Below are 920,255 nucleotides of genomic sequence, written 5' to 3' on the forward strand. Positions count from 1 at the left end.
CAGCGGCCGCCGGTGGCGTCGCGATGGCGCAGCGCCATCATCGCGCCGATCACGCCATGCAGCGCAGCGATGGAGTCGCCGATGGAGATGCCCACGCGCAGCGGCGGACGGTCCGGATGGCCGGACACGTAGCGCAGGCCGCCCATTGATTCGCCGATGGCGCCAAAGCCGGGCTGATCCTTCATGGGGCCGGTCTGGCCGTAGCCGGACAGCCGGACCATGATGAGCGCGGGGTTGATGGCTCGTAGCTGTTCGTAGCCCAGCCCCCACTTTTCCAGGACGCCGGGGCGGTAGTTTTCGACCACCACATCGGCGTCCAGCGCCAGCTTGCGGGCGATCTCCTGGGCGCGGGGGTCTTTCAGGTTGAGCGCGATGGATTGCTTGTTGCGGGCCTGCACCGTCCACCACAAGGAATTGCCCTCGTGCAGATGGCGCCAGCTGCGGATGGGATCGCCGCCGCCCGTGCCGTCAGGCCCGTGCGGGGTTTCCACCTTGATGACGTCGGCGCCGAATTCGCCGAAGATGCGCGCGGCGAACGGGCCGGCGATAAGCGTGCCGAGTTCCAGGACTTTGAGTCCGGTCAGCGCTGACATGGTTTGTCTTCCTCACATTGGTTGCCCTGCCGATGCGTTGCCGGCGGGCGTTCTGGTACCGCGAGCGTCAGGTGGTCTTGCGCTCCATCAGGGCCCAGGCGATGGTGCCGGCGTCGACGTATTCGAGTTCGCTGCCGGCGGGCACACCACGCGCCAGGCGCGTGACCCGCAAGCCGCGCTCGCCAAGCGCCTCGCCCAGGAAGTGCGCGGTGGTCTCGCCTTCTGCCGTGAAGTTGGTGGCCAGGATGACCTCCTGCACCACGCCGTCGGTCGCGCGTTTGATCACGCGGTCGAAATCCAGCTCGCGCGGGCCGATGCCTTCCAGCGGCGCGACGCGGCCCATGAGCACGTAGTACAAGCCACGATAGCCGTGACTGGACTCGATCATGTTCTGGTCGGCCGGCGTTTCCACGATGCACAGCAGCGAGGGATCACGCTTGGCGTTGGAGCAGGTCGCGCAGACCTCGTCTTCGGAAAAGCTGTTGCAGCGCGCGCAGTGCTTCAGATCCCGCACCGCGCCGGCAAGCGCCCGCCCCAGCATGTCCGCGCCTTGCGGATCATGCTGCAACAGGTGGTAGGCCATGCGTCTGGCCGATCGCACGCCCACGCCAGGCAGGCGACGCAGCGCTTCGATCAGCGAGACCAGCGGCTCGGGTTCAGGCAGTAAGGGATCCATTGCAGCCTATGGCAGCGGCTATCAGAACGGCAGCTTCATGCCCGGGGGCAGCGGCATGCCGGCGGTCACCGACGCCATCTTCTCCTGGGAGGTGGCTTCGGCCTTGCGCAGCGCGTCGTTGAACGCGGCGGCGACCAGGTCTTCCAGCATGTCCTTGTCGTCGGCCAGCAGCGACGGATCGATCTCGACGCGCTTGACGTCGTGACGGCAGGTCATCGTGACCTTCACCAGACCGCCGCCCGAGGCGCCTTCGACCTGAATGTCGGCCAGCGCGTCCTGCGCCTTCTTCATGTTTTCCTGCATCTGCTGCGCTTGGCGCATCAGGCCGGCGAGTTGTCCTTTCATCATGATGGGAGCTTCCTTGAACGAGGGGAATGAGGTTGGCCGCCGTCAGGCGGCGGCCGATGAATCAACGTGGCGGATCGAGCCAGGCACGACATGGCCTCCGAAATCCGCCAACAGCGCTTGCACAAAGGGATCGTCGGCCACGGCGTTTTCGGCCGCCAGCTGGCGCGCCGCGCTCTCGGCCTGAGCCACGGCATACGCCGTGGCATCGCCGGTGACGCCGACCCGCACGTCCAGCCGGATGCCCTGCCCGAAATGTTCGCACAGGACGGTCTGCAGCCGCACGCGGCTTTCGCTTTCGGCCAGGGTCTTGACGGCCACGCGCAGGATGATGGCGTCGCCCTGCACGCCGGCCCATTCGCTCTGGCGCGCCAGTTCCGAGGCCAGGCCGGTCACCGGCAGCCGTGCGGCCAGTTCGGGCCAGGACGCCGCGTCCATGTCTGCCAGGCGCGGCGCGCGCGACTGGCGCTTGCGCGCGGGCGCGGGGCCATCGCGGCGGGCGGCGGGCGGTGCGGGTGCGGGGGACGGCGACGTGGCCAGCGTTTCAAAATCGTCGTCGGGGTCGGACGTGAAACCGCTGTCAGGCATGAACCCGCCTTCGGCTTCGAAAGGAATTTCTTCATCGACCCATGCCGGGGGACCTTCGGCGTCGGCCACGGCCGGGGCGATCGCCGCCGCGGCGGGCGTCACGGCCAGGGCGGCGGAATTTTGCGCTTTGGCGGAGACCGGGTGTGGTGAAGCGGCGTCGGCGGGTGGAGTGTCCGGGGTTGCGGCGGTTGCTGCGGCAGCCGTTGCTGCGGCAGCCGTTGCTGCGGCAGCCGTTGCTACGCCGTGCGTTGACCCGTTGCCGGGCGCCTGCGCGGCGTCCGCGGGGAGGTCTTCCCAAGGCGGGACACTGTGGGGATCCGCGGATTGCGGGGCAGACGCGGCGGGTGATTGCGCCGGAGCCGCGGCGGCCGGCGGGGCCGGTTGCGCGGGGGCTGCCGCTTCGTATGCCGACGATGTCGAGGGGGTATGGGCGGCGTCGGGCGAGGACGCGGAGCCGTCTGCCGGCGTGGCGGCGGCTGCGCCATCGAATGGCGTGCTGGCGTTGGCTGCCGGGGCGCCGGCAGTGCCGACGTCGGATGTCGCTGCGATGGGCTGACCGGCGGCTGCCGACTGAGCCTCTGGCGACTGCGCGGATGCCGGCACAGCGGCGGTCGATACCGCGATGGTCGATGCCGCGGCGGTCGATACCGCGGCAGTCGGCGCAGCCGCCGTCGACGCAGCGGCCGTTGACGCAGCAGCTGGGGTAGAAGCGCCTGCCTCGGCGCCCGAGGGCGCGGCGATGGCCGCAGCTGCGGCGGGCGCTGCCGTCTGGCGGGCGGGTGCGGCGGGCGCTTCCAGCGCCGTCTGCGGGCCAGCATCGCCATTGAGCGCCAGCATGCGCAGGCAGGCCATGATGAAGCCTGCGTATTCGTCAGGCGCCAACGTCAATTCGCCGCGGCTGTGCACCGCGACGGAATAGAAGAGTTGCACGGCGTCCGGATGGAGCGCCTGCGCCAGACGGGCGATGTCGGCGGCCAGCGGATCTTCGGCGGCGGTGACGCCAGTCACGCGCTGCTCGATCGCGACGCGCGACAGCAGCACGGCCAGGTCGGCCAGCGCGCCGGCATACGACAGCCCGCGGATCGCGAGTTCATCGGCCACGGCCAGCACGCCCTTGGCGTCGCCCGAGGACAAGGCGTCGAGCAGGCGGACGAGATGGCGCTGGTCGATGGTGCCGAGCATGCCGCGCACGGCGTCCTCGGTCAGGTTGCCCGCGCTGTAGGCAATGGCCTGGTCGGTGAGCGACAAGGCGTCGCGCATCGAACCCGACGCGGCCTGCCCGATCAGCCGCAGGGCCGGGATCTCAAAGCCCACGTCTTCCTGGCCAAGCACGGCCTGCAGATGGCCGACGATGGAGTCGGCCGGCATCTGCTTCAGATTGAATTGCAGGCAGCGCGACAAAACCGTCACCGGGATCTTCTGCGGATCGGTGGTGGCCAGGATGAACTTGACGTGCGGCGGCGGCTCTTCCAGCGTCTTGAGCATGGCGTTGAACGCGTGCCCGGTCAGCATGTGGACTTCGTCGATCATGTAGACCTTGAAGCGTCCCGCGCCGGGCGCATAGACCGCCTGCTCCAGGAGCTGCGTCATTTCCTCGACGCCGCGGTTGGACGCGGCGTCCAACTCAAGGTAGTCGACGAAGCGGCCTGCATCGATCTCGGTGCAGGCGCGGCAGACGCCACAAGGCTTGGAGGTGATGCCGGTTTCGCAGTTGAGCGATTTGGCCAGGATGCGCGAGAGCGTGGTCTTGCCAACGCCCCGGGTTCCGGTGAACAGCCAGGCGTGATGCAGGCGTTGCGTGTCGAGCGCATGGGTGAGCGCGCGCACCACGTGATCCTGTCCCACCAGGGTATCGAACGATCGCGGCCGCCACTTGCGGGCCAATACCAGATAAGTCATGGCTGGATTGTAGAGCCTGATTGTTGAACCCGTTGATCGAGCGGGCTGGAATGCAAAGGGGACGGGCTTATTCCCGTGGAGCGAATCCTTGGAAAATAACCCCGTCCCCTGTGAAAGCGATGTAGCAAACGCTACTGCCTTGAAGAATCCGGTTGGCGAGCCTTACTCCGGCACTGACCCTAAACGACTATGGCTGCTTCGTTCCCGACCTGACCAGGTTCACCGTCGAACCATGCGAAGGGGCCCGCCAGCCGAGATTCTAGCAGAGCTGCGCTTCGCGCGCTCGCTCGAATCTCGGCAGGCGGGCCCCGAGGGGCAATATGTGGGCCCCCTCCCCGGCCCTCCCCCCGAGGGGGAGGGGGTGGGGGCTTTGCTTCGCTTGCCCCTTCGGCTCGCTTCGCTTTGCCTTGCTTGGCTGCTTTGCATGGGGCAATTTCTTGGCGCGGGGGCGTTGCTTCGCTTGCCTTGCTCCTATCCGGCACTGCTTAGCGCGCGGGGCGTTGCTTCGCTTGCCCTTTTGGCTCGCTTCGCTTTGCCTTGCTCTCTATGCGGGGCTGCTTTTGACGGAGGCGTTGCTTCGCTCGCCCCTTTTTACTCGCTTCGCATGGTTGCCTCGAATGCCGCAGTTGCTTTTGCTTGGGGCGTTGCTTCGCTCGCCGTTGTGCTCGCCTTGTTGCGCGTTACTCCAGCAGATCTATCCACGCCTTTGCGCGCGGGAAGTACAACGCGGCTCGGGCGCTGCGGCCGTCCAGGGCGGTGACTTGGGTGCAGTAGCGCTGCAATTGTTCGCCGTGGCGTTGGCGCATGCGGATTGCGAAGGCGGCGGGGGATTCTCCGGGGTGGGGACGGCCGGTTTTGTAGTCGACGATCAGCCAGCCGTCTTCGGTGCTGAGCGCCAAGTCGATAACCGAGACTTTTCCTGCTGCGTCGATGAGGGGCCATTCGCGGCGGGCGCCGGACTGGGATAGGAGCCAGAGGCCGCGCTCTTCTGCCAGGGTGGCTTGCAGCGTTTCCAGGACGGCCTCGGCGGCGGCGTCTGCCTGGCTGGCGGGGATGCCGGCTCGGGTGAGTTGGCGGCGCATGGCGGGCAGGCGGGGCGTGAGGGCTTCGGGGGGCCAGGCTTGTATGCCGTCCTGGCCGATGCGGGCCAGCCAGGCGTGGGCCAGGGTGCCGATGGCGGCGTCGTAGCCGGCTTCGAGTTGCCAGGCGGGATGTTCGGCGGCTTCGCCCCAGGCGCCTCGGGTGGCCGTGGCGAAGCCGGCGCTCATGGTGATGCTGGATTGGCGTTGCAGCTGCGCGAGGCCGGCGTTGTCGATGCGTCGCAGGGGTTCGCCTTGCCATTCGGGGGCGTCGGCTTCTTCTTGCACGGTTTCGCCATTCAGCGAAGGTGGAATGGGCGGGGTCAGGCACGGCCACAGGCGGCCCAGCAGGCTGGCTGCGGGCGGGGTCTTGATTTGGCCAGAGGCTTCGTCGATCGATACGTGTCCGACCAGATGCAGACGTTTGCGGGCGCGGGTGGCGGCGACGTAGAGGAGACGGTCTATTTCGTAGGAGGCGCGGCGGGCTTCGCGGGCGCCCAGGTAGCGCGAGACCGGGTCCGCTTCTGTTTCGGCGCGAGGTTTGACCGGGCCGAAGAGGACGCGGCCGCCGCTTTGTTCGAAGCGCACCAGGGGAGCCTGATCGCCGCGCGGCGCGCGGTGCAGACCGTACAGGATCACGGTTTCGAACTGCAGGCCCTTGGACTTGTGCATGGTCATGATCTCGACCGCGCCTTCGTCTTCATCCGCCGCGTCGGGCGCGGCGAAGAGGCGGGAGATGCCGGCGTCCAGGGCGGCCACGTCGATGTTGCCGTGCGGGGCAAGGCGTTCGACCAGTTGGAACAGGCTTTCGGCGTCGTTGGCGACAGAAAGGCCGGCGTAAAGGCCGGGGCCGCCCAGGCGGCGCCACAGCGATTCCACCCACGCGGCGAATGGGATGGCGCCCGATGCGTTGCGTTTGTCCAGGAGGACCGACGCGACTTGGCGCAGGCGCGCGAATTCGTCGGGGCTGAGTATTGCTTGCGCGGACGGGGCTTGCGGTTCTGGGGCGGGTGCGTCAAAGAGCGAGCCTTGCGGGCCGGATGCCTCGGGCGCTGCCGTTGCAATAGGCTGCGGGGCGATGCGCAAGGCGCGTTCCAGCAGCACGGGCACCGGCGTGATGTGGTCGTCGCCAAAGAGCCGCTGCAACGAGGTGAGCGTCAAGCCGCAATAGGGCGCGCGCAGCACGGACAGCCAAGCGAGGCGGTCGGCCGGATGCGACACGGCGCGCACGAGTTGCACCAGGTCGGCCACCACCGGCCGCAGCGCCAGCGGCACCAGGTCGACGGCGCGCGAGCGTATGCCTTCCTGTGCGAGCCGGCGCGTGAGGTTGCCTAAGTGACTGCGGGCGCGCACGAGAATCGCGACGGGGTGCTTGGCGCCCTTGTGATCGATCAGCGCTTGGCGCACCAGTCCCACGGCGATGTCTTCGGCCTGTTCTTCGGGGGGCGGCGCACCCTCGCGCGACCATGCCGGATGAAAGCGCACCGCGGGGTCGGGCAGCGCCGGGTGGAAGGCCGTGGACGGACTGTACGCGATGGCGCCGGCGGCAGCGTCGCTACGCCGGGGCAGCAGGTCGACGAATGACTGGTTCACCCAGTCGACGATGCCTGCCTGCGAACGGAAGTTGTCCGTGAGGTTCAGGAAGTCGGGCTTGACCTCGCCCACGCCGATGTCGGCGACTTCGAGAAACAGGCCGACCTCTGCCTTGCGGAAGCGGTAGATCGACTGCATGGGATCGCCCACGAGGAACAGGCTGCGGCCATCGCCAGACTGCCAGCCTGCCGTGAGGGTACGCAGCAGGTCGAGCTGCGTCTGGCTGGTGTCCTGGAATTCGTCGATGAGCAGATGCCGGATCGAAGCGTCGAGTTTGAGCAGCAGTTCGCCCGGGTCGTCGGCGCTACCCAGCGCGGCCGCGGCCCGCTGGGCGATCTCGATGAAGTCCACCTCGCCTTTTTCGGCAAAGCGCAGCCGCAACTGCGCCACGGCCAGGGCAAGCGTCATGAGCTGCGCGCCCAGCACTTCCCATTGGGCATCGGTGAAATGCGGCGCCGGAATATCGCGCACGGCGTGCAAGCGGCGCACCCAGGCGGCTTGCGCGTCGGCGCCTTCCAGCCAGGCGACGAAGGGTTCCTTGTGCGCGCACTTGGCCGGGAACCCCAGGTTCTTGTTGACGGTCTTGCGCAGGGAGCCGGTGCCGGTCAGCAGCAGGTGCGCAACTGCGCGCCAGGCGTCAAGCAGTTCGGCGTCGGGTTGCAGTGGTTCGGTCCAGTCCAGCAATGCAGCCAGCTTGTTGTCGTCTTCGGTGTCCTGCAGATGGGCGGCGGCCAGGCGCGCCGGGCCGCAAAGCGATTCGGACCAGCCGTAGGGCATGGCGGCGCACAAGGCATCGAGGTCTTCGCCGATGGCCTCGGCCAACATGGCCTCCATGGCCTCGCGGTCGGAGCCGTGGCGCAGCAGCGGCAGCCATTGATCGCGCTGGCCCAGCATGTCGGCGATGGCGTCCTTGGCGGCCTGCACGTCGACGTCCAGGTGGCGCAGCAAAATGCGCACGGCCTCGTAGTCGTCCGCGAGATCGAGCGTGGCGCGCGCGGCGGCTTCGTAGTGCGAGCGCGCATCGTCCGTGATGTCCGGCATGCCGCCCAGCTCCGACAGCCACGGCATGCTGCGCACCAACCCCGCGCAGAACGAGTCGATGGTGCGGATGGCGAGACGCGCGGGATGCTCGAGCAGATGCCAGCCCTGTGCGGCATTGCGCGCCAGCGCCGCGCGGGCGAGGTCCCAGCTGCGGCGTTCGTGCGCGGCCTCGGGAGGCGCATCCAGCCCGCGCCGCAGCTTGCTCAGCACGCGGGCGTGCATCTCGGACGCGGCCTTGCGCGTGAACGTGATGGCGACGATTTCTTCGGGCCGGTTCACCGTGGCCAGCAAGGCCAGGATGCGGTCGGTGAGGAGTTCGGTCTTGCCCGAGCCTGCGGGCGCCTGGACGAGGAAGGACCGCGCGGGGTCGAGCGCCGCCGCGCGAGCGGCGTGGTCATGCGGAAGGCGATCGGGTTCGGCCATGTTCATGCGTCCTCGTCGTCAAGATGCAAGCGCAGGAACGGCAAGGCATCGCAGTATTTCAAATCGTCGCGCCGGTAGGCGACGTTGGCCGCGTACCCCGCCACGTATTCGTCGGCCAGGGATTCGATCGCCACGCGCCAGCGTTGGCGGATCTCGGGCCAGGACAGGCCGTCGAAGTATTTGCTTTCGCTGGCGAGTGTGACGCCGGGCATGCCCAGGTCTTCGTCGGCCAATCCTTGCGCGGCGACCTGCCGCGCGTGGATCTGCGCCAGCACCAGACCCGCAGCTTCGCCGCCGGCCGCGTCGGCCAGCACCGATGCATAGAACGGCAACTGCACGTTCACGGGACGGCTGCGGGACCAGTCGGGCTCGGGCTTGGCCGCCGCCACGCCGGTCTTGTAGTCGACGATGACGTTACGGCCGTCGGGCAGACGGTCGATGCGGTCCAACCGCAACTTCAGGTTCAACGCGCCACGCTGCCACTGATGATTTTTTTCGACCTGTGCCACCGCGAACGGCAGGCGCTGCGCTTCGAGGTCCAGCCATGAGGCCAGCACGGCCTGGGCGCGCTGGCATTCCAGCACGCGCAAGGCTGGCGCGTATTCCTTGAGTTCTTCGTCGGCGGCCTGCGCCACGGCCTGCTCCAGCAACGCCGGCAGACGGCCAGCCGCAAGCTGCTCGTGCAGCGCGTCCTGGTCGGGCATCATGCCCCACACCACTTCAAGCGCCTTGTGCAGGAACTGGCCACGCACGTTGACGGTGGCGGCGTCGGCATAGGGCGCGAGCTCCCGGCCGCCGAGGCGATGGCGCACGAACGCCCAAAGCGGATTGCGCGCCTGCGTGTCCAGCACATCCAGCCCGCCCCCGCCGCGATTGCCGGCCGCCAATGGAGGCCCTTGCGAATCGTCGAGCGATTCCTGCGGCAAGACGGCCTGCGCCGCCGTAAGCGCGGGCGTCCAGTCAGTAAGCGAGAGCGCCGCGATCAGTGGCGAAGGACGCAGCTCGCGCTCGCCATCCATGTGGGCGTGGCTGACGATGATGTCGGGCGCGCAGCGGCACAGCGCGGCAAACATGCCTTCGGCCCATTCGCGTTCGCGCTCGGGCGTGGCGCGCGGCGCCCGGGCCTGGCGCAGCACGGCAAGCGGCAGCAGCGGGTTCGGTTTGGGCGAAGCAGGCAACACGTCGTCTGTCAGGCCCAGCAGCCAGACGCCATCCCAGTAACCGCCTTCGGCTTCCAGCAACCCAAGGACGTCCAGCCGCGCGAGCGGATCGCGCTGCGGCTGGAACGAGGAGGACCGCGCCACGCTTTCCAGCAGGTTCACGGCGGCCACGCCCCCAAGGCGGCCCGCGGCCGGCGCCAGCGCCGAAAAGCTGCCGAGCGCATCGCCCAGCGCGCCCATGACCTGATAACCCACGCTGTCGAGCGGGGCTTCGCCGGGAAAGCCCAGTGCCGTCAAGGCGGCCTTCATGCGCAGCATCCAGACGTCGCACGTGGCCTGGCGGCCACCTTGCGTCCAGATTTCGGTGGCGTGGTTCCAGGCCTGCGCCAACGCCGGCAGATCGGCAAGCAACTTGCGCCATGCTTGCGGGGCGACATGCAATTGCCCCTGGCGCCGCCAGCGCGCATCGATGGCGGCAAGCCGCGCGCGGTCGCGCACGTCGCCGGCGCAATGGCCTGCAAGCAACGCGGCGCCCAGGACGCCCACGCCGCAGCCCTTGCCCTGCGCGCATTCGGCCAGCGCCCGCAGCCAGGCCAGCGCGGCGCGGGCCATGGGCCATTCGTCGAGCGGCCGGCCCACGGCAACGTTGAACGCAAACGCAGGCGCGCCGTCGCGCCCGGCCAGCGCCTGGCTGAGGACGCGGCGCGCGAAGGGGGATTCGGCTTCCAGTTGCGGCGACACGATGGCATAACGCCCGGCGGGATCGGCCTTCAAACGGCTGGCCGCCCAGTCGGCGGCGGCGCGCCATTCGGCGCCCTGATCCGCGGCCTCGAAGCGCTGCGCCACTGCCGCCACACGCTGGGTATCGCGCCATTGCGCCACACACGTGCCCTGGGCCTCAAATGCGTGCAGCAGGCGCTGAAAGCGGGGCGAGATGTCGGTAAACCCGGCAAGCACCAGTTGCCGCGGCGTGGCAAGGCGTCCGGCTTCGAGGGCGCGCAGCACGCGCGCGTAACCCTGGTTGGCGTCTTCGGCATCGATGCCGGCCAGCGTGTGGCGATAGCGCTCGCGCCAGCGCGCAAAGCCGCGGTATTCGTCGGTGTCCGCGCCGGACGGCACCTGCAGCGCCCATTCGTCCATCAGCAGGTCCGCATCCATGGACAGCCGCGCCGCCTGACTGGCATCCAGCAGGACGCGCTCGGCTTCTTCGAGGCGGATGGCTTCGGTCCAGACGAGCTGCGTGGCAAAACTGTCCAGCCGGTAGGCGGGCACGTCTTCGTCGGATTCGAACGCGAGTTCGTTGGCGGATTCAGCGAGCCAGGCGGACAGCGGCAGGATGCGCGGCAGCTCGCTGACCTGGCGTTCCTGGCGCAGCAATCCGGCGAGCTCTAGCGTGAGGCGGCGCGACAGGCGGTTGTTCACCGTGAGCACGAGCGTGTCTGCCGCGGGGAGACTGGCGATGTCCGGCAACGAGAGATCGGAGTAGGAAGGCGCTGCGTCCTGCATGGTCATCCAAGGGCGCGCGCGGCGGGCAGCCGCGCGACAGAAAGCAATGAAAAAGGCGGAGAAAATCTCCGCCGTAGGATACCGCGAGGCGGCCGCCGCGACGCGGCGGTTGCGGTAAGCCGAGCCCTGTCAAAACCCGCAGAGTGCGGCCAGGTTTTCCCAGTGAATCTGCATCTCGGGCGTGGTGTAGCCCCAGAACGCCAGCCCCAGCACCGCGGCCAGCGCCAGCACGCCCACCGCTCGCCAGCCTTTGCGGCGAGGGGTTTGGGAATGCGGTCCGTGCGACATGGCGGGGCTCCGGGAGGTCGCGGTCAGGCCGTGGCGGGCTGCGCCGGCGCGACCGGCTGCTCGCGCACGGGCAGGCAGAGCAGCGCCGCGATGACGGCCAGCGCAACGCCCAGCCACCAGACCAGATCGTAGCTGCCGGTCTTGGCATACGCGTAACCGCCCAGCCACACGCCAATAAAGCTGCCCAACTGATGGCCGAGAAACACGATGCCCGAGAGCGTGGCCGCATAACGCAAGCCGTAGATCTGGCCAATGAGCCCTTGCGTCAACGGCACCGTGCCCAGCCAGAACAATCCCATCCAAGCCGCGAAGGCATAGAGCACCCACGGCGTCAGCGGCACCGACAGCAGCAACAGGATGCCGAACGCGCGCATGAAGTACACCACCGCCAGCAGCCGCTTCTTGCTGTATTTGCCGCCCAGCTTGCCGGCGTAGAACGAACCCAGGACGTTGAACAGGCCGATGAGCGCGATCGCGGTGGCGCCCTGCCCCGCCGTCAGCCCGCCGTCGGTCACATAGGCCGGCAAGTGCAGCGTGATGAACGCGGTGTGAAAGCCGCAGACGAAGTAGCTCCAGAACAGGAAGTGGAACGACGGATGGCGCACGGCCTGCTTGATGGCGGTGCCCAGCGACTGATGCGGACCGGCGTGCGCTTGGGGGCGGCCGCGCAGGAAATACGCCAAAGGCGCGCCGCAAGCCACGAACAGCGACAGCACCCAGAGCGCGCCCGTCCAGTCCAGCCCGCTGATGAGCAGCTGCCCGGTCGGCACCACGGCAAACTGGCCGAGCGAACCGCCCGCGCTGGCGATGCCCATCGCCGTGCTGCGGTAGGCGGGCGGCACCGCGCGCGCGACGACGGGCAGGATGACCGGGAACGTGGTGCCCGCCTGTCCCAGTCCGACCAGCACGCCCGCGGTCAGGTAAAGCGTGGCCTCGTCGGTGGCAAAGCGCGTGCCGATCAGGCCCAGCATGTACAGCACGGCGCCCAGCGCAATGGTGCGGCCAGAACCGTAACGGTCGGCCAGCATGCCCATGAAGATACAGGCCACGCCCCAGACGAGGTTCTGCAGGGCAAACGCCATCGAAAATACTTCACGGCTCCAGCCGTGCGTCAGGCCCATCGGCTGCATGAACAGGCCGAAGGTGGCGCGCACCCCCATGGCAAGCAGCACGACCAGGGTGCCCAAGACAATGGTGCGTGCGGAAATCGAATCGGTTTGGCTAGACATGAAACCCGTGTCTGGTTGTTTTTTGGGTTTGCGCCCCCTCCTCGGGGCGGCCCCACGCAGCGGTGGGACGCGGACATCATATACAAGTCGGCATGCGGGTCCGTGAATACCCGCGTTGCCGCAACAAGCTTCACCCGAGAGGCCATCCCGGGCGAGCGCCCGGCGCGCGGTGATTTGGGCGTTGCCGCGCCTGCTGATAGACTTGCGTCCTGCTTCGAAGCCCGCGTCTGCAGTGCTAAACTTCGGCTCGCAAGTTCCGCAGCAATTTCAAGGCCTTAGTGCGAAGCGCCCCCAGTTTTGGCGGCCCTTTTCCGTCGATGGCGACGGCACTGCCTTGCGCCCCCCCTCCTCGCTCGCCGTAGTTAAATGGATATAACCGGCCCCTCCTAAGGGTCAATTGGTGGTTCGATTCCACCCGGCGAGGCCAGCTTCGGCCTCGGCTCCGCGCGCAGATTTTTCTCAAAAAAGTCCACCTATTCAGCCAGATGAGGGTTAATCCGGGCTACGCTCTTGCGCGCCGCGCGGTTAGCTTTGCGGCTTCCGACTTGTGACTAATTGATGCGACCACAATCCGTCACGGTGTTTTTTCTGAAAAACTCGCAAATCGCCTTGCGCACTACTTGAAATTGCTGTTTAAATTCGACGCGTAAGCCCATAATTCATCTGGACTTTTTCTGATCCGACGAAACGCCGGCTTAAGAAATATTTGCTCACAGACCACAAGCCTGCCCAACCATGGCCTTTTCCTGGAAACGTGCAATTGCGAACGCCATAGCGCCTGCCGCGCTGGCGGTGTGCGCGCTCCTGCCCCCTGCGGCGCAAGCAGCCAAAAATTCCGACCCTTGCAAGACCAACGCCAAGTCGGCGGCCTGCAAGGCGCAACAAGCCAAAAAAGCGCCGGCGCCGAAGGCGGGCTCCGGCAAGAGCGCCGCCGCCAAGCAGGCGGCGCCGTCCGCCAAGAAGGCGCCCCCCAAATCCTCGTCGGCCAAGAAGGCACCGCCCAAGAGCGGCAAGCAGGTGGCCGCGAAAGGCACGCCGCCCAAGAAATCAGGCGCTGCCGGCAAGGGCGGCAAGACGGACAAGGCCGCACGCGGCCGGCGCGTAGCCGCCGCCGGCGCAGCCAGCGCGGCCATGCCGCCGCCCGCCGCCTCGGCGCGCGCTGAAGCCGCCGCGCTGCGGTCCAGCACCGCTTACGTGCAAGACCTTGAAACCTCCACCGTCATCTTCGCCAAGAACGAAAACGTCGTGCGCCCCATCGCTTCCATCTCGAAGCTGATGACGGCCGTCGTCGTGGTGGACGCCAACCTGCCGATGGACGAAATGCTGGAGATCACCGACGAGGACGTCGACGAGCTCAAGCACACGACGTCGCGGCTGCGGGTGGGCACCAAGCTGTCGCGCGGCGACATGCTGCATCTGGCGCTGATGTCTTCCGAGAACCGCGCCGCGAACGCGCTGGGCCGCCACTATCCGGGCGGGCTGCGCGCCTTCGTGGCCGCCATGAACGCCAAGGCGCAGTCGCTGGGCATGACCAGCACGCGGTTCATCGAGCCGACGGGCCTGTCCAGCAACAACGTGTCGTCGCCGCATGACCTGGCCCGCCTCTTGCGCGCCGCGTCGCAGCGCCCGCTGATCCATCGCTACTCCACCGATACCGAGTACGAGGTCGAGATCAACAACCGCACGCAGACCTTCCGCAACACCAACCTGCTGGTGCGCAAGCCCGACTGGGACATCAAGGTGTCCAAGACGGGTTACATCAATGAAGCGGGTGAATGCCTGGTGATGCTGGCGCGCATCAACGGCCGCGATCTGGCCATCGTGCTGCTGGATTCGCAGGGCAAGCTTTCACGCATCGGCGATGCCGTGCGCATCCGCCGCATCGTGCAAAGCGAAGTGGCCATGGCGTCGATTGCCTCGGGCGGCTGATGCCAGCCTGACCGCTCCACACGGCAAAACGAAGGGCCCGATCTTATCGGGCCCTTTTGCATGGTGCGGCAAAGCTGGTCACGCCGCGCGGCGCTTCGCGGGAACGGGCTGGGCGTCGCAGAGCGAAGGCGGCAGCCCTTCCAGGACGGCTTTCGCATTGAGCGATCGGATCGGCACGCTGGCATCGCGCGGGATCCGGCCCTCGGCCTGCAACAGCTGATACCGCAGGCAGCACACGCGCAGGAACGAGGTGAAGTTGGCGGCCTCGCCGCGGTACTCGACCAGTTCGTCGTACAGGCGTTCGATCAGTTGGGTGACCCGCAGGCCGTCTCGGCCGGCGATTTCTTCGAGCACCTGCCAGAACAGGTGCTCGAGCCGCAGGCTGGTCGCTACGCCGTGCAGGCGCAAGGACCGGGTTTCGCAGGCATACGAATGCTCGGTGGCGCGGATGAAGATTTCACACATGGGAGCTCCTGGGCATCGGCGACACGCAGCCGGACCGGCGCGCCTGCGATCGACTGTACGACGATTGCCTCTCCCCCGGCAATAAGGCCCCGAACCTGTAACGATCTCGACCTTCCCGCGCCGATTGATGTACATCATGGATTTGAGCGCGCAAGCGTTCGAGCATAGTGAAACTGATCAGACTTCGGAGGTAGTGATGGACAAAACCATGAAGGCCGCAGTTGCACGCGCATTTGGTAAACCCCTGGTGATCGAGGAAGTCGCCGTGCCGCGCCCGGGCCCGGGCGAGCTCCTGGTGAAGATCGAAGCCTGCGGCGTCTGCCATACGGACCTGCACGCCGTGGAAGGCGACTGGCCCGTCAAACCCAATCCCCCTTTCATTCCCGGCCACGAGGGCGTTGGCCACGTCGTGGCCGTGGGTGCCGGCGTCACCCACGTCAAGGAAGGCGACCGGGTCGGGATCCCGTGGCTGTATTCCGCCTGCGGACATTGCGAACACTGCCTGGGCGGCTGGGAAACCCTTTGCGAGCAGCAGCAGAACACGGGTTACTCCGTCAACGGCGGCTTTGCCGAATACGCGCTGGCGGCCGCCGACTACGTGGGCCTGCTGCCCAAGAACGTCGGCTTTGTCGACGTGGCGCCGGTGCTGTGCGCCGGCGTCACGGTTTATAAGGGCCTGAAGATGACGGACACCCGGCCCGGCAACTGGGTGGTCATTTCGGGCATTGGCGGCCTGGGTCACATGGCGGTGCAGTATGCCAAGGCGATGGGCCTGAACGTGGCGGCCGTGGACATCGATGACGCCAAGCTCGACTTCGCGCGCCGGTTGGGCGCGGAAGTCACCGTCAACGCGATGAACACCGATCCGGCCGCCTACCTGAAGCGGGAAATCGGCGGCGCGCATGGCGCGCTGATCACGGCGGTGTCGCCCAAGGCCTTCGAGCAGGCGCTGGGGATGGTGCGCCGGGGCGGCACGATTTCGCTGAATGGCCTGCCGCCAGGGGACTTCCCGCTGTCGATCTTCGACATGGTGCTCAATGGCGTGACGGTGCGCGGTTCCATCGTGGGCTCCCGGCTGGATCTGCAGGAATCGCTGCAGTTTGCCGAGGAAGGCAAGGTCCACGCCACTGTCGCCACGGAAAGCCTGGACAACATCAACAGCGTGTTCGACCGCATGAAGAAGGGTCAGATCGAAGGCCGCATCGTGCTCGACTTCGCCTGATCGCTTTGCGCCCATACTCGCCACGGGCTGCGGCATTTGCCGCACCCCGTGGCTGATCGCAAAGAATTGGCGCTCTCACGCCCGCCCCGCGCGAGCGGTCAGGGCGTGATCTTCGTGCCCAGCACCGCCAGAAACTGCGCCATCCACGCCGGATGGGCCGGCCAGGCGGGCGCCGACACCAGGTTGCCGTCGGTGTAGGCCTGGTCGACGGCGATCTCGGCATAAGTGCCGCCGGCCAGCCGGACTTCGGGCGCGCAGGCAGGATACGCCGAGCAGGTGCGGCCCTTCAGCACGCCGGCCGCGGCCAGTATCTGCGCGCCGTGGCATACCGCGGCGATGGGCTTGTTGGCCTTGTCGAATTCACGCACGATATCCAGCACCTTTTCATTCAGGCGCAGGTATTCGGGCGCGCGTCCGCCGGGGATCACCAGCCCGTCGTAGGACGAGGGCTCGACACGGTCGAAGTCGTAATTCAGCGTGAAGTTGTGGCCGCGCTTTTCCGTGTAGGTCTGCGCGCCCTCGAAATCATGGATGGAGGTGGCCACCGTGTCGCCGGCCTTCTTGTCCGGGCAGACCGCGTGCACCGTGTGCCCCACGGTCAGCAGCGTCTGGAACGGCACCATGGTTTCGTAGTCTTCGGCGTAGTCGCCGACCAGCATCAGCAGTCGTTTGCTCATGATTGTCTCCTTGGGATGAGGGTGGGGGCCAGTTCCTGGTCTTCTCGTCCCATTGTGCGCGCCGAGCCGGCGGGGCGGGTGGTAATGGGATACCACCAGCGCGGGATACGACCGCGAAACGCCGCCCTACTCCAACGCCACCGTCACCGGCCGCGCGCCCAGCAGGTCCACCAGCACCTTGGGATCGATGCCTACCAGATACCCTCGCCGCCCGCCGTTGATGTAGACCGCCGGATACGTCAGCACCTCGGCCTCCACCCACACCGGCATCTTCTTGCGGGTGCCGAAGGGCGACGTGCCGCCCACCTGGTAGCCGGAGTGGCGCTGCGCGACCTCGGGCTTGCAGGGTTCGACCTTCTTCAGGCCGGCCTGCCGCGCCAGGTTCTTGGTGGAGACTTCGCGGTCCCCGTGCATGACCACGATCAGCGGCTTGGCCGATTCGTCCTCCATCACCAGCGTCTTGACCACCGCGTGCGGGTCCAGGCCAAGCTGGCGCGCGGCTTCGCCTGCACCGCCGTGGTCGACGTAGTCATAGGTGTGCTCGGTGTAGGCCACCTTGTGCTGCTTGAGGAACTGGGTGGCGGGTGTTTCGGAAACGTGGCGGGCTTTGCTCATGGGTGTGCCGGTTGAAAAGGGAATGGTGGGCGGCGGCTAGCCGCGCGGATGATGGGCCGCGTGCAATGCCTTCAGGCGTTCGCGCGCCACGTGGGTGTAGATCTGCGTGGTGGAGATGTCGGCGTGGCCCAGCAGCATCTGCACCACGCGCAGGTCCGCGCCGTGATTCAGAAGGTGCGTGGCGAAGGCGTGGCGCAGCACGTGGGGCGACAGCGGCGCATGCACGCCAGCGATCACAGCGTATTTCTTGACCAGTTGCCAGAACGCCTGCCGCGACATCGCCTCGGCGCGGCTGGTGATGAAAAGCGCATCGCTGACGCGGCCCGCCGCCAATTCCGGGCGGGCAGTATTCAGGTACTGCGTAATCCAGTGCGCGGCTTCGGCGCCCAGCGGCACCAGCCGGTCCTTGCCACCCTTGCCCAGCACCACCCGCACCACGCCTTCGTTCAGGCTGACGTCCAGCGAGCGCACGCCCACTAGCTCGGACACGCGCAGCCCAGTGGCATACAAGGTCTCGAGCATGGCGCGGTCGCGCAGGCCCCGCGGCTGGCTGAGGTCGGGCGCCCGCAGCAGGGCGTCCACCTGCTGCTCGGACAGCGTCTTGGGCATGCGCGGCGGTTGCTTGGCGGCCACCAGCGTCAGGCACGGATCGCGTTCGGCGCGGTGTTCGCGCAGCGCCCAGGCGTAGAAGCGGCGCAGCGCCGCCAGCCGGCGGTTGGCGGTGGTGGCGCGGGTTTCTTCGTGGCGGAACGCGAACCAGGCCTCGATATCCGCCTTCTGCGCGTCGCGGATCGGCTTGGCCGGCCCGACGGGCATGGTCTGCGCACGCTCGGGTTCACCGTGCCGGTCGGCCAGCTCCCGGGCGTAGGCCTCGGGGTCTTCGAGCCAGCGGGCAAAACCGGTCAGGTCGCGGCGGTAGGCGGCCAGGGTATTGGCGGAAAGGCCATCCTCGAGCCAGACGGCGTCGATGAAGGCGTCGATATCGGCCTGGGAGGCCAGCGGCTGGCGGACGGTAGACATGGCGGGATTCTACGGCGCGGCGCGGTTGGGCAGGCGCTCGCCCACGCCGGCGGCGGCGGACTTGAGCCAGGCCTCGAACACCTTCAGCGCCTCGGACCGCTCGCTGCGTTGCGGATAGCCGAAGTAATACCCCTGGCTGACCGCCAGCGACTGCGGCACGGGCATGACGAGCGCGCCCTGGTCCAGCGCCGGTTGCGCCAGAAAGCGCGGCATCAGCCCGACGCCCAGCCCAGCCTGCACCGCCGCCATCACCATGGTGAAAAGCTCGTAGCGCGGACCGCCGGCCGCCTGCGGGCCGTACAGATGGCCATTGGCCGCGTACCACTGGCGCCAGGCGTCCGGCCGCGAGGCCAGATGCAGGTGCGTCATGCCGGTCAGCGCGGCGCCTCCCGCTTGCGCCACGCGTTCGGCCAATTCGGGCGCGCAGACCGGCACCAGTTCGCGCTCGGGAAACAGCAGCCCGCCCTGCGTGCCAGGCCAGAGCCCGTCCCCGTGATACAGCGCGCCGTCGAACGGCTGGTCCTTGAACTGGAACGGCAGCGTGCGCACGGACAGGCTGACGGTGATGTCGCCGTGCTCGCGCTGGAAATCCGCGAGGCGCGGGATCAGCCAGGTGGTGGCCAGGGTGGGCACGACGGCAATGTGGATGCTGCGCCCCATGCCGGTCCGGCTGACAAGCCCGAAGGTGTCTTTTTCGATCTGGTCCAAATGGTGCCGGATGCGGCCGGCATATTCGGCGCCGTGGTCGGTCAGCACGATGCGGCGGCGCACCCGGGTGAAAAGCTGCACGCCCAGCCGCGCCTCCAGGCTTGCCACCTGCCGGTAGACCGCGCTGTGGGTCAGCGAAAGCTCCTCGGCGGCGCGCGAAAAACTGCCCAGCCGGGCCGAGGCCTCGAATGCCTGCAGGGCGCTCAGATTGGGAATGCCGTTTCTCATGGAGGGAATGCCGCCTGAAATGCGGCCCGTCGCGGCGCGCGCGCATGTTGCGGCGCACCAGGCGGGACGTGCCGGGGGATCAACAGAATGTGCAATTTTATCAATTGCGTTGTGCGCTCAGGGAACATATGCTCGGCAGTTCTACCCTAGGCTAACCACGACACCACCATGCCTCAGCAAGATTCCCGCCTTGGCGGTCACATTCTGGTCGACCAGCTGGTCGCCCAGGGCGTCAAACATGTATTTTGTGTCCCCGGCGAAAGCTATCTGGCGGTGCTGGACGGCCTGCACGATGCCGACATCAAGGTCACGGTGTGCCGCCAGGAAGGCGGCGCGGCCATGATGGCCGACGCGCACGGCAAGCTGACGGGCGAACCTGGCATCTGCATGGTGACGCGCGGCCCCGGCGCCGCCAATGCGCTGGCCGGCGTGCATATCTCCAAGCAGGACTCCACGCCGATGATCCTGTTTGTCGGCCAGATCGAGCGCGGCATGCGCGAGCGCGAGGCCTTCCAGGAAATGGACTACCGCGCCGTGTTCGGCACGCAGGCCAAGTGGGTGACCGAGATCGATCAGGTCGAACGCATTCCCGAACTGATCTCGCGCGCGTTTCACATCGCGACCTCGGGCCGCCCCGGTCCGGTGGTGATCGCGCTGCCGGAAGACATGCTGGTCGAGGCCGCCAAAGTGGCCGACGCCCCGCGTTACGAAGTCATCGATGCGGCCCCCACGGCTGGCCAGCTGGCCGATCTGGAAAAGCTGCTGGCTGACGCGAAGAACCCCGTCGCCATTCTGGGCGGCACGCGTTGGGACGCCCGCGCCGTGCAGCAGTTCGCCGATTTCGCGCAATTGCATTCGCTGCCGACCGCCGTGTCGTTCCGCCGCCAGATGCTGTTTCCCGCGGACCATCCGTGCTTCATCGGCGACGTGGGCCTGGGCATCAACCCGGCGCTGCTCAAGCGCGTGGCCGATGCCGACCTGATCCTGCTGGTGGGCGGACGCATGTCGGAAAATCCCAGCCAGGCCTACACGCTGCTGGACATTCCCGTGCCCAAGCAAAAGCTGGTGCACGTGCATCCCGACGCCGCCGAACTGGGCCGGGTGTACCGCCCCACCCTCGCCATCAACACCTCGCCGTCCGCCTTCGCCGCGACGCTGGCCGGCCTGAAGGCGCCTGCCGCCCCCGTGTGGGCCGACGGCACGAAGACGATGCGCGAGTCGTACCTGAAATGGAGCGATCCCGAAGCCATCACCACGCCGGGCGCGCTGCAACTGGGCCAGGTCATGGCGTATCTGGAAAAGACCCTGCCCGCCGATGCGATCATGACCAACGGCGCGGGCAACTACGCCACCTGGCTGCACCGCTTTCACCGCTTCACCCGCTTCGGCACGCAGCTTGCGCCGACGTCCGGGTCCATGGGCTACGGCCTGCCGGCAGCGGTGGGCGCCAAGCGCGTATGGCCGGACAAGACCGTCGTCTGCTTCGCGGGCGACGGCTGCTTCCTGATGCACGGCCAGGAATTTGCGACGGCCGTGCAATACGACCTGCCCATCATCGTGGTGCTGGTGGACAACGGCATGTACGGCACGATCCGCATGCACCAGGAAAAGCACTATCCGGGCCGCATTTCCGCGACCCAGTTGAAGAACCCCGATTTCGCCGACTACGCGCGCGCCTTTGGCGGCCATGGCGAACGCGTGGAGACCACCGAACAGTTCGGTCCGGCATTTGAACGTGCATTGGCCAGCGGCAAGCCGGCGATCCTGCACTGCTTCATCGATCCGGAAACCATCAGCCCGTCCACGACCCTCGAAAAGATCCGCGAGGCGGCGCTGAAGGCTCAGCACTGAACCCTGAACGGGCGTCAGGACCGGCGGCGCGCCCAGGCGCACCGCCGTGCAAACCCCAACTTGCCGCCCGAATTATTTTAAGTTTAAACTTTCTAGATTCCGATCACGGAAATCCATAGCGGAGACCCAGCATGTCCTCGAATCCCTCCTTCCACTGGCAAGACCCCCTGTTGCTGGATCAGCAGCTGACCGAAGAAGAGCGTATGGTGCGCGACGCCGCCTACGCCTACTCGCAGGACAAGCTGGCGCCGCGCGTGCTCAACGCCTTCCGCAACGAAAAGACCGATCCCGAGATCTTCTCCGAAATGGGCGAGCTCGGCCTGCTGGGCGCCACCATCCCCGTCGAATACGGCGGCGCTGGCCTGAACTACGTCAGCTACGGCCTGATCGCCCGTGAAGTCGAACGCGTCGACTCCGGCTACCGCTCGATGATGAGCGTGCAGTCCTCGCTGGTCATGGTGCCGATCAACGAATTCGGCAGCGAAGAACAAAAGAAGAAGTACCTGCCCAAGCTGGCGCGCGGCGAATGGATCGGCTGCTTCGGCCTGACCGAACCCAATCACGGCTCCGACCCCAACGGCATGGAAACCCGCGCGGTCAAGACCGCCGACGGCTACAAGCTGAGCGGCAACAAGATGTGGATCACCAACTCGCCGATCGCGGACGTGTTCGTGGTGTGGGCCAAGTGCGTCGGCGGCGACTTCGACGGCAAGATCCGCGGCTTCATCCTGGAAAAGGGCATGAAGGGCCTGTCCGCCCCCGCCATCCACGGCAAGGTCGGCCTGCGCGCGTCGATCACCGGTGAAATCGTCATGGACGAGGTGGAAGTGTCCGCCGACCAGATGATGCCCGGCGTGTCCGGCCTGAAGGGTCCGTTCACCTGCCTGAACTCCGCCCGTTACGGCATCGCCTGGGGTGCTGTCGGCGCCGCCGAAGCCTGCTGGCACACCGCCCGCCAATACACCCTGGACCGCAAGCAGTTTGGCCGCCCGCTCGCTGCCAACCAGCTGATCCAGAAGAAGCTGGCCGACATGCAGACCGAAATCACGCTGGCGCTGCAAGGCTGCCTACGCCTGGGCCGCATGAAGGACGAAGGCACCGCCGCCGTCGAAATCACCTCGATCATGAAGCGCAACTCGTGCGGCAAGGCGCTGGACATCGCCCGCCTGGCCCGCGACATGCTGGGCGGCAACGGCATCTCCGACGAATTCGGCGTGGCCCGTCACCTGGTGAACCTGGAAGTGGTCAACACCTACGAAGGCACCCACGACGTGCACGCCCTGATCCTGGGCCGTGCCCAGACCGGCATCCAGGCGTTCTATTGATCGCCAGCCTGGTGTAGCGAAGGAGGGGCCGTCCATGGGGCGGCCTTTTATTTGGCGCGTTGCCGCAGCGCCAGGTGTCTGACACCCTCTGCGCCGCTGCTACAAGCTGACGACCATCTCCCCAGGGTGTCAGACACCGACCGACGACTTACTCGGTGTCTGACACCCTCTACGCCGCCGCTACAAGCTGACGATCATCTCCCCAGGGTGTCAGACACCGACCGACGACTTACTCGGTGTCTGACACCCTCTGCGCCGTCGGCACAAGCTGACGAACATCTCCCCAGGGTGTCAGACACCGACCGTATTGGAATACGCCATACGTCCGATCCCCCCCGCCTGCGCATTGCCGAAAGCCCGACTAGGCGTACGCCTGTATACCTCTTACGCTTCACGGGTCCCTTCACGAGGAGTCGCGCATGCACGGCATCACCCCCCTGCGCCTGGCGGCAGTCGTCGCCATGGCGTTCATCGCCCAAGGCGCTCAGGCCGCCACGACGCTCACCATGACCACCGAATACCCGGCCACCTCCATGCCGGGTCAAGGTGTGTCCACATTTGCCGAACTGGTGCGGGCCAAGTCGGCCGGCAACGTCGTCATCGACGCGAGCTTCGACGCCGCCAAGGGCATCAAGTCGGGCGACATGATCGAGGCCGTGCAGACGCGCAAGGTGGATGCGGGCGACGCCTTTGCCGGCGCGCTGGCCACGAAGTATCCAATCTTTGGCGTCTCGTCCCTGCCCTTCCTGGCCGACTCGCTGTCCAAGGCGCGCAATCTGAACAAGGCGGCGCGCCCGGCGTACGAGAAACTGCTGGCCGCGCATGGCCAGAAGCTGCTCTACACCACGCCGTGGCCCGCGTCGGGCATCTGGTCCAAGCAAAAGCTGGACAGCGTGGCGGCGCTCAAGCGGCTCTCCATCCGCACCTACGATGCGACCTCGCAGGACGTCATGCAGCGGGCCGGCGCAAAGGCGCAGAACATTTCGTTCGCGGACGCCATGCCGCGCATCGCATCGGGCGAGGTGAACGCGGTGCTGTCTTCCGGCGATGGCGGCGCAGGCCGCAAGCTGTGGGAATACCTGCCGAATTTTGCCGAGATCAACTACGCCATGCCGGTCTCGGTGGCGACGATGAACCTGAAGGCCTACGAGGCGCTGGATGCGCGCTCGCGCAAGGCCATCGACCAGGCAGCCGCGCAGACCGAGACCGAGCAGTGGAAGCGCATCGAGGGCCGCCTGCAGCAGAACTACGCGAATATGCGCAAGAACGGCGTCGCGATCAACACCGCCGTGCCCCCGGCGGTGAAGAAGGCGCTGAAGGACGCTTCCGCCGAATCGATCAACGCGTGGAAGGCGGCGGCCGGCCCGGAGGCGGCCGCCATTCTCAAGCAGGCGAGCAAGCGGTAGCCGCTGCGCCTAGTTGTTGCCGGACAGGTCGAACAGGCTGGTCGCGTCCATTTCCAGCACGCTTTCGTCGTGCTGGTTCACGACCGTCCATGCCCAGTTGATGATGCCCAAATCGGGGCGCGAGGACGAGTGCCGCGCGCCCTGCACGCGCGCGTGCAGGCGCAGGGTGTCGCCGGGGCGTACCGGCGTGCGCCAGCGGACTTCGCCCAGGCCGGGCGAACCGAAGGATTCGGAATCATGCAGGGCGGCGTCGACCGCCATGCGCATGGCCATCGCGCAAGTGTGCCAGCCGCTGGCGATCAGCCCGCCCCAGCGTCCTTCCGCGGCGCGCTGCGGATCGGTATGGAACCACTGGGGATCGTACTTGCGGGCGAACTCCAGGATCTCCGCTTCCGTCACGGTGACCGGCCCCGCCTTGATCACCATGCCGTCCTTGAATTCGGCGAACTTCATGTTGTGTTTTCCCCCTGCCAACGAAAACGGCGCGCCCAGGCGCGCCGTTCGTCACGCAACTGTTGTTGGAATCAGTACGTCTCGAAGTGCAGCCGGCCTTCACGGCGCAGCGCATCATGCAGGATAGACCAATCCTCGCCCGACTGCACCACCACATCGCGCAGGGCGTCCAGCACGCCGACTTCCATGCCCTTCAGCCCGCAGACATAGATGCAGGTATTGCGGTCGGCCAGCAGCCCGCGCACGTGCGCGGCCCGTTCGCGGATCAGATCCTGCACGTAGCGCTTGGGCTGGCCGGGTTCGCGCGACAGCGCCAGGTTGATGTCGATGAAATCGCGCGGCAGCTTCATCAACGGGCCAAAGTACGGCAGCTCACGTTCGGTGCGCGCGCCGAAGAAAAGCATGAGCTTGCCGATGTCCGCCGTGCCGATCAGGCGGCGGCTGCGTTCGGTCATCGCGCGCATCGGGGCAGAACCCGTGCCCGTGCAGATCATGATGAGATTGGCCTGCGGGTGGTTCGGCATCAGGAAGGTGTGGCCGAAGGGGCCGATCACCTGCACGGGGTCGTTCTTGGCCAGGTCGCACAGATAGTTGCTACACACGCCATGCGCGGCCGCGCCGCCGTGGTCCTGGGTGACGCGCTTGACGGTCAGCGACAGGTTGTTGTATCCCGCCCGTTCACCGTCGCGCGGACTGGCCAGCGAATACTGGCGCGCGTGATGCGGCCGGCCCTGCGCATCCACGCCCGGCGGCAGGATGCCGATGGACTGGCCCTCCAGCACCGGGAACGGCTGCTCGCCGAAGTCCAGCACGATGTGGTGAATGTCGCTTTCCGTGTCGGCGCCGGTGACGCGATAGTTGCCCACCACGGTCGCGGTGATGGGCGTCTTGTGCGTGTAGAGATTCACGTAAGGGTGCGCGGCCGACCACGGCGGCACCGCGGCGCCGGGCGTGGCGGCCGTCACGGCCGCCGCCTGCGCGAGGCCCGATTCGGCCTGCGGCGCCGGCATGGGCTGACCGCCCTCGCCCGCCGCCGCCGCATCTACCGGCAGCGGCTTTTCCTGCGGCAGCTCTTCCCAGCCCAATTGGTCCTGCACCGAATAGGCCTCGGCCCGCACGACCAGCCGCCAGTTGTCGATCGAGCCCGTCGGGCACGGCGGCACGCAGGCCATGCAGCCGTTGCAGATTTCGGGATCCACCACGTAGTTGTTCGAATCGTGGGTGATCGCATCGACCGGACAGGTCTCTTCGCAGGTGTTGCAGCGGATGCAGATCTCGGGATCGATCAGATGCTGCTTCAGGACTTCCACCGGTAATGGGGCGTTCATCGCGGTCCTCCCTACGCGCGGGCACGCGGCCCGCGCGGCCTTTAGTTGAAACGCACGTACTCGAAGTTCACCGGCTGGCGGTTGATGCCCATGACGGGCGGCGCGATCCAGTTGGCAAACTTGCCCGGCTCGGTGACGCGGCCCATCAGCGACGCGACGAACGCGCGATCTTCCGGCGTGGGCAGCCACTTGTGCTGGTTGGCCTGCCACTGCGACTCGGACAGGATCTCGCCTTCGGGCGACATGCGGATGCCGGCCAGGGTGCCGATCTGGCGGTTGAACGCCTTGTGCGGCACCTGCAGGCGAAACGCCAGGCCGCTCTTTTCGATCACCTTGTTCCAGCGGCCGATGCCGGCCACCGAATCGCGGATGAAGTCGTCGCGCAGCACTTCGTTCAGCGCATTGAGCATCGGCACTTCGGTCTCGGACAGCTTGCCGTTGCTGACGTTGAGCACCCGGTAAGTGTCGTTCTTCAGTTGATGGTCGTCGGTGCGCTTGCTCTCTTCGTACCGTCCCTTCAGGCCCGAACCGTAGAAGATGGCGGCGTTGGACGACTGGTCCGCGCCGAACAGATCAATGGTCACGCTGTAGTGGAAGTTCAGGTAGCGCTGAATGGTGGGCAGGTCGATCACGCCCGCCGCGCGCACGGCTTGCGGGTCGTCGGTCTTCAGTTCCTTCATCACTTCGCAGGTGCGCTGGATGACGCGCGAAATGCCGGACTCGCCCACGAACATGTGATGCGCTTCCTCGGTCAGCATGAACTTGGTGGTGCGCGCCAGCGGGTCGAAGCTGGATTCGGCCAGCGCGCACAGCTGGAACTTGCCGTCGCGATCCGTGAAGTAGGTGAACATGTAGAACGCCAGCCAGTCCGGCGTCTTTTCGTTGAAGGCGCCCAGGATGCGCGGGTTGTCCGAATCGCCCGAGCTGCGTTGCAGCAGCGCATCGGCTTCCTCACGCCCGTCACGGCCGAAATAGCGGTGCAGCAGGTACACCATTGCCCACAGGTGCCGCCCTTCTTCGACGTTGATCTGGAACAGGTTGCGCAGGTCGTACTGCGATGGCGCGGTCAGGCCCAGGTGCCGCTGCTGCTCGATCGACGCTGGTTCCGTGTCGCCCTGCGTGACGATGATGCGGCGCAGGTTGGCGCGGTGCTCGCCCGGCACGTCCTGCCACACGTCGCGGCCGATGTTCTCGCCAAAATGGATCTTGCGCTGGCCGTCCTGCGGCGCCAGGAAGATGCCCCAGCGGTAGTCAGGCATGCGCACGTGATTGAAGTGGGCCCAGCCATCGGGCTCGACGCTGACCGCCGTGCGCAGGTAGACGTCAAAGCCGTGCGAACCGTCGGGGCCCATGTCCTGCCACCATTGCAGGTAGTTGGGCTGCCAGTGTTCCAGCGCGCGCTGCAACGCGCGGTCGCCGGACAGGTTGACGTTATTGGGAATCTTGTCGCTGTAGTTGATGCCGGACATGTCTCTCTCCTGATTTTTTTACGATGGGCCGCCAGCCGCGCGGCGCTCAGACGCGGTTCCAGTCGAATGCCGCCTGCTCGCCCTTGCCGTAAAGCTTGAGCGCGCCCTTGTCGCCCGCCGCATTGGGGCGGTTGAAGATCCAGTTCTGCCAGGCGGTCAGCCGGCCGAAGATGCGGGTTTCCATGGTTTCCTGCCCGCCAAAGCGCAGGTTTGCCTCCAGGCCCGTCAGCGCATCGGGCGACAGCGCGCGGCGCTCTTCCAGCGCCAGCCGCACCTCGTCGTCCCAGTCGATGCTGTCGGGCGCATAGGTGATGAGGCCCAGCGCCAGCGCGTCGGCGGCCGGCAGGCTGCGTCCGGCCTGCGCGCGCACCGCTTCCAGCGGACCGGTCTCGCCGTAGAAACGGCGCTGCAGGCGGCTTTGTCCATTCACCATCGGGTACGCGCCGAAGTTGCGCTCGCCCACCACGAGACGCGGCGGCGCGGCGTCGATGTCTTCCTCGTCCTCGACGTCCAGCATGTAGCTGCGGTCGGCCGCCAGCGCCAGTTCCAGCAGCGTGCCGGCAAAGCAGGAGCCCGGCTCGATCAGCGCGAACAGGCTGCGGGACGTGACATCCAGCCGCGCCAGCGTGCGGCGCAGCATGCCAGCGGTCTCGCGCACGAACCAGTGGCCCGCGTGCTGTTCCAGCGCCGCATCCGCCGCCAGCACTTGCTGCGCGTCGCCCTCGGTCTTGAGGATCCAGGTGCCGATATCCAGTTCATTGGTGCGCATCGTCAGGATGGCGTCGTCCAGCTCACGCGCCATCTGCAGCGGCCACCAGGCCGCCCCCGCGGCAACGATGTCCGCAAGGCCGGTTTCCACTTCCCCTTGCGGCGCACGCACGGTCCAGGTGGCTTGACGCTTTTCGCGGTCGAGCTGCACGTCGACATAGCGATAGGACAGGCTGCTCTCCGTTTCGGTGCGTTGCAGCGGTGTCAGCGCCACGCCCTGCTCGCCTGCCGGACGGTCGCTGTCCTGCGCCAGGGCAAGCGCGCGGGCCCGGACTTCCTCCTCGAAGCGGGCGGGCTTGACGACGTCGTCCACCAGCCGCCAATCCTTGGCGCGCTGCCCCCGCACGCCCTCGACCAGCGTGCAGAAGATGTCCGCGTGGTCATGGCGCACGCGGCGCTTGTCGGTCACGCGGGTCAGCCCGCCCGTGCCCGGCAGCACGCCCAGCAAGGGCACCTCGGGCAGCGCAACGGAAGACGAGCGGTCGTCGATCAAGAGGATTTCATCGCAGGCCAGGGCCAATTCATAGCCGCCGCCCGCGCACGCGCCGTTCAGCGCCGCGATGAACTTCAGCCCGCCGTGGCGGCTGGAGTCTTCGATGCCGTTACGGGTTTCATTGGTGAACTTGCAGAAGTTGACCTTCCAGGCGTGGGTGGACAACCCCAGCATGAAAATGTTGGCGCCGGAACAGAAGATGCGGTCTTTCATGCTGGTGACGACCACACTGCGTACTTCGGGGTGTTCGAAGCGGATGCGTTGCAGGGCGTCGTGCAGTTCGATGTCGACGCCCAGGTCGTACGAATTGAGCTTGAGCTTGTAGCCGGGGCGCAGGCCGCCGTCTTCGGCCACGTCCATGGCCAGGGTGGCGACCGCACCGTCGAACGTCAGGCGCCAGTGCCGGTACTGGGCGGGATCGGTCCGGAAGTCGACCCGGTTGATGGGACTGCTCATCGTGTGTCTCCTCGTACGCCCTGTTCGCTGACAGGAAAAATACTGCACTACATGAATTATTATGCAGATTAGTGCAGGCGTTTTGGAGCGTCAAGCAGAATATGCAGGAAAGTGCAGGTGCTTGGGTTTGGGGGGCGCTTGCTTGGGGCGGTGTCAGACACCCCGTTGAGAGGATCGTCAGCTTGTGACGGCGGTTAAGCGGGTGTCAGACACCTGGGCAATCTAGGCATGCTGCCACTTAAAAGGTGTCTGACACCCGGCAGAAGGGTTCGTCGCACTGATAAGGCGCCACGAGGGTGTCTGACACCTGGCCATCGACACCTGGCCAGTCGCACCGCTACAGCGGCAACCCGCAGGCCTTGCGGACCTGCGTGCGCAGGCCGGCGAAGCTCTCCGCCACTTCCAGGTTGCTGGTCACCCAGGTCAGGTCGGCTTTGGCGTAGAACGCTTCGCGCCCGGCCAGGATGCGCTTCAAGTCGGACATGGCTTCGTTGTTGCCGGACATGGGGCGGAAGTCGCCCTGCGCCATGACGCGTTCCATGTGCTCTTCGGGCGTGGCGCGCAGCCAGACCGTATAGCAATGGGTCAGCAGCAGGTTCAGTGTGGCGGGTTCGGACACCAGCCCGCCCGGCGTGGCCAGCACCATTTCCGGATAGATCTGCACCGCCTCTTCGAGCGCGCGCCGTTCGTAGCGTCGATAGGCGTTTGGACCATAGAGGTTATGGATTTCCAGGATGCCGCAGCCGGCCACCCGCTCGATCTCGCGGTTCAGTTCCACGAACGGATAGCCCAGGTCGTCGGCCAGCATCTGGCCCAGCGTCGACTTGCCCGCGCCGCGCAGGCCGATGAGCGCCACGCGCTGCGTGCGGTTGGGCCGCTGCGCGCCGGCCCCCACACCAAAAAGCTGCGTCAGCGCTTCGCGCGCGCGCTGCAGATCGGATTCGGTGCGTCCGCTCAGCAACTCCCGGATCAGCAGCCAGTCCGGCGATTCCGTAGTGACGTCGCCGACCAGTTCGGCCAGCGCGCAATTGAACGCCCGGGCAATCTGCAGCAGCACCAGGATCGACGCATTGCCGACGCCGTGCTCCAGGTTGGCCAGGTGCCGTTCGGATACGCCGGTCGCCTGCGACAAGCCCTTGCGCGTCATGCCGCGGATGGCGCGCAGGCGGCGCACGCGCTCGCCCAAGGCGATCAGGAAGGGCTCGCGCCGGGGTTCGATGGGCGCCGTGTCTAGCGCTTGATTCATGGTTCGACTGACTCCGCAAAAACCCTGATTACCGCTCTTTTATGCACTATAGTGCTTGACCCACATCAACGGAAGCACTATTTTTCCATCCAACGAGTCCACAGCCGATCCGGTGCAAAAAAACAGCAGTCCAAATGCGGACTGCCTGAGCGCCGACAGTGTAAAGGAGCCGCTTGGTGAGTACGCCCGACCAATTCCACGCCCTGATGCGCGATGTGACGCGCCTGACGGCCGGCCAGCCGCTGGACGCGGCGCTGCAGACCCGGCTCAACCAGGCGGCCGGCCCGGAGAGCGCCCTGTTCCAGGACATCTTTGCCACCTGTAGGCAGGGCGTGGCCGACGGCTGGATGTGCAACCGCGAAGGCGGCGGCATCAAGTACGGCCGGGTCATCAAGCCCGCCGACGACCTGGGCGGCTGCTCGGTGGACGTCGTCGACATGGATGACCTGGCCGGCCCGCACCACGCCCATCCCAACGGCGAGATCGACATGATCATGCCGCTTACCGGCGACGCGCGCTTTGACGGCCACGGCGCGGGCTGGCTGGTCTACGGACCGGGCTCGGCCCACCGCCCCACCGTCACGCGCGGCCGGGCCCTCGTGCTGTATTTGCTGCCCGGCGGGGCCATCGAATTCACGCGCCCCGGCTAAAAGACCGGCCCGGACGCCGCAACCGTGCCGCCAACAACAACCACAGGCACGGCGTCCACCCACCAGGACACCAGGAGACAACCGTGAATACCTGCCCCGCCGAACTGAATTTCGCCAGCCATCTTGCCGCGCTGAACGCGCCGCGCGCCGCCAAGCCGGCCTACATCGACGACACGCGCCAGCTCACGTATGGCGAGCTTGCCGAGCGGGTGGCCCGCATGGCCGGCGCGCTGCGCAACCTGGGCCTGCGCCGCGAGGAACGCATCCTGGTGCTGATGCAGGATACGGCCGACTGGCCGGTGGCGTTTCTGGGCGCCCTGCACGCCGGCGTGGTGCCGGTGGCTGTCAATACCCTGCTCACCGCGGACGATTACGCCTACATCATTGCGCACAGCCGCGTGCGGGCCGTGTTCGTGTCCGGCGCCCTGCTGCCGGTGCTGCAGGCGGCGCTGGCTCAGGCGCCGGCGGATGTCGAACATCTGGTGGTGTCGCAGCCCGGCGCGGGCTTGCCCGAAGGCGCCCACGCGTTCGACACGCTGCTGGCCGCCGCCCCGCTGGCGCCCGCCGCAAGCACGCTGTCCGACGAAATCGCGTTCTGGCTGTATTCGTCCGGCTCGACGGGCAAGCCCAAGGGCGTGGTGCACACCCACGGCAACCTCTGGCACACGGCGGAACTGTACGCCAAGCCCGTGCTCGGCATCCGCGAAAGCGACGTGGTGTTTTCGGCCGCGAAGCTGTTCTTCGCGTACGGCCTGGGCAACGGCCTGACCTTTCCGCTGTCGGTGGGCGCCACGGTCGTGCTGATGGCCGAGCGCCCCACCCCGCAGGCCGTATTCCAGCGCCTGGTGCGGCATCGCCCCACCGTGTTCTATGGCGTGCCGACGCTGTATGCCAGCATGCTGGCCTCGCCCGACCTGCCGCCGCGCGAGCAGGTGGCGATGCGCATCTGCACATCCGCCGGTGAAGCCTTGCCGCGCGATATCGGCGAGCGCTTCACGCGCCATTTCGGCTGTGAAATCCTGGACGGCATCGGCTCGACCGAGATGCTGCACATCTTCATTTCCAACCGCTCGGGGCAATTGCGCTACGGCACGACGGGCAAGCCCGTGCCGGGATATGAAGTGCAACTGCGCGACGACAACGGCGCGCCCGTCGCGCCCGGGGCCATCGGCGATCTGTACATCAAGGGGCCCAGCGCCGCGCTGATGTACTGGAACAACCGCGACAAGACGCGCCAGTGCTTTCTGGGCGACTGGTTAAAGAGCGGCGACAAATACGTTTGCGATCCCGACGGCTACTACACCTATGCCGGACGCAGCGACGACATGATCAAGGTCAGCGGCCAGTATGTGTCGCCGGTCGAGGTCGAGAACATCCTGATCCAGCACGAGGCGGTGCTGGAGGCGGCCGTGATCGGGGTGCCGGACCACGACGGGCTGGTCAAGACCAAGGCCTATGTGGTGCTGCGCGACGGCTTCGAACCGGACGCGCAGACGGGCGCCGCCTTGCAGCATTACGTGAAGCAACACCTGGCGCCGTTCAAGTATCCGCGCCAGATCGATTTCCTGGAGGAACTGCCCAAGACCGCCACCGGCAAGATCCAGCGCTTTCGCCTGCGCGCGCTGGAAGAGGCGTCGCTATGATGGCGGCCGCCGAATCGGATACGGTCTTTGCCGGCATTCACGCGCGCGGCCGCGATCTGCGGCTGGAATGCCGCTGGATCGCGCCGGAGCGCACGGACGCCCCGCTCATCGTCTTCCTGCATGAAGGGTTGGGGTCGGTGTCGATGTGGAAGGACTGGCCCGTGCAGGTGTGCGAGGCCGTCGGCTGCCGCGGGCTGGTGTATTCGCGCTACGGATACGGCCGGTCCACCGCGCGCCCGCAGGAGGATGCGTGGCCCGTGGACTTCATGCACCGCGAGGCGCACGACGTCCTGCCGGCCTTGCTGGAGGTCCTGGGCGTGAACGCGCGCCGCGACAAGCCGGTGCTGTTCGGCCACAGCGACGGCGGCTCGATCGCCCTGCTTTACGCCGCCCGGTATCCGGACGCGGTAGCCGGTGTGATCGCGGCGGCCCCGCACATCCTTGTCGAAGACGTGTCCGTGACCAGCATCGCGGCCGCGCGCCGCGTCTATCTGGAATCGGACCTGCGCGCGCGGCTGGGCCGCCATCACCAGGATGTCGACTCCGCGTTCTGGGGATGGAACGACATCTGGCTGAACCCGGAATTTCGCGCCTGGAACATCGAGGACGATCTGAGCCGCATCACCTGTCCCGTGCTGGCCATTCAGGGCACCGGCGACGAATACGGCACGCTGGCGCAGGTGCACGGCATCCGCCGGCGCGCGCCGCAGACCGAACTGCTGGAGATTCCGGATTGCGGGCATTCGCCGCACCGGGATCAGCCCGCCACCGTTATCCAGGCCGTCGCACGCTTTGTCGGCGCGCTGGAAAAACCCGGTTGACACAGGCCGCGCATCAAGGCCCCGCGTCCGCCCATAACAAGCACGGAGACAAACCATGAACCACGTCCTGACCCGGGCCGCGCTGGCCGCCGCCCTGACGATCGCCACAAGCGGCGCGCATGCCGACGACAAGCTCAAGGTCGGCTTCATGCTGCCCTACAGCGGCACGTTTGCCGCGCTGGGCAACGCCATCGAGAACGGCTTCAAGCTTTACGTTGCCGAGCAAGGCGGCAAGCTCGGCGGACGCGAGATCGAATACTTCAAGGTGGATGACGAATCCAATCCGGCCAAGGCCGCCGAAAACGCCAACCGCCTCATCAAGCGCGATCAGGTCGATGTGCTGATCGGCACCGTGCATTCGGGCGTGGCGATGGCGCTGGCCAAGGCGGCCAAGGACGCCGACACCACGCTGATCGTCACCAACGCGGGTGCCAACGCGATCACCGGTCCGCTGTGCGGCCCGGGCATCTTCCGCACCTCGTTCACCAACTGGCAGCCGGCCTATGCCATGGGCCCGGTGGCGTACGCCAAAGGCCACAAGACCGCCGTGACCATTACGTGGAAGTACGCCGCGGGCGACGAGGCCATCGGCGGCTTCAAGGAAGGTTTCGAGAAGGCCGGCGGCAAGGTCGTGCGCGAACTGAGCCTGCCGTTTCCCAACGTGGAATTCCAGTCGCTCCTGACCGAGATTGCCGCGCTCAAGCCCGACATGGTGTTCACCTTCTTTGCGGGCGGCGGCGCCGTGAAGTTCGTGCAGGACTACCACGCGGCAGGCCTGGACAAGACGATTCCGCTGTACGGATCGGGCTTTTTGACGGACGGCACGCTGCAGGCGCAAGGCGCATCGGCGCAGGGGCTGCTGACCACGCTGCATTACGCCGACGGCCTGAACACGCCGCGCGACAACGCCTTCCGCGCCGATTACTCCAAGGCGTACAAGATGCAGCCGGACGTCTACGCGGTGCAAGGCTATGACGCCGCGCAGCTCATGCAATCGGGGCTGACCGCCGTGAAGGGCGACTTCACGAAGAAGGACGCCTTCCGCAGCGCCATGCGCACGGCGACCGTGGACAGCCCGCGCGGCTCGTTCACGCTGTCCAAGGCCGGCAACCCGGTGCAGGACATCTACCTGCGCCGCGTCGACGGCCTGGAAAACAAGGTCGTCGAGGTCGCGGTGCAGAAGCTGGCCGACCCCGCCCGCGGCTGCAAGCTGTAGCCCGCCGAACGCGTCCGCCACGGGAGGCCCCATGGACATCAGCATCCTGCTCATCCAGAGCCTGAACGCATTCCAGTACGGCTTGCTGCTGTTCCTGGTGGCCAGCGGCCTGACGCTGATCTTCGGGATCATGGGCATCATCAACCTGGCGCACGGCAGCTTCTACATGATCGGCGCGTACATGGCGTTTGCGCTGGGCCCGCTGGTCGACCGCTGGCTGGGCGGCGGGTTTCTCACCACGTTGGCCGTCTGCGTGCTGGCGGCCGGCGTGATGGGATACCTGCTGGAAGCCGCGTTCTTCAGCTACCTGTACAAGCGCAATCACCTGCAGCAGGTGCTGATGACGTACGGCCTGATCCTGGTGTTCGAGGAACTGCGCAGCATTCTGGTGGGCAACGACGTGCATGGCGTGCCGCTGCCCGAATGGCTGCGCGGCAGCATTGCGCTGGGCGACGTGATGACCTATCCCGTCTACCGCCTTTTCATTTCCGCCGTGGGCATCGTCGTCGCGCTGCTGCTGTACTGGATGATCTCGCGCACGCGGCTGGGCATGATGCTGCGCGCCGGCGCCAGCAACCGCGAGATGATCAGCTCGCTGGGCATCGACATCAACAAGCTCTACCGCGTCGTGTTCGCCGCAGGCGTGGCGCTGGCGGCGCTGGCCGGCAGCATCGCAGCGCCCGTGTCGTCGGTGTATCCCGGCATGGGCAACGGCGTGCTCATCATCTGTTTCGTGGTGGTGGTGATCGGCGGCATCGGGTCGATTCGCGGCGCCTTCCTGGCCGCGATGCTGGTGGGCTTTGCGGAAACCTTCGGCCAGGTGCTGTTCCCTTCCGCGGCGGGCGTGCTGGTCTATCTGCTGATGGCCCTCATTCTTCTCTGCAAGCCCGAAGGGCTGTTCAAACAGGGCTAGGTCCTGTCGACCTCAAAAGGACCCACGCATGCGCGCGCCTCTGCTTAACCGACTTCTGCCCATCGCCACGCTGCTGGCGCTGGCGGCCTTTTCCTTCAGCGGCAGCGATTACTACACCGGTCTGGCGGTGAAGATCATGATCTACGCGATCTTCGCGCTCAGCCTGCAACTGCTGGTGGGCGGTGCGGGCTTGGTTAGCCTGGGCCACGCCGCGTTCTTCGGCATCGGCGCCTACGTGGCGGCGCTGTTGTCGCCCGAGTCGGAAGCGGCCAGCCTGTGGTGGCTGCTGCCGGCCGCCCTTCTGGCAGCCGCCGCGTATGCCCTGGTGACCGGGGCACTGGCCCTGCGCACGCGCGGCGTGTACTTCATCATGGTCACGCTGGCGTTTTCGCAGATGGCGTACTACGTGTTTCACGACACCAAGATCGGCGGCGGCAGCGACGGCATCTATCTGTATTTCCGGCCGGAACTCTCATTGGGCGGCTGGATGCCGTTCGATCTGGGCAACGCCGGCACGTTCTATTTCTTTGTGCTTGCCTGCCTGGCGCTGACGTGGGGCTTTCTGGCGTTGCTGCGCCGCTCGCCATTCGGCGCGGCGCTTGCCGGCATCCGCATCAATGAACAGCGCATGCGTGCGGCAGGCTATTCGACTTATCCCTACAAGCTGGCCGCCTATGTTGTCGGCGCCACGCTGGCCGGCCTGGCGGGCTTTCTGTTCGCGCTGAAAGATGGCTTCGTCACACCGGAGCTGTTGGCCTGGGAACAGTCGGGGCTGGTGCTGCTGATGGTCATCCTGGGCGGCATGGGCAGCCTGGGCGGCGCGGTGCTGGGCACGGTGACGATGGTGCTGCTGCAAGAGCTGTTCCAGTCGCAGGAGCTGTTTGGCGACTACGCGCGCCATTGGCACCTGCCGCTGGGCCTGGCGATCATCGCGCTGGTGGCGCTGTTGCCGAACGGACTGGCAGGCCTGCCGGCCCAATGGCGCGAACGCCGCCAGGCGCGCGCCGCGGACGTTCGCAAAGACGCGGCGCCTCTGGCCCGCGCGGAAAGCAAACCGGCGGCCGCGCGCCTGCCCCTCCAGGGAGAACGCCATGTCTGATGTCCTGCTCTCGGCCGCCGCGGTCACGCGCCGCTTCGGCGGTCTTACCGCGGTCAACGGTGTATCGCTCGATCTGCTGCGCGGCCAGGTGCATGCCGTGATCGGCACCAACGGCGCGGGCAAGTCCACGCTCATCAACATCCTGTCGGGCGAACTGGCGGCCAGCAGCGGCCAGGTCACGCTGGGCAGCCGCGACATCACCACCTGGCCTCAGCCCGAACGGGCGCGCGCCGGGCTGGGCCGCAGCTACCAGCGATCCACGATCTTTCCGGAACTGACTGTGTTTGAAAACTGCCGGCTGGCCGCGCAGGCCAGCCGGCAGCGCTTCTGGCACTGGTGGCGCGATGCCGCCAGCTGCCGGCGCAGCGCCGAATTGGCGGGCGCGGCGCTGGACCGCACGGGACTGACCGGCGACGCGCGGCAACCGGCCGGCCTGCTGCCGCACGGCCGCAAGCGCCAACTTGAGATCGCCATGTGCCTGGCGGGCGAGCCGCAGGTGCTGCTGCTGGACGAACCGCTGGCGGGCATGGGCCCCGAGGAAACCGACCGCATCCTGGATCTGCTGCAGACCCTGAAGGCGGGCCACGCGATCCTGCTGGTCGAGCACGACATGGACGCCGTATTCCGCATTGCCGAAACCATCACCGTCATGGTCAACGGCAGCGCCATCGCCAGCGGCGCCCCCGCACAGATCCGCGCCAATCCGGAAGTGCGCACCGCCTACCTGGGCGAAGACGGACAAGGAGCGCATTGATGCACGCGCTGATCGAAGCAGGCGGCCTGCATGTGTACTACGGGGCCAGTCACGTCCTGCGGGGCGTGGACATGCACATCGCGCCGGGCGAATCGGTGGGACTGGTGGGCCGCAATGGCATGGGCAAGACCACGCTCATCCGCAGCCTGATGGGCCACGTGAAAAGCGCGCAGGGCAACGTGCGCGTGCGCGGCAGCGACTGCACCCACGCGCAGCCCCATGCAATCGCCCGGATGGGGGTGGCCTATGTGCCCGAGGGCCGCGGCATCTTTCCCAACCTGAACGTGCGCGAGAACCTGCAGGTGGCGGCGCGCCCGGGCAAGCGCGCGGGCCAGGACTGGACCTATGCGCGCGTGCTGGACACGTTTCCCCGGCTGCGCGAACGCCTCGCCCACGGCGGCCAGCAGTTGTCGGGCGGCGAACAGCAGATGCTGGCCATCGGCCGTGCGCTGATGACCAACCCCGACCTCCTGATTCTGGACGAGGCCACCGAGGGCCTGGCGCCGCTGATCGTGGCCGAGATCTGGCGCATCATCCGCGAGATCCGCGCCACCGGCATGTCCACGCTGATCGTGGACCGCAACTACCGCGCGGTGCTGGAACACACCGACCGGTGCCTCGTGATGGAAAAGGGATTGATCGTGCAGGATGGCGACAGCGCGTCGCTGGCCCGGCAGCCCGAGCAGTTGACGCGCTATCTGGGGGTGTAGCGGCGCGGCGCCTGGGGCGAATGCCCGCGAAGCGCCCGCGCCGCCGGAGCAACCGTCAGATCACGGCTTCGATCAGGAAGGGACCGCGCCGCTTCAGGCCTTCGGCCAGCGCGCGCGCAAAGCCTTCGACCGTATCCACGCTGACTGCTTCCACGCCCATGCCGCGCGCAAGATGGGTCCATTCAAGATGCGGATCTTGCAGGTCCAGCATGCGGCGCGCATTGCGGCCCGGTTCCTGCACGCCCACGTTCTTCATCTCGCCATGCAGCGTGGCGTAGGAACGGTTGGCCAGGATGATGGTGAGGCAATCCAGATTTTCGCGCGCCTGCGTCCACAAGGCTTGCAGCGTGTACATGCCGCTGCCGTCCGCCTGCAAGGTCACCACCTTGCGGTCGGGGCACGCCACTGCCGCGCCCGTCGCCAGCGGCAGGCCGATGCCGATCGCGCCGCCCGTCAGCATCAGCCAGTCGTGCGGCGCGCTGCTGACGCTGTACAGCGGAAACTCGCGGCCCTGCGTGATGGACTCGTCGCAGACGATGGCCTGTTCGGGCAGATGATGCGCGACCAGGATGTTGACGGCGGCGCCGGTCAGCTTGCCGGACGCGGGCACTTCATAACTGGCGGCGGGCGCCGTCAGGCGCGGCGCATCGGCGGCGATGCCCAGTTCGTCGGCCAGCCACTCCAGCGCGTGCGGCAGGTCCTGGTCGGCCGTGGCCAGCACCACCTGGTTGCTGTCCTGCGGCGCCAGCAGGCTGGGCTTGCCGGGATAGGCAAAGAAGCCGACCGGCGACTTGGCGCCCGCCAGCACCAGGTGCTTGACGTCCTTGAGCTTGGCGACGGCCAGATCGATCGGATACGGCAGACGGTCCACCGGGGTGCGCGAGCCGCCGCGCTCGATGCGGCGGTTCGACGTTTCCGACACGAGACGCACGCCGGTGGCGCGCGCAATGCGCCCCGCCGCGTTCAATGCGCGCTCGCGCAGCGCGGCGCCGCCCAGCATCAGCACGGTGACTTCGCCCGAGCGGATGGCCGCCGCGGCGGCGCGCACGGCATCGGCGGTGGTCTGCGCCAGCGCGTCGTCCTTGGCCACGATGGGCGCGGGCGCGTTATCGGGCAATTCGGTCCAGGCCGTGTCGGCCGGCAGGATCAGGGTGGCGATGTTGCCCGGCGCACGGCGCGCCACGGCCACGGCCTCGGCGGCGTCCGCAGACAGGGCCGACGCCGTCATGGTGCGCTTGACCCAGTGCGACATCGGCCGCGCCACGCCTTCGACGTCGCTGGTCAGCGGCGCGTCGTACTGGACGTGATACGTGGCGTGGTCGCCCACGATGTTGACCATGGGCGTGCGCGCGCGCTTGGCGTTGTGCAGGTTGGCAAGGCCATTGCCCAGGCCCGGGCCCAGGTGCAGCAGCGTCGCCGCCGGCTTGTCGGCCATGCGGGCGTAGCCGTCGGCGGCGCCGGTCACCACGCCTTCGAACAGGCCCAGCACGCAGCGCATCTTGGGCTTGCGATCCAGGGCCGCCACAAAATGCATCTCGGATGTGCCCGGATTTGCAAAGCAAACGTCCACATCATTGGCAAGCAAGGTGTCGCAGAGGCTGTCGGCGCCGTTCATCGTTGTTTCCCTGGTAGTTATCAATGGCAGGCGGGTGGCAAGGCCACCCGCGCAACGGACATCATAGGTAGCCTGGCGGATTCGCGATAGAGCCATTTACGATCGGGCGCATGGAACCATTCCGGACGGGGTTCCGTTTGGCGGAACAGACCAGGGCGGCGTCCGGGGAGCGGACGGCCGCGCCGGGTTCGGGCGCCGTCAGAACGTGGCGCGCAGCGCGAGGCGGAAGGTGCGCGGCTGACCGAAGTAATTCCAGTAGTTGGTGTTGCCCACAGACTGGTAATAATTCCGGTCAAAGAGGTTGTCCACGTTGAACTGCACCGCCAGGTTCTTGTTGACGTCGTAGACCGCATGCAGGCCGACCAGCGTGTACGCGCCCTGCGAGATTCGGTATTCGTCCTCATCCGGACCGCTGGCGTTGAAGATGCCGCTTTGCGCGTAGACCGAGCCGCCCACGCGCAGCTTGTTCCATTGGTCGGGCAGACGGTAGTCGGTGGACACCTTCAGCAGATGGCGCGGGTAGGTGCTGGCGAACGTCTGGCCCGACTGCGGTCCCTGCGCGTACTTCGACTGCGTGTAGGTATAGCCCAGGCTGACGTTCCAGGCCGGCGTGATCGCGCCATTGATCTCGAAGTCCACCCCGCGGTTGCGCACCTTCTCGGCGGGGCGGTAGCAGGAAAAGATGCCTGGCGGGCACAGGTCGCTGTCGTCGATCAGGTCGGCCCGGCCCTTCTGGTCCGTCTGGAACAGCGCCAACGCGGCGTTCACCCGGCGGTCCATGAACTCGCCCTTCAGGCCGATCTCGTAGTTCTGCCCCGTCATCGGCGGCAGCACGCCGCCGTCGACGCCGATGTTTTCCTGCGGCTTGAAGATTTCGGTATAGCTGGCGTAGGCCGACAGGTTTTCGTTCAGGTCCTGCACCACGCCCGCATACGGCGTGACCTTGCCGCGCTGCTCATAGCGGCTTTCGGTGCGCACGGTGGTCTGCGCAAAGCGGTCGAATTCGAACCAGCTCATGCGCGCGCCCAGGATGAAGGTCGTGCTGTCGGTCAGGCTGAAGCGGCCGGCGGTGTAGATGCCTTGTTGCTTCTGCGTGATGTTGTACTGCCACATGTGCGCGTCCAGCCCGGTCGGCGCGGGCGGATTGAAGGCTCCCAGGTCGTTCATGTCGACGAGGTAGCGATAGCTGGCGTCGCGCCCGCCGTGATAGTCGAAGTCGTCCTGGCGGGTGGTGGCGCCCACCACCAGCTCATGCTGGCGGCCCAGCAGCTGGAACGGGCCGGACGCGTAGGCGTCCACGCCCCATTGCGTGTCGTCGTACTGGAACAGGCGCGGGTTCAGCGTGAAGGTGTCGCCCGTCGTGCGTTGTGTGTAGTTGCCCAGGAAGTCCGACTTGGCGGACAGCCAGTTCCCGGCCACGGTCAGTTTCCAGCCATTGCCGAATTCGTGCTTGATGTCGGCGAACAGGTTGGTGTTGCGCTTGTTCAGGTAGTTCCAGTCGCCGACCAGGGCGGTCTTGCGCGACATCGGGTAGAACGAGCCGTCAGCCCGCGTCGGCAATCCGGACCAGTCATAACCCTGGTTGCGGTCCTTCTGGTACGTCAGGCCGGCCGTCACCGTGGTGGCGGGCGTGATGTCGGCCTCCAGGATGCCGTAGAAGAGCGAGTTTTCCTTGCCCGCCCGTTGCTGGAAGTCGCCCGCGTTGGTGTAGGCCATCACGGCGCGGCCGCGCAGCGTCTTGGCCTCATTCAAGGGCGAGGACACGTCCAGCATCGTGCGGTAGTCGTCCCACGACCCCGCCGACAGCGTCATGACGCCTGTGGTCTCGTAGCCGGGCCGCTTGCGCACCAGGTTGATGGCGGCCGCCGGATTGCCTGCGCCCTCCAGCAAGCCCGTGGCGCCGCGCACGACTTCCACGCGGTCATAGATCTCGGTGGTGGGCTTGTTGATGGCGTCGAACGAGTACGCGTTGCTGATGTTGGCCGGCACGCCGTCGATCTGCAGGTTGTCGATGAGCTGGCCGCGCGCCTGATACACCGAACGCTCCGAGCCGTTCTGCACCACTGAAATGCCGGTGGTCGCCTGCAGCACGTCGTCCAGATTCTGCATGGACTGGTCGTCCATGCGCTGGCGCGTCACCACTGTCACGGATTGCGGCGTTTCGCGCGGCGACAGGTTCAGGCGCGTGGCGCTGTTGGTGACCAGCACCACGTACGTACCGCTGGTGTCCACCGGCGGCAGCATGCCGGATACAGTGACCGGCGCGAGGGTCGTGGTCTGTGCAGCCGGCGCGCGCCGCAAGGTCAGCGTGCCATCTGCCGCGCGCGCGGATTCCAGGCCGCTGCCGGCCAGTGCCACACGCAGCGCCGCATCCATCGTGTAGACGCCCTGCACGGCCGGGGCATTCAGGCCGCGCACGAGGTGCGGGTCGTAGGACACCACGGTCCGGGTCAGCCGCGCAATCTCGGTCAGCGTGGCGTCCAGGCTGCCGGCGGGCAGGTCGAATGCGATGGGCGCCCGGGGCTGGGCGTGGGCCGGCTGGCCCAGGCTGGATGCCGCCAGGACCACGGCAAGGCTAAGGACGCGGGGAACAGGCAAAACGCGCATGAGGGTCTCCGATACGTTGCGCACAGTGATATGTGGGTATGTGCCGCGAGATCGGAAAAGTGACAGTGCTCGTGCGAAAAAAGTGAAAGAAACCGGTCAGGCCGGCCGGACGTCGATCAAAGTGAGCCAGCGCGTATAGCGGCTGACCGTGATCGGCAGCGTGTGTTCCAGCGCGCTCAGCGCGCGGTCGGTGTCGTCCAGCGGATAGAGACCGGACACCGCTAGGCGGGCGGCCTGCGGGCTGACGCGCAGCACGCCTGTGCGGTAGCTGGCCAGCGCCGCGGCAATCTCGCCCAGCGGCTGGTCGCGCACCTTCAGCCATCCCTCGCGCCACGACGCGGCGTCTTCCATCGCTTGCGGGCGTTCCGCCCAGGCGGCGCCAAAACGCGCGCCCTGCCCCATCGCCAGCATCAGCGGGGACGCATCGCGCGGAAGGACTTCGACGCTGCTCTGCAACGCCACGGCCAGGCTGGCTTCCTCTTCCAGCCGCACCATGCAGCCCGCGCCCGCGCTGCGGACCTGCCCGTGCGCCGTATGCACCGCAAACATCGCGGAAAGACCGGTGCGCGGCTGCACCACCAACGCCCCTTCCAGCAACCGCACGTTGCGCGCGTCCGCCGTGAAATCCAGATCCACGCGGCTGCGCGCGTCCAGGGTCAGCAGGCTGCCGTCCGGCAGCGTGTAGGTCCGACGTTCGCCCGTGGCCGTGCCCAGATCGGCCGTAAGATTGCCCAGCGGCGTGATGCGATTGGCCACCCAGCCGCCCGCCGCCGCGGCGCCGGCCAAGGCGGCCGCGTTAAGCAGCACGCGACGCCGCGCCGGGCGCACCAGCGTGCGACGCAGCGCGTGGCGCTCGTTCTTCATGACCGATTCCAGCCGCCCCACGGACTGGCTAAGGCCCTGCTGCAGCCGCGCCCAGGCATGTTCATGGGCCGGATCGGCCGCGCGCCAGGCGGCACAGGCGGCGTGATCGGCATCCGTCGCCTCGCCCGAGGTCAGCTTGACCCAGAAGCCGATCGCCCGGTCCCCGGCCTCGGCCACGGTTTGCTCGCGACTCATGGCGAGTCCGCCAGCGCGTAGCAGCGCTGCAGCGCCTGCGCGATGTACTGGCGCACCATGCTGACCGACACGCCCAGCGCGGCGGCGATCTCCTTGTGGGTCAGGCCATCGAGTTGGCTGTATAGAAACGCGGCGCGCGCCTTCGCCGACAGGCCGTCGAGCATCTGGTCCACCTGCTGCAGGGTCTGCAGGATCGCAAGCTGCTCCTGCGGCGACGGGGCAAACTGCTCGCCCTGGAGGAACAGGCTTTCCAGCCACGCGGCTTCCAGCTCGCGGCGGCGCCACAGTTTCCAGACGAGGCGTTTGGCGATGGTGATGATGAGGGCGCGCGGCTCGCGCACGGAGTCGAGCCGCGGCGTCTGGATGAGCTGGACGAACGTGTCGCCGGCGACGTCTTCGGCGTCTTCGAGGTTGCGCAGCCGGGTGTAGAGCCTGCCCAGCAGCCATGGCCTGTCTTCGGTGTAGATCCGGGCCAGCAGAGGATGGTCCGAGGTAATCGTGGAAGGCGGAAGCATGGCGCGGCGGGCGGTATCTGCAAATGGGAATCGCTCGCATTCTATCGCAGACGTGCCGAGGCGTTCCCGTTCCGGCAGGAGCAATATCCACCCGCGGGGCGCGCCCAAAAACGGCAAGGCCTCCCGAGGGAGGCCTTGCGCGGATCAAATGGACCGGTAAATCCGTCCGCTATGCGTGTTCACGCTTCAACGGATCGGCCACGGATACATCGCGCCGCCCTGGTTCCACAGCGCGTTCGTGCCGCGCTGCAGGCCCAGCTTGCTGTCCTTGCCCACGTTGCGCTCGAAGATTTCGCTGTAGTTACCCACCGCCTTGATGGCGTTGTAGGCCCACTTTTCATCCAGGCCCATGTTCTTGCCGGCGCCCGGCGTCACGCCCAGGATGCGCAGGACGTTGGGATTCTTGCTCTTGAGCATTTCATCCACGTTTTTTTGCGTGATGCCGTATTCCTCGGCTTCCAGCAGCGCGAACAGCGTCCAGCGCACGATGCCCAGCCAGTTTTCGTCGCCCTGGCGGACCATGGGGCCCAGCGGCTCCTTGGAAAAGCGCTCGGGCAGGATTTCGTAGTCGTTGGGGTTGGCGACCTGCGTGGCACGCACGGCGGCCAGTTGCGAGGCGTCGTCCGTGAAGGCGTCACAGCGGCCGGATTCAAAGGCGCGCACGACTTCGGTCACCTTGTCGATCACGACCGGCTTGAACTCGATGTTGTTGGCGCGGAACCAGTCGGCCAGGTTCAGTTCGGTGGTGGTGCCGGGCTGCACGCAGACGGTGGCGCCGTTCAGTTCCTTGGCGCTCTTGACGCCCAGCTTCTTGCTGACCAGGATGCCCTGGCCGTCATAGAAGCTGGCGGCCACGGCGGACAGGCCGAGCGACGTGTCGCGCGTCTGCGTCAGCGTCACGGTGCGCAGCAGCACGTCGACTTCGCCCGACTGCAGCGCCGTGAAGCGCTGCTGGGTGGACAGCGCGGTGCCCTTGAACTTGGAGGCATCGCCAAACACCGCCGCCGCCACGGCACGGCAGATGTCCACGTCCATGCCTTCCCATTCGCCCTTGCTGTTCGTCGCGGAGAATCCGGAGACGCCGTCCGTCAGGCCGCATTGCACGAATCCCTTCTTTTTCACCGCGTCCAGCGTGGGACCGGCCATCGCCGCCTGGGACGCGCAGGCCAGGGCAATCGCGCCGGCCGCAACCATCAATTTCCGCTTCATGTTCTGCTTCTCCTGAGATAGATGGCCGCTCTGGGCTCGTAACCGGGAGCGGCTGAAACCGGGTCCCGCCTTACTGGACCGGCCGCCAGATTAAGGCATGTCCACACCGTGAACAACGCACGAATCCCTAGTGAAAACCCGTAAGACGCGTCGTCCGCGAACGACGCCGCTCTGTCCGGTGATCGAACTTTATTGCCACGGCGCCCCGCCGCCCTGCACATCCCCGCGTGCCATACTTTTTTTGCGTCTTTGTCCGATAGTCAGCAAAGCCGCAGCCCTTTAAAAAAAGCCGGTCGCGTCACACAAAAACCCGGACGCGCACCGCTGATCGGCCAATTCATGGAGGAGACAAGTCCATGGCACAAGCATGCAAGTCGCAGCCCCCTCGCCCGGCGGCCACTGACGGCCGCCAGGCCCTCAGGAACCTGCTGTTCGCCGCGCTGGCGGCAACCGGTGTGGCCGCCGGCCCCACCCACGCGGCCGACAACTGGCCCAGCAAGCCCATCAAGATCATCGTGCCGTACACGCCGGGCGGATCGACCGACATCGTGACGCGCATCGTGATGGAAAAGCTGGGGCCCAGGCTGAACCAGACCATCGTCGTCGAGAACCGCCCCGGCGCCAACAGCAGCCTGGGATCGGCGATTGCCGCCAAGGCCGAGCCCGACGGCTACACGTTCCTGTCGATGCTGCCGGCCTACATCATCAACTTTCATCTCTACAAGCTGGGCTACACCCCCGCGGACCTGACGCCGGTCGTGCAGATGGCGGACCTGCCGCTGTTTCTGTTCGTGGCGAACGAGCTGCCGGTCAAGAACGTGGCCGAACTGGTCGCCTATGCGCGCAAGAATCCCGACAAGCTCACCTATGCGTCCAGCGGCAATGGCTCCAGCGCGCATCTGACCGGCGCCGACTTCGCGCTGCAGAACAAGATCACGATGACCCACGTGGCCTACAAGGGCAGCGCGCCGATCCTCACGGACCTGCTGGGCAACCGCGTGTCCATGGTGTTCGATCCCGTGCTGGTGCCGATGCAGTACGTCAAGCAGAACCGCCTGAAGGCGCTGGCGTTCACGGGCAAGGAACGCTGGCCCACGGAACCGGACATTCCCACGATGGAAGAAGCCGGCATGCCGGGCTTTGTCACCGGCTCGTGGGCCGGGCTGATGGCGCCCGCCAACACGCCCAAGCCGATCATCGAACGCATGGCGCGTGAGATCAGCGAAATCGTCAAGGAACCCGACGTGCGGCAGAAGTTCGTGGATGCGGGCTTCTTGCCGGTGGGCGGCACGCCGGCGCAGTTTGCCGAATTGATGAAGAAGGACTCGGCCCGCTACGCCGAGATCATCAAGCAGGCCAACATCACCGTGAACTGAGCGGGCCGGGCGCCGCCGCGCCCGCCCCATCGGAGCCCTCCATGATCGACAAGTTCATCGACACCCCCGCGGCCGCCGTGGCGGACATCCACGATGGCGCCACCGTGCTGATCAGCGGGTTCGGCGGCGCCGGCATGCCCACCGAACTGATCCATGCGCTCATCGACCAGGGCGCGCGCGACCTGACCGTGGTCAGCAACAATGCGGGCAACCACGAAACGGGCCTGGCCGCGCTGGTCAAGGCCGGGCGCGTGCGTAAGGTCATCTGCTCGTTTCCCAAGGCGTCTCACTCGTGGGTCTTCGACGCGCTCTACCGCGAAGGCCGAATCGAACTGGAATGCGTGCCGCAAGGCACCATCGCCGAACGCCTGCGCGCGGCCGGCGCCGGGCTGGGCGGCTTTTTCACGCCCACCGCGTACGGCACCGAGCTTGCGCGCGGCAAGGAGACCCGCATCATCAACGGCCGCGGCCACGTGTTCGAAGAACCCTTGCATGGCGACTTCGCGCTGGTAAAGGCCGACCGCGGCGACCGCTGGGGCAACCTCACCTACAACATGAGCGCGCGCAACTTCGGTCCCATCATGTGCATGGCCGCCCGGACGACCATCGTGCAGGTGCGCGCCAAGGCCGAACTGGGCGAACTGCCGCCCGAGGCGGTGGTGACGCCGGGCATCTTCGTCAAGCGCGTCACCGAAGTGCCCAACGCCGCCTTTTCCAGCTGACGCAACCCTTCAAGCAGGAGTCCGCATGTTTCGTCCCCTGACCCGCGAAGCCATGGCGCGACGCCTGGCCCTGGACATCCCCGACGGCAGCTACGTGAACCTGGGCATCGGCATGCCCGTGCTGGTGGCCGCCCACCTGCCCGAAGGCCGCGAGATCGTGCTGCACAGCGAGAACGGCATTCTTGGCATGGGCCCGCCCCCGGCCGAGGCCGACATCAACCTGGACCTCATCAACGCGGGCAAGCAGCCCGTGACGCTCTTGACGGGCGGGTCGTACTTCCATCATGCGGACTCGTTCGCGATGATGCGCGGCGGCCACCTGGACATCTGCGTCATGGGCGGCATGCAGGTCGCGGCCAACGGCGACCTGGCCAATTGGTCGCTCAACAAGCCGGGCGAGGCGCCGGCCGTGGGCGGCGCGATGGACCTGGCCGTCGGCGCACGCAGTGTGTTCATCATGATGGAGCACAACAGCAAGAACGGCGATCCCAAGATCGTCGAGCGCTGCACCTATCCGCTTACCGGCGCCGGCGTGGTGGACCGTATCTACACCGACCTCGCGGTCATCGACGTGACGCCGGACGGGCTTGTCGTCCGGGATATGATCGACGGCATGACTCTGACCGAATTGCAGGCGCGCACCGGCGCGCCGCTGCGTGCCGGCTGATGCTGCCGAACCTGCCTCCTCCGGGCTACGCCGCGCCGCCCGCGGCCGAAGACCATCCCGACCAACTGCGCGGCGATCCGGACTACATGCTGACGCTGGCGCGCGGCCTGCACGTCATACGCGCGTTCGGCACCCGCCGCCATCCCCAGACCGCCGCCGAACTGAGCCGGCGCGCCAATCTGCCGCGCGCGGTGGTGCAGCGCTGCCTGCACACGCTGATCCTGCTGGGCATGGCCGAACAGCATGGCCGGCTGTACGTGCTGACGCCGCGCATCCTGGGGCTCGGCTACGCGTATTTTTCGTCCACGCCGTTCGTCTCGCTGGCGCAGCCCGTGCTGGAGGAACTGAGCGCCACCGTGAACGAGACCTGCGCGCTTGCCATCATGGAAGGCCACGAGATGCTGTACCTGGCGCGTTCGGAGGTGAACCGCCTGCTGGCCACGTCGATGGGTCTGGGAAGCCGCTTGCCGGCGTATTGCACGTCCATCGGGCGCGTGTTGCTGGCAGAGTTGCCCGAGCCCGCGCTGGCAAGGTATTTCGCGGCAACCGACCTGCAGCCCTACACCGAATTCACGTTGACCACCGAGGCAAAACTGCGCGCGGAACTGGCGCGCATCCGCGAGCAGGGATACGCGGTGGTCGACCAGGAACTGGAATTGAATGTGCGCGCGATTTCGGTGGTCGTGCGCTCGGCCAGCGGCAAGGCGTGCGGCGCCGTGAACGTCAGCGTGAAGGCCGCGCGCGTGCCGCTCGAGCGCTTGCAGGAAGAATTCCTGCCGCCCCTGCGACAGGCCGTTGAACGGATCGGGGAATTCCTGGCCGCCTGAGCGGCCAGGCTACAGGCCGGTGGTGTCCAGCGTGAAGGCGGCGGCGGCACGGCCGATGCGGTCGTTGACCGCGTGCCAGTCGTCGGTGGCGGGCGGCGCCTGCACGATGATGCGCGCATAGCCCTGCCCGTCCAGATCGCGCAGCAGGCCATACAGCGCCTGCGCGTAACGGGCCGGGTCCGCCGGCACCGCTTGCCATTGCACGCGGGCATCGACGGCGGCGGGCTGCGGGCCGTAGGCCACCAGCACGACGCGCCCTTCTGGCAGGTTGCGTCCCAGCACCACTTCCTGCATGCGTGCGTCGCTTGCCAGTTCCAGCGGCGTGCGCGGCGCGTAATGCGCCTTCAGCGTGCCCGAGGCACGCGGCGCCGCGGCGTCGGGCGCAAAGACCTGCACGCCCAGCACGGCTTCGAGCTGCGCGGCGCTGATGTGGCCGGGCCGCAGCAGCACGGGCCCCGCGCCCGTGTCCAGGCGCGACAGATCAAGGATCGTGGACTCGATGCCCACCTCCGACGCGCCGCCTTCCAGCACGGGCATGCCGGCCGCGACTTCGTCCGGGAACTCGCTGCGCACATGCTCGGCGCGCGTGGGCGACACTTGCCCGAACTTGTTGGCGGACGGGGCAGCCACGCCGCCCTGCCCGTTCGGCTTGCCGGCGGCAAAAGCCGTCAGCAGCGCCTGCGCCACCGGGTGCGAGGGACAGCGAATGCCGATGCTGTCCTGGCCGCCGCTCACCGTGTCCACGATATGCGGCGCGCGCTTGAGGATCAGGGTCAGCGGACCCGGCCAGAACGCGTTGATCAGCAGACGCGCCTCGGGCGGCACGTGCGCCGCCCAATACGACACATCGCCGTCAGGCGCGATGTGCACGATGACAGGATGGTTCGACGGCCGGCCCTTGGCCGCGTAGATCTTGGCAACCGCCTGCGGATTTTCGGCGTCCGCGCCCAGCCCGTAGACGGTCTCGGTCGGAAAGGCGGCCAGTTCGCCGTCCAGCATGCGCTGGGCGGCGTGGGCGATTTGCGCGGCGCTGGCGGTGGCGGGCGTGGAGGAGGACATCGGTTCGCCGCCTTATTCGGGCGCCTGCATGCCCAGCGCGGCCGCCACGCGGGCGGCATCGTCACGGGCCTGCTGCAGCGTGGCCGCCACGATGGTGACGTGCCCCATCTTGCGGCCGCGCCGCGCCTCGTGCTTGCCGTACAGATGCAGCTTGGCGGACGGCACCGCCAGCGCCGCGGCCCAGTCGGGCTCGCGTTGCGCGGTGTCGCTGTCGTTGGCGTACCAGATGTCGCCCAGGATGTTCAGCATGACGGCCGGGGCCAGGAGGTCGGTGCCGCCCAACGGCAGGCCGGCCATGGCGCGCGCCTGCTGCTCGAACTGGCTGGTGACGCAGGCATCGATCGTGTAGTGGCCGCTGTTGTGCGGGCGCGGCGCGATCTCGTTGACGATGAGGCTGCCGTCCTTGAGCACGAAGAATTCCACGCACAGCACGCCGTGGTAGCCCAGGCCCTGCGCGATGGCCTGCGCGGCCTCGGTGGCGCGCGCCTGGCGTTCGGCGTGGGCGGCGTCCTGCTGCACGGGCGCGGCGGTGGACACCGCCAGGATGCCGTCGCGGTGCACGTTGCGCGCCACGGGAAACACCACGCTGGCGCCGTCAAAGCCGCGCGCCAGCACCACCGAGATTTCGTAATCCAGCGGCATCAGCGCTTCCAGCACGCAGGCCACGCCCCCGAACTCGGCGAAGGCCGCGATGGCTTCTTCGCGGGTGTCGATGCGGGCCTGGCCCTTGCCGTCGTAACCCAGGCGGGCAACTTTGAGAATGCCGGGGAACAGGGCTTCGGACGCGGCGTGCAGGTCCGCCTCGCTGCGGATGGCGGCGTGCGGCGCAACCGGGATGCCTTGCGCGGCGATGAAGGTCTTTTCCGCAATGCGGTCCTGCACGATCGCCACGGCGTCGCCCGCCGGGCTGACGCGGCAACGGGTCGCCAGCGCGCGCAGGCTGTCGGCGGGCACGTTTTCAAATTCGGTGGTGACGGCCTGGCAGGTCTGCGCCAGGCGGGCCAGGCCGGCCTCGTCGTCATAGGCGGCCTGGATGTGCAGGTCGGCGACCATGCCGGCCGGGCACTCGGCGGCCGGATCCAGCACCGCCACCTTGTAGCCGAGGCTTTGCGCGGCGTGACAGAACATGCGGCCCAACTGCCCGCCGCCCAGCATGCCCAACCAACCGCCGGGCGCAATCATGAAAGAAGTCGATTGAGTCATACGCGTCAGGCCTCAGGCGGAACTTTCATGTCGCGCGCGGCCTGCGTCTGGCGGGCGCGGAACGCCAGCAGCTTTGCGTGCAGGCCGGCGTCGGTGCCCGCCAGCGTGGCGATCACGTGCAGCGCGGCGTTGGCGGCGCCGGCTTCGCCGATGGCAAAGGTGGCGACCGGCACGCCCTTGGGCATCTGCACGATGGACAGCAGCGAGTCTTCGCCGCGCAGGTACTTGGACGGGACCGGCACGCCGAACACCGGCACCTCGGTCAGGGCGGCCATCATGCCCGGCAGGTGCGCCGCGCCGCCAGCGCCGGCGATGATGCCGCGCAGACCGCGCTGGTGCGCGGCGGCGCCGTATTCGGCCATATCCTGCGGCATGCGGTGCGCGGAGATCACGCGCGCCTCGTAGGCAACGCCAAAATCCTCCAGCATCGTCACCGCGTGCTTCATGACCTCCCAATCGCTGGAAGATCCCATAATCACGCCCACCACGGGGGAGGCTTGCGCCGCTGCGGAAGTCTGGTCTGTCATAACCGGTGTCTAGTAGTTGAGACCACGGCGCACGCGCCGCGAAATGTCAGGAAACCGCGGGACCGGCCCGCGAAAACCCGCTATTTTACCCGGCGCGGCGGACCCTACGGCGTGGCCGCCGTTTGCAGCCAAAGGTAGCTGACCGGATCGTCGGGGCAGGGACCGAAGCCGCACTGCAGCGTGGTGCTGCCGGCGTTGGCCAGCGCGACGATGAAAAACAGGGCCATGACCACCATGCCCAGCGCCGACACGGGCTTCTTGAGCATGCTGTCGCCCCATTTGCGGTCCACGCACAGCATCACGACGCAGAACACGATGATCGCCGTGAAGGCGACGAACGCCCACGTATAGAAATGCACGCCAAGAAAGGGCGTGCCGTAGCCCGCGTCCCCCGGCGCAATGTGCAGCAGCACCTGACGCCCCGACGCAAGCATCCCGGCCAGCGCGCCCGCGATGCTCATGGCGTAGTGCATCGGCGACGGGCCGAGCCGCATGTTCAAGAGGAATCCCACGCCCGCAAGCATCAGCGCGACGCGCTGCAGCAGGCATAGCGGACATGGCAGTTCGTCGTAGGCGAATTGCCAGACAAAGGCCATGCAGAGGATGGCGGTGACCCCGAGCAGGGCCAGACCGTTGAGGATGCGCGAGCCGCGCGCCGGGTTGCGTGAAAAGATCATTGCCGGCGCTTCACAGGGACAACGCCAGCGGACTGGTCATGTGGTAATTGCACCAGGCGGCAAAGATGACCAGGGTCAGCAGCCAGAACGTCACGCAGGGGCGGCGCCGGCCCACGAGCCCAAACCATACTGCCAGCGTCCCCGTCACAAAGGGCAGCATCATCACCATGCAGCGCTCCTTTTCTCGGAATTCCCGAACCAAGCAGCGCACGAGTATAGCGTAACAATCCGAAATAATTTCATGCGAAGACTGCGGGTTTGCCCGGGTGCCCGGCATGTGTATCAAGGCGCCGGTTGCACCGCTGCGGGCAAAAAAAAACCGCTCGGCAAGGAGCGGTTTTTTGGAAAGCAGGCCGATCAGGCGATCAGGCGGTCAAGCGCTTCGCGGTACTTCGCGGCGGTCTTTTCCAGCACGTCCTGCGGCAGGCGCGGCGCGGGCGGGGTTTTGTCCCACGTTTGCGTTTCAAGCCAGTCGCGCACGAACTGCTTGTCGAAGGACGGCGGGCTGATGCCCACGCGGTAGCCGTCGGCAGGCCAGAAGCGCGACGAATCGGGCGTCAGCACTTCGTCCATCAAGTGCAGCGTGCCATCGTCGTCCAGGCCGAATTCGAACTTGGTGTCGGCGATGATGATGCCCTTGGTCGCGGCAAAGGCGGCGGCCTCGGCGTACAGCTTGAGCGTGACGTCGCGGATGCGCTCGGCCATTTCCTGGCCGACTTCCTTGACCACGTGCGCGAAGTCCACGTTCTCGTCGTGCATGCCGAATTCGGCCTTGGCCGCGGGCGTGAAGATGGGCTCGGGCAGCTTGCTCGCTTGTTGCAAGCCCGCCGGCAGCTTGATGCCGCACACGGCGCCGGTCGCCTGGTAGTCCTTCCAGCCGGAACCGATCAGGTAGCCACGGGCCACCGCTTCGACCAGGATCGGCTTCAGACGCTTGACCACCACGGCGCGGCCACGCACCTGGTCGACCTCATCGGGCGCCACCACGTCCTCGGGCTTCACGCCGGTGGAGTGGTTGGGCAGGATGTGCGCCAGCTTCTGCAACCAGAATTCGGTCAGTTCGGTCAGCACCTGTCCCTTGCCGGGAATGGGGTCGTCAAGGATCACATCGAAGGCGGAAATGCGATCCGACGCGACGATCAGCAACTTGTCGTCGCCGACGGCGTACATATCGCGCACCTTGCCGCGTCCCAGCAGCGGCAGGGACTTGATGCTGGATTCATGCAAAGCAGAAGTCACGGGAATGGCCTATGGCAAAAATGAACATTCCCGCCACGGGCGGGCGCCAGGGCGGGAAGTGGAACGAAAGCGGATACCAGGCAGGAGCGGCGCCGCGCGGCGGCTCCTGCAAAGCGCATAGATTACTGCAAATAAGTTCACCTTGCCGCAGGCCAGACCCCGGGTTAGGCTTTGATCCCCATCCATAATTCGCGCCGGCCGCCCCCGGGCGTCACGGCGCAACCCGTCCGGAGACAGAGTCGTATGCAGGATGCTTCCCCCAAGCGCATGCCCCACGCCGACGCGCAGGTGCACATGACAGGCGGCTGCCAGTGCGGCGCCATCCGCTACGCCCTCACGGACGAGCCCATCACCGCGGCGACCTGCCATTGCCGGGACTGCCAGTATTCCAGCGGCGGCGCCCCAGCCCACGCGCTGATCTTTCCCGCCGGCGCGGTCACGCTGCTGCGCGGCCAGCCCAAGGAACACCGCTACCAGGGCGACTCCGGCCATACCGTCATGCGCAGCTTCTGCCCGTCCTGTGGGACGCCGCTGTTCGGCGGCTCGGAAGGCATGGGCTATGAGGTGGTCCGCGCGGGGTCGCTGGACGATCCCGAGGCCTTTCATTCCAAGGTGAGCCTGTGGACGGACTCGGCGCCATCGTGGCACCACGTGGACCGGACGGTGCCGAGCTTTGGGCGCAATTCGCCGGCGTAGGCCGCGCGCATCACGTCCACAAAACAAAAGGGCTGGCCCTCGCGGACCAGCCCTTTTTTGCCTGAGCCGCCTTCACAGGGAAGGCGGCGCCGGCGGGGACCTTACTGCACCACTTGCGACAGCTTGCCCGACGCGTATTGCGCGGCAATTTCGGTCAGCGGCAGCGGCTTGATCTTGCTGGCGTTGCCGGCGGTGCCGAATTCCGTGTAGCGAGCGACACAGATTGCCTTGGCGGCGGCGCGGGCGGGCTTGAGGTATTCGCGCGGGTCGAACTTTTCGGGGTTCTCGGCGAAGAAGCGGCGGATCGCGCCGGTCATGGCCAGACGGATATCGGTGTCGATATTGATCTTGCGCACGCCGTACTTGATGGCTTCCTGGATTTCCTCGACGGGCACGCCGTAGGTTTCCTTCATGTTGCCGCCGAATTCACGGATCTCGGCCAGCAGTTCCTGCGGCACGCTGGAGCTGCCGTGCATCACCAGGTGGGTGTTGGGCAGGCGGGCGTGGATTTCCTTGATGCGGGAGATCGACAGGATGTCGCCGGTGGGCTTGCGCGTGAACTTGTAGGCGCCGTGGCTGGTGCCGATGGCAATCGCCAGGGCGTCCAGTTGCGTGCGGCGCACGAAGTCGGCGGCTTGTTCGGGGTCGGTCAGCAGCTGATCCATGGTCAGCTTGCCGTCGGCGCCGTGGCCGTCTTCCTTGTCGCCTTCCATGGTTTCGAGCGAGCCCAGGCAGCCCAGTTCGCCTTCGACGGTCACGCCCAGCTTGTGCGCGATGTCGACAACCTTCTTGGTGACTTCGACGTTGTAGTCGTAGTCGGCGATGGTCTTGCCGTCTTCCTTCAGCGAGCCGTCCATCATGACGCTGGAGAAGCCCAGGTCGATCGCGCCCTGGCAGATCTTGGGCGACTGGCCGTGATCCTGGTGCATGACCACGGGAATGTGCGGGTAGGACTCAACGGCGGCCTGGATCAGGTACTTGAGGAAGCCTTCGCCCGCGTATTTGCGCGCGCCGGCCGAGGCCTGCATGATCACCGGGCTGTCGGTCTCCGCCGCGGCTTCCATGATGGCCTGGACCTGTTCCAGGTTGTTGACGTTGAAAGCCGGAATGCCGTAGCCGTGCTCGGCGGCGTGGTCGAGCAACTGGCGCATGGAGACTAGGGCCATGAGTGGTCCTCCTTAGGTACTGTCTATTGAGAGATGGTTGAAGCCTTGCTGAATGGCGTGATTTTACGGGGGAATCGAAGAAAGGTCTTGCAACGGCCGGTATCCTATCCATTCAGGTGATACCGCAAGGGGCGGGACGGCTGATATCCCGCCTTGCGATCTCGTCCATGCGGACCAGAAGTCCGGCACGCCAGGCCTTTGCCGCCCCGCTTGTGACCTAGGGCTGTGGCCTACGGCCTGCCCGCGTGCGGCACGTCCACCTGGGTCATCAGGATGCGGGCCTGGGGTTTGGCCCGGCGATTGGCTTCGACGAAATCCGGCGCTGCCGCCATGAAAAGCGTCCTGCCGTCGGGACCGCCCAGCGCGGCCGCGAAGATGCCGAACTCGCCCGTGTCGATCTGTTCCTGGATCCTGCCGCCCCGTTCGACCCGCACGATGCGCTTGCCGATGGCATCGCCCACCCAGAGCGCGCCTTCTTCATCCAGCGCGCCGCCGTCCGGGGCGATCTTTGACGCGGCAATCAGCGTGGTCAGGTCGTCGCTCGCCGGCAGCTCGCCGAAGTTGGCCCAGTCGCGGCGCGGGCCCAGCACGCCATTGGGCTCGATGTCGAATTCGGAAATGCGGTTTGCGAAGGTCTCGTTGACGATCAGCGTCTTGCCGTCGGGCGTGATGAACGACCCGTTGGGAAAACACAGCCCGTCCGCCACCACCTGCGCCACGCCGTCCGGGTCCACGCGCACCAAGGTGGTCGTGCGGACCGGTTCGCCCGCCATGATGTCGAACCCGAAGTTGCCCACATACGCCCTGCCCTGCGCGTCCACCACCATGTCGTTGATGGGGCCGCCGGTCAACGCGGAGAGGTCGGCGTGGACCGATAGCGTGCCGTCCGCCTCGCGGCGCAGCAGCTTGCGGTCTTTCATGGAGGCGATCAGCAGGCGGCCGTCGGGCAGCCAGCCCAGGCCGGAGGGCTGCTGGGGCACCAGGCAGACACGGTCCACGGCGCCCTGCAGCGTCACCGTGATGACCTGCCCGGTATAGAAGTCCGAGGCCCACAGGCGGTTTTCGTGCCAGCGCAGCCCCTCCAGATAGGTGTAGCCGGAAGCCAGTACGGACAATTCGCGATTCGGCATTGCTTTGTCTCCCATGTCGCCCCGCTTGGGGCGGGTTCCCAGGTGGCGCCCGGCCTGTCTTGATGAGACCGGAAGGGGCATTCTGGCATGGCTGATCCGTCCCTAAACTGACAACTGGCTGTCAGGTTGGCGGCGTTAACATCGCGCCCCAAGGGTTAACCCGAGCAGTACCTGGACCCCTGGCATGTCCGTCACTGGACCGCCCGCCCCCGCCTTCATGCCGGCGGACCTGGCCCCACGGCCCAAGCGGCGGCTCCCGTTTTCCCGTATTCAACATGAACACTAAGAAGCTGACGCGTTATATCGGCATCGCCATGGTGCTGGGCATCGTGGTGGGCTACTTCTGCAACAAGTTCGCGCAGAACCAGCAGGAGGCGGCGCACATCGCCTCGTACTTCAGCCTTGTCACCGACATCTTCCTGCGCATGATCAAGATGATCATCGCGCCGCTCGTGTTCGCCACCCTGGTGACCGGCCTGGCCAGCATGAGCGACGCCAGCGCGGTGGGCCGCATCGGCATGCGCGCCATGATCTGGTTCATCGCCGCCTCGGCGATCTCGCTGCTGCTGGGCCTGGCGCTGGTCAACATCTTCCAGCCCGGCGCGCACATGAACCTGGCGATCCCGGACGCGGGGCTGACATCGGGCCTGAAAACCGGCGACTTCACGCTCAAGGCGTTCATTGCGCACGTCTTTCCCAAGAGCATCGCCGAAGCGATGGCCAACAACGAGATCCTGCAGATCCTGGTGTTCTCGCTGTTCTTCGGCGCCGCGCTGTCGTTCATCCGCGGCAAGGGCCACAACACGATCTACAACATGATCGACGAGCTGGCCAAGATCATGTTCCGCGTCACCGACTACGTGATGCGTTTTGCGCCGCTGGGCGTGTTCGCCGCAATGGCGGCCGCCATCACGACCGAGGGCCTGGGCGTGCTGATCAGCTACGGCAAGCTGATCGGCGAGTTCTATCTGGGCCTGGCCCTTTTGTGGGCGATTCTGTTCGGCGTCGGTTACCTGTTCCTGGGCAAGTCCACGCGCCGTCTGGGCGGCCTCATCAAGGAACCGACCCTGCTGGCGTTCTCGACCGCGAGCAGCGAATCGGCCTACCCCAAGACGATCGAGGCGCTGGCGCGGTTCGGCGTGTCCAAGCGCATTTCCGGATTCGTCCTGCCGCTGGGTTACTCGTTCAACCTTGACGGGTCGATGATGTACCAGTCGTTCGCCGTGCTGTTCATCGCCCAGGCCTACAACATCGAGATGAGTTTCACGCAGCAGCTCACCCTGCTGCTGGTGCTGATGGTGACGAGCAAGGGCATGGCCGGCGTGGCGCGCGCCTCGCTGGTGGTGGTGGCCGCGACGCTGCCGATGTTCCACCTGCCCGAAGCCGGCCTGCTGCTCATCATGGGCATCGACCAGTTCTTCGACATGGGCCGCACCGCCACGAACGTGGTCGGCAACAGCCTGGCCACGGCCGTGATCGCCAAGCTGGAAGGCAATGAAGAGGATCTGCCCACGGATACGGACGCCGAGATTGCCGGCGAGTCGGCCGCCGGGACGGTGGACGCGACCCCGCAACCGGCGCGGACTGCCAGCCAGAACGCATGAAAAAACGGGCCGTAACGGCCCGTTTTCAATGGTGCGCGTCCGCTTGACCGGCGCGAGTGCCGGGCGCAACATAAAAGCCCTTTTCGTCACGCACCGGCGAGGCGCGCATGGGCGCCGCGCCCGGCCCCGCACACCATGAATCTTCTGTTTTCGCCCCGCGCGAAGGCGGCGCTTGCCGCCGGCCTGTTCGCCTGCATTCCCCCTGCGCATGCCTGGACCCGCATTTCCTGCGACCTGACAGGCACGGTCTCCACCTTTCCCACCACCTACCGGCAGTTCCGGACCGACGGCACGGCGCTGACGCAGGTGCTGTTCAAACTGAAAGTCAAAGCCGCCGACATTCCCGACGGCGAAAGGGCCGACACGGACTGCGGCGAGTTCGTGGACAAGGAGGTGGAGGTGGCGCTGGATAACGTGCCAGCGCGCACCATCTTGCGGGGCAAGCCGTTGAAGGTGCGCTACAAGTACGACGAATCGCTGGGGCAAAGCCTGGCGACGCGGTACGAACTGCCGCGCTGACCTTGGCCGCGCTGGCCGGGTGGCGTCAGTCGTTTAGTCAGTCGTTTACCGAGCAGGACACGGGCGCGCCGTCCTCGAACTCGACGTCGTAGGTGTGCACCGGGTCCCAGGGCAGCGTGAACCAGAGCTCGTAGCCGTCGCCGTCTTCGTCGAACAGCCACAGCGCGCGCAGCACGGCTTTTTCCGCCATGGCTTCCGCCGTTTCTTCGGCCAGGAGCTGGTCGTCTTCGATGCCCAGCTTTTTGCAGTGCTCGTACGAATAGTTGTCGAGCAGGAAGTCGGCCGCGGCCAGAATCTGGTCGTCCAGGTTGTCCAGGATGCCCTTGACCACCTTGGATGCGCCCGCATCGGGCTCTTCACCGTCGGTCTGGATCATGACGTGGATGGGGGGCCGGCCCTCGCCGGCGGGGACATTTTCCGCCGCCCACAGATCGGGTTCTTCGAGGTCCTGGGTGAAATTGAATCGTGCCATCTGGGGCTCCGTGAATTGGAAGGGCAAGCGGCAAAAGGCAGCGGCTTGCCCGGGGCCGTGTGGCCTTTCAGCCATTTAACCAGATGCCGGCTACTTCGTCTGTGGCGGGAAGCGACGTTTTTGCGCCTAGGACATGTGCATGTCTTGCCAGACAGGCTTACGCCGCTCGTGCAGGTCAGGCTTGCGCGGGCACGGGTGCTGCCGCGTTTGCGCAGAGGTCCAGCAAAATGTCCGAAAACTGCGACTCGGCCGTCAACGCCTGTTCGCGCTTCCTCCGGATCAGGTTGATCGGCGGCAGCTCCCAGCCGAAATCCCACGGCACCATGCCCAGCCTGCCCCGCTGGCAAAGTTCGCGCGCGATGTCTTCGGGCACCACCGAAATCGACGATTCGTTCTGCGACAGGATGCCCTCGATCACATCCGTCGAATAGGCCTCCAGCACGGGCGACGGCGGCTGCAGCCCGGCACGGATGAAGTGTTCGACGATCAGTTGCCGCGTGGGCGTATTGGCCGCCGGCAGCACCCAGTCCAGCGCCGCCACCGCGGCCCAGTCGGGCTTGCGCCGCGCCAGCCGCTGGGCCAGCCGGCCGTGCGCGACCAGGCGGGGCCGTTGGCGGTACAGCACGCGATGAATCAGGTCTTCGTGCATCACCGTGGACGTGGCGCGGCTGATGATGCAGTCCAGCTCGTGCTGGCGCAGCATCGGCACCAGATGATCGGTCGTGGCGCGGTGCAGGCTCAGCGTCACGCCGTGGCGCTGGTGCAATTGGCTGATGGCGGCGGTGAGCAAGGCGCTGGACACGTACGGGACCACGCCCACGTGCAGGTGCGCGGAGCGCCCGGCCTGCAAGGCCTCGACTTCGCGCTCCCACAGGTCCAGATCGCTGAGCATGTGACGCGCCCGCACCAGCGCTAGATTGCCCAGCTGGGTGGGCTGCAGGCCGCTGCCCGTGCGCAGGAACAGGGGCGCGCCGAAGATGTCCTCCAGCTCGGCCAGGGACTTGGTGACCGCGGGCTGGCTGATGCCGGTCTGCGCGGCGACCCGCGTCAGCGATTTATGGCGGTCGATATTGACCAGCAGCATCAGGTGCCGGTGCTTCAGGCGGTTGGCAAGTCGGACGGCGTCGCGGCTCATGGCGTTTTCCAGATAACCATTTGGTTATGCAATTATGCCCATAAAGATAAAACCAGTTATTTCTGAGTCCTATACTGCACGCATCATTTCCTGCCCTCCCGGTATCCCGCGATGAATCCGTCCTTCACCACCCGACCTGAAATACGCGGCACGTACGGCGTGGTTTCGTCCACGCACTGGCTGGCCTCGCAAGTGGCCATGAGCGTGCTGGAGCGCGGGGGCAACGCGTACGACGCGGCCGTGGCCGGCGGATTCGTGCTGCAGATCGTCGAGCCGCACCTGAACGGGCCGGGCGGTGAAGTCCCCATCCTGATCTGGAGCGAACGCGAAAAGCGCATGCGCGCGCTGTGCGGCCAAGGCCCGGCGCCCGCGCTGGCGACCCCCGCCTATTTCCGCGAGCTGGGCGTGGACCTCGTGCCCGGAATCGGCCTGCTGCCCGCCACGGTGCCGGGCGCGTTCGGCGCCTGGCTGACGCTGCTGCGCGATTACGGCACATGGGAGCTGGCGGACGTGCTGCGGCCAGCCATCGACTATGCGCGCGACGGCTTTCCGCTGGTCCCGCGGATCTCGCAGGCGATCCTGGCCGTGCAGGCGCTGTTTCGCGACGAATGGAAAAGCTCGGGCGAGGTCTGGCTGCCCGGCGGCCGCGTGCCCGCCCCCGACGCGCTGTTCCGCACGCCGGCCATCGCGGCCACCTACACCCGCATCCTGGACGAAGCCCACGCCGCCAGCACCGACCGGCGCGGCCGCATCGATGCGGCGCTGGACGTGTGGTACCGGGGATTCGTCGCCGATGCGATCGACAGTTTCTATACCAACGAGGCCACGCTGGACACCACCGGCCAGCGCAACCGCGGGCTGCTGCGCAAAGCCGACCTGGCCGATTGGCGCGCCACCTACGACGAACCGCTGACCACGCAATATGGCCGCTACACGGTGGCCAAATGCGGCGTCTGGTCGCAAGGCCCGGTGCATCTGCAACAGCTGGCGCTGCTGCGCCACCTTGACGTGGACAAGCTGGACCCGCTGTCGCCGCAATTCGTGCACCGTGTGGCCGAAGCCGCCAAGCTAGCGTTCGCCGACCGCACCGCCTGGTATGGCGATCCCGATCACGCGCAGGTGCCGCTGGCGGCGCTGCTGAGCGACGACTATGCCCGAGCGCGCGCCGCCGGCATCGGCGATCGCGCGTCGGCCGCGCTGCAACCCGGCAGTCCGGGGGGCTTGCCGCCGCGCCTGCCCGACCTGGACGCCGCCATCCGCACCCTGGCCGCCTCGGACACGCGCTACGGCGTGGGCGAACCGACCTTCGCGGCGTTGCCGCCCGTCGACGAATGGGCCTCGCGCGAACTGTTCGTGGGCGACACCTGCCAGATCGACGTCATCGACCGCGACGGCAACATGGTGGCCGCCACGCCGTCGGGCGGCTGGCTGTCGTCAAGTCCCGTGGTACCTGCGCTGGGCTTTTCGCTCACGACGCGCCTGCAGATGACCTGGCTGGACGATGGCGTGCCGGGCCAGCTGCAGCCGGGCAAGCGCCCCTGCACCACGCTGTCGCCCGGCCTTGCGCTGCGCGACGGTCAGCCTTACATGGCGTTCGGCACGCCGGGCGGCGACCAGCAGGACCAATGGACCGTCGCGTTCTTCCTGCGTCACGCCATGGGCATGAACCTGCAGGCGGCGATCGAGGCGCCGTCCTGGCATATCGATCACTTTCCAGGCTCGTTCTGGCCGCGCGCGCTGACGCTGAACCGGCTGACGGTGGAGTCGCGCATGCCCGCGGCCACGCTGGATGCGCTGCGCGAGGCCGGTCACGACGTCAAGGTAGGACCGGACTGGTCCGAAGGCCGCATCAGCGCCTGCACGCGCGAACCCGCCGCTGGCGGACGCCTGCTGCTGCGCGCCGCCGCCAATCCCCGTGGCATGCAGGGATACGCCGTCGGCCGCTAAATCACTTTTTCTTTCGACCGGCTCTCAGAAGCCGGACACTACGCAAGGGGTAAACACCATGACACTGCAACTCAAACGACTGCTGCGCACGTTCGCGCTGGGACTGGCGATGGCCGCGCCCGCGCTTTCGCAGGCCGCGTGGCCCGAAAAGCCCATCACGCTGGTCGTGCCGTGGGCGGCCGGCGGCTCCACGGACATCCTGGCGCGCGTGTTGTCCGAAGGACTGACGCAATCGCTGGGCCAGCCCGTGATCGTGGAAAACCGTTCGGGCGCGTCCGGCAACATCGGCACGGCGTTCGTGGCGCGCGCCAAGCCGGACGGCTACACGCTGCTGGTGGGCTCGATGAGCACCCACACGATGAACCAGGCGCTCTATTCCAACATGCCGTTCGACGGCGTGAAGGACTTCACGCCGATCGCCGAACTGGCCCTCGTGACCAACACGATGGTGGTGCATCCGTCGGTGCCGGCCTCGAACCTGAAGGAATTCATCGCCTACGTGAAGGCCAATCCCGACAACGTGGCTTATGCCTCGGCGGGTCAGGGCTCGACCAACCACCTGAGCGCCGTCCTGTTCGAGAAGGCCGCCGGCGTGAAGATGATGCACATCCCCTACCGCGGCGGCGCGCCTGCGGTGCTGGACACCGTGGCCGGGCGCACGCAGGTGCTCTTCAGCGCCGGCACGCAGACGCTGCCGCACGTGCAGTCGGGCAAGCTCAAGCTGCTGGCCGTCACGGAAGAAAAGCGCTCGCCGCTGCTGCCCGATGTGCCCACCGTAGCCGAAACGCTGCCCGGCTATGAATTGGCGGTCTGGTACGGCGCATTTGGCCCGGCCGGCATGCCGCCCGAACTGACGGCCCGGCTGAACCGCGAGATCAACGTGATTCTGAAGCGGCCCGATGTCATCAAGAAGATGGGCGACATGGGCGTGCTGCTGACCGACACCACGCCCGAGCAGTTCGGCCAGATCCTGGCGCGCGACGCCGACAAGTACGGCAAGTTGATCAAAGAACTGGGCATCACCGCGGAATGACGGACCACGCCCTCAGCTCGGCCGCCACGGGCGTGCAAGCCATCGGCCAGGCGTACGCGCAGGGCAATGCGCAGGCGGCCTTTCAGGCCATCGATGCCTACGCCGGCCTCGCCCTCGCGCACACGCTGTGCACCGTGAATCGTTACGACGCCAGCGCCATGCGCGTGGTGCGGCTGTATAGCTCGAACCCGCAGGCCTACCCGCCGGGCGGGAGCAAGGACAAGACCGGCACGGCCTGGGGCCGGCACGTCCTGCTGGAGCAGCAGGTGTTCGTCGGCCAGGGAGAGGACGCCATCCGCGAGTTCTTCAACGACCACGACGCCATCCGCGAACTGGGCTTGAAATCCGTCATCAACGTGCCGGTCGTCTATGACGGCACGTGCCTGGGCACCGTCAACTTCCTGATGCCGCGCGCCGCGGTGACGCAGGCGGACATCGACGCGGCACGGCTGGCGGCCCTCCTGGCCCTGCCCGCATTCCACGCGCTGCAGGCGGCACAGCCCGCCTCCTGACCGCTGCCTGGACCGGATGCCGCGCGTTGCCCGGCATCCGGCGGAAACCCTGACGCAGCAACGATCTGAAAGACATCCGGCTCAAAAGCGGGAGCCGACGCCCGTCGCCGCGGGTATATTGGGGTTATTCCCCCAACCTGCCTGGCGCTCATCATGATCAAAGGTTCCTGCCTCTGCGGCCGTGTCGCCTACGAGATCAACGGTCCGCTCACCGATGCCCTGAACTGCCATTGCGTGATGTGCCGCAAGACGCATGGCGCGGCCTTCCGCAGCCGCGCAACGGTCCAGTCCAAGGATTTTGCCTGGACCCAGGGGGAAGACCACGTGACCTGGTACGCCTCGTCGCCCGGCAACTACCGGGGCTTCTGCGAGGCCTGCGGCACGCCCCTGCTCAGCCGCTTTGACCAGACGCCCGACGTCTACGGCCTGCCGCTGGGCCCGCTGGACGACGATCCGGGCGTCAAGCCCAAGGCGCATTACCATGTCGCGAGCAAGGCGCCGTGGTACGACATCACGGATGCGCTGCCCCAGCATCCCGGCGCCATGGACGACGCGCCCGAGCACGATCCGCAGGCGCCGCCACTGACCATTTCACACGGAAGATGAACCCACGTCCGGCTCCGGACTTCACAGGAGACTGATATGAGCGACTTTGGCGTCGTACTGGACCCCACCACCCTGCGTTTCACGCGCACGCTGCCGGCCAGCGTGGACGAGGTGTGGGCCTGGCTGACGGAATCCGACAAGCGCGGCCAATGGCTGGCTTCAGGCGACATGGACCTGATGGAAGGGGGCGGCGTCACGCTGCGGTTCCTGCATGCCGACCTGTCCTCCGTGCGCGAACCGACGCCCGAGGCCTACAAGCCCTACGAAGAAGGCCTCACCACGCAAGGCCTCATCACCCGGTGCGAACCGCCGCACCTCTTGAGTTACACCTGGGGCGGATCGGCGGGCGCGCCATCCGAGGTGATGTTCGAACTGTCCCCCAACGCAGATTCCGCCCTGCTCGTCCTCACCCACCGCAAACTTGCCACCCGGGACGACATGGTCGACGTGGCGGGCGGCTGGCACACGCATCTGAACGTGCTCGCGGCCCGGCTGGCCGGCCGCGATCCGGGCCCGTTCTGGTCGGCCAATGCCGCCTGGGAGGCCGAATACCAGCGCCGCATCCCCCGGCGTTAGAGTCGTTCAAGCGCAACTATCACGGCCCGATCTGGCATAAAAGCTGGCTAAACCGCCCGCTTTGCAGTAACATAAGAGCGTGATTTTTCCGCAAAAACCGGACTTCGGTCATCCTGCGTGCCAACTTGTAGCGCCCACCAAAGGGCGCTACTGAATGAACGTCAGCGACGCGAACGAGATCCGGTTTTTTATTGGGCGCCCCCCGTCACTGCCCAGCACGCTGCTGCAGTCCTCGTGGCGCCAGGCGTTGCCGCAACCGCTGCAACCCCGCTTCTTCCGGCCAGGTGCCCGCAGCACCCACGCCGCGACCCCGGCGCGCACCGCGCGCACTTACCTCAGGGCGCGAGTATCCGCCATTTCAGACATCCCTTCGGATGCCGTGGCCCATACCCACGCTTGCCCGAACGTTTTTTTGCGTTCAAACCGCTGGACCGGTTTATCCGAGTCCGACGCGCTTGCCGCCTTGCGCGGCGCCTCATGCCGCCGGCATGGCTGCGCGTTTTGATCAAGGAGTAGAGCATGGCTAAAGAAGAACTCATCGAATTGGATGGCATCGTTGACGAAGTGCTGCCCGATAGCCGCTACCGCGTCAAACTGGACAACGGCATCGAAGTCGGCGCCTACGCATCCGGCCGTATCCGCAAGCACCGCATCCGCATCCTCGCGGGCGATCGCGTCACCCTGGAAATGTCCCCGTACGACCTGACCAAGGGCCGGATCAACTTCCGCCACAAGGACGAACGCGCTCCCGCCCCGCATCGTCCCCAGCAATACCGCCGCTAAGCCGGCCGCCCGGGCCGGCTTCATGCCGGCGCCCGGCACCCACTTTTCGCGAATCCTAAAGCCCGATTCGCGTCCTGCCGTAATGCGTGGAACGCCCGTTCATGAAAGAATGGCGCTCCCTCGCCTGGCGCAACGCCAGGCCGGATACGCACGAAGCACGATGGACCTGAAAGAAGAATTGCAAGCCGCCGCAGACCAGCTTGCCCTGGCGCGAAGAAGATTCGCGAAGGGCGAGGAAGGCCTGCGCCTGCTGCGCCAGTCGCGCGAGGCCTTCATCAACAGCCTGCGCAACACCGGCCTGACCTACGCCGAAGCCAAGACCAAATACGACAACTGCCTGGACGACCAGGAAGCCGGCCAACGCAGCGTGCAGCAGCAGATGGAATACGCCGAGCGCATGCACCAATACGTGCTCAAGCGCATCGCGCTGGCGGCAGAGCAGGCCTGAACCCGGCCCGCCCCCGATCCCCGCCGTTCGTCAGGGCTTGAACGCCCCAATGAAGATCGCCGGATCGATGCGCGCATCGTTCAGGCTGACGTTCCAGTGCAGGTGCGGGCCCGTCGCCCGCCCGGTCGCACCCACCTTGCCCACCACGCCGCCGCGCGGCACCTCGTCGCCGACTTTCACATCGACGGCCGACATATGGCAGAACATGCTGATCAATCCCTGGCCATGGTCCAGGAACACCGTCTTGCCATTGAAGAAGTAATCCCCCACCAGCACCACCACCCCGGCAGCCGGCGCCTTGATGGGCGTTCCGGCCGGCACGGCGAAATCCAGGCCTGAATGGGGATTGCGTTCCTGGCCGTTGAAGAAGCGGCGCAGGCCGAACGGGCTGGACAGGCGTCCGCCGTTGACGGGCCGGTCCAGGATCAGGTTGCTGGGCGTGACGCCGGCGCGATAGACGCGGTAGGCCTCGATCTGCTCGGCCAGCTCGCGTTCGATGCGCTTGAGATCGTCCGGGTTCGGATCCACCTGGCGCCGGTTCTTGAGCGTGATGTGCTGGGCGACGTAATCCTTGGCCCCCACCGAGAAGGCCACCTGGCGCGTGCCTGCGGCATCCTTGACCTGGACGTGCTCCTGGCCAGGCTTCACGCTGAGCGGGATCCCGACCACGGCGATCCACTGCTTGCCCTGTTCCCGCACCACCAGCACGCGCCGGTCCTGGTAGGTGACCTCGGGCGCGCTGGCCGCGTCGCCCAGCGTCAGGACGGCCACCCCGCCCGGCACGCGGGCGTCGAGCTTGCGGCTGATGTAGCTGCCCTGCTGCGCCCGCGCGGGCCAGGCCAGGCACAGGCTGGCCGCAGCCAGCCCGGCGCGCAGGACGTCGCGGCGTTCGAACATGGGGCTTACAGGCACAGGTTGGCCGGTTCGATGATGGTCTGGTCGCGGCGGGCGATGCGCGTGGACAGGCGGGTCTCGGTCTTGCCCTGCCAGTGGGTCGTCGTCATGACGGCCTCGACGCCCAGGCTGCCGTGCAGGATGAGCTCGTAACCATTGCGCACCGGCTTCTGTTCGAAATTGACGCCCAGCCCCTTCCAGGCGTCCGCCACGCACTGCGTGTAGTCCTGGGCGGTGCGCGCGGTCGAGCCGTAAAAGACGGGCTCGCGGTCGCGGACGTCTTTGACGTTGGCGCAGGCGGTCAGGGCAGCCAGAACGGTAAGGGACAGGATGATACGAGCCTTCATGACGATGGAAACTCTCGGTCGGTAGGGATTGATCGGGGCGGCCAACTATACCGCACGGTCTTTTGGCGCCTTGGCCCGGCAACGCCCGGCCAAGGCTTCACGCCTGCGGCGGGCGGCGGGCGGACTTGGGGCGGAAGGCCGCGATGACCTCGGGACGCGTCTCGGCGTAGGGACCGCCGATGAGGTCGATGCAGTACGGGATGGCGGCGAAGATGCCGGGCACCAGCACCGCGCCGTCCTCGCCCTTCAAGCCTTCCAGCGTCTCGCGTATGGACTTGGGCTGGCCGGGAAGGTTCACGATCAGGGCGGCATGGCCGTCCGTTTCGCGGATGACGGCCACCTGCCGCGACAGGATGGCCGTGGGCACGAAGCGCAGGCTGATCTGGCGCATCTGTTCGCCAAAACCAGGCATTTCCTTGGTGCCGACGGCCAGCGTGGCCTCGGGCGTGACGTCGCGCCGCGCCGGGCCGGTGCCGCCGGTCGTCAGGACGAGATCGCAGCCGCAGCCGTCGACCAGTTCGATCAGGGTCTCGGAGATGCGGGCCGGCTCGTCGGGAATCAGCCGGTCGACCGCCTGCCACGGCGAGGCCAGCGCCCCGCCCAGCCACTCGCGCAGCGCGGGCAGTCCTTGGTCCTGATAGGCGCCGGTGGAGGCGCGGTCGGAAACGGACACCAGGCCCACGATGAGTTCGTCGGGATGGCTGCGGGCGATTCGGGCAATGTGGGTCATGGCGTAGCGGGGAATCCGGCAATGAAGCGCCGCGGCGGCGGCAGGCAGCGCGGCCGCCGTGGCTTGCCGGACGGCCGCGCGACATCGATGCTATCGCATTCTCTAAGGCGGCATGCGGCGGGGTCGGCGGCGCCAAGTGTCGCAAAAAGGGGAAACCGCCCGCCGCCCAGGGTTTCCCGCGCTTGTTCGCGTCATGGACGCTGGATAACATCCGCTAACAATCCCGGCCCAATATCGCGGCGCGGCGCATTTTCAGGTTTTCCATGTTCACACGCACTCTCCGGCAGCACGCGCTTGCCGCGGCGCTGGCCCTGTCCGCCGCAGCCGTGGCCGGCTGGGCGGCCCTGCACACGCTGGCCTTGAAGACCGAACCGGTGCCGGCCGCCGCGCCGGGCCTATACATTCCCAACCTGGGCAATACGCTGGACGAGCAGACGCGCAACCTGTCGCGGCTAAGCCAGGCGCTGCGCACGGGCGACCGGCTGGTAATCCTGGGCTCGTCGGAGCTCACCAGCAACGACCTGCGCTTCGTGCCCTACCGCTTCCTGGCCGATGAACTGCAGATGCCCGTCCTGGCGTATGGTCATTCGGGTTTTCAGTCGCTGGGCATGCAGTTCGTGCTGGCGGCGCTGGCCGACGACCTGTCGCCGGCCTCGCGCGTGGTGGTGATGTTGTCGCCCGGCTGGTTTGATGGCGACGGCGGACTGGGACCGGACGAATTCAAGGAACACGCCAACCCGTTGTTGCCGCGCCTGCTGCGCCAGCCCGATGGCCGGACCGAGGTCATGCGCTGGCTGGACGCCAAGGCGGACGCGGGCGTGTACTGGTCGATGGCGGCCGAGCAGGCGTATGTGTTCCGCCAACGCCTGGCGGGCCTGTGGGCGCCGGCGTACGCCGCGCCCGCCCCCGAACCGGAGCGCGAGGGCCCGGCGATGGCGGCCCGCGTCGTGGATTGGGACGCGCTGGCCGCCGAAGCCCAGGCCGCCGAACAGGCGCTGATGACGGACAACCGCTATGCCGTGCGCGACGAATTTTTCAACAAGTATTTGCGCACCATCCCCGCCGGCGGCAAGACCGCCTACCAGCCGCAACCCCTGACCGGGCGCGACGAACTGCGCGAACTGGCCGCGCTGATGGCGCTGCTGCGCCAGCACGAGGTCAATGCGCTGTTCGTCATGCAGCCCCTGCACCCCATGGTCTTCAAGGACCTGAACCGGTTCGACCCGATCCAGCGTCAGGTCGCGGGCCTGTGCCAGACTTACGCGATGACCTGCATGGATATGTATGACGCGCCCTTCGAGGTGGGCACGTTGCGCGACGTGCAGCATCTGGGCGAGCTGGGGTGGCTGCGCGTCAATCAGAAGATCGCCGAGGTATTCCGCCCATGAAACGAACACTCTGGCTCTGCCTGCTGTATCTCGGCATCCTGGCCGTGATGGTCATCCAGGCGGATACCTCCGCCAATCTGGGCAAACCCATGGAGATCGAATTCCAATATTCGAAGTTCTAAGATTTGGGGGCCGCTTCATTCAGGGACAGGTCATAAATCTGCAATAATCGGGGCATTCTCGCCGGAACCTCGCCCCCTCCCCCATGTTCGACCTCTTCCACGGCCTAGACCTTTGGGTTGGCCTCAGTCTTGTGCTGGCCCTGACATTCGTCCTGGCCTTCGAATTCATCAACGGCTTTCATGACACGGCGAACGCCGTGGCAACCGTCATCTACACCAAGGCCATGCCGCCCCACCTGGCGGTGGTCCTGTCCGGCATCTTCAACTTCCTGGGTGTGTTGCTGGGCGGCGTGGGCGTCGCCTACGCCATCGTCCATCTGCTGCCCGTCGAACTGCTGATCAATGTCGATACCGGCCGCGGGCTTGCGATGGTGTTCGCCATGCTGGCGGCGGCCATCGCCTGGAACCTGGGCACCTGGTACTTCGGCATTCCCGCCTCCAGCTCGCACACGCTGATCGGCTCGATCCTGGGCGTGGGCCTGGCCAATGCGCTCATCACCGACCTGCCGCTGGGCGAAGGGGTGAACTGGGGCAAGGCCATCGACATCGGCATGTCGCTGGTCGCCTCGCCCATCGCCGGCTTTGCCGTGGCCGGCTTGCTGCTGCTGGCGCTCAAGCGCTGGCTGCCGCTGTCCAAGATGCACAAGACGCCCGAACAGCGCCGCGCCATCGACAACAAGAAGCACCCGCCATTCTGGAACCGCCTGGTGCTGGTCCTGTCGGCCATGGGCGTGAGCTTCGTGCACGGCTCGAACGACGGGCAGAAGGGCATCGGCCTCATCATGCTGGTGCTGATCGGCATCGTGCCGGCCAATTTCGTGCTGGACACCCACAGCACCACCTACCAGATCGAACGCACGCGCGACGCGGCCAATCACCTGCTGGTGTTCTACCAGCGCAACGAGGCGCTGCTGGGCGACTACCTGTCGCTGCGCCGCGTCAATATGCAGGAAGAACTGCCGGCCAACTTCCGCTGCGATCCCACGCTGACCGTGCCGACCATCATGGCGCTGCAAAAAGACCTGCACGGCGTGTCCAACTACGCCGACCTGTCCGCGCAGAAGCGCATCGACGTGCGCCGTTACCTGCTGTGCCTGGACGACACCGCCAAGAAGGTGGCCCGCCTGGAAGGGCTGCCCGCCCGCGAGGCCGCCGACCTGCAACGGCTGCGCGCGGACCTGACCGCCACCACCGAATACGCGCCCCTGTGGGTAATCGTGGCCGTGGCGCTGGCGCTCGGCGCGGGCACCATGGTCGGCTGGCGTCGCGTGGTGCTGACCGTGGGAGAAAAGATCGGCAAGCAAGGCATGACGTACGCGCAAGGCATGTCGGCGCAGCTGACCGCCGTGGGCGCCATCGGGCTGGCCAACGTCTTCAGCCTGCCGGTGTCGACGACCCACGTGCTGTCCTCCGGCGTGGCGGGCACCATGATCGCCAACAAGTCCGGACTGCAGGGCAACACCGTGCGCAACATTCTGCTGGCGTGGGTGCTGACCCTGCCCGCCTCGATGCTGCTGGCCGCCGGCCTTTTCTGGATCGGCGTGCAGTTCACCGGCTGATGAAACACGGCCGTGCAGGCAATCTGCACGGCCGCTGCAACACTCTGGGTACTGCGCAGGCCTATGCGCCCGCGCCCCGCGCCGTCTACGATGGCGCCATGACTACCGCTTCCCCCACCCTGCATTACATCTTCGATCCGCTTTGCGGCTGGTGCTATGGCGCCGCGCCGCTGGTGGAGGCCGCCCGCGGCATTGCGGGCCTTCACATCGAGCCCCATGGCGGCGGCATGATGACGGGCAGCAACCGCCAGCCGGTCACCGACGCCCTGCGCCGCTATGTCATGCCGCACGACGAACGCATCGCCGGCCTGACGGGCCAGCCGTTCGGCAAGGACTACTTCGACGGTCTGCTACGCGACACCGGGGCCGTGTTCGATTCGGAACCGCCCACCACCGCCATCCTGGCCGCGCAAACCCTGGCCGGCCGCGGCCTGGACCTGCTGCGCCGCCTCCAACGTGCGCATTACGTCCAAGGCCTGCGCATCGCCGACCCCGCCGTGCTGCGCACGCTGGCTGCCGATACCGGACTGGACGCCGGCGCCTTCGACGCCGCCTACGCCAAGGCCGAGGGCGACGAGACGGCCGCGCATATTGCCGCCAGCCGCCGATTGCTGGCGCAGGTGGGCGGCACGGGTTTTCCGACGCTGGCGCTGGAGCGCGAAGGCGTTTTCACACTGCTCGAACCCAGCCGCTATCTGGGCCGCCCCGACGCATGGCGCGATCATCTGCAAACGCGCATCCAGGGCGGTGCCTGACGCCTCGCGCGCTTGCTAGGCCGCCAAGGCCAGCAATACCCCGTACCCGCCCATGCCAAGCAGCACCGCGACGCCCGTATTGCTGACCAGGCGCGCGGCAACGCCGGTGACTGCCAGCCCGCCCACGTACGGCGCGATGCGGGCCGCCTCGTTTGCCGCGCCCAGCAGATCGGGCACGATGACGGCGGCCGCGATGCCCGCGAGTAGCGACGGACCCAGCGCGGACAGCGCCGAGCCTTCGCGGGACAGCCGCCGCAGCAGCCGGCTGCGCTCGGACAGCATGAAAGGCAGCGCGCGCGTGAGGTACGTGATGACCGCCATCGCGATGACGGCGCCCCAGAATTCCAAGCCATTGGTGTTCATGCGGCCCTCTTCATGCGATAGGCGGCGCAGCCGATGACCGCGCCGGCCAGGATGGCAAGGCTGGTGTATCCCAGCGCGGCAATCAGCCCGGCCCCGCCCACGGCGGCCAGGATGGGCCATCCCATGCCGCGCCGCGCGCTCTGGCACACCAGCGCCATGAACAGCGCCGGCAGCGCAAAACGCATGACCTGCGACAGCATCGGATAGTGTTTCTCCAGGCCATCGCCGGCGTACACGCCCACGGCCGTGCCGGCGATCCAGGTCAGCCATGCGCCCACGCCCAGCGCAATCATCCACCCCTGGCGGCCGCCGGGTTCGACGGCCTGCAGGCGATTGAAGGCGGTGGCAAAGACTTCGTCGGTCAGCAGGAATGCGACCTTCAGGCGATCGCGCAGCGCTGCGGGCAGGAAGCGCGACAGCAGCGGGCCGTAGAGCAGGTGCCGCGCGTTCAGCAGCGAGCACAGCGCCACCACCCAGAGCCAGGGCGTTCCCGCCTTGATGGAGGCCAGCAACAGGAATTGGCTGGCGCCGGCGTAGACCAGCACGGAAATCAGGACGACCTGCAGCGGCGTCAGGCCGGCCGCGACGCCGGCAATACCGAAGGTCACGGCCACCGGAAAGTAGCCGATCATGACCGGCAGACACGATTTCAGTCCATCGATGCGCGCGCTGCCGGACGGGGCGCGCGCGGCGTCGGGGGGAGTCTCCAAGGCGCTCATTGCTTCTACGTAGTGCGGCGGGCGCCCATTTTACCTAGCGCCGCACGCGCGCTATCGCGTGGCCCGCGCGCTCAGGGCATCGCCCCCAATGCCCGCAGTTGCGACTTCAGCCGGCGCACCTCCTGGCTCAGGTCCAGAATGAGGGCCACGGCGTCCAGGCCAGCGCCAAAGTCGTGCTCCAGCCGGCGCGCGTGCAGGGCGCGCTGCAGGTCCACGCTGTAGAAGCGCCATTCCGAGGGGCCGCTGCCGCTGGCGTTGACGATGCCGACCTCGACCAGCTGAGCCACCCATTCCACTTCGGCGCCGCAGGCGCGGGCCAGGTCGTCGGCGCTGAGCGGCTGCGACTTGCCCACGACGGTGGCGCTGGTGATCACTATCTTTTTCATGCTCAGACCCCCAGGTTGCGGCGCGGGTTGAAGGGCAGGTCCTGCTGCAGCTTGCGGTAGGCGGCCTTGGCGGCGTCGCTGTCGGCGGGCGGCAGCACCAGGTCAAGGACCAGGTACAGGTCGCCCGGCGGATCGCCCGGAATGCCGCGTCCGCGCAGCCGCAACTTGCGGCCGTTGCCGGAACCGGCCGGCACGGACACTTCGACCGTGCCGCCCGGCGTGGGCGCCTTGACGCTGGCGCCCAGGGCGGCTTCCCAGGGCGCGACCGGCAGCGTCATGTAGAGATCGCGCCCTTCGGCGCGGTAGCGCGGATGCGGCTTGAAGCGCACCTCCAGATACAGGTCGCCGTTGTCGCCGCCGCCGTAGCCCGGCATGCCCTGCCCCGCCAGCCGGATGTACTGGCCTTCGCGCACGCCTGCCGGAATCTTGACGCTGAGCGTGCGGCTTTGCATGTGCGGGCGGCCCTGGTCGTCCATCTGCATGGAGCGCAGGCTGATGTCGCGCGTGGCGCCCTTGATCGCGTCTTCCAGGTCGACCTCGATCGCGGCGTGGTGGTCCTCGCCGCGCGCGCGGAATTCCTGTTGCCGCGCGCCATGCCGGCCGCCCCGCCCGCCAAACAGCGACGAAAAGAACTCGCTGAATTGCGCCTCGTCGCCGGGCGCCGCGCCGCGGTGGAACTCGAAGCCTTCGTCCCAGCCGGGCGGAGGCTGGAAGCCGCCGCCGGGCGACACGCCTGCCGCGAGATTGTCATAGGCCTGGCGCTTTTCGGCGTCGCGCAGCACGTCGTACGCTTCGTTCACGTCGCGCATGCGGGTTTCGGCGTCGCTTTCCTTGCTGACGTCGGGGTGATATTTGCGGGCGAGCTTGCGGTACGCCTTGCGGATGTCGTCGTCGGACGCGCCCTGTTCCACCCCAAGAATGCTGTAGTAGTCCTTGAACTCCATGTTCCAGCTCACGTAGAGGGTTGAGGCCGCGTCCGGCACAGCCGGATCCGGCCTTGAATAGCGAGAAGATAGGGGTTATGGACCGATTTTTCAATGCGATTGCGCAGTTGGCGGCCAGGCGCATAATGGTCGGTTTGCGCGGCTTACTCCCAAAGGACCGATCGTGCTGGAAATCATCGACGCCGACTTCAACGACACTGACCACGGCCGCCAGGTGCTGGCCATGCTGAACGAATACGCCAGCGGTCCCATGGGCGGCAATACGCCCTTGCCGGCCCATGCGCAGGCCAACCTGATCCCCGAGCTTGCCCGCCGCCCGACCGTGCGCGCGTTGCTGGCGCGCATCGACGGCCAGGCCGCCGGCGTCGCAATCTACGTGGAAGGCTTCTCCACCTTTGCCTGCCGCCCGCTGCTGAACCTGCACGACCTGGCGGTGTCGCCGCGGTTTCAGGGCCAGGGCGTGGGCAAGGCGCTGCTTGCGGCGCTTGAGGACCGCGCCCGCCAGATGGATTGCTGCAAGATCACGCTGGAAGTGCTGGAGGGCAACACCGTCGCCCAGGGCCTTTACCGCAAGCTGGGCTTCGAGGGCTACGCGCTGGACGATGCGACCGGCCGCGCCATGTTCTGGCAGAAAAAGCTGGCCGCCTGAATGGCGTAGTATGTGTTTTTCGCCCCGGATTCGGGGGCGGACCGACCCTGCAGGAATCACGATGAAGATGAGCAACATCCCCTTCGGCACCACCGACTGGTCCGAAGTGGAACGCACCGAACACGCCGGCGACACCGGCATGGCTTACTGGCGGACCCGCCATTTCGGCGACCTGCGCGTGCGCATGGTGGAATACACCCCCGGTTACCTGGCCGACCACTGGTGCACCAAGGGCCACATTCTGTTCTGCCTGGAAGGCGAACTGCACACCGAACTGGAAGACGGCCGCCAGTTCGTCCTGACGCCCGGCATGAGCTATCAGGTCGCCGATCAGGCCGAACCGCACCGCTCGTCCACCGCAACCGGCGCCAAGCTCTTCATCGTCGACTGACGCGCCCGCGCGACACGCCTGTATTGCACTTGCGTTACGCTTTGCAAACCAGACGCCGCGCGCAGCCTGACCATTCGTTACCCCGCCTGACCGGAGACAAGCTTTGGGCGCCCCGATTACGCTATACGTCGATTCCCTGTTTCTCAGCCCGTACGCCATGTCGGTCTACGTGGCGCTGACCGAAAAGCAGCTGCCTTTCGAAGTGCGCCCCATCGACCTGAGCGCCGGCGAACAGCGCATGCAGCCCTTCCAGTGCCGCGCGCTAACGGCCCGGGTGCCGGCCTTGACGCATGCGGACTTCAACCTGACCGAATCCAGCGTCATCGCCGAATACCTGGACGAAGCCTTCCCCGCACCCGGCCACGCAGCCCTGTTTCCGTCCGGCATCCACGAACGCGCACGCGCCCGCCAATTGCAGGCCTGGCTGCGCAGCGACCTGGCCGCCCTGCGCCAGGAACGCCCCACCGAAACCGTGTTCTACGGCGAAACAGGCCAGCCGCTTTCCGACGCCGCCCATGCCGCCGCCTCCAAGCTGATCCAGGTGGCCAACCACCTGATCGGCGTTGACCAGACGACGCTGTTCGATGCGTGGTGCATCGCCGATACCGATCTGGCGGTCATGCTCAAGCGCCTTGCGCACGACGACCTTCCCGACACGCTGCGCGCCTACGCCGATGCGCAGTGGCAGCGGCCCGCCGTCCAGAAATGGCTGGAACACAACGCCGCCGCGCGTTGAACTGATCCCTGCCCCAGGGCGGCGCTCCGTCCTGCTGCCCGGGTTGACCTGCCGCAAACGCTCCGATGTTGCACCGCACCATCCATTGCGGTGTAATGGGGAGGTCAACTCCGCCGGTTCCACTGGGGACCGGCTTGGCGGCCATTTGCCGCCGGCAGCTATTTACAGGAGATCGCCATGGCCGGATCCGGCACCGATCACACGCTTGCCCCGTCCTTGAACCCCTGGACGGCCGCCTATGAATACGCCATCGATGCCTGGCAGCGCGGCGTGCTTTACGCCGATGTGATGCGCCAGCGCGGCAACCAGTACCACGATCACATGGCCAAGCGCGCGCCCAACGTGCTCAGCATGGAATTCGAACTGGTGCTCGATGGCCGCGACCTGCCCCGGCCGGTCAATTACGGCCTCTTGCGGATCAAGCCGCCGGCCGGCGTCGAAACGGACCCGATCAAACGCCCCTTCCTGGTGGTGGATCCGCGCGCCGGCCACGGGCCGGGCATTGGCGGTTTCAAGCCGGAAAGCGAGATCGGCGTGGCCGTGCGTGCCGGGCACCCGTGCTACTTCGCGACCTTCCTGCCGCAACCCATGCCCACGCAGACCGTCGAAGACGTGATGATGGCCGAGGCCCGCTTCCTGGAAGAGATCATCGCGCTGCACCCGGATGCCGAAGGCAAGCCCGTCGTCGTGGCCAATTGCCAGGCGGGCTGGCAGATCATGATGACCGCGGCGGTGCGCCCTGAGCTCTTCGGCCCCATCATCGTCGCGGGCGCGCCCCTGTCGTACTGGGCGGGCTGGCGCGGCATGAATCCCATGCGTTATGCCGGCGGCCTGTTGGGCGGCAGTTGGCTGACGGCCATGACCAGCGATCTGGGCAACGGCAAGTTCGACGGCGCCTGGCTGGTGCAGAACTTCGAGAACCTGAATCCGGCCAACACGCTGTGGTCCAAGCAGTACAACCTCTACGCCAATGTCGACACCGAGGCCAGCCGCTACCTGAGCTTCGAAAAATGGTGGGGCGGCCACGTCTTCCTGAATGGCCCCGAGATCCAGTACATCGTCGACAACCTCTTCGTGGGCAACCGCCTGGCGACCGCGGGTCTGGTGACCTCCGACGGCATCCGCATCGACCTGCGCAACATCCGCTCGCCCATCGTGGTGTTCTGCTCCAAGGGCGACAACATCACCCCGCCCCCGCAGGCGCTGGGCTGGATTCCCGACCTGTACCAGAACGAGGCCGAAGTCCTGGCCCACGGCCAGACCATCGTCTACGCCATCCACGAAAGCATCGGCCACCTGGGCATCTTCGTGTCCGGCAGCGTGGCCCGCAAGGAGCACCAGGAGTTCACCTCCAACATCGACATGATCGATGTGCTGCCCCCCGGCATCTATCAGGCCGAAATCGCCGACAAGACGCCGGACACGCCCAACGCCGACCTGGCTTACGGCAACTACGTGCTGTCGTTCGAACAGCGCAAGCTGGACGACGTGCGCGCCATCGTCGACCGCAAGGAAGAGGACGACCAGCGCTTTGCCGCGGTGGCCCGCATCTCCGACATCAACCTGGGCATGTACCGCAGCTTCGTGCAGCCCTGGCTGCGCGCCCTGGTCACGCCGCAGTCTGCCGAATGGATGCAGCGCATGCACCCGCTGCGCCTGCCCTACGAACTGATCTCCGACCGCAACCCGGTCATCGCGCCCATCGCCAAGGTAGCCGAACAGGTGCGCGAGAACCGCAAGCAGGCCTCGCCCACGAATCCGTTCCTGGTCGCGCAGGAGATGTTCTCGAACATGATTGAGACCAGCCTGAACATCTGGCAGGAGCTGCGCGATTCGGCCGACGAACGCACCTTCATGAGCGTCTACGGTTCGCCCGTGGTGCAGGACCTGGCTGGCCTGGGCGCCAAGTCCGGCCCGCCGCGCAGGCATCCGGGCGTCTCGCCGGAGCATCGCCGCTTCATGGAAGAACGCGCCGCGGAATTGCGCTCGATGCTGCAGGAAGGCGGACTGCGCGTGGCGGCGATCCGGATGCTGCTGTACGTGTCGGGCGCCGAGGGCGGCCTGGACGAGCGCAGCTTCGCGCTGATCCGCAAGATGCGCGCCGAGGCCGACAACGCCCTGTCGCTGGAGGAATTCAAGGACGTCATCCGCGAACAGGCGCTGATGATGACGCTGGATTCGACCGCTGCCATCCAGGCCATGCCGCACTTGCTTGACGGCTCGTCGGCTGCCGAGATCCGCGCCGGTCTGGACGCCATGAAGGGCGTCCTGGAAGCGGCCGAACCGCTGAGCGACGCGGCGCGCGAAAGCCTGAACGAAATGGAGCGTATCTTCGAAGCGGCCGAGCGCCGCGCACAGCGGCGCGAACAGGGCCAGAAGGCCGAGCCCTCGCGCGGCGCCGAAGACGCGAAGATGGATGATCCGGTCACCGACCTGGTCGACAAGGCCGCGCAGGTGCCCGGCAAGAACGCCCGGCCGCATCCCGACGCCGCGCGCAAGGCCGTGAATGCGGCCTCCGCGCCCAAGGCTGCGGGCAAGACCGTCGCAAAGACCGCTGCAAAAGCCGCCAATAAAGCCACCCCCAAAACCGCTCCCAAAGCCGCCAATAAAGCCGCGTCCAACGGCGCCAAGTCGCCCGCCAAGCGCGCGGCTGCCGCCCGTCAACCCGCCAAGGCCTGACAACCATGAGCCTCCCGACGTCCACGCACTACGACAAACTCATCGCACGCGCGCAGACGCTTGAACCGGCCGCGTGCGCCATCGCCCACCCGTGCGACGAGCCCTCGTTGTCCGCGGCGCTGGAAGCGCGCGACCTGGGCCTGCTGCGGCCCATCCTGGTCGGACCGGAAGGCAAGATCCGCGACACGGCCGCACAGTTCAACCTGCACCTGGGCGATGCCCGCATCGTGGACGCGCCGCACAGCCATGCCGCCGCGGAAAAGGCTGTCGCGCTGGTGCGCAGCGGCGAGGCGTCGCTGCTCATGAAGGGCAGCCTGCACACCGACGAACTGATGCATGAGGTCGTGGCGCGCACGACGGGCCTGCGCAGCGGCCGGCGCATCAGCCATGTGTTCATCATGGAGGTGCCGACCTATCCCGAGCCGCTTTTCATCACGGACGCGGCCATCAACATCTTTCCGGACCTGGAAACCAAGGCCGACATCATCCGCAACGTGATCGACCTGCATCTGGGATTGGGACTGGGCGAACCGCGCGTGGCGATCCTGTCGGCAGTGGAACAGGTCACGCCCAGTATCCCCAGCACGATCGAGGCGGCCGCGCTGTGCAAGATGGCCGACCGCGGGCAGATCACGGGCGGCGTGCTGGACGGCCCGCTGGCGCTCGACAACGCCATCAGCCCGGACGCCGCACGCATCAAGGGCATCCGTTCGCCCGTGGCGGGCGTGGCGCAGGTGCTGATGGTGCCCGACCTGGAAGCCGGCAACATGCTGGCCAAGAACCTGACGTTTCTCGCCAATGCCGAAGCTGCCGGCATCGTGCTCGGGGCGCGCGTGCCGATCATCCTGACCAGCCGCGCCGACAGCCCGCGCTCGCGTCTTGCCTCGTGCGCGGTGGCGGCAATCTACGCCCACCATCTTGCCCAGCAGCAGGCCAAACCGCTGGCCTGACGCCAGCGCCCTGCCCCCGGCCCGCCGCCGCGGGTTTTCGCGCGATTTGTCTCAACATGGAAGCACACCGCCATGAGCGACACCATCCTCGTCATCAACGCCGGCAGTTCCAGCATCAAGTTCTACCTGTATGACATCGATGCCGGCCATCAGCTCGCGCCCCGTCTGGGCGGCCAGCTCGAAGGCATCGGCACCACGCATCCGCGCCTGCGGGTGCGCGACGCGGCGGGCCAGACGCTGGTCGAGCGCGACATTGCGCCCAGCCACGCGCCGGACGTGCCCAACGCGCAGGAGGTCGTGGGCACGTGGTTGAGCGGCCACCTGGGCGGCGCGCCGCTGGCCGTGGGCCACCGCGTGGTGCACGGCGGGCCCGACCTGTCCGAGCCGGTGCTGATCGATGACGACATCCTGGCCAAGCTGGACACGTTCACGCCGCTTGCGCCGCTGCATCAGCCCAACAACCTGGCGCCGATCCGCGTCATCCGCGAACGCCGGCCCTGGATTCCGCAGGTAGCGTGCTTCGATACGGCATTTCACCGCAGCCATAGCGACGTGGCCGACCGCTATGCGCTGCCCGAGCGTCTGTACCTGGAAGGCGTGCGCCGCTACGGTTTTCATGGTCTGTCCTACGAGTACATCGCGCAGCGCCTGAAGCAGGCGCTGCCGGACATCGCCATGGGCAAGATCGTCACCGCGCACCTCGGTTCAGGCGTGTCGGCCTGCGCCATGCAGGCAGGCAAGAGCGTGGACAGCACGATGGGTTTCACGGCGCTGGAAGGCCTGCCGATGGGCACGCGCCCGGGCCGCCTGGACCCCGGCGTGGTGCTGTGGATGATGGAACAGGGCATGAGCCACGACGAGATCGAGCACATGCTGTATCACGACTGCGGCATGAAGGGCCTGTCGGGCATCAGCAACGACATGCGCGAACTCCTCGCCAGCAATGCGCCGTCGGCCAAGCTGGCGTTGAAGTACTTCGCCTGGCGCGTGGCCGAAGGCATGATCGGCCTGGGCTGCGCGATGAACGGCATCGATGGCATCGTCTTCACTGCCGGCGTCGGCGAAAACTCCGCCGAGATCCGCCAGGCCATCAGCGAGCACTGGGGCTGGCTGGGCATCAAGCTGGATCCCGAACGCAACGCCCGCCACGGGCCGCGCATCTCCACCGACGACAGCCGCATCGGCGTCTACGTGGTGCGCACGAACGAAGAGCTCATCATTGCCCAACACACGCTTGCCCTCGTGAGGCAGCAATGAGCGCGCACCTGCCGCTGGCCGGCAAGCGCGGGCTGGTGACCGGCATCGCGAATGCCGACTCCATCGCGTGGGGCTGCGCCAAGGCGTTTCGCGCGATGGGCGCCGACCTGGCGGTGACCTACCTGAACGACAAGGCCCTGCCGCACGTGGCGCCGCTGGCGCAACAGGTGGACGCGCCCTTGCTGATGCCGCTGAACCTCTTGAACGACGGCGAGCTGGAAGCCGTCTTTGCCCGCATCACGGACGAATGGGGCGCGCTGGATTTCGTGCTGCACTCGGTGGCCTACGCGCCGCGCGAGGACCTGCACGGGCGTGTCACGGACTGCTCGCGGGCGGGCTTTCTGCAGGCGATGGACGTGTCATGCTGGTCCTTCATCCGCATGGCCAAGCTGGCCGAGCCGCTGATGCGCAATGGCGGCGCCCTCTTCTGCATGAGCTATTACGGCTCGCAGATGGTGGTCGAGCACTACAACATGATGGGACCGGTCAAGGCCGCACTGGAATCGGCCACGCGCTACCTGGCCGCCGAACTGGGCCCGCAAGGCATCCGCGTCCACGCGATTTCGCCGGGACCCTTGAAAACGCGCGCCGCGTCCGGCATTGCGGAATTCGACACCATGCTGGACCGCGCCCAGGCCAAGGCGCCCGCGCGCAGCCTGGTGTCGATTGACGACGTTGGCGAAGCGACGGCCTGGCTGGCCACCGATGCGGCGCGGCTGATGACGGGGCAGACGCTGTATATCGACGGCGGGTATCACATCATCGATTGAGGCGGGTCGCTGGCTTGCAAGGTGTCAGACACCCTGCGCGCGACATCCAGGCGCGCAGGTCATTTCTCCAGGGTGTCAGACACCTGGTCATTCGAGGGTGTCAGACACCTGGTCATTCGCAGGTCATTCGCGGGTCAGCCCAGCGTCGCCGGCCCGCCCTGGCGCCAGCGCTCGATGGCTTCCACCGCCTGTTCAGGACTGACGAAGATCCTGTCCGGCCCGATCTTCTTGACCAGCCCCGAGCGCTGCAGCGCCTCGCGGAACTTGCCGTGACCGCCCGCGACCAGCAATAAGATGCCGCGTTCGTCCAGGATGCGTTTGAGTTCATACAGCGCCTCGACGGCGTCGGCATCGGCCTGGGTCATGGCTTCGGCGTCCAGCACGAACCAGCGCACGTCGCCCGCCTGTTCGATGACTTCGCGCGCGCGGCGGCGGAACGCGTCCGCGTTGAAGAACCAGACCGAGGACTCGAACAGCCAGATCACGGCGCCCGGCACGGGCTGGGCCTGCGGATTCAGGTGCATCTTGCCCAGCACGGTTTCGCCCGGCAAGCGGCCCAGCAGCGCATCGCGGGGATTGCCGGACACGTACATGGCATAGAGCAGCGTCGCGCCCACGGAAACCGCCACGCCCTGCAGCACGCCGAACCCCACCACGCCCACGGCCGCCAGGACCCCGAACGCGAGTTCAATCCGGGAGATCCGCGCCAGCCGCTTGAAGGCATGCCAGTCGAACAGACTGGCCGCGGCGAGCAGCAGGATGGCCGACAGCGCAAACTGCGGCAGCCAAAACAGCGGCTCGCTCAACAGGCCCACCACGACGGCCAGCGCGGCCGCCGCGCTGATGCTGACGAGCGGCGACGACCCGCCGGCCACCAGCCCGACCGCCGTGCGCGAATCGGCGCCCGTCACGACGTAGCCCTGGAACAAGCCCGCGGCCACATTGGCCGCGCCAAACCCCACCAGTTCGCGGTTCGGGTCGACGTGGTCGCCCGTGCGCGCCGCAAAGCTGCGCGCCGTCACGATGCCACTGGAAAAACTGACGACCAGCACCCCCGCCGCGCCCAGCAGGATGCCGTCCACGCCTTCCAGACTGACGGGCAGATTGAAGGCCGGCAGCCCGGCCGGCACGTCGCCCACCACCGCAATGCCCATCGCCGGGAAATTGAAGAGCCAGGAAAGCAGGCAGGTCGCGACCACCAGCAAAATGGGGCCAGGCCACGAAGGCCGCCAGCGTTTGATCGCCACCAGGAAGATGCACGAGGCCAGCCCCAGGAACAGCGTCGGCAGCCGGATTTCGGACAGCCGGTGGGACAGTTCCATGAACGGGTGGATCAGGCCGCTGTTGCGCAGGCCCACGCCCGTCAGGCCGCTCAGTTGCGACGTCGCCAGCGTGATCGCCACGCCGGCCATGTACCCGATCAGCACCGGCCGCGACAGCAGGTTCGCAAGCACGCCCAACCGCAGGACCCGGGCGATGAGGCAACCCACGCCAACGGTGAGCGCGATGCTGGTGGCGGCCTGCAGCCGCGCCTCGGGTGTGGTCAGCGCCATGCCGGTCAAGGTGGCGGCAATGAGGGTGCAGGTGGCGGTGTCGGGACCGACGATGAGCGTGCGCGACGAGCCGAAGACCGCGTAGGCAAGCATGCCCGCAATGGCGGCCCACAGCCCGGCAACCGGCGGCACCCCCATCATGGCGGAATAGGCCAGCCCCACCGGCAGCGCCACCGCGGCCACGCTAAAGCCCGCCGTGATGTCGCGCCGGGCCGAGTCGCGGGTGATGCCCTGGAAGTTGGCCAGGCCAGGAATGACGCGAAGGTTCATGGTGCAGCAGGGCGACCTGAAAAAAAGGACTCCCACACGACGCGGGACGACCACCAAGCCTAAACCAACTCGCTCAAGGGCGGTGCAAGGTAAATCAATCCGGGTGTCTGACACCTGCCGGCCGTCAGACACCCGTCACACCGCGGGATCAGCCCGCGGCGCGGTCTTGCAGCACTGCCACGGCGGGCAGGGTCTTGCCTTCCAGGAATTCCAGGAAGGCGCCGCCGCCGGTGGAGATGTAGCCGACCTGCTCGCCGATCTTGTACTTGGCGATGGCGGCCAGGGTGTCGCCGCCGCCGGCGATCGAGAAGCCTTCGGAGTCGGCGATGGCGCGGGCGACCACTTCCGTGCCATTGGCGAACTGGTCGAATTCGAACACGCCCACCGGGCCGTTCCAGACGATGGTGCCGGCCTTCTTGAGGATCTCGGCCAGTTGCGCCGCGGTCTGCGGACCGATGTCCAGGATCATGTCGTCGTCGGCCACGTCGGTGGCCGCCTTCACGGTGGCCTCGGCGTCGGCGCCGAACGACTTGGCGCACACCACGTCAACGGGAATCGGCACGGCCGCGCCGCGCTTTTTCATGATGTCGATGACGGCGCGGGCCTGCTCGACCTGGTCGGGCTCGGCCAGCGACTTGCCGATGGACAGGCCGGCGGCCAGCATGAACGTGTTGGCGATGCCGCCGCCCACGACCAGCTGGTCGACCTTGTCGGCCAGCGATTGCAGGATCGACAGCTTGGTCGACACCTTGGAGCCGCCCACGATCGCGACCAGCGGACGCTTCGGTTCGTGCAGCGCGCGGCCCAGGGCATCCAGTTCGGCTTCCAGCAGCGGGCCGGCGCAGGCCACGGGGGCAAAGCGCGCGATGCCGTGCGTGGTGGCTTCAGCGCGATGCGCCGTGCCGAAGGCGTCGTTGACATACACGTCGCACAGCGCGGCCATCTTCTTGGCAAGCGCCTCGTCGTCCTTCTTTTCGCCGACGTTCACGCGGCAGTTTTCCAGCAGCACGACCTGGCCGTGATCGACCTTCACGCCATCGACCCAGTCGCGCACCAGCGGCACGGGCATGCCCAGCAGTTCGGACAGGCGCTGGCCGACCTTGGCCAGCGAATCGGCGTCGGTCAGGACGCCTTCTTTGGGGCGGCCCAGGTGGGACGTGACCATCACGGCGGCGCCGGCGTCCAGCGCCAGGCGGATGCCGGGCACCGAGGCGCGGATGCGGGTGTCTTCGCTGATGCGGCCGGCGTCATCGAACGGGACGTTCAGGTCGGCGCGGATGAACACACGCTTGCCGGACAGGGCGCCGGCCTTGGCCAGCGCGGACAGGGTTTGGACCTTGGACATAGTTGGATTCCTTCGGTAGGCGAACAAAGGGGACGAACCCATTTTCCGCAATGGCGGAAAACAAATCCGTCCCCTTATGGACTGGCGGAGTGCTTACTTGGCCGACATCAGCGCGACGGTGGTGTCGAGCATGCGGTTCGAGAAGCCCCACTCGTTGTCGTACCAGGACGAGACCTTGACCAGACGGCCCGAGACCTTGGTCAGCGACGCGTCAACGGTGCTGGAAGCCGGGTTGTGGTTGTAGTCGACCGAGACCAGGGGTTCGGTGTTGTAGTCCAGGATGCCCTTGAGCTCGCCTTCCGAGGCGGCCTTCAGGATGCCGTTCACTTCTTCGGCGGTCGTGTCGCGGCTGGCCACGAACGACAGGTCGACCAGCGACACGTTGATGGTCGGGACGCGGATGGCGTAGCCGTCCAGCTTGCCGTTCAGTTCAGGCAGGACCAGGCCCACGGCGGCGGCGGCGCCGGTCTTGGTGGGGATCATGCTCATCGTGGCCGAACGGGCGCGGCGCAGGTCTTCGTGGTAGACGTCGGTCAGGACCTGGTCGTTCGTGTAGGCGTGAACGGTGGTCATCAGGCCGTTTTCCAGACCCAGCTTGTCGTTCAGCGGCTTGACCAGGGGGGCCAGGCAGTTGGTGGTGCACGACGCGTTGGAGATGACGGTGTCGGTCGACTTCAGCACGCCGTGGTTGACGCCGTAGACGATGGTGGCGTCGACATCCTTACCGCCGGGGGCCGAGATGATGACTTTCTTGGCGCCGCCCTTGATGTGCGCGCCGGCCTTTTCCTTGGTGGTGAAAAAGCCCGTGCATTCCAGCACGACGTCGACCTTCAGGTCGCCCCACGGCAGTTCGGCCGGGTTGCGGTTGGCCAGCACGCGGATCTTGTCGCCGTTGACGACCATGAACTCGCCGTCGACTTCGACGGTGCCCGGGAACTTGCCGTGGGCGGTGTCGTAGCGCGTCAGGTGCGCGTTCGTCTTGGGATCGCCCAGGTCGTTGATGGCGACGATTTCGATATCGTGCTTCTTGCCACCTTCGTAGTGGGCACGCAGGATGTTGCGGCCGATGCGACCGTAACCGTTGATGGCGACGCGAATGGTCATGACTAAGCTCCTTTTTTACAAAACTTGCTTGACGGTCTCGGCCACCTTGTCGGCGGTCAGCCCGAAGAACTTGAACAGGGCGCCGGCCGGCGCGGACTCGCCGTAGCGGTCGATGCCGACCACGGCGCCTTCCAGGCCCACGTACTTGTGCCAGAAGGCGGTGACGCCGGCCTCGACGGCCACGCGCGGCAGGCCCTTGGGCAGCACGGATTGCTTCCAGGCGGCGTCCTGCTTGTCGAAGACGTCGGTGCTGGGCATGGAGACCACGCGCACGGCGATGCCTTCCTTGGCCAGCTGCGCCTGCGCGTCCAGCGCGATGGCGACTTCAGAGCCGGTGGCGATGATGACGGCGCGGGCGCCTTCGGCGTCGCGCAGCACGTAGCCGCCGCGGGCGATGGCGTCGACGGTGGCCGCGTCGCGCTGCACGAAGGGCAGGTTCTGGCGCGACAGCAAGAGGGCCGTCGGGCCGCCGTCATGCACGTCCATGCCGATGCTGGCCGGACGCGTCACGGCGGCGTTCCAGGCCACGGCGGTCTCGGCCGTATCGCAAGGACGCCACAGCGACAGGTTGGGGATGAGGCGCAGGCTGGCCGCATGCTCGATCGACTGGTGGGTCGGGCCGTCTTCGCCCAGGCCGATGGAGTCGTGCGTGAACACGTGGACGACGCGCTGCTTCATCAGCGCGGCCATGCGGATGGCGTTGCGCGAGTAGTCCGAGAACGTGAGGAACGTGCCGCCGAACGGCAGGTAGCCGCCATGCAGCGCGATGCCGTTCATGATGGCGGCCATGCCGAATTCGCGCACGCCGTAGTTGATGTGGCGGCCGAACTGGATGCCCTTGTCGCCGGCGCGGACGGCGCCAACGCCCTTCCAGTCGGTGAAGTTCGAGCCGGTCAGGTCGGCCGAGCCGCCCAGCATTTCCGGCAGCATCGGCGCCAGCGCGGCGATGGCGAATTGCGAGGCCTTGCGCGTGGCGACGGTCTCGCCCTTTTCCAGCGTGGCCGACAGGAAGGCCTTGAACTGGTCCGCGTAGCCCTCGGGCATCTCGCCCTTCATGCGGCGCGTGAATTCGGCGGCTTCGGCGGGGAATTCGGCGGCGTAGGCGTCAAAGCGCTTCTGCCATTCGCCCTGGGCTTCGGCGCCCTGCTTGCGGCCGTCCCAGCCGTCGTAGATGTCTTGCGGAATCTGGAAGGGTTCGGACGACCAGCCCAGCGCGGCGCGCGTGGCGGCGATTTCGTCCTTGCCCAGCGGCGCGCCGTGCACGTTGTGCGTGCCGGCCATGTTGGGCGAACCCTTGCCGATCACGGTGCGGCAGACGATCAGCGTAGGCTTGTCCGACTGCGCACGCGCGGCCTTGATGGCGGCGTCCACGGCAGCGACGTCATGGCCGTCCACGCCGCGGATGACGTTCCAGCCGTAGCCTTCGAAACGCTTGGCGGTGTCGTCGGCGAACCAGTGTTCGACGTGGCCGTCGATGGAAATGCCGTTGTCGTCGTACAGCACGACCAGCTTGCCCAGCTTGAGCGTGCCGGCCAGCGAGCACACTTCATGCGAGATGCCTTCCATCAGGCAGCCGTCGCCGGTGAACGCGTACGTGTGGTGATCGACGAGAGTGTGGCCCGGCTTGTTGAATTCGGCGGCGAGCAGCGCTTCGGCGAGCGCCATGCCCACGGCGTTGCCCAGACCCTGGCCCAGCGGACCGGTGGTCGTTTCCACTCCCGGGGTGATGCCCACTTCGGGGTGACCCGGCGTCTTGGAATGCAACTGGCGGAAATTCTTGAGTTCTTCGATCGGCAGGTCGTAGCCCGTCAGGTGCAGCAGGGCGTAGATCAGCATCGAACCGTGGCCGTTGGACAGCACGAAGCGGTCGCGGTTGGCCCAGGCGGGATCCTTGGGATTGTGGCGCAGGTTGCCGGCCCACAAGGCTTGGGCGATTTCCGCCATGCCCATGGGAGCACCCGGATGCCCGGAGTTCGCTTGTTGCACGGCATCCATCGCGAGGGCGCGGATGGCATCCGCCAAGGCAAGTTTAGGGGCGGTCGGATTGCTCATTCGGAAGGCTCTTTGAAACTGGCGCGTCTACGACAAGAAATAGGGCCAGTTGAGTAGGTTGCGAAGCAGGTGATTTTAGCATCAGGGGATTTCCCGGAGGCCATCGGCCGGATGCCCTATGTAATCGCGGGTTTCAGGGCGATCGGCAAGCAATGGTAGGCTACGCGTACTCCGTCAGTCCCCTGTCATTTCGAGTCCCCTTCCCCATGCCCGCCCCCCGTTTCTACTGCGACGCCCCGCTGGCCGCCGGCGCCCGCATCGCCCTGCCGGAAGCGCTTGCCCATCACGCGCTGCGCGTGCTGCGCCTGCGCGCCGGCGAAACCGTCACGCTGTTCAATGGCCAGGGCGGCGAATACCCCGCGGTGCTGGAAGTCGAGGGCAAGGCCGGCTTTGCCCAACTGGGCGACTTCAACCCTCGCGAAGCCGAACTGGGCGGACGCATCACGCTGGCCCAGGGTCTGCCCTCGGGCGACAAGATGGATTGGGTGGTGGAAAAGGCCGTGGAACTGGGCGCGGCCCGGGTCAGCCCGATCGCGGCGCAGCGCAGCGTGCTGCAGTTGTCGGGCGCGAGGCTGGAAAAGCGTGTCGGGCACTGGCAGCGCATCGCGCAATCGGCCGCCGAACAATGCGGCCGCAACCGTCTGATGGCCGTGGAAGCGCCGCAGCCGCTGGAAGACTGGCTGGCCCAACCCGCAGAGGGATTACGCGTTCTGTGCCACCCCGACGCCGACGAAGACTTGGCCACCGTGCTGCAAGCGGCCGCAAACGAGCCGTCCATCACCCTGCTGGTCGGCCCGGAAGGCGGCTGGTCGGACAAGGAATTGGAAGCGGCCCGCAAGGCCGGCGTGCGCGCCGTGCGCTTTGGCCCCCGGGTGCTGCGCACCGAGACCGCTGGACTAGCGCTGCTGTCGGCGGTCAGCGCCCTGCGCGGTTGGTAGGTCAGTCGTTCTCGCCGTAGGGCGCCGCGGCCACGCCGGGCTCGGGGTCGGGATGCTTGCCGGCGTGCTCGATCACATATGCAAACACGCGGCCGTTTTCGTGCGCGAAATCCGCCGCGTCGGAGCAGACGGTTTCGATGCGGCCGGCGTCTTCCGCCAAGGCCGGGTCGCCGGAATGCAAGCGATACAGCCACAGCACCACGCCGGATTTGTGGTCCAGCACCGTGTCGCACAGGCAATCGTAGAGCGCGTCCAGGTTGCCGCCGAAATATTCGGGGAAATCCACCGCCTTGACGATGGCGCGCAAGACCGCCGAGCGGCTGCGGCAGGGGTCGCAATTGGCAACAAACAAGGACAGGCCAAGCTCATGCGCGGCGTCCACCACGGCCTTCTTGTCCAGCCCGTCGTGAGCCAGCGCTCCGCCGCGCATCAGCTGCCGCTGCAAACTCGATTGGCCATTGCGCGTCATGCCTGAGCCTCCCTGAAAAAGGCGATCACTTCGTCGTTACGTCGCATCGTATCGGCATAACCCAGTTCGATCAATCGCTTGGTGTAGCCGGCTTCGAACAGCAGGTAGGACATCAGCGCCCCTCCCCCCGGACGGTGTGGATCGGACGATACACCGAGGACGCGGAAAAGCGCACGCGCCTGTGCCGGCATGTCGTGCAAATGCTCAAGCGCCATCAGATCCAGCGACTGGCTGGGGGTGATGGTCAGCACCTCGATGCGGCGCACGGCGGGCGGCACGCCCTTCGGGTCCGCGTGGTCCATCAGGTAGTTGATGCGTTCCAGGCGCTCGACATCCGCCGACAGGCCGTCAAGGAAGATGCTGGACAACGCATGTCCGCCCACCTGCGCCAGCGACGGATACGGGGGCGAATCCTCGCGATTTTCGGGATGGGTATCGTCGCGGTAGCCGGTGCCGATCACCAGCACACGGTGCGCGCCCAGGTGGATCGCCGGACTGATCGGCGCCAGCTGGCGCATCGAGCCGTCGCCGCACCATTCGCCCTTGCCATGCACCTGCACCTGACGCGCCGGAAAGACGAAGGGAATGGCCGACGACGCCATCAGGTGCTCGATGCCGATGGGCGTGGGGATCGCCAGCCGCAGGTAGCGGTGCCAGGGGTCAATGGGGGTGTGCGCCTGATAGAACGTCAGGTGCTCGCCGCTGGTGTAGCCCGACGCGGTGATGGCCAGCGCGGACAGCGACCCGCCTTCCAGGTTGGCGCGCAGGTTCTGAAAGTCGAGCACCCGCTCCAGCAGCCCCTGCATGGGGGCATTGTCCAGCAGCGAGTGCGGGCGCTTGCGCGTCAGGCCCGAATACATCCAGCCCAGCGACAACAGGCCCAGCCATCGCACGCCGGTGCGGATGAGGCCCGGCGCGTCGGCCCGGTAGATCATGTCGGTGTTCAGCGACGACCACAGGCGGCGGATGCGCCGCACGCCCAGATGCGGCCGGTCGGCGCGGCAGGCCAGCGCCGCGGCGTTGATCGCGCCGGCCGAGGTGCCGCAAATGATGTCGAAGGGGTTCTGAAAACGGGAGTGCCAGTCGGGGTCCAGCAGCTCCATGATGGCGCTGAGCACCCCCACCTGGTACGCGGCGCGCGCGCCGCCGCCCGTCAGGACCAAACCGGTGGGCGTGCGCGGGCACGACCCGCCGGCCGGCTTGACTTCAACGCGGCGTATTGACATCGACCACCGTCATCGCGGTCATGTTGACGATGCGGCGCACGGTGGAACTGGACGTCAGGATATGCACGGGCGCGTTGGCGCCCAGCAGGAAGGGCCCCACCGCCACGTTGCCGCCTGCGGCCGTCTTGAGCAGGTTGTACGCGATGTTGCCCGAGTCCACGTTCGGGCACACCAGCAGGTTGGCTTCGCCCTTGAGCGTGGAGGACGGCAGGATGCGCATGCGCAGCGCCTCGTCCAGCGCGCAGTCGCCGTGCATCTCGCCGTCGATTTCCAGGTCGGGATCCATCTGGCGCACCAGCTCCAGCGCACGGCGCATCTTGGCGCCCGATGCCGAACTGCCCGATCCGAAATTGCTGCGCGACAGCAGCGCGGCCTTGGGCGCCAGGTACATGCGGCGCATCTCGCGCGCAGCTGCCACGGTGAATTCGGCGATCTGCTCGGCCGTCGGTTCGTCGTTCACGTGCGTGTCCACCAGCACCACCGTGCGCTCGTTGAGCAGCAGGATGTTCATGGCGGCGTACACGTTGTGGCCGGGACGGCGGCCGATCACTTCGTCCACGAAACGCAGGTGATCGTGATACGCGCCGACGGACCCGCAGACCATGCCGTCGGCATCGCCCAGGTGCACCATCATTGCGCCGATCAGCGTCATGCGGCGGCGCATTTCCACACGCGCCATTTCCTTGGTGATGCCACGGCGGCACATGCGTTCCCAATACGTCGTCCAGTATTGGTGGAAGCGCTCGTCGTATTCGGGGTTGGTGACTTCGACGTCCTCGCCCAGGCGCAGGCGCAGGCCCAGCTTTTCGATGCGGGTCAAGAGCACCGAAGGGCGGCCCACCAGGATCGGACGGGCCAGGCCCTCATCCACCACCACCTGCACGGCGCGCAGCACGCGCTCGTCTTCGCCTTCGGCGAACACGATGCGGGCGGGGCCGCCTTCGCGCACGATGCGCTTGGCGGCCGAGAACAGCGGCTTCATGAACGCGCCCGAGTGGTACACGAACTGCTGCAGCTGTTCCTCGTAGGCTTCCAGGTCGGCCAGCGGGCGCGTGGCCACGCCGCCATCCATCGCGGCCTTGGCCACGGCGGGCGCGATGCGCACGATGAGGCGCGGATCGAACGGCTTGGGGATCAGGTATTCGGGGCCGAACGAAATGTCGAACGTGCCGTAGGCCGCGGCCACGACTTCGTTCTGCTCTTCTTCGGCCAGGTCGGCGATGGCATGCACCGCCGCCATTTCCATCTCGCGCGTGATGGTCGTGGCGCCCACGTCCAGCGCGCCGCGGAAGATGTACGGAAAGCACAGCACGTTGTTGACCTGGTTCGGGTAGTCCGACCGGCCCGTGGCCATCACCACGTCGTCGCGCACGCCGTGCGCCACTTCCGGCAGGATTTCCGGCGTGGGGTTGGCCAGCGCCAGGATCAGAGGACGCGGCCCCATGGCGGCAACCATTTCCGGTTTCAGCACGCCGCCGGCCGACAGCCCCAGGAACACGTCGGCGTCCTGGATCACCTCGGCCAGCTTGCGGGCGTCGGTCTTTTGCGCAAAACGCGCCTTGTCCGGATCCATCAGGGTGGTGCGGCCTTCATAGACCACGCCCTCGATGTCGGTGACCCAGATGTTTTCCAGGGGCAGGCCCAGGTCCACCATCAGGTCCAGGCACGCCAGCGCCGCGGCGCCCGCGCCGGACGTGACGACCTTGACCTGCTTGATGTCCTTGCCCACGACCTTCAGCCCATTGATGAAGGCTGCCGACACGCAGATCGCCGTGCCGTGCTGGTCGTCGTGAAAGACCGGAATGTTCATGCGCTCGCGCAGCTTGCGCTCGACGGTGAAGCATTCCGGCGCCTTGATGTCCTCGAGGTTGATGCCGCCGAAGGTGGCTTCCAGGCCGGCAATGATCTCGACCAGCTTGTCCGGGTCGGTTTCGTTGATTTCGATGTCAAAGACATCCAGGCCGGCGAACTTCTTGAACAGCACGGCCTTGCCTTCCATGACCGGCTTGGAGGCCAGCGCGCCGATATTGCCCAGGCCCAGCACCGCGGTGCCGTTGGTGATGACGCCCACCAGATTGCCGCGGGCGGTGTAGCGGTAAACGTTGGCCGGATCGGCCACGATTTCCTCACAGGCCGCCGCCACGCCGGGCGAATACGCCAGCGCCAGATCGCGCTGGTTCGTCAGTTGTTTGGTCGGCGTGACCGAGATTTTGCCGGGGCGCCCGTGCTCGTGATATTCAAGGGCGGCTTTGCGAAGGTTGGCATCCATAGGGCGGCTACTGGCTAGAGTGTGTGACACGAAAGAGGGAGGAATTCTATTCCCATGCCGGGCGGCGCGATATGCGGACCTCGCGCTTTCTTGACGTCGAGCGCCGAAATCTTACAGCAAGCTGAATATTTTTCAGACGTCCGGCCACTCGAATTCCGGGAAGCAGCCGTCCGGGTCGAACAACGTCTTGACCCGTCCGTCCAGCCGGACGGTGGCCAGCCCGGGGGCCGCCGGCCCGGGGCGGGAAGCCGGCTCGTCCACGGCCTGCGCGTCGTGGCCAGGCGGCACGTCGGTCAACACCGCGCCTTGCAACCAGGCGAGCGTGCCGCCGTGGCCCAACAGCAATTGCGCCAGATTGACGGTGGCCGGCGCCTCGGGCTTGAGCGCATCCAGCCGGTAGCGGCCCAGCCAGTGATAGCCGTCGTGGGTGGCGAACGCGTCGCCGCCGGAGGCCAGCTGAAACAGCGCGGGCACCAGGCGCTGGACGGTGGCCGAGCGCAGGGGCTGGACATCGGCCTCGCCAAACGCCCCCAGCGTTTCCTCGACGCCATCGGCCAGCAGCACGTCCGCCGCCGCCAAGCCCGAGGCCGCGCAATGGCCCGCCGGCCAGGCAGCCGGCGCCGCCACCCATTGAGCCAGCGTCAGGTCGCCCGGCAGTCCGGCAAATTGCCGCAGGCCGGCGCTGGCCAGCTCGGCCAAGGTCACGCCCGGCTGCGCGTGCCAGCGGGGCGTGTCGCCCGCCAGCCGCGTCAACCCGGTCAGCAGCACGGGATCGACCCGCAGGCGAGGCCGGGCCGAGGGCGCGAACGGTCCCGCCGCGCCCTCCAGTTCCAGGACCACCCGGTATTCGGCGCACAATTTGCGGGCCTGCACGACGTCGGCGCCGCGGACGGGCGTCAAGAGGGCGCACGCGCCGTCTGCGCCGCCCTCGCCCAGGTCGCGGACCTTGCCCTGGCACACCAGCGCCAGGCGTTGCACGAAGGCCGCCCACGGCGTCTGGACGGGCCGACGTCCCAGGAGGAAGGCGCGCCGGGATGGCTGCATGACTACAATTCCTTTTTTGCTAGATGACGCTTCCGAGATTCCGATGCCCCGCCTTGCCACCCGCACTCACGATTTCCTGACGTTCCAGGTGATGGAACTGTTCAAGCAGGCGCAGGCGCTGCAGGCGGCCGGAAGAGACATTATCAGCCTGGGCATCGGCGAACCGGACTTTACCGCGCCCCCTCAGGTCGTGGAAGCGCTGGACCGTGCCGCGCGCGCGGGCCTGAGCGGCTACAGCCCGGGCGCGGGGATCGCCCCGCTGCGCGAAGCCATCGCGCAGTTCTACCGCGACCAGTTCGGCGCCGCCATCGATCCGCGCCGCGTCATCGTCACCGCGGGCGCCTCCGGCGCCCTGACGCTGGCTTGCGCGGCGCTGGTCAACACGGGCGGCGAGGTGCTGATGCCCGATCCGTCCTATCCCGCCAACAGCAATTTCGTGCTGGCCGCGGGCGGCGTGCCCCGCCTGATTCCCAGCACGGCCGAAAAACGCTTCCAGTTGTCCGCCGACGACGTCGCGCGCCACTGGACGCCGGCCACGCAGGGCGTGATGGTGGCCTCGCCCAGCAATCCCACCGGCACCTCGATCGCCCACGGCGAACTGGCCGAGCTGCTGGCGCAGGTGCGCGCCCGCGACGGCTTTGCCATCGTCGACGAAATCTATCTGGGTCTGTCCTACGACGGCCAGCCGCGCTCGGCCCTGACGCTGGACGACGACGTCATCGTCATCAACAGCTTTTCCAAATTCTTCCACATGACGGGCTGGCGCCTGGGCTGGATGATCGTGCCGGACGACATGGTTGCGCCGGTGGAAAAGATTGCCTCCAGCCTGGCGATCTGCGCGCCCACGCTGGCCCAGCACGCCGCGCTCGCCTGCTTTACCCCCGCTGCGCTGAAGATTTTCGAGCACCGGCGCGAGGCCTTCAAGCAGCGCCGCGACTACCTGCTGCCGCAATTCGAACGCCTGGGCATCGACGTGCCGGTCAAGCCGGACGGCGCCTTCTATATCTATGCGGATATCAGCAGCCTGGGCATGGACAGCGCCGCGTTCTCGCAACGCCTGTTGCTGGAAGCCGGCGTGGCCGCGGTGCCGGGCCTGGACTTCGGACCGGCGCACGCCGCCCACACCATGCGTTTTTCCTACGCCACCGGCCTGGATCGCCTGGAAGAGGCGGTGGCCCGGATGGGCGTGCTGCTGCAACGCTGACCGGACGAAATAAAGCGCGCCCCAATGGGGCGCGCCTGTTGCCGGAGCAGGACGCAGGATCAGTCGCGCGCCAGCGCGATGCCCGAGGCGAGCGCCAGGCGGCGGCGTTCCGCCTGCACCTTTGCCCCGTAGCCGTTGTCGTCCGGACCGGTGGACCCCACGTAACACGCCAGGCCGCCGTCCACGGAACCGCGGCGGTTGATGCAGTCGCGCAGGATCGTGGCGCCCACGCCGATGTTGGCGGCCGGGTCCAGCGGGTTCTTGCCGACCGCGTCGAACTTGTCCTGGTGCACGCTGGTCATGACCTGCATCAGGCCCTGCGCGCCCACGTGGCTTTCGGCCAGGGGGTTGTAGCGCGATTCGATGGCGATCACGGCCAGGACCAGCAAGGGATCAAGCTGCTTGTCGCGGCTGACCTTGTACACGGTGTTCAACAGCGGACCGGTCGCGTCATACGCGACCTTGTATTTGCGCGAGATATAGTTGCGCAGTGCTTCCGCCTGTGGCCCCGTGGCCGCCGAAGCGGTCTTTTTGGGCGCGGGCGGCGCGAGTCGGGCCGGCCCCAGCATGCCGGTGGCGTTGCTGATAGGGGCGGCGGGTACGGCCATGGCAATTGCCGACGACGTGTCGGCACCCAGTTCGGAGCCGGCTTCGGATTCGGAGCTGGCCTGCATGGATGAAGGCGCGAGGGCGGTCAACAAGGCTTTGTGCACTTGCAATGCCTGGTCGCGCAAACCAGGCAGGGCGAATCCCATGCTTACCGTCACAATGACCGCAATGCCCAGATAGACAGAGCAAATGCGCAGGGATTCGGCAAGATATTGGTGCACTCCTTGGGCCATGTTCCTGAACAGGCTGGCCACTGACGCATCGGGCATAAAACCTCCTGCGTAAAAAAGAGGGAGTCAATGTTAACCTCTCTTTGAACCTGAAATGTAACCAAATCGCTGGGATCTGTAGTGAAATACCGCGACCTTAGAGACTTCATCGCCCAACTTGAACGCATGGGCGAGCTCAAACGCATTGCCGCGCCGGTGTCGACGCAGCTTGAAATGACGGAGATTTCCGACCGCGTGCTGCGGGCCGAAGGCCCCGCCCTGCTGTTCGAAAACCCCCGCCACAACGGCCAGCCCGCGCAGATGCCGGTGCTGGCCAATCTGTTCGGCACCCCCGCGCGCGTGGCGCGCGGCATGGGCGCCGACGACGTCAGCGCGCTGCGCGACATCGGAGAGCTGCTGGCCTCGCTGCGCGAGCCCGAAGCGCCCAAGGGCCTGCGCGATGCGCTGGCCAAGGTGTCGATGCTGAAGTCCGCGCTGTGGGACATGAGCCCCAAGAACGTCAAAAGCCCCGCCTGCCAGGAAATCGTCTGGGAAGGCAAGGATGTGGACCTGACGCGCCTGCCCATCCAGACCTGCTGGCCGGGCGACGTGGCGCCGCTGTTGACCTGGGGCCTGGTGATCACGCGCGGCCCCAACGCCAAGCGCCAGAACCTGGGCATCTACCGCCAGCAGCTGCTGGGGCCGAACAAGCTCATCATGCGCTGGCTGTCGCATCGCGGCGGCGCGCTGGATTTCCGCGACCACGCGATCGCCAACCCCCGCACGCCCTTCCCTATCGCCGTGGCGCTGGGCGCCGATCCGGCCACCACGCTGGGCGCCGTCACGCCGGTGCCGGACAGCCTGTCCGAATACCAGTTCGCGGGCCTGCTGCGCGGCTCGCGCACCGAAGTCGCGCAGGCGCTGGGCAGCAACCTGTCCGTGCCGGCCTGGGCCGAGATCGTGCTGGAAGGCCATCTGCTGCCCTCCTCGGACCCGCGCGCCATCAAGCCCGTCGTCCCCGATGGCGTCAATCCGCCGCCCGACACCGGCTACGAAATGGCGCTGGAAGGCCCGTACGGCGACCATACCGGTTACTACAACGAGCAGGACTGGTTCCCGGTCTTCACGGTCGAGCGCATCACGATGCGCCGCAATCCCATCTATCACTCCACCTACACCGGCAAGCCGCCCGACGAGCCCGCCGTGCTGGGCGTGGCGTTGAACGAGGTCTTCGTGCCGCTGCTGCGCCGCCAGCTGCCGGAAATCGTGGACTTCTATTTGCCGCCCGAAGGCTGCAGCTACCGCCTGGCGGTGGTGTCGATCCGCAAGCAGTACGCGGGCCACGCCAAGCGCGTCATGTTCGGCCTGTGGAGCATCCTGCGCCAGTTCATGTACACCAAGTTCATCGTGGTCGTGGACGAAGACATCAACCCGCGCGACTGGAAGGAAGTGGTCTGGGCGATGACCACCCGCATGGACCCGGTGCGCGACACGCTGCTGGTGGAGAACACGCCGATCGACTATCTGGATTTCGCCTCGCCGGTGTCCGGCCTGGGCGGCAAGATGGGTCTGGACGCCACCAACAAGTGGCCGGGCGAAACCAACCGCGAATGGGGCACGCCCATCACGATGGACGCCGACGTCAAGAAACGCGTGGACGACATGTGGGGGCAGTTGGGGCTGTAGCCAACTGCACCGCGCGCAAATAACAAAGCCCCGTCAACGGGGCTTTGTCTTTTCAGCTGGCGTCAGTTCAATCGCGTTCCGGATCATCATCCTGGCGCATGCCGCGCACGGCCTTCAGGATCTGCCAGCCCACGAACGCGCCGCCGGCAAGTTTGAGGAGTTTGCCCCGCTTACCGCCACGCATGAACATGGCGGACAGCGACGAACTGATGATGGGATAGCGCCGCGCCAGCGTGATGGCCTGCAAGGCCCAGCGGGACGCGCCCCCCGATGCCAGGCCCGGCAGCATGCCGCGGATGAGCGCGCTGGGTTCCAGCCTGCGCCCGGCCGACACGATGTTCTGCGCCAGCGACTCGCGCTCGATTGCCGCGCGGGCGCGCAAGAGTTCGATGCGCACGGCGCGGTCGACGGTGGGAGATCGTTTGTGCATGACTCAGAACCCCTCGCGCCGGCGCACCGCCGTCTCGTCATCGGCTTGGGCTTCGCGCACCCTGTCCAGCAGCTCCGCATCGCGGCTCAGCTCTTCGAGCGTGGCCGCAAACGGCGCCGGTCCGTAGACGAGTCCGTGGCGCACCACCAGCAGCAGCACCACGCCAGCAACACCATAGAACCCCGCCAGCAGGCCAAGGGCCAGATAGCGGTCTTCCGTGGGCCAGAACGCCACGGCGATGGTGATGGTGGCCACCAGCACCGCCAGCGTCAGAAATAGCAGGGCCGCAAACGCCAGGCCCAGCAGCTTGAGCAGGCGCGCCTTTTCGTCCGCGGCTTCAAGAGCCAGCAGCTCCAACCGCGTGCGCATCAGCCCGACCAGGCTGGAGGCAACACCGAATACAGTTTTTCTTAGACCCATGGCTGAAAGAACGCCGGGCGGCAGGCAGCGGCGCATTGCCGTGCCTGCCGCCCGGACATCCTGCCCTGTCAGCGGCGGCTGATCAGCAAGCCGAGCAGCAGGCCGGTCACGCCTGCCACCCCGATGGCTTGCCAGGGATTGTCGTGCACGTAGTCGTCCGTCGCGCGGGCAGCCTTGCGGCCGCGTTCGAGAACGGCGTCTTGCGCTTCGTACAGCGCCTCGCGCGTGCGCCGCAGCGACGTCAGGGCGCGGTCGCGCAGTTCGTTGGCCTTGTCGCCGGTGCTGCTGGCGGCTTCGCGCAGCAGGCTTTCGGCGTCGTTCAGGCTGGTCTTGACACTGTCGATCAGTTTTTCTTTTGCGACGTCTTCGGATTTTCTCGTTGCCATTTTCTGAGCTCCTGTTGTGTGTCCATGACGAGACGATGATACCAGCGGCCAAGCGGGCGCAAACGCCCGCTTGCTACCGGGTGCTACTTGATCTGCGTAATCTCAACGGCGGACTTCACGCCGCCCTGGTCGATGTCCTGCTTCATCACCAGATTCACGGCCGGGCAATACCAATCCGTGACCGTCGTGTTCATGCCGGGAATGGGAATGGTCAGGCCCTGGAATGTGGCCATCGTGGGATCCGAATTGCGGGTATAGGTGATCGGGTGGCAGGACTGCTTGCCCAGCGCTGTCGTCAGCGCGGTCTTCTGGCCGACGGTTTTTTCGCCGATGCGCACCGTGGTGCTGGGCTGGCCGCCAACGGGCGCTTCCTTGCCGATCTTCAGGCGAAACGACGAGCCGGGCAGCTTCTGGCCCGAAGCCAGTTTGCCGTCGTAGGCAAAGAGGCCCAGCATGCGCAGGTCGAACTGTCCTTCGGAGGGCTTGGGCGCTTCGCCGGCGGTGGCGTAGCGCAGGAAGGTGGCTTGGCCGCCCTTGACCGTCATCAGGTAATCGAGCTTGGATTTGCCGGGCGGCAGGCCTGCGTAGCTGAACGTGGCCAGACCCTGCACGCGCGCGCGGCAGTTGTCGCCATTGCTTTTTGTAACCTCGGCAAAAGTCAGGTCGGCGCCCAGCGCCAGATTGCCCGTGCCGGTCAGTTGGACCGAGCCGCCGTCGTGCATGAATTGCGCGTCGCACACGCCGGCCTGCACCGAGGCGGCCGCGCCCAACGCGCCGGCCGCTAGAACCAGGGATGCCATTTTTCGCATCGTCGTCACAAGCCACTCCAGAAAACGGAAAATGCCGTCCCCGCCTTGAGGGACGGCTGGCTTGATACTACACCGGTTGCCGCGCGCGGCGTATGTCCGAACGTGTCGTCACGCAAGCGCCGCCGCCGGGGCGCGCGTCATCAGCGACCTGATCTCCGGCACACACGAGCCGCAACCGGTGCCGCAGCCCAGCGTGTCCTTCAGCGCCGCCAGATCGCAACCCTGCTCGATGCCCTTCAGGATGGCCGCTTCGCTCACGCCGTTGCAGACGCAAACCGTCCGGGAGCGCGCCGCGCCCGCGACGCGTCCCATCAGCAGCGCCGCGGTGCTTGCCGGCGCCTCACCGCCTGCCGCCCAGGCCAGCAACGCTTCTTGCGCGCGCAGGTCGCCCGTCAACAAAAAGGCGCGCAACACGCCCTGCCCGGCCGCGACCCGGCGCAAACAGCCGCGCGCGGGATCGTCGTACGCGACCTCCGGGCGCCGCAGGTCCAGCGCGTCGGCCAGCTCATGCAGCACGGCGGCATCCGGCGCGACGCGGCTCGCCAGCCGCAGCCGCACGCCCCCGGCGCCCGCCGGCAGCACGACGGCGTAGTCGAAACGGCGCAGCCACGGCGCAAGCCGGGCCCGCAACGCCACGGCGTCGCCCTGCCGCCAGGCCGCGGCCTGCCACGCAAGCCCGGCCGGTTCCGCGCGCAATGCCGTGAACTTGAGCTCCGGCTGGCGCGAGACGGGATCGGACGCCGGATTGGTCAGGGCGTTCACGCCCAACCCGGCCATGAAGGCGCTGCCCCAGTGCATCGGCACGAAAGCGTGCCCCGGCCGCAGCGAGTCGTCCGCCTGCACCGGCAGCACCAGACCGCCGCGCCGCGAGTCCAGCCGGGCCAGGTCGCCGGCCGCAAGGTCAAGGCGGCGCATGTCGTCCGGATGCAGCGACACCCACGGCTCCTCGACGTGCTGGATCAGCGCCCGGGCAAGCGAGGTGCGCGCCATGGTGTGCCAATGATCGCGCAACCGGCCGGTGGTGAGCTGCAACGGATAGTCTTCCGAGACCGTTTCGGCCGTCGGCCGCCACGACACGTCGCAGAATCGGGCCCGGCCGCTCGCCGTGGGAAAGACGCCGTCGGCATAGAGGCGCGGCGTGCCCTGTCCGGCGCGATACGGCCACTGCTGTGGTCCGCCCGCGTCCAGCGCGGCGTAGTCCAGCGCGCTGTAGTCCAGGTCCCGGCCGGCGGTCATGCGCGCGTGTTCGGCAAAGACCTCGCTTTCATCGCGATAGTCGAAGAGGACCGTCTTGTGCGGCGCGATGCGCGAGGCCAGCCGTAGGGCGACCGCCTGCGCCAGCCGCCAGTCCGGCTGCGCGTCGCCGGGCGCCGCGATCGCCGCGCGGACCCGGCTGATGCGCCGTTCGGAATTGGTCACGGTGCCGGACTTCTCGGGCCATGTCGCCGCCGGCAACACCAGGTCGGCATGGGCCAGCGTCTCGGTGCCGGCATACGCCTCCTGCACGATAACGAACTCGGCGCGCGCCAATGCGGCCCGCACGCGCGCCTGATCGGGCAGCGACTGCGCCGGGTTGGTCGCGGCAATCCACAGGACCTTGATGCGCCCGTCCGCCACGGCGTCGAACATATCGAGCGCCGTGGCGCCCGGCGCGTCGGGCAGGCTGTCCACGCCCCACAGCCGCGCGACCTCGGCGCGGTGCGCAGCGGACGCCGGATCACGGTGGCCCGGCAGCAGCGTCGCCATGCCGCCGGCCTCTCGGCCGCCCATGGCATTGGGCTGTCCGGTCAGCGAAAACGGCCCCGCGCCGGGACGCCCGATCTGACCCGTGGCCAGATGCAGGTGAATCAGCGCCGCGTTCTTGTCGGTGCCCGCGACCGACTGGTTCAAGCCCATCGTGTACAGCGACAACGCCGCGCCCGCCTTGCCGAACCAGCGCGCCGCCAGGACGATGTCGTCTGCCGGCACGCCGCAGATGCGCTGCGCCGCCTCGGGCGTGACCGTCTGCACGCGCGCCCGCAGCGCCTCGAAGCCCTCCGTATGGCGCGCAATGTAGTCCTCGTCGGCCAAGCCTTCGCGCAGCATCACGTGCAGCATGGCATTGAAGAGCGCCACGTCCGACCCCGGCGCGATCGGCAGATGCAGGTCGGCAAACGCGGCCGTGTCCGTGCGGCGCGGATCGGCCACGATCACCTTCATGTCCGGACGCTGCGCGCGTGCGGCTTCCAGCCGCCGGAACAGCACCGGATGCGCGTAGGCCATGTTGGACCCGGCGATCAGCACCGTGTCGGCCAGCTCCAGGTCTTCATAGCAGGCGGGCGGCGCATCCGCGCCCAGCGTGCGCTTATAGCCCGACACCGCGCTCGACATGCAGAGCCGGGAATTGGTGTCGATGTTGTTGGTGCCCGCCAGCGCGCGCGCCACCTTGTTGAAGACCGCGTAGTCTTCCGTCAGCAACTGGCCCGACAGATAAAAGCCCACCGAATCGGGCCCATGCTTGGCGATCGCCTTGGCCAGCCGGTCCGCGGCCATGTCCAGCGCGTGCGTCAGCCCGATATCCCACAGCGGCTCGCCACGGGCCTCGCGCCACTGTGCCGACAGCACGCGCGCGCCATCGCGCCGCACCGTGTCGCCAAGCGCCAGGCCCTTGCTGCAGAGGCGCCCGCGATTCGCCGGATGCGAGTCGTCGCCGCGCACGCCCGCCACCGCGCCGCCGCGCACCTGCACGCGCACCCCGCAGCCCGTGCCGCAATAGCAGCAGATCGACGCGACCTCATGCGCCGCCTCACTGACGATTTCAATCCGTCGAGCCATCGGCATGTCCATGTCCTACTCCCTTGCCGCGCCTTCGCCAAGCATGAGCTGCTCGCGCAGCACGCCGATGCCGGCTCCTTCACGGATGAGCCGCATGTACCACGCGCTATCCGCCGTATCGCCGTACAGGCAGGCGCCCACCAGCCGGTCGTTCTGGATCACCAGTTTCTTGTAGACGCCGCCCGGCATGTCGGCCAGCGTGATGGTCTCGGTCTGCGCGCCGCCCGCGAAGTCGCCCGCGGAAAACAGGTCGATGCCGGTGACCTTGAGCTTGGTCGACGTGACGCTGCCTTCGTATCGGCCGATGCCATGTTGCGCAAGGTGATTAGCCGCGACCTTGGCCTGCTCGAAAAGCGGCGCCACCAGGCCGTATGCCGTGCCACGATGGCTGACGCATTCGCCCACCGCGTAGATGCGGGGGTCAAACGTCTGCAAGGTGTCGCTGACCACGACGCCGCGATCCACATGCAGGCCGCAGCGTTGCGCCAGCTCGGTGTTGGGCCGCACGCCCGCGGCCATCACCACCAGGTCGGCGGGGACTTCGGAGCCGTCCGCGAAGCGCACCGCGCGCACGCGCCCGTCCGGCCCGCCGAGGATCGCCTCGGTCTGGTGCTGAAGCAGGAACGTCAGGCCGCGGGCCTCCAGACTTTCGCGCAGCAGCGCGGCGGCCTCGCCGTCCAGTTGGCGGTCCAGCAACGCCGCGCCCAGATGCACCACCGACACGGCCATGCCACGCGCCGCCAGGCCGTTGGCGGCCTCAAGCCCCAGCAGTCCGCCCCCGATCACCACGGCGTGGCGGTAACGCGAGGCGGCGTCGATCATCAGGTTGACGTCGCCAATGTCGCGAAACGCCACCACGCCCGCCAGGTCGTGACCCGGCACCGGCAGGATGAAAGGCTTGGATCCGGTCGCCAGCAACAGCCGGTCGTACGGCGTGCGCGTGCCGTCGTCGGCCACGACCATCCGCCGCCCGCGATCGATGCCGGTCACCGTGCACTGGCGCCGCAGGCGGATGCCGTGGCTGGCATACCAAGCCTCGTCGTTCAGCACGATGTCCTGCAGCGTGCGCTCGCCGGTCAGCACCGGCGACAGCAGGATGCGGTTGTAGTTGGTGTGGGGCTCGGCACCGAACACCGTGATGTCGTAAAGATCGGGCGCGAGCTTGAGCAGCTCCTCCACGGTCCGGATGCCGGCCATGCCGTTGCCGACCACGACCAGCTTCTGCCTGGCTTGCATGACCGCCCCCTTACGCGGCGGCGCGCGCCGCTGCTGCGCCGGCTTCCTGCAACGGCGCGGGCACGACGGCAAGCGCGGCGTTGGCCTGGACCGCGGCCTGGGAACGCTCGGGATTGCCGTGCCGGCGATGCAGGAAGTCCACCACGCCCGCGCGGCACGCCAGGTACGTCGGATCGTTGGCCAGCCGCACGCGGTCGCGCGGCCGGGGCAGCGGCACCGGCAGGATCTCGCCGATGGTCGCGGCCGGTCCATTGGTCAGCATGACAATGCGGTCCGACAGCAGCACGGCCTCGTCCACGTCGTGGGTAACCATGATGGTGGTCGTGCGGGTCTTGGCCACGATCTTGAGCAGCTCGTCCTGCAGATGCGCGCGCGTCAGCGCATCCAGCGCGCCGAACGGCTCGTCCATCAGCAGCACGCCGGGCTCGATCGCCAGCGCGCGCGCGATGCCCACGCGCTGCTTCATGCCGCCCGAGATCTCGCGCGGCAGCTTGTTCTGTGCCGGCAGCAGACCCACCAGGTCCAGGGCCGCGCGCGTGCGCTCGGCCAACTGGGCGCGCTTTTCCGTCGCGCCGAACACCCGCTCGACCGCCAGGTGCACGTTCTGGAAACACGTCAGCCACGGCAGCAGCGAATGGTTCTGGAACACCACCGCGCGGTCTGGACCGGGGCCGGTGATCTCGCGTTCGGCGCACAGCAGCACGCCGCTCGTGGGCCGGGTCAGGCCGGCGATCAGGTTCAGCAAGGTGGACTTGCCGCAGCCGGAGTGGCCGATCAGCGTGATGAACTCGCCCTGTTCGACCGTCAGGTCGATGTCGCGCAGCGCCACGAAGGCGCCCTTGCGGGTGTCAAAGGTCTGTCCCACGCGCTCGATGCGTACGAATTTCTTCATGGCGCTATTCCTCGGTGTAGGTGAAACGGCGGGCCAGCGCGACCAGCAGGGTCTCCAGCAACAGCCCCACGATGCCGATCACGAAAATGGCGATGACGATGTGCTCGACCTTCAGGTTGTTCCACTCGTCCCACAACCAGAAGCCGATCCCGGTGCCGCCCGTCAGCATCTCGGCGGCCACGATCACCAGCCATGCGGTGCCGATGGACAGCCGCACGCCGGTCAGCATGTAGGGCAGCACCGCGGGCAAAAGCACCTTGGTCGTGACCTTCCATTCGGACAGGTTCAGCACGCGCGCCACGTTCAGATAGTCTTGGGGCACGCGCGACACGCCCACCGCGGTGTTGATGATCATCGGCCAGATAGAACAGATGAAGATGGCCCAGATCGCGGCCGGATTGGCCGCCTTGAACAGCAGCAGCCCGAGCGGCAGCCACGCCAGCGGCGACACCGGCCGCAAAAGGCTGACGATGGGCGAGAACATCGCGCGCACCGCGGCGTAGCGGCCGATCGCAAAGCCCACGGGGATGCCGACCAGCGCCGCCAGCCCGAATCCCGCCGCCACGCGTTCCAGCGAGGCCAGCAGGTTCCAGCCGATGCCCTTGTCGTTCGGACCGTTGTCATAGAACGGATCGGCGAACAGTTCCACAGCCGCATGCCACGTGACCCCGGGCGTCGGAATCTCCGGGATGCGCATCGCCACCACCTGCCAGACCAGCACAAAGAGCGCAAAGCCGGCAACCGGCCCCACCACGGCCTTCAACGCCGATTCCAAACGTTCCCGCCACAGCGCGGCAAATTCGCTGCCGCGGCTTGTCATCGTTACGGTAGACATTGCCAGTCCCCTTCTCGTAGCGGCCGTCAGGCCTTGACCTTGAAACCGTCGGCATAGGCCGCGGGATTGCTGCCGTCCCAGACCACGCCGTCGATCAGCGTGGACGTGCGCGTTTCACTGGCAGGCAGCGCAACGCCCGCGGCCTGCGCGGCCTGCTTGTAGAGGTCGATGCGGTTGATCTGCGTGGCAATCGCCTGGTAGTCCGGGTGTTCCTTGAGCAAGCCCCAGCGCTTGTGCTGCGTCAGGAACCACATGCCGTCGCTCAGGTACGGAAAGTTGGCGGCGCCGTCGGCGTAAAAGCGCATGGCGTGCGCGTCCGACCATTTCTTGCCCAGGCCGTCGTCATACTGGCCCAGCATGCGGTCCACGATGCCGCTGGCGTCCGTGTTCACGTAGGATTTGGCGGCGATGGTCTCGGCTGTCTTGCGGCGGTTTTCGGGCGACGCGTCGATCCATTTGCCGGCTTCCAGGATCGCGGCGGTGACGGCACGCGCGGTATTCGGATTGCGGGTCACGAAGTCGGCGGTGGCGCCCAGGACCTTTTCGGGGTGGTCCGTCCAGATGCCCTGCGACGTCACCGTGGTGAAGCCGATCTTGTCCATGATGGCGCGCGCCCCCCAGGGCTCGCCCCCGCAATAGCCATCCATGTTGCCCACGCGCATGTTGGCCACCATCTGCGGCGGCGGCACGGTGATCACCTTGGCGTCCTTCATGGGATTGATGCCATGCGCGGCCAGCCAGTAATACAGCCACATCGCGTGCGTGCCGGTCGGAAAGGTCTGCGCGAAGGTGTATTCGCGCTTGTCTGCCGCCATCAGCTTGGCGAGCGACTCGCCATCGCGCGCCCCGGCTTCAAGCAGCTTGTTCGATAGCGTGATCGCCTGCCCGTTCTGGCTCAGGCTCATCAGCACGGCCATGTCCTTCTTCGGTCCGCCGATGCCCAGGTGCACGCCGTAGACCAGGCCATACAGCACGTGCGCCATGTCCAGCTCGCCGTTCATGAGCTTGTCGCGCACGGCGGCCCACGAGGCTTCCTTGGATGGCGTGATCTTGACGCCGTATTTCTTGTCGATGCCCAGCACCGACGCCATCACCACCGATGCGCAGTCGGTCAGCGGGATGAAGCCGATCTTCACCTCGGTCTTTTCCGGCGCGTCGGTGCCCGCCGCCCACGCGCCGGCGCGCACCAGCGGGTCGACCAATGAAAGCAGACCGGCGCCAGCCACCGCGCGCGCCGTGCCGCTGAGCCATTTGCGGCGGCCGGCATTGGCGGTCATGTCGGCGCGGGCGGCGTCGGTCGAGGGACTGCGGGTCATAGGCGTCATGCGAGGCTCCTTGCGGGTGGCGGCAAAAAAAAACGTTCCGCGCGCCACGGATCTCTATCCAGTGGCGCAGCGGAACGTCGTTGTCCCTGGCCGCGTGATGCGGCGCGTTGCGTCGGGCGACCGCCGTTGGCCGCCCCGGCTTCACTCAAGCAATCGCCGTGCCAGATTTCTGGCGGTCTGCGCAAACCGCGCCGCAGCCCGCGCCAGCGCTGGCGATGCGCCCAACCCGCGCCGGTCTGGCCTCGCCGGGCTGAATCAGGGGCGGAGCCAAGTTGGTGCGCAGTCCGATGCCGCACCGCACCATCGCTGTGCGGCGCACGCCCCGCCATCGTGCGCGCGCGCCCCGCGCCGCGCGCGGCAACGATGGCATGGAACTTGCATCAGTCATTGCACAGGGGGGTGTTTCATGTTGAAGGTCATGCTGCTCAACGATGGCGAGGGACGCGCGGCGTCGCTGCGCCAAACGCTTGCCGCGGCGGGCGTGCACGTCGTGGCCGAGGTGGCGCCCGGCACGGACCTGGCCGCCAGCATCGCGCAGTCCGCCGCCGACGTGGTGCTGATCGACAGCGACGCCCCCGGCCGCGACACGCTGGAAAACATTTGCGTGGCCAGTTCGCACAGCGACCGCCCGGTGGTGATGTTCACCGACGACGGCAATCGCGAAACCATCCGCACGGCCTTGCGCGCAGGCGTTGCCGCCTACGTGGTCGGCGACGTGCCGGCCGCCCGCATCGAACCCCTGCTGACCGTGGCGATCGAGCGCTTCGCCATGGAAAAAACCCGGCGCGAGGAATTGCGCGAGGCGCAATTGCGGCTGGCGGACCGGCAGTGGGTGGAAAAAGCCAAGGGTATCCTCATGAAAACGCGCGCCGTGACCGAGGACGAGGCCCACCGGCTGCTGCGCGAGCGCGCCATGCAGAGCCAGAAGCGGCTGGGCGAGGTCGCCCGCGAGGTCGTCGAGATGAGCCAATGGCTGGGCAGCGCCTGACGGGCCGCCAAATAAGTTATGGCTATATGAATTAAAGAAATCAAAAGTTGTGGGGATGAGAGCCCGTCCCTATCATCGACCCACATTGAGCCGGGTGCGCCCGAGGCTGGCATACATGAAGCTTTTCCCGATTTTTGCCGATCTGACAGACCGGCTGGTACTCGTTGTTGGCGGCGGCGCGGTCGCCGAGCGCAAAACCCTGGCCCTGCTGGAAGCCAGCGCAAGCGTGGTCCTGGGCGCGCCGGCACTGACGCCCGCGCTGGCTGCGCTTGTATCCGAGGGCCGCGTGCGCCACCTGCCCGGGACGTTCAACCCCGATTGGCTGCAAGACGTCTGGCTGGTGGTGGCCGCCACCGATGATCGAACGGTCAACGCCGCGGTGTCCGAGGCCGCCGAGGCGCGCCGTATTTTCAGCAACGTGGTGGACGACCCCGAACTGTCGTCCTTCCAGGTGCCGTCCATCGTCGACCGTTCCCCCGTCATCGTCGCCATTTCGTCGTCGGGCGTGGCGCCCGTGCTGGCGCGCCGCGTCCGCGAACGCATCGAGTCGCTGTTCGACCACACGCTGGGCCAGCTGGCCGGCCTGGCCGCCGTCTACCGCAAGCGCATTCGCGCCAGCCACCCCGACCTGGGCGCGCGCCGACGCTTCTACGACTGGCTGCTGGACGGCCCGGTGGCGGGCTTTCTGCGCCAGCAGCAGCCGGCGCAGGCCGAGGCCGCGCTGGCCGACGCGTTGGCCGCGCCGATTGCGCCCGCCGAGGGCAGCGTCGTGCTGGTGGGCGCGGGGCCGGGCGATCCGGGCCTCTTGACGCTCAAGGCCTTGCGCGCGCTGAACGAAGCCGATGTCATTCTTTACGACCGCCTGGTCAGCGACGAGGTCATGTCGCTGGCCCGGCGCGACGCCGAACGCGTGCCCGTGGGCAAGCTGCCGGGCGAAAACCACCACGCCACGCAGGCGCGCATCCATGGCCTGCTGGTGGAATACGCGCAGGCGGGCCGCCGCGTGGTGCGGCTCAAGGGCGGCGACGCCTTCATTTTTGGCCGCGGCGGCGAGGAACTGGAGTTTTTGCGCGCGCATGGCGTGCGCTATGAGGTCGTGCCCGGCATCACCGCGGCGCTGGCCTGTGCGGCCTATGCCGGCATTCCGCTGACGCACCGCGAACACGCCCAATCGGTGCGCCTCATCACCGCGCATTGCCGCGAAGACGAAGACAACCTGGATTGGCCCGCGCTGGCGCGCGAAAAGCAGACCTTGGCGTTCTACATGGGGGTGGGCCAGCTTGATCTGCTGACGCAGCGCCTGCTGCGCCACGGCCGCTCGCCAGACACGCCGTTCGCACTGATCGAGAACGGCAGCCGGCCCGAACAGCGCGTGGTGTCGGGACGGCTCGCGCAACTGCCGGAACTGGCCCGCGACCATGCCGTCCGCTCTCCCGCCCTGCTGATCGTGGGCGAGGTCGCCGGCCTGGCGCCCCAATTGCACTGGTTCGGCCAGCATCTGGGGCAGCCGGCGCTGACGGCCTAGAACCGCTGTCCGGCGCGGCATCGGCGCGGCGCCGGTTCTTCACGGCCGATATCCCTGGCGGGCACGGCCGGATGGGGCTTCAGCCCTTTTGCTGCGTGCCGAAGATGCGGTCGCCGGCGTCGCCCAGGCCCGGCATGATGTAGCCGTGCTCATTCAGACCCTCGTCGATGGACGCCGTGTAGATATGCACGTCCGGGTGCTTGTTGAGCACCGCGTCGATGCCCACGGGCGCCGCCACCAGCACCAGCGCGCGGATCTCCTTGCAGCCGGCGCGCTTGAGCAAATCGATGGCGGCGACCATCGAACCGCCCGTGGCCAGCATGGGATCGACGATCAGCGCCAGGCGCTGGTCGAGTTCGCCCACCAGGCGTTCCAGATAGGTGTGCGCTTCCAGCGTCTCTTCGTTGCGAGCCACGCCCACGACGCTGACCTTGGCGCCCGGGATCAGGCTCAGCACGCCGTCCAGCATGCCGATGCCGGCGCGCAGGATGGGCACCACGGTGACTTTCTTGCCGGCGATCTTCTCGACTTCGACCTGCCCGCACCAGCCCTCGACCGTGGCGGGCGCCAGCGGCAGGTCCTTGGACGCTTCGTACGTCAGCAGCGCGCCCACTTCCTGCGACAGTTCACGGAAGCTCTTGGTACTGAGGTCGGCGCGCCGCATGATCCCGAGCTTGTGGCGGATCAGCGGATGGCGGATTTCGTGCACGGGCATGTGCGTAACTCTCCAGAGTATTTGTTGGTCAGAATGCTTTCGGCCTCAGGCGGACCCGGCGCGGCGCAGCGCACCTGCGCCGCCCGCTCGCGAGCCACACGAGAGGATCGTAATCGTTTTGGCTATTGTTCGGCGAGCCAGGAAATGAGGGCGTCGTCGAATGCTCGGACGGCGCCTGCCTGCTCGTGGTTCACGATGCTGACGACCACGTAGCGCTTGCCGCTGGCGCCCAGCACGTAACCGGCGATCGAGCGCACGTCGCGCAGCGAGCCGGTCTTCAGGTGGGCCATGCCCAGCGTGCCGTTGCCCTTCAGGCGGCGGCGCACGGTGCCGTCCACGCCGGCGATGGCGAAGGACGAAATGTATTCCGGCATCACCGGCGAATTCCAGGCCACCGTCAGCATCGACGCCAGGCTGTCCGCGGACACGCGGGCGTCGCGCGACAGGCCGGCGCCGTTGTCGATGACCAGTTCCGGCATGTCCAGCCCCTGCTTGGCCAGGAGCTGCTTGGCCACTTCCTCGCTGCTGCCGACGGTGGCCGGACGGCGGCCCCGCTCGGCGCCCAGCGTCAGCAGCAGGGTGCGCGCCATGACGTTGTTGCTGCGCTTGTTGATCTGGCGGATCGCCTCGGCCAGCGTGGGCGAGTCGTGCGAGGCCAGCACCACGGCGTCGGCCGGCACCATGCCGGACCGGACCTGTCCCTTGAACGTGCCGCCCAGCTCCTTCCAGAGCATGCGGAAGACTTCGGTGGCGTATTCGGGCTGGGACAGCGCCAGGCGATACAGGCTGAACTCGCCGCAGGAACCGGCCACCTTGCCGTTCACGCGGATGGTGACGCCCTGCTGGGTAATGAGGGGGTCCGTCGTGACCACCGGCGGGCCGGGACAGCGCACGTCGCTCCATTCGACCTGGCCTTCGATCTTCAGGCCGGGCAGCGGCGGATCGATCAGCGGCACCCACTTGTTGGCGACCGGATCCGGCGTGAACAGCAGCCGCAGCGCGCCAAAGCCCACCATCAGCGCGTCCGGGCTGGCGTTGTAAGCCCGGTCGGGCGCGCCGTCGAACGCGCCCGGGTCGGTCGTGACCTGGCCGAAGATGCTGCGGTCGATCACGAGATCGTTGATCTGCTTGACCCCGCGCAGCCGCAGTTCGCGCAGCAGCGTCCACAGGTCCTGCATCAAGAATTGGGGATCGCCGCCGGCCCGCAGATACAGCGGCCCGGCCAGCACGCCCTTGGCGTCGGGACGCGCGCCGGGCGCCGTCATGAATTCGGTGCGCCAGACGTAATTGGGGCCCAGCTCGGACAGCGCTGCCCAGGTCGTGACCAGTTTCATCACCGAGGCCGGATTGCGGGCTTCCTTCGCGTTGAGCGCCACGAGCCGCGGGCCGCCCACCTCCTGGACCACCAGCGACAGCGAACTTTCCGGCAGCTTGCTCGCCTTCCAGGCCTTGACCACGTCGGGGGGCAATCCCGGAACCTGCGCAAAGGCGGCGTGCGCGGCCAGGGCCAGGACACCGCCGGCCAGCCATTGCTTCAGTCCGCCCACCCGCCTGATCACTTGTCCCGTCATTGCACGCCCACCCGGTTGCTCGTCCAGCAAAACCGAGAGCATACAAAACCTGGACGGATTGCGGGCGGCGCGAGGCCGCCCCGAAGGCCGGAGCAGACGCATTTAACTGCGCAAGCCGCCGTTCCGCCCCTATTAACCGTCCCCTTTACAATAGCGGGTTGCCCCAAGCCCGCCAGGCGGGCCTCACTCATCCCGATATCCGCGTGACCCAGTCCTTCACCGTTTCCGATTTCGACTACGAACTGCCGCCCGAGCTCATTGCGCAGACGCCCGCCGCCCAGCGCACGGGCAGCCGCCTGCTGCACCTGGATGCCGCCAGCCAGCTCCATGACCGCCAGTTCGCCGACCTGACCTCCCTGCTGCGTCCGAACGACCTGCTGGTGTTCAACGACACCCGCGTCATCAAGGCGCGTCTGCCCGGCCACAAGATCACCGGCGGCAAGATCGAGGTGCTGGTCGAACGCATCACCGAGCCCGACCGCGTCCTGGCGCACGTGCGCGCCAGCAAGTCGCCGGGCCCCGGCATGGTGCTGCGCCTGGCCGACGCCTTCGAGGCCACCGTGCTGGGCCGCGAGGGCGAACTCTTCGACATCCGCTTTCCGGGCCCCGTGCTCGACCTGCTGGACGCGCACGGCGCCACGCCGCTGCCGCCCTACATCACGCATGCGGCGGACGCGGGCGACGACGACCGCTACCAGACGGTCTACGCGCGCGAACCCGGCGCGGTCGCCGCGCCCACGGCCGGCCTGCACTTTGACCAGCCCACGCTGGATCGCCTGGCCGGGCTGGGCGTGGCCCGCGCCTTCGTCACGCTGCACGTGGGCGCCGGCACCTTCCAGCCAGTGCGCGTGGACAACCTGGCCGACCACGTCATGCACGCGGAATGGTTCACGGTGCCCCAGGCCACCGTGGACGCCATTGCCGCGGCCCGCGCCCAGGGCGGACGCGTGATCGCCGTTGGCACCACCAGCGTGCGCGCCCTGGAATCGGCCGCCGCGCAGACCGAGGGCCACACCGCCCCCGGCGTCCCGCTGGCCACCGCCCAGGGCGACACGCGCCTGTTCATCACCCCGGGCTACGCGTACCGTGTGGTGGACGCGCTGGTCACCAACTTCCATCTTCCCCAGTCGACCCTGCTGATGCTGGTGTCGGCGCTGGCCGGCGTCGAGCCCATCCGCCGCGCCTACGCTCACGCCGTCGCCGCGCGCTACCGCTTCTTCAGCTATGGCGACGCCATGTTCATCGAAACCCCTGCCTCATGACCGGACTCAACTTCGAACTGCTCGCCACCGACGGCGGCGCCCGCCGCGGCCGCATCACGCTGAACCACGGCGTGGTCGAGACCCCCATCTTCATGCCGGTGGGCACCTACGGCAGCGTCAAGGCGATGATGCCGCACGAGCTCAAGGAAATCGGCTCGCAGATCGTGCTGGGCAACACCTTCCACCTGTGGCTGCGCCCGGGCACCGAAATCATGGAAAAGCATGGCGGCCTGCATGGCTTCATGCAGTGGGACAAGCCCATCCTGACCGATTCGGGCGGCTTCCAGGTGTTCAGCCTGCAGGGCATGCGCAAGATCACCGAGGAAGGCGTCAAGTTCGCCTCTCCCATCGACGGCGCGCGCCTGTTCCTCACGCCCGAAGAATCGATGCGCATCCAGCGCTCGCTCAACTCCGACATCGTCATGGTGTTCGACGAGTGCACGCCCTATGAAATCGACGGCCGCCCCGCCACCGTCGAAGAGGCAGCCCGCTCGATGCGCATGTCGCTGCGCTGGGCCCGCCGCTCGCGCGACGAATTCGACCGCCTGGGCAACCCGAACGCGCTCTTTGGCATCGTGCAAGGCGGCATGTACGAGTCGCTGCGCGACGAATCCCTGGCCGGACTGCAGGACATCGGCTTTCACGGCTACGCGATCGGCGGGCTGTCGGTGGGCGAGCCCAAGGAAGACATGATGCGCATCCTGGCGCATGTCACGCCCAAGCTGCCCGCGCAGGCGCCGCGTTACCTGATGGGCGTCGGCACCCCCGAAGACCTCGTGGAGGGCGTGAGCCGCGGCGTCGACATGTTCGACTGCGTGATGCCGACCCGCAATGCGCGCAACGGCTGGCTGTTCACGCGCTTTGGCGACGTCAAGATCCGCAACGCCAAGTACCGCGACGATACCCGTCCGCTGGACCCGAGCTGCAGCTGCCACACCTGCGGCAATTTTTCGCGAGCGTACCTGCACCACCTGCAGCGCGCCAACGAAATCACCGGCGCGCGCCTGAACACGCTGCACAACCTGCACTTCTATCTGACTATCATGAAGGAAATGCGCGAGGCCATTGCAGAAGGCCGTTTTGACGCCTGGCGCGCCCAGTTCGCCGCGGACCGCGCCCGCGGCGTGGAGTAGTCCCGTAAAAAAGCTGCCGCCGGGGGCTTTTTCCGGCGGGTTTCGCCCCCATTTGACCAGGCACGCCGCCATTGCAGGCGACCGCCGCCTGGCGCCTGGGATGACGCCCTAGTTAAAGGCTGGCGATAACCTATATACAATAGTCGGCTTGCCCTATCCATGGCTCGCGCGGGGATGGGCGCATTAAAAACATAGCGATAAACCCAAACAGACTCAAACGCAGGAGAATTCAATGTCCGTTATCGATACCGCCAGCCTCGTCGTGGCCCAGGCCGCCGCTCCCGAAGGCAATGCGCTGATGGGCATGCTGCCCATCATCCTGATGTTCGTGATCCTCTACTTCCTGATGATCCGTCCGCAGATGAAGCGCCAGAAGGAACACCGCAACCTGATCGCGGCCCTGGCCAAGGGCGACGAAGTCGTCACCGCCGGCGGCCTGCTCGGCAAGGTCACCAAGGTCAACGACAGCTACGTCACCGTCGAAGTCTCCGAACTGGCCGACAAGCCCGTCGAAGTCATCATGCAGAAGTCGTCGGTGTCGACCGTCCTGCCCAAGGGAACCATCAAGGCCCTGTAAGCGTCCCAAAAGAGCCCCATCGGGGCTCTTGTCCTAGAAGGCGCCTACCGCCGCCCGCCGCGTTTCGCCCGGGCGGCCCTTTCATCTCTTTCAATGAAGTAGCCGGCAATGAACCGCTATCCCCTCTGGAAGTACATTACGGTCCTGGTCGCGGTCCTCATTGGCCTGCTGTACACGCTGCCCAATTTCTACGGCGAGTCCCCCGCCGTCCAGGTGTCCAGCGCCAAGGCCACCGTCAAGGTCGACCCGACCGTGCTGGCGCGCGTGGAACAGATTCTGGCCGATGCCAAGATTCCCAACGACGGCGCCTATTTCGAACTGAACGGCACGCTCGGCACCGTTCGCGCCCGCTTCCCGTCGACCGACGTGCAGCTGCAGGCCCGCGACCTGATCGAAAAATCGCTCAATACCGTTCCCGGCGACCCGCACTACACCGTGGCGCTGAACCTCTTGCCCGCCTCGCCGCCCTGGATGCGCGCGCTGGGCTGGTTCGCCCCCAAGCCCATGTACCTGGGCCTGGACTTGCGCGGTGGCGTGCACTTCCTGCTGCAGGTCGACATGCAGGGCGCCCTGACCGCCCGCTATGATTCCCTGGCTGCCGACGTGCGCTCGGTGCTGCGCGACCAGAAGATCCCCGTGGCCGGCGTCGAACGCTCCGGCATGGGCATTGCCGCCACCTTCGCCACTACCGACGACCGCGACCGCGCCATCTCGACGCTGCGCTCGCGCCTGCCCGATCTGGAATTCACCGAACGCGAAGAAAACGGCAAGCAGCTGCTGATGGCCGCCCTGAACCCGGCCGCCGTCACGCGCGTGCAGGATTCCGCGCTCAAGCAGAACATCAACACGCTGCACAACCGCATCAACGAGCTGGGCGTGGCCGAACCGGTCATCCAGCAGCAGGGTTCGGACCGCATCGTGGTGCAGTTGCCCGGCGTGCAGGACGTGGCCAAGGCCAAGGAACTGCTGGGCCGCACCGCCACGCTGGAAATCCGCATGGTCGACGACTCCCCCGCCGCGCAGGCCGCGTTGCTGGGCGGCAGCGTCCCGTTTGGTCTTGAGCGCTACAACGACCGTGACGGCCGTCCCATCCTGGTCCGCCGCCAGGTCATCCTGACCGGTGAAAACCTGCAGGACGCCCAGCCCGGCCGCGATTCGCAGACCCAGCAGGCCGCCGTCCACCTCACGCTGGACTCCAAGGGCGCCCGCATCTTCCGCGATGTCACCCGAGACAACATCAACAAGCGCATGGCCATCCTGCTGTTCGAAAACGGCAAGGGCGAAGTGGTCACCGCGCCCGTCATCCGCGGCGAAATCGCGGGCGGCCAGGTGCAAATCTCGGGCAGCATGACCTCCGAGGAAGCTGCCGATACCGCCCTGTTGCTGCGCGCCGGCGCGCTGGCCGCGCCGATGTCCATCATCGAGGAACGCACCATCGGCCCGAGCCTTGGCGCCGACAACATTTCCAAGGGCTTTAACTCGACGCTGTACGGCTTTTTGGCCATCGCCGCGTTCATCATCATCTACTACCACCTGTTCGGCGTGTTCTCCGCGATCGGCCTGACGTTCAACGTGCTGTTGCTGCTGGCGCTCCTGTCCATGCTGCAGGCCACGCTGACCCTGCCCGGCATCGCGGCCATTGCGCTGACATTGGGCATGGCCATTGACTCGAACGTGCTGATCAACGAGCGCATACGCGAAGAGCTGCGTGCGGGGGCCTCCCCCCAGCAGGCCATCCATCAGGGTTTCGAACGCGCGTGGGGCACCATTCTCGACTCGAACCTGACCACGCTGATCGTGGGCCTGGCGCTGCTGGCGTTCGGTTCGGGCCCGATCCGGGGCTTCGCGGTGGTTCACTGCCTGGGCATCCTGACCTCGATGTTCTCGTCGGTCGTGGGCGTGCGCGCGCTGGCCAACCTGTACTACGGCCGCAAGAAGAAGCTCACCTCGATCTCCATCGGCGAAGTCTGGAAGCCGAAGGCAAACTGAAAATAAGGCGGACGGCCCCGGCCGTCCGCCACAGAAAAGAACCGAAGGCGAAAAATGGAATTTTTCCGGATTCACCGCACCATCCCGTTCATGCGCCATGCGCTGGTGCTGAACATCATCAGTCTCGTCACCTTCCTGCTGGCGGTCTTTTTCATCGTCACCCGCGGCTTTCACCTGTCGATCGAGTTCACCGGCGGCACGGTCATGGAAGTCAACTACGCCCAGACGGCGCAGCTTGAAAACGTGCGCGGCGTGGTGTCCAAGCTGGGCTACACCGACTTCCAGGTCCAGAACTTCGGCACGTCGCACGACGTCATGATCCGCCTGCCCCTGCAGGAAGGCCAGACGTCCGCCACGCAAAGCGAAACCGTCATGGCCGCGCTGAAGACCGCCGATTCAGGCGTCGAACTGCGCCGCGTCGAATTCGTGGGCCCGCAGGTCGGCCAGGAACTGCTGCACAACGGCCTCATGGCGCTGCTGGTCGTGGTGATCGGCATCATGGTCTACCTGGGCTTCCGCTTCGAATGGAAGTTCGCGGTGGCCGGCGTGATCGCCAACCTGCACGACGTGGTCATCATCCTGGGCTTCTTCGCGTTCTTCCAGTGGGAGTTCTCGCTGGCGGTGCTGGCCGGCGTGCTGGCCGTGCTGGGCTACTCCGTGAACGAATCCGTGGTCATCATGGACCGGATCCGCGAAAACTTCCGCAAGTACCGCAAGGCGGACGTGCACGAAGTCATCAACAGCGCCATCACCCAGACCATCTCGCGGACCATCATCACCCACGGTTCGACCCAGATGATGGTGCTGGCCATGCTGTTCTTCGGCGGCCCCACCCTGCACTACTTCGCCATGGCCCTGACCATCGGCATCTGGTTCGGTATCTACTCGTCGGTGTTCGTCGCCGCCGCGCTGGCCATGTGGATGGGCGTCAAGCGCGAAGACCTGATCAAGCCGGTCAAGAAGGAAGGCGAAGAAGGCGAAGTCGCCTGATTGCCTCGGCCCTGACACCAAGAACCCGTCGCTTGCGACGGGTTTTTCTTTTGGGGCACGGGCAGGTGCGGCGAGCACGAATAGTCCACCCCACCGTTTTTGGTTAGTTTGTCCGATCCCCCGCGACGGCGGTTGATTTATATATCCGAACAGGTATATCGTGTGGACAGAAAAACCCAAGCTTCTCTACTGGGAAGGATCTTCCAGAAAGGACTTCAAGGCGTTCCCGCTCCCCGTGCAAAAGCGAATGGGAATGTCGCTGTACACCCTGCAATGCGGCCGTTGGCCCGATGCTGCAAAAGCCATGAAAGGGCTGGGGCCGGGCGTTTATCAGCTTGCCGAAACCGAGCGAGGCAATGCGTATCGGACTGCCTACGCAATGAAGATCGGCACCGCCATCCATGTATTGCATGCATTTCAGAAAAAATCCAAGTCGGGCATCAGCACGCCCCAGACCGACCTTGATCTCATATCAAGCCGGCTGAAGCGTGCAATGATTCGGCAACATCCCCACCGGAGCGCTCCATGACCCGCACGCCCCATCCCGGCACGCAAAATGTGCTCTATGACCTTGGCTTTGACGACGCGGCCGAGTTGACCGCAAAGGTCCAGCTGGCCATCAGGTTCAACGATTTGATCGATCAGCGTGCCCTGAGCCAGCGGGAGGTCGCTGCGCTGACCGGAATGACGCAACCCAAAATCTCTCAAATGCGGCGGTACAAGCTCCAGAACATTTCCTTGGAACGGGTGATGCAGGCGCTGGTATCGCTGGATCAGCATGTTGAAATCCGTGTGCGCAAAGCCCGCCGGTCTGACGCGGCCGGCATCTCCGTCGCGGCTTGACACCAACACCGAACCGGACGAACGAGCGCGCATTCGTTACCATGCCCCTCATGAAACTCACCATCGACCACCTCGTCATCGCCGCCGTGGACCTCGCCAGCGGTACCGAATATGTCGCCGGACTGCTGGGCATCACGCCGCGGGGCGGCGGCGCGCATCCGCGCATGGGCACCCATAACCGGGTGCTGGGCATGGCGGACGGCGTGTATCTGGAAGTCATCGCGATCGATCCCGACGCGCCGGCGCCCGAGCGCCCCCGCTGGTTCGGGCTGGACCAGGGTGACGTGCGCGCGCGTCTCGAACAGGGACCGTTCCTGGCGCACTGGGCCGCGCGTGTCGAGGCGCCGCTGGACCTGACGCGCATGCAGGCCGAGCACCCCGACCGGCTGCCGCCCGCGATCGCCATGACGCGCGGCGACCTGCGCTGGCGCCTGACCGTGCCCGAAGACGGCAGCCTGCCGGCGTGGCGCGAGGCCGGCTACGAAGCGGGCGAAGGCCTGCTGCCCACGCTGATCCAATGGGACGTCGAGAATCCGCCCGGTGCGACCCTGCCGCGCCAGCCGCTACGCTTGCTCCGCCTGACCGGCTGCCATCCCCGCGCCTCGCTGCTGCGCCAGGGGTTGGCCTGGATGGGCGCGGACAGCCTGATCGACGTCGAGCAGGCCGACGGCCCGCCCCGCCTGCGTGCGCAGATCGAAACGCCGTCCGGGGTCAAAGTGCTGGCCTGACACGCACGCGCCGGCCCCGTTTTAAACCGGCATTCCGTCACTGGACGCCGTCACCGGACGCCGTCCGCGGACCCCGTCACCGGACGAAAAAAAGGCCGCGGATTCCGCGGCCTTGTCTGCTTCACAAGCTCTGCCTCAGGCCTTCTTCCACCAGCGCCACGGGGCGCGCAGCGGCCATTGGTACTTGCTGCCGAGCACCCGGGGGGCCAGATAGTGGCCGACCAGCACGGCGATGCCGCCGGCCGTCATCACGTCCGACAGATAGTGATCCAGGTTCACCAGCCGGCTGATCGCCACCAGCGCCGCCAGCAGCAGGAAAATCCAGCGCCAGCGGGGCGCCAGGATGCCCAGCACCACTGCCACGGCAAAGGCGGCGTAGGTGTGGCTGGAAGGAAAGGAATTGAACTGCTGGGCGCGGGAAAACGATTCGCCCAGGCCGTAGATACCTTGTTCGAAATACAGCTCGGGGCGCGCGCGGGCCACGGTGCGCTTGAGCACCAGCACCACCAGCCCGCCCACCGCCATCGTCGACAGCATCAGCAGGCTGCCGCGCGCCATGGCGGCATAACTGACGCGCAGCGGATTGCGCCATCCGCGCGCCAGACCCACCAGACCGATCACGTAGAACGCCAGCGCCATGACGATGTAATGGCCGCTTTCACCCAGCTCGCCCACCCATTCAAACGACTGGTCCACGCCAGCCGACACCGATTGCTGGATCCAGATCGCGAGCGGCAGGTCGACCCACAGCGCGCAGGCAGCCGCGGCCAGCGCCAGTGCGCCTGCCAGCAGCGCCCACACGGACGTGGGATAGGGATTTCGGTATTCGTCCTGGACGGTGGAACCGGCGCCGCCATCGAGGGACGGAGTGGCTGCCGCAGGCGTGAGGCGATTGGAATTCATCGGTTCCGCACGAGCATAAAAAGGAGATCTTGCCGGCGCCACCCGGCGCTCGGACCGCTATCGTAACGGCCAACGCGCGCCCGACCAAGAAACAATTTTTGGGCAAGGGTTAAAATTCCGCCTTTCCCCTCTTTCCAGCCCCCGGGATCTACACCCGTCACGGCGACCATCATGCAAGAAACTTCTCTCAAGCGCGCGGGCAATGTCCCCGGCGAAACCCGCGACGGCGGCTCCCCCGTCCTGCCTTCGGCCGTTCCCGGCGCCAGCTCCCCGCGCAAGCTGTACATCCGCACCTTCGGCTGCCAGATGAACGAGTACGACTCGGACAAGATGGCAGACGTGCTGCGCGAGGATCAGGGCGGGCTCGAACTGACCGACAACCCCGAAGAGGCCGACGTCATCCTGTTCAACACCTGTTCGGTGCGCGAAAAGGCGCAGGAAAAGGTGTTTTCGGACCTGGGCCGCGTGCAGCACCTGAAGAAGACCAATCCGAACCTGGTCATCGGCGTGGGCGGCTGCGTGGCCAGCCAGGAGGGCGAAGCCATCGTCAAGCGCGCGCCGTACGTCGACGTGGTGTTCGGCCCGCAGACGCTGCACCGCCTGCCCGACCTGATCAAGCGCCGCCGCGACGAAGGCCGCTCGCAGGTCGACATCAGCTTTCCCGAGATCGAGAAATTCGACAACATGCCGCCGCCGCGCGTCGACGGCGCCACGGCGTTCGTGTCCATCATGGAAGGCTGTAGCAAGTACTGCAGCTTCTGCGTCGTGCCTTACACGCGCGGCGAAGAGGTCTCGCGTCCGTTCGACGACGTGCTGATCGAAGTGGCCGACCTGGCCGACCAGGGCGTCAAGGAAGTGACGTTGCTGGGCCAGAACGTGAACGCCTACCGCGGCCGCATGACCGATTCCGACGAGATCGCGGACTTTGCGATGCTGCTGGAATACGTGCACGAGATCCCCGGCATCGAGCGCATCCGCTACACGACCTCTCACCCCAAGGAAATGACCCAGCGCATGGTGGACGCCTACGCCCGCCTGCCCAAGCTGGTCTCGTTCCTGCACCTGCCAGTGCAAGCCGGCAGCGACCGCGTGCTGGCCAGCATGAAGCGCGGCTACACCACGCTGGAATTCAAGTCCGTCGTGCGCCGCCTGCGCGCCGCCCGCCCGAATCTCACGCTGTCCTCCGACTTCATCGTGGGCTTTCCCGGCGAGACCGAGGAAGACTTCGAAAAGACGCTCAAGCTGATCGAGGACGTCGGCTTCGATACGTCGTTCTCGTTCGTGTATTCGCGCCGCCCGGGCACCCCCGCCGCTGACCTGACGGACGACACGCCCCAGGACGTGAAGCTGCGCCGCCTGCAGCGCCTGCAGGCGCTCATCAACGAACAGGCGGCAACCATTGCCCGCAACATGGTGGGCACGCGCCAGCGCCTGCTGGTGGAAGGTCCCTCGCGCCGCGACCCGAACGAACTCATGGGCCGCACCGAAAACAACCGCATCGTCAATTTCCCCGCGCCCGCGCGGCTCATCGGACAAATGGTCGACGTCATCATCACCGAGGCGCACACGAACTCCCTGCGCGCCCGGGTTGCCGACGTGGACCGCACATCGCAAGAGGCTGAATGACCACTCCCCGCTCCCGCGCGCGTCGCAGCATGCCCGTCATCGTCACCCTGGACGGCGACAACACCCACCTGGCCAACCTCTGCGGCCCCCTGGACGAAAACCTGCGGCAGCTTGCCGACGGCATGACGGTCAAGCTGTCGCGCCGCGGCAGCCGCGTCACCATCGAAGGCGAGCGGGCCGAACTGGCCGGCCGCATCCTGCGCCGGTTCCACGAACAGGCCGTGCACCGCGCCCTGTCCATCGACGACATCCAGCTGGGATTGGTCGAGATCGGCGTGGGCCGCCAGGAAGACAAGCTCAAGGAAGAGCAGGCCCAGGAACTCGATGCCCTGCCCGCCCTGGACGACGAAAGCGACGGCATCGCGCTGCGCACCAAGCGCAGCGACCTGCGTCCGCGCACGCCGCGCCAGCGCGACTACCTGAACAACATCCTCAAGCACGACATCACGTTCGGCGTCGGCCCCGCCGGCACGGGCAAGACCTGGCTGGCCGTGGCCTGCGCCATCGACGCCATGGAGCGCGACACGGTGCAGCGCCTGGTGCTGACCCGCCCCGCCGTCGAAGCCGGCGAACGCCTGGGCTTTCTGCCCGGCGACCTGGCGCAGAAGGTCGACCCGTACCTGCGCCCGCTGTATGACGCGCTGTACGACCTGATGGGCTTCGAAAAGGTGCAGCGCCTGTTCGAAAAGCAGACCATCGAGATCGCGCCGCTGGCCTACATGCGCGGGCGCACGCTGAACCACGCCTTCGTCATCCTGGACGAGGCGCAGAACACGACGCCCGAGCAGATGAAGATGTTCCTTACGCGCATCGGCTTTGGCAGCAAGGCGGTCATCACCGGCGACCCCTCGCAGGTCGACCTGCCGCGCGGCCAGGTCAGCGGGCTGGCGCATGCGGTGAAAGTGCTGCATGACGTCCAGGGCATCGCCACCACCAAGTTCACCAGCCGCGATGTCGTGCGCCACCCTCTGGTCGCCCGCATCGTCGACGCCTACGACCGCGCCGCCGAAGATGAAGCCTGAGCTGTCCCTGTCCGTGCAGTACGGGGTCGAGGAAGCCCGCCTGCCCCGCTGGCGCCTGCGCCGCTGGGCCGAACGCGCGCTGGGCGCCGCCCATGAAGACGGCCTGGTTGCGTTCTCGGCCGCCGAACTCAGCCTGCGGCTGGTCGGCGCGGCCGAGGGCCGCCGCCTGAACCGCGACTTCCGCGGCCGCGACTACGCCACCAACGTGCTGACCTTCGAATACGGCGTCGACCCGCTGGGCGTGGCCCGCGGCGACATCGTCATGTGCGTGCCCGTGCTGGTGCGCGAGGCCCGCGAACAGCGCAAGCCCTTGCTGGACCACGCCGCCCACCTCACCATCCACGGCGTGCTGCATTCGCTGGGCTACGACCACATCAAGGCGCGCGAGGCCAAGCGCATGGAAGCCCTGGAAACCGCCACCCTTGCGCAAATGGGCATTGCCGACCCCTACGTCGCCGCCTGAGCGCAGCGGCTCCGGGTCAACCCTGAGAAATTGCCGGAAAATGGCGTGCAGCAAGGCGCAGATCGCGTCCAATGCACCCATTTTCCCGGTTGGCGTTACAAACGATGGGCCAGTATCGGTTATGCTGGCTCCTCCATAACTTGTCCTCCCGGACGATGTCTGACCCTTACCCTGCTCCCGAAGCGACTTCCGCTCGCTCTGCCAAACCCGCCACCAAATCCCTCCTAGACCGCCTGCTTTCCCTTGTGCGCCGAGAGCCCGAGGACCGCGAAGGCATCAAGGCCGTCCTCGAAGCCGCGCACGAGCGCGATCTGCTCGACGCGGAGTCGTACAAGATGATCAAGGGCGCGCTAGCCGTGTCCGAGGGCACTGTCGGCGACATCATGGTCCCGCGCTCGCGCATGGATCTACTCGATGTCACGCAGCCCATTCCCTACCTGGTGGCCTCGGTGATCGAAACCGCGCATTCGCGGTTCCCCGTCTACGAGGGCGATCGCGACAACATCATCGGCATCCTGCTCGCCAAGGATCTGCTGCGCTGCATGCTGGAACCCAACATCGACGTGCGCTCGCTGGTCCGCCCGGCCGTGTTCATTCCCGAATCCAAGCGCCTGAACGTGCTGCTGCATGAGTTCCGCGCCAGCCGCAACCACCAGGCCATCGTCATCGACGAGCACGGCGGCATTTCCGGGCTGGTCACGATGGAAGACGTGCTGGAACAGATCGTCGGCGACATCGAAGACGAGTTCGACGAAACCGAGGAAGACTCCATCTTCCCTGAAGGCGAAAACCAGTGGCGTGTGCTCGCGGCCACCGACATCTCGCACTTCAATGAAGTATTCGGCTGCCAGTTGCCCGACGATGAATACGACAGCGTCGGCGGCTGGATGGGCGGTCAGCTCGGCCGCATCCCGCGCCGCGGCGACCACGCCGACATCGAAGGCCTGCGCCTGGAAGTGGCGCGCGGCGATGCCCGCCGGGCCATCTGGCTGCGCGTCAAGCGCATTGCCGCTCCGCAGTCCGCAGCACCCGCCAACGACGCATGACCAGCACTGCGCGCAGCCGACTTCTGCGCGGCGCCGCCGGCCTCGTGCTGGCGGGCGCCGTCCACGCCCTGACCTTTGCCCCCGGCCCGCTGCCCGGATGGGCGCTGGCGTTCACCCAGATCGCCGCGCTGGCGGTGCTGGCCCGCGTCACGCTGTACGCCCCGTCTGCCCGTCAGGCTTGGCTGCGCGGCTGGCTGTTCAGCTTCGCCAGCTACGCGCTGGGGCTGTACTGGATCTTCATCAGCCTGCACCGCTACGGCGATCTGGCCGCGCCACTGGCGGTTGCCGCGGTGCTGGCGCTGTCGGCCTTCCTGGCCCTGTTTCCCGCCACCGCCAACGCGCTGGCGCGCCGCTACGCGCCGCTGGCCCCGGACGCCACGCCCTCCCGCATCCTGACCGCCACACTGGCCTGGGCCGCGATGTGGGCCGCGTTCGAATGGCTGCGCGCGGTGTTCCTGACCGGCTTTCCGTGGCTGAACATCGGCTACGCGCAGGTCGACAGCCCCATCGCGGGCTGGGCGCCGCTCGTCGGCGTGCACGGCATGGCGTTCCTGGCCGCGTTTATCGCAGCCGCCGCCGCAAGCCTCTGGCAGCCCTCCCGCAAGGCCGGCGTGGCCCCGCGCCACGCGCTGGCCGCCGGCATCGCACTGGCGCTGGCCGGGGCGGGCTGGCCGCTGTCGCGCATCGACTGGTCGGCGCCCGTGGGCGACCCGCTGAACGTGCGCCTCGTGCAGGGCAACATCGGACAATCCCAGAAATTCGATCCGGCGCTTCTCGAGCAGAGCGTGCGGCGCCACCTTGATCTGACGGCCATGCCGCCCGCGCCCGGCGTGCCCGCGCCGCAACTGATCATCCTGCCCGAAACCGTGCTGCCCATCTTCCAGGATCAGCTCGATCCGCGGGTCTGGGAGGTCTGGCGCGACCTGGCCCGCCAGCGCAACACCGTCATCGCGATGGGCGTGCCGCTGCACGATCGCGTGGACGGCCGCGAACGCTACACCAACAGCGTCATCGGCTTTGACGGCGCCACGCCGGTCGAACAGCTGCTGGGCGGCAATACCGCGATGCGCTACGACAAACGCCATCTCGTCCCCTGGGGCGAATATGTGCCGCCCGGCTTTCACTGGTTCGTCGAGATGCTCAACATTCCGCTGGGCGACTTCGACCGGGGCGGCGAACGCCAGACGCCCTTTGCCGTCGGCGGCCAGCACATCGCCTTCAACATCTGCTACGAAGACCTCTTCGGCCCCGACCTGCTGCCCGCCTTGCAGCCCGGTCCCAACGGCGAGCCGGGTGCGACCATCCTGGTCAACGTCAGCAACCTGGGCTGGTTCGGCGACAGCTGGGCGCTGCGCCAGCACTTGCAGATCGGCCGGCTGCGCACCATCGAAACCGCGCGTCCGATGCTGACCGCCACCAATACGGGCATCACCGCGGCCATCGATGCGAAGGGCCACGTTGCCGCCCAGCTTGCGCCGCTGCAAGCGGGCGTGCTGCCCGTCTCCGTCCAAGGCATGACGGGGCTGACGCCCTACGCGCGTTTTGGGGACAAGACCGCGCTCGCGCTGATCGGCCTGGTCCTCATTGCCGCGGTGGGCAGCGCCCGCCGCCCGCGCCGCGGCTGATCCCGGCTCACGCAAACAGGTTCGCGGGCAGCGAGCCTGTTTCGTCGGGCGGCGCCAACGGTCCGCTTCCCGCCCCCGTGGTTTCGATCGCCTCGGCAATGGCTTGCATGTCCTCGGCGTCCAATTCCAGCTCGGCCGCGCCGATCACGCCATCCACCTGCGATGCGCTGCGCGCCCCCACAATGGCGCCCGTCACACCCGGCCACGCCAACGTCCAGGCCGCTGCCGCGGCAGCGACGGTGGCGCCATGCCGTTCCGCGATCGGCTTGAAGGCATCGGCCAGGGCCAGATTGCGTTCCAGGTCCGGTGAGCGGAAATCCGCGTGCCGGGACCGCCAATCGTCCGGCGGCAAGACCCGTGCACGCTCGGCGCTGAACTTGCCGGTCAGCAGGCCCGAATGCATGGGGCTGTACACGATCACACCCGTGCCGTGTGACGCGCACCAGGGAATCAGGTCGCTGGCCGCAGTACGCTGGATCGCCGAAAACGGGGGTTGCAGCGTGTCCACGTGTCCCAGGTATTCGGCGGCGCGCAACTGCGCCAGATTGTGATTCGACAGACCGACAGCGCGGACCTTGCCCGCCTGCTTGAGGTCCAGCAACTCCTGCCAGTACGCCTCCAGCGGTGTGCCGTCGCCCGCAGGCCAGTGCATCTGGTAGAGGTCGATGCGCTCGACGCCCAGCCGGCGCAGCGACCCCTCCAGCTCGCGCCGGATGCTGGACGGGGCGCCGGTGCGCCGCGGCATGGCCTGCGGCTGCGCCGCCGACCACGTCAGGCCGCACTTCGTGAAGACATAAGGGCGCTCGGCGGCCGGCATCTGGGCCAGCGCCTGGCGCACGATGTCCTCGGAATGGCCCAGCCCATACACCGCAGCGGTATCGATCCAGTTGATACCGCGGTCGACCGCATGCCGGATCGCCTTGATGGATTCGGTGTCTTCCTGCGGCCCCCAGCCCACCGCCCATCCATTGCCGCCCATCGCCCAGGCGCCCAGGCCGATGCGCGTGATCTCCATGTCCGTGCGGCCCAGCGCGACGGTGGGAAAGGCGGTGCTGCTCATGGAGAAGTGCTCATGTGTCGATGTCCTTGCCGGTCTGCGGCAGCTTTCCGTGCGGCTCGCCACAGGGCGAGCACGTGTAAAAAACGCGCGCCTCGCAAAAAAATTCAGCCGTTTACGATAGCACCGCACAAGCCGTTGATTTTATTGATTTCTGCATCAATCGACCACGGCTTGCCGCGTGGTTTTTGCGCCAAACAATGCCCTTCCAACGGCTATCCATCCCTCTTTTTTCGCAACTTTTTTGTTTTTTGCCATGAAGCGACTTGCACACCAAATTTAGTTCGTGCATAATCTCGTTTCTTCGCCAACGGCACTAAACAAAACCGGCAACGAAACAGCAAAAAACGCGCTTTAAACAGCAAGTTTCTAGCAAAAACGTTGAACGGATTGATTAGCGGAACGGGGGTATAGCTCAGCTGGGAGAGCGCTTGCATGGCATGCAAGAGGTCAGCGGTTCGATCCCGCTTACCTCCACCAGTCCAAAGCGAAGAGTAGTACAGCAAGTCCAAGTCCCCTTCGTCTAGAGGCCTAGGACATCACCCTTTCACGGTGAGTACAGGGGTTCGAATCCCCTAGGGGACGCCAGTCTTCTGGCATGCAGTAGAAGTGATGCAGTTGAAGTGACAATGTAGTTGAGTTAAGCCGCTGCGGAGCGGTAGTTCAGTTGGTTAGAATACCGGCCTGTCACGCCGGGGGTCGCGGGTTCGAGCCCCGTCCGCTCCGCCAAAAGCTCTCTCGCTCAGAGTCTTTCAAGAGCTCCGTTTTCGGGGCTTTTTTGTTTTATAAGTGTGAGACCTTGTTGTTTGAAGTTTGGGACAGCAGGACGCCCTGGGGGTATAGCTCAGCTGGGAGAGCGCTTGCATGGCATGCAAGAGGTCAGCGGTTCGATCCCGCTTACCTCCACCAGTCGCAGTACAGTAGTAACGCAGTACAGTAGTAAAGTTGTTAGTTCCGGGTCCCCTTCGTCTAGAGGCCTAGGACATCACCCTTTCACGGTGAGTACAGGGGTTCGAATCCCCTAGGGGACGCCAGCTTGCGCTGGCAAGCAGTACAAGCTGTCTTGACACCACAGCCGCAGTAAAGAAGTTTGAAGACATCAGTAAGCCGCTGCGGAGCGGTAGTTCAGTTGGTTAGAATACCGGCCTGTCACGCCGGGGGTCGCGGGTTCGAGCCCCGTCCGCTCCGCCAAGCACATTGCGCTTACCGAACGCTGCTCGCAGCACGCATCGAAAGCTCCGGATTCCGGAGCTTTTTGCTTTTGCGGATCGGCTTCAAGGCGACGTATTCGCGATGCAATCCCCTCCCGCTGTACCCCTTCCGCGAGACTCGTCCGTTTTGACCTCTGGACAGTACCGGCGCGCGGCTTCATGCTTGCGCGTACACGCCATGCGAAGAGAAAAGAGGCCTACGTGACCCCCAACGACGCCGCACCCCAAGCACATCGCCAACACCTGCAAAGCATCATTGCGGGCCTGAACGAGGGCATCATCCTGCTTGAGGCCGACGGCTCGATCGCCTGGGCCAACGCCAGCGCACTCGCGCTGCACGGCGCCAACGCCATCGAAGAGCTGGGCGGCACGCCCGCCGGCTACCGCAAGCGGTATACGCTTACCTACCGCAATCATCACCGCGTGCCGGCCCGCCAGTATCCAATGGACCGGCTTTCGGCGGGTGAAGAGTTCGAAGACCTGCTGCTGGATCTGGGCCGCAAGGACGACGACGAATTCACGCGCAACCTGATGGCGCGCGGGCTGGACCTGGACGATGGCGGCCCCATTCCGTACCGCGTGCTTATCCTTCACGACCAGACGGCCCAGGTCAATGCCGAGGAACGCTTCGAGCGCACCTTCTCCGCCAATCCGGCGCCTGCGCTGATCTGCCGGCTTTCAGACCTGCGCTACGTCAAGGTGAACCAGGGGTTCCTGGAGATGACGGGCTATTCGCGAGACACGGTGCTGGGCAAATCGGCCTACGAACTGGACGTGCTGGACGGCAGCGACGACAAGGAAACCGCAGTGGCGCGGCTTAACGAAGGCCGGACCATTCCGCAGCGCGAAGGCGTGCTGAAACTGCCGGATGGCACCAGCAAGTTCGTCATGGTGGCGGGCCAGCCCATCGACATGCACGACGAGCCGTGCATGCTGTTCACCTTCATCGACCTGGAAGGCCGCAAGCGTACCGAAGAAGCCTTGCGGGAAAGCGAAGAGCGCTTTTCCAAGGCGTTCCAGCTGGCGCCCGTGCCGATGGCGGTCTGTGACGGCGACACCCTGAACGTGCTGAACCTGAATGACGCCTTTGCGGCGGCCACCGGCCTGTCGCTGGACGACAAGGCGGAACAGGACCTTGTCGAACTGGGACTGCGTCCGTACGAAGGCATGCTGGCCGGCCTGAAGCGCGGCGAAAGCGTCCGGAATCGCGAAGCCGTGATGATTGCGCGCGACGGCGGCGAGCTGGACTGCCTGGTGTCGGCCGAACCGGTCATGATCGGCGGGCTGCGCCGCGTGCTGATCGTCATGCAGGACATCACCGAGCGCAAGCGATCCGAGACCGAACTGCTGACCGCGATCGAGGCGGTGATGCAGGACACTTCCTGGTTCAGCCGCGGCATCATCGAGAAACTGGCGCAACTACGCCAGCCCGCCCCCGCCACGCGCGACGTGGCCGAACTGGCGCAGCTCACCTCGCGCGAGCGCGAAGTCCTTGGGCTGTTGTGCCAGGGGCATGACGACGACGGCATCGCCAAGGCGCTCAAGCTGTCGCGCAACACCGTGCGCAATCACGTCGCCACGATCTACAGCAAGATCGGCGTGCATCGGCGCAGCGCCGCCATTGTCTGGGCACGCGACCGCGGCATCACCGGACACGAAAGCGCTCGCAACCGCGATAAGCAGACGAAGTCCTGAGACCGGCGGAGGGCGATTTACAATTTGAATCAAAATATTCACCCCCTCGGCGTCCCCGAAGATGCCATCGCTTTAGAACTCGTGGCCGCCCAAAAGCGGCCATTTTCTTTGATCACCCCGGCAACCCACCCTTAAATCCGCGCTTATCACCCGCATTGCGTAAATCGGCCGCCCCTTCTTACGATCCGCCGATCCAGCCCCTGGCCCACTGGCCACCGGGGCGAGATCCGGCCACGAACGAAGGAGCCCCCGATCATGCAGACTGCGACCATTCCCGTTCCAACGGTGCCCAAGCGCCCGCCCGCCTCGGCATGGAGCACCGACGCCATCATGGCGCTCTACGAGCTGCCGTTCATGGATTTGATGCACCGGGCGCAGCAGACTCACCGCGCCCATTTCGATCCGAACGTCATCCAGCTGTCCAGCCTGCTGTCGATCAAGACCGGCGGCTGTCCCGAGGATTGCGCGTATTGCCCTCAGTCCTCGCACTACGACACCGGCGTGGACGCCGACAAGCTGATGCCCCTTGAGGACGTGGTCGCCGCGGCGCGCGCGGCGCAGGCGGGCGGCGCCCAACGATTCTGCATGGGCGCCGCGTGGCGCAGTCCCAAGCCGCATCACCTGGATGCCGTGGCCGAGATGGTCAGCGCCGTCAAGGCGCTGGGCCTGGAGACCTGCGTGACGCTGGGCATGCTGAAAGACGGCCAGGCCGAACAGTTGAAGGACGCCGGCCTGGACTACTACAACCACAACCTGGATACCTCGCCGGAGTTCTACGGCAAGATCATCTCCACGCGCACCTACCAGGACCGCCTGGACACGCTGGACCGCGTTCGCGACGCCGGCATCAGCGTATGCTGCGGCGGCATCGTCGGCATGGGCGAATCGCGCCGCGAGCGCGCCGGCCTGATCGCCCAGCTCGCCAGCATGGAGCCCTACCCCGAGTCCGTGCCGATCAATAACCTGGTTCAGGTCGAAGGCACGCCGCTGTCCGCCGTGGAGGCGCTGGATCCGTTCGAGTTCGTACGCACCATCGCGGTGGCGCGCATTGCAATGCCGCGCGCCGCAGTGCGCCTGTCGGCCGGACGCGAGGCCATGGACGACGCGCTGCAGGCGCTGTGTTTTCTGGCGGGCGCCAATTCCATGTTCTACGGCGACGCGCTGCTGACCACCGCCAACCCGCAGATGGCCGCCGACCAGCGCCTGCTCGATCGCCTGGGCATGCGGGTCGACGCGGCCGCCCACGCCCACCACGAGGGGCCGGCATGCCCCTGACCCCAGGCCTTCTCTATCTCGCGGCCAGCGTCGCCTGCAGCGTCACGGTGGCCGTCATGCTGAAACTTGCACGGCGTTGGCAGGTGGACGTGCGCCAGGCGATCGCCATGAACTACGCCGTGGCCGCCCTGCTCTGCTGGCTGGTGCTGCGCCCCGACCCGGCGCGCCTGCTGGCGCCGCAAACGCCGTGGCTGGTGCTGGCGGCGCTGGGCGTGCTGTTGCCCAGTGTCTTTCTGGCGATGGCCGCGGCGCTGCGGCATGCGGGCATCGTGCGCAGCGATGCCGCGCAGCGCCTGTCGCTCTTCATTCCGCTGCTGGCCGCGTTCGTGCTGTTTGGCGAGCCGGTCACGGGCCGCAAGCTGGCCGCGATTCTGCTGGCGTTCACCGCCCTCTTCTGCCTGTTGCGCCAGCCGCCTCGCATCCGCCTGTCCGAGGGCACGGCTGCGGGCGACAACCGCGCCATGTGGCTCTGGCCGCTGGTGGTGTGGGCGGGCTATGGCGTGATCGACATCCTGTTCAAGCAGGTTGCGCGCACCGGCACCGCGTTTGCAGGCGGCCTGCTGCTCGCCTTCCTGATGGCGGGCGCGCTGATGCTGGCGTATCTGCTGTGGCGCCGCGTGCGCTGGCAGGCGCGGCATCTGGCCGCGGGCGTGGCATTGGGGATGGCCAACTTCGGCAACATCCTGACCTATGTGCGCGCACACCAGTCGCTGCCCGAGCATCCCGCGCTGGTGTTCGCGTCCATGAACATGGGGGTGATCACGCTGGGCACCCTGGTGGGCGCCCTGGCGTTTCGCGAACCTCTCACGCGTCTGAACCTGCTGGGCATCGCGCTGGCGCTGTCCGCCATCGTGCTGATGACGCCCTGGTAGGCGGGATTCAGGTGCCCGTGCGCCGCTGGCGTTCGGGCTCGGCCTCCGGGGTGACATCCGGGGCGGAATCGACTGCCGAATCCTGCCCGGCATTCGCCCCGGCGTCCGGTCCCGCCACCGGATCTGCAAAGGCGCCCATTGGCGCGTCGGCAGCAAGGGGGTCAGCTGGGGCGGGTTCCGCCGCGGCCTCGGGCGGCGCCGGCGCCGCGGACGGATCGGGCTGCACCATTTCCATGGCGATGTCGTTCTCGGGGTCCACCCGCGGATCCAGCACCGCCGCCGCCGGCGAGCTTTGCAGGGTGTCGGGCATCGGCACGAAATGCGTCGGCGCCTCGTCGACCTGGTGCGCGCCCGTGACGCGCGTCGGCCGCACCTGCCAGACCAGAATCACGGCGCACGCCGAGATGAACACGTAATACATGGCGGGGCCGCCCAGCGACATCATCCAGCCGGCGATCATGGGCCCGACGCAGGCGCCCAGGCCGTACGTCATGAGCAGCACCGCCGACAGGCTGACGCGGCGCTCGGACTCCACGTGGTCGTTGGCAAACGCCGCGCCCAGCGGATACAGCGTGAACTGCAGGATCCCGAAGATGCAGGACATGGCGACCAGCGCCCAGAACGGCAACGCGATCCAGCCCCACATGACGGCGGGCAGCAGGACCAGCAGCAAGGCGTTGAACCGGATGAGACCGGCGCGATTGATGCGGTCGGACAGCCAGCCCATCGGCCATTGCGACAAGAGGCCCGCCGTGACGGCGGCGGCAACGAAGATGGCGGCCTGCGAGGTGGACAGGCCGTTCTTGGCGCCGTAGACCGCCGCCAAGCCATAGAACGCGCCGGACAGGTTGCCCGCCACGAAAAGGACAGTCATGGACAGCGGCACGCGCCGCATGAAGAACCGCACGTCCAGCGGCGCAGGCAGCGGCGTGGGCGGGTGCGAGCGCGCCGTGACCGCGAGCGGCACCAGGCACAGCACCAGGCACATCGCAACCAGGGTGAGCGGACGCAGATCGAGCGTGGCGTAGGCGGTGAGCGCCAATTGGCCGAGCACGGTGCCCAGCCCGGAAACGACCATATACACGGAGAACACGCGGCCGCGCTGGTGGTTTTCGGTCTGCTCATTGAGCCAGCTCTCGATCACCATGAACTCGGTCACCATCACGATGCCTGAGATGACGCGGAACACCAGCCACAGCGGCATGGAATCGACCAGCGTCTGCGCCAGGATCATGCTGGTGGCGATGGCGGCACAGGCAACGAAGGCGCGGATATGACCGACGCGGATGATGAGCTTGTGTCCCAGCCGCGCGCCGCACACAAGACCCAGGTAGTAGCCGGCGATCAAGGTGCCGATCCACACCTCGCTGACGGACTGCGCAGTCAGGCGCAGACCCATGTAGGTATTGAACAGACCCGTGCCGATGAGCATCAGCAAGGTCGCGAAATAGAGCGACGAGAACGATGAGATCGTGGAGAGCATGGCGTGGACAACCGCTGCTGGCTTTCAGCGCCGCGGGCCGCCGGGGCGGCCCGCAACACTGGCGGTAAAACAGGAACCTGCGGGGATCAGGCTTGCGAGAGCATGGTGGCCGCGTCGCTGACTTCGAACTTGCCAGGCGCTTCCACGTTCAGTTGCTTCACGACGCCGTCGACGATCAGGGCGGAGTAGCGCTGCGAGCGCACGCCCATGCCGCGCTGGACCAGGTCCAGTTCGAGGCCGAGTTCCTTGGTCCACAGCGCGGAGCCGTCGGCCAGCATGCGGACCTTGCCGTCGGTCTTCTGTTCGCGGCCCCAGGCGCCCATGACGAAGGCGTCGTTGACGGACACGCACCAGATCTCATCGATGCCCTTGGCCTTGAGGGCGGCGGCCTGTTCGACGAAGCCCGGCAGATGCTTGGCCGAGCAGGTGGGCGTGAAGGCGCCCGGCACGGCAAACAGCGCGATGGTCTTGCCGCGGGTCAGGTCGGCGACCTGGAACGCGTTGGGGCCGAGCGAGCAGCCGGCGGTTTCGGTTTCGATGAATTCGGTCAACGTGCCATCGGGCACGCGGTCGCCGACTTTGATCGTCATGTAGATCTCCAGGATGAAAGGGGGCAATGCATTGAGGCAGGATCGCCTCAAAGCCCCCATCATAGTTCGTGCGCGGCCGGCTTGCTGCGCTTGGCGTAAGCACGAAAAGAAGATGAACAGTTCGAAACGACTCCACACGGCAGCCTCACGGAGAGGAAACGCGCGCTTGCCATAATGCCGTGGTAAAGACATCGCCCGCCGCGGCCACGAGAGGCACCGCGCCGCGAATCGGGCCTTACAGGGAGATTTCGATGCGCAGATTCCTGACCGCCCTGACCTTGGCCCTGGCGGCCGCCGCCCCCGTGATGGCGGCTCCCGACGCCGCCGAGCAGGCCCAATACGATTCGTTTGTCGTGGCCGCCGGCGCATCAAACGGCGCCGCGCGCGCGTGCGGCGCGTCCGAACCCGACCTGGCGCAGCACCAGGACACGGCGCGCAAGAATCTCACGCGCTATGCCGAAGAGTATGGGTTTGCCGCCAGCGGGTATGACGCCGAGTTTGCCAAGGGGCAGGCCGAGGGCAAGACAATGATGGAAGACATGAAGCGGTCCGGCGTCGATGGCTGCCGGGGCGTGCTGGGCGGGTTTCAGAGCGAACGGGTAATGAAGTACGAAGATATGAAGCGCGCGCTGGCAGAGGTCAGCGACGGGCTGCCGGGGGAGAAGGCGCGCTAACGAGTGAATGACGGTGTCCGGAAGGAGGCTCTGCAAGCCTCAGTCTCCTCGGCCGTCCCAAGCGCCCTCGCACGCCTCGATCAGCCCCTGTGGCCACTTCCGGCGAGGCAGAACGCGGTCAAGTGCGTAGTAGAGCAAGTCTCCGATGATCGCAACGGGCGCCAGCGGCAATGCGACAAAAAGAAAAAAGGGCACGGCAACCGGATACCACCAGATCTTCACGCGCAGCATCTTCAGCGGGTTGAAATGCCGGAACGCGTCAAGGGGCCGCTGCAGTCGATACTCCAGATGCGGAGCCGCAGCGGGAACGGCGGCCGCGCCCTCCCGCATGAACAGTCGGATGTACTCCCAGATCATTGCAGCACCGTAAATACCACGCTTCGACATGGCTGCCGTTGCATCCTGGGTACCCATGATGACAGTGCGCAGTTGCTTTCCGTCGAGCCCCCAACGAGGAAAAACCAAACAGAGGATTCCCTCATTGATGGGAACTCCGCCGGCTGAAGCGGTAGTGACGTCCTTAATGTAGACCTCGATCTTGCTCCAATCCTCAGAAACGACTTTTCCCTCATGAAAAAAACTGACAGCTTTTGTTTTTCGGTTAAATACGATGGGTAGCTGGCGGCGCCACGGGACAAAAATCCAGGAACACGCAATAAACACAAATAGACTTACGCCGAATGGTATATACGAATAATGCAAGTAAAACTCGAAAAAATTACTTGCAAACCCCGTTTGTGACAACGACTTTTTATAAACTGCAAACTCATACAAAGAAAATATCGCCCAAAAAAAAACCGCGAGAAGGACCGCCCACCAACTCATGCTTCCTCGTCCACCATAAAGGGAACCAGAAGCTGTCCGCATAAACAGACAACATTCCGTCATTTTCATGAAATTTTTATCCGCCGCAGGGGCGACGCCCAGAGGCGGGCCATCAATTCGCAGCGCGTCCACGCGGTTGTATAACCAGCTTTTTTCCGTCTTCGGCACGGTGCGCCGCTTCCGTTCACTTGTCATTTGAATGCTCCGTGGAAACCACCTGACCGTCGGATCAATGCTCGCAAACAAGAAACCTCATCCTTTGCACGCGCATTGATCCAACATCTCATTTCTCTCACTTCGATCGGTAGTACCAAGGCACATCCTCTTTGGCAAAGGAATACATGGCAGTCAAAGGTTCGCCCAATAATTTCGGTACATATTTGGCGGTCAGTGACAAACCAAAGTCGATATCGTTTTGCAGGCCGGTAATAACGTAGGTGATCAGCGACCCGCCGGAAGCCAGTTGCTTCCGGCGCTCCTGCCTGATCTTCAAATCCGTCTCGGAGCCATCCGAAGCATTGGGAGACATCTCGCCCGTCACAGAAGCTGGTTGCATGGGCAGAATATCCCCCTCTAGTGGGTACGCAACTTCAACAACTAGCCGGGGCGAATAAGTCGTCGTTACCCCCACCGTGCCAACTGGGCTCACCAAAGTATCAAGTGCGAAAACTTTCCATTCGCTGTCGGACTTTTTGGGCGCATAATTTATTTCGACATAGGCCTTGTTCTCTGCCGCGAGCGAGGCATAAGCGGCTCCAGATTCGCGTCCCAGCAATGCGCGCTTGCCGAATGTGCCGTCGTTCAGCCAAAACTCGAGAGCGGAATACCGGCTGTCGTCCCCTTTGAACAGCCACCAGAGACCCAATCCAAGAAGAATGACACCCGCCACAATCCAGCCCCAAACGGGAATGCCCATGACGGAACCGGCCAGTCCGATCCCCGTTGTCATTGCTCCGGCACCAGCATGTGTCAATGCAATTCCGCCGAAAAGCATTCCAGCTCCCGCTAGTGCATAGTAAGTAGCAGTGCTTGCATTTCCGATCTGATATTGCTTGTACGCTTTAAACCAATTGGTAATAGCATCAGCTAAAGCGCCTCCATAACCAAATATGCGCAATGCGCCTGCACTCGCCACCGCGCGAAGTGCGGAACTCAAAACCGATGCATTCTCAAACATGGCCGGTGCCAGCGCCCGCGTTGCTACCAACGCACCGTTCACTGCGCTCGCCGTACCGAGTGCGGCTGCAGCCAAGTTCGACACTGTCGCGATGTCGTCGAGGTCTGAGCTGATCCGAAAATTCTCAACAGCTTTCATGAGATTCCAGATGCTGAGCACTGCAACACCGCTTGCCGCCCCTCCTTCGAACACCTGCAAAAAGGGATTCGCATAACGGGTAAGCGGCGTCAAACGCTCCCATTCCAGAAGGACAATTTCATTGCCAGCACGTTGGGCAATCGATCCTTCAGCAGTGAACCCTCGAACACCCGGTACTTGTCCCAGCCTGGCGTAGCCCTCTTCGAGCGTCAGGCTGCGTCCGACGATTCGATCTTCGTAGCGTTCTTCGAGCAGGCCACGCAAATGCGCGGCGTCGGCCTCACTGCCTGTGCCTGCCAACCGATGAATAAGAGCATCCACATTATTTCGGACCGCGCCACGCCAATTCGGAGCACGGGTCAAGGTAAAAACCCCGACCTGTTCCATCAGATATTGAACGGCCACGAATCTAACGAGGCCGGCAAACGCCTTGCCGGCTGCCGTATCCACGAGCACGTCGGCCTTGTTCTCCACAAGCGTGTCCCCGAAGCCTTTGTCATGCCCAAGGTTCTCGAGGATTGGGTTTTCCTTCCATGGCAACGCCCACCATTCTCCGAACAACGCTCTTTCATGGTCCTTCTTGCCGACGGGCGTCGTCGCAGTGCCCCAGATCATGCCTTCGATGCAATGGCTGAAGGCCGTGGCATGGCTGGTCGAAGCCACTGGGTCGGTAAGGTCATACCGCAGAAATGTTGCGCCAAAGTCCGCAGGTTTCGCACGCTGCCGGTAGCCTTTCAGCCAAACGAACCGGTCATTCTTGCAGTCCAGCACGGCAATGTGCCGCTTTTCCATCTCGCGCTCGAAATTCTTCAAGTAGGCGACCCGCTCGTCTTCCTTCACATGCCTGGAATAACGCTCGGCATTGAGCGCCAGAACTGCCATCCGCTGGCCTGCCGGGTCTTTGGGCATGGCTTCCACCTGCGCTTTGGCGCTGGGGTACGAAGATGGACGATGCCTCGGTGGCTCGCGCTCCTGAACTGCAAGATTGTCTTCGCACCACTTGCGCTTGTACTCGTACTCGTAGACATCGCGATTCAGGGCCTTGTCCAGCTTCTCCTGACCCGCCTCATCCTGTAGATCAATTCCCTTGCTGCTGGCATAGGCAGCCTCGTAGATCCGTCCAATCAACTGGGCGATGATCGTCTTTCGATAGCGCTGGATATCGTCGCCCTTGCTTGCAGCATCAGGCGCCGAGTTGTATGTCTCCATCTCCGAGCGAGATGCATGGAATATGCCGCCCAGGTCCTGCACGAGCGCAATGTTGTCGTGCATGACGACAGCAATCTGCATGGCGGACGCTACCGCTTTCATGCCCGTCAACAATGATTGAGCAGAAGGTGTCGACTGTTTGATGCGCCAGGGCGAAAAGCTGAGGTCGGAGCCCTTGAACTCCTCCACCAGTTCACCCAACCGACTTGCCGGAAAGGTATGCCTGGCTGGCGCGCTTTCCGCCCAAGCCTTCATGTCAACGGTCGTTGCCAACTTTGCCCGGATGCCGTCCAAGTCCGATTCGATTTCGCGAATTTTTCTTTCGGTCAGGAGCGTGTCCGTCAACAATATGTGGACCAACGAACTGTCATTCGCCCAGATGTGAGGCAGGGAACGTCCGGACTTATAGCCCCCGATCGCCGCTTCTAATGAGCGGTACCTGGACAAAAGCTCGACGAATTGACCGGTCTCTTCGTTGACCCGCCAAACGAATACCGTACCTTCGGTCTCATCGAACAGATAGACGAATCCCGCGCCCACGCAACGCAATCCATACTGCGCGTGGTCCAACGTCTGAAAGCCAGTTTCCAGCGATGGCGCGTCATAGGCATAAGCGGCACCACCCTTGGGCCGTGGATGTGCGGAATAGCGCAGCGGAAACAGGGGGATTCGGACCTTGCAACTTTCCTTGGTGCTGCAGTAGCCAGTGCTTGCTGCCATGATCAGTGCCCTTCGGTCATCAGGTGATTCATTGCCCGTGCGGCGCGCGCGCCAGGTGTCAACGCGGTGTCCTGCAACAGCGCGACGACCGTCGCCGCACACCGTCGGTAAGCGGGATGACGGAGGGCGTCCAACGCGATGTCCAGGTGAGAAAACTCTTTGAAGCCCCAGCTATTAAGCTGATCCATCCACACCCGGGTTTGCCGACGCGGGTCGTCGCGAAAGCTGTGAGGAGCCTGCCGAGTGATCGCGACGTGCTTGTGAAAGTGGTGGTCAGTCAACCCGGCATCAATGGCGCTCATTTCTGCATGATTGAATTGGAAGCCGCCTTGCACCGGGTGCGGACCATCCGGTTGTCGATAGCGCCACCACTGATGCGCTGGCCCGAGGCTTTCCCGCCAGATCAGTTCCTGAATGGGCCCCAGCAGCGCAGCGGCCCGGAAAGGCTCAAGGGCTCGCAGCACGCTCGCAAGAGCCGTTGTTTCCTGAACCCGGAAGCGAGCCTTGTTGCCATTGGGCATTAGCACGAACAGAACCGCTCGCAACTGGGCTACTACCTCGTCGATCGAACGGGACGACGCGAGGAAGACCGCCCCACCCGTTGACGCCCAGGGGTCGATGAAAAATCCCGACAGACGCGAATCGGATTGGTACTGCACCAGCACCGGCCCGACCGGGTAATGGGAGTCGTACTCGGTGTCGCTCCAGACCCACCGCAGGGAAGTGGCATAGTCGACTTTGCGCACGAAGTCACCTATGTTGGCGCGCTCCCGCAAGTCCGGTTGGCGCGCCAGCCACTCGTCAAGAATTTCGGTTTCGAGGAGCAAGAACGTAGCTAGCGAAGGCGGATGCAGTTCGGGCTGCGTCATCTGGTCCAGGGCTATCAACATATCAAGTCTCCTGGAAGTTGCCGCACGGACAGTCCGACCGCGGACAACTGCCGTCGCTGCGCTTCCTGCACAGCACGTCGAACGGCAGGCCCGGAGCGGGAACCCCCACAGGGGCCGAGATCGGGCTTGCGCTGCCGCTCTGTCGGCGTATCGGTCCCTTCACCTGGATCACGACTCCATCGAGCGTGATGCCTGATCCGTCGATTCGAATGGTTCCTCCCGGGCCTTTGAGGGAAAGGCTCTCCTTCGCATGGATCTCATAGACCTTGGTGCGCTGCCGAATCGCCTGCCCAGCCTGCAGTTCCGCGTGCCCCTCCACCGTCTGTTCCTGGTGTCCGCCGATACTCACGCGATGATTTGCCGCAGTCTTGTCGCGGCGGTTGTTGCCGACCTCTTCGGTGCGGTCTTTGGCGGTGTAGATCGTGTGGTTGCGCCCCACCGTCAGGAAGTCGTCCTGGCCGATTTCATGCCGCCGATCCAGGCCGATATTCACCTGTTCGTCATTACCCACGGTTTCCTTGCGGTCGTGGCCGATGGTAATGGATTCGTCGTGTTCCACTTGTTCACTGCGGTCGTGGCCCACGAAGGTGGTCTCGTTGTGGTTGACGTGGATGTTCTGGTCCTTCTGCGCGTGGACGTAGATTTCTTCCTGGTCCTTTTCGTCTTCGAATCGCAGTTCGTTGTACCCCTCGCCCTTGTGCGTCTTGCTTCTGATCGTCATCCGCGTCTTGTGGCGCGGCAGTTCGTAGGGGGGCAATTGCAGGCGGTTGTATGCCCGGCCTGTGATCACGGGCTGGTCTGGGTCGCCGTCGAAATGGGAAACGATGACCTCCTGGCCGATCCTTGGGATGGCCATGTGGCCCCATGTGGCGCCGGCGATGTCTTGCGAAACACGGATCCAGCAGGAGCTGTGTTCGTCCTGTCTGCCTTCACGGTCCCAGGGGAACTGGACCTTCACCCGCCCGTACGCGTCGGTGAAGATTTCTTCGTTGGTCGGCCCGACCACGACAGCGTTCTGCGGTCCGTCGATGCGGGGTCTTGGCAACGGCTCGGCGCGCCACTCGGCATCGTCTGGCACCAGTTCGGCCTCGTAGCAGTAGTGCGTGCCCGACTGTGCCTCGGTGCTCTCCTCGGCCAGGCACGCGTGCTGCGTGCCGCGGTGAACGATGCGGACCGGGCGCCAGCCGCGGTTCATGTCTTCGCGCGGGTGGCCGGCCAGCGTGAAGGAGATGCCGGGCTGCAGTCGCGGATCATCGCCTTCGGCCAGGGCAATGCGGGCATCGCGGCGATGCCCGCGCAGGCGGTTATCGGCGAAGGGCTTGCCGGCCTCGTCAAACTTGGCGCGGGCCGGATAATCGTAGCGCGCATAACGGCGGCCCTGATGATCCAGATCCCGTCCGTCGCGGGTGTGCTCGTGGGTATAGCGGGGATGGTGGAAGGTGTAGTCGCGCTGCGTCTGACGCGCAGTGCGCACGCTCTCGCCATAGGCAAAGCGGCGCAGCGCGGGTTGCGGTTGGTCGCCACCGGGCGCGGGGTTGTACTGCACCGGCCCATCGCCCACGCGGCCATGAATGAACAGGCGATCACTGTGGACGAGCTTGTGGCCCTCCGCGCTATGCCGGAAGGAATAGAAAAAGCCTTCCTCGCGCATGATGCGCTCAATGAAGTGGTAATCGGTGTCGCCGGCTTGCACGCAGTATTCGCGTGACTGGTGCTCGGTGGTGTTGCGCTGCTCGTAGTCAAGCGTGAGCCCATGCGCCTTGAACACGAGATCGGTGATCTGCGGGACGGTCAGTGACTGGAAAATACGCCAGTCGGAACTGAGCTTTAAGCGCGCCAGACGCGGCTCGACGACGGCTGAATAGCGTGTTCGGCGAAAACCGGTGTCGCCCTGGACGAACGAGGACACAGCGCCGTGCACGTAGCGCACGGGCGTGTCGCCATGCCAGATCGTGAGCAGCGAGGCACGGTCCAGAATGCTGCCGAAATCGATGGCGGCCTTCGCACTGGCCAGGTCCACTTCAAGTTTGAAGGTCTCGGACAAACCTTCTTCCAGCGAAAATCCGACGACTTCAAAGGACTCGTCGCCGACAGCAAATGTAAAGCGCAAGTTGGATTGGGTTGGCATGGCAAGCTCCGGAGCACCACGGGGCTATTGCAATCTCTGTGCCAGCTTGGCCGCATGTAGCAACTTTTGCTTTCTTATCAACCGCTTGGCGATCCCTTGCCGCGACGCCTGCTGCGCTCGAATCGCCCGAAACCGCGAAAGTGTTTTTTTCGGTGGTTTTTCAGGCCAACGGTGGCCCGACGGCCCTCAACCCTCTGAAAACAAACAAAGAAAATCGGGCCAACTTTGACCCACGCAGGTCAAAGTTGGCCCGATCAGTTGGCCCGATCCTCGAGCCTCCGGGAAGGTTGTCGCCTTACAACCCGTTCTGCTTGAACCAATCCAGCATCCGCGTCCACGCCTGTTCCGCTTCCGCCTTGCGGTACGACGGGCGGTAGTCTGCATGGAAGGCGTGGCCGGCTTCGGGGTAGATGTCGATGCGGGAGGCCTTGGCGGCGGCGGAGCCCTTGGCCAGTTCCACGCGCATGCGGTCGACATCGGTTTGCGAGATGCCGGCGTCCTTGCCGCCGTAGGCGCCCAGGACCGGGGCCTTCAGGTCATTGACGATGGCCAGGGCCGGCTTGGGCTTGAGTTCGGAGGGGTCGCCCGCCAGTTGGCCGTACCAGGCGGCGCCGGCCTTGAGTTTGGGGTTGTGGGCGGCGTAGAGCCAGACCTGGCGGCCGCCCCAGCAGAAGCCGACGATGCCCAGGCGGTCCGGATTGCCGCCATGCGCCGCCGCCCAGGCGGCGGTGGCGTCCAGGTCGGCGGTGACCTGTTTATCCGGGACCTTGCTGACGACCTCGGCCTGCAGTTTGGGGATTTCGGTGTATTTGGACGGGTCGCCCTGGCGCACGTAGAGTTCCGGCGCGATGGCGAGGTAGCCCAGGTGCGCGAGGCGCCGGCAGACGTCCTGGATGTATTCGTGCACGCCGAAGATTTCCTGGACGACGAGGATCGTGGGCAGATTCTTCTTGCCGTCGGGCGCGGCGCGGTAAGCGGGGATCTTGCCGTCGGAAGTGGGGATCTCGACCTTGCCCGCCACGAGGCCCTTGGCGTCCGTGGCGATTGCAGTCTGTGCCGCCACCGGACCTGCCGCCAGCGAAAATCCCGCCGCTGCGGTGGTGGCGAGAAAGCCTCGGCGGTCCAGTCGCAAAGGCGGAAGCAGGCTGTCAAAGTGCGCGTCCTGGTCTTTCATCGAAAAATCTCCTGGTAAAAGACGGGCACGGCGGGACGCGCCTCGCGTCCCCGCCGGAGCCTGCCGAGTTCACTTCAGGGAGAAGTCCACGCGCGAGGGTTGCCCCTCGTCCTTGATGCCATCGGCGTCCAGCTGCGGCGCGACGATGAACACGCGATCCGCGAGTCCTTCCTGGGCTTGCAACTTCTCATAAACCGCCTGCGCACGGGCATCGGCCAATTGGCGCAGCTGATCCTCGCCGACGGGAGCCGCCGCGCGCAGCATCGCTTCCATCTGCGCGGCCGGAATGGTTTTGGCCATGCCGATGAAATTGCGCGGCTTGTCCTTGAGGTCGGTGTCATCGTAGACGGCTTCAAGGTATTTGGCACGTTCCGCCCCGGAGACCTCGACGCCCTTGGGGTCGGGCTTCTTGCCGCGCGGGGCGACGTCCGCGGCCTTGGCGGCGCGGATCTTGGCGTCGACCCAGGCCTGGCGCAGGCCTTCCGTGTCGGTCTTGGGATCGGCGCGGCCGCTGATGTCCATCTTCAGGGCCGGACGGTCGGCAAGCGCCTTGGTGAGGGTCTCGATGCGCTGCAGCGAGTCTTCGGTCAGTACGGCGCTGCCCGGCGCGAATTCGACATAGGACAGTTCTTCGCCGCCGCCGAACGCGGACGCGAGCAGGCTGAAGGGCGAGGTGACCGCCTTGACCACCAGGTTCATCAGCACGCGCACGACGATGCCGCCGACCGAGAACTCGGGGTCGTCGAGCGAGCCGGAGATCGGCAGGTTGATGTCGATGTTGCCGCGCGAGTCCTTCAGCAGCGCAACGGCCAGCAGCACGGGCAGCTTCGTGGCGTCCGGGCTGTTGGTCTTGTCGCCGAAGGTGAGCTGATTGAGCACGACGTGATTGGTCGCCTGCAAGGCCCGGTTCTTGATCTTGTATTCCAGGTCGACCGACAGCTTGCCGCGCTTGATCGGGTAACCGACGTATTTGGCCGAGTAGGTGTTAAAGCGCGGCAGGTCGACGCCCTTGGCCGAAGCCTTCAGGTCCAACGTCAGGAACTTGGCGAACGGCTGCACGATGCCGCTGATCGAAAGCGGCGCGGTCGTGTACACGCGCCCCGTGACCTTGACCTTGGCGGGCTGGGGATTGGTGGAGGAAACGGCGGTGATGTCGCCCTCGATGCTGGACAGTTCAGCAACGTAGTTCGGCTTGACGAAACGGTCGGTGAAGGTCATGCGGCCGCGGGTCAGCGTGACGCTGTTTACCGAGATGTCCGGCATGGCGGTCGCGCCGCTGCCCTTGGCCGGCGCGGCGGCCGCGGGCGGCGCGGCCGGGGGCTCGGCGCTGCGGCCGGGTGTCTGAGTGTCTTGCGTGATCGAGCCGCCGGCCTGCCCGGGCGCGGCCACCAGATCCATGACGTTGAGCCGGCCCTGCGCGTTGAGCAGGATGCGGCCGTAGAAATCTTCCAGGGCGATATCGCCCAACCGCGCGCCGATCTTGTCGCCCGCCACGGAAATGTCCATGCCGGTAAAGCCCAGGCGCTTCCAGTTCAGGAAGTCGTCCTTGTTGACGCGGTCCTGAAGGTCCAGGTCGGTGATGTCGACGCCGCCCTTCCAGCCGGCCTTCATCGGCGCACTGCCGGCGGCGGCGGTGAATTCGGCGTTGCCCTTGGCGCTTAGCGTGACGGCGCGGACGGTGGCGTTCAGGCTGGAGGCGAAGTACGGCGCGAAGCTGGCGACGTTCAGGTTGGACAGGTCGACCGCGGTCTTGAGCGTGAGCGGCTGCGGCGTGAAGACCCCTTTGAGGTCCAGCTTGCCGTCGCCCTGGACGCCGGCTGCGGCCACCGTGAAGTTGCTGGGGCCCGGCCCCAGGGCTAGACGGTCGGCCGTGATGCGAAGGGACTGCATCGCGATGTCCAGCACCGGCTTGAGCGATTCGTCGCGGGCCTTGAACTGCGTCAGGTCGGCCTGCACGGCGGTGGCGGACGCATCGATCGCTCCGCCCTTCTCGCGCACGTGCAGTTGCGCGGTGGCGCCCAGCCGGCCGTCGAGCAGGGTGATGGGCGCGGCACTGCGCACGGCCGGAGCCAGGGGCGCCAGCGCGATGTTGCCCAGACGCACGTTCATGTCGAGCGACAGCGGCTTGATGACCAGCGGCCCCTTGGCGCGCAGCCAGCCGCCGTCGGTGCTGTTGTCCATGGTCAGCCACAGGTTGATGGGCTGGTCCGGCGGCTGCGGCAGCGCCACGCCTTCGACGGTGGCGGCCAGGCCGGTCATCACATAGTCCAGCTTGCTGACCGCATCGGTGACGTAGACCTCGCCTTCATGCAGGTTGAAGGCGTCGAGCACGACCTTCCATTCGGCGGGCGCGGGGGGTGGCGCCGGGGCCGGCGTGGCGGACGCTTGATCGGCGGGCGCCGCGGCTGCTTGGTCTGGGCGCGGTGCCGGGGCTTGAGCGGCCGGCGCGGCGGGCGTGGTGGGCGCTTGAGCGGCCGGCGCGGCGGGCGCTTGACCGGCTGGCGCAGGAACCGGCTCAGGCGCGCCGGCCGCGCCCGGCGCAACCTGCGGCCCGCTTGCGGCGCGCGGCTTCAGGCCGCTGGCCTTGCGCATCTCGTCCCGCACGGGCGTGGCCGTCGGTTCCACGCCGCCCAGCGCCTTCAATCCCGCGACGACGTCCTGCCAGTTCAGGTGTTCGTTGGCGTGACGACGCACATGGATTTGCGGCGCCCAGAGGCCGACCTCGCCGATATACACCTGGCGGGCAATGGGCTCCAGTTCCAGCCGGCTGACGGTCAATGCGCTCCAGGCGGCCAGATTGCCGCCGGACGGGTCGCGCACGTCCAGGCGGCGCAACCCCAGGTCGCCGACGATGCGGATTTTGGGCGGCGCGTCCTTGGGCTGTTCGAAGACGACCTGCAGATTCGAGTCGAGCAGCGCGCGCTCGACCTTGAAGGGAAGCGGCATGGGCCAGACGTCGGCCCACTTCTCGAGCTGCAGGCCGTCGAAGGCCACGCGCAGCGTGGACGAGGGGACCACGTCGAACGGCCGCGCCACGCCGGTCAGGTCGAAGGGGCTGCCGTTGATGCGCAGGTGCAGGCGCGGCTGCACGTCGATGTCGGTGGCGTAGCCGAAGGTCGAGATGAACGGCACCCCGATGGTGAACTCGTCCACGACCTGCTTGCGGCCGGTGACCTTGTCGTCCAGCGTGATGGCGCCGTCCTCGATCACCATGTTGTTGAGCGAAAAGCGCGGCAACCCTTCGTCCGGCTTGGGCGGCTCTTGGGGCTTGGCGACGGCCAATTCGGCCACGCGTTGTTCTATGTCAGAGAAATTGAAGCGCAGGACGTCTTCGCGGACGATGGCGATGTTAGGCTGCCGAAGCGTCAGACGGTCGACCACCGGCGCGAACCAGAACAGCGATGTCCACGACGCGCTGGCATCCAGTTCAGCCAAGGTCAACAGCGGCGTCTGCGAGCCAGGCTGCGCCACGGTCAGGTCTTGCGCGCGGACGGTCAGCGTGAACGGATTGAAGGTGATCTTGCCCACGGAAACGTCGCGCCCGATCATCTTTGCGACGTCATCGGTCAGCACGCCGTGCAGCACTTTCGGCACCTGCCACGCTGCCACGCCAAACAGAATCAGCACGAACGCCACAATACCCAGGAGAATCTTGCCGGCGCGTCGGGTGAACCGTAGCTTGGGCATCCGCACGGGCATTGAAAGTCTCCTGATACACATTGAAGGCGATCCAACCTTCCTCTGACTGCTGGCGCGATTATCGCGCCCCCTTAACTGCTCGTCTATCATAGGCGGAACAGCGGACCCCGCCGGCGCGCCCGGCCCCGCTCTTTTCATTCATTAACAATTCTTGATCCCGATTTCCATGTCCGAGACCACCCCCACCTTGAGTCACCTGGACGAAGCCGGCCAGGTCCGCATGGTCGACGTCATCGCCAAGACGGACACCGAGCGCGTGGCGGTCGCCGCCGGCAGCATCCGCATGAACGCCGTCGCCTATGGCCTCTTGACCCAACCCGGCCAGGGCAAGGGAGAGGTGCTCAACACGGCGCGCGTGGCCGCGATCCTGGCCGCCAAGCGCTGCGCCGACATGATCCCCCTGTGCCACAGCCTGCCGCTCGCGTTCGTCGGCGTGGAATTCGCCTTGAACGACGCCGAGCATCGCATCGACATCCTGGCCACCTGCCGCACCAGCTACAAGACGGGCGTCGAAATGGAAGCCATGATGGCGTGCAGCGTGGCCGCGCTGACCATCTACGACATGTGCAAGGCTGCCGACAAAGGCATCGTGATCGAACAAGTTCGCCTCAAGTACAAGGCGGGAGGTAAAAGCGGTGAATGGCGCAACGATTAATCTTCTGTACTTCGCGCGCGTTGCCGAACTGGTCGGCAAGCGCACCGAAACCTGGCCCCTCGCGGGCGAATCCACCGGCGCGCAGTTGCTGGCCGCGTTGGGCGAACGCTATCCCCAATTGGAACCGGCCACGCGCCTGAAGCTGGCCATCAACCAGACGCACGCCAAGCCCACCGCCCCGATCCGCGCGGGCGACGAGGTCGCGGTGTTCGAACCGGTCACCGGAGGCTGACGCCATGATCCGCGTCCAGGAAGCCGACTTCGACGGCGCGGCGCTGACCGCCGCGCTGCGGGAATCCGCCGGCCCCGGCGTGGGCGGCATCGTGACGTTCGTGGGCTACGTGCGCGACTACGCGCCCGATACCCCCACCGACACGCTTTTTCTCGAACACTATCCGGGCATGTGCGAGCGCGAGCTCGAAGACATCGCCGCCACGGCCCGCGCACGCTGGAACCTGGCAGGCACGGTCATCGTGCACCGCGTGGGCGCGCTGCACCGCAACGCGCAGATCGTCTTCGTGGCGGCGGCCAGCGCCCATCGCGGCGACGCCTTCCGCGGCTGCGAATACATCATCGACGCGCTCAAGACGCGCGCGCCCTTCTGGAAGCGCGAGACCCTCGCCGGCGGCGACAGCTTCTGGGTGGAACAGCGCCAATCCGACCAGGACCGCACGGACGCCTGGGATGAAGACACTGCCGACAATAAGGAAAATCCATGAGCGAAGCCACCCCGGTCCCGCTGGGCTGCGGCGTACTGACCATCAGCGACACCCGCAGCGCAGGTGACGACACGTCCGGCAATCTGCTGGCGCACAGCCTGGCGCATGCCGGCCATCAGTGCGTGCGCCGCGACATCGTGCGCGACGACATCTACCAGATCCGCCGCGTCATCAGCGACTGGATCGCCGACCCCGAGGTGCAGGTCATCCTGACGACCGGCGGCACGGGCTTCTCGCATCGCGACCACACGCCGCAGGCCATCCTGCCGCTGCTGGATCGCGAGATTCCGGGTTTCGGCGAACTCTTCCGCCAGATTTCCTACACCGAGATCGGCAGCTCCACGATCCAGTCGCGCGCGTTCGCGGGGTCGGCCAACCAGACCCTGATCTTCTGCCTGCCGGGCTCGAACAACGCGTGCGAGACCGCCTGGACCAAGATTCTGCGCGAGCAGCTCGACAGCGGCCACGGCCCCTGCAATTTCGCCTCGCAATTTTCGAAACGCGAACAAGAAGCCTGACCCATGCTGGATTTCGATCAAGCCCAGACCCTGCTGGCCAACGCCGCCGCCCCCCTTCAACGCACCGAGCACGTCGAACTGGCACAGGCCAGCGGCCGCGTTCTGGCCGCGCACCTTGACGCCACGGTGGACATTCCACCGGCCGACAACAGCGCCATGGACGGCTATGCCCTGCGCCTGGCCGACTGGAACCCGCAAGCCCGCCTGCCGATTCAGCAGCGCTGCTACGCGGGCGACGTGCCCGAGCCGCTCAAGCCAGGCCAGGCCATTCGTCTATTTACCGGCAGCGTGATACCGGCGGGCGCCGATGTGGTCGTCATGCAGGAAGACACCACCGAAGCCGACAACCACGTCCAGATTTCGCGCGAACCCCGGCTGGGCCAGCACATTCGCCGCCGCGGCGAAGACACGATGGCGGGCGCCGCGCTGCTGCCGGCGGGCACGCTGCTGCAGGCCGCGCACGTCGCGCTGCTGGCCTCGCAAGGCATGGCAACGATTCCCGTCTACGGTCAGCTTCGCGTCGGCATCCTGACCACGGGCGACGAGCTCGTCCTGCCGGGCCAGCCGCGCGCCACCGAACAGATCTACAACTCCAACGGGCCGATGCTGGCCGCGATGGTGCGCGGCATGGGCGCCCTGCCCGTTCACGTGCTGCACGCCCGCGATACCGAAGCCGATCTGCTGGACGCCTTCACGACCCTGCTGGCCGATTGCGACCTCGTGCTGAGCGTGGGCGGTGTGTCGGTGGGCGAGCGTGACCTCGTCAAACCGGCGCTGGCCGCGCTGGGTGGCGAACTGTCGCTGTGGAAGGTGCGCATGAAACCCGGCAAGCCGGTGGCCCTGGCGCAGATCGACGGCAAGCCGGTGGTCAGCCTGCCTGGCAATCCGGTGTCGGCCTATGCCGTGTTCGCTACGCTGGTGACGCCGCTGATGCGCCGCATGCAGGGCCGCGAAGACATCTTCCCGCCGGTCAGTCAGTTGCCGCTGCGCACCGCGCAGCCGCGCCAGGACAGCCGCGAGGAATTCCTGCGCGTGCAATGCCGCGTGGCCGACGAAGGCGGCAGCGAACTCGTGCCGTACGGCCATCAGGGATCGGGCGTGATCAGCTCATTGCCGTGGTCCACCGGCTTGGCGCGCCTGCCGGCCGACGTGCTGGTGCAGGACAGGGACACGGTTTCGTATTACGACCTGCGTCACTGGCTGGCGTAGCGCTCGGCCAGCGCCAGGTCTTCTGGCGTGTTGACGTTCATGAAGGCATGCGGCGGGCAATCGTCGAACACCGCTTCGACCGCGCCCGCCCTCGCCTGCCAAAGCCCCACCTTGCGGTCGCCTGACCGCAGATATTCCCGCAGGTTCGGCAGCAACAACGTGCGCAGCGCCATGCAGGCCGAATGGCGCTGGCCGTTGGCCGCGGCATAGGCCAGCGGCGCATCGGCCGCGGCAGCCGCGCCGATCAGGCGCGCGGCCAGATCTTCCGGCAGGAAGGGCGTATCGCAGGGCACCACCACCAGCCACTGCGCGGCGGATTCGGGCGGCGCTGCAGCCGACGCCTGCAGCGTCTGCAGCGCCGTCGCGATACCCACCAGCGGACCCTGCCAGGCGCCCAGTTCGCGTTCGCCATCGGCAACGACGTCGCCATACTGCTCGTAACGTTCCGGGTGCCGGTTGGCGCTGATGATAAGGCGGCCGACCTGCGGCGCAAGCCGGCGCGCGATGTGCGCGACCATGGGTTCGCCGTGCAGCGCGACCAGTCCCTTGTCCTGATGATTCATGCGGGAACCCTGCCCGCCGGCGAGGATCAGGCCGGCAAGCCCGTCGCGTTGAAACTCAGCCACCGATGTAGCTCATCTCGATCTTGCGAGATGGGTCCGCCATGTTCTGGCCGCGCAGTTCGGAATAGTTGTCGCCGCGCGCCGACCAGATGCCCGCCAGGATGCGCGCCAGTTCCTCGTCCGTCGCGCCATCGCGTAGCGGCGCGCGCAGGTCGTGGCCTTCGTGGGCGAAGAGGCACAGGTAGAGCTTGCCTTCGGGCGACAGGCGCGCCCGCGTACAGCCGCCGCAGAAGGCGTGCGTGACGCTGGAGATGACGCCGATCTCGCCGCCGCCGTCCACGTAGCGCCAGCGTTCGGCGACGCGCCCCATTTCGACCGATTCCACGGGTTCCAGCGGATACACGGCGCCGATGCGATCCAGCACTTCGCGCGATGGCACCACTTCGGCGAGATTCCAGCCGTTGCTGTTGCCCACGTCCATGTATTCGATGAAGCGCAGGACGTGGCCGCTGTGGCGAAAGCGTTCGGCCATGGGCAGGATCTGCCCGTCGTTCAGTCCCTTGCGCACCACCATGTTGACCTTGACGGGCGCCAGGCCCGCGTCCGCCGCGGCGTCGATGCCGCGCAGCACGTCGTCCGGCGTGAAGCCGCTGTCGCTCATGCCCTGGAACATGGCGGCGTCCAGCGCGTCCAGGCTGACCGTCACGCGCGTGAGCCCGGCGCTTTTCAGCGCGGCGGCCTTGCGCGCGAGGACGCTGCCGTTGGTGGTGAGGGTGAGGTCAAGCGGCCGGCCTTGCGGCGTGCGCAGTTCGGCCAGCATGCCGACCAGGTTTTCGATGTGCTTGCGCAGCAGCGGCTCGCCGCCGGTCAGGCGGATCTTTTCGACGCCCAACTGCGTGAAGATGCCGGCCAGCCGGCTGATTTCTTCGAACGACAGCAGCGCCGAATGCGGCATGAAGCTGTAGCTGCTGTCAAAGACCTCGCGCGGCATGCAATAGGTGCAGCGGAAGTTGCAGCGGTCAGTGACGGAAATGCGCAGGTCGCGCAGCGGACGCGCGCGCTGGTCCAGCGCGGGCTGCCCGTGCGGCGGAAGTTCGCCGGACGCGAGGGAAGCCCGTGGCGAACTCCGGTGATCGGCAAGGATTATCACTTTGCTCATTGGCACATCATATCCCGGCGGATCGCGGTGCGCGTTCCCGCGGAAAGGCCTCTTCCAGGGTCTGCAGCCGGCCGGTGTCGCGGGCGTCGTAGCCGACGAGCTGGCCCACGTAACCGACATAGTCCGGGCCGCGCATGATGGACAGCAGGTCCTGCATGGCCGGCGTATCCAGCGACGCCTTGCGGATGGCGAAGAAATAGCGCTCGCGCACCAGCGGAATGAAGTCCAGCCCGAAGCGGCAGGCCGCCGTCTCCACGCCGACCCCTGTGTCCGCCATGCCGCTGGCAATGTGCGCCGCGATCGCCATGTGGGTGAATTCGTTGGTTTCGTAGCCCTGCACCTCGCCGATGGACACGCCGGCGCGTTGCAGCATCAGGCCAACCAGATAACGCGTGCTGGAGCCGATCTGGCGGTTCACGAAGCGCACGTCGCTGCGGGCCAGGTCCGCCATGCCGCGGATCTGCTTGGGATTGCCGGCCGTGACGAACAACCCCGTATTGCGCACGGCCAGGTGGATGAGCATGTATTCGTCGGCGTTGAGCCACTGCGCATAGCGTTCCATGATGGGGGATTCGAAATCGCCCAGCGGCACCTGAAAGCCCGCGAGGTCGCATTCGTGCCGCTCCAGCGACGCCAGGGCCTCGATTGCCGTGCGATAGCGCAGTTCCAGGCCGGGCGTGCGATTGCCCATGTGCTGCATCAGGGATTCCACGGCAAAACCGTGGCTGGCGTGCAGGCGCAGGTGCGGGCCGCTTTCCGGCAGCAGGCGTTCAAGCTCTTCCTGCAATTCGGAGGCCATGCTGTCCAGCGTGGGCATCAGCCGCGCCTCGATGCGGCGGTTGGCCCATAGCAGCCGCTGCGCAAAGGGCGACAGCTGCGTGCCCTGGCGGCGGTTGGTGATGAGCAGTTGCGTGCCGAAGATGGACTCGAAGCGCCGCAACACGCCCCACGCGTGCCGGTAGGACAGGCCGCAGGCGCGGCAGGCGCCCGCGATGTTGCCGGTGGCATCGATGGCTGCCAGGAGCGCAAGCATGTCTTGCAGCGGCACGGGCGTCGCCTCGTCGTCTCCGCCCAATGTCCATTGCGGCCGCAGGCCGATTCGGAACTTATATGTCATTTATTTCTTATTGAAGGCGTTCATGTACCTCGTTAGAGTACACAAATAACGCGGCGGACGGGCAATTAATATGTTTTTTAAAGCATATTATCTGCTGACAGGTCCAGACCGGCACAAGCCCCCGTTGATGGGGTCACGCAACACAGGAGGAGACCGACGTGCACCTGCGCGAGGCAAAATCCGATCTGGCATCCAGCGGTGGCGCCCGGGGCGGCAAGCTGGCCCTGGACGCCGCCCAGGCATCCCCCACCCCGGCCATCGCGGCCACGGCCCGCATCCTTGCCCGGCTGAAAGACCAGCCCGGCCCGCTGCTGCCGGTGCTGCATGCGGTGCAACACGAATTGGGCTGTATTCCGGCCGAGGCGGTGCAGACCATCGCCGAGGCCCTGAACCTCTCCCGCGCCGAAGTCCACGGGGTCATCACGTTCTACCCCCATTTCCGCACCGAGCCGGCCGCGCGCCACACGCTGGAGGTCTGCCGCGCCGAAGCCTGCCAATCCATGGGCGGCGAACGCCTGGCCGCCCATGCGCGCGCCGCGCTGGGCTGTGATTTCCACGCCAGCACCCCGGACGGCAACTTCACGCTGGAACCCGTGTACTGCCTGGGCCTGTGCGCGCAGTCGCCCGCCGTCATGATCGACGGCCAGCCCCACGCCCGCGTTACCGAAGCCAAGCTGGATCGCCTGCTGGCCCGCACGCTGGAGGACACGCCATGAGCGCCCCCGTCGTCATCTACGTGCCGCGCGACGCCGCGGCGCTAGCCATGGACGCCGATACCGTTGCCCGCGACATCGAGCGCATGGCCGATCAACGCGGCCTGTCCGTGCAGGTGGTGCGCAATGGTTCGCGCGGCCTGCTGTGGCTGGAACCCCTGGTTGAGATCGCCACGCCACAAGGCCGCATCGCCTATGGGCCCGTGCAGCCGGAAGACGTGGCCTCGCTGTTCGACGCCGACTGGCTGACGGGCGGCGAACACGCGTTGCGCCTGGGCCTGACCGAGGAAATCCCCTACCTCAAGCACCAGGAGCGCCTGACCTTCGCCCGCGTCGGCGTGATCGATCCGCTGTCCCTGCAGGACTACGCCGCGCATGGCGGGTTGCAAGGCTTGAAGCGCGCGCTGGCCATGGCGCCGGCGCAGATCGTCGACGAAATGGTCGAATCCGGCCTGCGCGGCCGCGGCGGCGCGGCATTTCCCACCGGCATCAAATGGAAGACCGTGGCGGGCACGCCCGGCGACACCAAGTACATCGTCTGCAACGCCGACGAAGGCGACTCGGGCACCTTTGCCGACCGCCTGCTGATGGAAGGCGACCCGTACGTCCTGATCGAAGGCATGACGATTGCAGGCCTGGCGGTCGGCGCGACCTACGGCTACATCTACGTCCGCTCCGAATACCCCCACGCCATCGCCACGCTTGAAGCCGCCATCGCGCGAGCCCGCAGCGTCGGCTGGCTGGGCGACGATGTGCACGGCAGCGGCCGCCGCTTCGACCTGGAAGTGCGCAAGGGCGCGGGCGCCTACATCTGCGGCGAAGAAACCTCGCTGCTGGAAAGCCTGGAGGGCAAGCGCGGCGTGGTGCGCGCCAAGCCGCCGCTGCCCGCCATCTCGGGCCTGTTCGGCAAACCGACCGTCATCAACAACGTCATCTCGCTGGCCACCGTGCCGATCATCCTGGCCAAGGGCGCGGCGTATTACCGCGACTACGGCGTGGGCCGTTCGCACGGCACGCTGCCCTTCCAACTGGCCGGCAACCTCAAGCAAGGCGGGCTGGTGGAAAAGGCCTTTGGGCTCAGCCTGCGCGACCTGCTCTACGAATTCGGCGGCGGCAGCGCGTCCGGCCGGCCGCTGCGCGCGGTGCAGGTGGGCGGTCCGCTGGGCGCCTACCTGCCCGAATCGCAATGGGACGTGCCGCTGGACTACGAAGCCTACATCCAGATCTCGGCCATGATCGGCCACGGCGGCCTCGTCGCCTTCGACGACACCGTGGACATGGCGCGCATGGCGCGTTACGCGATGGAGTTCTGCGCCATCGAGTCCTGTGGCAAGTGCACGCCTTGCCGCATCGGCTCCACGCGCGGCATGGAAACCATCGACAAGATCGCGGCCGGCAACCAAAGCCGCGAACAGCGCGAACAGCAGGTGCATCTGCTGCGCGACCTGTGCGACACGATGCTTGGCGGTTCGCTGTGCGCGCTGGGGGGCATGGCGCCCTACCCGGTGTTGTCCGCGCTGAACCATTTCCCGCAGGACTTCGGCATCGAGTCCTCCCAGTCTGCCGCCCACGCGGCCTGAACCCGAGACCGCCATGCTAGAAACCGTCATCAAGCGCGATCGCGACATGGGCACGCCGGCGCGCGTGTCCGAAAAGACCGTCACCCTGACCATCGACGGCCAGGAAATCACCGTTCCAGAAGGCACGTCGCTGATGCGCGCGGCCGCGGACGCCGGCATCAACATCCCCAAGCTCTGCGCCACCGACAGCCTTGAACCGTTCGGGTCCTGCCGCCTGTGCCTCGTGCAGATCGAAGGCCGCCGCGGCTATCCCGCGTCCTGTACGACGCCCGCCGAAAACGGCATGGTCGTCTTTACCGAAACGCCAAAGCTGCACGACCTGCGCCGCGGCGTGATGGAGCTGTACATCTCGGACCATCCGCTCGATTGCCTGACCTGCCCGGCCAACGGCGATTGCGAACTGCAAGACATGGCCGGCGTCGTGGGCCTGCGCAACGTACGCTACGGCCAGGACGGCGCCAACCATCTGAAGGCCGAGAAGGACGAGTCCAACCCCTACTTCACGTTCGACGCATCCAAGTGCATCGTCTGCAACCGCTGCGTTCGCGCCTGCGAGGAAACGCAAGGCACGTTTGCCCTGACGATCTCCGGCAAGGGTTTCGACTCGCACGTATCGGCCGGCCAGGACCAGCCCTTCCTGGATAGCGAATGCGTATCCTGCGGCGCCTGCGTGCAGGCCTGCCCCACGTCCACCCTGCAGGAAAAGACCGTCATCATGATGGGCCAGGCCGAACACTCGGTCGTGACGACCTGCGCCTACTGCGGCGTGGGTTGCGGCTTCAAGGCCGAAATGAAGGGCCAGGAAGTGGTGCGCATGGTGCCGTGGAAGGACGGCCAGGCCAACCGCGGCCATTCCTGCGTGAAGGGACGTTTTGCCTGGGGCTACGCCACGCACAAGGAACGCGTGCTCAAACCCATGATCCGCAAGCACATCACCGATTCCTGGAAAGAAGTGTCCTGGGACGAGGCGATCAACTACGCGGCTTCCGAATTCCGCCGCATCCAGAGCCAGTACGGGCGCGATGCGGTCGGCGGCATCACGTCGTCGCGCTGCACCAACGAGGAAACCTGGCTGGTGCAGAAGCTGGTGCGCGCCGCCTTCGGCACCAACAACGTCGACACCTGCGCGCGCGTGTGCCATTCGCCCACCGGCTATGGCCTGAAGCAGACGCTGGGCGAATCGGCCGGCACGCAGACGTTTGACTCCGTCATGCACACCGACGTGGTCATCGTGATGGGGGCTAACCCCAGCAGCGGCCATCCCGTCTTCGCTTCGCGCTTGAAGCGCCGGCTGCGCGAAGGCGCACGGCTCATCGTCATCGATCCGCGCCGCATCGAACTGGTCAGCTCGCCGCACATCAAGGCCGACTTCCACTTGCAGGTGCGGCCGGGCACCAACACGGCGCTGCTGTCCTCGCTGGCGCATGTCATCGCCACCGAGGGCCTGATCGCCGAGGACTTCGTGGCCGAGCGCTGCGAAGAAAAAGCCTTCAAGGAATGGCGCGACTTCGTTTCGCTGCCCGAGAACTCGCCGGAAGCCATGGAAGAAATCACTGGCGTGCCGGCGCAGGCGGTGCGCGGCGCGGCGCGCCTGTTTGCCACCGGCGGCAACGGCTCCATCTACTACGGCCTGGGCGTCACCGAGCACAGCCAGGGCTCGACCACCGTCATGGCCATTGCCAACCTGGCGATGGCCACCGGCAATATCGGCCGCGAAGGCGTGGGCGTGAATCCGCTGCGCGGCCAGAACAACGTGCAGGGATCGTGCGACATGGGCTCGTTCCCGCACGAACTGCCCGGCTACCGCCACATCTCGGACAACGCCGTGCGCGCGCAGTTTGAAAAGGACTGGGGCGTCACGCTGCAGCCCGAGCCCGGCCTGCGCATTCCCAACATGTTCGAGGCCGCGCTGGGCGGGTCCTTCAAGGGCCTGTACTGCCAGGGCGAAGACATCGTGCAGTCCGATCCCAACACGCAGCACGTGGCGGCATCGCTGGCGGCCATGGAGTGCATCGTCGTGCAGGACCTGTTCCTGAACGAGACCGCCAAGTACGCGCACGTGTTCCTGCCGGGTTCCTCGTTCCTGGAAAAGGACGGCACCTTCACCAACGCCGAGCGCCGCATCTCGCGCGTGCGCAAGGTGATGGAACCCAAGAACGGCAAGTCCGACTGGGAAGTGACGGTGGCGCTGTCCAACGCGCTGGGCTACCCCATGAATTACAAGCACCCGCGCGAGATCATGGAAGAGATCGCGCGGCTGACGCCCACGTTTGCCGGCGTCACGTACGACAAGCTGGACAAGCTGGGCAGCCTGCAATGGCCGTGCAACGACGACGCGCCGGAAGGCACGCCGATCATGCACATCGACCAGTTCGTGCGCGGCAAGGGCCGCTTCATGATCACCAAGTACGTGCCCACCGACGAGCGCAGCACGCGCCGCTTCCCGCTGCTCTTGACCACGGGCCGCATCCTGTCGCAATACAACGTGGGCGCGCAGACCCGCCGCACGCCCAACGTGATGTGGCATGGCGAGGACGTGCTGGAAATTCATCCACAGGACGCCGAGGACCGCGGCGTGGCCGAAGGCGACTGGGTCGGCATCCAGAGCCGCGCCGGGGAAACCGTGCTGCGCGCCACGCTGACCGACCGCGTGCAGCCGGGCGTGGTATACACCACGTTCCACTTTCCCGAGTCCGGCGCCAACGTCGTCACCACCGACAGCTCCGACTGGGCGACCAACTGCCCCGAATACAAAGTCACGGCCGTGCAGGTGACGCGCGTGTCGCAGCCGTCGGAATGGCAGCGGCAATGGTCGCGATTTGCGGACATCCAGCAAAAGCTCCTGCGCGAACGCTCGCGCGAGACCGAGGCGGCGCTGACCGGGAAGTAACCGACAGCCAGCCAGGGATCCCATGCCTACGCCGACCACCGCCCGCCCCGACTGCACGCCGACCCAGGTCATCCGCGTGCGCTCGGGGGTCATCGCCACCGACGCCGAGACCGATTACGTGGCCGAGGAAACGCCGGTGGCGCTGGAATTCAACGGCATCAGTCACGCCACCATGCTGGCCACGCCCGCCGACCTGGAGGACTTTGCCGTCGGGTTCTCGCTGTCCGAAGGCATCATCGGCAGCGTGAGCGACGTGCGCGGCATCGATCTGCTGCCGCAATGCGGCGGCATCGTCGTGCAGCTGGAGATCTCGTCCGCCTGTGAAATGCGCCTGAAGACGCGGCGCCGCGCCATGGCTGGGCGCACCGGCTGCGGCCTGTGCGGCGTGGAAACCCTGCCCGAGGTGCTGCGGCCCGTGGCGCCGGTTGCCAATGGGGCGCCGGTGCGCATCAAGTCGGTGCTGGGCGCCATGCGCGACATGCGCGCGCGCCAGACGCTGCACGACATCACGGGCGCCACGCACGCCGCGGGCTGGGCGGGCGCCGACGGCGCCGTGGCGCTGGTCCGCGAAGACGTGGGCCGCCACAACGCGTTGGACAAGCTGGCCGGCGCGCTGGCGCGCCAGGCGGTCAACGGCGCCGACGGCATCGTCGTGGTGTCCAGCCGCGCCAGCTTCGAGATGGTGCAGAAGACGGCCGCGGCCGGCGTCGCGGTGTTGGCTTCGGTATCCGCTCCCACCGCGCTGGCCATCCGTCTGGCCACCGACGCCAACGTCACCCTGCTGGGCTTCACGCGCGATGGCGACGCCGCCATCTACACCCACCCCGAACGCATCCTTACCTGAACCGGACGCAAGACAGCAATGGAAATCGTCAACCTGATCCGCATGGCCAACCGCATCGGCCAGTTCTTCGACGCCATGCCGGACCGGCCCGAGGCGCTGGAAGGCGTCACCAACCACATCCAGAAATTCTGGGAGCCGCGCATGCGCACCGAACTGCTGGATTTCCTGGCGCGCAGCCCGGACGGCGACGCCGGCGAGGAACAGCTGCATCCGCTGGTGCTGCAGGCGGTCACCCAGCATCGCGAGCGCCTGACGCCGCGCGCGCGCGTCGCATAGCGCACCCGGACCGCCCGCGCGGCGGTCCACCCGCAGTGGCAGGACAGCAACAGATCCATAAAAGAGGCGGCGGGACCGGGCTTTTCCGGCCTACGCACGCTATAAAGCCGCACCCCTGAGGAGACATCATGGAAAGTAGCGCCACCCTGGACCTGCCGGGTTCCCGGCCGGGATTTTTCGACAAAGAACGCACGATCGCGGGGCCGGGCTTCTCGCGCTGGCTGGTGCCCCCAGCCGCGCTGGCCATCCACCTTTGCATCGGCATGGCCTACGGCTTTTCGGTGTTCTGGCTGCCGCTGTCCAAGGTGGTGGGCGGGGCCAAGCCGCTGGCCTGCCCGCCCGACATGAGCCTCGTGGCCGAACTGTTCACCACGAGCTGCGACTGGAAGATCTCGACCATGGGGTGGATGTACACCCTGTTTTTCGTGCTGCTGGGGTGTTCGGCCGCCTTGTGGGGCGGCTGGCTGGAACGGGCCGGCCCGCGCAAGGCCGGCGTCGTGTCGGCGCTGTGCTGGTGCGGCGGCCTGGTCATCTCGGCCATCGGCATCTACCTGCACCAGATGTGGATGCTGTGGCTGGGCTCTGGCGTCATCGGCGGGATCGGGCTGGGCCTGGGGTATATCTCGCCGGTGAGCACGCTGATCAAGTGGTTCCCGGACCGCCGCGGCATGGCGACGGGCATGGCCATCATGGGCTTTGGCGGCGGCGCCATGATCGGCGCGCCGCTGGCCGACATGCTGATGCGCCACTTTGCCACGCCGACCTCGCCGGGCGTCTGGCAGACCTTCCTGACCATGGCGCTGGTGTACTTCATCTTCATGATGTCCGGCGCGCTGGGCTACCGCGTGCCGCCCACCGGCTGGAAGCCCGCCGGCTGGACGCCGCCCGCCAAGCAGGTCAACAACGTCATGATCACGCAGCGACACGTGCACGTGAAGCGCGTCTGGGGCGTGCCGCAGTTCTGGCTGGTGTGGTGGGCGCTGTGCCTGAACGTCACGGCGGGCATCGGCATCCTGGGGATGGCTTCGCCGCTGCTGCAGGAAGTGTTCGGCGGCGGCCTGATCGACAAACCCGAACTGGGCTTTGGCCAGCTCGACAAGGACCAGCTCGCGGCCATCGCCGCGATTGCCGCCGGCTTTACCGGCCTGCTCAGCCTGTTCAACATCGGCGGCCGCTTCTTCTGGGCCAGCCTGTCCGACAAGCTGGGCCGCAAGATGACGTACTTCGTCTTCTTCGTCCTGGGCTTCGTGCTGTACGCCGCCATTCCGTGGACCGCGCACATGGGCGCGCTGGCGCTCTTTGTGGCCGCGTTCTGCGTGATCCTGTCGATGTACGGCGGCGGCTTTGCCACGGTGCCCGCCTACCTGGCCGACCTGTTCGGCACCCAGATGGTCGGCGCCATCCACGGCCGGTTGCTGACCGCGTGGTCCGCGGCGGGCATCTTCGGGCCGGTTCTCGTCAACTACATCCGCGAATACCAGCTGTCCATCGGCGTGCCGCGCGCCCAGGTGTATGACATCACCATGTACATCCTTGCCGGCATGCTGGTCGTGGGCTTCCTGTGCAACCTTGCCATCCGCCCGGTCAACGCCAAGTACTTCATGACCGACGAGGAACTGGCCAAGGAAAAGGCGCTGGCGCACGAGCGCGCCGTGGCCGCCGAAACCCACGGCGTGGGCAGGTCGAACTTCCGCACGCCGCCCGCGCTGATCGCCTTTGCGTGGGCCTGCGTCGGCATTCCGCTGGCCTGGGGCATCTGGATCACGCTGCAAAAGGCCGTCGTGCTGTTCCACTGATCCCGCCATGCCGCGGCGCCCGGTGCGCCGCGCGACGGCCTCAGGGCGCGAAGCTGCTACATTGGCAGCCCGCGCCCTTCTCTTTTATGTGCCTTTCCCCATGATTCTGCCCTTCCCCCCATTCCCCGCCGGAGCGACCTTTTGAACGCGCCCGAACTGCACTGGGAAGAAAACGGCGTCGCCCGCTCGGCGCGCTGGCACTCGGAAACCGGCGCCACGCCGCCCAAGCGTGTCATCGTCGCCGACGACACCCTGACCGCGGACATGGCTTACCGCCACGCGTGCGAAGGCGTGGGCCTGCTGTGGCGCGGCGACTTCCAGAACGCGCGCCAGCTGTTGCAGGCCATCACCCGCCGCGTCGACAAGCGTCCGCGCAAACCGGTGGAAACCCAACTTGAGGCCTTCAACCAGCATCGTCAGGTCCAATCGCAGCGCGCCCGCATCCTGGGCATGCTGCTGATTCCCTTCGACGCCGGCCATACCATCCCCCTGCGCCGCGCGCCCGACGCGCATCTGGCCTGCGAAGCCGCGAACGTGCCGGGCGATACGCCCTACGTCGCGTCGCTGCGCGAACTGCTGGGCCTGATCGGCGCCTACGAGTGGCGCAGGAAGGGCGTGGAGATTCCCGCCCTGAACAACCGCATCCACCCGCACTACGGCGTGTTCTCGCCGGTGCGCGGCGAATACGTGGACCTGGTCGCCAACACGCCGATGCCGCGCGGCAGCGTGGCCTTCGATATCGGCACGGGCACGGGCGTGCTCGCCGCCGTCATCGCCCGCCGCGGCGGCAAACGCGTCATCGCCACCGACATGGATCCCCGCGCGATTGCCTGCGCGCGCGAGAACCTGGAACGCCTGGGGTTGTCCGGGCAGGTCGAGGTCGAACAGACCGACCTCTTCCCCGAAGGCCGCGTGTCGCTCATCGTCTGCAACCCGCCGTGGCTGCCCGCGCGGCCCAGCTCGCCGCTGGAACATGCCGTGTACGACCCGGACAGCCGCATGCTGCGTGGCTTCCTGAATGGATTGAAGGACCATCTGACGCCGAACGGCGAAGGATGGCTGATCCTGTCGGATCTGGCCGAACATCTGGGGCTGCGCACGCGCGAGCAACTGCTCGCGATGATCGAGGCCGCCGGCCTGCGCGTGATCGAAAAACTGGACACGCGGCCGATCCACGGCAAGGCCCGCGACGCGAACGATCCGCTGCATGCGGCGCGGTCCCGGGAGACGACGTCGCTGTGGCGATTGGGCGCGGTTTGAAGGCATACGGACAACGATGAAAGGTCTGCGGCCCCCGGAGCGGGCGCCGCATGTACCTGGCGGTTGCATGGGCCCGCAATCGCGGACCACGGCGGGCGGGACCGCAACGGCGCGTGAAAAGTATTCGCCACGCGCCGCTGATTGGCTACAATTAGCAATCATTCCCATTAGCATCTGCCAAGCCGACCCGTGCCGCCCGCCCACTTTGCGTCCTCCGCCGAATTCGTCAGCCTGTACCGCGAGCACCATGGCTGGCTGGTGCAGATGCTGCGCCGACGGCTTGCCGGCAATGCCGACAACGCCGCCGATCTGGCGCACGACACGTTCGAACGGGTCATGCGCAGCGAATCGCGCGCCGCGTTTGCCGAGCCGCGCGGTTTTTTGACCACGGTGGCCAAGCGCCTGTTGATCGACCAGTCGCGGCGGCGGGCGATCGAGCAGGCTTATCTTGAGACGCTTGCCGCGCGCAGCGAAGCGGTCGAGCCCAGCCCCGAGACGCATGCGCTGGTGGTGGAAGCGCTGGACGCCGTGTGCCGCATGATGGAGCAGTTGCCAGCGCGCGTGCGCCGGGTTTTCGTGCTGGCGCAGGTGGAAGGCCTGCCGTATCTGGACGTCGCCCGCGCGCTGGGCATTTCGGTCGCGGCCGTGCAGCGCGACATGATCAAGGCGTGGGAACACTGCTACGCGGTGCTGTACGCATGAGCGCCGCCCCCGCCGAACGGGTGCACCCGGACATCATCCGGCAGGCGGCGCAGTGGATGATGCGCACCGGGGATGCGCCCGACGCCGCCACGCAAGCCGCCTGTACGCAATGGCGCGAGGCCGACGCGCGCCACGAACTCGCCTGGCAGCGCCTGCAAGGCATCAGCCAGGACCTGAAATCCGCCACCTCCGCCAACCTGGCCGGCGCCGCCGCGGGCCAGACGATCTTGCGCTATTGCGACCAGCGTTCGCGCCGCGGCGCCCTGAAGTGGATGGCGGCCGGCGTCGGTCTGGGCGCCATGGGCTGGTTGGGCGCGCGCGAAGGCGTGTGGGACGGCAGCACCGTGTACCGGACCGCCACGGGCGAGCAGCGCGTCGTGCGCCTGCCCGACGGCACGGTACTGACGCTGAACACCGATTCCGCCGTGGCGATGCGCTACGACGCGCGGCAACGCCGCATCACGCTGCGCAGCGGCGAAATCCTGATCGCCACGGGCCACGACGACGCGGGCCGGCCGTTTGCCGTCAGCACACCCAATGGCCTGCTGACGCCGCTGGGCACCCGCTTTTCGGTGCGGCAACAGGACGATGGCCAAGGGGCCACGCACGTCGCGGTCTTTGAAGGCGCGGTGCGCGTGGAGCCGGACTCGCGCGTGCAGCCGGCCCGTGTGGTGCATGCGGGCGAGCAAGCCGAATTCGACCGCAACGCCCTGTCGCCAGTGACCGCGGTGGACGGCGCGGCGCCGGCCTGGACCGAAGGCATGCTGGTGGCGAACCGCATGCGGCTGGACCGGTTCGTGCAAGAGCTGGGCCGCTACCGCGCGGGCATCGTGCGCTGCGACGCCGACGTGGCACACCGGGAGGTCACGGGCGCATTCCGTATCGACGACACGGACAAGGCGCTGGAGGTGCTGGCCAGCGTGCTGGACCTGAGGCTGCGCTATCGCACGCGCTACTGGGTCACCGTGGGCCGGGCGTGAGCCAGCCGGTCACCGCAGGCCCCACCCCGCCCATTCGGACTATTTTGTAACAGCGCCGCAGATTTTCATTTCTGGTTCGTTAGACGAAGAGAAGGCCCCGAGGCGCCCGAGGGCCGCGCTTTTCAATCGACGAATCAGGAAACTCCAGTCATGGCACGACGCCAGTCCCGCTCTCCCCTTGCCTTGTCATCGTCACCGCGCATGCGTTTGCGCCTTGCCGCCCACCTTGCCCTGACGGCGGCCGCCTCGCTGGCCGCCCCTGCCGCGTCGTGGGCGCAGGCCGCGCCCGCCGGCGAGATTGCCTTCGCCATCGCACCCGCCACGCTGGACGTGGCGCTGGGTCAGTTTGGCGTCGCCGCCAAGGTCACGGTGGCGGCCGCGCCTGCGCTGACGCGCGGCGTGCGGACGCAGGGATTGACGGGCCAGTACACGCCCGAGCAAGGACTTGCCCGGCTGCTTGCGGGCACGGGCCTGCAGGCAGTGGCCAACGCCAACGGCGAGGGCTATCAATTGCGGCGCATGCCGCAGGACGCGCCGGGGGTGTCCACGCTGGCGCCGGTGACCGTGACCGGCATGACCGACGATCCGGTCACCGAGGGCACGGGCAGCTACACGAGCCGCGTGGTGACCATCGGCAAGGGCCGCCAGACGCTCAAGGAAATTCCGCAGTCGGTCAGCGTGGTCACGCGCCAGCGCATGGACGACCAGAACGCCAACACGCTGGACGACGTGCTGGCCAACAGCACCGGCATGACGCTCTACAAGAGCCCGATGGGCGGCAGCTACGTGTATTCGCGCGGTTTTCGCGTGGACAGCTATCAGTTCGACGGCGTGAACCGCGCGTTCTACTACCCCCAGGCCAACAGCTTCACCACCGAGACCGTGACGCTGGACCGCGTGGAAATCATCCGCGGCGCCACGGGCCTGTTGCAAGGCGCCGGCTCGCCCAGCGCGGCCGTCAACCTGGTGCGCAAGCGCCCGCTCGCCGAGCCCCAGGTGCAGATGCTGGCCAGCGGCGGCTCGTGGAACAACTACCGCGCCGACATCGACGCCAGCGCGCCGCTGAACGAAGCCGGCACCCTGCGCGCCCGCGGCGTGGCCAGCTACAACGACCGCGACTACTTCTACGACGAAGCGCAAAGCCGCACCGGCGTGCTGTACGGCGTCCTCAGCTATGACTTCAGCCCGGACACCACCCTTACCGGCGGCGTCAGCTACGAGGAACTGCGTTCCACCCCCTTCTTCCACGGCCTGCCCCACTACAGCAATGGCGACGACATCGGCCTGAAGCGGTCGACCTCGCTGGGCCAGGACTGGAACCGCTGGAACGGCAAGCAGACCACCGTCTTTGCCGAACTGGCGCACCGCTTCGACAAGGACTGGTCGTTCAAGCTGACGGGCACGTCCTCGCAGGAATCCAACGACTCGAAGTACGCGTTCACGGAAGGCGCCGTGAACCCGGAGACGGGCCTGGGTCCCATGCTGTATGCGGGCCTGTTCGACATGTCCACGCGCAACAAGGCGCTGAATCTGGACGTGGACGGCGCCTTCGACGCGCTGGGCCGCAAGCATTCGGTGAGCGTCGGCGCCAGCATCAACGAGCTCACCAGCAAGAACGATTTTGCGTTGAATCGCCTGAATCGCGCCGTGAACGTGTGGAACCCGGATCATCATGTGCCGGAGCCTACCGATGACTGGATGCGCGAAAACGCCTACCGCAGCGCGGCCACGATCGTGAAGATGAAGCAGACGGGCGTCTACGGCGTCGGCCGCTTCAGCCTGGCCGACCCGCTGACGCTGGTGGCGGGCGCGCGGGTTAGCTGGTACGAAAACACCAGCCGCTATCGCGACAGCGGCGAGCAATACGTCGATCCGTACAAGGACAACGGCGTCGTCACCCCCTACGGCGGCCTGATCTACGCGTTCAATCCCCAATGGTCCGGCTACGTCAGCTACGCGCAGATCTTCGAGCCCCAGAACGCGGTGGACGCATCCGGCAAGGTGCTCGATCCCATCGTGGGCAAGAACTACGAGATCGGTCTCAAGGGCGAGCTGATGGACGGCCGCGTGAACACATCCATCGCGCTCTTTCGCGTCGACCAGAAGAACCGCGCGCAAGAGGATCTGACCAGCGTGTGCGCGACGGGCGACATCTGCTACCTGTCGAGCGGCAAGGTGCGCAGCCAGGGCCTGGACGCCGAGATCAGCGGCGAAGTGGCGCCGGGCTGGCAGCTGTTCGCGGGCTACACCTTCAATACGCTGAAGTTCCTGGACGACACGCAGGTCACCAACACCAACTTCGCCCGCACGGTCACGCCCAAGCACATCCTGCGCCTGTGGTCCGACTACCGCCTGCCGGGCGAACTGTCGGCGTGGTCGCTGGGCGCGGGCGTGAACTACCAGACGGGCAGCTACACGGAAACGCGGTCGGTGCGCGTCTCGCAAGGGGCTTACGCGGTGTGGAATGCGCGCGTCGGGTATCAGATCAACAAGAACTGGTCGGCCGCGTTGAACGTGAACAACATCTTCGACAAGACCTACTACCAGACCATCGGCGCGCCGGGCTGGGGCAGCTTCTACGGCGATCCGCGCAACGCCACCCTGACGGTGCGCGGGACATTCTGAAATGGGCGCGCGCCTGCGCGGGGTCAGCTGAACACGTGCAGCGCGCCCAGCGCCAGGATCAGCGCCGGCGGCATGACCACGATGCCCAGCCGCAGGAAACTGAGCGCGCTGATGTGCATGCCCTCGCGGCGCACGGCCAGCAGCCACAGCAGGGTCGCAAGCGATCCGCTGACGGACAGGTTGGGGCCCAGGTCGATCCCGATCAGCAGCGCCGCCGTGGTGGCGCTGGGCAGGTCGGCCATGCGCGCCAGCGTGCCCGCCATCAGCCCGGCCGGCAGATTGTTGATGACGTTGCCCGACAGCGCGGCCCCCACGCCGCCCGCCCATAGCGCCGCGTCGGCGGACAGGCTGCGCATCAGGTTCGCCAGGTCTTGCAGGACGCCGCTGGCGGCCATGCCCTCGACCAGCACGAAAAGCCCCGCCACCAACGGCAGCACGCCCCACGCCACGCCCTTGATGAGGCGAATCGGGCTGGATCGCGTGACCGCCAGCACCAGCGCCGCCGACACGCAACCGGCGATCAGCGTGGGCAAGCCCAGCCGCTGGCCAAGCGCCGAGGTGATGAGCAGCGTGCCCGCGGTGATGGCCACGCCCAGCGCAGCCATGCGTAGCGGCAAGGTCATGGGCGGCAGCGGCGGCGACGGCTTCAGGGGCTGGCGCAGGTCATGGCGAAACACCAGCCGCAACGTCACGTAGGTGGCGCCGATGGCCAGGGCGGACGGCAGGGCAAAGTGCGCCAGCCACGGGCCCAACGCAGGCATGCGGTCGCCGAACACGACCAGGTTGGCCGGATTCGAGATCGGCAGCACGAAGCTGGCTGCATTGGCGATAAATGCGCAGACATACAGATACGGCAACGGCGGCGCGCCGACGACACGCGTCACCGCATAGACGGCAGGCGTCAGCACGACGGCCGTGGCGTCGTTGGACAGCAGCACGGTGACCCCGGTGCCCACCAGGAACACCAGGTCGAACAGCCGCCGCGCCGACCCGGCGGCGTGGTCGGCCGCCAGCACGGCCACCCAGTCGAACAGGCCTGCCTGCCGGGCGACCTCCGCCACCAGCATCATGCCGATCAGGAACAGATAGACGTCGGTGCCTTCCAGAATGGCGCCGCCGGCCTGCCGCGCAGGCAGCAAACCCAGCACCACCAGGGCGACCGCGCCGGCCGTCGCCCACACGTACTCGGGCAGCCGCCAGGGACGAAAGAGAATGGCCATGGTGGTCGCGGCGGCAATCAGCCAGATCACGGCATTGGATAGCGACATGCTTTCAGGAACGAATCAAGGAAGGGAAGAGGAAGCCGGCGCGGGGGCCGATGCGGCGGACCCGCGCGTCTCCGGCAAGACCAGCAGGGTCACGCAGGCCAGCGCGGCAATGCCGGCCAGCGCAAGAAACGCTGCACTGTAACCCGCGTGCTGGACGATCACGCCGGCGAGCCCGTTGCTCAGCGCGGCGCCAATGCCGAATACCGTGGTGACGGCGCCCAGGCTGGCGTTGAAGCGGCCCGTGCCCTGGGTCAGGTCCAGCACCATCAAGGGCAGGACGGCGCCGAAGATGCCTGCGCCAATGCCGTCGAGCAACTGCACGCCCACCAGCCACGCGGTGTCGTCGGAAAACGTGTACAGCACGCCACGCAGCGGCAGGATGAGGAACCCGATCAGCAGCAGAGGCTTGCGTCCCCATTGGTCTGCGTACCGCCCGACGGCCATCGCGGCGGGAATCATCACGAACTGCGCCGCGACGATGCAGACGGCGGTCAGCGGCGTGGCGAGCGCCGGGTTTGCCAGGGCGAGCTTTTGCCCGACCAGCGGCAACATGGCGGCGTTGGCCAGGTGAAACAGCGCGCAACTCAAGGCCAGCAGCAGGAGCGGCCGGTTCGAGAGCAAATGGCGCAGCGGCACGGGGTGCGCATGCGCCGTCGCATTGGGGCTCGCGCCCAGGCCGCGTGCCTTGTCAGGATCGATATGCGCGGGGATGAGCATGGTGGCCGCCAGGCTGGCCAGCGCCATCGCCGCCATCAGGTAGAACACCGCGACCGGTCCCCATACATACGCCAGCCCGCCCGCCAGCAGCGCCGCGAAGCCGTTGCCGGCGTGATTGAACGATTCGTTGCGCGCGATGCGCGCCGTGAAGGCGCGGGCCGTGGTCAGCCCGAGCGTGATGCCGGCAATGGCGGGCGCGAACACCGACGACGCGACGCCGGCGACCGCTTGCGTCAGCGTGACCCAGGCGAAGTTCGGGCTGGCCAGGACGGCCATGCTGGCCACCGTCACCAGCACGGCGGCGGCGATCAGCAGCGCGCGCTTGTTCGACGCGCGGTCCACCAGCGCGCCCGCCGGCGTCTGCGCCGCCAGCGCGGCCAGCCCGGAGATCGTCATGACAAGCCCGATGCTGTCGGGCCGCCAATGGTGGACGGCGAGCAGGTAGATTGCCAGGTAAGGCCCAAGTCCATCCCGCACATCGGCCACGAAAAAATTCAGCCAATCGAGAGGACGCGTCGCGGGTGATGGAGAGTGCAAGGCAACCGTGTGAATGTGGATACCGCATGTGCGGCTAGCGGGAATGGCGCATGTTAGATCACAACGATCCGGGAGTCAGCGACATTGCGCTACGGCGCCCGCGCGTTCAACTCAATGACAGTTTCACGGCGGCGGCGGGTCATCCGGCGCGGTCATTCGCCCCGCGCGCCGCACCCCGCTGGGCGGCTGGCCATAGGCGCGCAGGAACGCCCGCCGCATGCGGTTGCGGTCGGCAAAGCCGGTGTCCCGCGCCACGATGTCCAGCGAATGCCGTCCGGCTTCAAGCATGGCGCGAGCCGCCTCCAGCCGCAACAGCTCCACCACCTTGGCGGGGGAATGCCCCGTCTCCTCGCGGAACACACGGCTGAACTGCCGCGGCGACAGGCGCGCCGCCTCGGCCAACTCGTCCACCGTCAAGGGATTACGCAGGTGTTCCTTGGCATAGACCAGCGCCCGTTGCACCCGGTCGGAGCGCGGTTCCAGTTCCAGCAAGGCGGAAAACTGGGATTGGCCGCCCGGGCGCCGGTGATAGACGACCAGCCGCCGTGCCACATCGCGGGCTAGCGCCGCGCCGTGGTCGTCTTCGATCAGCGCCAGGGCGAGATCGATGGCGGCCGACATGCCGGCGGACGTCCAGATGTTGCCGTCACGCACGAAAATGCGGTCGGGGTCGACGCGCACCTCGGGAAAACGGTCCTGAAGAGTGCGCGCATGCGCCCAATGGGTGGTGGCCGTACGGCCATTCAAGAGACCCGACTCGGCCAAGACAAAGGCGCCCGTGCACACGCCCGCGACCCGCCGCGCTTCGGTGGCGGCGCGCGCCACGTAGCGCGCCAGGCCGGGCGTGATTGGCCGGGGCATCAACTCGCCCGCCACGATCAGAGTGTCGGGCATGACGCCCAGGGCCACCGTCTCGATGCCCGCGTTCATGGTCGAGCGGATGATGCCGCCGCCTTCCGACAGGATGGTCACGCGGTATCCGTCGCGCTCCAGCGCGATGTTGGCGAACTCGAAGGCCGCCAGCGCGGCCAGGCCCATCACCTGGAAACCGTCTTCGAGAATGAGGCCGATCTGGCGCATGAGAGTATCCGTGACAGTAATTGACGGATATAGGCTATTAAAGCCATCGGCAGACGTCAATGAGCGAATCGTTTCTACGGCGACAACCGCCCCATTGCACGGGAAGCTTTTCAGTCCGGCCGCCAGGCTGGACCAAGCCTCGCAGAGCCTTATGTCTTAAATCGACGCTTTATTGACATTTGAGCCAAAACCGATCTGCCGCATAGTGGCTGAACCGCGATCTGATTCCAATGCAGACGCTCCCCCCACCGAGGCACCCGCATGCAACTGACCCAGAACACCATCTTCATCACCGGCGGCACCTCCGGCATCGGCCGCGCGCTGGCCGTCGCCCTTCACGACCTGGGCAACAAGGTCATTGTCGCCGGCCGCCGGCAGGCGCTGCTGGACGACATCGCCGCAGCGCATCCGGGCATTGACGGCATCGCGCTGGATATCTCCGACGCCCAGGACATCGAGCGCGTCGCCAAGACGCTGATCGCAACATATCCGTCGCTGAACGTGCTGATCAATAACGCCGGCATCATGCCGTTCGACGACCCCTCGTCCACGATCGACGACGCCGTGTCGCAGCGGATCCTGGAAACCAACCTGCTGGGTCCGATCCGCCTCACGTCCGCGCTCATCGAGCATCTGAAGGGCCAGCCGCGCGCGACGATCATTCACAACACGTCGATCCTCGCCTACGTGCCGATCGCCTCGAACGCGGTGTATTCCGCCTCCAAGGCCGCGCTGCATTCGTACGCGCTGTCGCAACGGTTCATGCTGCGCGACACCAACGTCACGGTGCAGGAAATTGCCCCGCCGTGGGTCGATACGGACCTCATCAAGAAAAGCGGCGATCCGCGCGCCATGCCGCTGGATGCGTTCATCGCCGAGACGATGCAAGGGCTGGGGTCCGACGCGCCCGAGGTGCTGGTCCAGGCCATTCGCCCGCTGCGCGACAACCCTGGGTCGAATGAGCACGCCTTCGTGCATGCGTTCAACCAAAGCCTGGTGGACGAACCGATTCCGGTCTGACGCGGCCGGCACGCGGCGCCCCCGTGGGCGCCGCCCCCTCTGGAAAGATCCCATGACAACAAAATTGGATATCGCAAGCTCCGGGCCGGCGGGCACAGCCGCGGCAGCGAGCCGCAGCGCAGAACTGCTGCCGGCCGGCTTTCTGGCGCTCGGCACCTTCGCCATCGGCACGGAAGGTTTCATGATTGCACCGCTTTTGCCGACGATGGCGGCGGATTTCCGTATGACGGTCCCGCAGATGGCGTCGCTCATCGTGGTGTTCACGCTGACGCTGGCGGTCAGCTCGCCCATCATGACCGTCCTGACCGCACGTTGGAATCGCCGCGCGGCCCTGCAGCTAGCCATGGGATTGTTCGCTTTGGGCAACGTGCTTGCTGCCTGGTCGCCCACCTTCTGGACGCTGATGACGGCGCGGGTCGTCATGGCGGTGGCAGCTGGCTTGTACGTGCCCGGCGCAAATGCGCTGGCCGGCGTAATCGTGGCGCCTGAAAGGCGGGGCAAGGCGCTGGCCATCGTCAGCGCCGGCATGACGTTGGCCATTGCGCTAGGCCTGCCGCTGGGCGCGGTGGCCGGTCACTTTCTGGGCTGGCGCGCCACATTCTCCATCGTCGCGGTGATGAGCCTGGTGGCCATCGCCGGCATCGGGGTGGGCATCGCCGCCGATGCAGGAACAGGTATTGCGGTCGCAACGTTTCGGCAGCGTCTTGCAGTCGTGCGCCAACCGTCGATACTGCGATTGCTGTCGGTCAGCCTTTTCTGGGCGATTGGCGCGTTCACGGCATACCCGTTCCTCGCACCGTACTTGGCAAGCGTGCTGGGATTTCGAGACGCCGCCATCAGCGCGACGATATCGCTCTGGGGCGTGGCGGCCGCGCTCGGCGTGACAACGGGCGGTGCGCTGACCGACAGGCTGGGCGCAAATCGCGTGGTACAGGTGTCGCTGACCATGCTGGGACTGGCGTTCCTGGGATTGTCGCTGGCAACGGCGCTGCCTGCGTCCGCCGCGCGAGCCCCCGTGTTGATCGCCGTGTTCCTGTGGGGCTTCACAGTCTGGTCATTCTTTCCCGCGCAGATGGCACGCCTTATCGGCGCGGGGGCCCCGGGACAGGCGCCGGTTGCACTGGCGTTGAATACGTCGACGATGTATTTCGGCTTTTCGGTGGGCAGCGCGCTGGGCGCCGCCATCCTTGGCGCCGGTGCAATTTGGGCAATTGGACTGGTGGCCGCGATGGCGCAGGCCGCGGCGTTTGTGTGGGATAAGCGCCGCCAGACTCCGGGGCAGGACGCAGCACCCCTCGATCCTACGCCCGCCCCGCCGCCACGTTCACGCTGATCGCGATGATGAACACGTTGAAGAAGAACGCGATGACGCCGTGCGTCATCGCCATGCGGCGAAGCCGGCGGTTGACGATCTGCACGTCCGACACCTGGAAGGTCATGCCCAGCACCAGCGAGAAATACGCGAAGTCCCAGTAGTCGGGCTCGTCCGTGCCCGGAAAATCCAGGCCCTTGTGCATGGCGTTCTCATGGCCGTAGTACCCGTGGGCATAGTGCAGCGCGAAGATCATGTTCATGTAGAGCCACGACAGCACGATGGTCACCGCCGCGGCCAGCATGTCGACCACCGCGCCCACATTGTTCTGCGCGCGCATTTCCACCCACAACGCGACCAGCACCATGCAGGACAGCGCGACGCTGCTCCAGAGGACGCCGCCGCGCCCAACGTCGTGCTGGCGGGCGTGCCGGCGCATGGCGGCGGCGCTGGTGCGTCCGAACACACGGACGGTCAGGATCAGGAAGATCAGCGCCCCGGCGTCAAAGCCCAGCAGGATGGCCAGGCTGGGCGGCAGGCCGGCTGCGTACAGCCCGCCCGCGACCGCGAGCAGCAGGCCGGCGCACAGCATCAGCCGGCGATGGGCATGGAAGAACGGCAGCCGGTCGGCATTCGAGGCGTTTCCGGCGCTGTCATCTTTGAGCGGCTGCATGGCGGGCTCCTGTCTGCGCCGCGGGGCCGGGGCGTGTTGCCCGTGGCGGTCCCGCGATAGGTCCCTACGCTAACCGATACCCAGCAAACCGGCCAGTGCCCCGCCGAACAGCAGCCACAGCGGATGAATGCGCGTGCCGCTGCCCAGGATGGCCACGACGGCGGTGATCGCGCCCAGCAGCCAGGTGTGCACCGAGGCCTCGGTGATGAGCGAGGCGCTGGCCGCGACCAGCCCCACGGTCATGGGGAAGATGCCCGCCTGGATGACGCCGCGCCACGGGCGGTCCTTGAATTTTTCCCACAGGCCCAGCGCGAGGACGGTAATGAGGGACGACGGGCCGAACTTGGCGATGGTCGTGGCCAGCAGGCCCGGCAGGCCGGCGACGTGCCAGCCCACCAGCGTGACGACCATCAGGTTGGGCCCCGGCGCGGCCTGGCCCAGCGCGAAGAGCGCGGAGAAGTCGGCGGCCGTCATCCAGCCGTGGACCTCGACGACCTGGCGCTGCATCTCGGGCAGGATGGTGTTGCCTCCGCCGAAGGCCAGCACAGACAGTTCGGAAAAAATGAGGACGAGGGCGACCAGCGTATGGATCATCGGCGTTGCCTCCAGACCATCAGGATGCTGAGCGGCGTCAGCACCAGCATCGTGGGCAGAAGCGGGATGCGCAGGACGGCGATGGCGATGAAACAGGCGGTGGCGACCACACCCGCAAGCCAATCGCGGCGCTTGACGACCGGCACGCCGATCTTGACCGCCATGGAGATCAGCAGCCCGGCCGCGGCCGCCGCCAGGCCGGCAAACAGATGCTGGATGTCGGGATCGTTCTGGAACCGGTCATAGACCATGCCCAGCATGACGACGATGATGGACGGCGCGAGGATCAGGCCCATCAGCGCGGCGAATGCGCCGCGCGGGCCGCGGAATTTCATGCCCAGGGCGACGGACAGGTTGATGATGTTGCCGCCCGGCAGGAATTGGCACAGGCCCAGCAGTTCGGTGAATTCGGCGCCGGTCAGCCAGCGGTGCTTTTCGACGACCATGCGCCGCGCCAGGGGCAAGGCGCCGCCGAAGGCGGTCAGGCCCAGCATCAGGAAACCGTGGAACAGCTGGCCGCAAGTGGGGGGAGGCCGTAAGCCGGCCTCGTCGGTGGAGAGTGCTGCGTTCGTCATTATTGTGGCCGGCGCGGAACCGGCTAAGGGAGCTGGCGCGGGAAACGCGCCAGGGGTGGATCACGAGATTGCAGGCTACTCCTCGCTTCAGATAATGTCTAATATATGACTCGTCAAAAACTCATATCTACAAAATATGGCAAGCGTTGATTTGCGGCTGTTGCGGTACTTCCTGGCCGTCGCCGAGGAATCCCATCTGACCAAGGCCGCGGCCCGGCTGGGCATCCGCCAGCCGCCGCTCAGCCAGCAGATCCGCGTGCTGGAGGCGGAGCTGGGCGTGACGCTCTTTCACCGGCTGCCGCGCGGCATGGAGCTCACCGAAAGCGGGCGCGCGCTGCTCGAAGACGCGCGCAACATCATCGCTCTGGTGGACCAGGCCGTGGACGGCGTGCGGCGCGTGTCGCAGGGCGAGGCGGGCCGCTTGACGGTGGGGTTCACGGGCTCGGCGGCGTTTCATCCGTTCGTGCCGTCGGTCATCCGGCGTTTCCGCGAAAGCGCGCCGCACGTGCATCTGGTGCTTGAAGAAAGCAGCACGGGCGAGCTGCGCGAGGCGGTCGCCGAGGGGCGCATCGATGTCGCGTTCATCCGCGGCGCGCATGGCGCGGACCCGGGCGTGCAGATGGAAACCGTGCTCGAGGAAGCCATGCTGGCGGCCTTTCCGGCCGACCACCCGGCCGTCAGGGGCCGCGCGCGCAAGCGCATCTCGCTGTCAGAGCTGGCGGACGAATCGCTGATCCTGTACCGGCGTCACAGCGGCCCGGGGCTGTACGACGCCATCATCAGCGCATGCCGCGCCGAAGGCTTCAGCCCCCGCGTCACGCAGGAAGCGCCACGCATGCTGTCCACCCTGAGTTTTGTCGCCGCGGGACTGGGCGTGTCGCTGGTGCCCGCGTCGCTGCGACGCGTGAACATCGAGGGCGTGGTGTATGTCAGCGTCACCCATCCGGCGACGCTGCGCGCGCCGCTGAACCTGATCTGGCGCGACGCGCCCCTGTCCGGCGCCGCCCGCAAGCTGATCGACGAAGCGCGGCGCCAGCGCGACGAACCCGGGGCGGGCGAAAGCCCCTGACGCGGGGCCGCCTTTGGTCCGCCCCTTTGGCCACCCCTGCCCCGGCGCTACACTTGCCGCCACCGCATCCTGCATTGACCCACGGCTTTCCATGCTTTCCGAATCTCCCATCGGCGTATACGACTCCGGCGTCGGCGGGCTGAGCGTCGTCCGGGCCATCCGCGACCTGCTGCCCCACGAGCCGCTGCGCTACGTCGCGGACTCCGCCCATGTGCCCTACGGGGAAAAGACCCAGGCCTTCGTCGAGCAACGCGCCTGCGCCATCGCCGACTACTTCGTGTCGCAGCGCGCCCGCGCCATGGTGGTGGCCTGCAACACCGCCACGGCCGCGGCCATCGCGCTGCTGCGCAAGCGCCATCCGGATCTCATCATCATCGGCGTCGAACCGGCCATCAAGCCCGCCGCGCACCTGACGCACACGGGCGTGGTGGGCGTCTTCGCCACGACCGGGACGCTGGCCAGCCCCAAGTTCGCCGCGCTGGTGCAACGCGAGGCGCCCGAGGTGCGCATCGTGCTGCGGCCCTGTCCGCAATGGGTGCGGCTGGTCGAGCAAGGCGTGCTCTCGGGCCCCGAAGCCGCCGAGGCCGTGCGCGAGCCGGTCGCCGAACTGCGCGAGGCCGGGGCGGACGTGCTGGTGTTGGGCTGCACGCACTTTCCCTTCCTGCGCGACGTGATCCAGGATGCCGCCGGCCCCGGCGTGCCGCTGTTGGAGACGGGTGCCCCGGTGGCGCGCTGGCTGCGCCACCAGCTGCATGAACGCGGCTTGCTGGCGACCCAAGGTTCGGGCGCCCTGCAGTTGCAGACCACGGGGGACGCCGACGCGCTGGCGCAGCTGGTAAGCCGCCTGCTGGGTACGCCCATGCCGGCCGGCACTGTGCCCGACGCGTGGCGGGGACTGCGCCCCGCTTGATCTGCCGCAGCGCAGGGAGGCGCCGGCGGGGCGAATGTGAGATACAGTGGAACGCACGCCCCCACGGCCCGCAAGGAGACGCCATGAAACGCATCCTGATCCCCGTCGATGGTTCGGAAACTTCCCTGAACGCGGTCAAGGCGCTGCTCGATGCGCGCCGCTACGACCCGGTCGAACGCGTGGACCTGCTGACGGTCCAGATGCCCTTGAAGCCCGGCGCGTTCGGCAGCGGCCTGTCGCAGGAAGAGATCGATGCCTATCACCGCGAGGAAGGCGAGGCCGCGTTGCAGACCGCCAGCGCGCTGCTGACGCAGGCCGGCGTGCCGTTCGACGTACACATCGAGGCCGGCGCGGCTGCCGAGACCATTACGCGCGTGGCCGATGAAACCGGCGCCCACGAGATCTTCATGGGGACGCGCGGCCTGGGTTCGGTGTCGGCGCTTTTCATGGGGTCGGTCGCCACGGGCGTGCTGTCCCTGACCGAACTGCCCGTCACGCTGGTCAAGTAAGGAGCCGCCATGCTGAACATTCTCGTTCCCGTCGACGGCTCCGACAACGCGGACCGCGCCGTCGACTATGCCCGCCGCCTGGCGCAGGGCGCAACATCCGCGCGCATCCACCTCATCAACATCCAGACGCCGCCGCGCGGGCGCGCCGGGTTGTCGCGCCTGATCACGCAGGACATGATCGACGATTTTTACGCCCGCGAAGGCCGCGAAGCCACCGAAGCCGCGCGCAAGCTGCTGGACACGGCCGGCGTGGACTACGTCAGCCACGTGATCTTTGGCAACGCGCCCGCCGAAATCGCCGGCTATGCGCAGGACCACCGCTGCGCCCGGATCGTCATGGGCACGCGCGGCAACGGCAAGCTGACCAACATCCTGATCGGCTCGGTGGCCAATCAGGTGGTGCAGCTGGCGCAGGTGCCGGTCACGCTGGTGAAGTAAGCGCGCCTGGGTATGATGGGGCGACTTGCAAGCCCTGGAGTCCCCATCATGGTCAACCTGCGTTTCGCGCTGGCGGCCGCCCTGGCGCTGACGTTGCTCAGCGCCTGCGGCGAGGTCGCCAAGCTGCCCGTCGAAGCCGGCATGGGGCCCGCGCCTCAGCTGCCGCCCCCCAACACCACGCTCATTCCCACGGTGAACACGGCCAAGGCCGTGGGCTGGAAGCCGGGCGCGCAGCCGCAGCCCGCGGACGGCCTGACCGTGACGGCGTTCGCCACCGGGCTGGATCATCCGCGCTGGCTGTACGTGCTGCCCAATGGCGACGTGCTGGTCGCCGAGACCAACGCGCCGCCCAAGCCCGAAGACGCGCCGGGCGGCATCAAGCAATGGGCCGCCGGCCTGGTGATGAAACGCGCGGGCGCCAAGACCGACAGCGCAAACCGCATCACGCTGCTGCGCGACGCCGATCACGACGGCGTGGCGGAAACGCGCACGACGCTGCTGGAAGGATTGAATTCGCCGTTCGGCATGGCGCTCGTTGGCAACCAGTTGTACGTGGCGAATGCCGACGCCGTCGTGCGCTTTCCCTTCGAACCGGGCCAGACGCGCATCACGGCGCCGGGCGTCAAGGTCACCGACCTGCCCGCCGGCCTGAACCACCACTGGACCAAGAACCTCATCGCCAGCCCGGACGGATCCCGGCTGTATGTGTCCGTGGGGTCCAACAGCAACGTGGGCGAGAACGGCATGGACATCGAGGAAGGCCGCGCCGCCATCTGGGAGCTGGACGTGGCCAGCGGGCAAAAGCGGCTGTACGCCACGGGGCTGCGCAATCCGGTCGGCATGGCCTGGGCGCCGGACGGCAAGACGCTGTGGACGGCCGTCAACGAGCGCGACGAGCTGGGCAGCGACCTCGTGCCGGACTACATGACCTCGGTGCGCGACGGCGGCTTCTATGGCTGGCCGTACAGCTACTTCGGGCAGCACGTCGATACGCGCGTGCAGCCGCCGCGGCCCGATCTCGTCGCGCAGGCCATCGTGCCCGATTACGCGCTGGGCCCGCACACCGCATCGCTCGGCCTGGCGTGGTCGGGCGGGAACACGTTGCCCGAGCCCTATGCCCACGGCATGTTCGTGGGCCAGCACGGCTCGTGGAACCGCGATCCGCGCAGCGGCTACAAGGTGATTTTCGTGCCCTTCGACCGGAACCAGCCCGGCGGGCCGGCCAAGGACGTGCTCACCGGCTTTCTGGACGAGTCCGGCCAGGCGCAAGGCCGGCCGGTGGGCGTAGCGATCGACAAGCAGGGCGGCCTGCTGGTGGCGGACGATGTCGGCAATGTCGTCTGGCGCGTGGCCGCCAAACCGTAGACGCGCCCTCCCGCAGGCGCTGGGCGCAGCGCACGCCCGCCCCTACAATGGCCGCTCCCGAATTCCAGACTGGAGCGAGCATGAGCACGGAAAAAGTGGCGATCCTCACGGCGGCCGGCAGCGGCATGGGTGCGGCGGCGGCGCGTAAGCTGGCGGCGGACGGATACCGCGTGGCCATCCTGTCGTCGTCCGGCAAGGGCGCGGCGCTGGCGCAGGAACTGGGCGGCCTGGGCGTCACCGGGTCGAACCGCTCGCCGGAAGACCTGTCGCGCCTGGTGGACGCCACCCTGCAGAAGTGGGGCCGCGTCGACGCGGTGGTCAATAGCGCCGGCCACGGCCCCAAGGGTCCGCTGCTGGAACTGAGCGACGACGACTGGCACCTGGGCATGGAGTTCTACCTGCTGAACGTGGTGCGCATCACGCGCCTGGTGGCGCCGGTGATGAAGCAGCAGCAATCCGGCGCCATCGTCAATATCTCCACCTATGCCACGTTCGAGCCGGAAGCGCTGTTTCCGACGTCGGGCGTGTTCCGCGCCGGGCTGGCCGCCTTCACCAAGGTGTTCACGGACGAGTACGCGCAGCACAACGTGCGCATGAACAACGTGCTCCCGGGCTTCATCGACAGCCTGCCCGAAAAGGAAGACCGCCGCGTGCGCATCCCGATGGGCCGCTACGGTACGGCGCAAGAAGTGGCGGACCTGATCGCGTTCCTGGCGTCGAGCGCATCGTCCTACATCACCGGCCAGAACATCCGCATCGACGGCGGCATCACGCGTTCCGTGTGACGCACGCGGGATCGCCGGCCTCATGCGTTTGGCGTAGTCCCTCGTCCGAATGACGGTATTGAAGGCCCCGGCGGGCTTTTAGTACCGTAGGTTTTCACATTCGACGAGGTGTTTGGCGCATGTCCGCTACATCGTCAGCGGCTGCGCCGCAGTCCGCCCCCCCGACTCCCGGCCAGGCTTCGCGCTTTCTGGCGCAGGCCACCTTCGGCCCCACGCCGGCCGACATCGACGCCGTCGTGCGGGTCGGCTATGCCGCCTGGCTGGACGCCCAGCTCGACATGCCGCCATCGCAGACGCATTTCGACTGGCTGCTCCAGAAGAACCGCAACACCGAGGCCTTCAAGGGCAACGGCATCAATGCGCCGCTGGAATCCACGCTGTGGCGCAAGTTCATCAGCGCGCCCGATCAGGTGCGCACGCGGGTCGCGTTTTCGCTGTCGGAGATCTTCGTCGTCGGCGTGTCCGCCATCACGGCGTCGTGGCCGCTCTTCGGCGCGGCCGGTTTCATGGATCTGCTGGCCCGGCACGCCCTGGGCAATTACCAGGACCTGCTGACCGCGGTGACGCAGAACCTGTCGATGGGCTGCATGCTGACCTATCGCGGCAACCGCAAGGAAGACCCCAGGACAGGCCGCCATCCCGACGAAAATTACGCGCGCGAGGTGATGCAGCTGTTCAGCATCGGCCTGCTGGTGCTGGAGCAGGACGGCACGGTCAAACTCGTCAACGGCGTGCCCGTGGAAACCTACACCAATGCCGACGTGCAGGGGCTGGCCAAGGTCTTTACCGGCTGGGACATCAACGGCCCGGAAACGGACGTGGAGTTTCACCGACGTCCCATGGCGCTGAACAACGCGCTGCACTCGATGTCGGAGAAGCGCTTCCTGGGCGCGGTCATCCCGCCCGGCACGGATGGCCACCTGTCGCTCAAGCGCGCCATGGAGGTCATCAGCGCCCATCCCAACGTGGGGCCCTTCATCGGCATGCAGCTCATCCAGCGCATGGTGACCAGCAATCCCAGTCCGGCGTACGTGGGCCGCGTGTCGGCCGTGTTCAATGACGACGGGAAAGGCCGGCGCGGCAACCTGAAGGCCGTGGTGCGCGCGATCCTGCTGGACCCGGAGGCGCGCCAGCCGGACCTGAGCTCGCCCTATTGGGGCAAGGTGCGCGAACCGATCCTGCGCTTTTCGGGTTGGGCCCGCGCCTTCGGGGCGGATTCGACCAACGGCGAATGGGCCATGCCCGACACCACCGACAACACGATCCGGCTGGCGCAGAGCCCGATGCGGTCGCCGTCGGTGTTCAACTTCTTCCGGCCCCGCTACGTGCCGCCTGTCACCGAGCTTGCGCGCCGCCACCTGGTTGCGCCGGAGCTGCAGATCACCGACGAAACCAGCATCGCGGGCTATTTGAATTTCCTGGCCATTTACGTGGACCGCGGTTGGGAGGACCTGCAGACCGCCTACACACCCGAGATCGCGCTGGCCAAGGACCCCGAGGCGCTGGTGGCGCGCGTGGTGCTGCTGCTGGCGGGCGACGCCTTCAGCGCGCGCACGGCGGCCACCATTGCCAAGGCCGTGGCCACGTTGCCGCCGGACCGCCCGCGCGACCGGGTCCGCGCCGCCATCATGCTGGTGGCCGCCACCCCGGAATACCTGGTGCAGAAATGACAGACCACCAAGGCCTCGACCGCCGCAACTTTCTCCTGCGCGCCATGGCGCTGGGCGCAACCCGCGGCGCCGCTCCGCTGGCGCTGAACCTGGCCGCGATCGGCGCCGCCGCGGCGCAATCCGCCCTGCCCGCGTACAAGGCGCTGGTCTGCGTCTTCCTGTACGGCGGCAACGATCCGTACAACACGCTGGTCCCCTACGATCCGTCGTCGTATCGCGCCTACGCCGCCGCGCGCGGCGACATCGCGCTGCCGCGCGACGCGCTGCGCGCCACCGTGTTGCGCGGCAAGGCGGACACCCAGGGCGGCATGCAGTTCGCCCTGGCCCCCGCACTGGCGCCGCTGGCCCCGCTGTACGAACGCGGCGAGATGGCCGCGCTGCTGAACGTCGGTCCGCTGATCGTGCCCACCACCAAGGCCGAATACATCGGCGCGCGCGTGCCGCTGCCGCCCAAGCTGTTCTCGCACAACGACCAGCAGTCGGTCTGGCAGGCGCTGGCGCCCGAGGGCGCGTCCTCGGGCTGGGCGGGCCGGCTGACCGATCTTTTCGCGGGCGCGAACGCACACCGCACCTTCACCGGCATCACGGCGGGCGGCAGCACGGTGCTGCTGGCCGGCCGCAAGGTGGCGGGCTATCGCGTGGGCATCAATGGTTCCACGCAGATCGACCTGCTGCATCGCGACATGTATGGCTCCAGCGCCTGCACCGCCCTGCTGCGCGAACTGATCACCGAGCCGCGCGAACACCTGATGGAACGCGAGATGTCGCGCATTGCCGCCCAGTCCATCTCAGCCGACACGCGCCTGCGCGCCGCCTTGGCCGACGTCGCCGTGCCCGGCGACTTTTCGTCGCCGCTCGCGCAGCAGTTGCGCATCGTGGCGCGCATCATCGCGGCCCGCGACACGCTGGGCGCGCGGCGGCAGGTGTTCTTCGTCTCGCAGAACGGCTATGACAACCACACGGGCCTGTCCGATACGCACCCGGCCTTGCTGAAGGAACTGGGCCAGGCGCTGGCGGCATTCCAGAACGCCCTGTCGGACATGGGCGTGGCCGATCAGGTCACCACCTTCACGGCCTCCGAATTCGGCCGCACGCTGGGATCCAACGGCAACGGCTCGGACCACGGCTGGGGCGGGCACCACTTCGTGATGGGCGGCGCGGTCAACGGCGGGCGCTGCTACGGCGCCCACCCGGAAATCGCACTGAACGGCCCAGGATTCGTCGACAACGGCCGCCTGCTGCCTACGACAGCGGTAGATCAGCTGGGCGCGGATTTGGGCGCCTGGTTCGGCGCCAGCCGGGACGATCTGCGGACGGTGTTTCCGAACCTGCGGCACTTCGGGCCGGAGCCGTTGGGGATGTTGTCGTCTGCGCCGGTCAAGTCTGAAGCTTAGGAGCAAGAGAGTGAGCGCATTGCATCAGCTTCTTCGCAACCGCCTCATCCACCGGTTTCATGCCATACGACCAGAGCTCGAGCATCCGGCCAATATTGCGCACCGCCTCCTGATCTTGATTGACGGACACGAACGACTCCGCGCAATCAGCGGTCTTAAGCAGCGCCGCGCCAAGATGCTTTCGCCAGTGATTCTGTCTTGCGGACGAAACGTCGCAGACCAAGCCTAACCGCTTCAAGGCGTCGGCGGTCGGCCAGCGCTTCGTTCCTCCCAGCGTAAGCGCCATGCCGTCGTTGGCGTCGCCGTGGTTATCGCGAGGCGCGTACACCGACATCGTCAACATGTCATAAACGGGGGCCAACGTGGGTATCGCGCCGGGCTCGTACAACAGTCCAAAATTCTTCAGGTGCGCATCGCCATTTCTGATGGACGCGGCCAGCAGGTACTGCGCATAGAACTGATCGCAAGCAAGTTGTCCCGCAAGTCCGGGACAAAACGCGCGGATGGTCCGCACGATACGCTCTGCAGAGCCACTGAACTTATCCCGGGCCGGCTGGGCGGTCAGTGCGCACATATCCTCAAAGCCAAGGGCTTTTCCCGCGGCATCAACATCGAACCGTCTGACCAAGAGGCGGCTGAAGTCCGACGCAAGATGCGTTTCGGGCACGTTAAGTCCCATCTCTCGCGCCGCCATCATCCCAAAATGTTCCATCAAAACGATATCTCCCCGATCGGGATCATTCAATTTGACGATCCACTGGTCGACGGCGATGGTGCGCTTGACGCCATCCCCGCCGACGGGACTGCGGGCGAGGAACTTCAGGAATCCTCCGGATACACCCGGGCCGTGACTATCCTCGCCCAAGTAATGGCGCACGATGCCTTTCAAATCCGACGACAACAGATTTTGAAGCGACTCGTGGACGCTTCTTCGCGAAGGCTTGGCGCCTGCAGGCAAGGCTTTGACCTGACCTATCAGGTTCTCGCCAACAATCGACAACAACTCCATGTCGCCAAAACTTGAAAAGTTCTTGGCGAAGAACCGTTCGAGCGTTTGCCGCAATGCCCCTTCGGGCAATGAGACCTGAAACACAGGAAACAGAAATGGGCTTGTCCAGCTTTCCGTGCGTGGGGGCATCAGTAACGAGACGGCCAACTCTCTGGGCGTATCGGGCAAATAGGTAAACACGAAGGAAGTGATGCCGGTTTGGTCCAGCACCCCCACCTTCGTCTCCTGTACGTAGATATCCAACGTCATGATTCACGCCCTTCGCGCGAGCGGCGATACGCCATTTCATTTTCGGCGAACACGTCTTCCAGCGTGGGCGGCGCGTATTCTGCCGGGACGAGCTTCAACTCCAGGTCCAGGACGCGCATAAGCCGCCGCAACGTGGAGACATTGCAATCGCCACCGCCTTCGATGGCCACCAATGCCCGTCGGCTGATACCTGCAAGCTCCGCGAGATGCGCCTGGGTGTACTTGCGGTCACGCCGGGCCTTGACCAGCGCGCCAATCAGCGGGTCCTTCATGTCAGCAGTCATAAGTCACCGGAAATGTGAAGTATAGGTATCAATTTATCGCTAATGGGCACGTTTGTGAAGCGTACTACTCATTTCACACCCCTTCCCTCGCGTCGGAACATTCCTGGACCAAATAACCCCGGCGCCTGACGCGCCGCCGCGCAACGGCTAGCGTCCCCCCCACTTCCGATCTATAACCTCAGACACCCCGCCCCGCCATTCGGCGGCGCGCGCGTTTCCACGGTCCTTGCGCATCGCACCATGAACCTGCCTCCCGATCTGGCGCTCCAGCCCGCCACCGAAGAAGACGTGCCGTTCCTGCTGGCCCTGCGCAAGCGCACGATGACGGAGCATCTGGAGCGTGCAGGCGTGTCGCTGGACGATGCCGGGCACCTGGCGCGCATCCAGTACCACTTCGATGACGCCCAGATCGTCTGGCTGGGCGGGCGGCCCGCGGGGCTGCTCAAGCACTACCGCGATGCCGCCGGCTGGCGCATCGTGCAGATCCAGATCGATCCGGATTTTCAGGGCCAGGGGCTGGGCCGCCGGCTGGTGGCCGGCGTGCTGGACCGCGCGGATCAGGAAGGGGCGCCCGTCACGCTGAGCGTCCTGAAAGGCAATCCCGCCCGGCGGCTGTACGAGGCGTTGGGCTTTACCCCTGTCATGGAGACCGAGCTGGAACATGAAATGCGGTATGACCCCGGCGCCGTCCAGCCGGGTGGTTGAGCCCTTTGCGGCACATTTTTTCCGGACCGCGGAATAAAGCGGCGCCGGCCGGCGTCCGTAGAGGGCAGTCCCCCCAAATCCTCCCCACCTACGAGGCACACCATGCGCAAACACACCGCCGCGGCCCTGGCTCTCGCCTGCGCCGCCCTGTTCTCGGCCGGCGCCCACGCCCAGGCCGTCAAGACCCAGGACGGCATCCTGGTCAATAGCGCCGGCATGACGCTGTACACCTTCGACAAGGACTCCGCGGGCAAGAGCGTCTGCGTCGACGCATGCGCGAAGGCCTGGCCGCCCGCCATGGCCGCCGCCGACGCCAAGCCGATGGGCGACCTGACCGTCATCACCCGCGATGACGGCAGCAAGCAATGGGCCTTCAAGGGCAAACCGCTGTATCTGTTCGCCAAGGACACCAAGCCGGGCGACAAGACTGGCGACAACTTCAAGGAAATCTGGCACGTCGTCAAACCCTGATCCGCCACGCTTGCCCGATCAGCCCATGCGCGCCGAAGACGAAGCCCAGATCCTGGCCTGCATCCCCAGCCTGCGCCGCTATGCGCGCGGGCTGACGGGCGACCCGGATCGCGCCGACGATCTGGTGCAGGACACGCTGGAGCGCGCATGGAGCCGCTATTCCCGCTGGCAGAAGCGCGGCGAGCTTCGCGCCTGGATGTTCGGCATCATGCACAACCATTTCATCGACGGCGTGCGCGCTGCGGGCCGGCGCAGCGACCAGACGGCGCCGGGCGACCTGCCCGATGCGCCGGTGCGCGCCACCCAGACCGACCAGCTCGAAGTGCGGGACCTGGACCGCTGCCTGCTGGCCCTGCCGGCAGAGCAGCGCGAGGTCCTCTTGCTGATCGCCGTCGAAGACCTGTCCTACCAGGAGACCGCACGCATCCTGTCGGTGCCGATCGGCACCGTCATGTCGCGGCTCTCGCGCGCCCGCGAAAAGCTCGGCGCGCTGATGCAGGGCCGCGAACCCGCCAGACGGTTGCGGCCCGTTCCCTCCCCGCGTGAAATGCCATGACCGACAAACGCCTCCATCCGGTTCCCGCCGCGGGCACGCCCATCACGGAAGCCGACCTGCATGGCTATGCCGACGGCCAGTTGTCCGCCACGCGCCGCGCGGAAGTGGCCGCATTCCTGGCCGCGCACCCGCAGGACCAGATCCGGGTGGACGAATGGCAGGCGCAGCGCCGCGCGCTGCACGCCCTGCTGGACCCCGTGCTGGACGAACCCCTTCCCTTGCGCTTGCCCCTGCGCGCGCCGGCGCGGACCTGGCCCTGGCGCGCGTTGGCGGCCAGCGTGGCCGTTGCCGTGGTCAGCGCCAGCGCGGCCTGGATGCTGCGCGGCGCCGTGGATGCGCGCCATCTGCAGACGGTGCTGGCCACAGCCAGCCCGGAGCGGGCGGCTGGCGGCTATGCCCAGCGCGCCGCCATCGCCCACGCGGTGTATGCGCCCGACATGGGCCGGCCCGTCGAAGTCAGCGGCGAAAACGAGAAGGCGCTGGTGACGTGGCTGACCAAGCGCATGGGCGCGCCGATGCGTGCGCCGTCGCTGTCGAAAACGGGTTATGAACTCATCGGCGGACGGCTGCTGCCGGGCGGCGCCGGTCCGGTGGCGCAGTTCATGTATGGCGCGGCCGATGGGCAGCGCCTGACGCTGTACGTCACCCGCGAAGCCGCCGGAGGACAGAACGCCTTCCAGTTCACGCAGGAAGGCCCCGTGCGGGTGTTCTATTGGGTCGAAGGCGAGTTCGGCTACGCGCTCTCGGGCGCCGTCAGCCGCGACGAACTGCAGCGCGTGTCGCAAGAGGTCTACCGCCAGCTGCAGGGCTAGGCACACCCGCTGCGAGCGGCGAGCGGTGGGCTGCGGGACGGCGACGTGCGAGCAAGCAGGCTGCCGGCTGCCGCTCAGCCCGCGCTGGCGCGCGCCTCGTGCAGCATGTGCAGCGTGATCTTGCGCACCTCGGCCTTGCTCATGTCGATGTGGGACCGCAGCATGCGCGCGGCCTCTTCCCCCCGGCGCGCCAGGATCGCCCGCAGGATGGCCGCGTGTTCGTCGTAGGTGGCGTCCACGCGGAAGTCCTTGGTGAAGTCCAGCCGCCTGACGATGCGGATCTTCTCCGTGACGTCGCGGTGGATCTGCGCCATCTCCGGGTTGCCTGCCGCGGCCACCAGCGAGCAGTGGAAGGCTTCATCCAGTTGCGCCACCAGCCGGCCGTCCAGGATGCGCTGCGGCGGCGGCACCAGCCAGACGTCCGTCAGCGCGCCCAGGATGCCGGCCGGATCCATGTGTTCGCGGGCGCACAGCTTTTCCACCGCCGCCTGCTCCAGCACCACGCGCACGTCGTACAACGCCTCGAAGCGTTCGAAGTCGAACGGCCGCACCTGCCACCCGCTGCGCGGCCGGGCCAGCACGAAGCCTTCGCGTTCCAGCCGCGCCAGGCCCAGCCGAACCGGCGTGCGGCTCACGCCCAGCCGCGCCACCAGGTCCGCCTCGGTGAAGCGCTCGCCGGGCAGCATCCGAAAGCCGAACAGGTCGTCCTTGATGCGCTGGTAGACCTGATCGGCCAGCGAGCCGGCAAGCGCCGGCGCGGGGCGCAGGGCCGGGCCGGCCTGGACGGCTTCCAGCCGCATCATCCGGTCACGACGCACGTGGCGTCTTCGGTGATCACGACCAGCGGATCGCCCGCGTTGACGGGCTTGCCGGGCACGCAGCGGATGGCGGACACCGTGCCCGACGCCGGCGCGATGACGGACAGCTCCATCTTCATGGCCTCGACCACCACCAGCGTGTCGCCGGCCGACACGCTCTGCCCCACCTGGACCGGAATCTTCCAGATGTTGCCGCACATGTCGGCGCTGACCAGCCGCTCGCCGTCGCGCAGCACGGTCTCGGCCTCGGGTTCGGCGGCAGGCGGTTCGGCCGCCACGTCCTCGGTCTTCCAGAGCGCCACTTCGGCATCGAACGCCGTCTTCTGGCGGGCCTGGAAGGCGGCGATGCTGTCCGCCTGCTCGGCCAGGAAGCGCTGGTGCGCGGCGAAGTCGAACACTTCTTCCTCGATGCGGACGGTGGCACGGCCTTCACGGAAGTCCTCGCGCAGGACATCCAGTTCCGCCTCGGTGACGGGATAGAAGCGCACCTGATCGAAGAACCGCAGCAGCCACGGCTTGCCGTCCTGGAACACCGGGTTCTTCAGGAACTTGTTCCAGATGGGCAGCGTGCGGCCCACGAGTTGATAGCCCCCGGGCGAGTCCATGCCGTAGATGCACATGTACACCCCGCCGATGCCCACCGTGCCTTCGGCGGTGAAGGTGCGCGCGGGGTTGTACTTGGACGTTAGCAGGCGGTGACGCGGGTCGATGGGCACCGCGCACGGCGCGCCCAGATACACGTCGCCCAGGCCCATGATCAGATAGCTGGCGTCAAAGACGATGCGGCGCACCTCGTCGCGCGCGTCCAGCCCGTTGATGCGCTGGATGAAGTCGACGTTGTTCGGCAGCCAGGGCGCGCTGGCGCGCACCGTTTCCTGATAGCGCTGCACCGCGCCCAGCGTGGCGGAATCCTCGAAGGCCATCGGCAGGTACACGACGCGCGTGGGGACCTTCAGGGTCGCCACGTCGGCCAGCCCTCGTTCGATCTCCAGCAGCTTCGCAATCAGCGCGCCCTGCAGGATGACGCGGCTGTCGTAGCGGATCTGCAGCGAACGCACGCCGGGCGACAGCTCCAGCACGCCATCAACCGGATCCGCACTCAGCGCCTCCATCAGCAGGTGGATGCGCATGCGAAGCGCCAGGTCCAGCACGTTGTCGCCGTACTCCAGCAGCAGATAGCCGTCGCCGGCTTGCCGGTACGACACCGACGGGCGCGCCCCGTCGGCGGGCAGCGCGGCGATGATGGTCTCCGAGACCGTCGCCGGCACGGGTGCGGGCTCGGTCGCGGCGGGCGCCGCGGGCGCCAGTTCGGCGATGCGGCGGTCCTGCGCGGCTTCCAGCGCCACGGCCTGCGGGTAATCGATGCGCACGAAGCGGATGCGGTCGCCGGGCTTGACCTGCCCCACCTTCCACAGCTCGGCACGCGCGATGGTGACGGGACACACGAAGCCGCCCAGGCTGGGGCCGTCGCGCGTCAGGATGACGGGACTGTCGCCGGTGAAATTGATGCTGCCGATTGCGTACTCGCAATCGTGGATGTTTGACGGATGCAGGCCGGCCTCGCCGCCGTTTTCCCGCGCCCACGTGGGCTTGGGACCGATCAGCCGCACACCCAGGCGATTGGAGTTGTAGTGCACCTCCCAGTCGGCTTCAAAGAAGGTGTCGATGGCGTCGGGCTGAAAAAAGTCGGGCGCGCCATGCGGGCCGTACAGCACACCGATCTCCCAGGTGTTGCCGTAATCGGGGATCAGCGCGGCGGGTGCGGCCTGCGGCAGCGTCTCGGGCGGCGCGGCCGTGGCGCCCGCCAGCTCGGGACGCACGACGGGCAGCATGTCGCCCACGCGCAGCGTGCGGCCGGCATGGCCGCCAAACTGGCCCAGCGCAAAGGTGGACCGGCTGCCCAGGTACACCGGCACGTCCAGCCCGTTGCGCACCGCCAGGTAGCTGCGGCAGCCGGACAGCGCGCGGCCGGTGGCCAGCACCTGTCCGGAAGTGACAAAGATGGGCTGCCACATCGGCACCGGCTCGCCGTCCAGCGTGGCCGCGCACGACGCGCCCGTCAGCGCCACGACGGCATCGCCGTGAAAGCGCAGCGTCGGGCCGATCAGCGTGGTCTCGATGCCGGCTGCGTCCGGCGCGTTGCCGACGATGCGGTTGGCCACCCGAAACGCGTAATCGTCCATGGGACCGGAGGGCGGCACGCCGATGTCCCAGTAGCCCGCGCGGCCGGGATAGTCCTGCACGCTGGTGTAGGTGCCGGCTTCCAGGACCTCGATGGCCGCGGGGCGGTATGCAAAGCCTTCCAGAAACCGCGTGGACAGCTGGCCAGCGCGAAAGCGCGCATCGGCCACGATCTGGCGCAGGTAATCCAGGTTGGTCGCAATGCCGTGCAGGCGCGTGCGCGCCAGCGCGTCGGCCAGCTTGTCCAGCGCGGCCTCGCGCGTGTCCGCATGCACGATCAGCTTGGCCAGCATCGGGTCGTAGAACGCGGGCACGTCGGTGCCGGTCTCGACCCAGCCATCGACGCGCACGCCGTCCGGGAACGACACTTCCGTCAGCACGCCGGGCGATGGCTGGAACTGGCGCAGCGGATCCTCGGCGTACAGGCGCACTTCGATCGACGCGCCTTGCGGGGCGCGCGACATGGCGGCGTAATCCAGCGGCTCGCCCGCGGCAACGCGCAGCATGCACTCCACCAGGTCCAGACCGGTCACGGCCTCGGTCACCGGGTGCTCGACCTGCAGCCGCGTGTTGACCTCCAGGAAGTAGAAGCTGTCGCGCGCCGGATCGTAGATGAACTCCACCGTGCCGGCGGAGCGGTAGTTCACGGATTCACCCAGCTTGACGGCGGCATCCAGCAGCGCGGCGCGCGTGGCGGCAGGCAGCAACGGCGCCGGGGTTTCCTCGATGACCTTCTGGTTGCGGCGCTGCACCGAGCAGTCCCGTTCGCCCAGCGCCAGCACGCGGCCCGCGCCGTCGCCAAAGATCTGCACCTCCACATGCCGCGCGTTGTCCACATAGCGCTCGATGAATGCGCCGCCGTCGCGAAAGAAGTGTTCGCCCATGCGCTGCACGCTGTCGAACGCGACGGTCAGTTCCGCCTCGTTCTCGCAGCGCGACAGGCCGATGCCGCCGCCGCCCGCCGTGCTTTTCAGCATGACCGGATAGCCGATGCGTTCGGCCTGCGACAGCGCCTCGCCCAGGCTGGACAGGAGGCCGGTGCCCGGCGTCATCGGCACGCCCGCGTCAGCCGCCAGTTCGCGCGAACGGTGCTTCAGGCCGAATTCGCGAATCTGCAGCGGCGTGGGGCCGACAAACGCAATGCCGGCGGCCTCGCAGGCTTCGGCGAAGTCGGCGCTCTCGGACAGAAAGCCGTAGCCGGGGTAGATCGCCTGCGCGCCGTGCGCGCGCGCCGCTTCCAGCAACAGGTCCATGCGCAGGTAGCTGTCGGCGGCCTTCTCGCCGCCGAGCGCCACGGCCACGTCGGCCTCGCGCACATGCGCGGCATTGCGGTCCGGGTCGGAATAGACGGCCACGCTGCGGATGCCCAGCCGCTTGAGGGTGCGGATGGCGCGGACGGCGATCTCGCCGCGGTTTGCAATCAGAACGGTATCGAACACGATGCGACTCCCTGGGGTGAGGCGGGGTTATCGGGTGGCGGCGTTCAGGCTGGCCAGGTAGGCACGCCAGCCGCCGAATTCGGTGATGTCCCGCGCCCCGTCCAGGCCGCGCGGTTCGCAGATGAAGCCCTTGACCAGGCGCCCGTCGGCCAGCTCCAGCGTGCCGATGCCCAGCGGCGCGGGAATCTCGGCCACGAACGCGCCGAAGGCCGTCACGGGCACGTCCCACAGCTCGACTTCGATGGCGGCGCCGCTGTCCATCTTCACCAGGCCCGGCTTGGGCGGCGTGGTGTTGGCCAGCGCGAAGAGCCGGTAGTCGCCGGCCGTTGCGGTCTTCTCCACGAACACCGCGTGGCGCGAGGTGAGCTGATGATTCAGCGGCATGCCGGTCAGGTGGGCGCCCACCACCGCGACGCGCACGGTGTCCGCGGACCGCGCGCCATCGGCCGCCAGCGCGGGCAGCGGCGCGCCCGTCGCGCCCAGCGGCAATCCGCGGCGCGCCTGCCATTGCCTGCCGAACTGCGCCAGCGCGCGGTCCTGCCACGCCAATCCGATCAGCGTGATGCCCGAGGGCAGGCCATCGGCGCGCATGCCGGCGGGCACCGCCAGCGCGGACAGGTCGGCCAGGTTGGCGAAGTTGGTGTAGACGCCCAGGCGGGAATTGAGCGTGACGGGGTCCGCTTCCAGCTGGGCAATCGTGTAGATGGACGGCGAGGTCGGCACGACCAGCGCGTCAAAGCCTTCGAGCGCGCGGTGAATCTGGCGGGTCAGCTCGGCGCGGCGGTACTCGGCCTTGAACGCGTCCAGCGCGCTGTAGTTCGCGGCCTGCTCGACGATGCCGCGCACGACCGGATTGATGGCGTCAGGGTTCTCGTTCCACAACGCCTGGACCGCGGCAAAGCGCTCGGCCACCCACGGTCCCTGGTACAGCAATGCCGCCAGTTCGCCGAACGGCGCGAAGTCGATGGCTTCGACCTGGGCGCCATCGGCGCGCAGCGCGCGCACGGCGTCGTCGAACACCGCTGCGGCTTGCGTGTCGCCAAAGAACTCCAGCGACGCCGGCACGGCCAGCCGCGGCGCCTTGGGCCACGGGCGCGCCGCGCCCGCCGGCACGCTGCGCGAATAGGGATCGGCGTCGTCATACCCGCCCGCCACCTGCGCGACCTTGTCGGCGTCGTCCACGGTCAGTGCGAAGATCGACACGCAGTCCAGCGTGCGGCATGCCGGCACCACGCCCGCGGTGCTGAGCCAGCCCTTGGTGGGCTTGAGCCCGACGATATTGTTGAAGCCCGCCGGCACACGGCCGGAGCCCGCGGTATCGGTGCCCAGCGAGAACGCCGCGATGCCGCGCGCAACCACCGACGCTGAGCCCGAACTGGAGCCGCCGCTTACGTAATCGGGATTGAACGTGTTGGCCACCGCGCCGTGCGGCGAGCGCGTGCCCACCAGGCCGGTCGCAAACTGGTCCAGATTGGTCTTGCCGATAAGGATGGCGCCGGCTGCGCGCAGACGGCGCACGACGGTCGCGTCTTCCTGCGGCGTGTAAGCGAACGCGGGACACGCCGCGGTGGTGGGCCAGCCCGCCGCATCGATGTTGTCCTTGATGGCAAACGGCACGCCATACAGCGGCAGGCGCGAGAGATCGCCGCCAGCCGCGGCCAGCAAGAGACGCAGGCCGTCGAGCTGCTCATCGAGCTGGACGCGGTCCACGCGCCGGATCCAGGCGTTGTCCTTGTCTGTGTTATCGCCGGGCTCGGCGGCGTAGCTGGCCAACAGCGCCTCGGGCTGCGCCCCGCCGCGATAGGCGGCCTGCCATTGCGCGATGGTCCAACCTGCGGGTTGCTTCTGCGTTGCTGCGGCATTCATGCTGGAATCCTTTCTTGTATACAAGTACGGATTCCCAAGCAATCTGCGTGCCATGTTGGCGGCGCGCGGCGCTTTCCCTCTGACGCGCGGCCAGACCGCCCGCAAGCCGCCGATGCCAGTTCCAGCATCGGGGCACGCGCCGCACCGGAATCGGGCGCAACGCGCACCGATTTTGTGCGGACGGCACCGTTCTGATCGCACGCGCGCCACGCCCCGGCCGCCACGCGCCTTCGCGTAAACCCACCCCCTTCATACAGCAGCTTGCAGCGTTGCCAGCACTTGGCACACGTTTTGCTTTTGACTCCTGTGCGACTGCTTTTTCTGAACGTTCTCGCCGGCCCGGCCGGCCTATTCCATCCAGGAGTCACCATGAAACGCAGACTAGCCCTTAAGCAACTGACCGCCGTGAGCCTGTTGGCCATGACCGGATGGATGCCGCAGGTTCACGCCGCCGAGGACACCATCAAGGTCGGCATCCTGCATTCGCTCTCGGGCACCATGGCCATCTCGGAAACGTCGCTCAAGGACGTGGCCCTGATGACCATCGACGAGATCAACGCCAACGGCGGCGTGATGGGCAAGAAGCTCGAAGCCGTGGTCGTCGACCCCGCGTCGAACTGGCCGCTGTTCGCCGAGAAGTCGCGCCAGCTCCTGTCGCAGGACAAGGTGGCCGTGGTCTTCGGCTGCTGGACCTCAGTATCGCGCAAGTCGGTGCTGCCGGTGTTCAAGGAACTGAACGGCCTGCTGTTCTACCCCGTGCAATACGAAGGCGAAGAGCTGGAGAAGAACGTGTTCTACACGGGCGCCGCGCCCAACCAGCAAGCCATTCCCGCCGTCGAATACCTGATGAGCGAAGACGGCGGCGGCGCCAAGCGCTTCGTGCTGCTGGGCACCGACTACGTCTACCCCCGCACCACCAACAAGATCCTGCGCGCCTTCCTGCATTCCAAGGGTGTGAAGGACAGCGACATCGACGAGGTCTACACCCCGTTCGGCCATTCCGACTACCAGACCATCGTCGCCAACATCAAGAAGTTCGCCACGGGCGGCAAGACCGCGGTCATCTCCACGATCAACGGCGACTCGAACGTGCCCTTCTACAAGGAACTGGGCAACGCGGGGCTGAAGGCCACCGACGTGCCGGTCGTCGCGTTCTCGGTGGGCGAAGAGGAACTGCGCGGCGTGGACACCAAGCCGCTGGTCGGCCACCTGGCCGCCTGGAACTACTTCCAGTCCGTCAAGAACCCCGTCAACGACGCGTTCATTGCCAAGTGGAAGGCGTACGCCAAGGCCAAGAACCTGCCCAACGCCAACACGGTCGTGACGAACGATCCGATGGAAGCCACCTACATCGGCATCCACATGTGGAAGCAGGCCGTCGAACAGGCCAAGACCACCGACGTCGACAAGGTGATCGCGGCGATGGGCGGTCAGAAGTTCAACGCGCCCGACGGCTACACCATCGAGATGGACAAGACCAACCACCACCTGCACAAGCCCGTCTACATCGGTGAGATCAAGGCGGACGGCCAGTTCAGCGTGGTCTGGAAGAGCAAGGGCCCGATCCGTGCCCAGCCGTGGAGCCCGTACATCCCGGGCAACGAAGGCAAGCAAGGCCTGTAGTCTCAACATCAAGGAAAAGGCAGCCATGCGCATCGCGGCAATCGCACACTTCTTGCGTCGTTTCCTTCTGGCATGGCTGCTGGCCGTGCCGGCGCTGGCCGCACCCGCGGCCGCCGCCGGCGTGGACCAGACCCTGCTTGCGCCGCTGGCCGGCGACGACACCGACGCCAGGCTGCAAGCGATTGCCGCGCTGGGCCAACTGCCCGATCCGGGCGCCGCGGCGGTGCTGCAGGCGCTGGGTAGCGACCAGCTCTACGCCACCGCCGACGGCCGCGTGCTGATCGGCACGAGCGGCACGCGCGCCACCGATCCGTCCACGGGCGCGGCCGTGGACCTGCCTGCGGATGCGGGCACGATTTCCATCAACAACCGTCTGCGCCGCGCCATCGAGGCCGCGCTGGCGGGATCGCGTCTGTTCTCCGACGACGCAAACGAACGGCTCGCCGCGGCCCGGCGGCTGCAGCAGACGGGCGACCCCGCGCGCCTGCCCATGCTGGAAAAGGCGCTGGCGGCGGAAAAGAACGAGGCCGTGCGCGCTGCGCTGCTGATCGCGCAGGCCAATCTGGAACTGAAAAGCGAAGACCCCGCCAAGCGCCGCCACGCCGTGCAAGTGCTGGGCGACACCCAGAACGCCGCGTTCCGGCCCACGCTGGCCGCCCTGACGCAGGAGCGCGACGGCACGTATGCGGAGCCCGACACCGGCGTGCGCGAGGCGGCGGCCAACGCAGTCAAGCAGATCGACCGGCACCTGGCCACGATCGAATGGGCGGGCAATCTGTTTTACGGCGTCAGCCTGGGCAGCGTGCTGCTGCTGGCGGCGCTGGGTCTTGCCATCACGTTCGGCCTGATGGGCGTCATCAACATGGCGCACGGCGAGCTGCTGATGATCGGCGCGTACGTGACGTATGTGGTGCAGACGCTATTTCGCGCGTGGCTGCCGGGCTGGCTGGACTGGTATGTTGTGGCCGCCCTGCCGCTTGCGTTCGTCGTGACGGCGCTGGTCGGCATGGCGTTGGAGCGCACCGTGATCCGATGGCTGTATGGCCGTCCGCTGGAGACGCTGCTGGCCACCTGGGGCATCAGTCTGATGCTGATGCAGGGCGTGCGGTCGCTCTTCGGCGCGCAGAACGTCGAGGTCGGCAATCCCAGCTGGATGTCGGGCGGCGTGACCGTGCTGGGCGGGCTGGTGCTGACGTACAACCGGATCGTCATCATCGGCTTCGCATTCTTTGTGGTCTTTCTGGTGTGGGCGCTCTTGAACCACACGCGGCTGGGCCTCTTTGTGCGCGCCATCACGCAGAACCGGCGGATGGCCGACTGCGTGGGCGTGCCGACCGGCCGCATCGACATGCTGGCATTCGGCCTGGGCTCGGGCATCGCCGGGCTGGCGGGCGTGGCGCTCTCGCAGCTGGGCAACGTGGGACCCGACCTGGGCCGCGGCTACATCGTGGACTCGTTCATGGTGGTGGTGCTGGGCGGCGTGGGCCAGCTGGCCGGCACGGTCATCGCCGCGCTGGGCCTGGGCGGCGTGAATAAATTCCTGGAGCCTTACGCGGGAGCTGTCATGGCCAAGATCACCATCCTGGTGCTCATCGTGCTGTTCGTCCAAAAGCGGCCGCAAGGCCTGTTCGCCCCCAAGGGCCGGAGCGTCGAATGAAACAGACCGCGCTGACCGACCTGAACCTGCTTGCGCGCCGCCCGCTCTTCTCGGGCCGGGTGTGGGCCGCGCTGGCTGCGGGTGTTGTCCTGCTGGCCCTCCTGCCGCTGATGAATCTGTGGTTTCCGCCGGGCCATACGCTGCACGTGTCCGCCTATGCCGTGGCTTTGCTCGGCAAGTTCATGTGCTACGCCATGGCGGCGCTGGCGCTGGACCTGGTGTGGGGCTATGCGGGCATCCTATCGCTGGGCCATGGCCTGTTCTTTGCGCTGGGCGGCTATGCGCACGGCATGTACCTGATGCGCGCCATCGGCCGCGACGGCGTCTACCAGAGCGACCTGCCCGACTTCATGGTGTTCCTGGACTGGAAGACCTACCCCTGGTACTGGTCCTTCACCGAGCACTTCTGGTACGCGATGCTGCTGGTGGTGCTGGTGCCCGGCGTGCTGGCGTTCGTGTTCGGCTACTTTGCGTTCCGTTCGCGCATCAAGGGCGTGTACTTCTCGATCATCACGCAGGCGCTGACCTTTGCCGCGATGCTGCTGTTCTTTCGCAACGACACGGGATTTGGCGGCAACAACGGCTTTACCGACTTCAAGCGCATCCTGGGTTTTGATATCACCGCACCGGGCACGCGCGCCACGCTTTACTGGGTGACGCTTGCCGCGCTGGCCGGCGCGCTGATCCTGGCGCGCGCGGTCACGCAGAGCAAGCTGGGGCGCGTGCTGACCGCCGTGCGCGACGCCGAGAGCCGTGTGCGGTTCATCGGCTACGACCCGCTGGGATTCAAGCTGTTCGTGTGGACCCTGTCGGCCGTGCTGTGCGGCATCGCGGGCGCGCTGTACGTGCCGCAGGTGGGCATCATCAATCCGGGCGAAATGTCCACCGAGAACTCCATCGAAATGGTGATCTGGGTGGCCACGGGCGGGCGCGGCACGCTGATCGGTCCCATCATCGGCGCGGGCGCCGTCAACGGACTGAAGACCTGGTTCACCAGCGTGCTGCCGGAATATTGGTTGTACGCGCTGGGACTCATCTTCGTACTGGTGACCCTGTTCCTGCCCACCGGCATCGTCGGTCTTGCCCGCCGCATCGCGGCCCGCATCCAGGAGAAAAAGGCATGACCACCACGCACACCGAATCGGCCATGCTGGACGGCGGCCCCAGCGGCGACGCCGGCTACGGCCGCGTCAGCCCCAAGGGCCTGGACACCAGCCACGGCGCGATCCTGTACCTGGAAGGCATCACGGTCAGCTTCGACGGCTTCAAGGCGCTGAACGACCTGACGCTGGACATCGGCGTGGGCGAGCTGCGCTGCATCATCGGCCCCAATGGCGCGGGCAAGACCACGATGATGGACGTGATCACCGGCAAGACGCGGCCCACGTCGGGCACGGCCTATTTTGGCCAGAGCATCGACCTGACCACGCTGAGCGAGGCGCAGATCGCGCACGCCGGCATCGGCCGCAAATTCCAGCGCCCCACGGTGTTCGAGCAGCACACCGTGTTCGAGAACCTGGAGCTGGCCATGAAGACGGACAAGCGCGTGCGCCCCACCCTGTTCTCGCGGCTGACCAGCGAACAGGCCGACCGGATCGGCGAGACACTGGACCTGATCCGGCTGCGGCCCGAGGTCTGGCGCCCCGCGGGCCTGCTGTCGCACGGGCAGAAACAGTGGCTGGAGATCGGCATGCTGCTGATGCAGGAACCGCAGCTGCTGCTGCTGGACGAACCCGTGGCGGGCATGACCGATGCCGAAACCGAACGCACCGGCGAACTCTTGAACGAACTGCGGGGCCGCCATTCCCTGATGGTGGTGGAACACGACATGGACTTCGTCAACCAGATCGCCGGCGACGGCAAGGTCACCGTGCTGCACGAAGGGTCCGTGCTGGCCGAGGGGCCGATGAGCCGCGTGCAGGCCGACCCGCGCGTGATCGAAGTCTATCTGGGGCGCTGAACATGCTGGACGTAAGCACGATCGACCAATACTACGGCGGCAGCCACACTCTGCGCGGCGTGTCGCTGTCGGTGCGCCAAGGCGAATGCCTGGCGCTGCTGGGCCGCAATGGCGTGGGCAAGACCACGCTGCTCAAGTGCGTGATGGGCGTGCTGCCCGTGGCACGCGGCGGCATCACGTTCGACGGCGCCGACATCACCCGCCTGGCGCCGCACCAGCGCGCCGCGCGCGGCATGGCGTATGTGCCGCAGGGCCGCGACATCTTTGCGCGGCTGACGGTGGAAGAGAACATCCTGATGGGCATGGCGACCAAGCCCGCGGCCCGGGCCCGCCGCATCAAGGAAGAAGTCTTCGAGCTGTTTCCCGTGCTGAAAAGCATGCTGTCGCGGCGCGGCGGCGACCTGTCGGGCGGGCAACAGCAGCAGTTGGCCATCGCGCGGGCGCTGGTGGCCGAGCCCAAGCTCATCATCCTGGACGAGCCCACGGAAGGCATCCAGCCGTCCATCATCAAGGACATCGCGCGCGTCATCCACATGCTGCGCCAGCGCGGCGACATCGCGATCCTGCTGTGCGAACAGTATTTCGACTTCGCGCGCGAATTGGCCGATCAGTTCGTGGTGCTGTCTCGCGGCGAGGTGGTGGCCCGCGGCGGGCGCGACACGATCGACGGCGAGGACGTGCGGCGGCATCTGTCGGTTTGAGGGGCGCCGCGGCGCTGATCGTTTGGCGCCGCGGATGGACTATGCTCCGGGTCTGCTGGCGCGAATTTGCATCACGCATTGGCATCGCGCATTGGCATTACGCAACACCCGAACAGGAGCTCTCATGTCCGACGTCACCATCTACCACAACCCCAAGTGCGGCACCTCGCGCAACACGCTGGGACTGATCCGCAACGCAGGCATCGAGCCGCAGGTCGTGCTGTACCTGGAAACGCCGCCTTCCCGCGACACGCTCAAGGCGCTGTTCAAGCAGGCTGGCATCGGCGTGCGGGATGCGCTGCGCGAAAAGGGCACGCCGTATGCGGAACTGGGGCTGGACGACACGTCGCTGTCGGACGACGCGCTGCTCGATGCGATCGAACAGCATCCCATTCTTTTGAACCGCCCGTTTGTGTCGACGCCGCTGGGCGCGAAGCTCTGCCGGCCGTGCGAAGGGGTGCTGGACATTCTTCCGTCCCCGCAGCAGGGCGCGTTCGCCAAGGAAAGCGGCGAGCCCGTCATCGACGCGCAAGGCAATCGCATCCAGAAGTAAAAACGGCCGCATCGAAGCGCTTTGCAAGGGAACTGACGGGTACGGTCATTACCATCGCGGCAACCGAATTATTACGCCGCGATGACGTGTCATGGACTTCCTGGAAAGCCTCAATCAGTCCCTTTTTCTTTCGATCAATGCCGACCCCGCCACGCCCGCGTGGCGGATCCACGCCGCCATGCTGGTGGCAAATAAGCTCATCCTGCTGGTTCCGGGCGTCATGGCCGCCGTGTGGCTGTGGGGCAGACAAGCCCAGCGCAGCCTGATGCTCAAGGCGCTGGCGAGTGTCGCCGTGGCCCTGGGGCTCAGCTACGTGTGCGGCGCGCTATGGCCGCATCCGCGTCCCTTCGTGATGGGCCTGGGCCACGTCTTTTTCGCACACAAGCCCACATCGTCGTTCCCCAGCAATCACACGATCATCATCGCCGCCTTCGCCTTCGCGCTGATCCTGGACAGGCGCTGGGCGGGATGGGGCTGGCTCGCGTTGGCGGGCGCCTTGCTGGTGGGGACGTCGCGCGTGTATCTGGGCGTGCATTTCCCGCTGGATATCGCGGGCGGGTTGCTGCTGGCGCCCCTGGCGGCGGCCATCACGGTGCCGGTGTGGCAACGCGCGGGCGAACCGCTGACGGGGGTGGCGCAGGCGGTGTACCGCAAGGTGCTGGCCCTGCCGATTGCGCGCGGATGGATCCGGGCGTAACGGGGGCCGCGACGGCGGCCACCCTGCCCCTCAATTGATCGCGACCTTGGCTTCCTTGACCAGCTTCGCGTAATTGGCCGTATCGGCGCCGATGCGCGCCTTCATTTCTGCGGGCGTGTCGCCGATCGGCACCGCGCCGATCTCGGCCATGCGCCGCGTGAAGTCCGGCGAACGGATGATCTTCACCATCTCGGCATTGAGCCGCTCCACCACGTCCTTGGGCGCCGCCGCGGGCGCCAGCACGCCGAACCACGTGCCCATGTTGAAGGGCTTCAGACCCGCCTCTTCCATTGTCGGCACGTCCGGCAGCGCGGCCGAACGCTGGTTGGTGGTCACGGCCAGCGCGCGCAGCTTGCCGCTCTGGATGTGCGCAAGCACCGGGGTGATGGTGTCGAACGACATGTCGATCTGGCCGCCCAGCAGGTCGGTCGTCAGCGGCCCGCTGCCCTTGTACGGCACATGCAACAACTGCACGTTGCCCGCGCGCTCGAACTGCGCGCCGATCAGGTGCTGGCCCGTGCCCATGCCGTTGGACCCGTAGGTCAGCTTGCCGGGCGAGGCCTGCGCCAGCTTCAGCAGCGAGGCCACGTCCTTGGCCTGCAGTTTGGGATTGACGACCAGCACATTCGGCACGAGCGCCACGGTGGTGACCGGCGCGAAGTCCTTCTGGAAGTCGTAGTTCAGGTTCTTGTACACGCTGGTGGCGATGGTGTGATGCACCGCGCCCATCAGCAGCGTGTAGCCGTCCGGCGCGGCCTTGGCCACGTAGTCGGCACCCAGCGTCGACCCCGCCCCCGGCTTGTTCTCCACCACCACCGGCTGACCCAGGCTTTTGGCCAGCTCCTGCCCCAGCGCGCGCGCCAGCACATCCGTCGTGCCGCCGGCCGGAAACGGCACGACGAGGTTCACCGGGCGCGTCGGATAGGACTGCGCCTGCGCGCCGCCCGCGAATGAAACGCCGATCAGGCAGGCGAACGCCAAGGCGCGCGCCGTCATCGCTTTCTTTTGCATGATTTGTCTCCTGACTACGAATGAGCTTCGCTTGTTGTTGTATTGGCCGCCGCAGGCGTCGGATCTGATGTCCTCGTACCTGCATCCGGAATCCCGCTACGCAGCCTTGGCCTGCGCCGATTCGGACAGCTTTTTGCATACTGCGTTGGTCACCTGCTCGGTCGTCGCGCGGCCGCCCAGGTCGCCGGTGTGCAGCGCGGGATCGGCGGTGACGCTTTCGATGGCCTGCATCAGCCGTGCAGCCGCTTCGGTTTCGCCCAGGTGCTCCAGCAGCATCACCACCGACCAGAATGTTCCGACCGGATTGGCCAGGCCCTTGCCCATGATGTCGAAGGCCGAGCCGTGGATGGGTTCGAACATCGACGGATAGCGCCGCTCGGGATCGATGTTGCCGGTGGGCGCGATGCCCAGGCTGCCGGCCAGCGCCGCGGCCAGATCGCTCAGGATGTCGGCATGCAGGTTGGTGGCAACGATGGTGTCCAGCGACGCAGGTCGGTTGACCATGCGCGCGGTGGCGGCATCGACCAGTTCCTTGTCCCAGGTCACGTCCGGAAACTCGCGGCTGACCTGCACGGCGATCTCGTCCCACATCACCATGGCATGGCGCTGCGCGTTGGACTTGGTGACGACGGTCAACAGCTTGCGCGGCCGCGACTGCGCCAGCTTGAACGCAAAGCGCAGGATACGCTCGACGCCGGCGCGCGTCATGATCGACACGTCGGTCGCGGCCTCGATGGGATGGCCCTGATGCACGCGGCCGCCCACGCCGGAGTATTCGCCTTCGGAGTTCTCGCGCACGATCACCCAGTTCAGCTGTTCGGGCGTGCAGCGCTTGAGCGGCGCGTCGATGCCGGGCAGGATGCGCGTGGGACGCACGTTGGCGTACTGGTCGAAGCCCTGGCAGATCTTCAGGCGCAGGCCCCACAGCGTGATGTGATCGGCGATGTCGGGGTCGCCCGCCGAACCGAACAGGATCGCGTCCTTGTCGCGCAGCGCGTCCAGCCCGTCGGCCGGCATCATGACGCCATGCTTGCGGTAATAGTCCCCGCCCCAGTCGAAATCCTGGAACTCGAAACGCAGCCCGCCCTGGGCCGCCAGTTCCTGCATGACGCGCTGGCCGGCAGGAATCACTTCCTTGCCGATGCCGTCGCCGGGGATGGTTGCAATGCGATAGGTCTTCATGGTGCCAGCGCTCCGTGCGGGGTGAATGCTGCTGGCACTTTACCGAGCGCGGCGCGTGGCGCACGCGCCCAGATTCACAACATTTTCAACCTGAAGTTGAAAGTGCGGAATGGGCCGGCGACGGCGGCTGCGCGCTGCGCCAGCCCGCCTCGTGCGCCAGCAGCCAGCGCTTGCGGGCCAGGCCGCCGCCGTACCCGGTCAGCGCGGCGTTGGCGCCGATCACGCGGTGGCACGGAATCACGATGCCCACCGGATTGGCGCCATTGGCCAGCCCGACCGCGCGCACCGCCGTGGGCCGCGCGATCCGCGCCGCAAGCGTGCCGTAGCTGATGGTGCAGCCGCCGTCGATGCCGCGCAGCGCGTGCCAGACCTGCTGCTGGAACGGCGTGCCGCCAAAGGCGACCGGAAGCTCCGAGATGGCGTCCACATCGCCGTCGAAATACGCTCGCAACGCGCGGCTAGCCTGCGAGGGCTGCGCGGCGCTCTGCAGTTGCACCGCGCCCCGGCCATACTGGCGCTGCAACAGCACGTGCATGCGGGATTCGTAGTCTTCCCAGTCCACGGCGCGCAGGTGGTCCTGCGCATCCGTCAGCACGAGCATCCGGCCGATGGGCGTGGACACGCGTTCGAGCAGAAAGGTGTGTACCGGCATGATGCCGCTCCGCAAAGGTATGCAAGCCGCCAATATAGACCTGCCGCCGGCGCGTGCGCTGGCGGTTTTCGGACAGCTGTGTGACATTCACATCCCCGTCCGAAATCCGCTAGATCTTGTCCACCCGGCGGCGTTAGCATCGCCTCATGAACCTGAACCACGATGCCTGCTACAGCGCCATCCAGGTGCGCGATGCCCGCTACGACGGCCGCTTTTTCACGGCCGTGAAAACCACGCGCATCTACTGCCGGCCGGTCTGTCCGGCACGCACGCCCCTGTCCAAGAACGTCACGTTCTTCTCGACCGCCGCGGCCGCGCAAGAGGCGGGTTTCCACCCGTGCCTGCGCTGCCGTCCGGAAACGGCGCCCGAACTGGGCCCTGGCCACGAACTGCCAGCCAGCGTGACGCGCGCGCTGCAGCGCATCGAACTGGGCGCGCTGGACGAGGCCGGCGTCGATGTGCTGGCGCAGCGCCTGGGCATCGGCGAACGGCAGTTGCGCCGCCAATTCCGCCAGCATCTGGGTGCCTCGCCCGTCGCATTCGCGCAGACGCGCCGCGTGCTGCTGGCCAAGCAGCTCATCCACGAAACGCAGCTTCCCATGGCTGAGATCGCGTTCGCCGCCGGCTTTGGCAGCATCCGCCGCTTCAACGAAGTGTTCCTGGACCTGTTCGGCCGCGCGCCCGGCGAATTGCGGCGTTCAGGCAAGCCGGAAGTGCCCGCGGGACGGGACGGAGAAATCAAGCTGTTGCTGCGTTATCGCCCGCCCTACGACTGGGACGCCATGCTGGCCTTCCTGCGGCTGCGCGCCATCCCGGGGGTGGAATCCGTGACCGGCGACACCTATGCGCGCACCATCAGCCTGGACGGCGCGCAGGGCACGGTCACGGTCCGGCCGGGCGCCGGCGACGCGCTGCACGTGACGGTGCGCTTTCCCCGCCTGCAATCGCTGCCCGCGATCATTGCGCGCCTGCGCCGCGTCTTTGATCTGGCCAGCGACCCCACGGCCATTGCCGCGCAGTTTGCCGCCGATCCGGTCATGACGGGGCTGATGCACGCACGGCCGGGCTTGCGCGTGCCGGGCGCGTGGGACGGGTTTGAACTCGCCATGCGCGCGGTGCTGGGCCAACAGATCACGGTGGCCGCGGCCATCCGCCTGGCCGGCAAGCTGGTGGCGGCGCACGGCGCGCCGCTGACGCAACCGGACGGTGCGCTGACCCATGTGTTCCCCGAGCCCGCAACAGTGGCCGCTGCCGAGCTGGCATCGCTGGGCATGCCGCGCAGCCGCGCGGCGACGTTGTCGGCGGTGGCCGCAGCCGCCGTCGCGGACCCGCATCTCTTTGACGCCGCCGTCGATCTGGAAGACGCGGTGCGGCGGCTGCGCACGATACGCGGCGTGGGGGAATGGACGGCGCAGTACATCGCGCTACGGCAATTGCGCGAACCGGATGCGTTTCCGCATGCGGACATCGGCCTGATCCGCGCACTGGAAAAGCTGGAATCCCGGCCCTACACCCCCGCACAGCTGCTGGCGCGGTCCGAGGCCTGGCGGCCGTGGCGCGCCTATGCGGCGCAGCACCTTTGGACGGCCTGACCACCGCTCGGGCGGCCGGCCTTCACCAACGCCCCTCCGAGCCTTCGCCAAAATACGCCACCAGAAAGTCCACGAACACGCGCACCTTGGCGGACAGGTGATGGCGTTCGGGAAACACCGCGTAGATGTCCGCCTGCGGCAGCGCATAGTCTTCCAACACCTGCACCAGCCGGCCGCTGCGCAGGTAGCGGGCCAGATCCCATTCGGCGCGTTGCAGGATGCCCAGGCCTGCCAGCCCCCAGGTCAGCGTGACCTCGCCGTCGTTGCTGCTGAGATTGCCGCGCACCTTCACGGTTTCGCTGCGCCGGCCGCGGGTGAACCGCCACAGGCCATAGGCCGCCTCGTTCTGGCGCAGCACGATGCACTGATGCCGCGCCAGGTCGTGCGGCGTGGCCGGCGTGCCGTGTTTTTTCAGGTAGCCGGGCGACGCGCAGACCAGGCGGCGGTTGGGCGCAATCTTGCGCGCGATCAGGCTGGTGTCGGGTAGATCGCCGAAGCGCACGGCGACATCGAAGGCCTCGCGCACGAAGTCGGCGGGCCGGTCGGTCAACTGCAATTGCAGCGAGACTTCGGGGTATTTCTGCGCGAATTCCGCGATGGCGGGCGCGATGTAACTGCGCCCGAAACCGAGCGGCGCATTGACCTTGAGCAGCCCGCGCGGCGCGGCCTGCCGGCTGGCGATGAGCGCATCCAGATCGTCGATTTCGCCCAGGATGCGGCGGGCGTTTTCCAGGTAGACCTCGCCCTCGGCGGTAAGGCTCAGGCGCCGCGTGCTGCGGTTGAACAGCCGCACGCCCAGCCGCGCCTCGATCTGCGCAAGGCGCTTGCTGACCGCGGCGGGCGTGACGTCAAGCTCGCGCGCCGCGGCCGACATGCCGCCCGCGCGCGCAAGTTCCACGACAAGAAGCAGCTCGCCGGAATGGCCCATCGGTGTGGACCGGCCGCTCAGTCGCGGAAGTTCTCGAACTGCAGCGGCAGGTCGACGTCGGTCTTTTTCAGCAGCGCGATGGCGGTCTGCAGGTCGTCACGCTTCTTGCCGGAGATGCGCAGCTTGTCGCCGTTGATCTGCGATTCGACCTTGAGCTTGGCGTTCTTGATGGCGGCAATGAGCTTCTTGGCCACGGGCTGCTCGATACCCTGCTTGATCGTGACCTTCTGGCGGGCGCCGCCCAGGTTTTCGAGCGGGTCGGCCACATCCAGGCAGCGCACGTCGATGCCGCGGGCAGACAGGCGGCCGCGCAGGATGTCCAGCATCTGCTTGAGCTGGAACGCGCTGGACGCGACCTGGGTCACGACGAAGCCTTCGAGTTCGAACTTGGCGTCCGTGCCCTTGAAATCGAAGCGCGTGGCCAGTTCGCGGTTGGCCTGGTCGACGGCGTTGGCCAGTTCGTGTTTGTCGACTTCGGAGACGACGTCAAAAGTAGGCATGACACGGGATCCTGTGAAAATTGGCGGAAAAATGCAATGCCCGCCATTTTACCGGCCTCGCGCGCGGCGTCACCCCGTCATGCCATCACCACCAGCAGGCGCTCGGGTTGCAAGGGATGCGGCATAACGTGGGCGTCGATGCCGTAGGCCAGGAACAGGTTCCGCGGGGTCAGCACCTGCGCCGGCGTGCCCGCCGCAATGGCGCGGCCGCCGCACAGCAGCAACAGGCGGTCGCACCAGCGCGCCGCCAGATTCATGTCGTGCAGGATCACCAGTACCCCCGTATCGCCATCGTGGGCCAGACCCGCCGCAACCCGCAGCAGGTCGCCCTGGTGCTTGGGGTCCAGGCTGGCGGTGGGCTCGTCCAGCAGCAGGTAGCGCGGTTCGCCCTGCCCGCGCGCCGCCTTGCACTGCACCAGCACCCGGGCGAATTGCACGCGCTGCTGCTCGCCGCCGGACAGCTCGGGGTAACGGCGCGCGCGCAGATGCGCCACGTCGGCCCAGCCCAGCGCCTGCTCCACCAGCGCGTCCACCTGCGCGGGCGACAGCTCCGGAAACGGATAGGCGCCCATCCCCACCACCTCGCGCACGTCCAGATCGAAGCTGAGCCCGGGCTTTTGCGGCAGCACCGCGCGCAAGCGGGCCTGCTGGCGGTGCGCCAGCCGCCGCACGTCGGCATCGCCCAGCCGGACCGTGCCCGAATCGGGTGCCAGTTCGGACGACATTGCCCCCAGCAGCGTCGACTTGCCCGCGCCGTTGGCGCCCAGCAGGCCCACCACTTCGCCGGGCCGCACCGCCAGCGACACCTTGTCCAGGATGCGGCTGCCCCCGCGCGTCAACACCAACTCATCGGCCGCGAGCATCATCCATGCCTCCGGCCGCGCGCCAGCAGCCACAAGAAAAAGGGTCCGCCCACCAGGCTGGTCACCAGCCCGATCGGCAGCTCGGCCGGCACGACGGCCACGCGCGCCAGCCAATCCGCCAGCGTCAGCGCCAGCGCGCCGCCCAGCACGCACGCGGGCAGCAGCCAGCGGTGGTTGGCGCCCAAGGTCATGCGCACCAGATGCGGCACGACCAGGCCCACGAAGCCGATGCCGCCGGTCGCGGCCACCAGCGGGCCCACGATCAGCGCGCACGCCAGCACCAGTTGCGCCCTGACCCGCTTGAGCGCATAACCCAGGTGCTGCGCTTCACGTTCGCCCAGCAGCAGCGCGTTCATCACCCGCCACTGGCGCATCAGCCACCAGGACATCGCCAGCACCCACGGCCCAAGAAAAGCCAGCAGCGTCCAGTTGGCGCCGGCCAGGCTGCCCATGGTCCAGAACGTGAGGTCGCGCAGTTGCGCATCGTTGGCCACGAACGTGAAGAGGCCGATCATGGCGCCTGCCACCGCGTTGATGGCGATGCCCGCCAGCAGCAGTCCCGCCATGCCGGGCACGCGCCGCCCCAGCGTGTAGGCGCAGAAGGTGGCAAGCAGACTGCCCGCGAAGGCGGCCGGCGCCAGCACCCAGAAGCCGCCCGCGGTCAGCACGATGGCGGCCACCGCGCCCAGCGATCCGCCCGCCGAAATGCCGATGAGGCCGGGCTCGGCCAGCGGATTGCGAAAAAGCGCCTGCATCGCCGCGCCCGATATGGCCAGCGCCGCGCCCGCCACCATGGCAAACAGCACCCGCGGCAGCCGGATGTCGATCAAGACATTGCGCCATAGCGCATCGTCCGGCGCGGGATTGCCAAACAGCAGCGCCGGCATGTCGCGCAGCGGAATCTGCACTGCGCCGCTGGCGCTGGCGGCCAGTGCCACCCCCACCAGCACGGCGCCCAGCACAGCCAGCGCCATCGGTGCTGAGACGCGCCTTGCGCTAGCGCCCCATGACACCGGCTGCCTCCCGCTTGAGTTCGGTCAGCGCCAGCGGCAAGCGCGGGCCCATGCCCAAGAGGAGCAGGTCGTCCATGACAATGACGCGCTTGCGCGCCGCGGCGGGCGTGGAAGCCAGGCCGGGCAGCGCCAGCAGCTTATCCACACCGCCGGACGCTTCCAGCGACGTCCGCGTCACCACGATGATCTCCGGCGCCAGCGCGCTGACGGCCTCGGCCGAGAGTGGCTTGTAGCCGTGCTGGTCCTTGAGCACATTGGCCAGGCCCGCCATCGTCATGACCTCGTTGGCTGCCGTGCCGCCCCCGGCGCCTTGCAGCGTGCCCGTGCGGTTGATGACCAGGATCGCGCGGGCGCCGGTTGCCGGAATCGCCTCGACCGCCTTCAGGTCACGCGTGATCTCGGTCACCAGCGCGTCGCCGGCCGGGGCCACGTCCAGCGCCTCGGCGATGTTGCGGATGCGGGCCTTCAGCGAGTCCACAGACGGCGCGTCGGGCACCGTGACGATGCGCACGCCGACGTCGCCCAGACGCTTGAGCGCATCGGGCGGGCCGGCCTGCTCGGACGCCAGGACCAGATCCGGCTTGAGCGCCAGCACGCCTTCCACCGGCACCGCGCGGTAATAGCCGACGCGCGGCAGCTTGGTCGCGGCCTCGGGGTACAGGCTGGACAGATCGTCCCCCACCAGCTTGCCGCCCTGCCCGAGCTGATACACGATCTCGGTCACACTGCCGCCCAGCGTCACCACCCGCGTCGCCACCCGTTCTGGCGGCGCCGCGTGCGCGCCCGCCGTCAGTAACCAGGCCGCCACTGCCAACCATTTCTTCATCGCTTTCGCTTCCTTATGCGCTCGGGGCTCAAGCGGCCAGCGGCGCGCTGCACAGGCCGACCATCATTTCGCGCCATTGCGGGATTTCCGGCTGGCCGGGCTTGCGTTCGCCAAAGAACTGCACGATCAGGTCGCCCGTGCCGGCATACACCTCCAGCGAGGTGACCCAACCGTCCGTCGTGGGCTTGTTGACCACCCACGCCGAGGCGATCGCGGTGGTGTCCAGGTGCAGGTTGAACTTGGGATCCAGCACGTTGAACCACGGCCCCGTGCGGCGCAGCGACTGCACCGGTCCGGAGTGAATCTGGATCATGCCGCGGTTGCCCACGAAGCACATGATGCGCAGGCCCGATTCCGAGGCGGCCTGCAGCATGCGCTCGACGGCGTCGGCCGGCACCGGCTGCGCCAGGTCTTCACCCGCGGCCGACAGCGCCGCCAGGCGCGACACCTTGAACTTGCGCAGGAGCGGAAAGAACTCGTGCGTGTCCTTCATCGCCAGCCAGGCCTCGCGCCACGCTTGCGCGTCCTCGACCTGCGCGGCGTCCGAAGACGGCGCGTAGGCTTGCGTGACGGGCCACTGCGCCTGGCCCGCAAATCGCGCAACCAGCGCGTCCCATGCGGCGGCATCCGTGCCGTCGGTGCGGTAGACCTTGTGCACCGCCACGCCCGCGCCGTCGAAGAATTGCAGGCTGCGGCGGCCGTCCTGCTCGACCGACCAAGCCGACTTCCAGGCGGTAAAGAAAACGCGCAGGTCGATGTCCGGCCCCAACACCAGGCCTACCGGACCGTCGGCCTGGATGTCCTCATACCGGCCGTGGCGCTCGTGCACACACCAGTCGTTGCGCGTCAGCGCCATGACCTCGCCCAGCGTGCCCAGCTCGCGGAAGATCTCCTGCGGCGTGCCAATGAGCGCCGTCGCCTGTACCCCGCCACAGCCCGCGGCCACCCATTCGGCCTCGGACACGCCCAGGGCTTGCGCCAGATTGCGGGCGCGCAGCCCGGGTTGCGAGGCGGCCAGCGCCTCGTTGCGAGCGCGCAGTGCTTGCGCGCGGGTGGTGAAATCGGTAGTCGTCATCGTAGGCCCTCCGGCCAGTGCAAAACACATTGCTGAAAACCGCCGCCGGGTCCGGTCAGCGCCGAATGGCGGCGGACCGAACTCAATACTGATACGTCAACGAAACGCGCACGCTGCGTCCCGGTTCCGTGTACCAGTCCACCGGGCGCGGAAGCGCGGTGGCGCCGGCGGTCGGCACGTTGATGGCCTCCCAGTACTTCTTGTCGAACAGGTTGAAGACGCCCGCCTGCACCTGCAAGCCCTTCACCGCGGCCGGACGCCAGTAGCCCATCAGGTCGACCACGCCGTAGCCCGGCGCCTTGAAGTCGGGATTGGGCGCGTCGGCCGACGCCTCCGGGTACTCGACCTTGTTGCGCTGCATCGCCGTGGTCAGCATGGCGTCCACGCCCCACACGTCGCGGCCGTACCCCACGCCCAGCACCGCCTTCAGCGGCGCAACGGAATTCAGGTACTGCCCCGTGCCCTCGTCCTTGCCCACCGCCCACGCCAGCGATCCCCACGTGCGCCAGCCCGGCGCGAACTTCCAGTGCGCGCTTGCCTCGGCGCCGTAGATGCGGACCTTGGCGCGGTTGACGTTGCCCGTCACACCCAGCGGATACTGGCCTGCCCAGCCCGCCTGCCACTGCGGCGAACTTGCGTTGAGCGGCACATCGCCATCGATAAAGTTCTGATAGCGATTATCAAAGAACGATACTGCACCGCCCAGGTCGTCGGAACCGAGCTTGGCGCCCAACTCCCAGCCCTTGCTGGTCTCCGGTTTCAGGTACGGATTGCCCACGCGCAGATAGGTGCCCGGGCCGCCATAGTTGGTGTAGAGCTGCGTGGCGCTGGGCGCCTTGAAGCCGTACGCGTACTGCGCATACAGGCTGAGCTGCTCGGCCGCCCGCCACGTGCCCAGCAGCTTGGGCGAGAAGCGGCTGCCGCTATTGCTGGGCGGCAGCGCGCCCGCGTTGGGATTGCTTTCGTAGCCGGCCGTGGACTGCGGCCGTTGCTCGTAGTGGTCGTAGCGCAAGGCGGGAGCCAACGTGTAGCGCCCGTCGGCAAAGCTGAACTCGTCCTGCACCCACAGCGCCCACTGGTCGCCCTTGGATTGCGGCACGTCGGCCTGGTTGGTATGCAGCATGTCGCACGCACGCGGACCAAACGGCGCGGGTGTGCCCGGACGGATCACCGGGCAATTGTCATAGCCGCTGGAGTTTTGCTCGGTCTTGTTGCCGTACCACTCGCCGCCGAACGACCACAGTTGCGACACCGACGCGCCTGCGATCCGCTTGGTCAATTCCGTGCTGGCGCCAAAGAGCGTCTGCTGGATCGAATTGCTGCGGCCGTAAGGCCCGTTGGGAAAGCCGTAGCGGAACGGATCGCCAGGAATAATGCGAGCACGCGAGTCGACGCCGCGGATGCCGGTGAGCGAATTGTCCAGGCGCACGCGCTGCCAGTACACGACGGCGTGGGCCGTGTCGATGAGACTGCCCGAGTCCGGCGCCGTGTACGTGTAGTCGAACGACACCCGCTCGCGTTCGGTTTCCTTGCGCGTGCTGTTTTCGCCGATGAGGTAGCTGGTGCCGGGGCCTTGCTCCCACATGTTGTCGATGTCGGCATTGCGCTTGAAGTATTCGCCCGTCAGCCCGAACAGATGCGCGCCGTCCACGCGCTGCTGCAGCTTCAGAAGGAAGCTGCGCTGGTCGTAGTCTTCCGGGCTGGGCTTGCTGCGGGTGGCGCCGTAGCCGCCGACGTCGCCGCGATTGTCCAGCTCGTGACCGTTGCGCACACCCGCCTGCACCAGCCAGAACGTGTTGCTGTGGATCTGGCCGGCCAGCGCGGCGTTGGCGCCCCAACTGTTATCCGCGGAGTCGTAGTCGGTCTTGGCAAGCGCCCCGAAGGTCTTGCCGTCGCTCAGCAAGTCCGCGGGGTTCAGCGTGTGCAGGTCAGCGATGCCCGAGATGGCGCCGGAGCCGCCGCCGGTCGCGTCCGCGCCGCGCACGATGTCCAGGCGCGACAGGCTGTTGAAGTCCACGGCCTCCAGGCCGCCCTTCACGCCGCGCGCGCCGTCGTCCAGCCAGGGCAGGCGGATGCCGTCCACGCGGGTCAGCACGCGGTCCTGATCCAGGCCGCGGATGTTGATGCTGTTGGTCGTGCGATTGAAGTTCACGCCCGGTTCGGCGCGCCGGCCCAGGTCGGTCCAGTTCCGGATCTGCAGATCGTCCATGCGGCGGCGGTCGGTGCTGGTGTCCCAGGCCGGCGTGACGACGGCGGCCTCGCCGTCGATCCGCACCGGCGCAAGCTGCGTCACGCCGCCCTGCGGCAGCGCCTGCAACACGAAGACGCCCGCGCTGCGTTCCTGCACGCCCAGTCCGCTACCGGCCAGGAGACGCGAGAACCCCTCATGCACGGAATAGGCCCCCTGCAATCCCGCGGTGCGCCGTTGACCCACCAGCGCCGAATCGAACAGCACGGTCACGCCGGCGCTGTCCGCAAAGCGCGGCAACGCCTCCGCCAGCGCCCCGGCCGGGATGCTGTAGCCGCGCATGCCGGCCTGCGCCGCCGCGGCCCCCTGCGCCTGCGCGGCGGACATCGGCAGCATCGCGGCGGATGCCGCGCACAAGGCCAGTGCCGCGTGCACGGCGGCGGTCAGACGGGTCAGCCGGCATTGCGCGCCTCGGGCTGATCGGGAGCCGCTTGCGCGGCCGGCGGGGTAGTAAGCCATGGTCGTCCTTTCGATCCAACAGGTATCGGCATCTGTGTGCCCATACAGACCATGACCCTCGTGAATTCAAAACCGGACAACAAGGTTCGAAAAAATTTCGGTGCGTTGAAAATCGCGCCCGCCGACACGACGCGCGAGCGGCCTGTCATGTCTTTGCCCGGCCTCATGCCGCGGCGTCGCGCGGCAGGATCGTCACCCAATACGGCGTGCGGTAGCGCACCTGCACGGGCAGCGTCGCGGGCAGCGCGGCGAGCACCGCATCGGTATCGTGCAACTGGAAGGCGCCGGAAATGCGCAGGTGCGCGATGCCGGGATCGCAGCGCACGATGCCCTGGCGGTAGCGGCCCAGTTCGGCCGCAAAGGCATCCAGCCGCAACGCGCTGGCGTACAGCACGCCGCGCAGCCAGTCGCTGGCGTGCGGGTCCGCGGGCGTGGCCGCGGCCACGGCCCCGGGCGACAGCTGGCTCTGCTCGCCGGCAGACACGTCGACGTAATGCCCTGGCTGCCCGCTGCTGGCGACGCGCACGCGTCCTTCCTGCACGCTGAGCTGACAGCGTCCACCCTCCTGGCGCACGCAAAAGCGCGAGGCCTGGGCTTCGATATCGCCCAGCCGCGTGCGCACGATGAACGGGCGCGGATGGCTGGCGGGATCGGCCACCGCGTGCACGGCGATCTCGCCGCCGCGCAAGCGCACGAGCCGCGTCGCGTCGTCAAACAGCACGTCGACGGCGCTGGAGGTGTTCAGGTGCAGCGTCGACCCGTCGGCCAGCATCACGTCGCGCCGCTCGCCCGCGGCGCTGCGGTAGTCCGCGCGCCAGTCCAGGGGATCGGCCCGCCATGCGGCCCAGCCTGCCGGCCCCGCCACGATCAGGGCGATCAGCGTCTTGACGGCGGCGCGGCGGGACTTCAGATCCGGGCGATTCAGCGCCGCCATGCCCAGCGCCGACGGAATCAGCCCGAAGCGCGCATTCACGCGTTGCGCCCGTTGCCAGGCATGTTCGTGCTCGGCCTTGCTGGCGCGCCATTGGGCGCAGGCATGGACGTCGGCGTCCGTGGCGCGTTCCGAGCTCAGGCGCAACAGCCAGCGCGCGGCCTCGCGCGCGACGTTGCGTTCGACGGCGGGCAGCTCGCCCGCCGGATCGGCCTGCGCGCTCACATCACCGCCATGATGCATTGCTCGAGTCCCTTGGTGATGTAGCGGTGCACGGTGCGTAGCGACACATCGAGCCGGCTGGCGATCTCGGCGTGGCTCAGCCCCTCCAGTTGCGCCATCAGGAACGCCTGGCGGGCGGGCAGCGACAGGCCGGCCAGCATTTCTTCGATCTCCTGCAGCGTTTCCAGGATGATGAGACGCTGCTCCGCGGACGGCGCCAGCGCCTCGGGCATCAGCGCCAGCGCCTCCATGTACGCCTGCTCGACCGAGCGGCGGCGATGGTGGTTCAGCAGCAGGCGCTTGGCGATGGTGGTCAGGTAGGCGCGCGGTTCACGCAGCGCATCCAGTTCGTGCCGGTGGCGCAACACGCGCACGAACGTGTCCTGCGCAAGATCGGCGGCATCGAAGCTGTTGCCCAGCTTGGCGCGCAGCCAGCCATGCAGCCATCCGTGATGGGCGCGGTACAGCAGGTTGACGGCGTCGCCCGAGGCGAGCACGGAATTCGGCACGGATGGCTCCCTGACTCACAACTGCAAAAATCACAACTACAAATAGAAATCAATCTCATTCTAAATGCAAAACCATGATCCAGGTCAAGTCCGCGCGCCGGCTTCGCGCCATATATCATCCCAACGACACGCGCCGCCTTCCGTGGCGCCGATCTCTACAGGCTGATCCCCATGCTCTACGCCGTCCTGCAATTCGTCCACGTCATGGCCGTGATCCTTTGGGTAGGCGGCATGCTCTTTGCCCACTGTTTTCTGCGGCCGGCGGCCGCCAAGCTGGAGCCTCCCGTGCGGTTGCCCCTCATGGCGTCGGTACTGGGGCCATTTCTGAACGCCGTGCTGGCGGCCATCGTTCTGATTCTGGTAACGGGCGCCTGGATGATCGGCGCGTCGGCCAGCCAGGCCGCCCAGACCGGCGGCGCGTTCTTCATGCCCCGGAACTGGACGTTGATGGCCAGCGGCGGCATCGTGATGACGGCGATCTTCGGCCATATCCGCTTCGCGCTGTACAAGCGGCTGGCCGCGGCCGTGGCGGCGTCCGATTGGCCGGCGGGCGGCCGGGCGATGGCCGGCATCCGGCGCTGGGTCGGCGTGAACCTGCTGCTGGGCATCGCCATCGTGGGCGTCATGTTCCTGGGGTAGCGAAGGGGCGCGCCGCCCAGGCCGAGCCCATCGACAACAGCGCCCTCGCCCAACCCGGGTTCCGCACGCACCAGGCCACCTACGGCGTGGTTTACCGCCTGCCGGCCGAGGTCAACGCCATCCTGGATGCCAAGGTCAACGGCGCCCTCAAGCAGGACCTGCTCGCGCTCGGCCTGAAAACCGAGGCCGAGACGCCCAACCTGCCGCACGTGACCGTGGTCCACATCCACAACGCCGATCCGCAGACGCCCGCGCGCATGCTCAAGGCGCTGCCCAAGCCGCCCGGACCGCTGCCCGTGACCCTGAAGACCTTCTATCCCACCGAGGCCGCCAAGGGCGCGGGTCATCCGTGGTGGCTGGACCTGGGCGTGGTCAAGAGCGGCCAGGGCTTCGAGGACATGATGCGCTACAACACCGTGGCCACCGCCGCCATTGCCCCGCTGCGCGACGGCCCGCTACCGCGCGTGACGGGCCCGGTCTACGCCAAGATGAGCGACGCCGGCAAGGAGCTGGTCAAGACGCTGGGTGTAAGCGGCGTGAACACCGTGCAGGACGGCAAGGAAGTGCGCGCGCACAACCCGCACACCACGCTGGTCTACAGCATGACGCCCTACGACGCGCGCATGCAGGAAGCCATGAAGGCCGAATCGGACAAGTTCAACGCCGTGCTGCCCGACGGCATCCAGACCACGTTCAAGGACGTCTCGATCGTGGAGATCGGCTTTGCCGGCAACGTCGTGCGCGAGATCTACCGCGTTAGCCTGGAGGACGGGTCGGTGCTGGACGTCGCGTCGGGCAAGCCGGTCCGCAACTAAGGCCGGGTAGGTAGAGCTGGCAAACGGCGTTGAAGGTCGGGGACGATCCGCGGCAGACTGTTCCCGCCTGCTGCCATTTCGTGGCAGTATTGCGCCGTCCGCCCCGCGCCCGCCCCCATGTCCCGCACTGAACGCCTCCTGGACCTGCTCCAGACCCTGCGCCGCCACCGCCTGCCCGTCAGCGGCCATCGGCTTGCGGCCGAAATGGGCGTCAGCCTGCGCACGCTGTATCGCGACATCGCCACCCTGCAATGCCAGGGCGCCGAGATCGAGGGAGAACCCGGCGTGGGCTACGTGCTGCGGCCCGGCTTCATGCTGCCGCCGCTGATGTTCAGCACCGAAGAGATCGAGGCGCTGGTGCTGGGCACGCGCTGGGTGGCCCGCCGCTCGGACGAGCGCCTGGGGCTGGCCGCCCGCAATGCGCTGGCAAAGATCGGCGCGGTGCTGCCGCAGGAATTACGTGACGAGCTCGACGCCATTCCGCTGCTGGTCGCGCCCAGCGCCGTGGCTGTCACGGATCGCGTGGATGTGTCGCTGATCCGCCAGGCGATCCGCGGCGAACAGAAGCTGGAAATCACGTACCGCGATGACAAGGGCGCCGACTCCAACCGGATCATCTGGCCGTTCGCGCTTGGCTTTTTCGACAGCGTGCGGCTGGTGATGGCCTGGTGCGAATTGCGCGGGGACTTCCGGCATTTCCGCACCGACCGCATCGCGACGCTGACAGTTGCGGGCCGATATCCCAGGCGCCGCCACATCCTGCTCAAGGAATGGCGCGCGCTCGACCACGAGGCCCGCAAAAATTGATACCGACTACTGCCAAAATCTGACAGTACCCCTGCCTATGATGAGCGCATCCCCCCCTGGAGCGCATCATGTCAGACACCAATTTCGTCATTCTGTATGTGGAAAAACCGCAGGCCAGCGCCGCCTTCTACAGCGCGCTGCTGCAGCGCCCGCCCGTTGAATCCTCGGACACCTTCGCGCTGTTTGCGCTCGACTCCGGTTTGATGCTGGGATTGTGGTCGCGCTACACCGTGGCGCCCCCGGCGGCAGGACGCGGCGGCGCGTCCGAACTGGCATTCACCGTGGCGGATGCCGACGCGGTCAACCAGCGTCATGTGGACTGGAGCCTGCGCGGCCTGCCCATCCTGCAGGCGCCTACCGACATGGACTTTGGCCGCACCTTTGTGGCGCTGGATCCCGACGGCCACCGCCTGCGGGTTTTCGCCCCCGCGCCGGAACCGGACGCCGTCCAGACAGCGCGTGCAGTCGCCGCCGTTTGAAGCATTTCGACGGCCGTATTGGTGAAAGGCCGTATGGGTGAAAAACGGCCGCTTGACGGCAAACGGCCGCGCCCTTGAGCGCGGCCGCCGATAATGCATCACGCACGCTGCCGGCGCGCGTTCATGACCACCGCTTCGCCACGCTTCTTGAACAGCAGGTAGTACGCCGCGGCCAGCAGCACAAGGAACGGCACGCCAAACACCAGCGTCAGCTTGAAGACACTGGTGAAGTACGTGGTCACCAGAATCGCCAGCATCGCCCCCGCGCCCAGCAGCGTCAGCACCGGAAATCCCGGCATGCGGAATGACAGCTTCGCGCCGCCCTCACGCACCCAGCGGCGGCGGAAGAAGTAATGGGTGACAAAGATCATCATCCAGGTAAAGAGCGCACCGAACATCGAGATCGCCATCATCAGCGTGAAGGCCGTTTCCGGATACAGCACGTTCAGCACCGTGGCGATGGCGATGCCGCTGGTGGACAGCAGCAGCGCGTTCAGCGGCGTGCCGTTGCGGGACAGCCGGCCCATCGCCGATGGCGCGTGGCCCGCCCGCGACAGGCTGAACATCATGCGCGTAGTGATGTAGAGCTGGCTGTTCATGGCCGACAGCGCAGCCACCAGCACGATGAAATTGATGACGCCCGCCGCCCCCGGAATATCCAGCACCTGCATCACCTTCACGAAGGGGCTGCCGTCCTTGCCGGCTTCATTCCAGGGCACGATGGCCAGAATCAGCGCCAGCGTCAGCAGATAGAACACGACCAGCCGGACGATGGTGGCGCGAAACGCCTGCTTGACCGCACGTTCCGGGTCTTCGGCTTCGCCGGCCGCCACGGCGATCATCTCGACGCTCAGATAGCTGAAGATCGAGATCACGACCGCGATCCACATGCCCCACACGCCGTTCGGAAAAAACCCGCCATGCGCGGTGTAGTTCGCGGTGCCGTACTGCGGATCGCCCCAGACCACATAGGCGCCCAGGATGATGAAGCCCACGATGGCGCTGATCTTGATGGTCGAGAACCAGTATTCGATCGTGCCGAACGCCTTCACGCTCAGGGCATTGATGAGGATGAGCGCCGCTGAGAACACGCAGACCCACTGCCATCCCGGCACACTGGGAAACCAGAAGGCCATGTACTTGGCCACCGCCGTGACCTCGGTGCCCACCGCCAGCACCACGCAGGACCAGTACGCATAACGCACCAAAAAGCCCGCAAGCGGGCCGATGTAGTGCTCGGCGTAAGCGCCGAACGAGCCGGACGTGGAATGCGCGACCGTCATTTCCGCCAGGCAGGCCATGAGCAGCAGCGTGATGACGCCGCCGATGGCATAGCTGATGAGCAAGCTGGGACCGGCAAAGCCGATGGCGAATTTGCTGCCCAGGAACAGCCCTGTTCCTATGGCCCCGCCAATGGCGATCATGCTCATCTGGCCGGACGTCAGCCGGCGCTTGAGTCCCTGTTCGCGTTCGGCGATCTGGCCGAACCCCTTCTGTTGTTGCATTGTCTCCTCCTGTACTGCGCATTCTTGTTGGATGTACGGCCCCCGGGGCCGGCGCGATGAGGCCTGATTTCCGGCGATCAGGTCACGGCAGACCGCTGCTTGAACTCGGGCTTGTCCCACTCCCGGTTGTCCAGCACGTCCTTCAGGATGTCGACCGCGTCCCACACATCGGCGTAGCCGAAATACAGCGGCGTCAGGCCAAAACGCAGGACCTCGGGCTCCCGGTAATCGCCGATCACGCCGCGCGCGATCAATGCCTGCATGACTTCAAAGCCGTTGGGATGGCGAAAGCTCACGTGGCTGCCGCGATCGGCGTGCGTGCGCGGCGTCACCAGCGTCAGCGGGTGGCCGGCGCAACGCGATTCAACGAGGTCGATGAAAAGGTCACCCAGCGCCAGCGACTTTTTGCGGACTTCGTCCATGCCGGCGGCGTGCGCCACGTCCAGGCCGCACTCGACCAGCGACAGCGACACGATCGGCTGCGTGCCGCACAGGTAGCGGCGGATGCCGCCCGCGGGCTCATAGGCCACGGCCATGTCGAAGGGGCGGCTGTGTCCCCACCAGCCGGACAGCGGCTGCCAGAAATCCTTGGTGTGCCGCGGCGCAACCCAGATGAAGGCGGGCGAACCGGGGCCGCCGTTCAGGTACTTGTACGTGCAGCCCACGGCGAAGTCGGCGTTGGCGCCGTTTAGGTCCACGGGCACCGCGCCGGCCGCATGCGCCAGGTCCCAGATGGCTAGCGCGCCGCGCTCGTGCGCCTTCGCCGTCACGGCGGCCATGTCGTGCATCTGGCCGCTGCGGTAATTGACGTGGGACAGCAGCATGACGGCGACGGAATCGTCCAGCGCCTTGTCCAGCGGCAGGTCGTCGTCGATCAGGCGCATTTCGTAGCCCTGCTGCAGCAGGTCGATCATGCCCTGGATCATGTAGAGATCGGTGGGGAAGTTGTCGCGCTCGGACAGGATGACGCGGCGCGCGGGTTGTTTGTGCTGCTGGATGCGCAGCGCGGCGGCCAGCGCCTTGAAGATGTTGAGCGACGTGGTGTCGGTGACGACCAGTTCGCCCTCGCGCGCGCCCAGCAGGCGGCCCAGCTTGTCGCCCAGGCGCGCCGGCAGGTCGAACCACCCCGCCGTGTTCCAGCTGCGGATGAGGCCGTTGCCCCATTCGTCCGCGATGACCTGCGCGGCGCGCGCGGCGGCGGTCTTGGGCAGAACGCCCAGGGAATTGCCGTCCATGTAGAGCACGCCGGGCGGCAGATCGAATTGTTCTTTCACGCCGGCCAGGGGATCCTGGCGATCGGCGTTGACGCAGGCTTCGCGAGTGTTCATGTTCCGTTCCTTCCAACTGGATTCGGGATACATGCTATCAGCGCACTCGGTCCGAAAAATTGCAAAATCGGTCGTGACTTACCCTGGTTTTCCGCATTAAATTGCATTCACCATCATTTTTTCGAACTGGATTGCGCCATGCAGATCGACGCCATAGACCAGCGCATACTTGCCCGCCTGCAGGAGGACGGACACCTCAGCAATCAGGACCTGGCCGAACAGGTGGCGCTGTCGCCGTCCGCCTGTCTGCGGCGCGTGCGCGCGCTTGAAGAAGCCGGGCTCATCCGCGGCTACCGCGCGGTGCTGGACGCCGAAAAACTGGGCTTCGAGCTGGAGGCCATCGTCCATGTGTCGCTGGACCAGTCGCGCGCCGGCTGGCACGAGGAATTCATGGCGGGCATCGCGCTGCACGACGAGATCACCGAAGCCTGCATCGTCACGGGCGCGTCCAACTACATCCTGACCGTGCGCACGCGCAACCTGGCAGCGTTTTCGAATTTTGTCGAAGACAAGCTCAGCAAGATCCCGGGCATGCGCGATCTGTGCTCGCACATCGTCATGCGCAAGGTGAAGAACCGCGAAGGCATGCTGCCGCTGGCGGCTTGGCGATAGCCGCTTCCGTCCGCCGTCCGCAACCGGAATGCGCTATACCGGCGCGTGCTCCAGAAACCCGAACACCGTCACGAAATGGCAGGCCGTGCCAGCCATGACGAAGAGGTGCCAGATGCCGTGCGCATGCCGCCAGCGCTGGTCGTTGGCGTAGAACAGCGTGCCGCAAGTATAGATGGCGGCGCCTGCCAGCAGCCACGTCAGCCCCGCCGACGACAGCGCGCCTGCAATCGGGGCGGCAAAGGCCACGCCCAGCCAGCCCATCGCCAGGTACAGCGGCAAGGCGGGCGGCGCGTTGCGCGCCCACCAGAGTTCGCGGCTGATGCCCACGAAAGCCAGCAGCCAGATCGCCACGCCCATCGCGGCGCCCCAACGATGGTCCACGGGGCCAAACGCCAGCGGCGTGTACGTGCCCGCGATCAGCAGGTAGATGGCGCAGTGGTCCGCCTTGGCCCACATTTCCTTGCGGCGCCCTCGCGAGCAATGAAACAGCGAAGACGACGCATACACCGCGATCATCGACGCCGCGAACACCGCGCAGCTGATGATCTGGCGCGTGTCCACCCGCAGCTCGGCCGCGCGCGTGATCAGTGCGCCGGATGCCAGCACCGCCAGCGCCAGCCCGGCCAGATGCGTCACGCCATTGAGTCGTTCGCCTTCCTGCATGTGCGCCCCCGCGCCGGCGGCATGCCGGCGCCTGTCATCATGGCGCGCTTATATGACAGCGGCGGGACAGCGGCATCACCCCACGAAATCCACCGCGGCCGGATAGCCTTCGATGGCGCGCGCGGCCAGGACTGCGCGCTGCACCGCGATCGCCATCGCTTCGGCCGCCATGACGCCCAGCAGCATCACATTGGCCGTCTTGCCCGACGCGCCCGTGCCCAGCGCAAAGATCGTGTCGCCGTCGAGCATGGTGTGGATGGGGTTGATCGTGCGAGCCAGGCCGTCATGCGCCATGCCGGCGATCTTCTGGGCTTCGGCCTTGGTGAGCCGCGCATCGGTGGCCACCGCGCCAATGGTGGTGGCCGCGCCGGCGCGCATGGACTTGGGCAGATCGCCCGCCAGGATGGCCGCGCGGGTGTCGTGCAGCGTCCTGCCGTCCGCCGTGCGCGCGCCGGCCAGGATGCGCCCGGTGGCCGGGTCCAGCACGTCGCCCACCGCGTTGACCGCGACAATTGCCCCCACCGTCACGCCCGCCACCGTCAGCGACGCGCTGCCGATGCCGCCCTTCATGGCGCGCTGGGGACCATATAGCTTGCCTACGGTCGCCCCCGCCCCCGCGCCCACGTTGCCTTCCTGGGGTGCGTCGGCGGTGGCGGCCCGGCAGGCCTGATAACCCGCGGCGGCATCGGGCCGCACCGACGCATCGCCCACCCCCAGGTCGAACAGCACCGCGCTCGGCACGATGGGCACGAAGGCCACGCCCACATCAAAGCCGATCTTCTTTTCTTCCAGATAGCGCATCACGCCCGAGGCCGCATCCAGCCCGAACGCGCTGCCGCCGGTGAGCACGATCGCGTGCACCTTGTCGACCATGTTGATCGGATTGAGCAGGTCGGTCTCGCGCGTGCCCGGCGCCGCGCCGCGCACGTCCACGCCGCCCGTCGCGCCCGCGTCGGCAATGATGACCGTGCAGCCGGTGGGCCGGCGCGTTTCCGTGTAATGCCCGACCCGCAAGCCCGCCACGTCGGTGATGCTGCCGCCGCCCGGCAGCGCCGCCGCGCCGCCGGCGCCTTGCGCGGGCATCGATCCCGCCGCCGCCGCGCCCGCGGCCGCCATCATGAACGCACGCCTGTTCCATTGCTGTTGCACATCCGTCTCCATCAAGGTAATGCCTGAAGGATCCCGGGCCGACTGCGCCGGGCGTCTGGTAACGCTATATGACCTGCGGCTATATTTTTACTATTCCTTATGCTTTGTGGAAAAATAGGCCGGTTGTTAGAGTGCCGCTACGCCGGAGGGCATTGCAGGCCCACATGCTCTCCACAGTGATCATCCGTGGAGCATTGCCATGAAACTCTTTCGTACGCTTTTCATCGCCGGCCTCGTCCAGGTCGCCGCCCTGTCCGCCGCCCATGCCCAGTCCGAACTGGACCAGATCAAATCCGCGGGCGTCTTCAAGATTGGCACCGAAGGCACCTACGCGCCGTTCACCTTCCACGATGCATCCGGCAAGCTTACCGGCTTTGACGTGGACATCGGCCGCGCCATCGCCGAGCGCCTGGGCGTGAAGGCGCAATTCATCGAAGGCAAGTGGGACGGCCTGATCGCCGGCCTGGACGCCAAGCGCTACGACGCCGTCATCAACCAGGTGGGCATCACCGATGCGCGCCGCGCGAAGTACGACTTCTCCGATCCCTACATCTCGTCGGCCGCCGTGCTGATCGTGCGCGACGACAACACCAGCATCAAGTCCTTCGCGGACCTGAAGGGCAAGAAGTCCGCCAACACGCTGACCAGCAATTTCGGCAAGCTGGCGCAGAGCCACGGCGCGGAAGTGGTCGCAGTGCAGGGCTTTAACGAAGCCATCGATCTCTTGACCTCCGGCCGCGTCGAGGCCACCGTCAACGACAACCTGTCGTTCCTGGACTTCAAGAAGCAAAAGCCCAATGCCCGCGTGAAGATCGCAGCCACGGACAAGACGGCGGAGTTCAGCAATTCGGGCGTCCTGATCCGCAAGAACAATCCTGAACTGCAGGCCGCCATCAACAAGGCGCTGGCCGACATCAAGGCGGACGGCACGTACAAGACCATCTCGGTCAAATACTTCGGCACGGATCTGTCCGCGCAGTAACCCTCTGGAGCGCCCATGACGCTGCCCCCTTGGCTTCACGCCTTCCTGCCGGACTGGCTGCTGGCAAAAATAGGCGAATGGTCGGTGCCGGCCTGGGTGCAGCTGATGGCGGATTCGTTCTGGCCGCTGCTGCACGCGGGGCTGGTGTTCACGGTGCCGCTCACGCTGATGTCCTTTGCGCTGGGCCTGGCGCTGGCGTTCGTGGTGGCGCTCATCCGCCTGTTCGGCCCCGCGCCGCTGGTGGCCGTGGTGCGCTTTTACGTCTGGCTGATCCGCGGCACGCCGCTGCTGGTGCAGCTGTTCGTGATCTTCTATGGCCTGCCCAGCGTGGGCATCGTGCTGGACCCGCTGCCCGCCGCGCTCATCGGCTTCACGCTGAACGTCGGCGCCTACAACTCCGAGGTGATCCGCGGCGCGATCGAATCGATCACCAAAGGTCAATGGGAAGCGGCCTATTCGCTCAGCATGACGCGCGGCCAGGCCCTGCGCCGCACCATCCTGCCGCAGGCGGCCCGCGTGGCCGTGCCGCCGCTGTCCAATTCGTTCATCGCGCTCGTCAAGGACACCTCGCTCGCTGCCGTGCTGACCGTGCCCGAGATTTTCCAGGCCGCCCAGCGCATCGCCGCGGTCACGTACGAGCCGCTGATCCTGTACACCGAGGCCGCGCTGATCTATCTGGCCTTCAGCTCCGTCCTGTCCGCGGCGCAGGTGCGGCTGGAGCGGCGCTTCGGCCAACACGCGATGTTTAGCGAGAAGACCCGATGATCCGGCTTGAAAAAATCGAAAAGTCCTTCGGCGGCAATCCCGTGCTCAAGCAGGTGGATGTGCAGATCGACGAAGGCAGCGTCACCGCCCTGATCGGCCCATCCGGTAGCGGCAAGAGCACCCTGCTGCGCTGCGTGAACCTGCTGGAAGTGCCGGATCGCGGGCGGCTGGAGATCGGACCGGAAACGGTCGACTTTGAACCCGGCCGCAAGCTGACGCGTGAACAGGTCCAGGCCGTGCGCATGCAGACAGGCATGGTGTTCCAGAACTTCCAGCTCTTTCCGCATCAGACCGTGATCGGCAATGTGATGGAAGGGTTGGTGACGGTCCAGAAATGGCCTGCCGATCGTGCGCGGGCGCGGGCTGAGGAACTGCTGCGCAAGGTAGGGATGCTGGAAAAGGCCGATGCGTGGCCCGCAAACCTGTCCGGCGGCCAGCAACAACGCGTGGCGATCGCCCGCGCGCTTGCGCCCGCGCCGCGTGTTCTGCTCTGCGACGAGCCGACGTCGGCGCTGGACCCGGGTTTGGCGGCGGAAGTCGTGGACGTCCTGCGCCAGCTGGCCGCGGAAGGCATGACGATGCTGATGGCCACGCATGATTTGCGGCTGGCAGCCAGCGTGTCGCGGGAAGTGGTGTTTCTGCTGGATGGCGTGGTGGTCGAAGCCGGCGATTCCCGCACGGTGTTCTCACAACCGCAGGATCCGCGCACGGCCACGTTCATCTCGACGCTGACGCAGGAAGCGCCGTAGATCCGGGGGGCTCGTGGATCTCGGTGTCTGACACCCTCTGCGGAGCTGCCACGAGTTGACGGTCATCTCCCCAGGGAGTCAGACACCTTGTATCTTGGCCACTGTAGTGATTAGCTATCGCTACAAGCGGACCGATGAGCGTGTTCAGACACCTAGAGCTTGGACTTTGTGGTTCAGATTACGCCTCGGTTCCGCACCTCTGAGCCGGCTGGACACTGGACGGTAGCCTAGGGCATTGGACCCTGTATGTACAAGGCAAGTGGGCGCAGCGGGCTTCTTTGGTATTGGCAAGGGAGCTTAGGTTTATGTTTTTTCTCGGAATTGACGTTTCTAAGGCGAAGCTGGATTGCGCGCTGCTTGGCAGCGATGCCAACAAACGCAAGACCAAGGTCGTACCCAACTCGATAGCGGGCGTGCAGACGCTGCTGCAGTGGTGCGCCAAGCAGGGAGCCGAGCGGGCGCAGTTGCATGCCGTGCTCGAGCCCACAGGGCAATACCATGAGCAGGCTGCCACGGCCCTACATGACGCTTCGGTCAGTGTCTCGTTGGTCAACCCTGCCCAGGTGCGCGACTTCGCCGGTGCGCTGGCAGTGCGCTCCAAGACCGATGGGATCGATAGCTACGTGCTGGCCCGCTACGGTCAGGCGCTCAAGCCTGGGCTGTGGCGCCCCGCGCCGCTGCATGCCCGTCAACTACGGGCCTTGTTGGCTCGGCGCGACGCGCTGGCCAAGGATCTGCAGCGCGAACTCAATCGCCAGGAGAAGACGCAGTTCAGTGATCCACCCGTGCTGGTCGAGGGATCCATCGCCAAAACGATCGCGTTCCTGCGCGAAGAGATCAAACGCCTGGATCATGCGATCAATGACCACATCGACCGCCACCCGGACCTGAAGGAGGATCGGGAACTGCTGACCAGCATCCCCGGCATCGGGGATCGAGCGGGGAACTCGATCCTGTCGATCATGCATAACCGACCTATCGAGTCAGCCGAGGGCTTGGCCTCCTACCTGGGGGTGGTGCCGGTGCAACGCCAGTCCGGCACCAGTCTGAACAGCCGGCCGCGGCTATCTAAAACGGGTCCCAGCACGGTACGTGCCACCCTCTACATGGCCGCTATCGTCAGCAAGCGCTTCAACCCACACGTTGGTGCGCTTTACGCGCGGCTCTTAGCAGCTGGAAAGAGCAAAATGGCCGCGCTAGGCGCGGCCATGAGAAAGCTGGTGCATCTATGCTTCGGCGTGCTTAAAACTCGGACACCGTATCGGTCCGACTACGCCTGAACGCTTGACGGTCAAGACGGTATCTGCCGCAATGCGGAGAGGCCGGCTACTTCGGCGGCAGGGAGCCCGCCGGGTCGACCGCCTGGCCGTCGTAGCGCAGTTCGAAGTACAGCCCGACCTGCTTGCTGTCGCTGTTGCCCATCTCGGCGATCTTCTGTCCTTGCGTCACGCGCTGGCCTTCCTTGACCAGCAGCTTGCTGTTGTGCGCGTAGATGCTGAGGAAGTTGGCGTTGTGCTTGACGATCACCAGATGCCCGTAACCGCGCAGGCCGCTGCCCGAATAGGCCACGGTGCCCGGGGCCGCCGAGACGACCGGCGTGCCGGCGGCGTTGCTGATGACGATGCCGTTCGAGCCCGAACCGTCGTAGCCGCGCGTGACCTTGCCCTGTGCGGGCCAGACCAGCGAAATCGCGCCGGGCGGCGCCGTGCGCCGTTTGCCGGGCGACGCGGTGGCGCGCGGCGCGGGTTTGGGTTTGGTGCTGGCCTTGCTGGGCGGCGAGGAGCGCGCCTGCCCGGCGGGCGGCTCGACCCGCAGCAGCTGGCCGACTTCGATCGTATTGGAGTTCGACAGGTTGTTCCACCGGACCAGATTACTGACCGTGGTGCCTTCCTTACGCGCAATCTGATAGAGGGTGTCGCCCGACTGGACCCGGTAATACCCAGGCTGGACCTTGGTCGTGCCGCACGCGGTCAGCAGCACAAGTAATGCCGCCATCAACGCGCCCAACCATAAGCGCGTATAGGGCCCGGCACGCCCCCGTCCGGCGGGCGGTACGCTGCTGGACAAGTTGGAAATGGGCAAGGTCGAAGCGGACACGGTCGAAACGGACAAGGTCTGAACGGACACGCTCGAAACGGACAAGGAAAGCTCTGAAACCTGGGGCACGGGGTCGCGTGTCGGAAAGAAGTGCGTTCAAGGGTACCAAGAAATCGGGACCGCTTGGCATAGAATGCCTCTCATGTCTTACGCGACCCGGTCTTACCCGACCCGCCTCCTTTGCACGCTGCGCGCCCTGCGCGCCGACGGCGTGCTGTGGCTGGCGCTGCTGGCCCTGGCGCTGCGCGCGCTGGTGCCGGCCGGTTATATGCCGGACACCCGCGCCCTGCATGACGGCCGCCTGGAAGTCACCTTCTGCTCGGCGGCGGGCAACCTGTCGGCGATCAGCCTGGCGCTCCCGGCCGAAGGCGGCAAGGCCGGGCACGACACCGCCAATACGGGCGCCCAATGTCCCTTCGGACTGCTCGTCCACGTCACGCCCGCCACCGCACCGCCCATGGTGCCGCTGCTGCTGACGGCAGCCGGGCACGCCCCGCCCTTCTCCGCCCATCGCGCGCTGCCCGCGCAGCCCGCCCACGGTCCACCCCTCGGATCGCGCGCCCCACCCCCGCTGGCCTGACCCCGTCCCGGATCTTCCGTGCCCCTTGCGCATCCGCAACGGGCACGGACTGCCCCGCCGCGCGCCCCGGCTGCGCGGCCGACTCGTCAATCCAGAGGTACCCATGAATTCGCTGTTTACCCGCGCGTCCGCCGGCGCGCCGCGCGGCGTCGCGCCCGATCCGCGGCGCCGTCTGCTGCTTTCCACCCTGGCCCTGCTGCCCCTGGCCGGCTGCGGCAAGGACACCCCGCACCTGCACGGCATGGATCTGTCCGGCATGCCCACCGGCGACTTCCAGCTACAGGACACCGACGGCCAGACGCGGCGGCTGGCCGATTACCAGGGCCACCCCATCATGCTGTTCTTCGGCTTCACGCAATGCCCGGACGTCTGCCCGACCGCGCTGACCCGCGCCGTCGAGATCAAGTCCCTGCTGGGCGCCGACGCGGACAAGCTGCGCGTGCTGTTCATCACCGTGGACCCCGAGCGCGACACGCCCGAGATCCTGCGCGCGTACACCCAGGCCTTCGATCCCGGCTTCATCGGCCTGCGCGGCACGGCCGAACAGACCCGCGCCGCCGCCCAGTCGTTCAAGGTGTTCTTCCAGAAGGTCCCCACGGGCTCCTCCTACACCATGGACCACACCGCGCTGACTTATGTCATCGACGCCCAGGGCAAGCTGCGCATCGCGCTGCGCCACGAACAAAGTGCCCAGGACAGCGCGCAGGACCTGCGCACCGTCCTCTGACCCGATACCCAAGGAAACACTCATGAAGAAGATCTCGATCAAACCCGTGGCCGCCGCGCTTGCATTGGCGCTGGCCGGCTTTGGCCCGATGGCGCTGGCTCAGACCGCCGGACTGACCGTGGAGGACGCATGGGTGCGCGCCACGGTGCCCAACCAGCACGCGACCGGCGCGTTCATGCGCCTGACCGCCGCCGAATCCGGCCGGCTGGTCGGCGTGGAGTCCCAGGCTGCCAAGCACGTGGAAGTGCACGAGATGGCCATGCAGGACAACGTCATGAAGATGCGCCAGGTGGCGGGCATCGACCTGCCGGCCGGCAAGGCGGTGGAACTGAAACCGGGCGGCTACCACGTGATGCTGATCGACCTGGCCAAGCCCATCGCGGCCGGCGACCATGTCGCGCTGACGCTGATCGTTGAAGACGGCTCCAAGCAACAGCGGCGCATTCCCGTGGACGCGGTGGCGCGGCCGCTGAACGCAACTGCCGCGCCGGCCGGCGGCCACGGCCACTGACCTCTATATATAGAGATCCCGCCTGCATCGCGGCGCCGGCGCGGCAAGCCGGGCCGCCTTGCCGCGGGCCTGCGATCATCCCCCGCCGATCGCAGCCCGTCCCTCTGAAAGCGCGCTGACACTTCTGCTGCAAGCGTGAAATACCTTCTTCGCAGACGATGCGTGTTTCGCGCAACGCCGCCGCGCTCCCCCGGTCGAATCAGGAAAGCGACGGGAGCGCGCGACCTGGCTCCCGCAAGCATTGCCCGCATCCAGGAAATCGTCCGACGGCCGTATCGCGGACGACGGCGCGGCCGCACCGGCCGCATGCTTTGATTGCCAGGAGCGTTTCATGAAGACCTTTACCTCCACCCTGCTGCTCTGCGCCGGCCTCGCGGCCGCCGGAGCCGCCCAGGCGCAAGCCCAAGTGCAGTCCCCCTCGCCCGCCACGCAATACAAGCGGGATCTCTATGGGGACTGGCGCGTCGCCTACCCCGCCCCCACCGCGAAGTCCGCCAGCCAGGTCAGCGCCGAGCTGGCCCGCGCCAAAGCCGATGGCCAGTACACCTTCGGCGATGAAGCCTACCCGCCCGCGATGCCCGCCGGCCCATCCGAAAACCGCGCGCAGGTCGACCAGGAATTGCGGCAGGCCCAGGCGCACGGGCAGATGGCCTCCGACCAGGAAGACTATCCGCCCCCCGCAATGGCCCACAGCGGCACCTCGGACATCCACTGAAAACGGTGATATCAGGGACACATAACGCCCGGAGCGGCCCGGCGTCCGGGTCCGATTCGCCATACAATGCCTGCACATCCGCCGCCCGTGCCCACCCGGCCAGGCGGCAGCCGGCCACCGCCGCCGCGCTCAGGATGCCAGCGTTCCGCGCAGCCGGGCGCCCGTAACTGCCGGCAGGCTGGCCGGCGCCTCTGTATCTGGATATGCCCGGTAGTTCCGCCTTTTCATTCCTGCGTACCCTTTGCAGCCTGCGCTGGCTCGCCATCGCGGGCCAGGCCGCCACCATCCTGCTCGCCAGCAGCCTGCTGCGCCTGGATCTGCCGCTGGAACCGTTGTGGCTGGGCGTGGGTCTGTTGATCGGTTTCAACGTCTACGCCAGCCTGCGCCTGCGCCACCCGCGCGACCTCTCCCACGCCACCGCCTTCGGCCATCTGTTCGTCGACATGGCCGTATTGGCGTGGATGGTGGGCTGGAGCGGCGGCATCAGCAACCCGTTCGGGACGATGTTCCTGATCCTGACCGCCCTGGCCGCGCTGGCGCTGCCGCGCAACTGGGCGCTTGCGGCCGCGCTGGCCGGCGTGCTGGGCTATGGCGCCGCCGCGATCTTCGGACAGCCCCTGCGCGGCGACGTCGATCCCCATAGCCTGCTGCTGTGGGGCCTGGGCGCCAATTTCCTGATTTCGGTGGTGGTGGTGCTGGTGTTTTCGACCCGGCTGGCCGCCGACATGCGCGCCCGTGAGCGCGAGCTTGCCCGGCTGCGCGAACGCTTCACCCGCAACGAGGGCATCGTCGCCCTGGCCACGCACGCGGCCGCCATGGCGCACGAGCTGAACACGCCGCTCGCCACCATGACGCTGCTGACCGACGAGATTGCCGCCGAAGTCCAGGACGACGAAGACCTGCGGGCAGACGTCACCACCCTGAGCCAGCTTCTGGCCCTGTGCCGGGAACGGATCCGCAATCTGGCGGTCCCAACCGCCGTGGATCTGGTTCGCGTGGTGGGGCAATGGCGCCTGATCCGCCCGACCATCGACCTGCAGCGCTCGGGCACGTTGCCCACCAGCCTGCGCGTCGATCCGGCCATCGCCCACCTCTTGCAGGCGCTGCTGAACAACGCCGCCGACGCGGGCGAGGCCGCCGACGCGCCCCGCGTGGACCTGCACCTGGAATACGGCTACGGCGCCCTGCGTGGCGAAGTCCGCGATTACGGACGGGGTTTTGATCCCGACCATGCCATGCTGCCGGCGACCAGCCTGTTCAACAGCGGCAAGCCGGGAGGACTGGGCGTGGGCCTGGCCCTCTCGCATGCCACGGTGGAGCAGCTGGGCGGTGAAATGACCATGACCGCGGCCGAAGGCGGCGGCACCCGCATCCGCTTTTATTTACCTCTCGGCAACCCCGGGACCTGAATGTGATGAATGCAAACGATCTTGGCCTGCTGATCGACGACGACGAACTCTACGTGCGCACCCTGCAACGCAGCCTGTCGCGCCGCGGTCTGGAAACCCGCACCGCCACCGGCATCGCCGAGGCGCTGCGCGTGGCCGAAGAAATCCGTCCGGCCTTTGCCCTGGTCGACCTGCGCCTGGGCGAAGACTCCGGCCTGACCCTGATCCGGCCGCTGCGCGCGCTGCGCGAAGACATGCGCATCCTGCTGGTCACGGGCTACGCCAGCGTGGCGACCGCCGTGGAAGCCATCAAGCGCGGCGCCGACGACTACCTGCCCAAGCCGGCCACGGCCCCCATGATCCTGCGCACGCTGGGTCTGGTGAAGCCAGAAACAGTTACGATCGAAACGACCATGACCCCATTGCACCGCCTAGAATGGGAGCACATTCATCAGGCCCTGCACGAGACCGGCGGCAACGTTTCCGCCGCGGCGCGCCTCCTGGGCATGCACCGGCGCTCGCTCCAGCGCAAGCTGGCAAAAAAACCGGGGCCGGAACGCGAAGTTCTCGCGGATTGAATGCTGCGGGGCGACACATCTTTGCAACACCCCCGTGTGCAGGTGCGACATATCGTCGCACCCCACCCCCTCCCCTCGGGGCGTCCGCTCCCCTAGGAAAACCCTGAATCCGACGCCCTTGGGCCGGATTCCTCCCAGGCAATGCGACCATTCGTCGCACGCTTGACCAAAATCAAACCGATAGGATGGAGGTTGCTGCCTAGCAGCATTCCAGTCTGCTGCTCTGCAGCATTTCCCACCTTTCCATCCAAGGCTGTACGTGAAACACCCCCTCCTTGCGACCCTTACGCGCATATTTGGCGTCGGCGCGGTCATGCTGCTTGGCGGCTGCAACATGGAAATCCTCTCCCCCAAGGGAGATATCGGCATCCAGGAAAAGACGTTGCTGCTGACGGCGACCGGGCTCATGCTCATCGTTGTCATTCCCGTCCTCATCATGATCGTGGCTTTTGCTTGGAAGTACCGCGCTTCCAACACCAAAGCCGACTACCAGCCCAAGTGGGCTCACTCCACGGCAATCGAAGCCGTCGTCTGGACCGTCCCTTGCATCATCGTGGCGATCCTGGCCGTGATCACCTGGCGCTCCACGCACGCGCTGGATCCCTACAAGCCGCTCGTGTCCGAACACAAGCCGGTGACCATCGAGGTGGTCTCCCTGGATTGGAAGTGGCTGTTCATCTACCCCGAGTACGACATCGCCACGGTCAACGAGATCGCGTTCCCCGTGGACGTTCCGGTCAACTTCCGGATCACGTCGGCATCGGTGATGAATTCCTTCTTCATCCCCCAGCTCGGCAGCCAGATCTACTCGATGGCCGGCATGGAAACCAAGCTGCACCTGAATGCGCGCGAAATCGGCACCTACGCCGGCATTTCGGCCAACTACAGCGGCGGCGGTTTCTCGGGCATGCGCTTCAAGGCCCACGCCATGTCGCAGGAAGGATTCGACAACTGGATCAAGGAAGCCAAGGCTTCTCCCACCGCCCTGACCCCCGAGGTCTACGCGGAACTGACCAAGCGCAGCGAGCGCAATCCGGTCGTGAAGTACTCGTCGGCGCCGCCCGCCATGTTTGATTTCATTCTGGGCAGCACGATGAGCAAGATGGCCGGCGTGGACTCCGCCACGTGCACCTCCACGTCGAATAATCTGATCGCAGGAATCAACTAACAATGCTCGGGAAACTTACCCTCGAGGCCATTCCGTACCATGAACCTATCGTCATGGTTACGCTGGCCGCCGTGTGCCTGGGAGGCCTAGCGGTCTTCGGCGCCATCACCTACTTCAAGAAGTGGAAGTATCTCTGGACGGAGTGGCTCACTACCGTCGACCACAAGCGCATCGGTGTGATGTACATCATCGTTGCGCTCATCATGCTGCTGCGCGGCTTTGCCGACGCCATCATGATGCGCACGCAGCTTGCCGTCGCGTCAGCAGACTCGGCCGGCTTCCTGCCCCCGCACCACTACGACCAGATCTTCACCGCCCACGGCGTCATCATGATTTTCTTCATGGCGATGCCCTTCATCACCGGGCTGATGAACATCGTCGTGCCGCTGCAGATCGGCGCCCGCGACGTGGCGTACCCGTTCCTGAACTCGCTGAGCTTCTGGCTGTTCGGCGCCGGCGTCGCGCTGATGATGATCTCGCTGTTCGTGGGCGAATTCGCCGCGACCGGCTGGCTCGCGTATCCGCCGCTGTCCGGGCTGGACTACAGTCCAAGCGTGGGGGTGGATTACTACCTCTGGGCGCTGCAGATCTCCGGTCTGGGAACAACGCTTAGCGGCATCAACTTCATCGTCACCATCCTGCGCATGCGCGCGCCTGGCATGACCCTGATGAAGATGCCGATCTTCACGTGGACCTCGCTGGTCACCAACGTCCTGATCGTCGCCGCCTTCCCCGTGCTGGCCGCGACGCTGGCGCTGCTGACGATGGACCGCTACCTGGGCACGCACTTCTTCACGAACGACGGTGGCGGCAACGTCATGATGTACGTGAATCTGATCTGGATCTGGGGCCACCCCGAGGTCTACATCCTGGTGCTCCCGGCTTTCGGCGTGTATTCGGAAATCGTTGCCACGTTCGCCCGCAAGACGCTGTTCGGCTACAAGTCCATGGTCTACGCCACGGCCGCCATCGGCGTGCTGTCGTTCCTGGTCTGGCTGCACCACTTCTTCACCATGGGTGCGGGCGCCAACGTCAATGCCTTCTTCGGCATAGCGACAATGATCATCTCGATCCCGACCGGGGCGAAGATCTTCAACTGGCTGTTCACCATCTACCGCGGCCGCCTGCGCATCACGACGCCGGTGCTGTGGACGCTGGGCTTCATGATCGTCTTCGTCATCGGCGGCATGACCGGCGTGATGCTGGCCATCCCCGGCGTGTCGTTCGTGCTGCACAACAGCCTGTTCCTGATCGCGCACTTCCACAACACCATCATCGGTGGCGTGGTGTTCGGCTGCATCGCCGGCATGATCTACTGGTTCCCGAAGGCGTTTGGCTTCACGCTGAACGAACGTCTGGGCCGCTACTCGTTCTACTGCTGGTTCGTCGGTTTCTTCCTGGCCTTCATGCCCCTGTACATCCTGGGCTTCAAGGGCATGACGCGCCGCCTGAACCACTACGACAACCCCGAATGGCAGCCGTACCTGCTGGTCGCGCTGGCTGGCGCCGCGCTGATCATGCTGGGCATCTTCTTCCTGCTGCAGCAAGTGTTCGTCTCCGTGCGTCAGCGCAAGCAGAACCAGGACGTCACCGGCGATCCCTGGGATGGCCGCACCCTGGAATGGTCGATCTCGTCGCCCGCGCCTTTCTACAACTTCGCCCACGTTCCTCACGTCGATGAACTGGACCAGTTCTGGGAAGACAAGCAAAGCGGCAAGGCCTACAAGCGCCCGGCCAAGTACGAAGACATCCACATGCCGAAGAACACCGCCGCTGGTGTCTGGATTGGCGCCTTTGGCCTGGTCATGTGCTTTGCGCTGATCTGGCACATCTGGTGGCTGTCGATCGCCGGCCTCGTGGGCATGATCGGTTCGTTCATCGTTCGCGCCTATGACCGCGACGTCGACTACTGGGTTCCGGCCGCGGAAGTCGAACGCATCGAAAACGCTCACTTTGACAAAATGCAGAAGGCCGCCTGAGCCATGATTCAAGCCGTAGCCACTCACCCCCACGCGGGTCACGACGATCACGCGCATCACGACGATGGATCCAAGACCGTTTTCGGTTTCTGGGTCTATCTGATGAGCGACTTGCTGATCTTTTCGGTGCTGTTCGCCACGTTCGCGGTGTTGTCCAACGCCACCGCGGGCGGACCGTCCGGCAAGGAACTGTTCGACCTGAACTTCGTCCTGGTCGAAACGCTGTTGCTGCTGGTGTCCAGCTTCACCTTCGGCATGGCCAACCTGAACGTGCACGCCAACAACAAGAGCCGTGCCATGGGCTGGTTGATGGTCACGTTCCTGTTCGGCGCGGGCTTCATTGCGATGGAAATCTATGAATTCCATCACCTGATCAGCATCGGCGCCGGTCCGGGCCGCAGCGCCTACCTGTCCGCGTTCTTCACGCTGATCGGTACGCACGGCCTGCACGTGACCTTTGGCCTGATCTGGATCATCGTCATGCTCGACATGATCCGCCGCCATGGCCTGGACTCGATCAACAAGCGTCGTCTGGCGTGCCTGAGCCTGTTCTGGCACTTCCTGGACATCGTCTGGATCTGCGTCTTCACCTTTGTCTACCTCCTGGGAGCCCTCTGATGTCGCACTCCGCTGCGGCCGCACACGGCCACGACGATCACGCCGCCGATCACGGCAGCCTGAAGTCCTACATCATCGGTTTCGTGCTCTCGCTGCTGCTCACCTTCGGCTCGTTCGGCCTGGTGATGCACGGCGCGCTGTCCCACACCGCCACCATCATTGGCGTGGTGGCGCTGTGCATACTCCAGCTGCTGGTCCAGCTGGTGTACTTCCTGCACATGGGCGCATCGAAGTCGTCCCGCGACAACCTGGCCACGTTTGTCTTCACCGTGATGATCATCTTCATCATCGTCGGTGGTTCGGCCTGGGTGCTGTACAACATGAACGTCAACATGGGCCACGCCATGTAAGACGGCCTGCCGTTCAGGCAAGCAGAACAGGCGCCCTCGGGCGCCTGTTTTTTTTGCTGCGCTCAAATGAAAGCCACGACCGCGCGTGGTGGGGAACACGGCGGCGGTGCGCGGCGCTGCCGGCGCGCCCGCGTGGGTCAGCGCGCCGGGTCGGCCGCAGTAAAAGTCACGTCGGCGCGACGCGCCAGTTCCGCGGCCGTCACCCCAACGAAGGGCTGCACGCGCGCGGCCTGGTTCAGGTCGCACCCCGCCGGGCCTGCGGCCGCGTCGAGCACCTGCTTGACCGCGCGTCCGCCCATCGGGCTCACCGGACCGCTATTGCCCAGCTGCCAGGCCAGCACATCCGCCACGGCCATGCCGCAACGCGCCGGCGTCCGGGGCCTGCCGCCGTATTCCAGCAACAAACGCACCTTGTTGTCCTTGCCCAGGCTCAGCATGGTCACGAGCGGCAGCGCGTCCGGCGCGGCAACGCCCTCCAGCCGCAGGTCCGGATCGCTCCGGTCCGTGGGGTCCGCCCCCGCCTTCAACCAGGCCTCGTACAGATCGTCGGGCAGCCACGGCAGGCCGAGCGGCGCGATCCGGTTGCGCAGCGGCACCGCCGCGTCCGCCGCGGCCGCAAGCGGCACGCCCGCCGCCACCAGGCGGTCGGCGGTGGCGCGCAGCCGCGCGCGCTGGCCGTCCCACGCCGCGCTGTTGCCGTCGGCCACCGCGCGTTGCTCCGCGCGGTTCCACACCGACAGCAGGCTGGACAGCGGCTCCGTGGACAGCGGCGCCTGAGGCGGGCGCGCGGCCTGCATCAGTTGATCGATCAGACCCGGCTGAAGATAGCGGGCCGCCAGCGACAGGCCCTCGTCCAGTCCATTGCGGTCCGGCTTCTCTTTCGTCGCGCCGTAGCCGCCCACCGCGGGATCGGCCCCGTGCGCCAGCGCGAACGTCACGCGCTCGGGGACGGGATAGGTCGCGACCGGCGTCAGGTCGCCGCCCGGAAATTCACGCAACGCCGAGAGCAACGGCGTTTCCCACATGGGACTGTTTCCGTAATACATGCGGATATAGGCGGCATTGATGTCCGCCCCGCGCGCGAGCAGCTTTTCGGCGAACCAGAAGTTCTTCGGGGTTTGCAGCGCCGCGTGCAGCAGCGAGCGCCCATTCTTTTCGCGCGCGTTCGGATTGGCGCCCTTTTCCAGCAGGTAGACCAGGTTGTCCTTGCTGTCGCTGTAGTAAGCGATGCGGCGCATCAGCAGCGGTGTGCCGTTGGAGTCCAATGCATCCACCGGCGCGCCCGCGGCAATCAGCATGTCGGCCAGCGCGTAGCGCTCTGCGGCCGGGCGGGTGTCCTTGGCGTCGGGCAATGCGCTGGCCACCAGCGAGAACCCGTTGTCAGGGCCATCCGCCTTCGCGCCCGCATCCAGCAACGCGCGCACCATCTCGAGCTGTTTGCGCGTCACGGCCACGGCCAGCGCGGACCTGCCGTATTCGTTCACGCCGTTCGGATCCTGACCGCCGGCAAGCTCGGCGCGCACCGCGTTCACATCACCGGCCTGGATCCCCTGAAAGATCGCCAGGCGCGGACGGCAGGCCGTCGCATCAAGCGCCGGGGATCCCAGCGCGGCGCCGATGCGGGCGGCAACGTTGCCGGGAATGGCTTCCTTGGCCGCAAGGCGCCGCGTGCAATACAGCCGGTAGTCTTCGCGCGCCAGCGCCTCGTAGTAGGCGCGCTCCTCACGCGACGTCTCGCGCTGCTTCCAGCGGGCGTCGGCGCGGTTCAGGTAGGCGGCGGTGCGCGACGGATCGCGCCGCAGCACGTCGGTCAGGATGCGGTCCGCCTGCGCCGTGTCGCCCGACTCGGCCAGCCAGAAGCCGTAGTCGTTCAAGGCGGTCGTCATCTCGGCGTCCTTGCCGGCCGGATCGATCTCGCGATAATCCTGCGCCATCACAAAACGGCGCAGATCGGCCAGCGCCCGCTGGAACTCGGCCGTCTTGGCACGCGGAATGGCGCGCGCCACCTGATGCAGGGTTCGGAACGTGGCCGTCACATCCGGCGCCGTCTGGTGCTCGAAGCGCACCTGCGCGGGAAACGCGTCCAGCCGCGAGGGATACTCGCGCAGCACCGCCTGCAGCGTCGTCATGGCCTGCGCCCGGCGCGCCTCATCCCACGGCCGGCCGCTCGTGACCACGGCAAGCTGCACGTCCGCATTCACGGATGCAGCCTCGCCCTTGCCGTCCACCAGAAACCCTGTGGCCTTGCCGGCCGGGGCGCGGTGATCGGCCAGGCCGACCCAATAAAAGGCTTCGTCTGCGCGCGGCGACCTGACCTGCACGTTCTCCTCACGCGAGGCCGTCCAGCCTTCGGGGTCGATCACCAGCGGCTGCGACCGGAAATCCAGCCGGAAGTCCTTGCCCCCCTCGCGCACATAGCGGTACAGGTACAGGCGGTTCTCCATCTGCCCGACAAGCACCACGTCCTTGACGTTCTCGGTACCCCAGACCCGGCGCTCGGGTTCGCGCAGCGGATAGCGAGACAGGCGGATCGATTCGATGACCGCGCCGATGTCGGATGCCAGGGCCGGTGGCGGCGCTGCCGCCATGCCGGCCAGCGTCAGCGCGACGGCGCCAAACAGACGGGTGACAACGGGGCGGAACGGGCGCGGCATGTACAGGAGACGTCGGCAATGAAAGGGATGCCGATGATACCCGTCCCCACTGCACACCCTCGGGTATGTCCCAACGGGGATTGACCCGTAGATGGCACAAACCCGCCGATTATTCGTTATATAGTCGCCCCTACATTGTTTAGTTAACACCTTAGCAAACCGATTCCGCAGCAGATCATCATGGACGCCAAGCCCGTGCCGACCTTTACTCCCGACCCCCGCATCGCCGATCGGGCCCAACGGTTTGCCGACGCCTTGTTGCGTCACGCGCCTCCCGTCCATCCCGATGCCGGCTTTTTTGCCGCGGTCCTGGGTACCAGCATCGCGCACGAGGACCTTGCCCGTAGCGGCTTGTCGCCCGCCGAACTGAAGGACCTTCTGGACTATCTGTTCCCCGGCGCCCTGACCGGATTCGACACCTCCCTGTCCGCGCTGCGCGAACAGTTCGCCGCCTATGTGGGCAAGGGCGCCAGCGATCCGCAACCCGGGTTCACGCTACTGATGCGCGTGCTGCTGGACGCCTACCGCGCGCCCGGCCCCGAGACGACCCAATGGGTCAGCAGCATCCTCGCGCACGCCTGCCTGCGGCCCGATCACCTGTGGCGCGACCTGGGCCTGTCCGGACGCGAAGACGTCACCGTGCTGCTCGCGCGCCACTACCCCGGACTGGTAAGCCGCAACGTCGACAACATGCGCTGGAAGAAATTCCTGGCCTACTCCGCCTGCGAACACGCCGGCCTGCCCGCCGCAGCCGCGCCCGGATGCGGCGACTGCGAGGACAGCGAGTTCTGCTACCGGGCCGCGGCATAAGCGGCGGGGCGGAGCAAGGCAGCCCGCCGCACCTCATGCATCAAAACCGATAAGTCGCCCCCACCCCAACGCCGGCATTCCGGCCGGGCGCCGGTTCGTAGTAGCGTCCGTTCGCTTCGTTGACGATCACCGAACCCGCGTAGTCGCGATCGAACAGGTTGTCGACGCGGGCGTAGGCGTTCAGTTTCCATTGGCCCACCTGCTTCACGTAGCCGACGCTGGCAGCGGCCACGAAGTAGGCGGGTGCGTCCGCGTTGTTGGCGTCGTTGACGTAGATCTTGGACAGGTAGCGGCCTTCCACGCCTGCTTGCCAGCCTTCGGGCGGCGCCCAGGCCAGGGAGGCGAAGGCCGCCTGACGTGCGATGCCCGGGATCTTGTTGCCGGCGCGGATGTTGCCCGAACCGTCGTCGGCGTAGCGGGCGTTGAGCAGCGTGTAGGCCACTTGCGTGCGCCAGTGCTGCGCGAATTCTCCGGACCAGCTCAGTTCCAGACCGTCTCGGCGAGTGCGGCCGGCGTTCTGGTAACTGGTGCGGCCGCCTGAACTGCCGGCGGAGACGATTTCGTCGTCGGTGCGGGTATGAAAGACCGCGGCCGTCAGCAGGCCGCCTGCCATGCGCGCCTTGATGCCGGCTTCAAGATTGGTGCTGACCGACGGCATCAAGCCGAAGTTCAGGCCCGGGTCGCCGTCGGGCCGGTACGAGATTTCGTTCAGCGTCGGCGTCTCGAAACCGCGCCCGTATGAGGTGTAGACGCTGACGTCGTCATTGACGGCGTAGCGCAGCGCGGCGACGGGCAAGGCCTTGCGGTAGCGCGCGCTGCCGCTGTCGTCGGCGTTGCCGGGGGTGATGTAGTGGTCGTCGGAATCGAAGCGGACCGTGCTGTATCGCAGCCCGGCGTCCAGCGTCCAGCGGTCCGCGAAGTTCCAGGACGCCTGGACATAGGGGTCGGCGTTGTAGACGCGGTTGGTCTCGTCGCGCCGCAGGGCGCCCTGCACGCCGAGTTGCCGGCTGGAGCCCGCTCCAGTGAAGTTCTGGTAGCCCTTGCGGTCTTCCTGCATGGCGTCGTAGGCAAAGCCGCCGATCAGGGTCAGCGCCCGGCCGCCCAGGGCAAGCTCGGACGTCCAGCGCACGTCGGCGCCGCCGTATTCGCGTTTGAGGTCGATGACGCCGCCGGCTTGCGTGGGTGGGATTTGCACCGCGGGAGGGATCGACTGGTACTGCGTCGTGTCTCGCTGGCCGTAGTAGACCATCACGCGCAGCGCGTTGCGGCCGTCGACCTGGTGGTCGAAGACCAGCCCGCCCTGCGTCTGCTTTACCGTCTTGCGCGTGTTGTATTGCTCGGCAAGCGGCGCGCTGCGCGGGTCGTCCTGGAACTGCTGGTAGGTCAGGCCCAGCGGATCCTGCGCCTTCAGGTCGACGCTGTTGACGAGCAGCGTCAGGCGGCTGTCGTCATTCAGTTGCAGGCCGAGCTTTGCATTGCCCAGATTCTTGCGGGCGGCGCTGTGGTCGCGATAGCCGTCGGTGGTGAAGCGCGACAGGTCCAGCACATAGTCCAGTTGACCGGCGCCCGTGCCCGACACCCCGCTTGCCATCGCGCCATAGCGCCATGTGCCATAGCTGCCGCCCCAGCCGCTGGCGGTGATCTCGGGCGGGTCGGCGCCGTCCTGCGTGAAGACCTGGATGACGCCGCCGGAAGAGTTGCCGTACAGCGCCGAGAACGGGCCGCGCAGCACCTCGACGCGGTCGATGGAGCCGATGTCGATATTGGAGGTCTGCCCCTGGCCATCCGGCATCGTTGCGGGAATGCCGTCCACGTAGAGGCGCACGCCCCGCACGCCAAACGTGGAGCGCGCGCCAAAGCCGCGGCTGGATATCTGCAGGTCTTGCGCGTAGTTCTGGCGGTTCTGGATCTGCAGGCCCGGCACGCTTGCCAGCCCTTCGGACAGGTTTATGCCCGGCTGCTGCCAGCGCATGGCGCTGCCTTGGACGACGTCGACCGAAGCTGGCGTCTCCAGCACCTCGGTGCCCAGCCGTGTGCCGGTCACCACCACCGGGGCCAGCGTGTCGGCCTGCGCCAGCGCGGTGGCAGCCGGCGCAAGCGCCAGTATTGTGCCCGCCGTCCACCGCCAGGTCCCGCTGTCCCGCCATTGCCGCTGTACCAAACTTCTCTCCTGTGCCTGGGCGGGAATGGGTTCTAATACCCGCCATGGAAAATACGCAAGACATTGAACGCCGGCTGTTGGACCTGGAGGTCAAGGCCAGCTTCTCGGATGATCTTCTGGAGCAGTTGAACCAGATCATCGTCCGCCAGCAACAGCAGATCGACCGGCTCATGCGCGAGGTCGCCGACCTGCGCCAGCAGGCGCCCGAGGGCGCAGCCCCTTTTCGCAGCCTGCGCGACGAACTGCCGCCGCACTACTGATTGCGAAGCCTGAAGGCGCTGAATCCTGGTCATCCTACCCAAGGGTCCTGGCCGGCGCATCTGCCATAGGGGCGCCCGCGCCCGCAGCGAATATCGTGCCCACTGCGCGGGGGCCATCGGGTTCGTGGCCGCGGCTCGTCGAAGCTGCCGGGGCGCGCCGGCGACGCCAAGACTATCTCACGACCAAACATTCCATCAGCGGCATCAAAACCTGAAATACGGCCAGAATTTTCCATTGATGGAATTATCTTTTACGGATATCCGGGTTTATCCGCATTCTAGATCGGCGCAAGATTCAGCCATCGGGAAACAGCAACGAACCACGACGGAAAGGCCGCCGGATTCGCTCCCAGGCTCTAGAAATCGGAGGTTTACCATGAAGACCCTTGCTACCGCTGTGATGTTTTCGCTGGCTGCACTGAGCGCCGGCGCCTACGCCTCGCCCAACATCGAACCCAACAACGTGCCCTTCCAGGGTGTCTATGGCACCCCCTACGAAGGTCCGACCCGCGCCCAGGTGCAGGCCGAACTGGCCGCCGCGAAAGCCGCCGCCAAGGCCGCCGGGGTCAACACCAACGCCGAACCGAACAACACGCCCTTCCAGGGTGTCTACGGCACGCCGCACACGGGCAAGACCCGCGCCGAGGTCCAGGCCGAACTGGCCGCCGCGAAGACCGCGGGCCAGGTGTCCAACGTCGAACCGAATGACATGCCGTTCGCGGGCGTTTATCGCAGCAACTGAAGCGGCGCAGATTTACCCTCCCCTTGTTGTACGTTGGCCGCCCGGTTGGGCGGCCTTTTTTTGGCGTACTATCGGCTCAGATTCATGATGCAGACTCGCTTACCGCCGCATTGGCTGTTCACACCAGGGAGCCCATCTTGATATACCCCCGCGTTCTTGCCGCGTTGCTGCTGTCCGGCGGCATGGCGTCGGTGGCGGTTGCCGCCCCGCCCGTCATGCTCAACGACGCCCTTATCACCCAGATCTCCAAGGCCGACCGCGCCTCGTTCCACGAAGCCGTGGCGCAAGCGCTGAACAGCTCGGCCGACGGCCAGAGCACCGAATGGAAAAGCGCGCATCAGCCCAAGCGTGCGGCGCCGATCACGGTGCAGCTGACTCCCAAGCAGACCACCCGCGCCGGCAACGACCGGGTTTGCCGCTTCCTGGTGGGCAACTTTGCGCGGACCAGCACCTCGGAAACGTGGCAGTTCTGGTTCTGCAAACAGCCCGACGGCACCTGGAAGGCCAGCGCCAACTAGGCCGCCCGGCGCCCCCCGGAAGAAAAATGCGCGCCAGCCCCGTAAGGGGTGGCGCGCATTGTCATGCCCGCGCAAGACGCGCGGGCCGGTGAAGGCTGATCAGGCGCCTTCGACGCGGTTCGCGTCCAGCACGGTCATGGCCGTCATGTTGATGATGCGGCGCACGGTGGAGCTGTTGGTCAGGATGTGCACGGGGGCATTGGCGCCCAGCAGGAACGGACCCACCGCCACATTGCCGCCCGCGGCGGTCTTGAGCAGGTTGTAGGCGATGTTGCCCGAGTCCACGTTCGGGCACACCAGCAGGTTGGCTTCGCCTTTCAGCGTGGAGGACGGCAGGATGCGCATGCGCAGTGCCTCGTCCAGCGCGCAGTCGCCGTGCATTTCGCCGTCGATTTCCAGTTCGGGCGCGGATTCGCGGACCAGTTCCAGCGCGCGGCGCATCTTTTCTCCGGAGGCCGAGCTGCCCGAGCCGAAGTTCGAACGCGACAACAGCGCGACCTTCGGCGCCAGGTTCATGCGCGCCATTTCCTGGGCGGCCATGATGGTGAATTCGGCGATCTGCTCGGCCGTGGGATCGTCGTTCACGTGCGTGTCCACCAGCACCACCGTGCGCTCGTCGAGCAGCAGGATGTTCATGGCGGCATACACGTTGTGGCCAGGGCGACGGCCGATCACTTCGTCCACAAAACGCAGGTGGTCGTGGTACGCGCCCACCGTGCCGCAGACCATGCCGTCGGCATCGCCCAGGTGCACCATCATCGCGCCGATCAGCGTCAGGCGGCGGCGCATTTCCACGCGCGCCATTTCCTTGGTGATGCCGCGGCGGCTCATCAGTTCCCAATACGTCGTCCAGTACTGATGGAAGCGCTCGTCGTATTCGGGGTTGGTGACTTCGACGTCCTCGCCCAGACGCAGGCGCAGGCCGAATTTTTCGATGCGCGAGAGCAGCACGGCGGGACGGCCCACCAGGATGGGACGCGCCAGGCCTTCGTCGACGATGACCTGGACCGCGCGTAGCACGCGTTCGTCTTCGCCTTCGGTGAAGACGATTCGCGCCTTACCGCCCGAACGCACGATGCGCTTGGCGGCCGAGAACAGCGGCTTCATGAACGCGCCGGAGTGATACACGAACTGCTGCAGTTGTTCTTCGTAGGCTTCCAGGTCGGCTAGCGGACGCGTCGCAACGCCGCCCTCCATCGCGGCCTTGGCCACGGCGGGCGCGATGCGCACGATGAGGCGCGGATCGAACGGCTTGGGGATCAGGTATTCAGGGCCGAACGAGATGTCATACGTGCCGTAGGCCGCGGCCACGACTTCGTTCTGCTCTTCTTCGGCCAGGTCGGCAATGGCATGCACCGCCGCCATTTCCATCTCGCGCGTGATGGTCGTGGCGCCCACGTCCAGCGCGCCGCGGAAGATGTACGGGAAGCACAGCACGTTGTTGACCTGGTTCGGGTAGTCCGACCGGCCCGTGGCCATCACCACGTCGTCGCGCACGCCGTGCGCCACTTCCGGCAGGATTTCCGGCGTGGGGTTGGCCAGCGCCAGGATCAGCGGACGCGGGCCCATGGCGGCCACCATTTCCGGTTTCAGCACGCCGCCGGCCGACAGGCCCAGGAACACGTCGGCGTCCTGGATCACTTCGGCCAGCTTGCGGGCGTCGGTCTTTTGCGCAAAGCGCGCCTTGTCCGGGTCCATCAGCGTGGTGCGGCCTTCATAGACCACGCCTTCGATATCGGTGACCCAGATGTTTTCCAGCGGCAGGCCCAGGTCCACCATCAGGTCCAGGCATGCCAGCGCCGCGGCGCCCGCGCCGGACGTGACCACCTTGACCTGCTTGATGTCCTTGCCCACGACCTTCAGGCCGTTGATGAAGGCCGCCGACACGGTAATGGCGGTGCCGTGCTGGTCATCGTGAAAGACCGGGATCTTCATGCGCTCGCGCAGCTTGCGCTCGACGGTGAAGCATTCGGGCGCCTTGATGTCTTCGAGGTTGATGCCGCCGAAGGTGGCTTCCAGACCGGCAATGATCTCGACCAGCTTGTCCGGGTCGGTTTCGTTGATTTCGATGTCAAAGACATCCAGGCCGGCGAACTTCTTGAACAGCACCGCCTTGCCTTCCATGACGGGCTTGGAGGCCAGCGCGCCGATGTTGCCCAGGCCCAGCACCGCGGTGCCGTTGGTGATGACGCCCACCAGGTTGCCGCGCGCCGTGTAGCGGTACACGTTGGACGGATCGGCCACGATTTCCTCGCAGGCCGCCGCCACGCCGGGCGAATACGCCAGCGCCAGGTCGCGCTGGTTGACGAGCGGCTTGGACGCCACGACGGAGATCTTTCCCGGGGTGGGGAACTCGTGATAGTCCAGGGCTGCCTGGCGGTCGGAGGGGTTGTTCATGGGCTGTGGCCTCGCTGTCTTGAATGAGCAAAATTCTAGGCGTTAAGACATAAGGCGTTCATTCGGATTTAATATCGTCCCATTATGTTTCCCTAATGCCTTGTCTATGACAGCCTTCGACCCGGATGCCGTCTTCCGGAAACTGACCTCGCGCCTGAAGATGCGCCACCTGATGCTGCTGCTGCAAATCGAGCAGCACGGATCGCTGACCCGGGTGGCCGAACACATGGCGACCAGCCAGCCCGCCGTGACCAACGCACTGGCCGAACTGGAAAGCATGTTCGGCGTGCCGCTGTTCGACCGTTCCGTGCGGGGTATGACGCCCACGCCAATGGGCGCCGTGGTGCTGGCGCGCGCCCGTGGGCTGGTGCACGATCTGGGGCATCTGGTGCAGGAAATGGAAACGGTCGCGGCCGGGCACGCCGCCCACCTGCATATCGGCGTCATCCCCTTCGTGTCGGGCCAGATGCTGTCGGCGGCCATCGGCCGCACGCTGCCGCAGGGCCGCCAGCTCACGGCCACCATCCACGAAGGCCAGGGGCCGGCCCTGCTGCGCCAACTGCGCGACCACACGCTGGACGTGGTGGTGGGCTGGGCCACGCCTTCGGTGGACCTGACCCATATCGGCTTCGAGGTCCTGTATCACCAGCAGCCGCGCCTGATCGCCAGCCGCCGGCTGGCCGCGCGTCTGGGCCGGTCGCGCCTGGAATGGAACCGGCTGGCCGACCTGGACTGGATCCTGGGCACGCCGGGCAGCCCGATCCGCGAGCAGGTGGCCGACATCTTTCTGCGGGCCGGCCTGGCGCCGCCGCCGCCGTCCGTCCAAAGCGACTCGTCCAAACTGATCGGCGAAATGATCGTCGCCAGCGACCGCGCCGTCACGATCCTGCCGGCCGACATCGCCGACGAGCTGGTCCGCATCGCGGGCGCGGCCATCGTGCCGTACTCGTTCGATTGGACGCTGCCGCCGATCTCGCTTTTCACGCGGTCCGATGGCTTGCGGCGCAACGTCGAAGCCCTTTTCGCCGCCGCCTTGCGCGAGGTCTATCTGAAGGGCGCCCGCCCGCCGCTCTGATCGTCCACGGGCAGTTGGCCGTCGTATCATGGACCCCGGACTGACGCGTGCGGCCCCCCGACCCCCGGCCCGGCCACGGCGCCGGTCCTCCCGGGAGGCCGTCGCAATGACGCAGGCGCATACGCAGGCTCCGCAAACTCCTCGCCCCTGGCACCAGCTCTCCGTCGACGAGACGCTGGACGCGCAGGTGACCAGCCCGTCGGGCCTGACGCAGCACCAGATCCGGCGCAGGCAGGAAACCCACGGCCTGAATGCCCTGCCCCCGCCCGCCCGCCGCAGCGCCTGGCTGCGCTTTCTGGGCCACTTCAACGACGTGCTGATTTACATCCTGCTGGCCGCGGCCGTGGTGACGGCGTTGATGGCCCATTGGCTGGACACGATCGTCATCCTGGCCGTGGCCGTCATCAACGCGGTCATCGGCTACGTGCAGGAAAGCCGCGCCGAACGCTCGCTGGACGGCATCCGCAACATGCTGTCGAACCACGCCCGCGTGGTGCGCGACGGCCAGAAGGAAGAGATCGACGCCCGCGACCTGGTGCCGGGCGACATCGTGATCCTGCGTCCCGGCGACAAGATTCCGGCCGACGTGCGGCTCTTTGACACCCACAACTTCCGCGTCGAGGAATCGATGCTGACCGGCGAGTCCACCGTCGTCGAGAAGCACGACGCGCCGCTGCCCGGCGAGTCGCCGCTGGGCGACCGCCTGAATCTGGGCTTCTCGAGCACGAGCGTCAGCGCGGGCAACGCGCGCGGCATTGTCGTGGCCACCGGCAGCGACACCGAGATCGGCCACATCAACCGGATGATGAGCAACGTGCGCACGCTGCAGACGCCATTGCTGCGGCAGATGCAGCTGCTGGGCAAGCGCATTTTCCAGGTGGTGCTGGTGATGGTGGCGGCGCTGTTCGTGCTGGGCCGCTACGTGCTGGACATGCCCCTGCCCGACCTGCTTTTGTCGCTGATCAGCATCGCGGTGGCCTCGGTGCCCGAAGGACTGCCGGCCATCATCTCGATCATCCTTTCGCTGGGCGTGCAGCGCATGGCGCGCAATCGCGCCATCATCCGCAAGCTGCCCACCGTGGAAACGCTGGGCGCGATGACGGTGATCTGCTCGGACAAGACCGGCACGCTGACCATGAACGAGATGACCGCCAAGAATGTGCTGCTGGCGCAGGGCGTCTATCGTGTGTCGGGCGACAACTACCGCCCGGTCGGCGAGGTCACCCGCGAGTCCGACGGCATGCCGGTGGACTGGAGCCAGGAGGACGCGCTGACGCGCTTCGTGCGCGCGGCGGCCATTTGCAACGACAGCCAGCTGCACGAAGACGCAGACGGGCAGTGGCGCATCGTGGGCGGGCCCACCGAAGGCGCGATGATGGTGCTGGCCGCCAAGGCGGGCCAGGGCCTGGATGGCGTGGCCAAACATGGCAAGGTGCCGTTCGACTCGGGCTACAAATACATGGCGCGCCGGTGCGACGACCACGGCCAGAACGTCATCTACGTCACCGGCGCGCCCGACGTGCTGTTTCAGTTGTGCGTGCAGGAACAGGGCGAAGACGGACCGCAGCCGTTGCGGCTGGATTATTGGGAAAGCGGGCTGCAAGCCTTTGCGCACGAGGGCCTGCGCACGTTGGCCGCCGCCTACAAGCCCGGCGCCGCCGGCGCCACGGCGCTGGACCATCCGGATTTCCAGAGCGGCCTGATACTGCTGGGCGTGGCCGGCATCATGGATCCGCCCCGGCCCGAAGCCATCGAGGCCATCGCGCAGTGCAACCAGGCCGGCATCCGCGTGAAGATGATCACCGGCGACCATCCCGAAACCGCGCTGGCCATCGGGACGATGCTGGGCATGACGCACGTCAGCGAGGCGGTGACGGGCGCGCAGCTGGAGCAGACCAGCGACGAAGCGCTGGCTGCGCTGGCGCGCGACCACGACATCTTTGCCCGCACCAGTCCCGAGCACAAGCTGCGCCTGGTGCGCGCGTTGCAGGCGATGGGCGAAGTGGTCGGCATGACGGGCGACGGCGTCAACGACGCGCCCGCGCTCAAGCAGGCGGACGTGGGCGTGGCCATGGGCATCAAGGGCACCGAGGTCACCAAGGAAGCCGCCGACATGGTGCTGGCGGACGACAACTTCGCCTCGATTGCCTACGCGGTGCGCGAAGGGCGCCGCGTCTACGACAACCTGAGAAAGACGATCCTCTTCATCCTGCCGACCAATCTGGCGCAAGGTCTGCTCGTCATCGCGGCGCTGCTGGCGGGCGCGCAGGCGCCGCTGACGCCGCTGCAGATCCTGTGGATGAACATGGCCACCTCCATCACGCTGGCCTTTGGCCTGGCGTTCGAACCGGCCGAGCCCGGCGTGATGCAACGCGCGCCGCGCGATCCGGCCAAGTCCATCCTGGACGCGTTCGCCATCTGGCGCATCGCCTTCGTGGGGCTACTGTTCATGGCGTCGGCCTTCGTCATTGAAAAGAGCCTGATCGCCGCCGGCCGCGATCCGGACTTCATCCGCACGGTCATCCTGCAGACGCTGGTGACGGCGCAATGGACCTACCTCTTCAACTGCCGCCTGCAGGACCGCTTTCCGCTCACGCCCAGCATGTTCCGCAACAAGGCGCTGTGGCTGGTGACGATCATGCTGGGCGTGCTGCAAGGCGCGCTGATCTATCTGCCCGTGATGAATCGCGTCTTTGGCACCGTGCCGCTGCCGCCGGAGTACTGGACGCTGACGCTGGTGGCCGCCGGCATCCTGTTCTGCGTGGTCGAGGCCGAGAAGCTGGTGCTGCGCATGTGGCGGGCGCGGCGCGAACGCGTGGCGCTGGCGCAGCGAACGGCGGCGTGAAGCGTCCGGCGGCGTGAGGCGCCCGCCCACGAAAATGCCAACAAATGTAAAGCCCGCTGCCGCAAGGCCGTGTGCGCTCCTATACTTGCGCCCGCCAAGTTTCACGCAGGAGGGCACGCAGCGTGTTCACCATCTCGCCAATCCTTGCGAGCCGCCGCGCGCTTACCGCCGTGGGCATCGCCGCGCTGACCGCGCTTTCCGGCTGCAGCTCGATGCTGGGCGAAGGCACGGGCGCCGCGGCAGGTATCGCCGGCACGGCCATCGCCAATAAAGTCACGGACAACGCTACCGTCGCCACCGGCATCGGCCTGGGCGTGCAGGCCGGCGCCAAGGCTGCGCTGGCCTATGCGCAGCGCCAGACCCGCGGCGAAGAACAGGACGCCATCGCCAAGGCCGCCGGCCCGCTCGCGGTGGGCAAGGTCGCCAGTTGGAACGTCAAGCACAAGCTGCCCATCGAGGACGACGCGCGGGGCCAGGTCACCGTCAGCCGGCTGATCGGCGGCGGCGATCTCCAATGCAAGGAAGTGGTGTTCTCGGTGGACACCCCCGCCGACAAGACCGGCGCCGATCCCCAGCGCGAGTTCTACGTCACGACCGTCTGCCGCGACGGCGAACACTGGCGCTGGGCCAGCGCCGAACCGGCGACCGCCCGCTGGGGTTCGCTCCAGTGACGCGCGCGCTTGGAATGCTGGCACTGGCCGCCAGCCTCGCGCTCGCGGGCTGCCAGAGTTCGTCCATCGGTCCGGCCACGGGCGCCGTGGTCGGCACGCTGAGCGGCGCGGCCACGGCCAATCCCGTCGCCGGCTTCGCCATCGGCGTTTCGGTGCAAGCCGCGGTCGACGCCACGGTGAAGTACGTATTGCGCGAGTGGAAGAACGACCAGCAGAACGTGATGGCCAACGCGGTGGGCGCGCTGCCCATTGGCGAAGTCCGGCAATGGCAGGTCAAGCGCACGCTGCCGGTGGGCAACGAGCGCGGCAGCATCCAGGCAGTGCGCGACATCAAGACGCCGCTGGCGCATTGCCGCGAAGTGCTGTTCACGGTCGAGGTCGAAGGCGCCTCCCCGGCCTACGCCAGCACGATCTGCCAGCGCCCGGACGGCCAATGGAAGTGGGCCGCTGCCGAGCCCTCGGTGGCGCGCTGGAACGGACTGCAATAGCCCGCTTGAATGGGCCAAAACGCTGGGCGGTTGTTACCCCCGGCTGAAGGCCAGCGCGAACTCGTCGGAAAAGATGTCGGCCAGCGCGTGCCGCAGCGCCGCAGCGCGCTCGGCGCCGTAGGCGGCCTCGAAACGGTTCTGCGCGTCTTTCCACAGGCGGCGCGACTCGGCCAGCTTGGCGCGGCCGGTCTCGGTCAGTTCGACCCGGCGGCTGCGGCCGTCCAGCGGGTCGCGCATCATGCGCACGTAGCCGTCGCGCTGCAGGGGCTTGAGGTTGTGGGCCAGCGCGGACCGGTCCAGCACCATTGCACGGGCCAGATCCGTCATCGAGGGCGAACCTGCGCGTGCAATGTGCACCAGGATCGAATGCTGCGACACTTTCAGCCCGCAGGGCGCCAGCACCGTGTCGTACAACTGGGACACGCGGCGCGTCGCCTTGCGCAGCGCCGCGCCGTTGCAGATGAGCGGATCCGGAGGAACGGCGGGGCCTGGGAGCGGGGCGTCGGACATGGCGAGCGGCGAAGGAAAGTGTACGGGCAAGGACATAACGCTAACGCCGGGGCAGGCCCCGCGTCCAGCGCGATATTGACAGATATTGGCATATGCACGTAAATTTTGCCGACCCCTTTCACCGGCCTGTCCCATGACCGCGACCGTTCCGCCTCGTCCCGCCAATGCGCGCTTGCAGGCCATGCTGCACGCCCCCATCGCGCCCACGCTCGCGCGGCTGGCGTGGCCCAACATCCTGATGATGCTGGCGCAATCGTCCACCGGCCTGATCGAAACCTGGTTTCTCGCGCGACTGGGAACGCCGGTGCTGGCGGGCGTGGCGCTGGTCGTGCCGGTCCTGATGCTGATGCAGAACATGTCGCAGGGCGCGATGGGCGGCGGCATATCCGCGGCGGTGGCGCGGGCGCTGGGCGGCGGCCGCCAGCAAGAGGCGGATCAGCTCGTGCTGCACGCGGTCGTGCTCAACGCCTTGCTGGGCGTTCTGTTCTGCGTGCTGCTGCTGGCCTTCGGTCCGGCGCTGTACCGGGCGCTGGGCGCCGAGGGCGCGGCGCTCGATGCGGCGCTGGCCTATTCCAACGTCATCTTCGGCGGCATCGTGCTGATGTGGCTGATGAACGCCTTTGCCAGCGCCATCCGGGGCACCGGCAACATGCTGGTGCCGGGCGCGGTCATCTGCGGCGGCGCGCTGCTGCTGATTCCCCTGTCGCCGTGCCTCATTTTTGGCTGGGGCCCCTTCCCCGCGCTGGGCGTGGCCGGCGGCGGCTGGGCGCTGGTGACGTACTACGCGGTGGGCACGCTCATCCTGGGCGCGTACTGCGCCAGCGGCCGCAACGCGGCGCGGCTCGTGGCCAGCCGGCTGCAGGTGACGCTGATGCGCAACATCCTCAGCGTGGGTGCGCTGGCCACCATCAACCCGCTGCTGACCAACGCGCTGGTGGCCCTGACCGCCGCATTGGTGGGCGCCTACGCGGGCGAGGCGGCTGTCGCGGGCTATGGGGTGGCGGTCCGGCTTGAATACCTGCTGATGCCGATTGCATTCGGCCTGGGCGCTCCCATGGTGGCGATGGTGGGCTCCAATATCGGCGCCGGGCAGCCCGAGCGCGCCATGCGCATCGCCTTGACCGGCGGGGCGATGGCCTTCGTGCTGGCCGAGGCGATCGGGCTGGCCGCGGCGTGCTTTCCCGAGGCATGGCTGCGTCTCTTCGGCGCGCAGGATCACATGCTGCAGGCGGGCGCCGACTACTTGCGCACGGTGGGCCCGGTGTACGGGTTCTTTGCGCTCGGCTTTTCGCTGTACTTCGCGTCGCAGGGCGCGGGACGGCTGAAGTGGCCGTTGACCGCGGGATTCCTGCGGCTGCTCATCGGCATCGGGGCGGGCGGCATTGCGCTGCACCTGACCGGGTCGCTGACGGCGTTCTTCGTGATTTCGGCCGTGGCAATGTGCGTCTACGGCCTGATCATCCTGGCCGCCGTCGCGTCGGGGTCCTGGTTCGGCCCCGGGCACCTGCCGGGGCGCCGGCTGTTCGCCCGTTGATGCCTGCCGGCGTTTTTCCCGGCGAATTTTCCGGCGCATCGCGCAACGCATACGCCACCAGCTCGTCCGCGTAAGCAGGCAGATCGTCGCGCACGCACAGCACCAGGTCGCGCGCGGCCCAGGGATCGGCCAGCGCCACCCGGCACACGCCCGCCGCGCGGCCATAACGCAGCGCCGCCGCCCGCGGCACGATGGCCACGCCCACGCCCTGGCCCACCATCCGGCACACGGCGTCAAAGCTGCGCAGCCGCACGCGATAGGACAGGGGCCTGCCGCTGCGGCGCGCATGATGCGCAATGTGTTCCTGCAGCGCGCTGCCCTGCACCAGTCCCACGAAGTCATGCCCGGCCACGTCCTGCAACAGCACCTGCGGCTGCGCCGCCAGCGGATGGTCGCGCGGCACGATCAGCGTCAGCGGATCGTGCCGGAATATGCGCGTGCGCAAGCCATGCAGGTCGGCCGAGTCCGCCAGCACCCCGATGTCGCACGCGCCCGCCCGCAGCGCGTCGGCGATCTCGTGGCTGAGGCGTTCTTCCAGGTCGACGGAAATATGCGGGTGGTCCTTGAGGAACGCGCCGAGCACGGGCGGCAGGTATTCGCTGAGCGCCGTGGTGTTGCACAGCACGCGAACGTGCCCCTTCAGGCCAGCCCCGTAATGGTCGAGTTCGCCACGCATGCGGTCGATCTGGCCCAGTACCAGACGGGCATGGTGGACCAGCGTGCGCCCGGCGGGTGTGACCTGCACGCCGCGCGGCTCGCGCACCAGCAGCGGCACGCCCAGCGCGTCTTCCATCCCGCGGATGCGCTCGCTGGCCGAGGCCAGCGTCATGTGCGAACGCCCCGCGCCCGCCGTGATGGAGCCGGTTTCGTGCACATTCAAAAATAGGCGAAGGTCGGTCAGGTCGAAACGCATGGAAAAAAGCGTAGCACGCGAGCCTCAGGCGCATCCATAGCCTGGCTAAGCCAGATCCCGATAGGCGTAGCGGGGCGCGATCGGCAGAATGTGTTCACCCCCCTTCAGAACAGGCGAAAAACATGAACCTCGCACCCTTGCGCACCCGCGCCGCGCGCTGGACGGGCGCGGCCGCGATCGCACTCGCGCTGCCGGCCTCAGGCGTGGCCGAAGCGAACAATGGTCTTGGCGGCGCTATCACACCCGCCCAACAATACGCGCTGGCGCTGGAAGCGCAGACCCAGGGCGATCATGCCACGATGCTGGCGTGGCTGCGCGCCGCGGCGCGCGGGGACCACGCACCCGCGCAACGGATGCTGGGCGTCGTCCTGATCGCCGGCCCGGCGTTATATGGTCCATCGCTGCCCGCCGATCTGTGCGAAGGACGCGCGTGGCTGCTGCGTGCCGCCCGCCAGCAAGACGGCCCGTCGCAGGACGTGGCCTATGCCTTGTTCGGCCGGCCCAAGGATGCGCTGACCGCGCACTGCGAGCCCGCATGAATCTCTTGGATCCGGTTTTGTTGGCCGCCGTTGTCGCGGTGTTTGTCCTGGCCGGCGTGGTCAAGGGCGTGGTCGGCCTGGGCCTGCCCACGATTTCCATGGCGCTGTTGGCGCTGGTGATGGCGCCCGCACAGGCGGCGGCGCTGCTCATCGTGCCGTCGCTCATCACCAACCTGTGGCAGGCGCGGCCGTGGGTCACGCTGCGGGCGGTGCTTCGCCGGATCGCGGGCATGCAGGCGGGCGTCTGCACCGGGACGGTGGCGGGCGCGCTGTGGCTGGGTCCGCCTTCGGGCGAGTGGGCGGGCATCTGCCTGGGATTGGCGCTGGTGGCCTATGCCGGGTGGGGACTGTTTGGCGCGCCGCCCACGGTGCAGCCCCGTCTCGAACCCTGGCTGGGCATCGCCACCGGCGCCGTCACTGGCGTCATCACGGCGGCCACGGGCGTCTTCGTCATCCCCGCCGTGCCGTATCTGCGGGCGCTGAACTTGGACAAAAACGCGCTCATCCAGGCCATGGGAATTTCGTTCACGGTGTCGACCATGGCGCTTGCCGCGGGGCTGTGGCTCAACGGCGGCTACACGGCAGGCGCGGCAAGCGCGTCCCTTCTGATGCTGCTGCCCGCGCTGGCCGGCATGGCCTTGGGGCAACGGCTGCGCAACCGGATGTCAGCGCGCACCTTCAAGCTGTGCTTCATGGTCAGCCTGGCGCTGCTGGGCGCCTATCAGGCCGGACGCGGTCTGCTGGCCGTCTAGGCGGCCAGCCGTCTTGCGTCGGCAAAACCGATCGAGACCGACATCTCGCGCCAGCGCGCCAGCTCCTGCTGCACCGACTGGATCTTGCTGCGCGCCTGGTCGAAGGAATCGCGGCCCAGGAACAGGTGCAGCGGCGCGTATTGCGCCTGCTCGGCATCGATCAGCGCTTGCGCCGCCTTGGCCGGATCTCCGCTCTGATCCCACCCCTGCGCGCCGCGCGCGGAAAGCTCCGGCGACACCTCGGATTCGCCTGTGCGCATCGCCCCGGGATAGACGAGCGAAACCCGGATGCCCAGCGGCGCGGCTTCGGCGGCCAAGGATTCGGTCAGCCCGCTGACGGCGAACTTGGCAGCGCTGTAGGCGCCCCATTCCGTCGTGCGCCCGTCGAAGCCCAGGATGGACGAAATGTTGAACACATGCCCGCCGCGCTGCGCGCGCAGGCGCGGCATCACGGCGCGGATGACGTTCAGCACCCCGAACACGTGGGTATCGAACGTGCCGCGCAACTGCGCGTCGGTCAACCTGTCGAGCGCGCCCTGCACCCCTTGCCCGGCGCCATTCACCACCACGTCGATGCCGCCGAACGCGGCGACGGCGGCATCGACGGCGCGTCGCGCCGCGCGCTCGTCGGCCAGGTTGACCGTCAGCGGCAGGAACCGCCCTTCAAGCTTGGCGCCCACCGCCTCCAGCAACGCATCGCCATCACCCGAGGTGGCGGCCACCTTGTGTCCCTGGTCCAGCAGCATTTTGACCAGGGTGATGCCCAGGCCGGCCGATACGTCCGTCACCAACCAGATTTTTTCGGTATTCATGCGATCCCCTTTCCTTGCTTGCGGCGGCCGGCAAGATGCCGTGCCGCCCGGCCGATGCCGCCGCGCTTGGCAAAAACACGGCCGGCGCGGCCCTGGACAGGATAGTAAGAATCGCCCGCGCGGGCGTACAGGCAGGATCTTGCGTGAAACCTGCCTATTTCTACGGCAATGCGATATGGCGGATAATCCGTCTGTTTGCCGCCGCCTTGCGCGGCGGATCATCACGGGGGCAACCGCCCCCGCTGCTTTCGGAGTCAGCTATGTATCGCGGCATTGAGGCGATCGAACACTTCATGGAATCCATTGGCCTGACCTGGCGGCCCGGCCAAGCCGAACGCGCCGAACTGCGCGTCAGCTACCGCATCGGCAACACCCGCCCGCTGGGCATCGACCGCACGCTGGTGGAATTCCACTGCGATGCGAAGCGCGCAAAGGTGTGGGTGCCGGAGTTCTCGCGCACCAGTTTTCACCAGTGGTTCGAAGTGCCCTACCAAGAATTCGAGTTCACGCCGGGCGGCTCCATGCTGAAGATCAAGGCCGCCGCCCGCGGCAACGCGCCGCCCTACAGCGTGGGCATCAAGCCGCTGGCCTGATCGCCCCGCCCCGAACGCCGGTCATAGCTGCTTGTACATGATCGTCGTTCCATCCACCTTGTCCGGGTCGAGCGGATCGCGCGCAAAGCCCGGAATCACCCCCACAGTCTGGTAGCCCAGCGACGCATATAGCGGCTCGGCCGAGTCGCCCGTGCGCGTGTCCAGCGTGAGCAGGCTGCGATGCAGCCGCCGCGCCATGTCCTCGACCTCGCCCATCAACCGCCGCGCAATGCCCTGGCGCCGGAAATCCGGATGCACCAGCAGCTTGCGCACCTCGGCGCGGTGCGGCTGATTCGGCGGCGTGTCCACATCCAGCTGCACGGAACCGGCCACCCGCCCGTCCACCCGCGCCACCCACAACTTGACCGCGCCGCTTTCCACGGCCGGCAGCACCTTGCGGCGCCAGAACGCCTGCGCGTCGTCATGGCTGTACGGCAGCACGAAGCTGACGCTGGCGCCGCCCTGCACGCACGCGTGCAGCAAGGTGGCAAGGTCGGACACGGCGGCCGCGGCGGCGTCGGCCGGCAGCAGGATCAATTCAAGATTTGAAGGCGTCATGGGGGCTCAGACGATGAATAGCAGGTAGCGGGCGCCGCGATGCGGCGGGGTGACGAAGGTGCTGGCGCCGAATAGCTGGTAGCGCAGACAGTCGCCCGGCAGCAGGCGGTGCGCCTGCCCGTCCACCGTGACGGACAGCTCGCCGTCCAGCATCAGCAGATGGTGTTCAAGACCGGGCCGGGGGGAATGCTCGTAATGGATGCGGGCATCGGCAGCCAATTCGCAGGCCAGCACCTCGCCGGCCAGGCGTTGCGAGGGCGGCGACACGGAACGGCGCGTGAAGCCCACGCTGTCGTCCACCCACACGGACTGCGCGGCTTCCGGCACGCAGGCGGCAAAGTCGTCCTCGACCATCAGCATGAGGCGCGACATGGTCATGCCATGGGCGGCGCACAGCTTGCCGAGCACGCTGGCGGTGGGACTGACCTCGCCATTCTCCAGCCGGGACAGCGTGGCGCGACTGATGCCGGCCCGGCCGGCCAGGTCGTCCAGGGACCAGGCGCGTTCCTGGCGCAGCATTTTGAGCCGGGCGGCAAGACGAAGGTCCAGCCCGGCGTCGGCAGAAGCGTTTGTGTTTTCCATATTTGGGAATTTATCCCGTATATGAAAAACCGTCGACTGCGTGGTTTCCCCAATGCGCGATTCGTTCGGCCGCCGGACACTACGGAGGACCCGCGCAGGATTCGGCACAATAGCGGTCATGCAACTGGGCAAACTCCTCTACATGACCATCCTTTGCGCGTTGACCTCCGGTTGTTCCCTTCCCTCGCTCGACAAGCGCAGCGTGTCGCGGGCGCTTCCCGAAGACCAGGCCCAGACCACGCCGCTGGGACAGGCGATTGCGCCGCTGGCCGCCGCGCATCCCGGCAAATCCGGCATCCATGCCCTTGCCAACCCCCTGGACGCGTTCGCCGCCCGCATCATGCTGGCGCGCGCGGCCGAGCGCAGCCTGGACGTGCAGTACTACATCTGGCACGACGACATGACGGGCATCATACTGTTCGAGGCGCTGCACGAGGCCGCCGATCGCGGCGTGCGCGTGCGCCTGCTGCTGGACGACAACGGCACGGCAGGGCTCGACCGGACGCTGTCCGCCCTGGACGGGCATCCGAACATCGAAGTCCGCCTCTATAACCCGTTTGCGGTGCGCTGGCCCAAGCCGCTCGGCTACCTGACGGACTTCAACCGGCTGAACCGCCGGATGCACAACAAGTCGTTCACCGCCGACAACCAGGTGACCATCGTCGGCGGCCGCAACATCGGCGACGAATACTTTGGCGCCACCGACGGCGTCGTGTTCACGGACATGGATGTGCTGGCCATTGGGGAAACGGTCAGCGACGTGTCGGCCGATTTCGACCGTTACTGGTGCAGCGATTCCGCTTATCCCGTGGAAGGCCTGGTCAAGAAGGCGGCCTCCAACGAACTGGAGGAACTGGAAGCCGATGCCGCCACGGTCGAGCGATCGCCGCAGGCCGCGGCCTATGCGCAGGCCATGCGCGACCTGCCGTTCATCCGCCAGTTGCTCAGGGGCGAGCTGCCCCTGGAATGGTCGGCGACACGCATGGTCAGCGACGATCCCCGCAAGACGCTGGGCACCGCGCCGCCCGAAGCGATGCTGCCGCACCAGCTGCACGACATCGTGGGCGCGCCGGCCAAGGATCTGCTGCTGGTGTCGCCCTACTTCGTGCCCACCGCCGCCGGCACGCGCGCGTTCGCCAAGATGGCGCGCAACGGCGTCAGGGTGCGGGTGCTGACCAACGCCCTGGAAGCCACCGACGTGGCGGTGGTGCATTCCGGCTACGCCAAACGCCGCAAGGATCTGCTGGCCGCCGGCGTCGAGATCTACGAAATGAAGCGCGCGTCGCACGGCGTCGAACGCAACCGAAGCATGGGCCCCTTCGGCAGTTCGGGCTCCAGCCTGCACGCCAAGACCTTCGCCGTGGACGGTGAACGCGTCTTCGTGGGATCGTTCAATTTCGACCCGCGTTCGGCGCGGCTGAACACCGAGCTGGGCTTTGTGATCGACAGCCCCGCATTGGCCCGCGGCATCGAGAACGCATTCGACAAGGAGCTGCCCCGCACCGCCTACCGCGTCCGGCTGGACGACATGGGCAAGCTCTATTGGCTGGAGGAACGCGACGGCCAGACGGTGCGGCACGACCGCGAGCCGGGCGCCACCCTGCTGCAACGCGCGACCGTGTGGTTTGCATCGAAGCTGCCGCTGGAACCGCTGCTCTAGGCGGCCGCAACAAGCGGAGTGGCCGGCGCACGCGCAAGGCGTAGACTGGACGCAGCGATATTCCTTTTTTTGCCGATCATGACCCTGACGCCCGCCGACGCCTTGCTCGCGCAGCAAGACTGGACCCGCGCCGCCGCAGACCTAGACGCGCACGGTAATGCCATCCTGCCCGCCCTGCTGACGCCCGCGCAGTGCATTGTGCTGTCCAATGCATACGACCAGGACGATCGGTACCGCAGCCGCGTCGTGATGGCGCGCCACGGATTCGGACGCGGCGAATACAAGTATTTCCGCTACCCCTTGCCCGGCCCGATTGCCCGGCTGCGCGGCGCGCTGTATGCCCGGCTGGCGCCCATCGCCAACCGCTGGAACCGCCAGATGGGAATCAACGTGCGGTACCCGGCAGACCACGCCGGCTTTCTGGCGCGTTGCCACGCGGCCGGACAGCGCCGGCCTACGCCGCTGATCCTGCGGTACGGGCCGGGCGACTACAACTGCCTGCATCAGGACCTGTACGGCGAACACGTCTTTCCATTGCAGGTGGCGCTCTTGCTGTCGGCGCCCGGCGTGGACTTCACCGGCGGAGAATTCGTCATGACCGAGACCAGCAGCCGCGAGCAGCGCGCCGACGTGCTGCCCTTGCAGCAAGGCGATGCGCTGATCTTCACGGTGAACCAGCGCCCCGTCGCGGGCGTGCGCGGCTGGCGCAAGGCGGCCATGCGCCACGGCGTGAGCGAACTGCGCTCGGGCCGGCGCCACACACTGGGCATCATCTTTCACGACGCGGTGTGACATGACCTCGACCCTGGACCTATTCGGCGGCGACGATCCCGCCCAGCACGGCCGCGTGGCGCTCGGTGCGCAATCGGTGGTGCTGCGCGGGTTTGCGCTACCCGCCGTGGACGCGCTGCTGGCCGGCGTGGACGACGTGATCGCGCAGGCCCCGTTTCGCCACATGGAGACGCCCGGCGGCTACACGATGTCGGTGGCGCTGACCAATTGCGGCGAGCTGGGTTGGACGACGGATGCCCGCGGTTACCGCTATAGCCGCATCGACCCCGTGTCCGGCCAACCCTGGCCGGCGATGCCGCAGGCCTTCAGGCAGCTGGCCGAAGACGCGGCGCGGGAAGCCGGCTTTGCGGACTTCGCGCCGGATGCGTGCCTGGTCAACCGTTACGCGCCCGGCTCGCGCCTGTCGCTGCATCAGGACCGCAACGAACGCGATTACGGCGCGCCGATTGTCTCTGTGTCCCTCGGCATGCCGGCGATGTTTCTGTTTGGCGGCGACGACCGCGCGGACCGGGCCGCGCGGGTGCCGCTGTTTCACGGCGACGTCGTCGTGTGGGGCGGCGTGGACCGCCTGCGGTTTCACGGCGTGATGCCGCTGAAAGACCTGCCGCATCCGCGGCTGGGCAGCCAGCGCATCAACTTCACGATCCGCAAGGCGGGTTAGGCGCGCGGCGGCCATGACGTGGCCGCACGCCTTGGTGCGACTTGGCAGGATGCGCATGCTGGCCGTCCGATGCCTGCAACATGAGGGTTCACCATGTCTGGCGGCGGCTGCGCGGCGGCCCTACTATGGCGCACCCTCTGGCCCAACCCGTCGGACACCCATGCGTACCCGCACCGCCATCGCCCTCATTTGCACCCTGACCTGCGCGCCCGTTCTGGCGGCCACGCCGCCCGACATCATCGAGAACTCGCTGGGCATGACGTTCGTGCGCGTGCCGGCGGGCACGTTCCAGATGGGCAGCGACGAAGACCCCCGCACGCTGGCCGCCGCCTATCCGCAATATCCGCCGGAGCGTCACGCCCAGCTCTTTGACGAAGCGCCGGTGCACACCGTCCGCATCACGCGGCCGTTCTACCTGGAACGCACCGAAGTCACGGTGGGCCAGTTCCGCCGGTTCATCGAAGCGTCCGGCTACGTGCCGGAGTCTGAGGCCGACGGCACGGGCGGCTACGGCTACAACGCCGCCTACGACCCGGAAACGTCTGCCTCGGGCGACGCCTTCGAAGGCCGCGACCGCCGGTATTCGTGGCGCAATCCCGGTTTCGCGCAGGGCGACGATCACCCCGTCGTGAACATCAGCTGGAACGACGCCACCGCGCTGGCGCAGTGGCTGACGAAGACGGAGGGCCGCGTGTACCGCCTGCCCACCGAGGCCGAATGGGAATACGCCTGCCGCGCCGGCACGCGCACCCGCTACCAGAACGGCGACGACCCGGCCGCGATGCCGGACGTGGGCAACGGCTTCGATGCCGACGCCAGCCCGCTGTGGCCGAAATGGCAGGCCTTCGCCTCGCCACGCCACGACGGCAACACCTTCACCGCGCCCGTCGCCAGCTACGCGCCCAATGCATTCGGCCTGTACGACATGCACGGCAACGCCTGGGAATGGGTGGCGGACTGGTACGGCGAGGACTACTACGCCAAGTCCCCCACGGACGACCCGCAGGGCCCGGACACCGGCAACGTGCGCGTGCGGCGCGGCGGCTCCTGGCACACCTGGGCGCTGTACACGCGCGCGTCGTACCGCAACTGGAACACGCAGGAAACGCGCTATCCGCTGGTCGGCGTGCGCCTCGTGCGCGAAGCCCACGCCGCCGACTGAAGAAAAAGACTGCCTGGTGGGTTAGCATGGCCGCACGATCCATTTGAAGAGAATCCTGACATGCACACGCTGGGCCGTCTCGTCCTGCTTGTAAACGACTACGACACCGCCATCGCCTTCTACCGGGACAAGCTCGGTATGGAGGTGTCTGTCGACATGCCTGTCGGCCAGCAGCGCTATGTGCACCTGCGCCTGCACGATCAGCCTTCGGTGGGCGTGTGGCTGCTGCAAGCCCAGACGCAGGCGCAGCGCGATCGCGTGGGCGACCAGACCGGCGGCCAGCCGGTCGGCGTGTTCTACACGGACGACGTGCTGCGCGATCATGCCCACTTTGCGGCCAAGGGCGTGCGCTTTACCCGCGAGCCCGTGCACGAGGAAACCGCCGCCTACGCGCACTTCATCGACCTGTACGGCAACGAGTTCGTGCTGGTGCAGTTGAAGCAGCCGGCCTGAACACGGACCCGCGGCCATGCCCCGCCATGCGCGCTGCAACGACTGGATCCGGCGCGCCGCGCCGACCAGCCGCCTCGAGCGCATCGAAGCGTATTTCGGGGGGCATGGCTACGACATGCACCGCCACGACACCTACGCCATCGGCCGCACGCTCGCCGGGGTGCAAAGCTTTCACTATCGGCGCGCAATGCAGCACAGCCTGCCGGGCGGCACCATCGTGCTGCATCCGGACGAGGCCCACGACGGCCAGGCGGGCACGGACGCGGGCTTTCATTACCGCATGATCTACGTCGAGCCGGCGCTCATCCAGCAGATCCTGGGCGGGCGTGCCCTGCCGTTCATCCGTGACGGCATCAGCGCCGATCCGCGGCTATACGCCGCAAGCGGCGCGCTGCTGCAGGCCACGGGCCAGGCCATCGATCCGCTGCAGGAAGACGACGCACTGTATGAACTGGCGCACGCGTTGTGCGCCGCCGCGGGGCGCAGGACGGGCAGGTGCGCGCCTGACTACATTGCCGCCGAGCGCGCGCGGCATTACATCCTTGCGTCGCTGGACCAGCCGATCACCCTGGATGATCTGGCGCGCGCCGCGGACACGGACCGCTGGAGCCTGTCGCGCGATTTCCGCGCCCTGTTCGGCACCAGCCCGTACCGCTACGTGATGCTGCGTCGCCTGGACCTCGCGCGGCGGCTCATTGCCGCGGGCCATCCGCTGGCGCAGGCGGCCATCGACGCAGGATTCACCGACCAAAGCCATCTGACGCGCCGCCACGTGCAGGCCTACGGCATGGCGCCCGACCGCTGGCGGCGGATGCTGCACGCCTGAGGCGCGGCGCCGGCAGGAACCCGGCAAACCTGCTCGATCGTACAAGACGAGATGCCCGGCCCCGCCGTATCGTGGGGCTTTCCCATCCCGAGGCAACGCCATGTCCGCTCCCGCCCCCATCAATCTGGCCGCCAAGCTGGCCCTCATCCACGACCACTGGATGCCCAAGGTCATCGCCGAGATGAACGACTACCAGTTCAAGCTCGTCAAGCTGAAGGGCGATTTCGTCTGGCACGCGCACGCCGACACGGACGAGACGTTCATCGTCATCGCCGGCCGGCTGCGGATCGCGCTGCGGGACGGCGAGATCGACCTGGGCCCTGGCGAAATGACGGTGATACCCAAGGGCGTCGAGCACAAGCCCTGTGCGCTGGAGGAAACACAAGTCATGCTGATCGAGCCGCGCGGGGTGACCAACACGGGCGACGCGGGAGAGGAACGCCGCGCGCCCAACGACGTATGGATCTGAGCGTCCGGCTTTGCTAACGTGATGCCCCAACAGGAGGAAACCATGTCCAAAGTCATGCTGGTCACCGGCGGCAGCCGCGGCATCGGCGCCGCCATCGCCAAACTGGCCGCCCGCCGCGGCTACGCGGTCGGCGTCAACTACCACGCCAATGCCGATGCCGCGCAAGCCGTGGTGGACGAGATCGCGCGCGGCGGCGGCAAGGCGGTTGCCATCCAGGCCGACGTGGCCGACGAGGATCAGGTGGTGCGCATGTTCCGCACGCTGGACGAGCGCCTGGGCCGCATCGACGCGCTGGTCAACAACGCCGGCATCCTGGAAAAGCAGATGCGCGTCGAAGACATGGACGCCGCCCGGCTGCACCGGGTGCTGTCCACCAACGTGGTCGGGGCATTCCTGTGCGCGCGCGAAGCGGTGCGGCGGATGTCGCCGCGCCACGGCGGCCAGGGTGGCGCCATCGTCAACGTGTCCTCGGCCGCGGCCCGTCTGGGTTCGCCCAACGAATACGTGGACTACGCCGCGTCCAAGGGCGCGATGGACACGCTGACCATTGGCCTGTCCAAGGAGGTCGCGCCCGAAGGCATCCGTGTGAATGGCGTGCGCCCGGGCACGATCTACACCGAGATGCACGCCAGCGGCGGCGAACCGGGCCGCGTGGACCGGCTGAAAAGCGTCATTCCGTTGCGCCGCGGCGGCACGGTGGAAGAAGTGGCCGGGGCGGTGATGTGGCTGTTCTCGGACGAGGCGGGCTATACCAGCGGATCGTTCATCGAGGTGTCGGGCGGCAGCTAACGCGCGGCCCGGCAAGCTTGTGCCGGGCCGGCACCGGCATCCGGCCAGGCCTGCTATGCGGGACGGCTACTTGTCGTCCGTGGAAATCACGGACTTTGCCTGGCTTTCGGAAATGCGCGCTTCGACGCGCCGCAGCACGGCCAGCACGAAGAGCGCCATCAAGGTGCTGACGACAGCCGTGGCCTCGCGTCCCATGCCCGCGGCCACGCCGATGGCGGCCGTCATCCAGATGCTGGCCGATGTGGTGAGACCGTGGATTTCTCGCTCGGCGCCCAGCTTGATGATGGCGCCCGCCCCCAGAAAGCCGATGCCCGCGATCACGCCTTGCAGCACGCGGCTCAGGTCGCCGACGTCCATCCCGCCCTGCAACGGCACCAGCACAAAAATGGCCGCGCCCAGCGCGACCAGCATATGCGTGCGCAACCCGGCCGCCTTGCCGCTGCGTTCCCGTTCGTAACCCAGCAGGCCGCCCAACAGGACGGCCATGCTTAAGCGCAGCACGATGCGCGTTGCCTCTGCCACATCGGGAATATCGGCAAATTCAGTGCGCACGGCAGTCCAGATTTCCAGCCAGATTTGCGACATCGACGAGTCCTTGGATTCGAGGAGAAACCGAGCATAGCAGGCGGCGGGCAGACCGCCACGCCCGGACACGCGCGTGCGGCTCGGCCGTTGCGTGTCAGGCGGCGGCTTGCCAACCCGCCAGCAGCGCCGGCAGCGCGCGCATGTCGGTAAAGACGTGCGCCACGCCCACGCTGCGCAGCGCCTGTGCGCCGCTGTGGCCGGGTTCGCCCGGGCTGTAACCGAACACGGTGGCGCCGGCGGCCACGCCCGCCGTCGCGCCGGTAACGGTGTCTTCAACGATCGCGCAACGCTTCGGATCCACCCCCAGCGCCTGCGCAGCCGCCAGGTACACATCCGGGAAGGGTTTGCTGCGCGGCATTTCATGACCGCTGAAGACGCGGCCCTCGAAGCAGTCGGCAATCCCGACCTTGACCAGTTGCAGCTCGACCTTGCGCCGGTCCGCCCCCGAGGCCACGGCAATGCGTCCGCTCAGCGCGTCGTGCAGCGCGCGCACGGCATGCGGCGCGCCGGGAATCTCGACCAGGTCGCGGTCCAGCGCGTCGTTGCGGCGCTGGCGGAACTGGTCGAACCACGCTGGCGTGATCGTGGCGCCGGTACGCGCCTGGATCAGCGGCAGTTCGTCCTTGACCGCCTTGCCCGTGAATATCTCCATCGTCTCGGCGTGCGTGATGCCCCAGCCCAGCTCATTGAGCATTTCGGTCAGCACGCGGCTGGTGATGGGTTCGGAATCGACCAGCACGCCGTCGCAGTCGAACAGCACGGCGTCAAAGGGAAAATCAGTCATTGGGGGCAGCGAAGGGAGTGTCCATGAAGCGGGTAAGCATACTGCACGGCCACGGCCTCCCCGGGCGGGCGGGGCCGCCACGCAGCAAGCCACGGAGTGCCAGGGCTGGCGGGAGTGGCTAAGCTGTCGCTTCGACCTGCCCGCCAACCGACCATGACCACGCCCGATTCCCGGCCGCTCGGCCACTACGACTGGACTTGCGTTGCCCAGGACCTGAACGCGCAGGGCTGGACGATGCTGCCCGGGCTTTACGCGCCGGACGACGCGCGCGCGCTGGCTCAGGCTTTCCCGCAGTCCGGCCCGCTGCCCGACCCCTTGCCCGCGCCGCTTGCCCGCCTGCGCGCCGGCCTCTACGACCGCCTGCTTCCCATCGCGCGCGCGTGGGCGGCCGCGCTGGACTTGGACGCCTCGTATCCCGACACGCTGGCCGCCTACACGCAAATGAACCGCCAGGCGGGCCAATCGCGCAGGCTGTCGGCCCTCCAGCGCATCCCCACGGACGGCTACCAGCCGCTGCTGCAGCACGCCGACGGAACCTGCGTATTTCCGCTGCGGCTGATCGTCCTGCTGTCCGAACCCGGTGTTGACCACACGGGCGGCGAACTGGTCATGACCGAGCAGCGCCCTCGGATGCAGTCACGTCCCCTGGTGCTGCCGATGGGCTTGGGCGACGCGGCGGTGATCGCGACGTCGCACCGGCCCGTGCAGGGCGCGCAGGGCATCTACCGCGTGACCGCGCGCCAGGCCATCAGCCGCGTGCGCAGCGGCGAACACGTCAGTCTCAGTCTGATGCTGCACGACGCGCCGTAGCGGCAGTCACCCATTGCACAGGGTGTTCGCCGGCCCCTAGAAGTCCATCGACGCCGACAGCATCACGGTGCGCGGCACGCCTTGCGAGATCGTGCCGTACGACGCCACGCCGGACCAGTACGCGCGGTTGAATACGTTGACCACATTGGCGCGCAGCGTGACGTCCCGGCCCTGCACCTTCAGGGCATATCGCGCGCCCAGGTCGAACGTCGTCCACGACGGCACGGACTGCGTGTTGGCCTGGTTGATGTATTCGCGGCCGGTATAGACCATGCCGCCCGTCAAGGTCAGCCCGGTCACCCAAGGCGTGTCCCATTCGGCGCCCAGATTGACCGCGACGGTCGGCACGCCCACCGGCCGGTTGCCCTGCGTGGCCGCGCTGCTGGTGCGCGTCAGCTCGACATCCAGCAGCGTCACGCCGCCCAGGAGGCGCAGGCCGCGCAACGGCTCGCCGGACACATTCAGCTCCAGCCCGCGGTTGCGCTGCTCGCTGTCGGCGGCATATACCCCGTTCGTAAGCTGCCCGCTGGGCTTGGTGATCTCGAAGGCGCTCAGCGTCACCATCGCGCTGTCCAGCTCCACCTTGACGCCCACTTCCTTCTGCTTGGCCTTGTAGGGCTTGAAGACCTCACCCGAATTGATGGCGGTGGCGGGCGCCACGTCGCCCTTGCTCAGGCCTTCGATGTAGTTGGCGTAAAGCGACACGTTGTGCCAGGGCTTGATGACCAGACCCGCCAGCGGCGTGGTCGCGCTTTCGTCGTAGCTGACGGTGCGCACGCCCGTCGCGCCATTGAAGTTGCGCGACTCGATGCGCTGGTGGCGCAGGCCCAGCGTCAGCTGCGCGCGCTCGTCCAGGATGCTGAGCGTGTCGGCCAGCGCCAGCCCGGACAGATCGGACGAGGACACCTTGGGCACGTTGGCCGGCGCGGGAATATGCTGCTCGGGACGGGTGATCGGACGGTAGATGTTGGACGTGAGCGGCGTGCCGTTCACACCGGCCTGGCTGTTGCGGTCGCTGTACAGGCTGCCCATGAAGCTGACGGCGTGGCGCACCGGCCCCGTGTCCAGTTTGGCGCGCAACCCGGCGTTGTAGGTGCTGCGGTCGACCTGGAAGCGGAAGTTGTTGGGCGTCACCACCGTGTCGCCGGCCTCGTTGACGATGGTGGGCGTCTGGTCCGACAGGCGCGAGACCGCGGTGTCCGAACCGCCCGCGTCCGCAAAGACGGTCAGCCGGTCGCTGATGTCGTATTCCACGCGCAAGAGCGCCGACTGGCCGTCGGACTTCCACCAGCCCCACGGCTGCGTGGCGTTGCGGCGGCCGTCCGCCGCGCGGGGCACGGCAATGCCGGGCGCGACCAGGAACGGCCGCGTCGGGGCGTCGATCTTCTCGTGCTGCGTCAGCAGGTCCAGCGAGGCGCGCAGCCGTTCGCCCTGGTAATCCAGCGACAGCGCGCCGATCGTCGTGCGCGAGGACATGTTGTCCAGCGGCGTATCGCCCTGCCGTTGCATGCCATTGACCCGCACGCCCCACTCGCCTGCGTCGCCAAACCGGCGGCTCAGGTCGACCCGGGCGCCGAACTGCGAGTCGCCGACGTAATCGGCCGACACGCGGGTCAGGTCCTCGGGCAGCGCGCGTTTGGGCACCATGTTGATCACGCCGCCCACACCGCTGTTGGGCGACATGCCGTACAGCAGCGCCGCCGGTCCCTTCAGCACTTCCACCCGTTCGATGTAGTCGGTGAAGACGTGGTAGTTGGGCGCCACGCCATAGACGCCGTCGAAGGCGATTTCGCCGAGGTTGCCTTCGCCGATTGGAAAGCCGCGGATGTAGAACGAGTCGGTCACGCCGCCGATCTGGCCGGTAAAGCGCACCGACGGTTCGACGGTCAGCGCATCGGCCAGCGTCACGGCCTGGCGGTTCGCCAGCAATTCCGACGTATAGCTGGTGACATTGAACGGCGTATCCATCACGTCGCGATTGCCCAGAAGGCCCAGACGCGCCCCGCGCGCCACCTGGCCGCCGGCAAATTCGGCGGGCAGCGCGGACGGGCTCACGCCTGCCCCGGCGACGGTCACCGCGGGCAGCACGGTGGTCTCGCCAGCGGCCACCGGCAGCTTGCGCAACGAGTACGCGCCGCCGCCTTGTTCCGACAGGGCATAGCCCGACCCCGACAGCAGGCGGGCGAACCCTTCGCGCACGGTGTACGCGCCCTGCAAGCCCTCGCTATGCTGGCCCGCCACCAGGGCGGGATCGAACGACAGCGGCACCCCCGCGGTGGCGGCAAACTGCGCCAGCACGTCACCCAGCGGTCCGGCCGCGATGGCGTAGGACTTGCGCGCGGCGGCAGCGGCGGGCTCGGCCGCGTGTGCCGGCGCCAGCGTTCCCGTGGCCGCAATCAGCGCCAGCCCAAGGCCGGCGGCCCGGACCAGCGACGCCGCGGGCGATAGAACGGCAAGGCCGCGCGGCAGGCGGGGCGGACGGGAGAGTCGGGAAACCATCAAGCGATCCTTCGTGGGTATGGGGTGGCGCGCATGTCGCGGCGGTTCACCCGGTACACCGGACGAAGCGGACAAAAGTGTCAGCCGATCGGCGATTAATGTGTAACGGCGGCGCGCGGCGCGACCGTGATCCACCACGGCGTCACTCGGCTCACCCGCACCGGCAGCGTCTTTTCCAGCAGGCGCAGGCTGGCGTCGATGTCGTTCAACGGGAACGCCCCCGACACCCGCAGGCCGGCCACCGCGGGATCGCAGCGCAGCACGCCGTGGCGGTAGCGGCCCAGCTCGGCCACCAGATCGGCCAGCCGCCAGTTGCGCGCGGCCAGCATGCCGTCCGCCCACGATGCCGCCAGCGGATCGGCGGAGACGGGCGCGGCGGCCCCCTCGGCGGAAAAGACGGTCTGTTCGCCCGCGGCCAGCACCAACGGATTTGTGCCTTCCCGGGCAGGCCGGACCTCGACCGCGCCCTCAAACACCGCCACGCGGACGCGGGCGCCCTCGTCGCGCACCATGAAGCGCGTTCCCAGCGCACGCAGCACACCCTGGGTCGTCTGCACAAGGAAGGGGCGCCGCACGGGCGCGGGATCCTGCCCCGTGGTCAGCAGGATTTCTCCCGCGCGCAGCCACAGCACGCGTTGGGCAGGGGTGTAGTCGACGTCCACGGCGCTGGCCGTGTTCAGCACCAGTTGCGTGCCGTCGGCCAACGCGATGCGGCGCTGCTCGCCCGTGGCCGTGCGCAAGTCCGCGCGCCACTCGCGCCAGGGCAGTTCGCGCGCAGCCATCCAGGCCGCCGGTCCCAGCACCAGCAACCCGGCCAGCGCCCGCACGGCCTGCCGGCGCCCGGCGCGGTGCGCCTGGCGCAACGTCTGCCCGCCGATGTGCGGCGGGACCTGGCCGAAACTGCGCAACATCGTCTCGGCGCGTTGCCACGCGGCTTCGTGATCGGCGCTGCGGGCCCGCCAACGGTCCAGCGCCGCGCTATCCGCCGCCGACAGCGTTTCGGACTGCACGCGCACCAGCCAGCCGGCCGCCTCTTTAAGGATGGCGGGGTCGATGACCGCGTTCATGCCGCATCCGCCTGGTAGGCGATCAGGCAGGCGGCAAAAGCAGCCTGCATATGGCGTTTTACGGTCGAGAGCGACATGCGAAGCTGCCGGGCGATCTCGTCATAGCGCATGCCGTCGAACTGCGACAGCAGGAAGACCTCGCGCGTGCGGGACGGCAGCGAATGCAAAGCGGCGTCGATGGCGTGCAACGTTTCCAGGATCAGTGCGCGCGCCTCCGGCGAGGGGGCTTCGGCGGGCGGCACTTGCGCGACCGCGGCCAGATAGGCGTCTTCCACCGACCGGCGGCGCCAGTGGTCCGCCACGAGGCCCTTGGCGATGTGGGCCAGCAGCGCGCGCGGCTCGGCGCCGCAGTCTTCCCGGCGCCGGCCGGCCATCAGCCGCACGAAAGTGTCGTGCGCCAGGTCGGCGGCATCGAAGGAACTGCCCAGCTTCTTGCGCAGCCATGCCGAGAGCCAGCCGTGGTGTTCGCGATAGAGCTTCGTGACGTTGTCGGCGGATGGAATTAGCGGCGCAGGCAAGGCGCACCTCGGCTTTCATGCAAATAGGAATTGTTTTTATTCTATACGAGCCGTCCGCCCCCGCGCGTGCTTTGGTGTGGTGCGATAGAATCGGACACCTTCCCGCCACAGCCACGAGTGCCATGCCGAACGACCCGTCCATGCCTCAGTTCCTTGCCAGCGGCGGGCAAATGGGCGCCCGGGTCGCCAGCCATGACTGGTCGGCCACCCCGCTCGGCCCCCTCTCCAACTGGTCCCCCTCCCTGCGCATCGCCGTCAGCATGGTGCTGTCGTCCCGGTTTCCGGCCTGTCTGGTGTGGGGCCCGGACCTGATCTCCATCTACAACGACGCCTTCGTGCCCATCCTGGGCGCCAAGCCCGACCCATTGGGCCGCCCGTTCAGCGATATCTGGCGCGAAGCCTGGTCCCAGATCGGCCCCATCGCCGAACGCGCCTTTGCCGGCGAGGCCACCTTCATCGAGGACTATCCCGTCGAGCTCGCTCGGTACGGCCGCCTGGAGCTGGCGCACTTCACGTTCTGCTATAGCCCGGTGCGCGACGAACATGGCAAGGTCGTCGGCATGATCGACACCGTCATCGAGACCACCGCGCGGGTCGAAGCCGAAAAGGCCCAGGCCGATGCGCTGCGCCTGACGGAAGAGGCCCTGCGGCAAAGCCAGAAAATGGAAGCCATCGGCCAGATGACCGGCGGCGTCGCGCACGACTTCAACAACCTGCTGACGGGGATTTCAGGCAGCCTGGAACTGCTTTCGCAACGTCTTGCGCGCGGCCACACCGAAGACCTCGACCGCCACATCGCCGTGGCAAAAAGCGGCGCCGAAAAGGCGGCCGTCCTGACGCGGCGCCTGCTGACCTTCTCGCGCACCCACCCGCTCGAGCGCACGGTGGTGGACATCAATGGCGTCATCGCCGGCATGGAAGCGTTGATCGCGCGCAGCGCCGGATCCGCCGTCACGCTGGAAATGGACTGCGCGCCCCGGTTGTGGCCCGTATGGGTCGACTCGCACCAGCTCGAGAACGCCCTTCTGAACCTGTGCCTGAACGCGCGCGACGCCCTCGACGCGTGCGGCGTCTTGCGCATCGAAACGCGCAACGTCACGCTGGACGCACAAGCCGCAAGCGACCGTGGCCTGCAGGCCGGCGACCACGTGCTGCTGCGCGTTTCCGACACAGGCTGCGGCATGACGGCCGAAACCGTGCAACGCATGTTCGAGCCCTTCTACACCACCAAGCCGGCCGACCGCGGCACGGGTCTGGGCCTGTCGCTGGTGCACGATTTCGTCCGGCAATCGGGCGGGCATGTGCAGGTGCGCTCCCAACCGGGCCAAGGCACCGACATCGACCTGTTTTTCCCGCGCCACGGCGGCGCCGAGATCGACATGGCATCGGCCGTCGCGGCGGCGGGCCAGCCGCCCCGCGTCCTGCAAGGGGGCACTGTCCTGTTGGCCGAGGACGACCCCGCGGTACGCGAGGTCACGGCCGAAGTGCTCAGGGAAATGGGCTACGACGTGATCGAGGCCACCGATGGCGCCAGCGCCCTGCGGCAACTGACCGCCCTGCCGCGGATCGATCTGCTGGTCTGCGACCTGGCGCTGCCGGGCGGCGTGAACGGCCGGCGCGTGGCGGAAACCGGCCGCACGATGCGGCCCGGGATGAAGGTGCTGTTCATCACCGGCTACGGCGAAAGCGCCGAAGGCGCCAATGTTCCGGCCAGCGACGCGCCGGTGCTGCTCAAACCCTTCATGCTCGATGACCTGTCGAGCCAGGTGCATGCGTTGATGCGCTGATGGGGCAGTGCTCAGGGGTGCCGGCCCCGCGTCGTGCGGATCCAGAACAGGCCGGCCGCCGACAACAGCATGGCGCACAGCAGATACGCAAAGCAGATCAGCAGGCCGAAGAAATAGTAGCGGTCGTAGACGCTGGCCGCCCACCATGCCGTGCCGCCATACACTGCCATCACGATGAACGGCAGCCACAGCACCACGATGCCTGCGCGGCGCCAGCCCGGCGTGTTCAGACGGGGAAACCTGCCGGCCTTTGCGCGCAGCACCAGGGCCAGTGCCGACAGCGCCGGCAACAGGAAGGCCAGCACCGCCAACACCAGCAGGCCCGCATCCAGGAACGTCGCAACCAACTCGCGCAAAATCAGCTCCTTGCACAGCGCGCATCGGTGGCGCCGTCCAGGACGGTTATACACGAGCCGCCGAGAGCATCCTTACAGCCTGGGCGCGTAGCGAACCGTCAGCATCACATTGCGCGGCTCGCCATAGTAGTTGTTGCCGGACAGCGTGTTGTAGGACGGCACGTAGTACTTCTTGTCGAACACGTTGTTCACGTTCAGTCCGAAGCTCAGTTCCGGCGTGGCCTGGTAACCCACGCGCGCATTCCAGATCGTGAATCCCGCCAGCTTGAACTCACGGTCCGAACTGATCGTGGCGGTCTGCGTATTCACGCCGGCGCCCACGCTCAGGCGGTTCAACGAGCCCGGCAGCCTGTAATTGGCCCACAGTCGCAGCATGTGCTTGGGCGTCCAGGTGCTGAAGACCTTGCCCTGGTTGTCCGGATCTTCCAGGAACTTCGTGGTGTTGTAGGCATAGCCCGCATACAGTTCCAGTCCCTTGACCACCTCGCCGGAAATCTCGGCTTCCACGCCCTGGCTGCGGACCTTGCCGGCCGCGCGCGAGCAGTACCAGCCATTGCAGGCAAATCCGGCGTCGTAATCGTTGACGGCGCGGTTCTTGTGGTCGTAGCGGAACAGCGCAAGCAGGGCGTTGACCCGGCCGTCCGCCAGTTCGCCCTTGACGCCGACCTCGTAGTTGTTGCCCTCGATCGGCTTGAGCAGGCTGCCCGATACGGTGCGCTGGGTCTGGGGCTCGAACACCGTGGTGTAGCTGCCGTAGACCGACCAGTTGTCGGTCAGCGAATACACGATCCCGGCGTAGGGAATGAAACGGCCAGACGTGGTGGATGTCGTCGTGTCGCCGTCCCCGCTGTAGCTGTAATCGAACCAGCCGACGCGACCGCCGCCGATCAGCGCCAGGGATTGGATGGGCTTGACGTGCCACGTGCCATAGATGCCCTTCTGCCGGATGTCGTAGGCGCTGCGCGAATCGTAGCCGCTGGCCTGGGCGATGGAGTCCATGTCCTGCCACGGACGGTGGTGGTCAAGATCGAAGATGTTGCCGCCGCTCTCCCAGGCACGGGTGAACCGGTCATTCGTCGTGAGCTTGGAATAGTTGGCGCCAACCACCACTTCCTGCGCCATGCCCCAAGCGTCGAAGTCGCCCGCCACCGACATGTCCATCCCGCGCTGGCGGCTTTTGAAATCCACGCCGAAGTTGCCGTAGTTCAGACCGCTGCCGTCACGCTGCACGGCCCCGGCAACGCGCTGGTGCACGGTCGTGTTGTCTTCGTCCATCGCCACGCCGGCAAGCCTGAAACGCCACGACGAATTCAAGCGATGCGTGACGTCGGCATTGAAGATGGTCTGGTCGTTGGTGGCGCGGTTCCAGGTCGAGCCGCTGAACGTCGAGCGCGGCAGGTCGATGCTGCCACCGTCTTCGAACCGCGGATAGCCGACGAACATCGGCCGCGACCGGCTGTACCGGTTGCTCACCCCAAGGCCTACCGTCGTGGCTTCGGTAACGTCGAAATCCAGCGCGGCGTACAGGTTGCGCGTCTTGTCCCACACGTAGTCGATGTACGAATGGCTGCGATCCTCGTCCAGCACGACCTGCCCGCGCAGCGTGCCCGATTCATTGAGCGGACCGCCCGCATCCAGCGTCAGGCCATAGTGATCCCACGACCCAACCTTGCCCGTCACGACCACCGACGGCTCCGCGCCACCCCGCTTGCGCACCAGGTTGATCGCCCCGCCCGGGCTGCCCGCGCCTTGCAACAGGCCGGCTGCGCCGCGCAGGATTTCCACGCGGTCATAAAACACCAGCGAGTCCTGCTCCCAGTTGCCCAGGCTGTAGCTGTTGCGCAGCAGGGACACGCCATCGTATTGCAAGAGGTCAACGGGAAAGCCGCGGGAATTGATCGCGACGCCGGCGCCCACGCCCTGCACGCCCACCATGCCCGCCGTGTTGTTGACGGCGTCGGGCAGGCTGGTCATGTCCTGGTCGTCCATCCGCTGGCGCGTCAGCACGGTGATGGATTGCGGAATGTCCTTCAGCGCCTGCGCCGTCTTGCCGATGGTGACCGCAGGCGACGTATACGAACCCGTCCCGTCCGTCGTGGTGTTGTAGGTGCCCGTCACCATCACGGGCGCCAGTGTCGCGGTCGTCTCGGCGGGCGCCTGCCGCAGCCGGTATCCGCGCTCGGCTCGGGCCACCGCCTGCAGTCCCGTGCCCGCCAGCAGGCGCTCCAACGCGGCCTGCACGCCGTACGTGCCCGTCAGTCCCCGCGTCATGGCGCCGGCCGTCAGGCCGGGATCGGACGCCACCATCACGCCCGCCTGCACGCCAAACGTGCCGAGCGCCGCGCCCAGCGGACCGGCGGGAATGCTGAACGCCACGGTGCGCGGCGCCGGGGCCTGGGTCTGCGCCTGGGTCTGGGCGTGCACCGGCGCCGGCGCCAACACGGCCGCCGCAACCCAGGGCGCGAGACGGCGCAATGCGATGCTCAGCGCCGTGCGCCGCAGGGATGGACGGACAAGGGCCGCGGCGCTCGCGGCGCGGACAGGACGAGGTGACATGAAAGGGTTCCCAGGCTCATGAAGGATCGGCGCAGCCTCAAGACACGGGCTGCTTTTCCTACATGAAGCGCGAGGTCGGGATATCCGCCGTTGCTGTTACAAAAAAGCCCGCTGCCACCGGGAATCGGCCTGCAACGAGGCGGCTCACGTCCGGCTCACCGTCACCCAGTAGCGGGTGTAGCGGCGCACCCGCACCGGAAGAATTTCCTCAAGCATGGCCAGCACCTTGTCGGTATCAGCCAGCGGGAACGCGCCCACCACACGCAGCCCGGCCGCCTCGCCGGTGCAATGCAGCAGGCCCGGCCGGTAGCGTCCGAGTTCATTCAGGAATTCCGACAAGGGCATTTCATTTGCGATCAGCATGCCGTCAAGCCAGGCGGACACGCCCGGTTCCAGCGTCCGCGCCGCAAAGCCGCCGTCCACGGTGAATTCCGCCTGCTCGCCGGCCCGCACGCGCCGCGGCGCCGCGTCCGGCGCCAAGCCGCGAACGTCCACCGCGCCTTGCAGCACCGCCACCCGCATTCGGCCCATTTCCAGATCGCGCACCACAAAGCGTGTGCCCACCGGCGTCAGCACGCCGCCACGTGTGCGCACGCTGAACGGCCGGCCATTCGCGTCCGGCGCAGTTTCGATCAGGATCTCGCCTTGCAGCAGCACCAGTTCGCGTTGGCTGGCGGTATAGCGCAGGTCGACCGCAGTACCTGCGTTCAACTGCACCTGCGTGCCGTCGGGCAGCGTCACCGACCGGCGTTCACCGGTGCCGGTGCGCAGGTCCGCGGACAACTGGCGGATCGTTTCACGCTCGCTGATGGCCCAGGCGCCCAGGCCCATGCCAACGGCTGCCACCATCAGGCGAATCGCCGTGCGCCGCGATTGGATCAGCGGCGCCTGCGCCAGGGTACGCGACGCCACCGACGGCCCGGCCTGCGCCACGCCCGCCGCCACGTCGCGCGTCAATGCGCCAAGCCGCTGCCAAGCCAGCTCGTGGGCGGGCGCCGCCCGCCGCCATTGCTCGAAGCGATCCCGATCAGCGGCGCTGGCGTCTTCGCGCAGACGCGCCCACCAGTCCGCCGCTTGCCGGATCACCTTGGGGTCGATAGCGCCCGCCTCGGGTGCGTGCGGCCGCAGCAGCTTGGCGTTGTCCATGGAACCGGGATTCAGCCGTACACGGCCGTGTAGCAGTGCACCAGCGCGCGCGCCAGCGACTTCTGCACGGCGTTGGGCGTCAGGCCCAAGGCCTTGCCGATCTCGGCATAGGAAAGACCGTCGATCTGCGCCATCAGGAAGATCCGGCGGCTGGTCATGGGCAAGGTGTCCAGCAGTTCGCAAACCTCGGCAAGCGCCTCCAGAATCAGGGCGCGGGCCTCGACCGAAGGCTCGACCGCCACGGGCTGCAGCGCCAGCGTCTCGGCATAGGCGGCCTCCAGCGCGGCGCGGCGTGCCCGGCCGATCAGCAGACGCGTGGCGATGGTGCGCAGATAGGCGCGCGGCTCATTGAGCGGTTCGCGGACATTGGCGCGGATCAGTCGTTCGAACGTGTCGTGAGCCAGGTCGGCCGCGTCCGACGCATTGCCCAGCTTGCGTTGCAACACGCCACGCAGCCACTGGTGATGGGCTTGGTAAACGGACTGCACCTCTGCATGAGAGGCAAACGAGGAGGATGGCATGACGGTGCGGCCCGGCGTCACCGCCTGAGAGCAAAGACAAGATGAAAATGATTCGCAATTATAAATGCGGTTTTCGTCTTTGCAAGGCGTGGCCCGCCGGCAGCCGTCAGGCCGCGCAGCCTAGTAATCCATCGGCACGTGGCTCTGCGCGGCGCGGATCTCCTGCAGATGCCGTTCGGCCTCCTGGCGCTCGACGGCGGGGGGCAAGGCGCGCCAGCTCACCAGGTTGCCCGGTGTCTTCACGGGCATCCACCCCAATACGCTGTACAGCGAAATCGCGGTGCCGCCCGTGTCCAGCCGCGTCTCGTAATAACCCTGACGATCCGGCACGGTATCGCCGGGCGTCCAATCCAACTGAGACATCCAGGTCTCCTCCTGGTGAAACGTGTGCGCTAGGCGCCGCCGTCTACGAAAGAGCGGCGTTCCTCCGATCGTATAGCGTCCGGCCAGACTTGTCCCCGGTCAAAAAGCCGGGACAACGCATTATTGACAGAGGGGAATCCCTAGGCCGACCGCATTTTTTTGGATTGCTAAAGCCCGAATTCAGGCGCTAGCATGCGGCAACGGATTTTTACCCGCCGGACGGACACGGGCCGCCCGCTCCCCCTGCGCCCTACGACGGCAATGCCGAAATCGATCTTCCCGCAGTACCCGAGGGATCGGCTGGCCGCTTTGGCAAGCGCCAATTCCCTGCGCGCCATCCGCGAAGGCCTGCTTTGGGTCATGCCCTGCCTGCTGGTGTCCGCGATGTTCCTGGTGCTGTCCGTCTGCGCCCGGCTGCTGGGCCTGCCGGGCGGCATTGCCGATGCCCTGGCCGACCTGCACGGCGCGCTGTCCACCGTCATGCCGCTCCTGGCCGGCACGGCCATCGGCTACATGCTGTCGATCCGCCACCGGCTGCCGCACCTGCCCACCGCGTTGCTGTGCCTGTGCCTCGTTGTCATCGCCGAACGCCTGCTGGCGCCCTACCCCCGCGCGGCGTCCACGCTCACCCTGTTCATCGCGATCGTGATCCCGATCGCGGCCGTGCCGCTGATGGCCTGGCTGCACCGGCGCCGCTGGACGCAGCTTGCGCCGGACGGACTTATCGGCGAGAACGTGCGCGACTCGCTGAACATGATCGTCCCCGGCCTGCTGACCGCCGGCCTGGTGATGGCGGCGTTGTCCGCCGCGCTCTCGATCCCGGCGGTGGCGCAGGTCGACATCCCGCTCAGCATGGCGTCTCTGGACAGTCCCTACCGCGCGGGCGCGATCGTGGCCGCGTTGAATTCGATGTTCTGGTTTTTCGGCATCCACGGCGCGCACGCCATGGCGCCGATCATGGACGTGCTGGACCAGGCCACGCGGCTCAACGCCACAAGCGTCGCCGCCGGCTACGAAGGCGTCTATGCGCTGAACGGCACGCTGCTGGGCGCCTTCGTCTTCATTGGCGGCTCGGGTGCGACGTTCTCGCTGGTCGTGGCGATCCTGCTGTTCTCGCGCAGCGATTCGCTGCGAGTGCTGGCGCTGGCAAGCATTCCCGTGTCGCTCCTGAACATCAACGAAATCCTGCTGTTTGGCCTGCCGCTCATCCTGAACCCGCGGCTTCTGCTGCCTTTCGTGCTCACGCCGGTCATCAACGTGCTGATGGCGCTGGCAGCGGTGCAACTGGGTTGGCTTGCGCCCGCCACCGTGGCGCTGCCGTTGACGTCGCCCGTGCTGTTCAACGCCTATCTGGGCGCGGGCGAACAGGTGGCGGGGATCGCGTTGCAATGTGCGCTTGTGGCGTTGGGCGCGTGCATCTATGCGCCCTTTCTGATCGCGCTGGAGCGCCAGCGCAAGGCCGATTCCACGGTGTATTTCAAGTCGCTGGACGCGACCTTTCCGCAACTGCAGGAAGAATCGCTGCTGTACGCGCACGACCCCGTCGCGTCCACCCACGCCACGCGCGCGCGGCGCCGCGCCGAGGTCGCACGCATCCGCGCCATCAGCGAATACGACTTCTACCTGGAATACCAGCCGCAGGTTTCGCTGCGCACGGGCCTGTGCACCGGCTGCGAGGCGCTGCTGCGCGCCACCGGCCCCGAAGGCACGCAACAGGCGCCGCTGGAATTCCTGCGATGGCTGGCGCAGGCCGGCCTGATGGGCGAAGTGGATCTCTGGGTAGCGCGGCAAGCGGTGCGGCAATGCCTGGCTTGGCGCGCGCAGGGCTTCTCGCTGCCCATGACGATCAACGTCACGGGCGCCACGCTGACCTCGCCGGCTTACCTGGACCGGTTGATCAAGGTGCTGGACCAGACGCGGGGCCAGGTCTCGGTGGAGCTGACGGAAGATGCGCTGGTCGAGGACGCGCAGGCGCTGCACACCGCCTTCGACCGCCTCCACGGCATCGGCGCCCGAGTCTACATCGACGACTTCGGCACGGGCTATTCCGCGTTGAGCTACCTGCACCAGTTCCAGATCGATGCGGTCAAGATCGACCGCAGCTTCGTGATGGCGCAAAGCCATGACCGGGGCGCGCTGGTGATGAGCGGCCTCTTGCGGTTCTGCGAGGCATTGAACCTGCAGATCATCGTCGAGGGTGTGGAAACCGATGGTCAGTTGTCCGCGCTGGCGTCCAGCGCGGAGATCATCGTGCAGGGCTGGTACTACAGCAAGGCGGTGTCCGGCGAGCTTGTCGCGGACTTCGCGCGCCGGCGGCAGGAAGGGCCTGCCCTGCCGGCGAACCTGCCCGAAGCAAAGGCTATTTGATGCCGATGAACGGCAGCGCCGCGCCCGGCACCTGGGTGGACGGCAGCACGCCATCCCATTTTTCCACGGCGTTCAGGCTGACGAGGTTGGTGTTGGCGGCCAGCGCCTCGGCCTTGGCGCGGATCGAGGCCGCCTCGGCTTCGCCGCGCATGCGGATGCCGTCGGCTTCCGCGGTGAACTGCTGACGGCGCGCGTCGGCTTCGGCCTTGGCCTTGACCACCTGGATCTCGGCGGTGATCATCGCCGTTTCCTTTTGCTGGCGCGTGGTTTCGATCTGCACCTGGGCCAGCATGCGCTGTTCGATCGAATGCTCGTAGGCCTGCGAGAAACCCACTTCCTCGATCTGAACGCCCACCACCTGGACCGGCGCGCCTTCCATCGTCTTGAGGACGGCGCTGTTCACATCCAGGCCGAGCTTCTGGCGTTCCTGGATGGCGCGCACGGCCGTGTACTGGCCGAATACGTTCTTCACCGCGTCCGGCGTCTTGCGCTCGAGCACGCGCATCTGCAGATTGGCGATGGTGCCGTATTCGGAATAGAGCTCTGCGACGTGCTCGGACGGCACGCGGTAGGTCACCGACACGCGCAGCGTGGCCGGCTGCTGGTCATAGCTATAGGCCTCGAGCTTTTCGAACACGAAAGTGTGGTCGCGCACGGACACCGTCATCACGTTGTCGATGAACGGCGTCTTGAAATCCAGGCCGGGTTCGGCCACGCGCACCAGCTTGCCGTTGCGCAGCACCACGCCGCGCTCGCCCTGATCCACCTGGAACCACGAGCCGAACGCGATGAACAGGATCAGCAGAAAGATGAGCGCGGTGCCAATGGCGAATGTCAGTTTGCGCGGCTTGACCGCGCCGATCGTCTTGACCATCTGGATATCTGTCGGCTTCATCTTCACTTCCAATCCCTGTCTGTTCTTTTGCGTTTACGGTCCGAGAGCACCGCTGCGATGCCGCGCGCGAGCAGATAGGCGATGACCGCCGCCCCCACCAAGATCAGGAAATACCGCATCGAGCGTCCCCCCCGGGAAAGAAGGACGGGATTCTAGCCCGCAGCGAGCGCACTGCCGCAAGCGGGTGTCAACGTAATGTGGCGATACGTTTCTGAACGTTTCACACGCGGTGTTTTCGGCGGTTTTACGCCCCGTACCAGCGCAACCCCAACCGGGACAGCGGATCGGGATAGTCCCAGAACGCGTGGTCCAGCGTCTCCAGCTCTTCCTGCTCCGCCTCGGTCATCGCGCCGTAGATATCGTTGAGCTGCACCACCTCGGGCGAGGCCTCGAAGCGGTCGATCAGCGCACGCATGCGCGAGAGCACGTCCAGCATGTGCACGGCCCCGATCTTGCGCAGCGCCTGCAAGGCAAGCTGGCAGGTCTCGTCGCCCCAGTTGCACAGAAACTGCATGAAGCCGCCATTGTTGATGTCGGCCTCCATCCGCCACAGCGCAACCAGCTCCTGGTCGGTGGGCGACAAGCGGTCGAGCTTCCATCCGGCCGCCTGCAACGCCGCCATGGCCTGCTCGTATCGCAAGTCCCACAGCAGATCGTGCACGTTGAGCATGCCCTGCGGCACCGGCGCGGCCAGCGCGGGCCACACGACGCCGTGCCCGTCATCCACCAGTTGCCACGCCTGGCGTGCCTCGGGCGTGGCTTCATGCAGGCGGATATGCCGCCGTATCGGCTCCCTGACCTCGCGGCCGTCGGCAAGCGTCAACAGCACGTGCGTATCGGTCAACGTCAGGGCAGTGATGCGGTAATCGGGAGTCGGCATTGCAAGGGTCCGGCATGACAGGAAAGCGCAAGACCCTACCGGATCGGCGCGGCGCTGTCGAGGCGCGCCCGTTGCCGGGGCGCATCGCGCCGCATCCTGTTACGGCTCCCTGTTCACCCATCTGCTACGTTAAACAGGACCGCGCCGGGGCCCCATCCGGCGCGCTTGTCGGAGATCGACCATGCCCCGCCCTTCCGAGTCCGCTCCCCTCATCGGAGTGGTCCCGCCATACATGCTGGACCGGCTTGCGCAGCACACCGATGCGCGCGTCAGCATGCCTGCCGTCAAGACGATGATCATCGATCAGCAGCAGCGCAGCCTGCGCGAGATGGCGGGACAGCCGCCTCGCGCGACGCTGGCGCCGGCGCGCCAGGTGGCGCCGGCGGGCACGCCCGACCGCGCCGTGCACGACGCCGGCAACGGCACCACGCTGCCCGGAAAGCTGGTTCGCGCCGAAGGCGCACGGCCCAGCGGCGACCCCGCGGTGGACGAGGCCTACGCGCATCTGGGCTCGACCTACAAGCTTTTCTGGAATGTGTACAAGCGGCACTCCATCGACGCGCACGGCCTGCCGCTGATCGGCACGGTGCATTACGGCGAGGACTACGAAAACGCCTTCTGGAACGGCGCGCAGATGGTGTTTGGCGATGGCGACGGCGAGATCTTCAACCGTTTCACCGTCGCGGTCGACATCATCGGCCACGAGCTCACCCATGGCGTGATCGACACCGAGGCCGCCCTCCTCTACCAAGGCCAGCCCGGCGCGCTGAACGAATCGCTGTGCGACGTGTTCGGCGCGCTGGTCAAGCAGTATTCGCTGGGGCAGACGGCCCGCGAGGCGGACTGGCTGGTCGGCCAAGGTCTCTTCACGGAAAACGTGCAAGCGCGCGCGCTGCGCTCGATGGCCGAGCCGGGCACCGCGTACGACGATCCGGTGCTGGGCACGGACCCCCAGCCCGCGCACATGCGGGACTACGTCGATACGCCGCGCGACAACGGCGGCGTGCACATCAACTCGGGGATTCCGAACCGCGCGTTCTATCTGGCCGCCACGGCACTGGAAGGCAATGCGTGGAACGGCGCGGGGCAGGTCTGGTACGACACGCTGTGCGACAAGCGCCTGCGCCACGATGCCGCGTTCAAGGATTTTGCAGGCCTGACGCTGTTGGTCGCCGGCGAGAAACACGGAGCGGACGTGCGCCGCGCCATCGACGAGGCCTGGAAGGCCGTGGGCGTGCTGCCATGATCGAACTGCCGCCCCTCGACCTTGCGCAGCTCGTGCGCCTTAGCCGCGAGGGCGGCCTGGCATACCTGCCCGGCCTTGCCCAGCCGCGCCGTATCGACATGGCCACCTGCCCGCCTGGCGTGCGGCAGGAGGTCTGCGATGCGATCCTGCATGCCGCCCCGAAAGCCATGCCCGGCAGCGCCGGCGCGGGCGGCGATCAGCGCTACTTTCACGTGGAAGTGGAATTCGAAGGCGCGGATACCGCGCGAGTCACTTTTGACGTGCCGGAGGCCGATGCGCCGGAAACGCTGGTGCGTCTTTGGAAGCGCCCGCCCGGCCAATCTGAATAGCGCGCCCCGCATACAACCCGGTCACCGCCATGACGGCGCACAACGCCGCGCACACGCCCAACGCGGCGCCCCACCCGCTCAGCTTGTCATGCAAGCCGCCCACCATCGCGGGGCCGGTCGCGGCGAACAGGTAGCCGGCACATTGCGCCATGCCCGACAGCGCCGCGGCCTGCTGCGCATGGCTGGCGCGCAGTCCCACGAACGCCAGGCCCAGGATAATGCCCGCGCCGGTGCCCAGGCCAAGCAGCGCGATCCACAACGCCCCCCAAGTGGGCGCCGCGATCAGGCCCGCGAACGCGACGCACGACGCGCCCGCCGCGCAGAACGCCGCGACCCGCTGGTCCCTCAACCGGCGCAGTAGCGGCGCCATGAACAATGCGGGCGCCGCGGACGCCAGCTGCATGAATCCATGCAGCGATCCGGCGCGTTCAGCCGAGTAACCCGCGTCGCGCAAAATGGCGGGCAGCCAGCTCACCGCCACATAGAACACGAAAGAATTGATGCCCAGGAACACGGTGACCTGCCAGGCCAGCGGCGAACGCCACAGGCGCACGCCGTGCGGCGCGTGGGCGGTGGTCGCGGCGGGCGGCGTGTGGCCCGCAAGCTGGGGCAGCCACAACAAGAGGCTGATTAACGGCAGCGCCAGCATGCACAGCGTCGAAAACCGCCAGCCGCCCAGGGGCAGATTGGCAAGCGGAATCGCAATGGCCGAGGCCAGTCCCGCCGCAAGACCCATCGTCAGCACGTAGGCCGACGTCAGCCCCGCCAGGCGCTGCGGGAAGTCACGCTTCAACAGGCTGGGCAGCAGCACGTTGCCCAACGCAATGCCCGCGCCGATGATGGCCGTGCCCGCGTATAGCCCCGCCGCCGCGCCCAGCGTGCGGATCACGATACCGCCAGCGACGAGCAGCATCGCCGCAAAGAGCGTGCGCTCCAGGCCAAACCGGCGCGCAAGCCCCGCGGCAAACAGCGACACCACCGCGAAGGCCAGCAGCGGCAGCGTGATGAGCATGCCGGCCGCCGCCGACGACAGGTCCAGCTCGGCGCGGATCAGGCCGATCAGCGGCGGCACGCTGGTGAACGGCGCGCGCAGGGCCATCGCAATGCAGAGAATGCCCAGGATCAGCAGCGCCGGGCGGCTGGGTGGCGTCGAAGGACGGGATACGTGCATGGTCACTCGGGCGTCGGCAAAGGGAAACGGAAAGGCCACCAGCTTACGCGCCGCGCGCCTTACCGAATTTCGAGATAATGACAACCTTTCCCGCAATTCGGCCACATTCCCCTTTTGCAGCGCCGACGCCCATGCGCACGCCCGACACGCCGCCCGCCCCCTTCGATCCGGATTCCGCCACGCAATGGGCGTTTGCCATGCCAGTGCATGCGGCCGAGCAGGACAACGAATCGCCGACGCACCGGCATCACATGGGCCAGCTTGTCCTGGCGCTGCGCGGCGGCGTCACCTGCTCGGTGCCGCAAGGCCTGTGGATGGTGCCGCCGCAGTGCGCGGTCTGGATCCCCGGCGGCGTGCCGCACAGCAACCGGGTCACGGCCAATGGCCGCGTCTGCTTCCTGTTCGTGCCGGCCGACGCGCCGCGCCTGCCCACGGCATGCTGCACGCTGGCCATCACCCCGCTGGTGCGCGAACTGGTCGTGCACCTGGCCAACCTGGCGCCTGCCGATGCGGCAGCGCCCGCCAACCGCAGACTGGCCGACGTCCTGATGGACCAGCTGTCGCAGATGCCCACCGAGCACCTGCACCTGCCCATCTCGGATCATCCGCGCCTGCGCGAAATCGCCGGCGCGTTGAACGCGGATCCGGCGGACCGCAGCACCGTCGCGCAGTGGGGCAAGCGCGTCGCCATGAGCGAACGCACGCTGGCGCGGCTGGTGCAGCAGGAGGTCGGCATGAGCTTCGGCCGCTGGCGCCAGCAGCTGCACATCATCCTGGCGCTGCAACGGCTGTCGGCGGGCGTGTCGGTGCAGCGCACGGCCGAAGACCTGGGCTACGAGTCGGTCAGCGCCTTCATCACGATGTTCAAGAAAACGCTGGGCAAGACACCCGCGCGTTACTTCGCGGACAAGAGCGACCCGCAGGCCACGCCGCCATGAACGCGCGCGCGGGTCACGCCTGTCTGGAACCGGCCACGATGAAAAGGCGCGGAAACGGCAGCAGCACGGTGCCATCGGCCAGCGCCGGATAGGCCTGCTCGATCAACGACTGATAGCGCGCCAGGAAACTGGCCTGTTCGGCGGCATCCAGCTTGTCCAGATAGGGCCGCAAGGCCGTCCCCTTGAACCACTCGACCACGGCGGCGGCGCCCGCGAGCGGATGATGGTAGGTCGTGCGCCATACGTCCAGCGTGCCGCAATGCGGCTTGAGAAGTTCGTAATACCAGGCCGCGCTGTGACGCGGCGGATGCTTGACGCCGCCCGTCTTGGCCGACCAGGGCGCCTCGCCCGCCACCTGCCGGGCCAGACGATGCGCGGGTTCTTCCAGGTTGTCGGGCGTCTGCACCGCCAGGCTGCCGCCGGGGGCCAGCTTGGCCACCAGCGCGGGGTACAGCGTCTCGTGGTCGGGCACCCATTGCAGCGCGGCGTTGGCAAGGATCACGTCATAGCGTTGCGGCGGATTCCACGTGGCGATGTCGTCCAGTTCGAACGACAGCGCCGGCAAGCGCTTGCGCGCCGCATCGATCATGTCCTGCGAGCTGTCCATGCCCGAGATCTCGGCGTCCGGATAGCGGCTGGCCAGCACTTCGGTGGAATTTCCCGGCCCGCACCCCAGGTCCACGGCGCGCTTGACGAGCAGGTTGGGCAAGGCCGCCACCAGGTCACGCACCGGGCGGGTACGTTCGTTTTCAAAGGCGGAATACTGCTTGGCGGACCAGCTGTTCATGATCGTTCCTTGCGTGGCGATGGGGGTAGCGCCGACTGTACGCCTCGCCTTTTCCGCTGACAAATTCACGATGGCGTCGCTTGCCATATCGGCTGCATATGGACTGCACAAAAAGGCCGCCATAAAAAAGCCCGCCGATTGTCGCCGGCGGGCGGTTGGAAGGCGGGACGCCAGGGTTACTGCGGCTTCAGTTCATCCGAGCGGGTTTTCCACAGCGAGAACAGCACGCCGCCAAGGATCAGGCTGAAGGTCACGCCCAGCGAAATCGCGGGAGGCATCTTGCCGATGAAACCGACCAGGAAGATCTTCGTGCCGATGAACACCAGGACCAGAGCCAGCGCGTACTTCAGGTAATGGAAGCGGTGGATCATCGCCGCCAGGGCAAAGTACAGCGCACGCAGGCCCAGGATCGCAAAGATGTTGCTCGTGTACACGATGAACGGGTCGGTCGTGATGGCGAAGATCGCGGGCACCGAGTCCACGGCAAACACCAGGTCGACAAACTCGATCAGCACCAGCGCCAGCAGCAGCGGCGTCGCGTAACGCACCTTCTTGGACGTGGCCGGATCGACCTCGGTCACCATGAACGCGTTGCCGCGCAGGTCGTCCGTGACACGCATGTGACGCTTCAGGAACTTCAGGATCGGATTCGTGGCGATGTCGGGCGTCTGGTCCGCGATCATCCACATCTTGATGCCCGTGAACACCAGGAACGCGCCGAACAGATACAGCAGCCAGCCGAAGTTGCTGACCAGGGCGGCGCCCAGGCCGATCATGGTGGCACGCAGCACGATCACGCCCAGGATGCCCCAGAACAGCACCCGGTGCTGGTACTGGCGCGGGATCGCAAAGAAGCTGAAGATAAGCGCGATCACGAACACGTTGTCCATGGACAGCGATTTTTCGATCATGAAGCCCGTGTAGTAGGCCATGCCGCTTTCAGCGCCCATGTTCCACCAGACCCAGCCGCCGAACAGCACGGCGGCGGTGATGTAGCCGGCAGACAGCAACAGGCTTTCGCGCACGCCGATCTCGCGGTCTTCCTTGTGCAGCACGCCCAGGTCAAAGGCCAGGAGGCTGACGACGATACCGACGAAGAGCAACCAGCTCCACGCCGGCGTGCCGAGAAAATCGGCGTTGAAGAAGGTGATCAGAGTGTCCATGGTTGACCCCGCTAGATTCGAAGGTGCCCATGATCCCGCTCCGCCTGGAATGGAGAAATCAGCCTGAAAGTGAGTTAAGGTTCGAAAAAACCGAAGTGAGCCGACACCCATGCTGAACTACCGCCACCTGTACTATTTCTGGATGGTTGCCAAGGAGGGCGGGTTTTCCCGCGCCGCCGAGCGCCTGGACATGGCCATCCAAACGATCAGCGCGCAGGTCCGGGAACTGGAAAAGAACCTGGGCCATCAGTTGCTGAAGCCAGCCGGGCGTGGCGTGGCGCTGACCGACGCCGGCCAGGCTGCGTTCGCCCGCGCTGAGGAAATCTTCCAGATCGGGCAAGTGCTGCCGCAGGAAGTGCGCGCGGCCGCCACCAAGCCCGTCGTGCGGCTGTCCGTGGGCCTGTCGGACGGCATCTCCAAGCTGGCGGCACACGCCTTGCTGGGCCCCGTGCTGCACACGCCCGATCTGCATCTGACCTGCCATGAAGGCGAAGTGGAGGAGCTGCTGGGCGAGCTGGCGCGGCATCACCTGGATCTGGTGCTGGCCGGCCAGGGCGCCCCCGCCAACCCCAACCTGCGGCTGACCAGCGACCGCCTGGTGTCCTCGCCGGTGGACTGGTACGGCCCCGCCAAGCTGGTGCGCAAGTCGGACACGCTGGATTTTCCGCGCTGCCTGGAGCGGCTGCCGGTGCTGCTGCCCACGGGCCACTCGGTGCTGCGACAGACGCTGGACCGCTGGTTTGCCGAACAGAACGTGTATCCGAACGTGGTGGGCGAATTCGAGGACAGCGCGCTCATGTCGGTATTCGCGGCCCGGGGCCTGGGCGTCTTTCCGCTCAGCCGCCTGGGCGGGGACGACGTCGCGCTGTTGCGCGGCCTGCGGCCGCTGGCGCGCTGCGAGGACGTGCACGAGGAAATCCACGCCATCCGCAACCGCCGCGGCCAGCACCATCCCCTTGTCCGCGAGATCCTCTCCCAAGCTAAAACTTCGGTTTTATCTTAATGTTTGTCACATCCACTCTGGTTTTTCGGAAATAGAATCGCCGCTATCGTGGCGGTTCTTTTTGAGTCATCGGAGTACCACATCAATGAAGAAAATCATCTGGCTCGCTTTTGCCGTCCTCGCGGCGCTCTGGACCGGGCTGGTGGCGCTGACCCTGCAACTGACCGACTGGGTGCTGGCCACCATTGCCACGACGCAGGTGCCCGGCGCCGCCGTCGACACCTCGCAATGGGTTGCGCCGGCCTGGGCGGCCCCCTGGGTGGATCCGGCATGGCTGGAATCGCTGCAGGGCGGCCTGGTCTGGGCCGCGCAGGGTCTTAACCAGGTGCTGCCCTTCGCAGGCAGCCTCGGCACGCTGATCAGTGTGCTCGGCTGGATCTTCTGGGGCTTCATCATGGCCGGCCTGCTGGTGGTTGCCCTGATCCTGCACTGGCTCGCTGGCAAGCGCGAGCAGCAGGCCCCGGGGCGGCAAGTGGTGTAAAAAGGGGGCAGGCAACGCGCCGCCCGGTACGCTGCCCTTACCCGGAGCGTGCCGTGCTGTCTCGATCTACCCGCTGCCTGACCCTGCCGTTTTCGGCGCTGCTGGCCTGCGCCGGCGCGGCGTCCGCCCAGGCAGCGTCTCCCCACGGCGTGGCGGTCTGCACCGTGACGGGAACATCGGGGCAGTACAGCGTGCGGGTGCGCAACACCAGCGACAGGACGCTCTCGCACGCCGACGTGGTGGGCGTGCATCTGGATGCCGCCGGCCAGGCCGGCGCGCAGGTCACCGCCAACCTGCAGGACGTGCCGCCCGGCAAATACAAGACCGCCGTGCTGGCGCGCCCTGGCGAGTCCGCGGCGCTGGTCAGCATCGCCACCTACCAGACCATCGACGGCGTCGACACCCCCCAACAGGAACTGTACGCAGGCAAGGTCGCCCATGTCGCGCATGGCTCGGCCCTGCAATACACGTTGGCGCCGCTGGCCTTGCGCGGCTGGACGGTGGCCTATGGCACGGCGCAGAGTCCCAAGCTGGAACCCGGCAGCGCCGTGCTGCTGATCTATCCCGCCCGCACGGGCAAGAAACGCGACATTACGCGGCCCGACGCCGGGCGCGCGCCGGCGGACGTGGTGCCGCTTGCGCCTTGCCCCGCCGTTCGCGGGAACTGACCGCGGTCCTTGACCGCGATCACGTGCCGCTCAAGAGGTCGCGCTCGTTCAGGAGCGCATAGACGATCTCGGGCCGGTTGTCGAAACCGCGCCGAATCGCGGCGGGCAGCGATGCCCGCGTCTTGCGGCACAGGCCGGGCAATTCTTCCAATTGAATCGAGATGCCGCGCGAGGTCCGCACCTCGTTTTCGCTGGGCGTGATGTGGATCACGATGCCAAGCTGGGCCTGGATGCGCCCCTGCATGGCCCGCAGGTCGTCCAGGCTGGTGATGTTTTCCAGCCGCGCGACGAGGCGCTTTTCTTCTTCCCGAGTCAGCCGCAGGACGCGCAGGTCGGACGCCGGATTGGCCAGCAACCGGTCCCGGTCGCACACACAGGCGCCGGGTGGACATTCTTGGCGGATGGGAAACGGCAGGTTCATGGGGACGGTGCGCCAGCCACGACGGCGCGGGGCGTTGCCAATCTGGGCATTCTAACCAGGATGAACGAGCTCCTGCAGGCGCGCACTGCGCGTTTACCCGCTAGCGCCGGCCGCAGACTTCCCTGCCGGGCAGCCGTAATCGTTCAGACCCCGGCATCGCCTGGCGCGCCTTTTGCCGTAAGCTCTGCCCTCGCCCTGAACTCGCCCTTCGCCATGACATTTTCGACCCGCCGATTCGTGACCCGCGCCCTGATCGTTCTGGCGGCGATCGTGCTGGTGGCAGCCGTGGCGCTGGCGGCGACGGGCCTGCTGAGCGGCGCCCGCGACGCCGACGTGGCCGTCGTGCTGGGCAACACCGTTCAACCCGGCGGACAACCCTCTGCGCGCCTGGCCGCGCGGCTGGACCGCGCCTACGACTGCTATGCCGCGTCCCGATGCCGCATTCTGTTCGTCAGCGGCGGCGTGGATCCGGCCGGCACGGACGAAGCCGCCGCCATGCGCGACTACCTGCTGGCGCGCGGCGTGCCCGCGGGCCAAATCGTCGTCGACAGTGCGGGCGTGGACACATGGGCCACCGCCCGTCACGCCAGCGCCTACATGCGCGAACACGGCTACACACGGGCCCTGGCCGTGACGCAGTATTTCCATGTGCCGCGCACGATGCTCGCGCTCAAGCGCCAGGGCGTGGCCGAGGTCAGCGGCGCCTATCCGGCATTCTTCGAAATGCGCGACCTCTATTCCATTTTCCGTGAGCTGCCCGCTGTGGCGCTGTATATTTTCCGGCCGCTATAAGGGCGAACCATCAGGGCGCATCCGCCCGCCTGATCCATCCAGGACTTCCCATCGTGCTGATCTTTCACAACCCCGTTCACAACAAACACAGCGGCCGCCACGAAATGTTCCGCGGCAAACTGGTGCCTTGCCATGAAACGCCGGCAAGGCTGGCGTTCGTGCTGGACGCGCTGCGCCAGCGCGGCATCGGCGAACTGCGCGTGCCCGGCAGCCCGGACATGGATCTCATCAAACGGGTGCACACGCCGCGTTATGTGGATTTTCTGGCAAGCGCCTGGAACGAATGGGTGGCGCTGGATCCGGCCAATGCCGATATCGACGTGCTGCCGTCGATCTGGCCGGTGCGCGGATTTCGCCACGACATCGAGCCCACCAATTTCGCGGCGCGCGTGGGCCTGTTCTCATTCGATAGCGGCTGTCCGCTGACGGCCGGCACCTGGGAGGCGGCCACGGCAGGCGCCGCCTGCGCCATCGACGCCGCGCGCGCCGTATCCCAGGGCCAGGGCCTGCGCGCGGCAATGGCGTTGACCCGGCCGCCCGGCCATCACGCCGGTCCGGACTTCTTTGGCGGCTATTGCTTCCTGAACAACGCGGCCCTGGCGGCGCAGGCGCTGCGCGACGCCGGGGCACAACGCGTCGCGGTGCTGGACGTGGATTATCACCATGGCAACGGCACGCAAAGCATCTTCTACAACCGTGGCGACGTGCTCACCGTGTCGGTCCACGGCGATCCGACCACCGAGTATCCGTTCTATCTGGGCTATGCCGACGAGCGCGGCGAAGGCGCGGGCCAGGGCTGCAACCTGAACCTGCCGCTGCCCGCCGGCAGCGACTTCGCGGCCTGGACCGCCGCCTTGCAGCAGGGGATAGACGCCGTGCGCGCGTTCAAGGCCGACGCGCTGGTCGTCGCGCTGGGCGTGGACACCTACGAAGGCGATCCGATTTCGAAGTTCAAATTGAAGAGCGCTGACTATCTGCAGGTCGGTCAGATGCTTGCTGGGCTTGGGCTGCCCGTGGTGTTCACGATGGAAGGCGGCTATGCGGTCGCGGACGTGGGTATCAACGTGGCGAATGTGCTGGAAGGGTATCTGGGCTGATTCGCCTGTAGGGTGTCCACCGCCTGTAGGGTGTCTGACACCCTATGCACACCGCGGCAAACCCGAGTCCATCTCCCCAGGGTGTCAGACACCGGTGAGAGACCGTCTCCCCAGGGCCTCAGACACCGGTGGTGTCAGACACACCGCCGCAAAACCGCAGCACCCTTTTAATCGCGCGTCTCAAGCACCTTGTTGATCCGCAGCGCCAGCAGCGTGCACGCCACGCCCGACAGCAGGTACACGCTGACCGCCACCAGCCCGAATCGCGCAGACAGCCCCAGTGCCACCACCGGCGCGAAGGCCGCCCCGACCAGCCATGCCATGTCGGACGTCAGCGCCGCGCCGGTATAGCGGAACCGGCGCGTGAAGTTGGCGGTGACCGTGCCCGACGCCTGGCCGTAGGACAGTCCCAGCAACGCGAAGCCGATCAGGATGAACGCATCCTGCGCCTTCGGTCCGCCGCCCAGCAGCCAGGGCGACACCACCGCAAACACGCCGATCAGCATGGCCAGCAGTCCCAGCGTCGTGCGCCGGCCAATACGGTCGGCCAGCCATCCGGAGGCGATCGTGCCCAGGATGCCGATCACCGATCCAATGATCTGCACGATCAGCACATCCGAAATCTGTTGCGTGCCGCTGACAGCGATCCACGACAGCGGGAAAACGGTGACGAGGTGAAACAGCGCATAGCTGGCCAACGCGGCGAAGGCGCCGATGAAGAGGTTGTAGCCTTGCTGGCTGACGATCTCGCGGATGCTGATGGGTTCGAGTTCGCCTTCTTCAAGTAGCTGCGTGTATTCCTCGGTCACGACCAGCCGCAGCCGCGCAAACAGCGCCACCACGTTGATGGCAAACGCCACGAAGAACGGATAGCGCCAGCCCCACTCCAGAAAGTCTGACTGCGTGAGCGTCACGTGCAGATAAAGAAAAAGCGCGCTGGCCACCATGAAGCCGACCGGCGCACCCAGCTGTCCCATCATCGAATACCAGCCGCGGCGATTGGGCGGCGCATTCAGCGCCAGCAGCGATGGCAGGCCGTCCCACGATCCGCCGAACGCCAGCCCCTGCAGGCAGCGGAACACGGCAAGCAAGGTGATCGCATGGACGCCGATGGATTCATAGCCCGGCAGAAACGCCATGCCCACGGTCGCGGTGCCCAATACGAACAAGGCAACGGTCAACTTGGTGGCGCGGCCCCATCGGCGCTGAATCGCCATCGACACGGCCGTGCCGATGGGACGCATGATGAAGGCAAAGGAGAAGATAACGAAGGCCCAGAGCGTGCCTTCCAGCGGGGCTTCGAAGGGAAAGAACACCTTCGGAAAAACCAGAACGCAGGCGATGCCGAATACGAAGAAGTCGAAGTATTCCGAGGCGCGTCCCACCACCACGCCCACGGCGATCTCACCAGGCGCCACCTTGGCGTGGCTGGTCCCGCCGCTGATCGCCCCAGGTCCGGAAACGGGAGAGGGATGACCAGGATATTGCGTGGTGGTCGACATGGATTCGCTCGCAAAAAAAGGATCTGAATACGCCTTGTCTACGATCTTGCAACACACCTGCATGACAGTACGCGCATCATGCCGCACGCCGCAAGCCTTACGGCCCAGGACGGCTCCGCATGCGCTGCCGTGCATACTTTTGCTCTTTTTACCCTAGATTTTTCGCGGCTTCCAGCGTAGTGTTTCGTTTACTTCGCACGGTTACGTTTCGGGGTATGACTATGTCGTCCTTCGCAAGGCTTCGCGGATTGATCCTGTTTGCCGCCCTGCCGCTGCTCGCCGGGTGCAATGCGGTCTTGCTCTCGCCGTCGGGCGACGTGGCCGTGCAACAACGCAACCTGATCATCATCTCCACCGGCCTGATGCTCATCATCATCGTGCCGGTGATCATCCTGACCTTGCTGTTCGCCTGGCGCTATCGCGCCAGCAACAAGGACGCCGCCTACGATCCCGACTGGAACCACTCCACCATGCTGGAGCTTCTGATCTGGGCCGCGCCGCTGCTCATCATCATCGCGCTCGGCGCGCTTACGTGGGTCAGCACCCACCAGCTCGATCCCTACCGCCCGCTGGCGCGCCTGTCCGAAGGCCGCGAGGTGCCGCCCAACACCAAGCCGCTGGTGGTCGAAGTGGTGGCGCTGGACTGGAAGTGGCTGTTCCTCTATCCCGAGCAAGGCGTGGCGGCGGTAAACGAAATGGCCGCGCCGGTGGATCGTCCCATCCAGTTCAAGATCACCTCGTCATCGGTCATGAATTCGTTCTTCGTGCCCGCGTTGGCCGGCCAGATCTACGCGATGCCCGGCATGCAGACTACGCTGCACGCCGTCATCAATCACCCCGGCGAGTACGAGGGCCTGTCCGCCAACTACAGCGGCTCGGGGTTTTCCGGCATGCGCTTTCGCTTCCATGGCCTGGACCAGAAAGGCTTTGACGACTGGGTCGGGCAGGCGCGCAAGTCGCAAGCCACGCTGGACCGCGCGGCGTACCTGAAACTTGAACAACCCAGCGAGCGCAACCCGGTGCAGCTTTACGCCACCGTTGCGCCGGGCCTGTTCGACGCCATCGTGAACCGCTGCGTCGAGCCCAACCGCATGTGCATGCGCGACGCGATGGCCATCGACGCCCAAGGCGGCGCCGGCATTCCCGGCGCGCATAACCTGACCACCCTGGATCCCCAGACGCGCGAGCGCCTGGGGCTCACGGACACGCCGCCGCGCAAGTACGTGGGCGCCATGTGCACGGCCACCGAAGGATTGCTGCTGTAGCGCGGCAGGTTTTTCAGCTCGGCACGTGCGCCATGTAAACGCGGTCTTTTTGCTGGAATCGAGATGCCTGATCAACCTGACCTCACCAAGCTGATCTTCGGCCGTCTGACCTGGGACGCCATTCCTTTCCACGATCCCATCCTGCTGGGCACGTTCTTCGTGGTGGCGATTGGCGGCATCGTCGTGCTGGGCTCCGTCACTTACTACAAGAAGTGGGGCTACCTGTGGCGCGAATGGTTCACCAGCATCGATCACAAGAAGATCGGCATCATGTACGTGATCCTGGGCATCGTGATGCTGCTGCGGGGGTTTGCCGACGCCATCATGATGCGCTCCCAGCAGGCCGTGGCCTTCGGCGACTCCACCGGCTTTCTGCCGCCGCACCACTACGACCAGATCTTCACGGCGCACGGGGTCATCATGATCTTCTTCGTGGCCATGCCGCTGGTCACGGGCCTGATGAATTTCATCGTGCCGCTGCAGATCGGGGCGCGCGACGTCGCGTTTCCGTTCCTGAACAACTTCAGCTTCTGGATGACCGCCGGCGGCGTGATCCTGGTGATGATGTCGCTGTTCGTCGGGGAATTTGCCCGCACCGGCTGGCTGGCGTATCCGCCGTTATCCGGCATCCTGCACAGTCCGGATGTCGGGGTCGATTACTACATATGGGCCTTGCAGATAGCGGGGGTGGGTACATTGCTATCCGGGGTGAACCTGCTGGTCACCATCGTGAAGATGCGCGCGCCCGGCATGAAGATGATGCGCATGCCCATCTTCACGTGGACGGCGCTGTGCACCAACGTGCTGATCGTGGCGGCCTTTCCGGTGTTGACGGCGGTGCTGGCCCTTCTGTCCATGGACCGCTATGTCGGCACCAATTTCTTCACGGCGGACTTTGGCGGCAACGCCATGATGTACGTGAACCTGATCTGGATCTGGGGCCACCCCGAGGTGTACATCCTGATCCTGCCGGCGTTCGGCATCTTCTCCGAGGTGGTGTCCACCTATTGCCGCAAACGCCTCTTCGGCTATGCGTCCATGGTGTATGCCACGGTCGTGATCACCGTGCTGTCGTACCTGGTGTGGCTGCACCACTTCTTCACCATGGGGTCCGGCGCCAGCGTGAACTCGTTCTTCGGGATCACGACAATGATCATCTCGATCCCGACCGGCGCCAAGATCTTCAACTGGCTGTTCACCATGTATCGCGGGCGCATCCGCTTCGAAGTGCCGATGCTGTGGACGCTGGGGTTCATGGTCACCTTCGTGATCGGCGGCATGACGGGCGTGCTGCTGGCCGTGCCGCCCGCCGACTTTGCGCTGCACAACAGCCTGTTCCTGATCGCGCACTTTCACAACGTGATCATCGGCGGCGTGCTGTTCGGGCTGATGGCCGGCATCACCTACTGGTTCCCCAAGGCGTTCGGCTACAAGCTAGATCCGTTCTGGGGTAAATGCTCGTTCTGGTTCTGGCTGGTGGGCTTTTACGTGGCCTTCATGCCGCTTTACGTGCTGGGCCTGATGGGCGTGACGCGCCGCGTGAACCACTTCGAGGACATGTCGCTGCAGATCTGGTTCCAGATCGCGGCCTTTGGCGCGCTGCTGATCGCGTGCGGCATCGCCAGCTTCATCATCCAGCTCGTGGTCAGCTACCGCCGCCGCGACCAGTTGCGCGACACCACCGGCGATCCGTGGGATGGCCGCACGCTCGAATGGTCCACGTCGTCGCCCCCGCCCGTGTACAACTTTGCGTTCACGCCGCGGGTGCATGACCTGGACGCCTGGTGGCAGATGAAGCAGCACGGCTACCAGCGTCCGCAGCAGGGCTTCATTCCGATTCACATGCCGAAGAACACGTGGGCGGGCATCGTGCTGGCCGGGATCAGCGTGGTGCTGGGCTTTGCGCTGATCTGGCACATGTGGCCGCTGGTGGTGCTGGCGTTTGCCGCGCTGATCCTGGTGTCGATCATCCATACCTTCAACTACAAGCGCGACTACTACGTGCCGGCCGAACAGGTCGTCGCCACGGAAGACGCCCGCACAAGGCTGCTAGCGCAACATGTCTGATACCCTCGCCCACCCCATGCCCGGCGGCGCCGCGCCGGCCCAGGAACCGGTCTTCTACGTTCCTGGCGAACACCATCCCAAGAACGGCACGCTGCTCGGGTTCTGGATCTACCTGATGAGCGACTGCCTCATCTTCGCGTGCCTGTTCGCGGTCTACGGCGTGCTGGGCCGCAGCTTCGCGGCCGGGCCGTCCGGCGCGGACCTGTTCGACCTGCCGCTGGTGGCGGTGAACACGACGCTGCTGCTGCTGTCCTCGATCACGTACGGCTTTGCCATGCTGGAGATGCGGCGCAACCGTATCGGCGCCACGCAGCTGTGGCTGGCGGTCACCGGCATCCTGGGCTTGGGCTTCCTATCGCTGGAAATCTACGAGTTTTGGCACCTGATCCACCAGGGCGCCGGGCCGCAGCGCAGCGCCTTCCTGTCGGCCTTTTTCACGCTGGTCGGCACGCACGGGCTGCACGTCACCTTCGGCATCGTGTGGCTGGTGACGCTGATGCTGCAGGTCCGCCTCCACGGCCTGATCCCGGAAAACCGCCGCCGCCTGATGTGCCTGTCGATGTTCTGGCACTTCCTGGACCTGATCTGGGTGGGCGTGTTCACCTTTGTGTACCTGATGGGAGTGCTGCCATGACGTCACACATGGATAACCTGGCCGACACCGGCCACGGCGGCCACCACGGCCACGACGGTCACGATGGCCACCACGACGATGACGACGCCGCCGCCCACGGCACCTTCAAGAGCTACATGACCGGCTTCGTGCTGGCGGCCATCCTGACGGCGATTCCGTTCTGGCTGGTGATGGACCGGGTCATCGACAGCTCGCGCGTCACGGGCCTGGTGATCCTGGCGTTCGCCGTCGTGCAGATCGTGGTGCACATCATCTACTTCCTGCACCTGGACACCAAGTCCGAAAGCGGGTGGAACATGTTGGCGTTAATATTCACGCTGGTGCTGGTCGTGATCACGCTCAGCGGATCCATCTGGATCATGTATCACCTGAACTCCAACATGATGCCCATGTCCCCGCATGACATGCGCAAGATGCCCTGATGGCTGCAGTCAAAGACATTTCTTCACGCGACACCTCCCGACATCCGCGCAGCAAAGCAACCCTGGTCATCCTGGGGTTGCTGGCTGTTGCCCTCTTCGCCGGGCTTTGCGCCCTGGGCACCTGGCAGGTGCACCGGCTGGCCTGGAAGCGCGCCCTGATCGCGCAGGTGGATCAGCGGGCCCACGCGCCCGCCACGCCCGCCCCCGGCAAAAGCGAATGGGCGCAATTGACGCAGGACAACGCGGAATACCGCCACGTCACCGCCGCCGGCACGTACCACTTCGACAAGCAGACGCTGGTGCAGGCCGCGACCGAACTGGGCAGCGGCTATTGGGTCATGACGCCGCTGCAGCTGGCGGACGGCGGCACCGTGCTGGTCAATCGCGGCTTCGTGCTGCCGGCGTGGCGCAAGGACCCCGCCAATGCCGCCCAGCCCGCCGCCCCGGGCCAGGTGACGGGCCTGCTGCGCATGGGCGAGCCGGCCAGCGGCTTTCTGCGCAACAACGACCCGGCCGCCAACCTCTGGTATTCACGCGATCTGCCCGGCATCGCGGCGGCGCGCGGGTTGACCGACGTGGCGCCCTACTTCATCGATGCGGATGCGGCGACCAGCCCCGGCAAGGATCCCGCGCGGGAACCGGTGGGCGGCCTGACGATGCTCAACTTTCCGAACAACCATCTGACGTACGCCATCACCTGGTATGCGCTGGCGCTGATGGTGATCGTGGGCGTGGTGATCTTCGTGCGCGAGGAAAAGCGCGCGCGCCGGCCGGGCTGATCCGCCGGCACGCAAACACAACGGCGCCCCCAAGGCGCCGTTATTGTTTCCAAGACGGTGTCAGACACCCGGCGCAGATGGTCGTCAACTTGGGGGAACGGAGCAGTGGGTGTCAGACACCTTATGAGCACGGTGTGAGACACCCGGCGAAGATGGTCGTCAACTTGGCTTGCAAGGTGTCTGACACCCGTCAGCAACGACCGTCAAGTTGAGCAGGCGCCACATGGGTGTCTGACACCTTGCCCCACGAAGACCGGTATCGCCAACAACAACGGCGCCCACTTGGGGCGCCGTTGTCGTTTGATCTCCCGTGCAACCGCCGGCGGGATCAGCAGGCCGGCCAGCGGATGCTGCCCGCCTCGGGGCATACCCACGATCCCTGCAGCCGCGCCCGGATCTGGGCCAAGCTTTGTTCGACCAGCAGCTCGCCGTCGCGGAACACCGGCACCAGCGCCCCGCCCGCCGCCTGCTCTGGCGTCTGCTGATCGTGCAGCACGTAGCCGTCCGGCGTCTCTTCCACGCGCAGCAGTCCCTTGGCGGACTTTTTCACGCCGGAGTCGGTGACCGGGTCCTTGACCAGTTCCTGCGGTTCGCCGTTGACCTCGGCATACGTGGCCTTCAGCGCCCAGCCGAAGGTGTCGCGCGTCAGGTACTGGTACGTGTAGGACCCGATGCCCAGCACCACGTTGCCCGAGGCAAAGCCCTTGCGCTCCAGCCGCACCAGGATGTCGCGCGCCCGGGTCAGCGTGATGGAGTCGCCGTAGATCAGGCCGACGTGCGGATCCAGAAGCTTGTAGCCGCGCTCGGTCTCAACCCCGCCAAAGGTATCCCACAGGCATTGCACGGCGCCCTTCACCTCGGCGGCGCGAAGGGCTTGCCGCGCGCTGGCGTCTTCACCCAGCAGCCAGTAGTTGCCCGTGGCCGCATCACGCACGGCCTCAAAGCCGGCGGCTTGCGCCGCTTGCAGGGCGGCGCGGTCGTCTACGCCCGGCACGTCGGTGCAGAAGTAGCCCGTCAGGATCTTCACGGGATCGCCCGAGTCCGGGCGGAACACGACCTTGGCGTTGCCCAGCGCATCCGGCTCGCGGCTCATGATCTCGGACTTGAGCGCCGCGGCAAAATCCGTGACCACCTGCCAGAAGTCCCAGGTGTCCGACACCACGGACACGATGCCCGCCGGATAGACCTGCTTGACCAGGCGGCGGATGGTTTCGATCTCGCCTTCCTTGCTGCCCAGGCACATCACGGAGTGTTCGGTCGCCGGCACCGAGCCGCCGATGAGTTCCCGATCCGAATCCGCGAGGTAGAGGTCTTCAAGGTAATCGATGGCCGGGATCGTGTCGGTGCCGGTGAAGGACAACAGGTGGCCCGCGCCGCACTTGCGCGCGTCGTACAGGCCGGCCATGCCGCGCATCGAGAAGTCGTGGCCCTGCCAGTCCACGAACGCCATCGGGCTGCCGGTCAGCTGCGCGAAGTAGGTCAGCAGCTTGCGGTATTCGAAGGCGATGGTGGCGACCGTGGACGGCTTCCAGGATTCGCAACTGAACAGGGTTTCGATGTAGGTCACCAGCCAGGCGAATTCCGGCTGGGTGTTGACGAAGGTGACGGGCGGCACGCGGATGTCCACGCGGGCGCCTTCAGGCACCGAGCGGATTTCCAGCGGCAGGTAGCCCAGGTCGTGCAGCGCCTGCAGGTGGTCCACCGTGACCGCGCCCTTGCCCAGCGCGTTGTCCACGCGGCGCTGGTACTGGCGCACCGCCGTCGCGGCCGGCTTGCCGAAGAACTCGCGGTTGAAAAGACCGATCAGGATTTCCTTGATGAAGCCCTGCAGGCCGAACCAGACGATCTTCTCGTCGAACAATTCGGGCAGCACCGGCGCCAGGCGCGCGGAACGCGGCGTGAAGTTGGCAAGGATCTTGTTGGTGCCCTTGGGGTACTGGAACGGGTGGCCGGTCTTGTAGAAATCCGCCTGCAGAAAGGGATTCAGGCCGTTCTTGAGCGCGGGGGCCAGGGTGTCGGGGGCATTCATGGCGTTTTCCTTCTTGGCTGCTTAGTTGACCAGGACGGCTGCGGCGGCGCCCGGCACAGGGGCGTCTTCGGTGCGAGTCCAGTCGTATGCGGTGAAAATCTCGGCGTAGTTGGCCTTCAGCTCGGTCAGGCCCTTGCTGAAGATGCCGTGCGTGACATACAGGTAGAGCGGCTGGCGGGTCTTGCCGCGCAGGGCGGCGGCCAGTTCCAGGAACGTGCGGCCGCCGTCGCAGATGTCGTCGACCACCAGCACCGGCTGGGCCGGGATATCGTCGGGCACGCGGGTTTCAGTAATGCGGCCGGTCTGCGGATCGCGGACCTTTTCCGCGTAGCGCACATCCGCCACGCCCAGCGCCTTGGCCAGCGCCTGCACCCGCTTGCGGGCGCCGGCGTCCGGCGCCATCAGCGTGACGCCCTGCGCAAAGGCCGGGGCTGCCAGCGCCTTTTTCAGGAAGGTGGCGGCATCGACGACCCGAACCCGCGCGAGCAGCGCCGGCGTGACGTCGCTGTGGGGTTCGACGATGGTGACGGTGGCGTACTGCTGGTCGTTGATCAGCTTGCAGAACACCGCGGCGCCCAGCGCCTCGCCCGGGTTGCACACGCGGTCCTGGCGGGCATACGGCACATAAGGCATGTCCAGGTGCACCGGCACGGCGGGGTTCAGGCGGCGCAGGGCATCGGTCAACAGCAACAACTGCATCACGTCGTCGGCCGACTTCAACAAGGCATGGATGCGAAATTCGCGGGCGGCGTCCGCCTGCTCGCGCAGCTCGGCCGGAATGGTGACCTGCATTTCGCCGCCCGGAAACCGGAACGCTGCCGGCGTATCGGTCAGGCGTTGTCCTTCAATGACCGCAGTGATGGTGAACATGATCGTCCCTTAGTGGTATTTCAAAACTAAGTGACGTCAGTATAAGCCCACTTATTGTTGTTATGCAACTATCTTTGTATTTGAATGGGCGCGCTCACGCCTCATCCGACGCTGCGGTCGAAAAACGTGAAGTCCTTCAGCCGGTACAGGCGCGCCGGCCGCTGCGCGCCGCCGACCTGTTCGTCGGTGGCCTCCAGCGCGCCCCACGCTTCCATCTTGCGGCGGAAATTGGATTTCTCGAGCCGGGTCTGCAGGATCGCCTCATAGGTGTGCTGCAGCTGAGTCAGCGTGAAGCGCTCGGGCAACAGGAAGAACGGCAGCGTGGAATAGGTGGACTTGCTGCGCAGTCGGTCCACGGCCGCCCGGACGATGGCGGCGTGGTCGAACGCCAGCGGCGGCAGCGCGTCCACGCTGACAAAGCGGAACTCGGCGCGCCTGGCGGCGGCCAGTTCGGCGGCGGGCACCAGGGCCACGTAGGCCACCGACAGCGACCACTGCCGGGGGTCGCGATCCATGCCCGAAAACACCTGCAACTGCTCAAGGTAGCGCGGCTCGAAACCCGTCTTTTCCCGCAACACGCGCCGGATGCTGTCTTCGGTGGACGCGTCCTCGTCGGCGTGCACCACGCCACCGGGCAACGCCATCGCGCCCTGAAAGGGCTCGCGATCGCGCTGGTGCAGCGCGACTTCCAGGCCAGATTCGCGCAGGGTGAGAAGGACGGCGTCGACAGTGACGAGCGGCTGGGGAAATTCCAAGACGAGGGTTCCAAGATTCGGGTTTTGGGCAAGATGCCACTATGAGAGATTCAGGTCAATCCGGCCCCGTTCCGCCTGCGCAGATTTCAGGCGCGTGCGCCACTAGAACAACTTCGAATTTTGGCAAAAATTGACGGCGGATAACGACAATTAACGCATTGTTCTACACTATGCCCCGAGGAACACCGCCGGGTTGATGCTTGGCGCCGTGTTCCTTTTGCTTTTTCTTCAACTGCAACACAGGAGTTTTCCGGATGAAAAAGACGCTGCTCGCCGCGGCAATGCTGGCCTCTTTCGCAGGCGTTGCCCAGGCAGAACCGTCAGTCACCCTCTATGGTGTCATCGACACCGGCCTCGGCTACAACAAGATCAAGGGCGATGGCTACAGTGGTTCCAAAGTCGGCATGATCAACGGCATCCAGGCCGGCTCCCGCTGGGGCCTGCGCGGATCCGAAGATCTGGGCGACGGCCTGCGTGCCGTCTTCAAGCTGGAAAGCGGCTTTGACTCCGCCAACGGCAGCCGCGGCCAGTCGGGCCGCCTGTTCGGCCGCCAAGCCACCATCGGCCTGGCCAACGACGCCTGGGGCTCGCTCGAATTCGGCCGCCAGGCCACCGTCGGCTCCAACTACCTGGCCGACATCGATCCCTTCTACACCAGCTACACCCAGTCCAACCTGGGCCTGGGGTTCAGCGCGGCCAACACCATGCGCTGGGACAACATGGTCATGTACCGCACCCCGTCGGTGAACGGCTTTGAATTCGCCGTGGGCTACTCGTTCAGCGTGGACGACACCACGACGGACCAGACCGGCTTCAAGACCGCGGACAACACGCGCGGCATCACGACCGGCCTGCGCTACGTGCAAGGTCCGCTGAACGTGACGCTGACGTATGACCAGCTGAACGGTTCCAACCGCGGCTCCATCGACAACGGCGCCACGCCGCGCCAGTACGCCATCGGCGCGTCGTACGACCTGGAAGTCGTCAAGCTGGCCGCCGCTTACGGCCGCACCACCGACGGCTGGTTCGTCGGCCAGGACCTGCCGGCCGGCACGCCGTTCAGCGATGAATTCGGCATCAACCGCTTCGTGGACGGTTTCAAGGCCAATTCCTACATGCTGGGCGCAACGTTCCCCGTCAGCGCAGCCGGCAGCCTGTTCACGTCGTGGCAGCACGTGGCCCCGTCCAACGACAAGCTGACGGGCGGCGACGCCAACATGAACGTCTACAGCGTGGGCTACACCTACGACCTGTCCAAGCGCACCAACCTGTACGCCTACGGTTCGTACGGCACGGATTACGCGTTCATCGACGGCGTCAAGAGCACCGCCGCCGGCGTGGGCATCCGCCACCAGTTCTAAGCGTGTGCCGGGCCGGTCCGCTTGCGCGGCGCCGGCCCACCTCGCCGCCCGGGCCGCTACCGCGCCCGGGCGCGCTCCAGCATCTGGACGATCTCTGTCTGCCCGCGCTGGCGGGCGTGCTGCAACGGCGTGCGGCCGTCCTTGTCCGGCAGATTCACGTCCGCGCCCCCTTCGATCAGCAGCCCCACGATGGCCTGATGACGCGGTCCGCCATCGCTCAGAATGATGGCTTCCAGCAGCCCGGTCCATCCCAAGCGGTTGACATGGTTCGGATCCACCCCGGCCTGAAGCAGGCGTTTGACGACCTCGACATGGCCCCGCTCGCAAGCAGGTATCAGCGCCGTGCCGCCGTAGCGGTTGGTGCTTTTCAGATCCGCGCCGTGCGTCAGCGTCAGTTCCAGGATCTCGCGATACCCCTGCGCGCCCGCCAATAGATAGGCGCTGTCCTGCATGCCGTTCTTGGCGTTCACATCCGCGCCGGCCTGGATCAGCGCCGCCGCGGCCGCTTCGTGGTTGCCTTGCGTGGCGCGCAGGAGCGGCGTGTTGCCCTGCCCGTCCCGCGCCTCGAGCGGCGCGCCTGCGGCCAGCAATTGGCGCACCCGCGCCGTGTCGCCCTTGCCGGACGCCTCCAGCAGGTGCGCGCCCCGGTCGTCCGCCGCCGCACCGAAGCCGATTGCACTGAGCGTCAGCGTGAAGCAGATGCGCCAGAAGTTGATGTAAGCCATTGCCGGCAGCCTCCCTGGTTTTTCCGGTATCGCGCCACGGTCCCGCGCCGGGCGCGCTGCCATTATCTCCCTGCTGCGCGCCGCGCAAGCTATGCTCGGTCAGATTCATGGTGACGTGCAATGCGCAGGAAACACGCGTCCGGCATGATCGGCCTCCCTTACTGATCGCAGCCCCCCACGAACTGTCATGCCTTCTCGTTCCCCTTCCGAGTTCTCGCCCGTACTCCGTCCGCAAACGCGCCTTGCCCGCGCCCTGGCCCTGGCGTTGCTGCCGCTGGTCCTGGCCGCCTGCAATGGCGGCGGCGACGATGACGATGACGCCGTCCAGCCGCTTGTCGCCGAAACCCCGGCGCCGCCGCAGACGCCCGCTCCGGAACCGCAACCTGAGACGCCCCCGCGCAATACGGCCTACCTGCAGACCAAGCCGGGCGACGTGATCCAGGTCCGCATCGAGGAACTGCAGCCCACCCAGGCCGCAATCGGCTATGACCAGATCTATTACAAGCTGGGCCGCTGGCAGGGCGACTTCGACCGCGCCACCTGGGCGGCCGATCCGGTGCTGCAACTGGATTACCTGAACCGCACGGTCGGCAAGAAGTTCGACGATTACTGCGAAGACGTGGGCGGCGCCGAGCGCGCGCAGAAGTTCCAGAGCATCGCCGAGGCCCGCGCCGCCCGCCTGGACCAGCCCGACACGTTCGCCTGCCTGGACGCGCCGGGCACCCACACCGCCAACCTGAAGACGGTGGTGGTGGGCTGGAACGGCAATCTGTACCTGACCGACGGCCACCACACGTTCTCGTCCCTGCGCGAGATCTTTGACGGCGGCCCCAAGCTGCCGGTGTGGGTGAAGGTCGACGCCAACTACAGCGATCTGACGACCGCGGCCGCCTTCTGGCAACGCCTGGTGGACGAGCGCCGCGCGTGGCTGCGCGACGGGCAGAATCAGCCCATCACCGTCGACCAGCTGCCCACGCGCCTGGGGCTGTCCCATGCGCAGGAACCCGGCGGCATGCAGGAAGACCGCTATCGCTCGCTGGTGTACTTCACCCGCGACATCGCCTACAGCAACGGCAACCTGCCCGAGTTCGCGGAATTCCTGTGGGGCGACTGGCTGCGCCGGCAGGCCGCGGCGGGCCAACTGCCCGGGTTGGATCGGTACAAGATGCAGGCGCCGGCCACGCCCGCCGAGATCCTGGCGGTCAGCACGCTGAACAAGGACATCCTGCCAACCGGCGCCAGCGACAGCTACGCCGCCGCCGTGCGCGATGCCTCGTTGAAGATGAGCGCGTTGAACGACACGGATATCGTGTTCGAGGACCGCGATGCCGCCAGCCTGGGCCGCATCGCGCTGGCGCCCAACGCGGCCAGCGGCTCGCCCACCAAGACCGCGCGCGACACCCTGGAAGAACTGCCGCGCAACGACGTCAAGACGTCAGACGGCAAGCCGCGCGGCGCGGGCAAGCTGTGGTTCGCGGTGAATTACCGCACCTGCGGCAAGCCGGCGGCGGGCACCTGCTGGGGATGGTGATGTGAAAAAGGCCCGCGCAAGCGGGCCTTTTCGCATTGGGCCGTCAGGACCTCAGAGCACTTCCTTCGTATTTTCGGCCTTGGCTAGCTGCTGCATTGCCAGGGACACCTTCTGGGCGACTTCCAGGCGTTCGGCGGCCGACATGGCGTCGTACTCTTCCTTGGAAATGCCCAGGCTTGCCAAGGCCGCGTAGAACATCTTGTCCTCGATCGACATCGCGGCGTAGTCCATGAACTCCTGCTCGGCCTGCGACGGCGCGGATTGCGAGGTGCCCGAGACGCCACGGCCCATGGCCGAACGGTTGCGCTCGGTGGCGTCGGCGAACGCCGCGCGAAAGCCCTCGCCGGCAGTGGCGTTGGCGTTGCGGGCGGACGCGGGTTGGCCGGCGCCGGCATTGATACCCAGGAAATTCACGCTGCTCATGGAGGCTCCAAAGGGAATGGCGGTCAGGGTGACAACATACTCCCCGCCCGCGACGCCGGAAGGCCCGGTCAGGCGCCCGATCGGCCCGCTTCTCGCGGGATTGCCGCGCGACCATTTTCAGCGTCCTTCGAGTATCTTGTGCCTCTTGCAAACCTTTCAGAGACCCCTCTCATGAGCATCGACACCTCCGCCGCCAGCCAGCCTGCTGCCGCCGCACCCGCCGCGGACGCCTTCCTGCAGTTCCTGGTCAACCTGGTCAACAACGGCAGCCAGATCGAAAGCATTGGCGTGACCTTGCAGATGGGCGGCATGCTGGTGTCCGGCTCGATCGTCTCGGGCGCCGAGTACTTCGACACCTTCGCCGCCAGCTTTTCGGGCTCGCTGGCGTCGATGGACGATGACACGCGCCAGACCGTGCACGCTTCGCTGGCCGAGCTGGGCGATGTGTTCCGCCTGCCGCAGCCCGTCGACCCGCTGCCCAACTACATCCACCTGGCCGACGCGCTGTTCTTCACCGCTGACGGCACGCCCATTGCGGGACAGCCGACCCTGTGGCGCGGCCGCACCAGCGCCGTGGACGGATTCATCCTGGGCCGCATGCAGTCCGACGCGTCGGCCTGATCCGCATGACGCAAACCGTACCGCCACCGATCGAAGGCCAGGACACCGACCGCAAGACGATGCTGGCCCTGATCGAGGCTGCCCCGGGCGTCCCGCTGTCATTCGTCGATTGCGACTTCCAGGAGGCGGACTTTTCGCGCCTGGACCTGCGCGGCTTTCAATTCAGCGGCTGCGCGATCGCCGGCGCCTCGTTCCAAGGTGCAGACCTGACCGACACGCAATGGCTGCGCTGCCGGGGCGGGTCGGCCAATTTCGCCTCGGCCGACGCCAGCGAGGCCTCCTTCCAGAACTGCGACCTGAACAATGCCAACTGGCGCCGTGCGCGGCTGGCCAGCGCGCGCTTGCGGGCATGCAAGCTGACGGGTTCGGATTTCGATGGCATCGCGTGCCTGGGGTGGTCGCTCGAGGAATGCCTGCTGGTCGGCGACCTTCTGCGCGGCGTGTCGTTTCGCAAGTGCAACCTTCTCCAGCTCGATTTCTCGGACGCGGACCTATCGGGCAGCGATTTCCGCGAGACGGTCTTTCACGGCGGCAGCCTGCGCAACGCCACCCTGAAAAACGTTCACTTCGAAGGCGCGGACCTGCGCGAGGCCGATCTGGGCGGTCTGGACCTGTCGGCCGCCGCGCGGCTGGCGGGCGCCACCATCTCCAAGACCCAGGCGGCGGCGCTGCTGGCTGAACTGCGGATCAGCGTGGTCTGACGCCTTTCCGGTGCACCGCGCGCCTGCGCGGGCGCGGGCCGGCGTTGCGGCGCGTTGATTCAGCCGGGTCGCCGGAAGCGCGCCCGCGCCGCCTCGATCTGGGCGTGGCAGATGCAGCCGCTCATGTGCTCGTTCACCATCCCGACGGCCTGCATGAAGGCGTGGATGGTGGTTGGCCCGACGAACGTCCAGCCGCGCCGCTTTAGCGCGCGCGAGAGTTCGATCGACGCCTTGGAGGTGGGATTGTTGTCCCAGTAGTGCCGGTCCACGGCCGCCGGACGCGTCTGCGGCTGCGGCTCGTGCGACCATAGCCAGCCGGCGAGCGACCCGGTTTCATCGGCCAGTTCGCGCGCGCGCTGCGCGTTGTTGATGGCCGACACGATCTTGGCGCGGTTGCGCACGATGGCGGCATTGCCCATCAGGCGCTCCACGTCGCGCTCGGTATAGCGCGCCACGCGTTCCATGTCGAAATCGTCGAACGCCTCGCGAAACGCCTCGCGCTTGCGCAGGATGGTGATCCACGCCATGCCGGCCTGAAAGCCTTCCAGGCAGATCTTTTCGAACAGCCGCCGGTCGTCCGCCACGGGCCGGCCCCATTCATGATCGTGATAGTCCGGCATGGACGGCTGCCAGAAGCAGCGCGGCACGCCGTGCTCGTCGACGATCAGGCCAGGATCGGGGCTGCCGGGGTCCGGGCTGCCGGCGTCTGAGCTAGCGGCGTCCGGGCTGCCGGCGGCCGGCTTGCGCTGATCCCCGCCAGCCTGCCTGGCGGCGCTCATGGCTTGCGGGGCACCGGGCAGCTGGTGTCGCCTTCCTCGCACGCGAGGTACGCGCGCAACTCCTTCGTGCGAGCCTGCGTGAGCTTATCCAGGCACTGGCTCAACACCATCGGATACGCGCTGCCGCCCGTAACGCCTGCTGACGAAAACGCGCATTCGGCATCGCGAAAGAACAGCCACGCCTTCTGCGCGGCCTGCAATTGCGTCAAGGCAGCCTTGCTGTCTTTCAGACGCTCGGTCACTTCCTTGTACGCGGCGTTCAAGTCGGCGTCGGACTTGCGATAGGCCTGGTCCGCGCACAGGTTCATGTCGGTCTGGGTCGAGGCCTGGTCACACTTGAGCACTTGGGCCTGCGCCCCCGCTGCAAGCAGAAGCGCTGCGGCGGCAAACACGATACGCATGGGATTTCCTCCTGTATCCGGTGGGTGGTGGGTTTGGGTGATTGCCGTGGGGTCGGCAAATGCTTGGGGGAAAGTGTCGCACGGATGCCGGTCCGGCGCAGCGCGTCCGCTCGTCGCCTAAGATAGGGCCCATGAAGATCCAATTGCTTTCCGATTTGCATCTTGAAACCGATCCCACCTTCGTGGCACAACCTTCGCCCGGGGCCGACCTGCTGGTACTGGCCGGCGACATCGGTTCGTATCGCCAGGGCTCACGCCTGGAGCGGGACGACTTCGGCCTGGGCGACTATTCACCCCGCCAAGGCTGGCCCACGCCTGTTCTCTTCGTGCCGGGCAACCACGAATACGACAACGTGGATTTCGACGAGACGCATGAGCGCCTGCGCGACCTGTGCGAGACCCTGGGCATCCAATGGCTGGAACGGGAGACCACGGTGATCGGCGGCGTTCGGTTCGTGGGCACGACGCTGTGGACGGACTTCGACGCGCTTGCCGCGCTGGACGACGCGCTGGGGGAAGTCCTGAAAAAACGCGCCAAGGCTTTCCGGGCCGCGGACTTCTATCTGGAAAAGGCCGAAATGCGCCGCCACGGCGCCCCCTTCATGGCCGAACAAATGCGCGAGCAGGGTCTGGCCTGCCAACAATGGCTGGACGCCGCGTTGCGCGTGCCCTTCGACGGCACAACGGTAGCGATCACGCACTTTGCACCCACGCTAGCCAGCGCCGATCCGCGCTACGGGGTCACGCCGGGGACAGCGGGATTCTGCAACGCGCTGGACGGGTTGCTGCCGCTGGCTGACGTGTGGATACACGGACATCTGCACTGTCCGCAGGACTACGTGAAGGACGGCTGCCGGGTGATTGCGAATCCGCTGGGGTATGCAAAGAAGGGGGAACAGGAGGGCTTCGCGCCGGGGAAGTTGTGGGAAGTGCCGGCCTATCGCCGGCCGTGATCGGCAATATTGCAGGGCTCAATTGGCGACGTGAACCGCGCGAAATACGCGTGCCTTGTCTGGGCGCTGAACCGTGCTTGCGCATCGATGCACACATCGACGCAACTGAACTTGCCGTGGATTTGCTGACTTTTGAGATGGACGGATGGCGTGCTTACATCAATCCATGAATTTGGCGACGCGAACATCGCGGTCGGAAAGATGATTGACTCGCCGGGATGCATGATCTCCCGTCTGATGCGATCGTTGTCATTGAAGTAAACCAGCACCGGCGCTTCGGCGTCTTGCGCGTAGTGAACGACTACAGGAGGCGCCAGAAAACCCCAAAGGATAAGACTCGCGCATAGCGTTGCCAATAAAGCACACAGGGCGGCACATAGCTTCAGAAGAACGCGCCCCGGGTAACCGGCGCTAATCGCCTTCATCTACCCGGACTACCGTTGTCGTTCGGTTCGTGCGCCGTAGGCTCGCAGGGTTCGCTTGGCTCGCTGAACCGCGCAAAAAAGCCATGTCGAATGGCGGTTCGTTGTACCTTCGCATCCGGACCCACGTACACATCCACTCGGCTGAACGGGCCGTTTACTTCCACATAATCCCCGCTTTCCGCTGGCAAGCTGACCGAGGTCCAGTAGTCGGAAGCGTGATGCCAATCGGTGTAATACATCGCCGACTCACCGGGGTGTAGCGTTCTTCTAGCGAGGTACACGTCGGTATCGTAGACATAGCCGATTGGGGAACCTGCCGCAGCCGAATAGTGAATAACCACGACCGGTCGGCAAAAATACCAAAACAGCGTCAGCGCGCAAAACAATCCTGCCACCGTGGCGCAGCCGATCTGGATAGGCCCGGTTTTCATCGCGGGCCACGACAATCATGCAGTTTCTTGGCCCGATCCCTACCTTTCCCCCAGGGTACGGGCACTGCCGCAACACGATCCAGCAAAACGCCCACCGTCATCGCATGTGGCTTTACTTGCTCGTACAGATCCGTGCCAAGCTTGATAGAAATGTGATCGGGAACGTCATCGGCGCTGGCAGGCCATGAACCGTTTTCCGGGTGATGCTGCTGCGGATCACCTCTTCTGAAGTCATCTAACGCCTGCGCGATACCAGCGCCATTGATCAATTCCGCCGCGCTGAAACCAACAGCCGCACCCACATAGCCATAGTGAATGTTGGACCAAATGTCGTAGAAGTAATCATGATCCTTGTACTTGTGCCAGCGCGGGTGAATTTCGCCGAGGAACCGCTCTCGCAACACCGGCTTGTGGTCCCACGGCCGCCCGGGCGCGACCCTTTCTGTCCATAACCCATATGCAGCCGCCTTTCGCGCTGCGGCGGCTGCCTCGAAGTCGGGTGGCGCCCCCAGACGCAGGTACCACGGCCACTTCTGCCACTGCGCACGGCGGGCTTGAGGATCCTCGCTGTTCGCCGCGAGAATCGCCCTGCCCTCGATGGAAAATGGATTGGTCTTCATTTCACGGACCATGTATTCAGCCAGCGGCACTGCCGTGTCGGTGTGATTGCATATGGCTGGCCGCAGTGATTGCGCGTACTGCTGGAATCGCCCAGTCGCGCCGGCTGAGACGCCCTTCGACAAACCGATTCCGTAGCCAACATCGCGAAAGATCCCGCCCGGCCCGGGATCCACCCGCGCGAATCCTTGGCTCGCAATCAACGCAGCACCGCAGGCGGTCTTCATCCCCTCCAGGGCAACCAGGCTGTCGTCGACGGCGAAGCTAGGTGCGCCCTCGATGATTGGAAATGCGCCATTGCATTTCGGGCAGTCCACGTTATGACCGAGACCGGCCGCCGCTCGGCCGTCGATGGAGTAGGACGAAAATCCCTCGATCACCGTGCCGCCATGGGTGGTCTTGTCGCCTACACGAATGATCGGGCGCCCTGTCATCATGGCTCCTGGCAATTGCTGATGCACCGGAGTTTGAGCGCCGAAGAATGCGGCTTGAATCAGATAAACACGAAAATCGCCTGACGCATTGGCATCCCGTCATGCAAAGCAAAAAGCCCACCGCTTTCGCGAGTGAGCTTTTGCAAGTAGACCGCTACAGAGATCAATAGCGTCCGATCAGGGCATTGAGTTCATCCTGCGCTGCACGCCTCGCCTCAGGGCGCCGGATTCGGATGCCGCGCGTGGATCTGGTTGATCGCGTCCAGCACGTCCGCCGGCAAGGTCACGTCGACGCTGTCGATGTTTTCCTTGAGCTGTTCCAGCGACGTCGCGCCGATCAGGTTGCTGGTGACGAAGGGGCGCTGGTTGACCCACGCGAGCGCCAGGTGCGTCGGCGAGATGCCGTGTGCGCGGGCCAGTTCCACGTATTCTCGCGTGGCGGCTTCGGCCTGGGGGTTGCTGTAGCGGGTAAAGCGCGAGAAGACCGTCAGGCGGGCGCCGGCCGGCTTGGCGCCGTCCAGGTACTTGCCGCAGAGCATGCCCATCGCCAGCGGCGAGTACGCAAGCAGGCCCACGCCTTCGTGGTGCGTGAATTCCGACAGGCCGATCTCAAACACGCGGTTCAGGAGGCTGTACGCGTTCTGGATCGAGGCGATGCGCGGCAGGTTCTGGTTTTCGGCGTGGCGCAGGAACTGGCTGACGCCCCACGGCGTTTCGTTTGACACGCCCACGTGACGCACCTTGCCGGCGCGCACGAAGTCCTGCAGCACGGACAGGGTTTCCTCGATCGGCACGGTGTGCTCGTCTTCGACCCACGGGTAGTTCAGCTGGCCGAACGTGGCCGTGGTGCGGTCGGGCCAGTGGAGCTGATACAGGTCCAGGTAGTCCGTCTGCAGCCGCTTCAGGCTGGCGTCCAGCGCCTCGGTCAGGTTCTTGCGGTCCAGGAAGGTCTTGCCGTCGCGGATGTGGCCGGGACGCTTGGGGTCGCGCACGGGGCCGGCGACCTTGCTGGCCAGCACGATGTCGTTGCGGCGGCCCGTCTTGGCCAGCCACGTGCCGATGTAGGTTTCGGTCAGGCCCTGCGTTTCGGGCTTGGGCGGCACCGGGTACATTTCGGCCACGTCGACCAGGTTGACGCCGCGCTCCAGCGCGTAGTCCAGTTGTTCGTGCGCCTGCGCTTCAGTGTTCTGCTCGCCCCAGGTCATGGTGCCCAGCCCGATCAGGCTGACGTCCAGGTCGGTACGGCCGAGTTTGCGGTATTTCAAGTTCTGCTCCGTGCGGGGTCTTCAAGTTGGGAAGCGACACCTTACTCCAAGATGTTGGCATTTCGCTGACGGGCGGGGCGTCAGGGCCACGCCCGATTGCCGCCGCCGCGCAATCGGCTTACGCTGATGCGCACATCCAAACCGGGGGAAGACGGCATGCTGCGGGAAGTTGACGAAGTCATCATCTTTTTCGTCGTGCTCATCATTTTCCTGGCCGTCATCGAGCTTGCCTACCGGCTCGGCCGCCGGCTGCGCAAGCCGGCCGACGAGGCCGCCAAGACACACATCACCGCGCTTCAGACCGCGCTGCTGGGCCTGTTGGCCCTGCTGCTTGGGTTTACGTTCGCCATGTCGGTCACGCGTTTCGAGACGCGCAAGAACCTGGTGCTGGAAGAGGCCAACGCCATCGGCAACGCCTATTGGCGATCGCAGCTCATTCCCGCCGAACACCGGCCTGCGGTGGCCAAGATGCTGCATGAATACGCATCGGCGTCGCTGGACTACCACCTGGCCGATCAGGATTCGCCGCGCTTTGCCGCCGCCAACGCCACCGCGCGCCGCATCGAACGCCAGATCCGGGCGGCGGTCGCGGCCCGGGCAGAGAACCCGCCGACCATCTCCACCATCATGTTCATCCAGGCCATCAACGAGATGGCGCAGATCAACGAGAAGCGGCGCGTTGCGCTGGAAAACCACGTGCCGGAGCCGGTGTACTACCTGCTCTTCATCGTGGCCGCCGGTTCGATGGCCTACATCGCCTACGGCACTGGCCTATACGGACGGCGGCGGCCCGTGTCGACCGGCATGTTCGCCGCGCTGATCGCGCTGGTGCTGACCTTCATCCTGGACATCGACCAACCGATCGGCGGCTTGATCGAGGTGGGCCAGGAAAGCATGGAGCGCATGCGTGACACGCTGGCCGACGAAATGCGGCAGCAGCCCTAGCCGCGTTCAGGACCGGTAGATGAACGCCTTGTTTCCTCAATCAAAGAACGGGCGCAGAAACTGCGCCGTGACGCCGGCGTTGCCGCGGCTGACGGCCTGCGGCGTGCCGGCCGCCACGATCGCGCCGCCCGCCTCGCCGGCGCCGGGTCCGACGTCCAGCATCCAGTCGCTGCCCGCCACCACGCGCAGGTCGTGTTCCACCACGACCACGGTGTTGCCGGCGTCGACCAGGCCGTGCAATTGCGTCATCAGTTTGTCCACATCCGCCGCGTGCAGGCCCGTGGTGGGCTCGTCCAGGACGTACAGCGTGTTGCCGCGCTGGCTGCGTTGCAGCTCGGTCGCCAGCTTGATGCGCTGCGCCTCGCCGCCGGACAGTTCCGTGGCGGGCTGGCCCAGGCGCAGATAGCCCAGTCCGATTTCAGAGAGCAGTGTCAGGGGACGCGACACGACGGCCTCGTCCTTGAAGAACGCGCGCGCCTCGTCCACGGTCATGTCCAGCACCTGCGCGATGTTGCGGCCATTCCATTCGACTTCGAGCGTCTTGGCGTTGTAGCGGCTGCCGTGGCACGTGGGGCACGGCGCATACACGCTGGGCATGAACAGCAATTCGACGTGGACGAAGCCTTCGCCCTCGCAGGTCTCGCAGCGCCCTTGCGCGACGTTGAAGGAAAAGCGGCCGGCGCCGTAACGCCGCGACCGGGCGGCCTTGGTGCCGGCAAACAGCTTGCGCACGTGGTCAAAGAGGCCGGTATACGTGGCGAGGTTGGACCGCGGCGTGCGGCCGATGGGCTTCTGGTCCACATTGACCAGCCGCTTGATGGCTTGCGCGCCGGCATGGATGCGGCCCGTCGTGCGCGGCAGGTTGCCGGGCTGCGGCAGGTCGCTGTCCGATTCCTCGGCGGGCAGCTCCTGGCCCAGATGTTCGCCCACCAGTTCGACCAGCGCCTGGCTGACCAGACTGGATTTGCCTGACCCGGACACACCCGTCACCGCCGTGAACGCCCCCAGCGGAAAGCGCGCGTCCACGCCATGCAGGTTGTTGCGGTGGATGCCGCGCAGCTCAAGCCACGCGGTGGGCTCGCGCGGCGTGCGCCGGCTGGCGGGCCGGGCATCGAACAGATACTTGGCCGTGACCGATTCCTTGACCTTGCGCAGGCCGTCTGGCGGACCGCTGTACAGCACCTGTCCGCCATGCTGGCCCGCGCCGGGCCCCACGTCCACCAGCCAATCGGCGCGGCGCAGCGTATCCAGGTCGTGCTCCACGACGAAGAGCGTGTTGCCGCCCGCCTTGAGCTGGTCCAGCGCGCGGTGCAGCGCCTGGCCATCCGCGGGGTGCAGGCCCGCCGAGGGCTCGTCCAGCACGTACACCACGCCAAAGAGGTTGGAGCGGATCTGCGTGGCCAGGCGCAAGCGCTGCAATTCGCCGGGCGACAGCGTCGGCGTGGACCGGTCCATCGCCAGATAGCCCAGGCCCAGCGCCTGCAGCGTGCCGATGCGCTCGACCAGGTCGTGCGCGATGCGCTGCGCGGCAATGCGTTTCTCGGGCGATGCGTCCGGCGTGCGGCGCACGTCGCTGCTGCCCGCATGCGACAGCCCGCCCGCCGCCACGCGCCGCGCGTTGGCGCGCACCCCGGCAGCCTTGCTGCGGGTCGTGCCGGCCTTCCCGGCCACGTCGTCGAAGCGGCCTTCGGCGGCGGGCGTCAGGATCTCGGCGATGCGGGCCAGCGGCAGTTGAGACAGGCTGCCGATGTCCAGGCCCGCAAAGGTCACTGACAACGCCTCGCGTTTCAGACGCCGGCCGCCGCATTCCGGGCAGGGCGCGCCGGTCATGAAGCGGGCCACGCGCTTTTTCATCATGGCGCTTTGCGTGGTGGCGAACGTGTGCATGACGTACCGGCGCGCGCCGGTGTAGGTGCCCATGTAACTGGGCTCGGCCTTGCGGCGCAGCGCGGCGCGCGTCTCGGCGGGCGTGAAGCCGGCGTAGACGGGCACGGTCGGCTGCTCGTCGGTGTACAGGATCCAGTCGCGATCCTTCTTGGGCAGGTCGCGCCACGGCTTGTCCACGTCGTAGCCCAGCGTCACCAGGATGTCGCGCAGGTTCTGCCCGTGCCAGGCGGGCGGCCACGAGGCAATGGCCCGCTCGCGAATGGACAGCGACGGGTCCGGCACCATGGACGCCTCGGTCACGTCGTACACATAGCCCAGGCCGTGGCAGTGCGGGCAGGCGCCCTGCGGCGTGTTCGGCGAAAAGTCCTCGGCGTACAGCATGGGCTGGCGCGCGGGATACGTGCCGGCACGCGAGTACAGCATGCGCAGCATGCTCGACAGGGTCGTCACGCTGCCCACCGTGGAGCGCACGTTGGGCGTGCCGCGCTGCTGCTGCAATGCCACCGCGGGCGGCAGGCCGTCGATGGCGTCGACGTCGGGCACGCCCACCTGATCGATCAGGCGGCGGGCGTATGGCGACAGCGATTCCAGGTAGCGGCGCTGCGCTTCGGCATACAGGGTGCCGAACGCGAGCGAGGATTTGCCCGACCCGGACACGCCGGCGAACACGACGAGCGCGTCGCGCGGGATGCTGACGTCGACGTTCTTCAGATTGTGTTCCCGCGCGCCTCGCACGCGGATGCAGGCATCGGGGCCCGGCTTCGAAGGTGTCTTGCGCTGGCTCATGGCCCAAATAGTAATAGACCGAAGATCGAGCCGGGCGTGATCGACCTGGAACTTGCTGGCGGCCGCCATCCCTTGAACACCGGCCTGCAGGATGCCTTCAATCTGGGCAGGAAGCTGGTGCTGGCCTGACAGGGGCGTGGTTCGCCGGCCTGATGGGAAAGCCCATCGCGACCTAGGGAAATCCCCAGCAAATTGCTTGTCGATCCGGGTGTTGGCGGTTCGTCGTAGTCATGCACCCACCCTCACTTCAAGGCGGACTACACCATGACTACCGGAACCGTACGACACCTTCGCGTCCTGCGCACCCCCCCCGAACGCGTCTATCGCGCCTTCATCGAGCCCGATGCGATAGCCAAGTGGCTTCCGCCCTATGGCTACACCTGCTCGGTCCAGGAACTGGACGCGCGCGTGGGCGGCCGCCACAGGATGGCCTTCCACAACTTTGCCACCGGCCATGAAGAGCCGTTCGGCGGTGAGTACCTGGAGCTGGTTCCGGGCGAAAAGATCCGCTATACGGACCGCTTCAACGATCCCAACCTGCCGGGCGAGATGACCACCACCGTCACCCTGCGGCAAGTGTCGTGCGGCACGGAATTGGTCATCGTTCAGGAAGGCATACCCGAGGTCATCCCGACCGAGATGTGCTACCTGGGCTGGCAGGAGTCGCTGCTGCAACTGGCGCAGCTGGTCGAGTCCGATGTGCCCGACGGCCCCGTGCGCGACTGACGCCGCCGCAGCGGGCGGCGTCCACTCCGATACGTTTGTTCATGTTTTGACACCATCAGGCCGCGCGTAACGGTGCGACTGCCTACAAAATGTGGCGCGCCCCCGGAGGGCGTGGCGCGGGGCCGTAACATACGGCCCCGCGCGCATCCCACAAGAAGGAAGAATCGTGTCGAAAGTGCTTGCCCTGCTGCTTTGCACCGCCCTGCCCGCCGCGGCAATGGCCGCCCCCGATACCGAGCCCTTGAAGCTCAACGCGGACAACAAGCTGTATTGCAACGCCCAGACCGACTGGTGCGTGGGCATCAAAACGGATGGCGCGTTCGGCGAAAACGGTCCCTTTGCCACCAGCAGGACCCTGCGCGCCGACTACCGGTTCTGGGACTCGCCCGAGATCCCGGACTTCAAGGATTTCACGGTATGGCCGGAACTGATCCGGCTTAGCGAAGAACGGGCGCTGGTGGGCGTGGTCGGTCCGGCCGAGCCGGACTTCGAGGCGTCCACGCCGTTCTCGGGCGGCGGCTTCTCGCGCCGCGACCTGTATCTGTACGACGTCAACCTGGGCGAACAGACCGGCGCCAGCCTGGTGCTCGTCATGCCGTACACGGCCGACGCGTCGATCCGCGCGTGCTTCAACGAGGCCGACCAGCAAAAGCGGGCCGGCCAGTGCAGCGACATCTACGCGTTCAAGGCGTCGCTGAAGGCCGTGCCGGGCAAGGAACTGCCCGATCTGCAGGTCAAGACGCAGGCGACGCGCTCGCCTGCGGGCGCCAGCCGCTTTGAAGATTCCAGCACGCGTCCCGCGCTGACCCCGGCCCAGCTTGCGCCGCAGACCGACAGCCAGTGCAGCTACACCGTGACCTACGCGTGGCAACCGGGCACATCGTCCTACGAGCCGTCCAAGCCGCTGCCTGACTGCACGGAATTCCTGTCCGCCGACCCGACCGCGAAAAAATAGGCGCGCTTACTCGGCATACCCCGGATTGCGCCGGTCCAGCCGGCGCAGCAGGCCCGGCCACGCAAGTTGGGCCTTGCGGGCACGGTCGGCGGGCGATTCCACCGCCGCGCGCGCCAGGATGTCGGCCGGAATGTGGGTCAGTTCGCCGCCCGCCTGCGCGCGCACCTGCACCATGCAGGCCGCTTCCAGGCGGTGCATGGCCTGGAAGGCTTCCGCCATGCTCTGGCCGACGGTCAAGAGGCCGTGATTGCGCAGGATGAGGTAGTTGTTGGCGCCCAGGTCGCGCACCAGGCGCGGCTGCTCGTCGGGGTTGAGCGCCAGGCCCTCGTAGTCGTGATAGCTGAGCGAGCGCAGCACGATGAACGCAAATTGCGATAGCGGCAACAGGCCGGCTTTCTGGGCCGACACGGCCACCCCGTTGATCGAATGCGTGTGCAGCACGCACATCGCGTCCTTGCGGGCCGCATGGATACAGCTATGGATGGTGAAGCCCGCGGGGTTGATGTCGTATTCGGACTCCATCACCTTGTTGCCGTGCAGGTCGATCTTGACCAGGCTGGACGCGGTGATTTCGTCGAACATCATGCCGTAGGGATTGATGAGGAAATGCTCCGTGCCCGGCACCTTGGCCGTGATGTGCGTGAAGATCAGATCGTCCCACCCAAAAAGCGCCACCAGCCGGTACAGCGCCGCCAGATCCTTGCGGACCTGCCATTCCGTTTCGCCGACCTGTTCGCGCACGCTGGCGCCCTGCTTGCCTGCCGTATCCATCCTGTCTCCGTATTGTTGGTGTCTGCCCGAGGCCACTGCCCCGGGATCCGTCATGCACTGTATTCCTTTTCGCGCGCAACGCGCAGCGCGGCGCGGGACACGCGTCCGTCTGGTGAAACAGCCTCGGACCCATTAACCTGTGAGCCACGCCCCAGGAGACGTCGAGCATGCTGCCTGCACTTTACGGTCATCCCTTTTCCTCGTACACCCAGAAGGTGCTCGTCGCGCTGTACGAAAACGCGACGCCCTTCGAATTTCGCGGCATCGGGCCGGACTCGCCCCAGCATGGCGCCGACTGGCTGCAGCGCTGGCCGCTGCGCAAGTTTCCGCTGCTGGTGGACGGCGGCCGCAACATCGCCGAATCCAGCATCATCATCGAATACCTGCAGCTCGCCCACCCCGGGCCGGTCCGGCTGATTCCCGACGACCCGATGGCCGCGCTGGACGTGCGCTTTCTGGACCGCTACTTCGACCTGCACGTCATGTTCTGGATGCAGCACGCGGTCAACGGCGCGCTGACCGGCGACGCCGCCAAGCGCGACGAGGCGCTGGCGCTGACCGCGCAGAAGCTGGAACCGGCGTACGCCTGGATCGACGCGCTCCTGGCCACGCGTACGTGGGCTGCGGGCAACGACTTCACCCTGGCGGACTGCGCGGCGGCGCCCGCGCTCTTCTACGCCGATTGGACGCATCCGATCGCCGATGCCTATCCGCACCTGCGGGCCTACCGCGCCCGGCTGCTGGCGCGGCCGTCTTTCGCGCGGGCGGTCGACGAAGCCCGGCAGTACCGGCCGCTGTTTCCGCTGGGCGCGCCCGACCGCGACTGAAAACGCCGCGCCCCCCGCGGCAACATGCGAGAATCCCCGCCATTCCCTCCCCGATGAGGACGCACCGTGCAGCAGACCTTGCATCGACACCTGCCTTCCTTCTTCCGGTCGCACCTGGAATCCCTCTCCGGCGTCGGCCTCATGCTCGGCACGTTGTTCTTCGCCGCGGCGCTGACGCCCACCCTCATTCCCCGAACGCACGTCACCCAGGGCGTCCTGGCGGGCGCCTGCCTTGCGGCCGGGTATGGCCTGGGCGTGCTGTGGCATTGGCTGTGGACCTACCTGGAACTGCCCTCGCCCCGCGGCCGTGCCGCGTGGGTCATCAATGCCGTCATCGGCCTCTTGTGCGTGGCGGTGGCGATCGTGTTTCTTGGCCGCGCCGCCGAATGGCAGAACACCATCCGCGCGCTGATGCAGATGGAGCCCGTGACCAGCGCCCATCCCATCAAGGTCAGCCTGATTGCCCTGGCCACCTTTGCCGTGCTGCTGGCGCTGGCGCGGCTGTTCAAGCTGATCGCCCGCTATCTTTCCCGGCAGGTGCGGCGCGTCGTGCCGCGGCGCGTGGCCAACGTGACGGGCGCGCTCATCGCCATCCTGATCTTCTGGCTGCTGGCGACCGACGTGTTCTTCCGCGGCGCGCTGCACGTGCTGGACGCCTCGTTCCGCGAGTTCGACGCGCTGCTCGAGCCCGAACGCCCGCAGCCCACCGCGGACCTGAAGACGGGCGGCCCCGCCTCGCTGATCCGCTGGAACGAACTGGGCCGCGCCGGCCGCGAATACATCGCCTCCGGCCCCACCGCCAGTGAAATCCAGACGCAGTCGGGACGCGAGGCGCTGGAGCCCATCCGCGTCTACGTCGGCCTGCGCGGCGCGGCAACCCCACAGGCGCGCGCGCAGCTCGCGCTGGACGAGATGAAGCGCGTGGGCGCCTTTGAACGCTCGGTGCTGGTCGTGATCACGCCCACGGGCACGGGGTGGGTCGACCCCGCGGCCGCGGACTCGCTGGAATACCTGCTGAACGGCGACGTGGCCAGCGTGGCCATGCAGTATTCGTACCTGTCCAGCCCGCTGTCGCTGCTGGCGCAACCCGAATATGGCGCGGAAGCCGCGCGCGCCCTGTTCCAGGCGGTGTATGGCTACTGGACCACGCTGCCCAAGGACCGGCGGCCGCGGCTGTACCTGCACGGCCTGAGCCTGGGCGCGAAGAATTCCGCGGGGTCGGCCGAACTGTTCGAGATGATCGGCGACCCGATCCAGGGCGCGCTCTGGAGCGGCCCGCCCTTTGAAAGCCGCGTCTGGCGCACCATTACCGATGCCCGCAATCCCGGCTCGCCCGCCTGGCTGCCCGAACTGCGCGATGGCGCCTTCGTGCGCTTCATGAACCAGAACGGTTCGCCGGTGCCGGCCGACGCGCCGTGGGGGCCGATGCGCGTCGTCTACCTGCAATACGCGAGCGACCCGGTCACGTTCTTCGACTATCGCGACCTGTATCGTCCGCCCGCGTGGATGAACGCGCCGATGGGCCCGGACGTGTCGCCGGAACTGCGCTGGTATCCCGTGGTGACCATGTTGCAGCTTGCGCTGGACATGGCGGTGGGCACCGCGACGCCGATGGGGTATGGACACGTCTACGCGCCGCAGCATTATGTCGACGCCTGGGTCGCGGTGACCGGCGTGTCCGGCTGGACGCCCGACGCACTCGAAGGCCTGAAGGCCTATCTGCTGGAGCGCGCGCAGGCGGCAATGGAAGACGAAGACGGCGACGAAGGCGCCTACGAGGGACGCGGAGGCTAGGCGCGGCAGGCGCGGCTCATGAATCACCCCATGCAGGATCGATTGACGTCGTTCTTCTTCTCGCGCGATGACGCCTTGCGCAGCCGCAGCGTCAGCGCGCGCCTGCTGGCCGCTAACCTGGACGTTCCCGCACCGCCCGCGCGCCTGACGGCCGATTGGGACCGCGAGATCCGGACCCGGCTGGCGCTGGAGCCGGGCGACGTCGAGCAGATGCCGCTGTCGCGCACCCGCGCCCGCTGGCCGGAGTTCGGCTTTTGCGTGCAGGCCATGCGCGACTGGACGCGCGCGCTGGGATTGGGCGACGTCCTGGCGACCAGCGACATGGCGTTCATGGCCTGCCGCGGCGCGCGCTATCACCACGACGGCAGCCAATACGGCGGCGCCGCGTTCTGCAATCTGTTCCTGTCCGACGACAAAGGCCTGGACGTGCATTTTCCCGGCACCGGGCACCGCATCCCGCTTACGCGCGGCGTCGCCATCGTCTTTGACACCTGCCAGCCCCACGCCGTCATCGCCCGCCACGCCAGCGGCTACGACGAAGCGGACTTCCCGCAGGCGCGGGATCTGTCGCAACTCTTTCTGACCTGGGAACTGCCCATTGAAGACCCGTCGGTGGCACAGGCGTTGGGGATCGCCTTCGATATCGAGCCGGGACTCGCGTCGCAGCTGGACGAAGAAGCGGTGTGGGCGGGCGGCCGCCGCGTCAGCGTGGACCCCGAGCGCGGCCATTGGCAACCCGCGGCGCGGGAGCCCTGACCCGTCGGGTATATTGACCGGCCCACGTCTCAGGGTCCCCAAGCAGATGTCCTTTTCCTTTGCACGCACGCGCCCGTTCCGGTTTGGCGTCCTGACGCTGGCCATGCTGTGGCAGGCAGGCCATGCCGGCGCCGCCGAGCGCACCGTCTACACCGGCACGCTGCAAGGCGCGGGCGACATCGTGATGGAGCTGGACAGCGCCGCAGCCGGCAACGCACTGACTGGCCGCTACTTCTATTCCAAACATGGCGTGGACATTCCGCTCAAAGGCAGCGAAGCCGCGCTGCAAGAGCCGATGACCTTTGCTGCCGCCACGGCCCCCGGCGCGCAGCCGGCCGCCACCTGGCAAGGCAAGCGCGACGCGCAGGGCTATCACGGCGTGTGGATCGACACGCGCACGGGCAAGCAGCGCACCTTCACGCTGCAGCGGGTCGCGCAGTACGACGCCGGGGCGTTGGCGCCCGATGGCAGCATCGGCTTTGACGAAGACATCGACGCGGCCCGCTTCCCCTACGACACGCTCAAGCTTGCCCGTCACGCCGTGCCCGTGGGCGCCGACGTGGGCAGCGCCACCGTGGCATATCGCATGTGGCGCGACCCGCGCACCCAGTTCAGCTATCCGAGGCTGTCACGCCATCCGGACGCGCAGGTCATGGCGCGCGTCAATCACCTGCTCGAGCAACGCCACTGGCGCATGAGCCACGCCGCACTGGCCTGCAAGGCCTCGGCCTACACCAGCGGCAACCCGTCGGCCGGCACACTGGCCAACTACGAGGAAGAAGTGGTGGCCGTGCCCTGGCTGTCCCGCGCCATGATGACGGTGACCGAATCCGGCAGCCTGGACTGCGGCGGCGCGCATCCGAACAATCACTTCGATCCCTACACGTTCGACCTGCTGCGCGGCGAAACCCTGGATTGGAACCGCGTGTTCGACGCCTACCAGCCGGGCAGCCGCGAGCCCCGCCCCGCGCTGACGGCACTCGTCGGCCAGGCGCAGAAAACCCTGGCCGCGCGCGACGAGGCCGGGCTGACCGAGGACCGTTCCAAGGAAGGCTGCTGGGACCTGTGGCCGGCCTACCTTGCGCTGGGCGCGACGACGCCCGGCGCGCTCAGCCTGTCGGTATCCGGCGTGGGACATGCGTCGGGCGTGTGCCTGGGGACGCTGGCGCAGGTGCCTTTTGGCGACCTCGCGCCGTACCTGAAGCCGGGCGGCGAGGCGTATCTGGTGCAGGACTGAGCGAGACGCTTAGCGCCTGAATCCGCCGCCGCCCCTGAATCCGCCAAACCCGCCGCCAAAGCTGCGGCCCTCCATGCCGCGGCCCTGCCATCCGCCTTCGCCACGGCCTTGCCAGCCGCCCGCGGATTCGCCCATGCGGTTCTGCCAGCCGCCGTTCATGCCGCCCGCCGGCTGCGTCGAATAATCGCGCGCCTGACGCTGCGCGTTCAGGTAGTTGGACTGCGTGTTCGGCTGAACCGGCTGCCAGCCCGAGGACGTGTGCTGCTGCCAGCCGTTGTCGTTGTGTTCGTAGACGTTGCCGTTGTGGTCCGCATACACGTTGCCGTTGTTCCACGCCATGCCGCTGCCGGTGTTGCGGTTGTAGGTGGCGCCGCGCCGGTCGACGCTGTCCGCGCCCTGCCCCGCCGTGCCGGTCGCGCCGGCGGCGGAATACGTGGTGCGGCCGGTGTCGGCATTGGTGCGCACGTTCTGCCGGCCCGCGGCCCATTGGCCGTCGTCGTTCTCGACCGCGCCCGCCCGGCCCGCGCCCGATGCGCCGGTGACCGGATCGGTGTAGGCGCCCCGGCGGCCCGCCGCGGCATTGCCCGTGTATCCGTTGTAGGCCGCGCCGCGCGTGCCTTCGAAGGCGGCGCCGGTTTGCGGGTTGTAGCCTTCGGCGTGCGCGCCCTGCCATTCGGTGCCCGTCCAGCCATTCCACCCGGCCGCGTGCGTGACCGTGCCGGAACCGCCCCACGCGCCGTAGACGTCCACCTTGTTCACGTCGACGCCGCCCCAATAGGGCGCGCCGTAATACGGGCCCCAGTAAGGCGCCGCCCCGCCCCAGGCTTCGGCCGCGGCAAACCCGAAGGCAAAGCCCGTCGCGGAATCGAAGGCGGCGTTGTAGCCATAGCTGGGCGGATAGCCGACCCAGGTGTTTTGCACGATCGTGGGCGGGTAGGAATAGCCCGTGCCGTACACAACCGTGCCGTCGGGCGCGACGACCACGCCCATGTAGCCCGGCGAATAGCCGAACACCACGCTTTGCGGCGTCGAGCCATAGACCTGCACATAGGTCACGTAGTGCAGCGGCGAAGTGGCGGGAATGGCGTAGATGGCTGCGGGCACATGGTCGGCCACGCGCCACGGTCCGGTGGGCGAATCCGACACGAACCACACTGCATGCGACAACGCGTAGTAACGGCCTTCGGCCTGGATGACCGGCACCTGCGAATTGGCCGCGTAATGCAGCGTGGTGCCCTCGATGGGCCGCAGCACCGGCGCGCCGCCGGCGTACTCGACCTGCAGCCTGGCGGCGCTGCGCGACACGGTTGCGGTCTGCGGAATGGTCGATGCGATGACGGCTTCGCGGGCTTGCGGCGTGCCGGGCACCGACACCAGCACCCCGCCCTGCGGATCGCGCGCCGGAATGCGCGCGAAGTCGCGCGGCAGGTCCTTGCCGGGCACATACGACCACGGTCCTTCAAGCCGGGGGCCGCGGAACCAGCGGCCCGACACAAGCAGGTAATAGCGGTTGTCGCCCGGATTCATGAACACGGCGTGGTCGGCATTGGTGACCGACAGCAGCGAGGTCCCGGGCACCGGCCGCAACTCGGCCTGGCCGATCGTGATCAGAAGCTCCGCCGGCACCGTGGACACTTCGATATCGGGCGCGCGATGCGGCGCCTTGCCGTCATGGGGCATCAAGGGGTCCGCCGCAGGGCCGCGCCGTGCGGCGTCGGCGGCGGCCAGCAGCGCGGGCGAGGGTTGCGCCACGGTGCGCCAGGGCCCGTTGATGCCGTCCGCGTCATACCAGTGGCCTGCCGCCTGCAGGTACAGACGTCCGGCGTTGTCGCCCAGGATCAGCGCGCGGGTGTTGACGACCCGGCGCCAGCCCGGCGTGCCGGGCAGCGCCGTCCACGCGGGCGGGCCATCGACCAGCACCAGGATCGCCGGGACGGTGCGGTAGATGATGCGCGGCGGCGTGTTGTCCACCGGCACCGTCCTGGTGGCCGGGTTGTTCTGCGACAGCGCATAGCTCAGCTGCAACCCGTCGAGCGGCGTGACCACGCCCTTGGGTGGAATACGGGCCTCCAGCTCGCTGCGCAACCGCGCGGCCTCTTGGGGCGCCGTCGGCACCTGCACGCGTTCGATGCGGATGTCCGACAGGCGCACCAGCCCGGCGGGCTTGTTCACGTCGGCGCGCGCGGAGAATTCCGCGACGCCGTAGGTTGGATTGCCCTTGGCCGGCCCCACGGCGACGGCCATGCGGCCGGACAGGCGGTCGGCGGTCCAGGTGTCGATCTGCGGCTGGTAGAGCTCGACCCGCGCGCCGTCCGGCGCGGAAAAACTGCGCGGCCATTGCAGCGCGCGCGCGGCGGACGAATCGGATTGGGGTTGGCCGGCGCCGGGCTGCGCGGCGGTGGACTGGACCGGCGGGGTCGCGGCCGTGGCGCCGGACTGGCCGGGACTTTGCGGCTGCGCGGCGGCGCCGAAGGCCAGCGTCGTTCCAGCCGCCACGCCCAGCATCACCCGCGCAATCTGCGGCCGGTGGCCGGTATCGCCGGAAGGGGCAGGCAAGCGGAAAAGCCTGGCATGCAGATGCAGCCATCGGGACACGCCATGCATATCACGCTCCTTGAGGTTCGAACCGCCTGCCCGAAAGAAAGCGGGCGCCGCCGCTTCGGGTTATACGCCAGCGGGGCCCCGCGTTCAATGGCGGCAAGTGCCGAGCTGACCGCGCCCTGAATAAGAAACAGATCGTTAATGCCGTTAAAAAGCTATTGATCGCATCAAACAGAACTTCTATAACTCGTTCCTACCAGGGCTTGCTGCTTTTGCCCGATTGCCTTTCCGCTGCAATCCAACTAGAGCGGCGCAACGCCCGCCAACCCGCGCAAGCCTCGCGCGAATCGCCAGCCCTTCCTGCCGCTCTCAAGCGGCGCGCTGGCGGCTCTCTAAGCCTCTCCTGCGGCATGGACCTCCCGTCCGGACGGCCGCGCGAAGGAGCAGCTCATGGCCCTTACCCTGTCCCATCCCGGGGTTTACATCCAGGAAATTCCCAGCGGCGTTCGCACGATTGCCGGGGTCGCGACCTCGGTTGCCGCCTTCCTGGGCGCGGCCCCGCGCGGTCCCGTCAACAAGGCGGTCCGGATATTCAGCTTCTCCGACTATGAGCGCGCCTTTGGCGGGCTTGCCGACGACTCCGAGCTTGGTTATGCGGTGCGCCAGTTCTTCGTGAACGGCGGCACGGATGCCTGGGTCGTGCGGGTGGTCAAGGAAGCGTCGCCCGCGCAGCGCGTCCTGCGCAGCGCCACGGCGGTGGACGTGCTGACGGTCCGGGCGCTGGACCCCGGCGTGTCCGGCAACAGCATCCAGGTGCGGGTGGACTACGCCACCGCCGTGCCGTCCAGCACCTTCAACATCCAGTTCATCCGCGCCAGCGATGGGCGGGCGGAAAGCTATGCCAACGTGTCTCTGAACGCCAAGGACCCGCGTTATCTGCTGGACCTGGTGCAGGGCGTATCGCAGCTTGTCAGGCTGGAGCGGATGCTGTCGCAGGGCGCGCTGGATGCGCTGCCGGCGGGCACCAGCGTCAGCGGCACGTTGGGCGACGTGCAGACGCTGCTGGACGCGACGCACACCGATTTCCGCGTGGCCGTGAACGGACTGGAGCCCGTCGGCGTCAGCATCGCGCTGCCCGGCGACATCGCGGGCGGCACCGCGACGCAGCGCCTGACGGCACTGGCCGCCGCGATCCAGGCCAAGGTGCGGGCGCAGGCGATGGGCCGCCCGGCGCTGGCCAATTTCACGGCGGCGCGCAGCGGCAACACCCTTGTCATGACGTCCGGCGCGGGCGGCGAAAACGCCAGCGTGCGCGTGCTGCCCGGCGCGCGCAACAACGCCGCGGGCGTGCTGATGCTGGGGTCGCTGGCGGGCGGCGTCGAGACCGACGGCGCGGCCATCATCCGCCCGGCGCCCACCCCCGACGCTGCCACGCTGACCAGCGACACCTTCGGCGCGACCGATCTGGATGCGCTGCCCGACGCCACGCACACCAGCCTGCGCATCACCCTGGATGGCCTGGGCCCGGAACTCGTGAGCGTGGGCGATGCCACCGCCGCAGGCGGCTCGCTGGCCGCCAAACTGGAAGACGTGGCGGCGCGATTGCAGGCCGCGGTGCGCGCGCTGCGCCCGGGCACGCCGGCCTTCCGCGACTTCACGGCGCGGGTGCAGGGCAGCACGCTGGTGCTGGCCAGCGGCTCGCGCGGCATGGGCTCCACCATCGCGGTGGCAGCGGCCCCGGCCAACGATCTGGCGGCGTCGCTGCATCTGATGGCGGGCGCCGTCGCCTCGCCCCCGCCGGTCGACGCGCTGCTGGAAGGCGGCACCGAAACGCCTTACGGGCCGGACGACGTCTATGCCGCGTTCGTCGGCAGCCGTGCGCTGCGCCAGGGGCTGTATGCGCTGGAAGACGCCGACATATTCAACCTGCTCTGCCTACCCGCCATCACGCACGGCGGCGTCCTGGCCGACGCCGCGTCGTACTGCGAGGAGCGGCGCGCCTTCATGATCGTGGACGCGCCGCCCACGGCCACCGACCCCGCCTCGATGGTGGCGGTGGCCAACGGCACCGCGCTGCCCAAGTCCGATCACGCGGCCGTCTACTACCCGTGGACGTTCGTGTCCGATCCGCTCAAGAACGGCAAGCCGCGCCTGGCGCCGCCCTGCGGCACCGTTGCCGGCCTGTATGCGCGCACGGACGGCAACCGGGGCGTCTGGAAGGCGCCCGCGGGCACCGACGCCAACCTGACCGGCGTCATCTCGCTGGCCACGACGCTGACCGATGGCGAGAACGGCAGCCTGAACCCGCTGGGGGTCAACTGCCTGCGCACGTTCCCGGTGTACGGCGCGGTCTGCTGGGGCGCGCGCACGCTGCGCGGCGCCGACCAGCTCACCTCCGAATACAAGTACGTGCCCGTGCGGCGCCTGGCGCTGTACCTGGAGGAATCGCTCTACCGGGGCACGCAGTGGGTGGTGTTCGAACCCAACGATGAGCCGCTGTGGGCGCAGATCCGCCTGAACATCGGCGCGTTCATGAACACGCTGTTCCGTCAGGGCGCCTTTCAGGGCAGTTCGCCGCGCGAGGCCTATCTGGTCAAGTGCGACCGGGAAACCACCACGCAGGACGACATCAATCGTGGCGTGGTCAACATCCTGGTGGGGTTCGCGCCGCTCAAGCCCGCCGAGTTCGTCGTCATCAGCATCCAGCAACTGGCCGGCCAGATACAGGCTTGAGCCCGGCGTGCGGCGGCGCCGCTTGCGGCCCGCCACGCCCGCCGACCAGGGTTACCAGGAGATTGCCATGGCGCAGTTCACCGTCAATCCGCAGCGCTTCGACCCGTACAAGAATTTCAAATTCCGGGTGAAGTGGGATGGCCGCTATGTGGCCGGCATCAGCAAGGTGTCGGCGCTCAAGCGCACCACCGAAGTGGTCGAGCACCGCGAAGGCGGCGACCCGTCCAGCGGGCGCAAGTCCCCCGGCCGCAGCAAATACGAGGCGGTGACGCTGGAGCGCGGCGTCACGCACGACCGCGAGTTCGAGCAGTGGGCCAACAAGGTGTGGAACTTTGGCTCGGGGCTGGGCAGCGAGGTGTCGCTGAAGAACTTTCGCAAGGACATCATCATCGAGGTCTACAACGAAGCCGGGCAACTGGTGCTGGCCTACAAGGTGTTCCGCTGCTGGGTATCGGAGTACCAGGCCATCCCGGATCTGGACGCCAACGCGAACGCCGTCGCGATTCAGACCATCAAGCTGGAAAACGAAGGATGGGAGCGCGACTACGAAGTTGCCGAGCCGTCCGAACCGAGCTTTGTCGAGCCGGCTTGATGGAGCGCCGCGATGAACGCCCTGATCGAATCGCAGATTCTTGCGCTGTGGGAGGCAGGCCGTGACCGCCACCCGATAGATCGTGGCCTGCGCGCGCTGGCCGTGGCGATGCCCGGCGAGGAGGTGGCGTCACGGCCGGTCGGATGGCGGACGCTGGCACTGCTGCGCCTGCGGCGCGCGACATTCGGCGCGCGGCTGCCGGCCTGCGCCGATTGCCCGGCGTGCGGCGCGGCGATGGCGTTCGACCTGGATCTGGCCGCGCTGATCGAGACACTTCCCGCGCCGCCAGAACGCGGGTCCGCCGAACCCATGTTCGACGCGCACGGCGCCGCCTGGCGCCTGCCCAGCAGCCGGGACCAGGCGCACGCGGCGATGGCTGCCGACAGCGAAGCCGCGCTCGCCCTGTTGCTGCGCGCGTGCCGCGTCGGCGCACCGCCCGAGGCCAGCCTGCCGCAAGGCGCGGCGCTGGACGACATTGAGGCGCGCATGGAGGCGCTGGACCCCGCCGCCAACATCGAGCTGTCATTGCGCTGCGCCGACTGCGCCCACGCCTGGACGGCGGCGTTGGATGCCGACATCTGCCTGTGGGACGACATCAGCCTGTGCGCGCGCGGCCTGTTGCGGGACGTGCATCGCCTGGCGCGCGCCTACGGCTGGACCGAGCCGCAGGTGCTGGCGCTGGGCGCGGCCCGGCGCGCCGCCTACCTGGCGATGGCTGACAGCGAGGCCATGCCATGAGCGGATTCCTGCGCCAGCTGGCCAGCCGCAGCCTGGGCACCGCCCCGCGTCTGCGCAGCGCGCCTTCGCCGCTGGCGGCGGCGCTGCATGGCGTCGTGCCGCGGGATCCGTTGCGCGCCGACGCGCAGGATCAGGACGGTCACCTTGCCGGGCACGATTCGGCCGCGCAGGCCGGCAATGGCTTGGCGGACACCGGGAACCGTCTGGGGCAGCGGTTTACCCAAGGGGCGGTTTTCAACGCACTGGGAGATGCCGACGAGGCGGCGAACGTGCATGCACACGCCACCGGACGCGAAGCGGCGATGCCGCAGAGGCACTTCATTGCGAACGCGCCAGTAACCGATGCCGGTATGCGAACGTCCGGCGCGCCGCAGCGCACGGACGCGGCGCCCCCGCCATTACGCAACCCGCTCCTGCCCGATCCGGGCGATCAGGATTCAATCTCCCTTGAGGCACAGCGGCCCGTTTCCGCAAGCGTGGCGCCGCCCGATCGCGCCGAGTCCGCAACACCGGTGTTCGCGGCGCAGGCGGTCACCGATGCCACCCACGCACCGGGCGCCCTCAATACGGCCGCCCCCAATACGGCCGCCGCAGAATCGCTGCCCTTCCCTGCCGCACGGCGCGACGCCGCATCACCAGCGTCTCGTCCCGCCGCGCAATCGTCCGCGCCCGACGTACACATCACCATCGACCGCCTTGAGGTCGCGCCCCCGCCGCCGCCGCGCGCCGCGGCTGCTGCGCGATCGTCCGCGCTCTCGTTGCGCGACTACCTGGCCGCGCGGCGCGCGGGGCTGCCATGAGCAACGCGCTGGCCATCGCGGCGGTCACTGCCGTCATCAAGGACCTGCTCGACTCGGGCATGATCGACCACGCCGTGACGGACACGCTGGGCGCGGGCGTCAAGGTGTCAGCGCTGGCCCCCGACGCCGTGTCGCTGGACAACCAGGAAGACCCGCAGCTGAACCTGTTCCTGCATCAGGTCACACCCAACGCCGCGTGGCGCAATGCGGCGCTGCCGTCGCGCGATGCCGCCGGCGGCCGCATCGCCAATCCGCCGCTGGCCCTGGACCTGCACTATCTGCTGACGGCCTATGGCCGCGCCGAGCTGCAGGCCGAAGTGCTGCTGGGCTACGCGCTGCAACTGCTGCATGAGTCGGCCGTGCTGCCGCGCGAGGCCGTGCGCCGCGCGCTGGATCCGGACGTGGTCGACGGCGCCATCCTGCCCACGGTGTACCAGAGCCTGCGCGGCGCGGACCTGGCCAGCCAGATCGAACTGTTGAAGATCACGCCCGCGGCGCTGGGCGCCGAAGAGATGTCGCGCCTGTGGTCCGCGCTACAGGCCCACTACCGGCCGACCGCGGCATTCCAGGTGTCGGTGGTGCTGATCGAATCGCGCCGGCCCGCGCGCGGCGCCCTGCCCGTGCTGACCCGCGGCGAGGCCATCCCCGGCACGCCGCGCGACCGGGGCGTGCTGGTCTTTCCCGGCCTGACGCCCCCGCTGCCCACGCTCTTGTCCGTGCAACCGGCGGGCAGGCAACCGGTTGCCGTGCCCGGCGGATCCGTGACGCTCGTGGGGCATCATCTGGACGGCCTGGCGCGACGGGTGACGCTGCGCCACGCCACGCTGGACGCCGAGCGCGACGTGCCCGTCGAGGCCGGCACGGATACCTGGCTGCGGCTGACGATGCCGGCGGACCTGCCTGTCGGCCTGTACCGCGTGCATGCCCACGTGCAGGCCGCCGATACCGGCCTCCCGCGCGACAGCAATCAGCTTGCGCTGGTGCTGGCGCCCGAACCCGTGCTGCCGCCGGCCTCGGCCACGCGCAACGGCGGCACGGTACGCATGACGCTGGGCATCGCGCCCCCGCTCTTGCCCGGCCAGGCCGCCAGCCTGCTGTTGGGAGACCGGGAACTGCCCGCCGAACCCGCCGCCGCGCCCGCCAGTGCGCTCATCTTCGAATGGCGTGACGCTCCGCCAGCAGGTACGCGGTTTCTGGCGCGACTGCGGGTGGACGGCATCGAAAGCCCGCTGGTGGACCGCGAGTCGGTTCCCGTCCGCTACCTTGACCGCCAGATCGAGCTGCCATGAACGCGCGCGCGCCCATCGGCTGGACCGAAGCCAACCAGCAATTGCTGGCCGCGGAGTTCACGCGGCTGCGCACCCGGCTGCGCAAGCCCGGCAGCCGGCCGCCCCGGCACGGCGCGCAACAGCTGGCCCAGGCGCGCGCCGCCATGGACGGCGACGCGGCCATCGACCAGCTGACGGCCATCTTCGGCCTGTCGGCGTTCGAGCGCGACCTGCTGCTGTTGTGCGCCGGCATCGAGATGGACGCGGTGCTGGCGGACCTTTGCGCCCACGCCAACGGCCGCAGCGGCGGCCAGCGCCACGCCAGCTTCGCGCTGGCGCTGGCCGAGCTTGAAGGCGCGCACTGGAGCGCGCTGTCGCCGCAACGCCCGCTGCGCCGCTGGCGTCTGCTGGACGTGGACGACACCGCCGACTTGAGCACGGCGCGGTTGCGCATCGACGAACGCGTGCTGCACTACCTGGCCGGGTTGAACGAACCCGACGCGCGCCTTCGCCCGCTGTTGCGTCCAGCGCTGCCCCTGCCCCACGCCGCGCCCGCGCACGAGGACGCAGCGCAGCAGATCGCCGCGCAGGTGTCCGCCGCGCAAGGCACGCCATTGCCGGTGTTCATGCTGGAAGGCGACGATGCCGGCGCGCACGAGGACGTGGCGGCGCGCGCCGCGCATGCCGCCGGGCTGGCGTGCCTGGCGCTGGCCGCCGAAGACGTGCCGGCGGACGCGGCCGAGCGCAACGCCATGCTGACGCTCTGGCAGCGCGAGGCCGTGCTGCTGGACGCCGGCCTGTATGTCGATGCGACCGACGGCTTGCCGCCCGCGGCGCGCCATCTAGTGGAACAGGCCGGCGGCCTGTGCCTGGTGGGGGTGCGCGAGCCGGTCGCCTTGCGCGCGGCGTCGCGTCACTACCCCGTGACCCGGCCGCAGGAGGCGGACCGCCGAACCTTGTGGCGGCAGGCATTGGGTCCGCAGGCAGCCGCGCGTGCGGGCCAGGCGGTGGACCATGCCGCCAGCCAGTTTGGACTGGACTCGCGGACCTTGCAGCTCACCGCCGCGGCGCTCGCGCCCGCGCTGCTGGCGGACGGCGCCGATCCGGCCGCCGTGCTGTGGCAGGGTTGTGCGCAGGCCAGCCGCCGCCGGCTGGACGGATTGGCGCAGCGCCTGACGCCCGCGGCAGGCTGGAACGACCTGGTGCTGCCCGAGCCGCAGTTGGCGGTATTGCGCCAGATCGCGGCGCATCTGCGCCAGCGCTACCGCGTCCACCAGGATTGGGGATTTGCCGCCGCGCAGTCGCGCGGCCTGGGCCTTGCCACCCTCTTTACCGGCGAAAGCGGCACCGGCAAGACCATGGCCGCCGAAGCGCTGGCGCGCGAGACGGGACTGGACCTGTACCGCATCGACCTGTCCGCCGTCGTCAGCAAGTACATCGGCGAAACCGAAAAGAACCTGCGGCGCCTGTTCGAGGCCGCCGAGGACGGCGGCGCGATCCTGCTCTTTGACGAAGCCGACGCGCTGTTCGGCAAGCGGTCGGAGGTCAAGGACAGCCACGACCGCTACGCCAACATCGAGATCAGCTACCTGCTGCAACGCATGGAGTCCTACCGCGGCCTGGCGGTGCTGACCACCAACCTGAAGTCCAACCTGGACAGCGCATTCCTGCGGCGGCTGCGCTTTGTCGTGCAGTTTCCGTTTCCCGACCAGGACCAGCGCGCGCGCATCTGGCGCGGCGTGTTCCCGGCCGCCACGCCCACCCGCGACCTCGATCCGCGCCAGCTGGCGCGGCTGAACCTGACGGGCGGCAGCATCCGCAACGTCGCGCTGAACGCGGCCTTCCTGGCCGCCGACGCCGGCTCCGATGTCACCATGGCTCACGTGCTGCAAGCCGCGCATGCCGAAGCCGCCAAACGCGAACGGCCCCTGGCCGACGCCGAAACAAGGGGATGGCCATGAAATCCGCAATCCATCTGCATATCCGCGCGCTCAGCCTGCCCAGCCACGATGCCGCCCAGCGCAATGCGTTCGTGGCCGCGCTGGTGCACGAACTGGTGCGGCGCGCCGCGCAGCACAACGGCGCCGCCGCCGATGGCAGCGCCGATCAGGTGCGCACCGTGGCGGACGGCCCGCAGCCGGAGCAGGCCGGCGCGCAAGCGGGGCGCGCCATCGCCGACACATTCCACCTCAAGCATTGAGCCTGGCCATGCGAACGGCTTTGTTCACGCCGCAACCTGACACCGCGCCGCCGCGCTCGCGCCTGGTGCTGCGCCGCTGCGCCTGCGGGTGCGGCGGCAAGAGCGGCGGCAAGTCCGGCTGCACGGCCTTGCCGCTGGGCGGGCGCGCGAAGACGGCGGTGCCCGATCAGGTCGAGGACGTGCTGCGCAGCCCCGGCGAGCCGCTGGCCGCCGCCGACCGCGCGGAATTCGAGCAGCGCTACGGCCACGACTTCGGCCGCGTGCGCATCCACGCCGACGCCCGGGCCGCGGACTCGGCGCGCGCGCTGCATGCCCAGGCCTACACCGTCGGCCCGCACGTCGCCTTCGGCGCCGGACGCTATGCCCCGCGCACGCGGCAGGGCCGCGAGCTGCTGGCGCATGAACTGGCGCACGTGGTGCAGCAGCAGGGGCGCTACCGCCCCGGGCTGCCGCTGGAACTGGGCGCTGCCAACTCGCCGCTTGAAGCGCAGGCCGACCGCGCGGCGCACAGCCTGTCCCAGCCCATCGCCGCGCCAGGTCTGGCGCAAACCGTGCAGCGCGCCGGCATGGGCGACCTGCGCGTGGCCGAGGCCGAAGCACGCAAATGCCCCGGCACGCACACCATGCCGGACGACGTGTACGACGCGGTCAACGAGGCCTGGTCCAAGTCCGGGCACGGCGGCGACACCGTGCAGGAGCACGGCGGCCGCATCGTGTCCGACAAGGACGGCAAGCGCGTCATCCGCACGGGCTCGGGCGGCGGCGGCAGCATCAGCCTGCCCGCCGAGAAAAAAGGCGACTACACCCTCGGCACGTACCACACCCATCCCTACAGCAGCTCGGAAGGATCCAAGCTGGGCGTGGCGTTTTCCGGCGCGGACGTGGCCAACTTCATGGCTGGCAATCAGGGTTGGGTCAAGTACATCGGGGCGGGTAGCTGCCACTACGCGCTGAACATCCAGGACTACGAAGCGGTGTACGACTGCCGCAAGCGCAACGTCGATTTCAAGACACGCTGGAACGACGCCTTTGCCGCCGCCACCGGCACGTTCCAGGCCAAGGTCGAGACCGCCGTGCGGGCATCGATCGACGGTTGCGGCGTCTGCTTTTACCGCGCCTGCCGGCCCGACGCCGCCAGCGCGGTCCCCAAGAACATGAGCCTCATCTAGGAGCCGTCATGCAAGACTGGATTGGCAAGACCGTGGGAGAGGTGCTCGACCTGTGCCAGACGCGCTATGCCGACGTCACCATGGTCGACGAGCCGCCGGGCAAACTGCGCGCCGTCGAGATCGATTGCGTGGCGCGCGTGCCGGTATCGCGCTTCGTGCTGGAGTTCGACTACCGCCCGGATCTGTTCAGCGCGGCGCGCAACTGGCCCGAATCGCTGGTGGGCGCGCAGCGCATCACCGCCGTGCGCAACGCCGCCGAGCCGCAGGCCTACCCATGAGCGGACCGCTTTCGCCCCGCCTGCTGCGCGGCGGCATCATCCTGATCGATCCGTCCAGCGGGGCGGTGCAGCGCGTGATTTCGCTGCAGTACAACCCCGAGACGCTGACGCGATCGCTGCAGCCGCAAAGCGTGGACGACGGCGGCGCGGCGGGCGAACCGCTGCGGCTCAAGGGGCCGCCGGCCGAGACGATCCGGCTGGACGCCGAGCTGGACGCGACTGACCAGCTGGAGTTTCCGGACGAACACCGCGACGCGCGCGACACCGGCATCCACGCGCAGCTGGCGGCGCTGGAAACCATCGTCTACCCGGACAGCGCCGCGCTCATCCGCAACAACCAGATCGCGAATCTGGGCACGCTGGAAATCGCGCCCACGGTCGCGCCGCTGAGCCTCTTCGTCTGGAGCCGCGAGCGCGTGGTGCCGGTGCGCGTGACCGATTTCTCGATCACCGAAGAGGCCTTCGACGCGCGCCTGAATCCGATCCGCGCCAAGGTCTCGCTGGGCCTGCGCGTGCTGCATGTCGGCGACCTGGGCTTCGGCGACAAGGGCGGCCATCTGTACCTGGTGTATCAGCAGCGCAAGGAGCGGCTGGCCGCGCTGGCGGGGCTGGGCGACCTGGGCTCCGTCGGACTGGAGTCCCTGCCATGAGCGTGGAACGCTTTCCCGCCAACAGCCGCTATCACGGCGTGCCCACGGCTGAAATGCCGGGGCCCGACGGCCGGCCGCTCGTCTACCTGCGCCGCCGCTTCCTGCCGGACCCGGCGGCGCTTACCGCGGTCGGCGAGATGGCCGTCGCCCCCGGCGACCGGCTGGACCGGCTGGCCGCGGCGGCGCTGGGCGATCCGCTGCAGTTCTGGCGTCTGGCGGACGGCAACGACGCGCCGCGCCCGGCCGCGCTGGAGACGCCCGGCCGAAGCCTGCGCGTGACGCTGCCCGCCGCGCTGGGCGCGCCATTCAATGGCCAATTCGGAGGCGGCGATGCTTAGCGGCGTGCACCTGACGCTGCTGGTGGGGCCCGGCCTGCCCGTCCCCGCGCCGCGGCCCATCATGGACGGCCTGGAGCGCGTCGAGGTGTCGTCGTCCGCGGACGGCCCCGGGGGCTTTCAGCTCTCGTTCACCGTCAGCAACCGCTCGCCGCTGCACACGCTGCTGGTGATCGCGGGCGGCCAGGTGCCGTGGCTGCGTGTCATCCTGATCGCCACGCTGAACGGGCTGCCCACCGTGCTGATGGACGGGCTGGTCACGCGCCAGGAAATCACGGACGGCAACGCCCCCGGCCAATCGCGCCTGACCGTCACGGGCGAGGACCTGACGGTGGCGATGGACAAGCAGGACATGAGCGGCCTGCCCTACCCCGCGATGCCGCCGCCCGCGCGTGTCGCGGCCATCATCGGCCGCTACGCGCTGTACGGCATGCTGCCGCTCGTCGTGCCGTCGCCGTTCACCGATGTGCCGATCCCCGTCGAACGCATTCCCCTGCATGAAGGCACGGACCTGGCCTACTTGCGCCAGCTGGCCGCGGAAGTCGGCCACGTGTTCTACATCGAACCCGGGCCGCTGCCCGGCGCCAACGTGGCGTACTGGGGACCCGAAATCCGGCTGGGGCCGGTGCAGCCAGCGCTTAACCTGGGCATGGACGTGCACAGCAATGTCGAGTCGCTGTCGTTCTCGGTGAACCAGTCGGACGCCGCGCTGCCCGTCATTTTCATCCAGAACCCCCTGACCAAATTCCCGATTCCCCTGCCCGTGCCCGACATCAGCCTGGCCAGCCCGCCGCTGGGTCTTTTGCCGCCGCTGGCCAAGGGGCTGACGCTGCTCAAGGACACGGCCAAGCTGTCGCCGGCCGCCGCGCTGGGACGCGGCCTGGCCATGGCCGCCGGCACGACCGCCGACGCGGTCACCGCCGATGGTTCGCTGAACGTGCTGCGCTACGGCCACGTGCTCAAGTCGCGCCAGCTTGTGGGCGTGCGTGGCGCGGGCCTGGCGTTCGACGGCCTGTACTACGTCAAGCGGGTGGACAGCACGCTCAAGGCGGGCGAGTTCCGCCAGCAATTCTCGCTGGCCCGCAACGGCCTGATCTCGACCCTGCCCCTGGTGCCGCCATGACAGACCCCCAACGCCACTACGGCAAATTCCGCGGCGTGGTGATCAACAACGTCGATCCCATGCAGATGGGCCGCATCCAGGTGCAGGTGCCCGACGTGCTGGGTCTGGGCGTCTCAAGCTGGGCCATGCCCTGCGTGCCGTTCGCCGGCCAGCAGAGCGGCGTCTTCGTGGTGCCGCAGGTCAGTTCGGGAGTGTGGGTGGAGTTCGAACAAGGCAAGCCCGACTACCCGATCTGGGTCGGCGGATTCTGGGGGTCGGCGGCCGAAGTGCCCGCGCTGGCGCTGGCGGGGCTCCCCGTGTCGCCCAGCATCGTGCTGCAGACGGGTGGACAGAACACGCTGATGATTTCCGACCTGCCCGGCCCCACGGGCGGCATCCTGCTCAAGACCAAGACCGGCGCGATGATCTCGATCAGCGACGTGGGCATCACGCTGTCCAACGGCCAGGGCGCGACCGTGATGCTTGCCGGTCCGGCCGTCAACATCAACCAGGGCGCCCTGACGGTGACCTGACTTTGAATCACAGGAGGCGCAGCCATGCCCGGACCCTTGCTGCATCTAGGCGCCACCGTGCAGTGTTCGCACGGCGGCCAGGCCGTTCCCCTGTCGCCCAACCCGCGCGTGCTGTTGTCGGGCCAGCCGGCCGTGACCGTCCTGTCGACGTATTCGATCGCGGGCTGCGCGTTTCCGCCCCCGCCCTCGGGCAACGGCCCCTGCGTCACCGGCATGTGGTTAAGCGGCGCGACGCGTGTGCTGATCGGCGGACAGCCGGCCGCGCTGCAGGTCGGCGCGTCGATCTGCACGCCCACCGGCACGCCCATGCTGGCGCTGCAGGCGCAGGCGCGCGTCGTGGGCATGTAAGGCGCACCGCCATGGCCATCCTGCGCTTTCCGTTCGAACCCGACGCGCGCGGCCGCAGCCGCGATGCCGATGACGCCGAGCACGTGCGCGACATGATCGAACAGGTGCTGTTCACGGTGCCCGGCGAACGCGTCAACCGGCCGGACTTCGGCTGCGGTCTGCTGCAACTGGTGTTCGCGCCCAACAGCGACACGCTGGCCGCCGCCGTGCAGATGAGCGTGCAGGGCGCACTGCAGCAGTGGCTGGGCGAGCACATCGCGGTGGAGTCCGTCAACGTCGCGCATCGCGATGCCACCCTGCAGGTGGACGTGCAGTACGTGCTGCGCCAGGGCCAGCAACGGCGGCTGGCGCGCTTTACCCGGGACGTGCCATGAACCGCCAGTTCCGCAGCGCCAATCCCCGCCGCCTGCAACTGCTGCGCACCCAGCAGCCGCCCGGCGACAACGGCATCGCCTTCGTCGAGATCGATGCGGCCGATCAGCGCACGCTGCGCGTGGTGTGCGTGCATCCGGTGTCGGGCATCGGCCGCGCCCACGTGCGCATCGAAGGCGGCACGCGCATCCGCGGCATTGCGCTGGCGGCGGACCCGGTGCTGTCGGGCAACGAGATCCGGCTGAGCGTGGACAAGGCCGGCGACTTCTCGTGGTACACGCTGGCGCTGGTGAACCCCGCCGATCCCGACGCGCCCGCGCCGGGCTTTGACCTGTGCCTGTCCACCATCGAGATCAACTTCAAGGCCGGATGCCCGTCGGAATTCGACTGCGCCGATACGCGCGCGTGCGATGCGCCCGCGCTGTCCGAGCCGCTGCTCGATTACCTGGCCAAGGACTACGAAAGCTTCCGGCGGCTGATGCTGGACCGCCTGTCGCAAAGCATGCCCGACTTCACCGAGCGCAATCCCGCGGATTTCACCGTGGCGCTGGTGGAAACGCTGGCCTATGCCGCCGACCACCTGTCGTACGCGCAGGACGCCGCCGCCACCGAAGCGTACCTGGACACCGCGCGCCGCCGAACCTCATTGCGCCGTCATGCACGCCTCTTGGACTATCCCTTGCATGACGGCTGCAACGCGCGGGTCTTCGTCACTGTCCAAGCCCACGCGGCGGGCGAAGGCAAGGTCATCCCGGCCGGCACGCCGCTATTGACCAGTTCCCCGGAAGCCGCGCTTGCGGCCCCCGTGCGCCGCCGCGACGCGCTGGACGGGCTGCCCGCGCCCGGCATCGAAGTGTTCGAAACGCTGCACGACCTGTTGTTGCACACCGCGCACAGCCGCATCTTTCTGCATGACTTCGCCGACCCGGCGTACTGCCTGCCGCGCGGCCAGACGCAGGCGGCGCTGGTGAACGATCCGCCGCTGGCGCTTGCGCCCGGCGACGTGCTGGTATTCGAAGAGACGATAGATCCGTTGACGGGCCGCAAGGCCGATGCGGACCGCACGCATCGCCACGCCGTGCGCCTGACCGAAACGCGCACCGGCCGCGACGACCTGACCGGCACCGACCTGCTGCTGATCGCCTGGCATCCGGACGATGCGCTGCCGTTCCCGCTGTGCGTGAGCCAGGAGTTCGACGAGGGCGGCGCGCTGGTCAAGCGCGCGGTATCGGTGGCGCGCGGCAACGTGGTGCTGGCCGATCACGGGCTGAAGCGCGATTGGACGCCGTTGCAGCCGGATACCGCGACGGCGCGCGATGCGTTTGCCGCGCGTCCCTACCGGCCGCGCCTGCCGGATGCCGGCCTGGCCTGCGCCGAGCCCTACCGGCATGCGCTTGCCGTGGCGGGGCCGCTGCCCGCCAGCGCGGCGCTGGCCCAGGACCCGCGCCGCGCGCTGCCCAGCGGCATGTCGCTGCAGGCAGACGACGCCGATCAGCCCGGCGACGTGCCTGCGCCGGCCAGCCCGCCGTGGTCGCCCCAGCGCAGCCTGCTGGCCAGCGCGCGCGACGCGCGCGAATTCGTCGTCGAGATGGAACACGACGGCGCGGCCTGGCTGCGCTTTGGCGACAACCGCTATGGCGCCGCGCCCGCGCCCGGCGAACGCCTGCTGGCGCGCTATCGGCTGGGCGGCGGTCCGCAAGGCAACGTGGGCGCGGAAGCCATCGGCGCGCTGGTCACCGACGATCCCGACCTGATGCTGGGCGTGGCGCGCGTGCGCAATCCCCTGCCCGCGCAGGGCGGCGCGGCGCCGGAACCGGCCGATGCGATCAAGCTCAACGCGCCCGAGGCCTTCCGGGTGCAGGAGCGCGCGGTCACCGCCGACGACTATGCGCGGCTGGCGCAGCGCCACCCGCAGGTGCAGCGCGCGGCGGCCCGCCTGCGCTGGACGGGCAGCTGGCACACCGTCTTCCTGACCGTGGACCGGCGCGGCGGGCTGGCCGTCGATGCGCCGTTTCGCGCCACGCTGCGCGCCTTCATGGAACGCTTCCGGCTGGCCGGACAGGACCTGGAGTTTTCGGACCCGGTGCATGTGCCGCTGGACATCCTGGTGCGCGTCTGCGCCGCGCCCGGCCACTTCGCCGCGGACGTCAAGGCGGCGCTGCGCGATGCTTTCACCGCGGGCCTGGACCGCGCGGGCCGGCCGGGCTTCTTTCATCCCGACCGCTACACCTTCGGCACGCCGCTGGCGCTGTCGGCGCTGATGCGCGCCGTCATGGCCGTGCCGGGCGTGGCGTCGGCGCGGGCCGAACGCTTTCAGCGCTGGGGCCGCGACCCGGCGGGCGAACTGGACACCGGCCGTCTGCTGGCCGCGCCGCTGGAAGTGCTGCGCGCCGACGGCGATCCGAACTTCCCGGAGAACGGCCGCATCGACTTCATCGTGGAGGGCGGATCATGACGACTCGCGACGACTGCGGCTGCTGCGCTGGGCAGCCCGCGCTCACGCCGTCGGACCTGGCCAATCCGCCCGGCCAGCCCGCCTTGCGCCTGCGCATCGGCACACACGGCCGTTTTCTTGCCAGTTTGACGGCGGACCTGGCGCGCTCGCCGGCCCTGGCGGCGCTGACGACGCGCGATCGCGATGACCCCGTCATCGCCCTGTTCGACGCCTGGGCGGCCGTGCTGGACGTGCTGGCGTTCTATCAGGAGCGGATCGGCAACGAGGGCTACCTGCGGACCGCGACCGAGCGCCGGTCGGTGCAGTCGCTGGCGCGGGCCATCGGCTACGAACTGCGGCCGGGCGTGGCAGCGACGACCTGGCTGGCGTTCTCGCTGGAGACCGCGCCGGGCGCGCCGCCGCGCGCCCGCATCGAGCCCTGGACACGCGCGCAGAGCGTGCCCGCGCAGGACGAACGCGCGCAGACCTTTGAAATCCTGCAGGCCGTCGAGGCGCGCGCCGCCTGGAACGCGCTGGAACTGGCGTGGCTGGAACCGGCGCCCCCGCGCTTTGGCGCGCGCACGCTGTGCCTGGCCGGCGCGGCCACGCGCCTGAAGGCCGGCGACGCCGTGCTCATCGTGGGCGACGAGCGCGCGCGAGATCCCGGCAACGAGAACTGGGATTTCCGCCGCCTGACACAGGTCCGCGAATACGTGCCCGGCCCCGGCGAAGATGGCGCGCCCGCTTACACGCTGATCTCGCTGGAGCGAGGGCTGGGCAGCGCGGCCCCGCTCGTGCAGCCCGCCCGGCGCAATCCGCGCTGCTTTGCGCTGCGCGCGCAGGCCCGCCTGTTCGGCTACAACGCGCCCGACTGGCGCGCCATGCCCGCCACGCTGCGCGCCGCTTACCTGGGCATGGCCGACGACGCCAAGCCGTCCTTCAGCCAGTTTCCGCAATGGCCGGGCTATACGCTGGCCGAGATATCCGATCCGCCCGGCGGCAACAGTCCCGGCTCCGGGCTGTACGGCGAGTATTACCGCGGCCGCACCTTCAGCCAGCGGGTCATGACCCGCACCGATCCGCAACTGGATTTTCATTGGGGCGCGGGCGGGCCCGGCGACGGCGTGCCCGCGGACAACTTCTGCGTGCGCTGGACGGGCTGGGTGCGCGCCCCGGAAAGCGGCAGCTACACCTTTCACGTCACGGCCGACGATGGCGTGCGGCTGTGGGTGGACGGCAACCTGCTCATCGACCAGTGGCGCGAACAGTCGCCCACCGAATACAGCGCCAGCGCCCGGCTCGCGGCGGGGCGCAAGCATGACATCCGCATCGACTACTACGAGGCGGGCGGCGACGCCACCTTCGCGCTGGCGTGGTCCGGACCGGGCGTGGCGCGCCAGACGATACCCGCGGCCAGCCTGTACCCCGGCGACGTGCACGGCGTGCATCTGGACGCCTCCTATCCCAAATGGGTGGCCGGCGGCTGGGCCGTGCTGTCGATGCCGGGCTATGAAGAGCTGTACCGCATAGCCGGCGCGGGCCCCGACGCGCGCACGGGCTTTGCGCTGGCGGGTCCGACCACGCGCCTCACGCTGCGGGGCGAGCGCGTGCGCGAGCAGTTCAACGACGCCCTGCGCGAGACCACGGCCTATGGCGAATCCGACGCGCTGGACTGGGGCGCGCGGCCGGCCTCGGGGCTGACGCAAGGCCACACGCTGGTGCTGGCGTCGTACGAGCCCGACCTGCCGCAAGACCGCGTGCTGGCGGTGTCGGGCCTTATCCTGACCGAGACCGATGCCGCCAACGTTGCGCCGCGCGAGCGGCTGCTGCGCGGCGACGCCGTGGCCAACGTGCGCGTGGCGCGCGACCGCGCAAGCGCCGACCTGGAATTCGAGGATGGCGCGCGCGCCACTGTCACGTTGGCCGAAGCCAGCGACATCGTGCGCATCCAGCGCAACGACAGCGCTGGCGGCCGCACGACGCTCGTGCTGGACGCCGACCTGGCGCACGCCTATCTGCCCGCCACGGTGCGCATCAACGCCAACGTCGCGCCCGCCAGCCACGGCGACAGCCGCCAGATGCGCATCCAGCCGGAGGTGCTGGGCAGCGGCGCCGGCAACCGCGCCTTCCAGCGGTTCACGCTGCAGCAAAAGCCGTTGACGTTCGTGCCCGCGCCCACCGCAAGCGGCGCGGCGAGCAGCCTGGAGGTCCGCGTGGACGGCCTGCTGTGGGACGAGGCGCCGCGCATCACCGAGCTGGCGCCGGACGACCGCGCGTATCTGCTGCGGGTCGACGACAGCGGCGGGGCCACCGTGCAGTTCGGCGACGGCCTGCATGGCGCGCGTCTGCCGTCCGGATCGGGCAACGTCCAGGCGCGTTATCGCGTGGGCCTGGGCCGCGAAGGCAACGTCGCGCCCGGCCAGTTGAGCGTGCTGCTCACGCGCGCGCCTGGCGTCAAGGCGGTCGTCAACCCCGCGCCCGCGACCGGCGGCGTGGATCCCGAAGCGGGCGACGCCGCCCGCCGCAATGCGCCGCTGCGGGTGCGCACGCTGGACCGCATCGTGTCGCTGCGCGACTTCGAGGATTTCGCCGCCGCCTTTACCGGCATCGGCAAGGCGCAGGCGGTATGGCAGTGGGACGGCGAGCAACGGCTCGTGCACCTGACCGTCGCGGGCGAAGATGGCGCCGCGCTGGATCCGGCCGGCGCGTTGTATCGCAACCTGCTCGCAGCAATCGACGCGGCGCGCCCGCCCTACCAGCCGCTGAAGGTGGCGCCGTGCCGCTACCTGGATTTCGGCCTGCGGGCGGGCCTGGGCATCGATCCGCGCTTTGAAGCGGCGGCCGTGTTGGTAGCCGCCCGCGCGCGCGTCCTGGATGCCTTCGGCTTTGCCGCGCGGGCGTTCGGCCAGCCGGTGCACGGCGCCGAGGTGCTTGCCGTCTTGCAGGACGTGCCGGGCGTCGCGTGGGTGGATCTGGACGCACTGGCGCTCAATGCCGGTCTGGACGGCGCGGGCGCGCGGCGCAGCAACGGTCCGGACGCCCTGCTACCGGCGCGCACCGCGCGTTGGCAACAGGGCGCCCTGCAGCCTGCCGAGCTGCTGCGCCCGGATCCCGCCGGCATCGACTTGTCGGAGCGCACATGAACACCCGCTTGGATGCCGATGCCCTGATGGCCCTCTTGCCGGCGTTCTACCGCGAACGCGACGCCGCCGCCGGCGGGCCGCTGCGCGCGCTGCTGGACGTGCTGGCGCGCCAAGGCGCGCTGGTGGACGCCGACGTGGACCGGCTCTACGACAACTGGTTCATCGAAACCTGCGAAGACTGGGTGGTGCCTTATCTGGGCGACCTGCTCGGCGTGCGCGCGCTGTATCCCGTGGGGGCCGCCTTTTCGCCGCGGGCGCTGGTGGCCAACACGCTGCGGCTGCGCCGCCGCAAAGGCACGGCGCTGGTGCTGGAAGAATTGGCGGCAAACGCCACCGGCTGGCCAAGCCGCGTGTCCGAGTGCTTCGAGCGCGTCGCCACCACGCAGCACGTCAATCATCCCCGCGCGCATGCGCTGCGCACGCCCGACCTGCGCGATTCGCGCGCGATGGAACGCGTGGATGGCCCCTTCGGCGCCGAGCTGCACACCGCCCACGTGCGCGCGCTGCCGGCCGGACGCTACAACCTGCCCAACGTCGCGCTCTTTCTGTGGCGGTTGCAGTCGTACACCGTGCAGCGCGGCGATGCGGCGCGTGCCACCACGCACGACGGTTTCTACACCATCGATCCGCTGGGCCGCGACCAGCCCCTTTTCAACCGGCCGCGCACCGAGACCGACATCGACCACCTGGCCGAGCCGATCAACGTGCCCGAACCGCTGTCCTGGCGCGACCTGCATGCGGAACTGCAAGCGCGCCGCCAGGCCCTGACCGATGGCGACGCGCCCCCGCAAGGCTGGTTTGCCGACAGCGCCGCCGGCCCCGTCGTGCAGGTGTGGCTGGACGGCCAGCCGGTTTCCGCCGAGCATCTGGTGATCTGCAATCTTGCGCCCATCCCCGGCGTCGCTCCCGAAGCATGGCGCCGGCCCGACGCCGCACTGCTGTTCAAGTCGCGCAAGCCCGGGCGGCCGGACCGCAGCTTTCCTGGCGCGGGCGGCGTGCTGGTGGGCCTGGATCCGCACCGCGGTCGGCTGGCCCTGCCGCCGGGCGTCACCGCGCAATCGGTGCAGGTGCGCCATGCCTACGGCTTTCCCGGCGACATCGGCGCGGGCCCCTACGCCCGCAGCACGACCGATGACGATGACGCGAATGATGACGCGGCTGGCGCGTTCGACAACGCGTTCGACACCCTCCTGCGCGTGCCCTCGGCGGCCACGCCCACGCTGACGGCGGCGCTGGCCGCGGTGCTGGCGGGCCAGCGGGTGCGAATCGTGATCGACCACGACGGCACCGAAATCCTGGCCCCCGATCTTGTGCTGCCCGACACGCGGTTGTCGATCGAGGCCGCGCCGCTGCGCCGTCCCGTGCTGCAAGGCGATTGGCGCGTGCGCGGCAACGCCAGCACCCGCATCCGGCTCGACGGGCTGCTTCTGGATGGCCGCCTGCGGCTGGAAGGGGCGCTACGCGCCGTTGCGCTGCGCCACTGCACGCTGGTGCCGGCGCGCGGCGGCGTGCGTCACACGGGCGCCGCGCCCGAAATGGAACTGCGGTTGACGCGCTGCATCTGCGGGCCCGTGCGCTGCGCATCGCCGCTTGCGTCGGTGGAGATCGACGCAAGCCTCATCGATGCGCAAGGCAGCGCCGCGGCCGCGGTCGATGTGGACGACAGCGCCCTGCGCATCCTGGCCAGCACGCTGTTCGGGCGCGTGGCCGCCGGACGGCTGGACGCGTCCAACACGTTGTTCGGCGGCACGCTTGCCATCAACCGCCGGCAAGAGGGCTGCGTGCGCTATTGCCACGTGCCCATGCCGTCCGTCACGCCGCGCCGCTACCGCTGCCAGCCCGATCTGGCCATGCAAGACCTGACCGGCGCGGCCGCCAAGCGCGCGGCGGCGCGTGTCGCTCCGTCGTTCACCGCCACCACGTTCGGCTCACCGTCGTATGGCCAACTGGCCCGCAGTTGCGCGGCCGAGATCCGCGAGGGCGCGGACAACGGCGCCGAGATGGGCGCCTGGAATTTCCTGCTGCAGGCCCAGCGCGAAGCCAATCTGCGGCAGGCGCTGGACGAGTATCTGCGCTTCGGCCTCGAAGCGGGATTGATCCCTGTGAACTGAGCCCTCTGTCTTCGGGAACAACATCATGAAAGCCGATCTCAGCCGCCTCACCTTCGACCCCGCCCGGCGCTACCGGGCCGTCCGCATGCAGCAGGGCCGCGTGCAGATGGATTCGGACTGGAATGAGCAGCAGGACATCCTGAACCGGCGCATCGAAATCGAAACGGCGGACACCATCGGCCCCGTGGGCGTGCCGCTGGCCGCGCCCGGCTTCGCGCTGGCGCCTGCCGGCAAGGACCTTTCGCTGTCGGCAGGCCGCCTGTATCTGGACGGCCTGCTTTGCGAGAACCCGCAGCCTGCCACCGTGGCCAAGCAGCCCGACATGCCCCCGACGGCATCGCCCGTGCTGCCCGCCGGCGCGTCCGTCCTGCCGCTGCCGCCGCCCGCGCTGACGCCCGCCGACATCGACGGCATCGTCGTCTTCGGCTCGGGCGGCCAGACCGCCCCGCCGCCCGAAGGCCTGTACCTGGCGTATCTGGAAGCGTGGCAACGCCACCTGTGCACGCTGGACCTGCCGGCCGGCGACACCAGCATGCGCGAAGTCGCGCTGGGCGGCCCCGACACCGCGACGCGCGAAAAGACGGTCTGGCAGGTCAAACTGATGCAGGTGGGCGCGCCGGACGCCGCCCTGACCTGCCTGTCCGCGCTGCCCGCGTGGGACGCCCTGACCGCCGCGCCCGATGCGCGCATGGCGGCGCGCGCCGAGGCCAGCGTGCCGCCCAAGACGCCCTGCCAGCTGCCGCCCGACGCCGGCTACCGCCTGCTGGAAAACCATCTGTACCGCATCGAGATCCACCAGGACGGCGCGGGCGCTGGCAAGGCGCGCTACAAGTGGTCGCGCGAAAACGGCAGCATTCTGTCGCGCGTCGTGCGCTGGCTGGACGATCCCGTGGCCAACGAGTTCGAAGTCGCCAGCATCGGCCGCGACGACGTGCTGGCCATCACCGCGGGCTGCTGGGTGGAGTTTCTGGACGACACGCACGAATTGCTGGGACAGCCGGGGCCGCTGGCGCAGGTCGTGCGCACCGACGGCAACACGGTCACGATCGATCCGGCCAGCCTGATCGGCCACGCGCTGGACGCCGCCCGCCTTCCGGCCAACCCGCGCGTACGCCGCTGGGACGGTGTTGCGGAGATCACGCCCGCGCCCATCAACAGCGCCAACGCCGGCTGGGTAGAACTGGAACAGGACGGCATTGAGATCAAGTTTTCGCCCGGACGCTTGCGCGTGGGCGACTACTGGCTCATTCCCGCGCGCACCGCCACCGCGTCGATCGAATGGCCGCAACTGCCCGACGGCAAGCCCGCCTTCAACGCGCCCGCCGGCGTGCTGCGCGCATTCGCACGATTGGCGCTGCTGCGCTGGCAGGCCGGCGCGTGGACCGCCGTCAGCGACTGCCGCCCCGTTTTTCCCGCGTTGACGGAACTGACGCAGCTTTACTACGCGGGCGGCGACGGCCAGAGCGTCAAGCCCAACCCCGCGATGACCCCGGACGTGGTGGCGTTGCCGTCGGAACTGCGCGCGGGCGTGGCCAACGGCAGCCTGCCGGTGACGGGCGCCGTCGTGCGCTTTACCGTGGATGCTGGCCGGCTGCCCAATGGCGCCGTCACCCAGGACGTGACGACGGGCGCCGACGGCATCGCATCGATTGCCTGGTCGCTTGCGTGCGACGCCGCCCGTCCCGTGCAACGCGCCACCGCGCAATTGCTGCGGGCGGGCCAACCCGCGCCCGACCACTATCTGCCGCTGCGCTACACCGCCACCCTCGCCCTCGCCGCCGAGGTCGCCTACGACCCGAGCCATTGCGCGGACCTGCTCGCGGAGCAGGCCTATTCGGTGCAGGAGGCGCTGGACGCGCTGTGCCGGCGCACGCATGGCGGCGGCTGCTGCCTGACCGTGGGCCCGGCGGGCGATTTTCCAACGCTGGACAAGGCGCTGCGCACGCTGATCGGTCAGGACCGCATGGACATCTGCCTGTGCCTGACCCCGGGCGAGCACAAGCTGGACGACGACCTCATCATCAAGGGGCCGCGCGTGCGCCTGATGCTGCATGGCTGCGGATCGGCCAGCCGGCTGATGCTGGACGAGCGCCTGTTCAGCCTGGACGGCTTTGCCAGCGTGTCCATGGCAGACCTCGCGATCGCGCGCCGCGGACAGCCGGGCGCAATCGCCTTCAACCAATGCGCCGACCTGCGGCTTTCGCGCGTCGATTGCACGGGTCCGGCTGGCCCCGGCAACAGCCTGGTGCGCGTCGACGGCAGCCGGCGCGTGCACATCGAGGCATGCCGCCTGTATGCCGCCGGCCGCAGCGCCGCCGAACGGCTTGATCAGCTATTCACTCGCGCCCCCACGCTGGCCGCGCTGAAGCGGGCGCTGGCGCCCGACGCACTGCTGGACGATGACGACAATCGCGCCGCCCTGGCGCTGTCGCGTCAACCCATGGACGCGCGCAAGGCGATGACCGCCGAGATCGCGGCCTTGCTGCGCGCGGGCACGGCCGGCAATGCGCTGACGATGACGCCGCGCGTCCAGGCGGCGTTGACCACGCTGGCCACGCAGGTCGGCCGCGAGACGCCGGTGGCCAAGCGCCTGCGCCCGGCCATCGCCGCGCTGGCCGCCGCGCTGCTGGCTGATCCGCTGTCGTGCGCGCTGGCGCTGCTGGACAACGATGCCGACACCACCGTGCGCGACAACCGCCTGCGCGGCGGCATTGCGCTCTTTGCGGAATCAGGGGATTTTCCGGAATTGACGACGGACCAATTGAAGCTGCTGGGCGGCGGCATCCGCACCGGCAAGATGGTGCCCGAAGGCGATGGCACGCTGACCCTGCAAAGCAATCACCTGCCCAGCATGCGGTTGGGCGCCGAGGCCGCGCGCGCCATGCTCACCATCATCCAGACCGGCGGCGAGTTTGCCGCGTGGCGCTGCCTGCGCGCCGCCGACAACGCGCTGGAGGCCTACAGCCATTTCCCGGCGTTCGACGCGGCGGTGACGGGCAACAACCTCCTGACCAACGGCGACGCGGGCGCGCTCATCGCCACGCAGGCCAAGGTGATCGGCAACTTTGCCCACAACGATTTCCGGTTGTTCGTGTCAGGCGCTAATCCGGAGAGCCTGGCGAACGGCGGGTTGAACGTGGTGACGGTGTGAGCGTGGACCGAGGCCTCGTTACCACTGCATCGAGGCCCCGACACCGGCCGTGGGGCCGCCCGAGGCAATGCCCACGCCGGCCTTGACCTTGACGCGGTCATTGACGCGCGCCGATGCACCGACCGCGACGGCCTGATAGCCGCGATACGTGGCCCCGCCGATGCCCAGCGCGAACCGCTTGCCGGGGTCGACCTCCGGAACCATGGTCAGCGCCGTCGTGGCGGCGATACCCGAGTAGGCATTGCGTGCCACTTCGTCAATCGCGCGGTTGGTCTGGTCGATGCGATTGTCCAGGCGGGCCAGGCCTTCGCGGTTTTGACGCACGCCGGTGTCCAGCGAACCCAGCGCGTCGCCCACGTTGTAATACGTCTGGCCGTCCAGCTGATACGACGGACCGGTGACGGCGCCCGTGGACGCATCGATATGCGCGCCGCCGCCCAGGCTGGCTACCACGGGGTTCAGTTGCCCCACGTTCACGGCATCGGTGCTTTGCGTGCCCGCGGCCACGTGGGTCACCTGCCGTTCGGCGCCTTGCGCGCCCATGGACACCGTGTTCGCGCGGTCGGCCACCGAGCCCGCGCCCAGCGCAACGCTATTTGCCGCGGTGGCCGATGCGTTGGCGCCGACAGCCACGCCGTTGGACGCACTGACGGTGGCGTTGGCGCCCAAGGCCGCGCCCTGCGTGCCCGCGCCGACCACGGCGTCGTCGCTGCCATCGTTGGCGCCATCCGCCCGCACGTAAGCACTGGCGGCATTGAGCTGACCGACCTGTTGGGAAATTGCATAGAGTTGGCTGCCGTTCACGGCGTCGGTGCTGGTTGCCGAGATGACGCCATTGGCCACGCCCGTGACGGTGCGCGTGCCGTCCGTGCCAGCCATGTCGATCACGTTGCCGCCCTTGCTGGCGGCCACGGTGATGGCGCCGCTGACCGGGTCCTGCCGGACCAGGCCGACCTCACCGTTGTTGAGGCTGGTGGTCAGGGTGTTCAGCGTGGCCGTGTTCTGCGCGACGGTTGTGCCCAACGTCGTGATGGCTGCGCTGTTGGACTGCACTTGCAGATTGGTGGCGTACAGCTGCGATCCATTCACCGCATCCTGGCTGACGGAAGTCAGCATGCCCGCACCAACCTGCGTGATCCGGTTTCCGTTCATGTTGACGGTGTTCAGCATGGAGATGCCGTTCTCGCCCTTCAGTTCCAACGTGCCATCAGCGTAGCCGGTGACCCGGGCCGTCGCGGCGGTTAAACCGTCAAACGTATCGGCGCCATAGATGTTCTGCAGGGTAAAAAGCGGGCTGCCGTCGGGGCAGTCTAGCAAATAGACTGGAGTGCCGGAATTGAGGGAGTTTCCCGACATTGTGTCGGTACTGCATAACTGCAATTGGCCGTTTGCATGGGTATTCGTCGCAAATCCCAGGCCGCCCGCGCAGGCTAGCGCAACAGCTGCAGTAGAGGCCGCACGCTGCACCCTGCCGGGCTTGCGCCGGCGGCGCGTGGCGCAAGGCAAGGCTTGCTGCGTGGTTTGCATAGTGATTGGCGTTGCATTCAGGACGGTCGAAAAGATGTGGTTCATGGCGTGTCCACCCAGCGCTGGTGCGCGCTCGTTGTCAAAAAATCAGCTTCAAGAAAATCACCTAAGCAATTGAGGCATAAGGATTTTTCTTTCAATCTAATGAGCGCCTGACACCCGGACCATCGAAACTTTTCTAATGTTCGACCGTGTAATGCAACAAATATCAATAAATGCAAAGATCCTCGCGAGGCGCCCGCCAGACCTTTCCGCCTGATGCCGTTCACACCGCACGGACATGCCGCAACGACCCGACATGCAAATGACAGGTTCGGCCCTCTACAATGCCGCTGTTGCATCGCAACATTCCGCCATTCCTCTTCCGTAGTCTCCATGTCCCATTCCGTTTCCGCGCAGCACCGGCCCGCTCTGGTGCTGCTGGCGCTTGCCATTGGCAGTTTCGCGATCGGCACCACCGAATTCGCGACGATGAGCCTGCTTCCGTATTTCTCGCAGTCGCTGGGCATCGATGCCCCCACCGCCGGCCATGTGATCAGCGCCTACGCGCTGGGCGTGGTGGTCGGTGCGCCGATCCTTGCGGTGCTGGGCGCGCGCATGCCGCGCCGCCGGTTGCTGATCGCCCTGATGGGCCTCTTTGCCATCGGCAACGGCCTGAGCGCCATCGCGCCCAACTATCACTGGATGCTGTTCTTCCGCTTTCTGAGCGGCCTGCCGCACGGCGCCTACTTCGGCATCGCGTCGCTGGTGGCCAGTTCAATGGTGCCGGCCAACCGCCGTACCGTGGCCGTGGGCCGCGTGTTCCTGGGCCTGACGGTGGCCACCATCATCGGCGTGCCGATGGCCAACTGGCTGGGCCAGGTCATCGGCTGGCGCTGGAGCTTCGGCCTGGTGTCGTTGCTGGCCGTGCTGACCATGCTGAGCGTGCGCGCCTACGCCCCGGACACGGCCGCGGATCCGCACGCCAGCCCGCTGCGCGAACTGAGCGCGCTGGGCCGCGGTCAAGTCTGGATCACGCTGGCCATCGGCGCGGTCGGATTTGGCGGTCTGTTCTCCATTTACACCTACCTCGCGGACACGCTGACCGCCGTCACCCAGGTGTCGCCCGCGACCGTGCCGCTGGTGCTGAGCGCCTTCGGCGTCGGCCTGACCGTGGGGAACATGGTGGTGCCGGTCTTTGCCGATCGCGCCGTCATGCGCACGGCCGGCCTGCTGCTCTTGTGGTCGGCCGTGGTGCTGGCCCTCTTTCCGCTGATGGCCCACAACGTCTGGCTGATCACGCTGAACGTGTTCCTGGTGGGGGTCGGTGGCGCGCTGGGCACCGTGCTTCAGACGCGCCTGATGGACGTCTCGGGCGACGCCCAGGGGCTGGCCGCCGCGCTCAACCATTCGGCCTTCAACACGGCGAACGCGCTGGGCCCGTTCCTGGGCGGCCTTGCCATCGCGGCCGGGTTTGGCTGGACGTCGACCGGCTGGGTGGGCAGCCTGCTTGCCATCGCCAGCATGCCGCTGTGGCTATGGGCCGTGATGCTGGAACGCCGGGCGCGCACCACGCGGGCGGACAAGCTGGTCGTCAGCACCGAATCGGCCCGCTGAGCACGTTCCCCATTTCCCGGCAGGTGTCTGACACCCAATGAGCACGACTTCATCCTGCAATGTCGTCTCAAGGGTGTCAGACACCTTCCTAAAACGTCCCCCATTTGGCCTGTCACAAACCGTCGGCCCCGCGCCACACCGGGCAAGCGCCTATTGCAGCCCGCGTTCACGTCGCAGCTATACTTTCCGCACTCTTTACCACCTCAAGACGCGCTGCACCTCCAACTTGCAGCGCTTTTTTTATGCCCGCTTTGACTGCCTTGCTGCGCCCGCTGTGCCAAGCGCTTTGCTGCCTGGCCGCAGCCCTCTTTTCCGCCCAGGCCTGGGCCGCTCCCCCGACGCTGGCCCAGTGCCACGGGATCAAGGACCTGGCCTTCGTTGCCCATCTGGATGACGACCTGCTTTTCATGAACCCGGACGTCGCCTCCAACATCGAGGCGGGCGGCTGCGTGCGCGTCGTCTATCTGACCGCCAGCGACGCGGGCGAAGGCGAAGGCTACATGCTGGGCCGCGAGCGCGGCGTGCGCGCCGCCTACGCCTACATGGCGCGCGAACCCGACGCCTGGAAGGAAGACACCGGCATCGTCGCGGGCCGCCAGATCGCGCGCTTCACGCTGCAGGGCAATCCGCGCGTGCAGCTCTGGCACATGCGGCTGAAAGACCCGTGGCTGGGCAAGGGCTGGGGCAGCCTGACACCGCTGAGCCGCACCGAATCCGAACCCGGCCAGAACGTGGACACACTGGGACCGCACGCCGAGGTCTATACCCGCGAACAACTCGTCGACACGCTGGCCGAGATGATCCGCCAGTACGGCCCCACCACGGTGCGCCACCTGGACGACACGATCAGCGTGCCCTACACCCAGCTGTGCTGGCGCTGCGCCGGCCACGGCCACCCCGACCACATCGCCAGCGCGCGGCTCGCCCGCGAAGCCATGGTGCGCGCGCCCGGCAACTACGCCGAGACGGGATACATCGATTACCCCAGCCAGGAACGCGCCACCAATCTTGCCGACGCGGAAATCGCCAGCAAGTCCGTGATCTTTCAGCACTACGCCTGGAACGACTACCACTATTGCGCCGGCCCCACCGGCTGCAAGGAACCGGCCGGCCCCGCCGCCGCGTGGGTCCAGCGCGCCTACTACGTGTCGCGTCAGGACGTCGCGCCGCAGGTGTACCCGGACGGACGCGGCGGACTCGTCGTGTTCGCCGCCGGCGAAACCAATGCCGCCGTCAACAGCTGGGATTCGGCCGAAAAGCGCTGGCACACGCTGGGCGGACGCACCACCGGCCCCGTGGTCTCGTTTGCCCATGCCGACGGCACCGCCGGCCTGATGGCGCGCGATCCGCTGGGCGGCGTATGGGCCAACAAGCAGCGCCACGACGGCACGTGGCAGGGCTGGCAAGCGCTGGGCGGTTTGCGCGTCACGCAGATCCCGGCGGTGGCGCCCCGTGGCGAAGCCGCCGCCGTCGCGCTAGGTTATGACGGGCTGCTGCACTGGATCAGCCCGTCCGGCATCGACGGCAGCTGGAGCACGTGGCAGGCGCTTCCGCCGCTAGAGGGCGTTACCGGCTCGCCGGCCGCCGCCCGCGGCGCCGACGGACGCTATGTGGTCTTCGCCGTTGCCGCCAAGGGCGAGCTTTTCTATACCCGCCAGCTGCCTGCCGCCAAGGGCCACCGGTCGGAATGGCAAGGCTGGCGCCGCGTGGCCGCCCCGCAAGCCGCCGGCGGCCTGGCTGCCATCCGCAACCACGAAAACCGGGTCGAGCTTTATTTCCGGCAACGCGCCAACAACCATCTGACCAAACTGGTGGAAGCGGGCGACACCACCGACCTGGACATGGACTGGAGCGCGCCGGCGGACCTGGGCGTGCCCTTCATCGGCCGACCGGCCATTCAGGCCGACACCGCCGGCAACATCGTGCTTGCCATCCTGGAGCGCTCCGGGGGACACCTCTGGCTGCTCGAACACGGCAAGCTCGCCAAGATGGATGCCGAAGCGGCATCGCCGCCCGCCATCAGCCTCATCGACGGCGCGCTGTATGTGGTCGCCCGCGCGGCCGGCGCGCCGCAGCGCTACGAGGTGCTCTCGCGCCGCGGCGGCACGTGGTCCGCCAGCCTGACGCTGGACGGCGTGCCCGCCACCGGCGGCGGCCCCTTCGCGTCCGTGGCGGCGCGGCCGGCCGACTTGCCCAACCTTGGCGCGGCCAGCGCCGGCAAGGCCGTGGTCGTGCGCCCGTCCGCGTCGGAACCGGATGCGCTGACGGTCGAGCGCATGCCCGCGCAGACCTCACGCGTGGCCACGCCAACCCGCGTGCAGTGACAAGGCGGGCGCGACGTGCAGGCACGCCGCTTGCTGCCCTCCGGGCGTTACAACCCGGAGGATCCAACCATGTCAGACGACCTGAGCAAGCGCGGCCCGCAGGACCGCTCCCGGATCAATGTGAACGAGGCGCATGAGCTGCGCTATTGGACCCAGGCGCTTGGCGTCACCGAGGCCCAACTGCGCGAGGCGGTCAAGGCCGTGGGACCGTCGGCGACCGCGGTGCGCGAACATCTCGGTAAATAGCCGGACCCGGGGCCCGTGCTCGGGCCCCGGCAAGCCGTGATTGGCACACGCGGCCCATCCGGCCAGATGCCGCGCGGGACATAGCCGCTCAAGCGGCCATCTTTCCGCACATGTCGGCGCATTCTCGGCACGTGCGCGCACAGTCGGCCATGCCGTCCATGCCTTCGCAACTGGCCGCGCAGTCATCGCAAATTGCGGCGCAGGCGCCGCACACCACCTTGTGGTTTTCAACGCCCACCAGCATCGCGTGCGCTGCGGTGCGGCAGATCTCGCTGCACCCCATCATCAGCCTGAAGTGGTGAGGCTCGACGTGCTCGCCGCCGGCCTCCAGGCAATGGCTCATGGCGGTCTTCACACACATGCGATAGCAGGCCAGGCAGCTATCGATGCAACGTTCCATGTCGTTCGTTTCGGAAGTCATGTCGGCTCCTTGCGTAGTGACAGTCCTTGCGGGTCAGCACGCGACGTTCCCGCAAGGTCGTGCATCAAGGAGCCCCACTAGGGCTATTGCGGCTCGATCTTCGCGTCAATGGCCCGCTGCGTCCACACCTTGCGCTGCGCCTGAGCAAACGACTGATGTTCGGCCACGGTATTGGGCGAGACCTGCATGCCCAGCGATTCAAACCGCTGCAGCACGTCGGATTCGCGCAAGATGGCGGTGACTTCCTGATTGAGCTTCTGCACGATCGCATCGGGCGTCTTGGCGGGCGCCGCGACGCCGACCCACACGATCAGGTCAAAGTGCTTGTAACCCAGCTCGGACAGCGTCGGCACCTGCGGGAATTCCTTGGCCCGCGCCTGCCCCGTGTAGGCCAGCCCGCGCAATTTGCCTGCCTGCATGAAGGACGTGACGACGGACAGGTCCGCGAATAGGTAGTCGACATGGCCGCCCAGCAGATCGGTCACCGCTGGCGGCTGGCTCTTGTACGGCACGCCGTTGGCGGCGGCGCCCGCCACCGTGTTGAACGTCGCGCCGGCGATCTGGCTGGTGGGCGACCCATACGCATAGTTCAGCGGCTTGGCCTGCGTTGCCTTCACCAGTTCCTGCAGGCTCTTGTACGGCGCGTCCTCGCGCACCACCAGCATCATCGGGATGGTCGCGATGCGCACGACGTGAATGAAGTCGCCGGTGGGATCGAAGGGCAGCTTGCGAAACAGCGCGGGCGTGGCCGAGTGCGTCGAGCTGCTGGTGAGGATCAGGGTATAGCCGTCCGGCTGCGCGCGCGCCGTGAACGACGACCCGATCGTGCCCGATGCGCCCGGCTTGTTCTCGATCACCACGGGCACGTTCAGACGCGGCCCCAGCTTTTCGGCGATGATCCGGGCACTGGTATCGGTGGCGCTGCCAGGCGAAAACGGCACGACGATGGTGATCGGCTTGTCGGGATAGGCAGCCTGCGCGTGCACGGGGCCCGCCAGCGCGCCCGTCAACATCAATCCCCCAGCAGCCAGCAGGCGGCGGCGCAGCGCGCCGAACGGTCGAGTCATGCTTGTCTCCTGTCGGGGCCGCGGATCGGCCCTCTTGAACTGAACCGTATGATGCTCGTGCAGCGCTTATCCCAACAAGGGACTAATTTTCATAGACTCATTCCACAACGGGATTAATCGTCCGTTTGCTCGCGTTCGCGCAGGTAATCCTCGGTGGCTTGCAGGAAGGCGCTGGCGGCCATCGACAGGCGCGCGTTGCGGCGCTGGATAAGCCACAGTTCGTGGCCGTGCCGGCGCGCGCCATCGATGGCCAGCACGCGCAGCCCCAGTTGCCGCGCCAGATCGCAGGCGTAGCCGGGCACCACCGTGATGCCCAGGCCCGCGCCGACCAACTTCAGGGCCGAGATCAGCATGCCCGCCTCGATGCCATACCGGAACGTCAGGTTCTGATCGGCCGCCACCCTGTCCAGGCTGCGCCGCACGCTGTAGACACTGCGCAGCATGATGTGGTCGTACGCCGCCACGTCGCCCCATGACACATTCCGCCGGCGCGTCAGCGCATGCCTGGGCGCGCATACCGCGTACAGCGTGTCCCGGTAGATGACGCGCGCCACCAGCTCATCGGTAGGGGTATCGACCGAGACCATGCCAAAGTCCGCGCGCCCGTTGCGCACATGCTCGATGGTTTCATCGGTGTTCAATTCAAACAGGTCCAGCTTCACGCTCGGGTGCGCCCGGTGATATCGCGCCACCACGTCGCCCAGCAACCCGGCCATCATCAACGGCGACGTCGCCACGCCGACCGTGCCGCGTTCCAGCGTGCGCAGGCCCGACATGCTGCGCTCGGCGGCGCGCACGGTCCCCAGGATTTCCTGCGCGTAGGCATAGAAGTCGGCCGCGCCATCGCAGGGCGTGACGCTGCGCGTAGATCGTTCGAACAGGGGCTGCCCGACTTCCGCCTCGAGTTCGGCGCACAGTTTGCTGACGGCGGACTGCGTCACGAAGGCCGCGCGCGCGGCGGCCGTGAAACTGCGCAGTTCGTAGAGCGCGCAGAACACGCGCAATTGCTTGAGTGTGATGTTCATGGTCGAAGTCGCCGCAAGGCGCCGCCGCCCATGCCGGGTCAGCGCGCAGGCTCGAGCATATCGCGATCGGCATCCTGCGGCGGCGCGGCGCGCCGGATGGCGCCGGGCGTGCGAGAAAAGCGCACGGGAATGCCGCAGGCCGTCATTGGACCCTCGGTGGGATGATCGACGCGCTGAAAAAATCCCGTCGCCCGCAAGTGCGGATCGTCGAACAGCGACTCCGGCGTGTTGACGCGCGAATGGGGGATGTCAGCGTCCGCCAGCAGCGCCAGCCATGCGTCCGTGCCCTGCTGCGCCACGATATCGGCCAGATCCTGATACAGCGCGTCGAAATTGCGCGCGCGCGCCGCCGCGTCGGCGTAGCGTGCATCGCCGGCCAGGTCAGGCCGCCGCGCCAGGGCGAAAAAACGCCGCCATTGCGCGTCCGTGTAGGGCAGCAGCGCCAAAAAGCCGTCGCGCGTGCGATAGGGCCGGCGCTGCGGCGAGAGCACGCGGCTGTAGCCCATCGGGCCCAGCGGCGGCTCGAAGCTGTGCCCGGCCAGGTGCTCGACCAGATTGAACGACACCAGCGTCTCGAACATGGGCACCTCGATCGCCTGACCTTGCCCCGACCGCTCGCGCTCGTACAGGGCCATCGGGATGGCATACGCCAGCGTCAGGCCCGCGACCTTGTCGGCCAGGATCGTATTCACGTAGGCGGGCGCGCCGCTGTTGCGGCCCTGCAGGTCCGCCAGTCCGCTCATGGCCTGGATGATGTCGTCGAAGGCCGGACGCGCCGCGTACGGTCCATCCTGCCCGAAGCCCACCGCCGCGCAGTGGATAAGGCGCGGATTGCGCGCGCACAACGCGGCCGCATCCAGGCCCAGCCGCGCCAGCGCGGCTGGGCGGACATTGGAGACGAACACGTCCGCCCCGTCAATCAGGCGCAGCAGGCTGGCGTGGTCCTGCGGCGTCTTCGCGTCCAGCGTCACGCTGTGCTTGTTGCGGTTCAGGTTCAAGTACGCAGGCCCCATGCCCGCATGCGCGGCGGGCGCCGAGGTGCGGAACACATCGCCCTCCGGCGCCTCGACCTTGATGACCTCGGCCCCCATGTCGCCCAGGATCTGGGTGGCATACGGCCCCATCGCCACCGCAGTCATGTCGATGACGCGAACGCCTTGCAGCGGTCCCGCCATTACCTGGCCTCCCGATTCGATTTGTGCGCCAGGAACGGCGCCATGTAGCGGCGCGGCTCATCGGTGGTGAAGGCCTCGCCAAAGGCGTCCACGCTGCGGTCCAGACCGGCCTGGATCGAGGACTCGGTCCAATAGCGCAGCAAGGCCTTCTGCGAGCGCACCGCGGCCGGCCCGCTTGCCGCGATCGGGGCCACGGTGCGTTCGACCAGCGCGTCCAGCTCGCCGGCCTCGCACAGGAATTCCAGAAAGCCCCAGTCCCGCGCCTGCGCGGCGTCCACCGTCTCGCCCGTCAGCAGCAGCCAGTTGGTCGGACCTTGACCGATGAGCGCGGGCAGCAGCACCGCATGGATCACCGAGGGAATGCCGACGCGCACTTCAGGCATACCGAACACGCCGTCCGCCGAACCCAGGCGGATGTCGCAGGCGGCCGCCAGCTCCATGCCGGCGCCCAGGCAATAGCCCGGCAACCGTGCAATGGTCGGCACCGGAATGTCGGCCACGGCGTCGCACAGGTCGCGCAGCCGCGTGATGAACGCGCGCGCACCCTGCGGGTCCAGCTCGGCCATCTCATAGATGTTGGCCCCGCCCACGAAGGCCTGGTCGCCCGTGCCGCGGATGACCACCGCGCGCGCGTCGTCCTGCGCTGCAATCCAGCGCGCGGCCTCGGTCAAGCCGAGCGTGACCGCCGAGGCCAGGATGTTCAGGCGCTTCGCGTCGTGGATCTGCAGGGTGTAGACGCCGCGCGGATCGCGCGTGACGCGGGCGTGGGGAAACGTGGGGATGGGCGCAGTCATGAAGTCTCCGGCTAGATAGGTTTGCCGTCGATGCTACCGGCGGCTTTTGATGACAACAAACAAGGAATTTTCATGGAATGAGTCTGGAATGGAATAAATCGCGGTCCGGCGTCGCGATGGTTGCCCGCGCATTCCTCTCGTACACTTGCCGCATGCTACGACTCGACAACCTCAGCAAGCGCTACGGCGACCATATCGTGTTCCAGGGCCTCTCGCACGCCTTCGCGCCGGGGTGCGTGGCGCTCTGCGAAGAAGACAGCACTGGAAAATCCAGCCTGCTCAGCATCATTGCCGGCGCGCTGGCGCCCGACAGCGGCGACGTCCTTATCGACGGGCACTCGCTGCGAGACGCGCCGCTTGCGGCACGGTCCCGACTGGCCTATGTGCCGGACAACTGCATGGCATTTCCCGAGCAGACGGGCCGCGGCCTGCTGCAACAGGTGGCGGCAGCCAGGCACGTTGCGTTGGACGAAGCCGTGCTCGATCTGGCCAATCGGCTGGGATTGGAGCCGCATCTGGACAAGCGTTTCGAGCAGATGTCCACGGGCACGCGGCGCAAGGTCTACCTGACGGCCGCCGCGCTGGGCGACCCGGCGGTTGTCGTGGCCGACGGTCCCAGCAACGGGCTGGATGCCCAGGCGCGCGGCGTGCTGGCCGACGTCTTCAAAACCTGGGCACAGACGCGCGTCGTGCTGTTCGCCAGCCATGACCCCGAATTGGTGCAGGCGTGCGGCGCCCGCACGGTCAATGTGGCCGACCTGCGCTGAGCAACCGGCTGCCCGGCGCTGCGGTCAAAAGCGGATGGTCACCCCCGCAATGGGCCCCTGCAGCACCACGTCGTATTTGAAGCCGTTGCGCTCGTAGTCCACGCCCATTGCCCGGTAGCCGACCGTGGCGGACACCGATTTGTTGAAGCTGTAGCCCACGCCCAGCCCCAGGTCCCAGTCCGCCTGCGCGCCCCCGGCGCCGATCATGCCCCAGCCCGTCAGATAGGCCTTGGGATGAAAGTTGTAGGTGCCTCGCACGCCCACCATGGCGTCGACCCACGTCGCGCTGTCGCTGCGCTTGCGTCCGTCAGCAAACCGCCCCTTGAACGTGATGTCCGTGTCCACCGACCACACCCGCAACCCTGCGACCACGTCCAGGCTGTGTTCGGACCGGTCCAGCACGGAATAGCCCCCTCCGATCAGGCCGGTGAACGACGTGCTCTTCACATCCGCGCTGGAGGCCAGAATTCCTCTGGGTGTATCGCCTTGCGCGCCCACCTTCACGTACAGCAGGTCGCCAATGATGCTGTAGCGGCCCTTGCGCGCGTCGCCCATCAGCATGGCGGCGAAGTCCAGGTTGTCGAAGATCTTGTCGAAGCTGGCGCTGATATCGACCGTCGGCAGGCGCCCATGCGTGACTTTTCCCGACAGCGCCGGCGCCCACAGATACGGCGAGACCGAGAATTTCCATTCGTCGGAAACCCCGGCGTCCAGAATGGGCGCCGGCGGTGTTTCGGCCGCGTCCGCGGCCCCTAACGGGAATGCCGCGCATGCCAGGCAGACAGTGATGTGCTTTTTCATCGCGAGATCCCCGAGGCCCGAAGGCATGTCGAAAAAAAGGCGCCCCGCCCAAACGCAGGGCGCGTCCTGCCGCCGTGACCGCGTCAGCTCACCCGCCGCACCGGCGGCACCGTCCACGACCCGTTGATGATCGACGGGTCGCTTTCGTTGGGCCAATACAGGCGCATCATCAGGATGAATCGGCCCTTGGGCGCCGGCAGCCAGTTCGACTCGTGCTCGGGGCCCGGCGATTCGTTCTGAATCAACAGATCGATCGACCCATCGGATTTGCGCTTGAGCGGCTGGCGTTCGCTGATGGAATAGCGGTTCAGCGGGTTATCGACAAAGAAGTAGTTCTGGTCATACATGGTCAATGACCAGAACCCCGACACGGGCGGCGTCAGGCCCTTCTTGAACGTCAGCACGTACTTCTCCGACCCGTTGTATTCGCGCAGGATCGCCCCGTTGGCTGACCGCAACGAGGTCGGGTAGATGGCGTCCTGCGGCCGGTTCGCACCCAGCCCGATGGCGGTGACCAAGGCCCGTTGCAGATAGTTGGTGCCGTAGATCCCCGTCTTGGTCGTGAAACCCCAGCCGTCGATATGCTGGATGTCGCCATCGGTGGACCGGAAATGCGCCATGATCCGCGCGAAGCCGGTATCCGGCACCCGCCTGGCAAAATCGGCAGGCAACTTGGACTTGTCGAAATCCTGCCCAGGCACGATGCCGATGGTGGCCATTTTTTCCACCATGGGCGCGTCCGCCGCGGTCGGCGGATTGCGCTTGAGCAACTGCGCAAACAGCGCGAAGTACTCGTGGGCATCCATGTTGTTGACCTGATCGCGCACCGGCGTCTTCATGTCGATGGCCGGATCCACCTTGCCCTGCGGCGCTGTCCACGCCTTGCCCCAGGCGCTCAGCGGCGCGATCTTCACCTGGTCCTGCAGCTTGTGCACCTCGGCATAGTCCTCCGGCGTGCCCGTGCAATAGATGCGGCCGAGCAGCCAGACGATGCTCGTTGGCGACTTGTATTGCTTCATGCCCTGCGGCACGGCGCCTTCCCAGCCCGGCCCCGTCACGACGAAGGTCTGCGCGCCGGTGCCCGTCGTGCGCTTGCCCGGCACGTCGAACACGGTCGTCCAGCCATCCAGCAGCGGAAACAGCGCGTAGCGGCCGTTCATGTCGGGCAGGCTGATGACCCAGGGCTCGTCGCCCACATCGAAAAAGGCCGTGGTGTACAGGGTGTCGGCGTTGGGCGCGGTCACGTCGCGGAACTTGGCGTCCGGATATTCGCGCAGCTTGATGAGCTGGCCCATCGGCGCGCGCGTGCCCTTCGGTTCGGTCACGTTGGTGACCACCCGGCGTGTCATCTCCATGGTCACCAGCGGGTAGGCGTAGATGTAGGCTTCGGTGGCCAGGACGAATCGGTCGTCGGCTTCCGGCAGGTTGGCTACCAGCCCTTCGGAGGCGGCTGCCGAGGCCCGGAACGCCGGTCCCAGCGATCCTGCAGCCAGCAGGGCCAATCCCCCTGCGTTCAGTTTGCGGCGAGTTAGCTTCATTGTTATCGCTCCAATGGATGGGTCTGACGAAGTTCACTTCGGGGACTTCCAACAAGCACGACGGTGTTTTCAAGCTAATGCGCATTCGGTGGTGATGTGTCGGGGCACGCTCCAAGGATCAGGGTCAGGGAAACCACGGCAGACGGCAGGCAGCGCGCCGCCGAAGGGCGGACTGCCTTTGTGCGCATGGCCAAGGGGAAAGCACGGGTGCGCGAGCGCGCACGCGTGGGGAAGGCGGGGTGGACGTCCAAGAATGGGCTCCCTGAAGAAATCAGAGCAAACGCACCACTGAAGGAACTGGGCTACGGACCATCCATTCGACCGACTCGCGCGAGGACGAAGCGGTTTCGGTCAATCTATGCGCAGTTTTTTAGCTGCTCAAGTGGCCGGAATGACTACGACCATCCGCCATTGGTCGCAATCCACTGCCCTACTTGCCCTTGCCGATCGACAGGGGCACGCCCCACACCGGATCCTGCATGCCCTGCTTGCCCAAGGGCGTGATCTGCATCGGCTTGAGCTTGGACAGCAATTCGCGCTGCGCGTCGGTCAGGTTCGTGCGCTGCGCGAAGTACTTCTGCGCAAAATCCATCGGCGCGGGCCACGTGTAGACCGTGAAGTCTTCCAGCGGGCACTCGATCATCTTCGGGTCCACCGCGCGGCAGGCGGACTGCTTGAACGTGTAGCTGGGCGTCTTCATGTGCATGCGCTGGCTCAGCACCAGATCCCCGCCCTTGAGCGTGAAGCTGGCCAGCGCCAGCTTGGGCAGCACGCGCGACTGCACCTTGATTGCCGGGATGTCGCGCGACGTGGTGTCTTCGTAGTAACCGGCGCGCGATCCCGGCGTGGTTTCGGTGACCTGCTGCTCGCCCCAGGCGACGCAGGCGCCCGATCCGCGATGCACGGCCGTGCAGACTTTCTGCGTGCTGGTCCGCGAGCCCGTGGTGCCTTCGTGCCAGTTCGTTTCCTTGTAGAACTCGCGGTACAGCTCGGGCGACAGGTACGCGGTGCCGTTGGCGCCCCGGCCCGACCCTTCTGCGCCGGGGCGCGCGCCGATCTGATTCAGCGTGGCATTGAGCTTGTAATCGTCTCCCCCCGTCAGCAGGTACTTGCCCGGCGGCAGGATATGGACTTCAAAGGCCTTGAACAGGTAGGTCGTGTCCTTGTCCCGCTGCAGCGAGTTGTTCTGGAACTTGCGGCCGAAGGTGATGCGCGGGTCCGGTTCGAACATCCAGACGGTGTTGCCGGTCCAGGTCGTCATCAGCATGGCGTCCTTCAGCGAGGCGTGCGGCATCAGGTCCGCGACCAGCACCACGGCCATGTTCGCCTTCATCGCCTCGCCGATCAGGTCGACCAGCTTGCCGTATCGCGGATCGTCCGCCGTGCCCTCGCCGTTGGACGACGGAATGGTGACGCAGCCCGACAGGGTCAGGGCAAGCGTCAGGGCAGACAGGGCAAGGCGCGGGCGCGGCAGGGACATGGGATCGATCCTTGGGGTCGGTAAGACGGCAATGTGCGCGCATCCTACCCGCTTGGGAACGATTCGCAACATCCGGTTTGACCGCTGAAACAGTTGGTGGCAGGCAACGTAACGCAGAACCGCGCCGTGAAAGCGCATTCCGGGTAAACCAGCCGTAATGGGTTGTTTCGAATGTTTCGCCTGGGGTCCGCCGACGCTGCCCAGGCCCCGCCTTGTCCGCCAGGAACTTCGCCGTTATGCGCGGCTTAATGCCCGCGGCAGATCCGTGCCGTAATCGTCTTGGGCATAAACCATCGCCGGCAAGGGCGACACGGCGCGGCCTGCCTGGTCCCATAGCGTTTCGACCCAGCCGGCCGCCGCGTCGGCAATCGCGTCCTGCACGCAGAACGCCGGCTCGGTGGAAAACAAAGGCAGCGGCGGCTCCAGCCCTGCTTCTCCGTGCACCACGTCAAAGAGATTGCGGTAGCCCTCGATGGCTTTGTTAAGCACATACAGATCCGGCCCTTCCAGACCGATCACCACCGAAAAGGTCCCTTCGCCGCCCTGGTCCGGAAAGATGCCGAACTGGATCTCGCGCGCCTTCCCGGGCAATCGCGCGAACATGCCGGCCAGCGTGTGCAGCGCGGCCGCCGTGTGCGCGTCCAGCGCGCGGCGCAGCGCGTCCTGATAGTCGTGTTTCGTCATCGCGCCAGCATAGCGCATGGCGGCACGGCATCACGCGTCGACGGGCATCCCGTCCAGCAACTTGTCCAGCGTCACCGGATAGTTCCGCACGCGCACGCCGGTCGCGTTGTACACCGCGTTGGCGATGGCTGCCGCCACGCCGCACAGGCCCAGCTCGCCGACGCCCTTGGCCTTCATCGGCGACGACACCGGATCGTCCTCGTCCAGGAAGATGACCTCCTGACGCGGAATGTCGGCATGAACGGGAACCTCGTAGCTTGCCAGGTCGTGGTTGACGAAATAACCCAGGCGATGGTCGACGGCCAGCTCCTCCATCAACGCCGCGCCCACGCCCATGGTCATGGCGCCGATGACCTGGCTACGCGCGGTCTTGGGATTGAGGATGCGGCCCGCGGCGCAGACCGCCAGCATGCGCCGCACGCGCGTCTCGCCGGTGGCGGCGTCCACGGCCACTTCCACGAAGTGCGCGCCGAAGGTGGACTGCTGGAATTTCTTGTCCAGGTCACCGAATTCGATCGTGTCTTCCGCGACCAGCTCGCCGCCCGATGCCGCGCGCACCAGGGGCGCGGAGCGTCCGCTGGCGTCGGTGACCGTGCCGTCCGCGAACACCGCGCCCGCGGCATCAAATCCCAACTGCTCAACGACCCGCGCGCGCAACTTCTCGCACGCCGCGTAGACGCCGGCCGTGGAACTGTTCGCGCCCCATTGGCCGCCCGAGCCCGCCGACACGGGAAAGGATGAATCGCCCAGGCGCACGACCACGCGCGACAGCGGCACGCCCAGCATTTCGGCCGCCGTCTGCGCAATGATGGTGTAGCTGCCGGTGCCGATGTCGGTCATGTCGGTCTCGACGATCACGCGGCCCGTCGCGTCCAGCCGCACGCGCGCGGCCGACTTGGTCACCAGGTTGTTGCGAAAGGCGCTGGCCACGCCCAGCCCGATCAGCCACTGCCCTTCCCGCCGCGCACCGGGCTTGGGATCACGCTTGTCCCAGCCGAAGTGGCGGGCGCCGGTCTGCAGGCATTCGACAAAACGCCGGCGCGAGAACGGCCGCGACGGATCGGTGGGATCGACCTGGGTGTCGTTCACCACGCGGAACTGCACGGGATCCATGTCCAGCGCCTCTGCCATCTCGTCGATGGCGATCTCCAGGGCCATCATGCCCGGCGCCTCGCCGGGCGCACGCATCGCGTTGCCTTCGGGAAGGTCCAGCGTCATCAGGTTCAGCGCGGTGTGCTGGTTGGCGCCGGCATACAGCAGCTTGGTCTGCTGCACGGCCTCTTCCGGCTGGCCGTCCGGCAGGTCACCGGACCAGCTTTCGTGCGAAATCGCCGTCAGCTTGCCGTCCCGCCCCGCGCCCAGCCGGATGCGCTGGATCGTGGCGGGCCGGTGCGTGGTGTTGTTGATCACCAGCGGACGCGGCAACGCCACCTTCACTGGCCTGCCCGCCTCGCGCGCGGCCAGCGCCGCCAGCAAGGCGTCCGCGCGCACGAAAAGCTTGCCGCCGAAACCGCCGCCGATGTAGGGCGACACCAGGCGCACGTTTTCCTTGGGGATACCCAGCGTGCGCGCCACGTCCGACCGCCCCCACGCGATCATCTGGTTGGACGTCCACAGCGTAAGCTTGTCGCCCTTCCAGACGGCGAGCGACGCGTGCGGCTCCATCATGGCGTGCGACTGATCTGGCGTGGTGTAGGTGGTGTCGATCTTGACGGGCGCTTCTGCAAACGCGGCATCGAAGTCGCCCGTGTCCGTCTTGGGAATGTGCTTGCCCGCAGCGCCGTTGTCCCGCAATGCCGCCAGGTCGTACGCGCCCGGCGCCCGCGCATACTGCACGCGAATGAGCTTGGCGGCCGCGCGCGCCTCCTCGAACGTGTTGGCCACCACCACCGCAATGGCCTGGTGATAGTGCTGTATTTCCGGCCCGCCCAGCAGCGTGGCCGTGTTCATCTTGCCCTTGCCCAGCTTGCCGGCGTTCTGCGCGGTCACGATGGCCAGGACACCCGGCGCGCGGCGCGCAAGATCGGTGTCCATGGCGGTGATGGCGCCCTTGGCAATGGCCGCTCCCACCACGTAGCCGATCGCCGCGTTCGGCGCGATGTCGTGATGCTCGTAGGCATACGGGGCCTGGCCGCTCGTCTTGAGCGGCCCGTCGATGCGATCGACGGGCTGGCCCACGATCTTGAGCTGGTCGATGGGATTCTGTGTCGCGGGAGTCTCGAATTTCATGGCCTTACGTCCTCGCTTGCGTCAAGACGGCGCCAAGCGCGCGCCGCGCCAGGGTCAGCTTGAAGGCATTGTCTGGCGTGGGCGCGGCGCCCGCCAGCAGCGCATCGGTCACGCGCGCCGCGCCATCCGGCAGCTGCGCTTCCGCCGACGCATCGCGCCACGGTTGAGGCGCCACGCCGCCCAGCGCCACGCGCCCGGCGCCATCGTTCTGCACCACGGCGGCCACCGACACCAGTGCAAACGCATACGACGCGCGGTCGCGCACCTTGCGGTAGAAGTGCTTGCCGCCCAGGGGCTTGGGCAGCACCACCCCAGTGATCAGTTCGCCCGCGTCCAGATGGGTCTCGATGTGCGGCGTGTCGCCGGGAAGCCGGTAGAAGTCGGCAATGGGAATGACCCGCCGCGTCGCATCCGGGCGAACCGTCTCGACCTTCGCGTCCAGCACGCGCATCGCCACCGCCATGTCGCTGGGATGCGTGGCGATGCAGGCCTGGCTGCCTCCGATCACGGCCAGTTGCCGCGTCACGCCGCCGATTGCGGAACAGCCGCTGCCGGGCACGCGTTTGTTGCAGGGCTGATTGGTGTCGTAGAAATAGGGGCAGCGCGTGCGTTGCAGCAGATTGCCGGCGGTTGTGGCGCGATTGCGGATCTGTCCCGAGGCGCCTGCCAGCAGGGCGCGCGCCAGCACCTCGTAATCGCGGCGCACGGTCTCGTGGGCCGCCAGATCCGCATTGCGCACCAGCGCGCCAATGCGCAGCCCGCCGTCGCCGGCCGGTTCGATCCGGTCCAGGTCCAGGCCGTTGACATCGATCAGATGCGAAGGCGTTTCCACCTCGATCTTCATCAGGTCCAGCAGATTGGTGCCGCCGGCGATGAACCGGGCACGCGGCTCGCGCGCGGCGCTGGCCGCCGCTTCGGCGTCGGTCCGGGGACGCTCGTACGTGAAGGCTCTCATGCCTTGCCCTCCGCGACGTCTTCGATGGCATCCAGGATGTTGGCGTAGGCGCCGCAGCGGCAGATGTTGCCGCTCATGCGCTCGCGGATTTCCTCGGGTGACAGCAGCGGGCGTTCGTTCAGCGATCCGGTCACGTGGCTGGGCATGCCGCGCGCGGCCTCGTCCAGCATGCCCACCGCCGAGCAGATCTGCCCCGGCGTGCAGTAGCCGCACTGGTAACCGTCATGCTTGACGAATGCAGCCTGCAGCGGATGCAGCGCGCCCGGCGTGCCCAACCCCTCGATGGTGGTGATCTGCTGGCCATCGTGCATGACGGCCAGCGTCAGACAGGAATTGATGCGCTTGCCGTCCAGCAGCACCGTACAGGCGCCGCATTGCCCGTGATCGCAGCCCTTCTTGGTGCCGGTCATGTGCAGGTGCTCGCGCAGCGCGTCCAGCAGGCTCGTGCGCAGGTCCAACGCCAATTCGTGGGTGTTGCCGTTCACGGTCAGCGTGACGGTGGCCTTCAGGCTTTGCGGCGGCGCGGTGTTCTGGGCAGCGGACATGGCAGGCGTTCCGAATGCGGTGGCGGACGCGGCGCCTGCCTTGAGCAGGTTGCGCCGCGACATATTGATATCAGTGGGATTTTCCAAGGTTGGAACTCCTGTAAGCGTCCGGCGGGCCGAAGCCCGGACATCCAGGGCGGGTTCCCAGCAAGCGGTGTGCCTGGCCGCGAGCCGCGGGCGTGACAATGCGCACGGCCGCGTACATGGCATCCTGGAATTCCCGATAAGATCGTCGTCAACAAACGATGATAGCGACGGAAATCGCCCGGCCGCCACGCCAACCTGACAAGAAAATGTTCGATCTCGAAACCAATCCGGACAACGCGGCGCGCCCGCGCTGCATGGGCATCCTGCTTGCTGCCGGGCGCGGCCGGCGCTATGCCGGCGCAGCCGGGGGCCAGGACAAATTGCTTGCGCCCCTTGCGGACGGCGTGCCCGTGGTGGCCGCAGCCGCGGCGACGCTGCGCGCGGCCACCACACGCGTCGTGGCGATCACCCGCGCGGATAACGACCGCGTTGCCGCGCTACTGGCGCAGGCCGGGTGCGAGGTCGTGACGATCGATCCGCGCGCCGACGGCATGGGCGACAGCCTGGCTGCCGCCGCGCGCCACGTCATGCAGACCGCCGGCGCGGACATCCACGCCTGCCTCGTCGCGCTGGGCGACATGCCGTGGATCCGCCCGGACACCTGCCAGCGGGTCGCGCAGGCGGCGCTTCTGCATCCGATCGTGGCACCGGCCTGGCGTGGCCAGCGCGGACATCCGGTCGCCTTTCAGCGGTCCATCTGGCCGGCGCTGGCGGCGCTGTCGGGCGATGTGGGCGCGCGTGCCGTGCTGGCGCGTCATGGCGTGACCGAACTCGCGGTCGAGGACGCAGGCGTGTGCGCGGATGTGGATACGCCGGACGACCTGGCGGCTGTGCGGCGGGACAGCCAATAAACCGGAAATCAGGCCGGCGTCGCGTTGCCGACGCGCTGGCCGATCACCGGCGCCCCGGCCGGCTCGGCATGACGCGGCAGGGCCACCCGGAAACTCGTCACGTCGTCGCGCGAGTCCACGCTGATGCACCCGCCATGCGAGGCCACGATCTGTTGCGCAATGAACAGGCCCAGGCCCAGGCCGTGATGACCGCCGGGGCGGCGCGCGCCGCTGCGGAACGGGTTGAACAGGTGCGGGAGCAGCTCGGGCGCAATGGTGCCGCCATTGGACACCGTCACGACAACCTCGCACGGGGCCTCGCCATTGACCTCGACGCGAACCGGCGCGGTCTTGCTGCCATGATGCAAGGCGTTGCCGACCAGGTTGGCGATGACCTGGGAGATGCGCGCGCCGTCCCATGAACCCGCCGCGTCGCCGCGGCTAAGCGACTCCACGTGGCGCTCGGGAAAGCCCGTGCGCACCTCGTCCAGCGTGCGCTCGACCAGCGCATCCATGCGCAGGGCTTCCGGCGACAGCGCAAGGCCGCCCGCCTGGCGGATGCGCGTTACATCGAGCAGGTCTTCGATCAGGCACGACATGCGCTCGCTGCTTTGCAGCATGCGCCGCGCCAGGCTGGCCACGCGCTCGTCGTCGCCGCGGCGCTGCAGCACCGTAGCGCCCATGATGATGGCCTGAAGCGGCGTACGCAGGTCGTGGCTCAGCACCGCCATGAACATTTCGTTCACCCGCAGCGCCTCGGTGCGTTCTTCCAGCTGCTGCGCCAGCGCACGCTTGCGCTCGTGCAACTCGAAGAACACGTTCGCCTTGCTGCGCAGCATGTACGGGTCCACCGGCTTGTACAGGAAGTCCACCGCGCCGCTCTCGTAGCCGCGGAACTGCCAGTTCTGCTCGCGCGAGCCGGCGGTGATGAAGATCAGCGGAATGTGGCGCGTGCGCTCGCTGCCCCGGATCAGTTCGGCCAGCTCGAAGCCGTTCATGTCGGGCATCTGCACGTCCAGCAACGCCAGCGCCACGTCGCCGTGGCGCAGCAGCAGTTCAAGCGCCTGCGGGCCGGATTGGGCCTTCAGCACTTCGACACGGTCGCTGGCAAGCAGCGCCTCGAGGGCAATCAGATTCTCCGGAATGTCGTCGACCAGCAGGCATTTGATGCGGTCGTCGTGGGAAGGGGCTGATGTCGGGATCATGGTGTCAATGCGGTTGGGTTTCAGGGCAGCCGCCTCGTGGGCAACTGCGCGAAAACAGCGGCAATCTCGTCGGGCGTCAGGGCCCGCGCCGCCGGAACCAGCGCCAGCGCGGCGTCCGGCATGGTGCGCACGGGGGCCGACTCGGGCGACTGCACCAGCGTGCGGCCGCCGGCAGCCTGGATGGCGGCCAGGCCTTCGGCGCCGTCCTCGTTGGCGCCCGACAGCAGCACGCCCAGCAGCCGATCGCCATAACAATCGGCCGCGGATTGGAAAAGCACGTCAATGGACGGGCGCGAAAAATTCACCGGCGGGTCGATCGACAGCGCCAGGCGCGGCCCCCGATCCACCAGCAGGTGGTAGCCGGGTGGCGCGAAATACACATTGCCCGGCTGTATCGGCTGCTGGTCCTGGGCTTCCAGCACGGTCAACGCGCAGCGGTAGCCAAAAATGTCCGGCAGCAGGCTGCGCCGGTCGCACGGCAGATGCAGCACCACGACCACACCGGCGCGCAGGCCGGCCGGAAGCGCCGGCAGCAAGACATTCAAGGCGTCGATCGCGCCCGAGGACCCGCCGATGACGATCGCATCCCAGGAGGCTGCGGCCTGCGCATCGGCACGAGGGTGCGGTGCGCGCGCGGTCACAGGTCAGCCTTCTTGCGGTAGATGCGGTCCGCCAGCACGAAGTCGTCAAAACCGTCGGCCTGCGCCGAGAACCGGACCGATTCCCGGGACCCCAGTCCCAGGAATCCGCGATGCACCAATGCATCGTGGAACAGTCCAAGCGCCCGGTTCTGCAGGTCGCGCTCGAAGTAGATGAGCACGTTGCGGCACGACACCAGATGCACTTCGGCGAACACGCTGTCCGTGGACAGGCTGTGGTCGGAGAACACCATGTGTTCACGCAGCGACTTGTCGAACACCACGCGGCCATAGCGCGCCGTGTAGTAGTCAGACAGCGAGCTGCGCCCGCCGGACTGCGCGTGGTTGGCCGTGAAGGCCGCCGCCCGGTCCAGGTCGAAGACGCCCTGCTCGGCCGCGCGCAGCGCGTGCGGATTGATATCGGTCGCATAGATCAGCGACCGGTCCAGCAGGCCTTCCTCGTGCAGCAGGATGGCCAGCGAATAGACCTCTTCGCCGGCGCTGCAACCGGCCACCCACACCTTGATCGAGGGATAGGTGCGAAGGATGGGCAAAACCTCGCGGCGCAGCGCCAGAAAGTAGCTGGGGTCGCGGAACATGTCGCTGACCTGCACCGTCAGGTACTGCAGAAGGCCCGTGAAGACGGCCGGATCGTGCAGCACGCGGTCCTGCAGTTGCGACAGCGTTCTGCAATCGAACTCGCCCAGCGCGGTGCGCAGGCGGCGTTTCAGCGAGGCCTGCGCATACTCGCGAAAGTCGTAGTGATACCGGTGATAGATGGCATCGAGCAGCAGCCGCTGCTCGATGTCTTCGATGTGCGCCTTGTTCTGTGTCGGCATGGGCGTGATCGCTGTGTCCTGATCCGGTCCGGCCTACTTGCGCATCCAGACGCGCACCAGCGACAAGAGGCGCTCGACGTCCAGCGGCTTGGAGATGTAGTCGTTGGCGCCCGCGGCCAGGCACTTCTCCTGATCGTCCTTCATGGCCTTGGCCGTCAGGGCGATGATGGGCAGCCGGCGCCACTCGGGCCGCGCGCGGATCTCGCGCATGGCCGTGTAGCCGTCCATCTCCGGCATCATGATGTCCATCAGCACCAGGTCGACCGCGCGGTGGCCGTTCACGCCGGCGCGGCCCAGCGCATCCAGCGCCTCGCGTCCGTTGCGCGCGATCTCCACGTGCAGGCCGGTGGGCTCCAGGATGCTGGACAGCGCGAACACGTTGCGCACGTCGTCTTCCACCACCAGCACGGTGCGGCCTTCCAGCGTGGTGTCGCGGCTGCGCGCCAGCTCCAGCATCTGGCGCTGCTGCGGCGGCAGTTCGGCTTCCACCTGGTGCAGGAACAGCGTCACCTCGTCCAGCAGGCGCTCGGGCGAGCGCGCGTCCTTGATGATGATCGACTTGGAGAAGCGGCGCAGCTGCTGTTCTTCGTCGCGCGACAGCGCGCGGCCGGTATACACGATCACCGGCGGGAACGACACGCTGTCCTGCTCGGCCATTTCGCGCAGAAGTTCGTAACCGCTCATGTCGGGCAGGTTCAGGTCCATCACCACGCAGTCGTAGGTGGTGTCGCGCAGCAGCGTCAGCGCATCGCCGGCAGTGGCGGCCAGCACGATCTCGACGTCGTCGCGCGCCAGCAGTTCGCGCACGCTGTCGCGTTGGCGGTCATCGTCCTCGACGACCAGCACGCGCCGCACGTTCTGCGTGAACTTGGCTTCCAACCGGTGCAGCGCATGCACCAGTTCCTCGCGCTTGACCGGCTTGAGCGCGTAGCCCACCGCGCCGCGGACCAGCGCTTCCTGCGCGTAGTCCGCCACCGACACGATGTGGACCGGGATGTGCCGGGTGGCCGGATTGCGCTTGAGCTGGTCCAGCACGCCCAGGCCGGAAAAGTCGGGCAGGTTCACGTCCAGCACGATCGCGTCGGGCCGCCGCTGGGACGCCAGCGCCAGGCCATCCGTCGCGGTGTGCGCGGTCAGGCAGCCAAAGCCCATTTCGTGCGCCAGATCGGCCAGAATGCCGGCAAAGCGCTCGTCGTCCTCGATGACGAGGATGGTGCGGGCATACGTTTGCGCGGGTTCCGGTTCGGCGGCCTCAGCCGGCGCTTGCGGGCCGGCCTGCGAGGTGGCGGGAACGGCGGGCGTGGCCGGGGCCGGTTGCGCCGGGATCGCGGGCGCATCGGTCCGGTCGTTGGCCGACGGCGCGGGCGAAACAACCAGCAGGTTCATCGGCAGCAGCAGCGTGAACACGCTGCCTTGCCCGGGGATGCTGGTCAGCGACAGCGTGCCGCCCAGCAGCTTGGCCAGGTCGCGCGAAATCGACAGGCCCAACCCGGTGCCGCCGTGCTTGCGGTGGGTGCTGCCGTCGGCCTGGCGGAATGCCTCGAAAATCAGTTCGTGCTGTTCGGCGGGCACGCCGATGCCGGTATCGTGCACCGCAAAGGACACCATCCGTCCCGGGGCCCGCGCCACGCGCAGCGCCACGAACCCCTTGTCGGTGAACTTGATGGCGTTGGACAGCAGGTTTTTCAGCACCTGCCCCAGGCGCTGCGGATCCGTGCGCAGGGTGTCGGGCACGTCGCGCGCGATATCCAGCTCCAGCGTCAGCCCCTTCTCGTGGGCCAGCGGCTGCAACGGTTCCAAGAGGCGCTGGAGGGCCGGGGCAACCGCCACCTCTTCGACCTCCACCGTCGCCTGGCCGGCTTCGATCTTGGCCAGATCCAGGATGTCGTTGATGAGCGCCAGCAGGTCGCGTCCCGCCGCGTGAATGGTCTGGGCGTACTTCACCTGGTCGGCCGACAGGTTGCCCGTCTTGTTGTCGGACAGCAGCTTGGCCAGGATCAGCGTCGAATTCAGCGGCGTGCGCAGCTCGTGGCTCATGTTGGCCAGGAACTCGCTCTTGTACTGGCTGGCCTGCGTCAGAAGGCGCGCCTTGTCCGTCAGCGCGCTTTGCACGCGCAGAAGCTGTTCGGTCTGGGATTCCAGGTTGAGGTTGGTCTGCTCAAGCTCGGTCTGCTGCAATTCCATGCGCGCCTGCGATTCCTGCAGGATGCGGCTTTGCTGCTCCAGCTCCTCGTTGCTGACGCGCAGCTCTTCCTGCTGAGTCTGCAGCTCTTCAGACTGGCGCTGCGTCTCGGCCAGCAGCGCTTCCAGACGCGAACGGTCCATGCCCGCCCGGATCGCCGACGCCAGCATTTCCGACGCGCCTTCAAGCAGGCTGCGCTCGCTCTCGCTGACCGCATGATTGAAGCCCAGCTCGATGACGGCATACACGCGCTCGTACTGCATGGCCGGCGCCACCACCAGTTCGGTCGGCGTCGAGCGCCCCGTGGCCGACGACACTTCCAGGTGGCCGGCAGGGACGTTGCGCACGTGCAGCAGCTTGCGCGACGTGGCCGACTGGCCGGCCAGGCCCTGCGCCAGCGGGATCTTTTGCGGCAGCCGCTCGGGCGGCAGCGCGTAGCCGCCAAAAAGCTCCAGATCGTCACCATTGACAACATAGCCCGCGCCCACGCTGGCATGCAGGTACTCGGCCAGGTAATCCAGCGCCCGCCTGCCGATTTCATCCAGGCGCAGGTCGCCCCGCAGCCGCATGCTGAGACCGGTCAGGCCCGTCGTCACCCACGCCTGCCGCGCCTTGATGCGGTATTCGCGGATGGTCATGCCGGCCGAGGCCAGGATCAGGGCCAGCAGCACCAGCGCGCCGGTCCAAGAGTAGTAGGTCGAGATTGTCGAGGCCTGGTTCCACGCATTGCGCTCGCGCTGGATCTGATCCATCTGCAGGGCGTAAAGCTCGCCGACCAGATCGCGCAGCCGGTCCATGGCGTCCTTGCCCGAATCGGTCCGCACCACCGCCATCGCGCCCTCGGCGTCGCCCGCCTTGCGCATTTCGATGGTGTTGTTCAGTTCGCTCAGCTTTTGCTGCGTGATGCCGGCGATGTCATTGGCGATCCGGCGCTGCGCGGTATTGTCATTCGCGGCTTCCTTCACGACCGCCAACCGCTGCTCGATCAGCGGCACGGAGCGCACGTAGGGTTCCAGATAAGACGGGTCGCCCGTCAGCAGATAGCCTCGCTGCCCGATCTCGGCGTCTTTCAAGGCGGAATTGAACAGGCTGAGCTGGCGCAGTGACTCGGTGGCGCGGTCCATGGCCTGGACGGCGCGCGCCCGGGTGTCCGCAGACCGGACGTTGACGAAGGCGATGACCAGCGTGGCCACCGCCGCCAAGACGAATCCGGCCATCAAAGTGCGAGGAAAGGCAAGGCGGCTGGCGGGCTGCGGCGATTTCAGCATGAGGTCGATATACCAAATCAGGAAAGGCGCGCGAATCGCGCAATGCGAGGATCCGAAGGATTATGCGGATTGAAAAACACCATAGAAATCCTTCGAACTGTGGAACTATACAGGTCCTTGCGGCCCGATGGTTGCGTATGGATACAACTACGACACCCTATCGGCCCGGGCATGCCCTAGGATTTCGCCTGCACGCACTGCCCCCCTACTCGCGGCTGCCGCCTAGCCCGGCATGCCCCGGCCCTGCCCGCGTGAGCGCGCGGCCAGCCGATGGCGCAGACAATCGAATTCCCAGCCGTCCGCGGCACTGACAATCATGAAGAAAATCCTTTTGGTGGACGACCAACCCACGTTGGTCGCCCTGATGAGCGAGTTCCTGAGTAGCGAAGGCTATGACGTGACGACGCATACCGACGGACTCACCGCGCTGCAGCAGATGATTGCGCTGCGCCCCGACCTCGTCATCACCGATCTGTCCATGCCCGGCATGGACGGCGGCGCCCTCCTGACCGCCATGCGGGAAAACGCCTACCTGCACGAAACGCCCGTGCTGGTCCTGAGCGGCCGCCCCGAACATGAAATGCTGGAAGCCTGCGGCGAACGCGCGGTCCTGATGCGCAAGCCGGCCAACCCGGATGAAGTGCTGAAGGCGGTGCGCCGCCTGACGCAGGCGGCGCAGCCGCCCTCGCCGGCACGCGGGGGTTCGGGCCGGCTGACGGCCTCTTTCAGCCGCTTGGGCGCCGCCAGCCTGGAGCGGCTCGTTCAGGCGGCATGACGCCGCCTGAACGGCGTCCTTACCCCACGTGCCCACCCGCCACGTACATCACCTGACCCGTGATGTACGACGCCTCGGGCGCCGCCAGAAAGCAGATCGCCGCGGCAACCTCTTCCATGCTGCCCATGCGGTGCATGGGCGTGCCGGCCAGACAATCCGTATACATTTCCCGCTGCCAGATGCGGTCCTGCTCCGAAGGGGCTTCGGTGTTGCGCGGGATGGCCCGCACGCCGTTGTCCAGGGCGCCCGGCGCCACGCCGTTCACGCGCACCCCGGATTCGGCCAGTTCCAGCGCCATGCAGACGGTGGCGGCGTGCACGCCGCCCTTGGACGCGGAATACGGCACGCGGTAAATGCCACGGGTGGCGTTTGAGCCCACGTTCACAATGGCGCCCCGGCCCTGATTGCGCATCACCGGGATCACCTCGCGGCACGACCACAGCGTGGGCCAGAGCGACCGGGTTACCTCTCGTTGCATCTCGTCCGGCGTGTATTCCCAGAAGGGCTTCATCCAGATCGTGCCGCCCACGTTGTGCACCGACACGTCGATCCGCCCATGCGAGTCCATCGTGTACTGCACCATCCGCTGCGCGCCCGCATGGGTTTCCAGGTCGGCATCGATGAACGACGCCTGCCCGCCGGCGTCGCGGATCTCGCGGGCCACGGTCTCGCCCAGTTCAGCGGCGCGATCGACGAGGACGACGGTGGCGCCTTCGGCCGCCAGCCGCTTGGCGGTGGCGCGTCCCACCCCCTGCGCGGCGCCCGTGACCAGCGCGATCTGATTTTCAAATCGATTCATGCGGACTCCCCCTCAATGCGCGCGCGACAACTCGCCCGGCGCGGGCTGTGACGACCGGGTGTCCACGGCCAGCACGGCCAGCAGCGCGCCCGCCAGCGGAATGGCCAGCACCATGAAAAAGCCCGACGGTCCGAACCAGCCCAGGAACGTGCCGCCGATGGCCGAGCCGATGATGGCGCCGGCGCGGCCGATGCCGATGGACCAGCCCGTCGCGGTGGCGCGCAGCGCCGTCGGATACGCGCCGATGACCAGATAATTCAGCGCCAGCTGCTGGCCGCCGATGCCCAGGCCCGCCGCGCCGATCAGGATGAACACCAGCGTCCAGTCCGTTCCCGCGTAGCCCAGCCCCAGCGCCACCGCAATGCCCAGCGCGAACATCGCGATCAGCAGCGACCGCGTCGACACGCGCGGCATCAGGTAGGACAGCGGAAAGGCGCACACGATGAACACGAGGTTCACGGTGAACGTGCCCATCGGGGCCTGGTCTGCCGGCAAGCCCGCCGCCTTGAGCACCGTGGGCAGCCACGACAGCAGCATGAACCACGCCACCCAGTTCAGCAGGTACACCGACCAGATCGCCAGCGTCTTGCGGGCATAGCCGTCGGCAAAGAGCGCCTTGACGCTGGCGCGGATCGTCGCGTCTTCCGGCACCGTGAAGCGCGTGCCGGCCGGCAGCGGCTGGCGCGAGATCTTCGCCAGAATGCGGGCGACATATCCCTGGCCCGCCGCGTCGCCGCGCATGGCCTTGAATTGCAGCGACTCGGGCAGCAGCACGACCAGCGCCCCAAGCAGCAGCAGCGGCGCCACGCCGCCAACGATGAAGATGCCCTCCCAACCGATCACCGGCAGCATGCGCGCGGCCAGCAGGCCGCCCAGCATGGCGCCCGCGGGCAGGCCCAGCAGCACGCCGGTGATCACCGAGCCACGATGGCGTGCCGGCGCGTATTCCGCCGCCAGCGCCAGCACGATCGGCGTGCAGCCGCCCATGCCCAACCCCGCGATGAACCGAAGCGTAAGGATGTGCCACGTTTGCGTGGCGCCCGCCGTCGCAAGCGTCGCCAGCCCGAACACCGCCACGCCGATCAGCGCCGCCGGACGGCGGCCGATTCGGTCGCCCACCAGGCCCAGCGTCATGGCGCCCACCGTCATGCCGACGATGCCCGCCGTGAGGATCGGCGCCAGTTCGCCGGGCTGCAGCTTGAATGCCGCGAGGATCGCCGGCCCGGTGAACGCCATTGCCTGCGTGTCAAAGCCATCGAACAGCGCGATCAGAAAGCACAGGGCAAGGACGCGCCATTGAAAGGCGCCCATCCGTTCCTGATCGATCAGGCTCGGGATGGAGAGGGTTGAGGCCATGAGAGTCTCCCCGGGCTCCGCGCGGAGCCCGTTATCGGTATGAGGTATGGGGTGGTGGCGGCATCGCGTCACGGCGATGCCTGCCGGGATCAGGCCTGGGCGGACGCGCGCAGGCGATTGACGATCTGGTTGTCCTTGCCTTGCACAAGACCCGTGAGCACGACGTCGAAGACGATTTCCTTGTACGCGTCTGCCTTCAGGCCCAGTTCGGCGCCGCCGGTCTTGTCGGTCACCGGCGGGATCAACGCTTCGCGGGTGGCGTAAGCGAAATCGTCCCAGATGAGGGGATCGCCCTCGATATTGAATTGCGTCGTCAGCTTGCGGTGCTGATCCGCGCTGACAAAAAGGTGCACGTGCGCCGGGCGGTTGCCGTGGCGGCCCAGCGCGTCCAGCAGCTGCTGGGTGGCGCCCTGGGGCGGACAGCCATAGCCGACCGGCATCAGGGTGCGGAACTCATACTTGCCGTCCGGGCCGGTACGCACCGCGCCGCGCAGGTTGAAGTCGGTCTGCGCGCCCGTCGGGTCGAAGTGCGAGTAAAAGCCGTTGGAATTGGCATGCCAGCACTCGACGACCGCATTGGCCAGCGGCTCGCCACGGGTATCGCGCACGATGCCACGGATCACCAGCGGACCGGCGTTCGCATCCGGATCGGCATCGATGCGCGACACGCCATCGCGCACCGGCGCGCCGGCCACGTAGAGCGGGCCTTCGATGGTGCGCGGCGTGCCGCCATCCAGGCCGGCCAGCTTGTCTTCGTGGTCCATGCGCACGTCCAGGTACTTTTCCAGGCCCAGTCCGGCGGCCAGCAGCGCGGCCTCGCCGTCGCGGCCAAGCTGATTCAGGTAATTGACGCCCGCCCACACTTCATCGGGCGTGATGTCCAGATCGTCGATGGCCTTGAAAAGGTCGCTCAACAGGCGGTTCAGAATCTGCTTGAAGCGAGGGTTGCCTTCGCTGCCGTCCAGATTGGTCGCGGCCTTCAGCAGGTCCTGCACTTCCTTCGTGTTGAATACGTCGAGGCTCATGTCTGTCTCCAGTGGGTTATCTGTTTGTTTGGTGTGTTCAGTGTTTCTTGTTCGTGACCTTGACCAGTCCATCGCGCGTGAAGCGCTTGACGCGGTCGTCGTCCAGCGTGATGCCCAGACCCGGGCCGGTGGGCACGGTCAGCTCGAAGTCGCTGTAGTCCAGCGGCTGCGTCAGGATTTCCTCGGTGATCAGCAAGGGGCCAAAGAGCTCCGTGCCCCATTGCAGCTGGGCAAAGCTTGCAAACAGGTGGGCAGACGCCACCGTGCTGACCGCGCCTTCCAGCATCGTGCCGCCATAGAGTTCGATGCCCGCCGCGTCGGCAATCGCCGCCACGCGCTGCGCCGCAAAAAGGCCGCCGTTCTGCTCGATCTTGATGGCGAAGACATCGGCGCCGTGCTGGCGCGCGATCTCGAAGGCGGTGTCCGGGCCTTGCAAGACCTCGTCGGCCATCAGCGCCACCGGAAACCGGCGCATTAGCCGCGCCAGCGCCGCGGCACTGGCCACCGGCTGCTCCACCAGTTCGCAGCCCGCCTGCGCCAAGGCCGGAATCGCCCAGGCCGCCTGCGTTTCGCTCCACGCCATGTTCACGTCGACCCGCACCGAACCGCGGTCGCCCAGCGCGCGCTTGATGGCGGCCACGTGCTCGATATCCGTCTTCGGATCGCGCGCGCCGATCTTCAGCTTGAAGATGCGGTGGCGGCGCTCTTGCAGCATCTGCTCGGCCTCCGCAATGTCGCGCGTGGTGTCGCCGGACGCCAGCGTCCAGGCCACGGGCAGACGGTCCCGGCGGCGGCCGCCCAGCAGTTCGCTGACCGGCACGCCCAGGCGCTTGCCCTGCGCATCCAGCAGCGCGGTCTCCAGCGCGCTCTTGGCAAAGTGATTGACCTTGACGAGCTTGCCCAGATGCGCCATCAGCGCCTGGATGCGCGTGGCGTCCTGGCCGATCATGGCCGGCGCGAAGTACGCGTCGATCGACAGCTTCATGGCCTCGGGGCTTTCCGGGCCGTACGCCATGCCGGCGATGGTGGTGCCTTCGCCGATCCCCACCACGCCGTCGCTGCAGAACACCTTCACCAGCATCAGCGTCTGGCCATACATCGTGGCCACCGACAGTTTGTGCGGGCGGATGGTGGGAAGGTCGACGAGAGAGGTTTCGATGCGTTCGATGAAGGCTGCGGGCATGGACGGCGGTGTAGAAGAGGTGGTCACACGGCGTTTATAAGAGCCGGCGACTTTGCGCGTCCAATACTTTGAAAATCCGAATTGATACCTTCAAGGCATAAATAAAAAGCCCCGTCTCAGGAGGTCGGGGCCGAATACCGATACTTTTCGGGTTATATCGGGCGGGAAGCGAACGGGAGCGATCAGGCCTGAACACGGTGCGGACCACCCGCTCGGGGACCGCCTCCTGCCCCCCCGGCAAGATCAATTTGCCGTGATCTTGCCCACTTCGATCACCTTCTTCCACCGGGCAAACTCGTCGGCCTGGAACTTGGTGAATTCCGCCGGCGTGTTGCCGACGATCTCAAAACCCAGTTCCAGCAGACGCGGCTTGACCGACGGGTCGTTCAGCGCCTCGACGATGCCGCCGCGCAGCTTGTCGCGAACGTCGGCGGGCATGTTCTTGGGACCGGCAAACGCCTGCCACGACGTCACGGTCACGCCCTTCAGGCCCAACTCTTCCATGGTCGGCACGTCCGGCAGCAGGGGCGAACGCTTCGCGCTCGTGACCGCCAGGGCGCGCAGCTTGCCCGACTGGATGTGGGTGAGGCTGGTGTTGATGTTGCTGAAGCTGGCGTCGACCTGGCCGCCCAGCAGATCCACGATGGCGGGCGCGCCGCCCTTGTACGGTACGTGCGTGGCCTGCGTGCCAGTCTCCTGCCAGAACAGTTCGGCGGTCAGGTGGTCCGAGGTGCCATTGCCCGCCGAGGCGAACGTCATGCGGCCCGGGTTGGCCTTCAGGTACGCCAGCACGCCCTTCAGGTCGCGGAACTGCGAGTTGGCGTTGACCACCAGCACGTTGGGCGCCTGCACGGCCACCGTGATGTATTCAAAATCCTTGAGCGCGTCGTAGCCAGGATCCTTGACCAGATGCGGGCCGATCACGAAGGGCCCAAGCGACGACACCAGGATCGTGTAGCCGTCGGGCGCGGCGCGCTTGGCCTGCCCGGCGCCCAGCGTGCCGCCCGCGCCGGGCTTGTTCTCGATCACGAAGGTGGCGCCAAACTTTTCCTGCAGCTTGGGCGCCACCGTGCGGGCGATGAGGTCCGTCGAACCGCCTGGCGGGAACGGCACGATCATCGTGACGGGCTTGGCCGGCCAGTTCTGCGCCTGGGCCGACGCCGTGACGGCCAGGCCAAGTGCGAGCGTGGTGAACCATTTTTTCATGCGAGTCTCCTCTGGGATGGCGTCTGTCGCGCCGGTGGTGTTGCATGCGTCCCGCCGCAAGGCCCGCGGCGTGAACAGGAAATGGATCAGATCCGCTTGCCGACCTCGACACTTTCACGCGTCCAGGCGCGCGCCTGATCGCTGAGCGAGATGCCCAGGCCCGGCCGGTTGGGCACCAGCATGCGGCCGTCCCGGATCTCCAGCCGCTCGTTGAAAAGCGGCTCCAGCCAGTCGAAGTGCTCGACCCACGGTTCGGTCGGATAGATGGCGGCCAGGTGCACGTGCAGCTCCATCGCGAAGTGCGGCGCCAGCATCGCGCCGGCCTGCTCGGCCTGCGAAAGAATCTTCAGGAACGGCGTGATGCCGCCCACGCGCGGGGCGTCGGGCTGCACGTAGTCGGCGGCGCGGTGGCGGATCAGCTCGCTGTGCTCGGCCGCGCTGGTCAGCATTTCGCCGGTGGCGATCGGCGTGTCGAACTGGGCGGCCAGCGCGGCGTGGCCTTCGTGGTCGTAGGCGTCCAGCGGCTCTTCGATCCACACCAGGTTGAATTGTTCAAAGATGCGGCACATGCGCTGAGCCGTCGGGCGGTCCCATTGCTGGTTGGCATCGACCATCAGCGGCACGTCGTCGCCCAGGTGCTTGCGCACGGCTTCGACGCGGCGGATATCGAGCTGGCGGTCGGGCTGGCCGACCTTCAACTTGATGCCGCCAATGCCGCGCTCGCGCGACGCGCTGGCGTTCACAAGCAGTTGTTCCAGCGGCGTGTGCAGAAATCCGCCCGACGTGTTGTAGCAAGCGACCGAGTCGCGATAGGCGCCCAGCAGCTTGGCAAGCGGCAGCTTGGCGCGGCGGGCCTTCAGGTCGTAAAGCGCCACGTCGAACGCGGCGATGGCCTGCGTGGACAGGCCGCTGCGGCCCACCGACGCGCCCGCCCAGCACAGCTTGGTCCAGAGCCGGCCGATATCGCTGGGGTCTTCGCCGATCAGGACGGGCGCGATCTCCTTGGCGTGGGCAAACTGGCCCGGCCCGCCGGCGCGCTTGGAGTAGCTAAGGCCGATGCCTTCGTCGCCGTTTTCGGTCTGCACTTCGACGAACAGCATCGCGACCTCGGTCATCGGCTTTTGGCGGCCGGTCAGCACTTTCGCGTCGCTGATCGGGGTGGCCAGCGGCAGATAGCAGGACGAGATGCGCATCCAGGCGATGCGGTCGGTGTGGATCGGGGCGGTCATGGGAGTCTCCAGGTGTCTTGAATGGGCATTGCAGGCAGCAGGCGCTGGGATGTCCAAGCCAATGGACAACGTTGTCATTCGCGCCCAAATAAAAAGCGCCGGGATGCGGAGCCTTGCTGGCGGCGGCGATGAGAACGTGGCAGCTGGCGGTCATGATAACGTTGTCCAAAATTCACGGCAAGCCGCGCCGCGATCCGTACATACCCGTACTATCCTTCCATCCCATGAAGCCCAAGTCCATCACCCTGCATGACGTCGCCCGCGCCGCTGGCGTGTCGCTCATCACCGCATCGCGCGCGCTAGGCAACCCGGGGCGCGTTTCCGAAGCCACCATCGCGAAAGTCCAGCAGGCCGTGACGGAAACGGGGTACATCCCGAACTTGCTGGCCGGCGGCCTGAAGTCGCGGCGCAGCCACACCGTCGCGGCGCTGGTCCCAATCATCTCGGTGCCGCAGTTCCTGCCCACCATCGAAGCCTTGACCGCCGAGCTCGACCGCGACGGCTACCAGCTCATCCTGGGTCAGATGGGCTATGACCGCGGCCGCGAGGAAGCCTTGCTCAATGCGATGGCGGGACGCCGGGTCGACGGCGTCGTCGTCGCCGGCCTGCTGAGCGACATACCGGCCGCGCACCGCCTGCGCGAAATCGGCATCCCCGTCGTCGAGACCTGGGACCTGACCGCGCATCCGCTCGACATGCTGGTGGGTTTTTCGCACCGGCGGGTGGGTAACGCCGTGGCCGAATTCTTCCTGTCCAAGGGATGGCGCAACGTGGGGCTGGCAACCGGCGACGACCAGCGCGCCGCCGTGCGACGCGCTGGCTTTCTGGAAACCTTGGGCCACGACGTACCCACGGCCGTGGTGCCGGCGCCCAGCAATGTGGCGTCCGGCCGGCGCGCCGCCGCCGAGCTGTTCGACAAGGCGCCCGGCTTGCAGGCCATTTTCTGTAGCGCCGACGCGCTTGCCGAGGGCGTGCTGACCGAAGCGCGCGTGCGCGGCCTGCGCGTGCCGCAGGACCTGGCGGTCTGCGGGTTCGGCGGCGCCGACTTCGCCGCGCACCTGGCGCCGTCGCTGACCACCGTGCAGGTCGACGGCGCGAACATCGGCGCGCAGGCCGCGCGCATCCTGATGGCGCGCTGCCGCGGCGAGAGCACGCAGGAACGCATCGTCGACGTGGGTTTCCAGATCGTCGAGCGCGAGTCGACGGGCGGCTGTGCCACAACGCAGCCAGGTGTCTGACACCCATTCGCAGCCAGGTGTCTGACACCCTTCGGAGATGATCGTCAGCTAGTGGCGGCGTCTCAACGGGTGTCAGACACCTGGCTGCAGACACCTCGCTGGGCCACCTGACCGGGCACCCGGCCGCAACAGCCAGTTGTCATGCCGCGCCGCCGGTAGGAAAATCCGCCGAGCCGCGCGCGTCCGACAGCGCGCCCCCGAAGCGCGTCGCCGCCTCAAAAGGATCCGCCCGTGAAGGATGATGTTGGCCAATACCAGACTCACCCCGTCACCCTGTTCCAGCCGGACCCGTCATCGGAATGGGTCTACCACTGCGCGATGAACCTGCTCAAGCTGCCGGCGGACGATGCGATCTCCGAGCAGCTTGCCTACATGGGTGAAACCTCCGACATCGACCGGTCCTGGATGATCGAGTACCGCCCGGACATGCTGCGGCTGCGCAATACGCACGAATGGTGCCGCGGCCAGACCGAACCTTTCGTCGCCGAGCTGCAGGATGTGCCCACCACGCTGATCGCCTGGCTGCACCGCTTCATGGTCAAGGGCCAGGCAGTCGCCATCCACGACGTCAACGACCTGCCGCGCAGCGCGCGCACCATCCAGGCCGAGTTCCAGCGCCAGGGCAACAAGAGCGTGCTGAGCGTGCCAGTCTCTCATGACGGCAAGCTGCAAGGCATCATCGGCTTTGACACCACGTTGCGCCACCGGCACTGGTCCGCCGCAGAGGTCGGCGCCCTGTACCAATGCGCGAACCTCATCGGTCAGGCCAAGTACGGCAGCGGCCGCACCCGTGCGCCGCTGGGCAACCCTGCCGCATCAGTGGTGTACCTGAGCATGCGCGGCGTGGTCCGCGGCGTGCAGCCAGAGGCCATCGTCGGCGTGCGCTCGGCCGGCAATTACAGCGAAATCTGGCTTGAGGACGGATCGATGGTGCTGGACTCGCGCGCGCTCGGCGTCTGGTCGACGCTGCTGCCCGAACAGACATTCTTCCGGGTGCACCGCACCGCCATTGCGAACGCGTTGCATGTCATGGACGTGGACCGCAGAAGCGTCGACAAGTGGCAGATCCGGATGCGGGCCGTGGACGACGCCTGGCCCGTGTCCCGCGCCTATCGCAAGCCGCTGCGCGAACGCATGGGGCTTTGAGCCCGGGTTTGCCGGTCGCGGCGCCGCCCAATATGCCATTCATCATGCGGGAATGTTGTTTCGTCCTGGCGCAGAGGGCTGCGCAGGCGGATTTTGGGATCATCGCGGCATGCGGACGGGACACCCCCAGCCGCGCCTCTTCGAGAGAACCGCATGCTGACGTCCCGCCTTCTGCCGCGCATCTCCCTTCTTGCCTTGAGCGCTGTCTGCGCACTGGCTTCCGGCCCGGCCCGGGCAACCGACCTGGCCCTGCAGGATGCCGTTTCCATGGCCGGCATGCAGCTCTACCTGAACGCCGGCGCGCCCGCCCTGATCATCGCGGCGGTGCGCGGCGATGACGTCGTTGTGCAGGGCTATGGCGAGACCGCGCCCGGCAGCGGCGTCGAACCCGACGGCCAATCCATTTTCCGCATCGCGTCGGTGTCCAAGGTGTTTGCCGGCGATGTGCTCGCGTCGTTGGCGGCCAAGGGCAAGCTCAAGCTGACCGATCCGCTTGCGAAGTACGCACCCGATCAAGCCAAGGTCGACGCCAACGGCCGGCCGATCACGCTGCTGGATCTGGCAACGCATTCGGCCGGCCTGCCGCGCGAATTACCCAATCCCGACGCCAAGCCCTCCGAGAATCCCTTCAACGCCTTCGACCGCGCCTATTACTGGAAGTGGATGGGCACCCACAAGCCGGCCTATGCGCCGGCCACCACCACGCTGTACTCCAATCTGGGTTATGGCCTGTTGGGCGACGCGCTGGCCAAGGCGGGCGGCGCGGACTATTCAACCGTGCTCGCCAACGAAGTCTTCAAGCCCGCCGCCATGACCGACGCGACCAACGTGCTGACCGAGGCGCAGAAAAAACGCCTGATGACCGGTCTGGATCCCTTCGACAAGCCGGATCCCAATGCGGTGGCGCCCGACATCATGTACGCCAGCGCCGGAATCTATGCCACGGCGGACGACATGGTGCGCTGGATGCGCTGGCATCTGGATGGCGCCCGGCAAGCCCGCGAGGCCGCGCTCCTGGCCCACACGATGTGGCTGCCGTACGACGGGCTGAAGTCCGTCGTGGGCACGGAAGTCACGGATGGCGACGGCATGGGGCTGGGCTGGGTGGTGACCCTGCCGCGCAACGGCACGCCGTTTCTGCTGGGCAAGAGCGGCGGCATCGGCGGCTTCATGTCCTACGCCGTCCTGTCGCCCAACCGCGACCTGGGCGTGTTCGTCGTCGCCAGCCGGGTGAACTTCGGGATGTTCAACAACATCCATGCGCAGGTGCGCGAACTGGCGGCCGAGCTGGGCCGGTGATGCGGCGCCTTCGTGCGCCGCGCCTGGCCGCGGCGGCGCTGCTGCTGGCGTTGGCCGCGCAGGATGCGTGGTCGCAGCAGGCGCGAGACATATTCAAGACCGAAATCTTCCTCACGCCCTACAGCGACCTGTCGGGCGGCGACGACTCGTATCCGCGCCTGAACGGCAGATTTCTGCTAATGACGGGCTACACGGGCTTTTTTGGCGTGCGGGACGACAACGGCCAGCTGCTTCGCTCGCACTGGAGCAGCGTGCAACCGACGGCCGAGGCGGCGCTGGTGCTGCAACTTACGCGGGCGTTTTCCGTCCGGACCAAGGCAACTTTCAACTCTTCCACCAACGACACCCAGGACAACGCGTTTTCCGATCTGGGCGCGAATCTGGACAACCTGTTCGCGGCCTACACCGCCGACAACTACGCGCTGTACGGCGGCAAGATGGACCTGGGATTTGGCGACGCCTGGCACGTCGTGGACGGCCTGTATTCGGGATTCAACGAGAACTCGGAATTCCGCGGCTCGATCGGCGTGGGCGGACGCTACACCCTGGACACCGCGGGCCGCGGCGCGCACTCGGTCGCCGTCATCCTGTTCAAGCGCGACAACACCGCCATGAACCGCCGGTTCAGCCTGGACGGCGGCCTGCTCGGGCCCGATGAACCGCCCCTGTTCAGCGACCAGCTCAAGTCATTCGTCGTGTCGTACGACTTTCGCGATCTGCCCGGATTGCCGGGCGTCTCGGGCGGGGTGGACGCCGGCCGGCTGCACCTGGATCCGGACCAGGGAAAAAGCGCCAACACGGTGTCGGCCCGCCTGAGCTACGACGTGCCGCTGGGCAACGCATGGCACCTGAACTGGTTCAACGAAGCCACCTACTCCAGCGCCTTTCGCGGCGCGCCGGTCGCCAACGGCAATGGCGTAACCTCGGTGTCGTTGTCTCGTGACCGCTGGCAGGTTACCGCGACGGCCGCCGCGCGCAAGCTGACCGGCGGCAGCCAGACACTGGCGCGGCATGGCTTGCAGGACGGCACGGATTGGGGAGTATCGGGCGCAGTCACCTACGTCACGCCCTTGGGATTGATCGTGCAGGCCGGGCTGACGCATCAGCGTGACCAGGCCCTGCGCATCAACCAGGGCGTTTTCCGCATCGCTTACCAGGCAGGATTCTGAGGCCGACATGAACAACACCATCACGCGCATCACCGCAACGATCGTTCTGGCCCTGGGCGGCGTCATGCCGGCCGGGTCGCAGCCGGTGCCGATTACCCGCGCCGACTACCCGCCGGCGGACGCGGTCGCCATCCCGGCCGGCAGCCGCGAACGCGCCGTGCGGGACTTGCCCGGCATCGTCACGGACATCATGAAACGCAGCCAGGTGCCCGGCCTTGCCGTGGCCGTCGTCATCGACGGCAAGACCGTGCTGGCGCAAGGCTACGGCACGCGCGAGGCCGGCAAGGACGCGCCGGTGGATGCCAACACCGTGTTCCAGATCGCGTCCATCTCCAAGTCGTTGTCGGCAACCGTCGCGGCCATCGAAATCACGCGGGGCAAGGTGGCGTGGGACGACCCCGTGTCGCGTCACCTGCCCGGCTTTGCGCTCAGCAACGCCTATGTGTCCGAACACGCCACCATCGGCGACTTCTTCGCGCACCGCACCGGGCTGCCGGGCACGGCGGGAGACGATCTGGAGGACCTGGGCTTTTCCCGCAACGAGGTCATCGCGCGCCTGCGCCTCGTGCCGCTCACCCCTTTTCGCACGTCGTACCACTACGCCAACTTCAGCACCACGATAGGCGCCGAGGCCGTGGCCAAGGCTGCGGAACGACCCTGGGAGCAGCTTGCGGACGAGCAGCTGTTCAAGCCGCTGGGCATGGCGTCGACGAGTTACCGCCATGCAGCCTTCGAGGCCCATGCCAATCGCGCCTTGCTGCATGCCTACCAGAACGGCCGCTTCGTACAGGCGGGCCAGCGCAACGCCGATGCCCAGGCGCCCGCGGGCGGCGTGTCCTCGACGGTGGTGGATCTGGCGCAGTGGCTGAAGCTGCTGCTGGCCAACGGGCAGCACCAGGGCAAGCCGCTGGCCGCCCCCGGCGCGTTGCTGCCAGCGCTGTCGCCTCAGGCCTTCAGTGCGCGCGCGCCCGATGTGGATGCGCGTTCCGGCTTTTATGGCTATGGATTCAACGTCAACACGGAAACGGGCGGAAGGCCGTCGATGGGACATTCCGGCGCATTCCTGGTGGGTACAGGAACGACATTTCGCATCGTTCCGTCCGCCGGCATCGGCATCGTCGTGCTGACCAATGGCGCGCCGGTGGGCGCGGCCGAAGCCGTCGCGGCCACATTCATCGACACCGCGCTGTACGGCCAGCCGAGCCGCGACTGGTTTGCGGCGTACCACGGCGCCATGAAGGTGCTTTTCGAGCCGCAGGCCGATCTGACCGGGAAAGCCGCCCCCGCCAAGCCCGCCGCGGCCAAAGCCTTGCCGCAATACACCGGCACGTTCGACAACCCCTATTACGGCCCCGCCCGGATCGAGGAGGCGCAAGGCGCGCTGACGCTGGTGCTGGGTCCCAAGGACATGCGCTTTCCCGTGAGCCACTGGGACGGCGACACGTTCGCCTTTTCACCGGCCGGCGAAGCCGAAATGATCGGCTCGCGCGCATCGATTGTCTTCAAGATGGACCAGGGCCGGGCCCAGGGCTTTGACATCCAGTACTACGATGGCGCCGGACTGGGGCGCTGGGTCCGCAAGTAAAGCGGGCAGGCGCGGGCCGAATGTCGACATTCCCCGGATCGCGCCCTCCCCCCATTCCCGCCACCACACGCTTCGGGCTACAGTGCCCGTTCATCGGAATCCACGAAGGGTCGAGCATGGCCGACGACAGCACGCTTCTCAACGACAACGCGGTGTACAGGACTTTGCTGGAATCGACCAAGGCGATTCCCTGGAAGATCGATTGGGCCACCATGAAGTTCGCCTACATCGGCCCCCAGATCGAAGCGTTGCTGGGCTGGCGCGCCGACAGCTGGGTCAGCGTCGAGGACTGGGCCATGCGCATGCACCCCGAGGATCGCGAGTACGTGGTGAACTTCTGCGTCTCGCAGTCCCAGGCCGGCATCGACCACGAGGCCGACTACCGGGCGCTGACTCGCGACAACGGGTACGTCTGGATCCGCGACGTGGTTCACGTCGTGCGCACGGAAAGCGGAGAGCCCGAGGCCTTGATCGGCTTCATGTTCGACATCACCGAGCGCAAGAAGACCGAGGAAAAGCTGCTCAGCCTGCAGAAAGAGCTGGAAGTGCTGTCCTTCAAGGATGGCTTGACCAACATCGCCAACCGGCGGCGCTTCGACAGCAGTTTCGAACTGGAATGGGAGCGTGCGCGCAGCGAGGGCCAGCCCCTGTCGGTACTGCTCTTCGACGTCGATTTCTTCAAGCAATACAACGACCTGTATGGCCACACGCAGGGCGACAAGTGCCTGATCGAAATCGCCGAAACGCTGAGCCTGGCGCTGGACGGGCCGCGCGACCTGGTTGCGCGCTACGGCGGAGAGGAATTCGTGGTGCTGCTGCCCGAGGCCGACGCCGAGGTCGCCCGCAAGGTCGCCGAACGCTGCCAGCGCCAGCTTCAGAAAAAGGCCATCGTCCACGCGCTGTCGCCGCACGGCAGGCGCGTCACGGTCAGCGCCGGCGCGGGCACGGTGTCGCCGGCCGGCCCGGTGACGGCGGCCGATTTCATCAAGGGCGTGGATCAGGCGCTGTACGTGGCCAAGAACAACGGGCGCAACCGCGTGGAGCTTGTGCAGGTGGGCCGATAGCGCCAATCCGCCTTTTTCCCCCGTAGTTCCCCGTATTGCAGTGCAGCAAAACGTGCTGTAGTGGCCGGGTGGAGGGCGCATTCCGCGCCCCCGTCGCGTGCCCATCATGTCCAAACTCAGAAATCTCTCTCTCCGGAGCAGCCTGACTGCACTGGTGCTATTTTTCATCTTGATGCTGGTGGCCGTCGGCGCCATCGCCATGCAACAGCTCTGGAGCATCAGCCAGAAGCAGCGCGCCATGTACACGGAAACCGTCACGCCGCTGCGCGTCGTCGTCGATGCCGCCCGGCAAGGCGCCACGCACTTCCGGCGCATGTACGTCTACATCTGGAACACCGATCCGCAAGCCCGGCAGAACGAACTGCGCCTGAACGACGATTCCGAGAAATCGGTGCTGCAGGCGCGTGACCGCCTGCAGCAGGAGCAGGACCCTGCCCTGCGCGCCCTGGGCGGCAAGCTGGCCGACACCTGGACCCGCTACAAGGCGGCCGTGAACGACGTGAAGGGACTGGCCGACCGCAACGATCCGACCGCGATGACCGTGCTGCACAAGGACTCGGCCGAACTGCACGTGGCCGCGCGCAATATCCTGATGGAAGCGGCCAAGCGCCAGGAAGAGCTGGCCCGCCTGGATACCGAAGACGCCGCCGCGGCAGTCGAACGCACGTTCTGGACACTGACCGCGCTAATCGTGCTGTGCGCGCTGATCGGCAGCATCCTGGGCCTGGGCCTCGTGCGTTCCGTCATGCGCCGCCTGGGCGGCGAACCGGCCTACGCGGCCCAGATCGCGCAGGAAGTCGCGAAGGGCAACCTGGCCGTGCGCGTGCAGCGGCGCGACGGCGACCAGACCAGCGTGCTCGCCAACATGGACGCCATGCGCGCCAACCTGGCGCAACTGGTCAGCCAGGTGCGCCAGTCCAGCGAATCGATCGCCACGGGCGCCACCCAGATCTCCACCGGCAATACCGACCTCAGCCAGCGCACCGAAGAGCAGGCCGCCAACGTCGAAGAGACCGCGGCCTCGATGGAAGAGATGAACGCGGCGGTCAAGCAGAACCTGGAGTCCGTGCAGATGGCCGCCAGCCTGGCCGGCTCGGCCAGCGAAGCCGCCGCGCGCGGAGGCCAAGTGGTCGGCAACGTGGTCAGCACCATGGACGCCATCTCCGCCAGTTCGCGCAAGATCGTCGACATCATCGCCGTCATCGATTCCATCGCGTTCCAGACCAACATCCTCGCGCTGAACGCGGCCGTCGAAGCCGCCCGCGCCGGCGAACAGGGCCGCGGCTTTGCCGTCGTGGCCAGCGAAGTGCGTGCACTGGCCCAGCGCAGCGCCGGCGCCGCCAAGGAAATCAAGCAACTGATCGGCGACAGCGTCGGCAACGTCGAAGCCGGTTCCAGCCTGGTGGGCGAGGCCGGCAGCACGATGAACGACATCGTCACCCAGGTGCGCCGCGTGGCCGACCTGATTGCCGAAATCGGCGCCGCCGCGCACGAGCAGGGACAAGGCATCTCGCAGGTGGGCGACGCCATCAACCAGCTAGACCAGACCACGCAGCAGAACGCATCGCTGGTGGAAGAATCCGCCGCGGCCGCGCACAGCCTGAACGCCCAGGCCGCGACACTGGTCAAGCTGGTCAGCGTGTTCCGCCTGGCCGAAGACGAAGCGCCGCGCCCCGTGGCGCACGCACAGATTGCGCAGGCGCGCCCCGCTCAGGCGCACATTGTTCAGGCGCGCGAGACGCAGCCCGAGCCAACTGCGCCGCCGCCTGCCAAGCCGCAACGCGCGCTGGCCAAGCCCAGCGCGTCGCGCCCGGCTGCGGCTGGCAAACCGGCGTCGCCCCGCCGCGCCGAGGCGAAGCCTGCCGCGCAGCCTAAAGCGCCGCTGCGCGTGCCGGGCGATAGCAAGCCTGCGCAATCGAATGACGATTGGGAGAGTTTCTGATCGGGAATCCTTGACGACGGGAGTCAGGCGCGCGACGCCCCTGCTCTGCGCCGAAAACGGGCCTGTCACCTTTTGGGTGTCAGGCCCGTTGTGCGTTTGAAGCCTCTCGATTGCGCTGCCCACGCCACGCCGATCAGGGTCAACCCTTATATCAGTCCCAAATACCTGAACGATACACTGCGATTTTGTACAACAGAATGCCATTCTGTCAGACAGAACCGCTAGCGCGTCGCAAGGTATCGCATCGCTTCCGAAGGTTCTGCACCTGACCAGAGGCGAGGAGACTTGATGCTTGTGTTTTACGGCTATGCGATGGTCGCAACGTTCATGGCGTTGATCATGACCAAGCGTATGTCGGCCCTGGTTGGGCTGATCGTCGTTCCCATCGTTTTCGCCCTGCTTACCGGTCACCAGAGCGACCTGGGGACGATGATGCTGGACGGCATCCGGAAGCTGGCGCCGACCGGCATCATGCTGATGTTCGGCATCCTGTACTTCAGCATCATGACCGACGCTGGCCTGTTCGATCCCATCGTTCATCGCGTGGTGCGCATGACCAAAGGCGATCCGTTGCGTCTGCTGGTGGGAACGGCCGTGATGGGCACCATCGTGGCCCTGGACGGCGACGGCGCCACCACTTATGTCATCTGTGCCGCCGCCCTGCTGCCGATTTACCGCAAGCTTGGCGTCAAGCTCCAGTACATGGCGACGATCCTTCTGATGTCCATCGGCATCATGAACATCGTTCCTTGGGGCGGACCCACGGCGCGCGCCGCCAGCGCAATGCACCTGGACGTCGCGGAGGTTTTTCTCCCGCTGATCCCCGCGATGCTGGTGGGTTTTGGATACCAGGTATTTGTCGCCGCCATCTTTGGCATGCGCGAACGCGTGCGGATCGGTGTGATGCGCGACCCCGCGCAACTGGAAGGCATCGAGCGTGCGCTGGACGACATGCCCGAACATCGCCGCCCCAAAATGATGTGGGCCAACCTGGCCCTGACAGTGGCCCTGCTGTATGGCTTGGTTTCGGAGGTCCTGCCGCTGGCCGTCCTCTTCATGGTGGCAACGGCCTTTGCGCTGATGCTGAACTATCCCCAGCTCAAGCAACAGCAAGAGCGGGTCGCCTCCCACGCCGCCAACGTGCTGGCCGTCGTGTCCCTGATCTTCGCGGCCGGCATTTTCACCGGTGTCATCGGCGGCACGGGCATGTTGAAGGCGATGTCGGAGAGCCTGCTTTTTGTCATGCCGGACTGGCTCGGCCCGTATCTCGCGCCGGCCACGGCCTTGATCAGCGCGCCGGCGACGTACGTCCTGACCAACGACGCGTTCTACTTTGGCGTCCTGCCGTTGCTGGCCAGCACGGCCGACGCCTACGGCATCGGCGCCGCCGAGATGGCGCGCGCTTCCCTGATCGGCCAGCCCATCCATCTGCTCAGCCCGCTCGTCGCCTCCACGTATCTTCTGGTCAGCCTGCTTGACCTGAACTACGCCGACAACCAGCGCGCTTCCATCGCGTGGGTTTTTGGCCTGGTTCTCGCCATGCTTGCCGCGGCGCTGCTGTTCGGAATCATCCCGCTCAGGGGTTGACCAAAGGATCCGCCATGTCCGGGAATTTTCCGCCGAGCTCTCTGGTCAACCGCCTGGCGCACGCCAGCACGAGGGGGGCATGATCATGATTGAGACGATGCGCAGGCATGGTCAACGTCACAGCGCCCGCCAGGACATCTCCGTGGCCGAAGACGGGCGCCGATATTCCCGAGATTTCGGAGGACCGGTCCCTTTCCATCACGATCACGCCTTCGCGGCGGATCCGGTCGTACAGCGCTCCCTTTGCGCCATTGAACGCCATCAGCACGCGCGCGCCCGCGCCTCGGTCAATCGGCAGGATGTCGCCGACCTGAATGTGCTCCCGCACGAGTTGCGGCGACTCCACACGGAAAAGGCAGATCCGCTGGCCGTTCTGCAATACGTGGAAAGCCGCGCTTTCCCGCGTTTTCTCGACCAGTCCCGCCAGCTCGGGAACCACCACGGACTCCATCGAGAAGGACTTGGAGTAGGCCGAGAAAAGCCGCGGCACCTCGTTGCCCAGCTCGTAACCGGCGGCCGTCTTGCGCACCAGCGAACCGTGTTCCAGCGAAGCCAGGAGGCGAAGCACCGTGCTTTTGTACAAGCCCGTCGCCGTGGCCAGTTCAGTCAGCGTCAGCGTCTTGCGCTCTTGAGAAAACGTGTGCAGGAGCGCGATGGCGCGATCCACGGCAACCGCGCCGCCGGGAGCAACGGGCAGATCGGAAGCGCTCTCGAGCGCGGACTTCTTGGGCATCGGTGGGGTTCTCTAGACCGCCGCTGCGCGGCAGTGGGTTTGACTGGGGCCTGAATCCGCATTCTATCTAACAGAACCGAACGAACAAAAGGTGAAATCATGAGCGATGTGCTGATAAGTGAAGTGGGACCGCGAGACGGTTTGCAGTCGGTAAAAGGCGTCATGCCCACCGCAGACAAGTTCCGCTGGATCGACGCCCTGGTCGCCGCCGGAATCAAGGAAATCGAGGTGGCTTCCTTTGTCCCGCCAAGACTGCTGCCGCAAATGGCCGACGCCGCCGAGGTCGTCCGCCACGCCAGGCAGCACAAGGGGGTGACCATCATGGCGCTCGTGCCCAATCTGCGCGGCGCCGAGAATGCACTGAAGGCCGGCGTGGACAAACTGACGTTGCCCGTGTCCGCCAGCCACGCGCATTCCCTGGCGAACGTCCGGCGCACGCCCATGGAAATGGTTGATGAAGTGCGCGCGATTGCAGCGCTGCGCGACGCCACGGCGCCGCACGTCAAGCTGGAAGCGGGCATCTCGACAGCGTTCGGCTGCACCCTGCAAGGCAACGTCCCGGAAGACGATGTGATCCGGTTGGCAGCAGCGTGCATCGCGGCCGGCGCGAATGACGCGGGGCTATCCGACACCGTTGGCTACGCCAATCCGCGACAGGTCCGCCGGCTGTTCCAACGCCTGCGAGCCGAGATCGGCGACCACGCCGGCGCGGCGCACATGCACAACACCCGCGGGCTGGGCTTGGCCAACTGCCTTGCCGCCTGGGACGTCGGCGTGCGCACCTTCGATTCCTCGCTCGGCGGGCTGGGCGGGTGTCCCTATGCGCCCGGCGCGTCCGGCAACGTCGTGACCGAGGATCTGGTTTTCATGTTCGAGGCCATGGGCATCAAGACCGGTATCGATCTGGACAAGCTGTTCGCCGCGCGAATCCCCCTGGCCGAAGGCCTGCCAGGCGAGCCGCTATACGGCATGACGCCCGAAGCGGGCATGCCCAAAGGATTCAAACCGTTCGACTGATCGGCAATGCCTGCATGGCGCCGCTCGTCGCACCCGACAGGTCCCCGCCACAAGGCCGGGCCGCCCACCGAAATTCTCAATTTGGCACCACATCATGACCAATCACACTGCAGCGCCGCTTCCGTATGAAGGCGTGCGCGTCATCGAATTTACCCACATGGTGATGGGTCCCACGTGCGGCATGCTGCTCGGCGACCTGGGCGCCGAGGTCATCAAGATCGAGCCGATCGGCGGGGACACCACCCGAAAGCTGCTGGGATCGGGGGCCGGCTTCTTTCCGATGTTCAACCGGAACAAGAAAAGCGTCTCGCTGGACCTGAAGCGCCCCGAAGGCGTCGAGGCCGCGCTGCGTCTGATCGACTCCGCGGACATCGTAAGCGAGAACTTCAAGCCGGGCGTCATGGAAAAACTGGGGCTCGGATACGAAGCGCTGAAGCTGCGCAATCCCCGGTTGATCTACGTGAGCCACAAGGGCTTTCTGCCCGGCCCCTATGAAGACCGCACCGCGCTGGACGAAGTCGTCCAGATGATGGGGGGACTGGCCTACATGACGGGGCGGCCGGGCGACCCGCTACGGGCCGGCACAAGCGTGAACGACATCATGGGCGGCATGTTCGGCGCGATCGGCGCCATGGCGGCATTGGCGCAGCGCGAGAAGACCGGACTCGGCACGCAGGTGCAGGCGTCGCTGTTCGAAAACAACGTCTTCCTGGTCGGGCAACACATGATGCAGTTCGCCGCGACAGGCAAGGTTGCCGCCCCCATGCCCAGCCGGATTTCCGCCTGGGCAGTCTACGACGTGTTCACGGTCAAGGATGACGAACAGATCTTTCTGGCCGTCGTCAGCGACAAGCAATGGGCCATCTTTTGCCAGGCGTTTGGCCTGCAGGACCTGCTTGCGGACACGCGCCTGGCCACCAACAACGACCGCGTGCAGGCGCGCGACTGGATGATGCCCGTATTGCGCAATCACCTGGCGCGCTTTAGCGCAGCGGAACTTGCGGCGGTCTTTGAGCGCGAGGGTTTGCCGTTCGCGCCGATCACCCGGCCGGATCAGCTTTTCGAGGATCCCCACCTTCTGGCCACGGGCGGTCTTGCCCCGATTGAGCTGCCCGACGGCACGCACTCGCGGGTACCGCTGGCGCCCTTCTCGTTGAACGGCCGTCAACCCGCGCTGCGTCTTCAGCCCCCCCGCGTCGGGCAGCACACCGACGAAATCCTGCGCGCCGCCGGATACAGCGACAGCGAAATCAGCAGCCTGATTGATCGCGCCATTGCCCAAGGAGATCGCTGACGCCGACGCCACCACGGTTTTCGCCAGGAAGGGCTCTGGCGACTGAAGTTCCCCCTTTTTTTGACAAACGGGCGCCCTGCATAGACATCCGGCCCCATCGATCCGCAAAGAACCATCGGGCACACGCCCGGCTTTGACGGAGCGATCCATCTCGAGGAGACAACCATGAAGCACCCCGCTATTCACCGGCTGGTATCGGCTAACGCAAGGGCCAAGGCAATGGCCAAGGCCATGGCAATTGTGGCCACGACAGCCTTGCTGGCGATTTCTGCTGGCGCAGCCAATGCCCAGACCACCTGGCCCGACAAACCCGTGCGCTTCGTCGTCCCGTACGCGCCTGGCGGAACAACCGACTACGCCGCGCGCCAATTGGCGCAAAAGCTGTCCGTCGCCACGGGATCGCCGTTCGTGGTCGAGAACAAATCGGGCGCCTCCGGGACGATAGGCACGCTCGACGTTGCCCGGTCTGCTCCGGACGGGTCCACCTTTCTGGTGACCGACACCACCTACTCCATGCTCCCGCTGCTGTTTGCCAAGCTGCCGTGGAATCACCAGACCGATCTGGTGCACGTGTCGAACATCATTGAAACGCCCGTCATTGCGATCGTTCCGGAGAAGTCCCCATTCAAGACCCTCGGCGACCTTATTGCCTACGCCAAGGCGAACCCCGGAAAGCTCAATTTCGGATCGGGCGGCCCCGCCAGCTCGACGCACCTTGCGGGCGAGGTGTTCAAGGACGACGCGAAGATATCGCTCACGCACGTGCCCTACCGGGGGGCCGGCGCGGCACTGACCGACGTCATGGCGGGCCAGATCGATCTTCTGATCACGGCAGCCCCGACGGCGATTCCGCCGGTCAAGGGCGCGCGTGTCCGGGCGCTTGCCGTCACCGGCGATAAACGGCTTGCCGCGCTGCCCGACGTGCCGACGTTTGCCGAAGCCGGATTGCCCGAGTACAAGGTCGTGAATTGGTTTGGCGTCGCGGCGCCCAAAGGCACGCCGCCCGCCATCATCGAAAAGCTGAATCGCCTGACCGCCGAGATCATGGCCGATCCCGCGCTGCAATCGACGCTGCAGGAGCAAGGGGCGGCCTACAAGAAGATGACGGCGCAGGAAACCGAAGCCTACGTCAACCGCGAGAATGCGCAGTGGGCGGCGGTCGGCAAGCGCGTCAACATCAAGCCCGACTGAATGCGGAGATGACCACCATGTGGAACTTGTCCTTTACGCCACCGGCGATCCTCGACGCCGAGCCCTTCACATCCATGCCCGCCCCGCTTCGCCTGCAGCACGAAAGCGAATGGGCGCAGGCCAACAAGCCCGGGCAGATCGTCGACTGCTTTCTCGAGGGGCCCGTCTTCGACCCCGAAGGAAATCTATACGTAACGGACATCCCCCATGGCCGCATTTTCCGCATCGGCGGCAATGGCGATTGGACCTTGGTCGCCGAAACGGGCGGCTGGCCAAATGGGCTTGCACGCCACCCGGACGGCAGTCTGTGGGTGGCCGACTACCGGCGGGGCATTCTCAGGTGCGACCTGGCCACGGGCGACGTCACGCCCGTCATCGGCCACCGCAACAGCGAGAGCTTCAAGGGCGTCAACGACCTGGTGTTCGACCGCAACGGGCTTCTGTACTTCACGGACCAGGGGCAGACCGGTTTGCACGACCCGTCCGGTCGCGTGTACCGCTACGACAGCCAAACCCGTCGGCTGGACCTGTTGATTTCCAACGCGCCCAGTCCCAACGGCATTGCGCTCGATGTTCAAGAAAAAGTGCTCTACGTCGCCGTGACCCGCGGCAACCAGGTTTGGCGCGCGCCGCTCCTGCCGGATGGTTCGATCAGCAAGATGGGCGCCTTCCAGACCTTCTACGGCACCAGCGGCCCGGATGGCCTGGCGGTTGACGCCCACAACAACCTGCTCGTCGCGCACGCAAGCCTGGGCGGGGTGTTTGTGTTGAACCCGCACGGCGATGTCACCCACTTCCTGCGCAGCCCGGCCGGCAGAACCGTGACAAATGTCTGCATCAGCCCGGACGGAAGATCCGTTGTCTTCACGGAGTCGTCCACCGGTACCGTGTTCAAAGCGCCGGCGCAGTTCTAGGGCGTGCCGGGCGGACGCACGCCCAGCGCGCGCATCCACGGCATGTCCGGCAGACCCTGGATGGGCGCCCCGCCCGGCATCGGAAAGCCCACGGGATTAAGCGCGGCGTCCTGCAGCACCCGGGCCCATTCGCGCGGATCGATCGGTTCGCCCATGCGCGCGCGCACGTCCAGCAAGTCCAGCGCCGCGCGCCGGTGTCCCGCCTCGGCCGCGTCGCGGAACAGGCGTTCGGCCACGGCGTAGTTCTTGGGCACGCCGCGGCCCATGCCGGTCAGTTCGCCCAGGTAGGTCTGCGCGGGTGCGAAGCCCTGGTCGGCGGCGCGCTGGTACCAGCGGGCGGCGACGGGGTAGTTCTGTTGCACGTGCTCGCCGTTCTCGGCGATCAGGCCCAAGGTGGTCATGGCGACCACGTCGCCCGCCTTGGCGCGCGCCTGCAGCGACGCGAGGCGAGGTTCATCCACATACTGGGCGCCCCGCTCGATCTCGTATTCCCATGCGCTCATGCGCGCCTTGATCAGGTCGCGGCCCAGGGTGGGCGACGGGCCGCGGCCCTGCGCGGTCTGGCCGCCGGATCCGCCGGGCGTCGCGGGCGTCTGCCCGTCCGCCAGCGTGGTGAAGGTCACCGTGCCGACCAGGCTGCTGGCGTAGTGCGGAATCTGCCGGTAAGCGGTGGCCACCTGCACGTCGGCGGTCAACTGCTTGAAGAACGTCTCTACGGGCGCCGTGCCGGGCAGCGCGCGCAGGCCCTGCGCAAAGTAGTACGCATAAGGGCTGTGACGCGGCCCTTGATTGCCGAAGCCGTCCTCGGCGGTCGCCCCGGGCTGCGTCGAAAACGCGATCAGCTCCCCGCCCGCGGGCACGGCATGCACCAGCCCGGCGGCAGGCGTGCCGCGCGTCAGGTTGGTGCGGCAAGCGTCCAGCACCATCAGGCGCGCGCGCACGTTGGCGCGCCGCAGCGCCTGCGAAACGCGCCTCAGGCTTAGCGAACTTTGCTGCGCCGTGCGGATGCGCACGTCACCCAGCGGCAACGGCAGGTCCACGCCAAACAGATAGTTCACGTCGTCAACGGCGACGGCGTGTCCGGCGAAGTACATCAGCGCCAGATCCCCGCCTGCGGCGCGATCGGCGAATTCGTCGACGGCGGCTTCCATCTGCGCGGTGGTCAGATCCGTGAGCAGCGTCACATCGATGCTTCGCTGGCGCAGCGCCTCGGCGATCAGGCGCGCGTCGTTGACCGGGTTGACGAGCGCGTTGGCCGGCACGGCGTAGCGGGCGTTGCCGATCACCAGCGCGTAACGGCGCCGGGCAGCAGCCGGATTGGACGCCGCCTCGCGGTCCGCCTGGGAGGCCGCATTGGATTCGGGGTTGGGCGCCGCCGCGCTGGCGGCGGGGTCGTCATCCGGCGCCGGCGCGGGCGTGGCGGGCGGGTTCGACGGCGCGGCGGACGGCGGCGGGTCGTCGTCCACCATGTTCCGATTGTTCAGCCCTCTGGCGTTGCTGCCCGCCGCCCACACGGCGGTCGCCGGTCCGCCGCTCAGGGCGGCGCCAAGCAACGCCGTCAGCAGACGCCGCCGCGTGAGGGGGTGTGCGCGCGAAATGGGTGCGCTGGCACGGGCGGGTGGGTCGATGCGCTTCATGAGGGTTCGCGAACGGGGTTTCAAAGGGGGGCTTCAAGGGGTGGGGCAGGCGCCGGCCGGCGCTGCCGTGGCGGACAGCGCGCCCAGCGCCGCCGCGGCGTCTCGCAGCGACGAATCGCGCGAGGCGGCCAGGACGTAACGGCCATCGGCGTCGGGGCCGTCGACGATGGACACGGCGTACTGGGACAGGGTGTTGCGCAGTTGCCGGGCGGTCAACGCGTCGGGCAGGTCCACCACCAGACGCGGGCACGAGGCGCCCCCGCGTGTCAGCACTGCATCGGGCGCAGCGCCGCCAGCGTCCGGACCGACGGGCGCCTGTTGCGCCACCATGACGGACAGCACGATCGCCAGCGCCCAGCCCAGCGGCATCAAGGGGCTGGCGGGCGTGGGCCACAGCCACTTCCACAGCCGGTGCAAGCGGGAGACTGGCGCGTTCCGCGGACGCTGCTGCGCCAGCGCGCGCAGAAAGGCGGCATCGCGCTTGGCCTGCTCGATCTCGTTATGCGCCAGCTGGCGGGCTTGGGCAAGGTTGCGCCACGCCTCAAGCTCTGCCCGCAGCGCGGGATCGCGCGCGAGGTCCGCTTCGAAGGACCGGCGGGCATCCGGATCCATGTCGCCCGACAGATAGGTCAGCACTCGGTCTTCGGGCATCATCAGTCCATTCCTTTACGCGTGCAGTCGGTCACCAGCTTGCGCGCGGCGTGCAGGCGGCTCTTCACGGTGGGCACGTGCAGGTCCTGCTGCCGCGCGATCTGTTCCATCGGCATGTCGTCCAGATACAGGAACATGGTGGTACGCAGCGTGTCGCTGAGTTTGTTGATGCAATCGCGCATGCGCTTGATGATCGACAGATGCTCGTAGGCGCGCGCCGGGTCGTTGAACTCGGAAGGATCGGCCACGTGCCGCGCATCGCCGAGCTCCGCGTCGTCTCCTTCCTCATTGCCCTGCGGGCCAGTCAAGTGCACTTCGTGCCGCGTGCGGCGATGGATCTGGATCAATTCATGCAGCGATCCGCGGTACAGGTAGCCGCCCAGCTTGCTGACCGCCAGCTCGTGCGCCGTCCATCCGCCCTCGGGCTGGCCGTGCAACAGGGCTTCGTCCTTGAAGGAGCGCGTCTGCAGGAACTTCATGAGCGCGTTATTGAACGCATCCACCACGCCTTCGGGCGGTGCATTGAAGAACTTCCTGCGCAGCTTCAGCGTGATGTGCTGCTCGGCCTTGTTGCGAAACGCCAGCGCGTAGCGCGGGTCGGCGTGCAGGATGCGCAGCAGCGCGTCGACGTTATTGATGACGTAACGCTTGGAATCGAGCGTATTCATGATTCGGATTCTGGGAGCTGCGGCACCTTAGCCGCGCAGGGGCGGAAAATCAAGCGCGGCGGCGCATCGCGGCGATGCCGCGGACGGTAAAGGCGATGGCGATGGCCGCGCACAGATAGAAGCCGAATCCGAACGACAGGCTGTTCCACAGGTTGGACGCCATGTCGCCCGCCAGGCTGCGGCTGGCGCGCGAACTGCCCATGAAACCTGCGAACTGGCGCGTCGCGTCCATGACTTCCCGCACTTGCGAAACCACGCCCGCCAGCGCAATGGCCCACAACGCCAGCGGCGCGAAATAGCCCAGGCGTGCCGCGCGATGCTCCAGGAGCGACGGCAGCAGCGGCCCGGCAACGGCCAGCAGCCACAACACGGCATACACGCCCGCGCCCGCCCCCTGCCCGGCGATTGCGCCCTGCAGGCTGGCGCCGTTCTGCAGGCGAATCATGTCGTAGAAGCTCAGGCTGGCGGCCGATCCCATCATGCGCACGGTAATGACGGCAAAGAGCGTCGAGCCCAGCAGGAACAGCAGTGCGCCCGCCGCGTCGCCGCGGTTGACGCGCCGCGCCGCGATCGCCGTCCAACGCGCCGCATGGGTCCTGGCCTGCGCCAATACGTCTTGTGCTTTGTCCTGCATGGTCTTTCCTTGTGAGGGTGAGGCGCGAAGGCCGGTACTTGTCGCTACGCGCGGCCGAACAGAAGGTTCGATTTTTTTTGCGGGTCTTATTTGGCGATTGCCATTTCGGGTTCCGGTTTATGCTTCGCCCCAACTTTTTTCGAACCTTTTCCGAATCGGCGCGTAGCCATGGTCAAGGGCTCGCCTTTTCAGCCCCGCCTGCTGGAAAGCAAACCGCCACTTCCACCTGCCGATATTTCCCACCATCAAGAACGGAGCCTTCAAACATGTCCACCCCTACCCCGCTGTCCGCCCTGTACCAGACCCTCGTGCAAGAAGAACTGGGCCTGGTCGCCAGCCAGGACGATCAAGGCGACGTGGTCTTCAAGCATCCCGATCTGGGCATCATGTACTTCAGCCTGAGCGACGCAGACCCCGAGTTCCTGCGCCTGGTCTACCCCAGCTTCGTGCAGGCCGACGAACTGGACCTGACGCGCGACCAGTTCCTGGAGGTCATCAACGTCGTGAACAACCGCTGCAAGGCCATCAAGCTGACGCTGGCGCCCGAAAGCGCCGACCGCCCCGCACGCGTGTCGGCGTCGGTGGAGAGCTTCGTGGCCGCCCCTGACACGCTGCCCGACCTTGCGCTGCTGCGCGGCATCGCGGCGCGCTGCGTGTCGGCCGTGCGCCATGGCGTGCACGAACTGGTCAAGCTGTCGATGGAGTTCAAGCAGGCCGCCAACTGAGGCGCGCCCGCGCCGCGCAATTGAAACAAGTCTGGCCCCGCGCTGTAACTTTGCGATACATTGCAGGGCTTTGACGAAAATGGCGCCCTAGAGGCGCCAATTTTTTCTGCCTCCAACATGATGTCGATGCGCCTGTCCGATTCCCGTTCGTTGCTCCTTCGCCTTGCGGCCAGCTTGCTGCTCCTGGCAGGCTTGTCCGCCTGCGCCGTCAAGACCAATTCGCGGGGCAACCTCGTGTACGGCGTGGACACCGCCGCCCTGTTCGGCACCGAGATCGGCCAGTTTCCCTTGCAGGATGGCGGGCTGGGCACCTTGCGGCGCGAAGGCAAGAACTTCTCGGTCAAGCTGTCGGGCAACCAGCGCGTGGTGCCGATCAACAACGTGGAATCGGCGCGCATCGCGCGCACTGAGAACGTCGGCTCGCGCACGGTGGTCGTGATCGAGACCCAGCGCCGCAACTGCGATTACCGCTACAGCGTGCTGGCCATCGAAGGGTCCGACGTGCTGTCGTGGGACGTGGGCAATTGCCGCGACCGGCCGGTCGTGCTGGTCCAGGATGACCGCAGCGCCCTGACTTTCGACTTCCCCAAGGGCTCGTCGATCGAACGCTTCGTCTACACGCAGGACGGCCGCATGCGCCGCGGCAACGTGAAGGCGGTGGCAGGATTGAATCCGCGCGCCAAGCCGTTCGCCGACGAGTCGCTGTATCCGCCCGGGTACATGGATTCGATCCGGCTGCATGGCGTCTATCCGCCGCCCGCCGCGCCGGCCGCCCGGCCGGGCAAGGCGGCAAAGCCCGCCAGTGGCAACCGGCCGAACCGGCGCACCGCCCCCGACGCACCCGCAGCGGTGCAAACCCAGACGGCCAGCGGCGCTGCCAGCGCAGGCCGCGTCGTGCCACCGCCCCCGCAACGCGTGCCGGCGGGCGACACGCCCGCGCCGGCCCGCTCGGGCACGGCATCGCGCACGCCCGCCAAGCTGGACCTGCCCGACGAGGAAATCACCACGACCCGCCTGGATCTGAGGGATTGAACGTGCGCCAAGCCCAGATTCGCCAGATCCTCTTCCTGATCGTCCTGACGGTCATCTACCTGAGTTTTGAACTCGGGTTCAACGCCCGGCTGCTCGATGTGGTGGGCAGCCGCGCGACGCCGCACGACATCGAGGAGCTGGAATTCTTCGGCCGCACCCTGTCCGGCATCGCCGCGGCGCTGGTCGTGCTGCAACTGATGCTGGCGCGGCGGCTTGCCACCGGCGGCCGGCCGTCATCCCTGAAAATTGCCGTTGCCTGCGTGGTGACGGCGCTGGTCGTCTTCAGCGCCATCAAGATGATGGTGAACGTGCTGGTCGACTCGCGCGACGGCGAGTTCCGCCGCGTTGCCACCAACGCCGGACTGCTGCAACGATCGCTCGTGCAGGGCGACCTGCACCTGGATGGGTTGGTCGACGATGGCGTCTACGCGCGCCCCGAGGGCAAGGCGTTCCTGGCGGTGTTCCAGGTGCTGCTGTCCAACATCGACAACCTGGACGACAAGGTCGAACCCAAGAAGCGGCAGGTCATCCGCACCGACCTGCAACGCCAGATGAAGACCTTCACCTTCGATGACCGCGAAGTCCGCATGACGGCGCCGGGCATTCGGGGGTATCACCAGGTCTACACCAGCGTGATGCAGTCCGTGGCCGAGCGCTGGAAGAAGTACGCGGGCGTGCCGGTGGCGTCGGACATCGGCCTTGCGCGCGAACAGGACCGCGCCTGGGGCGATTACCGCCGCAACCTGTCGCGCCGCGGCTGGACCCCGGAAAGCGTGCCCGCCCGCTATCAAGGCCGCGTGGTGCAGGACGTGCGCAAGCGCATTCCCGTGCCTGCGGGCTGGCAGCCGCACGACCGCGCCACCTTCAACGAAGCCGTCGCGCAGCAATACTGGAAAACGATGCGCAGCCGCACGGTGCACGTCGAAGGCGACGCCATCCCGCCGGGTCTGTCGTACGAAGATTTCGTGGCGCGGCCAGGCGTGCAGAAGCTGCTGCGCCAGACCTTGATGGTGCCGGCCACCATGAACGTCGCGCCCAACTACACCGACGCCGCCGGCTTCAAGCGGCTGTACGACGGCATGCTGGACCGCGCGGTGGACGAAGCCCTGCCGCGCTTTTCGGCAAGCAGCGCGGATTTTTCGCGCGGCGGCCAGCATTACCAGCTGGGCCAAGACGCCGCGCGCGCGGCCATCGTGCCGCCCGTCGCGCTGCTGTTTTCGTTGCTGGGCGCGGTGGGCCACTTCGGCAAGCTGCTGTACCTGATCGTCAAGCTCATCGTCTGGCTGCGCACGCCCGCCGGCCAGCAGCCGGGGCGCACCGCGACGCGGGCCGCGGGCCTGGCGCTGGTCCTGACGCTGGCCTGCGTCTGGACCGCGTTCTCGTTCATGCAAAACGGCGTCACGCAAAGCGGCCTATTCCAGCAGATGTCGCGCGTGGAAGGCGGCCGCGATGACGAATCGATCGGCCAGGCGCTGCGCCGCCGCGTGCTGGCCAACGTGGCGCACGTGATCGTGGTGGGGCAAGCCTACACCTACCCTTTCAACGAGGCCGTACGCACTTACGTGCTGGGCGGCTTCCGGTTTGGGTATCACGGCAATGCGGGCTGATCGCCTGATGGCCGGATACCGTCAATAGGCGGGCGGCTTTGCCTCGCGCCCGGCAGAGGCGGCCTGCGCCAGCGCGCGGGTGATGATGCTGGTCGACACGTTGGCAAAATAGCGCGCGCCCATTGCCCCGTACTTTTCTTCGTCCTGCGGCGTCAGCGCGATGATCCCCGAGCACTTGCCGGCCCCGGCGATGGCGCGCAGCCCGGCCTCGATGGCGCGTTGCACGGGTTCGGCATTCCAGTCGCTGCCGTGGCCCATCGCGTGCGCCAGATCGTTGGGCCCGATGAACACCGCATCCACGCCGTCCACCGCCGCAATTTCGCCCGCCGCCGCAATGGCCTCGGGCGTTTCGATCATGGAGATAAAGCCGATGCCGTCATTGCTGCGCTGCGTGTGACCCGCGCCGCCGAAAGCCCCGTAACCCGCCGCGCGCGTACTGAAGGCGCTGCCGCGGCGGCCCAACGGCGGATAGTGGATCATGCCGGCCAGACGCCGCGCCTGCTCGGCGGTCTCCACCATGGGCACCTGCACGGCGCTTGCGCCCATGTCCAGGATGCGCGGCAAGTCGTGCTCAAAACAGCGCACGATCGGCACGATGCCCGAGGCCCGTGCGGCGCGCAGCATGTGTTCGGTCATGCCGAAATCGGCACTGCCGTGCTCGTTGTCCAGGATGATGAAGTCAAAGCCGGCATACGCGCACATCTCGACGATGGCCGGGCTGGGCAGTCCGTTGAACAGGCCACGCAGCGGCTTGCCACTGCGCAGCATGTCCGGCAGGCGGCCGTCCAGCGGGAGGCGGGGATCGGTCATGCAAGTCTCCTGTGTCGGGGCGGGGTCAGTCAGCCTGAATGCCGGCGTCCTTGATCACCTTGCCCCATTTTTCTATTTCGCTGCGTTGGAACTTCGAGAATTCTGCCGAACCGCGGCCGTCGGGCGCAACGCCCAACGTCAGCAGCTTGGCGCGCACGTCCGGGCTGTTGACGATAGCCGCGATCTCGCGGCCCAGGCGGTCCACGACCGGCGCGGGCGTTCCCGCCGGCGCGAAGATGCCCTGCCACGATTGCATCGCGAAGCCGGGCACGCCCAGCTCGGCGAGCGGCTTGACGCCGGGCAGGTCCGCCAACGGGGCCGCGCTGGTCACGCCCAAAACCTTGACGCGCTTGGCATCGATCATAGGACGCGCCGCCGCGACGGTTTCGAACACCATGTCGATCTGTCCGCCGATCAGATCCACCATTGCCTGCGATCCCCCCTTGTAGACGATCTGGCGCAGGCGCGTGCCGGAAATGGACTGGAAGAGCTGGCCCGACAGATGCTGCGACGTGCCGGCGCCGGCCGTGCCGTAGGTCAGGCCGTCCGGATCGGCGCGCGCGGCGTCGATCACCTGCTGCACCGAATTGAACGGACTGTCGGCGCGCACCACCAGCGCATTGCTGACCATGCCCACCAACCCGACCGGCGTGAAGTCCTTGACCGGGTCGTACCCTAGCGACTTGATGAAAAACGGATTGACGGCGTGCGTGGTGATGGTGCCGCCCACAATGGTGTAGCCATCGGGCTCGGCGCGGGCCACCAGTTGCGTGCCCACAATGCCGGAGACGCCCGGCTTGTTCTCGACGATGACCGACTGCCCCAGCCGGGCGCTCAGTTGCTCGGCCATCAGGCGGGCTACGCCGTCGGATACGCCGCCCGGCGAGAACGGCACGATGTACCGGATGTTCTTGGTGGGCCAGGCCGGCGTGCCGCCTTGGGCGTGGGCCATGCCGGCGGTCAGCCCGATCGCCGCGATGGCGGTCAGGGTACGGACGAAAATGCTGCGCATGCGTTTGTCTCCTGGAGTCGATGAGCGCGGTCTGCGCGCGCTTTTTTGGGTAGTGCCGGAAAAAAGAAAAAAACGTGTGTCAGGGCCCCGCCCGGACCGTCGCGCGTTCGACCAGGCCGCAGGGCATGACGATGTCGCGCGGCCGCAGTTCGGCCTGCATCTGTTCGCGCAGCAGGTCGACGGTGGCGTCCACCATGGGTTCGACCTGCTGACGCACGGTAGTCAGGCGATACGCGCCCCACGCGGCCTGCGGAACGTCGTCAAACCCCACAACGGCCACGTCCTCGGGCACGCGCAGGCCCAGTTCCTGACGCAGCACGTCCAGCGCCGCAATCGCCATGTGATCGTTGCCGGCAAACAGCGCGTCCGGCGGATCGGCGGCAAACATCTGCCGCACGGCGGCCTGCGCCAGATCGAAGTCGTAGTGGCCCACGTCGCGGCAGGCGACGTCGTGGCCGAGTTCCCGCAAGGCGTCGCGATAACCGCGTTCGCGTTCGATGCTGGTGGACGAATCCTCCAGCCCCGCCAGAAAGCCGAAGCGACGGTAGCCGCGTTCGACCAGCAGGCGCGCCACCAGTTGGCCGCCCGCGTAGTTGTCGGACGTGACCGAGCTGCTGGCGTGGCGCGCCAGCCCGCCCAGGATGGAGACGCGATTGAACTGCACCACGGGCACCCCAACCTCGGCGCAACTACGCGCCACGTTGGACGACAGCATGGCGGAAGCCATCACGATGCCGTCCACCTGGTACTGCAGAATCTCCGCCAACACGCCATCGGCCGCCTCGTCCACCTCGGCGATGAACATCAGCACGTGGTAGCCCTCTTTCTGCAGCTTCTGCGACAGCCGTTCGATGACCAGCGGGTAGAACTGGTTTTCCAGGTAGCTCATCACCAGCGCCACGATGCGGCTGCGGCGCGTGATGAGGCTGCGGGCCAACGCGTTGGGCCGATAGCCCAGCTTTTGCGCGGCGGCCAGCACCTTGCGCCGCGTTTCCTCGGACACGCTGGCGCCCGGCGTGAAGGTGCGGCTGACGGCCGACTGCGACACCTGCGCCAGATCCGCCACGTCTTGCGCGCGGGGCGCGGTCCTCATGCCGCGGTCCATCCTGCATCCAGCATCAGCGCGCTGCCCGTCATCAAGCTGGAGGCATCGCTGGCCAGGAACACGATCGCGCCCATCACCTCGTCCAGGCGGCCGACGCGGCCCAGCGCGTTGCGCGCGCAAACCCAGTCGCGAAACCCGGGCTGCTCCAGCATGCCCGCCGTCATGGGCGTTTCGATGAACGTCGGGCACACGGTGTTCACGCGAATGTTGGCGGCGCCCAGCTCCCAAGCCAGCGCGCGCGTCATGCCTTCCAGCGCATGTTTGCTGGCGCAATACAGCGTGCGCCGGGGGCTGCCCACATGCCCCATCTGCGAGGACACATTGATGATCGATCCGGCACGGCCTTCCGTCAGCAGGCGGCGCGACACGGCCCGGCTGGTGTAGAAGGCCGCCTTCACGTTCAGGTCCAGCACGGCGTCGATGTCCTCGTCGGACTGATCGATGAGCGGTTTGGGACGATTCATCCCGGCGTTGTTGACCAGGATGTCAAAGGGCTCGCCGTGCGCGACCGCCTGATCCACGGCCGCGGCGTCCGTCACGTCCAGCACCAGCGGCGCACAGCCGATGCCTTCGGCCCGCAAGGCTTCGCACACTTGAGCCAGTTCCGGCTCGCGCCGGGCCGCCACCGTGACATGCGCGCCCGCCCGGCCAAGCGCGGCGGCCGCCGCCAGTCCGATGCCGCCGCTACCGCCCGTCACCAGGGCGCGGCGTCCGTCCACCCGGAAGTCCGGTCCTTTGGGCAGCGCAATCATGCCTGCGCCTCCACCGGCTGATACCACGGCAGGTCAGGACGATTGCCATGGCGGCGCACGCGAATGTTGGCCTGTTCGCCGTGGCCGGCAAAGTTCTCCATGTGGCACAGGCGCGAGCAGTATTCGCCCATCGTCACGCTGGCGGCGTCCGTCAGCACGCGCTGGTAGGTGCAGGTCTTGAGAAACTTGCCCACCCACAGCCCGCCCGTGTAGCGCGCATTGCGGTTGGTCGGCAGCGTGTGGTTGGTGCCGATCACCTTGTCGCCGAAGCTGACGTTGGTGCGCGGCCCCAGGAACAGCGCGCCGTAGTTCGTCATCCGGTTCAGGAAGTAATCCGGGTCGCGCGTCATGACCTGCACGTGCTCGAACGCCAGGTCGTCGGCCACCTGGAGCATTTCCTCAAGCGTGTCGCAGACGATGACTTCGCCACAATCGGCCCAGGCCTTGGCGGCAATCTCGGCCGTGGGCAGGATGGTCAGCTGGCGCTCGACCTCGGCCAACGTGTCGCGGGCCAACTGTTCGCTGTTCGTCAGCAGCACGGCCGGCGACGTCGGACCGTGTTCGGCCTGACCCAGCAGGTCGACCGCGCACAATTCGCCATCCACGCTGTCATCGGCGATGACCAGCGTTTCGGTGGGGCCGGCAAACAGGTCGATGCCGACCCGGCCATACAACTGCCGCTTGGCTTCGGCCACGAACATGTTGCCGGGGCCCACCAGCATGTCCACAGGCGCCACGCTGGGGGTTCCCACCGCCATTGCCACGACGGCCTGCACGCCGCCCAGCACCAGGATCTCGTCCGCGCCCGCCATGTCCATGGCGGTCACGATGGCGGGATGCGGCTTGCCCTGATAGGGCGGCGCCGTGGACACGATGCGCTTGACCCCTGCGACCTTGGCGGTCAGGACGCTCATGTGCGCCGAGGCCAGCAGCGGATACTTGCCGCCCGGGATGTAGCAGCCCACCGCATTCATCGGCACGTGCTTGTGGCCCAGTACCACGCCGGGATAGGTCTCCACTTCGACGTCGCGCATCGAGTCGCGCTGGATCTGCGCAAAGTTGCGCACCTGGGTCTGCGCAAACGCGATGTCCTCGATCTCGCGCGACGACAACTGCTTGCGCGCTGCCTCGATCTCGGCGCGCGACAGACGAAAGTCAGCCGGATCCCAGTTGTCGAATTTGCGGCTGTAATCCCGCACGGCTTCGTCGCCCCGGGTTTCGATGTCGCGGATGATGTCTTCGACGGTGGCGCGCACCTTGGCGTCGTCTTCGGTCTTGACGGCGGCGGTCCGGCCGCGCTTCAGATAACGGATCATGGTCTCGGGTCCTGCACGTGTTGAAAGTTCTTCGATGGAGGGCACTTTCAAATCCTTGCATACGTATGCAAATAGGGAGAAACCCGGACCTTTCGATACACTCACGGGATTCCGCCTCGATGACCGCCGCGCCGTCCGGCGCTCCCACGCCCCCCTCATGTCGCATCCCGAATCGTTCAATCTGAAGCAGATCGCCGTGCCGGCGTTCGGTCCGTCGCTGCTTTACGGCATCAGCAACGGCGCGATCCTTCCCGTCATCGCGCTCACCGCGCGGGAACAAGGCGCGTCCTTCGCGGCCGCCGGCCTCATCGCCGCCCTGATCGGCGTCGGCTCGCTGCTCTCGAACATTCCGTCGGCGCTCATCACCGAGCGATTCGGCGAAAAACGCGCCATGGCCGGCGCCGCGCTGCTCAGCGTGGCCGGACTGCTGCTGGTCATTGGCGTGCCGCATCTCTGGGTGCTGGCGCTGGCCATGCTGATGCAGGGATGCGCGCAATCAGTGTTCCAGCTGGCGCGGCAGAGCTACATGATCGAGGTCGTGCCGCTGGCCTACCGCGCGCGCGCCCTGTCCACGCTGGGCGGCACGACGCGGATCGGCACCTTCATCGGCCCCTTCGCGGGCGCGGCGCTGATCCACTTCCTGGGCCTGGATGGCGCGTACTGGATCGCCGTCTGCGCGATGCTCGGCGCGGGATTCATCGCCATCAAGGCGCCGGACATCGAACCCGTTCACGTCAAGGCGGCTGGCAAGCCGCGCGCCCGCATCGGCGAGGTCGCGCGCGATCATCGCGGCGTGTACGCCACGCTGGGCGTGGGCGTAATGCTGATCAGCGCCCTGCGGGCATCGCGTCAGGTGGTGATACCGCTTTGGGCGGACCACCTCGGCCTGGACGCCACCACCACGTCCCTCGTCTACGGGCTGGTTGCCGCGGTGGACATGTCCGTGTTCTATCCCGCGGGCAAGGTGATGGACCAGCGCGGCCGCCTGTGGGTGGCGCTGCCGTGCACGCTGCTGATGGGGCTGAGCTTGATGGCGATCCCGCTGACCAGCGGCGTGACGAGCTTCATCCTGGTGTCGCTGCTGCTGGGCTTTGGCAACGGCATCGGCTCGGGCATCGTGATGACGCTGGGCGCCGATGCCGCCCCGCCGGGCGCGCGCACGCAGTTCTTGGGCATCTGGCGCTTCATGGCCGATCTGGGCGCAAGCGGCGGGCCGGTGGCGTTGTCGGCGCTGACGGCGTTGTTGTCGCTGGGCGGCGCGTCGTTTGGAGTGGGGACGTTGGGCTTGGTCGCGGCCGGGGTGTTCTGGCGGTGGTTGCCGCGTCGCGCGTCGCCATGACAAGCCGCGGCAAGCGGCATTGACGCACTGCGTCATCGCAAACCGCTGAATCTACCGCGTCGCGGCAACCCCGCAGCGCCACGCGACGCCCCTCGGGCCGCCCGAAATAAGTTCAAAAAATATCAACCAAATCTGTATTGCTTCAGGGATTCGCAAGTTCCAGAATTCTGTTCATGGGCGCAGCATGCCGCTTGAGGACGGAAAATGGATACGAAGCACTCCGCGAACCCGAAGCAACTGACGGTTCGCATTTCGCGAGGCACGGAGGACGGCAAGTTCTCCACCTACCTGGTCCCGTGGCGTGACAACCAGACCGTCCTGGACGTGGTGACGGAAGTCCAGCGTACGCAGGAGCCCGGCCTCTCGTACCGCTACGCCTGTCGCGTCGGCGTGTGCGGATCCTGTGCGATGACCGTCAACGGCACGCCGCGCTGGACATGCCGCACGCATGTGAGCCGCGTCGAGGAAGCCGGCGTGATCGTCATCGAGCCCTTGCGCAACATGCCGCGGATCAAGGACCTGGTCGTCGACATGCGCGAGTTCTTCCAAAAGTGGGCACGCGCCGGAAATACGTTTGTCGGCACGGCCACGCGCGCCGATCCGCCGGCACAGGTGTTGCCGCAAAGCAAGCAACGCAAGCTTGCCGACGCGGCCATCGAATGCATCAACTGCGGCGTCTGCTACGCCGCCTGCGACGTGGTTTCCTGGGACAAGGACTACCTGGGGCCGGCGGCGCTGAACCGCGCGTGGACGCTCTACAACGACGAACGGCACGCCGATCCCAAGGACGTCCTGCATAAGGCCACCTCCGGCAGCGGCTGCAATTCCTGTCACACGCAGGGCAGCTGCATGAAGCACTGTCCGGTCAGCCTGAGCCCGACCGGCAGCATTGCCGGGCTGAAACGCAGCGCCATCTTCAGCCTGCTCAAGGGAGACTGACATGGAGGCCCGTCTGTTCGCGCTCCAGCGCCTTACGGCGATGGTGATGGCGCCCTTCGTCCTGGTGCATGTCGGCCTGGTGATCTATGCGGTCCGCGGCGGCCTGACCGCGGGCGAAATCCTCTCGCGCACCGAGGGGAACTGGCTATGGATCGTCTTCTACGGCCTGTTCGTCGTCAGCGTATCGGTCCACGTCCCCATCGGCTTGCGCAACATCCTGATCGAGTGGCTCAAGCTTGGCCGGCCGGCCGCCTCCGTCGTCGGCCTGGCGTTCGGCGCAATGCTCCTCGTCCTGGGCATGCGCGCGGTCGCCGCGGTGGGAGGGCTGGCGTGATGAAGTCCGCACGCAATCACCGCGCGTACTGGGCCTTCCTCGGACATCGGCTATCCGGCCTGGCGCTGGCGCTGTTCGTTCCCGTGCACTTCTACGTGCTGGCCATGGCGCTGGACGAGGCCAGGCTCGACGCCTTCCTGAAGCTGGCGGAAATGCCGTGGATGAAAGCCGGCGAATGGGGGCTGGTCCTGCTGCTGACGCTTCACATGTTCTTCGGCCTGCGCCTGCTTGCGCTGGAACTTCTGCCGTGGCGCTCTCCGCGCGACGCGCGCGTCGCCTGGATCGGATGGGGATTTGCGATCTCGATGGCCACCGGACTGGCGTTCATCGCCGGAGTGATCTGACATGCGTATCGACAACCACAAAACGGACATTCTGGTGCTGGGCACCGGCGGTGCGGGCCTCTTTGCCGCGTTGCATGCGAAGAAGGCAAACCCCTCGCTGAAAGTGACGGTGACCGTGAAAGGCCTGCTTGGCAAGTGCGGCTGTACCCGCATGGTCCAGGGCGGCTACAACGTCGCGCTGGCCGCGGGCGACTCGGTCGAGCGCCACTTCATGGACACGATCGAGGGCGGCAAGTGGCTGCCGCGCCAGGACCTGGCGTGGCGGCTGGTGGAAGGCGCGGTAGAACGCGTGCGGGAACTCGAAAACGAGATCGGCTGCTTCTTCGACCGCAATCCCGATGGATCGCTGCACTCCAAGGCGTTTGCCGGCCAGAGCTTTGACCGGACCGTGCACAAGGCGGACCTGACGGGCATCGAGATCATCAACCGGCTGATGGAGCAGGTGCGCGCGCTGGATGTGGAAGAACTTGAAGAGCACCGCGCCATCGAGCTCATTCCGGCCGCCGACGGGTCGGGCATCTCGGGCGTGCTCTTCATCGACATGCGGGCGGGCACCTATCGCTTCGTGCAGGCCAAGGCCGTTCTGCTGGCCACCGGCGCCGGCCCGACCATGTACCGCTACCACACGCCGTCCGGCGACAAGACCTGCGACGGCCTGGCCATGGCATTGCGCTACGGCCTGAAGCTCAGGGACATGGAGATGGTGCAGTTTCATCCCACCGGCCTGCTGGGCGGACCGGATACGCGGATGACCGGCACGGTGCTGGAAGAAGGCTTGCGCGGCGCCGGCGGCTATCTGCTCAACGGCGACGGCGAACGCTTCATGACGAACTACGACAAGCGCGGCGAACGGGCCACGCGCGACGTGGTCAGCCGCGGCATCTACGCCGAAATGCGGGCGGGGCGCACCGGCCCGATGGGCGGCGTCTACATCCAGATGAGCCATCTGGGTCCGGAGAAAGTCGCCAAGACCTTTCCCGGCATGGTCAATCGATGCAAGGACTGCGGATTCGACCTGGCCGGTGGCAAGGTCGAAGTGGTGCCGACCGCGCATTACCTGATGGGCGGCGTTGAATTCAATGTGGATGGCTCAACCGCCTCGCCGGGCCTGTATGCCGCGGGAGAAGACTGCGGCGGCGTGCACGGCGCGAACCGCCTGGGCGGCAACGGCGTCGCCAATTCCACGGTGTTCGGAGGCATCGCGGGCGATGCGATGGCCGCCTATGTCGCCCGCGAAGGCCACTGGCGCGATCCGGACCAGCAGGTCATCGCGCGCGGTGTCGAACGCGCCGAGTTCCCGTTTTCGCGGCGCGCCGGACGCATCCACGAACTGCGCGATGCGCTGTCGCAGACGATGTGGGACGACGTGGGCGTGCTGCGCAATCGGGATGCCATGGAACATGGCCTTGACGCCATTGCCGCCCACCGCGCCGCCCTGCGCGATATCGGCGTGGCGGACGGCGACCGGCGCTTCAACCTGACCTGGCACGACTGGCTCAACCTTGAAAGCCTGGTCGACATCTCAAAGGTCATCACCGTGTCGGCGCTGGCGCGTGAAAACAGCCGCGGCGCGCACTATCGCGAAGACTTCTCCGAACCCGGCGACCTGCACACCAGCTGCTACACGCGCGTCAGCGCGCGGGACGGCGACGTAAAGCTGGAGATGGTGCCGGTGTCCTTTGACATCGTGAAGCCCGGCGAATCGCTGATCGAAGGCGAAGCAGGCAACCCCCAAAGCTGAAGGCAACCCACCATGAGAATTCCCGTCCAGAAGATTGAACAAGCCGCGCTGGAAATCATGCGCCGCGCTGCAATCGAGATCCCCAAGGACTACAAGGAAGGCATCCAGGCGCTCCAGAAAAAGGAAACCGGCAAGCTGCCGCGATTCGTCATCCACGCCATGATGGACAACTGGGAAGCCGCCGACCAGGACCGGCGCCCGATGTGCGCCGATACCGGCCTGCCGCGGTATTACGTCAAGGTCGGCAACGAGGCATCCGTGGACGCCGGGTTCGTGGCCGTGGAGCGCGCGCTGCGCCACGCCACGGCCGAAGGCACCGTCACCATTCCGCTGCGGCCGAACCGCGTGCATCCGCTCTGGCGCACCGACCACAACAACAACGTCGGCATCAACGCGCCGGAGATCGAATGGTCGTTCGAACCGGACGCCGACTGGATCGAGATCACCACCGTGCACAAGGGCGGGCTCTTCGGCACCGACTACCGGATGCTGTTTCCGGGCGACGGCATAGACGGCATCAAGCGCTTCGTGCTCGATACCCTGATCGCATTCGGCAAGCGCGGGCTGGCGTGCCAGCCCGCCATCGTCGGCATCGGTCTGGGCGGCTCCAAGGACACGTGCATGCAGCTCGGCAAGCAGGCGGCCTGTCTGCGCACGGTGGGCGACCGCAATCCCGATCCCAAGGTGGCCGAACTGGAGCTTGAACTGATGAAGCTCGGCAACTCGATCGGCATGGGCGCGATGGGCTTCGTCGGCACCGGCATGGTGGTTGACTGCCACATCGAATGCGGCTACACGCACACCGGCGGCATGCCCATCAGCCTGCATACGTTCTGTCTGTCTTCGCGCCGCGCCACCGCGCGAATTCACGCCAACGGAGAGATCCAGTACCGCACGGATCCCCAATGGTTCACGCCCTACATGCGCCGGGAGACGGTCGAATGGTAAACAACGACGACGACATCAAGGTCTTTCACCTGGACCTGCCCGCCAAGACGGAAGACATCGCCAAGCTTGAACTGGGATCGGCCGTGTACTTGAATGGCTTGGTGTACACGGCCCGCGAGGGCGTCTACAAGAAGGTGCTGGACGAGGGCCTGCCGCTGCCGGTGGATCTTCGGTCCGTCAGCAACGTCAACTTCCACTGCTCGCCCGCCGCCGCGCCCGATGGCCACGGCGGCTACAACGTGGGCGCGGTCACCGCCACCGCATCGTTCCGGTTCTCCAAATGGATTCCCCGGTGGCTCAGCGAGACGGGGTGCCGCATCCTGATCGGCAAGGGCGGCATGCCAGCCGATGACTACAAGCAAGTACTGGCGCCGGGCGGCGCCATCTACCTGACCACGGTCGGCTACGGCACGGGCGCCTTGCTGGGACGGGGCATCAAGCAGGTGCGCGAGGTGCATTGGCTGGATGAGCTTGGCATCGCGCAGGCCATGTGGCTGTTTGAAGTCAAGAACTTCGGGCCTTTCATCGTCGAAAGCGACCTGGACGGGAACTCGCTTTTCGCGCAGCACGCGGAAGCGATCAACGCCGGCATCGAAAAGCTCTATGCCGGGTTGAAGCCGCCCGCGCTGCACCGCTACGGCGAGACCGACGACCGCAAGGACGAAGTGATGTAGGCGCCGCCTTGCCGCGCCCCCAATCGGATTCCATTCAAAGAGACTGCGATGATCATCGACTTTCGGCTTCGGCCGCCCGTGGGCGGCTTCCTGAACACGCTGATGTACTCAGCGGGAGAACGGCGCGACGGCTTCACGCGGACGGTGGGATTCGAACCCTCGAAGGCGGCCCAGCAGCAGTCGATGGACCTGCTTCTGCAAGAGATGGAGGCGGCCCGCATCGATCGCGGTGTGGTGGTGGGCAGGCTGGCCGGCGTGCTGGGCAGCGTGTCCAACGACGACGTGCGCGGCATTGTGGCCGCGCACCCGGATCGGTTCATCGGCGCGGCCTCGATCGACCCCACCGACCGGCGCAAGGCCTGCCAGACCATCGATCAGGCCATCGAAGACGGCTTTCGGCTCATCAACATCGAACCGGGCTCGTATCCGATCCCAATGCACGCGGACGACCGGCGCCTCTATCCCATCTACGGTCATTGCGAAGACGTCGGCGTGCCCGTGATCATGATGGTGGGCGGCACCGCGGGACCCGATTTGAGCTATTCCGATCCCATTCGGACCGATCGCGTCCTGACGGATTTCCCCAACCTCAATATCGTGGTCGCCCACGGCGGCTGGCCCTGGGTCAACGAAATCCTGCACCTGGGCTTTCGGCGGCCGAACCTGTGGCTGTCGCCCGACATGTACTTTTCGCGCATGCCCGGCTGGGAGGAATACGTGAAGGCCGCCGACAGCTTTCTGTCCGACCGGATGCTGTACGCCAGCTCGTTTCCCTTCTGTCCCGTGCAAGGGTACAAAGAGTGGTTTGAGCGCTTGCCGATCCGTGAGGAAAACCTAAAGAAGGTCATGGGAGGCAACGCCCGGCGGCTGCTCGGGATATAGCGCCCGAACCCCGCGCGTTTCGCAACGCGCGCCCTACCAGGACGAATCTTGCATGGACATCCGGACCCTCTACACGCTGATAGCGATCGCAGACCACGGCAGCTTCGCCGAGGCCGGCAACACGATCGGCCTGTCGCTGTCTGCCGTGAGCATGCAGGTCCGCGCCCTGGAGGATGAACTGGGCATCACGATCTTCGACCGCAGCCGCCGCCCGCCGATCCTGACGGACACGGGCCTTGCGCTGGTCCACCGGGCGCGCGACCTGATCACGCATTGGGAGAGCATGAGCGCCTCGCTAAAAAAGGGAACGTCGGCCGGTCTGCTCAAGCTGGGCAGCGTGCACACCTGTGTGTCGGGCGTGCTGCCGCTGGCCCTGCGGCACCTGCAAAAGCAGGGGCATGGGCTGGAGGTTCACGTCACCACCGGGCTGACGCATGACCTGGAGCGGGCCATCTACCACCGCCAGCTCGATGTCGCGATCGTGACCGAGCCAGATGCACCGCGCTCCGGCCTGGACTTCCTGCCCTTTGTTGAAGAAGAGCTTGTCGTCATCGCGCACCGGTCGGTGCAGGGCGCCAGCGACCAGGAAATCCTGGAGCAGACCCCGTACGTGCGATTCAACCGCTCTGCCCGCGTCGGCCATCTGGTGCAGGAAGAAATGGTGCGCAGGCGCATCACGGTGCGATCGACCATGGAAATCGACAACCTGGAAGGCGTCATTGCGATGGTGGCCAATGGCCTTGGCGCATCCGTGGTGCCGGCCAGGCGCGGCCGCAACGAGTTCCCGGCGGGCATTCGGGTCACGCCGTTCGGCTCTCCGACCATCAAGCGCCGTCTGGGCATCCTGGCGCCCCAGGAAAATCCCCGATCGCATCTTTCGCAATTGCTGCTCGACGCATTGAAGTCCGTCTGCGCCAGCCAGACCCGATGACGACGCGAGGCGCATCACCATACCTGATCCGCAGTACGTAGCTCAGCAGTCCAGCAGTGCGTAACCCAGCAGTCCAGTAGTCCGCCAACAATCACCGCGACGCCCCAAAAAAAATCGAGCCGACTGGCCCGAGGGACAGTTGCTGCCTGGCAAAACCCGCCCTTCCCGCAGATCGGCGGGCCGCGCCTACCGCGAACGAAGGAGACAACACCGTGAAAGACGAACATCAACTTCTGTATGCACGCCGCCGTCTGATCAAGGCCATGGGATATGGACTGGCGCTGTCGCCCTGGCTGGCGGCGCCCGCGCGCGCGAACTGGCCATCGGACAAGGCCATCCGCATGGTCATCCCGTTCTCGGCGGGCGGCGCCACCGATCTGCTGGGGCGCGCGCTCGGCTCCGAAATGGCCAAGGGCCTGAACCAGACCATCGTCGTCGAGAACCGCGCGGGCGCCGGCGGCAGCGTGGGCGCGCAGGCCGTGGCCGGGTCACCCGCGGACGGCTATACGCTGTTGCTCGCTTCGGGAAGCATGTTCACCGTCAATCAGTTCATCTACAGCAAGCTGCCCTACTCGCTCAACGACTTCAGCCTCATCGCCAAGGTCGCAAGCGGACCGATGGTCATCACCGTCAATGCCGAACTGCCTGTCAAGAACACGCGCGAACTCATCGCCTACGCCAAGGCGCGGCCGGGCAAGCTCAGCTTTTCGTCCGCCGGTGTCGGCAGCCAGACGCATATGGCCGGCGAAGCCTTCACGGACGCGGCCGGCATTGAACTCATGCATGTCCCGTACAAGGGTGAAGGGCCCGGCTATACGGACCTGATGGCAGGCGTCATCCAGGTGGCCGTCGGCAACATCAATGCGATTGCGCCGCTGCTCAAGGGCGGCCGCCTGCGCGCGCTTTCCGTCACGGGCAAGGAGCGCGCGGCCTTGCTGCCCGGCGTGCCGACCACCGCCGAGGACGGCGTGCCCGGCTTCGAGTTCACCGGCTGGTTTGCGCTGATGGCGCCTGCCGGCACGCCGCAAGCCGCGATAGACCGGCTGCTTGCGGTGGCCAACCAGGCTGTTGAGCAACCGGGCTTGAAGCGGTACCTTCAAGACCAGGGCATGGCCCCCACCATCGTGCCTGGCGCGGCGCTGCAAAAGGAGATTGCCGCGGAGTCCGCCAAATGGCAGGCTCTGGTGCAAAAGAAAGGCATCACCGCCAGCTGACCCACCGCAGGGCTTCGTCGCGCGCCAGCCCTGCTTCTACCATCGAGGTGCTGTTTCCACCCATGCCCACCGAATCGCTTGCGTTTGTCATCCCCGTCATCTTCGTCGCCTACACGGTCTTCGGGATGACGGGATTCGGCGCGGCCATGGTCGCCGTGCCCGTGCTGGTCCAATTCATTCCCCTGCAACTGGCCGTGCCGCTGGTCGTGCTGTTTGACCTGACCTGCACGGCCCTGGTCGGCGGCAGAAACTGGAGACGCGTCAGCCTGGCCGAGTTCAAGCGTCTGCTGCCCTGGATGCTGCTGGGCATCGCGCTAGGTGTCACGCTGCTGCGCGACGCCGGGGCCCGCTGGCCCCTGATCCTTCTGGGCGCGTTCGTGCTGGTCGTGTGCATCCAGGGCCTGCGAGGCGCCCGGGGCGGCCCCAAGCCGCCGCTCAAGCCCATCTGGGCATTTCCGTTCGGGGTGTTCGGCGGCGTCTTCAGCGCGCTGTTCGGCACCGGCGGCCCCATCTACACGATCTACCTCTCGCGACGCCTGGACGCGCTGGAGCAATTCCGGGCAACCATTTCGGTCGTGATCCTGCTGAGCGGGATTGTGCGGGCGGCAGCATTCGGGGCCGCGGGGATGTACTCCAATCCGGACATCCTGCGCGCCGCCGCGGTGCTCCTGCCCGTTGCGCTCATCGGCCTGTACGCCGGCTCGCGCTTCAGAACGCGCGTCTCGCCCGAACTGCTGAAGCGTTCCATCTTCGTGCTGCTTGCGATCGCGGGCGCCGGCGCAATCTACCGCGGGTGGATGTCGCCCGCATGAGCGGCATTGCGCCGTGCGGGCTGGCGACGCGAGGCGCGGGCAGGCGGCCGCGTGCCGGCCGCCCGCCGCCACGGTCACTTCGCCGTCGGCATCGCGAACTCCGCGCCCTTGCCGATGCTCTCCGGCCAGCGCTGCATGATCGACTTCTGGCGGGTGTAGAAGCGCACGCCTTCTTCGCCGTAGGCATGCATGTCGCCAAAGAGGCTGCGCTTCCAGCCGCCAAAGCCGTGCCAGGCCATCGGGACGGGAATGGGCACATTGATGCCCACCATGCCGACCTCGATGCGCCGGCCGAATTCGCGCGCCACGTTGCCGTCCCGCGTAAAGCACGCGACGCCATTGCCGAACTCATGCGCGTTGATGAGATCCACGGCTTCCTTCAGGTCCTTGACCCGCACGCAGCCCAGGACCGGACCGAAGATTTCTTCCTTGTAGATGCGCATGTCGGGCGTGACGTGGTCGAACAACGTGCCGCCCATCCAGAAGCCGTCGCCGCACCCCTCGCCTGCCTGCGTGCCATTGAAGCCTCGGCCGTCGACCAGCAGCTTCGCGCCCTCCGCTTCTCCCTGCGCGATGTAGCCGCTGATGCGCTCGTGCGCGGCGCGGGTCACGATCGGTCCCATCTCTGCGGCCGGGTTCTCGCCGTCCAGCACCTTCAAGGCCTTCGTGCGCTCGATCAGCCTGGGCAGCAGGCGGTCGGCCACGTCGCCCACCAGCACGGCCACGCTGATCGCCATGCACCGCTCGCCCGCCGATCCGTAGCCGGCGCCGATCAAGGCATCCACGGCCTGGTCGATATCGGCATCGGGCATCACCACCATATGGTTCTTCGCGCCGCCCAGCGCCTGCACGCGCTTGCCCAGGCGGGCGCCCGTCTCATAGATGTAGTTGGCGATCGGCGTGGATCCGACAAAGCTCACCGCCTTCACGCCGGGATGCGTGAGCAGCGCGTCCACGGCGACCTTGTCGCCCTGCACCACGTTGAACACGCCATCGGGCAGACCTGCCTCGCGCAGCAGTTCGGCGATGCGCAGCGACGGACTGGGATCCGTCGGGCTGGGCTTGAGCACGAACGTGTTGCCTGCAGCGATCGCCACCGGAAACATCCACATCGGCACCATCACCGGAAAATTGAAAGGCGTGATGCCGGCCACGACGCCCAGCGGCTGGCGCAACGTCCAGTTGTCGATGCCGGTGGAAACCTGTTCGGTATGCGCGCCCTTGAGCAGTTGCGGAATGCCACAGGCGAACTCCACAATGTCGATGCCGCGCGCGACTTCGCCTTGCGCATCGCTGAACACCTTGCCGTGCTCGGCGGTGATCAGGTGAGCGAGCTCGTCGCGGTGGCGGTTCAGCAGTTCAAGAAATCTGAACAACACGCGCGCACGGCGGATCGGCGGCGTGTCGGCCCATGCCGGAAAGGCGGCTTGCGCGCTGGCCACCGCGCGCTGCACCTCGTCGGGCGTGGCCAGCGTGACGTGCCGGGTAACGGCACCCGTGGCCGGATTGAAGATGGGCTGGCGCGCGCCTGTCCCATCGACGCGGCTTCCGGCGATAAAGTGTCCGGCGATGGATTCGCCGGCGCTGCGCGGTGTTGCATGCATGGTGTTCTCCTGTGCTCAAGCGTGAAGTGCGGGTGGTGGCACTATGTCGTGCCGCCCGCCGCGCGTCGAGACCAGAAGGCTGGAATCAGTGTTTGCGGTTCTGAACAATGGAAATTGGCATGACAAAGACAAGACGCCTGGAAGACCTGTGGTCGCACATTCACTGCCTGGGCGTGCTGGCCGACACGGGAAGCTTCACGGCCGCCGCGCGCCGGCTGCAGATCAGCAAGGCGTCGGTCAGCCAGCGCATCGTGGAACTGGAGCAGGCGGCCGGCGTTCCCCTTGTGCGGCGAACCACGCGCAGTGTCAGCCTGACCGAGGCGGGGGCAAGCCTGGTCGACCACACGGCGTCGGCCTACCAGCGCATCGAAGCGGGATTCTCCGCGGTCCGCGACTTGTCCGACGGCCCGCGCGGCGTGTTGTCCGTGACGGCGCCCGTCGCCTTGGGACGCCAGGTCATCGCGCCGCTGATACCCGGTTTCCTTGCGCGCTTTCCGGACGTCCGGATTCAGCTTGAGCTGAGCGACCACCTGGCGTCCCTGGCCACCGAGGGATTCGACCTGGCGATCCGGCATGTCGCCGGCGTGCCCGACACCCATGTCGCCTCGTTGATCTGCGAGACGCGCTCGGTGCTCGTCGCCACGCCGCAGTATCTGTCGGCACATGGCACGCCGCGCACGCCCACGGATCTGGAAGGCCACAATTGCCTGCACTACCTGCGCCGCAGCGGCGGCGCGACCTGGTCGTTCGAATCGCTGGATGGGGACAAGCGCATCGCCGTGCCGGTGCGCGGCAGCTTCACGGCCAACAACAGTGAAGTCCTGCGCGAGGCGGCCGCCGGCTCGGTCGGCATCGCGCTGCTTCCGGATTTCAGCGCGGGCCAGGCGCTGCAGCGCGGCACGCTGGTCGAGGTCCTGCCAGGGTGGCGCGTCGTCGGCGACTATGCCGAACGGCTCTATGCAGTCAGGCCCTACACGCCCCGCGTGCCCCTGACCGTGACCTCGTTCGTCCAGTATCTGCGCCAGGCGATTCCGGCCGCCGAAGGCTTGGCGGCCGGAATCGCCCCGCATGCCCACGGCTAATTGACCTGCAACCCCGCCTTGGCCACCAGCTCGGCATAAATGGTGGCGCCCTGATCGACGTACTTTGCCGTATCGGCGGGCGACAACACATGCGGAATGCCGCCGAAGTTGGCATTGCCCTCGATCCACTTCGGGTCCTTCGAAATCTGCTGCAGCGCGGAGGCCCACTTGTCCACCGCTTCGGCGCTCATGCCCGGCGGCCCGAACAGCCCGCTCCAGCCGATGACGGCTTCAAGCTGCGGCAGGTTCGATTCGCGTGCGGTCGGAATGTCCGGAAACTGCGCAAGGCGTTCCGGCGTCGTCGTCAGCAATGCGCGCAACTTGCCGCCCGCAAGAATTCCGGTCATCGAGCTCAAGTTGTTGCAGGCGAAGTCCACATCGCGGCTCAGCACCGCCACGGCCACCTCGCTGCCGCCCTTGTACGGAACGCTGACGGCCGCGTCCGGCTTCAATCCCAGACTACTTAGCAGCAGTTGCGGGGCAAGGTTCTGCACGGTCGCGGGGCCGGAATGGCTGTAGTTCAGCTTGCCGGGCCTGGCCTTCAATGCCTGGGACAGATCGCCGATGGTCCGGTACGTGCTATCCGGATGCACCACACAGACCACGGGGTTCAGCTCCAGCAGCCCGATGAACGTGAAATCCTTCGAGGTATAGGGCGTCGTCTTGGGCTGCAACGCGGGCAGGAGGACCTGGGAACCAATGCGGCCCATCAGCAGCGTGTACCCGTCGGGCGCTGCATTCTTGACCGCGGCCGATCCGATCGCGCCGTTGGCGCCGGCTTTGTTGACCACGACCACCGGCTGCCCCAGGACGCCTTGCGCGGCGGCGGACAGGTTGCGCGCCGCCATGTCGGCGTCGCCGCCCACGCTGAAGGGCACGATGAGCTGGATCGGTTTGGCAGGGTAAGCCTGGGCGGCGGCCAGGCCGGGACAGCTGAGAAGCAGGCAAAACGCGGCGCGAGCGGACCCGCCCGGGACGATGCCGGTGAGGCTGATCATGGGATGTCTCCTGGTCGTTCTACGGGACGAAACCGGACTGCGGCAACGCTCGATGCCTTGAGCTCAATGACCGGTCGTGGACTGCACTGATGCTGCGTGGAAAACCGGTGCGGCCTCGCCCGCGAGGGACACGTTGATGCAGGCTGGCAAGCCGCTGGCGGCGGCCTGGCGCAAGGCGGTGGCCAGGCCTGCGGCGTCGCGCGCCGAAAACCCCGCGCCGCCCAGCGCCGAGGCGACGTCGTGATAGCGAGCCGCCGGAGAAAGCTCGCAGCCGATGAGCCGCTGCGGGCCGTAGGTGCGCATTTGAATCAGGTGCTCGGCGTTCCAGCGCAAGTCGTTGCCGATCACCGCCGTGATCGCCGCGCCTTCGCGCACCGCCGTGTCCAGCTCCATCAGATGGAACCCGGCGGTGCCGTCGCCCATCATGACGACCACCGTCGCCCCCGGCCGCGCGATCTTTGCGGCGATCGCATAACAGACCCCTGCACCGATCGCCCCGGACATGCCGTTGATGATGCGGACCGGCGCCTGGCAGAACGCCTGCGCCCATTGGCCGAACTCGCCGCCGTCGCAGATCAGGATCGGATCGGGCGCGGACGCCAGAAACGCCTGCACGGTCTCGCACAGCGCGCGCGGATCCAATGCGCCCTGCGTCGGTGCGGACGGCGTCTTCACCGTCCGGCTTTGCAGCGCTTCATCGACCTGGGCGCGCCACGCAAGGCGTTCGGCCGACGGTTGCGCCGCCGCCACCGCCGCCAGCGCCGCCGCCGGGTCGGCCTGCAATGCCAGGACCAGACGCGCGCCCAGCAGCCGGCCCGCGCGTTCCAGCATCGCGGGGTCCGGGTCGATGACCGCGACGCGGGCCTCTTGCCCAAGGGCGCCGGTGCTGCCGAATCCCAGCGTGAAGTCCAGGCACTTTCCCGCCAGAACGATCAGGTCGGCGCTTGGGATGATGCCGGCCAAGGCCCCCAGCGACGGATCTTTCAGCCCGCGGGGACTTTCCATCGGGATGATGCGCAGCCCCAGCGCGGCTTCGGCTGCCGCGCGCGCGGAACGTCCTTGCGGCCGCGCGCTCGCCGGCCCGGCCAGCACCAGCGGACGCTGCGCCGAATGCAACAGGTCTGCCAGTGGGTTCACGCTGGAAGTATCCACCTTGGCAACCGGCTGAACGGCGGGCGCGTCGGGAAGGTTCGCCATGCCCGATTCGGCGGTCAGCAGGTCAAAGGGCAACGCCAGGTGGACGGGGCCGCGACGCGGCGCAAGCGCCTGCGAGATCGCCGCTTCAAGCGCAGGGCAAAGCTCTGCCGCGGACCGCGGGCGGACCGACAACTTGGTCAGCGGACGGGTGATGGAGACCTGGTCCAGTTCCTGGAACGCGCCAGAGCCGTCTTCCGACACCGAAGAGTCGCCCGAGATGAGCAGCACCGGGCTTTCCGCCTGCGAGGCCGAATAAAGCGGCGCGAGTCCGTTGGTCAGGCCCGGCGCGGCGGTGATCAACGCCACGCCGAGTTCGCCGGTAATCTGCGACCACGCATCGGCCATGAAGACCGCGGCCGCTTCGTGCCGGACGTGGATGATGCGGATGCCTGCGTCGATACAGGCATCGTATAGCGGCATGATCTGGTTGCCGGAGAGGCTGAAAATGGTATTGACGCCCCGCCGACGCAGCGAGCGAATGATCAACTCAGAACCAAGCACGTTTGTCTCCCCCGAGGTTGCGCTTGGCTGTGCCCTGCAACCTTTTATTGATCCGACATGTTTCTTTGACTCATTTGCGGCTCAGTGTATCGGGTAACAGCGGCGTTTAGGTTGATGTTTTTTGAACCAAGGATCACGCCCGCCGACGCGTGGCGGCCTGCCCGCACACGCTGAAAGCGGATCCCTCTATACAGATCGGCGCGCCTGGTGTTTCATACCGTCTTGGCGATCCATGACATTGCGCGGCCGTCGCGCGGCCCTCTTCGAAGGCAACACCATGGCAAAAAGACACCTTGGCGCGGCAGTTTGCCTCATGACCTGGATGATGACGATGACCCCCAGTTTTGCCGGTTCCATTGGTTACCTGGGGCCCGCGGGCTCCTGGACCCATCAGGCGTGCCTGGACCTGTTCGGGCCCAACGCGCTTGTTCCGCTCACGCGCGACGAACTCTTTTCCGGCTACGCATCGGGCAAGCTGACCCAGGCGTGCGTCCCCGTGACGACGTCGGTCGTCGGCGTCACGCCCTATCTGGACGCGGTGCTGGATCTGCCCAATGCCGTGGTGGTCGGCGAATACCCCAAGATGCTGGGCTACAGCCTGCTGGCGCGTCCCGGCGCGACGCTGCAAGACATCAAGGAAGTGTTCGCCCACCCGGTGGCATTCGAGGAAGTGAAACCCTGGCTGGACCGGGAAATGCCCACGGTGAAGCGCACCGAGTCCGCAAGTGGCGGCGCCGCCGCCAAGACCGTCGCCGAAAGCGCCACCCTCGACAAGGCCTCGTTCGGTCCGAAGGTGGGCGCCAGCGTGTATTCGCTTAGCGCGCTGGTCGATGGGATCGAGGAAGGACCGCACAATGTGACGCGCTGGTGGGTGCTGGGCCGCGACCTGCCGGCGCCCACGGGGCATGACAAGACCTCGCTGGTGCTTTCGACCGCGGACGACAACCTGAATGATGCCCTGCGCGCCCTCGTGCAGGCCAACGTTGCCGTGCTGACGATCTATGAGCGTCCCAGCAAAAAGACCCTGGACACGCACCGGTATGTCGTCGAGGTCGCGGGCCATGCCGCGCAGGAACCCCTGGCCGGGCTTTTGAAGGCGCATCCCGAATTCCGGTTGCTGGGTTCCTATCCGCGCAAGTGAGCCGCCCTCGCCTTCAGCGCGCTTCCTTCATCAGTGTCCGGACTTCCTCCCGCCTGCCCTCGTCAGCCACTTCGCGGCCGGGGCGGGCCGGCGCTTTCAGCGCCTTTTCCAGGTAAGGAATCGCTTCGGACTTGCGGTTCCGGTACACCAAATAATCCGCGTAGAAGTAGTTCGGATCGATGCCGTCCGGGTTGATGGTCAACGCCTGCTGCAGCAAGGCCTCGGCGCGCTTGTTGTCGCCGAATCCCACTGGCCAGCCGGGCACCTTGTAATACAGCACGCCCAGGCTGTTCAGTGCGGACCCGTCCAGCGCCTTGCTGTCGATCTGGATGGCGGTTTCGTACTCGGCCTTGGCCTGTTTCGCCAGGCTGAGCGCCCCCATGCCGCCCTTGGCGCCGGCCCACGAGCTCAGGATGATGCCTTCCCAGATATGCGGTTCGGCTTTGTTGGCGTAACGCTGCGTCAGGTCGTGGGCCTGCTTGGACAGTGCCTCGAAGCGCTTGGCGCGATCGTTGGGCGGGGTCTTGTATTGAATTTCCGCCCAGCCGTTTTGCAGCTCGCGGATACCCTGGTCCATGTCGGCAGGCGCCGCAAGGGTGAAGGTGGAAAACAAGCACGCCACGCCCGCCAGCAAGCCGGCGGCCGCATTGCGCAAGCCAATATTCTGTTTCATGACTAGGCTCCAGTAGGAAATTTCAACGACATCAAGGCGCGGCGATGCTTCGCAAACGCGCCGTCCAACCATTCAGGGCAAAGACCATTGACCCGTGCCGCGACGGATTCGATTCCGCCCGCGAAGCGTTGGCGCGATTCGCTTTGCAGCATGCGCGATACCGCCTCTGCGATTTCTTCCGGGCTATCGCTGGCCGAATCGGTTTCTTTGTTGAACGCCAGCACTTCGGGCGAGTTGAACGGCGTGTCGATGGCCCGGGGCGCGTAGTACTGCACCCGGACGGACGAGTCGGCCAGCTCGCGGCGCAAGGCTTCGGAGTACATCCGAAGCGCGGCCTTGCTTGCCGCATAGGCCGAGAACCCCGGCACGCCCAGACTGCCCAGCGTCGATCCGATGTTCAGCACCTGTGCGCGCGGCTGCGCCAGCAACTGCGGCAGCATGCCGGCGGTCAGCATCATGGGCGCGACGACATTCGTGTCCATGAGCTGGCGCAGCGCTTCGGTCTGCAGGGACTGCGCGGGTCCGAACGCAGCCAGCGCCGCATTGTTGATGAGCACGTTGGCATTGCGGGCGCCGGCGGCATCGATGACCGCGTTGCGGCCGGCGTCGGTGGTCACGTCCACCACCAGCGCGTCCACACGCGACCGGTCGCGCGCCCCGGCGCTCAGCGACTGCGCCAGGGCCAGCAAGGGCGCTTCGCTGCGGCCGACCAGCAGCAGGCTCGCGCCTTCGTCGAAAAGCCGGCGCGCAATCGCGCTTCCGAGGCCGCCCGCGGCGCCCGTCAACACGACGGAGGCATCGCGCGGGCTCATGCGCCTTGTCCTTGCGAAGACGAGCGCGGCAGGGAACGGAAGATCGCCCCATAAAGCCCGTAGAACATGTTGGCGGCATGGACCACGGCGGCGCGGTCGGCGTCGTCGTCCAGGCGGTTGACCAGATCGGCGAAATGCGCGGTGTGCTCCTGGTCCAGCGTGCCGTGGGATCGCAGATAGCTGAAGGCGCTGGGCGGCAGCGCCAGCGCGCGCTGGATCTGGTCCGCGGCGTTCAAGGCCAGCGTGACGCTGGTGCCCTCCAGCACGTGCACCATGCCGAAGAATCCCACCGGATTCTTGCGCGCGATGGTGTCGTAGGCGTAAGCCACCATGATTTCAGTGGCCGGCCCGGGTCCGGCGCGGCGAACCTCGTCCGCATCGTGTCCCAGCGCACGCAGGTCATTGAGGATCCAGGCATCGTGGCCGGTCTCCTCTTCGATGTATTCATCGATCGCGGGCAGCATCCATGCCAGGTGTGCCGGCATGCGCGCGCGGCACGCGTGCATCAGCGGCACGGTGTGGCTGACGTGGTGATAGGCCTCGCGCAGAAACGCCGCATAGGCGGGCCGCGCAACCTGGCCGCGCAGGCAATCCTGGATGATGGGCGTGGCCACCAGGGACTCCCGGGCCTCGCGCGTCTGTTCAAGCAACTGTTCGAAAAAGGTCATGATGGGTCTACATCGATAGGTGAGCGGTAACCCGCGGAAAAGAGATCGGCATGCAATTGGGCAACGGCCTGCCGGCGCGGACGCCCATTCACCGTCGCCAGGCCGCTGGTGGCAGAAAACTCGGCCCGCGCGCGCATCCAGGATCCGACCCGGGCATAGTCCGGCAGCCCCTGGTTGACCTGGTCGACGCACGCTTGAATGGCGCTGTCGCTAGGATCGCCCAGCGGCCAGATCACGGCGCCCAGCGCTGCCTGGCCTTCGCCCAACACGACGCAGTGCGCGATGACGGGCTGGTTCGCCAGGCGCAGCTCGACCCATTCGGGCGACACATTGCGTCCGTATCCGGTAATCAGCACATTCTTCTTTCGACCGCGGATATGCAGGAATCCGGCATCGTCGATGCGGCCCAGGTCGCCTGTCGGCAGCCATGTCGAGGGCATCGCGGGCTGCCCCAGATAGCCCAGCGCCAGCGCGCCGGCCACCTCGATTTCACCGTCGGCAGCGACGCGCACGCGCGCATGCGGCAAGGGGCGGCCCGCCGATCCGGGACAGTCCGCGCCGGGCAGGTTCAGGGTCTGCACCGAGCAGGCCTCCGACAGTCCGTAGCCTTCATAGGCGGGTATCCCCAGCGAGCGGGCGTATTCCAGCAGGTCGCTTCCCACCGCCGCCCCGCCCACCGCAACGAAGCGCAGCGTGCCGGGGCCTGCGAGGCCCGCCGCCCGCAGCCAGCCCGCATAAGCGCGCAACATCTGCGGCAGCACGATGACGCTTTGCGCGCGGCCCGCCACGAGGGCCTGGTGAAACACGGCCGGATCGAAGCGCGACGATCCCTGGAGCCCGATGTCCTTCAAGGGATTGACGCAGATCGCCGCGCCCTCGATCAGGGGCGCGTAGACGCCCGCGATGTTCTCCAGCAGCACGGGCAGGGGCAGCGCCGTGAAATGACGCACGATGCCTAGCGGCCGCGTGGCGGCCGCAAGCCCCCCCGCCACCGCGAGCATCTGGTCCGCGCCCAGGCACACGCCCTTCGGGCTACCGGTCGACCCGGACGTAAAGGTGATCTTCGCCGTGCCGGCGGGCAATGGCACCTTGGCGAAAGCGCGCCGGAACAGCGCTGTGTGACCCTGCCATTGCGCGGCGATCTCAAAACCGAAGGCCTGCAACATGGGCTGCAATGACGCAGGTCCGACGACGGCGTTCACGCCTGCGGCGTCCAGGGTCTCGCGCCACTGGCCCGGCGTGAAGAACAGCGGCAGGGGCACGTGCACCACGTCCGCTTGAAGACAGGCCAGATCCAACACGATCCACTCAAGACCGTTGTCCATCAGCGAGGCCACGACCGTCGCCCCGCGCGCCGCGAGGTCGCCGGCAAGCGAGTCCACGCGGGCGAGCAGCGCCGCGTAGTCCAATCCCTCTGACTGGGTCTGGACCGCAACGGCACGCGCGCGGGCAGGTTCCCTCAACAGCGAGAAAAAGCGGGACACGTTCATACGTCCAGCTCCGGAAGGCGGCCAAGAATGGCATTGAGCCGCCCCGCGAACACCGTCGGCGCATGCGCGTAGTAATTGCCCCACTCCTTGCGCTCGGCTTCGTTCAGGTGGTCCGGGGTGGCCGCCGAGATCGGCTGATGCGCCAACCCCATTCGCTGGAACAGATGGTGCAGTTCGATGGTGAGCGTGCTGACCGCCCAATCAAAGCCCTCGGCGTGCAGATGCCGTGCCAGAAGCGGCACCAGCAACCTGCCGCCGCCGGGACGCACGGCGGCGAACTGCCCGGCTTCAACGATGAGACTGCGCGCAACAGGCGCCCCTTGATCGCGCACGTATTGCTCGATGGGCGCGGACAGGTAGCGCTCCAGAAAAAGCGGATCGCTCGCGCTGCGATAGCCCGCCGCCGCCAGGATCTCGCCGTCGCGCTGCACGCTGACCAGCGTGGGCAGCCACTCGGTCAGCCGGGCGCCGAAGCGCTGTTGATAACGTTGGTGAATGTAGGACTCGATCCGCGCGCGCATCGGATCCTCGAGGGGATGGATGTGCAGCGTGGCGGGCATGGCCCGAGGCCGCGCGGCCATCGCCGTCCAGGCGGACGGGGCGAAACATTTGTTGTGGGGCATGCGGTATTCCATGCTTAGGAACTGATTTTCCCGATACGATGGAGCGCAGCTTAGGCATGGAACCTTAATGAGAAATTAACCACCCGGGCGGTGGTAATCTCAGTCCTGCACGGCGAGAAGACGATAAATGAGAATTCTCATCATTGAAGACGACCCGCTCATTGGCGATGGTCTTAAATCCGGCTTACGGCTTCTGGGCTATGCCGTCGACTGGTTCTCCAGCAGCCGCGAAGGCGATCAGGCGATCAGCGTCGTGCATTACGACGCCGTGGTCCTCGATCTGGGCCTGCCCGGCGAAGACGGCGTTTCCCTGCTGGGCCGCTGGCGCCGCGAAGGGCGCACCGTGCCGGTTGTCATCCTGACGGCGCGCGAAGCGGTCTCAAGCCGCATCGCGGGCCTGGATGCCGGCGCGGACGATTACCTCATCAAGCCCATCACCCTGGATGAACTGGCGGCGCGGTTGCGCGCGGTGACGCGACGCGTGGCCGGCAAGCCCGAGCCCGTCTGGCGTCATGGCGATCTTGACTACCACCCCGCCCTGCATGAAGTGCACTGGAAGGGCCAGAAGGTGGACCTCACGACGCGCGAAGCGCTGCTGCTGGAACTGTTCCTGACGCATCCGAATCGCGTGCTGACACGCGACTTCATCCGCGACAAGCTCTACGACTGGGAAGCCGAACTCGAAAGCAATGCGCTGGAGGTGTTCGTGCATCATCTGCGCAAGAAGATCCACCCGAAGATCGTGCGCACCGTGCGCGGGTCGGGCTACGCGCTGGGCCAGGTGGAAGCCGACACATGACGTTGCAACGACGCCTGATCATCGCCGTGCTGCTGGCGGCGCCAGTCGCGTGGCTCATCACCATCGCCGGCACGTACTGGCGCGCCGCCCATGAGATCAACGAACTCTACGACACCGACATGGTGCGCCTGGCGCAGCAGACCATCGCCATATCCGCGCTGATTCCGCCTTCCGCCCAGACGCAGCCGGCGCGCGCCCAATTGCCCGCGTCGGACAGCGCCGGCGATGCGGGCCTTGGCGATCTGTCGGTGGCCATATGGCGCGGATCGCAAGCCCCCCTGGTGCTCGACCCCGAAGCCCTGCAGTTTCCTCGCAACGAAGACCGCGAAGGGTTTGCGGAAAGCATCGTCAACGGCGAACGCTGGCGCCTCTTTTACCTGGACGATCCCTCGGGCCAGACGCGGGTTGGCGTGGGACAGCGCATCGGAGAACGCGACGACCTCGTGATCGCCTACGTGGCCGGGCAGATCCTGCCGTGGCTGTTGGGCCTGCCGGTGCTCATCGCACTGCTGATCTACGCCGTTCGCCAGGCGATGTCCCCCGTGCGCAGGCTGTCGTCCGAACTGGAACGGCGCAGCCCGGACGACGCCAAGCCCTTGCCGCTGTCGGGCGTGCCGGGCGAGCTCACGCCACTGATAACGTCCATGAATGGCCTGCTTGCGCGGGTCGGTACGCTGATCGAACAAGAGCGCCGGCTGACCGCGGATGCGGCGCACGAGCTGCGCACGCCGCTGGCTGCCGTGCGGGCGCAGTGGGATGTGGTGCGGCGCACGCAAGACCCGCAGGCCCTGCAACAGGCGCAAACCAGCGTGACGCGCGGGATGGAGCGGCTGGACCGGCTGGTCTCGCAGCTGCTGACGATGGCGCGATTGGACAATGCCAATCACACGGACTTCGGCAGTGCTGTCGACTGGGGCAGCGTAGCCGAGCAGGCCGTCAGCGACTGCCTCTGGATCGCCGACCGGCGGGACGTGGACATCGCCGTGGAATGGCCCGAGCCCGGCATACTGCCGCTGCCCATGGCCGGCGATGCCGACGCGCTGGTCATCATGCTGAAAAACATCCTGGACAACGCCATCCGGTACGGCCCGCGCCATGGCCGCGTGCGTCTGACATTCTCGCCCTCGCAGATCTCGGTCGACGACCAGGGGCCGGGCGTTGCGCCCGAGGTGCTGCCGCGGCTGGGCGACCGGTTCCTTCGCGCCGCCGGCAACGAGGAAGCCGGCAGCGGCCTGGGCGTCTCCATCGCCCGCCGCATCGCCCATGCGCACGGCATGCGCATCGCATTCGCCATGCGCGATGCGCAAAGCGACTTCGGCCCGGGCCTGCGGGTGACGATACGCCGCGGCGCGTAGATGGCAAGCCTGCGCGAAGGCACTAGAATCTGCGCTTCACGTTTCCCTTCAGGCCGGCCCGCACGGCGGCCGCTGGTCTCACCATGGCCCCCACGCCCGCACCGCCACCGCCAACGACAGGCACGCAGCTTTCCCTGCGCGAAGCCCTGCAACAGGCCCACGCCCATTGGAACGCCGGACAGGCGGCCCAGGCAGAGGTCCTCTGCCGCCGCATTCTGGCCGCATCGCCAGGACAGGCCGATGCCTCCCACCTGCTGGGCCTGATCGCGCACGCGCATGGCCAGCCCGCGCTGGCGCTCGACCTGCTGCGGCACGCTTGCCGGACCGACGCCGCGCCCGCGGTCTACTTTGGCAACCTGGCTGAAATCTGCCGGCAGCAAGGCCTGCTCGCTGAAGGCGAGGCCGCCGCGCGCCATGCCACGCAACGAGAGCCCGGGCTGGTCATGGCGTGGAACAACCTGGGAATCATCCTGCAGGAATCCGGGCGCCACGCCGACAGCGTCGAATGTCTTGAACGGGTGGCGCAACTTCAGCCGCACAGCCCGGAAGCCCTCAACAACCTCGGCAACGCGTACACGGGCGTGAATCGCCTGGACGAAGCGCGTCAGCATTACGTCCAGGCGCTCGCATTGCGCGGCGACTACGCCGAGGCGCACAGCAACCTCGCCTTCGTGCTGCGCGAACTGGGCGATCACGAGGCCGCGGCAAACGCCGGGCAGCGCGCCATCGAATGCAACCCGCGCCTGGCGAACGCGTACATCAATCTGGCGGAAGTCGAAGCGGCACGGTCGCGGCCCGCACAAGCGCTGCAATGGATCGAAGCGCTGCTGGCCTTTGCCCCCGGCCACGGCAGTGCGCTGCAACTGCGCGCACGGCTGCGGGCCGCGCTCGAAACGTCCACCATGTCCGCCATGGCGGGCGATGCGCCGTCACCGGCCGCAACGGCCCCCATCGATGCCAGCCGCGCCATGCCCGCTGCCGCCGAGCAGGACGTGCAGGCATTGGTAAGCCATGCCGGCGCCTTGCTGACGGAACGGCGACACGACGAAGCCGAGCGGCTGCTGCGCCAGCACATGGACCCTCGTGGCGCGCCCGCCACGCTGTGGCGGCTTCTGGGCCTGGCGGTGAAATACCAGGGCCGCGTTCAGGAAGCCGCTGACATCCAGACCATGCTCGTCACCGCCATGCCCGGCAACCTGTCCGCCCGATTCGACCTGGCCGAAACGCGCTTGCTGCAAGGGGACTTCGAGCGCGGCTGGACGGAATACCGTTGGCGCTACAGCCTTTCCCATACCGCGGCGATGGACCGCAAGGTGCAGCGGCCGCGCTGGGACGGCAGCCGCATCGATGGCCAGACGCTGCTCATTCATGACGAACAGGGGTACGGCGACACGCTGCAATTCATGCGCCTGATCGACGCGGCCCGGAGCCGCAGCGGCGCGCGTGTCGTGCTGGAAGTCCATCCCGACCTGCTGTCTTTCGCCCGGCGCCTCGTCGGCCCGGACGCCTTCCCGCGCGGACAGATCCCCCCGCCGTTCGACCAGCACTGCGAACTGATGTCCCTGCCCATGGCGATCGGCCTGCGCATGACCGACCTGCCGGACCAGGTCGGCTACCTGTCGGCCGATGCGGCCCGCGTCGAGAAATGGCGCAAGCGGCTGGCCGGCTTGCCACGGCCGTGGGTGGCGCTGGCCTGGGCAGGCAGACCCACGCATTCGAACGACGCCAACCGGTCTCTTGCCTTGGCGGACATGGCGCCCCTGGCCGTGCCCGGCATCACGTACCTGGCCATCCAGAAAGGCCCCGCCGCGGCCCAGGCCGCCACGGCCCCGCCCGGCATGAACATCGTGCCGCTGGATGCCGAGATCGCCGACTTCGAGGACACCGCCGCAATCCTGTCCCTGGCCGACCTGCTCGTCTCGGTCGATTCGTCTCCCGTGCATCTGGCCGGCGCATTGAATCGGCCCGCCTGGGTGCTGCTGCCTTTCCTGCCCGACTGGCGCTGGCTGTTGCAGCGGTCCGACTCCCCCTGGTATCCGTCGCTGCAATTGTTTCGCCAGCCCGCGCCGGGCGATTGGAAGCCGGTCATGCACGACGTGGGTCAGGCGCTGGCGACCCGGTTTCAGCGCGGCCAGGCCTGAACATGCGGGCGCAGCCGGCGGCCAAGCCGGCGCGCCGCCAGTGTCAACCGGAAAAAGGCCTGAATTTCGGCATTATTGCGGCCTTTGAGACCGCGCCATCGCCAGTAATGTGCGGGGTGAGATAGTACGCCCCAGCAAAAGGCCGCCTGTCTAGCCTCATACCCTGGCACCGGCCGCGCGGATAGTCCATAGCTCCAACGGTTGCCGCACATTCCAACCGACATCGCCCCAGGCGGGAGCTTGCCTTGAAGCTGAAACACCGAAAAAAACGTACCCCCTCTTTTCCCGCGGCATCCGCGCGAGCCGGCTCGAGGGCGGCGCCTGCCCGGTCGACGCAAATTCTGCCGGTTGTTTCCCTCGTGGCCGCCAGCCTGCTTCCCGGCATGGTCCATGCCGCGGGTTGCGTCGCGCTTAACTACTCGTCCAACTCGACCGTTGTAGGCGCCGTCGATTGCATCGATTGGACGAATGGCAACCTTACGATCACCGGTTTTGGAAGCCTTTCCGGCACCGACATCGGTCTGCACGCCGCCATCACCACCCCTGGCTTCTTACTGAAGAACTCCGGCACCATCCTTGGCACGCTGGCGGGCCTGCAGAACGACGGCGTTCTGGATCAGGTGCAAAACAATGGCCTGATCTGGTCCACCGGAACGGGCGTCACCGTGGCCGGCATCCTGAATACGGGCTCCGGAAGCATCACCAGCGTGGTCAACAACACGGGCGGCTCCATCGCCGGCGATCGGGCCGGCCTGTTCAACGCGGGCAACATCACCCTGATCGACAATTTCGGGATGATTTCCAGCAACAGCCCCAACTTCGGCACGGTTGCGGGCATCTGGAACAATGGCGGCACGATCAGCAACCTGAACAACGTCGGCACCCTGCAGGCATCAACCACGCACGGATCGCTCGTCGGGTTCGGCGTCGTGACCGAAAACGGCCTCATCGGCACGCTGGACAACAGCGGCATCATTACCGGCCAGGTGGGCGTACTGGCGCAAGGCAACGGGCGGGTGGACACGCTCACCAATTCCGGGACCATTTCTGGCGACATCGCAGGCATCTTCATGGATGCCAGCACGGCCGGCACCATCACCAACACGGGCCTGATCGTGGGTGCGCCCAGCAGCGCCATGGGCGGGTCGCTCGATACCGGCATCTACCTGTCCCGCGCCAGCAGCATAAGCCTGCTCGCCAATAGCGGCACCATCACCGGCCGGAATGCGGCGATCCAGCTCGATGGCAACAGCTATATCAGTACGATTACCAACAGCGGCCTCATCGCGGGCGACCTGACCACCGCCAGCACCATCCCCCTTTCCATCGCAGGCGGCAGCGGCAACGTCTTCGGCACCCTTACCGGCGCGAGCGGCGGCCTGGGTGTGGCCGACAAAGGCCTCATCAAGGTGACGGGCGCAAACCTGGTGTTTTCGGGCGGAAACCTGCTGCTGAACAATGACATCGCTGCGGTGGGCCGTTCCGTCCTCAACTTTGGCGCGACCCTTCAGGTCAACAACCCCATCACCATCACAGGCAACTATTCGCAGACCGGCGGCGGACTGGCCTTCAATGTCGTCGACACCAGCAGCTATGGCTACCTGGACGTGAACGGCTCGGCGTCCATCAGCAGCGCGGCGATCAGCCTGGGCGGCACGGGGTTGGCCAATGGCCAGTCCTACACGGTCGTTCGCGCGACCGGGTCCGGCACTTATGCCAACAACACGGCCTTCGTGTCCACCAACAACGGCCTGCTCGCCCAACTGAGCGACGTGAACGGCGCGCTGACCGTGACCATCGCGCCCGACGCCCAGACCCACTACTGGGACGGCGCCAACACCGTCGCCGACGGCACGATTGCCGGTGGCTCCGGCACCTGGACGGCCAACGGCAAGAACTGGACCTCGACCGACGGCACCGCCAACGGCAAGCTCGATCAGACCGACGTGCGACCCGTGTTCGGCGGCGCGGCGGGCACCGTGACGGTCGACGCCAGCCACGGCGCAATCGCCGTGAACGGCATGCAGTTCTCCACCGATGGCTACCGCGTCACCGGCGACGCCATCGGGCTGGCGGCAGCCACCTCGGCCATCGAAGTCGACGCCAATGCCACCGCCATCATCGATTCCACGCTGACCGGTAGCGGCGCGCTGGCCAAGACCGGCAGCGGCATGCTGATCCTGAACGGCGTGAACACCTACTCGGGCGGCACCTCGGTTTCCGCGGGCACGCTTGAGATCGGCGATGCCGCGCATCCCACCGCCAGCATCCTGGGCGACGTGGCCGTCGGCAGCGCCGGCACGCTGCGCGGGCACGGCTCCATCGGCGGCAATGTGACCAACGACGGTATCGTGCGTCCGGGCGGCTCCATCGGCACGCTGACGATCCTGGGCAATTACACGCAGTCCCCGACCGGCACGCTGTTCATCGACGTCAGCCCAACGGCTGCTTCGCAACTGAAGGTGAGCGGCACCGCCACCCTGGCCGGCACCCTGAACGTGCTGTACGGCCCGGGCACGTACAGCGCGACGTCCTTCCGCATCGTCGACGCGGCCAGCGTCACCGGCCGTTTCGCGTCCGTGACCAGCAACGCGCCGGCCGAACTGGCGCAAAGCGTGCAGAACCTGGCCGACGGCAGCACCCTCACGCTGGCCGCCAGCGGCACGGATAACGGCGGCGGCACAGATACTGGCGGCGGTACGGACACCGGCGGCGGCACCGACACCGGCGGCGACACGGACACGGGCGGCGGGACCGTCGTCATTGCCCCCACCAACGCCACGATCTTCGGCGCGGCCGCCTCGGCCGCCATCCGCGAAGGCCAGCGCGTGAACGACACGCTGCTCGCGCGCCTGGGTCAGGATTGCGCGGACGCCGCGACGTCCGCCAATTGCGCGCGTCCCGGCCGCCAGGCCTGGGCCCAGATCGTCTCCAACAGCGTCAACGTGCGCGGCAACGACGACGCGCCCAGCTACAAAGACCGCCATTACGGCTTTCTGGCGGGGCTGGATCAGCAGGTTGGCGCCTGGACGCTGGGCGTCGCGGGCGGCTACAGCCACGTCGATGTGACCGAAGATGAGGCCAGCGGCAAGATCGACACCCTGCGCATCGCCGGCTACGGCAGCCGCCGCGTGGGGGCCGTGACGCTCGCCGCGACGGTCGGCGCCGCCTACGACTTCCTCAAGACGAGCCGGTCCTTCCCCGGCCCGGGCAAGGCCCGCGGCGACACCGACGCACAGGAAATCACGGCCGGCCTGCAAGCCAGCCTGCCGCTGGCCGCCGGCCCGCTCACGATCACGCCGCGTCTCGGACTGCGCTATCTGTACCTGCACACCGAACGCTTCAGCGAAACGGGCTCCACCAGCCAGAACCTGGATGTCGGCTCGCAGGACTTCAACAGCCTGCAACCCTATGCGCAACTCGTCGTGGGCCTGCCCTTCAGCATGAAGTCGGACAAGCCCGCCGTCGTCGAGGCCCGCGTCGGCTACGCCTACGAAACCTTGGACAGCAACCGCGCATTCCACGCCACGGCGACCGACGGCACCGGTTTCACGCTGCCCGGCGTGTCGCCCTCGCGCGGCATGTTCTCTGCCGGCATGGGTCTCACGATGCCCGTCAGCAAGGCCATGGATCTGACGGCCAGCTACGACCGGCTGTTCGACACGGGCAACGTGTCGGGACAAACGTTCCAGCTGCAGGCGACGTACCGGTTCTAAAGCGCAGTAAATAAAAATAGGCCCACGCCATGGCGTGGGCCTATTTTTTTGGAACAACGTGCGCCAAGTGGCGTTCTGCCCAGAAGTTTCCAGCGTCAGAACGCACCCGACGTTGGCGCACGCCTCAGAACGGCACCATGACCTTCAACGTGCCGCTATGGCTGCGCACATTCTCGGAAAACTGGCCGTCGTACTGAAGCCGGAAGTCGACCCCCCCGGCGCGCATGACGTGCAGCCCCGCCCCCACCTTGCCCACCACATCGTCGATGGGCAGCGACGTATCGAACGATCCCGTGCCGGCGGGCGCCCCGCGCAAGCGTGAGGTGGTCGTCCAATCGTCCTTGGACAGGAACGACACGCCGGCGTACACGAATGGCCGCAGCATCGCGCCATTGGACAGCTTGGCGCGTCCGCCGAACTCGATCATGGGCGACAGGCCAAGGATGAACTGGTCGCTGCCGTCCACCGACAAGGCCAGCGGATTCGCGCCCGATTCCTTGTAGCCCGGCATGCGGGTATAGCTGGCGTCGAAGTCCAGGTACGGCTTCACGTACACGCTCTCGAAGGCGAAGGTGCGGGCGGCGCGCAAACGTGCATTAAAGCCATAGACGTCGGGGCGGCTGGTCAAGGTGTCCTGGTATCCCGCGATGTCGATGTTGCGGTCCATGCGATAACCGCCATAGCCGCCGCCGACCGCGGCCGAGAATACCCACGGCCCTTCCTGGCGCTTGACGACCATGCCGGCGTAGCCGCTGTCGCCATCGCCGCGCACGCTGCCGTCGTTGGCGCGCACCTTGCTGCTTTCGTAGGCCACCGAGCCGCCGACGAACCAGCCCGGACTGACTTCGCGCTGCCCGCCAATCTGGTAGGTCACCGTGTCGTAGTCAAAGCCAGCCGTGCCTTTGCTGCCATCCTGGCTGGTCGCGCGGCCCGTGACCTGGCCCCAGTAGCAGTTCTGTTCGCCCGAGAAGGCATCGACACCGGTGAACGTGGGGCAGGACATCATTGCGCCCGTGAAATGCCCCAGGTTTGCGGCCGATTGCGCCGCCGGCGCGCTCGTCACGCCCGGGGACAGGCTAGACACGCGGTCGCGATACGTGCCCGCCCCCTGGCGCGAAGCCTGGTCCAGCTGCCCGAAAAGCGGCGCCAGGGCGGAATTGCCGCCTGCATCCCAGATGCGCTGAAGCTGATCGGCGACCTGACGCTGGTTGGCCTTCAGTTGCATCGACGGCGCGTTGAAGTCGGCGCCCGCCACGCGGATGCGCGTGGACGGGCCGACCTGGCGCGTGGCGTAATCGAAGACCGGACTGTCGACGGCGCCTACGCTGCCTTGCGAATCGCCCTGGACCGTCAGGACCGTCAGCTCGCGGTTCGGCATCAGCGCCGCGGCCAGCACGTCGACGTTGCCATTCAGGTCGCCATTGCCTTGCACCACCATCTGCGAGGCGCGCATCTGGTCGAAGTCCACGTCGGCGCGCAGGACGCCGCTGGCGGACTGCCTGAAATTGCCGCTGACGGTCAGGGTCTGGAACTGGCCCGGCGAGCCGATCACAACCAGCCCCGAGTTGATGACGTTGGCCTGATACGCAGTCGCTGCGTTGGCCACGCCGCCGGACTGCACGTAGTAGTTGCAGGCATTGGTGGAATCGCCGTTGCCGCAATAGACGTTGCCGGAGATGGTGCCGTAGTCGTTGATGGTGAGGAAAGACCCCGCCGCCGTGGTCGAATCGCCGTTGAACGTCAATGCCGTGCTGGACAGCGCGCTGAGCGAACCGCCTGCGTTGACGTTGACCACGTTGTCCCGGCCGCTCAGTATCCACACGCCTTTGCCGGAGTTGGAGCCGCCCGACACGCTGCCGTTGATGTTGACCGTGGCGCCCTGCTCGCTTTGTCCGCCCTGGCTTTGCGCCATGATGCCCGTCGCATCCGAACCCGTCACGCTGAGCGTCCCGCTCTGGTTCACGGTGACGCTGCCGGAATTGCCTGTGGCGCTGCTGACCGACCCGGCAAAGCCGGCGTTCGGTCCGCCAGCCAGCCCGCCGCCCCCGCCGATCGACTGCGCAATGATGCCGTAGGCGTTGGCGCCCGCGGTCGACAGATTGCCGTCAAAGGAAACCGTCACGTTCCCGGCGGTGCCCGAACTGAACGCGGTCGGCAGGAATCCGGCCGGGTTGGTGGTGATCAGCTTGGTGGTGTCGCCCAGGATCCCGCCACCGTCCGCGATGGACTGCGCCACGATCCCGTGCGCGCCCGCGCCATGCGTGGCCAGCGTGTAGCGCAGATCCACGTTCACGGCGCTGGCATTGGCGTTCCCGCCGCCCAGCACCGTCGTGCCGACGCCGGTTGCCGTGCCGGACGTCACGATGCCGCCGCCCCCGCCGATCGATTGCGCGATGACGCCGATGGCCCGATCGCCATGGGTGTTCAGATTGAGGCCGGTGGACAGATTGACCGTGCCGCCCGCGCCGGCCACACCCGCGCCGCCCGCATGCAGGTTGAATCGCTGGCTGCCGGGATTCGCGGCCGAGGCCGTGCTGCCCGCCATCGCAATGCCGCCGCCCCCGCCGATGGACTGCGCCACCAGGCCGTAGGCGCTGTCGCTGGTGGTCTGGATGGCCGCGTAGCTGCCGCTCGTGACCGTGATGCTGCCACCCGCGCCACCGCTGCCGCCGGTCGCGCCGGCCCGCAGCGAGCCGTTTGCCAGCGGCGATCCCGTGGCGCCCATGCCGCCCCCGCCGCCGATGGACTGCAAGACGATGCCCATCGCGCCATAGCCGGCCGTGTTGAAGCTGTTGGTCCCGTTGCCGTTCAGGAAGGCGACGATGCTGTTGCCCGCCCCGCCGCTTCCGCCCGAGCCGCCCACCGAAATCGACACGTTGGACGACGAAATGCTGGACGAGGCGGTCGATGCGCCACCCGCGCCGCCGCCGCCGCCGATGGATTGCAGGACGGCTGCGTCCGCGTAATCCCCGTACGTGTTCGTGGACGCCCCGACGCTCGCGGCATTGGACGTCGTTCCGATTGCGCCGCCATTGCCGCCCGCGCCGCCATTGCCACCCACCGAGACGTTGAACTGGTAAGTCGTGCCGGAGTCGTCCAGCGCGTCGGAGGAATTGTTCTGGCTGGTGCCGCCGACCGCACCGCCCAGCCCGCCCGAACCGCCGATGCTCTGCACCAGCAGCCCGTCGGCATCGGCGCCATAGGTGGTGACATTGCCATCGCTGTTCAGGGTGATGGCGCCGCCATAGCCGCCGCCGGTGCCGCCGCGGCCAACCGACACGGTGGCCCTGACGTCGGTCGTGCTGTCTTCGCTTTCGCTGTTGACGGCCAGCCCGACCTGGCCGCCTTGCGACGCCCCGCCGCCGCCGCCGATGGACTGCACCAGCACGGCGCGCGCGCCATCGCCGTGCGTGATGATCGTGCTGGCCGGATTGACGGTCAGCGAAGCCGTGCCGCCCTGTCCGCCCGAGCCGCCGATCCCGCCCACGTTGGCCGTGATCGACACGTTGGCATCCACATTGGGGCTGCGTCCCGTGGCGGAACCCACGCCGCCCGCCCCGCCGCCGCCGCCAATGCTTTGCAGCACCAGCGCATTTGCCGAGTCTCCCCACGTGGTGATGGAACTGCCCGCCAGGCTGAGCGTGGCGTTGCCGCCGTAGCTGCCCGATCCGCCGCTGCCCCCCACCGACGACTGAACCGTGCCGCCGACGGAATCGCCGGTGCCGACCACCGTCGAGAGGGCCGATGCGCTGCCGCCCAGCCCGCCGCCGCCGCCGATCGATTGCACCAGGACGCCTTGCGAGTTGGGACCATACGTGGTCAGGATGGAATTGTTGATGGCCGACGACGCGGTGCCGCCCGCGCCGCCCGAGGCCCCGGACCCGCCCATGGCAAACGTGACCGCGACGCCAAAGGACGCATCCTCGTCTGGCACCGCAATCGCCAGGGCCTTGGCGACGGACGCGCCGCCCGCCCCGCCGCCGCCGCCAATCGACTGCACGACCACGCCGTGCGCATCGCCGTTGGTGGTGCCCGAGGAACCGGTCGTCAAGGTTGCGTTGGACACGTTGCCCGCGGCGCTGCCACCCGCGCCGCCGTTGCCGCCCGTGCCGCCCACCGCGACGGACATGGCAAAGCCGACGCCGGCGTCGTAGGAAGAGGCTGCCCCCCCGGTTCCCCCGCCGCCGCCGATGGACTGGGACACGATGCCGTACGCATGGTCGCCGCCCGTGGTCAAGGTGTAGCCGTTCAGACCGACAGTGGACGAGCCGCCGTTGCCGCCGCCGCCGCCCTGCCCGCCGATCACGGCAACCCCGCTTGCCGCGCCGCCATCTCCGCCGCCGCCGCCGATGGACTGGCCCAGCATCCCGATTGCCGACGTTCCGCCCGTGGTCAGCGTGCCGGACTGGTTGATCGTGACCGTGCCGCCGGCGACCGCCGTGCCGCCCGCCCCGCCCAATGCAACGATGCCGCTGCTGACGCCCGCCGTGCCGCCGCCGCCGCCGATGGCCTGCGCCGATATGCCGTGCGAGGACTGTCCGGTGGTCGTGATCGAGGACTGGCTGTTGATGGAAACCGAGCCGCTGGCCCCGCCAATCCCCGCATCCGCGCCGGCATTGCCGAACAGTTCGAAGTTCGCCGTGGTCGTGCCGCCAATGCCGCCCATCGACTGGCCGAGGATGCCGATGGAATAGTTGTTGGAAGTCTGGATGGAGCCGCCGGTGGTCGTCACCGTCACCGCGCCGCCGGCCCCGCCGCTGCCGGCGTTTTCGGGCGTGAAGTCGATGATGCCGCTGCTGGTCTCCACCCCTCCGCCCGCGCCGCCCAGGCTGCTGGCCGAGATGCCGGTGGACTGCACGCCATTGGTGCTGATGGTGGCATTGCCGCTCAGGGTGACGTTCACCGTGCCGCCGTTGCCGCCGGCCGCCCCGTTGCTGTCCTCGCGTCCCGCCCCACCGTTGCCGCCCTGCGTGATCACGTTGACGCCCGGCAGGTAGTCGCCCGAGGTCGTGACCGACGACCCGCTGTTCAGGGTGACCGTGGTGGTCGTATTGCCGTTGCCGCCGCCGTAGCCGCCGATTTCGCCGCTGGTGTTGGTGATCGTCTGCGGACCCATGCCGCCATTGCCGCCCAGCCCGATCACGACGATCCCGCCGGACACCTTCGACAGGCTCGCAGGCTGCACGGTCGAGGTGCTGGACACGGACACCTGACCCGAGTTCACCACCGTCATCGCGCCAAACTGGCCGCCGGTGCCGCCGTTGTCGCTGCCGTCCTCGGACGTCGTGCCGTTGCCGCCCTGGCTCAGGACATACAGGCCGCGCACGCTGCTCAGGGCCGTCCCGCTGACGTTCACCGTCACGGAGCCCGTATTGGTGATGATCGTCGGATTCGAGTAATTGACCGCACCGCCGCTGGAACCGCTGCCGTTGTCCAGCCCGCCACTGCCGCTGATGGATTCCGCGCCGATGCCCCATGCATAGCGCGACGTGGAACCGGTGACCGACACGGCCCCGGAATTCGAGATATTGACGATATTGCTTCCGCCGCCATTACCGCCGACCTGGTCGCCCGTCGCCGCGTTGTCCTGGTTTCCGCCCGTCGCGCCGATGCTGGCGCCGTAGAGGCCCACGCCGCCATAGGGCAGGTTCAAGACGCTGACGTTGCCGCTATTGGTGATGGTGACGGCAGAGCCGTCGCCCCCCTGGCCCCCGTTGCCCCCGCCAATCACCGTCTCGTTGGCATTGGCGCCAATGCCCCCGACCGACACCCCGTAGATCCCGAACTGCGCGCCCGAATCCGCCCAGATGCCAGGACCGCTGCCTTGGGTGCTGGAGGTCGGCGCGTTCTGAACGGTGATTGTCCCGCCGTTGTTGTTGATGGTGATGGTGCCGCCGTTGCCGCCGTTCGTCGCATTGTTGCTGGTGTCGCTGGACCCCATGCCGCCCGTCAGGCGAACGAAGATGCCGCCCTGCGGGACGCTCGGCTGCAGCACGGCGCCGTTGTTGACCACCGTGTAGTTGCCGCCATAGCCGCCGATGTTGTCGCCGGTGCCGGCGCTGGCGGTGTTGACGACACTGACCTGCGCACCCGACCCACCCTGGCTGGACGAAATGGTGCAGGTGGTGGAATTGGAAGGGTTGGTGTCGACCGAAGGACAACTCAATGCCGCGCCCGCGGGCTGCGCCATGACGAGCCCCACGGCAGTGACGGAGAGCATCTCGCGCCAGTCCGGGGGACGTGGCAGCGAACGGCGTGGTTCCAGTGCCCCAACAACAGTGCCCCTGGCTCGCAAAGGTCGCTTTGCGGTCGGCTTTCCCATCGTCTTCCCCTCGGCGCGAACCGTAACAACGGGCCGCATAAGTTTTCTGATTTATTCTGCTCCGGACGTTTTTTACCAGTGACGCTTGCCTTTGCACAGTGCTGTTGCACTTCAGTCCGCCCGCCTGTTGCACCGCCGCCATGCGACCATCGCGAACCGGCCAGCCTGGAATTGCCTCAAGAATTCGGCTTAATTCCGCGAATGACGACCGGCGGCCCGGTGATACAGTCCGACTGCCTCATGCGAATGCCGTAGGCGGCATGTCGACCTGTCGTACCCGAGCTCTCGGGAGGATCGCCGCCCGGCTCCACCACCACCAATGAAGAAGCGCTGCGTCAGTTGTCAGCGAATGCCGGCTCCGGGCCGGCCGGCTAATGGGCGCGCAAAGGGAAAGCAACGATGAACCGCAGCTATCGGCTCGTCTGGAATCAGACCTTGCAAATGATGCAGGTCGCGCCCGAAATCGCCACATCCAGATCCTCAGTCCCAGGCAGCGCGACGCATTGCAGGACACCAAGGCGCTCCCTTCCCCGCGCCGCACACCAGGCCGGGCAGATCGCCTTGATGCTCGGCCTGACTTGCGCCTTTCCTTCCGCGTGGGCCGCCGGGTGCGCCGCCAGCGATGCCAGCGCCTGCGGCGCGTCCGGCGGCGCGGGTTACCCGGGACGCAGCGGCAACGGCGGCGCGGGCAACGGCCAGGGCGGCGGCTCCAGCGAGCTCGATGCCAATACCGTCACGGTGCAGGTTCCGGGCGGCGCGCCCGGCGCCAGCGGCAGCGGCGGCAGCGGCGCCGCGGGCGACGCGGGTGGCAACGCTTCCGGCGGTGCCACCGGCCTGGCGCTCTCGTCCACCAACGTCTCCGTAAATACAAACTTCGGCGGAACCGCGGGCGACGTGGGCGCAGACGGCACCAACTTCGGCGGCGGCGGCGGCGGTGGGGGCACCGGGCTGTACTACGGCGGGACCGCGGCGACGATCGGTGTCAATGCCGTCCTCTCCGGCGGCGCCGGAGGTGCCGGGGGCGCCACGTCCAATGGTGTCGTCGGCAATGCGGGCGCCGGTGGCGGTGGCGGCGCCGGGATGATTTCGACCGGCAGCGGCGCAAGTCTCTCGTCAACCGGTTTGATCGAGGGCGGCGTAGGCGGCGCGGGCGGGACAGGCGGCTTTGGCGGAGGCGGCGGAGGCGGTGGCGATGGGCTGGCGATGTTAGGCTCCAACTCCAGCGTCATCAACCTCGGCACGATAGGCGGCGGCGCGGGCGGTGACGGGGGCGCCGGCGCCAGCGGCAACGGAAGCAGCGGCAACGGGGGCGCCGGCGTCAATCTCGTGGGCGCCTTCAGTTCGCTGGCCAACGTCGGAACCATCACCGGCGGCAGCAGCAACGGCGGTGCGGCGGGCGCCGGCGTGATCACGCACGGTTCCAACTACATCACAAATGCCGGCACCATCGTTGGCGGCGTCGCCAACGGCACGCGCGCGGCTGCCATCCAGTTTGGGGGCACGGGGAACACACTCACGCTGCTCTCGGGCTCTACGATGGTGGGCGATCTGGTCGTCGAGGCCGGCGCCTCTGCCGAGATCAACCCGGCACACCAGGGTCTATCGCTCGGCAATGCCGTAATCCTGACCGACGCCGCATCCGTCGTCTCCTTCAACACCAGCACGGCCCCCCTCACGCTGACGGGCACCATTTCCGGATTAGGCGGCGTGACCGCGATGGGCGGTACGCTGTCCACGTCGGCCGTCCACGACTACACGGGCGCCACGACAATCACAAGCGGCACGCTGGCGCTGACGGGCAACGGCAGCATCGCGGCCTCGTCGGGGCTGGTCAACAATGGCCGGTTCGATATCTCGGCCACCGCGGGCGCTTCGCTCAAGGCGCTGTCCGGCACCGGCGTCATCGCGCTGGGCGCCCAGTCCCTGACCGTGAACAGCGCCGCTGGCGACTTCAGCGGCGTGATCGGCGGCGCCGGCGGTTTCACGGTGGCGGGCGGCACGCAGACGCTCTCGGGCGTCAACACCTATACCGGCGCGACCGACATCGGCAATGGCGCGACCCTCGCGCTGACAGGCAATGGCAGCATCGCGGCTTCCAGCGGCGTCATCAACAACGGCACGTTCGATATTTCCGGCGCGACGGCGGATGTTTCCGTCCAAGCCCTGACTGGCGCTGGCGCCACCACCCTCGGCTCACGCACCCTGACGCTGACGAACGCGGCGGGCACGTATGCAGGTTCGATTGGCGGAACGGGCGGGATCACGCTAAACGCCGGCACGCAGACGCTGTCCGGCAACCACACGTACAGCGGCGCGACCACGATCAATGGCGGCACGCTGGCGCTGACGGGCAACGGCAGCGTCGCGGCCTCGTCGGGGCTAGTCAACAATGGCCGGTTCGATATCTCTGGCACCGCCGCAGGCGCGTCGGTCAAGGCGCTGACCGGCACCGGCGTCATCGAGCTAGGCAATCGGTTCCTGCAGGTGACCGACGCCGCTGGCGACTTCAGTGGCGTGATCGGCGGCACCGGTGGTTTCACGGTGGCGGGCGGCACGCAGACGCTTTCGGGCGTCAACACCTATACCGGCACGACCGACATCGGCAATGGCTCGACCCTCGCGTTGGCAGGCAACGGCAGCCTCGCGGCCTCCAGCGGCGTCATCAACAACGGCACGTTCGATATCTCCGGCGCCACGGCGGGTGTTTCCGTCCAAGGTCTGACTGGCGCTGGCGCCACCACGCTTGGCGCGCGCACGCTGACGCTGACGAACGCGGCGGGCACCTATGCGGGCGCCATCGGCGGGACGGGCGGAGTCACGCTGAACGCCGGCATGCAGACGCTGACCGGCACCAACACGTATAGCGGCGCGACCACGATCAATGGCGGCACGCTGGCGCTGACGGGCAACGGCAGCGTCGCAGCCTCCAATGTCGTCGTCAACAACGGCACGTTCGATATTTCCGGCGCGACGGCGGGCGCATCGGTCACGGGGTTGACGGGCAGCGGCGCGGTCGCGCTGGGCAGCCGCACCCTGACGATCAGCAACGCGGCGAGCGCCTTCGGCGGCAGCATGGGCGGCACGGGCGGCCTGACGGTGGGAGGCGGCACGCAAACGCTCACCGGCGCAAACACCTATACCGGCGCGACCACGATCAGCCCGGGCGCCACCCTCGCCATCAACGGCGCGGGCAGCATCGCAGCCTCCAGTGGGATCACGAACCAAGGCACGCTGGATATCTCGGGCACGGCGGCGGGCGCGTCGGTAACGAGCCTGAGCGGCTCGGGGAACGTGGCGCTCGGCGCGCGCACGCTTACGCTGACCAACGCCGCCGGCAATTTCTCGGGGTCCATTGCCGGCACGGGCGGCCTGACGCTTGACGGCGGCACGCAGGTCCTGGCGGGCGCCAACAGCTACACGGGCGCCACCACCATCAATAGCGGCACGCTTGCCGTCACGGGCAGCCTGTCGTCCGCGTCGAACGTCGTGCTGGCCGGCCCGGGCGCCGCGCTGGATGTGTCGGGCGCCGGCGCGCAGCGGGTGACCGCGCTGGCGGGCGGGACGGGCACGCGCCTGCAACTCGGCACAAGCACGTTGACGCTGGATTCGCCGGCCGACAGCACGTTTGACGGTTCATTGAACGGCTCTGGCGTCTTCGCCAAACAAGGCGCCGGCATGTTGACCCTGAACGGCGACAGCAGCGGTTTCGCCGGCCTCACGCGGGTGGACGGCGGCACGCTGGCCGTGGGCGATGCCAACCACGACTCCGCGCTGCTCGGCGGCAACGTGGCCGTGGGCGCCCAGGGCACGTTGAAGGGTCACGGCACGATCGCCGGCAGCCTCTTGAACCAGGGCATCGTCATGCCAGGCGGGTCGGTCGGCACGTTGAGCGTGGGCGGCAACTACACCCAGGCCAGCAACGCCACGCTGTCCATCGAGGTCAATCCGCTGGAAAGCTCGCTGCTGCGCGTCGGTGGCACCGCCACCCTGGACGGCGGGCTATCCATCGTCTACGCGCCCGGCACCTACACGGCGCGCCGCTATACCCTGCTTTCGGCCGCCAACGGCGTCAACGGCACCTTTGCCACGGTAACCAGCACCACGTCCGCCGGCGCGGATCTTTCCACGCTCAGGCCATCGGTCACCTACGGCGCAAACGAGGTCGGCCTGCAATTGTTCACCCCCGACGCCCCTGGCCCCGTGATCGTCGCTCCCACCAACACCAGCATCTACACCGCGCTTGGCACGGCGGCGATCATGCGCGCGCAATCGGTCAACGCGACGCTGCTCGGCCGCTTCGTGCTCTCGCCGCAGACGCAGCCGGCCGCGCGCGGCGCCTGGATCGAGGCCACCGGATCCAGCACGCGCCTGCACGCCAACGACGGGCAGCCTGGCTTCAAGGCAAACCAGTTCGGCTTTCTGGCGGGCACCGACCGGCGCGTCGGCGACTACACCGTGGGTCTGGCCGGCGGCTATGCGCATACGTCGATCAACGAAGACGAGACGGGCAGCTCCGGCGCCACCGACACCGTGCGCCTGGCCCTCTACGGCGGCCGCGACTTCGGACCGGTCGTCGTGTCGGCAACGCTCGGCTATGGACTCGACTTCCTGTCGCAGAAGCGCCCGTTTGGCGCGTCGGGCACCGCGCAAGGCGATCACATCGGGCACGAAATCTCGGCCGCCACCCAGGCCGCCGTGCCGATGCGCGTGGGCAGTGTCACGCTGACGCCCGCCGCCGGGCTGCGCTACGCGTTCTTCCGGGGCGCAAGCTTTACCGAAAGCGGCGCCTCCGCGCAGAACCTGAACGTCGATTCCGACACCGCGCGCAGTCTTCAGCCCTACGTGATGCTCAAGCTGGACAAGACGTTCGGCGAGGGAGAACGCGCCATCGATGCCCAGTTGCGCGTGGGCTATGCGCGCGAACTGATGGGCACCAGCCGGCAAGTCACCGTCCTGTCGCAGGACGGCACCCGCTTCGCCGCACCCGGCGTCGCGCTGCCGCGCAACTACGTCACGGGCGGCGCGAGCATCGGTTTTCGCCCCTCAAAGGCCACGTCGATCTCGTTGGGCTACGACGCGCTGATCAATACCGGTCACGCGTCGGCGCAAGCGGGGTATGCGCGGTTCGAGTATCAGTTCTGAAGCCCGGGATTATTCGATCCCGGAAAAGAACGCGCAATGCCCCGGGTACCCGGGCCGGGCGTCGCAGGCCTTCAGGCAGCCGGGCTTGCCGCCCGGAAAACTGGCCGCCACCGACATCCTGAAGCCGTACGTCGGCGTCGCCACGTCGAATCGGCTTTCGCACACCTTCTCCGTGCTGTAGGCAAACGTCATGCCTTCGCGCCGGCCATTGATGGCGAATGCCACCTGAAAACTGTTCGTGCTGCGCCACCCGGACCGGGGCAAGACCACGAAACGGTAGTGCGTTGCGTCCAGGCGTTCGCCGAAAATCTTCAATTGCGCGGCGGTCCTGCGGGTAGTGGGCGACGGGTACGGCAGCGCCAGCAATGTGCGCGGATCGCCGAGCATGCCCAGGTCAAATCCCACCCCCTTCTGATAGAACGGGACGTCAAGGCTGGGGTAGCCCGCGTATTCCACCCGTTTGTCAGTCGATCCGTACTCAATGGTCCGCGGCGCGTAATCCGGCGCCCGTGCAAAGGCCACGTCCAAGGTCAGCACCGCGTCCGCCGGGTTGGCGTCTTCGGCGCGGACGTGCTTTTCATAGACGTCCGCAGTGCTTGCGCAGCCGGCCAGCGCGGCCGCGCACGACAGCGCCAGCCAGCACAAGCGATGCGTTGCGAAGACAGTCTTCATCTCAGGGCTCCCGGCGCGGTTGCACGTCAAGCGCGACGGGCCGGAGCTTCTGCCCGATGAATTGCCAGCTGTCGCCCACCTTTTGCCACCGGAAATTCCGGTTGATCCATTCCGCCTTCAAGTTGGCGTAAAGCCGGCGCTGGTCGATCCGCTGGCCTTCGTTCAGCGCCTTGCGCGCACGCGCCGCGCTCTCGTCCCAGGCCGCCTTGAAGGCATCGCGCTGCATTGCCTTGGTGAACGGGATGGCGGCATAGGGGCCTTCGTCTGCCACGCTCAGCCGGATTTCGTTGTCCAGCAGCACGGCGCCGTGACGATTGTCTGGCGATACCGATACCAGCAACGGGTTGGCGCGCTGGGATTCCCCAGTGCGCAGGTGTTCGAACCACAGCACCTGCCCCGTCGTCGTCACCAGCGCACGCGAGCCCGCGGTGAACAGCAGCAGGTCCTGACGTCCGGGTTGCGCCAGGCCCATGTCCGGGTCGCGTACATCGACCACGGGGCTCAACACCCGCGCGAGCGGCGTGTCGTTCTGCACGGCGATCAGGATGGTGCCCACGCCCATGAAGTCATTGGAGACCGCCAGCAGCATTGGCTGGCCGCCTTGGGTCGGGCCCAGCGCGCTGACGTGGAGGAACTGGTAGGCGTTCAATGGCCGGTAAGGCCTGCCGCGGTAGGTGATCTTGTAGAGGCTTGAGTTCGGCACGCCTTCCCGTGCGAAGGCCCCGCCCAGCGGCTCGCTGGATGCCGCGGCCCGTGGCGTTTGCCCGGCCGGCTGCGCCGGTACGGAAGACGTCATCAATAGCGCCAGCGCCAGCGCGGCGCTCGCACGCGTCCAGGCGCCATGACGGCTCGGTCGAACGGTTTTCTTGGCAGACTGCAAAACGTCCTTGGCGGCAGGCGCCGCGTGAATGGGGATTCGGCATTCTACGAAAATCAAAAAGGCGCCCAACGCACCAAGATTTGTTTCCATTTTTTCCGAACCGCAAGCATGGCCCGGAAACCGCGCAAATATAATTTCCAGGACTCAAATTCAGCGGAGGTTTGCCATGCGCCATGCAGAAGCCGGTCGTCGTTTTACCCACCCGTTGCGGCGCGTCGCGCCGTGGGTGGCGCTGGGACTATTGGGCTTGACGTTGTATGGCTGTGCGGCGACCACGCCGCCCAAAGGCGTGACGCCCGTGGGCGCGTTCGACGTGCATCGTTATGAAGGCCGCTGGTTCGAAATCGCGCGGCTGGACCACCGTTTCGAGCGCGGCATGACGGACGTCACCGCGAACTACACGCTTAAGGATGACGGTACCGTGCGCGTCGTGAACCGCGGATTCGACCCGGCCAAGGGGTCGAATGGCGATTGGCGTTCGGCAGAGGGGCTGGCCCGCTTCACGGGGGATCCGTCCGTGGCATCGCTGAAGGTGTCGTTCTTCGGCCCCTTCTATGGCGGCTACCATGTGGCCGCATTGGATCCGGATTATCGCTGGGCCCTGGTGGTGGGCCCGGATCGCAGCTATGCCTGGATCCTCGCGCGCGACAAGACACTGAATGCGCAGACGCGCGACGACATCGTGAGCCGCGCCAAGGCGTTGGGCCTGGACACCGACGCGTTCATCTGGGTCAGCCAGGACCGCGAACAGCCGCCGCTGGAACCGGCTTCCTGATGCCGCGTCGCGCGCCATGACAGCCAAGGGCGCTGGCGCGCACACCCTGCGCTTGATTCTCGGCGACCAGCTGAACCCGCTGCACAGCTGGTTCGCCCGGACCGACCCGGACGTGGTGTATGTGCTGATGGAAGTGCGTCAAGAGACGGACTACGTGCTGCACCACGCGCAAAAAATCCTGGCGATATTCGCCGCCATGCGAGATTTCGCGCGCCATCTGCGCCAGGCGGGACATCGCGTCAGGTATGTCGCGATCGACAACCCCAGTAACCGGCAGGACATCACCCAGAATCTGACTGCGCTGATGGCGCACTACGGCGCCCGCGAACTGGTCTACCAGCAGCCCGACGAATGGCGGGTCAGCCAAGTCCTTGGCGCCTGGAGTGCGACGCAGGCCTTCTCCGTGCAGCAGGCCGACAGCGAGCATTTCCATACCACGCGGGACGAAGTGGCCACGTTCTTCGGCCCCCGCAAGAGCTGGCTCATGGAGACGTTCTATCGCCACATGCGCCGGCGTCACGGCGTGTTGATGGACGCATCTGGCGAGCCGGTGGGCGGGCGATGGAACTTTGATCACGACAACCGCAAGCCCTGGCCCGGCACCCCGCCGCTGCCGCCCGACGTCCGGCGGGTGCATGACCATCGCGCGCTGTGGGAAACGGTGCAGCAGGCAGGCGTGCAGAGCTTTGGAAATCCGCAGGCCGATCAGTTCCGCTGGCCGCTGAATCGCGCGCAGGCGCTTGCATGGCTGGACCATTTCATCCAGCACACGCTGCCCAACTTCGGGGCCTACGAAGACGCCATGAGCGCGGGCAATCCGCGCCTGTTTCACTCGCAGTTGTCGTTCGCCCTGAACACCAAGATGCTGCACCCCGGCGAGCTGGTGCGTCAGGCGCAGGCCGCCTACGAAACGGGACATGCTCCCTTGGCGGCCGTTGAAGGCTTCATCCGGCAGATTCTGGGATGGCGCGAGTATGTCCGCGGCGTGTATTGGGCGCACATGCCAGGGTACGAGACGCGCAACGCGTTGGGGCACACGCGCCCGCTGCCCGCCTGGTTCTGGACCGGGCAGACCCGCATGCGCTGCATGAGCGACGCCATCGGCAATTCGCTGGAGAACGCCTACGCGCACCATATCCAGCGCCTGATGGTCATCGGCAACTTCGCGCTGTTGGCCGGCCTGGACCCTGCCGAGGTGCACCGTTGGTATCTGGGCGTCTACATCGACGCGTGCGAATGGGTCGAGCTGCCCAACACGGTGGGGATGAGCCAGTTTGCCGACGGCGGCTTGCTGGGCACCAAACCCTATGTCAGCAGCGCGTCATACATCGACAAGATGAGCGACTACTGTCACGCGTGTCCGTACGACAAGAAGCAGAAGACGGGCGAACGCGCCTGTCCGTTCAACGCCCTGTACTGGGATTTTTTTGCTCGCCACCAATCGCAGCTTGAGGACAACCGGCGACTTGCCATGGTGTACCGGCGATGGCAGGACCTTCCCGAGGAGGCGCAGGCCGCGTTGCGTGAGCAGGCGGCGCTGACGTTGACGCGCCTGGAAGGCCTGTAAGACTTGCTGAACGCCATAGCGCGAATCATTCCGGCGGCATTCATCCTGCGTTAAGGTCGGGCCGCTATGCTGGGCGCCCAAATATCCCATCGCAAACACCTTGCATCGGAGTTGTACCCATGACACCCCTTCGGCCCGCGCCCGACGCCCCCGAAGATAACGAACACACGCCGGCAGAGCGCGCTGCCGCCGCCTCCCGCAGCACATGGGTCAGCGTGGGCGTCAATGTGGCGCTTGCGACCGCCCAGATCATCCTGGGCATATTCTCGAAGTCCCAGGGGTTGATCGCCGACGGCATCCACTCCTTGTCCGATCTGGTCGCCGACTTCATCGTGCTGCTTGCCAACCGGCATAGTCAGAAGGAAGCCGACGCCGGTCATCACTATGGGCATTACCGCTACGAGACCGCGGCGTCGTTCGCGCTGGGCATCTTGCTGCTGCTCGTGGGCGGCGGCATGCTATGGGCGGCAATCAGCAAGCTGGAGCAGCCCGGCGCGATCCCGCAGGTGCATGGCATTGCCCTGTGGGTCGTGGGCGCCGCCCTGGTCGCCAAGGAAATCCTGTTCCGCTACATGCTGGCCGTGGCCAAGCGCGTGAAGTCCAGCATGCTGGTGGCCAATGCCTGGCATGCGCGCTCGGATGCCGCTTCCTCGTTGGTGGTCGGCATCGGCATCGTCGGCAACCTGCTCGGCTACCCGATCCTGGATCCCGTGGCGGCCGCCATCGTGGGGTTCATGGTGGCACGAATGGGCTGGAATTTTGGGTGGGATGCCCTGCACGATCTGATGGACCGTGCGGCCGACGCGGACGAAACCGCAGCCATACGCCGGACCTTGCTGGATACCGCCGGCGTTCAAGGCGTGCATGACCTGCGGACCCGAAAAATGGGCGACATGATCCTGGCCGATGCCCACCTGGAAATCGACGCGGCGTTGACCGTGGACGAAGGCCACAAGATCGCGGTCCAGGCCCGCCACCGGGTCATGCAGCGGCACCGTGTATTGAACCTGATGACCCACGTCGACCCCTGGCGGCGCACCGGCGCGCCTGCAAGCTCCGATCAGGGTGCGCCCGGCATCACGCCCGCTATTCAGCAGCAGTCCTGAAAATAAGGAATCCTCATGGCAATCAAGAACACCGATACACAGTTTGGCGGCCTCGTCATCGCGCTGCACTGGCTCATGCTCATCGTGCTGGCTTTGGTCTACGCCTGCATGGAACTGCGCGGACTGGCCACGAAAGGCACCGATCTCTACAACAACGTCAAGGCGCTGCATTTCTCGCTGGGGCTGTGCGTGATCGGGCTGGTTGCCTTGCGGCTGGCCATCCGTGTGGCCGCAGGCGCCGCGCCTGCCGTTAGGCCGCCGATGCCGACTTGGCAGGAGGTGCTTGCCCGGTTGATGCACTACGCCCTGTATGCCTTCATGATCGCCACGCCGATTCTCGGATGGCTGACGCTGAGCGCAGGCGGAAAGGCCATTCCGTTCTTTGGCCTTGAGGTGCCTGCCTTGGTGGGCGCGGACAAGGCGCTGGCAAGCCAGCTGAAGGAACTGCATGAAACCCTGGCGACGGCCGGCTACTTTCTGGTGGGCCTGCACGCCGCCGCGGCGCTGTTCCACCACTACATCCTGCAGGACAATACCCTGGCGCGCATGTTGCCTGGACGACGCTGACGCCAGGCCCAACGCAACGCGAAACGCCGAACGTGCGCTAGCCCCTAGGGAAATCCCGGGGCTAGCCTGGACTTTGCCCTTCCCCTAGAATTTGCCCTGCCTTCACGCATTGAAGGCCGGCTCGGCAAGTTCCAAAGGCGCAACTGCCCGCAAGGCCGCTCAGTTTTTCTCGTCGACAACGGCGTCGACATCCTGCCGGGTTCTCGGCATACCCACACACCTATACACGTCTACGCGACTTTCGGCGTCGGCCTCTGCTCGTCCCTGCACTTTGCGCCGGGCGCCAGACCGTGCGCGCCGCAAGCGCTCAAGGGGCCATCAACATGAGCATGAACCGCCGCCAGTTCCTCTCGTCCACCGCTGCCACCGCCGCCTCCGCCACCCTGATGGGGCTGACGGGCTCGCGCGCCTTTGCGGCCGGCGAGGAAAAAATCAACGTCGCCGCCATCTACGATCTGTCGGGGGGCCTGGACATCTACGGCAAGCCGGTGATGGACGCGCTGCGATTCGCGGCCGAGGAAATCAACGCCAAGGGCGGCCTGCTGGACAGGCAGATCAACTTCATCGCCTACGACGCGCAGTCGAACATGCAGCTGTATGCGCAATTCGCGCAGCAGGCCGCGCTGCGCGACAAGGCCGCCGTGGTCCACGCCGGCATCACGTCGGCCTCGCGCGAGGTCGTGCGCCCGGTGCTCAACCGCTATCGCACCCTGTATTTCTACAACAACCAGTACGAAGGCGGCGTCTGCGACCGCAACTACTTCGCGGCCGGCGTGACGCCCGCGCAGACCGTGCAAAAGCTCGCCCCTTACGCCGTCAAGAATTGGGGCAAGAAGGTGTACATCGTGGCCGCCGACTACAACTACGGCCAGATCGTGTCCAACTGGGTGCGCAAGTACGCGGCCGACGTGGGCGGCAAGACCGTCGCCACGGAATTCTTCCCGCTGGATGTGACCGATTTCGGCGCCGCCATCTCCAAGATCCAGGCCGCCTCGCCCGACTTCATCTGGTCGGGTCTCGTGGGCGGCGCGCACATGTCGTTCTACCGGCAATGGAAGGCCACCGGCATGACGGGCAAGATCCCGCTGGCCTCGACCACCTTTGCCGGCGGCAATGAACACATCGTGCTGTCGCCCGAGGAATGCAACGGCTTCCTGGTCTGCCAGAACTACCTGCAAGAGCTGCCCGGCGCGGCCAACGCCGACTTCGTCAAGCGCTTCCATGCCCGCTACGGCGCCGACTATCCCTACATCACCGAACTGGCCATGGGCGCCTATCAGGGCTTCATGCTGTGGGCCGAAGGCGTGCGCAAGGCCGGCTCGCTGGACCGCATGAAGGTCATCGAAGCGCTGGAATCCGGCATCGCCATCGATGCGCCGAGCGGCCGCGTGTCGCTGGACCCCGCCACTCACCACTGCACGCTGGACGTGCACATCGCCGAAGTGCGTGACCGCAAGCTCAACCTGGTCGAGAGTTTCCCGCAGCAGCAGCCCGGCGATACCGCAGCCGTCTGCGACCTGATCAAGAACCCGGCGGACAACCGTCAATACGCCATCAAGTTCTGAGCGTTCCATGGATCTCGTTGCCATTTATGCCATCGATATCCTGGGTGCGATCGCCATCCTGGCGCTGTTGAGCGTCGGGTTGGCGGTGGTGTTCGGGATGATGAAGATCATCAACCTCGCTCACGGCGAGTTCATGATGCTGGGCGGCTACGTCGCCATCCTTGCCACCAACCAATGGGGCGTGCCGATCTGGATCTCCATGCTGGTGCTCGCGCCCTTGATCGTCGGCATCTTCGGGGTGCTGGTCGAACACCTGCTGGTGCGCCATCTGTACGGCCGCATGATCGACACCATGCTGGCGACCTGGGGACTGTCGCTGGCCGTCATCGGCCTGGCCACCATGGTCTTTGGCAACACCACGGTCGGCATTTCGTCGCCCCTGGGCGGCATCACGATCGGCGCGCGCCAGGCAAGCGGCTACACGCTCTTTCTGATTGCGCTGGCCGCCGGCGTCATGGTGGCGCTGTGGTGCCTGTTGCGCTTTACCGATTTCGGCCTGCGCGCCCGCGCCTGCATGCAGAACGCCGCGATGGCCAATGCGCTGGGCATGAACCCCAATGGCGTCTACAAGATGACCTTCGGTCTGGGCGCCGCCCTGTCCGGTCTGGCGGGCGCCGTGCTCGCCCCGCTGACCGGCGTCATCCCGACCATTGGCGCGGCCTATATCGCCAAGGCCTTCATCACCGTCATCAGCGGCGGCAGCGCCGTCATCGCCGGCACGGTGAGCGCATCGGGATTCTTCGGCGCCATCAGCCAGGGCGTGACCTTTCTGGCCACGCCGGTTTACGGCCAGGTGGCCTTGCTGCTGGCCGCCATCGTGCTGATCCGTCTGCTGCCGCAAGGCATCACCGGCCGATTCTTCAAGCGAGCGATCTGATGCGTCTACCTGTGATTTCTCTGGCGCTGGGCGCCGCGGCCGTCGCCGCTGCGATCCTGTTGCCCACCGTCGTCGACATGTTCAGCCTCTTGTCCATGACGGTCTACCTCGTCATGGCGTTGCTGGCCCTGAGCCTGGCGTTCGTCTGGGGGCACGGCGGCATCCTGTGCTTCGGGCAGGCCGCCTTCTTTGGCCTGGGCGCCTACGCCTGGGCGATCGGCGCCTTCAACTTCGGGCCCGGCCTCGCCGCGATGGCCTTGGCCGTCGCCGTGCCGGCGGCCTTTGCCGCCCTGCTGGGCTACTTCATGTTCTACGGCAAGATCAGCGATGTCTATCTGGGCGTCATCACGCTGGCCGTGACCTTGATCCTGTTCAACCTGATGAATTCGACCTCGGGCGACAGCTATCGCATCGGCGATGCGCTGCTGGGCGGATTCAATGGCATTCCGTCCATCCCGCCGCTGACGCTGCCGGGCGCGGCCGACCCCCTGTCGCCCGAAGGCACGTTCACGCTGGCCGCACTGATCCTGATCGCGGCGTACTTCGGCCTGCGCGCCGTCATGGCCTCGCGCTTTGGCCGCGTGGTCGCCGCCGTCCGTGAAAACGAGCAGCGCGCGCTGCTGCTGGGCTACAACGCCAGCTTGTACAAGTTGGCCGCGTTCACGCTGGGCGGCGCGCTGGCTGGCCTTGCCGGCATGCTCTACGCCAACTGGGGCGCCTTCGTCAGCCCTGGCGTCTTCGGCCTGTCGCAGTCGGCGCAGATCATCATCTGGGTGATCGTCGGCGGCCGGGGCACGCTGATCGGCCCCATCATCGCCTGCGTGGCGCTGCAAGCCATGGTCACGCAACTGGGCGCGCAGCACACCGTCGACACCGGGCTGGTGCTGGGCGTCATCCTGATTCTCTTCGTTCTGTTGATCCCGCGCGGGCTGGCCCCGACGGTGCTCGACGCGTGCCGCCGCGTGGTGCGGCCGGCCAAGGAGCAAGCATGAGCACGCTGCTGTTGGAAACCCAGGGCCTGGGCGTGAGCTTCGGCGGCGTGCACGCCGTCAGGGAAGTCGATTTCCGGCTGGAACGCGGTGAAGTGCGCTGCCTGATCGGCCCCAACGGTGCCGGCAAAAGCACGTTCTTCAAGATGCTGTCGGGCCAGTTGCAGCCCAGCCGCGGCGAGATCCGCTTCAAAGGGCGCCCCCTGCGCGGGCTGGCCACGCACGAAGTGGCGCGTTTGGGCATCGGCATCAAGACCCAGGTGCCCAGCGTCTTCGAAGGGCTGGACGTGCGCGAGAACCTGCGCCTGGCCGCGGCGCGGCGCGCGCAGGGCGTGCCGGACGAGATCGCCGCCCAGGTGCTGGCGGAAATCGGCCTGGACGCGGTGGCCCGCACGCCGGTCAACGCGCTGGCCCACGGCCAACGGCAATGGGTCGAGCTTGGCATGATCCTGGCGTCTCGGCCCGAGCTGGTGCTGCTGGACGAACCGGCAGCCGGCATGACGCACCAGGAGGTGCGCAAGACCGCCGCCCTGATCGGCGCCATCAACCGCCACAGCACCGTGGTGGTGGTCGAGCACGACATGGCGTTTATCCGGCTGATCGCCGGCCGCATCACGGTCTTTAACCAGGGCGAAGTGCTGGCCGAAGGCAGCTTCGACGACATCATGGCGCATGCCGAAGTGCGTGCCGCCTATCTGGGCAAGCAAGGAGAGACACATGCTCCAGGCGCGTGACCTGAAGGCCGGGTACGGCCGCATCCCGGTGCTGCATGGCGTGAGCTTCAGCATGGCCGCCGGGGAATTCACCGGCATTCTGGGGCGCAACGGCATGGGCAAGACCACGCTGTTGCGCACATTGATGGGCGAGCTGCCCCTGACCGGCGGCGACCTGACGCTGGCCGACCGGAAGATCGGCGCGCTTGCCCCGCATGCGCGCGCCCGCCAGGGCCTGGGCTTCGTGCCGCAAGGCCGGCAGATCTTCCCGGCGCTGAGCGTGGCCGAAAACCTGCGCATGGGCTGCGTGAAGAACCTGCGCGGCGCCGATGCCATGATCGCCTCGGTGTTGAAGGTCTTTCCGCGTCTGCAACGTCTGCTCGATCGTCCCGGCGGCAGCCTGTCGGGCGGCGAACAGCAATTGCTGGCGCTGGCCCGCTGCCTGTGCGGCGAGCCCAGGCTGATGCTGCTGGACGAACCCACCGAAGGCATCCAGCCTTCGATCTGCGATGAGATCGTCGAGGCCTTGCAGACGTTGCGCGCCTCGCATGGCATCGCGATCCTGCTGGTCGAACAGGACATCGACTTCCTGTGCGCGTTGTCCGACCGCATTCTGGTGCTGGAAAAAGGCGAGCTGATCGCCGACGTTCCCACCGCCACCACCACTGCCCAAGAGATCGCCCGGCGTTACGGCGGTCTGCAATCCTGATACGGAATCCAAGATGTCCCTTCCCCGTCCCACCCTGGAAGCGCTGGACCAGGCCGCGCGCCGCATCGGCCTGAATCTGGACGATGCCACGCTGCGCGCCTACGGCAGCATTCTGGAGGCCACGTTTGCCGACTATGACCAGGTCGATGCGCTGATCGATCAGCCGCCGGTGGTGCGCTATCCGCGCACGCCCGGCGTGCAGCCCGAAGACAATCCGCTCAACGCCTGGTATGTGCGCACCGAGATCGACGGCCGCCCCGGCGGTCCGCTGGCGGGCAAGCGCGTGGTGCTCAAGGACAACGTCTGCCTGGCCGGCGTGCCCATGATGAACGGCGCGGCCACGCTGCGCGGCTACGTGCCCGATCAGGACGCCACCGTCGCCACGCGCATTCTGGATGCCGGCGGCCGCATTGTCGGCAAGGCCCATTGCGAGTATTTCTGCGTGTCCGGCAGCAGCCATACCAATGCCGCGGGCCCGGTGCGCAACCCGCGCAACCCCGAGCACTCGGCCGGCGGCTCGTCCTCGGGTGCGGCGGCCCTGGTCGGCGCCGGCGAAGCCGACATGGCCATCGGCACGGACCAGGGCGGGTCGGTGCGCATTCCGGCGGCCTACTCCGGCATCTACGGCATGAAGCCCACCCACGGCCTCATTCCCTATACCGGCATCATGCCGATCGAAATGACGCTGGACCACGCCGGCATCATGACGGCCACTGTGGCCGACAACGCCTTGCTGCTGGACGCCATCGCCGGTGCCGACGGGCTGGACCCGCGCCAGCAAGGCCTTCCCGCCGAGCGCCCGTCCTATCGGGACGCGTTGGACATGCCGCTCAAGGGGTTGCGCGTTGGCGTCGTGCCCGAGGGCTTTGGCTGGGCAAACAGTGAAGCTGAGGTCGACGAAGCGGTGCGCAAGGCGGCCCGGGAGATGGCCGCGCTGGGCGCCGACGTCATCGAGCTGCCGGTGCCCCTGCACCGCAAGGGCCATGCCATCTGGACGCCGATCGCGGTCGAGGGCACCACCCAGCAGATGAAGGCCTTCAATTACGGCACCAACTGGAAGGGCCTGTATGTGACCGGCCTGATGCAGGCGCAACGGCACTGGCGCGACCACGCCGACGAATTCCCGCACGACGTCAAGACCTGCCTGCTGGCTGGCGAATACTTCTACGCGCGTTACGGCGGCCAGTACTATGGCAAGGCGCAAAACCTCGCGCGCCGTCTGCGCCAGGCCTATGATCAGGCTTTGGACCGCGTCGACCTGCTGTTGATGCCGACCGTGCCCATGCGCGCGCCCCGTCTCATCGATGCCGGCGCGGCCCCGGACCTCTTCGTGACCCGCGCCCTTGAAATGAACGCCAACACCGCGCCCTTCGACGTCACCGGCCATCCGGCCATCTCCGTGCCCTGCGCCCTGCGCGACGGCCTGCCCGTCGGCATGATGCTGGTGGGCCGCCATTTCGACGAAACGACGCTGTATCGCGCCGCCCATGCTTTCGAGCAATCGCTCGACTGGACATCGCTGTGACCGCCACCACCGGCCATCGGGTCGGCCTGCTGTTCTCGCACGAGAGCCTGACAGCGTCCACCGAGATCACCCAGGAAAACGCCACGCTGCTGGCCATCGACGAGGTCAATGCCGCGGGCGGCATCGGCGGCGTGCCCCTGGTACCTGTCAGCACGCGCGTGGGCGCCCAGCCGGCCGACTATCGCCAGGCCGCCGAATGGCTCTGCGACCGCGAGCGCGTGCCGCTGATCTTCGGCACCCATATGTCCAGCACCCGCAAGGCCGTGCTGCCGGTCGTCGAGAGCCGCCGCGCGCTGCTGTTCTACGCCACGCTCTACGAGGGTTTCGAGTACTCGCCCTATTGCTTCTACGGCGGCTCGGTGCCCAACCAGAACTCGGTGCAGCTGGCCAGTTACGTGATCCGCCACTTCGGCAACCGCGTGCTTTTCATTGGCGGCCAGTACGTCTACCCGCGCGAGTCCAACCGCATCATGCGCGAGCTCTACGAGCAAGCGGGCGGCGAAGTCGTCGACGAGGTCTACCTGCCGCTGAACGCGCCCCAGGAAGACCTGGCCGATGTGCTGAAACGCGCCGTGGCGTTGCGTCCGGACGCCATCTACTCGACCATGGTCGGCCGGGACATCGTCAAGCTGTACCGCGCCTACCGCGAGTTGGGCCTGGACCCGGCGCGCATGCCCATCGTCAGCCTTGCCACCAACGAGACCGACGTGGCGGCGCTTACCGCTGAAGAGGCCGAAGGCCACATCACGGCCGCGCCCTACTTCGCGTCCCTGAACACCGCGCCCAGCCGCCGGTTCGCCCAGGCCTACCATGCGCGCTTCGGCGAAGACAGCCCGATCACGGCAGGCGCCGAAGCCGCCTATTCCCAGGTCCATCTCGTGGCCGACGCCGCGCGCCGCGCGGGCGGTCTGGCCGTGCCCGACCTGGTGCAGGCCCTGGACGGCGCCCAGTTCGAAGCGCCCCAAGGCCTGGTCACCATCGATGGCGATACGCAGCACACCTCGCTCTGGCCGCGCATCGCGCGCATCGATGCGCAACGCCAGTTCAAGATCATCTACGCCGCGCGGGCCGCGGTGCGGCCGGTGCCGTACCTCGTGGACCACGCGCTCGACCCCGAGGCCCTGGCGCTACCGTGACCGCCTCTCTGACCCGGCCCGGCCGCAGCACCACGGCGCTGCGCGAACTGAACGGCCTGCGCGTGCTGGTCCTGCACCCGCAGGATGCCGAATCGCGTCTGTTGATGTCGCATCTGAAACGCATCGGCTGCGTGCCGACCCAGCAATGGCCGCTGCCCGATACGCTTTGCACCGACACCGACGTGGTCGTTCTGCCCATCGAAGAAGACTATCGCGATGCCATCCAGAAGCTGGCCGATGGCCTGAATGCGCTGAGCCCGCCGCTGGTCGGCATCGTCGAATACGAGAACCCCGCCACATTGCAACTGGTGCTGCATAGCGGCTGCACCGGCGTCATCGAGCGGCCGATCCGCCCTTTTGGCCTGCTGACCCAGCTGCTGCTGGCGCGTACCGCCTGGCGCCAGCAGGCCGCCACGATGGCTCACATGCGCAAGCTGGAAGGGCGATACGCCGCGGTCAGCAAGGTCGCCACCGCCAAGACGCTGCTGATCGCGCGCGAAGGCATCACCGAAAACGAGGCGCACCGCCGAATCCAGGGGCGCGCCATGGCCACGCGATCGTCGCTCGAAGACGTGGCGCAAACCATCATCAACGAATTCTCCTGATCCCATGTCCGCCTTTTCATTTCAGACCGTCCCCCACATTCTTGTCGAACCGGGCCTGGCCCGCCGTCTGGGCGCCCTGCTGCGCGAGCGCCACGCCGGCGCGCGCGCGGTGCTCGTCACCGACACCTTTCTGAACCGCAGCGGCGCGCTGCAACCGGCGCTGGACAGCCTGGCCGCCAGCGGCTGGCAGACGCTGGTGATCGACGATGTGGTCGCCGACCCGCCCGAAGCCGTGGTGCAGGCGGCCGCCGAACGCGCCCGCGCATTCGACGCCGACGTGGTGATCGGCTTTGGCGGCGGTTCGTCCATGGACGTGGCCAAGCTGGTGGCGTTGTTGTGCAAGAGCGATCAGCCGCTGGCCGCCATGTACGGCGTCAACCAGGTGCAAGGCCAGCGCCTGCCGCTGATTCAGGTGCCGACAACGGCCGGCACAGGCTCGGAAGTCACGCCGATCTCGATCGGAACCACGGGCGCCACCACCAAAAGCGGCGTGGTCGCGCCGCAGCTCTATGCCGACGCAGCCTTTCTGGATGCCGAACTGACGGTCGGCCTGCCGCCCGCCGCCACGGCCGCCACCGGCGTGGACGCGATGGTGCACGCCATCGAGGCCTACACCAGCAAACGCCTGAAGAATCCGCTGTCCGATCATCTGGCCATCCTGGCGTTGAAGCTGCTGTCCGCCAACCTGATCACCGTTTGCCGCGACGGCGCCAATCTGCAGGCGCGTTCGGACATGCTGCTGGGCGCGATGCTGGCCGGCCAGGCATTCGCCAATGCGCCAGTGGGTGGCGTGCACGCGCTGGCCTACCCTATCGGCGGCATATTCCATGTGCCGCATGGCCTGTCGAACGCGCTGGTGCTTCCCGCCGTGCTGCACTTCAATGCGCAGGCCGCGGCGCCTCTCTACGCCGAACTGGGGCGGGCCGTGGGCTTGCCGGCGGCCGCCGATGACGCCAGCGGCGCAGCCGCCTTCATCGCCTTCCTGGAAGACCTGATCCGCCAGGCCGAGTTGCCGAAGGGGCTGCGCGCCGTAGGCATCTCGGAAGCCGACTTGCCCACGCTGGCAAGCGCCGCCATGGCGCAGCAGCGCCTGCTGATGAACAACCCGCTGCCCATCGATGAGGCGCAGGCGCTGGACATCTACCGCGCCGCCTACTGAGCGGCCTGCCGCGCGGCCCTCGGCGTCATTTCAGCGCCTGGATGATCACGAGCGCAAGCCACATGCCGAGCAGGCCGCCGGCCAGCCAGCGCCACCGGCCCATGCGCCGCCACGCGGCTGCCCATGCAGACGGCTCGCGGGAATGCGGTGCGCCCGCTGGCGCACCGCGGCGCTTGAGCGCGGTGCGCGCCGACTCGGCGATGCGGATGCCGTAGAGATACGCGCCGGTCAGGGATAGCGTGGTCAACAACATTCCGAAAAGGCACCACAACGCCCGCACCGGCCAACCGCCAAACGTGCCGAAATGGAGGGGGTCGGCGGCCTCGCCGATGCGCTGGTGAACATTCATGTCCTGCCCGTCGTTGCGCCCCAGGATGGCGCCCGAGGCGATCTCCACGCCGATGACGTTGGCGCGCTCGCGCAACAGCCATCCGTTTGCCTGCCCTTCCAACAGCAACGCCTTTCCATTGGGGCTCGGCCGCACGCTGGAGATCTTCAGATCGGGCCACGCCGCCTGCGCCGCGGCGATTGCCCGGTCCACGTCCTGGGCGGCCAGCGGCGCGTGCGTGGCCGCGCCCTTGAGCTGCACGATCGTTGGCGGAAGCGGCGCCTTCGCCCCCAGTGATTCGGCCAGATACCAAAAGGCGGTCACGCCGATGAGCAGCATGAACCCGAGACTCCACACGCCCGCCAGGCGATGCACGTCGCCCCACGTCAGCCGCGGTTTGCCCTTGCGTGGCCAGGCCAGGAACCCGCGCCACCAACGCTTGTAGATGTAGAGGCTGCTGACCAGCATCAACAGGAGCGGGATCGACAGAAGGGCTACCAATGGCACGCCATATTTCGGGGGCAGCATGAGGTTGCGATGCGTGTCCCGCAGCCATCGCTGCGCGCTCCACCACGACGACTGCCCCGTCACTTGCGCGGTATGCGGATTCACCCACACCCGCAGCAATTCACCATTGTCCTGACGCATCAGCGCTTCGGCGGCAAAGCGCTCGCCGTGCGGCGCGGCCAGGCTGCGCAGGCGCAAGCCGGGGTGCGCCCGCTCCGCGGCCGCCAGCATTTCTCCCCAACTGGCCTGGCGGTCCTGGGGTGTCACGCGCATGGCGGGTTCGATCAGCCAATCGATCTCGGTCGCCACCACCGCCAGCGTCCCCGTACAGAAAATGAAGCTGAGCAGCAGGCACAGATTCATGCCAATCCAGCTATGCAGATCGAACCAAAGCCGGCGGGCGGACGAACGCGTCTTGGCTGCGGCAAGCGTGCCGGCGGAAGATTCAAGCGAAGACGGCATGAGACATGAATGTGATGTAAAGCGACACAGGGACGAAATTTTCGGGCGCATTGCCGCGCCCAACGCGCATTGTAGTGCTTATAATTAATCGTTGTTATTCTCATTCGCAAAGCACGTTGATCATCGATCTAGCGTGCCGCCGCGCATGCATACCCACCGCTTCTCCTGCGCCCGCCGTCCTTCCATGTCCTTGAATTCCTATTCGGCACTGGCCGCCGCCATCGTGCTGGCCGCCCCCTTTGCCGCTGTCGCTCAGACTGACGATTCCCCCGTGCAACTGCCCGCCGTGCGCGTCACCGGCGACGATGACGCCGGCCAGGACGGACTCTTCAACCCGGTCGCGCCGCCCTCCGTCAACAAGTCGTCCGTTCCCCTGTCCAAGACCCCGCAGTCGATCACCGTCGTGCCGCGAGCGGTTCTGGACGCGCAGCAGGCGCAGACCCTGGCCGACGCGCTGCATAACGTGCCCGGTGTGGTCGCCAATCAGTTTGGCCGCCGCGGCTGGGACGATCTCATCATCCGCGGGCAGGTCGCCTCGGATTCCCTGTTCCTGGACGGGCTGCGCACGGCGGCAAGCAACCGTGTCGCCGAACAACTCTTCGGCGTGGAACAAGTGGAAGTGCTGAAAGGGCCGGCCTCGCTGCTTTACGGTCAGGTCCTTCCCGGGGGCCTGGTCAACATGGTCAGCAAGCGTCCGCGTGCCGAGACCTTCGCCGAAGCGGCCACCACACTGGGCAGCCACGACTTCCGGCAGGCCACCCTGGACATGGGCACCCCGCTGTCGGACAACGGCAAGGCGGCGTTTCGCGTCAATGCCCTGGCCATGAATTCGAATGACGAAACCGACCACGTGTGGTTCAAGAATCGGTTCATCGCCCCTTCGCTGTCGCTGGATCTGGGTCCGCGCACGGATTTCACCATCCTGACCAGCTACCAGGAACGCCGCTACATCCGCCAGCAGGGACTGCCGATCGTCGGGACGGTCCAGTCCAACCCCAATGGCGCCATCCCCCGTGACCGCTTCACCGGCGAACCCGGCCAGGACCCCTATCGCGGCTACCAGAGCCGCGTGGGCTACGCGCTGACGCACCGCTTCGACAATGGCTGGACGGTCAACCAGAACGCGCGTTGGCAATCGTTCACGCTCAATGGCCAACTGGTCGCCAATGGCTTGCTGCGCGCCGACAATCGGACGCTGCGGCGCACCGCCACGGACCAGCACTGGGACGGCGACACGATCACGCTGGACACCAACGCGCAGCGCAGATTCGATACAGGATTCGGCGCCCACGACATCACGGTCGGCGTGGATTACCTGCGCACGCGCGAAAACAGCCTGTCGTACAACTGCTCGGTGCGGGACCTGGACGTCTACCAACCGGTTTACGGCAGCCCCATCAACTGCCCGGCCAATCCGCGCACCGACAGCAGCACCACCGTGCGCGCGATCGGCGTGTATGCGCGTGATCAGATCGCGCTGGGCGAGCGGTGGAACGCGGTGTTCGGCCTGCGCCATGACACCGCCAGCACCTATTCGACCAACCATCTCACGCAGGCCCGCGAGGACAGCAGCGATAACGCCATCACCGGGTCGGGCGCGCTGATGTACGAGATTGCGCCCGGCGTGCGCCCCTATATCAGCTACGCCACGTCGTTCTATCCCAACAGCGGCACCAACGTCGACGGCAACACCTTCAAGCCCGAAAGCGGCAGGCAATGGGAAGCCGGCGTGAAGATCGATCTTGACGACGGCGCCACCAGCATCACGGTGGCCGCGTTCGACCTGGAGCGGCGCAACGTCCTGCAGGCGGACCCGGTGAATGACGGCTACAGCATCGCGGTCGGCAAACAGCGCACGCGCGGCGCGGAACTGGGATGGGCGTCGGACCTGGGCAATGGCCTGAGCCTCATGGGCGGCTATGCCTATCTATCGGCCGTGGTCGTGGACGACGGCGGCCAAGTGCCCTCCACCAACAACACCCGGCTCAACAGCGTGCCGCGGCACAGCTTCAACGTGACGGCGCGCTATCGGATGCAGGGCAACCTGGCCGGCTGGGAGCTGACGGGCGGCCTTCGCGCAGAAGGAAGCCGCTATACCTACGGCTACGACATTCCCGGATATCTGGTGGCCGATGCAGGCGTGGCGTATGACGCGGGGCGTTGGCGGGCGGCCCTGACGATGAACAACCTGTTCGACAAACAGTATTACGCGGGCGGCGTGCGCAACGCCGTCGCGCTGGGGAATGGACGCACCACGTTGGTCAACCTGGCCTTGCGCTACTGAAGCGACGCCCCTACCGGCAAGGGAACGACCGCGCCAGCGCCTCGCCCACCAGCGGCCCGGCGTTCCCGTTCACCCGGCTACCTGGCAGCGCAGTCAGATAGCTGTACACCCGGTCTTTCAATTCATGCGGCAGGACGCCGGTTCGGGTGCACCAGACCGTGCCTTGCGTCTGATCGGCAATCCCGGTCACATAGGCCTGCGCATAGGCCGAAGAAAACTGGCGTGCCAGCGAGGCATCGCGAATCTCCGAGGGCATTTTTCCTTCCATGGCGGCGATCAGATCGGCGCCGGAAAAATGCCAGGTACGGACATCCTGCGCCTGGACGGTCACGCAGGAAAACAGCATGAAGATCGATGCCATGCGTTTCATTGTTCAACTTTCCTCTTTGAACCGGACTTCCGAATCTGACCGGAGAATAGCGTAGTCGTCACCGGTCGGCCCAAAGCGGTCTGCCCGTCCTACCGCATGTGGCAGGTATCAACATACCGCGTTCCTCATAGACTCCCCGTTCAAGTCCGGCCTGCGGCCGGGCGCCTCTTGAATGCGGAGCCACTCATGACAGCACCTCGGGCGGGTCTCAGACCCGCCGACTTCCTATCCCCCACCGTCGCAGCCCTGATTTCGGTCCTGGTGAACTACGGCGGCACCTTTGTCCTGGTGTTCCAGGCGGCCGAGCTGGCCCGGTTGTCGCCGGCGCAAACCACCTCCTGGGTATGGGCGGTTTCCGTCGGGGTGGGCGTGACCGGCGCGCTGCTGAGCTGGCGCTACAAGGCACCGATCATCACGGCATGGTCCACGCCTGGCGTCGCGTTCCTGGCAACCGTCATGCCTTTCACGCCTTATGGCGAAGTCATCGGCGCGTACATGCTTTCGGCGCTGGGCTTCATCGCGCTGGGGCTGTCGGGCGCTTTTGAAAAGCTTGTGCGCAGGATCCCGGGCGGCATTGCCGCCGGCCTGCTGGCGGGCATCCTGCTGCAGTTCGGCGTCAATGCCTTCGGCGGCGCCAGCGCCGACCCCCTGCTGGTGATCGTGCTGGTGATCTCCTACGCGCTGCTCAAGCGCTTTACCTCGCGCTTTGCCGTGGTCGGCATCCTGGCCATCGGCCTGGGACTGCTCATCATGCAAGGCCGCATCGACTTCTCGGCCGTCCATCTGCGCCTGGCGGCGCCCGTGTTCGAAATGCCCAGCTTCTCGTTGCAGGCCTTGCTGGGCGTCGCCCTGCCTCTTTTCATCATCACACTCACCGGCCAGTACATGCCCGGCATGCTGGTGCTGCGCAACGACGGCTACCGGACCAGCGCGAATCCGATCCTGACCGTGACCGGGCTGGGTTCGCTCGTCATGGCGCCCTTTGGCGCGCACGCGTTCAATGTCGCGGCCATCACCGCCGCCATCTGCACCGGCAAGGATGCCCATGAGGATCCCGCCAAGCGATACATCGCAGGTCTGGCCTGCGGCGTGTTCTACATCCTGGTGGGCACATTCGGCGTCACATTGGCGACGCTGTTCATGGTGCTGCCCAAGGCCTTCATCACCACGCTGGCCGGGCTTGCGCTGCTTGGCGCAATCGGCGGCAGCCTGGCCAACGCCATGGCTGACGCACGCACCCGGGAAACGGCGCTCATCACCTTCCTGGCCACCGCCGCGAACGTGACCCTGCTGGGCGTGGGCGGCGCATTCTGGGGGCTGGTGGCCGGCCTGACCGCGCACCTGCTGATGCATGGCGGCCGGGCCTTCATTCTGCCCCGCGAAGGCCGGTCAGGCGCTTGACAACGCGTTCGACAGACGCAACACGGCGTCCTCGATCTCGTAGGCTGTCAGCGACGCGTAGCCCAACAGCCAGCCCGGCTGCTTGAACTCGCCGGCATACAGGCGGCTCAGCCCGGGCAGGCGCAGACCGGCGCGCTCTGCCAGACGGAGGGTCTTTTCCTCGGTCCAGCCTGGCTGAAGCAGGCATGGAATCTGCAAGCCGCCCGGCGGGCGCACGGCCTGCACGACGCCGCTCAGCCGCTTTACCAGCGACGCCAGCAGCACCTCGCGGCGTCCCGCGTACAGCTTGCGCATCGCCCGCACGTGCGTGTGGTAATGACCGTCTTCCATGAAGCGGGCCAGCGTCAGCTGCAGTATCTGCGGCGTGTGTCCGTCCATGATGCTGCGCGCCCGTGAAAAGGCGTCGACCAGTTCCAGCGGCAGCGCCATGTACCCCATCCTGAGGCCGGGATACAGCGTCTTGCTGAACGTGCCCAGGTACAAGGTGCGTTGATGCCGGTCCAGGCCCTGCACGCAAGCGGTTGGCAACCCGTCGTAATGGAACTCGCTGTCGTAGTCGTCCTCGATGATCCACTTGCCATGGCTTGCGGCCCAACCGATCAGCGCCAGCCTGCGTTCCAGCGACAATGTCACGCCGGTCGGATACTGGTGCGACGGCGTCACGTACACGCAACTGGCGCCGCTGCGGTCCGCGTGCAAGAGATCCGTGCGTATGCCCTGCGCATCGACGTCGATGGGTACGATCCGCGTCTCCGCGGCTTCGAACGCCTTGCGGGCGCCGAAGTAGCCGGGATTCTCCATCAGGATGGGCGTGTCCGCGTCCGCCAGCAGTTGCGCGCACAGATAGAGGGCTTGCCGGGTGCTGCTCAGCACCAGCACCTGCTCGGGCAACACCTTGGCGCCGCGCTCCAGGTTCAGGTAGGCCGCGATCGCGCGGCGCAGCGGTTCGGCGCCCTGCGGGTCGCCATGCAGCAGCACGTGGGCGCGGTTGTCCTTCATGACCTGGCGCTGCAGGCGCTCCCAGACGCCGGTGGGAAACGTGCGCGTCTCGGGCAGTCCGGTGGCGAACGCCTTGATGACCTGCTGGTCGGAAACGCCGCCGCTCTCCAGGATCGCCCGCCCGCGCCTGCTCAGGCCTGTGCCGGGCTGCGCCGCGCCCGGCTGGCGCGCAAGCGTTGCCCGCTTGCGCGTCGCGCCCCGCAGCTCGATGCCCACCGTCTCGGACACATAGCTGCCCGAACCCTCGCGGCGCACGATGTAGCCGTCGCGGTGCAGTTGCACATAGGCGTTTTCGACGGTGTCGCGCGACACGCCCAGCGACTTGGCCAGGCCGCGCGTCGCGGGCAGCTTGACCCCCGGGCCCAGCGCGCCGTCCAGGATCAGCGCCCGCAGCGCCCGTTGGATGCGCTGATGCAGGTCCAATCGCTGGAGCGCCGCCTCGCTCATCCGAATCTTGAGCGTGTCCAGCTGGAATGTCGTTGCCATGAGGTCGCGTAACGGTCTGCGGCCGCCCTCAACCCCGCTTGCCGAACAGCAGGGCCAGGCCGAACACCGCGCCAAGCCCGCCCACCACCGCCAGCGAGATCGACGGTTCGCGCAGGTTCAGCGCCATGATGGCCGAGCCCGCGCCCAAGGCCGTGATCACGCCGCCCACCAGACGCCCGCCCGTCGATCCGTAGAAATGCGTGCGGCGCGCGGCGGCCGTGCCCGCCGGCTGCCGCGCCTGCCACGCCGCCAGCGCCGCTTCAAATTCGCGCAGCAGCCTTTCGCGGCTGGGCAAGTCCGCCGGGCTGACCAGCAGCGTGGGCAGGCCGGGACGGACCAGTTTCAGGTAGTCGTCCGTGCCCCAACTGCTCAGGTCGGCAAAGGCGATGGGCGACCGGCGAGAAAACTCCAGGCCATCCGGCGTCACCCTGACGGCGTTGCGCGTGGGAAAGCCCTTGAATGCCACCAGCGGCGGCACCAGCAGGCCCAGCACGGCCAGCGCCGCGCCCAACCCGATCGGCCCCCGGTTCAGCACCACCAGCATGAAGCTGCCCGCCGCCAGCACGAACGCCAGCGGCACCGACAACTGATGCCATCGCGTGTACACCGCCGCCTGGATCCCTTCACTGCTTTTCATGCTTGCCGCCCATGCTGGTCTGTCGTCTGCGAAATCATCCGGCAGGTTGCCGGGTCAATTGCTTGCTTTTATCAGATTGGAGCCGTTGCCGCCCATCGGCACCGAGCGGATGTCGGGCATGCGGTCCGGATCGGGCCAGTATTCGATCTTGATGATCGCTTCCTGGAAGATGTCGTCATCGACCAGCACTTCGGTGCGCAGCACCGCGCAGCCATTGCTGACGTTGAACTTCACGACCTCTTCCCACGGCTTGCTCGTGAACTCGATGGGTTGGCTCCGGTCCTTGCGTATCCAGCGCCACGCATCGGCCCATCCCGGGCGGGAGGCCATGTTGTCCACGTACTTGTCCATGCGGTCGGCCCAAGTCTCCGGCTTGGGCCGGCCTTGCACGAGCTGCGCATTGGAGGGACCGCGCGGCTGCAATTCGGGGTCGTTCGAACGCATCGACCCCTTGCTGGACACCACGGCGCTCACGCCCTCGCCCACCAGCTTCAGGCTGTAGGCGTAGTCGCTGTGCTCGGTATAGCCGGGCATCACCACTTCCAGCACCAGCCGGTCGCGGCCAAAAATTTCGCCTTGCCACAGGCCCTTCCAGTCCAGCGTCACGCGCACGCCGAACACCGCGCGGTTGAACTCGTAAAGTTCCTCTTCGCGGTTCTCGTACAGCGGGCGGTCCTCCACGTTTTCAAACGCCGCCGAGCGCATGCAGCACCGGGTGAACCAGATCTCCAGTTCGCTGTCCTTGGCGCTGTCGCCCCAGAACTTGAAGTACAGGCCGGCCGCAAGCAGGCACAGGCCCAGCACGATCCAGCCCCAGACCGGAATCCCCAGCAGCACCGTGCCGCCGCTGGTCAATCCGACCATCGCGCTGCCAAACCCGCCGGCCCCCGCCACCACGCCGGCCGCGCTGAAGGCGCCGCCCAGGCTGACCAGCGCCGTCGCCACGCCGGTCAAGCCGGACAGCAACAGGAACATCGAGGACGTCGCATACGCGCCGCCGGCCTCGTAGTTCTTGACGTCGTACTGGTCCACGGCGCTGAGCGCGTTGTTGGCGCCATCCACAAACGTGGCCGCCGCCGCGAACACGGCGCCCGCCGTGCGCACGGTGGCCAGACGCATGTTCAGGGTCAGGTTCATCGAATACGCGGTATTCGTGCCCACGCGCGCGCCGATCGCGCCCGCCGTGGCTTCGATCGCCACGCTGCCCACGCCCAGCACGCCGGACGTGATGCCGAACCAGGCCTTGCGCGCCGCCTTCGCATCGCCGATGGCGTCGGCCTTGTTCAAGTCCGACACAGACGTGTACAACGCCACCAACGTCAACACGCCCGTCGCGCTTGCGTTCTGGCCGTCCCGCGTCTTGGCCCACTTGACCAGCCCGGCCAGCGGCGACATCGTGGGCGCCGGCAAGGCCAGCACCCTGGGCGGCGACGGCAGGGACAACTGCGGCGAGGCCGCGGGGCGAGAAGGCGGCGGCGCGTTGGCGGCCGCGTTCAGCTGCGCGTCGACCTCCTCGGGAATGATGTAGTTGATGGTCAGCGGGGTGGAGCGTTCGGCCTGCGTGCCGATCCAGCCGGACTGCATGTGCTTGTTCGCGTAGATCCCGCCCCCGCCGCCGACCGTGACCGACGTCAGATTCGGCTCCCAGACGATCTGGTGCATGTCCGCGATCATTCGCGGCAGCGTCGTCGTATGCGTGCGCACCGCCACCACGATGTTCATGCGCGCCGACACGCTCAACGTGACGCGCGCCGCCACCCGTTCGGCGATGGGGTCGCCCGACAGGGTCAGGCGCAGAAGCTGCGTGGCCATGAAGCGGCCAATCGCCGAGCCCGCCGCCCGCATGGGCGGCAGCTTGCCGTCGGCCGCCCGCAACTTGATCCAATCGTTGTAGCTCTTGACCATCTTGCGCAGGTTGGACACCTGCTTGGAGATCACCTTGCCTTTGCCTTCCCGGTTCAGGAAGGCCAGCAAGTCGCCATCGTTGCCCGCCAGCGACCGCCATATCGCCTCGTAGGTGCCGTCGACCATGTCCTCGTCTTTCAGCGAGTCATCGATGGCCTTGTGCTCGCTGGCCACCGCGCCCGCGCCATCGACGCACATCGCCATGTCGTCTTCCAGGCGCTCGCCGGCGGCGGCGTCCTTGGGCGAATACGCCTTGCACGCCAGCCAGAACGTATCTCGGCCATACCACCAGGCCCAGTCCTTGCCCGCGCCCTCGATCTTGTCGCGCATGCGGGCAATGGCCGCCTTGTTTTCGCTGAGCGTCCTGGTGACCTTGCCGGTGTCGATGCGCTCGCGCAAGCGCTGGCGTTCGTCGCTGGACGATTCCATCTGCTTTTCCAGCCCGTCGATGATCTGCGCCACCGCCACTTCGCGCAGCCGGGTGGGCTCCAGATGATGCTCGGCCAGCTCGCCCATGCACTTGTTGCGCCAGGTGGAAATGTCGGCCAGCACGCCCACCGGATCGCGCAGCGCCAGCGCCACGCCGCCCTTGGGCGTCATCTGCCGCATCTTGCCGGCCATCGCCGCGGCCTGCCCGCCAAACAGCGTGACGCCGGGGGTCAGCGTGTTGGCAAACAAGGTCGCCGCGCCGGCGGCGTCCCGGAACTCGATCGAATGCTTGGCCAGATTGGCGCCGTCTTCCGCCACGCGAAAGCCCGTTTCGGGCTTGGGGTAGCCCCCCGCCCAGACGGCCTTGGCGTCCAGTTCCACCATGACCTTCTTGCGCCAGCGATCGTTGCGCGCCAGCTCGCGGCGGATATCCTGCGTCCACCACACGCGCGAATAGCCGACCCACACGCTGCGCGACGCGTTTGCGGGCGCCTCGACGTTGATCAACGCCGATTCCAGGCCGTGGCCTTCGCGCGTGCACGTGAACGTCGGTTGCTCGGACGGACGGTTATCGTCGTCAACCGGCACTTCCTTCATCTGCCCCGTTGCCGTGGCCGCGAACGCGCGCCAGCCGTAGCTGCGGCGCGGATCCCAAAGGTACACGTAGCCAGCCGTGATTGCGCGCAGCATGTAGGCGCCCTGGCGCATGGTCTCGTAGTACAGCTCGGGATCCGTGTACACGCCGTCGGGCAAATCGTTCTTGCCGCCCGGCACGTACGCAATTCGCATCGGCAGGATGGGCAGCCCCGGCCGGCCGCAGAACTTGCCCTTGCAGGGCAACGCGTCGTAGTCAGTCGTCATGCTTGCAGATCCTCCCGCGCCTGCGCCTCTTGCGCAAACCGCTGCCAATCCTCGTCGTCCATATCCTGCGCGGCGCCGCGCAGGCGGCCGCCTTCTTCTTGCACCTCGCGCAGCAAGGCCGCAAACGACGGCGCACGTTCCAGCGGCGCGTCCAGGCGCACTCGCCAGGCGGCGAACAGCGCCACGTCTTCATCGTCGTCAATCCCGCACTCCGCGGCCGCGTCCAGTGCGCGGCGAACCGAGTCCAGCACGGACGGCCCCACGCACAGGCCTTTCGCGTTCAAGCGCTGCAGCACCGCGTTGATACGCCCCAGCCGCGCAAGGCGCGGCCAGTCAGGCGTCACGGTCTGCATCGGACCCGGCACATCCGGCAGCACCTGCCAGCGCGCAAAGCCGTCTACCGTCATCCACGTGACGCCCGGTATCCAAGAGGCGGGCGCCGTGCCCGCGTACAGCTCGCTCTGGTATTGCGTGGTGCGCGGGTCCCAGAAGCGCAGGATGCGCACGCGCGCCTGCGCGTCGCGCAAACGGGCGCGCAGCGCGAGCCGCTGCGCCACTTCGGCCAGCGGCAGGTCCGTGGCCAGCCACGCCGCCATCGACCGGGGCCGCTTGGCGGCGGGCGCGGGACGCAAAGCTTCGTCCACCGCCACGCGGAGGCTGGCGTTGATCAGCCGCTCATGGCGAACCTCGTCCGGCACCTCTGCCAGATACAGCGGCGGCGCGGCCGCGCCCTGCGAGATCAGCTCGACCTCGCGCCGCGCCAATCCAGCAGCCGCGATGTCGTCGGCCAGCGGATCGGCCAAGGTGGAATCGCACAAGAGCAGCACGCGCCGGCTGGCGCGGCCGTCCAGCACGGCCCGCAAGCCCGCGATGGCGCGTTCGACACAGTCCTCGGCGCGCGGCGGCTCCCAACGTGCTTGAGACGCTTGCGCCAGACGGGGCGTTGACGGTGCCATCATGCCGCCAATGCGCCGCTGCCGGCCGCGTCTTCGAGCGCCGCGGCGCAGCCTTCCATATCGCCCTGCGGCGGTTGCGCCGGGCCGGTCCCGCTTTGCGGTCCCACCCAGTTGTGCACACCCGCCTTCAATTCCACCTTGCCGGGCGCATGCAATTGAATCCCTCCGCCCTCGATCCGCATGTACGCGCCGGCCGCCGTGGCCAACACCTTTTTCGATGCGTTCACGTCCACGGCGCCTTGGGCCGAGGCCAGCGTCACCGACTTCTCGGCGGCCAGGCGCATGCGCGCCTTCTGGCTTTGCATCCGCAACTGCCCGCCTGCCGCGTGCAACCGGATCCCTTTCTCCGGCACGGCCCGGCCGTCGCCGCCCAAGCCTTTGGTGAACAAAACCACGCCCTGCGCCACGCACAGGGACAGGTGCGCGCCCGCGGCCCAGTTCACATCCGGCGCCACCTGGCACAAGGTGGCGCCCGCCACGGCAAACGCATGCTTCGGCGTGTACTGGCCAATGCCCTTCGGGGCGCTGACCTGGATGTGCGGCAGGCTGTACGCCGGCACCTGCACGCCTTCCTCGGCGCGGGTGCCTTCGATGATCTTGCGCACGGCGTCCAGTTCATCCAGCGGACGCGTCTTGTCGCCGTCGCCGTCCAGCTTCGCTTCCTGGCGCGCCGCCGTGGCCGACAGCTCTTTGGCCTGCTCGATGGCCTTTTCCATCTGCTGGATCGCCGGCTCGCTATCGAGCAGGCCGCCCGTCGCGCCCTCGCGCTTGTCCGCGCTGATCAGCAGGCCCTCGCCCGCGCGCAACGCCACGGCCTCGCTGGTCGCCAGTTCCGCGCCATGTCCCAGGTCGGACAGACGCTCGTTGTCGCGCTGCTGCTTCAAGTGGCCTAGGTTCAGCCGCGCCTCGGCCTGCGTGGTCGATGCCGTCAGGCGCGACTGTCCCGGCGTGTCGTCCTGCACCAACTGGTTGTAGCCGCCCATGCCCTGCCCGCTATCGGCCAGCGCCTGTGTCTTGAAGCCCGACATCACCACGTTGTGCGCGTGCCCGGCCTCGCTGCCCGCGAACCAGGCCGGCGCGTTGCCGGTGGCCTTGGCGGCGCCGGCCTGCACCTGGTTGTTGGCGGCGTTCTCGCTGCCCGCGCCGTTATACAGCGCGCCCACCACCACCGGCCGGTCGATGTCGCCGTGCATGAACTGCACCAGCACCTCCTGTCCCAGGCGGGGCACGAAGTGACCGCCCCAGTCCGATCCCGCCACCGGTTCGGCCACGCGCACCCACGTGCCCAGCGCGTCGCTGGCCGGTGCGTTGTCTTCGCCCGCGGGGTGATCCTGGCGATTGCTGGACGCGCTGCCGCGCTGCCAATGGAATTGGATCTTGATGCGGTGGTCGCGGTCCGTATGGACCGGATCGTTCGCCCCAATCACCAGCGCCGTCTGCGCGCCGTGCACGGTGGGACGGGGATGCAGGCGTGCGCCGTGGCCATCCACCGTGCTGGGGCGGTACTCCAGCGTGGCGGCAATCGCCTCGAAGCGGTTGCGATAGAAATCCGCTCCGGCGTCTTCGGCGTTGCCCGGGCCCTGGTTTTCCCCTGCCGCGCCCAGGGCGTCGGCCACCGCGCGGCCCAGGCTTTCATCGAAATTGTTGCGGGCCTCGTGCGCGATGCGCAGCACCACGAATTCGGCGCCCGCCCCCTGCGACGGCCCGAAATGCCCCGTCAGCGTAAAGCGCTGCCCCGGCGCCAGCGTGCGCGCGGTGCCCTCGCCTTCATGCAACGACTGGCGCACCCGCTGCGCGGCCAACGCGTTGTGCGCAAGCCGCTCGCCCTGGGCGCCGTCTTCGAACAGATACTGGCCGGGGTAGTCCGAATCCGCCAGTTCCACGGCGTTGGCCAGTTTGTCCTCGACCTGCGCGCTGACGCGCCGCGCCTGCATCGCGCGGTAATCCCACGTGGCCAGCCGCACGGCGTTGGTGCGCCACGCGCGGCGCTGGCGCCACGCCTGGATGGTGTCTTCGGTTTCGGTCGCGTCCGCGCGCTGGAATTTGATGCTGTCCTGCGGCCCGGCCTTGAATGCGCCGTTGTGGTCGGCAATGACCACGGTATGGCCGCCCGGCGCGCCGTCACCGGCTTCGTGCTCGACCCAATAGAAGAGCCCCTCTTCGGCCAGCAGCCGCTCGACAAAGGCGAAGTCGGTCTCGCGGTACTGAATCGTCAGGCTGCGCTTGGCGTAAGCGTCCCGGTCCTTCACTTCCCAGCGCCACTGCGCCGCCACCGCGCCCTGCCCGTTGTAGTCGCCGAACACGCTGTCCACGATGTCGATCACCGACAAGTCCTGGAAGGCGAAGCTGTCGCGGCGCTGGCGCAGCAGCGCCAGCCACGGCTCGATGCGCAGCCGGTAGCGCGCGAAGCCGCCGTTGGCTCCTTCAAATCGCGCCTCCGTCACCAGGCCGCACCACACGCGATGCGCGTCACGGCCCAAGGCCGTTTGCAGCTTTACCTGCGCCGGCTGGCCGATCAGCGACTTCAGCGGCACATGCGCATCGTCCGACAGCGCATCGACCATCAGCGCAAAACCGCCATCGCTCAGTTGCTCGGTGCCCTGAAGACGCTCGGCCAGCAGCTTGTCCGGCCCCAGCGGCGTGCACAGGTCGAGCAGGCGGTCGGCCTGCGTGAAGCCCGCGCCCAATGGGCTGGCGGCGGCAAGTGTCTGAGCCATGTTGGCGTAACCTCTCTGTCTTGATTCAGCTCATGCGGAAGCGGAATTCGCCGTTCTTGCCCGCACTGACGCGGATCTTGGCGATCGCCTCACCTTGCGCCATGCGGCTGAGGACCTGCCCGGCAATCTCGGGCAGCAGCGTTCCATTGAGGATGTGATCGACATTGCGCGCCCCCGTGTCCACTTCGGTGCAGCGGGCCAGCACCGCCTCGACCAGCGCCTCATCCCATTCGAACGCCGCGCGGTGCGTGGCCGCCACGCGGCGTGCGATGCGGCCCAGCTTCAGTTCGATGATGTGCGCCAGCGCGTCATCGTCCACGGGGAAATAAGGAATGGTCTTCATGCGGCCCAGGAAGGCCGGCTTGAAGGCCTTGTACAGCTGCGGCATCAACAGCTCGGACAAGGCGTCCGGCGTCGGGCGCTCCGCGGCCGGCTTGTTCAGGCATGCCTGCATGATGGCGCTCGAGCCGACGTTCGACGTCAGGATGATCAGCGTGTTGCGGAAGTCGATCTCGCGCCCCTCCGCGTCGTCCATCACACCCTTGTCAAAAACCTGGAAGAACAGCTCCAGCACATCGGGGTGGGCCTTTTCGATTTCATCCAGCAGCACCACGCTATAGGGCTGGCGGCGCACCGCCTCGGTCAGCACGCCGCCTTCGCCGTAGCCCACATAGCCCGGCGGCGAGCCCTTCAGGCCGGAAATGCTGTGGGCCTCCTGGTACTCGCTCATGTTGATCGTGACGAGCTTGCGCTCGCCGCCGTAAAGAATGTCGGCCAGCGCCAGCGCGGTCTCGGTCTTGCCCACGCCCGACGGACCCACGAACAGGAACACGCCCTTGGGCTTGTCCGGGTCTTCCAGCCCGGCGCGCGCCGTGCGAACGCGCTGCGCGATGGCCTCCAGCGCGTGGTCCTGCCCGATCACGCGTTCGGCCAGCAGCGGCTGCAATTGCAGCACCGTGCGAATCTCGTCGTTGACCATGCGGCCCAGCGGGATCCCGGTCCACGCCGAGATGATCTCGGCCACGATCTGCGCGTCCACGCAGGCCGGCACCAGGGGCTGTTCGCCTTGCAACGCCCGCAGCTCGTCCATCAAGCCCGCCAGACGCTGCTGCGCGGGGGTCAGCGGCACCGCTTGCGCGGCCTTGCGACGCGACGAGGACGGCGGCGGCGCCTTCTCCGCGGACGCCTCCGCGGCCGCTTCCTGCGGCGCGGCTTCCAGCTCCGCACGCAAGGCGTGTATCCGCGCCACCAGGTCCATTTCCGCCGCGTGGCGCGACTCGGCATCGGCCAAGGTCTGCGTAACCGCCGCGATTTCGTCGCGCAATTCGTCCAGGCGCGCGTGCGACGCACCCGTGGCGGCTTCGCGCTGCAACGCCGCCTGTTCGGCGCCAAGGCGCGTCAGGCGATGCCGCGCATCATCGATCAAGGCCGGCGTGGCGCTGCGGCCCAACGCCACGCGCGCGCATGCCGTATCCAGCACACTGACCGCCTTATCGGGCAGCTGGCGGCCGGTGATGTAGCGATGCGACAGCCTGGCCGCCGCGCTGATCGCTTCGTCCAGGATGCGCACACCGAAATGGCGCTCCATCAGCGGCGCCATGCCGCGCAACATCGATGCGGCCAGCGTCTCGTCCGGTTCCTCCACCTTGATCACCTGGAAGCGGCGCGCCAGCGCGGCGTCCTTCTCGAAGAACTTCTTGTATTCGCTCCAGGTGGTGGCGGCGATGGTGCGCAGTTCGCCGCGCGCCAGGGCCGGCTTGAGCAGGTTGGCCGCGTCGTTCTGCCCCGCCTGCCCGCCCGCGCCGATCATGGTGTGGGCTTCGTCGATGAACAGGATGATGGGCGAAGGACTTTTCTTGACCTCGTCGATGACGTTCTTCAAGCGGTTCTCGAACTCGCCCTTGACGCTGGCGCCCGCCTGCAGCAGACCCATGTCCAGCGTGCGCAGCGTCACCTCGGCCAGCGCGGGCGGCACGTCGCCCGACACAATCCGCAGCGCCAATCCCTCGACCACCGCCGTCTTGCCCACGCCCGCCTCGCCGGTCAGGATGGGGTTGTTCTGCCGCCGCCGCGTCAGGATGTCGATCATCTGGCGGATTTCGGCGTCCCGTCCGATCACCGGGTCGATCTTGCCCTCGCGGGCGCGTTCGGTCAGGTTCGTGGTGTATTGGTCCAAGGCCGGGGTGGCCGACAGCGCGGGCGCCGGCTGGCCAGCGTCGCCCTGCTGCCCCGCGCCATCGGCAAAACCCACAGCTTGCCCGGCCTCTTCCGAACCGGCCGTCAAGGCGGCAAAGTCATGCTTTAACGCGTCCAGCCGGAACGATTCGAACAGCGTCGAGCCGCGCCGCGCCAGTTGCGCCAGATCGGGCTCGGTCAGCAGGGCCAGCAACAGGTGGCCGGACCGGATGCGCGTCGTCTGGGTATCGAGCGACGCAATCAGCCACGCATGTTCAAACAGCTTGGGCAGATGCGGCGAAAACACCGGCGTGCGGGTGTTGCCGTTCTTGAAGCGGCCGATCTCCGCATTCAGGTCCGCCTCCAACGCGTCGGTCTTGATGTGGCAACGCTGCGCGATGACGCTCACGTCGCTGGCCGGCTTTTCCAGCAAGGCCAGAAACAGATGCTCCAGATCCACTTCGTAGTGGCCTTGCGCCATGCACAGGCTGGCGGCGCGTTCGGCGGCCTGGCGGCAGGTCTGGTTGAGCTTTCCGATCAAAGTCTTCAGCGGTGTGGCCATAAGTGTCTGAGGGTGATGGGGTCAATGAATGGTGTGCAGTTCGTAACTGGCGTCGTCGCGGTCTTGCCGGGCGGGCTCGGTGCACAGGAACGAATTCCAGCCCAGGCGCACCTCGGCGCCCGCGCCCAACTGGCTGGGGGTGACGCTCTCGCGCGCCAGCACCAGCCGCACCTCGTATTCGAACGTCATCCCGCCGAACATCGTCAGCAGTTTCTCCAGCGCCTGCGCGCGCTCGCCGCCCGGCAGGAAGTCGGTGAACGCCTGGCCCGACAAGGGGCCGATCCAGAGCCGGATGCGCAGGTCGCGCTGCCAGATGCGGTCTCCAGCAAGCGCCGACACGCCCAGCACGGCGCCAGGATGCCCAAGCTGCGTGCGGTTCTGCGGCGGGACGTCATACCAGCGGCCCACGAACTGTTCCACGCGCAGCGGCACGCCAAAGTAATCCTGCAGCACGCGCTGCAGGTACGGCGCCGACACCGGCCGCTGACGCGCCGCCGCCGCGTAGTGCGCGATCGATTCGTCATGGACGCGGCCCGCGCCGTTGTGCAGGCGGTCCCGCAGCGCCGGATGGCCGATGCCGCCCAAGGCCAGCAAGAGCGGCAGGTAATGATGGTCCGGTTCGGTTTCGTGCCGCAGCGGCATGCGGTATTTCTTCCACGCCGCGTAGAAGAGCGCCGCCGCCCGGTTCGAAAAGATGTCGAAGAACGCGCGGGCGCCGCGGTCGCGCCGCAGGCTTTCGCGGTTGGCCAGCATTTCCGAGTAATGCAGCGGCAATGCGCCCTGCCCGCCCAAGAGGCCAAAGAACGCGGGCGTCACGTCCACGCGGCCCAGCCGGCCTTCGGCCACGGCGGCCTGCCGCGCGGCCTCGTCCGCCAGCACTTCGCCGTTCTTGTCGTACGCCACCGCATCCACGATCTCGCTGGGCGGAAAGCCCAGGCCCGGCGCGTTGGGAAAGCGCAGGTGCACCGGCACCGGATGACGCGTCGCCCCGCGCTCCTGCCGCGCAAAGCATTGCTCCAGCAGGCGCACCGCCTGGAAAAACTTGAAGCGCTGCGGCTCGGCCAGCAGCGCGTCCATCACGCTAGGATGGCGTCGCCGTTGCAAGGGGGGCATCGTAGAAGTTCCTCCGCGCCGCGGCGCGACAACACAACCAACTGCACGAAACTGTTCGCGTGCACATACAGGCCGAAGAAGCGATTGATGACCGCCACGAACGTGTGCAGGCTGGTGCCCACGAAGTGGTCTTCATTGACGGTCAGCCGGATTTCGATGCCGCGCACGAAGGTGGCGAACGGTTCGCCCGGCATCCAGTGCGTGGCGGGCTTGTAGTCCAGTCCGACCAGCCCTTCGATCTGGCGCGCGGCCACCGCCGAGCCGGACAGGTCGTACAGGCGCAGCGTTTCCTTGAGCGCCGGCAGACCGCTTTGCACCAGGGACAGATGGTTCAGCGCCAGATGCGAAATCAGACGCCAATGCGCCGCTCGGCCCTGCTGGAACCGGTGCGAATGCGTCGGGCGGCGCAGCATGCGGATCGTGCGGGCCACCGAGCCGCCTTCCAGAAACAGATCGCCGCCCGCCTGCCCGACCGCAATCTGCGACGGCAAGTCCCGATTGGTGCAGGTCAGGTCCAGGCTCAGCGTTTCGGTCTGCGGCACCGACGGGTCGAAGTCGATATCGACGATCGAAATCTCCGTCTCGTAGCCCGGACTGCGCTGCGCCATCGACGCATCGCGCCGCATCGTCCAGTAGTGGCCCGCCTTGTCGGGCGATTCGCCATGGTGCAGCGAATAGAACGGCCTGAATTCCACGACCGCATCGCCCTGCGCGTTCTGACGCACCTGGCGCACGCGGTCGATCGAATAGACCTCGTAGCCATAGGCCCGCCGCGCGTCCGCCACCACCGGGTACGACGCCGACGCATGCGTGACGCGGATGGGATCGGCGCGCTGCGAGAACAGGTTGGACACCGGCGTGCAGCCGAGCCGCAGATTGTCGGCGGACGTCGATTCCAGCAGCCGCGCGGTATTGGAATCCGCGCGCAGGCCGCTGACCGGCAGGTGCAGCGTGAACTGGCGCACCGTGCCCAGATAGGGGCGCAGCGCGGCCAGGTCGATGTCCACGAAGTTGAATTTTTCCGAGAACACGAAGTACTCGGCCAGCAGGCGATACGCCGGGTGCGAACTGGCCGGAAAGTCGATCAGCGCGTCTTCTTCCGCCAGGCCCACCTGCCCGACCGGAATGGCGGGCAGACGATCCCAGCGTCCCGGTTGCAGCTCGACGTAGGCCGCGGCGGCGCGCAGGAACAGCGCGTCACGCAATGCCGCCACGAATGACGGTTCACCGTGCAGGTACACCCGAAGCCGGTCCACGCCCAGGGCCCCGAAATGCTGGTTCTCGCCCTGGCAGCCCAGGGTGACGGAAAAGCGTCCGGTCACGCCGGCCGGCAGCTTGGCCGTGGCGGGCGCGTTGGCGCTGGACTCAAAGCCGGCGCGCAGCACTTCAACGGGCGCCAGCGTGACGTCATAAGTGGTGCGAAAGCGGCACGACACGCCCCGGACCGGGTGCGACTTGAGTTCCGTGCCGCGCGCGATCCGGACCGGCGCGGTCAGTTGCGCGCCCGCGCCGCCAAGGTCGAACTGCGCGATGCTGCAAGAGGGAAATGGCCGCAGGTAATGCGGGTACATCACCTCGAACAACGCTTCGGTGAATTCCGGGTAGTCGTCGTCCAGCTTCTTGTTGATGCGGGCGCTCAACAAGGCGAACGACTCGATCATGCGTTCAACGTGCGGATCTTCGCAGGTCTCGCCCGACAGGCCGAGCCGCGCGGCGATCTTCGGGTAGCGTTCGGCGAAGTCGCGCGACGACGTGCGCAGAAAGCCCAGTTCGCGCTCGTAATAAGGCAGCAATTCTTCCATTGTTGTCTTTCCTTCCAGCGCGCCAATGCACCTGCGTTACGAATGGGGGCCTCAGACCGTGGCCGGGCTCTTGGCCCAGCCCTTGGTCACGGAGTACTGCAGCGTCGAGGGCTGCAACGTGGCGTCGAAGGTGACGGGCTCGTGGGCGGGTCCCACGTCCAGCATCGCCGTGATCGCGAAATACAGCACCGATGTCGCACGGCTGTCCACCTGGAGCATCACCCGCACGTGCGTCAGGCGAGGCTCGTGACGCGCGATCGCCTGCTCCAGCGACCGGCAGATGAATTCGCGGTCGTAGTGGCTGGCAAGACTCAATCCGGAAAAGTCCGACAGGCCGTACGTCAGCACCGACCGCTGGCAGTTGGGGAAGCGCCGCAGGTCTTCCTCGGTGAACACCATGCGGGTGTTCAGCAAGGCCTCGATGTCGCGCGCCACCGTTTCCTTCATCTCTTCGATCGACAGGCGGCGCAGCGCATAGGGCGATTGGCCCTCCGCCTCGAACAGCTTGTCGAACAGACTCGGTTCGAATCCTTTCATCGGGGCCTGATCAATCCGGAGACAGCAAAAAAATGGACAGCGGCCCGGCTCGGGCCGCGGTCTCTTGGCAACCTGGCAGCGATCAGACCGAGTAGGTCTTGTCGTTCTTGGTCAGGCTCCAGGCGCCCTGAGCGTTGCCGCCTTGGTTGCCGCCGACCTTCTGCTGCGTGTACTTCCACTGCACGGCGGCGTACTTCAGCGAGAACGACTCGTGCGGCAGGCCTTCGGCAACCACTTCCGGCGCCACGCGCGCAATGATCACGTACTTGAGCTTGATTTCCAGGTACTTGACCCGATTGCCCTCACCGTCCGCGCGCAGAAAATCGATGGTGACTTCATCGAACGTCGTGCCGCCGGAAGCGTGCTGATACAGCAGCGGGCTGACCACGTCCAGATCCTTGGTGAAGACCATTTCGCCGTGTTCGGTGCGCTCGGCGGTATGGCCGCCCGAGGTCGATGCGGTGGCCGAACGCGGCTGGATGATTTCATGGCGCCACGAGCTGACTTCGATCCAATCCGGGTGGTCCTTGTCTTGCGATTCGCCCTTGAGCGCCGGATTGCCGAACTTGACGTAGATGTCCTTCATTGTTGATAACCTCTTTCAATGGATGAGTGGTCAGTGCAATGACGATCAGGATTTCTGAGCCTGAGCCGGCAGTTCGGCAACCAGGCGCAACGAGATCGAGAGTTCGTCAAGCTGGAAATGCGGCCGCAAAAACGCCACGGCGCGGAAGACGCCCGGACGTCCCGGGACCTCGGCCACCTGCACCGAAGCTTCGCGCAGCGGAAACTGCGCTTTTTGTTCCTGCGTCGCGTTGTCGTCCAGCAGCACGTACTGCGACACCCAGCGATTCAGGAAACTCTCAACGGACTGCGCCGACGCGAAGCTGCCGATCTTGTCGCGCATCATCGCCTTCAGGTAATGCGCCACGCGCGACACCGAGAAGATGTACTGCAGCTGCGCCGACAACACCGCATTGGCGTTGGCGCTGTCCGTGTTGTATTTCTTGGCCTTCTGCACCGACTGTGCGCCGAAGAAGGCCGCGTAGTCCGAATTCTTGCAATGCACCAGCGGGATCAGGCCCTGATCGCTCAGTTCCTTTTCCCGGCGGTCCGTGATGGCGATTTCGGTCGGGCACTTGAGCGCGATTTCGCCGTCGTCCGTCTTGAACGTGTGCGTCGGCAGGTTCTCGACCAGACCGCCGCCTTCCACGCCGCGGATCGCGGCGCACCAGCCGAAGTCGGCAAACGCGGCCGTCAGGCGGGCGCCGAACGCCCACGCCGCGTTGCACCACAGGTACTTCGAGTGGTCGGTGCCGTCCACGTCCTCAACGAAGTTGAAGCCTTCGACCGTGGTGCCTTCCACCGGATCGTAGGGCAGGCGGCCCAGAAAGCGCGGCATGGTCAGGCCCACATAGCGGGAGTCTTCCGAATCGCGGAAGCTGCGCCACTTGGTGTATTCCACGGTGTCGAACACCTTGGCCAGGTCACGCGGGCGGCCCAGGTCGGCAAAGCTGTCCAGGCCCAGCAGTTCGGGCGAGGCCGAGGCGATGAAGGGCGCGTGCGAAGCCGCGGCCACGTGCGACATCTGCTCGATGAAGTACATGTCCTCGGGCTGGCGCGTGATCTCGAAGTTGCCCAGCAGCGCGCCGAACGGCGCGCCGCCGAACGTGCCGAATTCTTCTTCGTAGACCTTCTTGAACATCAGGCTCTGGTCGAAGTCGATGGCGGTCTGGAAGTCGCGAACCAGGTCACGCTTGGTGGTGTTCAACACCTTGATCTTCAGCATCGGGCTGGTGTCGGTCTCCTGGCACAGGTAGTGCAGGCCGCGCCAAGTGCTCTCCAGGTTCTGGAATTCCGGCGCGTGCATCACCTCGCTCAGTTGCGCGGAGATCAGGCGGTCCAGCTCGGCCACGCGCGCATCCAGCATTGCGGAAAGATTGTCGGACACCACCACGGTGCCCTTCATGACTTCACGCACCAGCTCGCCGATGATGTCTTTTGCGCGATCGTGCTCGGCGGTCGACTTGGCGACGCGGCTTTGCTCGACGATCTGGTCCAGTAGGCCGCCTTGCGCGTCGGCCGGGGCGGCAGCGGTGTTCTGTGCAGCGGCGGAATTACTCATTGCGGCCTCCCTTGTCGGTCTCGCTGGTCAACTGTTGCAGCTTCTCGGTGCTGGACAGCACTTCGCCCAGCAGGTCTTCCAGCTTGTCGTTGCCCGCCAGCTTGTTGCGCAGGTCCGCCAGCTTGGTGCGTATGTCGAGCAATTCGCGCAGCGGATCCACCTGCTGGACCACGGCTTCCGGGCGGAAATCCTCGATCGAACGGAACTTCAGGTCCACGCCGAACGTGCCGCCTTCCTCGGTCAGCGCATTCTTGACGCGGTACGCGGCGCGCGGCTCCAGCCCACGCATCACGTCGTCGAAGTTGTCGACGTCGATGTTGACGAACTTGCGGTCCTTCAGACGCGGCAGCTCGGCTTCGGATTGCGCCGAAAAGTCCCCCACCACGCCCACGACGAAGGGAAGCTCCTTCTGTTCGATGGCGTCGCCCTTCTCCACGTCATACGTGAGCTGAACGCGCGGCGGACGGACTTTCTGCAATCGTTTCTGAACGCTTTCTTTCTTGGCCATGGATGGCTCCGTGCAAAGGATCGTGGCGGTCGGTCAGGCGCGCCGGGCTAGCCGACGCTGCCTGGGCGAATCACTTGGTAAGCAGGTCGCCGAACGGGTTCGGCGCGCGGTTGGGCTGCTGGGCGGGCTGGGTTGCGGCGGGCGACGCATTGGAGGCGGCCCCCGGCGCGGCGCTGGGAGTGACCTTGGGTGCGGCAGGCGTCGATGCGGCGGGTGCCGCACCCGTCGGTGCAACGCCCGTCGGTGCGGCGGTAGAAGGCGACGCACTCGCCGGGGCGGGGTCGGCCTTGCGCGGCGGCTGACGCGGACGCGGCGGCGGGCGGCGGCCTTCCGGGAACAGCACATCCTGCCCCAGCGTCTCGCGCATTGCCGCGGCCAGGGCCACGGCGTCTGCGCGCGCATTGCCTGCCAGCAACGCATCGGCGCGCAGGTCCGCCAGCGACTGCATGGCCACACGCAGGCCGCCGACGGCGCGCACGCTCTTGGCCACGAAATCATCCGGGTCGCGGCTCAGCGCCTCGTCGGCCGCGACGATGGCTTGACCATACTTCTGTTCGTCGAAACGAATCTTCGCGATGTAGGACCACGGCAATCCCTTGGACGGATTGCGGACCGCAATCTCCTCGAATTGCGCGACGGCCTGGTCGGCGCTCTTTTGCTCAAGCGCCTTTTCCGCTTCGGCCATGGATTGTTTGTATTCGGATTCAGACTGCGGTTTTACCGACGCGCAGCCGGCCATAACGGCAACGACACCTGCGAGAACGACGAGGCGGGGAAAGCGCATTTTTAAGCACCTAGCGGGGTTGTAACTAGGGGCCGTATTTCAACAACCTTTTGTTAGCCCAGCGCTACAGCAAGTGTCTTCATGTTACGTGCGTCGAAATTGCGCCTAACGTGCTGCGATCTGTATTGCTTCACACACTTCCGGTATAAAGGGCCATGTCCAAACATATCCATTTATCACGCTTCTTCGCAGTCGCGGCTTGCTCGCTTGCAAGCACCGTCATTACTGGATGTGCGGCCGTATCAGCCATCGGCGCGGTGGCCGGCTTGACCGGAAATGCGATGGAGATGGCGGGCCTGAAAAAGCCCGAAAACGCGCCTGTCGAGGTGAATTTGACGATCCATGCCGGAGAAAATTTGAATGCCAGCAGCGGACAGTCGATGGCTGTAGTTACAAAAATATACTACCTGAAGAATCCTGAGCAATTCCAACGTGCGCCGCTCACGCAATTGATAGACACTGCTGCCGAGAAAGCAACGCTCGGGGAATCCGTGCTGGGAATACGTGAGCTGACGCTCACACCCGGCCAACGGTTCGAAGCCGTCGAAAAGGTCCCCAAGCAAGCCGATTACATCGCGATCGCCGGGTTGTTCTACGCGCCCGCGCCGATGCGTTGGAAGTATGTATTCAAGGTCGACGACGTGGAAGACAGTGGGATTGTGCTGGGCGCGCACGCGTGTGCGCTCACCGTCGCCACTGGCAAACCCACGTTGCCGGCGGGCCTGCCAGCCTACGACCCGGCACGCCTTTCCGGCGTGCAGTGTCCCGGTTGACGCGCATTGCGCGTAGGCCCGCCTTCTATATGAAGACATGGAAAGACAAGCAAAGGGAGCGCCAACTTGAGTCACTCAGCCAAAGTCCTTTGGGGCGAAGGGTTGTTTCTGCGGCCGCAACATTTTCAGCGGCAGGATGCCTATCACGAAGACCGGCTGGCCGAGATGGCCCGCGCCTTGCATCCCTATGCGTGGGGCCTGCGCGCCGCGCGCTTCGATGCATCGGCACTGGCCAACGGCATGTTGCGCGCCACAGAGATGAGCGCGGTGTTTCCGGACGGTGAACTCTACAACGCCCCCCACGGCGATGAACTGCCGCCGCCGGTTGCGCTGACCGCGCTGGATGGCGTCACCGAAGCGGTCTTTTACCTGGCCATCCATCCGCTCAAGGCGATTGGCGGCAATTACCGCGATGGCCAGTCGGCAGCCAGCTTCGACTCACGCTACACGCACAACAATGCGCCGGCCCCCGACCTGTACACGGGCGCCACCACGGCTGAGCTGGCCTTCCTGCGCAAAGACGTGCGCCTGATCTCGGAATTCGAACCGCGCGACGCGCTGCTGGCCATTCCGGTGGCGCGCGTGCGCCGCACCGCCAGCGCGGGCTATGAGCTGGACACCACCTTCGTTGCGCCGAGCCTGTCGTTGACGGCCTCTGGCGCCCTGCATGAACAGCTGCGCCGACTGCTGGACGCGCTGCAGGCCAAGGTGAATGCGCTGTACGGCTTTCACCGCGAACCCAGCAAGAACATCATCGAGTTCCGCTCGGGCGACGTCGCCTCGTTCTGGCTGCTGCACACGGCCAACGAGGCCTACGCCACGCTGTCGCATCTGTTTCACCATCCGCAGCTCCACCCGGAACGGCTGTTCCAGGAACTGGCGCGGCTGGCGGGCGCGCTGATGACGTTCTCCAAGCTGCATACGCTGGCCGACCTGCCCGTCTACCGGCATGACGCGCCCGGCCCGGCGTTCGCCCGCATGGACGAAATCCTGCGCGACCTGCTGGAAACGGTGATCTCCACACGCTACTTCTCCATCGTGCTGGAAGAGTTGCGGCCGTCGTTCCACATGGGCAGGCTGGATTCGGAAAAGCTCGACGAAACCACGTCGCTGTATCTGGCCGTGCAGGCCGCGATGCCTGCCTCGGAACTATCCGAGAGCGTGCCCATGCGCTTCAAGGTGGGCGCGCCGGAAGACGTGGACAAGCTGGTGCTGTCGGCCATGCCCGGCGTGCCGCTGGCCTACACACCGCAGGTGCCGCCGGCGGTGCCCGTCAAGCCCGGGGCGGTGTATTTCGCGCTCCAGGCGCGGGGTTCGCTCTATGACCGCATGCTGCAAGCGCGCAGCATCGCCATCTACGCGCCCGCCGGCATCCCTGAGCTCAAGCTGGATTTGATTGCAGTCACCCGCTGACAGGACACGTACTTCCATGACCGCAGACGCTCCCTCCCTGATGCCCGGCGCCACCCTGCCGCCCCGGGCCGCCGAGTTCCACGCCAGCCGGCCGGCCAGGTCCCTGCTGGACTTGCTGTATGACGGCTTCCTGATGCTGTTCCTGCTCAAGAGCGGACAAGAGCCCACCGACGCCGCGGCGTTCTCGGCGCGGGTGCAGCAGTTTCTGGCGGACTACGAACGCGCCGCCAAGAAAATGGATATTCCCGCGGAAGACGTGTATGCCACGAAGTATGCATTCTGCGCCGCGGTGGACGAGACCGTGCTGAATTCGCAGTTCGCCATTCGCGATGCGTGGATGCTGCAACCCCTGCAGCTCACCTTGTTCGGCGAACAGCTGGCCGGCGAGAATTTCTTTGCCCGGCTGGAAGACCTGCGCGCGCAAGGCGCGCCGCGCCTGCAATCGCTTGAGATCTATTACATGTGCCTGTTGCTCGGCTTTCAGGGCAAGTACCTGATCGAGGGCCAGGAAAAACTCGGCTATCTGACTGCGCGGCTGGGCGACGAGATCGCGCTGCTGCGCGGCAAGCGCACCGGCTTCGCGCCGCACTGGCCGCTGCCCGACAAGGTGGCGCACACGCTGAAACGCGACGTGCCGCTGTGGTCGATCATGGCTGTCTTTGCGCTGCTCGGCCTGCTGGCGTTTCTGGGGATGCGCCACTTCCTGAACACCGAGATGCAGACGGCGATGGCGCCGTACCACGACATCGTCAAGCTGGGTCCGCGCGCCGCGCACCTGACGATTTCGCTGCCATAGCGTCCGGGCCGGCTACCGGCCCCGCTTTCACCCGCCCCCTCCCGACGCGTGCCCCGCGCCCCGGCTCTGCCGACCGACATTCGCCACGTCCTATGAACGCCTTGCCTTCGAACGCCCCGGCCTACTCGTCATTGAACATCGCCACGCTGTCGCAGCAGGCGCGCCTGCTGCGCCTGGACACCCCGCTGAACGCCGAACTCGTGGTCGAACACCTGAACCTGCGCGAAGGCGTGTCGCGCCTGTTCTCGCTGACGCTGGACTGCCTGGCGGCCAGCGCCGAAGTGGACGTGAGCGCGTTGCTGGGCAAGGAGATCAGCGTCAGCCTGCTGCAGGCCGATGGCGCGATGCGGCGGTGGCACGCGGTGGTGGAAGGGGTGGACGCGCTGGGCGCCGACGGCGGACTGGCACGTTTCCGCCTGCATGCCGCGCCGTGGATGGCCGCGCTGGCGTTGCGGCGCGACAGCTTCATCTACCAGGACCTGTCGGTGCAGGACATCGTCAGCGAGGTGTTTTCGGATTATCCCCAGGCCGCGTTCGCCTTTGAATTGAGCCAGGCGCTGGAGCCGCTTGCCGTCTGCACGCAGTATCGAGAGTCGGACCTGGCGTTCGTCGAACGCATCCTGGCCGAGGCGGGGCTGAGCTATCGCTTCGAACATCAACAGGACGACGGCCAGTCCACCAGCGGCGGCGCGCGCCACCGCGTGGTGATCTTCGACGCCGACGCCGCGCGCCCGCAGGACCCGGCCTCGCCCTTGCGCTTTCACCGTAGCGACGCGACCGAAACAAGCGACAGCATCACCCGGTTTGCCGCCCGGCAGGCCGTGCGGCCCAACCGCGTGGCGCGCGCCGCCTGGAACGAGCGCACGCTGAACGCGCACGCCGCGCAGAGCCAGTCGCAGGTGCAGGTGGAATCGCTGCCCGTCCTTGAAGACTACGACTACGACGGTCATGGCCGCTATGGCGATGACGACGCGGCCGAGCAGAGCGCCGCGCGGGCGCTGCGCGCCCATGAATCCGAAGTGGTGCGCTTTGAGGGCGCGGGCACCGCCCGCTCGCTGGCGGCAGGGCACGTGTTCGCGCTGAGCCAGCACGCACGCTACGCCGAAGGCGGCGGCGGACAGGCCGCCGACGAACTGGGCGGCAACCGTTACGTGGTGCTGGACGTGACGCACGAAGCCACGAACAACCTGGGCAGCCAGGCCGCGCAGGTGTTGAACACCCCGGACATGGAGCGCGGCACATATCGCAATGTCTTCGCCGCGCAGCCCGACGCGGCCGCGTTGATGCCCGCGTGGCGCGCGCGCCCCACGGCGCCGGAAAGCCTGGCTGCCGTGGTTGTCAGCGCGGCCGATGCGCCCATCACCGCCGACCGCGACCTGCGCGTCAAGGTGCAGTTTCCGTGGCAGCGCGGCGAAAAGCCGCTGCCGGGCGGCCTGCCGCATCGCACGCATGGCGATGCCAGCGGCAATGCGCCCGGCGATGACCGCTCGGGCACGTGGCTGCGCGTGGCCAGTGCGCAGGCGGGCCCGAACTGGGGCGCGCATCACCTGCCGCGCGCCGGCACCGAGGTCATCGTTGAATTCATCGACGGCGATATCAACCAGCCCGTTGTCGCGGGGCAGCTCTACAACGATGCGGATCTGCCGCCCTGGTCCGCCGGCGAAGACGGCGACGCCAATCACGCCGGCGTGTTGAGCGGGTGGCACAGCCAGGGCCTGGATGGCGCGGGCCGCAACCAATGGCTGTTCGACGACACCAAGGGCAAGCTGCGCACGCGCCTGGCCAGCTCCACCGCGGTCACGCAACTGGGCCTGGGCTATCTGGTGGAACAGGATCTGGACGACGCCAGCCGCGGCCAATGGCGCGGCACCGGCTTTGAACTGCGCTCGGATGCGTGGACGGTCGTGCGTTCCGGTCAGGGCATGCTGTTGTCGGCCACCGCGCGGGAACAAGGCAAGTCGACGCAAGCCGATGCAGAGGAGGCCTTGCTGCTGCTGCGCGGCGCGCAGGACGCTTCGCGCCGGTTGAACGACAGCGCGGGCCAGCACAAGGCGCGCCCGCTGGCGGCGTCCGAAGGCTACGACGACCTGCTCAAGGCGCTGGACCCCAAGCTGGAAGGCCGCTACGCCGCCCAGGTGAACGGGCAGGCCGCAGGCAAGGCCGCCGACGGGAAACGCACCGGCGAGGCCGCCGTCGAGCGCATCAACGGCCCGCATCTGTTGATCGATTCGCCGAACTCGCTGAACCTGGCCACGCCGGCCAGCGCCGTGTTGCACGCGGGAGAACACCTGCACGCCACGGCGCAGTCCGATGCGCATGTGGCCGCCACGCAAACCTATGCGGCGGTGTCGGCGCGGTCGGCCAGCGTGTTCGCGCAGCAAGGGGCGATACGCGCGGTGTCGGCGCACGCGCCCGTGTCGCTGCACGCCCACACCGACATTCTGGAAGCCCTGGCGGGGCAGGACATCACCGTCACGTCATCGGCCGAAGGCATCGAGATCCTGGGCCAGCAGCGCGTCACCTTGCAGGCAGCGGGCGGCAGCGTCATCCTCGACGGCGCCGATATCGTCTTCAAGGGACCGGGGCTGTTTTCGGTCAAGGGCGCCACGCACAACTTCGTCGGCCCCGGCAGCGATGCCGCCGCGCTGCCGGCGCTGCCCAGCACCACGGTCGACGACCCGCTGATCGTCAGCGCAGAGCTTATCCACAAGGACGGCGCCCTGGCCTCGGCCGCCAAAAAGGCCAGCACCAGCCTGATGGCCGGTTTTGGCGGCGCGGCGGGTGCGGGCGGGGGCCTGGGCGGATTGGGCGACCTTGCGCCCAGCGGCTTGGGCGACCTGGGCAAGACGGCCGCCGGCGCGGCGGCCAAGCTCTCGCAATTTGCCGGCCAGGCAAACACATTGGCCGGGCTGGCGAAAAATCCCATGGGCGCGTTGTCGCAGGCGCCGGGCTTGCTCGGCGGCATGGGTTCGACGCCCTCCGCCGTGGGAGGCTTGCTGAACACGGCCAAGAACACGATGGGCATGGTGTCGCAGGCGCAAGCCATGATCGCCAACCCGATGTCCGCGCTGCCCGCCGCCTCCGGCATGCTGGCGTCCGTCGCGCCCGGCGCGGGCGGCATGATCGACGGCGCGACAGCAGCCGTTGGCACGGTCTCCAAGGCGGCTGAATGGGTCAAGGACCCCACCGCCGCCCTGCCCGCCGCAACCGACATGCTGGCCTCGGCCGCGCCCGAAGGCGCGTCCAAGATGATCACGAGCGCCGCGTCGATCGCGGGACTGGGCAAGGGTGCAGAGGTAGGTTCGGGCGCGGGGCTTGGCGCCGACGGCGGACTGACGGGCGCGGCCGCGACGCCGTCCTTCGCGCCGACGGGGACCGGTGCTGCGCAATCGGCGGCTGCAGGATCGGCGCCAGCGTCGGCATCAAGCCCGATGACTGCGGCGAGTGCGTCGCCAGCCGCCGACCCGGCAGGCGCAGGTGCACCGGCTACGGCAGGGACATCGGCAACGGCAGGTGCGTCGGCTACTGCAGGTGCATCGGGAACGGCAGGTGCATCGGGAACGGCAGGCGCATCGACGCAGGCCACGGCTTCCGCGACCACGGCAACAACGCCATCCGCGGCCCCCGCCGCCACAGCGACCGCGGCATCGCCCGCAGGCGCCATGGCTGACAACGGTGCGCATCCGACCAGCGGCACCCTGCGAGCGCCGTCCACATCCGACGCCGCAACACAAACGCCCACGCTTGCCACGGCAGCGGCCGGCAGCAGCGCCGCGTCTGCAATTCCTTCCCAAGCAAGCACCAGCGCCGCGTCTGCAATTCCTTCCCAAGCAAGCACCAGCGCCGGCGTGGGAACTAGCTCTGGCGCGGGCGCGGGCATCGCTTCAGTCGCTGGTGCGGGTGTCGCATCGGGCGCAACCCTGGCAGGCACAAGCATCGCGTCCAATGCGTCGCTCGCCAGTGCGGACACCGGCGTCGCCTCCGGCATGTTCCTGGCAGATGCGAACCCGGGCATTGCATCCGGCACGTCCTTCACAAGCGCGGACGCAGGTATTGCCTCCGGCACGTCCCTTGCAAACGCGGACGCCGGCATTGCCTCCGCCACTTCCCTCGCAAGCGCGGACGCCGGTATAACCCCCGCCGCGTCCCTTGCAAACACAGACGCCGGTGTTGCCTCCGCCGTGACCTCCGCAAGCGCGGACGACCTTCTGGCATCCGGCGCTGCGGACGCTGGCGTTGCGTCTGCCATCGCCACCTCAAGCTCCGGCACGGCCGTCCCGTCCATCGCGTCGGCTGCTGGCGGCGCCGCCGCTTTTGCTGCAGGCGCAACGGGAGTCGGCATCCCGGCCACGGGCGCGCTGGCTGCCTCGTTGGCGGGCCGCAGCAGTTCGGCGTCCGCAGCGATGCCCATCGCGACCCAATCGGGATCGGGGTCGGGGTCGGAGTCGGTGTCGGGATCGGGATCGGGATCGGCGTTTGACTCGCAAGCGTCCAAGGCAGGCGGGCCCGCTTTCGGCTCGTCCTCATCAGACACGTCCACGTCCGCTACGCAATCCGACGCTGCCGCCCGCTCGCATCTCTCCCCCATCGCGGGCACGGAAGCGACCGGCCGCATCGAGGCGGACGCCAGGACGGCGCCGGGCTCGACCCACGACGCGGCGCCGTCCGCGTCCATGGCCGCGCAGGGCCACGCCCGTCAGGCTGAGGGATCGGGAGCCGCCATCGGCCTGCTCGCCGCCGCCGCCGGAACCGTGGCCGCGACGACGTCCCGTCGTACGCACGCCCCGGAAGGCGAAGACGCCACGCATCGCGCGCAGGTCGACCCGACACGTATCGGCGCCGCCGCCGCGGGACTGGCGCCCGCGTTCACGCAAGGATCGACAACCCAGCATCTGGGCGCGTCGCCTGACGCGCATCCCTCGACCGGCCCAGCCCCGCATCACGATCACACGGCGGAACGGGACGAGCAGACCACCCAAGCGGAACAGACCGCTCGGGACGCGCGCGACTGGCTTGCGCGCGGCACGTCCGCCCACCGCGAAGGCGGCGGCGACACAGCGTCCGGCGTACACGCAAGCCAGCGTGCCGATGCCCCCGTGGCCGCCGGCGCGCCCGCTGCGCGCGGGCCGATGAACGCCTCCGCTCATGACGCGGCTGCCGCCGCGCAGCAGGACGACGCGACCAAGGAGCGCAGCCCGGCTACGAATGCCGCGCTGCTCGCGTCCATTGCGGCGGGCGCAGGTAGTCTGTTGAGCGCCACCTCTGCCGCGGCCAGCAGCGTCACGCAAGCGGCGTCCGGCTCGACCGCCGCGCCGGGCAGTCTGCCCGATGCATTGGCGTTGCCGACTGGCGCGCCCTCCGTTGCGGCGCCGAGCGTGCCGGTCGCGTCTGACGCGGCGATAAGCGGGTTGCCGGTCTCCTCCGGCGCCACGGCCCCGGGCGCTGCCCTGGCCGGCACGCCGTCGCTGCCCGAATCGGCCGGTGTTTTCACCACGCCGCCCTTGCCTGGCGCGGCGCCGCAAACGCCCGGCTTCGTGCCTGCGCCCGGCGAGAGCCTGCCGCGGGGAACCGGGTTGCCCGGTACGACCGGGGACGATACTTTCGGGCTTCCGAACATCGAAGCCTCTCCCAGCCCGTCCGTCGCCGTCGGCGCGGCGGGCGCGGGAGCGGCGGTTGACGCGGCCGCGACAAGCGGCGCCGCGACCTCGACCCTTCCCGCAGCCACGGGCGGCATCGCCAGCGCGGGTCCGCTCGCAGGAACAGGCGCGGTTGCAGGTTCCGCGGGCGCTTCTCCCCGTTTGGCAACTGCCGACGTCAGCGAAGGCACGGCGGCACGCGCCGGAATAGAGACAGGCTCAGCAGATGCAGGTGTTGGCGCAGGTGCTGTTGCTGGTGCAGCAGGTACGGGTGCCGGTGCAGGTTCTGGCACAGGTGCTGGAGCTGGTGCTGGTACAGCAGGTGCGGGCGTAGGCGCAGCAGATGCAGGCGCAGGGGCAATCCCCGGCGCCGACGCGACCGCAAGTTCACCGAACGCCTCGGCGGCCTCCGCTCCCTTGGGCGCGAATGGTGCGGCCGCGCCGGTCGGTTCCGCAGCGGCCAATGGCAGCGCACCGGCAACCGTCACCACGCAAACTACCGGCGCGCCCTCCCCGGCGGACGTCTCTTCGACGCAACCCGCCGAGACCACCGCCCCCATCGCTGGCGGCGGCGCCAGCCCAACGCCTCCCCTTGCCGCCGGCAACACCACCGGCGCAACGCCGCCCCTGGCCAGCGCCAGCACCGGCGCCGGTGCCACCAGCCCAACGCCTCCCCTCGCAACGGCTGGCGCCGCAAGCGCCACGCCGCCCTTTGCGCCGGCCGGAACCACAGCCCCTGCCGCCCCGCCGGACACCGTGCTCGGCGCCGAAACCGCCCGCGCGGCGGGCATGGCCGACAGCACACCGGCAACCCGCGCGACGGACCTGTCAGCCGCAGGCGGTGCAGCCGGTGCAGCCGGCGCTGCCGCGGGCGGAGGTGGCGGCGCCGGGGCGTCCGGCATTGCCGCCGTGGCTGGCGGAGGCACCTTGGCGGCCATCGCGCAGCAGGCCAGCACCGCCTCTACCGTGCTATCTAGCGCCAGCACGCTCGCCAGCGGCGGCGTCAGCGCCAACGTCGGCGCGGCCATCGTGCCCGTCATGACGCAAGCGCTGAACGCGGCGGGTGACCGCGCCGCCGCGCTGAGTTCAGCCGTGGACACGCTGTTCTCGCTGCCCGACGTGAAGCAGGCCAACATTCCCGCCGTGGCCGGCGCCATTCTCAGCATGCCGGGCTTGTCGTCCTCGTCGGTGCCGGGCGTCATTGGCGCCATCCTGCAATCGCCCACGCTCGCCACCGAAACGCTGCCCAAGGTGGCCGAGGTGTTGATGAAGATCCCGGGCGTGGCGGATTCGCCGCTGCCGCAGATCGCGCGGGACGTGCTGGACACGATCGGACTGGGCCCGGTCGCCCGCACGCAGGGCACCAATCTGCCTGGCGGCCTGCCCGGCCCGTCCGGCTCCGGACGTGTGGTGCCCAGCGTCTCCACGTATCGCGGCCGCCAGGATGGCGCGCGCCTGCAATACGTCAACCTGGAACGCGCGGACGAACGCTGGAACGACGGCAACGCGTTGACCACCACCGAGCGGCAGACCCGCCGCCCGCGGATCCACGTGGAGTTCAACCGTCCGGGCGCGCACCGCTTCACCATCACCGTCAAGGCCGACGCCGGCAACATCGCCTACTCCAGCCGCGAGCGCGGCCGCCGCGCCAGCTACCAGGAGCCGCACGCCAACCCGCGCAGCTACGTCACGGACGCCGACGGCACCCGCATCGTCGATGACATCGACCTGCCCGCCGCCGGCCGCAACGTCTACCTGTTCGAGGTGCGCGACGAACGCGGCCAGCTCATCAAGACGGAGCGCGTCGAGACCGCGCGCCGCCTGTATATCCAGGAAGTGATGTGCATGAGCGCCCGCCCGGCGAACCATCTGGCCGACGTGACGCCGGTCACCGCGGAATTCGCGCTGCACGGCATCGACATGATCCAGCTGCCGCGCCTGCAATTCCGCGGCCGCTCGGCGGTGGATGCGGCGGACAACGTCGACGCGCAGCAGGCCATCATGGACGCCGTGCGCCGCGTGTACGCCACCTCGCCCGGCAAGCAGCGCGAGCCTTACACGCTAGTGGTGTGCCACGTCGACCGGCTGGCCGCGCCCGGCACCAGCGGCGACATGCGCCTGCCCGTGCCGGCCGGCCCGGGCGGACGCGTGATGACAGTGCCCATCGTCAACGACGACCGCACCCTTGCCAGCCTCTGGTACGAGTTCGACGACAGCGACGACTGGCTCGTCCACGCCCGGTACCTCTACACCGACGCGTCGGGCGCGGAACGTTCGATTCCCATTCCGCGCCATTTGATGACGCCGCTGCGCGAAAGCTCCGGCGCCGTCTTCTCCGTGAAGGTCGACCTGACCCAGATTTCGTCCACGCCCCTGAACGGCGTGCTGAACATCCAGTTCAACACGGTCGCCGCGAGCTATGCTGGCCTGGCCATCACCGGCACCAACCTGCTGTTCGTGTCCACGCTGGATCCCTACGTCCCTAACTCGCAGGCGTACCTGACGGAAACGCTGGCCCACGAAATGGGCCACCTGCTCGGCATGGTGCCCAGCGGCCCCGATTGGCCCGGCCTGCGCAACGAAGACTCCTCGGCCGACGATTCCAAGCTGGATCCGCCGCAGTACTTCTACTACAACATGGGAGGACACTGCTACTTTGGCCTGCCCAACCGGAACGGCCAGTACAGCGATGAGATCGGGCAGTGCGTGATGTACGGCATCACCTGCGCCAACATCCACTTCTGCCCGAGTTGCAGCAAGGCCGTGCGCAAGGTGGACTGCTCGGAAGGCTGGACTTCATTCTGACGACGCGCCCCGGATCACCTTCGCCCTCTGAAACGACATCGACATGCCCATCATGACTACCGACTGGATCGAGCCCGCCTCCTTTGCCTCGGTGCCCACGCACTCGCAGCAGGAACACGCCTGCATGCCGCCGCTGCAAGGCTACGACGCGCAGATGCGCATCGCCGCGCCCTCGCGCGTAAGGATCCGCGACGGCAGCACCCTGACGATTCCGGTCTGCGCACGCGGCATCCTGCCCGTCATCGACAATCCGCAACTGCCGCGCTTCGTGGCGAAGGATACGCGCACCGGCAAGGTCTACCGCGGCGTCGCGTTCAACTACGTGCGTCCCAAGCTGCCCAATGTCTCGGTGGACCCTCGGGAAGGCGGCCCCCGCCCCCCGAAGATCGCCCTGCCGCCGGGCATGACCGTGGAAACGCGCTTCACCACCGACATGGCAGGCGTGCTGCACCTGCCGGCCACGCCGGCCACGTATGAGGTCTACATCGAGGCCGAGGACGTGAAGTCGAACACGGTGACCATCGAGGTCGAAGAAGGCCAGAAGTAAAACCCGGCCAGGGAAAGCGCCGGCCAGCAGAAGTTCCGGCTGCCAAACGAACGGACCGGTCAAATGAAGACGGCCCTGCTATGCAGGGCCGTCTTTCCATCAACAACAAGCCGCCGATCAGGGCCGCGCGGGCGTCATCTGCCGGATGTTCTGCTCGTTGCGCGCAGCCATCGCCTCCACCTTCTCAGCGTTGCGCATATCCTTGGCGCGCTGTTCCATCTCGGCCTTCGCGTCGGTCTTGGCGAACACATCCTTGTCGCGCACGCGGAAATACATGCGGGTGCTGGCCAGCAGATGGTCTGGCCAGCTGCTCAGCATCGCGTCGTGCACCAGCCAGTCGAACAGCGTCATCACCTTGGGCGGCAATTGCGTCTTGCCGTCGCGCGCATCGCGCCAGGCGGTCAGCAGACGCCGCTGCATGGCGCGATCGGCTTTCATGTCGGCGAAGGGGTCCGGCAGCTTCTGAACGTAATCGGGGTCGCCCGGCTTTCTGCCAAGGCGCATGTTTTCCATGGCGACCGCCTCCTGCTCCCATCTTTCCATGGTCCGCAGCTGCTCGGGTTGGTTGCGTTCCATGTCCTGACGCCGCTGCTCCGTCGCCGCATCCTGGCGCTCGGCTTCTTCCAGGCCCTTGTACTCTTCTTCCAGGCGCTCCCACAGCGGCAGGAAGCGCTGCGGCGGCGCTTCGCCACGGCTGGCATTGGCACGCTCGCGGCGCTCATTGGCCAGGGCCTCCAGTTCGCGCGCGCGCGCCGTGGTCTCGGGCTTGGCAAGCTCCTCCCGCGAAAGCATGCTCAATCGCCTGCGCTCTTCTGCGAGTTCCTGCTCCGGGGTGAAGAAGTCCCGGTCCTTGATCCACGCCTCTGCGGGATCCGACATCCCGGCGCGAAACACGGGGTCCTGATAACGCACCGCCAGCCACCGCAGGAAAACTTCCATGTGCGGCGCGAAATCGCAGCCGGGTTCGTATTTGACGATCTCGCGGTAGGCATCGACCAGTTCCTGGACGTGATAGGTCTGTCCTTCGTCTTCGATCGAGCCGGCCAGGCTCAGCATCCGGTACAGCACCTGATCCCGGGACGCAATGCTCTCCATGCTATACATCGCAGCGCCGTGCGCGAGCGCCAGGTTCATCATCTCGCGCAATGGAACCCGGGATAGCGAAGCGCGAGTGCCCAGCGATCCCATTGGGGCCACGCCGGTCACGTCACCGCTCGAGCCCGGATAGAGATACTGCAGGCCACGCGTCTTTTCCAGGGAGTCCAGCCGCTGATTGCGGCGCAATTCATGCGCCGCGGCGAAATGCACGGCCTTCTCCACGGCTGCGGGTATGGTCAGCGTGCGGTCCTTGTGCGTCTGTTTAATCAGGTCCGTGAAGGGAATTAACTCAAGGAACCAGTTTTCTTCCATGATGGAAGCGACACTGTCAAACAGTCCCAGGAATCGAATGACAATCTTCGCGTCCGGGGCACCGTCTTTTCCGATGATGGCCAGGTCGGTGTCGTGGCGGCGCTTGTACTTCTTGACGATATCGTTGACGAATTGCTTGGCGATGACCCCGCCACGATCCGCGCCAAAAACGCAGATCTCGATACGCACGACCTTTTCCGTACCCGCGTTTGCCTTCTGATAGGCTTCCTCGAACTGACGCCTGGCCGCGTCCAGGCGCGTGTCAACACCGGTTCCCATCAATTCGGCGACGGCGGCATTGTCCCGCACGACCGGCACGCCCTCCAGCAATGTAGCTTTGGCAGCGTTCTTTCCCGCAGTCCAGGCAACCTTCAGCGGATTCTTCTTGAAATCCGACCAGAAGCCGCGCAAGGTGGCTTGTGCGCGATTGCGGATTCGCTCGGGATCCAGCGCATTCCAGATTCTTACCGTCTTCTCGGGAAGCGACTGGACGTCTTTCACGACGTCCTTGTATGCCTTCACCATGGGGTGGAAGGACCCATCCTTGATGGATTGCTGGACAGCCTTCTTTGCGCGCCCTGTGGCATCCACATCCGGAATTTCATCAAGACGCGTGATGTTCTTTGCCGCGTCCTGCGCGCTGGAGATCGCCTTGTCGGCCACTTTTCCTCCAGCAATCGTCAGCGCGCGGACAACGACGTCAGCCTTTGCGCTCTCGTTCAGCTCGACGCCAAGGCCCGAGTAGTAGAACGGAAACCAGTGCTGCTTGTTCGGCCTGTTTTCGTCGTCTTCGCTGAAGTGGGCCATCCACAGCCTGCTCACATTCGACAGGAACGTCGGATTCTCCTTATCGATATCCTTGTTCCGCCCGAAGCCATCGAAAAAGAAGCCCATCCGCAAAGTGATACCGCACTCGGTGCAGGAATCCTTGGGATAGGCGGCCTCATTGGCCGCCATGGCCTTCAAGACTGAAGCGGGCGTTCTGTCGACTTCAGGAATTTGATCACTGGACATTCTTCTCTCCAGGAGGCGTGCCGGACGCCTTGATCTGTGCAATCTTTTCGCTCGGCAGGGCAAACACGGCACGGCCAAAATCACCCGGCTTGCGATTCGGATCTTTCAAGAGTTTCGCGATCTCGGCCTGCTTGTCAAAATCCGAGGCCACGACAAAGTAGAGATACATGTAGCCGCGCATGTCCTCGGCCTCTTCAATGCGATACCGCGTCCAGGCCTGCCGGGTGACTTTTGCGAGAACATGCTTCAACTGGGTCGCGTTTTCGTAGCCGGTCAACTCGGAGCCGTACTTCCCGTACAGCCATCGAGTGGTTTCCACGATTGGAATTCTGACTTGACCGGTCAGATTGCGACTCAGCGCCAGCTCCATATGCTCGTCAGGATAGATATGCAATTCCAGATAAAGCGTGCCATCTCCGTCGGGCGCCTTGGTGGCGGGAAAATGCACCTTTGTTTCCTTCCTGAACAACAGATCGTCGAACTTGTTGTCGAACAGATGTTTGCGAAGCAACTCGGGGTCCCCCCCGCTCCACTTCACCGTAAAGTCAGTCCCCTTGAATGTGTAGCAGCAGGAAACCCGTCCCTCGCCTCCGCCCGGCACCAACGTACTTGAACTGACCACGTTGCCCGATGCGTCACTCAGCCTAACCGGCTCCAGATTCCAGGGCGTGTAGTTGTACGCGATGAAGCTGACACCCTGGTACGTGGGTTCGCCATTGCACCCCGCCAACAGGCCCAGCCACAGCAGTACCCCGATCAAGCCCTTACGCATTCCTTGCTCCCAAATCGTCATCAGACACCCTTGTCTCCGGGCGATGTTCCCGCCGCCTTGATCTGCGCGAGCCTGTCCATGGTTAGCTTGGACACCGCCCGTCCCAGATCGCCCGGCTTTCTGTTCGGATCCATCAACAACGCCGCAAGCTTCGAATCCTTGTCGAAGTCCGAAGCGACGACGAAGTACATATACATATAACCGCGCATGTCCCCTTCGTCTTCAATCCGATAACGCATCCAAGCCTGTTTGGTCACCTTCGCAAGCACGTATCTCAGCTCGTGAATGCTTCTGTAATTCTCCAGTTCCTCTTTGTGATGCTTGTATAGCCAGCGCGCGGTTTCAACGATGGGAATTCTGACTTGCCCCAACAATTGACGGCTGAGGGCCAACTCCATGTGCTCGTCCGGATAGATGTGCAATTCCAATATGACGGGCCCATCGCCGGGAGGAAGCTCCTGATCTTGCAGCCGCGCCTGCGTCTCTTTGGTAAAGATCACATCATCGAATCTTCCGTCGTACATGTGCTTGCGCATCAAATCTGCGTCGCCACCTTTCCACTTGATCGTGAAGTCAGTACCTTTCAGCGAGTAGCAACACGAGACACTTCCCTGGCCACCACCTGATGGAATCATCCCGCTTGCGGCCATCCCGCCAAACGCATCAGCGATCTGAACGGATTCCAGATCCCAGGGCGTGTAGTTGTAGGTGATCACGCTCACCCCCCGATAAGTCGGTTCGGCGTTACACCCGCTCAACAGGCCAAGCCAAAGCAGCATGCCGACCAATGCTTTACGCATCGCCGCCATCCCGGCCCGCCCGATGCCGCGCCTGCACCGCATCCCACACCCTGTCCGGCACGCCTTCCAGCGCTTTCGACAGCCCGCCTTCTGCGTTTGCCCGATACGCACGCAGCCCGTCGGCGATCGCCGGATGCTCATCGAAGCGCGGCGAGATCGCCACGCCCCACGCGACATAGTCGAACGTGTCCTTATCCCCCGCCACGCCGTGAGCGCGCGCGCGTTCCAATTGCGCCTGCACGCGCGGCACCAGGGTGTCCTGATCGGGGTTGCCGGGCAGCAGGTTCGGATAAAGCCGGCGCAACTGCACCGCCAGCTTGTCCGGGTAGTCCAGATCGAACAGCATCTGGTGCTGTTCGGGCGTGAAGCGTTCAATGCCCTGCGGCCGCGCCGCGGGTAGCCGGCCCGTGCCAGCCAGCTCGCCCTGCGAGCCATCTCGCAGCGCATAACGCAGCGTGATCAAGGGCGCCGCGAAACGCGCGCGCTGCTCGGGTGTCCAGACCTGGACCACGCGCGCGAGGATGCGGCTGTCGTACCAATGCAGGAAGAACTCGCTGGCATCCGGCAAGGCGTAGTCGCAGAACGCGCCGAAGTGCGCGATCAGCTTCTCCAGCGGCACCGCCGACGCGAAGCTCATCATCGCGTAGCGGCCTGCGGCGCGCTCGTGCAGCGCTTCCAGCACACGCACCAGCACGGTGCTGAAATCCCCGTGACGCGGCCCGCGCAGCACGCCTTGCGAGGCGCCGTCCACTTCGATCAGCAGCGGCGCCACGTCGCCGTAGATGTCCAGCCCGGTCTGCGCCCACACCGAGCCGAAGCTCAGGTCCTCGGTCGCGGTCAGCCGCGCCAGCAGATCCGGATGGCCGCGGAAGTCGACGATCACATACGCGCGCGCGGCCTCGCCATACGGGCCGCGGTGATGGGGCAATTCGGCGAATGTGGACAGCAGCGCGTCCTGCCAGGAATATTGCATCGCCGTCATGCCTTGTCGGTGATGGACTGCACGCTCTCCAGGGCGTCCAGGATGCAGGTCTTGCAGACGGTGAACTGGGGGAGCGGATACGGCATCTGCGTCGGGCCGGCAAATTGCTTGTTGCCGGTCTTGACGTCGATACGGCCCGGGGCGGTGACGGTGATGTTGCCGCCTTCGATCACGATGCTCGCGCCCGCCGCGTTGGCGATGCGGATTCGTGTGGGCGACGCGTACTCGATGCCCGCGTTGGCGCTCACCATGCGCAGGTCCTGCTGCGCCTGCACTGTCAGCACATCGTGCTGCGACAGCACCTCGACATCGCCCGTGCCCGCAATCAGATCCAGGCCCGATTCCGCGCCGCCCTGCTGCACTCCGGCCACGATGCCCAGCGCCTGCCCGGTATGCACGCGCAACGACCCGATGACGGCCAGGTTGTGGTCCTGCCCGGAAGACCAATGCACCAGTTCGCCCGCCGCCACCTGCAGGTTGCGTCCGGCCGCTTGCGTCAGGCCCGCGCGGCCCGCCATCAGCACCAGCGGGTCCGTCAGGTGGGGCACTTTGCCGTCCACCACGTCCGTATGTTTGGCCGAGGCATCGCCCGCCGCGCCGCCCAGCGCCTCGCCGGCCACGGTGCCGGACACGGCGTGCGTCATGGCGGCCAGCGGCGCGCGTTCGCCATCCAGGCGGCTGGCGCCTTCGGACGTCGTGCCGCGCGCGGACGCCAGCCGCACGCCCTGGTGGGCGCCGACCACGCCATCGAACGACTGCGCCATGATGTCGGCCTGCCCGGCCAGCGTCAAAGGCGCCGCGGCCTCGCCCGCCGGCTCGCTGCCGCCCGCGTTATAGGTCGTGAGCAACACGCCGCCCGCGCCGCGCACCGCGCCGAACGCATCCGTGCGCAGCTCTGCGCCCACGCCGCGCACGTCGCCGCGATAGTTGCCGCTTTGATGGATCAAGTGGCCCAGGTTCAACTCCGTGGCGGCCTGCGTCGTCTTGATCTGCATGCGCAGTTGGCCATCGCTGTCGTCGAACACGATCTGGTTGTAGCCGTCGCCGCCGAATTCCTTGCTCTTGAAGCCGCTCAGCGCGGCCGCGTTGCGATGCTGTTCGTCGCCACCGGCCGCGCCATGCCAGGCAGGCGCATTGCCGCTAGCAAGGTTGGCCTGCGCACTGGGCTTGCCGTCCAGGGCGGCGGCGTAGACGTCGGTGTTCATCGGTTCGCCGGCCCTGCCGCCGGGCGTGGAAGGGATGCCGCCCTCGCCGCGTCCGTTGTACAGCGCGCCCACCACCAGGGGCTGGTCGATGTCTTCATCCAGAAACCGCACCAGCACTTCCTGGCCAACGCGCGGCACGAAGCTCATGCCCATCCCCGCGCCTGCCTGGCGCTGCGCCACGCGGGCCCATCGGCTCTTTGCCAGGCCCGCGCCTTCGGCCTGCCAATGAAAGCGCACGCGCACATCACCACGGGCATTGCGGTAGATCTCGTCCTCGCCACGGGCCTCGGTGGACCCTTCAGCGTTGGTGACGATGGCCGTGTGCACGCCCACCACCGACGGCGCGCCCGCCAGCCGTGCGCCTCGCCCCGCAGCGAAGGCGGCGCGCCAGGGCCGGTCGCAGCGCACGGCGCGGAACCGGTTTGCATAACCCACGTCGTGCGCGCGCGCCAGCACGGCGGCATCGGGCTGCGCCTGGCCAAGGAAGGCGTCGCTGCGCGCAGGCTCATCCCCGTCGGCGGAATGCGTGACGGTCTCGTCGTCAAAGCGCAGAAAATCATCCAGCGCGCCCCGCATTGCCGCCATGCCGGCATCGGCCTGGCCAGGCAGATTGTTCACGCCCACCTGCTCCAGCAGATCCAGCGCGAAGAGCGGTTCAAAACCCGCCTCGCCGGACGGACCGAGCGGCGACATGTCTTGCAGCGTGAACCGGGTTCCCGACCGGAAGGTGCGCACATTGCCGCGCCCCACGAACGTTTCGGCGCTTGCCTGCACCGCCTGCATCATCAGCGTGGCCTGGAACTGTGCATGCGCCTGATTCAGCAAGGCGCCGTGGCCCAGCGGCTCGAACCATTCCAGCCCGGCGCTCTCGTCATCGGACCCGCTGGCCGGGCCCGCCAGGGCCTGCCCCGAAATGGCATGCTTGCCGCTGCCGTGCCATCCCAGCACGGTGACGCGTTCCACGCCGCGGCGTTGCCGCCGCGCAAACACCTGCACGCCGTCCTGCGATTCGGTGGCGTGCGCGCGCTGAAAGCGCACGCCCACGCCGGCGGACTGCGCGTCCTCGGCCAGCGTGCGGCTGTCGGCAAAGATCAGCACCGCGTGGCGCGCAGGCGCACTGTCGTCTTCGACGGTGGTCCAGCCCAGGCCGGACTCGGCCAACAGCCGCGACAGAAAGTCGTAATCGGTTTCGCGATACTGCGTGGTATAGGGGCGCGCGGGCAGATCGGCCAGATGCGTCTCGACCTCGGCGGACACCTTGTACGTGTAGCCCGGGTAGGTATCCAGCACGTGCCGCACGATGTCCAATACGGGCTGGCTTTCATAGATGCGGCTTTCGCGCCGCTGCGTCGCCAGCCACAACCACGGCGCCAAGGTCAGGCGATACCGCGCCATGCCCGGATTGCCGCCCAGCATCTCGGCCTCGCGCACGACGCCGCTGCGCCCGGTTTCGGTGCCGTCCGCACACGTGGTCCACAAGGTGGCCGGGCGCGAGATCATGTCGTTCAGGTCCAGCCCGGCATCTTCGGCCAGCGCCACCACGCGCATCTGACCAATCGTCGACAGCCCCTCGCGCGCGGCCCAGCCTTCCACCTGCAAGGACGACATCGCCCCTTCGCCGTCCAGCCGGAAAAGGCGGGTCTCGGCGCTGAAACTGCCGCTGCTTGCGTTGACAGCCATGGAACAAAAACCTCTTGGAAGACGTTGACGACACTCGCCCGCTCCGGGCGATGCGAATTCAGGGTTCGACGTTGGCTTGCGGCGTGGGGCATTCCGGGGCCGTGCCCCACTGCCCCGCGCACACGCGCAGGCGGCATTGCTCGCCTTCGATGAAACTGAGTTTGCGGCAGGCCTTCAGCCGGTCGGCCAGCGGCGAGCCGGGCATCTCTCGGATGAACACGCCATCAGACTTGTAGACGCGCGTGCCCGGCGGAGACGCGGGCGGCAGCCCGTAGCTCATCAATGCCGAGAGCAAGGCGGCGTCGGTATCCGACTGCTTGGCGGCAGTGCGCGGCGTGTTGCTGGCGGGCTTGGCCGCTTGCGGCGCGCCAGACTGGCGCGCGCGTTGCTGTTCGGCTGCCTGACGCGTGGGTCCAGGCGCAGGCGCGGCCGCGGGCGGCGGCGTCATGGCCAGCACGGACAGCGGATTGGTCGGTTCGCCCAGCGGGTCCGGATCGCCCCGGCCGATGTTCGCATCGCGCGCGGGCGGCGCTTCGTCAACGATGGCGGCGACCGCCGGCGGCGTGTCCAACACAGAGGGTAGCGACGTATCTGCCGCGGAGGCCGCGCCAGACGCTTGCGACGGCGCGGAGACGGGGCGCTCGGCCGACGCCACGGCGGGCGCCGGCGCTTGCGCCGTCATGGGCGCCACGCCCTCTTCATGAATGAACCAGGTGACGCCGCCAGCCAGCAAGGCCAGCAACAGCGCCAGCGCCAGCCACCGCCCCGCGCGGCGGCGCGGCGGCGCAAGATGTTTGACCTCGGCTTGCGGTACGCGCCCCTCTAGCGCCGCCAGAATGCGCGCCGATTCGATCTCGCGTGACGAGGACGCCGTGGCGCTGAGCAAACTCGGCGCGGTCTTCGTAGGGCGAGATTCTTGTTTGTCTTCTGCCATGCGGATTCCCGTGTCAGCAGGAGGCGTGTGCAGCCCCCCTGTAACCAAGCCCGCCGAGAATACCCGATCGATCCGTTTCGATCATCGCTCCTTGTTACGATTCCTAAGGGTCGGACGCTACTTGCAACGCCCGAGCACTTGCCTCGTGCGCGAATAGAACAAAAGATTACGCCTTCACATGAGGGACCTATTTTGTTGCTGCTACTGCCCCTGTATTTTTTACTGGCGGTGGGCGTCTCCGCTCTCCTTTTTTTTCCCGCGTTGCGCCACGGCGCAGCCCGGGGTCTGCGCGCCTGCGTACAAGGCGTGGCGCGGGGTGCGACGCGTGGCGTGACCCACGCGGGCGGGGCAGTTGGCGGGACGGCGGGCGTGCTGCGCAGCGGCATGAACGCGTCGAGGGATTGGGTCGGAAGGTACCGCTGGCAAGTTGCAATCGGGCTGACAGTTGTAATGCTTCCGTCACTTTTTGCTTTCTTCATGCGACACAATCACACATTCGTTTACAGCACCCAAACGGCCGGTCCGGACCCCCGGATACAGGCTTTGCTGGAGGGCGAAAGGCTGGCGCCGCCCGCCCCGCTGCCCCCCGACGCATTCACCACCCGCGAAGTGGAATTGGTGCGGCCGAAGCTGGGCGGCGCAAGCCGGAACTGGGATCTGCTGGACGCGGATTTCCGCCAGCGCCTGCTCTTGGCGTATCGCATCATGCGTGAACAGCATGGGTACGAAATGGCGCTGATCGAGGGCTATCGCAGCCCCGAGCGGCAGGAAGAACTGGCGGGCATGGGCACGCACGTGACGAACGCGGGCGCGTTCCAGAGCTATCACCAATATGGCCTGGCCGCCGACAGCGCATTCTTCCGCGACGGCAAGATCGTCATCTCCGAAAAAGACCCCTGGGCCATGCGCGGCTATGAACTCTTTGGCGAAACCGCCGAACTGGTCGGCCTGACGTGGGGCGGCCGCTGGAAGATGATGGACTTCGGCCACGTCGAGCTGCGCCGTCCCGGGGTCATGCAACGCGCTCGCGAGGGCGCCAAGTGATGGCCCGCGTAGTCAAGAAAGGCCTGTTGGTCCTGATGCTGTTCGCCGTGGTGTGGCTGGCCGTCATCATCTGGTGGCAGGAATCCCGCACGCTGCCGACCGGCGTGGACATCGGGCTGTATCTCTTCGCGCTGCCCCTGGCGATGCTGGCGGCCCTGTGGCTCGGGGCGCGCGCGGTGCGTGCCGCACGCGCGCCCAAGCCTGCCGCGGACGCCGCCACGCCGGCGGCGCAAACGCCGGCGCACGCGCCCGCGCAACTTGTCCAGTTGCGCGTGGCCGCCGTGGCGGCGCGTGCCGCCGCCGGCGACGACACCGCCGCCATCGCCGAGGCGCTGGCGGCGCAAAAGCGTCCCGAGCTGGATGCCGAACTGAAAACGCCGCAGGGCTATCCCATCTTCGCCGCGCGCGTGCCCGGCGTGAACGACCTTGCGCTGTACGCCGCCGCCCGCGAGCGCGGCGCGCCGCCCGAGGCGACGGGCACGGCAACCCTGCGCGTGACGTCCCTGCTGGCCGACGTCGCCCGCACGCTCACCAACGAGGCGCATCGCCACGTCACCGCGCTGGACGTGCCCGCCCGCGATGAGGACTGGCCCCTGCTGCGCGTGGAGCTCGTCCTGCCGGCCGATTGGCCGGACGCGGCGCGTGAACGCGCGTGCCAGGAGATTCAGGCCGCGGCCGGCGTCTGGCCTGATAGCCGCATCGGCGTCGCGCAACACCAGGCGCGCGACACCATGGCAGCCGACGGCCTGCTGCGCGACCTGGCGGCGGCTACGCACGACGCGCAGACGCCCGAGCCCTGGCGCATCGTGCTGGCTGGCGACGGTTATATCGATCCCGAGCAAGTGGCGATGTGGGATGGCATGTCGACACTGCTGACCCCCGCCAATCCGCAAGGCCGTGTGCCGGGCGAAGCGGCCGCCGGCCTGCTGCTGGGCCCGGCCGGCACCGACGCCCCACTGCGCGTGGCCCTGTCGCCCGTGCTGCGCCGCCAGAAGCCGGCCGACGCGCGCGGCGCGCAGGCCGAAGCCCCGCTGGCGGAAACCGTGCAAGACCTGCTGCAACGCGCGGACGTCGCACCCGACAGCGTCATCCACGTCATCAGCGATGCCGACCACCGGGGCAGCCGCCCGCTCGAACCGATCAACATCGCGTCACAACTTTTCAGTCACCTGGACGCCGCCAAGGATTGCCAGTCGGTTGGCGTTGCCTGTGGACATACCGGCGTGGCCGCCTCCCTGCTGACGCTGGCCGTGGCCGGGCAAGCCTGCATGCAGTACGCCCAGCCGGTGCTGACCCTAACCCTGCAAGACCCCGTATTGCGCTCGGCGGCACTGGTTACCCAGCCCGCCGCCAGCGCTACCGCCTGACCCCATAACAACAGCGAAAACCATGCGTAGCCCATCAGGATTGTTTTCTCGATTTTCCAGCGCCATGAGCGACTTCCGCTACTGGAGCGCTCGCGTGTTCGCCAACCCGCGCACCTTCATGGCCATTGGCCTGATTGCGCTGATCGTGTTCCTGTTCCTGTTTGCCGACACCATGCAGATCGCGATGGTGTGGGCCGGGGCCTTGCTGGGCGTGCTGCTGTTTCTGTGGTTGTGCATCTACCTGTGGCGCCGCCGCAAGGCGCGGCGCGCCAACCAGAAGCTGGGCGACATGCTGGAACAACAGGTGCAGACAGGCGCGGCCGCCAGCCCCGCGGCCAACCGCAATGAGATCGAGGCGCTGCGCACGCGGCTGACGCAAGCCGTGCGCACCATCAAGACATCGAAGATCGGCCAGACCTCCGGCAACGAAGCGCTGTACGAGCTGCCCTGGTACATCGTCATCGGCAACCCTGCCGCCGGCAAGAGCAGCGCCGTGATCAATTCCGGCTTGCAGTTCCCCTTTGCAGACAAGAACGGCGCAGCGGTGCGCGGCGTGGGCGGCACGCGCAACTGCGACTGGTTCTTCACCACGGAAGGCATCCTGCTGGACACCGCGGGCCGCTACTCGGTGCACGAAGAAGACCGCAACGAATGGATGAGCTTTCTGGACCTGCTCAAGCGCCATCGTCCCAAGGCGCCCATCAACGGCATCATCGTGGCCGCCAGCATCAGTGAACTGACGGATGCCGGCCCCGAGTTCGCGATCAACCTGGCCAAGAACCTGCGCCAGCGCGTTCAGGAACTGACCGACCGGCTGGAAGTGTTTGCCCCGGTGTATGTGATCTTCACCAAGGCTGACCTGATCGCCGGCTTTTCGGAGTTCTTTGCCGACGCGGATGCGCGCGAGCGCGATCGAGTCTGGGGCGCCACGTTGCCCTATGGCGCCGATGAAAGCCGCGACGTCCTGACGCTGTTCGACGAGCGCTTCGACGAACTGTACGAAGGTCTCAAGGAAATGGGCACGGCGCAGATGTCGCTGCGCCGCAGCGCCGCCCTGCCCCCGGGCCTGCTGACGTTCCCGCTGGAATTCGCGGGCATCAAGCCGGCGCTGCGCACGTTTCTGTCGACGTTGTTCGAGACCAATCCGTTTCAGTACAAGCCCGTGTTCCGCGGCTTTTACTTCACCAGCGCGCTGCAGGAAGGCGCATCGCGCAGCACATCCACCGACAAGCTGGCCGAACGCTTCACGCTGCGCCCGGCCAACCGCGAGCCCGCGCGCGGCGTCAGTTCGCACAACGGTTTCTTCTTGCGCGACCTGTTCTCCAACGTGATCTTTGCGGACAAGAAGCTGGTGCGCCAGCACGCCAGTCCGAACAAGGTCCGCATGCGTTACCTGACCTTCTTCGGACTGGTGCTGGCGCTGGGCCTGGTGCTGGGCGGATGGAGCTGGTCTTACCTGGGCAACCGGCAACTGGCCACCAACGTGCAGGCCGACCTGGACAAGGTCGTGCGCCTGCAGAGCGAGCGCACGGACCTGCAAAGCCGCCTGGAAGCGATGGAGATCCTGCAGGACCGCATCGAACAGCTGGACCGCTATGCCGCCAGCCGGCCGCTGTCGCTGGGCCTGGGGCTGTATCAAGGCGATGTGCTCAAGCAGCGCCTGCTTGCCGAGTACTACAACGGCCTGCGTCAATTCATGCTGGCGCCCGTCAAGGCCAGCCTGGAGGACTATCTGGGACGCGTGGACGTATCGCAGGCGGCCGCTTCCGGCGAGCGCCCCGCCACCGCGCCCCCGCAAGCGCAAACCGTGCGCGCGAACGCGGGCGACACGCTGTTCCAGGACGCCTCGCCCACCAACGTCGACGACGCCTACAACGCGCTCAAGACGTACCTGATGATGGCCAACCGCGAACACGTGGATCCGACGCACCTGTCGGATCAGATCACGCGTTTCTGGCGCGGCTGGCTGGAAACCAACCGGGGCGCGATGCCGCGCGACCAACTGATCCGCAGCGCCGAACGGCTGATCTCGTTCTACGTTGCGCGCGCGGCAGACAGCGACTGGCCGCAGATCGAAACCAACCTGGCCATGGTCGAGCGCACGCGCGGCAACCTGCGCAGCGTGATGCAGGGCATGCCGGCGCGCGAACGCGCCTACGCCACGCTCAAGGCGCGCGCCGCCACCCGCTTCCCCGCGATGACGGTGGCGCGCATCATGGGCGAGGCCGACGCCGCCGTGGTCGCGGGCAGCTACGCCGTTCCGGGCACCTTCACGCGGGAAGCCTGGGAGCAATACATTGAACCGGCCATCGGCGAAGCCGCCCGCAAGGAAGTCCAGACCAGCGATTGGGTGCTGGGCGTGAACGCGCGCGACGACCTCACGCTGGAAGGCAGCCCCGAGCAGATCCAGAAAAGCCTGGCCACGATGTACAAGACGGAGTACGCGCAGGAGTGGCAGAAGATGCTGCGCGGCGTCACGATCAAGCCTTTCTCAAGCTTCGATCAGGCGGTGCAAGGCATGAACCGCCTGGGCGATCCGCAGAACTCGCCGCTGGTCAAGCTCATCAACACGACGTACGAGCAGACCTCCTGGGACAACCCGTCGCTGATCAACACCGGCCTTTCGCAGGCGCAGACCGGCGTGGTCGCGTGGTTCAAGCGGGTGATCCTGCGCCAGGGCCAGCCCAAGCCCACGGAAGTCGCGCCGGGCGGCGAACAGATGCCGATGGGACCGGTGGGCCGCGAGTTCTCCGACGTGGCGCGGCTGGTCGTCACGCGCGACAACCAGTCGCTGCTGGGCAACTACATGAACGCGCTGTCCAAGATCCGCACGCGCTTTAACCTTATCAACAACCAGGGCGATCCGGGCCCCGGCGCGCTGCTCCTGATGCGCCAGACGCTGGAAGGCAAGGATTCGGAACTGGCCGATGCGCTGAAGCTGGTGGATGAGCAGATGCTGGCGGGATTGACGCCCGCGCAGCGCGAGACGCTCCGTCCGCTGCTGGTGCGCCCGCTGATCCAGGGTTACGCCGTCGCGATGCAACCTGCCCAGACCGAGTTGAACAAGGTCTGGAACGCGCAGGTGTACCAGCCCTTCACGCAGACGCTGGCCGACAAGTATCCGTTCTCGACCAAGGCTGGCATCGAGGCCAGCGGTGAAGAAATCGGGCAGATCTTCGGCCCGCAGGGCAGCATCGCCAAGTACGTCAACGAGACGCTGGGTCCGCTGACCGTGCGTCGCGGCGACATCCTGACTGCACGCACCTGGGGCGACATGGGCATCGAGCTGCAACCGTCCTTCACGGCGAACTTTGCCCAGTGGGTGGCGCCGCTGTCCGGCGGGGCAGCCGGATCGGGCGCGGCAAGCCAGCCGCAGACGCTGTTCCAGATCCAGCCCAGGCCCGCCGGCGGCGTGACCGAATACACCATCGAGATCGACGGCCAGCAGCTGCGCTACCGCAACACGCCGGCGCAATGGGTGAACTTCGTATGGCCCAACGCGCAGGGCGCGCCGGGCGCGCGCATCACGGCCACCGCCTTTGACGGCACCGTGGTGGAAGTGGTCAACGAACCCGGCCGCTTCGGCCTGGAACGCCTGATCTCGGGTGCGCAGCGCAAGCCCAACCCGGACGGCAGCTTCGAGATGAGCTGGAGCAAATCCAACATCACCGTGCCCGTCCGGCTGCGCATCATCAGCAACGCGCAAGCCGCCAGCGCCGGCGGCGCCGAGCCCGGCAGCCAGGGCCTGCGCAACCTGCGCCTGCCCGCCACGGTGGCCGGCACGTCCCCTCAACCCTCCGTCGCCCCGACGCCTGCCGGAGCGCAGCAATGAGCAATCCGCAGTCTCCCATGTTCCGTACGGCTTACTTTGGCAAGATTCCGTCCCGTGGTGATTTCGTCAAGAACACCTCGCACCCGCAGTTGATGGCGACGCTGGATGCGTGGGTGGCCAACACCATGGAGGTGCTGGCGCAGGACCCGCACTGGAAGACGCTGTACGACGAAGCGCAGCCCGTTCCCTTCGCCGTGCTGGGCTCGCGCGGCAAGCTGGCCATCGCCGGCCATCTTCAGCCCAGCCGCGACCAATCGGGCCGGCGCTTTCCGTTCATTACCGCCACGTCGGTGGAAGTGACCCGTCCGCTGGACTTCATCGCGCGCAGCCCGCTCGCCTTCAGCCGCATGTGGAATCGCATGGGCACGGCGGCGGCGCAGCTCATGCATGACGGCGACCCCGCGCCCGCGCTGCAGACGCTGAACGACCTGGAAGGCGAGATCCGCACCGCCGCCGACGACGGCTTCGATGCCTTCATCGACCTTCAGACGATCGAACGCGTCGAGGCCATGCTGCGCGGCAACGGACACGCGGCCAGCATGCACGACATCGTCCTGGCGCTGGGCATCCTGCTCACGCCCGTGATGTCCAGCGGCTCATCGCAACTGGACACCGGGCTTGCGCTGCCGCTGCCGGACGATCCGCTCTACATCAATCTGGTCGCCAGCTACTGGATGACCTTGATCGCGCCGTTCCTGACACGCGCCGACTTCGAGATCGCCATTTTCATCGGGCGCATCGCCGGCAAGCACCGGCTGGTGGTGGGCTTTCGCGGCGCCTCGCCGCGCACGCTGGCAACGCTGCTATCCACCCCGCAGGCGCTGTCGCAGCATTACATCGTGCTGGAAGACGCGCCGTGGGTGCGCGATCACGTCAGCGCCAGCCACGGGCTGGCCAAGCTGGCGAGCTATCTGGATCAACCGCGGCTCTCCTTGCGCCAGGCGCTGGAGACTTTCCGCGAAGTTTTCATCGGAGCCTAGGACATGCGTACGCTTACTCTGGTCCTGGCCGCCTCGCTGGCATTCTCGGCCCACGCCCAGGACGCCGCCACGGTCGTGCCCGCCAACGTCATTCCCCAACCCGGCCAGGTGGTGGCCAGCGGCGCGGTGCCCGACGAGGCCACCAAGGCCGATGTGCTGGCGCGCCTGCAAAAGGTCTATGGCGTGGGCAACGTCATCGACCGCATCGACGTGGGCGGCGTGGTGGCCCCCCCGAACTGGTCCCAACACGTGGGCAAGCTGCTGGACAGCCCGCTCAAGCAGATCAACCGCGGCCAGCTGGAAATCGACGGCACGCAGATCCGGCTGCGGGGCGAGGTCGACAACGAAGCCTCGCGCCAACAGATCGCCAGCAACTTTGCCACGTCGCTGAACCCGACGTACAAGATCGTCAACGGCTTGCGCGTGTCGGCCGGCAAGGATGAGCAGGATGTGCTGGACAACCTGTTGACCAACCGCGTGGTGGAGTTTGAGACCGGCAGCACCCGCTTGACGACGCGCGGCCGGGAATTGCTGGATCGCGTGGCCGACACCGTGCCCAAGCTGCGCGCCGACAAGATCCAGATCATCGGCCACACCGACAGCTCCGGCAGCCGCAGCACCAACCTGGCGCTCAGCCAGGCGCGTGCGGACGCGGTTCGGGACTATCTGGTGGACAAGGGGTTGCCTGCGTCGCGCTTCGAAGCGATGGGAGCGGGCCCGGATCAGCCGGTGGCCACGAACGCCACGGCGGAAGGCCGCGCCAAGAACCGGCGTATCGAGTTCCGGGCGGCGCGGTAGTCAGGGGCGGCGGCGGCGGTGCGCTCAGTTGCCGTCGCCCGCCTTCTTGATGCCCAGCAACTCTTCCAGGCCCGACAGCGTCTCGTCGTTCTTGACCACCGTGCGCAGCCACAGGTGCAGCGACATCTCGCCCCAGCTTGCCGCCTTGTCGGCCAGGTAGGCCACCGGGCTGTGCGGCTCGGTGCGGCGGAAGAACTCGGCCACGTCCCGCAACTGCGCCAGCGCCTGTTCGCGGGTCTGAATGGGCCCGCGGGCGGTGGCGGTCGGTACGGCGTGCAGCGGCGCGGCGGCGCCCGGAGCGCCCGACGCAGCGGCGTCATCGAAGTGATCGGCGGCAGTCAATGTGGGCTCCACACGAACAGGGGCGGCGGGCGCGGCCGGCGCCGGTGCGGCGGCAAGGTCCGTACGGACCAGAAGGCCCGCATCGCGCGCAAAACGGTGCACCAGTTCGGTCACGTTGCGCAGCGCCTCGCGCACCCGGGAGAACGCCGGGCTTTCATCGCCCAGTTGCGCATCCAGGGTGCGTTCCAGTTGGTCCAGCGCCTGCGCGCAGCCTTGCAGCTGCGCGTCCAGCTCCGAATAGAAAGACGGCGGCGTGTCGCGCCGCGCGGCATCGAAGCGGTCCAGCGTGAGCTTGCCGCGTGTCAGTTCGTGGGCGTTGTCGGGCGTGCGCTTGACCGCATTGGCCAATTGGCTGGCCGCCTCCCAGAGCACCGCGCCATAGCGGGCGCCGTCGGCTTGCGTCAGCGGGATCTCGCCGATCAATTGCTGCGACCGCGACAACAGCCACGCCAGATTGCCCACGCGCTGCTGCACATCGCCATCTTCGGGCACCGGGTGCAGCCCGTCCCAATAGTTGCGGCACAGGCCGTCGATCAGCAGGTAGCCGTCGCGCAGCCCCGCGAAGCCGCGGGTTTTGGCCCAGGATTCGGCAAGCCACGATGCGATGCGGATGTCTTTGCTGCGGTCGCGCAGCACGGTGGTGCAGATGCGCGTCACCTCGGGCCAATCGGCTTCTTTCAGGTCGATGACCCAGTCACCTTGGTCGAGTTGGGGGTCGTCATGCCGGCGGGCCTCGCGTATCGCGTCGAACTCGGGCGAGAACACCAGGTCCACGCCGCAAGGCGCGTCGCCGGGAATGGGTTGCAACAGGGCGTTGATGTCGGTCATAGGCGTCAGGGCTGTTGTAGGCGCAAATCATGCCACATCCGCTTACGTGTAACGTTCAAAGATGACACGTCCTATTACAAGGCGCATCACGATGCTTCGTTATGATTTGCCCTCATCCCCAAGGAGCATTCATGACGTCGAAGACCATTCGTATGTTGCCCGACGGACACTTCATCGCCGGCACGCCGCGCCGCGCGCCCGATGGATCGTACGTGGGCGGCGAAGGCCCCATCACCCGGGCGCCTGACGGCACCTATGTGGCCGGCAAGCCTCAACGCGCGCCCGACGGCAGCTACAAGGGCGGCGGCGGGCCGGTGCGCATGGCGCCGGACGGCACCTTCGTGGCCGGCCCCGCCCGGCTCGCGCCGGATGGCACGTATCTATAAACCTGACTCTCGCGCACCATGTCCCAACGTTCCGTCATCCGCAAGGGCGATAAAACTTCGCACGGCGGCGTCGTCGTCACCGGCGACGAAACCGTCGTGATCTTTGGCCAGCCGATGGCACGGGTCGGCGACCGCGTCACCTGCCCCAAATGCGGCGACAACCACACCATCGTGGAAGGCGTGCAGAACGTCGGCTCCGACCGACTGACTGCCCTGGAAGGCATGCGCACGTCCTGCGGCGCCACGCTCATCGCCAGCCAGAGTTTCTATCAGCTGGAATACGGTTGACCCCGCGCAGGACACCTCACCGGTCGCAGCGCTGCGGCACCTTGCGCGGCGCCTCCGTATAGCCCAGCGCCGTCACCCTGCGCAGCAGGTCGGCGTACACCGCGTCGTCCAGGCATGGCACCCTGGCCATGATCCAGACGTAGTCGCGCTTTGAGCGGCCAATGATGGTGGTCTGGTATGACTCGTCCAGATAGGCGATCACGTACTCGGCCTTGATGGGCCAGATGAACTGCATGCCCCACACCGCGTTGCCGGTGCCGGGCCGCACCGTCGCCACGGGGTGCATGGTGTCGATGGGCGCATCGAAGCTGCCATCGCGATAGCGGAAATCCGTCTGCACCCGGCCGTCCGGCAACAGCCGGTAGCCTTCCACGGCGTCATAGGCGTTGCGCTCGGGCCAGCTGGGAATGTGCGCGATCACATACCAGTCGCCCATGAAACGGTCCAGGTCCACTTGCGCCACCGGCGGCATGGGCGGCGGCGACGCGCAGCCGGCCAAGAGGGCCGTCACGCCGATACACAGGGTTCGCAACATGATCGATTCTCCTCAGGGCCGCGTGTAGCGATAGTGCGCCACGCCCCATTGCTGTCCGTCGTCGTAGCCGAAGAGTTCGGCGCACGCCATCCAGAACATGCGCCAGCGTTGATGCCACAAGCCGGCCAAGGGTGCGCCGTAAGCCTGCGCCAACGCCGCCCGCGCCGGTTCCGCTCGGGCGTCCTGGTTGGCCAGCCAGTGATTGGCGGTGCGGGCGTAATGCGTGCCGTCGAGAAACCAGCGTTCCTCAAGCGTCAGGTCTTGCTGGAAATGCAGCAGCGTATGGGCCGACGGCATGATGCCGCCCGTGAAGAAGTGCCGTCCCATCCAGTTGCCGGCCCCGTCGGTCTCGAACGGATAGGCGCGCTCGCGGTGCGCGAAGATGTGCACGAAGAGCTTGCCGCCGGGCCGCAGCCACTGCGAGATGCGCGCCAGCAGGTCCTGGTAGTTGCGCATGTGCTCGAACATTTCCACCGAGACGCACCGGTCGAAGGCGGCGCCGGGCAGTGACAGGACATTGACGTCGCAGGTCACCACGCGCACATGCGTCCAGCCGCGCGCGCGGCATTGCGCCTCGATATGCTGGCGTTGCGTGGCCGAGTTCGACACCGCGGTGATGCGCGCGTTGGGATACTGTTCGGCCATCCACAGCGTCAACGAGCCCCAGCCGCAACCCAGCTCCAGGATGTCCTGGCCGTCGGCCAGCCCGGCGCGCTCGCCGTACAAGCGCAGCATCGCGTCTTCGGCCTGGTCCAGCGTTTCGGCGCCGGTTGGGTAATAGCAACTCGAATACTTCATGCGCGCGCCCAGGCACAGCTGGAAGAACGCAGTGGGCAACTCGTAGTGCTGCGCGTTGGCGGCGTCGGTATGGATGGCGACGGCGCTGGCGCGCAGGCTGGCGATCAGCTCGCGGTCGCGTTCGGTCCAGGCCTCGATGCCGCCGGCGTACTCCTGCGCCAGGCGCTGGGCGCACAGGCGCCGCATGCCCAGGCGCAGGAGCGCATCGGGCAGCAGGCCGCGCTCGGCCAGGCCAAGCAGGCCGGGCGCCGGACGGTCGGAGGCCAAGGGAGAGTCGTTCAGGATGGCGGTCGTCATGGCATGCCTCGTCAGCGTTTCGGAAACCAGGGAAAGAACGCCGGCGTGCGGCGTTGATAGTCGCGATAGTCGTCGCCGCGCGTGCGCAGCGCCTGTTGCTCGGTGAACGGAATGCCGCTGATCCAGCGCAGGAACACAAACATCAGCACCGGCCCCAGCCACGACAGCCATGCCAGCGGAGAACCCCACGCCAGGGCGACGTAGCCAAACCAATGGCACCACTCGAAGAAGTAGTTCGGATGCCGCGAGTAGCGCCACAGGCCCCGCCTGCAAGTGTTGCCGCGGTTCGCGGGGTTATCGCGGAAGCGGTCGAGTTGGCGGTCTGCGATCACCTCGCCCGACAGCGCGGCCAGCCAGATCAACAGCCCCAGTGCCACGGGCCAGCCCTGCGCGGGACTGGCGCCCACCGCCAGGAACGGCAGGCAGAACAACATCACCAGCCCGGCCTGGAACATGAAGAGGCCAAAGAATTTGCCCTGATGGCCGTCCCAGTGTTCGCGCAAGGCGCGATAGCGGCCGTCTTCGCCTTCGCGCACGCGGCGCCACAGGTGCCACGCCAGCCGCAGCGACCACACGCCCGCCATCACGGCCAGGGCCAGCCTTGCGGCACCGCTGCCCGCGCCGGTGGCCGCGATCAGCCAGGCCGAAGCGCCCATGCCCAGCGCCCACACCACGTCCACGATGCCCGCGTTGGCATGGCGGCGCTGCCAGCCCCAAGCCAGTGCCATGGCGGCGATCATCACGATCGCGATGGTGGACCATTGTTGCCAGATCGTCATGATGCCTCCCGGGTCCATCGCCGCGCCCCTGCCGTCAGCGCGGGCAACGCCAGCGCCCAGCCCGCCGCCAGCGCGGCGGTGGCGCGCCAGGCGGGCGGTTCGAACTGCACCGATTGCCAGCCGCGGGCGGCGCCCCAATAGGCCAGCGGCGCGCCCACCGCGCCGAACACGCAGGCCAGCCACGGCCGGGAACGCAGGTAGACGAGCGAGTGGTTCAGCGTCAGCGCAAAGGCGGCCCACAACGCCAGGATCCACAGCGGCGCGGGCCAGGCGTCGGCCGCGTACCGCGCCCATCCCAATGCGGACAGCGTGCCCTCCAGCACCAGGCCGCACAGCACGGCGGCGGCCGCCAGACGCAGGTCGGCACGCGCCGTCGCCGAGACCGCCAGTTGCGCCGCGACGAACACCACGGCGGCGGCCACGCCCGGCCAGGCCAGCCCGCGGCCCGCGCCGATGACGGCGCTGAACCAGACGAGCTGGTAGCCGATCAGGTTGGCCCAGAAACGCATCATGCTTCCTCCCGCAACCAGCGCTCGCCATCGGGGCGCGCCTGCGGATGCGTCAGCAGCAGGTGCGCGACGCCGATGGAGCGCTCGCGAAAGCCGCCTTCGCAGTACGCCAGGTAGAACTCCCACAAGCGGCAAAAGCGCGCATCGAAACCTTGCGCCCGCACCTCGGGCTGCCGCGCCAGGAAGCGCTCGCGCCAGGCTTGCAGCGTGCGCGCGTACGACAGGCCGAAGTCCTCCAGGTGCACCAGCGCCAGGTCGCAGGCGCGGGTCTTGGCGCGCAGCATCGCCTCGATGGACGGAATGAAGCTGCCCGGAAAGATGTGGCGCTTGATGAAATCCACCGAGGCCAGCGCCTGCTCGTAGCGATGGTCTTCGATGGTGATGGCCTGGATCAGCGCGCGGCCATGCGGACTGAGCAGGCTGGCGACCTTGGCGAAATACGCTTCCAGGAAATTCGCGCCGACAGCCTCGATCATTTCCACCGACACTACCTTGTCGTACTGGCCCTGCAGGTCACGATAGTCCCGCAGCACGACGCTGACGCGGTCCTGCAGCCCGGCGGCCCGCACCCGCTCGACCGCCAGGTCATGCTGCTCGCGCGACAGCGTGGCGGTGGTGACATGGCAGCCGTAATGACGGGCGGCGTGGATGGCCAGGCCGCCCCAGCCGCTGCCAATCTCGACCACGCGGTCCGACGGCTGCAACGCCAGCTTGCGGCAGATCGTGTCCAGCTTGCGATGGGACGCCGCCTCCAGCGTGTCGTCGCCGTCGGCCCACAGTGCCGACGAATACATCAGGTCTCCGGAAAGAAACAGCGAGAAAAACGGATTGCCCAGGTCGTAATGCGCGGCGATGTTGCGGCGGCTGCCCTCTCGGGTGTTGGCATTGCGCGCATGCCAGCGCCGCAACGCCCAGCCGGCCAGCCGCGCCAGTCCCGACTCCATGGCGTCCAGCGTGTCGCGGTTGCGCACCAGCAGCCGCACCAGCCCGACCAGGTCGTCGCAGCGCCACAGGCCATCGCCGTAGGCCTCGCCCGCGCCGACGCTGCCTTGCGCGGCCACCAGCCGGTAGAACCCCAGGTCGCTGACGGTCAGGCGCACCAGCGGCTCGCCGCGGCCCAGCGTGGCGCTGCCCAGGCAGTCCTCGATCAGCAGTTGACCGTGGTCCAGCGCCGCCAGGCTGGCGAACAGACGCTGGCGCAACAGGCGGTCGAGCGCCGTGGCGGGGCGGCTGGCCGCGATCGAGGCATGTTCCGAGGACGTCATGGGTTTCATTGCGGTTCTCCGTTGGGCGTGCGGGGATGGTCGTAGACAGGATTGCGCTTGAGCCACAGGCGCAGCGCCTGCCAATGGATCGCGCCGACGACCTGCAGCGTCATCAGCGGATAGCGCCACAGCACGCGCGCCAGCGCCGCGCCGTCCAGCGCGCGGCGCTGCAGGCTCAGGTGCGCGTCGAACTGCGTCACGCCTTCCCGGCTGACCTGCATATGCACACGCAGGTCGTCGGCGGGCAGGTTGAAGCACCAGTCGTAGGCGCAGTCCATGGGCATGAAGGGCGACACATGAAAGCGCTTGTCAAAGCGCCAGGCCAGCGCGCTGCCCTCGCGCTCGGCGGCGGCGGCGGGCAGCACCACGCAATGGCGCTGCTTCCAAGGGGTATTGGTGATCTCCGCCACGATCGCCGCCAGCGTGCGGCCGTCGGCTTCAAAGCAGTAATAAAAGCTCACGGGGTTGAAGACGTAGCCGGCATAGCGCGGATGCGCGAGCAGGCGGATGGGCCCGGCCGGCACGTCGCCCAACTGCGTGCGCAGGCGCTGCCGCACCGCCTGCGCCAGCGGCAGGCCCTCGGCGGCGTCAAGATAATCGGCCCGGCGCCACTGCGCCAGATTGGGCCGCTCCACCGACCACAGCCAGCGGTCCTGGAACACCTGGCCGATCTCGTCCAGGTCCAGATAAAGCTGCGCCATGCGGTAGCCGAAGCCGTGCGCATGCGGGTGGTGGCGCCGGTGGGTCACCCGGCCTTCGTAGACGGCGCTTTGCAGGTTCATGCCGCCTCCCGCGCCCAGACCCCCGGCTGTTCCTGGATGCCGCGCACCACGTCCAGCGCGCTCGCCACCCCGTCTTCGTGAAAGCCCCATCCCCAATAGGCGCCCGCATACCAGCTGCGCTGCTGTCCCGAGATCTCGGCGCGGCGCGCCTGCGCGGCCACCGATTCGTGGGTGTACACAGGGTGGTGATAACGCATGCGCGCCAGCACCGCCGCGGGATCGACCGCGTCGCTGCGGTTCAGCGTCACGATGAAGGGCCGCGGCGACGTGATGCCCTGCAGCAGGTTCATGCAGTAGCTGACCGAACAAGGCGCCTCGGGGTCGGCCGGCACGTAGGCGTTCCAGGCGGCCCACGCCTTGCGCTGGCGCGGCAGCAGGCGCGCGTCGGTGTGCAGCACCACGTCGTTGTCCTGGTAGGTGATGGCGCCCAGAACCTCGCGTTCCTGCGGCGTCGGGTCGGCCAGCAGCGACAGCGCCTGGTCGCTGTGGCAGGCGAAGATCACTTCGTCGTGATGTTCCAGGCCCTCGCGCGTTGCCACCTGCACGCCCCCCGGCAGACGCTTGACCGCGCGCACGGCGCAGTTCAGCCGCTCGCGCACCGTCCACCGCTGGCGCATCGCGTCGATATAGGATCGCGACCCGCCCTGCACCACGCGCCATTGCGGACGGCCGCTGATGCGCAGCATCTGGTGGTTGGCCATGAACCGCACCAGGTAGCGCGCCGGGAATTCCAGGATGCGCGAGGCCGGCGACGACCACAGCGCCGAGGCCATCGGAATCAGGTGATCGGTGCGAAAGGCGTCGCCATAGCGGTGCTGCGCCAGGTATTCGCCCAACGTGGGGCCTGGCTCCGGCGCGCGCAACAACACGGGCGACTCCCGGTAAAAGCGCATCAGGTCGCGCACCATGCCCAGGAAGCGTGGGGATACCAGGTTGCGCCGCTGGCAGAACAGCGTGTCCAGTGAGGTGGCGTTGTAGGCCAGGTCATTGGCCTCCTTGTGCACCGAAAAGCTCATGGTGGTGGGCTGCGACGCCACGCCCAGCTCCGTCAGCAACGCCGTGAAATGCGGGTAATTGAGCGGGTTATGGACGATGAATCCGCTGTCGACCGCGTACTGTTGCCCGTCCTGTTCGACCGTGTGCGTATGCGTGTGCCCACCCAGGTAGTCGTTGGCCTCGTACAGCGTGACCTCGTGATCGCGGCCCAGCTTCCAGGCGCAGACCAGTCCCGAGATGCCCGAACCGATGATGGCGATGCGCATGTTCACTCCTTGGCGGCGGCCAGCGCCCAGGCCGGTACGCCCTTCAGGTCCCAGATGAGGCCGGCGGCGGCCAGCAGGCGCAGGCCGTACCAGGTGATGTCGATCTCGCGGGCGCGAAAGCCCTGGCGGGCCGAGCCCGGATAAAAATGATGGTTGTTGTGCCAGCCCTCGCCGAACGTCAGCAGCGCAAGCCAGGCGTTGTTGCGGCTGTCGTCGGCGGTGTCGTAGCGCCGCCTGCCGTAGCGGTGCGCCAGCGAATTGATGGTGACGGTGGCGTGAAACAGCGCCACGGTGGAAATGAAAAAGCCCCACACCAGCATCTGCGGCCCGTCGGTGCCCAGGCCCGGCGCCACGCGCGCCAGCAGCGCGCCCAGCCCGTAGCACCCCAACGCCAGCGCCAGCGGCACCGCCGCGTCGAAGCGGTCGAGCCAGCGCAGTTCGGGGTAGCCGCGCAGGTCGGGCACCCGCGCCATGTCGGTGGCGAAGGCGCGGCGGGTCAGGAACCAGCCCATGTGGCTCCACCAGAAGCCATGGCGGCGCGGCGAATGCAGGTCCTGCGCATCGTCGGCATGACGATGGTGATGACGATGATGGGCCGCCCACCACAACGGTCCGCGCTGCGCGCACGACGCCCCCAGCACGGCGAAGACCAATTGCATGCCGCGCGAGGTACGAAACGTGCGATGCGAGAAGTAGCGGTGGTAGAAGCCGGTCAGGGCGAACATGCGCACGGCGTACAACGCCACCGCAAGGGCCAGCGCGGCCGGGGACACGCCGGTCCACAGCACGCCCAGGCAGCCGGCGTGCAACAACGCGAAAGGCAAGGCGCGGGTCCAGTCGATGCGATCGGGGTCGCCGCCCGGCGCATCCTGCGCCTGCGTATCGACCCAGCGTCGTATCGAAGCGGTCCAGCCGGTAAGAACGGAGCGCATCATGCTGTCCTGTATGAAACGTGTCGGGATATACGGGCGCGGCGGAGCGTCGGATGCATAAGTGAAAACCCTTATTCGCAACGCGACACCAGCGGCGTGGCTGCGGCCGCGTCCAGGTCCCGCTTGGACGGCACGGGCCGGATGGCATCGGCCGGAAACTCGATGCGCACGGCCGGGGTGCCGCCGTCGCCATCGCGCAGGTTGCTCGGTCCCTCGAACCGCAGCAGGCGCCGGGTGGCGATGTCGTAGGTCACGCGCAAGGTCGGCGCGGCAAAGCCATACCAGGCGTCCAGCCGCAGCCGGAAACTGCGCTCCGGCTGGCCGGCGGCATCGCGCGCCTGTACCGACAGCGGCATCCAGTCCAGCCGGCTGGGCACCAAAAAGCGTGGCGGCTTGGCCGGCGGCTGCCAATTGGCGCGCAGCCAGGCGTCGAAGCCGGCATCCACCACGGCGTCGTCCACCGGCGGCAGCGTGCGGTGCTGCATCGGCGCGCCGGCGCGCGGTTGCACGTAGACGGTGCGCGCGCCCTGGCGGGTATCGACACCTTCGCGATAACCATCGCGCTGGTCATAGAGCGCGAAATCCGGCGCCGGATCGTCGACCCCGCCGCGCACCCATTTGCGCGCAAACGCCTCGCCGTCCGGGCAGCGGTACAGCACCAGTCGCTCCTGCCGTGCGCCGTCGCGCACCACCCAGTGTTCTTCGCGGTAGCGCTCGGCGCCGTCGCGGCTGTCATAGGCGTAGCCGAGGTAATGCTGATTGGCGGCCCACGCGCCCGCGGGCGTCAGCAGCACGACAACGAGCAGCAATCGCATGGTCACTCTCCTTCGAGGGATGGGCAGGGGCGACTGACGAACGCGCTGACGTCGTCGAGCACGGGCGCACGCCAGCGCAGCGGCCGCGACAGCGCGCCCACCAGCAGCTTGTGACCCAGGTCGGGGTACTGCACCAGCCGCGCGCACGCCCCCGCCTCTCGCAAGGCATCCGCCAGGCCGACGCTGTTGCGGCGCGGGTCGACGGTGGTGTCGGCGGCGCCCGTCAGCAGCAGGCCAGGTGGCGCGTCGCGGCTGACGTGATGGATGGGCTGGGAGTCGGCGGGCGTGTCCGGATAGCCGAACACCGGCCGCACACCGCGCGCCTCGATGGGCAGGAAGTCATAGGGGCCGGCCAGCCCGATCCAGCCGGCCAGCGACGCCGGGCTGGAACCGGCGGCGGCAAGCCAGCGCTTGTCCAGCGCCAGCATGGCCGCGATGTACCCGCCGGCGCTGTGGCCGGCGACGAAGACACGCGCCGGGTCGCCGCCGTAGTCGCCGATATGGCGCTGGGTCCACGCCACCGCCAGCGCGGCGTCGCGCAAAAAAGCGGGAAAGCCGGCTTCGGGATAAAGACGGTAGTCGGCGACAACCGCCACCATGCCGCGCGCCGCCAGCGCGTCGCCCACGAACCGGTAGTCGGCGCGTTCCCCGCTACGCCAACCGCCGCCGTAGAAAAAAACCACCACCGGCGCGTGCGTGGCGTCCGTCGGGCGGTAGACGTCCAGGTGCTGACGCGGCAACGTGCCGTAAGCCAGCCCCGCCGTGACGTCGCTGCCGTCCTCGGGCACCGCACCGTTTAGCAGCGTCAATGGCGAACAGGCGGCCAGCAGGCCGAGGGCCAGCGCGGCCACGGCCACGATGGCAAGCAGGCCACGCGGGCCAGCGGCGATCCAGGAAGACATGGGGCACTCCGCAACGGAACACCCCTCTATACGCGGGCAGGCCCGGTTTGGATGCAGCTCAGATCTTGAGCACGTCGCCCTTCATGATGACCGGTCCGGTGGGCTTGCCCGAGGGCGAGCCGCCCGGCGGCTCCAGGGTGATGGCCAGGGTCTGCACCCCTTCCAGCCCTTGCGCGCGCGGCAGCGCCGTCTGGCCATCGGGCGCCACCACCCCGACGGATATCGGCGCCTGACCCGGGGGAATCACCCAGAGCTCCAGCGCCTTGCCGTCGGCGCGCGAGGCCAGATCCTGCAGGGCATGCACATGCAGGCCGCCGCGCTCGTCGGCGCGCACCACCAGCATCGCCTGCGCCTCGGGGCTTTGCAGCACCGCCATCAATTGGGTGCGCGCGGCGCGGTCGACCTGCATCGGGTAGACCACCACGCCGGCCACCAGCATGGCCGCCAGCGCGCCGCTAAGCACGCGCCAGAACGCCAGGCCCTGCCAGCCGCGGCTGCCGCCGGGCTTCAGGCGCGCTTCGATGGCGCGCCACACGCGGCGCGGGGGAACCCGCGGCGGCAGCGACCATAACAGCGGATAGATATCGTTTTCCCAGTCGCGCACCTGGCGGCGCAGGTTGGCATCGGCGGCCATCAGGCCCTCGAAACGGCGGCGCGCGCCACCGCGCATGGCGCCGGCCACGTAGTCGGCGGCAAGCCGCTCGCGCAGTTGAGGATTGCTGTAGTTCATGACAGGCACCTCTTGAGCCGGTCCATGCCGCGCCGCACCCAGCTCTTGATCGTGCCCAGCGGCGCCTGGAGGCGCCGGGCGATCTCGCTGTGGCTGAGGTCGTCGAAAAAGGACAGCGCAATGGCGGTGCGTTGCTGCCCCTCGAGCTGTTTCAGGCAGTCGGCCAGGCGCTGGCCGTCCTGGTCGCGTTGCAGCCGCTCGAACGGGCCGGGCGCGTCATCGGCCCAGGCCTGCGTCAACGCGCCGTCGGCGTCGGGGCGCTCCAGGTCCGGCCTGCGTAGCAGGTCGATGCAGCGGTTGCGCACGATGCGCGTCATCCAGGTCATGACTTGGCTCTGCTCCGAGGAATAGCGGGCGGCATTGCGCCAGATATTGATGAAGCTGTCCTGGAGGACTTCCTCCGCCCAGTCGCTTCGCCGCAATATACGTACGGCGAGCGCAAATAGATGCGGGGAAGTCTGTCGATAGAGTTCCGCCAGCGCGGACTCCTGGCCGCGGGCGCACTCCTGTATCAAAGCCTGCAGACGTAGCGGGTCGGGCATGGCGGCTATCCGGGTCACTGGCAATCAGGCCGCGCGGCGATATACGGCGCTCGGGGGACGGATGTCTAGCTGCGGATGATACAGGCAAGTCCCCGGCTGCTGAACGACCGGACCCATGGCCGTGCGGGCGAGCCTGGCGCAGGCCTGGCGTGCGAAAGCCAATTGACGCCCAGGCGCTGCAAAGTCTTGTGACAGCTTTGAATGACTTTGTAGCCTGTTGGGAAATCGAACGGAATATCATCCGTCCCCTTCTTAATCACCCCCCTCAGGAAACTAAGATGTTTATGCCGCGCCCCTTGCGCATGTCCGCCGTTCTGATCTTCACGCTGGCGCTTGCCGCGTGCGGCGACGATAACGCCAAACAGGAAGCCAAGGCGCCCGAGGCGACCACCGCTCAGGCAGAGATCATCAAGTACAACCTGTACGTGGATACCGCGAACAGCCTCTCCACCACGTTCGCGCAGGCGCTGGACCGCTACGAGACCCATGCCGTCCCGGCCCTCAAGAGCGGCAAGCCGCTCAAGGACTTCGTCATCAGCAACGACACGGCCATCCTGCGCACCAAGGAAAAACTCGACCGCGCGTTGGCAATGCCGACGCCCATCGCCGAGATCGACGCACCGGCCAAGGCATTCTCGGACGCGCTGGGCAAGCTGGCGCCGCTGAGCACCGAACTGCAAAACTATTCGGCAGCCAAGACCTTCCTGTCGGACAACGGCGCGCTGGCCCGCGAGAAAAGCCCGGCCTATGTCGCCGCGCTGACGGAAGCCGCAAAAGCCGAAAACAATTTCTACCGCGGCATCTCGATCAAGGACACCGCCAACACCAAGGAAGCCTTCGAAAAGGCCAAGAAAGACACGGTCGCCTACTACCGCGCCGGCATGGTGTATTACGGCAAGGCCACGATGGACAAGGCCTCGGGCGTGTTCGACGGCCAGGGACTGGGCGCCGACCAGGAAGCGTTCAAGCAGCAGCTGGACAAGATGAACGAAATGGCGCTGGGCTTTGACAAGAAAACGCGCGAAGCCGACCCCAAGGGCTGCAGCGGCATGATGATGAACGTCAACAGCTTCCTCGCCTCCGGCCGCCAGATTCTTGAGCACACCAACAATGGCCGCTACAAGGAAGACGCCGCCCGCACCGGCGCGTTCAAGATGATGCGCCCGACGATCGAAAACGACGCCAACAGCCTGCGCCAGGATTTCAACAACCTGATTTCAGACTTGAATACCGGGCGCTGCTGATCGCCTTTGCCAAGAGCAGATCCAGTCCCATGTGAAGACCCGGCATCGCGCCGGGTTCGCACAAGCTGAGCGGTGACTCGTCGAAAGTCTCCGTGTCCCGCTCAGTCGACGATACGTCCCGGGTTCAACGTGTCATTGGGGTCCAGCGCATGCTTTAAGCGCCTCAGCAATGCGATTTCGCCGTCGCTGCGCGTATACCCCAGAAACGGCTTTTTCAAGAACCCTATGCCATGCTCGGCACTGATCGTTCCCTGCCGGCCGCGCAACGCGCCATACACGACTTCCTCCACGTCCAGCCATTCGGTTTGGGCGTGCGGCCCCGTCAGGATATGAATGTTGTTGTCGCCCAGGTGCCCCATGAACAAATGCGCCGCATCCGGATATCGCTTGCTTCAGCGCGGCCTCGACCTCGGCCACATAACCCGGCATCTCGGCCCAGGGCAAGCCGCAGTCGAAGTTCACCGTTGGTTTGAGCGCCGTCAGCAATTCCGGGATGCACTCCCGCAACCGCCAGAATTTCTGCGCATCGGACAGACTGCTCGCCACCGCGCAATCACTGATCGTGCCAGCTTCGAGCGCCTGTTCCAGTGCGCTTTCCAGCGCTGCTTGCGGATCCATGCCGGCCAGTCCACTGGCCTGTATCAGCACACTCCAAGGCGCATCGCCGGTCAACGGCAGCGCCACGCCCGCCAAACCGCTGGCGTGCCGCAAGAATTCTGCCGACATGAATTCATACGCGGTCAGTTGCGGACCGAGCGTCTTTTTCAATTGACGCAGCAGCAATGCCATGGATGGCGTGTCCGGCACCTGCACCAACGCCGTGGCCGGCGCACCGGGATCGGGCTGTAATCGCAACGTCAGTCGCGTGATCACGCCCAGCGTGCCTTCAGACCCGATGAACAAGAACCGCAAATCCAGGCCGGAACTGTTCTTGACCAGACGCGTCAGCGATGTCACCACAGACCCATCGGGCAGCACCGCTTCCAGTCCCAAGACGGAATCTCGCATCGTGCCATAGCTCACGACCTGCGAGCCGCCCGCGTTCGTAGCCGCGTTACCACCCACCTGGCAACTGCCGCGCGCACCTAGGTCCACCGGGAAAAACCAGCCGGCCTCAGCGGCTGCTTCCTGCACCTGCTGCAAGGTGGCGCCGGCCTGCACCTGCATGACTCCCTCAACCGCGTCGATGGATTCAATGCGGTTCATGCGCTCCATGTTGATGACGACGTCGCCATCGGCCGGCACCGCGCCGCCCGCCAGACCGGTCAGGCCGCCCTGGATCGTTATCTTCAGGCCTTGCTGATCGGCATGTCGAACCAGGGCGGCCACTTCATCCGTGGTCACGGGCCTGTGCACCACAGAAGGCACGCCGCGCGTCAGGCCACTCCAGTCCTTGACGTAACGTTCCTCGAAATTCATGCTGCCCTCTCCGCCTTGGGTGCGGGTGTTGCCCCGCTAGCGCCCATCGTCGAGGCCACCTCCACGCCCCCCAGTCGTTCAATCATCGCAGCCTGGTCTGCCTTGGCCTGCCGGTCCACGTCTTCCGGATCACAGATCGCGTAGAGCGCGGCCTTCATGTCCGCCAGCACGTCGGAATAAGCCGGGTCGCCTGCCAGATCATGCAGTTCCCCGGGATCCGAGTCCAGGTTGAACAGTTCAGGCTCGAAGCGCACGTAGTGGTGATACTTCCAAGGCCCCTTTCGCAACATGAATCCCGCAGTGTTGCTGCCTGCCGCGTGATATTCGCTCAGGATGGCGCGGCGCCTGTCCGGCGGTTGCGCCGCTATGGCGAACAGTGACTTCCCTGGCCGTGACCCCATGTGCTGCAACGGGTCCACACCCACCGCCTGCAATAGCGTCGGATACAGGTCGAGCAGATCCACCGGCGTCTCGCAAACCGTGGACGTCACATCCGGGCCGGCCAATATCATGGGAATTCCCACACTCTCCTGGTACAGCGTGGACTTTCCCCACAAACCACGTGCTCCAACATTGTCGCCATGGTCCGATGTGTAGATCACGTGCGTGGACTCGGCCAGCCCCAGCGTGGCCAGTTCATCGACGATACGGCCCACGTTGCTGTCCAGGAAGCTGCACAACCCGTAATACGCCAGGAAAGCATTCACGCGCTCGTCCTCGTCCTGGAAGGTCTCTTCGCTGCGCTCGAACGCCGCATAGGCCTGCACCCACGGGTGACGTTCATAGCCATTTTTTGGATGCAACTTGGCCTCAGGAATCTGGCGCGCGTCGTACAAGCTGAAGAACTCCTGCGGCGCGATCAAAGGGAAATGCGGCGCAACCAGTCCCACGTACAACACGAAGGGCTGGCCGCGTTCAGCCGCCGCGCGTAGCCATTGCAGCGTGCGTGCCGTGACCGAGCGATCGTAGGACGTATAGGGCGATTCGCCCATGCCGATGCGGTCGCCAAGCATGCGCTTGCGCCCCGCAACGGGCAAGTAAGGATCGCGAATGGACGCCCACACCATGCCGTGCCCGCCGACGACATGCATGGGAATATGCTCCGCATCGAACCCGACGGGATCCTCTTCATTGCGGTAGTGCAGCTTTCCAATGCTCTCGACGTTGATGCCGTGCTGCTGCAACACATGGCCCCATCCCTGCGGATCACCCACATATGGCATCGCGTTGTCCCAGTGGCGAGTCTGGTGCACCCGATGGCCGGTCGCAAACGCCGCGCGTGCCGGCACGCAGATTGGACTGGGCGTATAAGCGTTGGGAAACCGCGCGCCGCGCGCCGCCAGGGCGTCCAGGTTTGGAGTCTTGATGAATGGATGCCCGGAACACCCCATGAATGCGGGATTGTGTTCATCGGACATGATGACGACGACGTTCTTGCCTTTCATTACGTTTCCTTGATAGAGGCCGGCCGGGCCTGCGCCGCCTCAAGCCTCGGGGCGGTAGCCGCTGTCCTTGACAACGTGGTCCCAAAACGCATCTTCGCGTTCCAGCTGCTGTTTCAGGGCCGCGGGCGCAGTCACTTTTGGTTCGAAGAATTGCTGTTGCATGACCTTTTGGAACGCTGGCGAGCCCACCGCGTCGGCCGCAGCTTGCGCCAAGGCTTGCGCCTGATTGCTGGCCATGCCTTTGTTTCCCACCAACATGAAGTATTCGGCAACCGTCAGAGAGGGATATCCCGCGGATGCGAACGTGGGCACGTCCGGCAGCGCGGACGAGGGCGCGGCCCCCGTTGTGGCGAGGATCCGGATCTTGCCCGACTTGTGCATGGGAATCAGGTTTGGCAGCGTCGTGATCAGTGCGGGCAAGGTTCCGCCCACCGTGTCGGCGAGCGCTGGCGCGCCACCCTTATAAGGGATGGGAACCAATGGAATCTTGCTCGCGTTCGCCAGCATGATGCCCAGGAAATGCATGACCGTGCCCGCGCCGGGCGTACCGTAAACAGCCATGCGCGGGTCCTTCTGTGCCAGGCTCAAATATTCCTGAATCGTTCTGGCCGGACTATTGGCGCCCACGGCGAATGCGAAATCGAATCGGCTGGCCGTTCCCAGCGGCGTGAAATCCGCCTGCGTGTAATTCAGATCCTTGAAAAGGTGCGGGTAGAGGGTCAGGTTTGTGGACGGCGTAAACAGCAGGGAGTTGCCGTCAGCGCCCGAGTTCAACAGCGAATCGACCGCAATACGTCCGCCCGCCCCCCCCTTGTTCTCGACGATGGTGGTGTGGCCGGATGCACGCATGCCTTCGGCCAACGCACGCGCCACGAGATCGGCCGCTCCGCCCGGCGCAAAGCCGACCAGCATACGTATGGGGGGATTGGCGAGCGCCCGTCTGATCGGCGCCACGCTACAGCACGCGGCAGCGCTCAAGGCGCCCAGGAATTGTCTGCGTCGGACTTGCATGCTTGTCTCCGTATCGGCGTCTCTGTTGGCGCCATTCTGGAGGTAGCGTACGGCTGCGCCAGACGTGAAGACAAATATTATTTATCTGCGCTTTATATAAGTTTTTTCATATATGAATTTTCCGCGCAGCACGCCGCGTTGCACCAAGGTGCGCAGCACGACTTCCAGTGCCTGCTCCACGGCCAGCACCGCGCTGCCAGCCGCGCTTTGCGCCACGCGCACAATGGATTGCGTCCGCGTTATGGGAGGCCGCACCAGACGCCGTTCTCCCATGGCCTGGGCGGCCACCCCCAATTCCAGGCCTGCGCTGTCGGGCAGAATGGCGAAAGCCACTCCCCCCCGCACGAGCGCAAAATTCAATTCAGGATCATTGATTTCGTACTTCACGTTCAGCGGGCAATCCAGATCGACTGCCGTGCGTTCAATCAGCCGACGCAGATCGTGGTCGCGGTCCGGCGCCACCAGCGGTCGCGACCCGATCGCGGAAAATGCGATCGTCTTTCCGGGCCGATCGAACAGCGCTTCCAGGCCGAATAGCGAAAACCCTTCCTCGTAGACCGGTTTGCAATACAAGCCGGGCAGTTCGAACGCATTTGGCATAAGCGCGACATCCAGTTGCCTGGTCTGCAGCGCTGCGCGCACCTGGCTGGAAAGCGCCGACGACAGCAATAGCCGTATGTCGGGATATTCCTGTTCCACATGCCGTATCAAGGGCGCGGCCACCGCCTGCGCCAACGACCGCGCCAGGCATACGCGCACCGGTCCCCGTGGACTCTCGGCCGCGCCCAATACGTCCGTCTTCAACGATTCGAGCTGATCCAGGATGGATGCTGCCCGTTGCTGCAACCGCTTGCCCTCCGCCGTCAGCGTGACGCCCTTGGCATGCCGTTCGAACAACACCACGCCCAATTCCGCTTCCAGCACGGCAACGTGCTGGCTAAGCGCGGGTTGCGCGATACGCAGCGCGCCCGACGCCAGCGACAGACTGCCGCTACGGGCAATTTCCAGGAAATAACGGAGCTGGCGTGGAGTCATGATTCAAGTTTCTTGAAGGGTCGGCGTGCTGCCCGAACTTTGAACGGCGTCGAGGGAAAGTGCAAGGCCGCGGCGGTGGTCGCGTTTCAGCTGTAGGGCTGCCGCGCAGTCCAATCCGGATTCCAAGCCCCGACGCCCGCCGAAAAAAAATTTCCGCCGCCCTGCATCCAATCGCGTCTCCCGCGTGTAGTACCTGCAACGGCGCACATTCCGTGTGCCGTATCCGCAAATTCCTATTGCGCAGGAGACCGCTCATGACGACTCGCCCCACCCCCGCCACCGGCCTTTTCACCGCCGCCCTGCTGGCTGCTTGCGGCATGCTGCAAGCCCCGGCCATGGCTGCCTCGCAAGACGCCCTGCCCGCCGCCGTCCAGGTGCCCGCCGGCCACAAAGTGGCCTGGGAAACCGTCGGCACGGGCGAAATCACCTATGAATGCCGCGCCAAGGCTGACGCCAAGGATCAGATGGAATGGGTGTTCGCCGGTCCGAAGGCGGTCCTGAAAGACCGCCAAGGCAAGCAGGTTGGCACCTATTACGGCCCGCCCGCCACCTGGGAGGCCACGGACGGCTCCAAGCTGACCGGCACGCAGGTCGCCGTGGCGCCGGCCGGTACAGGCAACCTGCCCTATCAACTGGTCAAGGCCAATCCCGCCATGGGCGCCGGCGCCATGACGGGCGTTGCTTACATCCAGCGCACCGCGCTCAAGGGCGGCGTGGCGCCCCAGACGCCCTGCACCAAGGCCGGCCAACGCAGTCAAGTGTCGTACCAGGCCGACTACATCTTCTGGAAGGCTAACTGACACCCGATGGGCCAAGGCGGCGGGAGTCCGGTAACATGTGCCCGGATCCGCCGCCGCTGCCGGGGCTCGCCTGCCCGGTCCGTGCCCATCACCCCTTGCCCTGTGCGCATGCCAAACCGACCTGTTCCGGAATTCGATTACGAAGCAGCCCTCGAGCAGTGCGCCGCAGGGCGCCGCTCGGCGCTGGAAGCCCTGTACCGCCACGAAGGCCCGCGGCTGCTGGGCGTCGCCCAGCGCATCGTTCGTGACCGCGCCCGCGCTGAAGACATCGTGCACGATGCCTTCGTCAATATCTGGAACCGGGCCGGCAGCTTCGACGCCACCCGCGGCTCGGCCCGTGGCTGGCTTTACAGCGTGGCGCGCAACCTGGCGCTGAACGCCGTGCGAGACGGCCGCCATGAAACCGCCGTCGACGACGACACCGCCGCCGCGCTGGATGCACGCGAAGCGATCGACGCCTGGCACGACACACGCGAGGCCTTCGACTGGCGCGACAGCGCCGGCCGCATCGGCCCCTGCCTGGAACAACTGGAACCCGTGCGTCGCAACTGCGTGCTGCACGCCTACGTGGACGGCCTGTCGCACAGCGAAATCGCCCAGCGCCTGGGCGCGCCGCTGGGCACCGTCAAAGCCTGGATCAAACGCAGCCTGAAAGCGCTGAAGGAATGCCTGGCATGAGCGCCCCGACAGTCCCCCCCGAAAACCTGGACGAACTGGCCGGCGAGTACGTGCTTGGCACCTTGTCCGGCGCGCGCCGTCAGGAAGTCAACGCCCGCCTGCCGCACGATGCGGCCCTGCGCGCCGCCGTTGACCGTTGGGAAGCGCGCCTGCTGCCGCTGACCAGCCTGACCGAGCCGATCGAGCCCTCGCCCGGCCTGTGGCCGCGCATTGCCAAAACGCTGGACCGCCAGCACGCGGCCCGGCAAGCCGGCCAGTCCACGCGTCCAGGCTGGTGGGATAGCCTCTTCTTCTGGCGCGGCGCAGCCGCCAGCGGCCTGGCCGCCGCACTGGTCCTGGCCGGCACGCTGGCGCTACGGCCAGCGCAAACGCCAGGTCCCGTGCAGTACATGGTGGTGTTGGTCGCGCCCCAATCGCAGACGCCAGGCTGGGTGGTGCAGGCCAGCGCGGGTCAGCGCGAGGTGCAACTGGTGCCGATTGCGGCCATGCAGGTGCCGGCCGATCGCGCGCTGGAATTCTGGACCAAGGCGGACGGCTGGGCCGGCCCGGTGTCGCTGGGCCTGATCAAACCCGGCGAGCCGGTGCGCATCCCCCTGGACAAGCTGCCCCCGCTGGAGGCGAACCAGTTGTTTGAACTGACGCTGGAACCGCCCAATGGCTCGCCCACCGGCAAGCCGACCGGTCCGATTCAGTTCATCGGCCGGGCGGTAAAGGTGATGTAGCCAAGGGGGCCTAGTCGATCTTGGCGCCAGAGTGCGCCACGATCGGCGCCCATTTGAGCCGGGCCTCCTGGATCCGGCTGCCGAACTCAGCGGGCGTGGACGTAAGCGGCGTGGCGCCAATGTTCAGGATCTTTTCTATCGTCGCCGGCTCCTGGGAGATCTCGGTGATGGCCTTGGAGAGCGTGGCCAACGTCTGCGCCGGCAGGCCTTTGGGCGCCGCCACGCCAAACCACACTTCCACGTCATAGCCCGGCACGCCCGCCTCGGCCATGGTCGGCACGTCCGGCAGCAGCGGCGAGCGCTTGGCGCTGGTCACGGCCAACGCTCGCAGGCTGCCGGCTTTCACGTGCGGCAACGAGCCGGGCAGATTGTCAAACATCAACTGGATCTGATCGGCCAACAAGTCCGCCATCGCGGGGCCGCTTCCTTTGTACGGCACATGCGTGAAGGACGTGCCCGTCATCGACTGGAAGAGTTCACCCGAAAGATGATTGGTCGTACCGTTGCCAGCCGAGCCCATGTTCAGACTGGCCGGCTTGCTCTTGGCATAGGCCGCAAGCTCTTGCACTGTCTTGGCCTGCACCTTGGGATTGACGACCAGGATGTTGGGCACACTGGCAAATTGCGCGATCGGGGTGAAGTCCTTTTCCGGGTCGAACGGCAGCTTCTTGTAGAGGGAAGGATTGATTCCCAACGTGCCCTCGGTGGCGAACAACAGCGTGTACCCGTCGGCGGGCGCTTTGGCGACCAGGTCCGTGCCAATGTTGCCGCCCGCGCCCGGACGGTTGTCGGCCACCACTTGCTGGCCAAGCTTCTCCGACAGGCGCGCCGCCAGCACGCGGCCCAGGTTGTCGGTGCTGCCGCCCACGGCGAATGGAATGATCAGCCGAATCGGCTTTGTCGGATAGGCATCCGCAATCGCAGCGGAAGAAAATGCCAGCGCCGAGGCGGCGGCAATCGTGATGGCAAGCTTCATGGTGGAACCCCTTGTGTAATAAGAATAGGAAAGCCGTGATTCCGACTCGGCCTTAGTCCAGCGGCGCCATGGCCAGCACCGCGATCTCTTTTTTCAACGTGGACCTTGCCGCGGCAATCGCCTCGCGCCGGGACGCCGCCAGGGACCGTGAGCCAGCCAGCGCGCGGCGCAGGTCTTCAATGCGCTTCGACAATTGCGCGGGCGCGGGGCCACCATAGGCGGAACGGGCCTGCACGCTCGCCTGCGGATCCAGACAACGTTGAACGGTTGCCGCATCAAGATGGATGTCGCGTCCCGTCTGTTCAGACGCCGCGGCGTTCACCATCTCGACCGTAATTTCATCGGCACACAGCTTGGCTTCAATGGCTTGGTACACCACGGCGCCCACCGCATGATGCGCTTCCCGGAACGACAGCCCCGATTCACGCACCAGCGCATCCGCCAGATCGGTCGCCGTGGAAAAGTCGGTCTTCGCTCTGCGCAGCATGGTCTGTTCGACGGGCTCTGCGGCGTCCAGAACCAGCCGGAAAAGCGCCAGGCAGCGAACGCACTCGTCGGCCGATTCCCAGAAGCTGCGCATGCTCTCCCTGTTGCCATCGCCGCTATGCGTGAAGTGCGTGCCCTTCACGGCGGTCATCGACGCGGTGAACAGGGCGATCAGGTGGCTGGTTTTACCTTTCAGATACTCGACCACCACCGGGTTCTTCTTCTGCGGCATGATGCTGGACGTGCCGGCCACGCGATCGGGAAAATTGACAAGCCCGAACTCAGGGGTAGCCCACACATAGAAGTCCTGCGCGATTCTGCCCCAGGTCAATGAGGCGATGGTCATCGCCGACATCAGTTCCCAGGCAAAGTCCCGCGACGCCACGGCATCCAATGAATTGTCGACGCAGCGGTCAAAGCCCAGCAGACGCGCCGTCTCTTCGCGCTGGATGGGAAACGTTGTTCCCGCCAGCGCGCCAGCGCCCAGCGGGCATGCATCGATGTGCGCCAACGCCTGTTCGATGCGGGCCGCATCGCGGGCGATGGCATCGGCCGCGGCGGCCAGGTAGTGGCCATAGGTGATGGGTTGCGCGGATTGCAGATGCGTGTAGCCGGGCATGACCACGCCGGCGTACTGCTCGGCGCGAGATATCGCCACTTCTCGCACGGCATTTAGCCCGTCAAGCACGTTCAAACCGGCGTCGCGCGCTCGCAACCGGTCATGCGTGGCAAGGATGTCATTGCGGCTGCGCGCCACATGCAGGCGGCCGCCCACTTCCGGTCCCGCCAGGCCCATGAGGTGGGCTTCGTAATTGAAGTACGCGTCTTCCCGCTGCGGGTCCAGCGGCACCGCAGCGGCGCCATCGCGCTCCATTCGCTGCAGCGCGCGAGCCAGGCTGATGGCCGGCTCTCGCGGCATCAGGCCCGCGCGCAACAGCATCAGCAAATGGGCTTGATTGATATCCGACAGGTAGTCAAAGCCACTACCAAACTCGCGATTCAACCGCGGCAGATAAATGTGGTCGCAGACTTCCTGCGCGGTGGCTTGCTGCAATCTGCGACTGACCTTCGATTCCATGATCTTCCTGCTCCTGTTGCCCGTGCAGGGCGCCCGATCCGATGTATGGCTGGAGTATGGAAATCGACCAGCATTACGTCAAATGACAGTATTCGGCTTACGCATGCAGTTTTGATATGCTGCGACTCACATACGGGGGATTCACGGATGAAGTTCAAACACATCGAGACGTTTCGCGTGGTGATGCTGACGCGCTCCATGACGCTGGCTGCGGGTGAACTCCACACCTCGCAGTCCAATATCAGCCGGGTAATCGGGCAACTGGAAACCGCTACCGGATTTCGATTGTTTGAACGCCGGCCGGGCGGGCTGATTCCCACGCCGGAAGCCGAAGCGTTCTACCGGGAGGTGCAACGCGCGTTTCTCGGCATGGATGCGTTGGCAGATGCCGCACGTCTGATTCGGCAAGTGGGTCCAGGAACGCTGCGTATCGGCGCCGTGCCTTCCATCGCCATGAGCGTCATGCCGGAAGTGATGCGCAAGTTCCGGCAGCACTACCCCGACGTGCCGGTATCGATTCACACGGGCGACTCGCCCACCGTCGCCAAGTGGACCGCAACTCGCTATTGCGACGTGGGCCTGGTCTCGTATCTGGCCGATACGCCCGGCGTCGCCGTCAACCTCTGGGCGGAGGATGAAGGGGTGTGCATCGTTCCCAATGGGCATCGTCTCGCGCGCAAGCGGCGGGTAAATGCCGGGGACCTTGTTGATGAGCCGTTCGTCTCGCTTACCCAGGGCGACGGCACGCGCGCGGCGATCGACGCCGCATTTGTTCCCGATCGCCGCAAGCTCATCCTGGATACGCCCTACGCAGCCACGATCTGCCGCATGGTGGCGATGGGGCTTGGGGTAAGCGTGGTCAATCCTCTTGTGATGCGCACCTTGAAGATACCCGGCGTCACCAGCTTGCCGTTTTCGCCGACGATCGTGTTCTCTCGCTATATCCTTGCCGCGCAGCAACAGGCCGAGTCGAGTTTGACGGCGGCATTTCTGGGGTGCCTGCGCGAGGAGTAACGCGGGGAATGCCAATCACGCCGGCCTCTTGACCCTGCGAGAAGCCGCCGCATCCTTTGCGGCGATCTGGAGCGGCTCCGGCAAAGCCTTGAGGCTTTCCCTGAAAAAGCGTCGTTGGCCGGGACCCAACCCTTGGACGATGTGTGCCAGCCGCTCCACCGCCGCAAACACTTCACGAGTCAGCCCCTTGCTGTGCGTGCGAAACCAGACAAATTCAAGCAGCAGGTTGGCCACCTGATGAGCCCCATAGAAAACCCGGCCCGCATCATTTTCCTCAAGCGTAAAGGCCGCGACATTCGACCAGTCTGCGTAGCCCTTGGCGCGCGAAAAGGCGGCTTCAAACGGCTTGACCGCCTCCAGCATTTTGTCCACTGGAAGGGGCGATTGCGATTGAAATCGCTTCAGGTCCCCGCTCCTGTCGTCGCAACCGCCACGCGCGATGCGGAGCACGAATACCGTATTCCAGGCAGAACTGCCGCCGACGCCAAAGCGGTCGCATATCCATTCCGACAGCCCCAGCCAGCGTAGCGATGTTCCTTGTACGTGCGCGCGGTGTTTGGGGATCTGGGGTTGATGGGCACTGCCGCTCCCAAGTGATTTCCGCAGTCCATCGAATCTGAGATGTTTGGCGTATCCAGGTAGTGCAGGACCAGGTACGGCTCACCGGCGTTTTCCCCAGTGTCGGCCTCGGGTCATTCGGGCCGGATGCGGACCTTAAGTGCGTTGACTCAACCCTTGTCGGGGCTGCGCCGTTGACGATGCTATCCTCACCGAGACACGGTCTATGGCTGTCTGAATTTAGACTGCATGTCTATTCAATTTTTCTGGACTCTTCATGCCTCAACTCCAACGCGTTGCTCTTGTCACGGGTTCCACATCTGGTATTGGAGAGGCAATTGCTCGACGGCTTTCGAAGGATGGATACGCGGTCGTATTGCACTCTCGTAGCTCAGTGGAGGTTGGTGTTTCCCTGGCGCGTGAGTTGGGTGCAGCCACTTATGTACAAGCGGACCTCGCTATTCATGCAGACAGAGTCAAGCTGGTGCGAGAAGCTGTCGCGTACCGGGGACGTCTGGACGTAATTGTTAATAACGCGGGAATCAGCCATGTGATCCCACACGACAACATGCAAGCAGCAACACCTGACATATGGCGCGAATTGCATGAGGTGAATGTCATTGCACCATTTCGCATCGTGGCAGAGGCTGAGGACGCACTCAGGGCATCAGCATCAGAAGGTGTCCCCGCTTGTGTGATTAATGTGAGCTCGCATGCAGGAGTACGTCCCAAAGGCGCGTCTATCCCATATGCAGCGACGAAGGCGGCACTCAACCATGTCACTCGCTTATTGGCGCTTTCATTGGCCCCGAGTATTCGCGTGAATGCAGTCGCGCCTGGACTTGTGGATACACCATTGACGGCGAGTTGGACTCAAGCACAGGAATTGTGGCAAGAGCGAGCCCCCATGCGTCGAGCAGCAAGCCCGGAAGATATTGCACAGGCAGTTTCGTTGCTCATTGAGTCCAATTATCTGACGGGCGAAGTTCTTCTGTCGGATGGCGGTCTCAACCTCACTTAAAGGTTGCAAAAGCGACGATCAATTGCGGCGCTGGGCCAAAGACACCAAGCGCACACCAATCAGGCAAGCCCCAGCAGCCTTTCCGTCTCTCTGGCCAACGCGACCAGCCGCGGGCCGATGTCAGCCGCGCGCTCCCGGTAAGGCCCATCCTGCGTGGGCACGCCGCAATTGAAGACATACAACAACGATTGATACGGCCGCCCCAGCGGCGCCGCAAATCCGTAGGCGTCCGGCCGCCATTCCTGGTTATTGCCGCAGAAACCCTTGCGTTCCAGATCGCGCCGCGCCGCGGCCAGATTGGGGAAGTGCGCCGCGTAATGCCTTGGGTCGGCCACGCGCAGCTGGTTCAGCACGACGGCGCGTTCCTCGTCCGGCACCCGTGCCAGCCATGCCTTGCCGGCGGCGCTGGACAGCAGCGGCAGCGACGCGCCGATGTCGGGCCGCGTCTGCAGCGCCTCGTTGGAGCGGGCCGTTTCCACGTACACCATCTGCAAGCGGTCTCGCACAACCAGTGACACCGCGCCGCGCGCGTGGTCGGCAAGCTGCTTCATCAACGGCCGGGCCAGTTGCCGGATCTGCATGCTGGCGAGCAAGGGGTAACTCAACGCCAGCACCGACGCGCCCAGGCGGTAGCGTGCCGGCTCGCCCTCGCGCTGCAGAAATCCCAGTTCCACCAACGTGTGCGTCAGACGCGCCACCGCGCTACGCGACAGGCCGGTTTGCTGCGCGAAGTCTTTGTTGGCCAGCACGGGCCTGTCGGCACGGAAACACGTGAGGATGTCGATCCCGCGCGCCAGGGTGGTGGTCAGTTCGCGGTCCGGGTCACGCGTCATTGCGCTGCTCCAGCATTTTCTCCACACGCTTGACGAGCGTCACCAGGCGCGGCGCAATGCGGCCACGCAGGTCGCCAGGCCGCAGCCGCGTCACCGGCACGCCGCAATTGAAGACCAGCGTCTGGCCATCCACGCGCGTGCGCATGGGCACCGCCACGGCATGTACGTCCGAATGCCAATCCCCCTGTCCGACGCAGTAACCGTGGTCGGCGTAATCGCGTTGCGCCGCTGCCAGATCCGGCGCGTGGCGCCGCCAGATGGCGGGATCGTGCCGCCGTAACGCCGCCAACACGGGTTCGGCCTCGCCGGGCGGAGCCTGCGCCAGCCACGCCCGCCCCATCGCCGAAGGCAGCAGCGGCAGCAAGGCGCCGATGTCGGGTCGGAACGACACGGCATCGTGCCCGCGGCAAGTTTCCACGTAGACCATGCTCAAGCCGTGGTGCATGCCCAGCGACGCGGAGCCGCCCGCCGCATCGGCCAGCCGCTTCATCAAGGGGCGCGCCAATTGACGCACCTTGATGCTGGCCAGAAGCGGATAGCTCAGCGAGAGCACCGCCGTGCCAAGGCGGTAGCGCCGCAGTCCCGCGTCGTAGCGCAACAGGCCGCGCTGCATCAGCGTCGTCGTCAGGCGGGAAATCGTGGCCTTGGACAGGCCGGTGCGGTCCGAGAGTTCACGGTTGCTGAGTGCGGGCTCGCCATGCCGGAACGCCTGCAGCACCGACAGGCCGTGCGCCAACGTGGTGGCGAAGGCGGGGTCGGCATGGTGTTCACCGGGGCGAGCGGTCATGGGCGGGATCCTGGTGCGGCGCGCTCGGGACGCGCACCGCGTATCCGCAGATGATAGAGCAGCCAGCCTGCGCTCCGCCTTTCATGCCGTTCAAGATATCGAAATACTTGTCTCAAATCCGGCGGCCTTTTGCTAGCCTGATTCGAACAAGACGCGGCTCGCATCAGCGCCCACGATAAAACGGAGACTCGCCATGATCAGGGACCCCGAAGGTTTCCCGCAATTTCTCGATTCACTGCGCCGCTACGTGCGCGACCAGCTCGCGCCCCGCGAGGCCGAGATCGCCCGTTTGGATGAGGTGCCGCAGGATCTGGTCAAGAGCTTGGCCGAACAGGGGATGTTCGGCTATTCCATTCCGCAGGAGTATGGCGGGGCGGGCATGACGACCGAAGAGCTGATCCTGGCCGCGATGGAGCTGTCCCAGTGTTCCGTGGCATTGCGCGCCCGCGTCGGCACCAACACCGGCATCGGCTCCGAGGCGCTGGTCGCCGACGGCACCCCGGCGCAGAAGGCGCACTACCTGCCGCTGCTGGCGGCAGGCAAACTGACCGGGTGCTTTGCCCTGACGGAGCCGCAGGCAGGCTCCGACGCCACCGCGCTGCGGACCACCGCCGTGCGCGACGGCGACCATTACGTCTTGAACGGCGAGAAGTGCTTCATCACGAACGCGCCGCTAGCTGGCCTGTTCACGGTCATGGCGCGCACCGATCCGGACGCGCCCGGCGCCAAGGGCATCACGGCATTCATCGTGGAGCGCGGCACGCCAGGACTGACCACCGGCCAGCCTTACGACAAGATGGGCCAGGCCGGGTCCCCCGTGTCGGCCGTGCATTTCCAGGACTGCCGGGTGCCGGCGGCCAACATCATCGGCGGCCAGGAAGGCCTGGGTTTCAAGACCGCGATGAAGGTGCTGAACAAGCAACGCATCCATCTGGCGGCCCTGTGCATCGGTCCCGCCATCCGCATGCTGGACGACACGCTGCGCTTTGTGGCCGAACGCCAGCAGTTCGGCAAGCCCCTGATGGACTTCCAGCTCATCCAGGCCATGCTGGCGGACTGCCAGACCGAGATCCAGGCCGCCCGCGCGCTGGTGCTGCAAACCGCCCGGGAACGCGACGCGGGCGTGGACGTGACACTGAACGCCTCGATCTGCAAGTACTTCGCCTCCGAAATGTGCGGCCGCGTGGCCGACCGCTGCGTGCAGATGCACGGCGGCTATGGCTACATCGCCGACTACGGCATCGAGCGCTTCTACCGCGACGTGCGCTTGTTCCGCCTGTACGAGGGCACCAGCCAGATCCATCAATTGACCATCGCCCGCCACACGCTGACCCAGGCGGGCTACACGCCCGGCCGCTAGGGCACCCAGGGACCACGGCCACCAGAAGCCGCCGGCCCGCCAAACCAAAGGAGACTCCCATCATGCTGCACAAGCACCTGCCCAAATGGATCGGCGCGCTGGCCGCCGCCCTCGCCTGCGCGGCGTTGCCGCCACAAGCCGCGGCCGCCTACCCCGACAAGCCCATCCGCCTGATCGTGCCGTTCGCCCCCGGCGGCTCGACCGACATCCTGGGCCGCCTGCTGGCCGAGGCCCTGCACCCTATCCTGGGTCAGCCCGTCATCGTCGAGAACAAGCCGGGCGCGGGCGGCAACATCGGCGGCGACTTCGTGGCGCGCGCGGCCCCCGACGGCTATACGCTGCTGCTGGCCGCCGCCGGGCCCACCGTCGTCAATCCCAGCCTGTACGCCAACATGCCGTTCAATCCGGCCAAGGACCTGGCGCCCATCACCTGCCTGGAACGCGAGCACAACCTGATGGTGGTGACCAAGTCGATGCCGGTGAAGACGCTGCAGGAGTTCCTGCAATACGCCCGCGCCAACCCGGGCAAGCTGTCGTTCGGCTCGCCGGGCAATGGCTCTCCCGCGCAACTGGCCGGAGAGCTGCTCAAGCAGCAGACAGGCATCCAGGCCGAGCACGTACCGTACAAGGGCAGCGGTCCCGCCATCACCGACCTCGTGGCCGGGCACATCGATTTCATGATCGACAACATGCCCGCCCTCTTGCCCCAGGTGAAGGCGGGCGGCCTGCGCGCGCTGGCCGTGCCCAGCGACCAGCGCGCCACCGCCGCGCCCGACATTCCCACCTTTGACGAGGCCGGCCAGAAGGGCTTTGTGGTGATGGCCTGGAAAGGCTTGATGGCGCCCGCCGGCACCGACCCGGCGGTGATCGAGCGCCTGCATGCAGCCGTGGTCAAGGCGCTGCAGGATCCCCAACTGCGGGCCCGCTTCCAGGAGCTGGGGGCCGAGCCGCTGGCCAGCACACCGGCCGAGTTCGCCAAGCAGATCGCCGACGAAACCGCCTGGTGGGCCAAGCTGGTGAAGTCCACAGGCACCCGCATCCAATAGGCCTACGCCAGGAGACCGCCATGCAACCCTGCTTTCGAACGTTGCGCGCGCTGTGCGCCGCCGTCCTGCTGAGCGCGGCGGGCGCCGCCCAGGCGGGCGCCTATCCGGATAAACCGGTGCGGCTGATCGTGCCCTACGCCGCCGGCGGCGGCACCGACACCGCCGCGCGAATGATCGCGCGCAAACTGGCGCCCCTGATCGGGCAGCCGGTGGTGGTTGAAAACAAGCCTGGCGGCGCCACGCAGATCGGGACCGCCTACGTGGCCAGCGCGCAGCCGGACGGCTACACCCTGCTGATGGGCACCGCCAATCTTGCGACCAACAGCGTGCTGTACGCCAAGCTGCCTTACGACGTAAACAAGGACCTGACGCCGGTGATCGGGGCCACGGATGTGCCCGTGTACCTGCTGCTGCCGGCGGCCAGCCCGCTTCGGACGTTGGAAGACCTCAAGCGCGCCGCCACCGCGCAGCAGGGCCTGACCTACGCCACCGCCGGCACGGGCAGCATCCCGCATCTGGCAGGCGAGCAGTTCGCGCACGAGACGGGCATTGCGCTGCGCCACATTCCGTACAAGGGCAGCAGCGAGGCCGCCACCGCGCTGGTCGGCGGGCAGGTCCAGATGAGCTTTGACAACCTGCCCCCGGTGTATGCGCAGGTCAAGGCGCAGCGGCTGCGGCCCATTGCCATCGCGGCGCAAAAACGCAACCCCGATCTGCCCGACGTGCCCACGCTGGCCGAGCTGGGCGTGCCGCTGTCGGCCTCGTCGTGGTGGGGCGTGATGGCGCCTGCCGGCACACCGAAGGACGTGATCGGCCAGCTCAACCGCCAGATCAACGCCGTGCTGGCCGACCCCGAAGTGCGCAGCTATTTCACCGGCCTTGGCATGCAGCCTACCGGCGGCACGCCCGAAGCCTTCGGGCAGCACATCGCCGACGAAACCCGCAGATGGCGCGCCGTCGTCAAGCAGGCGGGCGTCAAGATCGAGGAATAAGCCATGCAGGATACGCAAGATCGCTACGCGGGCGATGCCCTGCCCGACCTGTGCGCACGGGTGCGCCGCTTCGTTGACGAGGTCGCGATACCGGCCGAGTCCCCGGCCATCGCGCGCGACGTGGCCGCACTCGACCGTTGTGTCGCCCAACTGCGCGCACGGGCAAAAGAGGCCGGTCTGTACGCGCCCCAGTTGCCCGCGCAATGGGGCGGACTCGGGCTGGGCTGGCGCGCGCTGGCCGAGGTGCTGGAAGAAGCCGGCCGGAGCTTCCTGGGCCCCGCGGCGCTGAACTGCGCCGCGCCCGACCAGCCCAACATGCTGACGCTGCTACGTCTGGGCAACGCTGCCCAGCAGGAGCGCTTTCTGGCGCCGCTGGTGCGGGGAGAGCAGCGGGCCTGCTTCGCCATGACCGAACCGGCGCCAGGCGCCGGCTCCGACCCGTCCATGCTGCGCACACGGGCCGAGCGGCGTGGTTCGCGCTGGGTGCTGAATGGCCACAAGCAGTTCATCAGCGGCGGCGTGGGCGCGGACTTTGCCCTGGTGCTGGCACGCGGCGAGACCGGCGCCACCTTATTTCTGGTGCCTGCCGACACCCCGGGTTACCGGGTGGTGCGCGACATCGGCATGGTCACGGGCTACCAGATCGGCGGACATGCCGAGATCCTGCTGCAGGACTGCGAGGTGGGCGACGACGCCGTGCTGGGTGAGCCGGGTCAGGGCCTGGCCCATGCGCAACTCAGGCTGGAGCCCGCACGCCTTTCCCACTGCATGCGATACATCGGCCGCGCCCGCCGCGCGCTGGAGACGGCGCAGGCTTACGTCGCGCAGCGCGAGTCCTTCGGCGCGCGTCTTGCGGACCTGCAACAGGTGCAGGCGATGATCGCGGATTCGCACATCGACCTGCATGCCAGCCGCCTCATGACGATGGACTGCGCGGCCCGCATGGACGCGGGCCTGCCGGTAAAGCAGCACAGCGCCATGACCAAGGTTTTCGTGTCCGACGCCGTGAACCGCGTGGCCGACCGTGCCGTGCAAATGATGGGCGCCTTGGGTCTGTCCGACGACACCCCCGTGTCGATGATCTGGCAGGAGATGCGCCCTTTCCGCATCTATGACGGCGCCAACGAACTGCACCGCGCCACGCTGGCGCGCCGGCTGATGGCGCAAGCCTGAGCCTCAATGGAGACGACGATGGACAATCCCCGATTCCAGGCCTACCGGCTGCACGCCGGCGCGGCGGGCGAGCCGCCGCAGGGCCGCTTCGAGACGCTGACCGCCGACCAGTTGTCCGCGGGCGACACGCTCATCAAGGTGGCCTATGCGGGCCTGAACTACAAGGATGCGCTGGCGCAGGCGGGACGCGGCGGCATCGTGCGCGACTACCCCCGCATCGGCGGCATCGACCTGTCCGGCACCGTGGTGCATTCCGCCGACCCCGCGCTTTCGCCGGGCCAGGAGGTCGTCGTGCACGGCTTCGGCATCGGCGTGGATTGCGACGGCGGCTATGCCGAGTTTGCGCGGGTGCGCCATGACTGGGCGCTGCCGCTGCCCGCGGGCATCGGCCTGCGCGACGCGGCCGTGCTGGGCGCAGCCGGCTACACCGCCGCGCTGTCGCTGCACTGGATGGAACACTGCGGACTGACGCCCGCGCAAGGCGACGTGCTGGTCACCGGCGCCACGGGCGGCGTGGCCAGCGTCGCGATCGACATCCTGAGCCAGCGCGGCTACCGCGTCTGCGCCATGACCGGCAAGCCGGACGCTGCGGACTATCTGCGCTCGCTCGGCGCCCACGAAGTGATTGCCCCGCCCGATCTGTCGGCCGGCATCAAGCCGCTGATGAGCGCGCGCTGGGCGGGCGTGATCGACTCCGTGGGCGGCGCGCTGCTGGCCCACGCGCTGGCCTGCGTGAAGCCGGACGGCGTTGCCGCTGCCTTCGGCAACGCGGGCGGCGCGGAGCTGCCCACGTCGGTCATCCCCTTCATCCTTCGCGGCATCAAGCTGCTGGGCATCAACGCCAACAGCCCCATGCCGTTGCGGCGCGAGGTCTGGAACAAGCTTGCCGGTGAATACCGCCCCGCGCACCTGGACCTGATCGCGCGCGTCATCGAACCCCGCCAGCTGCCGCAGGCGCTTGCCGCCCTGCTCGAACGCGGCAGCACCGGCCGCAGTGTTGTCCGCTACTCCTGAACGCCGATATCCATGAACCCGTCTGCCCTCCCCTCCCTGTCCCGCCTCTTCGATCCGCAAGGGATTGCCATCGTCGGCGCGTCTGCCACGCCCGGCAAGATCGGCGCGATGCCCGTCAGCCTGCTGCTGCAGCACGGCTATGGCGGCCGCATCGTCCCCGTGAATCCGCGCGCGGACACCATCGCTGGCCTGCGTGCCGTGCCCGGCCTGGACGCGCTCGACGCGGACATCGACCTGGCCATTCTGGCGGTGCCCGCCGCCCACGCCGCGCAGGCGCTTGAACGCGCCCGCCCGGGCCAGGTAGGCGCGGCCGTGGTGTTTACCTCCGGCTTTTCCGAAACCGGCGAGCAAGGCGCGGCGGAACAGGACCGGCTGTGCGCCATCGCGCGCGAGCGCGGCATCCGCCTGCTGGGACCGAATTGCCTGGGCTTCATGAATGTGCGGCGCAACGTCTACGCGACGTTCTCGCCCGCGCCCGCCAACGGCATCGTCGCCGCCGGCGGCATCGGCATGGTGACGCAAAGCGGCGCGTTCGGCGCCTACGCCTACAGCATGGCGCGCGAACGCGGCCTGGGCTTGTCACACTGGATCAGCACCGGCAACGAGGCCGACATCGACGTTGCCGACTGCATCGAATGGCTGGCCGGCGACACGCACACCCGCGTCATCATGGCCTACATGGAAGGCTGCCGCGACGGCGCCAAGCTACGCCGCGCGCTGTCCGCGGCGCGCGCTGCCGGCAAGCCCGTGGTCGTGACCAAGATCGGCCGCACCCAGGCCGGCGCGCAGGCCGCGGCCTCGCACACCGCGGCACTTGCCGGCGACGACGCCGTGTACGACGCGCTATTCCGCCAGTACGGCGCCCTGCGTGCGCGCACCATCGAGGAATTCTTCAACCTGGGCTATGCGCTGGACACCTGGAAGCGCCCGCCGCAAGGCCGCCGCCTGGGCATCTTCACCATTTCCGGCGGCGTGGGCGCGCTGATGGCCGACGACGCCGCCGACAGCGGACTGACGCTGCCCGAACCGGCCGCGGACGCGCAGGCCAGGCTGCTGGAACGCGTGCCGTTTGCCAGCGGCCGCAATCCCGTCGACGTCACTGGCCAGGCCGTCTCCGAACCCGGGCTGCTGCTGGCCACCGCCGACGACATGCTGGCCGATGGCCGCTACGATGCCCTGGCTGTCTTCCTGGCCGCCGCGGGCTCGTCCGAAGCGCTGTGGCCCACCTTCGAAGCCTTCGCGCGGCAGATGCAGGCGCGCCATCCCGACGTGCCGCTTGCAATTAGCGCCCTGTTCCCGCCTGCGCGGCGGCGCGAACTGGAGCGTCTGGGCTGCCTGGTGTCTCCGGATCCCAGCGCCGCCGTCCGCACGATCGCCGCGGTGGCCGCAATGTCATCCCATTCCGGCCGCGGAACAACGCAAGCGGATCCCGCCCCGGACACGGCTAACCGTGCGCCGCTGCGCGAAACCTATACCGAAATCCAGGCCATGGAACTGCTGCGCGACGCCGGCATGCCGGCTTCCCCGAGCACGCTGGCGGTTGATGCCGACGCGGCCGTGCGCGCCGCCGGCGACCTTCGCGCGGGCCAGGACATTCCTGTCGTCCTAAAAGTGGTCTCGCCAGATATCACGCACAAAAGCGACGTGGGCGGCGTCAAGCTCAACATCCGGGGCGAGGACGCGGTGCGACGGGCTTATGCGGACATCATGGCCGCGGTAAGCCAGCATCGCCCCGACGCCCGCGTCGAGGGGGTGCTCGTCGCGCCCATGGCGCCCAAGGGCGTGGAATGCATCGCTGGCGTGCATTCTGACCCGGTGTTCGGGCCCGTGGTCATGTTCGGACTGGGCGGCGTTTTCGTCGAGGTGCTGAAAGACGTCAGCTTCCGGCTGGCGCCCTTTGGCCGCGATGAGGCCCTGGACATGATTCGCGGGATCAAAGGATACGCGCTGCTGCAGGGCGCGCGCGGGGCGCCTCCGTGCGATGTCGATGCCCTGGCCGACGCGCTGGCCACCCTATCCCGGTTCGCGCATGCGCGAGCGGGGGATTTCAGCTCGGTCGAGATCAATCCCTTGCTGGCGCTGCCCGAGGGACAGGGCGCGGTGGCGCTGGACGCGGTGGTGATTCGGAAAGGCCAGCCCGCATGATGCGCTGGGCGTTTGGACCGGCAAGTCCGCATCCTGAAAGCGCGCCGGGATCTCCGGCCGCGCCGCCCGACCCGGACGCCAAACGCCCGTCGACTTCCTACAAATAATCTTTGTATCGGCGAATGTACTCGCGCGCGCTTTGGTTCAGCTCGCGCACACAGCGATCCGCCTCGTCCACATCGTTGCGAATCATGGCGTCAAGCAGCGTCCTGTATTGCTTGATTCCCATCTCGGCGCGCCCAGGCAACAACGCCACGCGCCGCATCGTCACTTGCATGCGTTCGTAGATTCGTTCAATCAGATCGCTGAGCACGGGGTTGTTGGCGATTTCGTTCACGCGATTACGGAACCGCACGATGGTGTCGACATGCGACTCGATGTCGCCGTCCCTCAACGTGTCTTCAAACTGCTGACCGAGCATCTGCTGAAGCGCTTCGTAGTCGCTTGCCGAAGCATTCTCCATGGCCAGGCGAACGGACAGGCTGTCTAGCGTCTCGCGGACCTGGTAGAGGCGATAGGTGGTTTCCATGTCAACGGGAACCACCACCGCGCCCTTGTTCGGAACACGTTCGATCAGGCCGCGGTCTTCCAGCGTAGCCAGCACCTCACGGGCCTTGGCGCGCGGGATTCCGTAGTTCTTCACGAGATCTTCTTCCGGCAGGCGCGAACCCGGCAGCAACGCTTGGGAAGCGATGCGCTGTCGCACATCCAACACGACTGCCTGGGTGGACGGCATGCTTTTGCGCTCTTTTGCAGGGGCGGATTGCGCTTTTGGTTTCTTCGGAGAAGTGGCCATGTTTTGGGCAGGTCGAGGCAAGGTTTTGACGCCGTCGATCATAGCACTCTTATCGCACTCAAGATTGTGCACAATCTTGCGCTCATGCTCGTATTTTCTTATTGACACAATGATTTGTGCCAGCGCAAGATACCCCACATCGCATCACCTGACGCCGATTTCCGAAGGAGAGTGCCTTGTCCTCAGCCGTACTTGCATCCCTGCCGGGCCCGATTTGCCAGCAGTACCAAATAAAGCGGGACGCGCTTGTCGCTCGCGGAGTCGCCAATGGGGCCCCCATCTTTGCGGCCCGCGCAAGCGGGTCCGAAGTGGTCGACCTCGACGGCAATACCTACCTGGATTTCGCGGGGGGCATCGGCACGTTGAACGTGGGCCACGCGCACCCGGAGGTCGTTGCCGCGGTCAAGCGCCAGGCAGACGACTATCTGCATACCTGCTTCAACATCGTCATGTACCCCGGCTACATCGACCTCGCCGAAATGTTGGTCAAAAGGCTGCCCGGCGACTGGCCCAAGAAGGTCATGCTGCAAAGCACCGGCTCAGAGGCCGTCGAGAACGCGATCAAGATCGCCCGACGCGCAACGGGGCGTCAGGCGGTTGTGGCCTTTGAGGGCGCGTTCCATGGGCGCACCAACATGGCCCTTGCCCTGACTGCGAAGGCGCCCGCCTATAAAACCGGCTTTGGCCCCCTTGCCAGCGAGGTATACCGGGCGCCCTTTCCCTACGTGTATCGCACTGGCGCCGACGAAGAAGCCGCGGCTCGCCAGGCCTTTGAGCGTTTCGAACGCATGGTCGAAACCGAAATCGGCGCACGGCAAGTCGCCGCAGTCATCATCGAACCCGTGCAAGGCGAGGGAGGCTTTCATGCTGCGCCGGCCAGCTTCATGCGCCGGCTACGCGAATTCTGCACAAGCCACGGCATCGTCCTGATCGCCGACGAGATCCAGTCCGGTTTTTGCCGCACGGGCCGCTGGTTCGCCATCGAGCACAGCGGAATCACCGCCGATCTCTACACCCTGGCCAAATCCATGGGAGGCGGCATGCCGATCGCCGCCGTGGTCGGCCGCGCCGAACTCATGGACGCGCCCGATGTCGGCGGCCTGGGAGGGACCTACGCGGGCAATCCCCTGGCCTGCGCAGCGGCGCTGGCCGCAATCGCCGTCATGGAACGAGACGACTACGCCGGCCGCGCGGAGGCGCTGGGCCGTCAGTTGGCCGAGCGATTCGACGCATGGAAACGCGACATTCCCATCGTGGGAGATGCGCGCGGGCTGGGCGCGATGCGCGCCGTGGAAATCGTCACGGACAAAACCAGCCACCGTCCGGACGGCCAGGCCACCGCGCGCATCGTGCGGCGCGCATATGAAGCCGGTCTGATCCTCGTGAAGGCGGGTTTTCATGGAAACGTGCTGCGCTTTCTTGGCCCGCTGAACATGAGTGCCGAGCAGTTGCAGCGGGGTTTGGACATCCTTGAAAAATCCATCAATGCCGAGGTGCGCGCATGAATACGCTATTGAAGTTGGACAACGCGCGTAAGGTCGTGCAGCTGTTGGGAGACGCGCGCCCCGGCATGAATGTGCTGGTGCTGTATGACTACTACACCGAGCAGAATGTCCAGCCGCTGGCCATCGCCATCAACGAGTGCGGCGCCATTCCGCACATGCTGCAGATACCTGGCAGCCGCCAGCATGGGCGCCCGTTTTCGCCCATCGTGGCCGACGCCATGTGCGGCGCGGACCTGATCATTGCGCTTACGCGCGCCAACGCCGCCCATACCGAAGCGCGGCAAAAAGCGACTCGCGCCGGCGTCGGGGTCATCGTCTTGCCCGAATCGGATTTGCCGGATTTCTTTATGGCCGAAGGCTGGAACGCCGACTTTCAAGCCTTGCGTCCGCAAATCCAGGGGCTGGCCGATGCGCTCACCCACGCCGACACGGCACGGGTCACCAGCGCTGCGGGTACCGACATCACGATGAGCATTGCAGGTCGTCGTGGCCGTGCGCTGCACGGATTTGCGAACACGGAAGACATCTCGGCGGGTTACTGCCTCGAATCCAGTCTGGCCCCCGTTGAAGGCACTGCCGAAGGCGTCATCGTGGTGAACGCCAGTATCCCTGGCGTGTCACTCATCCGAGACGAATCGGTTCGCATCACATTTGAGCGCGGCATGGCCGTGTCCATCGAGGGCGGGGCCGAGGCTGCCAAATTCCGGGATCTGCTTGCCGGGTTCCACGATCCCCTGGTCTACAACCTGGGCGAACTGGGTGTCGGCATGAATCCCTGCTGCCAGCTGGACGGAACGATGCTTTCCGATGAAAGCGTGTACGGATCCATCCAGTTGGCGCTCGGCACCAGCGCCTACATCGGCGGCACGGTCAAGGCGGCCGCCCACTACGACACCATCGTGACCGATGCGCAACTCTGGCTGGACGGCAAGCTGGTGCTCGACGGCACCACGCTGCACCTTGGGGACGCGCGATGAGCATTCGACTGGACCGCGGCCAGAACGGAATCGTCACCGTCTTGATGGACAGGCCTGCCAAGCGCAATGCCTTCACGCTCGACATGTATCGCGAGTTCGGTGATGCCTTCGACACGCTTAACGCCGATGACAGCGTCAGGTGCATCGTGGTGCGCGGCGCGGCAGGCGCATTCTGTGCCGGTAGCGATATCGGCGGGTTCGACGAAACCCGCAGCGGCGCGGAGCAGGCGCGAGAGTACGCCGAGTTCACGCTGGCCATGACCGACCGGCTCAAGCTCACGCCGCATCCCACGGTCGCATGCATCGAAGGCGCGTGCGTGGGCGGCGGGCTGGAGATCGCGGCCATGTGCGACATCCGCATTGCGGGCCGGGGCGCCCGCTTTGGCGTGCCGATCAACCGCATCGGATTGACCCTGGACTACCGGGAACTAGCCGATCTGCTGGCCGTCATCGGTGGCACGCGCACGCTGGAAATCCTGCTCGAAGGCGCCGTTTTTGGCGCGGACGAGGCACTGAACAAAGGCCTCGTCACAAGAGTGGTGGACGACGACAAGGTTGGCGATGAAGCCTATGAGGCTGCCGGGCGTATCGCTGCGGGCGCTCCCCTGGTCAACCGTTGGCACAAACAATTCGTGCGTCGCTTGCAAGCTGGCGGCGAACTGGCCGAACACGAACTGGCTCAGGCCTATGCCTGCTTTGACACCGAGGATTACCGCAACGGGCAGCGCGCCTTCCTGAACAAGGAAAAGCCTGTCTTTGCAGGTCGCTGAGAGGAAAGACATGAAGCAGAACGCTGCCGCGATGCCGCTGGAAGGCATCAAAATTCTGGACCTGTCCCAAATCATGGCCGGGCCGTACTGCACCATGGTGCTGGCGGATCTGGGCGCCGAAGTCATCAAGATCGAAAAGCCTGGCGCGGGCGACGATTCCCGGGAAATGGGGCCCTATGTAAACGGAGAATCGAGCTGTTTTGCCCAGATCAACCGCAACAAGCTGGGCATTTCCCTCAACCTCAAACGACCGGAACTGCGCGAAACCGTGCTGGAAATGGTGCGGTGGGCCGATGTGCTGATCGAGAACTACCGGGTGGGCGTCGCCTCCGCGCTGGGGCTTGACTACGAAACGCTCAGCGCCATCAATCCCCGATTGGTCTATTGCTCGATCTCGGGCTATGGGCAGACCGGGCCGTATGCCGGCAAGGGGGGATTTGACCTGGTGGCGCAGGGCATGACCGGCATCATGAGCATGACCGGCGAGCCAGACGGACGCCCCCTCAAGTCGGGTATCGCCATCTATGACGTCGGCGCCGGGCTGACCGCTACCTACGCCATTCTTGCGGCCTGCATTCACCAGCAGCGCACCGGCGAAGGCCAGCACATCGACATCTCGCTCGCCGAATGCGGACTGCCCTGGTTTATTTGGGAAGCCGCGGCCTACTTCGCGGAAGGCACGGTGCCCAAGGCAACCGGAAGCCGTCACCGCGTGTCCGCGCCCTATCAAGCCTTTAGCACCGGCGACGGCTATATCGTCATTGGCGCCGCGAACCAACGCACCTGGGAAAAGCTCTGCACCGACGTCCTGGGTCGCCCGGAACTGATCCACGACCCGCGATTCCTGACCAATAGCGACCGCCTGGACAACATCGCCGCACTGGAGCCACTGCTGGAAGCCGAATTCGCGCGCGCCGACGCGGCGGCCTGGATCGCCCGATGCGAAAAAGCCCAAGTGCCCTGCGGCCCCATCAACGATTTCCACCAGGCGATGCAGGATCCGCATTATGCCGCTCGCGGCATGGTTCAAGAACTGGACCACCCCAAGCTGGGCCGCATGAAAACGGTCGGTATACCCACTAAATTTTCTCGTACGCCGGGCCAGATCCGGCGGGCTGCGCCCCTGCACGGCGAGCACACCGATGAAGTCCTGCTTCGCTTTGGCGCGTCGCCAGAAACTATCGCGCAATGGCGCGAACACGGCATCGTCCAGTAAAGAAGCAGATATCTCCACAGCACAAAAAAAAGCAGTCAAGGGGCCGGGCAGTCAGCCGGCATATTCGAAGTGAAGAATCGCGTCTCACGCGAAATCAAGGAACGAATATGAAAACGCAGCAACCCAAGAACACGTCCCGCCGCGACTTTTTATCGGTTGGCCTGGTGCTGGCTGGCGCAAGCCTGGCCCCCTGGAGCCTGCGCGCCGCGCCTGCGGGGCAGCCATTTCGCATCGGCGCGCTCAATTCCATCACCGGCGTGGGCGGTCCGTATGGCGTGCCGATGCTCGAGGCCATTCGACTGGCTGTCGACGAGGTGAACGCCGCAGGCGGCGCCGCCGGGCGCCAGCTGCAGCTCTTCGCCGAAGATGATCAGACCAAGCCCGACGCTGCAGTCCTCGCGGCGAAAAAGCTGATCGAGGTGAATCAGGTCCAGGCGGTGGTCGGAATTTGGCCCTCCTCGGTGGGTCTGGCTGTCATGCCCATCACCAACAACGCGGGTCTCATCATGATGAACACCTGCGGCGCCCCTGAAATGCTGACGGAGAACCGCAAAGGCCTTGCCTGGATGTTCCAGGCATCGAACGCGGTCTTTGGACGCGCCTTTGCTGAAGTGGCACGCCAGCGCGGCTTCAAGCGCCCGGCAGTCATGGCCTTCAACAACTCCACCTTTGTTGGGCTGGCCAACTATTTCAAAGAGACGTGGGAGAAAGACGGCGGCAAGGTCAGCAGCATGGTGATCTACGAACCCAATCAGACCACCTACCGAACAGAATTGAACCGGGTCCTTGCAACGAAACCGGATGTGATCGCAATGGGCTCGTATCGCCCCGACGCCACGATTTTGCTGCGCGAGTGGTACCAGACCGGTCAGGACTGCAAATTCATCATGCCGGGTTGGACCGCCAACGAAGCGCTGGTCAAGGCGCTGGGCAAGGAGGTCACCGAGGGCATCATCTCGATTTCCAACGTCGCGGCAAGCGGCAACCCGGCTTACAAAAGCTTCTCCGAGCGGTTCCGCGCCAAGGTCAAGCACGATCCCGATGTGTTTGCCGCCCAGAGCTACGACATGGTCATTGCCCTGGCCCTGGCCATCGAAGCCGCCGGACCGACAGCCGACATCGCCGCCATCAACGGACAGGTCAAGGCGGTCACCCGGCATGGCGGGGAAAAGATCTCTTCGTTTGCGCAGGGCCGTGATCTCATCCGTGCCGGCAAGGCGGTGGACTACGACGGCGCATCGTCAAACCTGGAGTTCGGCGCGCATGGCGAGACCGTGCCGGATTTCGGCGTATCGGAAATCCAAAACGGCAAACTGGTACTGAAAGAGACCGTGCCGGGTACGCGTTGAAGCGGAGCAACGATGGAACTCATCCCGATCTTGAACGCCGTCATCAATGGCATCGTGCTAGGCACCTTGTTGTCACTGCCAATCCTGGCGATCACCATGGTGTTTGGCATATCGCGCTTTCCCAACGCGGCGACGGGCGACTACATGACGCTTGGCGCGTACACAGCCGTCGCCACGCAGGCGTGGATCGGCAGCTCACTCGTGCTTGCCGTGGTAAGCGCCAGCGTGGTGACCGCGCTGATCGCCGTATTTTTCTATCTGTGGGTCTTCCGGGCGCTCGCTAAACGCTCCAACGTGGCGCGTCTCATCGCCTCGCTGGGCGTGGCGTTCGTCGTACGCACGACGATCACCTTTTTCGCGGGCCAGGACCAATACAACCTGGAAATGGGCCGGATCATGCGTGCGTGGAACTGGCATGGCATTCGCATCCTGCCCATGGACGTCTACATCCTGCTTACGGCCATCGGTGCGTTGGGGATCGCGTTTGTGATCCTGCATGCCACGCCACTGGGACGGCGCATGCGGGCGGTGGCCGACAACCCCGACCTCGCCGCCGCCAGCGGCATCCGCTCACGTCGCGTCATGCTCTATCTGTGGCTGTTGAGCGGCTTCTTCTGCGGGCTGGGCGGGGTTCTGCTGGCCATCAAGGCTGTGGTCGTCCCCGAACTCGGATTCGAGCTATTGATGCCGATGTTCGCAGCAGTGATCCTGGGCGGCATTGGCAATCCCATCGGGGCCGTCGTCGGTTCCCTGATATTCGGGATCTCGCAGGAAATCGCCACCCTTTACGTTGGCCCCTCCTACAAGATTGTCATCGCCTTCCTGGTCTTGCTGGTGCTGTTGTTGTTCCGGCCGCAGGGTCTGTTTGGCCGCCCGATCATGGCGAGGTAAAGAGAGATGGAATCCTATTTGATTGCAATCTCCATCGGCATACTTATCTACATGCTGATGGCTCTGGGTCTGTCGCTGCACTATGGCTTCACCGGCCTGGTCAACTTCGGGCATGTCGGCTTTTTTGCCATCGGTTCCTACACCTCTGCGCTGCTCGCGCTTCAGGGGGTACCCATCCCCTTGGCGATGGTGGGCGCAACGCTGCTCACCGCACTGGCGGCCTGGCCGCTGGGGATCGTCGCCTTACGGCTGGGAAGCGATTATCTGGCCATCGTGACGCTCGGGTTCTCGGAGTCCGTCCGGATGATGCTCCAGAGCGAGGAATGGCTGACGCGAGGCATGCACGGTCTGCCGGGCATACCCCGTATGTATGAGGGATGGATCCCCGCCGCCCAGATCGATCTGGCCATCATGTTGACCTTGCTCGCCGTCAACGGGGCGGTGTTCTGGTTGGTCACGCGCGTCGTCAAAAGCCCGTTCGGGCGGGTCATCGAAGCGGTTCGTGACAACGAAGTCGCGGTAAGGGCGCTGGGCAAGGACCCGGCTCGCTTCAAGACCCGCTCGCTCATGCTGGGCGCGGGGCTGGCCGGCCTGGCGGGCGCCTTTCAAGCGCACTACCTCACGTTCCTGAGCCCCGAGCAGTTCGTTCCGCTCATTACCTTCTATATCTGGATCGCCATCTTTGTCGGAGGCGCCAACCGCCTGCTCGGTGTCGCCTTGGGCACCGTCATCATGGTCGGCTTTCTTGAGGGGTCTCGCTTCGTCCGGGACTTCGTGGGCGGCATCTCCGAAGTGCAGATGGCCAGCGTGCGAATCTGGGTCATCGGCATGGCATTGATTCTTATCGTGCTGTATCGGCCGCAAGGGATCTTGGGAACAAAGGCGGGGAAGTCGACATGAGCCTTTTGACTGTAAGAAACGTTAGCGCCGGGTTCGGCGGAATGCTCGCCTTGGACAATGTCAGCCTGGACCTGAACCAGGGCGAACTTCTGGGCCTGATCGGCACGAATGGCGCGGGAAAGAGCACGCTCTTCTCGGTAATCACTGGATATGTGCCCAGCCGGGCTGGCGTCGTCCAGTTCGACGGCCGCGACATCTCTCACATGGCCGTGCACACCCGTGTGCGCCAAGGCCTGGCGCGCACATTCCAGGTGCCTCGGGAATTCTCGCAGCTCACCGTCATGGCCAACATGATGGCGGCTGCGCCAGACGCGCAGGGCGAGAAGCTGCTGTCGATCTTCTTCAATCCGGGGAAAGTGCAAAGAGAAGAGGAACAGGTGGCCGAACGTGCCCGCGACTTGCTGCAATTTCTTAATCTATCGCGGGTCGCGGACACCCAGGCAGGCAAACTTTCCGGCGGACAAAAGAAGCTGCTGGAGCTAGGACGGCTGCTCATGCTGGAGCCTCGCTGCATCATGCTTGACGAGCCTTTCGCTGGCGTCAATCCGGTGCTGATCGGCGAGTTGTCAGAACGCATCGTGGCGTTGAACGAACGCGGCATGAGCGTGCTGATCATCGAGCACAACCTCGAAGAACTTTCGCGCATCGTGCCTCGCATGTATGTGATGGACCGCGGCAAGGTCATTGCAGAGGGAAAGCCGCGGGACGTGCTCTCCCAGGATGCGGTTCGCGAGGCTTACATGGGGGGTGTGATATGAACGTAACCAATTCCGCCGCACCGATCCTTACCATAGAAAACATGGCCGCAGGCTATGGAGACGTCGATATCGTCAGTGGCATCGACCTCCATGTGAAGCCGCGCGAGATCGTCACGATTGCCGGCACGAACGGGGCTGGAAAGTCCACGGTCATCAAAGCCGTCATGGGCCTGCTTCCGCGTCTGTCGGGGTCGATCACCTTCGACGGGAACGACCTGCGCCGGTCCGCCGTGGAAGATCGCGTGCGCCTGGGCATCTCTTACGTGCCGCAAGTGCAGAACGTGTTCGGCGAGCTCACCGTGCTGGAGAACCTTCAGGTCGTTGAACACGTCAGCGATGCCCGCCGACGCACCGAGGAAATGTTTGAACTCTTTCCAGCGTTGGCGCAGCGGCGCCGCACCCACGCCGCCAATCTTTCCGGCGGCGAACGCCAGCAATTGGCGTTTGCGCGCGCGTTGATGCCTTCCCCTCGCATGGTGCTGCTCGACGAGCCGTCCGCGGCATTGTCGCCCGCACTGACTTCCCAGGTGTTCGAGGAAGTGCAACGCCTGCCCCAGTTGGATATCGCGGTGCTGATGGTCGAACAGCGGGCCCGCCAGGCGCTGGCTTTCAGTGACCGCGGCTACATCCTGGATTCCGGCCGCATTGTCCTGACCGATACCGGCCCCAACCTGCTCGCAAATGAAGAAATGGCGGAACTCTACATCGGGCACCGTCACGACTCCCAAGGAGAACCCGTATGACCGCAACCAAGGCGCCCGGACGCCCTGCACCCTCGGAGCACGCCCACCTCACACTGGCAGAGGGGCTGCGCGCCCTGGACAAGGGCACGCTCAGCGCCGAAGCCTGGGCGCAGGCGTGCCTGGAACGAATTGCGCAGCGCAACCAGGATGTCAAGGCGTGGGTGCATGTGGCGGGCGAAGCCGCGTTGGCGCAAGCGCGCGCCATCGACCGGCGCGGCCGCCGCACTCGCTACGAGGGTGCGCCGATCGGCATTAAAGACACCATCGACACCGCGGACATGCCCACCGAACTAGGCGAACCCGAGATCTACACTGGGCGTCAACCTACGCAGGACGCGCCGGTGGTGACGCGCGCGCGAGAACAAGGGTTCGTGCTGCTGGGCAAGAACACCGTGTCTCGCCACGCGATCATGCTGCCCGGTCCGTGCCGCAACCCCCACGACCTGACCCGTAGCCCGGCCGCCTCCTCCGCGGGTTCGGGCGCGGCCGTGGCAGACTTCATGGCCCCGTTGTCCATCGGCACCCAGACCGCCGGCTCCATCTTGCGGCCCGCTTCATTCAGCGGCGCCGTCGGTTTCAAGCCCACCCTGGACGCCATCCCGTATGTCGGCATCAGAAGCTATTCGCGGCCGCTCGATGTGATCGGTCCGCTGTGCAGGTCCGTGGAAGATGCGCAGCTCTTCATGCATGCGTTCGTGGGCGATCCGCGCTTTGCACCGTCGCCGGAAAGCGGTAATGCGCTGCGCCTTGGCGTGTGGCGCCCCCGCGCCTGGCCCGAAGCCGAACCCGCAGCGCAAGCCGTCTTCGAGGAATGCCTGAGCCGCCTGACGGCCGCGGGCGTTTCATTGCAGGTCTTGTCCATGCCTGCGGCCTATGAAGAAATCGGCGACATTCAGGATGTCATCATGGCCTACGATTTAGCGCGCGAATACGCGCATATCCGCCGCGATCACGCCGCGTTATGCGACCCAGAGCTGCTTGCCTACCTGGCTCTGGGTGACACCTACACCGACGCCGACTATGCATCCGCATTGGACGCCGCCGACAAGTGCCGGCGGGCCTTCTATGACATTGCCCGCGACGTGGACGCCATTATCATGCCTGCCACGTTGGGCGTGGCCACGCCCGCCGAAAGCACGGGCAGCTCGGTGTTCATCCGCGCGTGGTCATTGCTGCACAACCCCTCGATTTCACTGCCGGTCGGACGCAGCCCGGAAGGATTGCCCCTTGCCGTGCAGCTCGTGGGCTTCCAGAAGGAGGATCCCAAACTGCTGCAGCATGCGCGCCGCGTGGAATCCATTCTCGGAAACCGGGCCGGGGAAACGTAGCAGGCGGGGCTGCTGTCGCTGTTTTATCTACTGCTCCTTCAGCCCCAACGATTTCACCAACGGCGCGAACAGCTTCTTTTCGTCCTGCACGCGCGTGGCGTAATCGGCCACGCTCAGCGGAATCGCGTCCGCGCCCGCATCCAGGAAGCGCGCCTTGATCTCCGGCCGCGCCAGCACTTTGTTGATTTCGGCATTCATGCGTTCGACCACATCATCGCGGGTGCCCGCGGCCGCATACACGCCGAACAGGCTGTCCGCGAACACACCGTCAATGCCGGCCTCCGTAAAGGTGCGGATGTCGGGCGCCACGGCCGCGCGTTGCCGGCTTGCCACCGCCAGCACCTTCAATTTGCCCGCCTGCACCATGGGAAAGACCGTGGCGGGTCCAAACGCGAAATCGATCTGGCCCGCGGCCAGGTCTTGTATCGCCGGCGCCACGCCGCGATACGGTGCATGGGTGGCCTGCATGCCAGTGGCCTGCTTGAGCAGCTCGCCAGCCAGATGCGGTGTCGTGCCATTGCCGGCCGAACCGTAATTCAGCGGATCGGGCCGCTTGCGCGCGTATTCCACGAACTCTTCGAGCGTATTGACGCGAAGCGAAGCCCGGACAAACAGGAACAACTGGCTGTTGGCCAGCAGGGCAACCGGCCGCAAGTCCCGCTGCGGGTCGAACGGCATGTTGGCGAACATCAGCGGGTTGACCGATTCCGTCGTCGACGGATTGAGCAGGAAGGTATGGTTGTCGCGACCGTTGCGAACCACTTCTGCCCCCGCCAGATTGCCGCCCGCACCGCCCCGGTTTTCCACGATGACGGTTTGCTTCAAGGCCTCGGCCAAGTGCGGCTGCACGGTGCGGGCCAGCACGTCGACCAGCCCACCGGGCGCCAGCCCCACGACCAGACGCACGGGCTTGGTGGGCCACGCCGCAGACGGTGTTTGTGCATGGCTGCCCGTCGCCCAACCCGCCAACGCCAGCATCATCACGGCCAGACAACGTCTACGCAGCAGCATGCAATTCTCCTTGTTGGGGGGCCACCCCGCAAAACCGCGCACGGCGCGTCACATGCCGCACCGCGGTCAGCCGCCTCGATGCACCATCGCGGCGGCCCCGCATGTGCCGCTCATTCTTCACAAAAGTTTAAGCATAAAGAATCCCGGATAACCCTAGCTTGCCGGCGGCAAGGCAGGCTTCCCTATTCGGTGGTCTGTGACAGTTCGTGCTCCAGCCCGGCCTCCAGCTGCCGCGCCACGCGCCCCAGCCCCCGGTTCAAGGGCCACACGATGGAGAGGTCGAGACCGCCTTCCACATCCACGGGTACGACGCTCAGCCCATGTCGACGCGCGTACAGGCCGCTCATGCTATCGAGGATGGCCACGCCCAGGCCCCGCTCCGCGAAGGCGCAGGCGGCCGAGTACTGATTCACCTCGATCACGGGCAGAAACGGCAACCGCTCCTGCTCGAACTGCCGCGCCGTAAGCGCCCCCACCTGCAAGTGCCGACTGAGCGAGATATAGGGGATGTCCGCCAGGTCGGCCAAGGCGAGGCGACGGCGGTCCGCCAGCGCGTGGCCGGCCGGCATCACGGCCTGCAGGGTCAACCGCGCCAGCGTGCGCTGACCCACGTTCGGCAGCGCGGCCGAGCCGATCACGATGCCGATATCGATACGCTGATCGGCCGCCAGCCCCGCCACGCCCAGCGTCATGTCCGTACGCACGCTGACGCGCACGCCGGGCTCGCGGGCTTGCAACCACGCCATCGCGCCGGGCAGGATGCTCGCGCCCACGGCCGCCACCGCCCCCACGTCCAGTCTCGCCTGCGCCCCGCCCCGCATGCTGGCCGCCACCCGTTCAGCGTTGTCCATCGCCGCAAGCGCATGAACGATCTCCGGCAGCAACATGCGGGCCTCGGCGGTCAGTGCCAGCCGGCGTTTCTCGCGGCTGAACAGCGCAAAGCCCAGCTTGTCTTCCAGCGACTTCAGCATCGCGCTGGCCGCGGGCTGCGACATCCCGGTGGCCGCAGCCGCCAAGGTGACGGAACCGGTTCGCCCCACCGCTTCAAACAGCGCCATCTCGCGTTTATTCATGCACCCCCCGTTGTTCATACATATTCATGTATGAAATGACTAAATATATATATTTGACTATATCAATCCACCTGCCGGACACTGGCTCCACATCACAACAGCCGGCGCCGCTTCGATGCGGCGCACGGCAATACCGCGAGGAGACAACGATGCAGACGAGACCTGGCGCTCACCCACGCAGGCTGCTGGCCAGATTGCTTGCACCGCTGCTTGGCAGCGCGTTGCTGGCTTTCGTGGCCCCCGCCCTGTCCGACACCCCGGCCGGGGGCACGATCCGGATCGTCGTCGGCGCCCCGCCGGGTGGCGCGCCCGACACCGTGGCCCGCATCGTGGCGCAGCACATGCAGGTGGGCGGGCGCGCGGTGATGGTCGAAAACAAGAACGGCGCCGCTTCCATGATCGCGGCCGCCTATGTGGCCCGCGCGCGGCCCGATGGCAACACCCTCTTGCTCGCCAGCCAGACGACGGTCGCGGTCGCGCCCACGCTGCAGAACGTGACGACGTTCGACCCCATGAAGGATTTCACGGGCGTGGCGTTGGTGGGCAGCGCGCCGCAGGTGCTGCTGGCCGGGCCGAAACTACGCGCCAACTCCGTCCAGGAACTCATCGCGCAGGCCAAGGCCGCGCCAGGCGAGATCGACTTCTGCTCGGGCGGCATCGGCACCTCGCCCTACATGGCGGCCGTGCTGTTTGCCCAGACCGCGGAAATCGAACTGCACAGCATCCCGTTTGCCGGCGAACAAGCCTGCATCACTGAAATGCTGGCAGGCCGCCTGCCGTTCATGTTCGCCAATGCCTCGACGGCCCTGCCCTACATGAAGGACCAACGCCTGCGCGCCCTGGCCGTGACGAGCAACGCGCGCGTCAGCTTCGCGCCGCAGTTACCTACAACGGCCGAAGCGGGCCTCAAGGACTACGAGGTCGCGACCTGGCTTGGCCTGCTTGCACCGGCCGCCACGCCGCCCGACGTCGTCAACGCCCTGAACGCGGAAGTGCGCCGCGTGCTGCGCCTGCCGGATGTGCGCGAGAAGCTGCAGGCGCAGGGCTATGCGCTGTCGGACGACAGCCCGGCGGCGTTCACCCGCTACTACCAGGCCGATCGCGACAAATGGGTGCGGCTGATCCAGACCGCCGGCATCAAGCAGAACCCCTGAGCGCCGACGTTTGAATGCGTTTTCCGACCCCGAACCTCCCGAGCCTCCCATGAGCCGTACCCAGCCCGCCGCTTCTTCCGACGACCCGCGCATCGTGTTGGGCGTCCATCACAGCCCAGTCGCCGGCAACATCCCGCCCGGCGCCTGCGATTGCCACGTGCACATCTTCGGCCCCTTCGACCGCTATCCGCTTGCCGAAAACCGCGTGTTCATGCCGGGGCTCGCCTCGACCGACGATCTGCTGGCGCTGCACGCGGCGCTTGGGGTTGACCGGGCAGTGGTCGTGCAGGCCAGTCCGCAAGGCACCGACAACCGCTGCATGACCGATGCCCTTGCCACCCTGAACGCGGCAGGCCATGCCTCGCGCGGGGTGGCGGTACTGGCGCCCGATATCTCACGCGACGGCCTGCGCGCGCTGCATGCGGCGGGCGTAAGAGGCGCGCGCGTCAACCTGCAATCGTTCGGCCAGCAGGATCCGGCCATCGCCCGCGATGCGCTGACGCGCACCGCCGAGCAAGTCGCCGACCTGGGTTGGCATGTGCAGATCTACACCACGCTGCCGGTGGTTGCCGCGCTGGCGCCCGCGCTGCGCGACTGCCCCGTGCCGATGGTGATTGATCACTTCGCATTGGCGAGCGCCGTCGCCGGCACGGGCCAGCCCGGCTTCGATGCACTACTGGAGACGGTGGCGGCGGGCAATGTGTACGTAAAGCTCTCCGCGCCGTATCGCCTTACGGTCTGGCAGGACGGCCGCCCGCCCATCGAGGCGCGCGAGATCGCACGCGCCCTGATCGATACGCGCCTTGACCGCATGCTGTGGGGCACCGACTGGCCGCATTCGGGAGCGTGGCCCGGTGTGGCGCGCACGCGGGATCGCAGCGAACCGCTGCATCCCATCGACGATGGCGAACAACTGTCGGCGTTTTGCGCTTGGGTGAGCGAAAAGGAGAAGCAGGCGATCCTGGTGGATAACGCGGCGCGGCTCTATGACTTTTGAAAATCAATCCTCTGCCCGGCTTGTAGCCGGAGACGGCCCGGCGTCAGCATGAACCACATCAGTTCTATGCCGGTGCCTGTCTCAGTCGCCTCCGACCAGGATCTGGTCGAGGCACCGCAGCGATAAGCTTGCGCGTGTACTCGTGCCTTGGGGCTTCGAATATCTGGTCGCACTCGCCTTCCTCGACCAACTCCCCCGCAGACATGATCGCCACGCGATCCGCGAAATGCCGCACGACGCCAAGATCGTGAGAAATGAACAAGTACGTCAGCCCGTGTTCGTCCTGCAGATCGGCCAGCAGATCCAGCACTTGCGCCTTGACCGACACATCCAACGCAGACACGGCTTCATCCGCCACGATAAAGCGAGGCGCCAGCGCGAGCGCTCGTGCGATCGAGATGCGCTGACGCTGCCCGCCCGAAAACTGGTGCGGGTACCGCTTGGCGTGATCCGCCTGCAATCCAACCCGCACCAACAATGAGTGCATGCGGGCGCGACGTTCTTGCGCGTCGTACAGCTTGTGGATTGCCATGCCATCCATGATTGCATCACCGACTGTACGCCGCGGATTCAGGCTGGAGTATGGGTCTTGAAAGATGGTCTGCACCTGCCGACGAAAAGACATCAACGACGCGCCGGTCAGTTGCAGCACATCATGACCCGCGAGGTGGATACGGCCCGAAGACGGACGGACCAATCCTGCAATGCAGCGACCCAACGTACTTTTCCCTGACCCGGACTCGCCCACCAGCGCAAGCGTGCTGCCGGGCGCGACCGACAGGCTTACGCCGCGCACGGCCTGCACTACGCGCGAAGGCTTGCCCAGCAGGCTGCGGCCTATGACATAGTCCTTGGTCACGGCTTCAGCCCGCAATATGAAATCAGTCATTGCGGCGCTCCTTGGGCACTGGTATCCGAACGCTGCGACAACCGGCGAGCGCGGTCACGCGGCGCATCGACATCCGGTACAGCAGCCAGCAGGGCCTGCGTATAGGCTTGGCGGGGCCGTTCAAATATCTGCCGCACGTCGCCTTCTTCGACCACCCTGCCCGCCTGCATGACGACGACCCGGTCGGCAATCTCTGCGACCACGCCCAGGTCATGGGTGATGAACAGCACGGCCGCACCGGTTTGCGCTTGCAGCGCAAACAGAAGTTCCAGCACTTGCGCCTGCACCGTCACGTCCAGCGCCGTGGTGGGTTCGTCAGCAATGATCAGCTTGGGCCTCAGCGCGCAAGCAATCGCAATCATCACCCGCTGGCGCATGCCGCCGGAAAGTTCGTGCGGGTAGGCTTTGGCGCGCTGCGCGGGTTCGCGGATACCCACCCGCTGCAAGAGATCCACCGCCCGATTCCAGGCCTGTTCGCGGCCAGCCTGTTCGTGGATGCGGATCACCTCGGCGATCTGGTCGCCCACGGTGCGGCCAGGATTCAAGGCGGTCATGGGTTCCTGGAACACCATGGAGATGTCCTTGCCACGCAGGGCATCTTTTTCCCGGTCCGACGCACGCATCAGGTCCAGCCCATCGAACCGCAACGCATCGGCGGTCACGCGGCCCGGCGGATCCACCAGCCCCATCAACGAAAAGCCCGTCACGGATTTACCGGAACCGGATTCGCCGACCAGGCACACCACCTCGCCGCTGCGCACGGTCAGGTCCACGCCTTTAACGGCGGCGACAACGCCTTGCCGGGTGTCAAAGTTGACGGCCAGATTTCTGACGGTCAACAGCGCTTCAGGTTCGAGGCTCATTTTTGCAGCTCCGGGTTGAGCACATCTTGCAGCCAGTCACCGAGCACATTGACGGCCAGGACGGTAAAAAACAGCGCCAGAGCGGGCACCAGTACCGGCCAAGGATTGGTGAACAGATAGTCTTTCAGCGATCCCACCATTTGGCCCCATGAAGGTACGGGCGGCCGCACGCCCAGCCCCAGAAAGCTCAGGCCCGCTTCCAGCAGCATCGCAAAAGAGAAGGTGAACGACGCTTGCACGGCGATGATGGAGCGCATGTTGGGCAATACTTCGTGCCAGATGATCCAGCCGTTGCCCGCCCCCAGCGAACTGGCGGCCAGCACATGTTCGCGCGCCCGGATGCCCCGTGCGACGCCCCACGTCACCCGCGCAAACTGCGGAGCATAAAGAATGCCGATCGTGGCGATCAACGTCGGCAGATTGCCGCCAATGAAGGCCAGCACCACCAGCGCAACAAAGATCTCGGGCAGCGACACAAACACGTCCACCACCCGGATGGCCGCCGCTTCCATTCGGCGCCCCAGAAAGGCCACGCTGACGCCGATGGCCACACCCAGCACCCCGGCCAGGACCACCGCCGCCGCCGCGACAGTCAGCGACACACGGGCGCCGTAAACCGCACGCGACAAGAGGTCGCGACCCAGCTCATCGGTGCCCAGCCAGTGTTGCCAGGTCGGTGACGACAATAAATTGGCGGCATCGATCTGATACGGATCGGCCAGCCCCAGCGCTGGCCCGAAGGCGGCAGCCAGCACCAGCAGAGTCAGGAAGCCCAGGGCGATCTGCACGGACAGCCCGCCTGTGTGATTGCGAAGGAAATTGATCATGCGGACGGCCTGCGGATACGAGGGTCAACCAGGCCCTGGGCCAGGTCGATGACCAGGCTGATCAGGATGAAGATGGCAAAGATGGCCAGCAAAGCCCCCTGGATGACGGGGTAGTCACGCGCAAATGCCGCGCTGACCAGCAGGGAACTCAACCCTGGCCAATCGAACAGCGCTTCGATGATGACCGTGCCGCCCAGCAGGTTGCCGGCGCGGATGCCGACGATGGCGATTACCGGCACCAGGGCGTTGGGCAACGCGTGACGAAAGATCGCCTTGTTGCGCGGCAGGCCCTTGGCCCGCGCCAGCTTGACGTAGTCACGCCCCATCACATCAGCCAGGCTGGCCCGCGTCATACGGGCGATCACGCCCATGAAGTTCAGGCCGATCGTCAAGGCCGGCAACACCAACGACAGGCAATGCTGGATGGGGTCGTCCGCGAACGGAACAAAGCCCGACGACGGCAACCAGCCCAACCCCAAGCTGAAAACCAGCACCAGCAGAATCCCCAAGACAAATACCGGCGCCGAAAACCCCGCGACCGCCAGCACGGAGGCCGCCAATCCCGCGAGCCGGCCACGCGCTCGGGCCGCGATCACGCCCAGGGGCACGCCGAACAGCACGGCAATCAACAACCCGGCGCCTATCAATTCCAGACTACGGGGAATACGCCGCGCGAGTTCGTCCGCCACCGGTTCGCCCGTGCGCAACGACATACCCAGATCGCCGTGGGCCAAGGCTGCCGCCCAGTGCGTGAACTGCGTGCCGAGCGGCAAGTCCAGACCCAGTTGCGCCCGCACGCGTTGCACGGCAACCGGGTCGCTGCCAGCCTGATCGCCCAGCATGATGGCCACGGGATCGCCGGGCAGCAGGTGGATGGCGATGAATACCACGCCTGTCGCCAGCGCCAGCGTGACGATGGCTGACGACAGGCGCTTTAGCAAAAAAAGCAACATGCCGGCGTACTCAGTTCAGCCACATGGTGGGCAACGAAATGCCCGGGCTGCTCTCGCTCAACGCCCCGCCCAGTTGCGTGTAGCCCTGTACCTTGCGCAGATACCCTTGCGCCTGTTCACGCCAGTTCACAAACACCCAGGGGCTGGTATCCAGGATGCGCTTTTCGGCTTGCGCGTAGATGGGCTGGCGCGCTTTCGGGTCCGTCAACGCCCGGCCGTCCGCCAGCAGCTTTTCCAATTCAGGGTCACGATAGCCGATGGGTTTGGCCCAGTAGCTGGAATCGCCGCCCAGGTAATAGGCGTAAGCGTCGGGATCCGGCAGCTTGACCGACACACCGTAAATCATGGACTCGTAGTCACCCCGGTTCTTGCGTTCCACCAGCGTCGCCCATTCCACCGGTTCCAGCTTCAGGTTGATGCCGGCTTCCTTCAAGTTGGCCTGCACGACTTGCGCCATCGTCGTATAGATGCCCAGGCCCTGAAACACCACCATCGACGCATCGATTCCATTGGCGTATCCCGCCTCGGCCAGCAAGGCGCGCGCCTGCTTCACGTCGCGCTTGAAAGTGCCGTCCAGCGCCTTGTTGTAATACGGTGAGTCCGGTGGGGTGGGCGCACCATAGATGGGCTGGCCATGACCAAAAAAGGCCGCTTTCGAGACGGCTTCTCGATCGATCGCGTAGGACACGGCGCGTCGCACCCGCACATCGTCGAACGGTTTTTTGCTGGTGTTGAACCAGACGCTCATGAATGCGCCGCCCGCCATGTCGATCTTCATGCCCGCATTGCGGCGCAGCACGTCGATGTCTTTCCACGGCACGAAGTCGATCATGTCCAAGGACTGACTGCGCAGCGCATTCACGCGTGCATCGTCGCTCTTGATCATGCGGAAATCCACCGCGTCCAGATAAGGCTGGCCCGCGATGAAGTAGCTGGGATTGCGGGCCAGGCTGGCGCGCACCGCTGGCTCATAGCTCTTCAACTGAAATGGGCCCGTGCCATTGGCGGTCAGCTTCAGATTGGCACCGTCCTGCACCCATTTTCGCGACACTATGGCGGCTTCCGGCAAGGCCAACACCCCCAGCAACGTGGCGTCAGGCGACGGTTTTTCCACTTTGACCGTTGCTGGATCGATGACCGTCACCGTAGCGCCCAAGAGGTTGGATCGGAGTGTGGCGCCGGTCGATGGGTCCAGGATGCGGTCCAGCGAGAACTTGACGTCGTCCGCCGTGACCGGCGTGCCGTTCTGGAACTTCACGTCCGGACGCAGGTGGAACACGATGGTGCGGGCATCCGGCTGTTCCCACCGCTGCGCCAGGCGGGGCACCACGGCCCCAGTCTTGTCATAGCCGACCAAGGGACTGTAGAGCGATTCGATCAACACTTTCCATGCGCTGCCGCCATACACATGCGGGTCCAGCGACACAATTTCGGATACCGTGCCGTACCGCAGGGTGCCGCCCTTCTTGGGCGTGTCGGCCGCCTGGGCCCCCGACGCAAACGCCACCAGTGCGCAGGCCCCAATTCCCAACGCCAGCTGGCGCCATTTATGTTGCATCGTCATGTTTTCCCCTTGCAAAGTGATCGACCCGTTCGACGCGTGCAGCCGTCAAGACGGCAGCGCCTCCACCAAGCGGTCGATGTCGTCGGAATCGTTGTAATAGGTCGGTGAAATACGCAGATTGCCACCGCGCACCGCCAGGTCCACGCCCGCGTCGCGCAAGCGTTGCGACAGATCCTGGGCGTCGTGGGCAGAATGCTTGAACGACAGGTTGCCGGACGCCTCGCCCGGGGTCCGAGAACTGACGATCTGGTATCCCTTGCGCAACAGGGCTTCGCAGGCGTAGTCAGTAAGCGTCAGAATATGGGATTCAATGCGGGCGGGCGTCAGCGCCAGCTGAATACGCACGGCCGCGTCCAAGCCCCAGATGCCAGTGAAGTTGGCCAGGGCTTCTTCAAAGCGGGCGGCAGTTGGCCGGTATTTCAGCAGGTAGTGCATGTGGTCTTCGGTACTGTCAACGCTGTGATAGCCCACGCTGGGCGGGTCCAGCAATCCCAGCACGCTCTTGCGGCAATAGAAGAATCCCGTTCCGATCGGCGCCAGCATCCACTTGTGGCCTCCCACCGACAGGAAGTGGATGCCCAGCTTCTCGACATCCAGTTCCAGCGAACCGGCCCACTGAATGGCGTCCAGATTCAGGTATACGCCGCGTTCGTGGCACAGGTTGGAGGTGGCTTCAAGGTCTTGGCGGAAACCGTTGGAAAACTGCACGGCGCTTAGCGACACAAGCCGGGTGCGCTCGTCTATCAATCCACGGATATCGTCTACCAGGATGCGGCCATTGCGGTTCTTCACCCAACGAATCGTCACGCCGCGCGCGGCCAGCTTCATCCAGCAATAGACGTTGGACGGGTATTCGATATCCGGCAGGATCAGGTTGTCTCCATCGCGCCACGGGAACCCGTTGGCGACATTGACCAACCCTTCGGTGGTGTTCTTGACGTAGGCGATCTCGTCACGATGCGCGCCGATCAACCGGCCGATCCGAGCCTTGATGGTTTCCTCGGCGTAACGGCACCATTCCGGATAGGCATTGCGCCCATTATCCCGCACGTCCTCCATGAACCGGTTGACCGCTGCCACAACCGGCTGGCTCAGCGCACCGATCGAGGCATTGTTGAGGTAAGCCCGCCGCTGTTTGATGGGGAACGCCTGCCCGATGTTGCTCCAATCCAGCTGCTCGATGCCATTGCGGTCATCGGGAAACAGAGCCGCAGCCCCACCCACGGATACCGCGCTTTCTAGGATATTCACGCTGCGCCTCTTTCATTGAACGTGGGATGATCCTAAGATTCGACGAATCCATGCGTCAATTTCGTTTGAAGTATTGATTCATGCAGTTTTGTAATGGATCATCCCCGACTCGGCGCTCCTCCCCATGGGACAGCCCGCCGCAAGGGTTGAACCGGCGTCACCACCCCCTCCATTGCTCGGGTTTGTCCCTATGCGTCTGAATCGTCTTCAAGCCCTGCGTGCCGTGATGGAAACCGGAAGCGTCACTGAGGCGTCGCGGCGCATCCATCGCACTCAGCCTCAGATCAGCCGGTTGATTTCGGCGCTGGAGGAAGAGGTCGGGTTTCCCCTGTTCCTGCGTCACGGACGCGGGCTGATACCCACGCAAGAATGCCTGCGCTTCTACGAAGGCACGCGCCATATCCTGGCTGGGTTCGAAGAGGTTTCGCGCATCGCGGATTCCATCCGCAATCAGCAAGATGCCTGGCTGCGCATCCTGACCCAGCCGTACTTTGCCTATAGCGTTACGCCCACCGCCATCGCCGAATTCGCGCGCAGCCATCCGCGGGTACGGGTGTCACTGGAAGTCCGTTCTCGGGTCGACGTCGGGCTATGGATGTCCGGCCAGCAATTCGACCTCGGCTTGGCCGCCCTTCCCATCGATTTCCCCGGAATCCGCTCGCGGACATTTGCAGACGTGCGGCTGGTGATCGCCATGCCAGAAGGCCACCGGCTGACGGCCAAGGACGTCGTGACCGCAGATGACATCAAAGACGAACCGTTTATCGCGCTGCGCCCCTTCACGCTGCTGCGCCAGCGCATCGACGACCTGATGGCCAAACAGCGATTACCACTGCGTCTTGTCATGGAAACATCCTCCGGACAGTCGGCCTGCCAGCTTGCCGCGCTGGGGATGGGCATCGCCTTGGCCGACCCCATCCTGGCGGCCAACGTGCCGGGTATCGTGTTGCGCGATTTTGAGCCTAGGCTCAGCATTCCGTATGGTTTTCTTTTACCGAGCGCCTACGCCCCTTCCGAACAGGCACGCGAGTTCGCGAGTCTGTTCGTGCGCCTTGTCAAACAGACTGCGCCTGCACGGGTGGATCTGGTTGAGCAGGTGTGCGGCCAGGACCTGGGACTGCTGTCATTCCCGTAGCAAGCAATCCGTGCGACGCGGGTCGCTCGATGCAGATCGAGATGCTCGGCGATCTGGCGCCGTGGCTGGGACACGCAACATAGAAAGCGAAACGGGCTCGCCGCTGCGCATGCAACCACCCGCCCGTTCGCCCCCTAATGCCCGGTGGGCGTTTCAGAGCTTGGCCACGGACACCTCCGTGGCCTTCACAAAGGCGAGCACTTCCGTGCCGACCTGCAGATCCAGTTCCTTGACCGAGCGCGTCGTGATGACCGAGGTCACGATACCCGCGGGTGTGTCGATGTCGACTTCCGACACCACGGATCCCAATACGATTTCGCGGATCTTGCCGCGGAACTGATTGCGGGCGTTGATGGATTGAATGGCCATGCATGACTCCAGTAGAAGATAGGTAATCCGGCGCCACTCACCGATCGGCCCCGATGAGGCGGAAATCCTGCGCGGCGGCGCGTTCGAGCTGCGCCACGAGTTGCAGCTCCCAGTCGAGATAGGCACGAAACCCGGCGTCGCGCGCCGCCAAATCGTCCAGCAGGTATGGGCTGATGTCCTGGTCGTCGTCGCCCGTCAGCACACCTTCGTCACCGCGCTCCAGTGGCAGCCCGGCCGCCTGCCAGGCCCCAGTGCCGCCCTGCAGCGTGTAAACCTCAGGCGCGTGTGTCTCACGGCGAAGCCGCCATTGCAGTTCGGCGGCCACGGTCTGCGCGAGCACGCCGTCTTCCGACACGATGACCACGCGCGCGGCGTTCGCGCCCTCCTCGGCAAGGAGTGCCGGCAGCCGGTCCGGCGCGGCGAAGCGCGCGCCCGGGATGTGGCGGCGCACATAAGCCTGGCGGCGATCCACGTCATACACCCGCGTGGGGCCGTGCTCGGCCAGCCAGCCTTCGAGCACGGCGGCGCGGACCACCGGCGCCGGATCGCGGTGGCGCAGCACGCGCACGCGCTCCGGCCCGCTCTCCTGAATGACCGGGAGCGCCCGTTCGCCAGGCTCGCCGGCTTGCGGCGCCAGCGGCGCGGCATACAGGTACACCTCGAGGGCGCCCAATTGGCGCAGCCAGGCCGCGGTGGTCAGCGCGCGAACGCCGTCATGATCGGCCAGCACCACGCGCGCGCGCCGCGTCCCGACATATTCGTCGGTCGCCTGCACCAGTTGCCCGCCCGGCGCCCAGCGCCAACCGGGAAGATGGCCGGCTTCGTACTCCTCGCGCGTGCGCACGTCGAAGCGATAGAGACTGCGCTCGCCAGCGGCGGCATCGGCCTCGAACCTGGCGAGCCGCGCGGCGTCGATGTGGTCCACGCCCGCCGCTGCGGCCACGGCCCGCGCGCGCTCGCGCGCCTGGGCCAGGGCCTGAGGCCCAGGCTCGGGTAACGCCGCGTGGCGGCCATAGGCCAGCTCGCGTCCCGACAGCAGCCATTCCATCGTGCCATTGCGCAGCGACGCCACCTTGTTCGGGATGCCCGCATCGATCAGCGTCTGCGCGCCCACGATCGACCGGGTGCGGCCCGCGCAATTCACCACGACGAACGTGTCGGGATTGGGCGCGAGTTCGCCGATGCGGTAGACCAGCTCTGCACCGGGCAGGCTATGCGAGAACGGCAGCGTGAAGTTGTGGAATTCCTCCGTGGTGCGGCTGTCGACCACGACGATGTCCTCGCCGGCCGCCACGCGGGCGGACAGCTCGTCAACGTCGATCCATGGCGTGTGCTTTTCATGCTCGATCACTTCGCCAAATGCCTTGCTGGGCACATTGGTGCCCCAGAAGACCTCGCGACCCGATGCCTCCCAGGCGCGCGTGCCGCCGGCCAGCACGGTCACGTCGGCGTAGCCCAGCCGCACCAGCTTGCAGGCGGCTTCGTGCGCGAGCGACTCATCCTCGTCGACCAGCACAATGCGGGTCAAGCGGCGCGGCACGAGGCGGTCGATGCGTTGCTCAATGCGCCAGAGCGGCGCGTTGGCCGCTTCGAGGAGATGGCGTTCGGCGTACCGGCCCGCCTCGCGCACGTCGAGCAGCGCGATTTCGGTGGGGCCGCGCAGCGCACGCTCCAGTTCGGCCGGCGCCACACGCGCATGGAGAATCGCCGCGGGCGGACCGAAGGTCCGGTACGTTCCCCCGGCCGTGCTTTCGAACACCACACGTCCGGCCAGCCGGTCCGGGGCCAGTCCGTAGAAGTGCAGATGCGCGCCGGACGACGCACCGATGAGTTCGATGGTGTGAACGTCGTCGGGCTGCAGCACGATGGACGCGCCCTGCGCGACGTCAACGCGGCGCACGTGCGTGAGCGTGTCGCGCAAGGGGTCCGAGCTCCGGCTGCGCGCATACACCTCGTTGCGCTCCTCACCGCGCACGCCGGCGATGATCGCCCACGTCGTATGGTCGTGCGGCGGCTGCGCCTTGCCGGCTTCGCCGAGCGAGAGGTATAGCGCATAGGCGCCGTCCACGTCCTCGGCCAGGCGATAGATCGTGGCCGGCCGCTCCGGATGCAATGCGAAAGTGTCCGCATCGAACAGCTCGGCACGCGCGGCCAGCGCGCGCAGCAGGCCCGCCGCCGACTCCAGCTGCGCTGGCGTGGCGCGTCGCGGGTCGGGCAGGATGGCCCGCACATCGCGAATGAACGCGGCGACGGCTTGCGTACGCTGGGTCTGGAGGGAAAGGTCGGCGGTGGTCGGCAGTTGTGTCATGGCGGTTCCGGGTTCGGTACGAGGCCCGGGCAATCGCCGCGAGCCGGATGCCAGCCAGACTACGGTGTCCGCCGCGGGCGGCGCAACGCAGAAATCCGACTATCCATATGCGCACTGCAGGCACCGCTGCGACGCATAAGGACATACGAAAAACGACCTTCCCCGCACGCAACCCGCTCCCTACCATCGTGGCCTTCCCCATCGTCGCGTCCGAGGCGCGCGGCGTCTCCCAGACCACGAACAGGATTGTCCCCATGCCCGCAGCAATACCTCAAACGCCCGCCGCGCGGCGCGCCGCCGTCAGGGTGGCCGTCGACGTCGGCGGCACATTCACCGACATCGTCCTCGAGCAGGGCGAGACACGGCGCTCCGCCAAGCTGCTCACGACGCCTGCCGCGCCAGAACAGGCCGTCCTGGCCGGCATCGACGAACTGCTGATCGCAGCGCAACTGAGTTGGCCGGACGTGGATCGCCTGGTGCTGGGCACCACGCTCGCCACCAATGCGCTCATCGAGCGCAAGGGCGCGCGCACGGCCCTCGTCACCACTGCCGGTTTCCGCGATCTGGTCGAGATCGGCCTGGAGGACCGCTACGCCCAATACGACATCTTCCTGGACAAGCCGCAACCGCTCGTGCCGCGCGACTGGCGCCACGGCGTGACCGAACGGGTCGACGCCCAGGGCCGCGTGCTCACGCCGCTCGACGAGGACGGTGTGCGCGCGCTGGCTGACCGGCTGCGCGAGGACCGCATCGAGAGCGTCGCGGTGTGCCTGCTGCACAGCTACGCGCATCCCGCACACGAGCGCCGCATCCGCGACCTGCTCCGCGCCGAGCTGCCCGCGCTCTGGATCTCCCTGTCTTCCGACGTGTGCGCCGAGATCCGCGAATACCCGCGCCTGTCCACGGTCTGCGCGAACGCCTACGTGCAGCCCCAGGTGTCGGGTTACCTGCGGCGCTTCGAAGCGGCCGCGCGTGAACGCGGCCTGCGGGCCGAACCGTTCCTGATGACTTCGGGCGGCGCCATCGCGACGCTGCAGACCGGCGTGGACGAGCCCGTGCGGCTCGTGGAGTCGGGGCCCGCAGGCGGCGCCATCCTGGCCCAGCACATCGCCGAGCAGGTCGGCGCGGCGCGCGCGCTCTCGTTCGACATGGGCGGAACCACCGCCAAGATCTGCTACATCGACGACTACCAGCCGCAGATCAGCCGCAGCTTCGAGTTCGGCCGCGTGCATCGCCACCTCAAGGGCTCGGGCCTGCCCATTCGCATACCCGTCATCGAGATGATCGAGATCGGCGCGGGCGGCGGCTCAATCGCCCGGGTCAATCACCTGGGCGTGATCCAGGTCGGGCCCGACAGCGCGGGCTCGGCGCCCGGGCCCGCAGCCTATGGGCTGGGCGGCCAGCATCCCACCGTGACCGACGCCCACGCGGTCATAGGCACCATCACGCCGGAGCGCTTCGCCGTGGGCAAGGTTTCGCTCGATCCCGCGCTCGCGCGGCTCGCCGTGCAGGCTTATCTCGCCAGCCCGGCCGAGCTCACGGACCCGGAGGCAGCCCAGGCCGTGCTGGAGGTCGTGACCGAGAACATGGCCAATGCCGCCCGCGTGCACGCCTCCGAGCTGGGCAAGACGGCCGATGAACACACCCTGATCGCGTTCGGCGGCGCCGCGCCGCTGCACGCAGCGCTGCTCGCGCGCAAGCTGGGCATCGGCACGGTCATCGTCCCCGGCGCGCGAGTCCTAGCTCGCACTTATTGCGCCAGAAACCTGCTCCGCGAGGCGTGGGGGTTTTCTTCGACCCTTCTGTGCGCATGAACGACGGGCGCTAAGGCCTGCACCGGGGAGAATATGCAGCTAGGTTCGTCAGTCTCAAATGGCAAGGCGATCCTACGCGCTCGCCGAATCCGCCTCGCTTCTCGTGCAGAGCTGGCGGACAGTTCGAAGCTGCGGTTGCATGCGGAGCGGAATGGCGCCGGCGGCCTTCGCAGGATCCTATGAAACGCATCATGCGGCGGAGAATGGCGGCACCACCGTCTTCAATCACCGCGAACGGATCTGCAGGAACGCTTTGCTGGTGTGCTTGACGCCCGCCTTGCACTCAAAAATTGCACTGATGTTTCGAGGCGGAGTATCGTGGCACCCTGTAGCCGCCTCCCTTTTAGCCGGTAGTTCTGGCAATTTTTGCTCACGCCATTTCACATGAATTTCAAGCAAATTGAAGCGTTTCGTACAGTCATGGCGACGCGATCCATGACGACCGCTGCCGCACTCCTGCATACCTCGCAGCCCAACATCAGCAGATGGATAGTGTTGCTCGAAAGAGAACTCGGGTTCGAACTTTTTCAAAGAAATGGCACGCGTTTGACCCCTACGGGAGATGCGAATGTCTTTTATTCCGAAGTAGAGAGGTCCTACAGAGGCTTAGATATTCTTAAAGACACCGCTCTTTCCATCAAAAAGAAGGGCATGGGTATTTTACGCGTGGGTGCAGTAGGTTCACTGACTCAAAGCATCCTGCCGATCGCGGTCCGCGCGTTTAAGACGCTCTATCCAAGCAGTCCCGTACTGATAAATACGGGCAGTTCCGTAAATGTGGCCCAATGGGTTTCGGCAGGTCTCTGCGATGTGGGTTTTGTTTCCATGACCAGCAATACCGCAGGAGTCCGATTCAACCGCCTGAACTCCAATAAAGGTGTAGGCATAGTACCGCTCCATCACCCTCTGGCCCGTCATAGGTGCCTGACCCCTCAAGACTTCGAACAGGAGCCTTTTATCTCGCTGCCTAGTGGAAGCTCCAATCGGGCTGTGGTCGATGCATACTTAGAGGGAATTTCAAGGCCCCTATCGATTGAAACACACTACGCTTCCACTATTTGCACCATGGTTGCGCTGGAATTGGGAGTCTCCATAATCAATTCATTTGTACCGAGAGCATTAAAACTAAGTGACCTTAAAGAGATCCCGCTTGATTCCGAAGTTTTTTTCCACAGCTATGCGGTATCTTCCGAACAATATGCACCAGGCGTCCTCGCCAGCCAGATCGTTGATTGCGTTATCGAAGCCTTCGAAGGATTAAACGCCACTTGAGCACCACAATCTCAATCTTCTGAGAACGCACTTTGCGCTAGGAATTTGGCCGATATCAGAGTGGGATCAAACAAAGAGACAGTTGCCGCCAATTCATCCGCCTTCAGAACGAGAGGAATTTCGGTGCATGCCATGAGAAAATTCTTTACTCCAGTTCGTTGGCGCATCGAGCTGACTACCGTCGCAAAACAAGCCTGGCCAAGTATTCTGTCGTTTGCCTTCACGCCCCTGTAAATACCTGCCATCAAAGTATCGAGCTCCTCCGCCGTGGGCTCGATGCACTCAATGCCTCTGGCGTCAAGCGCGGTTGCGTACAAGCCTGAGCGTATCGTTCCTGCCGTGCCAAGCAGGCAAACCCTTGTGACCCCCACCTCTACCAAGAACCGGGCGCACACCTCTGCGATGTGAATTATCTTGACCTGAGGCACTGCTTGCTGCAACTGCGCATGCCAAGCATGCGCAGTGTTGCAAGCAATCGCCGCGACCTCCACCTTCAAACGCCGCATGGCAACGAGTTGATCACATATCTGCCGAAAAACCCTCTGCCGTTCCTCCTCACTCATCAGCAGAGCTTCCGTTCGATCGACGACAGGAAGCTGGAACAGATAGTGAGGCGGATAAAGCTGATCCTTGAGTTCATCGCCCGATGCCGCGATCAACGTCGAACACTCCTGCAAAAAACACTCGAGATAATTAACTCCGGCGTAGGGGCCCATTCCGCCGATAATCCCGACATTCTTCCTTGGCGAAACTGAAGGACATATCTGAGAGGACATGGATAAATCAGTTCATATCAATCTTGCTGTGTTTGATAACTTCGGCCCATCGCCTGGACTCTTGCTCTGACAGCTTCATCAGATCCTGGCTGGAGCCTGGATATGGCTCCGCGCCCTGTTCCTTGAGGTGCGCGATCATCTCCTTCTCGCTGGCGATCGAAACCACCACATTTTGCAGCTTCTGCACGATAGCAGGCGGTGTCTTTGCCGGCGCCATAAATGCATACCAAGAATCAACATCAGCGCCCGTCACTCCCGACTCAGTAAACGTCGGCACATCAGGAATCGAAGGGCTGCGTTGCGCACTGGCAATACCCAATAGCTTTACCCGTCCGGCTTTGGCGTGACTCAACACATTAGGCAGGTTTGCGAAAAGCACCTGGATTTGTCCGGCCAGAAGTTCTGCTGTCGCTGGCCCCGCGCCTTTATAAGGCACATGAGTAAACTCCACACCTGTCCGATATGAGAACAGCTCGCCAGTCATATGGTTAACCGACCCGACACCGGCCGACCCCATATTAAGCTTTCCAGGATTCGCTTTCGCGTACCTAATGAACTCTTCGAGGTTGCTCACTGGCAGGTCTGGCGACACGGCTAAAACATTCGGCACAGTAGCAAATAACGCGACCGGCACAAAATCCTTTTGAGCGTCGTAGTTCAGCTTCTTCGAAATCGCGGGTTGGATAGATTGTTGACCCATCGTCGCCAACAGAAGCGTATACCCGTCAGGAGGAGACTTGGCGACGAAACTGGCCCCGATTGCCCCCCCGGCACCTCCCTTGTTTTCGACAATCACAGGCTGATCCAACACTTCACCAAGCCGAACCGCGACCAGACGTCCCATGAGATTTACCGTTCCGCCAGGAGCGAAAGGCACGACCAAAGTGACTGGCTTTGTGGGATACGAAGAATCTGCTTGGGTGACAGGGGTAATGCATATCGCTACTGCGGCGATGGCTAGTCGTTTCCACATTTTCATTTTCCCGAAGAGTGATTAGTCCAGAGCTGACATGGCAGCCGTCGGAACGGATTTTGCGAGCGTCCGAATATCGGCATGCAGCTTGGCCTGAGCCCGGACAACGCGGCTTTCGATGACTTCGATAGCGCCACTCAGAGCCTCCATGTGCCGCTGCTGCTCATGAATGTGCTCTATTACGGTAGTCGGCGCCGGCCCACCTTGTGCTTTTCGTGCGGCCACGTTCAGCGTGGGATCGAGACACTCGCGAAGCTCATCTTCAGATATCTCGATTGACCGTCCCAACTGCTCCGAAGCTGTGGCTTTGATGGCGGTGACGGATATGTCTTGGGCACCAATGCCGGTATCCAAGGATTCACGAACGACTGCACCGATAATGTGATGTGCATCACGGAACGATATATTTGAATTTCGCACCAAAAGGTCAGCCAAGTCGGTCACCGTGGAGAAATCTTCTGCAGCACGGGAAGCCATATGCCGCTCATTGGGCACAACCTTCTCCACCAAAAGCCTCATCAGTTCCAAACACTTGAGCGCTTCTTCGCATGCTTCAAAACACGTTCTTGTGCTTTCGCGGCTGCTATCCCCTGAATGGGTGAAATGGGTGGATTTCACAGTACTGAACGCCGCAGACGTCAATCCGATCAAATGCCCCGCTTTTCCACGTAGAAACTCGAGGACGGCCGGATTTTTTTTCTGCGGCATGATGCTTGAAGTGCTGGCGATACTATCCGGAAAGGTAATGTATCCAAATTCCGGCGTTGACCAGATATAAAGGTCCTGCACCATCCGGCTGAAAGCAATCATCATGATGGAGAGCGTTGCACTCATCTCCAGCGCGAAATCCCGTGAGGCGACGCTGTCGAGCGCGCTTCCCAATGGGCGACTGAACCCGAGCAACTCGCTCGTCATCGTCCGATCGATCGGAAACGACGTACCCGCCAATGCGCAAGCACCCAAAGGGCAACCGTCGGTACTCTTCAAAACATGAAGGAGACGGTCCACGTCGCGTATCCACGCGTCGACCACCGCCGACAAGTAATAGCCATAGGTAATGGGTTGTGCTGCCTGCATATGGGTGTAGCCAGGCATTACATAGGACGAGTAGCGCTCCGCTTGCTGCAGAGCAATCTGGCACAGATCTAGCAGCGCAGCAGAGATTCGCATAGCGAAATCACGAATGCGGATGCGATCGATTGTCGCACCCATGTCATTGCGACTACGTGCAGTGTGCAAGCGCCCCCCCAGGTCGGCGCCAACCAATTGGATCAGGTGCGCTTCATAATTGAAATAGGCTTCTTCCCGCGCTGGGTCAAGTGTCACCGCATTGGGCCCCTCCTCCTGCATTCTCACCAACGCTTGTGCCAGTCTCTGACTCGACGACTGATCGAGAATCTCTTTCTTCGCGAGCATCAACAAGTGAGCATTGTTGATGTCATTCAGCAATTCAAAATTTGTGAAAAATTCACGATTAAGTCGCGGCAGAAAAATATACTTCACCACTTCGGGAGCGAGTGGTTCTTTCAAGCGGCGACTAATTTTCGATTCCATGATCTTAAGGTCCAATTGATTTACGGATAGTGTCCGGCGCCGCACGCCAAACCGTCAAATCAATAGACCCCATCAGCCCATACAAAAAAGATATGCCCGCCGCAGCGCCTCCGTGGCGAAATTTAATTCGAATCGGCGGGGATAATGGAGTCTGACCAGCCGCAAATCAGTCAAAGCCGAAGATTCTTTGAAATCCATTTCAATTCGATTTAGCTATCGCAGCCGTAGACCTTCCAATTGGGCATATTTTTTGGACCTGTGATCGTGAGCGGAGACATCGTCGATTAATTCTCTTCGACAACTCGATTTACCCTCGCCTCAGCATCGCCGATGGGCAACGACCACGCCGGGCTTATCGCACTGAGAAGCGATGTTCAGTGTGTCCAGATCGGTGGACACACTGTCCTTTTGTTATGACCCAGAGCAATGCTGCGCCAGCGCAACAGCTTGTCACCCGTGGTCCGCAAGTTCCGCTATGTTCGCCACAAGGGACTCGAAACTCATCCGTGCTCTATTCACCTGGCTTGGAGCATCCAAGACGCAGGTATTGCACTTCGCCTTACCGGGGACCTGATGGTGCAGCATGAACGCCACATCCAAGTAGACTGCAGAGGAACTTATAGAGCGCTTGATTGGCAATTCAAGGCTGGTCTCCGACGTTGCCGGAGCGCATCCCTTCGCTGGATCGACGTGTTGTTCGATCTCATGTTGACTAACCTTGCACTTTCGATGAAGGTCTGCAGCGCGGGTGCGTGAGGTAGAGGTTGCACTCAACCGGAGCGTCTTAGAGTCCAAAGAGAGGCACGGCTATTGTCCGACAGACAACTTAAATGAACTTTTTTGGCAAAAATTCATGTTGAATGAACCTTTTGGGTAAGAAGAAAACTTGAATGAACCAAAGGTAGCCATGCTGGTCAACGCCGTTCCTGGGCTCCTGAACGGCTCAATTTTTCACTTTGGCCTCCGAATCTCGCCGCAGCCCGCATGAACCGGGCGTCGACACATTTCTGAGCCTCCAAGGTGAGTGAACCAATTCTCAAGTTCAATGAACTTCGACACCAGTCTCGGTAAGCGATTAAGCGTCGCCGTCTGCGACACCAATATGTAACAGCGCACCTCCCCCCCTTGAACGTCAGAACTTCATCCCTATAATTAGCACTCGACACCGGTGAGTGCTAACACCTCCCGGGGCAAACCGACCATTCACTTACTTTTAGTTAACAGGAGTTCCTCATGGCCTTGCGTCCCCTGGGCGATCGCGTGATCGTCAAACGCCTCGAAAACGAGCGCAAGACTGCCTCGGGCATCGTCATCCCGGACAGCGCCGCTGAAAAGCCCGACCAGGGTGAAGTCGTGGCCGTCGGCCCCGGCAAGAAGACCGAAGACGGCAAGATCCTGCCGGTTGACCTGAAGGCTGGTGACAAGGTTCTGTTCGGCAAGTACGCCGGCCAGTCCGTGAAGGTTGATGGCGAAGAACTGCTCGTCATCCGCGAGGACGAAATCCTCGCCGTGGTCCAGTAAACCCTGCCTCAAACGAATTTTCGAAGGAAGCTAAGACATGGCTGCCAAGCAAGTATTGTTCGGTGATGACGCCCGTGTGCGCATCGTCCGTGGCGTGAACGTTCTCGCCAACGCTGTCAAGACCACCCTGGGCCCCAAGGGTCGCAACGTCGTGCTGGAGCGCTCGTTCGGCGCCCCGACCGTGACCAAGGACGGCGTGTCCGTCGCCAAGGAAATCGAACTGAAGGACAAGTTCGAAAACATCGGCGCCCAACTCGTCAAGGACGTCGCGTCCAAGACCTCCGACAACGCCGGTGACGGCACCACGACCGCGACCGTGCTGGCCCAGGCCATCGTTCAGGAAGGCCTGAAGTACGTTGCCGCCGGTTTCAACCCCATCGACCTGAAGCGCGGCATCGACAAGGCTGTCGCCGCTGCCGTCGCCGAACTGCAAAAGCAATCCAAGCCGGTCACGACCAGCAAGGAAATCGCCCAAGTCGGTTCCATCTCGGCCAACAGCGATTCCTCCATCGGCCAGATCATCGCTGACGCGATGGACAAGGTTGGCAAGGAAGGCGTCATCACCGTCGAAGACGGCAAGTCGCTGGAAAACGAGCTGGACGTCGTCGAAGGCATGCAATTCGACCGCGGCTACCTGTCGCCCTACTTCATCAACAACCCGGACAAGCAAGTCGCCGTCCTGGAAGACCCGTATGTCCTGATCTTCGACAAGAAGATCAGCAACATCCGCGACCTGCTGCCCGTGCTGGAACAAGTCGCCAAGTCGAGCCGTCCCCTGCTGATCATCGCGGAAGACGTCGAAGGCGAAGCGCTGGCCACCCTGGTTGTGAACAACATCCGTGGCATCCTGAAGACCACCGCCGTCAAGGCGCCTGGCTTCGGCGACCGCCGCAAGGCCATGCTGGAAGACATCGCCATCCTGACGGGCGGCACGGTGATCTCCGAAGAAACCGGCATGTCGCTGGAAAAGGCCACGCTGGCTGAGCTGGGCCAAGCCAAGCGCATCGAAGTGGGCAAGGAAAACACCACGGTCATCGACGGCGCTGGCGACAGCAAGTCCATCGAAGCCCGCGTCAAGCAAGTGCGCGTGCAGATCGAAGAAGCCACGTCCGACTACGACCGTGAAAAGCTGCAAGAACGCGTGGCCAAGCTGGCCGGCGGCGTTGCCGTGATTCGCGTTGGCGCTGCCACCGAAGTCGAAATGAAGGAAAAGAAGGCTCGCGTCGAAGACGCCCTGCACGCCACCCGCGCTGCAGTGGAAGAAGGCGTTGTGGCTGGTGGCGGCGTTGCGCTGCTGCGCGCCAAGCAAGCCATCGCTGACCTGAAGGGCGACACGCCTGACCAGAACGCCGGCATCAAGCTGATCCTGCGCGCTGTGGAAGAGCCCCTGCGCACCATCGTCACGAACGCCGGCGAAGAAGCCAGCGTCGTGGTCAGCAACGTGCTGAACGGCAAGGGCAACTACGGCTACAACGCCGCGACCGGCGAGTACACCGACCTGGTCGAGCAAGGCGTGCTGGATCCCACCAAGGTGACCCGCACCGCCCTGCAAAACGCTGCCTCCGTCGCCAGCCTGCTGCTGACGGCCGAAGCCGCCGTTGTTGAACTGGCTGAAGACAAGCCCGCTGCTCCGGCCATGCCCGGCGGCATGGGCGGCATGGGCGGCATGGACTTCTAAGTCCCGCTGTTCTTGCAAGGCCTCCCCGGCTTCGGCCGGGGAACGCAGTATCCAAAAACCCCCGGTCCTTCGCCCCGGGGGTTTTTCTTTTGTCCGGCCGGATATCTTTGCGTGTTGTTTCAGCGGCGCCGGATTTCCCGGGGTTGGCAAACGTTTGCCAACAATCTGCCCGTATCTGGGGCTTGCATGCGTCCCTACAATGAAGGTTCGCCTCACCGAGAATCCGCCCATGCGACTGCCCAGAAACGTGCTGCGTATCCTGCGCCCCTCCCAGATCAGCGGCCTGCTGGTCGACTCGGCCAAACAGTGGTCCAGTCATCGCGCGTCCAGCAAGGGTGCCGCGCTGGCGCTGTACATGGTGTTTTCGTTGGCGCCGATGCTGCTGCTGGTGATCGCGGTGGCAGGCGCCTTCTTCGGGGAGGAAGCGGTTCGCTCCGAGCTCTTTGCGCAATTGCGCGACCTGATCGGCGATCGCGGGGCCGAGGTGATCCAGACCGTGCTGGCCAGCGCCCACGAATCGGGCGGCGGCTGGATGGCGGCGCTGGTGTCGATCTGCGTGCTGATCTTCAGCGCGACCACGGCCTTTGCCGAGCTGCAGGCCAGCCTGGACGAATTGTGGGACGTGAGGGCCAACCAGAAGAGCGGCCTGCACGGACTGGTGCGCAGCCGTCTGCTGTCGTTCGGCCTGGTGCTGGTGCTGGCGCTGTTCCTGCTGGTGTCGCTGACCGTGAACGCGGCGCTCGCGGCGGCCAGGGGCATCTATGGCTCGCTGTGGGCCAACTCGACGTTCTCGATCGTGGCCGATTGGGCGTCTAATCTTTTTTCGTTTTCGGTGGTGGCGGCGCTATTTGCAGTGATCTTCAAGCTGCTGCCCAGCGCCAAGATCTCGTGGCAGGACGTGATACCTGGCGCCATCGTGACCGCCGGGCTGTTCCTGCTGGGTAAATGGGGCATCGGGCTGTACCTGAGCCGCGGCGCGGCGGTGTCGGCGTATGGCGCGGCCGGGTCGCTGATCGCGCTGCTGCTGTGGATCTGGTATTCGGCGCAGATCTTCTTCTTTGGCGCGGTCTTCACGCGCCAGTTTGCGCTGCGCTTTGGCAAGGTGGAGCGGCCGCGCACGCCGTCCGCCGAACCGCCGGTTCAATCGCCCGCGCAAACGCCCACGCAATCGCCCACGCAGCCGCCCGCCCACTCGCCCGTGCAGACGCCCCCGACCGACGCCTGACCTTCGGGCGTCACGCCTGCCGCGTCTGATGCAAGGGTGGCAGTGCCGCGCCAAGCCGGTCGCTCCAGACCTGCATCTCGTGCCAAAGCGCCGGCGGCACGGGCAAGCCGAGGCGTTGGCGTTCCGCTTCGTGCGTGGCCTCCGGGTCGCCAGGCATGCGAGGCTTGCCGGGCGCTTCGGATAGCTCCATCGCCAGTCCCGCCACCACCGACGCCAGGGCCGCGCCCCCCGCGAAGCGCGCCGGATCGATGACGATGAAGAAAGCGCCCAGTTCGCGCGGCCGGTCCAACGCGTCATACATGGGCGAGATGTGCGGGCCGTGAGGGTTGCCGTTCAGCGGTCCGCACAGCAGCTCGATCATCATTGCCAGGCCATAGCCCTTGTAGCCGTATTCCTCGCCGCCCAGCGGACGCAGGGCGCGCGCGGCCTGCGCATCGGTGGAGTCGTCGCCCCGCCCGTCCAGCGCCACGCCCGGCGGCAGCGCCGCGCCGTCGCGCCGCGCGTTCATGACGCGGTTCCACGGAATGGCGGTTGTCGCCATGTCCAGGCAGAGCGGCTGTCCGCCCGCACGCGGAAAGGCAAGCGAAATGGGATTGGTGCCGAAAAAGGGTTCGTGGCCGCCGAAGGGTGCGGCGATGGAATCGGAATGCGTGAAGGCGATGCCGATGAGACCTTGCCGGGCGGCCGCGCGGCTGTACAGGCCGATCGCCCCGCAATGAGACGAGTCGCTGACGCCCACCGCCGCCACCCCAGCCTCGCGCGCCAGGTCGATTGCCAGCGCGTTGGCCCGATGGGCCACCACGATGCCCTGCCCCCGGCCGCCATGCACCTGGGCGGCTCCCGGCCCCGTCCGGTCGACGCGGATGTCCGGGCGCGCCAGGATCGAGCCATGCGCCACGCGGTTCAGGTAATGCGGCAGGCGCGCGATGCCGTGCGAATCGATGCCCCACAGGCTGGTCTGCGCCAGGCTTTGCGCCAGACAGCGCGCGTCATCCGCCGGAAAATCCTGCGCCAGCAGGCACGCCGTGCCCCAGCGTTCCCAGTTGGTGGCGGTCACGCGGCGGTCGGCGTTCATGTCCTGTCTCCTAGGTGGCAGCCTGCACGGCATGGATCACACCGTGCTCGCGCAGCGCTTCCAGATGCTTGGTCAGGGCGCCCACGAACTCGGCCGAAGTGCCCAGGTCGCCGAACACCGGTTTGAAGCGCGCCAGGACCGTCGCGCGCCGCTGCGCCGCCTGCGAGGGCATGGCGGCATGCGCGGCCACCTCCGCGCGCGCCAGCAGGCGGTCAAGACGCGCGGCAATGGGGTCCTGGATGGGGTAGGCGCTGCCCTGCTCGTCCTCGCCGCGCAGGTAGTTCAGCCATGCGGCGACCGCCAGGCACAGACGATCGATGCCGTGGCCGGCACGCAGCCGGTCGCGGATGGTGTCCAGCAGGCGCTGGGGCAGCTTCTGCGATCCGTCCATGGCGATCTGCGACAGCGGATGCGGCAGCGCGGGGTTGGAGATCCGTTCCAGAAACCGCAGACGGTATTCCACCAGCCCCGTGTCGGGAATGCCGCGCAGGGTCGGGGCGATCTCTTCGCGCATCATGGCGTCGACGAACGCCCGCAGGGCGGGCGTGTTGGCGGCATCGGCCACCGTATGCAGTCCCAGCGTCGCGCCCAGGTAGGCCAGCGCCGAATGCGGCCCGCTGACCATGCGCAGTTTCAAACGCTCGTAGGGCGCCGCATTGCGCACGAAGGTGGCGCCCCCGTACGCGTCCCAGGCGGGGCGGCCGGCGGCGAACCGGTCTTCGATCACCCAGTTCAGATAGGGCTCGCCCAGCACGGGCCAGGCATCCTCGACGCCCAGGCGTTCGGCGATCCGCCGGCGGTCCTGGTCTTCGGTGGCCGGCACGATGCGGTCGACCATGGAATTCGGAAACGTGCAGTGGCGGTCGATCCAGTCGGCCAGGGTCACGTCGACGCGCAGCGCAAAGGCCAGCACCAGGCTGCGCAGCGTGTCGCCGTTACCGCGCAGGTTGTCGCACGACAACAGCGTGATCGGCGGCAGGTCGCGCTCGCGGCGCAGCGCCAGGCCGTAGACCAGGATGCCGATGGTGCTGCGGGGCCGGATGGGGTTTTCCAGATCGTGCACGATGTCCGGATCGTCCCAGCGCAGATGCCCCGTGGCCGGTTCGTGGCTGTAGCCCTTTTCCGTCACGGTCAGGCTGACGATGCGGGTCTGCGGATACGCGATGCGTTCGAGGACGGCGTTGGGGTCTTCCTCGGCCACCATCACGCGCAGCACGGATCCCACGATACGCAGGTGTTCGCGGTCCTGGCCGTCGGGACCTGCGTCGCGCACGGCCAGCGTGTACAGCCCGTCCTGGGGCGTTAGCGCATCGCGGGTGGCGGAGTGGCGCAGCGAGACGCCCAGAATGCCCCAGGTGAGGTCGCCGCTGGCTTGCATGGCCTGATCGGTGACAAACGCCTGATGCGCCCGGTGAAAGGCGCCCAGCCCCAGATGGACGATGCCCGGCGTCAGCCGGCTACGGTCGTAGCTGGGCTTTTCAACGTCGGCGGGCAGACGCGGCAATGACTCCGAATTCAAACGTTCAAGCATGGGTGCGCTATGCCTAAAAGGGGAGACGCCAGGGTATAGCATGCCCCGAGCCGTCTTCGCTACATCACCGCGCCCAGTTGCCACGGGACGAATTCATTTTGTCCGTAGCCGTGCGTCTCGCTGCGGGTGCGCCGGCCCGACGCCGTCTGCAGCATAAGCTGGAAAATGCGCTCGCCCATCTGCGCCACGCTTTGCGCGCCGTCGACGACTTCGCCGCAATTGATGTCGATATCGTCGGACTGGCGCTGCCACAGTGCCGTGTTGGTGGACAGCTTGAGCGACGGCGCGGGCGCGCAGCCATAGGCGGAGCCACGGCCGGTGGTAAAGCAGATCAGATTGGCGCCCCCGGCCACCTGCCCGGTGGCCGAGACCGGGTCATAGCCCGGGGTGTCCATGAAGACCAGCCCGCGCGTATGCACGGGCTCGGCGTACTCGTAGACGTCGGTGAGATTGGTCGTGCCGCTCTTGGCGATGGCGCCCAAAGACTTTTCCAGGATGGTGGTCAGGCCGCCCGCCTTGTTGCCGGCCGAGGGGTTGTTGTCCATCTCGGCATCGTTGCGGGCGCAGTAGTCTTCCCACCAGCGCACGCGCGCCAGCAGCTTTTTCGCCACCGCGGGCGATTGCGCGCGGCGCGTCAGCAGGTGCTCGCCGCCGTAGATTTCCGGCGTCTCGGACAGGATGGCCGTGCCGCCGTGGCGCACCAGCAGGTCCACCGCGGCGCCCAGCGCCGGATTGGCGCTGATGCCGGAATAGCCGTCCGAACCGCCGCACTGCAAACCCACGGTCAGGTGGCTGGCGGGCACGGCCTGGCGCTCGACGCGATTGGCCTGGTCCAGCATGCGCTCGACCAGTTCGATGCCGCGCGCCACCGTCTTGCGCGTGCCGCCGGTGTCCTGGATGTTGAACGTGTGCAGCATTCCGCTTTCGCGCAGATGCTCCTGCTCCATCAGCCCGCCGATCTGGTTGGTCTCGCAGCCCAGTCCCACGACCATCAGGCCGCCGAAGTTGGCATGCCGGGCGTAGCCGCCCAGCGTACGCCGCAGCACGCGCAGTGGTTCGCCGTCGCTGCCGGTGGCGCAGCCCGCGCCATGCGTCAGCGCCACCACGCCGTCCACGTTCGGACAGGCGGCCAGCGCCTCGGGCCGGATGTCGCGGCGGAAGTGATCGGCGATGGCGCGCGCCACCGTCGCCGAACAGTTCACGCTGGTCAGGATGCCGATGTAGTTGCGCGTGGCGATGCGGCCGTCGGCGCGCACGATGCCGTCGAACATGGCCGGCGCCCCCACGTAGTCGGTGGGCCGCGCATCTTGCCCCACGGCATAGTCGCGCTCGAAATCCGAGAACTCCAGATTCTGGGTATGGACGTGCTGGCCGGGCGTAATGTCCTGCCGCGCCACGCCGATGATCTGGTTGTAGCGGCGCACTGGCTCGCCGGCCGCGATGGCGCGAACCGCCACCTTGTGGCCCGGCGGCACCAGCCCCACGATGGTCACCCCCTCGCCTTCCAGCCTCGTGCCGCTGACAAGCTGGCGTCTGGCGATCACCACGTTGTCCGCCGGGTGAATGCGGATGACTGCCGTATCGGTCTGCGACATGAGAACTCCGGAATACAGGGGGGCCTTGCGGATCAGCCGTCGATCAGGGCGGGATCCCAGGCATGGACGCGCTGGCGTTGTTCGCCCAGGCCCGCGATGCCCAGTTTCATTTCGTCGCCCGCCTTCAGGTAGACAGGCGCGGGCTTCTGGCCCATGCCCACGCCGGGCGGCGTGCCGGTGCTGATGAGGTCCCCCGGGTACAGCGTCATGAAGCGGCTGACGTACGACACCAGCTGCGCCACGCCGAATACCATCGTGCGGGTGCTGCCGTTCTGGTAGCGCTTGCCGTTGACCTCAAGCCACATCTCCAGGTCCTGCGGATTGGGGACTTCGTCGGCCGTGACCAGCCAAGGACCGATGGGGCCGAAGGTATCGCAGCCCTTGCCCTTGTCCCACGTGCCGCCGCGTTCGATCTGGTATTCGCGCTCGGACACGTCGTTCACCACGCAGTAACCGGCCACGTGCTTCATGGCGTCGGCCTCGCTGACATAGCGGGCCTTCTCGCCGATCACCACGCCCAGCTCGACTTCCCAGTCGGTCTTGACCGATTCCTGCGGCAGCACGACCGGATCGTTGCAGCCCACCACGGCCGACGTCGTCTTCATGAAGACGACAGGTTCGGCCGGCACCGGCAGTCCGGACTCGGCGGCATGGTCGGCGTAATTCAGTCCGATGCAGATGAACTTACCCATGCCGCGCCACGGCGGCGCCACGCGGCCGGGCTGCGCAACAAGCGGCAGCGACGCCGGATCCAGCGCGCGCAACTGCGCCAGCTTGGCGGGCACGAGCGACTCGGCGGTAATGTCGGAAATGACGGACGACAGGTCGCGGACCTGGCCCTCTGCGTCGATCAAGGCGGGCTTTTCCGAGCCCTTGGCGCCATAGCGCATCAGTTTCATAGCGGTTTCCTGGTTGCTGGAAAAGAAGAATTCAATTGGACCAGCCGCCGTCGATCACCTGCGCGGTGCCGGTGGTGAAGGCGGATTCGTCGCTGGCAAGATACACCGCCAGCGCGGCGATCTCTTCGGCGCGGCCGATCCGGCCCATTGGCTGGCGCGCGGTGAAGGCGGCTTCGACCGCCGCGACGGACTGGCCGCTGGCCAGCGCCTGCGCGTCGATGCGCTGGCGCAGGGACGGCGACTCCACCGTGCCGGGGCAGATCGCGTTGCAGCGGATGCCCTGCCCCACGTAGTCGGCAGCGACCGCCTTGGTCAGGCCGATGACGGCTGCCTTGGTGGCGCCGTAGGCGCAGCGGTTGGGCGCGCCCTTAATGCTGCCCGCCACGGACGCCATGTTGACGATGGACCCCGCGCCGCGCGCCAGCATCGCCGGCAGGCAGGCACGGATCAGCAGGTACATGGATCGCACGTTCAGGTTGAACGAGAAATCCCAGGCGTCTTCGTCGCAATCCAGGATGGTGCCGGCATGCACGAAACCCGCGCCATTGAACAGCACGTCCACCCCGCCCGCATCCTGGGCCAGCGCGCGCACGGCGCGGGCGTCGGTTACGTCCAGCACGTGCGTGCGGCAGCCGGACAGCGACTCCAGCGCGGCGCCGTTCAGGTCCACGGCCAGCACATCGGCGCCCTCGTGCGCGTAGGCCAGGGCCACGGCGCGGCCGATGCCCTGCCCTGCGGCGGTGACGATGGCGGTCTTGCCTTGCAGTCTTGCTGACATGGGCGTGCGTCCTTATTTGCCGGTCATGCCCATTACGGTGGGCAGCCACAGGGTGATCGAAGGAATGTAGGTGATGGCGATCAGCGCCACGAACAGCGGCACGAGCCACGGCAGGATGGCCATCGTGGTGCGCTCGACCGACAGCTTGGCCACCCGCGCCAGCACGAAGAGCACCATGCCCATTGGCGGATGCAGCAGGCCGATCATCAGGTTCAGCGTCATGATGAGCCCGAAATGGATCGGGTCGATGCCCAGCTTCAGCACGATGGGCAGCAGGATGGGCACGAGGATGGTGATGGCCGCGATGGTGTCGATGAAGCAGCCGACGATCAGGATCAGCACGTTCGCCATCAGCAGGAACACCCACTTGTTCTGCGTCACGCTCAGGATGGCGTCGGTGAGCGCCTGCGCGGCCTGCGTCGTGGTCAGCAGCCAGGCGAACACCGAGGCTGCCGTCACGATGAACAGGACCGACGCGGTGGTCTCGATGGTGTCGAACGACGCCTTGGCCAGCGTGCGCAACGTCATGGAGCGATAGCGCACCAGTCCCAAAAATAGCGCCCAGATCACGGCCGCCACCGCGGCTTCCGTGGGCGTGAACCAGCCCAGCGTCATGCCGCCGATCAGGATCACCGGCGCCATCAGCGCCATCACGGCCGAAAAGTTGAACTTCCAGTCCAGCAGCAGCAAAGCCGCGAACGAGATGCCGGTGGCCACGTTGGGCGACACGCCCGCCAGCGTCATCAGCCAGATCGACATCGGGAACGCCAGCACGATCAGCACTTCCAGCCCCGCGGCGCCCAGCCGTTTCCAGTTGAAGGCCACGTCGCCGCCCCAGTTGTTGCGGCGTGCGTAGTACGCCACGGTAAGCATCATCAGGATGGTCAGCACCAGGCCGGGAATCAGGCCTGCCAGGAACAGCGAACCGATCGACACGTTGGCCATCATGCCGTAGATCACGAACGGCAGCGACGGCGGAATGATGGGGCCCAGCGTCGCCGACGCGGCCGTCACCCCGACCGCGAACTCGGTCTGGTAGCCGTGGTCCTTCATAGCCTTGATCTCGATGGTGCCCAGGCCCGCGGCGTCGGCGATGGCGGTGCCGGACATGCCGGCAAACACCACCGAGCCGATGATGTTCACCTGCCCCAACCCGCCGCGCATCCAGCCCACCAGCGCGACGGCAAAGTTGTAGATGCGGCCCGTGATGCCCGCGATGTTCATCAGGTTGCCGGCCAGGATGAAAAACGGCACGGCCAGCAGCGGAAACGACTCGACGCCCGCAATCATGCGCTGCGCGATGACAACGTCCGGCACGCTGCCGGAAATCAGGATGTACAGCAGGGATGCGCCCGCCATCGAGACCGCCACCGGCAGCCCCATGATCATCAACAGCAGAAAGGTTCCAATCAGGGTGCCCATGTTCGCTCCTGGCAAAGGCACTGCGGATTCGGGAATTCAGTCCAGCGACTCATAGGCCGCGGGGTTCTCCAGGATGGAGTAGCCCTGCCGCCAGTTCTGCACGGACACCTGCAGCGACCGCAAGAACATCATGACGAAGCCCGCCAGCGCCACCCAGTAGACGTACGCCTTGTTCCAGAACAGCGTCGTCATGGGCTCGTCGCCGACCAGCACGATGTAGCGGTACGTCAGCCACACGGCATAGCCGAAGAACGCGGTGCGCAGGATATCGATCAGCGTGGACAGCACGCGGCCGGCAGGCTTGGGCAGGTAGCGGTACAGGAAGTCCACCTGGATATGGCGGCACGCGCGCACGCACATCGCGGATCCCAAGAACACCACGCCGATCAGGCAATACACCGCCAGCTCCTCGGTCCAGGCGTACGAGTCGTTCAGGACGTAGCGGGAAAAGAACTGCAGGAACACCAGCAGCGCCATCGCCCAGAACATGGCCAGGCAAATCCAGTCTTCCGGCTGGTAGCCGGCCAGGCTGACCACGTGATGATCGGCCTCCTCGAAGCTCTGGACGATCTCGTCCACCGAGGAAACGTGATGGGCGCTGGGCGGCTTGTCCGGCGGATGGCTGACGGCCGCCATCGGCGCGGCCTTCGCGTTGGAGTGCATGGAATCTCCCCTCGTGCGGGATCGGTGTGGCGATCAGATCGGGCGCGGCGGACCGACGTGGCGGCCCGCCGCGCCGGCGTTCACTTCACCGCCTGGATCTTTTCCCAGTCCGACTTCTCGTAGCCGTATTGCTTGAACGGCACCTTCTCCAGCACCGTGTTGCGGAAGTCGTCGATGTTGACCTCGGCCACCGTCAGGCCACGCTGTTTGAAGACGTCGACCATCTTCTTTTCGGACGCAGCCACTTCGGCCGAGGCCTTTTCCGCGGCCTGCTGCGCGACCTCGGCGAAGATCTTCTTGTCCTCGTCCGACAGGCTCTTCCAGAGCTTGCCGGAGATCACCGTGTTCAGGTGATCGACGATGTGGCCGGTGAGGATGATGTTCTTCTGCACCTCGTAGAACTTCTTGGCCTCGATGGTGGTCAGGGGGTTTTCCTGGGCTTCGACCGTGCCGTTCTGCAAGGCCAGATAGACCTCGGCAAAGGCAATGGGCGCGGTGTTGGCGCCACAGGCGCGCGGCATGGCCAGATACGCGGCCACGTCCGGCACGCGAATCTTCAGGCCCTTCATCTCGCTGCACTTGGTGAACGGCTTGTTGGACGTCGTCTGGCGCGTGCCGTAGTAGGTGGTCGCGACAATGTGGTTGCCGCTCTTTTCGTCGTAGCCCTGGGTGAGCTCCTTGTAGATGTCGCTCTTGGTGTAGGCGATCAGGTGCTCCGGGCTGCGGAAGGTGTAGGGATAGTACGTGACCCCGATGCGCGGAAAGCTCTTGGCCGCGAAGCTGGACCCGGAGATGATCATGTCGACCGTGCCGAGCGTCAGCCCCTGGTTGATGTCGTTTTCCTTGCCCAGTTGCGAGGCCGGATAGACGTCGATGTGATAGCGGCCGTTGGTGCGCTTCTCGATCTCCTGCGCGGCCCACACCGACGAGGTATGGAACGGTTCGGACGTCTCGTAGACGTGCGCCCACTTCAGTTTGGTCTGCGCCAGCGCGGAGCCGCTGACGGCGATCGCGACGGCGGCAAAGAGCACTTTGATGGCGTTGCCTGGCTTCATGTTGTCTCCTCTCTTTGAGGTGGCGGGCTCGGCGGCCTCGCGTCATGTTTTACATATGGAGTTCACCTACTGGAGCTGCACCTACCAACTGCGACTGCGAGTTGCCGCCGGCCTCCCGGGAGGGACCGGCGGCCTGTTGCTATTCAGCGCGCAAGGCTTCGGCCGCACCGGGCCAGCTGGCCATCAGGCGGTCGTACGAGCAGGAAAGATGTTCACGCATGGCGGCCCGCGCGCCCTGTTCGTCACCGGCCGCGATGGCGTCGATGACGCGGCGGTGCTCGGTGATGGCGACGGCCCAGCTGTCGGAATTTTCGAAGTAATCGCCCAGCTTCACGGAGAGCGGGTTGTGGCGTTCGTCAAAGAGTTCGCCCACCACGCGCACCAGCACGGCGTTGTTGGCCATTTCCGCCACACGCAGATGGAACAGCCGGTCGCCGCGGATGGGCACGCTGCCGGCCCGCGCCTCGTCTTCCATCGCATCGACGGCTTCGCGCAGGCCTTCCACCAACGCGGGCACGGGATTGAGCGCCGCCTGCGCGGCCAGCTCGCTCTCGATGGTGCGGCGGGCGCGGATGGTTTCAAGCGGGCTTTCGGCGGTCAGGCTGGCGCGCGGCGCGCCGCCCGGGCTTTGCACGTACACGCCCGACCCCATGCGCACTTCCACCCAGCCTTCGACCTCCAGCGCGATCAGCGCTTCCCGCACCGACGGCCGGGACACGCCCAGCTTCAGCGCTAGGTCGCGCTCGGGCGGCAGGCGCGCGCCGGCCGGAAATTCGCCGGCCTCGATCAGCAGACGAAGCTGATCGGCGATCTGGCGATACAGGCGGCGAGGTTCAATGGTCTGAATCGGCATATAGGTAAAGTGGCCTTACCAATTGACCAGAATCCTGCGCCTCCCGACGCTGGGTCACAATTAGGGTTTGCCCATCCGCGTCGGGATGTGCCACGCGGGCAACCCTTATCTGTTAAAAAGCCGCCACCACGGCTTTCATCCGATTCCATGACCCACGATCCGCAACACTCGCCCTTCAAGAGCACCGGCGGCGCGCGCCGTATCCTCAATGCGCTGCGCTATTCCTGGCAGGGCCTGAAGGCGGCCGTCAAATACGAGGCGGCCTTCCGCCAGGAACTGGCGCTGGCCGTGCTGATGATTCCGGCGGCATTCTTTCTGGGCCGCACCACGGTCGAGGTGTTCTTCCTGGTGGGCGTGGTGGTCATGGTGCTGGCGGCGGAACTGCTTAATTCCGCCATCGAAGCGCTTGCCGATGCGCTGTCGGTCGAACGCCACCCCCTCTTGGGGCGGGCCAAGGACCTGGGCAGCGCGGCGGTGATGCTGCTGCTGATATTTGCCGGAACGGTCTGGGTGGGGGTGGCCATCAGCCGTTTCGTCATGCACTGATACGGGTTCGCATCGCGACGGGGATGCGACTCTATTTATACTGGGAGCCATGATGCCTCAATCGACGTCAGCACCCTCCAAGCGCATCGTCATCGTCGGCGGTGGCGCAGGCGGCCTTGAACTGGCCGCCAAACTGGGCCGGATCCACGGCCGCCAATACATCACCCTGGTCGACAGCCGCCCTTTTCACATCTGGAAGCCTTCGCTGCATGAAGCGGCGGCGGGCACGCTGGATATTCACCAGGAAGGCCTGTCCTACCTGATGCTGGCCCACATGGACGGCTTCTCGTTCGCCCAGGGGCGGCTCGAAAGCGTCGACCGCGAACGCCGTCTCATCACCGTGGACGCCGTCAATGACGCGCAGGGCCAGGAAGTCCTGCCCCGCCGCGAACTGGCGTACGACACGCTGGTGCTGGCGCTGGGCAGCACCTCCAACTTCTTCAACACGCCGGGCGCGGCCGAGCATGCGGTCACGCTGGACACCACCGAAAACGCCGAGCAATTCCGCCTGACCATGCTCAAGGCCATGGCGCTGGTGGACCAGGCCAAGGTGCGCAACCCGTCCGCGCGGCTGGATCTGGTGATCGTGGGCGGCGGCGCCACCGGCGTCGAACTGGCGGTGGAACTGACCGAAGCCAGTCACGTCGTCAGCGCCTATGGCCTGCCGAACTTCCGCGCCGACCGTGACCTGGCGATCACGCTGGTCGAAGGCGCGCCGCGCATCCTGTCCGCGCTGCCCGAGAAGATCTCGGTGGCGGCGACCAAGCGCCTGACCGAACTGGGCATCCGCGTCGAGACCTCATGCCGTGTGTCCGAAGTGACGGACAACACCGTGCGCACCGCCGACGGCCGCGAGTTTCCCGCGCAGTTATGCATGTGGGCCGCCGGCATCAAGGGCCCGGCGCTCTTGGCCAACCTGGGATTGCCGCTGAACAAGCTGGGGCAGATCGAAGTCAACGAGCGGCTCGAAACGCCCGATCCGCACATTCTGGCGCTGGGCGACTGCTGCGCGGCGCCGTGGCGCGACGGCCGCACCGTACCCGCCCGCGCCCAGGCCGCGCACCAGCAGGCCGATTACCTGACCAAGAAGCTGACGGCCCGGCTGCGCAACAACCCCGAGCCCACCGAGCCCTACGTCTACCAGGACCACGGATCGCTGGTGTCGCTGGGCCAGGACGCCGGGGTGGGCAGCCTGATGGGCAAGCTTGCCGGACGGGGACTGTTCGTAAGCGGTACACTGGCGCGCCTGATGTACATGAGCCTGCACCTGATGCACCACCGCGCGGTGCTGGGCGCCTCGCGTACCGTCTCCCTCGCCCTGGCTCGCCTGCTCATGCGGCGCACGCGCCCGCGGGTCAAACTGCACTGAATCCCATGAATTTCCTGCAAAAACTCGAACACGCCTGGACCACCAGCAACTCGCTCCTGCAAGTCGGGCTGGATCCCGACCCGCAGCGCTTCCCGCGCGAATTGCAGGACAAGCCGGACGCCATCTTCCAGTTCTGCCGCGACATCGTCGACGCCACCGCGCCGTACGCCTGCAGCTTCAAGCCGCAGATCGCGTACTTCGCCGCGCACCGCGCCGAAGACCAGCTGGAAGCGCTGTGCCAGCACATCCGCGACAACCACCCCGACCTGCCCATCGTGCTGGACGCCAAGCGCGGCGACATCGGCTCCACCGCCGAAAACTACGCCCGCGAAGCCTACGAGCGCTACCAGGCCCACGCCCTCACCGTGAGCCCGTACATGGGCCTGGACTCGGTCGAGCCCTACCTGGCGTGGCGCGACCGCGGCGTGATCGTGCTGTGCCGCACCTCCAACCCGGGCGGCTCGGACCTGCAATTCCTGAAGATGGACAACGGCGAGCCCCTGTACCTGCACGTGGCAGGGCTGGTGGCGGACAAGTGGAATGCCAATGGCCAGTGCGGCCTGGTGGTGGGCGCCACGTTCCCCAACGAACTGGCCGCGGTGCGCCAGCGCATCGGCGACGCCCTGCCCCTGCTGGTGCCGGGCATCGGCGCCCAGGGCGGCGACATCACGGCAACGGTCAATGCCGGCGCCAACGCGGCGCGCAACGGCATGATGATCAACTCGTCGCGCGCCATCATCTACGCCAGCGGCGGCGACGACTGGCGCCAAGCAGCCGCCGAGGCCGCCAAGGGCCTGCGCGACGCGATCAACGCGGTGCGCTGACGCCACATTGCGCAAAAGCCGCTGTACCGTGCGCAAACGCGCGGTGCAGCGGCTTTTTTCATTTGAACGCCCGCCAGTTCAGCGCGGGCGTTTCGCGTCGGGATTCATCGCCGGTTGATCGGCGCCCCCGCGAATTCCAGCACGGCCCGCAGCGCGAACTCCACCGCCGCCTGCCGCACCTGCCCCCGGTCGCCCTGGAACACGTGCGTCACCGCGCGGCTGCTGATGCCGTCGCCCACCCGCATGGCAAAGCCAAAGCACACCATGCCCACCGGCTTGCCGGGCGTGGCGCCGCCCGGTCCGGCGATGCCGGTGGTCGACATGGCCACGTGCGCATTGGGCACGGCAAGCAGCACCCCGTTTGCCATTTCAAGTGCCACGGGCTCGCTGACTGCGCCAAAGTTATGCAGCGTTTCGGGCGACACCTCCAGTTCGGTAACCTTGGCGTCGTTGCTGTAAGTGACGAAACCGCGCTCGAACCATTCGCTGGAACCAGCCACCGCGGTGATGGCGCCTGCCAGCAGGCCCCCCGTGCAGGATTCGGCGGTGCCAATCATCCACCCCTGCTGGCGCAGCACATCGCCCAGCCGCTCGGACAGGCCGAGGATCGTCGCTTCCGACAACTGCGCGGCCGTCATGTTGGTCCGCGCGCCTTCATGCTGATCGTTCATCCCAAGACTCCTGTGCGGGCCACCAGCGCCATCACCAGCAAGGCATAGCCGGCGGCCACGATATCGTCCCACATGACTCCGAAACCGCCCTTGATATGGGCGTCGAAGAACTTGATGGGTGGCGGCTTGACGATGTCGAACGTGCGGAACAGCACGAACGCCAGCGCCTGCGACAACCAACCGGCCGGCGTAAGCCACAGCACCAGCCAGAACGCCACCATCTCGTCCCAGACCATTCCGACATGATCCGGCTGCTGGAGTTCTCGGCCGACGCGATGGCAGGCCCAGCATCCGTACAGAAATGCCACCGCCAGGAACACGCCGATGGCCAGGTCCGACGCCGCAGGCGCCGCCGCCACCCAGATGGCCCAAGCAAGCAGCGTGCCCCACGTGCCCGAGGCCGGACGGATCAGTCCGCTGCCAAAGCCAAACGCAATCAGCCGGCCCGGATCGCGGCAGACCCAGGAAAGCGCCGGATACGCAGCGCGGCGGCGGTCGCGCATGGAGGTGGAGTGCTTATCAGCGGAAGACATGGGGGAAGGGTCTGCAAAAAGGAAGCCGCGGATCAGTCCGCGGGGAAGTGATCGAAGCCGGCGGGCAGCTCGGCAAGCGGCTGGCCGTGCGAGTCGAGAACCGCGATGCCCGGCTGCGGCAGGACCTCGCCCACCCGGGTCACGCGGGCGCCGGCCCTGCGGGCTGCCGCCAGCACGGCGTCACGCCGGGACGGCGGCGCGGTGAAACACAGTTGATAGACATCGCCCCCGCCCAGCAGCGCGCGTTGCAGCGGTGCCGCGTCCAGGCCCGCCAGCGCGGGCGCCATCGGCAGGTCCGCGAACCGCAGGCAGGCGCCGACGCGGCTGGCGGCCAGGATGTGGCCCAGGTCCTGCACCAGGCCGTCGGAAAGATCGATGGCTGCATTCGCGATGCCGCGCAGCGCCGTGCCCAGCCCCACTTGCGGCTCGGGCCACTCCAACGCGTCGCGCGTGGCGGCCAGCAGCGCGGCATCAGCCGGGTATTGCCCGTCGAGCAGCCGGTAGGCCACGTCTGCCGCCCCCAGTTCGCCGGACACCCAGATGTCGTCGCCGCTTCGCGCGCCATCGCGGCGCAGCGCCTGACCGGGGGGCACCGAGCCAAACACGGTCACGCTGATCGCCAGATCGTGCGCGCTGCGCGTGGTATCGCCGCCGACTAGCGGGCAGCCGTGGGCCGCCGCCAGCGCGTGAAACCCTTCGGCAAACGCCGCCAGCCAAGGCTCGTCCAGGCGCGGCAACGCCAGCCCGAGCACGCAGCCGATCGGGCGCGCGCCCATGGCCGCGAGGTCGGACAGGTTTACCGCCAGCGCCTTGTGGCCCAGCGATTTCGGGTCTACGTCGGGAAAGAAATGCCGGCCTTCCAGCAGCAAGTCCGTGCTGGTGGCCACCTGTTCACCGGGAGGAACAGGAAAGAGCGCGCAGTCGTCGCCAACGCCCAAGAGGCCGGCAGGCGCGGCACGCGTGAAATAGCGCGCAATCAGATCAAATTCGGACGCCACCGCGCCTCCACTATGCGGCGCCCGATGGTCGCCATTGTCTGCATGGCCGCCGTGCGGGCCAGATCGGGGCCGCGCGGATCCGGGCTCCGCCGGTCCGCAGCGGCGCTCCCCTCGGAGGGGAAGCGCGAAGCGCTGCGGGGGGGCTCGCTATCGCCGTTGCTGCGCCGCGGCCTGGACCTCGTGCGCGCGGACATCGGCAGCCAGCTTGTCGAGCACGCCGTTGACGAACTTGAAGCCATCGGTGCCGCCGAACGACTTGGCCAGTTCCACGGCTTCGTTGATGGCGACCTTGTACGGCACTTCGACGTGATGGATCAGCTCGAAGCTGCCGATCAGCAGGATGCCGTGCTCAACGGGCGACAACTCGGCCAGCGGACGGTCGACGTAGGGCGTGAAGCGTTCGCGCAACGCGGGCGCTTCGCGCAGCACGCCGTGCAGCAAGGTCTTGAACCACTGCGCATCGGCCTCGGAAAAGTCCTCGGTGTCGCGCAGATGGGCGTCGATCTCGCCGGCGTCCTGCGTGCCTTCGCCGCCGCGCAGCAGCCACGCGTACACGCCTTGCAGCGCGAATTCGCGCGCACGGCGGCGCGCGCTGCGCGCATTGGCGCGGGCCTGCGCCGCGCTATCAGCGCTGGTCGTCGTCTTCTTCGTCGTCAAAATCTTCGTCCTCGTCGTCTTCGTCTTCGTCTTCTTCCTCGGGTTCCAGCGCTGCCACCAGGTTGGCCATTTCGACGGCCACCTGGGCGCAATCGCGACCCTTGCCGGCGGCGCGGGCTTGCGCCTGCTCGTCGGTGTCGACGGTCAGCACGCCGTTCGCGACGGGGATGCCGGTTTCGAGGGAGATGCGGGTGATTGCCGTGGCCATTTCATTGCTGACCACTTCAAAGTGATAGGTTTCGCCGCGGATGACCGCGCCCAGCGCGATCAGAGCGTCGAATTCAAACGTCTCGGCCATGTGGGACAGGGCCACGCCCAGTTCCAGCGCGCCGGGCACGGTGGCGACCATCACGTCGCGCTCGTCCACGCCCAGTTCGGCCAGTTCCTTCAGGCACGCTTCGAGTTCGGTCTGGCCGATTTCTTCGTTGAAACGGGCGCGTACGATGCCGATGTGCAGCCCTTCGCCGTTCAGGTCGGGGGTAAGGATGTAAGGGTTCATGTGTCGGCCTTCAGTGTGTTGCGGGAGTGTTCTGCGGGTCGCAATCGTAACCCGTAATGGTGAGCGAGAAGCCCGCCATGCTGGGCATCTTGCGCGGCCGGGCCAGGAGCCTCATTTGACCCACGTTCAGGTCGCGCAGAATCTGGGCGCCGATGCCGTAAGTGCGCAGGCCGAAGCGGTCGGCGTTGGCGGAATTGGCCTGGGCCTTCGGGTCGTTCCAGCCTGCAATCTGGCCAAACAGGTGTTCCGTGGAGGACTGGCAGTTCATCAGCACCAGCACGCCGGCCGGGGCGGCGGCGATGGCCTCGAGCGCCTGGGCCACGCCCCAGCTATGCGGACTTGCGCCGGTATCCAGCACATCCAGCACGGACGCGGGCTCGTGCACGCGCACCAGCGTCTCGGCGTCGGGAGTCACATTACCATGCACCAGCGCCAAGTGGGCGGAGCCGGTGGCGGCGTCTTCGTAGGCCAGGGCCTCGAACGTGCCCCAGGCCGTCTGCATGGTGCGCTTGCCCACGCGCTTGACGATGGACTCGTGTTCGCTGCGGTACTGGATCAGGTCGGCGATGGTGCCGATCTTCAGGCCATGCTGGCGCGCGAATTCGACCAGGTCCGGCAGGCGGGCCATGGTGCCGTCGGGCTTGAGGATTTCGCAGATCACGGCGGCCGGCGTCAGGCCCGCCATGGCGGTCAGGTCGCAGCCGGCCTCGGTGTGGCCGGCGCGCACCAGCACGCCGCCGGGCACGGCACGCACGGGGAAGATGTGGCCGGGCTGGACCAGATCGGCCGGCTTGGCGTCGCGCGCCACCGCCACCTGGATGGTGCGGGCGCGGTCGGCGGCCGAGATGCCGGTCTCGACGCCCTCGGCGGCTTCGATCGATTGCGTGAAATTGGTGCCATAACGCGTGCCGTTGCGGGCGGCCATCATGGGCAGCTCAAGCTGGCGGCAACGTTCTTCGGTCAAGGTCAGGCAGACCAGGCCGCGGCCGTGCGTGACCATGAAGTTGATGGCTTCGGGCGTGACGAATTCGGCGGCCATGACGAGGTCGCCCTCGTTTTCGCGGTCTTCTTCGTCAACCAGGATGACGATGCGGCCGGCGCGCAGCTCGGCGATGATCTCGGCAACCGAAGCGATGCCGAAGGATTCCGGCTCGGAGCCGGGCAGGGAGGACAACTGGACGGACATGGCGTGACGCGTAAACCAGGCGGGAAAGCCCGGATTTTACCGCCCCTCTGGGCCGAACCCCTATTCGTGTCTGGACGGCCCGTCCGGAGGGGGCCGTCCGGTTAAACTTTCGCCCGGAGATCCCCCCAGAAAAACGAAGGAAAAACCTCATGCAAGCCCTTGCGGCCATGCCTTTGAACGTCGCGGCAGCCGTCCGCGTCGTCCTGACCGACATCGACGACACGCTGACCACCGAAGGCCGCCTGCCGGCCGACGCGTACGCCGCGCTTGAACGCCTGGAACAGGCCGGCATCCAGGTTGTGCCCATCACCGGCCGCCCGGCCGGCTGGTGCGACCACATCGCGCGCATGTGGCCCGTGCGCGCCGTGGTCGGCGAGAACGGCGCGTTCTACTACGCCTACGACCGCAAGGCCCGCCGCATGACCACGCATTACTGGACCGACGCAGCCTCGCGCCAGGAAAGCCGCAAGCGGCTGGACGCCATCCGCGACCGCGTCCTGGCCGAGGTGCCGGGCAGCGCCGTCGCCAGCGACCAGGACTATCGCGTGGCCGACCTGGCCATCGATTTCTGCGAAGACGTGCCCGCCCTGCCCGACGCCGCCATCAGCCGCATCGTCCAGATCTTCCAGGACGCGGGCGCGCAGGCCAAGGTCAGCTCCATCCACGTCAATGGCTGGTTCGGCGACTACGACAAGCTCACGATGACGCGCACCATGTTCCAGCGCGAGTTCGGCCAGGACGTGGCGGACGCGCTGGACAGCACGCTATTCATTGGCGATTCGCCCAACGACGAGCCGATGTTCGCCTACTTCCCGATCTCGGTCGGCGTGGCCAACATCCAGGCCCAGTTGCACCGCCTGACACACCGCCCCGCCTTCGTGGCCGCCTTCCATGGCGGCGGCGGTTTCGTCGAAATGGCCGACCGGCTGCTCGCCGCGCGCCTGCGCTCCCAAGTCCAGCCGGCCTGAGGTCAGCACACCGTGGCAACTTCCAAGACCGCGGCGCCCGCCAATGACGGCCGCCGCAGCATCCAGTCCATCGAAGTGGGCGTGCCGCTGCTGGCAGCCCTGGTCGACGCCGGCAAGCCCCTGACCCTGCGCGACCTCGCGGCGGGCGCGGGCATGACCTCCGCCAAGGCGCATCCTTATCTGGTCAGCTTCATCCGTGTCGGACTGGTGCAGCAGGACGCCACCACCGGCCAGTACGAACTGGGCCCCTTCGCCCTGCAGATGGGGCTGGTCAGCCTGCAGCGCCTGGATCCCGTGCGCGTGGCCATGCCCGAGATCGCCAAGCTGCAATCCGAGATCGGCCACACGCTGGGCATCGCGGTGCTGGGCTCGCACGGCCCCACCATGATCCACATGACCGAAGCCAGCTACCCGGTCCACGTGAACATGCGCAAAGGCACGGTGATGTCGATGCTGCACACCGCCACGGGGCTTGTGTTCGCGGCGTGGCTGCCCCCGAAGGTCAGCGAACACTACATCGCGCGCGAGGAAGGCGACACCGCCGTCATCGCCAGCGTGCCGCCCCCGCGCAAGGCCTCGCGCGCCAACATCGACGCGCAATTGGCTGACATCCGCGTGCACGGTATGGCCCGCGCGCTGGGCAATCCGCTGCCGGGCGTGGACGCGCTGTCCGTGCCGGTCTTCGACAACACGGGGAGCATCGTGCTGGCGCTGACCAGCCTGGGCCCCACGGGCCTGTTCGACGTGTCGTGGGACGGCGCGATCGCGCGGCCGTTGCTGGCCTGCGCGCAGGAGATCTCCCGCAAATTGGGCTTCCGCGGCTGAGCGCGCTTTCGCGCAAAAACGAAAACAAAGCGAACAAAACGAACAAAAGACGAAAAGAAAGGCAGGGACTTTCCCGAGTGTGCCGTCCCCGGTTGTGTGTTTGAATTCAGCAAACATTCAATTAATACCCATACGAGGAGACACACGATGCAAGCCTTGCGTCTTATGCAGGCGGCCGCGCTGGCCGCATTCGCTTTTGGAGCGTCCGCCGCCCAGGCCGCCGATACCTGCTCCAACCGCGGCGACCTGGACCAGATGTACTGCGACTCGAACAAGGACTTGGTGGCCGACACGCCGACCGATCCGTCCAAGCTCAAGACGCCTTCCACGCTGGTGTTCACGTACACGCCCGTGGAAGACCCGGCCGTGTACGAAGACATCTTCAAGCCCTTCACCAAGCACCTGTCCGAGTGCACGGGCAAGCGCGTCGTGTTCTATCAGGTGCAGAGCAATGCGGCTGAAATCGAAGCCATGCGCTCGGGCCGCCTGCACGTCGGCGGCTTCTCGACCGGCCCCACCGCCTTCGCCGTGAACATCGCGGGCGCCGTGCCGTTCGCGGTCAAGGGCTACGCCGACGGCTTCCAGGGCTACAACCTGATCGTCATCGTCAAGAAGGACAGCCCCTACCAGAAGCTGACCGACCTGAAGGGCAAGAAGCTCGCGCACACCGCCCCCTCGTCGAACTCCGGCCACATGGCGCCCGTTGCCCTGTTCCCCAAGGAAGGCCTGACGCCCGACAAGGACTACAAGGTCATCTTCTCGGGCAAGCACGACCAATCGGTCATGGGCGTGAACTCCGGCGACTACGACGCTGCGGCCGTGGCGTCCGACGTCTTCAAGCGCATGGTCGAACGCGGCCAGGTCAAGGAAGCCGACTTCCGCGTCATCTACACCAGCGAGAAATTCCCGACCTCGTCGTTCGCCTACGCGCACGACCTGGAACCGAAGTTCCGCGATCAGATGCTCAAGTGCTTCTACGACTACCGCTTCCCGCCGGAGATGTCCAAGGCCTTTGACAACGCCGACCGCTTCTATCCGGTGACCTACCAGAAGGACTGGGCCATCGTCCGCCAGGTCGCCGAGTCCGGTGGCGAAAGCTTCAACCGCGCGGCCTACGACCGCGAATCCGCCAAGAGCAAGAAGTAATCCAGCATGACGACGTCGCTACGCATTTCCGGCCTGGTCAAGGAATACCGGGCCGGCCGGCCGGTACTGAACGGCATTGACCTGCAGATTGCCGGGCAGGGGCTTACCGCCATCATCGGGCCGTCCGGCACCGGTAAAAGCACGCTCCTGCGCTGCATCAACCGGCTGATCGAACCCACCAAGGGCGAGATCGTGCTGCAGTCCGAAGACGGCACCGTCGATCTGGCGCAAGTGCGCGGCGCGTCGCTGCGCCGCGCGCGCCGCCGCATCGGCATGGTGTTCCAGGAATACAACCTGGTCGAACGCCTGACTGTGATGGAAAACCTGCTGACCGGCCGGCTGGGCTATACCTCGGCCATGAAGGCCTGGATGCGCCGCTTCGAGCCCGAGGACATCGAGCACGCCTACAAGCTGCTCGATACCGTGGGCCTTGCCGGGTTTGCCGACCAGCGCGCCGATGCGCTGTCGGGCGGCCAGCGCCAACGCGTGGGCATAGCCCGCGCGCTGATGCAGCGCCCGCAGGTGCTGCTGGCCGACGAGCCGACGTCGTCGCTCGACCCCAAGACCTCCGTCGAGATCATGGAGCTGCTGTCCGCGCAGGGCAGCGCCACGGGCATCCCCGTCATCGTCAACATCCACGACGTCGAACTGGCCCGCCGCTATGCCACGCGCATCGTCGGCATGTCGGGCGGCCACGTGGTCTATGACGGCAATGGACAGGGCCTGGATGCCACCATGCTCAAGACCATCTACGGAGGCGAGTCTTGGCTGGAATGACGCAACCCCGGGGCGCCATCCGCCCCTTCGCCATGTCCGGGCGCGCCAAGCTGGGCTTGCTGCTGCTGGTGCTGTACACGGTCTATGCGGCCGCGCAGCTCGACTTCAGCTGGTCGCGTTTCGAGGCCGGCATGGGGCACGCCTCGACGTTCCTCGCGCGCATGTTCCCGCCCAATTTCGAGAAGCCCGCCACCTTGTGGAAGGGCATCGCGGAAAGTCTTGAAATCGCGGTCCTGGCCTCGATGCTGGGCATCTTTCTTGCCCTGCCCGTCGGCCTTTTGGGCGCGCGCAACCTGATGCCCGCGTGGATCTCGTGGCCCGCGCGGTCGATCGTCGCGTTGTGCCGTGCACTGCACCCGGTCATCGTCGCCATCCTGTTCGTCAAGGCCGTGGGCTTTGGCGCGCTGGCAGGCATCCTGGCGCTGACCGTCGCGTCCATCGGCTTCATCGGCAAGCTCTTCACCGAGGCTATCGAGGAAATCTCGCTCAAGCAGGTCGAGGCCGTGCGCGCCACCGGCGCGTCGTTCTCCAACGTCATCGTCTTTGGCGTGCTGCCGCAGGTATTCGCCCGCTTCATCGGCTTTGCCACCTACCAATTCGACTCCAACCTGCGCAACTCCACCATGGTGGGGATCGTGGGCGCGGGCGGCGTGGGCGGCACGTTGTTCTCGGCCTTCCAGCGCTTCGATTACGACTTCGTCAGCGCCATCCTGCTGACCTTGATCGCGATCATCATGCTGGGCGAAATCCTGGCTGGCTTCGTGCGGGCGGTGTTCCTGGACAACCTGGGTTTCGACCGCATCCTGCAAAGCCGCTTTGCCGGCGCGCGGGGCCTTGGCACCAGCAAGCCGGCAGCGGCGCGCAAGGCGGAGGTGGACGAATGAACGCCCACGTTTCCCCCTTGAATCCCGCTGGCCAGCCGCGTGTCTGGCAACGCTACAGCATGGGCCAGCGCCTGCTGCGCTTTGCGCTGTACCTGCTGCTGGTGGCAGCCGTCGTGCAAGCGATCCGCGGCGTGGAGATCATTCCGGAGTTCCTGTATGACGCGCCGGAGCAGATGGCCGATCTCTTTCGCCGGATGTGGCCGATCGACTGGGCCTACTACCCGGATGGCGTGCATGCGGCGCTGATCGAAACGCTGCACATCGCCACCCTTGGGACCATCCTGTCGGTGTTCATGGCCGTGCCGGTGGGCCTACTGGCGGCCAACAACCTCACGCCCAGCAAGACCATCAACATGCTGGCCCGCCTGATCCTGGTGTCCAGCCGGTCGGTCAATTCGCTGGTCTGGGCGCTGCTGTTCATCGCCATCTTCGGACCGGGCGCGCTGGCCGGCACGTTGGCCATCGCCTTTCGCTCGATTGGTTTCGTCGGCAAGCTGGTCGGCGAAGCCATCGAGGAAGCGCAGCGCGGCCCCATCGAAGCCGTCACGGCCACCGGCGCCAGCAAGGCATCGGTGATCTGGTACGCCTACTGGCCGCAGATCCGCCCGGCGTTCTGGTCCATCGTGCTGCTGCGCTGGGACATCAACGTGCGTGAATCCGCAGTGCTGGGCCTGGTTGGCGCCGGCGGCATCGGCATGGCGCTGGACACCGCGCTGAACCTGTTCCAGTGGGACCGCGTTGCCCTGGTGCTGGCCGCCATCTTCGTGGTCGTCGTCTTGGCCGAAGTCATCATCACGCAGGCGCGCAAACGCATCCTGTAGCCCGTTTTACGCTTGTCGGTTTCCCCTGACAGCGCTCCTTCGCCGCCCCCTGTGGGGCGGCGTTTTCTATGGGCGGTTCCTTTCTGTTCGCAAGCAACGCAAAAGCGCGTCAGCGTCCTTGATCAGCCGCCTTGTTTTTGCGGCGCGATCACGTCTATCCTCCATGTGAACAAAATATGACCGGTCATCAAATCGCACCCGCGCCTTGATTAAGATCTCGGCTTTTGCCGATGGACACCCGCTGCCATGTCGGAACAGGAATTGAAACTGCACGTGCCCACGGCTTCGCGCCAGGCCGTGTTGCGTGAAGTCAAGCAGCGAGAGGCCACGCGCCTTCGCCTGCATGCCATGTATTTCGACACGCCGGAGCGCGAGCTTGCGCGGGCGCGCATCGCCATCCGGCTGCGGCAGGAAGGGCCCGATTGGGTGCAGACCCTGAAGATGCCTGGCGCCGACGCGATCTCGCGCATCGAGATGAACCACCCTCGTCCCGGTCCGGTGCTTGACCTGTCGGTCTATGCCGGCACCGAGGTCGAAGGCCCGCTGTCTTCCATCAAAGGCGAACTGGGCCTGCGCTACAAAACCGACGTGCAGCGCCTCTTGCGCAAGATCCGCACGCGCCACGGTACGGTGGAACTGGCCTACGACACCGGCATCCTGCGCGCGGGCGCGCTGGAATTGCCGATATCCGAACTGGAATTCGAACTGGTGTCGGGGCGCCCCGCCGCCATCTTCGCCGCCGCGCGCGGCTGGCAACAGCGGCACGCGCTGATCCTGGATCCGCGCAGCAAGTCAGAACGCGGCGACGCCCTGGCCCAGCTTGCGCAGCGCCTGGCCGAGGTGGACGCCGCCGCCGGCGATGATCACGAAGCGCGGCGTGCGCGGGCCATCGCCCAGTTCTGGGCGCCGCGCGGCGCCGCCGCCGTGAAGCTGCGCAACGACATGACGCCGTCCCAGGCCATGGGCGCGATCGCGGCCGAATGCCTGGACCAGATCTGCCGCAATGCCGCGGTGCTGGCCGAAGTCGACACCGAAGGCGTGTACCGCGCCGGCAATTCCGAACATGTGCATCAATTGCGCATAGGCGTGCGCCGGCTGCGGTCGGCCTGGAAGCTGTTCGATGGCTGGATCGCGCCGGTGCCCGGTTCCCTGCTGCAAGGCGTGCGCACCCACTTTGCGGCGTTCGGCGCCAACCGCGACCAGGACGTGCTGAACGAAACCGTCGCCCCCGCGCTGCTGCGCGCCGGCATGCCCGTGATCCCGATGGAAGCCGCGCCGCCCGAGGCGGATGCGCAGACCATTGCGGGCGGCCAGCCGTTTCAGGCCTGGCTGCTGGAACTGCTGGAATGGTCGCTCGACGTGCCGGCGGCACAGCCGGAAGCGGACGGCCAGACGATCGCCAACGGCACGCCCAGCGACGCCGCGCCCGAACCTGCCATCCGGCTGGAAGGCGGCATGGCCGGTCCCGTCGTCAAGCCCACCATCATCCCGATGCTGACGCCGGAGCCGCAGCCGCAGCGTCTGCACAAGCTCCTGGCCCGCCGCCTGCACCGTTGGCACGGCAAGGTGGCCGACCAAGGCACGCACTTCGCCTCGCTGGACATCCCCACCCGCCACGAACTGCGCAAGCGCGGCAAACGCCTGCGCTACGGCCTGTCTTTCGCCGAATCGCTGCTGCCCGCCAGCAAGCTGCGCGGCTATCGCAAGCTGCTGTCCCGCGTGCAGGACGTGTTGGGCGAAATCAACGACCTGGCGATGGCCAAGGACTACTACCAGTCGTGTACGGCCACGCATCCGCAGGCCTGGTTTGCGCTGGGCTGGATCAGCGCGCGTCTGGACGAACTGGTCATCGAGGCGCAGCAAGCCTTCGATGATCTGGCGCGCAGCAAGCCATTCTGGAAGTGACAGGTATCGCGCGGCTTCAATCCGCCAGCAATGCCGCCGCGAACTCGTCCGCCACGAAGGGCTGCAGGTCTTCCAGGCTTTCGCCCACGCCAATCCAATACACCGGCACTGGACGCACGCCCTGGCTGCCGGCAGCAACGGCCGCCAGCGTGCCGCCCTTGGCCGTGCCGTCCAGCTTGGTCACGACCAGACCGGTCAGGTTGATGGCAGCGTCAAACGCGCGGATCTGCGCCAGCGCATTCTGACCCGTGTTGCCGTCCACCACCAGCAGCACCTCATGCGGCGCGGACGCATCCGCCTTGCCGATGACGCGGCGGATCTTCTTCAGTTCTTCCATCAGGTGCAGCTGCGTGGGCAGGCGGCCGGCGGTATCCACCATCACCACGCCCATGCCGCGTGCGCGGCCGGCATTGACCGAGTCGAACGCCACCGCGGCCGGATCGCCGCCGTCCTGCGAAATCACGCTGACGTTGTTGCGGCTGCCCCATTCCACCAGTTGCTCGCGCGCGGCGGCGCGGAAGGTGTCGCCGGCGGCCAGCAGCACGCTGGCGCCCTGGCGCTGGAACGTATGCGCCAGCTTGCCGATGGAAGTCGTCTTGCCCGCGCCGTTCACACCGGCAATCATCACCACCAGCGGTTGCGTGCGCTTCAGGTCAAACGCACGCTCCAGCGGGCGCAGATGATCGGCCAGCAACTGGCGCAGGGCCGTCTTCACCTTGGCCGGGTCCTCGATGCGTTCCTTCTTGACGCGCGCGCGCAGCGCGGTCAGGAGCTTCTCGGTGGCCTCAAGGCCCGCATCGGCCATAATGAGGGCCGATTCGAGTTCCTCGAACAGGTTCTCGTCGACCTTTACGCCGACGAAGATGCCGCCAATGCTCTGGCCGGTGCGGGACAGGCCCTGCTTCAGGCGCGACAGCCACGAGGTTTTCTTGGGCGCCTCGGCGAGTGCGGGTTCCGGGACGGCTGCAACGACGGGTGCGGGGGCTGCGACAGGGGCAGGCGTTGATACTGGCTCGGGTACAAACGCAGGCGTTGATACCGGCGCAGGCGCCGGGACCACGGGTGCAAGCGAGGGCGCGATGACGGGTGCAGGCGGCTGCGGTGCGCGGAATGGCTCGACGGCTGGCGCGGCGGAAGCGGCTGCTGCAGGCGCCGCGACCGGCGCGGAAGCCGGCGCGGTGCGCGTGAGGGACGGCGCGGCCGGAGCCGGGGACGGCGCAGGCTGCGCGGGCGTCGCCCCTGGCGCAGGCGCGGATGAGACCGACGGCGCTGGCGCTGGCGTAGGCGCAGCCGGAACCGGCGGCGCCGCGGGCGGGGCCACCGGCGGGGTTACCTCCGGGGTCACAGGCGGGGTTACAGGCGCCGTCACAGGCGCGCTGACCGGCGCGGCGACCGGCGCCGCAGGTTCCGGCCGAAGCTCGGGCGAAGACGACGCCGGCGACGGGCTGGACGGGGCAGAAGACGGCTCCGCGGGCGCGACTGGCGCGTCGGCAACCTCCGGCGGCGACGCGGGCTGAGCCGGCGTGGCGGGCGGAGGGGATTTTTTCTTGAAGAAGCGGCTAAACATGGGTAACAAGTATATTCGTATCGTCGGGGGCCAATACAGGCGCACCCCCATCGCCGTGCCCGACGTGGAGACGCTGCGTCCCACGCCCGACCGGGTCCGCGAGACGCTGTTCAACTGGCTTACGCACCTGTGGGGCGGCGAGTTCGCCGACAAGCAGGTGCTGGATCTGTTTGCCGGCAGCGGCGCCCTGGGCTTCGAGGCGGCCTCGCGCGGCGTGGCGCATGTGCAGATGGTCGAGCGGGACAAGACCGCTGCGTCCGCGCTGCGGACACTGCGCGACAAGCTCAAAGCCGACATGATACGCATCCATGTGGGCGATGCGATGCAGGTCGCCGAACGGATGGATGCCTCGCGGTTCGACCTCATCCTGCTGGATCCGCCCTTTGGACAGGGCTGGCTACCGCGCCTGTGGCCGATCCTGCCGGGCATTTTGACCGATCACGGGCTAGTCTATGTCGAGGCGGAATCCGCCATCGAAGCCCCCGAAGGATTCCAGATTCTGCGGCAGGACAAGGCCGGCGCGGTCCACTTCCATCTTTTGGAATTTGCTGCGATGCGCAAATCGATCAATAATCCGGCTTCGGAGGATGGTGTAGACCACTAATAACGGTACGGAGCTCGCATGATCATCGCTGTTTATCCCGGCACTTTCGACCCGCTGACCAGGGGCCACGAGGACCTGGTTCGCCGTGCAGCCACGCTTTTCGACAAAGTCGTGGTGGGGATCGCCACTAGCCGCAACAAGAAGCCCTTCTTCAGCATCGACGAGCGCGTGGACATCGCACGCGAAGTGCTGGGGCACTATCCCAACGTGGAAGTGCAAAGCTTCGGCGGCCTGTTGAAGGATTTCGTTCGCGAACAGAATGGCCGCGTCATCGTGCGTGGACTGCGCGCCGTGTCCGACTTCGAATACGAATTCCAGATGGCCGGCATGAACCGCCATCTGCTGCCCGACGTCGAGACGCTGTTCATGACGCCGTCCGACCAGTACCAGTTCATCTCGGGCACCATCGTCCGCGAAATCGCGCAACTGGGCGGCGACGTCAGCAAGTTCGTGTTCCCCTCCGTCGAGCGCTGGCTCCAGGAAAAGGCCAAGGAACGCCGCGAACAGTCCTGGCCGGGCTGAGGCGCCCCGCCTGCACCATCCCCAAAGGGGCGCGAAGGCGCCCTTTTCGCGCTTTCCGGGCCCCGGCCGCCCAGCGCTACAATGGCCGGGCCCCTCGCCTTTCCGTAGCCCATCATGGCCCTGACCATCACCGAAGAATGTATCAATTGCGACGTTTGCGAGCCCCAGTGCCCGAACGAAGCGATTTCCATGGGCGAGGACTACTACGTCATCGACCCCGACCGGTGCACGGAATGCGTCGGCCACCACGACGAGCCGCAGTGCAAGGTGGTCTGTCCGGTGGAATGCATCGAGCTGCACCCGCAATGGAATGAAGGCCAGGAGCAGCTCATGGCCAAATATCGACGCCTGACCGGTGCCGCATGAGCGACACGGCGCCGCCAAGCATCAATCTTTCCCCCTCCCCACACCACGCCCGACGCGACCTCTCCGCGTCCGCGGTCGCCGCGGGGCTGGTCGCCGTCCTGGTCAGTTTCGGCGGCACCGCCGTGCTGATGGTGCAGGCGGGCCACGCAGCCGGCCTGGACGCGGCGCGCATCGGCTCATGGATCGGCTCGCTAAGCCTCGTACTGGGCCTGGGCGGCGCGTTTTACAGCCTGCGCACGGGCCTGCCCGTGGTCATGGCGTGGTCCACGCCCGGCGCGGCGCTGCTGGTCACCGCGCTGGCCGGCGTTCCCTTCAATGAAGCCGTGGGCGCCTTCGTGCTGGCAGCCGGCCTGACGCTCGCGTGCGGACTGTTCGGCTGGATCGATCCCATCCTGCGCCGCATTCCCGGCGAGGTCGCCGCTGCCATGCTGGCAGGCGTGCTGCTCAATTTCGGCATGGGCATCTTCAGCAACATCAACAAACAGCCCGCGCTGGTGCTGGCCATGTGCGCCGCCTACCTGCTGTGCCGCCGCTGGGCGCCGCGCTACGCCGTGCTGGTGGTGATGGCCGTGGCCGTGGCCATGGCGGCCGCGATGGGCCTCATGCAGGTCGACCAGCTGGACTGGCGCCTGACCGAATTCGTCTGGACCACGCCCGCCTTCAGCGCGCAGGCGGCGGTCAGCCTGGGCATTCCCCTCTTTGTCGTCGCCATGGCCTCGCAGAACCTGCCCGGCCTGGCCATTCTGCAGGCTGCCGGCTACCGGCCGCCGGCCTCGCGCCTCGTGGCCGCCACGGGCCTGCTGGGCCTCCTGGCCGCCCCCTTCGGCGCGCACAGCGTCACCATGGGCGCGATCAGCGCGGCCATCTGCACGGGGCCCGAAGCGCATCCCGATCCGGGCAAGCGCTACATCGCCGCCGCCACCTACGGCGTCAGCTACGTCGCGCTCAGCATCGTTGCGGGCGCGGTCGCCGTCTTCTTCCAGGCGCTACCCGCCGCCCTGCTGGCAGCGTTGGCCGGCCTGGCGCTGCTGGGCACCATCATGGGCGGCATGGCGGCTGCCATGGCCAACCCGCAACGACGCGAGGCCGCGCTCATCACGCTGCTGGCGACGGCCTCGGGATTCAGTTTCTGGGGAATTGGTTCGGCCTTCTGGGGCCTGGCGGCGGGCCTCGTGGCCCACACCGCCTTCGAGTACAAGCGCGCCCGCGCGGGCGCTTGAAAACCGGCGCTGGCCGCCTTCAGGCCGGCCAGTGGGTCACGGGTGTGTCCGGGTGGACCTTCATGATGCGACAAGGCACCTGCACGAAGTTCGAAATCCAGGCCGCGGCCAGCTCGCCTTCGTCGACGACGTCGATGGTCTGCTCGCCCACCAGCATGCTGTAGCGCACGCTGTCGTCGTCTTCGATCACGTCCAGCGGAATATCCATGCGCAGCATGCCCGGCGCCTTCAGCACCAGGTAGCCCAGGCGCAATTCCACCGACACGTCGGCCAGCCTGGGGCACAGCGCGCGGTTCAGCCACTGCCCGGAATCATTGGCGACCAGCCACTGGCGATGGTAGGCGGCGGCCTGCGCCTGCGTCGTCACGCCGCATTCGGCGATGGGCTGGAATTGGTCGTCGCTCATTTGCCCAACAGTCCCTTCAACGCCTTGTCCACCGCGGCGCCGCTCTTGCCCTTGCCGGAGACCGCTTCCTTGAGCTTGTTCTCCAGGCTGCGCTTCAGGATGCCGCCGATGGCGTCCTTCCAGAGCAGCGTGTACGAGGGGTTGTCGAACGGGCCCTTGAAATGGACGGGAATGGTCACGTCCTTCAGGTCGATCAGTTCCTTGCCGTCGGGATTGGCCGCCGGGTTGATGACACGCGCGCGCGCCACCAGATCCAGCTCGCTCTTGACGAAGTCGATGGTGGCCGGATCGCCCTGCGTGACGCGCAACAGCGGCGACACGAAGCTCAGGCGCTTGACCGTCGCCACGCCCTTGGCAATGGCCAGGTCCGCATCCATTTCGGAGAACTGCGTCTGCTTGCTGGTGTCGGCAGCCACGGTCTCGTTCTGCGCGTCCGGCGAGAACCGGGCCTTCAGGTCGCGCAGCGTCTGCGTCAGGTCGATTCCCTTGACCGCGCCATCGCGCAGGCGCACTTGCAACGCGCCCGCCAGCCCGCTCTTCATGGCGTAGACGTTGGCGCCCCCGGTCTTCAGGTCCAGCATCAGGTTGCCCGTGCCGCTCAGCACGTCCCGTTTGGCCAAGTCCATCAGCAGCGGCTCGATGGCGATATCGGCCAGCGTCATCTTGGTCGCGATCTGATTGCCCTGCGCCGCGTCCACCGACAGGGCGCCGGCCAGCTTGCCGCCGTAAAGCCCTGCCGCGAGGTTGGAGATGTCGAGCTTGCCCTTGTCCAGCTTGACCGCCGCCGACACTTCGTCGGCCTTCAGGCCGCGCACGACCAGCTTGCCCACTTTCAGCGTGCCGTTCACGCTGGGACCCACCAGCGCGGACAGGTTGATCGTGTCGTCGGGGGGCGCGGCCGGCGCAGGCGCCGGCGCGGGCTTGCTGTCGTCCTTCTTGCCGTCCGCAGGCGGCTTGGGCGGCGCGGCCAAGACCGGCGGCACCAGCTTGTCCAAGTCCAGCGTGTCCACGGCCAGCGCAAACTTCATCTGCGGCGTGTCAGACAGTTTGGTGATGTCGGCGCTCAGGTCGAACTTGCCGCCTTCCAGCACCGCGTTGATCTTGCTGGTGGCCTGGTCCTTGAGCAGGTCCACCGTCAGGCTGCCGATCACCGGGATCTGCAGACTGCCCTTGGGCAGGCCCGGATCGGTGATGTTCACGTCGCCACGCAGCGCCGACATGGCGCCGCTGCGCATCAAGAGATTCAGGCTGAGCGGCGACGCAAAATTCAGCTTCACCACCCGTTCGCCCTTCTTGGACGTGCTGTCCAGCTTGGCTTCCTTGATGTCCAGTTCGCCGGCATTGCCGCTGATGCCGTTCAGGCCGAAGCTGGCGTCCAGGCCGCTGATGCGCACGCGGCCGGTCAGGGCCTCGCCGGTGGCGGAGGCGGGCGAGATATTGAGCGCCGGCGCATCGACCGCCAGTTCAAACGGACCATCGGCCACGCCGCCCTTGGCGCGCACGGCCAGTTTTTCGATCTGGAGCTGGCTCTTGTGCGGGTCAATCGCCAGTTTGGGAATTGCCACGCTGGCTTCCACATTGGTCGCCTTGACCGAAGGTTCGGTCACGTCGCCCTGGAACAGGAGTTCCAGACCTGCCACGTCCAGCGCGGACTTCTGCCCATTGAAGGCCAGGTTGCCGCGCATCACGAGGCTCTTGGCCTCCGCGCCGGGCAACTTGCCGTCCATGCGCAAATCAAGCTTTTGCGCGGCATAGCGCTTGGCCGAGGGGTCCAGCGTCAGCAACGCCTGGCCGGTCAGGTTGGCGTCGACGCGCGGATAGCCGCCTTCGACCCGGGCCGACATCCGCACATCGAAAGGCTGGTTGAACGTGACGCGGCCGGTATTGGCGTTGATACGGGTCACCGCGACCGCCATGCCGGTGATCGCGTCCTGCATCTGCACTTCGCCGTCCTTCAGATCCAGGCCGGCGATGTCGATCTGCATGTTGTTGCGCGACGTCGGCAGGGGGCCGCCGGTAATCGCCTGCGCGGCGGTCTGGGCCGCGCCCACCAGGGCCTCGGCCGGATTGCCGGGGGCATCGGTGACAGGCGGCGTGCCACCCACCAGATTGCTGAAATTGAACTGGCCCTGCTTGTCGCGCACCACGCGCGCCTTCAGGCCGCTGATGGCAACGTGGTCCACGACGAAGCTGTTGGACAGTAGCGGCCACACGGCCACGGCCAGCCGCGTGCTCTCGATGGAGGCAAAGGTGTCCGTGCTATTGGGTTCGGACAGCGACACGCCCTGCACGTACAGGCCGATCCGAGGAAAGAGCGAAAGCTCGATCTCGCCGTCGATCGTCAACGTGCGCTGATAGCGTTCCTGGACAAGCTCTTCCAGCTTGTACTTGTACGCGTTGGGGTCGAATGTCAGCAAGAAGATGGCCAGGCCGACGACGGCCACGACAACCAACACTACCAGGCCTATCAAAATGCGCTTGAACCACGTTTTCATTGCTGCCCCGTCGGTACCTCGACTGGAAATCCTTGATGCCGACCACCGCGCCAAGCGCGGAGGAAGGTGCGTTGCCGGCGCAAGTCCGCCGGCCTATTGAACTGTCTGCATTCCAGGGCTTGCCACCAAGGGCTTGCCTTTCAGGACGTGTCCTCGCGCCTGCCGAGCCTGCGGCATGGGCGCCAAAGGAAGGTGCTACCGAGGAAGGCCTGCTGAAGACGCCGGTAACCCAGCGTGCAGATAACCGCTATCGTAACAAATCAGGCCGGTCAGCGGGATCGGCCAAGCTGACGGCTTCCTGTCGGACGGATTGTAGGACTAGAATGTTTGATCGATCAATTATTGATGCGTCCAACAATGACCGCCCCCGCCCCCACTTCCCCACACTCGCCCGGCCAGATCCTGCCCTTCCGGCAAACCCTGCTGGCCATGCTGGGCATGTGCTTCGTGATGATGCTGGTTGCCATCGACCAGACCGTGGTGGGCACCGCGCTGCCCACCATTGTGGCGGAGCTGCGGGGCTTCGAACTCTACGCATGGGTCGCGACGTCGTACCTCCTCACCTCCGTCATCACCGTGCCCATCTTCGGCAGGCTGGGCGACTACTACGGACGCAAACCCTTCGTCGTGGCCGCCATCGTGCTGTTCACGCTGGCCTCGGTCCTGTGCGGCGCGGCTGACACGATGCTCGAACTGGTGCTGGCGCGGGCACTGCAAGGCATCGGCGGCGGCATGCTGGTCGGCACGGCCTTCGCCTGTATCCCGGATCTCTTCCCCGATCCCCACGTGCGCCTGCGCTGGCAGGTAATGCTCAGCGCCGCCTTCGGCATCGCCAACGCCGTCGGCCCCACGCTAGGCGGCGCCCTGACGGAACATTACGGCTGGCGCTCCGTCTTCTACGTCAACCTGCCCATCGGCATCCTGGGCCTGTGGTTCGTCGCCCGCTACCTGCCGCACCTGCGCAACCAAAACCCCGGCAAGGTCCGGCTGGATTGGCAGGGCGCGCTGCTGATTGCCGTGGCGCTGGGCGCCCTGCAACTGCTCGTCGAGCTCCTGCCCAAGGACGGCTTCACGCCCTCACTCATGCTGCTGGGCGCCGGCAGCATCGCCGCCTTCGCCGCCCTGATCTGGTGGGAGCGCCGCTGCCCGCATCCGCTTCTGCCCCTGGACATGTTCCGCAACCGCGGCCTGGCCACGCTCTTCACCCTGGCCTTGCTGGTCGGCGTGACCATGTATTCCCTGCTGTTCTACGCCCCCCTGCTCCTACAGGGCGGCTTCGGACTGTCGCCCCAGCAGGCGGGCCTGCTCATCACGCCTATGGTGGTCTTTATCACCGTCGGCAGCATCGTCAATGGCCGCATCATCACCCGCATCCGCAACCCCAACCGCATGCTGTACGCCGGCTTCATCCTCATGGCGTTCTCGTGCCTGGGCATCGTCACCACGCACAACTACACCTCGCACCTCTTGATTGCCGGCTACATGCTGATGGCAGGCCTGGGTATGGGCTTCATCATGCCCAACCTCACCGTCTTCGCCCAACAGACCGCCGGCCGCAGCCACCTGGGCATCGCCACGGCGCTGCTGCAATCCCTGCGCATGATCGGCGGCATGCTGGGCACCGCGGTTGTCGGCACCATGGTCAGCCACAGCTACTTCAACGGCGTGGAATCCACGCTGCGCGGCGCGTCCGCCCAATGGCTTCCCAAACTCAACGACCCGCAGATGCTGGTCAACCCCGCGGCCCAGACCGAGTTCCTGGCACAATTGGCCCATCAAGGCCAGGACGGAACGTCGCTCATCGAAATCGCGCGCATCGCGCTGGTGGGCGCCATCCACGAAGGGCAACTCATCGCCCTCGCCGTCGCCGTCTTCGCAATCTGGTGCGTGCGGCGCGTGCCCCTGGTGCAACTGGTCCGGCCATCCAAACCGGAGCCCGCCGGCGTCGGAGAGTAGCTTTTGCCCAAACAACAACAAGGCCTGCAAGTTATCCAGCACATGGGCCAAACCTACCGCGTGATGCAAAGCGCCTTCAGCAGCAAGGTCGGCCACGCTTTGCCGCGGTGGCGGATATTGCTGGCGCTGCATGAGAACGGGCAGTGCTCGCAGAAGCATCTGGCGGAACGTTGCCGGCTGGATCCGGCATCATTGACGCGGCAGTTGCAGGCGATGCAAAAACTGGGATGGATTTCGCGGGCGGTGGATGCCGACGACAACCGGCTGACGAATGCGACGCTGACGGCTGAAGGGCAGGCGGTGGTGAACGAGGCGCTGCCGAAGCGGGCGCAGTTCTTTGAGGAGTCGCTTAAAGGGTTGTCCGCGGCGGATGTGGATACGCTGAATCGGGTGTTGAGCGTGTTGGAGGAGAATTTTGTCAGGGCGGCGGGGGATCGGGGCGGTTGAGCCATCGGCTTCCTGCGTCCTGATGGGACGACCTGCGACACACGAAAAACAAAAAACCCTCGGCCATCTGGCTCGAGGGTTTTTTTGTTTGACGCGTTGCCCGGGGGGTGCCGGACTTCCGCGGCAAGCCTATTGCCTCTGCATCACACGTTAAACAAGAAATTCATCACATCGCCATCCTGCACGATGTATTCCTTGCCTTCCGCGCGCATCTTGCCCGCTTCCTTGGCGCCCTGCTCGCCCTTGTACGTGATGTAGTCCTCGTACGAGATCGTTTGCGCGCGGATGAAGCCGCGTTCGAAGTCGGTGTGGATGACGCCGGCGGCCTGGGGCGCGGTGGCGCCGATGGGCACGGTCCAGGCGCGCACTTCCTTCACGCCGGCGGTGAAGTAGGTTTGCAGGCCCAGCAGCTTGAAGGCGGCGCGGATCAGGCGGTTCAGGCCCGGTTCTTCCATGCCCATGTCCTTCAGGAAGGCTTCGCGGTCGGCGTCGTCGAGGTCGACGATTTCGGATTCGATGGCGGCGCAAATCGCGACGACGGGCGCGTTGCGGGCGGCGGCGAATTCGGTCAGGCGGTCGAGCAGCGGGTTGTTGGTGAAGCCGTCGTCAGCGACGTTGCCCACGTACATCGCGCGCTTGGCGGTGATGAAGCAGAGCTGGGCGATGTCGGCCTTTTCTTCGGTCGTCAGGTCCAGCGAGCGGATGGGCTTGGCTTCGTTGAGCTGGGCGACGCACTTTTCCAGCACGGCCACGAGGCGTTGCGATTCCTTGTCACCCGAACGCGCGGTCTTCTGGTGGCGTTGCAGCGCCTTTTCGGCGGTCTGCAGGTCGGCCAGGGCCAGTTCGGTTTCGATGACTTCGATGTCGGCGATCGGGTCGACCTTGCCGGCGACGTGGATCACGTTGGGATCTTCGAAGCAGCGCACGACGTTAACGATGGCATCGGTTTCGCGGATGTGCGAGAGGAACTGGTTGCCCAGGCCTTCGCCCTTGCTTGCGCCGGCGACCAGGCCCGCGATGTCGACGAATTCGACGGTGGCGGACAGGATGCGTTCGGGCTTGACGATTTCGGCCAGCTTCTGCAGGCGCGGATCCGGCACTTCGACGACGCCGACGTTGGGCTCGATGGTGCAGAACGGATAGTTCTCGGCGGCGATGCCGGCGCGGGTCAGAGCGTTGAAGAGTGTCGATTTGCCAACGTTGGGCAGGCCGACGATGCCGCATTGCAGAGCCATGGGAATCCTGTGTAAGTACGGTATTGAGCGTTAACGGCGTAGTTTACCCCGGCGGGGTGAAACGACGCCTTCCTGGCGGACGTGATGCGGCCCCGAGGACGCCGCCGGCGAAACGCAGCCGACATGGCTACCGGGCATGCGCCCTTGCCTTCAGGCCGCGCGCCCCGGCCCGAAGCCTTAACCGGCCGCGGCCGGCGCGTAGCGCATGACCAGCCAGATCATCAGGATGGGGCCGGCGTTGAACACGGAATGCAGCAGGATCGCGGCTCCGATGCCGCGGCGCACGCGCATCCAGCCCAGCACGAGGCCGGTCAGCCATTGCGGCAGCACCAGCAGCGGCAGCAGCCAGTAGGGCGTCTTGTTGTAGACAAAATTGGTCAGATGCACCGCGGCAAACGTCAGCGCGACCAGATGGAACACGACGCCGAAGTGCTGCAGGTAAAACCTGCGCCAGTTGGTGTCCCAGCCTTTAAGCGGCTCAGGACGTGCGCGCAGCCCCCACACCGCCAGCAAAATGAACGCGGCCAGCAGCAGTCCCGTCCAGAGCTTGGGGCCCCACAGCACGACCGGCACCAGCGCGGGGATGAGCCACAAGGCCTGGCGCGGTCGGCGCAGTCCGTAGCGGAACAGCATTTCCTCGACCAGCGGCGCCCACAGCACTGCGGTCAGCCAGGGAATGTTGTGCGGGTCGAGGCGATGCGTCACGCCGCCCAGCCCGGCGGCGGCCACGGCCACGGGGCCCAGCGCGAAGAGGTTGATCGCCCACAGCACGGCGGCCCAGGCCAGAAGGCGCCCCGGCCCGATGCCCGGCCACCAGTCGGCGGCAAGGCCGCTGCCGCAGGCGCGACGCGGCAGCCGCGACACCGGATGCGGATGGCGGACGAAGCGCCAGAAGTCGGCGATCTCGCTGCGAAAGCGCAGCTTCCGGGTGGGCTGGCCTAGGCTCATCAGGACTCGTTGCCGCTATGCAGCTGGCGCGTGGCCAACGCGAAGTCGCCCGACAGCATGGCGGGCACGACGGCGCGGCAGCGGTCGATGACGGCTTCGATTTCCTTTTGTTCCTCGCGGCGCGGGGGGTGCAGCACGAAGTCGGCGACCTGTTGGGCGAGACCCAGCGTGCGCGGATGGCCGATGCCGATGCGAAGGCGCCAGAAGTTGGGGCTGCCCAGCGCGGCCTGGATGTCCTTCAGGCCGTTGTGGCCGGCGTGGCCGCCGCCCTGCTTGAGCTTGACCTGTCCGGGCATGAGGTCCAGTTCGTCGTGCAGCACCAGCACTTCTTCCGGCGTCAGCTTGTAAAAGCGCGCCAGCGCGCCGACCGCCTGGCCGGAACGGTTCATGTAGGTGTTGGGCTTGAGCAGCAGGATGTTGTCCGCGCCCTGGCGTGATTTGGCCACCATGCCGAAAAAAGACTTCTCGAGCGCAAAAGAAGTGCGCAGATCGTCCGCCAGATGGTCGGCCAGCCAGAAGCCGGCGTTGTGCCGGGTGGTTTCGTAGTCGGGACCTGGATTACCCAGTCCCACGATGAGGCGTATGGGAGTAGACATGATGGGGGTGTTTAAACCAAAAAACCCTGCGCATGCAAATGCACACGCAGGGTTTCGGGCGTAAGCCGCGGGAAAGCCGCAAGGGCTTTCCCGCAGGACTTAGGCGGCCGGAGCAGCTTCTTCGGCTTCGTCGGCAGCGGCAGCGCCACCCTTGGTGACCGCGGCGGCCAGCAGGGGGTTGTCTTCACCGCCGTGGGGGACGTAGGTCACGCCCATGGGCAGCTTGATGTCGGCCAGGTGGATCGAACCGCCGGCCAGCACGTCAGCCAGGTTCACTTCGATGAACTGGGGCAGCGCCGACGGCAGGCAGGTGATTTCCAGTTCGGTCGTCACGTGGCTGATGATCGCACCGCTCAGCTTCACGGCCGGCGAGATTTCAGCGTTCACGAAGTGCAGCGGCACCTTGGTGCGCAGGGCTTGGTTGGCGTCGACGCGCTGGAAGTCCACGTGCAGGACTTGCGGCTTGTAGGCGTGCCATTGAACCGAACGCAGCAGAACTTGCTCATCCTTGGCGCCTTCGAGCTGCATTTGCAGGATCGATGCGTGGAATTCTTCCTTGCGCAGCGCGTGGTAGATCTCGTTGTGGTCGAGTTCGATGTTCAGGGGGGCAGCCGTACCACCATAAACAATGGCGGGAACGCGGCCCGCGCGGCGCAGGCGGCGGCTCGCACTCGAACCCTGGACGCTACGCGCAGTGGCAGTAAATTTCATGGATAACTCCGAAACAATAAAGGTGAAGAGACTTCACCGGTTGAAATCACGGCGCGCAAAGGGCGCGCCGTGCTTGTTTGCACCTTGCCGCGACCAGCAAGGCGCAAATAACTGGAAATTCGGGCTGTGATCCGATCGACGCGAACGCGTCAATCGACGAACAGCGAGCTGACCGATTCGGCGTTGGAAATACGCAGGATGGTCTCGCCCAGCAGCGCGGCGCACGACAGCTGGCGGATCTTGCTGCTGGCTTGGCCTTGCTCGGAGAGCGGAATGGTGTCGGTGACGACGAGCTCGTCGAGTTCCGACGCTTCGATGCGGTCGATGGCGCCGCCCGACAGCACGGGGTGCGTGCAATAGGCGTAAACGGCGCCGGCGCCGCGGTCTTTCAGGGCCTGGGCCGCCTTGCACAGCGTGCCGGCGGTGTCGACCATGTCGTCCATGATGATGCAGGTGCGGCCGTCGACTTCACCGATGATGTTCATCACTTCCGACACGTTGGCGCGCGGACGGCGCTTGTCGATGATGGCCAGATCGGCTTCGAGCTGCTTGGCCAGCGCGCGGGCGCGAACCACGCCGCCGATGTCCGGAGACACCACGACCAGGTTGGAGAAATTGCGGCGCCAGATGTCGCCCAGCAGGATCGGACCGGCGTAGATGTTGTCCACGGGAATGTCGAAGAAACCCTGGATCTGGTCGGCGTGCAGGTCCATGGTCAGGACGCGGTCAACGCCAGCGACCTGCAGCATGTTGGCCACGACCTTGGCCGAGATGGCCACACGCGCCGAACGCGGGCGGCGGTCCTGGCGGGCATAGCCAAAGTAGGGAATCGCGGCGGTGATGCGGCCGGCCGACGCGCGGCGCAGGGCATCGACCATCACCATGATTTCCATCAGGTTGTCGTTGGTGGGCGCACAGGTGGGCTGCAGGACGAAGACGTCCTTGCCGCGCACGTTCTCGTTGATCTCGACCATCACCTCGCCGTCCGAAAAACGACCGACGGTCATCTTTCCCAGGGACATATCGAGGTGGTTGACTACGTCCACGGCCAGCCGAGTGTTGGCGGTGCCCGTGAAAATCATGAAGCTATCGTTTGCCATGATGGATGATGCGATGGTCGTTTGAGACACTAACGAGTGATGCGGGGTGGTACCTGCGGGTGAGACCTAGTGCAGCACAATCAACTTGCACCAGCGAATCCGGAAAATAAAAAAGCTGCTGAACCCGGGCCAGTGTCTTACAGGCGTGTTCAACAGCTTTTTTATGTATTCGGTTGGCTGGGGAGGAAGGATTCGAACCTTCGCATGCCGGAATCAAAATCCGGTGCCTTAACCAGCTTGGCGACTCCCCAACTATCTTGCAATCCAATTCCGCAACGGATGTTCAGCTAATCCAGTACATGCCTGCACTAACCGAAACCGTGGATGCGTTTGGCTGAATGTTTTATCAGCGCCGCGCATTATAGCGGTTATTTCTTGTTCTGCCAAAACGGCCTGCGATGTTTCGGAAAATTCGGCGAATAAACATGCGCCTGATCCCGACATGCGAACAGGGAAACCCCGCTCAGCAAGCCACCGCGATGCCCCAAGTACCTCAGGATAAAGACGGTAGACCACCGGCTCCAAATCATTTCTTCCGTAAAGCGCGCATCCTTTGGCAAATTCACCGCTGGCAAATTCACTGCTAGATTCGCTAGGCAAAAATGTTTGCGAAGCAAGAAAGTCCGCTATTGTGATGTAAGAAGAATCCCTTGTCAAATCGGGTGCGGAAAAAATGCCAACGGTCGGCACGCTGGCGTCCGGTTGCGCCACCAGATAGGCGCGTTCGGGCAGCGTCACGGCCGTGAGATCTTCGCCAATACCCTGCGCGAATGCTGACTGGCCGAAGACGAAGACGGGCACGTCCGCGCCCAGCGGCAACGCCAGCGCCATGAGTTCCTGACGCGACAGTCCCGTGTTCCACAACCTGTTCAATGCGATCAGGACCGATGCCGCATCGCTGGACCCGCCGCCCAGGCCGCCGCCTTGCGGAATGCGTTTTTCAAGGCTGATCTGCGCGCCCTGGCGCGTGCCCGTGGCCTTTTGCAGCGAGCGCGCGGCGCGCACGGTGAGGTCCTCATCTTCCGGGACGCCTGGCAGGTCGGTGGCGCGGCTGATGACGCCATCGGCGCGCACCTCGAAGTGCAGCGTGTCGCACAGATCGATGAAGCGGAACACGGTCTGCAGCAGGTGATAGCCGTCGGCGCGGCGGCCCACGACGTGCAGAAAGAGATTCAGCTTGGCGGGAGCGGGAACGTCGTAGAGAGTCACGAAAGATAACCGGTGCGAAAGGATTCCGTCATTCTAGCGAGACGGGCCGGCGCGCCAGGAAAACTGGCGGGCCGGCCCGTGCGCCCAACGCGTGTAGACACGCGCTGATGGCGGAACTGCGAGGTGACGTTACGCGAGTTGCGGCGTCATGCTGGCGCCCAGCCTGGCTGCGGGCGCGTCGATGACCTGACCGTCGGGCAGCTTGAAGACCGACACGGCGCCGGCCAGTTGGCGCGCCTGCTCTTCCAGCGCACCGGCCGCGGCGGCCGCCTCTTCGACGAGCGCGGCGTTTTGCTGCGTCACGCTATCCATCTGCGACACGGCGCGGTTGACCTGGTCGATGCCGGTGGCCTGCTCTTCGGAAGCGGACGAAATCTCGGCCATCAAGCAGGTCACGCGCTGCACGGACTCGACGATCTCGCGCATCGTGGCGCCTGCGTTTTCAACCTGCTCCGAACCCACCCCGACCTTCTGCGCGGAGTCCTCGATGAGCTGCTTGATTTCCTTGGCGGCCGCAGCGCTGCGTTGCGCCAGCGTGCGCACTTCGCTGGCGACGACGGCAAAGCCCTTACCCTGCTCGCCCGCGCGTGCGGCTTCCACCGCCGCGTTGAGCGCCAGGATGTTGGTCTGGAACGCGATGCCGTCGATCACGCCCACGATGTCGGCGATGCGCGACGAGCTGCCCGAAATGGCGCGCATCGTTTCGACCACGCTGGAGACCGCTTGCCCGCCGCGCTGCGCGACGGCTTCGGAGGCGGCGACCATGCGGTTGGCTTCACGCGCGGTGTCGGCGTTCTGCTTCACGGTGGTGGCCAGCTCTTCCATGCTGGCCGCGGTTTCCTCGAGGGAGGCGGCCTGCTCTTCGGTGCGGCTGGAAAGATCGGTGTTGCCCGAGGAGATCTCGCGCGCGCCGACGTTGATTTCGTCGACGCCGCGGCGCACGGCCGACACGGTGCGCACCAGGCTGTCCTGCATGCCCTTGAGCGCGCTGAGCAGCGCGCCGATTTCGTTCTTGCCGAAGTCGGCGACGCGGCGCGTCAGGTCGCCTTCGGCGATGCGGCGAAAGACCTCGCCGGCCTCGACCAGCGGACGCACGATCATGCGGCGGATCAGTACGTGTGCGCCCACGGCCACCAGCAGGCCCAGCGCCAGAATACCGGCGAGCAGCCCGGTGAAGAGCGAGTTGAACATGGAGATTTCGTCCATGACCGCCTGGCCGGTGGCCTCGGCGCGCTGGATGAACGCATCGCGCTCACTCACCAGGCGCTCTTGCACCGACTGCGTGCCTTGCTTGAAGTAAGCCTCCATGTCGCCCGCCTCAAGGACGCGGCCCACGTTCTGCAGGTTGGTGCTGAGCTTGGTGTAGGCGTCGATGATGGCGGCCGATTCCGCTTTTTCCTCGGCGGTCAGGCCGCTGGAAAAGCCCTGGAAGGCACGGTCGGCCGACACGATGCGCTGGCGCGCCGCGACGAGCGAGGTCTTGTCGTCGGTGTTGCCTTGCGCGACGCGGGTGGCGTAGCGGCTGAGGTCGGTACGCGCCGCGACCAGCGACAGCGAAGCGGCGTTCACCGCGTTGACCTGCTGCTGCGACAGGCGATAGAGCTGCGCGACATCCTGGTTGGTCTGGCGCAGGGCGGCAAAGCCCATTGCGCCGATCACCAGCTGGAAGGTGAAAAAGATCGCGATGATTCCCAATAGCACCGTCGCGATGCGGGTGTTCCTGAACATGGCCATTCTCCAAAAGGGTGGGCGGCAGACTCGCGTCGACCCCGATTGCTGCTGCGCGTAAGTACCTCGCGCTAAGGCAGGGAGAATTATTCAGTCAAGGCAATATATTTCAAGCGGTAACACGCCCCGTTTTGCGGCGCTTATTCGCTTGATTGGAAATCCGCGGGTGTGGTAAGGGTTAACCCGTATTCGATGGCGCCGGGTGCACCGTGCGGCCGAGAAGCCGCACGGGGTCAGGATTGATTGACGACCAGCCGAACGAGGATCCGGCGGCCCGGCTCCAGACGCTCCAGCACGAGAAGCTGGGGCCCTTTTTCGTCGTAGCGGGAGAGGTTGGCGCGCCAGCCGCCCTGCTCGAAGGCGATGGGGCGGCCCAATTCGTCGCGCTTGACGTCAGAGGCCTGCGGATCTGCCGCCAGCTTGCCGCGCAGCCAGTCGCGCAAGCCCGAAACGGGCATGCTGCTGCCCAGGGCGTCCTCGGCGAGCGCATCGGGGTTGTCGGCGACCAGGCGCGTGCCGTCGGCCTTGGTGAGGCTGGCGGCGCCGGGGCGGCCTTCCACGCGGGCTTCGGTCGATCCCAGCGGATTGGTCAGGTCCAGCACATAGCGGCGCCCATCGTCGGACCACGAGAAGCCGCCCTGCACGGCATTCTGCTTGCCGCCTTCTTCGTTGACGGTGATGGCAAAGCGGCCAATGCGCGAGAACGCGTCGTCGCCGGCCCCTTCGATGGGCTTGGGCAAGGACGTGCAGGCAGCAAGCGTGAAGGCAAGCAGCGCCAGCGCCACCCAGCGCAGGCCGGACGCCGCGCCGCGAAATCCTGCAAAGACTGCCGTCACAGATTGACCCCCAGGCGCTTGACGACGTCCTGGACCGTCTTGTTCTTGGGATCCTTCTGCAAGGCGGCGCGCAGCAGGTCCGTCGCCTGATCGCGCTTGCCCTGCGCCCAAAGCACCTCGGCCAGATGGGCCGCGATGTCGGCTTCGGGACGCACACTGTAGGCGCGGCGCAGGTAGTCCGCCGCCGCAATGGTGTCGCCCATGCGGAACTTGACCCAGCCCATGCTATCGAGGATGAACGGATCGTTGGGCGAGAGCTCCAGCGCCTGCGTGATGAGATCGAGGGCTTCGGGCAGGCGCTGGTTGTGGTCGGCCAGCGTGTATCCCAGTGCGTTGTACGCATGGGCATGGTCCGGATCCAGCGCGATGACCTGGCGCAGCATGCGCTCCAGGTCGGCCAGACGGTTCTGGCGTTCGTACAGCATCGCCAGTTCGTATTTGATCTCGACCGTGTCCGGCAGCGCCTGGTCCGCGGCTTCCAGGGCACTGACCGCCTGACCGATGCGGTCGGCATCGCGCAGGATCTGCGCCTTGGTCAGCGAACCCAGAGCGCGTTCTTCTTCGTCCTGCGGGCCGGCCGAGTCGATCATGGCCAGCGCCTCGTCCACGCGGCCGCTCTTGGCGCGCAGCGCGGCCTGGCGCATGCGCACGGAATAGCGCAGCGTGGGGTCGTCGATACGGCCGAGTTCGGCGATGGCTTCGTCGTAGCGGCCCTGGTCTTCGGCGATGCGCGCGAGCAGCACGTGCGCATCGGCGGCAGCCGCCCCGGCGTCGGTGGCGCCGGGCACCGTGGCCCGCTGGCGCTGGTTCTGGACGTCCAGATACTGCTGCAACAGGGTCTTGGCCTGCGCGAGTTGTCCGGACTTGTAGGCCAGCTGGGCCTGCATGAAGAGCAGGTCGAAATCTTCGGGCGAGCGGCGCGACATGGCCTGAAGCTCGGCCAGGGCGGCGTCGTAGTCACCGCTGTCGGCCAGCTGGCCGGCCAGCATCAGGCGGACCTTGCGCGCGCCGGGATTGCGGTTGATGAAGGCGCGGGCCTCGGTCTGCGCGCGCTTGGGATCGACCTTGGAGCCGTACTCCAGCACGCGCTGGGCGGCGCCTTCGGATTTGGGGTCGGCGGCCAGCGCGGCGCGCGATTCCTGGGCAGCGCGCTCGTAGTCGCCGGCGGCGGAAGCCACGTCGGCCAGCGCAAGGTGCGCGGCGGGCAGCTTGCGCACGCTGTCGCTCAGGGATTCGTCCAGGATGCGCAGTGCAAGGCGGCGGTCGTTCAGGCGGCTGAGCACGGCAAGCGCCTGGCCGATGGCGGCCGGCTTGTCGCGCGAGGAATCAATGCGTTTGCGCAGCGCTTGGGCCAGGCCCTTGGTCTGGCCATTGGCGGCGGCCAGCGCCAGTTCGGTGGAGCTGGCTTCGATGTCGTTGGGGGCCAGACGGGCCCAGACGCGGGCGGCATCCAGCGCTCCGGGCAGATTGCCCCCGGCAAGCTGGAACTCGAGGCCGCGGCGGGCAAGGCGGGGATCGCCGGTGTCGCGGGCCAGACCGACCATGGTGGTGGCGGCGGTGCCGTACATGCCCCGCTGGGCGGCGATCTCGGAAGCCAGTACGCGGTAGAAGATATCGCCGGTCAGCGACACATAAGGCAGTTGACCTGGGCGCAGGCGGATGACTTCGGTTTCAGGCTGGCGGTTCTGGGGAGCCATCCGTGGACCCGTCGCGTCACGCGTCCGGCCGTCGGCGGCCTGGGCCGGCGGGGCCATGATTGCTGCCAGCGCAAGCCCCAACGCGGCGATCCCGATATTCATTTGTTTAAAAGACGACTTCACGCGGCCCGTCCGGTTGATGGCACAATCTTCGTACACGCAATTGATGATCTTACACTGGCTCATGCCGGAACTGCCTGAAGTCGAAACCACGCGCCGAGGAATCGACGCCATCATCACCGGCCAGACGCTATCGCGACTGGTCGTTCACGAACCCCGCATGCGTTGGCCCATCCCGCCGGAGCTGCCGTCCCTGATCGGCGGACGCACCGTGCTGGAATGTGCGCGGCGCGGCAAGTACCTGCTCCTGCGCTTCGAACATGGCACCCAGATCGTGCATCTGGGCATGTCGGGCTCCCTGCGCAGCGTGGCGCCCGGTGAATTCCTGCGCAAGCACGACCATGTCGAATGGATCTTCGACGGCGCCGTCCTGCGCCTGCACGACCCGCGCCGATTCGGCGCCGTGCTGTGGCACGACGACGCCGACGGGCCCCTCGAAGCCCACCCGCTGCTGGCCAAGCTGGGCATCGAACCCTTCGACCCGCGCTTTGACGGCGCCTGGTTGCACCGGCACTTCAAGAACCACGGCGCCGCGGTCAAGCAGGTGCTGCTGGCCGGCATGGCGGTCGTGGGGGTGGGCAACATCTACGCGTCGGAAAGCCTCTTTCGCGCGCGCATCAACCCGAAGACCCCGGCCAACAAGCTATCGCTGGCCCGCTGCGAGCGCCTGGCCGACATGGTGCGGGCCACGCTGGCCGACGCCCTCACCTCCGGCGGCAGCACCCTGCGCGACTACGTGGGCGCCAGCGGCGAACCGGGCGCCTACTTCGAGATCCACGCGGCCGTGTACGAGCGCGAAGGGCTGCCCTGCCGGGTCTGCGGCACGCCGATCCGCCGCTTTGTCCAGGGGCAGCGCGCCACCTACTACTGCCCAAAATGCCAACGGAAGTGATGGGCGGCGTGACAACGCGCCTGGAGAAATCGCCGTTACAACTCGGGAATTCGTTTATAGCAAACGTATTGCACGAAAACTAACGCAGGACTATATTTCCTTCCACACACCCTATTCCTAGAAAAGTGGAAGGAGCCTCCATGAGCAAGCAATTCGCCTCGCACGCGGACCTGGACGACAAGGTCGTCTCGTTCGAAAAGCTGTCCGACAACGCCTATGCCTACACGGCCGAAGGCGACCCCAACACGGGCGTGATCATCGGCGACGAGGCCGTCATGGTGATCGACACCCAAGCCACGCCAGTGATGGCCGAAGACGTGATCCGCCGCATCCGCGAAGTGACGGACAAGCCCATCAAATACATCCTGCTGTCGCACTATCACGCCGTGCGCGTGTTTGGCGCCTCGGCCTACAACGCCCAGGAAATCCTGGCCAGCCGCGACACCTACGACCTGATCGCCGAACGCGGCGAGCAGGACAAGGCCAGCGAGATCGGCCGTTTCCCGCGCCTGTTCCGCAACGCCGAGTCGATTCCGCCGGGCCTGGTCTGGCCGACCATGACGTTCAAGGGCGAGATGACGGTCAATCTGGGCAACCTGGAAGTCAAGCTGCTGCAGGTCGGCCGCGGCCACACCAAAGGCGACACCATTGCCTGGCTGCCCGAACAGAAGATCCTGTTCGCCGGCGACTTGGTCGAATACCAGTCCACGCCCTACTGCGGCGACGCCTACTTCCGCGATTGGCCGACCACGCTGGACGCGCTGGCGGGCTTTGAAGCCGAAAAGATGGTCCCGGGCCGCGGCCCCGCCCTCAAGAACGCCACCGAAGTGCGCCAGGGCCTGGCCGGCACGCGCGCCTTCCTGACGGACCTGTACGGCGCCGTGAACCGCGGCGTGGCCGAAGGCAAGGATCTGAAGACGATCTACCGCGAGGTCTACGACTTCATGAAGCCGCGCTACAGCGACTGGGTGATCTTCGACCACTGCATGCCGTTCGACGTGTCCCGCGCCTACGACGAAGCCACGGGCCACACGCACCCGCGCATCTGGACCGACAGGCGCGACCTGGAAATGTGGGCGCAGCTGGAAGGCTGATCCCCCCACCCTGCCTCGACAAGCAAGAACCGGACACGCGCGACCCCTTGCGGCGCAGCGTGTCCGCATAACTAGAAAATGACCCACACAGGAGACAACCGTGGGAGACATCGACTTTCAGGCGATGGAGTTCGCCTATGAAAAGCATGCGGACCAGACGGCGGCCAGCCTCGCGCGCCATCAGGTCGTGGTGGTGGGCGCCGGCCCCGTCGGCCTGACCACGGCGCTGGACCTGGCGCGTCAAGGCGTGCACGTGGTGGTGCTGGACGACGACTACCGGCTGTCCACCGGATCGCGCGCCATCTGCTTTTCCAAGCGCACGCTGGAAATCTGGGACCGCCTGGGCGTGGGCCAGCGCATGATCGACAAGGGCGTGTCGTGGAACGTGGGCAAGGTGTTTTTCCGCGAGCAGGAAGTGTGGCGTTTTGACCTGCTGCCCGAGCCCGGCCACCGGCGCCCGGCGTTCATCAACCTGCAGCAGTACTACGCCGAAGGCTATCTGTACGAAGCGGCCCGCCAGCAGCCCAACATCGAGCTGCGCTGGAAGAACAAGGTCGCCGGCGTCATGCAAGGCGACGATGGCGTGACGCTGACCGTGGAAACGCCGGAAGGCCCGTACTCGCTGCATGCCGATTGGCTGATCGCCTGCGACGGCGCGCGCTCGCCCGTGCGCAAGCTCATCGGCCAGGAAAGCCACGGCCGCATCTTCCGCGACCGGTTCCTGATTGCCGACGTCAAGATGACGGCGGATTTCCCGTCCGAGCGCTGGTTCTGGTTCGACCCGCCCTTTCACCCCAACCAATCGGTGCTGCTGCACCGGCAGCCCGACAATGTCTGGCGCATCGACTTTCAGCTGGGCTGGAATGCGGACCCCGTCGAAGCCGTCAAGCCGGAGAACGTGCTGCCCCGCATCCGGGCGCTGCTCGGGCCGGACGCGCAGTTCGACCTGGAATGGGTCAGCGTCTACACCTTTGCGTGCGAGCGCATGGACAAGTTCCGCCACGGCCGCATCGTCTTCGCGGGTGACGCCGCGCATCGCGTGTCGCCGTTCGGCGCGCGCGGCGCCAACAGTGGCGTGCAGGATGCCGAGAACCTGGCCTGGAAGCTCAAGCTGGTGCTGGCGGGGCTTGCGCCCGACACGCTGATCGACAGCTACAGCGCGGAACGCGAGTTCGCCGCCGACGAGAACATCCTGAACTCGTCGCGCGCCACCGACTTCATCACGCCCAAGAGCGAGATCAGCCGCAGCTTCCGCAATGCGGTGCTCAATCTGGCCAAGGACCATCCGTTCGCGCGATCGCTGGTGAACAGCGGCCGCCTGTCGCTGCCGGCCACCTACGCCGGATCGCCGCTGAACACGCCAGACGCCGACGCCTTCACCGGCCGCATGGCGCCGGGCGCGGTGGCGCTGGATGCGCCGGTGCAATTGCAGGGTGAACCGGGCTGGTGGCTGTCGCAGCTGGATGGCGAGTTTGTGCTGGCGGTGTTCTGCGGCGCCACGCTGCCCGCCCGCGAGACACTGGCCGCGTTGCAGGCGCTGCGCATGGCGCCGGTGCCCGTCAAGGCCGTGCTGGTGGCCGATGCGCAGTGCGACCTGACCGCGCTGCCCGCCGAGGTGGCGGTGGTGCGGGACAGCGAAGGCTGCCTAGCCAAGCGCTACGACGCGCAGGCGGGCACCGCCTACCTGATCCGCCCCGATCAGCACATCGCCGCGCGCTGGCGCGCCTTCGAACCCGACGCCGTCGCCGCCGCCGTTCATCGCGCGACCGGCCGCGCGTGATTTCAGAGGTTATCCCCATGCTTATCACCGACACCAACCTCGCCGCGCCGGACGACTTCTACGAAGCGCTGATCGACGCCCACCGCGACCTGTCCAACGAGCAGAGCCAGGAGCTGAATGCGGCGCTGATCCTGCTCTTGGCCAACCACCTGGGCGATCTGGCGCTGCTGAAGGAAGCCTTGCATCACGCACGCGCTTCCGTGACGCAGACGGCCTAAAACGCCGTACCCGCCATCACGGCGCGGCGCCGCGCGGGCCGCTAGGAACCGACCGCAAAGGTATTGACGATCAGGGCGCGCAGCCACTGATTGCCGCCGTCGCGGTCCACCCGGCGCTGCCAGTACATGTTGGTCTGCAGCGCCGGCACCTTGAGCGGCGGGGTCATGAAGCGCAGGCCGAACGGCGCGGCGGCGCTGGCTGCCAGCTTTTCCGGCACGGTCGCCAAGAGGTCGGTGGCGCTGACGATGTAGGGCACCGCGGAAAAATGCGGCACGCTGAAATGCTCGGCCAGATCCACCCCCGCCCGCTCCATCGACTGGTTGACCTGCCCATAGGGCGCCGCGCGCGACACGATGAGGTGACGCTCTGCGCGGAACGCCTTGATCCCCATGCCCGCATGCGCGGTGGGATGCGCCCGGCGAAAGAGCGTGGCATAACCCTGGCGAAACAACATCCGCTGCAACGTGCCCGCCCCCATTTCATCGAACGCCCCGATCGCCAAGTCCACCCGGCCCGACTCCATCTCGCGCGGCAGGTCCGGACCCAGCACGCGCACGGAGTCGATCCGGACCTGCGGCGCCTTCTGGACACAGACTTCCATGAGGCGCGGCATGAAGTGGATTTCGCCGACGTCCGTCATGGCCACGCGAAAGCGCCGGTTGCTGGTGGCCGCATCGAACACGTCCTGGTCCTGCAACGCCTGCGACAGCAGGCCCAGCGCTTCGCTGACGGGTCCAGCCAGCCGCTGGGCCCGCGGCGTGGGCAGCATGCCCTGCGCCGTGCGCACAAAGAGTTCGTCGCCGAACGCCGTGCGCAGGCGCCGCAGGGCATTGCTGACCGCCGGCTGCGACAGATCCATGCGCCGCGCCACCGCCGACAGGTTGCGGTCTTCGAGCAGGTGTTGAAACAGCAGCAACAGGTTCAGGTCGACGTCGCGCAGCTCGGCCATCGGGGCCCCCTACTATTCACAAAATTTATAGTCGCTATTTTTGCATTCCCGTAGCCGCAACAGGGATTTTTTCCGACAATGGCACATCGGCTGGGGCAACGCCCGCGCCGGCCACCACACCAAGCCGCGCGGCCAAGCACCGCGCCCGCCGCCCCAGGAGGATTCCATGGAACTGCAATACCAGACCGGCTTCGGCAACGATTGCGCCACCGAGGCCTTGCCCGGCGCTCTGCCCATCGGCCGCAATTCGCCGCAGCAATGTCCCTACGGCCTGTACGCCGAGCAGCTTTCCGGCACGGCCTTCACCGCGCCCCGCGCCGAGAACCGCCGCTCATGGCTGTACCGGATCCGTCCGGGCGCGCAGCACAAGCCCTTTGAAGCCTTCGACGGCGCCACCGGCTGGTTGAGCACGTTCGGCCACGGCCCGGTCACGCCGAACCAGCTGCGCTGGAGCCCGATGCCGATTCCGGACGCGCCCACGGATTTCCTGGAAGGCGTAAAGACGTGGGGCGGCAATGGCGGCCCTGACGAACAGGGCGGCGTGGGCATCCATCTGTACGCGGCCAACCGTTCGATGCAGGGCCGTTACTTCTACAACGCCGACGGCGAGCTGCTGCTGGTGCCGCAACAGGGCCGTCTGCGCCTGGCCACCGAACTGGGGCTGATCGACCTGGAACCGCTGGAGATTGCCGTCATTCCGCGCGGCGTGCGGTTCCGCGTAGAGCTGCTGGACGGCACGGCGCGCGGCTACATGCTCGAGAACTTTGGCGCGGCGCTGCGTCTGCCGGAACTGGGCCCGATCGGCTCGAACTGTCTGGCCAACGCGCGCGACTTCAAGACGCCCGTGGCCTGGTACGAAGACGTGGACGGCGACTTTGAACTGATCGCCAAGTTCACGGGCGGCTTCTGGCGCGCCTCGATCGACCACTCGCCGCTGAACGTGGTGGCCTGGCATGGCACGCACGCCCCTTACAAATACGACCTGCGCAACTTCAACACCGTCGGCTCGATCAGCTTCGACCATCCGGATCCGTCGATCTTCACGGTGCTGACGGCGCCTTCGGACACCCCGGGCACGGCCAACATGGACTTCGCGATCTTCCCGCCGCGCATCCTGGCCATGGAGAACACGTTCCGTCCGCCCTGGTTCCACCGCAACATCGCCAGCGAATTCATGGGCCTGATCCAGGGCGTGTACGACGCCAAGGCCGATGGCTTCGCGCCGGGCGGCGCGAGCCTGCATAACTGCATGAGCGGCCACGGCCCCGATGCCGAGACGTTCGAGAAGGCCTCGCATGCGGACACCAGCAAAGCGCATTACATCCGCGACACGATGGCGTTCATGTTCGAGACCCGCCGCGTGATCCGCCCGACGGAGCAGGCGCTGGCGTCGGTAGAATTGCAGGGCGATTACTACCGGTGCTGGCAGGGCATCGCAAAGCACTTCGATCCCAAGAAGGCGTGACGCGCCCGCGTCAGCCTTCGTTGCCGGCGGCGATGCGCGAAGAGCGCATCGCCGTTTGGCGTTTCATGTATCCGGCGCGCGGCAAGCCCGTGCGCCCGGCCGGCTCCCATAACCACACTGACCGAGACACGCAGCCATGACCACCATCAACGAAACCCACGACCCGTCCTTGAAGAGCTGGGTCGCCAGCGCCAATTCGGACACGTCGGATTTCCCCGTGCAGAACCTGCCCTACGGCGCTTTCCGCCGCAAGGGCACGCAAGAATCCTTCCGGCCCGGCGTGGCCATCGGCGACCATATCCTGGACCTGGCCGCGCTGGCCGGCAAGCAGCCGTTCGAAGGCCTGGCCGCTGAAGCCCTGGCCGCCTGCGCCACCGACAGCCTGAATGCGCTGATGGCCCTGGGCCAATCGCACTGGAGCGCGCTGCGCCTGGCCCTGTCGCGCGCGCTGCGCGAAGGCGCCGCCCTGCGCGCCACCGTGGAGCCGCTGCTGGTCGCGCAAGCGGATGCCGAATACACCACGCCCGCCCGCATCGGCGACTACACCGACTTCTATATCTCGGTGCATCACGCCACCGCCGTGGGCAAGCAGTTCCGCCCCGACAATCCCCTGCTGCCGAACTACAAGTGGGTGCCCATCGGCTATCACGGCCGCGCCTCCAGCATCGGCGTGAATCAGAAATTCCCGCGTCCGGTTGGCCAGACCCGCCCCGCGAACGAAGGCGAAACGCCGCAGTTCGGCCCCTGCGCGCGCCTGGACTATGAACTGGAACTGGGGATTTTCGTGGGCACGGGCAACGCCCAGGGTGAACGCATCGAGCTGGCCGATGCCGATTCGCACGTGTTCGGCCTGTGCATCCTGAACGACTGGTCGGCGCGCGACATTCAGGCTTGGGAATACCAGCCGCTCGGCCCCTTCCTGTCCAAGAACTTCGCGTCCACGATCTCGCCGTGGATCGTCACGATGGAAGCGCTGGAGCCGTTCCGTACGCAATGGAATCGCGGCGCGGGCGAACCCCAGCCGATGCCGTACCTGTCGTCGGACGCCAACCGCGCCAAGGGCGCCTATGACGTGCAGATGCAAGTGCTGATGACCACCGAGCAATCCCGCGCCGCAAGCACGCCGCCGGTGCAGCTGTCCAGCAGCAACTTCCGCGATGCGTACTGGAACGTGGCGCAGCTCATCACGCATCACACGGTCAATGGCTGCAATCTGCAACCGGGCGACATGCTGGGCACCGGCACGCTGTCCGGCCCGCGTCCGGCGGAAGCTGGTTCGCTGCTGGAATTGAGCAATGGCGGCAAAGCGCCAATCGAACTGCCGTGGGGCGAGAAGCGCACGTTCCTGCAGGACGGCGACCAGATCATCATCCGCGCCGAATGCGTGAAGGCGGGTTATCCGCGCATCGGCTTCGGGGAATGCTCGGGCGTCGTGCTGCCCGCGCGCGTCTAAGGCTGCGCCCGCCGCAAACCCGCTAACTGGCGGGAGGGTTTGGGGGGAGCGGCGTACCCGCCCCCCCGACAAGCGCCTCGATCTCGTCGTCCTTGGCCTGCCACTGCTGGCCGAGCCATTGGTGGAACGTGGTGCGAAACGCCTTGTCGCGCGAGTAATCGGCTTCGCAGAAGGCCGGCGGCACCGGCAACTGCCGCATGCGCACCACCACCTGCCCTGCGCGTCCGCAGGCAAAATCCCAGAAGCTGGGCACGCCGTCCGGATAGGCGATGGTCGCGTCGATCATCGAACGGAACCGCGCGCCCATCGCATTCAAAGACACCGCCAACCCGCCCGCCTTGGGCTTGAGCAGATGCCGGTACGGAGAACCCTGCGCCGTGCGCTTGGCTGGGCTGAAACGCGTGCCTTCGGCAAATACCATCACGCTGGTGGGCACCAGCGAAAACTTGGCGCAGGCGCGGCGCGCGGCTTCCTGGTCCTGGCGCCCCAGATCCGGGTTTTTGCGCAGGGCCGTCTTGCCGTGCCGCTTCATGAAGGGAAAGTCCAGCGCCCACCACGCCAGTCCGATGACCGGAACATAGATGAGCTGCTGCTTGAGGAAGAACTTGAGCAGCGGGATGCGCCGGTTCAGCGCGTACTGCAGTACGAAGATGTCGACCCACGATTGATGGTTGCAATTGACCAGATACCAGTCCGCATAGCGCAGGCCCTGATTGCCCTGGATATCCCAGGCTTGGGGCTGAATGCGCATGAACCAGCCCGTATTGCACGATACCCACGCCGTGGCGATGCCGTTAAGAATGGGATCGATGCGCCGCCTGACCGCGGCAAACGGCAACGCCAGCTTCAGCAGCGAGACCGGGAACAGCAGCAGGCACCAGAACAGCGTGTTGACGGCCAGCCAGAGGGTGCTGAGCACGCCGGTTATCCACGCCAGCCGGCCGCGCGGCACGGGGATGGCCAGGCGGCGCCCCGGTTGCGGCGCTGCGGGTTGGGCGTGCGAAAGCGCCGGGGATGCGGCGCGGGAGGCTCCCGTGGAGGGGTTCGGCGTTGTCATGGCCGCCAGTGTGCTATCGGCCCGCGGAATGAGGCTTGAGTAGGATCAAGGCAGGCGGTACTTCTCTTCGCGGTACGCCCAGCTTGCCCACAGCGCGTGCGCCAGCGCCTCCTGGGTCAAGGCCGGGTCCGCAGGCTCGACCGGCGCGTACGTTTCATCCTGCCCCACCGGCGCCGCCTTGTAGCTGAACTGCCGGGGCGCCTTGGCGGGCTCCAGCACCAGCAGCTGATCGCCCTTCAGATAACCGAAGTTGTCCGCGTACTGCATCATCGCGCGGTTGGGATCGCGCTGCGTCAGGTCCACGCCCAGCATGGGGTTCACGTTGTCCAGGCCGATCAGCGACAGCAGCGTCGGGGCCATGTCGATCTGGCTGACCAGGCGATCGTCCTGCCGCGGCGCGATGCCCGCGCCCAGGATCAGCGCGGGGATCTGGAAGTGCCGCACCGGCACGGGAATGGACCCGTACACGCGAGAATCGTGGTCGGCAATGACGAGGAAAACCGTGTTGTCCCAATACGGCGCCTTGCGCGCCTTCTCGAAGAACTGGCCCAGCGCCCAGTCCGCATAGCGCACCGTGTTGTCCACCGTGGCCGGATCGCCCACGGGCTGGATGCGCCCGGACGGATATTCCCAGGGCGAATGGTTGGTCACCGAGAACGCCAGCGTGAACACCGGCTTGTCGCCATCGGCGCGCAGCAGACGGTCGACCTGATTGAACATGTCTTCGTCCGAGGCGCCCCACGATCCTTCGAATACGGGGTCGACAAACTTGGGCCGATCCACGATCTCGTCAAAGCCGTTGCCCAGGAAGAAGGCGCGCATGTTGTCGAAGTGGGACTCGCCGCCGTACACGAAGCGCGAGTGATAGCCATGCTTGCCCAGCAACTGCGCCAGCGTGAAAAAGCCCGTCTGCGAACGCGGCAGCTTGACCACGGCGTCGGCCACGCTGGGCAAAAACCCCGCGGTCACGGCTTCGATGCCGCGCACCGAGCGCGTGCCGGTGGCGTAAGCGCGGTGGAACATCCAGCCTTCCTTGCCCAAGCGGTCGATGTTCGGGGTGAGGTCGCGCCCGCCCAGGCTGCCGACGTACTGCGCGCCCAGGCTTTCCTGCAGGATGATCACCACGTTCAGCGGCTTGTCCCGCCGCACGGTCGCCTTCTGTTCATGCAGGCTGGGCAGCTTGGGGTCCATGGGCGCGCCGGTCATGCCGGCCTTCTCGCGCACGATGGCGTTCATCTCGTCCACGGCCATCTTGGGATACATCGCGGCCGACGAGCGCTCGTCCCGCATGCGGTACGCCGCATCGAACACGCTGTACAACGAATTGAGCGCCAGCGCGTTCACCATGGCGTCCGAGCTGAACGCCACCTTGGCCGGATTGATGGGGCGGTGTTCCAGCGTGCCGCGCGCGCCCAGGAACACCAGCGCCAGGATCACGAAGGACGCGATGGGCCGCTTCCACCACGCCATGAAAGAATCGCGCGAGCGCGTCGGGAAGAACTTGACCGCCAGCCACGCCGCAAGGACAAGCACCACGAACGCGGCAAGCAGCACGCCCTTGTAGCCCTGCCACAGCATCGAGCCCACTTCCTTCGGATTGAGCAGGTAGATGAAGTACAGGCGATTGGGCCGCGTGTCGTATTCGGCGATGAACTGCGGGGTCGATACCTCCAGCAGCACGTACAGCATCCACCAGACGCGGAACCACCATGCGGTGATGCGCACGGCAAGCGGCCGGTGACCGAACCACGGCGAAAACACCGCCGGCAGCGCGATCACCATCGACAAGAGGCACACGTCGATGCGCAGTCCGCCAAAAAGGAGCGGGCCGAGGCCTCCGGCCGCTTCGACGCGGTCCCACATCCAGAAGGCCAGCCCCAAGCGCGACAGCGTCAGGAGCGCCAGGATGGCAATGATGAATCGAAGAGTCAGGCGACGCATGCCAGCCCCTCGCGCGCGTGGGGCAATGCCTGCCCCCATGAAGAATGCGTACTGCCGTGTGTGCCGCGCAAAACCATGCCGTTTCGATGATCAAAAAAAATAACCGCGCCAAGAGTAACGCGGTTTTGGATTTATCGATGGCGGCCAGACCTGTTCAAACGTTGTACGACATCACACTTGCAGCAAGCAAGGCCACGAGCGCACTACTGCGCCCGGCGCAGGCGCTCGCGGCTGTTGCTCAGGTGCGTGCGCATGGCAGCGCGCGCGGCCTCGGGGTCCTGCCGTGTGATCGCGCTGTAGATGTCTTCGTGCTCGAGGTTCACGCGCGCCAGATACGCCGCGCGGTCTTCGTGGGCAAACTTTGCCGAGTTGATGCGGGTGCGGGGAATGATGGCGGACCCCAGATGCGCCATGAGGTCCGCGAAGTAGCGATTGTCGGTGGACTGGGCCACCAGCAGATGGAACTGGAAATCCGGCGTGATGGTGTCGCCGCCGCTGTCCAGCGCCAGCTTGAAGGCATCGAGCGCGCGCCGCATCGCCTGCAACTGGTCTTCGCTGCGGCGGATGGCCGCCAGGCCCGCGGCCTCGCTTTCCAGGCAGATACGCAGTTCCAGCAGGACCAGCACGTCGCGCACGGTGGCGATGTCAGCCGGGTCCACGCGGAAATCGCCGCCCCCGCTCGGTTCCAGCGCATACGTGCCCACGCCGTGATGCGTTTCAACAAGGCCCGAGGCCTGCAACCGCGAGAGCGCCTCGCGCACGACCGTGCGGCTGACGCCGAACTGACGCATGATGGCCGATTCGGTGGGAAGCTTGTCGCCGGGACGGATTTCGCCGCTGCGGATGCGTTCGGAAATGTTCTCGACCAGGCCTTGCGCCAGGTTGCGGGGACGACGCTGCGGCAGGACAGGGGTATCGACAGGAGCGTTCATCAGGAATTATCCGAAGACGGTTGCGCAGCGCTTGACGCTGGAAAATGGCGATCATTATACTTCGCGACAGTTGTACGATAACGTACCAGACAAGTCCACTCCACCGCGCCATTCACAGAGCGTTGCGTCATGAGCCGAGCTGTCAACAACATGCCTGCATCTTCCCGGTGTCATCGTTTGTTATTGACCGGCGCCGCCGGCAACCTGGGCCTTGTACTGCGTCCCCGATTGAAAGCCCATGCGGACATTCTGCGCGTGTCGGACGTGGCCGCCATGGCGCCCGCGCAGCCGGGCGAGGAAGTCGTCCCCTGCAACCTGGCCGACGCCGCCGCCGTGTCGGAACTGGTGCGCGGCGTGGACGCCATCTTGCATCTGGGCGGCGTCTCGGTGGAACGCCCGTTCGAGGAAATTCTTCCCGCCAACATCCAGGGCGTCTACAACGTCTACGAAGCCGCCCGCCTGCATGGCGTGCAGCGCGTGGTGTTCGCCAGTTCCAACCACGTCATCGGCTTCTACGAGCAGGGCCAGACGCTGGACGCGGACGTGCCTCTGCGGCCCGACGGCTATTACGGCCTGAGCAAGGCCTATGGCGAAAACCTCTCCCGCTTCTATTTCGACCGCTACGGCATCCAGACCGTGTGCCTGCGCATCGGTTCGTCGTTTCCCGAACCCAAGGACCGGCGCATGCTGGTCACCTGGCTCAGTCATGACGACCTGACCGACCTCGTCGTCCGCGCCCTGTTCACGCCGGACGTCGGCCACCTCATCGTGTATGGCGCATCGGCCAACCGCGACAGCTGGTGGGACAACAGCGGCGCGGCAGTGCTGGGCTTTGCGCCCAGGGATTCGTCGGAACCATTCCGCGCAAAGGTCGAAGCGCAGCCCGCGCTGGCCGCGGACGACCCCGCCGCGCGGTATCAGGGCGGCGCCTTCGTCAAGGCCGGCCCCTTCCCTTTCCCGAACGCCTGAAGCCTCCCATGTCCACCACCGCCGAACGTCTGGGAACTGTGTTGTGCGGCGTCGGAGAAAGCCCAATCTGGCGCCGGGCCGACCAGGCGTTCTACTGGACCGACATTCCCGGCAAGACCCTTTGGCGCTGGACGCCGGAGACCGGCGCATTCGCGCAGTGGGCGCTGCCGCAGATGGCGGGCAGCATCGCCATGCGGGGGGACGGCTGGCTGCTGGCGATGGAGGATGGCTTTTATGCTTGCGACGCACTGCGTGAAGGCCAGGCCTGCGCTGCGCGCCCGCTCGCATCCGTTGCCCATGCCGCGCCCGGCATGCGGTTCAACGACGGCCGCTGCGACCGGCAAGGCCGGTTTCTGGCGGGCACCATGGTCATGGACATGGCCCTGGCCTCGCCCGCCGGCGCGCTGTACCGGCATGACGCGCGCGGCGTGACCGTCCTGCTCGACGGCCTGATCGTGCCCAATGGACTGGCGTTCAGCCCGCAGGGCCGGACGATGTACCTGTCCGATTCGCACCCCTCGCGCGCCACTGTGTGGGCGTTCGACTACGACACCGAGACGGGTGTGCCGGCCAACCGCCGCGTCTTCATTGACGCCCTGCCCGCAGGCCGTCCCGACGGCGCCGCGGTGGACGCGGCGGGCTGCTACTGGATTTGCGGCAACGACGCCGGCAAGGTGTATCGCTACACCCCCGACGGCCGGCTGGACCGCACCCTGGACGTCCCCGCCGCCAAGGTCGCCATGTGCGCCTTCGGCGGCTCCCGCATGGACACGCTTTTCGTGACGTCGATCCGCCCGGGCAATGCCGCGCCCGGCGCGCTGGACGGCGCCGTGTTCGCCCTGCACCCCGGCGTGCAGGGTCTGGAGGAAACCGCCAGCGCCGGTTAGCACCCGACGGGCGCGCCCTTTGCGCCCACCCCGAGCAGGTCAGTGCATATCAAAGAGCTTCGGGGCCGTCCCGGCCCTCAACGAAACGCCGTACCCCATCCGGAGGTAGACATGCTGCACCCTCACCTGAGCCGCGCCGTTCTGGCCGCGGCCGCCTTGCTGACGCTGATTCCCGCCACTCACGCCGCCGAGCTGCGCTCCGCGGACATCCATCCCGACGACTACCCCACTGTGCAGGCCGTGCGCCACTTCGGCGATCTGGTCAAGCAACGGACCAACGGCCGCATCACCGTGAAGGTGTTCTCTGGCGGCGCGCTTGGCAACGAAGACGATTCGATCGAACAGGTGAAACTGGGCGCGCTGGCCATGGCCCGCGTGTCGAGCGCGGCGATGCACAACATCTGCCAGACCACCCGCGTGCCGTCGCTGCCGTTCCTGTTCCGTTCCAAGGAGCATCTGCACAAGGTGCTGGACAGCGAGATCGGCGATCAGATCCTGCGCTCGTGCGAGGGGGCCGGCTTTGTGGGCCTGGCCTGGTACGACAGCGGCTCTCGCTCGATGTACACGACCAAGAAGCCGATCAAGACGCTGGCCGACGCCAAGGGCCTGAAGATCCGCGTGCAGCAGTCGGACCTGTCCGTGGCGATGGTCGAGGCGATGGGAGGCAACGCCACGCCGATGCCGATGGGCGAGGTGTACACGTCGCTCAAGACCGGGCTGGTGGATGCGGCCGAGAACAACTTCCCCAGCTACGAAAGCGCGCATCACTACGAGGTCGCCAAGTTCTATTCGCTGACCGAGCACACGATGACGCCCGAGATCCTGATCTTCTCCAAGCGCCAGTGGGACAAGCTGCCGCCCGACGACCAGAAGATCCTGCGCGAAGCGGCGCGCGAATCGGTGCCCTACATGCGCAAGCTGTGGGACGAGCGCGAGCAGAAGTCGCGCGCGGTGGTCGAGAAGGCGGGCTCGCAGATCTCGCAGGTCGACAAACCCTCGTTCCAGTGCGCGATGAAGCCGGTTTACGAACGCTTCGTCACCACCCCTGAAATGAAGGACCTGGTCGCCAAGATCCAGGCCGTGCAGTGAGGACATCATGTTGGCCACACCCACGAATGAACCAGATGTCGCCGCGGGGGGCCGGGAAGAAGCCCTGGCTGCCCCGCTGGATGCCTACTCCCGCGCCTGCGCCCGATTGGCGCGGATCTGCATGTGGACGAGCGTATTCGGGCTGATCTGCCTGATCGCCGCCGTCTCGCTGCAGATTTTCGGCCGCCACGTGCTGAACAGCACGCCGACCTGGGCGGAAAGCCTGGCGCTCCTGCTGGTGCTGTACGTCACCATGCTGGGCGCGGCGGTTGGCGTGCGCGACGCCGGGCACATCGGCTTCGAGTCCCTGCTCGACGCCCTGCCCCCCGCCGGGCAACGGCGCCTGCGCATCTTCATCCATCTGCTCGTCCTGCTGTTCGGCGTGCTGATGGCCTGGAACTGCGGCGTGCTGGCCGAGTCCGTCGCGGCCTACAAGATTCCCAACTTGGGCATCTCCAACGCGTGGAAGTACGTTCCTGCAACCCTGTCGGGCACCTTGATCGCGCTCTTTTCCGTCGAGCACATCATCGCGATCCTGCGCAACCAGAAGGTGGTACCGGCATGGCGCTGACACTGCTGTCCTTCACCTTCATGGGGTTCCTCGTGATCGGCGTGCCGGTGGCCTTCGCCATCGGCCTGTCGTCCATCACGGCCATCATGTACGAAGACCTGCCGCTGGCAGTGGCCTTCCAGCAGATGACCTCGGGCATGAACGCGTTTTCGTTTCTGGCCATCCCCTTCTTCATCTTCACCGGTGAACTGATGCTGTACGGCGGCATTGCCGACCGCATCGTGGCGTTCGCCAAGTCGCTGGTAGGCCATGTGCGCGGCGGCCTGGGCATGTCCAACGTGGTGGCCTGCACGCTGTTCGGCGGGGTGTCGGGATCGCCCGTGGCGGACGTGTCGGCGATGGGGTCGGTGATGATCCCGATGATGAAGCGCGAGGGTTATCACGCCGACTACGCGGTAAACGTCACGACCCACGCGGCGCTGGTGGGCGCGCTGATGCCGACCAGCCACAACATCATCATCTACACGCTGGCCGCGGGCGGCAAGGTGTCCATCGCGGCGCTGATTGCGGCAGGCGTCGTGCCCGCCCTGATCCTGACCGCGTGCAACCTTGCGGCCGCCTACTTCGTGGCGCGCAGCCGGGGCTATCCGGCAGGCACCTTCCCGGGCTGGCACATCGTGTTCCGCTCGCTGGTGGCCGCGGCGCCGGGGTTGTTCGTGGTGGTGCTGATCATCGCGGGCATCCTGAGCGGCGTCTTCACCGCGACAGAATCCGCGGCGGTGGCGGTGCTGTATGCGCTGGCGCTGACGATCTTCGTCTACCGCTCGCTGACCTGGGACCAGTTCGTCCGCGCGGCCAGCAAGGCGGTAAAGACGACGGGCGTGGTGCTGTTGCTGATCGGCATCTCCGCCACGTTCGGCTACCTGATCAGCTTCTATGGCGTGGCCGAGAAGACCGGGCAGCTGATGGCGTCGATTTCGACGGAGCCGTGGGCCATCTTCCTGATGGTCAACATCATCCTGTTCGTGCTGGGCACGTTCCTGGACATGGCCGCCACCATCCTGATCTGCACGCCGATCTTCCTGCCGATCTGCATGCAGTACGGCATGGGGCCCGTGCAGTTCGGCATGGTGATATTGCTGAATTGCGCGCTGGGACTGAACACGCCGCCGGTGGGCACCACGCAGTTCGTGGGATGCGCCATCGGCGGGGTATCGGTGGGAACGGTGATGCGCACCATCTGGCCGTTCTACGGCGCGCTGCTGGCCGCGCTGGCGCTGGTGACCTACGTGCCGGCGTTCTCGCTGTGGCTGCCGGGCGTGCTGCTCAACTGACGCGCGGCGCGCGGGACGGGCCGTGCGCGGTCCGTCCCACGATCACCGGATAGAAGAAAATGGCGGCCAGCAGCCACATCAGGGCGGCGGACCACAGCGTCTGGCTGAGAAAGTGCGCGCCCTGCAGGATGCGCACGACGGAAAAGCCCACGCCCGCCGCCACCCCGATCGCCAGCCCGCTCCAGCGCCACGCAGGCCGGCCCAGCGCCCATCCCGCGAAGTACAGGCTGAGCAGCGCGTAGCCCGCGCCGGCATGGCCGCTGGGCAAGGCGCCGCCGGCACGCGCACGCGCCCAGGTCCACCAGTGCACCGGATACGGCGTGTAGCCGCCCAGCGTCTCCAGATCGTAGGGACGCGGCAGCGTCGTGTGATGCTTGAGCTGATTGATGAGCACTTGCCCGGTCAGGCACGATGCCGCCACGGCGATCGCCGCGCCGCGCCAGCGGCGCCATGCCGGGATGCGGTAGCTGGCGGCGGCGATGCCGGCTGCGGCCAGGCCCACGCCGATCGGCAGGGCAAGCACGATGCGGTGGCCCAGCAACTCCAGCCACCGGCTGCCGTGCAGCGGAAAATCGTCGATCACCGGATCAAAGAGCGCACGCGCGATGTACATGTCCAGCCCCGACTCCTTGGCCCACCATGCCAGGCAGGCAAGCAGCAGCGTCACGGCCCCGACATGGGTGAGCAGGTAAAAGGCTCTCGTCGGCGCGTGCGGCGCCGGCAGTAATGGGGACGGCATGATCGGGATTTTCCGGACGGTTCGGGCCTGCGCACTTTACGGGTCCGACAGTCGAAAATTCGTCAAATTCGCGTGGTAGGCGCTGCCATCTCGGCCTGCCGGAATCGCAACAGGAAGCGGGTGCCGCGCGCAGGCTCCTCTTGCGAGGACTCGACCGTGAGCGACCAGCCCTGCATGTCGCATACGCGCTTGGCGATCGCCAGTCCCAATCCGCGCGCCGCCTCGTCGCTGCCCGACTCGCCCGAATCGCGCATGCGGCCGCTGAAATACCGGCGGAACAGGAACGGCAGATCGCTGGCGGCGATGCCCTTGCCGTCGTCGCGCAGTTCCAGCCCGCCCTGCGCATCCAGCGACGCGGTCAGCGTGGCCGGCGCGGCGTGCTCGATGGCGTTGCGCACGAGGTTGCGCAGGACGGTCAGCAGGGCGTAGCGGTCCAGCGAGAGCACCTGGCTGGCCGGAATCTGGTTATCGAAGCGCAGGTCTGCCAGCGCGGCTTGGGCGGCGTAGCCGCGCCAGGCGTCTTCCATACAGGCGGCAATGTCGACGGGTTCTGGCTCGCGCAACTGGTCGCGCGCCATCGCGCGCGCGCTTTCCAGGCTGACGATCACGTGGTCCACGTTGTCGACCACGCGCGTCAGCCGCTGCTGCTGGTCCGGCGTCAGCGCTTGCGTCAGCAGCATAAGTTCGCTGTCGGACCGGATCGCCGCCAGCGGCGTACGCACTTCATGGCTGAGATTGCCGGCAAACTCACGTTCGCGGGCGATCGACCGGTCGACCTGGCCCTGCACGCGGTTGAAGGCTTCGATGAGCCGCCCGGCCTCGTCGTCGCGCGTGACCGCCATGTCGGGCGACCCGGGCGCCCATGTCGACAGCCGGTCCGTCAGGTCCAGCAGCGGCCCGACCGCCACTGCCGCCACGCGGCGCGACAGCGCATAGGCCAACACCACACATAGCGCGCCCACGCCCAGCACGATCAGGCCGAAGTCGTGCACCCGCTCTTCGTTGTCGGTGGCGTCGTACAGCAGATACACCTTGCCGCGGTCGGTCTCGGCCACCATCACGTGCCACGTGTACGCGCCCGGTTCGATGAGGTGCAGTCCATTCTCCAGCGAGAGCAGCTCCGGCGGCATGCCGACGGGCGGCTGGTCGTCCACGCTGAGCCACGCGCGCATGGACCCGCCCAGTTCACGCGGGCCGCGACGCGGCAGGAACTCGTCGCTGCTGCGCGCATGCTGGACCAGGCGATCCATTTCGGTGTTGAGGATGTCGTTGACCAGATCGTCCTCCATCTGGTCGAACGTCAGGTAGGCCAGCAGGGCAAGCGCCGTGACAAACAGCGCCACCGCGCCCGTCAGCGCCCAGACGACGCGCTGGGTCAAGGTGCCGGCGGCGGCGCGGCTCATGATGCGGCGCCGGGCAAAGCCAGGCGCCAGCCCGTGCCGTGCACGGTCTCGATGCCGTCAAAGCCCGCGTCGGCCAGCGCGCGGCGCAAGAGGTGCACCTGGCTGCGCAGCGCATCGGACGAGGGCGGCTCGTTGCCCCACAACACGGATTCGAGTTCCTCGCGCGTGACCACGCGGCCCGGATCGCGCAGCAGCACTTCGATGATGAGACTTGCCTTGCGGGTCAGATGGACCGGCACGCCGCTGACCGACACGACACGGCTGCGCGCGTCGAACTGAAGCGGGCCGAACGTGCGCTCGGCGTCCACCGTCGACCCTTTGGCGCGCTGGATCAGCGCCAGCAGCCGGGCCTCGACCTCGAGCAGCGCGAACGGCTTGGTCAGGTAGTCGTCGGCGCCGTGCGAAAAGCCCGCCAGCTTGTCTTCGAGACTGTCGCGCGCGGTCAGCATCAGCACCGGCACGGCCAGCCGCCGTTCCGTGCGCATGGCATGCAGCACGGCGTTGCCGTCCATGCCGGGCAGGCCGATGTCCAGCAGCACGGCGTCAAAGCGTTGCGTCTGCAACTGCTGCAAGGCGGCGGGTCCGCTGTAGGCCACGTCGGGAAGAAAGCCGCGCGCCTCCAGGAAGCTGTACAGGTTGCCGGCGATGATGTGGTCGTCCTCGACGATCAGCACCCGGTGATTCGCGCCCGCTGCGGGAGGGGTTGCCATGTTCTGCGATCCTGGCCGCGTTACGTGGAAAGCACCTTGCCGGGGTTCATGAGCCCCTGCGGATCCAGCGCGCGCTTGATCCGGCGCATCAGCGCAAGCTCCACGGGACTCTTGTAGCGCGGCAGCTCGTCACGCTTGAGCTGGCCCACGCCGTGTTCGGCGCTGATCGAACCCTTGTGCGCGTGCACGCTGTCATGCACCACGCCGTAGATCTCGCCCTGCAACGCCAGCAGCTCGGCTTCGCTCTGGCCCGGCGCATGCGCCACGTTGTAGTGCAGGTTGCCGTCGCCCAGATGGCCGAAGATCACATGGCGCACGCCCGGAAAGCGCGCCTGCAGCAAGGCGTTGGTCTTGTGCACGAATCCGGCGATGGACGAGATGGGAATGGAGACATCATGCTTGACCGACTTGCCCAGCTCCGCTTCGGCCAGCGGGATGCTTTCGCGCAGGTGCCACAGCGCCTTGCTCTGCGAGACGTTCGCGGCGATGGCGGCGTCGTTCACCAGGCCCGCCTCGATGGCCTCGCCCAGCACGGCCTCGAAACGCTCGCGGGCGTGGGTTTCGCTCTCGCTGTCGGACAGCTCCAGCAGCGCGAACCACGGCGAGGCCGCCGATTCGCCTTCGAAGGGCAGGCGCTGCTGCGGAAAGAGGCGCACCACGCCTTGCAGGCAGGCGCCGCTCATGAGTTCGAAACCGGTCAGCGAGGCGCCGAACCCCGCGCGGGCGCGCGACAGCACTTCCACGGCGTTATCGATGCTGTCCAGCGTCAGCAGCGCCGTGCAGGACGCGACCGGGCGCGGGTACAGCTTGAGGGTGGCGGCGGTGATGATGCCCAGCGTGCCTTCGCTGCCGATGTACAGGTCGCGAAGGTCGTAGCCGGTGTTGTCCTTGCGCAGGCCGCGCAGGCCATCCCAGATCTCACCTTCGGCGGTAACGACCTCCAGGCCCAGCGTGAGGTCGCGCGTGTTGCCATAGCGCAGCACCTGCGTGCCACCGGCGTTGGTGGCCAGGTTGCCGCCGATGGTGCAGCTGCCCTCGGCCGCCAGGCTCAGCGGGAACAGGCGGTTCGCGGCCGCCGCGGCCTCTTGCACGGCCTGCAGAATGCACCCGGCCTCCACGGTGATGGTGTCGTTGTCGGTGTCCAGCGCGCGCACGGCGGTGAGCCGGGCGGTGGACAGGACGATCGCGGCGCCGGAATCGTCCGGCGTCGCGCCGCCGCACAGGCCCGTGTTGCCGCCTTGCGGCACCACCGGCACGCCATGCTGGGCGCACAGCTTGATGGCGGCCGCCACGTCGGCGGTGGAGCCGGGGCGGATCACCGCCAGCGCCGCGCCGCGATAGCGGCGGCGCCAATCCAGCACATAGGAATCCGCGTCCGCGCCCGTCAGCACGTGGGAGTCGCCCAGGAGGGCCTGTAGATCGCTCAGCAATGTCATGGATGCCGCACTTGAAGTCGGCCCGGCCGCTGGGGCCGGGCGCAGTTCATCGGATGTGCGGACTATTGTAGGGGCTGGACGGCGCCCGCCGAAGCCCCGCTTGGCGGACCAGTCAACCGACCGCCTGATCCAGACGGGTGCCCGTCATGCCCGAGCAGAAGGCGCGGGAGGCAATGCGCTCCATCAGGAAGGCGCGGTCCACGCCGGCTGGGCCGGGCAGTTCGGACAAGGCGCGATAGGCGCGGCGCAGGACCTCGCCGCGGGTGGCGCCGCAGACCATCAAATGGGTGCACGGCAGGCGGCGGTCGCCGCAGCCGTCGATGCGCACTTCCAGCACGTGCGGCGCAATGGGATCGTGTTCGGCAAGCGGCATGTCGTGCCCGCGGGCCTGCGTCTGCGCGTCGATGACGCGGAAGACGCCGCTGCGGTCGTCCAGCGAAAACGACACGGTGCCGGCGGCCTGCCAGCCGCGGTCGCGCGCCACGCTGGCGGCCACCGTGCGCAACGCGCTTTCGATCGAGGCCGCCAGATGCGGCGCGGGGCACTCCGCAATGAGGACGCGCGCGTCGCGCCAGACGCTGCGTTCCCAGGCACGGCCGGTGGCCAATTCGCCTGTCGCGGCGGCAGACACGTGGATATCAAGCCGGCGCTCGCGGCCCGCGGCCGGGCCGGCAAAGTCCGTGGGCGGTCCCCGCCTGCTTGTGGCGCCGCCCGATGACATGACTGTGGATACTTTGGCGCCCATGGCCCCTCCTGGTCTTTCTGCTTGCCCGGCAAGCGTATCACCTTCGGATGACGAGCAACTTTTGTGCCATGCGCGGCAACCCGGGAGCGGGGCCATTGCGCCCGCCGCCGTGCACCGCAAACAGGCGGCGGCGCGCCGGGCGCCGCACCACGGCGGGGCAGGCCGCACCGGGTAAATGCCCTACTCCGCCCGAAGGATGAAGCCCCCCGCGCCGATGGGGGATAATCCAACTTTGACCCCTGCCATAGCGGCTTGGATGTACGGGTTTACCATTACCCGGCAGCCGCCGCGCTGTCCCCCTCAACAAGGAACCGTCGTGGGCAACAATACACAATTTCCGGCCTCTGTTTTCAAGGCATATGACATTCGCGGCACCGTGCCGGACCTGATCGACGCAACCTTTGCCCGTTCGCTCGGCGTGGCGCTTGCTGCCCGCGCCCGCGAGCAGGGCGTGCAGACGCTGGTGGTCGGGCGCGACGGCCGCCTCAGCAGCGACATGCTGTCGCTGGCCCTGCAGGAAGGGATGCTGGAAGGCGGCGTCGATACGCTGGACATTGGCATGGTGCCCACGCCGCTCGTCTACTTTGCCGCGAACATCATGCAGACCGGATCGGGCGTGGCCATTACCGGCAGCCACAATCCCCCCAAGTACAACGGATTCAAGATGATGATGGGCGGCCGCGCGCTGTTTGGCGACGACGTCCAGCAGCTGGCGCAGACCATGAACGGGCAAGCCCTGGCCCCCGCCCCCGAACCCGGCACGCGCCGCCAGCTCGATCTGGCGCAGACCTACATCGCGCGCGTGGCTTCGGGCGTCAAACTGGCGCGTCCCATGAAGATCGCCATCGATTGCGGCAACGGCGTGGCCGGCGCAGTGGCGCCGCAGCTCTTTCGCGCGCTGGGCTGCGAGGTCGACGAACTGTTCTGCGACGTGGACGGCAACTTTCCCAACCATCACCCCGATCCGGCCGAACCCAAGAACCTGCAGGACCTGATCAAGCACGTCGCCGAGACCGATTGCGAACTTGGCCTGGCCTTCGACGGCGACGGCGACCGCCTGGGCGTGGTCACCAAATCCGGCCAGATCATCTGGCCCGACCGCCAGCTCGTCCTCTTTGCCCGCGACGTGCTCGAGCGCAATCCCGGCGCCACCATCATCTATGACGTCAAGTGCAGCCGCCACGTGGGCCTGTCGGTAGAAGCCGCTGGCGGCGCCGCGCTGATGTGGAAGACGGGCCATTCGCTGGTCAAGGCCAAGCTGGCCGAAACCGGCGCGCCGCTGGCCGGCGAAATGAGCGGCCACATCTTCTTCAAGGAACGCTGGTACGGGTTTGACGACGGTCTGTACACCGGCGCCCGCCTGCTGGAAATCGTGTCGCGCGCAGCAGACGCCTGCGCCCCGCTGGAAGCCCTGCCGCAAGACGTGTCCACGCCGGAACTCAAGCTCGAAATGGAAGAAGGCCAGCCGTTCACGCTGGTCAAGTCCTTGCAGGAGCAAGGCCAGTTTCCCGACGCCAAGCGCGTGATCACGATCGACGGCGTGCGTGCCGAGTACGCCGACGGCTTCGGTCTGGCACGGCCGTCCAACACCACGCCGGTCGTCGTGCTGCGGTTCGAGGCGCAAAGCGAAGCGGCCCTCGCGCGCATCCAGGCCGACTTCCGCCGCGAACTGGGCAAACTCGCCCCGAACGCCACTCTGCCATTCTGATCCGCTCATGTCGTTAGCCAACAGCCCCGCGTGGCAGCAGTTCACCGCCGCAACACGCACGGCATCCCGGGATGGCCAGAAGCTGCGCGTCATCAATGCGCCCGGGCTGCGCCTGGACCTGAGCGCACAGGCGCAATCGCCCGAACTGCTGGCCGCCTCGCGGGCGCTGCTCGCGCAGCAGGACTTCGATACCTGGCGCGCGCGCCTGTTCGATGGCGGCCAAGCCAATTGGACGGAAGGACGCGCCGCCTGGCACACCGCCTTGCGCGCGGCCGAGCCGCCCGCAATGGTGGCCAAGGCGGTGCTTGCCGAGCGCGAACGCCTGCGCGAATTCGTGCGCGCGGCCGACGCGGCCGGCCGCTACAGCGGCGTGCTGCATCTGGGCATTGGCGGCAGCGATTGGGGACCGCGGCTGGTCACCCGCGCGCTGCGCCACGAGGGCGCGCGCCGCGACGTGCGCTTTGCGTCCAACGTGGACTCGCATTCGGTTGCCGAAGCGATGAGCCACCTGGATCCGCACAACACGCTGGTCATCGTCGCCTCCAAGTCGTTCACCACCACCGAGCCGCTGGCCAACGCCGAGGTCGCGATGAACTGGCTGCGCGAAGCCGGCGTCGCCGATCCGATCAAACAGGTCGTGGCGATCACCTGCAACGTCGAGGCGGCGCTCAACCTGGGCATCCTGCCCGACCACATCTTCCAGATCTGGGACTGGGTCGGCGGGCGCTATTCGCTATGGTCCGCCATCGGCCTGCCGGTCGCGCTGGCGTTCGGCAACGATACCTTCGACCGGCTGCTGGCGGGCGCGGCGGCCATGGACGACCATTTCCGCAACGCGCCGCCGGACGAGAACGCGCCCGTGCAGCTGGCGCTGGCCGGCGTGGCCAACCGCAGCGTGCTGGGCTATGACTCGCTGGTGATCGCGCCCTACGATTCGCGGCTGCATCACATCGTGCCGTGGGCCCAGCAGCTTGAAATGGAATCGCTGGGCAAGGTCGCGACGGCCGACGGCAGTCCCGCCGGTGTGCCGACCGGTCCCGCGGTGTGGGGGATGCCGGGCACCGATTGCCAGCACACGTTCTTCCAGTGGCTGCATCAGGATGCGGCCGGCGCGCCGGTGGACTTCATCCTGTGCGAACAGCCGGACCATGCGTACGCCCGGCACCACGAACTGCTGGTCGCCAACTGCCTGGCGCAGCGTTCGGCGCTTTTGCGCGGCAAGACCTTTGAAGAAGCCCTGGCGGAAACCTCCGCCACGGAACGCGATCCGGCACGCGCGCGCCTGCTGGCGCAACACCGCGTGCACCCGGGCGGACGGCCGTCGTCGCTGATCGTGCTGCCGCGCCTGGAAGCCTATACGCTGGGCGCGCTGCTGGCCTTGTACGAGCACAAGGTGTTCACGCAAGGCGTGATCTGGGGCATCAACCCCTTCGATCAGTGGGGCGTGGAGTTTGGCAAGGTGTTAGCCAAGAACATCATGCGCGAGCTGGACGCGCCCCAGCCCAGCCAGCAGGACCCGTCCACGCGCTTCTGGATCGACGCGATCAGGCGCTAAGCGCGTCGTACAGCGCGACGTGAATGCGCGCGACCTGGTTGATGTCGAACTCGCGCTCGGCGAGCGCCCTGCCCGCCGCGCCCATCGCCTGGCGCAATGCCGCGTCCTCGGCCAGGCGGGCAATGGCGTCGGACAGGGCGGCGGCGTCGCGCACCGGCACCAGGAGGCCGGTGACGTTGGGCTCGATCGCGTCCCGGCAGCCCGGCACGTCGGTCGTCACGACCGCGCGCCCGCAGGCGGCGGCCTCGATCAACGATTTCGGCAGGCCTTCGCGGTAGGACGGCAGCACCGCGATGTGCGCGGCCGCATACAGCGCCGCCACATCCGATCGCTCGCCCAGCGCCTGCACGCAGCCATCCTGCTGCCACGCGTCGACATCGGCCTGCGTGGCGGAAGCCGGGTTGCCGGCGTCCAGGCCGCCCACCAGTTGCATCGTCACCGGCACGCCACGTTCGCGCAGCAGCCTTGCCGCCTGCACGAACTCCTGCACGCCCTTGTCGCGCAGCAGGCGCGCCACCATCGTGACGACCACGGGCGGCGCAGGCGGCTCGGGCGTGGGACGGAAGGCGTCAAGGTCCACCCCCGCGCCGCGGATGATGACCACCTGCTCATCGCGTACCGCGCCCAGCGACTTGAGCAGGTCGCGGTCGTTGGCGTTCTGGAAGATCACCCGGCTGTTCGGATGGCCCAGCGCGATGCGATACAGGCGCGCCACCACCGCACGCACCAGGCGCATCTTCAGCGAATTGGACAGAAACACGAATCCCAATCCGGAAATCGCCGCCACCATGCCCGGCACACGCGCCAGCCGCGCGGCGATGCCGCCATACAGCACGGGCTTGATGGTGACCAGGTGCACCACGTCGGGCCGCAGCCGGCGGAACAGGCGGACCAGCGCCAGCAACGTGCCCAGTTCCTGCAGCGGGCGCTTGCCGCTGCGCGTCATGGGAATGGCGTGATGGGTCATGCCCAGCGCCTGGATGTCGGCCACGGCGGGGCCATCCATCGTCGCGACGTGGACGTCGTAGCCCGCCTTCTGCGCGGCCAACGCGACCGGCACGCGGTGCGACATGAAGAACGCCGGGTTGTTGACGACAAACAGCAGGCAGCGTCCGGCGCTCATGCTTGGACTCCAGAAATGCGGCGCCAGACGGCGATATAGCTTTGCACCATGCGTGCAAGATCGAAATGTTCCAGGACGCGCGCGCGTCCCGCTTCGCCCGCGCGCTCGCGGCCTCGCGCGGCCACGTCGCACAGCGCGGACTCGATGCCGCGGGCCAGGGCCTCGGCCTGCTCGGGCGGCACCACCACGCCGGTATCGCCGACGATGTAGGCGGCGTCGCCCACGTCCGTCACCACGCAGTACACGCCGCACGCCATGGCCTCGGCCACCACGTTGGGAAAGCCTTCGGCGCAGCTGGACAGCACGTGCAGGTCCAGTCCGTTCATGACGGCGGGCACGTCGTCGCTGGGGCCATTGAGCACCACGCGGTCGCGCAGATCCAGTTTGTCGAGCAAGGCGCCAAGCTGCGCGTTGCCTTCGGTCATGTCGCGGCCGATCAGCACGCAGCGCAGCCCCGCGTCGCGGCCATCGCGCACCAGCGCAGCCACGGCGCGCAGCAGGTTGGCGTGGTCCTTGAGCGGATCCCAGCGCGCCACGCAGCCGATCACGGGCACGTCCTCGGATAGTCCCCATGCGGCGCGTACGCGCGAGCGCGCCTGCGGATCCGGCGCGTAGCGCGACAGGTCGTAGCCGTTGGCGATCACGACCATGCGGTCGCGGCGGTAGCCTTTTTCAGCGTGGCGCTGCGCGGCATTTTGCGCGGCGCACACGATGGCGCGCGGCACGCTGCCCGACAGCATGGCGCATGCGCGCAGCACCAGCCGCGCCGAGCGGCTGCTGCGTTCAAGGTGTGCCCCGGAATTGCGGATGCCCCAGGCGATGGCGCGCACGCCCGCCAGGCGGGCGGCCAGGCCGCCGATCAGGTCGGCGTGGTACATCCAGGTCTGCACGGCGTCCGGACGGGTCGAGGCGATCAGACGGCGAAGCGCCAGAAAACCACCCAGGCTGACGCGCCCGCGTTTCATGCCCAGCGTGTGCACCGCGACGCCCGCCGCGCGCAGGCGTTCGCCATACAGGCCTTCATCGGTCAGCGAGACGACCGTGTGCTCGACGTCCGCCTGCGGCCAGGTCGCGAGGCGGAACAGCACGGATTCCGCGCCCCCCTGCCCCAGCCCGGTGATGACATGCAGAATGCGCAGCGGCCGGGTGCTCATCGCCCCTCCCGCACCGCTTCGAACAGTTCATCCCATTCGGTCAGCACGCTGGCAAGCGCGTAGCGCTGGCGCACGGCCGAGGCGGCGCGCGCGCCCAGTTGCTCGCGCAGGGACGCATCGCTCATCAAACGATGCAAGGCATCGGTCATTGCGACCCGGTCGCCCGCCGGCACCAGCAGCGCATCCTGGCCGTCGCGCGTCATCTCGCGCGGACCGCTGGGACAATCGAACGCCGCGCACGGCAGCCCCAGCGACATGGCTTCCAGCAACACATTGGGAAAGCCCTCGACGAGCGAACTGAGCACGAAGGCCTGACCGCGCGCCAGTTCTTCCCATGGCGCTTCCGTGCGGCCGGGCAGGCTGACGCGCGACTGCAGGCGCAGGCGCGCCACCTGTTGTTCAAGCGCGCCGCGCTCGGGGCCTTCGCCCCAGATGCGCAGGTTCCAGTCCGGAAACTCCGGCGCAAGCTGCGCGAAGATGTCGATCAGCAGATTGAATTGCTTGTCGGGCACCAGCCGTCCCATCGCGATCAGCTCGCGCGGGCCGGCGTCCTGGCGCTGCTGCACCAGCGGCGCATCCAGCAGCGGCGCGGGCAGCGGATTGGGAATGACGGCCAGACGCCGGATGCCGGGCACCTGACGCGCGAAAGGACCCGCGGTGTCTTCCGCCTGCACGGTCACCATGTCGGCGCGCGGATACAGCACGCGGCGCAGCTTGCGCCAGACAGAGCCCGTGGTGGTATCGGCGATCGGATTGGTGCGCTCGCAGACGATGAGCGGCACATTCAGGCCGCGCGTGGCCAGGATGGCGGCCACGTTGACGTTGGTGAGAAAGGACACGACCACGTCGGGCCGGGAATCGCGGATGTGCTTGCGCAGGACCAGCAATCGCTTGAACGCCGCCATCGCGCCCGTCGCACGGGTGCCGGCCAGATCCGCCAGCCACGCCAGCTGGACCTTGTCCGACAGGGGATAAAAGCAGGTGCCCTTGGATGAGTAGGTGGGCGTCAGGATGACGGTGTCTCCGCGCTCGGACCATGCGTTGACCAGGGTCGCCGCGACGCGTTCCGCGCCGCCGGCGTGCATGGAGCTGACCAGCATCAGTATTTTCATTCCTCAACGGTCCTCAATCGGTCCCCCTTGATCCATCCCTGCCCGGTAGCGGTCCAGCCAGGCCTGCATCATCAGCACGCCCCACAGATGGCTGTCCCAATTGCGATGCCCCGACGAGTGCTCGCGCCATTTGCGCAGGATGGGCTCGGGTTCGAACCAGCCTTCCTGCCGCAGGCGCGACGGATTCAGCAGCGCGTCGGCCCATTCCCGCAAGGGACCGCGCAACCACGCGGCCAGCGGCACGGCAAAGCCGCGCTTGGGGCGGTCGACCAGCGCCTGCGGCACGTGGCGGTGCAGGACCTGCCGCAACAGCCACTTGCCCGTGTTGCCGCGCACCTTGTATTGGTGCGGCAGGCTCCAGGCGAATTCATAAACGCGGTGGTCGATGAGGGGCACGCGGGTTTCCAGGCTGACGGCCATCGCCGCGCGGTCCACCTTGACCAGGATGTCGTCGGGCAGGTAGGTCACCGTGTCCAGCTTCATCATCGATTCGAAGAACGACCCCTGCATGGCGCGTTCGAACACCGACTCGGGCTCGACGCCGCCCTTGACCACACGGGCGGGGTCTGACCAATACGACACGAACAGGCGGTAGAACTCGCCTTGCGTGTCCGCGCGCAGGAGCTCGCCCAGCTTGCCGACCTTGCCGCGCCAGGCGCCGCGGCCGGGCAGATGGGTGGAGGCGCTGAGCATCGCGCCGGCCGGCTTGCGCAGCAGGCCGGGCACGCGTTCGAACTGGCGCCACCAGTTGTCCACCCGGAAGTAACGCGAATAGCCACCGAAGAGTTCGTCGCCGCCGTCGCCGGACAAGGCTACCGTGACGTGCTGGCGCGCCATGCGCGTGACGAGCGACGTGGGGATCTGCGACGAGTCGGCAAAGGGTTCGTCATACATGTCGGCCAGCGTGGGCACGACCGCCAACGCGTCGTCCGCGGTGACGTAGAGTTCGGTGTGATCGGTGCCCAGGTGCGTGGCCACGGCCTTCGCGTGCTGCGCCTCGTCGTAGCCCTTCTCGTGAAAGCCGATGGCAAAGGTGCGCACCGGTTGCGAGCTCTGCGCCTGCATCAACGCCACGATGGTGGACGAATCGATGCCGCCGGACAGGAAGGCGCCCAGGCTCACGTCGGACAGCATCTGTCCGCCCACGGCCTTGGACAGCACGCGTTCCAGCGCGTCGGTGGCTTGCGCGTCCGAATCGAACGACAGGCGGTGCTGCGCGGCCGTGTCCGCGGCCTCGCGCGCCGACCAGTACACGCGCGGCTCCGGCATGCGGCGGCTGCGGGTGTCGTCCGCCGAGAACTCGACCCACGTGCCGGGCGGCAGCTTGGCGATGCCTTCGTAGATCGACTGCGGCGCGGGGATGTAGTTGTGCCGCATGAACGATGCAAGCGCGTTGCGGTTCAGGTTGCGCCCGAACCCCGGAATCGGCATCAAGCCCTTGAGCTCCGAGGCGAACACCAGTTCGGCATTGGAGTAACCGTAGTAGAGCGGCTTTTCGCCCATGCGATCGCGCGCCAGCACGAGCTTGCGCGCGGCCTTGTCCCACAGCGCGATGGCGAACATGCCGACCGCGGCCTGCAACGTGGCTTCGATGCCCAGCGCGGAAAAGCCCGCGAGCAGGGTCTCGGTGTCCGAATGGCCGCGCCAGGCCGGCGCCCGCGCCGAGTCCTCGAGCTGCTTGCGGATGTCCAGATGGTTGTAGACCTCGCCGTTGAACACCATCACGTAGCGCCCGCACGCGGACGTCATCGGCTGATGGCCGGCTTCGGTCAGGTCCAGGATCGCCAGGCGCACGTGCGCCAGCGCGACGCCGGCGTCAGTATCTTCCCAGAACCCATTGCTGTCGGGCCCACGGTGGCGGATGCGCCGGCAGCTGTCCGCCAGCACCTGATCCTTGTTCCCCAGGGGGCCCCAAATTCCGACTATTCCACACATGATGAGATTCTCGTGGTCACCGTAGCAACGGCGCGCGCGGGGCCCTAGCGGCCCTTCGCCCGCACGCCGTCAAAAAGTTCCTGCCATTTCCGCAGCACGCGCACGGCCGAGAATCGGTCGCGCACGTCGGTTGCCGCCTGCGCCAGGCGCGCGCGGCCGTTGTCATCGCCCATGACCACGCCAAGCGCCTCGCACAGCGCGGGCACGTCGCCGTTGGGCCGCACCAGCACGCCATCGATGCCGTGGCGGATGATCTCGCGCGGACCCGTGTCGCAATCGAACGAGACCGCCGCCAGACCGCTTGCCATGGACTCGAGCAACGTGTTTGACAGCCCTTCGAAGCGCGAGGTCAGGACGTAAAGATCGGCGCTGTCGTACCAGTCGCCGACATTGCCGGCACGTCCCGGCATCGAGATGCGCGATTCGAGCCCGGCCTCGCGCACCTGCGCTTCCAACGCCTGGCGCTCGCTGCCCTCGCCCAGAATAACCAGATCCCAGCCGGGATGCGACGGCGCCAGCTGCGCGAACGCCTGGATCAGCAGGTCGAAACCCTTGTCGCCGTGCAGCCGCCCGACCGCCAGGAGCCGCTTGCGGCCATCCCGGGGAGCCGGCTGCAACAGAGGTTCGGCGCGCGGCAGCGGGAAGTGTACCGGGTTGGGAATGACTGCCAGCCGCGAGCCCGGCACATGCTGTTCCAGCCACTGCGCGGTGCCGCGGGTCAGCGCGACCACGCGCGCGGCGCGCGGATAGGTCAGCCGGCGCAGCCGCTGCCAGAAGCCCGACAACGTCTGGGACGGCGGATGGGTGTGTTCGGTTGCAATGACCTGGCAGTTCAGCCCCGCGGAAGCCAGCACGGCCAGCACCGACGCCGTGGTCATCATGCCCAGCACGATGTCGGGCCGGAACGACTTGATCACGCGGCGCAGCGCGCGCACGCGCTGCAGGTTGCTGAGAATGCCGCGCAGGCCGCCGCCCTCGCCCGCCGTGTGCAGGACCTCGCGGCGCACCTTGGGATGCAGCGCATAGACATCGCCGTCGGCGCTGGCCTGCGTGACCACCATGACCTCGCTGCCCTCGGACGCCCAATGGGCGCTCAGGTCGGCGGCGACGCGCTCAGCGCCTCCGCCGTGCAGGGAATGGATGAACAGCAACACGCGCGCCGGACGGGCGGGGTCGGCTACGGACATTCAATCGGCCTCCTTGGGTTCGGCCTTGCGCATCGCCACGGCCAGGTAGCAGGCGAAGGACAGCACATACATGAGGCTGGTGGCCAGCATGATGCCGGCCGCGCCCATGCGGGGCGCGAGCACGGTGTTCAGCACGGCCTTCAGCGCAAAATTGGCGACCGCGATGGCGGCCATGATGCGGTAGCGGTTCTGGCTGGCCAGGAGTTGCACCAGGATCAGCACTCCGAAGTAGAACGGCAGCTGCAGCAAGCCCCAGCGCAGCACGTGCGCGACGGCTTCGGTGTTTTCGGCGGTAAAGGCGCCGCGCTGGAACAGCACCGACACGCCCCAGGGCGCCAAAACCCAGCCCAGCGCCACGGCGCCGGCGCCGGCGCCCACCATCAGCAACGACCATTTGAGCGCCATGCTGCGCGCGCGGGCCGTGTCGCCGCGCGCCTGCACGTCGGCCAGCACGGGAAGCGCGGCGCGGCCCACGGACACGGCCCCGATGCCCAGCAACAGGGACAGCAGCCGGCTGGCATAGCCGAGCGTGGCGTTGGCATTGGCGCCCAGGTTGGCGGCCGCGTACTGGTCCAGCGGACCCACAAAGCTCATGGCGACCTGGCCGATCAGCATCACGCCGGCCGCGCCCATCAGTTCAGGCCAATGCGGCGACTTCAGTGTCAGTGACGGCGCGCCCCAGAAGCCGCCGTCGGCGCGCGCGGCCAGCCAGGCCAGCCAGACGGTCTGGATGGCGTATCCGACCAGCGTGCCCCACAGCAGCGGTCCCACGCTCTCGGCGCTGGCGGCCAGCATGACCCAGGCCAGCGTTGCCACGGCGGGCACACTGTCCAGCAGCGTGTTGACGTGGCGTTCCTGCGCGCGCAGCCGCGCGGCGCTGATGCCGGCGATCAGCAGCAACGCCGCCACGGGGGCAAAAGCGATCAGCAGGTCGCCCGTCATGGCGCGCACTTGCGCCGACAGGCCCTGCCCCAGCCAATCCACCACATACGGCCAGGCGAACCACGTCAAGAGGGCCAGTGCGACGCCGGCGGCGGCGACCCAGCCCTGAAGTTCGCGAATGAAGAGTTCTTTCTCGGCCCCGCCGGTGCGCGCCAGGCGCACCAGCACCGGGATCAGCACCACCGACAGCACGCCCACGATCGTGACGGGCAGCCAGGTGCCCATGGTCATCGTGAACTGGTAGGCGTCTACGGCGTCGCTGACGCCGTAGCGGTACGCCACCGCCATCTCCTTGATGGCGCCGGCAGCCTTGCCCAGCAGCAGAAACACCGCCACCCGGAACGCGCCTTTGAAGATGCGCTGATGATCCGGGTGGATGTTGCCGAGTTTTCGGACGAGTGCTTTCAACGCAGGAACTGCGTGTACCAGGGCATGGCGACTTCCAGGCCTTGCAGCACCGTATGCGTGGGCGCATAGCCCAGCAGGCGGCCGGCCTTGCCGATGTCGGCCTGCGAGTGGCGCACATCGCCCGCGCGGAAGTCAGCGTAGACCGGCTGCTTGGTGTAGTTCACGCCCTGATTGCCCAGGGCCTGCACCAGGAAGCTGAACAGCTGGTTCAAGGTGCTGCGGCCGCTGACGGCCACGTTGTAGACCTGGTTGCGGGCCTCGGGTGCGGCCAGCGCGCCCAGGATATTGGCCTGCACCGCGTTTTCCACAAAGCAGAAGTCGCGGCTGGTCTCGCCGTCGCCATTGATGGTGACGTCCTTGCCCTGGATCATCGCGGCGGTCCACTTCGGGATCACGGCGGCGTAGGCGCCGTCCGGGTCCTGGCGCTTGCCGAACACGTTGAAGTAACGCAGACCCACCGTCTCGAAGCCGTAGGAGCGCGCGAAGACGTCGGCATAGAGCTCGTTGACGTACTTGGTCACGGCGTACGGCGACAGCGGCTTGCCGATATTTTCCTCGACCTTGGGCAGCGCCGGATGGTCGCCGTAAGTGGAGCTGGACGCCGCATAGACGAACGACTTCACCTTGGCGTCGCGAGCCGCGACCAGCATGTTCAGGAAACCGCCGATGTTGACTTCGTTGGTCGTGATGGGGTCATTGAGCGAGCGCGGCACCGAGCCCAGCGCGGCCTGGTGCAGCACGTAGTCCACGCCTTCGGCCGCGCGGCGGCAAGCGTCCAAGTCACGGATGTCGCCTTCGATGAAGGTGAAGCGCGCCCACTGCTGCGGCGAAACCGAAGCCTGGACTTCGTCCAGGTTGCGCTGGTGGCCGGTCGCGAAGTTGTCCAGGCCGGTCACGGTCTGGTCAAGCTTGAGCAAGGTTTCCAGCAGGTTCGAGCCGATGAAGCCGGCGCAGCCGGTCACCAGCCACTTGCGCGGCGCGGCGGACAGTTCCTGGGTGACAGTCTCGAATCGTGTGGTCATGGCGAAATCCTTTACAGACGCAGGTCGGATTCAGCGGGCGACAGCACGTACTTCAGGTCGTAGAGGATGTGTTGCGGCTTGCCGAGCTTGCGGATGCCTTCGGCGCCCATGTCCTTGAACTGGTTGTGCGCCACGGCGAGGATCACGGCGTCGTACTTGCCTTCCTCGGGCTTGGCCACCGGGGTCAGGCCGTATTCGTGCATGGCTTCGTCGGCGTCCACCCACGGATCGTAGATGTCCACGTCGACGTTGTAGTCGCCCAGTTCACGGACGATGTCCACAATGCGCGTGTTGCGCAGGTCGGGGCAGTTTTCCTTGAAGGCCAGGCCCATCACCAGCACGCGGGCGCCCTGCACGTGAATGCGGCGCTTGGTCATGCACTTGACCAGCTGCGACACCACGTAGCTGCCCATGGAGTCGTTCAGGCGGCGGCCCGCCAGGATGATCTCGGGGTGGTAGCCGATGGACTGCGCCTTGTGCGTCAGGTAGTACGGGTCCACGCCAATGCAGTGGCCGCCCACCAGGCCCGGACGGAACGGCAGGAAGTTCCACTTGGTGCCGGCGGCCTGCAGCACGGCTTCGGTGTCGATGCCCATCTTGTTGAAGATCAGGGCCAGTTCGTTGATGAGCGCGATGTTCACGTCGCGCTGGGTGTTCTCGATCACCTTGGCAGCCTCGGCCACGCGGATGCTGGACGCCTTGTGCGTGCCGGCGGTGATGATTTCCTTGTAGAGCTTGTCGACCAGGTCGGCGACTTCCGGGGTCGAGCCCGAGGTGACCTTCTTGATCGTGCTGACGCGGTGTTCCTTGTCGCCCGGGTTGATGCGCTCGGGGCTGTAGCCGGCGAAGAAGTCCTCGTTGAACTTCAGGCCCGACACGCGCTCCAGCACCGGCACGCAGTCTTCCTCGGTGGCGCCGGGATAGACGGTGGATTCATAGATGACGATGTCGCCGCGCTTGAGCACCGCGCCGATGGTTTCGCTGGCCTTGACCAGCGGGGTCAGGTCCGGCTGCTTGTATTCGTCGATGGGGGTGGGCACGGTCACGATGAACACGTTGGCCTCGCCCAGTTCGGCGCGATCGGCGGTGTAGCTCAGCTGCTTGGCCTCGGCCAGCTCGGCGTCGCTGACTTCCAGCGTGTGGTCGTGGCCCGCCTTCAGCGCGTCGATGCGGCGCGTGTTGATGTCAAAGCCAATGACCGGGCGCTTCTTGCCGAATTCCACGGCCAGGGGCAGACCGACGTAGCCAAGGCCGACGACAGCGAGTTTCACATCCTGGATTCGCAACATAACTCTCCCTTCACCGTAGAACGTTTACGGCATTTTAAAGATGGTCTGGTGATGGATACCGAGCCCCCGGCGGCTATCGCCGGGGCACTCAAACTAATCGGTGGTTCGCAGCACGGACGGCAGCAAGAGCCACCCCGGGCGGCGCCAGGAGACCAGGCGCGCGTACAGCCAGATATAGACGCTGGCAAAGACAACCAGGCTGGCGCTCAGGGCCCAGGCGTTGTCCCACCAGATCGTGGCTGGCACCAGCCCGATCAGCGCCAGGACCCACATGTACGGGGACGCCAGCGCATTGCAAAGCGCGGGGACGGCGTGGCGCCGGCCGCGGCTGAAGGTGACCCGGACCAGCCGGCGGAACACGAGCTGGTGCAAGTGCAGCGCATCGGGCTGATCCACCGGCACGCCGCGCTTGAAGCGGCGGCGCCAGATCGAGAAACCGGTTTCGAAAACGGGGTAGAACAGGACCGCCAGCGCGTAGAACGGCGACACGGACGGGTTGCGCACCACCAGCAGCACGGCCAGTTCGGCCAGCATGAAGCCCAGGAAGTACGCGCCGCCATCGCCCAGGAAGACCCGGCCAAACGGGAAGTTCCACACGAGAAAGCCCAGGGTGGCCGACGCCAGCGCCGCGGCCACCAGGAAGATCGGCACATCGCCGACCTGCAGGGCAACCAGGCTGATCGACACCGCCATCAGCGTGGCGACCATGCCGGCCAGGCCGTTCATGCCGTCCACGATATTCAAGGCATGGGTACAGCCGCCCACCGCGAACATGGTGAACAGCAGCGAAACAGGCCAGAACGAAAGCACGTAATCCACAGGGGCCATGCCGACACGGCTAACGCCGCCCAGCAGCCACCACGCGATGGCCGCGGATAGAAAAGCGGCCAGCAAACGCTTGCTGGCGCCGATGTCCTTGGTGATGTCTTCAAGCAGGCCGGCCACGAAAACGGGCAACGCCGCGACGAACAGCGCGGGCCACAGCCAGGTAAGGGTCATGTTGCTGGGTCCGAGGACCAGCAGGCCAGCCAGCGTACCGGCAAGCACCGCCAGACCGCCGACGCGGGGCGTCGCGCGGGAATGATTGGCTTGGGGCTTGTTGAGGTCGCTATCGCCGGTAAACGCGCCATGCCAGCGCTCGGACGCCACGATGAGTCCCCCCACCATGAACGCGACCACGCATATGTACAGCCAGGTCACTGGATCACCTCTGGTTGGTCTATCGAGACAGGCCCGCCATTATCGGAGGCAGGTGTAACGCCCATATATGGGAGGGATAAAGAAGTGCAATTCCGCGGCACAGAACGTAACGCGCGCAGGCGGGCAATCCGTCCGCCGCGCATGTGACTGGAACGCGCTGGCGCGCGAGCGCCCGGCAGTACTGGTTTCATGTGGGAGATTGTAGAGCGTTCCGCCTCTGGGCACGCGAATTATCCGAGGGAAAACGCGGGGGCCTGAAAGCATCCGCGCGGCGTGGCAACGCGCGGGAATTGCCGCGATCGCTTACAAATAGGGACGCAACGATTCGGGACAAAAAAAAGCCCGAGATCGTGAGATCTCGGGCTAAATCCACCAAAGGAGGAGGGTGGAGGAGACAACCGTGGCATGTTGGGAGCTGGCTTTCTGCTCGCTACGCTTCCGGGGTTTTCACCGCGCCGTCTGCGTTTCAACATCCGATGTGTGAATAGTACCTACGTTTTTTGTGCGTTGCAAGATTTTTTTTGATCTATTTTTGACGGCCCGGGACGCGTTGCTTTTTTGCTGCAAATTTTTCGCAGCCCTCTCGCAAAGCCGCGCCAATCAACGACCTTGCCCAGAACCGGGTTTTTGCGAAACGGGTTTACCCCTTGCGGAATAACCCTGAATCATCGCGGGTAATCCCACCCTGGCCGCCGCACCAAAATGGTGCCCCAGGCACCATCAGGCGGCGGAATTTGCGCATTGCAACATTTTTTGCAGGCGCGGTTTCAGATCCAGTAGGCGGTGGTCGTCATGACCTTGGACATGGCGCGCATGGCCATTTTCACGGGCGCGGGCAGCGGAACGCCCCCTGCCTGCTCGGCGCTGGCGCGGTGCTGGGCCTCGTCGTCCTTCATCTTCTGGACGATCTGGCGCGAGCGCTCATCTTGCACCGGCAAGGTGCGCAGGTGTTCGTCCAGATGGGCCTCGACCTGCTTTTCGGTTTCGGCCATGAAGCCCAGATTGCGGGGTACGCCCGCCACGCTGGCCATCACGCCCAAGGCAAACGAGCCTGCGTACCAGACGGGATTGAGCAAGCTGGGCCGGCTGCCCAATTCGTTCAGGCGCTCGTTGCACCAGACCAGATGGTCGACTTCCTCGGCGGCGGCGTTCAGCAGCAGCGCGCGCGGCGCGGGCTCTTTGCAGACCGACGCCTGGCCGCGGTAGAGCGCCTGCGCGCAGACCTCGCCGACATGGTTGACCCGCATGAGCCCGGCGGCGTGGCGTTTTTCCTGTGCCGAGAGGGTTTGCGGTGATTCCTCTGCGGTGGCGGGATAGGCCCGGCCGGCGCTGGCATTGCCGGACAGCACACGCAACGCCCGGTCGGTCTCGGCCAGCAGGGCATCCAGGGGGCCGTGGCGTCGGCGCAGGGAAACGGGACCGGATTGGGACAACGTGGTGGACATGGCATCTCCTGGCAATTCGGACACCCCGCACCCCTGATGCGAGGCGGGGTTCTCATGCCCGGGATTGTACGCAACGGGTATCATCAGCCATTGACTGCGCTCAAGCTCAAGGACTCACCAACATGGAATGCACGATCGACTGGGGCGGCCCAAGCGGCATGCTCTTTACCGCCAGCACGGGTAGCGGCCACGTGGCCGTGATGGACGGCGCCGTGGACGGCGGCGGCCACAACCTGGCGCCCCGCCCCATGGAAATGCTGCTGGCGGGCACGGGCGGCTGCACCGCCTACGACGTGGTGCTGATCCTCAAGCGCGGCCGCCACGCGGTCACCGGTTGCAGCGTCAAGCTGCAGGCCGAGCGCGCCGACACCGACCCCAAGGTCTTTACCCGCATTCACTTCGCCTTCACCGTTACCGGCCGCAATCTGCCGCGCGCGGCCGTCGAGCGCGCCGTGCAGCTTTCCCACGAAAAGTACTGCTCGGCCTCGGCCATGCTGGAAAAGACGGCCGCCATGACATTTTCCGTCGACATCGTCGACACGCAGGAAGCCGCCGCCACCGCCTGAGCCGCCTCGCGCGGCCGTGGTGTAATTCGGCATTCACTATATATAGGCGCCGCCGCGACGCGTTCGTGGCGGCGCGCTTGCTTCCCGGACCGGGACAGCAGGCACAAGGATCGCCATGAAACAATACCTGGACCTCGTTCAATCCATCCTCGATACCGGCTCGTGGCAGGAAAACCGGACCGGCATCCGCACCCTCAGCATGCCGGGCGCCTCGCTGCGCTTTGACCTGCAGCAGGGCTTTCCCGCCGTCACCACCAAAAAGCTGGCGTTCAAGTCGGCCATCGGCGAAATGGTGGGTTTTCTGCGCGCCTCGCGCAGCGCGGCGGAATTCCGCGATTTGGGCTGCAAGGTCTGGGACCAGAATGCCAACGAGAACGCCCAGTGGCTGGCGAACCCCTATCGCGAAGGCCCGGACGACCTGGGGCCCGTGTACGGCGTGCAGTGGCGCCAATGGCCAGCCTACAAGATGCTGGATGCCAACCGCCCCGCGCAGATCGAGGACGCGTTGTCGCGCGGCTACGCCAAGGTGGCCGACCTGGTTCAGGACGGCGAGCCGAAGGTGCTGCTGTACAAGGCGGTCGACCAATTGCGGCAATGCCTGGACACCATCCACGAACGCCCGGGCGACCGGCGGATCCTGTTCCATGGCTGGAACTGGGCGCAGATCGAGGAAATGGCGCTGCCCCCCTGTCACCTGCTCTATCAGTTCCTGCCCAACGCGACGACCCGCGAGATCTCGCTGTGCCTGTACATCCGCTCCAACGATGTGGGCCTGGGCACGCCGTTCAACCTGACCGAGGGCGCGGCGCTGCTGCACCTGGTCGGCCGCCTGACCGGCTATACCCCGCGCTGGTTCACCTATTTCATCGGCGATGCGCACATCTACGAGAACCACCTGCCGATGCTGCGCGAGCAACTGACGCGAACGCCTTATGAGTCGCCCCGCCTCGTGCTGTCGGACCGCATTCCCGACTTCGCCGTGACCGGCCGCTACGAGCCCGAGTGGCTCGAGAAGGTGGAACCTGGCGATTTCTCATTGTCGGGCTACACGCACCACGCGCCCCTCACGGCCGCAATGGCCGTCTGACCCCAGCGCCGGCCTGGCCCGGCGCCCGCCTTTCAGGGCTGATCCGCAACCCGCCGGACGACCGTCCGGCGCCCCATTCCTTGCACGTCCCGCAGCAGGTGAAGATTGGTGAGCTTCTGGAAGCGTGATTTCGGTATAACCCATCCCTTAGCCTCGGACGCGCGTCCAGCATGCCGCGCGCCCCGTCGCTATCGACCGGCCCTCGCGGCGCGCCATGCCGAACGCCCGAACCGCGCCGACCGCTGGCGTTGCCCCGCCCAATCCCCCATCCCTATAAAGAGAGTGTGAGAATCGCCAGCGACGAGAGCAGGATCCTCCTTGCGACCGTAATGCAACTGTTGACTACCAATTGAATTGAAAATCGTGCCCCGCGCCGCCGCCGCATGCGCTTAGGACAGGACCCCACAAATGCTCGTTGGAACTTATAACCCTTCGCTCGTCCTCGTATCCTTAGGGGTCGCCATCCTGGCGTCGTATACGGCGCTGGGCATGGCCAACCGCGTGAAGGCATCGAGCGGCCTGCCTGCCGCGAAGTTCTGGCTGGCGGGTGGCGCGTTCGCGATGGGCATCGGGATCTGGTCCATGCACTTTGTGGGCATGCTGGCCTTCAGCCTGCCCATCCCGATGGGATACGACCTGCCGCTGACCGTGCTGTCGCTCGCCATCGCGGTCGCGTGCTCGGCCTTCGCGCTATGGATGGTCTGCAAGGACGAACTGCCGTGGCGCAGGCTGGCGGCGGGCGCACTGCTGATGGGCTCGGGCATCGCGGCGATGCATTACGTCGGCATGGCCGCCATGCGCATGTCGCCGGGCATCGATTACGACCCGATGTGGTTCGCGCTGTCCGTGGTGATTGCCGTCGCCGCATCGGGCGCGGCCTTGTGGATCACGTACCGGCTGCGGCAGGACGGACCGCGCGTGGCGCTGTCGCGCCCGGCGGCCGCGGGTGTCATGGGGCTGGCGATCGTCGGCATGCACTACACGGGCATGGAAGCCGCGGGGTTCCCGGCCGGCAGCATCTGCATGGCCGCCGACGCCGGCATCTCGGCCGGCTGGCTGGCCATCGCCGTGACCGCGGTCACGCTGAGCGTGCTGGCCATCGCCCTGGTCGTGGCGGTGCTGGACAACCGGCTCGAGGCGCGCACGTCCGCCCTGGCCTCGTCCCTGGCCGAAGCCAACGAAGAACTGGTGCAACTGGCGCTGCACGACACCCTGACCAAACTGCCCAACCGCATCCTGCTCGAAGACCGGATGGAACAGGCCATCGAAAGCGCGACCCGCCGCCGCGGCCATTTCGCGGTGCTGTTCTTCGACTTGGACGGTTTCAAGGCCGTCAACGACGCCTACGGCCACCATACCGGCGACGCGCTGCTGATCGATCTGGCGCAGCGCATCCGCCAGGCGCTGCGCACACAGGACACCGTCGCCCGGCTGGGCGGCGACGAGTTCATCGTGCTGAGCGAAGTCATTGAACCGACCGACGCGGCCAACGTGGCGGACCGGCTGATCGAGGCCATCGGCCGTCCGGTCACGGTGTACGGCCACGACGTGCTGGTGACCTCTAGCGTGGGCATCGCGGTCTTCCCGAACGATGGCGAAGACACCCACTCCTTGCTGACCAATGCCGACGCGGCGATGTACCACGCCAAGCGGCTGGGCGGCACCGGCTACAGCTTCTTCGAGCCGTCCATGAACGCGGACGCGCACGAGCAGATCGAGCTGCTGCACGACCTGCGCCTGGCGCAGGAGCGCGGCCAGTTCGTCCTGCACTACCAGCCCAAGTACGAGGCGCCGGCCGGCCCGATCATGGGCGCCGAGGCGCTGCTGCGCTGGAACCATCCCACGCGCGGTCTGGTGGGCCCGGACCAGTTCATCCCGACGGCGGAAAAGACCGGCCTCATCCTCTCCATCGGCGAATGGGTCATCAACGAGGCCTGCCGCCAGATGCGCGAGTGGATCGATGCCGGCCAGGGGCACTGGACCATCGCCGTGAACATCTCGGCGCTGCAGTTCTCGCATTCGAGCCTGGTGGAAACGGTGCGGTCGGCGCTGGCGCGCCATGGCGTGCCGCCTGCCTGCCTGACCATCGAAGTGACCGAATCGACCGCCATGCGCGACGCCGAGACAAGCCTGACGGTGCTCAAGCGCCTGTCCGAACTGGGCGTCACGATCTCCATCGACGACTTCGGCACGGGTTACTCCAGCCTGCTCTACCTGAAGCGGTTGCCGGCGACCGAGCTGAAGATCGATCGGGGCTTCGTGAACCAGCTGGACAACGACAACGAAGATGCGGCCGTCGTGTCCGCCATCATCGCGCTGGCGCAGCAGCTGAACCTGCGCATCGTGGCCGAAGGCGTCGAGACCGCCGCGCAGCAGAAATTCCTGACCGGGCTGGGCTGCGACTCGCTGCAGGGCTTCCTGCTGGGCAAGCCCATGCCGGCCACCGAGTTCCTGGAACACGCGGAAAACTGACGGGGCGGACGCCGCAATTTGCTACGCTTACGGCATTCTTCCGGCCAAATCCTTACCCGTTCAAAGCACGCATGCCCGCCAGCCTTACCCTGATCGTCGCCTATTCCACCAACCGCGCCATCGGCCGCGACAACGCCCTGCCCTGGAAACTGCCGGGCGACCTGGCGCATTTCAAGCGCAGCACGCTGGGCCATCCGATCATCATGGGCCGCAAGACGTGGGACTCGCTGGGCCGTCCCCTGCCCGGCCGCAGCAACATCGTCATCAGCCGCAATCCCGATTTCAGCGCCGCCGGCGCCATCCTTGCGCCCACGCTTGAGGCGGCGGTGGCCGCGTGCGGCGACATCGACGAAGCCTTCGTGATCGGCGGCGCGCAGATCTACGCGCAGGCCCTGCCGCTGGCCAGGCGCGTTCTGGCCACCGAAGTCCATGCCGACGTCGAGGGCGATGCGTTCTTCCCGCTGCTGCCCGCGTTCCAATGGAAGGAAACCGCGCGCGAACCGCAGCCCGCCGAAAACGGCTACGACTACGACTTCGTCACGTACGAACGCGCCTGAAGACTTCCCCCCTAGGCCGCGCCCGCATTGCGCATGAAGCGCCACAGCGCGGGCGCTGCCGAATACGCCACGTTAAAGCGCACCCACGCGGTGTCGGCCTCGTCCGCTTCGAAGTAGGAGCCGGGCGCCAGCCAGATGCCGTCCTTGAGCGCCAGTTCCGCCAGGCCGTTTGCGCCGCGTTCGCGCCACTGCCCCGCCACCTTTGCCCACAGGAACAGGCCGCCCTGCGGCCTGCCATGGATTTCAAAGCCGTGCTGACGCATCTGCTCGGCCACTTCCGTATGCGCCTCGGCCAGCCGCTCGCGGGTACGCGCGATATGCGCGCGGTAGCGGCCCTCCCGGATGACCTGGTGCACGATGCGCTCCATGATCTCGGGCGTAGTCAGGCCCACCGCCATCTTGGTGCGGGCGATGTCGCGCACCAGATCGCGGTGCGCCACCACATAGCCCACGCGCACCGACGGACTGATGACCTTTGAGTAGCCGCCCAGGTACACGACCCTGCGCGCGCCATCCAGCGCCGCCAGCATGGGCGTGACACCCGGCGCCAGCTCGCGCGAGATGTCGTCTTCCACCACCCACAGCCCGTGCCGCTCGGCCGCTTGCAGGATGCGGAACGCATTGGCCATCGTGATGCTGGCGCCCGACGGATTCTGCAGCGCGGTGTTGATGAAGAGCGCGCGCGGCCGGTGCTGCGCCGCCACCTGCTCAAGGGCGTCGCAGTCCAGGCCGTCGGCCGTCCTGGGCACCGCGATGACGCGCAGGCCGGCCAGGCGCAGCATCTGCAAGAGATTGGCGTAGGCCGGCTGCTCGACGATCACCGTGTCGCCCGGCCGCAGCAGCGTGCGGATCACCGTGTCCAGCCCATGGGTCACACCCTGCGTCAGCAGCACCTGCGACGCCTCGACTTCCATGCCCTGCGCGCTCAGGCTGGCCGCGATGGTCTCGCGCAGCGGCGCGTAGCCATAGGGATGCCCGTAATTGGCGATCCGCATCGCGGGCACGCGCCCCATGTGGCGCAGCGCCACGTGCAGGCCTTCTTCGTTCAGCCATTCGCCGGGCAGCCACCCGCACCCCGATTTGATGGGGATGGAGTGGTCGGCAAAGATGTCCGACAGCAGCCACCCCGCGTTCAGGCGCGGCGGCTCCCAGGAGAGCGGTTCGGCGCGGCGCGTGGGCGCGTCGGGCGATGCCACCCGGTAGCCCGCGCCGGGCCGCGCGGCCAGCCAGCCCTGCGACACCAGCCGGCTGTAGGCGCTGGCCACGGTGAAGGTGCTGACGCCGTACTGGCGCGCGAACTCCCGGACCGAGGGTAGGGACATACCCGGACGCAGGGTCTGTGCCTCCACGGCGCGCAGGATCGCCGCGACCAGCTGTTCGACGAGGGTGGGCGCGGCCCCGCGGCCGCGGACGGGTTGGAAGTCGATCACAAGCAAACTGTACAGTTGTGGTGCCGACAACTATACAGTTAGCGGCAAATGCGCGGATCGTATATTTTCATTCCCGGCGGGACGTTCCAGAATCGTCCGAATCCCGCTGGCCGCGCGCGTGTTGCGGCGGCCACGGTTGTCCCTCTTCTGGAGTCACCATGAACGCCCCCGCCCAGTTGCCCGACCTGTCCCATCTCTGGATGCCCTTCACTGCCAACAAGCAGTTCAAGGCCCAGCCGCGCATGCTGGCAAAGGCCAAAGGCATGTATTACACGTCCACCGACGGCCGCCAGATCCTGGACGGCACGGCCGGACTGTGGTGCGTCAATGCCGGGCACGGCCGCGAGGAAATCGTCGAGGCCATCGCCCGTCAGGCCGGCGTCATGGACTACGCGCCGGGCTTCCAGCTGGGCCATCCGCTCGCCTTCGAGGCCGCCACCGCCGTGGCGGGCCTGATGCCGCAGGGCCTGGACCGCGTGTTCTTCACCAATTCCGGCTCGGAATCCGTCGACACCACGCTCAAGATCGCCCTGGCCTATCACCGCGCGCGCGGCGAAGGCCAGCGCACGCGCCTCATCGGCCGTGAACGCGGCTATCACGGCGTGGGCTTTGGCGGCATCTCGGTGGGCGGCATCTCGGCCAACCGCAAGACGTTCTCCGGTGCGCTGCTGCCCGCCGTGGACCACCTGCCCCACACCCATAATCTTGAGCAGAACGCCTACTCGAAGGGCCAACCCGCGTGGGGCGCGCACCTGGCCGAAGAACTTGAGCGCATCATCGCCCTGCACGACGCCTCGACCATCGCAGCCGTGATCGTCGAGCCGATGGCCGGCTCCACGGGCGTGCTGATTCCGCCCAAGGGCTATCTGGAAAAGCTGCGCGAAATTACCGCCAAGCACGGCATCCTGCTGATTTTCGATGAGGTCATCACCGCCTACGGCCGCCTGGGCGCCGCCACGGCATCCGAATTCTTCGGCGTGACGCCCGACATCATCGCCATGGCCAAGGGCGTCAGCAACGCGGCCGTGCCGGCCGGCGCGGTCGCCGTCAAACGCGAGGTGCACGACGCCATCGTCAACGGCCCGGCGGGCGGCATCGAGTTCTTCCACGGCTACACGTATTCGGCGCACCCGCTGGCGGCCGCCGCCATCCTGGCCACGCTGGACATCTACCGCCGCGAAGACCTGTTCGGCCGCGCCCGCAAGCTGTCGGGCGCATTCCAGGAAGCCGCGCACAGCCTGAAGGGCGCGCCCAACGTCATCGACGTGCGCAACCTGGGCCTGGTGTCCGGCATCGAACTGGCGCCGCGCGCAGGCGCCCCGGGCGCACGCGCCGCCGAAGTCTTCCAGCGCTGCTTCGACAGCGGCCTGATGGTGCGCTACACCGGCGACATCATCGCCGTCTCGCCCCCGCTGATCATCGACGAGGCCCAGATCGGCCAGATCTTCGAGCAGATCGGCAAGATCCTGAAAGAGGTTGCCTGAGTTGCCATCCTGTCGCGCGCCCGTGGCGGCGCGCCATCCGCACACGGGCGGCCGCCGGCCGCCCCGCTGCATTTTCTGACGTATTCCCGCATCGAGCCTTGCACCCATGAAGAAGATTCCGCATTTCATCAACGGCCAGCCCTACGACGGCGGCAGCAGCCGCTACGCCGACGGCTTCAACCCGGCCACCGGCGAGATCGCCTCGTCCATCCCGCTGGCCTCGAACGACGACGTGGCGATGGCCGTGGCCGCCGCCAAGGCCGCCTTTCCCGCCTGGTCGGAAACCCCCGCGCTCAAGCGCGCCCGTATCCTCTTCAACTTCAAGGCGCTGCTGGACCAGCACCAGGATGAACTGGCCGAACTCATCACCCGCGAACACGGCAAGGTGTTCTCGGACGCCAAGGGCGAAGTGATGCGCGGCATCGAGATCGTCGAGTTCGCCTGCGGCATTCCGCAACTGCTCAAGGGCCAGTACTCCGACCAGATCGGCGGCGGCATCGACAACTGGAGCATGCGCCAGGCGCTGGGCGTGGTGGCCGGCGTCACGCCTTTCAACTTCCCGATGATGGTGCCGTGCTGGATGTTCCCGGTGGCCATCGCCTGCGGCAACACCTTCGTGCTCAAGCCGTCCGAGCGCGATCCGTCCGCGTCCGTGCGCCTGGCTGAACTGCTTACCGAAGCGGGTCTGCCGCCCGGCGTCTTCAATGTGGTCCACGGCGACAAGCAGGCGGTCGACGCGCTGATCGCCCATCCCGACGTGGAAGCCCTGTCCTTTGTCGGCTCCACGCCGATCGCCGAATACATCTACGCCGAAGGCACCAAGCGCGGCAAGCGCGTGCAGGCCCTGGGCGGCGCCAAGAACCACCTGGTGGTCATGCCCGACGCAGACCTGGATCAGGTGACCGACGCGCTGATGGGCGCGGCCTATGGTTCCGCGGGCGAGCGCTGCATGGCCATTTCGGTGGCCGTGGCGGTGGGCGACGTGGCCGACAAGGTGGTCGAACGCCTGACGCCGCGCGTCAAGGCGCTGGTGGTCAAGGACGGGATGCAATCGGACGCCGAGATGGGTCCGCTGGTCACCGCGCAGCATCGCAAGAAGGTGATGGGCTACATCGAGGACGGCATCGCCTGCGGCGCCGACCTGGTGGTGGACGGCCGCGACCTCACGGTGCCGGGCAACGAAAAGGGCTTTTTCCTGGGCGGCACGCTGTTCGACAACGTCAAGCCGGCCATGAACATCTACCGCGAAGAGATTTTCGGGCCGGTGCTGTGCATCGTGCGCGTGCCGGACTTCGCCAGCGCGGTGGACCTCATCAATGCGCACGAGTTCGGCAACGGCGTGGCCTGCTTCACGTCCGACGGCGGCGTGGCGCGCGCGTTCGCGCGGCAGATCAAGGTCGGGATGGTGGGCATCAACGTGCCGATCCCCGTGCCCATGGCGTGGCATTCGTTTGGCGGCTGGAAGCGGTCGCTGTTCGGCGACCATCATGCGTATGGCGAGGAAGGCATCCGCTTTTACTCGCGCTACAAGAGCGTGATGCAGCGCTGGCCCGACAGCATCGCCAAGGGCGCCGAATTCACGATGCCAGTCGCTAAGTGACGCCCCCCCCGAGGCGCGGAGCGCCTCCCCCCAGGGGGCGTCGCAGCGGACCGGCGGAGCCCGGATCCGCGCGACCCCGCTTTGGCAGGGATTGCCGGACTTGGGGCGCGTCGTTCTTGCCTTGGGGTTAAGGGGCTTGGCTTGAAGCACTGACACTGCGCGGCGTCTCGCCGCGCCTTCCGAATATCTGTACGACAGGGGGAAACCTGATGCGCATCGGGATCGGCGGCTTTCAGCATGAGACCAATACGTTCGCGCCGTCGCGCGCGGCGTGGGAGGATTTTGCGGACAAGGGTGGGGGGTGGCCGAAGCTGGTCAGTGGCCCTGCGATGTTCGAAGCGGTGGCGGGGGCCAATATTCCGGTGGCGGGATTTATCGAGGCGATGGGCGAGCATGCGTTGATACCCACGACGTGGGCGGCGGCCAGTCCCTCCGGGCATGTGACCCGGGATGCGTTCGAGCGCATCAGCGCGATGATTCTGCAAGGGCTGTCGCAGGCGATGCCGCTGGACGGCGTGTATCTGGACCTGCACGGCGCGATGGTCACCGAGCATCTGGACGACGGCGAAGGAGAATTGCTCAAGCGCGTGCGTGAACTGGTCGGCCCCAATGTGCCCATCGTCGCCAGCCTGGACCTGCACGCCAACGTGACTCGCGCGATGGTGCGCCATGCCGATGCGCTGGTCTGCTATCGCACCTATCCCCATATCGACATGGCCGAGACCGGCCAGCGCGCCGCAAACCTGCTGACGCAGCGGCTGGGCGGCATGCCGCGTCATTACGTGGCGCTGCGCAGCCTGCCCTTCCTGATTCCGCTGTGCTGGCAGTCCACCGACATCGAGCCGGCCCGCAGCCTGTACCAGTTGCTGGGCGATCTGGAGGCGCGCGGCGCGGCCAGCAGCATCTCCTTTGCGACCGGGTTCCCGGCCGCGGATTTTCCCGAATGCGCGCCCACGGTCTGGGCCTACGGCATGACGCAAGCCGAAGCCGATGCCGCCGCCGACGAGATGGCGCGCGCGGTCGAGAATGCGGAACAGGACTTCGGCGGCAAGCTCTACACGCCGGACGAAGCCGTGCAGGAAGCGTTGCGGCTGGCGCGCGATGCGTCCAAGCCCGTGGTCATTGCCGACGCGCAGGACAACCCGGGCGCGGGCGGCAGTTCCGACACCACCGGCGTGCTGCGCGCGCTCATCCGCCACGATGCGCGCGATACGGCGATTGGTCTGATTGTGGACCCGGCCGCCGCGCTGGCCGCGCACCGCGCCGGCGCTGGAAATACCATTCGGATTGCACTGGGTGGACATTCGGGTATTCCCCACGACGAACCCCTGGACACCGAGTTCATCGTCGAGAAAACTTCCGATGGACGCTTCGATACGCATGGTGCGTTCTATCGCGGCTTTCACATGGATCTGGGCCCCAGCGCGTGCCTGCGCATCGGCGGCGTGCGCATCATCCTGGCCTCCAACAAGGTGCAAATGGCCGACCAGGAGATGTTCCGGTTCGCCGGCGTGGAACCCACGCGCGCCGCGATCCTGGTGGTCAAGAGTTCGGCGCACTTTCGCGCCGATTTCACCCCGATCGCGCACACGATCCTGGTGTGCGCGGCGCCCGGTTCCATGCTGATGGATGCGGCAAAACAACCATGGACACGGTTGCGTCCCGGCATCAGAATGGCGCCTTGCGGGCCGGTGTTCGACGGCCGGTCTGCAGCGACAGCCTGACCCTCGCGCGCCGCTTCAGTGCGGCGCGTCAACGACGTAGCGGCCCATGCGCCGCTCACAACGCTTCAAGGGGAAATACATGCTCAAGTTTGTCCGAGCGGCCGCGCTGGCCGGCGTCACTCTCGCGATGGCTCACGGCGCCTACGCCGAGACCGTCATCAAGACGGTGATGCACTCGCCACTGCGCCTGACCGATCCGCACGCCACCACCGCCTACATCACGACGTGGCACGGCTACATGATCTACGACACCTTGCTGGCCACCGATGCCGACAACAAGGTGCAGCCGCAGATGCTTGAGAAGTGGGAGGTCTCGCCCGACGGCAAGACCTACACCATGACGCTGCGCCCGGGTCAAAAATGGCATGACGGCCAGCCGGTGACCGCCGAGGACTGCGTGGCGTCGATCAAGCGCTGGGCCGCCGGCGACGGCATGGGCCGCACGCTGCTCAAGTTCACCGACAAGATCGAAGTCATCGACGACAAGAGCTTTCGCATCGTCATGAAGGAACCCACGGACCTGGCGCTGCGCGCCCTGTCCAAGCCCACCGGCACCGCGCCGTTCATGATGCCCAAGCGCATCGCCGAACAAGCCATCGGCAAGCCCATTACCGACATGACGGGCTCCGGCCCGTTCAAGGTCGCCGAGTTCAAGCCGGGCGTGAAGACCGTCTACGTCAAGAACACCGACTACGTGCCGCGCAAGGAGCCCGTCAGCGGCCTGGCTGGCGGCAAGGTCGTGCACGTCGACAAGGTCGAGTGGGACGTCATGCCCGACGCCCTGACCACCGCCAACGCGCTGCTGGGCGGCGAGATCGATTTCGTCGAGCAGTTCCCGTATGACCTCTTGCCGATGATCGAAGGCAACCCGGACCTGAAGGAAGAGTCGCTCAGCCCGGTCGGCTACTTCACGATGTACCGCTTCAACTTCAAGTACCCGCCCTTCAACAACAAGAAGATCCGCCAGGCCGCCATGTACGCGATCGGCCAGGAAGACGTGATGAAGGCGCTGGTCGGCAATCCCAAGTACTGGAAGACCTGCGCCTCGCTGTGGGGCTGCGGCACGCCCCTGGAAAGCGATATCGGCAAGGACATGATCGTCCCGTCGAACATCGAGAAGGCCAAGGCGCTGCTCAAGGAAGCGGGTTACGACAACACGCCCATCCTGGTCATGCACGCAACCGACGTGGGCACGCTGTCGGCGCAACCGGTCGTGATGGCCGCGGCGCTGCGCAAGGCGGGCTTCAACGTCAACCTGGCGGCGATGGACTGGCAAAGCGTGGCCACGCGCCGCGCCTCCAAGGCCGCACCGGCCGAAGGCGGCTGGAACGTCCACAACACCAACTGGTACGCCACCGACGTGATGGACCCGGTGCGCTCCGCCCCCGCGGCCGCCAACGGCGACAACGCGTGGTTCGGCTGGCCCGACTTCCCGCAGATCGAAGAACTGCGCACGAAGATGGCGCTGACCTCGGACCCGGCGGAACAAAAGAAGATCTCCGAGGAAGTGCAGCGCATCGGCATCGACGAAGGCCTGTACGTGCCGCTGGGCCAGATGTCCGTGCCCACCGTCTACTCGACCAAGCTGTCGGGCCTGGTGCACGCGCCGGTCTTCGCGTTCTGGAACGTCAAAAAGGCCCCTTGATGGGCTCGGGGCCTGCGCGCCGCAGCAAGCAGTCCGCGCAGGCCTAATTGGTACAGGGGGAAATACATGCTGGCATTTGTCTCACGCCGGCTCCTCGCGACCATCCCAGTCCTGGTGATGGTCGCGGTGGTGGTCTTTGCGATATTGCGTTTCAGCCCCGGAGATCCGGCCATCATCATGGCGGGCGACGGCGCCACGCCCGAACGTATCGTCCAGATACGGCAGACGATGGGCCTGGACCAGCCGGTGGTCAAGCAGTTCTTCATCTGGGGCGGCAAGCTCCTGCAGGGCGACCTGGGCACTTCGCTGATGTCCGGCGTGCCGGTCACCAAGCTCATCGCGCAACGCCTTGAACCGTCGCTCAGCCTGGCCGTGCTCACGCTGGTGTTCACGCTGCTCGTCGCCATTCCGCTTGGCGTTCTGGCGGCATGGCGCCAGGGCAAGCTGCTGGACCGCGCCGTCATGGGCTTCTCGGTGCTGGGATTTTCCGTGCCGGTGTTCGTGACCGGCTACCTGCTGATCTGGGCCTTCGCCATCAAGCTGGGCTGGTTCAACGTGCAGGGCTATGTGCCGCTGGAAAAGGGATTCTGGCCGTTCCTGCACCGGCTCATCCTGCCTTCGCTGGCGCTGTCCACGGTCTACGTGGCGCTGATCGCGCGCATCACGCGCACCAGCGTCATCGAGGTCATGGGCGAGGACTTCATCCGCACCGCCCGCTCCAAGGGCCTGGGCGAAACCGGGGTGCTGCTGGGCCATGCGCTGCGTAACGCGGCCGTGCCCATCGCCACCGTCGTAGGCGTGGGCATCGCGCTCCTGATCAGCGGTGTCGTCGTCACCGAGTCGGTGTTCAACATCCCGGGCCTTGGCCGGCTGGTGGTCGAAGCCGTGCTGGCGCGCGACTACCCCGTCATCCAGGGCCTGACGCTTTTCTTCGCGTTCGTCTACGTGTTCATCAATCTTGTTGTCGATTGCGCCTATACGGTGTTCGACCCGCGGATCAGGTACTGACACCATGAGCATGCAAACGCCAACCGACGCCGCCGCGCAGGCGGCCGCTGACCTCCCCGGAGGCGGCACCCCGCACATCACCGCCTGGCGGCAGATCCGCCAGGGGCTCAAGAGCTGGCCCGTCATGCTCGCGCTGGTGGTGCTGGCGGCGATCGTCTTCGTCGCCGTGTTCGCGCCGCTGCTGGGCACGGTCGATCCCACCCTCCTCAATCCGGGCGCGCGCCTGAAGCAGCCCTTCACCGACTATCTGCTGGGCACGGACGCGTTCGGCCGCGACGTGTGGTCGCGCGTCGCCTACGGCGCGCGCATCTCGCTGATCGCGGGCCTGGGCGCTGCCGTGGTCAGCGTGGTCATCGGACTGGTCATCGGCGTCATCGCCGGCTGGTTCCGGTCGCTGGACGGTCCGATCATGCGCACCATGGACGCCATCATGGCGATCCCCGGCATTCTGCTGGCGATCGCGCTGGTGTCGGTCACGGGCGCCAGCATCACGACCGTGCTCGTGGCCATCACCATCCCGGAAATCCCGCGGGTGGTGCGCCTGGTGCGCGGCCAGATCCTCAGCGTGCGCGGCGAGCCCTACGTCGAGGCCGCGCTGGCGCTGGGCACGCCGCTGCCGCTGCTCTTGTGGCGGCACATGGTGCCCAGCACGATCGCGCCGCTGACGGTGCAGGGCACCTACGTCTTTGCGTCCGCCATGCTGACCGAGGCCATCCTGAGCTTCCTGGGCGCGGGCATCCCGCCCGAGATCGCGTCCTGGGGCAACATCATGTCCGAAGGCCGCATGTACTTCCGCATGCTGCCCGGCCTGATCCTGTTCCCCGGACTGTTCCTGTCGCTGACCGTGCTCAGCGTGAACATCCTGGGCGACGCCTTGCGCGACGCGCTGGACCCGAAAATGGTGCGCAGGATCTGATGCCGATGAACTATTCCCCCAATCCCCCCGCGGGCGATACCTCGTCCGCCATCCTGGCCATCCGCAACCTGTCGGTCGAAGTCGCCGGCGCGGGCAACCGCGTCGTGCGCAACCTGAGCCTGGACGTGCATGCCGGCGAAACGGTGTGCGTGGTCGGCGAGTCCGGTTCGGGCAAGTCCGTCACGTCGCTGGCCGTCATGGGCCTGTTGCCGCAAGGCATCCTGGGCATCAGCGCGGGCTCGATCCGCGTCGAAGGCGAGGACGTCGCCACGGCCACGCAGCGCCGGCTGCGCGAGCTGCGCGCCACCCGCATGGCGATGGTCTTTCAGGAACCCATGACCGCGCTGAACCCCGTGCACACGGTGGGCAAGCAGGTCGACGAGGTGCTGCGCCTGCACCGCAAGAACATGTCGGCGGCCGAGCGCCGCGCCAAGGTGCTGGACATGTTCCAGTCCGTGCACCTGCCCGACATCGAACGCATCTACGACGCCTATCCGCACCAGTTGTCGGGCGGGCAGCGCCAGCGCATCGTCATCGCGATGGCGCTGATCCTGGAACCCAAGCTGCTGATTGCCGACGAGCCCACCACGGCGCTGGACGTCACCACGCAAAAGCAGATTCTTGCGCTCATCAAGGAGCTGCAGGTCAAGCACCGGACGGCAGTGCTGTTCATCACACACGACTTCGGCGTCGTGGCCGAGATCGCGGACCGCATCGTGGTCATGAACCGCGGCGACCTGATCGAAAGCGGCTCGCGCCACGAGATCCTGGCCGAACCCAAGCAGTCCTACACACGCCGGCTGGTGTCCTCGGTGCCCAGCCTGGTGCCCTCGCGCCGCGAGCCGCCCGGCGGCACGCCGGTGCTGCACGTCAAGGGCCTGGGCCGCACTTATGGCGCCAAGGGCTCGCTGTTCTCGCGCAAGGCGGCGCAGCACGTCATTGCCGCCACCGACGTCAACCTGACATTGCGCAAGGGCGAGATCCTGGGCATCGTCGGCGAATCGGGGTCGGGAAAGTCGACGGTCGCGCGCTGCATCGTGCGGCTCATCGAGCCCACCGCCGGCCACATGATGATGGGCGGCGAAGACCTCAGCACGCTGTCCGGATCGGCGCTGCGCCCCGTGCGCCGCCGCATCCAGATCGTGTTCCAGGACCCGTACCGGTCGCTCAACCCGCGCCGCACGGTCGGCGAATCCATCATCGAAGGCCTGCTGAATTTCGGCGTGCCGCGCGACGAGGCGCTAAAGCGCGCCAGCGAAACCCTCAGCGTGGTGGGGCTGAGCCCCGACGCGATGCGGCGCTATCCCCACCAGTTCTCCGGCGGCCAGCGCCAGCGCATCTGCATCGCGCGCGCCCTGGTCATGGACCCGGAGATCCTGGTGGCCGACGAGGCCGTCTCGGCGCTGGACGTGTCGGTGCAGGCCCAGGTGCTGGAACTGCTGGAACAGGTGCGCGAGCGCACCGGCGTGGGCGTGCTGTTCATCACGCACGACCTGCGCGTGGCCGCGCAGATCTGCGACACCATCATGGTGATGCAGCGCGGGCAGGTGGTGGAAACCGGCTCGGCCGAAACCGTGCTGACCGAGCCCCGCCACCCGTATACCCGCGCCCTGATCGATGCCGCCCCGGGGCGCGACTGGGACTTCCGCAACTTCCGGCCGATCGCGCCTGGCCTCTTGCCTGTCGCTCCCCCCGCCGCCTGACGCCTTTTTCGCATCACTGGAACCGAGATGCCGCAACCGCATGAAATGTCCGCCCAGGAACTCCTGCAGGCGTATCGCAGCAAGACCCTGTCGCCCGTCGAGGCCACGCGTGCCGTGCTCGATCACATCGAGCGCTGGGAGCCCCGGCTGCACGCAACCTATGCGCTGGATCCGGAAGGCGCGCTGGCCATGGCCCGTGCCTCGGAGGCCCGCTGGATGAAGGGCGAGCCGCAGTCCTGCGGCGGATTTTCGCTCGATGGCGTGCCCGCCACCATCAAGGAAAACATCGCCACCCGCGGCGTGCCCGTGCCGCTGGGCACTGCGGCCACCGACCTCACCCCCGCGGCGGCGGATGCCCCGCCGGCGGCGCGCATGCGCGAGGCGGGCGCCGTCCTGCTGGGCAAGACCACCATGCCCGACTACGGCATGCTGTCCTCCGGCCTGTCGAGCTTTCATGAACTGACGCGCAACCCCTGGGACCTGACCAAGAATCCGGGCGGCTCCAGCGCGGGCGCCGGGGCGGCGGCCGCCGCCGGCTATGGCCCCCTGCATATCGGCACCGACATCGGCGGCTCGGTGCGCCTGCCCGCCGCCTGGTGCGGCATCGCCACGCTCAAGCCCAGCCTGGGCCGCATTCCCATCGATCCGCCCTTCATGGGCCGCTGCGCCGGCCCCATGACGCGCACCATCACCGATACGGCCCTGATGATGGGCGTGCTGTCGCAGCCGGACGCCCGCGACCACATGAGCCTGCCCTTCCAGGAGATCGACTGGCTGAACCTGGACCAGGACGTGCGCGGCCTGCGCATCGGCCTCTTGCTGGACGCGGGCTGCGGACTGCCGCTGGATCCGGAAACCCGTGATGCGGTCGAAGCCGCCGCGCGCGCCTTCGAAGCAGCGGGCGCCATCGTCACGCCCATGCAGCCCTGGATGACGCCCGGCATGCTGGACGGCGTGGACCGCTTCTGGCGCACCCGTTCGGCCATCGACCTGGCCGCGCTGTCCGAAGAACGCCGCGCGAAGATCCTGCCCTTCATCCGCGCCTGGGCCGAAAGCGGCGGCGGCCACAGCGGCGAAGACGTGTTTCGCAGCTACTACGAAACGCTGAACGTGCGGGCGCGCACGGTCGCCGCCTGCGCGCCGTTCGATTACGTGCTGTCGCCGGTGGCGCCGGTGGTGGCCTACAACGCGGAGTGGCCTTCGCCCACCAACGAGGTGGCCACCACGATGCACCACATCGGGTTCACGCTGCCCTTCAACATGAGCGAACAGCCCGCGGCTTCGGTCAATTGCGGCTACACGAAGGCGGGCCTGCCGATCGGCCTGCAGATCGCCGGCGCGCGCTTTGACGATCTGGGCGTGCTGCGCGTGGCGCGCGCGTGGGAACGGATGCGTCCCGCGCAGCGCCCCTGGCCGCAGCCGGTGTCGGCCCACTGACTTTCCACGGCAACCCACAGGAACATCCCATGCGTTGGCTTTTGGCAATGATCAAGCACGAGACGAACACGTTTTCGCCCGTGCCCACCCCCCTTGAGCGCTTCTTTCGCGGCAGCCCCGAAATCCTGGCCGGCGAGCGCGCCATCAAGGCCTACGAGAACACCGACAGCGGCCTGGGCGGCTACATCGAGGTCGCCCGCCGCGAAGGCGCGGAAATGGTCGTGCCGGTCGCGGCCGAGTCCTGGCCCAGCGGTCCCGCCAGCGCGCAGACGCATGAGCGCCTGTGCACGCTGATCCTGGACGAGGTCAAGCGCGGCGGTTTCGACGCCATCCTGCTGGACCTGCACGGCGCGATGGTCGCCGAGGGCGTCGAGGATGCCGAGGGCGACCTGCTGCGCCGCCTGCGCGAGATCGATCCCACGACGCCCGTCGCCGTGACGCTGGACATGCACGCCAACATCTACGACGACATCGTGCGCAACGCCACGGTGATCAGCGGCTTTCATACGTATCCGCACGTGGACATCCGCGATGCGGGCGTGCGCGCGGCGAACGTCATCGTCCGCACGCTCAAGGGCGAGATCAAGCCGGTGATGACCTGGGCCAACAAGCCCATGCTGCCGCACATCATGTGCCAAGGCACGCATGCCGCGCCCAACAAGCCGCTGCAGGAGCGGTGCAAGGAACTGGAGGCCGGCGGCGTGCTGGCGGCCTCGGTTTTCGTGGGCTTTCCCCACGCGGACATCCGCGAGGCGGGCCTGAGCGCCGTCGTCTGTACCGACGGCAACCTGGCCGAAGCCGAACAGCATCGCGACGAATTGCTGGACCGCGCGTGGCGCGGCCGCGCCGACTGGGTGTTCCATTCCGAGCCGCTCGCGCCCACCATCGCGCGCGCCAAGGCCATCGAACAGGGCCCGGTCGTGCTGCTGGACCACTACGACAACACGGGCTCGGGCGGCACGATGGACACGACGGCCGTGCTGGCCGAGGTGCTGCGCCAGGAACTGGACAACGTCGTCTTCTACGCCATCTGCGATCCGCAAGCCGCGAACGAGGCCGCCGCTGCGGGCGTGGGCAACACCATCACGCTCAAGCTGGGCGGCAAGCTGCCCATGCCGGCCATCAAGCAGCCCAGCGAACCGCTGGAGGTCACCGGCCGCGTCAAGCTGGTGTTCGACGGCGTCTACCTGAACCGGGGCCCCATGTATCGCGGCGTGCGCAACGACACGGGCCTGACGGTGGTCATCGACACCGGGCGGGTGGAGATCGTGGTGGTGTCCCGCCACCAGGAGCCCTTCGACATCAACTGCCTGCTGTCGGCCGGCATCGATCCGCTGCAAAAGCGGTATGTGGTGCTCAAGAGCCGCATCCACTGGCGCGCGGGATTCTCGGACATGGCCACCGAGATCATCGAATGCACCGGCGTGGGCGTCACGACCTCCGACTATGCCCAGCTTGATTTCAAGCACGTTCGGCGTCCGATCTATCCGCTGGACCCCATCTGAATCCAGGCTCTTTGTCGACAAAAAAGCCGGCGCACCCGCGCCGGCTTTCATTTTGAAATCTTCGGTAACTGCGCGCGGGTTTGCGGGACACGTGTCTCGGTATACTCCGCCGCGGGCCTGACAGGCCGATGAACACGCGTATCCAGGAACGGTTCCGCTCGCGCGGACGCGGGTGGCGCAGTTGGCCGCCGCTGCCGGATATGACTCGACAATCAACGATATAAGTAGAGCGATGAAAAAGAGCGTAGCGATCACCCTGGGCGTGGTCATAGTGGGAGCGGGAAGCTGGGTCGGCGCCACGTGGTACACCGGCAAGCGCATCGAAGAAGACGCGCAGCGTTACCTGGCGCAAGCCAACGAGAAGCTGGCCAAGGTCACCCCCCTGTTCGGTCTGCGCATCGACCAGCTCAAGTACGAGCGCGGCCTGTTCTCCACGCAGGCGCGCTATGGCGTGTCGTTCATCAAGAACGACAAGGGCCTGGACGACCTGCCCGGCGGCATGATCGAGTTCGACGCAAACGTCGAGCACGGCCCCTTCCCCAAGAGCGCCCTGGCGCGCGGCGCCATTGCGCCCAAGCTGGCGTTCATCCACACCGAGATCGCCAAGACGGACAACATCAAGCCCGTCTTCGAACTGACCAAGGACGTGTCCCCGCTGATGAGCGACGCGATCGTCAGCTATAGCGGCAATGCGGTGACGACCGCCGCGGTCGCCCCCGTTACCGTCACGCACGACGGCAACGCGCTCGACTTCAGCGGCATGCGCATCGAAGGCACCTTCGACCGCGCCACCCAGGCGGTCACCGCGCACGGCGTGATGGACAAGCTGGCCGTCGACGGCACCAAGAGCAGCGACCCGGTGAAGATGACCGTGGCGGGCCTGACCATGGACGTCGACAGCCGCATGGGCAAGTTCGGCATTTCCATGGGCAATTCGGACCTGAAGATCAAGCGCGTGGACGTCCTGCGCCCCACCGACGACATGAAGGTGGCGCTGGACAACTTCAGCTATGGCGTGAAGCTGTCCGAGGACGACAAGGCGATCAACGTGCAGGCCGCCTATCAGACGGGCGACCTTACCGTGAACGACGTCGTGCTGGGCAACGGCCAGGCCGTGGTGAAGCTTGCCCGCCTGGACGGCCAGGCCGTCAAGCAACTGTCGGACACCTACAACCAGCTCATGCGCCAGTACATGCTGGGCGCCAGCGACGAAGGCCTGAAGGACGAACAGTTCGACGTCCTGCTGGACAACGCCGGCAAGCTGCTGGCCGGCAATCCGTCGTTCAGCATCGATCCGCTGAGCTGGAAAACGGCCAAGGGCGAAAGCAAGCTGACGTTCACGCTTGAAATGGCCAACCCGGCCAACGCCAAGGACCTGACCCCGCAGGAAATCGCGGTGCAGGCGATCAAGAAGATCGACGCCTCGCTGGTGATCTCCAAGCCGATGGTGCAGGACCTGATGGTGCAGTACGCCATGAAGAAGGAAGGCCTGACCGCCGAGAAGGCCGCGGCCGACGCCGACGAGAGCATCCGCCAGATGGCCGGCATGGCCGAAATGATGAACGTCGGCAAGAACGACGGCGACAACATCGTCGGCAAGTTCACGTTCGCCGATGGCATGGGCGACCTGAACGGGCAGAAGATCCCCGCCGATGAACTGTTCAGCGGCCTGCTGGGCGCCACCGGCATGAACGGCATGGACGACGACGATGAGCTGTCGGGCATCGGCATGGATTCCGACGAGGACTCCACCGCCGCCGCGCCGGTGGCGGGCGTCATGCAGGACTTCAATCTGGAAGACGTCGCCAACATGCTGGACGACATGGGCTACACGGTCACCCGCACCGATGGCACCGACGGCCCCGTGCTGGTCCTGAACCCGGGCACCACCGGCGCCACCGACCTGCGCCTGGAGTTCCTGTGCAACGACTTCACGGAAAAGTGCCTGGACCTCGTGGCGACCGCCACGTATGCCACCAAGAAGCCGATGTCGCTCAAGGCGATCAACGCCTGGAACCAGGAATACCGCTGGAGCCGCGCCTACCTGGATGACAAGAACCAGGCTGTGCTGCAGATGGACATGAACGCCGAAGGCGGGCTGGGCAAGGACAACCTGCAAATCCTGCTCAACACCTTCATCAGCATCGCCGAAGACTTCGGCGCCGCTGCAAAAGCGCCCGCGAAGTAATGCGCGGCCGGCCTGACGCCGGCCTCAAACAAAAGCCCCCGCCTGTGAAGGACGGGGGCTTTTTCATGCCGCTGCCAAGGTGTCTGACACCCGCTGGGACGCTGCGGCAAGCTGAAACGCATCTCCCCAGGGTGTCAGACACCTCCAAATGCCGAGGACTATGCGTACGCTTCGATCGGCAGGCACGCGCAGACCAAATTGCGATCGCCGTATGCGTTGTCGACACGTGCGACCGGCGGCCAGTACTTGCCGTCGCGCAGCGTGGCCACCGGGTAGGCGGCCTGCTGGCGCGGGTAGTCGTGCAGCCATTCCTCGGCCAGCAGCATCTGGGCGGTGTGCGGCGCGTTCTTCAGGACGTTGTCGTCACGGTCGCGTTCGCCGCGTTCGACCTGCGCGATCTCTTCGCGGATGGCGATCATCGCGTCGATGAAGCGGTCCAGTTCGGCCACGCCTTCGGATTCGGTCGGCTCGACCATCAGCGTGCCGGCCACCGGGAAGCTCATCGTGGGCGCATGGAAGCCGTAATCCATCAGGCGCTTGGCGATGTCTTCGGCGCTGATGCCGCTGGTTTCCTTGAGCGGGCGCACGTCCAGGATGCACTCGTGCGCCACGCGGCCGTTGCGGCCCGCGTACAGGACCGGGTAGTGGTCGCGCAGGCGGGTGGCAATGTAGTTGGCGTTCAGGATGGCGACTTCGGTGGCGCGGCGCAGACCGTCCGCGCCCATCAGCGCGATGTACACGAACGGGATCGGCAGGATGCCGGCGGAGCCGAACGGAGCGGCCGAGACCGGGCCGACCTTGGCGTCGCCGGGCAGCTTGCCCTGTTCGTTCACGACGCCCGGCAGATACGGCGCCAGGTGCGCGCGCACCGCCACGGGGCCCACGCCGGGGCCGCCGCCGCCGTGCGGAATGCAGAACGTCTTGTGCAGGTTCAGGTGGGACACATCCGAGCCGAACTTGCCGGGCTTGGCCACGCCGACCATTGCGTTCATGTTGGCGCCGTCCAGGTAAACCTGGCCGCCGGCCTGATGCACCAGATCGCAGATTTCGGTCACGGCTTCTTCGAACACGCCGTGCGTGGACGGGTACGTGATCATCAGCGCGGCCAGCTTGTCGCCGACCTGCGCGATCTTGGCGCGCAGGTCCGTGAGGTCCACGTTGCCATTGGCGTCCGAGGCCACCACCACCACGTCCATGCCGGCCAGCTGCGCCGAGGCGGGGTTGGTGCCGTGCGCCGACGACGGGATCAGGCAGATGTTGCGCTGGTGCTGGCCGTTGGCCTGGTGGTAACCGCGAATGGCGAGCAGGCCCGCGTATTCGCCCTGCGCGCCCGAGTTGGGCTGCAGGCTGATGTTGTCGTAGCCGGTGATTTCGCACAGCGCGGCCGACAGGCGGTCGATCAGTTCGACGTAGCCCTGGCTTTGCGAGGCGGGCGCGAACGGGTGGATCAGCGCGAATTCGGGCCAGGTGATGGGGATCATCTCGGCCGTGGCGTTCAGCTTCATGGTGCACGAACCCAGCGGGATCATCGTGCGGTCCAGGGCCAGGTCCTTGTCGGCCAGCTTGCGCAGGTAGCGCAGCATGTCGGTTTCGGACTGGACGCTGGAGAAGATGGGATGCGTCAGGATGGCGCTTTCGCGGGCCACCGAGGCGGGGATGCCGCTGGGGGCTGCGGCGTCGAGCGCGTCGATGTCGAGTTCGACGTCATCGCGCTCCAGGCCGGCGGCGAAGACGTTGACCAGCGCCTGCAGGTCGGCCACGGTCACGGTTTCGTCCAGCGAAACCGCCAGGCGCGCGCCGTCGACGCGGCGCAGGTTGATGTGGGCGCAGTCGGCGGCCGTCAGGATGGCAGGCGTTGCGGCGCCGGTTTCCAGCAGCAGCGTGTCGAAGAAGGTGTCGTTGACGACCTTGATGTCCAGCTTGATGAGTTCGGCGCGCAGGATCGCGGTGGCGCGCTGCACGCGCTGGGCGATGCGGCGGATGCCGGCGGGACCGTGCCACACGGCGTACATGCCGGCCATCACTGCCAGCAGCACCTGCGCCGTGCAGATGTTGGAGGTGGCCTTCTCGCGGCGGATGTGCTGTTCGCGCGTCTGCAGCGCCAGGCGCAGCGCGGGGTTGCCCTGCGCGTCCTTGGACACGCCGACCAGGCGGCCGGCCATGTTGCGCTTGAAGGCGTCCTTGCAGGCCATGAAGCCCGCGTGCGGGCCGCCAAAGCCGAACGGCACGCCGAAGCGCTGAGCCGAACCGACGGCGATGTCGGCGCCCCACTCGCCCGGGGCGGCCAGCACGGCCAGCGCCAGCAGGTCCGTCGCGCACGCCACCACGGCGCCTTGCGCGTGGGCGGCTTCGGCCAGCTTGCGGTAGTCGGACACGGCGCCCGTGCTGTGCGGGTATTGCAGCAGCACGCCAAAGCACTCGGGCAGGCCTTCGGCTTCGTCGCCGATGCGGATCTCGATGTCCAGGCCTTCGGCGCGCGTGCGCACGACTTCGATGGTCTGCGGATGCACGTGGCGCGAGATGAAGAACACCGGGCTCTTGGACTTGGCGCTGCGGCGCGCGAGCGTCATCGCTTCGGCGGCGGCCGTGCTTTCGTCCAGCAGCGAGGCGTTGGAGATGTCCAGGCCGGTCAGGTCGGCGACCATGGTCTGGTAGTTCAGCAGCGCCTCCAGGCGGCCCTGCGAGATCTCGGGCTGGTACGGCGTGTAGGCCGTGTACCAGGCAGGATTTTCAAGAATGTTGCGCAACACCACGTTGGGCGTCTGCGTGCCGTAGTACCCCTGCCCGATGTAGCTGCGGTAGACCTTGTTGCGGCCCGCCACCTGCTTCAGTTCGGCCAGCACGTCGGCTTCGCTGCGCGAGGCGGGCAGCGCCAGCGGCGCCTGGCTGCGGATCTTGGGAGGCACGACTTCTTCGATCAGGGCGTCCAGGCTGTCGCTGCCGATCACGGCAAGCATGGCGGCCTGGTCGGCGTCGGAGGGGCCGATGTGGCGGGGAATGAAGTCGGTATGGGTGTCTAGGGCGCGCGACATGGGGAGATCTCGGGGTAACGGGTGTCGTCCTGGGGACGGACGGTATTGCATCTGGCGAGGGCGGCGGCGCCAAGGCGGCCCGCCTCCCTCGCGTGCGGCATCAGCCGTTGGCGACGGCTTCGTAGCCGGCAGCGTCCAGCAGCTTGTCGGCGTCGGCCGCGTTGTCCGGCTTGATCTTGAAGATCCAGGCGGTGAAGGCCGATTCGTTGATCAGGTTGGGGTTGCTTTCCAGCTCTTCGTTGAAGGCAACGATTTCGCCGGACACGGGCGCGTAGATGTCCGAGGCGGCCTTGACCGACTCGACCACGCCGGCGGTTTCGCCCGCGTTCAGCTTCGCGCCGACGTTCACGTCGCCGACGAAGACCAGATCGCCCAGCTGATCCTGGGCGGTGTCGGTGATGCCGACGACGAACACGTCGCCCTCGGCTTTGACCCATTCATGGGACTCGGTGTACTTGCGATCGGTGGGCAGACTCATGGGAACTCCTGAGGGAATGCGGGTAGATGAATGGTGTTGCGCGCCTCGCGCGGGCGGCCGTCGCCCAGACCGGGGCGGCGCACGCGCGAAGCTTCGAGTTTACGAGTGTTCGACGGCTTTGCCGTTACGCACGAAGGGCAGCTTGCACGCCACGGCGGGCACCCACTTGCCGCGGATATCGACCTCGACGGTATCGCCCGGGGCCACGCCTTGCGGCAGGCGGGCAAAGCCGATCGACACGCCCAGCGTGGGCGACATGGTGCCGCTGGTGAGTTCGCCCATGCCTTGCGGGGTGCGCACGGCCATGTGCGCGCGCATGACGCCGCGGTCCTTGAGCTTCAAGCCGATGAACGTGGCGGGCGTGGCGAATTGCTCGAGCGCATCGCGGCCGATGAAGCGGCGCTCGGCGTTCTTGAGGGACACGGTCCAGGTCAAGCCGGCCTGGCCGGGCTGGGTCAGTTCGTCCATGTCCTGGCCGTACAGGTTCATGCCGGCTTCCAGGCGCAGCGTGTCGCGCGCGCCCAGGCCTGCCGGACGCACGCCCTGGGCGGTCAGGTCACGCCAGAGCTGGACCACGTCGGCGGCGGGCAGGACGATTTCAAAGCCGTCCTCGCCGGTGTAGCCCGTGCGGGCGACCAGCGTGTCGTCGCCCAGGCGGGCGGCGACGAAGGGAGTCAGCGGTTCGGTGGCGGCTTGCCAGGACGGGCGGGCCGCCCAGACCTTGGCGCGGGCGTTGGGGCCCTGCACGGCCACCATGGCCAGATCGCGGCGCGGCGTGATGGCGACGTCGAACGCGCCGGCCTGCTTGACGCGCTGCATCCAGGCCACGTCCTTGTCGGCCGTGCCGGCGTTGACCACCACACGCCATTCGTCAGCGGCGAAGAAATAGATGATGAGGTCGTCGATGACGCCGCCCTGCGGGTTCAGCATGCAGCTGTAGAGCGCCTTGCCCGGCACGGTCAGCTTGGACACGTCGTTGGCGACCAGGCGCTGCAGGAAGGCGAACGCGTCCGGACCCTGCACGTCGACGTTGAGCATGTGCGAGACGTCGAACATGCCGGCGTCCTGGCGCACCGCGTGATGCTCTTCGAGCTGCGAGCCGTAGGCAAGCGGCATGTCCCAGCCGCCGAAATCGACCATGCGGGCGCCGGCGGCGATGTGTTCTTCGGCCAGCGGGGTGCGTTTGAGGGGTGCGGACATGCGGGGAACTCCGGGACGGCGTGATGCCAGGGTTACGGAATGCCGCTGATTGCGGGCGGATGGCGCCCGCGCAACGGCTGAATCTTCCGCCCCTCTGTCCTTTTGCCTGAGAGTTGCCCCGCGTGGCGGGTTTGCACCTTCGGCGCCTGGGCTGCTCGCCATGTCCCTGTTTCAGGGGCGGCGCCAGGTCTCTCCAGAGTACTGTTTTGCCGCATCCGCATGGCCTTGAGGCAACAAATGCGGGACGGGGCAAGCCTGCGCGGTATCGGTTACCTGAGCGATTCTGGGCGAATTGCGCCTTCGGCGGCGGCCGGGCTTGATGCCTTCGGCCACTCTCTCCCGCAGCATGCGTGACAGCGCCGAAAGCATACAACGAAAGCCCGGGGTAAGCCTAGGCCTGTCGCGCGGGGAGCGGCGCTAGCCCAGCGCCGTGTCCAGCAGCATCATCAGGACGAAACCCAGCATCAACCCGCAGGTGGCGTAGACCTCGTGCCCCTTGCGGTGCGATTCCGGGATGATCTCGTGGCTGATGACGAACAGCATGGCCCCCGCGGCAAAGCCCAGCCCCCACGGCAGCAGCGGCGCCGACCACCCGACGACCGCGGCGCCCAGCACCGCGCCCACGGGCTCGATCAGCCCGGACAGCATGCCCAGCGCCACCGCGAAGGTCCGCTTGTAGCCGGCGGCCAGCAAGGCGACCGCCACCACCAGTCCTTCGGGGATGTCCTGGATGGCGATGCCGGTGGCCAGCGCCGTGCCGCGCACCGGGTCGCCCGCGGCATAGCCCACGCCGATCGCCAGCCCCTCGGGCAGGTTGTGCAGCATGATCGCGAACACGAACAGCCAGGTGCGGCGCAGACGGTGCGCCTCCATCCCTTCCCTGCCCTTGATGAAATGCTCGTGCGGCAGCGTCCGGTCCATGAGCAGCAGCACGCCTGCGCCCAGCAGGATCGCGGCGCCCACGGTCAGGCCCGCGCCCCACGGGCCGTAACCCAGGTCCTCGCCCGCGGCGATGCCCGGCGCCACCAGCGAAAACGCGCTGGCGGCCAGCATGACGCCGGCGCCAAAGCCGAACATGCTGTCCTGCGCCTTTTGCGGAATGGTGCGGGCAAAGAGAATGGGCAAGGTGCCGAGCGCGGTGGCGCCGGCCGCGACAAGCCCGCCAAGCAGCGCGTCCGCCACGTGCGGCGCCCGCACGTCCAGGTAAACCCAGAGCTGGTACAGGGCCAGGCAGGACACCATCACAGCCAGCGTCCAGACGCTGATGCTGGTGGCTGCCGGCCGCACGCGATGACGGCTGAAGGTATTCATAGGCGGCTGCGCTCCTTCGTGAAGATGCGCTCAGCCCCGTGCTGCGGCGTAGCGGCGCGAGACCTCGGGCCAGTTCACCACGTTGTAGAAAGCGCCGATGTATTCCGGCCGGCGGTTCTGGTACTTCAGATAATAAGCGTGTTCCCAGACATCCAGCCCCAGGATGGGCGTGTTGCCGTCCATCAGCGGGCTGTCCTGGTTGGCGCTGCTCTCGACCACCAGCTTGCCGGCGGGCGTCACGCTCAGCCAGGCCCAACCGCTGCCAAAGCGCGTCAGGGCCGCCTTGGTGAAGGCTTCCTTGAAGGCGGGCAGTCCGCCCAGGTCGGCGTCGATGGCCGCGGCCAGCGCGCCGTCCGGCTCGCCGCCGCCCTGCGGCGACATGACGGACCAGAAAAGGCTGTGGTTGGCGTGGCCGCCGCCGTGGTTGCGCACCGCGCCGCGCACGGCGTCGGGCAATTCCTTGATGCGGGCGACCAGCGCCTCGACCGGCTCGTCCGTGTTGATGCCGGCGCCTTCCAGCGCGGCGTTCAGGCCGTTGACGTACGTCTGGTGATGCTTGGTGTAGTGGATCTCCATCGTCATCGCGTCGATATGGGGTTCCAGCGCGTCATAGGCGTACGGCAAGGGGGGAAGGGTGTAGGCCATGCGAGTCTCCGGCTGATCCGTCCCGGGCGGGACGAGCTTGATAAAGATCAAAACATAAATGATATGTATTTTCATTTGATATCACAATGCCGGATTGGCGATGCGTGCCGCAGCGGCGTCCGCAAAAGCGGAATGCGCGTCGCAGATTGGCGCTAACCGCGCCGCGAAATCAAAGCGCCTGTCCGCAGGCGACGCCCGACGCCCACGCCCATTGGAAGTTGTAGCCGCCCAGCCAGCCGGTAACGTCCACGGCTTCGCCGATGAAGTACAGCCCCGGAACCGACTTGGCCTGCATCGACTTTTGATCGAGGCCGCGCGTGTCCACGCCGCCGCGCATGACTTCGGCCTTCTTGTAGCCCGCCGTGCCGCTGGGCACGAGCGTCCACTGGTGAATATCCTGCGCCAATGCGCGCAGCGTCTTGTCGGGCGCGTCGGCCAGGCGCAGGGCCGCCAGGCCGGGCTTGCCGCCCTGCTCGGCCAGGTGCAGCCAGCGATCGGCCAGCCGCTTGGGCCACAATCCCCCCAGCACCGTGTGCAACTGCTGGCGGTTGCCGGACTTCGAAGCCAGCAGTTCCTGCGCCAGGTCGCGTCCCGGCGCCAGGTCGATCACGATGGGTTCGCCCGGCTTCCAGTAGCTGGAGATCTGCAGGATCGCCGGACCGGACAGCCCCCGGTGCGTGAACAACAGGTCTTCCAGGAACTCGCCGCGCGCCTTGCCCTGCCCGGTTTGCAGGTTCACTTCCAGCGCCACGCCGGACAGTTCCGACAGCGGCTGCCATTGCACGGGGTCGAAGGTCAGCGGAACGAGCGCCGGGCGCGGCTCAACGACCTTCAGGCCGAACTGGCGGGCGATCTTCAGCCCGAAGTCCGTTGCGCCCAACTGGGGAATCGCCATGCCGCCGGTCGCGACGACCAGCTTGGCGGCCCGGATGACACCCTGGCTGGTGCGCAGTTCGAAGCCGGCCTCGCCCTGCGCGATCTCGGCCACCGAGCAGCCCATGCGCCACTGCACATTGCCCGCGCCGCACTCGGCGCGCAGCATGTCGATGATGTTTTCGCTGGAGTCGTCGCAGAACAACTGGCCGCGATGTTTTTCGTGCCAGGCGATGCGGTGGCGCTTGATGAGCGCCAGGAAGTCCTGCGGCGTGTAGGCCGACAGCGCCGAACGGCAAAAATGCGGGTTTTCCGACAGGAAATTGGCGGGGCCGGCGCCGATGTTCGTGAAGTTGCAGCGCCCGCCGCCGGAGATCCGGATCTTCTCGGCCAGGCGCTGCGCGTGGTCGACCAGCACCACGCGCAGGCCGCGTTGACCAGCGACCGCCGCGCACATCATGCCCGCGGCGCCCGCGCCAAGCACTGCAACATCGAACATCAAGATTTCCGGCCCGCCCGTGCTTACTCTTCGATCAGGCAGTCAACGTAGTAACGCTTTTCGCCGTCCGGACCCACTTCGTCGGCCAGGCCGTGGATGTAGGTTTCGAAACCGGGGAAGCGTTCGTTGAACTCGCGCGCGAACTGCAGGTACTGCACGATGGTGCGGTTAAAGCGTTCGCCCGGGATCAGCAGCGGAATGCCCGGGGGATACGGCGTCAGCAGCACGCCCGTCACGCGGCCTTCGAGCTTGTCGATGTCGACGCGCTCGACCTCGCGGTGCGCCATGCGGGCAAACGCGTCAGACGGCTTGAGCGCGGGCACCATGTCGCTCAGGTACATCTCGGTCGTCAGGCGGGCCACGTCGCGCTCGCGGTAGGCTTCGTGGATCTGCTGGCACAGGTCGCGCAGGCCCATGCGCTCGTAGCGGCGATGGTCGCGGCAGAACTCCGGCAGGATGCGCCACAGCGGCTGGTTGCGGTCGTAGTCGTCCTTGAACTGCTGCAACGCGGTCAACAGCGTGTTCCAGCGGCCCTTGGTGATGCCGATGGTGAACAGGATGAAGAACGAATACAGGCCGGTCTTTTCAACCACCACGCCATGCTCGGTCAGGTACTTGGAGACCAGCGCCGCGGGAATGCCGGTTTCACCGAAGCTGCCCGACATGTCCAGTCCCGGCGTGATGACCGTGGCCTTGATCGGGTCCAGCATGTTGAAGCCTTCGGCCATTTCGCCGAAGCCGTGCCAGTGGTCGTTGGCTTCCAGGATCCATTCGTCGCGGTTGCCGATGCCTTCGGACACCAGGCGGTTCGGGCCCCAGACCTTGAACCACCAGTCGTTCTTGCCGAACTCGGATTCCACCTTGCGCATGGCGCGGCGGAAGTCCAGGGCTTCGCGGATGCTTTCCTCGACCAGCGCGGTGCCGCCCGGCGGCTCCATCATGGCGGCCGCCACGTCGCAGGACGCGATGATCGCGTACTGGGGCGAGGTGGACGTGTGCATCAGGTACGCCTCGTTGAAGACGTTGCGGTCCAGCTTGCGGGTCTCGGACTCCTGCACGATGATTTGCGAGGCCTGCGAAATGCCGGCCAGCAGCTTGTGCGTGGAGTGCGTGGCGAAAACCATGGCGTCCTGGCTGCGCGGGCGATCCTGGCCGATGGCGTGCATGTCCTGGTAGAACTCGTGGAACGACGCGTGCGGCAGCCAGGCTTCGTCAAAGTGCAGCGTGTCGACGTAGCTGCCGAGCTGCTGCTTGATCATTTCGACGTTGTAGATGACGCCGTCGTACGTGCTCTGCGTCAGCGTCAGGATGCGCGGATTCTTGTTGACCGCTTCGCGCGCGAAGGGGTTGGCTTCGATCTTCTTGCGGATGTTGTCCGGGTGGAATTCTTCGAGCGGGATCGGCCCGATGATGCCCAGGTGGTTGCGCGTGGGGCGCAGGAACACAGGAATCGCGCCCGTCATCGTGATGGCGTGCAGGATCGACTTGTGGCAGTTGCGGTCCACCACCACCACGTCGCCGGCCGCAACGTTGGCGTGCCACACAACCTTGTTCGAGGTCGACGTGCCGTTGGTCACGAAGAAACAGTGGTCCGCGTGGAAGATGCGCGCGGCGTTCAGCTCGGACTCGGCCACCGGGCCGGTGTGGTCCAGCAGCTGGCCCAGTTCGTCCACGGCGTTGCAGACGTCGGCGCGCAGCATGTTCTCGCCAAAGAACTGGTGGAACATCTGGCCCACCGGGCTCTTCAGGAACGCCACCCCGCCCGAGTGACCCGGGCAGTGCCACGAATACGAACCATCTTGCGCGTACTTCACCAGCTCGCGGAAGAACGGCGGCGGCAGGCTGTCGACGTAGCTGCGGGCCTCGCGGATGATGTGGCGCGCCACGAACTCGGGCGTGTCCTCGAACATGTGGATGAAGCCGTGCAGCTCGCGCAGGATGTCGTTCGGAATGTGTTCCGACGTGCGGGTTTCGCCGTACAGGTAGATGGGAATGTCCGCGTTGCGAAAGCGCAGTTCGCCGATGAAGGCGCGCAGGTTCTTGATCGCGCTGGCCACGTCCTCGGGCGAGTCCACGTCGAACTCTTCATCGTCGATCGACAGGATGAAGGCGCTGGCGCGGCTTTGCTGCTGCGCGAACGAGCTCAGGTCGCCGTAACTGGTCACCCCGATCACCTCGACGCCCTCGGCCTCGATTGCTGCGGACAAGGCACGGATACCCAAACCGGACGCGTTCTCGGAACGGTAGTCCTCGTCGATGATGAAAATGGGGAAGCGGAATTTCATGCAGGCGCTCCTGGGGGCATGGCGAATCGGACGCGTATCGCGGCGCGAATGTACTGCGAGTAAAAAACCGTCCGAAGTCAGACGGCGCGAGCACCCGCCGGCGGCGGGAATTGCGGAATTGTAGGGCTGTTTTTCTTACAGCCCTAAGGGAAATCCCCAGAAGCGCCGGATCGGCCTATCTGATGGTCCGGGCTTCGCCCGTTTGCAGGGCTGTCATGAACATTTCAAAGTAGGCGGGGATGGCCTCGGCGGCCCCGTAGCGGATGCGCCGTTCGACCTTGGCAATGGCGCCAAAGCAGACTTCCGAGCCCGGTTCTCCGCAGACGAGAACCACCGGATCTTCGTCGTCGCAGACCTCGTACAGTCCGCCGTGCGCACGGCGGCCGACTTCGTAGAGATAGGCGGCGGCGCCGACGGTTTGCATGGGGGTCAGAGGCAGCGTGCCCAGATGGGCGGCCTCCAGCGCGTCGTCCAGCGCATGGACGCTGGACGGGGAGTAGTCCAGCAAGGCGCCGGTGGCTCCGGCGGCCTCTACAAAGTCCTGCGCGGCACCCGCGACACGTGCCACGAACTCTTCCTGCACCTCATGGCGCGTCGCATCCTGGTTTGTCTTGAGGAAACCGAACATCAGTGGCTCCTTGTTCAAAACCGCAAGCGGCGATGGGGCCATTATAGGCAAGCCTGTCCTCCTATACTGCCCAAACGTTCCCTATTCCCAACACTTTGATTCCGCCATGAACGCCCCTGCCGTCCGCCGACTGACCGCCCCCGATGCCGCCGCCCTGCGGCAATTGCGTCTGAACGCGTTGGTCGAAACGCCCGAGTCCTTCGGATCGAGTTACGAAGAGGAACACACGCTGACATTGGCGGACATCCGTGCGTGGATTTCGCCGGCCGACGACGGCGCCATGTATGGCGTGTTCCTCGCGGACACGCTGGCCGGCATCGTGGGCGTCAGCCGCCAGCGCAAGCTGAAGCTGCGCCACAAGGCGCACATCTGGAGCATGTATGTGGCGCCCGCTCATCGCGGACAGGGGCTGGGCCGCCTGCTCATGCGCGCGGCGATCGACCACGCGGCAACCATGCGCGGCATCCGGCAGGTGCAGCTGAGCGTGACCGCCAACAACACCGCGGCGTCCGCACTCTACGCCAGCCTGGGGTTCACGGTGTATGGCCACGAACCCGAAGCGCTTTGCGTGAACGGACAGCTCTACGATGAAACGCTGATGGCGATGCCGTTGTCGGACGGATGACCCGGCGGGTCAGCCCGCGCCAGCCCGGCGCCGCGCGCCGAACGCGCATACCTGATTGCGCCCGCCGTCCTTGGCCTTGTAGAGCGCCTGATCGGCCGCCTTGATGACGGCATCGGGCGCGCGCAGGGCATCGCTGCGCTCGGCCACGCCGATGCTGACCGTCACCCGCAAGGGCCTGGCGCCCCGCCCTCCCCGGCCGCCGCGCCGGCGCAGGCCGATCTGGTCCGCCTTGGGCCGGGCCGGCTTGTCGCGCAGGCGCATCTGGTAGGCCTCGATCGCGCGCCGGACCGTTTCCAGATGCGGCATGGCTTCGGCCGCGGTCTTGCCGGGAAACACCAGCGTGAATTCCTCGCCGCCGTAACGATAGGCTTGGCCGCCGCCCGGCACGCGCCGCAGCTGCGAGGCCACCATGCGCAGCACCTGGTCGCCCACGTCGTGGCCGTGCGTGTCGTTGAACGCCTTGAAATGGTCGACGTCGGCCATCGCCAGCGTGTAGACGCGGCCCATGCGTTGCAGCCGTTCGTTCAGCGCGCGGCGGCCCGGCAGACCGGTGAGCTCGTCGCGAAACGCCATGTGAAAGCCTTCATGCGCCAGCGAGATGCACAGGGACGTCAGCGCCGCGGCGGACATGAGGGCCAGTTCGAGCGGCTGGGCCGCCCCGCGGGGCAGCGCCCACGCCATGCAGACAAAGCCCAGCCACTGCCCCGCCTGCTGCGGACGTCCATAGCGCAACAGCAACAGCGTCAATGTCAGGCCGGTGGCCAGCAGCGCAATCAGCGCCTCGGCCGGCACGCCCATGCGCGCCAGCGTGCCCTGCAGCGCAATGGTGCTGAACAGCTCGTCGACGCCGTCCTTGCCGGCCAGCGCGATGATCGCCGCGCCCGCGGCCATCAGGCCGACGCGCAGCGCCACGTCGATCAGCATGCTGGACCGTTCGGACCACATGGCGTTGATGGTGTAGACGAGCGACCACCAGGCCAGCACAGGCCCCATCGCCCACGGCGCGTCCCGAACCAGCGTGGGCCATGCCGCCGTGACGGCCAGCACGCACAGCATCAGCGCCATCGTTTGAGAGCGCTGATACATCAGGCAGATTGCCGAGCCGATCAGCGCCATCACCCACGGCACGAACGGCACGATCAGGCTCAACGCCGGCGGCCATTCCCGCCAGAACAGCAGTCCGATCGCGGCGGCCACCGGCAACGCGGGATAGAACAACAGGGGCAGCCAGGGGATGTGGGGGTAACGCACGGATTGGGCCTTGCTAACGCTTGCAGAAATGACGTCGCCAAATCGGCAAACACATGTAATCTTTTTACGGACGCGGCGGGAGGTTCTTTAGCGCAAGCCGCGTAACGACGCGGCGCTCCACCATCACAAGGCCTCCATGAGAATCCTGGTCAATATCGATGTTCCTGATCTCGAACACGCCATCGGCTTTTATCAGGCCGCCTTCGGTTTGACGCTGAACCGCCGGCTGGGCGCGACGGGCGCCGAACTGCTGGGCGCCGACGCCCCCATCTACCTGCTCGAGAAAGCCGCAGGCACACCGGCGGCCGGCGCAGTGCGCCAGCCGCGCGACTATGCGCGGCACTGGACGCCCGTGCATCTGGACGTGGTGGTGGACGACGTGGACAGCGCGGTCGCCCGCGCGGTGGCCGCCGGCGCGCGCCTGGAGGATCCGCCCGCCACGCACGCCTGGGGCCGCATCGCGCATCTGGCGGACCCTTACGGCCACGGCATCTGCATCCTGCAATTCCTGGGGCGCGGCTACGACGAACTGGCCAGCGAAGCACAGGCTGGCGCCGCCCCGCTGCGCTTTACGCCCGCAACGCAGGCGGATTTCGAGGCGCTGCTGGCCTTGCGGATCGACGCCATGCGCGACAGCCTGGAGCGGCTGGGCCGCTTCGATCCGGACCGGGCGCGTGAGCGGCTGCGCGGCACCTTCCGCCCCGAGTGCACCTGGCACATCGAGGCAGACGGCGATCGCATCGGGTTTTATTGCCTGCGCCCGGACGGCGAAGGGTTGCGGCTGGATCATCTGTACGTGCATCCCTGTGCGCAAGGACGAGGCGTGGGCGGCCAGGTGCTGCGCCGGATCTTGCGGGACGCCGACCGCGAGCGCCAGGCAGTGACCCTGAGCGCGTTGCGGGGCAGCGATTCAAACCGCTTCTATCGCCGGCACGGCTTCGTGCAGACCGGCGAAGGAGAATGGGACATCGAATACCTGCGGCCGCCGGCCGCAGGCTGAGGGATCAGGTGCGCGGCAGCGTGACGCCGCGCTGGCCCTGATACTTGCCGCCACGATCGCGGTACGAGGTCTCGCAGACCTCGTCGCTTTCCAGGAACAGCATCTGCGCGCAGCCTTCGCCGGCGTAGATCTTGGCAGGCAGCGGCGTGGTGTTGGAGAACTCGAGCGTGACGTGGCCTTCCCATTCGGGTTCCAGCGGCGTCACGTTGACGATGATGCCGCAGCGCGCGTAGGTGCTCTTGCCCAGGCAGACCGTCAGGACGCTGCGCGGAATGCGGAAGTATTCCACCGTGCGCGCCAGCGCGAACGAGTTGGGCGGAATGATGCAGACGTCGCCCTTGAAATCCACGAACGAGCCTTCGTCGAAATTCTTGGGATCGACGATCGTGGAATTGATGTTGGTGAAGATCTTGAATTCGTCGGCGCAGCGCACGTCGTAGCCGTAGCTGCTGGTGCCGTAGCTGACGATGCGCCCGCCATTGGCCGTACGGACCTGCCCCGGTTCGAAGGGTTCGATCATGCCGGCTTCGGCCTGGCGGCGGATCCAGCGGTCGCTCTTGATGCTCATGGTGGGTGTGGTGCTAGGGATTTGAATGGGCGTCATTTTATCCCGACCGCGCCGGCCGCCTTGATTTGAGGCGGGACAGGGTTGTCCCGCCTCAAGGTTGGGCGTCTGCTCAATTGCCGAACAGCGTGCGATAGACCAGCGAAATCCCGTTGACCGAGCCGCCCTTCAAATCCAGGGACAGACCACGCGCCAGCCGGTAACTTGCCCGGCCCACGGTGTCGCTGCCAGAGAGCGCCTGTTCGACGCTCAGCGTGATGCCATTGGCGAAGTTCTTGCTGGCCACCAGAAATTGCGTGGACAGGTCGCTGCCGATATCGCGGTTCACGTTGCCGGCCACCGTGCGGTCGGGCAGGATGCTGCCCGAGCTGCCCATGTTGCCGGTGCGCACGGCCACGTCGTCCAGGCCGAACTGCTTGTAGAACGGCTGCCCGCCGCCCAGGAGCGCCGTGCCGATCGACACGAGCAGGGCCGCGTCGCCGCCGCTTTCGTCCGGCCCCCGGCCCAGCAGCAGCCACGACAGCTTTTCGACGTCGCTGACTTCGGGATAGGACACCAGGTCGATGCGCGGACGCTGGGCCGTGCCCACCACCCGCACGCCGGCCTCGACCAGTTCGCCCGTGCGCAGGGCCTCGATGTCCAGGATGGGATTGTCCAGCCGGCCCTGGAAGGTCAGCGTGCCGCGGCTCAGGCGCAGCCGCTGGCCATAGGCCTCGATGCCGCCGCCGCGCGTGCGCAACTGGCCCCAGCCCGTCAGCCGGCCATCATTCAGGCGGATCTGGATGGAGCCGAGCAGACCGGCGTCCAGCCCCATGCCGGTGATGTAGAAGCGCGGCCCCATGTCGAACTTCAGGTCCATGCTGGTCTGCAGGGGCGTGGACACCTTGCCGGGTTCGTCGCCCGCGCGGATCACGCGCACGTCGTCGTCCAGCGTCGGCACGCCCTGCAGGATTTCCAGGCTGAACCAGCCGGCATCGGCGCTCAGGTCGCCCACGATTTCCAGGCGCGGCATGGCCGCCCGCACGTCGACCGTGCCGGACACCATGGCGTAGCGGTCCGAGCGCTGCAATGCCGGGAAGCGGAACAGCGTCAGCCGGATTGCGCCGCCGCCGTCCATGATGTTCCAGTCGCCCTTGGCCTCCGCGTACCCGCCCTTCGCGCCCGGGTTCGTGGTGATCCATTCCTTGGTGCGCCATTCGGCCGGCATGACGCGCAGCGACGCCGGAAAGCGCAGGCTGTCCAGGATCAGCCGCTGGCCGTCCAGACGCGCGGACAGGGTGCCGTCGATCAGCCGCACGCCGTCGTCGATGCGGACCAGCCGCAGCTTGTCGCCCCGGATGGCGCCCGTCGCGCCCCATTGGCCCGCCAGCGTGCCCTGCACGTCGATGTTGGCCTTGAGCGTGCCGCCGACTTCCATGGCGTCGCCCACGAAAAGGCCTACCCAGGCGAGGTCCGCGATATCCGCGTTCAGCCGCGCCCGCAGCGGCTGGCGCGTATCCAGCGCCATGCCGCCTTGTGCGTCCACCAGCAATACCGCCGTGCCAGTGCCGTTGATCGAGCCCATCTTGTCCGTCGACAGATCCAGGCGGGCATCCAGCCGGCTGGCGTTGGCCGACGTGGGCGTGGCGGTCACGTCGACGACCAGCGTCTTCACCCCCAAGGGGATGGGCGGGTCGCCCGGGATCAGCAGATCGCCCGTACGGCGCGCGATCCGGGCGCGCCCCGCCAGGCGCCCGTCGAATTTCAGATCCCACAGCAGATCCAGCGCAATGCGGCGCTGGCCGTCGGGCACCACCGCGTTCACGCGGCCGGCATTGCGGCCCAGCTTGGCCGCGGCTTCCGGGTCGAATGCGCCGATCACCTGGCGCGCCACGGTCGCGGTGATGACCAGATTGTCGGACTGCCCGGCGGTTTCCCAGCGTTTGCCGCCGCCGCGCGAACCCTGATGCGCCACGGTGAGGCGCTCCTTGCCCGGCAGGACGAGGCTCAGCGCGGTCTGGCCCACCTGCCATTGCCACTGCGGCGCCACCGCCGCAGGCAGGAAGGACAACGTGACCGGCCGGTCCACGGAGACGGCGAACCCGGCGGTATCCGCGCCCAGCCGCGAGAACGTGCCGCGCCAGCCCACCAGCGCCGCATCCGGCTGGCCGGCAGGTCCCCTGCCCCAGCCGCCGTTGAAGGTCAGGTTGGCCTGCGCGCGCGATTGCCCGATGATGCCCGGCCGGGGCCGGGGCGGCGTGTAGCTGGCGGTGATCTCGCCGCGGTGCGCGGCCACCGTGCCGTCGATGCGGGCGCGCACCTCCGCGCCGCCCGGCACATCCGGCCAGAAGGCGTCCAGCTGCGGGGCCTGGGCGTCCAGCGTGATCGCGCCGTTTGCCGCGCCCAATTCGCCCGTCGCGCGCACGCGGTTGCGGCCCAGCCGCAAATCCACGTCCAGGTCGTGGATCCGCAGGCCGGCCAGCGGGTCTACCGACGGATCCGGCGCGGCGACGCGGGCAGGCGCCGGCGGGGCGTCTGTCGCCGCGGCATTGGCCGCAGCAGGGGCTGCCGCGTTATCGGCCGCCGCAGGAGCGGCTGCCGCAGCGCCGGCTGCGGAAGCACCGGCTGCCGCAGCACCGGCTGCCGCAGCGACGTCCACCTGCGCCTTCAGATTCCCGCTCAGCGCTTGCCGGTTCCAGCGGCTGCCTTCTTCAAACCGCAGGCTGACGGCGGCATGGCGCAGCTCGCTCAGGTTCTCGATATCGGCCTGTACATCGGCGCGTACGGTAAGCAGCGCCGGCGGTATGGCAGGGCCCGTCCAGGGCGCAAGATCGAGCCGCTGCGCGTCCAGCGAGCCGACGATCCGGTTGCGCCCCGGCGCGTCGCCCGCCTGCAGGTCGAACTGCGCGGCCAGCGTGGACTTGTCCGGCAGTTGCGCGCGCGCCCGGGCGCTGCGCAGCACCAGCGCCGTGCGCGGCGCCAGATCGGCCACCACATCCAGCACCAAATTCGAACCCGTGCCGTCCACCTTCGCCTGAATGCCGTCGAGCGATCCGGCGGCGTCGGCACGCAGCACGACAAGGCACGTGGGCGCGGGCGGGCCCATCGCCGGCGCCGCGGGCTCGGTTTTGTCCTTGTTGCTCGTGTCGCCTTCCGCGGCGTCGGCAGGGGCCTTGGCCGCCGCTGCCGGCTTGGCGGCAGTTGCGCCCTTCGCGCCCTTGCCCCCCGCATCCGCCGCACGCGCGCCTGCGCGCTTCGCGCCGTTCTGGGCCTTGGGCGCTTCAGCCTTTTTCACCGGTTCGCCGGCCTTGGCGCCGGGCTGCGCCTGCCCGGCCACCGGCCCGAACACGCCGCTCAGCCGGTCGGCCTGGCACAAGGGGGAATCGGGGCCCGCGCCGCGCGCCGTCACGTCCAGGCGCGCCGCGAACGGCCACGGGTCGGCCAGGTCCTGCAATTGCGCCTGGCCGGTCACATCGGCCTCGCCCACTTCGTGTCCGACCCGCAAGCTGGCGATACGCAACTGCGCGCCCTGCTGGCCCGCGGCGAACGTGGCGTTCAGGTCGTTCAAGGTGACGAGCAGCGGCTGGCCGTCCTGGGTGAACTGGAAATCGCCCAACGCCAGCCGGTCCACGGCGATGGTCACCGGCAGCTTGGGCAGGGTGAAGGGTTCGCCGTTGTCTTCGGCAGGCGGCGCCTCGGACGAGGACACCATGTCCACGCGCACCGAACTGGCCGACAGATTGCGCACGTGCAGCAGCCGGTCGCCCAGGGCGCGCCAATGCACGGCCAGGTCCAGATCGTGGATATCGACGTGCGTGCCGCCGGCCGTCAGCGTCAGCTGGCCCACGGTCACCCCGCGCAGGAGCGAGCCATTCACGTCCAGCGCCTGGCCGTCCAGCTGCTGCGCGGCCGTCGTCAGCAAGAGGCGCGTGCCGTTCTGCGAGGCCACGAGCCAGAAGATGAAACCGGCCGCCAATGCGGCCAGCATGGCAAGCCCGGGCAGCCACCACACCAGCACATGGCGCAGGAATTTACGCACGAACTTCAAAACGCGATCCCCAACGAGAAATGCAGGCGCAGGTCGCGTTCGCGCTGGCCGTAGGCCACGTCCAGGAACAACGGGCCGGCCGGCGTGCGCACGCGCGCGCCGACGCCGTAGCCCACGGACATCTTCATGTCGCCGAACGATTCGGCGGCATCGCCCGCATCCACGAACACGCCCATGCCCCAGCGCTCGTCAAAATAGTGGTCGTATTCAATGCTGCCCACCAGCAGCGTGGGCGCGCCCACCACGGCGTTGTCGCGGTGCACGCCAATGCTCTGGTAACGGTAGCCGCGGATGGTGCGCGCCCCACCCGTCCGAAAGCCAAAGTCGTCCGGGACCTGCACGTCGCCGTTGGACCACACGCGGCCAACCTCGCCGCGGATCGTCAGCACGTCCAGCTTGCCGATCGGCCACCACTTCTGGCCGCGCAGCCGCAGGCGCGTGTAGGGCTCGCCCGTATCCAGCGTAATACCCACGCCGCCGCCCACGGCAATCAGGTTGCCTTCGCGCGGATCGTATTTGTTGTCCACGTCGCGCCGCAGCCACTCGGCCGTGGTGGTCACGGTGGGCAGCGTGTAGCTGTCGCCGCCGTCGATCTTGACGTGGTCCTGCGCCAGCAGCACGCCGTAGCGCGTTTCGTATTCGACCCGGCTGTCGCCCGCGCCCTTGCGCTCCTGCGTTCGCGTGGCGCCCAGCGCGTAGCGGGTCACCTCCAGCCCCTGGATGTCGGAGCGGTCCGCCAGGATCCCGAAGGAATCGCGGTAGCCGCGCTCGGACGGCGGCAGCAGGATATCCATGAAGGCGCGCTGGCGCAGCCGGTCCACGCCAAAACCGGTTTCCATCGTGACGGGCTGGCCGAACACGACGTTCTGACGATACAGGGACTCCACCCGCACGCCGGCCTCGTCGTCCACGCCTATCGACGCGGAAAAGCGCTTGGGCGGCGCCTCGACCACGCGCACCTGCACGGGCAGCGTGATTTCGCCGTCCGAATCGAACTGCGCGGGCGGCGGGGGCAGGCCGCCCGACACCGTGGGATCGCCCGCCGGCGCGGCCGCGGCGGCGTCTTCGGCCCCCGGCCCGCGGGCGCGGTCAGAGATCGGGTCCGTGGGCTGATCGGTCTGGCTGGGCGGCTCCTGCAGCGAAACGAACGCGCCTCGGAAGAAGGCGGTCGATTGCAGGTCCTGCTGCCACTGATCGAGCCGGTTCTGATCGAACGCGGCCCCCACGTTGTAGCGGACGTAGCGATCGATCAGCGTTTCGGGCACTCGCTTCAAGCCCTGCGTGTTGAGTTCGCCCATGCGCACCTGCGGGCCGCTGTCGATGGTGACGTGCAGATGCGCGACCGCGTTGTCGGCATCGATGTCGGCGCGCGAAGATGTCATGCGCGCCAGCAGGAAATCGCGCGTGGAGATCTCGTCCAGCAGCGTGGCCTTGGCGCGGTTCCAGTCGCTATTGATGAAGGGCTGCCCTTTGCGCAAGCTCCAGTCGTCGCGCAGCCGCTGCACGCGCTGCGCATATTCGGGGCGCGTGATGCGGCCCGTGAACGCCAGGTTCACGGATTCGACGGTCGTGCGCTTGCCAGGCACGATGGCGATGTCCCAGGTTTCGCCGCCGATATCGGTGCCGGCCTCGAGCGTGACCTTGGGCGAAAAATAGCCCTGGGTGGCCAGCGCCGCCAGCGTCGCATCGCGCGCGCGCCGGCGCAGGCGGTTGATTTCACCGCCGTCCTGGTCTTCGGCCAGCCGCGCAATCGCATCGACCGCCTGCGTGATCGCCTGCAGCGCGGCCGGGGGCACGCCCCCCGGGTCCACAATGACTTCGGGGCGCTTGGCCAACGCCTCGCCCGCCAGCATGCACAGTCCTGCCAAAAAGGCGCGGGCAGCCCACCGCATACTTCAGGTCGGTTGCTGGACGACGATGGAAGGGAACTTTCCGGCCATGTCGCGGGGAAGCGCCGCAACGCCAGCGGCCAGCTTTCGAGCGATCGCGCGGTACAGCGACGCGGCCTCGCTGCCGGCGTCGGACACCACCGTCGGCGTGCCGGCGTCGGTCTGCTCGCGAATCGCAAGCGTCAGCGGCAGGCTGCCCAGCCACGGCGTCTGATATTGCTCAGCCATGCGCTGGCCCCCGCCTTCACCGAAGATGTGCTCGGCGTGACCGCACTGCGAGCAGATATGAATGGCCATGTTCTCGACCACGCCCAGAATCGGCACGTCGACCTTCTGGAACATCTTCAAGCCCTTGCGCGCGTCCAGCAGCGCCACGTCCTGGGGCGTGGTGACGATGACCGCGCCCACGACCGGCACCTTCTGCGCCAGCGTCAGGGCCACGTCGCCCGTGCCGGGCGGCATGTCGACGATCAGGTAATCCAGATCGCGCCAGTTGGTCTGGCGCAGCAGTTGCTCCAGCGCTTGCGTGACCATCGGACCGCGCCAGATGGCGGGGGAATCGGCGTCGATCAGGAAACCGATGGAGTTGGCCTGCAGGCCGTGGCCGGTCAGGGGCTCCATGCTCTTGTTGTCCAGGCTTTCGGGACGCCCGGAGATGCCCAGCATCGTCGGCACGCTGGGGCCGTAGATATCGGCGTCCAGCAGGCCGACCTTTGCGCCCTCGGCCGCCAGGGCCAGCGCCAGGTTCACGGCGGTGGTGCTCTTGCCCACGCCGCCCTTGCCGGATGCGACCGCAATAATGTTGCGCACGTTGGGCAGCGGCTTCAGGCCCTTCTGCACCGCGTGGGCGGCTACCTTCCAGGTGACGGTGACCTGCGCATCGGGCGCGCCGGCTTGCGCCAGCGCGCGCACGGCGATGTCGCGGACCTGTTCGCGGACGGCGTCGGCGGGATATCCCAGCTCCAGCGTCAACGCGACACGGCCGCCAGCCAATTGAATGTCACGATCTTTTACAGAAACGCCCAAATCCAAACCGGTATTCGGGTCTTGCGCGGCGCGCAGTGCGGCGCGGATGTTTTCTATCGTTATACTCATGTCACTATGGTTCCGTAGGCAGCGCGGCGTCTGCGGGCCGCCATCCCCTAAAGGATAGCGGATACACGGGAACCTTTCGCTGCGTTTTGCATCCGACATTCATGACCAACACACTTATCCGCTTCTTTCGTGCCGTCCTATTCGCCGCCCTGGCCTTGATCGGCATGGCGATGGCGCTGGTGTTCATGCTTTCCACGGCATTCGCCGTGGCGATCCTTTATGTGGTCGCCAAGGTGCGCGGCAAGCCCTTCGGCGTTCGCGCCTATTGGAGCCAGCGCCAAGGCGCCCGCCCTGGACCCTTCCAGTCCGCCACCGCCCCGTTTGCCACGCAACCGCGTGGCGACGTGATCGACGTCGAGGCCCGCGAAATCCGCTGACGGCGGTTTTCCACTGGCTTGCGCGTCACTGCGCGCAAGCTGGCCGTTTCGTGTTGCGCAAGGTCGCACCAGACGCCACGGCCACTTTTCCCTCAACCCGCCTGATTCGCATCGATGCGATGGGCGGGTTGTGTGCTTTCCGGGGTCGGCTTCGGGCAGGCCTGCGCGCTTGCCCTAAAATGGCCGCCAAATCCCTTTTCCCCTCAACCTCAGTCGACAACCATGTCTCGCACCCTCTTTGTCACCACTGCGCTGCCCTACGCCAACGGATCCTTCCACATCGGCCACATCATGGAGTACATCCAGGCCGATATCTGGGTTCGTTCGATGCGAATGGCGGGCCACACGGTGCACTTTGTGGGCGCGGACGATGCGCACGGCGCGCCGATCATGCTGAAGGCCGAAAAGGAAGGCATCACGCCGCAGGCGCTGGTTGCGCGCTACGCGGCCGAGCGCCCGCAGTATCTGAACGGCTTTCACATCCGCTTTGACCACTGGCACTCGACCGACTCGGCGGAAAACGTTGCGCTGTCGCAGGACATCTACCGCGCCCTGAAAGCCCAGGACCTGATCGAAACGCGCTCCATCGAGCAGTTCTACGATCCGGTCAAGGGCATGTTCCTGGCCGACCGCTACATCAAGGGCGAATGCCCCAAGTGCCACGCCAAGGATCAGTACGGCGACTCCTGCGAGGTCTGCGGCGCGGTCTACGCGCCCACCGACCTGATCAACCCGTACTCGGCGCTGACGGGCGCCACGCCCGTCCTGAAGTCGTCCGATCATTTCTTCTTCAAGCTGTCCGACCCGCGCTGCGTTGAATTCCTGCAGCAGTGGACCACGGGCGCGAACCGGCACGGCGGCAAGCATCTGCAGCCCGAAATGCTGGCGAAGACGCGCGAGTGGCTGGGTGGCGAAGACGGCGAGGCCAAGCTGGGCGACTGGGACATTTCCCGCGATGCGCCTTACTTCGGCATCGAGATCCCCGACGCGCCGGGCAAGTATTTCTATGTCTGGCTGGATGCGCCGGTGGGCTACCTGGCGTCGCTCAAGTCGTATTGCGCGGTCAAGGGCATGGACTTCGACGCCCTGCTCGACCCCAACGGCGACACCGAACAGGTTCACTTCATCGGCAAGGACATCGTGTACTTCCACGCGCTGTTCTGGCCCGCCATGCTGAAGTTCGCCGGCCGCAAGACGCCGGACGCCGTCAACGTGCACGGCTTCATCACCGTCAGCGGCGAAAAGATGTCCAAGAGCCGAGGCACCGGCATTTCGCCGCTGCGCTACCTGGAACTCGGCATGAATGCCGAATGGATGCGCTACTACATTGCCGCCAAGCTGAACGCGCGCGTCGAAGACGTGGACTTCAATCCCGAGGACTTCATCGCGCGGGTGAACAGCGACCTGGTCGGCAAGTACGTCAACATCGCCAGCCGCGCCGCCAGCTTCATCACCAAGCACTTTGACGGCGTGCTGGGCTATTCGGGCGACACGGCCGCCCTGTCCGCCGAATACGCCGAGCAGGCCGAGTCGATCCGCGCCGCGTTCGAGGCTCGCGAATACAACCGCGCCATCCGCGAAATCATGGCCTACGCCGACCGCATCAACCAGGCGTTCGACACGGCGCAGCCGTGGGTGCTAGCCAAGGGTCTGGCCACGGCCGAAGACGCGCAGAAGGCCGCGTTGCAGGACATCTGCTCGCGCTCGCTGGCCGGCTTCAAGGCCCTGTCAGTGATGCTGGCCCCGGTGCTGCCCCAGCTCGCCGAACGCGTCGCCCTGGAACTGTTTGGCGCGCAGGCGCCCTTCACGTGGGCCGATGCCGCGGTGCTGCCGCAGCGCGTCGCGCCGTTCAAGCATCTGATGCAGCGTGTCGAGCCGCAGATGCTGGAAGACCTGTTCGAGCCGCCCGCCGCGCCCGTCGTGGTGCCTGGCGGCGAGCCGGTGGCCGAGACCATCTCCATCGACGACTTCGCGCGCGTCGACCTGCGCATCGCGCAGATCGTCAATTGCGAACACGTCGAAGGCTCCACCAAGCTGTTGCGTCTGACGCTGGACGTGGGCGAAGGCCGCCACCGCAACGTGTTCTCGGGCATCAAGTCGGCCTACAAGCCCGAAGACCTGATTGGCAAGCTGACCGTCATGGTCGCCAACCTGGCCCCGCGCAAGATGAAGTTCGGCGTGTCCGAAGGCATGGTGCTGGCTGCCAGCCATGCGGATGAAGCCGTGGACACCGGCATTTACGTGCTGGAACCGTTCCCCGGCGCCAAGCCCGGCATGCGCGTGCGCTAAGCGGCGTCCCCCCATGCAAAGAGCCCGCAAACGCGGGCTCTTTTTCGTTGCAGCGCCGGATCGGATCAGGCGTTGCTGGGCGCCAGCGCCGGATCCAGCGAGATGCGCTCGTCGAAAACGAAGCACTTGCCTTCGTAGCCGGGTCCGCCCGTTTCCTCGAAATACTTGAGAATGCCGCCGTCGAGCTGGTAGACGTTTTCGATGCCAGCCTCGTTCATGAAGATGGCGGCCTTTTCGCAGCGGATGCCGCCCGTGCAGAAACTGACGACGGTCTTGCCCTCGAGCTGGGCGCGGTTCGCCTGCACGGCCGCAGGAAACTGCGTGAAGCGATCGATGCGCCAGTCGATGGCGTTCTTGAACGTGCCCTCGTCCACCTCGAAGGCGTTGCGCGTGTCCAGCATGACCACGGGACGGCCCTCGTCGTCCACGCCTGCCGCCAGCCAGCGCGCCAGCGTGTGGGCGTCGACACCGGGCGCGCGGCCCGCCGCCGGACGGATGGCGGGGTGGTTCATGCGGATGATCTCGCGCTTGATCTTGACCAGCAGCTTGCGGAACGGGACTTCGGTGCTGTGGCTGAACTTGACCTCCAGGTCCGCGAAGCGCGGATCGGCACGCAGACCCCGCAAAAAGGCGTCGATACCGTTGGCCGTCCCCGCGAGGAACAGGTTGATGCCTTCCTCGGCCAGCAAGATCGTTCCCTTGAGCCCGGCGGCGGCTGCCTCGGCGAGCAAGCGTGCGCGAAGGTCGGGCAGGCTATCCAGCGAAACGAATTTGTAAGCGGCGATATTGACGACGGCAGTCATGGCAAAGCAGTGAAGATGGGCGATGAAGCCCGTAATAGTAATCGCTGGGCGGCGCACGCCTTCCCGGCCGCAGCACTCAAGGGCTGACGACCTGCTGCTCCACGACGGCGTCCAGCACCCAGCGCAGCGGGGACGCCCCCATCGGCGGATTCGGATCCTCGATTTCCACCACCCGCAGGCGATACCGCACCCCGGGCTGGAAGTTGAAACCGGTGATCTCGCCATGCCAGACCTGCCAGGGTTGCGATGCGCTGTCGCGGACCTGATAGCACAGGGCGCGGCCAGCGCCGGTCTCGCAAGGCACGCGCTCGGCGTTCACGTAGACCAGTTTGGCGGCGCCCAGCTGGCCGCCCGCCACGGGATCCGCGCGCCGTCCGAAATCCAGCGTGTCGCCGGTGCTCAGCTTCCACGTCATGCGCTGCGGGCTATTGGTGTTGTCGAACGACGTGGCGGTGATGCGCGTGAGCGCCGCCAGATACGCATGCTCGATCTGCATGACGCCAGGGGCGCAGACCATCCGGGTGGATACAGGATCGGCGCGCACGATCAACAGTCCGTTGGCGATGGTGTAGGGAGCGTTGTAGGTATTGCAGCCTGCAAAACCCATGAGGCGCGGCGAGCCCTGGTCATGGATGAACGCGGCCGAGATGGGGCGTTGCGATGCCGAGGGATGCGGCACGGGGCGCAGCGCGCCCCCCGGCAGCGTCCAGCGCGCCAGCTCCCAATTCGTCTGCACCAGAACGTCGGATGCCGAGGCCGGCTGGAACCGTGGATCCTGCCCATCGGCCGCGCGCATCGGTGGCGACGAGCAGGCCACGAGACTCGCGCACAGCAGGCCGGGCGCCAAGCGGCGCAGAAAAGTTGGGTTGCGCATGCAGGTTCTCGAATCGCGCCTGGGCGTCGGGTCAGGGTGTCGGCGGATCCTGGCGGCGCTCGAACTCCAGCACGTCGCCGCCACGCAGATTGAACGTCAGGTGGCGGGGCGCGCCACCGCTATCCAGCGTGAACGTGTCGATGGCGCGCAGCGCGCGCAGATAATCGGCTTCCAGCTTCGCGCGCTCGGCGGGCACGCAGGCCATGCGCGTGGAGGCAGGCGCGTCGATGACGAGCTTGTTGCGCTCGAGCTTGTACGTGCCGGTGTAACGGTTGCAGCCGGAGAATCCGTTGACCTGGTATTGCTTGCCCTGCGCGAGAAAGGTCAGGCGAATGGGTTCGCCGTTGTCGCCGTGCGGAATGTCGCGCAGCGCGCCGCCGGGCTGCGCCCAACGGACCAGTTCCCAACTCGTCTGCGCCAGCGAATCCTTGCTGGTGGCGGCGCTAGCGGCTGCGGCGCCTTCAGGGCGCGCGCCGCCGGTGCCGGCGCAACCGGCCAACGCCGCGGTAAGCAGCGCGAGGCAGAGCAATCTGCCGTGCGGGGACAGGAGGGTGGGCATGGACGGGACTCCAATGGTTCGTACCGTCGTACTGTAACCGGGCTCGCCCAGAGACGCGATTTTCTCCGTCCGACAGCGGTATCCAAAAGATGCACGGTTGAGCCGGAGGTTCTAACGCTGATGATCTCCGGTTCTGCATCGAATGCCGCATGGCGGGGGGTCAGGCCGACGCGCAGAATCGATGACAGTTGATGACTCCGGCCTAAAAAGTAATACAGGGAAAGAGGAGCGGAGCCTGCGACGACCGCATGCGCAGTGTCCGGCCCATCGGGCCTGAGAACAATATCCACCGGGGAGATGCGCGATGGGCTTTTTGAGAACCTTACTGGCACTGTCAGTGGTGCTGGACCATCTGGGCGGCGGCTACGCCGACCAGTTGGTCGGCGGCAGGCTTGCCGTGCAGCTCTTTTATGTCATCTCCGGCTTTCTGATCTCGTACGTGCTGACGGCCACGGATCACTACCAGGGCGCCACCGGCAAATTCTACGCAAACCGCTTCCTGCGGCTTTTCCCCATCTACCTGTCGGTGGCGGCGTTGACGCTCACGGCCCACATCGTGAGCGGCGGCTCGTTCTTCCGCATCTACGAAGCCCTGCCCTTCAGCGCCGAAGTCTTCCTGTTCCTGTCGAACCTTTTCATCTTCGGCCAGGACTGGCTGATGTTCTTCGGCATCCGCGACTCGGCCCTGGCCTTCACGGGCAGCTTCGCAAACAGCGACGTGCCGCTGTACAAGGGCCTGCTGGTGCCGCAGGCCTGGACGCTGGGCGTCGAAATGAGTTTCTACCTGGTGGCCCCGTTCATCCTGCGTTCGCCGCGCAAGCTGCTGGCGTTGCTGGCGGCATCGCTCGCCCTGCGCGCCATCCTGATCTGGACCGGGGTCGGGCGTTCCGATCCCTGGACCTACCGGTTCTTCCCCACGGAACTGGCGCTGTTCCTGATCGGCTCGCTGTCGCACCAGGTGGTGTTGCCGCGAATGAAGGCGTGGACACAGCGCGTCAAGCGCCTGCCCGAGCTGGGCACGGGCATCCTGTTCCTTTACGTCGTGGCGCATTTTTCGATCGGGATCAATCCGACCGTGCGCGATGGCCTGGCTGTCCTGCTGTTTGCCGCGCTGCTGCCGCTGGCGTTTCTGTTCCAGTCGCGCCACCGGCTGGACAAGGCAATCGGCGAGTTGAGCTATCCGCTCTACATCTGTCACATGCTGGTGATCATGGCGTTCAGCTGGCTGATGCACGACGTGCAGGAACACCAGCCCATGCTGTTTGCGGCCATGTCGATCACGGGTTGCATCGGATTCTCGGCGGTCTTGAACTACCTGATCGCGGATCCGGTGGAGCGCCTGCGCAGCCGTCTACGTACCGATCCGGCGGGCGGCACCGCGCCCGCGGACGCCTCGCGGCGCCCGCAAGCGCCCGCGCAGCCGATAGGAACTATTCACCGCGTGCCTTGATGTAGGCGCTGAGCACCAGCTCGATCTGCCGCTTTTCCTGTTGGCTGAGGCGGGCGTAGGCCGAATACGAGATCGTCTCGAAAGGCCAGGCGGCAGGGTTGGGGGTCTCGGCGGTGGAACCCGCCGTAGTGTGCCCGTGCGGTGCGTCCACCATGGGGCCTTCGCCGGTACTCAGCCACAAGGGATTGACGCGCAGCGCGCGCGTCAGCTTGATGAGCGCATCGCTGGAAGGCTGCTGGCGCTGCCCGCTTTCGTAGTTGCCGATGGCGCTTTGCGACAGGTTGCTTGCGACCGCCAAGTCTTTTTGAGTCCATCCCTGAAGCATTCTTGCGTTGCGCAGACGATGGCTAAACGTGTCCAATCGATCAACCCGAGACATTAATTGTTTGGTTTTATTTGATTAAAGCATTTCAGTTCCGCGGCCAAATAAAAGGATTAGGCCCCTATTTAAGGGCTAATCCATAAATCGCCGTGAGGCCCCCCTGGCCCCGCGTACCAGCTGCTGCGTACGCGCCCCTTCCGATGCAAGCCTTCCTTAAAAAATTCATATATTTCATAGGCTTGCAATACTTCACCAGTCATCGCGCCGGCCCCACGAGCGGGCCTGCGACAAGCGCAGTGAGCAAAAAAGACGCATGAGTTTATGAGCGCAGCCGCTGGTGGAAGAGAAAATAATGTATCGGTAATACATAATACTTTTCTGATGCAAATTGGGGATCAAACGCCGTTTCAATGGCTGCGGGCGGATTCCTCCCCGGACGAACTGTTACCGTCCGAAACCATAGAAACGTCTCTTCACAAAAAAACACGCCCGTGTTTAAATGAAACACAGGCGTGCCTCCCTTGAGGACTCGCGCCCACAACGGCCGGCAACGGCATGGCTTGAGCCAGGCGTCCGGCATTTTTCTGGCGCCCACGGCCTGCCCGCGCCGCCTCATTGGAAGCATCAATGAACAACACGCTGGATGTCATTTTTCTTGGCAGCGACGACGCCAGGCATGCCAGACTGGTCGAGTCCCTGTCCCATCTGGGATTCAACGTCCGCCGCTGCCCCGATCTGGTGGACGTCTACGACAGATTTTCCCGCCGGCCCAGCCCGCTGGTGGTCCTGGAAGCGCCGCTTCCGGATGTGCACAACGCCGCCGTCCGCCTGCGCGCGATCGACCGCAGCCTGGGCATCGTGGCCATCGCCCCATTCCTCGACGCCGAAAGCCGCATCCGCACCCTGTTGTGCGGGGCGGACGCGTGTCTGCCGCCGGATGTCACGGGCCTGGAACTCGCAGCCGTCCTGCAGGCGCTGGTGCGTCGCGCGGTCGGGCTGGATGGGCTGGAGACGGGCGCGGATCCGCACACGGCCGAAGAGGCGGCCCAGGAAGGCTGGCGGCTGGCGAACAAGGGGTGGACACTCATCAGTCCCAAGGGCAGGACGCTGGGGCTGACGACGGGCGAACGCGACTTCCTGTCCAGACTGGTCAACGCGCCGGACCGCAAGGTCAGCCGCGACGCATTTCTTGCCGATGGGGCGGACGAAGCCGACTGCGGCATCACGCGCCGGCGCTTCGTGGATGTGATGATCAGCCGATTGCGGCGCAAGGCCGCGGCCAACCAGATGACGCTGCCGATCCGCGCGGTGCACGGATGGGGCTACATGTTTGCGGCCGACATCACGCTGGATCTGGAATATCGGGTCACGGCGCCGACCCTGCGCGCCGACGGTCGAGAGGCCTGGCGCAGCGAAGAAGCGGACGCGAACGCGTCCGTGTAACCGAAGCAGCGGACGCGCCACGCGTGGCTGCAAGGGTGGCCCGGCACAAACCGCCGGGCGAAAAAAACGCGGCGCTGCCCCCGAAGGGTAAGACGCCGCGCTAAAACAACACGTGAGCCCGGAGTCATCGGCCGGCACCGATGCCTTCTACCTGGATCACGCGATTCCAACATTCGTGCCTCATACTACTCACGCACGGTCCAACCGTGGCCCGCGCCGGGTCTCTAGTCCCTGCACTGGCTGCAACGTGATCAACGCCTGGCAATGCGTCCACCCTGACTGCTGGTAGGCTTTACTGCCATATCGGCGGTGTTCCTTCCGGATAGCCGCCTGATGAGGAAAGTTTATGACCTCGGACGCGTTTGCAGTAATTCTTTGTTGATAGTCTTCCATACCATATTGATATAGGAAGCTTGTGCCCTCGATGCCCCTGCCCCAGCCTCCCCTGCGCCATCGGCTCCGTAAGATATTGGCGTTCTTCCCGCCGAACTGGTGCCTTGCCATCCTGGTGGCGCTGGATGGATACGCCTTCATGCACCCGGTGCTGCGCGAAGTCCGCGCGCGCGAATATTCGTTCTGGCTTGCGCTGGACAACTGGCACGAGATCATGCGCGTGGTCGGGTTGCTGGAGATTCCGCGCCTGGTGCTTGGCGTGGGCCTGCAGGTGATTGCGCTGGGCCTGATCCTGAAAGCGCGCATTGCGTGGGCGTTCTCGCTGGTGCTGCTGATCGGCATCGGCACGTTTGCCATCCTGGGCGATGGCGGCCGCGCGGGGCTGGGCATCTACACCTTGGTGCTGGTGATCGCGCTGGTGGCCTACTGGCGCCGCTTCGACCGCGCCAGCGTGACTGCCGGCTCGCTCTTCGCGCTGGTCAGCGTGCTGTCGCTAATGATCTATGCGGTGTTCGGCACGCTATACCTGGGCAATGAATTCAATCCGCCCATCCTGGATGCCGGCACCGCGCTCTACTTTTCGATCGTCTCGATGTCCACGGTGGGCTATGGCGACATCACGCCGCACAGCGGCACGGCGCGGCTGTTCACCGCGTCGATTATCATCCTCGGCATCACCGTCTTCGCAACCTCCGTCAGCGCGATCGCCGGCCCGGTGATCGGCGGCAACCTGAAACGGCTCGTCAAAGGCAGGTTTTCCTCGGCCATGAGAAAGAACCACATCATCATCGCCGGCGCCACGCCCCTCGCGTTGAGCGTCTACCAGGGCCTGCGCAGCCGCAACGAAGAAGTCACCGTCATCGTCCCGACCGGCGTGGCGCACGACTACCCCGCCGCCACCGACCTGATCGAAGGCGACCCCTCGAGCGTGGACGTGCTGCACGTGGCGGGCGTGGCGCGGGCGCGCTATGTGCTGGCGCTGCGCGACGACGACGCCGAGAATGCGTTCATCGTGCTGGCCGCCAAGGAAGCAACCGGCGCGGACGGCGCCAAGACCGTGGCGCTGGTCAACACCAGCAAGCACCTCGAAAAGATCCGGCGGGTGCAGCCCGACCTGGTGTTCTCGGTGCAACTGCTGGGCGCGGAAATGCTGACTCGCGCAATCAATGGCGAGCCCATGGACAGCCAGGCCATCACCGACCTGTTCTTTGCCAAGCCATCAACTGACGCCAAGCCCACTTGACCGCCGCTGCGGCTCGCCCAACGGCGCGTGCCGGGCATACCACGCCACGAATTGATCCGACGGCATGGGCCGCGCAAACAGGTAACCCTGGATGAACGCCACGCCGCGGCCGCTGACATAGCGGAACTGCAGGTCGGTTTCGACGCCTTCGGCCAGCACCGCCAGACCCAGCCGGTGCGCGAGTGTGATGATGACGTCCAGCACCGGCGCGTCTTCGCCCGTGGGTTCGATGGCATGCACGAACCCCTTGTCGATCTTCAGGTAGTCCACCGGAAACCGCTGCAGATACGACAGCGAACAATGGCCGGTGCCGAAATCGTCGATGGCCACGCGCACGCCCTGCGCGCGCAGAGCCTCGATATTGCGCCGGGCCTGCCCGTCGTCGGTGACCAGACTGCGTTCGGTGATCTCCAGCACCAGGGTCGGTTCACGCTGGGCGATGTTGGCGGCAAAGCGCTCGATGTCGGCGGTGAATTCGGGGCAGGACAAATGCGCGGCGGCAATGTTCACGCCCACGTGAAAGCCGGGCGGCGTGTCCCAGCCGCGCATGTCCCGCTCGATCAGTGCGAACAGATGGCGCGTCAGCGGGACGATCATGCCATTGGTTTCGGCGGCCGCGATGAAGACGTCGGGCCGCACGGCGCCCACGCCCGGCCGCTCCCAGCGCAACAAGGCCTCGACGCCGCTGCACTGGCCCACCGCATGGCCGTATACCGGCTGGTAATGCACCCGGAATTCGTCGGCAACGATGGCGCGGCGCAACTGTTCCTTGAAGGACTGGCGGTTGACCTGCTGGCGAAACGCCGCCACGGCCAATCCGAGGCCGAGCAGCGCCGCAGCGGGCAGGTAGGTCATCAGCAGTTGCTGCCACGCCTGCACGACCGATTCGGCCGGCGCGCTGACACTGAGGGTGACCGGCGCGCGGCCGTCGGGGTTCGTCGTCTCGGTGTAGATCACTTCGCGGGGCGCGCCCGCTGCCCCCTTGCGATCGTTGTGGATGGGCACGCCGCCCTCTCCCACTTGCACGTCGATCTGGTAATCGCGCAGATTGGATAGCGCGTTCAGCAGATCCTGCACGTACCGGCCGTCGACCACCACGACCGCGCTGTGGCCTTCGACCCCGGGCCGGCCCAACAGAACGGCGGGACGTTCCGGCGCCAGCGGAGTTCCGGCCACCGTGATGAGCCAGCGGTCCGGGGCCCCGCCCACCGACCATCTGCGAAATTCCGACACCGCGTAATCGACCTTGCCGACCGCCGACGAACAATACATGCGCTCGCCGCGCACCAGTACCAGGGACCGGACATACGGGTTCAGCGAACCCCAGCGTTGCAGATCGGGCAGTGCCTCGTCGCAGGACAGGGCGGTCAGCGGCGCCACGCGGTCCAGAAGTTCCCAGGACTGCGTCAGCATGAGTTGCGTCTGGACTTGAACGATGCGCGCGGCCGACTCGGCGTCATGGCGCTGTTCTTTCTGGGCATGCCACCAGGTCCAGGCCAAGCAGGCGATCACCGGCAGCACCAGCGCCAGGGCCACGGGCAGATAACGCCACGACGGTACGCGTTCCATCAGGCCTGATGTCGGCAAGGGGTCTCCGCGGCAGTTAAGGGGGCCATTAGTGCGGGTGCATCGATGCGATGGGACACCATGCGCGGCGCGGCGTCAAGAACTGCGTGCAGCCCGCCGCTGCCTGGCCGCCGGGGCCAACAGTTCGACGATCATCGCCACGTGAGCCTCGCGGCGCGCCGCGAGGCCGAGTTCGTCGTCCGGCCCAAGCAGCGCGGCCATGACCACGGTGTGCACCACCGGCGCCAGCAGCAGCCAGGGTTCGCGCAGCGCAACGCCGTCGCGGCACAGCCCCCGCCGGCGGGCCAGCGCCAGCAGACGGCCCAGGTCGGCAAGATGCGCCTCGGCGGTTTCGTGGCGCCAGCGCGCCGCCAGATGGGGCACCCTGCCGCTTTCGGCGAGCAGCAGCCGCAGCGTGCTGATCATGGCGGGTTTGGCCAGGCTTTCGTGCAGATGATCGGCAATGCGCTCGGCCAATGCCTGCACCGAGGCGGCGCTGTCGACGATGGCCGGGATATCGAGGGGCGCGGGCGCGAGGTGGCGTTCGAGCAGCGCCTCGAAGATGGCTTCTTTGCTTGCGAAATGCGCGTACAGCCCGCCCTTGGACACGCCGGCGCACAACGCGATGTCGTCCATGCGCGTGCCCGAGTAGCCCGCTCGTGAAAATTCCCGCAGCGCGGCGTCCAGAATCTGGCCGATCCGCACCGGCGGCGGCAGGCGAGTGCGCGGCCTGTCCATGTCTGATTGCTCCAGGGTCACGATGCGCCCATTACATACCGACCAGTCAGTCGCTAGATTGATTCGCGTCAAGGAATTTTGCGGCCGGATGGGCACAATAGGCACACGCCCTGGCGCCGGAACCGTCCGTGCCGCATGGCCAAAAGCCTGCCGCGCGCGAGACGCTTCCGCCCCCCGAGCCGGAGACCCGCCGCATGACAGCAACCGCGTTTTCCGCTTCGATACCTCCTCGTCTAGCCGCCGCCGCCCTGACGCTGCTGATGGCCGCCGGCTGCACCTCGCTCGCGCCCGACTACCACCGCCCTGCCTTGCCGGTGCCGCAGGCGTATCCCCGCGACAGCCAGCCGCCAGCCGGCCCGCTGGACGCAGCCCAGCCCGCAGCGGCCCCCGCGTCCATCGCCGCGCCCGCCGCCGCCCGCATCGCCTGGCAGTCCTACTTTCCCGACCCCGCGCTGCAAGGCCTGATCGCCACCGCGCTGGAAAACAGCCGCGACCTGCGCGCGGCGTTGCTGCGGGTCGAAGAAGCGCGGGCGCTGTACGGCATCCAACGGTCCGACCAGTTCCCCACCGTGGGCGTGCAGGCGCAAGGCTCGCGGGCGCGCGTGCCGGGCGACCTGAATGTGACGGGCCAGCCGCAGGTTTCCAGCCAGTATCAGGTCGGCCTGGGCATGGCGACCTGGGAACTGGATTTCTGGGGACGGGTGCGCAGCCTTAGCGATGCGGCGCTGGAAAATTATCTATCGACGCAGGCGGCGGCGCAGGCGGCCACGCTGAGCCTCATCGCCCAGGTGGCGGACGGCTACCTGCGGCTGCGCGAACTGGACGAACGCCTGGAGCTCACCCGCGAGACCATCGACTCGCGCGCGGAATCGCTGCGCATCTTTCGCCGCCGCTTCGAGGAAGGCGCCATCTCGAAGCTGGACCTGACGCAGGTCGAGACGCTGTGGCAGCAGGCCAAGGCATTGGGCACGGAACTGGAACGTTCGCGCGCCGCACAGGCGCACACCCTGGAATTGCTGGTGGGTGCGCCGCTGGATCTGCCCGCCGGTCCGGCGCGGCTCAATGACGAGGCCGTGATGCGCGATCTGCCGGCGGGGCTGCCGTCCGACCTGCTGACCGACCGGCCCGACATCCTGGCCGCGGAGCATCGGCTAAAGGCCGCCAACGCCAACATCGGCGCGGCCCGCGCCGCCTTTCTGCCCAGCATTACGCTGACCGGGGCCTTCGGCACGGCCAGCGCCGAACTGGACGGACTGTTCGCGGGGGGAAGCCGCGCCTGGAATTTCGCGCCCAGCATCAACCTGCCGATCTTCGATGCCGGCCGCCGGCAGTCCACGCTGGACCTGACCGAAGCGCGCCGGGATCTGGCAGTCGCCAGCTACGAACAGACCATACAAAGCGCATTCAGGGACGTGTCCGACGCGCTGGCGTCGCGCCGGTGGCTGGCCGAACAGGTGGACGTGCTGCGCGCCACCGTGGCGGCGCAGGCCGAGCGTACCCGCCTGGCGCAGTTGCGCTACGACCATGGCGCCTCTCCGTACCTGGAAGTGCTCGACGCCAAGCGGGATCTGCTGGCCGCGCAGCAGCAGCTGGTGGAAACGCGCCGCGCGCTCCTGTCCAGCCGCATCGGTCTGTATGCCGCGCTGGGCGGCGGGTCGCTGGCGCCTGAAGCGCCTGACGCCGGCACGGCCCAACGCTGACGGGCCCGACGCTGAAAAGCCCAAAGATCAAGGACACGCCGACATGCCTCTACCCAAACGAAAACTGGTCTTCGTGATTGCCCTTGTGGTTGCCGCAGCCGCCGGCTACTACGGCTGGCGCATGTTGGCGGACACCGGGCCGGGCCCCGGTTTTGTCAGCGGCAACGGCCGGATCGAAGCCACCGAGATCGACGTGGCCACCAAGCTGGCGGGCCGCGTGCAGGAAGTGCTGGTCACGGAGGGCGACTTCGTCGCGGCGGGCCAGCCGCTGGCGCGCATGCAGATCGACACGCTGCAGGCGCAGCGCGAGGAAGCGCGGGCGCAGCATCAGCAGGCGGTCAATGGCGCGGCCAGCGCGGCGGCGCAGGTGGCGCAGCGCGAAAGCGACAAACGGGCCGCCGAAGCCGTCGTGGTGCAGCGCGAAAGCGAGCTGGACGCGGCGCGCCGGCGCCTGGCCCGCTCGGAAACGCTGTCCAAGGAAGGCGCCTCGTCGATCCAGGAACTGGACGATGACCGCGCCCGGGTGCGCAGCATGGAGGCGGCGGTGAACGCGGCCCGTGCCCAAGTCACGGCGGCCGCCGCGGCCATCGACGCCGCGCGCGCCGCGCAGGTCGGCGCCCAATCGGCGATTGCGGCCGCGCAGGCCACGGTTGCGCGCATCGATGCAGACATCGCCGACAGCGAACTGCGCGCCCCGCGCGCCGGCCGCGTGCAGTACCGCGTGGCGCAGCCGGGCGAGGTCCTGGGCGCGGGAGGCAAGGTACTCAACATGGTCGACCTGGCCGACGTCTACATGACGTTCTTCCTGCCCGAGCAGGCCGCGGGCCGAGTCGCGCTGGGCCAGGATGTTCGCATCATCCTGGATGCCGCGCCGGAATACGTCATCCCCGCCACGGTGTCGTTCGTGGCCAGTACCGCACAATTCACGCCCAAGACCGTCGAGACCGCGAGCGAACGCCAGAAGCTGATGTTCCGGGTCAAGGCGCAGATCAGCCCCGACCTGCTGCGCCGCCACCTGACGCAGGTCAAGACCGGGCTGCCCGGCGTGGCGTGGCTGAAACTGGACCCGGATGCGCAGTGGCCCGGCTATCTTGACGTCAAGGTGCCCTGATGTCCCCGGCCGTCCCGCCCGTCGCCTCGCTGTCCGATGTCGGCCTGCGCTATGGCAAGACCCAGGCGCTGGACGGCATCACGCTGGATATTCCCGCCGGACGCATGGTGGGACTGATCGGCCCGGACGGCGTGGGCAAGTCCAGCCTGCTCGCGCTGGTGGCGGGCGCGCGGGCCGTGCAGCAGGGCAAGGTCATGGTGCTGGGCGGCGACATGGCCAGCCGTAGGCACCGAGAGGCCGTCTGCCCGCGCATCGCCTACATGCCGCAGGGCTTGGGCAAGAATCTCTACCCCACCTTGTCCGTGGAAGAAAACCTGCAGTTCTTTGGCCGCCTGTTCGGCCATGACGCGGCCGAGCGCCGCCGCCGCATCGACAGCCTGACCCGCAGCACCGGCCTGTCGGCCTTCCTGTCCCGGCCCGCGGGCAAGCTGTCGGGCGGCATGAAGCAGAAGCTGGGGCTGTGCTGCGCGCTGATCCATGATCCGGACCTGCTCATCCTTGACGAACCGACGACCGGCGTGGACCCGCTGGCGCGCGCGCAGTTCTGGGATCTGATCAACGAGATTCGCGCGCAGCGGCGCGGCATGAGCGTCATCGTGGCGACCGCCTACATGGACGAGGCGCAGCGTTTCGATTGGCTGATCGCCATGGACGACGGCCGCGTGCTGGCCACCGGCACGCCCGCAGAATTGCAGGACCGCACCGGCGCGCAGACGCTGGAAGCGGCCTTCATTGCGCTGCTGCCCGAGCAAAAGCGGCGCGGCCACAAACCCGTCGAGATCGTGCCGCTGGCCCTGGACGAGGACGCCGGCATCGCCATCGAGGCACGCGACCTGACCATGCGCTTTGGCGACTTCGTGGCCGTGGACCACGTCAACTTCCGCATCCGGCGCGGCGAGATCTTCGGGTTCCTGGGCTCGAACGGCTGCGGCAAGTCGACCACCATGAAGATGCTGACGGGCCTCCTGCCCGCCAGCGAAGGCCAGGCCTTTTTATTCGGAGAGGAGGTCGATCCGCGCAACATCGACACGCGCCGGCGCGTGGGCTACATGTCGCAGGCCTTTTCGCTGTACGGCGAACTGACCGTGCGGCAGAACCTGGTGCTGCACGCGCGGCTGTTCCACGTGCCGGAGGCCGACATCCCCGCGCGCGTCCAGGAGATGGTTACGCGCTTCGGGCTGGACGGCGTGCTGGACGCGCTGCCGCAGAACCTGCCCATGGGCGTGCGCCAGCGGCTTTCGCTTGCCGTGGCGATGGTGCACAAGCCCGAGCTGCTCATCCTGGACGAGCCAACGTCGGGGGTGGAACCGGTCGCGCGCGACGGATTCTGGAACCTGCTGATCGAACTGGCCCGCAAGGATCACGTCACGATCTTCATCTCCACGCACTTCATGAACGAAGCCCAGCGATGCGACCGCATTTCGCTGATGCACGCGGGCAAGGTGCTGGTCAGCGCCGCGCCCGACGAAATCATTCGCTTGCGCGGCGCAAGCTCGCTGGAAGCCGCCTTCATCGCCTATCTGATCGACGCGGGCGCCGGCACCGCGGCCGACACGGGTGCGGCGCCGCCGATTGAGGACGCCGCCCCGCGCGCACAGCCGGCCCGGCGCGGGTTCAGCCTGCATCGCGCGTTCAGCTACATGTGGCGCGAATCGCTGGAGCTGCGGCGCGACCCCGTGCGGGCCACGCTGGCGCTGATGGGCTCGCTCTTGCTGATGTTCGTGATGGGCTACGGCATCAGCCTGGACGTCGAGGACCTGCGCTATGCGGTCATGGACCGCGACCAGACGGGCCTGAGCCAGAACTACAGCCTGAATCTGTCGGGGTCCCGCTACTTCATCGAACATCCGCCCATCGCCGATTACGCGGACCTGGACGCGCGCATGCGCAGCGGCGAGCTGTCGCTGGCCATCGAGATTCCGCAGGGCTTCGCGCGCGACATTGAGCGCGGCAAGCCCGTGCAGATCGGCGTCTGGATCGACGGGGCCATGCCGCAACGGGCCGAGACCATACGCGGCTATGTGCTGGGCATGCACCAGGGCTGGCTGGCGCAGCAGGCGCGCGAGCGGCTGGGCGCCAGCGCGCAGCTTCCCGTCAGCGTGGAAACGCGGTTTCGCTACAACCCCGATGTGCGCAGCCTGCCCGCCATGGTGCCTGCCGTCATTCCGCTGCTGCTGCTGATGATGCCGGCCATGCTGACGGCGCTGGCCGTCGTGCGCGAAAAGGAATTGGGCTCGATCACCAATCTTTACGTCACGCCGGTGACGCGGCTGGAATTCCTGCTGGGCAAGCAGGCGCCGTATGTCGCGCTGGCGATGTTGAACTTCCTGCTGATGGCCCTGCTTGCCGTGACGCTTTTCGGCGTGCCCATCAAGGGCAGCTTCGGCACGCTATTGCTCGCCGCGCTGATCTACAACGTGGTGGCCACCGCCATTGGCCTGTTGGCCTCCACGTTCACGCGCAGCCAGATCGCCGCGCTGTTCTTCACGATGATCGGTACCCTGGTTCCGGCCGTGCAGTTTGCCGGGCTGCTCAACCCGGTGTCGTCGCTGGAAGGCGCGGGCCGGCTGATCGGCCAGGTCTATCCCGCCACCCACATGCTCATCATCAGCCGCGGCGTGTTCAGCAAGGCGTTGGGGCTGCATGACCTTTACGCCTCGTTCTGGCCGCTGCTGATCTCCATTCCCATCATCCTGGGCGCGTCGGCGCTGCTGTTGAAAAAGCAGGAGACCTGACATGCGGCACCTGGCGAACATCTACCGCCTAGGCGTGAAAGAGCTCTGGAGCCTGGCGCGCGACCCGATGATGCTGGTGCTGATCGTCGTGTCGTTCACGTTGATGATCTACACGGCGGCCACCGCCGTGCCCGAAACGCTGCACAACGCGCCCATCGCCGTCGTGGACGAAGACCAGTCGCCGCTGTCCGCGCGCATCGTCTCGGCCTTCTATCCGCCGCATTTCACGCCGCCGCAGCTTGTGACCCCGGCGCAGGCGGACGCCAACATGGACGCAGGCCGCCAAACGTTTACCGTCAACATCCCGCCCAATTTCCAGCGCGACGTGTTGGCCGGGCGGCCGGCGCAGATCCAGCTGAATGTCGACGCCACCCGGATGAGCCAGGCGTTCTCGGGCAGCAGCTACATCCAGCAAATCATCACCGACGAGATCAACGAATTCGTCAGGCGCTATCGCGCGCCCACCGAGCTGCCGGTTGAACTAGCGGTGCGCATGCGATTCAACCCGAACCTCACCCAGTCGTGGTTCGGCGCGCTGATGGAGATCATCAATAACGTCACGATGCTGTCCATCATCCTGACCGGCGCCGCGCTGATCCGCGAGCGCGAACACGGGACCATCGAGCACCTGCTGGTCATGCCCGTCACGCCCACCGAGATCATGGTCGCGAGGGTCTGGTCGATGGGGCTGGTCGTACTGGCGTCCGCTGGGCTATCGTTGACGTTCGTGGTGCGGGGCCTGCTGCATGTGCCGATCGAAGGATCGGTCGCGCTGTTTCTGGCCGGCGTGGCGCTGCACCTGTTCGCCACGACCTCGATGGGCATTTTCATGGCTACGCTTGCACGCAGCATGCCGCAATTCGGCATGTTGCTCGTACTAGTGCTGTTGCCCCTGCAGATGCTGTCCGGGGGCACCACGCCGCGCGAAAGCATGCCGGCGTTCGTGCAGAACATCATGCTGGCCGCGCCCACGACGCATTTCGTGGAACTCGGCCAAGCCATCCTCTATCGCGGCGCGGGCATCAGCGTCGTATGGCAACCCTTCCTGGCGCTGGCGCTGATCGGCGCCGTCCTGTTTGCGTTATCCCTGGCGCGTTTTCGCAAGACCCTCAGCCAGATGGCATGAGGCCCGTGTGTATTCGTTTCCCCTTACCACTTTCATAAAAGGACGGATGATGAAGAAAGCAAATGCCTCCCTGCCCGATGGCCTGACCGGCGCCAACGTCGCCTTCTGCCAGCGCCTGGCCCAGCTTGCGCAGGAAAGCCAGCAGCGTTGGCTCGAAATGGGCCAGCGGCTGGCCAGCGACAGCTCGGGCCAGTATCTCGCCGCCTTTTCCCCCATGCCCCCCACCGCCAACTGGCAGGACGCCATACCCGCCATGGGCGAACTCGCGCGCAAGCGCTGGCAGACCCAGCTGGAAGCCAGCCAGGCCCTCACCCACGCAGCGCTGCAGGAGCAGGCCACCTTGGCGGCCGGCGTGGGCGAAGCGATGTGCGAATGGTTCAAGCAGGCCAACGGCGCGGCTGCCGACAATTCACCGCTCGCGCAGATGTGGTCCGTGATGACCAAGCAGATGGCGGCCGCCTGCGCCGCCATGCAGGACGCCAACCAGCAAGGAGGCCGCCATGACCTCTAAACGCACGGCGCTCATCACGGGCGGGACCGGATGCCTGGGCCGCGCCATCGCCGTGGCGCTGCACGATGCGGGCCACGACGTCATCGTCACCTACCATTCCAGCGAGGCCGCCACGCGCGACTGGATCAAGGAGGAAGCGGCGAAAGGCCGAACCTTTTCCTCGTACAAGGTGGACGTGGCGGACTTCGACGCCTGCCAGGTGCTGGCCCGCCGGCTCGAAGAGGACGGCCGCCAGATCGACATCCTGGTGAACAACGCGGGCATCACGCGCGACGCGAGCCTGCGCAAGATGAGCGCGCAGGATTGGGCGGACGTCATGCACAGCAACCTGGATTCCATGTTCAACATGACCCAGCCGCTGTGCGGTCCGATGGCGGATCGGGGCTGGGGCCGCATCGTCAACATCTCGTCGGTCAACGGCAGCAAGGGCGCGTTCGGGCAGACCAACTACGCGGCGTCGAAGGCGGGCATTCATGGGTTCACGAAGTCGCTGGCGCTGGAAATGGCCCGCAAGGGCGTCACGGTGAACACGGTGTCGCCCGGCTATCTCGCCACGCGGATGGTGCAGGCCGTGCCGCCGGAAGTCATGCAGGAAAAGATCCTGCCGCAGATCCCGGTGGGGCGGCTGGGCGAACCCGATGAAATCGCCGCGCTCGTCGCGTTCATCTGCAGCGATGTGGCCGGCTTCATGACGGGCAGCAACGTGGCCATGAATGGCGGCCAGCATATGTATTGATGCCGCCGTTCTTTCAGCGTCCCGGCGCCTTGCGCTGCGCCTGCATCTGCGCCCGCAACGAGATCGCGTCCGGCCGCATGGGCAGCGCCAGCCGGCCCTGACGGTCGATGGCGCCCCATTCTCCGCCCGTCACGACGCTGTGTTCGCCGTCGCGCGTGCGCTCGATGCGGCAGCCCTTGCAGACCGCGGCCAGGCCGCCTTCGAAGCGGTCGACCCAATCGTAGGGCGTGGCCAGCACGCGGTTGAGCTGCTTGTCGTAGTAGGCCATGCCGCCGGCCCAAGGCCCGCGCGTCAGGCCTTCCTCGAAGTCGTCCGCGCTGTTGTCGAACGTGACCACGGCCACGGCGTGTCCGTCGGGCCGCACCCAGTGCCACGAGCCGTTGGCCGTGGCGGGCGACAGGCCATCGTCGCTGAAATCCATGCGCGCCAGCACGGCAGGCCGGAACTCGACGCTGTCCTTCGTGGCGCGGGCGCAGTGCTCGACGTGTTCCAGCGACCCTTGCGCCTGCCTGTCCGCAAAGAAGCACGCGAGGTCGTATTCAACGGCGAGGCCCGGGGTGAGAGCCAGCGAAGTCAGCAGGGCAGCGATCAGCATGCGGGGCATCCTAGCATGGCGCCCGCGTGCCGATCGGCATGCTCATCGTCCAGAAAAAAGCGGCCCCTGCGGGGACCGCCCTGCCCTTCAGTTGGCCGTGGCGCCCGAATCCTTGACCGCCTTGGCCCAGGCCGCCATCTCGGTCTGGATGAATTTGCCGAATTCCGCCGTGTTCACGCCGGAGGCGCGCGCGCCCTCTTCCAGCAAACGTTGCTTGACCTCGGGCGCCGCCAGCGCGCCGGTCAGCGCCTGGTTCAGCCGCGCCACCACCGCGTCCGGCGTGCCCGCCGGCGCGACGATGCCGTGCCAGGACACCGCCTGGAAACCGGGCAAGCCGGACTCGGCCATCGTCGGCACGTCGGGCATCGCGGACGAGCGCTCGGGCGAGGTCACGGCCAGGGCGCGCAGCGATCCTGCCTTCACGTGCGGCAGCACGCCCGGTATGGTGGTGAACATGAAATCGATCTGGCCGCCGATGAGATCGGTGATGGCGGGGCTGCCGCCCTTGTAGGGCACGTGCGTGAACTGGAGCTTGGCTTCGCTCTTGAACATCTCGCCGGCTAGATGCCCCGGCGTGCCGGCGCCCGCCGAGCCCATGTTGGTCTTGTCGCCTTGCGACCGGATGAAGGCGATGAGTTCCTGCACGTTGCCGGCCTTGACGTTGGGACCGACGACCAGCACGTTGGGCACGGTGGCCAGCAGCGTGACGGGCGTGAAGTCCTTGACCGCGTCGTAGGAAATGCGCGAATAGAGCGACGGGTTGATGCCGTGCGTGCTGGCGGTGGCCAGCAGCAGCGTGTAGCCGTCCGGCGCGGACGAGGCCACCTGCTTGGCGGCGATGGTGCCGTTGGCGCCGCCCTTGTTGTCGATCACGATGGTCTGGCCCAGCGTCTTGGCGGCTTCGGCAGCGACGGTGCGCGCCAGAATGTCGGACGTGCCGCCGGCCGAATGGGGCACGACCAGCGTGATCGGCTTGGCGGGATAGGTTTGCGCCATCGCCGCAGGCAGGGCGGGCGTCAGACAGGCGGCCAGCGCGCAGCGCGCCAGCAAACGAGTGCGGAACATTGATGTCTCCAGGGTTGTAGCCGGCTGCGGCGCCTCGTGCGGGCGCCGTCAGGCTGGCGATAAGGCCGGTCCGGTCAGTCCGAACCGAGCTGCAGCTTGTTGGGCTGGCGTTTCTCGATGGACCACTTCAAGAGCGCGGCCGAGCGGTAGATGCCATGCGCGAACTTGCCGTAGGGCAAGGTCAGAAACAGCGCCATCACGACGCCCAGGTGGACCGCCAGCAGCAGCGCCATTGCGCTGCCGTCGCGGCCGGCCAAGAGCGCCAGGCCCGTCGCGCTGGTCAGGAACAGCAGCACGATGAAGCCACGGTCCATCGGCTTTTGCGCCGCGTCACCTTGCAGCGGATGGCGCTTGACGTTCAGCCACAGCAACCCGGCCGGCCCGATCAGAAGGCCAATGCCGCCCGCGGTGCCCAGCAGCACGGGCGCGCTCAGGATCGGATACGGCGCCTGCTGGCCCAGCAGATAGTGGTACAGCGTGGCGACACAGGTGGCCGCAAAGCACAGCATGAAACCGTAGAACGTGAAATGGTGGAACCGCCGGCGCCACAGCGTGAAGGCATCGTCGGTGTTGTTGCAGCCCTTGCCGTGGCCGCCGTCCAGGTAGCGCAACCGCAGCGCGTCGTGCGCCGCCTCGGCCACCGCCGCGCCGGAGGCTGCCCCCGGGCTGACGTTGCGCCAGAAGCGGGTCACCCCCACCGCCAGCGCCAGCATCGAAAAGCCGAACACCACGCCGAACATCAACGCCAGCGTGTTGTGCGGAAAGACGGCGTAGAAGTTGCCGGCCATCGGTTCATGGAAAAGGCCGCCCGCCATCACCACCGCCAGCACCAGGAACAGCGCCAGGCCTGCGGCCGTGGCCAGCGACAGCGCCAGGCCATTGCGCTTGTACAGCGTGCCCAGCGCGGCGGGCCACGCGTAATCGGTGTACGTCTGCATCCGCACCTTGGCCATTGCCTGCGGCACGTTGACGGCGAATTCGTGCGGCGGCGCGTACTGGCACGCGTGCAGACAGGCGCCGCAGTTGTGGCACAGGTTGGCCAGGTAGTTCAGGTCCGCCTTGCCGAATTCCAGGCGGCGGGTCATGGCGGGAAACACCGCGCAGAAGCCTTCGCAGTAGCGGCAGGCGTTGCAGATCTGCATGACGCGCGCCACTTCGGTTTCGTCGCCGGTCAGCGTTTCGGTCAGCGGCTTGGCGCCCCGGGCATGAAAGCGCACCGGCTGCTCGGCCGGGGCCGCGGGCTGGGCAGGCGTTGAACCCGTCTGACTGCTGGAAAAGGACTGCGCCTCGCGGGCCAGGGCTTCAAGCTGCTTCATGATGTGCTCCCGCATGTTTCTGGCTGAGCGCCGCCGCCGCGGCGCGGGTGCCGGCAATGCGGCCAAATGCCGTGCCGATGGACATGCCCACCCCGGCGGTGTAGCCCTTGCCCAGCACGTTGCCGGCCATCATTTCGCCGGCGACAAAGAGGTTGTCGCTGGGCGTGTCGTTGAACCGGACCGCGGCGGTGTCGTCCACCTTCAGGCCCAGGTACGTAAAGGTGATACCTGGACGCAGCGCATAGCCGTAGAACGGCGCAGTGTCGATTGGGCGCGCCCAGTGCGTCTTGGCGGGCGTCACGCCTTCGGTATGGCAATCGTCCAGCGCCGTGTGGTCGAACTTGCCCACGCGGCAGGCGGCGTTGTAGTCGCCGATGGTCTTGGCGAAGGTGGCCGGATCCAGGCCCAGCTTCTCGGCCAGTTCGGGCAGCGTGTCGGCTTTCACGCCCGGAAACACGGGCGGCATGAAGCGGCCGATCGCCTTGGCGTCGATGATGGAATAGGCGATCTGGCCGGGCTGCATGGCGGTCAGGCGGCCCCAGATCGCGTAGCGCTTGGGCCAGAAGTCCTCGCCTTCGTCGTAGAAGCGCTCGGCGTCGCGGTTGACGACCACGCCCAGCGACACGCAATCGATGCGCGTGCAGATGCCGCCGTCGTACAGCGGCGCGCGGGCGTCGATCGCCACGCAGTGCGATTGCGAAGGATCGCCGACGCCGTCGGCGCCGGCGTCCAGCATGAACTTGAGCAGCACGCCCATGTTGAAGCGCGTGCCGCGGATCAGGAAGTTGTCGGCCGGCCATTCGCCGCGCTCGTTCTGGCCCCAGGCCTCGCGCAGCCATTCGCGGTTGGACTCGAAGCCGCCCGCGGCCAGCACACAGGCGCGGGCCTCGATGCGTTCGGCGCCGATGCGCGCGGCCACGAAGCGGCCGTTGTCCAGCTCCAGCGAATCGACCGGCGCGTTGTAGCGGACCTGTACGCCCAGCGCCTCGGCGCTGCGGTAATAGGCGTTGACCAGCGCCTTGCCGCCGCCCATGAAGAACGCATTGGTGCGGGCCACGTGCAGCGCGCCCGACAGCGGCGGCTGGAAGTTCACGCCGTGGCGGCGCATCCAGTCGCGGCAGGTGGAGGATTCGCGGATGACCAGCCGCGCCAGGTGTTCGTTGGTCTGCCCGCCCGTCACCTTGAGCAGGTCCTGCCAGTATTCTTCTTCGGGATACGCGTCGATCAGCACGTCCTGCGGCGCATCATGCATGCAGCGCAGGTTGCGCGTGTGCTGCGAGTTTCCGCCCCGCCATTCCTTTGGCGCCGCTTCCAGCAGCAGCACGCTGGCGCCGGCTTCGCGCGCCATCAGGGCCGCGCACAGCGCCGCATTGCCCCCACCAATCACCAAGACGTCAACCATGCCATCTTCCCCAGTTCAAGGGGCAGACTCTACGCAGCGGCGCGCCGCTGCGATATCAGGCGGGCGTCAACGGGTGTTCACGATTCGTGAAGAGTCACCACCGCCCATTTGCCCTCCCGCGCCAGGGTGCGGGAGACATCGGCCATGACCAGGCGGGCGGCCAGCGCCGCGGGCGACAGCTCCTCGTCCGACAGGCTGGCCAGCAGGTTGGACCGAAACAGGTGGGCATCGTCAATACGGGCCATCTGCAACTGGCCGGGTGCGATGCGCGCGGTGGCCGAGCTGGGCTGGATCGTGGCCGCGCCGCCCTGCCGCACCACGTCCATGAGCAGCGACAGGCCGTCGACCTCGGCCACCACCCGGGGCGTGCGCCCCAATTGCTGGAACGCGTTGTTGACCAGCGCCCGCAGGCCGTGGCGGCCGCTGGGCAGCACCAGCGGCAGGTCGGCAATTGCCTCCAGCCGCGTCGTGTCGCCAAACGGCACGCCGGGCATGTCGGGCCGGGCGAACAGGAACAGGGGTTCGTCCAGCAGCGGCATCACGCTCCAGCGGCGCGCGGATTCGGCGTGGAACACGATGGCCAGGTCCAGCAGGCGGCCGTTGAGCATGTCGGTCAGATGCCCGGACAACGCCTCGACCAGGTGCAGCCGGATATCGGGGTAGCGCTCGTTCATGGCCTGCAGGAACGGCGCCCCCAGCACCGCGGCCGTGGTGGACGGCAGGCCGACGCTGACGTGGCCCGCCAGCCGCGCCTGCTGGGCGGCCTGGACGGCGTCGTCGGCGTGGCGCAGGGCCAGTTGCGCCTGCCGGAAGAACGCCAGCCCCGCGTCCGTGGGCACGACGCCGCTGGCGCTGCGCTGCAAGAGGCGCGTGGACAGCTCGCCTTCAAGGCGGCTGATCTGCTGGCTGAGCGCCGAGGTGACCATGCCGATCGACATGGCCGCCCGGCCGATGCTGCCAGCCTCGACCACCCGCACAAAGTAACGAAGCTGGCGCAGTTCCATGGGTCAGCCCGGGATGGTCAGTCCCTTGGCGACGGCCGGGCGCGCAACGAATGCGTCCAGCACGCGCGCGACGTTCTTGAACGACGAAAAGCCGACGAGATCGCCGGCGTCGTAGAACCCCACCAGGTTGCGCACCCAGGGAAAGATCGCGATATCGGCGATGGTGTACTGGTCGCCCATCACCCAGTCGCGCCCTTGCAGGCGCTGGTCCAGTACCGTCAGCAGGCGCTTGGACTCGTCGACGTACCGGTCGCGCGGCCGCTTATCCTCGTAGTCCTTGCCCGCGAACCGATGGAAAAAGCCCAGCTGGCCGAACATCGGTCCGATGCCGCCCATCTGGAACATCACCCATTGCAGCGTTTCAAAGCGTCCGGCCGCGTCGGCAGGAATGAACTGGCCGGCCTTGCTGGCCAGGTAAACCAGGATCGCGCCGGACTCGAACAGGCCCAGCGGCTTGCCGTCCGGCCCGTTCGGGTCGAGGATGGCCGGAATCTTGTTGTTCGGGCTGAGCGACAGGAACTCGGGCGTGAACTGATCCTTGGTATCGAAGGCGACACGGTGGACCTCGTAGGGCAGACCCGTCTCTTCCAGCATGATCGACGCCTTCACGCCGTTGGGCGTCGGCAGCGAATAAAGCTGGATGCGGTCGGGGTGCTGGGCGGGCCACTTCTTGGTGATGGCAAAGTCGTCTAGGGAGGACATGCGGGGTTTCTCCGGGGCAGGCGGGGTTGGGTGACGACAATCCTAGCGCAAAACCCGGTGCAATCCCCACCGCAGCGCGGATGCCGCCACCGCAATGGGCAGCACCATGGGCCATTGCGCCAGGAACAGCTCGCGTGTTGCCTCGCCGGGCGCCCAGGTGTTGCCAAACACCTGCGGCGACGGCGGCGCCAGATACAGGGCAACGAGGGCCGCGGCAAAGGTCGCCAGCAGGCGCCAGGGCGTGGATCGCCGCAGCCGGGCCGGGCGCTCGGCCAGGATCAGCACGATGACGCCCGCCAGCCCGGCCAGGACGGCCTCGGCGTAGAAGTCGCGCACGCCGTACAGGTAAGGCGCGACGGGGACGACCCAGCCATAGGCGCCGGTCGTCAGCACGGAGGTCAGGCAAGCGCCGAACAGCGCGGCGGCGAAGGACAGGAGAAGCAGGTCGAGGGTTCGCGCTAGGAGTTTGGGCATGAGCGGATGGCGGCAAAGGCGTGGCGGGAGAATGCCATACGTTCCTGCCCGGCGCTGGGCCGGGCGTGGAACGGGTTTGTGATGCACAATCCGCCTCGCGCCCGCAAGGCGGCGCCCTGCCCCGCAGGTCACCCCATACCGCCGTGGCGCCCGCCGCGCCCGGCGCCACTGGCAGTCTCCATGAAGCACCCGCAGCAACGTTCCGGACAACCCGCCACTTTCCATCGCCGCCTCGTCCCGGCCCGCGCAGATTGGCGAATGGGGGCCGCGGCGTCATGCCTGGCCGCCGCAGCGTGGCTGACCGGTCCGGCCGCGCACGCCGCGGGCCAGGATGCCGCGCAAGCGGTATCCGGCACCCCGGCGGCGCCGGCGGCCGACACCCTGCGCACCACGCGCAGCCTGACGCTGACGCTGTGGGATGGCAAGCGCGCCGCCCCCGCGCCCCACACGCCGTACCGCGCCTTCGTCACCGGCAAGGGCGACGCCATCCTCGATACGCCTTCCGGCGACGGCATCCTGCACGGCGTCACCGATGGCGAGGGACGCACGGCGCCGATCCGGACGACGCTGCCGCACGCGGAGGACGACTTCACCCTGATCCGCCGCATCGGGGATGGCCCGTGGGGCCACTTCTTTCAGCTGCACAGCAGCGGGTCCCCCGAGCCCTTGCCCGGCTGGCCGTACATCATGACCATGCGCCAGCGCTGGGGCGAAGCCTGGGTGGACCTGGGCTACACCAACCGCCAGGGCGCGACGGCCTACTTCAGCCACGACGTGCCGGCCGGTGCGATCTCGCTGCACATCGACGCGCAGGTCACGCGCGACGGGCCCTGCTTTGCCGAGCTGGACGCCGTCAACCGCGCGTTCGCCCGGAACGACACCGACGGCGCCCGCGCCCTGATCGACGGCATGCGCTGCACCCGCAGCGCCGACCAGAAGCTGGACCTGGCGCGGCTGCTGCTGGCCGCCGGCCAGCCCGGCCTGGCGCGCCATTGGCTGCTGCAGGCACGCCAGCGGCCATTTCCGGACATGTTCAAGCCCGTCGACCCAGACGAACGGCGCAAGCGGCTGGAAGTGGCGCGCCTGCTGGGCATGCCGGATCTGGTGTTGCAGGATTCGACCGTCCTGCAAGAGCGCGCGGCCGGCAAACGCGGCGCGCGCGCCGCCAGCGCGGTAGACCTGGCGAACAACACGGCCTACTACCTGGCGGACTTCCCGGACTACCTGCCGCAAGCCGAGGTGCAGGCCCGCCGCTCGCTCGATCGCGTCGGCCCGCGTCCGTACAACCAGGGCACGCTGGGCTGGATCCTGGCCCTGCGTGGCCAGACCGCCGAAGGCCTGCGCCTGATGCACACGGCGTACCGCGACCTGCCGCGCGACGAGGAAATGGTGGCCGACTACGGCCTTGCGCTGTGGCGTAGCGGGCAACGGGACCAGGCCACGCGGCTGTGGGACGAGGCGCAGCGCGAATGCGTGTGGGGCGTGCGCATGCACACCGCCTTGCGGGAGGCGGGATACCCGCACCCGTACTTCCTGCCCGCGGATTCCGATGCGGTGAACGCCTATCGCGCGCGCTGTGCGAAACCGCGGATCAAGGCGAAGACGGCAGGCCTATAATCCTGCCCATACGCTGCGAGTAACGCGCCTGCTGAGGGGCAGTCGCAGGAGACCTTTATGAAATCCTTCCCGACGCGCCTGCTTGCTCTGCTTGCCGCCGCACTGCTCCTGGCCGGCTGCGGCGCCGGCCCCGGCGGACCGCCCCACCCGGGCGCGGTCAATCCCTACAGCACCGGCGGCTTCCGTGACGCGGGGCCCAACTATCCCGATACCGGCCGCTGACGCCGCCGCACCCGTCCGGCGTGCAGGGCACCTTGCCACCGCCGTGACGGCCCGAACCGCATAACAGCTTTGCGCCCGCGGGCCCCTCCCGCGGCGCCCGCCAACTCCTAGACTGCCTGCACATACCGCAGTCAAGGAGAAGGCTTTGCAGCCGCTGTTATCGAATCTCAAAGTGCTGGACCTGAGCCGCATCCTGGCCGGTCCGTGGGCCAGCCAGATCCTGGCCGACCTGGGCGCTGACGTCATCAAGGTCGAGCGGCCAGGCCAGGGCGACGACACGCGCACCTGGGGCCCGCCGTTCCTGAAGGATGAAGACGGCCAGGACACCCGGGACGGCGCCTATTTCATTGCCACCAACCGCGGCAAGCGCTCCATCACGCTGGACCTGCAGACGCCCGAAGGCCAGGCGCTGGTCAAGGACCTGTGCCGCGACGCGGACGTGGTGCTGGAGAACTACAAGGTCGGCACGCTGGCGCGCATGGGGCTGGACTATGAGTCGCTGTCCAAGATCAATCCGCGCCTGGTGTACTGCTCGGTCACCGGCTTCGGCCAGACCGGACCGCGCGCCGCCGAACCCGCATACGACTTCCTGATCCAGGCGATGGGCGGCCTGATGAGCGTCACGGGCGAACGCGACGACCGGCCCGGCGGCGGTCCGCAGAAGGTGGGCGTGCCGATCGTGGACCTGACCACCGGCGTGTACGCCGCGCTGGGCATCGTGGCCGCGCTGTTGCGCCGCGCGCAGACCGGCAAGGGCGAGTACATCGACGTCGCCATGCTGGACGTGCAGGTGGGCCTGCTGGCCAACCAGGCCATGAACTTCCTGCTGGGCAACAAGGTGCCGCGCCGTACCGGCACCGCGCACCCGAACATCCAGCCGCAGCGCACGTTCGCCTGCGCCGACGGCGACATCGTCATCGTGGTGGGCAACGACGGGCAGTTCGCCACGCTGTGCGAGATGCTGGGCAAGCCCGAACTGGCGCAGGACCCGCGCTACATCACCAACAGCCAGCGCGTGCGCAATCAGGACACGCTGGATCCCGTGCTGGACGCCATCTTCGCCAGCCAGCCGCGCGCCCATTGGCTGGCCGCGCTGAAAAAGGCGGGCGTGCCGGCCGGGTCGATCAATACCGTGCCCGAGGTCTTCGAAGACCCGCAGGTCGTGCACCGCGGCATGCTGCGCCGCCTGCCGCATCCGGCCGCCGGCTCAGTGCCGCAGGTGATGAACCCGCTGCGATTCGGCAGCTCGGCCCTGCGCGCCGATGCCGCGCCGCCGCTGCTGGGCCAGCACACCGCCGACGTGCTGGCCGAGCTGGGCCTGTCCGCCGAGCAGATCCAGGACTATCGCGACCGCAAGATCATCTGAACAACAAAGGAGAGAGACATGAGCATGCCGGAGAACCTGGCCGGGCCCTACACGGCGCTGGACGTCGTGATCGCCGACGGCGTTGCCACCATCCTGCTGGCCAATCCGCCCGTCAACGCGCTCAGCACCGAGATGATGAACGAGCTGTCCTGGGTGCTGGACCGCATCTCGGAAACGCCCGAGGTGCGCGCGGTGGTGCTGTCAGGCCAGGGCAAGACCTTCTGCGCGGGCGCCGACCTGAAGAACCGCGCGGCCACCATCAAGGGGCCGGGCGACCTGCCGCAACACTCGCGCCGCACGCGGGAATGCTTTCATGCGATCCGCGAGTGCGCCAAGCCGGTGGTGGGCGCGATCAACGGCGCGGCGCTGGGCGCGGGGCTTGCCATCGTGGCCTCGTGCGACATCCTGATCGCCGCCTCCACCGCGGTCGTGGGCCTGCCGGAAATCAACGTCGGACTGCTGGGCGGCGGCCGCCACGGCATGCGGCTCTTTGGCCACTCGCGCCTGCGCCGCATGATGCTGACGGGTCTGCGCGTGGACGGCGACGAACTCTACCGGCTGGGCATCGTCGAGGCCAGCGTCCCCGCTGAAGAATTGATGGACCGCGCGATGGAACTGGCGCGCGAGCTGGCCAGCAAGAGCCCGCTGGCGTCCGTGCTGGCCAAGCAGACGCTCAACGCCATCGAAGACATGAGCCTGCGCGACGGCTACCGCTACGAACAGGACATGACGGCGGCCATCGCCAAGACCGAGGACGCGCAGGAGGCGCGCCGCGCCTTCCTGGAAAAGCGCGCGCCGGTGTTCCAGGGCAAATAACGGGAGCCGCCATGACCAGTGCATTGGAAGGCGTGAAGGTCCTGGACCTGAGCCGCGTGTTTTCCGGGCCGTGGGCCGCGCAGATGCTGGCCGACTTCGGCGCCGAGGTCATCAAGGTGGAGCGCCCCGGCCGCGGCGACGACGTGCGGCACCAGGGCTATCCCATGCCGGACCGCGACGGCAAGCCCAGCCGGGAGACTTCTTCGTTCGTCGCGATGAACCGCGGCAAGAAATCCGTGACGCTCGATATCTCGCGGCCCGAAGGCCAGTCGCTGGTGCGCCAGCTTGCGCAGAAGGCCGACATCGTCATCGAGAACTTCAAGGCGGGCGACCTGAAGCGCTACGGGCTGGACTATGCGTCGCTGTCGGAAGTGAATCCGCGGCTGGTGTATTGCTCGATCACCGGCTTCGGCCAGACCGGGCCCTACAGCCATCTGCCGGGCTACGATCCGATCTTCCAGTCGATGAGCGGCCTGATGAGCGTGACCGGCGTGCCGGACGGCGAGCCTGGGGCGGGACCGGTCAAGGCGGGTTATTCCGTGTCGGACCTGACCGCGGGCTTTTATGCGGTGGCGGCCATTCTTGCCGCGCTGCGGCACCGCGACCAGATCTCCGGCGTGGGCCAGCACATCGACCTGGCGCTGCTGGACGCGCAGATCGCGGCCATCTCGCACATCGGCATGAACTACCTGGCCAGTGGCCAGCTGCCTGCCCGCATGGGATCGGCCTCGCAGATCACCGCGCCGTTCCGCGCCTTCGAGTGCCGCGATGGGCATCTGATGGTGGCGGTGGGCAACGACTCGCAGTTCCGCAGCTTCTGCAACGTGATCGGCCTGCCCGACCTGGCCGCCGATCCGCGCTTTGACACCAACCCTAAGCGCGCCGCGGCGCAGGCCGATCTGTCCCGCATGATCGAGCCGGCGATGCTGGCGCGCACGGTGGCGGACTGGAACCAGGCGCTGGCAGCCGCCAATGTGCCGTGCGGCCCGATCTACACCATGGATCAGGTCTTCGAGGATCCGCAGGTGCGGCATCGCGAAGTACTGGGCAGCGTGACGCATCCGGCGCTGGGCCGCATGCCGGTTGTGCGCAATCCCATCCATTTTTCCGGCACGCCCATCGCACTGGGATTGCCGCCCCCCATGCTGGGCGAGCACACGGCCGACGTCCTGCGCGCCGAGCTGGGTCTGACCGACGCGGCGATCGCGCAACTGCACGCCGAGGGCATCGTATGAGCGCCGCCGACCACGAACTGATCGAGGAAATTCGCGACAGCGCGCGCAACTTTCTGCAACGCCGCGACCAGCGGCAACGCAAGCGCCGCACCCCGGGCGGCGACCGCGCGTACTGGCAGGAGATTGCCTCAGTCGGCTGGCTGGGCATGAGCGTGCCCGAAGCGCTGGGCGGTCTGGGACTGGGCTGGCACGCGATGGCCGCCGTGCTGGAGGAAGCGGGCCGCGCCCAATTGCCCGAGCCCCTCGTCGGGGCGGGCGTGCTGAGCACCGCGCTGCTGGCGCGCGTCACCCCGGCGGGCGATGCCGCTACCCGCGACGCGTTGCTGCAAGCCTTGTGCGCCGGTGAAAAAATGGTGGGCCTGGCTTGGCAGGAAACCGAAGGACAGCTCGAGGCCGGCGAATCCGCCGGGGCGTTTGGCGTCACGTTCACCGCGCGCGAAGGCGCCTATGTGCTGAACGGCGAAAAGCGCCACGTCCTCCCCGGCGCGGACGTGGACGGCTGGCTTGTCACGGCCGATGGCGAGACGGGGTCTGCGCTGTTCTATCTGCCCGCCGGCACGCCCGGCGTCACGGTGCAGACGCACGAACGCGCGGACGGCTCACCGGCCTGCCATCTGACGATCGAGTCCGCGGTGGTTGGCGGCGAGGCGTTGCTGGCGCGCGAGGGCGTGCTGGACGCGGTTGACGAGGCGCTGGACTACGGCCGCCTGATGCAGTCCGCGGAACTTGTGGGCATCGCGCGGCAGGTGCTGGCCGATTCGGTGGCCTACCTGAACACGCGCAAGCAGTTCGGCCAGACGCTCTCGTCGTTCCAGGCGCTGCAGCACCGTTTGGTGGACGCGACCCTGCAGGTCGAACTGGCGTCCAACAGCCTGCTGGACGCGCTGAACGCCATTGCCGCGGCGCCGGGCGACGTCAAGGCGCGCAAGGCGGCCGCCAGCCGGGTCAAGGCCCGCGCCGCACGCGCCGGCATCGACGCGGCGCGGCTGGCCATCCAGCTGCACGGCGCCATCGGCTACACCGACGAATGCGACGTCAGCCTGTATTTCCGCAGCGCCCTGCACCTGGGCGCCTGGCTGGGCAACGCCACGGCGCATCGCCAGCGTTATGGCGTGCTGGCAGCCGACCCGGCGCCGGAGACGGACGATGCGGCAGAGGATGCACCGGAGGAATCAACCCCCGGCCTGGACGCCACCGAGTTCCCGCGCGATGCGGACTGGAACGCCATGCCGGAAGCGGCGTTCCGCAAGCTGCTGCGCCGGTTCTTTCGCGCGCATTACCCCGATCACCTGCGGCACGTGCCGTGGCGGCTGCATTGGGACGAGATCAAGGCGTGGTACTTCACCTTGGCGCGCCAGGGCTGGATTGCGCCGTCGTGGCCGCGCGAGCATGGCGGCATGGCGCTGTCGCCCGCCCGGCAGATCGCGTTCATCGAGGAAGCCGAACGCTACGGCGTGGCGCGCGCGCCGGACCAGGGCCTGGTCATGCTGGGCCCCATCCTCATCCGCTACGGCACCGAGGCGCAGCGCGCACGGTTTCTGCCGGGCATCCTGTCCGGCGAGGCGGTGTGGGCGCAAGGCTACTCGGAACCGGACGCCGGATCGGACCTGGCATCGCTGCGCTGCGAGGCGCTGATCGACGGCGACGAACTGGTGGTCACCGGCCAGAAGACCTGGTCCACGCTGGCGCAGGACGCGACGCACATGTTCATGCTGGTGCGCACCGACAAGACCGTGAAGAAACAGGCCGGCATCAGCTTCCTGCTGGTGGACCTGAATAGCCCGGGCGTCAGCCGCCGTCCGATCCGCACGCTGTCGGGCCACGAGGAGTTCTGCGAGGTCTTCTTCGACCAGGTCCGCGTGCCGCGCGGCAACGTGGTCGGCGAACTGAACGCGGGCTGGGGCATCGCCAAGGCGCTCCTGGGGTTTGAGCGCCTGTTCAGCGGCAGCCCCAAGCACGCCAGCCACGCGCTGCAGCAGATCTTCAGCCTGGCGCGCCAGCGCGGCCTGCTGGCCGATCCGGCGTTCACCGACCGGCTGGCCGAACTGCGGCTGGACAGCGCCGACCTGACCGCGATGTACCGCGTGTTTGCGGACATGGCCAAGGCCGGCCGCCCGCTGCCGCCGGAACTGTCGCTGCTCAAGATCTGGGCCACCGAGACGCACGAGCGGCTGGGCGCCCTGCTGATCCAGATCGCCGAGGAATACGGCGGCGCGGCGATGCGCCTGGGCTATGGCAACGGCGGCGTGCAGGCGCTGGCGCCTTACGTCAATGCGCTCGCGGCCACCATCTTCAGCGGCACCAACGAGATCCAGCGCAACATCTACGCCAAGCAGGTTCTGGGCCTGCAAGGCGCCTGACAATGACAACGCGCCGGCCCGAGCCGGCGCAACCGGAGAGAGACAAATGAAAAAAGCAACCGTACTGGCGGTGGCGGCAATGATCCTGGGCGGCGCCGCCGCGCCCGCCGCCCACGCGGCCCAACCGTGGCCAAGCCAGCCGATCCGGCTGATCGTGCCCTACCCGCCCGGCGGCTCGGTGGACAACCTGGCGCGCCTGCTTGCGCCGTCGCTGGGCGAGCGCCTGGGCCAGACCATCGTGATCGAGAACAAGGCCGGCGCCAGCGGCACCATCGGCGTGGACGCCACCGTGCGCGCCACGCCCGACGGCAATACGTTCGGCTTTGGCGTGCCGGGCGCCATCACCGGGCTGCCCCACGTCATGAAGGTGCCGTACGACGTGTCCAAGATCCAGTACGTGTCGCTGGTCGCGCGCATTCCGCAGGTCATCATGGTCAACCCGTCGTTGCCGGATACCACCCTGGCCGCGTTTGTCGACAGCGCCAAAAAGCACCCCGGCAAATACAACTACGGCTCGGCCGGCAATGTCACCACCCCGCACCTGGGCGGCGAACTGCTCAAGCAGCAGACCGGCATCGACATCATGCACGTGCCCTACAAAGGCGCCGCGCCCGCGGTGACCGCACTGCTGTCCAACGAAGTGCAGATGTTCCCCGGCGATGCCTCGGCCGCGCTGGGCTTCATCAAGGCGGGCAAGCTGCGCGCGCTGGCCGTGGCCAGCCCCGAACGCTTCGAGGGCCTGCCCGATGTGCCCACCACCAAGGAGGCGGGCTTTCCCGGCATCGTCGTGGAGTCGAACTACGGCGTCATCGCGCCCACCGGCACGCCCAAGGACATCGTGGACAAGATGTCGGACGCGATCGCCAAGTCGCTGGCCGACCCGGCGCTGCGCCAGAAAATGATCGACCAGGGCGCCATCCCCGTCGCCACGTCGCCGGACGCCTATCGCGCCCTGATGGAAGCGGAGTCCAAGAAATGGGGCGAGGTCATCAAGCGCGGCAAGCTGGGTCTGCAATAACGCCATGCCCGCACGCTTTTGCCGTACGCTTATGCCGATTCCACCGACTGCCGACCTGCGCCATCGACCATGCCATCCGCAAAAGCCACGGGCCTGAGCCTGGACCTGACCGCCGACCTTCACAAATGGCGCGCCTTCCTGGCCATCGCGGAACTTGGCAGCATCACGCGGGCGGCGCTGTATCTGGACCAGGACCAGTCGGTGCTGAGCCGCCGCATCAATGCGCTGGAACGCGAGTGCAATGCGCGGCTCTTTAACCGCACCGGGCGCGGGGTGAACCTGTCGGAAGTGGGTGAGCGCCTGTTCCCGCTGGTGCAAACGCTGCTGGGCGACGCCGAACGGCTTGAGCTGGAACTGAACGGCGAGGCCCGCGAACCTGCCGGCGAGGTCACGCTGGGCCTGTTGCCATCGACCGCGCACCCGCTTATCCGCCGGCTGTTTTCGCGGCTGCGCCAGCAGTTTCCCAAGGTGCACCTGAAAATCCTGGAAGGATCCAGCGGCCAGATCGAGGAATGGCTGACCGACAGCCGCGTGGACATCGCCATCCTGTACCGCTACGGCGACAAATGCCCGCCCGGCGAGCAAGCGCTAGCGTCCGTGGACTCTTACCTGGTCGGCGCGGCGGGCGACGCGCGCACGCAGGCCGGCGAGGTCACCTTCGATCAACTGGACGGGCTGCCGTTCATCCTGCCCGGCGCGCCCAATGGCCTGCGCAACGCGCTGGACGGCCTGGCGCGGGCGCGCAAGATCACCATCGCGCCCCTGATCGAGGCCGACTCGCTTCCGCTCATGAAGTCCATCGTCGAACACGAGAAGATGTACACCGTGCTGCCCCTGCACGCCGTGTGGCAGGAGGTGCAGGAGGGGCGCTTGAGCATCGCCGCGCTGCGCGACCCCACGATGAGCCGCATCATCTCGATGGCGTTCTCGCGATCGAAGGGGCCCGGACGCACGGTCACGGAAGTTGCCACGCAGATCGAGGCGCTGGTGCGCGAGATCGGCGGCGAAGGCGTCTGGCACGCCAGCCCGTAAGCGGCGTCCACCAGTGGGTTCAGGGTGCGGGTTCAGCGCGGGGGCTCAGCGCGCCCCCGCTTGTATTTATGCAAAGCCGTACAGACGCTCGGGGTTGTCCACCCAGACCTGCCTGCGCAGCGCGTCATTACCCAGCCAATCGTGCGCCAGGTCCACCAGCGCGTCGGCCGACGGCGCCGCCGCCCCCATGCGCACGAAGGGCCAGTCCGATCCCCACAGCACCTGATCCGGATTGGCGGCAGTGAAGGCATCGTGGATGAAGCGCGCGTTTTCATAATCGGGCGCGGCCCCCACCCGGCACACCGTCAGCTTCATCCAGATCCTGCCGTCGGCCAGCAGCCCGCGCAGCAGCTGGAACACCGGATCGGCCTCGCCCCGCGCCGGGACCAGGCTGCCCAGGTGGTCGATGACCAGCGGCAAGTCCAGCTTTGCCAGCTCGGGCAGATGGCGCAAATAGGTATCGCACGGCGCCCACAGCTGCGCGTGCAGGCCAAACTGCTTCATACGCGGCGCAAGCGCCGCGACCTGATCGAATCCCACGCTGCCGGGAAACAGGTTTCCCGCGGGGTCGCGCGCCTCGACGAAGCGCAGGCCGCGCACGCCGCCGTCATGCAAGGCTTGCAGCTGTGCGTCCGTGACGGACGGATCCGCCACCGCGATCCCGCGCAGGCGGCCTGCGCCTTCGCGCAGCGCGTCCAGCAAGGCATCCGGGTTCGTGCCATAGGGCGCCGGCTGCACCAGCACCCCGCGCGATGCGCCCAGCGTGTCCAGCATGCGCAGATAGCGCGACGCCGGCGCATCCGGCGCGGCGTAGGACGAGGGATGCTGCAGGGGAAAACGGTCGTAGGGACCAAAGACATGGCAATGCGTGTCGCACGCGCCCGCCGGCAGGGCTTGGCGCGGCGTCACCGGCATGCGGGGCGTTTCCACGCTGTCCGGCACATAGGCGCGGGCCTGCCCCCCGGCGGCCGGGTGTCCGGCGGCGCTCATGGCTGGCTCCCGGTCAGAGGCGCAAGCCGGCTCAGCACCGGCGCGCCCGCCTGGCGCGGCGTATCCAGCGGCGGCGGCGCGTCGTCGGGCATCGGGATCTCGTGCGCGTTCAGCGTCATGGACACCATCGTGTAGTAGCCGATCACGGCGGTCAGTTCCACCACGCCCACGGCGTCCCAGCGCGCGACGGCCTGCGCATACAGGTCGGGGTCGACCTCACCGGTCTCCTGGATCTGCCGCGCAAACTCGTAGACCACCGCGTCGTCGGGATTGTCGAACACGGGTGTTTCGCGGGCCCGGATCGCGTCCAGCACGGCGTCCGAGATACCGGCGGCGCGCGCCGCCTGCGCATGGATGTGCCATTCGATCTGGCTGTTCCAGCGGCGCGCCGTCACCACAATGGCCAGTTCGCTAACGCGCGGCGCCAGGCTGGTGCCAAAGCGCAGCAACGCGCCCAGCGCCTGCCAGCGCTCGGCCAGTTCCGGGCTGTGCAGCGCGGCGCGCAAGGGGCCGACAAGGCGTCCGCGCGGACCGGAGACGATCTTCTCGTACACGCGCTTCTGGTCGTCGGTCATGGTGTCTGGCGTGGGCAGCGGGATACGGCTCATCTTCGTCCTCTCGTTACGGGGTTTCGTCGGGCTGCGTGCGCATCACGGACGGGCGCTCGGCATAACGCGCGTGCCAGGCCGCCAGCACCGGGTGGCCATCGCGCCAGGCGATATCCGGGAAACGATAGTCCATGTACGACAGCGCGCAGCCGATGGCGATCAGACCCAGGTCGAAGCGGCTTGCCTGCAGCGCGGGCGCTTCGGCTTCCAGCGCGGATAGCACCGCCCGGGTCTTGAGCGCAAAGGCGTCCAGCCACGCGGGCGTCTGCCGCGCCTCGGGCTTGTTGCGTTCCTGGCGGAACAGCAGCAGCGCGTCCAGAAAGCCGTCGCCCAGCGCCTGGCGCCGTTCGGCAGTCAGGCGCGCCTGCGGGTCGGCCGGCAACAGGCCGCAGCCGGTCAGCGCGTCCAGGTAGGCGCAGATCACGCGCGAGTCGTACAGCGGCTGGCCATCGTCCAGCACCAGCGTGGGCAACTTGATGAGCGGATTGTCGGGCACCAGGTCCAGGTTGGGCTTGTCCATCGCGACCGGCGTGCGCACGAGCGTCACGCGGTCCTCGATGCCGGCCTCGTGAATGACGATCATCACCTTGCGCACGAAGGGCGATCGCGGCGACCAATGCAGTTTCATCGACAGGCTCCAAAAGGGTTCAAGGTCTTCTCGGGCATTCAATGCCCCTGCGCAGGCCGCACGGCGGGGTCGTTGGCCGCGTCGGGCGTGCGCATCTGAAAGAGATCGCTGGTGTGCGCGTACCAGCCCGCGCCGTGCATGCGGCCCAGAAGGCGCAGCGCGGGCGTGTCCACGTAGAATCTTTCGGCATTGAGCAAGGCGTCGTCGCGCAGGTACAGCGCCACCACGCGCGCCAGCACGATCACGCGCTGCGGCGCGGCATCCAGCACCTGCCAGACCTCGCACTCCAGCGCCGCGGGACTTTGCGCGATGCGCGGCGGCGCCACGATCAGGGACGGCTCGGTGGACAGGCCGGCGCGCACCAGTTCATCGATGCCGGCGTCGTAATCCAGGCTGGTGTGGTTCATCTGCTCGGCCAGCTCCGCCGACACCAGGTTGATCACGAACTGCCCCGTCTGCAGGATGTTGCGCGAGGTGTCCTTCAACTGGCCGCCGCGCGGGCCGATGCCCAGCGCGACGATGGGCGGATCGCTGCTGACCACGTTAAAGAACGAGAACGGCGCGGCGTTGCGCGCGCCTTGCGGCGACTGGCTGACCACCCAGGCGATGGGCCGCGGCACGACCACGCTGGAAAGCAGCTTGAAGGCGTCGGCCGAGGCCAGTTTGCTGAAATCGAAGTTCATGGCGCGGGAGGGTTCATCGTCATTTGGCCAGCAGCCCCAGCGTGCCGAGCAGCCGCTGCATGTCTGCGCGGTCCTTGCGGACATAAGCGCCGGCGTCCTGGGGCGACAACGCCATCAACGATATCGCCTGATCCTGCATGACGCGGCGGTAGTCGGGATCGTCGTTCACGCGCCGGACGGTATCGCTCAGCGTCTGCACGATGTCCGCGGGGGTGCCAGCGGGCGCGGCCAGGCTGTACCAGGTGGCGGCCTGCGCGCCCGGCACCCCGGCCTCATCCAGCGTCGGCACGTCGGGCAGCAGTGGCGAGCGCTCGCTGGCCGCGTACGCCAGCGGCACCAGCCGGCCCTGTCGGATGAACGGCAGGCTGGCCGACAGGTTCAACATGGCCAGGTCGATCTGTCCGCCCACGGCGTCATTGATCGCCGGCGACGCGCCCGCATAGGGAATGTGATTGAGCTGCACGTGCGCGGCCTGCTGGAACAGTTCGGCGCCCAGGTGCGTGGCGCCGCCCACGCCGGCCGAGCCATAACTGAGCTTGCCGGGCTCGGCCTTGGCGCGGGCGATCAGCGCCTGCACCGTCTTGATGCCGCGCGACGGATTGACGACCAGCATGATGGGCTGCACCGCCACCACCGAACAGAATTCGAACGCCTGGATGCCGTCGTACGTGGTCTTCTGCATCAGCGGCGTCACCACGTGGCCGGCCGACGTGCCGAGCAGCAGCGTGTAGCCGTCAGGCTTGGCGCGGGCCACGAAGCCCGTGCCGATGGACGCGCCCCCGCCCGGCTTGTTCTCGACCACGACGGGCTGGCCCAGCCGCTTTTCCAGGGCGCGCGCCAGGCTGCGCGCCACCACGTCGGCCGGGCCGCCGGCGGCGTAAGGATTGATGAGCGTGATGGGGTGGTCGGGATAAGCCGCCGCGGCCGGCGCGGACAGCGAGACGGCGGACAGCGCGGCCGCCGCCGTCAGCAGGATTCGAAGCATCGAGGGCATGGCAGGTCCTTGCGTGAAAGCGGTGATGGCGAGACGGGCTGGCGCTCAGTCGGCGCGTGCGCCGGAGGCCTCGATGATCCGCGCCCATTTCTGCGTATCGGCGCGGATGCGTTCGGCAAACGCCTCGGGCGTGCTGTAGGTTGTCTGGATGCCGTATCCGGCCATGCGCTCGACCATCTGCGGCGCCAGCATCACGCTTTTGATGTCCGCGTTCAGCCGGTCGATGATCGGGCGCGGCGTGCCCGCAGGCGCCAGCACGCCTGACCACAAGCTGACTTCGAAGGATTCGAAGCCCGGCGACTCCGAGATGGCGGGCACGTCGGGCAACGCCGCCAGACGCTGGCGGCTGGTAACGCCCAACGCCTTGACCTTGCCCTGCTTGACCTGTTCGACAAAGTTGGACGAGGTGTCGATCATCATCGAGATGCGTCCGGCCATGAAGTCGTTGATCGCCCCAGACGTGCCCTTGTACGGGATGTGGCGGATATCCACGCCAGCCGTGGACTTGAACATCTCGCCCGACAGATGGCTGGTGGTACCGCTACCCGAGGAACTGAAGGTCAGCTCGCCCGGCTTTTTGCGGGCCAGCTCCGCAAGCTCCGCGACCGAGTTCACCTGCAGCGCCGGGTTCACCACAAGCAAGTTTGCGGTCAGGTTGGTCATCGCGATCGGCGCAAAGCTCTTCTGCGGGTCGTAGCGCAGCTTGGCGTACAGCGTGGGGTTGATCGTCAGCACCCCCATGGTCGAGTACAGCAAGGTGTAGCCATCCGGCGCGGCGTTGGCCACCGCCTCGGCGCCAATCGCACCGCCGGCGCCGCCCCGGTTCTCCACCACGACGGATTGGCCCAGTTTTTCGCCCAGCCCCTGCGCCAGGGCGCGGGCCATCAGGTCGGTGGCCCCGCCCGCCGGAAACGGAACGACCAGCCGCACGGGCCGGTCGGGATAGGTGGACGCGGCCCCCGCCGCGGAAATCAGCCCCATGCCAAGGCAAAGCCCGGCCGCGGTCAGCGCACTTGCGATTTTCATGCTGTCTCCAAACTTCGTTCTTGTGTTTGCAGCATGGTAGGCGCGGGACCGGGCCGGGGCTATGCGCGGGATCGCATATCTGGTTTGCGCGGGGTCTGGCCCCGGCTCAGCCGGGTTGGGCCAGCAGCCGCTGGATCTCGGCCTCGGTTTCCTTGTACCGGCCCTCGCCGAAGTGGGTGTAGACCACCTTGCCCTGCTTATCGATCAGGTAGGCCGCGGGCCAGTACTGGTTGCGATAGGCGGTCCAGGTGGCGTAGCGGTTGTCCTGCGCCACCGGATAGGTGATGCCGAAGCGTTGCAGTGCCTTTTCGACATTGGGCGTGGACCGCTCGAACGGAAACTCCGGCGTGTGCACGCCCACGACGACCAGGCCCTGGTCCTTGTACTTCTGGTGCCAGCTCGTGACGTACGGCAGCGTGCGGATGCAGTTGATGCAGGTGTACGTCCAGAAATCCACCAGCACGACCTTGCCGCGCAGCGATTCCATGGTCAGCGGCTCGCTGTTGAGCCATTTTTCGATTCCCGTGAATTCCGGGGCCTGCGCCGGCGCGGCCTGCGCGGCGCCTTGCATAAGAGAGGCGGCAATCAGCGCGCCCAGGGCAATCTTCTTGAACGTGGCAAACATGGCGAACTCCTTGAAGGTCAGGCGAAGAGGTTGGTGATCCAGGCGTAGGCCAGGACGTCGTACTGGAAGTAGATGGCGATGGCGGTCAGGACCAGCAGCACGCCGAAGCCTTGCTGCAACCGGTGCGTGTAGCGCGACAGGCCGCGCACGCGGGTGGCGATGGCCTGCCCGCCGTAGGCGATCACCAGCATGGGCACGCCCGCGCCGATGGCGAACACCAGCAGCAACGTGCTGGACTGCACCAGGTCCTGCGCCTTGGCCGCCAGCACCAGAATGGAAGCCAGCACCGGGCCGGCGCAGGGCGTCCATACGGCGCCCAGGGACAGGCCCAGCACGAAGCCGCCCGCATTGCCGCTGCCCGTGCCGCCCGCCGCGGACAGGCGCTGCAGCGGGCCGCCGATGCGGGCGATCAGGCGGTCGTAAGGGCCGGGCCAGATCCGCGCCAGGCCGAACAGCGCCAACAGGACGATCGAGGTCGAGCGCACGGCCTCGTGCACGTGTTCATTCAGGTTGGAAATCAGGCTGAGCGCGATGCCCAGGCCCGCAAAGGCCAGCACGAAGCCGGACACGACAAACAAGGGACGCAGGCGGCCGGACCGTTCCAGCGAGGTGCCCAGCAGCACGGGCAACAGAGGCAGCACGCAGGGCGACGCAATGGTCAGCATGCCGGCAAGCAACGCGATGGGAGTATTGATGAGGTCCATGGGGGTCGTCCTTGGGAAAGTGACCCCATTGCACCCGCCGCACGTATCCGGCTTGTGCCGGATGGGCGGATTTTTTCAAGCGCGTGTATCCGCCGCCCGGGCGTATACAGTACGACACACTCCGCGAGCGGCCCGGCGCTATAACCCGTTCACACCCCGCACCGGAGCCCCTCATGAAACGCCTGCTTGCCGTCCTGCTGCTGCTCTTTGGCGGCTTTACCGCCGAGGCCGCCAAGCCCTTCCAATGCCAGCTCATTTCCAACAGCCGTCCGCGCCGCGATCCCCTGCCCCCGGGCGAACGCTAGGCCGATAGAATTCCTGAACCCCGCCGGCGCGCAGCGCGCGCCGCCCTCACCCACCAAGAAGGCATCCGCAAATGGACCACACAGACCACGTCATGATCGTGGACGACGACCGGGAGATTCGCGAACTGGCGGGCGGCTTTCTGCGCAAGAACGGCCTGACGGTCACGCTGGCGGCCGACGGGCGGCAGATGCGGTCGCTGCTGGACAGCCTGACGGTCGACCTGATCGTGCTGGACATCATGATGCCCGGCGACGACGGCCTGGTGCTGTGCCGCGAACTGCGCAGCGGCAAGCATCGCCGCATTCCGATCCTGATGCTGACGGCGCGCAGCGACGACATGGACCGCGTGCTGGGTCTGGAGATGGGCGCGGACGACTACCTGGTCAAGCCCTTCGTGGCGCGCGAGCTTCTGGCGCGCATCAAGGCCATCCTGCGCCGCACCCGGATGCTGCCGCCCAACTTCCAGGTGACCGAGCCGGGCCGCGAGATCGCCTTCGGCGACTGGCGGCTGGACACCACGGCGCGCCATCTGCTGGACGCCGACGGCACCATCGTGGCGCTCAGCGGCGCGGAATACCGGCTGCTGCGCGTCTTCCTGGACCACCCCCAGCGCGTGCTGAACCGCGACCAGCTGCTGAACCTGACGCAGGGCCGCGACGCCGACTTCTTCGGGCGCTCGATCGACCTCCTGGTCAGCCGCCTGCGCCAGCGCCTGCGTGAAGACGCCCGCGAACCCCGGTACATCAAGACCGTGCGCAGCGAAGGCTACGTGTTTTCCGCCGCTGTCGAAGTCTCGGAAGGCGAACCATGACCGGCACGTCCCCGCGCCGCCAAGCCTGGCCCCGCACGCTTGTCGTGCGGCTGTTCCTGATCTTTGTCGCCGGGCTTGTCCTGGCCTACGGGCTGTCGTTCGCCTCGCTGTTCTACGAGCGCTACAGCGCCACCCGCAACATGATGCTGGGCGACCTGGAGCGCGACGTCGCCATCGCCATGGACATCCTGGACCGCCTGCCCGCCGCCGAGCGCCGGGCGTGGCTGCCGCGCCTGTCCAGCAACAACCGGCAGTACCTGCTGGGCGACGGCAAGGCCGACCAGCCGCTCTCGCTGGATGCCGCGCGCACCGCCGCGCAGTCGATCGAGGCCGCGCTCGGCCCCGCACGCCCCGTCACCGTCCGCGCGATGGCCGACGACCCCCGCCACATCCAGGCGCGTGTGGTGCTGACCGACGGACAGCCCGCCATCCTGGACATCGAACTGTCACGGATGCAACCGGCGCCGTGGCTCTTCGGCGTGCTGGCCGTGCAACTGCTGCTGCTGGCCGGCTGCGCCTGGCTGGCGGTGCGTCTGGCCGTGCGGCCGCTGACGCGCCTGGCGCGCGCCGCCGAGGAACTGGACCCCGACCAGAAAAGCCCGCTGCTCGACGAAGCCGGCCCCGCCGAGGTTGCCCACGCCGCCGTCGCCTTCAACGCCATGCAGGACCGCATCGCGGCGCATCTGGCCGAACGCATGCAGATGCTGGGCGCCATCTCGCACGACCTGCAGACGCCCATCACCCGCATGAAATTGCGCACCGAATTCATGGACCCGTCCACCGACCGCGACAAGCTGGCGCAGGACCTGAACGAAGTCGAGCGGCTGGTCCGTGAAGGCATCGACTACGCCCGCAGCGCGCACGGCAAGACCGAGCAGCCTGCCCGCATCGATCTGAACGCTTTTTTGGATAGCCTGGTCTGCGATTACCAGGACACGGGCAAGGCCGTGACGCTTCTGAGCGACACCGTCCCGCCTTTGATGACGCGCCCGCATGCGCTGCGGCGCATCCTGGGCAATCTCATCGACAATGCGCTCAAGTTCGCGGGCGCGGCCGAGGTGCGCGTGGTCGCGCGGGACGACGCCACCCTGTCCATCCTTGTGCTGGATCGCGGCCCGGGCATCCCGGCGGCGGAGCTGGACGCCGTGCTGCAACCCTTTTACCGCCTGGAAAGCTCCCGCAACCGGGACACGGGCGGCACCGGGCTGGGGCTGGCCATCGCGCACCAGTTGGCGCAGGCGCTTGGCGGCACGCTGATCCTGTCGAACCGCGATGGCGGCGGCCTGTCGGCCGAAGTGCGCATCGCGCCGCTGCCTTCCAAGGATTGACGGTCAGGCGTCGCGCAGCGCGCCCGATTGCAGCAGCGGCTTCAGGATGCCGGCGGTGTACAGCCGCGCCAGATTCACCAGAAAGTCCGTGAAATCCGTCTTCGCCGTGTGATCGGCGCTGTCGGAAATCACGCGCATCACGGCAAACGGCACGCCGAACTCGTGGCACACCTGCGCCATCGCCGCGCCTTCCATCTCCAGGCACAGGGCATCGGGCAGACGCTCGCGCAGCGTGTGCGCCAGGGCGTTGTCGTTCACGAAAATGTCGCCCGTCGCAATCAGGCCATGATGGACGCGCGGCGTGGCGCTTGCGGCCGGCAGGCCGCCCTTGCCCGCAAAGTCGCGGGCGCTGTCCAGCAGCAGCGCGCTCAGGGCGGCATCGGTATCGAAGCGTTCGCGTCCCAACAGCGGGATTTCATGGCGGCCGAACAAGGGACGCGCGTCCATGTCGTGCTGCATCAAAGCGTCGGCCACGACCACGTCGCCCACGCGCACCTGCGGATGCAGGCCGCCCGCCAGGCCCGTGAAGAGCACGCGGCTCACGCCAAATTCCTGGATGACGATGGACGCCGTCGCCGCCGCGGCCACCTTGCCGATGCGGCTGAGCGCGATGACGCACGGCGTGCCCCACAGCGTGCCCACCTGAAAATCGCGCATGGCGATGCGGCGCGTTTGCGCGCCGGGGTCCATGGCCGCCAGCAGGTCGGCGATCTCTTCGTGCAGCGCGCCCAGAATGGCGAGACGTCCCATGTGTGGTGTTTCCGTGATCGTTGCTTGATCGTTGCGTAATGCGGCCCGTGCCGCCAGCGCGCAACATACTCCAATGCCGCCTTGCCCGCCAATGACGGGGCTTCGTATCGCAGCGTATCGGCAGGGCGCCTGGATACGCGGTAACGCGGGCCCGCCCTGCCGGCGACACATGACCGATACAGCCGCTTGATGCAATGCAGGCTCCCAACCCCAAGGATGCGGCCACGCCGCGCCCCTATTTCGGAGTCATCATGGCAAAGCCCCTTGAGCAGATCCTCTACACCGCCCACACTCACACCACCGTCGGCCGCGAAGGCGCCGGACGCAGCAGCGACGGCGCGCTGGACGTGACCCTGAGCACGCCCGGGTCCGGCAAACCCGGCACCAATCCCGAGCAGCTCTTCGGCGTGGGCTATTCCGCCTGCTTCATGGGCGCCATCAAGCGCGCCGGCGCTACCCACGGCATCACCGTGCCGCGCGACATCGCCATCGACGCCAGCGTGGCGCTGGGCAAAGTCGACAATGGCGCCCATTTCGCGCTGGGCGTCACGCTGGCCGTCTCGCTGCCGGGGCTGTCTGGCGAACAGAAGCAATTGCTTGTGGAATCGGCGCATCAGCTTTGCCCCTATTCGCGCGCGATTCGCGGCAACATCGACGTGCAGTTCCAGATCGTCTGACCCGGTTTCAAGTGCCCTGGATAGGCGGCCTGCGGGCCGCTTTTTTGCACGGATCGGATACCAACCTTTCCCGTCCTGGATTGCTACTGATGCGTTAGTGACGGCGTACTCCAGCAATCGGCGGATCGGCTGTTTTCCCGTGCAATTCAGGATGACGTCCGGCTCGGGCTAGGCAAAAAGGTGGTGTACGGACATGCAGCAGGGAAACCCCGCGCCCTGCTGCGATCGCCGCGCATGCTAGCTTGCCTCACGCAGGCGTTGTCCCGGCCAGCGGCATAGGTATCGCAAGCCTTTATCTGTGTGTAGGGAGACGATCATGGTCAAGAAGAACCTCGCCGTTTTCTTCGACGGCACGTGGAACGAACCCAACGACCGCACCAACGTCTACGAGCTCTACAAAGCCGCGCCCGAGACCAGCACGCAGGAGACGCTCTACATCGAGGGCGTGGGCACGCAGGGCCAGGGCCTGTGGGCAGCCATCGACAAATTCATGGGCGGCGCGTTCGGCGCAGGTCTGTCGGCCAACATCCGGCAGGGCTACCGGTGGCTCTGCCAGCGTCACCAGCCCGGCGACCGCATCTTTCTTTTCGGCTTCAGCCGCGGCGCCTACTCCGCACGCAGCCTCGCGGGCATGGTGCGCAAATGCGGCCTGCTCAACGAAGCCACCGAGGCTAACGTGTCCGAGGCCTACGCGCTGTACCGCGACGACTGCACCCCGTCATCCCTGGAAGCCGCCGCCTTCCGCGACCGCTTCTCGCGCGACACCGACCTGCACTTCGTCGGCGTCTGGGACACCGTCGGCAGCCTGGGCATCCCCGTGGGCGGCATCTCGTTTCCCGGCTTTTCCAGCTTCTACAACTTTCACGACACGGAACTCAGCAACCACGTCCTGAACGCGTACCACGCCATCGCCACCAACGAATACCGCGAGCCGTACTTCCCCACACTCTGGACCCGCCGCGCGGGCTCGCCGCCACGCCCCGCAAACCTGCCCGTCGAGCAACGCTGGTTCATCGGCGCGCATTCCGACGTGGGTGGCGGATATCAGGATGGCAGCCTGCAGACGCTACCGGCGTCGTGGCTACAGGAAAAGGCGCGGCAGGCGGGGTTGGAGGCGGGCACGGTGCAGCGGATCTCGACGGATTACGAACAGTGCGAACCGCATGATTCGTATAAGGAATTCACGGAGAAGGTGCCGATTCCGGTGAAGCGGCGGCCGCGGGTTTGGGATAAGGAAACGGTCCTGAATCTGACGATCGATGATCGGCTGGTCAGGCGGTTCGAGCGCAATCAGGCGTTTCTGAAGGAGTATCCGGATTTCCGGGATGCGTTGGGGAAGTTGGAGGTGGGGAGGTAGGGTTCCCACCTCTGGAGTTACTCCGACTCTTTTAGGATGACATTTCCGATAGAAGTGCCAATAGGCAAATCTCGCACACGCTCGATAAGCTGCGAGGATAAGCCCCAATAAACTTCAAGGTCCACCACTTCCAGATTGGAAACCTCATCCTCACCGCCCAAAAATAGGGGCCGTTTATATCCTATGCACTGATCGATTTTTGGGGCGGGCCCGCCGTTCGCGACCCACATTCCGAAAAAGCTCTCCGCTAGAGCAGCTTCTGAACGGTTGAGCAAGACGTCATTGTGAAAAGAGACAATGTTTCCCGGGACTTCGAACGAATCACCGGTCCCGGGTTCAAACAACACCACCCCGGGCAACCCAAGTTCTTTTCGACGAACATCAAGCGCAAAAATTCGTCCCAACCAATCGACGCCAAAACAATTTATTTGTCCAGCATAGCTAGGGAACGCCGTCGTCACGTAGCCGTCCCACACCGAAATCGAATCCTCGTCGAAGGCTCGGTATATTCCGTTATTGAACGACACTCCCCCATATCGACTGAAAAACTCCTTCAATTCGGAGTAGTCAACGATTCCAGCCCCCTGCCCCTCCAAAGGTTTCGGACTGTCGGCATGAAAGACGGAATCAAAAGCGCTGAACATTTACCTATCCTTAAGAATTAACTCTTCGATCAAGGCCTCTGAAGGAAGCGTTTGATCCAATGATGAATCCGCGAGGTTTAGACTTGGGTTCATACAGGAATGGAGAGGGGAGAATATATCTTATCCACGCGCCAGCCGGACTACTTGACAGGTGAGGCACGCACAAAAAAATGAGCAAACAACACGGGGAAGTGAGCAAATTCTTGAGTTATGTACTGCGCCATGAACCCCAGGCGATCGGTTTGACCTTGGATCTTGAAGGGTGGGCAGACATTGATTCACTCATTGCTTGCGCGCAGCAATCGGGCCGCTCGCTCGATGTCGCCCTGATCCGGAATATTGTCGACAGCAACGACAAGAAGCGTTTCGCGCTGTCTGAAGATGGCCGGCGAATTCGCGCTGTGCAGGGGCATTCAACCGATACTGTCGCCCTACAACACGAGCCCCTGCAGCCGCCGGAGTTTCTTCATCACGGTACGGCCGCGCGCTTTTTGGATTCGATCATGGCGCAAGGCCTGCGTCCGGGCGAACGCCACCATGTCCATCTGTCGGCAGATATTTCGACAGCAACCGCGGTCGGGAAGCGCTACGGCACACCGGTAGTTTTAAGAATCGACGCCTTACGGATGCACCGGCAGGGATTCGTATTCTTTCAGGCGGACATCGGGGTTTGGCTAACGGAACGCGTGCCCGCCGAGTTCCTGTCGGCTTGAGAGCTCAACCCGCCACGTACCCCAACGCCACACTGGCCGCCAGCGCCTCGCGCTTTACCGCGGCCACCACCGCCCCGCTCTCGGAAACGTCAAAACCGCCGGTCGCGCCCAGCGCCGTCAATACCGCGCAGACCCGGCCGGTATGGTCATACAGCGGCGCCGAGACGGCGCTGATGCCGCGCAAGTTCGTGTCCTTCACCGTGGCGCACCCCAGCGCCCGCACGTCTCGACGCAAGACGCCGATGGGATCGTCGCGATCCAGCAGCGCTCGCTGCTCGGAAGGCGCGCCGGCCAATTCAGCCTCAGCCAGCGCCCGCACGGGCGCCTCGTCCAGCAAGCCAAGAAATGCGCGCCCCGTCGCCGACCACAGCATCGACAGCACCGACCCCACGCGTACGTTCACGGTGACCGGCAAGCCGGGTTCCTCAAACCGCACGATGGTCGGACCTTTGTTGCCCATGACGGCGATGAAGCACGTGACGGCCAGGCTTTCGCGCAGGCGAACGAGCGCGGGTTCGCCGATGCGTAGCGGGTCGGCCTGGCGCATGGCGGCTACCCCTACATAAAGCGCTTCGAGGCCCAGGTGATATTGCTGCGTCGCCACTTCCTGGTCGACCAGGCCCTCGGCGATGAGGCTCATCAGGTAGCGGTGCACCTTGGCCGGGCTTTCGCCGACGTGGGCGGCCAGCGCCGTGAGGCTGGCGCGGCCGCCCAGGCGGGCAAGCCCTTTCAGGACGGACATACCGGTTTCCGCGGCCTGGACCCGCCGCCGGCGTTCGCGAGGCCGGACGGCCGGGGCTTCGGCGGATTCAAGATCAGACGCTAGGTCGGATTCGGGCGGCAAGGCGGCTTTGCTCATGGGGAATACGGCTCCGTAACAGCGGGCTCGCCGGCAACCGAGGGACCGAAAGCCTGGAGCGGCACTAAGGTTAACCCTTCTTCAAAAATTACGCATTGCGTATATGCTTTACGCAAATAAGGAATGCACTTTTGACATTCCACAACGAGGAGACTTGTCCATGCGCAGTGTTAAACACCACATCCTGGCCGGCCTGATGGCCCTGCCCCTCTTGGCTTGTGCCAGCGCGTCCGCGCAGCAGGCGGCTGCCGATTACCCGTCCAAGCCCGTGCGCTGGATCGTGCCGTATGCCGCCGGCGGCGGGTCGGACTTCCTGGCGCGCAGCATCGGGCAAGGCCTGACCGGACGCCTGGGCCAGCCGGTGGTGATCGAGAACAAGCCGGGCGGCAACACGGCAATCGCGGCGTCGGAAACGGCGCGCGCGCCGGCCGACGGCTACACGATGTTGTCCGCCGACAACGGCACGCTGGTGTTCAACCCCGCCCTCTACAAGAAGCTGTCGTATGACCCGGCGAAGGATCTGGCGCCGGTCACGCTGATGGGACGGTTCCCGATGATCCTGGTGGTCGGTCCGGCCATGAAGGTCAACTCGGCCAAGGAGTTCCTGGCCGAAGCCAAGGGGCGCAAGGAAGGCCTGGATTACGCCTCGGCCGGCGCCGGCAGCCCGCACCACCTGGCGATGGAATTGCTGAAGGTCGAGGCCGGCCTGACGATGACCCACGTGCCGTACCGTGGCGCCTCGCCAGCCCTGGCGGATGTCGCCGGCGGTCAGGTGCCCGCGATGATGGTGGACCTGGCCGCCGGCGCCGGCTTCATCAACGGCGGCAAGGTCAAGGCGCTGGCAGTCGCCAATCCGACGCGCCTGCCGCAATTGCCCGACGTGCCGACGTTCGCCGAGATCGGCCTGAAGAACGTGGAAGCCGCCGCGCAGGTCGGCGTGGTGGTGCCGGCCGCTACCCCCAAGCCGGTGATCGACGCCCTGAACAAGCAGGTGGTCGCGACCATCAATGACCCGGCCACACGCCAGCGCCTGGTGGAGTTCGGCATCGAGCCGATCGGAAACACGCCCGAGCAGTACGCCGAGATGCTGACGGCCGAACGGGCCCGCTGGCAGAAGCTGATCAAAGATCTGGGCATCACGCTGGATTGAGCATTACGCGGGGATGAGGGTCATGCCGGCCTAGGCATCACGCTCGACCGCATCACGTTGAACCCCGCATCACCGGCCCGCCGCATCCAAAGCCGCAAGCATGTGCCGCACCCCGCGGCGGGCCCGCAAGACGAACACACGGAACGACCTCATGAACCAAGCATCCGCCACGCCGCGCCCCTCGGGCTGTCCCATCGATCACGCTGCGCTGTCCGCCGCGCAAAGCCCGACGGGCTGCCCGGTCAGCCCGCGCGCCGCCGCGTTCGACCCCTTTGGCGACGGCTACCAGCAGGATCCGCCCGAATACGTGCGCTGGGCGCGTGAGCAGGAGCCGGTGTTCTACAGCCCGCAGTTGGGCTACTGGGTCGTGACGCGCTACGACGACATCAAGGCGATCTTCCGCGACAACATCACCTTCAGCCCGTCGATCGCGCTGGAGAAGATCACGCCGACGGGGCCGGAGGCCAACGCGGTGCTGGCCTCGTACGGCTACGCCATGAACCGCACGCTGGTGAACGAGGACGAGCCCGCGCACATGCCGCGCCGACGCGTGCTGATGGACCCGTTCACGCCCGAGGAATTGAAGCATCACGAACCCATGGTGCGTCGCCTGACGCGCGAATACGTGGACCGCTTTATCGACGACGGGCGCGCCGATCTCGTCGATCAGATGCTGTGGGAAGTGCCGCTGACCGTGGCGCTGCACTTTCTGGGCGTGCCCGAAGAGGACATGGACCTGCTGCGGCAATATTCCATCGCACACACCGTGAACACCTGGGGCCGTCCCAAGCCCGAGGAGCAGGTCGCCGTCGCGCATGCGGTGGGCAATTTCTGGCAGCTGGCCGGCAAGATCCTGGACAAGATGCGGCAGGACCCGTCGGGTCCCGGGTGGATGCAATACGGCTTGCGCAAGCAGCAGACGCACCCGGAGGTGGTCACCGATTCGTACCTGCATTCGATGATGATGGCCGGCATCGTGGCGGCGCACGAGACCACGGCCAATGCGTCGGCCAATGCCATCAAGCTGCTGTTGCAGCATCCGCAGGCCTGGCGCGAGATCTGCGAGGATCCGAACCTGATCCCCAATGCGGTCGAGGAATGCCTGCGTCACAACGGATCGGTCGCCGCGTGGCGCCGCCTGGCCACGCGCGACGTGGAGATCGCGGGCGTGGCGATTCCGGCCGGGTCGAAACTGCTGATCGTGACCTCGTCGGCCAACCATGACGAAGGCCAGTTCGAAGACGCCGACCTCTTTGACATCCGCCGCGAAAACGCCAGCGATCAGCTCACGTTCGGTTATGGCTCGCATCAGTGCATGGGCAAGAACCTGGCGCGGATGGAGATGCAGATCTTTCTGGAAGAACTGACGCGGCGGCTGCCGCATCTGAAGCTGGCAGAACAGTCCTTCACCTATGTGCCCAACACCTCCTTCCGCGGGCCGGAGCACCTGTGGGTGGAATGGGATCCGGCGCAGAACCCGGAGCGCGCGAACCCGTCCCTGCTGGAAAGCAAGCATCCCGTGCGCATCGGCGAGCCTTCATCGCACGCCATCACCCGGCCCGTGGTGGTGCAAAGCGCAGCGCAGGCCGCGGACGGCATCCTGCGGCTGCGTCTCGTGTCACCCGACGGCAAGCCCCTGCCCCGCTGGTCGCCCGGATCGCATATCGACGTGGAATGCGGCGACACCGGCCTGTCGCGCCAATATTCGCTGTGCGGTGACCCGACCGAGACCGGCGTGTTCGAAATTGCCGTGCTGCGCGAGGCGGATGGCCGTGGCGGCTCGGCCTGGATGCACGCGAACGCCACGCCCGGCGCGCGCCTGCGCATCCGTGGCCCGCGCAATCACTTCCGAATGGACGAGTCGGCTTCCAAGCTCATTCTGATCGCGGGCGGCATCGGCATCACGCCGATCAGCGCGATGGCGCGGCGTGCGCGTGAACTGGGGCTGGACTATGAATTGCATTACAGCGGGCGATCGCGCGGCTGCATGGCGCTGGCGGACGAACTGGCGGCGCTGCACGGTGACCGGCTGCACCTGCACGTCAAGGACGAAGGAAGCCGCGCCGATTATGCGGCCCTGCTTGCCGAACCGCGCGCGGGCGCACAGGTGTATGCGTGCGGTCCGCAGGGCCTGCTGGACGCGCTGGCGGGATGCTGCGCAGCTTGGCCGGAAGATGCGCTGCGGGTGGAGCATTTCCATTCCACGCTCGGGACGTTGGATCCGTCGAAGGAACAGGCGTTTGAGGCGGTGCTGAAAGATTCGGGCATCGTCATCACTGTGCCCGCGGACCAGACACTGTTGACGGCATTGCGTGGCGCCAACATCGATGTGCAGAGCGATTGCGAGGAAGGGCTGTGCGGGTCGTGCGAGGTACGCGTGCTGGAAGGCGACATCGACCACCGCGACGTCGTGCTGACGCGGGCGGAACGCGAGGCGAATAACAAGATGATGGCGTGCTGCTCGCGGTCTTGCGGGGGGAAGAAGGTGGTGTTGGAGCTGTAGGCGGCTGCGGGGGCTGATGCCGGTGTCAGACACCCGGGTGAAACCATGCCGGGTTTGCACGGCAGCCCAAGGGTGTCAGACACCTCGTGATGCACGTGCGCCATGGCTAACTCCTCGGCCTGCTGTCGAGAAATAAGCATCACCGCGGTAGACCAACCCTCAATTGAGATACCGTCTTGACCGTCAAGCGTAGTCAGGCCGATACGGTGCCCGAGTTTTAAGCACGCCGAAGCAAAGATGCACCCGCTTTCTGATACAGATACCGTCTTGACCGTCAAGCGTTCAGGCGTAGTCGGACCGATACGGTGTCCGAGTTTTAAGCACGCCGAAGCATAGATGCACCAGCTTTCTCATGGCCGCGCCTAGCGCGGCCATTTTGCTCTTTCCAGCTGCTAAGAGCCGCGCGTAAAGCGCACCAACGTGTGGGTTGAAGCGCTTGCTGACGATAGCGGCCATGTAGAGGGTGGCACGTACCGTGCTGGGACCCGTTTTAGATAGCCGCGGCCGGCTGTTCAGACTGGTGCCGGACTGGCGTTGCACCGGCACCACCCCCAGGTAGGAGGCCAAGCCCTCGGCTGACTCGATAGGTCGGTTATGCATGATCGACAGGATCGAGTTCCCCGCTCGATCCCCGATGCCGGGGATGCTGGTCAGCAGTTCCCGATCCTCCTTCAGGTCCGGGTGGCGGTCGATGTGGTCATTGATCGCATGATCCAGGCGTTTGATCTCTTCGCGCAGGAACGCGATCGTTTTGGCGATGGATCCCTCGACCAGCACGGGTGGATCACTGAACTGCGTCTTCTCCTGGCGATTGAGTTCGCGCTGCAGATCCTTGGCCAGCGCGTCGCGCCGAGCCAACAAGGCCCGTAGTTGACGGGCATGCAGCGGCGCGGGGCGCCACAGCCCAGGCTTGAGCGCCTGACCGTAGCGGGCCAGCACGTAGCTATCGATCCCATCGGTTTTGGAGCGCACCGCCAGCGCACCGGCGAAGTCGCGCACCTGGGCAGGGTTGACCAACGAGACACTGACCGAAGCGTCATGCAGGGCCGTAGCAGCCTGCTCATGGTATTGCCCTGTGGGCTCGAGCACGGCATGCAACTGCGCCGGCTCGGCTCCCTGCTTGGCGCACCACTGCAGCAGCGTCTGCACGCCCGCTATCGAGTTGGGTACGACCTTGGTCTTGCGTTTGTTGGCATCGCTGCCAAGCAGCGCGCAATCCAGCTTCGCCTTAGAAACGTCAATTCCGAGAAAAAACATAAACCTAAGCTCCCTTGCCAATACCAAAGAAGCCCGCTGCGCCCACTTGCCTTGTACATACAGGGTCCAATGCCCTAGGCTACCGTCCAGTGTCCAGCCGGCTCAGAGGTGCGGAACCGAGGCGTAATCTGAACCACAAAGTCCAAGCTCTAGGTGTCTGAACACGCTCATCGGTCCGCTTGTAGCGATAGCTAATCACTACAGTGGCCAAGATACAAGGTGTCTGACACCCTGGTGAGACGCTGCCGGGCTTGCCGCGGTGGTGCAAGGGTGTCAGACACCCGGCAGCACACCCGCTGTCGCCCCCCCAAAAAAAACGCCCCGGCGTTCACGCCGGGGCCATCCCTGCACTACACACACTGCTGCTTGCTCATTCCATCCCGATCAGTTCGGGAACACCTTGATCTGGTCGCTTTTCAATACCTCGGGCGTCAGGCTTTTTTCGATCCACGCCATCGACGTATCCGTCACCCCGGGCGTGACCAGCTCAGCCGGCACGATGGTGATGTCGGACAGGACCTTGAACGGGTACTTGTCGCTCTTCTTGGTGACGCCGAACAGTTGCGCTTCCAAGGCCTGGCCGTCGGCGCGGTGCATCTTCACTTCGCGGCCGTAACCCTTGAAGCTGACGTCGTGCATGGCAGCGGCCACCTGTTCAGGCGTGGGCCAGTTGCCGCCGTTGTCCTTGATGGCCTTTTCGTAGCCGGCCTTCAGGCCGTAGATGCCTTGCACCATGTGATAGACCGAGTAGATCGGATAGGCGCCGGTCTTGTCGTGGAATTTCTTCACGAAGGCCTGGTGCTTGGGATCGTCCTTGGTTTCCGGATGCAGGAAGTAGTGATCGCCGCGCGCGCCGACCAGGACGCCTTCGGGCAGCGCGTTGCCCAGGCGTTCCAGCGAGCTTTCCGCCAGCGACAGCACGAAGGTGGAGTTCTTGAACAGGTTGCGCTGCGAAGCCTGGCGCACGAAGTTGTCCAGGTCGCCGCCCCACGAAGTGGAAACGATGACGTCGGGGCGCAGCGCCTGCAGGCGGCTGATTTCGGTGGAGAAATCGGCGGCGCCGAACTTGGGGAACATCTCGGCGACGACCTTGACGTCGGGCTTGAACTTCTTGAGCGCGGCCAGGAAGATGTCGCGCGAATCGCGGCCCCAGGCGTAGTCCTGGTTCACGATGGCGATGGTCTTGAAGTCGGGCTTGACCTTCATCAGGTACAGCACCTGCGCGACCATTTCGGTGGTGGCGTTGGCCTGCGTGCGCACGACGTACTTGTACTTCTTGCCTTCCAGCGCCTTCTCGGTGCCGCAGTCCCACAGCACGTTCAGCACCTTCAGGTCCTCGGCCACGGGCGCGACGATGTTGCAGTGGCCGCTGGAAATGGCCGACAGCATCACGCGCGTGCCGCCTTCGGCCAGGCGACGGTATTCGGACAAGAGCTTTTCGCCGCCGCCGCCTTCGTCGATGTAGCTGGGCACGATCTTCACGCCGTCGATGCCGCCGCCCGCGTTGATCTCTTCGATCAGGATGTCGGCCGCATCGCGCGCCGGCACGCCGAACACGGACGCCGAGCCCGACAGGAAGGTCGAAATGCCGACGTTCAGTTCCTTGGGCTTGTCGGCGGCGATGGCCAGCGTGGTCAGGCCCGACAGCAGGGTGGCGCCCAGCAAGGCCGCCAGTCTTGAGGTCTTCATGGTGTTGTCTCCAGTGTTGTTGATCGGGTCTGTGCCCTTAGAAAACGATGGCGTCGCGCAGGCTGCCGCCGGTGGCGAGGTGATCGAACCCCTCGTTGATCTGGTCCAGCGAAAACGATTGGCCCATCATCCTGTCGACCGGCAGGCGGCCGGCCTTGTACAGGTCGATGTAGCGGCTGATGTCGATGGCAGGCACGCCCGAGCCCAGGTAGCTGCCCCGGATCTCGCGCTCTTCGCCCACCATCTGCGACAACGACAGCGGAAAACTGAACTTGGGATTGGGCAGGCCGGAGGTGACCGTCGCCCCACCGCGGCGCGTGAGCTTGTAGGCGGTTTCGAAGGCCGGCACGGCGCCGGCCATGTCAAAGCCGAAGTCCACGCGGCCGCCGGCCAGATCCATGAGGTCGTCGTCGGTCTTGATCTGCTTCGGATTGACGAGGTGCGTGGCGCCCAGCTCCTTGGCCAGCGCCAGCTTCTCGTCGCTGAGGTCGATGGCGACCACCCGGCGCGCGCCCGCGGCCACCGCAGCCAGCAGTGCGCTCAGGCCCACGCCGCCCAGCCCGACGATCGCGGCCGTGTCGCCCATCTTGATGCGGGCGCGATTGATGACGGCGCCTGCGCCGGTCAGCACGGCGCAGCCGAACAGCGCGGCCTCGCGGTGGCTGAGTTCCACATTCACCTTGACGCACGAGCGCCGCGACACCACGGCGTATTCCGCAAAGCAGGACACGCCGGTGTGATGGTTGATGTATTCGTCGCCGATGTGCAGCCGGCGCTCGCCGCCCAGCAGCGTTCCTTTCGCGTTGGCCACGGCGCCGGGTTCGCACAGCGCGGGCCGGCCTTCCATGCAGGGGTTGCAGCAGCCGCAGCTGGGCACGAACACCATGGCGACGTGATCGCCGGCCTTCAGGTCCGTGACGCCGGGGCCGGTCTCGACGACTTCGCCGGACGATTCATGGCCCAGCACAATCGGCACGCCGCGCGGCCGGTCGCCGTTGATGACGGACAGGTCCGAATGGCACAGCCCCGCTGCACGGATTCTGACCAGCACCTCGCCAACGCCCGGCGGGTCCAGCTCGATGTCCGCAATGGTCAGGGGCCGGGACTGCGCGTACGGTCCTTCGACCCCCACTTGCCGCAATAACGCCGCTTTGATTTTCATGCGTCTTCATCCACAGAAGTGATCCGGACCGCGGGCGGACGCGGCATCCGGCATGCCGGCGCGAGCGGGGTCTTGCGACCCCGGCAAGCCGGCGCCCAACCCTACACCGTGCGCCCGCCGTCGACAGGGAACTCCACGCCGGTGATGAACTCGGCGGCGTCGCTGGCCAGGAACAGCGCGGCCGCAGCCACGTCGGACGGCTGGCAGAAGCGGCCCAGCGGAATGGTAGACACGAATTTGGCGCGGTTCTCGGGCGTGTCGGGCAGGCCCATGAAGAGTTCGAACATGCCGGTCACGCCCATGACCGGGCAGATGGCGTTGACGCGGATGCCTTCACCGCCCAGCTCCACGGCCATCGACTTGGACAGCACATTGACGGCGCCCTTGGACGCGTTGTACCAGCTGAGCCCGGGACGCGGACGGATGCCGGCCGTCGACCCGATGTTCAGGATCACGCCGCGCTTTTGCTTGCGCATGACGGGCACGACGGCCTGCGCCATGTGGTAGATCGACTTGACGTTGATGTCGAACATGCGATCGAAGGTGGCCTCGTCCACGTCCAGCATCGGCTGGTTCTTGTGGGTGATGGCGGCGTTGTTGACCACGATGTCCACCGTACCGAATTTGTCGAGCGCGGCGCGCACCACGTTGTCGATGTCGGCGCGGCTGGACACGTCGGCCTTCACGGCCAGCGCGGCATCGCCAATTTCCGCCGCCACGCGGTCGGCGGCCTCTTTATTGATGTCGGCGATCACGACCTTGGCGCCTTCCTTGGCGTACAGCTTGACGATGCCCTCGCCGAAACCGTTTCCCCCGCCCGTGACGATCGCAACCTTGCCTTGCAACTGGCTCATTTTCTGTCTCCGAATTGTGCGCGGCGATCACTCGCCATAGAACTGAATCAGGGTCTTGGTCGTGCTCATTTCTTCCAGCGCTATGAAGCCTTTCTCGCGGCCATGGCCGCTTTTCTTCACGCCGCCGAAGGGCAGCTCCACGCCGCCACCCGCGCCAAACCCATTGATGTAGACCTGGCCGCACTTGATGCCGCGCGCCACGCGCTGCTGGCGCCCGCCGTTCTCCGTCCAGACCGCGCCCAACAGGCCGTAGTCCGTGGCGTTGGCCAGACGGATGGCCTCGGCCTCGTCCGCGAAGGGCAGCGCAACCAGCACGGGCCCGAAGATCTCTTGCGTGAGCAGGTCGCTGTCGTGATTGGCCGCGGCAAAGAGCGTGGGTTTGACGAAGAAGCCGCCCTTGGGCACGCCGTCCGCGATGCCGCCCTCGGCAGCCACTTTCAGGCCGTCGGACAGCCCCTTGGCGATGTAGCGGTTGACGCGGTCGTATTGCGCCTTGTTGACGACCGGTCCGCAGGTCAGGTCCATGTCCGGCGTGCCGGCGCGCACCTTGGAAAACTCCTCGCCCAGCGCCTTCATGAAGTCCGCGTAGATGCCCTTCTGCACCAGCAGGCGGCTGCCCGCCGTGCAGGTCTGGCCGGTGTTGTGGACGATGCCCTTGACGATGGCCGGAATAGCGAGCTTGTAGTTGGCGTCGTCAAACACGATGTGCGCCGACTTGCCGCCCAGTTCCAGCACGCACTTGACCGCATTCAGGGCGGCCGCCTGCTGGACCAGCACGCCGACTTCGTTGGAGCCGGTGAAGGTGATGAAATTGATGCCGGGATGGCGCGACAGTGCGGCGCCGGCTTCTTCGCCCAGGCCCGTCACGATGTTCAGCGCACCCGGCGGAAAGCCGACTTCCAGCGCCAGTTCGGCCACGCGGATGATCGACAGGCAGGCGTCCTCGGCGGGTTTGACCACCGCGGCGTTGCCCATGGCAAGCGCCGGCGCCACGCTGCGGCCGAACATCTGCGCGGGGTAGTTCCACGGAATGATGTGGGCGGTGACGCCCAGCGGCTCGCGGATGAGCTGCACCGAATAGTCTTTCTGGAACGGGATGGTCTGGCCATGGACCTTGTCGGCCGCGCCGCCGTAGAACTCGAAGTAGCGGGCCAGTACCGTGATGTCGCCGCGCGCGGTGGACATGGGCTTGCCGGTGTCGCGCGACTCCAGCTGCGCCAACTCTTCGTGGTGCGCCAGGACGCTCTCGCCCAGGCGCATCAGCAGGCGGCCGCGCTCCAGCGCGGTCATGTCGCCCCACGCGCCTTCCAGCGCATCGCGCGCGGCCTGCACTGCCGCGTTGACGTCGGCCTGCTGACCGCGCGGGATGGTGGTGAAGGCCTCGCCGTCTACGGGGGAAACGACCTCGATCGTGCGCCCGTCCTGGGCATCGACCTGGCGGCCGCCGATAATCATCTGCGTCATGGAAATGTCTCCGTGGGGTATCAGTTCAGCGTGATCGAGCCGCGCTCGATCGTCCATATCTGGTCGGGGATGTCGCCCAGCAGCTTCACGTTGGATTCCGTGATGACCACGCACAGGTCGGGCTGCATTTCCTTCAGGCGGCCCAGCGCCTCGGTGTAATCGCGCGCCAGCTTGGGCGCGAGCCCCTGAAAGGGCTCGTCCAGCATCAAGAGCCGCGTGCCGACCATGACGGCGCGCGCCAGCGCCACCATCTTGCCCTGCCCGCCCGACAACGCGGAGCCCGAGCGCTTGAGCATCGGTTCCAGCTGCGGCACCACCTTCAGCACCGTGTCCATGCGGGCCTGGATCTCGGCCTTGGACTGGCCCTGCACCTCGCACGGCAGATGCAGGTTTTCCTCGACCGTCATGGTCGGGAAGATGACGCGGTCCTCGGGCGCGTAGCCCACCTTCATGGCAGCGCGTTTGTGCCCGGGCAGCGACGTCAGGTCGGTGCCGTCGAACGCGATCTTGCCGGAACGAATGCGCGTCAGGCCCATGATGGTGCGCAGGAGCGTGGTCTTGCCCGCGCCGTTGCGGCCCACGATGCCGATGGTGCGGGACGCTTCAAAGTTGGCGCTGACGTCGCGCAGGATGCGATTGCCCGCCAGGTCGACGTTGATGGCCGATAGGTTCAACATGGTTCAGGCCCCCAGCACTTCGCTTCTGATCTGCGGATTGTTCAAGACGTCCTCGGGCGAGCCGTCCGCGGCCACCTTGCCCGCGATCCAGGCCGCCACGCGGGTGGCGTAGCGCGACACGATGTCCACGTCGTGCTCTACGAACCAGCTGGTGACGCGGCGCTCGTCCAGCGCGTGCATCACGGTTTCCATCAGCGCGAACTTGTCTTCCGACGCGACGCCGCTGGTGGGCTCGTCCATGATCAGCAGCTTGGGCTGCAGCGCCAGCGCCATCGCCACGTCCAGCAGCTTGCGCTTGCCTTCGGGCAGCTCGATGCACGCTTCGTCGGCGTCGGGCAAAAGGCCCACCAGGTCCAGCGTCGCGTCCACCTCGCGGGCGTCGATGGTGCTTTCCAGCGACCGGAACCAGCTCAGTTCCTTGTTGCGCCGGGCGGCGGCAATCTGCACGCACTGGCGCACGGTGTGTTCGGTAAATAGCTGCGGAAGCTGGAACGAGCGTCCCATGCCCAGCCGCACGATCTTGCGCGGCGCCATCGCCGTGACGTCCTTGCCGTCGAAATAGACCTTGCCCTTTGATGGCGTGAGGTAGCCGGTGCAGATGTTGATGAAGGTCGTCTTGCCCGCGCCGTTCTGGCCGATCACGGCCAGCCGTTCGCCTTCGTGCAGTTCGAAGTTGATGTTGTCGGCGGCCACCACGCCGCCGAAGGCCAGATAGAGGTCGGTGGTTTGAATGAGCGGTTTCATCGTCAGTTCCTTGCCGCGGCCTGCAGGGGCGCCTGCGCGCGGCGCTGGGCGCGTTCACGCGTCCGGATGCGCTTGGTGATCTGGCCGACGAAGCCGGTGGGGAACATGAAGATGACCAGGATCAGCGTCAGGCCCAGCAGGAATTGCCACAGGCCGGGGAAGTAGGCGGCGGACACGAGCTTGACGGTTTCGAAGCCCACCGCGCCCAGGAACGCGCCGGCGGCATGGCCCGCGCCGCCCAGGATGGTGATGAAGACGAACTCGCCGGAACGCAGCCACGAGCCGATTTCCGGCGTGACCAGCCCCTGCATCAGCGCCAGGATCGCGCCCGAGAATCCGACCACCACGGCAGACAGCAGGTAGCCCTTCCACATGATGAAGTAGGCGGAAAACCCCAGGTATTCGATGCGGGTTTCGTTGGTCTTGATGGCCGACAGCGCCTGACCGCTGCCCGAGCGGAAGTAGCGCTGCACCCACCAGGCCAGCACCAGCGACAGGACCAGCGTCAGCACCAGCAGCGCGCGTTCGAAGGATTCGCGCTCCATCACGATGCCGGCCATGGTCGGGCGCACGATGCGCATCCCGTCCGAGCCGCCGGTCAGCGTGTAGAGCTTGCCCAGGAGCGCGAACAGCACCATGCTGAGCGCCAGATTCAACATGCCGAAGAAGATGCCGCGGTAACGCACGACGAACAGGCCAATGACGACGGCGGCGACAAAGCTGGCGACGACGCCGGCCAGGATCAGGACGAGCGCGTCCAGGCCGGGCATGGCTTTGGCCAGGAACGCCACCGTGTACGCCGAGATGCAGGCAAACATGGCATGGCCAAACGAGATCTGGCCGGCGCGCGCCATCACCGACACGCCCAGCGCCGCGATGGCGTAGGTCAGGCCGATGACGATGGGCGTGATGGTCCAGGAATAGGTGTAGCCAAGAAACAGCGTGAACAGCGCGGCCAGCACGCTCAGGACAGGGACTTTCATCAGATCGTCCTCGCTTGGGCAACGGTGAACAGGCCGTGCGGTCGGATGATCAGCACCAGCACCATGATGATGTAGGGCACGGCGACTTCCAGTTCCGGCGCGGCGTACACGGCGATGGCGCGGATGATGCCGATGAGCAGCGCGGCGATCAGCGCGCCGGTGATCTGGCCGAGGCCCGCGGTGGCGACCACGGCAAAGGACAGCACCGTCATGTCCGTGCCCGCCCCCGGCACCAGCGAGGTGGTGGGCGAGGCCAGCGCGCCGCCGAGCGCGCCCAGGATGGTCGCGATCACGAAGGTGACGTAGCCGATCTTCTTGGCGTTGATGCCGAGCGACGTGGCGACTTCGCGGTTGTGCGTGGTGGCCACCGTCTGCTTGCCCAGCTTGGTGTGCCTCAGGAAGAATTCCAGGCACACGTAGGCCAGCAGCGCCGTGACCGGCACGACCACAAGCTGGTAGGTGGTATAGGTGATGTCGCCGATCTCGATGTTGCCCAGACGGTTGACGACTTCGCTGGCGCTATAGGGCTGCGCGCCCCACAGCATGCGCTGGATGTCTTCCAGCATCAGGAAGGCGCCGAAGGTGAGCAGCAGCTTGAGGATGGGGTCGTAGTTCTGTGCGCGGCGGATCAGGACGAATTCCATGATGCTGCCGAGCAGTAGCCCGATGGCGATGGCGGCCACGAACAAGGCCGCGAACAGGAGGATGGGCGAGTCGGTCTTGGGCGCCAGGAACATGACGAGGCTGGCCGCGGCATAGCCGCCAAAGGCGTAGAACGCGCCGTGCGCGACGTTCAGGATGCCCATCACCCCGAACACCAGGGTTAACCCCATCGATACCAGGAACAGCAGACTGGCGTATGCCACGCCATCCACCAAGGCGAGCGGCAATAGATCCAAGGTCAAGCGTCTTCTCCCAATACGCTGAGCACGGCGGCGGCGATTTCAACATGCCACACGCGGCGTGCGGGCTTGCGCCCGGGCGCGCCCGGCGCGCCCTTGTCTCGTTATCAACCTTTCCGTGCTGACTTGCGCACAGCGCCTGCCGCCGGAAGGCCCTTTTATTGCAGGCTGGAGGCCCGCCCCGCTACGGCGTGGGCACGTCCGCCTGTGTATGTGTGCGAAGTATAGGTAGGGGTGAATCGGCCTGCTATTTATCTTTGTGCAAGGCGGGTTTAACAAGCGATGGAGTGGGTGTGGATTGCCCCAACGCCGCCAGTGGTGCCCGCGTTTGATAGTCCGGGATAATCCGGATCTGCGCCTCGTCCGGCAGGCGTACATAACGGCCTAGTCCATCAGGCGCAAGCGCGCCAACGTCCAGCTGTGCAAGCCTCGCGCCCGCGGCATCGCGCACATCGATGCGCAACTGCGGCGGTGTAAGCCCATACGTTTCGCCGTCCTCGGGCGTGAGCGTGCGGTCGCTGCGCGCCTGCGAAAACAGCGCCACAAAGCCCGCCGCATCAAAGCCTGCCGCAGTGCCCTCCGGGGATGCGACCCAGCCCTGCGCCTGCCGGGTCAGGCGGACCGAGCCCCCCGGACCGTCCAGGGTGACCAGCGCGGCCTTGTCGGCCTCCCATGCGTAGAGCCTGGCGGGCTTGCCGCTGTCGTCATGCAGATGGGTATGGCCGTGATGATGCGCCGGGGCATGCGCGGCCTCTTGCCATTGCCATGCCGACAGCGCAATGCCGGCCGCGAGCAGCCCGGGCCACAGCAGGCGCCCGGCCTTCAACGGCGCCTCCACCACAGCAGCAGTCCCGTCAGCAGCGCAAGCAGCGGCAGGGCCACCGTGCTGGTCCAGAAAACGGCGCGCATCTGGCGGTTGGTCAGTTCCACGCGGCGGTTCTCGTAGTGCCGGGGCCGGATCGTCAGCAAGGCGTCTTCACCCGCCAGCAGCGTGACGGCGTTGGTGAACAGCGCGCCATTGCCCAGCGTGGCGAAATGCCGGTTGATGGCGAAGTCGCTGTCGCCCGCCACCAGCAGCGTGGGATGGGCCGCGCCTTCCGCGCTGGCGGCCTGCGCGTTGCGCGTGGCCAGCGCCATCAGTGTGTAGCGCGAGGCAGGCTGCCCCGGAGGATGCGCTGCGGCTGACGTCTGCGCCAGCGGCGTGACCACCACGCCGGGCGGCAAGGCGTCTGCCGCCGGCTCCAGTCCCGCCGCGCCGGGAAAGAAGCTGAGCGGCAAGCCGCGCGTCATCTTGTGCCGCGTGTAGTCGCTGACCGCGGGACTGCCGGGATCGTTGCGGTAGTGGCTGCCCGGATCGGCCAGCGCGCCCGGCGCGAGCGCGATGCCGAAGTCCGCCAGCAGGCCGTCCAACCCATGCCGCGTGTCGGGTTCCAGCAGCAACAGCGTCTTGCCGCCCGCGCCGGTCCAGCGGCGCAGCGCTTGCGCATCGTCGTCGCCGAACGGCGTGCGAGGACCGGCCGCGACGACCACGGCGCAGCCCGGCAAGGCCTGCGCCAGACTGCCCGCGCCCACCGCGCGCGTGGAAAACCCCAGCGTCTGCAGGGCGTTGCGCGCCATCGCCATGCCGTGCTGTTCGTGCACCTCGACGCGCGCCACCAGGTTTTCGTCGCTGCTGTGATCTTCCAGGTCGTCCAGCGACGTCAGGCTGTCGAGCGTCGCCTCGCGATGGCCCTGTGTGAAGCAGACCGTCTGCGCCCCATTCTGGCTGATGCGGATGAGCGCATTGGTGAAGTCCGTTTCGGTGCCGCCGTTGATGGTGGTGCGCCGCGCGCCCGATGCCAGCACCGCACTGCCCGCGAACTGGATGCCGGCGGCGCGCGCCTCGGCGGGCCGCAACGCGGGGTCCACGCCGCGCACGCGGATCAGCGGATTCTCGCGCTCGTACTGCCGCAGGAGTTCCAACGCGTCGACCATGCTCTTGTTGCGCAGGTCGTAGAACCACGTCACCTCGACAGGCTGACGGATCTGCCGCGCAACCTCAAGGCTTTCCGGGGCCAGGCTGTAGACCCGCTGCGCGGTCAGGTCGATGCGTCCCAGATTGCGCGACGCCCACAAGTTCAGCGCCAGCAGCAGCGCGGCCACGGCCAGCACCGGCAACCACAGCGACAACCGCCGCCCGGCACGGCGCACGGCGGGGCTCATCGCAGCCTCCAGCGCTTCAGGTTGACCGAGGCCACCATCAAGGCCAGCACGGTGACGCTGGCAAGCGTCACCGTGGCCGGTCCGGGCAGCACGCCCCGGATGAAGTCCACGTGCTGGGCCGACAGCGACAACGCCTGAAAGAACGGCGACAGCGCCGGAAACGCGTCCAGCGCGGCGGGATAGTCGATGAACCACAGCAGCACCAGAATGCCCCACGTGGCGCTGGCGGCCACGATCTGGTTCGAGCAGGCGCTGGACACGGCAATGCCGATCGCCAGGAACAGCGCGCCATACAGGAACACGCCGATGTAGCCGCCCACGATGGGGCCGTAGTCGGGCTCGCCGTACCAGGCCAGCGGCAACACCGCCGACATGGTGCCCGCCAGCATCAGCGCCAGCATGGTCAGCCCCGCCGCATACTTGGCCGCGACCAGCGTGAAGTCCGACAACGGCAGCGTCAGCAGCAATTCCAGCGTGCCCTGCCGCGCCTCTTCCGCGAAGGCGCGCATGCTGACCAGCGGCATCACCAGCATCAGCAGGATGGTCATGTTGTGAAACGCCGTCACCATCTGCCCGGTGCTCACAAAGAACAGGTTGAAGCTGAACAGATAGCCCGACAGGGCCCAGAACACCGCCACCACGGCCAGCGCCACGGGCGAGCCGAAGTCGGTGCGCAGTTCCTTGCGGTACAAGGCCGCGAAACCCTTCATGCGCGTCTCCGTAACGGGGGATCGTTGGGCGCCAGCGCCGCCAGCAGGCGGGCCTCGACGGCTTCCTGCGCGGGCAGCACGGCGCGCAGTTCCGCGTGCGCCAGCGCGGTGCGCATCACCACGTCGCACGCGGCGGCATTGGGGGTCGGGTTGGACGTCGCGCTTACCTCCGGCGGGTCCCACGTAACCCGCCACTTGCTGGCGCCGGCATCCAGCAGCGTGATGTCCACGGCCTTCACGCCCGGGCACGCGCACAACGCCGCGTGCAAGGCAGCATGCCCGGCGGCGGGCAGGGACAGCTGCATTTGCAGCGCTGCCTGCGATTCGCCCAGCGGCTGGTCTTGGACCAGCCGGCCCTGCCGCAGGATCGCGATGCGCGAACACAGCGCCTCGACTTCCTGCATCAAATGGCTGCTGAACACCACCGCGCGGCCCTCGGCGCAGCGCCGGATCATCGCGCGGGCTTCCACGATCTGCACGGGATCCAGCCCGTTGGTGGCTTCGTCCAGCAGCAGCACCGGCGGGTCGTTCAGCACGGCCTGCGCCAGCCCCACGCGCTGGCGCTGCCCCTTGGACAGGCGTCCGATCACCGAGCGCGCCACGCCTTGCAGGTCAAAGCCGTCGATGGCGCGCTCGATGGCCTGGCGTCGCGCGCGGGCGCCGCCCTGCACCTTCACGCCGGCGCCGAACTCCAGATACTGGGTGACCGTCAGCGCGTCATAAAGCGGCGCGCGCTCGGGCAGATAGCCGATGTCGGCGTTGCCGCGTCCCGGCACGGGCTCGCGGCCCCGGATGGCGATGCGCCCGCTGTCGGGCGTGTAAAAGCCCGCCATCAGGCGCAGCGTGGTGGTCTTGCCGCTGCCGTTCGGTCCCAGAAGGCCCAGAATTTCCCCGGGCCTGACGGACAGGCTCAGGGATTTCAGGACCTGGCGGGACCCGAACGACTTGCTGACCTGATGCAAGGCGACGGCGGGCTCCATGCGGCGCCCTCAGTCGAAGACTTTGGTCTTGGCGTTCTGCGCGTGCTGCTCCGCGTCGTGGCTGTACCAGAGCTGGCCCTGGCGCGCGTCGCGGATCTGCTTGAGCCGGTCGATGGCCTGCATGGACGCGGCCGTGTTCCAGGTGATGCCGGGAATGACGCCGGCCTCGTTTTCACCCGTGTAGATGGCGTCCGCGGCCAAGAGCACCGTGCCGGTCTTGGGCAGCTTGACCTGCAGCGACTGGTGGCCCTGCGTGTGGCCCTTGGTGTCCAGCAATACGATGGTGCCGTCGCCGAACAGGTCGAAGTCGCCCTCCACCTGGATGAAGTCGTAGTCGCGCGTGGTGTCGAAGTCTTTCATGACGTAGGCGGCGCGCTGGAATTTTTCTGGCCACCAGGCGGCGCGCAGCTCGGCCTTCTGCACGACGTGCTTGGCCTTGGGGAACATCTTGATGTTGCCGGCGTGGTCCAGATGGAAGTGCGAGTACACAACATACTTCACGTCGCTGACGCCAAAGCCGGCGGCCTTGAGCTGGCGGTCGATGACCTCGTCGCGGCCCTGGATGGAATTGAAGGCGCCGCACAGCCCCTGTCCCCAGTAATTGGCGCAGTTGCCATCGGCCGTGGCCTGGTTCATGCCGGTGTCGAACAGCACCAGCCCGCGCGGGTGCTGGATCACATAGGCCGGCACCGGAATCTTGATCTTGGTGCCCACGTCCACCATGGCGGTCATGAAGCCCTTGTCCAGCTCGATCTTGCCCACCGACAGCTGCATCAGCTTCACGTCCACCGGCGGCGCGTCGGCGGCGTGTGCCCATCCGCCCGCCATGACCGCCACCGCCCCAACCATTGCCTTCCAGCTCTTGCGCATTGTTGTCTCCTCGGACCAACAGGGGGAAGCCGCAGCCCGGACGGCGCGGCCGATCAGCAAGCTCCCGGTGTGTCCCGGGTTGACATCGTCGACAGGTGTTTTCCGTGCGAAGGCGCCTTGCGGCGGGGCCACGCGCAGCGCGTGGCCGGAAACGGCATCTGGCGGCCGTTTTCTCTGTTGCGCACTCTGACGCAGCCCGGATTGGCTGCCAATTAAGGATTTGTGAAGCTGGGCTTCGCGGCGGGCGAAGTGGGGGGAACCCTAGTACCGCGCCTGCAGCTCGGCAAACGACGCCAGCTCTCCGGCCAGCGCGCTTGCCATGACCGTGGGCGGGCTGGCCAGCCAGACGCTGCCGGGGCCCGAGCGGCCGGGGAAATTCCGGTTGATGGCGCTGATCGTGACCTGCGAGGCGTCGGTGGATGACCCCGGTCCGCAGTTGGCGCACGCGCCGCAGGACGGCTGCAGGATGCGCGCGCCCACGGCGGCAAAGGTCTTGTCGTAGCCCCGCGCCACGCAGTAGTCGCGCACGGCGGTGGTGCCGTATTGCAGATATAGCGTCACGCCGTCCGGCAGCCGTATGCCGCGCGCCACCGCCCACGCCAGCACCTGATGGTAGTAGTCGAAATCCTCGCGCTTGCCGGCCGTGCAGGAGCCGCCATACGCAATGTCGATGCGCGGGCGCGCCGTCAGTCTGGACAGCGGCACGCCATTGCCCGGGTCGCCCGGCGCGGCCACCAGGGGCGACAGCGCCGCGCAGTCCACGCGCAGGGTGGCCGCGTAGACCGCGCCCGGGTCGCTGCACATCCACGGCGCGATGCCGGCATCCACGCCGCGGCGTTCCCGCAGGAAGCGCGCGGTCTCGGCGTCGGGCGCGACGATGCCCGTCAGGCCGCCCAATTCGGCGGTCATGTTGGTCAGGGTGGCGCGTTCGTCGATGGACAGGGCCGCGATGGCCTGGCCGGCAAACTCGAACACCTTGCCCACGCCCGCGCCCGCCCGGATCTCGGGCTGCGCCAGAAGATGCAGCACGATGTCCTTGGCCGTGACGCCGGCCGGCAGCGCGCCGTCCAGCTCGACGCGCAGGGACGCGGGCAGCGTCAGCCGCACCGCGCCGGTGACGAACGCGTTGGCCATGTCGGTGGTGCCCACGCCGAAGGCCACGCAGCCCAGCGCACCGCTGTGCGGCGTGTGCGAGTCGGTGCCCACGACGACCTGCCCCGGCAGCGCGTAGTGTTCGGCCATCATGGCGTGCGAGATGCCCGCCACGTTGGCGCCGGTGTCGCGCGCCGCCTCGGCTTCGGTCAGCGTCCGGTGCTGGCGCAGGCCGTAGGCGTCGGCGAAGTCGCGCTGCGCCTGGCACATGGCGCGCACGTTGGGCACGATGCCGGCGCGCACGTGATTGGGGCTTTCCTCGACGTAGGACGTGTGGTCCTCGAACACCACGATGCGATCCGGGTCCACCAAACGCAGGGGCCGTCCAAACCGCGCATGCAGCATATGGGCCGCCATGCCGGTGTAGTACTCATGGATGAACCGCCAGTCCGCGCGCAGGAAGACGCCGTCGCCTTGCCGGAGGTCGGCCGCGGTCGCGGGCGTTTGCAGCAGATGGCGCAGGATGATCTTTTCAAACAGGGTGCGCGGCGGCGTGCCGTCCGGCGCGGCGGGATCGGCCGCGGGATGCCCGGCCACCAGGCCGGCCACCTGCGAGACATCGCGCAGCTGCGCCTGGCCGAATGCCAGCAGACCGCCCGCCTTGACGATGGCCGCAGCCAGCGCGTCGCGACCCGCCACGATCTCGTCGACCGTGATGCATTCGCCCGCCTGCAGGCGCGCCACCAGCCCCATGTCGGTGCTGGTGTAGAGCCCGATGTTGTCGGCGTTCTGGCGGTAGATGCGTTCAAAGCTCTCGGCGATCACCAGCCGCACGCCGGCGGATTTTTCGGCCATCGGGCTGTGTTCGCGCGACGAGCCCTTGCCATACCGCTTGCCCGCGACCACGACGTTGAAGCCCGCATGCCGGATCGCGTCGATGCCGATGGGCTGCGTGTCGCCCGCCCGATAGCCCGTGTACGGATACCGGCCCAGTTTCTCGTCGAAGTGCGTCAGGATCGGCACCGGCGTGATCTCGTCGGTGGAAATGTCGTCGCGCAGCGGAGCAGCCTCAGGCAGGGTCAGCGCCGCGCCGCCCAGTTGCGCGGCCACCCGGATTGGGTCCTGCGTCAGAAACAGCAGGCGGGCCGGGGCGTCGAGTACAGATACGGCAGTCATGGCAATCCGGTCATTCGATGGTGACGCCCGCCGCCTTGACGAGCGTCTGGCTCTTGGTGATCTCGGCGGCCAGCGTTTGCGCCGCCTGTTCCGCGCTGGTGCCCTGCGCCACAAAGCCCTGCGGCGACAGCGCCTTGAGCACGGCCGGCTCCTGCATCGTCTTGCGCGTGGCGGCCTGCAGCTTCTGCACGACATCGGCAGGCAACCCCGCCGGCCCGATCAGCGAGATCCAGGCATCGTACGAATAGCCCTTCACGCCGGCCTCGTCCAGCGTGGGCACGTTGGGCAGGATGGCTAGGCGCTCGGGCGTGCTGACGGCCAGCGCGCGCAGCTTGCCCGCCTGCACCTGCGCCAACACGGACGGGGTGGCCAGGAACGCGACCTGGATCTGTCCCGACATGACGTCGGTGATCAGCGCGTTGCCGCCCTTGTACGGGATGTGCATCATGTCCACGCCGGCCTTGGACTTGAGCAGTTCGCCGGCCAGATGCAGCACGCTGCCCGTGCCCGACGAGCCGTAGTTGATCTTGCCGGGCTGTTCCTTTGCGGCCTTGAGCAGGGCGCCCATCGTCCTGTACGGCGAGTTCTCGGCCACCACGACCACCAGCGGCGTCGTGCCGATGACCGAAATCGGCGTGATGTCCTTGACCGTGTCGTAGGGCAGGCTCTTGTACAGGCTGGGATTGATGGCGTGGTTGGACGACACGATGCCCAGGGTGTAGCCGTCGGGCTTGGCCGACACCAGCTGGCGCGTGCCCGAAATGCCGGCCGCGCCCGCCAGGTTCTCCACGATCATGGGCTGGGCCAGCGTCTTGCCCAGGTTCTCGGCCACGACGCGCGCCACCACGTCTGCCGTGGAGCCGGGCGACGTGGGCACGATCAGACGGATGGGACGGTCGGGGTAGCCGGCCGCCGACGCGGCAGGCGCCGCGCCAAGGACGCCAAGCGCAAGCGCACAGCTCGCGAGCAATCTGGTGGGGGTCATGATGTCTCCGTATGGGACGCAGCGGGGTCTGGATGCCCCGTATCGGCGATGAACGCGCCTTGACTATACGAACGCCGCCCGCAACGGCGAAGTGTCATCTCGGCAGCCCCGCCATCGCGAATGGCGAGGGCGGGTTCCGACGGCGGGTTCCGACGGCGGGTTCCGACGGTGCGGCCCGTCAGCCCTGCTGCGACAGAAACCGGACCAGCTTCCCGGCGGTGGCCGACAGCTGCGCCTGCCTGGGAAACACGATGCAAAGCTGGCGCCTTGCCCAATCGTCCGACAGGGGACGCACCACCACGTCCAGCGCCTGCAGGTACAGCTCGGCCACCTGCTGCGGCATCACGGCAATGCCCAGGCCCGCGTGCGTCATGCGGCACAGCGCATCCAGGCTGGCCACGCGGATCTTCACCGATAGCGTCTTGCCCAATTCGGCGGCCCGCGCCGCCAGCAGCTGCGTCAACGCGCTGTTCTCGCGCAGGCCGACAAAGGTCTCGTCGGCGATGTCCTGCAGGCTGAGCTGCCGCGCCGCCGCCTTGGGGTGCCCGGCCGGCAGCATCACCGCCAGCCGGTCGCGGCGGTAATCCAGCTGTTCCAGCCCGTCCGCGCCAGCGATCCGGTTGCAGATGCCAAAGTCCGCCGCGCGCTCTCGCACCAGGCGCAGCACGTCGGGGCTGTGCTGCTCTTCCAGGTCGATGTCCACGTCGGGAAACAGGCGCTGAAACGCCGCCACGTCCTCGGGCAGGAACTGCACGATGGCCGACAGGTTGGCCACCACGCGCACATGCCCTTTCACGCCTTCATAAAATCGCGACAGCTCCGCCCCCATCGCCTCGACGTCGCCGATGATCTGGCGCGCGTGGCGCAGGACGGTCTGTCCGGCGGGCGTCACCGACACGCCGCGCGTATGGCGCGCGATCAGCGGCAGGCCGATCAGCGCTTCCATGTCGGCGATGCGGCGGCTGACGGCAGACGGCGCGATGAACTCGCGCTCGGCCGCCCGCGCGATGCTGTTCTCCTGGCACACCGCCACAAAAAGGCGCAGTGAGGTCAGGTCGAGTTTGCGTAGGATGCTTTCCATGGCGGATCGGACGAGAGCGGCGGGGACGGCCCCCGCATCGACCGGGGGATCGTACACCACGCCCCTCGCGGTATGGGACGGGAGGCCCCGCCGCGTATCTGAGGGCCATCCGCGCCGCCGGGCCGCCCTGCGTCGCGCTCAGGCCGCCAGCCGGTCCGCGCCGCCGCCGCGATACCGCTCCCACAGCCCGGCCTGCCGGACACGGGCCTGCTCGACGCTCTTTTCCTTCACATGCCCATACCCCCGGATCGCATCCGGCACGTTGGCCAGTTCCAGCGCCACGTCGCGGTTGCCGGCGTCCAGCGTGCGGGCAAATTCGTCCGCCAGCGCCAGATAGTCGGCCGCGAGCTGGCGCTCCATGCGGCGCTCGGCCGTTCTGCCGAACACGTCCAGCCACGTGCCGCGCACGCGCTTCAAGGGCGCGAGCAGCCGGAATGCCGACTCCATCCAGGCGCCGTACGCGCGCTTCTGCAACCGCCCGCGCGCATCGCGGCGCGCCAGGATGGGCGGCGCAAGGTAGTAACGCAGCGTGTAGTCGCGGCCCGGCTCGCCCTCGAACTGCGCGCGCAGCCGGTCCTTGAATGCCGGATCGGCATGCAGCCGCGCCACCTCGTATTCGTCCTTGTACGTCATGAGCTTGGCAAGATTGCGCGCCACCGCGCGCGTCACGTCCTGCCGCTTGTCGCCCAGCGTGGCTTCACGCACGCGCACCGACTCCACCGCCGTCAGGAAGCGACGCGCATAGGCCTCGTCCTGATAATCACGCACGTGTGCCGCCAGACGTTTGACCAGCGCGTCCAGCGATTCCGGCATGGCCACCACCCGCTCGGCCGCCGTGGGGCGCAGCGCATCCACGCCGCGATGCGCGGCCTGGCGCCCCAGTTCGAAGGCGGCCAGATTCTTGTCCACCGACACGCCGTTGATCTGGATCGCTCGGCGCAGGCTGTCCAGCGACAGCGGCAGTCCGCCCTTTTGCCACGCGTATCCCAACAGCAGCGGATTGGCGTAGATGCTGTCGCCCAGCATGGCCTCGGCCAGCGGGCCGGCCTCCAGGAAGTCGCAATTGCCGCCCGTGCTTTGCGTCAGCGCGGCCTGCGCCTGCGCCCCCGGAAAACGCCACGTGGGCTGCGACAGGAACGCGGCCGTCGGCGCGGCGCTGCTGTTGACCACCGCGCGGCCATGATCGGGCCGCAGGCGCGACAGCACCTCGGGCGACGCCGACACCAGGGCATCGCAGCCGATCACGAGGTCGGCCTCGCCCAGCGCGACGCGCGTGGCGTGCAGGTCCTCGGGCCGGTTGGCCAACTGCACGTGGCTGAGCACCGCCCCGCCCTTTTGCGCCAGCCCGGCCATGTCCAGCACGGTCACGCCCTTGCCTTCGATGTGCGCGGCCGCGCCGATCAGCGCGCCCACCGTCACCACGCCCGTGCCGCCAACGCCGGCCACGACCACGCGATACGCCGCGCCCGGTGCAATGACAGCCTGGCCGGGCAGCGGGACCTCAGCCAGCGACGGCGCGCCGCCCTGCTTGCCGGGCTTGCGCGGCGTAGCGCCTTCGGCCGTCACGAAGCTGGGACAAAACCCCTCAACGCACGAAAAATCCTTGTTGCACGACGACTGGTTGATGCGCCGCTTCGCGCCCAGCGGCGTATCCAGCGGTTCCACCGACAGGCAGTTCGACTGCACCGAGCAATCGCCGCAGCCTTCGCAGACCGCTTCGTTGATGAAGGCGCGGCGGGGCGGATCGGGATACTCGCCGCGCTTTCTGCGGCGGCGCTTCTCGGTCGCGCAGGTCTGGTCGTAGATCAGCACCGTGGCGCCGTCAATGTCGCGCAGCGCGCGCTGCACGTCGTCCAGCGCCTTGCGGTGGTGAACCTCCACCCCTGCCGGCAAGGTCTGCGCCCCCGTGTACTTGTCGGGCTCGTCCGTCACGACCACCGTCTTGACGACGCCTTCGGCCAGCATCTGCGCCGCGATCTGCGGCACGGTCAGGACGCCGTCCACCGGCTGTCCGCCCGTCATGGCGACGGCGTCGTTGTAGAGGATCTTGTAGGTGATGCGCGCGCGCGCCGCGATGGCCGCGCGAATGGCGAGCAGGCCCGAATGAAAATACGTGCCGTCGCCCAAATTGGCAAAGATGTGGCGCTCGGACGTGAAGTCCTTCTGGCCCAGCCACGCCACGCCCTCGCCGCCCATCTGGCTGAAGGTGTCGGTATTGCGGTCCATCCACATCGCCATGTAATGGCAGCCGATGCCCGCCACCGCGCGCGACCCTTCCGGCACGCGCGTGGAGGTGTTGTGCGGACAGCCCGAACAGAACCAGGGCTTGCGCTCTTCGACCAGCGTGGGGCGGCTGGCCTCGCGCTCTTTCGCGTCGATGACGGCCAGGCGCGCCGCAATGCGCGCGCGCAGCGCGTCGGACAGGTTGGCTTTTTCGAGGCGGGCGGCAATGGCGCGGGCGATCAACGCCGGCGACAGCTCATACCGCGCCGGCAGCAGCCAGCCGCCGCGCGGCGTGGACCATTCGCCGCCGCCGTTTTCGCGTTCGTCGAACTTGCCGAAGACGCGGGGCCGCACGTCGTCGCGCCAGTTGTACAGCTCTTCCTTGAGCGCGTATTCCAGGATCTGGCGCTTTTCCTCGACGACCAGGATCTCCTTCAGACCCGTGGCGAATTCGCGCGCGTCCTGCGCGTCCAGCGGCCAGATGCAGCCCACCTTCAGCACGCGGATGCCCGCCTGCGCACAGGCCGCATCGTCCAGCCCCAGGTCGTTCAGCGCCTGGCGCACGTCCAGATACGCCTTGCCGGCCGTCATGATGCCGAAGTGCGCGTTGGGCGAGTCCAGCACCACGCGGTTCAGCTTGTTGGCGCGCACATAGGCCAGCGCCGCATACCACTTGTGGTCCAGCAGCCGCGCCTCCTGCGCCAGCGGCGAGTCCGGCCAGCGGATGTTCAACCCGCCTGGCGGCAGGCTGTCCTCGGGCAGCACGATCCGCACGCGTGACGGGTCAACGTCCACCGAGGCGCTGGACTCCACCACGTCCGTCACGCATTTCATCGCCACCCACAGACCCGTGTGGCGGCTCATGGCCCAGCCATGCAGGCCGTAATCCAGATACTCCTGCACGTTGGACGGGTACAGCACCGGAATGCCGCTGGCGATCAGCACGTGTTCGGACTGATGCGCCACCGACGAGGATTTGGCGGCGTGGTCGTCACCCGCCAGCATCAGCACCCCGCCGTGCGCGGACGTGCCGGCCGAGTTGGCGTGCTTGAGCACGTCCACCGACCGGTCCACCCCCGGCCCCTTGCCGTACCACATGCCAAAGACGCCATCGCGCTGCGCGCCGGGAAACAGATTGAGCTGCTGCGATCCCCAGACAGCGGTCGCGGCCAGGTCCTCGTTCAAGCCCGGCTGGAACACCACGTCGTTGTCTTTCAAATGACGCTTGGCCTTCCAGAGCGCCTGGTCCAGGCCGCCCAGCGGCGATCCCCGGTAGCCCGACACATAGCCGGCGGTGTTCAGGCCGGCCGCCTGGTCGCGCTGTTTTTGCATCAGGGGCAGGCGCACCAGCGCCTGTGTGCCGCTCAGGTAGACGCGGCCGGTGGGCTGCGCGTATTTGTCGTCCAGCGACAGGCCATGGGTGTCGGCCACGCCAGGGGGTAGAGGGGCGTTCATCGGGTTGTCTCCTGCAATCTGCGGTGCGGGCATTTACGTGTTTTCCGCAGTGTAGGAACGCGTAGAGCTATCGTATATTCATATATTCGACTAGCTGGTATGTGAAAAACACATGGCTAATGACGTCACGCTCCGCCAACTCCGGTACTTTGCCGCCGCCGCCCGCACGGGGCGGTTTTCCATGGCGGCGGCCGACGAGCACGTGTCCCAATCGGCGGTCACCAACGCCGTGCTGGCGCTGGAAGCGCAACTGGGCGTGCGCCTCTTCGACCGCCACGCGCACGGCGTGACGTTGACGCCCGAAGGCCACAACTTCCACCAGCGCGCCCGCGACGTGCTCGACTCCCTGGACGACGCGCTGCGCGAACCGGGGTTTCAGCGTTATGCGCTGCGCGGCTCGGTGCGGATCGCGGCGTCCTACACGGTGCTGGGGTACTTTCTGCCCGACCTGCTGGCGCGGTTTCGGCGGCGCTATCCGGACGTCGTACTGGACCTGGTGGATCTGGACCGTCCGCAGATCGAACAGGCCGTGGCAAGCGGCGACGTGGAGCTGGGCGTGGCGCTGCTGTCCAACGTGGACAAGCGCGAGCGCTTCGGCCATCACGTACTGGTGCGGTCGAGGCGCCAGCTCTGGACGGCGGCCGGGCATCCGCTGACGCAGGCGGCCGCGCCCGCGCTCGCCGACATCGCGCGCTATCCCTACATCCTGCTGGAAATGGATGAGGGCGAGCGATCCACGCTGGGTTATTGGCGCGGTCACGGCCTGCAGCCCGACATCGCCTTTCGCACGCGGTCAATGGAGGCGCTGCGCGGCCTGGTCGCGCACGGCTTTGGCGTCACGATGCTGTCGGACATGGTTTACCGGCCGTGGTCGCTGGAGGGGCGCAAGATCGAAGCCGTGCCCATCACCGACGCCGTGCCGCCCATGGAGGCCGGCCTGCTGTGGCATCCGCGCGCAGCCATGGCCAAGCCGGCCGAAGCCTTCCGGCAGTTCATGATCTACGCGTGCGGCGGATGACGCCAGCCGGCGCCGCAGGCTGACCGGCCCTACACCAGCACCGCACCCTTACGCCGCGTGAACTGCGCCAGCGACCGCAGCGCCAGCGCGTGCATGGCGGCCACCGACGGCAGCAGCGTCTCGTCCTTGCGCGTCAGCACACCGACGATGCGTTCGACCACGGGTTCGGCCAGCGGCACAAACGCCAGTCCGCTGCCGGCCGCGGGCCGCGCCAGCACCGGCAGCACCGTCACGCCCAGGCCGCCCACCACGCTGGCCAATAGCGAAGCCCGGTTGGACACCACGATCGCCGGGTCGTCGATGCCGCTGCCCAATTGACGGTTCTTCAGCGTTTCAAAGGTGGCGTTGCCGATCAGCCGCTCATCGGCCAGCGCCGCCCAGGACACCGGGCCGCGCCGACGCGCAAGCGGATGGCTTTTCTTGCAGACCAGCCCGAAGGCGTCGCGCGCCACCGGTGTGAATGCCACCTCGTTCGTGCGCGGGGCCTGCCCGGCCACGCCCACCTGAACCTCGCCTGCCAGCACCAGCCGGTGCACTTCGGGCGAGGTTTCGTCCAACGCGCGGATCCGCACGTCAGGATGGGTGCGCGCAAAGCGCGCGAGCAGCCGCGGCAGCCATTCGTCGGCCAGCGACGGCATGACGGCCATCGCCACCGGCCCCTGGCTGCCCGTGCCGAACTGCCGCGCCGCGTCCAGCACCCGGTCATGCGTGGCCAGCAGCTCGCGAAACAGCGGCGCCACCGCCTGGCCCAACGCCGTCAGCTGGGCGCGCTTGCCGGGTTCAAAGAGCGGCGCGCCCAGCTGTTGCTCCAGGTCCTGCATGGCGGCCGACACCGCCGCCTGCGACCGGAACGTGCCCTGCGCGGCGACGCGAAAACTGCCGTGATCGGCGGCCAGCAGGAACTGGCGCAGGTGCTGGATCTTCAGGGACGTAGGCATGGGGAAAGCCGCCTTGAATTCGGATTTTCTGAAATTAGCTCACGTTAATTTGGATTGTCAAAATCGCACGCAGCGTCGAACAATGGGTTCGTCATTCATCCCCACAATTTCGGAGCAAGTGCATGTCACTGCAAGTGCGCAAGGTAGTCAGTTACGTCGAGAAAACCCTCATTGAAGGCGGCCGCGCGGCCGAGCGCCCGCTGGTGATGATCGTGGCCGCAGCCGTGATCCGCAATCCGTGGGCCGGCCTGCCGTTTCAGGAAGACCTGCGGCCCGGCATCCTCGAAGCCGCGCCGCCGCTGGGCGAACTGCTGGTCGGCGAGATCCTGCGCCAGGCCGGTTCGGCGGACAACATCGAGGCCTACGGCAAGGCCGCCGTGGTCGGCACCGCGGGCGAAGTCGAACATGCGTCCGCGCTGATCCACACGCTGCGTTTCGGCAACTTCTACCGCAACGCGGTGGGCGGCACCAGCTATCTCAGCTTCACCAACATGCGCGGCGGACCGGGCTGCGTGATCTCCGTGCCGCTGATGCACAAGCTGGACGAAGGCCTGCGCTCGCACTACCTGACGGTGCAGACCACCATCAACGACGCGCCGGCGCCCGACGAGATCGTGATCGCGCTGGGCGCGGCCACCTCGGGCCGTCCGCATCACCGCATCGGCAACCGCTATTCGGACATGAAGGAACTGGAGCAGGAAGCACAGGAGGCGCGCGCAAAATGACCATGCAACGGCGGCGCACCGGCCGCGGCGAACCGCTGGTCCTCTTGCACGGCGTCGGCCTGGACCACACGCTGTGGGACGACCTGGCTCCCTTGCTTGAGCCGGACTTCGACGTGCTGCGATATGACCTGCTGGGCCACGGCGCCGCGCCCGCGCTGCGCGGCCCGGCGGACATCCAGGACTTCATCGCGCAACTGGACGCCGAACTGGACCACGCGGGCTGGCAACACGCGACCGTGCTGGGCTATTCCATGGGCGGCCTGATCGCGGGCGCCTACGCGGCGGCGCACCCCGAACGCGTCAGCCGGCTGGTGCTGCTGAACACGGTGTTCCGGCGCACGGACGAAGAAGCCGCCGCCGTGCGCGCCCGGCTGGATGCCGCGGCCACGCAAGACCCCGAGGCTGCCGCCAAGGTGTCGCTGACGCGCTGGTTCACGCCGGCCTTTCAGGCCGCGCACCCCGCGCGCGTGGCGCAGATCGAACAGCGCCTGCTCGGCAACGACCGCCAGAGCTTTCTGTCCGCGTACGCGCTGTTCGCGTTGGGCGACCCGCTGCTGGCGCAGGCCGCGCCGGACATTGCCTGCCCCGTGCTGGTCATGACCGGTGAACACGACGTCGGCTCCAACCCGCGCATGACGCGAGACCTGGCGCGCGCCCTGCCCCGCGCCTGCGCCCGCGTCGCCCCCGGCCAGCGTCATATGCTGCCGGTGGAGGAACCGGGCACGGTGGCCGCCGCGCTCCGCAGCTTCGTGTCGGCGCATCCGGCGGCGGCCAATCCCGCGCAGACGTCCTTCGACGCAGGCGCATGCCGCAAAGGACTAGCCGACGCCATCGCCACACTGATTTCCCCCGAACCCTGACATCGTCCGCCGACAGAGACGATGCGCGACAACCCCGCCACGACGCGGGGACGGAGACAAGACACATGGACCGCAGAACCCTCATCAAGACCCTGGCGGCACTGTCGCTGGCCCCGCTGGGCGCCGCCGCCCCGCGGCTGGCCGCCGCCCGCGAAGCGCCCCTGCGCGTGATCGTGCCCTTCCCGCCGGGCGGCGGCACCGACGTGCTGGGCCGCGTCATCGCCGCCTCGCTGGAAGGCGCGATGGATCGCCCCGTGGTCGTGGAAAACAAACCCGGCGCCAGCGGCATGCTGGGCGCGGACTACACGGCCAATGGCGCGAAAGACGGCAGCATGCTGCTGTTTGCCGGCCTGGTGCCGTCGGTGCGCTACTACGCCCGCCCGCCCGAAGACGTGCTCAAGCAGCTGGCGCCCGTCTGCCCGATTGCGCGCTCGCCCTACATGGTGGCGATCAATAGCGACCTGCCCGCCAAGACGCTGGCCGAACTGGTCGCGCAGGCGCGGCGCGAGCCCAAGGCGCTGACCTTTGGCACGCCCGGCAACGCCACGCCCCAGCACCTGGCCACCGAACTGCTGCAAGCCGCCTGCGGCATCGAGATGCTGCACGTGCCATATCGCGGCACCGGCCCGATGATGACCGACCTGTTGGGCGGCCAGATCCAGGTGGTGGTGGCCACAGTGGCCGCGGTCGAACCGTATCTGAAGAGCGGCCGGCTGCGGGTGCTGGCCGTGACCAGCCCGCAGCGCCTGCCGAAGTACCCGGATATTCCCACCGTTGCCGAAAGCGGCTTTGCGGGATTTTCGGCGCAGATCCAGTTTGGGACCTACTGCGCGGCGGGCACGCCCGAAGCCACCATCGCGGCGCTGAACCAGGGCATCAACCGCGCCCTGAAAACCGAATCCGTCCACACCAAGCTGGCCGAGCAGGGTTTCGAGCCCACCGGCGGCACCCCGGCGCAACTGCAGGATGCGCTGCTGGCGGAAATCCGGGACGTGGCCGGATTGGTGAAGGCGGGCAAGGTGCGGGTCGACCTCTAAGGTGATGGCCCGCCTGCGCAGGCGGCCCTGAACCGGCCGGGCCCGTGCCCTGCCCGGCGCCCGCTCCCGGGACCGGGGGCCCGCTTGCACCCGCGCCCTTGCCGGGAGTAAATTGTTGACAATTCAGCGCGCCAATCGCGCTTTATTCCGAAAATACCGCCTTTAACGGAACGAATTGTCAACACCATGAGCAAAGTGCTCACCTTGCCGGGCGCGCAGGCGGCCGATGGCGCCCCCGCTGGCGAACCCATCGGCGAAACCCTGTCGGACCACATCTTCCGCAAGATCCAGTCCGCCATCGTCAAGGGCGAGATCGCCCCGGGCAGCAAAATCTCCGAGCCCGAGCTGGCGCGCATCCACGGCGTCAGCCGCGGCCCGCTGCGCGAGGCCCTGCACCGGCTGGAGGGCCAGAAGCTGCTGGTGCGCGTGCCGCACGCCGGCGCGCGCGTCGTGTCCCTGTCGATCCAGGAACTGATCGAACTCTACGAAATCCGTGAATCGCTGGAAGGCACCGCCTGCCGCCTGGCCGCCGAACGCATGCCGCCGTCGGAAATCGACGAGCTGCGCGGCGTGCTGGAAGCGCACGAACGCGACGAAGCCTTCCAGGCCGGCCTGGGCTATTACCAGCAGGAAGGGGATTACGATTTCCACTACCGCATCGTCAAGGGCAGCGGCAACCAGATGCTGTTTCGCATGCTGTGCGACGAGCTTTATCAGCTGGCGCGCATGTACCGCATCCAGTATTCGACGACGCCCAATCGCCCGCGGCAGGCCTACGCCGAGCATCACCGCATTCTGGACGCCATCGCCGACGGCGACGGCGAACTGGCCGAACTCCTGATGCGCCGGCACATCCGCGCATCCCGCATCAACATCGAACAACAGATCGCGCAAAGCACCCAACAGCGCACGGAGGCATGATGAACAAGTCGTACCGCAAGAACCTGCCCGGCACCCGCCTGGACTACTTCGACGCCCGCGCGGCCGTGGAGGCCATTGCCCCCGGCGCCTATGACGGCCTGCCCTACACGTCCCGCGTCCTGGCCGAAAACCTGGTGCGCCGCTGCGATCCCGCGCTCTTGACCGACGCGCTCAAGCAGTTGATCGAACGCCGCCGCGATCTGGACTTTCCGTGGTTTCCGGCGCGCGTGGTCTGTCATGACATCCTGGGCCAGACCGCGCTGGTGGACCTGGCGGGCCTGCGCGACGCCATTGCCGACAAGGGCGGCGACCCGGCCAAGGTCAATCCCGTGGTGCCGGTGCAGCTGATCGTGGACCACTCGCTGGCCGTGGAATACGACGGCAACGACCCGGACGCCTTCGCCAAGAACCGCGCGGTCGAAGACCGCCGCAACGAAGACCGCTTCCATTTCATCGACTGGACCAAGCAAGCCTTCGAAAACATCGAGGTCGTGCCGCCGGGCAACGGCATCATGCACCAGATCAACCTGGAGCGGATGTCGCCCGTCATCTACACGCAGGACGGCGTGGCCTTCCCCGACACGCTGGTCGGCACCGACAGCCACACGCCGCACGTCGACGCACTGGGCGTCATCGCCATCGGCGTGGGCGGCCTGGAAGCCGAAAACGTCATGCTGGGCCGCGCGTCGTGGATGCGCCTGCCCGACATCGTCGGCGTGGAATTGTCCGGCCGTGCGCAGCCCGGCATCACCGCCACCGACATCGTGCTGACGCTGACCGAATTCCTGCGCAAGGAAAAGGTGGTGGGCGCGTACCTGGAGTTCTACGGCGAAGGCGCCTCCAGTCTGACGCTGGGCGACCGGGCCACCATCTCGAACATGGCGCCCGAATACGGCGCCACCGCGGCGATGTTCTCCATCGACCAGCAGACCATCGACTACCTGCGCCTGACCGGCCGCGAAGACGAGCAGATTGCGCTGGTGGAAAACTACGCCAAGACCGCCGGCCTGTGGCCCGACAGCCTGAAGACCGCGCAGTACGAGCGCGTGCTGCGCTTTGACCTGTCCACCGTCGTGCGCACGCTGGCCGGCCCGTCCAACCCGCACCGCCGCCTGCCGGTGTCCGACCTGGCCGAGCGCGGCATCGCTGGCGTGGTCGAGAACCAGCCCGGCCTGATGCCCGACGGCGCCGTCATCATCGCCGCCATCACCAGCTGCACCAACACCAGCAACCCGCGCAACGTGATCGCCGCGGGGCTCTTGGCGCGCAACGCCAACCGCGCGGGCCTGGCGCGCAAGCCCTGGGTCAAGAGCTCGCTGGCGCCCGGCTCCAAGGCCGTCCAGCTTTATCTGGAAGAAGCCGGCCTCACGCACGAACTGGAACAACTGGGCTTTGGCGTCGTGGCGTTTGCCTGTACCACGTGCAACGGCATGTCCGGCGCGCTGGACCCGAAGATCCAGCAGGAAATCATCGACCGCGACCTCTATGCCACCGCCGTGCTGTCCGGCAACCGCAACTTCGATGGCCGCATCCACCCGTACGCCAAGCAGGCCTTCCTGGCCTCGCCGCCGCTGGTCGTGGCCTATGCGATTGCCGGCACCATCCGTTTCGACATCGAACGCGACGTGCTGGGCGTGGCCGCCGATGGCCGCGAGATCCGGCTGAAGGACATCTGGCCCAGCGATGAAGAAATCGACGCGATGGTCAAGTCGGCGGTCAAGCCCGAGCAGTTCCGCAAGGTCTACGCCCCCATGTTCGGCATCAAGGACGACCGCCAGACCGCCGTCAGCCCGCTGTACGACTGGCGTGCGCAAAGCACGTATATCCGCCGTCCGCCGTACTGGGAAGGTGCGCTGGCCGGCGAACGCACGCTGCGCGGCATGCTGCCGCTGGCCGTGCTGGGCGACAACATCACCACCGACCACCTGTCGCCGTCCAACGCCATCCTGATGGACAGCGCCGCGGGCGAATACCTGCACAAGATGGGTCTACCCGAAGAGGACTTCAACTCGTACGCCACGCACCGCGGCGACCACCTGACCGCGCAGCGCGCCACCTTCGCCAACCCGAAGCTCTTCAACGAAATGGTGAAGAACGCCGACGGCACCGTGAAGCAAGGCTCGCTGGCGCGCGTGGAACCCGAGGGCAAGGTCATGCGCATGTGGGAAGCCATCGAGACCTACATGGACCGCAAGCAGCCGCTCATCATCGTGGCCGGCGCCGACTACGGCCAGGGCTCGTCGCGCGACTGGGCCGCCAAGGGCGTGCGTCTGGCCGGCGTCGAAGCCATCGTGGCCGAAGGCTTCGAGCGCATCCACCGCACCAACCTCATCGGCATGGGCGTGCTGCCGCTGGAATTCAAGCCGGGCGTGAACCGCAAGACGCTGGCGCTGGACGGCACCGAAAGTTACGACGTCATTGGCGAGCGCAAGCCGCGCGCCGACCTGACGCTGGTCATCCACCGCCGCAACGGCAGCACCGAACAGGTGCCCGTGACCTGCCGGCTGGATACCGCCGAAGAAGTGTCCATCTACGAAGCCGGCGGCGTGCTGCAGCGCTTTGCCCAGGATTTCCTGGAAGCCGCTTCCGCGTCGGACGCCGGCAAGCTGGCCTGACCCGCGCTGTAAAGACCGGCGGGCGGTTGCAGCGCCCGCCGCCCTACTCCGATACTTCAGGATCGTTTCATGTCACATGCTCCCCAAACCAAGATCGCCGCCACCTACATGCGCGGCGGCACCAGCAAAGGCGTGTTCTTCAAGCTGGACGACCTGCCCGAATCGGCCCGCGTGCCGGGCGCGGCGCGCGACGCGCTGCTGCTGCGCGTGATCGGCAGCCCCGACCCCTACGGCAAGCAGATCGACGGCATGGGCGCGGCCACCTCCAGCACCAGCAAGACCGTCATCGTCGCCAAAAGCACGCGCCCCGGCCATGACGTGGATTACCTCTTCGGCCAGGTCTCCATCGACCAGCCCTTCGTGGACTGGAGCGGCAACTGCGGCAACCTGTCCGCCGCGGTCGGGCCCTTTGCCATCACCAACGGCCTGGTCGACGCCGCCCGCATCCCGCAGGACGGGATTGCCATCGTGCGCATCTGGCAGGCCAACATCCAGAAGACCATCGTCGCGCACGTGCCCATTACCGGCGGCGCGGTACAGGAGACCGGCGACTTCGAACTGGACGGCGTGACCTTTCCGGCCGCCGAAGTGCGCCTGGAATTCATGGACCCGGCCGAGGAAGGCGACGGCGGCTCCATGTTCCCCACCGGCAACCTGGTGGACAACCTGGAAGTCCCCGGCGTGGGCACGTTCAAGGCCACGATGATCAACTCCGGCATTCCCACGATCTTCCTGGAAGCCGACGCGCTGGGCTACAGCGGCACGGAACTGCAGGACGCCATCAACGGCGATGCCGCCGCGCTGGCGCGCTTCGAGACCATCCGCGCGCACGGCGCCGTACGCATGGGACTGATCAAGGACATCGCCGAGGCGGCCAGCCGCCAGCACACGCCCAAGGTGGCGTTTGTTGCCTCCCCGAAGGAATACGTGTCCTCCAGCGGCAAGAAGATCGGCACGGGCGACATCGACGTGCTGGTGCGCGCCCTGTCGATGGGCAAGCTGCACCACGCCATGATGGGCACGGCGTCCGTCGCCATCGCCACCGCAGCCGCGGTGCCCGGCACGCTGGTGAACCTGGCGGCTGGCGGCGGCGAGCGCGACAACGTCTGCTTCGGTCACCCGTCGGGCACGCTGCGGGTCGGCGCGCAGGCGCAGCTGGTCGATGGCGAATGGAAAGTGACCAAGGCCATCATGAGCCGCAGCGCGCGGGTGCTGATGGAAGGCAGGGTGCACGTGCCGCGCGAGGGGTTCTGACCCCGCTTTCTTTCGTGTCTGAAGCGCAAAACGGGGCAGATTCTGCCCCGTTTTCTTGTGGTGCTGAAAGCCGGCTGAAACCGCCGCGACGATATTGCTCGGGTTCTGGCGCGGCCCCCTAAAGTCGCCCCCTGCATCTGCCGTTAGCGGGTTGCGGCCGGGGGTTTCCTGGCCGACTTGCAACCCGCCGGCCTTCCCCGCCGGCGTATCCAGTACACGAGCATGAAGATAACGTCGCTGCGCAACCGCATTTTGCTTATTACCTGCTTTACGGTGGTGGGAGCCCTCACGCTCTCCGGCCTCATCACCTACCAGATCGTGCGCGACAACATGATGTCCACCATCGCCGCCACGTTGGACGCCGTGGCCTCGGGCAACGCCAGCGCCATCGAGCGCTGGTCGGCCGACAAGGCGCAGGCGGTCGACGCCACCGCGAAAGTGGTCGAAAAGGGCGATCCCCGCGGCCTGACCCAGCTCATGGGCCAGACCAATGGCTTTCCCATCACCACCATCGGCTGGTCGGACAAGACCTTCTTTTCCACCACCAAGACCGCGGCGGATTACGATCCGACCGCCCGGCCCTGGTACAAGAGCGCCGTCGCCGCCGGCAAGCTGACGGTCACCAAGCCTTACGGCGATTCCACCACCGGCGTGCTGTACGTCGCATTCACCGCGCCGATGATCCGCAACGGCCAGACGGCGGGCGTGCTGAGCGGCGCCGTGCCGCTCGATGGCGTGAAAGACATCATCAAGGCCATCCACCCCACGCCTTCCAGCAGCGCCTTCGTGGTGGCGACCGACGGCCAGGTGATTTCGCACCTGAACGACAAGCTGGCGCTCAAGCCGTCGACCGACATTTCCCCGGCGTTGACCGCCGATGTCGTGGCATCCCTGGCCCGCGACGGCGCCGCCCCCGCCGACATCATGCTGGACGGCGCGCAAAAGCTGCTGAAGGCGCGCCGCGTTCCCGGCACCGACTGGTATCTGGTCGTGGCGCTGGACAAGGCTGAAGCCACGGTCGGCCTGACGCAGGTGCTGCACGCAACCCTGATCTCGCTGGTCGTCCTGACGCTGATCGCCGTGACCATCGCCAGCGTGATCACGTCGCGGGCGTTCAAGCGCCTGTCCGCCGTGCGCGACGCCATGGACACCATCGGCTCGGGCGACGGCGACATGACGCACCGCCTGGCCGTGGTCGGCCATGACGAAGTCGCGCAGATCTCGGCTTCGTTCAACGCGTTCGTGGAGAAGATCACCCACGTCATGCGCGAAGTGCGCAGCGGCGTGCATTCGATGAGCGCCGCCACGCGAGAAATCGACATGGGCAACCGTGATCTGTCGCAGCGCACGGAAACGTCGGCCGCCTCGCTCGAGGAAACCTCTTCGGCGCTGACCGAACTGGCGTCCAGCGTGCGCCAGACCGAGGAAACCGCCGAGCACGCGACGCGCCTGGCCGACGAAGCCAGCGCTGTCGCCGCCCGCGGCGGCCAGGTGGTCAACGACGCGGTCAGCACGATGGACGAGATCTCGAAGTCGTCGCAGCGCATTACCGAGATCATTCGCGTGATCGACGGCATCGCATTCCAGACCAACATCCTGGCGCTGAACGCGGCGGTTGAAGCCGCCCGCGCAGGCGAACAAGGCCGCGGCTTTGCGGTGGTGGCCGGTGAAGTGCGCACGCTGGCGCAGCGCAGCGCCGCGTCCGCGCAGGAGATCAAGACGCTGATCGAGGCGTCCGTCCAGAACGTCAAGAGCGGCACGCAACGCGTGCAGGCCGCGGGTTCGACCATGACCGAGATCGTTGACGGCATCAACCGCGTGCAACGGATGGTGAGCGAGATCCACGGCGCAATGGCCGAACAGAGCACGGGGCTGGGTCAGATCGACCGCTCGGTCGCCGACATGGACCAGGCCACGCAGCAAAATGCCGCGCTGGTCGAACAGTCCACGGCGGCGTCCGGCATGCTGAGCGACCAGGCGCGCGTGCTGGCCGATGCGGTGGCGCGGTTCAAGCTGCGCGAGGAAGAAGCGGCGGGTTCTGCCAGGCTGATCGCGCTGCCCGCCTGATCGCGGACGTGCCTGGCGGGATCCGGGGCGGGGTTTACTTCGCCGCGGCCCCCGCCGCGGGAGCGCCCGCCGCGGGATCGCCCGGCGCGGGACCGCCCGCCGCTGCCCCCACCTGCTTGAGCAGGGCAACGGCTGTCGCAACGACCTGCCCGTCCGTGCTCAGCTCTCCTTGCATGAACACCAGCGAGGACGTCGCCCGCGCCACGCGGCCGCGCACTTCCAGAAACTGGCCTTCGCGCGCCGCCGCCAGAAAATGCGTGTCCAGTTGCACGGTCACGCAGGCGCGCCGGCCCAGCGCTTCCCACGCGATCGCGCTGATGCCGTGATCGAGCAACGCCGTCAGCAATCCGCCATGCACCACGCCAGCCGGATTCAGATGATCGGCGGTGGCCAGGAGGCCGTACGCCCAGCCCTCGTCCTCCTTGCGCACCCACAACGGCCCGATCAGGCCCGCAAAGCCCGCAAGCCCTCTTTTGCGCCACCCTTGCGGCACGGGCAGTTCGACATCCGGTTGCGTGGTCATGCGCTCAGCTCCTGGCGGCCATCAGTTGCGACAACGCGCGCGACTCGTCCTGCAGCGCGCGCGCCAGCGATTCGACGCGCGCCGCGTCGAGCTGTTCGGCCAATCCCGCGGCCACCAGCGCATGCGTCAGGCGCTGATGGCTGTCGAAGACGGGCACCGCGATCACGACGACGCCGTTGATGTAGTTGTTGCGGTCCACGCTGTAGCCTTGGCGGCGCACCACGTCCACGTCGGCTTTCCAGGCCGAGAACTCCGGCGCCTGATCCCAGCGCAAGGCCTTGAAGCGCCGCTCCAGTTCCTTTTCCGACAAATCCGCAAAGGCCGCGACGAGCCGGCCGGTTGCGCTGATCAGCGCGGGAAAGCGGCTGCCCACGTCCACGTGCAGCCGGAACGGCGCATTGGACCGCGACAACGCCAGCACGACCATGTGATCGCTGCCCGACACCTCGACGCCGATGGCGGTAACGCTGGCCGCGTTGGCGATCCGGTCCAGCACGGGTTGGGCCAGCGCGGGAAACGGATTGCTCTCGATCACGCTGCGCGCCAGCGTCAGCATGCCCACGCCCAGGCTGTAGCGCTTGGCGCCGGGATCGACCTTGACCAGGCCTTCTTCCACCAGGACGCGAAGAATGTGCAGGCAGGTGCTGGTCACCATGCCCAATTCCTGCGAGATGGCCTTGAGCGTCATGGGCTCGCCGCCCCGCCCGAGCAGGCGCAGGATCGCGATCGATCGGGTCACGGCCGGCACCGGCCGCACGCGCGGGCCGGCGGCGGCAGGGTCCGGGGTACTGGTTTCACTCATCGGTTTCTCCGTTTTTATTGCGGCAAGCATACCGTGCGGCGACCGCGTCGCGGGTACGGCCACGCGCCACATAATTGTATATATACAATCAGCGAACTCCATTGACAATTTATTTGGCGGCGCGCATAGTGAGTTCCACAGGTTGCCGACCCACACAGGTACGACGAAATGACCAAGCTGACCGATACCCTTTCCTATGCGGACGCCCAGGCGCTTTGCGCCCCCGACAAGCTCTGGGAGCTTTTCGACGGCAACCGCGAGCACATGAACATCGCGCACGAATGCATCGATCGGCACGCGGACAAGGCCGAGCCGGCGATCATCCTGGTGCGTGCGGCGGGCGGGGACGAAACCTACTCGTTCCGCCAGATCGCCGAGCAATCCTCGCGCTTTGCGCACTACCTGACCGAACAGGGCATCCGCCCCGGCGACCGCGTGGCCGTCATGCTGGAACCGTCGCTGCCGTTCTACGTGGCCATGTTCGGCGCCATGAAGATGGGCGCGATCGCCGTGCCGCTGTTCACGCTGTTCGGCCCCGACGGCATCCGGCTGCGCGTGCAGGACTGCCAGCCGCGCATGCTGGTCACCAACGCAGAAAAAGCGCCGCTGGCCGCGGGCGGCGAGGACATGCGTGTCGTCATCGCCGACGAGGCGTTTCTCGGCACGCTGGCCGCCTATCCGTCGCACTACGAATGCCGCACGCGCGCCGACGATCTGGCCATCTTCCAGTACACGTCCGGCACGACCCGCGAGCTGCCCGACGCCGTCAAGCACACGCACCGAGCCCTGGTCACGCTGATGCTGGCCGCGCTGTACGGCACCGGCATCCGCCCCGGCGACCGCTACATGTGCCCGTCGTCGCCCGCCTGGGGACATGGGCTGTGGCACGGCACGCTGGCGCCGCTGGCCTTGGGCGTCACCATCGGCGCGTATGCCGGCAAGTTCAACGCCGAGCGCCTGCTGCAGGCCTTGCAGGAACACCGCTTCAACAACATATCGGCTGCCGCCACCCATTACCGGATGATGCGCAACAGCGGCGCGGCCGGGCGCTACCGCTATCACCTGGACAAGGTGTCCTTCACCGGCGAACCCATCGACAGCGAGACCGCCGCCTTCGTGGAAGCGACTTTCGGCCGGCCGGTCTGCAGCATGTACGGCACGACGGAGATCGGCGTGTGCCTGGTCAATTACCCCGGCGCGCCGGACTTCACCGTCAAGGCCGGCTCGCTGGGCAAGCCCGTGCCGGGATTGCGCGTCGAGGTCCAGGACGCCAACGGCCAGCCCTGCGCGCCCGGCGAAACCGGCGAACTCAAGCTCTGGCGCCGCGACGCCTGGGTCGCCACCAAGGACCTGGGCCGCGTGGACGAAGACGGCTACTTCTGGCACGGCGGCCGCGCCGACGACGTCATCATCTCGGCCGGCTGGACCATGAGCGCCGTCGAGATCGAAGACGCCATCCTCAAGCACCGGGACGTGGCCGAGGCCGCCGCCATCGGCGTGCCCGACCCGCTGCGCGGCCAGGTCGTCAAGGCCTTCGTGGTGTCGGCGCGCCAGGGCGACGACACCTTCGTGGAAGAAATCCAGGACGCCGTGCGCAGCCGCCTCGCGCAGCACGAGTATCCGCGCCAGGTGGTGTTCGTGGCCGAACTGCCCAAGACGCCCGCCGGAAAGATCCATCGCAGGAAATTGCGGGAGCAAGAGCTTGCGACCGCCAACACCACGCCCGCCGGGGCCGCCCACGCCTAGGGCAGTCCGGCACAGGCCATCTTCAAAACCAGGAGACATCATGCTGACCCAGACCAAGACCGAACGCAGCTTTCCCAAGATCACCGAACGCGGGCTGGACGAGCTGCGCGAACGCATCGGCGTGAAGATCGGCGCCACCGCCGAACCGTGGTGCTACGAGGCCACGCGCGACAACATCCGCCACTACGCCCACGGCATCGGCGATGACAACCCCCTGTGGTCGGACCCGGAATACGCGGCCAAGACCCAGCACGGCGGCATCATCGCGCTGCCCAGCTTTCTCTTTGCCACCAGCCGCATCGTGTCGGGCTACGTGGGCGGGCTGCCGGGCGTGCACGCCATGTGGTCGGGCGCGGACTGGACCTGGCACAAGACCGTCAAGCGCAACGACACCATCTCCACCGAAGCGCACCTGAAGAACCTGATCGAACACCAGACGCGCTTTGCCGGCCGCGCCGTGCAGCAGATCTATCACGTGGACTTCTTCAACCAGGACGGCGACAAGGTCGCCGAGGCCGACAGCTGGTGCTTTCGCACCGAACGCGACCACGCGCGCGAACAGGGCAGCAAGTACGCGGAAGTCCGCGCACGCGAGCCGCGCCGCTACAGCCCCGAGGAAATCAAGGAAGCCTACAAGCTCTACGCCCAGGAAGAAGTCCGCGGCGCCACGCCGCGCTACTGGGAAGACGTGAAGGAAGGCGAGGAACTGCCCGTGATGTTCAAGGGCCCGATGACGGTGACCGGCTTCATCGCCTTCGCGCAGGGCTGGGGCGGCCTGTACATCCGCGCCAACAAACTGGCGTGGCAGCTCATCGACGCGCATCCGGGCGTGGGGATCACCAACCGCTTCGGCATTCCCGACGTGCCCGAGCGCGTCCACTGGGAAGAAGACTTCGCGCTGGAAGTCGGCGCGCCTGGCGCCTACGACTACGGTCCCGAGCGCAACTCGTGGCTGACCCACCACCTCACCAACTGGATGGGCGACGCGGGGTTCCTGCGCAAGTCCATGTGCAAGATCCGCCGTCACAACCCCGAGGGCGACATGCTGTTCTTCAAGGGCAAGGTCGTGCGCAAGTATGTGGAAGACGGCCGGCACCTGGTCGAAATCGAACAGGAAGCGCGCAACCAGGACGACGAGCTGTCCGTACTGGGCTCCGGTGTGGTCGAATTGCCTACCCGCGCCTGACCGGCGGCAACCCCAAGACGAGGTGGGCGATGTCTGATTCATCGGAACAAGCTGCACCCAGTCCCGCGCCTCGCGCGCGGGGCGCGCTGGACGGCCTGCGCGTCATCGACCTGTCGCGCGTCCTGGCCGGTCCGCTGTGCTCGCAAATGCTGGCGGACCAGGGCGCGGACGTCATCAAGATCGAGCCGCCCGGCGGCGACGAGACCCGCAGCCTGGGGCCGCCGGTCAACGAAGCGGGCGACGCGGCCTACTTCACCGCCGTCAATCGCGGCAAACGGGCCATCGGACTGGACCTGTCCCGGCCCGCCGGACGCGACGTGCTTTTTGCGCTGCTGGCCGATGCGGACGTCCTGATCGAAAACTTCATCCCCGGCACGATGGCCAAATGGGGGCTGGACTTTGAGGCGGACCTCAAACCCCGCTTTCCCCAGCTGATCTACTGCGCCATCACGGGCTTTGGCGACGACGGCCCGCTGGGCGGCCTGCCCGGCTACGACGCGGTGCTGCAGGCCATGTGCGGCCTGATGAGCATCAACGGCGAACCGGCCAGCGGCCCGACCCGCATCGGCGTACCCATCGTCGACCACCTGACCGGCTACACCGCGCAGTCCGGCATCCTGCTGGCGCTTTACCACCGGGCGCGCACCGGCGTGGGCCAGCGAGTCGAGGTCACGCTGTTCGACACCGCGCTCAGCCTGCTGGTGCCGCACGCCGCCAACTGGATGCACACCGACCAGACGCCGGGCCTCTTGGGCAGCGCGCATCCCAACATTGCCCCATACGACCGCTATGCCTGCCGCGATGGCGAGATCTTCCTGGGCGTGGTGAACGACCGCCAGTTCCGCCGCTTCTGCGACTACGCCGGCCTGACGGCATTGCCCGACGACCCGCGCTTTGCCACCAACCGGTCGCGGCTTGCGCACCGCGACGCATTGCGCGACGCCATCGAACACGCGCTGGCGACGCGTTCTCGGGACGCGCTATGCGCCGAGCTGATGCAGCTGGGCGTACCGGCGGGCCCGGTCAACAGCGTGCCCGAAGCCTTTGCGCAGGCGCACACCGCGCATCGCGGCATGCGCGTGGATCGCGATGGCTATCACGGCATCGGTCCGGCAGTCCGGCTGTCGCAGGCGCCCGCGCGCGTCAAGCGCCCGCCGCCCGCCTATGCGCAACACACCGTCGAGGTCCTGCGGGAGGCCGGCTTCGACGACTCACAAATCGCGGCGTTGCAGGAACAGGGCATCCTGCCGCGATGGCCGCCTCCCAAGCCCTAGCCGCACCCGCATGCAGCACACCATAAAAAACGAGGAGACCACCATGAAGACCATACGCCTCATCGCCGCGCTCGCGGCGCCGCTGCTGTTCGCGCAACCTGCCTCGGCCGCCGACAGCTATCCCTCCAAACCCGTCAAGATCATCGTCCCCTACCAGGCCGGCCAAGGCACCGACGTCGCCGCCCGCTACCTGGCCGAATACCTGGCCCGTGACCTGGGCCAACCGTTCATCGTGGAAAACCGCCCGGGCGCTGGCGGCAACATCGGCGCCTCCGAGGTCGCGCGCGCCGCCCCCGACGGCTACACGCTGCTGATGGGCACCAACGGCACGCACGTGCTGAACCAGTACATGTACGCGTCCACCAACTTCGACCCGGAAAAAGACTTCACGCCGGTCATGCTGGTCAGCTCGTTTCCCATGGTGCTGCTGACCACGCCGTCCTCGCCCTACGCCAGCCTGGCCGACCTGCGCAACGCGTCCAAGGCCAAGCCCGACAGCGTCAACGTGGGCATGCCCAGCACCACCGCGCGCCTCGTCTACGAACTGCTCAAGCAGCAGGGCGTCACCAGCATCCGGGGCATTCCCTACAAGGGTTCGGCCACCGCCACCACCGACTTGATGGGCGGTCAGGTGCAGCTCGGCATCGACACCGTCAGCGCCGCGCGCTCGTTCATCACCAGCGGCAAGTTGCGTCCGCTGGCGGTGACCTCGTTGAAGGAGTCGGCCCTGCTGCCCGGCGTGCCTTCCGTGGCGGCGCAGGGGCTGGACGGCTTTCAGGTGATCGCGTGGAACGGCCTGTATGCACCCAAGGGCACGCCGCCCGCGGCCGTGAAGCGGCTGAACGACGACCTGACCAAGATCCTCGCGCGTCCGGAAGTCCGGCAGAAGCTGCTGGACCTGGGCCACGAACCGGGCGGCGGCACGCCCGACGAACTGGCGGCCTTCGCCCGCAGCGAACGGCTGAAGTGGCAGCCGCTGATCGTGCAGGCGGGCCTGAAGGCGGAGTGATGCGCTGACGGCCGGCGGCGGGCGGCCCTGTCCGGACTGCGTTACGGCTGGACGGCGGCAAGCCGCTCGCTGCTTGCCGCGACGGCGGCCATCGCCAGCCCGCACAGCACGGCGGCCAGGACAAACGTAGCGCGCAGCCCGGCCGCCAGCGCGGCGGGCGGCGCATCGGCCAATGACGCGGCCCCGGCGCCCGCGGCAAACACCGCGCCCATTGCCGAGGCGCCCGTGATCAGGCCCAGGTTGCGCGACAGGTTCAGCATGCCCGACACGGCGCCGCGTTCGCTGCCGCCTGCGGCCGCCATCACCGCCGTGTTGTTGGCTGCCTGGAACAGTGCATACCCCGCCGTCATCGTGGCAAGCGCCGCGACGTAACCCGTCACGCCGAACGCCAGCGCGGCGGCCGGCAGCGCGGCGCAGGCGCCGCCCACCGCGCCCAGCGAAAGCAACGTCATCGGCCGGCTGCCGAAACGATCCACGCAGCGGCCCGCCGGCACGCCGGCCAGCGCCGCCACGAGCGGACCGCAGGACATCGCCAGTCCGACCTGCACGGCGCTCAACCCCAATGCCCCCGACAGATAGAACGGCCCCACCACCAAGGTCGCCATCATCACCGTGGCGACCAGCGCATTGGCCGCAAAGCCGCCCGCCAGCAACGGGTTGCCGATCATGGCCGGCCGCACCAGCGGCTGCGCCGTCCGGGCCTGCGCCCACATGAACAGGCCCGCGCCGCCTGCCGCCGCAGCCAGCAGAATGACATTGAGCACCCCAAAACTGCCACGGCCCAGCGTCATGGACAGCGCATAGGCGGCCAGCGTCAGCGCCAGCAGCACGCTGCCCGGCCAGTCGAAGCGAACCGGTTGATGCGCGGCGCGCTGCGCATCGCGGGGCAGGTGCCGCCAGGCCAGCCAGAACGCCAGCAGCCCCAGCGGCAGATTCACCAGGAAGATCGCCCGCCACCCCGCCCCGGCGATCAGGGCGCCGCCCAGCGTCGGCCCGAGCGCGGTGCCGGCCGCCGACATCGTGCCCAGCAGACCCATGTCGCTGCCGGCCCGCCGCTTCGGCGCCGCCTCGCCCGCAAAGGCCATGGCAAGCGTCATCAACACGGCCGCGCCCATGCCCTGCGCGGCACGCGCGGCCACCAGCGTCCACAGGCCGGGCGCCACCCCGCACAGCACCGACGCGGCGGTAAACCACGCCAGCCCGGCCAGCATCAGACGGCGCCGGCCGATCAGGTCGCCCAGCCGCCCGGCGCTGACCACCGCAATCGTGATGGCCAGCAGATAAGCCAGCACGACCCACTGCACCGACTGGAACGGCGCGCCGAATGCCAGCGTGAATGCCGGCAGGCCGACGTTGGCGATGCTGGTGCCCAGCGAAGAAAGCAGCATCGCCAGCGACAGGCAGCACAGTAGCGCCAGACGGGGCTGGGAGGGCGAGGGATCGGAAATCGGCATGATGGCGTCCTGAATGGAAGAGACAGGACACCAGCGTAGGCCGCAATATCACCTGGCGGAAGGCGCAGCATTTGCAGCTAATACCTGCACGCGGCGCCATGCCAAATGTCAGCGCGCCGGCCGCCGGTGTGCTACGTTTGCCGCATGTCCACGCCCGACCTGAACCTTCTCATCACCCTGGATGCGCTGCTCGCGGAAGGCAGCGTGGCCGGCGCCGCCCGCCGGTTGCGCCTGAGTCCCTCCGCCATGAGCCGCGCGCTGGCGCGGCTGCGCGACGTAACAGGCGATCCGCTGCTGGTGCGCGCCGGGCGCGGATTGGTGCCCACGCCCCGTGCGCTGGCGCTGCGCGAGCAGGTCGGCGGGCTCGTCCGGGACGCGCAGGCCGTGCTGCGCCCCACCGAAACGCTGGATCCCGCGGCCCTCGTGCGCACCTTCACCCTGCGCGTCACCGACGGCTTCGTGGAGAACTTCGGCGCGCGGCTCCTGGCCCGCATCGACACGCAAGCGCCGGGCGTGCGGCTGCGCTTCCTGCAGAAACTGGACAAGGACAGCGCGCCGCTGCGCGACGGCGCCGTGGACCTGGAGACCGGCGTGGTGGGCCAGTCAGCCAGTCCCGAGTTGCGCACGCGCGCGCTGTTCCAGGATCGTTTTATCGGGGTCATGCGCGCGGGCCATCCGCTGGCCCGCGGCAACGTCACGCTGACGCGCTACGTGAACGCCCGCCACATTCTGGTGTCGCGCCGCGGGCGCGAATCCGGCCCGATCGACGAGGCGCTTGCGCAAGCCGGCCGCGCGCGGCATGTCGCCACGATTGCCAGCGGTTTTTCCACCGCGCTGGCGCTAGTGCGCGACACCGACCTGATCGCCACGGTGCCGGACAGGCACACTGCCGCGCTACGCGCGGGCATGCGCAGCTTTGCGCTGCCCTTCTCGATGACGCCCTTCACGGTGTCGATGCTGTGGCATCCCAGGATGGACGGCGATGCCGCCCATCGCTGGCTGCGCGGCTGCGTGCTGCAGGCCTGCGGGGGAGACGGGGCCGCCTAGGTGAAGCCGTCTAGGTGGGGCCGCCTAGGTGGGGCCGCCGAGGTGCGGCCCCAGGCGCGTTTCACCCGCCGCTACGGCTTCGGTGCGCTGGCCACCAGCGCGTCGAACTGCTTGTCCAGTTCCGCCAGCGAATCGCGGATGTGCGCGCGGCGCGCCTTGATCCACTTGTCCTGCGCGGCCAGCTGCTCGCGCGCCTCCTGGATCATGCGGTCCATCTCCTTGGGCTGCGGTCCGCCGCTGGTGGCACGGTTCTTCACGATGGCCACGGGATCCAGCGTCGCGCGGAACTCGGCTTCGCTCATCGGCAGGTCCGTGCCGTACTTGGAATCCTTCATGGCGTCGGCATAGATGCGACGCGCCTGTTCGTACGGAAAATCCAGCGGCTTGATGTTGTTGGCCTTGGCGTACGACACCACCTCGGACGCAAAATGATGGCCCGCGCGGAATGGCAGCTTGTATTTGTGCATCAGCACGTCCGCCAGTTCCTGCGAGGCCGTCCAGTCGCTGTTCAGCTCTTCCAGCGCGCGGTCCGGGCTGATGACCATCGCCTTGAGCACGCGGTCCCAGCGCTTGAGCGTAGAGATCGCGCTGTCGACCATCGCGGAATTCTGCTTCACGTCCTTGGGGTCGCTCATGCCCGGCGTGATGTTGTGCGTCTGCAGGACGGGTCCCATCGCCAGCGTCACGGCGGTGGAGGCATCGCTGCGCGTGTCGTTGAGCAGGCCCGGATTGCGCTTTTGCGGCATGGCGCTGGACACGTAGGTATTGCCGCCGCCCTCCTGCAGCAGGATCCACGGACGCGACTGGGCATACTGCGTCATCACGTCTTCGACGAAATTGCCGGTTCGCAGCGCGATGCTGGTGACGATGGACGCGACCTCGACCGGCTGGTCCATGGACGAGATCTGCGAGGCATCGTAGGCGTTGTCGACCAGCGCCTCGAAGCCCAGGTATTGCGCCATGCGCTTGCGGTCCAGCGGCCAGCTCGTGCCATTCAGCACGGTCGTGCCCATGGGCGAGCGGTCGATGCGCACGTAGGCCTCGCGGATGCGCTGCGCATCGCGCGCCAGTCCTGCCGCCTGACCCAGCAGGTAGTGTCCGTAACTATTGGGCTGCGCGGCCACGCCATTGGTGTAGTTGGGAACGATGGTGCCCGCATGCTTGGCGGCCAGCTCCACCAGCGTGGTCGACGTGGCGTTCAGCTGGTCGGCCAGTTCCAGCAGCTTGTCGCGCAGGATCGCGCTGCGATAGGTGGCGTGCATGTCCTGGCTGGAACGGCCCGCGTGCAGCAGGGTCACATCCTCGCCAGCGGCCTTGATCAGCAGCGGCTCGAAGGTGATGACCGTGGCCGGCCGCTTGGCGCCAGGCTGGTTGCCGTCGCTGATGACCTTGGCCACGCCGGCGGCGATTCGCGGCGCCATGGACTTGTCTAGCAGGCCCTCGTCGGTGTTGATCACCGCCGTGGCCTTGTTGATTTCTCCCAACCAGAAGAAGGGATCGCGGGGCGGGGATTGCTGCGCGGCGGCAGCGTTCGCGGCCAGCGATAGCACCAGGGCGGCGCCCAGGGTCGGAAGCATTTGTCTCATGGCGTTCTCGTTATAGGGGTGGCCAGACAGTGTATCGAAGCGCGATGCCGCCGGACACCCGGTATTGCACCGAGGCGCGGGCGCCTGGCACCTTGCCGGGCGACGACGGGCCCCGCACGAAAAAAGGCCGGCCTCCAAGAGGCCGGCCTTCGCATCCGATCAGAATCGAATCGCCTTAGAAGCGCCAGCTCACGTTGACCGTGCCGGTGTTCTGGCGGTTGCCGTCGCCGAACTGGCCCGAGTACGCCAGACCCAGCGTGGCGTTCTTGCTCATCGCCAGATCCACGCCCACTTCCATGACCGCCGCGTCACGCGCCAGCGGGTTGCCCGCGACGGTGAACGGCTGGCTGCCGTCGAACGACATCGTGGCTTCCGGGTTGAGGTCACCGTAAGCATGGCGCCAGCCCAGCATGCCGCGCAGGCGGCCCGCGTTGTCCTTCACGTCGAACGTCGTCTGTGCGCGCAGGCCCAGCGTGGTGGTGCCCACGTTGTTCGTGCTGCGCTTGCCGCTCAGCGCGGCGTCGCCGCCCGACTCCGAGAAGCCGCGGGTGCGCAGGTCGCTGAAGTCCGCGCCAAAGAACGGCTCAAGCGTGACGCGGTCGTTCAGCGGGATGGCGTAGCCCACGTCGGTGAAGACCTGGCCCGTGCTGGCGCTGTAGTCGGCCTTCAGCTCCTGGTACTGGCCCGCCGCGTTGATATTGCGCTTGCTGTCGATGTCGTGCCACGTGTAGGCCAGGCCGGCGGTGAAATTGATCTTGCCCGAGCCGGCTTCGAACGACTTGCCGCCGTACAGGATCGCGCTGTAGCTGTTCACGTCGGACTTGGCCGAGCGGTCGTCCACCGTGATGCGGCTATCGGTGTAACCGAACGCGCCACCCAGACGCCAGCCGTTGCCCACGCCATGATCGCCACCGACAAAGATGCCGACATCGCGTTCACGGGACTTGGCGACGTCGCCGTTGCCGTCCATCGTGCGCCAGTTGCCGAAGGCCTGCGCCCACAGCGGCTGCGCGTTCGAGCGCGGCAGCATGGAGGCATCGCCACGGCCGACCTGCGCCGTGGGGGGGCCGGCCACGAAACCGGCATTCATGTTGGCGCGCAGCTGTGCCGTAGGCAGGCTGGCGACGTTGTTGCTGACGTTCTGCATCGCCGACACGCTGCTGCCGAACGATTCGCCGGACAGGTCGGCAAACACGCCGGCCGGGGCGCCGTTGGGCAGGTTCAGGACCCGCGTGTACAGCGCGCTGGTCGTGGGCAGGCTTTGCAACGCGTTCGCGGCCGCACGCTGGTTGCCGGTCACGGCCAGGTCGGCGAATTCGATCGGGCGGGTGCCGCCGTTGCCGATGGGCGTGGGGGCCGGTTGGGTCGGCGTGGGCGCCGGCTCGGTCGGCGTGGGGGCCGGTTCCGTCGGCGTGGGAGTCGGCTCGGTCGGCGTGGGAGTCGGCTCGGTCGGCTTGGGATCCGGGTCGGTCGGCACTTGCTTCTTGTCGAGCGTCAGCACGACCTGGTTGCCTTGATGGCTGAGCGACGGTTGCAGGAAGGCCATGTCGCTGGTCGCGCTGTCGAAGTGGCCGTTCAGGGTGTTGGCCGACAGGATGGTGTAGGCCGTCGATTCGGCATACGTGCCGCCCGAACCCACGTGCACCACGGAGCCCGCCAGATTGGCCGTGCCGGTGACCTTGACGCGGTCGCTCTTGCCCTCGGCGGTGGCGTCGACGCGATAGGTCGAGCCCGGCTTGAAGGTCAGGTCGCCATTCACCGTGATGGTGCCGATCGGCGACGGCGGGGTGACGACAACCGGCGACATCGACATCATGAAGATGTGGTTCGACTGCGCCGCGGCGTTGGGCGACAGGGTCGAACCCGACTCCATCGTCGTCGGGCCGACTTCGCCGGAACCCGCCAGCGTGCCCTTCACGTTCACCAGGCCCTTCATGGTGTTGCCGTTCAGCGTCAGCGTCGCGGCCGGCGCGACGTTGATCTGGCCGACGCTGATCTTGGAGGTTGCCCCGAAGTCGCCATTGATGTTCATGATGGCGTCGGGGCCCACGACGCCACCCGTAATGGTGCCGCCGGTGATGTCCAGGGTGGACGTGCCAAGCATCACGTCACCGGCGATCGTGCCGGCGTTGACGATCGTCATCGGCGAACTGGCGCCGGCGACGTCAAGGGCAATGCCATCCATCTTGGGATTGATGACGCCGTTGTTGAGGATGCCGCCGGTGACCGTGCCGTCCGAGACAACGATGCCCGCGTCGATGCTTCCGTTGTTGATGATCTTGCCCAGGACCGTGCCCGAGGTGATCACTTCGATACCGACGCCCGAACTGTACTCGCCCGAAATCCGATATTCGTTGATGATGTCGCCCTTGACCATGGCGCCAGCCGAGATGCTGATACCGGCGCGATTGCTGGTCAGTTGCCGGGCGGCCTGGTTGATGATCGAGCCATTGACGGTCGATCCCTGCACCTTGATGCCGCCATTGGGGCTGAAGCGCATCGGCCACATCAAGCCATCGTTCACGACGTCGCCGTCCACGATCGTGCCGCCGACCAGGCTGATCGAGGTGTAATCCCCAACGTTGACAACGGTGGGCACACTACCCGCGTGGAGGATGTAGTCGGTGGGCTGTGCAAGCGCCGACGGGGCGGAAAACGGCAGGCTCAGGCTAAGCAAAGCGGCGAGGCGAGTAAGCGGAAAGCGGCGAGACATTTTGTAGTGACCATGTAAATTTCGTGTCTGAAATGTACCGATCATTGCAAAACGGAATCTGAGCGAATCTGAGCAACTTGTAATAGCTGCAGCCGTTTCTCGTGGAATAGGCGCAAATAGGCCCAAAAGACGGCGCTTTTCCCCCGTTTGAACCGTCGGCAGCCCGCGAAGGCTGGCGCGGAATGGATGCATTTACGCAACAATTGCCGCGCACGTCGCAATATTCGCGGCAGCGCCGCCTTCAGTCGGTTCGCAGGTGAGGCAAGGTAATGCAAAAGCGCACCGGCTCGACGCCCCCGGCCGCTTCCAGTGCCACCGAACCGCCCAGCCGCGCTGCGATGGAACTGACCAGATACAGCCCCAGTCCCGCCCCCGGATGCCGGGTGGCATTCTGCCCCCGATAGTATTTCTGAAACAGCCGTTCTTGCTCTCCGGCCGGAATGGCGCTGCCGGGATTGGAAACCGCAATGCGCAGCTGGTCCCCGTCCTCGCGCACCGACACGCTGACCGTCCCGCCCTCGGCGCAATGCCGGTCGGCATTGGCCAGCAGGTTGCGCAGCGCGATCCGCAGCAGGCCCGCGTCGCAGTCAAGCGTCCGGGTCTGCGTTTCGTAGGCGCACTGCACCCTGCCCGGCGGATACTCGCTTGCCAGATCCTGCAGCAGCGCGGGCAGGTCGCACCGGGTCAAGCGCAGTTCGGCGCGCGGCTCGCGCATGCGGTCATCGGTCAGGTATTCGTCCACCAGCGCCAACAGGCGCATGGCCGCATCGCGGATGTTGGCGCAGCGCGCCAGGCTCTTTTCCAGCGGTGCTGCAAGGTTGCGGCCCAATTGCTGGGCCGACGTCGTGATGATCGCCAGCGGGGTGCGGAACTCGTGCGACACCATCGCCACGAATTCGCGCTGCTCGGTGAACATCTGCCGTTCCTTTTCCAGCGAGGTGCGCAGTTCGCCTTCCAGCGCGACCCGGCGTTCGATCTCGCCCTGCATTTCTGCCGTGCGCAGGGCCACTTCGCGTTCCAGCCAATGACTGTGCTGGCGCGCGAGATCGGCCGCCAGGTTGGCCTGCTGCAATTCCCGGACGCGGCGCCGGCGCTCGTAGCGTCCCACGATGAACAGGCTGAGCAGCAGCATGTGCAGCATCGTGCCCAGCGTGGACACGTACTCGGTGAAGGCGTTGACCGGGAACACTCCCAGGTTGCGCAGGAAGGCGATCAGCACGCCCACGTAGAACACGCCAAACGCCAGCGCGAAAAAGCGCGCCGGCCGCCAGCCCCGCTTGAGCAGGTACGCGCCCAGAATGATGAACGCGATGATGACCAGCAGCCCCAGCGTCTGGATCGGCAGCATGCCGGCGCCATAATGCCCCGTCACGATCAGCGCCGAGCACACGGCGGCAATGCCCCAGAACAGCCAGTACAGGCCGCGCACCGCACGCGGGTACAGCGCTTCCAGATTCAACTGGCGGAACGCGACGCGCAGCGCCACCGGCAGGCTGACGGCAATGCCCACGCCCAGCAGGCGGTCGCTCCAGGCAACGGGCAGGCCCGTTAACTGCTGCACCAACCCCAGCGACAGCACCTCGTTGAAGACGCAATTGCCGATGTAGGCCAGGAACAGGCCGCTCATGGGCGCGCGCGTCACCAGCCAGAACGCGGCGTGCGCGCAGATCAGGAGCAGGTAAAAGCCGAAGTACAGCCCAAACAGCAGGCCTTCGCGGCGCGACTGGTTGTCGAACGCCAGCCGCTGCCAGACTTCCAGCCGCGTCGCCAGCGCGTTCTTGCTTTGAAGCCGCACCAGGATGACGTAGGCGCCGGGTTGCGATGGATTGAACTGGATCACGGGGCTGCGATAGTCCACCGGCCACTTGCGCCGCGCCAGATCCTCGCCGCTGCGCCCCAGCATCGTCCAGCCGCCGGCGTGGCCCACATAGATGCGCACGTCGTCCAGCAGCGAATTGCTCAGGCGCAGCATCCAGCCGCCGTGCATGACCTTGTCCACCTGCACGGGCAGGCGCAGCCAGATCGTCGCGGGCGTGAACCCCGCGCTCAGGCTGCCCGGCAGCGCGGTCCAGCCATCCGCGGCGGCCGCGTGCGCGACATCAAGCCCGCCATCGGGATCGATCAGCCGCTCAAGATGGCCGCTTGCGTCCTGCACGCGCTCCTGGCCATCCAGACGCAGCGGCTCGGCCCGCGCCGGCCCGGCCGCGGCCACAAGACCTGCGAAGAGGCAGGCCAGCAGCGCCAGCCACAGCGTGGCCCTGGAGTAACATTCCCGTTTCATCAATCGCAATTTACGCAGCATTCCCGTGCAACCCGGCAGATTACACCAGCCCTTCACGCTGCATTCCGCGGGCGCGCCATGCCCGAAGTGATCCTGCTCGAAGACGAACCCGTGCTGCGCCAGGAGCTCGGCGAGTTCCTCGAAGAGTTGGGGTACGCGCCTTCGTGCGTGTCCAGCCTGCAGGAATTCGACCAGCGCTTCGATCCCGGCCGCCACCATCTTGCCGTCATCGACATCGGCCTGCCGGACGGTTGCGGTCTGGACCTGATCCAGCGGCTGCGCCAGCAAGGCCAGCAGGTCGGCATCGTGGTGTTCAGCGCGCGCCAGACCGGCCGCGACCGGATTTCGGGCCTTGGCATGGGCGCCGATCACTACCTGGGCAAGGGCTGCGACCTGGACGAACTGGCCGCCACACTCGCCGCGCTGGTGCGCCGCCTGGGACTGCCCCAGCCGGGCCAGGATCAGCCGCTTCCCAGCTGGTTGCTGGAAATCGGCCCGCGCCGCCTGCACATTCCCGGCGCCGAGGCCATGCCGCTGTCGCAGCAGGACCTGACCGTGCTGCATGTCCTCATGAGCCAACCCGGCGAAAACATCAGCCGCCGCCAGATCGTCGAGGCGCTGGGCGCCGACTATCTGGAATACGACCAACGCCGGCTGGACACGCAAATGCGCCGGTTGCGCCGCCGCGTCGAAGCCCTGAGCGGGCAGACGCTGCCGGTCAAGACGCTGCGCAGCAGCGGCTACTGCTTTTATCAGTCAGCGCAGGTCAAGGGCTGATGGCCGGGCGCATCGTGGCCCGGCAACCGAAGGCCTGCCTCAGAACTCCGTGCTGACGGACAACAGCACCGTCAGCGGCGCGCCGACCGTCAGGCCCTCGCGCGCCGCCGACTGCCAGTAGTTCTTGTTCAGCACGTTCTCGACCATCGCGCGGATGACCACGGGCTTGCCGTTGGCGTTGAAGGCATAGCGCGCGCCCACGTCGAACCGCGTCCAGCCCGGGATCTCCTGCGTGTTGGCGACGTCGACGATCTGCGAGCTGGTGCGCAGCATCCGCGCCGTCAGCGTGAGGCCCGGCACGAACGGCGTGTCCCATTCGGCCGACGCGTTGAACTGCAGGCGTGGCACGGCGGGCGCGCGGTTGCCGTCGTTCACGCCGCCTTCCGTGCGCGTCAGACGCGCATCCGTGTAGGCCACGCCGCCCAGCAGCCGCACGCCGCGGGCCGGCTCGCCCTGCACCAGGAACTCCAGGCCGCGATTGCGCTGCTTGCCGTCGGACACGTACCGCAGGGAGGCTGGATCCAGGTAGCTGCTGGGGCGCTCGATCTGGAACGCGCTGAGGGTGGTTTCGAACTGGCCGAAGTCGTACTTGGCGCCCACTTCGAACTGCTTGGAGATTTCCGGCGCAAACACTTCACCGGCGTTGACGGCCCCTTGGGGCGCGGTCCCGCCCTGGCTCAGCCCTTCGATGTAGTTGCCGTACAGCGACAGGCGCTCGGTGGGCTTGACGGTCAGCGCGAACGCCGGCGTGACGGCGGACTCGTCGTAGTTCGACGTCTGGCGGCCGCTCATCGCGTCAAAGTTGGTGGACTCCACGCGCTGGTGCCGCACGCCCGCGATGAACTGCACGCGGTCGTCGGCCAGGGAGATCGTATCGGCCAGCGCAATGCTGTACAGCCGCGAATCGCTGACACGGGGCAGATCCGACGGACGCGCGATGTTCGGTTTGGCAAGGTCGACGGGGTTGTAGATGTTGGAGAACACCGTGCTGGACCGGATCCGCGCCGCCGAATAGTCGATATCCAGCACGCTGGCGCTCAGCGCCGGCTCGTGCTTGAGCGGGCCGGTCTGCACGCGGCCGCGCACACCCACCTCGCCCGTCTTGCTGATCAGCGATTCGTTCAGGCGGGCCGGCACCGCGCCGATGTCGCCCGCTTCGTTCAGCATGAGCCAGCTGGTCTGCATGCTTTCGAAATCATGCTTGCGCGCACCCACCGCGCCATAAACGGTCCAATCGGGCGACACGTCGTATTCGGCGCGCAGCGCGCCCGACCATTCCTTGGTTTTCCAGTAGGTCCACGACGGAAAGAAATTGCGGCGCGCGTCCGGCGCCCGGCCGATATCGACGCCGGAAGGCGGCGGGAACAGGAGGCCGCTGCGCGCATCGGTGGTGCGGTTCTGATAGTTGATGTCGCCTTCCAGGCGCAGGCGCTCGCCCTGGTAGTCCAGGCCCAGCGCCACCGCGCCCAGGTCTTCCTTGGACCCGTCCATCGGCAGGTCGCCGCCGCTGCCCGCCACGTTCAGGCGCACGCCCCACTCCTGGCTCTCGCCATAGCGGCGCGACAGGTCGGCGTGCGCGCCGAACTGGCTGTCGCTGATGTAGGACACGGTAAAGCGGTTCAGCGGATCGGCGCCCGCGCGCTTGGGCACGAGGTTGATGGAACCGCCCACCGATCCATACGGCGCCATGCCGTTCAGCAGCGCGTTGGGACCGCGCAGCACTTCCACCCGCTCCACGCCGATCAGCGAGCTCGAATTGCGCGGCGACACGCCGTACAAGCCGTTGAACGACACGTCGTAGTTGAACAGCGTGAAGCCGCGGATGTTGAACTCGTCGCGTCCCGCGCCGCGCGAATAGGTATTGCGTACGGTCGGGTCGTTGACCAGCACGTCGCCGATGTTCTGCGCCTGCTGATCCTCGATCAGCTTGGCGGTGTACTGCGTTGCGCTGAACGGCGTGCTCATGTCGTCGCGGTCGCCCAAGAGGCCCAGGCGCCCGCCCCGCGCCACCTGGCCGCCGGCGTAGACGGGCGGCAGGCCGCTGTACAGGCTTGAGGCCGTCACGGTCACCGGTTCCAGCGTCGTGGCCTGCGCGGTGGGCACGAGGCTCAGCCGGTACTGGTTCGGCGCCTCGCGCGTGGCGCGCAGTCCCGTTCCGGCCAGCGCCCGGTCCAGGGCCTCGTGGCTGGTGTAGCGGCCCCGCACGCCGTTGCTCTGGCGGTCGGCCACCAGCGACGGCTGGGCGGCCAACAGAATGCCGGACTCGTTCGCCAGCCGCGTCAGCACCTGGTTCAGCGGCGCGGGCGCAATGTCGAAGGTGAAAAGATCGGCCACGCCAGCCGCGGCGGGCGCCGCCTGCGCGTGAGCGGGCGGCCCCCAGACGGCGGACATGGCCATCGCCAGGGCCAGCGGCAAGCCCCAGGACGGGATTCGCCCGCGGCGGCGGGCCAGGGCGCGCGCGGGGGTCACGGGGAAGGCCGCGGCGGGGCAGGAATGACGGTGGGACATGACGGGACCAGTGCTCTCGTGCGTAGGGTTCGGGAAGTCAGAGCGGCGCGCCGGCCCCGCGGATGGCAGGGCGCGAGCGTCTCTTACTCTCCTTATTCGAACGAGCCGGCAAAACCCGGAACCGTTTCGCGGATTTTTTTCAGGCCCGCGCTTCGAGGCTGATCCACCAGGGCATCGTGCGGCGCACGTGGACCGGCAGCACCGAGGCCAGCATGTTCAGCGCGCGGTCCGTTTCGCGGATGGGATAGCTGCCAAAGACGTGCAGGCCGGCAACGTCAGGCGCCACGGCCAGGTGGCCGAAGTGATACCGGCGCAATTCGGCCACCACATCGGCCAGCGGCGTGTCGTCGGCCACCAGCACGCCGCGCGTCCAGGCCTCGCGCGCCGGATCCGCGGGCACGAACCCGTCCAGCGCGTTCGCGGTGAACCTAGCCTGCTGCCCCGCCGCCACGATGCCGCTGGCGCGGCTGGCCGCCGTGTCGATCCGGACGGCCCCTTCATGCACGGCGACCACCACGCCATTGTCCTCGTCGCGCACCGTGAAACGCGTGCCCAGCGCCTGCAGGCGCCCCTGGGCGGTGTCGACCACAAAGGGACGCAGGGGATCCTTGGCGGTATCGATCAGCAGTTCGCCGGCGACCAGCTGCAACCGGCGCAGCGTGGCGCCATAGTCGACATCGAACGCGCTGAGCGCCTTCAACCAGACCTGGGTGCCGTCCTCCAGGGCGATTTGCCGGGTTTCGCCCAGTCCCGCCCGATGGTCCGCGCCCCAGGTCGAGGCGACAAGCGGCAGCGGCGTCTGCCGCCACGCCGTCCATCCCAGCCCCGCCATGCCCAGCGCGCCCGCCATGCCCAACAGCAGTTGGCGGCGCGCGCGCGGCCGGGCCGCCGCGGCTTGCCCGAACGCCGTCACGGCGGCGTCCCGGTCCGGACTGGATTGCAGGGGAGAAAAGCGGCGGCCGATGCGTTCGACGTAACCCCAGGCTTCACGGTGCTCTGCCGCGCGGTCGATCCATTGCTGCCATTGCTGGCGTTCGGCGGCCGACGCATCGCCCGACCGCAGCAGCGCATACCATTCGGCGGCCTGCTCCATCGCGCAATGGGAGGGCTCGCGCGCTTGCGCGGCGGTCATGGGGCCGCCACCTGCGGCATCGACGGCTCGCCCGCCATCCCCGACGCCACCCGCGCTTCCAGCTTCATGCAGCTCAGCATGGCCTGCGCGACATACTTGCGGACCATGCGCGAGGACACGCCCAGCACGTCGGCCACTTCCTGGTCGGTCATCTCGCACGCCACCGCCATCACGAAGGCGTGGGCGGTCTTGGGCGGCAGTCCGCGCAACATGGCGTCGATCTCGCCCAGCGCCTGCAGCACCATGGCCTGGTCTTCGGCCGACGACACCGTGGGTTCCGGCTGCGCCGCCAGGGCGTCCAGCCAGGCTTGCTCCAGGTCGCGGCGGCGCCACAGGTCGATGCACATGCCGTTGGCCATCCGGCGCAGATAGGTCCTGGCATGCCGGGCGTTGTCGAACTTGCACGGGCGCGTCAAAAGGCGCACGAACGCGTCGTGCGCCAGGTCGGCGGCATCGGCCGCATTGCCCAGGCGCCAGTTCACCCAGGCCAGCAGCCAGCCGTGATGATTGCCGTACAGGCTTTCGAAGTCCTGGGATGCCCCTTCCGATCCGCTCACGATCCCGCCCGCGACACCCTCCGCATTGACAATAATGCGAACGGTTATCAGTTAACAAAGCGCAGATTATGGACCGGGGCGGCGGGATTTGGCAACGGGGTTTGGGCGATAATTCCGCTGCCCTGACGGGCCTGGCGATGTCGGCGCACAGCCGCGAAGGAAGCAATGAACTGGGACGATGCGAGGATCTTTCTGGCGCTGCAACGAGAAGGAACGCTGCGACGCGCCGCGCGCGTGGCTGGCGTCGACCAGGCCACGATCGGACGGCGCATCGCCACACTGGAACACACCCTGGGCGCGACGCTGTTCCTGCGCAGTTCCTCCGGTTACACGCTGACGCCCACGGGCGAAAGCGTCCTGCGCGCCGCCGAGCGCATGGAGCAATTCGCCCATGACCTGGTACGGCAGGCCCAAGGCACCGACGGACGGCTCGAAGGCGAGGTCAAGGTCGCAACGACCGACTCGCTGGCCATGGAGTTCGTCATACCGGCCATCGCAGCGCTGCACGCGCAGCACCCCGCCGTGCGCGTCCGCTTGAGCGTGTCGACCCAGATGGCCAATCTTGCACGCCGAGAGGCCGACATCGCCATCCGCAACGTCAAGCCCGACAACCCGGATCTCGTCGCGCGCCAACTGGCGCGCTGGCCGGTGGGCCTGTACGCCAGCGAACAATACCTGGAACACCGGGGCGCCCCGTCCGAAGGCGAGGGCCTGCAAGGACATGACCTGGTGTACTACCAGCCCTATCTCGAAGGCGGCCGTGCGCCCACCATCGTCGGCGAACCGGCCCAAGCCGGCTGCATCGTGGCCACAGCCAATTCCAGCCTGATGCTGCGTGCCATGATCGCCGACGGAATCGGCATCGGCGAATTGCCCGTGCCCATGGCCGAGCGCGGCGGACTCGTCCGCCTGTGGCCCGCGCGCGAACGCGCGGGCGGCTTCCCGGTGTGGCTGGTGACGCACCAGGACCTGAGGCACACGGCCCGGGTACGGGCATTCATCGACGCCGTGGCGAACCAGTTCGATCCGCCGCATCAATAGGCGGCGATTGCCGGCGTCCCAGCCGTGCGGCCGCCCCCCAAAAGCCAGCGGCGGCAATCGCTGCATTTTTGCATTACTGATAATGCAAATTGCTGCGTGATCGCAGCACCAGGGCTACCTATACTTTTTCGCAGGCCGGTCGGTTTACCCGGCATTCGAAGCGTGAGGTTCCCCATGTCGCATCCATCCGCCGCCGCGCCCTCCGCGGCAACCCCTCCCGTGGCGGCGCCGCCCGGGACAGCAACCTTTGCCTGGCGATATGTTCTTGCCGGGTTCGCCGCCAGCCTGGCCAGCATCGGCCTGGCCCGCTTTGCCTACGCGCCGCTGGTGCCCGCGCTGATCCAGGCACACTGGTTCTCATCGTCCAGCGTGGTGTTCCTGAGCGCCGCCAACCTGACCGGCTACCTCATCGGTGCGCTCATCGGCCAGCCCTTGGCGCGACGCTCTTCCAGCACGCAGGTCCTGCGCGTCATGATGGCGCTCGTCACGCTGGCCTTCGCGGCGTGCAGCCTGCCGCTGTCGATCAGCTGGTTCTTCGGTTGGCGCCTTGCCTCGGGAATTGCGGGCGGCGCCATCATGGTCCTGGCCGCGGCGACGATCCTGCCGCACGTGCCGCCTGAACGGCGCGGCCTGGCAGGCGGTGCCATCTTCCTGGGCATCGGCGTCGGCATCGCAGGCTCCGGCACGGTGGTGCCCTGGCTGCTTGCCATGGGCCTGCAGGCGGCTTGGCTGGGTCTAGCCGCCATCTCTGCCGCGCTGACGTTGCTGACCTGGCACGCGTGGCCGGCGCATGGTCCCGCGTCGCGCCGGTTGGCGGACGCGGTGCCGGGCACACCGGTCACGGCCCGCCAGCGTTCCGATCCTCGCGCCGGCGTGATCCTGCTGTTCGGCCAGTATGGGCTGATGGCAGTGGCGCTTGTCCCGGCCATGGTCTTTCTGGTTGACTTCGTCGAGCGCGGACTGGGCGCGGGCGCCGCGGCCGGCGCGCGCTTCTGGATTCTCTACGGCGTCGGCGCCATGATGGGGCCGCCGCTCTATGGTTGGCTGGGCGATCGGCTTGGCCCGCGCCAAGCCCTACGCATCGTGCTGGCCGTGCAGGCAGTGGCGATGGGCGTTCTGAGCGTCAGCCACCATCCCGCAGGGCTGGGCGCCGCCGCGCTGGTGGCGGGTACCTTTCCTCCCGGCATCGTGCCGCTCGCGCTGGCGCGAATCCACGACCTGATTCCGCACGATGCCTTTGCGCAGAACCGGGCCTGGAGCCGCGCAACGGTCAGTTTTGCCACTTTCCAGGCGCTGGCCGGCTACGGCTACTCGGCCGTGTTCAGCGCAAGCGGCGGACAGCACCGGACGATGTTCGCCATCGGCACGGCGGCGCTGGTCATGGCGGTACTGGCCGAAGCCGGCGCGGTGGAAAGGACGATTGCCCGGATGCTGCAAGGCCGCCGCAAGCCTTGCGGCCCCGCGCCTGACTGCCCCTGACACGCAACGCCCGGCGCTTGCCGGGCGCGCACCCAGCTTCACCCCAGATACTCCACGTTCCCGCACACGGAAATACTCTGCCCGCTGATCATCGCCCCTTGATCCGAACACAGGAACACCACCTGATTCGCCACGTCTTCCGGACGGGTCATGCGACGCAGCGACACCTTTTCCACAAGCTGTTCGCGCATCGCCTCGCTACTGACCCCGCCGGCCTCGGCGCGAGCCGCGATGATGCGCTCGACCCGGTCGCCCGACACGACGCCCGGCAGCACGGAATTGACGCGGATGTTCGACGGCCCCAGTTCCATCGCCCAGGTCTGCGTCAGCCCGGCCAGCCCAAATTTGCTGGCGCTGTACGGCGAGCGCAGCGAAAACCCCAGCCGCCCCGCCACCGACGAGATGTTGACGATGGCGCCGCCGCCCGCGGCACGCAGCAGCGGCACCGCGCTGCGCGCGCACAGGAACGTGCCCGTCAGGTTGACGTCCAGCGTGTTGCGCCACGCGTCCAACGTGGTGTCTTCCAGACGGCTGGTCGGCCCGGATACGCCCGCATTGTTGACCAGCACATCCAAGGCGCCCCACCGCGCGCCCAGCGCCTCGAACATCGCCAGCACCTGCGATTCGTCAGACACGTCCGTCCGGCTGGCGCTCAAGGCGGGCAGGTTTTCCCGCGCTGCCTGGAGCGACTGTTCATCCACGTCGCAGATATGCACGTCGGCGCCCAGATCGAGGAACCTGCGCGCGATCGCCAGCCCGATGCCCTGCGCGCCCGCCGTGACCAGTACGCGGGCGCCTTTCAATGATTCGGTCATGTCCCTTCCCGATGATGAATGGCGGCGGCGCGGCCCTGCGCCGCACCGCCTGACGGTTGCGTCAAAGCGCGAACTCCGGGCGGATGCCGCTTTTCAGCGGCAGGCCCATGATTTCGCGCGCCTCGGCGGGCGTGGCGGGCTCCATGTCCATGTCGCGGATGATGCGCACGATGCGCTCGGTCAGCTGCACATTGGTGGCCAGCTCGCCGTGCCGGTAGTACAGGTTGTCTTCCAGCCCGACGCGCGCGTGGCCGCCCAGCAGCAGCGCGCTGATGTTGGCCTCCAGTTGCGACGGCCCGATACCGCTTACGCAGAAGACGCTGTTCCTGGGCAGCAGGTCCACCATCATCTGCAGATGCCGCGGCGAAAACGGCATGGCGTTCTGGAAGTTGCGATGCACATTCATGACCAGGTTGATGAAGTGCGGGCCTTCGTCCAGGTCCTCGTTGATGAGCGTGGTCACGTCCTGCAGGATATGCGTGGGGCTGAACACCTCCCACTCTGGCTTGATGCCGCGCGCCTTCATGCCGGCCGCCAGCTCGCGCCCCTTGCTGAGCGGCGTGTTCATCAGGTATTCGCGGTCGCCGAACGCCAGGTTCAGCGTGGTGGCGTCCAGCGTGCACATCTCGGCGCCCGCATCCATGCCCTTCAGACGCTCCTCCCACAGGATCTCCCACGTGCCGGGCGACGTCTCGGCCACCATGTCGCCGTGCACGCCGCCGCCGGTGGAGTTGTTCAGGACGATGTCGCACCGCTCCCGGATAAGCTGGTTCATCTTCCGGTACACGTTGGCATCGCACGTCGCCAGGTCATCCGCGCGCCGCGCATGCAGCGCCACGACGCTTGCCCCGGCGTTGTAGCAGCGGTAGACATCCTCTGCGATCTCCGCGGGTTGCGTCGGCAGGTGCGGATTCTGCGTCTTCAAGGCCATGCCCCCAGTCGGGGCGATGGTCACGATCACTTTGCGTTTGGCCATGCCGTTCTCCTAGGATTTCCACAGCGCGCAGCGGCTTTCTGACTGCTTCGTGAAGGCCTCGTTGCCGTCGATGGCCTGCACCACCGTGAAGTAATCCCAAGGCTCTTTCGACTGGTCCGGGCGCTTGACCTGCAGCAGGTACATGTCGTGCACGACGCGGCCATCGGGACGCACGACGCCGTCCTTGATGTAGATGTCGTTCAGCTTGTTTTCGCGCAGGTAAGCCAGCACCTTGTCCGCGTCGTCCGTGCCGGTTGCCTTGACCGCGCGCAGGTACTGCAACGCCGCCGAATAGTCGGCCGCCTGCAAGGACGACGGCATGGCCTGGCGGCGCTCGAAGAACTTGCGCGCCCAGGCGCGCGTTTCGTCCGACGCGTTCCAGTACCAGCTGTCGGTCAGGTACATGCCCTGCGCGGCCGGCAGGCCCATGGCATGGATATCGTTGATGAACATGATCATGCCCGCCAGCTTCATCGTCTTGGTGATGCCGAACTCGTTCGCGGCCTTGATCGAATTGGTCGCGTCCGCGCCGGCATTGGCCAGCGCCAGGATCTCCGCCTTGCTGCTTTGCGCCTGCAAGAGGAACGACGAGAAATCGCTGGCGGCCAGCGGATGCTTCACACTGCCTACAACCTTGCCGCCGCCCGCCTCGACGACCTTGGTGGTGTCGGCCTGCAGCGCGTGTCCAAAGGCGTAGTCGGCCGTCAGGAAGTACCAGCTCTTGCCGCCCGTCTTGACCACCGCCGCGCCGGTGCCGCGAGCCTGCGCCACGGTGTCGTACGCGTAGTTCAGCGTGTAGGGCGTGCACTGCTCGTTCGTCAGCGCGGGCGCGCCGGCGCCCACCACGATGATGGGTTTCTTCTTGTCGGCCGCCACCTTGGACATGGCCAGCGCCGTGCTGGAATTGGTGCCGCCGATCAGCATGTCCAGACCGCGCTGGTCGAACCATTCGCGCGCCTTGGCCGAGGCCACGTCGGCCTTGTTCTGATGGTCTGCCGTCAACAATTCGATCTTCTTGCCGTCGATCTGGCCGCCCATTTCCTCGATCGCCATCTTGATGGCTTCCGCGCCGCCGGGGCCGTCAGGGCCCGAGTAGACGCCGGACATGTCGGTAATGAATCCGATGCGGATCACGTCGTCCGAAATTTGCGCCTGCGCGGCCGTGGCGGGCAGCAGCGTGGCGGACAGGGCGCCGGCGATGGCGGTGGCGGACAGCAGGCGTGGCATTGACAACATACCGGTCTCCTCTTATGGTTTTTGGCCCGTGGGCGCCAAACATTCTGCGGTCCGGCTGCCCTTGCGGACAGTCATCACGTTGACAAAGAATCCTAGGGTTTACCTGGGCCGCATCCCACCTCCAGACAGGGAACGAACATGCGCGAACCGCCTGCCCTGGCGGGCAACGACGTGTCGAACGCAAGCCGCCGGCCGGCGCGCAGCGCGGTCGACAAGATGCTCGACGTGGTGCCCTGGTACAAGGGCCTGCCGGAACTCGAGCGCGACGTGGTGCGCGCTGAGCTGCGAACGGTGTCCCTGGCGGCCGGCGAATACCTGTTTCGCGCCGGATCGCGGTCGCCCGGCTGGTATGGCGTGGTCGAAGGGCTGGTGAAGTGGTCGTCACCCGGCACCGACGGCCGCACGCTGTCGCTGGCCGGCTTCAGCACGGGCAGCTGGTTCGGTGAAGCCACCATGATCCGCCGCGAGCGCTTCGAATACGAAGTCGTTGCCCTGCGGCCCAGCCGTATCGTGATCCTGCCGCGCGACACCTGCGAACGCCTCTGGAACAACAACATCGAATTCACCAAGGCGCTGATGACGCACCTGGCGCAGCGGGTCAACTGGCTGATGGGCTGCTACACGGGCAACGTGCTGCTCGACGTCGACACCACCGTCGCGCGCGCCGTCGCCGCGCAGCTGGATGCCGAGGTCCATTCGGGAACGCAGGGCCGGTTGCGGATCTCGCAGGAAGAAATCGCCGGCCTGTGCGGCGTCTCGCGCCAACGCTGCAACGCCGCGCTGACCCGGCTGGCGCGCGAGGGTGTCCTGCAAACGCATTACGGCGGATTGACGGTGCTGGACAAGGAGGCGCTGTACCGGTGCGCAAAGATCAGCCGCGATCCGGCATAATGCCGGTCACGCGCGCCGCCCGCCGCAAGAAGACGATGCCGCCGCAAGCCGCAATATTGCTGGCTTCGCAGAACAGTTCTGCAGATCGATGGGGTAATCGCCCGGTCCGATAAAAATTATCATCGGCTATGAGACAACCCCAGGCCGGACACTGATTCCGGCCGACCCAGCCGCCAGCGTCAAAACAGAAGAACCGGCCCGCGGAAGGCACGGTCCCGCATGGCGGCGGGAACCTGGAGAGAGACAGATGCGCAAGCTCACCCGCCGCGGCTTTATCGCGGCCGGCACCCTCATGATGTTCGCCCGTCCGTTGCGGGCCGCGGCCAAGCCCGTGACCCTGATCGTGCCCTATGCAGCGGGCGGCCCCAACGACAATTTCGCGCGCCTGCTAGCCGAAGGCATGGGCGCCGAACTGGGCATCAACTTCATCGTCGAGAACAAGCCCGGCGCCAACGGCATCATCGGCGCCTCGCAGGTTGCGCGCGCGCCCGCCGACGGCAGCATGCTGCTCATGGGCGGTTCCGGCCCCCTATCCCTGAACATCCTGCTGCGCCCCAGCCTGAACTACAGCTTCGACAGCTTCAAATCCGTCGCCATGATGTTCGACGGTCCGCTTACGATCACCGTGCCCGCGAAGATGGGCGTCAATTCCCTGGCGGAACTGGTCGCCTATGCAAAACGCGAGAACCGCACGCTTACTTACGGCTCGCTGGGCCCGGGCAGCGTCACCGACCTGTACGGGCTGATCATGTCCAAGACCCTGGGCATCCCGCTGACCGCCGTGCCTTACAAAAGCACGCCCACCAGCCTGATCGACCTCATCACCGGGCGCAACGATCTTTCCTACATGACGCCCATCGCCCTGGCCGACCACCAGAAGGCCGGCGCGGTGAAGATCCTGGCGCTGACCACCGACCAGCGCGATCCGGCGCTGCCGGAAGTGCCCTGCGTGACGGAACTGGGTTATCCCCAGCTCAAGGCCAGCTACTGGACCGCGCTGCATGCGCCCAAGGGCACCCCGGAAGCGATCGTGCAGTCCTATTCGGCCGCCGCCATCAAGACCGTCCAATCCGAGAGCTTCCGCAAGCTGCTCGTGGCCAACGGCCAGACCGAGAAAGCCGGCGGCCCGCAGGCGCTGGAAGCCCAGCTGGAAGCCGACCGCCAATACTGGGGCAAGGTCATCAAGGAAAACGGCATCGTCCTCGATTGAACCTGCGGGCGCTGGCGCAGCGCCCGCGCATCCTTTCCGCCATGCAAAAGCCCGCCAAATGGCGGGCTTGTCGTTCAGTCAAATGCGGTCACCGGTTCATTGCAGCTGCGCTGGCGCAATGCCGTGCGTGGCGGACTTGAAGTTGATCACCGGACGCGCCTCGCGGCAGGCCGTCCTGCGAATCTTGCCCACGATGAGATCGTGCGTGCCGAGCTTCTCGGTGCAGACGATGTCGCATTCGATGCTGGCCAGCGCATCGGGCAGCACGGGCGCGCCATGTTCGTTCATCACCCATCCACCGTGAGCGAACCGCGCCTTGCCCTGAGGATTCTTCATGAAGGCCTCGATCACCTCGCCGTGGCCTTCGCCCAGGATGTTGGCGACGAAACGTCCGTTGCGCAGCAGCGGGGCGTGCGCCGACGCGGTCTGCTGCACAAAGAACCCGACCATCGGCGGGTCGGCCGAGATCGACGTCAGGCTGGAGACGATCATGCCCGCCATATCGTCGCCGTCTCCCGTGCTGACGGCGCTGATGCCGGCCGGCAGCGACCGCATCGCCGCCTTGAAGTCATCCACCGACACCACCTCGTCGCATTCGTTGACCACCATGTGCGCACGGATGTCACCGCGTTCGTCGACCCATCCGTGCCGCGCCGCGTAGTCCACCATCTTCGAGAAGCTGGCTTCCCAGGCCGGATCGCCCGCGTGCTGCGACAGGAAGCGCAGCACTGACGGCGACAGCCGCACGTGCCGCTCGTCCTCGCGCCGGCCGATGCGGGCGATCGCGCGTTCCAGCCGATCCGCGGGCTGCGGGTCCGCCAAGACATCCAGACGGCCGAAATCGGCCGCGTCGCGCAGCGCAATGGCGCCGGCATTGCTCAGGTAGATACGCATGCTGCCCTCCTTCAGGCAAGGACGGTCGTGCTGCCGACTTCCTTGCGGATCGCGGGAATGATCTTGTCGCCCCAGAGTTCGATCTGCTTGAGCATCGTCTTCTGGTCGAAATCGCCAAGCTGCGTTTGCAGCGCAATGTGCTTCGGACGCAGGATGCTGATCTCTTCGAGCATCTTGTCGATGACCTCGTTGACCGAACCCACCGGCAGGTTCTTGCGCAATTGCTCGAACGTCGGGTCCGTTTCCGAAGGCACTTCCTTGACCATGTAGCCGTCGTCGCTCTGCGCGCGGCGGAACTTCAGGCTTTCGGAAATGCGGCGCTGAAAGCGCGCGCAATCCAGATAGGCATCGATCTCAGCCTTGTTGTCCGACGCATAGCCACAGCGCAGAAAGCCGAACTTCACGTCGCGGTCCAGGTCCTTGCCGTTGTCCTCGGCCACCTTCTCCAGCCGCCCGCGCAGTTCCGCGATGGCGTCGTTGCCCTTGAGCAGCGCCGTCACGAACAGATTGTGGTTCTCGCGCACGCCGCGGCCAAGCGTCACCGGGTTGCCCGACGTGATCCACAGCGGCGGCATCGGATCCTGCACGCAGCGCACCGCGATCGAGCTGGGCGGAATCTTCAGGAACTTGCCGTCATGCTCGAAGATCTTTTGCGTCAGGCCCTTGGGGATGACGTCCAGAAACTCATTGAAGATCGCACCCGACTCCTCGATCTGGACGCCGAAGCGCTCGAATTCGAATTGCTGGTACCCCGACCCAACGCCCAGGTCCAGCCGCCCATTGGACACCGTATCCACGAAGCCGACTTCCGCCAGAAAGCGCGCGGGGTGATACAGCGGCAGGATGCACACTGCCGTGCCCAGGCGTATCTGGCGCGTCTTGGCCGCGGCATGGGCCACCGTCATCAGCGGCGACGGCGACAGCGAGTAGTTGTTGAAGTGATGCTCGGCGTACCACGCCGTGTTGAATCCGGCTTGCTCGGCCGCCACCGTCTGCTCGATGGAGTTGTTGATGACTTGCGCGGAGGACTGGTGGTAACCTCGTTGCTGCGCCAGAATGAATACGCCGAATTCCATTGTGTCTCCTCATTGATGCTTGAATCCTTGAGGAAATTCTAGAGGCCGGTAGTCATGGGCTGGAATACAAGAAAAGCGGCGTTCTGTGCTGCATAAAGTGGAGGAATGATGGACAGACTGCGCGCCATGGAGCTCTTTCTGTCGATCTCGAAGTCCGAGAGCTTCTCGGAAACCGCGCGCCAGTTCGGCATCTCTGCCACCTCGGTGTCGCGCATGATCACCGACTTCGAAAGCGAGCTCAACGTCAAGCTGCTGCTGCGGTCCACGCGGCAGGTCGTGCTGACCGAAGCGGGCCAGGAATACGCGCGCCAGCTCGAACCCATCCTCTGGAACATCAACGAGGCGCATCGCAACATCACCGAGATCCGCGCCGCGCCCAAAGGCGTGCTGCGCGTGCATTCGCGCATGATGTTCGGTCTGGGCGTACTGCCGCAGCTGGTCGCGGCCTTTCGCGAGGCCTACCCCGAGATCCACATAGAACTCGTGCTGTCGGAAGCCAAGACGGATCTGCGGCGCAACAACTTCGACATCGATTTCCGCATCTCGCCGCCCGTCGAGGCCGGCCTGAAGCGGCGCATCCTGTTCAAGAGCGAACGCTATCTCGTCGCTTCGCCCGCGTATCTGGCCGATCGCAAGCCGCCCGAAACGCCGGCCGACATCGCCCAGCACGCGTGCCTGGCGTACCTGCTTCCTGGCGACCAGTACCTCTGGCGCTTCAAGCAGGGCGAGGTCATCGATGAAGTGCCGATCCAGCCAAGGCACGTCACCAACAATGGCGTGGCGTTGCTGGAGCTGGCCAGGCTGGGGGAAGGGATCGCGCTGCTGGACGACTACACCGTGCACCACGACATCGCGCGCGGCACGCTGGTGCGGTTGTGTCCGGACTACCGCGTCACCAACACCACCTTCGAAGAAGGCATGTACGCCACCATCCTGGACACGGCCATGATCCCCGTGAAGATCCGGCTGTTCCTGGACTTTGTCGCCTCGCACGTGTCGGGCGCCGAGCTGCGATTCGCCGCGTACGGCAAGCCGGCGGCCGACGCCTGACCCGGCGGTAAGCGTCAGGCGCCGGGCCGGATCGCGCAGCGCGGGCGCGGCGCGCCTGCGTAACCCGCGCCCCGGATGCGCAGCAGCGCGCCGTCCAGGGCGCCATTGGCCGACAGGCGTCCGCTGTCGCTGATGGACGTGACGTAGAGGTCGGTCAGGTCGTCCCCGCCAAAGCACAGCGACGCCGGGTGGGCGACCGGCACGTCGATGCGCCGGTCCAGTTTTCCGTCGCGGTCGAACCGGACGACGGCGCCCGCATGCACCAGCGCCGTCCAGAGCCCGCCGTCCCGATCAAAGCAGCAACCGTCCGGCGCCGATCCGAGCGCATCCGTGTCGGCAAACACCTCGCGGCCCGATAAGCCTGCCTGCGCATCCATGCGATACCGGTAGATGGTGCGCGCCGCGCTGTCGCACACATGAAGGTGCGTGCCGTCCGGATGCAGGGCCGGGCCGTTGACCACGCCGATCCCCTGCGCGATCCGGGCAAGCGTGCCGCGCGTGTCCAGGCGATACAGTCCGCCCAGCGGCGCCTCGCCTGCCTCGCGGTAAATGTGCATGGTGCCCGCAACAAAGCTGCCGTCCGGCAGGGGCGTGCCGTCATTGAGCCGCAGGTTGGGGTGGCTGACGCCGATATCGGCCAGCGTGCGCAGGCTGCCGTCCGCCGGCCGGAACAGCGCAAACGACTCCTTCAATGCCACGACCAGCTCGTCCTCGCGGTTGAAGGCAAATGACCCGAGCGGCGCGGGCAGCTGCCAGCTTTGCACGCGGCCCGAATCCGGCGTCACGGCCAGGATCAGCCCCTTGCGGCAATCGGCCATCCACAGCTGCCCGCCCGCCGCGTCCCACACCGGGCATTCGCCCAATGCCGCACGCAGCGTTCCGATACGTTCGATCTGCATCTGCCTCCCTCTCTCCAACACGCGCGCTGGCGATGATTTTTCCCCATGGTATCGGCTGCGGGGAGCCCGGAATATGCGCCATTCCTGCAGAACACAACCACCGTTTTTGCCGTAGATCGGGCCCAGGCCCCTTCCTAAAATCAAAAAAAATCCAGCGCCGGCAGGCGTGGACAGCAGACAAGACCGGTCATCAGACCCCGAGGAGACTTACGATGCAGCATGCCCACGGCGCCCGGCGCCCCGCTATGTGTTTCCAATCGAGCGAGGTGCGGGCATGAGCGACACCCCCGTCAAGTTCGAAGTCAATGAAGGCGTGGCGCTGGTCACGCTGAACAACGCGCCGGTCAATGCGCTGAACCGCACCATGCGCCGCCGCATCGTGGCGATCTTCGACGAGATCTCCGAGCGCGACGACATCCGCTGCGCGGTGCTGACCGGCAGCGGCACGGTCTTTTGCGCCGGCGCCGACCTGAAGGACCGCCCCAACGCCGACATCGCCGGCGACTTTCTTGAACACAACCGCATCACCCGCGAAACCGGCAACGCCATCAAGGAATGCGCCAAGCCGGTCATCGCCGCCGTCAACGGCGCGGCGCTTGGCGCGGGGTTGGGCCTCATGGCCGCGTGCGACATCATGTATGCGTCCGAGAACGCCACCTTCGGCATGCCCGAAATCAACGTCGGCCTGGCCGGCGGCGCGTCCATGCTGCGCACGCTTTTCGGGCGTTCGACGTTGCGCCGCATGTTCTTCACCGGCCAGCGCCTGACCGCGCACGACCTGCTTCGCCGCAACGTGCTGGAAGACGTGCTGCCTGCGGACCAGCTTCTGCCCGCTGCGCTGGCGCTGGCGCACGAAATCGCCGGCAAGGCGCCGCTGGCCGTGCTTTACGCCAAGCGCGCCGCCAACATGGTCGACCTCATGCCGCAGCGCGACGCCTACCGCTTCGAGCAGGACTTCACCATGGCGCTTGCCAAAACGGAAGACGCGCGCGAAGCCCGCATGGCATTCCTGGAAAAGCGCCAGCCGCAGTTCAAGGGACGTTGAGCATGGATACGCAGCATCAACGCCCCGGCGCGGGGCTGGCGCCCTTTTTCCAGGCCGCGGGCATCGCCGTCATCGGCGCCTCGGACGACATCACCAAGATCGGCGGCCGTCCCGTCCACATGCTGATCAAGCACGGTTACCGCGGCGCGGTGTACCCCATCAATCCCAAGGGCGGAACCATCCAGGGGCTGCCGGCGTACACCAGCGTGACGCAGACACCCACGGCGCCCGACCTGGCGATCCTGGCCGTGCCCGCCGCCGCCACGCCCGCCGCGCTGCGCGATTGCGCCGCGCGCGGCGTGAAGGCCGCCATCGTGCTGTCGGCCGGCTTCACGGAGGCCGGCCCCGAAGGCGCCGCGCTGCAGGCCGAACTGGTCGCCATCGTCCGCGAACACGGCATGCGGATCCTGGGCCCCAACTGCCTGGGCACGGTCAATGTGGCCGAGCGCCTGATCGGTTCCTTCTCGATCGCGCTGGAAGAGAACATGCCGCCCGTCGGCCACGTGGGCATCGTGTCGCAGTCGGGCAACGTGGGCAGCCACACCATGCAAAGCGTCGCCCGCCGCGGCATGGGCGTCAGCCGGTTCATCGCGACCGGCAACGAAGCGGATGTGGATGCCGCCGACGGCATCGCCGCGCTGGCCGAAGACGCGGACACGCGCATCATCCTGTGCTGCATGGAGACCTGCCGCGACGCCGGCAAGCTCATCGGCGCGCTGCGCCTGGCGCGCGAACGCGCCAAGCCCGTCATCATCCTGAAGATTGGCTCCACGGAAAAAGGTCAGGCCGCCGCCGCCTCGCACACCGGCGCCCTCACCGGGTCGGACGCCGTGATCGACGCGGTCTTTCGCCGTCACGGCGTGCTGCGCGTGCGCTCGGTCGAAGCGCTGATCGACATCGGCCACGCCGCCTCGCTGCTCATGCCCCGCCGCCTGCCGGCCAACGATGCGGTGACACTCGTGGCGGCGTCCGGCGGCTTCGGCATCATGATGGCCGACGCGATGAGCGAGGCGGGCCTGTCCCTGCCCCCGCTCGCGCCCGACACGCAGCGGCGCATCCGGGAAGCCGTGCCCACCGCCAGCACCGGCAATCCGGTGGACGCGTCCGCGCAGATGTCCGCCCGTCCGGACATCCTGCTCAAGATGCTGACCGCCCTGCTGGAGGACCCGTCGGCCAGTTCCGTTGCGCTGTTCATGTCGCTGTCGCTCTACAACGCGCGGCTGCGCGGCATCTACCTGCAAGCGCTGGCCGAGGTGCGCGCCAGCCACCCGGACCGCCTCTTGATGGTCATCAGTCAGGGGCCAGCCGACGCCGTCGAGCAGATCAACGCGCTGGGCATTCCGGTGTTTTCCAGCATCGACGCGGCCGCCACGGGGCTGGCCGGGCTGGTGCAGCTGGGCCGCCTGCGCAATTGCATTCCCGACGGCACGGCGCTGCCCGCCTCGGAACCCGTCGACCCGGCCGTGTTCCGCAACGAATTCCACGCCAAGCAGGCGTTGGGCAAAGCCGGCATCGATGTGCCGCGCGAGATCATCGCCCGCGATGCCGACGAGGCCGTGCGCGCGGCCGGCGCCATCGGCTATCCCGTGGTGCTGAAGATCGCCTCCGAAGACGTCGCGCACAAGACCGAAGCCGGCGGCGTGCTGCTCGACCTGGCCGATGCCGGCGCCGTGCGTCAGGGCTACGCGCAAATCCTGGCCAACGTGGCGCGGCACGCGCCGGCCGCGCGCATCCACGGCGTGCTGGTCGCGCCGATGGTCGCGGGCGGCACCGAACTGATCGCCGGGGTATCGCAGGATCCCGTCTTCGGTCCCATCGTGATGGTGGGCATGGGCGGCATCTACGCCGAGGTGTTGAAGGACGTCGCCGTGCAGGCCGCGCCCGTCAGCGAGGCCGAAGCCGCCGAGATGATCCGGTCGCTCAAGATGTTTGCCATCCTGGATGGCGCACGCGGGCGGCCCAAGGCCGACATCGCCGCCGCCGCGCGCAGCGTGGCGCGCCTGTCCGAATTCGCGTACCGCCACCGCGCGGACGTGTCTGAAATAGACATGAACCCCATTCTGGTGCGGCCGCAGGGCCAAGGCGTCGTCGTCCTGGACGCGCTGATGATTCCGCGCGCCGCCCCCGCCCACTGAGGACAGCCATGCAATTCGAACAACACGCCGCGGTCCCGGATCCTGCCGCGGGCCCCGAGGTCTACCGCCAGCACGCGCGCACCTGGCTGCGCGCCAACCTGCCCGGCTTCATGCGCGCCGACAGCCTGGACTGGCGCGCGCCCTCGCTCGCCGAAAGCAGCGCCTGGGAGGCCGCGATGTATCAGGCGGGGCTTGCCGGCATGACGTGGCCCAAGGCCTACGGCGGCCACGGCCTGACGCTGCGCGAGCATCTGGCGGTGAACAAGGAGATTGGCGCACTGCCCATGCCCGAGAGCGTCAGTTCCATCGGCAAGGAACTGGCCGGTCCCATCATCATGGCCGTGGGCACCGAACAGCAGAAGCAGGACTTCCTGCCCGCGATCCTGGCGATGCGCCAGTACTGGTGCCAGGGGTTTTCGGAGCCGGACGCGGGTTCGGACCTGGCCCGCCTGCGCACCAAGGCCGAACAGCAGGGCGACACGTGGCGCATCAACGGCCAGAAAATCTGGACCAGCGGCGCGGCCAAGGCGCACTACTGCCTGCTGCTGACGCGTACCGGCACCGTGGCCGACAAGCATCGCGGCCTGCTGATGTTCGCGGTCCCGATGGACACGCCGGGCATCCGCGTCGTCCCCATCAAATCCATCGACGGCAAGGAGTCCTTTGCCGAGGTGTTCTTCGATGACGTGGTGGTGCCGGACAGCGCACGCCTGGGCGCCCCGGACGAAGGCTGGAACGCCGCCATCCGGGTGCTGTCCATCGAGCGCGCCACCAACCGCATGTACCGCCCGTGGCGCTTCGAATGCGAACTGCGCCAGCTCATCGCGGCCTGCAAATCCGATGCGCAACTGGCCCCCGCGCTTGACGACGGCTACGTGCAGCGCCGCGTCGGCGACCTGGTCTGCGAGATCGACGGCTTGAAGGGCCTGGTCGAACTGACCGTGGCGCGCATGCTGCGTGGCGAGACCATCGGCGCGCGCGGTTCGCTTACCAAACTGTATTGGTCGGAATGCCATCAGGCGTTCGCCGGTCTGGCGCTGTCGCTGCTGTCGCAGGTGGGGCCGCATTCCAGTGCCCTGGCGCGCCGCGCCCAGAAGGCCTTCACCACCGCCTACCTGTTCTCGCGCGCCGAGACGATCTACGCCGGCACCACCGAAGTGCAGCTCGACGTCATCGCCCAGCGCGTCATGAATCTGCCCAAGGACCTGACATGAGCCACGAAGAACTGCGTCCCGAGGAATTCGCGCAGGCCGCCGACGCCGCGATCACCGATGCCCTGACCCGCCAGGATCCCCGCGCCATGGCGCAGGTGCTGGCGCAGGCGGGGCTGTGCGGGGTCATGGCCGCCGAAGACGACGGCGGACTGGGCCTCCCGCTCGAATTCGCGCTGCCGATCGCGCATGCGGCCGGGCGTCTGCGGTTGCCCTTGGCGCTTTCCGAACAGATCCTGCTTGCGGGCGCGATGGCCGGCACGCCGCAGGCGGCGGCCCTGTCCGCCGGCGAACGCCTGGCCGGCATCGCCTGGCATGGCAGCCTGCAGGCCGGTCACGCGCGACTGGATCAGGGCCCCGCCGACTGGGTGCTGATGGCCGACGGCGCGGGCGCGGCCCTTGTCGATGCCACGGCATTGCCGCGCGACGACCAGGCAGCGCTGGATCCCGATCATCCGCAGTCCTGGATCGCGCTCGCGGACGCGCCGGTGCTTGCGCGGCTGGACGAAGCGGCATGGGCCGCGCTTCGCCGCCAGGCGCACCTGCTGCTGGCCGAGCTCGCCAACGGCGCCGCCGAAGGCGCGCTGCAAGCGGCGGCCGATTACATGGCCACCCGCGTGCAGTTCGGCCGCCCGTTGTCGGCCAAGCAGGCCGTGCGCCACTTGCTGGCCCGCATGCGGCTGCTGCAGGACGTCTCCAGCGCCGCGATACGACGGGCTGCGCACGCCGACGAATACGGCGCGCCGCGCGACACGCAGCCCGCGCTGGCTGGCGCGCTTGCCAACGCGGCCTTCGTCATCGAAAAAGCCATCCACCTGCATGGCGGCATGGGCTTCACGTGGGAACTGCCCCTGCATCGCGCGCTGCGCGCGGTGCGCAAGCTGGACGCCGCGTTTGCCGGGCTGTCGCGCGGCGCCGGCCACGCCTTCATTCAATCGGTATAGGAAGCAACCATGGCACAAGATCTCGCCGGGCGCGTCGCGCTCGTCACTGGCGCGGGCGCCGGCATCGGCAGGGCCACCGCCCGCCTGCTCGCCGCGCGCGGCGCCACGGTCGGCGTCAACGACCTCAAGCAGGAACTGGTGGATGACGCCGTGGCCGGCATCGTGGCCGAAGGCGGCAACGCCTTTCCCGTGGTGCAAAACGTCGCCACGCGCGAAGGCATCGGCGCAGCCGTGCGGCAGGCCGCCGAGCACGGCGCGCGGCTGGATATCCTGGTCAACAACGCCGCCTGGGTGCGCTACCAGAGCGTGCCCGACATTCAGCCCGACACGCTGGAGCGCATGCTGGACATCGGCTTCAAGGCCGTCATCTGGGGCATTCAGGCGGCGGCCGAGGTCATGGACCCCGAGCGCGGCGGCGCCATCGTCAACGTCGCATCCACCGCCGCGCTCAAGTCCGCACCCAATTCCATCGTGTATTCGGGCATCAAGTCCGGCGTGCTGGGCGTGACGCGCGCGGCGGCCGCCGAACTCGGTGCGCGCCGGATCCGGGTCAACGCCGTCTGCCCGTCGGCGGTGCCCACGGAAGGCACGCAGCGCAACCGCAACGCCGAACGCGACGCGCGCCGCGTCGCCAGCACGCCGATGGGCCGCCTGGGCACGGTGGACGACATCGCCGAGGCCATCGTGTTTCTTGCCAGCGACGAGGCCCGCTTCATCACGGCGCAGGCGCTGGTGGTGGACGGCGGCATCACGTTCACGACCCTTTGATGGACACCGTCCTGCTCACGGGCGCGGCCAGCGGCATTGGCCGTGCGGCGGCCCGCCGGCTCGCGGCCGCAGGCCATCGCTGCGTCCTGGTCGACCGCAATGCGCCGGCGCTGCAGGCGCTGCGGGCCGAGCTGCCCGCGCCCGCCGATGCAGAGCATTTGGCGCGCGTCACTGGCCTGACGGACGCGTCGCAGATTGCCGCCCTGGCAGACGGCATGCCGCGCCTGGATGCGCTCATCAACAACGCCGGGATGACCGACAGCAGCAATAGACCCACCGTCGACCAGGCGGCCGACGACTGGCAACGCCTGCTCGATCTGAACCTGCGCGCGCCGGCCCGCCTGGTGAGCGCCCTGCGCAGCCGCCTCGTCCCCGGTGCGCGCGTCGTCAACGTGGCTTCCGGCGCGGGACTGCGCGCCATCCCGTGGCGCGGCGGCTACAGCCCCAGCAAGGCCGGGTTGATCGCGCAGAGCCGTGCGCTGGCCCGGTCGGATCCGGGCCTTCGCGTCACCGTGCTCTGCCCCGGTTACGTGCAGACGGAACTGGTCGCTGGCCTGATCGCCTCGGGCCGCCTGGACCCCGCACGCGCCGTGGCCAAGATCCCGCTGGGCCGGTTGGCCGACCCTGACGAGATCGCATGCGCCCTCGCCTTCCTTTCCAGCACGCACGCGGCCCCGCTTGCCGGCGGACTTGTGTGCGTGGATGGCGGTTCGTCGGTGTACGGCGGAAGCCAGACCTATGCCCCTGCCGCCGGACACGGGCGCGTTCCGGCGGATGCGCCCCTATCCCTTACCGTTCGCGGCGGCTGGCCGCCGCTGCCCGGTGAATCCGCTGGCGACGGCTACCCCGCGGTGCTGGACGCAACGGTGCTGGCCAGCGCACCGGGGCAAAGGCTGGAAGCAGCATTGCAGGCCGCGCAGCGCTTCACCGCTGACGGCCCCGCCAGCCTGACGCTTTTGCTGCCCGATGCCGACGGCCTGGATTGGGAACACGCCGGCGATCACGCGGCCGCGCGCATGCTGATCGCCTCGCTGGCCTGCGAATGGGGGCCGGCGGCGCGCCGCATCAATGCCGTGCAGATCGCGCAAGGCACGACGCCCGAGGCGCTGGCGCCCCTGCTGCGCTTTGTGGCCGGCGCGCAGGCCCAATATCTGACGGGGCAAGTGCTATGCAGCCGCTGACCGACCTGAACGAGATCAAGGCCCGCTTCATCGCCGCGCGCGGCTATTGGCGTCCGTGGACAGACGCGATGCTGCACGCCAATCCGGGCTTTCTGGCGCACTACGCCGAGTACGCGGGACACCCGGCCAAGACGGGACCGCTGGCGCCCCGCATGGTCGAGCTGATCTACGTGGCGCTCGATGCGTCGGCCACGCACCTGTTCGAGCCGGGCCTGACAACCCATCTGCGCATGGCGCGCGAGGCCGGCGCCACCGATGCCGACGTGTTCGATGTGCTGCACCTGGTCACGATGCAGGGCCTGAGCGCGGTGCTGCAAGCCGCCGACCTACTGCACGAGGCCGCGCCCCAACCGGCGCTAAATCCGGACGATGCCCTGCGCGCCCGCATCGCCGCGCTGTGGCCGGAACAGTCGGGTAGCCTGCTGCGGCTGGCGGCGATGGACCCGGGCTACGTCGCTGTCCTGCTCGACTTTCTGGAACATGGGGCGCCTGCCGGTGGATTGACCCGCGCGGAGCGCTTGCTGGTGCGGGTCGCCCTGCACGCCTGCTTCACGCAGGGCGACATGGACACCACGCGTGCGTTGATCCACGAAGGGCTGGCGCAAGGGGTGACGCGCCAGGCCCTGTTGCAGGCCATCCAGTTGGGCGCGCATCTGGCCGTCCACGGCGCGGCGCTGGGCGCCGCCGTCCATGCGCGGCAGAATGAACCCGGCGCTTCGGGTTAGGTCAGCGAGGGACGCCGTCAGATGCCAAGCCGTTCCAGCACTGACCAGCCGGCCCGCGCCTCGATGACCTCGCCGGCCGCCAGGCACAAGTCTTCGCGGAACCGCCCAGCCACCAACTGCACGCCGACAGGCACACCGTGCGCCAACCCCACCGGCACCGACAGCCCCGGCAGTCCCAGAATCGCCGTCGAGACCAAAGGACTCTGCGCCCGCAGGATGTCCGCCATCACGTCGGCGCCCTGCTGATCCCGATCCACCGGGAAGGGCAGCGCGAACGACACCGGCATCAGCAGGACGGAATAGCGCTCAAAGAAGCGGCCCCATTCGCGCAGCATCGTCGTGCGCATCGCCATGGCTTGAACGAAGCCGTCCTTGTCCCGGCGCGGCGTGTGCGCCAGCATGCTTCGGTACGCGTTCTGGATGGCGCGGTCGCCCGCGCGTTCGATCTCGCGCTGCATGGACCCGGCGGCTTCGTTCATCAGCACGTCCAGCCACAGCGCGGCCGCGGCGTCGAACTGCGGCGGCTCGGCGACCTCGACGATGTAGCCCGCGTCCTGCAACCAGCCGGCGGCACGCTGCAGCGCGTCGGCCACTGCGGCGTCGGCCTTGTGCTGCGCCGTCCCCGCGAACAGCGCGACGCGGCCATTGCCTTGCAAATCGGGAAACGCCAGCGGCGCGGGCACCCACCAAGGATCGCGCGCGTCGCCACCCGACATCGCCGCCAATCCCAAGCGCAGATCGGCGACGGTACGCGCCAAAGGCCCTTGCGTGGCCGCCATCTGCGATGCCACCGGGCGCTCCGAGCGCTGCGTGGCGTTGTAGCCCGGCACCCGCCCCTGCGAGGGCCGCAGCCCTGCAACGCCGCAGCAATACGCGGGATAGCGGATAGAGCCGCCCTGATCGCTGCCATGCGCAAGCGGCCCGACGCCCAGCGCCGCCGCCACCGCCGCGCCGCCGCTGGAGCCGCCCGGCGTGCGCGCCACATCAAACGGATTGACGGTGCGGCCGTGCAGATCGTTGTCGCTGAACCAGCGCCACGAAAACGCCGGGACATTCGTGCGTCCGATGACGATCGCGCCCGCGCGCAGCCAGTTGTCGACCGCCGGATTGTTGTCCTGCGCGATGAGGTCCCGATAGGCTGTCACGCCGTTGGTCGTGGCGGTGCCAGCCAGATCCGCGTTGGCCTTGATCGTGACCGGCACGCCATGCAGCGCGCCCAATGCCTGCTTGCCGCGCACCGCCGCGTCGGCGGCATCCGCGGCGCGCAGCGCCTGTTCCGCATACGTCTCCGTCAGCGGATTGAAGGCGGCGTTGACCGCGTCGGCGCGGTCCAGGCAGCTCTGCACGGCTTCGCGGCTGGAAACTTCACCGTCGCGGATGGCTCGGGCCAGGTCGAGCGCGTTCCAGCGCCAGAGTGCGTTCGTCATGTTGTCTCCCTATTCTGATAACCCTGTTCTGCGCGGACCGCGCCGGAGCGCGCGCTCTGCAAAACCCGTTGCGCGCCGCACGCTCAATCCGCCGATGCGCCGGACTGCTTCACCATCGCCGCCCAGCGCGGAATCTCCGCGGCGATGAGGCTGGCGAACTGCTCGGGCGTGGACGGCGTGGCATCGACCGACAGGGTCTCGTTCTGCTTCTGCACCGCGGGGTCTTGCAACGCCTTGGCAATGGCGGCGTTCAGCTTGGCGATCACCGGCGCCGGGGTGCCCGCCGGCGTCACGATGCCGCCCCACGACACGACCTCAAATCCCTTCAAGCCCGATTCGTCCAGCGTCGGCACATCCGGCAGCACCGGCACGCGCGTCAGGCTGGTGGCGCCCAGCACCTTGACCTGGCCCGCGCGGATGAAAGGCAGCACGCCCGCCACGTTGTCGATCATCACGTCCAGCTGTCCGCCGGCCAGATCCACCACGGCCTGCTGGCCGCTCTTGTACGGCACGTGCAGCATGGTGGTGCCCGTTTCGCTCTTGAGCATCTCCCCCGCCAGATGCGCGCTGGATCCGACGCCCAGCGATCCCACGCTGACCTTGCCCGGATGCTGCTTCGCGTACGCGGCCAGCTCCTGCACGTTGCTGGCCGGCAGGCCGTTGCGTGCGATCAGCACCAGCGCATTGCTGATGGCCAGGCTGACGGGCGCCAGGCTGCGTTGCGGGTCGTAGGGCAGCTTGGCGTACATGCTCTTGTTGATCGCCAGCGTGACGATATTGCCGAAGCCGATGGTGTAGCCATCGGGCGCGGCCGACGCCAGCGCCTGCGTGCCGACGATGCCGCCCGCGCCGCCCCGGTTCTCCACGATGACCGGCTGCCCCAGTTCGCGGCCCAGCGCGTCGGCGATCGGGCGCAGCACCACATCCGGGCCCGACCCCGCGGCATAAGGAACGATGAGCTTGATCGGCCGCTGCGGCCAGTCGGCGCGGGCCGCGCTGGCGACCGTGGCGGCCACGAGGACCAGAAACAAGGAAACGGCACGGCGGGCAAAGATCGGCATGGCATTCTCCTGAAGCGCTTTTCGGGCCAGGCCATCGGTCTTTCCGGGCCTGATCGACGATCAGCTTAGGGATGGTCCGCGCTGCGTGTAAGGCTATATTTTTGTTAAGGTGACCACCCCAGGTTGTCAGGGGCACATTGCCGTGAAAGACCATCAATTGCGCGCGTGGCTGAAAGTGGCCGAACTGCGCAGCATCCGCGCCGCCGCGCGCAGCCTGCACCTGAGCCAGGCCGCCGTGACCAAGGCCATCAAGGAACTCGAAACCGAACTGGACGCGCCGCTCCTGACGCGCAGCCCCAAGGGCATCGCCGTCACGGAATGTGGCGAGCACCTCACGGTTCGGGCTCGCCTGGCGCAGGCGCAACTCGCGCTGGCCCGCCAGGACATCCGCCAGCTGCTCAGCGGCGCGCAGGCGCGCGTGGCGGTGGGCGTCACACCCATGGTGATGATGAGCGTGCTGCCCGACGTGCTGGCCGAGTTCCGCGCCAGCATGCCGGCCGCCAAGGTCAAAGTTTCCGAGGGATTGCTCCCCGCGGTGCTGCCCGCGCTGCGAAACGGCGCGCTGGATTTCGCGCTGGCCTCGCGCATGAACGACGGCGCCGGCGGGCAGGAATTCGACTTCGAGGAACTGCGGCCGCTGGAATTCATGATCGCGTGCCGCAAGGGCCATCCGCTGGCGCGCGCACGGCGGTGGGACGACATCCGCGGCTGCGAATGGCTGCTCAACGTATCGCCCGGCAGCCACACCGAAGCCTTTCTGCGAGGGCTGCGCGCGCACCGTCTGCCCGAACCCCAGCGGGTCATCGAGTGCGACACCTTCGGTGTCATGTGGAACCTGATGACCCGCAGCGACGCGCTCATCCTCTGCCCGTCCGGCATGCTGGACATCAAGCCCTACGGCGACGAGGCCCGGCGCATCCGCGCCGACGTGCCCATGCCGGTGGCCAGCATCGGCATCATGACGCTGCAGGGCACGCCGCTGTCGCTGGCGGCGGCCACCATGGCGGACCTGTTCCGGCGTCACGTGTCGCGCGCGCCGCTGGGCGGATAACGCCGCCAAGCATCTATTTTCAGGGGCCGGATTGTCGGCCGATTTTTTGTATGCAAAAATATACAAAAAACGCATCGAGACAGCCTTGCCCATTCCCAAGAGCAATTCGCAGGCCTTCGCGGCCTACAACGAGATCAAGCGCCGCATCCTGGCCGGCATGTTCACGCCCAGCCACCGGCTGCGCGAAGTGGAAGTCGCCGACCAGCTCGACATGGGCCGCACCCCCGTGCGCGAAGCGCTCAAGCGCATTCAGGACGAAGGCCTCATCACGCACGAGCCCGGCCGCGGACTGGTCGTCACCACGATGGACCAGCAGGAAGTCGGCGAGCTCTACTCCATGCGCGAAGTGCTGGAGGGAGCTGCCGCCGCCTTCGCCGCGCGCCATGCCACGGACGCCGAAGTCGCCAACATGCAGGCCATCCTGGACGAAGGTGACGGCGGCGACCCCGTCGCCCAGAACCTGCGCTTTCACCAGGCCATCTACAGCGCCGCGCACAACCGCTACCTGATCCGCTCGCTGCATTCGCTGACCGAGACCACCTACCTGCTGGGACGCAGCACGCTCAGCTCATCGGAGCGGGCCGGCCGCTCCAACCAGGAACACCAGGCCATCGTCGACGCCATCCGCGCCCGCGATGTTCAAGGCGCGCAAGACGCCGCGCAGCACCACATTCACCAGGCCCTGCTGGAACGCCTAAAGATGCTGCGCCAGGGTTAAGCGCGGCCATCGATCGGAGACAAGTCGATGAAGCAGTTCAACGTATCCCCGCAGCGGCTGCTGGCGGGGCTGGCCCTTCTGTTGCCCGCGCTTTGCGCGCCGGTGGCAGCGTCCGCCGATTCCTACCCCAGCCGCCCCATCACGTTGGTGGTGCCCTTTGCGGCGGGCGGCGGCACCGACAGCATTGCGCGCGACATGGCGCGCACGCTGGCCGACAAGCTGGGCCAGTCCGTGGTCGTGGAGAACCGCGGCGGCGGTGGCGGCTCCATCGGCGCCGCGCTTGTCGCCAATGCGCGGCCCGACGGCTACACGCTGCTTTTTGCGACGTCCACCTTCGTCACCAACGCCGCCGCCGGCATCAGCACCACCTATGACGTGCGCAAGTCCTTCGCGCCCATCGCGATGCTGGGCCGCGGCCCGCTCTTCGTGGTGACGGCCAAGGACCTGAAGCTGACCTCCATCGCCGACCTGCGACAGCTCGCGGCCAAGCCGGGCGCCGACCTGAACTTCTGCTCGGCGGGCAACGGCAGCATCAATCATCTGGCCGGCGAACTGTTCAAGCAGAAGACCAACGCCGCCATGACGCACGTGCCCTACAAGGGCAGCGGCCCGGCCACCGTCGATCTGCTGGCCGGACGCGTTCAGGTGTTTTTCGCCACCGTGCCCACCATCCTGTCGCAAGTGCGCGATCAGCGCGTGGACCTGCTGGCCGTCACGGGCAAGACGCGCTCGCCGCTGTTCCCCGACACGCCCACCGTGGCCGAGGCAGGCGTTGCCGACTTCGACATCACGACGTGGTGGGGCGTGCTGGCGCCGGCCGGCACGCCGCCCGAGGTCGTCGGCAAGCTGAACCAGGCCATCAACGACGCGGCCGCCGACAAGCTGGTCGCCGACCGCCTGAAGCACGAAGGCGCCCAGGCCATCAGCGGATCGCCCGACGATTTCGGCAAGGCCCTGGCCGCCGAACTGGAGATGTGGCAAGGCGTGGTCAAGAAGTCCGGCATGAAGCTGGACTGACCGGCCCGCCGCACACACAACAAGGAGACACCATGCAGCAGCCCCAACATCCCCTGAACCCCGCTCGCCGCCGCCTGCTGCAAGGCGCGGCGGCCGGCGTGGCGCTGACCCTTGCCGGCGCGGCGCGGGCGGCGGATGCCTATCCCTCCAAGCCCGTGACGATCATCGTGCCCTATGCCCCCGGCGGGCAGGGCGACGTCTTCGCCCGCATCCTGGCTGAACGCCTGGGTACGGAACTCAAGCAGACCTTCATCGTCGAGAACCGCCCCGGCGCGTCGGGCGCGGTCGGATCGCGCATCGTGCTGCGCGCGCCCGCCGACGGCTACACCCTGCTGCTGGGCCAGACCGGCGAGATCGCCGTCAACCCATATGCCATGAAGTCGCTGGGCTACGACCCGCTGCGCGAGTTCGCGCCGGTGATCCTGGTGGGGGATTCGCCCCTGGTTCTGGTCGTGCCGGAAAAGTCGCCGCATGCGGACCTGGCCGCGCTGATCGCGGCCGCCCGCGCCAAGCCGGACGCCATCGCCTACGCGTCGTCGGGCACCGCCACGCCGGGCCATCTGGCCGCCGCCGCGCTGGCGCTGGGCACGCAAACACGCATGATCCACGCGCCGTACAAGGGCGCCGGCCAGGCCATGTCGGACCTGCTCGGCGGGCATGTCGACTGCTTCTTCTCCAGCGCATCGGCCGCCATGCCGCACATCAACAGCGGCCGGCTGCGGGCGCTGGCGGTATCCTCGCGGGAGCGCCTGGGCATCCTGCCCAAGGTGCCCACCATCAGCGAGGCCGCCGTGCCGGACTTCCAATTCAGCTTGTGGGGCGGCGTCTTCGCGCCCGCGCAGACGCCGCCCGCGGTGGTCGAGCAGCTCAATGCAAAGCTGAATGCCATCCTGGCCGAACCCGCGATCAAGTCGCGGCTCGAAGGCGACGGCGCGGCCGTGCGGCCGAACACCTCGCAGGAATTCACGGCCTTCGTGCGCAGCGAAGCCGCCAAATATCAGAACCTGGTGCAAGCCACCGGGGTCCAGGTCGAATAAGCCCGGCCGAATCATCCACAGGAAAACGCTCCATGAAAATCGTTGTACTCCCCGGCGACGGCATCGGCCCCGAAACCATGGCGGTCGCTGTCGACGTGCTTGAAGCCGCCTCGCGCCGCTTCGGCCTGAACCTGCAGTTCGACCACGACATTGCGGGCCACGACAGCCTGAAGCAGCACGGCGCCACCGTCACGCCCGCCCTCCTTGAAAAGGTCAAGGCGGCCGACGGCCTGATGCTGGGCCCCATGGCCACCTATGACTTCAAGGACGAAGCGCGCGGCGAGATCAATCCGTCGATGTACTTTCGCAAGAAGCTGGACCTGCACGCCAACATCCGTCCCGCGCGGACCTACCCCGGCATGCAGGCGCGTCTGGGCGAATTCGACCTGGTGGTGGTGCGCGAGAACACCGAAGGCTTCTACGCCGACCGCAACGTCGAGTCCGGCGGCAGCGAGATGCTGATCACGCCCGACGTCGTCGTGTCCCTGCGCCGCATCACCCGCCAGTGCTGCGAGCGCATCGCGCGCACGGCGTTCGAGCTGGCCATGACGCGCAACAAGCACGTCACGATGGTGCACAAGGCCAACGTGCTGAAGCTGGGCGACGGCATGTTCCTGGAGATGTGCCGCCAGGTCGCGCAGGAATTCCCGGAAGTCCGCGTGGACGACGTGATCGTCGACGCCATGATGGCGCATGTGGTGCGGGCGCCTCAGCGCTACGACGTCATCGTCACCACCAACATGTTCGGCGACATCCTGTCCGATCTCACCGCCGAACTGTCGGGCAGCCTGGGCCTGGGCGGCTCGCTGAACGCAGGCCGCGACTACGCGATGGGACAGGCGGCGCACGGCTCGGCTCCCGACATCGCCGGCCAGAACATCGCTAACCCGATCTCGCTGATCCTGTCGGGCGCGATGCTCCTGAACTGGCACGGCCAAAAGACCGGCAACCAGGCCTTCCTGCAGGCCGCCGCCGCCATCCAGGCCACCATCGCCGACACCATCCTTGCGCAGGAATGCACGCGCGACGTGGGCGGCAAGCTGGGCACGCGCGAAGCCGGCGCGGCCTTCGTCGCGCGCCTGCAGGCGGGCTGACCATGACGGCGCCGCAGCTTGCCGCCGGCGCCTGCGATTGCCACGTGCACGTCGTGGCGCCGCAGGCCGATTACCCCATGCTGGCGGACCGGCCCTACACGCCCGGCCCCGCGTCCGTGGATGCGCTGCGCGCGCATCTGCAACGCCTGGGCCTGGCCCATGCCGTGATCGTGCAGCCCAGCATCTACGGCGCCGACAACCGCCTGCTGGTGGACAGCCTGCTGGCGCTGGACGGCGCGGCACGGGGGGTGGCCGTCGTGGATGATGACGTGGCGGACGCTGAACTCTCGCGCCTGCACGACGCCGGCGTGCGCGGCCTGCGCGTCAACCTCGAAAGCACGGGCGCCAGCAACGCCGCCACGGTCAGCCGCGCGCTGTCGGCCTGGGCTGGCCGCCTTGCGGGGCAAGGCTGGCACCTGCAGGTCTACGCTTCGCTCGACGCCATCGCCGCCGCAGCCCCCGCGCTGGCCCGGCTGCCGGTGCCGGTGGTGTTGGACCACTTCGCGATGATTCCGGCAGCGCTGCCGCTGGACGATCCGCGCGTGCGGCAGGTGCTGGCGCTGGTCGGTGACGGCGCCGCGTACGTCAAGCTGTCCGCGTCGTACCGCATCAGCGCCAATCCCGATGACACCGAAGCGGCCACGCGCGTCACCGCGCTGGCCCGCGCCTTCATCGCTTGCAACCCCGAACGCGCCCTGTGGGCCAGCGACTGGCCGCACACCAACCGCGAACCCGGCAAAGGCCCCACTGAAGTCAGCGCCTATCGCGACGTTCCGCCCGATCGCCTGCTGCGCGAAATCGCGGCCTGGCTGCCCGACGCGGCGTTGCGCCGCCAGGTGCTGGCGGCCAATCCCGCGGCGCTGTATGGTTTCTAGTCCTTAGCGCAGCGGAGTCCGCCGCATGAACCTATCGCTACGCCACATGAAGGCCTTCACGGCCCTGGCGGCATTGCGCAGTTTCACGCGCGCGGCCGAGCACTGCTGTCTGACGCAGAGCGCGTTCAGCGCCCTCATTTCCAACCTGGAAAGCGACCTCGGCGTGAAGCTTTTCTCGCGCAGCACACGCAACGTCGAGCTGACCGCCGAGGGCGAGGCCTTTCAGAACATCGTCGCGCACCTGCTGCCCGAAACGGAGCGCGCCCTGGCTGAAATGCGCGACCACGTCGAGCGGCGCAAGGGCCGCGTCGCGCTTGCCGCGCTGCCGTCGATTTCGTCGGGCATCCTGCCCGGGCTGATCGCCCGCTTCGGCGACGACTACCCCGGCATCAGCGTGCAGGTGCAGGACGTGGCCAGCACCGTGTGCATCGACATGGTTCGCAACCGCCAGGTGGATTTCGCGCTGTGCGCGGCTGCCTATCCCAGCACTGACCTCGACATCGAGGTGCTGGCGCGCGACACGTTCCACTTCATCTGTCCCGCAAGCCACCCGCTGGCGGCCCGCCGCCGCCTGTCGGTGCAGGACGTGCTGGACTATCCCATCATCGGCTTCGAGAGCAACAGCAGCATCCGCCAGCACCTGGACGCCGCCATCTATCCCCGGCAGTGGTTGCGTTCGCACCAGGTCAACAGCCTGTCGACGGCGGCCGGGTTCATCGCGGCCGGCCTGGGCGTCACCATTGCGCCAACCCTGGCGCTATTTCAGTTTCGGCTGGCCGGACTGAAGGCCGTGCCGCTGTCCCTGCCGATCAACGAACGTGACATCTGCCTGGCGCGGCGGCGCGACGCCACCGACTCGCTGGCTGCGCAGGCTTTCCTCGCCCTGCTGCGAGAACACCTGCAGCCCTCCGTCCAGGCGCTGGCCCGCACGCTGGACTGACGCTTTCGCCTGCGATGCCAGACGGGCGGACGCCTTCCCACCGGCGCACCCCGCCCGCATTCACGCGCCCGCTTTTCGCCGCGCGCGCATTTATCGATTTCTTCGATTTTCTTATCAAAATTATCCATTCATCGACTGAGAAGCGGTGCCTATCATGGGGTCACAACAGCAGAACAATTCAAGGAGACAACCCCATGAAGCGCCTCGCCCGTGTTCTCGCTGGCGGCTGCCTGTCCGCCGCCTTCGCCTGCGCCGCCCCGCTGGCATTTGCCGATACCTACCCCGCCAAACCCGTGCGCCTGATGGTTGGCATGGCGCCCGGCGGATCCAACGACACGGTCGCCCGCATGGTGGCGGCCGAATTGTCCAAGACGTGGCCGCAGCCCATGATCGTCGAGAACAAGCCGGGCGCGAACAGCACCATCGCCACCGGTGAACTGAAGCGCTCGCCCGCCGACGGCTACACGTTGATGCTGGTGATCTCCTCGCACGTGACCAACACGCTGCTCTACCCCAACCTCACCTACACGCTCACGGATTTCGCGCCCGTCTCGCTGATCGCCGACACCCCGTTCGTGCTGGTCGCCAATCCCAAGTTCGAGCCCAACACCACCAAAGACCTGATCACGCTGGCCAAGAAGAAAGAGCGCGGCATCGACTTCGGCACGCCGGGCCAGGGCTCCACGCAGCACATCTCGCTGGAGCTGCTGGACCAGATGGCCGGCATCCGCATGAACCACATTCCCTACAAGGGCGGCGCGCCCGCGCAGACCGACGTGATCGGCGGGCTGATTCCGCTGATCTTTGCCACGCCGACGCAGAGCCTGCCCTTCATCAAGCAGAACAAGCTCAAGGCGCTGGCTGTGACGTCAAAGGAGCGCCTGCCGCAACTGCCCGACGTGCCGACGCTGGCCGAATCCGGCGTGCCCGGTTACGAGGCCAACGTGTGGTTCGGCATCATCGCGCCCGCCGGCACGCCGCCGCAGGTCGTCGAATTCCTGCACAAGGAGATCTCACGCGTGGTCAGCCAGCCTGCCATGCAGGCGCGGCTGGACGAAATGGGCCTGAAGCCGCTGGATGAATCGCCCGCGCAGTTCCAGCAATTGATCGACAGCGAAAAAGTGAAGTGGGCTGGCGTCATCAAGCAAAGCAACCTCAAGTTCGACTGATCCCAATCCAAACCGGAGCATCCCTGCATATGCCTACCATCGAATCCGTCTCAGTCTGCATCGCCCGCGTGCCGCTCGCGAATCCGGTGACGTTCTCCACCCGCCAGGTCAAGGCGCGCGAATACTGCCTGGTGCGTATCCGCTCGACCGACGGCCACGAGGGCCTGGGATACTGCTACGCAGTCAACAGCGCGGGACGCCTGCTATCCGTGGCGGTCACCGACCTGCTGGCGCCGCGGCTGGTGGGCCAGGACTCCCTGCGGGTCGAAGGACTGTGGACCGATCTGTACCAGGAGGCGCTGCTGCTGGGCCGCGCCGGCGGCGTGATGCGCGCACTGTCCGCCCTGGACACGGCGCTGTGGGACCTGAATGCCCGCAGCGCCGGCGTGCCGCTCTTCCAGTACCTGGGCGCCACGGTGAAGGACCGCGTGCCGGCCTACGCCAGCGGCGGGTACTACCAGCCGGGCAAGACGCCGGACAAGCTGGCTGCCGAAATGGCGCAGCACGTCAAAGAGGGCTTTCGCGCCGTCAAGATGAAGGTCGGCCTGGAAAGCGTGGCCGGCGAGCGCAAGCGCATCGCTGCCGTGCGCGAGGCCATCGGCGACGACGTGCGCCTGATGCTGGACGCCAACAATGCATGGCGCGACCTGCCCACGGCACTGGAATACATGCGCGCGTTCGAGCCCTATCACCCTTTCTGGATCGAAGAACCCTTCTCGCCCGACGACATCGACAACCACGTGCGGCTGGCACGCGCCACGCCGGTCACCGTCGCCACCGGCGAAGTCGAAGCCGGCCGCTGGCGCTTCAAGGACCTGATCGCCAGCGGCGCCACCACCATCCTGCAGACCGACGCGACCGTGTGCGGCGGCATCACCGAATGGCGCCGAATCGCGGCCACGGCGGACAGCCACGGCATCACCGTCGCGCCGCACGCGTGGCACGACGTGCACATCCACCTGGCCGCCAGCGCGCCCAACGCGACCTACGTGGAATGGATGCCGGACGATCACATCGTCAACTTCCGCCGCCTCATCGACCGCCAGCTGCAGGCCGAAGACGGGAACCTGCTGGTGCCCACCGAGCCCGGTCTTGCCTTCCGGTTCGACGACGACGCGATCGCCGAATATGGCGTCGTCTATCCCGGCGAACGCGACCGGTGGCAGGTCGTCCGTTGAACACGGCCGCCCCCGCGCTGGGCCTGCTGCTGTCGGCCAAGGTCGATGCCGCGCACGGCCCGCGCCTGGACGGCCTGGCCCAAGCGGCCGGCGTGCGCCTGCAACGCCATCGTGTCGAAGCCGCGGACCCCGGACACATCGACGTGGCCTTCTTTTCGCGGGACCTGTACGAAGGCAGCTCGCTGCGCAAGCCCGGGCCGCTATCCGATGCGTTCTTCCGTGTGGCGGACGCCGCGCCCAACCTGCGCTGGCTGCACGTGTGCTCATCCGGCCAGGACTTGCCTCAGTACGCACCCACGTTGGCGCGCGGCATCCCTGTCACCGCGTCAACCGGCGTCACCGCCGCCCCTATCGCCCAGACGGCGGTGGCTGCCATCCTGGCGCAGTCACGCGGTTTCGACCGGTGGCTCGCGTCGCAGGCGCAGCGCGCATGGCAACCCTTGACGGGCGACGCGCGGCCCCGCGACCTCGCGTCGATGCGCGTGGTGGTGCTGGGCGCAGGCGCGATCGGGCAGGAGATCGGGCGTTTGTGCTCGGCGCTTGGCCTGTCCACCACGGCCGTGCGCCGCCGCGCCGAACCAACGCCAGGCTTTGACACCGTCATCGGTTTGGATCAACTGGACGACGTCCTGCCGCATTGCGATTGGCTGGTGCTGGCGCTGCCCCTGAACGCATCGACCGCTGGCATCGTCGGCGGCCGCCAGCTCGCGCGGCTGCCGCGCGGCGCCCGCATCGTGAACGTCGCCCGGGGCGAGCTGGTCGACCAAGCCGCGCTGACGCACGCGCTGGCCACCGGACACCTGGCGGGTGCGTACCTCGACACCTTCACCGAAGAGCCGCTGCCCGCGGCGTCGCCCCTCTGGTCGCTGCCCTCGGTGTGGATCAGCCCCCACAACAGCGCGGCGTCGCTCGGCCACGAGGACCGCGTCGTCGACGGCTTTGCGGATCGGTTCCGGCACTGGCTGGCGGCTCACGCGGCGGCGTTGGGCACTGCGCGCCGCTAACCCCGTCTTCCGGATTCCTTCCGCGTCGATCCCGCCCCTTCCCCGCCGGCCAATCGACCAGGCTTTCATCTCGCGCCGCCGAATCCCTCCCCGCATTTCCCGGCGTGTGCCGAATGCGCTTAAATATCGCTTTGCGCCGGGACTTGCTCCCCCAGGCCCGCCGCGGCCGTGCGCGCCGCGCCAGCGCCTCATCGAAAGCCCCATCCAGATTCCGGAGTCTCTGCCTTGTTCCGCAGATTTGAAAGCCAGCTCAATCCCTTCCCTTCCGAGAACGTGCCCCCGCCGCCCAAGGGATTCTTCGCGTTCCTCTGGTTCTGCACCCACGGCTCGCGCCGCTACATCGCCGCGCTGGCGATCCTGAGCGCGGCCGTCTCCATCTACGAAGCATGGCTTTTCGCCTTCCTGGGCCAGGTCGTCGACATGCTGACCGCCTGGAACGCCGGAGAGCCCGCGTCGGCGCACGAGCAGCGCGTTCTGTGGGGCATCGCCATCGTGCTCTGCGCCAGCGTTGGCGTCGTCGCGCTGCGCACGCTGGTCCAACATCAGGTCCTGGCCATCAATCTGCCGCTGCGCCTGCGCTGGGACTTTCACCGCATGATGCTGCGGCAAAGCCTGTCGTTCTTCTCCGATGAATTTGCCGGCCGTGTCACCACCAAGGTGATGCAGACCGCGCTGGCCGTGCGCGAAGTGCTGCTGACCTTCTGCGAAATCGTGCTCGGCATCGCCGTCTACTTCATCACCATCGTCGCGCTGGCCGGCGGGTTCGACTGGCGGCTCATGCTGCCCTTCATCGGCTGGATGGCGCTTTACGGGCTGGCCATGATGTATTTCGTGCCGCGCCTGGGCAAGGTCGGCAAGGAACAGGCGCATGCCCGCTCGTCCATGACGGGCCGCGTCACCGACGCCTACACCAACATCACCACCGTCAAGCTCTTCTCGCACACCAACCGCGAGGCCCGCTTCGCGCGCGCCGCCATGGAGGACTTCAAGGAAACCGGCTACCGGCAGATGCGTCTGGTCAGCCAGTTCGAGATCGTCAACCAGGCGCTGGTGTCGGCGCTGATCCTGGGCGCTGGCGGCTACGCCCTCTGGCTCTGGCATGGCAGCGAAATCGGCACGGGCGCCGTCGCCGCCGTCACCGCCATGGCGCTGCGGGTGAACGGCATGTCGCACTGGATCATGTGGCAGATGACCTCGCTTTTCGAGAACATCGGCACCGTGCAGGACGGCATCGCCACCCTGACCCATGCCCCCAAAGTCCAGGACGCGCCCAACGCGGCCACCCTGCGCGTCACGCGCGGCGAAGTTCAGTTCGACGACGTCTACTTCAACTACAACAATGAGCGTCAGGTCCTGGACGGCCTCACCCTCACCGTGCGCCCTGGCGAAAAGATCGGCCTGGTGGGCCGCTCGGGCGCGGGCAAATCCACGCTCATAAACCTGTTGCTGCGCTTTTACGACGTCGAACGCGGCCACATCCGTATCGACGGCCAGGACATCTCGCAGGTCACGCAGGACAGCCTGCGCAGCGCCATCGGCATGGTCACTCAGGACACGTCCCTGCTCCACCGGTCCATCTGCGACAACATCGCCTACGGCCGCCCCGACGCCAGCCGCGAAGAGATCCGCGCCGCCGCGGCCCGTGCGCAGGCCGACGAATTCATCGAACAGCTCAGCGATTCGCATGGCAATTCCGGCTACGACACGCTCGTCGGCGAACGCGGCGTCAAGCTGTCTGGCGGACAACGTCAGCGCATCGCGATCGCCCGCGTCATGCTCAAGAACGCGCCCATCCTGCTGCTGGACGAAGCCACCAGCGCGCTCGACTCGGAAGTGGAAGCCGCCATCCAGGAAAGCCTGGACGAAGTCATGCAAGGCAAGACCGTCATCGCGATCGCGCACCGGCTATCGACGATTGCCGCGATGGACCGGCTTATCGTGATGGATCAGGGCCGGATCATCGAACAGGGCAGCCACGCGGAACTGCTGGCGATGAACGGGGTGTACGCGCGCTTGTGGCGTCATCAGAGCGGCGGTTTTCTGGCGGAAGAGCCCAGCGAACCCAGCCAGCAGCCGTGACCGGAGAAGTTTCGTTGCACTTTATTAGGGACGCAATACAGGTCCGATCGGATAATCCTGGCGCCATTCGATAAGGATCTTTATGTTGAAGTTGAAAGCTGCCCTCCTCATCTCCGCGCTCGGCGCCGCCGCCGTTCTGCCCGCGCACGCGGCCTCACAGCGCTCCGTCGATGCCCGCGAGTTCGACGTTGCCGGCGTCAAGACCGGCATGGACTTTGACGAAGCGCTCGCCGCCGCCGCCAAGAATTTTCATGTGGGCAAGAAAGACATCCGGATCGGCTACGCGAGGAACAACCCCGTCACGAACTCCAAGATGCCGATGAATTTCAGCTACGAGAAGGACGGCATCAACTTCATCGTCCACTTCGAACCGCGCGTGCCCGTCGACATGCAACGCCCGCTCGTGGTGTCCCAGATCCGCTATGAACTGCCCTGGACGCCGGCCAACAAGGAAGCGATGGGCAAGGCGGCGCTGGAGAAGTATGGCCGCCAGTCCAACTATCCCAACGACCTGAATATGGAGTGGTGCGCCAAGCCCAGCTCGAATCCCGGCATGGGCTGCTCGAACGACATGACGCAGGCGGTATTGAAATACAGCGGCGTCAGCATCCAGATGGTTGACCCGGCATGGACGAATGCACGGATCGAGTTTGTGCAGCGTAGCCAGTCGAGAAAGCCCAGCTTCTGATGCGCCGTGGCAAGCGGCAGGACCGCCTGCCGCTACAGCAGCGTCACCGCGGCGGCCGCCCCGGCAATGGCCACCAGCCAGGCCCAGCGCCGTCCCGGAAAAATGGCCTGGAGCAGGCTGCCCCGCGCCAAACGTGCGACGTGATTGTCAATCCCGCGCTGGCACAACGCTTCCATCTCCGCCAGGGCCTGGCGACGCGTCGCGTTGCGGTCGACAGTACCCTCGGACACTGCCGACTCGAACATCTCATCCAGATCCAGTTCGGACAGGATGCCCTCGGCCGCCAGCCAGACCAGGGCGCCGCCCAGCGTCATGAAGGGCGCCTGCGGCAGCGCTTGCAGCCTAAGCAGCGCCGCCGCATGGTGGTCAGCGCGAATGACGCCGTCGACGCGCAGGCGCTCAAGAAGCGGGAGGGGAGCCTGCGTCATGCCGGCATGCCAAACAAAAGGAACGCACACTGGCGCGACATGGATTGAGCACTCCCCAGTAACGAAGTCGATGGCGGGTTCCTTGCGGCAAAAAGCCGACTCGGATTCCCCTCATGACGGCGAAGACAAGGAACGCTTCGCCATCGGTTTTCGACGACGTTTTACCAGCCGCTGTCCGCCCTTAGCGCCCTTCCTTGGCTGTCCGTTGATTGAGGGCAGGACAGACCTCAATTACGCGAAACGCACCGCATATTCGAAATGGATCGATGGAAATTTTCCTGCGGGTACCCATGCTCCGGGTAATCGAGAATTGCCCAACGGCCAGGTTCAAACCTTGAGCCGCGGCGGAATCTGCGCCAAGAGCCAGTCAATAAACACGCGCAGCCGGTGCGTGACATGCCGGTTGTGCGGATACACCACATGAAAGGGATAAGGCTGGGGCCGCCACGGTTTCAGGATCTCGACGAGCGCGCCGCTCTTCAACGCGGGGCCCGCCGCATAGGTAAAGGTCTGCACAATGCCCAAGCCCGCCAGCGCCGCCGCCAGATGCGCGTTGCTTTCGTTGACGCCCACGCGATGTTCAACCTTGATCTCCGTCTTCACGCCATCGCGTTCAAAGCGGAATGGAAATGCCCGGCCGTTCTGCGGCGACAGGTAACTGACCAGTTTGTGGCCGTTCTTCAACTCATCCGGATATGCCGGCGTGCCGAATTGCTTGAGGTATCCCGGCGTGGCGCACGTGATCAGGTCCGCCTTGCCGATCTGCCGCGCCACCAGCGATGAATCGTCAAGCGGACCGCCACGGATCACGCAATCCACGTTGTCGCTGATCAGATTCACCGCGCGATCCGACACGCCAAGATCGATCCTGATGTCGGGATAACGCGCCAGGAAATCGGGGATCGCCGGGATCAGCACATCGCGCGCCGTGGATCCGCCCACATCGATGCGCAGATGGCCTTTGGGCTTTCCTTGCACGGCCTTGAAACCGCCGTCGATGTCTTCAAGATCGCGCACGATGCGCAGCGTCTTCTCGTAGTACTCGCGGCCCTCGGGCGTGACGGTCACCCGCCGGGTCGTGCGTTGCAACAGGCGCACGCCAAGGTGCGCCTCCAGGTCCTGGACCATCTTGCTAAGCGTCGCGTTCGGCATGTCCAGCGAATCTGCCGCCCGCGTGAAGCTGCCCGCCTCCACCACGCGGGCAAAGCCGCGAATCGCCGTCAATTGATCCATGCCGCAGTCTCCTCAAGCGCGCCGATTATCCATAAATATGAATAGTTCTTTTAATCTTACCGGGTTTATTCATTATCCAGGCGGCCCTACAGTACCTCCATGCCCAGTCATTACCGGCCTCTCAGCGGAATTCGCCGCACCGGCACATGACGGTCAACCTTCACTTTCAAAAACATGGAGCGCATCATGAACAATCAACTGAACGGCAAAATCGCCCTCGTCACCGGCGGCACCACGGGTATCGGCCTGGCAAGCGCCCAGGAACTGGCCGCGCAAGGCGCGCGGGTCTTCATCACCGGACGCCGCCAGGCCGAACTGGATGCAGCCGTGGCCAGCATTGGCGGCGCAGCGACGGGGATTCGCGCCGACGCGTCGGTGCTGAGCGATCTGGACACGGTCTATGCCCAGATCGCCGAAAGCGCCGGCCGGCTCGACATTCTGTTCGCCAACGCCGGCGGCGGCGACATGATGCCGCTGGGCGCCATCACCGAAGAACATTTCGATCGCATATTCGGCACCAACGTGCGCGGCACCTTGTTCACCGTGCAAAAGGCGCTACCGCTGCTGGTCGACGGCGCGTCGGTGATCCTCACGGCCTCGACCGTTTCGATCCAGGGAACGGCGAACTTCAGCGTCTACAGCGCCAGCAAGGCCGCCGTGCGCAACTTTGCACGCTCGTGGGCACTGGATCTCAAGGACCGCGGCATCCGCGTGAACGTCGTCAGCCCCGGCCCGGTCCGCACGCCGGGACTGGGCGGCCTGGTCCCGGACGAGGCGCGCCAAGGCCTGTTCGATCATCTGGCCGCGCAGGTGCCGCTGGGCCGTCTGGGCGAGCCGCAAGAGATCGGCAAGGCGGTCGCGTTTCTGGCTTCCGACGCGGCCAGCTTCGTCAATGGCGTCGAGCTGTTTGTGGATGGCGGCATGGCGCAGGTGTGAGCGACCGCCGCGCCAGCCCCATGCAGTCGCCTCGACTTGCGATACATCGCTTCCTTGCCCGCCCCCATGGCCTATGCTGATCGCTCCGGCCCGGGGGGCCGCCTTGCTGAAGGAGCAGTGCATGCTGGACCACATCACCATCCACGTGAGCGACTTCGCGCGCAGCCGCGCGTTCTACCAGAGCGCGCTGGCGGCCTTGGGCTATGTGCCACGCAAGACGTTCGAGACCGACATGGGCTTTGGCGCCGGCGACCCCGCCGATGCCGACAACCCGGGCGGCGAGTTCTGGATCCATGAAGGCACGCCCTGCACCCCGCGCGTGCATGTGGCCTTCCGCGCCCGCAGCCGGGACGAGGTCGACGCCTTCCACCGCGCCGCCTTGGCCGCCGGCGGCCGGGATAACGGCCCGCCGGGATTGCGGCCCCACTACCACCCCAACTATTACGGTGCGTTCATCCTGGACCCCGACGGCTACAACGTCGAGGCCGTGTGTCACCGCGCCGCCTGACCGCACGGCGCGCGTGGGAACCCCGCGGCGCACGCCAGCGCGGACATCCGCACGCGGGGCATTGAATCGTTGCAGGGAACGAAACGCCCACGCGGCAGAATCGAAGGATTCGCGTCGCGGGGATGGGCGCTTGCTGGGGATTGGTGGAGCTCAGTCTTTGCTCCTTGCATCGACACATGATTTCACTTTATTTATTGATTTCAGCAAATGTTGAAATTGACTTGGAAAGTGAAATTTCCGCAATGGCTTTCAAAAAACATGCTATTTTCAGCGGATGCTGAAAATAGCCAATTCAATGAAAGAAGCTGAGGCGCGCGCTGGTGAGGCGCTGCGCCGTTTGCTTGAAAGGATCCCGACCCTTCAGATCGAAGAGATCGAAGCCGAGGCCGTGTCCGACGACTGGGAGCCGGACCTGATCGTCAGACTACTCGTGGACGGGCGACAGCATCTGCTCATCTGCGAGTACAAGTCGAACGGGCAACCACGGTACGCACGGTCCGCGTTGCTGGAGTTGCGGAATTACGTTGCGCAGCGAACTCCCGAGGCAACGCCCGTCTTCATCGCCCCCTATATCTCACCCGCGGTAAGGCAACTGTGCGAAGAGAAGGGTGTCAGCTATCTCGACCTGGAAGGAAACGCCCGGATCGCCTTCCGCGGCGTATTCATCGAACGCATGGTGACAGACAAGCCTGCGGCGGAGCAACGCGAACTCAAGTCGTTGTTCAGGCCAAAGTCGGCCCAAGTTTTGCGCACCATGCTGCGCGAGCCAGGCCGTGCTTGGCGTGTCACCGAGCTGTCGGAAATCTCCGGAGTCAGCCTGGGGCACGTCAGTAATGTGCGCACCGGGTTGATCGATCGAGAATGGGCACGCGCCTCAGATGACGGCCTCGTTCTCTCAGATCCCGACGCGCTGGTGGACGCATGGCGGAACAGCTACACAGCACCGCCAGGTGAGCGGCTGCGGTTCTACACGCCTTTGCATGGAAGCGCGTTCGAAGAAGCTGCCCGTAGCGCACTGCGTCCCAAAGACGGTTCCGGGCATGCTGCTTTCGCATCGTTCTCAGCAGCGCAGTGGCTTTCGCCCTACGGTCGTACCGGCACGCACTATTTCTTCGCCGACGAAGATGGTCTGCGTGAGCTTCAGGCAACGCTGAAGCTCACGCCTGCCGCGAAGGGCGAGAACGTGGTCATCACCGTGCCGAAAGACACGGGATTGTTTGCCGACACCATTGAACCTGCGCCGGGCGCAGTCTGCACAAGCTTGGTTCAAACTTACCTCGACCTCTCCATTGCCGGCGAACGCGGCGCCGAGGCTGCCGACCACCTGCGCAAGGAAAAGCTTACTTGGCCCAAATGACACCCCCCCAGGAACCACAATCGGCCGCCGAATACGACGACCGCACGACTACGGCCGTGAAATCCGTGCTGATCGAGATCGGCCAGATACTTGGTAGCTTCAAAGGCAAATTCGTCATCATAGGTGGTGCCGTCCCCTGGCTGCTACTGGCCAACGAGGAGATGCCCCACGTCGGGACACTCGATGTAGACATTGGACTTGATGCGGAAGCTCTCGGCGACGGTGAATACGCCACCTTGATCGGTGCGCTTCAAGGTCATGGATATGCCCAGCGCGACGGGCTTCGACGATTCCAACTGGTTCGTCAGGTTCCCGTGAAGGACGGTGGAGAGGGGATCGACATCGTGGTCGATTTCTTGATGCCGCGCGATGCAGAGATCGTCAAGAACAATCCTCCCCTGATCAGCGACTTTGCCGTACAGGGTGCTGACGGCGCTGACTTGGCGATGCGGTTCTATCAACTGGTGGCGGTGGCGGGCCCGATGCCGAACGGAGGGACCAACCGCGTGGAGATCGCGGTGTGCTCTATCCCTGCACTACTGGCAATGAAAGGCCATGCGTTGGCGGGCCGCTACAAGCAGAAAGATGCCTACGACATCTACTACTGTGTACGGAACTATCCTGATGGCATTGAGGCTCTGGCGCAGCAATGCCTTCCGCTCTTGGGACACGCAAGCGGCGAGCGAGGTTTCCAACACATCGCCGACAAGTTTGACGCCTTCGAAGGACATGGTCCCACCTGCGTGAGGCGTTTCGTCGAAGACACGCATGCGCTGGGTGATCGCACGCCCGAACAGTGGCAACAGGATGCGTTCGGGCAGATTGACGCGCTGCTACGCGCGATGGCGCTGCGAGGTTGAATCACGCTCAACGAATGACCGCCGCATTGGAAAAGGCACAGCGCCAACGTGCCAAACGCTAACGAAGGTAAACGCAGGCATCAGAGACTAACCTGGGGTTGATGCCTTTGGCGATCATCTCCCTCGCCTCTACCCGCATGGTCCGCGCATCATGCAAGCTCAACTCGGGATAAGTACCGAAAGACATCCATGACCGCTTGCCTAGCCGCTGGTAGCGGAAATGCCAGGCCTTGCTGCCCTGGGCCGAGATGAACAACGACAGGCCGTCGTAGGCGCCCAGTGTGTAAACCTTCCGCGTTGCCTTGGCGTTTCGGATACGTACGTCAGTCAGCGGCACGCTTGCTCCGCAAATCCCAAATTAGATGGGATAGAAGCCATGGTCGCAGCAACCTCACGCGACGGACAGAAACAATGCGAGATGCCGGCCCCGTATTGATGGACCAAACAAATGTACCGAAATGGGGGTGCTAGAGAGGCATTTTTCCGATCCCCACAGCATGAGGGATGAAAAAAATATTATTCAAATCCAATCACTTGGAATCTCTTCCCAAAGCGACGAACCGGGTATGGAGCGCTACTTGGAGCGGGTGAAGGGAATCGAACCCTCGTATGAAGCTTGGGAAGCTGCCGTTCTACCATTGAACTACACCCGCTCGGGTGTCGTGCCGCGGCCGTGGGCCGGGCAGAGCCGCGATTATAGCGCGGCTTTTTTTCGGGCGGGGCGGCGGCAAACCGCCCCGTTCCGGTCAATCGCTACGATAAATCGCTACGAACACCCGCAGCGATCAATTCGCCGTGATGTTGGCCGCCTTGACCACCTTGCCCCAGCGGTCCAGTTCGGTCTGCGTGTAGGCGCCCAGTTCCTTCGGACCCATGAACGTCGCCTCGGCGCCCTGCTCGGCCGCCTTCTTGCGGAACTCGTCGGTCTTCATGATCTTCTGGATCTCGCCGGCGATCTTGTCCACGACCGGCGCGGGCGTGTCCTTGGGCGCATACATGGCGAACCACGACGAGACGATCAGGTCGGGGTAGCCGGCTTCGGCGGCTGTCGGCACGTCGGGCAGCGACGGCAGGCGGGCGTTGCCCGTGACCGCCAGCGCGCGCAGCTTGCCCGCGGCGATCTGGCCCAGGAGCGGCGGCGGCGTGGTGATGGTCATGTCGACGGCGCCGCCCAAGAGATCGTTCAGCGCGGGACCCGTGCCCTTGTAGGGAATGTGCGTGATCTGCGTGCCGGCCATCTGGTTGAGCAGTTCCGTGGCAACCTGCTGCAGCGAGCCGTTGCCCGACGATGCGTAGTTCAGCTTGCCCGGGTTGGCCTTGGCGTACTCGACCAGTTCCTTCAGGGTCTTGATGGGCAGGTCCGGGCGCACGACCACGACCTGCGGCGCCGACAGCACGTTGGCAACGGGCGAGAAATCCTTGATGGGATCCCAGCCGGCGGCGGGCGTCACGTGCGGGGTGATGACCTGAAAGCCCGAGTATTGCAGCAGCAGCGTGTAGCCGTCCGGCTTGGCGCGGGCCACGGCCTGCGCGGCGATGCCGCCCGAAGCGCCGGGCTTGTTCTCGACGACGACGCTCTGTCCCAGTGCCGCGCCCAAGGGCTGGGCGATCAGGCGGGCGGCGATGTCGGTGGTGCCGCCGGGCGCGGCGGACACGATCAGCGTGACGGGGCGATTCGGAAAATCAGCCTGCGCGCTGGCGGCGCCGGCGGCAAAGGTCAGGGCAAAGGCGGCGCTGGCGCGCAGGGCGGTGGGCAGGCGGAAAAAGGCCATGCGTTGTCTCCTGGGTATTGTTATCGGTAGGTGGTGTCAGGTACTGCAGGTACTGCTGAAAAACGGCCGATCAATCAGGCGCCGGCCAGAAACCGTTCCGCCAGCCACGCCGGCGGCGCATGCAGGGCCAGCCTGGGGCCCGCCTGCAACAGCGCGTTGGACAGGTCCCGCTGAACCAGGCCTGGCAGACTGCGGACAATGGCGAGCAGCGGTTCCAGCGACACGCCGGTCTGCACGTCCATGCACGCGAACATGTGGACCAGTTCTTCGGTATTGACGTTGCCGCTGGCGCCCGGCGCATAAGGACATCCGCCCAGGCCGCCCGCCGCCGCGTCAAAGCGGGTGATGCCGGTCTGCCAGGCCGCGATGGCGTTGGCGAGCGCCATGCCGCGCGTGTTGTGCAAGTGAACGGTCAGCGGCGTGGCCGGCAGGCGGGCGGCGGCCTGTTCGCACAGCGCCCCCACTTGCGTCGGAAACGCCATGCCCGTCGTGTCGCACAGCGTGATGCCGGTAGCGCCCGCATCGACCAGCCGCGCGGCCAGATCCAGCACCACGTCCGCAGGCACGTCGCCATCGAAGGGACAGCCGAAAGCGGTCGACAAGGAAACGTTGCAAGGCGCGCCGGCGTTCGCCGCGGCAGCCAGCACCTGCGACAGCTCGGCAAACGACTGGTCGCGCGTCATGCGCAGGTTGGCGCGGTTGTGCGTTTCGCTGCACGACATGACCAAGTTCATTTCGTCGGTGCCGGCTTCCAGCGCGCGTTCCAGCCCGCGCACGTTGGGCACCAGCGCGGTGTAGATCACGCCGGGACGGCGGCTGATGCGCCGCATGACGTCGACGGCGTCGGCCAGGGCGGGAATGGCCTTGGGCGACGTGAAGCTGGTGACCTCGATGCGCGCGAAGCCGCATTCGGACAGCGCATCCACGAAGGCGACCTTGTCGTCGGTGGACACCAGGGTCTTTTCGATCTGCAGGCCGTCGCGCGGGCCGACCTCGTTGATCTCGATGCGAGCGGGTCCGTGGTTCATGCAATCACTCCCTTGGTGCGCAGCGCGGCGCGCTGTGCTTCAGTCAGGCCAGCGGACGCCAGCACCGCGTCGGTGTGTTCGCCCAGCGTCGGCGCGCGCTCGCGCACCGCGCCGGGGTTGGACGACAGATACGGGAAGACGGCGGGCATCTCGACCTGCACGCCCGCGGCCGATTCCATCGACGTGATGGCGTTGCGGGCGCGGTAGTGCGGGTCCTTGGCAATATCGGCCACGGAATAGATGCGGCCGGCCGGCACGCCCGCTTCCAGCATCGCGGCCAACACGTCGTCGATCCGGCGTTGCTGCGTCCACGCGCCGATGGCGGCGTCGATCTCGTTCACGCGGCGCGCGCGTCCGTCGTTGTGCGCCAGCGCCGGATCCTGCCCCAGGTCGTCACGGCCGATGCGTGCCATCAAGCGGGTGTAGATGGCGTCGCCATTGCCGGCGATGAGCACGTAGCCGTCCTGGCAGGGATAGGCATTGGAGGGTGCTATGCCGGGCAGCGACGCGCCGGCAGGCTCGCGGACCGCGCCGAACACCGAATACTCGGGCAGCAGGCTCTCGCTGAGATTGAAAAGGCTTTCATACAGCGCGGTGTCGATCACCTGCCCCACGCCGCCCCGCGCATCGCGCTGGTACAGCGCCAGCATCACGCCCAGCGCGCCGTGCAGGCCGGCAATGGTGTCGCCCAGCGACAATCCGGCGCGCACCGGCGCGCGGCCCGGCTCGCCGTTCAGGTAGCGCAGCCCCGCCATGGCTTCGCCAATCGCCGCAAAGCCCGGTTCGCGCGCCTTCGGGCCGGTCTGGCCGTAGCCCGAAATGCGCAGCATGATGAGGCGCGGATTCAGTTCGTGCAGTGCCTCCCACGACAGGCCCCACTTTTCCAGCGTGCCGGGGCGGAAATTCTCGATCAGCACGTCGGCCTCGCGCGCCAGCAGGCGCACAATGTCCTGGCCTTCCTGCTGGCGCAGGTCCACGCAGACCGACTGCTTGTTGCGCGACTGCGCCTCCCACCACACCGACGTGCCTTCGTGCAGCAGGCGCCATTTGCGCAGCGGGTCGCCCTGGCCCGGCGGCTCGATCTTGATGACCTGCGCGCCAAAGTCGGCCAGGGTCTTGGCCGCAAAAGGCCCTGCGATGAGTTGTCCCAGTTCCAGCACACGAATGCCGGCAAGAATCTGCCCTGCCATATCGCCTCCCAGGCGCGTCCTACGGTAATGATGGGCGGCAGTGTGCGCGCAAAACGTCAGGATGCGGAATGGACAATCGGGGAAAGGGGCATTCCCGGAACGAGAAACCCCGGGCTAACCCTCAGCGCTCGCCGCGCAGATGGGCCAGCAGCAGCCGCGCGGCCACGGTGAGGGTGTCGGCGTCGCGCACGCCCAGCAGCAGCCAGCGGCGCGCCCATTCGTCGGTCAGCGGAATCAGGCGGATCGGCATGGACCGCGCGTGCGGCTCGGCGGCAATGCGCGGCAGGATGCCCACGCCGCGCGTGGCCGCCACCATGCGGCAGATGGCGTCAAAGCTGCGCACCTGAATGCGCAGCCGCATCGCCCGGCCCATGCGGCCGCTTTCCTCGGACAGGCGCGTGGCCAGCGACGTCGCGGGCGGCAGGCCCACGTAGTCGTAGGCCAGCGTGTCGGCGAAGGCGACCTGCGGTTCGGCCGCGAGCGGGTGGCGTTGCGGCACGATCAGCACCAGTTCGTCCAGGCGGTACGGGAAGGTGGCCAAGCCATCTGCCGCCGTGCGATCGGCAAACACGCCGATGTCCGCGCGGTTCTCCAGCACGGCGGTGACGATGTCGATGCTGTTCTGCTCTTCCAGGTCGATCCGCACCGCGGGGTGCTCGTCCATGAAAGCGGCCAGGTCCTCGGGCAGGAACTGCGTCAGCGACGAGGTGTTGGCGGCGATGCGCACCTGCCCGCGCACCCCTTGCGCGAAGTCCGACAGCGCGCCGGCCATCTGTTCCACTTCCTGCAGCACGCGCAGCGCGTGCGCGAGGCACGCCTGGCCGGCGTCGGTCAGTTCAACGCCGGCGGCATTGCGGTACAGGAGGGGCGACCCGAGCGCCGCTTCCAGGTCGGAGATCCGCTTGCTGGCCGCGCCCACCGCCAGATGCGACTGGCGCGCGCCGGCCGAGATGCTTCCCTGGCGAGCCACGGAGACAAACAGGGCGAGCGTGACGAGGTCGATCCGGGCGACGTTCATGAAAAAGGACTACAGCACAGGGAAACCGGGCTGAAACTATAGCCGCAGGTAAGCGGGACAAATGTGTCCCTATTTTAGTCCTTCTGACCGGCTCCGCGCGGGCAAGCCTGCCACTACAATCCCGCCTATGAATACGAATAGCCCCACGAACACCCCCGCCAGCCCCCCTGCAGACACCGCCGCAGACGCGTCCAACCAGCCCGGCGCGAACCCTGCCGCCGCGCCCGCCGCCGCGCGCGCCGCTGCACCCGCCGCTGCGCACGCCGCCGTCTCCGCCGAAACGCAGGCCGCGCTGGCCAGCGCCGCCTATGCGCCCAACAGCCCCGGCGCCACCCACATCCGCAGCTTCGTGCACCGTCGCGGCCACATCACGCAGGGCCAGCTTGCCGCGCTGGAGCGCCTGATGGGCCAATGGTCCATTCCCTACGCCCCCCGCCGCCTGGATCCGGCCGCCGCCTTCGGACGGCAGGCCCCGACGGTGCTGGAAATCGGCTTCGGCATGGGCGAGACCACCGAAAAGATCGCCCTCGCCCGGCCTGGCGACAACTTCCTGGGCGTGGAAGTCTTCAACGCCGGCGTCGGTTCGCTGCTGCGCCGCATCGAAGACTCCAGCATCCAGAACCTGCGCATCATCCAGCATGACGCCGTGGAGGTCGTGCGCGACATGATCGCCCCGGATTCCCTGGCTGGCGTGCACATCTACTTTCCGGACCCCTGGCCCAAGAAGCGCCATCACAAGCGCCGCCTGATCCAGCCCGCGTTCATCTCGCTGCTCGCCAGCCGCATCGCTCCCGGCGGCTACATCCACTGCGCCACCGACTGGGAAGATTACGCGGTGCAGATGCTGGAAGTGCTGAGCGGCGAGCCGCTGTTGAAGAACACCGCGGACGGTTACGCGCCGCGCCCCGATTACCGCCCCCTCACCAAATTCGAGACACGCGGCCTGCGCCTGGGCCACGGCGTCTGGGACCTGATCTTCAAGCGAGCCGCCTGATGCTCTATCCGCCGATCGAACCCTACCGTCAAGGCATGCTGGACACCGGAGACGGACACCAGATCTATTGGGAAATGTGCGGCAATCCCAACGGCAAGCCCGCCGTATTCCTGCATGGCGGGCCCGGCAGCGGCTGCTCGCCCGTGCACCGGCAGTTGTTCGATCCGCAACGCTACAACGTGCTGCTCTTTGATCAGCGCGGCTGCGGCCGTTCGCATCCCCACGCCAGCCTGGACAACAACACCACTTGGCATCTGGTCGCCGACATCGAGCGCCTGCGCGAAGAAGTCATGGGCGCGGACAAGTGGCTGGTGTTTGGCGGCTCGTGGGGGTCGACGCTGGCGCTGGCGTACTCCGAAACGCACCCGGCGCGCACGAGCGAACTGGTGCTGCGTGGCATCTTCGGGCTGCGGCGCGCCGAGATCCAGTGGTTCTACCAGGAAGGCGCATCGTGGCTGTTTCCCGACCGCTGGGAAGGGTACCTGGCGCCGATCCCCGAAGCCGAGCGCGGCGACCTGGTCGCGGCGTACCACAAGCGCCTGACGGGCAGCGACCCCGCCGAGCAACTGCGTGCCGCCAAGGCCTGGAGCAAATGGGAAGACAGCACCATCACGCTGCTGCCCAGCCCGCGCCACCAGCAAAGCCATGCCGCCGACCGCGCGGCGCTGGCTTTTGCACGCATCGAGAACCACTATTTCTTCAACGCCGGCTTCATGGAAGAAGGCCAGCTGATCCGCAACGCGCACAAACTGCGGGGCATCCCGGGCACCATCGTGCAGGGCCGCTACGACGTGTGCACGCCCGCGCGCACCGCGTGGGACCTGCATCGCGCGTGGCCCGAGGCGCACTTTCATCTGGTGCCCGATGCCGGCCATGCCTTCGACGAACCCGGCACGCTGGCGCGCCTGATCGCCGCCACCGACGACTACGCCAAACAGTGAGGACCCCTGTCATGCACATCACCCTGAACGGAGACGCCCGCGAGTTCCCGCTGGACACGACGGTGAACGAACTGCTCGAAACGCTGGGCTATGCCGGCAAGCGCGTGGCCGTCGAACGCAACGGCGAAATCGTGCCCAAGAGCCAGCACGCGCAGACGACGTTGTCCGACGGCGACCAGATCGAAATCGTCGTGGCGGTGGGCGGCGGCTGACCGCCTTGTTTGCAGCGCTTCGGCGCCGCATCGCACGTCACCTTGAAGGCCGCTGACATACAGCGGCCTTTTTGCATGCCGCCCCGCGCATGAGGCGGCGTACATCCGCGGATACCAACGTCCTGCGAAGGTGCCAGCATTGTTGCGTAGTCTGGCAAGAGGCTAGCAACCTGTTACACCGCGCCCTCTCGTCGTACGGCAAATGCGCGAGTCATAATCGTTTCTGTCGCGCCGCCCTGCCCCCGGCAGGCGCCTTTGGAGCACGCAGGTTTTCTCACCGCAACATCGATAAAAGGAAACACTATGGGTCTGCTCAATTTCATCAAGGACGTTGGAGAAAAGCTCTTCGGCGCCAGCGAGGCCAAGGCCGCGACGGCGGAAGAATTGAAGAAAGAGCTCGATAAGCACGGCCTGAACGCGGATGGCCTGCAAATCACGGTGGACGGCGACAAGGTCACGGTCGCCGGTCAGGCGTTGAGCACGGAAGAGGCCGAGAAGATTTCGCTGGCGCTGGGCAACACCGTGGGCGTGGCCGCGGTGGACAACCAGTTGCAGGTCAAGCAGGCCACGCCGGAAGCCAAGATGTACACCGTGCAAAAGGGCGACAACCTGTGGAAGATCGCCGAAGCGCAATACGGCAAGGGCCAAGGCGCCAAGAACACGCTGATCTTCGAAGCCAACAAGCCCATGCTCACCAGCCCCGACAAGATCTACCCGGGCCAGGTGCTGCGCATCCCGCCGCTGTCGTAAGCGGCCCGCATCCCGACAATCCGGGGGACACCCATGCGTTCCCCGGCTTGTGTCGCGGCGCGGCGCCCCCTGCCCGCCGCGATTGCTTGGCCAGACGCAACGTCTGGCCATTTTTTTACTTCATTCCAAATCGGCCCAAGCCCTTCATGCCGCCCATGGCGCGCATCATCTTGGCCATGCCGCCCTTTTTCATCTGCTTCATCATGCCCTGCATCTGCTCGAACTGAGCCAGCAGGCGGTTGACCTCTTGGACCGGCACGCCGGAGCCGGCCGCGATGCGGCGCTTGCGCGAGGCCTTGATGAGTTCGGGCTTGGCGCGTTCGGCGGCCGTCATGGAGTTCAGGATGCCTTCGGTGCGGCGAAGCTGCTTTTCAGCCTGGCCGCCCTGCAACTGACCCGCGGCCTGCTGGAACTGGGCGGGCAGCTTTTCAAGCAGCGAGCCCATGTCGCCCAGCTTTTTCACCTGCCCGAGCTGGTCGCGGAAGTCGTTCAGGTCGAACTTGTTGCCCGACTTGATCTTGGACGCAAGCTTCTGCGCCTCGGCGATATCGATATTCTTCTGGGCCTGTTCAACCAGCGAGACGATGTCGCCCATGCCCAGCACGCGCTGCGCCATGCGGTCCGGATAGAAGGGCTCCAGGCCATCCAGCTTTTCCGACACGCCGACGAACTTGAGCGGTTTGCCCGTCACGTGGCGCACCGACAGGGCCGCGCCGCCGCGGGCATCGCCGTCCAGCTTGGTCAGGACGACGCCGGTCAGGGGCAGCGCTTCGGCAAAGGCGCGCGCGGTGTTGACCGCGTCCTGGCCCTGCATCGCGTCCACCACGAACAGCGTTTCCACCGGCTTGACCAGGTCATGCAGCGCGCGGATCTCGCGCATCATGGCCTCGTCGATACCCAGACGGCCCGCCGTATCCAGGATCAGCACGTCGTAATGATGGCGGCGGGCGTGATCCACGGCGCCGCGCGCGATGTCTTCGGGCTTCTGGCTGGGGTCGGAAGGCAGGAAATCCACGCCGACCTGCGCGGCCACGCTCTTTAGCTGGTCGATAGCGGCCGGACGATAGACGTCGGCGGACACCACCAGCACTTTTTTCTTGCCGGTCTTGCGGCCGTGCTGGGTGTGCTGGCCCTCGGTGAGCCAGCGCGCCAGCTTACCCGTGGTGGTGGTCTTGCCGGCGCCCTGCAGGCCCGCCATCAGGATCACGGCGGGCGGCTGGACGGCCAGCGACAGTTCGTTGGCGTCGGCGCCCAGGTCGCCGCCCATGAGGGCGGTCAGTTCCTTGTGGACGACGCCGACCAGCGCTTGGCCCGGGCTGAGGCTGCCGGCGACTTCTTCGCCCAGCGCCTTTTCCTTCACCCGCGCGACAAAGTCGCGAACGACCGGCAGCGCGACGTCGGCTTCCAGGAGCGCCATGCGCACTTCGCGCAGCATCTCCTGCGTGTTGGCCTCGGTAAGGCGGGCTTCCCCGCGCAGCGTCTTGACGACACGCGACAGGCGTTGAGTTAGGTTATCGAGCATGAGAGGCGTTTCCGCTTAAACTAGTCGATTGAACGGTGGCCGCAGGCGCGGATTCTGCGCTTTCGGGTGACGTGCACCCCAAAGGCCCCATCCAGACAACGGTTTCTATGTCACTAGGCATTGTATTTCACACAGCGGCTGCCTTGGCGTACGCAGTGCTCGGGGGGTCGCTCTGGATCCGCCTGGCCGGCGCCAAGGAAGTGGAACAGACCGGCAAAATTGCCCGTCTGTGCCTGCTGGGCGCCCTGGTTCTCCATGGAATCGGGCTGCAACAATCGATGCTGGGCGCCCAGCATCTGTTCATCGGATGGGCGCTTGCCCTGTCCGCCGCCGTCTGGCTGGGCATGGTGGTGTTCTGGGTGGAAAGCCTGCTCGTGCGCATCGACGGCCTGCAGTTGCTGCTGCTGCCCGCCGCCGCCATCGCCAGCGGGCTTGCCGCCATCTTCCCGCAAGGGCAATTCGTGCCGCATGCCAACGACGCCTGGCTGCGCGTGCACCTCCTGATCGCCCTGGCGGCCTACGGGCTCATCACCATCGCGGCCCTGCACGCCATGATGATGGCTCTCCTGGACCGCCACCTGCACCGGCCCCTGGACGCGCCGGCCGAACGCAGCATCATCGGGCGCGTGCTCGATTCGCAGCCGCCGCTGCTGGTGCAGGAGCAACTGCTTTTCCGCATCATCTGGATCGGGTTCGTCGTACTGACGCTGGCGGTGGGGTCGGGCTCGATCGCCTCCATGAAGCTGACCGGCAAGCTCCTCCCGTTCGACCACAAAACCGTTTTCACGCTGCTGTCCTGGCTGACCTTCGGGGTCTTGCTGGCCGGACGGCACATCTGGGGCTGGCGCGGCCGCGTCGCCCTGCGCTGGACCCTGACGGGTTTCGGGTTTTTGATTCTGGCCTACACCGGCAGCCGGTTCGTGCTGGAAATGATTCTGCATCGAGGCTGACGTGGGCAAGTTGCTTTTCTGGATCGTTCTGATCATCCTGGTCCTGTTTGTTGCCCGCGTCGCCGGCCGCATGGCCGCCCAGCGGCAGGCCGGCCCGAAGAAAAAGGCGCAGGCCGACGCGGCCCCGCCCGCCCTGGAATCCATGGTGCGCTGCGCCCATTGCGGCATCCATCTGCCCCGCTCCGAAGCCTTGCTGCAGAACGGCCAGACCTGGTGCAGCGCCGACCACGCGCGCCTGGGTCCGGCCAAGCGCTGAGCCCCCTTTCGAGCGGGCGGGCCAAGTGGCCGGATAGGGCAATCGGCGGGCCCACGGCATAATGGGCGCCGGAATCTTTACTCGCTCCCTCCCTATGCCTTTGCTCCTGGATCGACATGGCTGGCTGGCGCCGGCTCCGGGCGTTTCCCTCTTGCGCTCGCCCAACTGCGACACGCGCCCCGCGGGCGCGCAGGTCTCGCTGCTGGTCCTGCACAACATCAGCCTGCCGCCGGGCAAGTTCGGCGGCCCCGAAGTCGCGGGCCTGTTCCTGAACACGCTCGACTACGGCTCGCATCCCTGGCTGGAACGCCTGCGCGGGCTGCGCGTATCCGCGCACTTTTTCATTCGCCGCGACGGCGGCATCATGCAATTCGTCTCCACGGACCGGCGCGCCTGGCACGCCGGCGTGTCGCGCTTTGCGGGACGCGAGCGTTGCAACGATTTTTCCCTCGGCATCGAACTGGAAGGCACGGACACGCTGCCCTACACTGACGAGCAATATGCGTCGCTGCGCAAGCTGACCCACACGCTGCGTTCGCGCTATCCCCTGGTGGCCGCCCAGGGACACGAACATATCGCCCCGGGGCGCAAGACCGACCCCGGGCCGGCATTCGACTGGACGCGCTTCGGGCGCGACAGCGGCTTTGCGCGGCGGCACCTGCCGCCGGCCTGACCCTTGAAAGGATTGGCTATGTTGAAGATCTGGGGACGCCTGACATCCGTCAACGTTCAAAAAGTAATGCTGGCCGTACGCGAGCTGGCGCTGCCGCACACCTTTGTTCAGGCAGGCGGCCCCTACGGCGTGGTCGACACCGACGATTACGCGGCAAAGCTCAATCCCAACCGCCTGGTGCCGGTCATCGACGACGGCGGCTTCATCCTTTGGGAGTCCAATGCCATCGTGCGCTACCTGGCGGCACGCTACGGCGTGGGCACGCTGTGGCCCGAGGATGTCTGCCTGCGCGCCGACGCCGACCGCTGGATGGACTGGCAGGCGACCGAATGGCAGCCGGCCATGGTGCCGGCATTTCTGGGCCTGATCCGCACGCCCGAAGACAAGCGCGACAAGGCAGCCATCGAGAAATCCGTCCAGCGCTCGAACGCGCGCGCCCTGATCCTGGACCAGGCCCTGCAAGGCCGCGAGTTCATCGTGGGCCGTCATCTCACGATGGGCGACATCGCGCTGGTCGCGGCCGCCCATCGATGGCTCGCCATGCCGATTGAGCGGCCCGATACGCCCGCGCTATCGGCGTGGTACCGGCGGGTCATGATGCGCCCGGCCCCGCAAGGCGTGCTGACCTTGCCGCTGGCGTAATCGCGCAGGCTACTCCACCCAGGGCGTCTGGGCCCAGATCTGCCGCAGGCGTGCATCGTCGCCCTTCAGGCGCTCCTGCCACTGCGGCCCGTCCACGTAGTCCATTTCCGTGAACTGCTGCTTCATCTGGGTCTGGAACGCCGGATTGGCCGCCACCTTGCCCAGCGCCTGCCGCAGTTTTTCCGACACGTCGGCGGGCAGGCCCTTGGGTCCGACGATGCCGCGTTCCGAGGCAAACACCAGGTTCACGCCCAATTCCTTGAACGTGGGCACATCCGGGCCCAGCGGCGACCGCTTTTCGCTGGCCTGCGCCAACACCCGCATATTCTTGCCGTTGTAGGGCATGACCTCGCCCAGATTCAGGCCGCCAATGACGGTATGCCCGCCCAGCACCGAGCTGCGCAACGGTCCCGCTCCGTTGTACGGAACGTGATTGAGCTTGGTGCCCGTCTGCGCCTGGAACAACACCAGCGCCAGATGATCGTCGGTGCCCACGCCCGTTGAGCCATAACTCACCGCATCCGGCCGTTCCTTGGCGGCGGCGATCAACGCCTGCAAGGTCTTGTACGGGCTGTCGCTGGCCACGCTGAACGCGCTGGGGTCGCGGACCAGGTTGGCCAGGTACGTGAAGTCATCGCCGGTGAAGCCCGCCTGACGCTCGATCGGCAGCGACACCAGCCCCGGCATGTTCGTCATTGCCAGCGTATAGCCGTCCGGCTTGGCGCGCGCCACGTAGGACAGGGCGATCGCGCTGGACGCGCCCGGCTTGTTCTGGACAACGACAGTCGTGCCCAGTTCCTTTTCCAGGAAGACGGCCAAGGCACGGGCCGTCAGGTCAGTGCCGCCACCGGGCGCAAACCCGACCACCAGTTCGATGGGCCGGTCGGGCCAGGCCCATGCCGGCAAAGCGGCGCAAAGGCCGGCAACGGACAGCGCGGCGCGCGCGAGGGTCTTGCTCATCAGCAACATTTTCTTGTCTCCAGTTGTTATGTCATTGGGCCGGAAGGCCGTCATTGAAATGGTGCGCGCCTTCGGGGCACGCTACGCCAAGGCGCGATCTGCCGAGGCGGACAGCACCTTGCCGGGATTCATCAGCCCTTGCGGGTCCAGGGCATGCTTGATGCGCCGCATCAGGTCCAGTTCCACCGGACTCTTGTATCGCTCCAGGTCGAGCACCCGGCGTTGGCCGATCCCCTGCTCGGCGCTGATAGACCCGCCGGCCTCGTGCACGCGGTCGTGGACGAGCCGCTGGATCGCCGATTCCGGCACGCCCTGCGGCGGCAGCAGGTTGTAATGCAGATTGCCGTCGCCCAGATGACCGAACACGCGCATGCGCACGCCGGGAAACGCCGTGGCCAAGGCATGGTCGGTGGCCCGCACAAAGGCAGGGATGCGTGAGGCGGGCAGCGAGATGTCATGTTTGACACACGCGCTGGCCTTGGCCAGCGCCAGGGTGATGCTCTCGCGCAGGTGCCAGAATGCGGCGCTTTGCGCGCCGGACACCGACACTGCCGCATCCAGCGCCTCGCCGGCCTCCAGCGCGGCCGCCAGCACGGCCTCCAGCCTCGTCTGCGCGTGCGTTTCGTTCTCGCTGTCCGATAGTTCCAGCAGCGTGCACCATGCGTCCGCCGGCAGATCGGCAAATGGCAGGCGCTGCTGCGGGAAAGCCTGGACCACGTCACGCAGGCACGCCGCCGACATCACTTCAAATGCGGTCAGTCCGGCGCCAAAGCCCGCGCGGGCGCGTTGCAGCAGTTGCAGGGCCTGCTCAAGACTGGCGACCGCGATCAGCGCGGTTCGCTGCGCGACCGGCAACGGATACACCTTGAGCACCGCCGCGGTGATGATGCCCAGCGTGCCCTCGCTGCCGATGTACAGATCGCGCAGGTCGTAGCCCGTGTTGTCCTTGCGAAGGCCGCGCAGACCATGCCAGATCTCACCCTGCGGGGTGACGACTTCCAGTCCCAGCGCAAGCTCGCGCGCGTTCCCGTAACGCAGCACCTGCGTGCCGCCCGCGTTGGTGGCCAGATTGCCGCCAATGGTGCAGCTTCCTTGCGCCCCCAGCGATAGCGGGAAGAGCCGGCCCGCCTGGCGCGCAGACGCCTGCACCGACTGCAGCACACAACCCGCTTCGACCGTGATGGTGTCGTTGTCCAGATCCAGGGCGCGCACCCGGTTCATGCGCGCCAGCGACAGCACCACGGCAGAACCGGTGACGTCCGGCGTGGCGGCTGCCACCTGTCCGGTGTTGCCGCCTTGCGCGACGATCGGGACCCCGGCTGCCGCGCACAGACGCACGACTTGCGCGACTTCGCCGGTATCGCCCGGCCGCAACACCGCCATGGCCCGGCCCGTCACGGCCTGGCGCCAATCGGTCAAATAGGGCTGGGCATCCGCGCCCGTCAGCACGTTCGCCTCGCCCAGGCAGGCCGTCAACGCCGCCCGCAGCGCAGCCGGGGTCATGCCTGCATCTCCCGGTCGGCGATCGGCGTAAGCAGCGCGCCGCTGCGCAGAAACGCCGCGACATTATCGAAAACCAGATCCGCCATCGCGGCCCGCGTCTCGTGCGTGGCGCTGCCCGCATGCGGCATCAGGGAAACCTGGTCCAGATCGGCAAAATCGGCGGCATCGGTGGGCTCCTGCTCCAGCACATCCAGGCCGGCGCCGCCCAGCTCGCCCGAGCGCAACGCCGCCAGCGCCGCCGCCTGGTCCACGACGCTGCCGCGCGCGATGTTGACCAGAATCCCTCGCGGGCCCAGCGCGCGAATGACGGGCGCATCGACCAGATGCCGCGTGGCGGCCCCGCCCACGCAGGCCACCACCAGAAAGTCGGCCCACGCGGCCAGGTCCACCAATGATGCTTCATAGGGGTATGGCGACTGCGGCCTGGGGCTTCGATTGTGATAGCGCACCTGCATGTCGAAGCCCGCGCCCCGGCGGGCGATCGCTTCACCGATGCGGCCAAGTCCCAGGATGCCGAGCCGCTTGCCCGATACGCGGGTCGCAACCGGAAATTGCCCAATGGCGCGCCACTGGCCCGTCTTCACGTAGCGGTCGCCCACGGCGGTACGCCGGGCCGCCGAAAGCATCAGCGCCCACGCCAGATCGGCGACGCAGTCGTCCAGCACGTCGGGGGTCACGCTGATCCCGATGCGCCGGTTGGCGGCGGCGCGCAGGTCCAGGGTGTCGTAACCCACCCCCCAGCTGCACACGGCCTGCAGATTCGGCAACGCGTCGAACATCGGCTGCGTGAATCCATGCCGGACAGACGTCACCGCGACCCGCGGCCCCGCCAATTCGTCGCCAAATGCCGCCAGGCCCAGCGGCTCCCGCCAGGCCTGCAGGACACGGTAATGGGCGGCCAGACGCGCATCGAACGCGGCGCCCAGCGATGCGACCTGCACCACCTCGTAGCGGGCAGTCACGCACGGCCTCCGGCGCTGGCGGGAATGTAATTGGCCGCGGCGGCAGCCTCAGCAAATGACAGGCCGTCCCGAATGCCGCGCTCCACCCGCTCATCCACCTCCAGCGCGTGCCTTGCCGCCGCCAGCACATCCTGCAACCGCGCGCGCGGCACGACGACGAGCCCGGTGTCGTCGCCAACGACGAGATCGCCCTCGGCGACCTGCACGCCGCCGATGGTGACGGGATCGCCCATGGCCTGCAGGCGCAGGCGTGTCTTGCCGGTCAACGGGGTGACATGGCGGCTTGCCAGCCACAGTCCCGTCGCACGGATTTCATCGACGTCGCGGCAGGCGCCATCGATGACGACAGCGGTTGCCTGGCGCCGCGAGGCGGCCAACGAGGCAATGCCGCCGAAAGTGGAAATGCAGGTCCCCCCTGCGTCCACCATCAGCACGCGCCCGGGGCCTGTGGCGGCCACCAGGCGTCCCACCGCGAAATCGGCGCGGTCGAAGTCTCCCAGGCCGCCCCAGACGTGGCGCGCGGTGACGGCAAAGCCAGCGATACGGCCTTGCCCGCCCCGGCGCTCAATGCCCTGCACCACGCCGGCAATGCCCTGCGTATCCATCGCATCGGCCCAGGTGCTGGTGCCGATGGCGGCGCAGCGCGCCAGCAGTTCTTGATCGTTGTCGCTCATTCAGTAGGTTCTCCCGTCGGTATCGACCGTGCGGCCGCTCAGTCGATCTGTGCGCCGGAAAGCTTGACGCCCTCGGCCCACCGCTTCGCCTCGTCGTTGATGAAGGCCTGGAATTGCTGGGGCGAGCTGTTGTTCACATCGCCGCCCATCTCCTGCAGCCGCTTGGTCATTTCAGGCGTGGCCACGACGCGGGCGACATCCTGGTAGATCTTCTCGCGCAGCGCGTCCGGCATGCTGGCCGGCGCGAAAAGGCCAAACCAGGTCGCGGCCTCGAAGTTCTTCATGCCCGCCTCGGCCATCGTCGGGACCTGCGCGATGGCCTCGACACGGCGCGGATGCGCCAACGCGATGGCATTGAGCTTGCCCGACTGGATATGGGGCAACGCGGCCGACAACGTGACGAAGGCCATCTGCACCTGTCCGCCTATCAGGTCCGTCAGCATCGGCGCATCGCCGCGGTACGGCACATGGACCAGCTTGATTCCCGTCCTGGCCTTGAACAGCTCGCCCGTCAGGTGCTGCGGCGTGCCGTTGCCGGTGGACGCCAGGCTCAACCCCTGCGGCGCGGCCTTGCCGTACTTGATCAGATCGTCCAGGGTCTTGACCGGCAGCGAGGGCGAGGTCACGAGCACCAGCGGAATCGTGGACGTCAGCGTCAGCGGCGCGAAATCCTTCAAGGGGTCGTAGTTGAGCTTCTTGTACAGGCTGGCGCTGATGGTGTGGGCGGCCGTCGTCATGTAGAGCGTGTAGCCGTCGCCGGGCGAACGCGCCACCTGCTCGGCGGCCACCGTGGTGCCCGCGCCTGGCCGGTTGTTGACGATGACCTGCTGCCCCCATGCGGCCGGCAGCTTCTCCGCGATCAGGCGCGCGATGACGTCCGTGGCGCCGCCGGCTGGATACGGCACCACCAGTGTCACGGGCTTGTCGGGATAGCCCGCCGCCTGCGCCGCGGCCCCACCCAACGCCAGCCCCATGCCGATGGCCACGCCGGCAATGCAATTGCGCAACTTCATTGTCCTGTCTCCTGTGGATGTCGTTATCGTGACTACTGAAGTACGTACTGCCCGCCCCGGCGCTCTATGGCGCCGTGAGCGCATTCCTCCTTACGGCGTCTGCACGGCCTCCTGCGCCTCCCGCCAGGCCAGCAGCCGGTTCACGCCCTCCGCCATGCCGACCCGGGGTTGCCAGCCGATATGCTGGCCGGCCAGGTCATGCGGGATGTGGAAGGCGCCGCCCGACGTCAGGCGCACCGTGCCGGGCGGATCCGGCTTGATTTCGGGCTGCAGGTCGCTCTTGCAGTAGTCCAGCACCAGCCGCACCAGTTCGCCGGTGGTGATGGGCGCCGGCCCCGACACATTCACGGCGACATCGGTGGCGGCGCTTTCAAAGGCGGCCACGTTGGCGCGCGCCACGTCCGAGACGTGCACGAAATGCTTGGTGTCCGTGCCGTCGCCCGGCAACACGGGCCGCTCGCCCTTGCGCACGCGGTCGTAGGTTTCCATGATGTACAGGGAATTGGCGGCGCGGTAATGCTGCCGTTCGCCGTAGACCGTGGAGTAGCGAAGCACCACGTAGTCCAGCCCGGCCTTCTGGTAATACTGGCGGCATAGCTGCTCGCCCATGATCTTGGACGCGCCATACAGGATGGCTGCGGGAGGCGCGCCCACCGAATGGAAGGGGCCGTTCTCGACCAGCGCGCCCGCAATGCCGGTGCCATAGCCATACACGGCATTGGACGAGGCGAAGACAATCTTCTTCACCTTGTTGGCGCGGCAGGCCTCCAGCATGTTCTGCGCGCCACGGATGTTCACGTCCACGGCCTGCCACGGCGTCTGGGCAAAACCCAGCGTCATGTAGGCGGCAAGGTGCAGCACGCCGTCCACGCCCTCGGTGGCGGCCAGCAGATCGGGCAGGCGCATCAGGTCGCCACGCACCACTTTCACGCGGGGGTTGTCCTGCAAATGCGCGATCGCATCAGGCGTGCCGAACGCGAAGTTATCCAGCAGGATGACCTCCTTGACGCCGGCCGCCAGCAGCGCGTCGGCCGTGTGCGATCCCACCAGGCTGGCCGCACCGGCAATCAGGATGCGCGCGTCGGCCAGGGACAGCGCGGCGCCTTGTTTCTTTTCAGTCGTCATATTTGCTCAAAGTCCCATTGGTTTGTCGTGCATGCCCCAGTACAGGCTCTTGACCTGGCTGTAGAGGCGCAGGCCGTGCAGGCCCTTCTCGCGCCCGATGCCGCTGGCCTTGAAGCCGCCGAACGGGGTCGCGATATGCGATTGCTTGTAGGTGTTGATCCAGATGGAGCCGGCCTCGATCTCACGCGCCACGCGCCAGGCGCGGGCGTAGTCGCCGGTCCACATGCCCGCGGCCAGGCCGAAGGCGGTGTCGTTGGCCTGCTGGACCACATCGTCCTCGTCCTCAAAAGGCAGCGCCACCAGCACCGGTCCAAAGATTTCTTCCTGGCACACGCGGGCGCCGTTGCCCAGCCCATCGATCACGGTCGGCAGGTAGAACCATCCGTTGGCCAGTTCGCCCTGCGTGGGCGCCGCGCCTCCGACCAGGACTTTCCCGCCCTCGGCACGGCCGATGTCCACATAGCCCGCCACCTTGTCGCGATGCGCGCGCGAGACCAGCGGCCCCATCTGCGTGGATGAATCGTCGGGCAGGCCGACGCGGACCTGCCGCGTGCGCTCCACCAGCGCCTGCATGAAACGCCCGTAAATGGACTTCTGCACGAACAGACGCGACCCCGCCACGCAGCTCTGGCCGGCCGACCCGAAAATGCCCGACACCACGCCTGCCACCGCGCGATCCAGGTCCGCATCGTCAAAGACGATATGCGGCGACTTGCCGCCCAGTTCCAGTCCGACCGGAATCAGACGCTGGCCCGCGATGCCGCCAATGGCGCGGCCGGTTTCGGTGCCCCCGGTGAACGACACCATGCGCACGCCGGGATGCCTGACCAGCGCCGCGCCTACGTCTTCGCCGTGGCCCGGCAGGACGGTCAGCAGACCTTCCGGCAGTCCCGCCTCGGCGCAGATGCGGGCCAGTTCCAGCGCCAGTTGCGGCGTTTCCTCGGACGGCTTGATCAGCACCGCGTTGCCCGCGGCCAGCGCTGGCGCGGCCTTCTGCGCTTCGTTCATGATGGGCGAGTTCCAGGGCGTGATGGCCGCGATCACGCCAAAGGGCTCGGCCAAGGCCATGGAAAAGTATTCCCCGCGCGGCGACGTCATCTCGTTCTGCCACGTCTCACACACGGCGGCGTAATAGCGGAAATGCCCGGCCGCGCTGTCGACCATGTTCAGGCATTCCTTGTAGGGCTTGCCGCTGTCCAGCATCTGCAGGCGCGCCAACGGCTCGCGCTCGGCGGACAGGCGGCGCCCAATTTCGTACAGCGTGGCGGCGCGCTGGTCGGGACGCAGCTTGCGCCAGGGCTTGTTTTGGTAAGCGTCCCAGGCGACGGCGACAGCGGTGTCAACGTCCTGCGGCAGCGCGCGCGTGACGATGCCGGCGATGCTGCCGTCGGCCGGGTTGATGGAGGTGATGACGGCGTCGCCGTCTTGGCTCTGGCGCCAGTTGGCGCCCAGCCGGAAGGGCTTGTGGCTCGATGCGTCCATAACGTCTATGAATCCGGAGGGCTTCGGTAGACGTCATCATCGTCCGGCAGATTATTAGACACAAATAGATATTTCTTCACTATTATTAGCCAATGGCTATCAATATCAAATACCGGCCGCTCAAGGCCTTTTTGCTCGCGGTGGACACCGGCTCCTTCACGCACGCGGCCAATCACCTCGGCGTGACGCAACCTTCGTTCACCGCCCTGATCCAGGACCTTGAAGAAGTGCTCGGCCTGCGGTTGTTCGAACGCACCACGCGCAGCATCAGCCTGACGTCGGCCGGACAGGACTTTTATGCCCGCGTGCAGCGGCCCATCGCCGACCTCGAAGAGGCCTACCGCAGCCTGGCGGATCTGGCTGCCGTGCGGCGCGGCAATGTGGCGTTGGGCGCCCTGCCCTCGGCCGCTCTGACACTTCTGCCCGCCGCCACCGGCACGCTGCGCCAGGCGCACCCGGCGCTGAAGGTGCGTGTGGTCGAGGCCCACAACGACGAACTGGTCGCCCTCTTGCGCACCAACCAGATCGAGTTCGCCGTGGCCGCGCAGGCCGAGCCGGCGTCCGACCTGACGTTCACCCCCTTGGGCGAAGACTGCTTTTGCGCCGTCTTTCCCGCTGGTCACCCGCTGGGCGAGGCGCCGGGGATGCTGCACTGGCGCGACGTGCTGCGCTACGACCTGATCCTGCTCTCGCAGGGGTCCCATGCGCGCCAGCAATTCGACCGCGCCGTGCGCGATGAGGTCGGGGCCCCGACCACCGCGCTGCGCTACGACGTCACGCACATGGGCACGGCGGCCGGCATGGTGCGCCAGGGACTCGGTGTCAGTGTGCTGCCGCGGCTGGCGCTGCCAGAGCTGAACCTGTCCGGCCTTCTCTGCACGCCCCTCTGCGACGCGTCGGCGCGCCGCTATATCGGCGTGCTGCATCGCCGCGACCGCACGCTGTCGCCCGCCGCGCAGGCGCTGGTCGAGCAACTGGAGACGGCGATGGCCCACATCCAGCAGCGGCTGTTGCCATTGCCCCCGATCACTGCGGACGCCTGAAAGAACTCGACAACTTCGCGACGATCCGTGACGGCTGACCGACAAATTGCAACACTCGCGGGGCGGGATCCATGTAAATATTCAAAGCCGTTCTCGGGCGCACACCGCGGCGCCACAGGCCAAACGCCTCCATCCATGCATCGTTCCCGCCAGATGACTGATGCGTTGGGGGCACCAGGAAGGAGACTTGCTTGACTTGCCCGCCGCCAGAATCCGCAAGCCACACTGCGCTGCATGAAGCGCAGCGCCAGATCCTGCTTTCATCGGCGTCCGGCACGCCGGCAAAGGCATGCCTGGAGGCGCTTACCGATGCCGTCGGCCGCTTGCTTCCCGACGCGCGCGCCTGCGTCATTCTGGCCGGCGCGGGCCGCACCACCGTGCACGACGGATACTCTTCGCAATTGCCTGCCGAGTTCGCCGCGGGCCTGCGCGGGCAGTCGATCGATCAGGCGCTCTTCGCGCCGGGCCTTGCCGCGCGGTGTGACCAGCCAACGGGATGCCTCCATATCGAGGACGCGGCGATGTGGGCGGCGCCTTGGCAATCCCTTTGCGCGCGACACGGTATCCGGGCCTGTCACGCCCAACCGGCACAGGCTGCCGATGGTGCGCCCGTCGGCTGGTTTCTGTTGTTTCTGCCTCAAGCTGCTGCGTTGAGCACCTGGGAGCAGCGTGTCGCGGAGTTCGGCGCGTTGGCGGCCAGCATTGTGGTCGAACGGGACCGCGCGGCCGCGCATCTTCGGCATGAAGTCCACGCCCTGGCCAGACTGCAGGCGCTGAGCGCCGAACTCGTCGGCCCCGGCGAATTCGAACCGCTTCTGAAAAAAATCCTGGCCGCGGCCGCCGACATTTCCGGCACCGAGAAAGGCAACATCCAGATCTACGATCCCGCCAAGAACACCTTGCGCATCGCCGTTCACCAGGGCCTGAGCTCACACTTCGTCGAGCATTTCGCGCAGGACGGCTGGGTAGCAAGCTGCGCCGAGGCCGCCAAGAATCTGGCACGGCTGGTCGTGCCCGACGTCGAACAACTGACGGACCTGCGAGGCACCCCGGGGCTAGAGGTCATCCTGGCGGACAACATCCGGTCGATCCAATGCACGCCGCTGCTCAGCCGCAGCGGCCAGCTGCTCGGCATGCTCAACAACCATTACACGTGGCCCGGCGGCCCCACCCCAGAGGCGCTGCGCTACATCGATCTGCTTGCGCGGCAGGCCGCCGAACTGCTCGAACGTCATATCGCGGAAGCGGAACTGGCGCGTGAACGGCGGCACAAGGACGAATTCCTGGCGGTGCTGGCGCATGAGTTGCGCAATCCGCTTGCCGCCCTGCGCAACATGCTCGAAGTGCTCAAGCGCGCCGAGCGCGATCCCGCCATGACGGCACGCGCCCGCGAAGTCATGGACCGCCAGTTGCGCCAGCTGGTCAGGCTGGTCGACGACCTGCTCGACGTCAACCGCATCAATCGCGGCAAGCTCGAGCTTCGCCTCACCGCCCTCACGCTGGACTCGGTCCTGCAGCACGCCATCGAGGCTTGCCGCCCCGCCCTGGAAGAACACGGGCACCGGCTGAGGCTGGTGCAGCCCGACGCGCAGATCACGCTGCAGGGCGACGCCGAGCGCCTGACGCAAGTCTTCGGCAATCTGCTCTCAAACGCGGCCAAATACACGCCCCCCGGCGGCGACATCGAGCTCTTCGTCGACCCGGGCCAGGACACCGTCGACGTCGCGGTCCGCGACAACGGCTCGGGCATCCCACCCGACCAGCTCGACCGGATCTTCGAGATGTTCACGCAGGTCGACCGGACGCTCGAACGCGCGCAGGGCGGCCTGGGCATTGGCCTCATGCTTGTCAAGCGCCTGGTGCAAATGCATGGCGGCACGGTGCGCGCCCATAGCGAAGGCCAAGGCAAAGGCAGCACATTCGTCGTCCGGCTGCCTGTGACCGGCATCCAGGCAGTCGCACCCGAGCAATCCGCCAGCGCGCTATCGCCCACCGCGCGCAAGGTGCTGGTGGTCGACGACAACCGTGACGCGGTCGAATCAATGGTCGCCGTGCTTGCCCTGGAAGGCCACGACGTCACTGCCGCTTACGACGGCGAAGAAGCCATTGCCCTTGGCAACCAGGTCCGTCCGCAGGTGATCCTCATGGACATCGGCATGCCCGGCATGACAGGCCACGAGGCCTGCCGCCACATGCGAACCCTCGACTGGGGCGAACGCGCAACGATTCTTGCGCTGAGCGGCTGGGGCCAGGAAGAGGACCGCAGGGAGTCGATGGAAGCCGGCTTCGATGCGCATCTGGTCAAGCCAGTGGATATGGACGTGCTGCTGGAGATGCTGTCTACGATCGAGCGGCGGGGTGGTCGGGGATAGGGGCACACTCCTCAACATCCACCACGCGCGCTGCGGATAGAAGCGCACCGGCCGCGCAAAGTGCAACGCCCAATTGCAGAACGGGGGCCATCGCCATCGATCGCCCCGTTCTCACTTGGCGAGTCTGCCAAAAATAGGATCAGTCTCGTATCCAAAGAAAGTTCGCTGTGTCGTAATGGAGACGTACCTTATACGCATCCATTGCGGTCTACTGATCGCGCCGGACGCTTGCCTATAGGCGGACTTGGCACTCATCAGTGCGGGGAAAGGTCTGTCGTTGCAGGAAGCACGTCATGCCTACCCAATCCGATCTGCGCTTCACCTTCGCCATCGGCGACCAGCCCTTCGACGTGGTCGAATTCACGCTGCAAGAAGGCCTGTCCGAGACCTTCTTGCTGCAAGTAGAACTGGCCAGCGCGAATGCCGCCATCGACTTCGGCAAGGTGCTGGACCGCGCCGCACTTCTTACCCTCTGGCATGGCGAGACCCCGATCCGCTATGTGCACGGCGCAGTGTCGTCCTTCGTGCAAGGCGACACGGGCTTTCGCCGAACACGGTACTCGGCCATCGTTGAACCGCGCCTGGCACGCCTCAAGCTCAGTTCCGACTGGCGCATCTTCCAACGCCTGACCGTCCCGCAAATTGTCCACGCCGTGCTCAAGGCGCATGGCCTGACCCAAGACTACGAGCTACGCAACACCACGGAGCACCAGTCCCGTGAATACTGCGTGCAAGCCGGCGACACCGACTATCACTTCGTCGAACGCATCATGCGCGAGGAAGGTTTCTTCTATTCCTTCCGCCATGGTGCAGAGGGCCATCAACTGGTCCACAGCGATCGTCTGTTCATTCACGGCCGCGTGGGCGACGAGCCGGTGCAGTACAACCCCACGCCCGGCGGCGACCAGCCCCAACCTGCGCTGCGCCGCTTTGCCTACACCGAGAACGTGCGCACCGCTCGCCAGACGCAGCGCGACTACACGTTCCACCATCCCCGCTACACCCACCAGCACAGCCGCGATGGACAGGACCTGACCCACCAGGGCCGCCGCTACGAGCACTACAACTACCCGGCCCGCGCCAAGTTCGACGAAGCCGGCAAGCCCTTCGCCGAAAACCGCCTGCGCGGCCACCGGCGCGATGCGCACGTCGCCTTCGCCGAAGGCGACGATCCACGCTTGCAGCCCGGCATCTCCTTCACACTGACCGGGCACCCGCGTGAAGACTTCAACCGCGGCTGGCGTCCGGTGCGCATCATCCACTGGGGCAAGCAACACGCGAGCCAGGCCGAAGAAAGCGCCGACGCCCATTTAGGAACGCATTACCGATACGAAGCGGAACTCGTGCCGGACGACGCCGAGTGGCGTGCAGAGCCGCTGCCCAGGCCCCGCATCGATGGTCCGCAGAATGCCTTGGTGGTGGGACCGCCCAACGAGGAAATCCATACCGACGAATATGGACGCGTGAAGGTCCAATTCCCCTGGGATCGAGAAGGCACGCAGAACGAACACAGTTCCTGCTGGATTCGCGTCTCGCACAACATCGCGGGCGCAACCTGGGGCCACATGGCCATTCCGCGCGTTGGCCAGGAGGTCATCGTCTCCTACTTCGACGGGGACCCGGACCAGCCCGTGATCACCGGGCGGACCTACAACCGCCTCCAATTGCCGCCGTACGAACTGCCAAAGTTCAAGGATCTGGCGACGGTCAAGAGCAAGGAACACAAAGGCAGCCGAGCCAGTGAACTACGTCTGGACGACACCCCGTCGCAAATCAGCGCTGCACTGATGAACGATCATGGCACCAGTCACCTGCATCTGGGCTACATGACCCATCCGCGTCCCACCGGTGGCGCGCCGCGCGGTGAAGGCTTTGAGCTGCGCACGGACCTGCACGGGACGTTGCGCGCGGCGCAAGGCCTGCTGTTGACGACGGAGGCGCAAGCCAACGCCCAAGGCGGCCAACTCGACCGCGCGGAAATCGTGGCCGTGCTGGAGTCTGCGCTTCACCTGGCCCGAAGCCTGGGCAATTACGCCGATGCGCATCAGGGCGTCCTCCACGACCCCGAGCCGCGCCACGACCTGACTGCGCTGGTGCGAGCCCTTGGCCACGGCGCCAATGATCAGGCCAGTGGAACGGGCGAAGGCTCGGCGCCGGTCATGGCGCTCTCCGCCCCGGCAGGGATCGCCGCAGGCACACCGCACGCCATCGCGCTAGCCGCGGGCACGCATCTGGACGCCGCAGCCCACGCAAACCTGCAACTGACGGCCGGCGAACGCGTGGTCGTCAATGCCGGCAACGGCGTGGGTACGTTCGCTCAGCGTGGGGACATGCGCCATATCGCCCACACAGGCCAGCTGCTATTGCAGGCGCAACGCAACAGCATCCACATCGACGCCGACAAGAGCGTAGAGTGTTGGTTTGCACTGAAAACTGACCCAGCGTTTGCATCGAAAACTGACCCAGCCCTAATTTGATTGGGTCAGGGTTGCCACAGATTTGGCTGTTTTACGCTCCTTTTTGGGCTGCGTGCTGCTGTTTTTGAATCGGTAGCTGTCGTTGCCGGTCTCGACGATGTGGCAGTGGTGGGTGAGTCGGTCGAGCAACGCAGTCGTCATTTTTGCGTCCCCAAATATGTTTGCCCATTCAGCGAAGCTGAGATTGGTGGTGATGATGAGGCTTGTGTGCTCGTAGAGCTTGCTGATGAGGTGAAACAGCAGCGCACCGCCGGCTTGGCTGAATGGCAGATACCCGAGTTCGTCGAGAATCACGACGTGCGAGTGCATGAGCCGGTGGGCGAGGTGTCCAGCTTTGCCGGCCTGCTTCTCGAGCTCCAACGTGTTCACCAACTCGATCGTGGAGAAGAAGCGAACTCGGCGACGCAGGTGTTCGATGGCGTGAACCGCGAAGGCCGTCGCCAGATGCGTCTTGCCGGTGCCAGGGCCGCCAACTAATACGACATTGTGAGCGGGTTCGATGAACTCGCCGCGGTGCAGTTGCCGAACAAGGGCTTCGTTGACCTCGCTGCATCCGAAGTCAAAGCCTTGTAAGTCTCGATATGCTGGGAACTTGGCCACCTTCATCTGATAGGCAATAGATCGCACCTCTCGCTCAGTAAGCTCGGCCCGTAGAAGCTGGCTCAAGATGGGAGAGCAGCTCTGGTATGCCGGAGAGTCTTGCTGCACGAGGTCGGTGAGCGCTTGAGCCATACCGTGCAGCTTGAGCGCCTTCAAGCGCTCGATCATGAGTTCATGCTGCATGACGTGGCTCCTGAGTGCGGAGGGTGTCGTAGCGGCCGACGTTCGCCTCGGGTTCGACTGTGAGCGAGAGCGCTTGGGGCGCCGTCAGCGGCGGTAGCGGTGTGCCGTCGAGCAGTCGGCTCAAGATGTTGAGAATGGTTTGCTTCGATGGCGTACCGGCCTCCAGCGCTAAGGTCACTGCGGCGAGGACCAGTTGCTCGTCATGCAACAAGACCAACGACAGGATCTCCACCATCTCTCTATCCCCGCCAGCGTGAGGCAGAAGCCGTGCCTGAAGTTGGCGAAATGCTTCCGGCAACGCGGTGAACGGCGCCCCATTGCGCAGCGCGCCAGGCTTGCGTTGCAGCACGGCGAGATAATGCCGCCAGTCGTAGAAAGTGGCACCACGGTCATGGCGCCGGTTGATGTGGCGAGGATGCTGCGCGATGACGTGACCTTCGGCGACGACCACGAGGCGATCTGCATAGACCCGCAAACTCACGGGCAGGTTGGCGTAGGACGCGGGGACGCTATAGCGGTCACGTTCGAAGGCGATCAAGCATGTGGGGGAAACGCGCTTGGTGTGTTCCACAAAGCCGTCGAACGGCTGGCCAACAGGCATCAGAAATGGGCGTTCCTCGGACCATATCTGCCAGATGCTCTGGTCACATGCCGGATGGCGTATCTGTTGCCACAGCCTGACGCACTCGTCGGCCAACCAGTCGTTAAGCGCTTCCAAGCTCGAAAAGTGGGGCAGGCGTTGCCAGATCCGCCTCCGGCTATCCTGCACGTTCTTCTCGATCTGTCCCTTCTCCCAGCCTGACGCGGGGTTGCAGAACTGCGCATCAAACAAATAGTGGCTGACCATGCTGGAGAATCTGGCGTTGACCTCGCGTGACTTGCCGCGGCCGACCCTATCCACAGCGGTCTTCATGTTGTCGTAGATACCTCGACGCGGGATGCCTCCCCACGCCACAAAAGCGTGATGGTGCGCATCGAACAGCATCTCATGCGTCTGGAGCCAGTAGGCGCGCAGGAAGAAGGCGCGACTGTGGCAAAGCTTGAACTGCGCGATCTGGAGCTTGGTGCGCTCGCCGTTGATCACCGCACTGTCCTCGCTCCAGTCAAACTGAAAGGCGTCGCCTGGTGCGAACGTCAATGGCACGAACGTGCCCCGTCCTGAAGTCTGAGATCGTTCCTGTTGTTCCTGTCGCCATCGTCGCGCGAAAGCGGCAACACGGTCGTAAGAGCCCGTGTAGCCTAGAGCGCAGAGATCCTGGTGCAGCTGCAATAGCGAGCGTCGCTGCTTGCGTGTGCGGTTGGCCTCGGCCTTGAGCCATGCCGAGAGCTTCTCCGCATAGCCGTCTAGAACGGTAGGCCCAGCCGCACGGCTGTAGGTTGGTTCAATGGTGCCCGAGCGCAGATAGCGTCGCACCGTGTTGCGCGATATGCCAAGTCGCTTGGCAATCTCTCGTAAAGAGACATGATCACGCAAGTGCCAACGGCGAATAATGCTGAGAAGAGCCACGTCGATCACTCCTGTCTCCTGCACGGGTACCGAGCAGGATAGTGTTCACGAGGTGGGTCAGAATTAGATGCAAATCAAACGTAAAAGTGGGTCAACTCTGCCTGCAAATCAACAGCGTGTCGAAAGCCACGCGCTCCGGGATCATCAGCCTGATTAGCCCTCACCCCCGCTCCACCTTCCACCCCATCTCCGCCGAAATCCCCGCCGCCGCGCCCTGCACTACCGGCACCATCTCGCGCATGCGCTCCAGCGACATATAAGGCACGGTGCTCGACACGCTGATCGCGGCCACGATGCCGCTGGAGGCATCGCGCACCGGCGCCGCCACGCAGCGGATCGAGGGCTCGTTGTCTTCCAGGTCGAACGCATAACCCTGCGACGCGTAGTCGCGCATGCGGTCGCGGAACGCCTCCCATCCCTGCTGCCCGCCCGGCGCGCGGGATGAAACGGGAGCGCCCACGCGATGCAGCGATTTCCATTGCGATTCGTCGGCGTCCAGCAACAGCGCCTTGCCGACGCCGGTTGCGGCAAGCGGCATGCGGTGGCCCACCCGCGAACGCATTTCCAATCCCTTCTTGCCCGGGATTTTTTCCAGATACAGCACGTCGTTGTTGTCGCGCACCGCCAGGTGGATCGTGTCGCCGGTCAGTTCGGCCAGGCTGTCCAGATAAGGGCGTGCCAGCGTCGCCAGCGGAAAAGCCTCGCGCGCCTGGAATCCCAGCTCAATAAGCTTGGGGCCCAGCACGTAGCCCACGCCCGGCAACGCGCGCAGGTAGCGCTCTTGCACCAGACAACTTGCCAACCGGTGCGTGGTGCTGCGCGCCACGCCGATGCGCGCGCAGATCTCCTTCAGGTCGCGTGCGCCATCGGCCACGGCCTGCACCACGGCAAGGCCGCGCATCAGCGTCTGCGTGCCGGCGGGCGCGGCGGCGTCGGGGTCAAGCGGGGCGGATGGCTCGGGGGGCAGTGTGGTGGCGGTCATGTTGCGAAGAGGGCGTTGCGGCGCGGCGGGGCAGATTGGCAAGCATACCCGGCGCCGCGGCACGGATACGTGAGCAAAGCGGGAATCCAGGGCGCTTCGCCGGGCGAACAAAGCATGTCGCCTGTCCATACAAAGGCCATGTCAAAGGCAACGTCAAAAGCACTTCAAAAGCACTTCAAAAGCACTTCAAAAGCACTTCAAAAGCACCTCAAATTCCCTGTATGTGGGATTTAATTCTATATTTTGAGATTTTTCAAGCGCTGGACTAGAATTTTTGCCATTCGTGCGCTGCGCGTCTCCCGCGCGCGCACGGCAGATTTCAGACAACAAGGTCCGCGCCCCCCTCGCCCGGTCCCGCGCCCCCCCCCCCAACGGCGCTGCGACGGCGCCCGATGCGCGGCCAGAGACGAGACAGACTCTGATGAATACCGGATCGCCCCCCCCTGCGGCTCTTATCGCGCTGGATTGGGGAACCTCTTCGCTGCGCGCCTACCGCCTGGATGCCACAGGCCGCACGCTCGATACGCGCCATCTGCCCTGGGGCATCATGCGCCTGCCGCAACCGCTGCAGGACGGCGCCGCCACCACCACGCTGTCCGGCTTTGAGCTGGCGTTTGAACAGGCTTGCGGCGACTGGCTGCGCGCCGAGCCCGCCCTGCCCGTCATCGCGTGCGGCATGGTCGGCAGCGCGCAGGGCTGGAAGGAAGCCGCCTACCTGGATGTGCCCGTCGACCTAGAACGCATCGGCACGCTGCTGACGGTGGTGGAGCGCGCGGGCAGCACGCCCGTCCACATCGTTCCCGGCCTCATCCAGCGCCACGGCCTGCCCAACGTGATGCGCGGGGAAGAAACCCAGGTGTTCGGCGTGATGGCGGAAGAAGCCAACGTCAACGCCGACAGCGTGCTCATCGGACTGCCCGGCACGCACTCCAAATGGGTCAACGCGCGCCGCGGCCGCGTCACTCACTTCGACACGTTCATGACCGGCGAGGTCTACGCGGCGCTGCGCGGCCACACCATTCTGGGCCGCACGATGGCGGACGCCCCCACCCCTGACCTGGCTGCCTTCGAGCGCGGCGTCAAGATCGCCGGCGCGCCAGCGGGCCGAGCGGGCGTCATGTCCACCATCTTCAGCACGCGCGCGCTGGGCCTGACCGGCGAACTGGCGACCGAATCGCAGGCGGACTATCTGTCGGGCCTCCTGATCGGCCATGAAGTCGCCGCGCTGGCCGAGATGTTGCGCCAGCAGGGCGAATTGCCGCGCATCGTGCTGTGCGGCGACCCGGCGCTGTGCAAGCGCTACACCCTGGCCATGCAGCACTACGGCCTGGGCGTGCCCGAACAGGCGCAGAACGCGACCGAGCGCGGCCTGTGGCACCTGGCCATCTGTGCCGGCCTTGTCACTCCCTCCACCCCGATTCCCGCCTAGGAACCTTCGATGAACCATCCCGGTCTCCAAACCGCCATGGCCCACTGCGGCCTGATCGCCATCCTGCGCGGCATCACGCCCGCCGAAGCCGAGCCCGTCGGGCAGGCGCTGTACGACGCGGGTTTCCGCCTGATCGAAGTGCCGCTCAATTCGCCGGATCCGCTGGACAGCATCCGCGCCATGCGCGCCGCGCTGCCCACCGACTGCCTCATCGGCGCCGGCACCGTTCTCAATCCCGATGACTGCGCACGCATCCAGCAGGCGGGCGGCGAACTCATCGTCATGCCCCACAGCGACCCGGCGGTGATCCGTCAGGCCAAGAAACTGGGCATGGCGTCCTGCCCCGGCGTCGCCACGCCTACCGAAGCCTTCGCGGCGCTGGCCGCCGGCGCCGACGTGCTGAAGATGTTCCCGGCCGAGCAGCTGGGCCCCGCCGTGCTCAAGGCCTGGCGCGCCGTCATGCGCCCGCCGATCGCGCTGGTTCCCGTGGGCGGCATCACGCCCGACAACCTTTCCAGTTACGCCCAGGCGGGCGCCAGCGGCTTCGGCCTGGGCTCCGCCTTGTACAAACCCGGCCTGTCGGCCGAAGCAACCGGCCAGAACGCGCGCGCTTTCGTCGCGGCCTGGCAACGCGCCTATCCTGCCCAGGAGACACAAGCATGAAGATCACCAAGCTCACCACCTACATCGTGCCGCCCCGGTGGTGCTTCCTGAAGATAGAGACGGACGAAGGCATCGTCGGCTGGGGTGAACCCGTCGTCGAAGGCCGCGCGCATTCGGTTGCGGCCGCCGTCGAGGAACTGTCGGACTACCTGATCGGCAAGGATCCCCGCAACATCGAAGACCACTGGACGGTCCTGTACCGCGGCGGCTTCTACCGCGGCGGCGCCATTCACATGAGCGCGCTGGCCGGCATCGACCAGGCGCTGTGGGACATCAAGGGCAAGCACCTTGGCGTACCCGTCTCGCAGCTTCTGGGCGGCAACGTGCGCGACCGCATCCGCGTGTACTCGTGGATCGGCGGCGACCGTCCCGCCGATACCGCCGCGGCCGCCAAGAGCGCCGTCGAGCGTGGCTTCACCGCCGTCAAGATGAACGGCACCGAAGAACTGCAATACATCGACTCGTTCGACAAGGTCGACAAGTGCCTGGAGAACGTTGCCGCCGTGCGCGACGCCGTCGGCCCGAACGTGGGCATCGGCGTGGACTTCCATGGCCGCGTCCACAAGCCCATGGCCAAGGTGCTGATGAAGGAACTTGATCCGTTCAAGCTCATGTTCATCGAAGAGCCCGTGCTGAGCGAACACTACGAAGCGCTGAAGGAACTGGCGCCGCTGACGTCCACGCCCATCGCGCTGGGCGAGCGCCTGTTCTCGCGCTGGGACTTCAAACGCGTGCTGTCCGAAGGCTACGTCGACATCATCCAGCCCGACCCGTCGCACGCCGGCGGCATCACCGAGACCCGCAAGATCGCCGCGATGGCCGAAGCCTACGACGTCGCGCTGGCGCTGCATTGCCCGCTTGGTCCCATCGCGCTGGCCACGTGCCTGCAGATCGACGCCGGCTGCTACAACGCGTTCATCCAGGAACAGAGCCTGGGCATCCACTACAACGCCGCCAACGACCTGCTCGACTACGTCAGCAACCGTGAGGTCTTTGCCTACGAGGACGGCATGGTCGCGATCCCGCAAGGTCCCGGCCTGGGCATTGACGTGAACGAGGAATACGTCAAGGAACGCGCCGCAGTGGGTCACCGCTGGCGCAACCCCATCTGGCGTCACGCCGACGGCAGCTTCGCCGAATGGTAAGCCGATAAAAGAGAGAGGAGACACCATTGTCCACCGCCGCCCACACCGGCCTGCAGAGCGCCCAGCGCCCGACCCGCAGCCGCTACATCATCATGGTGATGCTGTTCATCACCGTCGTCATCAACTACCTGGACCGCAGCAATCTTTCCATCGCCGCACCCGCCCTCAAGGACGAGTTCGGCCTGGACACCTGGCATGAAGGCCTGATCCTGTCCGCCTTCGGCTGGACCTACGCCGCCATGCAGATCCCCGGCGGCTGGCTGGTGGACCGCGTGTCCCCCCGCGTGCTGTACGCCGCCGCGCTGATCCTGTGGTCCGCGGCCACGTTCTTCATGGGCTTTGCCGGCAGCTTCGTCATCCTGTTCGTCCTGCGCCTGGCCGTGGGCGCGCTGGAGGCCCCGGCCTACCCCATCAACAACCGCGTCGTCACCACCTGGTTCCCGGAACGCGAACGCGCCACCGCCATCGGCTTCTACACGTCCGGCCAGTTCGTCGGCCTGGCGTTCCTGACGCCGGTGCTGGCCTGGTTGCAGCACCACTACGGCTGGCACATGGTGTTCGTCAGCACGGGCCTCCTGGGCATCATCTGGGGCGTGCTGTGGTTCATGATCTACCGCGAACCGCGCCAGTTCAAAGGCGCCAACGCGGCTGAGATCGAACTGATCCAGCAAGGCGGCGGCGTCGTCGACCTGGACACGCGCGTGCGCGAAAAGAAGGCCCCGTTCAACTGGAACGACCTGGGTTTGGTCATGAGCAAGCGCAAGCTGTGGGGCGTGTACCTCGGCCAGTTCTGCCTGACCTCCACGCTGTGGTTCTTCCTGACGTGGTTCCCCACGTACCTGGTCAAGTACCGTGGCATGGACTTCATCAAGTCCGGCTTCCTGGCGTCGGTGCCCTTTCTGGCCGCCTTCATCGGCGTGCTGTGCTCGGGCGTCCTGTCCGACTTCCTGATCCGCCGCGGCGCAACGGTCGGCATGGCGCGCAAGCTGCCCATCATCCTGGGCCTGTTGATCTCCACGTCCATGATCGGCGCGAACTTCACGGATTCCACGCCGTGGGTCATCTTCTTCCTGGCCGTCGCTTTCTTTGGGAACGGCCTGGCGTCGATCACGTGGTCGCTAGTGTCCACGCTGGCGCCGGTGCGCCTCCTGGGCCTCACCGGCGGCGTGTTCAACTTCGTCGGCAACCTGTCGTCGATCTGCACGCCCATCGTTATCGGCTTGCTGGTGTCCAAGGACAGCTTTGCGCCGGCGATCGTGTATGTGTCGTCGCTGGCGTTGCTGGGTGCGCTGTCGTATATCTTGCTCGTCGGAAAGGTGGAGCGGATCGAGGCTTGAGGACTTGGCCTGGGTTTGAACCCTGGCTTTGAATGAAGGGGCGTCCTGCGGGACGCCCTTTTTTCTTGTCGATCCCAATACGTCCTGTTTCGTCGTTCACACAGACACAAACGACATCGTCCCCTTCCGCGTGCTCGGCCGCCGGCGTGATGAATCCATCACGCACCTCCATTGCGCCGCTCCTTTCGTTCGCCGGATCATCCGTTAGCTCGCAGCCCCTTTGCGAGGAGATGAAGAGACACGGAGTCAGCGCCCCATACGGCTTGACTTTAATTCGTCAATAAACGAATATCCGCATGGTCGAAATCGAACATTACCTGGCACCTGATGGGCCTACGAATCCTTATCTCGATTGGCTGAACAGTCTGCGAGATAACCGCATCAAGGTCGCCGTCATACGGCGAGTTGTACTGCTTCTATGTGGCGGCGACAAAGGCACCCAATCGGCGGATCTTGCGTGCGCCGTCCGCTATCGCACAGACTGGGAACAAAGACCATGAAAAGCAGATCACACGACGAGGCGATGGCCGAGCTGTACCGCAATGACCCCGGACTGGCCGCGGACCTGATCAACCGCGTTCTGGAAGATGGGGATCAGGCAGAGCTGCTCATCGCGTTGCGTCAACTTACCCAGGCCTTCGGCGGCGTTCAAACCGTGGCATCCACGGCGCGATTGAACCCCACTCAGCTATATCGCACACTCTCCCCAAGTGGAAATCCCGGTCTTAGTAGCCTCACAGCCATCCTGAAGGCAATGGGATTGCGATTGGCCGTACAACCGTTGGAGCGGCGGCAACTCAACTAGCAGTTTCCGGCCATGGATAACCTCAGCAGCCCTGCATCGCCACCTTGCGACGGCGCACGTTGGTGGCGCGCTGCACCAGCACCAGCGCCAGGCCAGCCGTTGCAATCAGCGCCCCGGCAATCGGCACCGCCGCGTAGCCCATGCCCGCCGAGATCACCGCGCCCCCGGCCGCCGCGCCCACCGCGTTGCCCAGGTTGAACGCGCCCACGTTCATCGACGAGGCCAGCCCCGGCGCATCCGTCGCGGCGCGCATCACGCCCATTTGCAGCGGCGGCACCACCGCGAATGTCGCAATGCCGAAGATCTAGAGCGCGATCGCCGCACCGACCGGCGTGGAGGCCAGCCACGGGAACGCCAGCAGGTCCGCAATCACCAGCACCAGGAAGAAAATCAGCGTGCCATCGAGCGAGCGGTCGGCCATGCGCCCGCCCACGCCGTTGCCCAGCGTGAAGCCCAGACCGATCAGCACCAGCATGCCCGTCACGAAAGCCGGCGACGCGCCCGTGATCTCGGCCAGCGTCGGCGCGATGTATGTGTACAGCGTGAACATCGCGCCCGCCCCCAGCACCGTCGTCAGCAGGGCCAGCAACACGGCGGGGCTGCGCAGCACCGCCAGTTCATGACGTACGTTGGGACGACGCCCGGCCTCGCCCGCAGGCAGCGCCAGCCACAGCGACAGCATTGCGACCAGGCCCAGCACCGCCGTCGCAAAGAACGACATCCGCCAGCCGATCGTCTGCCCTAGCCACGTCGCGGCCGGCACCCCACCCACGTTGGCGATGGTCAGCCCCATGAACATCGTCGCCACCGCGCTGGCCTGTTTATGACGCGGCACCACGCTGGCGGCCACCAGCGAGCCCAGGCCAAAGAACGCGCCGTGGTTCAGGCTGGTCACCAGGCGGGCCAGCAGCAGCGTCGTGTAGTTGGGCGACAGCGCCGACAGAATATTGCCGATGGTGAAGATCGCCATCAGCAGGATCAGCGCCTTGCGCCGCGACCAGCGCGAGAACGCCAGCGTCATCAGCGGCGCGCCGATCATGACGCCGATGGCGTAGGCGCTGACCAGCATGCCCGCGCTGGGGATGGACACGTTCACCCCCTCGGCGATGACGGGCAACAGGCCCATGGGAGAAAACTCGGTCACGCCGATGCCAAACGCACCGACGGCAAGCGCCAACAACGGCGGGCCGGCCTTCACCGGCTGGGTTTCTTGGGGATTCATGCAAGTTCCTTGGGTTCGACGGCGCCGGCAGGACGTTCCTGGGGCGCGCCCGGCCTGAAATGGCCGGCGCATCGGATAGACAGGCGTGCAGTATGACCGCCGGATCCTTGCAGAAAAAGGCGTCTGGCGGGCAAACACTTTTGACTTCAGGTCATTAATCAGCGGATGTCGAACCCGGCACCTGGGCGCGCCGTCAGGGATGCAGTCCCCAGCGCTTTGCGTGCTTGCGCGTGTTGGTCGTGATCCATCGCGTCAGCCGCTCCAGAAGCGTCCGTTCTGTTCCCAACCGTGCTTCGTCCCACAAACGAGCCTTGACCTGGGCCAGCGCGTCCGGCAACGCGCCGACAAGCGATTGCGCCACGGCAGCAACATAGCGCGGGTTAAATCCCAGATCGCTCGCCATGGCATCGAGTTGTTCCTTGCCTATGGCGCCCGGCTTGTCTTCCCCGCCAATGGCAAATGCAAACCGCGCGCTCAACCCCGGGTAAATTGCCGTGCACATCAAGTCGTAGAACGGCGCAAGGACGTATTTCCCGTCGCCATCCAGAAGCACGGAGAGATTCTTTGCGTGGCTGTCGTTGTTGCCCACCATCAGGTTGAACAGAATCCACTGCAGAAAACGCTTTACGTCCGGGCCACCGACACCCGTCGCCGCCAGCAACTTGCGGCAATCCAACAGCGTCGGACCGCCATCAGATTCGTACTTCACGTTCGAAGGCTTGCCCGCCAACTGGCACAGATCAAGCTGATGCAGTCGCCGTAAACCGCCCAGTCCGTCGGGCATGCGGTCGTAACGCTGAATAAGACACGCGCGCGTTTCCGGTTGATAAATGGCTTGCGCAACGCCCAACCCAAGTGCTGCCGCCAGTTGCATGACCAGCGTCTCGTTCAGGGCCGATGCCCACACCCCATCCAGTCCGCGGATATCCGGCTTGAGGATGTGAGTGGAAGGGGCCGCACCTTCCGGCAGCGCGGGTGAACCGTCAGGCATGACCGTCAGCAGAAGCTTGTCCTGCGCCCCCGCGAGCGAGATCCGCGTGCCTTCAACGTTCTCGGCCACCAGCGCCGGCACGCCTGCCTGCTGCAGACACGCAGCGATTTCCGGCCAAGTCACGGGTCGATACTGGGCGGGCTGAGGAACTTCCCCCTGCGGCAAAATCGTCAATCCACTCGCGGTGTCGCCGCCGACGCTGCGCAGCAATCCGAACACCGTCGTCGCATGCCGGCTGGCTTGCAGAAACTTGCGCACGTGGCCTTCGGGCAGCAGGTTTTCGAAGAAGGCGTGGACGGCTTCAGTGGATTGATCACCTTGCACAAGCGGTATCGACGGCGAGATCGGACGGGCGTCCGGGTGAGCGACCCACGCGTCGTCATACGCGAAGCGCAGGGGCTGCTCGTCGAACAGGCGCCCGACCTTCTGGCCATCCCGGTAGAGATCGAGCGCGTCTACGTTGCTCACGGCAGCCTCGCGCGCTTGGGTGCGATCTGCACCTCCAGCCCGAGCAGATCCAGCGCATCCAACACCTTCTGCAACTGCAGCGTCGGCTTGCCTCGCTCCAGGTCCACCACGAAGCGATTGCCGGTCCCGGACAGGCCAGCCAGATCCACTTGCAGCAACCCTTGGGACCGCCGGACGGCTCTTACCAGTTCGCCCACTTCGGCCGAGGTTTGCACCGTCACGGGAAACGCGTCGACGTTCGAAGCCATCGCCACCTCCTTTTTTACCGTGCGGGAATTTTAGCTAGGTTTGAGCGCATTTGGGTCTTGTTTTTCCCGATCGGGAATTTTTTGCAAAATATTCAAAGAAAACGCATTGATATTACCGATCGGGAATTTTTCAACCTGTTTTGCCCGCCTCAGCCACAAAAATTACCGATCGGGAAGCAAAGCCCCCTACAAACAAAAAGGGCGTCCTCCCCGGACGCCCTCCATTTACCCCAACGCGCTTACTTCAACAGCAACGCGTTCAAGCGCTTCACGAACGCCGCCGGGTCCGCAATCTGCGCCCCCTCGGCCAGCAGCGCCTGATCCAGCAGCAGACGCGCCCACTGATCGAACTCGCTGTCGTCAGCCGAACGGATACGCGCCAGCAGCGGGTGCTCGGGGTTGATCTCCAGCACCGGCTTCACGTTCGGCGCTTCCTGGCCCGCGGCCTTCAGCATGCGCAGCAGGTGCGGGCTGAGTTCGTTCTGGCCCACCACCACGCACGCCGGCGAATCCACCAGGCGCAGCGTCACGCGCACTTCCTTGACCTGGTCTTCCAGCGTCTTTTGCAGGCGCTCGACCAGCGGCTTGAAGTCCTCGGCCACTTCGGCCTGGTGCTTCTTTTCTTCCTCGTCGGCCAGTTCTGCCAGATCGAGGCCGCCCTTGGCCACCGACACCAGCGGCTTGCCGTCGAACTCGCGCAAATACGACAGCATCCATTCGTCAACGCGATCCGACAGCAGCAGGACCTCGATGCCCTTCTTGCGGAAGATTTCCAGATGCGGGCTGTTGCTGGCCGCGGCGAACGTGTCGGCCGTGACGTAATAGATCTTGTCCTGGCCTTCCTTCATGCGCGACACGTAGTCGGCAAACGACACCGTCTGCGCCTGATCGCCCGAGTTCGTCGACGCAAAACGCATCAGCTTGGCAATGCGCTCCAGGTTGGCCGCGTCTTCGCCCGCGCCTTCCTTCAGCACCTGGCCGAACTCCGACCAGAACGTTGCGTAGTCTTCCGGCTTGTTCTCGGCCAGGTCTTCCAGCAGCGACAGGATGCGCTTGGCCGAGCCCTCGCGGATGGCGCGCACGTCGCGGCTTTCCTGCAGGATTTCGCGCGACACGTTCAGCGGCAGGTCCGCCGAATCGATCACCCCACGCACAAAGCGCAGGTACGACGGCAGCAGCTGATCGGCGTCGTCCATGATGAAGACGCGCTTGACGTACAGCTTCACGCCGTGGCGGCCGTCGCGGTCCCACATGTCCATGGGCGCGTGCTTGGGCACGTACAGCAGCTGCGTGTACTCGCTGCGGCCTTCGACGCGGTTGTGCGTCCAGGCCAGCGGGTCGTCGTAGTCGTGCGAAACCGTCTTGTAGAACTCGCGGTACTGCTCTTCCGTCACCTCGGACTTGTTGCGGGCCCACAGCGCATTCGCCTGGTTCACCGTTTCCAGTTCGTCGGTCTTGACCTGCTCGCCCTTCTCTTGATCCCACTCTTCCTTGGCCATGCGGATCGGCAGTGAGATGTGGTCGGAGTAGCGGCGCAGGATCTCGCGCAGCTTCCAGCCGTTCAGCAGCTCGTCCTCGTCGGCGCGCAGGTGCAGCGTCACGTCCGTGCCGCGGCAGGCCTTTTCAGCGGCGGCAATCGTGAACTCGCCCTGGCCGTCCGATTCCCACTGGATCGCTTCCGTCGAACCGGCGCGGCGGCTCACCACCGTGACCTTTTCCGCCACGATGAACGACGAATAAAAGCCCACGCCGAACTGGCCGATGAGCTGCGCATCCTTCTGCTTGTCGCCGGTCAGCTGCGAGAAGAACTCGCGCGTGCCCGAGCGGGCGATCGTGCCCAGGTTGGCCACCGCCTCGTCGCGCGACAGGCCGATGCCGTTGTCAGAAATCGTGATCGTGCGGGCGGCCTTGTCGTAGCTGACCGTGATGGCCAGTTCGCCGTTGCCTTCCAGCAATTCCGGCTGGTCGATGGCCTCGAAGCGCAGCTTGTCGCAGGCGTCCGACGCGTTCGACACCAGCTCGCGCAGGAAGATTTCCTTGTTGCTGTACAGCGAATGGATCATCAGATGAAGCAGCTGCTTCACCTCGGCCTGGAACCCCAGGGTTTCGGACGCGGAATTCGTGGCGGTTTGGCTCATAGTTCTACGTGGCTCGGAAAATAAATTAGGGACAAATATCCGGCGGCTAGGGCGATGCGCCTGCGCAGGCGCCGGGAAACCCTACTGATGTGGGGGCCAATGGGAACTTTTCAAGGCCGGGGTGGCGGCCCTGCAACCTGACAACCGGCTGGCCCCGGTAAAATCCCGCACTTTTCTCACCTCCCCCTCCCCGGCCGGCCCTCCCGCCATGCAACCCGCCTCCCTCTCCCAACCCGCCCCCCACGGTGCGTCCCACGACACCGACGCCCCCCACGACCTGGTCTACGGCCCCGACGACCGCCCCGCGCCGCCCGTCGCCTTCGTCGCCGCCCTGCAGCATCTGCTGGCCATCCTGGTCCCCATAGTCACCCCCGGCCTCCTCATCTGCCAGGCGCTGGGCGTCAGCAGCCGCGACACCACCCTGATCGTTTCCATGTCGCTGGTCATCTCCGGCATCGCAACGTACGTCCAGTGCAAGCGCTTCGGGCCCCTGGGCGCCGGCCTGCTCATCGTGCAGGGCACCAGCTTCAACTTCGTCGGCCCGCTGATCGCCGGCGGCTCGGTCATGGTCAAGCAAGGCACGCCGGTCGAAGCCGTCATGGCCGCCATCTTCGGCGTCGTCATCGCCGGCTCCTTCGTCGAAATGGGCATCAGCCGCATCCTGCCCTTCGTCAAACGCCTCATCACCCCGCTCGTCACCGGCATCGTCGTGCTGTTGATCGGCCTGACCCTCATCAAGGTCGGCCTCATCAGCATGGGCGGCGGCTTCGGCGCCATGGCCAACGGCACCTTCGCCAGCGCCGAGAACCTGACCCTGTCCGGCCTCGTCTTGGGCACCATCATCCTGCTCAACCGCGTCCCGGTCGTCTGGATCCGCAGCACCGCGCTGGTGCTGGCGCTGGCCGTCGGCTACATCGCCGCCGCCTACATGGGCCGCCTGGACTTCACCGGCGCCCGCGAAGCCGCCCTCTTCCAGGTGCCGGTCCCCCTGCACTTCGGCCTGGGCTTCTCGTGGGCCTTGTTCGTGCCGATGCTGATCATCTACTTGGTCACGTCCCTGGAAGCCATCGGCGACGTCACCGCCACCAGCAAGGTATCGAAGCAGCCGGTTGAAGGCCCCCTGTGGATGCAGCGCATCAAGGGCGGCGTCCTGGTCAACGGCGCGAACTCGCTGCTGGCCGGCGTTTTCAACACGTTCCCCAGCTCGGTATTCGCGCAGAACAACGGCGTCATCCAGCTGACCGGCATCGCCAGTCGCCAGGTCGGCGTGTGGATTGCCGGCATGCTGATCCTGCTGGGCCTGTTCCCGGTCGTGGCCGGCGTCCTGCAAGCCGTGCCTGAGCCCGTTCTGGGCGGCGCCGCGATGGTGATGTTTGGTGCGGTGGCCGCATCGGGCATCAATATCCTGGCGGGCATTCAGCTGGATCGCCGCGCGCTGCTCATCATCGCTGTGTCTTTGGCACTGGGATTGGGGGTGTCGCAGGTGCCCGAAATTCTGTCGCACCTGCCGCACTCGGTGAAGAGCGTGCTGGAATCGGGCGTCGCAACCGGCGGGATTTGCGCGCTGGTGATGAACTGGTTCCTGCCTGAGAAGAAGTAAGGATAGAGGGGGTGCGCGTCGGGGGTATGCTGCCCCCGGCCAGCCCCCTGAACGACAGGGCCGCCCGGCCCTCGCCTGACAAGATGCCAAAGACCGCATATAATCGCGGTCTTCGCATCTCCCGCTGCCGTCACTTGGACGCGCTCGCGACCCCCTAGCCCGGGTGGTGAAATTGGTAGACGCAGGGGACTCAAAATCCCCCGCCGCAAGGCGTGCCGGTTCGATTCCGGCCCCGGGCACCATCTATAAATCTTCTGATGATTCAAGCCATTAGAAGGTGTCGCAGTACAGCCCCGCACCGGGGGAATTTCCTAAAATTGTGGTCAGGTACCGTTTCGGTACAGTGATGCGGCGCTTGCGTCATACCGAGTGCTCGTGGCTGCGATCATTTAGACTTCCTCGGGCACTTGGAAAGGCCTCATTCGCAAGACAGGCTGGCCGGCCAAGGCCAAGATCTTCCGCACCAAGTTAGACGCCGAAGACTGGGCGCGCGGTGGCTTTGTTTAACGCGCTTTTCGATAGGGTAATAAGCGCGACCACGCACGATCCCATCAGTTCGTTTTTGCAGATCATCGTCCTTGCCTTGATCATCTTCTTCGCGCAGAGAAAAACGAGTGGCTTAGGGGCGAGATTGGCTGGCGGCATCGCCTTTGACGCTGTGACATTCAGGAGCATGGCGCAGGGTATTGGCAACGTGGTGAATCCTAAGACGACTCGCCGCGATATGCAGTCGGGCATGATGGTTACTGCTGGCCGAACCAACCACATGATTGCAGGCAACACCATGTGGAACCCAGCCTATCGGCAACACGTCTTGCAGAACATGGGCAAGAACTGGGGACCGGCAACGGGCGGCTCCGTCAACGGTAAGTGATGTGCATGTTGCGTCCGTAACGGCCTCGCCATCAGCGAGGCCTTTTCTTCTATGGCCGCACATATCTCCGCGCTACGCTTGGGCAACCCCTTCGGTTGCATCCCGCGTCCGTTCTTCCCGGACTGGCCGCGGGGGCAGGCCCAGCGGCTTCGCCTTGTTCCTCCCCCGGCCGACAGGCTGCATGGCTTCCAGAGGCATCAAGGGTGAAGGCTTCGCCCGGGATCCTCACCCGTTCCCTGCGCTGCGCTTCGGGCTGCGGCTTCCGGTCCCGCCCTTGACGCCTCTTCCGGCCAAACGGCGTCAGTAGCGGTGCTGTCAAGCGGATGACGGGTCAAGGGGTTGGTGCGGCCCGCAGCCCACAGGGCGAGGACACGGCCCCTTGACGCGGCAGGAGCGCCCCACGCTATGCCGAGGGCAGGAGTTCTGGGCCAACGGCCCGCAACCCCTGCTCCCGAGGCTCCCGCCGGCGAGGGTGGAGAGTCCAGAGAGGCAAAGCCTCTTTGGAAACTACGGCTAGTACGCAGCCGATACTGGCGTCCATAGCAGGTAAAACAAGACAATTTCAGCGCGTCACCTCTGTGGCTAAGTGCACCTAAACCAAATTACCCATACTTCTTGTAAGATCGAGTTACCTACGGCAAGGAGGCACCATGGCAGGCACGGGTAAATGCAGGCAACAGCCCCGCAAAACCATATCGGATACCGAACGCAGCCGCCGGCAATCGGCGGTCAACTATGCGCGGGCCTCCGTCGGTCTAGAAGGTTTCTCGCTCAGTGAAGCAGATGAGGCCCACTCTCAGCGTTTCGTTGATGGTCAGATAAGCCTGCGAGAGTTCCTGCAGCCGCCCGCTGACGCATTAGCACTCCTAAAGTCTTCGTCATGACGAAGAAATTTAGGATTTGGGGACTAGTGCAGGATAGGCTGTCGCCGGCTAACGTAGTACACACGCAATTGAAAACTGGGCTAAGGCTTGTTCTAGCTCCCTACTATCTTTCAAAGCTACTCATTCAGCCCCAGCCATTTCGAGAGTTTGTATTCGTCAATTAAACGCCGCATCGAAATTTCTACCTAAAAAGGAGTAAACATGGCCACGCAAAGAAAAGCATGTGTTGTCTACACCGAGGGTTTGAAGGGGGCAGTTCCTACTGTTACCGAGGAACTTCAAAAAAAGGGATTTGATGTATGTGTGTCTGCTGCGGATCTAGAGATAGCAGAGGCAGCGCAAGCAGGAAATCTCGAAAATGTAAATGCCGAAGTAAAAGAATGCATTGCTAATGCAGAAATTTGCATCTTCTTGATTCCTCAAAAGACCCCAGAGAGCATAACTGGGGCGGCTGAGTGTGCAAGGGCATCAGGAGGAAAGATTATTGCTGTTGTGGAGAACGTCAAATTCATTCCTCAAATTTTTGACGAATTAGCCACAGCACTGGTGTGTATTGACAGCCCACAGCTACCTGAAGCGCTAGGCGGTGAAGAAATATGGGAAGCACCCAAGCAATCTCCCGAGGGACGCAAAATCGCCCGCGTCAAATGCCAATGAACGCCATGCCAAGAATTTATTCGTACAAACTGTCAAGGGACTTTGGGTTCGCGCCCAACCCGTTTCATGGCGTCTGCACACTTGCAACCTGCAAACCACAAATTAGGGAAGGAGCACAGGTCGGAGATTTAGTTTTTGGCTTTGGCAGTAAAGCGCTAAATCTCGAAGAAAGAATGATTTTCGCCATGCGAGTCACCGAGAAGCTAAGTTTTCAACAGTACTGGGATGATCCGCGCTTCTCAGTTAAAAAGGCAAGCTTTTCTTCAAGCAAAGCTGCTGCTTTTGGCGACAACATTTACCATCTTGATAGAGGCCAATGGATACAAGAAGATTCGCATCACAGTCTTGAAGGCGGCGAATTAAATAAAGCCAACTTCGATAGAGATCTTGGCTCTGAAAATGTTCTTGTGAGTAATGACTTTGTGTACTGGGGAGCAGGGGCCCCCCCAATACCGGATCATCTCAGAGTCCTTGATGGGGACGACCTATATCCCAACGGAAGGTTTTTTCGTTCCAGATATTCAGAAATATTTAGAAGTGAAGTAGCTCGTTGGTTTGCAAATCTTCCCGAAAGGGGAAACCTTGGCCGTCCAACCTGCTGGTAAATATAGACCTCTACACAAATCTGCGTATTTTTGACAAGCCTACCCATAAGAACTTCCATTTCTAAAAATTTCTATCATCGTCAAGTCTAAAAAGAAAACCAATTTAAAGCCGAGCCACCTCTTAACCAGCCGGCACTGCTGATGCAAAACCTTTCTTATAAGAGAGATTTTTATGCCTAGGCTTTCTCCTCAGCCCGAACCACTGTCAATCACCGATTACGTGGCAAAGGCTTTTTCAACCAATCAATTCAAGCAAGACCAAGATGGTTTTCAAAAGATCATATTTGGCTATTTTGGTGAGATTGGTGGGCTTCTTTCTGCCATAAAAAAAACGGGGCGAGACAAACTTGCCTCCACCGAGGCGGAGCTAGCAGGTGAAGAACTAGGTGACGCACTTTGGTATTTAATAAACATCGCAAATTTTTTGAACATCGATGGAGATCAAGTAGGTGAACAATGCATCAAGATTCTGCGAGAAAGAGGCCAAGAGTCTTTGCAACAGGCAGTCAAGCCAGTAACTTTTCGGCATATAGATAGCCTACTTGAGATTCGTCGCACACCAAGATCGCTTGATAGGTCACTTCAGCTTGGTTGCCTTGCATACCAGGCAGGGTTGATAGCAAAAAATAAATTATCCGATTATCAAAAAATGCCTGATCCAACTCATATAGAACATGTTGGCATGCACCTCGCCGAACTTGCCATTGCATGCGCAAGTTTCAATTTGAGGCTAGAAGACGTTGCCAGGAATAATATAAAAAAAATAAAGAGCCGTTGGCCGGGAGAAGAGAGAAGTTACCCAGCACCATTTGACGAAGGATTCCCGGAACACGAACGTTTCCCTTCAGAGATAAAAATAAGCTTCATCGAACGAGGCACCCGTGAAAGCGGCCATGTGGTTCAAAGTCTTAATGATGTTTTTATTGGTGATCGCCTAACCGATAACAGCAATGAGCCTGATGACTACCGGTTTCACGACGTTTTTCATCTCGCGTATTTGGCGTTTTTGGGATGGTCTCCGGTCCTTCGTGGGTTACTAAAAAGAAAGCGAAAATCCAATCCACGAGTTGATGAGAACGAGGATGGAGCCCGTGCAATGATTATTGAAGAAGGCATTGCTACGTGGATTTTCAATCACGCAAAAGAAAGGAGCTTTTATACTGGCGATAAAAGCCGAGGCTTGGATTATGCTCTGCTAAAGCAGATCAGCAGCATGGTACAAGGTTACGAAGTTGAAAAATGCCAGCTTTGGCAATGGGAACAGGCTATAATACAAGGTTTCGACGTTTTTCGTCAGCTACAAGAGCATCGAGGGGGCGTCGTGACCGTGGATGTCCGCAACCATGTGATGACCTTCACCGCTCCTAACAAGGCTTGTTCTCCATGACTCCCACTGCCTTCGTGAATGCATTATCCGAACTTAAGCTGGATAACGTATTTAACCCCTATTCAGATGTTTGTGCTGTTCACGACCGAGCGGACGCTGCCTTCGCTCGCCGTCGCAACTTAAAGGGATATCTCAAAGCCGCAGTAAGTATGGGTGTAGACACCATATGGATGGGACGCGACCTCGGCTACCGTGGAGGTCGTCGTACTGGCTTGGCGCTTACGGACGAGTTCCATCTTCCTGAAATGAGTCAGCGTTATCCAGGCACGAACTTCAAGCAGGCTACGCTCGGCCCTGCCGTGGCCGAGAGAACCGCCTCTGAAATTTGGTCGGTTCTTCGATCTCTAACTTTGCCACCACTCTTATGGAATGTTTTTCCCTTCCATCCACACGAACCAAATAATCCATTCTCCAATCGCAAGTTTACGGCCCGAGAGCTTTTGCTCGTTGATGACCTTAACGAAAAACTAATTAAGTGGCTGAATATCCGCAGGATAGTGGCTATCGGACAAGATGCATCGCAGTATTCAAGCCGCTTTGGGCTTGAAGTTATAACTATTCGTCACCCAAGCTATGGTGGCGTAACGGACTTTCGTAATGGAATGAGCGAGCTGTATGACATTCCTTGTCAATACTTCAAGTTTAAGAGGGATCAAGGCGTACTTTTCTAATTTTGTTAGGTCCTCCCCAAAACTAGTAGCCCCAACGAGTTCGAAATACGTGTATAGCCTCGCAGATGTACTGTACCGAAATTTAGGTACAGTACAGGTACAGTGATCAGTTCTCACCAATTCAGCTAAAATACGCTAACCTACTGATTTGAAACTGGTTTTACCTATTTCAACCTTCGCTAGAATTCGCCCCGTTTCCCTGTAGAAACACTGTAAATCACCGACTCAAAATCCCCCGCCGCAAGGCGTGCCGGTTCGATTCCGGCCCCGGGCACCACCGCTTCTATTCAATGCGACGTAACGCGATAGCTTTCGACGCAGAAACCCCAAGAAATTCAAATACATGGTGCGAGATTAGCGTCGTCATCCGTCGCAATCCGTCGCTTCGCATCGCGCTATTGCAGCCCCCCCCCGGCAGGTCCCCCAAACTGACATTCATCACAAAAACCCTCTGGGTGACTTGATGCTGGCCGGCTTGAACAGGTAACCGTCCAGTGTTACGGCACCACCGCTTTTCCCTTTGTCCAGGCTTGGAAAGCTGACCTGTTCGGGCTGCATTCCCCCACCATGCGCAGTTCCTGGCACAGCACCGGCTAGCGCGAACGCCAGTGCCCCTGAAACCATCATCTGTCTATGCATGCCTCCGACGACGTCTATTGCAAGATTCCTCGCGCCAAGCCAAATATTTGCTACCTTCTGTAGAATCTTCGTCATCATCATTGCTACCTGAGACTTTCCTTTTAATGCATGAAGCAAATCATCAATACATCAGACACATATAAAGTCAAGTCTATCAGCCACTTGTGAATCGCCCGGTTTTCGCGGAGGCTGTTTGGTTAAAGTAAAACGGCCTCACCGGCGGTTGTGCCGAGTCGGGTGTAGTAGTTTGCTCAGCCTCGGCTGGTGGAACATAGCCGATCGATGAGTTCAAGCGTTTATGGTTGAACCAGGCCACCCATTCGAGCGTTGCCAGTTCGACAAATTTCCTGGTTTTCCAGGGTGCGCGGCGTTGAATCAGTTCAGCCTTGTACAAGCCGTAGATGATTCTTGGCCAGGCGTTGTCGTAACTGTCACCACCTGCCGACCGACGGCTCGATGCCCGCTTCGGCCAGGCGCTTGCTGTAGCGAATGCTGACGTACTTTGGTGCTATCAGTAGACCGATCTCGAAACAACGATCAAGTCCGTCGAATCCTCCCGCTCTTAACCATCGCGCGTGGGATTCACCAGCGTTTGAATACCTAAGCCCCTATGCCTCTAAAGACCTGGATTTCCCGCTTGCAGACCACGCGCTGCAGTTTGCTTGCCGCATTGGCCTTCTGCGTCTGCCTGCCCGCCAGTGCCACGCAGACCCCGCCACCAGACGCCGTCCAGCCGCCAACCCTAGTGTGGGGCGCCGTTCCCAGCGCGGATCTCTACCTGCTGGTGGCCAGCCCGCGTCTCAGCAAGCCCGAGCTGCAACAACTGGTGGCCGACAAGGTCGGTCGTGGCATTGGCGATAACCAAACCATCACCCAGGTCTGGAGCAATGTGCCGGAACCCATCCAGCTGTGGCTTTCGATCGACCCCGCGCGGCTTCGGGAAGCCAAGCTGTCCACGGATCAGGCCTTGGAGGCGCTGGCTTCCAAACTGGGGATTTCCGCCCAGCCCACCCAGGGAGTCCGCCCGCCCCAAGCGTGGATCTATTCCGGCGCCACACGCGAGAAGCTCGAAGCCTGGAGCGATGCGCCCCCACGGCTGGCGGACGGCACCGTCGTCAACCCATCGGAATGGGCGACATTGGCATACCTGCAATCCCCGGAATCCTGGGAAGCCTGGAACAAGGTTGGGTTAAGCCTTACGGTGTCCGCAGAGGCACGCGGCGATTCGTTGGAGAACGTCGTCAGCGAACGCCTGAAAGCCCTAGCGTCCCATCTGCCCGATGACGTGTCGGTATTGATCCTGCCGGCGGGTCGCGGATTGAATGAAGCCGACGGGATATTCGTCACGGTTGGGCGCGACGAGTAGCCCCGCACCCGGTGCTCCTGCCTCCCTGCTCACCTAAGACCAGGGGAGCAATCAAGCTGCCGCACCTTTACCGCTAGAATTCCGTCGCAGACAGGCTGGGCATCACGATCCGGCCAACCAACGGAAAGCTTCATTGGCGCAGGAGGTTCAATGGCAATCAAGGCCGTGGCATTCGACGTATTCGGAACCTTGGTCAACATCGATCGGCCAACCCGCCCGTTCCGCAAGCTGGTCCGCCTGCTGCACGAAGCGGGCCGCCCGCGCCAGCGCGACGACGGCATTCGGGCCATGAGCAGTGCGATCGACCTGCGGCAGGCTGCCCGTTTGTTTGGCGGGATGATCAGCGAAGATGCGCTGAACGCACTCGAAGCCGAGCTGCGCGAAGAGATTGAATCCATCACATTGTTCCCGGACGCCGCGCCAACGTTGCTGGCACTGAAGGCGCGCGGCATCAAGGTGGCGCTGTGTTCCAACCTGGCAGCGCCGTACGGCCCGCCCGTCCTGGACTTGCTGCCGTTTCAGCCGGACTTTTGCGCTTGGTCGTACGAGGCCGGGGCAGTGAAGCCGCAGCCTGAGATCTATCAGTATCTGTGCGAGGGCATTGCTTGCCAGCCCGAGGACGTCCTGATGATCGGCGACACCATCGAGGCCGACATGATCGGGCCTCGGAAGTTCGGCATGCACGGGTATCACCTGGACCGGCACGCGGCAACATCGAATTCGGCAGAGTCCGTACGTTCGCTGAGCGATGTGCTTACGCTGATGGCCGCGCGCCATTGACGCCAGGCCGTCCGAATAAGAAGGCGGCCCTATCCGCCCCGGCGCCGCCAGGCCCACCAGACCGCCCCGATCGGCGCAAAGATCGCCAACCACGACACCCCGTCCCACACCCCATCGCCCAGCAGCGCCGACACCAGCCCCACCACCGAGGCTACGCCTAGCCAGATCGGCACGCGGAACACCTCGCCCGCCGATTGCAGGTTCTCGGTCCGCGCGCCGCGCGCATCAACGTTCTTGCTCATTGCGCTGCCCCTTGCCGATCACCCTGCCGCAGCGCGCCGGCGGTCTCTGCGGCATCCTGGGTCAACGATTTCGAAGCCGTTGCCGCCTTGGGCTTGCGCAGCCATAGATACAGTCCGCTACCCAGCACCACGATTGCAAAGAGATCCAGCACCGCCCAAAGAATCTTGAGCGGCAGGCCGCCGTAATCCCCAAAATGCAGCGGCTGCGATAGGAACAGGGTTTTTACGTACCAGGGCATCTCTCGCGTGTCGGTCAGCTCGCCGTTAGTGGCGTCCACCAGCGCGGGCTTTAGCAGGCGCGAGGTCACGGGTGTGTTGCCCTTCATGAAGAACGTGTAGTGATGCGGGCTGGAAAACATCGTCCCCGGAAACGCGACGAGGCTCACCGCCATGTCCGGCACGGCGGCGCGGGCCGTGCGGATGGAAGCTTCCAGATGCGCGGGCTGCGTGACGGGCGGCAGGCCGCGGAACGGCGCGGTCATTTCCGCCATCTGGTCCATCTGCCAGAGGCTAAGCACGACTCGGTTCAGCGTATTGATGCTGCCCGTGATGCCAACGACCAGCAGCCACACCACGGTGACAATGCCCAACAGGTTATGCCAGTCCAGCCATTTGACGCGGGTGCTGCGCTGCGTGCGCAGCGCGCCAAATTTCAGGCGGCGCATGAAGGGGTAATACAGCACCACACCGGACACGATGGCGACCACCATCAAGAGGCCCATCGCGCCCAGGAACAGCATCCCCGGCAAGCCGGCGAACATGTCGGTATGCAGCTTGAGCATGACGTACATGAAGCCTTCGTCGGTGGCCGGTTCGTCCAGGACCTTGGCCGTGCGCGAGTCGATGACGACGGCGTTGTTCTCCTCGGGCGGCGCGTCGACGGCGCTGGCCATGGAGACATACGTGATGTCGGGATGCTCGTCCTGATCCCAGAACATGTAGCGGATGACTTCGCCCGGGCGGCGCTCCAGCGCGGTCTGGGCAATCTGGTCCATGCTGGCGTTGGGCGTGCCGGCGGGCATGGGCGGCGCTTCGACCACGCCCGACAGGTGCTCAATCTCTTCATGGAAGATCAAGGGTAGTCCGGTCAGACACAGCAGCAGCATGAAGACCGTGCAGACCAGGCTGCTCCACTTGTGTATCCAGGACCAGGCTTGCGTGGACATCTCGGCTTCCTTAGAAGGCGATGCTGGTCGAGAACGTGTAGGTGCGCGGCGAGCCCACGAATAGGTAGCCTGCCGTGGCGGTGCCCCAGTAGTTCCGGTTGAACAGGTTCTCGACGTTGAAGCGGAAGGTGACGGGCGTGCCGCTGATCTTGGTCTCGTAGCGCGCGCCGGCGTCAACGCGGGTCCAGCTTGGCACCGACAAGGTGTTGTCGGCGTTGGCATACGTCCTGTCGGTGTAGATGACGCGGCCCAGCACCGTCAGACCTGGGACGAACGGGGTGTCCCACTCGGCGCCCAGGTTGAATTGCCAGTCGGGCACGCCGATGGCCTTGTTGCCCTGCAGGCCAGGCGTGGCGGCCTTGTTGATGACGGCGTCGATGTAGCTGATGCCGCCCAACAGGCGCACACCCTTCGCGACTTCGCCGGCAAAGCTGGCTTCGACGCCTCGGTTGCGTTGTTCGCCGAATTCGCCAAAGGTGTTGCCCGAGATGCCGGAGCTGGGGCGGGTCAGCTCAAAGAGCGCGACAGTGGCCAGCATGTCGTCGTTCAGGTTGTACTTGACGCCGAGTTCCTTCTGCTTGGACTTGAAGGGCGACAGCGTTTCGCCTGGATTGGTGATGGCCGCGCTGGTGGGCGCGGTGTCGCCTTGCGACAGGCCTTCGACGTAGCTGGCGTAGACCGACAGATCCGGCCGCACCTTGAATACGACGCCGGCCAGCGGCGTGGTGGCGCTCTTGTCATAGCGCGGGCCGCTGGGCTCGCCGTTGGCGAAGTTGTAGTTCTGGCCCTGCACGTTCTGGCGGCGCGCGCCCAGCGTCAGTTGCAGCCGGTCGTCCATGAAACCCAGGGTGTCGGCCAGCGCGTAGCTGGTCAGCTTGGTGCTCTGGTAGCGGTTAAGCGGATTGCTGATGCCGGAGATGGACGGCGTGTCGAAGATGTTGCCGGCGTAGATATTGGAATTGCCCGGCGAAAAACCGGTGTAGAAGCCCAGGTCGGATTTCTGGTCCAGCAGCGTGTAGCTGAAGGCGACCTTGTGGCTCACGGGGCCGGTCTTGAAGTTGCTGCGCAGGCCGGCTTCGGTGGACTTGCTGTCCACCGTCATCCGCTGCCAGCCGCCAAAGAAGGAGTAATCGCCCTGCGTGTTCTGCAGCACGGGGTTGGCGGCGAAGGCGTCCCAGTCCAGCTTGCGCTGGCCGTAGCCTGCGTAGGCAGTCAGGTAGTCGGTGATGTCGTATTCGATCTTGAACACGCCGGCGGTATTGCGCCCGTCGCTCCAGCCCAGGCCCGGATACGGATTCTTGTTGCTAGGCGCCTCGGGAATCGAGGTCAGGTCCGCGCCAAGCTGAAACTGGCGCACGACGTTGTCGATGCGTTCCTTCTGCCAGATCAGGTCCAGGGAGGACCGCAGCTTTTCACCGCGATAGTCCAGCGCAACCGACCCCAGCGCTTCGCGTGTCGACTGGTCCTTGATTGGCGTGTCGCCGTCGCGCAGCATCCCGTTCACGCGGATGCCAAACGCGTTGTCGGGACCGAAGCGGCGTCCCACGTCGGCATGCACGCCAAAGACGGAGTCCGACATGACCGAGCCCGTGACCCGGGTGATGGGCTCATCGGTGGCGCGTTTGGGCACCAGATTGACGACGCCCCCCACGCTCCCGCCCGGCGTCATGCCGAAGAGCGCCGCCGACGGTCCCTTGATGATCTCCACACGTTCCAGGGTCTCGACCGGAGCGCGCCAATAAGGCGTCAGGCCGAACATGCCGTTGAACGCGAAGTCCGCGGTCGGCACATTGAAGCCGCGGATGGTGAGGTCTTCGTTGATGTTGGACCGGGCACTGCTCATGCGCACGGACGGGTCCATGGTGGCCACGTCGGCGACCGACCGGGCCTGCTCGTTCTCGATCGTCTGGGCGGTATAGCTGGTGACGCTGAACGGGGTGTCCATGACGGACGTGTTGCCCAGGATGCCCATGCGGGCGCCACCGCCGATCAGACCGCCGGCGATGGGCGCGGGCGCCTCGCCCAGGGCGACGGGCGCGCTGGTCACCGTGACGGTGGGCAGCACGGTGATCGCGGCCGGCGCTTGCGTCTGCGCCGATACCGAGGCGGCATAAAGCGCGGCGCTGCCCGCCAACGCCTGTTTCACCGCCCGGGCGACGCCCTTCTGCGTGCCTTGACGGCCATTCGATGCTTTACCCACAGCCCCACCCCATGCATTCTTTTATATAAAAGGCGCATGATAAGCATTCTCATTCGATATTGCTATGGGGTTTGTCTGGATGTGGCGTACGCACGTCAGTTACGTGCGCCGCGCCGATGAGGGTCGAATTCGCTGTCGGCCGGGAAAGCGCCTGGGCGCTGCCCTTGGTACGGCAATTCGGTGAACGGCATCACTCGGTAAACCGCAGCCGCCACCTACGCATCCGGGCTGCGGTCCACATAGACCAGCCCCGCAGCCGCCAGCTTTTCGCGCATGCCGTAGATATCCAGCCCCAGTTCCCCGGCGGCCAGCCGCTTGCGCTTGTCGGCCTCGTTGCGCAGACGCGCGTCGCACGCATCGGCCACTTGCGCCGCCCGCGCACGCGGCACGATGCACACGCCGTCATCGTCGGCAATGACGACATCCCCGGGTTGCACCAGCGCCCCCGCGCACACGACCGGCACGTTCACCGATCCGGGGGTCGCCTTGACCGTGCCCTTAGCCGATACGCACTTGGACCACACCGGAAACTGCATGTCCTTCAACGCGGCGACATCGCGGCAGCCCGCGTCGATCACCAGTCCTTGCACACCGCGAGCGCGCATGGAAGTGGCCAGCAGCTCTCCGAACATGCCGTCTTCATTGGACGACGCGCAGGCCACCACGACGATATCCCCGGGCCGGCAAAGTTCGATGGCGACGTGCAGCATCCAGTTGTCGCCCGGCTGCGCCAGCACCGTGATCGCGCTGCCCGCGATGCATGCGCCAGCGTAGATGGGCCGCAGCGTGGGCTGCAACAGGCCCGTGCGTTGCTGCGCTTCGTGCGCGGTGGCGACGCCTGCCGACGCCAGGCGTGCGATGACCGTGCTGTCCGCCCGCTCGATGTTCCTGACCGCAAGGCTCATGCCAATTCTCCGGTGACCTGCGGGAACACGCGCTGGTAGCCCTCGGCGTACTTGATCTTCAGGTTCGAGTTACGCGACGCCTGCACGCCGCGTTGCAGGGCGACGCGGGTGTAGTACTCCCACAGGTGTTCCTGCGCGGCCATGGTCTCGAAGGCCCGGCGCTTCTGGTCCCAGACTTCGGAGATATCCAGCAGCACTTCGGGCTTCCACTCGCACTGTTCCGGCTGATGCGGCTCAAAGAGGAATACGGGCGGGGCGCCCAGCACCGCTTGCTCCGGATGGTGCCCATGCGCCTGCGCGATCACGCGGGCTTCCTGCGCCACGTGCGTCGCCAGTGGGTGGTCGAAGTTGTACGGGTCTTTCTGGGAATGCGTCAGCACGAACTCCGGCTGCAATTCGCGGTAGACGTCCACCAGTTCGAACAGCGCCTCGTCCGATACGCGCAAGGGATAGTCGCCGCAGTCCATGAAGCGGATGTCGGCGCCCAGGATGCCGGCGGCCAGGCGCGCCTCGTCGCGGCGGTCGGCCTTGACCCGCTCCAGCGTCATGCCGGGCTGCTTCCACAGCTTGGCGGATTCGCCGCGTTCGCCAAACGACAGGCACACCACGGTGATTTTCCAGCCGCGCTTGGCGTACAGCGCGATGGCGCCACCCGCGCGCCACACAAAGTCCGCGGAGTGCGCGCTGACGACCAGCGCGTTCTTTTGCCGTTCCATTTCAGTTCCTTTATGCAGTGTTTCGCCCGCGGACCGCGCCGCGGCCCCGGGCTGGCGCAAAGGCCATCAATCGGCCTTGATGCCCGCGTCCTTGATGACCTTGGTCCATTTGGTGGTTTCAGCCGCCACGAATTCGCCAAGCTGCTTGTCCGTGCCGGGCGTGACCACCGCGCCCATCTCGGCAAAGCGCTTCTTCACGTCGGGGTGATTCAGCGCGGATTGCAGCGCGGCGTTGAGCTTTGCGGTGACGTCTGGCGGCAGATCCTTGGGGCCGATGAGTCCCCACCACACGGTGGCCATCGCGCCCGGCAGGCCTTGCGACACCACGGTGGGCACGTCGGGCAGCATGCTCGCCGGCTCGTCGTCCAGCACGGCCAGCGCGCGCAGCTTGCCCGCCTTGACGTGTGAGACGACTTCCAGCGGATTGATCGACATGAAGGAGATCCGCTGCCCCAACAGATCCGTCACGGCGGGCGAGCCGCCCTTGTACGGCACGTGCAGCGCCTTCATGCCGCTCTCGCGCTTGAGCAGTTCGCTGGCCAGATGGCCCGAGCTGCCATTGCCGGCCGACGCGTAGGTCAGCTTGTCCGGGTGTGCGCGGCCGTAGTCGGTCAGATCCTTCAAGGTCTTGAACGACGATTCGACGGGCACCACCACCGCCAGCGGCGCATAACCGATCGCGCCCACCGGCGTGAAGTCGCGCGCGGGGTCAAAGGTCAGCTTGGAGAACAGCGCGCCGTTGGCGGCCAGCGTGTTCGATGCGGTCAGCAGCGTGTAGCCGTCCGCCGGGGCACGCGCCACCGCGTCCATGCCGATGTTCGTCGCCGCGCCGGGGCGGTTGTCGACGATGATCGTCTGCTTCAGCGCGTCGCCCATTTTCTGGCTGACCAGGCGGGTGACGATGTCGACCCCGCCACCCGCGGCGTAGGGCACCACGATGCGGACCGGCTTGTCGGGATAGGCGCCCTGGGCGGCTGCCGGCAGCGGCGCCAGCATCGCGGCCATCAGGGCGCTTACTGCTGCGGCGGCGGCAAAGGTGCGGCGGGACCGGGACGGCGCGTAAGCCTTCATGGTTGTCTCCTGTGTCGTTATGCGTGTTGGTATGGGCGCATGATGCGCGCTGTACACTCATACCGTCCAATACCGTTTTCCACGACGATCTATTTGCTTTCCAAATCGATATGGATTTTCGCCAACTGCGTTACTTCGTCGCCGTCGCCGAGGAACTGAGCTTCAGCCAGGCCGCGCGCCGGCTGCATGTCAGCCAGCCGCCGCTCAGCCTGCAGATCAAGGCACTGGAAGAAGAGCTGGGGTCGCCGCTCTTGACGCGCACCAGCCGCAGCGTGGAACTGACGCAGGCGGGCGCGTTGTTCCTGGATCAGGCGCGCCGCGCGCTGGCGCATCTGGAACGCGCGGGCGAAGTCGTTCGGCAGTCCGCGCTGGGTGAAACCGGCGAGATCCGCGTGGCATTCACGGCGTCTGTGCCGATGTTCGACGCGTTCCCTCGCATCGTGCACGCCTTTCGCAAGGATTTTCCGGGCGTGGGTGTGGACCTGAGCCACCAGTCCACCGGACAGCAACTGCGTGCGTTGGCGTCCAAGGACATCGACGTAGGCTTTCTGCGTCCGTCCATCCTGTTCGTGCCGCCGCCCAATATCGCGACGCTGCCGCTGTGGACCGACCGGCTCATGGCCGCCCTGCCCCAATCGCATCCGCTGGCGCGCCGCAACGCGCCGTTGTCGATGACCGACCTGGCGGACGAGTCCTTCATCCTGTTCCCGCGCGGGCTTGGCTGCGGCTTGTTCGACCACGTGGGCGTGCTGGCCAGCCGCGCGGGCTTTGCCCCGCAAGTGGGCCAGGAAGCGCGCGAAGGCGCGACCATCATTGGCCTGGTGGCGGCAGGAATGGGCATCTCGATCCTGCCCGACACCTACATGAAGACGGGCATTCCCGGCGTGGCCTACCGCGAACTGGACACGCCGGATGCGCAAAGCCAGGTATTGCTGGCGTATCGTTCGGAGGATGGGTCCGCGCTGCTGCAGCGGTTCCGCGAAACCGCCCAGGCCGCGCAGTAAAGAAAGCGGCTACCAGCGATACCCGACGTTCAGCATGCCGCCGTAGCCCCGCTGACCGCCGCTTCCAGCCTGGCCAAACAACTCTCCGCTAACCTGCCACGACTCGCGGACATTGCCTGCCACGCCGATTCGCAGTTCAGCAGCGTCGCGCATGGGCGTTGCCTGGAAGGTCGATGCGCCCACGTTGGCTTTCGCGCTGCCCGAGTTGTGCAGCCAATTGGCTTCGACATAAGGCCGCACCGGGGTGGCGGCGTCGTTGCCAAGCGGATACGCGCGGACACCCACGCGCGAAGTAACTGAACTGGCGGGCGAGTTTTTCAGCGTCATGCTGGGCAACACAGCGTCCTGGGCGTCGTATCGCGTGTAGGCCAGTTGCGCTTGCGGCACGACGACCATCGCACCCAACGCGGAATCGGTGGCGAAGGGCTTGAACGCATATCCCGCTTCCACCGACGCGGTCCAGGTGTTGGAACGGTATCGGGCCGAGCCCAGTTCGCTACTGATCTCGTTGGAATAGCGGCCGAACTGCAACCACGAATCGGCATACGCGCCCAAGCGGGTGGCATCGTCGGCGTAGGCGGTGGCATAGATGCCCACCGAATATCCGGTGACCTTGCCTCGGGCATCGGCACGCATCGCCATGCCGGTTCCCGGGTGGATGAGTTGGGAAGTGGCGTTAGTGCGCGCCTCGCCCGCGCCGGCCATGACTCCTGCCTTGAGGACTCCTTGCTGTCCTAGTCGCGTGCTCACGAGGTCGGCGCCCATCTGCAGCATGGCGGTGTCGGTATCGATGCTGACCTGACCTTCCTGAAGTTTCGTGCCGGTGTGCCGCGCGCCCTCGGTACGGGCCCACACCTGCCGGGACGCGCTGGCGGGCGCAGATTGACCTGCCGACGTTTGCGCCACGGTCCGATCCGCCAGGCGATGCACGAACATCCGGGTCGCCGCGACGTGATTGCCGATATGCGCGCCGTTTTCCGGTGAGACGTTCTGCAGCTTGCCCGGCGCAGAACCGGGCGTGCCAGCGCCACTTCCGGGAGGCGTGGTCACACCACTGCCGGGAGGCGTTTCGGGGCCACCACCCGGCGGAGTTTCAGTGCCGCTGCCCGGAGGCGTCTCAGTGCCGCTGCCCGGCGGCGTTTCGATACCGCTGCCGGGAGGCGTCTCGATACCGCTGCCGGGAGGAGTCTCAGTGCCGCTGCCCGGCAGCGTCTCGGTGCCGCTGCCCGGAGGCGTCTCAGTGCCGCTGCCAGGCGGCGTTTCAACGCCACTTCCGGGCGGCGTCTGACCGCCCGGATCCGTGGCGCCGCCTTCTTCCGGCGGCGTCGTCGACGTCAGATACCAATCGGACGCCACGCCGCCCGTGCCGCCCTGAACCAGGAAATACTCGTAGCCATTCAAACCGAGGCTGATGGTTGAGGGCCGGTAGCCAGTCGAGTTGGCGTCCAGATAAAAGGCATTGCCTGAAATCGTGGCCCCGTTGGTGGCCTGCACGAGCCGGATGCCTTGCGTGGTCAACGCGCCTGCGCCGCCGGCGTTCAAGACACGCAGCCCGGTGGTGCCCGTGACCGCACCGCCGTCCACGACGAGCCGGTCGGTCAGGGACGTATCGTCGCCCAGGTGGGTATTCATGACCAAGGTGCCGCCGCCGATGTAGTCGGAGACGGTAAGCGTCTTGAATCCGGA

At 66.6% G+C, this 920,255-nt stretch carries 808 protein-coding genes, 10 tRNA genes, 1 other RNA gene, 7 pseudogenes and 2 riboswitches (2 of these 828 cut by a window edge); of the genes and pseudogenes, 428 read left to right on the top strand and 398 right to left on the bottom strand.

The window, feature by feature from the left end:
• From LN047_RS21530 to LN047_RS21570, 9 genes are all read right to left on the bottom strand, one after another.
• On the bottom strand, positions 1-593 hold the start of the coding sequence (locus LN047_RS21530; protein ID WP_223572363.1) for a CaiB/BaiF CoA-transferase family protein. Its footprint begins 682 nt before the window's first position; 593 of the gene's 1,275 nt are visible here — the first part of the coding sequence; it begins with the start codon at positions 591-593; its stop codon lies off the left edge, out of view.
• 67 nt (positions 594-660) lie between these two features.
• Positions 661-1,269 (bottom strand): recombination mediator RecR, encoded by a 609-nt coding sequence (gene recR / locus LN047_RS21535; protein ID WP_056326792.1) that lies wholly within the window; start codon positions 1,267-1,269, stop codon positions 661-663.
• A gap of 21 nt (positions 1,270-1,290) precedes the next feature.
• On the bottom strand, positions 1,291-1,617 hold the full coding sequence (locus tag LN047_RS21540) for a YbaB/EbfC family nucleoid-associated protein (RefSeq protein WP_056326789.1): 327 nt from the start codon (positions 1,615-1,617) through the stop codon (positions 1,291-1,293).
• Positions 1,618-1,659: 42 nt separating this feature from the next.
• Entirely contained in the window at positions 1,660-4,101 is a 2,442-nt protein-coding gene (gene dnaX, locus LN047_RS21545) for a DNA polymerase III subunit gamma/tau (protein ID WP_373980134.1), read from the bottom strand.
• Positions 4,102-4,252: 151 nt separating this feature from the next.
• Positions 4,253-4,350, bottom strand: an RNA gene (ffs, locus tag LN047_RS21550) — signal recognition particle sRNA small type.
• 431 nt (positions 4,351-4,781) lie between these two features.
• Positions 4,782-8,237, bottom strand: a complete 3,456-nt coding sequence (locus LN047_RS21555; RefSeq protein WP_373980135.1) for a UvrD-helicase domain-containing protein — start codon at positions 8,235-8,237, stop codon at positions 4,782-4,784.
• 2 nt (positions 8,238-8,239) lie between these two features.
• The gene (locus LN047_RS21560) at positions 8,240-10,903 is read right to left on the bottom strand and encodes a PD-(D/E)XK nuclease family protein (RefSeq protein WP_373980136.1); all 2,664 of its coding nucleotides are present in this window, start codon (positions 10,901-10,903) and stop codon (positions 8,240-8,242) included.
• Between the two features lie 129 nt (positions 10,904-11,032).
• Complete coding sequence (locus tag LN047_RS21565; RefSeq protein WP_175211309.1) at positions 11,033-11,191, bottom strand: hypothetical protein; 159 nt, start codon at positions 11,189-11,191, stop codon at positions 11,033-11,035.
• 23 nt (positions 11,192-11,214) lie between these two features.
• Positions 11,215-12,420, bottom strand: a complete 1,206-nt coding sequence (locus LN047_RS21570) for an MFS transporter (RefSeq protein WP_373980137.1) — start codon at positions 12,418-12,420, stop codon at positions 11,215-11,217.
• Between the two features lie 352 nt (positions 12,421-12,772).
• On the opposite strand from LN047_RS21570, the gene LN047_RS21575 reads away from it, so the two are divergent.
• Together LN047_RS21575 and pbpG are read left to right on the top strand one after the other, a co-directional pair.
• Positions 12,773-12,847, top strand: a tRNA-Arg gene (locus LN047_RS21575).
• Positions 12,848-13,155: 308 nt separating this feature from the next.
• Positions 13,156-14,349: a D-alanyl-D-alanine endopeptidase gene (gene pbpG / locus LN047_RS21580; RefSeq protein ID WP_226846670.1), complete on the top strand. Its 1,194-nt coding sequence runs from the start codon at positions 13,156-13,158 to the stop codon at positions 14,347-14,349.
• A gap of 78 nt (positions 14,350-14,427) precedes the next feature.
• Here pbpG and LN047_RS21585 read toward each other — a convergent pair whose 3' ends face one another.
• Positions 14,428-14,814 (bottom strand): ribbon-helix-helix domain-containing protein, encoded by a 387-nt coding sequence (locus LN047_RS21585; RefSeq protein WP_056326781.1) that lies wholly within the window; start codon positions 14,812-14,814, stop codon positions 14,428-14,430.
• A gap of 196 nt (positions 14,815-15,010) precedes the next feature.
• Here LN047_RS21585 and adhP point away from each other — a divergent pair, with 196 nt between their 5' ends.
• Positions 15,011-16,036, top strand: coding sequence for an alcohol dehydrogenase AdhP (gene adhP, locus LN047_RS21590; protein ID WP_062841720.1), 1,026 nt, complete (start codon positions 15,011-15,013; stop codon positions 16,034-16,036).
• Positions 16,037-16,134: 98 nt separating this feature from the next.
• On the opposite strand, the gene LN047_RS21595 is transcribed toward adhP, so the two are convergent.
• The 4 genes from LN047_RS21595 to LN047_RS21610 form a co-directional block, all read right to left on the bottom strand.
• Positions 16,135-16,713, bottom strand: coding sequence for a DJ-1/PfpI family protein (locus LN047_RS21595; protein WP_056326776.1), 579 nt, complete (start codon positions 16,711-16,713; stop codon positions 16,135-16,137).
• Between the two features lie 126 nt (positions 16,714-16,839).
• The gene (gene ybaK, locus LN047_RS21600) at positions 16,840-17,328 is read right to left on the bottom strand and encodes a Cys-tRNA(Pro) deacylase (RefSeq protein WP_056326773.1); all 489 of its coding nucleotides are present in this window, start codon (positions 17,326-17,328) and stop codon (positions 16,840-16,842) included.
• Between the two features lie 36 nt (positions 17,329-17,364).
• Positions 17,365-18,348 (bottom strand): site-specific tyrosine recombinase XerD, encoded by a 984-nt coding sequence (gene xerD, locus LN047_RS21605; protein WP_373980138.1) that lies wholly within the window; start codon positions 18,346-18,348, stop codon positions 17,365-17,367.
• A gap of 9 nt (positions 18,349-18,357) precedes the next feature.
• Positions 18,358-19,284: a LysR substrate-binding domain-containing protein gene (locus LN047_RS21610; RefSeq protein WP_373980139.1), complete on the bottom strand. Its 927-nt coding sequence runs from the start codon at positions 19,282-19,284 to the stop codon at positions 18,358-18,360.
• Between the two features lie 168 nt (positions 19,285-19,452).
• Between LN047_RS21610 and LN047_RS21615 the strand changes: the two genes are divergently transcribed.
• The 3 genes from LN047_RS21615 (at position 19,453) to LN047_RS21625 (ending at position 23,866) form a co-directional block, all read left to right on the top strand.
• Positions 19,453-21,135 carry a thiamine pyrophosphate-binding protein gene (locus tag LN047_RS21615; protein ID WP_373980140.1) on the top strand — a complete coding sequence of 561 codons (1,683 nt, stop codon included), beginning with the start codon at positions 19,453-19,455 and terminating at the stop codon, positions 21,133-21,135.
• 131 nt (positions 21,136-21,266) lie between these two features.
• Positions 21,267-22,460 carry an acyl-CoA dehydrogenase gene (locus LN047_RS21620; protein ID WP_056326766.1) on the top strand — a complete coding sequence of 398 codons (1,194 nt, stop codon included), beginning with the start codon at positions 21,267-21,269 and terminating at the stop codon, positions 22,458-22,460.
• 419 nt (positions 22,461-22,879) lie between these two features.
• Positions 22,880-23,866, top strand: a complete 987-nt coding sequence (locus tag LN047_RS21625; protein WP_373980141.1) for a TRAP transporter substrate-binding protein — start codon at positions 22,880-22,882, stop codon at positions 23,864-23,866.
• A 9-nt stretch (positions 23,867-23,875) separates the two neighbouring features.
• Here the strand turns inward: LN047_RS21625 and LN047_RS21630 are convergent, their stop codons facing one another.
• From LN047_RS21630 to LN047_RS21650, 5 genes are all read right to left on the bottom strand, one after another.
• Entirely contained in the window at positions 23,876-24,319 is a 444-nt protein-coding gene (locus tag LN047_RS21630; protein WP_056326762.1) for a MaoC family dehydratase, read from the bottom strand.
• A gap of 71 nt (positions 24,320-24,390) precedes the next feature.
• Positions 24,391-25,647 carry a benzoyl-CoA 2,3-epoxidase subunit BoxA gene (gene boxA / locus LN047_RS21635; protein ID WP_373980142.1) on the bottom strand — a complete coding sequence of 419 codons (1,257 nt, stop codon included), beginning with the start codon at positions 25,645-25,647 and terminating at the stop codon, positions 24,391-24,393.
• 41 nt (positions 25,648-25,688) lie between these two features.
• Complete coding sequence (gene boxB, locus LN047_RS21640) at positions 25,689-27,116, bottom strand: benzoyl-CoA 2,3-epoxidase subunit BoxB (protein ID WP_056326758.1); 1,428 nt, start codon at positions 27,114-27,116, stop codon at positions 25,689-25,691.
• 46 nt (positions 27,117-27,162) lie between these two features.
• A complete protein-coding gene (gene boxC / locus LN047_RS21645) occupies positions 27,163-28,833 on the bottom strand; it encodes a 2,3-epoxybenzoyl-CoA dihydrolase (protein WP_373980143.1) in 1,671 nt (556 codons plus the stop codon).
• Positions 28,834-29,170: 337 nt separating this feature from the next.
• Positions 29,171-30,079, bottom strand: a complete 909-nt coding sequence (locus LN047_RS21650) for a helix-turn-helix transcriptional regulator (RefSeq protein WP_062841711.1) — start codon at positions 30,077-30,079, stop codon at positions 29,171-29,173.
• Between the two features lie 176 nt (positions 30,080-30,255).
• On the opposite strand from LN047_RS21650, the gene LN047_RS21655 reads away from it, so the two are divergent.
• The 8 genes from LN047_RS21655 to LN047_RS21690 all read left to right on the top strand — a co-directional run bounded on the left by LN047_RS21655 (position 30,256) and on the right by LN047_RS21690 (position 37,885).
• Positions 30,256-30,729 (top strand): DUF4863 family protein, encoded by a 474-nt coding sequence (locus LN047_RS21655; protein WP_373980144.1) that lies wholly within the window; start codon positions 30,256-30,258, stop codon positions 30,727-30,729.
• 83 nt (positions 30,730-30,812) lie between these two features.
• Positions 30,813-32,372, top strand: a complete 1,560-nt coding sequence (locus LN047_RS21660) for a benzoate-CoA ligase family protein (RefSeq protein ID WP_373980145.1) — start codon at positions 30,813-30,815, stop codon at positions 32,370-32,372.
• Positions 32,369-33,193: an alpha/beta fold hydrolase gene (locus tag LN047_RS21665; RefSeq protein ID WP_373980146.1), complete on the top strand. Its 825-nt coding sequence runs from the start codon at positions 32,369-32,371 to the stop codon at positions 33,191-33,193. The genes LN047_RS21660 and LN047_RS21665 overlap by 4 nt, the downstream gene beginning before the upstream one ends.
• Positions 33,194-33,248: 55 nt before the next feature.
• On the top strand, positions 33,249-34,409 hold the full coding sequence (locus tag LN047_RS21670) for an ABC transporter substrate-binding protein (RefSeq protein WP_373980147.1): 1,161 nt from the start codon (positions 33,249-33,251) through the stop codon (positions 34,407-34,409).
• A 31-nt stretch (positions 34,410-34,440) separates the two neighbouring features.
• Positions 34,441-35,322 (top strand): branched-chain amino acid ABC transporter permease, encoded by an 882-nt coding sequence (locus tag LN047_RS21675; RefSeq protein ID WP_056326745.1) that lies wholly within the window; start codon positions 34,441-34,443, stop codon positions 35,320-35,322.
• Positions 35,323-35,350: 28 nt separating this feature from the next.
• Positions 35,351-36,421 carry a branched-chain amino acid ABC transporter permease gene (locus tag LN047_RS21680; protein ID WP_373980148.1) on the top strand — a complete coding sequence of 357 codons (1,071 nt, stop codon included), beginning with the start codon at positions 35,351-35,353 and terminating at the stop codon, positions 36,419-36,421.
• The gene (locus LN047_RS21685; protein WP_373980149.1) at positions 36,414-37,175 is read left to right on the top strand and encodes an ABC transporter ATP-binding protein; all 762 of its coding nucleotides are present in this window, start codon (positions 36,414-36,416) and stop codon (positions 37,173-37,175) included. The genes LN047_RS21680 and LN047_RS21685 overlap by 8 nt, the downstream gene beginning before the upstream one ends.
• The gene (locus LN047_RS21690) at positions 37,175-37,885 is read left to right on the top strand and encodes an ABC transporter ATP-binding protein (protein ID WP_180098105.1); all 711 of its coding nucleotides are present in this window, start codon (positions 37,175-37,177) and stop codon (positions 37,883-37,885) included. Before LN047_RS21685 ends, LN047_RS21690 begins: the two co-directional genes overlap by 1 nt.
• A gap of 55 nt (positions 37,886-37,940) precedes the next feature.
• Here the strand turns inward: LN047_RS21690 and LN047_RS21695 are convergent, their stop codons facing one another.
• From LN047_RS21695 to LN047_RS21715, 5 genes are all read right to left on the bottom strand, one after another.
• The gene (locus LN047_RS21695; RefSeq protein ID WP_062841703.1) at positions 37,941-39,500 is read right to left on the bottom strand and encodes an acetolactate synthase large subunit; all 1,560 of its coding nucleotides are present in this window, start codon (positions 39,498-39,500) and stop codon (positions 37,941-37,943) included.
• Positions 39,501-39,698: 198 nt separating this feature from the next.
• Entirely contained in the window at positions 39,699-42,107 is a 2,409-nt protein-coding gene (locus LN047_RS21700) for a TonB-dependent siderophore receptor (protein ID WP_175155095.1), read from the bottom strand.
• A 96-nt stretch (positions 42,108-42,203) separates the two neighbouring features.
• Entirely contained in the window at positions 42,204-43,166 is a 963-nt protein-coding gene (locus LN047_RS21705; RefSeq protein WP_217618309.1) for a FecR domain-containing protein, read from the bottom strand.
• Positions 43,163-43,681: a sigma-70 family RNA polymerase sigma factor gene (locus tag LN047_RS21710; protein ID WP_373980150.1), complete on the bottom strand. Its 519-nt coding sequence runs from the start codon at positions 43,679-43,681 to the stop codon at positions 43,163-43,165. Before LN047_RS21710 ends, LN047_RS21705 begins: the two co-directional genes overlap by 4 nt.
• A 186-nt stretch (positions 43,682-43,867) precedes the next feature.
• The gene (locus tag LN047_RS21715; protein ID WP_056326734.1) at positions 43,868-44,890 is read right to left on the bottom strand and encodes an amino acid ABC transporter substrate-binding protein; all 1,023 of its coding nucleotides are present in this window, start codon (positions 44,888-44,890) and stop codon (positions 43,868-43,870) included.
• Positions 44,891-45,246: 356 nt separating this feature from the next.
• Here LN047_RS21715 and LN047_RS21720 point away from each other — a divergent pair, with 356 nt between their 5' ends.
• Genes LN047_RS21720 through LN047_RS21735 form a run of 4 tightly spaced genes read left to right on the top strand, consistent with a single transcriptional unit; the run spans position 45,247 to position 48,482 of the window.
• A complete protein-coding gene (locus LN047_RS21720) occupies positions 45,247-46,266 on the top strand; it encodes a Bug family tripartite tricarboxylate transporter substrate binding protein (RefSeq protein ID WP_373980151.1) in 1,020 nt (339 codons plus the stop codon).
• A 41-nt stretch (positions 46,267-46,307) separates the two neighbouring features.
• Positions 46,308-46,988 (top strand): 3-oxoacid CoA-transferase subunit A, encoded by a 681-nt coding sequence (locus LN047_RS21725; protein ID WP_062841702.1) that lies wholly within the window; start codon positions 46,308-46,310, stop codon positions 46,986-46,988.
• A gap of 25 nt (positions 46,989-47,013) precedes the next feature.
• Complete coding sequence (locus LN047_RS21730; protein ID WP_056326728.1) at positions 47,014-47,655, top strand: 3-oxoacid CoA-transferase subunit B; 642 nt, start codon at positions 47,014-47,016, stop codon at positions 47,653-47,655.
• A complete protein-coding gene (locus tag LN047_RS21735) occupies positions 47,655-48,482 on the top strand; it encodes an IclR family transcriptional regulator C-terminal domain-containing protein (RefSeq protein WP_056326726.1) in 828 nt (275 codons plus the stop codon). Before LN047_RS21730 ends, LN047_RS21735 begins: the two co-directional genes overlap by 1 nt.
• Before the next feature lie 9 nt (positions 48,483-48,491).
• On the opposite strand, the gene LN047_RS21740 is transcribed toward LN047_RS21735, so the two are convergent.
• The 6 genes from LN047_RS21740 to LN047_RS21765 form a co-directional block, all read right to left on the bottom strand.
• Complete coding sequence (locus LN047_RS21740; RefSeq protein WP_179689885.1) at positions 48,492-49,541, bottom strand: L-threonylcarbamoyladenylate synthase; 1,050 nt, start codon at positions 49,539-49,541, stop codon at positions 48,492-48,494.
• Between the two features lie 12 nt (positions 49,542-49,553).
• Positions 49,554-50,744: a 5-(carboxyamino)imidazole ribonucleotide synthase gene (locus LN047_RS21745; protein ID WP_373980152.1), complete on the bottom strand. Its 1,191-nt coding sequence runs from the start codon at positions 50,742-50,744 to the stop codon at positions 49,554-49,556.
• 5 nt (positions 50,745-50,749) lie between these two features.
• A complete protein-coding gene (gene purE, locus LN047_RS21750; RefSeq protein ID WP_062841698.1) occupies positions 50,750-51,271 on the bottom strand; it encodes a 5-(carboxyamino)imidazole ribonucleotide mutase in 522 nt (173 codons plus the stop codon).
• 104 nt (positions 51,272-51,375) lie between these two features.
• Positions 51,376-51,948: a disulfide bond formation protein B gene (locus LN047_RS21755; protein ID WP_223572391.1), complete on the bottom strand. Its 573-nt coding sequence runs from the start codon at positions 51,946-51,948 to the stop codon at positions 51,376-51,378.
• Between the two features lie 10 nt (positions 51,949-51,958).
• The gene (locus LN047_RS21760; RefSeq protein ID WP_167427990.1) at positions 51,959-52,117 is read right to left on the bottom strand and encodes a DUF5993 family protein; all 159 of its coding nucleotides are present in this window, start codon (positions 52,115-52,117) and stop codon (positions 51,959-51,961) included.
• A gap of 188 nt (positions 52,118-52,305) precedes the next feature.
• Positions 52,306-53,187 carry a phosphoribosylaminoimidazolesuccinocarboxamide synthase gene (locus LN047_RS21765; RefSeq protein WP_056326717.1) on the bottom strand — a complete coding sequence of 294 codons (882 nt, stop codon included), beginning with the start codon at positions 53,185-53,187 and terminating at the stop codon, positions 52,306-52,308.
• A 243-nt stretch (positions 53,188-53,430) separates the two neighbouring features.
• On the opposite strand from LN047_RS21765, the gene LN047_RS21770 reads away from it, so the two are divergent.
• Positions 53,431-53,883 (top strand): GFA family protein, encoded by a 453-nt coding sequence (locus tag LN047_RS21770; protein ID WP_062841696.1) that lies wholly within the window; start codon positions 53,431-53,433, stop codon positions 53,881-53,883.
• Positions 53,884-53,984: 101 nt separating this feature from the next.
• Here the strand turns inward: LN047_RS21770 and fba are convergent, their stop codons facing one another.
• Together fba and LN047_RS21780 are read right to left on the bottom strand one after the other, a co-directional pair.
• The gene (gene fba, locus LN047_RS21775; protein WP_056326713.1) at positions 53,985-55,049 is read right to left on the bottom strand and encodes a class II fructose-bisphosphate aldolase; all 1,065 of its coding nucleotides are present in this window, start codon (positions 55,047-55,049) and stop codon (positions 53,985-53,987) included.
• Positions 55,050-55,279: 230 nt separating this feature from the next.
• On the bottom strand, positions 55,280-56,179 hold the full coding sequence (locus LN047_RS21780; RefSeq protein WP_373980153.1) for an SMP-30/gluconolactonase/LRE family protein: 900 nt from the start codon (positions 56,177-56,179) through the stop codon (positions 55,280-55,282).
• 275 nt (positions 56,180-56,454) lie between these two features.
• On the opposite strand from LN047_RS21780, the gene LN047_RS21785 reads away from it, so the two are divergent.
• A complete protein-coding gene (locus tag LN047_RS21785; RefSeq protein ID WP_373980154.1) occupies positions 56,455-57,783 on the top strand; it encodes a dicarboxylate/amino acid:cation symporter in 1,329 nt (442 codons plus the stop codon).
• A gap of 135 nt (positions 57,784-57,918) precedes the next feature.
• Positions 57,919-58,302 (top strand): hypothetical protein, encoded by a 384-nt coding sequence (locus LN047_RS21790; RefSeq protein WP_373980155.1) that lies wholly within the window; start codon positions 57,919-57,921, stop codon positions 58,300-58,302.
• Between the two features lie 37 nt (positions 58,303-58,339).
• Here LN047_RS21790 and LN047_RS21795 read toward each other — a convergent pair whose 3' ends face one another.
• On the bottom strand, positions 58,340-58,774 hold the full coding sequence (locus tag LN047_RS21795) for a hypothetical protein (RefSeq protein WP_056326704.1): 435 nt from the start codon (positions 58,772-58,774) through the stop codon (positions 58,340-58,342).
• Between the two features lie 175 nt (positions 58,775-58,949).
• Positions 58,950-59,909 carry a LysR family transcriptional regulator gene (locus tag LN047_RS21800; RefSeq protein WP_056326702.1) on the bottom strand — a complete coding sequence of 320 codons (960 nt, stop codon included), beginning with the start codon at positions 59,907-59,909 and terminating at the stop codon, positions 58,950-58,952.
• A 111-nt stretch (positions 59,910-60,020) separates the two neighbouring features.
• Here LN047_RS21800 and LN047_RS21805 point away from each other — a divergent pair, with 111 nt between their 5' ends.
• From LN047_RS21805 to LN047_RS21840, 8 genes are all read left to right on the top strand, one after another.
• Complete coding sequence (locus tag LN047_RS21805; protein ID WP_373980156.1) at positions 60,021-61,856, top strand: gamma-glutamyltransferase family protein; 1,836 nt, start codon at positions 60,021-60,023, stop codon at positions 61,854-61,856.
• A 58-nt stretch (positions 61,857-61,914) separates the two neighbouring features.
• Complete coding sequence (locus LN047_RS21810; RefSeq protein WP_373980157.1) at positions 61,915-62,889, top strand: Bug family tripartite tricarboxylate transporter substrate binding protein; 975 nt, start codon at positions 61,915-61,917, stop codon at positions 62,887-62,889.
• Positions 62,886-63,401 carry a GAF domain-containing protein gene (locus LN047_RS21815; protein ID WP_373980158.1) on the top strand — a complete coding sequence of 172 codons (516 nt, stop codon included), beginning with the start codon at positions 62,886-62,888 and terminating at the stop codon, positions 63,399-63,401. Before LN047_RS21810 ends, LN047_RS21815 begins: the two co-directional genes overlap by 4 nt.
• Positions 63,402-63,554: 153 nt before the next feature.
• Positions 63,555-64,007: a GFA family protein gene (locus LN047_RS21820; RefSeq protein ID WP_373980159.1), complete on the top strand. Its 453-nt coding sequence runs from the start codon at positions 63,555-63,557 to the stop codon at positions 64,005-64,007.
• Positions 64,008-64,043: 36 nt separating this feature from the next.
• Positions 64,044-64,583, top strand: a complete 540-nt coding sequence (locus tag LN047_RS21825; protein ID WP_373980160.1) for an SRPBCC family protein — start codon at positions 64,044-64,046, stop codon at positions 64,581-64,583.
• Positions 64,584-64,737: 154 nt separating this feature from the next.
• Positions 64,738-65,088, top strand: coding sequence for a hypothetical protein (locus tag LN047_RS21830; RefSeq protein WP_373980161.1), 351 nt, complete (start codon positions 64,738-64,740; stop codon positions 65,086-65,088).
• 14 nt (positions 65,089-65,102) lie between these two features.
• On the top strand, positions 65,103-65,366 hold the full coding sequence (infA, locus tag LN047_RS21835; RefSeq protein WP_006221179.1) for a translation initiation factor IF-1: 264 nt from the start codon (positions 65,103-65,105) through the stop codon (positions 65,364-65,366).
• 160 nt (positions 65,367-65,526) lie between these two features.
• Positions 65,527-65,814 (top strand): hypothetical protein, encoded by a 288-nt coding sequence (locus LN047_RS21840; protein ID WP_056326690.1) that lies wholly within the window; start codon positions 65,527-65,529, stop codon positions 65,812-65,814.
• A 30-nt stretch (positions 65,815-65,844) separates the two neighbouring features.
• Here the strand turns inward: LN047_RS21840 and LN047_RS21845 are convergent, their stop codons facing one another.
• The 3 genes from LN047_RS21845 to mog all read right to left on the bottom strand — a co-directional run bounded on the left by LN047_RS21845 (position 65,845) and on the right by mog (position 67,785).
• Positions 65,845-66,711, bottom strand: a complete 867-nt coding sequence (locus LN047_RS21845; RefSeq protein WP_373980162.1) for a peptidoglycan DD-metalloendopeptidase family protein — start codon at positions 66,709-66,711, stop codon at positions 65,845-65,847.
• A gap of 5 nt (positions 66,712-66,716) precedes the next feature.
• Complete coding sequence (locus LN047_RS21850) at positions 66,717-67,055, bottom strand: hypothetical protein (protein WP_056326686.1); 339 nt, start codon at positions 67,053-67,055, stop codon at positions 66,717-66,719.
• 97 nt (positions 67,056-67,152) lie between these two features.
• Positions 67,153-67,785 carry a molybdopterin adenylyltransferase gene (mog, locus tag LN047_RS21855; protein WP_056326684.1) on the bottom strand — a complete coding sequence of 211 codons (633 nt, stop codon included), beginning with the start codon at positions 67,783-67,785 and terminating at the stop codon, positions 67,153-67,155.
• A 263-nt stretch (positions 67,786-68,048) separates the two neighbouring features.
• On the opposite strand from mog, the gene LN047_RS21860 reads away from it, so the two are divergent.
• From LN047_RS21860 to LN047_RS21875, 4 genes are all read left to right on the top strand, one after another.
• Entirely contained in the window at positions 68,049-69,173 is a 1,125-nt protein-coding gene (locus tag LN047_RS21860) for a D-alanyl-lipoteichoic acid biosynthesis protein DltD (protein ID WP_373980163.1), read from the top strand.
• A complete protein-coding gene (locus tag LN047_RS21865) occupies positions 69,170-69,295 on the top strand; it encodes a hypothetical protein (protein ID WP_255357224.1) in 126 nt (41 codons plus the stop codon). Before LN047_RS21860 ends, LN047_RS21865 begins: the two co-directional genes overlap by 4 nt.
• A gap of 83 nt (positions 69,296-69,378) precedes the next feature.
• Positions 69,379-70,854, top strand: a complete 1,476-nt coding sequence (locus LN047_RS21870; protein WP_373980164.1) for an inorganic phosphate transporter — start codon at positions 69,379-69,381, stop codon at positions 70,852-70,854.
• 98 nt (positions 70,855-70,952) lie between these two features.
• Positions 70,953-71,609 carry a DsbA family protein gene (locus tag LN047_RS21875; RefSeq protein WP_373980165.1) on the top strand — a complete coding sequence of 219 codons (657 nt, stop codon included), beginning with the start codon at positions 70,953-70,955 and terminating at the stop codon, positions 71,607-71,609.
• 15 nt (positions 71,610-71,624) lie between these two features.
• On the opposite strand, the gene LN047_RS21880 is transcribed toward LN047_RS21875, so the two are convergent.
• From LN047_RS21880 to LN047_RS21895, 4 genes are all read right to left on the bottom strand, one after another.
• Positions 71,625-71,972, bottom strand: coding sequence for an AzlD domain-containing protein (locus LN047_RS21880; RefSeq protein ID WP_373980166.1), 348 nt, complete (start codon positions 71,970-71,972; stop codon positions 71,625-71,627).
• Positions 71,969-72,691, bottom strand: a complete 723-nt coding sequence (locus LN047_RS21885; RefSeq protein ID WP_373980167.1) for an AzlC family ABC transporter permease — start codon at positions 72,689-72,691, stop codon at positions 71,969-71,971. Before LN047_RS21885 ends, LN047_RS21880 begins: the two co-directional genes overlap by 4 nt.
• Before the next feature lie 71 nt (positions 72,692-72,762).
• The gene (locus LN047_RS21890; protein ID WP_056326673.1) at positions 72,763-73,077 is read right to left on the bottom strand and encodes a chaperone modulator CbpM; all 315 of its coding nucleotides are present in this window, start codon (positions 73,075-73,077) and stop codon (positions 72,763-72,765) included.
• 2 nt (positions 73,078-73,079) lie between these two features.
• Positions 73,080-74,021: a DnaJ C-terminal domain-containing protein gene (locus LN047_RS21895; RefSeq protein ID WP_223576541.1), complete on the bottom strand. Its 942-nt coding sequence runs from the start codon at positions 74,019-74,021 to the stop codon at positions 73,080-73,082.
• A 163-nt stretch (positions 74,022-74,184) separates the two neighbouring features.
• On the opposite strand from LN047_RS21895, the gene LN047_RS21900 reads away from it, so the two are divergent.
• The 7 genes from LN047_RS21900 (at position 74,185) to fabI (ending at position 81,453) form a co-directional block, all read left to right on the top strand.
• Positions 74,185-74,670, top strand: a complete 486-nt coding sequence (locus LN047_RS21900; protein WP_373980168.1) for a GNAT family N-acetyltransferase — start codon at positions 74,185-74,187, stop codon at positions 74,668-74,670.
• 61 nt (positions 74,671-74,731) lie between these two features.
• Complete coding sequence (locus LN047_RS21905) at positions 74,732-75,061, top strand: DHCW motif cupin fold protein (protein WP_056326667.1); 330 nt, start codon at positions 74,732-74,734, stop codon at positions 75,059-75,061.
• Between the two features lie 103 nt (positions 75,062-75,164).
• Positions 75,165-75,797, top strand: a complete 633-nt coding sequence (yfcF, locus tag LN047_RS21910) for a glutathione transferase (RefSeq protein WP_373980169.1) — start codon at positions 75,165-75,167, stop codon at positions 75,795-75,797.
• 177 nt (positions 75,798-75,974) lie between these two features.
• Positions 75,975-78,476 carry a DUF3141 domain-containing protein gene (locus LN047_RS21915; protein WP_373980170.1) on the top strand — a complete coding sequence of 834 codons (2,502 nt, stop codon included), beginning with the start codon at positions 75,975-75,977 and terminating at the stop codon, positions 78,474-78,476.
• 5 nt (positions 78,477-78,481) lie between these two features.
• A complete protein-coding gene (locus LN047_RS21920) occupies positions 78,482-79,426 on the top strand; it encodes a phosphate acetyltransferase (RefSeq protein ID WP_373980171.1) in 945 nt (314 codons plus the stop codon).
• Between the two features lie 72 nt (positions 79,427-79,498).
• Complete coding sequence (locus tag LN047_RS21925; protein ID WP_373980172.1) at positions 79,499-80,683, top strand: acetate/propionate family kinase; 1,185 nt, start codon at positions 79,499-79,501, stop codon at positions 80,681-80,683.
• Entirely contained in the window at positions 80,680-81,453 is a 774-nt protein-coding gene (gene fabI, locus LN047_RS21930) for an enoyl-ACP reductase FabI (protein ID WP_223572413.1), read from the top strand. The genes LN047_RS21925 and fabI overlap by 4 nt, the downstream gene beginning before the upstream one ends.
• 134 nt (positions 81,454-81,587) lie before the next feature.
• Here fabI and LN047_RS21935 read toward each other — a convergent pair whose 3' ends face one another.
• From LN047_RS21935 to tkt, 4 genes are all read right to left on the bottom strand, one after another.
• A complete protein-coding gene (locus LN047_RS21935) occupies positions 81,588-83,276 on the bottom strand; it encodes a SulP family inorganic anion transporter (protein WP_373980173.1) in 1,689 nt (562 codons plus the stop codon).
• A gap of 148 nt (positions 83,277-83,424) precedes the next feature.
• Positions 83,425-84,621 carry a phosphoglycerate kinase gene (locus LN047_RS21940; protein ID WP_056326655.1) on the bottom strand — a complete coding sequence of 399 codons (1,197 nt, stop codon included), beginning with the start codon at positions 84,619-84,621 and terminating at the stop codon, positions 83,425-83,427.
• Between the two features lie 93 nt (positions 84,622-84,714).
• Positions 84,715-85,725, bottom strand: coding sequence for a type I glyceraldehyde-3-phosphate dehydrogenase (gene gap / locus LN047_RS21945; RefSeq protein WP_056326654.1), 1,011 nt, complete (start codon positions 85,723-85,725; stop codon positions 84,715-84,717).
• Between the two features lie 15 nt (positions 85,726-85,740).
• On the bottom strand, positions 85,741-87,777 hold the full coding sequence (gene tkt / locus LN047_RS21950; protein WP_056326653.1) for a transketolase: 2,037 nt from the start codon (positions 87,775-87,777) through the stop codon (positions 85,741-85,743).
• Between the two features lie 206 nt (positions 87,778-87,983).
• On the opposite strand from tkt, the gene LN047_RS21955 reads away from it, so the two are divergent.
• Entirely contained in the window at positions 87,984-88,715 is a 732-nt protein-coding gene (locus LN047_RS21955) for a 16S rRNA (uracil(1498)-N(3))-methyltransferase (RefSeq protein ID WP_373980174.1), read from the top strand.
• Position 88,716: 1 nt separating this feature from the next.
• Here LN047_RS21955 and LN047_RS21960 read toward each other — a convergent pair whose 3' ends face one another.
• The 4 genes from LN047_RS21960 to LN047_RS21975 form a co-directional block, all read right to left on the bottom strand.
• Positions 88,717-89,184: a barstar family protein gene (locus LN047_RS21960; RefSeq protein WP_056326651.1), complete on the bottom strand. Its 468-nt coding sequence runs from the start codon at positions 89,182-89,184 to the stop codon at positions 88,717-88,719.
• On the bottom strand, positions 89,181-90,410 hold the full coding sequence (locus LN047_RS21965; RefSeq protein WP_373980175.1) for a patatin-like phospholipase family protein: 1,230 nt from the start codon (positions 90,408-90,410) through the stop codon (positions 89,181-89,183). The genes LN047_RS21960 and LN047_RS21965 overlap by 4 nt, the downstream gene beginning before the upstream one ends.
• A complete protein-coding gene (locus LN047_RS21970; protein WP_280147885.1) occupies positions 90,391-92,679 on the bottom strand; it encodes an NADP-dependent malic enzyme in 2,289 nt (762 codons plus the stop codon). Before LN047_RS21970 ends, LN047_RS21965 begins: the two co-directional genes overlap by 20 nt.
• A gap of 132 nt (positions 92,680-92,811) precedes the next feature.
• On the bottom strand, positions 92,812-93,723 hold the full coding sequence (locus tag LN047_RS21975) for an FAD-binding protein (protein ID WP_373980176.1): 912 nt from the start codon (positions 93,721-93,723) through the stop codon (positions 92,812-92,814).
• 43 nt (positions 93,724-93,766) lie between these two features.
• Here LN047_RS21975 and LN047_RS21980 point away from each other — a divergent pair, with 43 nt between their 5' ends.
• On the top strand, positions 93,767-94,927 hold the full coding sequence (locus LN047_RS21980) for a pyridoxal phosphate-dependent aminotransferase (protein ID WP_373980177.1): 1,161 nt from the start codon (positions 93,767-93,769) through the stop codon (positions 94,925-94,927).
• 59 nt (positions 94,928-94,986) lie between these two features.
• Here the strand turns inward: LN047_RS21980 and LN047_RS21985 are convergent, their stop codons facing one another.
• Positions 94,987-95,805, bottom strand: coding sequence for a lytic transglycosylase domain-containing protein (locus LN047_RS21985; protein WP_152382299.1), 819 nt, complete (start codon positions 95,803-95,805; stop codon positions 94,987-94,989).
• A gap of 81 nt (positions 95,806-95,886) precedes the next feature.
• Here LN047_RS21985 and LN047_RS21990 point away from each other — a divergent pair, with 81 nt between their 5' ends.
• Complete coding sequence (locus LN047_RS21990; protein ID WP_373980178.1) at positions 95,887-97,431, top strand: UbiD family decarboxylase; 1,545 nt, start codon at positions 95,887-95,889, stop codon at positions 97,429-97,431.
• A 67-nt stretch (positions 97,432-97,498) separates the two neighbouring features.
• On the opposite strand, the gene LN047_RS21995 is transcribed toward LN047_RS21990, so the two are convergent.
• From LN047_RS21995 to LN047_RS22035, 9 genes and pseudogenes are all read right to left on the bottom strand, one after another.
• The gene (locus LN047_RS21995; protein ID WP_056326640.1) at positions 97,499-97,861 is read right to left on the bottom strand and encodes a hypothetical protein; all 363 of its coding nucleotides are present in this window, start codon (positions 97,859-97,861) and stop codon (positions 97,499-97,501) included.
• Between the two features lie 3 nt (positions 97,862-97,864).
• A complete protein-coding gene (locus LN047_RS22000) occupies positions 97,865-98,281 on the bottom strand; it encodes a phage holin family protein (protein WP_373980179.1) in 417 nt (138 codons plus the stop codon).
• Between the two features lie 68 nt (positions 98,282-98,349).
• Positions 98,350-98,667 carry a YqjD family protein gene (locus LN047_RS22005; RefSeq protein WP_056326638.1) on the bottom strand — a complete coding sequence of 106 codons (318 nt, stop codon included), beginning with the start codon at positions 98,665-98,667 and terminating at the stop codon, positions 98,350-98,352.
• 83 nt (positions 98,668-98,750) lie between these two features.
• Positions 98,751-99,476 carry a hypothetical protein gene (locus tag LN047_RS22010; RefSeq protein WP_062838795.1) on the bottom strand — a complete coding sequence of 242 codons (726 nt, stop codon included), beginning with the start codon at positions 99,474-99,476 and terminating at the stop codon, positions 98,751-98,753.
• Positions 99,477-99,584: 108 nt separating this feature from the next.
• Entirely contained in the window at positions 99,585-102,302 is a 2,718-nt protein-coding gene (locus LN047_RS22015; RefSeq protein ID WP_373980180.1) for a molybdopterin-dependent oxidoreductase, read from the bottom strand.
• 21 nt (positions 102,303-102,323) lie between these two features.
• Positions 102,324-103,526, bottom strand: a pseudogene (locus LN047_RS22020) (NAD(P)/FAD-dependent oxidoreductase); the annotation flags it as partial.
• A gap of 10 nt (positions 103,527-103,536) precedes the next feature.
• Entirely contained in the window at positions 103,537-104,418 is an 882-nt protein-coding gene (locus LN047_RS22025) for an ABC transporter ATP-binding protein (protein WP_056326630.1), read from the bottom strand.
• 4 nt (positions 104,419-104,422) lie between these two features.
• Complete coding sequence (gene ntrB, locus LN047_RS22030; protein ID WP_056326628.1) at positions 104,423-105,253, bottom strand: nitrate ABC transporter permease; 831 nt, start codon at positions 105,251-105,253, stop codon at positions 104,423-104,425.
• A 26-nt stretch (positions 105,254-105,279) separates the two neighbouring features.
• Entirely contained in the window at positions 105,280-106,578 is a 1,299-nt protein-coding gene (locus LN047_RS22035) for a CmpA/NrtA family ABC transporter substrate-binding protein (protein WP_373980181.1), read from the bottom strand.
• Between the two features lie 406 nt (positions 106,579-106,984).
• Here LN047_RS22035 and LN047_RS22040 point away from each other — a divergent pair, with 406 nt between their 5' ends.
• Both LN047_RS22040 and cysG read left to right on the top strand, forming a co-directional pair.
• On the top strand, positions 106,985-107,566 hold the full coding sequence (locus tag LN047_RS22040; RefSeq protein WP_056326624.1) for an ANTAR domain-containing response regulator: 582 nt from the start codon (positions 106,985-106,987) through the stop codon (positions 107,564-107,566).
• 115 nt (positions 107,567-107,681) lie between these two features.
• On the top strand, positions 107,682-109,091 hold the full coding sequence (cysG, locus tag LN047_RS22045) for a siroheme synthase CysG (RefSeq protein ID WP_373980182.1): 1,410 nt from the start codon (positions 107,682-107,684) through the stop codon (positions 109,089-109,091).
• A 79-nt stretch (positions 109,092-109,170) separates the two neighbouring features.
• On the opposite strand, the gene upp is transcribed toward cysG, so the two are convergent.
• A complete protein-coding gene (gene upp, locus LN047_RS22050) occupies positions 109,171-109,806 on the bottom strand; it encodes a uracil phosphoribosyltransferase (RefSeq protein WP_056326620.1) in 636 nt (211 codons plus the stop codon).
• Positions 109,807-109,928: 122 nt separating this feature from the next.
• Positions 109,929-111,377 carry a D-alanyl-D-alanine carboxypeptidase/D-alanyl-D-alanine-endopeptidase gene (gene dacB / locus LN047_RS22055; protein ID WP_056326619.1) on the bottom strand — a complete coding sequence of 483 codons (1,449 nt, stop codon included), beginning with the start codon at positions 111,375-111,377 and terminating at the stop codon, positions 109,929-109,931.
• Positions 111,378-111,580: 203 nt separating this feature from the next.
• On the opposite strand from dacB, the gene queA reads away from it, so the two are divergent.
• The 8 genes from queA to LN047_RS22095 all read left to right on the top strand — a co-directional run bounded on the left by queA (position 111,581) and on the right by LN047_RS22095 (position 118,899).
• Positions 111,581-112,639 (top strand): tRNA preQ1(34) S-adenosylmethionine ribosyltransferase-isomerase QueA, encoded by a 1,059-nt coding sequence (gene queA / locus LN047_RS22060; RefSeq protein WP_373980183.1) that lies wholly within the window; start codon positions 111,581-111,583, stop codon positions 112,637-112,639.
• Entirely contained in the window at positions 112,636-113,772 is a 1,137-nt protein-coding gene (gene tgt, locus LN047_RS22065; RefSeq protein ID WP_062838759.1) for a tRNA guanosine(34) transglycosylase Tgt, read from the top strand. The genes queA and tgt overlap by 4 nt, the downstream gene beginning before the upstream one ends.
• Positions 113,773-114,004: 232 nt before the next feature.
• Complete coding sequence (gene yajC, locus LN047_RS22070) at positions 114,005-114,349, top strand: preprotein translocase subunit YajC (RefSeq protein WP_042794815.1); 345 nt, start codon at positions 114,005-114,007, stop codon at positions 114,347-114,349.
• A 108-nt stretch (positions 114,350-114,457) separates the two neighbouring features.
• Positions 114,458-116,338: a protein translocase subunit SecD gene (gene secD, locus LN047_RS22075; RefSeq protein ID WP_373980184.1), complete on the top strand. Its 1,881-nt coding sequence runs from the start codon at positions 114,458-114,460 to the stop codon at positions 116,336-116,338.
• A 54-nt stretch (positions 116,339-116,392) separates the two neighbouring features.
• Positions 116,393-117,328 carry a protein translocase subunit SecF gene (gene secF / locus LN047_RS22080; RefSeq protein ID WP_105240232.1) on the top strand — a complete coding sequence of 312 codons (936 nt, stop codon included), beginning with the start codon at positions 116,393-116,395 and terminating at the stop codon, positions 117,326-117,328.
• Between the two features lie 253 nt (positions 117,329-117,581).
• Positions 117,582-117,857, top strand: a complete 276-nt coding sequence (locus LN047_RS22085) for a type II toxin-antitoxin system RelE/ParE family toxin (protein WP_373980185.1) — start codon at positions 117,582-117,584, stop codon at positions 117,855-117,857.
• Positions 117,854-118,171 carry a helix-turn-helix domain-containing protein gene (locus tag LN047_RS22090; protein WP_056326611.1) on the top strand — a complete coding sequence of 106 codons (318 nt, stop codon included), beginning with the start codon at positions 117,854-117,856 and terminating at the stop codon, positions 118,169-118,171. The genes LN047_RS22085 and LN047_RS22090 overlap by 4 nt, the downstream gene beginning before the upstream one ends.
• A 50-nt stretch (positions 118,172-118,221) precedes the next feature.
• On the top strand, positions 118,222-118,899 hold the full coding sequence (locus LN047_RS22095; protein WP_373982170.1) for a VOC family protein: 678 nt from the start codon (positions 118,222-118,224) through the stop codon (positions 118,897-118,899).
• 135 nt (positions 118,900-119,034) lie between these two features.
• On the opposite strand, the gene LN047_RS22100 is transcribed toward LN047_RS22095, so the two are convergent.
• Positions 119,035-119,802, bottom strand: a complete 768-nt coding sequence (locus LN047_RS22100) for a phosphatase PAP2 family protein (protein WP_373980186.1) — start codon at positions 119,800-119,802, stop codon at positions 119,035-119,037.
• Positions 119,803-119,973: 171 nt separating this feature from the next.
• Here LN047_RS22100 and miaB point away from each other — a divergent pair, with 171 nt between their 5' ends.
• From miaB to lnt, 5 genes are all read left to right on the top strand, one after another.
• Complete coding sequence (gene miaB / locus LN047_RS22105) at positions 119,974-121,428, top strand: tRNA (N6-isopentenyl adenosine(37)-C2)-methylthiotransferase MiaB (protein WP_373980187.1); 1,455 nt, start codon at positions 119,974-119,976, stop codon at positions 121,426-121,428.
• Positions 121,425-122,450, top strand: a complete 1,026-nt coding sequence (locus LN047_RS22110; RefSeq protein ID WP_142053768.1) for a PhoH family protein — start codon at positions 121,425-121,427, stop codon at positions 122,448-122,450. The genes miaB and LN047_RS22110 overlap by 4 nt, the downstream gene beginning before the upstream one ends.
• Positions 122,440-122,913: an rRNA maturation RNase YbeY gene (gene ybeY / locus LN047_RS22115; protein ID WP_056326604.1), complete on the top strand. Its 474-nt coding sequence runs from the start codon at positions 122,440-122,442 to the stop codon at positions 122,911-122,913. Before LN047_RS22110 ends, ybeY begins: the two co-directional genes overlap by 11 nt.
• Positions 122,914-123,068: 155 nt before the next feature.
• Positions 123,069-123,959 carry an HlyC/CorC family transporter gene (locus tag LN047_RS22120; protein ID WP_373980188.1) on the top strand — a complete coding sequence of 297 codons (891 nt, stop codon included), beginning with the start codon at positions 123,069-123,071 and terminating at the stop codon, positions 123,957-123,959.
• Positions 123,956-125,584 (top strand): apolipoprotein N-acyltransferase, encoded by a 1,629-nt coding sequence (lnt, locus tag LN047_RS22125; protein ID WP_373980189.1) that lies wholly within the window; start codon positions 123,956-123,958, stop codon positions 125,582-125,584. Before LN047_RS22120 ends, lnt begins: the two co-directional genes overlap by 4 nt.
• A 7-nt stretch (positions 125,585-125,591) precedes the next feature.
• On the opposite strand, the gene LN047_RS22130 is transcribed toward lnt, so the two are convergent.
• The gene (locus LN047_RS22130; RefSeq protein WP_373982171.1) at positions 125,592-126,599 is read right to left on the bottom strand and encodes an aldo/keto reductase; all 1,008 of its coding nucleotides are present in this window, start codon (positions 126,597-126,599) and stop codon (positions 125,592-125,594) included.
• A 446-nt stretch (positions 126,600-127,045) separates the two neighbouring features.
• Between LN047_RS22130 and LN047_RS22135 the strand changes: the two genes are divergently transcribed.
• The 9 genes from LN047_RS22135 (at position 127,046) to LN047_RS22175 (ending at position 131,694) form a co-directional block, all read left to right on the top strand.
• Positions 127,046-127,121 (top strand) — tRNA-Ala (locus LN047_RS22135).
• A 32-nt stretch (positions 127,122-127,153) separates the two neighbouring features.
• Positions 127,154-127,229, top strand: a tRNA-Glu gene (locus LN047_RS22140).
• Between the two features lie 64 nt (positions 127,230-127,293).
• A tRNA-Asp gene (locus LN047_RS22145) sits at positions 127,294-127,370 on the top strand.
• Between the two features lie 104 nt (positions 127,371-127,474).
• Positions 127,475-127,550: transfer RNA gene (locus LN047_RS22150), tRNA-Ala, on the top strand.
• Between the two features lie 49 nt (positions 127,551-127,599).
• A tRNA-Glu gene (locus LN047_RS22155) sits at positions 127,600-127,675 on the top strand.
• Positions 127,676-127,755: 80 nt separating this feature from the next.
• Positions 127,756-127,832: transfer RNA gene (locus tag LN047_RS22160), tRNA-Asp, on the top strand.
• Between the two features lie 221 nt (positions 127,833-128,053).
• A complete protein-coding gene (locus tag LN047_RS22165; RefSeq protein WP_373980190.1) occupies positions 128,054-129,547 on the top strand; it encodes a PAS domain S-box protein in 1,494 nt (497 codons plus the stop codon).
• Between the two features lie 255 nt (positions 129,548-129,802).
• Positions 129,803-130,822 (top strand): biotin synthase BioB, encoded by a 1,020-nt coding sequence (bioB, locus tag LN047_RS22170; RefSeq protein WP_373980191.1) that lies wholly within the window; start codon positions 129,803-129,805, stop codon positions 130,820-130,822.
• Positions 130,819-131,694: a DMT family transporter gene (locus LN047_RS22175; protein ID WP_280148931.1), complete on the top strand. Its 876-nt coding sequence runs from the start codon at positions 130,819-130,821 to the stop codon at positions 131,692-131,694. The genes bioB and LN047_RS22175 overlap by 4 nt, the downstream gene beginning before the upstream one ends.
• A 7-nt stretch (positions 131,695-131,701) precedes the next feature.
• Here LN047_RS22175 and LN047_RS22180 read toward each other — a convergent pair whose 3' ends face one another.
• Positions 131,702-133,177: an MFS transporter gene (locus LN047_RS22180; protein ID WP_152382313.1), complete on the bottom strand. Its 1,476-nt coding sequence runs from the start codon at positions 133,175-133,177 to the stop codon at positions 131,702-131,704.
• Between the two features lie 86 nt (positions 133,178-133,263).
• Positions 133,264-133,767: a peroxiredoxin gene (locus LN047_RS22185; protein WP_338616227.1), complete on the bottom strand. Its 504-nt coding sequence runs from the start codon at positions 133,765-133,767 to the stop codon at positions 133,264-133,266.
• Between the two features lie 251 nt (positions 133,768-134,018).
• On the opposite strand from LN047_RS22185, the gene LN047_RS22190 reads away from it, so the two are divergent.
• Positions 134,019-134,441, top strand: coding sequence for a hypothetical protein (locus LN047_RS22190; protein ID WP_338616228.1), 423 nt, complete (start codon positions 134,019-134,021; stop codon positions 134,439-134,441).
• Positions 134,442-134,480: 39 nt separating this feature from the next.
• Here the strand turns inward: LN047_RS22190 and LN047_RS22195 are convergent, their stop codons facing one another.
• From LN047_RS22195 to LN047_RS22220, 6 genes are all read right to left on the bottom strand, one after another.
• Positions 134,481-135,461: a DUF6708 domain-containing protein gene (locus LN047_RS22195; RefSeq protein ID WP_373980192.1), complete on the bottom strand. Its 981-nt coding sequence runs from the start codon at positions 135,459-135,461 to the stop codon at positions 134,481-134,483.
• A gap of 97 nt (positions 135,462-135,558) precedes the next feature.
• Positions 135,559-138,510 carry a toxin VasX gene (locus LN047_RS22200; protein ID WP_373980193.1) on the bottom strand — a complete coding sequence of 984 codons (2,952 nt, stop codon included), beginning with the start codon at positions 138,508-138,510 and terminating at the stop codon, positions 135,559-135,561.
• A gap of 2 nt (positions 138,511-138,512) precedes the next feature.
• Complete coding sequence (locus tag LN047_RS22205) at positions 138,513-139,400, bottom strand: DUF4123 domain-containing protein (protein WP_373980194.1); 888 nt, start codon at positions 139,398-139,400, stop codon at positions 138,513-138,515.
• A gap of 1 nt (position 139,401) precedes the next feature.
• Complete coding sequence (locus LN047_RS22210; protein ID WP_373980195.1) at positions 139,402-141,528, bottom strand: type VI secretion system Vgr family protein; 2,127 nt, start codon at positions 141,526-141,528, stop codon at positions 139,402-139,404.
• A gap of 295 nt (positions 141,529-141,823) precedes the next feature.
• Positions 141,824-142,702, bottom strand: a complete 879-nt coding sequence (locus LN047_RS22215) for a dienelactone hydrolase family protein (RefSeq protein ID WP_373980196.1) — start codon at positions 142,700-142,702, stop codon at positions 141,824-141,826.
• A gap of 69 nt (positions 142,703-142,771) precedes the next feature.
• Positions 142,772-146,401: a DUF748 domain-containing protein gene (locus LN047_RS22220; protein ID WP_373980197.1), complete on the bottom strand. Its 3,630-nt coding sequence runs from the start codon at positions 146,399-146,401 to the stop codon at positions 142,772-142,774.
• Positions 146,402-146,567: 166 nt separating this feature from the next.
• On the opposite strand from LN047_RS22220, the gene moaC reads away from it, so the two are divergent.
• The 5 genes from moaC to glp are packed head-to-tail and all read left to right on the top strand — an operon-like array spanning position 146,568 to position 149,502.
• On the top strand, positions 146,568-147,056 hold the full coding sequence (gene moaC, locus LN047_RS22225) for a cyclic pyranopterin monophosphate synthase MoaC (RefSeq protein WP_056326583.1): 489 nt from the start codon (positions 146,568-146,570) through the stop codon (positions 147,054-147,056).
• Positions 147,037-147,288, top strand: coding sequence for a MoaD/ThiS family protein (locus LN047_RS22230; protein WP_056326580.1), 252 nt, complete (start codon positions 147,037-147,039; stop codon positions 147,286-147,288). Before moaC ends, LN047_RS22230 begins: the two co-directional genes overlap by 20 nt.
• A 4-nt stretch (positions 147,289-147,292) precedes the next feature.
• Positions 147,293-147,775 (top strand): molybdenum cofactor biosynthesis protein MoaE, encoded by a 483-nt coding sequence (locus tag LN047_RS22235; protein ID WP_280021103.1) that lies wholly within the window; start codon positions 147,293-147,295, stop codon positions 147,773-147,775.
• Positions 147,772-148,293: a molybdenum cofactor biosynthesis protein B gene (gene moaB / locus LN047_RS22240; RefSeq protein WP_223572461.1), complete on the top strand. Its 522-nt coding sequence runs from the start codon at positions 147,772-147,774 to the stop codon at positions 148,291-148,293. The genes LN047_RS22235 and moaB overlap by 4 nt, the downstream gene beginning before the upstream one ends.
• Positions 148,294-148,296: 3 nt before the next feature.
• Positions 148,297-149,502, top strand: a complete 1,206-nt coding sequence (glp, locus tag LN047_RS22245) for a gephyrin-like molybdotransferase Glp (protein WP_373980198.1) — start codon at positions 148,297-148,299, stop codon at positions 149,500-149,502.
• On the opposite strand, the gene mobA is transcribed toward glp, so the two are convergent.
• Genes mobA through LN047_RS22260 form a run of 3 tightly spaced genes read right to left on the bottom strand, consistent with a single transcriptional unit; the run spans position 149,487 to position 152,341 of the window.
• Positions 149,487-150,065 (bottom strand): molybdenum cofactor guanylyltransferase MobA, encoded by a 579-nt coding sequence (gene mobA, locus LN047_RS22250; RefSeq protein ID WP_373982172.1) that lies wholly within the window; start codon positions 150,063-150,065, stop codon positions 149,487-149,489. The two genes, glp and mobA, sit on opposite strands and share 16 nt — an antisense overlap.
• 55 nt (positions 150,066-150,120) lie before the next feature.
• Positions 150,121-151,224, bottom strand: a complete 1,104-nt coding sequence (moaA, locus tag LN047_RS22255; RefSeq protein ID WP_226846762.1) for a GTP 3',8-cyclase MoaA — start codon at positions 151,222-151,224, stop codon at positions 150,121-150,123.
• Positions 151,225-151,231: 7 nt separating this feature from the next.
• Entirely contained in the window at positions 151,232-152,341 is a 1,110-nt protein-coding gene (locus LN047_RS22260) for a substrate-binding domain-containing protein (RefSeq protein ID WP_062838739.1), read from the bottom strand.
• A 158-nt stretch (positions 152,342-152,499) separates the two neighbouring features.
• On the opposite strand from LN047_RS22260, the gene LN047_RS22265 reads away from it, so the two are divergent.
• From LN047_RS22265 to LN047_RS22310, 10 genes are all read left to right on the top strand, one after another.
• A complete protein-coding gene (locus LN047_RS22265; protein ID WP_373980199.1) occupies positions 152,500-153,057 on the top strand; it encodes a formate dehydrogenase subunit gamma in 558 nt (185 codons plus the stop codon).
• On the top strand, positions 153,054-154,634 hold the full coding sequence (locus tag LN047_RS22270; RefSeq protein WP_373980200.1) for a formate dehydrogenase beta subunit: 1,581 nt from the start codon (positions 153,054-153,056) through the stop codon (positions 154,632-154,634). The genes LN047_RS22265 and LN047_RS22270 overlap by 4 nt, the downstream gene beginning before the upstream one ends.
• 13 nt (positions 154,635-154,647) lie before the next feature.
• Positions 154,648-157,524 (top strand): formate dehydrogenase subunit alpha, encoded by a 2,877-nt coding sequence (gene fdhF / locus LN047_RS22275; RefSeq protein ID WP_373980201.1) that lies wholly within the window; start codon positions 154,648-154,650, stop codon positions 157,522-157,524.
• A 22-nt stretch (positions 157,525-157,546) separates the two neighbouring features.
• Positions 157,547-158,368 carry a formate dehydrogenase accessory sulfurtransferase FdhD gene (gene fdhD / locus LN047_RS22280; protein ID WP_373980202.1) on the top strand — a complete coding sequence of 274 codons (822 nt, stop codon included), beginning with the start codon at positions 157,547-157,549 and terminating at the stop codon, positions 158,366-158,368.
• 18 nt (positions 158,369-158,386) lie between these two features.
• A complete protein-coding gene (locus LN047_RS22285) occupies positions 158,387-158,644 on the top strand; it encodes a formate dehydrogenase subunit delta (protein WP_056326544.1) in 258 nt (85 codons plus the stop codon).
• Positions 158,645-158,772: 128 nt separating this feature from the next.
• A complete protein-coding gene (locus tag LN047_RS22290) occupies positions 158,773-160,440 on the top strand; it encodes an OFA family MFS transporter (protein ID WP_056326541.1) in 1,668 nt (555 codons plus the stop codon).
• Between the two features lie 141 nt (positions 160,441-160,581).
• Positions 160,582-161,700, top strand: a complete 1,119-nt coding sequence (locus tag LN047_RS22295; RefSeq protein ID WP_271263294.1) for a class I SAM-dependent methyltransferase — start codon at positions 160,582-160,584, stop codon at positions 161,698-161,700.
• Positions 161,701-161,889: 189 nt separating this feature from the next.
• Complete coding sequence (locus tag LN047_RS22300) at positions 161,890-162,402, top strand: sigma-70 family RNA polymerase sigma factor (protein WP_346527054.1); 513 nt, start codon at positions 161,890-161,892, stop codon at positions 162,400-162,402.
• Entirely contained in the window at positions 162,399-163,382 is a 984-nt protein-coding gene (locus LN047_RS22305; RefSeq protein ID WP_373980203.1) for a FecR domain-containing protein, read from the top strand. The genes LN047_RS22300 and LN047_RS22305 overlap by 4 nt, the downstream gene beginning before the upstream one ends.
• A gap of 150 nt (positions 163,383-163,532) precedes the next feature.
• On the top strand, positions 163,533-166,007 hold the full coding sequence (locus LN047_RS22310; RefSeq protein ID WP_373980204.1) for a TonB-dependent siderophore receptor: 2,475 nt from the start codon (positions 163,533-163,535) through the stop codon (positions 166,005-166,007).
• 23 nt (positions 166,008-166,030) lie between these two features.
• Here LN047_RS22310 and LN047_RS22315 read toward each other — a convergent pair whose 3' ends face one another.
• The 3 genes from LN047_RS22315 to LN047_RS22325 all read right to left on the bottom strand — a co-directional run bounded on the left by LN047_RS22315 (position 166,031) and on the right by LN047_RS22325 (position 169,609).
• Positions 166,031-167,275 carry an arsenic transporter gene (locus tag LN047_RS22315; protein ID WP_056326527.1) on the bottom strand — a complete coding sequence of 415 codons (1,245 nt, stop codon included), beginning with the start codon at positions 167,273-167,275 and terminating at the stop codon, positions 166,031-166,033.
• A gap of 15 nt (positions 167,276-167,290) precedes the next feature.
• Positions 167,291-168,478: an MFS transporter gene (locus LN047_RS22320; RefSeq protein ID WP_373980205.1), complete on the bottom strand. Its 1,188-nt coding sequence runs from the start codon at positions 168,476-168,478 to the stop codon at positions 167,291-167,293.
• Positions 168,479-168,652: 174 nt separating this feature from the next.
• A complete protein-coding gene (locus LN047_RS22325; RefSeq protein ID WP_373980206.1) occupies positions 168,653-169,609 on the bottom strand; it encodes a GlxA family transcriptional regulator in 957 nt (318 codons plus the stop codon).
• A gap of 261 nt (positions 169,610-169,870) precedes the next feature.
• Between LN047_RS22325 and LN047_RS22330 the strand changes: the two genes are divergently transcribed.
• Both LN047_RS22330 and LN047_RS22335 read left to right on the top strand, forming a co-directional pair.
• Positions 169,871-170,629 carry an SDR family oxidoreductase gene (locus tag LN047_RS22330; RefSeq protein ID WP_226846781.1) on the top strand — a complete coding sequence of 253 codons (759 nt, stop codon included), beginning with the start codon at positions 169,871-169,873 and terminating at the stop codon, positions 170,627-170,629.
• Positions 170,630-170,681: 52 nt separating this feature from the next.
• Positions 170,682-171,962, top strand: coding sequence for an MFS transporter (locus LN047_RS22335; RefSeq protein ID WP_142053730.1), 1,281 nt, complete (start codon positions 170,682-170,684; stop codon positions 171,960-171,962).
• Here the strand turns inward: LN047_RS22335 and LN047_RS22340 are convergent.
• The 3 genes from LN047_RS22340 to LN047_RS22350 form a co-directional block, all read right to left on the bottom strand.
• Positions 171,931-172,614, bottom strand: coding sequence for a DUF1345 domain-containing protein (locus LN047_RS22340; protein WP_373980207.1), 684 nt, complete (start codon positions 172,612-172,614; stop codon positions 171,931-171,933). The two genes, LN047_RS22335 and LN047_RS22340, sit on opposite strands and share 32 nt — an antisense overlap.
• A 69-nt stretch (positions 172,615-172,683) precedes the next feature.
• Positions 172,684-173,208: a chromate transporter gene (locus LN047_RS22345; protein ID WP_062838727.1), complete on the bottom strand. Its 525-nt coding sequence runs from the start codon at positions 173,206-173,208 to the stop codon at positions 172,684-172,686.
• Positions 173,205-173,783 (bottom strand): chromate transporter, encoded by a 579-nt coding sequence (locus tag LN047_RS22350; protein WP_062838726.1) that lies wholly within the window; start codon positions 173,781-173,783, stop codon positions 173,205-173,207. Before LN047_RS22350 ends, LN047_RS22345 begins: the two co-directional genes overlap by 4 nt.
• A gap of 136 nt (positions 173,784-173,919) precedes the next feature.
• Here LN047_RS22350 and LN047_RS22355 point away from each other — a divergent pair, with 136 nt between their 5' ends.
• From LN047_RS22355 to LN047_RS22390, 8 genes are all read left to right on the top strand, one after another.
• Positions 173,920-174,852, top strand: coding sequence for a LysR family transcriptional regulator (locus tag LN047_RS22355; protein ID WP_152382336.1), 933 nt, complete (start codon positions 173,920-173,922; stop codon positions 174,850-174,852).
• Between the two features lie 91 nt (positions 174,853-174,943).
• The gene (murI, locus tag LN047_RS22360) at positions 174,944-175,762 is read left to right on the top strand and encodes a glutamate racemase (RefSeq protein ID WP_373980208.1); all 819 of its coding nucleotides are present in this window, start codon (positions 174,944-174,946) and stop codon (positions 175,760-175,762) included.
• A gap of 83 nt (positions 175,763-175,845) precedes the next feature.
• Positions 175,846-176,271 carry a universal stress protein gene (locus LN047_RS22365; RefSeq protein WP_373980209.1) on the top strand — a complete coding sequence of 142 codons (426 nt, stop codon included), beginning with the start codon at positions 175,846-175,848 and terminating at the stop codon, positions 176,269-176,271.
• Between the two features lie 9 nt (positions 176,272-176,280).
• Entirely contained in the window at positions 176,281-176,709 is a 429-nt protein-coding gene (locus LN047_RS22370; protein WP_142053724.1) for a universal stress protein, read from the top strand.
• A gap of 48 nt (positions 176,710-176,757) precedes the next feature.
• Positions 176,758-178,074 (top strand): sorbosone dehydrogenase family protein, encoded by a 1,317-nt coding sequence (locus tag LN047_RS22375; protein WP_373980210.1) that lies wholly within the window; start codon positions 176,758-176,760, stop codon positions 178,072-178,074.
• A gap of 80 nt (positions 178,075-178,154) precedes the next feature.
• Positions 178,155-178,859 carry an SDR family oxidoreductase gene (locus tag LN047_RS22380; protein WP_373980211.1) on the top strand — a complete coding sequence of 235 codons (705 nt, stop codon included), beginning with the start codon at positions 178,155-178,157 and terminating at the stop codon, positions 178,857-178,859.
• A gap of 119 nt (positions 178,860-178,978) precedes the next feature.
• Positions 178,979-180,529, top strand: coding sequence for a DUF1800 family protein (locus LN047_RS22385; protein WP_373980212.1), 1,551 nt, complete (start codon positions 178,979-178,981; stop codon positions 180,527-180,529).
• Positions 180,526-181,923, top strand: a complete 1,398-nt coding sequence (locus tag LN047_RS22390) for a DUF1501 domain-containing protein (protein WP_373980213.1) — start codon at positions 180,526-180,528, stop codon at positions 181,921-181,923. Before LN047_RS22385 ends, LN047_RS22390 begins: the two co-directional genes overlap by 4 nt.
• Here the strand turns inward: LN047_RS22390 and LN047_RS22395 are convergent.
• Together LN047_RS22395 and LN047_RS22400 are read right to left on the bottom strand one after the other, a co-directional pair.
• Positions 181,907-183,181 (bottom strand): type II toxin-antitoxin system HipA family toxin, encoded by a 1,275-nt coding sequence (locus LN047_RS22395; protein WP_373980214.1) that lies wholly within the window; start codon positions 183,179-183,181, stop codon positions 181,907-181,909. The two genes, LN047_RS22390 and LN047_RS22395, sit on opposite strands and share 17 nt — an antisense overlap.
• Positions 183,178-183,453 (bottom strand): helix-turn-helix domain-containing protein, encoded by a 276-nt coding sequence (locus tag LN047_RS22400; protein ID WP_280019441.1) that lies wholly within the window; start codon positions 183,451-183,453, stop codon positions 183,178-183,180. The genes LN047_RS22395 and LN047_RS22400 overlap by 4 nt, the downstream gene beginning before the upstream one ends.
• Positions 183,454-183,705: 252 nt before the next feature.
• Between LN047_RS22400 and LN047_RS22405 the strand changes: the two genes are divergently transcribed.
• The 4 genes from LN047_RS22405 to LN047_RS22420 all read left to right on the top strand — a co-directional run bounded on the left by LN047_RS22405 (position 183,706) and on the right by LN047_RS22420 (position 186,009).
• On the top strand, positions 183,706-184,170 hold the full coding sequence (locus LN047_RS22405; RefSeq protein ID WP_373980215.1) for an N-acetyltransferase family protein: 465 nt from the start codon (positions 183,706-183,708) through the stop codon (positions 184,168-184,170).
• 102 nt (positions 184,171-184,272) lie between these two features.
• Positions 184,273-184,641, top strand: coding sequence for a hypothetical protein (locus LN047_RS22410; protein WP_056326478.1), 369 nt, complete (start codon positions 184,273-184,275; stop codon positions 184,639-184,641).
• A gap of 25 nt (positions 184,642-184,666) precedes the next feature.
• Positions 184,667-185,197 carry an RNA polymerase sigma factor gene (locus tag LN047_RS22415; protein WP_062838788.1) on the top strand — a complete coding sequence of 177 codons (531 nt, stop codon included), beginning with the start codon at positions 184,667-184,669 and terminating at the stop codon, positions 185,195-185,197.
• Positions 185,194-186,009: an anti-sigma factor gene (locus LN047_RS22420; protein WP_373980216.1), complete on the top strand. Its 816-nt coding sequence runs from the start codon at positions 185,194-185,196 to the stop codon at positions 186,007-186,009. Before LN047_RS22415 ends, LN047_RS22420 begins: the two co-directional genes overlap by 4 nt.
• A 74-nt stretch (positions 186,010-186,083) precedes the next feature.
• Here LN047_RS22420 and LN047_RS22425 read toward each other — a convergent pair whose 3' ends face one another.
• From LN047_RS22425 to atzF, 3 genes are read right to left on the bottom strand one after another with little or no spacing between them, the layout of a single operon-like run.
• Positions 186,084-186,812, bottom strand: coding sequence for a GntR family transcriptional regulator (locus tag LN047_RS22425; protein WP_280019467.1), 729 nt, complete (start codon positions 186,810-186,812; stop codon positions 186,084-186,086).
• The gene (uca, locus tag LN047_RS22430; RefSeq protein WP_373980217.1) at positions 186,809-190,447 is read right to left on the bottom strand and encodes an urea carboxylase; all 3,639 of its coding nucleotides are present in this window, start codon (positions 190,445-190,447) and stop codon (positions 186,809-186,811) included. Before uca ends, LN047_RS22425 begins: the two co-directional genes overlap by 4 nt.
• Before the next feature lie 27 nt (positions 190,448-190,474).
• The gene (gene atzF, locus LN047_RS22435) at positions 190,475-192,313 is read right to left on the bottom strand and encodes an allophanate hydrolase (RefSeq protein WP_373980218.1); all 1,839 of its coding nucleotides are present in this window, start codon (positions 192,311-192,313) and stop codon (positions 190,475-190,477) included.
• 369 nt (positions 192,314-192,682) lie between these two features.
• On the opposite strand from atzF, the gene urtA reads away from it, so the two are divergent.
• From urtA to LN047_RS22470, 7 genes are all read left to right on the top strand, one after another.
• The gene (urtA, locus tag LN047_RS22440; RefSeq protein WP_063952076.1) at positions 192,683-193,936 is read left to right on the top strand and encodes an urea ABC transporter substrate-binding protein; all 1,254 of its coding nucleotides are present in this window, start codon (positions 192,683-192,685) and stop codon (positions 193,934-193,936) included.
• Positions 193,937-193,961: 25 nt separating this feature from the next.
• Entirely contained in the window at positions 193,962-195,593 is a 1,632-nt protein-coding gene (gene urtB / locus LN047_RS22445; protein ID WP_373980219.1) for an urea ABC transporter permease subunit UrtB, read from the top strand.
• On the top strand, positions 195,590-196,717 hold the full coding sequence (gene urtC, locus LN047_RS22450; protein WP_062838709.1) for an urea ABC transporter permease subunit UrtC: 1,128 nt from the start codon (positions 195,590-195,592) through the stop codon (positions 196,715-196,717). The genes urtB and urtC overlap by 4 nt, the downstream gene beginning before the upstream one ends.
• Positions 196,714-197,553, top strand: a complete 840-nt coding sequence (gene urtD / locus LN047_RS22455; protein ID WP_062838708.1) for an urea ABC transporter ATP-binding protein UrtD — start codon at positions 196,714-196,716, stop codon at positions 197,551-197,553. Before urtC ends, urtD begins: the two co-directional genes overlap by 4 nt.
• A gap of 2 nt (positions 197,554-197,555) precedes the next feature.
• Positions 197,556-198,254 (top strand): urea ABC transporter ATP-binding subunit UrtE, encoded by a 699-nt coding sequence (gene urtE / locus LN047_RS22460; RefSeq protein ID WP_062838707.1) that lies wholly within the window; start codon positions 197,556-197,558, stop codon positions 198,252-198,254.
• A 124-nt stretch (positions 198,255-198,378) separates the two neighbouring features.
• On the top strand, positions 198,379-198,807 hold the full coding sequence (arsC, locus tag LN047_RS22465; RefSeq protein WP_056326445.1) for an arsenate reductase (glutaredoxin): 429 nt from the start codon (positions 198,379-198,381) through the stop codon (positions 198,805-198,807).
• Between the two features lie 91 nt (positions 198,808-198,898).
• The gene (locus LN047_RS22470) at positions 198,899-199,504 is read left to right on the top strand and encodes a phosphatase PAP2 family protein (RefSeq protein WP_373980220.1); all 606 of its coding nucleotides are present in this window, start codon (positions 198,899-198,901) and stop codon (positions 199,502-199,504) included.
• Positions 199,505-199,534: 30 nt separating this feature from the next.
• Here the strand turns inward: LN047_RS22470 and LN047_RS22475 are convergent, their stop codons facing one another.
• The 3 genes from LN047_RS22475 to ogt all read right to left on the bottom strand — a co-directional run bounded on the left by LN047_RS22475 (position 199,535) and on the right by ogt (position 202,349).
• Positions 199,535-200,515: a Bug family tripartite tricarboxylate transporter substrate binding protein gene (locus tag LN047_RS22475; RefSeq protein WP_373980221.1), complete on the bottom strand. Its 981-nt coding sequence runs from the start codon at positions 200,513-200,515 to the stop codon at positions 199,535-199,537.
• A 96-nt stretch (positions 200,516-200,611) separates the two neighbouring features.
• Entirely contained in the window at positions 200,612-201,697 is a 1,086-nt protein-coding gene (locus tag LN047_RS22480; protein ID WP_056326436.1) for a tartrate dehydrogenase, read from the bottom strand.
• 85 nt (positions 201,698-201,782) lie between these two features.
• Positions 201,783-202,349, bottom strand: a complete 567-nt coding sequence (gene ogt, locus LN047_RS22485; protein WP_373980222.1) for a methylated-DNA--[protein]-cysteine S-methyltransferase — start codon at positions 202,347-202,349, stop codon at positions 201,783-201,785.
• A 146-nt stretch (positions 202,350-202,495) separates the two neighbouring features.
• Between ogt and LN047_RS22490 the strand changes: the two genes are divergently transcribed.
• Positions 202,496-203,941: an AlkA N-terminal domain-containing protein gene (locus tag LN047_RS22490; RefSeq protein WP_373980223.1), complete on the top strand. Its 1,446-nt coding sequence runs from the start codon at positions 202,496-202,498 to the stop codon at positions 203,939-203,941.
• 22 nt (positions 203,942-203,963) lie between these two features.
• On the opposite strand, the gene LN047_RS22495 is transcribed toward LN047_RS22490, so the two are convergent.
• The 9 genes from LN047_RS22495 to LN047_RS22535 all read right to left on the bottom strand — a co-directional run bounded on the left by LN047_RS22495 (position 203,964) and on the right by LN047_RS22535 (position 213,515).
• A complete protein-coding gene (locus LN047_RS22495; RefSeq protein ID WP_056326428.1) occupies positions 203,964-204,869 on the bottom strand; it encodes a LysR family transcriptional regulator in 906 nt (301 codons plus the stop codon).
• A 17-nt stretch (positions 204,870-204,886) separates the two neighbouring features.
• Positions 204,887-205,369 (bottom strand): YajQ family cyclic di-GMP-binding protein, encoded by a 483-nt coding sequence (locus LN047_RS22500; protein ID WP_056326426.1) that lies wholly within the window; start codon positions 205,367-205,369, stop codon positions 204,887-204,889.
• Between the two features lie 77 nt (positions 205,370-205,446).
• Positions 205,447-206,235 carry a heme ABC transporter ATP-binding protein gene (locus LN047_RS22505; protein WP_373980224.1) on the bottom strand — a complete coding sequence of 263 codons (789 nt, stop codon included), beginning with the start codon at positions 206,233-206,235 and terminating at the stop codon, positions 205,447-205,449.
• On the bottom strand, positions 206,232-207,206 hold the full coding sequence (locus LN047_RS22510; protein WP_056326421.1) for an iron ABC transporter permease: 975 nt from the start codon (positions 207,204-207,206) through the stop codon (positions 206,232-206,234). Before LN047_RS22510 ends, LN047_RS22505 begins: the two co-directional genes overlap by 4 nt.
• Positions 207,207-207,228: 22 nt before the next feature.
• A complete protein-coding gene (locus tag LN047_RS22515; RefSeq protein ID WP_373980225.1) occupies positions 207,229-208,071 on the bottom strand; it encodes a hemin ABC transporter substrate-binding protein in 843 nt (280 codons plus the stop codon).
• 28 nt (positions 208,072-208,099) lie between these two features.
• A complete protein-coding gene (locus LN047_RS22520; RefSeq protein ID WP_373980226.1) occupies positions 208,100-209,146 on the bottom strand; it encodes a hemin-degrading factor in 1,047 nt (348 codons plus the stop codon).
• An 82-nt stretch (positions 209,147-209,228) separates the two neighbouring features.
• On the bottom strand, positions 209,229-211,853 hold the full coding sequence (locus LN047_RS22525) for a TonB-dependent hemoglobin/transferrin/lactoferrin family receptor (RefSeq protein ID WP_373980227.1): 2,625 nt from the start codon (positions 211,851-211,853) through the stop codon (positions 209,229-209,231).
• Positions 211,854-212,016: 163 nt separating this feature from the next.
• On the bottom strand, positions 212,017-213,027 hold the full coding sequence (locus LN047_RS22530) for a FecR domain-containing protein (protein ID WP_373980228.1): 1,011 nt from the start codon (positions 213,025-213,027) through the stop codon (positions 212,017-212,019).
• Complete coding sequence (locus LN047_RS22535; RefSeq protein WP_062838694.1) at positions 213,006-213,515, bottom strand: sigma-70 family RNA polymerase sigma factor; 510 nt, start codon at positions 213,513-213,515, stop codon at positions 213,006-213,008. The genes LN047_RS22530 and LN047_RS22535 overlap by 22 nt, the downstream gene beginning before the upstream one ends.
• Positions 213,516-213,686: 171 nt before the next feature.
• Between LN047_RS22535 and LN047_RS22540 the strand changes: the two genes are divergently transcribed.
• From LN047_RS22540 to LN047_RS22555, 4 genes are all read left to right on the top strand, one after another.
• Positions 213,687-214,154: a CopD family protein gene (locus LN047_RS22540; RefSeq protein WP_373980229.1), complete on the top strand. Its 468-nt coding sequence runs from the start codon at positions 213,687-213,689 to the stop codon at positions 214,152-214,154.
• Positions 214,155-214,183: 29 nt separating this feature from the next.
• A complete protein-coding gene (locus LN047_RS22545; RefSeq protein ID WP_373982173.1) occupies positions 214,184-214,969 on the top strand; it encodes a hypothetical protein in 786 nt (261 codons plus the stop codon).
• Positions 214,970-215,086: 117 nt separating this feature from the next.
• On the top strand, positions 215,087-215,776 hold the full coding sequence (locus tag LN047_RS22550) for a YafY family protein (protein WP_063952094.1): 690 nt from the start codon (positions 215,087-215,089) through the stop codon (positions 215,774-215,776).
• A 68-nt stretch (positions 215,777-215,844) separates the two neighbouring features.
• A complete protein-coding gene (locus LN047_RS22555; protein WP_373980230.1) occupies positions 215,845-216,255 on the top strand; it encodes a VOC family protein in 411 nt (136 codons plus the stop codon).
• Positions 216,256-216,353: 98 nt separating this feature from the next.
• On the opposite strand, the gene LN047_RS22560 is transcribed toward LN047_RS22555, so the two are convergent.
• Together LN047_RS22560 and kynU are read right to left on the bottom strand one after the other, a co-directional pair.
• Complete coding sequence (locus LN047_RS22560; protein ID WP_373980231.1) at positions 216,354-217,760, bottom strand: amino acid permease; 1,407 nt, start codon at positions 217,758-217,760, stop codon at positions 216,354-216,356.
• Positions 217,761-217,837: 77 nt separating this feature from the next.
• Positions 217,838-219,088, bottom strand: coding sequence for a kynureninase (gene kynU, locus LN047_RS22565; RefSeq protein ID WP_056326391.1), 1,251 nt, complete (start codon positions 219,086-219,088; stop codon positions 217,838-217,840).
• A gap of 138 nt (positions 219,089-219,226) precedes the next feature.
• On the opposite strand from kynU, the gene LN047_RS22570 reads away from it, so the two are divergent.
• Positions 219,227-219,700, top strand: a complete 474-nt coding sequence (locus LN047_RS22570; protein ID WP_152382365.1) for an Lrp/AsnC family transcriptional regulator — start codon at positions 219,227-219,229, stop codon at positions 219,698-219,700.
• Between the two features lie 33 nt (positions 219,701-219,733).
• On the opposite strand, the gene LN047_RS22575 is transcribed toward LN047_RS22570, so the two are convergent.
• Both LN047_RS22575 and LN047_RS22580 read right to left on the bottom strand, forming a co-directional pair.
• Entirely contained in the window at positions 219,734-220,363 is a 630-nt protein-coding gene (locus LN047_RS22575) for a hemolysin III family protein (RefSeq protein ID WP_062838687.1), read from the bottom strand.
• 75 nt (positions 220,364-220,438) lie between these two features.
• Complete coding sequence (locus LN047_RS22580) at positions 220,439-221,524, bottom strand: P1 family peptidase (protein ID WP_196589452.1); 1,086 nt, start codon at positions 221,522-221,524, stop codon at positions 220,439-220,441.
• Between the two features lie 187 nt (positions 221,525-221,711).
• Between LN047_RS22580 and LN047_RS22585 the strand changes: the two genes are divergently transcribed.
• From LN047_RS22585 to LN047_RS22600, 4 genes are all read left to right on the top strand, one after another.
• Positions 221,712-222,494, top strand: a complete 783-nt coding sequence (locus tag LN047_RS22585) for an amino acid ABC transporter substrate-binding protein (protein ID WP_063952100.1) — start codon at positions 221,712-221,714, stop codon at positions 222,492-222,494.
• An 84-nt stretch (positions 222,495-222,578) separates the two neighbouring features.
• Complete coding sequence (locus LN047_RS22590) at positions 222,579-223,259, top strand: ABC transporter permease subunit (RefSeq protein WP_056327000.1); 681 nt, start codon at positions 222,579-222,581, stop codon at positions 223,257-223,259.
• A complete protein-coding gene (locus LN047_RS22595) occupies positions 223,256-224,008 on the top strand; it encodes an amino acid ABC transporter ATP-binding protein (RefSeq protein WP_062838685.1) in 753 nt (250 codons plus the stop codon). The genes LN047_RS22590 and LN047_RS22595 overlap by 4 nt, the downstream gene beginning before the upstream one ends.
• A 305-nt stretch (positions 224,009-224,313) precedes the next feature.
• Entirely contained in the window at positions 224,314-225,288 is a 975-nt protein-coding gene (locus tag LN047_RS22600) for an IS110 family transposase (protein ID WP_373980232.1), read from the top strand.
• A 46-nt stretch (positions 225,289-225,334) separates the two neighbouring features.
• Here LN047_RS22600 and LN047_RS22605 read toward each other — a convergent pair whose 3' ends face one another.
• Positions 225,335-226,084, bottom strand: coding sequence for a peptidoglycan DD-metalloendopeptidase family protein (locus LN047_RS22605; protein ID WP_373982174.1), 750 nt, complete (start codon positions 226,082-226,084; stop codon positions 225,335-225,337).
• 163 nt (positions 226,085-226,247) lie between these two features.
• On the opposite strand from LN047_RS22605, the gene LN047_RS22610 reads away from it, so the two are divergent.
• The 10 genes from LN047_RS22610 to cyoD (LN047_RS22655) all read left to right on the top strand — a co-directional run bounded on the left by LN047_RS22610 (position 226,248) and on the right by cyoD (LN047_RS22655) (position 234,719).
• A complete protein-coding gene (locus LN047_RS22610) occupies positions 226,248-226,685 on the top strand; it encodes a DUF2946 family protein (RefSeq protein ID WP_152382367.1) in 438 nt (145 codons plus the stop codon).
• A gap of 103 nt (positions 226,686-226,788) precedes the next feature.
• Positions 226,789-227,412: an SCO family protein gene (locus LN047_RS22615; RefSeq protein ID WP_373980233.1), complete on the top strand. Its 624-nt coding sequence runs from the start codon at positions 226,789-226,791 to the stop codon at positions 227,410-227,412.
• Positions 227,413-227,434: 22 nt separating this feature from the next.
• A complete protein-coding gene (locus LN047_RS22620; protein WP_373980234.1) occupies positions 227,435-227,923 on the top strand; it encodes a copper chaperone PCu(A)C in 489 nt (162 codons plus the stop codon).
• A gap of 331 nt (positions 227,924-228,254) precedes the next feature.
• The gene (locus tag LN047_RS22625) at positions 228,255-228,638 is read left to right on the top strand and encodes a DUF4148 domain-containing protein (RefSeq protein ID WP_373980235.1); all 384 of its coding nucleotides are present in this window, start codon (positions 228,255-228,257) and stop codon (positions 228,636-228,638) included.
• A 203-nt stretch (positions 228,639-228,841) separates the two neighbouring features.
• On the top strand, positions 228,842-230,047 hold the full coding sequence (locus tag LN047_RS22630) for a HAMP domain-containing histidine kinase (RefSeq protein WP_056326371.1): 1,206 nt from the start codon (positions 228,842-228,844) through the stop codon (positions 230,045-230,047).
• Positions 230,048-230,052: 5 nt separating this feature from the next.
• Positions 230,053-230,604 (top strand): response regulator transcription factor, encoded by a 552-nt coding sequence (locus tag LN047_RS22635; RefSeq protein ID WP_062839675.1) that lies wholly within the window; start codon positions 230,053-230,055, stop codon positions 230,602-230,604.
• Positions 230,605-230,863: 259 nt separating this feature from the next.
• Entirely contained in the window at positions 230,864-231,772 is a 909-nt protein-coding gene (gene cyoA / locus LN047_RS22640) for a ubiquinol oxidase subunit II (RefSeq protein WP_056326366.1), read from the top strand.
• Positions 231,773-231,774: 2 nt separating this feature from the next.
• Positions 231,775-233,751 carry a cytochrome o ubiquinol oxidase subunit I gene (cyoB, locus tag LN047_RS22645; RefSeq protein WP_056326363.1) on the top strand — a complete coding sequence of 659 codons (1,977 nt, stop codon included), beginning with the start codon at positions 231,775-231,777 and terminating at the stop codon, positions 233,749-233,751.
• Positions 233,752-233,754: 3 nt separating this feature from the next.
• Entirely contained in the window at positions 233,755-234,369 is a 615-nt protein-coding gene (gene cyoC / locus LN047_RS22650; protein ID WP_056326361.1) for a cytochrome o ubiquinol oxidase subunit III, read from the top strand.
• Positions 234,369-234,719, top strand: a complete 351-nt coding sequence (cyoD, locus tag LN047_RS22655) for a cytochrome o ubiquinol oxidase subunit IV (protein ID WP_056326358.1) — start codon at positions 234,369-234,371, stop codon at positions 234,717-234,719. Before cyoC (LN047_RS22650) ends, cyoD (LN047_RS22655) begins: the two co-directional genes overlap by 1 nt.
• 137 nt (positions 234,720-234,856) lie before the next feature.
• Here cyoD (LN047_RS22655) and LN047_RS22660 read toward each other — a convergent pair whose 3' ends face one another.
• Entirely contained in the window at positions 234,857-237,373 is a 2,517-nt protein-coding gene (locus LN047_RS22660; protein WP_373980236.1) for an ankyrin repeat domain-containing protein, read from the bottom strand.
• A gap of 180 nt (positions 237,374-237,553) precedes the next feature.
• Between LN047_RS22660 and LN047_RS22665 the strand changes: the two genes are divergently transcribed.
• A complete protein-coding gene (locus LN047_RS22665) occupies positions 237,554-238,183 on the top strand; it encodes a nitrogen fixation protein NifQ (RefSeq protein ID WP_373980237.1) in 630 nt (209 codons plus the stop codon).
• A gap of 40 nt (positions 238,184-238,223) precedes the next feature.
• Here LN047_RS22665 and LN047_RS22670 read toward each other — a convergent pair whose 3' ends face one another.
• Complete coding sequence (locus LN047_RS22670; RefSeq protein WP_373982175.1) at positions 238,224-240,290, bottom strand: TonB-dependent siderophore receptor; 2,067 nt, start codon at positions 240,288-240,290, stop codon at positions 238,224-238,226.
• Positions 240,291-240,388: 98 nt separating this feature from the next.
• Here LN047_RS22670 and LN047_RS22675 point away from each other — a divergent pair, with 98 nt between their 5' ends.
• The 3 genes from LN047_RS22675 (at position 240,389) to LN047_RS22685 (ending at position 241,864) form a co-directional block, all read left to right on the top strand.
• Positions 240,389-240,604, top strand: coding sequence for a SlyX family protein (locus tag LN047_RS22675; protein WP_056326323.1), 216 nt, complete (start codon positions 240,389-240,391; stop codon positions 240,602-240,604).
• Between the two features lie 376 nt (positions 240,605-240,980).
• Complete coding sequence (locus LN047_RS22680) at positions 240,981-241,346, top strand: DUF4148 domain-containing protein (RefSeq protein WP_373980238.1); 366 nt, start codon at positions 240,981-240,983, stop codon at positions 241,344-241,346.
• 137 nt (positions 241,347-241,483) lie between these two features.
• Positions 241,484-241,864 carry a hypothetical protein gene (locus LN047_RS22685; RefSeq protein WP_217618678.1) on the top strand — a complete coding sequence of 127 codons (381 nt, stop codon included), beginning with the start codon at positions 241,484-241,486 and terminating at the stop codon, positions 241,862-241,864.
• A gap of 99 nt (positions 241,865-241,963) precedes the next feature.
• Here LN047_RS22685 and LN047_RS22690 read toward each other — a convergent pair whose 3' ends face one another.
• The gene (locus tag LN047_RS22690; protein ID WP_262759852.1) at positions 241,964-244,261 is read right to left on the bottom strand and encodes an NADP-dependent malic enzyme; all 2,298 of its coding nucleotides are present in this window, start codon (positions 244,259-244,261) and stop codon (positions 241,964-241,966) included.
• A gap of 106 nt (positions 244,262-244,367) precedes the next feature.
• Here LN047_RS22690 and LN047_RS22695 point away from each other — a divergent pair, with 106 nt between their 5' ends.
• The 4 genes from LN047_RS22695 (at position 244,368) to LN047_RS22710 (ending at position 249,340) form a co-directional block, all read left to right on the top strand.
• The gene (locus tag LN047_RS22695) at positions 244,368-245,336 is read left to right on the top strand and encodes a LysR substrate-binding domain-containing protein (RefSeq protein ID WP_056326315.1); all 969 of its coding nucleotides are present in this window, start codon (positions 244,368-244,370) and stop codon (positions 245,334-245,336) included.
• A 106-nt stretch (positions 245,337-245,442) separates the two neighbouring features.
• The gene (locus tag LN047_RS22700; RefSeq protein WP_373980239.1) at positions 245,443-248,181 is read left to right on the top strand and encodes a cation-transporting P-type ATPase; all 2,739 of its coding nucleotides are present in this window, start codon (positions 245,443-245,445) and stop codon (positions 248,179-248,181) included.
• Between the two features lie 122 nt (positions 248,182-248,303).
• Positions 248,304-248,852 carry a hypothetical protein gene (locus tag LN047_RS22705; RefSeq protein ID WP_373980240.1) on the top strand — a complete coding sequence of 183 codons (549 nt, stop codon included), beginning with the start codon at positions 248,304-248,306 and terminating at the stop codon, positions 248,850-248,852.
• Between the two features lie 14 nt (positions 248,853-248,866).
• Entirely contained in the window at positions 248,867-249,340 is a 474-nt protein-coding gene (locus LN047_RS22710) for a hypothetical protein (protein WP_373980241.1), read from the top strand.
• A 33-nt stretch (positions 249,341-249,373) separates the two neighbouring features.
• Here the strand turns inward: LN047_RS22710 and LN047_RS22715 are convergent, their stop codons facing one another.
• A complete protein-coding gene (locus LN047_RS22715; protein WP_056326992.1) occupies positions 249,374-249,850 on the bottom strand; it encodes a MarR family winged helix-turn-helix transcriptional regulator in 477 nt (158 codons plus the stop codon).
• Positions 249,851-249,983: 133 nt separating this feature from the next.
• On the opposite strand from LN047_RS22715, the gene LN047_RS22720 reads away from it, so the two are divergent.
• On the top strand, positions 249,984-251,384 hold the full coding sequence (locus tag LN047_RS22720; protein ID WP_373980242.1) for an MATE family efflux transporter: 1,401 nt from the start codon (positions 249,984-249,986) through the stop codon (positions 251,382-251,384).
• Here LN047_RS22720 and LN047_RS22725 read toward each other — a convergent pair.
• Positions 251,308-252,297, bottom strand: coding sequence for a LysR family transcriptional regulator (locus LN047_RS22725; protein ID WP_373980243.1), 990 nt, complete (start codon positions 252,295-252,297; stop codon positions 251,308-251,310). The two genes, LN047_RS22720 and LN047_RS22725, sit on opposite strands and share 77 nt — an antisense overlap.
• Positions 252,298-252,419: 122 nt before the next feature.
• On the opposite strand from LN047_RS22725, the gene LN047_RS22730 reads away from it, so the two are divergent.
• Together LN047_RS22730 and LN047_RS22735 are read left to right on the top strand one after the other, a co-directional pair.
• The gene (locus LN047_RS22730; RefSeq protein WP_373980244.1) at positions 252,420-252,836 is read left to right on the top strand and encodes a sel1 repeat family protein; all 417 of its coding nucleotides are present in this window, start codon (positions 252,420-252,422) and stop codon (positions 252,834-252,836) included.
• A complete protein-coding gene (locus LN047_RS22735; protein WP_373980245.1) occupies positions 252,833-253,588 on the top strand; it encodes a sulfite exporter TauE/SafE family protein in 756 nt (251 codons plus the stop codon). The genes LN047_RS22730 and LN047_RS22735 overlap by 4 nt, the downstream gene beginning before the upstream one ends.
• Here LN047_RS22735 and LN047_RS22740 read toward each other — a convergent pair.
• Positions 253,585-254,400: an SDR family NAD(P)-dependent oxidoreductase gene (locus LN047_RS22740; RefSeq protein WP_373980246.1), complete on the bottom strand. Its 816-nt coding sequence runs from the start codon at positions 254,398-254,400 to the stop codon at positions 253,585-253,587. The genes LN047_RS22735 and LN047_RS22740 overlap by 4 nt on opposite strands.
• A gap of 260 nt (positions 254,401-254,660) precedes the next feature.
• Between LN047_RS22740 and LN047_RS22745 the strand changes: the two genes are divergently transcribed.
• Positions 254,661-254,993 (top strand): hypothetical protein, encoded by a 333-nt coding sequence (locus LN047_RS22745; RefSeq protein ID WP_056326291.1) that lies wholly within the window; start codon positions 254,661-254,663, stop codon positions 254,991-254,993.
• Between the two features lie 21 nt (positions 254,994-255,014).
• Here LN047_RS22745 and LN047_RS22750 read toward each other — a convergent pair whose 3' ends face one another.
• Together LN047_RS22750 and LN047_RS22755 are read right to left on the bottom strand one after the other, a co-directional pair.
• Entirely contained in the window at positions 255,015-255,551 is a 537-nt protein-coding gene (locus tag LN047_RS22750) for a GNAT family N-acetyltransferase (protein WP_334165198.1), read from the bottom strand.
• Positions 255,552-255,557: 6 nt separating this feature from the next.
• Positions 255,558-256,133: a helix-turn-helix domain-containing protein gene (locus LN047_RS22755; protein ID WP_373980247.1), complete on the bottom strand. Its 576-nt coding sequence runs from the start codon at positions 256,131-256,133 to the stop codon at positions 255,558-255,560.
• A gap of 118 nt (positions 256,134-256,251) precedes the next feature.
• Between LN047_RS22755 and LN047_RS22760 the strand changes: the two genes are divergently transcribed.
• The 8 genes from LN047_RS22760 (at position 256,252) to LN047_RS22795 (ending at position 262,945) form a co-directional block, all read left to right on the top strand.
• Positions 256,252-257,793, top strand: coding sequence for a phospholipase D family protein (locus LN047_RS22760; RefSeq protein WP_373980248.1), 1,542 nt, complete (start codon positions 256,252-256,254; stop codon positions 257,791-257,793).
• 78 nt (positions 257,794-257,871) lie between these two features.
• A complete protein-coding gene (locus tag LN047_RS22765) occupies positions 257,872-258,585 on the top strand; it encodes a 2OG-Fe(II) oxygenase (protein WP_373980249.1) in 714 nt (237 codons plus the stop codon).
• 1 nt (position 258,586) lies between these two features.
• Positions 258,587-259,246, top strand: a complete 660-nt coding sequence (alkB, locus tag LN047_RS22770) for a DNA oxidative demethylase AlkB (protein WP_062839703.1) — start codon at positions 258,587-258,589, stop codon at positions 259,244-259,246.
• A gap of 160 nt (positions 259,247-259,406) precedes the next feature.
• A complete protein-coding gene (locus tag LN047_RS22775; RefSeq protein WP_217618688.1) occupies positions 259,407-260,408 on the top strand; it encodes a formylglycine-generating enzyme family protein in 1,002 nt (333 codons plus the stop codon).
• A 60-nt stretch (positions 260,409-260,468) separates the two neighbouring features.
• Positions 260,469-260,861 (top strand): VOC family protein, encoded by a 393-nt coding sequence (locus LN047_RS22780; protein WP_056326283.1) that lies wholly within the window; start codon positions 260,469-260,471, stop codon positions 260,859-260,861.
• Between the two features lie 16 nt (positions 260,862-260,877).
• On the top strand, positions 260,878-261,687 hold the full coding sequence (locus tag LN047_RS22785) for an AraC family ligand binding domain-containing protein (protein ID WP_373980250.1): 810 nt from the start codon (positions 260,878-260,880) through the stop codon (positions 261,685-261,687).
• 100 nt (positions 261,688-261,787) lie between these two features.
• Complete coding sequence (locus tag LN047_RS22790) at positions 261,788-262,156, top strand: cupin domain-containing protein (RefSeq protein ID WP_373980251.1); 369 nt, start codon at positions 261,788-261,790, stop codon at positions 262,154-262,156.
• A 42-nt stretch (positions 262,157-262,198) separates the two neighbouring features.
• The gene (locus tag LN047_RS22795) at positions 262,199-262,945 is read left to right on the top strand and encodes an SDR family oxidoreductase (RefSeq protein ID WP_373980252.1); all 747 of its coding nucleotides are present in this window, start codon (positions 262,199-262,201) and stop codon (positions 262,943-262,945) included.
• A gap of 66 nt (positions 262,946-263,011) precedes the next feature.
• On the opposite strand, the gene LN047_RS22800 is transcribed toward LN047_RS22795, so the two are convergent.
• Together LN047_RS22800 and LN047_RS22805 are read right to left on the bottom strand one after the other, a co-directional pair.
• Positions 263,012-263,530, bottom strand: a complete 519-nt coding sequence (locus LN047_RS22800; RefSeq protein WP_217618691.1) for an MgtC/SapB family protein — start codon at positions 263,528-263,530, stop codon at positions 263,012-263,014.
• A 94-nt stretch (positions 263,531-263,624) separates the two neighbouring features.
• Positions 263,625-264,314, bottom strand: a complete 690-nt coding sequence (locus tag LN047_RS22805; protein WP_142053620.1) for an HAD family phosphatase — start codon at positions 264,312-264,314, stop codon at positions 263,625-263,627.
• Positions 264,315-264,467: 153 nt separating this feature from the next.
• Here LN047_RS22805 and LN047_RS22810 point away from each other — a divergent pair, with 153 nt between their 5' ends.
• Positions 264,468-265,124 carry a 2OG-Fe(II) oxygenase gene (locus LN047_RS22810; protein ID WP_373980253.1) on the top strand — a complete coding sequence of 219 codons (657 nt, stop codon included), beginning with the start codon at positions 264,468-264,470 and terminating at the stop codon, positions 265,122-265,124.
• A 36-nt stretch (positions 265,125-265,160) separates the two neighbouring features.
• Here the strand turns inward: LN047_RS22810 and LN047_RS22815 are convergent, their stop codons facing one another.
• From LN047_RS22815 to LN047_RS22825, 3 genes are all read right to left on the bottom strand, one after another.
• Positions 265,161-267,623: a TonB-dependent siderophore receptor gene (locus tag LN047_RS22815; protein WP_373980254.1), complete on the bottom strand. Its 2,463-nt coding sequence runs from the start codon at positions 267,621-267,623 to the stop codon at positions 265,161-265,163.
• Positions 267,624-267,718: 95 nt separating this feature from the next.
• The gene (locus LN047_RS22820; protein WP_373980255.1) at positions 267,719-268,690 is read right to left on the bottom strand and encodes a FecR domain-containing protein; all 972 of its coding nucleotides are present in this window, start codon (positions 268,688-268,690) and stop codon (positions 267,719-267,721) included.
• Complete coding sequence (locus LN047_RS22825; RefSeq protein ID WP_373980256.1) at positions 268,687-269,208, bottom strand: sigma-70 family RNA polymerase sigma factor; 522 nt, start codon at positions 269,206-269,208, stop codon at positions 268,687-268,689. Before LN047_RS22825 ends, LN047_RS22820 begins: the two co-directional genes overlap by 4 nt.
• Before the next feature lie 140 nt (positions 269,209-269,348).
• Between LN047_RS22825 and LN047_RS22830 the strand changes: the two genes are divergently transcribed.
• Positions 269,349-270,995 carry an ATP-binding protein gene (locus LN047_RS22830; protein ID WP_373980257.1) on the top strand — a complete coding sequence of 549 codons (1,647 nt, stop codon included), beginning with the start codon at positions 269,349-269,351 and terminating at the stop codon, positions 270,993-270,995.
• A gap of 11 nt (positions 270,996-271,006) precedes the next feature.
• Here LN047_RS22830 and LN047_RS22835 read toward each other — a convergent pair whose 3' ends face one another.
• The 5 genes from LN047_RS22835 to LN047_RS22855 all read right to left on the bottom strand — a co-directional run bounded on the left by LN047_RS22835 (position 271,007) and on the right by LN047_RS22855 (position 275,937).
• Complete coding sequence (locus LN047_RS22835; protein WP_373980258.1) at positions 271,007-271,351, bottom strand: hypothetical protein; 345 nt, start codon at positions 271,349-271,351, stop codon at positions 271,007-271,009.
• A 72-nt stretch (positions 271,352-271,423) separates the two neighbouring features.
• Positions 271,424-273,907 carry a TonB-dependent siderophore receptor gene (locus tag LN047_RS22840; RefSeq protein ID WP_373980259.1) on the bottom strand — a complete coding sequence of 828 codons (2,484 nt, stop codon included), beginning with the start codon at positions 273,905-273,907 and terminating at the stop codon, positions 271,424-271,426.
• 144 nt (positions 273,908-274,051) lie between these two features.
• Positions 274,052-275,053 (bottom strand): FecR domain-containing protein, encoded by a 1,002-nt coding sequence (locus LN047_RS22845; protein WP_373980260.1) that lies wholly within the window; start codon positions 275,051-275,053, stop codon positions 274,052-274,054.
• 11 nt (positions 275,054-275,064) lie between these two features.
• Positions 275,065-275,541 (bottom strand): sigma-70 family RNA polymerase sigma factor, encoded by a 477-nt coding sequence (locus LN047_RS22850; protein WP_223572599.1) that lies wholly within the window; start codon positions 275,539-275,541, stop codon positions 275,065-275,067.
• A gap of 153 nt (positions 275,542-275,694) precedes the next feature.
• Positions 275,695-275,937 carry a hypothetical protein gene (locus LN047_RS22855; protein WP_056326242.1) on the bottom strand — a complete coding sequence of 81 codons (243 nt, stop codon included), beginning with the start codon at positions 275,935-275,937 and terminating at the stop codon, positions 275,695-275,697.
• A 261-nt stretch (positions 275,938-276,198) separates the two neighbouring features.
• Between LN047_RS22855 and LN047_RS22860 the strand changes: the two genes are divergently transcribed.
• Positions 276,199-278,304 (top strand): PTS sugar transporter subunit IIC/EAL domain-containing protein, encoded by a 2,106-nt coding sequence (locus LN047_RS22860; protein WP_373980261.1) that lies wholly within the window; start codon positions 276,199-276,201, stop codon positions 278,302-278,304.
• Here the strand turns inward: LN047_RS22860 and LN047_RS22865 are convergent.
• Both LN047_RS22865 and LN047_RS22870 read right to left on the bottom strand, forming a co-directional pair.
• Positions 278,297-279,199, bottom strand: coding sequence for an SPFH domain-containing protein (locus tag LN047_RS22865; RefSeq protein ID WP_373980262.1), 903 nt, complete (start codon positions 279,197-279,199; stop codon positions 278,297-278,299). The genes LN047_RS22860 and LN047_RS22865 overlap by 8 nt on opposite strands.
• Positions 279,200-279,443: 244 nt before the next feature.
• Positions 279,444-280,079 (bottom strand): DUF4375 domain-containing protein, encoded by a 636-nt coding sequence (locus tag LN047_RS22870; protein ID WP_180097979.1) that lies wholly within the window; start codon positions 280,077-280,079, stop codon positions 279,444-279,446.
• Positions 280,080-280,260: 181 nt separating this feature from the next.
• Between LN047_RS22870 and LN047_RS22875 the strand changes: the two genes are divergently transcribed.
• Together LN047_RS22875 and LN047_RS22880 are read left to right on the top strand one after the other, a co-directional pair.
• A complete protein-coding gene (locus LN047_RS22875; protein ID WP_373980263.1) occupies positions 280,261-281,325 on the top strand; it encodes a M4 family metallopeptidase in 1,065 nt (354 codons plus the stop codon).
• Positions 281,322-281,654 carry a protealysin inhibitor emfourin gene (locus tag LN047_RS22880; RefSeq protein WP_063952390.1) on the top strand — a complete coding sequence of 111 codons (333 nt, stop codon included), beginning with the start codon at positions 281,322-281,324 and terminating at the stop codon, positions 281,652-281,654. The genes LN047_RS22875 and LN047_RS22880 overlap by 4 nt, the downstream gene beginning before the upstream one ends.
• Here the strand turns inward: LN047_RS22880 and LN047_RS22885 are convergent.
• The gene (locus tag LN047_RS22885) at positions 281,575-282,825 is read right to left on the bottom strand and encodes an MFS transporter (RefSeq protein ID WP_373980264.1); all 1,251 of its coding nucleotides are present in this window, start codon (positions 282,823-282,825) and stop codon (positions 281,575-281,577) included. The two genes, LN047_RS22880 and LN047_RS22885, sit on opposite strands and share 80 nt — an antisense overlap.
• 131 nt (positions 282,826-282,956) lie before the next feature.
• Here LN047_RS22885 and LN047_RS22890 point away from each other — a divergent pair, with 131 nt between their 5' ends.
• Positions 282,957-283,763: a helix-turn-helix domain-containing protein gene (locus tag LN047_RS22890; RefSeq protein ID WP_062839716.1), complete on the top strand. Its 807-nt coding sequence runs from the start codon at positions 282,957-282,959 to the stop codon at positions 283,761-283,763.
• Between the two features lie 13 nt (positions 283,764-283,776).
• Here LN047_RS22890 and tam read toward each other — a convergent pair whose 3' ends face one another.
• Positions 283,777-284,550 carry a trans-aconitate 2-methyltransferase gene (tam, locus tag LN047_RS22895; protein ID WP_373980265.1) on the bottom strand — a complete coding sequence of 258 codons (774 nt, stop codon included), beginning with the start codon at positions 284,548-284,550 and terminating at the stop codon, positions 283,777-283,779.
• Positions 284,551-284,726: 176 nt separating this feature from the next.
• Positions 284,727-285,713: a TerC family protein gene (locus LN047_RS22900; RefSeq protein WP_373980266.1), complete on the bottom strand. Its 987-nt coding sequence runs from the start codon at positions 285,711-285,713 to the stop codon at positions 284,727-284,729.
• Between the two features lie 109 nt (positions 285,714-285,822).
• Here LN047_RS22900 and LN047_RS22905 point away from each other — a divergent pair, with 109 nt between their 5' ends.
• From LN047_RS22905 to LN047_RS22915, 3 genes are all read left to right on the top strand, one after another.
• Positions 285,823-286,716: a LysR family transcriptional regulator gene (locus LN047_RS22905; protein ID WP_062839719.1), complete on the top strand. Its 894-nt coding sequence runs from the start codon at positions 285,823-285,825 to the stop codon at positions 286,714-286,716.
• A gap of 85 nt (positions 286,717-286,801) precedes the next feature.
• Positions 286,802-287,197 carry a hypothetical protein gene (locus LN047_RS22910; protein WP_062839720.1) on the top strand — a complete coding sequence of 132 codons (396 nt, stop codon included), beginning with the start codon at positions 286,802-286,804 and terminating at the stop codon, positions 287,195-287,197.
• A 53-nt stretch (positions 287,198-287,250) separates the two neighbouring features.
• Entirely contained in the window at positions 287,251-287,865 is a 615-nt protein-coding gene (locus tag LN047_RS22915; RefSeq protein ID WP_373980267.1) for a hypothetical protein, read from the top strand.
• A gap of 19 nt (positions 287,866-287,884) precedes the next feature.
• On the opposite strand, the gene LN047_RS22920 is transcribed toward LN047_RS22915, so the two are convergent.
• Positions 287,885-288,286: a hypothetical protein gene (locus tag LN047_RS22920; protein ID WP_056326215.1), complete on the bottom strand. Its 402-nt coding sequence runs from the start codon at positions 288,284-288,286 to the stop codon at positions 287,885-287,887.
• 213 nt (positions 288,287-288,499) lie between these two features.
• On the opposite strand from LN047_RS22920, the gene LN047_RS22925 reads away from it, so the two are divergent.
• Together LN047_RS22925 and LN047_RS22930 are read left to right on the top strand one after the other, a co-directional pair.
• Positions 288,500-289,078, top strand: a complete 579-nt coding sequence (locus LN047_RS22925) for a YdcF family protein (RefSeq protein WP_373980268.1) — start codon at positions 288,500-288,502, stop codon at positions 289,076-289,078.
• A gap of 53 nt (positions 289,079-289,131) precedes the next feature.
• A complete protein-coding gene (locus LN047_RS22930) occupies positions 289,132-290,175 on the top strand; it encodes a histone deacetylase family protein (protein ID WP_373980269.1) in 1,044 nt (347 codons plus the stop codon).
• Between the two features lie 167 nt (positions 290,176-290,342).
• On the opposite strand, the gene LN047_RS22935 is transcribed toward LN047_RS22930, so the two are convergent.
• Positions 290,343-291,677 (bottom strand): MFS transporter, encoded by a 1,335-nt coding sequence (locus LN047_RS22935; protein WP_056326974.1) that lies wholly within the window; start codon positions 291,675-291,677, stop codon positions 290,343-290,345.
• Between the two features lie 221 nt (positions 291,678-291,898).
• Between LN047_RS22935 and cyoA (LN047_RS22940) the strand changes: the two genes are divergently transcribed.
• The 5 genes from cyoA (LN047_RS22940) (at position 291,899) to LN047_RS22960 (ending at position 296,844) form a co-directional block, all read left to right on the top strand.
• Positions 291,899-292,942, top strand: a complete 1,044-nt coding sequence (gene cyoA / locus LN047_RS22940; protein WP_373980270.1) for a ubiquinol oxidase subunit II — start codon at positions 291,899-291,901, stop codon at positions 292,940-292,942.
• A 63-nt stretch (positions 292,943-293,005) separates the two neighbouring features.
• Positions 293,006-295,009: a cytochrome o ubiquinol oxidase subunit I gene (gene cyoB, locus LN047_RS22945; RefSeq protein ID WP_373980271.1), complete on the top strand. Its 2,004-nt coding sequence runs from the start codon at positions 293,006-293,008 to the stop codon at positions 295,007-295,009.
• The gene (gene cyoC / locus LN047_RS22950) at positions 295,002-295,643 is read left to right on the top strand and encodes a cytochrome o ubiquinol oxidase subunit III (protein ID WP_063952400.1); all 642 of its coding nucleotides are present in this window, start codon (positions 295,002-295,004) and stop codon (positions 295,641-295,643) included. The genes cyoB (LN047_RS22945) and cyoC (LN047_RS22950) overlap by 8 nt, the downstream gene beginning before the upstream one ends.
• Before the next feature lie 8 nt (positions 295,644-295,651).
• Positions 295,652-296,065: a cytochrome o ubiquinol oxidase subunit IV gene (gene cyoD / locus LN047_RS22955; protein ID WP_373982176.1), complete on the top strand. Its 414-nt coding sequence runs from the start codon at positions 295,652-295,654 to the stop codon at positions 296,063-296,065.
• Positions 296,065-296,844: an SURF1 family protein gene (locus LN047_RS22960; RefSeq protein ID WP_373980272.1), complete on the top strand. Its 780-nt coding sequence runs from the start codon at positions 296,065-296,067 to the stop codon at positions 296,842-296,844. Before cyoD (LN047_RS22955) ends, LN047_RS22960 begins: the two co-directional genes overlap by 1 nt.
• 328 nt (positions 296,845-297,172) lie before the next feature.
• Here the strand turns inward: LN047_RS22960 and LN047_RS22965 are convergent, their stop codons facing one another.
• The 3 genes from LN047_RS22965 to LN047_RS22975 all read right to left on the bottom strand — a co-directional run bounded on the left by LN047_RS22965 (position 297,173) and on the right by LN047_RS22975 (position 300,498).
• Entirely contained in the window at positions 297,173-298,873 is a 1,701-nt protein-coding gene (locus tag LN047_RS22965; RefSeq protein WP_373980273.1) for a nicotinate phosphoribosyltransferase, read from the bottom strand.
• A gap of 21 nt (positions 298,874-298,894) precedes the next feature.
• Positions 298,895-299,743 (bottom strand): ribose-phosphate diphosphokinase, encoded by an 849-nt coding sequence (gene prs / locus LN047_RS22970; RefSeq protein ID WP_373980274.1) that lies wholly within the window; start codon positions 299,741-299,743, stop codon positions 298,895-298,897.
• A 101-nt stretch (positions 299,744-299,844) separates the two neighbouring features.
• Entirely contained in the window at positions 299,845-300,498 is a 654-nt protein-coding gene (locus tag LN047_RS22975) for an NUDIX domain-containing protein (protein WP_373980275.1), read from the bottom strand.
• Positions 300,499-300,752: 254 nt separating this feature from the next.
• On the opposite strand from LN047_RS22975, the gene LN047_RS22980 reads away from it, so the two are divergent.
• Entirely contained in the window at positions 300,753-301,859 is a 1,107-nt protein-coding gene (locus LN047_RS22980; protein ID WP_128827217.1) for a porin, read from the top strand.
• A gap of 56 nt (positions 301,860-301,915) precedes the next feature.
• Here the strand turns inward: LN047_RS22980 and LN047_RS22985 are convergent, their stop codons facing one another.
• Positions 301,916-302,584 carry an ankyrin repeat domain-containing protein gene (locus LN047_RS22985; RefSeq protein WP_373980276.1) on the bottom strand — a complete coding sequence of 223 codons (669 nt, stop codon included), beginning with the start codon at positions 302,582-302,584 and terminating at the stop codon, positions 301,916-301,918.
• 187 nt (positions 302,585-302,771) lie between these two features.
• Between LN047_RS22985 and LN047_RS22990 the strand changes: the two genes are divergently transcribed.
• On the top strand, positions 302,772-304,115 hold the full coding sequence (locus LN047_RS22990; protein WP_373980277.1) for a ParB/Srx family N-terminal domain-containing protein: 1,344 nt from the start codon (positions 302,772-302,774) through the stop codon (positions 304,113-304,115).
• 51 nt (positions 304,116-304,166) lie between these two features.
• On the opposite strand, the gene LN047_RS22995 is transcribed toward LN047_RS22990, so the two are convergent.
• Positions 304,167-304,538: a hypothetical protein gene (locus LN047_RS22995; RefSeq protein ID WP_373980278.1), complete on the bottom strand. Its 372-nt coding sequence runs from the start codon at positions 304,536-304,538 to the stop codon at positions 304,167-304,169.
• 171 nt (positions 304,539-304,709) lie between these two features.
• On the opposite strand from LN047_RS22995, the gene gvpU reads away from it, so the two are divergent.
• Positions 304,710-305,159: a gas vesicle accessory protein GvpU gene (gvpU, locus tag LN047_RS23000; protein WP_373980279.1), complete on the top strand. Its 450-nt coding sequence runs from the start codon at positions 304,710-304,712 to the stop codon at positions 305,157-305,159.
• 5 nt (positions 305,160-305,164) lie between these two features.
• Positions 305,165-305,860, top strand: coding sequence for a pentapeptide repeat-containing protein (locus LN047_RS23005; RefSeq protein ID WP_373980280.1), 696 nt, complete (start codon positions 305,165-305,167; stop codon positions 305,858-305,860).
• 59 nt (positions 305,861-305,919) lie between these two features.
• Here the strand turns inward: LN047_RS23005 and LN047_RS23010 are convergent, their stop codons facing one another.
• Entirely contained in the window at positions 305,920-306,480 is a 561-nt protein-coding gene (locus LN047_RS23010; protein ID WP_373982177.1) for a DNA-3-methyladenine glycosylase I, read from the bottom strand.
• A gap of 155 nt (positions 306,481-306,635) precedes the next feature.
• Positions 306,636-307,040: a lysozyme inhibitor LprI family protein gene (locus tag LN047_RS23015; protein ID WP_056326179.1), complete on the bottom strand. Its 405-nt coding sequence runs from the start codon at positions 307,038-307,040 to the stop codon at positions 306,636-306,638.
• A gap of 131 nt (positions 307,041-307,171) precedes the next feature.
• On the opposite strand from LN047_RS23015, the gene LN047_RS23020 reads away from it, so the two are divergent.
• A complete protein-coding gene (locus tag LN047_RS23020; protein ID WP_373980281.1) occupies positions 307,172-307,993 on the top strand; it encodes a metallophosphoesterase in 822 nt (273 codons plus the stop codon).
• Here LN047_RS23020 and LN047_RS23025 read toward each other — a convergent pair.
• The 4 genes from LN047_RS23025 to LN047_RS23040 form a co-directional block, all read right to left on the bottom strand.
• Positions 307,978-308,418, bottom strand: coding sequence for a hypothetical protein (locus tag LN047_RS23025; RefSeq protein ID WP_373980282.1), 441 nt, complete (start codon positions 308,416-308,418; stop codon positions 307,978-307,980). The two genes, LN047_RS23020 and LN047_RS23025, sit on opposite strands and share 16 nt — an antisense overlap.
• Complete coding sequence (locus LN047_RS23030) at positions 308,415-308,864, bottom strand: hypothetical protein (RefSeq protein ID WP_373980283.1); 450 nt, start codon at positions 308,862-308,864, stop codon at positions 308,415-308,417. Before LN047_RS23030 ends, LN047_RS23025 begins: the two co-directional genes overlap by 4 nt.
• Positions 308,846-309,904 (bottom strand): polymorphic toxin type 44 domain-containing protein, encoded by a 1,059-nt coding sequence (locus LN047_RS23035; protein ID WP_373980284.1) that lies wholly within the window; start codon positions 309,902-309,904, stop codon positions 308,846-308,848. The genes LN047_RS23030 and LN047_RS23035 overlap by 19 nt, the downstream gene beginning before the upstream one ends.
• Positions 309,905-310,116: 212 nt before the next feature.
• Entirely contained in the window at positions 310,117-311,166 is a 1,050-nt protein-coding gene (locus LN047_RS23040; protein ID WP_262759811.1) for an NADP(H)-dependent aldo-keto reductase, read from the bottom strand.
• Between the two features lie 126 nt (positions 311,167-311,292).
• On the opposite strand from LN047_RS23040, the gene LN047_RS23045 reads away from it, so the two are divergent.
• Positions 311,293-312,111, top strand: a complete 819-nt coding sequence (locus tag LN047_RS23045; RefSeq protein WP_279991801.1) for a hypothetical protein — start codon at positions 311,293-311,295, stop codon at positions 312,109-312,111.
• 36 nt (positions 312,112-312,147) lie between these two features.
• Here the strand turns inward: LN047_RS23045 and LN047_RS23050 are convergent, their stop codons facing one another.
• On the bottom strand, positions 312,148-314,784 hold the full coding sequence (locus LN047_RS23050; RefSeq protein WP_373980285.1) for an excinuclease ABC subunit A: 2,637 nt from the start codon (positions 314,782-314,784) through the stop codon (positions 312,148-312,150).
• Positions 314,785-315,048: 264 nt separating this feature from the next.
• Here LN047_RS23050 and LN047_RS23055 point away from each other — a divergent pair, with 264 nt between their 5' ends.
• On the top strand, positions 315,049-315,510 hold the full coding sequence (locus LN047_RS23055; protein ID WP_373980286.1) for an SRPBCC family protein: 462 nt from the start codon (positions 315,049-315,051) through the stop codon (positions 315,508-315,510).
• A 166-nt stretch (positions 315,511-315,676) separates the two neighbouring features.
• Positions 315,677-316,465: a hypothetical protein gene (locus LN047_RS23060; RefSeq protein WP_373980287.1), complete on the top strand. Its 789-nt coding sequence runs from the start codon at positions 315,677-315,679 to the stop codon at positions 316,463-316,465.
• A 6-nt stretch (positions 316,466-316,471) separates the two neighbouring features.
• On the opposite strand, the gene LN047_RS23065 is transcribed toward LN047_RS23060, so the two are convergent.
• The gene (locus LN047_RS23065; RefSeq protein ID WP_056326159.1) at positions 316,472-317,236 is read right to left on the bottom strand and encodes a class II aldolase/adducin family protein; all 765 of its coding nucleotides are present in this window, start codon (positions 317,234-317,236) and stop codon (positions 316,472-316,474) included.
• A gap of 167 nt (positions 317,237-317,403) precedes the next feature.
• Between LN047_RS23065 and LN047_RS23070 the strand changes: the two genes are divergently transcribed.
• The 4 genes from LN047_RS23070 (at position 317,404) to LN047_RS23085 (ending at position 321,850) form a co-directional block, all read left to right on the top strand.
• Positions 317,404-318,063: a glutathione S-transferase family protein gene (locus LN047_RS23070; RefSeq protein ID WP_373980288.1), complete on the top strand. Its 660-nt coding sequence runs from the start codon at positions 317,404-317,406 to the stop codon at positions 318,061-318,063.
• A gap of 66 nt (positions 318,064-318,129) precedes the next feature.
• Complete coding sequence (locus LN047_RS23075; protein WP_279991804.1) at positions 318,130-319,857, top strand: alpha/beta-hydrolase family protein; 1,728 nt, start codon at positions 318,130-318,132, stop codon at positions 319,855-319,857.
• Between the two features lie 18 nt (positions 319,858-319,875).
• Entirely contained in the window at positions 319,876-320,613 is a 738-nt protein-coding gene (locus LN047_RS23080; protein ID WP_373980289.1) for a hypothetical protein, read from the top strand.
• A gap of 46 nt (positions 320,614-320,659) precedes the next feature.
• Complete coding sequence (locus tag LN047_RS23085) at positions 320,660-321,850, top strand: hypothetical protein (protein ID WP_373980290.1); 1,191 nt, start codon at positions 320,660-320,662, stop codon at positions 321,848-321,850.
• Between the two features lie 9 nt (positions 321,851-321,859).
• On the opposite strand, the gene LN047_RS23090 is transcribed toward LN047_RS23085, so the two are convergent.
• The gene (locus LN047_RS23090; RefSeq protein WP_373980291.1) at positions 321,860-324,454 is read right to left on the bottom strand and encodes a carbohydrate-binding family V/XII; all 2,595 of its coding nucleotides are present in this window, start codon (positions 324,452-324,454) and stop codon (positions 321,860-321,862) included.
• 387 nt (positions 324,455-324,841) lie between these two features.
• Between LN047_RS23090 and LN047_RS23095 the strand changes: the two genes are divergently transcribed.
• The 19 genes from LN047_RS23095 (at position 324,842) to LN047_RS23185 (ending at position 348,348) form a co-directional block, all read left to right on the top strand.
• Positions 324,842-327,124, top strand: a complete 2,283-nt coding sequence (locus tag LN047_RS23095) for a phage tail sheath family protein (RefSeq protein WP_373980292.1) — start codon at positions 324,842-324,844, stop codon at positions 327,122-327,124.
• 67 nt (positions 327,125-327,191) lie between these two features.
• Positions 327,192-327,716, top strand: a complete 525-nt coding sequence (locus tag LN047_RS23100; protein WP_056326957.1) for a phage tail protein — start codon at positions 327,192-327,194, stop codon at positions 327,714-327,716.
• Between the two features lie 12 nt (positions 327,717-327,728).
• On the top strand, positions 327,729-328,454 hold the full coding sequence (locus LN047_RS23105; RefSeq protein ID WP_373980293.1) for a hypothetical protein: 726 nt from the start codon (positions 327,729-327,731) through the stop codon (positions 328,452-328,454).
• The gene (locus LN047_RS23110; RefSeq protein WP_373980294.1) at positions 328,451-329,254 is read left to right on the top strand and encodes a hypothetical protein; all 804 of its coding nucleotides are present in this window, start codon (positions 328,451-328,453) and stop codon (positions 329,252-329,254) included. The genes LN047_RS23105 and LN047_RS23110 overlap by 4 nt, the downstream gene beginning before the upstream one ends.
• Positions 329,251-330,543: a DUF4255 domain-containing protein gene (locus LN047_RS23115; RefSeq protein ID WP_373980295.1), complete on the top strand. Its 1,293-nt coding sequence runs from the start codon at positions 329,251-329,253 to the stop codon at positions 330,541-330,543. The genes LN047_RS23110 and LN047_RS23115 overlap by 4 nt, the downstream gene beginning before the upstream one ends.
• The gene (locus tag LN047_RS23120) at positions 330,540-332,483 is read left to right on the top strand and encodes an ATP-binding protein (protein WP_373980296.1); all 1,944 of its coding nucleotides are present in this window, start codon (positions 330,540-330,542) and stop codon (positions 332,481-332,483) included. Before LN047_RS23115 ends, LN047_RS23120 begins: the two co-directional genes overlap by 4 nt.
• A complete protein-coding gene (locus LN047_RS23125; protein ID WP_142053526.1) occupies positions 332,480-332,722 on the top strand; it encodes a hypothetical protein in 243 nt (80 codons plus the stop codon). Before LN047_RS23120 ends, LN047_RS23125 begins: the two co-directional genes overlap by 4 nt.
• Positions 332,723-332,730: 8 nt before the next feature.
• Entirely contained in the window at positions 332,731-333,891 is a 1,161-nt protein-coding gene (locus tag LN047_RS23130; protein ID WP_373980297.1) for a DUF4157 domain-containing protein, read from the top strand.
• A gap of 8 nt (positions 333,892-333,899) precedes the next feature.
• Positions 333,900-334,169 (top strand): hypothetical protein, encoded by a 270-nt coding sequence (locus LN047_RS23135; RefSeq protein WP_056326128.1) that lies wholly within the window; start codon positions 333,900-333,902, stop codon positions 334,167-334,169.
• A complete protein-coding gene (locus LN047_RS23140) occupies positions 334,166-334,819 on the top strand; it encodes a hypothetical protein (protein ID WP_056326125.1) in 654 nt (217 codons plus the stop codon). Before LN047_RS23135 ends, LN047_RS23140 begins: the two co-directional genes overlap by 4 nt.
• Positions 334,816-335,157 (top strand): LysM domain-containing protein, encoded by a 342-nt coding sequence (locus tag LN047_RS23145; protein ID WP_373980298.1) that lies wholly within the window; start codon positions 334,816-334,818, stop codon positions 335,155-335,157. The genes LN047_RS23140 and LN047_RS23145 overlap by 4 nt, the downstream gene beginning before the upstream one ends.
• Positions 335,129-336,277 carry a hypothetical protein gene (locus LN047_RS23150; protein WP_373980299.1) on the top strand — a complete coding sequence of 383 codons (1,149 nt, stop codon included), beginning with the start codon at positions 335,129-335,131 and terminating at the stop codon, positions 336,275-336,277. Before LN047_RS23145 ends, LN047_RS23150 begins: the two co-directional genes overlap by 29 nt.
• A complete protein-coding gene (locus LN047_RS23155) occupies positions 336,274-336,789 on the top strand; it encodes a phage baseplate assembly protein V (RefSeq protein WP_056326117.1) in 516 nt (171 codons plus the stop codon). The genes LN047_RS23150 and LN047_RS23155 overlap by 4 nt, the downstream gene beginning before the upstream one ends.
• 24 nt (positions 336,790-336,813) lie before the next feature.
• A complete protein-coding gene (locus LN047_RS23160; protein ID WP_373980300.1) occupies positions 336,814-337,137 on the top strand; it encodes a hypothetical protein in 324 nt (107 codons plus the stop codon).
• A gap of 11 nt (positions 337,138-337,148) precedes the next feature.
• Positions 337,149-337,511: a GPW/gp25 family protein gene (locus LN047_RS23165; protein WP_373980301.1), complete on the top strand. Its 363-nt coding sequence runs from the start codon at positions 337,149-337,151 to the stop codon at positions 337,509-337,511.
• The gene (locus tag LN047_RS23170; RefSeq protein ID WP_373980302.1) at positions 337,508-339,964 is read left to right on the top strand and encodes a putative baseplate assembly protein; all 2,457 of its coding nucleotides are present in this window, start codon (positions 337,508-337,510) and stop codon (positions 339,962-339,964) included. Before LN047_RS23165 ends, LN047_RS23170 begins: the two co-directional genes overlap by 4 nt.
• Entirely contained in the window at positions 339,961-343,086 is a 3,126-nt protein-coding gene (locus LN047_RS23175) for a putative baseplate assembly protein (protein WP_373980303.1), read from the top strand. Before LN047_RS23170 ends, LN047_RS23175 begins: the two co-directional genes overlap by 4 nt.
• The gene (locus LN047_RS23180) at positions 343,083-345,197 is read left to right on the top strand and encodes a phage tail protein (RefSeq protein WP_373980304.1); all 2,115 of its coding nucleotides are present in this window, start codon (positions 343,083-343,085) and stop codon (positions 345,195-345,197) included. The genes LN047_RS23175 and LN047_RS23180 overlap by 4 nt, the downstream gene beginning before the upstream one ends.
• Positions 345,198-345,222: 25 nt before the next feature.
• Positions 345,223-348,348, top strand: coding sequence for a DUF6519 domain-containing protein (locus LN047_RS23185; RefSeq protein ID WP_373980305.1), 3,126 nt, complete (start codon positions 345,223-345,225; stop codon positions 348,346-348,348).
• 18 nt (positions 348,349-348,366) lie between these two features.
• On the opposite strand, the pseudogene LN047_RS23190 reads toward LN047_RS23185, so the two are convergent.
• From LN047_RS23190 to LN047_RS23200, 3 pseudogenes are all read right to left on the bottom strand, one after another.
• A pseudogene (locus LN047_RS23190) lies at positions 348,367-348,606 on the bottom strand (YadA C-terminal domain-containing protein); the annotation flags it as partial.
• 194 nt (positions 348,607-348,800) lie between these two features.
• Positions 348,801-348,996 (bottom strand): annotated as a pseudogene (locus tag LN047_RS23195) (hypothetical protein); the annotation flags it as partial.
• Positions 348,997-349,137: 141 nt separating this feature from the next.
• A pseudogene (locus LN047_RS23200) lies at positions 349,138-349,920 on the bottom strand (hypothetical protein); the annotation flags it as partial.
• A gap of 330 nt (positions 349,921-350,250) precedes the next feature.
• Here LN047_RS23200 and LN047_RS23205 point away from each other — a divergent pair.
• From LN047_RS23205 to LN047_RS23215, 3 genes are all read left to right on the top strand, one after another.
• Positions 350,251-351,471 (top strand): MFS transporter, encoded by a 1,221-nt coding sequence (locus LN047_RS23205; RefSeq protein WP_373980306.1) that lies wholly within the window; start codon positions 350,251-350,253, stop codon positions 351,469-351,471.
• A 242-nt stretch (positions 351,472-351,713) separates the two neighbouring features.
• A complete protein-coding gene (locus LN047_RS23210) occupies positions 351,714-353,795 on the top strand; it encodes a PIG-L family deacetylase (RefSeq protein WP_279991820.1) in 2,082 nt (693 codons plus the stop codon).
• 69 nt (positions 353,796-353,864) lie between these two features.
• Positions 353,865-354,041: a DUF3606 domain-containing protein gene (locus LN047_RS23215; RefSeq protein ID WP_180097935.1), complete on the top strand. Its 177-nt coding sequence runs from the start codon at positions 353,865-353,867 to the stop codon at positions 354,039-354,041.
• Positions 354,042-354,129: 88 nt separating this feature from the next.
• Here the strand turns inward: LN047_RS23215 and LN047_RS23220 are convergent, their stop codons facing one another.
• From LN047_RS23220 to LN047_RS23240, 5 genes are all read right to left on the bottom strand, one after another.
• Positions 354,130-354,462: a four-helix bundle copper-binding protein gene (locus LN047_RS23220; protein ID WP_373980307.1), complete on the bottom strand. Its 333-nt coding sequence runs from the start codon at positions 354,460-354,462 to the stop codon at positions 354,130-354,132.
• A gap of 83 nt (positions 354,463-354,545) precedes the next feature.
• Complete coding sequence (locus LN047_RS23225; protein ID WP_373980308.1) at positions 354,546-355,529, bottom strand: Bug family tripartite tricarboxylate transporter substrate binding protein; 984 nt, start codon at positions 355,527-355,529, stop codon at positions 354,546-354,548.
• Positions 355,530-355,642: 113 nt separating this feature from the next.
• Complete coding sequence (locus tag LN047_RS23230; protein ID WP_338616376.1) at positions 355,643-356,554, bottom strand: LysR family transcriptional regulator; 912 nt, start codon at positions 356,552-356,554, stop codon at positions 355,643-355,645.
• Between the two features lie 38 nt (positions 356,555-356,592).
• On the bottom strand, positions 356,593-357,729 hold the full coding sequence (locus LN047_RS23235; protein WP_373980309.1) for a CaiB/BaiF CoA transferase family protein: 1,137 nt from the start codon (positions 357,727-357,729) through the stop codon (positions 356,593-356,595).
• Complete coding sequence (locus LN047_RS23240) at positions 357,729-358,523, bottom strand: enoyl-CoA hydratase (protein WP_373980310.1); 795 nt, start codon at positions 358,521-358,523, stop codon at positions 357,729-357,731. Before LN047_RS23240 ends, LN047_RS23235 begins: the two co-directional genes overlap by 1 nt.
• A gap of 152 nt (positions 358,524-358,675) precedes the next feature.
• Here LN047_RS23240 and LN047_RS23245 point away from each other — a divergent pair, with 152 nt between their 5' ends.
• Positions 358,676-359,290, top strand: a complete 615-nt coding sequence (locus tag LN047_RS23245) for an ATP-binding cassette domain-containing protein (RefSeq protein WP_373980311.1) — start codon at positions 358,676-358,678, stop codon at positions 359,288-359,290.
• A 24-nt stretch (positions 359,291-359,314) separates the two neighbouring features.
• On the opposite strand, the gene LN047_RS23250 is transcribed toward LN047_RS23245, so the two are convergent.
• The 7 genes from LN047_RS23250 to paoA form a co-directional block, all read right to left on the bottom strand.
• Complete coding sequence (locus LN047_RS23250) at positions 359,315-360,091, bottom strand: hypothetical protein (RefSeq protein WP_373980312.1); 777 nt, start codon at positions 360,089-360,091, stop codon at positions 359,315-359,317.
• Positions 360,092-360,174: 83 nt separating this feature from the next.
• Positions 360,175-361,629: a DUF1254 domain-containing protein gene (locus LN047_RS23255; RefSeq protein ID WP_373980313.1), complete on the bottom strand. Its 1,455-nt coding sequence runs from the start codon at positions 361,627-361,629 to the stop codon at positions 360,175-360,177.
• Between the two features lie 430 nt (positions 361,630-362,059).
• Entirely contained in the window at positions 362,060-363,109 is a 1,050-nt protein-coding gene (locus tag LN047_RS23260; RefSeq protein ID WP_373980314.1) for a hypothetical protein, read from the bottom strand.
• Between the two features lie 234 nt (positions 363,110-363,343).
• A complete protein-coding gene (locus LN047_RS23265) occupies positions 363,344-363,793 on the bottom strand; it encodes a DUF6389 family protein (RefSeq protein ID WP_373980315.1) in 450 nt (149 codons plus the stop codon).
• 30 nt (positions 363,794-363,823) lie between these two features.
• Positions 363,824-366,022, bottom strand: a complete 2,199-nt coding sequence (gene paoC / locus LN047_RS23270; protein WP_373980316.1) for an aldehyde oxidoreductase molybdenum-binding subunit PaoC — start codon at positions 366,020-366,022, stop codon at positions 363,824-363,826.
• Between the two features lie 4 nt (positions 366,023-366,026).
• Complete coding sequence (locus LN047_RS23275) at positions 366,027-366,977, bottom strand: xanthine dehydrogenase family protein subunit M (protein ID WP_373980317.1); 951 nt, start codon at positions 366,975-366,977, stop codon at positions 366,027-366,029.
• Entirely contained in the window at positions 366,974-367,609 is a 636-nt protein-coding gene (paoA, locus tag LN047_RS23280; RefSeq protein ID WP_056326068.1) for an aldehyde dehydrogenase iron-sulfur subunit PaoA, read from the bottom strand. The genes LN047_RS23275 and paoA overlap by 4 nt, the downstream gene beginning before the upstream one ends.
• Before the next feature lie 206 nt (positions 367,610-367,815).
• On the opposite strand from paoA, the gene LN047_RS23285 reads away from it, so the two are divergent.
• Positions 367,816-368,460 (top strand): NTP transferase domain-containing protein, encoded by a 645-nt coding sequence (locus LN047_RS23285; RefSeq protein WP_373980318.1) that lies wholly within the window; start codon positions 367,816-367,818, stop codon positions 368,458-368,460.
• A gap of 8 nt (positions 368,461-368,468) precedes the next feature.
• Here the strand turns inward: LN047_RS23285 and LN047_RS23290 are convergent, their stop codons facing one another.
• Genes LN047_RS23290 through LN047_RS23305 form a run of 4 tightly spaced genes read right to left on the bottom strand, consistent with a single transcriptional unit; the run spans position 368,469 to position 374,571 of the window.
• On the bottom strand, positions 368,469-369,644 hold the full coding sequence (locus tag LN047_RS23290; protein WP_373980319.1) for a response regulator: 1,176 nt from the start codon (positions 369,642-369,644) through the stop codon (positions 368,469-368,471).
• 20 nt (positions 369,645-369,664) lie between these two features.
• The gene (locus LN047_RS23295) at positions 369,665-370,285 is read right to left on the bottom strand and encodes a chemotaxis protein CheB (RefSeq protein ID WP_373980320.1); all 621 of its coding nucleotides are present in this window, start codon (positions 370,283-370,285) and stop codon (positions 369,665-369,667) included.
• Positions 370,282-371,121 (bottom strand): protein-glutamate O-methyltransferase CheR, encoded by an 840-nt coding sequence (locus tag LN047_RS23300; protein ID WP_142053486.1) that lies wholly within the window; start codon positions 371,119-371,121, stop codon positions 370,282-370,284. The genes LN047_RS23295 and LN047_RS23300 overlap by 4 nt, the downstream gene beginning before the upstream one ends.
• Positions 371,122-371,154: 33 nt before the next feature.
• Complete coding sequence (locus LN047_RS23305) at positions 371,155-374,571, bottom strand: response regulator (RefSeq protein WP_373980321.1); 3,417 nt, start codon at positions 374,569-374,571, stop codon at positions 371,155-371,157.
• Between the two features lie 316 nt (positions 374,572-374,887).
• On the opposite strand from LN047_RS23305, the gene LN047_RS23310 reads away from it, so the two are divergent.
• A complete protein-coding gene (locus LN047_RS23310) occupies positions 374,888-375,346 on the top strand; it encodes a response regulator (RefSeq protein ID WP_254595344.1) in 459 nt (152 codons plus the stop codon).
• Between the two features lie 19 nt (positions 375,347-375,365).
• Here LN047_RS23310 and LN047_RS23315 read toward each other — a convergent pair whose 3' ends face one another.
• The 6 genes from LN047_RS23315 to LN047_RS23340 all read right to left on the bottom strand — a co-directional run bounded on the left by LN047_RS23315 (position 375,366) and on the right by LN047_RS23340 (position 382,144).
• Entirely contained in the window at positions 375,366-376,145 is a 780-nt protein-coding gene (locus tag LN047_RS23315) for a 1,6-dihydroxycyclohexa-2,4-diene-1-carboxylate dehydrogenase (protein ID WP_056326053.1), read from the bottom strand.
• A gap of 12 nt (positions 376,146-376,157) precedes the next feature.
• Positions 376,158-377,456: an MFS transporter gene (locus LN047_RS23320; protein WP_373982178.1), complete on the bottom strand. Its 1,299-nt coding sequence runs from the start codon at positions 377,454-377,456 to the stop codon at positions 376,158-376,160.
• A gap of 134 nt (positions 377,457-377,590) precedes the next feature.
• A complete protein-coding gene (catA, locus tag LN047_RS23325) occupies positions 377,591-378,526 on the bottom strand; it encodes a catechol 1,2-dioxygenase (RefSeq protein ID WP_128829128.1) in 936 nt (311 codons plus the stop codon).
• Positions 378,527-378,563: 37 nt separating this feature from the next.
• Positions 378,564-379,709 (bottom strand): muconate/chloromuconate family cycloisomerase, encoded by a 1,146-nt coding sequence (locus LN047_RS23330; RefSeq protein WP_373982179.1) that lies wholly within the window; start codon positions 379,707-379,709, stop codon positions 378,564-378,566.
• Positions 379,710-379,952: 243 nt separating this feature from the next.
• Entirely contained in the window at positions 379,953-380,915 is a 963-nt protein-coding gene (locus LN047_RS23335) for a tripartite tricarboxylate transporter substrate binding protein (protein ID WP_313689938.1), read from the bottom strand.
• An 86-nt stretch (positions 380,916-381,001) separates the two neighbouring features.
• Positions 381,002-382,144 (bottom strand): mandelate racemase/muconate lactonizing enzyme family protein, encoded by a 1,143-nt coding sequence (locus LN047_RS23340; RefSeq protein WP_373980322.1) that lies wholly within the window; start codon positions 382,142-382,144, stop codon positions 381,002-381,004.
• Positions 382,145-382,368: 224 nt separating this feature from the next.
• Here LN047_RS23340 and LN047_RS23345 point away from each other — a divergent pair, with 224 nt between their 5' ends.
• The 8 genes from LN047_RS23345 to LN047_RS23380 all read left to right on the top strand — a co-directional run bounded on the left by LN047_RS23345 (position 382,369) and on the right by LN047_RS23380 (position 393,174).
• A complete protein-coding gene (locus LN047_RS23345; RefSeq protein WP_226846998.1) occupies positions 382,369-383,382 on the top strand; it encodes a LacI family DNA-binding transcriptional regulator in 1,014 nt (337 codons plus the stop codon).
• A gap of 231 nt (positions 383,383-383,613) precedes the next feature.
• Positions 383,614-384,528, top strand: coding sequence for a GAF domain-containing DNA-binding protein (locus LN047_RS23350; RefSeq protein WP_373980323.1), 915 nt, complete (start codon positions 383,614-383,616; stop codon positions 384,526-384,528).
• Between the two features lie 153 nt (positions 384,529-384,681).
• Positions 384,682-385,827: a D-alanyl-D-alanine-carboxypeptidase/endopeptidase AmpH gene (gene ampH / locus LN047_RS23355; protein ID WP_373980324.1), complete on the top strand. Its 1,146-nt coding sequence runs from the start codon at positions 384,682-384,684 to the stop codon at positions 385,825-385,827.
• Entirely contained in the window at positions 385,827-386,996 is a 1,170-nt protein-coding gene (locus LN047_RS23360) for a hypothetical protein (RefSeq protein ID WP_373980325.1), read from the top strand. The genes ampH and LN047_RS23360 overlap by 1 nt, the downstream gene beginning before the upstream one ends.
• A 7-nt stretch (positions 386,997-387,003) precedes the next feature.
• Positions 387,004-388,581 carry a serine hydrolase gene (locus LN047_RS23365; RefSeq protein ID WP_373980326.1) on the top strand — a complete coding sequence of 526 codons (1,578 nt, stop codon included), beginning with the start codon at positions 387,004-387,006 and terminating at the stop codon, positions 388,579-388,581.
• A 116-nt stretch (positions 388,582-388,697) separates the two neighbouring features.
• The gene (locus tag LN047_RS23370) at positions 388,698-389,645 is read left to right on the top strand and encodes a sensor domain-containing diguanylate cyclase (protein ID WP_373980327.1); all 948 of its coding nucleotides are present in this window, start codon (positions 388,698-388,700) and stop codon (positions 389,643-389,645) included.
• A 106-nt stretch (positions 389,646-389,751) separates the two neighbouring features.
• Positions 389,752-391,587, top strand: coding sequence for a methyl-accepting chemotaxis protein (locus LN047_RS23375; RefSeq protein ID WP_373980328.1), 1,836 nt, complete (start codon positions 389,752-389,754; stop codon positions 391,585-391,587).
• Positions 391,588-391,875: 288 nt separating this feature from the next.
• Entirely contained in the window at positions 391,876-393,174 is a 1,299-nt protein-coding gene (locus LN047_RS23380; RefSeq protein ID WP_373980329.1) for a CitMHS family transporter, read from the top strand.
• On the opposite strand, the gene LN047_RS23385 is transcribed toward LN047_RS23380, so the two are convergent.
• Positions 393,164-393,907 carry an IclR family transcriptional regulator gene (locus tag LN047_RS23385; protein WP_142053462.1) on the bottom strand — a complete coding sequence of 248 codons (744 nt, stop codon included), beginning with the start codon at positions 393,905-393,907 and terminating at the stop codon, positions 393,164-393,166. The two genes, LN047_RS23380 and LN047_RS23385, sit on opposite strands and share 11 nt — an antisense overlap.
• 99 nt (positions 393,908-394,006) lie before the next feature.
• Here LN047_RS23385 and LN047_RS23390 point away from each other — a divergent pair, with 99 nt between their 5' ends.
• The 4 genes from LN047_RS23390 (at position 394,007) to LN047_RS23405 (ending at position 398,323) form a co-directional block, all read left to right on the top strand.
• Entirely contained in the window at positions 394,007-394,924 is a 918-nt protein-coding gene (locus tag LN047_RS23390; protein WP_373980330.1) for a hydroxymethylglutaryl-CoA lyase, read from the top strand.
• Between the two features lie 94 nt (positions 394,925-395,018).
• Entirely contained in the window at positions 395,019-396,218 is a 1,200-nt protein-coding gene (locus tag LN047_RS23395) for a CaiB/BaiF CoA transferase family protein (RefSeq protein WP_373980331.1), read from the top strand.
• A 165-nt stretch (positions 396,219-396,383) separates the two neighbouring features.
• Positions 396,384-397,409 carry a Bug family tripartite tricarboxylate transporter substrate binding protein gene (locus LN047_RS23400; protein WP_373980332.1) on the top strand — a complete coding sequence of 342 codons (1,026 nt, stop codon included), beginning with the start codon at positions 396,384-396,386 and terminating at the stop codon, positions 397,407-397,409.
• Between the two features lie 17 nt (positions 397,410-397,426).
• Positions 397,427-398,323 carry an SMP-30/gluconolactonase/LRE family protein gene (locus tag LN047_RS23405; RefSeq protein WP_271263413.1) on the top strand — a complete coding sequence of 299 codons (897 nt, stop codon included), beginning with the start codon at positions 397,427-397,429 and terminating at the stop codon, positions 398,321-398,323.
• Here the strand turns inward: LN047_RS23405 and LN047_RS23410 are convergent.
• From LN047_RS23410 to LN047_RS23425, 4 genes are read right to left on the bottom strand one after another with little or no spacing between them, the layout of a single operon-like run.
• Complete coding sequence (locus LN047_RS23410; protein WP_373980333.1) at positions 398,320-399,960, bottom strand: caspase family protein; 1,641 nt, start codon at positions 399,958-399,960, stop codon at positions 398,320-398,322. The two genes, LN047_RS23405 and LN047_RS23410, sit on opposite strands and share 4 nt — an antisense overlap.
• Positions 399,961-399,993: 33 nt before the next feature.
• A complete protein-coding gene (locus LN047_RS23415) occupies positions 399,994-400,614 on the bottom strand; it encodes a hypothetical protein (protein WP_373980334.1) in 621 nt (206 codons plus the stop codon).
• Positions 400,614-401,279 carry an RNA polymerase sigma factor gene (locus tag LN047_RS23420; RefSeq protein ID WP_373980335.1) on the bottom strand — a complete coding sequence of 222 codons (666 nt, stop codon included), beginning with the start codon at positions 401,277-401,279 and terminating at the stop codon, positions 400,614-400,616. Before LN047_RS23420 ends, LN047_RS23415 begins: the two co-directional genes overlap by 1 nt.
• 49 nt (positions 401,280-401,328) lie before the next feature.
• Positions 401,329-401,913, bottom strand: coding sequence for a hypothetical protein (locus tag LN047_RS23425; protein WP_373980336.1), 585 nt, complete (start codon positions 401,911-401,913; stop codon positions 401,329-401,331).
• A 266-nt stretch (positions 401,914-402,179) separates the two neighbouring features.
• Here LN047_RS23425 and LN047_RS23430 point away from each other — a divergent pair, with 266 nt between their 5' ends.
• The 3 genes from LN047_RS23430 to LN047_RS23440 all read left to right on the top strand — a co-directional run bounded on the left by LN047_RS23430 (position 402,180) and on the right by LN047_RS23440 (position 405,277).
• Positions 402,180-402,638 carry a hypothetical protein gene (locus LN047_RS23430; RefSeq protein ID WP_152382488.1) on the top strand — a complete coding sequence of 153 codons (459 nt, stop codon included), beginning with the start codon at positions 402,180-402,182 and terminating at the stop codon, positions 402,636-402,638.
• 117 nt (positions 402,639-402,755) lie between these two features.
• Complete coding sequence (locus LN047_RS23435; protein WP_373980337.1) at positions 402,756-403,670, top strand: hypothetical protein; 915 nt, start codon at positions 402,756-402,758, stop codon at positions 403,668-403,670.
• A 2-nt stretch (positions 403,671-403,672) separates the two neighbouring features.
• Positions 403,673-405,277, top strand: coding sequence for a hypothetical protein (locus LN047_RS23440; RefSeq protein WP_373982180.1), 1,605 nt, complete (start codon positions 403,673-403,675; stop codon positions 405,275-405,277).
• Positions 405,278-405,298: 21 nt separating this feature from the next.
• On the opposite strand, the gene LN047_RS23445 is transcribed toward LN047_RS23440, so the two are convergent.
• From LN047_RS23445 to hisD, 5 genes are all read right to left on the bottom strand, one after another.
• Complete coding sequence (locus LN047_RS23445) at positions 405,299-406,087, bottom strand: HpcH/HpaI aldolase/citrate lyase family protein (RefSeq protein WP_373980338.1); 789 nt, start codon at positions 406,085-406,087, stop codon at positions 405,299-405,301.
• 25 nt (positions 406,088-406,112) lie between these two features.
• On the bottom strand, positions 406,113-407,099 hold the full coding sequence (locus tag LN047_RS23450; RefSeq protein ID WP_082586374.1) for a tripartite tricarboxylate transporter substrate binding protein: 987 nt from the start codon (positions 407,097-407,099) through the stop codon (positions 406,113-406,115).
• A 79-nt stretch (positions 407,100-407,178) separates the two neighbouring features.
• The gene (locus LN047_RS23455) at positions 407,179-408,192 is read right to left on the bottom strand and encodes a LacI family DNA-binding transcriptional regulator (RefSeq protein ID WP_373980339.1); all 1,014 of its coding nucleotides are present in this window, start codon (positions 408,190-408,192) and stop codon (positions 407,179-407,181) included.
• Positions 408,189-408,956: an SDR family NAD(P)-dependent oxidoreductase gene (locus LN047_RS23460; RefSeq protein ID WP_142053446.1), complete on the bottom strand. Its 768-nt coding sequence runs from the start codon at positions 408,954-408,956 to the stop codon at positions 408,189-408,191. The genes LN047_RS23455 and LN047_RS23460 overlap by 4 nt, the downstream gene beginning before the upstream one ends.
• A complete protein-coding gene (gene hisD / locus LN047_RS23465) occupies positions 408,953-410,272 on the bottom strand; it encodes a histidinol dehydrogenase (protein ID WP_373980340.1) in 1,320 nt (439 codons plus the stop codon). Before hisD ends, LN047_RS23460 begins: the two co-directional genes overlap by 4 nt.
• Positions 410,273-410,429: 157 nt before the next feature.
• Between hisD and LN047_RS23470 the strand changes: the two genes are divergently transcribed.
• The 11 genes from LN047_RS23470 (at position 410,430) to LN047_RS23520 (ending at position 420,430) form a co-directional block, all read left to right on the top strand.
• Complete coding sequence (locus LN047_RS23470) at positions 410,430-411,611, top strand: MFS transporter (RefSeq protein WP_063955352.1); 1,182 nt, start codon at positions 410,430-410,432, stop codon at positions 411,609-411,611.
• 204 nt (positions 411,612-411,815) lie between these two features.
• Complete coding sequence (locus tag LN047_RS23475) at positions 411,816-412,550, top strand: 2Fe-2S iron-sulfur cluster-binding protein (RefSeq protein WP_313690592.1); 735 nt, start codon at positions 411,816-411,818, stop codon at positions 412,548-412,550.
• 1 nt (position 412,551) lies between these two features.
• A complete protein-coding gene (locus LN047_RS23480; RefSeq protein ID WP_152382489.1) occupies positions 412,552-412,884 on the top strand; it encodes a succinate dehydrogenase in 333 nt (110 codons plus the stop codon).
• Positions 412,884-413,228: a succinate dehydrogenase gene (locus LN047_RS23485; protein WP_056325848.1), complete on the top strand. Its 345-nt coding sequence runs from the start codon at positions 412,884-412,886 to the stop codon at positions 413,226-413,228. Before LN047_RS23480 ends, LN047_RS23485 begins: the two co-directional genes overlap by 1 nt.
• 1 nt (position 413,229) lies before the next feature.
• A complete protein-coding gene (locus LN047_RS23490; RefSeq protein WP_373980341.1) occupies positions 413,230-414,969 on the top strand; it encodes an L-aspartate oxidase in 1,740 nt (579 codons plus the stop codon).
• 12 nt (positions 414,970-414,981) lie between these two features.
• Entirely contained in the window at positions 414,982-415,917 is a 936-nt protein-coding gene (locus LN047_RS23495; protein WP_056325844.1) for a fumarate hydratase, read from the top strand.
• A complete protein-coding gene (locus LN047_RS23500) occupies positions 415,911-416,591 on the top strand; it encodes a fumarate hydratase C-terminal domain-containing protein (protein WP_373980342.1) in 681 nt (226 codons plus the stop codon). Before LN047_RS23495 ends, LN047_RS23500 begins: the two co-directional genes overlap by 7 nt.
• A gap of 48 nt (positions 416,592-416,639) precedes the next feature.
• Positions 416,640-417,473 carry an amidohydrolase family protein gene (locus LN047_RS23505; protein WP_373980343.1) on the top strand — a complete coding sequence of 278 codons (834 nt, stop codon included), beginning with the start codon at positions 416,640-416,642 and terminating at the stop codon, positions 417,471-417,473.
• Positions 417,474-417,525: 52 nt separating this feature from the next.
• Positions 417,526-418,404, top strand: coding sequence for a LysR substrate-binding domain-containing protein (locus LN047_RS23510; RefSeq protein WP_056325836.1), 879 nt, complete (start codon positions 417,526-417,528; stop codon positions 418,402-418,404).
• A gap of 212 nt (positions 418,405-418,616) precedes the next feature.
• Entirely contained in the window at positions 418,617-419,618 is a 1,002-nt protein-coding gene (locus tag LN047_RS23515; RefSeq protein ID WP_227741296.1) for a tripartite tricarboxylate transporter substrate binding protein, read from the top strand.
• A gap of 62 nt (positions 419,619-419,680) precedes the next feature.
• Positions 419,681-420,430 carry a sulfite exporter TauE/SafE family protein gene (locus LN047_RS23520; RefSeq protein ID WP_056325833.1) on the top strand — a complete coding sequence of 250 codons (750 nt, stop codon included), beginning with the start codon at positions 419,681-419,683 and terminating at the stop codon, positions 420,428-420,430.
• A 74-nt stretch (positions 420,431-420,504) separates the two neighbouring features.
• Here LN047_RS23520 and LN047_RS23525 read toward each other — a convergent pair whose 3' ends face one another.
• Positions 420,505-422,034: a CoA-acylating methylmalonate-semialdehyde dehydrogenase gene (locus tag LN047_RS23525; protein ID WP_253854797.1), complete on the bottom strand. Its 1,530-nt coding sequence runs from the start codon at positions 422,032-422,034 to the stop codon at positions 420,505-420,507.
• A 119-nt stretch (positions 422,035-422,153) separates the two neighbouring features.
• Here LN047_RS23525 and LN047_RS23530 point away from each other — a divergent pair, with 119 nt between their 5' ends.
• Positions 422,154-423,116 carry a LysR family transcriptional regulator gene (locus LN047_RS23530; protein ID WP_223572761.1) on the top strand — a complete coding sequence of 321 codons (963 nt, stop codon included), beginning with the start codon at positions 422,154-422,156 and terminating at the stop codon, positions 423,114-423,116.
• Here the strand turns inward: LN047_RS23530 and LN047_RS23535 are convergent.
• On the bottom strand, positions 423,113-424,114 hold the full coding sequence (locus tag LN047_RS23535; protein ID WP_373980344.1) for a Bug family tripartite tricarboxylate transporter substrate binding protein: 1,002 nt from the start codon (positions 424,112-424,114) through the stop codon (positions 423,113-423,115). The two genes, LN047_RS23530 and LN047_RS23535, sit on opposite strands and share 4 nt — an antisense overlap.
• 63 nt (positions 424,115-424,177) lie before the next feature.
• Positions 424,178-425,812 carry a thiamine pyrophosphate-binding protein gene (locus tag LN047_RS23540; protein WP_373980345.1) on the bottom strand — a complete coding sequence of 545 codons (1,635 nt, stop codon included), beginning with the start codon at positions 425,810-425,812 and terminating at the stop codon, positions 424,178-424,180.
• A gap of 277 nt (positions 425,813-426,089) precedes the next feature.
• Here LN047_RS23540 and LN047_RS23545 point away from each other — a divergent pair, with 277 nt between their 5' ends.
• Positions 426,090-426,953 (top strand): prephenate dehydratase, encoded by an 864-nt coding sequence (locus LN047_RS23545; protein WP_373980346.1) that lies wholly within the window; start codon positions 426,090-426,092, stop codon positions 426,951-426,953.
• Between the two features lie 13 nt (positions 426,954-426,966).
• Here LN047_RS23545 and LN047_RS23550 read toward each other — a convergent pair whose 3' ends face one another.
• Genes LN047_RS23550 through LN047_RS23570 form a run of 5 tightly spaced genes read right to left on the bottom strand, consistent with a single transcriptional unit; the run spans position 426,967 to position 431,219 of the window.
• Positions 426,967-427,626, bottom strand: coding sequence for a tetratricopeptide repeat protein (locus LN047_RS23550; RefSeq protein WP_373980347.1), 660 nt, complete (start codon positions 427,624-427,626; stop codon positions 426,967-426,969).
• Positions 427,627-427,628: 2 nt separating this feature from the next.
• A complete protein-coding gene (locus LN047_RS23555) occupies positions 427,629-428,438 on the bottom strand; it encodes an SDR family oxidoreductase (protein ID WP_373980348.1) in 810 nt (269 codons plus the stop codon).
• Complete coding sequence (locus LN047_RS23560) at positions 428,435-429,106, bottom strand: TenA family transcriptional regulator (protein ID WP_062839812.1); 672 nt, start codon at positions 429,104-429,106, stop codon at positions 428,435-428,437. The genes LN047_RS23555 and LN047_RS23560 overlap by 4 nt, the downstream gene beginning before the upstream one ends.
• A complete protein-coding gene (locus LN047_RS23565; RefSeq protein ID WP_373980349.1) occupies positions 429,103-430,596 on the bottom strand; it encodes an AMP-binding protein in 1,494 nt (497 codons plus the stop codon). Before LN047_RS23565 ends, LN047_RS23560 begins: the two co-directional genes overlap by 4 nt.
• On the bottom strand, positions 430,593-431,219 hold the full coding sequence (locus tag LN047_RS23570) for a thermostable hemolysin (RefSeq protein WP_373980350.1): 627 nt from the start codon (positions 431,217-431,219) through the stop codon (positions 430,593-430,595). Before LN047_RS23570 ends, LN047_RS23565 begins: the two co-directional genes overlap by 4 nt.
• Positions 431,220-431,346: 127 nt before the next feature.
• On the opposite strand from LN047_RS23570, the gene LN047_RS23575 reads away from it, so the two are divergent.
• The 4 genes from LN047_RS23575 to LN047_RS23590 all read left to right on the top strand — a co-directional run bounded on the left by LN047_RS23575 (position 431,347) and on the right by LN047_RS23590 (position 439,230).
• A complete protein-coding gene (locus LN047_RS23575; protein ID WP_175236304.1) occupies positions 431,347-432,018 on the top strand; it encodes a response regulator in 672 nt (223 codons plus the stop codon).
• Entirely contained in the window at positions 432,015-433,373 is a 1,359-nt protein-coding gene (locus tag LN047_RS23580; RefSeq protein WP_373980351.1) for an ATP-binding protein, read from the top strand. The genes LN047_RS23575 and LN047_RS23580 overlap by 4 nt, the downstream gene beginning before the upstream one ends.
• 83 nt (positions 433,374-433,456) lie before the next feature.
• The gene (locus LN047_RS23585) at positions 433,457-435,514 is read left to right on the top strand and encodes a tetratricopeptide repeat protein (protein WP_373980352.1); all 2,058 of its coding nucleotides are present in this window, start codon (positions 433,457-433,459) and stop codon (positions 435,512-435,514) included.
• Between the two features lie 359 nt (positions 435,515-435,873).
• Positions 435,874-439,230 carry an autotransporter domain-containing protein gene (locus LN047_RS23590; protein WP_373980353.1) on the top strand — a complete coding sequence of 1,119 codons (3,357 nt, stop codon included), beginning with the start codon at positions 435,874-435,876 and terminating at the stop codon, positions 439,228-439,230.
• 124 nt (positions 439,231-439,354) lie between these two features.
• Here LN047_RS23590 and LN047_RS23595 read toward each other — a convergent pair whose 3' ends face one another.
• The gene (locus LN047_RS23595; RefSeq protein ID WP_373980354.1) at positions 439,355-445,450 is read right to left on the bottom strand and encodes an autotransporter outer membrane beta-barrel domain-containing protein; all 6,096 of its coding nucleotides are present in this window, start codon (positions 445,448-445,450) and stop codon (positions 439,355-439,357) included.
• Between the two features lie 501 nt (positions 445,451-445,951).
• On the opposite strand from LN047_RS23595, the gene LN047_RS23600 reads away from it, so the two are divergent.
• Positions 445,952-450,694: an autotransporter domain-containing protein gene (locus LN047_RS23600; RefSeq protein WP_373980355.1), complete on the top strand. Its 4,743-nt coding sequence runs from the start codon at positions 445,952-445,954 to the stop codon at positions 450,692-450,694.
• 9 nt (positions 450,695-450,703) lie between these two features.
• On the opposite strand, the gene LN047_RS23605 is transcribed toward LN047_RS23600, so the two are convergent.
• A complete protein-coding gene (locus LN047_RS23605) occupies positions 450,704-451,366 on the bottom strand; it encodes a hypothetical protein (RefSeq protein WP_373980356.1) in 663 nt (220 codons plus the stop codon).
• 1 nt (position 451,367) lies between these two features.
• A complete protein-coding gene (locus LN047_RS23610) occupies positions 451,368-452,162 on the bottom strand; it encodes a hypothetical protein (RefSeq protein WP_373980357.1) in 795 nt (264 codons plus the stop codon).
• A 250-nt stretch (positions 452,163-452,412) separates the two neighbouring features.
• Here LN047_RS23610 and LN047_RS23615 point away from each other — a divergent pair, with 250 nt between their 5' ends.
• The 13 genes from LN047_RS23615 to LN047_RS23675 all read left to right on the top strand — a co-directional run bounded on the left by LN047_RS23615 (position 452,413) and on the right by LN047_RS23675 (position 465,539).
• Positions 452,413-453,021 (top strand): lipocalin family protein, encoded by a 609-nt coding sequence (locus LN047_RS23615; RefSeq protein ID WP_373980358.1) that lies wholly within the window; start codon positions 452,413-452,415, stop codon positions 453,019-453,021.
• A gap of 16 nt (positions 453,022-453,037) precedes the next feature.
• A complete protein-coding gene (locus LN047_RS23620; protein WP_373980359.1) occupies positions 453,038-454,588 on the top strand; it encodes a cryptochrome/photolyase family protein in 1,551 nt (516 codons plus the stop codon).
• A 119-nt stretch (positions 454,589-454,707) separates the two neighbouring features.
• Positions 454,708-455,694, top strand: coding sequence for a cation diffusion facilitator family transporter (locus LN047_RS23625; RefSeq protein ID WP_373980360.1), 987 nt, complete (start codon positions 454,708-454,710; stop codon positions 455,692-455,694).
• Positions 455,695-455,709: 15 nt separating this feature from the next.
• Positions 455,710-456,261 carry a cytochrome b gene (locus LN047_RS23630; protein ID WP_373980361.1) on the top strand — a complete coding sequence of 184 codons (552 nt, stop codon included), beginning with the start codon at positions 455,710-455,712 and terminating at the stop codon, positions 456,259-456,261.
• 323 nt (positions 456,262-456,584) lie between these two features.
• Positions 456,585-457,826, top strand: coding sequence for an ABC transporter substrate-binding protein (locus LN047_RS23635; protein ID WP_180097888.1), 1,242 nt, complete (start codon positions 456,585-456,587; stop codon positions 457,824-457,826).
• 7 nt (positions 457,827-457,833) lie between these two features.
• Positions 457,834-458,703: an urea ABC transporter gene (locus tag LN047_RS23640; protein WP_063955132.1), complete on the top strand. Its 870-nt coding sequence runs from the start codon at positions 457,834-457,836 to the stop codon at positions 458,701-458,703.
• Positions 458,703-459,695, top strand: coding sequence for a branched-chain amino acid ABC transporter permease (locus LN047_RS23645; RefSeq protein WP_373980362.1), 993 nt, complete (start codon positions 458,703-458,705; stop codon positions 459,693-459,695). The genes LN047_RS23640 and LN047_RS23645 overlap by 1 nt, the downstream gene beginning before the upstream one ends.
• On the top strand, positions 459,692-460,426 hold the full coding sequence (locus tag LN047_RS23650; protein ID WP_373980363.1) for an ATP-binding cassette domain-containing protein: 735 nt from the start codon (positions 459,692-459,694) through the stop codon (positions 460,424-460,426). Before LN047_RS23645 ends, LN047_RS23650 begins: the two co-directional genes overlap by 4 nt.
• Positions 460,410-461,114: an ABC transporter ATP-binding protein gene (locus LN047_RS23655; RefSeq protein WP_056325774.1), complete on the top strand. Its 705-nt coding sequence runs from the start codon at positions 460,410-460,412 to the stop codon at positions 461,112-461,114. The genes LN047_RS23650 and LN047_RS23655 overlap by 17 nt, the downstream gene beginning before the upstream one ends.
• Positions 461,115-461,127: 13 nt before the next feature.
• The gene (locus tag LN047_RS23660) at positions 461,128-462,639 is read left to right on the top strand and encodes an amidase (RefSeq protein ID WP_373980364.1); all 1,512 of its coding nucleotides are present in this window, start codon (positions 461,128-461,130) and stop codon (positions 462,637-462,639) included.
• Positions 462,636-463,775: a transporter substrate-binding domain-containing protein gene (locus LN047_RS23665; RefSeq protein WP_373980365.1), complete on the top strand. Its 1,140-nt coding sequence runs from the start codon at positions 462,636-462,638 to the stop codon at positions 463,773-463,775. Before LN047_RS23660 ends, LN047_RS23665 begins: the two co-directional genes overlap by 4 nt.
• Positions 463,772-464,380 (top strand): ANTAR domain-containing response regulator, encoded by a 609-nt coding sequence (locus LN047_RS23670; protein WP_056325766.1) that lies wholly within the window; start codon positions 463,772-463,774, stop codon positions 464,378-464,380. The genes LN047_RS23665 and LN047_RS23670 overlap by 4 nt, the downstream gene beginning before the upstream one ends.
• A 4-nt stretch (positions 464,381-464,384) precedes the next feature.
• Positions 464,385-465,539: an iron-containing alcohol dehydrogenase gene (locus LN047_RS23675; RefSeq protein WP_373980366.1), complete on the top strand. Its 1,155-nt coding sequence runs from the start codon at positions 464,385-464,387 to the stop codon at positions 465,537-465,539.
• 25 nt (positions 465,540-465,564) lie between these two features.
• Here the strand turns inward: LN047_RS23675 and LN047_RS23680 are convergent, their stop codons facing one another.
• A complete protein-coding gene (locus LN047_RS23680; RefSeq protein WP_373980367.1) occupies positions 465,565-466,836 on the bottom strand; it encodes a PepSY-associated TM helix domain-containing protein in 1,272 nt (423 codons plus the stop codon).
• A 184-nt stretch (positions 466,837-467,020) separates the two neighbouring features.
• Here LN047_RS23680 and LN047_RS23685 point away from each other — a divergent pair, with 184 nt between their 5' ends.
• A complete protein-coding gene (locus LN047_RS23685; RefSeq protein WP_373980368.1) occupies positions 467,021-469,120 on the top strand; it encodes a TonB-dependent siderophore receptor in 2,100 nt (699 codons plus the stop codon).
• A 10-nt stretch (positions 469,121-469,130) separates the two neighbouring features.
• Here LN047_RS23685 and LN047_RS23690 read toward each other — a convergent pair whose 3' ends face one another.
• Entirely contained in the window at positions 469,131-469,481 is a 351-nt protein-coding gene (locus LN047_RS23690) for a Rap1a/Tai family immunity protein (protein ID WP_373980369.1), read from the bottom strand.
• Between the two features lie 195 nt (positions 469,482-469,676).
• On the opposite strand from LN047_RS23690, the gene LN047_RS23695 reads away from it, so the two are divergent.
• The gene (locus tag LN047_RS23695) at positions 469,677-470,891 is read left to right on the top strand and encodes a benzoate/H(+) symporter BenE family transporter (RefSeq protein WP_373980370.1); all 1,215 of its coding nucleotides are present in this window, start codon (positions 469,677-469,679) and stop codon (positions 470,889-470,891) included.
• On the opposite strand, the gene LN047_RS23700 is transcribed toward LN047_RS23695, so the two are convergent.
• The 13 genes from LN047_RS23700 to LN047_RS23760 all read right to left on the bottom strand — a co-directional run bounded on the left by LN047_RS23700 (position 470,880) and on the right by LN047_RS23760 (position 489,388).
• Positions 470,880-472,376, bottom strand: a complete 1,497-nt coding sequence (locus LN047_RS23700; RefSeq protein WP_373980371.1) for a PLP-dependent aminotransferase family protein — start codon at positions 472,374-472,376, stop codon at positions 470,880-470,882. The genes LN047_RS23695 and LN047_RS23700 overlap by 12 nt on opposite strands.
• A 28-nt stretch (positions 472,377-472,404) precedes the next feature.
• A complete protein-coding gene (locus LN047_RS23705) occupies positions 472,405-473,013 on the bottom strand; it encodes a hypothetical protein (protein ID WP_142053390.1) in 609 nt (202 codons plus the stop codon).
• A 54-nt stretch (positions 473,014-473,067) separates the two neighbouring features.
• Complete coding sequence (locus LN047_RS23710) at positions 473,068-476,208, bottom strand: T6SS effector BTH_I2691 family protein (RefSeq protein ID WP_373980372.1); 3,141 nt, start codon at positions 476,206-476,208, stop codon at positions 473,068-473,070.
• Positions 476,205-477,167 carry a hypothetical protein gene (locus LN047_RS23715; RefSeq protein WP_373980373.1) on the bottom strand — a complete coding sequence of 321 codons (963 nt, stop codon included), beginning with the start codon at positions 477,165-477,167 and terminating at the stop codon, positions 476,205-476,207. The genes LN047_RS23710 and LN047_RS23715 overlap by 4 nt, the downstream gene beginning before the upstream one ends.
• Positions 477,164-479,881 carry a type VI secretion system Vgr family protein gene (locus LN047_RS23720; RefSeq protein WP_373980374.1) on the bottom strand — a complete coding sequence of 906 codons (2,718 nt, stop codon included), beginning with the start codon at positions 479,879-479,881 and terminating at the stop codon, positions 477,164-477,166. The genes LN047_RS23715 and LN047_RS23720 overlap by 4 nt, the downstream gene beginning before the upstream one ends.
• Positions 479,882-479,906: 25 nt before the next feature.
• Positions 479,907-482,618 (bottom strand): type VI secretion system ATPase TssH, encoded by a 2,712-nt coding sequence (gene tssH / locus LN047_RS23725; RefSeq protein WP_373980375.1) that lies wholly within the window; start codon positions 482,616-482,618, stop codon positions 479,907-479,909.
• Positions 482,619-482,639: 21 nt separating this feature from the next.
• The gene (tssG, locus tag LN047_RS23730; RefSeq protein ID WP_174245419.1) at positions 482,640-483,731 is read right to left on the bottom strand and encodes a type VI secretion system baseplate subunit TssG; all 1,092 of its coding nucleotides are present in this window, start codon (positions 483,729-483,731) and stop codon (positions 482,640-482,642) included.
• Positions 483,695-485,533 carry a type VI secretion system baseplate subunit TssF gene (gene tssF, locus LN047_RS23735; protein WP_152382522.1) on the bottom strand — a complete coding sequence of 613 codons (1,839 nt, stop codon included), beginning with the start codon at positions 485,531-485,533 and terminating at the stop codon, positions 483,695-483,697. Before tssF ends, tssG begins: the two co-directional genes overlap by 37 nt.
• Before the next feature lie 51 nt (positions 485,534-485,584).
• Positions 485,585-486,070 carry a type VI secretion system baseplate subunit TssE gene (gene tssE / locus LN047_RS23740; protein WP_056325732.1) on the bottom strand — a complete coding sequence of 162 codons (486 nt, stop codon included), beginning with the start codon at positions 486,068-486,070 and terminating at the stop codon, positions 485,585-485,587.
• 82 nt (positions 486,071-486,152) lie between these two features.
• Positions 486,153-486,656 (bottom strand): Hcp family type VI secretion system effector, encoded by a 504-nt coding sequence (locus tag LN047_RS23745; RefSeq protein ID WP_006226591.1) that lies wholly within the window; start codon positions 486,654-486,656, stop codon positions 486,153-486,155.
• 45 nt (positions 486,657-486,701) lie between these two features.
• Positions 486,702-488,195: a type VI secretion system contractile sheath large subunit gene (gene tssC / locus LN047_RS23750; protein ID WP_056325730.1), complete on the bottom strand. Its 1,494-nt coding sequence runs from the start codon at positions 488,193-488,195 to the stop codon at positions 486,702-486,704.
• On the bottom strand, positions 488,188-488,703 hold the full coding sequence (tssB, locus tag LN047_RS23755; RefSeq protein WP_056325727.1) for a type VI secretion system contractile sheath small subunit: 516 nt from the start codon (positions 488,701-488,703) through the stop codon (positions 488,188-488,190). The genes tssC and tssB overlap by 8 nt, the downstream gene beginning before the upstream one ends.
• Before the next feature lie 70 nt (positions 488,704-488,773).
• Positions 488,774-489,388, bottom strand: a complete 615-nt coding sequence (locus tag LN047_RS23760) for a hypothetical protein (protein ID WP_373980376.1) — start codon at positions 489,386-489,388, stop codon at positions 488,774-488,776.
• A 254-nt stretch (positions 489,389-489,642) separates the two neighbouring features.
• Here LN047_RS23760 and tssJ point away from each other — a divergent pair, with 254 nt between their 5' ends.
• The 5 genes from tssJ to LN047_RS23785 all read left to right on the top strand — a co-directional run bounded on the left by tssJ (position 489,643) and on the right by LN047_RS23785 (position 501,457).
• On the top strand, positions 489,643-490,260 hold the full coding sequence (gene tssJ, locus LN047_RS23765) for a type VI secretion system lipoprotein TssJ (protein ID WP_081100935.1): 618 nt from the start codon (positions 489,643-489,645) through the stop codon (positions 490,258-490,260).
• A gap of 66 nt (positions 490,261-490,326) precedes the next feature.
• Positions 490,327-491,673 (top strand): type VI secretion system baseplate subunit TssK, encoded by a 1,347-nt coding sequence (tssK, locus tag LN047_RS23770; protein ID WP_056325717.1) that lies wholly within the window; start codon positions 490,327-490,329, stop codon positions 491,671-491,673.
• 16 nt (positions 491,674-491,689) lie between these two features.
• Positions 491,690-492,469, top strand: coding sequence for a type IVB secretion system protein IcmH/DotU (gene icmH, locus LN047_RS23775; protein WP_056325715.1), 780 nt, complete (start codon positions 491,690-491,692; stop codon positions 492,467-492,469).
• A gap of 92 nt (positions 492,470-492,561) precedes the next feature.
• A complete protein-coding gene (gene tssI, locus LN047_RS23780) occupies positions 492,562-500,910 on the top strand; it encodes a type VI secretion system tip protein TssI/VgrG (RefSeq protein WP_373980377.1) in 8,349 nt (2,782 codons plus the stop codon).
• Between the two features lie 43 nt (positions 500,911-500,953).
• A complete protein-coding gene (locus tag LN047_RS23785) occupies positions 500,954-501,457 on the top strand; it encodes a hypothetical protein (protein ID WP_056325710.1) in 504 nt (167 codons plus the stop codon).
• Positions 501,458-501,574: 117 nt separating this feature from the next.
• On the opposite strand, the gene LN047_RS23790 is transcribed toward LN047_RS23785, so the two are convergent.
• From LN047_RS23790 to LN047_RS23815, 6 genes are read right to left on the bottom strand one after another with little or no spacing between them, the layout of a single operon-like run.
• Positions 501,575-503,881, bottom strand: coding sequence for a hypothetical protein (locus LN047_RS23790; RefSeq protein WP_373980378.1), 2,307 nt, complete (start codon positions 503,879-503,881; stop codon positions 501,575-501,577).
• On the bottom strand, positions 503,871-504,653 hold the full coding sequence (locus LN047_RS23795; protein ID WP_373980379.1) for a hypothetical protein: 783 nt from the start codon (positions 504,651-504,653) through the stop codon (positions 503,871-503,873). The genes LN047_RS23790 and LN047_RS23795 overlap by 11 nt, the downstream gene beginning before the upstream one ends.
• 20 nt (positions 504,654-504,673) lie before the next feature.
• A complete protein-coding gene (locus tag LN047_RS23800; protein ID WP_373980380.1) occupies positions 504,674-505,453 on the bottom strand; it encodes a hypothetical protein in 780 nt (259 codons plus the stop codon).
• A complete protein-coding gene (locus LN047_RS23805) occupies positions 505,446-506,435 on the bottom strand; it encodes a DUF4123 domain-containing protein (RefSeq protein WP_373980381.1) in 990 nt (329 codons plus the stop codon). The genes LN047_RS23800 and LN047_RS23805 overlap by 8 nt, the downstream gene beginning before the upstream one ends.
• Positions 506,432-509,320 carry a type VI secretion system Vgr family protein gene (locus LN047_RS23810; RefSeq protein ID WP_373980382.1) on the bottom strand — a complete coding sequence of 963 codons (2,889 nt, stop codon included), beginning with the start codon at positions 509,318-509,320 and terminating at the stop codon, positions 506,432-506,434. The genes LN047_RS23805 and LN047_RS23810 overlap by 4 nt, the downstream gene beginning before the upstream one ends.
• Before the next feature lie 58 nt (positions 509,321-509,378).
• Complete coding sequence (locus LN047_RS23815; RefSeq protein WP_373980383.1) at positions 509,379-510,254, bottom strand: hypothetical protein; 876 nt, start codon at positions 510,252-510,254, stop codon at positions 509,379-509,381.
• A 192-nt stretch (positions 510,255-510,446) separates the two neighbouring features.
• On the opposite strand from LN047_RS23815, the gene LN047_RS23820 reads away from it, so the two are divergent.
• The 5 genes from LN047_RS23820 to LN047_RS23840 all read left to right on the top strand — a co-directional run bounded on the left by LN047_RS23820 (position 510,447) and on the right by LN047_RS23840 (position 518,275).
• The gene (locus LN047_RS23820; protein WP_373980384.1) at positions 510,447-511,298 is read left to right on the top strand and encodes a M15 family metallopeptidase; all 852 of its coding nucleotides are present in this window, start codon (positions 510,447-510,449) and stop codon (positions 511,296-511,298) included.
• Positions 511,298-512,665: a hypothetical protein gene (locus tag LN047_RS23825; protein WP_373980385.1), complete on the top strand. Its 1,368-nt coding sequence runs from the start codon at positions 511,298-511,300 to the stop codon at positions 512,663-512,665. Before LN047_RS23820 ends, LN047_RS23825 begins: the two co-directional genes overlap by 1 nt.
• Before the next feature lie 64 nt (positions 512,666-512,729).
• Positions 512,730-516,497 carry a type VI secretion system membrane subunit TssM gene (gene tssM / locus LN047_RS23830; protein WP_373980386.1) on the top strand — a complete coding sequence of 1,256 codons (3,768 nt, stop codon included), beginning with the start codon at positions 512,730-512,732 and terminating at the stop codon, positions 516,495-516,497.
• Positions 516,494-517,477 carry a type VI secretion system-associated protein TagF gene (tagF, locus tag LN047_RS23835; protein ID WP_056325695.1) on the top strand — a complete coding sequence of 328 codons (984 nt, stop codon included), beginning with the start codon at positions 516,494-516,496 and terminating at the stop codon, positions 517,475-517,477. The genes tssM and tagF overlap by 4 nt, the downstream gene beginning before the upstream one ends.
• Before the next feature lie 3 nt (positions 517,478-517,480).
• On the top strand, positions 517,481-518,275 hold the full coding sequence (locus LN047_RS23840; protein WP_056325693.1) for an OmpA family protein: 795 nt from the start codon (positions 517,481-517,483) through the stop codon (positions 518,273-518,275).
• A gap of 24 nt (positions 518,276-518,299) precedes the next feature.
• On the opposite strand, the gene tssA is transcribed toward LN047_RS23840, so the two are convergent.
• Positions 518,300-519,445: a type VI secretion system protein TssA gene (gene tssA / locus LN047_RS23845; protein ID WP_180097862.1), complete on the bottom strand. Its 1,146-nt coding sequence runs from the start codon at positions 519,443-519,445 to the stop codon at positions 518,300-518,302.
• A 131-nt stretch (positions 519,446-519,576) separates the two neighbouring features.
• Here tssA and LN047_RS23850 point away from each other — a divergent pair, with 131 nt between their 5' ends.
• Together LN047_RS23850 and LN047_RS23855 are read left to right on the top strand one after the other, a co-directional pair.
• Positions 519,577-519,831, top strand: a complete 255-nt coding sequence (locus LN047_RS23850) for a hypothetical protein (protein ID WP_063952630.1) — start codon at positions 519,577-519,579, stop codon at positions 519,829-519,831.
• An 18-nt stretch (positions 519,832-519,849) separates the two neighbouring features.
• Complete coding sequence (locus tag LN047_RS23855; RefSeq protein WP_056325685.1) at positions 519,850-520,119, top strand: PAAR domain-containing protein; 270 nt, start codon at positions 519,850-519,852, stop codon at positions 520,117-520,119.
• Between the two features lie 16 nt (positions 520,120-520,135).
• Here LN047_RS23855 and LN047_RS23860 read toward each other — a convergent pair whose 3' ends face one another.
• The 12 genes from LN047_RS23860 to LN047_RS23915 all read right to left on the bottom strand — a co-directional run bounded on the left by LN047_RS23860 (position 520,136) and on the right by LN047_RS23915 (position 530,267).
• A complete protein-coding gene (locus LN047_RS23860; RefSeq protein ID WP_373980387.1) occupies positions 520,136-520,654 on the bottom strand; it encodes a lipocalin family protein in 519 nt (172 codons plus the stop codon).
• Between the two features lie 12 nt (positions 520,655-520,666).
• A complete protein-coding gene (locus tag LN047_RS23865) occupies positions 520,667-521,749 on the bottom strand; it encodes a cyclopropane-fatty-acyl-phospholipid synthase family protein (protein ID WP_373980388.1) in 1,083 nt (360 codons plus the stop codon).
• An 11-nt stretch (positions 521,750-521,760) separates the two neighbouring features.
• On the bottom strand, positions 521,761-522,528 hold the full coding sequence (locus tag LN047_RS23870) for a DUF1295 domain-containing protein (protein WP_373980389.1): 768 nt from the start codon (positions 522,526-522,528) through the stop codon (positions 521,761-521,763).
• Positions 522,525-523,040 carry a DUF2878 domain-containing protein gene (locus tag LN047_RS23875; protein ID WP_373980390.1) on the bottom strand — a complete coding sequence of 172 codons (516 nt, stop codon included), beginning with the start codon at positions 523,038-523,040 and terminating at the stop codon, positions 522,525-522,527. The genes LN047_RS23870 and LN047_RS23875 overlap by 4 nt, the downstream gene beginning before the upstream one ends.
• Positions 523,037-524,311 (bottom strand): class I SAM-dependent methyltransferase, encoded by a 1,275-nt coding sequence (locus LN047_RS23880; RefSeq protein WP_373980391.1) that lies wholly within the window; start codon positions 524,309-524,311, stop codon positions 523,037-523,039. Before LN047_RS23880 ends, LN047_RS23875 begins: the two co-directional genes overlap by 4 nt.
• Positions 524,308-525,084, bottom strand: coding sequence for a DUF1365 domain-containing protein (locus LN047_RS23885; RefSeq protein WP_373980392.1), 777 nt, complete (start codon positions 525,082-525,084; stop codon positions 524,308-524,310). The genes LN047_RS23880 and LN047_RS23885 overlap by 4 nt, the downstream gene beginning before the upstream one ends.
• The gene (locus LN047_RS23890; RefSeq protein ID WP_373980393.1) at positions 525,081-526,346 is read right to left on the bottom strand and encodes an NAD(P)/FAD-dependent oxidoreductase; all 1,266 of its coding nucleotides are present in this window, start codon (positions 526,344-526,346) and stop codon (positions 525,081-525,083) included. Before LN047_RS23890 ends, LN047_RS23885 begins: the two co-directional genes overlap by 4 nt.
• A 2-nt stretch (positions 526,347-526,348) precedes the next feature.
• Positions 526,349-527,281 (bottom strand): acyl-CoA desaturase, encoded by a 933-nt coding sequence (locus tag LN047_RS23895; RefSeq protein ID WP_373980394.1) that lies wholly within the window; start codon positions 527,279-527,281, stop codon positions 526,349-526,351.
• Between the two features lie 68 nt (positions 527,282-527,349).
• On the bottom strand, positions 527,350-528,093 hold the full coding sequence (locus LN047_RS23900) for a hypothetical protein (RefSeq protein ID WP_373980395.1): 744 nt from the start codon (positions 528,091-528,093) through the stop codon (positions 527,350-527,352).
• A gap of 2 nt (positions 528,094-528,095) precedes the next feature.
• The gene (locus LN047_RS23905) at positions 528,096-528,995 is read right to left on the bottom strand and encodes an alpha/beta hydrolase (RefSeq protein WP_373980396.1); all 900 of its coding nucleotides are present in this window, start codon (positions 528,993-528,995) and stop codon (positions 528,096-528,098) included.
• A 58-nt stretch (positions 528,996-529,053) separates the two neighbouring features.
• The gene (locus LN047_RS23910) at positions 529,054-529,725 is read right to left on the bottom strand and encodes an anti-sigma factor domain-containing protein (RefSeq protein WP_056325664.1); all 672 of its coding nucleotides are present in this window, start codon (positions 529,723-529,725) and stop codon (positions 529,054-529,056) included.
• The gene (locus LN047_RS23915) at positions 529,722-530,267 is read right to left on the bottom strand and encodes an RNA polymerase sigma factor (RefSeq protein ID WP_056325661.1); all 546 of its coding nucleotides are present in this window, start codon (positions 530,265-530,267) and stop codon (positions 529,722-529,724) included. Before LN047_RS23915 ends, LN047_RS23910 begins: the two co-directional genes overlap by 4 nt.
• Before the next feature lie 278 nt (positions 530,268-530,545).
• On the opposite strand from LN047_RS23915, the gene LN047_RS23920 reads away from it, so the two are divergent.
• Positions 530,546-531,511: a DUF3829 domain-containing protein gene (locus tag LN047_RS23920; RefSeq protein ID WP_373980397.1), complete on the top strand. Its 966-nt coding sequence runs from the start codon at positions 530,546-530,548 to the stop codon at positions 531,509-531,511.
• A 101-nt stretch (positions 531,512-531,612) separates the two neighbouring features.
• Here LN047_RS23920 and LN047_RS23925 read toward each other — a convergent pair whose 3' ends face one another.
• From LN047_RS23925 to LN047_RS23945, 5 genes and pseudogenes are all read right to left on the bottom strand, one after another.
• The gene (locus tag LN047_RS23925) at positions 531,613-531,870 is read right to left on the bottom strand and encodes an FAD-linked oxidase C-terminal domain-containing protein (protein ID WP_373980398.1); all 258 of its coding nucleotides are present in this window, start codon (positions 531,868-531,870) and stop codon (positions 531,613-531,615) included.
• A gap of 58 nt (positions 531,871-531,928) precedes the next feature.
• A pseudogene (locus tag LN047_RS23930) lies at positions 531,929-532,930 on the bottom strand (FAD-binding oxidoreductase); the annotation flags it as partial.
• On the bottom strand, positions 532,927-534,375 hold the full coding sequence (locus LN047_RS23935) for a sulfatase-like hydrolase/transferase (protein WP_373980399.1): 1,449 nt from the start codon (positions 534,373-534,375) through the stop codon (positions 532,927-532,929). The gene LN047_RS23935 and the pseudogene LN047_RS23930, both read right to left, overlap by 4 nt.
• Before the next feature lie 39 nt (positions 534,376-534,414).
• Positions 534,415-535,386, bottom strand: a complete 972-nt coding sequence (locus LN047_RS23940) for a tripartite tricarboxylate transporter substrate-binding protein (RefSeq protein WP_373980400.1) — start codon at positions 535,384-535,386, stop codon at positions 534,415-534,417.
• An 81-nt stretch (positions 535,387-535,467) separates the two neighbouring features.
• Positions 535,468-536,421, bottom strand: coding sequence for a LysR family transcriptional regulator (locus LN047_RS23945; protein WP_180097845.1), 954 nt, complete (start codon positions 536,419-536,421; stop codon positions 535,468-535,470).
• A 254-nt stretch (positions 536,422-536,675) separates the two neighbouring features.
• On the opposite strand from LN047_RS23945, the gene LN047_RS23950 reads away from it, so the two are divergent.
• The 3 genes from LN047_RS23950 to LN047_RS23960 all read left to right on the top strand — a co-directional run bounded on the left by LN047_RS23950 (position 536,676) and on the right by LN047_RS23960 (position 538,621).
• On the top strand, positions 536,676-537,221 hold the full coding sequence (locus tag LN047_RS23950; protein WP_373980401.1) for a DUF3455 domain-containing protein: 546 nt from the start codon (positions 536,676-536,678) through the stop codon (positions 537,219-537,221).
• A 108-nt stretch (positions 537,222-537,329) separates the two neighbouring features.
• The gene (locus LN047_RS23955) at positions 537,330-537,899 is read left to right on the top strand and encodes a sigma-70 family RNA polymerase sigma factor (protein ID WP_373980402.1); all 570 of its coding nucleotides are present in this window, start codon (positions 537,330-537,332) and stop codon (positions 537,897-537,899) included.
• The gene (locus tag LN047_RS23960) at positions 537,896-538,621 is read left to right on the top strand and encodes an anti-sigma factor domain-containing protein (RefSeq protein WP_223572895.1); all 726 of its coding nucleotides are present in this window, start codon (positions 537,896-537,898) and stop codon (positions 538,619-538,621) included. Before LN047_RS23955 ends, LN047_RS23960 begins: the two co-directional genes overlap by 4 nt.
• A gap of 10 nt (positions 538,622-538,631) precedes the next feature.
• On the opposite strand, the gene LN047_RS23965 is transcribed toward LN047_RS23960, so the two are convergent.
• Positions 538,632-539,597 carry a tripartite tricarboxylate transporter substrate binding protein gene (locus LN047_RS23965; RefSeq protein WP_280001595.1) on the bottom strand — a complete coding sequence of 322 codons (966 nt, stop codon included), beginning with the start codon at positions 539,595-539,597 and terminating at the stop codon, positions 538,632-538,634.
• Positions 539,598-539,649: 52 nt separating this feature from the next.
• Entirely contained in the window at positions 539,650-541,161 is a 1,512-nt protein-coding gene (argH, locus tag LN047_RS23970; protein WP_373980403.1) for an argininosuccinate lyase, read from the bottom strand.
• A gap of 147 nt (positions 541,162-541,308) precedes the next feature.
• Here argH (LN047_RS23970) and LN047_RS23975 point away from each other — a divergent pair, with 147 nt between their 5' ends.
• Positions 541,309-542,175, top strand: coding sequence for a LysR family transcriptional regulator (locus LN047_RS23975; protein ID WP_373980404.1), 867 nt, complete (start codon positions 541,309-541,311; stop codon positions 542,173-542,175).
• Positions 542,176-542,190: 15 nt separating this feature from the next.
• On the opposite strand, the gene LN047_RS23980 is transcribed toward LN047_RS23975, so the two are convergent.
• Positions 542,191-542,625 (bottom strand): hypothetical protein, encoded by a 435-nt coding sequence (locus LN047_RS23980; protein ID WP_373980405.1) that lies wholly within the window; start codon positions 542,623-542,625, stop codon positions 542,191-542,193.
• Between the two features lie 385 nt (positions 542,626-543,010).
• Between LN047_RS23980 and LN047_RS23985 the strand changes: the two genes are divergently transcribed.
• On the top strand, positions 543,011-543,754 hold the full coding sequence (locus LN047_RS23985; protein ID WP_373980406.1) for an SDR family NAD(P)-dependent oxidoreductase: 744 nt from the start codon (positions 543,011-543,013) through the stop codon (positions 543,752-543,754).
• Positions 543,755-543,813: 59 nt separating this feature from the next.
• Here the strand turns inward: LN047_RS23985 and LN047_RS23990 are convergent, their stop codons facing one another.
• A complete protein-coding gene (locus LN047_RS23990) occupies positions 543,814-544,587 on the bottom strand; it encodes an IclR family transcriptional regulator (protein WP_152382556.1) in 774 nt (257 codons plus the stop codon).
• The gene (locus LN047_RS23995; protein WP_373980407.1) at positions 544,577-545,374 is read right to left on the bottom strand and encodes an IclR family transcriptional regulator; all 798 of its coding nucleotides are present in this window, start codon (positions 545,372-545,374) and stop codon (positions 544,577-544,579) included. Before LN047_RS23995 ends, LN047_RS23990 begins: the two co-directional genes overlap by 11 nt.
• 193 nt (positions 545,375-545,567) lie before the next feature.
• Here LN047_RS23995 and LN047_RS24000 point away from each other — a divergent pair, with 193 nt between their 5' ends.
• The 6 genes from LN047_RS24000 (at position 545,568) to LN047_RS24025 (ending at position 553,104) form a co-directional block, all read left to right on the top strand.
• Positions 545,568-546,734, top strand: a complete 1,167-nt coding sequence (locus LN047_RS24000; protein ID WP_373980408.1) for an acyl-CoA dehydrogenase family protein — start codon at positions 545,568-545,570, stop codon at positions 546,732-546,734.
• 62 nt (positions 546,735-546,796) lie between these two features.
• Complete coding sequence (locus tag LN047_RS24005; RefSeq protein ID WP_062839609.1) at positions 546,797-547,780, top strand: tripartite tricarboxylate transporter substrate binding protein; 984 nt, start codon at positions 546,797-546,799, stop codon at positions 547,778-547,780.
• A gap of 20 nt (positions 547,781-547,800) precedes the next feature.
• Positions 547,801-548,772 carry a Bug family tripartite tricarboxylate transporter substrate binding protein gene (locus LN047_RS24010; RefSeq protein ID WP_373980409.1) on the top strand — a complete coding sequence of 324 codons (972 nt, stop codon included), beginning with the start codon at positions 547,801-547,803 and terminating at the stop codon, positions 548,770-548,772.
• Between the two features lie 3 nt (positions 548,773-548,775).
• Complete coding sequence (locus tag LN047_RS24015; protein ID WP_373980410.1) at positions 548,776-549,945, top strand: acyl-CoA dehydrogenase family protein; 1,170 nt, start codon at positions 548,776-548,778, stop codon at positions 549,943-549,945.
• An 18-nt stretch (positions 549,946-549,963) separates the two neighbouring features.
• Positions 549,964-550,959: an acryloyl-CoA reductase gene (locus tag LN047_RS24020; RefSeq protein ID WP_373980411.1), complete on the top strand. Its 996-nt coding sequence runs from the start codon at positions 549,964-549,966 to the stop codon at positions 550,957-550,959.
• A 12-nt stretch (positions 550,960-550,971) separates the two neighbouring features.
• Positions 550,972-553,104 carry an acetate--CoA ligase family protein gene (locus LN047_RS24025; protein ID WP_373980412.1) on the top strand — a complete coding sequence of 711 codons (2,133 nt, stop codon included), beginning with the start codon at positions 550,972-550,974 and terminating at the stop codon, positions 553,102-553,104.
• A 97-nt stretch (positions 553,105-553,201) separates the two neighbouring features.
• Here the strand turns inward: LN047_RS24025 and LN047_RS24030 are convergent, their stop codons facing one another.
• Positions 553,202-553,942, bottom strand: a complete 741-nt coding sequence (locus LN047_RS24030; RefSeq protein WP_255452371.1) for a GntR family transcriptional regulator — start codon at positions 553,940-553,942, stop codon at positions 553,202-553,204.
• Between the two features lie 134 nt (positions 553,943-554,076).
• Between LN047_RS24030 and gabT the strand changes: the two genes are divergently transcribed.
• The 10 genes from gabT to LN047_RS24080 all read left to right on the top strand — a co-directional run bounded on the left by gabT (position 554,077) and on the right by LN047_RS24080 (position 564,337).
• A complete protein-coding gene (gene gabT / locus LN047_RS24035) occupies positions 554,077-555,405 on the top strand; it encodes a 4-aminobutyrate--2-oxoglutarate transaminase (protein ID WP_373980413.1) in 1,329 nt (442 codons plus the stop codon).
• Positions 555,402-556,382, top strand: coding sequence for a hypothetical protein (locus LN047_RS24040; RefSeq protein WP_346526919.1), 981 nt, complete (start codon positions 555,402-555,404; stop codon positions 556,380-556,382). The genes gabT and LN047_RS24040 overlap by 4 nt, the downstream gene beginning before the upstream one ends.
• A complete protein-coding gene (locus tag LN047_RS24045) occupies positions 556,379-557,152 on the top strand; it encodes an enoyl-CoA hydratase/isomerase family protein (RefSeq protein ID WP_223572929.1) in 774 nt (257 codons plus the stop codon). Before LN047_RS24040 ends, LN047_RS24045 begins: the two co-directional genes overlap by 4 nt.
• A gap of 31 nt (positions 557,153-557,183) precedes the next feature.
• Complete coding sequence (locus LN047_RS24050; RefSeq protein ID WP_373980414.1) at positions 557,184-558,368, top strand: CaiB/BaiF CoA transferase family protein; 1,185 nt, start codon at positions 557,184-557,186, stop codon at positions 558,366-558,368.
• A gap of 107 nt (positions 558,369-558,475) precedes the next feature.
• Positions 558,476-559,717, top strand: coding sequence for an ABC transporter substrate-binding protein (locus LN047_RS24055; RefSeq protein WP_373980415.1), 1,242 nt, complete (start codon positions 558,476-558,478; stop codon positions 559,715-559,717).
• Positions 559,718-559,729: 12 nt separating this feature from the next.
• Positions 559,730-560,608 carry a branched-chain amino acid ABC transporter permease gene (locus tag LN047_RS24060; protein ID WP_056325591.1) on the top strand — a complete coding sequence of 293 codons (879 nt, stop codon included), beginning with the start codon at positions 559,730-559,732 and terminating at the stop codon, positions 560,606-560,608.
• Positions 560,609-560,614: 6 nt separating this feature from the next.
• On the top strand, positions 560,615-561,508 hold the full coding sequence (locus tag LN047_RS24065) for a branched-chain amino acid ABC transporter permease (protein ID WP_175234545.1): 894 nt from the start codon (positions 560,615-560,617) through the stop codon (positions 561,506-561,508).
• A complete protein-coding gene (locus LN047_RS24070; protein WP_056325586.1) occupies positions 561,505-562,266 on the top strand; it encodes an ABC transporter ATP-binding protein in 762 nt (253 codons plus the stop codon). Before LN047_RS24065 ends, LN047_RS24070 begins: the two co-directional genes overlap by 4 nt.
• Positions 562,267-562,307: 41 nt before the next feature.
• Positions 562,308-563,009: an ABC transporter ATP-binding protein gene (locus tag LN047_RS24075; RefSeq protein ID WP_253884335.1), complete on the top strand. Its 702-nt coding sequence runs from the start codon at positions 562,308-562,310 to the stop codon at positions 563,007-563,009.
• On the top strand, positions 563,006-564,337 hold the full coding sequence (locus tag LN047_RS24080; RefSeq protein ID WP_373980416.1) for an amidase: 1,332 nt from the start codon (positions 563,006-563,008) through the stop codon (positions 564,335-564,337). The genes LN047_RS24075 and LN047_RS24080 overlap by 4 nt, the downstream gene beginning before the upstream one ends.
• A gap of 27 nt (positions 564,338-564,364) precedes the next feature.
• Here LN047_RS24080 and LN047_RS24085 read toward each other — a convergent pair whose 3' ends face one another.
• The gene (locus tag LN047_RS24085) at positions 564,365-565,348 is read right to left on the bottom strand and encodes a Bug family tripartite tricarboxylate transporter substrate binding protein (RefSeq protein WP_373980417.1); all 984 of its coding nucleotides are present in this window, start codon (positions 565,346-565,348) and stop codon (positions 564,365-564,367) included.
• A gap of 182 nt (positions 565,349-565,530) precedes the next feature.
• On the bottom strand, positions 565,531-566,421 hold the full coding sequence (locus LN047_RS24090; RefSeq protein WP_373980418.1) for a LysR family transcriptional regulator: 891 nt from the start codon (positions 566,419-566,421) through the stop codon (positions 565,531-565,533).
• Positions 566,422-566,570: 149 nt separating this feature from the next.
• Here LN047_RS24090 and LN047_RS24095 point away from each other — a divergent pair, with 149 nt between their 5' ends.
• The gene (locus LN047_RS24095) at positions 566,571-567,575 is read left to right on the top strand and encodes a tripartite tricarboxylate transporter substrate-binding protein (protein ID WP_373980419.1); all 1,005 of its coding nucleotides are present in this window, start codon (positions 566,571-566,573) and stop codon (positions 567,573-567,575) included.
• Between the two features lie 49 nt (positions 567,576-567,624).
• On the top strand, positions 567,625-568,572 hold the full coding sequence (locus LN047_RS24100; RefSeq protein ID WP_373980420.1) for an amidohydrolase: 948 nt from the start codon (positions 567,625-567,627) through the stop codon (positions 568,570-568,572).
• 64 nt (positions 568,573-568,636) lie between these two features.
• Here LN047_RS24100 and LN047_RS24105 read toward each other — a convergent pair whose 3' ends face one another.
• The 6 genes from LN047_RS24105 to LN047_RS24130 are packed head-to-tail and all read right to left on the bottom strand — an operon-like array spanning position 568,637 to position 574,919.
• Entirely contained in the window at positions 568,637-569,461 is an 825-nt protein-coding gene (locus LN047_RS24105; protein WP_373980421.1) for an ABC transporter ATP-binding protein, read from the bottom strand.
• Positions 569,458-570,324, bottom strand: coding sequence for an ABC transporter ATP-binding protein (locus LN047_RS24110; protein WP_373980422.1), 867 nt, complete (start codon positions 570,322-570,324; stop codon positions 569,458-569,460). Before LN047_RS24110 ends, LN047_RS24105 begins: the two co-directional genes overlap by 4 nt.
• Positions 570,321-571,112, bottom strand: a complete 792-nt coding sequence (locus LN047_RS24115) for an ABC transporter permease (RefSeq protein ID WP_373980423.1) — start codon at positions 571,110-571,112, stop codon at positions 570,321-570,323. Before LN047_RS24115 ends, LN047_RS24110 begins: the two co-directional genes overlap by 4 nt.
• Before the next feature lie 35 nt (positions 571,113-571,147).
• Positions 571,148-572,104, bottom strand: coding sequence for an ABC transporter permease (locus LN047_RS24120; protein ID WP_373980424.1), 957 nt, complete (start codon positions 572,102-572,104; stop codon positions 571,148-571,150).
• 10 nt (positions 572,105-572,114) lie between these two features.
• On the bottom strand, positions 572,115-573,668 hold the full coding sequence (locus LN047_RS24125) for an ABC transporter substrate-binding protein (protein ID WP_373980425.1): 1,554 nt from the start codon (positions 573,666-573,668) through the stop codon (positions 572,115-572,117).
• Positions 573,669-573,713: 45 nt separating this feature from the next.
• Complete coding sequence (locus LN047_RS24130; RefSeq protein WP_373980426.1) at positions 573,714-574,919, bottom strand: aminotransferase class V-fold PLP-dependent enzyme; 1,206 nt, start codon at positions 574,917-574,919, stop codon at positions 573,714-573,716.
• Positions 574,920-575,109: 190 nt separating this feature from the next.
• Here LN047_RS24130 and LN047_RS24135 point away from each other — a divergent pair, with 190 nt between their 5' ends.
• Positions 575,110-576,054: a LysR family transcriptional regulator gene (locus tag LN047_RS24135; RefSeq protein ID WP_373980427.1), complete on the top strand. Its 945-nt coding sequence runs from the start codon at positions 575,110-575,112 to the stop codon at positions 576,052-576,054.
• A 153-nt stretch (positions 576,055-576,207) separates the two neighbouring features.
• On the opposite strand, the gene LN047_RS24140 is transcribed toward LN047_RS24135, so the two are convergent.
• Together LN047_RS24140 and LN047_RS24145 are read right to left on the bottom strand one after the other, a co-directional pair.
• Entirely contained in the window at positions 576,208-576,423 is a 216-nt protein-coding gene (locus LN047_RS24140) for a molybdopterin-binding protein (protein ID WP_056325532.1), read from the bottom strand.
• A gap of 37 nt (positions 576,424-576,460) precedes the next feature.
• Positions 576,461-578,731: a rhodanese-like domain-containing protein gene (locus LN047_RS24145; protein ID WP_373980428.1), complete on the bottom strand. Its 2,271-nt coding sequence runs from the start codon at positions 578,729-578,731 to the stop codon at positions 576,461-576,463.
• A gap of 254 nt (positions 578,732-578,985) precedes the next feature.
• On the opposite strand from LN047_RS24145, the gene LN047_RS24150 reads away from it, so the two are divergent.
• Positions 578,986-580,545, top strand: coding sequence for a hydantoinase/oxoprolinase family protein (locus LN047_RS24150; protein WP_373980429.1), 1,560 nt, complete (start codon positions 578,986-578,988; stop codon positions 580,543-580,545).
• Positions 580,546-580,929: 384 nt separating this feature from the next.
• Positions 580,930-581,817 (top strand): LysR substrate-binding domain-containing protein, encoded by an 888-nt coding sequence (locus LN047_RS24155; RefSeq protein WP_373980430.1) that lies wholly within the window; start codon positions 580,930-580,932, stop codon positions 581,815-581,817.
• An 11-nt stretch (positions 581,818-581,828) separates the two neighbouring features.
• Here LN047_RS24155 and LN047_RS24160 read toward each other — a convergent pair whose 3' ends face one another.
• The 3 genes from LN047_RS24160 to argH (LN047_RS24170) are packed head-to-tail and all read right to left on the bottom strand — an operon-like array spanning position 581,829 to position 585,120.
• Positions 581,829-582,593 (bottom strand): aspartate/glutamate racemase family protein, encoded by a 765-nt coding sequence (locus tag LN047_RS24160; RefSeq protein ID WP_373980431.1) that lies wholly within the window; start codon positions 582,591-582,593, stop codon positions 581,829-581,831.
• Between the two features lie 7 nt (positions 582,594-582,600).
• Positions 582,601-583,566 (bottom strand): Bug family tripartite tricarboxylate transporter substrate binding protein, encoded by a 966-nt coding sequence (locus tag LN047_RS24165; protein WP_373980432.1) that lies wholly within the window; start codon positions 583,564-583,566, stop codon positions 582,601-582,603.
• Positions 583,567-583,587: 21 nt separating this feature from the next.
• Entirely contained in the window at positions 583,588-585,120 is a 1,533-nt protein-coding gene (gene argH, locus LN047_RS24170; protein WP_373980433.1) for an argininosuccinate lyase, read from the bottom strand.
• 1,233 nt (positions 585,121-586,353) lie between these two features.
• Here argH (LN047_RS24170) and groES point away from each other — a divergent pair.
• The 3 genes from groES (at position 586,354) to LN047_RS24185 (ending at position 589,544) form a co-directional block, all read left to right on the top strand.
• A complete protein-coding gene (gene groES, locus LN047_RS24175; protein ID WP_006221616.1) occupies positions 586,354-586,641 on the top strand; it encodes a co-chaperone GroES in 288 nt (95 codons plus the stop codon).
• 37 nt (positions 586,642-586,678) lie between these two features.
• Positions 586,679-588,319, top strand: a complete 1,641-nt coding sequence (gene groL / locus LN047_RS24180; RefSeq protein WP_056325479.1) for a chaperonin GroEL — start codon at positions 586,679-586,681, stop codon at positions 588,317-588,319.
• Between the two features lie 229 nt (positions 588,320-588,548).
• Positions 588,549-589,544: a YhjD/YihY/BrkB family envelope integrity protein gene (locus LN047_RS24185; RefSeq protein ID WP_373980434.1), complete on the top strand. Its 996-nt coding sequence runs from the start codon at positions 588,549-588,551 to the stop codon at positions 589,542-589,544.
• Between the two features lie 10 nt (positions 589,545-589,554).
• Here the strand turns inward: LN047_RS24185 and LN047_RS24190 are convergent, their stop codons facing one another.
• From LN047_RS24190 to LN047_RS24230, 9 genes are all read right to left on the bottom strand, one after another.
• Positions 589,555-590,619 (bottom strand): Ldh family oxidoreductase, encoded by a 1,065-nt coding sequence (locus LN047_RS24190; RefSeq protein WP_373980435.1) that lies wholly within the window; start codon positions 590,617-590,619, stop codon positions 589,555-589,557.
• Positions 590,620-590,629: 10 nt separating this feature from the next.
• Positions 590,630-592,150, bottom strand: coding sequence for a mannitol dehydrogenase family protein (locus LN047_RS24195; protein ID WP_373980436.1), 1,521 nt, complete (start codon positions 592,148-592,150; stop codon positions 590,630-590,632).
• A 59-nt stretch (positions 592,151-592,209) separates the two neighbouring features.
• On the bottom strand, positions 592,210-593,745 hold the full coding sequence (locus LN047_RS24200) for a UxaA family hydrolase (RefSeq protein ID WP_373980437.1): 1,536 nt from the start codon (positions 593,743-593,745) through the stop codon (positions 592,210-592,212).
• 32 nt (positions 593,746-593,777) lie between these two features.
• Positions 593,778-594,644 carry a fumarylacetoacetate hydrolase family protein gene (locus LN047_RS24205; RefSeq protein ID WP_128828939.1) on the bottom strand — a complete coding sequence of 289 codons (867 nt, stop codon included), beginning with the start codon at positions 594,642-594,644 and terminating at the stop codon, positions 593,778-593,780.
• A gap of 31 nt (positions 594,645-594,675) precedes the next feature.
• Positions 594,676-595,422 carry an SDR family oxidoreductase gene (locus LN047_RS24210; RefSeq protein ID WP_062839595.1) on the bottom strand — a complete coding sequence of 249 codons (747 nt, stop codon included), beginning with the start codon at positions 595,420-595,422 and terminating at the stop codon, positions 594,676-594,678.
• A 12-nt stretch (positions 595,423-595,434) separates the two neighbouring features.
• Positions 595,435-596,844 carry a TRAP transporter large permease gene (locus LN047_RS24215; RefSeq protein ID WP_217619007.1) on the bottom strand — a complete coding sequence of 470 codons (1,410 nt, stop codon included), beginning with the start codon at positions 596,842-596,844 and terminating at the stop codon, positions 595,435-595,437.
• Positions 596,845-596,880: 36 nt separating this feature from the next.
• Positions 596,881-597,507 (bottom strand): TRAP transporter small permease, encoded by a 627-nt coding sequence (locus LN047_RS24220; RefSeq protein WP_373980438.1) that lies wholly within the window; start codon positions 597,505-597,507, stop codon positions 596,881-596,883.
• Between the two features lie 80 nt (positions 597,508-597,587).
• Positions 597,588-598,562 (bottom strand): sialic acid TRAP transporter substrate-binding protein SiaP, encoded by a 975-nt coding sequence (locus tag LN047_RS24225; RefSeq protein ID WP_056325459.1) that lies wholly within the window; start codon positions 598,560-598,562, stop codon positions 597,588-597,590.
• A gap of 139 nt (positions 598,563-598,701) precedes the next feature.
• A complete protein-coding gene (locus tag LN047_RS24230) occupies positions 598,702-599,415 on the bottom strand; it encodes a FadR/GntR family transcriptional regulator (protein ID WP_056325456.1) in 714 nt (237 codons plus the stop codon).
• A 147-nt stretch (positions 599,416-599,562) separates the two neighbouring features.
• On the opposite strand from LN047_RS24230, the gene LN047_RS24235 reads away from it, so the two are divergent.
• From LN047_RS24235 to pyrF, 3 genes are read left to right on the top strand one after another with little or no spacing between them, the layout of a single operon-like run.
• Entirely contained in the window at positions 599,563-599,961 is a 399-nt protein-coding gene (locus tag LN047_RS24235; protein WP_056325453.1) for a diacylglycerol kinase, read from the top strand.
• 49 nt (positions 599,962-600,010) lie between these two features.
• The gene (locus tag LN047_RS24240; protein ID WP_373980439.1) at positions 600,011-601,330 is read left to right on the top strand and encodes an NAD(P)/FAD-dependent oxidoreductase; all 1,320 of its coding nucleotides are present in this window, start codon (positions 600,011-600,013) and stop codon (positions 601,328-601,330) included.
• Positions 601,331-601,335: 5 nt separating this feature from the next.
• On the top strand, positions 601,336-602,154 hold the full coding sequence (gene pyrF / locus LN047_RS24245; protein ID WP_062839593.1) for an orotidine-5'-phosphate decarboxylase: 819 nt from the start codon (positions 601,336-601,338) through the stop codon (positions 602,152-602,154).
• 104 nt (positions 602,155-602,258) lie between these two features.
• On the opposite strand, the gene LN047_RS24250 is transcribed toward pyrF, so the two are convergent.
• From LN047_RS24250 to ribBA, 6 genes are all read right to left on the bottom strand, one after another.
• On the bottom strand, positions 602,259-602,825 hold the full coding sequence (locus LN047_RS24250; protein WP_373980440.1) for a CinA family protein: 567 nt from the start codon (positions 602,823-602,825) through the stop codon (positions 602,259-602,261).
• Complete coding sequence (locus LN047_RS24255; RefSeq protein WP_056325443.1) at positions 602,822-603,328, bottom strand: phosphatidylglycerophosphatase A; 507 nt, start codon at positions 603,326-603,328, stop codon at positions 602,822-602,824. The genes LN047_RS24250 and LN047_RS24255 overlap by 4 nt, the downstream gene beginning before the upstream one ends.
• 62 nt (positions 603,329-603,390) lie before the next feature.
• Positions 603,391-604,356, bottom strand: a complete 966-nt coding sequence (gene thiL / locus LN047_RS24260) for a thiamine-phosphate kinase (RefSeq protein WP_373980441.1) — start codon at positions 604,354-604,356, stop codon at positions 603,391-603,393.
• A 147-nt stretch (positions 604,357-604,503) separates the two neighbouring features.
• Complete coding sequence (nusB, locus tag LN047_RS24265) at positions 604,504-605,013, bottom strand: transcription antitermination factor NusB (protein ID WP_056325438.1); 510 nt, start codon at positions 605,011-605,013, stop codon at positions 604,504-604,506.
• Positions 604,982-605,512 (bottom strand): 6,7-dimethyl-8-ribityllumazine synthase, encoded by a 531-nt coding sequence (gene ribH / locus LN047_RS24270; RefSeq protein WP_373980442.1) that lies wholly within the window; start codon positions 605,510-605,512, stop codon positions 604,982-604,984. Before ribH ends, nusB begins: the two co-directional genes overlap by 32 nt.
• A gap of 10 nt (positions 605,513-605,522) precedes the next feature.
• The gene (gene ribBA, locus LN047_RS24275) at positions 605,523-606,698 is read right to left on the bottom strand and encodes a bifunctional 3,4-dihydroxy-2-butanone-4-phosphate synthase/GTP cyclohydrolase II (protein ID WP_373980443.1); all 1,176 of its coding nucleotides are present in this window, start codon (positions 606,696-606,698) and stop codon (positions 605,523-605,525) included.
• A 149-nt stretch (positions 606,699-606,847) separates the two neighbouring features.
• Here ribBA and LN047_RS24280 point away from each other — a divergent pair, with 149 nt between their 5' ends.
• The 7 genes from LN047_RS24280 to LN047_RS24310 all read left to right on the top strand — a co-directional run bounded on the left by LN047_RS24280 (position 606,848) and on the right by LN047_RS24310 (position 614,024).
• Positions 606,848-607,666, top strand: a complete 819-nt coding sequence (locus tag LN047_RS24280) for an HAD-IIB family hydrolase (RefSeq protein ID WP_373980444.1) — start codon at positions 606,848-606,850, stop codon at positions 607,664-607,666.
• A gap of 12 nt (positions 607,667-607,678) precedes the next feature.
• The gene (locus LN047_RS24285) at positions 607,679-608,491 is read left to right on the top strand and encodes an IclR family transcriptional regulator (protein ID WP_056325427.1); all 813 of its coding nucleotides are present in this window, start codon (positions 607,679-607,681) and stop codon (positions 608,489-608,491) included.
• 147 nt (positions 608,492-608,638) lie between these two features.
• Complete coding sequence (gene phnD / locus LN047_RS24290) at positions 608,639-609,637, top strand: phosphate/phosphite/phosphonate ABC transporter substrate-binding protein (RefSeq protein ID WP_373980445.1); 999 nt, start codon at positions 608,639-608,641, stop codon at positions 609,635-609,637.
• 6 nt (positions 609,638-609,643) lie between these two features.
• Entirely contained in the window at positions 609,644-610,414 is a 771-nt protein-coding gene (gene phnC, locus LN047_RS24295; RefSeq protein WP_175156063.1) for a phosphonate ABC transporter ATP-binding protein, read from the top strand.
• Positions 610,411-611,298 (top strand): phosphonate ABC transporter, permease protein PhnE, encoded by an 888-nt coding sequence (gene phnE / locus LN047_RS24300; protein ID WP_062839588.1) that lies wholly within the window; start codon positions 610,411-610,413, stop codon positions 611,296-611,298. Before phnC ends, phnE (LN047_RS24300) begins: the two co-directional genes overlap by 4 nt.
• Positions 611,295-612,119, top strand: coding sequence for a phosphonate ABC transporter, permease protein PhnE (gene phnE, locus LN047_RS24305; RefSeq protein WP_056325416.1), 825 nt, complete (start codon positions 611,295-611,297; stop codon positions 612,117-612,119). The genes phnE (LN047_RS24300) and phnE (LN047_RS24305) overlap by 4 nt, the downstream gene beginning before the upstream one ends.
• Positions 612,120-612,365: 246 nt before the next feature.
• Positions 612,366-614,024, top strand: coding sequence for a CHAD domain-containing protein (locus LN047_RS24310; protein ID WP_373980446.1), 1,659 nt, complete (start codon positions 612,366-612,368; stop codon positions 614,022-614,024).
• Positions 614,025-614,040: 16 nt separating this feature from the next.
• On the opposite strand, the gene ftsY is transcribed toward LN047_RS24310, so the two are convergent.
• A complete protein-coding gene (gene ftsY, locus LN047_RS24315; protein ID WP_373982181.1) occupies positions 614,041-615,105 on the bottom strand; it encodes a signal recognition particle-docking protein FtsY in 1,065 nt (354 codons plus the stop codon).
• Positions 615,106-615,589: 484 nt separating this feature from the next.
• Here ftsY and rsmD point away from each other — a divergent pair, with 484 nt between their 5' ends.
• From rsmD to LN047_RS24335, 4 genes are all read left to right on the top strand, one after another.
• Positions 615,590-616,195, top strand: a complete 606-nt coding sequence (rsmD, locus tag LN047_RS24320; RefSeq protein WP_056325409.1) for a 16S rRNA (guanine(966)-N(2))-methyltransferase RsmD — start codon at positions 615,590-615,592, stop codon at positions 616,193-616,195.
• Positions 616,196-616,213: 18 nt separating this feature from the next.
• Complete coding sequence (coaD, locus tag LN047_RS24325; RefSeq protein ID WP_056325406.1) at positions 616,214-616,717, top strand: pantetheine-phosphate adenylyltransferase; 504 nt, start codon at positions 616,214-616,216, stop codon at positions 616,715-616,717.
• Positions 616,718-616,831: 114 nt separating this feature from the next.
• Positions 616,832-617,083 (top strand): YfhL family 4Fe-4S dicluster ferredoxin, encoded by a 252-nt coding sequence (locus tag LN047_RS24330; RefSeq protein ID WP_042795127.1) that lies wholly within the window; start codon positions 616,832-616,834, stop codon positions 617,081-617,083.
• Positions 617,080-618,303, top strand: a complete 1,224-nt coding sequence (locus LN047_RS24335; RefSeq protein WP_175156067.1) for a benzoate/H(+) symporter BenE family transporter — start codon at positions 617,080-617,082, stop codon at positions 618,301-618,303. The genes LN047_RS24330 and LN047_RS24335 overlap by 4 nt, the downstream gene beginning before the upstream one ends.
• A 19-nt stretch (positions 618,304-618,322) precedes the next feature.
• Here LN047_RS24335 and LN047_RS24340 read toward each other — a convergent pair whose 3' ends face one another.
• Positions 618,323-618,709 carry an MOSC N-terminal beta barrel domain-containing protein gene (locus LN047_RS24340; RefSeq protein ID WP_373980447.1) on the bottom strand — a complete coding sequence of 129 codons (387 nt, stop codon included), beginning with the start codon at positions 618,707-618,709 and terminating at the stop codon, positions 618,323-618,325.
• Positions 618,706-621,204, bottom strand: a complete 2,499-nt coding sequence (locus tag LN047_RS24345; protein WP_373980448.1) for an AsmA family protein — start codon at positions 621,202-621,204, stop codon at positions 618,706-618,708. The genes LN047_RS24340 and LN047_RS24345 overlap by 4 nt, the downstream gene beginning before the upstream one ends.
• 357 nt (positions 621,205-621,561) lie before the next feature.
• Between LN047_RS24345 and LN047_RS24350 the strand changes: the two genes are divergently transcribed.
• Together LN047_RS24350 and LN047_RS24355 are read left to right on the top strand one after the other, a co-directional pair.
• Positions 621,562-623,160 carry an MDR family MFS transporter gene (locus LN047_RS24350; RefSeq protein ID WP_179690311.1) on the top strand — a complete coding sequence of 533 codons (1,599 nt, stop codon included), beginning with the start codon at positions 621,562-621,564 and terminating at the stop codon, positions 623,158-623,160.
• Positions 623,161-623,163: 3 nt separating this feature from the next.
• Positions 623,164-623,607 (top strand): MarR family winged helix-turn-helix transcriptional regulator, encoded by a 444-nt coding sequence (locus tag LN047_RS24355; RefSeq protein WP_056325394.1) that lies wholly within the window; start codon positions 623,164-623,166, stop codon positions 623,605-623,607.
• Positions 623,608-623,750: 143 nt separating this feature from the next.
• Here the strand turns inward: LN047_RS24355 and ychF are convergent, their stop codons facing one another.
• The 10 genes from ychF to LN047_RS24405 form a co-directional block, all read right to left on the bottom strand.
• Positions 623,751-624,842: a redox-regulated ATPase YchF gene (ychF, locus tag LN047_RS24360; RefSeq protein WP_128828955.1), complete on the bottom strand. Its 1,092-nt coding sequence runs from the start codon at positions 624,840-624,842 to the stop codon at positions 623,751-623,753.
• Positions 624,843-625,019: 177 nt separating this feature from the next.
• The gene (locus LN047_RS24365; RefSeq protein ID WP_373980449.1) at positions 625,020-625,790 is read right to left on the bottom strand and encodes a type II CAAX prenyl endopeptidase Rce1 family protein; all 771 of its coding nucleotides are present in this window, start codon (positions 625,788-625,790) and stop codon (positions 625,020-625,022) included.
• Positions 625,790-626,386: an aminoacyl-tRNA hydrolase gene (gene pth / locus LN047_RS24370; protein WP_179690318.1), complete on the bottom strand. Its 597-nt coding sequence runs from the start codon at positions 626,384-626,386 to the stop codon at positions 625,790-625,792. The genes LN047_RS24365 and pth overlap by 1 nt, the downstream gene beginning before the upstream one ends.
• Positions 626,387-626,485: 99 nt before the next feature.
• Positions 626,486-627,097 carry a 50S ribosomal protein L25/general stress protein Ctc gene (locus LN047_RS24375; RefSeq protein ID WP_056325375.1) on the bottom strand — a complete coding sequence of 204 codons (612 nt, stop codon included), beginning with the start codon at positions 627,095-627,097 and terminating at the stop codon, positions 626,486-626,488.
• Positions 627,098-627,246: 149 nt separating this feature from the next.
• Positions 627,247-628,197 (bottom strand): ribose-phosphate pyrophosphokinase, encoded by a 951-nt coding sequence (locus LN047_RS24380; RefSeq protein ID WP_056325372.1) that lies wholly within the window; start codon positions 628,195-628,197, stop codon positions 627,247-627,249.
• A 174-nt stretch (positions 628,198-628,371) separates the two neighbouring features.
• Positions 628,372-628,448 (bottom strand) — tRNA-Gln (locus LN047_RS24385).
• 1 nt (position 628,449) lies between these two features.
• Positions 628,450-629,406 carry a 4-(cytidine 5'-diphospho)-2-C-methyl-D-erythritol kinase gene (gene ispE / locus LN047_RS24390; RefSeq protein ID WP_373980450.1) on the bottom strand — a complete coding sequence of 319 codons (957 nt, stop codon included), beginning with the start codon at positions 629,404-629,406 and terminating at the stop codon, positions 628,450-628,452.
• A gap of 129 nt (positions 629,407-629,535) precedes the next feature.
• Entirely contained in the window at positions 629,536-631,134 is a 1,599-nt protein-coding gene (locus LN047_RS24395; protein WP_373980451.1) for a methyl-accepting chemotaxis protein, read from the bottom strand.
• Positions 631,135-631,367: 233 nt separating this feature from the next.
• Positions 631,368-631,970: a lipoprotein insertase outer membrane protein LolB gene (gene lolB / locus LN047_RS24400; protein ID WP_152382587.1), complete on the bottom strand. Its 603-nt coding sequence runs from the start codon at positions 631,968-631,970 to the stop codon at positions 631,368-631,370.
• On the bottom strand, positions 631,967-633,853 hold the full coding sequence (locus LN047_RS24405) for a tetratricopeptide repeat protein (protein WP_373980452.1): 1,887 nt from the start codon (positions 633,851-633,853) through the stop codon (positions 631,967-631,969). The genes lolB and LN047_RS24405 overlap by 4 nt, the downstream gene beginning before the upstream one ends.
• On the opposite strand from LN047_RS24405, the gene mutM reads away from it, so the two are divergent.
• The 4 genes from mutM (at position 633,852) to LN047_RS24425 (ending at position 637,771) form a co-directional block, all read left to right on the top strand.
• On the top strand, positions 633,852-634,679 hold the full coding sequence (mutM, locus tag LN047_RS24410; RefSeq protein WP_373980453.1) for a bifunctional DNA-formamidopyrimidine glycosylase/DNA-(apurinic or apyrimidinic site) lyase: 828 nt from the start codon (positions 633,852-633,854) through the stop codon (positions 634,677-634,679). The two genes, LN047_RS24405 and mutM, sit on opposite strands and share 2 nt — an antisense overlap.
• A 140-nt stretch (positions 634,680-634,819) precedes the next feature.
• Positions 634,820-635,773, top strand: coding sequence for an MBL fold metallo-hydrolase (locus LN047_RS24415; RefSeq protein ID WP_373980454.1), 954 nt, complete (start codon positions 634,820-634,822; stop codon positions 635,771-635,773).
• A 100-nt stretch (positions 635,774-635,873) separates the two neighbouring features.
• The gene (locus LN047_RS24420) at positions 635,874-637,553 is read left to right on the top strand and encodes an FAD-dependent oxidoreductase (RefSeq protein ID WP_373980455.1); all 1,680 of its coding nucleotides are present in this window, start codon (positions 635,874-635,876) and stop codon (positions 637,551-637,553) included.
• Between the two features lie 17 nt (positions 637,554-637,570).
• A complete protein-coding gene (locus tag LN047_RS24425; protein WP_056325352.1) occupies positions 637,571-637,771 on the top strand; it encodes a DUF2783 domain-containing protein in 201 nt (66 codons plus the stop codon).
• Between the two features lie 41 nt (positions 637,772-637,812).
• On the opposite strand, the gene LN047_RS24430 is transcribed toward LN047_RS24425, so the two are convergent.
• A complete protein-coding gene (locus LN047_RS24430) occupies positions 637,813-638,721 on the bottom strand; it encodes a LysR family transcriptional regulator (protein ID WP_373980456.1) in 909 nt (302 codons plus the stop codon).
• A gap of 166 nt (positions 638,722-638,887) precedes the next feature.
• Here LN047_RS24430 and hmgA point away from each other — a divergent pair, with 166 nt between their 5' ends.
• The gene (gene hmgA, locus LN047_RS24435; RefSeq protein WP_056325347.1) at positions 638,888-640,186 is read left to right on the top strand and encodes a homogentisate 1,2-dioxygenase; all 1,299 of its coding nucleotides are present in this window, start codon (positions 638,888-638,890) and stop codon (positions 640,184-640,186) included.
• A 136-nt stretch (positions 640,187-640,322) separates the two neighbouring features.
• Positions 640,323-641,639, top strand: a complete 1,317-nt coding sequence (gene fahA / locus LN047_RS24440; protein ID WP_373980457.1) for a fumarylacetoacetase — start codon at positions 640,323-640,325, stop codon at positions 641,637-641,639.
• Positions 641,640-641,661: 22 nt separating this feature from the next.
• Here fahA and LN047_RS24445 read toward each other — a convergent pair whose 3' ends face one another.
• The 3 genes from LN047_RS24445 to LN047_RS24455 all read right to left on the bottom strand — a co-directional run bounded on the left by LN047_RS24445 (position 641,662) and on the right by LN047_RS24455 (position 645,569).
• Positions 641,662-642,591 carry an acyltransferase gene (locus LN047_RS24445; protein ID WP_373982182.1) on the bottom strand — a complete coding sequence of 310 codons (930 nt, stop codon included), beginning with the start codon at positions 642,589-642,591 and terminating at the stop codon, positions 641,662-641,664.
• A gap of 150 nt (positions 642,592-642,741) precedes the next feature.
• Positions 642,742-644,637 (bottom strand): LTA synthase family protein, encoded by a 1,896-nt coding sequence (locus LN047_RS24450; RefSeq protein ID WP_280023512.1) that lies wholly within the window; start codon positions 644,635-644,637, stop codon positions 642,742-642,744.
• A gap of 203 nt (positions 644,638-644,840) precedes the next feature.
• On the bottom strand, positions 644,841-645,569 hold the full coding sequence (locus tag LN047_RS24455) for a FadR/GntR family transcriptional regulator (RefSeq protein WP_056325338.1): 729 nt from the start codon (positions 645,567-645,569) through the stop codon (positions 644,841-644,843).
• 129 nt (positions 645,570-645,698) lie between these two features.
• On the opposite strand from LN047_RS24455, the gene LN047_RS24460 reads away from it, so the two are divergent.
• The 5 genes from LN047_RS24460 (at position 645,699) to LN047_RS24480 (ending at position 650,359) form a co-directional block, all read left to right on the top strand.
• Positions 645,699-646,538: an NAD-dependent epimerase/dehydratase family protein gene (locus LN047_RS24460; RefSeq protein WP_373980458.1), complete on the top strand. Its 840-nt coding sequence runs from the start codon at positions 645,699-645,701 to the stop codon at positions 646,536-646,538.
• Positions 646,539-646,546: 8 nt separating this feature from the next.
• A complete protein-coding gene (locus tag LN047_RS24465) occupies positions 646,547-647,425 on the top strand; it encodes an SMP-30/gluconolactonase/LRE family protein (RefSeq protein WP_179690325.1) in 879 nt (292 codons plus the stop codon).
• A 111-nt stretch (positions 647,426-647,536) separates the two neighbouring features.
• Positions 647,537-648,514: a TRAP transporter substrate-binding protein gene (locus LN047_RS24470; RefSeq protein ID WP_373980459.1), complete on the top strand. Its 978-nt coding sequence runs from the start codon at positions 647,537-647,539 to the stop codon at positions 648,512-648,514.
• A gap of 7 nt (positions 648,515-648,521) precedes the next feature.
• Positions 648,522-649,085 carry a TRAP transporter small permease gene (locus LN047_RS24475; protein ID WP_217618214.1) on the top strand — a complete coding sequence of 188 codons (564 nt, stop codon included), beginning with the start codon at positions 648,522-648,524 and terminating at the stop codon, positions 649,083-649,085.
• Complete coding sequence (locus tag LN047_RS24480) at positions 649,076-650,359, top strand: TRAP transporter large permease (protein WP_280020400.1); 1,284 nt, start codon at positions 649,076-649,078, stop codon at positions 650,357-650,359. The genes LN047_RS24475 and LN047_RS24480 overlap by 10 nt, the downstream gene beginning before the upstream one ends.
• On the opposite strand, the gene LN047_RS24485 is transcribed toward LN047_RS24480, so the two are convergent.
• The 5 genes from LN047_RS24485 to LN047_RS24505 form a co-directional block, all read right to left on the bottom strand.
• Entirely contained in the window at positions 650,352-651,098 is a 747-nt protein-coding gene (locus LN047_RS24485; RefSeq protein WP_082586359.1) for a phosphatase PAP2 family protein, read from the bottom strand. The genes LN047_RS24480 and LN047_RS24485 overlap by 8 nt on opposite strands.
• A 62-nt stretch (positions 651,099-651,160) precedes the next feature.
• Positions 651,161-652,501: a sensor histidine kinase gene (locus LN047_RS24490; RefSeq protein WP_373980460.1), complete on the bottom strand. Its 1,341-nt coding sequence runs from the start codon at positions 652,499-652,501 to the stop codon at positions 651,161-651,163.
• Complete coding sequence (locus tag LN047_RS24495; RefSeq protein WP_128828970.1) at positions 652,498-653,211, bottom strand: response regulator transcription factor; 714 nt, start codon at positions 653,209-653,211, stop codon at positions 652,498-652,500. Before LN047_RS24495 ends, LN047_RS24490 begins: the two co-directional genes overlap by 4 nt.
• 20 nt (positions 653,212-653,231) lie before the next feature.
• Positions 653,232-654,647 carry an FAD-binding oxidoreductase gene (locus LN047_RS24500; RefSeq protein ID WP_373980461.1) on the bottom strand — a complete coding sequence of 472 codons (1,416 nt, stop codon included), beginning with the start codon at positions 654,645-654,647 and terminating at the stop codon, positions 653,232-653,234.
• Positions 654,648-654,759: 112 nt separating this feature from the next.
• Positions 654,760-655,392 carry a BPTD_3102 family carboxylase-like protein gene (locus LN047_RS24505; RefSeq protein ID WP_152382597.1) on the bottom strand — a complete coding sequence of 211 codons (633 nt, stop codon included), beginning with the start codon at positions 655,390-655,392 and terminating at the stop codon, positions 654,760-654,762.
• A gap of 316 nt (positions 655,393-655,708) precedes the next feature.
• Here LN047_RS24505 and LN047_RS24510 point away from each other — a divergent pair, with 316 nt between their 5' ends.
• Complete coding sequence (locus LN047_RS24510) at positions 655,709-657,100, top strand: phosphomannomutase/phosphoglucomutase (RefSeq protein WP_142053174.1); 1,392 nt, start codon at positions 655,709-655,711, stop codon at positions 657,098-657,100.
• 7 nt (positions 657,101-657,107) lie between these two features.
• Positions 657,108-658,655, top strand: coding sequence for a glucose-6-phosphate isomerase (pgi, locus tag LN047_RS24515; protein ID WP_056325309.1), 1,548 nt, complete (start codon positions 657,108-657,110; stop codon positions 658,653-658,655).
• Here the strand turns inward: pgi and LN047_RS24520 are convergent.
• The 10 genes from LN047_RS24520 to coq7 all read right to left on the bottom strand — a co-directional run bounded on the left by LN047_RS24520 (position 658,645) and on the right by coq7 (position 671,472).
• On the bottom strand, positions 658,645-659,778 hold the full coding sequence (locus LN047_RS24520; RefSeq protein ID WP_373980462.1) for a glycosyltransferase family 4 protein: 1,134 nt from the start codon (positions 659,776-659,778) through the stop codon (positions 658,645-658,647). The genes pgi and LN047_RS24520 overlap by 11 nt on opposite strands.
• A complete protein-coding gene (locus LN047_RS24525) occupies positions 659,775-660,932 on the bottom strand; it encodes a glycosyltransferase (RefSeq protein ID WP_279989263.1) in 1,158 nt (385 codons plus the stop codon). Before LN047_RS24525 ends, LN047_RS24520 begins: the two co-directional genes overlap by 4 nt.
• Positions 660,929-662,044 carry a glycosyltransferase family 4 protein gene (locus LN047_RS24530; protein ID WP_338616614.1) on the bottom strand — a complete coding sequence of 372 codons (1,116 nt, stop codon included), beginning with the start codon at positions 662,042-662,044 and terminating at the stop codon, positions 660,929-660,931. The genes LN047_RS24525 and LN047_RS24530 overlap by 4 nt, the downstream gene beginning before the upstream one ends.
• A 3-nt stretch (positions 662,045-662,047) precedes the next feature.
• Entirely contained in the window at positions 662,048-663,979 is a 1,932-nt protein-coding gene (gene asnB, locus LN047_RS24535; RefSeq protein ID WP_142053168.1) for an asparagine synthase (glutamine-hydrolyzing), read from the bottom strand.
• Positions 663,980-664,023: 44 nt separating this feature from the next.
• Positions 664,024-665,166, bottom strand: coding sequence for a glycosyltransferase family 4 protein (locus tag LN047_RS24540; protein WP_062839992.1), 1,143 nt, complete (start codon positions 665,164-665,166; stop codon positions 664,024-664,026).
• A complete protein-coding gene (gene murJ / locus LN047_RS24545) occupies positions 665,167-666,516 on the bottom strand; it encodes a murein biosynthesis integral membrane protein MurJ (protein WP_280148059.1) in 1,350 nt (449 codons plus the stop codon).
• Entirely contained in the window at positions 666,513-667,538 is a 1,026-nt protein-coding gene (locus LN047_RS24550) for an SDR family oxidoreductase (RefSeq protein ID WP_062839990.1), read from the bottom strand. The genes murJ and LN047_RS24550 overlap by 4 nt, the downstream gene beginning before the upstream one ends.
• A gap of 11 nt (positions 667,539-667,549) precedes the next feature.
• Positions 667,550-668,827: a Vi polysaccharide biosynthesis UDP-N-acetylglucosamine C-6 dehydrogenase TviB gene (gene tviB, locus LN047_RS24555; RefSeq protein ID WP_128828976.1), complete on the bottom strand. Its 1,278-nt coding sequence runs from the start codon at positions 668,825-668,827 to the stop codon at positions 667,550-667,552.
• 93 nt (positions 668,828-668,920) lie between these two features.
• Positions 668,921-670,027, bottom strand: a complete 1,107-nt coding sequence (locus tag LN047_RS24560; protein ID WP_056325286.1) for a glycosyltransferase — start codon at positions 670,025-670,027, stop codon at positions 668,921-668,923.
• Between the two features lie 767 nt (positions 670,028-670,794).
• Positions 670,795-671,472 carry a 2-polyprenyl-3-methyl-6-methoxy-1,4-benzoquinone monooxygenase gene (gene coq7 / locus LN047_RS24565; protein WP_062839989.1) on the bottom strand — a complete coding sequence of 226 codons (678 nt, stop codon included), beginning with the start codon at positions 671,470-671,472 and terminating at the stop codon, positions 670,795-670,797.
• 122 nt (positions 671,473-671,594) lie between these two features.
• Here coq7 and LN047_RS24570 point away from each other — a divergent pair, with 122 nt between their 5' ends.
• The 4 genes from LN047_RS24570 to LN047_RS24585 all read left to right on the top strand — a co-directional run bounded on the left by LN047_RS24570 (position 671,595) and on the right by LN047_RS24585 (position 676,154).
• On the top strand, positions 671,595-672,038 hold the full coding sequence (locus LN047_RS24570) for an OsmC family protein (protein WP_056325280.1): 444 nt from the start codon (positions 671,595-671,597) through the stop codon (positions 672,036-672,038).
• Between the two features lie 115 nt (positions 672,039-672,153).
• Entirely contained in the window at positions 672,154-673,125 is a 972-nt protein-coding gene (locus LN047_RS24575; protein WP_056325276.1) for a thymidylate synthase, read from the top strand.
• Positions 673,126-673,533: 408 nt separating this feature from the next.
• Positions 673,534-675,597, top strand: a complete 2,064-nt coding sequence (locus LN047_RS24580) for a putative bifunctional diguanylate cyclase/phosphodiesterase (protein WP_373980463.1) — start codon at positions 673,534-673,536, stop codon at positions 675,595-675,597.
• 71 nt (positions 675,598-675,668) lie between these two features.
• Positions 675,669-676,154 (top strand): dihydrofolate reductase, encoded by a 486-nt coding sequence (locus tag LN047_RS24585; RefSeq protein WP_280148061.1) that lies wholly within the window; start codon positions 675,669-675,671, stop codon positions 676,152-676,154.
• Positions 676,155-676,165: 11 nt separating this feature from the next.
• Here LN047_RS24585 and LN047_RS24590 read toward each other — a convergent pair whose 3' ends face one another.
• A complete protein-coding gene (locus tag LN047_RS24590; protein ID WP_056325966.1) occupies positions 676,166-677,584 on the bottom strand; it encodes a PLP-dependent aminotransferase family protein in 1,419 nt (472 codons plus the stop codon).
• A gap of 158 nt (positions 677,585-677,742) precedes the next feature.
• Here LN047_RS24590 and LN047_RS24595 point away from each other — a divergent pair, with 158 nt between their 5' ends.
• The 10 genes from LN047_RS24595 to LN047_RS24640 all read left to right on the top strand — a co-directional run bounded on the left by LN047_RS24595 (position 677,743) and on the right by LN047_RS24640 (position 692,794).
• The gene (locus LN047_RS24595; protein WP_056325267.1) at positions 677,743-679,068 is read left to right on the top strand and encodes an aspartate aminotransferase family protein; all 1,326 of its coding nucleotides are present in this window, start codon (positions 677,743-677,745) and stop codon (positions 679,066-679,068) included.
• A gap of 106 nt (positions 679,069-679,174) precedes the next feature.
• Positions 679,175-680,668: a CoA-acylating methylmalonate-semialdehyde dehydrogenase gene (locus LN047_RS24600; RefSeq protein WP_152382606.1), complete on the top strand. Its 1,494-nt coding sequence runs from the start codon at positions 679,175-679,177 to the stop codon at positions 680,666-680,668.
• 209 nt (positions 680,669-680,877) lie between these two features.
• Positions 680,878-682,392 (top strand): M81 family metallopeptidase, encoded by a 1,515-nt coding sequence (locus tag LN047_RS24605; protein ID WP_373980464.1) that lies wholly within the window; start codon positions 680,878-680,880, stop codon positions 682,390-682,392.
• Between the two features lie 79 nt (positions 682,393-682,471).
• Positions 682,472-684,037, top strand: a complete 1,566-nt coding sequence (locus tag LN047_RS24610; protein ID WP_373980465.1) for an ABC transporter substrate-binding protein — start codon at positions 682,472-682,474, stop codon at positions 684,035-684,037.
• Between the two features lie 66 nt (positions 684,038-684,103).
• On the top strand, positions 684,104-685,045 hold the full coding sequence (locus LN047_RS24615) for an ABC transporter permease (RefSeq protein WP_056325255.1): 942 nt from the start codon (positions 684,104-684,106) through the stop codon (positions 685,043-685,045).
• 10 nt (positions 685,046-685,055) lie between these two features.
• The gene (locus LN047_RS24620) at positions 685,056-685,961 is read left to right on the top strand and encodes an ABC transporter permease (protein ID WP_056325963.1); all 906 of its coding nucleotides are present in this window, start codon (positions 685,056-685,058) and stop codon (positions 685,959-685,961) included.
• Positions 685,962-685,966: 5 nt separating this feature from the next.
• Positions 685,967-687,664, top strand: coding sequence for an ABC transporter ATP-binding protein (locus LN047_RS24625; RefSeq protein ID WP_312539911.1), 1,698 nt, complete (start codon positions 685,967-685,969; stop codon positions 687,662-687,664).
• 27 nt (positions 687,665-687,691) lie between these two features.
• The gene (locus tag LN047_RS24630) at positions 687,692-689,101 is read left to right on the top strand and encodes an amidase (RefSeq protein WP_175156098.1); all 1,410 of its coding nucleotides are present in this window, start codon (positions 687,692-687,694) and stop codon (positions 689,099-689,101) included.
• Between the two features lie 29 nt (positions 689,102-689,130).
• Positions 689,131-690,606, top strand: coding sequence for a M81 family metallopeptidase (locus LN047_RS24635; RefSeq protein ID WP_373980466.1), 1,476 nt, complete (start codon positions 689,131-689,133; stop codon positions 690,604-690,606).
• Positions 690,607-690,838: 232 nt separating this feature from the next.
• The gene (locus LN047_RS24640; protein ID WP_373980467.1) at positions 690,839-692,794 is read left to right on the top strand and encodes a DUF945 family protein; all 1,956 of its coding nucleotides are present in this window, start codon (positions 690,839-690,841) and stop codon (positions 692,792-692,794) included.
• Positions 692,795-692,952: 158 nt separating this feature from the next.
• Here the strand turns inward: LN047_RS24640 and gcvP are convergent, their stop codons facing one another.
• The 8 genes from gcvP to LN047_RS24680 form a co-directional block, all read right to left on the bottom strand.
• Positions 692,953-695,826 (bottom strand): aminomethyl-transferring glycine dehydrogenase, encoded by a 2,874-nt coding sequence (gcvP, locus tag LN047_RS24645; RefSeq protein WP_373980468.1) that lies wholly within the window; start codon positions 695,824-695,826, stop codon positions 692,953-692,955.
• 100 nt (positions 695,827-695,926) lie between these two features.
• Positions 695,927-696,304, bottom strand: coding sequence for a glycine cleavage system protein GcvH (gene gcvH, locus LN047_RS24650; RefSeq protein WP_056325238.1), 378 nt, complete (start codon positions 696,302-696,304; stop codon positions 695,927-695,929).
• Between the two features lie 99 nt (positions 696,305-696,403).
• On the bottom strand, positions 696,404-697,504 hold the full coding sequence (gene gcvT / locus LN047_RS24655; RefSeq protein WP_373980469.1) for a glycine cleavage system aminomethyltransferase GcvT: 1,101 nt from the start codon (positions 697,502-697,504) through the stop codon (positions 696,404-696,406).
• 84 nt (positions 697,505-697,588) lie between these two features.
• Positions 697,589-697,711, bottom strand: a riboswitch (glycine riboswitch).
• Positions 697,712-697,754: 43 nt separating this feature from the next.
• A riboswitch (glycine riboswitch) is annotated at positions 697,755-697,856 on the bottom strand.
• 65 nt (positions 697,857-697,921) lie between these two features.
• Positions 697,922-698,815, bottom strand: a complete 894-nt coding sequence (locus tag LN047_RS24660; RefSeq protein WP_062839978.1) for a ZIP family metal transporter — start codon at positions 698,813-698,815, stop codon at positions 697,922-697,924.
• Positions 698,816-698,845: 30 nt separating this feature from the next.
• Positions 698,846-699,460 carry a superoxide dismutase gene (locus LN047_RS24665; protein WP_280021719.1) on the bottom strand — a complete coding sequence of 205 codons (615 nt, stop codon included), beginning with the start codon at positions 699,458-699,460 and terminating at the stop codon, positions 698,846-698,848.
• A gap of 169 nt (positions 699,461-699,629) precedes the next feature.
• Complete coding sequence (locus LN047_RS24670; protein ID WP_142053142.1) at positions 699,630-700,832, bottom strand: NAD(P)/FAD-dependent oxidoreductase; 1,203 nt, start codon at positions 700,830-700,832, stop codon at positions 699,630-699,632.
• Between the two features lie 23 nt (positions 700,833-700,855).
• A complete protein-coding gene (locus LN047_RS24675; RefSeq protein WP_056325225.1) occupies positions 700,856-703,117 on the bottom strand; it encodes an arginine/lysine/ornithine decarboxylase in 2,262 nt (753 codons plus the stop codon).
• A gap of 175 nt (positions 703,118-703,292) precedes the next feature.
• The gene (locus LN047_RS24680; RefSeq protein ID WP_262759349.1) at positions 703,293-703,745 is read right to left on the bottom strand and encodes a hypothetical protein; all 453 of its coding nucleotides are present in this window, start codon (positions 703,743-703,745) and stop codon (positions 703,293-703,295) included.
• A gap of 106 nt (positions 703,746-703,851) precedes the next feature.
• Here LN047_RS24680 and LN047_RS24685 point away from each other — a divergent pair, with 106 nt between their 5' ends.
• Positions 703,852-704,370 (top strand): N-acetyltransferase family protein, encoded by a 519-nt coding sequence (locus tag LN047_RS24685; protein WP_373980470.1) that lies wholly within the window; start codon positions 703,852-703,854, stop codon positions 704,368-704,370.
• 9 nt (positions 704,371-704,379) lie between these two features.
• On the opposite strand, the gene LN047_RS24690 is transcribed toward LN047_RS24685, so the two are convergent.
• On the bottom strand, positions 704,380-705,621 hold the full coding sequence (locus LN047_RS24690) for a diguanylate cyclase (RefSeq protein ID WP_373980471.1): 1,242 nt from the start codon (positions 705,619-705,621) through the stop codon (positions 704,380-704,382).
• A gap of 136 nt (positions 705,622-705,757) precedes the next feature.
• On the opposite strand from LN047_RS24690, the gene LN047_RS24695 reads away from it, so the two are divergent.
• Positions 705,758-706,621, top strand: a complete 864-nt coding sequence (locus LN047_RS24695; protein WP_373980472.1) for a GNAT family N-acetyltransferase — start codon at positions 705,758-705,760, stop codon at positions 706,619-706,621.
• A 4-nt stretch (positions 706,622-706,625) separates the two neighbouring features.
• Here the strand turns inward: LN047_RS24695 and dcd are convergent, their stop codons facing one another.
• The 4 genes from dcd to apbC all read right to left on the bottom strand — a co-directional run bounded on the left by dcd (position 706,626) and on the right by apbC (position 714,197).
• Complete coding sequence (gene dcd, locus LN047_RS24700) at positions 706,626-707,189, bottom strand: dCTP deaminase (protein ID WP_008166733.1); 564 nt, start codon at positions 707,187-707,189, stop codon at positions 706,626-706,628.
• A gap of 109 nt (positions 707,190-707,298) precedes the next feature.
• Entirely contained in the window at positions 707,299-711,153 is a 3,855-nt protein-coding gene (locus tag LN047_RS24705) for a translocation/assembly module TamB domain-containing protein (protein ID WP_373982183.1), read from the bottom strand.
• Positions 711,154-711,209: 56 nt separating this feature from the next.
• Positions 711,210-713,105, bottom strand: coding sequence for an autotransporter assembly complex family protein (locus LN047_RS24710; protein ID WP_056325212.1), 1,896 nt, complete (start codon positions 713,103-713,105; stop codon positions 711,210-711,212).
• A gap of 3 nt (positions 713,106-713,108) precedes the next feature.
• A complete protein-coding gene (gene apbC / locus LN047_RS24715) occupies positions 713,109-714,197 on the bottom strand; it encodes an iron-sulfur cluster carrier protein ApbC (RefSeq protein WP_373980473.1) in 1,089 nt (362 codons plus the stop codon).
• Between the two features lie 101 nt (positions 714,198-714,298).
• Here apbC and LN047_RS24720 point away from each other — a divergent pair, with 101 nt between their 5' ends.
• Positions 714,299-714,574 (top strand): hypothetical protein, encoded by a 276-nt coding sequence (locus tag LN047_RS24720; RefSeq protein WP_056325207.1) that lies wholly within the window; start codon positions 714,299-714,301, stop codon positions 714,572-714,574.
• Between the two features lie 132 nt (positions 714,575-714,706).
• Positions 714,707-716,863, top strand: a complete 2,157-nt coding sequence (gene metG, locus LN047_RS24725; protein ID WP_373980474.1) for a methionine--tRNA ligase — start codon at positions 714,707-714,709, stop codon at positions 716,861-716,863.
• 65 nt (positions 716,864-716,928) lie between these two features.
• Here the strand turns inward: metG and LN047_RS24730 are convergent, their stop codons facing one another.
• From LN047_RS24730 to LN047_RS24740, 3 genes are all read right to left on the bottom strand, one after another.
• Positions 716,929-717,666: a sulfurtransferase gene (locus tag LN047_RS24730; RefSeq protein WP_373980475.1), complete on the bottom strand. Its 738-nt coding sequence runs from the start codon at positions 717,664-717,666 to the stop codon at positions 716,929-716,931.
• 76 nt (positions 717,667-717,742) lie between these two features.
• On the bottom strand, positions 717,743-718,540 hold the full coding sequence (locus LN047_RS24735) for a DUF4377 domain-containing protein (protein WP_373980476.1): 798 nt from the start codon (positions 718,538-718,540) through the stop codon (positions 717,743-717,745).
• A 31-nt stretch (positions 718,541-718,571) separates the two neighbouring features.
• Positions 718,572-719,099 carry an META domain-containing protein gene (locus LN047_RS24740; protein ID WP_142053123.1) on the bottom strand — a complete coding sequence of 176 codons (528 nt, stop codon included), beginning with the start codon at positions 719,097-719,099 and terminating at the stop codon, positions 718,572-718,574.
• Between the two features lie 304 nt (positions 719,100-719,403).
• On the opposite strand from LN047_RS24740, the gene LN047_RS24745 reads away from it, so the two are divergent.
• Positions 719,404-720,549 (top strand): acyltransferase, encoded by a 1,146-nt coding sequence (locus LN047_RS24745; RefSeq protein WP_056325194.1) that lies wholly within the window; start codon positions 719,404-719,406, stop codon positions 720,547-720,549.
• Here the strand turns inward: LN047_RS24745 and LN047_RS24750 are convergent.
• A complete protein-coding gene (locus LN047_RS24750) occupies positions 720,530-720,874 on the bottom strand; it encodes a helix-turn-helix domain-containing protein (RefSeq protein WP_373980477.1) in 345 nt (114 codons plus the stop codon). The two genes, LN047_RS24745 and LN047_RS24750, sit on opposite strands and share 20 nt — an antisense overlap.
• Positions 720,875-721,498: 624 nt before the next feature.
• Here LN047_RS24750 and LN047_RS24755 point away from each other — a divergent pair.
• Both LN047_RS24755 and kch read left to right on the top strand, forming a co-directional pair.
• The gene (locus tag LN047_RS24755; protein ID WP_373980478.1) at positions 721,499-722,314 is read left to right on the top strand and encodes a response regulator transcription factor; all 816 of its coding nucleotides are present in this window, start codon (positions 721,499-721,501) and stop codon (positions 722,312-722,314) included.
• 424 nt (positions 722,315-722,738) lie between these two features.
• On the top strand, positions 722,739-723,950 hold the full coding sequence (gene kch, locus LN047_RS24760) for a voltage-gated potassium channel protein (RefSeq protein WP_373980479.1): 1,212 nt from the start codon (positions 722,739-722,741) through the stop codon (positions 723,948-723,950).
• Here kch and LN047_RS24765 read toward each other — a convergent pair.
• Together LN047_RS24765 and LN047_RS24770 are read right to left on the bottom strand one after the other, a co-directional pair.
• Complete coding sequence (locus LN047_RS24765; protein WP_373980480.1) at positions 723,927-725,519, bottom strand: EAL domain-containing protein; 1,593 nt, start codon at positions 725,517-725,519, stop codon at positions 723,927-723,929. The two genes, kch and LN047_RS24765, sit on opposite strands and share 24 nt — an antisense overlap.
• 93 nt (positions 725,520-725,612) lie before the next feature.
• Entirely contained in the window at positions 725,613-726,254 is a 642-nt protein-coding gene (locus tag LN047_RS24770) for a TetR/AcrR family transcriptional regulator (protein WP_373980481.1), read from the bottom strand.
• 194 nt (positions 726,255-726,448) lie between these two features.
• On the opposite strand from LN047_RS24770, the gene LN047_RS24775 reads away from it, so the two are divergent.
• From LN047_RS24775 to phbB, 6 genes are read left to right on the top strand one after another with little or no spacing between them, the layout of a single operon-like run.
• Positions 726,449-727,954 (top strand): efflux transporter outer membrane subunit, encoded by a 1,506-nt coding sequence (locus LN047_RS24775; protein ID WP_373980482.1) that lies wholly within the window; start codon positions 726,449-726,451, stop codon positions 727,952-727,954.
• A 43-nt stretch (positions 727,955-727,997) separates the two neighbouring features.
• Positions 727,998-729,065 (top strand): HlyD family secretion protein, encoded by a 1,068-nt coding sequence (locus tag LN047_RS24780; protein WP_373980483.1) that lies wholly within the window; start codon positions 727,998-728,000, stop codon positions 729,063-729,065.
• Positions 729,065-731,800 carry a ribosome-associated ATPase/putative transporter RbbA gene (gene rbbA / locus LN047_RS24785; RefSeq protein WP_373980484.1) on the top strand — a complete coding sequence of 912 codons (2,736 nt, stop codon included), beginning with the start codon at positions 729,065-729,067 and terminating at the stop codon, positions 731,798-731,800. Before LN047_RS24780 ends, rbbA begins: the two co-directional genes overlap by 1 nt.
• A 1-nt stretch (position 731,801) precedes the next feature.
• Positions 731,802-732,926, top strand: a complete 1,125-nt coding sequence (locus LN047_RS24790) for an ABC transporter permease (RefSeq protein WP_373980485.1) — start codon at positions 731,802-731,804, stop codon at positions 732,924-732,926.
• Positions 732,927-732,975: 49 nt separating this feature from the next.
• Positions 732,976-733,437: a hypothetical protein gene (locus LN047_RS24795; protein ID WP_373980486.1), complete on the top strand. Its 462-nt coding sequence runs from the start codon at positions 732,976-732,978 to the stop codon at positions 733,435-733,437.
• On the top strand, positions 733,427-734,173 hold the full coding sequence (gene phbB / locus LN047_RS24800; protein WP_373980487.1) for an acetoacetyl-CoA reductase: 747 nt from the start codon (positions 733,427-733,429) through the stop codon (positions 734,171-734,173). The genes LN047_RS24795 and phbB overlap by 11 nt, the downstream gene beginning before the upstream one ends.
• 13 nt (positions 734,174-734,186) lie before the next feature.
• On the opposite strand, the gene LN047_RS24805 is transcribed toward phbB, so the two are convergent.
• The 7 genes from LN047_RS24805 to LN047_RS24835 form a co-directional block, all read right to left on the bottom strand.
• The gene (locus LN047_RS24805) at positions 734,187-734,768 is read right to left on the bottom strand and encodes a WG repeat-containing protein (protein ID WP_373980488.1); all 582 of its coding nucleotides are present in this window, start codon (positions 734,766-734,768) and stop codon (positions 734,187-734,189) included.
• A gap of 87 nt (positions 734,769-734,855) precedes the next feature.
• On the bottom strand, positions 734,856-735,833 hold the full coding sequence (locus LN047_RS24810) for a tripartite tricarboxylate transporter substrate binding protein (RefSeq protein WP_152382636.1): 978 nt from the start codon (positions 735,831-735,833) through the stop codon (positions 734,856-734,858).
• 74 nt (positions 735,834-735,907) lie between these two features.
• Complete coding sequence (gene tcuB, locus LN047_RS24815) at positions 735,908-737,149, bottom strand: tricarballylate utilization 4Fe-4S protein TcuB (protein ID WP_373980489.1); 1,242 nt, start codon at positions 737,147-737,149, stop codon at positions 735,908-735,910.
• The gene (gene tcuA, locus LN047_RS24820; RefSeq protein ID WP_373980490.1) at positions 737,136-738,551 is read right to left on the bottom strand and encodes an FAD-dependent tricarballylate dehydrogenase TcuA; all 1,416 of its coding nucleotides are present in this window, start codon (positions 738,549-738,551) and stop codon (positions 737,136-737,138) included. Before tcuA ends, tcuB begins: the two co-directional genes overlap by 14 nt.
• Before the next feature lie 77 nt (positions 738,552-738,628).
• Positions 738,629-739,555: a LysR substrate-binding domain-containing protein gene (locus LN047_RS24825; RefSeq protein WP_142053103.1), complete on the bottom strand. Its 927-nt coding sequence runs from the start codon at positions 739,553-739,555 to the stop codon at positions 738,629-738,631.
• Between the two features lie 3 nt (positions 739,556-739,558).
• Positions 739,559-740,257, bottom strand: coding sequence for a glutathione S-transferase N-terminal domain-containing protein (locus tag LN047_RS24830; RefSeq protein WP_056325154.1), 699 nt, complete (start codon positions 740,255-740,257; stop codon positions 739,559-739,561).
• Between the two features lie 42 nt (positions 740,258-740,299).
• On the bottom strand, positions 740,300-740,731 hold the full coding sequence (locus LN047_RS24835) for a hypothetical protein (RefSeq protein WP_373980491.1): 432 nt from the start codon (positions 740,729-740,731) through the stop codon (positions 740,300-740,302).
• A gap of 258 nt (positions 740,732-740,989) precedes the next feature.
• Here LN047_RS24835 and LN047_RS24840 point away from each other — a divergent pair, with 258 nt between their 5' ends.
• From LN047_RS24840 to LN047_RS24875, 8 genes are all read left to right on the top strand, one after another.
• Positions 740,990-742,348 carry a tetratricopeptide repeat protein gene (locus tag LN047_RS24840; protein ID WP_373980492.1) on the top strand — a complete coding sequence of 453 codons (1,359 nt, stop codon included), beginning with the start codon at positions 740,990-740,992 and terminating at the stop codon, positions 742,346-742,348.
• Positions 742,349-742,405: 57 nt separating this feature from the next.
• A complete protein-coding gene (locus LN047_RS24845; protein WP_128827555.1) occupies positions 742,406-742,570 on the top strand; it encodes a hypothetical protein in 165 nt (54 codons plus the stop codon).
• A 145-nt stretch (positions 742,571-742,715) separates the two neighbouring features.
• Entirely contained in the window at positions 742,716-743,936 is a 1,221-nt protein-coding gene (locus tag LN047_RS24850; RefSeq protein ID WP_056325146.1) for a CaiB/BaiF CoA-transferase family protein, read from the top strand.
• An 18-nt stretch (positions 743,937-743,954) separates the two neighbouring features.
• A complete protein-coding gene (locus LN047_RS24855) occupies positions 743,955-744,752 on the top strand; it encodes an enoyl-CoA hydratase/isomerase family protein (protein ID WP_373980493.1) in 798 nt (265 codons plus the stop codon).
• Positions 744,753-744,763: 11 nt separating this feature from the next.
• Positions 744,764-745,987, top strand: coding sequence for a CaiB/BaiF CoA transferase family protein (locus LN047_RS24860; protein ID WP_373980494.1), 1,224 nt, complete (start codon positions 744,764-744,766; stop codon positions 745,985-745,987).
• A complete protein-coding gene (locus tag LN047_RS24865) occupies positions 745,984-748,347 on the top strand; it encodes an acyl-CoA dehydrogenase (protein ID WP_373980495.1) in 2,364 nt (787 codons plus the stop codon). Before LN047_RS24860 ends, LN047_RS24865 begins: the two co-directional genes overlap by 4 nt.
• A 46-nt stretch (positions 748,348-748,393) precedes the next feature.
• Positions 748,394-749,365 (top strand): tripartite tricarboxylate transporter substrate binding protein, encoded by a 972-nt coding sequence (locus tag LN047_RS24870; RefSeq protein WP_056325140.1) that lies wholly within the window; start codon positions 748,394-748,396, stop codon positions 749,363-749,365.
• 69 nt (positions 749,366-749,434) lie between these two features.
• Positions 749,435-750,397, top strand: a complete 963-nt coding sequence (locus LN047_RS24875) for a LysR family transcriptional regulator (RefSeq protein WP_056325137.1) — start codon at positions 749,435-749,437, stop codon at positions 750,395-750,397.
• A gap of 66 nt (positions 750,398-750,463) precedes the next feature.
• Here the strand turns inward: LN047_RS24875 and LN047_RS24880 are convergent, their stop codons facing one another.
• The 8 genes from LN047_RS24880 to LN047_RS24915 form a co-directional block, all read right to left on the bottom strand.
• Entirely contained in the window at positions 750,464-751,387 is a 924-nt protein-coding gene (locus LN047_RS24880) for an amidohydrolase (protein WP_373980496.1), read from the bottom strand.
• On the bottom strand, positions 751,384-751,995 hold the full coding sequence (locus LN047_RS24885) for a carboxymuconolactone decarboxylase family protein (RefSeq protein ID WP_175156120.1): 612 nt from the start codon (positions 751,993-751,995) through the stop codon (positions 751,384-751,386). The genes LN047_RS24880 and LN047_RS24885 overlap by 4 nt, the downstream gene beginning before the upstream one ends.
• A 13-nt stretch (positions 751,996-752,008) precedes the next feature.
• Positions 752,009-752,623 (bottom strand): glutathione S-transferase family protein, encoded by a 615-nt coding sequence (locus LN047_RS24890; protein ID WP_373980497.1) that lies wholly within the window; start codon positions 752,621-752,623, stop codon positions 752,009-752,011.
• A gap of 38 nt (positions 752,624-752,661) precedes the next feature.
• Complete coding sequence (locus tag LN047_RS24895) at positions 752,662-753,306, bottom strand: flavin reductase family protein (protein ID WP_373980498.1); 645 nt, start codon at positions 753,304-753,306, stop codon at positions 752,662-752,664.
• Between the two features lie 19 nt (positions 753,307-753,325).
• On the bottom strand, positions 753,326-754,291 hold the full coding sequence (locus LN047_RS24900; protein WP_142055961.1) for a tripartite tricarboxylate transporter substrate binding protein: 966 nt from the start codon (positions 754,289-754,291) through the stop codon (positions 753,326-753,328).
• Between the two features lie 54 nt (positions 754,292-754,345).
• A complete protein-coding gene (locus LN047_RS24905; protein WP_056325121.1) occupies positions 754,346-755,326 on the bottom strand; it encodes a tripartite tricarboxylate transporter substrate binding protein in 981 nt (326 codons plus the stop codon).
• A gap of 106 nt (positions 755,327-755,432) precedes the next feature.
• The gene (locus LN047_RS24910) at positions 755,433-755,951 is read right to left on the bottom strand and encodes a thioredoxin family protein (RefSeq protein ID WP_180097745.1); all 519 of its coding nucleotides are present in this window, start codon (positions 755,949-755,951) and stop codon (positions 755,433-755,435) included.
• A gap of 17 nt (positions 755,952-755,968) precedes the next feature.
• Complete coding sequence (locus LN047_RS24915; protein WP_056325945.1) at positions 755,969-756,655, bottom strand: cytochrome c biogenesis CcdA family protein; 687 nt, start codon at positions 756,653-756,655, stop codon at positions 755,969-755,971.
• A gap of 173 nt (positions 756,656-756,828) precedes the next feature.
• Here LN047_RS24915 and LN047_RS24920 point away from each other — a divergent pair, with 173 nt between their 5' ends.
• The 3 genes from LN047_RS24920 (at position 756,829) to LN047_RS24930 (ending at position 759,100) form a co-directional block, all read left to right on the top strand.
• Positions 756,829-756,960, top strand: a complete 132-nt coding sequence (locus LN047_RS24920; protein ID WP_255616198.1) for a hypothetical protein — start codon at positions 756,829-756,831, stop codon at positions 756,958-756,960.
• Positions 756,961-757,031: 71 nt separating this feature from the next.
• Entirely contained in the window at positions 757,032-757,772 is a 741-nt protein-coding gene (locus LN047_RS24925) for a response regulator (protein ID WP_056325116.1), read from the top strand.
• Positions 757,769-759,100, top strand: coding sequence for a sensor histidine kinase (locus LN047_RS24930; RefSeq protein WP_373980499.1), 1,332 nt, complete (start codon positions 757,769-757,771; stop codon positions 759,098-759,100). The genes LN047_RS24925 and LN047_RS24930 overlap by 4 nt, the downstream gene beginning before the upstream one ends.
• A 3-nt stretch (positions 759,101-759,103) precedes the next feature.
• Here LN047_RS24930 and LN047_RS24935 read toward each other — a convergent pair whose 3' ends face one another.
• The gene (locus tag LN047_RS24935; protein WP_373980500.1) at positions 759,104-759,850 is read right to left on the bottom strand and encodes a 5'-methylthioadenosine/adenosylhomocysteine nucleosidase; all 747 of its coding nucleotides are present in this window, start codon (positions 759,848-759,850) and stop codon (positions 759,104-759,106) included.
• 251 nt (positions 759,851-760,101) lie between these two features.
• Here LN047_RS24935 and LN047_RS24940 point away from each other — a divergent pair, with 251 nt between their 5' ends.
• Positions 760,102-760,527, top strand: coding sequence for an organic hydroperoxide resistance protein (locus LN047_RS24940; protein ID WP_373980501.1), 426 nt, complete (start codon positions 760,102-760,104; stop codon positions 760,525-760,527).
• 316 nt (positions 760,528-760,843) lie between these two features.
• On the top strand, positions 760,844-761,884 hold the full coding sequence (locus tag LN047_RS24945) for a DUF2235 domain-containing protein (RefSeq protein ID WP_063956817.1): 1,041 nt from the start codon (positions 760,844-760,846) through the stop codon (positions 761,882-761,884).
• Between the two features lie 17 nt (positions 761,885-761,901).
• Here LN047_RS24945 and LN047_RS24950 read toward each other — a convergent pair whose 3' ends face one another.
• Positions 761,902-762,528, bottom strand: coding sequence for a T6SS immunity protein Tdi1 domain-containing protein (locus tag LN047_RS24950; RefSeq protein WP_373980502.1), 627 nt, complete (start codon positions 762,526-762,528; stop codon positions 761,902-761,904).
• Positions 762,529-762,698: 170 nt separating this feature from the next.
• Between LN047_RS24950 and LN047_RS24955 the strand changes: the two genes are divergently transcribed.
• On the top strand, positions 762,699-763,241 hold the full coding sequence (locus LN047_RS24955; protein ID WP_373980503.1) for an RNA 2'-phosphotransferase: 543 nt from the start codon (positions 762,699-762,701) through the stop codon (positions 763,239-763,241).
• Positions 763,242-763,245: 4 nt separating this feature from the next.
• On the opposite strand, the gene LN047_RS24960 is transcribed toward LN047_RS24955, so the two are convergent.
• Complete coding sequence (locus LN047_RS24960; protein ID WP_373980504.1) at positions 763,246-764,100, bottom strand: IclR family transcriptional regulator; 855 nt, start codon at positions 764,098-764,100, stop codon at positions 763,246-763,248.
• Positions 764,101-764,260: 160 nt separating this feature from the next.
• Between LN047_RS24960 and LN047_RS24965 the strand changes: the two genes are divergently transcribed.
• Positions 764,261-765,250 carry a Bug family tripartite tricarboxylate transporter substrate binding protein gene (locus tag LN047_RS24965; protein WP_373980505.1) on the top strand — a complete coding sequence of 330 codons (990 nt, stop codon included), beginning with the start codon at positions 764,261-764,263 and terminating at the stop codon, positions 765,248-765,250.
• Between the two features lie 151 nt (positions 765,251-765,401).
• Positions 765,402-767,753, top strand: coding sequence for a cytochrome P450/oxidoreductase (locus tag LN047_RS24970; protein WP_373980506.1), 2,352 nt, complete (start codon positions 765,402-765,404; stop codon positions 767,751-767,753).
• Between the two features lie 282 nt (positions 767,754-768,035).
• Here LN047_RS24970 and LN047_RS24975 read toward each other — a convergent pair whose 3' ends face one another.
• The 18 genes from LN047_RS24975 to LN047_RS25060 all read right to left on the bottom strand — a co-directional run bounded on the left by LN047_RS24975 (position 768,036) and on the right by LN047_RS25060 (position 790,259).
• The gene (locus LN047_RS24975; RefSeq protein ID WP_373980507.1) at positions 768,036-769,010 is read right to left on the bottom strand and encodes an IS110 family transposase; all 975 of its coding nucleotides are present in this window, start codon (positions 769,008-769,010) and stop codon (positions 768,036-768,038) included.
• 384 nt (positions 769,011-769,394) lie between these two features.
• Positions 769,395-770,699, bottom strand: a complete 1,305-nt coding sequence (locus LN047_RS24980) for an ABC transporter substrate-binding protein (RefSeq protein ID WP_253857444.1) — start codon at positions 770,697-770,699, stop codon at positions 769,395-769,397.
• Positions 770,700-770,736: 37 nt separating this feature from the next.
• A complete protein-coding gene (locus LN047_RS24985; RefSeq protein WP_373980508.1) occupies positions 770,737-771,861 on the bottom strand; it encodes a zinc-dependent alcohol dehydrogenase family protein in 1,125 nt (374 codons plus the stop codon).
• A 101-nt stretch (positions 771,862-771,962) separates the two neighbouring features.
• Entirely contained in the window at positions 771,963-772,715 is a 753-nt protein-coding gene (locus LN047_RS24990) for a glucose 1-dehydrogenase (RefSeq protein WP_056559207.1), read from the bottom strand.
• A gap of 27 nt (positions 772,716-772,742) precedes the next feature.
• Positions 772,743-774,179 carry an aldehyde dehydrogenase family protein gene (locus LN047_RS24995; RefSeq protein WP_373980509.1) on the bottom strand — a complete coding sequence of 479 codons (1,437 nt, stop codon included), beginning with the start codon at positions 774,177-774,179 and terminating at the stop codon, positions 772,743-772,745.
• A 20-nt stretch (positions 774,180-774,199) separates the two neighbouring features.
• Positions 774,200-774,856, bottom strand: a complete 657-nt coding sequence (locus tag LN047_RS25000; protein ID WP_063956832.1) for an ABC transporter ATP-binding protein — start codon at positions 774,854-774,856, stop codon at positions 774,200-774,202.
• A gap of 3 nt (positions 774,857-774,859) precedes the next feature.
• Positions 774,860-775,600 (bottom strand): ABC transporter ATP-binding protein, encoded by a 741-nt coding sequence (locus tag LN047_RS25005; protein WP_056325083.1) that lies wholly within the window; start codon positions 775,598-775,600, stop codon positions 774,860-774,862.
• Positions 775,601-775,602: 2 nt separating this feature from the next.
• Positions 775,603-776,583 carry a branched-chain amino acid ABC transporter permease gene (locus LN047_RS25010; protein WP_175234694.1) on the bottom strand — a complete coding sequence of 327 codons (981 nt, stop codon included), beginning with the start codon at positions 776,581-776,583 and terminating at the stop codon, positions 775,603-775,605.
• Positions 776,583-777,488 carry a branched-chain amino acid ABC transporter permease gene (locus tag LN047_RS25015; protein WP_175234695.1) on the bottom strand — a complete coding sequence of 302 codons (906 nt, stop codon included), beginning with the start codon at positions 777,486-777,488 and terminating at the stop codon, positions 776,583-776,585. Before LN047_RS25015 ends, LN047_RS25010 begins: the two co-directional genes overlap by 1 nt.
• A gap of 244 nt (positions 777,489-777,732) precedes the next feature.
• Positions 777,733-778,311, bottom strand: a complete 579-nt coding sequence (locus LN047_RS25020; protein ID WP_226847181.1) for a DUF4340 domain-containing protein — start codon at positions 778,309-778,311, stop codon at positions 777,733-777,735.
• On the bottom strand, positions 778,308-779,687 hold the full coding sequence (locus LN047_RS25025; RefSeq protein WP_373980510.1) for a GldG family protein: 1,380 nt from the start codon (positions 779,685-779,687) through the stop codon (positions 778,308-778,310). Before LN047_RS25025 ends, LN047_RS25020 begins: the two co-directional genes overlap by 4 nt.
• Entirely contained in the window at positions 779,684-780,397 is a 714-nt protein-coding gene (locus LN047_RS25030; protein WP_056325070.1) for an ABC transporter permease, read from the bottom strand. Before LN047_RS25030 ends, LN047_RS25025 begins: the two co-directional genes overlap by 4 nt.
• Positions 780,394-781,377, bottom strand: coding sequence for an ABC transporter ATP-binding protein (locus LN047_RS25035; protein ID WP_373980511.1), 984 nt, complete (start codon positions 781,375-781,377; stop codon positions 780,394-780,396). The genes LN047_RS25030 and LN047_RS25035 overlap by 4 nt, the downstream gene beginning before the upstream one ends.
• 9 nt (positions 781,378-781,386) lie before the next feature.
• The gene (locus LN047_RS25040) at positions 781,387-782,247 is read right to left on the bottom strand and encodes an N-acyl homoserine lactonase family protein (protein ID WP_373980512.1); all 861 of its coding nucleotides are present in this window, start codon (positions 782,245-782,247) and stop codon (positions 781,387-781,389) included.
• Positions 782,248-782,508: 261 nt separating this feature from the next.
• Positions 782,509-784,515: an aconitase family protein gene (locus tag LN047_RS25045; protein ID WP_373980513.1), complete on the bottom strand. Its 2,007-nt coding sequence runs from the start codon at positions 784,513-784,515 to the stop codon at positions 782,509-782,511.
• A 10-nt stretch (positions 784,516-784,525) separates the two neighbouring features.
• The gene (locus LN047_RS25050) at positions 784,526-785,500 is read right to left on the bottom strand and encodes a Bug family tripartite tricarboxylate transporter substrate binding protein (protein WP_373980514.1); all 975 of its coding nucleotides are present in this window, start codon (positions 785,498-785,500) and stop codon (positions 784,526-784,528) included.
• A gap of 178 nt (positions 785,501-785,678) precedes the next feature.
• Positions 785,679-786,581, bottom strand: coding sequence for a LysR substrate-binding domain-containing protein (locus tag LN047_RS25055; RefSeq protein WP_373980515.1), 903 nt, complete (start codon positions 786,579-786,581; stop codon positions 785,679-785,681).
• A 138-nt stretch (positions 786,582-786,719) separates the two neighbouring features.
• The gene (locus tag LN047_RS25060; protein WP_373980516.1) at positions 786,720-790,259 is read right to left on the bottom strand and encodes an indolepyruvate ferredoxin oxidoreductase family protein; all 3,540 of its coding nucleotides are present in this window, start codon (positions 790,257-790,259) and stop codon (positions 786,720-786,722) included.
• A gap of 112 nt (positions 790,260-790,371) precedes the next feature.
• On the opposite strand from LN047_RS25060, the gene LN047_RS25065 reads away from it, so the two are divergent.
• Positions 790,372-791,277: a LysR family transcriptional regulator gene (locus LN047_RS25065; protein ID WP_226847193.1), complete on the top strand. Its 906-nt coding sequence runs from the start codon at positions 790,372-790,374 to the stop codon at positions 791,275-791,277.
• Positions 791,278-791,306: 29 nt separating this feature from the next.
• Here LN047_RS25065 and LN047_RS25070 read toward each other — a convergent pair whose 3' ends face one another.
• Positions 791,307-792,215 carry a LysR family transcriptional regulator gene (locus tag LN047_RS25070; protein ID WP_373980517.1) on the bottom strand — a complete coding sequence of 303 codons (909 nt, stop codon included), beginning with the start codon at positions 792,213-792,215 and terminating at the stop codon, positions 791,307-791,309.
• A gap of 122 nt (positions 792,216-792,337) precedes the next feature.
• Between LN047_RS25070 and LN047_RS25075 the strand changes: the two genes are divergently transcribed.
• The 7 genes from LN047_RS25075 to LN047_RS25105 all read left to right on the top strand — a co-directional run bounded on the left by LN047_RS25075 (position 792,338) and on the right by LN047_RS25105 (position 801,694).
• A complete protein-coding gene (locus tag LN047_RS25075) occupies positions 792,338-792,940 on the top strand; it encodes an amino acid synthesis family protein (protein WP_056325045.1) in 603 nt (200 codons plus the stop codon).
• The gene (locus LN047_RS25080; protein WP_373980518.1) at positions 792,937-793,800 is read left to right on the top strand and encodes an alpha/beta fold hydrolase; all 864 of its coding nucleotides are present in this window, start codon (positions 792,937-792,939) and stop codon (positions 793,798-793,800) included. Before LN047_RS25075 ends, LN047_RS25080 begins: the two co-directional genes overlap by 4 nt.
• 65 nt (positions 793,801-793,865) lie before the next feature.
• Positions 793,866-794,837 (top strand): Bug family tripartite tricarboxylate transporter substrate binding protein, encoded by a 972-nt coding sequence (locus LN047_RS25085; RefSeq protein ID WP_373980519.1) that lies wholly within the window; start codon positions 793,866-793,868, stop codon positions 794,835-794,837.
• A gap of 186 nt (positions 794,838-795,023) precedes the next feature.
• Positions 795,024-795,758 carry a GntR family transcriptional regulator gene (locus LN047_RS25090; protein WP_152382665.1) on the top strand — a complete coding sequence of 245 codons (735 nt, stop codon included), beginning with the start codon at positions 795,024-795,026 and terminating at the stop codon, positions 795,756-795,758.
• Entirely contained in the window at positions 795,758-798,373 is a 2,616-nt protein-coding gene (gene acnD / locus LN047_RS25095; RefSeq protein WP_373980520.1) for a Fe/S-dependent 2-methylisocitrate dehydratase AcnD, read from the top strand. Before LN047_RS25090 ends, acnD begins: the two co-directional genes overlap by 1 nt.
• A gap of 69 nt (positions 798,374-798,442) precedes the next feature.
• A complete protein-coding gene (gene prpF, locus LN047_RS25100) occupies positions 798,443-799,627 on the top strand; it encodes a 2-methylaconitate cis-trans isomerase PrpF (protein ID WP_128829017.1) in 1,185 nt (394 codons plus the stop codon).
• Between the two features lie 222 nt (positions 799,628-799,849).
• Complete coding sequence (locus tag LN047_RS25105) at positions 799,850-801,694, top strand: methyl-accepting chemotaxis protein (RefSeq protein ID WP_152382667.1); 1,845 nt, start codon at positions 799,850-799,852, stop codon at positions 801,692-801,694.
• 34 nt (positions 801,695-801,728) lie between these two features.
• On the opposite strand, the gene LN047_RS25110 is transcribed toward LN047_RS25105, so the two are convergent.
• Both LN047_RS25110 and LN047_RS25115 read right to left on the bottom strand, forming a co-directional pair.
• Positions 801,729-802,217 (bottom strand): PaaI family thioesterase, encoded by a 489-nt coding sequence (locus tag LN047_RS25110; RefSeq protein WP_373980521.1) that lies wholly within the window; start codon positions 802,215-802,217, stop codon positions 801,729-801,731.
• 4 nt (positions 802,218-802,221) lie between these two features.
• Positions 802,222-803,019 (bottom strand): IclR family transcriptional regulator, encoded by a 798-nt coding sequence (locus tag LN047_RS25115; RefSeq protein ID WP_373980522.1) that lies wholly within the window; start codon positions 803,017-803,019, stop codon positions 802,222-802,224.
• 168 nt (positions 803,020-803,187) lie between these two features.
• On the opposite strand from LN047_RS25115, the gene LN047_RS25120 reads away from it, so the two are divergent.
• From LN047_RS25120 to LN047_RS25135, 4 genes are read left to right on the top strand one after another with little or no spacing between them, the layout of a single operon-like run.
• Positions 803,188-804,765 (top strand): acyl-CoA synthetase, encoded by a 1,578-nt coding sequence (locus LN047_RS25120; protein ID WP_373980523.1) that lies wholly within the window; start codon positions 803,188-803,190, stop codon positions 804,763-804,765.
• A 40-nt stretch (positions 804,766-804,805) separates the two neighbouring features.
• Positions 804,806-805,951 (top strand): MaoC family dehydratase N-terminal domain-containing protein, encoded by a 1,146-nt coding sequence (locus LN047_RS25125; protein ID WP_313691750.1) that lies wholly within the window; start codon positions 804,806-804,808, stop codon positions 805,949-805,951.
• Positions 805,952-805,980: 29 nt separating this feature from the next.
• Positions 805,981-807,225, top strand: a complete 1,245-nt coding sequence (locus LN047_RS25130) for a CaiB/BaiF CoA transferase family protein (RefSeq protein ID WP_373980524.1) — start codon at positions 805,981-805,983, stop codon at positions 807,223-807,225.
• A gap of 43 nt (positions 807,226-807,268) precedes the next feature.
• On the top strand, positions 807,269-808,234 hold the full coding sequence (locus LN047_RS25135; protein WP_373980525.1) for a Bug family tripartite tricarboxylate transporter substrate binding protein: 966 nt from the start codon (positions 807,269-807,271) through the stop codon (positions 808,232-808,234).
• A 41-nt stretch (positions 808,235-808,275) separates the two neighbouring features.
• Here the strand turns inward: LN047_RS25135 and LN047_RS25140 are convergent, their stop codons facing one another.
• Positions 808,276-809,688 carry an MFS transporter gene (locus tag LN047_RS25140; RefSeq protein ID WP_373980526.1) on the bottom strand — a complete coding sequence of 471 codons (1,413 nt, stop codon included), beginning with the start codon at positions 809,686-809,688 and terminating at the stop codon, positions 808,276-808,278.
• Positions 809,689-809,832: 144 nt separating this feature from the next.
• Between LN047_RS25140 and LN047_RS25145 the strand changes: the two genes are divergently transcribed.
• Positions 809,833-810,735, top strand: a complete 903-nt coding sequence (locus LN047_RS25145; RefSeq protein ID WP_373980527.1) for a LysR family transcriptional regulator — start codon at positions 809,833-809,835, stop codon at positions 810,733-810,735.
• Positions 810,736-810,806: 71 nt separating this feature from the next.
• Here the strand turns inward: LN047_RS25145 and LN047_RS25150 are convergent, their stop codons facing one another.
• From LN047_RS25150 to LN047_RS25160, 3 genes are all read right to left on the bottom strand, one after another.
• Positions 810,807-812,321, bottom strand: a complete 1,515-nt coding sequence (locus LN047_RS25150; protein WP_338616749.1) for an argininosuccinate lyase — start codon at positions 812,319-812,321, stop codon at positions 810,807-810,809.
• Between the two features lie 175 nt (positions 812,322-812,496).
• Positions 812,497-815,034, bottom strand: coding sequence for an autotransporter outer membrane beta-barrel domain-containing protein (locus tag LN047_RS25155; protein WP_373980528.1), 2,538 nt, complete (start codon positions 815,032-815,034; stop codon positions 812,497-812,499).
• Between the two features lie 241 nt (positions 815,035-815,275).
• Positions 815,276-817,315 carry a 7TM diverse intracellular signaling domain-containing protein gene (locus tag LN047_RS25160; RefSeq protein WP_373980529.1) on the bottom strand — a complete coding sequence of 680 codons (2,040 nt, stop codon included), beginning with the start codon at positions 817,313-817,315 and terminating at the stop codon, positions 815,276-815,278.
• Between the two features lie 78 nt (positions 817,316-817,393).
• Here LN047_RS25160 and LN047_RS25165 point away from each other — a divergent pair, with 78 nt between their 5' ends.
• Positions 817,394-818,092 carry a response regulator transcription factor gene (locus tag LN047_RS25165; protein ID WP_056325018.1) on the top strand — a complete coding sequence of 233 codons (699 nt, stop codon included), beginning with the start codon at positions 817,394-817,396 and terminating at the stop codon, positions 818,090-818,092.
• Positions 818,093-818,131: 39 nt separating this feature from the next.
• Here LN047_RS25165 and LN047_RS25170 read toward each other — a convergent pair whose 3' ends face one another.
• The 3 genes from LN047_RS25170 to LN047_RS25180 all read right to left on the bottom strand — a co-directional run bounded on the left by LN047_RS25170 (position 818,132) and on the right by LN047_RS25180 (position 822,289).
• Positions 818,132-820,600 carry a TonB-dependent siderophore receptor gene (locus tag LN047_RS25170; RefSeq protein ID WP_373980530.1) on the bottom strand — a complete coding sequence of 823 codons (2,469 nt, stop codon included), beginning with the start codon at positions 820,598-820,600 and terminating at the stop codon, positions 818,132-818,134.
• 139 nt (positions 820,601-820,739) lie between these two features.
• A complete protein-coding gene (locus tag LN047_RS25175) occupies positions 820,740-821,732 on the bottom strand; it encodes a FecR domain-containing protein (protein ID WP_373980531.1) in 993 nt (330 codons plus the stop codon).
• Positions 821,729-822,289: a sigma-70 family RNA polymerase sigma factor gene (locus tag LN047_RS25180; RefSeq protein ID WP_373980532.1), complete on the bottom strand. Its 561-nt coding sequence runs from the start codon at positions 822,287-822,289 to the stop codon at positions 821,729-821,731. The genes LN047_RS25175 and LN047_RS25180 overlap by 4 nt, the downstream gene beginning before the upstream one ends.
• A 165-nt stretch (positions 822,290-822,454) precedes the next feature.
• On the opposite strand from LN047_RS25180, the gene LN047_RS25185 reads away from it, so the two are divergent.
• Positions 822,455-823,330, top strand: coding sequence for a LysR family transcriptional regulator (locus LN047_RS25185; RefSeq protein ID WP_179690402.1), 876 nt, complete (start codon positions 822,455-822,457; stop codon positions 823,328-823,330).
• A 174-nt stretch (positions 823,331-823,504) separates the two neighbouring features.
• Positions 823,505-824,809, top strand: coding sequence for a YbfB/YjiJ family MFS transporter (locus tag LN047_RS25190; RefSeq protein WP_373980533.1), 1,305 nt, complete (start codon positions 823,505-823,507; stop codon positions 824,807-824,809).
• A 38-nt stretch (positions 824,810-824,847) separates the two neighbouring features.
• On the opposite strand, the gene LN047_RS25195 is transcribed toward LN047_RS25190, so the two are convergent.
• The 3 genes from LN047_RS25195 to LN047_RS25205 all read right to left on the bottom strand — a co-directional run bounded on the left by LN047_RS25195 (position 824,848) and on the right by LN047_RS25205 (position 827,827).
• Positions 824,848-825,624: an SDR family oxidoreductase gene (locus tag LN047_RS25195; protein ID WP_175234710.1), complete on the bottom strand. Its 777-nt coding sequence runs from the start codon at positions 825,622-825,624 to the stop codon at positions 824,848-824,850.
• A gap of 61 nt (positions 825,625-825,685) precedes the next feature.
• A complete protein-coding gene (locus LN047_RS25200) occupies positions 825,686-826,600 on the bottom strand; it encodes a 3-keto-5-aminohexanoate cleavage protein (RefSeq protein WP_373980534.1) in 915 nt (304 codons plus the stop codon).
• A 9-nt stretch (positions 826,601-826,609) separates the two neighbouring features.
• On the bottom strand, positions 826,610-827,827 hold the full coding sequence (locus LN047_RS25205) for an ABC transporter substrate-binding protein (protein WP_056325938.1): 1,218 nt from the start codon (positions 827,825-827,827) through the stop codon (positions 826,610-826,612).
• A 147-nt stretch (positions 827,828-827,974) separates the two neighbouring features.
• On the opposite strand from LN047_RS25205, the gene LN047_RS25210 reads away from it, so the two are divergent.
• Together LN047_RS25210 and LN047_RS25215 are read left to right on the top strand one after the other, a co-directional pair.
• Entirely contained in the window at positions 827,975-828,727 is a 753-nt protein-coding gene (locus LN047_RS25210; protein WP_223573155.1) for a Crp/Fnr family transcriptional regulator, read from the top strand.
• A gap of 247 nt (positions 828,728-828,974) precedes the next feature.
• Positions 828,975-829,937 (top strand): Bug family tripartite tricarboxylate transporter substrate binding protein, encoded by a 963-nt coding sequence (locus tag LN047_RS25215; protein ID WP_373980535.1) that lies wholly within the window; start codon positions 828,975-828,977, stop codon positions 829,935-829,937.
• 96 nt (positions 829,938-830,033) lie between these two features.
• Here the strand turns inward: LN047_RS25215 and LN047_RS25220 are convergent, their stop codons facing one another.
• The gene (locus LN047_RS25220; protein ID WP_280001087.1) at positions 830,034-830,831 is read right to left on the bottom strand and encodes a flavin reductase family protein; all 798 of its coding nucleotides are present in this window, start codon (positions 830,829-830,831) and stop codon (positions 830,034-830,036) included.
• An 11-nt stretch (positions 830,832-830,842) separates the two neighbouring features.
• Positions 830,843-831,907 carry an LLM class flavin-dependent oxidoreductase gene (locus LN047_RS25225; RefSeq protein ID WP_063954001.1) on the bottom strand — a complete coding sequence of 355 codons (1,065 nt, stop codon included), beginning with the start codon at positions 831,905-831,907 and terminating at the stop codon, positions 830,843-830,845.
• A gap of 108 nt (positions 831,908-832,015) precedes the next feature.
• Between LN047_RS25225 and LN047_RS25230 the strand changes: the two genes are divergently transcribed.
• The gene (locus LN047_RS25230; RefSeq protein ID WP_056325002.1) at positions 832,016-832,957 is read left to right on the top strand and encodes a LysR family transcriptional regulator; all 942 of its coding nucleotides are present in this window, start codon (positions 832,016-832,018) and stop codon (positions 832,955-832,957) included.
• Between the two features lie 14 nt (positions 832,958-832,971).
• On the opposite strand, the gene LN047_RS25235 is transcribed toward LN047_RS25230, so the two are convergent.
• On the bottom strand, positions 832,972-833,856 hold the full coding sequence (locus LN047_RS25235; protein ID WP_373980536.1) for an SMP-30/gluconolactonase/LRE family protein: 885 nt from the start codon (positions 833,854-833,856) through the stop codon (positions 832,972-832,974).
• Positions 833,857-834,130: 274 nt separating this feature from the next.
• Between LN047_RS25235 and LN047_RS25240 the strand changes: the two genes are divergently transcribed.
• The 7 genes from LN047_RS25240 to LN047_RS25270 are packed head-to-tail and all read left to right on the top strand — an operon-like array spanning position 834,131 to position 841,865.
• Entirely contained in the window at positions 834,131-834,901 is a 771-nt protein-coding gene (locus LN047_RS25240; protein ID WP_253857572.1) for an enoyl-CoA hydratase/isomerase family protein, read from the top strand.
• A 2-nt stretch (positions 834,902-834,903) separates the two neighbouring features.
• Positions 834,904-837,036 carry an acetate--CoA ligase family protein gene (locus LN047_RS25245; RefSeq protein WP_373980537.1) on the top strand — a complete coding sequence of 711 codons (2,133 nt, stop codon included), beginning with the start codon at positions 834,904-834,906 and terminating at the stop codon, positions 837,034-837,036.
• 8 nt (positions 837,037-837,044) lie between these two features.
• Positions 837,045-838,250 (top strand): acyl-CoA dehydrogenase family protein, encoded by a 1,206-nt coding sequence (locus tag LN047_RS25250; RefSeq protein WP_180097663.1) that lies wholly within the window; start codon positions 837,045-837,047, stop codon positions 838,248-838,250.
• Complete coding sequence (locus tag LN047_RS25255) at positions 838,247-839,191, top strand: acyl-CoA dehydrogenase family protein (RefSeq protein WP_373980538.1); 945 nt, start codon at positions 838,247-838,249, stop codon at positions 839,189-839,191. Before LN047_RS25250 ends, LN047_RS25255 begins: the two co-directional genes overlap by 4 nt.
• Positions 839,192-839,200: 9 nt before the next feature.
• On the top strand, positions 839,201-839,959 hold the full coding sequence (locus tag LN047_RS25260) for an SDR family NAD(P)-dependent oxidoreductase (RefSeq protein WP_056324983.1): 759 nt from the start codon (positions 839,201-839,203) through the stop codon (positions 839,957-839,959).
• Positions 839,959-841,140: an SDR family oxidoreductase gene (locus LN047_RS25265; protein ID WP_373980539.1), complete on the top strand. Its 1,182-nt coding sequence runs from the start codon at positions 839,959-839,961 to the stop codon at positions 841,138-841,140. Before LN047_RS25260 ends, LN047_RS25265 begins: the two co-directional genes overlap by 1 nt.
• Positions 841,128-841,865: a carboxymuconolactone decarboxylase family protein gene (locus LN047_RS25270; RefSeq protein ID WP_373980540.1), complete on the top strand. Its 738-nt coding sequence runs from the start codon at positions 841,128-841,130 to the stop codon at positions 841,863-841,865. The genes LN047_RS25265 and LN047_RS25270 overlap by 13 nt, the downstream gene beginning before the upstream one ends.
• A 17-nt stretch (positions 841,866-841,882) precedes the next feature.
• Here LN047_RS25270 and LN047_RS25275 read toward each other — a convergent pair whose 3' ends face one another.
• Entirely contained in the window at positions 841,883-843,292 is a 1,410-nt protein-coding gene (locus LN047_RS25275; RefSeq protein ID WP_373980541.1) for an amidase family protein, read from the bottom strand.
• A gap of 83 nt (positions 843,293-843,375) precedes the next feature.
• Positions 843,376-844,353 (bottom strand): tripartite tricarboxylate transporter substrate binding protein, encoded by a 978-nt coding sequence (locus LN047_RS25280; RefSeq protein WP_175234718.1) that lies wholly within the window; start codon positions 844,351-844,353, stop codon positions 843,376-843,378.
• 142 nt (positions 844,354-844,495) lie between these two features.
• Here LN047_RS25280 and LN047_RS25285 point away from each other — a divergent pair, with 142 nt between their 5' ends.
• From LN047_RS25285 to LN047_RS25340, 12 genes are all read left to right on the top strand, one after another.
• Positions 844,496-845,404 (top strand): LysR substrate-binding domain-containing protein, encoded by a 909-nt coding sequence (locus LN047_RS25285; protein ID WP_373980542.1) that lies wholly within the window; start codon positions 844,496-844,498, stop codon positions 845,402-845,404.
• A gap of 85 nt (positions 845,405-845,489) precedes the next feature.
• Complete coding sequence (locus tag LN047_RS25290) at positions 845,490-846,122, top strand: GntR family transcriptional regulator (RefSeq protein ID WP_174245413.1); 633 nt, start codon at positions 845,490-845,492, stop codon at positions 846,120-846,122.
• A 27-nt stretch (positions 846,123-846,149) separates the two neighbouring features.
• Positions 846,150-847,139 carry a tripartite tricarboxylate transporter substrate binding protein gene (locus LN047_RS25295; RefSeq protein WP_280001100.1) on the top strand — a complete coding sequence of 330 codons (990 nt, stop codon included), beginning with the start codon at positions 846,150-846,152 and terminating at the stop codon, positions 847,137-847,139.
• A gap of 32 nt (positions 847,140-847,171) precedes the next feature.
• On the top strand, positions 847,172-848,176 hold the full coding sequence (locus tag LN047_RS25300; protein ID WP_373980543.1) for a Bug family tripartite tricarboxylate transporter substrate binding protein: 1,005 nt from the start codon (positions 847,172-847,174) through the stop codon (positions 848,174-848,176).
• A 32-nt stretch (positions 848,177-848,208) separates the two neighbouring features.
• Positions 848,209-849,270: an isocitrate/isopropylmalate dehydrogenase family protein gene (locus LN047_RS25305; protein WP_223573179.1), complete on the top strand. Its 1,062-nt coding sequence runs from the start codon at positions 848,209-848,211 to the stop codon at positions 849,268-849,270.
• A gap of 2 nt (positions 849,271-849,272) precedes the next feature.
• The gene (locus tag LN047_RS25310) at positions 849,273-850,145 is read left to right on the top strand and encodes an amidohydrolase family protein (RefSeq protein ID WP_373980544.1); all 873 of its coding nucleotides are present in this window, start codon (positions 849,273-849,275) and stop codon (positions 850,143-850,145) included.
• A 25-nt stretch (positions 850,146-850,170) separates the two neighbouring features.
• Entirely contained in the window at positions 850,171-851,085 is a 915-nt protein-coding gene (locus tag LN047_RS25315) for a LysR family transcriptional regulator (protein ID WP_056324957.1), read from the top strand.
• A 194-nt stretch (positions 851,086-851,279) separates the two neighbouring features.
• Positions 851,280-852,254: a tripartite tricarboxylate transporter substrate binding protein gene (locus LN047_RS25320; protein WP_160144406.1), complete on the top strand. Its 975-nt coding sequence runs from the start codon at positions 851,280-851,282 to the stop codon at positions 852,252-852,254.
• Between the two features lie 29 nt (positions 852,255-852,283).
• Positions 852,284-853,432, top strand: coding sequence for a mandelate racemase/muconate lactonizing enzyme family protein (locus LN047_RS25325; RefSeq protein WP_373980545.1), 1,149 nt, complete (start codon positions 852,284-852,286; stop codon positions 853,430-853,432).
• Complete coding sequence (locus tag LN047_RS25330; RefSeq protein ID WP_373980546.1) at positions 853,429-854,436, top strand: D-2-hydroxyacid dehydrogenase; 1,008 nt, start codon at positions 853,429-853,431, stop codon at positions 854,434-854,436. The genes LN047_RS25325 and LN047_RS25330 overlap by 4 nt, the downstream gene beginning before the upstream one ends.
• 225 nt (positions 854,437-854,661) lie before the next feature.
• The gene (locus tag LN047_RS25335) at positions 854,662-856,515 is read left to right on the top strand and encodes an ABC transporter ATP-binding protein (RefSeq protein WP_373980547.1); all 1,854 of its coding nucleotides are present in this window, start codon (positions 854,662-854,664) and stop codon (positions 856,513-856,515) included.
• A gap of 82 nt (positions 856,516-856,597) precedes the next feature.
• On the top strand, positions 856,598-857,203 hold the full coding sequence (locus LN047_RS25340; protein ID WP_373980548.1) for a hypothetical protein: 606 nt from the start codon (positions 856,598-856,600) through the stop codon (positions 857,201-857,203).
• Between the two features lie 32 nt (positions 857,204-857,235).
• Here the strand turns inward: LN047_RS25340 and LN047_RS25345 are convergent, their stop codons facing one another.
• Together LN047_RS25345 and LN047_RS25350 are read right to left on the bottom strand one after the other, a co-directional pair.
• Entirely contained in the window at positions 857,236-857,631 is a 396-nt protein-coding gene (locus LN047_RS25345) for a hypothetical protein (RefSeq protein ID WP_373980549.1), read from the bottom strand.
• Between the two features lie 327 nt (positions 857,632-857,958).
• Entirely contained in the window at positions 857,959-858,864 is a 906-nt protein-coding gene (locus LN047_RS25350) for a LysR family transcriptional regulator (RefSeq protein WP_373980550.1), read from the bottom strand.
• Between the two features lie 186 nt (positions 858,865-859,050).
• On the opposite strand from LN047_RS25350, the gene LN047_RS25355 reads away from it, so the two are divergent.
• The 4 genes from LN047_RS25355 to LN047_RS25370 all read left to right on the top strand — a co-directional run bounded on the left by LN047_RS25355 (position 859,051) and on the right by LN047_RS25370 (position 862,525).
• Complete coding sequence (locus LN047_RS25355) at positions 859,051-859,800, top strand: SDR family oxidoreductase (protein ID WP_373980551.1); 750 nt, start codon at positions 859,051-859,053, stop codon at positions 859,798-859,800.
• 121 nt (positions 859,801-859,921) lie between these two features.
• On the top strand, positions 859,922-860,308 hold the full coding sequence (locus LN047_RS25360) for a VOC family protein (protein ID WP_373980552.1): 387 nt from the start codon (positions 859,922-859,924) through the stop codon (positions 860,306-860,308).
• Positions 860,309-860,582: 274 nt separating this feature from the next.
• The gene (locus tag LN047_RS25365; RefSeq protein WP_373980553.1) at positions 860,583-861,665 is read left to right on the top strand and encodes a hypothetical protein; all 1,083 of its coding nucleotides are present in this window, start codon (positions 860,583-860,585) and stop codon (positions 861,663-861,665) included.
• A complete protein-coding gene (locus tag LN047_RS25370; protein ID WP_373980554.1) occupies positions 861,653-862,525 on the top strand; it encodes a hypothetical protein in 873 nt (290 codons plus the stop codon). The genes LN047_RS25365 and LN047_RS25370 overlap by 13 nt, the downstream gene beginning before the upstream one ends.
• Positions 862,526-862,583: 58 nt before the next feature.
• On the opposite strand, the gene LN047_RS25375 is transcribed toward LN047_RS25370, so the two are convergent.
• The 6 genes from LN047_RS25375 to LN047_RS25400 form a co-directional block, all read right to left on the bottom strand.
• Positions 862,584-862,862, bottom strand: coding sequence for an Arm DNA-binding domain-containing protein (locus LN047_RS25375; RefSeq protein ID WP_373980555.1), 279 nt, complete (start codon positions 862,860-862,862; stop codon positions 862,584-862,586).
• 242 nt (positions 862,863-863,104) lie between these two features.
• Positions 863,105-863,178, bottom strand: a tRNA-Gly gene (locus LN047_RS25380).
• Positions 863,179-863,310: 132 nt separating this feature from the next.
• On the bottom strand, positions 863,311-864,297 hold the full coding sequence (locus LN047_RS25385; protein WP_373980556.1) for a Bug family tripartite tricarboxylate transporter substrate binding protein: 987 nt from the start codon (positions 864,295-864,297) through the stop codon (positions 863,311-863,313).
• Positions 864,298-864,371: 74 nt separating this feature from the next.
• The gene (locus tag LN047_RS25390) at positions 864,372-865,325 is read right to left on the bottom strand and encodes a hydroxymethylglutaryl-CoA lyase (protein WP_373980557.1); all 954 of its coding nucleotides are present in this window, start codon (positions 865,323-865,325) and stop codon (positions 864,372-864,374) included.
• Complete coding sequence (locus LN047_RS25395; RefSeq protein ID WP_373980558.1) at positions 865,322-866,515, bottom strand: CaiB/BaiF CoA transferase family protein; 1,194 nt, start codon at positions 866,513-866,515, stop codon at positions 865,322-865,324. Before LN047_RS25395 ends, LN047_RS25390 begins: the two co-directional genes overlap by 4 nt.
• Before the next feature lie 121 nt (positions 866,516-866,636).
• Positions 866,637-867,533: a LysR substrate-binding domain-containing protein gene (locus LN047_RS25400; RefSeq protein ID WP_175156144.1), complete on the bottom strand. Its 897-nt coding sequence runs from the start codon at positions 867,531-867,533 to the stop codon at positions 866,637-866,639.
• A 127-nt stretch (positions 867,534-867,660) separates the two neighbouring features.
• Between LN047_RS25400 and trmB the strand changes: the two genes are divergently transcribed.
• The 4 genes from trmB to lysM all read left to right on the top strand — a co-directional run bounded on the left by trmB (position 867,661) and on the right by lysM (position 870,430).
• Positions 867,661-868,527 carry a tRNA (guanosine(46)-N7)-methyltransferase TrmB gene (trmB, locus tag LN047_RS25405; RefSeq protein ID WP_373980559.1) on the top strand — a complete coding sequence of 289 codons (867 nt, stop codon included), beginning with the start codon at positions 867,661-867,663 and terminating at the stop codon, positions 868,525-868,527.
• A complete protein-coding gene (pip, locus tag LN047_RS25410) occupies positions 868,527-869,468 on the top strand; it encodes a prolyl aminopeptidase (protein ID WP_373980560.1) in 942 nt (313 codons plus the stop codon). Before trmB ends, pip begins: the two co-directional genes overlap by 1 nt.
• An 11-nt stretch (positions 869,469-869,479) precedes the next feature.
• Entirely contained in the window at positions 869,480-869,680 is a 201-nt protein-coding gene (gene thiS / locus LN047_RS25415) for a sulfur carrier protein ThiS (RefSeq protein ID WP_056324916.1), read from the top strand.
• A 303-nt stretch (positions 869,681-869,983) separates the two neighbouring features.
• A complete protein-coding gene (gene lysM, locus LN047_RS25420; protein ID WP_056324913.1) occupies positions 869,984-870,430 on the top strand; it encodes a peptidoglycan-binding protein LysM in 447 nt (148 codons plus the stop codon).
• A gap of 115 nt (positions 870,431-870,545) precedes the next feature.
• Here the strand turns inward: lysM and ffh are convergent, their stop codons facing one another.
• A complete protein-coding gene (ffh, locus tag LN047_RS25425) occupies positions 870,546-871,952 on the bottom strand; it encodes a signal recognition particle protein (protein ID WP_056324911.1) in 1,407 nt (468 codons plus the stop codon).
• Between the two features lie 107 nt (positions 871,953-872,059).
• Between ffh and LN047_RS25430 the strand changes: the two genes are divergently transcribed.
• The 4 genes from LN047_RS25430 to LN047_RS25445 all read left to right on the top strand — a co-directional run bounded on the left by LN047_RS25430 (position 872,060) and on the right by LN047_RS25445 (position 874,473).
• The gene (locus LN047_RS25430; RefSeq protein ID WP_373980561.1) at positions 872,060-872,902 is read left to right on the top strand and encodes an inner membrane protein YpjD; all 843 of its coding nucleotides are present in this window, start codon (positions 872,060-872,062) and stop codon (positions 872,900-872,902) included.
• Between the two features lies 1 nt (position 872,903).
• Entirely contained in the window at positions 872,904-873,158 is a 255-nt protein-coding gene (locus LN047_RS25435; protein WP_063954633.1) for a PP0621 family protein, read from the top strand.
• A 94-nt stretch (positions 873,159-873,252) separates the two neighbouring features.
• Positions 873,253-873,831, top strand: a complete 579-nt coding sequence (gene ampD / locus LN047_RS25440) for a 1,6-anhydro-N-acetylmuramyl-L-alanine amidase AmpD (RefSeq protein ID WP_056324903.1) — start codon at positions 873,253-873,255, stop codon at positions 873,829-873,831.
• Between the two features lie 18 nt (positions 873,832-873,849).
• Positions 873,850-874,473, top strand: a complete 624-nt coding sequence (locus tag LN047_RS25445; protein ID WP_128829326.1) for a glutathione S-transferase family protein — start codon at positions 873,850-873,852, stop codon at positions 874,471-874,473.
• Between the two features lie 9 nt (positions 874,474-874,482).
• Here LN047_RS25445 and LN047_RS25450 read toward each other — a convergent pair whose 3' ends face one another.
• From LN047_RS25450 to LN047_RS25480, 7 genes are all read right to left on the bottom strand, one after another.
• A complete protein-coding gene (locus tag LN047_RS25450) occupies positions 874,483-875,433 on the bottom strand; it encodes a tripartite tricarboxylate transporter substrate binding protein (protein WP_223573203.1) in 951 nt (316 codons plus the stop codon).
• An 81-nt stretch (positions 875,434-875,514) separates the two neighbouring features.
• Positions 875,515-876,936, bottom strand: coding sequence for an FAD-binding oxidoreductase (locus tag LN047_RS25455; protein ID WP_373980562.1), 1,422 nt, complete (start codon positions 876,934-876,936; stop codon positions 875,515-875,517).
• Positions 876,933-877,898, bottom strand: a complete 966-nt coding sequence (locus LN047_RS25460; protein ID WP_373980563.1) for a 2-hydroxyacid dehydrogenase — start codon at positions 877,896-877,898, stop codon at positions 876,933-876,935. The genes LN047_RS25455 and LN047_RS25460 overlap by 4 nt, the downstream gene beginning before the upstream one ends.
• Complete coding sequence (locus tag LN047_RS25465; protein ID WP_373980564.1) at positions 877,895-878,572, bottom strand: RraA family protein; 678 nt, start codon at positions 878,570-878,572, stop codon at positions 877,895-877,897. Before LN047_RS25465 ends, LN047_RS25460 begins: the two co-directional genes overlap by 4 nt.
• A 38-nt stretch (positions 878,573-878,610) precedes the next feature.
• Positions 878,611-879,585, bottom strand: a complete 975-nt coding sequence (locus LN047_RS25470; protein WP_128829330.1) for a tripartite tricarboxylate transporter substrate binding protein — start codon at positions 879,583-879,585, stop codon at positions 878,611-878,613.
• 90 nt (positions 879,586-879,675) lie between these two features.
• Entirely contained in the window at positions 879,676-880,710 is a 1,035-nt protein-coding gene (locus LN047_RS25475; RefSeq protein ID WP_282980878.1) for an NAD-dependent epimerase/dehydratase family protein, read from the bottom strand.
• A gap of 6 nt (positions 880,711-880,716) precedes the next feature.
• Positions 880,717-882,192: an aldehyde dehydrogenase gene (locus LN047_RS25480; RefSeq protein ID WP_373980565.1), complete on the bottom strand. Its 1,476-nt coding sequence runs from the start codon at positions 882,190-882,192 to the stop codon at positions 880,717-880,719.
• A 92-nt stretch (positions 882,193-882,284) separates the two neighbouring features.
• On the opposite strand from LN047_RS25480, the gene LN047_RS25485 reads away from it, so the two are divergent.
• The 3 genes from LN047_RS25485 to LN047_RS25495 all read left to right on the top strand — a co-directional run bounded on the left by LN047_RS25485 (position 882,285) and on the right by LN047_RS25495 (position 888,084).
• Positions 882,285-883,235, top strand: coding sequence for a LysR family transcriptional regulator (locus tag LN047_RS25485; RefSeq protein ID WP_056324879.1), 951 nt, complete (start codon positions 882,285-882,287; stop codon positions 883,233-883,235).
• 191 nt (positions 883,236-883,426) lie between these two features.
• Entirely contained in the window at positions 883,427-885,607 is a 2,181-nt protein-coding gene (locus LN047_RS25490) for an ATP-binding protein (RefSeq protein ID WP_373980566.1), read from the top strand.
• A gap of 293 nt (positions 885,608-885,900) precedes the next feature.
• On the top strand, positions 885,901-888,084 hold the full coding sequence (locus tag LN047_RS25495; RefSeq protein WP_373980567.1) for a type VI secretion system Vgr family protein: 2,184 nt from the start codon (positions 885,901-885,903) through the stop codon (positions 888,082-888,084).
• Here the strand turns inward: LN047_RS25495 and istB are convergent.
• The 3 genes from istB to LN047_RS25510 form a co-directional block, all read right to left on the bottom strand.
• Positions 888,076-888,867, bottom strand: coding sequence for an IS21-like element helper ATPase IstB (gene istB / locus LN047_RS25500; RefSeq protein ID WP_054458908.1), 792 nt, complete (start codon positions 888,865-888,867; stop codon positions 888,076-888,078). The two genes, LN047_RS25495 and istB, sit on opposite strands and share 9 nt — an antisense overlap.
• Positions 888,857-890,383 carry an IS21 family transposase gene (gene istA / locus LN047_RS25505; RefSeq protein ID WP_108627539.1) on the bottom strand — a complete coding sequence of 509 codons (1,527 nt, stop codon included), beginning with the start codon at positions 890,381-890,383 and terminating at the stop codon, positions 888,857-888,859. Before istA ends, istB begins: the two co-directional genes overlap by 11 nt.
• 151 nt (positions 890,384-890,534) lie before the next feature.
• Positions 890,535-891,356 carry an IclR family transcriptional regulator gene (locus LN047_RS25510; protein WP_128829335.1) on the bottom strand — a complete coding sequence of 274 codons (822 nt, stop codon included), beginning with the start codon at positions 891,354-891,356 and terminating at the stop codon, positions 890,535-890,537.
• 421 nt (positions 891,357-891,777) lie between these two features.
• Between LN047_RS25510 and LN047_RS25515 the strand changes: the two genes are divergently transcribed.
• The 5 genes from LN047_RS25515 to LN047_RS25535 all read left to right on the top strand — a co-directional run bounded on the left by LN047_RS25515 (position 891,778) and on the right by LN047_RS25535 (position 896,735).
• Positions 891,778-892,785 carry a 2-dehydro-3-deoxygalactonokinase gene (locus LN047_RS25515; protein ID WP_373980568.1) on the top strand — a complete coding sequence of 336 codons (1,008 nt, stop codon included), beginning with the start codon at positions 891,778-891,780 and terminating at the stop codon, positions 892,783-892,785.
• Between the two features lie 9 nt (positions 892,786-892,794).
• Positions 892,795-893,448, top strand: a complete 654-nt coding sequence (locus LN047_RS25520) for a 2-dehydro-3-deoxy-6-phosphogalactonate aldolase (protein WP_062839854.1) — start codon at positions 892,795-892,797, stop codon at positions 893,446-893,448.
• Complete coding sequence (dgoD, locus tag LN047_RS25525) at positions 893,445-894,593, top strand: galactonate dehydratase (protein WP_373980569.1); 1,149 nt, start codon at positions 893,445-893,447, stop codon at positions 894,591-894,593. The genes LN047_RS25520 and dgoD overlap by 4 nt, the downstream gene beginning before the upstream one ends.
• A 26-nt stretch (positions 894,594-894,619) precedes the next feature.
• Positions 894,620-895,930, top strand: a complete 1,311-nt coding sequence (locus LN047_RS25530) for an MFS transporter (protein ID WP_056324855.1) — start codon at positions 894,620-894,622, stop codon at positions 895,928-895,930.
• 496 nt (positions 895,931-896,426) lie between these two features.
• Positions 896,427-896,735, top strand: coding sequence for a DNA-binding protein (locus LN047_RS25535; RefSeq protein WP_373980570.1), 309 nt, complete (start codon positions 896,427-896,429; stop codon positions 896,733-896,735).
• 22 nt (positions 896,736-896,757) lie between these two features.
• Here LN047_RS25535 and LN047_RS25540 read toward each other — a convergent pair.
• From LN047_RS25540 to htpG, 4 genes and pseudogenes are all read right to left on the bottom strand, one after another.
• Positions 896,758-897,957, bottom strand: a pseudogene (locus LN047_RS25540) (MFS transporter).
• A gap of 193 nt (positions 897,958-898,150) precedes the next feature.
• On the bottom strand, positions 898,151-899,416 hold the full coding sequence (locus LN047_RS25545) for a type II toxin-antitoxin system HipA family toxin (protein WP_373980571.1): 1,266 nt from the start codon (positions 899,414-899,416) through the stop codon (positions 898,151-898,153).
• Complete coding sequence (locus tag LN047_RS25550) at positions 899,413-899,664, bottom strand: transcriptional regulator (protein ID WP_373980572.1); 252 nt, start codon at positions 899,662-899,664, stop codon at positions 899,413-899,415. The genes LN047_RS25545 and LN047_RS25550 overlap by 4 nt, the downstream gene beginning before the upstream one ends.
• A gap of 239 nt (positions 899,665-899,903) precedes the next feature.
• Positions 899,904-901,802: a molecular chaperone HtpG gene (gene htpG / locus LN047_RS25555; RefSeq protein WP_373980573.1), complete on the bottom strand. Its 1,899-nt coding sequence runs from the start codon at positions 901,800-901,802 to the stop codon at positions 899,904-899,906.
• A gap of 208 nt (positions 901,803-902,010) precedes the next feature.
• Here htpG and LN047_RS25560 point away from each other — a divergent pair, with 208 nt between their 5' ends.
• The 8 genes from LN047_RS25560 (at position 902,011) to LN047_RS25595 (ending at position 908,480) form a co-directional block, all read left to right on the top strand.
• Positions 902,011-903,402, top strand: coding sequence for a uracil-xanthine permease family protein (locus LN047_RS25560; protein ID WP_373980574.1), 1,392 nt, complete (start codon positions 902,011-902,013; stop codon positions 903,400-903,402).
• A 157-nt stretch (positions 903,403-903,559) separates the two neighbouring features.
• A tRNA-Leu gene (locus LN047_RS25565) sits at positions 903,560-903,644 on the top strand.
• 320 nt (positions 903,645-903,964) lie between these two features.
• On the top strand, positions 903,965-904,276 hold the full coding sequence (locus LN047_RS25570) for a hypothetical protein (RefSeq protein WP_373980575.1): 312 nt from the start codon (positions 903,965-903,967) through the stop codon (positions 904,274-904,276).
• A 650-nt stretch (positions 904,277-904,926) separates the two neighbouring features.
• Entirely contained in the window at positions 904,927-905,160 is a 234-nt protein-coding gene (locus LN047_RS25575; RefSeq protein ID WP_373980576.1) for an antitoxin VbhA family protein, read from the top strand.
• Positions 905,161-905,361: 201 nt separating this feature from the next.
• On the top strand, positions 905,362-905,817 hold the full coding sequence (locus LN047_RS25580; RefSeq protein WP_373980577.1) for a hypothetical protein: 456 nt from the start codon (positions 905,362-905,364) through the stop codon (positions 905,815-905,817).
• The gene (locus tag LN047_RS25585; RefSeq protein ID WP_373980578.1) at positions 905,814-906,422 is read left to right on the top strand and encodes a hypothetical protein; all 609 of its coding nucleotides are present in this window, start codon (positions 905,814-905,816) and stop codon (positions 906,420-906,422) included. The genes LN047_RS25580 and LN047_RS25585 overlap by 4 nt, the downstream gene beginning before the upstream one ends.
• 172 nt (positions 906,423-906,594) lie before the next feature.
• On the top strand, positions 906,595-907,809 hold the full coding sequence (locus tag LN047_RS25590) for a nucleoside triphosphate pyrophosphohydrolase family protein (RefSeq protein ID WP_373980579.1): 1,215 nt from the start codon (positions 906,595-906,597) through the stop codon (positions 907,807-907,809).
• On the top strand, positions 907,806-908,480 hold the full coding sequence (locus LN047_RS25595; protein WP_373980580.1) for a uracil-DNA glycosylase: 675 nt from the start codon (positions 907,806-907,808) through the stop codon (positions 908,478-908,480). Before LN047_RS25590 ends, LN047_RS25595 begins: the two co-directional genes overlap by 4 nt.
• A gap of 438 nt (positions 908,481-908,918) precedes the next feature.
• Here LN047_RS25595 and LN047_RS25600 read toward each other — a convergent pair whose 3' ends face one another.
• Complete coding sequence (locus LN047_RS25600) at positions 908,919-909,197, bottom strand: hypothetical protein (RefSeq protein WP_373980581.1); 279 nt, start codon at positions 909,195-909,197, stop codon at positions 908,919-908,921.
• A gap of 119 nt (positions 909,198-909,316) precedes the next feature.
• Positions 909,317-909,622 (bottom strand): annotated as a pseudogene (locus LN047_RS25605) (integrase core domain-containing protein); the annotation flags it as partial.
• Positions 909,623-909,756: 134 nt separating this feature from the next.
• Between LN047_RS25605 and LN047_RS25610 the strand changes: the two are divergent.
• Together LN047_RS25610 and LN047_RS25615 are read left to right on the top strand one after the other, a co-directional pair.
• The gene (locus LN047_RS25610) at positions 909,757-910,485 is read left to right on the top strand and encodes a hypothetical protein (protein ID WP_373980582.1); all 729 of its coding nucleotides are present in this window, start codon (positions 909,757-909,759) and stop codon (positions 910,483-910,485) included.
• 150 nt (positions 910,486-910,635) lie between these two features.
• Positions 910,636-911,265, top strand: coding sequence for an HAD family hydrolase (locus LN047_RS25615; RefSeq protein WP_373980583.1), 630 nt, complete (start codon positions 910,636-910,638; stop codon positions 911,263-911,265).
• A gap of 29 nt (positions 911,266-911,294) precedes the next feature.
• Here the strand turns inward: LN047_RS25615 and LN047_RS25620 are convergent, their stop codons facing one another.
• The 6 genes from LN047_RS25620 to LN047_RS25645 all read right to left on the bottom strand — a co-directional run bounded on the left by LN047_RS25620 (position 911,295) and on the right by LN047_RS25645 (position 917,565).
• The gene (locus LN047_RS25620) at positions 911,295-911,507 is read right to left on the bottom strand and encodes a hypothetical protein (RefSeq protein WP_062841218.1); all 213 of its coding nucleotides are present in this window, start codon (positions 911,505-911,507) and stop codon (positions 911,295-911,297) included.
• Positions 911,504-912,673 (bottom strand): PepSY-associated TM helix domain-containing protein, encoded by a 1,170-nt coding sequence (locus LN047_RS25625; RefSeq protein ID WP_373980584.1) that lies wholly within the window; start codon positions 912,671-912,673, stop codon positions 911,504-911,506. Before LN047_RS25625 ends, LN047_RS25620 begins: the two co-directional genes overlap by 4 nt.
• Before the next feature lie 10 nt (positions 912,674-912,683).
• Positions 912,684-914,873 carry a TonB-dependent receptor gene (locus LN047_RS25630; RefSeq protein WP_373980585.1) on the bottom strand — a complete coding sequence of 730 codons (2,190 nt, stop codon included), beginning with the start codon at positions 914,871-914,873 and terminating at the stop codon, positions 912,684-912,686.
• 215 nt (positions 914,874-915,088) lie between these two features.
• On the bottom strand, positions 915,089-915,778 hold the full coding sequence (locus LN047_RS25635; protein WP_373980586.1) for a 4-carboxy-4-hydroxy-2-oxoadipate aldolase/oxaloacetate decarboxylase: 690 nt from the start codon (positions 915,776-915,778) through the stop codon (positions 915,089-915,091).
• Entirely contained in the window at positions 915,775-916,494 is a 720-nt protein-coding gene (locus tag LN047_RS25640) for a PIG-L deacetylase family protein (RefSeq protein ID WP_062841221.1), read from the bottom strand. Before LN047_RS25640 ends, LN047_RS25635 begins: the two co-directional genes overlap by 4 nt.
• A 66-nt stretch (positions 916,495-916,560) precedes the next feature.
• On the bottom strand, positions 916,561-917,565 hold the full coding sequence (locus LN047_RS25645; protein WP_373980587.1) for a Bug family tripartite tricarboxylate transporter substrate binding protein: 1,005 nt from the start codon (positions 917,563-917,565) through the stop codon (positions 916,561-916,563).
• Positions 917,566-917,675: 110 nt separating this feature from the next.
• Between LN047_RS25645 and LN047_RS25650 the strand changes: the two genes are divergently transcribed.
• Positions 917,676-918,569 (top strand): LysR family transcriptional regulator, encoded by an 894-nt coding sequence (locus LN047_RS25650; protein WP_373980588.1) that lies wholly within the window; start codon positions 917,676-917,678, stop codon positions 918,567-918,569.
• A 9-nt stretch (positions 918,570-918,578) separates the two neighbouring features.
• Here LN047_RS25650 and LN047_RS25655 read toward each other — a convergent pair whose 3' ends face one another.
• Positions 918,579-920,255, bottom strand: partial view of an autotransporter outer membrane beta-barrel domain-containing protein gene (locus LN047_RS25655; RefSeq protein WP_373980589.1) — the 3' end only. It continues 1,881 nt past the right edge of the window; 1,677 of the gene's 3,558 nt are visible here — the last part of the coding sequence; its start codon lies off the right edge, out of view — the gene reads right to left on this strand; it ends in the stop codon at positions 918,579-918,581.

Origin of the sequence: Achromobacter sp. JD417 (genome assembly GCF_041879325.1) — a bacterium.
GTDB lineage: Bacteria > Pseudomonadota > Gammaproteobacteria > Burkholderiales > Burkholderiaceae_B > Achromobacter > Achromobacter mucicolens.

Excerpts from the sequence above, each read along its gene's own strand:
- LN047_RS22040 (WP_056326624.1), top strand. The coding sequence starts at position 106,985 with ATGTTGAAGGTCATGCTGCTCAACGATGGCGAGGGACGCGCGGCGTCG.
- LN047_RS22220 (WP_373980197.1), bottom strand. The coding sequence starts at position 146,401 with ATGCCCGTGCGGATGCCCAAGCTACGGTTCACCCGACGCGCCGGCAAG.
- phnE (WP_062839588.1), top strand. The coding sequence starts at position 610,411 with ATGACGCAACCCCGGGGCGCCATCCGCCCCTTCGCCATGTCCGGGCGC.
- LN047_RS23290 (WP_373980319.1), bottom strand. The coding sequence starts at position 369,644 with ATGATCCCGACATCAGCCCCTTCCCACGACGACCGCATCAAATGCCTG.
- LN047_RS23555 (WP_373980348.1), bottom strand. The coding sequence starts at position 428,438 with ATGAGCCCGCGCGATGCCTCCGTCGTGTTGACGGGCGCCGCGGGCGGC.
- argH (WP_373980403.1), bottom strand. The coding sequence starts at position 541,161 with ATGGAATCGAAGGTCAGTCGCAGATTGCAGCAAGCCACCGCGCAGGAA.
- coaD (WP_056325406.1), top strand. The coding sequence starts at position 616,214 with ATGATCATCGCTGTTTATCCCGGCACTTTCGACCCGCTGACCAGGGGC.
- LN047_RS24365 (WP_373980449.1), bottom strand. The coding sequence starts at position 625,790 with ATGAGCCTAGGCCAGCCCACCCGGAAGCTGCGCTTTCGCAGCGAGATC.
- LN047_RS24070 (WP_056325586.1), top strand. The coding sequence starts at position 561,505 with ATGAGCCTTTTGACTGTAAGAAACGTTAGCGCCGGGTTCGGCGGAATG.
- LN047_RS24345 (WP_373980448.1), bottom strand. The coding sequence starts at position 621,204 with ATGAAAACGTGGTTCAAGCGCATTTTGATAGGCCTGGTAGTGTTGGTT.
- cyoB (WP_056326363.1), top strand. The coding sequence starts at position 231,775 with ATGCTCGGGAAACTTACCCTCGAGGCCATTCCGTACCATGAACCTATC.
- LN047_RS25005 (WP_056325083.1), bottom strand. The coding sequence starts at position 775,600 with ATGAAACCGCTCATTCAAACCACCGACCTCTATCTGGCCTTCGGCGGC.
- LN047_RS24885 (WP_175156120.1), bottom strand. The coding sequence starts at position 751,995 with ATGAGCCGTATCCCGCTGCCCACGCCAGACACCATGACCGACGACCAG.
- LN047_RS23855 (WP_056325685.1), top strand. The coding sequence starts at position 519,850 with ATGTCCCAACGTTCCGTCATCCGCAAGGGCGATAAAACTTCGCACGGC.
- ybeY (WP_056326604.1), top strand. The coding sequence starts at position 122,440 with ATGAAGCCTGAGCTGTCCCTGTCCGTGCAGTACGGGGTCGAGGAAGCC.
- LN047_RS24135 (WP_373980427.1), top strand. The coding sequence starts at position 575,110 with ATGCGTCTGAATCGTCTTCAAGCCCTGCGTGCCGTGATGGAAACCGGA.
- LN047_RS22100 (WP_373980186.1), bottom strand. The coding sequence starts at position 119,802 with ATGAATTCCAATCGCCTCACGCCTGCGGCAGCCACTCCGTCCCTCGAT.
- LN047_RS22600 (WP_373980232.1), top strand. The coding sequence starts at position 224,314 with ATGTTTTTTCTCGGAATTGACGTTTCTAAGGCGAAGCTGGATTGCGCG.
- LN047_RS24080 (WP_373980416.1), top strand. The coding sequence starts at position 563,006 with ATGACCGCAACCAAGGCGCCCGGACGCCCTGCACCCTCGGAGCACGCC.
- LN047_RS21825 (WP_373980160.1), top strand. The coding sequence starts at position 64,044 with ATGAGCGACTTTGGCGTCGTACTGGACCCCACCACCCTGCGTTTCACG.
- LN047_RS22725 (WP_373980243.1), bottom strand. The coding sequence starts at position 252,297 with ATGCGTTTCGACCTGACCGACCTTCGCCTATTTTTGAATGTGCACGAA.
- LN047_RS24860 (WP_373980494.1), top strand. The coding sequence starts at position 744,764 with ATGACCAGTGCATTGGAAGGCGTGAAGGTCCTGGACCTGAGCCGCGTG.
- LN047_RS24405 (WP_373980452.1), bottom strand. The coding sequence starts at position 633,853 with ATGAGCCAGTGTAAGATCATCAATTGCGTGTACGAAGATTGTGCCATC.
- LN047_RS24450 (WP_280023512.1), bottom strand. The coding sequence starts at position 644,637 with ATGCGTCGCCTGACTCTTCGATTCATCATTGCCATCCTGGCGCTCCTG.
- LN047_RS25450 (WP_223573203.1), bottom strand. The coding sequence starts at position 875,433 with ATGAGCAAGACCCTCGCGCGCGCCGCGCTGTCCGTTGCCGGCCTTTGC.
- LN047_RS23995 (WP_373980407.1), bottom strand. The coding sequence starts at position 545,374 with ATGACCGCTCGCCCCGGTGAACACCATGCCGACCCCGCCTTCGCCACC.
- LN047_RS23455 (WP_373980339.1), bottom strand. The coding sequence starts at position 408,192 with ATGAGGACCGCGCCCCGCGCGCAAGACGTGGCGGATCTGGCGCAGGTG.
- LN047_RS24145 (WP_373980428.1), bottom strand. The coding sequence starts at position 578,731 with ATGACACAACTGCCGACCACCGCCGACCTTTCCCTCCAGACCCAGCGT.
- LN047_RS25065 (WP_226847193.1), top strand. The coding sequence starts at position 790,372 with ATGGCTAATGACGTCACGCTCCGCCAACTCCGGTACTTTGCCGCCGCC.
- alkB (WP_062839703.1), top strand. The coding sequence starts at position 258,587 with ATGACCTCGACCCTGGACCTATTCGGCGGCGACGATCCCGCCCAGCAC.
- LN047_RS24460 (WP_373980458.1), top strand. The coding sequence starts at position 645,699 with ATGAGCCGAGCTGTCAACAACATGCCTGCATCTTCCCGGTGTCATCGT.
- LN047_RS24505 (WP_152382597.1), bottom strand. The coding sequence starts at position 655,392 with ATGGGCGCCAAAGTATCCACAGTCATGTCATCGGGCGGCGCCACAAGC.
- LN047_RS22005 (WP_056326638.1), bottom strand. The coding sequence starts at position 98,667 with ATGGCAACGAGAAAATCCGAAGACGTCGCAAAAGAAAAACTGATCGAC.
- LN047_RS24575 (WP_056325276.1), top strand. The coding sequence starts at position 672,154 with ATGAAACAATACCTGGACCTCGTTCAATCCATCCTCGATACCGGCTCG.
- atzF (WP_373980218.1), bottom strand. The coding sequence starts at position 192,313 with ATGAATGCCGCAGCAACGCAGAAGCAACCCGCAGGTTGGACCATCGCG.
- LN047_RS24935 (WP_373980500.1), bottom strand. The coding sequence starts at position 759,850 with ATGGGACGTCTCGCCATTCTGGGCGCGCTGCACGAAGAGATCGCCGAC.
- LN047_RS25040 (WP_373980512.1), bottom strand. The coding sequence starts at position 782,247 with ATGCGCAAGAGCTGGAAGGCAATGGTTGGGGCGGTGGCGGTCATGGCG.
- rbbA (WP_373980484.1), top strand. The coding sequence starts at position 729,065 with ATGTCCCCGGCCGTCCCGCCCGTCGCCTCGCTGTCCGATGTCGGCCTG.
- LN047_RS23915 (WP_056325661.1), bottom strand. The coding sequence starts at position 530,267 with ATGCCCGACCCGCTACGTCTGCAGGCTTTGATACAGGAGTGCGCCCGC.
- LN047_RS23110 (WP_373980294.1), top strand. The coding sequence starts at position 328,451 with ATGAGCGGATTCCTGCGCCAGCTGGCCAGCCGCAGCCTGGGCACCGCC.
- gcvH (WP_056325238.1), bottom strand. The coding sequence starts at position 696,304 with ATGAGTCTGCCCACCGATCGCAAGTACACCGAGTCCCATGAATGGGTC.
- LN047_RS24890 (WP_373980497.1), bottom strand. The coding sequence starts at position 752,623 with ATGAAACTGCATTGGTCGCCGCGATCGCCCTTCGTGCGCAAGGTGATG.
- LN047_RS23485 (WP_056325848.1), top strand. The coding sequence starts at position 412,884 with ATGAAGTCCGCACGCAATCACCGCGCGTACTGGGCCTTCCTCGGACAT.
- LN047_RS23520 (WP_056325833.1), top strand. The coding sequence starts at position 419,681 with ATGCCCACCGAATCGCTTGCGTTTGTCATCCCCGTCATCTTCGTCGCC.
- LN047_RS21770 (WP_062841696.1), top strand. The coding sequence starts at position 53,431 with ATGCAGGATGCTTCCCCCAAGCGCATGCCCCACGCCGACGCGCAGGTG.
- LN047_RS24060 (WP_056325591.1), top strand. The coding sequence starts at position 559,730 with ATGGAACTCATCCCGATCTTGAACGCCGTCATCAATGGCATCGTGCTA.
- LN047_RS22695 (WP_056326315.1), top strand. The coding sequence starts at position 244,368 with ATGACAGCCTTCGACCCGGATGCCGTCTTCCGGAAACTGACCTCGCGC.
- LN047_RS24585 (WP_280148061.1), top strand. The coding sequence starts at position 675,669 with ATGCCCGCCAGCCTTACCCTGATCGTCGCCTATTCCACCAACCGCGCC.
- recR (WP_056326792.1), bottom strand. The coding sequence starts at position 1,269 with ATGGATCCCTTACTGCCTGAACCCGAGCCGCTGGTCTCGCTGATCGAA.
- boxB (WP_056326758.1), bottom strand. The coding sequence starts at position 27,116 with ATGTCCGGCATCAACTACAGCGACAAGATTCCCAATAACGTCAACCTG.
- LN047_RS22470 (WP_373980220.1), top strand. The coding sequence starts at position 198,899 with ATGGACTTCCTGGAAAGCCTCAATCAGTCCCTTTTTCTTTCGATCAAT.
- LN047_RS23805 (WP_373980381.1), bottom strand. The coding sequence starts at position 506,435 with ATGACGGCGATGCAATATTCCTGGCAGGACGCGCTGCTGTCCACATTC.
- LN047_RS22385 (WP_373980212.1), top strand. The coding sequence starts at position 178,979 with ATGTCCGCTACATCGTCAGCGGCTGCGCCGCAGTCCGCCCCCCCGACT.
- LN047_RS25070 (WP_373980517.1), bottom strand. The coding sequence starts at position 792,215 with ATGCCTACGTCCCTGAAGATCCAGCACCTGCGCCAGTTCCTGCTGGCC.
- LN047_RS23140 (WP_056326125.1), top strand. The coding sequence starts at position 334,166 with ATGAGCGGACCGCTTTCGCCCCGCCTGCTGCGCGGCGGCATCATCCTG.
- LN047_RS21815 (WP_373980158.1), top strand. The coding sequence starts at position 62,886 with ATGACGGACCACGCCCTCAGCTCGGCCGCCACGGGCGTGCAAGCCATC.
- LN047_RS25140 (WP_373980526.1), bottom strand. The coding sequence starts at position 809,688 with ATGCCGATTTCCGATCCCTCGCCCTCCCAGCCCCGTCTGGCGCTACTG.
- LN047_RS23375 (WP_373980328.1), top strand. The coding sequence starts at position 389,752 with ATGTCCAAACTCAGAAATCTCTCTCTCCGGAGCAGCCTGACTGCACTG.
- LN047_RS24755 (WP_373980478.1), top strand. The coding sequence starts at position 721,499 with ATGAACAACACGCTGGATGTCATTTTTCTTGGCAGCGACGACGCCAGG.
- LN047_RS25650 (WP_373980588.1), top strand. The coding sequence starts at position 917,676 with ATGGATTTTCGCCAACTGCGTTACTTCGTCGCCGTCGCCGAGGAACTG.
- LN047_RS23125 (WP_142053526.1), top strand. The coding sequence starts at position 332,480 with ATGAAATCCGCAATCCATCTGCATATCCGCGCGCTCAGCCTGCCCAGC.
- moaA (WP_226846762.1), bottom strand. The coding sequence starts at position 151,224 with ATGAGCAAAGTGATAATCCTTGCCGATCACCGGAGTTCGCCACGGGCT.
- LN047_RS24045 (WP_223572929.1), top strand. The coding sequence starts at position 556,379 with ATGAGCATTCGACTGGACCGCGGCCAGAACGGAATCGTCACCGTCTTG.
- LN047_RS23410 (WP_373980333.1), bottom strand. The coding sequence starts at position 399,960 with ATGAAGCGCATCGACCCACCCGCCCGTGCCAGCGCACCCATTTCGCGC.
- LN047_RS23235 (WP_373980309.1), bottom strand. The coding sequence starts at position 357,729 with ATGGCGGGACCGCTGCAAGGCGTTCGCGTCATCGACATGACTGCGGTG.
- icmH (WP_056325715.1), top strand. The coding sequence starts at position 491,690 with ATGACCGCAGACGCTCCCTCCCTGATGCCCGGCGCCACCCTGCCGCCC.
- LN047_RS24015 (WP_373980410.1), top strand. The coding sequence starts at position 548,776 with ATGCAGGATACGCAAGATCGCTACGCGGGCGATGCCCTGCCCGACCTG.
- LN047_RS23230 (WP_338616376.1), bottom strand. The coding sequence starts at position 356,554 with ATGAACATCACACTCAAGCAATTGCGCGTGTTCTGCGCGCTCTACGAA.
- LN047_RS22215 (WP_373980196.1), bottom strand. The coding sequence starts at position 142,702 with ATGAAAGACCAGGACGCGCACTTTGACAGCCTGCTTCCGCCTTTGCGA.
- LN047_RS22555 (WP_373980230.1), top strand. The coding sequence starts at position 215,845 with ATGTCAGACACCAATTTCGTCATTCTGTATGTGGAAAAACCGCAGGCC.
- urtD (WP_062838708.1), top strand. The coding sequence starts at position 196,714 with ATGACCACCACGCACACCGAATCGGCCATGCTGGACGGCGGCCCCAGC.
- LN047_RS21670 (WP_373980147.1), top strand. The coding sequence starts at position 33,249 with ATGAACCACGTCCTGACCCGGGCCGCGCTGGCCGCCGCCCTGACGATC.
- gcvP (WP_373980468.1), bottom strand. The coding sequence starts at position 695,826 with ATGTCGCGCGCCCTAGACACCCATACCGACTTCATTCCCCGCCACATC.
- LN047_RS23035 (WP_373980284.1), bottom strand. The coding sequence starts at position 309,904 with ATGATGACAGGGCGCCCGATCATTCGTGTAGGCGACAAGACCACCCAT.
- LN047_RS24805 (WP_373980488.1), bottom strand. The coding sequence starts at position 734,768 with ATGCTGATCGCTGCCCTGCTGACTTCGCTGGCTCTCACCCCGGGCCTC.
- LN047_RS24215 (WP_217619007.1), bottom strand. The coding sequence starts at position 596,844 with ATGGGCACCCTGATTGGAACCTTTCTGCTGTTGATGATCATGGGGCTG.
- LN047_RS24470 (WP_373980459.1), top strand. The coding sequence starts at position 647,537 with ATGCTGCACCCTCACCTGAGCCGCGCCGTTCTGGCCGCGGCCGCCTTG.
- LN047_RS22880 (WP_063952390.1), top strand. The coding sequence starts at position 281,322 with ATGATCGAACTGCCGCCCCTCGACCTTGCGCAGCTCGTGCGCCTTAGC.
- LN047_RS23955 (WP_373980402.1), top strand. The coding sequence starts at position 537,330 with ATGCCAAACCGACCTGTTCCGGAATTCGATTACGAAGCAGCCCTCGAG.
- LN047_RS23145 (WP_373980298.1), top strand. The coding sequence starts at position 334,816 with ATGAGCGTGGAACGCTTTCCCGCCAACAGCCGCTATCACGGCGTGCCC.
- LN047_RS25150 (WP_338616749.1), bottom strand. The coding sequence starts at position 812,321 with ATGAGACAAATGCTTCCGACCCTGGGCGCCGCCCTGGTGCTATCGCTG.
- LN047_RS22415 (WP_062838788.1), top strand. The coding sequence starts at position 184,667 with ATGCGCGCCGAAGACGAAGCCCAGATCCTGGCCTGCATCCCCAGCCTG.
- LN047_RS24155 (WP_373980430.1), top strand. The coding sequence starts at position 580,930 with ATGAATTTCAAGCAAATTGAAGCGTTTCGTACAGTCATGGCGACGCGA.
- LN047_RS22085 (WP_373980185.1), top strand. The coding sequence starts at position 117,582 with ATGTCGCTGTACACCCTGCAATGCGGCCGTTGGCCCGATGCTGCAAAA.
- LN047_RS24720 (WP_056325207.1), top strand. The coding sequence starts at position 714,299 with ATGACCAACACACTTATCCGCTTCTTTCGTGCCGTCCTATTCGCCGCC.
- LN047_RS25185 (WP_179690402.1), top strand. The coding sequence starts at position 822,455 with ATGAACTGGGACGATGCGAGGATCTTTCTGGCGCTGCAACGAGAAGGA.
- dgoD (WP_373980569.1), top strand. The coding sequence starts at position 893,445 with ATGAAGATCACCAAGCTCACCACCTACATCGTGCCGCCCCGGTGGTGC.
- LN047_RS21845 (WP_373980162.1), bottom strand. The coding sequence starts at position 66,711 with ATGTTCGAACGCCGCGACGTCCTGCGCGCCGGGCTGGCTGCGGCCAGC.
- LN047_RS25240 (WP_253857572.1), top strand. The coding sequence starts at position 834,131 with ATGAGCGACACCCCCGTCAAGTTCGAAGTCAATGAAGGCGTGGCGCTG.
- LN047_RS21935 (WP_373980173.1), bottom strand. The coding sequence starts at position 83,276 with ATGAACCTTCGCGTCATTCCTGGCCTGGCCAACTTCCAGGGCATCACC.
- fahA (WP_373980457.1), top strand. The coding sequence starts at position 640,323 with ATGACCACCATCAACGAAACCCACGACCCGTCCTTGAAGAGCTGGGTC.
- moaC (WP_056326583.1), top strand. The coding sequence starts at position 146,568 with ATGTCCGAGACCACCCCCACCTTGAGTCACCTGGACGAAGCCGGCCAG.
- LN047_RS25600 (WP_373980581.1), bottom strand. The coding sequence starts at position 909,197 with ATGATGACGAAGATTCTACAGAAGGTAGCAAATATTTGGCTTGGCGCG.
- LN047_RS25560 (WP_373980574.1), top strand. The coding sequence starts at position 902,011 with ATGCAACCCGCCTCCCTCTCCCAACCCGCCCCCCACGGTGCGTCCCAC.
- kch (WP_373980479.1), top strand. The coding sequence starts at position 722,739 with ATGCCCCTGCCCCAGCCTCCCCTGCGCCATCGGCTCCGTAAGATATTG.
- LN047_RS21890 (WP_056326673.1), bottom strand. The coding sequence starts at position 73,077 with ATGAAAAAGATAGTGATCACCAGCGCCACCGTCGTGGGCAAGTCGCAG.
- ogt (WP_373980222.1), bottom strand. The coding sequence starts at position 202,349 with ATGCCGGTACACACCTTTCTGCTCGAACGCGTGTCCACGCCCATCGGC.
- LN047_RS21685 (WP_373980149.1), top strand. The coding sequence starts at position 36,414 with ATGTCTGATGTCCTGCTCTCGGCCGCCGCGGTCACGCGCCGCTTCGGC.
- LN047_RS24990 (WP_056559207.1), bottom strand. The coding sequence starts at position 772,715 with ATGAGCCAGTTGCAAGGCAAGGTTGCGATCGTCACGGGCGGGGGAAAC.
- murI (WP_373980208.1), top strand. The coding sequence starts at position 174,944 with ATGCTTTCCGAATCTCCCATCGGCGTATACGACTCCGGCGTCGGCGGG.
- LN047_RS21975 (WP_373980176.1), bottom strand. The coding sequence starts at position 93,723 with ATGCAGCCATCCCGGCGCGCCTTCCTCCTGGGACGTCGGCCCGTCCAG.
- LN047_RS24065 (WP_175234545.1), top strand. The coding sequence starts at position 560,615 with ATGGAATCCTATTTGATTGCAATCTCCATCGGCATACTTATCTACATG.
- LN047_RS23305 (WP_373980321.1), bottom strand. The coding sequence starts at position 374,571 with ATGCTGAAATCGCCGCAGCCCGCCAGCCGCCTTGCCTTTCCTCGCACT.
- LN047_RS25400 (WP_175156144.1), bottom strand. The coding sequence starts at position 867,533 with ATGAACGTCGCCCGGATCGACCTCGTCACGCTCGCCCTGTTTGTCTCC.
- LN047_RS24765 (WP_373980480.1), bottom strand. The coding sequence starts at position 725,519 with ATGGAACGCGTACCGTCGTGGCGTTATCTGCCCGTGGCCCTGGCGCTG.
- LN047_RS22675 (WP_056326323.1), top strand. The coding sequence starts at position 240,389 with ATGGAAAATACGCAAGACATTGAACGCCGGCTGTTGGACCTGGAGGTC.
- LN047_RS25130 (WP_373980524.1), top strand. The coding sequence starts at position 805,981 with ATGTCTGATTCATCGGAACAAGCTGCACCCAGTCCCGCGCCTCGCGCG.
- LN047_RS23595 (WP_373980354.1), bottom strand. The coding sequence starts at position 445,450 with ATGCTCTCCGTCACTGCCGTGGGGCTCGTCATGGCGCAGCCCGCGGGC.
- LN047_RS21970 (WP_280147885.1), bottom strand. The coding sequence starts at position 92,679 with ATGGATGCCAACCTTCGCAAAGCCGCCCTTGAATATCACGAGCACGGG.
- LN047_RS24745 (WP_056325194.1), top strand. The coding sequence starts at position 719,404 with ATGGGCTTTTTGAGAACCTTACTGGCACTGTCAGTGGTGCTGGACCAT.
- LN047_RS23220 (WP_373980307.1), bottom strand. The coding sequence starts at position 354,462 with ATGACTTCCGAAACGAACGACATGGAACGTTGCATCGATAGCTGCCTG.
- LN047_RS23800 (WP_373980380.1), bottom strand. The coding sequence starts at position 505,453 with ATGCGTAAAGCATTGGTCGGCATGCTGCTTTGGCTTGGCCTGTTGAGC.
- LN047_RS23245 (WP_373980311.1), top strand. The coding sequence starts at position 358,676 with ATGCTACGACTCGACAACCTCAGCAAGCGCTACGGCGACCATATCGTG.
- LN047_RS23550 (WP_373980347.1), bottom strand. The coding sequence starts at position 427,626 with ATGAAACAGAATATTGGCTTGCGCAATGCGGCCGCCGGCTTGCTGGCG.
- LN047_RS23400 (WP_373980332.1), top strand. The coding sequence starts at position 396,384 with ATGAAGCACCCCGCTATTCACCGGCTGGTATCGGCTAACGCAAGGGCC.
- LN047_RS23615 (WP_373980358.1), top strand. The coding sequence starts at position 452,413 with ATGCGCCATGCAGAAGCCGGTCGTCGTTTTACCCACCCGTTGCGGCGC.
- LN047_RS25045 (WP_373980513.1), bottom strand. The coding sequence starts at position 784,515 with ATGACTGCCGTATCTGTACTCGACGCCCCGGCCCGCCTGCTGTTTCTG.
- LN047_RS22935 (WP_056326974.1), bottom strand. The coding sequence starts at position 291,677 with ATGTCGACCACCACGCAATATCCTGGTCATCCCTCTCCCGTTTCCGGA.
- LN047_RS23010 (WP_373982177.1), bottom strand. The coding sequence starts at position 306,480 with ATGCCGGACTATCACGATCATGAATGGGGCCGGCCCGTGGCGGACGAC.
- LN047_RS24375 (WP_056325375.1), bottom strand. The coding sequence starts at position 627,097 with ATGAAATTTACTGCCACTGCGCGTAGCGTCCAGGGTTCGAGTGCGAGC.
- LN047_RS25105 (WP_152382667.1), top strand. The coding sequence starts at position 799,850 with ATGAAGATAACGTCGCTGCGCAACCGCATTTTGCTTATTACCTGCTTT.
- LN047_RS23275 (WP_373980317.1), bottom strand. The coding sequence starts at position 366,977 with ATGAGAGCCTTCACGTACGAGCGTCCCCGGACCGACGCCGAAGCGGCG.
- LN047_RS21965 (WP_373980175.1), bottom strand. The coding sequence starts at position 90,410 with ATGTCAATACGCCGCGTTGAAGTCAAGCCGGCCGGCGGGTCGTGCCCG.
- LN047_RS25265 (WP_373980539.1), top strand. The coding sequence starts at position 839,959 with ATGGACACCGTCCTGCTCACGGGCGCGGCCAGCGGCATTGGCCGTGCG.
- LN047_RS24100 (WP_373980420.1), top strand. The coding sequence starts at position 567,625 with ATGAGCCGTACCCAGCCCGCCGCTTCTTCCGACGACCCGCGCATCGTG.
- LN047_RS23335 (WP_313689938.1), bottom strand. The coding sequence starts at position 380,915 with ATGAAAAAATGGTTCACCACGCTCGCACTTGGCCTGGCCGTCACGGCG.
- LN047_RS24950 (WP_373980502.1), bottom strand. The coding sequence starts at position 762,528 with ATGTTCAGCGCTTTTGATTCCGTCTTTCATGCCGACAGTCCGAAACCT.
- secD (WP_373980184.1), top strand. The coding sequence starts at position 114,458 with ATGAACCGCTATCCCCTCTGGAAGTACATTACGGTCCTGGTCGCGGTC.
- LN047_RS22410 (WP_056326478.1), top strand. The coding sequence starts at position 184,273 with ATGCGCAAACACACCGCCGCGGCCCTGGCTCTCGCCTGCGCCGCCCTG.
- LN047_RS22750 (WP_334165198.1), bottom strand. The coding sequence starts at position 255,551 with ATGACGCCTTCAAATCTTGAATTGATCCTGCTGCCGGCCGACGCCGCC.
- LN047_RS25250 (WP_180097663.1), top strand. The coding sequence starts at position 837,045 with ATGCAATTCGAACAACACGCCGCGGTCCCGGATCCTGCCGCGGGCCCC.
- yajC (WP_042794815.1), top strand. The coding sequence starts at position 114,005 with ATGTCCGTTATCGATACCGCCAGCCTCGTCGTGGCCCAGGCCGCCGCT.
- LN047_RS23645 (WP_373980362.1), top strand. The coding sequence starts at position 458,703 with ATGCGTCTACCTGTGATTTCTCTGGCGCTGGGCGCCGCGGCCGTCGCC.
- tgt (WP_062838759.1), top strand. The coding sequence starts at position 112,636 with ATGACCGGACTCAACTTCGAACTGCTCGCCACCGACGGCGGCGCCCGC.
- LN047_RS23365 (WP_373980326.1), top strand. The coding sequence starts at position 387,004 with ATGAACAACACCATCACGCGCATCACCGCAACGATCGTTCTGGCCCTG.
- LN047_RS21875 (WP_373980165.1), top strand. The coding sequence starts at position 70,953 with ATGACTACCGCTTCCCCCACCCTGCATTACATCTTCGATCCGCTTTGC.
- LN047_RS21675 (WP_056326745.1), top strand. The coding sequence starts at position 34,441 with ATGGACATCAGCATCCTGCTCATCCAGAGCCTGAACGCATTCCAGTAC.
- LN047_RS23170 (WP_373980302.1), top strand. The coding sequence starts at position 337,508 with ATGAACCGCCAGTTCCGCAGCGCCAATCCCCGCCGCCTGCAACTGCTG.
- LN047_RS25645 (WP_373980587.1), bottom strand. The coding sequence starts at position 917,565 with ATGAAGGCTTACGCGCCGTCCCGGTCCCGCCGCACCTTTGCCGCCGCC.
- LN047_RS22810 (WP_373980253.1), top strand. The coding sequence starts at position 264,468 with ATGACCACGCCCGATTCCCGGCCGCTCGGCCACTACGACTGGACTTGC.
- mobA (WP_373982172.1), bottom strand. The coding sequence starts at position 150,065 with ATGAATCATCAGGACAAGGGACTGGTCGCGCTGCACGGCGAACCCATG.
- LN047_RS21650 (WP_062841711.1), bottom strand. The coding sequence starts at position 30,079 with ATGAATCAAGCGCTAGACACGGCGCCCATCGAACCCCGGCGCGAGCCC.
- prs (WP_373980274.1), bottom strand. The coding sequence starts at position 299,743 with ATGTTCACCATCACTGCGGTCATTGAAGGACAACGCCTGACCGATACG.
- LN047_RS21790 (WP_373980155.1), top strand. The coding sequence starts at position 57,919 with ATGAATCTTCTGTTTTCGCCCCGCGCGAAGGCGGCGCTTGCCGCCGGC.
- LN047_RS24855 (WP_373980493.1), top strand. The coding sequence starts at position 743,955 with ATGAGCATGCCGGAGAACCTGGCCGGGCCCTACACGGCGCTGGACGTC.
- LN047_RS23965 (WP_280001595.1), bottom strand. The coding sequence starts at position 539,597 with ATGAAGCTTGCCATCACGATTGCCGCCGCCTCGGCGCTGGCATTTTCT.
- LN047_RS21985 (WP_152382299.1), bottom strand. The coding sequence starts at position 95,805 with ATGCCCGATGCGTCAGTGGCCAGCCTGTTCAGGAACATGGCCCAAGGA.
- ampD (WP_056324903.1), top strand. The coding sequence starts at position 873,253 with ATGCCTTTGCTCCTGGATCGACATGGCTGGCTGGCGCCGGCTCCGGGC.
- LN047_RS23785 (WP_056325710.1), top strand. The coding sequence starts at position 500,954 with ATGCCCATCATGACTACCGACTGGATCGAGCCCGCCTCCTTTGCCTCG.
- LN047_RS21735 (WP_056326726.1), top strand. The coding sequence starts at position 47,655 with ATGCTGCCGAACCTGCCTCCTCCGGGCTACGCCGCGCCGCCCGCGGCC.
- LN047_RS24705 (WP_373982183.1), bottom strand. The coding sequence starts at position 711,153 with ATGCTGGCCGCATTGGCGGCCGGTTTCATCTTCTGGCTCGTGGCCTCG.
- LN047_RS23395 (WP_373980331.1), top strand. The coding sequence starts at position 395,019 with ATGACCAATCACACTGCAGCGCCGCTTCCGTATGAAGGCGTGCGCGTC.
- coq7 (WP_062839989.1), bottom strand. The coding sequence starts at position 671,472 with ATGTCCACCACGTTGTCCCAATCCGGTCCCGTTTCCCTGCGCCGACGC.
- LN047_RS23935 (WP_373980399.1), bottom strand. The coding sequence starts at position 534,375 with ATGAAAGGCAAGAACGTCGTCGTCATCATGTCCGATGAACACAATCCC.
- LN047_RS23920 (WP_373980397.1), top strand. The coding sequence starts at position 530,546 with ATGTTTATGCCGCGCCCCTTGCGCATGTCCGCCGTTCTGATCTTCACG.
- LN047_RS24085 (WP_373980417.1), bottom strand. The coding sequence starts at position 565,348 with ATGCTGCTGCGTAGACGTTGTCTGGCCGTGATGATGCTGGCGTTGGCG.
- LN047_RS23815 (WP_373980383.1), bottom strand. The coding sequence starts at position 510,254 with ATGGCAGAAGACAAACAAGAATCTCGCCCTACGAAGACCGCGCCGAGT.
- LN047_RS22195 (WP_373980192.1), bottom strand. The coding sequence starts at position 135,461 with ATGACAAGTGAACGGAAGCGGCGCACCGTGCCGAAGACGGAAAAAAGC.
- LN047_RS24985 (WP_373980508.1), bottom strand. The coding sequence starts at position 771,861 with ATGAAAATCAAAGCGGCGTTATTGCGGCAAGTGGGGGTCGAAGGACCG.
- LN047_RS23490 (WP_373980341.1), top strand. The coding sequence starts at position 413,230 with ATGCGTATCGACAACCACAAAACGGACATTCTGGTGCTGGGCACCGGC.
- LN047_RS25115 (WP_373980522.1), bottom strand. The coding sequence starts at position 803,019 with ATGAGTGAAACCAGTACCCCGGACCCTGCCGCCGCCGGCCCGCGCGTG.
- LN047_RS23870 (WP_373980389.1), bottom strand. The coding sequence starts at position 522,528 with ATGACGATCTGGCAACAATGGTCCACCATCGCGATCGTGATGATCGCC.
- LN047_RS23095 (WP_373980292.1), top strand. The coding sequence starts at position 324,842 with ATGGCCCTTACCCTGTCCCATCCCGGGGTTTACATCCAGGAAATTCCC.
- LN047_RS25195 (WP_175234710.1), bottom strand. The coding sequence starts at position 825,624 with ATGACCGAATCATTGAAAGGCGCCCGCGTACTGGTCACGGCGGGCGCG.
- LN047_RS25235 (WP_373980536.1), bottom strand. The coding sequence starts at position 833,856 with ATGCAGATCGAACGTATCGGAACGCTGCGTGCGGCATTGGGCGAATGC.
- LN047_RS24020 (WP_373980411.1), top strand. The coding sequence starts at position 549,964 with ATGGACAATCCCCGATTCCAGGCCTACCGGCTGCACGCCGGCGCGGCG.
- LN047_RS22260 (WP_062838739.1), bottom strand. The coding sequence starts at position 152,341 with ATGACATATAAGTTCCGAATCGGCCTGCGGCCGCAATGGACATTGGGC.
- LN047_RS23005 (WP_373980280.1), top strand. The coding sequence starts at position 305,165 with ATGACGCAAACCGTACCGCCACCGATCGAAGGCCAGGACACCGACCGC.
- LN047_RS25595 (WP_373980580.1), top strand. The coding sequence starts at position 907,806 with ATGACTCCCACTGCCTTCGTGAATGCATTATCCGAACTTAAGCTGGAT.
- LN047_RS24960 (WP_373980504.1), bottom strand. The coding sequence starts at position 764,100 with ATGAGCAAAGCCGCCTTGCCGCCCGAATCCGACCTAGCGTCTGATCTT.
- LN047_RS22400 (WP_280019441.1), bottom strand. The coding sequence starts at position 183,453 with ATGAAGGACCCGCTGATTGGCGCGCTGGTCAAGGCCCGGCGTGACCGC.
- LN047_RS23055 (WP_373980286.1), top strand. The coding sequence starts at position 315,049 with ATGACTACCGGAACCGTACGACACCTTCGCGTCCTGCGCACCCCCCCC.
- LN047_RS23695 (WP_373980370.1), top strand. The coding sequence starts at position 469,677 with ATGACAGCACCTCGGGCGGGTCTCAGACCCGCCGACTTCCTATCCCCC.
- tssG (WP_174245419.1), bottom strand. The coding sequence starts at position 483,731 with ATGCCCCCCTTGCAACGGCGACGCCATCCTAGCGTGATGGACGCGCTG.
- LN047_RS22420 (WP_373980216.1), top strand. The coding sequence starts at position 185,194 with ATGACCGACAAACGCCTCCATCCGGTTCCCGCCGCGGGCACGCCCATC.
- LN047_RS22625 (WP_373980235.1), top strand. The coding sequence starts at position 228,255 with ATGAAGACCTTTACCTCCACCCTGCTGCTCTGCGCCGGCCTCGCGGCC.
- LN047_RS23130 (WP_373980297.1), top strand. The coding sequence starts at position 332,731 with ATGCGAACGGCTTTGTTCACGCCGCAACCTGACACCGCGCCGCCGCGC.
- LN047_RS24230 (WP_056325456.1), bottom strand. The coding sequence starts at position 599,415 with ATGCCGATTCAGACCATTGAACCTCGCCGCCTGTATCGCCAGATCGCC.
- LN047_RS24880 (WP_373980496.1), bottom strand. The coding sequence starts at position 751,387 with ATGAGCGCCGCCGGACACCCGGCCGCCGGGGGGCAGGCCCGCGCCTAT.
- LN047_RS24500 (WP_373980461.1), bottom strand. The coding sequence starts at position 654,647 with ATGACATTGCTGAGCGATCTACAGGCCCTCCTGGGCGACTCCCACGTG.
- LN047_RS24225 (WP_056325459.1), bottom strand. The coding sequence starts at position 598,562 with ATGAAGCCAGGCAACGCCATCAAAGTGCTCTTTGCCGCCGTCGCGATC.
- LN047_RS24580 (WP_373980463.1), top strand. The coding sequence starts at position 673,534 with ATGCTCGTTGGAACTTATAACCCTTCGCTCGTCCTCGTATCCTTAGGG.
- LN047_RS23945 (WP_180097845.1), bottom strand. The coding sequence starts at position 536,421 with ATGACTCCACGCCAGCTCCGTTATTTCCTGGAAATTGCCCGTAGCGGC.
- LN047_RS21805 (WP_373980156.1), top strand. The coding sequence starts at position 60,021 with ATGAATCCGTCCTTCACCACCCGACCTGAAATACGCGGCACGTACGGC.
- LN047_RS23185 (WP_373980305.1), top strand. The coding sequence starts at position 345,223 with ATGAAAGCCGATCTCAGCCGCCTCACCTTCGACCCCGCCCGGCGCTAC.
- LN047_RS24570 (WP_056325280.1), top strand. The coding sequence starts at position 671,595 with ATGGAATGCACGATCGACTGGGGCGGCCCAAGCGGCATGCTCTTTACC.
- LN047_RS23545 (WP_373980346.1), top strand. The coding sequence starts at position 426,090 with ATGGCAAAAAGACACCTTGGCGCGGCAGTTTGCCTCATGACCTGGATG.
- LN047_RS21850 (WP_056326686.1), bottom strand. The coding sequence starts at position 67,055 with ATGAAGGCTCGTATCATCCTGTCCCTTACCGTTCTGGCTGCCCTGACC.
- cyoC (WP_056326361.1), top strand. The coding sequence starts at position 233,755 with ATGATTCAAGCCGTAGCCACTCACCCCCACGCGGGTCACGACGATCAC.
- catA (WP_128829128.1), bottom strand. The coding sequence starts at position 378,526 with ATGAGCCTCGACGTATTCAACACGAAGGAAGTGCAGGACCTGCTGAAG.
- LN047_RS22425 (WP_280019467.1), bottom strand. The coding sequence starts at position 186,812 with ATGATGCGGCTGGAAGCCGTCCAGGCCGGCCCGGCCCTGCGCCCCGCG.
- LN047_RS23175 (WP_373980303.1), top strand. The coding sequence starts at position 339,961 with ATGACGACTCGCGACGACTGCGGCTGCTGCGCTGGGCAGCCCGCGCTC.
- LN047_RS24025 (WP_373980412.1), top strand. The coding sequence starts at position 550,972 with ATGAACCCGTCTGCCCTCCCCTCCCTGTCCCGCCTCTTCGATCCGCAA.
- LN047_RS24625 (WP_312539911.1), top strand. The coding sequence starts at position 685,967 with ATGAACTATTCCCCCAATCCCCCCGCGGGCGATACCTCGTCCGCCATC.
- LN047_RS24600 (WP_152382606.1), top strand. The coding sequence starts at position 679,175 with ATGAAGAAGATTCCGCATTTCATCAACGGCCAGCCCTACGACGGCGGC.
- LN047_RS22710 (WP_373980241.1), top strand. The coding sequence starts at position 248,867 with ATGCTGGCACTGGCCGCCAGCCTCGCGCTCGCGGGCTGCCAGAGTTCG.
- LN047_RS24905 (WP_056325121.1), bottom strand. The coding sequence starts at position 755,326 with ATGAAAATCGCAAGTGCGCTGACCGCGGCCGGGCTTTGCCTTGGCATG.
- LN047_RS22815 (WP_373980254.1), bottom strand. The coding sequence starts at position 267,623 with ATGGTTTCCCGACTCTCCCGTCCGCCCCGCCTGCCGCGCGGCCTTGCC.
- acnD (WP_373980520.1), top strand. The coding sequence starts at position 795,758 with ATGAACAAGTCGTACCGCAAGAACCTGCCCGGCACCCGCCTGGACTAC.
- LN047_RS24910 (WP_180097745.1), bottom strand. The coding sequence starts at position 755,951 with ATGTTTGCCACGTTCAAGAAGATTGCCCTGGGCGCGCTGATTGCCGCC.
- LN047_RS21760 (WP_167427990.1), bottom strand. The coding sequence starts at position 52,117 with ATGGTGATGATGCTGCCCTTTGTGACGGGGACGCTGGCAGTATGGTTT.
- LN047_RS24665 (WP_280021719.1), bottom strand. The coding sequence starts at position 699,460 with ATGGCCTACACCCTTCCCCCCTTGCCGTACGCCTATGACGCGCTGGAA.
- lysM (WP_056324913.1), top strand. The coding sequence starts at position 869,984 with ATGGGTCTGCTCAATTTCATCAAGGACGTTGGAGAAAAGCTCTTCGGC.
- LN047_RS23850 (WP_063952630.1), top strand. The coding sequence starts at position 519,577 with ATGACGTCGAAGACCATTCGTATGTTGCCCGACGGACACTTCATCGCC.
- LN047_RS21780 (WP_373980153.1), bottom strand. The coding sequence starts at position 56,179 with ATGCCGAATCGCGAATTGTCCGTACTGGCTTCCGGCTACACCTATCTG.
- LN047_RS21870 (WP_373980164.1), top strand. The coding sequence starts at position 69,379 with ATGTTCGACCTCTTCCACGGCCTAGACCTTTGGGTTGGCCTCAGTCTT.
- LN047_RS23655 (WP_056325774.1), top strand. The coding sequence starts at position 460,410 with ATGCTCCAGGCGCGTGACCTGAAGGCCGGGTACGGCCGCATCCCGGTG.
- LN047_RS24005 (WP_062839609.1), top strand. The coding sequence starts at position 546,797 with ATGCTGCACAAGCACCTGCCCAAATGGATCGGCGCGCTGGCCGCCGCC.
- LN047_RS23070 (WP_373980288.1), top strand. The coding sequence starts at position 317,404 with ATGCTGCCTGCACTTTACGGTCATCCCTTTTCCTCGTACACCCAGAAG.
- LN047_RS22820 (WP_373980255.1), bottom strand. The coding sequence starts at position 268,690 with ATGAACGCGGTCATCGACCCCGCCATCCTTAAAGAGGCGGCCGGCTGG.
- groES (WP_006221616.1), top strand. The coding sequence starts at position 586,354 with ATGGCCTTGCGTCCCCTGGGCGATCGCGTGATCGTCAAACGCCTCGAA.
- LN047_RS25390 (WP_373980557.1), bottom strand. The coding sequence starts at position 865,325 with ATGAACCACGGACCCGCTCGCATCGAGATCAACGAGGTCGGCCCGCGC.
- LN047_RS22620 (WP_373980234.1), top strand. The coding sequence starts at position 227,435 with ATGAAGAAGATCTCGATCAAACCCGTGGCCGCCGCGCTTGCATTGGCG.
- LN047_RS22475 (WP_373980221.1), bottom strand. The coding sequence starts at position 200,515 with ATGCAAAAGAAAGCGATGACGGCGCGCGCCTTGGCGTTCGCCTGCCTG.
- LN047_RS24350 (WP_179690311.1), top strand. The coding sequence starts at position 621,562 with ATGACCGCCCCCGCCCCCACTTCCCCACACTCGCCCGGCCAGATCCTG.
- LN047_RS25160 (WP_373980529.1), bottom strand. The coding sequence starts at position 817,315 with ATGAAACGGGAATGTTACTCCAGGGCCACGCTGTGGCTGGCGCTGCTG.
- tssF (WP_152382522.1), bottom strand. The coding sequence starts at position 485,533 with ATGGAAGAATTGCTGCCTTATTACGAGCGCGAACTGGGCTTTCTGCGC.
- tssA (WP_180097862.1), bottom strand. The coding sequence starts at position 519,445 with ATGACCGACATCAACGCCCTGTTGCAACCCATTCCCGGCGACGCGCCT.
- LN047_RS22210 (WP_373980195.1), bottom strand. The coding sequence starts at position 141,528 with ATGCCAACCCAATCCAACTTGCGCTTTACATTTGCTGTCGGCGACGAG.
- LN047_RS25625 (WP_373980584.1), bottom strand. The coding sequence starts at position 912,673 with ATGTCCACGCAAGCCTGGTCCTGGATACACAAGTGGAGCAGCCTGGTC.
- bioB (WP_373980191.1), top strand. The coding sequence starts at position 129,803 with ATGCAGACTGCGACCATTCCCGTTCCAACGGTGCCCAAGCGCCCGCCC.
- LN047_RS21925 (WP_373980172.1), top strand. The coding sequence starts at position 79,499 with ATGAGCGACACCATCCTCGTCATCAACGCCGGCAGTTCCAGCATCAAG.
- paoC (WP_373980316.1), bottom strand. The coding sequence starts at position 366,022 with ATGAAATTCGAGACTCCCGCGACACAGAATCCCATCGACCAGCTCAAG.
- LN047_RS23795 (WP_373980379.1), bottom strand. The coding sequence starts at position 504,653 with ATGCGTAAGGGCTTGATCGGGGTACTGCTGTGGCTGGGCCTGTTGGCG.
- tcuA (WP_373980490.1), bottom strand. The coding sequence starts at position 738,551 with ATGGTTGACGTCTTGGTGATTGGTGGGGGCAATGCGGCGCTGTGCGCG.
- LN047_RS24925 (WP_056325116.1), top strand. The coding sequence starts at position 757,032 with ATGGACCACACAGACCACGTCATGATCGTGGACGACGACCGGGAGATT.
- moaB (WP_223572461.1), top strand. The coding sequence starts at position 147,772 with ATGAGCGAAGCCACCCCGGTCCCGCTGGGCTGCGGCGTACTGACCATC.
- LN047_RS22315 (WP_056326527.1), bottom strand. The coding sequence starts at position 167,275 with ATGTCGCTATCCAATGCCGTGATCTGGCTGATTGCCGCCGCGACCACC.
- LN047_RS24195 (WP_373980436.1), bottom strand. The coding sequence starts at position 592,150 with ATGCTTGAACGTTTGAATTCGGAGTCATTGCCGCGTCTGCCCGCCGAC.
- LN047_RS23460 (WP_142053446.1), bottom strand. The coding sequence starts at position 408,956 with ATGATTGCGCTGCCCAAAGGACCGGACTTCCGGGTGGACGGACGCCGC.
- LN047_RS23895 (WP_373980394.1), bottom strand. The coding sequence starts at position 527,281 with ATGATGCGCTCCGTTCTTACCGGCTGGACCGCTTCGATACGACGCTGG.
- infA (WP_006221179.1), top strand. The coding sequence starts at position 65,103 with ATGGCTAAAGAAGAACTCATCGAATTGGATGGCATCGTTGACGAAGTG.
- LN047_RS25295 (WP_280001100.1), top strand. The coding sequence starts at position 846,150 with ATGAAGCAGTTCAACGTATCCCCGCAGCGGCTGCTGGCGGGGCTGGCC.
- LN047_RS22370 (WP_142053724.1), top strand. The coding sequence starts at position 176,281 with ATGCTGAACATTCTCGTTCCCGTCGACGGCTCCGACAACGCGGACCGC.
- LN047_RS24330 (WP_042795127.1), top strand. The coding sequence starts at position 616,832 with ATGGCCCTGACCATCACCGAAGAATGTATCAATTGCGACGTTTGCGAG.
- LN047_RS25580 (WP_373980577.1), top strand. The coding sequence starts at position 905,362 with ATGGCCACGCAAAGAAAAGCATGTGTTGTCTACACCGAGGGTTTGAAG.
- dacB (WP_056326619.1), bottom strand. The coding sequence starts at position 111,377 with ATGACGGGACAAGTGATCAGGCGGGTGGGCGGACTGAAGCAATGGCTG.
- LN047_RS23605 (WP_373980356.1), bottom strand. The coding sequence starts at position 451,366 with ATGAAGACTGTCTTCGCAACGCATCGCTTGTGCTGGCTGGCGCTGTCG.
- LN047_RS22740 (WP_373980246.1), bottom strand. The coding sequence starts at position 254,400 with ATGAATACCGAAAAAATCTGGTTGGTGACGGACGTATCGGCCGGCCTG.
- LN047_RS23700 (WP_373980371.1), bottom strand. The coding sequence starts at position 472,376 with ATGGCAACGACATTCCAGCTGGACACGCTCAAGATTCGGATGAGCGAG.
- LN047_RS22185 (WP_338616227.1), bottom strand. The coding sequence starts at position 133,767 with ATGACGATCAAAGTCGGCGACCGCGTGCCCGATGGCACGTTGACCGAA.
- LN047_RS21885 (WP_373980167.1), bottom strand. The coding sequence starts at position 72,691 with ATGAGCGCCTTGGAGACTCCCCCCGACGCCGCGCGCGCCCCGTCCGGC.
- upp (WP_056326620.1), bottom strand. The coding sequence starts at position 109,806 with ATGCCCGTGCACGAAATCCGCCATCCGCTGATCCGCCACAAGCTCGGG.
- LN047_RS23685 (WP_373980368.1), top strand. The coding sequence starts at position 467,021 with ATGTCCTTGAATTCCTATTCGGCACTGGCCGCCGCCATCGTGCTGGCC.
- LN047_RS23300 (WP_142053486.1), bottom strand. The coding sequence starts at position 371,121 with ATGCCGACACAGAACAAGGCGCACATCGAAGACATCGAGCAGCGGCTG.
- LN047_RS25060 (WP_373980516.1), bottom strand. The coding sequence starts at position 790,259 with ATGAACGCCCCTCTACCCCCTGGCGTGGCCGACACCCATGGCCTGTCG.
- LN047_RS25090 (WP_152382665.1), top strand. The coding sequence starts at position 795,024 with ATGAGCAAAGTGCTCACCTTGCCGGGCGCGCAGGCGGCCGATGGCGCC.
- LN047_RS24380 (WP_056325372.1), bottom strand. The coding sequence starts at position 628,197 with ATGGCAAACGATAGCTTCATGATTTTCACGGGCACCGCCAACACTCGG.
- LN047_RS24210 (WP_062839595.1), bottom strand. The coding sequence starts at position 595,422 with ATGTCAGCAAGACTGCAAGGCAAGACCGCCATCGTCACCGCCGCAGGG.
- LN047_RS22665 (WP_373980237.1), top strand. The coding sequence starts at position 237,554 with ATGGACGCCAAGCCCGTGCCGACCTTTACTCCCGACCCCCGCATCGCC.
- urtB (WP_373980219.1), top strand. The coding sequence starts at position 193,962 with ATGCGCATCGCGGCAATCGCACACTTCTTGCGTCGTTTCCTTCTGGCA.
- LN047_RS22845 (WP_373980260.1), bottom strand. The coding sequence starts at position 275,053 with ATGGACAACGCCAAGCTGCTGCGGCCGCACGCACCCGAGGCGGGCGCT.
- LN047_RS23370 (WP_373980327.1), top strand. The coding sequence starts at position 388,698 with ATGGCCGACGACAGCACGCTTCTCAACGACAACGCGGTGTACAGGACT.
- LN047_RS21800 (WP_056326702.1), bottom strand. The coding sequence starts at position 59,909 with ATGAGCCGCGACGCCGTCCGACTTGCCAACCGCCTGAAGCACCGGCAC.
- LN047_RS24200 (WP_373980437.1), bottom strand. The coding sequence starts at position 593,745 with ATGTCGCAGACCGATACGGCAGTCATCCGCATTCACCCGGCGGACAAC.
- LN047_RS25470 (WP_128829330.1), bottom strand. The coding sequence starts at position 879,585 with ATGAAGTTGCGCAATTGCATTGCCGGCGTGGCCATCGGCATGGGGCTG.
- LN047_RS22365 (WP_373980209.1), top strand. The coding sequence starts at position 175,846 with ATGAAACGCATCCTGATCCCCGTCGATGGTTCGGAAACTTCCCTGAAC.
- LN047_RS25270 (WP_373980540.1), top strand. The coding sequence starts at position 841,128 with ATGCAGCCGCTGACCGACCTGAACGAGATCAAGGCCCGCTTCATCGCC.
- LN047_RS24735 (WP_373980476.1), bottom strand. The coding sequence starts at position 718,540 with ATGCGCAACCCAACTTTTCTGCGCCGCTTGGCGCCCGGCCTGCTGTGC.
- LN047_RS22715 (WP_056326992.1), bottom strand. The coding sequence starts at position 249,850 with ATGTCCGACGCCCCGCTCCCAGGCCCCGCCGTTCCTCCGGATCCGCTC.
- LN047_RS24255 (WP_056325443.1), bottom strand. The coding sequence starts at position 603,328 with ATGCGCGACCGCCGCCGCGCTGCGTATCCGGCGCTTTCCTGGGTCTGC.
- LN047_RS21555 (WP_373980135.1), bottom strand. The coding sequence starts at position 8,237 with ATGGCCGAACCCGATCGCCTTCCGCATGACCACGCCGCTCGCGCGGCG.
- LN047_RS25355 (WP_373980551.1), top strand. The coding sequence starts at position 859,051 with ATGAACAATCAACTGAACGGCAAAATCGCCCTCGTCACCGGCGGCACC.
- LN047_RS22335 (WP_142053730.1), top strand. The coding sequence starts at position 170,682 with ATGACAACAAAATTGGATATCGCAAGCTCCGGGCCGGCGGGCACAGCC.
- hmgA (WP_056325347.1), top strand. The coding sequence starts at position 638,888 with ATGGAACTGCAATACCAGACCGGCTTCGGCAACGATTGCGCCACCGAG.
- LN047_RS24530 (WP_338616614.1), bottom strand. The coding sequence starts at position 662,044 with ATGAAAATACTGATGCTGGTCAGCTCCATGCACGCCGGCGGCGCGGAA.
- LN047_RS23825 (WP_373980385.1), top strand. The coding sequence starts at position 511,298 with ATGGCCCGCGTAGTCAAGAAAGGCCTGTTGGTCCTGATGCTGTTCGCC.
- LN047_RS24995 (WP_373980509.1), bottom strand. The coding sequence starts at position 774,179 with ATGACGCAGATGATTATCGGCGGCCGCCAGGTCGATGCCCAGGACGGG.
- LN047_RS25575 (WP_373980576.1), top strand. The coding sequence starts at position 904,927 with ATGGCAGGCACGGGTAAATGCAGGCAACAGCCCCGCAAAACCATATCG.
- LN047_RS22355 (WP_152382336.1), top strand. The coding sequence starts at position 173,920 with ATGGCAAGCGTTGATTTGCGGCTGTTGCGGTACTTCCTGGCCGTCGCC.
- LN047_RS23760 (WP_373980376.1), bottom strand. The coding sequence starts at position 489,388 with ATGGCCGAAGCGGAAAAGGCGCTTGAGCAAAAGAGCGCCGACCAGGCC.
- LN047_RS24615 (WP_056325255.1), top strand. The coding sequence starts at position 684,104 with ATGCTGGCATTTGTCTCACGCCGGCTCCTCGCGACCATCCCAGTCCTG.
- LN047_RS23575 (WP_175236304.1), top strand. The coding sequence starts at position 431,347 with ATGAGAATTCTCATCATTGAAGACGACCCGCTCATTGGCGATGGTCTT.
- LN047_RS23450 (WP_082586374.1), bottom strand. The coding sequence starts at position 407,099 with ATGCGCAGCATTTTCGTCCGTACCCTGACCGCCATCGCGGCGATCGGG.
- LN047_RS22525 (WP_373980227.1), bottom strand. The coding sequence starts at position 211,853 with ATGGCTTACTACCCCGCCGGCCGCGCAAGCGGCTCCCGATCAGCCCGA.
- LN047_RS24395 (WP_373980451.1), bottom strand. The coding sequence starts at position 631,134 with ATGTTCAGGAACACCCGCATCGCGACGGTGCTATTGGGAATCATCGCG.
- LN047_RS25495 (WP_373980567.1), top strand. The coding sequence starts at position 885,901 with ATGCCTACCCAATCCGATCTGCGCTTCACCTTCGCCATCGGCGACCAG.
- LN047_RS23880 (WP_373980391.1), bottom strand. The coding sequence starts at position 524,311 with ATGAAACCCATGACGTCCTCGGAACATGCCTCGATCGCGGCCAGCCGC.
- LN047_RS23975 (WP_373980404.1), top strand. The coding sequence starts at position 541,309 with ATGAAGTTCAAACACATCGAGACGTTTCGCGTGGTGATGCTGACGCGC.
- LN047_RS21840 (WP_056326690.1), top strand. The coding sequence starts at position 65,527 with ATGGACCTGAAAGAAGAATTGCAAGCCGCCGCAGACCAGCTTGCCCTG.
- LN047_RS25585 (WP_373980578.1), top strand. The coding sequence starts at position 905,814 with ATGAACGCCATGCCAAGAATTTATTCGTACAAACTGTCAAGGGACTTT.
- LN047_RS22025 (WP_056326630.1), bottom strand. The coding sequence starts at position 104,418 with ATGAAGAAATTCGTACGCATCGAGCGCGTGGGACAGACCTTTGACACC.
- LN047_RS23560 (WP_062839812.1), bottom strand. The coding sequence starts at position 429,106 with ATGACCTTTTTCGAACAGTTGCTTGAACAGACGCGCGAGGCCCGGGAG.
- LN047_RS23565 (WP_373980349.1), bottom strand. The coding sequence starts at position 430,596 with ATGAACGTGTCCCGCTTTTTCTCGCTGTTGAGGGAACCTGCCCGCGCG.
- htpG (WP_373980573.1), bottom strand. The coding sequence starts at position 901,802 with ATGAGCCAAACCGCCACGAATTCCGCGTCCGAAACCCTGGGGTTCCAG.
- LN047_RS22405 (WP_373980215.1), top strand. The coding sequence starts at position 183,706 with ATGAACCTGCCTCCCGATCTGGCGCTCCAGCCCGCCACCGAAGAAGAC.
- ybaK (WP_056326773.1), bottom strand. The coding sequence starts at position 17,328 with ATGAGCAAAGCCCGCCACGTTTCCGAAACACCCGCCACCCAGTTCCTC.
- LN047_RS22120 (WP_373980188.1), top strand. The coding sequence starts at position 123,069 with ATGTCTGACCCTTACCCTGCTCCCGAAGCGACTTCCGCTCGCTCTGCC.
- LN047_RS23105 (WP_373980293.1), top strand. The coding sequence starts at position 327,729 with ATGAACGCCCTGATCGAATCGCAGATTCTTGCGCTGTGGGAGGCAGGC.
- fdhD (WP_373980202.1), top strand. The coding sequence starts at position 157,547 with ATGCCTACGCCGACCACCGCCCGCCCCGACTGCACGCCGACCCAGGTC.
- phnD (WP_373980445.1), top strand. The coding sequence starts at position 608,639 with ATGCAAGCCTTGCGTCTTATGCAGGCGGCCGCGCTGGCCGCATTCGCT.
- istB (WP_054458908.1), bottom strand. The coding sequence starts at position 888,867 with ATGCAGCATGAACTCATGATCGAGCGCTTGAAGGCGCTCAAGCTGCAC.
- LN047_RS23960 (WP_223572895.1), top strand. The coding sequence starts at position 537,896 with ATGAGCGCCCCGACAGTCCCCCCCGAAAACCTGGACGAACTGGCCGGC.
- LN047_RS22130 (WP_373982171.1), bottom strand. The coding sequence starts at position 126,599 with ATGGAGATCACGCGCATCGGCCTGGGCGCCTGGGCGATGGGCGGCAAT.
- LN047_RS21540 (WP_056326789.1), bottom strand. The coding sequence starts at position 1,617 with ATGATGAAAGGACAACTCGCCGGCCTGATGCGCCAAGCGCAGCAGATG.
- fdhF (WP_373980201.1), top strand. The coding sequence starts at position 154,648 with ATGCTAGAAACCGTCATCAAGCGCGATCGCGACATGGGCACGCCGGCG.
- LN047_RS22630 (WP_056326371.1), top strand. The coding sequence starts at position 228,842 with ATGCCCGGTAGTTCCGCCTTTTCATTCCTGCGTACCCTTTGCAGCCTG.
- LN047_RS22510 (WP_056326421.1), bottom strand. The coding sequence starts at position 207,206 with ATGGCGCTGGCTGTGCTGGGCGCCGTGCTGGTGGGGGTGGCACTGGCC.
- LN047_RS24605 (WP_373980464.1), top strand. The coding sequence starts at position 680,878 with ATGCGCATCGGGATCGGCGGCTTTCAGCATGAGACCAATACGTTCGCG.
- LN047_RS21585 (WP_056326781.1), bottom strand. The coding sequence starts at position 14,814 with ATGTGTGAAATCTTCATCCGCGCCACCGAGCATTCGTATGCCTGCGAA.
- LN047_RS23570 (WP_373980350.1), bottom strand. The coding sequence starts at position 431,219 with ATGCCCCACAACAAATGTTTCGCCCCGTCCGCCTGGACGGCGATGGCC.
- LN047_RS23650 (WP_373980363.1), top strand. The coding sequence starts at position 459,692 with ATGAGCACGCTGCTGTTGGAAACCCAGGGCCTGGGCGTGAGCTTCGGC.
- LN047_RS24710 (WP_056325212.1), bottom strand. The coding sequence starts at position 713,105 with ATGCGGTGGGCTGCCCGCGCCTTTTTGGCAGGACTGTGCATGCTGGCG.
- LN047_RS23470 (WP_063955352.1), top strand. The coding sequence starts at position 410,430 with ATGTCGCATCCCGAATCGTTCAATCTGAAGCAGATCGCCGTGCCGGCG.
- LN047_RS22330 (WP_226846781.1), top strand. The coding sequence starts at position 169,871 with ATGCAACTGACCCAGAACACCATCTTCATCACCGGCGGCACCTCCGGC.
- LN047_RS21595 (WP_056326776.1), bottom strand. The coding sequence starts at position 16,713 with ATGAGCAAACGACTGCTGATGCTGGTCGGCGACTACGCCGAAGACTAC.
- LN047_RS23445 (WP_373980338.1), bottom strand. The coding sequence starts at position 406,087 with ATGACCGATCCCCGCCTCCCGCTGGACGGCCGCCTGCCGGACATGCTG.
- LN047_RS23240 (WP_373980310.1), bottom strand. The coding sequence starts at position 358,523 with ATGACTGCGCCCATCCCCACGTTTCCCCACGCCCGCGTCACGCGCGAT.
- LN047_RS22755 (WP_373980247.1), bottom strand. The coding sequence starts at position 256,133 with ATGGAAAACACAAACGCTTCTGCCGACGCCGGGCTGGACCTTCGTCTT.
- LN047_RS24730 (WP_373980475.1), bottom strand. The coding sequence starts at position 717,666 with ATGACTGCCGTCGTCAATATCGCCGCTTACAAATTCGTTTCGCTGGAT.
- tssI (WP_373980377.1), top strand. The coding sequence starts at position 492,562 with ATGAACGCCTTGCCTTCGAACGCCCCGGCCTACTCGTCATTGAACATC.
- LN047_RS24870 (WP_056325140.1), top strand. The coding sequence starts at position 748,394 with ATGAAAAAAGCAACCGTACTGGCGGTGGCGGCAATGATCCTGGGCGGC.
- LN047_RS25050 (WP_373980514.1), bottom strand. The coding sequence starts at position 785,500 with ATGACCCCCACCAGATTGCTCGCGAGCTGTGCGCTTGCGCTTGGCGTC.
- LN047_RS23950 (WP_373980401.1), top strand. The coding sequence starts at position 536,676 with ATGACGACTCGCCCCACCCCCGCCACCGGCCTTTTCACCGCCGCCCTG.
- LN047_RS24040 (WP_346526919.1), top strand. The coding sequence starts at position 555,402 with ATGAATACGCTATTGAAGTTGGACAACGCGCGTAAGGTCGTGCAGCTG.
- LN047_RS21795 (WP_056326704.1), bottom strand. The coding sequence starts at position 58,774 with ATGGCACGATTCAATTTCACCCAGGACCTCGAAGAACCCGATCTGTGG.
- LN047_RS23475 (WP_313690592.1), top strand. The coding sequence starts at position 411,816 with ATGGATACGAAGCACTCCGCGAACCCGAAGCAACTGACGGTTCGCATT.
- LN047_RS23330 (WP_373982179.1), bottom strand. The coding sequence starts at position 379,709 with ATGCCCGCAGCCTTCATCGAACGCATCGAAACCTCTCTCGTCGACCTT.
- LN047_RS22095 (WP_373982170.1), top strand. The coding sequence starts at position 118,222 with ATGAAACTCACCATCGACCACCTCGTCATCGCCGCCGTGGACCTCGCC.
- cyoD (WP_373982176.1), top strand. The coding sequence starts at position 295,652 with ATGGATAACCTGGCCGACACCGGCCACGGCGGCCACCACGGCCACGAC.
- LN047_RS23715 (WP_373980373.1), bottom strand. The coding sequence starts at position 477,167 with ATGATGGCACCGTCAACGCCCCGTCTGGCGCAAGCGTCTCAAGCACGT.
- LN047_RS24550 (WP_062839990.1), bottom strand. The coding sequence starts at position 667,538 with ATGACCACACGATTCGAGACTGTCACCCAGGAACTGTCCGCCGCGCCG.
- LN047_RS23690 (WP_373980369.1), bottom strand. The coding sequence starts at position 469,481 with ATGGCATCGATCTTCATGCTGTTTTCCTGCGTGACCGTCCAGGCGCAG.
- LN047_RS22855 (WP_056326242.1), bottom strand. The coding sequence starts at position 275,937 with ATGTCTCAGTTGGATTGGACGCCCGGCGATACCGTGCCGGATCGTCAG.
- LN047_RS25170 (WP_373980530.1), bottom strand. The coding sequence starts at position 820,600 with ATGTCCCACCGTCATTCCTGCCCCGCCGCGGCCTTCCCCGTGACCCCC.
- LN047_RS22390 (WP_373980213.1), top strand. The coding sequence starts at position 180,526 with ATGACAGACCACCAAGGCCTCGACCGCCGCAACTTTCTCCTGCGCGCC.
- ampH (WP_373980324.1), top strand. The coding sequence starts at position 384,682 with ATGCTGACGTCCCGCCTTCTGCCGCGCATCTCCCTTCTTGCCTTGAGC.
- LN047_RS24900 (WP_142055961.1), bottom strand. The coding sequence starts at position 754,291 with ATGCTTCGAATCCTGCTGACGGCGGCGGCCGCGCTGTCCGCCGTCTCG.
- lnt (WP_373980189.1), top strand. The coding sequence starts at position 123,956 with ATGACCAGCACTGCGCGCAGCCGACTTCTGCGCGGCGCCGCCGGCCTC.
- LN047_RS24970 (WP_373980506.1), top strand. The coding sequence starts at position 765,402 with ATGAACCAAGCATCCGCCACGCCGCGCCCCTCGGGCTGTCCCATCGAT.
- LN047_RS21860 (WP_373980163.1), top strand. The coding sequence starts at position 68,049 with ATGTTCACACGCACTCTCCGGCAGCACGCGCTTGCCGCGGCGCTGGCC.
- cyoB (WP_373980271.1), top strand. The coding sequence starts at position 293,006 with ATGCCTGATCAACCTGACCTCACCAAGCTGATCTTCGGCCGTCTGACC.
- LN047_RS22610 (WP_152382367.1), top strand. The coding sequence starts at position 226,248 with ATGTCTTACGCGACCCGGTCTTACCCGACCCGCCTCCTTTGCACGCTG.
- LN047_RS25035 (WP_373980511.1), bottom strand. The coding sequence starts at position 781,377 with ATGGAGCCCGCCGTCGCCTTGCATCAGGTCAGCAAGTCGTTCGGGTCC.
- LN047_RS21720 (WP_373980151.1), top strand. The coding sequence starts at position 45,247 with ATGGCACAAGCATGCAAGTCGCAGCCCCCTCGCCCGGCGGCCACTGAC.
- LN047_RS25480 (WP_373980565.1), bottom strand. The coding sequence starts at position 882,192 with ATGGACGCATCGAGCCACAAGCCCTTCCGGCTGGGCGCCAACTGGCGC.
- tssH (WP_373980375.1), bottom strand. The coding sequence starts at position 482,618 with ATGGCCACACCGCTGAAGACTTTGATCGGAAAGCTCAACCAGACCTGC.
- LN047_RS21710 (WP_373980150.1), bottom strand. The coding sequence starts at position 43,681 with ATGCTTCCGCCTTCCACGATTACCTCGGACCATCCTCTGCTGGCCCGG.
- groL (WP_056325479.1), top strand. The coding sequence starts at position 586,679 with ATGGCTGCCAAGCAAGTATTGTTCGGTGATGACGCCCGTGTGCGCATC.
- LN047_RS22340 (WP_373980207.1), bottom strand. The coding sequence starts at position 172,614 with ATGCAGCCGCTCAAAGATGACAGCGCCGGAAACGCCTCGAATGCCGAC.
- LN047_RS24495 (WP_128828970.1), bottom strand. The coding sequence starts at position 653,211 with ATGGCAACCCCTCCCGCAGCGGGCGCGAATCACCGGGTGCTGATCGTC.
- LN047_RS22505 (WP_373980224.1), bottom strand. The coding sequence starts at position 206,235 with ATGATGCTCGCGGCCGATGAGTTGGTGTTGACGCGCGGGGGCAGCCGC.
- LN047_RS21895 (WP_223576541.1), bottom strand. The coding sequence starts at position 74,021 with ATGGAGTTCAAGGACTACTACAGCATTCTTGGGGTGGAACAGGGCGCG.
- LN047_RS22720 (WP_373980242.1), top strand. The coding sequence starts at position 249,984 with ATGACCGCGACCGTTCCGCCTCGTCCCGCCAATGCGCGCTTGCAGGCC.
- LN047_RS22310 (WP_373980204.1), top strand. The coding sequence starts at position 163,533 with ATGGCACGACGCCAGTCCCGCTCTCCCCTTGCCTTGTCATCGTCACCG.
- LN047_RS25395 (WP_373980558.1), bottom strand. The coding sequence starts at position 866,515 with ATGGCAGGGCAGATTCTTGCCGGCATTCGTGTGCTGGAACTGGGACAA.
- phbB (WP_373980487.1), top strand. The coding sequence starts at position 733,427 with ATGACCTCTAAACGCACGGCGCTCATCACGGGCGGGACCGGATGCCTG.
- LN047_RS21830 (WP_373980161.1), top strand. The coding sequence starts at position 64,738 with ATGAACGTCAGCGACGCGAACGAGATCCGGTTTTTTATTGGGCGCCCC.
- LN047_RS24920 (WP_255616198.1), top strand. The coding sequence starts at position 756,829 with ATGAAACGCCTGCTTGCCGTCCTGCTGCTGCTCTTTGGCGGCTTTACC.
- LN047_RS22765 (WP_373980249.1), top strand. The coding sequence starts at position 257,872 with ATGACCCTGACGCCCGCCGACGCCTTGCTCGCGCAGCAAGACTGGACC.
- ribBA (WP_373980443.1), bottom strand. The coding sequence starts at position 606,698 with ATGTCCGTCCAGTTGTCCTCCCTGCCCGGCTCCGAGCCGGAATCCTTC.
- thiS (WP_056324916.1), top strand. The coding sequence starts at position 869,480 with ATGCACATCACCCTGAACGGAGACGCCCGCGAGTTCCCGCTGGACACG.
- LN047_RS22910 (WP_062839720.1), top strand. The coding sequence starts at position 286,802 with ATGAAGAAAATCATCTGGCTCGCTTTTGCCGTCCTCGCGGCGCTCTGG.
- LN047_RS23310 (WP_254595344.1), top strand. The coding sequence starts at position 374,888 with ATGAAGAAAATCCTTTTGGTGGACGACCAACCCACGTTGGTCGCCCTG.
- LN047_RS22700 (WP_373980239.1), top strand. The coding sequence starts at position 245,443 with ATGACGCAGGCGCATACGCAGGCTCCGCAAACTCCTCGCCCCTGGCAC.
- LN047_RS23640 (WP_063955132.1), top strand. The coding sequence starts at position 457,834 with ATGGATCTCGTTGCCATTTATGCCATCGATATCCTGGGTGCGATCGCC.
- LN047_RS25640 (WP_062841221.1), bottom strand. The coding sequence starts at position 916,494 with ATGGAACGGCAAAAGAACGCGCTGGTCGTCAGCGCGCACTCCGCGGAC.
- LN047_RS22690 (WP_262759852.1), bottom strand. The coding sequence starts at position 244,261 with ATGAACAACCCCTCCGACCGCCAGGCAGCCCTGGACTATCACGAGTTC.
- rsmD (WP_056325409.1), top strand. The coding sequence starts at position 615,590 with ATGGGTAACAAGTATATTCGTATCGTCGGGGGCCAATACAGGCGCACC.
- LN047_RS21960 (WP_056326651.1), bottom strand. The coding sequence starts at position 89,184 with ATGACGCGCAATGGCCAATCGAGTTTGCAGCGGCAGCTGATGCGCGGC.
- LN047_RS24835 (WP_373980491.1), bottom strand. The coding sequence starts at position 740,731 with ATGCCCAAACTCCTAGCGCGAACCCTCGACCTGCTTCTCCTGTCCTTC.
- LN047_RS23210 (WP_279991820.1), top strand. The coding sequence starts at position 351,714 with ATGCCCGCTTTGACTGCCTTGCTGCGCCCGCTGTGCCAAGCGCTTTGC.
- urtC (WP_062838709.1), top strand. The coding sequence starts at position 195,590 with ATGAAACAGACCGCGCTGACCGACCTGAACCTGCTTGCGCGCCGCCCG.
- LN047_RS23925 (WP_373980398.1), bottom strand. The coding sequence starts at position 531,870 with ATGGGGCACCTGGGCGACAACAACATTCATATCCTGACGGGGCCGCAC.
- pyrF (WP_062839593.1), top strand. The coding sequence starts at position 601,336 with ATGAATTTCCTGCAAAAACTCGAACACGCCTGGACCACCAGCAACTCG.
- LN047_RS23085 (WP_373980290.1), top strand. The coding sequence starts at position 320,660 with ATGTCCTTTTCCTTTGCACGCACGCGCCCGTTCCGGTTTGGCGTCCTG.
- LN047_RS21980 (WP_373980177.1), top strand. The coding sequence starts at position 93,767 with ATGCCCCGCCTTGCCACCCGCACTCACGATTTCCTGACGTTCCAGGTG.
- LN047_RS25055 (WP_373980515.1), bottom strand. The coding sequence starts at position 786,581 with ATGGAAAGCATCCTACGCAAACTCGACCTGACCTCACTGCGCCTTTTT.
- LN047_RS23530 (WP_223572761.1), top strand. The coding sequence starts at position 422,154 with ATGACAAAGACAAGACGCCTGGAAGACCTGTGGTCGCACATTCACTGC.
- purE (WP_062841698.1), bottom strand. The coding sequence starts at position 51,271 with ATGACAGACCAGACTTCCGCAGCGGCGCAAGCCTCCCCCGTGGTGGGC.
- LN047_RS25515 (WP_373980568.1), top strand. The coding sequence starts at position 891,778 with ATGAATACCGGATCGCCCCCCCCTGCGGCTCTTATCGCGCTGGATTGG.
- LN047_RS23160 (WP_373980300.1), top strand. The coding sequence starts at position 336,814 with ATGCCCGGACCCTTGCTGCATCTAGGCGCCACCGTGCAGTGTTCGCAC.
- LN047_RS24415 (WP_373980454.1), top strand. The coding sequence starts at position 634,820 with ATGAGCAAGCAATTCGCCTCGCACGCGGACCTGGACGACAAGGTCGTC.
- LN047_RS21630 (WP_056326762.1), bottom strand. The coding sequence starts at position 24,319 with ATGAAGTTCGCCGAATTCAAGGACGGCATGGTGATCAAGGCGGGGCCG.
- LN047_RS22305 (WP_373980203.1), top strand. The coding sequence starts at position 162,399 with ATGAGCGCCGCCCCCGCCGAACGGGTGCACCCGGACATCATCCGGCAG.
- LN047_RS23080 (WP_373980289.1), top strand. The coding sequence starts at position 319,876 with ATGAATCACCCCATGCAGGATCGATTGACGTCGTTCTTCTTCTCGCGC.
- LN047_RS25175 (WP_373980531.1), bottom strand. The coding sequence starts at position 821,732 with ATGACCGCCGCGCAAGCGCGCGAGCCCTCCCATTGCGCGATGGAGCAG.
- LN047_RS21620 (WP_056326766.1), top strand. The coding sequence starts at position 21,267 with ATGTCCTCGAATCCCTCCTTCCACTGGCAAGACCCCCTGTTGCTGGAT.
- LN047_RS23065 (WP_056326159.1), bottom strand. The coding sequence starts at position 317,236 with ATGGATACGGCAGGCAAGCAGGGCGCCAGCGTGCGCGAACAGGTCGGC.
- LN047_RS22550 (WP_063952094.1), top strand. The coding sequence starts at position 215,087 with ATGTCCCGCACTGAACGCCTCCTGGACCTGCTCCAGACCCTGCGCCGC.
- LN047_RS24475 (WP_217618214.1), top strand. The coding sequence starts at position 648,522 with ATGTTGGCCACACCCACGAATGAACCAGATGTCGCCGCGGGGGGCCGG.
- LN047_RS21940 (WP_056326655.1), bottom strand. The coding sequence starts at position 84,621 with ATGTCCAAGGTCCAAACCCTGTCCGCGCTGGCCAAGGCCGGCGCCCTG.
- LN047_RS23810 (WP_373980382.1), bottom strand. The coding sequence starts at position 509,320 with ATGGCTGTCAACGCAAGCAGCGGCAGTTTCAGCGCCGAGACCCGCCTT.
- LN047_RS24775 (WP_373980482.1), top strand. The coding sequence starts at position 726,449 with ATGACAGCAACCGCGTTTTCCGCTTCGATACCTCCTCGTCTAGCCGCC.
- LN047_RS23720 (WP_373980374.1), bottom strand. The coding sequence starts at position 479,881 with ATGGCTCAGACACTTGCCGCCGCCAGCCCATTGGGCGCGGGCTTCACG.
- LN047_RS24125 (WP_373980425.1), bottom strand. The coding sequence starts at position 573,668 with ATGACGATGCAACATAAATGGCGCCAGCTGGCGTTGGGAATTGGGGCC.
- LN047_RS22000 (WP_373980179.1), bottom strand. The coding sequence starts at position 98,281 with ATGGGTCTAAGAAAAACTGTATTCGGTGTTGCCTCCAGCCTGGTCGGG.
- LN047_RS23535 (WP_373980344.1), bottom strand. The coding sequence starts at position 424,114 with ATGATCAGCCTCACCGGCATCGTCCCGGGCGGGTCCGCTCGCGCCGCG.
- LN047_RS23090 (WP_373980291.1), bottom strand. The coding sequence starts at position 324,454 with ATGCATGGCGTGTCCCGATGGCTGCATCTGCATGCCAGGCTTTTCCGC.
- LN047_RS25635 (WP_373980586.1), bottom strand. The coding sequence starts at position 915,778 with ATGAGCCTTGCGGTCAGGAACATCGAGCGGGCGGACAGCACGGTCATC.
- LN047_RS24030 (WP_255452371.1), bottom strand. The coding sequence starts at position 553,942 with ATGATCGACGGCGTCAAAACCTTGCCTCGACCTGCCCAAAACATGGCC.
- LN047_RS25350 (WP_373980550.1), bottom strand. The coding sequence starts at position 858,864 with ATGGATCAATTGACGGCGATTCGCGGCTTTGCCCGCGTGGTGGAGGCG.
- LN047_RS21715 (WP_056326734.1), bottom strand. The coding sequence starts at position 44,890 with ATGAAGCGGAAATTGATGGTTGCGGCCGGCGCGATTGCCCTGGCCTGC.
- LN047_RS22775 (WP_217618688.1), top strand. The coding sequence starts at position 259,407 with ATGCGTACCCGCACCGCCATCGCCCTCATTTGCACCCTGACCTGCGCG.
- LN047_RS23340 (WP_373980322.1), bottom strand. The coding sequence starts at position 382,144 with ATGACCGCCCCGATCCACACCGACCGCATCGCCTGGATGCGCATCTCG.
- LN047_RS24670 (WP_142053142.1), bottom strand. The coding sequence starts at position 700,832 with ATGTTCGATGTTGCAGTGCTTGGCGCGGGCGCCGCGGGCATGATGTGC.
- LN047_RS22960 (WP_373980272.1), top strand. The coding sequence starts at position 296,065 with ATGGCTGCAGTCAAAGACATTTCTTCACGCGACACCTCCCGACATCCG.
- LN047_RS23620 (WP_373980359.1), top strand. The coding sequence starts at position 453,038 with ATGACAGCCAAGGGCGCTGGCGCGCACACCCTGCGCTTGATTCTCGGC.
- LN047_RS22900 (WP_373980266.1), bottom strand. The coding sequence starts at position 285,713 with ATGGACACTCTGATCACCTTCTTCAACGCCGATTTTCTCGGCACGCCG.
- LN047_RS24790 (WP_373980485.1), top strand. The coding sequence starts at position 731,802 with ATGCGGCACCTGGCGAACATCTACCGCCTAGGCGTGAAAGAGCTCTGG.
- LN047_RS22530 (WP_373980228.1), bottom strand. The coding sequence starts at position 213,027 with ATGCATCATGGCGGTGATGTGAGCGCGCAGGCCGATCCGGCGGGCGAG.
- LN047_RS23345 (WP_226846998.1), top strand. The coding sequence starts at position 382,369 with ATGAAGCCCAAGTCCATCACCCTGCATGACGTCGCCCGCGCCGCTGGC.
- LN047_RS25110 (WP_373980521.1), bottom strand. The coding sequence starts at position 802,217 with ATGACCACGCAACCGGATGTCGAACTGCCCGTGCCGCAAGGGTGGCGC.
- LN047_RS25365 (WP_373980553.1), top strand. The coding sequence starts at position 860,583 with ATGCTGAAAATAGCCAATTCAATGAAAGAAGCTGAGGCGCGCGCTGGT.
- LN047_RS21905 (WP_056326667.1), top strand. The coding sequence starts at position 74,732 with ATGAAGATGAGCAACATCCCCTTCGGCACCACCGACTGGTCCGAAGTG.
- trmB (WP_373980559.1), top strand. The coding sequence starts at position 867,661 with ATGAATACGAATAGCCCCACGAACACCCCCGCCAGCCCCCCTGCAGAC.
- LN047_RS23675 (WP_373980366.1), top strand. The coding sequence starts at position 464,385 with ATGTCCGCCTTTTCATTTCAGACCGTCCCCCACATTCTTGTCGAACCG.
- LN047_RS25455 (WP_373980562.1), bottom strand. The coding sequence starts at position 876,936 with ATGACCCCGGCTGCGCTGCGGGCGGCGTTGACGGCCTGCCTGGGCGAG.
- LN047_RS24595 (WP_056325267.1), top strand. The coding sequence starts at position 677,743 with ATGAACGCCCCCGCCCAGTTGCCCGACCTGTCCCATCTCTGGATGCCC.
- LN047_RS21680 (WP_373980148.1), top strand. The coding sequence starts at position 35,351 with ATGCGCGCGCCTCTGCTTAACCGACTTCTGCCCATCGCCACGCTGCTG.
- LN047_RS24335 (WP_175156067.1), top strand. The coding sequence starts at position 617,080 with ATGAGCGACACGGCGCCGCCAAGCATCAATCTTTCCCCCTCCCCACAC.
- LN047_RS23900 (WP_373980395.1), bottom strand. The coding sequence starts at position 528,093 with ATGCGATTGCTGCTCGTTGTCGTGCTGCTGACGCCCGCGGGCGCGTGG.
- LN047_RS21705 (WP_217618309.1), bottom strand. The coding sequence starts at position 43,166 with ATGAGTCGCGAGCAAACCGTGGCCGAGGCCGGGGACCGGGCGATCGGC.
- LN047_RS23100 (WP_056326957.1), top strand. The coding sequence starts at position 327,192 with ATGGCGCAGTTCACCGTCAATCCGCAGCGCTTCGACCCGTACAAGAAT.
- LN047_RS23265 (WP_373980315.1), bottom strand. The coding sequence starts at position 363,793 with ATGACGAAACACGACTATCAGGACGCGCTGCGCCGCGCGCTGGACGCG.
- LN047_RS25210 (WP_223573155.1), top strand. The coding sequence starts at position 827,975 with ATGCGCGAACCGCCTGCCCTGGCGGGCAACGACGTGTCGAACGCAAGC.
- ffh (WP_056324911.1), bottom strand. The coding sequence starts at position 871,952 with ATGCTCGATAACCTAACTCAACGCCTGTCGCGTGTCGTCAAGACGCTG.
- LN047_RS22190 (WP_338616228.1), top strand. The coding sequence starts at position 134,019 with ATGCGCAGATTCCTGACCGCCCTGACCTTGGCCCTGGCGGCCGCCGCC.
- LN047_RS23405 (WP_271263413.1), top strand. The coding sequence starts at position 397,427 with ATGTGGAACTTGTCCTTTACGCCACCGGCGATCCTCGACGCCGAGCCC.
- LN047_RS23480 (WP_152382489.1), top strand. The coding sequence starts at position 412,552 with ATGGAGGCCCGTCTGTTCGCGCTCCAGCGCCTTACGGCGATGGTGATG.
- LN047_RS24795 (WP_373980486.1), top strand. The coding sequence starts at position 732,976 with ATGAAGAAAGCAAATGCCTCCCTGCCCGATGGCCTGACCGGCGCCAAC.
- LN047_RS24075 (WP_253884335.1), top strand. The coding sequence starts at position 562,308 with ATGGCCGCAGGCTATGGAGACGTCGATATCGTCAGTGGCATCGACCTC.
- LN047_RS24000 (WP_373980408.1), top strand. The coding sequence starts at position 545,568 with ATGATCAGGGACCCCGAAGGTTTCCCGCAATTTCTCGATTCACTGCGC.
- gcvT (WP_373980469.1), bottom strand. The coding sequence starts at position 697,504 with ATGTCCGCACCCCTCAAACGCACCCCGCTGGCCGAAGAACACATCGCC.
- tam (WP_373980265.1), bottom strand. The coding sequence starts at position 284,550 with ATGAACAGCTGGTCCGCCAAGCAGTATTCCGCCTTTGAAAACGAACGT.
- LN047_RS23360 (WP_373980325.1), top strand. The coding sequence starts at position 385,827 with ATGCGGCGCCTTCGTGCGCCGCGCCTGGCCGCGGCGGCGCTGCTGCTG.
- LN047_RS23260 (WP_373980314.1), bottom strand. The coding sequence starts at position 363,109 with ATGTCCCTGCCGCGCCCGCGCCTTGCCCTGTCTGCCCTGACGCTTGCC.
- LN047_RS23015 (WP_056326179.1), bottom strand. The coding sequence starts at position 307,040 with ATGCGTATCGTGTTTGCCGCCGCAGCGCTTCTGCTTGCAGCGGGGGCG.
- LN047_RS25465 (WP_373980564.1), bottom strand. The coding sequence starts at position 878,572 with ATGAGCGACAACGATCAAGAACTGCTGGCGCGCTGCGCCGCCATCGGC.
- LN047_RS24825 (WP_142053103.1), bottom strand. The coding sequence starts at position 739,555 with ATGGAACTGCGCCAGCTTCGTTACTTTGTGCGGGTGGTCGAGGCTGGC.
- LN047_RS23985 (WP_373980406.1), top strand. The coding sequence starts at position 543,011 with ATGCCTCAACTCCAACGCGTTGCTCTTGTCACGGGTTCCACATCTGGT.
- cyoD (WP_056326358.1), top strand. The coding sequence starts at position 234,369 with ATGTCGCACTCCGCTGCGGCCGCACACGGCCACGACGATCACGCCGCC.
- fba (WP_056326713.1), bottom strand. The coding sequence starts at position 55,049 with ATGGCCCTAGTCTCCATGCGCCAGTTGCTCGACCACGCCGCCGAGCAC.
- LN047_RS22585 (WP_063952100.1), top strand. The coding sequence starts at position 221,712 with ATGAAACTCTTTCGTACGCTTTTCATCGCCGGCCTCGTCCAGGTCGCC.
- LN047_RS24465 (WP_179690325.1), top strand. The coding sequence starts at position 646,547 with ATGTCCACCACCGCCGAACGTCTGGGAACTGTGTTGTGCGGCGTCGGA.
- mutM (WP_373980453.1), top strand. The coding sequence starts at position 633,852 with ATGCCGGAACTGCCTGAAGTCGAAACCACGCGCCGAGGAATCGACGCC.
- LN047_RS23180 (WP_373980304.1), top strand. The coding sequence starts at position 343,083 with ATGAACACCCGCTTGGATGCCGATGCCCTGATGGCCCTCTTGCCGGCG.
- LN047_RS22580 (WP_196589452.1), bottom strand. The coding sequence starts at position 221,524 with ATGGAGACGGATGTGCAACAGCAATGGAACAGGCGTGCGTTCATGATG.
- LN047_RS22875 (WP_373980263.1), top strand. The coding sequence starts at position 280,261 with ATGCCCCGCCCTTCCGAGTCCGCTCCCCTCATCGGAGTGGTCCCGCCA.
- LN047_RS22780 (WP_056326283.1), top strand. The coding sequence starts at position 260,469 with ATGCACACGCTGGGCCGTCTCGTCCTGCTTGTAAACGACTACGACACC.
- LN047_RS24940 (WP_373980501.1), top strand. The coding sequence starts at position 760,102 with ATGGCAAAGCCCCTTGAGCAGATCCTCTACACCGCCCACACTCACACC.
- LN047_RS24770 (WP_373980481.1), bottom strand. The coding sequence starts at position 726,254 with ATGGACAGGCCGCGCACTCGCCTGCCGCCGCCGGTGCGGATCGGCCAG.
- LN047_RS25325 (WP_373980545.1), top strand. The coding sequence starts at position 852,284 with ATGCCTACCATCGAATCCGTCTCAGTCTGCATCGCCCGCGTGCCGCTC.
- LN047_RS22730 (WP_373980244.1), top strand. The coding sequence starts at position 252,420 with ATGAACCTCGCACCCTTGCGCACCCGCGCCGCGCGCTGGACGGGCGCG.
- LN047_RS25030 (WP_056325070.1), bottom strand. The coding sequence starts at position 780,397 with ATGAAGGGTTTCGCGGCCTTGTACCGCAAGGAACTGCGCACCGACTTC.
- LN047_RS25310 (WP_373980544.1), top strand. The coding sequence starts at position 849,273 with ATGACGGCGCCGCAGCTTGCCGCCGGCGCCTGCGATTGCCACGTGCAC.
- LN047_RS22560 (WP_373980231.1), bottom strand. The coding sequence starts at position 217,760 with ATGCAACAACAGAAGGGGTTCGGCCAGATCGCCGAACGCGAACAGGGA.
- tssE (WP_056325732.1), bottom strand. The coding sequence starts at position 486,070 with ATGAAAGGATTCGAACCGAGTCTGTTCGACAAGCTGTTCGAGGCGGAG.
- LN047_RS25280 (WP_175234718.1), bottom strand. The coding sequence starts at position 844,353 with ATGCCGATCTTTGCCCGCCGTGCCGTTTCCTTGTTTCTGGTCCTCGTG.
- LN047_RS25275 (WP_373980541.1), bottom strand. The coding sequence starts at position 843,292 with ATGACGAACGCACTCTGGCGCTGGAACGCGCTCGACCTGGCCCGAGCC.
- LN047_RS25200 (WP_373980534.1), bottom strand. The coding sequence starts at position 826,600 with ATGGCCAAACGCAAAGTGATCGTGACCATCGCCCCGACTGGGGGCATG.
- LN047_RS22980 (WP_128827217.1), top strand. The coding sequence starts at position 300,753 with ATGAAAAAGACGCTGCTCGCCGCGGCAATGCTGGCCTCTTTCGCAGGC.
- LN047_RS22090 (WP_056326611.1), top strand. The coding sequence starts at position 117,854 with ATGACCCGCACGCCCCATCCCGGCACGCAAAATGTGCTCTATGACCTT.
- LN047_RS25360 (WP_373980552.1), top strand. The coding sequence starts at position 859,922 with ATGCTGGACCACATCACCATCCACGTGAGCGACTTCGCGCGCAGCCGC.
- LN047_RS23885 (WP_373980392.1), bottom strand. The coding sequence starts at position 525,084 with ATGAACCTGCAAAGCGCCGTCTACGAAGGCCGGGTGACCCACCGGCGC.
- LN047_RS23385 (WP_142053462.1), bottom strand. The coding sequence starts at position 393,907 with ATGCCCAAGAAGTCCGCGCTCGAGAGCGCTTCCGATCTGCCCGTTGCT.
- LN047_RS21880 (WP_373980166.1), bottom strand. The coding sequence starts at position 71,972 with ATGAACACCAATGGCTTGGAATTCTGGGGCGCCGTCATCGCGATGGCG.
- LN047_RS23135 (WP_056326128.1), top strand. The coding sequence starts at position 333,900 with ATGCAAGACTGGATTGGCAAGACCGTGGGAGAGGTGCTCGACCTGTGC.
- LN047_RS23050 (WP_373980285.1), bottom strand. The coding sequence starts at position 314,784 with ATGAGCCAGCGCAAGACACCTTCGAAGCCGGGCCCCGATGCCTGCATC.
- ntrB (WP_056326628.1), bottom strand. The coding sequence starts at position 105,253 with ATGTCTACCGTAACGATGACAAGCCGCGGCAGCGAATTTGCCGCGCTG.
- LN047_RS24205 (WP_128828939.1), bottom strand. The coding sequence starts at position 594,644 with ATGAAACTGATGCGCTATGGCGCCAAGGGCTCGGAAAAGCCCGCCTTG.
- LN047_RS24895 (WP_373980498.1), bottom strand. The coding sequence starts at position 753,306 with ATGAACTTCGATTTCAGCAAACTGGCCTCGGCCGACGCCTTCAAGCTG.
- LN047_RS25385 (WP_373980556.1), bottom strand. The coding sequence starts at position 864,297 with ATGGCCTTTTTCCGCCTGCCCACCGCCCTGCGCGCCAGCGCCGCCTTT.
- LN047_RS23890 (WP_373980393.1), bottom strand. The coding sequence starts at position 526,346 with ATGCGCATCGCCATCATCGGTTCGGGCATCTCGGGACTGGTCTGCGCC.
- LN047_RS24110 (WP_373980422.1), bottom strand. The coding sequence starts at position 570,324 with ATGAGCCTCGAACCTGAAGCGCTGTTGACCGTCAGAAATCTGGCCGTC.
- adhP (WP_062841720.1), top strand. The coding sequence starts at position 15,011 with ATGGACAAAACCATGAAGGCCGCAGTTGCACGCGCATTTGGTAAACCC.
- LN047_RS25430 (WP_373980561.1), top strand. The coding sequence starts at position 872,060 with ATGTCACTAGGCATTGTATTTCACACAGCGGCTGCCTTGGCGTACGCA.
- LN047_RS24430 (WP_373980456.1), bottom strand. The coding sequence starts at position 638,721 with ATGGCCGAGCTGCGCGACGTCGACCTGAACCTGTTGCTGCTGTTTCAA.
- tssM (WP_373980386.1), top strand. The coding sequence starts at position 512,730 with ATGAGCGACTTCCGCTACTGGAGCGCTCGCGTGTTCGCCAACCCGCGC.
- apbC (WP_373980473.1), bottom strand. The coding sequence starts at position 714,197 with ATGAGTATAACGATAGAAAACATCCGCGCCGCACTGCGCGCCGCGCAA.
- pip (WP_373980560.1), top strand. The coding sequence starts at position 868,527 with ATGCTCTATCCGCCGATCGAACCCTACCGTCAAGGCATGCTGGACACC.
- LN047_RS24610 (WP_373980465.1), top strand. The coding sequence starts at position 682,472 with ATGCTCAAGTTTGTCCGAGCGGCCGCGCTGGCCGGCGTCACTCTCGCG.
- LN047_RS25220 (WP_280001087.1), bottom strand. The coding sequence starts at position 830,831 with ATGCGTATCTACCTGAGCAATGCCGGCGCCATTGCGCTGCGCGACGCG.
- LN047_RS22745 (WP_056326291.1), top strand. The coding sequence starts at position 254,661 with ATGTATCGCGGCATTGAGGCGATCGAACACTTCATGGAATCCATTGGC.
- LN047_RS21700 (WP_175155095.1), bottom strand. The coding sequence starts at position 42,107 with ATGCGCGTTTTGCCTGTTCCCCGCGTCCTTAGCCTTGCCGTGGTCCTG.
- LN047_RS23225 (WP_373980308.1), bottom strand. The coding sequence starts at position 355,529 with ATGACTCGACCGTTCGGCGCGCTGCGCCGCCGCCTGCTGGCTGCTGGG.
- LN047_RS25190 (WP_373980533.1), top strand. The coding sequence starts at position 823,505 with ATGTCGCATCCATCCGCCGCCGCGCCCTCCGCGGCAACCCCTCCCGTG.
- LN047_RS22905 (WP_062839719.1), top strand. The coding sequence starts at position 285,823 with ATGCTGAACTACCGCCACCTGTACTATTTCTGGATGGTTGCCAAGGAG.
- LN047_RS25145 (WP_373980527.1), top strand. The coding sequence starts at position 809,833 with ATGTCCACGCCCGACCTGAACCTTCTCATCACCCTGGATGCGCTGCTC.
- LN047_RS25590 (WP_373980579.1), top strand. The coding sequence starts at position 906,595 with ATGCCTAGGCTTTCTCCTCAGCCCGAACCACTGTCAATCACCGATTAC.
- LN047_RS22490 (WP_373980223.1), top strand. The coding sequence starts at position 202,496 with ATGAACCTGAACCACGATGCCTGCTACAGCGCCATCCAGGTGCGCGAT.
- LN047_RS25520 (WP_062839854.1), top strand. The coding sequence starts at position 892,795 with ATGAACCATCCCGGTCTCCAAACCGCCATGGCCCACTGCGGCCTGATC.
- LN047_RS25245 (WP_373980537.1), top strand. The coding sequence starts at position 834,904 with ATGGATACGCAGCATCAACGCCCCGGCGCGGGGCTGGCGCCCTTTTTC.
- LN047_RS25165 (WP_056325018.1), top strand. The coding sequence starts at position 817,394 with ATGCCCGAAGTGATCCTGCTCGAAGACGAACCCGTGCTGCGCCAGGAG.
- LN047_RS24190 (WP_373980435.1), bottom strand. The coding sequence starts at position 590,619 with ATGAACGCCGACCGCCGCGTGACCGCCACCAACTGGGAACGCTGGGGC.
- LN047_RS23580 (WP_373980351.1), top strand. The coding sequence starts at position 432,015 with ATGACGTTGCAACGACGCCTGATCATCGCCGTGCTGCTGGCGGCGCCA.
- gvpU (WP_373980279.1), top strand. The coding sequence starts at position 304,710 with ATGAGCATCGACACCTCCGCCGCCAGCCAGCCTGCTGCCGCCGCACCC.
- LN047_RS21785 (WP_373980154.1), top strand. The coding sequence starts at position 56,455 with ATGAACACTAAGAAGCTGACGCGTTATATCGGCATCGCCATGGTGCTG.
- LN047_RS24680 (WP_262759349.1), bottom strand. The coding sequence starts at position 703,745 with ATGTTCGGTTTCCTCAAGACAAACCAGGATGCGACGCGCCATGAGGTG.
- LN047_RS22635 (WP_062839675.1), top strand. The coding sequence starts at position 230,053 with ATGAATGCAAACGATCTTGGCCTGCTGATCGACGACGACGAACTCTAC.
- LN047_RS21745 (WP_373980152.1), bottom strand. The coding sequence starts at position 50,744 with ATGACTCAATCGACTTCTTTCATGATTGCGCCCGGCGGTTGGTTGGGC.
- LN047_RS23250 (WP_373980312.1), bottom strand. The coding sequence starts at position 360,091 with ATGAAAAAGCACATCACTGTCTGCCTGGCATGCGCGGCATTCCCGTTA.
- tssC (WP_056325730.1), bottom strand. The coding sequence starts at position 488,195 with ATGAGTAATTCCGCCGCTGCACAGAACACCGCTGCCGCCCCGGCCGAC.
- LN047_RS25300 (WP_373980543.1), top strand. The coding sequence starts at position 847,172 with ATGCAGCAGCCCCAACATCCCCTGAACCCCGCTCGCCGCCGCCTGCTG.
- LN047_RS22860 (WP_373980261.1), top strand. The coding sequence starts at position 276,199 with ATGCCGAAATCGATCTTCCCGCAGTACCCGAGGGATCGGCTGGCCGCT.
- LN047_RS22200 (WP_373980193.1), bottom strand. The coding sequence starts at position 138,510 with ATGGCAGCAAGCACTGGCTACTGCAGCACCAAGGAAAGTTGCAAGGTC.
- tagF (WP_056325695.1), top strand. The coding sequence starts at position 516,494 with ATGAGCAATCCGCAGTCTCCCATGTTCCGTACGGCTTACTTTGGCAAG.
- LN047_RS23840 (WP_056325693.1), top strand. The coding sequence starts at position 517,481 with ATGCGTACGCTTACTCTGGTCCTGGCCGCCTCGCTGGCATTCTCGGCC.
- LN047_RS24455 (WP_056325338.1), bottom strand. The coding sequence starts at position 645,569 with ATGAACGCTCCTGTCGATACCCCTGTCCTGCCGCAGCGTCGTCCCCGC.
- kynU (WP_056326391.1), bottom strand. The coding sequence starts at position 219,088 with ATGAACACTCGCGAAGCCTGCGTCAACGCCGATCGCCAGGATCCCCTG.
- LN047_RS24965 (WP_373980505.1), top strand. The coding sequence starts at position 764,261 with ATGCGCAGTGTTAAACACCACATCCTGGCCGGCCTGATGGCCCTGCCC.
- LN047_RS24945 (WP_063956817.1), top strand. The coding sequence starts at position 760,844 with ATGGTCAAGAAGAACCTCGCCGTTTTCTTCGACGGCACGTGGAACGAA.
- urtE (WP_062838707.1), top strand. The coding sequence starts at position 197,556 with ATGCTGGACGTAAGCACGATCGACCAATACTACGGCGGCAGCCACACT.
- LN047_RS25550 (WP_373980572.1), bottom strand. The coding sequence starts at position 899,664 with ATGGCTTCGAACGTCGACGCGTTTCCCGTGACGGTGCAAACCTCGGCC.
- LN047_RS24640 (WP_373980467.1), top strand. The coding sequence starts at position 690,839 with ATGAAAAAGAGCGTAGCGATCACCCTGGGCGTGGTCATAGTGGGAGCG.
- LN047_RS22795 (WP_373980252.1), top strand. The coding sequence starts at position 262,199 with ATGTCCAAAGTCATGCTGGTCACCGGCGGCAGCCGCGGCATCGGCGCC.
- LN047_RS23940 (WP_373980400.1), bottom strand. The coding sequence starts at position 535,386 with ATGCAAGTCCGACGCAGACAATTCCTGGGCGCCTTGAGCGCTGCCGCG.
- prpF (WP_128829017.1), top strand. The coding sequence starts at position 798,443 with ATGTCACATGCTCCCCAAACCAAGATCGCCGCCACCTACATGCGCGGC.
- LN047_RS25225 (WP_063954001.1), bottom strand. The coding sequence starts at position 831,907 with ATGGAATTCGGCGTATTCATTCTGGCGCAGCAACGAGGTTACCACCAG.
- LN047_RS24740 (WP_142053123.1), bottom strand. The coding sequence starts at position 719,099 with ATGCCCACCCTCCTGTCCCCGCACGGCAGATTGCTCTGCCTCGCGCTG.
- miaB (WP_373980187.1), top strand. The coding sequence starts at position 119,974 with ATGCAAGAAACTTCTCTCAAGCGCGCGGGCAATGTCCCCGGCGAAACC.
- LN047_RS24685 (WP_373980470.1), top strand. The coding sequence starts at position 703,852 with ATGAACGCCCCTGCCGTCCGCCGACTGACCGCCCCCGATGCCGCCGCC.
- LN047_RS23660 (WP_373980364.1), top strand. The coding sequence starts at position 461,128 with ATGTCCCTTCCCCGTCCCACCCTGGAAGCGCTGGACCAGGCCGCGCGC.
- hisD (WP_373980340.1), bottom strand. The coding sequence starts at position 410,272 with ATGATCCGTTATCTGAAGCGCGGCCGGACCGCCGCCGTCAAGACCGAA.
- LN047_RS23025 (WP_373980282.1), bottom strand. The coding sequence starts at position 308,418 with ATGAAGGCGATTAGCGCCGGTTACCCGGGGCGCGTTCTTCTGAAGCTA.
- LN047_RS22500 (WP_056326426.1), bottom strand. The coding sequence starts at position 205,369 with ATGCCTACTTTTGACGTCGTCTCCGAAGTCGACAAACACGAACTGGCC.
- LN047_RS24165 (WP_373980432.1), bottom strand. The coding sequence starts at position 583,566 with ATGTGGAAACGACTAGCCATCGCCGCAGTAGCGATATGCATTACCCCT.
- LN047_RS25445 (WP_128829326.1), top strand. The coding sequence starts at position 873,850 with ATGTTGAAGATCTGGGGACGCCTGACATCCGTCAACGTTCAAAAAGTA.
- LN047_RS24010 (WP_373980409.1), top strand. The coding sequence starts at position 547,801 with ATGCAACCCTGCTTTCGAACGTTGCGCGCGCTGTGCGCCGCCGTCCTG.
- gap (WP_056326654.1), bottom strand. The coding sequence starts at position 85,725 with ATGACCATTCGCGTCGCCATCAACGGTTACGGTCGCATCGGCCGCAAC.
- LN047_RS23790 (WP_373980378.1), bottom strand. The coding sequence starts at position 503,881 with ATGTCCAGTGATCAAATTCCTGAAGTCGACAGAACGCCCGCTTCAGTC.
- LN047_RS22495 (WP_056326428.1), bottom strand. The coding sequence starts at position 204,869 with ATGGGCCATTCCGGCGAGCTGCTTCTTGTCGTGGAACTTGCGCGCGCG.
- LN047_RS22680 (WP_373980238.1), top strand. The coding sequence starts at position 240,981 with ATGAAGACCCTTGCTACCGCTGTGATGTTTTCGCTGGCTGCACTGAGC.
- LN047_RS23860 (WP_373980387.1), bottom strand. The coding sequence starts at position 520,654 with ATGTTGCGAACCCTGTGTATCGGCGTGACGGCCCTCTTGGCCGGCTGC.
- mog (WP_056326684.1), bottom strand. The coding sequence starts at position 67,785 with ATGACCCACATTGCCCGAATCGCCCGCAGCCATCCCGACGAACTCATC.
- tcuB (WP_373980489.1), bottom strand. The coding sequence starts at position 737,149 with ATGAAGCAGCTTGAAGCCCTGGCCCGCGAGGCGCAGTCCTTTTCCAGC.
- asnB (WP_142053168.1), bottom strand. The coding sequence starts at position 663,979 with ATGTGTGGAATAGTCGGAATTTGGGGCCCCCTGGGGAACAAGGATCAG.
- LN047_RS23525 (WP_253854797.1), bottom strand. The coding sequence starts at position 422,034 with ATGCATGCAACACCGCGCAGCGCCGGCGAATCCATCGCCGGACACTTT.
- LN047_RS23150 (WP_373980299.1), top strand. The coding sequence starts at position 335,129 with ATGGCCAATTCGGAGGCGGCGATGCTTAGCGGCGTGCACCTGACGCTG.
- LN047_RS21615 (WP_373980140.1), top strand. The coding sequence starts at position 19,453 with ATGCCTCAGCAAGATTCCCGCCTTGGCGGTCACATTCTGGTCGACCAG.
- boxC (WP_373980143.1), bottom strand. The coding sequence starts at position 28,833 with ATGAGCAGTCCCATCAACCGGGTCGACTTCCGGACCGATCCCGCCCAG.
- cyoA (WP_373980270.1), top strand. The coding sequence starts at position 291,899 with ATGTCGTCCTTCGCAAGGCTTCGCGGATTGATCCTGTTTGCCGCCCTG.
- LN047_RS22570 (WP_152382365.1), top strand. The coding sequence starts at position 219,227 with ATGCAGATCGACGCCATAGACCAGCGCATACTTGCCCGCCTGCAGGAG.
- LN047_RS22110 (WP_142053768.1), top strand. The coding sequence starts at position 121,425 with ATGACCACTCCCCGCTCCCGCGCGCGTCGCAGCATGCCCGTCATCGTC.
- LN047_RS23415 (WP_373980334.1), bottom strand. The coding sequence starts at position 400,614 with ATGATGCCCGAAGACCGAGTGCTGACCTATCTGTCGGGCGACATGGAT.
- LN047_RS22515 (WP_373980225.1), bottom strand. The coding sequence starts at position 208,071 with ATGAAGAAATGGTTGGCAGTGGCGGCCTGGTTACTGACGGCGGGCGCG.
- LN047_RS22285 (WP_056326544.1), top strand. The coding sequence starts at position 158,387 with ATGGAAATCGTCAACCTGATCCGCATGGCCAACCGCATCGGCCAGTTC.
- LN047_RS22325 (WP_373980206.1), bottom strand. The coding sequence starts at position 169,609 with ATGCGCCAGATCGGCCTCATTCTCGAAGACGGTTTCCAGGTGATGGGC.
- LN047_RS25205 (WP_056325938.1), bottom strand. The coding sequence starts at position 827,827 with ATGCCACGCCTGCTGTCCGCCACCGCCATCGCCGGCGCCCTGTCCGCC.
- LN047_RS25085 (WP_373980519.1), top strand. The coding sequence starts at position 793,866 with ATGGACCGCAGAACCCTCATCAAGACCCTGGCGGCACTGTCGCTGGCC.
- tkt (WP_056326653.1), bottom strand. The coding sequence starts at position 87,777 with ATGAGCAATCCGACCGCCCCTAAACTTGCCTTGGCGGATGCCATCCGC.
- LN047_RS24140 (WP_056325532.1), bottom strand. The coding sequence starts at position 576,423 with ATGGCCATTCAATCCATCAACGCCCGCAATCAGTTCCGCGGCAAGATC.
- LN047_RS25475 (WP_282980878.1), bottom strand. The coding sequence starts at position 880,710 with ATGACGACTGAAAAGAAACAAGGCGCCGCGCTGTCCCTGGCCGACGCG.
- LN047_RS22270 (WP_373980200.1), top strand. The coding sequence starts at position 153,054 with ATGAGCGCCCCCGTCGTCATCTACGTGCCGCGCGACGCCGCGGCGCTA.
- LN047_RS23910 (WP_056325664.1), bottom strand. The coding sequence starts at position 529,725 with ATGAACTACAGCAATCCTCAACTGCGCGAGCGGCTTGCCGCCGACTAC.
- LN047_RS21820 (WP_373980159.1), top strand. The coding sequence starts at position 63,555 with ATGATCAAAGGTTCCTGCCTCTGCGGCCGTGTCGCCTACGAGATCAAC.
- pbpG (WP_226846670.1), top strand. The coding sequence starts at position 13,156 with ATGGCCTTTTCCTGGAAACGTGCAATTGCGAACGCCATAGCGCCTGCC.
- LN047_RS23045 (WP_279991801.1), top strand. The coding sequence starts at position 311,293 with ATGCGCACATCCAAACCGGGGGAAGACGGCATGCTGCGGGAAGTTGAC.
- LN047_RS21955 (WP_373980174.1), top strand. The coding sequence starts at position 87,984 with ATGCCCGCCCCCCGTTTCTACTGCGACGCCCCGCTGGCCGCCGGCGCC.
- LN047_RS23630 (WP_373980361.1), top strand. The coding sequence starts at position 455,710 with ATGGCAATCAAGAACACCGATACACAGTTTGGCGGCCTCGTCATCGCG.
- LN047_RS23380 (WP_373980329.1), top strand. The coding sequence starts at position 391,876 with ATGCTTGTGTTTTACGGCTATGCGATGGTCGCAACGTTCATGGCGTTG.
- LN047_RS24310 (WP_373980446.1), top strand. The coding sequence starts at position 612,366 with ATGTCGGAACAGGAATTGAAACTGCACGTGCCCACGGCTTCGCGCCAG.
- LN047_RS24520 (WP_373980462.1), bottom strand. The coding sequence starts at position 659,778 with ATGAGCGCCGGACGCTGCCTGCTGTTTGTCGTCAACAACCCGGCGTTC.
- LN047_RS24875 (WP_056325137.1), top strand. The coding sequence starts at position 749,435 with ATGCCATCCGCAAAAGCCACGGGCCTGAGCCTGGACCTGACCGCCGAC.
- LN047_RS22965 (WP_373980273.1), bottom strand. The coding sequence starts at position 298,873 with ATGAATGCCCCCGACACCCTGGCCCCCGCGCTCAAGAACGGCCTGAAT.
- LN047_RS22395 (WP_373980214.1), bottom strand. The coding sequence starts at position 183,181 with ATGACGTTGGATATCTACGTACAGGAGACGAAGGTGGGGGTGCTGGAC.
- LN047_RS22615 (WP_373980233.1), top strand. The coding sequence starts at position 226,789 with ATGAATTCGCTGTTTACCCGCGCGTCCGCCGGCGCGCCGCGCGGCGTC.
- LN047_RS21995 (WP_056326640.1), bottom strand. The coding sequence starts at position 97,861 with ATGCACAAACGATCTCCCACCGTCGACCGCGCCGTGCGCATCGAACTC.
- tssB (WP_056325727.1), bottom strand. The coding sequence starts at position 488,703 with ATGGCCAAGAAAGAAAGCGTTCAGAAACGATTGCAGAAAGTCCGTCCG.
- LN047_RS22995 (WP_373980278.1), bottom strand. The coding sequence starts at position 304,538 with ATGAGCAGCGTGAATTTCCTGGGTATCAATGCCGGCGCCGGCCAACCC.
- LN047_RS24865 (WP_373980495.1), top strand. The coding sequence starts at position 745,984 with ATGAGCGCCGCCGACCACGAACTGATCGAGGAAATTCGCGACAGCGCG.
- LN047_RS23745 (WP_006226591.1), bottom strand. The coding sequence starts at position 486,656 with ATGAAGGACATCTACGTCAAGTTCGGCAATCCGGCGCTCAAGGGCGAA.
- LN047_RS24840 (WP_373980492.1), top strand. The coding sequence starts at position 740,990 with ATGGGGGCCGCGGCGTCATGCCTGGCCGCCGCAGCGTGGCTGACCGGT.
- LN047_RS22885 (WP_373980264.1), bottom strand. The coding sequence starts at position 282,825 with ATGCACGTATCCCGTCCTTCGACGCCACCCAGCCGCCCGGCGCTGCTG.
- LN047_RS25000 (WP_063956832.1), bottom strand. The coding sequence starts at position 774,856 with ATGTTGAACCTATCGGCCATCAACGTCGACCTGGCGGGCAATCGCATC.
- LN047_RS24280 (WP_373980444.1), top strand. The coding sequence starts at position 606,848 with ATGCAAGCCCTTGCGGCCATGCCTTTGAACGTCGCGGCAGCCGTCCGC.
- LN047_RS24695 (WP_373980472.1), top strand. The coding sequence starts at position 705,758 with ATGAGAATCCTGGTCAATATCGATGTTCCTGATCTCGAACACGCCATC.
- LN047_RS23625 (WP_373980360.1), top strand. The coding sequence starts at position 454,708 with ATGACACCCCTTCGGCCCGCGCCCGACGCCCCCGAAGATAACGAACAC.
- LN047_RS21755 (WP_223572391.1), bottom strand. The coding sequence starts at position 51,948 with ATGATCTTTTCACGCAACCCGGCGCGCGGCTCGCGCATCCTCAACGGT.
- LN047_RS23600 (WP_373980355.1), top strand. The coding sequence starts at position 445,952 with ATGAACCGCAGCTATCGGCTCGTCTGGAATCAGACCTTGCAAATGATG.
- LN047_RS24050 (WP_373980414.1), top strand. The coding sequence starts at position 557,184 with ATGCCGCTGGAAGGCATCAAAATTCTGGACCTGTCCCAAATCATGGCC.
- LN047_RS21625 (WP_373980141.1), top strand. The coding sequence starts at position 22,880 with ATGCACGGCATCACCCCCCTGCGCCTGGCGGCAGTCGTCGCCATGGCG.
- LN047_RS24055 (WP_373980415.1), top strand. The coding sequence starts at position 558,476 with ATGAAAACGCAGCAACCCAAGAACACGTCCCGCCGCGACTTTTTATCG.
- LN047_RS23215 (WP_180097935.1), top strand. The coding sequence starts at position 353,865 with ATGTCAGACGACCTGAGCAAGCGCGGCCCGCAGGACCGCTCCCGGATC.
- LN047_RS22985 (WP_373980276.1), bottom strand. The coding sequence starts at position 302,584 with ATGGCTTACATCAACTTCTGGCGCATCTGCTTCACGCTGACGCTCAGT.
- LN047_RS22345 (WP_062838727.1), bottom strand. The coding sequence starts at position 173,208 with ATGATCCATACGCTGGTCGCCCTCGTCCTCATTTTTTCCGAACTGTCT.
- LN047_RS25215 (WP_373980535.1), top strand. The coding sequence starts at position 828,975 with ATGCGCAAGCTCACCCGCCGCGGCTTTATCGCGGCCGGCACCCTCATG.
- LN047_RS22480 (WP_056326436.1), bottom strand. The coding sequence starts at position 201,697 with ATGAAGACCTATCGCATTGCAACCATCCCCGGCGACGGCATCGGCAAG.
- LN047_RS22790 (WP_373980251.1), top strand. The coding sequence starts at position 261,788 with ATGTCCGCTCCCGCCCCCATCAATCTGGCCGCCAAGCTGGCCCTCATC.
- urtA (WP_063952076.1), top strand. The coding sequence starts at position 192,683 with ATGAAACGCAGACTAGCCCTTAAGCAACTGACCGCCGTGAGCCTGTTG.
- LN047_RS23115 (WP_373980295.1), top strand. The coding sequence starts at position 329,251 with ATGAGCAACGCGCTGGCCATCGCGGCGGTCACTGCCGTCATCAAGGAC.
- cysG (WP_373980182.1), top strand. The coding sequence starts at position 107,682 with ATGAAGCTTTTCCCGATTTTTGCCGATCTGACAGACCGGCTGGTACTC.
- LN047_RS25230 (WP_056325002.1), top strand. The coding sequence starts at position 832,016 with ATGGACAGACTGCGCGCCATGGAGCTCTTTCTGTCGATCTCGAAGTCC.
- LN047_RS23500 (WP_373980342.1), top strand. The coding sequence starts at position 415,911 with ATGGTAAACAACGACGACGACATCAAGGTCTTTCACCTGGACCTGCCC.
- LN047_RS24220 (WP_373980438.1), bottom strand. The coding sequence starts at position 597,507 with ATGCACTCCAACGCGAAGGCCGCGCCGATGGCGGCCGTCAGCCATCCG.
- LN047_RS25135 (WP_373980525.1), top strand. The coding sequence starts at position 807,269 with ATGAAGACCATACGCCTCATCGCCGCGCTCGCGGCGCCGCTGCTGTTC.
- LN047_RS21915 (WP_373980170.1), top strand. The coding sequence starts at position 75,975 with ATGGCCGGATCCGGCACCGATCACACGCTTGCCCCGTCCTTGAACCCC.
- LN047_RS25535 (WP_373980570.1), top strand. The coding sequence starts at position 896,427 with ATGAAAAGCAGATCACACGACGAGGCGATGGCCGAGCTGTACCGCAAT.
- LN047_RS22840 (WP_373980259.1), bottom strand. The coding sequence starts at position 273,907 with ATGTCACCTCGTCCTGTCCGCGCCGCGAGCGCCGCGGCCCTTGTCCGT.
- LN047_RS24490 (WP_373980460.1), bottom strand. The coding sequence starts at position 652,501 with ATGAGCCGCGCCGCCGCCGGCACCTTGACCCAGCGCGTCGTCTGGGCG.
- LN047_RS24090 (WP_373980418.1), bottom strand. The coding sequence starts at position 566,421 with ATGAATAAACGCGAGATGGCGCTGTTTGAAGCGGTGGGGCGAACCGGT.
- LN047_RS25345 (WP_373980549.1), bottom strand. The coding sequence starts at position 857,631 with ATGACGCAGGCTCCCCTCCCGCTTCTTGAGCGCCTGCGCGTCGACGGC.
- LN047_RS24160 (WP_373980431.1), bottom strand. The coding sequence starts at position 582,593 with ATGTCCTCTCAGATATGTCCTTCAGTTTCGCCAAGGAAGAATGTCGGG.
- LN047_RS23680 (WP_373980367.1), bottom strand. The coding sequence starts at position 466,836 with ATGCCGTCTTCGCTTGAATCTTCCGCCGGCACGCTTGCCGCAGCCAAG.
- boxA (WP_373980142.1), bottom strand. The coding sequence starts at position 25,647 with ATGAACGCCCCATTACCGGTGGAAGTCCTGAAGCAGCATCTGATCGAT.
- LN047_RS22890 (WP_062839716.1), top strand. The coding sequence starts at position 282,957 with ATGCGCACGCCCGACACGCCGCCCGCCCCCTTCGATCCGGATTCCGCC.
- LN047_RS22920 (WP_056326215.1), bottom strand. The coding sequence starts at position 288,286 with ATGAACCTGCCGTTTCCCATCCGCCAAGAATGTCCACCCGGCGCCTGT.
- LN047_RS22805 (WP_142053620.1), bottom strand. The coding sequence starts at position 264,314 with ATGACTGATTTTCCCTTTGACGCCGTGCTGTTCGACTGCGACGGCGTG.
- LN047_RS23610 (WP_373980357.1), bottom strand. The coding sequence starts at position 452,162 with ATGACGTCTTCCGTACCGGCGCAGCCGGCCGGGCAAACGCCACGGGCC.
- LN047_RS22350 (WP_062838726.1), bottom strand. The coding sequence starts at position 173,783 with ATGACGAACGCAGCACTCTCCACCGACGAGGCCGGCTTACGGCCTCCC.
- tssJ (WP_081100935.1), top strand. The coding sequence starts at position 489,643 with ATGTCCAAACATATCCATTTATCACGCTTCTTCGCAGTCGCGGCTTGC.
- LN047_RS24120 (WP_373980424.1), bottom strand. The coding sequence starts at position 572,104 with ATGTTGCTTTTTTTGCTAAAGCGCCTGTCGTCAGCCATCGTCACGCTG.
- LN047_RS21725 (WP_062841702.1), top strand. The coding sequence starts at position 46,308 with ATGATCGACAAGTTCATCGACACCCCCGCGGCCGCCGTGGCGGACATC.
- LN047_RS21865 (WP_255357224.1), top strand. The coding sequence starts at position 69,170 with ATGAAACGAACACTCTGGCTCTGCCTGCTGTATCTCGGCATCCTGGCC.
- LN047_RS24955 (WP_373980503.1), top strand. The coding sequence starts at position 762,699 with ATGAGCAAACAACACGGGGAAGTGAGCAAATTCTTGAGTTATGTACTG.
- LN047_RS21690 (WP_180098105.1), top strand. The coding sequence starts at position 37,175 with ATGCACGCGCTGATCGAAGCAGGCGGCCTGCATGTGTACTACGGGGCC.
- LN047_RS25320 (WP_160144406.1), top strand. The coding sequence starts at position 851,280 with ATGAAGCGCCTCGCCCGTGTTCTCGCTGGCGGCTGCCTGTCCGCCGCC.
- LN047_RS24845 (WP_128827555.1), top strand. The coding sequence starts at position 742,406 with ATGAAATCCTTCCCGACGCGCCTGCTTGCTCTGCTTGCCGCCGCACTG.
- LN047_RS25120 (WP_373980523.1), top strand. The coding sequence starts at position 803,188 with ATGACCAAGCTGACCGATACCCTTTCCTATGCGGACGCCCAGGCGCTT.
- LN047_RS24235 (WP_056325453.1), top strand. The coding sequence starts at position 599,563 with ATGACCCACGATCCGCAACACTCGCCCTTCAAGAGCACCGGCGGCGCG.
- LN047_RS23865 (WP_373980388.1), bottom strand. The coding sequence starts at position 521,749 with ATGACGACCGCCATCCTGAACGACTCTCCCTTGGCCTCCGACCGTCCG.
- LN047_RS24750 (WP_373980477.1), bottom strand. The coding sequence starts at position 720,874 with ATGCTTCAGGGATGGACTCAAAAAGACTTGGCGGTCGCAAGCAACCTG.
- LN047_RS24780 (WP_373980483.1), top strand. The coding sequence starts at position 727,998 with ATGCCTCTACCCAAACGAAAACTGGTCTTCGTGATTGCCCTTGTGGTT.
- LN047_RS24485 (WP_082586359.1), bottom strand. The coding sequence starts at position 651,098 with ATGCCGTCCCCATTACTGCCGGCGCCGCACGCGCCGACGAGAGCCTTT.
- tviB (WP_128828976.1), bottom strand. The coding sequence starts at position 668,827 with ATGTTGCGAATCCAGGATGTGAAACTCGCTGTCGTCGGCCTTGGCTAC.
- argH (WP_373980433.1), bottom strand. The coding sequence starts at position 585,120 with ATGGAATCGAAAATTAGTCGCCGCTTGAAAGAACCACTCGCTCCCGAA.
- LN047_RS24540 (WP_062839992.1), bottom strand. The coding sequence starts at position 665,166 with ATGTCCGTAGCCGACCCCGCCCGTCCGGCGCGCGTGTTGCTGTTCATC.
- LN047_RS23905 (WP_373980396.1), bottom strand. The coding sequence starts at position 528,995 with ATGTCTTCCTGGATCGCCGCTGGCCCGCGTGGCCTGCTTGCCATCGTG.
- LN047_RS24975 (WP_373980507.1), bottom strand. The coding sequence starts at position 769,010 with ATGTTTTTTCTCGGAATTGACGTTTCTAAGGCGAAGCTGGATTGCGCG.
- LN047_RS25125 (WP_313691750.1), top strand. The coding sequence starts at position 804,806 with ATGCTGACCCAGACCAAGACCGAACGCAGCTTTCCCAAGATCACCGAA.
- LN047_RS23320 (WP_373982178.1), bottom strand. The coding sequence starts at position 377,456 with ATGGGCGCCTTTCAATGGCGCGTCCTTGCCCTGTGCTTTCTGATCGCG.
- LN047_RS23505 (WP_373980343.1), top strand. The coding sequence starts at position 416,640 with ATGATCATCGACTTTCGGCTTCGGCCGCCCGTGGGCGGCTTCCTGAAC.
- LN047_RS23285 (WP_373980318.1), top strand. The coding sequence starts at position 367,816 with ATGTTCGATCTCGAAACCAATCCGGACAACGCGGCGCGCCCGCGCTGC.
- LN047_RS22760 (WP_373980248.1), top strand. The coding sequence starts at position 256,252 with ATGCAACTGGGCAAACTCCTCTACATGACCATCCTTTGCGCGTTGACC.
- LN047_RS21610 (WP_373980139.1), bottom strand. The coding sequence starts at position 19,284 with ATGAGAAACGGCATTCCCAATCTGAGCGCCCTGCAGGCATTCGAGGCC.
- LN047_RS24915 (WP_056325945.1), bottom strand. The coding sequence starts at position 756,655 with ATGGACCTCATCAATACTCCCATCGCGTTGCTTGCCGGCATGCTGACC.
- LN047_RS23315 (WP_056326053.1), bottom strand. The coding sequence starts at position 376,145 with ATGAATCGATTTGAAAATCAGATCGCGCTGGTCACGGGCGCCGCGCAG.
- xerD (WP_373980138.1), bottom strand. The coding sequence starts at position 18,348 with ATGTCTACCGTCCGCCAGCCGCTGGCCTCCCAGGCCGATATCGACGCC.
- LN047_RS22540 (WP_373980229.1), top strand. The coding sequence starts at position 213,687 with ATGCTCTACGCCGTCCTGCAATTCGTCCACGTCATGGCCGTGATCCTT.
- LN047_RS24150 (WP_373980429.1), top strand. The coding sequence starts at position 578,986 with ATGCCCGCAGCAATACCTCAAACGCCCGCCGCGCGGCGCGCCGCCGTC.
- LN047_RS23495 (WP_056325844.1), top strand. The coding sequence starts at position 414,982 with ATGAGAATTCCCGTCCAGAAGATTGAACAAGCCGCGCTGGAAATCATG.
- LN047_RS22180 (WP_152382313.1), bottom strand. The coding sequence starts at position 133,177 with ATGCTCTCCACGATCTCATCGTTCTCGTCGCTCTATTTCGCGACCTTG.
- LN047_RS25340 (WP_373980548.1), top strand. The coding sequence starts at position 856,598 with ATGTTGAAGTTGAAAGCTGCCCTCCTCATCTCCGCGCTCGGCGCCGCC.
- cyoC (WP_063952400.1), top strand. The coding sequence starts at position 295,002 with ATGTCTGATACCCTCGCCCACCCCATGCCCGGCGGCGCCGCGCCGGCC.
- LN047_RS22375 (WP_373980210.1), top strand. The coding sequence starts at position 176,758 with ATGGTCAACCTGCGTTTCGCGCTGGCGGCCGCCCTGGCGCTGACGTTG.
- LN047_RS23420 (WP_373980335.1), bottom strand. The coding sequence starts at position 401,279 with ATGAATACGCTCGATTCCAAGCGTTACGTCATCAATAACGTCGACGCG.
- dnaX (WP_373980134.1), bottom strand. The coding sequence starts at position 4,101 with ATGACTTATCTGGTATTGGCCCGCAAGTGGCGGCCGCGATCGTTCGAT.
- LN047_RS22990 (WP_373980277.1), top strand. The coding sequence starts at position 302,772 with ATGCCTTCTCGTTCCCCTTCCGAGTTCTCGCCCGTACTCCGTCCGCAA.
- secF (WP_105240232.1), top strand. The coding sequence starts at position 116,393 with ATGGAATTTTTCCGGATTCACCGCACCATCCCGTTCATGCGCCATGCG.
- LN047_RS22830 (WP_373980257.1), top strand. The coding sequence starts at position 269,349 with ATGCCTCAGTTCCTTGCCAGCGGCGGGCAAATGGGCGCCCGGGTCGCC.
- LN047_RS22925 (WP_373980268.1), top strand. The coding sequence starts at position 288,500 with ATGACATTTTCGACCCGCCGATTCGTGACCCGCGCCCTGATCGTTCTG.
- LN047_RS23165 (WP_373980301.1), top strand. The coding sequence starts at position 337,149 with ATGGCCATCCTGCGCTTTCCGTTCGAACCCGACGCGCGCGGCCGCAGC.
- LN047_RS22800 (WP_217618691.1), bottom strand. The coding sequence starts at position 263,530 with ATGTCGCAAATCTGGCTGGAAATCTGGACTGCCGTGCGCACTGAATTT.
- LN047_RS24630 (WP_175156098.1), top strand. The coding sequence starts at position 687,692 with ATGCCGCAACCGCATGAAATGTCCGCCCAGGAACTCCTGCAGGCGTAT.
- glp (WP_373980198.1), top strand. The coding sequence starts at position 148,297 with ATGCTGGATTTCGATCAAGCCCAGACCCTGCTGGCCAACGCCGCCGCC.
- LN047_RS21730 (WP_056326728.1), top strand. The coding sequence starts at position 47,014 with ATGTTTCGTCCCCTGACCCGCGAAGCCATGGCGCGACGCCTGGCCCTG.
- LN047_RS22520 (WP_373980226.1), bottom strand. The coding sequence starts at position 209,146 with ATGACGACTACCGATTTCACCACCCGCGCGCAAGCACTGCGCGCTCGC.
- LN047_RS21740 (WP_179689885.1), bottom strand. The coding sequence starts at position 49,541 with ATGTCCTCCTCCACGCCCGCCACCGCCAGCGCCGCGCAAATCGCCCAC.
- LN047_RS22380 (WP_373980211.1), top strand. The coding sequence starts at position 178,155 with ATGAGCACGGAAAAAGTGGCGATCCTCACGGCGGCCGGCAGCGGCATG.
- LN047_RS23120 (WP_373980296.1), top strand. The coding sequence starts at position 330,540 with ATGAACGCGCGCGCGCCCATCGGCTGGACCGAAGCCAACCAGCAATTG.
- LN047_RS23510 (WP_056325836.1), top strand. The coding sequence starts at position 417,526 with ATGGACATCCGGACCCTCTACACGCTGATAGCGATCGCAGACCACGGC.
- LN047_RS22595 (WP_062838685.1), top strand. The coding sequence starts at position 223,256 with ATGATCCGGCTTGAAAAAATCGAAAAGTCCTTCGGCGGCAATCCCGTG.
- LN047_RS22010 (WP_062838795.1), bottom strand. The coding sequence starts at position 99,476 with ATGCGAAAAATGGCATCCCTGGTTCTAGCGGCCGGCGCGTTGGGCGCG.
- LN047_RS22035 (WP_373980181.1), bottom strand. The coding sequence starts at position 106,578 with ATGACGCCTATGACCCGCAGTCCCTCGACCGACGCCGCCCGCGCCGAC.
- LN047_RS25260 (WP_056324983.1), top strand. The coding sequence starts at position 839,201 with ATGGCACAAGATCTCGCCGGGCGCGTCGCGCTCGTCACTGGCGCGGGC.
- LN047_RS23155 (WP_056326117.1), top strand. The coding sequence starts at position 336,274 with ATGACAGACCCCCAACGCCACTACGGCAAATTCCGCGGCGTGGTGATC.
- LN047_RS24340 (WP_373980447.1), bottom strand. The coding sequence starts at position 618,709 with ATGAGCGACGACCAATTCCAGCCCATCGCCGAATGCGGCGTGACGACG.
- LN047_RS23585 (WP_373980352.1), top strand. The coding sequence starts at position 433,457 with ATGGCCCCCACGCCCGCACCGCCACCGCCAACGACAGGCACGCAGCTT.
- pth (WP_179690318.1), bottom strand. The coding sequence starts at position 626,386 with ATGTCTACTCCCATACGCCTCATCGTGGGACTGGGTAATCCAGGTCCC.
- LN047_RS22735 (WP_373980245.1), top strand. The coding sequence starts at position 252,833 with ATGAATCTCTTGGATCCGGTTTTGTTGGCCGCCGTTGTCGCGGTGTTT.
- LN047_RS25305 (WP_223573179.1), top strand. The coding sequence starts at position 848,209 with ATGAAAATCGTTGTACTCCCCGGCGACGGCATCGGCCCCGAAACCATG.
- LN047_RS25075 (WP_056325045.1), top strand. The coding sequence starts at position 792,338 with ATGTCACTGCAAGTGCGCAAGGTAGTCAGTTACGTCGAGAAAACCCTC.
- LN047_RS22205 (WP_373980194.1), bottom strand. The coding sequence starts at position 139,400 with ATGTTGATAGCCCTGGACCAGATGACGCAGCCCGAACTGCATCCGCCT.
- LN047_RS24240 (WP_373980439.1), top strand. The coding sequence starts at position 600,011 with ATGATGCCTCAATCGACGTCAGCACCCTCCAAGCGCATCGTCATCGTC.
- dcd (WP_008166733.1), bottom strand. The coding sequence starts at position 707,189 with ATGAGCATCAAGAGCGACCGCTGGATCCGCCGCCAGGCCGAAGCCGGC.
- LN047_RS24660 (WP_062839978.1), bottom strand. The coding sequence starts at position 698,815 with ATGAATACCTTCAGCCGTCATCGCGTGCGGCCGGCAGCCACCAGCATC.
- LN047_RS23990 (WP_152382556.1), bottom strand. The coding sequence starts at position 544,587 with ATGACGCGTGACCCGGACCGCGAACTGACCACCACCCTGGCGCGCGGG.
- LN047_RS23635 (WP_180097888.1), top strand. The coding sequence starts at position 456,585 with ATGAGCATGAACCGCCGCCAGTTCCTCTCGTCCACCGCTGCCACCGCC.
- LN047_RS21570 (WP_373980137.1), bottom strand. The coding sequence starts at position 12,420 with ATGTCTAGCCAAACCGATTCGATTTCCGCACGCACCATTGTCTTGGGC.
- LN047_RS23425 (WP_373980336.1), bottom strand. The coding sequence starts at position 401,913 with ATGCAGGACAAAGCACAAGACGTATTGGCGCAGGCCAGGACCCATGCG.
- phnE (WP_056325416.1), top strand. The coding sequence starts at position 611,295 with ATGAACGCCCACGTTTCCCCCTTGAATCCCGCTGGCCAGCCGCGTGTC.
- LN047_RS24105 (WP_373980421.1), bottom strand. The coding sequence starts at position 569,461 with ATGACTGATTTCATATTGCGGGCTGAAGCCGTGACCAAGGACTATGTC.
- LN047_RS23205 (WP_373980306.1), top strand. The coding sequence starts at position 350,251 with ATGTCCCATTCCGTTTCCGCGCAGCACCGGCCCGCTCTGGTGCTGCTG.
- LN047_RS22660 (WP_373980236.1), bottom strand. The coding sequence starts at position 237,373 with ATGCCGCGCCCGTTCCGCCCCGTTGTCACCCGTCTGTTTGGCGCCGTC.
- LN047_RS24810 (WP_152382636.1), bottom strand. The coding sequence starts at position 735,833 with ATGTTCCGCACTCGTTTGCTGGCGCGCTGCGCGCTGGCCGCCTGTCTG.
- ribH (WP_373980442.1), bottom strand. The coding sequence starts at position 605,512 with ATGAACCCTTACATCCTTACCCCCGACCTGAACGGCGAAGGGCTGCAC.
- LN047_RS21565 (WP_175211309.1), bottom strand. The coding sequence starts at position 11,191 with ATGTCGCACGGACCGCATTCCCAAACCCCTCGCCGCAAAGGCTGGCGA.
- LN047_RS25010 (WP_175234694.1), bottom strand. The coding sequence starts at position 776,583 with ATGAAAGTCCCTGTCCTGAGCGTGCTGGCCGCGCTGTTCACGCTGTTT.
- LN047_RS22865 (WP_373980262.1), bottom strand. The coding sequence starts at position 279,199 with ATGAAGCCGACAGATATCCAGATGGTCAAGACGATCGGCGCGGTCAAG.
- LN047_RS21810 (WP_373980157.1), top strand. The coding sequence starts at position 61,915 with ATGACACTGCAACTCAAACGACTGCTGCGCACGTTCGCGCTGGGACTG.
- LN047_RS24095 (WP_373980419.1), top strand. The coding sequence starts at position 566,571 with ATGCAGACGAGACCTGGCGCTCACCCACGCAGGCTGCTGGCCAGATTG.
- LN047_RS25025 (WP_373980510.1), bottom strand. The coding sequence starts at position 779,687 with ATGAGCCCCGCCGTGCGCCGTGCCGGGCGGCGGTTGTCGCTGTGGTTG.
- LN047_RS23875 (WP_373980390.1), bottom strand. The coding sequence starts at position 523,040 with ATGATGCGTTTCTGGGCCAACCTGATCGGCTACCAGCTCGTCTGGTTC.
- LN047_RS25620 (WP_062841218.1), bottom strand. The coding sequence starts at position 911,507 with ATGAGCAAGAACGTTGATGCGCGCGGCGCGCGGACCGAGAACCTGCAA.
- LN047_RS22785 (WP_373980250.1), top strand. The coding sequence starts at position 260,878 with ATGCCCCGCCATGCGCGCTGCAACGACTGGATCCGGCGCGCCGCGCCG.
- LN047_RS24620 (WP_056325963.1), top strand. The coding sequence starts at position 685,056 with ATGCAAACGCCAACCGACGCCGCCGCGCAGGCGGCCGCTGACCTCCCC.
- LN047_RS25510 (WP_128829335.1), bottom strand. The coding sequence starts at position 891,356 with ATGACCGCCACCACACTGCCCCCCGAGCCATCCGCCCCGCTTGACCCC.
- LN047_RS24185 (WP_373980434.1), top strand. The coding sequence starts at position 588,549 with ATGCGACTGCCCAGAAACGTGCTGCGTATCCTGCGCCCCTCCCAGATC.
- LN047_RS23705 (WP_142053390.1), bottom strand. The coding sequence starts at position 473,013 with ATGAAAAGCAGTGAAGGGATCCAGGCGGCGGTGTACACGCGATGGCAT.
- LN047_RS24250 (WP_373980440.1), bottom strand. The coding sequence starts at position 602,825 with ATGAACGATCAGCATGAAGGCGCGCGGACCAACATGACGGCCGCGCAG.
- ychF (WP_128828955.1), bottom strand. The coding sequence starts at position 624,842 with ATGGCTCTGCAATGCGGCATCGTCGGCCTGCCCAACGTTGGCAAATCG.
- LN047_RS25255 (WP_373980538.1), top strand. The coding sequence starts at position 838,247 with ATGAGCCACGAAGAACTGCGTCCCGAGGAATTCGCGCAGGCCGCCGAC.
- fabI (WP_223572413.1), top strand. The coding sequence starts at position 80,680 with ATGAGCGCGCACCTGCCGCTGGCCGGCAAGCGCGGGCTGGTGACCGGC.
- LN047_RS23710 (WP_373980372.1), bottom strand. The coding sequence starts at position 476,208 with ATGACGACTGACTACGACGCGTTGCCCTGCAAGGGCAAGTTCTGCGGC.
- LN047_RS25485 (WP_056324879.1), top strand. The coding sequence starts at position 882,285 with ATGGCTATCAATATCAAATACCGGCCGCTCAAGGCCTTTTTGCTCGCG.
- LN047_RS22870 (WP_180097979.1), bottom strand. The coding sequence starts at position 280,079 with ATGCCGACTCCCGATTACCGCATCACTGCCCTGACGTTGACCGATACG.
- LN047_RS24525 (WP_279989263.1), bottom strand. The coding sequence starts at position 660,932 with ATGAGCACCCGGCCGCTGCGCATTCTGCATGTCATCACCGGGCTGGGG.
- LN047_RS21665 (WP_373980146.1), top strand. The coding sequence starts at position 32,369 with ATGATGGCGGCCGCCGAATCGGATACGGTCTTTGCCGGCATTCACGCG.
- LN047_RS21920 (WP_373980171.1), top strand. The coding sequence starts at position 78,482 with ATGAGCCTCCCGACGTCCACGCACTACGACAAACTCATCGCACGCGCG.
- LN047_RS21695 (WP_062841703.1), bottom strand. The coding sequence starts at position 39,500 with ATGAACGGCGCCGACAGCCTCTGCGACACCTTGCTTGCCAATGATGTG.
- LN047_RS23430 (WP_152382488.1), top strand. The coding sequence starts at position 402,180 with ATGTCCACCCCTACCCCGCTGTCCGCCCTGTACCAGACCCTCGTGCAA.
- LN047_RS24675 (WP_056325225.1), bottom strand. The coding sequence starts at position 703,117 with ATGAAATTCCGCTTCCCCATTTTCATCATCGACGAGGACTACCGTTCC.
- LN047_RS24930 (WP_373980499.1), top strand. The coding sequence starts at position 757,769 with ATGACCGGCACGTCCCCGCGCCGCCAAGCCTGGCCCCGCACGCTTGTC.
- LN047_RS22290 (WP_056326541.1), top strand. The coding sequence starts at position 158,773 with ATGGAAAGTAGCGCCACCCTGGACCTGCCGGGTTCCCGGCCGGGATTT.
- LN047_RS24425 (WP_056325352.1), top strand. The coding sequence starts at position 637,571 with ATGCTTATCACCGACACCAACCTCGCCGCGCCGGACGACTTCTACGAA.
- LN047_RS22235 (WP_280021103.1), top strand. The coding sequence starts at position 147,293 with ATGATCCGCGTCCAGGAAGCCGACTTCGACGGCGCGGCGCTGACCGCC.
- pgi (WP_056325309.1), top strand. The coding sequence starts at position 657,108 with ATGTCGTTAGCCAACAGCCCCGCGTGGCAGCAGTTCACCGCCGCAACA.
- LN047_RS25315 (WP_056324957.1), top strand. The coding sequence starts at position 850,171 with ATGAACCTATCGCTACGCCACATGAAGGCCTTCACGGCCCTGGCGGCA.
- phnC (WP_175156063.1), top strand. The coding sequence starts at position 609,644 with ATGACGACGTCGCTACGCATTTCCGGCCTGGTCAAGGAATACCGGGCC.
- LN047_RS24480 (WP_280020400.1), top strand. The coding sequence starts at position 649,076 with ATGGCGCTGACACTGCTGTCCTTCACCTTCATGGGGTTCCTCGTGATC.
- LN047_RS23020 (WP_373980281.1), top strand. The coding sequence starts at position 307,172 with ATGAAGATCCAATTGCTTTCCGATTTGCATCTTGAAACCGATCCCACC.
- LN047_RS21560 (WP_373980136.1), bottom strand. The coding sequence starts at position 10,903 with ATGCAGGACGCAGCGCCTTCCTACTCCGATCTCTCGTTGCCGGACATC.
- LN047_RS24830 (WP_056325154.1), bottom strand. The coding sequence starts at position 740,257 with ATGTCCTCCCTAGACGACTTTGCCATCACCAAGAAGTGGCCCGCCCAG.
- LN047_RS23255 (WP_373980313.1), bottom strand. The coding sequence starts at position 361,629 with ATGAAGCTAACTCGCCGCAAACTGAACGCAGGGGGATTGGCCCTGCTG.
- LN047_RS23390 (WP_373980330.1), top strand. The coding sequence starts at position 394,007 with ATGAGCGATGTGCTGATAAGTGAAGTGGGACCGCGAGACGGTTTGCAG.
- LN047_RS24980 (WP_253857444.1), bottom strand. The coding sequence starts at position 770,699 with ATGAAGACCTCAAGACTGGCGGCCTTGCTGGGCGCCACCCTGCTGTCG.
- LN047_RS25155 (WP_373980528.1), bottom strand. The coding sequence starts at position 815,034 with ATGTCTCGCCGCTTTCCGCTTACTCGCCTCGCCGCTTTGCTTAGCCTG.
- LN047_RS23435 (WP_373980337.1), top strand. The coding sequence starts at position 402,756 with ATGATGTCGATGCGCCTGTCCGATTCCCGTTCGTTGCTCCTTCGCCTT.
- LN047_RS22015 (WP_373980180.1), bottom strand. The coding sequence starts at position 102,302 with ATGGACATGCCGATGGCTCGACGGATTGAAATCGTCAGTGAGGCGGCG.
- LN047_RS24635 (WP_373980466.1), top strand. The coding sequence starts at position 689,131 with ATGCGTTGGCTTTTGGCAATGATCAAGCACGAGACGAACACGTTTTCG.
- LN047_RS22575 (WP_062838687.1), bottom strand. The coding sequence starts at position 220,363 with ATGCAGGAAGGCGAACGACTCAATGGCGTGACGCATCTGGCCGGGCTG.
- LN047_RS25080 (WP_373980518.1), top strand. The coding sequence starts at position 792,937 with ATGACCATGCAACGGCGGCGCACCGGCCGCGGCGAACCGCTGGTCCTC.
- arsC (WP_056326445.1), top strand. The coding sequence starts at position 198,379 with ATGTCCGACGTCACCATCTACCACAACCCCAAGTGCGGCACCTCGCGC.
- LN047_RS25615 (WP_373980583.1), top strand. The coding sequence starts at position 910,636 with ATGGCAATCAAGGCCGTGGCATTCGACGTATTCGGAACCTTGGTCAAC.